The organism is Methylobacterium komagatae (genome assembly GCF_042661665.1).
GTDB classification, from domain to species: Bacteria; Pseudomonadota; Alphaproteobacteria; order Rhizobiales; family Beijerinckiaceae; genus Methylobacterium; species Methylobacterium komagatae.
Genome location: NZ_JBHSWN010000001.1, coordinates 676537 through 1584602, shown reverse-complemented (window position 1 = coordinate 1584602; position 908066 = coordinate 676537). Strand labels below are relative to the sequence as shown.

765 protein-coding genes, 7 tRNA genes, 91 pseudogenes and 1 riboswitch (2 of these 864 only partly in view) are annotated in these 908066 nt (G+C 67.8%); of the genes and pseudogenes, 430 read left to right on the top strand and 433 right to left on the bottom strand.

Going from position 1 to position 908066, the window contains the following annotated elements; all coding sequences use genetic code 11:
- The 22 genes and pseudogenes from ACFQE0_RS07685 to ACFQE0_RS07580 all read right to left on the bottom strand — a co-directional run.
- A protein-coding gene (locus ACFQE0_RS07685) for a heme lyase CcmF/NrfE family subunit (RefSeq protein WP_378975359.1) crosses the window boundary here: on the bottom strand, nt 1-629 show its 5' portion. Its footprint begins 1375 nt before the window's first position; only the first 629 of its 2004 coding nucleotides appear in the window; its start codon is at nt 627-629; its stop codon lies beyond the left edge, outside the window.
- Nucleotides 630-725: 96 nt separating this feature from the next.
- Nucleotides 726-1148: pseudogene (gene ccmE / locus ACFQE0_RS07680) on the bottom strand (cytochrome c maturation protein CcmE); the annotation flags it as partial.
- 105 nt (nt 1149-1253) lie between these two features.
- Nucleotides 1254-2723 carry a c-type cytochrome biogenesis protein CcmI gene (ccmI, locus tag ACFQE0_RS07675; protein WP_378968544.1) on the bottom strand — a complete coding sequence of 490 codons (1470 nt, stop codon included), beginning with the start codon at nt 2721-2723 and terminating at the stop codon, nt 1254-1256.
- 145 nt (nt 2724-2868) lie between these two features.
- Nucleotides 2869-4287: a sensor histidine kinase gene (locus ACFQE0_RS07670; RefSeq protein WP_378968542.1), complete on the bottom strand. Its 1419-nt coding sequence runs from the start codon at nt 4285-4287 to the stop codon at nt 2869-2871.
- An 85-nt stretch (nt 4288-4372) separates the two neighbouring features.
- Nucleotides 4373-5050, bottom strand: a complete 678-nt coding sequence (locus tag ACFQE0_RS07665) for a response regulator transcription factor (RefSeq protein ID WP_378968539.1) — start codon at nt 5048-5050, stop codon at nt 4373-4375.
- A gap of 42 nt (nt 5051-5092) precedes the next feature.
- A complete protein-coding gene (locus ACFQE0_RS07660) occupies nt 5093-5464 on the bottom strand; it encodes a PepSY domain-containing protein (protein WP_378968537.1) in 372 nt (123 codons plus the stop codon).
- Nucleotides 5465-5552: 88 nt separating this feature from the next.
- Complete coding sequence (locus tag ACFQE0_RS07655) at nt 5553-5762, bottom strand: hypothetical protein (protein ID WP_378968535.1); 210 nt, start codon at nt 5760-5762, stop codon at nt 5553-5555.
- Nucleotides 5762-6091, bottom strand: a complete 330-nt coding sequence (locus ACFQE0_RS07650; RefSeq protein WP_378968532.1) for a hypothetical protein — start codon at nt 6089-6091, stop codon at nt 5762-5764. Before ACFQE0_RS07650 ends, ACFQE0_RS07655 begins: the two co-directional genes overlap by 1 nt.
- A 30-nt stretch (nt 6092-6121) precedes the next feature.
- Nucleotides 6122-6622 carry a hypothetical protein gene (locus ACFQE0_RS07645; RefSeq protein WP_378968530.1) on the bottom strand — a complete coding sequence of 167 codons (501 nt, stop codon included), beginning with the start codon at nt 6620-6622 and terminating at the stop codon, nt 6122-6124.
- Entirely contained in the window at nt 6619-7137 is a 519-nt protein-coding gene (locus tag ACFQE0_RS07640; protein ID WP_378968528.1) for a phage tail tip lysozyme, read from the bottom strand. Before ACFQE0_RS07640 ends, ACFQE0_RS07645 begins: the two co-directional genes overlap by 4 nt.
- A gap of 48 nt (nt 7138-7185) precedes the next feature.
- Nucleotides 7186-8652 (bottom strand): DUF2793 domain-containing protein, encoded by a 1467-nt coding sequence (locus ACFQE0_RS07635; RefSeq protein WP_378968526.1) that lies wholly within the window; start codon nt 8650-8652, stop codon nt 7186-7188.
- Between the two features lie 17 nt (nt 8653-8669).
- Nucleotides 8670-12574, bottom strand: a pseudogene (locus ACFQE0_RS07630) (baseplate multidomain protein megatron).
- Between the two features lie 17 nt (nt 12575-12591).
- The gene (locus tag ACFQE0_RS07625; protein ID WP_378975357.1) at nt 12592-13029 is read right to left on the bottom strand and encodes an NlpC/P60 family protein; all 438 of its coding nucleotides are present in this window, start codon (nt 13027-13029) and stop codon (nt 12592-12594) included.
- Between the two features lie 17 nt (nt 13030-13046).
- Nucleotides 13047-13922 carry a DUF2163 domain-containing protein gene (locus ACFQE0_RS07620; RefSeq protein WP_378968523.1) on the bottom strand — a complete coding sequence of 292 codons (876 nt, stop codon included), beginning with the start codon at nt 13920-13922 and terminating at the stop codon, nt 13047-13049.
- Nucleotides 13919-14554, bottom strand: coding sequence for a phage distal tail protein, Rcc01695 family (locus ACFQE0_RS07615; protein ID WP_378968521.1), 636 nt, complete (start codon nt 14552-14554; stop codon nt 13919-13921). The genes ACFQE0_RS07620 and ACFQE0_RS07615 overlap by 4 nt, the downstream gene beginning before the upstream one ends.
- Before the next feature lie 13 nt (nt 14555-14567).
- Complete coding sequence (locus tag ACFQE0_RS07610) at nt 14568-15149, bottom strand: phage tail tape measure protein (protein ID WP_378968519.1); 582 nt, start codon at nt 15147-15149, stop codon at nt 14568-14570.
- A complete protein-coding gene (locus ACFQE0_RS07605; RefSeq protein ID WP_378975355.1) occupies nt 15146-15511 on the bottom strand; it encodes a phage tail assembly chaperone in 366 nt (121 codons plus the stop codon). Before ACFQE0_RS07605 ends, ACFQE0_RS07610 begins: the two co-directional genes overlap by 4 nt.
- Nucleotides 15393-15716 (bottom strand): annotated as a pseudogene (locus ACFQE0_RS07600) (gene transfer agent family protein); the annotation flags it as partial. The gene ACFQE0_RS07605 and the pseudogene ACFQE0_RS07600, both read right to left, overlap by 119 nt.
- A 13-nt stretch (nt 15717-15729) precedes the next feature.
- Nucleotides 15730-16140 carry a phage major tail protein, TP901-1 family gene (locus tag ACFQE0_RS07595; protein WP_378968517.1) on the bottom strand — a complete coding sequence of 137 codons (411 nt, stop codon included), beginning with the start codon at nt 16138-16140 and terminating at the stop codon, nt 15730-15732.
- A gap of 13 nt (nt 16141-16153) precedes the next feature.
- A complete protein-coding gene (gp17, locus tag ACFQE0_RS07590) occupies nt 16154-16570 on the bottom strand; it encodes a tail completion protein gp17 (protein ID WP_378968514.1) in 417 nt (138 codons plus the stop codon).
- Nucleotides 16567-16920: a head-tail adaptor protein gene (locus tag ACFQE0_RS07585; protein ID WP_378968512.1), complete on the bottom strand. Its 354-nt coding sequence runs from the start codon at nt 16918-16920 to the stop codon at nt 16567-16569. The genes gp17 and ACFQE0_RS07585 overlap by 4 nt, the downstream gene beginning before the upstream one ends.
- Nucleotides 16921-16944: 24 nt before the next feature.
- A complete protein-coding gene (locus tag ACFQE0_RS07580) occupies nt 16945-17508 on the bottom strand; it encodes a head-tail connector protein (RefSeq protein ID WP_378968509.1) in 564 nt (187 codons plus the stop codon).
- Nucleotides 17509-17534: 26 nt separating this feature from the next.
- Here ACFQE0_RS07580 and ACFQE0_RS07575 point away from each other — a divergent pair, with 26 nt between their 5' ends.
- Complete coding sequence (locus ACFQE0_RS07575; protein WP_378968507.1) at nt 17535-18257, top strand: S1 family peptidase; 723 nt, start codon at nt 17535-17537, stop codon at nt 18255-18257.
- Nucleotides 18258-18386: 129 nt separating this feature from the next.
- Nucleotides 18387-19277, top strand: a complete 891-nt coding sequence (locus tag ACFQE0_RS07570; protein ID WP_378968505.1) for a S1 family peptidase — start codon at nt 18387-18389, stop codon at nt 19275-19277.
- 26 nt (nt 19278-19303) lie between these two features.
- Here ACFQE0_RS07570 and ACFQE0_RS07565 read toward each other — a convergent pair.
- From ACFQE0_RS07565 to ACFQE0_RS07555, 3 genes and pseudogenes are all read right to left on the bottom strand, one after another.
- Nucleotides 19304-20589: pseudogene (locus ACFQE0_RS07565) on the bottom strand (phage major capsid protein).
- Between the two features lie 32 nt (nt 20590-20621).
- The gene (locus ACFQE0_RS07560; RefSeq protein ID WP_378968503.1) at nt 20622-21092 is read right to left on the bottom strand and encodes an HK97 family phage prohead protease; all 471 of its coding nucleotides are present in this window, start codon (nt 21090-21092) and stop codon (nt 20622-20624) included.
- Nucleotides 21093-21132: 40 nt separating this feature from the next.
- Entirely contained in the window at nt 21133-22290 is a 1158-nt protein-coding gene (locus tag ACFQE0_RS07555; RefSeq protein WP_378968501.1) for a phage portal protein, read from the bottom strand.
- 266 nt (nt 22291-22556) lie between these two features.
- On the opposite strand from ACFQE0_RS07555, the gene ACFQE0_RS07550 reads away from it, so the two are divergent.
- Nucleotides 22557-22820, top strand: a complete 264-nt coding sequence (locus ACFQE0_RS07550; protein WP_378968498.1) for an immunoglobulin domain-containing family protein — start codon at nt 22557-22559, stop codon at nt 22818-22820.
- A 42-nt stretch (nt 22821-22862) separates the two neighbouring features.
- On the opposite strand, the pseudogene ACFQE0_RS07545 reads toward ACFQE0_RS07550, so the two are convergent.
- Nucleotides 22863-24211, bottom strand: a pseudogene (locus ACFQE0_RS07545) (DNA-packaging protein).
- Complete coding sequence (locus ACFQE0_RS07540; protein ID WP_378968496.1) at nt 24129-24536, bottom strand: hypothetical protein; 408 nt, start codon at nt 24534-24536, stop codon at nt 24129-24131. Before ACFQE0_RS07540 ends, ACFQE0_RS07545 begins: the two are co-directional and overlap by 83 nt.
- 302 nt (nt 24537-24838) lie before the next feature.
- On the opposite strand from ACFQE0_RS07540, the gene ACFQE0_RS07535 reads away from it, so the two are divergent.
- Both ACFQE0_RS07535 and ACFQE0_RS07530 read left to right on the top strand, forming a co-directional pair.
- The gene (locus tag ACFQE0_RS07535) at nt 24839-25903 is read left to right on the top strand and encodes a sensor histidine kinase (protein WP_378968493.1); all 1065 of its coding nucleotides are present in this window, start codon (nt 24839-24841) and stop codon (nt 25901-25903) included.
- A gap of 82 nt (nt 25904-25985) precedes the next feature.
- Entirely contained in the window at nt 25986-26408 is a 423-nt protein-coding gene (locus ACFQE0_RS07530; RefSeq protein WP_378968491.1) for a SufE family protein, read from the top strand.
- Nucleotides 26409-26468: 60 nt separating this feature from the next.
- Here the strand turns inward: ACFQE0_RS07530 and ACFQE0_RS07525 are convergent, their stop codons facing one another.
- From ACFQE0_RS07525 to ACFQE0_RS07515, 3 genes are all read right to left on the bottom strand, one after another.
- On the bottom strand, nt 26469-27311 hold the full coding sequence (locus ACFQE0_RS07525) for a DUF6456 domain-containing protein (RefSeq protein ID WP_378975353.1): 843 nt from the start codon (nt 27309-27311) through the stop codon (nt 26469-26471).
- Between the two features lie 159 nt (nt 27312-27470).
- Nucleotides 27471-27680 (bottom strand): hypothetical protein, encoded by a 210-nt coding sequence (locus ACFQE0_RS07520; RefSeq protein ID WP_378968489.1) that lies wholly within the window; start codon nt 27678-27680, stop codon nt 27471-27473.
- A 105-nt stretch (nt 27681-27785) separates the two neighbouring features.
- Nucleotides 27786-28217 carry a Ros/MucR family transcriptional regulator gene (locus tag ACFQE0_RS07515; protein WP_378968487.1) on the bottom strand — a complete coding sequence of 144 codons (432 nt, stop codon included), beginning with the start codon at nt 28215-28217 and terminating at the stop codon, nt 27786-27788.
- A 383-nt stretch (nt 28218-28600) separates the two neighbouring features.
- Here ACFQE0_RS07515 and ACFQE0_RS07510 point away from each other — a divergent pair.
- Nucleotides 28601-30713: pseudogene (locus tag ACFQE0_RS07510) on the top strand (S9 family peptidase).
- 115 nt (nt 30714-30828) lie between these two features.
- Here ACFQE0_RS07510 and ACFQE0_RS07505 read toward each other — a convergent pair.
- Both ACFQE0_RS07505 and ACFQE0_RS07500 read right to left on the bottom strand, forming a co-directional pair.
- The gene (locus tag ACFQE0_RS07505) at nt 30829-34248 is read right to left on the bottom strand and encodes an AsmA-like C-terminal region-containing protein (RefSeq protein ID WP_378968485.1); all 3420 of its coding nucleotides are present in this window, start codon (nt 34246-34248) and stop codon (nt 30829-30831) included.
- Between the two features lie 266 nt (nt 34249-34514).
- Nucleotides 34515-34772, bottom strand: coding sequence for a hypothetical protein (locus ACFQE0_RS07500; protein ID WP_378968483.1), 258 nt, complete (start codon nt 34770-34772; stop codon nt 34515-34517).
- Between the two features lie 135 nt (nt 34773-34907).
- Here ACFQE0_RS07500 and ACFQE0_RS07495 point away from each other — a divergent pair, with 135 nt between their 5' ends.
- From ACFQE0_RS07495 to ACFQE0_RS07465, 7 genes and pseudogenes are all read left to right on the top strand, one after another.
- Nucleotides 34908-37280: an ATP-dependent helicase gene (locus ACFQE0_RS07495; RefSeq protein WP_378968480.1), complete on the top strand. Its 2373-nt coding sequence runs from the start codon at nt 34908-34910 to the stop codon at nt 37278-37280.
- Nucleotides 37281-37587: 307 nt separating this feature from the next.
- Nucleotides 37588-38303: pseudogene (locus ACFQE0_RS07490) on the top strand (PhoH family protein).
- 133 nt (nt 38304-38436) lie between these two features.
- Nucleotides 38437-38691 (top strand): hypothetical protein, encoded by a 255-nt coding sequence (locus tag ACFQE0_RS07485; RefSeq protein WP_378968478.1) that lies wholly within the window; start codon nt 38437-38439, stop codon nt 38689-38691.
- Nucleotides 38692-38858: 167 nt separating this feature from the next.
- The gene (locus tag ACFQE0_RS07480) at nt 38859-39152 is read left to right on the top strand and encodes an accessory factor UbiK family protein (RefSeq protein ID WP_378968476.1); all 294 of its coding nucleotides are present in this window, start codon (nt 38859-38861) and stop codon (nt 39150-39152) included.
- 282 nt (nt 39153-39434) lie between these two features.
- Nucleotides 39435-39944: a type III secretion system chaperone family protein gene (locus tag ACFQE0_RS07475; RefSeq protein ID WP_378968474.1), complete on the top strand. Its 510-nt coding sequence runs from the start codon at nt 39435-39437 to the stop codon at nt 39942-39944.
- A gap of 17 nt (nt 39945-39961) precedes the next feature.
- On the top strand, nt 39962-40765 hold the full coding sequence (gene proC / locus ACFQE0_RS07470; protein WP_378975351.1) for a pyrroline-5-carboxylate reductase: 804 nt from the start codon (nt 39962-39964) through the stop codon (nt 40763-40765).
- A gap of 172 nt (nt 40766-40937) precedes the next feature.
- Nucleotides 40938-41661 (top strand): annotated as a pseudogene (locus tag ACFQE0_RS07465) (TetR/AcrR family transcriptional regulator).
- A 6-nt stretch (nt 41662-41667) separates the two neighbouring features.
- On the opposite strand, the gene ACFQE0_RS07460 reads toward ACFQE0_RS07465, so the two are convergent.
- The gene (locus ACFQE0_RS07460) at nt 41668-42096 is read right to left on the bottom strand and encodes a response regulator (protein WP_378968472.1); all 429 of its coding nucleotides are present in this window, start codon (nt 42094-42096) and stop codon (nt 41668-41670) included.
- Nucleotides 42097-42335: 239 nt separating this feature from the next.
- Here ACFQE0_RS07460 and argJ point away from each other — a divergent pair, with 239 nt between their 5' ends.
- The 7 genes and pseudogenes from argJ (at nt 42336) to ACFQE0_RS07425 (ending at nt 51173) form a co-directional block, all read left to right on the top strand.
- A complete protein-coding gene (gene argJ / locus ACFQE0_RS07455; RefSeq protein WP_378968470.1) occupies nt 42336-43583 on the top strand; it encodes a bifunctional glutamate N-acetyltransferase/amino-acid acetyltransferase ArgJ in 1248 nt (415 codons plus the stop codon).
- Nucleotides 43580-44287, top strand: a complete 708-nt coding sequence (locus ACFQE0_RS07450) for an SIMPL domain-containing protein (protein ID WP_378968467.1) — start codon at nt 43580-43582, stop codon at nt 44285-44287. The genes argJ and ACFQE0_RS07450 overlap by 4 nt, the downstream gene beginning before the upstream one ends.
- Nucleotides 44284-44694 (top strand): (deoxy)nucleoside triphosphate pyrophosphohydrolase, encoded by a 411-nt coding sequence (locus ACFQE0_RS07445; RefSeq protein WP_378968465.1) that lies wholly within the window; start codon nt 44284-44286, stop codon nt 44692-44694. The genes ACFQE0_RS07450 and ACFQE0_RS07445 overlap by 4 nt, the downstream gene beginning before the upstream one ends.
- A 297-nt stretch (nt 44695-44991) precedes the next feature.
- On the top strand, nt 44992-46170 hold the full coding sequence (locus tag ACFQE0_RS07440; protein ID WP_378968463.1) for a malate--CoA ligase subunit beta: 1179 nt from the start codon (nt 44992-44994) through the stop codon (nt 46168-46170).
- Between the two features lie 21 nt (nt 46171-46191).
- Nucleotides 46192-47082, top strand: a complete 891-nt coding sequence (gene sucD, locus ACFQE0_RS07435; protein WP_378968461.1) for a succinate--CoA ligase subunit alpha — start codon at nt 46192-46194, stop codon at nt 47080-47082.
- A 210-nt stretch (nt 47083-47292) separates the two neighbouring features.
- Nucleotides 47293-50041: pseudogene (locus tag ACFQE0_RS07430) on the top strand (phosphoenolpyruvate carboxylase).
- 163 nt (nt 50042-50204) lie between these two features.
- Complete coding sequence (locus ACFQE0_RS07425; RefSeq protein WP_378968459.1) at nt 50205-51173, top strand: HpcH/HpaI aldolase/citrate lyase family protein; 969 nt, start codon at nt 50205-50207, stop codon at nt 51171-51173.
- Between the two features lie 247 nt (nt 51174-51420).
- Here the strand turns inward: ACFQE0_RS07425 and ACFQE0_RS07420 are convergent, their stop codons facing one another.
- The 3 genes from ACFQE0_RS07420 to ACFQE0_RS07410 form a co-directional block, all read right to left on the bottom strand.
- A complete protein-coding gene (locus ACFQE0_RS07420; protein WP_378968457.1) occupies nt 51421-52275 on the bottom strand; it encodes a glycosyltransferase family 2 protein in 855 nt (284 codons plus the stop codon).
- Complete coding sequence (locus tag ACFQE0_RS07415; RefSeq protein WP_378968455.1) at nt 52272-53009, bottom strand: PIG-L deacetylase family protein; 738 nt, start codon at nt 53007-53009, stop codon at nt 52272-52274. Before ACFQE0_RS07415 ends, ACFQE0_RS07420 begins: the two co-directional genes overlap by 4 nt.
- 87 nt (nt 53010-53096) lie before the next feature.
- Nucleotides 53097-53420 carry a helix-turn-helix domain-containing protein gene (locus ACFQE0_RS07410; protein ID WP_378968453.1) on the bottom strand — a complete coding sequence of 108 codons (324 nt, stop codon included), beginning with the start codon at nt 53418-53420 and terminating at the stop codon, nt 53097-53099.
- Between the two features lie 177 nt (nt 53421-53597).
- On the opposite strand from ACFQE0_RS07410, the gene ACFQE0_RS07405 reads away from it, so the two are divergent.
- Both ACFQE0_RS07405 and ACFQE0_RS07400 read left to right on the top strand, forming a co-directional pair.
- Nucleotides 53598-54113, top strand: a complete 516-nt coding sequence (locus ACFQE0_RS07405) for an META domain-containing protein (protein WP_378968451.1) — start codon at nt 53598-53600, stop codon at nt 54111-54113.
- 291 nt (nt 54114-54404) lie between these two features.
- Nucleotides 54405-55214, top strand: coding sequence for an ABC transporter permease (locus ACFQE0_RS07400; protein WP_378968448.1), 810 nt, complete (start codon nt 54405-54407; stop codon nt 55212-55214).
- 361 nt (nt 55215-55575) lie between these two features.
- Here ACFQE0_RS07400 and ACFQE0_RS07395 read toward each other — a convergent pair whose 3' ends face one another.
- Nucleotides 55576-55854 (bottom strand): hypothetical protein, encoded by a 279-nt coding sequence (locus ACFQE0_RS07395; protein ID WP_378968446.1) that lies wholly within the window; start codon nt 55852-55854, stop codon nt 55576-55578.
- A 109-nt stretch (nt 55855-55963) separates the two neighbouring features.
- On the opposite strand from ACFQE0_RS07395, the gene ACFQE0_RS07390 reads away from it, so the two are divergent.
- Together ACFQE0_RS07390 and ACFQE0_RS07385 are read left to right on the top strand one after the other, a co-directional pair.
- Entirely contained in the window at nt 55964-56743 is a 780-nt protein-coding gene (locus tag ACFQE0_RS07390; RefSeq protein WP_378968444.1) for an ABC transporter ATP-binding protein, read from the top strand.
- Nucleotides 56744-56764: 21 nt separating this feature from the next.
- A complete protein-coding gene (locus ACFQE0_RS07385) occupies nt 56765-57295 on the top strand; it encodes a gamma carbonic anhydrase family protein (protein ID WP_378968441.1) in 531 nt (176 codons plus the stop codon).
- Between the two features lie 108 nt (nt 57296-57403).
- Here ACFQE0_RS07385 and fchA read toward each other — a convergent pair whose 3' ends face one another.
- The 4 genes from fchA to ACFQE0_RS07365 all read right to left on the bottom strand — a co-directional run bounded on the left by fchA (nt 57404) and on the right by ACFQE0_RS07365 (nt 61318).
- On the bottom strand, nt 57404-58045 hold the full coding sequence (gene fchA / locus ACFQE0_RS07380; RefSeq protein WP_378968439.1) for a methenyltetrahydrofolate cyclohydrolase: 642 nt from the start codon (nt 58043-58045) through the stop codon (nt 57404-57406).
- Nucleotides 58045-58905, bottom strand: a complete 861-nt coding sequence (locus ACFQE0_RS07375) for an NADP-dependent methylenetetrahydromethanopterin/methylenetetrahydrofolate dehydrogenase (protein ID WP_378968437.1) — start codon at nt 58903-58905, stop codon at nt 58045-58047. The genes fchA and ACFQE0_RS07375 overlap by 1 nt, the downstream gene beginning before the upstream one ends.
- Before the next feature lie 150 nt (nt 58906-59055).
- Nucleotides 59056-60000 (bottom strand): D-2-hydroxyacid dehydrogenase, encoded by a 945-nt coding sequence (locus ACFQE0_RS07370; RefSeq protein WP_378968435.1) that lies wholly within the window; start codon nt 59998-60000, stop codon nt 59056-59058.
- Nucleotides 60001-60106: 106 nt separating this feature from the next.
- Nucleotides 60107-61318, bottom strand: a complete 1212-nt coding sequence (locus tag ACFQE0_RS07365) for an aminotransferase class V-fold PLP-dependent enzyme (protein WP_378968432.1) — start codon at nt 61316-61318, stop codon at nt 60107-60109.
- A 502-nt stretch (nt 61319-61820) separates the two neighbouring features.
- On the opposite strand from ACFQE0_RS07365, the gene ACFQE0_RS07360 reads away from it, so the two are divergent.
- The 3 genes from ACFQE0_RS07360 to ACFQE0_RS07350 are packed head-to-tail and all read left to right on the top strand — an operon-like array spanning nt 61821 to nt 64307.
- The gene (locus tag ACFQE0_RS07360) at nt 61821-62648 is read left to right on the top strand and encodes a UDP-2,3-diacylglucosamine diphosphatase (RefSeq protein ID WP_378968430.1); all 828 of its coding nucleotides are present in this window, start codon (nt 61821-61823) and stop codon (nt 62646-62648) included.
- Entirely contained in the window at nt 62645-63685 is a 1041-nt protein-coding gene (locus tag ACFQE0_RS07355) for a glycosyltransferase family 4 protein (protein ID WP_378968428.1), read from the top strand. Before ACFQE0_RS07360 ends, ACFQE0_RS07355 begins: the two co-directional genes overlap by 4 nt.
- A gap of 31 nt (nt 63686-63716) precedes the next feature.
- Entirely contained in the window at nt 63717-64307 is a 591-nt protein-coding gene (locus ACFQE0_RS07350; protein ID WP_378968426.1) for a ribonuclease HII, read from the top strand.
- A gap of 6 nt (nt 64308-64313) precedes the next feature.
- On the opposite strand, the gene ACFQE0_RS07345 is transcribed toward ACFQE0_RS07350, so the two are convergent.
- Nucleotides 64314-65411: a PA0069 family radical SAM protein gene (locus ACFQE0_RS07345; RefSeq protein ID WP_378968424.1), complete on the bottom strand. Its 1098-nt coding sequence runs from the start codon at nt 65409-65411 to the stop codon at nt 64314-64316.
- A 136-nt stretch (nt 65412-65547) separates the two neighbouring features.
- Here ACFQE0_RS07345 and ACFQE0_RS07340 point away from each other — a divergent pair, with 136 nt between their 5' ends.
- Both ACFQE0_RS07340 and ACFQE0_RS07335 read left to right on the top strand, forming a co-directional pair.
- Nucleotides 65548-66051 carry a hypothetical protein gene (locus ACFQE0_RS07340; protein ID WP_378968422.1) on the top strand — a complete coding sequence of 168 codons (504 nt, stop codon included), beginning with the start codon at nt 65548-65550 and terminating at the stop codon, nt 66049-66051.
- A gap of 146 nt (nt 66052-66197) precedes the next feature.
- Nucleotides 66198-67649, top strand: coding sequence for an amino acid permease (locus ACFQE0_RS07335; protein ID WP_378968420.1), 1452 nt, complete (start codon nt 66198-66200; stop codon nt 67647-67649).
- A gap of 9 nt (nt 67650-67658) precedes the next feature.
- Here the strand turns inward: ACFQE0_RS07335 and moaB are convergent, their stop codons facing one another.
- The 3 genes from moaB to ACFQE0_RS07320 form a co-directional block, all read right to left on the bottom strand.
- On the bottom strand, nt 67659-68201 hold the full coding sequence (gene moaB, locus ACFQE0_RS07330) for a molybdenum cofactor biosynthesis protein B (protein ID WP_378968418.1): 543 nt from the start codon (nt 68199-68201) through the stop codon (nt 67659-67661).
- Between the two features lie 55 nt (nt 68202-68256).
- Nucleotides 68257-68805, bottom strand: a complete 549-nt coding sequence (locus ACFQE0_RS07325) for a GNAT family N-acetyltransferase (RefSeq protein ID WP_378968416.1) — start codon at nt 68803-68805, stop codon at nt 68257-68259.
- Nucleotides 68806-68937: 132 nt separating this feature from the next.
- Nucleotides 68938-70098, bottom strand: coding sequence for a type III PLP-dependent enzyme (locus ACFQE0_RS07320; RefSeq protein ID WP_378968413.1), 1161 nt, complete (start codon nt 70096-70098; stop codon nt 68938-68940).
- Between the two features lie 691 nt (nt 70099-70789).
- On the opposite strand from ACFQE0_RS07320, the gene ACFQE0_RS07315 reads away from it, so the two are divergent.
- Nucleotides 70790-71254 (top strand): GNAT family N-acetyltransferase, encoded by a 465-nt coding sequence (locus ACFQE0_RS07315; protein WP_378975349.1) that lies wholly within the window; start codon nt 70790-70792, stop codon nt 71252-71254.
- A gap of 87 nt (nt 71255-71341) precedes the next feature.
- Nucleotides 71342-72781 carry a lipopolysaccharide biosynthesis protein gene (locus ACFQE0_RS07310; protein ID WP_378968411.1) on the top strand — a complete coding sequence of 480 codons (1440 nt, stop codon included), beginning with the start codon at nt 71342-71344 and terminating at the stop codon, nt 72779-72781.
- A gap of 30 nt (nt 72782-72811) precedes the next feature.
- On the opposite strand, the pseudogene prfB reads toward ACFQE0_RS07310, so the two are convergent.
- The 8 genes and pseudogenes from prfB to ACFQE0_RS07270 form a co-directional block, all read right to left on the bottom strand.
- Nucleotides 72812-73941, bottom strand: a pseudogene (gene prfB, locus ACFQE0_RS07305) (peptide chain release factor 2).
- A gap of 78 nt (nt 73942-74019) precedes the next feature.
- Nucleotides 74020-75012, bottom strand: coding sequence for a MaoC family dehydratase (locus ACFQE0_RS07300; RefSeq protein WP_378968409.1), 993 nt, complete (start codon nt 75010-75012; stop codon nt 74020-74022).
- A gap of 19 nt (nt 75013-75031) precedes the next feature.
- The gene (ychF, locus tag ACFQE0_RS07295) at nt 75032-76129 is read right to left on the bottom strand and encodes a redox-regulated ATPase YchF (RefSeq protein WP_378968407.1); all 1098 of its coding nucleotides are present in this window, start codon (nt 76127-76129) and stop codon (nt 75032-75034) included.
- A gap of 86 nt (nt 76130-76215) precedes the next feature.
- Nucleotides 76216-76587, bottom strand: a complete 372-nt coding sequence (locus tag ACFQE0_RS07290) for a PIN domain-containing protein (protein WP_378968405.1) — start codon at nt 76585-76587, stop codon at nt 76216-76218.
- Nucleotides 76577-76813, bottom strand: a complete 237-nt coding sequence (locus ACFQE0_RS07285) for a hypothetical protein (protein ID WP_378968403.1) — start codon at nt 76811-76813, stop codon at nt 76577-76579. The genes ACFQE0_RS07290 and ACFQE0_RS07285 overlap by 11 nt, the downstream gene beginning before the upstream one ends.
- 46 nt (nt 76814-76859) lie before the next feature.
- Nucleotides 76860-77467, bottom strand: a pseudogene (gene pth, locus ACFQE0_RS07280) (aminoacyl-tRNA hydrolase).
- A gap of 118 nt (nt 77468-77585) precedes the next feature.
- The gene (locus ACFQE0_RS07275; RefSeq protein WP_378968401.1) at nt 77586-79109 is read right to left on the bottom strand and encodes a UxaA family hydrolase; all 1524 of its coding nucleotides are present in this window, start codon (nt 79107-79109) and stop codon (nt 77586-77588) included.
- 109 nt (nt 79110-79218) lie between these two features.
- A complete protein-coding gene (locus tag ACFQE0_RS07270; RefSeq protein WP_378968398.1) occupies nt 79219-79344 on the bottom strand; it encodes a hypothetical protein in 126 nt (41 codons plus the stop codon).
- A 245-nt stretch (nt 79345-79589) separates the two neighbouring features.
- Between ACFQE0_RS07270 and ACFQE0_RS07265 the strand changes: the two genes are divergently transcribed.
- A complete protein-coding gene (locus ACFQE0_RS07265; protein WP_378968396.1) occupies nt 79590-79859 on the top strand; it encodes a hypothetical protein in 270 nt (89 codons plus the stop codon).
- Nucleotides 79860-79886: 27 nt separating this feature from the next.
- Here the strand turns inward: ACFQE0_RS07265 and ACFQE0_RS07260 are convergent, their stop codons facing one another.
- Both ACFQE0_RS07260 and ACFQE0_RS07255 read right to left on the bottom strand, forming a co-directional pair.
- Complete coding sequence (locus ACFQE0_RS07260) at nt 79887-81503, bottom strand: putative bifunctional diguanylate cyclase/phosphodiesterase (RefSeq protein ID WP_378968394.1); 1617 nt, start codon at nt 81501-81503, stop codon at nt 79887-79889.
- A 119-nt stretch (nt 81504-81622) separates the two neighbouring features.
- Nucleotides 81623-81799, bottom strand: a complete 177-nt coding sequence (locus ACFQE0_RS07255) for a hypothetical protein (protein WP_378968392.1) — start codon at nt 81797-81799, stop codon at nt 81623-81625.
- A gap of 183 nt (nt 81800-81982) precedes the next feature.
- On the opposite strand from ACFQE0_RS07255, the gene ACFQE0_RS07250 reads away from it, so the two are divergent.
- Entirely contained in the window at nt 81983-83368 is a 1386-nt protein-coding gene (locus tag ACFQE0_RS07250; protein ID WP_378968389.1) for an aminotransferase-like domain-containing protein, read from the top strand.
- Between the two features lie 6 nt (nt 83369-83374).
- Here the strand turns inward: ACFQE0_RS07250 and ACFQE0_RS07245 are convergent, their stop codons facing one another.
- The 6 genes and pseudogenes from ACFQE0_RS07245 to ACFQE0_RS07220 form a co-directional block, all read right to left on the bottom strand.
- Nucleotides 83375-84259, bottom strand: coding sequence for a TIGR01459 family HAD-type hydrolase (locus ACFQE0_RS07245; protein ID WP_378968387.1), 885 nt, complete (start codon nt 84257-84259; stop codon nt 83375-83377).
- A 22-nt stretch (nt 84260-84281) separates the two neighbouring features.
- A complete protein-coding gene (locus ACFQE0_RS07240; protein WP_378968385.1) occupies nt 84282-85262 on the bottom strand; it encodes an extracellular catalytic domain type 1 short-chain-length polyhydroxyalkanoate depolymerase in 981 nt (326 codons plus the stop codon).
- Nucleotides 85211-85477 carry a hypothetical protein gene (locus tag ACFQE0_RS07235; protein WP_378968383.1) on the bottom strand — a complete coding sequence of 89 codons (267 nt, stop codon included), beginning with the start codon at nt 85475-85477 and terminating at the stop codon, nt 85211-85213. Before ACFQE0_RS07235 ends, ACFQE0_RS07240 begins: the two co-directional genes overlap by 52 nt.
- A gap of 26 nt (nt 85478-85503) precedes the next feature.
- A complete protein-coding gene (locus ACFQE0_RS07230; protein ID WP_378968380.1) occupies nt 85504-85923 on the bottom strand; it encodes a CopG family transcriptional regulator in 420 nt (139 codons plus the stop codon).
- Nucleotides 85924-86017: 94 nt separating this feature from the next.
- Nucleotides 86018-86736: pseudogene (gene dnaQ / locus ACFQE0_RS07225) on the bottom strand (DNA polymerase III subunit epsilon).
- Nucleotides 86737-86856: 120 nt separating this feature from the next.
- On the bottom strand, nt 86857-87354 hold the full coding sequence (locus ACFQE0_RS07220) for an outer membrane protein assembly factor BamE (protein WP_378968378.1): 498 nt from the start codon (nt 87352-87354) through the stop codon (nt 86857-86859).
- A gap of 175 nt (nt 87355-87529) precedes the next feature.
- Here ACFQE0_RS07220 and ACFQE0_RS07215 point away from each other — a divergent pair, with 175 nt between their 5' ends.
- The 12 genes and pseudogenes from ACFQE0_RS07215 (at nt 87530) to ACFQE0_RS07160 (ending at nt 98303) form a co-directional block, all read left to right on the top strand.
- On the top strand, nt 87530-88093 hold the full coding sequence (locus ACFQE0_RS07215; RefSeq protein WP_378968376.1) for a ubiquinol-cytochrome C chaperone family protein: 564 nt from the start codon (nt 87530-87532) through the stop codon (nt 88091-88093).
- The gene (locus ACFQE0_RS07210) at nt 88090-88611 is read left to right on the top strand and encodes a YceD family protein (protein WP_378968374.1); all 522 of its coding nucleotides are present in this window, start codon (nt 88090-88092) and stop codon (nt 88609-88611) included. Before ACFQE0_RS07215 ends, ACFQE0_RS07210 begins: the two co-directional genes overlap by 4 nt.
- Before the next feature lie 119 nt (nt 88612-88730).
- Nucleotides 88731-89765, top strand: a complete 1035-nt coding sequence (gene plsX / locus ACFQE0_RS07205) for a phosphate acyltransferase PlsX (protein ID WP_378968372.1) — start codon at nt 88731-88733, stop codon at nt 89763-89765.
- Nucleotides 89766-89926: 161 nt separating this feature from the next.
- Nucleotides 89927-90892: a beta-ketoacyl-ACP synthase III gene (locus ACFQE0_RS07200; RefSeq protein ID WP_378968370.1), complete on the top strand. Its 966-nt coding sequence runs from the start codon at nt 89927-89929 to the stop codon at nt 90890-90892.
- Between the two features lie 49 nt (nt 90893-90941).
- The gene (locus ACFQE0_RS07195; RefSeq protein WP_378968368.1) at nt 90942-91349 is read left to right on the top strand and encodes an integration host factor subunit alpha; all 408 of its coding nucleotides are present in this window, start codon (nt 90942-90944) and stop codon (nt 91347-91349) included.
- A gap of 80 nt (nt 91350-91429) precedes the next feature.
- Entirely contained in the window at nt 91430-91921 is a 492-nt protein-coding gene (locus ACFQE0_RS07190) for a MerR family transcriptional regulator (RefSeq protein WP_378968366.1), read from the top strand.
- 81 nt (nt 91922-92002) lie between these two features.
- Nucleotides 92003-92422: a hypothetical protein gene (locus tag ACFQE0_RS07185; protein WP_378968364.1), complete on the top strand. Its 420-nt coding sequence runs from the start codon at nt 92003-92005 to the stop codon at nt 92420-92422.
- Nucleotides 92423-92534: 112 nt separating this feature from the next.
- Nucleotides 92535-92990: a VCBS domain-containing protein gene (locus ACFQE0_RS07180; protein WP_378968361.1), complete on the top strand. Its 456-nt coding sequence runs from the start codon at nt 92535-92537 to the stop codon at nt 92988-92990.
- 24 nt (nt 92991-93014) lie between these two features.
- Entirely contained in the window at nt 93015-93206 is a 192-nt protein-coding gene (locus tag ACFQE0_RS07175) for a hypothetical protein (RefSeq protein WP_378968359.1), read from the top strand.
- Between the two features lie 13 nt (nt 93207-93219).
- Nucleotides 93220-95173 (top strand): annotated as a pseudogene (locus ACFQE0_RS07170) (PrkA family serine protein kinase).
- A gap of 97 nt (nt 95174-95270) precedes the next feature.
- Complete coding sequence (locus ACFQE0_RS07165; RefSeq protein ID WP_378968357.1) at nt 95271-96566, top strand: YeaH/YhbH family protein; 1296 nt, start codon at nt 95271-95273, stop codon at nt 96564-96566.
- A 177-nt stretch (nt 96567-96743) separates the two neighbouring features.
- On the top strand, nt 96744-98303 hold the full coding sequence (locus tag ACFQE0_RS07160; RefSeq protein ID WP_378968355.1) for a SpoVR family protein: 1560 nt from the start codon (nt 96744-96746) through the stop codon (nt 98301-98303).
- Nucleotides 98304-98322: 19 nt separating this feature from the next.
- Here the strand turns inward: ACFQE0_RS07160 and ACFQE0_RS07155 are convergent, their stop codons facing one another.
- Complete coding sequence (locus ACFQE0_RS07155; RefSeq protein WP_378968353.1) at nt 98323-100074, bottom strand: GGDEF domain-containing protein; 1752 nt, start codon at nt 100072-100074, stop codon at nt 98323-98325.
- Nucleotides 100075-100320: 246 nt separating this feature from the next.
- On the opposite strand from ACFQE0_RS07155, the gene ACFQE0_RS07150 reads away from it, so the two are divergent.
- Nucleotides 100321-100749, top strand: a complete 429-nt coding sequence (locus ACFQE0_RS07150) for a PaaI family thioesterase (protein WP_378975347.1) — start codon at nt 100321-100323, stop codon at nt 100747-100749.
- Nucleotides 100750-100752: 3 nt separating this feature from the next.
- On the opposite strand, the gene ACFQE0_RS07145 is transcribed toward ACFQE0_RS07150, so the two are convergent.
- The 4 genes and pseudogenes from ACFQE0_RS07145 to glyA all read right to left on the bottom strand — a co-directional run bounded on the left by ACFQE0_RS07145 (nt 100753) and on the right by glyA (nt 104490).
- A complete protein-coding gene (locus tag ACFQE0_RS07145; RefSeq protein ID WP_378968350.1) occupies nt 100753-101373 on the bottom strand; it encodes a riboflavin synthase in 621 nt (206 codons plus the stop codon).
- A 3-nt stretch (nt 101374-101376) separates the two neighbouring features.
- On the bottom strand, nt 101377-102477 hold the full coding sequence (gene ribD / locus ACFQE0_RS07140; RefSeq protein WP_378968348.1) for a bifunctional diaminohydroxyphosphoribosylaminopyrimidine deaminase/5-amino-6-(5-phosphoribosylamino)uracil reductase RibD: 1101 nt from the start codon (nt 102475-102477) through the stop codon (nt 101377-101379).
- Nucleotides 102474-103006 (bottom strand): annotated as a pseudogene (gene nrdR / locus ACFQE0_RS07135) (transcriptional regulator NrdR). The gene ribD and the pseudogene nrdR overlap by 4 nt, the downstream one beginning before the upstream one ends.
- A gap of 180 nt (nt 103007-103186) precedes the next feature.
- Nucleotides 103187-104490 (bottom strand): annotated as a pseudogene (gene glyA / locus ACFQE0_RS07130) (serine hydroxymethyltransferase).
- A 266-nt stretch (nt 104491-104756) separates the two neighbouring features.
- Here glyA and ACFQE0_RS07125 point away from each other — a divergent pair.
- Together ACFQE0_RS07125 and ACFQE0_RS07120 are read left to right on the top strand one after the other, a co-directional pair.
- Nucleotides 104757-105353 (top strand): hypothetical protein, encoded by a 597-nt coding sequence (locus ACFQE0_RS07125; protein ID WP_378968346.1) that lies wholly within the window; start codon nt 104757-104759, stop codon nt 105351-105353.
- Between the two features lie 122 nt (nt 105354-105475).
- A complete protein-coding gene (locus ACFQE0_RS07120; protein WP_378968344.1) occupies nt 105476-105916 on the top strand; it encodes a hypothetical protein in 441 nt (146 codons plus the stop codon).
- A gap of 112 nt (nt 105917-106028) precedes the next feature.
- Here ACFQE0_RS07120 and ACFQE0_RS07115 read toward each other — a convergent pair whose 3' ends face one another.
- The 6 genes and pseudogenes from ACFQE0_RS07115 to ACFQE0_RS07090 form a co-directional block, all read right to left on the bottom strand.
- Nucleotides 106029-106844, bottom strand: a complete 816-nt coding sequence (locus ACFQE0_RS07115) for a DUF937 domain-containing protein (protein WP_378968342.1) — start codon at nt 106842-106844, stop codon at nt 106029-106031.
- 42 nt (nt 106845-106886) lie between these two features.
- A complete protein-coding gene (locus tag ACFQE0_RS07110; protein WP_378968340.1) occupies nt 106887-108341 on the bottom strand; it encodes an MATE family efflux transporter in 1455 nt (484 codons plus the stop codon).
- A pseudogene (locus ACFQE0_RS07105) lies at nt 108334-110336 on the bottom strand (monovalent cation:proton antiporter-2 (CPA2) family protein). Before ACFQE0_RS07105 ends, ACFQE0_RS07110 begins: the two are co-directional and overlap by 8 nt.
- 148 nt (nt 110337-110484) lie before the next feature.
- Nucleotides 110485-111078 (bottom strand): GNAT family N-acetyltransferase, encoded by a 594-nt coding sequence (locus tag ACFQE0_RS07100; protein WP_378968338.1) that lies wholly within the window; start codon nt 111076-111078, stop codon nt 110485-110487.
- Nucleotides 111078-113422 (bottom strand): annotated as a pseudogene (locus ACFQE0_RS07095) (Orn/Lys/Arg family decarboxylase). Before ACFQE0_RS07095 ends, ACFQE0_RS07100 begins: the two are co-directional and overlap by 1 nt.
- Before the next feature lie 121 nt (nt 113423-113543).
- Nucleotides 113544-115112 carry a glucosamine inositolphosphorylceramide transferase family protein gene (locus ACFQE0_RS07090; RefSeq protein WP_378975345.1) on the bottom strand — a complete coding sequence of 523 codons (1569 nt, stop codon included), beginning with the start codon at nt 115110-115112 and terminating at the stop codon, nt 113544-113546.
- Nucleotides 115113-115463: 351 nt separating this feature from the next.
- Between ACFQE0_RS07090 and ispH the strand changes: the two genes are divergently transcribed.
- The 3 genes from ispH (at nt 115464) to rnhA (ending at nt 118106) form a co-directional block, all read left to right on the top strand.
- Nucleotides 115464-116498 (top strand): 4-hydroxy-3-methylbut-2-enyl diphosphate reductase, encoded by a 1035-nt coding sequence (gene ispH / locus ACFQE0_RS07085; RefSeq protein ID WP_378968336.1) that lies wholly within the window; start codon nt 115464-115466, stop codon nt 116496-116498.
- Nucleotides 116499-116694: 196 nt separating this feature from the next.
- On the top strand, nt 116695-117660 hold the full coding sequence (locus ACFQE0_RS07080; protein ID WP_378968334.1) for a homoserine kinase: 966 nt from the start codon (nt 116695-116697) through the stop codon (nt 117658-117660).
- Nucleotides 117657-118106, top strand: coding sequence for a ribonuclease HI (rnhA, locus tag ACFQE0_RS07075; RefSeq protein ID WP_378968332.1), 450 nt, complete (start codon nt 117657-117659; stop codon nt 118104-118106). The genes ACFQE0_RS07080 and rnhA overlap by 4 nt, the downstream gene beginning before the upstream one ends.
- A gap of 9 nt (nt 118107-118115) precedes the next feature.
- On the opposite strand, the gene zwf (ACFQE0_RS07070) is transcribed toward rnhA, so the two are convergent.
- From zwf (ACFQE0_RS07070) to ACFQE0_RS07045, 6 genes and pseudogenes are all read right to left on the bottom strand, one after another.
- Nucleotides 118116-119639, bottom strand: coding sequence for a glucose-6-phosphate dehydrogenase (gene zwf / locus ACFQE0_RS07070; protein ID WP_378968330.1), 1524 nt, complete (start codon nt 119637-119639; stop codon nt 118116-118118).
- A 70-nt stretch (nt 119640-119709) separates the two neighbouring features.
- Nucleotides 119710-121211 (bottom strand): annotated as a pseudogene (locus ACFQE0_RS07065) (efflux transporter outer membrane subunit).
- A pseudogene (locus ACFQE0_RS07060) lies at nt 121211-124626 on the bottom strand (efflux RND transporter permease subunit). Before ACFQE0_RS07060 ends, ACFQE0_RS07065 begins: the two co-directional pseudogenes overlap by 1 nt.
- A 10-nt stretch (nt 124627-124636) precedes the next feature.
- Nucleotides 124637-127760: pseudogene (locus ACFQE0_RS07055) on the bottom strand (MdtB/MuxB family multidrug efflux RND transporter permease subunit).
- A 12-nt stretch (nt 127761-127772) separates the two neighbouring features.
- On the bottom strand, nt 127773-129173 hold the full coding sequence (locus ACFQE0_RS07050; RefSeq protein ID WP_378968328.1) for an MdtA/MuxA family multidrug efflux RND transporter periplasmic adaptor subunit: 1401 nt from the start codon (nt 129171-129173) through the stop codon (nt 127773-127775).
- Nucleotides 129174-129311: 138 nt separating this feature from the next.
- Complete coding sequence (locus ACFQE0_RS07045) at nt 129312-129524, bottom strand: hypothetical protein (protein ID WP_378968326.1); 213 nt, start codon at nt 129522-129524, stop codon at nt 129312-129314.
- A gap of 229 nt (nt 129525-129753) precedes the next feature.
- Between ACFQE0_RS07045 and ACFQE0_RS07040 the strand changes: the two genes are divergently transcribed.
- The 4 genes and pseudogenes from ACFQE0_RS07040 to ACFQE0_RS07025 all read left to right on the top strand — a co-directional run bounded on the left by ACFQE0_RS07040 (nt 129754) and on the right by ACFQE0_RS07025 (nt 133590).
- Nucleotides 129754-130908 carry an aminotransferase gene (locus ACFQE0_RS07040; RefSeq protein WP_378968324.1) on the top strand — a complete coding sequence of 385 codons (1155 nt, stop codon included), beginning with the start codon at nt 129754-129756 and terminating at the stop codon, nt 130906-130908.
- A gap of 50 nt (nt 130909-130958) precedes the next feature.
- The gene (locus tag ACFQE0_RS07035; RefSeq protein ID WP_378975343.1) at nt 130959-131447 is read left to right on the top strand and encodes a DUF4112 domain-containing protein; all 489 of its coding nucleotides are present in this window, start codon (nt 130959-130961) and stop codon (nt 131445-131447) included.
- Nucleotides 131448-131501: 54 nt separating this feature from the next.
- Nucleotides 131502-132641: an ABC transporter permease gene (locus ACFQE0_RS07030; protein WP_378968322.1), complete on the top strand. Its 1140-nt coding sequence runs from the start codon at nt 131502-131504 to the stop codon at nt 132639-132641.
- 399 nt (nt 132642-133040) lie between these two features.
- Nucleotides 133041-133590: pseudogene (locus ACFQE0_RS07025) on the top strand (Ros/MucR family transcriptional regulator).
- Nucleotides 133591-133659: 69 nt separating this feature from the next.
- Here ACFQE0_RS07025 and ACFQE0_RS07020 read toward each other — a convergent pair.
- Nucleotides 133660-135093: an FAD-linked oxidase C-terminal domain-containing protein gene (locus ACFQE0_RS07020; RefSeq protein ID WP_378968320.1), complete on the bottom strand. Its 1434-nt coding sequence runs from the start codon at nt 135091-135093 to the stop codon at nt 133660-133662.
- A 179-nt stretch (nt 135094-135272) separates the two neighbouring features.
- Between ACFQE0_RS07020 and ACFQE0_RS07015 the strand changes: the two genes are divergently transcribed.
- Entirely contained in the window at nt 135273-136301 is a 1029-nt protein-coding gene (locus ACFQE0_RS07015; RefSeq protein ID WP_378968318.1) for a KpsF/GutQ family sugar-phosphate isomerase, read from the top strand.
- Between the two features lie 24 nt (nt 136302-136325).
- On the opposite strand, the gene ACFQE0_RS07010 is transcribed toward ACFQE0_RS07015, so the two are convergent.
- The 3 genes from ACFQE0_RS07010 to ACFQE0_RS07000 form a co-directional block, all read right to left on the bottom strand.
- Nucleotides 136326-137084 (bottom strand): SHOCT domain-containing protein, encoded by a 759-nt coding sequence (locus ACFQE0_RS07010; protein ID WP_378975341.1) that lies wholly within the window; start codon nt 137082-137084, stop codon nt 136326-136328.
- 67 nt (nt 137085-137151) lie between these two features.
- Entirely contained in the window at nt 137152-137745 is a 594-nt protein-coding gene (locus ACFQE0_RS07005) for a nitroreductase family protein (protein WP_378968316.1), read from the bottom strand.
- A 61-nt stretch (nt 137746-137806) separates the two neighbouring features.
- Entirely contained in the window at nt 137807-138292 is a 486-nt protein-coding gene (locus tag ACFQE0_RS07000; RefSeq protein ID WP_378968314.1) for a GcrA family cell cycle regulator, read from the bottom strand.
- A gap of 98 nt (nt 138293-138390) precedes the next feature.
- On the opposite strand from ACFQE0_RS07000, the gene sseA reads away from it, so the two are divergent.
- Nucleotides 138391-139233, top strand: coding sequence for a 3-mercaptopyruvate sulfurtransferase (gene sseA, locus ACFQE0_RS06995; protein WP_378968312.1), 843 nt, complete (start codon nt 138391-138393; stop codon nt 139231-139233).
- Nucleotides 139234-139240: 7 nt separating this feature from the next.
- Here the strand turns inward: sseA and ACFQE0_RS06990 are convergent, their stop codons facing one another.
- Genes ACFQE0_RS06990 through ACFQE0_RS06975 form a run of 4 tightly spaced genes read right to left on the bottom strand, consistent with a single transcriptional unit; the run spans nt 139241 to nt 142462 of the window.
- Entirely contained in the window at nt 139241-140065 is an 825-nt protein-coding gene (locus ACFQE0_RS06990) for an FTR1 family iron permease (protein WP_378968310.1), read from the bottom strand.
- A 33-nt stretch (nt 140066-140098) separates the two neighbouring features.
- Nucleotides 140099-141505 carry a 4Fe-4S binding protein gene (locus tag ACFQE0_RS06985; RefSeq protein ID WP_378975339.1) on the bottom strand — a complete coding sequence of 469 codons (1407 nt, stop codon included), beginning with the start codon at nt 141503-141505 and terminating at the stop codon, nt 140099-140101.
- A gap of 38 nt (nt 141506-141543) precedes the next feature.
- The gene (locus ACFQE0_RS06980; RefSeq protein ID WP_378968308.1) at nt 141544-141885 is read right to left on the bottom strand and encodes a cupredoxin domain-containing protein; all 342 of its coding nucleotides are present in this window, start codon (nt 141883-141885) and stop codon (nt 141544-141546) included.
- Nucleotides 141886-141889: 4 nt separating this feature from the next.
- On the bottom strand, nt 141890-142462 hold the full coding sequence (locus ACFQE0_RS06975) for an iron transporter (RefSeq protein ID WP_378968306.1): 573 nt from the start codon (nt 142460-142462) through the stop codon (nt 141890-141892).
- 512 nt (nt 142463-142974) lie between these two features.
- Here ACFQE0_RS06975 and ACFQE0_RS06970 point away from each other — a divergent pair.
- Nucleotides 142975-145013, top strand: a pseudogene (locus tag ACFQE0_RS06970) (carbohydrate porin).
- Nucleotides 145014-145032: 19 nt separating this feature from the next.
- Here ACFQE0_RS06970 and lipB read toward each other — a convergent pair.
- Nucleotides 145033-145746 carry a lipoyl(octanoyl) transferase LipB gene (gene lipB / locus ACFQE0_RS06965; RefSeq protein ID WP_378968304.1) on the bottom strand — a complete coding sequence of 238 codons (714 nt, stop codon included), beginning with the start codon at nt 145744-145746 and terminating at the stop codon, nt 145033-145035.
- 41 nt (nt 145747-145787) lie between these two features.
- Here lipB and ACFQE0_RS06960 point away from each other — a divergent pair, with 41 nt between their 5' ends.
- The 4 genes from ACFQE0_RS06960 (at nt 145788) to ACFQE0_RS06945 (ending at nt 148515) form a co-directional block, all read left to right on the top strand.
- A complete protein-coding gene (locus ACFQE0_RS06960; protein ID WP_378968302.1) occupies nt 145788-146120 on the top strand; it encodes a FliM/FliN family flagellar motor switch protein in 333 nt (110 codons plus the stop codon).
- 114 nt (nt 146121-146234) lie between these two features.
- A tRNA-Leu gene (locus ACFQE0_RS06955) sits at nt 146235-146319 on the top strand.
- Nucleotides 146320-146940: 621 nt separating this feature from the next.
- Nucleotides 146941-147303, top strand: a complete 363-nt coding sequence (locus ACFQE0_RS06950) for a hypothetical protein (RefSeq protein WP_378968300.1) — start codon at nt 146941-146943, stop codon at nt 147301-147303.
- Between the two features lie 15 nt (nt 147304-147318).
- On the top strand, nt 147319-148515 hold the full coding sequence (locus ACFQE0_RS06945) for a pyridoxal phosphate-dependent aminotransferase (RefSeq protein ID WP_378968299.1): 1197 nt from the start codon (nt 147319-147321) through the stop codon (nt 148513-148515).
- Here the strand turns inward: ACFQE0_RS06945 and ACFQE0_RS06940 are convergent.
- The gene (locus ACFQE0_RS06940) at nt 148512-148994 is read right to left on the bottom strand and encodes a hypothetical protein (protein WP_378968297.1); all 483 of its coding nucleotides are present in this window, start codon (nt 148992-148994) and stop codon (nt 148512-148514) included. The genes ACFQE0_RS06945 and ACFQE0_RS06940 overlap by 4 nt on opposite strands.
- Before the next feature lie 98 nt (nt 148995-149092).
- Nucleotides 149093-151720: a DNA translocase FtsK gene (locus ACFQE0_RS06935; RefSeq protein ID WP_378968295.1), complete on the bottom strand. Its 2628-nt coding sequence runs from the start codon at nt 151718-151720 to the stop codon at nt 149093-149095.
- Between the two features lie 155 nt (nt 151721-151875).
- Here ACFQE0_RS06935 and mtnA point away from each other — a divergent pair, with 155 nt between their 5' ends.
- Both mtnA and ACFQE0_RS06925 read left to right on the top strand, forming a co-directional pair.
- The gene (gene mtnA / locus ACFQE0_RS06930) at nt 151876-152973 is read left to right on the top strand and encodes an S-methyl-5-thioribose-1-phosphate isomerase (RefSeq protein WP_378968293.1); all 1098 of its coding nucleotides are present in this window, start codon (nt 151876-151878) and stop codon (nt 152971-152973) included.
- 99 nt (nt 152974-153072) lie between these two features.
- The gene (locus ACFQE0_RS06925) at nt 153073-153408 is read left to right on the top strand and encodes a DUF3140 domain-containing protein (protein ID WP_378968291.1); all 336 of its coding nucleotides are present in this window, start codon (nt 153073-153075) and stop codon (nt 153406-153408) included.
- Nucleotides 153409-153425: 17 nt separating this feature from the next.
- Here ACFQE0_RS06925 and ACFQE0_RS06920 read toward each other — a convergent pair whose 3' ends face one another.
- The 4 genes and pseudogenes from ACFQE0_RS06920 to ACFQE0_RS06905 all read right to left on the bottom strand — a co-directional run bounded on the left by ACFQE0_RS06920 (nt 153426) and on the right by ACFQE0_RS06905 (nt 155899).
- Nucleotides 153426-153782, bottom strand: coding sequence for a hypothetical protein (locus tag ACFQE0_RS06920; protein WP_378968289.1), 357 nt, complete (start codon nt 153780-153782; stop codon nt 153426-153428).
- Between the two features lie 73 nt (nt 153783-153855).
- Complete coding sequence (locus ACFQE0_RS06915) at nt 153856-154068, bottom strand: hypothetical protein (protein ID WP_378968287.1); 213 nt, start codon at nt 154066-154068, stop codon at nt 153856-153858.
- Nucleotides 154069-154203: 135 nt separating this feature from the next.
- Nucleotides 154204-155422, bottom strand: a pseudogene (locus ACFQE0_RS06910) (LL-diaminopimelate aminotransferase).
- A 99-nt stretch (nt 155423-155521) separates the two neighbouring features.
- The gene (locus ACFQE0_RS06905) at nt 155522-155899 is read right to left on the bottom strand and encodes a hypothetical protein (protein ID WP_378968285.1); all 378 of its coding nucleotides are present in this window, start codon (nt 155897-155899) and stop codon (nt 155522-155524) included.
- A 263-nt stretch (nt 155900-156162) separates the two neighbouring features.
- Between ACFQE0_RS06905 and ACFQE0_RS06900 the strand changes: the two genes are divergently transcribed.
- The 3 genes from ACFQE0_RS06900 to bioB are packed head-to-tail and all read left to right on the top strand — an operon-like array spanning nt 156163 to nt 159857.
- The gene (locus ACFQE0_RS06900) at nt 156163-157899 is read left to right on the top strand and encodes a PHA/PHB synthase family protein (RefSeq protein ID WP_378975337.1); all 1737 of its coding nucleotides are present in this window, start codon (nt 156163-156165) and stop codon (nt 157897-157899) included.
- Between the two features lie 33 nt (nt 157900-157932).
- Complete coding sequence (locus ACFQE0_RS06895) at nt 157933-158808, top strand: fumarylacetoacetate hydrolase family protein (protein ID WP_378968283.1); 876 nt, start codon at nt 157933-157935, stop codon at nt 158806-158808.
- Between the two features lie 47 nt (nt 158809-158855).
- Nucleotides 158856-159857 (top strand): biotin synthase BioB, encoded by a 1002-nt coding sequence (bioB, locus tag ACFQE0_RS06890; RefSeq protein WP_378968281.1) that lies wholly within the window; start codon nt 158856-158858, stop codon nt 159855-159857.
- A 55-nt stretch (nt 159858-159912) separates the two neighbouring features.
- Here the strand turns inward: bioB and ACFQE0_RS06885 are convergent, their stop codons facing one another.
- The 4 genes and pseudogenes from ACFQE0_RS06885 to mnmA all read right to left on the bottom strand — a co-directional run bounded on the left by ACFQE0_RS06885 (nt 159913) and on the right by mnmA (nt 164164).
- Nucleotides 159913-161331 carry a sensor histidine kinase gene (locus ACFQE0_RS06885; protein WP_378975335.1) on the bottom strand — a complete coding sequence of 473 codons (1419 nt, stop codon included), beginning with the start codon at nt 161329-161331 and terminating at the stop codon, nt 159913-159915.
- A 194-nt stretch (nt 161332-161525) separates the two neighbouring features.
- Nucleotides 161526-162302, bottom strand: a complete 777-nt coding sequence (locus tag ACFQE0_RS06880) for a TVP38/TMEM64 family protein (protein WP_378968279.1) — start codon at nt 162300-162302, stop codon at nt 161526-161528.
- Nucleotides 162299-162952, bottom strand: coding sequence for a class I SAM-dependent methyltransferase (locus tag ACFQE0_RS06875; RefSeq protein ID WP_378968277.1), 654 nt, complete (start codon nt 162950-162952; stop codon nt 162299-162301). The genes ACFQE0_RS06880 and ACFQE0_RS06875 overlap by 4 nt, the downstream gene beginning before the upstream one ends.
- Nucleotides 162953-163014: 62 nt before the next feature.
- Nucleotides 163015-164164: pseudogene (mnmA, locus tag ACFQE0_RS06870) on the bottom strand (tRNA 2-thiouridine(34) synthase MnmA).
- Between the two features lie 242 nt (nt 164165-164406).
- On the opposite strand from mnmA, the gene ACFQE0_RS06865 reads away from it, so the two are divergent.
- The 8 genes from ACFQE0_RS06865 (at nt 164407) to flbD (ending at nt 172126) form a co-directional block, all read left to right on the top strand.
- Nucleotides 164407-165663, top strand: a complete 1257-nt coding sequence (locus tag ACFQE0_RS06865; protein WP_378968275.1) for a flagellar hook-length control protein FliK — start codon at nt 164407-164409, stop codon at nt 165661-165663.
- A 48-nt stretch (nt 165664-165711) separates the two neighbouring features.
- Nucleotides 165712-166395, top strand: a complete 684-nt coding sequence (locus ACFQE0_RS06860; RefSeq protein WP_378968273.1) for a flagellar hook assembly protein FlgD — start codon at nt 165712-165714, stop codon at nt 166393-166395.
- Between the two features lie 91 nt (nt 166396-166486).
- Nucleotides 166487-166762: a CtrA inhibitor SciP gene (sciP, locus tag ACFQE0_RS06855; protein ID WP_238204121.1), complete on the top strand. Its 276-nt coding sequence runs from the start codon at nt 166487-166489 to the stop codon at nt 166760-166762.
- A gap of 204 nt (nt 166763-166966) precedes the next feature.
- Entirely contained in the window at nt 166967-168613 is a 1647-nt protein-coding gene (gene fliF / locus ACFQE0_RS06850) for a flagellar basal-body MS-ring/collar protein FliF (RefSeq protein WP_378968271.1), read from the top strand.
- Nucleotides 168614-168633: 20 nt separating this feature from the next.
- Nucleotides 168634-169680, top strand: coding sequence for a flagellar motor switch protein FliG (locus tag ACFQE0_RS06845; RefSeq protein WP_378968269.1), 1047 nt, complete (start codon nt 168634-168636; stop codon nt 169678-169680).
- Nucleotides 169677-170282 carry a FliH/SctL family protein gene (locus tag ACFQE0_RS06840; protein WP_378968267.1) on the top strand — a complete coding sequence of 202 codons (606 nt, stop codon included), beginning with the start codon at nt 169677-169679 and terminating at the stop codon, nt 170280-170282. Before ACFQE0_RS06845 ends, ACFQE0_RS06840 begins: the two co-directional genes overlap by 4 nt.
- A 12-nt stretch (nt 170283-170294) precedes the next feature.
- Nucleotides 170295-170627, top strand: coding sequence for a flagellar motor switch protein FliN (gene fliN / locus ACFQE0_RS06835; protein ID WP_378968265.1), 333 nt, complete (start codon nt 170295-170297; stop codon nt 170625-170627).
- 137 nt (nt 170628-170764) lie between these two features.
- The gene (gene flbD / locus ACFQE0_RS06830; RefSeq protein WP_378968263.1) at nt 170765-172126 is read left to right on the top strand and encodes a sigma-54-dependent transcriptional regulator FlbD; all 1362 of its coding nucleotides are present in this window, start codon (nt 170765-170767) and stop codon (nt 172124-172126) included.
- Between the two features lie 17 nt (nt 172127-172143).
- Here flbD and thiL read toward each other — a convergent pair.
- The 6 genes and pseudogenes from thiL to ACFQE0_RS06800 form a co-directional block, all read right to left on the bottom strand.
- Nucleotides 172144-173141 (bottom strand): annotated as a pseudogene (gene thiL, locus ACFQE0_RS06825) (thiamine-phosphate kinase).
- On the bottom strand, nt 173138-173572 hold the full coding sequence (gene nusB / locus ACFQE0_RS06820; protein WP_378975333.1) for a transcription antitermination factor NusB: 435 nt from the start codon (nt 173570-173572) through the stop codon (nt 173138-173140). Before nusB ends, thiL begins: the two are co-directional and overlap by 4 nt.
- Before the next feature lie 122 nt (nt 173573-173694).
- Complete coding sequence (ribH, locus tag ACFQE0_RS06815) at nt 173695-174177, bottom strand: 6,7-dimethyl-8-ribityllumazine synthase (protein ID WP_378968261.1); 483 nt, start codon at nt 174175-174177, stop codon at nt 173695-173697.
- 89 nt (nt 174178-174266) lie between these two features.
- Nucleotides 174267-174848, bottom strand: a complete 582-nt coding sequence (locus ACFQE0_RS06810; protein WP_378968259.1) for a carboxymuconolactone decarboxylase family protein — start codon at nt 174846-174848, stop codon at nt 174267-174269.
- A gap of 125 nt (nt 174849-174973) precedes the next feature.
- Nucleotides 174974-176495 (bottom strand): annotated as a pseudogene (gene hisS / locus ACFQE0_RS06805) (histidine--tRNA ligase).
- Between the two features lie 91 nt (nt 176496-176586).
- Nucleotides 176587-177090, bottom strand: a complete 504-nt coding sequence (locus ACFQE0_RS06800; RefSeq protein WP_378968257.1) for a DUF3429 domain-containing protein — start codon at nt 177088-177090, stop codon at nt 176587-176589.
- Between the two features lie 382 nt (nt 177091-177472).
- Here ACFQE0_RS06800 and rho point away from each other — a divergent pair.
- Nucleotides 177473-178817 (top strand): annotated as a pseudogene (gene rho, locus ACFQE0_RS06795) (transcription termination factor Rho).
- Between the two features lie 101 nt (nt 178818-178918).
- Here the strand turns inward: rho and ACFQE0_RS06790 are convergent.
- Nucleotides 178919-179155 (bottom strand): hypothetical protein, encoded by a 237-nt coding sequence (locus ACFQE0_RS06790; RefSeq protein ID WP_378968255.1) that lies wholly within the window; start codon nt 179153-179155, stop codon nt 178919-178921.
- Nucleotides 179156-179273: 118 nt separating this feature from the next.
- Here ACFQE0_RS06790 and ACFQE0_RS06785 point away from each other — a divergent pair, with 118 nt between their 5' ends.
- The 6 genes from ACFQE0_RS06785 (at nt 179274) to ACFQE0_RS06760 (ending at nt 185255) form a co-directional block, all read left to right on the top strand.
- Nucleotides 179274-179576: a hypothetical protein gene (locus ACFQE0_RS06785; protein WP_378968253.1), complete on the top strand. Its 303-nt coding sequence runs from the start codon at nt 179274-179276 to the stop codon at nt 179574-179576.
- Between the two features lie 167 nt (nt 179577-179743).
- Nucleotides 179744-180355 carry a Maf family protein gene (locus tag ACFQE0_RS06780; RefSeq protein ID WP_378968251.1) on the top strand — a complete coding sequence of 204 codons (612 nt, stop codon included), beginning with the start codon at nt 179744-179746 and terminating at the stop codon, nt 180353-180355.
- A 15-nt stretch (nt 180356-180370) separates the two neighbouring features.
- Nucleotides 180371-181336: a cation diffusion facilitator family transporter gene (locus tag ACFQE0_RS06775; RefSeq protein ID WP_378968249.1), complete on the top strand. Its 966-nt coding sequence runs from the start codon at nt 180371-180373 to the stop codon at nt 181334-181336.
- Entirely contained in the window at nt 181333-182163 is an 831-nt protein-coding gene (locus ACFQE0_RS06770) for a shikimate dehydrogenase (RefSeq protein WP_378968247.1), read from the top strand. The genes ACFQE0_RS06775 and ACFQE0_RS06770 overlap by 4 nt, the downstream gene beginning before the upstream one ends.
- Complete coding sequence (gene coaE, locus ACFQE0_RS06765; RefSeq protein WP_378968245.1) at nt 182160-182768, top strand: dephospho-CoA kinase; 609 nt, start codon at nt 182160-182162, stop codon at nt 182766-182768. Before ACFQE0_RS06770 ends, coaE begins: the two co-directional genes overlap by 4 nt.
- A gap of 342 nt (nt 182769-183110) precedes the next feature.
- A complete protein-coding gene (locus ACFQE0_RS06760) occupies nt 183111-185255 on the top strand; it encodes a sodium-translocating pyrophosphatase (protein WP_378968243.1) in 2145 nt (714 codons plus the stop codon).
- A gap of 102 nt (nt 185256-185357) precedes the next feature.
- Here ACFQE0_RS06760 and ACFQE0_RS06755 read toward each other — a convergent pair whose 3' ends face one another.
- The gene (locus tag ACFQE0_RS06755; protein WP_378968241.1) at nt 185358-185969 is read right to left on the bottom strand and encodes a TetR/AcrR family transcriptional regulator; all 612 of its coding nucleotides are present in this window, start codon (nt 185967-185969) and stop codon (nt 185358-185360) included.
- Nucleotides 185970-186206: 237 nt separating this feature from the next.
- On the opposite strand from ACFQE0_RS06755, the gene ACFQE0_RS06750 reads away from it, so the two are divergent.
- From ACFQE0_RS06750 to ACFQE0_RS06740, 3 genes are all read left to right on the top strand, one after another.
- Nucleotides 186207-187298, top strand: coding sequence for an alkene reductase (locus ACFQE0_RS06750; protein WP_378968239.1), 1092 nt, complete (start codon nt 186207-186209; stop codon nt 187296-187298).
- A 155-nt stretch (nt 187299-187453) separates the two neighbouring features.
- Nucleotides 187454-189364 carry a PAS domain-containing protein gene (locus ACFQE0_RS06745; protein WP_378968237.1) on the top strand — a complete coding sequence of 637 codons (1911 nt, stop codon included), beginning with the start codon at nt 187454-187456 and terminating at the stop codon, nt 189362-189364.
- A complete protein-coding gene (locus ACFQE0_RS06740; protein WP_378968235.1) occupies nt 189364-190020 on the top strand; it encodes an HAD hydrolase-like protein in 657 nt (218 codons plus the stop codon). The genes ACFQE0_RS06745 and ACFQE0_RS06740 overlap by 1 nt, the downstream gene beginning before the upstream one ends.
- A 13-nt stretch (nt 190021-190033) precedes the next feature.
- Here ACFQE0_RS06740 and ACFQE0_RS06735 read toward each other — a convergent pair whose 3' ends face one another.
- Entirely contained in the window at nt 190034-190312 is a 279-nt protein-coding gene (locus ACFQE0_RS06735) for a hypothetical protein (RefSeq protein ID WP_378968233.1), read from the bottom strand.
- Nucleotides 190313-190413: 101 nt separating this feature from the next.
- Complete coding sequence (locus ACFQE0_RS06730) at nt 190414-191499, bottom strand: KpsE/RkpR family capsule polysaccharide export protein (RefSeq protein ID WP_378968231.1); 1086 nt, start codon at nt 191497-191499, stop codon at nt 190414-190416.
- A gap of 405 nt (nt 191500-191904) precedes the next feature.
- Here ACFQE0_RS06730 and ACFQE0_RS06725 point away from each other — a divergent pair, with 405 nt between their 5' ends.
- The 6 genes from ACFQE0_RS06725 (at nt 191905) to ACFQE0_RS06700 (ending at nt 196942) form a co-directional block, all read left to right on the top strand.
- On the top strand, nt 191905-192315 hold the full coding sequence (locus ACFQE0_RS06725) for a hypothetical protein (RefSeq protein WP_378968229.1): 411 nt from the start codon (nt 191905-191907) through the stop codon (nt 192313-192315).
- A 25-nt stretch (nt 192316-192340) separates the two neighbouring features.
- Nucleotides 192341-193402, top strand: a complete 1062-nt coding sequence (locus ACFQE0_RS06720) for a lysylphosphatidylglycerol synthase domain-containing protein (protein ID WP_378968227.1) — start codon at nt 192341-192343, stop codon at nt 193400-193402.
- Nucleotides 193399-194118 (top strand): flagellar type III secretion system pore protein FliP, encoded by a 720-nt coding sequence (gene fliP / locus ACFQE0_RS06715; protein ID WP_378968225.1) that lies wholly within the window; start codon nt 193399-193401, stop codon nt 194116-194118. Before ACFQE0_RS06720 ends, fliP begins: the two co-directional genes overlap by 4 nt.
- Before the next feature lie 102 nt (nt 194119-194220).
- The gene (locus ACFQE0_RS06710) at nt 194221-194772 is read left to right on the top strand and encodes a TadE/TadG family type IV pilus assembly protein (RefSeq protein WP_378968223.1); all 552 of its coding nucleotides are present in this window, start codon (nt 194221-194223) and stop codon (nt 194770-194772) included.
- Nucleotides 194772-195512, top strand: coding sequence for a TadE/TadG family type IV pilus assembly protein (locus ACFQE0_RS06705; RefSeq protein ID WP_378968221.1), 741 nt, complete (start codon nt 194772-194774; stop codon nt 195510-195512). Before ACFQE0_RS06710 ends, ACFQE0_RS06705 begins: the two co-directional genes overlap by 1 nt.
- Nucleotides 195497-196942 carry a pilus assembly protein TadG-related protein gene (locus ACFQE0_RS06700; protein WP_378968219.1) on the top strand — a complete coding sequence of 482 codons (1446 nt, stop codon included), beginning with the start codon at nt 195497-195499 and terminating at the stop codon, nt 196940-196942. The genes ACFQE0_RS06705 and ACFQE0_RS06700 overlap by 16 nt, the downstream gene beginning before the upstream one ends.
- Nucleotides 196943-196952: 10 nt before the next feature.
- Here ACFQE0_RS06700 and ACFQE0_RS06695 read toward each other — a convergent pair whose 3' ends face one another.
- From ACFQE0_RS06695 to ACFQE0_RS06685, 3 genes are all read right to left on the bottom strand, one after another.
- Nucleotides 196953-200243 (bottom strand): hypothetical protein, encoded by a 3291-nt coding sequence (locus tag ACFQE0_RS06695; RefSeq protein WP_465264061.1) that lies wholly within the window; start codon nt 200241-200243, stop codon nt 196953-196955.
- Nucleotides 200244-200399: 156 nt separating this feature from the next.
- Nucleotides 200400-201077, bottom strand: coding sequence for an invasion associated locus B family protein (locus tag ACFQE0_RS06690; RefSeq protein WP_378968217.1), 678 nt, complete (start codon nt 201075-201077; stop codon nt 200400-200402).
- 94 nt (nt 201078-201171) lie between these two features.
- The gene (locus tag ACFQE0_RS06685; RefSeq protein WP_378968215.1) at nt 201172-201348 is read right to left on the bottom strand and encodes a hypothetical protein; all 177 of its coding nucleotides are present in this window, start codon (nt 201346-201348) and stop codon (nt 201172-201174) included.
- Nucleotides 201349-201680: 332 nt separating this feature from the next.
- Here ACFQE0_RS06685 and ACFQE0_RS06680 point away from each other — a divergent pair, with 332 nt between their 5' ends.
- Both ACFQE0_RS06680 and ACFQE0_RS06675 read left to right on the top strand, forming a co-directional pair.
- A complete protein-coding gene (locus tag ACFQE0_RS06680) occupies nt 201681-203126 on the top strand; it encodes a homospermidine synthase (protein WP_378968213.1) in 1446 nt (481 codons plus the stop codon).
- 98 nt (nt 203127-203224) lie between these two features.
- On the top strand, nt 203225-203548 hold the full coding sequence (locus ACFQE0_RS06675) for a TM2 domain-containing protein (protein ID WP_378968211.1): 324 nt from the start codon (nt 203225-203227) through the stop codon (nt 203546-203548).
- 74 nt (nt 203549-203622) lie between these two features.
- Here ACFQE0_RS06675 and ACFQE0_RS06670 read toward each other — a convergent pair whose 3' ends face one another.
- Both ACFQE0_RS06670 and ACFQE0_RS06665 read right to left on the bottom strand, forming a co-directional pair.
- Nucleotides 203623-204465: a metallophosphoesterase gene (locus ACFQE0_RS06670; protein WP_378968209.1), complete on the bottom strand. Its 843-nt coding sequence runs from the start codon at nt 204463-204465 to the stop codon at nt 203623-203625.
- Between the two features lie 8 nt (nt 204466-204473).
- Nucleotides 204474-205076: a cation efflux transmembrane domain-containing protein gene (locus ACFQE0_RS06665; protein WP_378968207.1), complete on the bottom strand. Its 603-nt coding sequence runs from the start codon at nt 205074-205076 to the stop codon at nt 204474-204476.
- 201 nt (nt 205077-205277) lie between these two features.
- Here ACFQE0_RS06665 and croR point away from each other — a divergent pair, with 201 nt between their 5' ends.
- The 9 genes and pseudogenes from croR (at nt 205278) to ACFQE0_RS06620 (ending at nt 214755) form a co-directional block, all read left to right on the top strand.
- Nucleotides 205278-205766: a 3-hydroxybutyryl-CoA dehydratase gene (gene croR, locus ACFQE0_RS06660; RefSeq protein ID WP_378968205.1), complete on the top strand. Its 489-nt coding sequence runs from the start codon at nt 205278-205280 to the stop codon at nt 205764-205766.
- 46 nt (nt 205767-205812) lie between these two features.
- Complete coding sequence (locus tag ACFQE0_RS06655; RefSeq protein WP_378975331.1) at nt 205813-206586, top strand: TrmH family RNA methyltransferase; 774 nt, start codon at nt 205813-205815, stop codon at nt 206584-206586.
- Nucleotides 206587-206915: 329 nt separating this feature from the next.
- A complete protein-coding gene (crtI, locus tag ACFQE0_RS06650) occupies nt 206916-208505 on the top strand; it encodes a phytoene desaturase family protein (RefSeq protein WP_378968203.1) in 1590 nt (529 codons plus the stop codon).
- The gene (locus ACFQE0_RS06645; RefSeq protein WP_378968201.1) at nt 208502-208927 is read left to right on the top strand and encodes a DUF2141 domain-containing protein; all 426 of its coding nucleotides are present in this window, start codon (nt 208502-208504) and stop codon (nt 208925-208927) included. Before crtI ends, ACFQE0_RS06645 begins: the two co-directional genes overlap by 4 nt.
- A 5-nt stretch (nt 208928-208932) precedes the next feature.
- A complete protein-coding gene (locus ACFQE0_RS06640) occupies nt 208933-209916 on the top strand; it encodes an ABC transporter ATP-binding protein (RefSeq protein ID WP_378975329.1) in 984 nt (327 codons plus the stop codon).
- Nucleotides 209913-211121 carry an ABC transporter permease gene (locus ACFQE0_RS06635; RefSeq protein WP_378968199.1) on the top strand — a complete coding sequence of 403 codons (1209 nt, stop codon included), beginning with the start codon at nt 209913-209915 and terminating at the stop codon, nt 211119-211121. Before ACFQE0_RS06640 ends, ACFQE0_RS06635 begins: the two co-directional genes overlap by 4 nt.
- A gap of 154 nt (nt 211122-211275) precedes the next feature.
- Nucleotides 211276-212816 (top strand): annotated as a pseudogene (locus ACFQE0_RS06630) (phytoene desaturase family protein).
- 62 nt (nt 212817-212878) lie between these two features.
- Complete coding sequence (locus ACFQE0_RS06625) at nt 212879-213622, top strand: lysophospholipid acyltransferase family protein (protein ID WP_378975327.1); 744 nt, start codon at nt 212879-212881, stop codon at nt 213620-213622.
- A gap of 8 nt (nt 213623-213630) precedes the next feature.
- Nucleotides 213631-214755, top strand: coding sequence for a glycosyltransferase family 2 protein (locus ACFQE0_RS06620; protein WP_378968197.1), 1125 nt, complete (start codon nt 213631-213633; stop codon nt 214753-214755).
- Here the strand turns inward: ACFQE0_RS06620 and cutA are convergent.
- On the bottom strand, nt 214734-215066 hold the full coding sequence (gene cutA, locus ACFQE0_RS06615; RefSeq protein WP_378968195.1) for a divalent-cation tolerance protein CutA: 333 nt from the start codon (nt 215064-215066) through the stop codon (nt 214734-214736). The genes ACFQE0_RS06620 and cutA overlap by 22 nt on opposite strands.
- Before the next feature lie 146 nt (nt 215067-215212).
- Between cutA and ACFQE0_RS06610 the strand changes: the two genes are divergently transcribed.
- Entirely contained in the window at nt 215213-215977 is a 765-nt protein-coding gene (locus ACFQE0_RS06610; RefSeq protein WP_378968193.1) for an NAD kinase, read from the top strand.
- Between the two features lie 64 nt (nt 215978-216041).
- Here the strand turns inward: ACFQE0_RS06610 and ACFQE0_RS06605 are convergent, their stop codons facing one another.
- The 3 genes and pseudogenes from ACFQE0_RS06605 to dnaK all read right to left on the bottom strand — a co-directional run bounded on the left by ACFQE0_RS06605 (nt 216042) and on the right by dnaK (nt 220213).
- Nucleotides 216042-216680 carry a class I SAM-dependent methyltransferase gene (locus ACFQE0_RS06605; RefSeq protein WP_378968191.1) on the bottom strand — a complete coding sequence of 213 codons (639 nt, stop codon included), beginning with the start codon at nt 216678-216680 and terminating at the stop codon, nt 216042-216044.
- A gap of 131 nt (nt 216681-216811) precedes the next feature.
- A pseudogene (gene dnaJ, locus ACFQE0_RS06600) lies at nt 216812-217959 on the bottom strand (molecular chaperone DnaJ).
- Between the two features lie 334 nt (nt 217960-218293).
- Complete coding sequence (gene dnaK, locus ACFQE0_RS06595; protein WP_378968189.1) at nt 218294-220213, bottom strand: molecular chaperone DnaK; 1920 nt, start codon at nt 220211-220213, stop codon at nt 218294-218296.
- Between the two features lie 642 nt (nt 220214-220855).
- Between dnaK and ACFQE0_RS06590 the strand changes: the two genes are divergently transcribed.
- Nucleotides 220856-221614, top strand: coding sequence for a hypothetical protein (locus ACFQE0_RS06590; RefSeq protein ID WP_378968187.1), 759 nt, complete (start codon nt 220856-220858; stop codon nt 221612-221614).
- Between the two features lie 10 nt (nt 221615-221624).
- Here the strand turns inward: ACFQE0_RS06590 and ACFQE0_RS06585 are convergent, their stop codons facing one another.
- Nucleotides 221625-222245 carry a YqgE/AlgH family protein gene (locus ACFQE0_RS06585; protein WP_378968185.1) on the bottom strand — a complete coding sequence of 207 codons (621 nt, stop codon included), beginning with the start codon at nt 222243-222245 and terminating at the stop codon, nt 221625-221627.
- Between the two features lie 149 nt (nt 222246-222394).
- Between ACFQE0_RS06585 and ACFQE0_RS06580 the strand changes: the two genes are divergently transcribed.
- Entirely contained in the window at nt 222395-222874 is a 480-nt protein-coding gene (locus ACFQE0_RS06580; RefSeq protein ID WP_378968183.1) for a peroxiredoxin, read from the top strand.
- 94 nt (nt 222875-222968) lie between these two features.
- Nucleotides 222969-223610 carry a DedA family protein gene (locus tag ACFQE0_RS06575; RefSeq protein ID WP_378968181.1) on the top strand — a complete coding sequence of 214 codons (642 nt, stop codon included), beginning with the start codon at nt 222969-222971 and terminating at the stop codon, nt 223608-223610.
- A 37-nt stretch (nt 223611-223647) separates the two neighbouring features.
- Here ACFQE0_RS06575 and ACFQE0_RS06570 read toward each other — a convergent pair whose 3' ends face one another.
- Entirely contained in the window at nt 223648-224454 is an 807-nt protein-coding gene (locus ACFQE0_RS06570; RefSeq protein ID WP_378968179.1) for a restriction endonuclease, read from the bottom strand.
- Between the two features lie 106 nt (nt 224455-224560).
- On the opposite strand from ACFQE0_RS06570, the gene ACFQE0_RS06565 reads away from it, so the two are divergent.
- Nucleotides 224561-227269 carry a bifunctional acetate--CoA ligase family protein/GNAT family N-acetyltransferase gene (locus tag ACFQE0_RS06565; protein ID WP_378968177.1) on the top strand — a complete coding sequence of 903 codons (2709 nt, stop codon included), beginning with the start codon at nt 224561-224563 and terminating at the stop codon, nt 227267-227269.
- Between the two features lie 83 nt (nt 227270-227352).
- On the opposite strand, the gene ACFQE0_RS06560 is transcribed toward ACFQE0_RS06565, so the two are convergent.
- From ACFQE0_RS06560 to ACFQE0_RS06550, 3 genes and pseudogenes are all read right to left on the bottom strand, one after another.
- Nucleotides 227353-227886, bottom strand: coding sequence for a Dps family protein (locus ACFQE0_RS06560; RefSeq protein WP_378968175.1), 534 nt, complete (start codon nt 227884-227886; stop codon nt 227353-227355).
- A gap of 132 nt (nt 227887-228018) precedes the next feature.
- Nucleotides 228019-229622: pseudogene (locus ACFQE0_RS06555) on the bottom strand (L,D-transpeptidase family protein).
- A gap of 88 nt (nt 229623-229710) precedes the next feature.
- Nucleotides 229711-230883, bottom strand: coding sequence for an endo-1,4-beta-xylanase (locus tag ACFQE0_RS06550; protein ID WP_378968173.1), 1173 nt, complete (start codon nt 230881-230883; stop codon nt 229711-229713).
- 93 nt (nt 230884-230976) lie between these two features.
- Between ACFQE0_RS06550 and ACFQE0_RS06545 the strand changes: the two genes are divergently transcribed.
- A complete protein-coding gene (locus ACFQE0_RS06545; RefSeq protein WP_378968171.1) occupies nt 230977-231819 on the top strand; it encodes an SDR family NAD(P)-dependent oxidoreductase in 843 nt (280 codons plus the stop codon).
- A 104-nt stretch (nt 231820-231923) separates the two neighbouring features.
- The gene (gene zwf / locus ACFQE0_RS06540) at nt 231924-233402 is read left to right on the top strand and encodes a glucose-6-phosphate dehydrogenase (RefSeq protein ID WP_378968169.1); all 1479 of its coding nucleotides are present in this window, start codon (nt 231924-231926) and stop codon (nt 233400-233402) included.
- A gap of 317 nt (nt 233403-233719) precedes the next feature.
- On the opposite strand, the gene ACFQE0_RS06535 is transcribed toward zwf (ACFQE0_RS06540), so the two are convergent.
- Nucleotides 233720-233796 (bottom strand) — tRNA-Arg (locus ACFQE0_RS06535).
- 133 nt (nt 233797-233929) lie between these two features.
- Here ACFQE0_RS06535 and ACFQE0_RS06530 point away from each other — a divergent pair.
- Both ACFQE0_RS06530 and ACFQE0_RS06525 read left to right on the top strand, forming a co-directional pair.
- A complete protein-coding gene (locus ACFQE0_RS06530; RefSeq protein ID WP_378968167.1) occupies nt 233930-236050 on the top strand; it encodes an FUSC family protein in 2121 nt (706 codons plus the stop codon).
- A 47-nt stretch (nt 236051-236097) separates the two neighbouring features.
- Nucleotides 236098-236172 (top strand) — tRNA-Thr (locus tag ACFQE0_RS06525).
- Here the strand turns inward: ACFQE0_RS06525 and ACFQE0_RS06520 are convergent.
- Both ACFQE0_RS06520 and ACFQE0_RS06515 read right to left on the bottom strand, forming a co-directional pair.
- Nucleotides 236173-236496, bottom strand: coding sequence for a helix-turn-helix domain-containing protein (locus tag ACFQE0_RS06520; RefSeq protein WP_378968165.1), 324 nt, complete (start codon nt 236494-236496; stop codon nt 236173-236175). It lies immediately after the preceding tRNA gene.
- Nucleotides 236497-236836: 340 nt separating this feature from the next.
- The gene (locus tag ACFQE0_RS06515) at nt 236837-237166 is read right to left on the bottom strand and encodes a helix-turn-helix domain-containing protein (protein WP_378968163.1); all 330 of its coding nucleotides are present in this window, start codon (nt 237164-237166) and stop codon (nt 236837-236839) included.
- Nucleotides 237167-237291: 125 nt separating this feature from the next.
- On the opposite strand from ACFQE0_RS06515, the gene ACFQE0_RS06510 reads away from it, so the two are divergent.
- The gene (locus tag ACFQE0_RS06510; RefSeq protein ID WP_378968161.1) at nt 237292-237600 is read left to right on the top strand and encodes a hypothetical protein; all 309 of its coding nucleotides are present in this window, start codon (nt 237292-237294) and stop codon (nt 237598-237600) included.
- Nucleotides 237601-237606: 6 nt separating this feature from the next.
- Here ACFQE0_RS06510 and ACFQE0_RS06505 read toward each other — a convergent pair whose 3' ends face one another.
- From ACFQE0_RS06505 to ACFQE0_RS06490, 4 genes are all read right to left on the bottom strand, one after another.
- Entirely contained in the window at nt 237607-239049 is a 1443-nt protein-coding gene (locus ACFQE0_RS06505) for a mannose-1-phosphate guanylyltransferase/mannose-6-phosphate isomerase (protein WP_378968159.1), read from the bottom strand.
- Nucleotides 239050-239343: 294 nt separating this feature from the next.
- Entirely contained in the window at nt 239344-239577 is a 234-nt protein-coding gene (locus ACFQE0_RS06500; protein WP_378968157.1) for a hypothetical protein, read from the bottom strand.
- Nucleotides 239578-239848: 271 nt separating this feature from the next.
- Complete coding sequence (eutC, locus tag ACFQE0_RS06495) at nt 239849-240601, bottom strand: ethanolamine ammonia-lyase subunit EutC (RefSeq protein WP_378968155.1); 753 nt, start codon at nt 240599-240601, stop codon at nt 239849-239851.
- Nucleotides 240598-242001: an ethanolamine ammonia-lyase subunit EutB gene (locus ACFQE0_RS06490; protein ID WP_378968153.1), complete on the bottom strand. Its 1404-nt coding sequence runs from the start codon at nt 241999-242001 to the stop codon at nt 240598-240600. The genes eutC and ACFQE0_RS06490 overlap by 4 nt, the downstream gene beginning before the upstream one ends.
- A 354-nt stretch (nt 242002-242355) precedes the next feature.
- On the opposite strand from ACFQE0_RS06490, the gene ACFQE0_RS06485 reads away from it, so the two are divergent.
- Nucleotides 242356-242598 carry a NepR family anti-sigma factor gene (locus ACFQE0_RS06485; protein WP_378968151.1) on the top strand — a complete coding sequence of 81 codons (243 nt, stop codon included), beginning with the start codon at nt 242356-242358 and terminating at the stop codon, nt 242596-242598.
- Entirely contained in the window at nt 242595-243182 is a 588-nt protein-coding gene (locus ACFQE0_RS06480) for a sigma-70 family RNA polymerase sigma factor (protein WP_378968149.1), read from the top strand. Before ACFQE0_RS06485 ends, ACFQE0_RS06480 begins: the two co-directional genes overlap by 4 nt.
- A 6-nt stretch (nt 243183-243188) precedes the next feature.
- Here ACFQE0_RS06480 and ACFQE0_RS06475 read toward each other — a convergent pair whose 3' ends face one another.
- From ACFQE0_RS06475 to leuS, 3 genes and pseudogenes are all read right to left on the bottom strand, one after another.
- Nucleotides 243189-243719 carry an isochorismatase family protein gene (locus tag ACFQE0_RS06475; protein WP_378968147.1) on the bottom strand — a complete coding sequence of 177 codons (531 nt, stop codon included), beginning with the start codon at nt 243717-243719 and terminating at the stop codon, nt 243189-243191.
- A 9-nt stretch (nt 243720-243728) separates the two neighbouring features.
- Nucleotides 243729-244757 (bottom strand): asparaginase, encoded by a 1029-nt coding sequence (locus ACFQE0_RS06470; RefSeq protein ID WP_378968145.1) that lies wholly within the window; start codon nt 244755-244757, stop codon nt 243729-243731.
- A gap of 181 nt (nt 244758-244938) precedes the next feature.
- Nucleotides 244939-247517, bottom strand: a pseudogene (leuS, locus tag ACFQE0_RS06465) (leucine--tRNA ligase).
- Between the two features lie 170 nt (nt 247518-247687).
- Here leuS and ACFQE0_RS06460 point away from each other — a divergent pair.
- A complete protein-coding gene (locus tag ACFQE0_RS06460; protein WP_378975325.1) occupies nt 247688-248386 on the top strand; it encodes a YggS family pyridoxal phosphate-dependent enzyme in 699 nt (232 codons plus the stop codon).
- Nucleotides 248387-248501: 115 nt separating this feature from the next.
- Here the strand turns inward: ACFQE0_RS06460 and ACFQE0_RS06455 are convergent, their stop codons facing one another.
- From ACFQE0_RS06455 to ACFQE0_RS06430, 6 genes and pseudogenes are all read right to left on the bottom strand, one after another.
- Nucleotides 248502-249218 (bottom strand): response regulator, encoded by a 717-nt coding sequence (locus tag ACFQE0_RS06455; protein WP_378968143.1) that lies wholly within the window; start codon nt 249216-249218, stop codon nt 248502-248504.
- Complete coding sequence (locus ACFQE0_RS06450) at nt 249218-249706, bottom strand: MarR family winged helix-turn-helix transcriptional regulator (protein ID WP_378975323.1); 489 nt, start codon at nt 249704-249706, stop codon at nt 249218-249220. The genes ACFQE0_RS06455 and ACFQE0_RS06450 overlap by 1 nt, the downstream gene beginning before the upstream one ends.
- A gap of 199 nt (nt 249707-249905) precedes the next feature.
- A pseudogene (locus ACFQE0_RS06445) lies at nt 249906-251578 on the bottom strand (formate--tetrahydrofolate ligase).
- Nucleotides 251579-251832: 254 nt separating this feature from the next.
- Complete coding sequence (locus ACFQE0_RS06440) at nt 251833-253707, bottom strand: tetratricopeptide repeat protein (RefSeq protein WP_378968141.1); 1875 nt, start codon at nt 253705-253707, stop codon at nt 251833-251835.
- 154 nt (nt 253708-253861) lie between these two features.
- Nucleotides 253862-254122, bottom strand: coding sequence for a flagellar protein (locus ACFQE0_RS06435; protein WP_378968139.1), 261 nt, complete (start codon nt 254120-254122; stop codon nt 253862-253864).
- Nucleotides 254123-254215: 93 nt separating this feature from the next.
- Nucleotides 254216-255889: pseudogene (locus tag ACFQE0_RS06430) on the bottom strand (electron transfer flavoprotein-ubiquinone oxidoreductase).
- Between the two features lie 205 nt (nt 255890-256094).
- On the opposite strand from ACFQE0_RS06430, the pseudogene ACFQE0_RS06425 reads away from it, so the two are divergent.
- Nucleotides 256095-256948 (top strand): annotated as a pseudogene (locus tag ACFQE0_RS06425) (uracil-DNA glycosylase).
- Between the two features lie 79 nt (nt 256949-257027).
- Nucleotides 257028-257942, top strand: a pseudogene (gene ypfJ / locus ACFQE0_RS06420) (KPN_02809 family neutral zinc metallopeptidase).
- Nucleotides 257943-258001: 59 nt separating this feature from the next.
- Here ypfJ and ACFQE0_RS06415 read toward each other — a convergent pair.
- A complete protein-coding gene (locus tag ACFQE0_RS06415) occupies nt 258002-258262 on the bottom strand; it encodes a hypothetical protein (protein ID WP_378968137.1) in 261 nt (86 codons plus the stop codon).
- A 146-nt stretch (nt 258263-258408) separates the two neighbouring features.
- Between ACFQE0_RS06415 and ACFQE0_RS06410 the strand changes: the two genes are divergently transcribed.
- Together ACFQE0_RS06410 and ACFQE0_RS06405 are read left to right on the top strand one after the other, a co-directional pair.
- The gene (locus ACFQE0_RS06410) at nt 258409-260031 is read left to right on the top strand and encodes an ABC-F family ATP-binding cassette domain-containing protein (RefSeq protein ID WP_378968135.1); all 1623 of its coding nucleotides are present in this window, start codon (nt 258409-258411) and stop codon (nt 260029-260031) included.
- Between the two features lie 13 nt (nt 260032-260044).
- Nucleotides 260045-261028 (top strand): DUF2891 domain-containing protein, encoded by a 984-nt coding sequence (locus ACFQE0_RS06405; RefSeq protein WP_378968133.1) that lies wholly within the window; start codon nt 260045-260047, stop codon nt 261026-261028.
- A 5-nt stretch (nt 261029-261033) separates the two neighbouring features.
- Here ACFQE0_RS06405 and mnmE read toward each other — a convergent pair whose 3' ends face one another.
- Nucleotides 261034-262335, bottom strand: coding sequence for a tRNA uridine-5-carboxymethylaminomethyl(34) synthesis GTPase MnmE (gene mnmE, locus ACFQE0_RS06400; RefSeq protein WP_378968131.1), 1302 nt, complete (start codon nt 262333-262335; stop codon nt 261034-261036).
- A gap of 114 nt (nt 262336-262449) precedes the next feature.
- Between mnmE and bla the strand changes: the two genes are divergently transcribed.
- The 4 genes from bla to panC all read left to right on the top strand — a co-directional run bounded on the left by bla (nt 262450) and on the right by panC (nt 265193).
- Nucleotides 262450-263334 carry a class A beta-lactamase gene (bla, locus tag ACFQE0_RS06395; RefSeq protein ID WP_378968129.1) on the top strand — a complete coding sequence of 295 codons (885 nt, stop codon included), beginning with the start codon at nt 262450-262452 and terminating at the stop codon, nt 263332-263334.
- Between the two features lie 48 nt (nt 263335-263382).
- On the top strand, nt 263383-263862 hold the full coding sequence (locus ACFQE0_RS06390) for an aminoacyl-tRNA deacylase (RefSeq protein WP_378968127.1): 480 nt from the start codon (nt 263383-263385) through the stop codon (nt 263860-263862).
- Between the two features lie 95 nt (nt 263863-263957).
- Nucleotides 263958-264278: a hypothetical protein gene (locus ACFQE0_RS06385; RefSeq protein WP_378975321.1), complete on the top strand. Its 321-nt coding sequence runs from the start codon at nt 263958-263960 to the stop codon at nt 264276-264278.
- Nucleotides 264279-264344: 66 nt separating this feature from the next.
- On the top strand, nt 264345-265193 hold the full coding sequence (gene panC / locus ACFQE0_RS06380) for a pantoate--beta-alanine ligase (protein WP_378968125.1): 849 nt from the start codon (nt 264345-264347) through the stop codon (nt 265191-265193).
- 3 nt (nt 265194-265196) lie between these two features.
- On the opposite strand, the gene ACFQE0_RS06375 is transcribed toward panC, so the two are convergent.
- A complete protein-coding gene (locus tag ACFQE0_RS06375; RefSeq protein WP_378968123.1) occupies nt 265197-266186 on the bottom strand; it encodes an EAL domain-containing protein in 990 nt (329 codons plus the stop codon).
- Between the two features lie 1151 nt (nt 266187-267337).
- Here ACFQE0_RS06375 and mnmG point away from each other — a divergent pair.
- The 4 genes from mnmG to ACFQE0_RS06355 are packed head-to-tail and all read left to right on the top strand — an operon-like array spanning nt 267338 to nt 271629.
- Nucleotides 267338-269224: a tRNA uridine-5-carboxymethylaminomethyl(34) synthesis enzyme MnmG gene (gene mnmG, locus ACFQE0_RS06370; RefSeq protein WP_378968121.1), complete on the top strand. Its 1887-nt coding sequence runs from the start codon at nt 267338-267340 to the stop codon at nt 269222-269224.
- A complete protein-coding gene (gene rsmG, locus ACFQE0_RS06365; protein WP_378968119.1) occupies nt 269221-269856 on the top strand; it encodes a 16S rRNA (guanine(527)-N(7))-methyltransferase RsmG in 636 nt (211 codons plus the stop codon). Before mnmG ends, rsmG begins: the two co-directional genes overlap by 4 nt.
- A complete protein-coding gene (locus ACFQE0_RS06360) occupies nt 269853-270710 on the top strand; it encodes a ParA family protein (protein WP_378968117.1) in 858 nt (285 codons plus the stop codon). The genes rsmG and ACFQE0_RS06360 overlap by 4 nt, the downstream gene beginning before the upstream one ends.
- A 22-nt stretch (nt 270711-270732) precedes the next feature.
- On the top strand, nt 270733-271629 hold the full coding sequence (locus ACFQE0_RS06355; RefSeq protein WP_378968115.1) for a ParB/RepB/Spo0J family partition protein: 897 nt from the start codon (nt 270733-270735) through the stop codon (nt 271627-271629).
- 59 nt (nt 271630-271688) lie between these two features.
- On the opposite strand, the gene holA is transcribed toward ACFQE0_RS06355, so the two are convergent.
- From holA to ACFQE0_RS06315, 8 genes and pseudogenes are all read right to left on the bottom strand, one after another.
- Entirely contained in the window at nt 271689-272714 is a 1026-nt protein-coding gene (holA, locus tag ACFQE0_RS06350) for a DNA polymerase III subunit delta (RefSeq protein WP_378968113.1), read from the bottom strand.
- A gap of 7 nt (nt 272715-272721) precedes the next feature.
- Nucleotides 272722-273267, bottom strand: a complete 546-nt coding sequence (gene lptE, locus ACFQE0_RS06345) for an LPS assembly lipoprotein LptE (protein ID WP_378968111.1) — start codon at nt 273265-273267, stop codon at nt 272722-272724.
- 126 nt (nt 273268-273393) lie between these two features.
- Nucleotides 273394-275593, bottom strand: a pseudogene (locus ACFQE0_RS06340) (TonB-dependent siderophore receptor).
- 128 nt (nt 275594-275721) lie between these two features.
- Complete coding sequence (locus ACFQE0_RS06335; RefSeq protein WP_378968109.1) at nt 275722-276600, bottom strand: acid phosphatase; 879 nt, start codon at nt 276598-276600, stop codon at nt 275722-275724.
- A gap of 115 nt (nt 276601-276715) precedes the next feature.
- Nucleotides 276716-277573, bottom strand: coding sequence for an alpha/beta fold hydrolase (locus ACFQE0_RS06330; RefSeq protein ID WP_378968107.1), 858 nt, complete (start codon nt 277571-277573; stop codon nt 276716-276718).
- Nucleotides 277574-277584: 11 nt separating this feature from the next.
- Entirely contained in the window at nt 277585-278427 is an 843-nt protein-coding gene (gene dapD / locus ACFQE0_RS06325; protein ID WP_378968105.1) for a 2,3,4,5-tetrahydropyridine-2,6-dicarboxylate N-succinyltransferase, read from the bottom strand.
- Between the two features lie 74 nt (nt 278428-278501).
- Nucleotides 278502-278948 carry a cyclic nucleotide-binding domain-containing protein gene (locus ACFQE0_RS06320; protein ID WP_378968103.1) on the bottom strand — a complete coding sequence of 149 codons (447 nt, stop codon included), beginning with the start codon at nt 278946-278948 and terminating at the stop codon, nt 278502-278504.
- A 64-nt stretch (nt 278949-279012) separates the two neighbouring features.
- Nucleotides 279013-279699: a response regulator transcription factor gene (locus tag ACFQE0_RS06315; protein ID WP_378968101.1), complete on the bottom strand. Its 687-nt coding sequence runs from the start codon at nt 279697-279699 to the stop codon at nt 279013-279015.
- Between the two features lie 219 nt (nt 279700-279918).
- On the opposite strand from ACFQE0_RS06315, the gene ACFQE0_RS06310 reads away from it, so the two are divergent.
- Nucleotides 279919-280440, top strand: a complete 522-nt coding sequence (locus tag ACFQE0_RS06310) for a L,D-transpeptidase family protein (RefSeq protein WP_378968099.1) — start codon at nt 279919-279921, stop codon at nt 280438-280440.
- A gap of 15 nt (nt 280441-280455) precedes the next feature.
- Here the strand turns inward: ACFQE0_RS06310 and ACFQE0_RS06305 are convergent, their stop codons facing one another.
- A complete protein-coding gene (locus ACFQE0_RS06305) occupies nt 280456-280680 on the bottom strand; it encodes a hypothetical protein (RefSeq protein WP_378968097.1) in 225 nt (74 codons plus the stop codon).
- A gap of 350 nt (nt 280681-281030) precedes the next feature.
- Between ACFQE0_RS06305 and ACFQE0_RS06300 the strand changes: the two genes are divergently transcribed.
- From ACFQE0_RS06300 to ACFQE0_RS06285, 4 genes and pseudogenes are all read left to right on the top strand, one after another.
- A complete protein-coding gene (locus tag ACFQE0_RS06300) occupies nt 281031-282203 on the top strand; it encodes a zinc-dependent alcohol dehydrogenase (RefSeq protein WP_378968095.1) in 1173 nt (390 codons plus the stop codon).
- 146 nt (nt 282204-282349) lie between these two features.
- A pseudogene (locus ACFQE0_RS06295) lies at nt 282350-284237 on the top strand (MHYT domain-containing protein).
- A gap of 14 nt (nt 284238-284251) precedes the next feature.
- Complete coding sequence (locus ACFQE0_RS06290; protein WP_378968093.1) at nt 284252-284686, top strand: response regulator; 435 nt, start codon at nt 284252-284254, stop codon at nt 284684-284686.
- Nucleotides 284683-285738 carry a sensor histidine kinase gene (locus ACFQE0_RS06285; RefSeq protein WP_378968091.1) on the top strand — a complete coding sequence of 352 codons (1056 nt, stop codon included), beginning with the start codon at nt 284683-284685 and terminating at the stop codon, nt 285736-285738. Before ACFQE0_RS06290 ends, ACFQE0_RS06285 begins: the two co-directional genes overlap by 4 nt.
- 68 nt (nt 285739-285806) lie before the next feature.
- On the opposite strand, the gene ACFQE0_RS06280 is transcribed toward ACFQE0_RS06285, so the two are convergent.
- From ACFQE0_RS06280 to hpt, 4 genes are all read right to left on the bottom strand, one after another.
- Nucleotides 285807-286175, bottom strand: a complete 369-nt coding sequence (locus tag ACFQE0_RS06280; RefSeq protein WP_378968089.1) for a hypothetical protein — start codon at nt 286173-286175, stop codon at nt 285807-285809.
- A gap of 12 nt (nt 286176-286187) precedes the next feature.
- Nucleotides 286188-286526, bottom strand: a complete 339-nt coding sequence (locus ACFQE0_RS06275) for a hypothetical protein (RefSeq protein ID WP_378968087.1) — start codon at nt 286524-286526, stop codon at nt 286188-286190.
- Between the two features lie 75 nt (nt 286527-286601).
- Nucleotides 286602-286967 carry a response regulator gene (locus tag ACFQE0_RS06270; protein ID WP_243928550.1) on the bottom strand — a complete coding sequence of 122 codons (366 nt, stop codon included), beginning with the start codon at nt 286965-286967 and terminating at the stop codon, nt 286602-286604.
- 139 nt (nt 286968-287106) lie between these two features.
- Entirely contained in the window at nt 287107-287676 is a 570-nt protein-coding gene (gene hpt, locus ACFQE0_RS06265; RefSeq protein WP_378968085.1) for a hypoxanthine phosphoribosyltransferase, read from the bottom strand.
- Nucleotides 287677-288064: 388 nt separating this feature from the next.
- On the opposite strand from hpt, the gene ACFQE0_RS06260 reads away from it, so the two are divergent.
- Together ACFQE0_RS06260 and ACFQE0_RS06255 are read left to right on the top strand one after the other, a co-directional pair.
- A complete protein-coding gene (locus tag ACFQE0_RS06260) occupies nt 288065-289660 on the top strand; it encodes a GMC oxidoreductase (protein WP_378968083.1) in 1596 nt (531 codons plus the stop codon).
- Between the two features lie 98 nt (nt 289661-289758).
- Nucleotides 289759-290874 carry an NAD-dependent epimerase/dehydratase family protein gene (locus ACFQE0_RS06255; protein ID WP_378968081.1) on the top strand — a complete coding sequence of 372 codons (1116 nt, stop codon included), beginning with the start codon at nt 289759-289761 and terminating at the stop codon, nt 290872-290874.
- Between the two features lie 83 nt (nt 290875-290957).
- On the opposite strand, the gene ACFQE0_RS06250 is transcribed toward ACFQE0_RS06255, so the two are convergent.
- From ACFQE0_RS06250 to ACFQE0_RS06230, 5 genes and pseudogenes are all read right to left on the bottom strand, one after another.
- Nucleotides 290958-291034 (bottom strand) — tRNA-His (locus ACFQE0_RS06250).
- A 68-nt stretch (nt 291035-291102) separates the two neighbouring features.
- A pseudogene (locus ACFQE0_RS06245) lies at nt 291103-291980 on the bottom strand (SDR family oxidoreductase).
- 221 nt (nt 291981-292201) lie between these two features.
- A complete protein-coding gene (xth, locus tag ACFQE0_RS06240; RefSeq protein WP_378968079.1) occupies nt 292202-293011 on the bottom strand; it encodes an exodeoxyribonuclease III in 810 nt (269 codons plus the stop codon).
- 12 nt (nt 293012-293023) lie between these two features.
- Nucleotides 293024-293943 (bottom strand): annotated as a pseudogene (locus ACFQE0_RS06235) (outer-membrane lipoprotein carrier protein LolA).
- A 180-nt stretch (nt 293944-294123) separates the two neighbouring features.
- Nucleotides 294124-297336, bottom strand: a complete 3213-nt coding sequence (locus ACFQE0_RS06230; protein ID WP_378975319.1) for a DNA translocase FtsK — start codon at nt 297334-297336, stop codon at nt 294124-294126.
- 244 nt (nt 297337-297580) lie between these two features.
- On the opposite strand from ACFQE0_RS06230, the gene ACFQE0_RS06225 reads away from it, so the two are divergent.
- The 3 genes from ACFQE0_RS06225 (at nt 297581) to ACFQE0_RS06215 (ending at nt 300473) form a co-directional block, all read left to right on the top strand.
- Nucleotides 297581-299665: an NAD(+) synthase gene (locus ACFQE0_RS06225; protein ID WP_378968077.1), complete on the top strand. Its 2085-nt coding sequence runs from the start codon at nt 297581-297583 to the stop codon at nt 299663-299665.
- A 104-nt stretch (nt 299666-299769) separates the two neighbouring features.
- Entirely contained in the window at nt 299770-300000 is a 231-nt protein-coding gene (locus ACFQE0_RS06220) for a hypothetical protein (RefSeq protein WP_378968075.1), read from the top strand.
- Nucleotides 300001-300080: 80 nt separating this feature from the next.
- Nucleotides 300081-300473, top strand: a complete 393-nt coding sequence (locus tag ACFQE0_RS06215; RefSeq protein ID WP_378975317.1) for a PilZ domain-containing protein — start codon at nt 300081-300083, stop codon at nt 300471-300473.
- Nucleotides 300474-300503: 30 nt separating this feature from the next.
- Here ACFQE0_RS06215 and ACFQE0_RS06210 read toward each other — a convergent pair whose 3' ends face one another.
- Entirely contained in the window at nt 300504-300935 is a 432-nt protein-coding gene (locus tag ACFQE0_RS06210; protein ID WP_378968073.1) for an HIT family protein, read from the bottom strand.
- A 123-nt stretch (nt 300936-301058) separates the two neighbouring features.
- Between ACFQE0_RS06210 and ACFQE0_RS06205 the strand changes: the two genes are divergently transcribed.
- Complete coding sequence (locus ACFQE0_RS06205) at nt 301059-302018, top strand: cation diffusion facilitator family transporter (RefSeq protein ID WP_378968071.1); 960 nt, start codon at nt 301059-301061, stop codon at nt 302016-302018.
- A gap of 65 nt (nt 302019-302083) precedes the next feature.
- Here the strand turns inward: ACFQE0_RS06205 and ACFQE0_RS06200 are convergent, their stop codons facing one another.
- The 6 genes and pseudogenes from ACFQE0_RS06200 to ACFQE0_RS06175 all read right to left on the bottom strand — a co-directional run bounded on the left by ACFQE0_RS06200 (nt 302084) and on the right by ACFQE0_RS06175 (nt 309111).
- Entirely contained in the window at nt 302084-302938 is an 855-nt protein-coding gene (locus ACFQE0_RS06200) for an SDR family oxidoreductase (RefSeq protein ID WP_378968069.1), read from the bottom strand.
- Between the two features lie 5 nt (nt 302939-302943).
- Entirely contained in the window at nt 302944-303123 is a 180-nt protein-coding gene (locus tag ACFQE0_RS06195) for a DUF1328 domain-containing protein (protein ID WP_378968067.1), read from the bottom strand.
- 110 nt (nt 303124-303233) lie between these two features.
- A pseudogene (locus ACFQE0_RS06190) lies at nt 303234-304513 on the bottom strand (chloride channel protein).
- Nucleotides 304514-304667: 154 nt separating this feature from the next.
- Nucleotides 304668-306055 (bottom strand): annotated as a pseudogene (locus tag ACFQE0_RS06185) (deoxyribodipyrimidine photo-lyase).
- A gap of 451 nt (nt 306056-306506) precedes the next feature.
- Entirely contained in the window at nt 306507-307922 is a 1416-nt protein-coding gene (locus tag ACFQE0_RS06180) for a phosphatase PAP2 family protein (RefSeq protein WP_378968065.1), read from the bottom strand.
- 58 nt (nt 307923-307980) lie between these two features.
- Nucleotides 307981-309111 carry a TRAP transporter substrate-binding protein gene (locus ACFQE0_RS06175; protein ID WP_378968063.1) on the bottom strand — a complete coding sequence of 377 codons (1131 nt, stop codon included), beginning with the start codon at nt 309109-309111 and terminating at the stop codon, nt 307981-307983.
- Between the two features lie 198 nt (nt 309112-309309).
- Here ACFQE0_RS06175 and ACFQE0_RS06170 point away from each other — a divergent pair, with 198 nt between their 5' ends.
- Complete coding sequence (locus ACFQE0_RS06170; RefSeq protein ID WP_378968061.1) at nt 309310-309894, top strand: tyrosine phosphatase family protein; 585 nt, start codon at nt 309310-309312, stop codon at nt 309892-309894.
- Nucleotides 309895-309943: 49 nt separating this feature from the next.
- Here ACFQE0_RS06170 and ACFQE0_RS06165 read toward each other — a convergent pair whose 3' ends face one another.
- The 4 genes from ACFQE0_RS06165 to ACFQE0_RS06150 all read right to left on the bottom strand — a co-directional run bounded on the left by ACFQE0_RS06165 (nt 309944) and on the right by ACFQE0_RS06150 (nt 313068).
- Nucleotides 309944-311068 carry a branched-chain amino acid ABC transporter substrate-binding protein gene (locus ACFQE0_RS06165; protein ID WP_378968059.1) on the bottom strand — a complete coding sequence of 375 codons (1125 nt, stop codon included), beginning with the start codon at nt 311066-311068 and terminating at the stop codon, nt 309944-309946.
- Between the two features lie 113 nt (nt 311069-311181).
- Nucleotides 311182-312351, bottom strand: coding sequence for a polysaccharide biosynthesis/export family protein (locus ACFQE0_RS06160; RefSeq protein ID WP_378968057.1), 1170 nt, complete (start codon nt 312349-312351; stop codon nt 311182-311184).
- Nucleotides 312352-312509: 158 nt separating this feature from the next.
- The gene (locus tag ACFQE0_RS06155; protein WP_378968055.1) at nt 312510-312737 is read right to left on the bottom strand and encodes a Flp family type IVb pilin; all 228 of its coding nucleotides are present in this window, start codon (nt 312735-312737) and stop codon (nt 312510-312512) included.
- 88 nt (nt 312738-312825) lie between these two features.
- A complete protein-coding gene (locus tag ACFQE0_RS06150; protein ID WP_378968053.1) occupies nt 312826-313068 on the bottom strand; it encodes a DUF3072 domain-containing protein in 243 nt (80 codons plus the stop codon).
- A gap of 244 nt (nt 313069-313312) precedes the next feature.
- Here ACFQE0_RS06150 and ACFQE0_RS06145 point away from each other — a divergent pair, with 244 nt between their 5' ends.
- From ACFQE0_RS06145 to ACFQE0_RS06125, 5 genes and pseudogenes are all read left to right on the top strand, one after another.
- Nucleotides 313313-314266, top strand: a complete 954-nt coding sequence (locus tag ACFQE0_RS06145; RefSeq protein WP_378968051.1) for a lytic transglycosylase domain-containing protein — start codon at nt 313313-313315, stop codon at nt 314264-314266.
- Nucleotides 314267-314463: 197 nt separating this feature from the next.
- Entirely contained in the window at nt 314464-315420 is a 957-nt protein-coding gene (locus tag ACFQE0_RS06140; protein ID WP_378975315.1) for a helix-turn-helix transcriptional regulator, read from the top strand.
- Nucleotides 315421-315598: 178 nt separating this feature from the next.
- Nucleotides 315599-316448: pseudogene (cysE, locus tag ACFQE0_RS06135) on the top strand (serine O-acetyltransferase).
- 89 nt (nt 316449-316537) lie between these two features.
- Complete coding sequence (locus tag ACFQE0_RS06130; protein ID WP_243957216.1) at nt 316538-316750, top strand: DUF3126 family protein; 213 nt, start codon at nt 316538-316540, stop codon at nt 316748-316750.
- 102 nt (nt 316751-316852) lie between these two features.
- Complete coding sequence (locus tag ACFQE0_RS06125) at nt 316853-317182, top strand: DUF6949 family protein (RefSeq protein WP_378968049.1); 330 nt, start codon at nt 316853-316855, stop codon at nt 317180-317182.
- Nucleotides 317183-317188: 6 nt separating this feature from the next.
- Here ACFQE0_RS06125 and ACFQE0_RS06120 read toward each other — a convergent pair.
- Nucleotides 317189-317903, bottom strand: a pseudogene (locus ACFQE0_RS06120) (transglutaminase-like cysteine peptidase).
- 328 nt (nt 317904-318231) lie between these two features.
- Between ACFQE0_RS06120 and ACFQE0_RS06115 the strand changes: the two are divergent.
- The gene (locus ACFQE0_RS06115) at nt 318232-318489 is read left to right on the top strand and encodes a hypothetical protein (protein ID WP_378968047.1); all 258 of its coding nucleotides are present in this window, start codon (nt 318232-318234) and stop codon (nt 318487-318489) included.
- Nucleotides 318490-318494: 5 nt separating this feature from the next.
- On the opposite strand, the gene ACFQE0_RS06110 is transcribed toward ACFQE0_RS06115, so the two are convergent.
- From ACFQE0_RS06110 to ACFQE0_RS06080, 7 genes are all read right to left on the bottom strand, one after another.
- The gene (locus ACFQE0_RS06110; protein ID WP_378968045.1) at nt 318495-319127 is read right to left on the bottom strand and encodes a transglutaminase-like cysteine peptidase; all 633 of its coding nucleotides are present in this window, start codon (nt 319125-319127) and stop codon (nt 318495-318497) included.
- Between the two features lie 217 nt (nt 319128-319344).
- Nucleotides 319345-321075 carry an AMP-binding protein gene (locus ACFQE0_RS06105; RefSeq protein WP_378968043.1) on the bottom strand — a complete coding sequence of 577 codons (1731 nt, stop codon included), beginning with the start codon at nt 321073-321075 and terminating at the stop codon, nt 319345-319347.
- A 173-nt stretch (nt 321076-321248) separates the two neighbouring features.
- Nucleotides 321249-322022: an enoyl-CoA hydratase gene (locus tag ACFQE0_RS06100; protein WP_378968041.1), complete on the bottom strand. Its 774-nt coding sequence runs from the start codon at nt 322020-322022 to the stop codon at nt 321249-321251.
- Complete coding sequence (gene mmsB, locus ACFQE0_RS06095) at nt 322022-322915, bottom strand: 3-hydroxyisobutyrate dehydrogenase (RefSeq protein WP_378968039.1); 894 nt, start codon at nt 322913-322915, stop codon at nt 322022-322024. Before mmsB ends, ACFQE0_RS06100 begins: the two co-directional genes overlap by 1 nt.
- Nucleotides 322916-323090: 175 nt before the next feature.
- Nucleotides 323091-324131 (bottom strand): enoyl-CoA hydratase/isomerase family protein, encoded by a 1041-nt coding sequence (locus ACFQE0_RS06090; RefSeq protein WP_378968037.1) that lies wholly within the window; start codon nt 324129-324131, stop codon nt 323091-323093.
- Nucleotides 324131-325273, bottom strand: a complete 1143-nt coding sequence (locus ACFQE0_RS06085; RefSeq protein WP_378968035.1) for an acyl-CoA dehydrogenase family protein — start codon at nt 325271-325273, stop codon at nt 324131-324133. Before ACFQE0_RS06085 ends, ACFQE0_RS06090 begins: the two co-directional genes overlap by 1 nt.
- Nucleotides 325274-325352: 79 nt before the next feature.
- Nucleotides 325353-326849, bottom strand: coding sequence for a CoA-acylating methylmalonate-semialdehyde dehydrogenase (locus ACFQE0_RS06080; protein ID WP_378968033.1), 1497 nt, complete (start codon nt 326847-326849; stop codon nt 325353-325355).
- A gap of 135 nt (nt 326850-326984) precedes the next feature.
- On the opposite strand from ACFQE0_RS06080, the gene ACFQE0_RS06075 reads away from it, so the two are divergent.
- The 3 genes and pseudogenes from ACFQE0_RS06075 to ACFQE0_RS06065 all read left to right on the top strand — a co-directional run bounded on the left by ACFQE0_RS06075 (nt 326985) and on the right by ACFQE0_RS06065 (nt 331743).
- Nucleotides 326985-327893, top strand: a complete 909-nt coding sequence (locus ACFQE0_RS06075; RefSeq protein ID WP_378968031.1) for a LysR family transcriptional regulator — start codon at nt 326985-326987, stop codon at nt 327891-327893.
- Nucleotides 327894-328187: 294 nt separating this feature from the next.
- Nucleotides 328188-329507 (top strand): flavodoxin-dependent (E)-4-hydroxy-3-methylbut-2-enyl-diphosphate synthase, encoded by a 1320-nt coding sequence (ispG, locus tag ACFQE0_RS06070; RefSeq protein WP_378968029.1) that lies wholly within the window; start codon nt 328188-328190, stop codon nt 329505-329507.
- A 269-nt stretch (nt 329508-329776) separates the two neighbouring features.
- A pseudogene (locus ACFQE0_RS06065) lies at nt 329777-331743 on the top strand (potassium transporter Kup).
- Between the two features lie 18 nt (nt 331744-331761).
- Here the strand turns inward: ACFQE0_RS06065 and ACFQE0_RS06060 are convergent.
- Both ACFQE0_RS06060 and ACFQE0_RS06055 read right to left on the bottom strand, forming a co-directional pair.
- Nucleotides 331762-332184, bottom strand: a complete 423-nt coding sequence (locus ACFQE0_RS06060; RefSeq protein WP_378968027.1) for a type II toxin-antitoxin system VapC family toxin — start codon at nt 332182-332184, stop codon at nt 331762-331764.
- A complete protein-coding gene (locus tag ACFQE0_RS06055; protein WP_378968025.1) occupies nt 332185-332430 on the bottom strand; it encodes a type II toxin-antitoxin system Phd/YefM family antitoxin in 246 nt (81 codons plus the stop codon).
- Nucleotides 332431-332667: 237 nt separating this feature from the next.
- On the opposite strand from ACFQE0_RS06055, the gene ACFQE0_RS06050 reads away from it, so the two are divergent.
- The 5 genes and pseudogenes from ACFQE0_RS06050 (at nt 332668) to ACFQE0_RS06030 (ending at nt 336591) form a co-directional block, all read left to right on the top strand.
- Nucleotides 332668-333144, top strand: coding sequence for a (2Fe-2S)-binding protein (locus ACFQE0_RS06050; RefSeq protein ID WP_378968023.1), 477 nt, complete (start codon nt 332668-332670; stop codon nt 333142-333144).
- A pseudogene (locus ACFQE0_RS06045) lies at nt 333141-335485 on the top strand (xanthine dehydrogenase family protein molybdopterin-binding subunit). Before ACFQE0_RS06050 ends, ACFQE0_RS06045 begins: the two are co-directional and overlap by 4 nt.
- Before the next feature lie 113 nt (nt 335486-335598).
- On the top strand, nt 335599-335871 hold the full coding sequence (locus ACFQE0_RS06040) for a BrnT family toxin (protein ID WP_378968021.1): 273 nt from the start codon (nt 335599-335601) through the stop codon (nt 335869-335871).
- On the top strand, nt 335840-336118 hold the full coding sequence (locus ACFQE0_RS06035) for a helix-turn-helix domain-containing protein (RefSeq protein ID WP_378968019.1): 279 nt from the start codon (nt 335840-335842) through the stop codon (nt 336116-336118). Before ACFQE0_RS06040 ends, ACFQE0_RS06035 begins: the two co-directional genes overlap by 32 nt.
- A gap of 83 nt (nt 336119-336201) precedes the next feature.
- Nucleotides 336202-336591, top strand: coding sequence for a hypothetical protein (locus tag ACFQE0_RS06030; RefSeq protein WP_378968017.1), 390 nt, complete (start codon nt 336202-336204; stop codon nt 336589-336591).
- Between the two features lie 18 nt (nt 336592-336609).
- Here the strand turns inward: ACFQE0_RS06030 and ACFQE0_RS06025 are convergent, their stop codons facing one another.
- The 8 genes from ACFQE0_RS06025 to ACFQE0_RS05990 form a co-directional block, all read right to left on the bottom strand.
- Nucleotides 336610-337170, bottom strand: a complete 561-nt coding sequence (locus ACFQE0_RS06025; protein ID WP_378975313.1) for an HD domain-containing protein — start codon at nt 337168-337170, stop codon at nt 336610-336612.
- A gap of 62 nt (nt 337171-337232) precedes the next feature.
- Nucleotides 337233-337853: a DNA-3-methyladenine glycosylase I gene (locus tag ACFQE0_RS06020; RefSeq protein WP_378968015.1), complete on the bottom strand. Its 621-nt coding sequence runs from the start codon at nt 337851-337853 to the stop codon at nt 337233-337235.
- 2 nt (nt 337854-337855) lie between these two features.
- Nucleotides 337856-338710 carry a CAF17-like 4Fe-4S cluster assembly/insertion protein YgfZ gene (gene ygfZ, locus ACFQE0_RS06015; RefSeq protein WP_378968013.1) on the bottom strand — a complete coding sequence of 285 codons (855 nt, stop codon included), beginning with the start codon at nt 338708-338710 and terminating at the stop codon, nt 337856-337858.
- A gap of 81 nt (nt 338711-338791) precedes the next feature.
- On the bottom strand, nt 338792-339046 hold the full coding sequence (locus ACFQE0_RS06010) for a hypothetical protein (protein ID WP_378968011.1): 255 nt from the start codon (nt 339044-339046) through the stop codon (nt 338792-338794).
- Nucleotides 339047-339213: 167 nt separating this feature from the next.
- Nucleotides 339214-339660 carry a TIGR02301 family protein gene (locus ACFQE0_RS06005; RefSeq protein ID WP_378975311.1) on the bottom strand — a complete coding sequence of 149 codons (447 nt, stop codon included), beginning with the start codon at nt 339658-339660 and terminating at the stop codon, nt 339214-339216.
- Nucleotides 339660-340115, bottom strand: coding sequence for an NUDIX hydrolase (locus tag ACFQE0_RS06000; RefSeq protein ID WP_378968009.1), 456 nt, complete (start codon nt 340113-340115; stop codon nt 339660-339662). The genes ACFQE0_RS06005 and ACFQE0_RS06000 overlap by 1 nt, the downstream gene beginning before the upstream one ends.
- Nucleotides 340112-341212, bottom strand: coding sequence for a hypothetical protein (locus ACFQE0_RS05995; RefSeq protein ID WP_378968007.1), 1101 nt, complete (start codon nt 341210-341212; stop codon nt 340112-340114). Before ACFQE0_RS05995 ends, ACFQE0_RS06000 begins: the two co-directional genes overlap by 4 nt.
- Nucleotides 341205-341927, bottom strand: coding sequence for an SDR family NAD(P)-dependent oxidoreductase (locus ACFQE0_RS05990; protein ID WP_378975309.1), 723 nt, complete (start codon nt 341925-341927; stop codon nt 341205-341207). The genes ACFQE0_RS05995 and ACFQE0_RS05990 overlap by 8 nt, the downstream gene beginning before the upstream one ends.
- Nucleotides 341928-342198: 271 nt before the next feature.
- On the opposite strand from ACFQE0_RS05990, the gene ACFQE0_RS05985 reads away from it, so the two are divergent.
- Nucleotides 342199-343338: an ATP phosphoribosyltransferase regulatory subunit gene (locus ACFQE0_RS05985; RefSeq protein WP_378968005.1), complete on the top strand. Its 1140-nt coding sequence runs from the start codon at nt 342199-342201 to the stop codon at nt 343336-343338.
- The gene (gene hisG, locus ACFQE0_RS05980) at nt 343335-344309 is read left to right on the top strand and encodes an ATP phosphoribosyltransferase (RefSeq protein ID WP_378968003.1); all 975 of its coding nucleotides are present in this window, start codon (nt 343335-343337) and stop codon (nt 344307-344309) included. The genes ACFQE0_RS05985 and hisG overlap by 4 nt, the downstream gene beginning before the upstream one ends.
- Nucleotides 344310-344426: 117 nt before the next feature.
- On the opposite strand, the gene ACFQE0_RS05975 is transcribed toward hisG, so the two are convergent.
- Genes ACFQE0_RS05975 through hemE form a run of 3 tightly spaced genes read right to left on the bottom strand, consistent with a single transcriptional unit; the run spans nt 344427 to nt 346305 of the window.
- Nucleotides 344427-344771 (bottom strand): lysozyme inhibitor LprI family protein, encoded by a 345-nt coding sequence (locus ACFQE0_RS05975; RefSeq protein WP_378968001.1) that lies wholly within the window; start codon nt 344769-344771, stop codon nt 344427-344429.
- Between the two features lie 36 nt (nt 344772-344807).
- Nucleotides 344808-345239, bottom strand: coding sequence for a protoporphyrinogen oxidase HemJ (gene hemJ / locus ACFQE0_RS05970; protein WP_378967999.1), 432 nt, complete (start codon nt 345237-345239; stop codon nt 344808-344810).
- Between the two features lie 4 nt (nt 345240-345243).
- The gene (hemE, locus tag ACFQE0_RS05965; RefSeq protein ID WP_378967997.1) at nt 345244-346305 is read right to left on the bottom strand and encodes a uroporphyrinogen decarboxylase; all 1062 of its coding nucleotides are present in this window, start codon (nt 346303-346305) and stop codon (nt 345244-345246) included.
- 430 nt (nt 346306-346735) lie between these two features.
- Between hemE and ACFQE0_RS05960 the strand changes: the two are divergent.
- Nucleotides 346736-347565: pseudogene (locus ACFQE0_RS05960) on the top strand (pyruvate, water dikinase regulatory protein).
- A gap of 74 nt (nt 347566-347639) precedes the next feature.
- On the opposite strand, the gene crcB reads toward ACFQE0_RS05960, so the two are convergent.
- The 9 genes and pseudogenes from crcB to ACFQE0_RS05915 all read right to left on the bottom strand — a co-directional run bounded on the left by crcB (nt 347640) and on the right by ACFQE0_RS05915 (nt 355428).
- Nucleotides 347640-348023 carry a fluoride efflux transporter CrcB gene (crcB, locus tag ACFQE0_RS05955; RefSeq protein WP_378967995.1) on the bottom strand — a complete coding sequence of 128 codons (384 nt, stop codon included), beginning with the start codon at nt 348021-348023 and terminating at the stop codon, nt 347640-347642.
- Nucleotides 348024-348096: 73 nt separating this feature from the next.
- Nucleotides 348097-348170: riboswitch (Fluoride riboswitch) on the bottom strand.
- A gap of 69 nt (nt 348171-348239) precedes the next feature.
- Nucleotides 348240-348752 carry a hypothetical protein gene (locus ACFQE0_RS05950; RefSeq protein WP_378967993.1) on the bottom strand — a complete coding sequence of 171 codons (513 nt, stop codon included), beginning with the start codon at nt 348750-348752 and terminating at the stop codon, nt 348240-348242.
- A 162-nt stretch (nt 348753-348914) separates the two neighbouring features.
- Nucleotides 348915-350210, bottom strand: a complete 1296-nt coding sequence (locus ACFQE0_RS05945; protein ID WP_378967990.1) for a hypothetical protein — start codon at nt 350208-350210, stop codon at nt 348915-348917.
- Nucleotides 350204-351109, bottom strand: a complete 906-nt coding sequence (locus ACFQE0_RS05940; RefSeq protein ID WP_378967988.1) for a tetratricopeptide repeat protein — start codon at nt 351107-351109, stop codon at nt 350204-350206. Before ACFQE0_RS05940 ends, ACFQE0_RS05945 begins: the two co-directional genes overlap by 7 nt.
- Nucleotides 351109-352035 (bottom strand): VWA domain-containing protein, encoded by a 927-nt coding sequence (locus tag ACFQE0_RS05935; RefSeq protein ID WP_378967986.1) that lies wholly within the window; start codon nt 352033-352035, stop codon nt 351109-351111. Before ACFQE0_RS05935 ends, ACFQE0_RS05940 begins: the two co-directional genes overlap by 1 nt.
- Entirely contained in the window at nt 352032-353039 is a 1008-nt protein-coding gene (locus ACFQE0_RS05930; protein WP_378975307.1) for a VWA domain-containing protein, read from the bottom strand. Before ACFQE0_RS05930 ends, ACFQE0_RS05935 begins: the two co-directional genes overlap by 4 nt.
- A gap of 117 nt (nt 353040-353156) precedes the next feature.
- Nucleotides 353157-353513 (bottom strand): annotated as a pseudogene (locus ACFQE0_RS05925) (DUF4381 family protein); the annotation flags it as partial.
- 18 nt (nt 353514-353531) lie between these two features.
- Nucleotides 353532-354383 (bottom strand): DUF58 domain-containing protein, encoded by an 852-nt coding sequence (locus tag ACFQE0_RS05920; protein ID WP_378975305.1) that lies wholly within the window; start codon nt 354381-354383, stop codon nt 353532-353534.
- 40 nt (nt 354384-354423) lie between these two features.
- Nucleotides 354424-355428, bottom strand: a complete 1005-nt coding sequence (locus ACFQE0_RS05915; RefSeq protein WP_378967984.1) for an AAA family ATPase — start codon at nt 355426-355428, stop codon at nt 354424-354426.
- Nucleotides 355429-355626: 198 nt separating this feature from the next.
- Here ACFQE0_RS05915 and ACFQE0_RS05910 point away from each other — a divergent pair, with 198 nt between their 5' ends.
- Complete coding sequence (locus tag ACFQE0_RS05910) at nt 355627-356352, top strand: MgtC/SapB family protein (protein WP_378967982.1); 726 nt, start codon at nt 355627-355629, stop codon at nt 356350-356352.
- Between the two features lie 6 nt (nt 356353-356358).
- Here the strand turns inward: ACFQE0_RS05910 and ACFQE0_RS05905 are convergent, their stop codons facing one another.
- Nucleotides 356359-356691 (bottom strand): hypothetical protein, encoded by a 333-nt coding sequence (locus tag ACFQE0_RS05905; protein ID WP_378967979.1) that lies wholly within the window; start codon nt 356689-356691, stop codon nt 356359-356361.
- Nucleotides 356692-356949: 258 nt separating this feature from the next.
- Here ACFQE0_RS05905 and ACFQE0_RS05900 point away from each other — a divergent pair, with 258 nt between their 5' ends.
- Together ACFQE0_RS05900 and ACFQE0_RS05895 are read left to right on the top strand one after the other, a co-directional pair.
- Entirely contained in the window at nt 356950-357813 is an 864-nt protein-coding gene (locus ACFQE0_RS05900; protein ID WP_378967977.1) for a C40 family peptidase, read from the top strand.
- Between the two features lie 110 nt (nt 357814-357923).
- Nucleotides 357924-358187, top strand: a complete 264-nt coding sequence (locus ACFQE0_RS05895; protein WP_378975303.1) for a hypothetical protein — start codon at nt 357924-357926, stop codon at nt 358185-358187.
- Between the two features lie 106 nt (nt 358188-358293).
- Here ACFQE0_RS05895 and ACFQE0_RS05890 read toward each other — a convergent pair.
- A pseudogene (locus tag ACFQE0_RS05890) lies at nt 358294-358758 on the bottom strand (RT0821/Lpp0805 family surface protein); the annotation flags it as partial.
- A gap of 92 nt (nt 358759-358850) precedes the next feature.
- On the opposite strand from ACFQE0_RS05890, the gene pdxH reads away from it, so the two are divergent.
- On the top strand, nt 358851-359483 hold the full coding sequence (gene pdxH / locus ACFQE0_RS05885; RefSeq protein ID WP_378967975.1) for a pyridoxamine 5'-phosphate oxidase: 633 nt from the start codon (nt 358851-358853) through the stop codon (nt 359481-359483).
- 64 nt (nt 359484-359547) lie between these two features.
- On the opposite strand, the gene ACFQE0_RS05880 is transcribed toward pdxH, so the two are convergent.
- From ACFQE0_RS05880 to ACFQE0_RS05870, 4 genes and pseudogenes are all read right to left on the bottom strand, one after another.
- The gene (locus tag ACFQE0_RS05880; RefSeq protein ID WP_378967973.1) at nt 359548-360246 is read right to left on the bottom strand and encodes a 50S ribosomal protein L25/general stress protein Ctc; all 699 of its coding nucleotides are present in this window, start codon (nt 360244-360246) and stop codon (nt 359548-359550) included.
- A gap of 235 nt (nt 360247-360481) precedes the next feature.
- Nucleotides 360482-361597, bottom strand: a pseudogene (locus ACFQE0_RS05875) (methyl-accepting chemotaxis protein); the annotation flags it as partial.
- A 2-nt stretch (nt 361598-361599) separates the two neighbouring features.
- Nucleotides 361600-362178 (bottom strand): MCP four helix bundle domain-containing protein, encoded by a 579-nt coding sequence (locus ACFQE0_RS27615; protein WP_417568579.1) that lies wholly within the window; start codon nt 362176-362178, stop codon nt 361600-361602.
- A gap of 305 nt (nt 362179-362483) precedes the next feature.
- Nucleotides 362484-363041, bottom strand: coding sequence for a metallophosphoesterase (locus ACFQE0_RS05870; RefSeq protein WP_378967971.1), 558 nt, complete (start codon nt 363039-363041; stop codon nt 362484-362486).
- Nucleotides 363042-363312: 271 nt separating this feature from the next.
- On the opposite strand from ACFQE0_RS05870, the gene ACFQE0_RS05865 reads away from it, so the two are divergent.
- The 4 genes from ACFQE0_RS05865 (at nt 363313) to dxs (ending at nt 366557) form a co-directional block, all read left to right on the top strand.
- Entirely contained in the window at nt 363313-363534 is a 222-nt protein-coding gene (locus ACFQE0_RS05865) for a hypothetical protein (protein WP_378967969.1), read from the top strand.
- Nucleotides 363535-363610: 76 nt separating this feature from the next.
- Nucleotides 363611-364123 carry a tyrosine phosphatase family protein gene (locus tag ACFQE0_RS05860; protein ID WP_378975301.1) on the top strand — a complete coding sequence of 171 codons (513 nt, stop codon included), beginning with the start codon at nt 363611-363613 and terminating at the stop codon, nt 364121-364123.
- Nucleotides 364124-364258: 135 nt separating this feature from the next.
- Entirely contained in the window at nt 364259-364519 is a 261-nt protein-coding gene (locus ACFQE0_RS05855; protein WP_378967967.1) for an exodeoxyribonuclease VII small subunit, read from the top strand.
- A 70-nt stretch (nt 364520-364589) separates the two neighbouring features.
- Nucleotides 364590-366557, top strand: coding sequence for a 1-deoxy-D-xylulose-5-phosphate synthase (gene dxs / locus ACFQE0_RS05850; RefSeq protein WP_378975299.1), 1968 nt, complete (start codon nt 364590-364592; stop codon nt 366555-366557).
- Between the two features lie 194 nt (nt 366558-366751).
- Here the strand turns inward: dxs and ACFQE0_RS05845 are convergent, their stop codons facing one another.
- Together ACFQE0_RS05845 and ACFQE0_RS05840 are read right to left on the bottom strand one after the other, a co-directional pair.
- Nucleotides 366752-367825: a tartrate dehydrogenase gene (locus ACFQE0_RS05845; protein ID WP_378967965.1), complete on the bottom strand. Its 1074-nt coding sequence runs from the start codon at nt 367823-367825 to the stop codon at nt 366752-366754.
- Nucleotides 367826-367900: 75 nt separating this feature from the next.
- Nucleotides 367901-369736: a chloride channel protein gene (locus ACFQE0_RS05840; protein WP_378967963.1), complete on the bottom strand. Its 1836-nt coding sequence runs from the start codon at nt 369734-369736 to the stop codon at nt 367901-367903.
- Nucleotides 369737-370038: 302 nt separating this feature from the next.
- On the opposite strand from ACFQE0_RS05840, the gene ACFQE0_RS05835 reads away from it, so the two are divergent.
- Nucleotides 370039-370272: a hypothetical protein gene (locus tag ACFQE0_RS05835; RefSeq protein WP_378967961.1), complete on the top strand. Its 234-nt coding sequence runs from the start codon at nt 370039-370041 to the stop codon at nt 370270-370272.
- A gap of 20 nt (nt 370273-370292) precedes the next feature.
- On the opposite strand, the gene radA is transcribed toward ACFQE0_RS05835, so the two are convergent.
- Nucleotides 370293-371723: a DNA repair protein RadA gene (gene radA / locus ACFQE0_RS05830; RefSeq protein WP_378967959.1), complete on the bottom strand. Its 1431-nt coding sequence runs from the start codon at nt 371721-371723 to the stop codon at nt 370293-370295.
- A 173-nt stretch (nt 371724-371896) separates the two neighbouring features.
- Nucleotides 371897-372988 (bottom strand): alanine racemase, encoded by a 1092-nt coding sequence (alr, locus tag ACFQE0_RS05825; RefSeq protein ID WP_378967957.1) that lies wholly within the window; start codon nt 372986-372988, stop codon nt 371897-371899.
- A 133-nt stretch (nt 372989-373121) separates the two neighbouring features.
- On the opposite strand from alr, the gene ACFQE0_RS05820 reads away from it, so the two are divergent.
- From ACFQE0_RS05820 to ACFQE0_RS05795, 6 genes are all read left to right on the top strand, one after another.
- A complete protein-coding gene (locus ACFQE0_RS05820; RefSeq protein WP_378967955.1) occupies nt 373122-373877 on the top strand; it encodes a hypothetical protein in 756 nt (251 codons plus the stop codon).
- 147 nt (nt 373878-374024) lie between these two features.
- Entirely contained in the window at nt 374025-374618 is a 594-nt protein-coding gene (locus tag ACFQE0_RS05815) for a CvpA family protein (protein WP_378967952.1), read from the top strand.
- A 157-nt stretch (nt 374619-374775) separates the two neighbouring features.
- On the top strand, nt 374776-376263 hold the full coding sequence (gene purF, locus ACFQE0_RS05810) for an amidophosphoribosyltransferase (protein WP_378967950.1): 1488 nt from the start codon (nt 374776-374778) through the stop codon (nt 376261-376263).
- Between the two features lie 52 nt (nt 376264-376315).
- The gene (locus tag ACFQE0_RS05805; RefSeq protein ID WP_378967948.1) at nt 376316-377059 is read left to right on the top strand and encodes an SDR family NAD(P)-dependent oxidoreductase; all 744 of its coding nucleotides are present in this window, start codon (nt 376316-376318) and stop codon (nt 377057-377059) included.
- A 42-nt stretch (nt 377060-377101) separates the two neighbouring features.
- Complete coding sequence (locus tag ACFQE0_RS05800; protein WP_378967946.1) at nt 377102-377512, top strand: dihydrofolate reductase family protein; 411 nt, start codon at nt 377102-377104, stop codon at nt 377510-377512.
- The gene (locus tag ACFQE0_RS05795) at nt 377509-378630 is read left to right on the top strand and encodes a carboxylate-amine ligase (protein WP_378967944.1); all 1122 of its coding nucleotides are present in this window, start codon (nt 377509-377511) and stop codon (nt 378628-378630) included. The genes ACFQE0_RS05800 and ACFQE0_RS05795 overlap by 4 nt, the downstream gene beginning before the upstream one ends.
- A 6-nt stretch (nt 378631-378636) precedes the next feature.
- On the opposite strand, the gene ACFQE0_RS05790 is transcribed toward ACFQE0_RS05795, so the two are convergent.
- From ACFQE0_RS05790 to ACFQE0_RS05780, 3 genes are all read right to left on the bottom strand, one after another.
- On the bottom strand, nt 378637-379002 hold the full coding sequence (locus ACFQE0_RS05790; RefSeq protein WP_378967941.1) for a winged helix-turn-helix domain-containing protein: 366 nt from the start codon (nt 379000-379002) through the stop codon (nt 378637-378639).
- 169 nt (nt 379003-379171) lie between these two features.
- The gene (locus ACFQE0_RS05785) at nt 379172-379558 is read right to left on the bottom strand and encodes a PilZ domain-containing protein (protein ID WP_378967939.1); all 387 of its coding nucleotides are present in this window, start codon (nt 379556-379558) and stop codon (nt 379172-379174) included.
- On the bottom strand, nt 379555-380619 hold the full coding sequence (locus tag ACFQE0_RS05780) for an HD-GYP domain-containing protein (protein ID WP_378967937.1): 1065 nt from the start codon (nt 380617-380619) through the stop codon (nt 379555-379557). Before ACFQE0_RS05780 ends, ACFQE0_RS05785 begins: the two co-directional genes overlap by 4 nt.
- Before the next feature lie 502 nt (nt 380620-381121).
- On the opposite strand from ACFQE0_RS05780, the gene ACFQE0_RS05775 reads away from it, so the two are divergent.
- Nucleotides 381122-383902 carry a hybrid sensor histidine kinase/response regulator gene (locus ACFQE0_RS05775; RefSeq protein ID WP_378967935.1) on the top strand — a complete coding sequence of 927 codons (2781 nt, stop codon included), beginning with the start codon at nt 381122-381124 and terminating at the stop codon, nt 383900-383902.
- 177 nt (nt 383903-384079) lie between these two features.
- Here ACFQE0_RS05775 and ACFQE0_RS05770 read toward each other — a convergent pair whose 3' ends face one another.
- From ACFQE0_RS05770 to ACFQE0_RS05760, 3 genes are all read right to left on the bottom strand, one after another.
- Nucleotides 384080-384391: a PsiF family protein gene (locus tag ACFQE0_RS05770; protein ID WP_378967933.1), complete on the bottom strand. Its 312-nt coding sequence runs from the start codon at nt 384389-384391 to the stop codon at nt 384080-384082.
- Between the two features lie 127 nt (nt 384392-384518).
- Nucleotides 384519-385868, bottom strand: a complete 1350-nt coding sequence (gene der / locus ACFQE0_RS05765; protein WP_378967930.1) for a ribosome biogenesis GTPase Der — start codon at nt 385866-385868, stop codon at nt 384519-384521.
- A gap of 33 nt (nt 385869-385901) precedes the next feature.
- Nucleotides 385902-386612 carry a tetratricopeptide repeat protein gene (locus tag ACFQE0_RS05760; RefSeq protein ID WP_378967928.1) on the bottom strand — a complete coding sequence of 237 codons (711 nt, stop codon included), beginning with the start codon at nt 386610-386612 and terminating at the stop codon, nt 385902-385904.
- 384 nt (nt 386613-386996) lie between these two features.
- On the opposite strand from ACFQE0_RS05760, the gene ACFQE0_RS05755 reads away from it, so the two are divergent.
- Complete coding sequence (locus tag ACFQE0_RS05755) at nt 386997-389159, top strand: TonB-dependent receptor (protein WP_378967926.1); 2163 nt, start codon at nt 386997-386999, stop codon at nt 389157-389159.
- Between the two features lie 19 nt (nt 389160-389178).
- Here ACFQE0_RS05755 and ACFQE0_RS05750 read toward each other — a convergent pair whose 3' ends face one another.
- Entirely contained in the window at nt 389179-389784 is a 606-nt protein-coding gene (locus ACFQE0_RS05750) for an NnrU family protein (RefSeq protein WP_378975297.1), read from the bottom strand.
- A 123-nt stretch (nt 389785-389907) separates the two neighbouring features.
- On the opposite strand from ACFQE0_RS05750, the gene ACFQE0_RS05745 reads away from it, so the two are divergent.
- The gene (locus tag ACFQE0_RS05745; protein WP_378967924.1) at nt 389908-390156 is read left to right on the top strand and encodes a hypothetical protein; all 249 of its coding nucleotides are present in this window, start codon (nt 389908-389910) and stop codon (nt 390154-390156) included.
- Between the two features lie 7 nt (nt 390157-390163).
- Here ACFQE0_RS05745 and ACFQE0_RS05740 read toward each other — a convergent pair whose 3' ends face one another.
- Nucleotides 390164-391351 carry an alpha/beta hydrolase family protein gene (locus tag ACFQE0_RS05740; RefSeq protein ID WP_378967922.1) on the bottom strand — a complete coding sequence of 396 codons (1188 nt, stop codon included), beginning with the start codon at nt 391349-391351 and terminating at the stop codon, nt 390164-390166.
- A gap of 253 nt (nt 391352-391604) precedes the next feature.
- On the opposite strand from ACFQE0_RS05740, the pseudogene ssb reads away from it, so the two are divergent.
- A pseudogene (ssb, locus tag ACFQE0_RS05735) lies at nt 391605-392163 on the top strand (single-stranded DNA-binding protein).
- Here the strand turns inward: ssb and moaA are convergent.
- Nucleotides 392160-393206, bottom strand: coding sequence for a GTP 3',8-cyclase MoaA (moaA, locus tag ACFQE0_RS05730; protein WP_378967920.1), 1047 nt, complete (start codon nt 393204-393206; stop codon nt 392160-392162). The pseudogene ssb and the gene moaA sit on opposite strands and share 4 nt — an antisense overlap.
- A gap of 95 nt (nt 393207-393301) precedes the next feature.
- On the opposite strand from moaA, the pseudogene ACFQE0_RS05725 reads away from it, so the two are divergent.
- A pseudogene (locus ACFQE0_RS05725) lies at nt 393302-393714 on the top strand (gamma-butyrobetaine hydroxylase family protein).
- A gap of 75 nt (nt 393715-393789) precedes the next feature.
- Here the strand turns inward: ACFQE0_RS05725 and addB are convergent.
- A complete protein-coding gene (addB, locus tag ACFQE0_RS05720; protein WP_378967918.1) occupies nt 393790-396939 on the bottom strand; it encodes a double-strand break repair protein AddB in 3150 nt (1049 codons plus the stop codon).
- Nucleotides 396940-397053: 114 nt separating this feature from the next.
- Between addB and hemF the strand changes: the two genes are divergently transcribed.
- Both hemF and ACFQE0_RS05710 read left to right on the top strand, forming a co-directional pair.
- Nucleotides 397054-397986, top strand: coding sequence for an oxygen-dependent coproporphyrinogen oxidase (gene hemF, locus ACFQE0_RS05715; RefSeq protein ID WP_378967916.1), 933 nt, complete (start codon nt 397054-397056; stop codon nt 397984-397986).
- Entirely contained in the window at nt 397983-399101 is a 1119-nt protein-coding gene (locus ACFQE0_RS05710) for an ATP-dependent DNA helicase (RefSeq protein ID WP_378967914.1), read from the top strand. The genes hemF and ACFQE0_RS05710 overlap by 4 nt, the downstream gene beginning before the upstream one ends.
- Nucleotides 399102-399145: 44 nt before the next feature.
- Here the strand turns inward: ACFQE0_RS05710 and ACFQE0_RS05705 are convergent, their stop codons facing one another.
- Nucleotides 399146-400138 (bottom strand): CobW family GTP-binding protein, encoded by a 993-nt coding sequence (locus tag ACFQE0_RS05705; RefSeq protein WP_378967912.1) that lies wholly within the window; start codon nt 400136-400138, stop codon nt 399146-399148.
- A gap of 322 nt (nt 400139-400460) precedes the next feature.
- Here ACFQE0_RS05705 and ACFQE0_RS05700 point away from each other — a divergent pair, with 322 nt between their 5' ends.
- The 3 genes from ACFQE0_RS05700 to ACFQE0_RS05690 all read left to right on the top strand — a co-directional run bounded on the left by ACFQE0_RS05700 (nt 400461) and on the right by ACFQE0_RS05690 (nt 406649).
- The gene (locus ACFQE0_RS05700; protein WP_378967910.1) at nt 400461-401792 is read left to right on the top strand and encodes an efflux RND transporter periplasmic adaptor subunit; all 1332 of its coding nucleotides are present in this window, start codon (nt 400461-400463) and stop codon (nt 401790-401792) included.
- A 10-nt stretch (nt 401793-401802) separates the two neighbouring features.
- Nucleotides 401803-404952, top strand: coding sequence for an efflux RND transporter permease subunit (locus ACFQE0_RS05695; RefSeq protein WP_378967907.1), 3150 nt, complete (start codon nt 401803-401805; stop codon nt 404950-404952).
- 221 nt (nt 404953-405173) lie between these two features.
- On the top strand, nt 405174-406649 hold the full coding sequence (locus ACFQE0_RS05690; protein ID WP_378967905.1) for an efflux transporter outer membrane subunit: 1476 nt from the start codon (nt 405174-405176) through the stop codon (nt 406647-406649).
- 6 nt (nt 406650-406655) lie between these two features.
- Here the strand turns inward: ACFQE0_RS05690 and ACFQE0_RS05685 are convergent, their stop codons facing one another.
- The 6 genes from ACFQE0_RS05685 to ACFQE0_RS05660 form a co-directional block, all read right to left on the bottom strand.
- Complete coding sequence (locus ACFQE0_RS05685) at nt 406656-406748, bottom strand: flagellar basal body rod C-terminal domain-containing protein (RefSeq protein ID WP_378967903.1); 93 nt, start codon at nt 406746-406748, stop codon at nt 406656-406658.
- On the bottom strand, nt 406745-407170 hold the full coding sequence (locus tag ACFQE0_RS05680) for a hypothetical protein (protein ID WP_378967901.1): 426 nt from the start codon (nt 407168-407170) through the stop codon (nt 406745-406747). The genes ACFQE0_RS05685 and ACFQE0_RS05680 overlap by 4 nt, the downstream gene beginning before the upstream one ends.
- Nucleotides 407171-407233: 63 nt before the next feature.
- Nucleotides 407234-407446: a flagellar basal body protein gene (locus ACFQE0_RS05675; RefSeq protein ID WP_378967899.1), complete on the bottom strand. Its 213-nt coding sequence runs from the start codon at nt 407444-407446 to the stop codon at nt 407234-407236.
- A gap of 100 nt (nt 407447-407546) precedes the next feature.
- Entirely contained in the window at nt 407547-408014 is a 468-nt protein-coding gene (locus ACFQE0_RS05670) for a secondary thiamine-phosphate synthase enzyme YjbQ (RefSeq protein ID WP_378967896.1), read from the bottom strand.
- Nucleotides 408011-409714 (bottom strand): cisplatin damage response ATP-dependent DNA ligase, encoded by a 1704-nt coding sequence (locus ACFQE0_RS05665; RefSeq protein ID WP_378967894.1) that lies wholly within the window; start codon nt 409712-409714, stop codon nt 408011-408013. Before ACFQE0_RS05665 ends, ACFQE0_RS05670 begins: the two co-directional genes overlap by 4 nt.
- Nucleotides 409711-410751, bottom strand: a complete 1041-nt coding sequence (locus ACFQE0_RS05660; protein WP_378967892.1) for a ligase-associated DNA damage response exonuclease — start codon at nt 410749-410751, stop codon at nt 409711-409713. The genes ACFQE0_RS05665 and ACFQE0_RS05660 overlap by 4 nt, the downstream gene beginning before the upstream one ends.
- Before the next feature lie 131 nt (nt 410752-410882).
- On the opposite strand from ACFQE0_RS05660, the gene ACFQE0_RS05655 reads away from it, so the two are divergent.
- The 4 genes from ACFQE0_RS05655 to ACFQE0_RS05640 all read left to right on the top strand — a co-directional run bounded on the left by ACFQE0_RS05655 (nt 410883) and on the right by ACFQE0_RS05640 (nt 413992).
- Complete coding sequence (locus tag ACFQE0_RS05655) at nt 410883-411818, top strand: class I SAM-dependent DNA methyltransferase (protein WP_378967891.1); 936 nt, start codon at nt 410883-410885, stop codon at nt 411816-411818.
- Between the two features lie 68 nt (nt 411819-411886).
- Complete coding sequence (locus ACFQE0_RS05650; RefSeq protein WP_378967889.1) at nt 411887-412663, top strand: YoaK family protein; 777 nt, start codon at nt 411887-411889, stop codon at nt 412661-412663.
- 199 nt (nt 412664-412862) lie between these two features.
- Nucleotides 412863-413495 (top strand): nucleotide-binding protein, encoded by a 633-nt coding sequence (locus tag ACFQE0_RS05645; protein ID WP_378967887.1) that lies wholly within the window; start codon nt 412863-412865, stop codon nt 413493-413495.
- Nucleotides 413496-413710: 215 nt separating this feature from the next.
- Nucleotides 413711-413992, top strand: a complete 282-nt coding sequence (locus tag ACFQE0_RS05640; protein ID WP_378967885.1) for a hypothetical protein — start codon at nt 413711-413713, stop codon at nt 413990-413992.
- Nucleotides 413993-414159: 167 nt separating this feature from the next.
- Here the strand turns inward: ACFQE0_RS05640 and ACFQE0_RS05635 are convergent, their stop codons facing one another.
- On the bottom strand, nt 414160-415032 hold the full coding sequence (locus ACFQE0_RS05635; RefSeq protein ID WP_378967883.1) for a transporter: 873 nt from the start codon (nt 415030-415032) through the stop codon (nt 414160-414162).
- 111 nt (nt 415033-415143) lie between these two features.
- Entirely contained in the window at nt 415144-416532 is a 1389-nt protein-coding gene (locus tag ACFQE0_RS05630; protein ID WP_378967881.1) for a M20/M25/M40 family metallo-hydrolase, read from the bottom strand.
- Between the two features lie 225 nt (nt 416533-416757).
- Here ACFQE0_RS05630 and ACFQE0_RS05625 point away from each other — a divergent pair.
- The 9 genes and pseudogenes from ACFQE0_RS05625 to ACFQE0_RS05585 all read left to right on the top strand — a co-directional run bounded on the left by ACFQE0_RS05625 (nt 416758) and on the right by ACFQE0_RS05585 (nt 425087).
- Nucleotides 416758-417284, top strand: a pseudogene (locus ACFQE0_RS05625) ((2Fe-2S)-binding protein).
- Nucleotides 417281-418288 (top strand): FAD binding domain-containing protein, encoded by a 1008-nt coding sequence (locus ACFQE0_RS05620; RefSeq protein WP_378967879.1) that lies wholly within the window; start codon nt 417281-417283, stop codon nt 418286-418288. The pseudogene ACFQE0_RS05625 and the gene ACFQE0_RS05620 overlap by 4 nt, the downstream one beginning before the upstream one ends.
- Nucleotides 418289-418298: 10 nt before the next feature.
- A complete protein-coding gene (locus ACFQE0_RS05615; RefSeq protein ID WP_378967877.1) occupies nt 418299-420551 on the top strand; it encodes a xanthine dehydrogenase family protein molybdopterin-binding subunit in 2253 nt (750 codons plus the stop codon).
- 131 nt (nt 420552-420682) lie between these two features.
- Nucleotides 420683-421111: an EamA family transporter gene (locus ACFQE0_RS05610; protein WP_378975295.1), complete on the top strand. Its 429-nt coding sequence runs from the start codon at nt 420683-420685 to the stop codon at nt 421109-421111.
- A gap of 38 nt (nt 421112-421149) precedes the next feature.
- Nucleotides 421150-421317 carry a hypothetical protein gene (locus ACFQE0_RS05605; protein WP_378967875.1) on the top strand — a complete coding sequence of 56 codons (168 nt, stop codon included), beginning with the start codon at nt 421150-421152 and terminating at the stop codon, nt 421315-421317.
- A gap of 172 nt (nt 421318-421489) precedes the next feature.
- The gene (gene tsaE / locus ACFQE0_RS05600) at nt 421490-423091 is read left to right on the top strand and encodes a tRNA (adenosine(37)-N6)-threonylcarbamoyltransferase complex ATPase subunit type 1 TsaE (protein WP_378967873.1); all 1602 of its coding nucleotides are present in this window, start codon (nt 421490-421492) and stop codon (nt 423089-423091) included.
- Between the two features lie 28 nt (nt 423092-423119).
- Nucleotides 423120-423863, top strand: a complete 744-nt coding sequence (locus ACFQE0_RS05595) for a nucleotidyltransferase family protein (RefSeq protein ID WP_378967870.1) — start codon at nt 423120-423122, stop codon at nt 423861-423863.
- A gap of 77 nt (nt 423864-423940) precedes the next feature.
- A complete protein-coding gene (locus tag ACFQE0_RS05590; RefSeq protein WP_465264060.1) occupies nt 423941-424726 on the top strand; it encodes an SDR family NAD(P)-dependent oxidoreductase in 786 nt (261 codons plus the stop codon).
- Nucleotides 424727-424871: 145 nt separating this feature from the next.
- Nucleotides 424872-425087, top strand: coding sequence for a hypothetical protein (locus ACFQE0_RS05585; protein WP_378967868.1), 216 nt, complete (start codon nt 424872-424874; stop codon nt 425085-425087).
- Nucleotides 425088-425097: 10 nt separating this feature from the next.
- On the opposite strand, the gene ACFQE0_RS05580 is transcribed toward ACFQE0_RS05585, so the two are convergent.
- A complete protein-coding gene (locus ACFQE0_RS05580) occupies nt 425098-426375 on the bottom strand; it encodes a polyhydroxyalkanoate depolymerase (protein ID WP_378967866.1) in 1278 nt (425 codons plus the stop codon).
- Between the two features lie 194 nt (nt 426376-426569).
- Between ACFQE0_RS05580 and ACFQE0_RS05575 the strand changes: the two genes are divergently transcribed.
- From ACFQE0_RS05575 to purQ, 5 genes and pseudogenes are all read left to right on the top strand, one after another.
- The gene (locus tag ACFQE0_RS05575) at nt 426570-427964 is read left to right on the top strand and encodes an ActS/PrrB/RegB family redox-sensitive histidine kinase (RefSeq protein WP_378967864.1); all 1395 of its coding nucleotides are present in this window, start codon (nt 426570-426572) and stop codon (nt 427962-427964) included.
- Nucleotides 427965-428001: 37 nt separating this feature from the next.
- The gene (locus ACFQE0_RS05570; protein WP_378967862.1) at nt 428002-428601 is read left to right on the top strand and encodes an ActR/PrrA/RegA family redox response regulator transcription factor; all 600 of its coding nucleotides are present in this window, start codon (nt 428002-428004) and stop codon (nt 428599-428601) included.
- 94 nt (nt 428602-428695) lie between these two features.
- Nucleotides 428696-428945: pseudogene (locus ACFQE0_RS05565) on the top strand (hypothetical protein).
- Between the two features lie 123 nt (nt 428946-429068).
- The gene (gene purS / locus ACFQE0_RS05560) at nt 429069-429308 is read left to right on the top strand and encodes a phosphoribosylformylglycinamidine synthase subunit PurS (RefSeq protein WP_378967860.1); all 240 of its coding nucleotides are present in this window, start codon (nt 429069-429071) and stop codon (nt 429306-429308) included.
- Nucleotides 429308-429988, top strand: coding sequence for a phosphoribosylformylglycinamidine synthase subunit PurQ (gene purQ, locus ACFQE0_RS05555; RefSeq protein ID WP_378967858.1), 681 nt, complete (start codon nt 429308-429310; stop codon nt 429986-429988). Before purS ends, purQ begins: the two co-directional genes overlap by 1 nt.
- 309 nt (nt 429989-430297) lie before the next feature.
- On the opposite strand, the pseudogene ACFQE0_RS05550 reads toward purQ, so the two are convergent.
- The 3 genes and pseudogenes from ACFQE0_RS05550 to ACFQE0_RS05540 all read right to left on the bottom strand — a co-directional run bounded on the left by ACFQE0_RS05550 (nt 430298) and on the right by ACFQE0_RS05540 (nt 435311).
- Nucleotides 430298-433460: pseudogene (locus ACFQE0_RS05550) on the bottom strand (multidrug efflux RND transporter permease subunit).
- An 11-nt stretch (nt 433461-433471) separates the two neighbouring features.
- The gene (locus tag ACFQE0_RS05545) at nt 433472-434713 is read right to left on the bottom strand and encodes an efflux RND transporter periplasmic adaptor subunit (RefSeq protein ID WP_378975291.1); all 1242 of its coding nucleotides are present in this window, start codon (nt 434711-434713) and stop codon (nt 433472-433474) included.
- 151 nt (nt 434714-434864) lie between these two features.
- Nucleotides 434865-435311, bottom strand: coding sequence for a hypothetical protein (locus tag ACFQE0_RS05540; RefSeq protein ID WP_378967855.1), 447 nt, complete (start codon nt 435309-435311; stop codon nt 434865-434867).
- Nucleotides 435312-435499: 188 nt separating this feature from the next.
- Between ACFQE0_RS05540 and ACFQE0_RS05535 the strand changes: the two genes are divergently transcribed.
- Nucleotides 435500-436060 (top strand): L,D-transpeptidase, encoded by a 561-nt coding sequence (locus tag ACFQE0_RS05535; RefSeq protein WP_378967853.1) that lies wholly within the window; start codon nt 435500-435502, stop codon nt 436058-436060.
- Nucleotides 436061-436106: 46 nt separating this feature from the next.
- Here ACFQE0_RS05535 and ACFQE0_RS05530 read toward each other — a convergent pair whose 3' ends face one another.
- Both ACFQE0_RS05530 and ACFQE0_RS05525 read right to left on the bottom strand, forming a co-directional pair.
- Nucleotides 436107-437150 carry a MaoC family dehydratase gene (locus ACFQE0_RS05530; protein ID WP_378967851.1) on the bottom strand — a complete coding sequence of 348 codons (1044 nt, stop codon included), beginning with the start codon at nt 437148-437150 and terminating at the stop codon, nt 436107-436109.
- A gap of 13 nt (nt 437151-437163) precedes the next feature.
- Nucleotides 437164-437466, bottom strand: coding sequence for a YggT family protein (locus ACFQE0_RS05525; RefSeq protein ID WP_378967848.1), 303 nt, complete (start codon nt 437464-437466; stop codon nt 437164-437166).
- 123 nt (nt 437467-437589) lie between these two features.
- Between ACFQE0_RS05525 and ACFQE0_RS05520 the strand changes: the two genes are divergently transcribed.
- A tRNA-Ala gene (locus tag ACFQE0_RS05520) sits at nt 437590-437665 on the top strand.
- Between the two features lie 235 nt (nt 437666-437900).
- On the opposite strand, the gene ACFQE0_RS05515 is transcribed toward ACFQE0_RS05520, so the two are convergent.
- The 9 genes and pseudogenes from ACFQE0_RS05515 to ACFQE0_RS05475 form a co-directional block, all read right to left on the bottom strand.
- On the bottom strand, nt 437901-438104 hold the full coding sequence (locus tag ACFQE0_RS05515; RefSeq protein WP_378967847.1) for an SDR family NAD(P)-dependent oxidoreductase: 204 nt from the start codon (nt 438102-438104) through the stop codon (nt 437901-437903).
- On the bottom strand, nt 438101-439168 hold the full coding sequence (locus ACFQE0_RS05510) for a phosphoesterase (protein ID WP_378967845.1): 1068 nt from the start codon (nt 439166-439168) through the stop codon (nt 438101-438103). Before ACFQE0_RS05510 ends, ACFQE0_RS05515 begins: the two co-directional genes overlap by 4 nt.
- Before the next feature lie 208 nt (nt 439169-439376).
- Nucleotides 439377-439568, bottom strand: coding sequence for a hypothetical protein (locus ACFQE0_RS05505; protein ID WP_378967843.1), 192 nt, complete (start codon nt 439566-439568; stop codon nt 439377-439379).
- An 11-nt stretch (nt 439569-439579) separates the two neighbouring features.
- A complete protein-coding gene (locus ACFQE0_RS05500; protein ID WP_378967840.1) occupies nt 439580-439861 on the bottom strand; it encodes a hypothetical protein in 282 nt (93 codons plus the stop codon).
- Between the two features lie 276 nt (nt 439862-440137).
- Nucleotides 440138-440373 (bottom strand): annotated as a pseudogene (locus ACFQE0_RS05495) (DUF2171 domain-containing protein).
- Nucleotides 440374-440383: 10 nt separating this feature from the next.
- Nucleotides 440384-440941 (bottom strand): YciE/YciF ferroxidase family protein, encoded by a 558-nt coding sequence (locus tag ACFQE0_RS05490; protein WP_378967838.1) that lies wholly within the window; start codon nt 440939-440941, stop codon nt 440384-440386.
- 176 nt (nt 440942-441117) lie between these two features.
- Entirely contained in the window at nt 441118-441309 is a 192-nt protein-coding gene (locus ACFQE0_RS05485) for a helix-hairpin-helix domain-containing protein (RefSeq protein ID WP_378967836.1), read from the bottom strand.
- 438 nt (nt 441310-441747) lie between these two features.
- Nucleotides 441748-442641: an NAD(P)H-hydrate dehydratase gene (locus ACFQE0_RS05480; RefSeq protein WP_378967834.1), complete on the bottom strand. Its 894-nt coding sequence runs from the start codon at nt 442639-442641 to the stop codon at nt 441748-441750.
- Nucleotides 442638-443402 (bottom strand): histidine phosphatase family protein, encoded by a 765-nt coding sequence (locus tag ACFQE0_RS05475; RefSeq protein ID WP_378967832.1) that lies wholly within the window; start codon nt 443400-443402, stop codon nt 442638-442640. The genes ACFQE0_RS05480 and ACFQE0_RS05475 overlap by 4 nt, the downstream gene beginning before the upstream one ends.
- 332 nt (nt 443403-443734) lie before the next feature.
- Here ACFQE0_RS05475 and ACFQE0_RS05470 point away from each other — a divergent pair, with 332 nt between their 5' ends.
- From ACFQE0_RS05470 to ACFQE0_RS05430, 9 genes and pseudogenes are all read left to right on the top strand, one after another.
- Nucleotides 443735-443911: a hypothetical protein gene (locus ACFQE0_RS05470; RefSeq protein ID WP_378967830.1), complete on the top strand. Its 177-nt coding sequence runs from the start codon at nt 443735-443737 to the stop codon at nt 443909-443911.
- Between the two features lie 60 nt (nt 443912-443971).
- A pseudogene (locus ACFQE0_RS05465) lies at nt 443972-444702 on the top strand (DUF4336 domain-containing protein).
- 237 nt (nt 444703-444939) lie between these two features.
- Entirely contained in the window at nt 444940-445041 is a 102-nt protein-coding gene (locus ACFQE0_RS05460) for a c-type cytochrome (RefSeq protein WP_378967828.1), read from the top strand.
- Between the two features lie 258 nt (nt 445042-445299).
- Nucleotides 445300-446205 carry a ubiquinol oxidase subunit II gene (gene cyoA, locus ACFQE0_RS05455; RefSeq protein WP_378967825.1) on the top strand — a complete coding sequence of 302 codons (906 nt, stop codon included), beginning with the start codon at nt 445300-445302 and terminating at the stop codon, nt 446203-446205.
- A 3-nt stretch (nt 446206-446208) separates the two neighbouring features.
- Entirely contained in the window at nt 446209-448218 is a 2010-nt protein-coding gene (locus ACFQE0_RS05450; RefSeq protein ID WP_378967823.1) for a cbb3-type cytochrome c oxidase subunit I, read from the top strand.
- Entirely contained in the window at nt 448215-448889 is a 675-nt protein-coding gene (gene cyoC / locus ACFQE0_RS05445) for a cytochrome o ubiquinol oxidase subunit III (RefSeq protein ID WP_378967821.1), read from the top strand. Before ACFQE0_RS05450 ends, cyoC begins: the two co-directional genes overlap by 4 nt.
- Nucleotides 448886-449278 (top strand): cytochrome o ubiquinol oxidase subunit IV, encoded by a 393-nt coding sequence (cyoD, locus tag ACFQE0_RS05440; RefSeq protein WP_378967818.1) that lies wholly within the window; start codon nt 448886-448888, stop codon nt 449276-449278. Before cyoC ends, cyoD begins: the two co-directional genes overlap by 4 nt.
- Before the next feature lie 245 nt (nt 449279-449523).
- Nucleotides 449524-450381 (top strand): manganese catalase family protein, encoded by an 858-nt coding sequence (locus ACFQE0_RS05435; protein WP_378967816.1) that lies wholly within the window; start codon nt 449524-449526, stop codon nt 450379-450381.
- 78 nt (nt 450382-450459) lie between these two features.
- The gene (locus tag ACFQE0_RS05430) at nt 450460-450774 is read left to right on the top strand and encodes a metal-sensitive transcriptional regulator (RefSeq protein WP_378967814.1); all 315 of its coding nucleotides are present in this window, start codon (nt 450460-450462) and stop codon (nt 450772-450774) included.
- Between the two features lie 464 nt (nt 450775-451238).
- On the opposite strand, the pseudogene ACFQE0_RS05425 reads toward ACFQE0_RS05430, so the two are convergent.
- A pseudogene (locus ACFQE0_RS05425) lies at nt 451239-451556 on the bottom strand (ArsR/SmtB family transcription factor); the annotation flags it as partial.
- A gap of 106 nt (nt 451557-451662) precedes the next feature.
- Here ACFQE0_RS05425 and ACFQE0_RS05420 point away from each other — a divergent pair.
- Entirely contained in the window at nt 451663-452409 is a 747-nt protein-coding gene (locus tag ACFQE0_RS05420; RefSeq protein ID WP_378967811.1) for a glucose 1-dehydrogenase, read from the top strand.
- A 249-nt stretch (nt 452410-452658) separates the two neighbouring features.
- On the opposite strand, the gene ACFQE0_RS05415 is transcribed toward ACFQE0_RS05420, so the two are convergent.
- Together ACFQE0_RS05415 and ACFQE0_RS05410 are read right to left on the bottom strand one after the other, a co-directional pair.
- Nucleotides 452659-453318 carry a DUF1223 domain-containing protein gene (locus ACFQE0_RS05415; protein ID WP_378967809.1) on the bottom strand — a complete coding sequence of 220 codons (660 nt, stop codon included), beginning with the start codon at nt 453316-453318 and terminating at the stop codon, nt 452659-452661.
- 249 nt (nt 453319-453567) lie between these two features.
- Nucleotides 453568-455148, bottom strand: a complete 1581-nt coding sequence (locus tag ACFQE0_RS05410; RefSeq protein WP_378967807.1) for a TadE/TadG family type IV pilus assembly protein — start codon at nt 455146-455148, stop codon at nt 453568-453570.
- Nucleotides 455149-455646: 498 nt separating this feature from the next.
- On the opposite strand from ACFQE0_RS05410, the gene ACFQE0_RS05405 reads away from it, so the two are divergent.
- Nucleotides 455647-456717 (top strand): methyl-accepting chemotaxis protein, encoded by a 1071-nt coding sequence (locus tag ACFQE0_RS05405; protein ID WP_378967805.1) that lies wholly within the window; start codon nt 455647-455649, stop codon nt 456715-456717.
- Nucleotides 456718-457012: 295 nt separating this feature from the next.
- Here ACFQE0_RS05405 and poxB read toward each other — a convergent pair.
- Nucleotides 457013-458739 (bottom strand): annotated as a pseudogene (poxB, locus tag ACFQE0_RS05400) (ubiquinone-dependent pyruvate dehydrogenase).
- A 412-nt stretch (nt 458740-459151) separates the two neighbouring features.
- Nucleotides 459152-460561 carry a diguanylate cyclase domain-containing protein gene (locus ACFQE0_RS05395; RefSeq protein ID WP_378967803.1) on the bottom strand — a complete coding sequence of 470 codons (1410 nt, stop codon included), beginning with the start codon at nt 460559-460561 and terminating at the stop codon, nt 459152-459154.
- Between the two features lie 671 nt (nt 460562-461232).
- Here ACFQE0_RS05395 and ACFQE0_RS05390 point away from each other — a divergent pair.
- Genes ACFQE0_RS05390 through ACFQE0_RS05375 form a run of 4 tightly spaced genes read left to right on the top strand, consistent with a single transcriptional unit; the run spans nt 461233 to nt 465287 of the window.
- Nucleotides 461233-462237 carry a 2-keto-3-deoxygluconate permease gene (locus ACFQE0_RS05390; RefSeq protein ID WP_378967800.1) on the top strand — a complete coding sequence of 335 codons (1005 nt, stop codon included), beginning with the start codon at nt 461233-461235 and terminating at the stop codon, nt 462235-462237.
- A 1-nt stretch (nt 462238) separates the two neighbouring features.
- The gene (locus ACFQE0_RS05385) at nt 462239-463483 is read left to right on the top strand and encodes a four-carbon acid sugar kinase family protein (protein WP_378967798.1); all 1245 of its coding nucleotides are present in this window, start codon (nt 462239-462241) and stop codon (nt 463481-463483) included.
- A complete protein-coding gene (gene pdxA / locus ACFQE0_RS05380; protein ID WP_378967796.1) occupies nt 463480-464481 on the top strand; it encodes a 4-hydroxythreonine-4-phosphate dehydrogenase PdxA in 1002 nt (333 codons plus the stop codon). Before ACFQE0_RS05385 ends, pdxA begins: the two co-directional genes overlap by 4 nt.
- A gap of 47 nt (nt 464482-464528) precedes the next feature.
- Entirely contained in the window at nt 464529-465287 is a 759-nt protein-coding gene (locus tag ACFQE0_RS05375; protein WP_378967794.1) for a DeoR/GlpR family DNA-binding transcription regulator, read from the top strand.
- A 175-nt stretch (nt 465288-465462) separates the two neighbouring features.
- Here the strand turns inward: ACFQE0_RS05375 and ACFQE0_RS05370 are convergent, their stop codons facing one another.
- A complete protein-coding gene (locus tag ACFQE0_RS05370; RefSeq protein ID WP_378967791.1) occupies nt 465463-466698 on the bottom strand; it encodes an MFS transporter in 1236 nt (411 codons plus the stop codon).
- Nucleotides 466699-467205: 507 nt separating this feature from the next.
- Here ACFQE0_RS05370 and ACFQE0_RS05365 point away from each other — a divergent pair.
- Nucleotides 467206-467340 (top strand): hypothetical protein, encoded by a 135-nt coding sequence (locus ACFQE0_RS05365; protein ID WP_378967789.1) that lies wholly within the window; start codon nt 467206-467208, stop codon nt 467338-467340.
- Between the two features lie 48 nt (nt 467341-467388).
- On the opposite strand, the gene ACFQE0_RS05360 is transcribed toward ACFQE0_RS05365, so the two are convergent.
- Nucleotides 467389-468768: an HD-GYP domain-containing protein gene (locus tag ACFQE0_RS05360; RefSeq protein WP_378967786.1), complete on the bottom strand. Its 1380-nt coding sequence runs from the start codon at nt 468766-468768 to the stop codon at nt 467389-467391.
- A 349-nt stretch (nt 468769-469117) separates the two neighbouring features.
- On the opposite strand from ACFQE0_RS05360, the gene ACFQE0_RS05355 reads away from it, so the two are divergent.
- Nucleotides 469118-471553 carry a PAS domain-containing protein gene (locus tag ACFQE0_RS05355; RefSeq protein ID WP_378967784.1) on the top strand — a complete coding sequence of 812 codons (2436 nt, stop codon included), beginning with the start codon at nt 469118-469120 and terminating at the stop codon, nt 471551-471553.
- Between the two features lie 67 nt (nt 471554-471620).
- On the opposite strand, the gene ACFQE0_RS05350 is transcribed toward ACFQE0_RS05355, so the two are convergent.
- The 7 genes from ACFQE0_RS05350 to ACFQE0_RS05320 form a co-directional block, all read right to left on the bottom strand.
- A complete protein-coding gene (locus ACFQE0_RS05350; protein ID WP_378967782.1) occupies nt 471621-473363 on the bottom strand; it encodes a putative bifunctional diguanylate cyclase/phosphodiesterase in 1743 nt (580 codons plus the stop codon).
- A gap of 488 nt (nt 473364-473851) precedes the next feature.
- Nucleotides 473852-474106 (bottom strand): hypothetical protein, encoded by a 255-nt coding sequence (locus ACFQE0_RS05345; RefSeq protein WP_378967780.1) that lies wholly within the window; start codon nt 474104-474106, stop codon nt 473852-473854.
- A 653-nt stretch (nt 474107-474759) separates the two neighbouring features.
- The gene (locus tag ACFQE0_RS05340; protein WP_378967778.1) at nt 474760-475029 is read right to left on the bottom strand and encodes a DUF6894 family protein; all 270 of its coding nucleotides are present in this window, start codon (nt 475027-475029) and stop codon (nt 474760-474762) included.
- 478 nt (nt 475030-475507) lie between these two features.
- Complete coding sequence (locus ACFQE0_RS05335; RefSeq protein WP_417568584.1) at nt 475508-478171, bottom strand: MHYT domain-containing protein; 2664 nt, start codon at nt 478169-478171, stop codon at nt 475508-475510.
- Between the two features lie 371 nt (nt 478172-478542).
- Nucleotides 478543-478908, bottom strand: a complete 366-nt coding sequence (locus tag ACFQE0_RS05330; RefSeq protein WP_378967774.1) for a response regulator — start codon at nt 478906-478908, stop codon at nt 478543-478545.
- Between the two features lie 45 nt (nt 478909-478953).
- Nucleotides 478954-479100, bottom strand: a complete 147-nt coding sequence (locus ACFQE0_RS05325) for a hypothetical protein (RefSeq protein ID WP_378975733.1) — start codon at nt 479098-479100, stop codon at nt 478954-478956.
- Entirely contained in the window at nt 479046-479222 is a 177-nt protein-coding gene (locus ACFQE0_RS05320) for an STAS domain-containing protein (protein WP_378967771.1), read from the bottom strand. The genes ACFQE0_RS05325 and ACFQE0_RS05320 overlap by 55 nt, the downstream gene beginning before the upstream one ends.
- Before the next feature lie 340 nt (nt 479223-479562).
- Here ACFQE0_RS05320 and ACFQE0_RS05315 point away from each other — a divergent pair, with 340 nt between their 5' ends.
- The 18 genes and pseudogenes from ACFQE0_RS05315 to ACFQE0_RS05230 all read left to right on the top strand — a co-directional run bounded on the left by ACFQE0_RS05315 (nt 479563) and on the right by ACFQE0_RS05230 (nt 500080).
- Nucleotides 479563-479991, top strand: coding sequence for a hypothetical protein (locus ACFQE0_RS05315; RefSeq protein ID WP_378967769.1), 429 nt, complete (start codon nt 479563-479565; stop codon nt 479989-479991).
- Entirely contained in the window at nt 479991-480656 is a 666-nt protein-coding gene (locus tag ACFQE0_RS05310) for a methyl-accepting chemotaxis protein (RefSeq protein WP_378975289.1), read from the top strand. The genes ACFQE0_RS05315 and ACFQE0_RS05310 overlap by 1 nt, the downstream gene beginning before the upstream one ends.
- 639 nt (nt 480657-481295) lie before the next feature.
- The gene (locus ACFQE0_RS05305; protein ID WP_378967767.1) at nt 481296-483344 is read left to right on the top strand and encodes a chemotaxis protein CheA; all 2049 of its coding nucleotides are present in this window, start codon (nt 481296-481298) and stop codon (nt 483342-483344) included.
- On the top strand, nt 483341-483805 hold the full coding sequence (locus ACFQE0_RS05300) for a chemotaxis protein CheW (protein WP_378967765.1): 465 nt from the start codon (nt 483341-483343) through the stop codon (nt 483803-483805). Before ACFQE0_RS05305 ends, ACFQE0_RS05300 begins: the two co-directional genes overlap by 4 nt.
- A 19-nt stretch (nt 483806-483824) precedes the next feature.
- A complete protein-coding gene (locus tag ACFQE0_RS05295; RefSeq protein ID WP_378967763.1) occupies nt 483825-486047 on the top strand; it encodes a HAMP domain-containing methyl-accepting chemotaxis protein in 2223 nt (740 codons plus the stop codon).
- Nucleotides 486048-486218: 171 nt separating this feature from the next.
- Nucleotides 486219-488321 carry a HAMP domain-containing methyl-accepting chemotaxis protein gene (locus ACFQE0_RS05290; RefSeq protein WP_378967760.1) on the top strand — a complete coding sequence of 701 codons (2103 nt, stop codon included), beginning with the start codon at nt 486219-486221 and terminating at the stop codon, nt 488319-488321.
- Nucleotides 488322-488464: 143 nt separating this feature from the next.
- Nucleotides 488465-488938: a chemotaxis protein CheW gene (locus ACFQE0_RS05285; RefSeq protein ID WP_378967758.1), complete on the top strand. Its 474-nt coding sequence runs from the start codon at nt 488465-488467 to the stop codon at nt 488936-488938.
- A gap of 14 nt (nt 488939-488952) precedes the next feature.
- Nucleotides 488953-489807 carry a CheR family methyltransferase gene (locus ACFQE0_RS05280; protein WP_378967756.1) on the top strand — a complete coding sequence of 285 codons (855 nt, stop codon included), beginning with the start codon at nt 488953-488955 and terminating at the stop codon, nt 489805-489807.
- Between the two features lie 93 nt (nt 489808-489900).
- Nucleotides 489901-490997, top strand: a pseudogene (locus tag ACFQE0_RS05275) (protein-glutamate methylesterase/protein-glutamine glutaminase).
- A 294-nt stretch (nt 490998-491291) separates the two neighbouring features.
- On the top strand, nt 491292-492407 hold the full coding sequence (locus ACFQE0_RS05270; RefSeq protein WP_378975287.1) for a sensor histidine kinase: 1116 nt from the start codon (nt 491292-491294) through the stop codon (nt 492405-492407).
- A complete protein-coding gene (locus ACFQE0_RS05265; protein ID WP_378967753.1) occupies nt 492407-492865 on the top strand; it encodes a response regulator in 459 nt (152 codons plus the stop codon). Before ACFQE0_RS05270 ends, ACFQE0_RS05265 begins: the two co-directional genes overlap by 1 nt.
- Before the next feature lie 308 nt (nt 492866-493173).
- Complete coding sequence (locus tag ACFQE0_RS05260) at nt 493174-493656, top strand: hypothetical protein (protein ID WP_378967751.1); 483 nt, start codon at nt 493174-493176, stop codon at nt 493654-493656.
- A 113-nt stretch (nt 493657-493769) separates the two neighbouring features.
- Nucleotides 493770-494093, top strand: a complete 324-nt coding sequence (locus ACFQE0_RS05255) for a hypothetical protein (RefSeq protein WP_378967749.1) — start codon at nt 493770-493772, stop codon at nt 494091-494093.
- A gap of 190 nt (nt 494094-494283) precedes the next feature.
- Complete coding sequence (locus ACFQE0_RS05250) at nt 494284-494559, top strand: hypothetical protein (RefSeq protein ID WP_378975285.1); 276 nt, start codon at nt 494284-494286, stop codon at nt 494557-494559.
- 146 nt (nt 494560-494705) lie between these two features.
- Nucleotides 494706-495998, top strand: a complete 1293-nt coding sequence (locus ACFQE0_RS05245; RefSeq protein ID WP_378967747.1) for a hemolysin family protein — start codon at nt 494706-494708, stop codon at nt 495996-495998.
- 86 nt (nt 495999-496084) lie between these two features.
- A complete protein-coding gene (locus ACFQE0_RS05240) occupies nt 496085-497122 on the top strand; it encodes a fumarylacetoacetate hydrolase family protein (protein WP_378967744.1) in 1038 nt (345 codons plus the stop codon).
- 174 nt (nt 497123-497296) lie between these two features.
- Nucleotides 497297-499672: a bifunctional diguanylate cyclase/phosphodiesterase gene (locus ACFQE0_RS05235; protein WP_378967742.1), complete on the top strand. Its 2376-nt coding sequence runs from the start codon at nt 497297-497299 to the stop codon at nt 499670-499672.
- Nucleotides 499673-499753: 81 nt separating this feature from the next.
- On the top strand, nt 499754-500080 hold the full coding sequence (locus tag ACFQE0_RS05230; protein WP_378967740.1) for an NIPSNAP family protein: 327 nt from the start codon (nt 499754-499756) through the stop codon (nt 500078-500080).
- 7 nt (nt 500081-500087) lie between these two features.
- Here ACFQE0_RS05230 and ACFQE0_RS05225 read toward each other — a convergent pair.
- A pseudogene (locus ACFQE0_RS05225) lies at nt 500088-502448 on the bottom strand (FdhF/YdeP family oxidoreductase).
- A gap of 101 nt (nt 502449-502549) precedes the next feature.
- On the opposite strand from ACFQE0_RS05225, the gene ACFQE0_RS05220 reads away from it, so the two are divergent.
- Complete coding sequence (locus ACFQE0_RS05220) at nt 502550-502762, top strand: hypothetical protein (protein WP_378967738.1); 213 nt, start codon at nt 502550-502552, stop codon at nt 502760-502762.
- Here ACFQE0_RS05220 and ACFQE0_RS05215 read toward each other — a convergent pair.
- Entirely contained in the window at nt 502737-503606 is an 870-nt protein-coding gene (locus ACFQE0_RS05215) for an alpha/beta fold hydrolase (RefSeq protein ID WP_378967736.1), read from the bottom strand. The genes ACFQE0_RS05220 and ACFQE0_RS05215 overlap by 26 nt on opposite strands.
- Before the next feature lie 2 nt (nt 503607-503608).
- Nucleotides 503609-504613: an SDR family oxidoreductase gene (locus ACFQE0_RS05210; RefSeq protein WP_378967735.1), complete on the bottom strand. Its 1005-nt coding sequence runs from the start codon at nt 504611-504613 to the stop codon at nt 503609-503611.
- A gap of 242 nt (nt 504614-504855) precedes the next feature.
- Here ACFQE0_RS05210 and ACFQE0_RS05205 point away from each other — a divergent pair, with 242 nt between their 5' ends.
- Both ACFQE0_RS05205 and ACFQE0_RS05200 read left to right on the top strand, forming a co-directional pair.
- On the top strand, nt 504856-505947 hold the full coding sequence (locus ACFQE0_RS05205; RefSeq protein WP_378967733.1) for an efflux RND transporter periplasmic adaptor subunit: 1092 nt from the start codon (nt 504856-504858) through the stop codon (nt 505945-505947).
- On the top strand, nt 505940-509074 hold the full coding sequence (locus ACFQE0_RS05200; protein WP_378967731.1) for an efflux RND transporter permease subunit: 3135 nt from the start codon (nt 505940-505942) through the stop codon (nt 509072-509074). The genes ACFQE0_RS05205 and ACFQE0_RS05200 overlap by 8 nt, the downstream gene beginning before the upstream one ends.
- Nucleotides 509075-509078: 4 nt before the next feature.
- Here ACFQE0_RS05200 and ACFQE0_RS05195 read toward each other — a convergent pair whose 3' ends face one another.
- The 7 genes and pseudogenes from ACFQE0_RS05195 to cpaB form a co-directional block, all read right to left on the bottom strand.
- Nucleotides 509079-510047 carry a type II secretion system F family protein gene (locus tag ACFQE0_RS05195; protein WP_378967728.1) on the bottom strand — a complete coding sequence of 323 codons (969 nt, stop codon included), beginning with the start codon at nt 510045-510047 and terminating at the stop codon, nt 509079-509081.
- A gap of 10 nt (nt 510048-510057) precedes the next feature.
- The gene (locus tag ACFQE0_RS05190) at nt 510058-511047 is read right to left on the bottom strand and encodes a type II secretion system F family protein (RefSeq protein ID WP_378967726.1); all 990 of its coding nucleotides are present in this window, start codon (nt 511045-511047) and stop codon (nt 510058-510060) included.
- Between the two features lie 4 nt (nt 511048-511051).
- Nucleotides 511052-512490: pseudogene (locus tag ACFQE0_RS05185) on the bottom strand (CpaF family protein).
- 18 nt (nt 512491-512508) lie between these two features.
- Nucleotides 512509-513762, bottom strand: a complete 1254-nt coding sequence (locus ACFQE0_RS05180) for an AAA family ATPase (protein ID WP_378967723.1) — start codon at nt 513760-513762, stop codon at nt 512509-512511.
- A 62-nt stretch (nt 513763-513824) separates the two neighbouring features.
- The gene (locus ACFQE0_RS05175) at nt 513825-514565 is read right to left on the bottom strand and encodes a CpaD family pilus assembly protein (protein ID WP_378967721.1); all 741 of its coding nucleotides are present in this window, start codon (nt 514563-514565) and stop codon (nt 513825-513827) included.
- A 4-nt stretch (nt 514566-514569) separates the two neighbouring features.
- Nucleotides 514570-516108 (bottom strand): type II and III secretion system protein family protein, encoded by a 1539-nt coding sequence (locus tag ACFQE0_RS05170; RefSeq protein WP_378975283.1) that lies wholly within the window; start codon nt 516106-516108, stop codon nt 514570-514572.
- 20 nt (nt 516109-516128) lie between these two features.
- Entirely contained in the window at nt 516129-516944 is an 816-nt protein-coding gene (gene cpaB / locus ACFQE0_RS05165; protein ID WP_378967719.1) for a Flp pilus assembly protein CpaB, read from the bottom strand.
- A gap of 247 nt (nt 516945-517191) precedes the next feature.
- On the opposite strand from cpaB, the gene ACFQE0_RS05160 reads away from it, so the two are divergent.
- Nucleotides 517192-518439, top strand: coding sequence for an ABC transporter substrate-binding protein (locus tag ACFQE0_RS05160; RefSeq protein ID WP_378967717.1), 1248 nt, complete (start codon nt 517192-517194; stop codon nt 518437-518439).
- A 99-nt stretch (nt 518440-518538) separates the two neighbouring features.
- Here ACFQE0_RS05160 and ACFQE0_RS05155 read toward each other — a convergent pair.
- A pseudogene (locus ACFQE0_RS05155) lies at nt 518539-519700 on the bottom strand (iron-containing alcohol dehydrogenase).
- Nucleotides 519701-519939: 239 nt separating this feature from the next.
- Here ACFQE0_RS05155 and ACFQE0_RS05150 point away from each other — a divergent pair.
- The 7 genes from ACFQE0_RS05150 to deoA all read left to right on the top strand — a co-directional run bounded on the left by ACFQE0_RS05150 (nt 519940) and on the right by deoA (nt 525846).
- A complete protein-coding gene (locus ACFQE0_RS05150) occupies nt 519940-521064 on the top strand; it encodes a patatin-like phospholipase family protein (RefSeq protein ID WP_378967714.1) in 1125 nt (374 codons plus the stop codon).
- Between the two features lie 53 nt (nt 521065-521117).
- Nucleotides 521118-521714 carry a sigma-70 family RNA polymerase sigma factor gene (locus ACFQE0_RS05145; RefSeq protein ID WP_378967712.1) on the top strand — a complete coding sequence of 199 codons (597 nt, stop codon included), beginning with the start codon at nt 521118-521120 and terminating at the stop codon, nt 521712-521714.
- Between the two features lie 78 nt (nt 521715-521792).
- Nucleotides 521793-522539 carry an anti-sigma factor family protein gene (locus ACFQE0_RS05140; protein WP_378967710.1) on the top strand — a complete coding sequence of 249 codons (747 nt, stop codon included), beginning with the start codon at nt 521793-521795 and terminating at the stop codon, nt 522537-522539.
- 42 nt (nt 522540-522581) lie between these two features.
- Complete coding sequence (gene cdd, locus ACFQE0_RS05135) at nt 522582-523001, top strand: cytidine deaminase (RefSeq protein WP_378967708.1); 420 nt, start codon at nt 522582-522584, stop codon at nt 522999-523001.
- On the top strand, nt 522998-523816 hold the full coding sequence (locus tag ACFQE0_RS05130; RefSeq protein ID WP_378967706.1) for a purine-nucleoside phosphorylase: 819 nt from the start codon (nt 522998-523000) through the stop codon (nt 523814-523816). The genes cdd and ACFQE0_RS05130 overlap by 4 nt, the downstream gene beginning before the upstream one ends.
- A complete protein-coding gene (gene deoC, locus ACFQE0_RS05125; RefSeq protein ID WP_378967704.1) occupies nt 523813-524544 on the top strand; it encodes a deoxyribose-phosphate aldolase in 732 nt (243 codons plus the stop codon). Before ACFQE0_RS05130 ends, deoC begins: the two co-directional genes overlap by 4 nt.
- Nucleotides 524545-524547: 3 nt before the next feature.
- Nucleotides 524548-525846, top strand: coding sequence for a thymidine phosphorylase (gene deoA / locus ACFQE0_RS05120; RefSeq protein ID WP_378967702.1), 1299 nt, complete (start codon nt 524548-524550; stop codon nt 525844-525846).
- 58 nt (nt 525847-525904) lie between these two features.
- Here deoA and ACFQE0_RS05115 read toward each other — a convergent pair whose 3' ends face one another.
- From ACFQE0_RS05115 to ACFQE0_RS05105, 3 genes and pseudogenes are all read right to left on the bottom strand, one after another.
- Nucleotides 525905-526570, bottom strand: coding sequence for a L,D-transpeptidase (locus ACFQE0_RS05115; protein ID WP_378967700.1), 666 nt, complete (start codon nt 526568-526570; stop codon nt 525905-525907).
- 299 nt (nt 526571-526869) lie between these two features.
- Nucleotides 526870-528752 (bottom strand): annotated as a pseudogene (gene mdoH / locus ACFQE0_RS05110) (glucans biosynthesis glucosyltransferase MdoH).
- 268 nt (nt 528753-529020) lie between these two features.
- Complete coding sequence (locus tag ACFQE0_RS05105) at nt 529021-531168, bottom strand: xanthine dehydrogenase family protein molybdopterin-binding subunit (RefSeq protein WP_378967698.1); 2148 nt, start codon at nt 531166-531168, stop codon at nt 529021-529023.
- A 230-nt stretch (nt 531169-531398) separates the two neighbouring features.
- Between ACFQE0_RS05105 and ACFQE0_RS05100 the strand changes: the two genes are divergently transcribed.
- From ACFQE0_RS05100 to ACFQE0_RS05090, 3 genes are all read left to right on the top strand, one after another.
- Nucleotides 531399-531487, top strand: a tRNA-Ser gene (locus ACFQE0_RS05100).
- Between the two features lie 163 nt (nt 531488-531650).
- A complete protein-coding gene (locus ACFQE0_RS05095; RefSeq protein WP_378967695.1) occupies nt 531651-532937 on the top strand; it encodes a tyrosine-type recombinase/integrase in 1287 nt (428 codons plus the stop codon).
- Between the two features lie 471 nt (nt 532938-533408).
- Nucleotides 533409-533636, top strand: a complete 228-nt coding sequence (locus ACFQE0_RS05090; protein ID WP_378967693.1) for a helix-turn-helix transcriptional regulator — start codon at nt 533409-533411, stop codon at nt 533634-533636.
- 164 nt (nt 533637-533800) lie between these two features.
- Here ACFQE0_RS05090 and ACFQE0_RS05085 read toward each other — a convergent pair whose 3' ends face one another.
- The 6 genes from ACFQE0_RS05085 to ACFQE0_RS05060 form a co-directional block, all read right to left on the bottom strand.
- On the bottom strand, nt 533801-536983 hold the full coding sequence (locus ACFQE0_RS05085) for a UvrD-helicase domain-containing protein (RefSeq protein WP_378967691.1): 3183 nt from the start codon (nt 536981-536983) through the stop codon (nt 533801-533803).
- A gap of 31 nt (nt 536984-537014) precedes the next feature.
- Nucleotides 537015-539669 (bottom strand): PD-(D/E)XK nuclease family protein, encoded by a 2655-nt coding sequence (locus ACFQE0_RS05080; RefSeq protein ID WP_378967688.1) that lies wholly within the window; start codon nt 539667-539669, stop codon nt 537015-537017.
- Nucleotides 539670-540468: 799 nt separating this feature from the next.
- Nucleotides 540469-540660, bottom strand: a complete 192-nt coding sequence (locus ACFQE0_RS05075; protein ID WP_378967686.1) for a hypothetical protein — start codon at nt 540658-540660, stop codon at nt 540469-540471.
- Nucleotides 540661-540682: 22 nt separating this feature from the next.
- A complete protein-coding gene (locus ACFQE0_RS05070; protein WP_378967684.1) occupies nt 540683-541972 on the bottom strand; it encodes an exodeoxyribonuclease VII large subunit in 1290 nt (429 codons plus the stop codon).
- Between the two features lie 196 nt (nt 541973-542168).
- Nucleotides 542169-543089, bottom strand: coding sequence for a hypothetical protein (locus tag ACFQE0_RS05065; protein ID WP_378967682.1), 921 nt, complete (start codon nt 543087-543089; stop codon nt 542169-542171).
- Nucleotides 543090-546369: 3280 nt separating this feature from the next.
- Nucleotides 546370-546924 carry a hypothetical protein gene (locus tag ACFQE0_RS05060; RefSeq protein ID WP_378967679.1) on the bottom strand — a complete coding sequence of 185 codons (555 nt, stop codon included), beginning with the start codon at nt 546922-546924 and terminating at the stop codon, nt 546370-546372.
- Between ACFQE0_RS05060 and ACFQE0_RS05055 the strand changes: the two are divergent.
- From ACFQE0_RS05055 to ACFQE0_RS05030, 6 genes and pseudogenes are all read left to right on the top strand, one after another.
- A pseudogene (locus tag ACFQE0_RS05055) lies at nt 546925-547491 on the top strand (AAA family ATPase); the annotation flags it as partial.
- A gap of 259 nt (nt 547492-547750) precedes the next feature.
- Entirely contained in the window at nt 547751-548488 is a 738-nt protein-coding gene (locus tag ACFQE0_RS05050) for a 4Fe-4S single cluster domain-containing protein (RefSeq protein WP_378967678.1), read from the top strand.
- 368 nt (nt 548489-548856) lie between these two features.
- A complete protein-coding gene (locus ACFQE0_RS05045; RefSeq protein ID WP_378967676.1) occupies nt 548857-554769 on the top strand; it encodes an AAA domain-containing protein in 5913 nt (1970 codons plus the stop codon).
- Entirely contained in the window at nt 554766-556142 is a 1377-nt protein-coding gene (locus ACFQE0_RS05040; RefSeq protein WP_378967674.1) for a hypothetical protein, read from the top strand. Before ACFQE0_RS05045 ends, ACFQE0_RS05040 begins: the two co-directional genes overlap by 4 nt.
- A 397-nt stretch (nt 556143-556539) precedes the next feature.
- Nucleotides 556540-557973, top strand: a complete 1434-nt coding sequence (locus ACFQE0_RS05035) for a tetratricopeptide repeat protein (protein ID WP_378967672.1) — start codon at nt 556540-556542, stop codon at nt 557971-557973.
- A gap of 15 nt (nt 557974-557988) precedes the next feature.
- Nucleotides 557989-559368, top strand: a complete 1380-nt coding sequence (locus ACFQE0_RS05030; protein ID WP_378967670.1) for a catalase family protein — start codon at nt 557989-557991, stop codon at nt 559366-559368.
- A gap of 560 nt (nt 559369-559928) precedes the next feature.
- Here the strand turns inward: ACFQE0_RS05030 and ACFQE0_RS05025 are convergent.
- A complete protein-coding gene (locus ACFQE0_RS05025; RefSeq protein ID WP_378967667.1) occupies nt 559929-561050 on the bottom strand; it encodes a DUF2235 domain-containing protein in 1122 nt (373 codons plus the stop codon).
- A 527-nt stretch (nt 561051-561577) separates the two neighbouring features.
- Here ACFQE0_RS05025 and ACFQE0_RS05020 point away from each other — a divergent pair.
- A complete protein-coding gene (locus tag ACFQE0_RS05020; RefSeq protein ID WP_378967665.1) occupies nt 561578-563098 on the top strand; it encodes a hypothetical protein in 1521 nt (506 codons plus the stop codon).
- 201 nt (nt 563099-563299) lie between these two features.
- Here ACFQE0_RS05020 and ACFQE0_RS05015 read toward each other — a convergent pair.
- The 3 genes and pseudogenes from ACFQE0_RS05015 to ACFQE0_RS05005 all read right to left on the bottom strand — a co-directional run bounded on the left by ACFQE0_RS05015 (nt 563300) and on the right by ACFQE0_RS05005 (nt 565783).
- A pseudogene (locus ACFQE0_RS05015) lies at nt 563300-564254 on the bottom strand (IS630 family transposase).
- Nucleotides 564255-564339: 85 nt separating this feature from the next.
- Nucleotides 564340-564713, bottom strand: a pseudogene (locus ACFQE0_RS05010) (transposase); the annotation flags it as partial.
- 11 nt (nt 564714-564724) lie between these two features.
- Complete coding sequence (locus tag ACFQE0_RS05005; protein ID WP_378975281.1) at nt 564725-565783, bottom strand: IS630 family transposase; 1059 nt, start codon at nt 565781-565783, stop codon at nt 564725-564727.
- A gap of 839 nt (nt 565784-566622) precedes the next feature.
- Here ACFQE0_RS05005 and ACFQE0_RS05000 point away from each other — a divergent pair.
- From ACFQE0_RS05000 to ACFQE0_RS04975, 6 genes are all read left to right on the top strand, one after another.
- Nucleotides 566623-567633, top strand: a complete 1011-nt coding sequence (locus ACFQE0_RS05000) for a hypothetical protein (protein ID WP_378967663.1) — start codon at nt 566623-566625, stop codon at nt 567631-567633.
- A gap of 15 nt (nt 567634-567648) precedes the next feature.
- On the top strand, nt 567649-569580 hold the full coding sequence (locus ACFQE0_RS04995) for a CHAP domain-containing protein (RefSeq protein ID WP_378967661.1): 1932 nt from the start codon (nt 567649-567651) through the stop codon (nt 569578-569580).
- Nucleotides 569581-569884: 304 nt separating this feature from the next.
- Complete coding sequence (locus ACFQE0_RS04990; RefSeq protein WP_378967658.1) at nt 569885-570502, top strand: hypothetical protein; 618 nt, start codon at nt 569885-569887, stop codon at nt 570500-570502.
- A gap of 801 nt (nt 570503-571303) precedes the next feature.
- Entirely contained in the window at nt 571304-571780 is a 477-nt protein-coding gene (locus tag ACFQE0_RS04985) for a hypothetical protein (RefSeq protein WP_378967656.1), read from the top strand.
- A gap of 196 nt (nt 571781-571976) precedes the next feature.
- A complete protein-coding gene (locus ACFQE0_RS04980) occupies nt 571977-572267 on the top strand; it encodes a hypothetical protein (RefSeq protein ID WP_378967654.1) in 291 nt (96 codons plus the stop codon).
- A 251-nt stretch (nt 572268-572518) separates the two neighbouring features.
- The gene (locus ACFQE0_RS04975; protein ID WP_378967652.1) at nt 572519-574120 is read left to right on the top strand and encodes a PAS domain-containing protein; all 1602 of its coding nucleotides are present in this window, start codon (nt 572519-572521) and stop codon (nt 574118-574120) included.
- Nucleotides 574121-574372: 252 nt separating this feature from the next.
- Here ACFQE0_RS04975 and ACFQE0_RS04970 read toward each other — a convergent pair whose 3' ends face one another.
- A complete protein-coding gene (locus ACFQE0_RS04970) occupies nt 574373-575107 on the bottom strand; it encodes a PilZ domain-containing protein (protein WP_378967649.1) in 735 nt (244 codons plus the stop codon).
- A 511-nt stretch (nt 575108-575618) separates the two neighbouring features.
- Here ACFQE0_RS04970 and ACFQE0_RS04965 point away from each other — a divergent pair.
- Nucleotides 575619-577760: a helicase-related protein gene (locus ACFQE0_RS04965; RefSeq protein WP_378967647.1), complete on the top strand. Its 2142-nt coding sequence runs from the start codon at nt 575619-575621 to the stop codon at nt 577758-577760.
- A gap of 9 nt (nt 577761-577769) precedes the next feature.
- On the opposite strand, the gene ACFQE0_RS04960 is transcribed toward ACFQE0_RS04965, so the two are convergent.
- Nucleotides 577770-579239 (bottom strand): carbohydrate porin, encoded by a 1470-nt coding sequence (locus ACFQE0_RS04960; protein ID WP_378967644.1) that lies wholly within the window; start codon nt 579237-579239, stop codon nt 577770-577772.
- A 213-nt stretch (nt 579240-579452) separates the two neighbouring features.
- On the opposite strand from ACFQE0_RS04960, the gene ACFQE0_RS04955 reads away from it, so the two are divergent.
- Nucleotides 579453-580925 carry an 8'-apo-carotenoid 13,14-cleaving dioxygenase gene (locus ACFQE0_RS04955; protein WP_378967642.1) on the top strand — a complete coding sequence of 491 codons (1473 nt, stop codon included), beginning with the start codon at nt 579453-579455 and terminating at the stop codon, nt 580923-580925.
- A 100-nt stretch (nt 580926-581025) separates the two neighbouring features.
- The gene (locus ACFQE0_RS04950; protein ID WP_378975279.1) at nt 581026-581718 is read left to right on the top strand and encodes a lysophospholipid acyltransferase family protein; all 693 of its coding nucleotides are present in this window, start codon (nt 581026-581028) and stop codon (nt 581716-581718) included.
- Here ACFQE0_RS04950 and ACFQE0_RS04945 read toward each other — a convergent pair.
- Entirely contained in the window at nt 581715-582101 is a 387-nt protein-coding gene (locus ACFQE0_RS04945; protein WP_378967640.1) for a hypothetical protein, read from the bottom strand. The genes ACFQE0_RS04950 and ACFQE0_RS04945 overlap by 4 nt on opposite strands.
- A complete protein-coding gene (locus ACFQE0_RS04940) occupies nt 582049-582552 on the bottom strand; it encodes a TIGR02300 family protein (protein ID WP_378967638.1) in 504 nt (167 codons plus the stop codon). Before ACFQE0_RS04940 ends, ACFQE0_RS04945 begins: the two co-directional genes overlap by 53 nt.
- 389 nt (nt 582553-582941) lie before the next feature.
- Between ACFQE0_RS04940 and ACFQE0_RS04935 the strand changes: the two genes are divergently transcribed.
- Together ACFQE0_RS04935 and ACFQE0_RS04930 are read left to right on the top strand one after the other, a co-directional pair.
- Nucleotides 582942-584399 carry a sensor histidine kinase gene (locus ACFQE0_RS04935; protein WP_378967636.1) on the top strand — a complete coding sequence of 486 codons (1458 nt, stop codon included), beginning with the start codon at nt 582942-582944 and terminating at the stop codon, nt 584397-584399.
- Between the two features lie 18 nt (nt 584400-584417).
- Entirely contained in the window at nt 584418-584807 is a 390-nt protein-coding gene (locus tag ACFQE0_RS04930) for a response regulator (RefSeq protein WP_378967634.1), read from the top strand.
- A 185-nt stretch (nt 584808-584992) separates the two neighbouring features.
- Here ACFQE0_RS04930 and ACFQE0_RS04925 read toward each other — a convergent pair whose 3' ends face one another.
- From ACFQE0_RS04925 to ACFQE0_RS04910, 4 genes are all read right to left on the bottom strand, one after another.
- On the bottom strand, nt 584993-585871 hold the full coding sequence (locus ACFQE0_RS04925; protein WP_378967631.1) for a 2OG-Fe(II) oxygenase: 879 nt from the start codon (nt 585869-585871) through the stop codon (nt 584993-584995).
- Between the two features lie 712 nt (nt 585872-586583).
- Complete coding sequence (locus ACFQE0_RS04920) at nt 586584-587345, bottom strand: SDR family NAD(P)-dependent oxidoreductase (protein ID WP_378967629.1); 762 nt, start codon at nt 587343-587345, stop codon at nt 586584-586586.
- Between the two features lie 46 nt (nt 587346-587391).
- Nucleotides 587392-588363, bottom strand: coding sequence for an NAD(P)H-binding protein (locus ACFQE0_RS04915; protein ID WP_378967627.1), 972 nt, complete (start codon nt 588361-588363; stop codon nt 587392-587394).
- The gene (locus ACFQE0_RS04910; RefSeq protein ID WP_378967625.1) at nt 588360-589352 is read right to left on the bottom strand and encodes a DUF808 domain-containing protein; all 993 of its coding nucleotides are present in this window, start codon (nt 589350-589352) and stop codon (nt 588360-588362) included. Before ACFQE0_RS04910 ends, ACFQE0_RS04915 begins: the two co-directional genes overlap by 4 nt.
- Before the next feature lie 338 nt (nt 589353-589690).
- Between ACFQE0_RS04910 and ACFQE0_RS04905 the strand changes: the two genes are divergently transcribed.
- Nucleotides 589691-591658, top strand: coding sequence for a methyl-accepting chemotaxis protein (locus tag ACFQE0_RS04905; RefSeq protein ID WP_465264057.1), 1968 nt, complete (start codon nt 589691-589693; stop codon nt 591656-591658).
- Between the two features lie 87 nt (nt 591659-591745).
- Here the strand turns inward: ACFQE0_RS04905 and ACFQE0_RS04900 are convergent, their stop codons facing one another.
- From ACFQE0_RS04900 to ACFQE0_RS04890, 3 genes are all read right to left on the bottom strand, one after another.
- Nucleotides 591746-594394, bottom strand: a complete 2649-nt coding sequence (locus tag ACFQE0_RS04900) for a hypothetical protein (protein ID WP_378967623.1) — start codon at nt 594392-594394, stop codon at nt 591746-591748.
- Between the two features lie 84 nt (nt 594395-594478).
- On the bottom strand, nt 594479-595762 hold the full coding sequence (locus ACFQE0_RS04895) for an HlyD family type I secretion periplasmic adaptor subunit (protein ID WP_378975275.1): 1284 nt from the start codon (nt 595760-595762) through the stop codon (nt 594479-594481).
- Between the two features lie 63 nt (nt 595763-595825).
- Nucleotides 595826-597589: a type I secretion system permease/ATPase gene (locus ACFQE0_RS04890; protein ID WP_378967620.1), complete on the bottom strand. Its 1764-nt coding sequence runs from the start codon at nt 597587-597589 to the stop codon at nt 595826-595828.
- Nucleotides 597590-597811: 222 nt separating this feature from the next.
- On the opposite strand from ACFQE0_RS04890, the gene ACFQE0_RS04885 reads away from it, so the two are divergent.
- Nucleotides 597812-598108: a helix-turn-helix domain-containing protein gene (locus ACFQE0_RS04885; RefSeq protein ID WP_378975273.1), complete on the top strand. Its 297-nt coding sequence runs from the start codon at nt 597812-597814 to the stop codon at nt 598106-598108.
- Nucleotides 598109-598120: 12 nt separating this feature from the next.
- Here ACFQE0_RS04885 and ACFQE0_RS04880 read toward each other — a convergent pair whose 3' ends face one another.
- Nucleotides 598121-598330: a hypothetical protein gene (locus tag ACFQE0_RS04880; protein ID WP_378967618.1), complete on the bottom strand. Its 210-nt coding sequence runs from the start codon at nt 598328-598330 to the stop codon at nt 598121-598123.
- A 239-nt stretch (nt 598331-598569) separates the two neighbouring features.
- Nucleotides 598570-599274 (bottom strand): sigma-70 family RNA polymerase sigma factor, encoded by a 705-nt coding sequence (locus ACFQE0_RS04875; RefSeq protein ID WP_378967616.1) that lies wholly within the window; start codon nt 599272-599274, stop codon nt 598570-598572.
- 154 nt (nt 599275-599428) lie between these two features.
- On the opposite strand from ACFQE0_RS04875, the gene ACFQE0_RS04870 reads away from it, so the two are divergent.
- Both ACFQE0_RS04870 and ACFQE0_RS04865 read left to right on the top strand, forming a co-directional pair.
- Nucleotides 599429-599638 carry a hypothetical protein gene (locus ACFQE0_RS04870; protein ID WP_378967614.1) on the top strand — a complete coding sequence of 70 codons (210 nt, stop codon included), beginning with the start codon at nt 599429-599431 and terminating at the stop codon, nt 599636-599638.
- 169 nt (nt 599639-599807) lie between these two features.
- Nucleotides 599808-600296, top strand: coding sequence for a hypothetical protein (locus tag ACFQE0_RS04865; RefSeq protein ID WP_378967612.1), 489 nt, complete (start codon nt 599808-599810; stop codon nt 600294-600296).
- Between the two features lie 66 nt (nt 600297-600362).
- On the opposite strand, the pseudogene ACFQE0_RS04860 reads toward ACFQE0_RS04865, so the two are convergent.
- The 5 genes and pseudogenes from ACFQE0_RS04860 to ACFQE0_RS04840 all read right to left on the bottom strand — a co-directional run bounded on the left by ACFQE0_RS04860 (nt 600363) and on the right by ACFQE0_RS04840 (nt 607283).
- Nucleotides 600363-601591 (bottom strand): annotated as a pseudogene (locus ACFQE0_RS04860) (acyl-CoA dehydrogenase).
- 25 nt (nt 601592-601616) lie between these two features.
- Nucleotides 601617-602771 (bottom strand): acyl-CoA dehydrogenase family protein, encoded by a 1155-nt coding sequence (locus ACFQE0_RS04855; protein WP_378967609.1) that lies wholly within the window; start codon nt 602769-602771, stop codon nt 601617-601619.
- Nucleotides 602772-602784: 13 nt separating this feature from the next.
- Nucleotides 602785-603966, bottom strand: a complete 1182-nt coding sequence (locus ACFQE0_RS04850) for an acyl-CoA dehydrogenase family protein (RefSeq protein ID WP_378967607.1) — start codon at nt 603964-603966, stop codon at nt 602785-602787.
- Nucleotides 603967-603971: 5 nt separating this feature from the next.
- Nucleotides 603972-605158, bottom strand: a pseudogene (locus ACFQE0_RS04845) (acetyl-CoA C-acyltransferase).
- 43 nt (nt 605159-605201) lie between these two features.
- Nucleotides 605202-607283: a 3-hydroxyacyl-CoA dehydrogenase NAD-binding domain-containing protein gene (locus tag ACFQE0_RS04840; protein WP_378967605.1), complete on the bottom strand. Its 2082-nt coding sequence runs from the start codon at nt 607281-607283 to the stop codon at nt 605202-605204.
- Between the two features lie 284 nt (nt 607284-607567).
- On the opposite strand from ACFQE0_RS04840, the gene ACFQE0_RS04835 reads away from it, so the two are divergent.
- The 14 genes from ACFQE0_RS04835 (at nt 607568) to uraD (ending at nt 617828) form a co-directional block, all read left to right on the top strand.
- Nucleotides 607568-607963, top strand: coding sequence for an ABC transporter substrate-binding protein (locus ACFQE0_RS04835; RefSeq protein WP_378967602.1), 396 nt, complete (start codon nt 607568-607570; stop codon nt 607961-607963).
- Entirely contained in the window at nt 607960-608730 is a 771-nt protein-coding gene (locus ACFQE0_RS04830; protein WP_378975271.1) for an ABC transporter substrate-binding protein, read from the top strand. The genes ACFQE0_RS04835 and ACFQE0_RS04830 overlap by 4 nt, the downstream gene beginning before the upstream one ends.
- Before the next feature lie 7 nt (nt 608731-608737).
- Nucleotides 608738-609016 (top strand): ABC transporter permease subunit, encoded by a 279-nt coding sequence (locus ACFQE0_RS04825; RefSeq protein ID WP_378967600.1) that lies wholly within the window; start codon nt 608738-608740, stop codon nt 609014-609016.
- Entirely contained in the window at nt 608965-609609 is a 645-nt protein-coding gene (locus ACFQE0_RS04820; protein ID WP_378975269.1) for a branched-chain amino acid ABC transporter permease, read from the top strand. Before ACFQE0_RS04825 ends, ACFQE0_RS04820 begins: the two co-directional genes overlap by 52 nt.
- Before the next feature lie 10 nt (nt 609610-609619).
- Nucleotides 609620-610618, top strand: a complete 999-nt coding sequence (locus ACFQE0_RS04815) for a branched-chain amino acid ABC transporter permease (RefSeq protein WP_089231103.1) — start codon at nt 609620-609622, stop codon at nt 610616-610618.
- Entirely contained in the window at nt 610611-611321 is a 711-nt protein-coding gene (locus ACFQE0_RS04810) for an ABC transporter ATP-binding protein (protein ID WP_378967598.1), read from the top strand. The genes ACFQE0_RS04815 and ACFQE0_RS04810 overlap by 8 nt, the downstream gene beginning before the upstream one ends.
- The gene (locus tag ACFQE0_RS04805) at nt 611314-612024 is read left to right on the top strand and encodes an ABC transporter ATP-binding protein (RefSeq protein ID WP_043074381.1); all 711 of its coding nucleotides are present in this window, start codon (nt 611314-611316) and stop codon (nt 612022-612024) included. The genes ACFQE0_RS04810 and ACFQE0_RS04805 overlap by 8 nt, the downstream gene beginning before the upstream one ends.
- Nucleotides 612021-612779 carry an enoyl-CoA hydratase-related protein gene (locus tag ACFQE0_RS04800; RefSeq protein ID WP_378967595.1) on the top strand — a complete coding sequence of 253 codons (759 nt, stop codon included), beginning with the start codon at nt 612021-612023 and terminating at the stop codon, nt 612777-612779. Before ACFQE0_RS04805 ends, ACFQE0_RS04800 begins: the two co-directional genes overlap by 4 nt.
- 5 nt (nt 612780-612784) lie before the next feature.
- Complete coding sequence (locus ACFQE0_RS04795) at nt 612785-613591, top strand: IclR family transcriptional regulator (RefSeq protein WP_378967593.1); 807 nt, start codon at nt 612785-612787, stop codon at nt 613589-613591.
- A 16-nt stretch (nt 613592-613607) separates the two neighbouring features.
- A complete protein-coding gene (locus tag ACFQE0_RS04790; protein WP_378967591.1) occupies nt 613608-614795 on the top strand; it encodes a CaiB/BaiF CoA transferase family protein in 1188 nt (395 codons plus the stop codon).
- 164 nt (nt 614796-614959) lie between these two features.
- Nucleotides 614960-616327, top strand: a complete 1368-nt coding sequence (locus ACFQE0_RS04785; RefSeq protein ID WP_378967589.1) for an MFS transporter — start codon at nt 614960-614962, stop codon at nt 616325-616327.
- Nucleotides 616328-616389: 62 nt separating this feature from the next.
- A complete protein-coding gene (uraH, locus tag ACFQE0_RS04780) occupies nt 616390-616917 on the top strand; it encodes a hydroxyisourate hydrolase (RefSeq protein WP_378967587.1) in 528 nt (175 codons plus the stop codon).
- Between the two features lie 38 nt (nt 616918-616955).
- On the top strand, nt 616956-617309 hold the full coding sequence (uraH, locus tag ACFQE0_RS04775) for a hydroxyisourate hydrolase (protein WP_378967584.1): 354 nt from the start codon (nt 616956-616958) through the stop codon (nt 617307-617309).
- Between the two features lie 6 nt (nt 617310-617315).
- Entirely contained in the window at nt 617316-617828 is a 513-nt protein-coding gene (uraD, locus tag ACFQE0_RS04770) for a 2-oxo-4-hydroxy-4-carboxy-5-ureidoimidazoline decarboxylase (RefSeq protein WP_378967582.1), read from the top strand.
- A gap of 22 nt (nt 617829-617850) precedes the next feature.
- Here the strand turns inward: uraD and ACFQE0_RS04765 are convergent, their stop codons facing one another.
- Nucleotides 617851-618147 (bottom strand): hypothetical protein, encoded by a 297-nt coding sequence (locus tag ACFQE0_RS04765; RefSeq protein WP_378967580.1) that lies wholly within the window; start codon nt 618145-618147, stop codon nt 617851-617853.
- Between the two features lie 331 nt (nt 618148-618478).
- On the opposite strand from ACFQE0_RS04765, the gene ACFQE0_RS04760 reads away from it, so the two are divergent.
- Nucleotides 618479-618808, top strand: coding sequence for a hypothetical protein (locus ACFQE0_RS04760; RefSeq protein WP_378967578.1), 330 nt, complete (start codon nt 618479-618481; stop codon nt 618806-618808).
- Nucleotides 618809-618894: 86 nt separating this feature from the next.
- On the opposite strand, the gene ACFQE0_RS04755 is transcribed toward ACFQE0_RS04760, so the two are convergent.
- The 7 genes from ACFQE0_RS04755 to ACFQE0_RS04725 all read right to left on the bottom strand — a co-directional run bounded on the left by ACFQE0_RS04755 (nt 618895) and on the right by ACFQE0_RS04725 (nt 625475).
- The gene (locus ACFQE0_RS04755; RefSeq protein ID WP_378967576.1) at nt 618895-619791 is read right to left on the bottom strand and encodes a dihydrodipicolinate synthase family protein; all 897 of its coding nucleotides are present in this window, start codon (nt 619789-619791) and stop codon (nt 618895-618897) included.
- Nucleotides 619792-619927: 136 nt separating this feature from the next.
- Nucleotides 619928-620929, bottom strand: a complete 1002-nt coding sequence (locus tag ACFQE0_RS04750; RefSeq protein WP_378967573.1) for a branched-chain amino acid ABC transporter permease — start codon at nt 620927-620929, stop codon at nt 619928-619930.
- Between the two features lie 13 nt (nt 620930-620942).
- The gene (locus ACFQE0_RS04745; RefSeq protein WP_378967571.1) at nt 620943-621845 is read right to left on the bottom strand and encodes a branched-chain amino acid ABC transporter permease; all 903 of its coding nucleotides are present in this window, start codon (nt 621843-621845) and stop codon (nt 620943-620945) included.
- 85 nt (nt 621846-621930) lie between these two features.
- Nucleotides 621931-623151 carry an ABC transporter substrate-binding protein gene (locus tag ACFQE0_RS04740; protein ID WP_378967569.1) on the bottom strand — a complete coding sequence of 407 codons (1221 nt, stop codon included), beginning with the start codon at nt 623149-623151 and terminating at the stop codon, nt 621931-621933.
- An 85-nt stretch (nt 623152-623236) separates the two neighbouring features.
- Nucleotides 623237-623947, bottom strand: a complete 711-nt coding sequence (locus tag ACFQE0_RS04735; protein ID WP_378967567.1) for an ABC transporter ATP-binding protein — start codon at nt 623945-623947, stop codon at nt 623237-623239.
- Nucleotides 623940-624692, bottom strand: a complete 753-nt coding sequence (locus tag ACFQE0_RS04730; RefSeq protein ID WP_378967565.1) for an ABC transporter ATP-binding protein — start codon at nt 624690-624692, stop codon at nt 623940-623942. Before ACFQE0_RS04730 ends, ACFQE0_RS04735 begins: the two co-directional genes overlap by 8 nt.
- A 90-nt stretch (nt 624693-624782) precedes the next feature.
- On the bottom strand, nt 624783-625475 hold the full coding sequence (locus ACFQE0_RS04725; RefSeq protein WP_378967563.1) for a GntR family transcriptional regulator: 693 nt from the start codon (nt 625473-625475) through the stop codon (nt 624783-624785).
- A gap of 135 nt (nt 625476-625610) precedes the next feature.
- Here ACFQE0_RS04725 and ACFQE0_RS04720 point away from each other — a divergent pair, with 135 nt between their 5' ends.
- The 9 genes and pseudogenes from ACFQE0_RS04720 to ACFQE0_RS04680 all read left to right on the top strand — a co-directional run bounded on the left by ACFQE0_RS04720 (nt 625611) and on the right by ACFQE0_RS04680 (nt 637637).
- Nucleotides 625611-627209, top strand: coding sequence for a sigma-54-dependent Fis family transcriptional regulator (locus ACFQE0_RS04720; protein WP_378967560.1), 1599 nt, complete (start codon nt 625611-625613; stop codon nt 627207-627209).
- Nucleotides 627210-627475: 266 nt separating this feature from the next.
- Complete coding sequence (locus tag ACFQE0_RS04715) at nt 627476-628027, top strand: OsmC family protein (RefSeq protein ID WP_378967558.1); 552 nt, start codon at nt 627476-627478, stop codon at nt 628025-628027.
- Between the two features lie 60 nt (nt 628028-628087).
- Nucleotides 628088-629272 (top strand): acyl-CoA dehydrogenase, encoded by a 1185-nt coding sequence (locus ACFQE0_RS04710; RefSeq protein WP_378967554.1) that lies wholly within the window; start codon nt 628088-628090, stop codon nt 629270-629272.
- Nucleotides 629269-630603: an FAD-dependent oxidoreductase gene (locus tag ACFQE0_RS04705; RefSeq protein ID WP_378967552.1), complete on the top strand. Its 1335-nt coding sequence runs from the start codon at nt 629269-629271 to the stop codon at nt 630601-630603. The genes ACFQE0_RS04710 and ACFQE0_RS04705 overlap by 4 nt, the downstream gene beginning before the upstream one ends.
- A 226-nt stretch (nt 630604-630829) precedes the next feature.
- On the top strand, nt 630830-632191 hold the full coding sequence (locus ACFQE0_RS04700) for a CmpA/NrtA family ABC transporter substrate-binding protein (RefSeq protein WP_378967550.1): 1362 nt from the start codon (nt 630830-630832) through the stop codon (nt 632189-632191).
- 3 nt (nt 632192-632194) lie between these two features.
- Nucleotides 632195-633034 carry a nitrate ABC transporter permease gene (gene ntrB / locus ACFQE0_RS04695; protein WP_378967547.1) on the top strand — a complete coding sequence of 280 codons (840 nt, stop codon included), beginning with the start codon at nt 632195-632197 and terminating at the stop codon, nt 633032-633034.
- Between the two features lie 11 nt (nt 633035-633045).
- Nucleotides 633046-634037, top strand: a pseudogene (locus ACFQE0_RS04690) (ABC transporter ATP-binding protein).
- Nucleotides 634038-634306: 269 nt separating this feature from the next.
- Nucleotides 634307-637273: a PAS domain-containing protein gene (locus ACFQE0_RS04685; protein WP_378967545.1), complete on the top strand. Its 2967-nt coding sequence runs from the start codon at nt 634307-634309 to the stop codon at nt 637271-637273.
- 124 nt (nt 637274-637397) lie between these two features.
- On the top strand, nt 637398-637637 hold the full coding sequence (locus ACFQE0_RS04680; protein WP_378967542.1) for a hypothetical protein: 240 nt from the start codon (nt 637398-637400) through the stop codon (nt 637635-637637).
- 52 nt (nt 637638-637689) lie between these two features.
- On the opposite strand, the gene glpT is transcribed toward ACFQE0_RS04680, so the two are convergent.
- The 6 genes from glpT to ACFQE0_RS04650 all read right to left on the bottom strand — a co-directional run bounded on the left by glpT (nt 637690) and on the right by ACFQE0_RS04650 (nt 647945).
- Nucleotides 637690-639024 (bottom strand): glycerol-3-phosphate transporter, encoded by a 1335-nt coding sequence (glpT, locus tag ACFQE0_RS04675; protein ID WP_378967540.1) that lies wholly within the window; start codon nt 639022-639024, stop codon nt 637690-637692.
- Nucleotides 639025-639127: 103 nt separating this feature from the next.
- Nucleotides 639128-640600 (bottom strand): glycerol-3-phosphate dehydrogenase, encoded by a 1473-nt coding sequence (gene glpD / locus ACFQE0_RS04670; protein ID WP_378967538.1) that lies wholly within the window; start codon nt 640598-640600, stop codon nt 639128-639130.
- Between the two features lie 96 nt (nt 640601-640696).
- On the bottom strand, nt 640697-641458 hold the full coding sequence (locus ACFQE0_RS04665) for a DeoR/GlpR family DNA-binding transcription regulator (protein ID WP_378967536.1): 762 nt from the start codon (nt 641456-641458) through the stop codon (nt 640697-640699).
- Between the two features lie 300 nt (nt 641459-641758).
- The gene (locus ACFQE0_RS04660) at nt 641759-645628 is read right to left on the bottom strand and encodes a glycosyltransferase (protein WP_378967533.1); all 3870 of its coding nucleotides are present in this window, start codon (nt 645626-645628) and stop codon (nt 641759-641761) included.
- Between the two features lie 276 nt (nt 645629-645904).
- The gene (locus tag ACFQE0_RS04655) at nt 645905-647263 is read right to left on the bottom strand and encodes a HAMP domain-containing sensor histidine kinase (protein ID WP_378967531.1); all 1359 of its coding nucleotides are present in this window, start codon (nt 647261-647263) and stop codon (nt 645905-645907) included.
- A 4-nt stretch (nt 647264-647267) separates the two neighbouring features.
- On the bottom strand, nt 647268-647945 hold the full coding sequence (locus ACFQE0_RS04650) for a response regulator transcription factor (RefSeq protein ID WP_378967528.1): 678 nt from the start codon (nt 647943-647945) through the stop codon (nt 647268-647270).
- Nucleotides 647946-648142: 197 nt separating this feature from the next.
- Here ACFQE0_RS04650 and ACFQE0_RS04645 point away from each other — a divergent pair, with 197 nt between their 5' ends.
- Genes ACFQE0_RS04645 through ACFQE0_RS04635 form a run of 3 tightly spaced genes read left to right on the top strand, consistent with a single transcriptional unit; the run spans nt 648143 to nt 652919 of the window.
- Complete coding sequence (locus ACFQE0_RS04645) at nt 648143-648340, top strand: polyhydroxyalkanoate synthesis regulator DNA-binding domain-containing protein (RefSeq protein WP_378967526.1); 198 nt, start codon at nt 648143-648145, stop codon at nt 648338-648340.
- Nucleotides 648341-648395: 55 nt separating this feature from the next.
- On the top strand, nt 648396-649742 hold the full coding sequence (locus ACFQE0_RS04640) for an efflux RND transporter periplasmic adaptor subunit (protein ID WP_378967524.1): 1347 nt from the start codon (nt 648396-648398) through the stop codon (nt 649740-649742).
- A gap of 9 nt (nt 649743-649751) precedes the next feature.
- Nucleotides 649752-652919 carry an efflux RND transporter permease subunit gene (locus ACFQE0_RS04635; protein WP_378967522.1) on the top strand — a complete coding sequence of 1056 codons (3168 nt, stop codon included), beginning with the start codon at nt 649752-649754 and terminating at the stop codon, nt 652917-652919.
- Between the two features lie 417 nt (nt 652920-653336).
- Here ACFQE0_RS04635 and ACFQE0_RS04630 read toward each other — a convergent pair whose 3' ends face one another.
- The 5 genes from ACFQE0_RS04630 to ACFQE0_RS04610 form a co-directional block, all read right to left on the bottom strand.
- Nucleotides 653337-653585 (bottom strand): helix-turn-helix domain-containing protein, encoded by a 249-nt coding sequence (locus ACFQE0_RS04630; protein ID WP_378967520.1) that lies wholly within the window; start codon nt 653583-653585, stop codon nt 653337-653339.
- A gap of 252 nt (nt 653586-653837) precedes the next feature.
- The gene (locus ACFQE0_RS04625; protein ID WP_378967517.1) at nt 653838-654530 is read right to left on the bottom strand and encodes a sugar transferase; all 693 of its coding nucleotides are present in this window, start codon (nt 654528-654530) and stop codon (nt 653838-653840) included.
- Between the two features lie 429 nt (nt 654531-654959).
- Nucleotides 654960-655088 (bottom strand): hypothetical protein, encoded by a 129-nt coding sequence (locus ACFQE0_RS04620; RefSeq protein WP_378967515.1) that lies wholly within the window; start codon nt 655086-655088, stop codon nt 654960-654962.
- Nucleotides 655089-655154: 66 nt separating this feature from the next.
- The gene (locus ACFQE0_RS04615) at nt 655155-655688 is read right to left on the bottom strand and encodes a YciE/YciF ferroxidase family protein (RefSeq protein ID WP_378967513.1); all 534 of its coding nucleotides are present in this window, start codon (nt 655686-655688) and stop codon (nt 655155-655157) included.
- 181 nt (nt 655689-655869) lie between these two features.
- A complete protein-coding gene (locus tag ACFQE0_RS04610) occupies nt 655870-656169 on the bottom strand; it encodes a hypothetical protein (RefSeq protein WP_378967511.1) in 300 nt (99 codons plus the stop codon).
- A gap of 521 nt (nt 656170-656690) precedes the next feature.
- On the opposite strand from ACFQE0_RS04610, the gene ACFQE0_RS04605 reads away from it, so the two are divergent.
- Nucleotides 656691-658856, top strand: coding sequence for a putative bifunctional diguanylate cyclase/phosphodiesterase (locus ACFQE0_RS04605; RefSeq protein WP_378967509.1), 2166 nt, complete (start codon nt 656691-656693; stop codon nt 658854-658856).
- A 46-nt stretch (nt 658857-658902) separates the two neighbouring features.
- On the opposite strand, the gene ACFQE0_RS04600 is transcribed toward ACFQE0_RS04605, so the two are convergent.
- Entirely contained in the window at nt 658903-659283 is a 381-nt protein-coding gene (locus ACFQE0_RS04600) for a VOC family protein (RefSeq protein ID WP_378967506.1), read from the bottom strand.
- 254 nt (nt 659284-659537) lie between these two features.
- On the opposite strand from ACFQE0_RS04600, the gene ACFQE0_RS04595 reads away from it, so the two are divergent.
- Nucleotides 659538-660863: an LLM class flavin-dependent oxidoreductase gene (locus tag ACFQE0_RS04595; protein ID WP_378967503.1), complete on the top strand. Its 1326-nt coding sequence runs from the start codon at nt 659538-659540 to the stop codon at nt 660861-660863.
- Nucleotides 660864-660905: 42 nt separating this feature from the next.
- Here ACFQE0_RS04595 and ACFQE0_RS04590 read toward each other — a convergent pair whose 3' ends face one another.
- Nucleotides 660906-663236, bottom strand: coding sequence for a Tex family protein (locus ACFQE0_RS04590; protein ID WP_378967501.1), 2331 nt, complete (start codon nt 663234-663236; stop codon nt 660906-660908).
- 141 nt (nt 663237-663377) lie between these two features.
- Here ACFQE0_RS04590 and ACFQE0_RS04585 point away from each other — a divergent pair.
- Both ACFQE0_RS04585 and ACFQE0_RS04580 read left to right on the top strand, forming a co-directional pair.
- A pseudogene (locus ACFQE0_RS04585) lies at nt 663378-663870 on the top strand (peptide deformylase).
- A 129-nt stretch (nt 663871-663999) separates the two neighbouring features.
- Complete coding sequence (locus ACFQE0_RS04580; RefSeq protein ID WP_378967498.1) at nt 664000-665295, top strand: serine hydrolase domain-containing protein; 1296 nt, start codon at nt 664000-664002, stop codon at nt 665293-665295.
- Between the two features lie 7 nt (nt 665296-665302).
- On the opposite strand, the gene lpdA is transcribed toward ACFQE0_RS04580, so the two are convergent.
- The 3 genes and pseudogenes from lpdA to mdeB form a co-directional block, all read right to left on the bottom strand.
- Nucleotides 665303-667021, bottom strand: coding sequence for a dihydrolipoyl dehydrogenase (lpdA, locus tag ACFQE0_RS04575; protein ID WP_378975267.1), 1719 nt, complete (start codon nt 667019-667021; stop codon nt 665303-665305).
- A 26-nt stretch (nt 667022-667047) separates the two neighbouring features.
- Nucleotides 667048-668337: a dihydrolipoyllysine-residue acetyltransferase gene (gene aceF / locus ACFQE0_RS04570; RefSeq protein ID WP_378967496.1), complete on the bottom strand. Its 1290-nt coding sequence runs from the start codon at nt 668335-668337 to the stop codon at nt 667048-667050.
- A 96-nt stretch (nt 668338-668433) separates the two neighbouring features.
- Nucleotides 668434-671108, bottom strand: a pseudogene (gene mdeB / locus ACFQE0_RS04565) (alpha-ketoglutarate dehydrogenase).
- A gap of 185 nt (nt 671109-671293) precedes the next feature.
- On the opposite strand from mdeB, the gene ACFQE0_RS04560 reads away from it, so the two are divergent.
- Nucleotides 671294-671782, top strand: a complete 489-nt coding sequence (locus ACFQE0_RS04560; protein ID WP_378967494.1) for an Lrp/AsnC family transcriptional regulator — start codon at nt 671294-671296, stop codon at nt 671780-671782.
- Nucleotides 671783-671968: 186 nt separating this feature from the next.
- Nucleotides 671969-672979, top strand: a complete 1011-nt coding sequence (locus ACFQE0_RS04555; RefSeq protein ID WP_378975265.1) for a 1-aminocyclopropane-1-carboxylate deaminase — start codon at nt 671969-671971, stop codon at nt 672977-672979.
- A gap of 5 nt (nt 672980-672984) precedes the next feature.
- Here the strand turns inward: ACFQE0_RS04555 and ACFQE0_RS04550 are convergent, their stop codons facing one another.
- The gene (locus tag ACFQE0_RS04550) at nt 672985-673464 is read right to left on the bottom strand and encodes an Lrp/AsnC family transcriptional regulator (RefSeq protein WP_378975263.1); all 480 of its coding nucleotides are present in this window, start codon (nt 673462-673464) and stop codon (nt 672985-672987) included.
- A gap of 221 nt (nt 673465-673685) precedes the next feature.
- Here ACFQE0_RS04550 and ACFQE0_RS04545 point away from each other — a divergent pair, with 221 nt between their 5' ends.
- Nucleotides 673686-674405, top strand: coding sequence for an HWE histidine kinase domain-containing protein (locus ACFQE0_RS04545; RefSeq protein ID WP_378967492.1), 720 nt, complete (start codon nt 673686-673688; stop codon nt 674403-674405).
- 4 nt (nt 674406-674409) lie between these two features.
- On the opposite strand, the gene ACFQE0_RS04540 is transcribed toward ACFQE0_RS04545, so the two are convergent.
- Both ACFQE0_RS04540 and ACFQE0_RS04535 read right to left on the bottom strand, forming a co-directional pair.
- A complete protein-coding gene (locus tag ACFQE0_RS04540) occupies nt 674410-674778 on the bottom strand; it encodes a response regulator (RefSeq protein WP_378967489.1) in 369 nt (122 codons plus the stop codon).
- Nucleotides 674778-676247 carry a sensor histidine kinase gene (locus ACFQE0_RS04535; protein WP_378967487.1) on the bottom strand — a complete coding sequence of 490 codons (1470 nt, stop codon included), beginning with the start codon at nt 676245-676247 and terminating at the stop codon, nt 674778-674780. The genes ACFQE0_RS04540 and ACFQE0_RS04535 overlap by 1 nt, the downstream gene beginning before the upstream one ends.
- 236 nt (nt 676248-676483) lie before the next feature.
- Between ACFQE0_RS04535 and ACFQE0_RS04530 the strand changes: the two genes are divergently transcribed.
- The 5 genes from ACFQE0_RS04530 to ACFQE0_RS04510 all read left to right on the top strand — a co-directional run bounded on the left by ACFQE0_RS04530 (nt 676484) and on the right by ACFQE0_RS04510 (nt 679429).
- Nucleotides 676484-676837, top strand: a complete 354-nt coding sequence (locus tag ACFQE0_RS04530; RefSeq protein ID WP_378967485.1) for a hypothetical protein — start codon at nt 676484-676486, stop codon at nt 676835-676837.
- Nucleotides 676838-676908: 71 nt separating this feature from the next.
- A complete protein-coding gene (locus tag ACFQE0_RS04525; protein ID WP_378967483.1) occupies nt 676909-677088 on the top strand; it encodes a hypothetical protein in 180 nt (59 codons plus the stop codon).
- Nucleotides 677078-678049, top strand: a complete 972-nt coding sequence (locus ACFQE0_RS04520) for a phosphatase PAP2 family protein (protein WP_378967480.1) — start codon at nt 677078-677080, stop codon at nt 678047-678049. Before ACFQE0_RS04525 ends, ACFQE0_RS04520 begins: the two co-directional genes overlap by 11 nt.
- Nucleotides 678050-678131: 82 nt before the next feature.
- Nucleotides 678132-678803: an ammonium transporter gene (locus ACFQE0_RS04515; protein ID WP_378967478.1), complete on the top strand. Its 672-nt coding sequence runs from the start codon at nt 678132-678134 to the stop codon at nt 678801-678803.
- Nucleotides 678800-679429: an ammonium transporter gene (locus ACFQE0_RS04510; RefSeq protein ID WP_378967476.1), complete on the top strand. Its 630-nt coding sequence runs from the start codon at nt 678800-678802 to the stop codon at nt 679427-679429. The genes ACFQE0_RS04515 and ACFQE0_RS04510 overlap by 4 nt, the downstream gene beginning before the upstream one ends.
- A 46-nt stretch (nt 679430-679475) precedes the next feature.
- Here ACFQE0_RS04510 and ACFQE0_RS04505 read toward each other — a convergent pair.
- Nucleotides 679476-680114 (bottom strand): annotated as a pseudogene (locus ACFQE0_RS04505) (SDR family oxidoreductase); the annotation flags it as partial.
- 110 nt (nt 680115-680224) lie between these two features.
- Nucleotides 680225-681083 (bottom strand): annotated as a pseudogene (locus tag ACFQE0_RS04500) (2,4-didehydro-3-deoxy-L-rhamnonate hydrolase).
- Between the two features lie 91 nt (nt 681084-681174).
- Here ACFQE0_RS04500 and ACFQE0_RS04495 point away from each other — a divergent pair.
- Together ACFQE0_RS04495 and ACFQE0_RS04490 are read left to right on the top strand one after the other, a co-directional pair.
- Nucleotides 681175-681288: pseudogene (locus ACFQE0_RS04495) on the top strand (hypothetical protein); the annotation flags it as partial.
- A gap of 122 nt (nt 681289-681410) precedes the next feature.
- Nucleotides 681411-681929 carry an IclR family transcriptional regulator gene (locus ACFQE0_RS04490; protein ID WP_378967474.1) on the top strand — a complete coding sequence of 173 codons (519 nt, stop codon included), beginning with the start codon at nt 681411-681413 and terminating at the stop codon, nt 681927-681929.
- A 65-nt stretch (nt 681930-681994) separates the two neighbouring features.
- On the opposite strand, the pseudogene ACFQE0_RS04485 reads toward ACFQE0_RS04490, so the two are convergent.
- Nucleotides 681995-683334, bottom strand: a pseudogene (locus tag ACFQE0_RS04485) (sigma-54-dependent transcriptional regulator).
- On the bottom strand, nt 683331-685160 hold the full coding sequence (locus tag ACFQE0_RS04480) for a sensor histidine kinase (protein WP_378967471.1): 1830 nt from the start codon (nt 685158-685160) through the stop codon (nt 683331-683333). The pseudogene ACFQE0_RS04485 and the gene ACFQE0_RS04480 overlap by 4 nt, the downstream one beginning before the upstream one ends.
- A 277-nt stretch (nt 685161-685437) precedes the next feature.
- Between ACFQE0_RS04480 and ACFQE0_RS04475 the strand changes: the two genes are divergently transcribed.
- Together ACFQE0_RS04475 and zigA are read left to right on the top strand one after the other, a co-directional pair.
- Nucleotides 685438-686778: a dicarboxylate/amino acid:cation symporter gene (locus ACFQE0_RS04475; protein WP_378967469.1), complete on the top strand. Its 1341-nt coding sequence runs from the start codon at nt 685438-685440 to the stop codon at nt 686776-686778.
- A 165-nt stretch (nt 686779-686943) separates the two neighbouring features.
- A complete protein-coding gene (gene zigA / locus ACFQE0_RS04470) occupies nt 686944-688164 on the top strand; it encodes a zinc metallochaperone GTPase ZigA (RefSeq protein ID WP_378967467.1) in 1221 nt (406 codons plus the stop codon).
- A gap of 30 nt (nt 688165-688194) precedes the next feature.
- Here zigA and ACFQE0_RS04465 read toward each other — a convergent pair whose 3' ends face one another.
- Nucleotides 688195-688437 (bottom strand): hypothetical protein, encoded by a 243-nt coding sequence (locus tag ACFQE0_RS04465; protein WP_378967464.1) that lies wholly within the window; start codon nt 688435-688437, stop codon nt 688195-688197.
- A 427-nt stretch (nt 688438-688864) separates the two neighbouring features.
- Between ACFQE0_RS04465 and ACFQE0_RS04460 the strand changes: the two genes are divergently transcribed.
- Complete coding sequence (locus ACFQE0_RS04460; RefSeq protein ID WP_378967462.1) at nt 688865-689299, top strand: GlcG/HbpS family heme-binding protein; 435 nt, start codon at nt 688865-688867, stop codon at nt 689297-689299.
- Nucleotides 689300-689360: 61 nt separating this feature from the next.
- Here ACFQE0_RS04460 and ACFQE0_RS04455 read toward each other — a convergent pair whose 3' ends face one another.
- A complete protein-coding gene (locus tag ACFQE0_RS04455) occupies nt 689361-690626 on the bottom strand; it encodes an MFS transporter (RefSeq protein ID WP_378967460.1) in 1266 nt (421 codons plus the stop codon).
- Nucleotides 690627-690914: 288 nt separating this feature from the next.
- Here ACFQE0_RS04455 and oxlT point away from each other — a divergent pair, with 288 nt between their 5' ends.
- The 5 genes and pseudogenes from oxlT (at nt 690915) to ACFQE0_RS04430 (ending at nt 699151) form a co-directional block, all read left to right on the top strand.
- Nucleotides 690915-692225 carry an oxalate/formate MFS antiporter gene (oxlT, locus tag ACFQE0_RS04450; protein WP_378967457.1) on the top strand — a complete coding sequence of 437 codons (1311 nt, stop codon included), beginning with the start codon at nt 690915-690917 and terminating at the stop codon, nt 692223-692225.
- Nucleotides 692226-692360: 135 nt separating this feature from the next.
- Nucleotides 692361-693367 (top strand): annotated as a pseudogene (locus ACFQE0_RS04445) (2-dehydropantoate 2-reductase).
- A gap of 38 nt (nt 693368-693405) precedes the next feature.
- A complete protein-coding gene (locus ACFQE0_RS04440; RefSeq protein WP_378967455.1) occupies nt 693406-694938 on the top strand; it encodes an acyl--CoA ligase in 1533 nt (510 codons plus the stop codon).
- A 136-nt stretch (nt 694939-695074) separates the two neighbouring features.
- Nucleotides 695075-698347, top strand: coding sequence for a PAS domain-containing hybrid sensor histidine kinase/response regulator (locus tag ACFQE0_RS04435; protein ID WP_378967453.1), 3273 nt, complete (start codon nt 695075-695077; stop codon nt 698345-698347).
- 63 nt (nt 698348-698410) lie between these two features.
- Entirely contained in the window at nt 698411-699151 is a 741-nt protein-coding gene (locus tag ACFQE0_RS04430) for a FadR/GntR family transcriptional regulator (RefSeq protein ID WP_378967451.1), read from the top strand.
- Nucleotides 699152-699294: 143 nt separating this feature from the next.
- Here ACFQE0_RS04430 and ACFQE0_RS04425 read toward each other — a convergent pair whose 3' ends face one another.
- The 4 genes from ACFQE0_RS04425 to ACFQE0_RS04410 form a co-directional block, all read right to left on the bottom strand.
- Nucleotides 699295-701088 carry an IlvD/Edd family dehydratase gene (locus ACFQE0_RS04425; protein WP_378967449.1) on the bottom strand — a complete coding sequence of 598 codons (1794 nt, stop codon included), beginning with the start codon at nt 701086-701088 and terminating at the stop codon, nt 699295-699297.
- Complete coding sequence (locus ACFQE0_RS04420) at nt 701085-702233, bottom strand: aldose epimerase family protein (RefSeq protein WP_378967446.1); 1149 nt, start codon at nt 702231-702233, stop codon at nt 701085-701087. Before ACFQE0_RS04420 ends, ACFQE0_RS04425 begins: the two co-directional genes overlap by 4 nt.
- Before the next feature lie 300 nt (nt 702234-702533).
- The gene (locus ACFQE0_RS04415; protein ID WP_378967444.1) at nt 702534-703424 is read right to left on the bottom strand and encodes an outer membrane protein; all 891 of its coding nucleotides are present in this window, start codon (nt 703422-703424) and stop codon (nt 702534-702536) included.
- Between the two features lie 226 nt (nt 703425-703650).
- Complete coding sequence (locus tag ACFQE0_RS04410) at nt 703651-703920, bottom strand: DUF6894 family protein (protein WP_378967442.1); 270 nt, start codon at nt 703918-703920, stop codon at nt 703651-703653.
- A gap of 121 nt (nt 703921-704041) precedes the next feature.
- On the opposite strand from ACFQE0_RS04410, the gene ACFQE0_RS04405 reads away from it, so the two are divergent.
- Both ACFQE0_RS04405 and ACFQE0_RS04400 read left to right on the top strand, forming a co-directional pair.
- Nucleotides 704042-704263 (top strand): hypothetical protein, encoded by a 222-nt coding sequence (locus ACFQE0_RS04405; protein WP_378967440.1) that lies wholly within the window; start codon nt 704042-704044, stop codon nt 704261-704263.
- A 208-nt stretch (nt 704264-704471) separates the two neighbouring features.
- Nucleotides 704472-705359, top strand: a complete 888-nt coding sequence (locus ACFQE0_RS04400) for a sulfurtransferase (RefSeq protein ID WP_378967438.1) — start codon at nt 704472-704474, stop codon at nt 705357-705359.
- A gap of 9 nt (nt 705360-705368) precedes the next feature.
- Here ACFQE0_RS04400 and ACFQE0_RS04395 read toward each other — a convergent pair whose 3' ends face one another.
- A complete protein-coding gene (locus tag ACFQE0_RS04395) occupies nt 705369-707135 on the bottom strand; it encodes a methanol/ethanol family PQQ-dependent dehydrogenase (RefSeq protein ID WP_378967436.1) in 1767 nt (588 codons plus the stop codon).
- 132 nt (nt 707136-707267) lie between these two features.
- Here ACFQE0_RS04395 and ACFQE0_RS04390 point away from each other — a divergent pair, with 132 nt between their 5' ends.
- A complete protein-coding gene (locus ACFQE0_RS04390; protein ID WP_378967433.1) occupies nt 707268-708398 on the top strand; it encodes an epoxide hydrolase family protein in 1131 nt (376 codons plus the stop codon).
- Here the strand turns inward: ACFQE0_RS04390 and ACFQE0_RS04385 are convergent.
- The 6 genes from ACFQE0_RS04385 to ACFQE0_RS04360 form a co-directional block, all read right to left on the bottom strand.
- Entirely contained in the window at nt 708395-708475 is an 81-nt protein-coding gene (locus tag ACFQE0_RS04385) for an SCP2 sterol-binding domain-containing protein (RefSeq protein WP_378975261.1), read from the bottom strand. The genes ACFQE0_RS04390 and ACFQE0_RS04385 overlap by 4 nt on opposite strands.
- A 29-nt stretch (nt 708476-708504) precedes the next feature.
- Complete coding sequence (locus tag ACFQE0_RS04380; RefSeq protein WP_378975731.1) at nt 708505-708702, bottom strand: hypothetical protein; 198 nt, start codon at nt 708700-708702, stop codon at nt 708505-708507.
- Nucleotides 708703-708785: 83 nt separating this feature from the next.
- A complete protein-coding gene (locus tag ACFQE0_RS04375) occupies nt 708786-710576 on the bottom strand; it encodes an acyl-CoA dehydrogenase C-terminal domain-containing protein (protein WP_378967431.1) in 1791 nt (596 codons plus the stop codon).
- 5 nt (nt 710577-710581) lie between these two features.
- A complete protein-coding gene (locus ACFQE0_RS04370; RefSeq protein WP_378967429.1) occupies nt 710582-712903 on the bottom strand; it encodes a 3-hydroxyacyl-CoA dehydrogenase/enoyl-CoA hydratase family protein in 2322 nt (773 codons plus the stop codon).
- The gene (locus tag ACFQE0_RS04365; protein WP_378967427.1) at nt 712903-714039 is read right to left on the bottom strand and encodes a thiolase family protein; all 1137 of its coding nucleotides are present in this window, start codon (nt 714037-714039) and stop codon (nt 712903-712905) included. The genes ACFQE0_RS04370 and ACFQE0_RS04365 overlap by 1 nt, the downstream gene beginning before the upstream one ends.
- A gap of 193 nt (nt 714040-714232) precedes the next feature.
- Entirely contained in the window at nt 714233-714640 is a 408-nt protein-coding gene (locus tag ACFQE0_RS04360; RefSeq protein WP_378967425.1) for a MerR family transcriptional regulator, read from the bottom strand.
- 567 nt (nt 714641-715207) lie between these two features.
- Here ACFQE0_RS04360 and ACFQE0_RS04355 point away from each other — a divergent pair.
- Nucleotides 715208-716528 (top strand): annotated as a pseudogene (locus ACFQE0_RS04355) (OmpP1/FadL family transporter).
- Between the two features lie 47 nt (nt 716529-716575).
- Here ACFQE0_RS04355 and ACFQE0_RS04350 read toward each other — a convergent pair.
- The 5 genes from ACFQE0_RS04350 to ACFQE0_RS04330 form a co-directional block, all read right to left on the bottom strand.
- Complete coding sequence (locus ACFQE0_RS04350; RefSeq protein ID WP_378975259.1) at nt 716576-717511, bottom strand: LamG domain-containing protein; 936 nt, start codon at nt 717509-717511, stop codon at nt 716576-716578.
- A complete protein-coding gene (locus ACFQE0_RS04345) occupies nt 717415-718080 on the bottom strand; it encodes a LamG domain-containing protein (RefSeq protein ID WP_378975729.1) in 666 nt (221 codons plus the stop codon). The genes ACFQE0_RS04350 and ACFQE0_RS04345 overlap by 97 nt, the downstream gene beginning before the upstream one ends.
- 239 nt (nt 718081-718319) lie before the next feature.
- Entirely contained in the window at nt 718320-719408 is a 1089-nt protein-coding gene (locus tag ACFQE0_RS04340) for an acyltransferase family protein (RefSeq protein WP_378967422.1), read from the bottom strand.
- Nucleotides 719399-720265 carry an acyltransferase family protein gene (locus ACFQE0_RS04335; protein WP_378967420.1) on the bottom strand — a complete coding sequence of 289 codons (867 nt, stop codon included), beginning with the start codon at nt 720263-720265 and terminating at the stop codon, nt 719399-719401. The genes ACFQE0_RS04340 and ACFQE0_RS04335 overlap by 10 nt, the downstream gene beginning before the upstream one ends.
- A gap of 590 nt (nt 720266-720855) precedes the next feature.
- On the bottom strand, nt 720856-721944 hold the full coding sequence (locus tag ACFQE0_RS04330; RefSeq protein ID WP_378967417.1) for a hypothetical protein: 1089 nt from the start codon (nt 721942-721944) through the stop codon (nt 720856-720858).
- A 418-nt stretch (nt 721945-722362) separates the two neighbouring features.
- On the opposite strand from ACFQE0_RS04330, the gene ACFQE0_RS04325 reads away from it, so the two are divergent.
- The 9 genes from ACFQE0_RS04325 to ACFQE0_RS04285 all read left to right on the top strand — a co-directional run bounded on the left by ACFQE0_RS04325 (nt 722363) and on the right by ACFQE0_RS04285 (nt 730367).
- Nucleotides 722363-723631 carry a polysaccharide biosynthesis/export family protein gene (locus ACFQE0_RS04325; RefSeq protein WP_378967415.1) on the top strand — a complete coding sequence of 423 codons (1269 nt, stop codon included), beginning with the start codon at nt 722363-722365 and terminating at the stop codon, nt 723629-723631.
- A 191-nt stretch (nt 723632-723822) separates the two neighbouring features.
- Nucleotides 723823-724404: a Wzz/FepE/Etk N-terminal domain-containing protein gene (locus ACFQE0_RS04320; protein WP_378967412.1), complete on the top strand. Its 582-nt coding sequence runs from the start codon at nt 723823-723825 to the stop codon at nt 724402-724404.
- Nucleotides 724405-724433: 29 nt separating this feature from the next.
- Nucleotides 724434-724712 (top strand): hypothetical protein, encoded by a 279-nt coding sequence (locus ACFQE0_RS04315; protein WP_378967410.1) that lies wholly within the window; start codon nt 724434-724436, stop codon nt 724710-724712.
- Between the two features lie 120 nt (nt 724713-724832).
- On the top strand, nt 724833-725627 hold the full coding sequence (locus ACFQE0_RS04310; protein WP_378967408.1) for a glycosyltransferase: 795 nt from the start codon (nt 724833-724835) through the stop codon (nt 725625-725627).
- A complete protein-coding gene (locus tag ACFQE0_RS04305; protein ID WP_465264086.1) occupies nt 725570-725962 on the top strand; it encodes a glycosyltransferase in 393 nt (130 codons plus the stop codon). Before ACFQE0_RS04310 ends, ACFQE0_RS04305 begins: the two co-directional genes overlap by 58 nt.
- An 18-nt stretch (nt 725963-725980) precedes the next feature.
- Entirely contained in the window at nt 725981-726865 is an 885-nt protein-coding gene (locus tag ACFQE0_RS04300; protein WP_378967404.1) for a glycosyltransferase family 2 protein, read from the top strand.
- A 115-nt stretch (nt 726866-726980) separates the two neighbouring features.
- Complete coding sequence (locus tag ACFQE0_RS04295) at nt 726981-727859, top strand: hypothetical protein (protein WP_378967401.1); 879 nt, start codon at nt 726981-726983, stop codon at nt 727857-727859.
- Nucleotides 727860-727938: 79 nt separating this feature from the next.
- Nucleotides 727939-728877 carry a hypothetical protein gene (locus ACFQE0_RS04290; protein WP_378967399.1) on the top strand — a complete coding sequence of 313 codons (939 nt, stop codon included), beginning with the start codon at nt 727939-727941 and terminating at the stop codon, nt 728875-728877.
- Between the two features lie 86 nt (nt 728878-728963).
- Nucleotides 728964-730367 carry a hypothetical protein gene (locus ACFQE0_RS04285; RefSeq protein WP_378967397.1) on the top strand — a complete coding sequence of 468 codons (1404 nt, stop codon included), beginning with the start codon at nt 728964-728966 and terminating at the stop codon, nt 730365-730367.
- Between the two features lie 49 nt (nt 730368-730416).
- On the opposite strand, the gene ACFQE0_RS04280 is transcribed toward ACFQE0_RS04285, so the two are convergent.
- The 5 genes from ACFQE0_RS04280 to ACFQE0_RS04260 all read right to left on the bottom strand — a co-directional run bounded on the left by ACFQE0_RS04280 (nt 730417) and on the right by ACFQE0_RS04260 (nt 735385).
- Nucleotides 730417-731157, bottom strand: a complete 741-nt coding sequence (locus ACFQE0_RS04280) for a glycosyltransferase (RefSeq protein WP_378967394.1) — start codon at nt 731155-731157, stop codon at nt 730417-730419.
- A gap of 328 nt (nt 731158-731485) precedes the next feature.
- On the bottom strand, nt 731486-732556 hold the full coding sequence (locus tag ACFQE0_RS04275; protein ID WP_378967392.1) for a glycosyltransferase family 4 protein: 1071 nt from the start codon (nt 732554-732556) through the stop codon (nt 731486-731488).
- Nucleotides 732557-732843: 287 nt separating this feature from the next.
- A complete protein-coding gene (locus ACFQE0_RS04270) occupies nt 732844-734274 on the bottom strand; it encodes an oligosaccharide flippase family protein (protein ID WP_378967390.1) in 1431 nt (476 codons plus the stop codon).
- 239 nt (nt 734275-734513) lie between these two features.
- Entirely contained in the window at nt 734514-734978 is a 465-nt protein-coding gene (locus ACFQE0_RS04265; RefSeq protein ID WP_378967387.1) for a glycoside hydrolase family 16 protein, read from the bottom strand.
- Entirely contained in the window at nt 734975-735385 is a 411-nt protein-coding gene (locus tag ACFQE0_RS04260) for a LamG domain-containing protein (protein ID WP_378967385.1), read from the bottom strand. The genes ACFQE0_RS04265 and ACFQE0_RS04260 overlap by 4 nt, the downstream gene beginning before the upstream one ends.
- A gap of 450 nt (nt 735386-735835) precedes the next feature.
- On the opposite strand from ACFQE0_RS04260, the gene ACFQE0_RS04255 reads away from it, so the two are divergent.
- Nucleotides 735836-736390, top strand: a complete 555-nt coding sequence (locus ACFQE0_RS04255; RefSeq protein ID WP_378967382.1) for a hypothetical protein — start codon at nt 735836-735838, stop codon at nt 736388-736390.
- Between the two features lie 56 nt (nt 736391-736446).
- Here the strand turns inward: ACFQE0_RS04255 and ACFQE0_RS04250 are convergent, their stop codons facing one another.
- The 8 genes from ACFQE0_RS04250 to ACFQE0_RS04215 all read right to left on the bottom strand — a co-directional run bounded on the left by ACFQE0_RS04250 (nt 736447) and on the right by ACFQE0_RS04215 (nt 743674).
- Nucleotides 736447-737574 carry a glycosyltransferase gene (locus ACFQE0_RS04250; RefSeq protein ID WP_378967380.1) on the bottom strand — a complete coding sequence of 376 codons (1128 nt, stop codon included), beginning with the start codon at nt 737572-737574 and terminating at the stop codon, nt 736447-736449.
- 220 nt (nt 737575-737794) lie between these two features.
- On the bottom strand, nt 737795-739078 hold the full coding sequence (locus tag ACFQE0_RS04245; RefSeq protein WP_378967378.1) for an NAD(P)-binding protein: 1284 nt from the start codon (nt 739076-739078) through the stop codon (nt 737795-737797).
- Between the two features lie 91 nt (nt 739079-739169).
- Entirely contained in the window at nt 739170-739439 is a 270-nt protein-coding gene (locus ACFQE0_RS04240; protein WP_378967376.1) for a hypothetical protein, read from the bottom strand.
- 51 nt (nt 739440-739490) lie between these two features.
- Nucleotides 739491-740300, bottom strand: a complete 810-nt coding sequence (locus ACFQE0_RS04235; protein WP_378967374.1) for a universal stress protein — start codon at nt 740298-740300, stop codon at nt 739491-739493.
- Nucleotides 740260-742266, bottom strand: a complete 2007-nt coding sequence (locus ACFQE0_RS04230) for a heavy metal translocating P-type ATPase (RefSeq protein WP_378967371.1) — start codon at nt 742264-742266, stop codon at nt 740260-740262. Before ACFQE0_RS04230 ends, ACFQE0_RS04235 begins: the two co-directional genes overlap by 41 nt.
- Complete coding sequence (locus ACFQE0_RS04225; protein ID WP_378967369.1) at nt 742263-742499, bottom strand: hypothetical protein; 237 nt, start codon at nt 742497-742499, stop codon at nt 742263-742265. The genes ACFQE0_RS04230 and ACFQE0_RS04225 overlap by 4 nt, the downstream gene beginning before the upstream one ends.
- Nucleotides 742500-742592: 93 nt before the next feature.
- On the bottom strand, nt 742593-742802 hold the full coding sequence (locus tag ACFQE0_RS04220; protein WP_378967367.1) for a hypothetical protein: 210 nt from the start codon (nt 742800-742802) through the stop codon (nt 742593-742595).
- Nucleotides 742803-742816: 14 nt separating this feature from the next.
- Nucleotides 742817-743674 carry a universal stress protein gene (locus ACFQE0_RS04215; RefSeq protein WP_378967365.1) on the bottom strand — a complete coding sequence of 286 codons (858 nt, stop codon included), beginning with the start codon at nt 743672-743674 and terminating at the stop codon, nt 742817-742819.
- A gap of 247 nt (nt 743675-743921) precedes the next feature.
- Between ACFQE0_RS04215 and ACFQE0_RS04210 the strand changes: the two genes are divergently transcribed.
- From ACFQE0_RS04210 to ACFQE0_RS04200, 3 genes are read left to right on the top strand one after another with little or no spacing between them, the layout of a single operon-like run.
- Nucleotides 743922-744122 (top strand): hypothetical protein, encoded by a 201-nt coding sequence (locus ACFQE0_RS04210; RefSeq protein ID WP_378967362.1) that lies wholly within the window; start codon nt 743922-743924, stop codon nt 744120-744122.
- A 17-nt stretch (nt 744123-744139) separates the two neighbouring features.
- Complete coding sequence (locus ACFQE0_RS04205; protein WP_378967360.1) at nt 744140-744505, top strand: SPW repeat domain-containing protein; 366 nt, start codon at nt 744140-744142, stop codon at nt 744503-744505.
- Between the two features lie 53 nt (nt 744506-744558).
- Nucleotides 744559-744885, top strand: a complete 327-nt coding sequence (locus ACFQE0_RS04200) for a c-type cytochrome (RefSeq protein ID WP_378967358.1) — start codon at nt 744559-744561, stop codon at nt 744883-744885.
- A gap of 31 nt (nt 744886-744916) precedes the next feature.
- Here ACFQE0_RS04200 and ACFQE0_RS04195 read toward each other — a convergent pair whose 3' ends face one another.
- The 8 genes from ACFQE0_RS04195 to ACFQE0_RS04160 form a co-directional block, all read right to left on the bottom strand.
- A complete protein-coding gene (locus ACFQE0_RS04195) occupies nt 744917-745729 on the bottom strand; it encodes a universal stress protein (RefSeq protein WP_378967356.1) in 813 nt (270 codons plus the stop codon).
- Nucleotides 745730-746136: 407 nt separating this feature from the next.
- A tRNA-Ser gene (locus tag ACFQE0_RS04190) sits at nt 746137-746228 on the bottom strand.
- Between the two features lie 12 nt (nt 746229-746240).
- Nucleotides 746241-747041, bottom strand: coding sequence for a glycosyltransferase family 2 protein (locus ACFQE0_RS04185; protein ID WP_378967354.1), 801 nt, complete (start codon nt 747039-747041; stop codon nt 746241-746243).
- Nucleotides 747042-747070: 29 nt separating this feature from the next.
- Nucleotides 747071-748339 (bottom strand): diaminopimelate decarboxylase, encoded by a 1269-nt coding sequence (gene lysA / locus ACFQE0_RS04180; protein ID WP_378967352.1) that lies wholly within the window; start codon nt 748337-748339, stop codon nt 747071-747073.
- Nucleotides 748340-748376: 37 nt separating this feature from the next.
- A complete protein-coding gene (lptM, locus tag ACFQE0_RS04175) occupies nt 748377-748730 on the bottom strand; it encodes an LPS translocon maturation chaperone LptM (protein ID WP_378967350.1) in 354 nt (117 codons plus the stop codon).
- Nucleotides 748731-748851: 121 nt separating this feature from the next.
- Nucleotides 748852-749142, bottom strand: coding sequence for a 3',5'-cyclic-nucleotide phosphodiesterase (locus tag ACFQE0_RS04170; RefSeq protein WP_378967348.1), 291 nt, complete (start codon nt 749140-749142; stop codon nt 748852-748854).
- 138 nt (nt 749143-749280) lie between these two features.
- Nucleotides 749281-749967, bottom strand: coding sequence for a hypothetical protein (locus tag ACFQE0_RS04165; RefSeq protein ID WP_378967345.1), 687 nt, complete (start codon nt 749965-749967; stop codon nt 749281-749283).
- 115 nt (nt 749968-750082) lie between these two features.
- Nucleotides 750083-750700: a DUF1134 domain-containing protein gene (locus ACFQE0_RS04160; protein WP_378967343.1), complete on the bottom strand. Its 618-nt coding sequence runs from the start codon at nt 750698-750700 to the stop codon at nt 750083-750085.
- Nucleotides 750701-750833: 133 nt separating this feature from the next.
- Here ACFQE0_RS04160 and ACFQE0_RS04155 point away from each other — a divergent pair, with 133 nt between their 5' ends.
- Nucleotides 750834-751355, top strand: a complete 522-nt coding sequence (locus ACFQE0_RS04155) for a YHS domain-containing (seleno)protein (protein WP_378967341.1) — start codon at nt 750834-750836, stop codon at nt 751353-751355.
- Here the strand turns inward: ACFQE0_RS04155 and ACFQE0_RS04150 are convergent.
- Nucleotides 751336-752196, bottom strand: coding sequence for a 3'(2'),5'-bisphosphate nucleotidase CysQ family protein (locus tag ACFQE0_RS04150; protein ID WP_378967339.1), 861 nt, complete (start codon nt 752194-752196; stop codon nt 751336-751338). The genes ACFQE0_RS04155 and ACFQE0_RS04150 overlap by 20 nt on opposite strands.
- Nucleotides 752197-752521: 325 nt before the next feature.
- Here ACFQE0_RS04150 and chpT point away from each other — a divergent pair, with 325 nt between their 5' ends.
- From chpT to ACFQE0_RS04120, 6 genes are all read left to right on the top strand, one after another.
- Complete coding sequence (gene chpT / locus ACFQE0_RS04145; RefSeq protein WP_378967337.1) at nt 752522-753217, top strand: histidine phosphotransferase ChpT; 696 nt, start codon at nt 752522-752524, stop codon at nt 753215-753217.
- Between the two features lie 105 nt (nt 753218-753322).
- Nucleotides 753323-756055 (top strand): hybrid sensor histidine kinase/response regulator, encoded by a 2733-nt coding sequence (locus tag ACFQE0_RS04140; RefSeq protein ID WP_378967334.1) that lies wholly within the window; start codon nt 753323-753325, stop codon nt 756053-756055.
- 35 nt (nt 756056-756090) lie between these two features.
- Nucleotides 756091-756603: a chemotaxis protein CheW gene (locus ACFQE0_RS04135; protein WP_378967332.1), complete on the top strand. Its 513-nt coding sequence runs from the start codon at nt 756091-756093 to the stop codon at nt 756601-756603.
- 10 nt (nt 756604-756613) lie between these two features.
- Complete coding sequence (locus ACFQE0_RS04130; RefSeq protein WP_378967330.1) at nt 756614-757015, top strand: response regulator; 402 nt, start codon at nt 756614-756616, stop codon at nt 757013-757015.
- Between the two features lie 83 nt (nt 757016-757098).
- Nucleotides 757099-758256 (top strand): chemotaxis-specific protein-glutamate methyltransferase CheB, encoded by a 1158-nt coding sequence (gene cheB, locus ACFQE0_RS04125; protein WP_378967328.1) that lies wholly within the window; start codon nt 757099-757101, stop codon nt 758254-758256.
- Entirely contained in the window at nt 758253-759101 is an 849-nt protein-coding gene (locus ACFQE0_RS04120) for a CheR family methyltransferase (protein WP_378967325.1), read from the top strand. The genes cheB and ACFQE0_RS04120 overlap by 4 nt, the downstream gene beginning before the upstream one ends.
- A 9-nt stretch (nt 759102-759110) precedes the next feature.
- Here ACFQE0_RS04120 and ACFQE0_RS04115 read toward each other — a convergent pair.
- Nucleotides 759111-759847 (bottom strand): annotated as a pseudogene (locus tag ACFQE0_RS04115) (TerC family protein).
- A complete protein-coding gene (locus tag ACFQE0_RS04110; RefSeq protein WP_378967323.1) occupies nt 759844-760743 on the bottom strand; it encodes a lipid kinase in 900 nt (299 codons plus the stop codon). Before ACFQE0_RS04110 ends, ACFQE0_RS04115 begins: the two are co-directional and overlap by 4 nt.
- Before the next feature lie 283 nt (nt 760744-761026).
- On the opposite strand from ACFQE0_RS04110, the gene ACFQE0_RS04105 reads away from it, so the two are divergent.
- From ACFQE0_RS04105 to ACFQE0_RS04085, 5 genes and pseudogenes are all read left to right on the top strand, one after another.
- Entirely contained in the window at nt 761027-761863 is an 837-nt protein-coding gene (locus ACFQE0_RS04105) for a hypothetical protein (protein WP_378967321.1), read from the top strand.
- Between the two features lie 63 nt (nt 761864-761926).
- A complete protein-coding gene (locus tag ACFQE0_RS04100; protein WP_378967318.1) occupies nt 761927-763129 on the top strand; it encodes a thermonuclease family protein in 1203 nt (400 codons plus the stop codon).
- A 58-nt stretch (nt 763130-763187) separates the two neighbouring features.
- On the top strand, nt 763188-763553 hold the full coding sequence (locus ACFQE0_RS04095; RefSeq protein WP_378967316.1) for a hypothetical protein: 366 nt from the start codon (nt 763188-763190) through the stop codon (nt 763551-763553).
- A 43-nt stretch (nt 763554-763596) separates the two neighbouring features.
- Nucleotides 763597-764778, top strand: a pseudogene (locus tag ACFQE0_RS04090) (PepSY-associated TM helix domain-containing protein); the annotation flags it as partial.
- A gap of 135 nt (nt 764779-764913) precedes the next feature.
- Nucleotides 764914-767238 (top strand): TonB-dependent receptor family protein, encoded by a 2325-nt coding sequence (locus ACFQE0_RS04085; protein ID WP_378975257.1) that lies wholly within the window; start codon nt 764914-764916, stop codon nt 767236-767238.
- A 3-nt stretch (nt 767239-767241) separates the two neighbouring features.
- On the opposite strand, the gene ACFQE0_RS04080 is transcribed toward ACFQE0_RS04085, so the two are convergent.
- From ACFQE0_RS04080 to ACFQE0_RS04045, 8 genes and pseudogenes are all read right to left on the bottom strand, one after another.
- On the bottom strand, nt 767242-767901 hold the full coding sequence (locus ACFQE0_RS04080) for an SCO family protein (protein WP_378967314.1): 660 nt from the start codon (nt 767899-767901) through the stop codon (nt 767242-767244).
- Nucleotides 767902-768109: 208 nt separating this feature from the next.
- A pseudogene (gene ssuD, locus ACFQE0_RS04075) lies at nt 768110-769284 on the bottom strand (FMNH2-dependent alkanesulfonate monooxygenase).
- Nucleotides 769285-769300: 16 nt separating this feature from the next.
- Nucleotides 769301-770155, bottom strand: a complete 855-nt coding sequence (locus ACFQE0_RS04070; RefSeq protein ID WP_378967312.1) for an ATP-binding cassette domain-containing protein — start codon at nt 770153-770155, stop codon at nt 769301-769303.
- Nucleotides 770155-770940, bottom strand: a complete 786-nt coding sequence (gene ssuC / locus ACFQE0_RS04065; protein WP_378967310.1) for an aliphatic sulfonate ABC transporter permease SsuC — start codon at nt 770938-770940, stop codon at nt 770155-770157. The genes ACFQE0_RS04070 and ssuC overlap by 1 nt, the downstream gene beginning before the upstream one ends.
- On the bottom strand, nt 770937-771935 hold the full coding sequence (locus tag ACFQE0_RS04060) for a sulfonate ABC transporter substrate-binding protein (protein ID WP_378967308.1): 999 nt from the start codon (nt 771933-771935) through the stop codon (nt 770937-770939). Before ACFQE0_RS04060 ends, ssuC begins: the two co-directional genes overlap by 4 nt.
- Nucleotides 771936-771940: 5 nt before the next feature.
- Nucleotides 771941-772897 carry an aliphatic sulfonate ABC transporter substrate-binding protein gene (locus ACFQE0_RS04055; RefSeq protein ID WP_378975255.1) on the bottom strand — a complete coding sequence of 319 codons (957 nt, stop codon included), beginning with the start codon at nt 772895-772897 and terminating at the stop codon, nt 771941-771943.
- An 8-nt stretch (nt 772898-772905) separates the two neighbouring features.
- Entirely contained in the window at nt 772906-773481 is a 576-nt protein-coding gene (gene msuE, locus ACFQE0_RS04050) for an FMN reductase (protein WP_378967306.1), read from the bottom strand.
- A 431-nt stretch (nt 773482-773912) separates the two neighbouring features.
- On the bottom strand, nt 773913-774932 hold the full coding sequence (locus ACFQE0_RS04045; RefSeq protein WP_378967304.1) for an NADP-dependent oxidoreductase: 1020 nt from the start codon (nt 774930-774932) through the stop codon (nt 773913-773915).
- Between the two features lie 126 nt (nt 774933-775058).
- Here ACFQE0_RS04045 and ACFQE0_RS04040 point away from each other — a divergent pair, with 126 nt between their 5' ends.
- Nucleotides 775059-775472, top strand: a complete 414-nt coding sequence (locus ACFQE0_RS04040; protein WP_378967301.1) for a DUF4174 domain-containing protein — start codon at nt 775059-775061, stop codon at nt 775470-775472.
- 117 nt (nt 775473-775589) lie between these two features.
- Nucleotides 775590-775766, top strand: coding sequence for a hypothetical protein (locus ACFQE0_RS04035; protein WP_378967299.1), 177 nt, complete (start codon nt 775590-775592; stop codon nt 775764-775766).
- Between the two features lie 7 nt (nt 775767-775773).
- On the opposite strand, the gene ACFQE0_RS04030 is transcribed toward ACFQE0_RS04035, so the two are convergent.
- Nucleotides 775774-776160, bottom strand: a complete 387-nt coding sequence (locus ACFQE0_RS04030; protein WP_378975253.1) for a hypothetical protein — start codon at nt 776158-776160, stop codon at nt 775774-775776.
- Nucleotides 776161-776219: 59 nt separating this feature from the next.
- Nucleotides 776220-777134, bottom strand: a complete 915-nt coding sequence (locus ACFQE0_RS04025; protein ID WP_378967297.1) for a protein-methionine-sulfoxide reductase heme-binding subunit MsrQ — start codon at nt 777132-777134, stop codon at nt 776220-776222.
- 165 nt (nt 777135-777299) lie between these two features.
- Here ACFQE0_RS04025 and ACFQE0_RS04020 point away from each other — a divergent pair, with 165 nt between their 5' ends.
- Entirely contained in the window at nt 777300-778313 is a 1014-nt protein-coding gene (locus tag ACFQE0_RS04020) for an aldo/keto reductase (protein ID WP_378967295.1), read from the top strand.
- Between the two features lie 10 nt (nt 778314-778323).
- Here the strand turns inward: ACFQE0_RS04020 and ACFQE0_RS04015 are convergent, their stop codons facing one another.
- The 7 genes from ACFQE0_RS04015 to ACFQE0_RS03985 all read right to left on the bottom strand — a co-directional run bounded on the left by ACFQE0_RS04015 (nt 778324) and on the right by ACFQE0_RS03985 (nt 784149).
- Nucleotides 778324-778875: a hypothetical protein gene (locus tag ACFQE0_RS04015; RefSeq protein ID WP_378967292.1), complete on the bottom strand. Its 552-nt coding sequence runs from the start codon at nt 778873-778875 to the stop codon at nt 778324-778326.
- A 27-nt stretch (nt 778876-778902) separates the two neighbouring features.
- On the bottom strand, nt 778903-779376 hold the full coding sequence (locus ACFQE0_RS04010) for a hypothetical protein (protein WP_378967290.1): 474 nt from the start codon (nt 779374-779376) through the stop codon (nt 778903-778905).
- 119 nt (nt 779377-779495) lie between these two features.
- Nucleotides 779496-780191, bottom strand: a complete 696-nt coding sequence (locus ACFQE0_RS04005; RefSeq protein ID WP_378967288.1) for an SPFH domain-containing protein — start codon at nt 780189-780191, stop codon at nt 779496-779498.
- Between the two features lie 478 nt (nt 780192-780669).
- The gene (locus tag ACFQE0_RS04000) at nt 780670-781365 is read right to left on the bottom strand and encodes a spermidine synthase (protein ID WP_378967285.1); all 696 of its coding nucleotides are present in this window, start codon (nt 781363-781365) and stop codon (nt 780670-780672) included.
- 33 nt (nt 781366-781398) lie between these two features.
- Entirely contained in the window at nt 781399-782148 is a 750-nt protein-coding gene (locus tag ACFQE0_RS03995) for a class I SAM-dependent methyltransferase (RefSeq protein WP_378967283.1), read from the bottom strand.
- 76 nt (nt 782149-782224) lie between these two features.
- A complete protein-coding gene (locus ACFQE0_RS03990) occupies nt 782225-783181 on the bottom strand; it encodes a glycoside hydrolase family protein (RefSeq protein WP_378975251.1) in 957 nt (318 codons plus the stop codon).
- A 5-nt stretch (nt 783182-783186) separates the two neighbouring features.
- Nucleotides 783187-784149: a glycoside hydrolase family protein gene (locus ACFQE0_RS03985; RefSeq protein ID WP_378967281.1), complete on the bottom strand. Its 963-nt coding sequence runs from the start codon at nt 784147-784149 to the stop codon at nt 783187-783189.
- A gap of 186 nt (nt 784150-784335) precedes the next feature.
- Between ACFQE0_RS03985 and rimP the strand changes: the two genes are divergently transcribed.
- The 9 genes and pseudogenes from rimP (at nt 784336) to ACFQE0_RS03940 (ending at nt 797056) form a co-directional block, all read left to right on the top strand.
- Nucleotides 784336-785124, top strand: coding sequence for a ribosome maturation factor RimP (gene rimP, locus ACFQE0_RS03980; RefSeq protein ID WP_378967278.1), 789 nt, complete (start codon nt 784336-784338; stop codon nt 785122-785124).
- Between the two features lie 32 nt (nt 785125-785156).
- On the top strand, nt 785157-786794 hold the full coding sequence (gene nusA / locus ACFQE0_RS03975; RefSeq protein ID WP_378967276.1) for a transcription termination factor NusA: 1638 nt from the start codon (nt 785157-785159) through the stop codon (nt 786792-786794).
- A gap of 21 nt (nt 786795-786815) precedes the next feature.
- Nucleotides 786816-787538: an RNA-binding protein gene (locus ACFQE0_RS03970; protein ID WP_378967274.1), complete on the top strand. Its 723-nt coding sequence runs from the start codon at nt 786816-786818 to the stop codon at nt 787536-787538.
- A 92-nt stretch (nt 787539-787630) separates the two neighbouring features.
- Complete coding sequence (infB, locus tag ACFQE0_RS03965) at nt 787631-790612, top strand: translation initiation factor IF-2 (RefSeq protein WP_378967272.1); 2982 nt, start codon at nt 787631-787633, stop codon at nt 790610-790612.
- Between the two features lie 110 nt (nt 790613-790722).
- Nucleotides 790723-791133 carry a 30S ribosome-binding factor RbfA gene (gene rbfA / locus ACFQE0_RS03960; protein ID WP_378967270.1) on the top strand — a complete coding sequence of 137 codons (411 nt, stop codon included), beginning with the start codon at nt 790723-790725 and terminating at the stop codon, nt 791131-791133.
- A 137-nt stretch (nt 791134-791270) separates the two neighbouring features.
- A pseudogene (gene truB, locus ACFQE0_RS03955) lies at nt 791271-792295 on the top strand (tRNA pseudouridine(55) synthase TruB).
- Between the two features lie 71 nt (nt 792296-792366).
- Nucleotides 792367-793767 (top strand): dihydrolipoyl dehydrogenase, encoded by a 1401-nt coding sequence (locus ACFQE0_RS03950; RefSeq protein ID WP_378967267.1) that lies wholly within the window; start codon nt 792367-792369, stop codon nt 793765-793767.
- 98 nt (nt 793768-793865) lie between these two features.
- Nucleotides 793866-796496, top strand: a complete 2631-nt coding sequence (locus ACFQE0_RS03945) for a histidine kinase dimerization/phosphoacceptor domain -containing protein (RefSeq protein ID WP_378967265.1) — start codon at nt 793866-793868, stop codon at nt 796494-796496.
- A 2-nt stretch (nt 796497-796498) separates the two neighbouring features.
- Nucleotides 796499-797056, top strand: a complete 558-nt coding sequence (locus ACFQE0_RS03940; RefSeq protein ID WP_378967263.1) for a biliverdin-producing heme oxygenase — start codon at nt 796499-796501, stop codon at nt 797054-797056.
- Between the two features lies 1 nt (nt 797057).
- Here the strand turns inward: ACFQE0_RS03940 and gmk are convergent, their stop codons facing one another.
- From gmk to ACFQE0_RS03910, 6 genes are all read right to left on the bottom strand, one after another.
- Nucleotides 797058-797714 carry a guanylate kinase gene (gene gmk, locus ACFQE0_RS03935; RefSeq protein WP_378967261.1) on the bottom strand — a complete coding sequence of 219 codons (657 nt, stop codon included), beginning with the start codon at nt 797712-797714 and terminating at the stop codon, nt 797058-797060.
- A 40-nt stretch (nt 797715-797754) separates the two neighbouring features.
- Nucleotides 797755-798633 (bottom strand): YicC/YloC family endoribonuclease, encoded by an 879-nt coding sequence (locus tag ACFQE0_RS03930; RefSeq protein WP_378967259.1) that lies wholly within the window; start codon nt 798631-798633, stop codon nt 797755-797757.
- A 68-nt stretch (nt 798634-798701) separates the two neighbouring features.
- Nucleotides 798702-800096: an endolytic transglycosylase MltG gene (mltG, locus tag ACFQE0_RS03925; protein WP_378967256.1), complete on the bottom strand. Its 1395-nt coding sequence runs from the start codon at nt 800094-800096 to the stop codon at nt 798702-798704.
- A gap of 86 nt (nt 800097-800182) precedes the next feature.
- Entirely contained in the window at nt 800183-801127 is a 945-nt protein-coding gene (mutM, locus tag ACFQE0_RS03920) for a bifunctional DNA-formamidopyrimidine glycosylase/DNA-(apurinic or apyrimidinic site) lyase (RefSeq protein ID WP_378967254.1), read from the bottom strand.
- A gap of 76 nt (nt 801128-801203) precedes the next feature.
- A complete protein-coding gene (gene arfB / locus ACFQE0_RS03915) occupies nt 801204-801623 on the bottom strand; it encodes an alternative ribosome rescue aminoacyl-tRNA hydrolase ArfB (protein WP_378967252.1) in 420 nt (139 codons plus the stop codon).
- Between the two features lie 16 nt (nt 801624-801639).
- Entirely contained in the window at nt 801640-801918 is a 279-nt protein-coding gene (locus ACFQE0_RS03910) for a BolA family protein (protein ID WP_378967250.1), read from the bottom strand.
- A gap of 103 nt (nt 801919-802021) precedes the next feature.
- Here ACFQE0_RS03910 and ACFQE0_RS03905 point away from each other — a divergent pair, with 103 nt between their 5' ends.
- The 3 genes and pseudogenes from ACFQE0_RS03905 to cobT all read left to right on the top strand — a co-directional run bounded on the left by ACFQE0_RS03905 (nt 802022) and on the right by cobT (nt 805738).
- Nucleotides 802022-802645: a J domain-containing protein gene (locus ACFQE0_RS03905; protein ID WP_378967248.1), complete on the top strand. Its 624-nt coding sequence runs from the start codon at nt 802022-802024 to the stop codon at nt 802643-802645.
- A 190-nt stretch (nt 802646-802835) separates the two neighbouring features.
- Nucleotides 802836-803816: pseudogene (gene cobS / locus ACFQE0_RS03900) on the top strand (cobaltochelatase subunit CobS); the annotation flags it as partial.
- 12 nt (nt 803817-803828) lie between these two features.
- Nucleotides 803829-805738, top strand: a pseudogene (gene cobT / locus ACFQE0_RS03895) (cobaltochelatase subunit CobT).
- A 22-nt stretch (nt 805739-805760) separates the two neighbouring features.
- On the opposite strand, the gene ACFQE0_RS03890 reads toward cobT, so the two are convergent.
- The 3 genes from ACFQE0_RS03890 to rpmB all read right to left on the bottom strand — a co-directional run bounded on the left by ACFQE0_RS03890 (nt 805761) and on the right by rpmB (nt 807229).
- Complete coding sequence (locus tag ACFQE0_RS03890) at nt 805761-806279, bottom strand: TetR family transcriptional regulator (protein WP_378967246.1); 519 nt, start codon at nt 806277-806279, stop codon at nt 805761-805763.
- A gap of 32 nt (nt 806280-806311) precedes the next feature.
- The gene (locus ACFQE0_RS03885) at nt 806312-806785 is read right to left on the bottom strand and encodes a nuclear transport factor 2 family protein (protein ID WP_378967243.1); all 474 of its coding nucleotides are present in this window, start codon (nt 806783-806785) and stop codon (nt 806312-806314) included.
- Between the two features lie 144 nt (nt 806786-806929).
- Nucleotides 806930-807229, bottom strand: coding sequence for a 50S ribosomal protein L28 (gene rpmB, locus ACFQE0_RS03880; RefSeq protein ID WP_378967241.1), 300 nt, complete (start codon nt 807227-807229; stop codon nt 806930-806932).
- Nucleotides 807230-807488: 259 nt separating this feature from the next.
- On the opposite strand from rpmB, the gene ACFQE0_RS03875 reads away from it, so the two are divergent.
- From ACFQE0_RS03875 to ACFQE0_RS03840, 8 genes are all read left to right on the top strand, one after another.
- On the top strand, nt 807489-808376 hold the full coding sequence (locus ACFQE0_RS03875) for a DUF3108 domain-containing protein (RefSeq protein ID WP_378967239.1): 888 nt from the start codon (nt 807489-807491) through the stop codon (nt 808374-808376).
- Between the two features lie 66 nt (nt 808377-808442).
- Nucleotides 808443-808733 carry a DUF1330 domain-containing protein gene (locus ACFQE0_RS03870; RefSeq protein ID WP_378967237.1) on the top strand — a complete coding sequence of 97 codons (291 nt, stop codon included), beginning with the start codon at nt 808443-808445 and terminating at the stop codon, nt 808731-808733.
- 220 nt (nt 808734-808953) lie between these two features.
- Nucleotides 808954-809220: a hypothetical protein gene (locus ACFQE0_RS03865; RefSeq protein ID WP_378967235.1), complete on the top strand. Its 267-nt coding sequence runs from the start codon at nt 808954-808956 to the stop codon at nt 809218-809220.
- Nucleotides 809221-809317: 97 nt separating this feature from the next.
- Nucleotides 809318-812656 (top strand): helicase-related protein, encoded by a 3339-nt coding sequence (locus ACFQE0_RS03860; RefSeq protein ID WP_378967233.1) that lies wholly within the window; start codon nt 809318-809320, stop codon nt 812654-812656.
- A complete protein-coding gene (locus ACFQE0_RS03855; RefSeq protein ID WP_378967230.1) occupies nt 812572-812847 on the top strand; it encodes an RNA-binding S4 domain-containing protein in 276 nt (91 codons plus the stop codon). Before ACFQE0_RS03860 ends, ACFQE0_RS03855 begins: the two co-directional genes overlap by 85 nt.
- A 176-nt stretch (nt 812848-813023) precedes the next feature.
- Nucleotides 813024-813362, top strand: a complete 339-nt coding sequence (gene fdxA / locus ACFQE0_RS03850) for a ferredoxin FdxA (RefSeq protein WP_378967228.1) — start codon at nt 813024-813026, stop codon at nt 813360-813362.
- A gap of 490 nt (nt 813363-813852) precedes the next feature.
- Complete coding sequence (locus ACFQE0_RS03845; protein WP_378967226.1) at nt 813853-814455, top strand: CarD family transcriptional regulator; 603 nt, start codon at nt 813853-813855, stop codon at nt 814453-814455.
- A gap of 325 nt (nt 814456-814780) precedes the next feature.
- Complete coding sequence (locus ACFQE0_RS03840) at nt 814781-815656, top strand: RNA polymerase factor sigma-32 (protein WP_378967224.1); 876 nt, start codon at nt 814781-814783, stop codon at nt 815654-815656.
- A gap of 57 nt (nt 815657-815713) precedes the next feature.
- Here ACFQE0_RS03840 and ACFQE0_RS03835 read toward each other — a convergent pair whose 3' ends face one another.
- Together ACFQE0_RS03835 and secB are read right to left on the bottom strand one after the other, a co-directional pair.
- The gene (locus ACFQE0_RS03835; RefSeq protein WP_378967222.1) at nt 815714-816946 is read right to left on the bottom strand and encodes an MFS transporter; all 1233 of its coding nucleotides are present in this window, start codon (nt 816944-816946) and stop codon (nt 815714-815716) included.
- Nucleotides 816947-817050: 104 nt separating this feature from the next.
- Complete coding sequence (gene secB / locus ACFQE0_RS03830) at nt 817051-817548, bottom strand: protein-export chaperone SecB (protein WP_378967220.1); 498 nt, start codon at nt 817546-817548, stop codon at nt 817051-817053.
- Between the two features lie 307 nt (nt 817549-817855).
- Here secB and ACFQE0_RS03825 point away from each other — a divergent pair, with 307 nt between their 5' ends.
- From ACFQE0_RS03825 to ACFQE0_RS03815, 3 genes are read left to right on the top strand one after another with little or no spacing between them, the layout of a single operon-like run.
- Nucleotides 817856-818569, top strand: a complete 714-nt coding sequence (locus tag ACFQE0_RS03825) for a Tim44/TimA family putative adaptor protein (protein WP_378967218.1) — start codon at nt 817856-817858, stop codon at nt 818567-818569.
- A 12-nt stretch (nt 818570-818581) separates the two neighbouring features.
- A complete protein-coding gene (mltA, locus tag ACFQE0_RS03820) occupies nt 818582-819697 on the top strand; it encodes a murein transglycosylase A (RefSeq protein ID WP_378967216.1) in 1116 nt (371 codons plus the stop codon).
- Nucleotides 819694-820341, top strand: coding sequence for a Smr/MutS family protein (locus ACFQE0_RS03815; RefSeq protein WP_378967214.1), 648 nt, complete (start codon nt 819694-819696; stop codon nt 820339-820341). The genes mltA and ACFQE0_RS03815 overlap by 4 nt, the downstream gene beginning before the upstream one ends.
- Nucleotides 820342-820346: 5 nt before the next feature.
- Here the strand turns inward: ACFQE0_RS03815 and ACFQE0_RS03810 are convergent, their stop codons facing one another.
- From ACFQE0_RS03810 to ACFQE0_RS03800, 3 genes are read right to left on the bottom strand one after another with little or no spacing between them, the layout of a single operon-like run.
- Nucleotides 820347-821474, bottom strand: coding sequence for a beta-ketoacyl-ACP synthase (locus tag ACFQE0_RS03810; protein WP_378967212.1), 1128 nt, complete (start codon nt 821472-821474; stop codon nt 820347-820349).
- A complete protein-coding gene (locus tag ACFQE0_RS03805; protein WP_378967210.1) occupies nt 821471-821953 on the bottom strand; it encodes a 3-hydroxyacyl-ACP dehydratase FabZ family protein in 483 nt (160 codons plus the stop codon). The genes ACFQE0_RS03810 and ACFQE0_RS03805 overlap by 4 nt, the downstream gene beginning before the upstream one ends.
- A 30-nt stretch (nt 821954-821983) precedes the next feature.
- The gene (locus ACFQE0_RS03800) at nt 821984-822292 is read right to left on the bottom strand and encodes an acyl carrier protein (protein ID WP_378967208.1); all 309 of its coding nucleotides are present in this window, start codon (nt 822290-822292) and stop codon (nt 821984-821986) included.
- A 205-nt stretch (nt 822293-822497) separates the two neighbouring features.
- Here ACFQE0_RS03800 and ACFQE0_RS03795 point away from each other — a divergent pair, with 205 nt between their 5' ends.
- The 9 genes and pseudogenes from ACFQE0_RS03795 to ACFQE0_RS03755 all read left to right on the top strand — a co-directional run bounded on the left by ACFQE0_RS03795 (nt 822498) and on the right by ACFQE0_RS03755 (nt 836543).
- Nucleotides 822498-823793, top strand: a complete 1296-nt coding sequence (locus ACFQE0_RS03795) for an AI-2E family transporter (RefSeq protein WP_378967205.1) — start codon at nt 822498-822500, stop codon at nt 823791-823793.
- A gap of 134 nt (nt 823794-823927) precedes the next feature.
- Nucleotides 823928-824932: an AAA family ATPase gene (locus tag ACFQE0_RS03790; RefSeq protein ID WP_378967203.1), complete on the top strand. Its 1005-nt coding sequence runs from the start codon at nt 823928-823930 to the stop codon at nt 824930-824932.
- 2 nt (nt 824933-824934) lie between these two features.
- The gene (locus ACFQE0_RS03785) at nt 824935-825843 is read left to right on the top strand and encodes a DUF58 domain-containing protein (RefSeq protein ID WP_378967201.1); all 909 of its coding nucleotides are present in this window, start codon (nt 824935-824937) and stop codon (nt 825841-825843) included.
- Between the two features lie 7 nt (nt 825844-825850).
- Nucleotides 825851-828668: pseudogene (locus tag ACFQE0_RS03780) on the top strand (DUF4159 domain-containing protein).
- A 16-nt stretch (nt 828669-828684) separates the two neighbouring features.
- Nucleotides 828685-830772, top strand: coding sequence for a hypothetical protein (locus ACFQE0_RS03775; RefSeq protein WP_378967198.1), 2088 nt, complete (start codon nt 828685-828687; stop codon nt 830770-830772).
- A 213-nt stretch (nt 830773-830985) separates the two neighbouring features.
- Nucleotides 830986-831582 carry a PAS domain-containing protein gene (locus ACFQE0_RS03770; protein WP_378967196.1) on the top strand — a complete coding sequence of 199 codons (597 nt, stop codon included), beginning with the start codon at nt 830986-830988 and terminating at the stop codon, nt 831580-831582.
- A gap of 184 nt (nt 831583-831766) precedes the next feature.
- Nucleotides 831767-833590, top strand: a complete 1824-nt coding sequence (locus ACFQE0_RS03765; RefSeq protein WP_378975249.1) for an extracellular solute-binding protein — start codon at nt 831767-831769, stop codon at nt 833588-833590.
- Nucleotides 833587-835435, top strand: a pseudogene (locus tag ACFQE0_RS03760) (extracellular solute-binding protein). Before ACFQE0_RS03765 ends, ACFQE0_RS03760 begins: the two are co-directional and overlap by 4 nt.
- 4 nt (nt 835436-835439) lie before the next feature.
- Nucleotides 835440-836543, top strand: coding sequence for a microcin C ABC transporter permease YejB (locus ACFQE0_RS03755; protein ID WP_378967194.1), 1104 nt, complete (start codon nt 835440-835442; stop codon nt 836541-836543).
- 1 nt (nt 836544) lies between these two features.
- Here ACFQE0_RS03755 and ACFQE0_RS03750 read toward each other — a convergent pair whose 3' ends face one another.
- Complete coding sequence (locus ACFQE0_RS03750) at nt 836545-837051, bottom strand: Rrf2 family transcriptional regulator (RefSeq protein WP_378967191.1); 507 nt, start codon at nt 837049-837051, stop codon at nt 836545-836547.
- A gap of 134 nt (nt 837052-837185) precedes the next feature.
- Between ACFQE0_RS03750 and hmpA the strand changes: the two genes are divergently transcribed.
- A complete protein-coding gene (gene hmpA, locus ACFQE0_RS03745) occupies nt 837186-838409 on the top strand; it encodes an NO-inducible flavohemoprotein (RefSeq protein WP_378967189.1) in 1224 nt (407 codons plus the stop codon).
- 91 nt (nt 838410-838500) lie between these two features.
- On the top strand, nt 838501-839004 hold the full coding sequence (locus ACFQE0_RS03740) for a GNAT family N-acetyltransferase (RefSeq protein ID WP_378967186.1): 504 nt from the start codon (nt 838501-838503) through the stop codon (nt 839002-839004).
- Nucleotides 839005-839008: 4 nt separating this feature from the next.
- On the opposite strand, the gene ACFQE0_RS03735 is transcribed toward ACFQE0_RS03740, so the two are convergent.
- Nucleotides 839009-840169: a multidrug effflux MFS transporter gene (locus ACFQE0_RS03735; protein WP_378967184.1), complete on the bottom strand. Its 1161-nt coding sequence runs from the start codon at nt 840167-840169 to the stop codon at nt 839009-839011.
- A 178-nt stretch (nt 840170-840347) separates the two neighbouring features.
- On the bottom strand, nt 840348-841289 hold the full coding sequence (locus tag ACFQE0_RS03730; protein WP_378967182.1) for a c-type cytochrome: 942 nt from the start codon (nt 841287-841289) through the stop codon (nt 840348-840350).
- Between the two features lie 268 nt (nt 841290-841557).
- Between ACFQE0_RS03730 and ACFQE0_RS03725 the strand changes: the two genes are divergently transcribed.
- Both ACFQE0_RS03725 and ACFQE0_RS03720 read left to right on the top strand, forming a co-directional pair.
- Nucleotides 841558-842301, top strand: coding sequence for a 3-deoxy-manno-octulosonate cytidylyltransferase (locus ACFQE0_RS03725; RefSeq protein ID WP_378967179.1), 744 nt, complete (start codon nt 841558-841560; stop codon nt 842299-842301).
- Nucleotides 842302-842315: 14 nt separating this feature from the next.
- Entirely contained in the window at nt 842316-843170 is an 855-nt protein-coding gene (locus tag ACFQE0_RS03720) for a prephenate dehydratase (protein WP_378967177.1), read from the top strand.
- Between the two features lie 20 nt (nt 843171-843190).
- Here ACFQE0_RS03720 and ACFQE0_RS03715 read toward each other — a convergent pair.
- Nucleotides 843191-843915, bottom strand: a pseudogene (locus tag ACFQE0_RS03715) (tyrosine-protein phosphatase).
- Nucleotides 843916-844078: 163 nt separating this feature from the next.
- Between ACFQE0_RS03715 and ACFQE0_RS03710 the strand changes: the two are divergent.
- On the top strand, nt 844079-844585 hold the full coding sequence (locus tag ACFQE0_RS03710) for a GNAT family N-acetyltransferase (protein WP_378967175.1): 507 nt from the start codon (nt 844079-844081) through the stop codon (nt 844583-844585).
- A 103-nt stretch (nt 844586-844688) separates the two neighbouring features.
- Nucleotides 844689-845222: an inorganic diphosphatase gene (ppa, locus tag ACFQE0_RS03705; RefSeq protein WP_378967172.1), complete on the top strand. Its 534-nt coding sequence runs from the start codon at nt 844689-844691 to the stop codon at nt 845220-845222.
- A gap of 9 nt (nt 845223-845231) precedes the next feature.
- Here the strand turns inward: ppa and ACFQE0_RS03700 are convergent, their stop codons facing one another.
- Entirely contained in the window at nt 845232-846497 is a 1266-nt protein-coding gene (locus tag ACFQE0_RS03700; RefSeq protein WP_378967170.1) for an FAD-dependent monooxygenase, read from the bottom strand.
- A gap of 129 nt (nt 846498-846626) precedes the next feature.
- Between ACFQE0_RS03700 and tesB the strand changes: the two genes are divergently transcribed.
- The 3 genes from tesB (at nt 846627) to ACFQE0_RS03685 (ending at nt 849725) form a co-directional block, all read left to right on the top strand.
- The gene (gene tesB / locus ACFQE0_RS03695) at nt 846627-847490 is read left to right on the top strand and encodes an acyl-CoA thioesterase II (protein WP_378975247.1); all 864 of its coding nucleotides are present in this window, start codon (nt 846627-846629) and stop codon (nt 847488-847490) included.
- A gap of 290 nt (nt 847491-847780) precedes the next feature.
- On the top strand, nt 847781-848119 hold the full coding sequence (locus ACFQE0_RS03690; RefSeq protein WP_238248428.1) for a P-II family nitrogen regulator: 339 nt from the start codon (nt 847781-847783) through the stop codon (nt 848117-848119).
- 100 nt (nt 848120-848219) lie between these two features.
- Nucleotides 848220-849725 (top strand): ammonium transporter, encoded by a 1506-nt coding sequence (locus tag ACFQE0_RS03685; protein ID WP_378967167.1) that lies wholly within the window; start codon nt 848220-848222, stop codon nt 849723-849725.
- Between the two features lie 72 nt (nt 849726-849797).
- Here the strand turns inward: ACFQE0_RS03685 and serA are convergent, their stop codons facing one another.
- On the bottom strand, nt 849798-851405 hold the full coding sequence (serA, locus tag ACFQE0_RS03680) for a phosphoglycerate dehydrogenase (RefSeq protein ID WP_378967165.1): 1608 nt from the start codon (nt 851403-851405) through the stop codon (nt 849798-849800).
- A 227-nt stretch (nt 851406-851632) separates the two neighbouring features.
- A pseudogene (locus ACFQE0_RS03675) lies at nt 851633-852801 on the bottom strand (phosphoserine transaminase).
- Between the two features lie 187 nt (nt 852802-852988).
- Here ACFQE0_RS03675 and ACFQE0_RS03670 point away from each other — a divergent pair.
- Nucleotides 852989-853168 carry a hypothetical protein gene (locus ACFQE0_RS03670; protein WP_378967162.1) on the top strand — a complete coding sequence of 60 codons (180 nt, stop codon included), beginning with the start codon at nt 852989-852991 and terminating at the stop codon, nt 853166-853168.
- Between the two features lie 6 nt (nt 853169-853174).
- Here ACFQE0_RS03670 and trmD read toward each other — a convergent pair whose 3' ends face one another.
- Complete coding sequence (gene trmD, locus ACFQE0_RS03665) at nt 853175-853882, bottom strand: tRNA (guanosine(37)-N1)-methyltransferase TrmD (RefSeq protein ID WP_378967160.1); 708 nt, start codon at nt 853880-853882, stop codon at nt 853175-853177.
- A gap of 75 nt (nt 853883-853957) precedes the next feature.
- On the opposite strand from trmD, the gene ACFQE0_RS03660 reads away from it, so the two are divergent.
- Entirely contained in the window at nt 853958-854677 is a 720-nt protein-coding gene (locus ACFQE0_RS03660) for a class I SAM-dependent methyltransferase (RefSeq protein WP_378967158.1), read from the top strand.
- Between the two features lie 392 nt (nt 854678-855069).
- On the opposite strand, the gene rimM is transcribed toward ACFQE0_RS03660, so the two are convergent.
- From rimM to ACFQE0_RS03635, 5 genes and pseudogenes are all read right to left on the bottom strand, one after another.
- Entirely contained in the window at nt 855070-855747 is a 678-nt protein-coding gene (gene rimM / locus ACFQE0_RS03655; RefSeq protein ID WP_378967155.1) for a ribosome maturation factor RimM, read from the bottom strand.
- A gap of 11 nt (nt 855748-855758) precedes the next feature.
- Nucleotides 855759-856121 carry a 30S ribosomal protein S16 gene (gene rpsP, locus ACFQE0_RS03650; protein WP_378967153.1) on the bottom strand — a complete coding sequence of 121 codons (363 nt, stop codon included), beginning with the start codon at nt 856119-856121 and terminating at the stop codon, nt 855759-855761.
- A 9-nt stretch (nt 856122-856130) separates the two neighbouring features.
- Nucleotides 856131-856459, bottom strand: a pseudogene (locus ACFQE0_RS03645) (chorismate mutase).
- A pseudogene (ffh, locus tag ACFQE0_RS03640) lies at nt 856456-858023 on the bottom strand (signal recognition particle protein). The pseudogenes ACFQE0_RS03645 and ffh overlap by 4 nt, the downstream one beginning before the upstream one ends.
- 10 nt (nt 858024-858033) lie before the next feature.
- Nucleotides 858034-858252, bottom strand: coding sequence for a glutathione S-transferase (locus ACFQE0_RS03635; RefSeq protein ID WP_378967151.1), 219 nt, complete (start codon nt 858250-858252; stop codon nt 858034-858036).
- 303 nt (nt 858253-858555) lie between these two features.
- Here ACFQE0_RS03635 and ACFQE0_RS03630 point away from each other — a divergent pair, with 303 nt between their 5' ends.
- From ACFQE0_RS03630 to ACFQE0_RS03600, 7 genes and pseudogenes are all read left to right on the top strand, one after another.
- Nucleotides 858556-859131, top strand: a complete 576-nt coding sequence (locus ACFQE0_RS03630) for an ATPase (protein WP_378967149.1) — start codon at nt 858556-858558, stop codon at nt 859129-859131.
- A gap of 399 nt (nt 859132-859530) precedes the next feature.
- Nucleotides 859531-860556 (top strand): Rieske 2Fe-2S domain-containing protein, encoded by a 1026-nt coding sequence (locus ACFQE0_RS03625; protein WP_378975245.1) that lies wholly within the window; start codon nt 859531-859533, stop codon nt 860554-860556.
- Nucleotides 860557-860646: 90 nt separating this feature from the next.
- Nucleotides 860647-860886 (top strand): DUF6894 family protein, encoded by a 240-nt coding sequence (locus ACFQE0_RS03620; RefSeq protein ID WP_378967147.1) that lies wholly within the window; start codon nt 860647-860649, stop codon nt 860884-860886.
- Nucleotides 860887-860955: 69 nt separating this feature from the next.
- A complete protein-coding gene (locus tag ACFQE0_RS03615) occupies nt 860956-862017 on the top strand; it encodes an MBL fold metallo-hydrolase (RefSeq protein ID WP_378967144.1) in 1062 nt (353 codons plus the stop codon).
- 74 nt (nt 862018-862091) lie between these two features.
- A pseudogene (locus ACFQE0_RS03610) lies at nt 862092-863701 on the top strand (ABC transporter substrate-binding protein).
- A gap of 76 nt (nt 863702-863777) precedes the next feature.
- A complete protein-coding gene (locus ACFQE0_RS03605) occupies nt 863778-864029 on the top strand; it encodes a hypothetical protein (RefSeq protein WP_378967142.1) in 252 nt (83 codons plus the stop codon).
- A 152-nt stretch (nt 864030-864181) separates the two neighbouring features.
- Complete coding sequence (locus ACFQE0_RS03600; RefSeq protein WP_378967140.1) at nt 864182-864595, top strand: EF-hand domain-containing protein; 414 nt, start codon at nt 864182-864184, stop codon at nt 864593-864595.
- Nucleotides 864596-864606: 11 nt separating this feature from the next.
- On the opposite strand, the gene pcaD is transcribed toward ACFQE0_RS03600, so the two are convergent.
- Nucleotides 864607-865467, bottom strand: a complete 861-nt coding sequence (gene pcaD, locus ACFQE0_RS03595; RefSeq protein ID WP_378967137.1) for a 3-oxoadipate enol-lactonase — start codon at nt 865465-865467, stop codon at nt 864607-864609.
- A 21-nt stretch (nt 865468-865488) separates the two neighbouring features.
- Nucleotides 865489-865674 carry a DUF2061 domain-containing protein gene (locus ACFQE0_RS03590; protein ID WP_378967135.1) on the bottom strand — a complete coding sequence of 62 codons (186 nt, stop codon included), beginning with the start codon at nt 865672-865674 and terminating at the stop codon, nt 865489-865491.
- Nucleotides 865675-865785: 111 nt separating this feature from the next.
- On the opposite strand from ACFQE0_RS03590, the gene ACFQE0_RS03585 reads away from it, so the two are divergent.
- The gene (locus tag ACFQE0_RS03585) at nt 865786-866217 is read left to right on the top strand and encodes a DUF1810 domain-containing protein (RefSeq protein ID WP_378967133.1); all 432 of its coding nucleotides are present in this window, start codon (nt 865786-865788) and stop codon (nt 866215-866217) included.
- A 19-nt stretch (nt 866218-866236) separates the two neighbouring features.
- Here the strand turns inward: ACFQE0_RS03585 and ACFQE0_RS03580 are convergent, their stop codons facing one another.
- From ACFQE0_RS03580 to ACFQE0_RS03565, 4 genes and pseudogenes are all read right to left on the bottom strand, one after another.
- Entirely contained in the window at nt 866237-868696 is a 2460-nt protein-coding gene (locus ACFQE0_RS03580; protein ID WP_378967131.1) for a PBP1A family penicillin-binding protein, read from the bottom strand.
- Nucleotides 868693-869327, bottom strand: a pseudogene (locus ACFQE0_RS03575) (HdeD family acid-resistance protein). The gene ACFQE0_RS03580 and the pseudogene ACFQE0_RS03575 overlap by 4 nt, the downstream one beginning before the upstream one ends.
- Before the next feature lie 144 nt (nt 869328-869471).
- On the bottom strand, nt 869472-869804 hold the full coding sequence (locus tag ACFQE0_RS03570) for a hypothetical protein (RefSeq protein ID WP_378967128.1): 333 nt from the start codon (nt 869802-869804) through the stop codon (nt 869472-869474).
- Between the two features lie 49 nt (nt 869805-869853).
- Nucleotides 869854-870582 carry a transglycosylase SLT domain-containing protein gene (locus tag ACFQE0_RS03565; RefSeq protein WP_378967126.1) on the bottom strand — a complete coding sequence of 243 codons (729 nt, stop codon included), beginning with the start codon at nt 870580-870582 and terminating at the stop codon, nt 869854-869856.
- Between the two features lie 363 nt (nt 870583-870945).
- Between ACFQE0_RS03565 and ACFQE0_RS03560 the strand changes: the two genes are divergently transcribed.
- The 11 genes from ACFQE0_RS03560 to ACFQE0_RS03510 all read left to right on the top strand — a co-directional run bounded on the left by ACFQE0_RS03560 (nt 870946) and on the right by ACFQE0_RS03510 (nt 883005).
- Complete coding sequence (locus tag ACFQE0_RS03560) at nt 870946-872136, top strand: inositol-3-phosphate synthase (RefSeq protein ID WP_378967124.1); 1191 nt, start codon at nt 870946-870948, stop codon at nt 872134-872136.
- The gene (locus ACFQE0_RS03555; RefSeq protein WP_378967122.1) at nt 872136-873062 is read left to right on the top strand and encodes a hypothetical protein; all 927 of its coding nucleotides are present in this window, start codon (nt 872136-872138) and stop codon (nt 873060-873062) included. Before ACFQE0_RS03560 ends, ACFQE0_RS03555 begins: the two co-directional genes overlap by 1 nt.
- Nucleotides 873063-873120: 58 nt before the next feature.
- Nucleotides 873121-874302: a class I SAM-dependent methyltransferase gene (locus ACFQE0_RS03550; RefSeq protein ID WP_378975243.1), complete on the top strand. Its 1182-nt coding sequence runs from the start codon at nt 873121-873123 to the stop codon at nt 874300-874302.
- The gene (locus ACFQE0_RS03545) at nt 874302-875297 is read left to right on the top strand and encodes a Gfo/Idh/MocA family protein (protein ID WP_378975241.1); all 996 of its coding nucleotides are present in this window, start codon (nt 874302-874304) and stop codon (nt 875295-875297) included. Before ACFQE0_RS03550 ends, ACFQE0_RS03545 begins: the two co-directional genes overlap by 1 nt.
- Before the next feature lie 77 nt (nt 875298-875374).
- A complete protein-coding gene (locus tag ACFQE0_RS03540) occupies nt 875375-876961 on the top strand; it encodes a YcaO-like family protein (protein WP_378967119.1) in 1587 nt (528 codons plus the stop codon).
- Nucleotides 876958-877827 (top strand): sugar phosphate isomerase/epimerase family protein, encoded by an 870-nt coding sequence (locus tag ACFQE0_RS03535; RefSeq protein WP_378967117.1) that lies wholly within the window; start codon nt 876958-876960, stop codon nt 877825-877827. The genes ACFQE0_RS03540 and ACFQE0_RS03535 overlap by 4 nt, the downstream gene beginning before the upstream one ends.
- 10 nt (nt 877828-877837) lie before the next feature.
- Nucleotides 877838-879076: a glycosyltransferase family 4 protein gene (locus ACFQE0_RS03530; protein WP_378967115.1), complete on the top strand. Its 1239-nt coding sequence runs from the start codon at nt 877838-877840 to the stop codon at nt 879074-879076.
- A 3-nt stretch (nt 879077-879079) separates the two neighbouring features.
- On the top strand, nt 879080-879838 hold the full coding sequence (locus ACFQE0_RS03525) for a PIG-L deacetylase family protein (protein ID WP_378967112.1): 759 nt from the start codon (nt 879080-879082) through the stop codon (nt 879836-879838).
- The gene (locus tag ACFQE0_RS03520; RefSeq protein WP_378967110.1) at nt 879828-880451 is read left to right on the top strand and encodes a uracil-DNA glycosylase; all 624 of its coding nucleotides are present in this window, start codon (nt 879828-879830) and stop codon (nt 880449-880451) included. The genes ACFQE0_RS03525 and ACFQE0_RS03520 overlap by 11 nt, the downstream gene beginning before the upstream one ends.
- Before the next feature lie 190 nt (nt 880452-880641).
- Nucleotides 880642-881742: a lysylphosphatidylglycerol synthase domain-containing protein gene (locus ACFQE0_RS03515; protein WP_378967108.1), complete on the top strand. Its 1101-nt coding sequence runs from the start codon at nt 880642-880644 to the stop codon at nt 881740-881742.
- A 15-nt stretch (nt 881743-881757) separates the two neighbouring features.
- Entirely contained in the window at nt 881758-883005 is a 1248-nt protein-coding gene (locus tag ACFQE0_RS03510) for an ATP-binding protein (RefSeq protein WP_378967105.1), read from the top strand.
- 22 nt (nt 883006-883027) lie between these two features.
- Here ACFQE0_RS03510 and ACFQE0_RS03505 read toward each other — a convergent pair whose 3' ends face one another.
- Complete coding sequence (locus ACFQE0_RS03505; protein ID WP_378967103.1) at nt 883028-883627, bottom strand: glutathione S-transferase family protein; 600 nt, start codon at nt 883625-883627, stop codon at nt 883028-883030.
- 256 nt (nt 883628-883883) lie between these two features.
- On the opposite strand from ACFQE0_RS03505, the gene ACFQE0_RS03500 reads away from it, so the two are divergent.
- The 4 genes from ACFQE0_RS03500 to ACFQE0_RS03485 all read left to right on the top strand — a co-directional run bounded on the left by ACFQE0_RS03500 (nt 883884) and on the right by ACFQE0_RS03485 (nt 888566).
- The gene (locus tag ACFQE0_RS03500) at nt 883884-884249 is read left to right on the top strand and encodes a c-type cytochrome (protein ID WP_378975239.1); all 366 of its coding nucleotides are present in this window, start codon (nt 883884-883886) and stop codon (nt 884247-884249) included.
- A 156-nt stretch (nt 884250-884405) separates the two neighbouring features.
- Nucleotides 884406-886877, top strand: coding sequence for a heavy metal translocating P-type ATPase (locus tag ACFQE0_RS03495; RefSeq protein WP_378967100.1), 2472 nt, complete (start codon nt 884406-884408; stop codon nt 886875-886877).
- The gene (gene cueR / locus ACFQE0_RS03490) at nt 886874-887329 is read left to right on the top strand and encodes a Cu(I)-responsive transcriptional regulator (protein ID WP_378967098.1); all 456 of its coding nucleotides are present in this window, start codon (nt 886874-886876) and stop codon (nt 887327-887329) included. The genes ACFQE0_RS03495 and cueR overlap by 4 nt, the downstream gene beginning before the upstream one ends.
- A 64-nt stretch (nt 887330-887393) precedes the next feature.
- Entirely contained in the window at nt 887394-888566 is a 1173-nt protein-coding gene (locus ACFQE0_RS03485) for a M20 aminoacylase family protein (RefSeq protein WP_378967096.1), read from the top strand.
- Here the strand turns inward: ACFQE0_RS03485 and ACFQE0_RS03480 are convergent.
- Together ACFQE0_RS03480 and ACFQE0_RS03475 are read right to left on the bottom strand one after the other, a co-directional pair.
- Nucleotides 888563-888976 carry a DUF2442 domain-containing protein gene (locus tag ACFQE0_RS03480; RefSeq protein ID WP_378967093.1) on the bottom strand — a complete coding sequence of 138 codons (414 nt, stop codon included), beginning with the start codon at nt 888974-888976 and terminating at the stop codon, nt 888563-888565. The two genes, ACFQE0_RS03485 and ACFQE0_RS03480, sit on opposite strands and share 4 nt — an antisense overlap.
- A 304-nt stretch (nt 888977-889280) precedes the next feature.
- Entirely contained in the window at nt 889281-890675 is a 1395-nt protein-coding gene (locus ACFQE0_RS03475; RefSeq protein ID WP_378967091.1) for a leucyl aminopeptidase family protein, read from the bottom strand.
- Nucleotides 890676-890823: 148 nt separating this feature from the next.
- On the opposite strand from ACFQE0_RS03475, the gene ACFQE0_RS03470 reads away from it, so the two are divergent.
- The 4 genes from ACFQE0_RS03470 to ACFQE0_RS03455 all read left to right on the top strand — a co-directional run bounded on the left by ACFQE0_RS03470 (nt 890824) and on the right by ACFQE0_RS03455 (nt 896324).
- Nucleotides 890824-891609 (top strand): tetratricopeptide repeat protein, encoded by a 786-nt coding sequence (locus ACFQE0_RS03470; RefSeq protein ID WP_378967089.1) that lies wholly within the window; start codon nt 890824-890826, stop codon nt 891607-891609.
- Between the two features lie 389 nt (nt 891610-891998).
- Nucleotides 891999-894698, top strand: a complete 2700-nt coding sequence (acnA, locus tag ACFQE0_RS03465) for an aconitate hydratase AcnA (protein WP_378967086.1) — start codon at nt 891999-892001, stop codon at nt 894696-894698.
- 185 nt (nt 894699-894883) lie between these two features.
- Nucleotides 894884-895588 carry a metal ABC transporter permease gene (locus tag ACFQE0_RS03460; RefSeq protein ID WP_378967084.1) on the top strand — a complete coding sequence of 235 codons (705 nt, stop codon included), beginning with the start codon at nt 894884-894886 and terminating at the stop codon, nt 895586-895588.
- 49 nt (nt 895589-895637) lie between these two features.
- Complete coding sequence (locus ACFQE0_RS03455; RefSeq protein ID WP_378967082.1) at nt 895638-896324, top strand: metal ABC transporter permease; 687 nt, start codon at nt 895638-895640, stop codon at nt 896322-896324.
- A gap of 48 nt (nt 896325-896372) precedes the next feature.
- Here ACFQE0_RS03455 and ACFQE0_RS03450 read toward each other — a convergent pair whose 3' ends face one another.
- On the bottom strand, nt 896373-897032 hold the full coding sequence (locus ACFQE0_RS03450; protein WP_378967080.1) for a 3-oxoacid CoA-transferase subunit B: 660 nt from the start codon (nt 897030-897032) through the stop codon (nt 896373-896375).
- 20 nt (nt 897033-897052) lie between these two features.
- Nucleotides 897053-897793: a CoA transferase subunit A gene (locus ACFQE0_RS03445; RefSeq protein WP_378967077.1), complete on the bottom strand. Its 741-nt coding sequence runs from the start codon at nt 897791-897793 to the stop codon at nt 897053-897055.
- Nucleotides 897794-898059: 266 nt separating this feature from the next.
- On the opposite strand from ACFQE0_RS03445, the gene ACFQE0_RS03440 reads away from it, so the two are divergent.
- From ACFQE0_RS03440 to ACFQE0_RS03430, 3 genes are all read left to right on the top strand, one after another.
- Entirely contained in the window at nt 898060-898917 is an 858-nt protein-coding gene (locus ACFQE0_RS03440; protein WP_378967075.1) for an AsmA family protein, read from the top strand.
- Nucleotides 898875-899885, top strand: coding sequence for an AsmA family protein (locus ACFQE0_RS03435; protein WP_378967073.1), 1011 nt, complete (start codon nt 898875-898877; stop codon nt 899883-899885). The genes ACFQE0_RS03440 and ACFQE0_RS03435 overlap by 43 nt, the downstream gene beginning before the upstream one ends.
- A 100-nt stretch (nt 899886-899985) precedes the next feature.
- The gene (locus ACFQE0_RS03430) at nt 899986-900765 is read left to right on the top strand and encodes a DUF1499 domain-containing protein (protein ID WP_378967070.1); all 780 of its coding nucleotides are present in this window, start codon (nt 899986-899988) and stop codon (nt 900763-900765) included.
- Here ACFQE0_RS03430 and ACFQE0_RS03425 read toward each other — a convergent pair.
- Both ACFQE0_RS03425 and ACFQE0_RS03420 read right to left on the bottom strand, forming a co-directional pair.
- A complete protein-coding gene (locus ACFQE0_RS03425; RefSeq protein ID WP_378967068.1) occupies nt 900723-901670 on the bottom strand; it encodes an MBL fold metallo-hydrolase in 948 nt (315 codons plus the stop codon). The two genes, ACFQE0_RS03430 and ACFQE0_RS03425, sit on opposite strands and share 43 nt — an antisense overlap.
- 101 nt (nt 901671-901771) lie before the next feature.
- A complete protein-coding gene (locus tag ACFQE0_RS03420; protein ID WP_378967066.1) occupies nt 901772-902767 on the bottom strand; it encodes a DUF2865 domain-containing protein in 996 nt (331 codons plus the stop codon).
- 559 nt (nt 902768-903326) lie between these two features.
- On the opposite strand from ACFQE0_RS03420, the gene ACFQE0_RS03415 reads away from it, so the two are divergent.
- A complete protein-coding gene (locus ACFQE0_RS03415; RefSeq protein ID WP_007568853.1) occupies nt 903327-903503 on the top strand; it encodes a DUF1328 domain-containing protein in 177 nt (58 codons plus the stop codon).
- An 86-nt stretch (nt 903504-903589) separates the two neighbouring features.
- On the opposite strand, the gene ACFQE0_RS03410 is transcribed toward ACFQE0_RS03415, so the two are convergent.
- A complete protein-coding gene (locus tag ACFQE0_RS03410; RefSeq protein ID WP_378967064.1) occupies nt 903590-903814 on the bottom strand; it encodes a NepR family anti-sigma factor in 225 nt (74 codons plus the stop codon).
- Nucleotides 903815-904129: 315 nt separating this feature from the next.
- On the opposite strand from ACFQE0_RS03410, the gene ACFQE0_RS03405 reads away from it, so the two are divergent.
- Nucleotides 904130-904933 (top strand): response regulator, encoded by an 804-nt coding sequence (locus ACFQE0_RS03405; RefSeq protein WP_378967062.1) that lies wholly within the window; start codon nt 904130-904132, stop codon nt 904931-904933.
- Nucleotides 904934-905819: 886 nt separating this feature from the next.
- On the opposite strand, the gene ACFQE0_RS03400 is transcribed toward ACFQE0_RS03405, so the two are convergent.
- Nucleotides 905820-906008 (bottom strand): con-10 family general stress protein, encoded by a 189-nt coding sequence (locus ACFQE0_RS03400; RefSeq protein ID WP_283207231.1) that lies wholly within the window; start codon nt 906006-906008, stop codon nt 905820-905822.
- A 199-nt stretch (nt 906009-906207) separates the two neighbouring features.
- On the opposite strand from ACFQE0_RS03400, the gene ACFQE0_RS03395 reads away from it, so the two are divergent.
- A complete protein-coding gene (locus ACFQE0_RS03395; RefSeq protein ID WP_378967060.1) occupies nt 906208-906405 on the top strand; it encodes a hypothetical protein in 198 nt (65 codons plus the stop codon).
- Nucleotides 906406-906411: 6 nt separating this feature from the next.
- On the opposite strand, the gene ACFQE0_RS03390 is transcribed toward ACFQE0_RS03395, so the two are convergent.
- Nucleotides 906412-907104: a thioredoxin domain-containing protein gene (locus ACFQE0_RS03390; RefSeq protein WP_378967058.1), complete on the bottom strand. Its 693-nt coding sequence runs from the start codon at nt 907102-907104 to the stop codon at nt 906412-906414.
- Between the two features lie 177 nt (nt 907105-907281).
- Here ACFQE0_RS03390 and ACFQE0_RS03385 point away from each other — a divergent pair, with 177 nt between their 5' ends.
- Nucleotides 907282-907725, top strand: a complete 444-nt coding sequence (locus tag ACFQE0_RS03385) for a cyclic nucleotide-binding domain-containing protein (protein WP_378967057.1) — start codon at nt 907282-907284, stop codon at nt 907723-907725.
- Between the two features lie 32 nt (nt 907726-907757).
- Here ACFQE0_RS03385 and ACFQE0_RS03380 read toward each other — a convergent pair whose 3' ends face one another.
- Nucleotides 907758-908066, bottom strand: the 3' portion of a protein-coding gene (locus ACFQE0_RS03380; RefSeq protein WP_378967055.1) for a VOC family protein. Its footprint extends 135 nt past the window's final position; the window shows 309 of its 444 coding nt (coding positions 136-444); its start codon lies beyond the right edge, outside the window — the gene reads right to left on this strand; its stop codon occupies nt 907758-907760.

The window sequence follows — 908066 nt, the reverse complement described above, 5'->3', positions numbered from 1 at the left end:
CAGGGCCGCACGGCCCGCGCCCAGACGGCATCGATCCGCCCGTCGATCAGGGCCGCGACCGCGAAGGCGAAGGAGATCGAGAAGCCGACATAGCCGAGGTAGAGCAGCGGCGGATGGATCGCGAGGCCGGGATCCTGCAGCAGCGGGTTGAGGTCGCGGCCCTCCAGAGGCGCGGGCACGACGCGGGTGAAGGGGTTCGACGTCGTGATGATGAACAGCACGAAGACGAAGGTGATCAGCCCCTGCACCCCGAGGGTATTGGCCCGCAGGCGCGGCGGCACGGAATTGCGCGCGGCGGCGACACAGGCCCCGAACAGCGTGAGGATGAGCACCCACAGGAGCATCGAGCCCTCGTGGTTCCCCCACACGCCGGAGAACTTGTAAATCAGCGGCTTCTGGGTGTGCGAATTCTCGACCACATTCTGGACCGAGAAGTCCGACGTCACATGCGCCCAGGTCAGGGCTGCGAAGGCGAAGAGCACGCAGGCGAACGAGCCGAGCGCCGCCTGGAAGGTTGCCTGCCGCAGGGTTGGGTCGTTCGACCGCGCCGCCCAGATCGGCATGGCCGTCTGGACGAGCGACAATGCGAGCGCCAGGGCGAGTGCGAAATGTCCGGTCTCGACGATCACGTCCGCCTCACCGTTCGCTGCGCGGTCCGAGGGTGCCGCCGTTCGCGGCCGCCGAAGGGGCTGCGGCGGGGGCAGCGCCCTGGGCGCCCCCTCCTGCCAGCGGCCCTGCTTCTTGAGGGCGTCGGCGACCTCGCGGGGCATGTAGGATTCGTCGTGCTTTGCCAGCACGGTATCGGCGCGGAACCGGTGGCCCGGCTCCAGCACGCCTTCGGCTACCACGCCCTGCCCCTCTCGGAACAGATCGGGCAGGAGGCCCTTGTACTGCACGGCGATGGTGGCGCCGTGGTCGGTGACGGCGAAATCGATCGTCTGGTCCGGCCCGCGCTTTAGCGAGCCGTCCTGAACGAGGCCGCCCAGCCTCAGGCGCGTGCCCACGGGTATCGCCTGCGCCTCGATCTCCGAGGGCGACTTGAAGAAGACGATGGAGCCGCTCATCGCAAACAGGATCAGCCCTACGGCCAGCGTGAGCACGCTGCCGCAGGACAGGATCAGGACGAGGCGGCGCTTCTTGCGCGTCACGACGGATCGTTCCCCCACATCCGGTCGGTGCCGGACTTCCAACTGTGACCAGAGGGTGTCGGACGCGACGGCCGCCCGGTCAAGGGCGGGAGGGCGTCAGCCCCCTCAGGGGCGACCTTTGGCATCAGGGCCAGAAAGGCCTAGATCGCGGGCGAGGCCGTCCAGCCGTGCCACTGCCTCGCCGTTGGCGGCCAGCGCCATGCGAGCCCGGTCGAGCGCTCTTTCGGCTTGTTCGCGCTCGCCCAGCACGCTGTAGGACCGCACGAGCCGCATCCACTCGTCGGGGCTGCCACCCTTCGCCCCCAGGCGCCGGTCCAGGGCTTCGACCATGCCCCGCACGGCGGCATCCCGCTCGGCCGGGGGCATGGCGCGCATGGCCGCCATGGCGGCCTCCGTGTCGGCGCGAGCCTCCGGCGATGCGGCTTGAGGGGCCGCAACCTGCGGCTGGCCGAGACCGATCTCCTTCGCCGCTGCTTCGACTTCAGAAAGACCCTGACGGTTGCCGTCGAGCGCGGTGCGCGCCCGCACCAGGGCGGCCTGGGCTTGGTCACGCTCGCCGAGCACGCTGCGCGAGCGGATCAGCCGGATCCACTCGTCCGGCGTGCCGCCGCCGCCTTTCAGGCGGGCGTCGAGCCCATCGACCATGCCGCGGATGGCGGCCTGTTGCTCCGCGGGGATGGTCCGGGGTGCCTGCCCCTGCGCGGGTGGGGGAGCGGGCTCGCCCTTGAGCCGGGCGAGGGTCGACCGGACGGCTCCGAGCCAGGGGGCATCGGGCGCGCTCAAGGATTCGAGGGTGGTGAGCTGGCGGATCGCTTCGCCGGTATCGCCTGCCTGCTCGGCGGCACGGGCGACATAGAACCGTGCCTTGGCTGCCTTGGCGTCCTTGGCGAGCGCCCGCTCGAACAGGTCCTTCGCCTGCGGGGAGACGGTGCCGTCCCCGGCGGCAGTCAGGGCCTCGCCCCAGTCAGCCAGGGTCTCGGGTGAATCGCCCTTCAGCCGGGCGATCTGCCCGTAGGCGCGGGCGGCGTCATCGAAGCGGCCCGTGCGCATGTAGACGGGCGCCAGCACCTGCCAGCCACGGGCGTCGTTCGGGTCACGGGCGAGGCGGGCCTCGATTTGACCGACCGCCTTGGTCAGTTCGTCGTTGCCGCCCCGTGCGGCGACCCGGTCGGCCTCCGTCTGCGCAGGCAGTTCCGGCGAACCGTAGAGGCCGTAGGCGATCAGGGCGACGAGGGGGATGGTCGACAGGGCGAAGGCGGAGGCCGCGCGGCGGCGGCGCAAGCGCGGCTCGGCGAGCGTCGGCGTATCCTCGGCCGGCCCGACCTCTCGGCTCGCCCGGAGCAGGCGGCGGGCGGCCTCGGCGCGGGCGGCCTCGGCCTCCTCGGGCGCCATCAAGCCGCGCTCCACGTCGCGGGCGATCTCGGAGAGCTGATCCTCGTAGAATGCGGTCTCGGTGGCGACGAGAGCCTCGGGCTCCTCGCTGCGCGGATCCGCGACGCGGCGCGACATCGGCCACAACAGACAAAACACGGCCGCGGCAGTCATGCCCGCCAGGATGAACCAGATCGCCGTCATCAGATCCCGCGTACGAACCGGATGGATCCGGTCTTCATATGGTGGCGGCTCCGACCTGACGTCATGCCTCGGACGAGCGGTACGGTGTCACTCATGTGAGCGCCGCTGACAACCCTTGCCGTAAGGCCCTGACGGAGGCGCCCGCTCAATGCCCGGCCACCCCGGCCGGAGCATCCCCCGGCACTTCGAGCACCGCCCGCAACCCGCCGAGCGTCGCCTGATCGAGGCTGAAGCGCCCGCGATACAGGGTCGCCAGATCCGCCACGATCGAGAGGCCGAGCCCCGAGCCCGGCTTCGACTCGTCGAGCCGCCGCCCGCGGCCGAGCACGGCCTGCCGCGCGTCGGGGGGCAGGCCCGGCCCGTCATCCTCGATGGTCACGACGAGATGGTGGTAGCCCTCCCGGGCGATCACCTCCGAGCGGATCGAGACGCGGCCGTGCGCCCATTTCGACGCGTTGTCGACGAGGTTGCCGACCATCTCCTCGAAATCCTGCCGCTCGCCTCGGAAGCGCAGGCCCGGCGGCACGTGGACGTCGTAGGCGATGTCCTTGTCGCGGTAGATCTTGCCGAACGTGCGCACGAGGCCTGCCAGCGCCGGTTCGATCTCCGTCGATGTGCCAAGGGTCCCCGCCAGCGCCGCCGCCCGCGCCCGGTCGAGGTGGTAGTTCACCTGGTCGCGCATCACCGCCGCCTGCTCGCGGATCTTCTGCGCGAGATCCTCCGGTGCGTCGGACGAGCCGACCTCGTTCACGATGATCGAAAGCGGGGTCTTCAGGGCATGGGCGAGGTTGCCGACCTGGGTGCGGGCGCGCTCCAGAATTTCCCGGTTCGTCTCGATCAGCAGATTCACTTCGCCGGTCAGCGGCGCGATGTCACGGGGATAAGTCCCGGTGATGCGGTCGGCCTCGCCCTGGCGGATGGCGCCCAGCGCCGCGCGCATCTTCTTGAGGGGTGCGAGGCCGAATCGGATCTGCAGCAGCGTCGTGATCGCGAGTGACGCTCCGAGCAGCGCGAAGGTCATGTAGAGGGCGTTGCGGAAGCGATCGACGTCGTTGACGATCTCATCCGCAGGCCCGGCGACGCGTACCGTGTAGCGGCCCTCCTCGCCGAGATCGACGTCGCGCTCCATGATGCGCAGGAGCCGCCCGTCCTGCCCTTTGCCGTAGCCCTGACGGATCTGTCCGACGCCGACCTTCCCGTCCGCGTCGGTGGCGGGCGGCAGCGGCACGCCGACGAGAGAGCGCGAGGTTCGGACGTCGCGCGGCTTCGCATCAGGCTTGCCCACCTGCCAGTACCAGCCGGACAGGGGCAGGTCGAAGCGCGGATCGCCCAGTGAGAAGGTGCGGCTCTCGGGGTCGTTCGGCGTGACGAGGTCGGTAGCGAGGTTGTTGGTGAAGACGAGGAGGCGGCTGTCGAAGGCGCGCTCGGTGTTCTCGCGATAGAGCGTCGTGAGAATCCAGGCGGCGATCAGCAGGATCGCCGAGCTCGAGAGGAAGGCCGAGACGGCGAGGCGGACAGCGATGGAGCGCCGCCGCAGGGCCAGGAGGTCGAAGAGGCGGTGCATCGGCGCGCCGGATCCGGGATCGCTCACACCGGAGCGGCGGCGTCGTAAACCACCTCACCCCACACCGGCAACCGGGCTACGCCCATCACACCCTGGCCGCCGGGTGGTTCGGATCCACGAGGTAGCCGAGGCCGCGGACCGTCTGGATGAGATCGACCGCGAGCTTCTTGCGCAGGCGTCCGACGAAGACCTCGATTGTGTTCGAGTCGCGATCGAAATCCTGGTCGTAGAGGTGCTCGGTCAGTTCGGCGCGGGAAACGACCCGGCCAGTATGATGCATCAGGTACGACAGCAGACGGTATTCGTGGCTCGTCAGCTTCACCTGAGCGCCGTCCACGAAGACCTTGCCCGAACGGGTGTCGAGGGTAACGGGGCCGCAGGTGATCTGGCTGGAGGCATGGCCCGCCGCACGGCGCAGCAGGGCGCGCACGCGGGCCATCAGCTCTTCCATGTGGAACGGCTTGGTGACGTAATCGTCCGCGCCAGCATCGAATCCGTCAACCTTGTCGGACCAGCGGTCGCGAGCGGTGAGGATGATGACGGGCGTCTTGACCCCCGCGCGGCGCCACTTCTGCAGAACGGTGACGCCGTCCGCCTTGGGCAAGCCCATGTCTAGGATGATGGCGTCGTAGGGCTCGCTCTCGCCGAGATAGCCACCCTCCTCGCCGTCATAGGCTTTGTCGGCGACGTAGCCCGCCTCTTCCAGCGCGGCGACGACCTGCCGGTTGATGTCCTTGTCATCCTCGACGACGAGCAGCCGCACGTCTCACTCCATTCCGGTCGGCACGCTTCGAGCGGCGCGCCGTCAGTATTGACCCGCGACCTTACCGGTTCGCGCATCCACGATGACGTGCACGAAGTGCCCGTCCCGGCGCAAGGCCGTCAGCATGTAGACGAGGCCGTCCTCGATCCGGCACAGGCTCGCCCGTTGGATCTCGGCGCGGGGGATGACCGTGCGCGCGGCGCGGATCGCGGCGATAGGCTCGATCACCCGGCGTTCGCCGACTTCCTCGCGCATGTCGGCAGGCGAGAGGCAGGTCTCGATCCGGGGGGCGGGGGCGAGGGCGGCCTGAGCGGTCTGCATCGCCGGGGCGTCCTCCGCCATGGAGCCGATCCCGCCCACGGCGAAGGCCGCGACGGTCAGGCAGATGGCAGAGAGGGCGATGGCGTAGCGCATTGGGCCGAGCTTTGTTCCCCAGGCACTGAATAGGCCCTGAATAGGGGCGCCGTCCCGGCCCATACGGCGAGGATCCGCGGGTCGTGGCTCAGTTCTCAGGAGTGAGGCGGCAAAACTTCTCATGGGATGATCGTGCGCTGCACACCATGACGAGCGAAGCCGCCTCCGGTTCCCTCTTTGCCTGGGGATGGGATCTCAGCCCGAGTTCTGCGCCGAGATGGAGGCTGCCCGCCAGGACGAGGGGCGCCGCGACGGTGAGCCATAGCCGCGTGAGGATGCGATCGGCTCTGAAAGGCATCAGCTTTCTCCCGTGAGGATCCTCCAGAGGGACCGGAGCACCGGCAGCCGCTCAGCGATCCAGGCCGCCTGATCCGAGAACCAGTGCGCTACTGCCGCCGCGCCGAGGAAGGCCACGACGACGGCGTGCTTGAGGCGCCGCAGGAGGTTGCTCAGCACCTGCCGCTCGATGCGCTCGTCCACCAGCTCATCGAGCAGGGCGAGGCGCCGCTCGTCCTGGCGCGCGAACCAGCGGTGCCAATGCGGCGGAAGGCGGATGGGGCGGAGGTGACCGCCCTGCGCCGCATCGCCCTCCTCTGGTTCGGGGGATTCGGAAGACTCGACACTCATCGCGATCCTCCGTGCCCCCCAACCCCTGTCTCACCCTCGGCGGGGCGGTTCGGCCCCGAGCAGCCGCAGGGCGGGTTCGAGGACCGTCTCCTTGCTGGCCCGCTCATCGAGGGGCAGCGCACCGAAGATCCGAGCCGCCACGCCCGCAGGACCGCCCGCTCCACGCACGACGCGGGCAGGAGCGGTGGCGAGGACGTGCTTCGTGCCCTCCGCGACCACCGCCGGGGCGACATCGACGCCCACCCTCTGACCGCGCACGGCACCGGAGACGGCGTTCTGGCCGTAAGCGACACCCGCGCGGATCGCCGCCTCGACCCGCTCGCGGGTCAGGATGGACGCGGCCCAGGGGGCGGCGCGGGCGATGCCGGCTGTGGCCGCCGCAGCCGCGATAGGCACGAGCGCCGAGGTCAAGGTGGAGAAGACGGCACTTAGATACTCGCCCCAGGGAATCGCGGCAGCCTGCTCCGTTCCGGCGGCGAGGGCGGGAACGATCGTGCAGAGCAGAGCGAGTATCAACGAAACATGGGTCATCGGCGTCTCCTTGGCGGTGTGGAAAGGGATTGGGCGGGGCGCCCACGGATCGCCGTGAGCGCCCGACGCGCCCAGACGAGGCGGCGCGGCAGGGCTGGAATGCCGGGGCGCTCGAACAGGCGGCAGACCGTCTCGGTCGCCTGCGCCAGGGTTACGCTGCGCCTCAGGGCCGCCAGGGCGTCGGCTTCCGGCCCGCGCAACTCCGCGACGAGGTAGCCTTCGTTAGCGGCGTCAGAAGCGGGGTCGAGGCCGTGCACCCTGCTCCATTGCTCCATCGCCACCCGGCGCGGGCCGGTCCACTGAGCGAGGCCCCAGCCGCCACGGGAGCCGCGCTTCAGCGGCGCGATCTCCTGGAGGTGACGGAAGCCTCCGGTCTCATGGCCCAGATTGCCGAGGAGCCCCGCCGCCTGGACATCGGTGAGGGCGAGGTCGCGCATCAGCGCGGGCCCCAGCCGCGCGCACCGGGCGGCGAATGGGTCGACAGCGGACACGCCGGGAGAAGGAGGTCGCACCATGGCACGCTCCGGAATTCGGGACAGGTTCGGGAGGGGTCTACGGCCGGGCTAAAGGGCCTCGGAGATCAGGCAGATCTGGAGGGCGGCGGAATCCGCGGAGGCCGTCGGTTCCGTGTAAGAGAACAGACGCAGGCGATCACCCGCGCTCTGGAAGGTCATCCGGCTATAGGCAAAGGTCGAGCGAAAGGCGCTGCCCGTGCCGGTGCAATGCCAGAGGAACCAGGGACCATCTGCCTCGTCTATATAGACGCCGAGACCGTATTGGGTGCCGGAAGCTGTGTGGTCGAGAAGCCGGAGATTGGCGTCGACCTGATAGATCCCGGTACGAGGGCAGACATACCAGTTGTTGGCGCTGTCCCAGTTCTGCCCGTCATCGGACAGGATGTTCGGCATCACGACCCGGTGGAACCCATTATCCAGCACCTGTTTCGGGCCGGGATAGGCGACCGAGGTGAAGGTGCTGCGGTTCGCCATCGGCTTCCGGCCCGCCACCGTCCAGCGGCTGACGCCATCGCTCTGCAGGGAAAGGAACGCGTAGGGTGTGTCGAGCACCAGGCCCGGCATGCCGTTGATCGTATCGCCCGATGTGAGGTGAAGGGTGAGAGGCCGCGCGGGCGAACAGGCGCCGGTCTCGTCCAGGATCGTGAGGTTCGTACCCGGAGGAAACGCCGAGGCGGATGGCAGGGTGAGCGTCTGGGACGCCGTGAGCTTCGTGACCGCAACGATTCGGTCGGTCGCCTGGACGGTGTAGTCGGCATCCGAGACCGCCACCCGTGAGGGCGCCAGGGCCCGCTGGACATACGCGGTCGTCGCGATCTGGGTCGAACTGTCCGTAGAGGCGGGGGTCGGGGCGACCGGACTTTTCGAGAAGGAAACGATGCCCGTCGCCGCCGCAGCTTTCAGGGCTGTGACGAAGGCCGAGCCGTCGGAGGACGTCTTCAGCACGAAATCGTCGCCGCCGAGGGTTCCGAACAGGGCGCGGCTCGACCAGCCGGTCTGGAAGACGAAGCCGGCGTCCCGGCTCGCCGCCTTCTTGTTGACAGTGAAACGCGCGTCGCCCGAGCCGGGCGTGACATCGTCCCACGAGAACAGGGCAGCATCGGATTTCAAAGCCAGCCGGTTCGTGGCGTCGGCCTGGGTGTTGATGCCGAGCCGGTCCAACGCACCGGAGGAGGTCAGCGGCGCCCAGGTCTGCCCGTCGAAGACATAGGCGCGCTTCTCGTCGGCGATGTAAGCGATCCAGCCCGTAGCAGGCACGGCGCCGACCCAGACGCCGTCCGTGAACCGGACCACCTGCCCCGACAGCCCAACCCAGGCGCCTGTGGGAGAGGGGGCAGTGACGAGATAGCGGTCGCCCTCGGCCGGGCTCGTGGGGGGCGCGCCGAGATCCTTGTCGAGGCAGGCGAGTTGCACGAGGCCGTCGAGCAGAGCCAAGGCCTCGTTATGGGTCACGTGCTTCTGAGCCTGCCCCGCCGCCAGCAGCGGCAAGCCGAGATGGGTCGTGACGTCGGACATGGCTTGAACCTCCGGGATCAGGCGCTGCGAACGGTTATGAGGGCGCGGGTGGCCGGGCCGGGGCCCGCCGTCGCGCCGACCTGGGCGACCGCCACGTCGAGGGCGTGCTGCGGGCCGCCGAAATCGGCCGTCTCGGAGTCGGCCGCATAGACAAGCGCGGGGGCGTCGGCCGTCAGCGATCGCACCGCCCGGCCGCTCGCAAACAACGTGACGAGGTAGCTCTCCGACGGCTCGTCGGGCGGGATGTCCACGGGCTCCCAGGCATCGGCCGAGCGGCGCGCCTGACGGATCCAGCTCAGACGGACATCGCCCTTCACCCGCCGCGCCCGCAGGTGCACCGGCCGCAGCGGCTTGAGCGCACCGAGTCCGGCTGTGGCGTCGAGGGAGGCCATGGCTGGATCGGCGGGGTCTAGTCCCGCTGCCCCGATCCGATAGCGAAAGGCTCGTCCCGCCTCCTCGAGGCGATCGACCAGGGGCGTCACCGCTCCGTCGTCGAGCCGGACGATCAGGCTTCCGGCGGGCGCGCCCCTCGCCGCCCCCGCCTCGCTTCCCGCGAGCCCGCGCAGCAGCCCGGAGAGGCGGAACGTATCGCCCCCCGTCACCTCGGCGTCCATGGCCGAAAGGATCTCGACCGTGCCGTCCGGCGCCAGGATGGCGAAGAGGTTGCCGCCTGCCAGCATGGCCTGAAGCGAGACCGAAGCGAGCGCCCCGGCCCGCCGCAGCATGACGGCGAGGCTCGCACCCCGGTCGCGACGCCAGACCGGGCCGGGCGGCAACTCCGACAGGGTAAACCCGAGGCAGGCGGGAAAATCGACGCTGCCATGGACAGCGAAGGCCCCCCGGCCTCCGCGCGCCAGACGGTCAGGGAGCCCGCCCAGGGCTCGGCGCCGACGGCGAGGTATTGGAGGCCGGTGGGCGTGCCCCAATCCGCCGGAAGGTTCAGGGCGACGGGGAACGGCGCGCCTGGAGCGGGCACCGACGGGGGCTTCGGCGCTGCGGGGCTGTGTGGGACCAAGCGTGCCGGGCCCGCGCGGGGCGGCACGCGGCTCGCCTCGATCCGCCGTCCGGCGGGGCTGTCATCGATCCGCTCGACCCGTACCACCATCGCCGGGCCCGGCCCGTCCGATGGCAAGGCGAGGCAATCGCCGGGTTCCACCTCCCGGCGCCGCGGGCTGAGGGTGAGGACCGCGCTGTCGCGGGCGGCGATGACCCTGTCGAGCCAATCCTCGGCGAGCCCATCCCCGACCTCGCGGCGGGTGACGATGGCAGTCTCGATCCTCGTCTGCCCCCGCCGTCCGCCGACCGGGCGCGACGCGGCGACGTTGGCCCGGCGATACTCGAGGCTGTCGGACTCCGTGACCGCGATGGACACGCTCAAGGGCAGCGCGGTCTCCTCGGCCCTAACCCGGCGCAGGGTCGCCGCCGCCTCGGAGACCCGGACGAGATCCGCCTCCGCGAGGATGACGGGCGGATCGCGTCGCGGCCCGCGCAGCCGCAGCGTGCCGCCATTCGCCGAGACATCCAGGCCATAGACCTGTGCGAGGGGCTCCAGGGCGCCGCGCGCCGTGAGCGGCCGGTCGATGACGTAGCCGTCGAGATAGGCCGCCGCCTGGACCGAGACGGGGGCGTCGAAGCCGAGTTCGGTGAGGATGCGCACGATCAGCAGGTCGAGGTCGCAGCCCTCGATCCGGCCGGTGATCCAGTGCCCGAGCCGCCATTGCGGCGCGTCCGCCCAGGTGGACGTCATGTCCGAGAAGACCGGGAAGGGTCGCGCGTCCCAGCACCAGACGAATAGGCAGGCCGGATCGACCATCCGCCCGCCATAGACCGTGGAGACCGGATTATCGGAGGCCGAGAAGCCCGGCGCGGCGGGATCGAACCGGCACAGCACCGCTTCGACGCCACGCAACTGGATCAGGTCCTCGCGCAGGCCGCTCGATTCCGGCGGGAAGGCATTCTCCGAGGATTTCGGATCGGGGAAGACGTTGGGGCCGTTCATGCCCTTGTCGACGGCCGGAACGCCGAGTTCCGTCAGCCAGATGGGCTTGCCCCCCGGCACCCAGGCGGTGGCGCGGGTTTCGACGCCGCCCTCGCGCTCGACATGGCGGTTGGACCACCAGCCGACGAGATCCTTCGGCCGGAAGATCCACGCCTTGCCATAGGCGCCGTCCGTGATCGGCACCCGGTTCTGGGCGGCGCGGGCAGCGCCGTCCGGATAGTACCAGTCGAACGCTTCGCCCGACGCCCCGGCGGCCTTCAGAAACGCGCGGTCATGGATGTCGCCCGCGCTCGCAAGGTCGGCATGGGCGGGGGTATCGCGCCAATCGGTGAAGGGCGGATACCAGTCGATGCCCACCGCCGCGATGTTCGGATCGGCGAACAGGTCGTCGAGGGGAAAGCGGATCGTCGCCCCGCCATCGAGGACATGGGCGCCGTATTCGGTCCAGTCGGCCGCATAGATCAGGGGTACGCTCGCCCCGGCCCTGGCGCGCGCCTCGGCGGCGAGAATCCGCAGCGCCGCCACCGCCGGATAGCCGGAAGCGCCACGCACCCGCGTCAGCCCGACGAGTTCGCTGCCGATGAGCAGCCCCGCCACCCGCCATCCGGACGCGACCCAACCGGCCACGAGGTCCGCGTAATGCAGGATGAGGGCGCGGTATCCTCCAGCAAAGAAGGCCGCGACCTGCGCCTCGGCGGCGGCGGTGCCGTCGGGGCTGCCGGTCATGCCGGGGGCGGGATCGCAGGTGATGCGTCCGCGCCAGGGATAGGCGGGCTGGGACGCGCCCGGATTGCGGGGATCCGGCAGGGCGTTGCCCGGCGGCACGTCCATCATCACGAAGGGATAGAGCACCACGTCGAGCCCCCGCGCCGACAGTTCGGCGACGAGGCGCCCGAGCCCGGCATCGGACGGCGTGCCGCCATAGGCGGGGGTGACGCCGTCGGCTAGGCGGGACACGCTGCCGACTGCCGCGCGGGTAAGCCCGGCGACGCTCCATTCGTCGCCCGTCGTCGTCTTGGTGCCGGTCTCGACCTTCGGCGCGACGCGGCAATGGCCCGCGCGCAGGTCGTCCCCGAACCACGCCACCACCACGGCGACCCGGCGCAGGTTCGGGCACAGGGCTTGAAGCGCATCGAGGGAGGCGAGCACGTCGCTCGTGCGCGCCTGCTGGTGGCGGTTCGCGCTCTGGGTGCGACCGCAGCCGAGATCGACGGTCACGGCGGCGGGATCGAGGACGAATTCCCCCGCGCCAGGAATGAGATCGACGGCGCGGATCAGGCGGCACAGGCCGTTCACCGGCCGCACCACCTCGAAGGAGAATTGCGGGATGCGGTTGCCGTAATCGGCGAGCGGCAGCCCCTCGAAGACGACGTAGGCGAGGCCGCGATAGGCCGGGGCGTTCTGCGCTCCCTCCTTGGCGACGATCAGCGGGTCGGCCGCCTGATCCGCCGTGCCGGTATGCAGGCGCCACGTCACACGGGTCAGATCGATCTCGGCCCCGTCCGCCCAGATCCGGCGGACGAAGGCGATCTCGCCCTCACAAAGGCCCACGGCGAGGTTGGCGAAATAGGCATAGGCGGTGCGCACCGTGCGCTGGCCGCTCGCGCCCTTCGACGGCGCCGCCGCCCGCTCCACGGTCGTGTTGGCGACCTCCAAGGGTCGCGTCGCCCAGATCAGGCTTCCGCCGATCCGCGCCCGCCCATAGACGCGCGGGATCGGATCGCCCTCGGTCGAAGTCATGCCCGAGACGTCGGTGAGGCGCGGCCCCTCTACGAACTTCGTCTTGCGGCCGGAGCCGAACAGGGCGCCGTCGATCACCGACCCGAGCGCCGACCCGGCGGCGCGGCCGAGCCCGCCGCCGATAGGGCCCCCGATCGCGGACCCGAGGGCGTTGCCGACGGTGGAGAGGACCAGGGTCGCCATGGCGGGCTCCGTTCGGGTCAGGGGCGCGGCGGAAAGCGGAAGGCCCCGGCGAGATGGCGCCGCCACCAGGGGGTAAGGGCGACCTCCGTCACCTCCGCCCGGTCATGGGCGTGGATCATCGCGTCCGGGCCGGAGGCGATGGCGCAGTGGCGGGCGGGCAGGTGGGGGCGGAAGGCGAAGAGCAGGACGTCGCCGGGCCGGGGCGCAGAACTGCCCAAGGGCTCGTCCACCGGCAGGAGATGGCGGGTGGCGGCCTCAATGAATGGGTCACTGCCCGGCGGCGCGGATTCCGCCCAGGTGGCGCTGTAGGGCGGCGGGCATTCAGGTTCGTGCCCGTACAGATCGCGCCAGACCCCACGCAGCAGGCCGAGGCAATCGCAGCCGATGCCCCGGAGCGACGCCTGATGGCGATAGGGCGTGCCGAGCCAGAGGCGCGCCCGCATCACCGCCTCCATCCCGATCTCGTTGGCGCTCACCGGAAGTAGCTCCCGCCATCGAGGACAGGGTCCGAGCCGGGCGCGCCGCGCAGAAGCACGTCGTTGCCGGGCATGTGCGGGAAACCCTGGAAGTTGACGGCATTGGCGAAGCGGTCGCGGCAGGTGGCGAGGCGCTTGTCGCAACCCGCCGTGAGGGTGAACGTGTCGCCGACAGCCACGGCGCGCGGGGGCGGCTCCCACAATTCCACCAGGGCGCCCGCCTGAAGCCGCAGATCGGCGGAGAGGCCCGCATTGGCGCCTCCGGTCCAGGCCAGGCGCCCGCCGGTGAACAGCCCCTCCGCGTGGTTGCCGTCGAGGGCGACGCTCAAGGTCGCGGGCTCGGGCAGGGCGAGGACACGGCCATTGGCCCGCCAAGGCGACAGGTCGACCCGGCACCTCGCATCGCCCAGATTTGCGCCGCAGGTCGCCCGGCAGCTGCGCCCGCCCTCCGCATCCAGCCGCGCGGCGACCCCGCGCAACTCGCCGACGAAGGCATCGCCCTCGCGGCGGATCTCACCGATCGTACCGATATCGAGCAGAAGGCGCGTCTGCGGGTTCGTCCAGTCGACGAGCCACGTCTCGACGCTCGCCCCGTCATAGAGGCCGCCCGCGATGTCGGCCTCCGTCAGGCCGAGAGAGGACAGTGCCCCCGCCACATCGCCGCCGGAGACGGCGAAGCCCGCCTCCGCGCTCGCCTCGGCGGCCTCGAGCCCCGTGCGGGCGGCGTGAACGAGCCCGGCCAGGGTCAGGTCGCGATCATGGTCGGTGAAGCCGAGGGCGGTGCCGTCGCGGCGGCGGAGCGACCAGCACCGGCACAGCGTGGTGACACCCCCCGCGACATGCGTGGCGAAGGCGGCGGGCAGATCTCTCACGGCACGATCTCCACGAGCGGCACCTTCGGAATCTCCCCCGCCGTGAAGGCGGCGAGATCGACGGTGAGGTCGTCGGTGTCGAAGCGGACGGGCACATCGAAGGCGAAGCCCGCCGTCACGGCGGCGTTCGCGGCGGGGGCCTTGGCGAGGGTCACGAGGCCTGTCGTGGCATCACAGGCGAAGGCGGAGGCCGGAAGCTCTACGCCCGCCACGGCCACGCGCACGCTGCCCACCACCGGCTTGGCGATGGCCCGGCGATAGGGCGCGAAGCCGCCGCCATAGGTCTTGGCGAGGGAGAACGCGACGCTTGCCCCGTCGCCTTTTCCGATGGTCTGGTCGAAGGGGCCCGGCGTCTGACCCGGCGGGCCGGAGCGGAAATCGACCCTGTCGCGGTAGCGGAAACCGTAGAGGCGCCCGCGCCGCTCCTCGAAGAAGGCGATCACGGCGTGGAGCGCGTCGAGGCTGCGGATGCCGAAGCCGGCATCGTAGCGGCGGCGGGAATCGGCCCAGCGTCCGTTGCGGTGCTCCCGCCCCGAGGCCAGGGTGACGATCTCCGTCAACCTCTGCGGACCGCCGCCGCCGCGCAGCGCCACGTCGAGGGGGAACAGAACCTCGTGGAAGTCGTCGGCCATGGCGCCCTCCCAGTCAGAGGCCGCGCTGGCCGCGGGCCACCGCCCGCGCGAGCGTGGCGGCGACCTGCGCCTCGGATCGGCGGAAGGCACCCGGGTCGGGCGTCGTGATGGTTACGTTGACCGAGACCGGCCGAGGTGAGGCACCCGCCGCGACGCCGAGCTTCCCATCCGGCCCCCGGGCCAGCGGCATGATCGCCTCGGGCCCCGCCTCGCCCATGAGCCCGGCGCCGCCCGCCATAGGGAAATAGGTCGGCGCCGCCACGACCCCGCCTGCCGCGAAGGGCGTGACCCGCCCGCCCTGGAACACGCCGCCCCGGGCGAAGGTGGGTGTGGCGTCCCCCGTGTCGGGTTCCGTCAGGGACTTGAACAGGCTCTCGAAGCCGGAGCGCAGCGGGCCGCTGGCCGCCTTGGCGGCCAGGGTCGCGAGCCGCGCCCCGATTGTGCCGAGCACGCCATCGAGGCTGCGGCCGGATGTAGCGCTGCGGGCGAGCGCGCCGGTCAGGCTGCGGCCGAAATCCTCGGCGAGGCGGTTCAGCGTTCCCAGTTGCGCGATGCGTGTTGCGGTTTGACGGTCGGCATCGGTCTGGTCGCTCATGGCGTGCTCCCTGCGGGTGACGGATCGGGATAGGCCGCGAGCAGACCCTCGAGGGCGGAGCGGCTCAGGGGCGCACTGCCGCCGGGGCGAGGCAGGGCGGCAGCGAATTCACGGGGCGTGGCGGCCCAGAAATCGGCGGGTCGCCAGAAGAGGCGCCCGAGGGCGAAGGCCAAAGCCTCGTCCCAGGGAAAGGGCCGCGAGGGGGCGGGGCTCAAGCCCCGCTCTCCTCCCCCGCGGCAGCGGAGGGTTTTCCGGCTGACCCATGCCGAAGGCGGCTTCCAAAACCTCGCCGAGGGCGACGATGACGGCGCCGAGATCACCCGCGAGGGGCAGGCGGCGGACCTCCTCGTCCGGAAGGTCATGGCCGCCGCCGCGCAGGGCCGCGCCGAGAAGGGCGATGAGATCGCCGGTCCGGGGTCGGCCGGAGGCGAGGTGCCCAGCGAGCCCGGCCAGATCTTCGGCCCGGAGGGCATCCTCCAGTTCCGCTAGCGCCCCGAGGGTGAGACAAAGGGTGTAACGGCGTCCGCCCAGGGCGAGCGGCACCTCTCCGCGCCTGCGATTGGCCATGGATCGCCCCCGCTCAGGCCGCCGTGAAGGCGATCGCGCCTGCGGATTCGAGGCTCATGTCGAACGTGACCTCGCCCGTATGGTCGCCGCGATAGTCGAGGCTCGCGATCTGGAACGGCCCCTCCATCGTGCCGAAGGCGGGCACTACGATCTGGAAGGCGGCGATCTGCCCGTCGAAGAACATCTGCCGCAGGCGGATGTCCGACGCTTGGTCACGGAACACACCGGAGCCCGAGACCGAGGCGCGGCGCACCCCCGCGCCGGCGAGCAGTTCCCGCCAGCGCCCGGCGGAATCGGCATTCGTCACATCCACCGCCTCGGCGTTGAGCGTGAATTGCCGGGTCCGCAGACCCGCCACCGCGACGAAGCCGCCCGCCCCATCGCTTGCCCGGATCAAGAGGTCTTTGCCTGCCTGCGCGCCCATCTCGTCCTCCTCGTCAGATCGTCTCGGTGACGGCCTCGGCCGTCAGGGTGGCGCGGGCCTCGCCCGTGCGTTCGTCGCGACTGGCCTTCAGGACGCTCACCCGCAGGGTCACGAGGCGGCAGCCCTGGAGCGGCATGTCCGGGGTCGAGAGCAGCGCGGCCATGCGCGCGGCGGCATCGAGTGCGGTGCGCACGGAGCCCGGCTTGGCGATCACGGCCACCTCGTGCCGGTGGCGATGGCGTCCGGCCCCATCGACGGAATCGTCCCGGATCTCAGATTCGCCGAACAGTGCGTAGACCGGCGCGGCCCCGCGCGGCGGCTCGTCGTAGAGCCTTACCGACCCGCCGAGCAGGGCCTTCAAGGCGGCGTCGGCGGCGAAGCGGGTGAGCATGCCCGCGCGGAAGGCGAGAAGGGGGCTCGGATCGCTCATGCGGAGACCTCCGGCGGCAATTCCTCGACCTCACAGACGAGGTCGCGCCCGCGCTCGTCGGGATCGGCGACGCTGCGAATGGAGAAGCGGCGCGTCCCGGCGCTGAGGCGCATGGACGGCGACAGCCCGGTGCGCGCACGCAGGGTGATGCGGTGGGTGACGAGGCTGTCGGCCCGCCCCCCGCGCAGGCGCGGGACGGCGCCGAGGGTCGCGATCGCGCCCCAGAGGACGGGTCCCGGCACGAAGCGGCGCAGCACGCCGCCGAACCCGTCCGGTTCCTCCACAGGCCGTTCAAGCACGAACCGGCGCCGCCGCGCCCCGAGAGGCGGGCGTCGGTCAAAGGATGCCATGGGGGGCTCCTGTCGGGTGGGAAGTCAGAGGCGCAGGCGGCGCGAAGGCGCGGCAAGGCGACGGGCGTCGTCAGGGGGCGCGTCGGCCTCGTCGCCCCGGTGTTCGTAGCGGGCGGCGGCCAGCCGCAGCACGGCCAGCCGCAGATCCTCGGGGATCGGGGGGCCGTCCCCGCCGAACCCGGCGGCGACCTCGATCACGATCGTCGCCATGCCGGGATCGGGCAGGATGCCGGTGAAGGACAGGCCGGGCGCTTCCAGAGGATCCGGTCCGATCGCGACGAGGCCTGCCGGAAGATCGGTGATCGTCCCGTCGGGGGCCGCGAGCCCGGTGCGGACGAGGCCAACGAGGGGGCTGAGCGGCACGGGCAGCCAGCCCTCGGCGGGCCAGCGTGCGAGGGCGATGCGGAAGCGCCCGGGGAGGAGCACCCGGCGCGCCTCGGTCTCCAGGCTGACCCGCGCGGCCGAAATGAGCCTGGCGAGCAGCGCGTCCTCGACCCCGCCATCGTCGGCATCGAGACGCAGGTACAACCGCAATTCCATTACGGTCACCGGCTCGACGGGGGTCGTCGCGGCGCGTATCGGGGTCATCGCGCGGGTCTCCTTCAGGACGTTCGATGCCGTTGCCCAGAGCCGTGCTCGCCCTCTGCCTGATGCTGCCCGCCCTACCGGCGGCGGCCATCGTGGGCGGGACCGAAGCTCCGCCGCAGAGCGCGGTGATGGTGTTGAACTCGGCGGGCGGCGTATGCAGCGCCGTGGTGCTGGCACCCGATGCGGTGATCACGGCAGGCCATTGCGCCGCCGGGCCCCAGGCCCTGCGGGTGCATTATCGGGGCCCAGACGGGTCGCCCGTCCTCGTCGAGGCGGCGGCGCGCGCGATCCATCCAGGCTACGATGCGGGCGCGGTCGCCAAGCGTCGGCGCTCGGTCGATCTCGCGCTGCTGCGCCCGTCCGAGCCCCTCCCCGCCCGCTTCGCCCCGGCCGATCTCGGCGCGGGCGAGGCGCGGGCGGGCGAGACCCTCACTCTGTCGGGCTACGGAGCGGCGAAGCCCGGCGATCCCCGCTCGACCGGCACCTTCCGCAACGTGGCGATACCGGTGGTCGAGCCCTACGGCCCGAGCAAGCTCCTGGTCTGGATGCAGGGCGCCCGAGGGGCCGGGGCCTGCCAGGGGGATTCCGGCGGGCCGGTCACGGGCGCGGACGGCGCGGTCCTCGCGATCACGGCCTGGATCGGCGGGACCTGCGGCGGCCTGACCCAGGCGGTGCGTGTCGCCCCGCAACGGGACTGGATCGACAGAACATTAAGTCGCTGGAGCCTCTCGGCCCATTGGCGACCTTGAGATGTCCAGAAGCAATCCGTCACATCCTTGAGTATTGCGGAACTTGAGCTTGGCCGACCGGTTTGTCCGGTCTACCGTCGTCTGGGCTCGGTTCGCGTTGCGTCACCTTGGCCATATCCGGAGTCCCCGATGCCTGCCCGTTTGCCCCGCACGACCGGACCGCGCAGGACGAGCCTCCGTCTCGCCGCGGGTCTGACGGCCTTTGCCGGCCTCTTCGGAACGATGCCCGCCGCGCAGGCGGTGATCCAGGGCGAGGTCGCCCGTGATCCGAACGGCACCCGCACCTTCGTGGTGCGTGTCGAAAGCACGGATGGCGAAATCTGCTCCGGCACGCTCATCGGCCCGGACCTCGTCCTCACCGCCGCCCATTGCGTCATGCGCCCGGCGGGCTACCGCGTGGTCAGCGTCGATCGCGCCTTCCGGCAGCACCGCGTCAACGTCATCGCCGCGACGATGCATCCCGATTTCGTCCCCGGCACGACGCCAGAGGACCAGCCGGGGGTCGACCTCGCGCTCCTCAAGCTTTCCCAGCCTCTCGGGGCCGACTATCTCCCCCTCGATCCGCGCAGCGCCGGGTCCATCGGCACGGGCGATACGGTGGAGATCGCCGGCTACGGTGTGGTGGCTGAGAATCGTCGCGGCAGCGCGCGGGTGCTGCGTCAGGCCGCCCTCGTCTCCATCGGCTCCCTTCAGGTCGCCAACCGCGTCACCGTGGTGACGGATCGCCGCCGCCTCGCCGAGACGGCGGGGGCTGGCGCCTGCCTCGGGGATTCCGGCGGGCCGATCCTGACCGGCGGACCGGGCGGCTACCGGATCGCCGGGGTGGTGAGCTGGTCGAGCGGTGCCATCCAGCAGGGCGCCCGGCGCACCGCCTGCGGCGGCTTCACCGCCGTGACGCCTGTGGCCGAGCATACGGGCTGGATCGCCTCGCGGTCGGCCGAGCTGGCACAGGTCCAGCCCGGCACCGAGATGCCCCGCCGCCACCGCAGCGACTGGATGGCCCGTCCCGGCCGGCGCTGACGCGCACCGGCCGGTCACTGCCGCGATCAGGCGAACTTCAGAAGCTTGATCGCCTCGAAGTCCTGCACCCCGCCGCCCACGCGCTTCGTGGTGTAGAACAGCACGTAGGGCTTGGCGGAGTAAGGGTCGCGCAGCACGCGCAGGCCCGTGCGGTCGACCACGAGATAGCCCCGCCGGAAATCGCCGAAGGCGACGGAAAGGCTGCCCGCCGCGATGTCGGGCATGGCCTCGGCCTCGGTGACGGGAAAGCCCATCAGCGTCGCGGCGCGGTCGGCGGCGAGCGGTGGCTGCCAGAGGTAGTTGCCGTCCGCATCCTTGAACTTGCGGATGGCGCTCTGGGTCTTCCGGTTCATCACGAACCGGGCGTTCTGCCGGTAGGCCGCGCGCAGGGCGTAGACGAGATCGAACAGCACGTCGGCCGGGTTCGATGCGGCGAAGGCCGCCGAATTGCCCGTGCCGACGAAGCCGAGCTTGCCGGGCGCCCACGAGGCGTTCGCCACCGTATCGGAGGCGAGGAAGCCCTTCGGACGGCCATTTCCGCTGCCGCTGACGAAGGCGATGCCCTCCTGCTCCGCGAAGGCGGTCTCGACCTCGCTCGCCAACCATTCCTCGACATTGACCACCGCGTCGTCGAGGAGCGTCTGGGTCGCGGCGGGCATGGCGTAGAGTTCCGCCGCCGGGAAGGCGATCTGCGCGAGGTTCGGCGCGTCCGTGCCGGGGCGCTGGGCGGTTTCAGCCACCCAACCGGTCACGGGCGCGCCGATCGACACCGCCCGCTTGTACTGTCCGCCGGAGATCTGCTGCACGCTGGCGATGGCCCGGATCGGCGACAGGGCGGCGAGGCGCTGCAGCACGGTGCGCTCCAGATTATCGGGGGCGAGGTAGCCACCATCCGGCCCCGACCCCGCCGACATCGCCTTGGCTTCCAGCCGCTTCAGCCCGCCGCTCTCGCCAGCGCGGACATAGAGATCAAACGCCGCCTTGTGCTCCTGCGAGGCGCCGTCGTCGCGGGTGCGCGGATCGGCAAGCGGGGGCGGGCGCGTTCCAGGCCGATCCGGTCGAGCCGGGTGCGGGCGGCGTCGAGGGCGGCGTCGATGCGGGCGAGCTTCTCCTCGGTCACGACATCGGCGCCCAGGCACCCTTCGATCTGGCGCAGACGGTCGTCGTTCGTCTCCTTGAAGGCCTCGAAGGCGACGGCGAAGTCATCGACGGCCGAGCGGATCGGGCCGGGCCCGGCGGCCTTGTTCTCGAGCGGCGGCAGGATGGCCTTGGTTTCCAGGGTCTGGGTCTCGATGGCGGCGTGGCGCGTCATGGGCAAACCTCGTCTGGGGGGTGAAGGAAGGATCAGGCGGCGCGGTGCCGCGCGGGGGCGATCCGGCGGGCGAGGCCGCGGATCGCCTCGGGACTGGGGCTCGGGCTCGCCCGCGCCCCCGGCTGCAGGGGGAAGGTCACGACGGAGATCTCCCAGAGTTCGATCCCCTGCAGACGGCGGGAGCCATCGGCGCCGGGGCGGGCGCTGATCGTGCGGAAGCCGATAGAAAGGCCGTCGAGGGCGCCCTCGCTCATCAGCGCCGCAATCTCGCGGGCGCGCTGGACCCCGAGGTTGAGCTGGCCCTCGGCGTAGAGGCCGCGCGCATCCTCACGGAGCGACAGCCAACGGCCGATTGGCTCCGCCGGATCGTGCTGGAACAGCATGCGCACGCCTGCCGCGCCGCGCCGGGCGAGGCTGCCGGAGAAGGCGCCGGGCATGACCACGTCCCTGCCGAGATCGGGCACGCCGAACACGCTGGCGTAGCCGCTGATGAGGCCATCCATGAAAATCGTCCTCGCTGTGGGATCGTCGGTGTCCGGCCGCTCAGGCCGTCGGCGCCTCGGGCAGGTAGCCCACCGCCTCGCGCTTCTCGGCGCGGGTGAGGAAGTCGGCGGCCTGCACCCGCCGCCAGAGGGATTCCCGCTCCGAGGCCAGGGCCTCGATCCGGTCGAGGTCGGGCTCCAGGTCCACCGCGCCGAAGACGGGCTCCAGCCAATGGGCGATGGCTTGGGCCGTCCGCCGGACGAGGGGGATCAGCGTCTGCCTGTAGAGCGCCCGGTTGGCCTCGGCGTAGTTGGCGTGGGTGCTGTCACCCGGCAGGCCGAGGAGCAGGGGCGGCACCCCGAAGGCCAGGGCGATCTCGCGGGCCGCCGCGTTCTTGGACTCCACGAAATCCATGTCGCGGGGCGAGAGCGCGAGGGGCTTCCAGTCCAGCCCGCCTTCGAGGAGGAGCGGACGGCCCGCATTGCCCGCTCCCTGGTAATTCGCTTCCAACTCGCCCTTGAGCCGGTCGAACTGCGCCTCGGAGAGGGAGGCCCCCGCGAAGACCAGGGCACCGGAGGGACGGGCGGCATTGTCGAGGAGCGCCTTGTTCCAGGCCGCCGCCGCGTTGTGAATGTCGAGTGCCGAGGCCGCCGCCTCGATCGGCGGCAGGCCGCCATGGTCGTCGCCCGGATGGAACAGGCTGAGCGCGAGGATCGGCGAGACCACCCCCTCGCCGATGTCGAACCGGCGGCTGCGCCCGCCGACCGTGTAGACATAGGCGCTGGGCCACCCGTTGGGGCCGGTCACCACGCGGATCCGGTCGGGCCGCAGCGCCTGCAGCCCCACGACCCGGTCCTCGATGCTCACCGCTTCGAGATAGGCCGAGCCGGAGAGCATCAGGTCGGCGTAGAGGGTTTCCAGCAGATCCGTGCCGCTTTCGCGCAGGTTCGGCCGGGCGAGCAGAGCCATCAGGTCCCGTCCTTCGCCCGAGACGGGCGTGAGAGGGAGGCTTGCAGCCGATTCCGCCACCAGCCGCACCGCCCGGTAGACCACCGGGTTGCGTTGATAGCCGGCCTGCGCGAGCGAGGCGGGATCGCGTGGCGTCCAGTTCGGGCGGCAATCGGCGTAGAGCGCGAAGCCCGGTGGCGACGCCTTGGTGGCGAGCGCCGGGCGCACGCGTCCGGCGGCTCTCGCGAGCCGGGCGAAAAGCTTGGGCATGAGCGTGCCTCGTGCGGGGGAAGATGAATGAGCCCGGCGGCGTCGGCCGCGAGATATTGTCGCAATGCGGACGAGCGTGTTGCTTTCGCAACAGCAGCCCGGCGCCTGATGCTGTATTCGGAATACGGTTCGTTCCAGAGACCACGGACCCACTGAACGGCGCGCCTCCGATGGGGCGCGCCGTTTTTTCTCGGGTCGATGGCACGGCGAACTTCTTTGCGCCGGGGGACGTTGGACAGCGACACCCAACGCAAAGGGATCGCTTCATGCTCGTTCGTCACATCGCCGTGTCCGCCGCCTTCCTCGCCGGCCTGACCGGGGCCGCCCTGGCGCAGACGTCTCCCGCCCAGACCCCCGCCTCCTCGGCGCCCGTCGTCGCGCCGCAATCCGGTTCGACCGGCTCGCCGAACGCCGCGACCATCTCGCCGAACGGCAACCCGGCCGACACGGTGACCACCAATTCCTCGGCGGGCGGCAATGCAGGCCAGCCCTCCCGCGCCGTGCCGCAGGGCGGCGGCAACTCGAAGTAAGCCACATCCCCTCGCCCGGCGGACCTCTCCACCGGGCGAGCCCTACAACCGCCTGATCCTCGGCTCGGCCCGTTGCCCGAGCATCAATTCGGTGAGAGCCCAGACGAGAGCGTCCAGGCGATCTGGCGAAGCGCCGCTCGACAGGCCGTCCGGCCCGAAATCGCACATCTCATCTTCGAGGACCGGCAACGCGCCGACATGGTGGACGAGGCCGCGGGCGTAGAGCAGCGAGACCGGCTCCGCCCGCAGATATTTTCCCCGGCTGGCCCGCACCGGCAGCACGGGCACGGTGGGATCGCATTGGGCGAGAACCGCCTCGGCCATCTCGCCCCCTGGTTCACCTCGACCACGAGCGCGTCGGCCTGAAGCCGGTGGTAGAGCGCGAGGGCCGCCGCCGACCATGCCGTCGGCGTGGCGCGGGCGAGGCTCTCATCCGCCAGCACGAAGGCGCGCTCGCCCTGCCGCCCGGCGGCGACGATCCCGCAGGAATCCGAGCGCGCGCCCGAACTCGCGGGCGGATCCACCGCCACGACGATCCGCGACAAGTCCGGCGCCGCAGCGATCCGGGACGCCTCGATTCCCTCTCGCGACCAAAGGGCATCCGGGCGGTCGGCGATGAGCTCGCCGTCGAGTTCCTGCCGCCCGAGCCTCGTCCCGGCGTAGCGCCCGACCACGGCCGAGAGGAAATCCGGTGCCAAGTTGTCGGCATTGTCGTGGGTGCGGGCCCGGGTGACGACGGTGCGCTGATCCGACAGGAGCCGCCGGATCAGCGGGATCGGCCTCGGCGTGGTGGTGACGAGGCTGCGGGGCCGGGCGCCGAGGCGCAGGCCGAATTGCAGCATGTCGAAGGCGGCCTCCGCCTCCCGCCACTTGGCGATCTCGTCGCACCATGCCGCGCCGAATTGTGGCCCGCGCAGGGAATCCGCCTCCTCGGCCGAGAAGGCCTGGGCCATCGCCCCGTTATCCCACACCACCCGGCGGCGGCTTGGCAGCCAAAGGGGCCGCGCCCGGCCCCGACGAGGCAAGTTGAGCAGGCCGGATTCGCCCTCGATCATCACGTCGCGCACGTCGTGCAGCGTCTCGCCGACCAGGGCGATGCGCCCCACCGGCTCGGCGGTGAAGGCCCGGTCGCCCCGCGCCAGGGCATCGACCCATTCGGCCCCCGCCCGCGTCTTGCCGCAGCCGCGCCCGCCGATCACCGCCCAGGTCGTCCAGTCGCCCTCCGGGGGCAGTTGATCGGGCCGCGCCCGGTGGATCCAATCCGCGTCGAGCCCGCACAGCACCGTCGGCGGCAGGCCCCCGAGAAAGTCAGCCAGTCTCCCCGCTCGCGACAAAGCGATCAAAGCGTCGCGCGATCTCCTCCCGGAGTGCGCCGAGATCGCCGGGGGCATCGTCGGATCGGACAGGCTCGTCACGCGGCTCGCCCTCCCCTTCGTCACCGGATCCGAGATCGTCCAGAAGCTTCTTCAGCCCGCCGAGATCGCGCAGCACCTTGCTCGAATCTATGACCGGCTTCGGCTCCGACAGGGCCGCGTCGAGGACGGCGATCTGCCGGGCGACATGCGCCCTCAGCCTTGCCCGCAACCGGTGCGATCCCAGCGCATCACCAGCCGATCCGAAGGTGTCACGCAGGAGAGGACCGGCCTCGCGGGAAAAACCCGTCGCCTCGGCGAGATCGCCGGGATCGACCTCTGCCACAGCCAGCAGACGGGACATGGCGTCCCGCCGAACCACCGGCCATTTTTCGAGAGTTCGCCGTTGAGGGCGGGGAAGGCGCGCCCCGGCCTGACGGCCAACATTGGATGCCATCGGCCGCCCCCACACTTCTTGAGCGTGCCTCTTGTCTACCGAACCAGCGTCCGGCTGTCAACGATAAAAATCATAATCAAAGTTTATCGTCCTGCAGCACTGGCTAGGCACACATGTCCTGTGTGCGCAGCCGGAACGGCACCCTACCCGGCACGTTGACCGGCGCGTCCTGTTCGGCCACCCATCCCGATAGCGCATATGAGTAGAGCATGGGCGAAACCCCATCATCGGCCGGACGGAGCGGATCCCAGGTGTCGGACGATGCGGGCGCGGCTGCGCTGAGCGATAGCTTTCGCCGTTTTGCGGACGTGGTGCCGCTGATGTTGTGGCGCTCCGACCCATCCGGTCAGGTCGTCCATCACAACGAATGCTGGCTCGACTTCACCGGGCGCAGCCCGGAGGACGAGCTCGGCAAGGGCTGGCGCGACGGGCTCCATCCGGAGGATTTCGACCGGCACGCCGAGATCGTTGCCAAGGCGCTGGAAGCGCGCGAGCCCTTCACCGTGGAATTCCGCCTGCGGCGGCACGATGGCGTCTACCGCTGGCTGCTCGACACGGCCCGCCCCCTCGTGGAGGACGGCCGGTTCCTCGGCTATCTCGGCTCCTGCTTCGACATCACCGACCGGAAGCATGCCGAGGAGCATATCGAGCACTCCCTCGCGGAGAAGGAGGCTCTGCTCGCCGAAGTCTATCATCGGGTGCGCAACAACCTTCAGGTGATGGTGAGCCTGATCGGCCTCTACGGCCGTGCCGCCCCCGAGGCCTGCCGGGGCAGCTTCGAAGCCCTGGGCCAGCGCGTGCGCGCCATCGCGCTGGTGCAGCAGCATCTGCACGAGGCGCCCCACATCGCCTCCATCGACCTGCGCGACTATCTGCGCCGCCTCGCCTCCGGCCTTGGCCAGTTGCGCCGCGCCGGGCGGATCGGGGTGCAGGTGAATGGCGACGGCAACGGGCTGGTGGAGCCTCGCACCGCCAACGCCCTCGGCATGATCGTCGCCGAGATCGTGGCCGAATGTCTGGACGCCACCGCCGAGACGGTCGCCTGCTCCATCGCCATCGGGATCGAGGCGCCGCCGGACGGGCCGACCACGGTCTCGGTCGTCTCCAACGTCAGCGATGTGGCCGAGCCCAACCGGCCGAACGTGCCGAAGCTCGGCCCGCGCCTGATCTCGGCCTACGCGTCCCAGGCCGAGATCGTCGCGAGCGGCGAAGCGACGCCCGCGAACCCCCTGCGCCTGCTCCTCCCCCTGCCCCGGGCGGACGAGAACGCCTGAGGCGGGGGTTGCGGCGCGATGCCGATTCGTCACCACGGTTTGCCTGTCCTATAGGGGCGAGCCTCTTTCGGACTTTCCGACCATGCTGCCGCCCATCGCGACCATCATCGAAAACTTCGAGATCGTTGAGGACGAGGACATGCGCCTCGAGTACCTCATCGAACTCGGCAAGGCCCTTCCCCCGCTGCCCGAAGCCCTCCGCAACGAGACCAATCGCGTTCACGGCTGCGAAAGCCAGGTTTGGATCAACACGTCAGTCGAGGAGGACGGCGGCACGCCGCACCTCGTGCTGCAAGGCTTCAGCGACTCGTTCATCGTCCGCGGCTTCGTCGCGCTGATGATCGCGTACTACACGGGCAAGACCCCGCAGGAGGCTGCCAAGCTGGATGGCCTGGATCTGTTCCGGCAGCTTCACTTCGGTGCGCACGTGACGTCCAAGCGGTCTAACGGGGTTCGGGCGATGGTCGAGCGCATCCATCGCGACGCCGTGCGGCTCGCGGCCTGACCGGGAGACCTCGCGGCGCCCTGCAAAAGGTCTCGGACCTTCTGAAACCAGGACTTCGGCTCAGGCCCGGTCGCGCCACTGGCGCGTGCGGGCATGGTCGGGGCCGCGGGCTTCGCGCTCCAGGCCGTAATGCTCGGCGAGGCGGGCCAGCGCGATGCGGGCCACGACCTTGGCAGATCGCGCCGGCCAGCGCCGCTCCGCCTCGATGCGTTCGAGCCCCTTGAGGAAGCCGCACAGGTCGAGGAGCAGGTCCGACAGGTCGTGCCCCACTGCTGCCAACGCCGCGCGCACCCGTTGGCGGGCTGCCACCGCACCGTCGGACGCCCCCGCCACATCGCGCGCGCCGCCGCCATCGACGCGCGGCGCCGTCCAATCCGTGCCCATCTTCGGCAGCATCAGCGCCTGCGTGATGTCCCGGCGCAAGCGCTCACCCGCCTCGTACTCGACCGGATCGATCATCGGGCGTCCGTCGCGGTCCCGCCGCCGGGCCATCCAGGCGAGCGGACTCTCACTGGCATCGCGCAGGGGCGGTTCGTTGGCCACTTGGCCCCGCACCACGTCGAGATGCTGCGCCCGGAACGGCTCGATCTCGCCACCTTGCTCACGCCGCAGCCGCGCGAGACCCGCCGTCGCGAGGACGAGTCGCCCGCCCTCCTCCCCTACGACGAGATCGGCCTCCCGCAACTCATGCCCCGCCTTACGCGTGAACCGCCCGCCGCCGACCGACACCCCCGCCTCTTCCCGGCGGATGATCAAGGCAGCCCCGTCGAACGGGTCAGGCCGCGCATCGGCTCCGGGCGTGGCGAGCGCCGCCAGGAGGCGTGTGGCCTCTCGCGACAGGATCGCACCCGCCTGCTCCCGAGGCCTCTGAGGCTTCCGCAGGATGCCGTCGCGGGTCTCCATCTTCTTACCGAGTGACCGGCGGATCGGCCGGAACCCTGGAACGTCTCCGCGCTTGTTCATGTTTTGTTCCTCAATCGGGCTGCGCCGGTCGACCGCCCAGGAACGTACCAGACAAAAGTCTTAAGTCAAGAAAATAGACGTATTCCGTCCACAGGCTCTCTATTGCTGGGGCCGCGTCGGCGGATGGCGCAGCACCTCTGCGACCTCCTCCTCGGACTTGCCACGAACCTCGTAGCCCATGGCCTCGAACCGATCGACCAGCGCTTCGCTGGTCTCGGCCGAGCGGGCCGCCCAGTCGGCGAGACGGGCATTCACCGCCTCGAGGTCTTCGGCGGGATGCGCCTCGCCGGTCAGGGGATCGCGCGCCATTTTCGCTCCTCGCACCACCACTCGCCGCAGGCTCGGCCCGTCTGAAACGCAGGGCGGGCCGAAGCGTTGCGGTTCCGCTCCGGATGGTGATCCGGGGCTCGGTGGTCAGGCAGCCCGGCCGACGCTGTCGCGCGGCTGGCCGAGACCGATCGCCTTGGCGAGGTCGGAACGCGCCTGGGCATAGTTGGGCGCCACCATCGGGTAGTCCGAAGGCAGGCCCCACTTCGCCCGGTACTGTTCCGGGCTCATGTTGTACTTGGCGCGCAGGTGCCGCTTCAGAGATTTGAAGCTCCGCCCGTCCTCCAGGCAGATGATGAACTCGTTCGTCACGGATTTCTTGATCGGCACTGCGGGCTCCGGTGCCGGGGCCAGGGCCTGCGCCACGACCTTGCCCGTGGCCACGCCGACCAGCGCCTGATTGATGCGCTCGATCAGCGGCACGAGTTCGTCCGCCGCCACGGACCTGCTGCTGACGTAGGATGTAGCGATCTTGATCGTCATCCGCGTCCGATCGAGCGCGATTTGCTGTCTTTGCATGTCCTTAAATCCCCACCCCTCTCTCGATAATGAAAAATGCAAGCTTAACGCCGATAGAAATTGTCTTAGTTAACGCTTTGACTGAGTTATCGACGGCAAAACCTGCTGCATCGTCCAGAACCAGACTTCGATGTAGCCGCATCATGCGGCGCTCACGTCGATTATGTCATCAAAAAACACGCTGCAAGACACGGATAGGCGAAAATTGACGAATCAATTGCTTCAGAGAATGCGAATTTGACTTGGTAAATCTCTCTTTTGGTGGAAATATTGCTTAGAGTACTATCCGTGGTTGCTTTGCGACCTATTCGCCCCCCCGCTTGCCTCCGTCGGCCGGTCGCGGCACACCCGGCGCGATGCAATCCAAGACGGAGCTGGCGCAAATGCTGAAGGGTAAGGGCGGGAACGCTCCGGTCGCCGAGATCCGCCCGGCGCCGGTCACCGTCCACGGGCAGGAGGTCCAGGACGACTATGCGTGGCTGAAGGCTGCGAACTGGCAGGCGGTTCTGAAGGATCCGGCCGAGCTGCCGGAGGATATCGCCGCCTATCTGCGGGCCGAGAACGCCTATACCGACGCGGCGCTCGCCGACACCGCCGACCTGCGCAAGCGCCTCGTCGCCGAGATGCGCGGGCGCATCCGCGAGGACGATAGCGGCGTGCCCGAGCCGGACGGTCCCTTTGCCTATTACACCCGCCACCGGGATGGCGGGCAGCACCCGCTGGTCTGCCGCCGTCCCACCCGGCCCGAGGCGCCTCTGGGCCGGGACGGCGAGGAGACCATCCTCATCGACGGCGACCGGGAGGGCGAGGGCCTGCCCTTCTTCGAGATCGCCTCGGCCGCCCATTCGGACGACCACCGCTTGCTCGCCTGGGGCGCGGACACCAAGGGCTCGGAACTACACGCGATCCGCGTGCGCGACCTCGCCACGGGCGAGGACGGCGCCGACCTGATCGAGGCGACCTCCGGCGAAGCCGTCTGGACGGCGGACGGCACGGGCTTCTGGTATGTCGCCCTCGACGCCAACCACCGCCCCGCGCGGGTGATGCTGCACCGGCTCGGACAGGCGCAGGCCGAGGACGACACGGTCTATGTCGAGCCCGATGCGGGCTACTTCGTCCACATTTCGGAGACGCAGTCTGGCCGGTTCCTCGCCATCACCGCGAGCGACCACGAGACCTCGGAGGTGCGCCTCATCGATCGTGCCGCGCCCACGGCCCCGGCTCTGCTCGTTCAGGCTCGCGAGCCGTTGCTGATCTATTCGGTCGATGACCACGGCGAGACGCTGTTCATCCGCACGAACGCGGACGGCGCCGAGGATTTCAAGGTCGTCACCGCCCCGCTCTCCGATCCGGGGCGCGGCCAGTGGCGGGATCTGGTGCCCCACCGGGCGGGAGTGATGATCCGCCACCTGCACGTGCTGTCAGGGCACATGGTGCGGCTCGAGATCGAGAACGCGAAGCCCCGCATCGTCGTGCGCGATCTGCTCGACGGACAGGAGCATCTGGTCGCTTTCGAGGAGGAGGCGTATTCCCTCGGCCTCCAGCCCGGAGCTCGAGTTCGACACGGCGCGGATCCGCTTCGTGTATTCCTCGATGACGACCCCGGCCGAGACCTTCGACTACGATTGCCGCAGCCGCGAACGCTACCTGCGCAAGCGGCAGGAGGTGCCGAGCGGGCACGATCCGGCGAATTACGTGACGCGCCGCCTCTTCGCCACCGCACCCGACGGGCAGGAGGTGCCGATTTCCCTGCTGCACCGGAAGGGTCAGCCCCTCGACGGTTCGGCGCCGCTGCTGCTCTACGGCTACGGCTCTTACGGCACGCTGATGCCGGCGGCTTTCCGCACGAACCTTCTGTCCCTTGTGGATCGTGGCTTCGTCTACGCCATCGCCCATGTGCGCGGCGGGACGGAGAAGGGCTGGCGCTGGTATCTCGACGGGAAGCGCGAGAAGAAACCGAACACCTTCACCGATTTCGTGGCCTGCGCCCGCGCCCTGATCGCAGCGGGTTACACGTCGGAGAAGCGCATCGTCGCGCATGGTGGCTCGGCGGGCGGCATGCTCATGGGGGCGGTGGCCAACATCGCGCCGGAGCTTTTCGGGGGCATCGTCGCGGACGTCCCCTTCGTGGACGTGCTGAACACGATGCTCGACGCGAACCTGCCGCTCACCCCGCCGGAATGGCCCGAATGGGGCAACCCGGCCGAGAGCGAAGCCGCCTTCCAGACGATCCTGTCGTACTCGCCCTACGACAACGTGCAGGCGAAGGCCTATCCGGCAATCCTGGCCCTGGGCGGCCTCACCGATCCGCGCGTGACCTATTGGGAGCCTGCGAAATGGGTGGCGCGCCTGCGAGCGACCATGACCGGAGGCGGTCCCATCCTCCTCAAGATCAATATGGAAGCGGGCCATGGCGGCGCTGCCGGCCGCTTCGACCGCCTGGAAGAGGTCGCGCTGATCTACGCCTTCGCCCTGGAGGCAGCGGGGGTGGAGTAGCCGAGGAGGCGCCGCCCTCGTCTTTGCGAGCGTAGCGAAGTAATCCAGCGGCGCTCCGTTCGAATCGGTCCCGCTGCCCTGGATCGCTTCGCTGCGCTCGCGATGACGGTGCGCGTTACGGCTGTGGCGCTACCGGCTCCGGCGCGGGTGGGGCTTGGTTTTCCAGGCGCTCGCGGGCTTGGCGTTCGGCTTCCTCGGCGGCGAGCTTGTCGGCGTAGGCCTTGAGGGCGGTGGCTCGGGCCTTGTCGAACTCGATCCGGTCGCGGCGGCGCTGGCGCTCCACCTGATCCGCCTCGTTCAGTTCGAGTGTTTCCAGCATGCGCTGGAGCACGAAGGCCGCGAGGCCCGACGAGAGCGACCCGACATCGACGGCGCGGGCCGGATCGGCGAGGCTGCCGCTGAGGGCGTATTGCACGGACGGCGTACCCGCCGGCCAGCCCTGCGGGACCGTGCCGCCGGCGAGCGTACCGCGCGCATCGAGGCGGCCGTCGCGGAGATCGGCGGTGACGCTGCCGGTCCAGCGGGCAGGGCCGAGATCCACATCGAGGGGCCCGGCCCGCAGGACGCCGCCGACGATGGTGGCGGGGGCCGAGACCGGCGCTGTCGCCTGCGCACCCGCCTTCCCGAGTTCCTGCGTGACCATGGCGAGGAGCCGTCCTTCACGGAGAGGATCCTCGGCTTCGCTGGCGACGGTGAGCGCGCGGCCCAGGGCTGCGGGATCGAGCCCCGACACGCTGAGGTCCTTGAGGGTAAGGCGACCGCTGCCGGCCAGATTGGCTGCCAGCGCCGACAGCGATTCGGCACTCGCCGCGAAGCGCAGATCGGCAGCGAGGCGACCGCCGAGCGCCCGACCACCTGACAGGCTCGACAGGGAAAGATCCTCCACGCTGCCCTCGCCCGTCACCGCGAGGGCGTTGGCCCTTCGCGCCAGGGTTGCGGTGCCCGACAGGCGCCCGTCGGCGAGGCGCGCCGTCAGCCCGCCAAGGCTGACGGTGTCGGGTTCGAGCCCGAAGGTGAGCGCCGCGTCGGTCGCGATCAGCCCCCGCCCGAGGTCGAGTTGTCCGACACGCAGGTCCAAGGTGCCGTGCGGCCGGTTCGGCAAGGGCGCGGCACGTCCGCCCTCCTGCGGCATCAGGAGCGCGGTGGCGAGGCGCGGCAGGGACAGGCGTGCGAGGCTCGCCCGGCCGCGAGTGGCGCCATCCTCCGCACGGGCCAGGGTCGCCTCCACGGCGCCGCCCGCGATCCGTCCGGTCACGGCTACCTGCGGATCGCCCGCGTCGGTTGAGAGAACCAAAGTGAGGTCGGCGGGCCACGCGCCGGGTTCGAGCCGTGCCGCTCCAGCGAGCGTCAGGAAAGGGGCGAGGTCGGCGGCGCGCAGGGTCACCTGCCCGCTCTCGGGCTTGAGGCTTCGCGCCGGAAGCAGGATCGGCGTGCCGGTGGTCAGGCTCAGGCCCGCCACGGTGCCTGCCAGAGTCAGGGACAACCCCTCGCGACGGGGCTCGGCGGTGATGCGAAGGTCCGCAGGCTGCTGGAGGCCGGGAATGTCGCTTCGGCCGAACCACGAGCCCGCCTTCGCGGTGGTGAGCGTGCCGCTTCCGGCGGCGAGGCGACCGTCCCGGCTGCGCACGGAGAGGTCCAGGGTGCCGCCCCCCGCATTGCCCTTGGCCTGGACCCGCAGGCCGCCATCGTCCTGGGCGGACCGGTCGATGACCACGGCGAGGTCGAGGGGGGCCGTCCGGAGGAAATCAGGCACCGCCCGGATGTCGTCCGACCAGACCCGCTCAAGCAGGCCGATCAGGGGCGCGGCGGCGGGGGCCCGGAGCCGCCCTGCGATGCGCCCGGTCCCGTCCGCCGCGATCGTGCCGGAGAGCGTCGCGCTCGCCCCGGCGAGGTCGCTGACGTCGAGACTGTCGACGACGAGGCTGCGGCCATCGGATTCGATTCGCGCCGCGATCGTGCCTGCGCCGGATCCGACCGCACCGAAGCGGACATCCTTGGCTTGCAAGGTCAGGGCGAGATCCACGTCGCGCAGGGCCGCCAGGGTCGTGCCGAGGGGCGGCAGGGCGGCGACATCGAGGTTGCTCGCGAGCAGCTGTGCCTCGAACCGGCCCCTCGCCCCGCCATTCGGGCCGAGATAGCGGGCATTGCCACTGATCCGCGCAGGCCCAAACCCGGCGCGCAGGTTACGCAGGGAAAAGTCCTTGGCCGAGGCCGCGACATCGGCAGCGAGATCGACGGGTCGCCCGTCGAGGAGGCCGACCAGGGGACCTTCGGCGCCAAGGCGGCGCAGCAGGCGCCCGAGCCCGTCCGATTGCTGGGCGCCGATGGCGACCGGTCCGGTGAAGCGCAGGGGCGCGCCCTCGATCTCTCCGCTCAGCGACACGCTCGCCTCGCCGGGGGCTGTGGCCGACAGGCGCCGCAGCAGCAACCCGCCGCCCCGCTCCGCCGTGCCCGCCACCATGAGATCTCGCCATTCGGCGACCCCAAAGGCGGCGCTCTCCACCGCGACGTCGAAATCGAACATCACCGGCAGACCCCAACCGCCCTGCGGGATGCCGCGCGCCAGCAGCGCCTGTCCCTCGGTCGAGGTCAGGAAGGCATCGAGGTCGAGCCGCCGCGCCTTCAGCGATACGGCCGCGCGCCACTGGTGCAGATCGAGCCGCCCAGTGCCTTCGAGGCGCAGGGACTTACCGCCGGGGTCGATGTCCAGGCTCGCCTGATCGAAGCGCACCTGCGTCCCACGCGACTTGAAGGCACCCGCCAGGGTGAAGGGGAGATAAGCCCCCGCCGCCTGTGATGGCGGTCCGACGACGAGCTTCGCATTGCCCTCTGCCGTCACGTTGCTCGCCGTGGGCTCACCCGGGTCGGGGGTCAGGCCGAACCGGGCATCCACCTCGAACACGGGTGTCGCGTCGCCGCCGCCGGAGATCTTCACGGGCAGGCGGCCCTCGGGATCGGGCGTCCCGCTCACGGCGCGGAATGGCACGCCGCCGCTCGTCGCCTCGACCCGCCACGGGCCGATCAGGGCGGGCGATTGCACCCGGACGTCTTCGGCCGTGAACTGGTCGGTTCGCCCGGTCGTGACCACCGCCGTGGTCACGAGGAATTGCTGGATCTGGAGGTTCTCGATGGCAAGGTCCCGGTCGCGGAGCCCGTCGAGTAGCCCCTTGGGCAGGCGGATCGCCTCGCCCTCGCCGAGCGGCAGGCGGATCTCGGCCCGGCCGATCCGGGTCTCGGTGAAGCGCGCCTCGCCCTTGAGCAGCGGCGCCAGGGCGATCTCGGCCTTCACGAAGCGGGCATCGAGGGAAGGACCGCCCTTCGCGCCGAGGACAAGCCGGTCGACTCGAAGGCGTGGGGATGGCAGGAGCCGCACCTCGATGCGGCCCTGGCTCTGCGCAGGCAGTCCGAGGGATTGCGACAGCGTCTGGTCGATGAAGGCCCGATGGGCCGTCCAGTCGATGAAGGGCGGAACGGCCAGCGCCGCGATCAGGACGAGGACGATCGCGCCTGCCAGCGCGGTCAGCAGATCACGCACCGTTCCGGTTCCAGACCTCACATCGCGACGCGCCGTAGGGCGCGCGACCGCGTGCCCCCATGGGCCACCCGACCGCGCCTATAGCATGACGAGCGTGAGGCCGCGCGAGCCTCGCCAAGGCATTTTGCGCCGAGGTGAATCCCGCGTCGCCTGATAGCGTCTTAGTGCAGTGACGCACTCACTTCGTTCATGCGTCCCTGCCCTAGGTTTTTGTTCTTGCATCAATTTTTCCAGACACGGCTGACGCCTCCATCTGGATCGATGCACTAGCGGCCGACGCGCGGGATCGGCGCGGGCGGCGGCGGCGGGGCCGCGTTCTGGCTGCGCTGGATGTTCATCATCGTGGTGTTGTTCTGGCTCGTGGAATCCTGTTGCACCGCGCGGTTGTTGCTCATGGTCGACATGGACTGGTTGGCCGCGTTCGGGTTGCTCGGCTGCACCTGCGCGAAGGCCGGGGCGGCCGAGAGTGCGAGGGGAATGGCGGCGGCGAGGGCGATCCCCGCGAGGCGGTTCGTGTTGGACATGTCTCGGCCTTCCGGCTGTCGGGTGGGCGTATGGGAGAACAAGCCTCGGCCCGTAACGGGGTTCCGGGCGCGCGCAGGGGACGCACGGGCGGCTGCGGCCTCGACGCCGTTCGCGATTTGGTCCAGTGAAGGACGATGCAGAACCGCCCGAACGCCCTGCCCGCCGCGGACGGCCCCTCCGCTTCGATCACCGCCCGCGCCCTCGGCGCGCTGAGGCGGGATTCGGATGGGTACCTCGACGGGCTGAACCCGGAACAGCGCCTCGCCGTCGAGACGACGGAGGGGCCGATCCTCGTCCTCGCGGGTGCGGGCACGGGCAAGACGCGGGTTCTGACCACGCGCATCGCGCACCTCATCTCGACCGGCCGCGCACGGCCCTTCGACATCCTGGCCGTGACCTTCACCAACAAGGCCGCGCGGGAGATGAAGCACCGGATCGGCACGCTGATCGGTCCGGCGGGCGAGGGCATGCCGTGGCTCGGCACGTTCCACGCGATCGGCACCAAGATCCTGCGTCGCCACGCGGAACTGGTCGGGCTGAAGTCGGACTTCACCATCCTCGGTACCGACGACCAGCTGCGCCTGATGAAGCAGGTGCTGGCCGACCAGAACATTGATGAGAAGCGCTGGCCCGCCCGCTCCCTGTCCCATCTGATCGATGGCTGGAAGAATCGCGGCCTCACGCCGGATCAGGTGCCGCCGGGCGAGGCGACCTCCTTCGCCTTCGGCAAGGGCGGCGCGCTCTACACGGCCTATCAGGCCCGGCTCGCCACCCTCAACGCGGTCGATTTCGGCGACCTCCTGTTGCTCTGCCTGAAGCTCTGGCGGGACAACACGGACATCCTGGAAAGCTACCAGGACCGGTTCCGCTACATCCTGGTGGACGAGTATCAGGACACCAACGTCGCCCAGTATCTGTGGCTGCGGCTGCTGGCACAGAAGCGAAAGAACGTCGCCTGTGTCGGTGACGACGACCAGTCGATCTATGGCTGGCGCGGGGCCGAGGTCGACAACATCCTGCGGTTCGAGCACGATTTCCCCGGCGCCACCGTGGTGCGCCTGGAGCGCAACTACCGCTCGACGGGCCACATCCTCGCCGCCGCCTCGGGGCTGATCGCCAAGAACGAGAGCCGACTCGGCAAGACCTTGCGCACCGAGGACGAGCCGGGTGAGCCCGTGACCGTGACGGGCGCCTGGGATTCGGAAGAGGAGGCCCGGCTGCTGGCCGAGGCGATCGAGTCGCTTCAATCCAAGAAGCATCCGCTCTCGGAGATCGCCGTCCTCGTGCGCATCTCGGCGCAGATGCGCGAGATCGAAGACCGCTTCGTCCAGCTCGGCCTGCCCTACCGGGTGATCGGCGGCCCCCGCTTCTACGAGCGGGCCGAAATCCGCGATGCGCTGGCCTATCTGCGCGTCACGATGAATGTCAGCGACGACCTCGCCTTCGAGCGGATCGTCAACACGCCGAAGCGGGGCCTCGGCGACGCGACGCTCCAGCAACTGCACACCTTCGGCCGGGCCGAGCGGGTGCCGCTGCTCGTCGCCGCCCGCCGCCTTTGCGAGACCGACGAGCTGAAGCCCAAGGTCCGCCAGACGCTGCGGGCGCTGACCGAGAGCTTCTCCCGCTGGGCGCGCCTCGTGGAAAGCCAGCCGCATAGCGAGGTTGCGCAGACGATCCTCGAAGAGTCTGGCTACACCGAGATGTGGCAGAAGGACCGCTCGGCCGACGCCGCCGGACGGTTGGAGAACCTGAAGGAATTCGTCCGCTCCATGGAGGAATTTCCCGACATGGCGGCCTTCCTCGAACACGTCTCTCTGGTGATGGAAGCCTCCGAGGCCGAGGGCGCCGAGCGCGTCTCGCTGATGACGCTCCACGCCGCCAAGGGGCTCGAATTCGACACCGTGTTCCTCCCCGGCTGGGAGGACGGCCTGTTCCCGAACCAGCGCGCCCTCGACGAAAGCGGCCGGGCCGGGCTCGAGGAAGAGCGCCGTCTCGCCCATGTCGGGCTGACGCGGGCGCGCAAGCGCGCCAAGCTCTCCTTCGCCGTGAACCGCCGTATCCACGGGCTCTGGTCCTCGACCATCCCGTCGCGCTTCATCGACGAACTGCCTGCCGCCTCCGTCGACGTGGTGGAAGCTCCGGCCCATTACTCGGCGGGCGCCTCGCGCTTCGACCGCAACCCGCAGCCGTTTGGATCGAGCTACGGCACGCCCGGCTGGCAGCGGGCCCAGGAGCGGACGCAGGAGCGGACGAACGCCAATTCCGGCGGGCGCGGCTTCGGCGCCTCCCCCGGCCGACGGGGCGTCTCCTCCGGCCCCCGGCAGATCGAGGGCGAGCTGATCGCCAAATCGACGGGCACGCCTTCGGCCTTCAGCGAGGGCCAGAGGGTGTTCCACACCAAGTTCGGCCCCGGCAACGTCGCGGCGGTGGACGGCAACAAGCTCACCGTCGACTTCGACAAGGCGGGCCGCAAGATGGTGCTGGAAAGCTTCGTCCAGCCTGCCTGAACGTGGCCGCAGGGACACGGCGGGGCGGCAAGCTTCGCCTTTTCCTCGCCGAGGCCGGAAACCGTCACCCGCGAGTCACACCCGGCGAACAAATCTGCCGCGCAGCCGATTTTGGTGCGTCGGTTGCTTCGTCGGCTCCGTTCCGGGTGTGAAATGATTTACACTCCACAGGCAACCTTCGAAGGCCCGGAACTTCGATGAGCGACAAGAATTGGCTCGTCGAAATGCTTGTGAACAGCAGGAGTACGTAGACTACGTCATTTCAGTAACACGTCCAGATAGGCCCGTCCCGTTGGAGTGTTGACCCATGAAGAGACGCCGCGCACGCCTTGAACTGGTTGAAGATCGTACGTCCCGCCTCCATCGCACACGCTTCGACGAAGAACGGCATTTAAGCCCGATCCAACCCCTGACGGACCGTCAGGCCGAATATCTCGAAGCCCTCGGCCGCTCTCCGCAAGTCATCGTCCTCGGCCCCGCCGGCACCGGAAAAACCTTCATCGCCGGAACCCGCGCCGCCGATCAGCTCCGTCAGCGCCGCATCAACAAGGTCGTCATCACGCGGCCCAACGTTCCCTCGGGACGGTCGCTCGGCTTCTTCCCCGGAACCCTCGAAGAGAAGATCGCCCCCTGGGTCGCCCCCTTACGGAGGCGATGAAGGAACGAATGGGCGCAGGCGCCTTCGAGATCGCCCTCAAGGCCGGCGACATCGAGATCGTGCCCTTCGAAGTGATGCGCGGGCGCACCTTCAAGAACTGCCTCGTGATCCTCGATGAGGCGCAGAACACCACCACCAACGAGATCAAGATGTTCCTGACCCGCATCGGCGACGATTGCCAGGTCATCATCAACGGCGACGTCTCGCAGACCGACCTTCGTGAAACCTCCGGCCTGCGCACGGTCATCCACCTGATCAAGAGCCGGATGATGCCGATCCCGATCGTGGAGTTCACCCGCAGCGACATCGTCCGTTCCGGCATCTGCGCCGAATGGGTCGCAGCTTTCGAGGAAACGAATCTCTGACTTGACCGTTACTCACGGCGGACCGGCTAGGTCCGCCGTGCCCACTCGGCACGAGACTTCTCCCTCGAACCTCCCCTTGCGGGAGGACGAACCGGGCCTGATCCCGGCAAACGGAAGAATTGGAGTCTCCCTCGTGAGGAAACTGACCCTGACCGCCGCCGCCTTCGCGTCGCTGTTCGGCGCGGCGCTGGCGACCCCCGCCCTGGCCGTCCCCGCCTCCCCCGCCGGCATCGCCGCCCCGGAGACGATGACCGAAGCCGTGCGGATGACCCCGATGGAGCGCCGCATGATGCACCGTCGCATGGAGCGTCGCATGATGCACCGGCACATGGAGCGCCGCATGATGCGCCGCCACATGGAGCGCCGTATGATGCGCCGGGGCATGTAAAGCCCTTCTCGCCCTCCGGCCTCGCCGGGGGGCGTTTTCGTTTCAGGGGCATCGCGCGCCACCGACATTGCCCCGGCCGCGCGAGATTCCTATGTCGGAGCGCTTGCCGGTCCCGGATCCGCCTGCGCCGCCGGCGCGGCCTCCGGCGACCGATCCGGGAGACCGAGATGCCCCCCTCAAACCGTCTGTTCGACGACCTCGCCCGCCTGATGACGGATGCCGCCGGCGCCGCTCAGGGCGTCCGCCGCGAAGCCGAGACCGTCGTGCGCGCCCAGGCCGAACGGCTGATCCGCGACCTCGACGTCGCCTCCCGCGAGGAGCTGGACGTGCTGCGCGATCTCGTGACCTCCCTGCGCACCCAGAACGAGGCCCTGACCGCCCGCGTCGCGGCTCTGGAGGCCAAAAGCACCACCACGGCAGCCCCTGCGGCGGGCGCTGCGGGCCTGAGCGAGGGCGTCTGATTCCACGGGAATCGGTTTTGCACAGGAAGCGGCGGCGGCGATTCCGTTTCCTGTTCACCGATCCCGCAATCGGCTTTGTGTCGTGAGTCGCGCCCGGTCTATATTGGGCCATGGGCTGATTCGGGGGAGGCGGAAGGATGAGTTGGGGGATTTCCCAGTCGTTCTCTTCGTCCTTCTCTCTTTAAGGCCAAACTAACCTCGATTTCGGGGCGTCATGGCGCCTCCGCTCAAGTCTTCATGGTGCCGGCACGGAGTCAACCCGCGCCGTCAAGCTGGATCGTCATGCCGCTGCTTAACATCGACTATTTCGATCCGCATCGAACCGAGCACCCGCTCGACGTGGTCGAACGGTTGGCCTCGCTGCGCGATTGGATCTTCGACCGGGCCGAGACGGACGAGATGTCCGTCACCAGCCCCGGCCGGTGGACGGATTATCATGTCGCCTTCACCTGGATCGAGGATGTCGAGGCCCTCCACGTGGCCTGCGCCTTCGACCTGAAGGTGCCGGAGCGTCGACGCGCTGAAATTCAGCGCTTGATTGCTCTGGTGAACGAACAACTCTGGATCGGTCACTTCGACCTGTGGTCCAGCGACAATGTGGTGATGTTCCGCCACTCGCTGCTTCTGGCGGGCGGCGTGGCGCCGACCCAGCCGCAATGCGCGACCATGATGAAATGCGCGGTCGATGCCTGCGAGCGCTACTTCCAGGCGTTCCAGTTCGTCCTCTGGGCGGGCAAGAATGCCCGTGAGTCGCTGGACGCCGCCCTGTTCGAGACCGAAGGCGAGGCGTGAGCACCACCTGGAAGGGCATGCCCGCCTCGCTGATGCTGGTCGGCGCGGGCAAGATGGGCGGGGCGATGCTGGCGGGCTGGCTCGATGCCGGGCTCGATCCAGCCGCGACCACGGTGATCGACCCGTTCCCCTCCGAGGCGATGACGCGGCTCTGCGCCGAGCGCGGCGTGGCCCTCAACCCCACTGATCCGGCCCCGGCGGCGGTGCTCGTCCTGGCGATCAAGCCACAGGGGCTCGATGCGGCGGCGCCCGATCTCGACCGGCTGATCGGACCCGGGACGCTCCTCGTCTCCGTTCTGGCCGGCAAGACGGTGGCGAACCTGCGCGGGCGCCTGCCTTCGGCGCGGGCCGTGGTGCGGGCCATGCCGAACCTTCCGGCGAGCATCGGGCACGGGGCCACGGGCGCCTTCGCGAACGAAGCCGTCGATTCCGGTCAGCGGGCCAGCGCGGAATCGCTGCTCTCGGCCGCCGGGGCGACTGCGTGGCTCGATGACGAGGCGTTGATCGACGCCGTCACCGCCGTGTCGGGCTCCGGCCCGGCCTATGTCTTCCTGATGGTCGAGACCCTGACCGAGGCGGGCATCGCAGCGGGTTTGCCCGCCGAGGTCGCAGGTCGGCTGGCGCGGGCGACGGTCGCCGGATCGGGCGCCCTTCTCGATGCGGACCCGACCGAAGCGGGCGCCCTGCGGCAGGCCGTGACCTCCCCTGGCGGCACGACGGCGGCCGCGCTCGCCGTGCTCATGGCCGAGGATGGGATGGCCCCGCTGATGCGCCGGGCCGTGGCGGCGGCAAAGCACCGGGCGGGTGAACTCGCGGGCTGATCGTCTGCGGCATCCCGCGCGCGCCCCCTGACAGCGGCGGGATCGGCTCCTAAATGAGGAGCACGACCAATCGAGCGACGACGGGACGATGACCGAACCCAAAGGCCCGACCAAGCGGACCCGCAAGGCTGCGGAGCCGGTTGCATCCCCCGAGACGAAGGCCGCCGCCGGAATCGAGACCCAGGCTTCCGCCGGGAGCGAGGCAAAGCCCGAGGCCGCCGCCCCCAAGGTTTCGCCGCGCGAGGCTGCGGTCGAGGCGCTGATGCGGCTGGCGGCCGAACAGCCCTGGAACGATATCGAGGTCAGCGACGTCGCTCGCGAAGCGGGGCTGACGCTGGCGGAACTGCGCGAGCTGTTCCCGTCGAAGGGCGCGGTCCTCGGTGGCCTCGCCCGGATCATCGACCGCAAGGTACTGGAGGGCGACGGGACCGATCTCGCCGACGAGCCGACACGGGAGCGCCTGTTCGACGTGCTGATGCGCCGCCTCGACGCGATGACGCCGTACAAGACCGCCCTTCGGCGGATCTCCTATTCCCTGCGTGGCGACCCCTTCTCGCTGCTCGCCCTCAACGGGGTGATGCTGAATTCGCATCGCTACATGCTGGCTGCAGCCGGCATCGACACGGAGGGCCCGCTGGGTCGAGCTGAAGTTGCAGGGCGTCGTGATCGCTTTCGCCCGCGTCACCCAGGTCTGGCTGGATGACGAGGATCCGGCGCTGGCCCGGACCATGGCGAAGCTCGACAAGGAAATCCGCAACGGCGAGCGCTTCATGGAGCGGGCGGAGGATGCCCGGCGCCTCACCGCTCCGCTTCGCGCCATCGGCCGATCGCTGCTGGAGCGCCGCTCCCGCTCAGACCGCGAGGATCGCCTGCGCGACGAGCCCCCGACGCCGTAATTAGGCTTAGGACAGCCGCCCGGACAGGACGTCGCGAACCGTGCCGACCATCTCGCCGCCGGTGAGACGGTCCCGCTCGATGGTCAGGGCGTCGGGAATCAAGTCGGCGGCCTCGTCATCGAGGTCGTCACTGGCGAACACGATTCGGAGGTTGGGCCGCAACTCACGGGCCTCCACCGCAAGGCGGGCGCCGCAGAGATTGCCCTTCAAAGCGGCATCGATGATCATGATGTCGACGGGCAGCCCCAGGGCCAGAACCGTCATCGCATCGACACCGCGATCGCAGACAGTGGCCTGGAAACCGACCCGGTGAACCTGCGCCGCCGCTTCATCGCGCCAGCGCTTGTTGTGCCCGACGACGAGCACCTGAATGCGGTAACAACCCCCGGCGACGGAAGGAAACCGTTCGGCGGGTCCGACGGCGGCTGATCCCATCGTGCAAGACCACCACTTCGCGTTGCAATGCGATATGGTATGCCGCACACCGAGAAACGCGCAAGGGCTCGGCGCGCGAATTTGCCCCAAAGGGACCCCACGGTGCCCAAGGGGCAGGCATGCACGGGAAGCGGCGCGGAATTGGGCAACCGCTCCGGGATCGGTTGACGCCGACAGGCCACGGCGGGCAACACCTCGCCGCGGCCGGTCTCATACCGGATCACGGAGTCCTCGATTCGATGTCGTCCAAGCCGTCGCCCGTCTCGCCCCTCGCGCCCACGACCTATCCCGATCTGCCGCCCGTCTCGGGCGTCCGCCTCGCCACGGCCCAGGCGGGAATCCGCTACAGCGGGCGCACGGACGTGCTGTATGTCGGGCTCGACGCGGGCACCCGGGCGGCGGGTGTGTTCACGCGGTCCAAGTGCCCCTCCGCGCCGGTCGATTGGTGCCGTGAAGCCCTTGGCAACGGCTCGGCCCGTGCCCTGGTGGTCAATTCGGGCAACGCCAACGCCTTCACCGGCCGCCTCGGCCGCGAGGCGGTCTCCAAGACGGCGACGATTGCCGCGCAGGCCGCCGGATGCTCTGAGAACGAGGTCTACATCGCCTCGACGGGCGTGATCGGCGAGCCGCTGCCGGCCGAGCGATTCGAGGGCGTGCTCGCGGATTGCGCGGGCCGCGCGCAGGACGGCGCGGCGGCCTGGGCCGAGGCGGCCAAGGCGATCATGACAACCGACACGTTCCCCAAGCTCGCGACCCGCGAGGCGGAGATCGGCGGCAAGCGGGTGCGCATCAACGGCATCGCCAAGGGCGCTGGGATGATCGCGCCGGACATGGCGACCATGCTGGCCTTCGTCTTCACCGACGCCGCCCTCTCTCAGTCGGCGGCCCAAGCCCTGCTGAAGGGCGGCGCCGACGACAGCTTCAACTGCGTGACGGTCGATGGCGACACCTCGACCTCCGACACGCTGATGCTGTTCGCCACCGGCAAGGCCGGGAATGCCGAGGTCGCGGAGGCGACCGATCCGGCGCTGGCGGGCTTCAAGGCCGCCCTCGACGACCTCTTGATCGAACTCGCGCAACTCGTCGCCCGCGACGGCGAGGGTGCGCGCAAGTTCGTGACGGTGAAGGTGAGCGGCGCCGAAAGCGACGCCTCGGCCCACCGGATCGCCCTGTCCATCGCCAACTCGCCGCTGGTGAAGACCGCCGTCGCGGGCGAAGACGCGAATTGGGGCCGCGTGGTCATGGCGGTCGGCAAGGCGGGAGAGCCCGCCGACCGGGATCGCCTTGCGATCTGGTTCGGGGATGTGCGCGTCGCCGTCGAAGGCGCCCGCGATCCCGCCTACAGCGAGGATGCGGCGAGCGCCGTGATGCGCGAACCGGAGGTGGAGATCCGCGTCGATCTCGGCCTCGGTTCGGGCAAGGCCCGCGTTTGGACCTGCGACCTGACCAAGGCCTATATCGAGATCAATGGGGATTACCGCTCGTGAGGGCGGCTCCCCTCGCCCTGGTCCTGGCCGCCCTCGGCGGCGGGGCCGTGGCCGACGAGGCGCCCTGCGCCCGGCACGTCAGCGTGGTCGGCCACGCCTCGTCCGCCCAGGCCCCGGATTTCGCGGAGATCGCGGTCGGCATCGAAGCCAAGGGCGCGAATGCCGCGACCGCCCTCGACGCCGCGTCGAAAGCCGTGGCGGGGATGTCCGCCCTCGCTCGCGAGGCCGGAATTCCACCCGCCGATATCGGTACGGCGGCGGTCAGCCTCCAGCCCGTCACCCGCCCGGTGACGCGGCCGGGCGGCGGCGTCAGCGAGGAGCCGGATGGCTACATGGCGACCAACGTGGTTCGCCTGCGCGTCGGCGACATGGGCCGACTCGGTGACCTCCTGCGACGTACGCTCGATTCGGGCGCGAACCGCATCGACGGCATCACCTTCGGCCTACGCGATCCCGAGGCCGCCCGCGCTGCCCTTCAGGTCGCTGCTGCCAAGGATGCACGCATCCGCGCTGCGGCCGTTGCCGAGGCGGTGGGCGCCAAGCTCGGGTCGCTCTGCACGCTTTCGGCCCTCGACGGCGCTCCCCCGCCCTACCCGATGCGCGCCATGGCGAGCCGCGCGGTGAAGGCGGCGCCCGTTCCGGTGGAGGCTGGGACCATCGAGAGCACGGCCTCCGTCACTGCGACCTTCGCGATCGCGCCATGAACGGCCCTCGCCTTCTCCTCGTCGTCGCCGTCGCCCTCGTGGATGCCGACGGGCGCGTGCTGGTGAGCGAGCGCCCGGCGGGCAAGCAGCTGGCGGGGCTCTGGGAGTTTCCCGGCGGCAAGGTCGAGCCCGGCGAACGGCCGGAGGAGACCCTGATCCGCGAGTTGTCCGAAGAACTCGGCATCACGGTCGAGGAGCCCTGTCTGGCGCCTCTCACTTTCGCGAGCCACGCCTATCCCGACTTCCATTTGCTGATGCCGCTCTACGTCTGCCGCCGCTGGGAGGGCACGCCGCGCTCCCTCGAAGGGCAGGCGCTCAAATGGGTGCAGCCCCGCGCGCTCCGCGACTTAGCGATGCCCCCGGCGGACGCGCCGCTGATCCCGTTCCTGATCGATCTGCTGGGGTAGCGCTCGCCTTGCGATGACGGCGAGGCGGGACGCGCTCACGCTTGAGGTTCAAAAACGCAACTTAGCGCCCGGCTAAAGATTTTTTGACATTGGTTCAAGTCGAAGCCGGGCGCCTCATCGCGTCCGGCTTCGTCGTTTCAAGCATATCGCAACGCACCATTGCATACAATCGTTGCTGCGCGCGCGAGAAAGACAGGCTGAAGCAGCAAATCAAAAAATTTGACGGGCGAAATCGTGCGCCGCCAGTAAGATGAACGCCGAAAACGGGTCACCAAGAGACACGGGAGGAGGCGCCGCATGGACGTCCATGAGTACCAAGCCAAGGAGCTGCTCGCGAGCTTCGGCGTCGCGGTTCCGAAAGGTGCCATCGCGTTCAGCCCGGACCAGGCGGTCTACGCCGCCACCGAACTCGGCGGCTCGTTCTGCGCGGTGAAGGCGCAGATCCATGCCGGTGCCCGCGGCAAGGCGGGCGGCATCAAGCTGTGCCGCACCTACAACGACGTCCGCGATGCCGCGAAGGAACTGCTCGGCAAGCGCCTCGTCACGCACCAGACCGGGCCGGAGGGCAAGCCGGTCCAGCGCGTCTACGTCGAGACCGCCGACCCGTTCGAGCGCGAGCCGTATCTCGGCTACGTCCTCGACCGGAAGGCCGAGCGCGTCCGCGTCATCGCCAGCCAGCGCGGCGGCATGGAGATCGAGCAGATCGCCGCCGAGGAGCCGGAGGCGCTGATCCAGGTGGTGGTCGAACCCGCCGTCGGCCTTCAGCAGTTCCAGGCCCGCGAGATCGCGTTCAAGCTCGGCCTCAACATCAAGCAGGTCGCGGCGGCCGTGAAGACGATCATGAACGCCTACCGGGCGTTCCGCGATTGCGACGGTACGATGCTGGAGATCAACCCGCTCGTCATCACCAAGGACGACCGGGTGCTGGCACTCGATGCCAAGATGTCCTTCGACGACAACGCCCTCTTCCGTCGCCCGACCATCATGGACATGCACGACCCCTCGCAGGGCGACCCGCGCGAGGCCCAGGCCGCCGAGCACAACCTCAGCTACATTGGCCTCGAGGGTGAGATCGGCTGCATCGTCAACGGCGCGGGCTTGGCCATGGCGACCATGGACATGATCAAGCACGCGGGCGGCGACCCGGCGAACTTCCTTGATGTCGGCGGCGGCGCCTCGCCCGAGCGCGTGGCTACCGCGTTCCGGCTGGTCCTGTCGGATCGCAACGTGAAGGCGATCCTCGTCAACATCTTCGCGGGCATCAACCGCTGCGATTGGGTCGCCGAGGGCGTCGTGAAGGCCGCCCGCGAGGTGAAGATCGATGTGCCGCTGGTCGTGCGGCTGGCCGGCACGAACGTGGAGGCGGGCAAGAAGATCCTGGCCGAAAGCGGGCTCGACCTCATCACCGCCGACACGCTGACCGATGCCGCGCGCAAGGCGGTCGACGCCTGCAACGCCGCCAAGAACAACCGCTGAGCCTTAAGGGGAGATCACGCCATGAGCATCCTCATCGACGAATCCACGCCGATCATCGTCCAGGGCATCACGGGCGACAAAGGCACCTTCCACGCCAAGGAGATGCTGGATTACGGCTCCAACGTCGTGGGCGGCGTCACCCCCGGAAAGGGCGGACGCACCCATCTCGGCCTGCCGGTGTTCAACACTGTGAAGGAGGCCGTGGAGGCAACCGGCGCCACCACCTCGATCACCTTCGTCGCCCCGCCCTTCGCGGCGGACGCGATCATGGAGGCGGCCGATGCGGGGCTTCGCCTCGTCTGCTCGATCACGGACGGCATCCCCGCGCAGGACATGATGCGCGTGAAGCGCTACCTCTACCGCTACCCGAAGGAGCGGCGGACGATGGTGGTGGGCCCGAACTGCGCGGGCATCATCTCCCCCGGCAAGTCGATGCTCGGCATCATGCCCGGCCACATCTACCTGAAGGGCAATGTCGGCGTGATCTCGCGCTCCGGCACGCTCGGCTACGAGGCGGCCTCGCAGTTGAAGGAACTCGGCCTCGGCATCTCGACCTCGGTCGGCATCGGCGGCGATCCGATCAACGGCTCATCCTTCCTCGACCACCTCGCCCTGTTCGAGATGGACCCGGAGACCGACGCGGTGCTGATGATCGGCGAGATCGGCGGTCCGCAGGAGGCCGAGGCCTCGGCCTGGATCCGGGACAACATGTCGAAGCCAGTGATCGGCTTCGTCGCGGGCCTCACCGCCCCGAAGGGCCGCCGCATGGGCCATGCCGGCGCGATCATCTCCGCCACCGGCGACAGCGCCGCCGAGAAGGCTGAGATCATGAAGAGCTACGGCCTCACCGTGGCACCGGATCCGGGCTCCTTCGGCCAGACCGTCGCCGACGTGCTCGCCCGGGCGGCGTAGCCGCAGAGGCCCGGTGGCGGCCCAGGCCGCCACCCAAAGCCTCCCGTCTTTGCGAGCGTAGCGAAGCAATCCAGGGCAACGGGACGTCTCCAGCCTTGGCGCCTCCCTGGATTGCTTCGCTGCGCTCGCAAGGACCGAGGTGCGGACTGAGAGCGCGCGCGGGAGCCGCCGCGATCGACGAGACGAACGACAGGAAAGAAGGGCTCCCCCATGCCCACGACGCTTCACGCCAGCCCCTCGGCCTCCGTCACCGGCTTCGCGCCGCCGGTCATCACCGGCACCTCGTCCGAGGTGGCGCTGGACATCCTGTTCCAGGCGCTGCTCGACGTCGCCCGTCGGCACGATCCCGAACTGGAGGCCGTCCTGCACGGCACGGCTGACATCTCGCGCTTCTCGCCCGAGATGCTGGCCCGCGCCCTTCAGGTCCAGGGGATCTGGTTCCAGCTGATCTCCATCGCCGAGCAGAATGCCGCGATGCGCCGCCGCCGTCACACGGAGCGGACGGAGGGCCGCGCGGCGCTCGGCGGATCCTTCGCGAAGGTGTTCACGGAGGCCCGTGCGCGCGGCATACCGCCGGAAAAGATCCAGGCCCTGCTGAACGACCTTCGGGTGCGCCCGACGATCACCGCCCACCCCACCGAGGGCAAGCGCGTGACCGTGCTGGAGAAGTTCCGGCGCATCTATCTCGTGCTGCGCGAACTGGAGATGCCGCGCTGGACCGATCGCGAGCGCAACGGCCTGATGAACGAGTTGCGCGACCAGATCGAGCTGGTCTGGATGACCGGCGAGTTGCACCTCGAGAAGGCGACCGTCGAGCGCGAGGTCGCCTGGGGCCTGCACTTCTTCGATGAATCGCTGTTCGAGATGCTGCCGGAGACCATGGATTCCCTGGAGGAATCCCTGAGCGAGGCCTATCCCGACGCCACCTTCAAGGTGCCGCCCTTCTTCCAGTTCGGCTCGTGGATCGGCGGCGACCGGGACGGCAATCCCTTCGTCACGGCCGCGGTGACGCGCACCACTCTGCAACGCAACGCCCTGGCCTCCTTGACCCGCTACCGCGACGGCGTGCGCGAACTCGGCCGCACGCTTTCGCTCACCGAGCGGACGCTCGCCGTGCCCACCGCCTTCCGGGAGGCCCTGTCGCGCCAGGCTCACCGAGAGCGGGCAGGCGCGCGCCATCGAACGGCGCAACCCCGGCGAGGCCTATCGCCAGTACCTCTCCTGCGTCCTGCGCAAAATCGAGGCGACCATCGCCCGCAACGAGGGGCGGCATCCCTCCGGCCCGGATTATCCGAGCGCGGATGGCCTGATCGAAGACCTGCGGGTGCTGGAGCGCGGCCTTGCCGAGGCACAATGCGGCGCTCTGGCCCGCGATCTCGTGCGGCCGGTGCGGCGGATGGTGGAGATCTTCCGTTTCTCGACGGTGCGCCTCGACCTGCGCGAGAACACCACCCGCACCACCGACACGCTGCGCGCCCTGTGGCGCCAGGAGAACGGCGACGGCGAGCCGCCCGCGCTTGATACAGCAGCTTGGCGTACCTGGCTCGATGCCAGCCTCGCCCGGACGCGCGATCCCGAGCGCTCCTTCGAGAACCTGCCCGACGCGGCGCGCGAGACACTCGCCACCTTCGCCCTGGTGGCGGAGATGCGCGAGAACCTCGACCGCGAGGCCTTCGGTTCCTTCGTTCTGTCGATGACCCGCTCGGTGCCGGACATCCTCGGCGCCTACCTGCTGGCCAAGGAAGCGGGCGTATTCCTCGATGCCTCGGGCACCGAGATCTGCCCGCTGCCCATCGTCCCGCTGTTCGAGACCATCGACGACCTGCGCGCCGCACCCGCCATCATGCGCGAACTGCTCGCCGTGCCGGTGGTGCGCCGCTCCACCCGCTGGCAGGGCGGGGTGCAGGAAGTGATGATCGGCTACTCGGATTCCAACAAGGACGGCGGCTACGTCGCCGCCAACTGGGAGCTGTACAAGGCGCAGAGCAAGCTCACCCGGCTCGGCCAGGAACTCGGCGTGCCGATCGCCTTCTTCCACGGGCGCGGCGGTTCGGTGAGCCGGGGCGGCGTGCCGACCCATCGGGGCATCGCGGCCCAGCCGCCGGGCTCGATCCGGGGCCGCTTCCGCATCACCGAGCAGGGCGAGGTCGTCTCGTTCAAATACGCCAACCGCGGCACCGCCGCCTACCAGATGGAATTGCTCGCCGCCTCGGTGTTCGAGCATGCCCTGGCGGGCGAGGGCAACGGTAACGCCGTGGGCCACGACGACGCCCTCGAAGCCCTCGCGGGCGCCTCGCGGGCGGCCTACGTCAACCTGCTGAACACGGATGGGCTAGTCGATTACTTCCAGGCGGCGAGCCCGCTGGACGAGATCGCCCTGCTCAACATCGGCTCGCGCCCGGCCCGCCGCTTCGGCGCCCGCTCCCTCTCCGACCTGCGGGCGATCCCCTGGGTGTTCGCGTGGTCGCAGAACCGGCACGTCGTCACCGGCTGGTACGGCGTCGGTTCCGGGCTCGCGAGCTTCATCGACGTGCGCGGCCGGGAGGGCGAGGCCACCCTCAAGCGGATGTTCAACGACTCGCGTGTCCTGCGCCTCGTCCTCGACGAGGTCGAGAAGACCCTCCTGATGGTCGATCTCGACATCGCCCGCGCCTATGCCGGCCTCGTGCCGGATACGGGGGTGCGCGAGCGGATCTTCTCCGCCATCGAGGCCGAGTACGCGCTGACCCGCGAGATGGTGCTGCGCGTCAGCGGCGGCTCGGAGTTGGCCGAGCGCTTCCCCCTATTCCGTGACCGCCTGAAGGGGCGGCTGCCGACGATCAACCAAGTCTCCCGCGAGCAGGTCGAACTGCTCGCCCGCTACCGTAGCGAGACGGATGAGGACCGGAAGGAGGCGGTGAAATCCGCCCTGCTCCTGTCGATCAACTGCATCGCCGTGGGGTTCGGGGCGACGGGATGAGGGCAGTGGAACATTCCCGAACGTAACGCATCCCTGGATTGCTTCGCTCTGCTCGCAATGACGGCTTGAACCCTGTCCGAAACAGCCAGGAACACCAGTTGAACCCCCGGCGCGCCACACCCGACCCGCGCGGGACGAGACCACCCCAAGGAGGAACACAGACATGAGCTTCACCCTGATCCAACAGGCCAAGGCGCGCCTGCACCGCTCGGAACTGGCCGTCCCCGGCTCGAACCCGACCTTCATGGAGAAGTCCGCGTCCTCGGCCGCAGACGTGATCTTCCTCGATCTGGAAGACGCCGTCGCCCCCGACGACAAGGAACAGGCCCGCAAGAACATCATCCAGGCGCTGAACGACCTGGATTGGGGCAACAAGACCATGATGATCCGCATCAATGGTCTCGACACGCACTACATGTACCGGGATGTGGTGGACATCGTGGAGGCTTGCCCGCGCCTCGACATGATCCTGATCCCCAAGGTCGGCGTGCCGGCGGACGTCTACGCCATCGACGTGCTCACCACGCAGATCGAGCAGGCCAAGAAGCGTGAGAAGAAGATCGGCTTCGAAGTGCTGATCGAGACCGCGCTCGGCATGGCGAATGTCGAGGCCATCGCGCAATCCTCGAAGCGCCTGGAGGCCATGTCCTTCGGCGTGGCCGACTATGCCGCCTCGACCCGCGCCCGCTCCACCGTGATCGGCGGCGTGAACCCCGACTTCTCGGTGCTGACCGACAAGGACGAGTCCGGCAATCGCCAGACCCATTGGCAGGACCCGTGGCTGTTCGCCCAGAACCGCATGCTGGTGGCCTGCCGCGCCTACGGCCTGCGCCCGATCGACGGCCCGTTCGGCGACTTCTCCGATCCGGACGGCTACCGCTCGGCGGCCCGCCGCTGCTCGGCGCTCGGCTTCGAGGGCAAGTGGGCGATCCACCCGAGCCAGATCGAGCTCGCCAACGAGGTGTTCACCCCCTCCGAGGCCGAGGTGACCAAGGCCCGCCGTATCCTCGAAGCCATGCAGGAGGCCGCCAAGGCCGGCCGTGGCGCCGTCTCCCTCGACGGTCGTCTCATCGACATCGCCTCGATCCGCATGGCCGAGGCGCTGATCGAGAAGGCCGATGCGATGAAGTAAGGATTATAGGAGGCGCGACCTGGGTTGCGCCTCTTTATTCCGCCTTGATAGGGATATTGTCGCGGGCTTCACCAGCCCGTCCGTGATGGGCCTCACGCGGCCGGTTGCGGCCGGGAGTCGAACGAATGGTCATCGGTCTGACGTGGCTAAACCCTAACGAGTGATCGCCAGGAGCCGGTGTAGCCATCACCGGCTCCACTCCCGAATATAAGCGAATTCGCGCGCTTCGCCAATCGACTTCACGGTATTACGAGAACGGCCGGTCGTCCGGCAGCCGCGCCGCCGCGATCTCCTCAGGCGTCGGATCGCGCAGGGGCCTGATCCCCTCGCGCCATTCCGGTGCGATCAGCCCGAGCCGGGCGAACCCGTCGAGCCAGCCGTCCATCGGCCAGATGCCGTGGCGATCGTGGAAAAGCTGCGCGTTGGCAGCGATGTCGCGAAAATGTTGGAGAGGCGGGTCGAAGGCCGGATGGTGCTGGTGGAAGGCGAGCGGGCCACCCAGGAACAGCACCGGCACATCTGCCGCTTCCGCGCGGAAGGCGAGGTCCGTATCCTCGGCGCCATAACCGGAAAAGCTCTCGTCGAACCCGCCGAGCCTGTCATAGGTCGAGGCTCGCACCGCGAAGGCGAGCGACCAGAACAGGCCGGGCTGCGGCGAGGGAGCGACCCCCGAGACAGGGAAGTGCCGCACCGGGTGGAGATGCCCCGCCGCGATGAGGTCCGCCTCGGTCCAGCCATCATGCACGGCCCCTGCGGGCAGGTAGCGCACCGCGCAGCAGATCAGCCCGTCATGGTCCCGCGCCGCCGCGGAGAGACCCGCGACAAGATCCGCCGAGGGGATGCAATCGACATCGAGGTAGACCAGCACGTCGGCATCGCCCGCCGCGCGGCGCCCCGCATTTCGGGCCGCCGCAAGGGGCAGGCCTTCCCCCGCGAGAAAGACCCGCTCCACGGGAAAGGGCAGAGTTGGGAGAGGCGAATCGTCCCCGCCCATCTCCACGACGATGCAACGATCCGGCGCCTGTCCCCGCCCGAGCCCTTCGAGCAGGCGGGCGAGATGCGCGCCTCTCCCCTTGTTGAGGGTAACGACCGCGATGCTCATTCCGTGATCGCCACGAAGCGCTCGCTCGGCCCGCACAGGCGGTCGATCATCGCGGGCTCCAGGCGGAAGCCGGTCGGATCGTCGTGGATCAGGTCCGTGGTCTGCGATTCGTGGGCATAGACCGCCTTGGCCTTGATAGCGCTGAAGGCGGACACGTCGAGGCGCAGCCCCTGCGGCGCCCCGCCGACCTCCGTCTCCGGCGGCAGGGTCCAACCCCAGACGGGATATTCGTAGGTCCGCACCCCCGGCATCCTAGGCCGGGCCAATCCGACGATGGCGGCGGCGGCCTTGTGATCGCAATGGGGATCGTGCCGCCATGTCACGAACACCGCGCTCGCCACGCAGGCCCGCGCCGCCTCAGCCACGGCCAGAGCGGCCGCCTCGGCCCGGTGGCCGTCGCTCGGCACATGGGCGTCGGGCAAGCGCAGAAAGGTGACGCGCGCAGGGTCCATGCCGAGGACGGCGACGGCGCGGCGGGTCTCGTCCTCGCGCAGCGTCCGCAGTTTCTCCGGCGGGTAGAGGGCGGAATGGGTGTGCGAGCCGCAGCCGTCGCTCACCACCACGAGACGCACATCGCGACCTTCGGCACGGGCGGCGGCGATGAGACCGCCGCAACCGAGGCTCTCGTCATCGGGATGGGGCGCTACCACTACGAGGCCGCCCGGCCCGACCAGCGTGTCCAGGGAAGCCAGCGGCAGGGTATCGGCGGCGGCGAGAAAGGCGTCGGCACGCATCGTGCGGGGTCTCCGGTCCCGGCGGCCCCGGCCGGAACGAACAGCGGGGACCATCGGGCAAACCGGCTGAACGGTGCCTGAGCAGCCCTACCGATCGTTCTCCGTCGTCAGGTTGCCGAGCCGCGTGCCTTCATCGACGCCCCGTGCCTCGCCGAGGCGGACGCCCGGCATGGGTGATTCGGTGAAGACAATGCCCGCCGCCGTGAAGGCGCTGCGCAGCACCTCGATCTGGCCGGAGGGCGAATCGCCGTAGCCGGACTCGAAGGTCTTCACCAAAGATGGGTCGCATCCGGCCTTGTTCGCCAGATCGGCCTCGGACCAAGCGAGCAATCCCCGCGCCGCCCGCGACTGGGCCGGAGTCATCACCAGGGGCACCTCTCCGCTCTGGACGCCTTCGTCGGATCCCGTCACGTCAAACCTCCTGTCAACGTGGTCCACAACGATGCCGGACCGGCAACGTTTCCCTTTCAAGTGGCCCGTGATCATAATTGTGCTGAAATTGAACGTCATGGAGCCCGACGCCGGAATCGCCGGGGGGCGGGACCGGACGGTCCAACCAGCGCGAACGCGCGACAAAGGGGCAGAACGATGAGAGCGGTGCTGATCGCCACGCTGGCCTGTACCGTGATGGCCGCGGGCATCTTCGCCACGGGCGAGGCTCAAGCCCAGATGGGCGGCCAGAGCACGGGCTTCGGTAAGGGCTTTCGCCGTCCCGGTGGCGAAGACGGCAAGAAGCCCCAGTACGTTCCCGGCGCCAAGGCGCAGGAGAAGAACTTCCCGCTCGATTCGACCTGGACCGCCGTGAGCCTGAACGGCAAGCCGTTCGGCGGCAACGACCGTCCGAGCTTCATCGTCGACAAGCAGTACCGCGCCCGCGGCTACGGTGGCTGCAACACCTTCGCGGCCACCGCCTTCCCGCTGCGCGAGCAGCACCTCGCCGTGGGCCCGCTGGCGCTGACCAAGCGTCCCTGCGACAAGTCCATCGCCGCTACCGAGCAGGCGTTCTTCGTCGCCCTGCGCACCGCGGGCGCCTGGGACATCGTCGGGTCGCAGCTCGTGCTGAAGAGCCCGAACGGCGAGCTCAAGTTCGACCGCGCCCTGTAAGAATCTGTTCATAACGCTCACCGAAAGCCGCCGGTCTTCAGGCGGCTTTCAGGGGTGCGGGTATTCTATCTCCCGGTGACAGGGGGGTGGCGTATGCCGGTCGGTTCGGGTTCTGGACAGGCTCATCTTTCCGGGTACGGCCTCGCTCCGGTGCGGTCGGCCGGGCCCAGCGGATTCCATCCCCTCGCCCTGTGGATCGCCGCCGCCGCGCCGGTGGCTGCAACCCTTCTCCTTCTCGTCCGGCTGGCCGCCTGATCCTCACCGGCCGCCCTCGGGCGGACTGCCCAGCGAGTGACCACCATCTCCGACGCCGAATCGAAGCCCGCGGCGCGCGAGCGCGGCTCACGCCTGCTGCTCGGGCTGTTGCCGCCGCTCGTGCTCGCCCTGGGCTGGGAAGGCGGCGTCGATGCGGGGCTGTTCTCCGGCCGCCTGCTGCCGCCACCGAGCCGGATCGCGGCGACCCTCTGGCAACTGGCCGCCTCGGGCGATCTGGCGATGCATGTCCAGGCGACGCTGGTGCGCGTCGGCCTCGGCTTCGCTTTCGGGGCGTTGGCAGGCATCCTGGCGGGCGCCCTCGTCGCCACCCTGCCGCGCCTGCGCTGGTTGATTGATCCGTCCTTGCAGGCCCTGCGGGCCGTGCCCTCCCTCGCCTGGGTCCCGTTGTTCATCCTCTGGTTCGGCATCCTTGAGACGCCGAAGGTGTTGCTGATCGCAGTCGGCGTGTTCTTCCCCGTCTATGTCGGGGTGGCGGGCGCCATCGCCTCGGTGGACCGTAAGCTCGTGGAAGTGGGCCGGGTGTTCCGCCTGTCGAAGGCAGCGCAGGTTCGCCGCATCCTCCTGCCCGCTGTGCTGCCCGCGACCCTCACCGCGCTGCGCACGGGGCTCGGCCTCGGCTTCCTATTCGTCGTGGCGGCGGAACTGATGGGGGCTTCCGAAGGGCTCGGCTACCTGCTGGTCGATGGTCAGCAATTCGGTAAGCCGGATCAGATCATGGCCGCGATCATTACCTTCGCGGTGGTGGGCAAGCTCGCCGATGCGCTGCTCGTCACCCTCACCGGGCCGCTGGTTCGCTGGCAGGATACGGCACGCGATTCGCTCTGATCAGCGCGCGACGCCAGCTTTGGCGGGCTGCTTGGCGCAAGGCTTGGCGGACAGTCGCTCCACCGACTGCCGGGGTTCGGAGGATGTGACCGGGGGAAGAGCTGCGCCAGCGCCGTGGCGACCCCATAGAGGATCGGGTCGGCGCTGGGGCCTTCGCGCGGCGGGCAGATATCGCTCTTGAGCATCAACATGATCCGGTTCTCGCGACGGGTGGCGAACACCGGCCATCACAGCGCTAGAAGACTACGCTGCGACAATGCGGCATACGGAGCTTCGTTGCCCGGCAATTCATGTTTCTTTTGAATATGATGCTTTTTAATCCATCATCAGGCCGAGCCTTGGCCATGTGAGGCAGAACACATCATCCACGGCTGCGAAGGATGATGTCGGCGGGTGGAATCGTGACAGGACACGCGGCGGGCCGGACGGTCATCACCACCGCGCCCCGGCATTGAGCCCGGCATCCTTCGGCGGCGGCGATCTGATCTCGCCCGCAGGCCTGCGCGAAGCAGAAGTGGCCGAGATCCTCGCAGGTGGCGATGAACCGCCCCATGGGCACGGGCCGGTACAAGTCAGCCGCAGGGACAGGCGAGGCGGCGAACAGAGCCGCGAGTCCGAAGACGAGGTTCCAACGGGTCATCGCGCCCTCCTGAGAGGGCTCACTTAGCATTGGCAGGGCGCGCGGACCTGTGCCATTCCCGCGACAGGGAGAGACAAGGCCGTCGGGCCCACCAAGATCGGAGCGCGGCGTGCTCGCCATCGACGACCTGTCCAAGACCTATGCCGACGGTACGCGGGCCCTCGAGCGGATCGCGCTCACCGTGCCGGCGGGGGAGATCCTCGCCCTTGTGGGTGGCTCCGGCTGCGGCAAGACAACCCTACTGCGCTTGATCGCAGGGCTCGATCGGCCCAGCGAAGGCGCCATCACCCTCGACGGGGAAACCATCGCCGGGCCCCATCCCGGCGTCGGGTTGGTGTTCCAGGAACCCCGCCTCCTGCCCTGGCTCGATGTCGCGGCCAATGTCGGCTTCGGCCTGTCCGAGCTGAAGCGCGGTGAGCGGCGCGCAAGGGTGATGCACGCCCTGGAGCGGGTCGGCCTCGCCGAGCATGCCGGGCGGTGGCCCCGCGACCTGTCGGGTGGCCAGCAGCAGCGCGTCTCGATCGCCCGCGCCTTCGTGGCCGAGCCCCGCGTCCTGCTCCTCGACGAACCGTTCTCGGCGCTCGACGCCTTCACCCGCAAGGATCTGCACGGCCATCTGCTCGCCCTCTGGGCCGAGCACCGGCCGACAGTGGTGCTGGTGACCCACGATGTCGGCGAGGCGGTCGCGCTCGCCGACCGGGCGGTGGTGATGCGCCCACGCCCCGGCCGTCTGGACGAGACCCTCCGCATCGCCCTGCCCCGACCGCGCGACCCGGCCTCGCCACAGAGCGAGGCGGCGGTGCGCTCGATCCTCGCGGCCCTCGACCGCTCGCTGAAGCCTGCCCCCGCCCGGGCCGACGCGGCGCCGACGAACGCCAATTGGTGGTAGCCCCCTTCCCGGAGAGATTCGATGCCCCTCTACGCCCTGGACGAGCACATCCCGCAGTTGGCCGAGCCGGACCGCACCTGGATCGCGCCGGACGCGCAGGTGATCGGCCAGGTGCATCTCGGCGTCGATGTGGGGATCTGGTTCGGAGCGGCCCTGCGCGGCGACAACGAGCCGATCCGCATCGGTGATCGCAGCAACGTGCAGGAGGGCGTGATCATGCACGTCGATCCCGGCTTCCCGCTGACCATCGGCGAGGACGTCACGGTGGGCCACGGCGCCATCGTCCATGGCTGCACGATCGGCGACGGCACGCTCATCGGCATGGGCGCGACGATCCTGAACGGGGCAAAGATCGGAAAGGGCAGCCTCGTCGGCGCCAACGCGCTGGTGACGGAGGGCAAGGAATTCCCGGACAACAGCCTGATCGTCGGAGCACCGGCCAAGGCGGTCCGCATCCTCGACGAGGCGGCGATCACAGGCCTGCGGGACGCCGCCCGCCGCTACGTCGAGAACGGCCAGCGGTACAAGAAGGGCCTGCGGCGGGTGGATTGAGAGAGTGGACCCCTCTCCCCGCCCGAAGTCGAACCTGCCCGACTTCGGTTTCCCCGACGGAAATCGGGCGAGCCCGAGGTCCGTCGGGGAGAGGGGTTTGGGTCGCCCTCAGTTCACCTTGGCCTTGACCACCTCGTAGACCTTTTCGGTCAGCGGTCCGGCTTCGGCGAGGATGCCTTCGAGTTCGTCCAAGCGCTCCTGCGCGAAGTCCCGGTCCTCGAGGCCCTTGGCGTTGACGTAGACGTTGAGCGCCGCGCTCTTGAGGCCGGCATAGGCCGAGAGCACGGCCACGCCCGCGTCGGACACGACGTTGAGGTTGCCCTTGTCCGCCGTGATCGCCGCGAGGTCGATCACCGCCCGACAGGCCCGGCAGCAGGAGAGCGGCACGTCGCAGGCTTCCTTGAGCGCCGCCTGGATGGCCTTGCTGCGGGCCTCCTTCTCCTCGTCCGTCCCCTTGGGCAGGCCGTAGGCGCCCATCACGGCGTCGAAGGCCGCGACGTCCTGGGCGATCATGCCGGTGAGGCCCGCGCGCAGGCCCTCGGAACGCGCCAGCACGTCCTTCAGCTCTTCCTCGACCTCGGCATACTTCTTCTTGCCGATGGTCAGGTTGCACACCATCGAGACCAGGGCCGCGCCCATGGCCCCGGAGATGGCCGCCGCTCCGCCGCCGCCCGGGGTGGGGGCGGCGCTGGCGAGTTCCGTCAGGAACGTCTGGATCGAGTCGTTCTCGGGCCGGGCCTTGTCACCCATCACGCCATCTCCTTGGCGAGCGCGTAGATCTCTTCGGCGTCGAACACCTTGTCGGTGCTCTCGAAGAGCTTGCCGATGCAGGCCCGGTGCAGCTTCAGCTTGAGGCCGCCGATGCCGAGCGCGCCGAAGGCCGACTTGCCGTGGCGCTCCTTGCCCTTGTCCATGGCATCGAGGCCGCCGATGCCCGTCGGGGGCTGGGCGTTGTAATCGGCCAGGAACTCCACGGCCGGATCATTGGCCCAGGCCGATTCCGGCAGCAGCTCGACGCCGATGGCGCCCGCCGAGAAAATCAGGTTCTTGCCCTTGGCCAGCGCGATGCGCGACGCCTCGTCCGGCGTGGCGGCGGCGGAGACGTTCACCCCGAAGCGCTTGTTGATGCTGTCGGCGGCGGCCTGGGTCTTGTCGAGGGCGCGGCCCGCGATCACGACCTCGGCGCCCTCGCCCGCGAGCAGGGCGGCCGAGCGCATGCCCACCGGACCGGTGCCCGCGAGCACGACGGCCGTCTTGCCCTTGAGCGAACCGGCGGCCTTCGCCACCAGGGCGACGCCTGCGGCGGCGGTGGTGTTCGAACCGTTGGAATCGAGCATGCAGGAGACGCGGAACGGGCCGAAGAAGCGCTTCTTCACGGCCTCGAACACCGCCTCGCCCTCGGCCATGTTGCCGCCGCCGACGAAGATCGCGGTCGACTTCTTCTCCGAGCCGCCACGGGTGTAGATCGTCCCATCGACATAGGCGCCGACATTGTCCGGCGTGACGTTGCCGTATCCGGTGATGTGATCGGCCCCGCCATCGTAGCCCACCACCACGTCGAAGACGCTGGGGGCGGAATCGGTGTCGAACTGGAACAGCAGCTTTTTCATGAGTGTGCGGGTCCTGATCTTTGATCCGTCGGTGTTCTATGGACGCTCACCGTCTTTGCGAGTGGAGCGAAGCAATCCAGGGCGGTGCTCCCTTCGGGAACGGCCCGCTTCCCTGGATCGCTTCACTGCGTTCGCGATGACGGATGTGGATTACCCCTCGACCACGTTCTGCGGCTTGCCCGCCACGAACGCCTCGACGTTGTCGACGAGTTGATCGGCCAGGATCTGCATGGCCTCCTTGCTCGCCCAGGCGACGTGCGGTGTGACGATGAGGTTCGGCAGGTCCGCGTCGCAGAGGATGTTGCCGTCCTTGGGCGGCTCCTGCGCGACCACGTCGAAGCCTGCGCCGGCGATGGTGCCGTCCTTGAGGGCTTCGAGAAGGGCCGCCTCGTCCACCAGGCCACCGCGGGCGGTGTTGATGAGGATGGCGTTCTTCTTCATCCGCTTCAGTTCGGCGGCGCCGATCAGGCCCTTCGTCTCCGGTGTGAGCGGGACGTGCAGGGTGATGACGTCGGACTGGGTGAGCACCGTCTCGAAGTCGGACAGGCCCTCCTGCGGGAAGGTGTCGTAGGCCAGGATCTTCATGCCCAGGGCCTCGCCGCGCTTGGCGATGGATTTGCCGAGAGCCCCGTAGCCGACGATGCCGAGGGTGGACCCGGCGATGTCGTAGATCGGGTAATCGAAGTAGCAGAACTGGCGCGACTTCGCCCAATCGCCCCGCTTCACCGAATTCGCATACGGAACGATGGCCCGGCGCAGGGCGAACATCAGGCCGACCACGTGCTCGGGCACGGTGTTGAAGGCGTAGTTGCGGATGTTGACGACGGTGATGCCTTGCGCCTTCGCCTGAGCCTTGTCGACCACGTCCGTTCCGGTGGCGGCCACGGCGATCAGCTTGAGATCGGGAAGTTGCTTCAGCACGTCGGCGCGCATCGGCACCTTGTTGATGAGGGCGATCTCGGCACCCTGAAGCCGCGAGACGATGTCCTCCGGCGTCCAGGTCGATTCGTGCTCGACATATTCGTGCTCGAAGCTGAACGGCTTCAGCGTCGCGTCGAGCGATTCCCGGTCGAGGAACACGATCTTCTTCGCCATGGGTCGTCGGCTCCCTCTCCGGCGGCCGGGCGGCGGCCGGGTCTGTTTTAGACGTCTTTTCTTATGGGGGTCCGGCGGAGGGATCGAGCCCTCCGCCGGCCTTCAATCACGCCTTGTGCAGCGGATTTTCGCGCAGGTAGCTCGACGCGGCGGCGACGCCGGAGCCGGGCGTGACCTTCATGCCGCAATCGATCATCGCCATCTCGGCGCCCGCGATGGCGCCCAGCAGTGACAGCTCGTTGAGATCGCCGAGGTGGCCGATGCGGAACACCTTGCCCGCGACTTTGGACAGACCGGCGCCGAGGGAGAGGTTGTACCGCTCATAGGCGTGGCTGATGATCTTGGCCGCATCGACACCCTCCGGCACGACGATCGCCGTGACGGTGTCGGAGTTCCACTTGGGCTCCTTGGCGCAGGGCTTGAGGCCCCAGGCAGCCACGGCCTGACGGGTCGCCTCGGCGAGCACGTGATGGCGGTGGTAGATGTTCTCCATCCCCTCCTCCTTCATCACGGTCAGCGCTTCCTTCAGACCGTAGAGAAGCGGCAGGGCCGGTGTGTAGGGGAAGTAGCCACCCTTGTTCGCGTTGGGCTGGTCGGCCCAGGCGAAATACACGTGGCCGAGACGGTCGTTGCTGCCGCCCTGGCCGCCCTCGGCGACCTTCAGCGCCTTCTGGCTGACGCAGAGCAGGCCGAGGCCGGCCGGTAGCATGAAGCCCTTCTGCGAGCCCGCCACCGCGCAATCGACCTTCCACTCGTCCATCTTGAACGGCAGCGAGCCGATGGAGGAGATGCCGTCGACGAAGAGCAGGGCCGGGTGACCGGCGGCGTCCATCGCCTTGCGCACGGCGCCGATGTCGCTGGTGACGCCGGTCGCGGTCTCGTTGTGGACGACCATCACGGCCTTGATGGCGTGATCCTTGTCGGCGCGCAGCGCCTCGCCGATCTTCTCCGGATCGGCACCGGTGCCCCACTCCTCGTCCTGGACGATCACGTCGAGGCCGAGGCGCTGGGCCATGTCGACCCAGAGGTGGCTGAACTGGCCGAAGCGGGCCGCGACCACCTTGTCACCCCGGCAGAGGGTGTTGGTCAGCGCCGATTCCCAGATACCCGTGCCCGAGGACGGGTAGAGCAGGATCGTGCCGTCGGTCGTGCCGTAGACCATCTTGGCGTCTTGGAAGAGCGGCTTGGCGAGCTCGGGGAAGCTCGGCGAGCGGTGATCCTCGGACTGCACCGACATCGCCCGGATCACCCGGTCGGGAATGGTGGTCGGACCGGGGATGAAAAGGTGGTTGCGACCGGGGCGCCGGGTTGCGGCCATGATGTCTCCTCCGAATGGTTTCGCGCGCGGGATCGGGCCCGGCGCGGGATCTGTCGCGCGTGTCGGGGTTGTAAGCGTCGGGGAATTGCCGGGAAGACCCCGTCCGCCTGCGCGGCCGTTGCCTGCCCTGGACCCTGGGCGCTGCGGAGCGGCAGGCGGCGTGTGCCGCTCGCGTCGCGGCGCTGCCCGCGCCGGTCGCCTCCGATGTGCCGTCCTATCCTCGCGGCGCCGGAATTCGCGCCGCCTTCCCTTCCGCGCTGGCCCCACCGGCGGCCCGGCCGGGGCCGTCGGATCTCATGTATTATGGGTTGGCATCGCTCGAAAGGAAAACCGGAAAATCTTCGGACAAGGGGCAAAAAAATTTGGCGTGCAGTGCAACCTGTCGGCCAGGAAGGTTGAGTCAACGATTTCACGAATGTTGCCGGGTCATGTGACCGGCAGCGTCATCAAAACGAGACGTAATCGCGCTCTGGATCCCCGCGCAACTCGCAGGGAGACCGCCGTGGCAGAGGACGACGACAGGCCGATCCGCGTCCGCACCCTGTTCCTGTCCGATCTGCACCTCGGGACGCGCGGGTGTCAGGCGGGGATGCTGCTGGGCTTCCTGAGGGACTACGATGCGGACACCATCTACCTCGTCGGCGACATCGTCGACGGCTGGCAGCTGAAATCCGGCTGGTACTGGCCGCAAGCCCATAACGACGTGGTGCAGAAGCTCCTGCGCAAGGTCCGCAAGGGGACGCATGTCGTCTACCTGCCGGGCAACCACGACGAGTTCCTGCGCAACTACGTCGGCACGACCTTCGGCGGCATCGAGATCGCCGACACGGCGATCCACGAATCGGCGGACGGACGCCGCTACCTCGTGATCCATGGCGACCAGTTCGACATGGTGATGCGCCACCAGCGCTGGCTCGCCCATCTGGGCGACGGCGCCTACACGCTCGCCCTGTGGCTGAACACGATCCTCAACCGCTTCCGGCGGCGGCTCGGCCTGTCGTACTGGTCGCTGTCGGCCTGGGCCAAGCTGAAGGTGAAGAACGCCGTCAGCTTCATCGGCAAGTTCGAGGAGATCCTGGCCGAGGAGGCCAAGCGCCGGGGGGCGCAGGGGGTCATCTGCGGCCACATCCACCACGCGGCCGACCGGTCCATCGGCGACCTGCGCTACCTCAATACCGGCGATTGGGTCGAATCCTGCACCGGCATCATCGAGCATTACGACGGCCGGATCGAGGTGATCCACTACCCGTCGCTGCTGCGGGCCAAGGAGGCGGAGAATCAGGCGCAGGCCCAGCCCCAGCTTCCGCCAGGGCGGAGAGCCGTCGCGTGAGACTCTTGATCGCGAGCGATGCGTGGCACCCGCAGGTCAACGGCGTGGTGCGCTCCCTCGAACAGATGATGCGGCGGGCGCCCGCCCACGGCTTCGCCGCCTCCATTCTGAGCCCGGCCGAATTCCCGTCCATGCCCCTGCCGGGCTATCCCGAGATCCGCCTCGCCTGCCCGGTCCCGGGGCGCCTCGCCAGCCGGTGGGACGAGGCGGCGCCGACCCATGTGCACATCGCCACGGAGGGGCCGGTGGGCTTCGCCGTACGTCGGCGCTGTCTCGCGCAGAGGCTACCCTTCACCACCAGCTATCACACGCGCTTCCCCGAATATCTCGCCGCCCGCGCGCCCGTGCCGGAGGCGTGGTCCTACGCCTATCTGCGCCGCTTCCACGGGGCCGCGAACGGCACGATGGTGAGCACGAAGAGCCTCCAGAGCGAGTTGGAAGCGCGCGGCTTCGGCCGCATCATGCAATGGACGCGGGGCGTCGACACCGATCTCTTCGCGCCCGCCGTGCCGGGCGCCGCGCTGCCCGCCGCGCTCGCCGGGCTGCCCCGTCCGTTCTTCCTGTTCGTCGGGCGGCTCGCCATCGAGAAGAACGTCGCCGCCTTCCTGGCCCTCGACCTGCCGGGCACCAAGGTGGTGATCGGCGACGGGCCGGACCGCGCGCGGCTGGAGAGCCTCGCCCCGCAGGCGCGGTTCCTCGGCACCCGCACGGGCGCCGACCTCGCTGCGCTCTACGCCGCCTGCGACGTGTTCGTGTTCCCGAGCCTCACCGACACGTTCGGCATCGTGCTGCTGGAAGCCCTGGCCTGCGGCCTGCCCGTGGCGGCCTTTCCCGTGCCCGGCCCCCTCGACGTGATCGGCACGAGCGGCGTCGGCGTGCTCGACCACGACCTGCGCGCGGCGGCCCTGCGGGCGCTGACGATTCCCCGGGCCTCCTGCCGCGAGGATGCCCTGCGCCGGGGCTGGGATGAGAGCGCCCGGCAGTTCTTCGGCAACATCCTCCTCGCCCGCCGCCTCGCCGTACCGCAGGCGGCGTGACGCGGCGCGCTGGAGATGCCAGGAGGGCGCCATGCCGCCCTTCGATCCTGCCCGCGCCCCCAGCTACCCCGCCGTCATCGGCTGCGACGAAGTCGGTCGCGGCGCGCTGAGCGGACCGGTGGTGGTGGCCGCCGTCTGGTTCGACCCCGCCGCGATACCGGCGGACCTGCTCGGCGCACTCGACGACAGCAAGAAGCTGCCCGAACCCACGCGCAACCGCCTCGCCCCACTGATCCGGCGGCACGGGCGCGTCGCCCTCGCAGCGGGCTCGCCCGCCCTGATCGACCGGATCAACATCCGCGCCGCCACCCTCGACGCCATGGCGCGGGCCGTGGCCAAGCTCGGCCTCGACGCGCCGGTCTACGTGGATGGGCGCGACGCCCTCCCCGGGCTGACGGGACGGGCGGTGATCGGCGGCGAGCGGCTGGTGCCGCAGATCGCCGCCGCCTCCATCGTCGCGAAGGTTCTGCGCGACGCCTTCATGCGGCGGCTGGCCCGCGCCCATCCCGGCTACGGTTGGGAGCGCAATGTCGGCTACGGCACCGCCCTCCACCGCCAAGGTCTGGCCACCCTCGGCCGCAGCGCCCACCACCGGGTGAGCTTCACGAAGACGTTCGGGTAGAGCGTCTCAGAACAGGCTGAGCTGCGCCCCCGGCGACCGGAAATCGTCCGTGTTCAGGGCCATGCGCCCGAATGAGAACCCGAGCCTCCTGCCCGCGAGGCGGACCCGCTGGCCGATCATCTCGGCGTAGGGCCCCTCGCCCCGGAAGCGGTGGCCGAAGCGCGAATCGTTCTCCTTGCCGCCACGCGACTGGCGCAACAGCGCGAGGGCGCGCTCTCGGCGCTCGGGGTAATGCTCCGCGAACCAATCGGCCACGAGATCCTTCACCTCGCCGGGCAGGCGCAGCAGAGCGTGACCGATCCGGCTCGCCCCCTGCGCATGGGCAGCCTCCAACACCGATTCGATCTCGTGATCGGTGAGGCCGGGGATGATCGGCGAGATGTTGACCATGACTGGCACCCCCGCATCCGCCAGGGCGCGCATGGCCGCGAGCCGCTTCTCCGGACGCGGCGCGCGGGGATCGAGCCGCCGGGACAGGGCCGGATCGAGGGTCGGCAGGGAGATCGCGACGAGGGCGAGGTTTCGCGCGGCCATCCTCGAGAGAAGATCGAGGTCGCGCAGCACGAGGTCCGATTTCGTGGTCACGCCCACCGGGTGCCGGGCCTCGTCCAGCACCTCCAGCACGGCCCGGGTGAGGCGGTGCTCCCGCTCGATCGGCTGGTAGGGATCGGTGGCGGTGCCGAGCGCGATGGTCTCCGGCCGGTAGCCCGGTGCCGACAACTCCTTCCGCAGCAGCCGCGCCGCCTCCGGCTTGGTGAAAAGGCGCGATTCGAAGTCGAGCCCTGGAGACAGGCCGAGATAGGCGTGGGTCGGCCGCGCGTAGCAATAGATGCAGCCGTGCTCGCAGCCGCGATACGGGTTGACCGAGCGATCGAAGGGGATATCCGGCGAGGTATTCCGGGCGATGATCGAGGCCGTCCGCTCCGGCCGGACCTCCGTCCGCAGGGGCGCGGGCGCCTCGCTCTCCCAGCCATCATCGAAAGCCTCCCGCCGGGCGGTTTCGAACCGGCCACTCGGATTCGCCGTGGCACCCCGCCCCTTCCGGCCCTCGGGCAGGGGCATGCTCTCGGTCAGGCGAAGGGTGATCGGCGAATCTTGACGCATGAAGCCTCGCTGGCCTTAGGAACATAACACGAACGATTTGAGCGAGTCTGCGGAAAATGCGGGCAAACCGAGAGACTTGCGGCCCGTGGCGCGGGAATAGCGTTTCTCCTCGCGCAAAATCGGGTATGCGCCCCGCATGCTCTCCGCCGTGACCCATTTGGACGATCCGGCCGACCCGGACGCGATCGACCGGCTGGCCGACACGCTCAGCGCCCTCGTGTCGGGCGTGGCGGGCGGCCTCGTCGGCGACGCGATCATCGTCGTGCCCCGTGAGGTCCCCGCCGTGGCGACCGTCGCGGAGGCGACCGGCGCGGTGCTGGTGGTGCATACGGGCAATGATCCCTTCGGCGCCGGCGCGGCGATCGCCCGGCGCGACTGGATCTTCTGCCTCGACGCGGGCGACGTGCCCGCCGAGGGCTGGATCCGCACACTCGATCGGTTCGTCGGCATGGCCAAACCCGAGATCGGGATCGGCCGCCTCGACCGCCCCGAGCCCCTGCGCCGTCTCCGTAACCGCCTCGACAGACTGTTCGGCACGCGGACGATCCGGGCTGGGGACGTGGTGCGGCGGGAGGACCTGTCCGGCCGGACGAAGCGGCTGCGGGTCCGCGCCCTGCATGCGCGGATCGACCGGTCCTGAACTGATCATTGGCCGGGCGAAATCTCTTCTCAGAAACCCGTCAAATGTAATTCTCGCGCGCCTCCCTGGCGGAACAGCCCGAAACTTGCTCAGTTGCCGGCAACGATCAGCGCCAAGCCGGCGGCGCCGCTTTTGGGATGACGCCGATGGAAGCTTCCAACCTGATGGCGCGAAAGTCGGTGGACGACATCGTCGCCGGTGGGGAGGCCGAGTCGCAGACCCTGTCGCGCTCGCTGGGGGCGCTCTCCATCACGGCCATGGGTATCGGCGCCATCATCGGCGCGGGCATCTTCGTGCTCACCGGCACGGCCGCCGCGCAATATGCGGGGCCGGGCATCATGCTCTCCTTCGTGCTGGGCGGCATCGCCTGCGCCTTCGTGGGCCTGTGCTACTCGGAAATGGCCGCGCTGATCCCGGTGGCGGGGTCGAGCTACACCTATACCTATGCGACGCTCGGCGAGTTCTTCGCATGGCTGATCGGGTGGGACCTGATCCTCGAATACGCGATGGGCGCGGCGACCGTAGCGGTCGGCTGGTCGGGCTACGTGACGAGCATCCTGAAGGATGTCGGCATCGTCATCCCGGCCCGGTTCGCCCACGCGCCGGGCACCGAGATCGAGGGCGGCGGCACCGCCCTGTTCAACCTGCCCGCCGTGCTGATCGTGGCCGTGCTGACGCTCATGCTGATGCGCGGCACGAAGGAATCGGCCCGGTTCAACAACGTGATGGTGGCGGTGAAGCTCGCCGTGGTGCTCGCCTTCATCGGGCTCGGCTGGAGCTACACCAAATCCGCGAACTGGAGCCCGCTGATCCCCGAGAACGACGGCACCTTCGGCCATTACGGCTACAGCGGCATCCTGCGCGGGGCGGGCGTCGTGTTCTTCGCCTTCATCGGGTTCGATGCGGTCTCGACGGCGGCGCAGGAGGCCAAGCGGCCGCAGAAGGACATGCCCATCGGCATCCTCGGTTCGCTTGCCGTCTGCACGATCCTCTACGTTTTGGTGGCGGCGGTCCTCACCGGCCTCGTCCCGTACAAGGACCTGAACGTGCCCGACCCGATCGCCAAGGGCGTCGACGCCATCGGGATCGGCTGGTTCGGGGCGCTGATCAAGCTCGGCGCCCTCACCGGCCTCACCACGGTGATCCTCGTGCTGCTCTATGGCCAGAGCCGGATCTTCTACACCATGGCCTCGGATGGGCTGCTTCCGAAACTTTTCTCCCACGTTCACCCGACCTACCAGACGCCTTATCGCAGCCAGGCGCTGATCGGCGCCTGCGTCGCGCTGGTGGCTGCATTGGTGCCGATCCACATTCTCGGCGAGATGGTGAGCATCGGCACGCTCGCTGCCTTCTGCCTCGTCTGCGGCGCGGTGATACACCTGCGCCGCACGGAGAAGGGGATGAAGCGCCCCTTCAAGGTTCCGGCCGTGCCGCTGGTGCCGATCCTCGGCATCGGGTTCTGCCTGCTCCTGATGGCGGGCCTGCCCCTCGATACGTGGCTGCGTCTGGTGATCTGGATGGCGCTCGGCCTCGTCGTCTACTTCGTCTACGGGCGGAAGCACTCGGTGCTGCGTAAGAAGAACGGGACGACGGCCTGAGGGCGGGCCTCACCCCCGCCGCAGATGCTCGTCGAGGCGGGGCATGATCTCCACGAAGTTGCACGGCCGGTGTCGGTAATCGAGCTGCTGGCCGAGGATGCCATCCCAGGCGTCCCGGCAGGCGCCGGGGGAGCCCGGCAGCACGAAGATGTAGGTCGCGCCCGCTACGCCCGCCGTCGCCCGCGATTGCAGGGTCGAGGTGCCGATCTTGTCGTAGGAGATGCGGTGGAACACCGCCGAGAAGCCGTCCATCCGCTTCTCGAACAGGGGCTCCAGCGCCTCGGGCGTCACGTCCCGCCCGGTGAAGCCGGTGCCGCCCGTGGTCAGCACCACGTCGACGGCCGGATCAGCGATCCACTGCTCCACCTGCCCCCGGATCCGCGCGACCTCGTCGGGCACGATGGCACGGCCCGCGAGGCGGTGGCCCGCCTCGGTCAGCCGCCCGGCGAGGGTATCGCCCGAGCGGTCATCATCGAGCGAGCGCGTATCGGAGACGGTGAGCACCGCGATCCCCAGGGGGATGAAGCGGCGGGCATCGGAAACGTCGGCCATGGATCAGGGATCTCCCAGTCGTGCCGGGAGATATGGGGCAAGGACGAGTGATCAGTTAGGCCGCGTGTCGTCGCGCGGCCGCTCCGGCGGCGGGCACCGCCATCGGCTCGGGCAGACCGGTCGCCCGCAGGATGCCCTGCGCACCCGCCAGCGCGCCCTCGCGCAGTTCGAGGCCCAGGAACCGGGCGCGCTCGAACGGGCCCGGCATGGCAAGCCCGGCGGCGAGGTCGCCCCGGAAGCCGAAGCGCGTGTAGTACGGCGCATCACCCATGAGCAGGATCGCGCCGTGGCCCAGCGCCTCGGCCCGGCCGATGGCGGCCTGCATCATCACCGAGCCCAGCCCCTGGCCCTGCACCGCCGGATCCACGGCGAGCGGCCCGAGCAGCAGCGCCGGGCAGCCCTCGCCCGCCTCGACGTGCCACAGGCGCAGTGTGCCGACGAGCCGACCCCGGCGAGTCGCGGCGAAGGCGAGGCCGCGCGCGGGCAGGCGCCCCTCGCGCAGGCGCTCGGAGGTCTTGGCCCGGCGGTTGCCGGGAAAGCACACGTCCAGCAGACGCTCGCGCGCCGGGACGTCGTGCGGGAATTCCGCGCGGATCTCGATCATGACCGTCCCCTCCCAGGGTGTTCAGCGGGAGCAGCGACAATCCTCGCGGGCTGGCTTACGGGCCGCCCGTCCGGCACTCGGCAGAAATGAAGTCCGGGGCCTGAACGGTCCCGGAATTCGTGTCGGATCAGATCACGATTTGCTGAAGCGGGGGAAGCCGTTGAAGGCCACTGCCGCGTAGGTCGTGGTGTAAGCGCCCGTGCCTTCGATCAGCACCTTGTCACCGATCGAGAGCGAGACCGGCAGCGGGTAGTGTTGGCGCTCGTAGAGCACGTCGACCGAATCGCAGGTCGGGCCGGCGATCACGCAGGGCTCGGTCCGCTCGCCGTCGTGGCGGGTGCGGATCGGGTAGCGGATCGCCTCGTCCATCGTCTCGGCGAGACCACCGAACTTGCCGATGTCGAGGTAGACCCATCGGACCTCGTCCGCGTCCGTGGACTTCTTCGAGACGAGCACGACTTCGGCCTCGATCATCCCGGCATTGCCGACCATGCCGCGACCCGGCTCGATGATGGTCTCCGGGATGCGGTTGCCGAAATGCTTGGTCAGCGCGCGGAAGATCGCGTCGCCATAGCTCTCCACGCCCGGAACGGCCTTCAGGTACTTCGTCGGGAAGCCGCCGCCGAGGTTGACCATCGACAGGAAGATGCCGCGCTCCGCGCACTCGCGGAAGATCGTCGCGGCCGAGGCCAGCGCCCCGTCCCACGCCTCGGTGTTGCCCTGCTGCGAGCCGACATGGAACGACACGCCGTAGGCCTGGAGGCCCTGGCGGTGGGCGTGCTCCAGCACGTCGGTCGCCATCTCCGGCACGCAGCCGAACTTGCGCGAGAGCGGCCAATCGGCCCCGGCCCCATCGCAGAGGATGCGGCAGAACACCTGCACGGCGCCCGTCTCGAGACCGGCAGCGGCAGCGGCGCGCGCGATCTTCTCGACCTCGGCCTCGCAATCCACCGCGAAGAGGCGGATGCCGAGCGCCATGGCACGGGCGATGCAACGCTCCTTCTTGATCGTGTTGCCGAAGGAGATCCGCTCTGCCGTGGCGCCGGCGGCCAGCACCATCTCGATCTCGGCGACGGAGGCCGTATCGAAGCAGGAGCCCATCTCGGCGAGCAGGCGCAGCACCTCGGGGGCCGGGTTGGCCTTCACCGCGTAGAACACGCGGGTGTCCGGAAGGGAGCGGGCGAAGGCGGTATAATTCTCGCGCACGACATCGAGGTCGAGCACCATCACGGGCCCCTCGTCGCGGCCAAGGTCGCGGCGCACGCGCAGGAAATCGCGGATCCGGTCGGTCATGGTCGGGCTCCCACCACGTCTCGAGAGCGCCCTCTGACGGGGCGCGTTGTCGAAATCAGACGGCTTCGCAGGCCGTCGGCGTCAGGGGGCGATGCACCGCGCGGGACCGGCACGCTTTGGAGACGCGCAAATCCGAGCGGGCGCAGAGCACCCGGAAGCTGCCGTGGATTGGAAGGGAGAATCCCCACCGCACGCCGGGCAAAGAGAAACAAGCCTCTTCGGTGCCGACCTTTGGAGGGTCGGCGAGACCAAAAAGCCCGTTCGTCGTTGCTTTAAGCTGCGTCCCCCGTGGAGAGCGGGGTTCGCCGGTTTCGCCTCCGGCTGCCGGTTGTTGTCGGGGTCCGGTGTTGCCACCTGGATTGCCGGAAGCGGGGGATCCACCCCCACGACCATCGATCCTAAGACCCCTGGCGGCTGTCCGGCAGTTGACCGGATACCCACCAACCGACACGCGGCCACAGGCACGTGCGAAATTGGGCAGGCGGGACATAATCGCCCTCGACCCGGAGGGCAAGACCGAATTGTGCCCTATCCCCAAAATGCAATCGGGCGCAGCAGAGGTGTTGCAGCCGCGCCGCATCCGGGGCATCTCCCTGCGGCAGGCGGGATCCGGCGGACGGGCGATGGCAGGGCCGAGAGAACCGAAGTCGAGACAGACGCGGGCCGCCGCGTGACCGCGCCTCTCCGTGAGATGCCGCCGGTCCGGCCGGTGCCCGTGTTGCGCCCGGCCACCCTCGGCGACCTCGACGCCCTGGTCGCTCTGGAACATGCCGCCTTCGCCACCGACCGCGCCGAGCGCCGGGCGATCCGCCACGCGATCCGCTCCGCCACCATGGATGTGCTGGTCGCGCTGATCGACGGCGACGTGCTGGTGGGCGCCGCCGTGCTGGAGCGCCGGAAAGCGAGCCGCATCGCCCGCCTCGCCTCCATCGCCGTCGCTCCCAACCGGGGCGGGCTCGGTCTCGGTGGAAGCCTGCTCGACGCGGCAGAGGAGACCGCCCGCACCCATGGCTGCGACCGGCTGCGCCTCGAAGTCCGAGCCGATAACGGGGCAGGTATCCGCCTCTACGAACGGCGCGGCTACACCCGCTTCGCCGTGCGGCCGGATTATTATGAGGATGGGATGGAAGCGTGGCGCTACGAGCGCACGCTGTAGGCGCCGCCCCGAAGACGCCCGATTAGGGGATTCTTACGGGGCAGCCGCGACATTCGTTGCGCCGACGCACCGCACGAGTCTCACCCCTTGGCCGTCATCGCCGCCTTCGTCATCAATGCGGGGCTGAACTTCGTCCTCGGCCTGCTGATCGCGAAGCTCCTCGGCCCGGCCGATTTCGGCCGCTTCGCCCTGGCGACGACAGGCGCCATCGTCATCAACACCGTGCTGTTCGAGTGGCTGCGCCTGTCGGCCACGCGCTTCTATTCCGGCCGGGTGCGGGTGGACGAGCCGTGGATCCGCCACGGCCTCGACCGGGCCTATCTCCGCCTCGGCCTGCTGCTCGCCGCGGCCGCCGCCATCTGCGGCGCCTTCGGCTTCGGCCAGGGGGCGGAGGCGCGCGAGGCCGTACTGTGCGGCACCGGGGTCGCCGCACTCGGCATCGGCGTGTTCGACTACCATGCCGCGCTGGCCCGCGCCCGGTTCGACGGCAAGCTCTATCTCGGCCTCGTCGCCTTGAAGAACGTCCTGGCCTTCGTGCTGATGGCGGGGGCCGCGTGGTTCCTGCCGCAGCCCGCCTGGGTGCTCGCGGCGGCCGGGCTCAGCCAGTTCCTCGCCGTCGTCCTGCTGCGGGGCTGGCTGCGCGACCCGGCCGCGACCTTCGAGCGGGCGCGGCTCTCCAGCACCTGGGGCGTGTTCGCCCGCTATGGCCTGCCGTTGATCGCAGCCAACGCCGCCTACCAGCTCCTATCCTTCGTGAACCGGGGCGCGGTGGCGAGCCATGCGGGCTTCGAGGAGGCGGGGTATTTCGCGCTGGCCGCCGACGTGACCTCGCGGGTGCTGACGACCTTGGGCATGGCCCTCGATCTGCTGCTGTTCCAGATCGCGGTCCAGGCGGAAGAACATCACGGCCGGGCGGCGGCAGAGGCGCAGGTGGCGCGCAACGCCGCGATGGTCTTCGCCCTTCTCGCACCCTGCGCGGTCGGCTTCTGGGCGGTGCTGCCCGCGTTGCAGGCCCTCGTCGTTCCGGAGGCGTATCGCGGCCCGTTCGAGACCTACAGCCTCGCGCTCCTGCCCGGCCTGTTCGGCTTCGCGATGATGCTCTACGCGGTGAGCCCCGGCGTGCAGATCCGCCGCCGGACGATGCCGGTGATCGTCGCCGCCCTGGTGGCGCTCGGCCTGAACGGGATCGGCCTTCTGGTCCTGCCCCGAAGCTTCGGCGGGCTCGGCGTGGCGCTGGCGCAGACCCTCGGGCTGACCGGCGCCTGTCTCTGGCTCGGCTGGCGGGTGCTCACCGGGCCTGAGAGACTGACTTTCCCCTGGGGCCAGATCGGTGCGGCGGCTTCGGCCTGCGCGGTGATGGGCCTCGCCCTCGCCCCTTTCCGCGCCCTCCCCCCTACGGCGCTGGCGGTGCTGGTGCCGGTGGGAATGGGCCTCTACGGCGCGCTGGTCTGGGTGTTCGACATTGCGGGACTGCGGACCCAGATCACGGCTCGGCTGCGACCGGCGCGGACGGTGGCCGCAGACTGAAAAGGGCGCCCGAGGCGCCCTTTCGATCGGTCAGTCGATATCCTCGACGGCCTCGCCGCCGCCATAGACGCGCTGGGCGAGGGAGGCTTCCATGAACGGGTCGATATGCCCGTCCAGCACCTCGTCCGGGTCGGTGGACTGGGTGCCCGTGCGCAAATCCTTCACCAGCTGGTACGGCTGGAGCACGTAGGACCGGATTTGATGGCCCCAGCCGATATCGGTCTTGGAAGCCGCCTCGGCGTTGGCCTTCTCCTCGCGCTTCTTCGAGCTCGGCCTCGTAGAGGCGGGCGCGCAGCATGTTCCAGGCGGTCGCCCGGTTCTTGTGCTGCGAGCGCTCCTGCTGACACGCCACCACGATCCCGGTCGGGTTGTGGGTGATGCGCACCGCCGAGTCGGTGGTGTTGACGTGCTGGCCACCCGCGCCGGAGGAGCGGTAGGTATCGATCCGACAGTCCGATTCCTTGATCTCGATCTCGATCCGGTCATCGATCACCGGATAGACCCAGACGCTCGCGAAGCTGGTGTGCCGCCGCGCGTTGGAATCGTAGGGCGAGATCCGCACCAGACGGTGCACGCCGGACTCGGTCTTGAGCCAGCCATAGGCGTTGTGGCCCTTGATCAGGAGCGTGGCGCCCTTGATGCCGGCCTCTTCGCCGTCGGTCCACTCGACGATGTCGACCTTGAACTTCCGCCGCTCGGCCCAGCGGGCATACATGCGCTGGAGCATGTTGGCCCAGTCCTGGCTCTCGGTGCCGCCCGCGCCCGCATGGACTTCGACATAGGTGTCGAAACCGTCGGCTTCGCCGGAGAGCAGCGTCTCGACCTGGCGGCTCGCGGCCTCCTTCTCGACGGCGCGGATCTGCTGCTCGCCCTCGGTGATCGAGGCGGCATCGCCTTCCATCTCACCGAGTTCGATCAGCGTCGCCGCGTCCTCGAGGTCGCGTTCGAGCTTGCGGATGGTCTGGACCGATTCATCGAGCTGCTGCCGCTCGCGCATGACCTTCTGCGCGGCCTCGGCGTCGTTCCACAACTCGGGGTCCTCTGAGCGGGCGTTCAGCTCCGCGAGGCGTTTATCGACTGTATCCCAGTCAAAGATGCCTCCTCAGCAGTCCTATAGACTGCTTGGCGGCATCCGAGGCTTGCTCGATCTCGGCGCGCATCTGGTGTTTCGGTGTGAGGTGTCAGGGCCGGGGTGATACCGGCGGGGCCCGGCAGTGTAAATGGGCGAAGGCGGCTGGCTACGATGGCGCCCATTGCATGAACACGGTGCTGTCGAAGGCGAAGACCGGCTCGTCGCGCTGGTTCACCCCCGTGTTGCGGGCGAAGGCGAGGCCCCAGCCCGGACGCGAGCCGGAGGCACGCTTGTCGGTGAGCTTCGTGGCGAAGCGGATCGTGTCGCCCGCATAGACCGGCCGGATCCAGCGCATGTTCGAGAAGCCGGGGGACGGGCCGGTCTCCGGCACCGGCCCGCGCTCGGCCGTGAAGGCGGCATCGCGGGCGCGCGTGGTCAGCAGGCGGTTCATGTAGGCGCCCGCCGTGTGCCAGCCCGAGGCGCAGAGCCCGCCGAAATGCGTCCGCCGCGCCGCCGCGTCATCCAGATGGAAGGCCTGCGGATCGTAGGCCTTCGCGAAGGCGATGATCGCCTCCGCATCGAAGGCATAGGCCCCGAGGTCGCGGGTGGCGCCGATCTCAAGGTCGCGCAGGAAGGGGAGGATTTCACCCTCGTCCGGCTCTGCGACGGAGGCGGGCTCGCCGATCGTGACCGGACGCGGCGGCAGGGGCTGCGTGCCGGCCCTCGCCAGCATGAAGGTGAAGCGCTGCGTCATCACCGTCTGGTCCCGCCCGTTCTGCAGGGCGAGCTGAGCGTTGACGAAGCCGAGCCCCGGCTTGGTGGATGAATCCCGCAGGCCCGTGATCGTCAGGCTCACCGTCAGCGTATCGCCCGGCAGGACCGGTGCGAGCCAGCGCAACTCGTCGATGCCGGGCGCGCCGAGCGAGGAACCACCCCGGAACGGCCCCTGCTGCAGGAGCCGCATTCCGAGCGCCGCCGTGTGCCAGCCCGAGGCAATCAGCCGGCCGGCGAAGGTTGTCTCCGCCGCCGCCTCGTCGAGGTGGAAGGGCTGGAAGTCGAACTGCCTCGCGAAGGCGACGATGTCGTCGCGACTGACCGTGATCGGCTCGCCGGTCAGCACATCGCCAACGGAGTAATCCTCGAAGGCCAGTTCGGACATCACAAGTCCCGGGGGATCTTTAGTTGGCGAAACGGAAATGCAGCACGTCGCCGTCCTGCACCACGTAATCCTTCCCCTCAAGCCTGAGCTTGCCCGCGTCGCGCGCTCCGGCTTCACCGTTGAGCGCGGTGTAATCCTTGAACGCGATCGTCTCGGCGCGGATGAAGCCCTTCTCGAAATCCGAGTGGATCACGCCCGCCGCGCCGGGGGCGCGGGTGCCCTTCGTGATCGTCCAGGCGCGGGCCTCCTTCGGGCCGACCGTGAAGTAGGTCACAAGGCCGAGCAGATCGTAGCCCGCGCGGATCACCCGGTTGAGGCCGGGCTCGGCGAGGCCGACCGCTTCGAGGAACTCGGCCTGATCGCCCTGCGGCATCACCGCGATCTCGCTCTCGATCTTGGCCGAGACCACCACGGCCACGGCCCCTTCGGCCTTTGCCCGGGCGAAGACGGCCGCGGAATGCGCATTGCCCTTGTCGGCATCGCCCTCGTCCACGTTGCAGACATAGAGGACGGGCTTGGCGGTCATCAGGCCGAGGGTCTGGAACAGCCGCTCCTCCTCGGGCTTGCGCTCCACGAGGCGCGCGGGCTTGCCATCACGCAGGAGCGGCAGAGCGCGGTTCACGAGGTCGAGGGCCTCCTTGGCTTCCTTGTCGGAACCCTTGGCCTTCTTCTCCAAGGCGGTGGCGCGGCGCTCCAGGCTGTCGAGGTCGGCGAGCATCAGCTCGGTCTCGATGGTCTCGATGTCGGCGGCCGGATCGACCTTGCCCTCGACGTGGGTCACGTCCCCGTCCTCGAAGCAGCGCACCACATGGGCGATGGCATCGACCTCGCGGATATTGGCGAGGAACTGGTTGCCGAGCCCTTCGCCCTTCGAGGCGCCGCGCACGAGGCCGGCAATGTCCACGAAGGTCAGGCGGGTCGGGATGATCTCCTTCGAACCAGCGATGCGGGCGAGGTCATCGAGGCGCGGATCGGGCACCGCCACTTCGCCGACATTCGGTTCGATGGTGCAGAAGGGATAGTTCGCCGCCTGCGCCGCCGCCGTCTGCGTCAGCGCGTTGAAGAGGGTCGACTTGCCGACGTTCGGCAGGCCGACGATGCCGCATTTGAAGCCCATGACGTGTCCTAGTGCTCTACGCCGACGGCTTCAGGGCCGACAGTGAAGGGGTTGAGGATCGTGACGCCGCGAAGCGTCCGACCGTGCTAAAAGTCTTCGGTCAGCAGATACCGGCACCCGGCGCGGATAGCCGCTCCGAGGATGGCACAGTCCCACCATTGGAAAGAGGTTTCCTGCCGGAGTGACCATGCCATCTGAATCAACTCAAGATCGAGGGCGCCCCGGGAGTAGGTTTCGAACTCGAGGGTCGCCTGTCGTGCTTCTTCCGCCGTAATCGGCAATTTTCCCCTCAGTGTGACGTGGAGATATTCCCCGAGCACCTGCGGGCTGACGACCAGAATCTCCCGATTTGCCAGCGATGTCAGCCAATGGGCCGCCGCGTCTAGCTTGGCGGGTTCACGGTCGTCACGGGCATACAGGAAGACGTTCGTATCGACGAAGACCAGATCAGTCGTCATCGTACATCTGTTCGCGGGTCGGTGCCTTCCCGTTCTCGTCCAGGACATGCAACGGCGGCCTCGCGAGGAACCGCTTCATCGCCTCGCGCTGCGACATCACCGGCCGTCCGACACGCCGCTCGATCGTCTCGGCGAGAAATTCGGGCAGGCTCTTGCCTTCGCGTGCCGCATCCGCCTGCGCGCGCTGAAGCACCCCCTCATCCAAGCTCACAGTGACGTTCGTCATCGGTCCGGCTCCGCAAACGTCGATATCGTGTCCCCGTGTTTTCGTGTCAATTTTTGGCGCCCAGCGTCTTCACCTCGTCCCAGCCGCGTCCGGCCATGGCGAGGTGGACCTTGTTCTGGAAGCTTGCATCCTCGCCCGCCGCGAGCACGGCGGCGTGGTCGGCCACCGCCCGGCAGAGGTCGTCCACCCAGGGCATCTCGGCCTTACCGAAATCGTTGAGCACGTAGGAATGGACGAGCGCCTTGTCGCCGGGATGGCCGATGCCGAGGCGCACCCGGCGGTACTCGTTCCCGCATTGCGCCGTGATCGAGCGCAGGCCGTTATGGCCCGCATTGCCGCCGCCCTGCTTCACCCGGAGCTTGGCCGGGGGAGATCGAGTTCGTCGTGGAGCACGATCACGTCGGAGAGTGCGATCTTGTAGAAGCGCTGCGCCTCCGCAACCGAGCGCCCGGACTCGTTCATGAAGGTCTGCGGCTTGAGCAGGATCGCCCGCTCGGGGCCCAGCGCCACCTCCGCCGCCTCGCCCTGGAAGCGCCGCCGGAACGGGGCCGCCCGGTGGACGCGGGCGATCTCGTCGATGGCGAGGAAGCCGATATTGTGCCGGTTGGCGGCGTAGCGGGAGCCCGGATTCCCGAGACCGACGATCAGGCGCATCCTGTTGCGGGGCGACGGATCGGCCGCCCCGTCCTCCTATGGGGCGCTCGCCCGAAGGGCCAGCGCGCGGCGGGAAAGGCCCGCGCATAGCAGATCGCCGCGCGGGCCGACAGGCAGGTTAAACCGTCGCTCCGATCTGCCACGGCGCAAACTCGTCCGCCCCGAAATCCAGCGCCTCGCTCTTGGTCCGCTCACCACCCGCGACGCGCAGGATCAGTTCGAAGATCCGCTGGCCCGCCTGCTCAACCGTCTCGTCGCCATCGACGATCGTGCCGCAATTGACGTCCATGTCCTCTTCGAGCCGCCGGTACATGGGGGTGTTGGTGGCGATTTTGATCGATGGCGCGGGCTTGCAGCCGAACATGCTGCCCCGTCCCGTGGTGAAGCAGACGAGGTTCGCCCCGCCCGCCACCTGCCCGGTGGCGGCCACGGGGTCGTAGCCGGGCGTGTCCATGAAGGTGAAGCCCTTCTTGGTCACCGGCTCGGCATAGCGGACCACGTCCACGAGGTTGGTGCTGCCCGCCTTGGCCATGGCGCCGAGCGATTTTTCGAGAATGGTCGTGAGCCCGCCGGCCTTGTTGCCCGGTGTCGGATTCGAGTTGATCTCGGCCCCTTCCTTGGCGGTGTACTCCTCCCACCACCGCATCAGGTCCACGAGCCTCTGGCCGACCTCCGGGCTCTCGGCCCGGCGGGTGAACAATTGCTCGGCGCCGTAGGTCTCGGTGGTCTCCGAGAGGATGACGCTGCCGCCATGGCGGACGACGAGGTCGCTGGCGATGCCCAAGGCCGGGTTCGCGGACACGCCGGAATAGCCGTCCGAGCCGCCGCATTGCAGGGCGACCGTCAACTCGCTCGCGGGCACCGGTTCGCGCCGGACGGAATTCGCCTCGTGCAGAACCTCCTTTACGAAGTCGATGCCTGCCTCGACCGTCTTGCGGGTGCCGCCCATGCTCTGGATGTTCATGTTGCGGATGCGATCGCCGAGACCTTGCTCCTCCAGGAAGGCGCCGATCTGGTTCACCTCGCAGCCGAGGCCGATCATCACGATGTGCGAGAAGTTGGCGTGGCGCGCGTAACCCGCCAGCGTCCGCCGCAGGAGGCGCAGCGGCTCGCCCATCGCCATGCCGCAACCGGTCTTGTGGGTGAGCGCCACGACGCCATCGACGTTCGGCGTGCCCGCCAAAGGGTCGAGATCGAGGATTGGGTGACGCTTGAACGCGTCGGCGATCAACCCCGCGACATGGGCCGAGCAATTCACCGAGGTGAGAATGCCGACGTAGTTGCGCGTCGCGACCCGCCCGTCAGCGCGGCGGATGCCTGCGAAGGTGGCAGGCGAGGCGATGAAGGGCGTGGGCTTCACATCGCGCCCGAACGCGTAATCACGGGCGAAATCGCCCATGGCGAGATTGTGGGTATGGATGTGCTGGCCGGGCGCGATGGGCTGCGTCGCGAAGCCGATCACCTGGCCGTATTTCAGCACCGCCTCGCCGGGCCCATGGCCCCGGATGGCGACCTTATGTCCGGCGGGGATCCGCTCGGAGGCGGCCACGCCCGCAGCCACGGCGGTGCCGGGCTCGATGGCGGCGCGGGCGATCACCACCCCATCCGCCGCGTTCAGGGTGATGGTCGGATGGGTCACCACGGATTTCCTCCCCGCCCCCTTATTGGGAGCGTTGCCATTGTCTTTGCCCGGAGCGGAGCAAAGATCGGCGGAGGTTTCAAGGCCGCCGGGTGACGGCCGAAGGATGCTCTCAGGCGGCGGACGGCCGACGCAGGAGATCGCGCACCATGCGGAAGGGCAACAGCGGAAGCTTGATCAGCCCCCCCAGAGCCACGACGGCGAGAACGGTCAGGATCGCGAGAACGGTCTTGAACACGGCGGCCTCCGTGGCACTGCGGCCACAACGCGCCGCTCATTCGCAGGAAGCGCCTCAAAGCAGGCAACAGTGTGAACGCAGCGAGCCTGTCCCTGCGTCAGATCGCACATGCACACGTTGCATCGCAGACATGGTCACAATGAGGGACCGCCCTAGGCCCGTGCCACTCTCATGCCATCGTCGGACGCCATCCGCTGCACTGCCGCGAGGGTTCGCTCAAGCGGCAGTGAGTAGAAGGATGTGTCATGTCCAAGACCCTGGCGGCTCTGCTGGCCCTCGCCGTTGGCGCAGCCCCCGCCGTGTCCCTCGCCGAATCCTCGCCCGCGCGTGACGCGCTGAAGCGGGCCTGCACCGGCGACTACATGGAACTCTGTAGCGATTTCGCGCCGGGCGGCCCCGAGGTCGAGGCTTGCTTCCGCACCAACATGAAGAAGCTCTCGCCCGACTGCTCCACGGCGATCACCGCCTACAAGAAGGAGCAGAAGGCCACCCGCAAAGTGAGTGAGGCTCGCTGACGAGCCCCGCCCCGACGGGCGCGCGGCCTACGAAGCCCGCGCGAGGGTGATGATCGCCTCCCGCGGCACCGCCTCGGGGGCGATGGTGGCGGCGGGCAGCTTGCCCGACGCCACGGCGGCGAGAACATCGTCCATCTCGGATTTTGGCATGGCGCGGCCGAACAGGTAGCCCTGGCCGAAATCGCAGCCCTGGTCGGAGAGCCATTCGACGCTGGCATCGGTCTCGATGCCTTCGGCGGTGGTGGCGAGGCCGAGGCTGGAGCCGAGCTTGATGATGGCATCGACCAGCTTGGCGCGCTCGTCGCTCATGGTGATGGCATCGACGTAGCTGCGGTCGATCTTCAGCTTGTCGAACTTCAGTTCGCGCAGATGGTACAGGCTGGAATAGCCGGTGCCGAAATCGTCCAGCGCGATGCGCACGCCGAGCCGCTGCAGCGAGGTGAGCGTGGCCCGCGTCGCCTCCAGATCCTGGATCAGGGCGCTCTCGGTGATCTCCACCTCCAGCCGTCCCGGCGGGAAGCCGGTCTCGGTGAGGATGGCGAGGATGCGCTCGGCCAGCCACACGTCCTGGAACTGGTGCGGCGCGATATTCACCGCCAGGATGAGGTGGGCGGGCCAATCCCGTGCGTCGATGCAGGCACGGCGGATTAGGTTGTAGCTGAGTTCCGCGATCATGCCGGTCTCTTCCGCCACGGGAATGAACTCCGTGGGGCTCACGAGGCCGCGCTCGGGGTGGCGCCAGCGGGCGAGCACTTCGAGGCCGACGATCTGCTTGTCCGGCAGCGCGACCACCGGCTGGTAGAACGGCTCGATCGCCCCCTGCTCGATCGCCGTGCGCAGTTCCGCCTCCAGGCGGGCGCGGGCGCGAAGCTCCTCATCCATGGCGCTGCGGAAGAAGCGGTAAGTGCCGCGCCCTTCCTTCTTGCCCTGGTACATGGCGAGGTCGGCCGCGTGCAGGATGGCGTCGGCGTCGATGTAGTCGGGCGACACGGCGGCCACGCCGACCGTGGCGCCGACCTTCAGTTCGTTCTGGCTCCAGTTGATGGGCGCGGCGATCGAGGAGATCACCCCCTGCGCGAGGCGCGTCAGCCCTTCGCTGCCGTGGGAGAGCGGAACCAGGAGGGCGAATTCGTCGCCGCCGAGCCGGGCCGCGACGCCGCCCGGGGGCAGCAGGGCGGTCAGGCGTTCCGCGACGGCGCAAAGCACCGCATTACCGGCGGCATGGCCGTAGAGGTCGTTGACCGGTTTGAACCGGTCGAGGTCGATGAGCAGCACCGCCGATAACTCGGTCGAGAGTTGCCCCCGCACCCGCTCGATCTCCTCAAGGAAGCGGCGGCGGTTGGCGAGGCCGGTGAGCCCGTCATGCCGGGCGATGGCCTCGGCATTGGCGGCGGCGGCGTCGCGCTCCAGCATGAGGCGGCGCATCAGGATCGACTTGCGGATGCTGGCTCCGCAGATCGCGACGCCCATGCAGGCGCCGAGGATCATGAAATCGCCGAGCCGGTAACTCTGAACCGCCTCGTGCAGCACGTCGAAGGAGCCGAGCGTGATGCCCACGAACCAGATGCCCGCCCCGATGAGGAGCAGGCAGAGGGTTTCGTAGAGTTCGCCCTTCCGCCACTGAACGATCGTCGCCTTGGTCATTGCGCCTACCTCTTGCGGCCACAACGAACCACAAATCACCTAAGACGGGGTGAAGCCGAAACTCGAAAGGCGGCATCTAACGGTACGATTTGGCTCTTACATTTGATCTCTGCTGTTTTTTACCATGAAAACAGTTCTCCCCTGCTCTGCCGCAAAGCCCGTTTCGCCCTCAGAAACCCGACCGCATCGGCGACGCCGGGAGCGGCGGCTTCCCGCACATCGCTGGGCGTGAGGCCGAGGCTCGCGAGTTCGTGAATGGGAGCCGTCGAAAGCCGATAAAGGATGCGGCGGTTCATCGCGGGGCGTCCGAACTCCTCACGGAGGCCATTGGCCACCCGCTGTATCATCCTGCGCAACCTGTCCCCCGCCATCGCCCTCTCCCCTTCGAATGAGGGGCCAGGATGACGGCCCGACCCTGGGCAAGACAGGGACGATTTCGTACGGTTCGCTCGAATTGTCCGTTGCCAGGACCAGTACGGATGTTGCTTACCGACCAGCTCGGCCGCACGGAGGCGGTCGCCGATGGCATCCGCCAGCGCATCGCTGCACGGGTGCTCGCCCCCGGCGCGCGGATCCCCTCGGTACGCGCCCAGGCCGAGGCGATGGGCGTGTCGAAATCGACGGTGGTGGAGGCCTATGAACGCTTGGCGGCCGAGGGCGCCATCGTCTCGCGGCCGGGCTCCGGCTTCTACGTGGCGGGCAAGACCCGGCCCCTATGCCTGAAGGCGATGGGTCCGGAGCTCGACCGCGCGGTGGACCCGCTCTGGCTCGCCCGGCAATCGGCGCTCGCCGGATCCACCATGATGATGCCCGGCGGCGGCAACTTGCCCGAGGCGTGGCTGCCGGACGATGCCGTGCGGCGGGGCCTGCGCGCCGTCGCCAGGGCCGAGACCGCCATCGTCACCCGTTACGACCAGCCGCAGGGCTTTCCCCCGCTGCGGGCACTCATCGCCCGGCGAGGCGCGGAGAAGGGCGTCGTCGCGAGCCCCGACCAGATCGTACTGGTCGATTCCGCGACGCAGGCCTTGGACCTGATCGCCCGGTTCCTGCTTCAGCCCGGCGACACGGTGCTGGTGGACGATCCCTGCTACTTCAACTTCGTCGCTCTTCTTCGCGCCCAGCGCGCCACGGTGATCGGGGTGCCGATGACGACGGAGGGCCCTGACCTGACGGCCCTGGCGGCCCTTTTGGCGAAGCACCGGCCGCGCTTCTACCTGACCAATTCGGCGCTGCAGAACCCGACCGGCACGAGCCTCCTGCCCGCTACGGCGCACCGCATCCTGCGCCTGTGCGAGGCGCACGAGACCCTCGTGGTGGAAGACGAGATCTTCGGTGATCTCGAACCCGACGCGGCCCCGCGCCTTGCCGGGTTCGATGGGTTCGAGCGGGTGATCCAGATCGGCGGCTTCTCGAAGACGCTCACCGCCGCCGCCCGCTGCGGCTGGATCGCCCTCCGACCGGACTGGGTCGAGCCGCTGGTCGATCTGAAGCTCGCCCTCAGCCTCGGAAACGGCCATGTCTGCGCCGCCCTGGCGCACGGGCTGCTGACCGATGGCAGCTACCGGCGCACCCTGGCCGAGACGCGCCGAAGACTGGCGGGCGCCATGGCGCAGGTGGCCCGCGACCTCTCGGAGTGCGGCCTGCGGATCTGGGCCGAGCCGCGCGGCGGCTACTTCCTTTGGATGCGGCTGACGGATGGGCGCGACGCGGCGGACGTGGCCCGCCGGGCCCTAACGCGCAACATGCTGCTCGCCCCGGGGGTCGTGTTCAGCCCCTCAGGCGGCTGGCAGGATTTCCTGCGCTTCAATGTCGGACATTGCGCCGACCCGCAGGTGATGAAATCCCTGCGGGCCGTGCTGGGTTAGCCAGCCCTACCAGACCAGCCGCTCGATCACGGCGTCCGGATGCACGCTCTGCCGGCCGAGCCACTCGGCGATGTCGCCGAGGGTGTGGTGATCGGCGGTGACGCCGAGTTCCTCGGCATGGATCCCGCGGGCGACGAGAAGACTCGCGATGCCGAAGCCGCTCGCCCCGGCTATGTCGGTGCGGATCGCGTCGCCGATGGCGATGACCCGCCCCTTCTCGTCGGGGGCGCCGCCGTCGAGGGACGCAGCGACGGCGAGCGCCGCCTCGTAGACCGGCCGGTGCGGCTTGCCCGCATAGATTACCTCGCCGCCGATCTCGGCATAGGCGGCCGCGAGCAATCCGGCGCAGGGGATGAGGCGGTTGCCGCTCTCCACCACGAGGTCCGGGTTGGCGCAGATCATCGGCAGGCCGCGCCCGGCAAGGCGGGTCAGCTCGGGGCGGTAATCCTCGGCCGTCTCGTTGCGATCATCGAACAGGCCGGTACAGACGATCAGGTCGGCCTCGTCCTCCGGCACGAGGGTGAGGTCGAGATCCTTGAACACGCCCAGATCGCGCTCCGGCCCGATATGGCGGATGCGCGCGCCGGGGCGGGCGGCGATCAGGTCGCGGGTCAGGTCACCCGAGGTGAGGATCGCATCATAGGCCTCGCGCGGCACGCCGAACCGGTCGAGGATGCGGCCGACCCCGTCGCCCGGGCGGGGCGCGTTCGAGACCAGCACCACCCGCCGCCGCCGCGGGCCCGGCAGGTTGCGGAAGCGGATGAGCGCCTCACCCGCCGCGACATGTGCCTTCTGCCCGTCGTGGAGCACGCCCCAGACGTCGCAGAGGATCAGGTCGCGCCCCTCGGCGATCCCGGACAGGCCGGAGAGGGTGGGGATCGGCGTGGTCATGGTGCGGTTCGGTCCCTGGTGTTCAATGGGGCTTGGCCAGCCGGTGCTCGGCGAAGAAGTCCAGCATCGCCCGCGAAGCATCCGGCCCTGCCGGGTCGGTATAGGTGCCCTCGGGCCTGCCGCCGGACCAGGCATGGCCGACGCCGCGAATGCGCCAATCCTCCAGCACGACCCGTCCGGTGCGGTCGCTATAGCGCGTCCTGATGAACGGGTGGCCGCCGAAACGGTCCCCCGCCCCCTCGAAACGCTCGGCGCTGGCCTCCAGGCCCGAAGCCTCGGCCTGGGCGAGGATCTGGTCCGCGTTGCGCACGCTCACCGTGTTGTCGTCGGTGCCGTGAAACACGATGGTCGGGATGCGCTTCGGGGTGACGGTCGCACCGAAATTCGGGCCGGTACCGAAGCCGGGCGCGCCGACCTGCATCGCCATGATCGCCGAGCCGAGATCGCGGGCGCAGCCCGCCGCGAGGCCGGAATGCACGCCCACGGCGGCGTAGAGATCGGGATAGGCATGGGCGATGTTGAGCGCTGCCGCGCCCCCCGCCGACATGCCCGCGATGTAGACCCGCGCCGGATCGATCGGATAGGCCGCCATCACCGCCCGCGTGATGCCTGCGATGATCGCGGGCTCGCCGCTCTCGCGAGACTGGTCGGCGGGGTCGTACCAGTTCCAGCACTTCTGCGGATGGGCCGACCGGTTCTGGGCGGGATAGGCCACGAAGATGCCGAGGCGCTCGGCCAGAACGTTCATGCCGGTGCCGGCGGCGAAATCGTCCGGGTTCTGGGTGCAGCCGTGAAGCATCACGACGAGCGGGGCCGACTTCTGCGGCGTGCCCGGCACGAACAGCTTGTAATCGCGCGATCCGGCGGCCACCGCATGGCTGCGCACCACGAAGGAGCCGGAGGATGGGCCTCGCTCCGGAGCGGGAGAGGGCTGGCGTTGGCCGAGCCCCTTCAGCACCGGGGCGGCGAGACCGCGCACCACGGTCTCCACCACCTCCCGCACGCGCAGGCTGGAGGACGCCTCGGCCCCGTGGCGTTGAGGATTCGGCGTCGAGGGCGACGAGCCCCCCGCCCCGTGAGGGTGCGCTGGATCAGGGCGGTGGCCTCTTCCAACCGGCCGAGGCCGGTCAGCCGCGTGGCCTCCGCGAGATCGGCCAGGGGATCGCCGGAGCCTCGCTTCCCGGACTTCGGGTCGAACTTGCCGAAAATGTCGGACATGGGTGTCGCCTCGTCTCGGGTTGCAGTCAGCGCAGACGGTCCGCAAGGGCGGCACGGACCGCCGGGGTGGCCTGAAGGCTGCCCAGCACGGTCAGCGTGCCAATGGTTTCGCGGGCGAGTTCGGGAGTGACGTCGGCTCCGATGGTGGCGAGGCCGAGCACGCTGATGTCGAGCATCCGCCCCTCGGCACGGGCCGCCTCCAACTCGGTGCGGCCGATCCGGCACAGGCCGAGTTCGACGCTGCGCCGCTCCACCGACTGCTTGGTGATGTCGGCGTGGCGGCCGATCTGGTTGCGGATCGCCGTGCGGATGAAGTCGCTACGGTTGGCGTAGACGCCCTCCGCCACAAGCAGGTCGACGTAGCCGAGGTCGACATGGCCCAGGTTGATCGTGATCTTCTCGCTCTCCGGCACCCGTGCGCCAGCGAGCCCCTGGACCTGTCGCATCACCCAACCTCACCATCCACGCGGATGGTATATAGAGGGTGAATTTTGCATTGCAATAGGATCCTGCTGCATTGCAGCAGAACCGCGCGGAGGCTTAGGCGGTTTCGGGTCCGCTGATATAGTCCGACCAGATTGCCTGGGCGCCGAGACTCGCGCGGAAGGCGTCGTGGCGCTCGCGCTCGGCATCGGTCAGGCGACTGCGGAAGGTGCGGGGTACGCTCCCCGCCGCGCCGGGCAGGTTCGTGGCGGCGGGGGCAGCAGCCTCCGCGACGAGCAGGCCGAGGCTCGTCTGCTTGCCGCCCAGCAGTTCGACATAGACCTCGGCCAGGATTTGCGCGTCGAGGAGCGCCCCGTGCTTGGTGCGCCGGGAATTGTCGATGCCGTAGCGCGAGCAGAGCGCATCGAGGTTGTTGGCCGCGCCCGGATGCTTGCGCCGGGCCATGGGCAGGGTATCGACCACATCCTCGAGCCGGATCGGCGGGGGGCCTCCGCCCCGAGCCTCGCGTACTCCATGTTGAGGAAGCCCACGTCGAACGGGGCGTTGTGGATCACCAGGCGGGCATCACCCAGGAAGTCCAGCAGGTCGGGCACGACCTTGGCGAAGACCGGCTTGTCGGACAGGAACGCGTCCGAGAGCCCGTGCACCGCGTAGGCGCCCTCGGAGACCGCCCGCTGCGGGTTGATGTAGCAGTGGAATTCCCGGCCGGTCGGGATGTGGTTGAACAGCTCGACCGCGCCGATCTCGATCAGCCGGTCGCCGTTCTGAGCCTCAGTACCGGTGGTCTCGGTGTCGAGGACGATCTCACGCAGCATGTCGGGTCCTGCCGGTCCGGAAGGCAGCACCCTACGCCGTTCGGCCACCCGGAGTCACCCCACGGCCGTGGGACGGCGGTCTGTGAGGCGCCCCGCCCGAAGGCGGGGCTCCGCCGATCGTTACTGGCCGCGGTTGGCGCCCGGCACCACGCTGGCGCCACGGCCGGAGCCGAAGGGCTCGTAGCGGGTGAGGCCGCGGAAGAGCTGGCTGAGGAAGGCGCGATCCTGACCGCTGGTAGGCGTCGTGCGCTCGATGAAGTCGAACACACGGCCATCCTGCAGGCCGTAGAGCGCCACGCGCTCCACCTTGAAGCCGGGGGTGAAGTAGACGGCGATGACCTTCTGGTCCTGCACGCTCTCGCCCAGGAACATCACCGTGCGGCTGGTGTTCTGAGAGATGTAGTACCAGGACTTGTTGCCGACCGTGGACACGGTGGAGGGCGTGCCGAGGGTCTGGAGGACCCGATCCGGCGACATGCCCGGCTTCACCGTGGCGAGGGCGGCCTGATCGACTTGATAGCCGTGGCGCAGCTCCTCGCCGATACAGCCGGACAGACCCGCGCCGACGAGGCCGAGCAGGGCAAGGCGCGCGAAAGACGAGACGAAACGGCGCCGCATCGGCCCCCCAAGAATTCCGTTGACGGCCAGCGCGCGACAGCGCGCCCGCACATGCTGTGCGGTGGCGCTTGCGCCCTGGGCGTGGGTTGGCCTACCGCGTGGGTATGGCTTTGACAAGGCAAGCGTGGCCACACCGGGCCGACCATACTATTTACCCGCACACGGGGTCTCCCCGGTGATCGCCCGGTTCTTCCGGCGCGGTGCCGAGCGGCGGCGGCCGGTCGAGGCGCTGCACGCCGCCATCGTGGGCGCGGCCCGGCAGCCCGCGCTCTACACCGCCCTGCATGTACCGGACACGGTCGAGGGCCGGTTTGAGGCCCTGTGCCTGCACGCCTACCTCGTCCTGCGGCGGCTCGACCGGCTGCCACCCCCTGCCGCCGACTTCGCGCAGGAGCTTGTGGATACGGTCTTCGCCAATCTCGATGCCAATGTCCGCGAACTCGGCGTGAGCGATGTCGGCGTGAGCAAGCGCATGAAGAAGCTCGCCTCCTCCTTCTACGGGCGGGCGCGAAGCTACGATGCCGCCCTGGCGGCCCCCGACGATGCCGCGTTGCAGGCTGCCCTCGCCCGTAACATCGTCGGCCCGGATTCCGACCCGGCCGGGCTCGCCTCCTATGTCCGCGCGGCGGAGACCTCGCTGTCCGCCGTCGACTTCGAAACCCTGCTCAAGGCAGGACCGCCCCTCCCCGACCCGTCCGCCTTCGCGGCCGCACGACCTGACACGGACCAGCCGGCATGAGTGCCAAGACCACCCCTCCCCTCTCGCGTCCCATCGAGATCGGCCGCCTGCCGCGCGGCCGGGCCGAGGTCACGGTCGAGGCGAGCCCCGAGGAATGCGCCGCCCTCGCGCGTGATTTCGGCATCCCGGCGGTGCGCGACCTCGTGGGCCGATTCGTCCTGAGCGGGACCTCGACGCGCTTGACCGTGACCGGCACGGTGGAGGCCGTGGCGACGCAGGTCTGCACCGTGACCCTCGAGCCGTTCGAATCGGCCGTGCGCGAGCCGGTCGACGTGGTGTTCAGCGACGCGCCGCCGCCCGACGAGGAGCCCGAGGACGGCCCGCCTGAGGGCGCCCCCGAGCCGCCCGATCCGATCGTGAACGGGCGCGTCGACCTCGGCGCGCTCACCGGCGAGTTCCTGGCGCTGGGGCTTGACCCCTATCCGCGCAAGCCCGGCGTGACGTTCGAACCCGTCGCCAGCGGCCCGGAGAGCGGCCCGTTCGAGGCCCTTCGCCGCCTTCGCGACGAAGACGCCTGAACCGCGGAACCCGGCCCCGCGCCGATTTCGTTTGCCCAAGCGGCGGGCATCGCTATGGTCCGCCGCGCCCGGCGGCTCCCGCCGGAATCCATCCCGCCGAGGCCGCGAACCGAGTTCATATGTCCAACCGCGTCCGCATTTCGCTCGACGCCATGGGCGGCGATCACGGCCCCGCCACGGTGGTGCCCGGAGCCGCCCTCGCCCGCGAGCGCCATCCCGACATGACATTCCTGATGTTCGGGGACGAGGCGATCCTTGCACCGTTGGTGGCCGCCGAGCCCCGGCTGAAGGATTGCGTCGAGATCCGCCACACCACCGTCTCGGTGGCGATGGACGACAAACCGAGCCAGGCGGTGCGCCAGGGCCGCGGCAAGTCCTCCATGTGGCAGGCGGTCCAGGCCGTCCGCGACGGTCAGGCCGAAGCCTGCGTCTCCGCCGGCAATACCGGCGCGCTGATGGCGATGTCGAAGATCTGCCTGAAGACCATGTCGGGCATCGAGCGCCCGGCCATCGCCTGCCTGTGGCCGACGGTGCGCGGCGAGAGCGTCGTGCTGGATGTCGGCGCCACGATCGGCACCGACGCCGAGCATCTGGTCGAGATGGCGGTGATGGGCTCGGCCATGGCCCGCATCGTGTTCGACCTCGACCGGCCGACGGTCGGCCTGCTCAATGTCGGCACCGAGGAGATGAAGGGCAACGAGGCGGTGAAGGAAGCCGCCCGGCTCCTGCGCGAGATGGACGCGGCGGGCCTGACCTATCACGGCTTCGTCGAGGGCACGGATCTCGGCAAGGGCACGGTCGACGTCGTCGTCACCGAGGGCTTCACTGGCAACATCGCCTTGAAGACCGCCGAGGGCACCGCCAAGCAGATCGGCGCGTATCTCCGCTCGGCCATGACGCGGACCCTCTCTGCCAAGATCGGCGCCTTCTTCGCCCGCCACGCCTTCAAGGCCCTGAAGGACAAGATGAATCCGAGCCGCGCGAACGGGGGCGTATTCCTCGGGCTCGAAGGCATTGTGGTAAAGAGCCACGGCTCCGAGAACGCGCAGGGCTTCGCTGCCGCGATCGACCTCGCGCACGACATGGCCCGCCACGACATGATCCGCACCATCCGCGAGATGCTCGACCAGACGCCGGCCCTGGCCCCGGCCTGAGCCTGCCGAGGTAGGGACGCCATGATTCCGTCCAGGCATCCCTGTTTTAGCTCATTGTCTTTGCATCACCTGTTTCAGACACGGCTGACGCCCCCGTCTGGATCGATGCACTAGAGGAGACGGGCGGGCCGTACGACGGGTCCGCCGGAAAGGTACACACGATGTCAGCCCTGCGTTCCGTCGTCGTCGGCACCGGTTCGTCCCTGCCCGAGCGGGCGGTGACCAATGCGATGCTCGCCGAGCGGGTCGAGACCTCGGACGAGTGGATCGTCCAGCGCACCGGCATCCGCCAGCGCTTCCTCGCTGGGGAGCACGAGACGACCTCCGTGCTCGGCACCCGCGCGGCGCAGGCCGCCCTCGACGCGGCGGGCCTCGGGCCGGAGGCGATCGACCTCGTGATCTGCGCGACCTCGACGCCCGACCACACCTTCCCCGCCACGGCGACGCAGATCCAGGCGGCGCTCGGGATCACCCAAGGGGCGGCCTTCGATCTGCAGGCGGTCTGCGCAGGGTTCGTCTTTGCGGTCTCGACCGCCGACAAGTTCCTCACGACCGGAGCCGCCAAGCGCGCCCTGGTGATCGGGGCCGAGACCTTCTCGCGCATCCTCGACTGGGAGGACCGCACCACCTGCGTGCTGTTCGGCGACGGCGCTGGGGCGATCGTGTTGGAAGCCCGCGAGGACGGTGAGCGCGGCGTGCTCTCGGCCTCCCTCCGCTCGGACGGGCGCCACCGGGAGAAGCTCTACGTCGATGGCGGCCCCGGCTCGACTGGCACGACCGGCCATCTGCGCATGGAGGGCAAGGAGGTGTTCCGCTTCGCCGTCGGGCAGGTGACGGACGTGATCGTGGATGCCTTCGAGAAGGCGGGCCTCTCCGCCGACGATCTCGACTGGTTCGTGCCGCACCAAGCCAACCGCCGGATCATCGAGGCCTCCGCCGACAAGCTCGGCATCGCCCGCGAGAAGATCGTGCTCACGGTGGACCAGCACGGCAACACTTCCGCCGCCTCGATTCCGCTGGCCCTCGACGTCGCCGCGCGCGACGGGCGCATCAGGCCGGGGGACCTCGTGATGATCGAGGCGATCGGCGGCGGCTTCAGTTGGGGCGCAGCCCTGATTCGCTGGTGACGGTCAAGCCCGAAACCCACGGTTGACCGGGCCGCCACGGCGGATTAGCGTGGCGGATCATAGAGATACGTCCCAACAAGCCCAGGCGGCGAACCCGCCCGAAGAGCGCGGTCGGGACGAGGGCGAGCCGGCAAGGAAACAAGGAATGGCGGGCAAGACGGTGACGCGTGCCGACCTGAGCGAGGCCGTCTACCATCAGGTCGGGCTGTCGCGGACCGAGTCGGCCGCTCTGGTCGAAACCGTTCTGTCGGAGATCTGCACCTGCCTCGCCAACGGCGAGACGGTGAAGCTCTCCTCGTTCGGCTCGTTCGTGGTGCGCAGCAAGGGCCGCCGCGTCGGCCGCAACCCCAAGACCGGCGTCGAAGTGGCCATCGAGCCGCGCCAGGTCATGGTGTTCAAGCCCTCGAACGTGCTCAAGGCCCGCATCAACGGCGAGGCCGTGGAGGACGAGGACTAGTCTCACGGTCGATCGAGGCTTGAGCGTTGCCCGCTGGGGCTGCAAGATCACCGGCACAGGCCCGCTCCAGTCGAATCACGATGCCACCAGCCCTTGCCGCACCCGACGACACCACCGAGGCGCGGGAGAAGAGCGCGGGCGCCTTCCGCACGATCAGCGAGGTGGCCGAGGCCCTGGACGTGCCGCAACACGTCCTGCGCTTCTGGGAGACGCGCTTCGGTCAGATCCGCCCGATGAAGCGGGCCGGAGGGCGGCGCTATTACCGGCCCGAGGATGTCGACCTCGTGGCAGGCATCAAGCATCTGCTCCATGTCCGCCGCTACACGATCAAGGGCGCGCAGCGGATCATCAAGGACAACGGGATCCGCTTCGTCCAAGCCGTCGGCCGGGGCGAGGTCGTGGCCGCGCCACCCCCGCTGCAGGATCTGGATGGGGGCGTCGAGGGCCAGTTGCCCGACGACACCACCGTGATCGCCCTGCCGGGCGAGGATCAGGCGGCGCTGGAGGATGCGCTCCACGAATTGCGGACCTGCCGCGCCCTCTTGGACGAGCTCCGCCAGCCGCCGGACTAGCCGAAGCGGCCCCCCGGCCAAAGCGTAGCAAGGGATTGGCGCATCGGCCGAACTTTGCCGAAGCACCGGCGTTGTCGCCCGATGGCCGCTCCGCCGAACAAACTGTCGCCCAGCCAGGAGCTGATGGCCCGCATTCTGCGGATCGTACGGGCATGCCCCGACGCGGCCTCTGAGGTGCTCGAGCTGATCACCCTGGTCAGTCAGGTCGAGGCCGCCACCGCCGTCGATCCGCGCTATCGCGACGCGCGGCGGGTCATCGCCCGGCTGCGCGCGCCGCTCTGGGACATGGGCCCCGCCGACCGCGAGCGCCTGCTCGCCGCCGCGGAGACGATCCGGAAGGTCTGCCGCCTGAAGGAAGAGGACATCCCGGCCTCGCCCATCGCCGATGCCGGGGAGCGCGCGCGGGTGGAGCAGCGGCTCGCCGCAGCGATGAGCGGCGAGTTCTCGCCCGCCCAGATCGCCCGCGTCACCGGCATCGTCGCGGCGGCGCTGCAGGACTGATTGCGGGCTGCGCCCCTCGACGCGCGGCTCTGCCATTCCCACATCCATCATGCGGACGGAGTGCCGGACAGGGCGGAGCGCCCGCCGCCGGGCCGCGATGGAGACATGCCCCGTGACGATCGCCACCGCCCTCCCCGGCCGCTGCCTCTCGGCCCTGTTCGGCGTCCTGCTCATCGCCGGTCCCGCGGCGGCGCAGACGACGGTGACGCGCTCCAAGACCGTGGCATCCGGCCAGACCGTGCGGTTGGAGATCGCGCCGAACCTGAAGAAGGATTGCAGCCCCGGCCCGATGCCGGAATTCAAGGTGTCCGGCGCGCCCAAGAACGGATCGGTCATCACGAAGGTTGGCAAGCTGAAGACGCCCGCCAGCTATCGCTGCCCGAACAAGGAGGCCGCCGTTCAGGCGCTCTTCTACCAAGCCAATGCAGGCTACACCGGATCGGACGAGGTGACCTTCGAGGTCAAGTCTTCCGACGGATCGGTGCAGACCCAGAACATCAAGATCACTGTCGGCGCTGCCAATTCCAAGCCGGCGGGCGATGCCAAGAAAGAAGGCACCGATCTCTGATCCTTAGGCAATCAGAATCGTCGAATGCACCGTTTTTCGGCGCTCATCATCGAGTTCTACGGAGAATTTCAGTCTCGTTTCCCGGCGAGGCTGGAATTCCAGTCTATGGGTGTTGCACGTAATCAACGTGATTGCGGCGTGTTCGACGCACTGCGACAAATGGCGGACCTGTCGGTTGCATCCGAGCCGGGACAGGATGAAGCTGTCCCGGTCTGAGAGGGTGACGCGAATGCCTATGCAAGCGACGAACGACCTCTTCCAGAGCTTCGCACGAGGGTACGAAGCCCGCCGAGACACGGAGATGAGCCTCTCCGAATATCTCGAAGCCTGCCGCGACGAGCCGCTGATGTATGCCTCGGCGGCGGAGCGTATCCTGGCCGCGATCGGCGAGCCGGAATTCGTGGACACGGCCAAGGATTCCCGGCTCGGCCGCATCTTCATGAACCGGACGATCCGGACCTACCCGGCCTTCCGCGAATTCTACGGCATGGAGGAGACGATCGAGCGGATCGTCTCGTTCTTCCGGCACGCGGCGCAGGGTCTCGAGGAGCGCAAGCAGATCCTCTACCTGCTCGGCCCGGTCGGCGGCGGCAAGTCCTCCCTCGCCGAGCGGCTGAAGGCCCTCATGGAGGTCCACCCGATCTACGTGCTGAAGGCGGGCAACGAGGTTTCCCCCGTCTTCGAGAGCCCGCTCGGCCTGTTCGACCCCGAGACGATGGGCGAGGAGATCCAGCGCCGCTACGGCATCCCACGCCGCCGCCTCACCGGCCTGATGAGCCCCTGGGCGCTCAAGCGCCTCGACGAATTCGAAGGCGACATCTCCCAGTTCAAGGTGATTAAGGTGCGCCCGTCGCGCCTGCGCCAGATCGGCATCGCCAAGACCGAGCCTGGCGACGAGAACAACCAGGACATCTCGTCCCTCGTCGGCAAGGTGGACATCCGCCGCCTGGAGACCCTCTCCCAGGCGGACCCGGACGCCTACTCCTATTCCGGCGGCCTGAACCGGGCGAACCAGGGCGTTCTCGAATTCGTCGAGATGTTCAAGGCGCCGATCAAGATGCTCCATCCGCTGCTCACGGCGACGCAGGAGGGCAACTATGTCGGCACCGAGAATATCGGCGCCATTCCCTTCACGGGCGTGATCCTGGCGCACTCGAACGAGGCCGAATGGCAATCGTTCAAGACCAACAAGAACAACGAAGCCTTCATCGACCGTATCTACGTCATCAAGGTGCCCTACTGCCTCCGGGTGACGGAGGAGCAGAAGATCTACGACAAGCTGATCACCGGGTCGGAACTGTCCGACGCGGCCTGCGCGCCGGGCACGCTGGAGATGCTGGCCCGGTTCTCGGTGCTGTCGCGCCTGCGCGAGCACGCGAACTCGAACCTGTTCTCCAAGATGCGGGTCTATGACGGCGAGTCGCTCCGCGAGGTCGACCCCCGCGCCCGCTCCATGCAGGAGTACAAGGACTCGGCGGGCGTCGATGAGGGCATGGACGGGATCTCGACCCGTTTCGCCTTCAAGGTGCTGGCTGCGACCTTCAACCACGATACGACCGAGGTGTCCGCCGACCCCGTGCACCTCATGTACGTGCTGGAGCAGTCGCTCCGCCGCGAGCAGCTGCCGCCGGAAACCGAGAAGAAGTACCTGGAGTTCATCAAGACGGAGCTTGCGCCCCGTTACGCCGAGTTCATCGGCCACGAGATCCAGAAGGCCTATCTCGAATCGTACCACGATTACGGCCAGAACCTGTTCGACCGTTACATCGACTACGCCGACGCCTGGATCGAGGATCAGGACTTCAAGGATTCCGAGACCGGCCAGGCTCATGAACCGGGAGCTTCTGAACCAGGAGCTGACCAAGATCGAGAAGCCGGCCGGCATCGCCAACCCGAAGGATTTCCGCAACGAGGTGGTGAAGTTCGCTCTGCGCTCGCGGGCGCAGCATGGCGGGCGCAACCCGAACTGGACGAGCTACGAGAAGCTGCGCGAAGTGATCGAGCGGCGGATGTTCTCCCAGGTCGAGGAACTCCTGCCGGTCATCTCCTTCGGATCCAAGAAGGACGGCGACACCGAGAAGAAGCACGGCGAATTCGTCGAGCGCATGGTGTCGCGCGGTTACACCGAGCGGCAGGTCCGCCGTCTGGTGGAATGGTACATGCGGGTGAAGCAGGCCGGCTGAGGAGTGGGTTCACGACCCCTCGCCCGCCACAGTTTCGGACGAACGGCGGGCGAGGTTACGAGCCGGCCGGATACGCGGGCGAGGGCTTGAGCACCTGATGCACATCGTCGACCGACGCCTCAATCCGGGAGGCAAGAGCCTCCCGAACCGCCAGCGCTTCCTGCGACGCGTCAAGGATGTAGCGCAGCGGGCAGTGCGGGAATCCGCCCGGGAAAACGACATCAAGAACCTCGGCAAGGACGGCCGCGTCACCGTGCCGGCGGACGGGGTGCGCGAACCGCGCTTCAGCCGCCAGCCCGGCAGCGGTCGCCACGACCACATCCTGCCCGGCAACAAGACCTACGTCGAAGGCGACATGATCGAGCGCCCGCCGGGCGGCGGCGGGGGTGGCGGCGGCTCCGGCGAGGGCGGGGATGGCGGCGAGAACAGCGAGGACGCGTTCCAGTTCGTCCTGACCCGCGACGAATTCCTCGAACTCTTCCTCGAAGATCTCGAACTGCCGGACCTCGCCAAGCGGCGGCTCTCCGTGGTCGAGACGGAGGGCATGCGCCGGGCGGGCTACACCATCACCGGCTCCCCGGCGAACCTCGCGCTGACGCGCACCCTGCGCAATTCCATGTCCCGGCGCATCGCCCTCAAGCGGCCGAAGCCCGAGGAGGTCGAGGCCCTGGAGAGGCGCATCGCCGCCCTCGGTGAAGGCGACGTGACGCGGGCCGATCTCGAAGCCTCCCTCACCCTGCTGCGGGAGCGGGCGAAGCGCATCCCCTATGTCGATCCGATCGACCTGCGCTTCCGGCGCTTCGAGCCCTATCCGCGCCCCATCGCGCAGGCGGTGATGTTCTGCCTGATGGACGTGTCGGGCTCGATGACCGAGCACATGAAGGACCTCGCCAAGAGGTTCTACATCCTGCTCCACATCTTCCTCACGCGGCGCTACCGCCACGTGGAGATCGTCTTCATCCGCCACACTGACCGGGCGACGGAGGTGGACGAGGAGACCTTCTTCGGATCCCGCGAGACCGGCGGCACGCTGGTCTCCTCCGCGCTGATCGAGATGAAGCGCGTGATCGCCGAGCGCTACGACCCGAACGACTGGAACATCTACGCCGCGCAGGCTTCCGACGGCGACAACGTGTCGAGCGACGGTCCCACCGCCACCGATCTGCTGCGGGCGAACATCCTGCCCGCCTGCCAGCACTTCGCCTATCTCGAAGTGGGCGACGAGAACGGGCCGCGGGCCGGTTTCGTGGAGCACCGCACGACCCTGTGGCGGACCTACGAAGCCATCGCCAAGGCGGGCGGTCCCATCGCCATGCGCAAGGTGAACCACCGCCGGGAGATCTACCCCGTGTTCCGCGAGCTGTTCGGTCGCAAGGACAAGGCAGAGGCGTGAGCGGATGCACCTCGCTCCGTCGTCATTGCGAGCGCAGCGAAGCAATCCAGGGACACGCCACGTTCACAAGCGTCCCGCAGCTCTGGATTGCTTCGCCATGCTCGCAATGACGGTAAGCTGTTTGAAACGGCTCGCTTCCCCTCGCGGGGACAAGGCCGCGGTTCTTCGGGAGACGCCATGACACGCCTCGCACCCCAGAAGATCGTCCGCGCCGACAAACCCCTGTTCACCGGCAACGATTGGGATTTCGACACCATCCGCCGCATCCACGATGCCTGCGAGGAACAGGCGCGGCTGCTCGGCCTGTCGTGGTATCCCAACCAGATCGAGATCATCACCGCCGAGCAGATGCTGGACGCCTATGCCTCCATCGGCATGCCGCTGTTCTACAAGCACTGGTCCTTCGGCAAGCACTTCGCCCAGCACGAATCCGGCTACCGGCGGGGCCTGATGGGGCTCGCCTACGAGATCGTCATCAACTCCGACCCGTGCATCTCCTACGTGATGGAGGAGAACACGGCGACGATGCAGACGCTCGTCATCGCGCATGCCGCCTTTGGGCATAACCACTTCTTCAAGAACAATTATCTGTTCCGGCAGTGGACCGACGCCGAGGGCATTCTCGACTATCTCGACTTCGCTAAGAGCTTCATCGCGCGCTGTGAGGAGCGCTACGGTCATCAGGCGGTGGAGCAGGTGCTCGACGCCGCCCATGCGCTCATGAGCCAGGGCGTTCACCGCTATCCCCGCAAGAAGCGTCCGGACCTCGCCTCCGAGCAGCGCCGGGAGCGCGAGCGCGTCGAGCACGGCGAGCAGATCTACAACGACCTGTGGCGCACCCTGCCGAACAAACCGGGTGCCGCCCCCTCCGACATGGCGGCCGAGCGCCGCCGGGCGCTGCTGGAGCTTCCCCAGGAGAACATCCTCTACTTCCTGGAAAAGGTCGCTCCGCGACTGCGGCCCTGGCAGCGGGAGATCCTGCGGATCGTGCGTCTCGTCGCGCAGTATTTCTACCCGCAGCGCCAGACCAAGGTGATGAACGAGGGCTGCGCCACCTACGTCCACTACCGGATCATGAATGCGCTGTCCGAGACCGGCCAGATCACCGAGGCCGCCTATCTCGAATTCCTGCAATCGCACACGAACGTCATCCGCCAGCCGACCTACAACGACCGCTCCTATGGCGGTCACAACCCCTACGCGATCGGCTTCGCGATGATGCAGGACATCGCCCGCATCGCCGAGAACCCCAGCGACGAGGACCGGGAGTGGTTCCCCGACATCGCCGGGCGGGGCGACGGCATGGAGATCCTGCGTGATTGCTGGGAGAATTACCGCGACGAGAGCTTCATCGCGCAGTTCCTCTCACCCAAGCTGATGCGCGACCTGCGCCTGTTCCATGTGGTGGACGATCCCGAGGAGCAGGCCCTGCGGGTGGAGGCGATCCACGACGAGCGTGGCTACCGCCGCCTCCGCCGCGCCTTCGCCCGCCAATACGACGTGGCGTGGCTCGATCCCGACATCGAGGTCGTCGATGTCGATCTGGAGGGTGACCGCAAGCTCGTCCTGCACCACAAGACGCTCAACAAGATCACCCTGCAGAAGGACGATGCCCGGCGGGTGCTACAGCACCTCGCCGACCTCTGGGGCTACGACGTGGTGCTCAAGGAGGTCGAACCCGCCACCGGCGCCGTCCTCAGCGAGATGAGCGCCAGCGCCCGGCCGATCTTCTTCTGAGGATGGCCGGAAGGCGCCCTTACGCCCGTTGACGCATCGTCCGGCGGGCGCCCTCCGGCATGGAGATGTCGGAGCACACGCGGTTCCGGCCGAGGCGCTTGGCCCGATAGAGGGCCGCGTCGGCGCGGGCGACGAGGGCCTCCCAATCGCGGTCGGACTCCGTCCCATGGGCGGCCACGCCGAAGCTGCCGGTGACATTCGGAATGGCCGCGCGATCCCCCTGTCCGGCCGCGAGGCGCAGGCGCATCCGTTCGGCCAGATCGGCGGCGGCGGCCGAGTCGAGCCCGGGGGCGAGGATGAGGAATTCCTCGCCGCCGTAGCGCACCACGAGATCGCCCGGGCGGGCCAGGGAGGTCAGCACCGCTGCCACCCGCTTCAACACCGCATCGCCGCCGGCATGGCCGTACACGTCGTTGACGGTTTTGAAATGATCGATGTCGAGGAGGATGGCGCCGAGAGGCTGGCCGGCCTGCCGCGTGGCCTCGATCACGCCGGGCGCCTGCTCCGCGGCCGCGCGGCGGTTCAGGAGACCGGTCAGGGAATCGGTCTCGGCCAGCTGCTTCAGATGCTGGTTGGTGCGCCGCCGCTCCCGTTCGAGAACCTGCTTGCGCCGCAACTCGTCGCGCAGAACGGCGAGACCGGCGAACATCTCATCGACCTCCGGACCCGCCTTGGCCCGGGACGGCGGATTGCCCAATCCCCCGACGGAAAGGGACAGGATCTCCTCGCGCACGGAGATGAGCGGGAGGAACAGGCGCCTCCGGAAGGTGAGGCCGAGCCAGAGCAGCGCCAGCACGACCGCCAGCGTGACCCCGGCGGAGGCGACCGTCGCCGCGATGGCCGCCTCGCGGGCCTTCTCGATCTTGCGCAGGGTGAACGCGCCGAGGCGCTCCTTCAACTCCGTCGATGCGGTGAGGCCCGGCACGTAGCGCCGGGTGAACTCGGCCGCACTGCCCCGCAGGCTCGGCTCCGCGAACACCTCCATCGCCATGGGCAGGCTGTGGCCGAAATACTCCGTCTCGACCCGCGCCAGCGCCTCCCGGATACCGGGATCGTCGCCGTGGTTGTGGGCAAAAGCGGAAAGCTTCCGCCACAGATAGGTGATCTTATCCTGTGTCCGCGTGACGGAGGCGCTGGCCACCTGCATCGGGAGACCGCCCGTCAACGTCATGACAGCATAGGAGCCGAGGCGCCCTGCCTGCTCGCGAAGGGCGCTCGCCTCCGCCTGCAACAGAACCTCGGCGCCGACTTCCGGCGCATGGCGCAGAAGGCGTCGTCCGCACTCGATGCGCAGGGCCGCCGCCTCGTCCGCTGCGGCGAACATCGCCTGAATCGCCTCGGCGATCATCGCCCCCGGCCGCTCCTCCGGCGGCCTGGCACTGACCGCGTCGACTTTGGCCCGTCCCTCTGCCAGACGACGAATGACCGCGTCGAAGACACTCGTCTCGTGCGTGCTCACCCGGGCGGCGGCGAGGCGCCGGTCGGTCTCGGCACGCGTCGCGGCGAGCTTGGCGAGGGCGTCGCTCGAAGTCGGCCCGTGGGGATCCATCGCCACGTTGGACGGTCCGCGCTCCGCGGAGATCATATCCGTCGCGGCGAGCACCAGAGCGAATTGCGACGCATCGTCCACTGCGTGCGACGCGCGGCGCAACTCTGCGACGTTGTTCGAGACCAGCACACCGCCGAGCGCGGAGCAGCCGATGGCCGCCGCCGCCCCCACGATCCATTGAAGGTGCTGAATTCGTATCGCCGCCAGCATACCAGTCCGCATCGGCCCTGGCACCACCGCCACGAGCGGAAGCTCAATCCAGGGCTCGCCAAGCGGGTATAGCGATGATCGTACAACGAGTGGTGAAGGTGCGGCAGTGAATGCTGGTTGAAAATTCAAGATTCAGAGCAAAACCTGTCATTTCACCCAAAATGTAGCAGATGTAGGCGATTGGCCTCGGGAAGCGGACCGCCACCGGCCCGGCTCACAGCCGATTGCGCGGAGCCCATGGCCGTGCTGCATGGGGGCATGAGCGCCACGATCATGAGCCTCGCGCAGACGCAGGCCTTCCTCGACAGCGAATTCCCGCAGATGCAGGCGGGCGGGCGCGCTTACCATCTGGAAGCGGTAGGGCCGCTCTCGGCGCGGATGCGGCTCGAAGCGCACGAGCGATTTCTGCGCCCCGGCGCCACGGTGTCGGGCCCGGCCATGATGGCGCTGGCCGATTACGCCCTCTACGCGGCCATCCTCGCCAATATCGGCCCGGTCGCGCTGGCGGTGACGACGAACCTAACGTTCAACTTCCTGCGCAAGCCCGCTTCGGGCGACCTGATGGCCGAATGCCGCCTCCTGAAGCTCGGCCGACGCCTCGCAGTGGGCGAGGTCGCGATCACGTCCGTGGGCCACGAGGACATCGTCTGCCACGCGACGGGGACCTACTCGATCCCGCCGCGCTGAGCGTCAGGCCCGCGCCTCGGTCAGCCGTGCCGCGTAGCGGGCAATGAGATCGACCTCGAGGTTCACGGCATTACCGGCCTCGCGCTCGCCCCAGGTCGTCACCTGCAGCGTGTGCGGGATAAGGAGCACCGAGAACAGGTCGCCCTCCACCGTGTTCACGGTGAGCGACGTGCCGTCGAGGCAGACGGAACCTTTCTCGGCGATGAAGCGGGCGAGGCCCGCCGGGGCACGCAGGGTGAAGCGCTCGCTCGGGCCCCAGGCCCCGCCCGTCACGGTCTCGCGGGTGACGATGTCAGCGAGGCCATCCACATGCCCGGTCACGAGGTGGCCACCGAGTTCGTCGCCGATCTTCAGCGACCGTTCGAGGTTGATGCGCCGCCCCGGCGCCCAGGCGCCGACATTGGTGCGGGCCAGGGTCTCGGCGGCCGCATCCACGTGGAAGACGCAGCCGCCTTCCTCCGGCACGATCGACACGGCCGTAAGGCACGGGCCCGAACAGGCGATCGATGCGCCGAGCGCGATGCCAGCAGGATCATAGGAGCAGCGGATCGCGATGCGGCGTAGGTCGCCCTCCCCCTCGACGGAGAGCACCGTGCCGACATCGCTGACGAGACCCGTGAACATGCCTCAGACGCTCCGCTCGTAGGTGACGGCCCGGTCCGCCCCGAGGATGAGATCGTCCACGACGTCGAACCGGGCGATGCGGCGCGTCAGGACGGGGCCGAGGGCGGGCAGCCCGCCCGCCGGACCGGCCTCGACCGGGCCGGTCATCAGGGTGACCGCATCGATGAGATCGGCCTCGGCCAGCGCTTCCGCAAGGCGGGGGCCGCCTTCGCTGCACAGGCGCGTCAGGCCGCGCTCGCCGAGATAGGCCATGGCGGCGGGAAGATCGATCCGCCCCATCCCGTCCGCCGGGACGGCCACGACCTCGACTCCGCAGGCTTCGAGGGCGCGCCGGGCATGGGCGGGGGCGGAGCGGGTGGTGAGCACCAGCACCGGCACATCGTGCGCGGTGCGGGCGAGGACGCTCGCGGGAGAGAGATGCAATTCCGAATCGAGCACGATCCGCAGGGGCGACCGCTCCGCGAGACCCGGCAACCGCACGGTGAGGGACGGATCATCCGCCCGCGCCGTGCCGATGCCGACGAGGATGGCATCCGCATGGGCGCGCCACAGATGCACCGCCCCATCCGCGACGGGCCCGGTGATGCGCAGGCGCTCGGCGCCCGCCCCGGCGGCGAAGCCGTCCCGCGTGCGCGCGAGCTTCAGGTGCAGCATCGGCCGCCCCTGGGTCACGCGCGTGATGTGGCCGCGATGGTCGCGCGCGGCCTCCTCCCGGCACAGGCCGGTCTCCACCGCGATGCCACCCCGGCGCAACAGGTCATGACCTCGCCCCGCGACACGGGGATCAGGATCTTCGAGGGCGCTCACCACGCGCCCGATCCCAGCGGCGATGATCGCCTCCGTGCAGGGCGGCGTGCGGCCGTGATGGGAGCAGGGCTCGAGGGTGACGTAGAGCGTCGCGCCCCGCGCCGACCCACCCGCCAGGGCGAGGGCCTGCGTCTCGGCATGGGGCCGCCCACCCGGCGCCGTGGCGGCGGCCGAGAGGATCGTGTCCGAACCGGGGGCGGCGACCACCGCCCCGACCGAGGGGTTCGGCCAGGTCCGGCCGAGGTTCCGGCGGCCGAGCGCCAGGGCGAGGCGCATGAAGCTGGCGTCGCGGCTCACGTCTTTGGCCCACGGCGGCGGGGGGCGGGCTTCGCCTCCGATCCAGGCTCGGGCTCCGGCTCGATGGCGGCGACGAGGGTCCCGCCGAGGGTGCCGAGCAGGCTCTTCGAAGTCCTTGGCCTCGCGAAAATTCTTGTAGACGGAGGCGAAGCGCACATAGGCGACGTCGTCGAGGCCCTTGAGTCCGGCCATCACCAGTTCACCGATCGCCTCGGAGGCGACCTCGGCCTCGCCCGCACTCTCCAGCTGGCGGGTGATGCCGCTCACCAGCCGCTCGATCCGCTCGGGCTCGACGGCGCGCTTGCGCAGGGCCACGTCGATGGAACGCTGGAGCTTGTCCCGGTCGAAGGGCACGCGCTTGCCCGACCGCTTGACCACCGTCGAGCTCGCGCAGTTGCACCCGCTCGAAGGTGGTGAAGCGCCCCGCGCAATCCGGGCAGACCCGGCGGCGGCGGATGGCGGCGCCATCTTCGGAGGGGCGCGAATCCTTCACCTGCGTGTCGGATCCGCCGCAATAGGGGCACCGCATCGGGCGCGATCTCTCGGGATAAATGAAAACGGCCGCGGTTCGAGTGAACCGCGGCCGTCTCGTAACAAAGGGGCTCCCAAAGGGCTATGCCCTTTGGCGGATGCAGGGCGGAGCCCTGCGAACACCAGGGGTTTCACCCCTGGACCCCACCCAAGGACTTAGTCCTTGGGGATCCCGGATTTAGCCGTAGATCGGGAAGCGGTCGGTGAGGGCGTGAACCCTCTGCTTCACGCTCTCCTCGACGGCGCTGTCGCCGCCCTCGCCCTTGGCGGCAAGACCATCCAGCACTTCCACGATCAGCTGACCGATCTGCTTGAATTCGGCGACGCCGAAGCCGCGCGAAGTGCCCGCCGGGGTGCCGAGGCGGATGCCCGACGTGATTGTCGGCTTCTGCGTGTCGAAGGGCACGCCATTCTTGTTGCAGGTGATGTGAGCCCGCGACAGCGCGGCTTCCGCCGCCTTGCCGGTGAGGCCCTTCCGCTGCAGATCGACTAGCATCAGGTGGTTGTCCGTGCCACCCGACGTGATGTCGTAGCCGCCGGAAATCAGTGTGTCGGCCAGCGCCTTGGCGTTCTCGACGACCTGACGGGCGTAGATCTTGAACTCGGGCTTCAGCGCCTCGCCGAAGGCCACGGCCTTACCGGCGATCACGTGCATCAGCGGGCCGCCCTGGAGGCCGGGGAAGATGGCCGAGTTGAACTTCTTGGCGAGCGCCTCGTCGTTCGTGAGGATCATGCCACCGCGCGGTCCGCGCAGGGTCTTATGGGTCGTGGTGGTGGCGACGTGGGCATGCGGGAACGGCGACGGATGGACGCCGGCCGCGACGAGGCCCGCGAAGTGGGCCATGTCGACCATGAAGTAGGCGCCGACGGAATCGGCGATCTCGCGGAACTTGGCGAAGTCCCAATGACGCGGGTAGCCCGAGCCACCAGCGATGATCACCTTCGGCTTATGCTCCTGCGCGAGCTGGGCGACCTGCTCCATGTCGATGCGCTGGTCTTCCCGGCGCACGGTGTAGGAGACCGGCTTGAACCACTTGCCGGAGACGTTCGGCGGGGCGCCGTGCGTCAGGTGGCCGCCGGCCGCGAGGTCGAGGCCGAGGAAGGTGTCGCCCGGCTGCATGAGGGCGAGGAACACGCCCTGGTTGGCCTGGCTCCCCGAGTTCGGCTGCACGTTGGCGAAGCCGCAATCGAACAGGCGCTTGGCGCGCTCGATGGCGAGATCTTCCGCGATGTCCACAAACTGGCAGCCACCGTAGTAGCGACGGCCCGGATAGCCTTCCGCGTACTTGTTGGTGAGCACCGACCCTTGAGCTTCCAGCACCGCGCGGGAGACGATGTTCTCCGAGGCGATCAGCTCGATCTCGTGCTGCTGCCGGCCGGCTCCTGCTCGACGGCGCGGGCGATCTCGGGATCCGTCTCCGTGAGCGGAGCGGCGAAGAAGCTGTTGGACAGGTGGTTGTCGGTGGCGGAACCGGCGCTCATGAGGCTTCCCTGTTTTTCATTGGTGGGAGCCCGGCCTTTGTCGCACAGCACGGGCGGGCGTTTCTAACGCCGAGTCCTACACGCCGGGCCGCGCAAGGCCAAGCGCAGGCATTTTTCCGACTGGGTGAGAAAAATTCAAGAGCCCAGCCGACCGGTGTGGCCGGAGCTAATGAGGCGCCCGCGGCTAGGATTAAAAATTTTGTATAGGATCATTGACCGCTTAAAAGAACATATGGTAAACAAGCCTTCTAATTAGGGGGCTTCCGATGCAAGGCTGGGAAGTACTCAGGGAAAAATACAATCTCTCTGCGCAAATCGTCAAAATTATTCTTTTTAAGATTGCATTTGATGAATGGAAAGCAGTATTTCGCGACGAACAGCCACGCGGACCCGACGGAAGATGGATCATAGGCGGCGGTAAATACGTCATTTCAGAGCGACATACAACAGGTAATAAACAAATTGATAGCATAACAGAGAAAATTACGGACGCACTCGATGTGGTGTTATCTCAACTTGGGCCAGGAAGTGGCTCATTATACGGAACATACGTACACAGCTCTGCTGCCAAACTCTTGCGTGGAATAAACATTCCTGGAATCGGCAAGGATGGTATCGAACAAAGCTTTAGTCTTGGCGATCTCGTCCGCTACGGGCTCAGCGACAGCATCCGAACCGACGCCTTATTGCGGAACGATCAGACTGGCGAAATTTTGGCCGTCTGGGACATTAAAACAGGTAGTCAAAGGCTGAGTCCGAAGCGAGTGGCCAAAATCAGAAACTATCTGAACATAAGCGACGACGTGCCTGTAATCGATATCCACATAAATCTTGGAATAATCGTAAAGAATCACGATATATAATAACAATCGCTCTCTTATCGTTGTTACTGGCGCTTAAATCCAATTTTTTGTCCCAATATTATCGAATAGTTTGGAACAGTTTAAAATACAACCACAACATCACTCAGTTATAGGAAATCAAAATGACGATGGACTTTTACATGCTTTGTAATCGGCCGCTCATATCGGCTGAAGAATGGCAGTCCGCAATCGATGACCTTGGCTTCAACCTAAAAATTCCGCTTACCCGCGATGTAGCAACGGCGTACGGTGCAATGACGGCGATGTGGCGTGGGGAGCCAGTCGTCTTCGAGTTCTCGGCGTTTCCCTATGACGAGATCCAAGAATGTTATTTCGACATCGACTTCGGGCAGACATGGCCGAATGCCTACGTCATGTATACCGGATCAAGCTTTAGTGGTTTAGCCGGAGCGATCATGGCGGGGGTAGCCATCGTAAATCGCACAGGTGGACGGTTCTTCGAACCCCAGGAAAGCCTCATCCTAAAACCCGATGAAGCTGTGCGGTACGCCCACCGGACCGTGGATGAAGTCCTCGCCATCATGGGCCGCACTCAACACTGAACGGAGCCACTCCACACTTCGCTGCCGGACTCAGAGCGCTTCATCAAACTCCCGGGCAAGGAGAGCTTTCTCACATGCCTCGGTAGCGCAGCGGGAGATTTGTGACAGGCACTCAGGCCCCCTCCCCCGGACGCCCTCGCCGGACGCGCGGGGTCGGACGCGGCTCTTGCGGAGCGGAACCCGAGCCGGTGCTACGGCTCGGAGCGGCGCCCGGACCGCCGGTGGGCGTGGCCGATTTCGCCCCCGCGCTGGGCCAGAACGCCTCGAAGAGCTGCTGCATCGCCTTGAGGTTCTGTTCCTGAACCTCCGCGCCGGTCCGGATCATCTGGCTGATGACGTCGGCGCCGCTCGTCTCGCTCTGGGGTGGGCGAGGTGCCTCCACCTGCGGGCGGCTCTGGGGCGGCGGGGGCGTGTAGCGCGGCGCCGGAGCAGGCGCGGACGGAGGCGGCGTCATGAAAGCGCGGGCCATGTCGGTCCACAGGGCCACGAAGGGCAGCGGCGAGGTGGGTGACGTCGCCGCCGCCGGGCGGGCGGCCTCGGCTTGAGGCTGATTGAGCATCACGTGGACGATACTCGCCACCACGGCGCCCGCCATCATCGGCAGCATCTGTCGCAGCACCTGCGACCCCACGCCGCTCGCGGCGGAGGCCTGCTGCAGCACCGCCTGCATCAATTGCGCGCTGCCGAACATCTGGCCGAGGGCATCGAGGCCGAGCGGCGCGGCCGTTCGCGCCGCCTCGGGTGCCGTGAACATCCGGGCGAAGCCGGTGGGATCGAGCCCCGCGCCGCGCTGCAAGCCGAGGGTCAGGGCGGGCATCAGCGCCTCGAAGGCGCGCTGCGTCTGATCCACGGTCAGCCCGAATTGCCGCGCCATCGCCTGCATCTCGGGCCCGCCAGGGACTTGGACCATGTCGAGCGGATTGAACATGACGCCTCGATTTCCGCCCGCCTTGCGACCCATCGGGTCGTTTCAACTCTTGCCTACATCGTGACCCGCCGCGTGCGGAAACGCCAGTTCCCCGGTGACAATCGCTGTCGATCCCTGCCCGGCACAGGGCTTCGCGGGGCGTTCGGCGAGGTTCGCCACCGCCCGGCGGGCCAGGAACAACCCCAGCAGGCCGAAGACCAGCGAGCCGATGCCCATGCCCGCCACTATCCCGCGTGGGCCGAACAGGGCGCTGCCAAGATAGGCCGGAGGCACGGTGCCGATCGTGGCCCGGCCCCAATTGAGCAGGGACGAACGAAGCGGAAAGCCGAGATTGTTGAAGGCCGCATTGCCCAGGAACAGGAGCCCATTGAAGAACCAGATCGCCCCGCCGACGAGGCAGAAGAAGGCGAACAGGTCCGCTGCCTCGTCCTTCAGGCCGAACAGCCCGGCGAGCGGCCAGCGCAACAGGATCAGCAGCAGCCATACGGCGGCGGCGTAGACGAGCGTCGCCGTCACGCAGGAGCGCAGGGTCTCGCCCATCCGGTCGAACCGTGCCGCGCCCCAGTTCTGCGCCAGGATCGGGCCGATGGCCCCGGACAGGGCGAAGAGCCCGCCGAAGGCCACGGGGGTCAGCCGGTCGATCACCGCCGCCGCCGCGATGGCATCGGGTCCGTAGCCGGCGAAAAGATGGGTGAGGAAGGCGCTCGCCACCGAGGGGGCGAGGTTGGTCAGGACGGCGGGCCCGGCGATCGACGCCATGGCGGGCGCGTCCGCCACGACCTCCGCTGCCCTGGGCCGACGCATCAGGCCGTGTTGGGACAGGTTGCGCCAGCCGATCGCGACGAAGGTCGCGCGGGCGATGCAGACGGCGATCGCCGCCCCCTCGACGCCGAGCCCGGCCCCGAAGATCAGCAGCGGGTCGAGGATGGCGGTGACGATGGCGCCGCCGAGCGTCACCCACATGGCGCGCACCGCATCGCCCTGCGCCCGCAGGAGGCCGGTGAACATCATGCCGAGGCCGAGCAGCACGTTCGACGGCAGGGTAATCATGAGGAACAGGTGGGCTACGCGCAAAGCCTCGCCCTGCGCACCGACGAGGCCGAGCAGCCTGTCCGCGAAGGGCATGATCAGCGCGGCGAGCAAGCCGGAGACGAGCACACCGAGCGCCATGGAGGAGGCCGCGAGCCGCCGCGCGAGGGGCCTGTCCCCGGCACCGATGGCCCGGCCGACCAGGGCGCCCGCTGCGATCATCATGCCGATATTCACGGCTGTGGCGAAGAACTGCACCACCGAGGCGAGACCCACCGCCGCCGTGAGAGCGGGATCGCCCAGCCGCGAGACGTAGAGCAGGGTCATCAGGTCCACGACGAAGATCGCCATGAGCCCCACCGAGCCGGTGGCACTCATCACGAGGACGTGGCGCATGATCGAGCCGACGACGAAGCGTCCCTGCTCGGCGAAGCCCGTGCCAGGCGGCAGGGGCGGTCCGTCAGACATTGCGAGCGCCGCCTTCCGTCTCGAGTTCGGCCTCGCCGCGCACCTCGTCGGTCTCGTCCGCCTCATCGGCCTCGGCCGCGTCAGTCACCGGCTCGGGGGCGGTCTTGGCGAGAACGCGCTCGGCCGCATCTCGCCGGTCCTGCCCCAGCAGATCGCGGGTTTCGGCGTTGAGGGCTCGGGCGGGGCGTGCGGGCTGGGTCAGCGGCTCGGGCCGCACCTCCCCCGCCTCGCTGCCGCCGAGCCATGCCGCGCCTTCCGGCAGGGCATCGGCCTGCTGCAGCACAAGCCGAGCGATGTCGCGCTTGCGCACGTCATCGACCCGCGCGGCGGCGGCCTCAGCCGAAAGGCCGAGCCCTTCGAGGGCCGCCCGCCCGAAGACGAGGGCCGATTCCGACGTCTCACGGATCTGGAAATCGACGTCGCGGTTCATCGGCTCGACGGCGTGGAGCCGGTCGTAGGCCCGCACGAAGGTGCGCACCGAAGCGAATTCCTCGTGGACGATGTCCACGATCTTGAGGGCCGCCTCGCGGTCATCGACGCACAGGCAGACGAGTTCCGCCTTGCCGATCCCGGCCGCGCGCAGCACGTCGAGGCGCGTCCCGTCGCCGTAATAGATGCGGAAGCCGAAGCGCGTCGCGGCCCGCAATTGCGCCACGTCCTTGTCGATGACCGTGACGGGGATGCCCTCGGCCAGCAGCACCTGCGTGAGGATCTGCCCGAACCGACCGAAGCCGATCACCAGCACGCGGGCATCGGCGGCGCCCTCGGCGAGTTCGGCGGGGAATCCGCCGCCGCCTCAGCCGCTTCCCGCGAGAGGCGGGCATCGAGCAGCCGGTCGAGCCCCTTGGCCATGATCGGGCCGACCAGCATCGTGAGCGCGGCGAGCGCCACGGCGAAGCGCGTCGCAGTCGGACCGGTGAGGCCGAGATCGGCCGCCTGTGGCAGGAGCACGAAGGCGAATTCACCGGCGGGTGCCAGCACCGCCGCGCCGCGCAGGGCGCTCACCATGTCCGAGCCGAACAGCCGAAACAGCCCCGCCACCAGGGCCACCTTCACGAGGATCGCCGCGAAGGTCGCGCCGAACAGGGCGGGCCAGACCGCCTTCACGAGGCTGCCGTCGATCGACATGCCGACGCTCATGAAGAACAGGCCGAGCAACATGCCGCGGAACGGTTCGATATCGGCCTCCAGCTGGTGCCGGAAGTTCGATTCCGCGAGCAGGATTCCCGCGAGGAAGGCGCCCATGGCCATAGAGAGGCCGACCTTCTCCATCAGCATCGCGGTGCCGAGCACCACGAGCAGGGCGGCGGCGGTCATCACCTCGCGGGCACCGCTCGCCGCGAGCAGGCGGAAGAACGGGTTCAGGCCGTAGCGGCCGACCAGCACCACGGTGAGGATCGCCGCGAGAACGCGGCCCGTCGACAGGGCCGCCTCACCGAGCCACGGCCCGCCGCTGCCATGCCCCGCCGAGGCAGCGAGCGGCATCAGGGCCAGGATGCCGACGACGCTGAGATCCTGGAACAGCAGCACCGCGAAGGCGCGCGAGCCATAAGCGCTGCCGAGGTCGCCGCGCTCCTCGAGCAGTTGCAGTGCCACTGCCGTGGCCGAGAGAGCGAGCGCGATGCCCACCACCGCTGCCGCCCCGAGGGGCTGCCCGGCGAGAATACCGGCGCCGCCGAGCACCACGGCACAGAGGACGAGTTGGGCGGCGCCCAATCCGAAAATATCCCGGCGCATGGAGACGAGCTGCGACAGGTGCAGTTCGAGCCCGACGATGAAGAGCAGCAGCACCACGCCGATCTCGGCGACGCTCGCTGCCGTTTCCGGCTCGGCGATCAGCGACAGGCCGGACGGCCCGATCAGCACGCCCGCCACCAGATAGCCGAGGACGGCACTCTGCCCCAGCCAGCGGAACATAGGCACGCCGACGACGGCCGCCGCCAGGAAGGTCAGGACCGGGGGCAGAAAGCTCGCGTGTTCGCCGGGGCTCGCCATGCCGTTCCGAAGGTGTCTTCAGAGAAGATCCTTCCCGCTTAACGCGGGCGGCTCAAGGAAGCGAGCGTGGCCGCGTGTCGTTCGACACGCGGGGGCTTCGTCAATTCCGACGCTTGCCCCTCTCCCCGACTTGCGGGGAAAGGGGGTCCTAGACCTCGCCGGAGGGCTCCGCCACCGGCCGCACCATGCGGGGCTGCGGCTGGTCCTCCGAGCCGGTGCCCAGCGCGCATTGCACCATCACGCTGTCCGTCCAGCGGCCGTATTTGTAGCCGACCGACGGAAGATAGCCGACGCGGCGGAAGCCGCAGGTCTCGTGCAGGCGCAAGCTCGCCTCGTTGGCGGCATCGATATAGCCGATCATCTGCCGGTAGCCGCCCGCCGCGCAGGCCTCGATCAGCGCGGGAAGCAGCCGCCGCCCGATGCCCGCCTGCAGATGGCCATGGTGCACGTAGATCGAGTGCTTCAGGGTGTAGCGATAGGCGGGCCGCTTCCGGAACGGCACGGCGTAGGCATAGCCCGCCACCTCGCCGTTCCGCTCGGCCACGAGATGCGGCAGGCGCTTTTTACGCATGGTCTTGCGGCGGCGCTTCAGGTCGTCGGGCAGCAGGCGCTCTTCCTCGAAGTCGCCCGTATCCCCCACGCCCTTGCCGATATGGTGCTCGTAGATCGCGATCATCGCCGCCACGTCCGCGTCGGAGGAGGGGCGGATCACGATCTCAGGGCAGGGTTCGCCCGGTCCCATCAGGCTCCCTCACGCAGGACGTAGGTGTGGAAGCGGATGCGCCCGTCCGGATCGACCTCGCGGTAGACGCCCTGGATCTCGGCCTCGAAGCCGGGGAACAGGTTGGCCGAGGCCTCGAACATCTTGAAATAGTCGAGCATGGGCTTGGCCCGCTCGTCCAGACGCTCGCCCGGCAGCACCGTGCCGATGCCCGGCGGGTAGACCAGCATGAGCGTGGTGGCGATCCGGCCTTCCGCTTCCGCGATCGGCACGTAATCGACCTTGTTGCGGGTGAGCATCTGCGAGGCCTGCTTCGGCGGCATCACCATTTCCGGCAGGTGCTCCGGCATGAACTGCTTGCGCTGGAGCGCCGAGGTGCCGTGCTCCCGGTGGAAGGTGTGGAAGTCGGCGCAGAGGTCGCGCAGGCGGACGCCGCGATAGCGGTTCGGGCGCCGACCGACGAATTGCGGCATGGCCTCCTCCAGAAGCACGTTGTCGTCGTGCAGCCGCTTGAAGGCGACGAGCCCGGAGATCAGCGTGCCGGCCTTGGACGATTCCACGCCCGGGGTCAGCAGGAAGAGCAGCGAGTTCAGATCGTTCTTCTCGGCGACGATCCGGTTCTCACGCAGGTATTGCGCCACGATCGGCGCAGGCACGCCATGCGCGGCATAGGCGCCGGTCTTCCGGTCGAAACCGGGGGTCAGCACCGTCAGCTTGTTCGGATCGGTGATCGCGTAGCCCGGCGCCACGTGGGTGAAGCCGTGCCAGGACGCGCCGGGGGTCGAGCTCCCAGTAGCGGGCATCCGAGGCGAGCACGTCGGTCGGCAGGCTCTCCCAGGTCTGCTCGCCCTCCGGTCCGTTCACCCGGTCGGGCACGAAGGGATCGAAGAACCAGCGGCGGGCGGGATCGGCCTCGTTCTCCTCGAATTCGCGGCGGATGGCGCGGACCTTCTTGCGCCACTCGATGCCGAGCCGGATCGTGTCGTCCCACAGGATCATGCCCGAGCGGCCCTTCATCATCTGCGCGCCGACGTCGAGCGAGGCGAAGAGCGGGTAGAAGGGCGAGGTCGAGGCGTGGACGAGGAAGCTCTCGTTGAGCCGCTTGTGCTCCACCCGCCGGGTCTGGCCGCGCAGGTGGCTGTCCTTGGTATGGATCTGCGAGGCTTGGCTGAAGCTCGCGAGCTGCTTGTGCGTCGATTGCGTGGCAACGATGCCCGGCGAGGTCTCGTCGAGGCCGGTGAGGCCCATGGCGTAGCGCCCCTGAAACAGGGGGTGGAACTTCATGAAGCCCGCCCAGGCCTCGTCGAACAGGATGTAGTCGCAGAGATGGCCGATCTTCTGCACGATCATCCGCGCATCGTAGATCGTGCCGTCATAGGTGCATTGCTCGATCACCGCGACGCGGAACGGCCGCTCCCGGCGCCACGCCTCCCGGTCCTTCACCAGCGGGTTGGTACGGATCTTTTCGCGGATGCGCTGCTCGTCCAGGGCCTCGTGGCAGATCGGACCGATGAGCCCAAAGGCGTTGCGGTCGGTTTCCAGGAAGATCGGGATGCCGCCGCCGAGGAACAGGGCGCCGTGATGGGCGGCCTTGTGGTTGTTACGGTCGAACAGGACGAGATCGTCCTCGGCCACGAGGGACGACAGCACGATCTTGTTGGAGGCCGAGGTGCCGTTGAGGACGAAGTAGGTCTTCTCCGCGCCGAAGATGGCGGCGGCCTCTTTCTGCGCCTTGAGCGCCGGGCCCTCGTGGGTCAGCAGGTCGCCGAGGTCGAGGACCGAATTATCGAGGTCATCGCGGAAGATCGCCTCGCCGAGGTGCTCCACGAAGATGCGGCCGATCGGCGAGCGGTTGTAGAAGATGCCGCCGTTATGGCCGGGGCATGTCCAGAGCTGGTTGCCCTTCTCGGCGTAGTCGACCAGCGCGCCGAAGAACGGGGTCTTCAGGGTCTCGGCATATTGCGTCACGCGGCTGACGAGGCCGCGGGCGATGAATTCCGGCGTCTCCTCGGCGAGGAAGATGTAGCCGTCGATGAAGTCGAGCAGGCTCGACCGGGATGTCCTCCAGCCGCTTGCGGCGGACCATGATGACGATAGGCATTTCCAGTCCGCGCCGCCGCATCATGTCGATGAGGGCGGCGGCTTTGCCGTCGAGGCCGCGCTTGCCCCAATCGACCACGAGGCAGCCCACCGCCGCATCGGTCTGCACGGCGATGGCCGCGTCCTCGACGCGGCGGGCGCGCACTACCTCGAAGCCGCGCTGCTCGACCGCCGACACGATCTGATTGACGCGCGCGCCCTCGAGATCGTCCGGGTCGAAGGCGGGGGTGCACATCAGGACGGTAAAGCGGCGGTGGAAGTCCATGCGCGGGAGCCCTCTGGCAAAGCGGTTTGTCCCGTGCCTTGGCGGGTTGTCTGTGACGGTTCGATGACCAAGGCGCACGGAGGCGATCAGTTCGCCGTCATTGCGCGCGTGATGGGCGGGGCTATAGCGGCAGCCTCATCCGGGGGCGGTGGGAGCCGTCGATGAATTCGAGCCCGCCCGCCGCACTGTACATGTGCATGCGCGATCCCCGCCAATCGCTGCCCGCGCTCAGGTAAGTCTCGATGCGCTGGGCGAATCCGTCCTCATCGAGTTGCAGGATCCGTGCGAGGCCGAGCGCCGCGCCGTAGCTGCCCCGGCAATCCTGCACCGGACGGATCAGCTTCCCATCACGCAGGACGATGGGGCCTGCGGGCCTCGCGGAGGCGACGTCGATCAGGACGGGATTGCGCGGATGGGCCGTCCAGGGCCCCCGGAAGTCGTCCGCCGACCAGAGATACAGCGAATCCGAATAGGACCCACCGCCCGGGCGAACCGTGGCGAACAGCCACCAGCGCCCCTGATGGCGGAGCAGGGTGGCGTCGCTCGCGACCACGCCCGCCACCAGCACCGCCTCGTGAACCCAGCCGCCGGGGAATTGCGTCGCCCGGTACAGGTCGATCGTGGCCGAGCGGCTCGATTCGGGGATCATCCAGACCTCCCCGGCCGCCTCGAACACGAAGGGATAGGAGAGGTGCGTGTCGCGTTCGAGCACCGGCTCAGGGCGGCCCACCGGGCCGTGCGGCCCGAAGCGCACCGCCGAGATCACGCCCTTGGCGCGGGCATATTCGAACTCCTCCACGAACAGCGTCACGACTCCGTCGCGGGCGATGGCGACCGGGTCGGCATAGAAGCGCCGCCCGTCATCGGGCAGATCGGTCCAGCCGCCCGGCGGATGACGGCGCAGGTCGATGAGGTCCGGCCCCTCCACTCGGCGCCAGCCGACCCGCCACCGCTCGCCGTGGAAGCACAGGCTGTAGAGACGGCGGGCGATCTGCCGCCCGAGATTCCGGGCAGCCCGGCTCCGGGCGGTCCAGGCGTCGATGTCGAAGGGGGCAGGCCGGGTGAGCCGGGGGACATGACCCTCCGGCAGATCGCGCGAAGCGCCCCCGGACAGGGCGGCCTCGATAAGCGTGATGGTGCGGGCGAGGTAATCCTCGAAGGCGACGAGCATCACCCTCTGCGATTCCGCCCCGAAACGCCCGACGGCGACCGTCTCTCCCGCGCGCTCGCGCAGGGCGAAGACCGGTGCGCGACCGGCGAAGAGGGCTGCGAGTATTCCCGCCTCGCCGGGGACGCCATCGACATCGAGCCGCCATGTCCGGGCGGCATCGTTCATGGGCCGCCCACCGCACAGGTCGATGACCAGATCGGGCGCGCCCGCATCCGCAACCTCGTAGGGAGCCAGCGCGAGGGGGGCGGCGGGGGTGGCGAGACCGGGCCGCGGCAGGCCGTGGATCGTCGCCTCAAGCCGGAACAGCCATTCGGCGTTGTCCGGCAGGGCGGGAGCGACGCCCTCCACCGTCTCGATGCTGAGCCGGCAATCGTCTCGCTGGGCGAGGCGTTCCAGAAGCCGCAGGTGCCAGCCGCGCAGGGCTGCGCGGTCGAACCGCACGCGCACGTGGCGCACGGGCCGCGACACGACGGACGGATCCCACGCCGCAGCGGGGGCGGAACTCTCCAAGGAAATCATCGACAGATCTTGCGGGGCGACGAGACGTCCGTCCGCGGCTTCCACGCCTTCCGGCGGAAAGCTGGGCGTTCTCGTCCCGTCATCTCAACCGGCCCCGGCCGCCCAATTCTTGTTTTCGCCAAGACCTTCCGCAGCCGCAACGGTCCTGTCGCCGACCATCATTGTGGATTTGAGGGGCGAGGTCCAGCCATTCCCCGCCGAGGATCACCCCCGGCCGACGGGAAAGCGGGGACACCGCAGTATCGCGCCGCGCGGGAAACGGCGCCGGATCAGTGAATGCGATCGGGATTTCCCGCGGCAAACCAGTAACAGCGGCGCTCCGTGGCCTCGTTCCTGCCCGGTTCGCGGGTCATGACCGTTGACAGGATAGCCCTGCCCTCGCCACATCCACCTCATGAACGCCGAAACGACAACCTCCGAGTCCGGCGCGGCCAAGCCCCGCTCCACATCCTGCTCTGCGCCCCGCGCGGCTTCTGCGCCGGCGTGGTGCGCGCCATCGACGTGGTCGAGCGTGCGCTCGCCATCCATGGCCCGCCCGTCTATGTCCGCCACGAGATCGTCCACAACAAGTATGTGGTCGAGAGCCTGAAGCGGAAGGGCGCCGTGTTCGTCCGCGAACTGGACGAAGTGCCGGATGGCAACGCCCCGGTGATCTTCTCCGCCCACGGCGTCGCCAAGACGGTGCCGGCCAACGCCGATTCGCGCGGGCTCACCACCATCGACGCGACCTGCCCCCTGGTGACCAAGGTCCACCGCGAGGCGGAGATCCACCACAAGCGCGGGCGCCACGTGCTGCTCGTCGGCCATTCCGGCCATCCCGAGGTTGTGGGCACCATGGGCCAGTTGCCGAAGGGTTCGATCACCCTCGTCGAGGATGTCGATCAGATCGAGGCTCTGACCCCGGCCGATCCGAACAACCTCGCCTGGGTCACGCAGACCACCCTTTCGGTGGACGACACCCGCCACGTGGTCGAGGCCCTGAAGCGGAAGTTCCCGAACATCACGGGACCGCACAAGGACGACATCTGCTACGCCACCACCAACCGCCAGGAGGCGGTGAAGCATGTGGCGCCGCTCGTCGACGCCTTGATCGTCGTCGGCTCCTCGAATTCCTCGAACTCGCAGCGCCTGCGCGAGGTCGCCGAGCGCGTCGGCTGCCCGATCACCCGGCTCCTCAACCGGGCCGAGGAGATCGACTGGCCGGCCTTCGAGGGCATCACCCGGCTCGGCCTCACTGCTGGCGCCTCGGCCCCCGAGGTCCTGGTGGAGGAGATTATCGAGGCCTTCGCCGCCCGCTACGAGGTCACCGTCGATACGGTCTCGACTGTGGTCGAGGACATGGTGTTCCCGCTGCCGCGCGAACTGCGCAGCGAAGCGGCGGAATAGGCGTTATCCGGGCCGCCTTCGCGGCGGCCCCTTCCCCATCGCGCCATCATCCTGAGGTGCCCGCTCGCGGGCCTCGAAGGAGGGCTCCAGATCGCTCGATGATGCCTGGAGCCATCCTTCGAGGCCGCTTGCGCGGCACCTCAGGATGAGGTTTGAGGAGGGGCATCCCCCTCTTCAGAGATTTCGAGCGCACGACGTGGCCGTCTACACCGAGGTATCCGACGCGGCGCTCGCAGAGTTCCTGGCGGCCTACGATATCGGCACCCTGCTCTCCTGCAAGGGGATCGCCGAAGGGGTCGAGAACTCGAACTACTTCCTGCACACGACCGGCGGATCGTTCATCCTCACCCTCTACGAGAAGCGGGTGCGGGAAGAGGATCTACCGTTCTTCGTCGGCCTGATGGAGCATCTGGCCCGCAACGGCCTCGCGTGCCCGCAGCCGATTCGCGACCGCAGCGGCACGGCCCTGGGTCGCCTGTGCGGACGGCCCGCCGCCCTCGTGAGCTTCCTCGAAGGCGTCTCGCTCTCGGCGCCGGGGCCGGAGCATTGCCGGGAAGTCGGCATTGCCCTCGCCCGCCTGCATGCGGCGGGACGGGATTTCCCGATGGTGCGGGCGAATGCCCTCTCGGTCGATTCCTGGCGTCCGCTCTTCGCGCAGGCCGGTGGGCAAGCCGATTCGGTCTCCCCCGGGCTGACCGAGCGCACCCTCGACGATCTCGCCGTGCTGGAAGGCAACTGGCCGAAGGGCCTGCCGGGCGGCGTGATCCATGCCGACCTGTTCACCGACAACGTGTTCTTCATCGGCGACGACCTGTCGGGCCTGATCGACTTCTATTTCGCCTGCACCGACGCCTTCGCCTACGATCTCGCGATCTGCCTCAACGCGTGGTGCTTCGATGCCGATGGCACCTTCCACCGGGACATGGCCACCGCCATGATCGCCGGCTACGAATCTCAGCGCCCCCTCGAGGCGGCCGAGATCGAGGCCTTGCCGATCCTGTGCCGGGGCGCGGCCCTGCGCTTCATGCTGACCCGTCTGGTCGACTGGCTGAACGTGCCCCCCGGCGCGCTGGTGAAGCCGAAGGACCCGCGCGAATACGATCGCCGCCTCACCTTCCACCGCCGAGCCCAGAGCGCCGCCGATTACGGGCGCGCGGCATGAGCGAGGAAGGCACGGTCAAGATCTACACGGACGGCGCCTGCTCCGGGAATCCGGGGCCGGGCGGCTGGGGCGCGATCCTGATCTACGGGGAGGCCGAGCGCGAACTCTCGGGCGGCGAGGCGCACACCACCAACAACCGCATGGAATTGCTCGCTGCGATCGAGGCGCTGGAAGCCCTGAAGCGGCCCTGCCGGGTCGATCTCTTCACGGACTCGCAGTACTTGCGGCAGGGCGTGACCGGCTGGATCCACAATTGGAAGGCGCGTGGCTGGCGCACCGCCGACAAGAAGCCCGTGAAGAACGAGGACCTCTGGCGCCGGGTAGATGCCGCCCGCGAGCGCCATGACGTCTCTTGGCACTGGGTGAAGGGCCACGCCAGCGACCCGCTCAACAATCGCGTCGATGCCCTGGCGGTCGCCGCGATGGCGCCCTTCAAGCGGCGGTAGCGACCACCGTCAATCCGTCGTCCCGTCGATCCCGAGCCAGTGCCGCCCGTCGCGGGCCAGTAACGCGTCGGCCTCCTTCGGCCCGGCACTGCCGGCAGCATAGGGGGCGGGGTTTGCCTGCGGCCACCCCTTCAGAAGCGGCTCCACTGCCGCCCAGCCGGCCTCGATGTTGTCGGCGCGCTGGAACAGCGTCGCGTCGCCGATCATGCAATCGTAGAGCAGCGTCTCGTAGCCGACATTCGGCGTGTCGGAGAAAAAGTCGCTGTACTTGAAGGCCGTGCGGACCCGGCCGATCTTCATCTGCGGCCCCGGCACTTTCACGTTGTACTCGGTGCTGATCCCATGCTCCGGGTCAATGGTGATCCGCATCACCGTCGGGCGAAGATCGTCGGTCGGGGTATCCTCGAACATCTTGAACGGGGCGGGCTTGAACAGCACCGCGATCTCCGTGCGCCGCCCGGTCATCCGCTTGCCGGTGCGGATGTAGAAGGGCACCCCCGCCCAGCGCCAGTTCTCGATATGAAGCTTGAGGGCGATATAGGTCTCCGTCACCGAATCCTTCGCGACGTGAGGCTCGTCCCGGTAGGCGGGCACGTCCCGGCCTTCGCTGGTCCCGGCCGTGTACTGGCCGCGCACGGCATCCTCCGGCGGAATCGGCCGCACGGCCTCGGCGAGCTTGGCCTTCTCGGTTCGCACCGCCTCGGCGTCGAACGAGTTCGGTGGCTCCATGCCGACCATGCAGAGCAACTGGAACATGTGGTTGGGCACCATGTCCCGCAGGGCGCCGGTCGGCTCGTAGAAGCCGCCGCGCTCCTCGACGCCCACCGTCTCGGCCGCCGTGATCTGGATGCTGTCGATGTACTCCCGCCGCCAGACCGGCTCAAGCAACCCGTTGGCGAAGCGGAAGGCCATGATCGACTGGACCGTGTCCTTACCCAGGAAGTGGTCGATCCGGTAGAATTGGCTCTCGTCCGCCTGTTTGAGGATGCGTGCGTTCAACTCCCGCGCCGAGGCGAGGTCGGAGCCGAACGGCTTCTCGATCACCACCCGGCGGAACGTATCGCCGTCCTGTTTCAGTAGCCCCGCCTGCCCGAGCCCCTCGACGATGGTGCCGAAGAACCGCGCGGCCACGGCGCAATAGAAGACGGCGCTGCCCTGCACCTTGTCCTTCACGGCCTGGAAGGTTTCGGGCTCCTCGAAATCGCCCTTCAGGTAATGCAGCCGGTCGCGGATGAAGCCCCAGCTTTTCGGGTCGATGCTCGCCGCGTGGAACTCGGAGGTCGGGTCCTTGCTGAATTCCTCCATCGTCTTGGTGAGGGCGTCGCGCAGCGACTGGTCGTCACCATCGCCGTGATCGACACCGATGATCGAGAAGCCTTCCGGCAGCAGCCCGGCCCCGGCGAGGTTGTAGAGCGAGGGCATCAGCAGTCGCTTGGTGAGGTCGCCGCCCGCACCGAAGATGACCAGTGTGCAGGGCGGTGCGGGCTCGGTGCCGCAGGCGGCCTGGTCCTTCAGGGGCGTGGTCTCGGGCATCGGCGATCCCTTCCGGTTGCGGCGCAACAGCGAAATCGGCGGGACAACCCCGCGTCAGCGTGGGCGTTCCTCACTCGTCCGGGCGTACGGCCTGTCCGTTGACGTCGATGGGGAGGCTCGGGCCCTTCAAGTCGGAATCACTCGGCAGGGAGCGCGCATCCCATCCGCCGCCGAGGCCGCGGATGAGGGTGACGGCCGCCGTGTAGCGGTTCAACAAAATCTGGAGGGCGTTGATCTCGTTGTTCACGAGCAGCCCCTGGGCCTGCACCACGGTGGTGAAGTTCTGCGTGCCCGCGCGGTACTCGTTGAGGGTGATCTCGACCGCGCGGCGGGAGGAGGCCACGGCCTCGTCCTGGGCGCGCTGCTGCTGGCGCAGGATGCGCTGGGCCGCCATCTGCGTCTCGACCTCGGCGAAGGCGGCGAGCACCACCTGCCGGTAATTGGCGACCGACGCGTCGTACCCGGCCTGAGCCGCGCGGACCGCCGCGACGCGGGCGCCGCCGTCGAACAGCACCTCGCTGCCCGCTGCCGTCACCGCCCAGACCTGGTTGATCGGCGACAGGAGACCGTTTCGCGTCAGGCCGGACAAGCCGCCGGAGGCCGAGATGGTCACGGTGGGGAAGAAGGCAGCCACGGCCACGCCGATCCGCTCGCTTTGCGCCTGCACCAGCCGCTCGGCCTGGGCGACGTCCGGCCGCCGCTCCAGAAGATCGGCGGGGATTCCGGCGGGCACCTCCGGCGGCGTCCGCGACAGGCTCGCGACGGAGATCGCGAGCTCCGAGGGCGGGCGTCCGACCAGGGTGGCAATGGCGTTCTCGAACTGGATGCGGGTGAGGCGCACGGCGATGGCCTGCGCCTGGATAGTCTGGACCTGCGTCTGCGCGGTGATCACGTCCGAGCGTGCGGCGACGCCCGCCGCGTACTGGTTCTCCGTGATCTTCAGGGTCTTCCTGAAGTTCTCGACATTCTCATCCAGCACCTTCTGCAGGGCGTCGGCGTAACGCACCGAGAAGTAGTTGGCGGCGACCTCGGCCTGGATCGCGAGGCGCGTCAGGGCGATGGTGGCCGCGTCGGATTGCGCGAGCGCGGTCTCGCTCTCGATGTTGCGGCGGGTGCCGCCGAACAGGTCGAGCCCCAGCTCGCCTGCCCCTGGATCGAGACGCTGGTCCGCTCCGCTCCGCTCGCGCGCGAACGCGTGAGGGAGGGGGCGCCGATCACCGTCGGATAGAGCGCCGCCTGTGCCGAAGCCACGAGGGCACGGGCCTGCCGGTAATTCGCCACCGCCTGACGCAGCGACTGGTTGTCGACATCGACGAGGCGGATCAGCCGGTCGAGGTTGGCGTCGCGGAACACGCGCCACCAATCTCCGCGCTCGACGCCATCGGCGGGCCGCGCCTCGCGCCAGCCCTTCTTGCGGGCGGCGACGTAGCCGGGGCTGTCCTCGCGCACGCCGCCCTGCTTGTAGGCCAGCGGCGTCTCCACCGAGGGGCGGGAATAGTCGGGGCCGACGACGCAGCCGGACAGCGCTGCGGCGAGGGTGATCGCCGCGATGACCCGAGACGACACCTGCATTACTCGCCCGCCGACAGCGCCGCCGCCCCGCCGGACCGGCGCCGACGGTCCTGCCACCGCTGCCGGAGGCGATCGAGGCTCAGGAAGACGACGGGGGTGGTGTAGAGGGTCAGGATCTGGCTCACGATCAGGCCGCCGACGATGGCGATGCCGAGGGGCTGGCGCAGTTCCGCGCCCTCCCCCGTCGAGATGATCAAGGGGACGGCGCCGAGCATCGCGGCCAGCGTCGTCATCATGATCGGGCGGAAGCGCAGGAGACAGGCCTCGCGAATCGCATCCACCGGATTTGCGCCGCGGGTGCGCTGCGAGTCGAGGGCCACGTCGACCATCATGATCGCGTTCTTCTTCACGATGCCGATGAGCAGGAACACGGCGATCAGGGCGATGATCGTGAATTCTGTGCCCGTCACCAGCAGGGCGAGCACCGCGCCGACTCCGGCCGAGGGAAGTGTCGAGAGGATGGTGAGCGGATGCACGAAGCTCTCGTAGAGAATCCCGAGCACCGCGTAGACGGCGAGGATCGCCGCGAGGATCAGGAGGGGCTGGCGCGACGCGTTGGCCACGTAGTTCTTGGCAGCGCCCGCATACTCGCCGTGGATGCTCGCGGGCAAGCGCAGGTCCGCCATCGCCCGGTCGATCGCGGCGGTGGCGTCCGACAGGCTCTTGCCCGGCGCGAGGTTGAACGAGATCGTGGTGGCCACGAACAGGCCTTGGTGGCTGATCTGGACGGGGGCGCTGCCGGTCTCGAATCTGGCGAAGGCCGAGAGCGGCACCATCGTCTCCTTGGAGGCTGAAACCGGGGCGCTGGACGAGGCGCCGCCCTTGCTGGCGGCCAGCGCATTGGCCGACGCGTTGCGGGCCGAATCGGAAGCGATGGCCACCGCATTGCTTCCGGCATCGGCCGAGGTGCCGGAGGAGGCCGCCGTCGCGGCGGCGATGGCGCCCGCCGTACCGCCGCCGACGGCGCCGGTTCCCGAGGATGCCCCTGCGCCGGGGGTGCTCGTGCCGGTGGCGGCGTTGGTGTTCACCGCGCCCCCCGCCGCGACCGTGCCCGCCACCGCGTTGGTGGTGGCCGAGCCGCGCGCCTTGCCGCCGGAGGTCGAGACGAAGATCCGCTTGATCGTCTCCGGCGTCTCCAGGTAGCGCGGCGCGATCTCCATCACGACGTGGTACTGGTTGAGCGCGTTGTAGATGGTCGAGACCTGCCGCTGGCCGAAGGCGTCGTAGAGCGTCTGATCGATCTTGTCCGGCGTAATGCCGTAGCGGAAGGCGGTGGCGCGGTCGATGACGACACGGCTTTCCAGCCCGCCTTCCTGCTGGTCGGAGGTGACGTCGGAGAAGGTTGGGTCCTTCTGCAGGGCCGCGAGCAGCTTCGGCGCGGCGGAATACAGTTCCTCCGGCGTGTCGCCCTGCAGGGTGTACTGGTACTGCGCGAAGCTCTGGCGCCCGCCCATCTGCAGATCCTGCCTCGGGAACACGTAGAGCCGGGCGCCCGCGACCTGGGCGAGCTTCGGGCGCAGGCGCGCCGTCACCGTGCTCATGGGCGCGCGTTCGCTGAGGGGCTTCAAGCCCACGAACACGTTGGCCGAATTGGTGCCGCGCCCGCCCGTGAAGCCGACGACGCTCTCCACCGCCGGGTCCGCACCGACGATCCGCGTCGCTTCGGTGAGCTTCTTCTCCATGGATTGGAAGGAGATGCGCTGGTCGGCCTGGATGCCGCCCATCATCTGCCCCGTATCCTGCTCGGGGAAGAAGCCCTTGGGCACGATGACGTAGAGGTAGACATTGAGCCCGACCGTCGCGAGCAGGGTCAGCAGCACGAGGCGCGGGAAGCGCAGGGCCACCGCCAGGGTGCGGGCATAGCCGGCCTGCATCGCGTCGAACCCGGATTCCAGCATCCGCGCCACAACGTTCGGCTTGGCTCCCATGCCGTGCCCCTCCCGCCGGAGCAGGCGCGAGCACATCATCGGCGTCGTGGTGAGCGACAGGACCAGGGAGATCAGGATCGCCAGCGACAGGGTGACGGCGAATTCCTGGAAGATGCGCCCGACGAGGCCGCCCATCAGCAGGATCGGCAGGAACACCGCCACGAGGGACAGGCTCATGGAGATGACGGTGAAGCCGACTTCCTGCGCGCCGATCAGCGCCGCCTGGAACCGGGGCTTGCCCTCCTCGATATGGCGCTGGATGTTCTCCAGCACCACGATGGCGTCGTCCACGACGAAGCCCGTACCGATGATGAGCGCCGTCAGCGACAGGATGTTGAGCGAGTAGTTCAGCAGGTACATCGCCGAGAAGGTGCCGATGATCGAGATCGGCACCGCGACGGCGGGAATGAGCGTCGCCCGCCCCGAGCGCAGGAAGGCGTAGACCACGAGGATCACCAGCCCGACCGCCACGATCAGGGTCTCTTCGGTGGCGTGTAGCGAGGCGCGAATGGTGGCGCTGCGATCGCCGGTGAGCTTGATGTCGATGCCGCCGGGAAGGGCCGCCGTGATTTGCGGTAGGGCCGCCTTCACCCCGTTGATCGCGTCGATCACGTTGGCGCCGGGCTGCTTGTAGACGAACAGCAGAACTCCGGGCTTGCCGTTGACGATGCCGAGGTTGCGCTTGTCCTCGACGCCATCCACCACTTGGCCGACATCGGTGAGCTTCACCGCCGCGCCGTTGCGATAGGCCACGACGATATCGCGGTAATCCTCGGCCTTGCGGCCCTGGTCGTTGGCATAGAGCTGGTAGCGGCGGGGGCCGACATCGATCTCGCCCTTGGGCGAGTTGGCGTTGGCCGAGGCGAGCGCCGCGCGGATGCCTTCGAGGCCGATGCCGTAATTGAACAGCGCGGTCGGATCGAGTTCCACCCGCACGGCGGGCAGGGACGAGCCGCCGACATCGACGTTGCCGACGCCCGGCAGCTGCGACAGCTTCTGCTGAACCACCGTGGCGGCGGAATCGTAGACTTGCCCTCGAGTCAGCGTATCCGAGGTCATGCCGAGGATGATGATCGGCGTCTCGGCGGGGTTGAACTTGCGGTAGGTCGGGTTCTGGCGGAGAGCGGTCGGCAGGTCGGCCCGCGCGGCGTTGATCGCGGCCTGCACGTCGCGGGCGGCGCCGTCGATGTCGCGGTTCAGGCCGAACAACAGCACGATGCGCACGGTGCCGAGCGAACTCGTGGACGTCATCTCGTTGACGTCGGCGATGACGCCGAGTCGCCGTTCGAGGGCGCGGCCACGGTCTGCGCCATGGTCTCGGGGCTTGCGCCCGGCATCTGCGCCTGGACGAGGATGACCGGAAAATCGACTTGCGGCAGCGGCGCCACCGGCAGCCGCAGGAATGCGAAGATCCCGGCCAGCAGCACGCCGATGGTGAGCAGCGTCGTGGCGATCGGCCGCCGGATGAACGGGGCGGAGATGTTCACGGGTGCCGCCTCACCGCGCCACCTCCCCACCCTCGAGCCCCGGCCCGCGACCGGCGATGCGGCGTTCCAGGCGGTCGAAAGCGAGGTAGATCACCGGGGTGGTGAACAGCGTCAGCACCTGGCTGACGATGAGGCCGCCGGCGATGCAGATGCCGAGCGGCTGGCGCAGTTCCGAGCCGACGCCCGTGCCGAGGATCAACGGCACCGCCGCGAACAGCGCGGCCAGCGTCGTCATCAGGATCGGCCGGAAGCGGAGCAGGCAGGCTTGATAGATCGCCTCGCGCGGCGCCATCCCGTCCTCGCGCTCGGCCTGGAGCGCGAAGTCGATCATCATGATCGCGTTCTTCTTCACGATGCCGATCAGGAGCACGATGCCGATGATCGCGATGATGTCGAGGGACAGCCCGAAAAGCATCAGTCCGAGGAGCGCCCCGATCCCGGCCGAGGGCAGGGTCGAGAGGATGGTGATTGGGTGGATGAAGCTCTCGTAGAGCACGCCCAGCACGATGTAGACGGTCACGATGGCCGCCAGAACGAGGAACAGCTCGTTTCCGAGGGCCGCCTGGAAGGCGAAGACCGAGCCCTGCGGCACGATCCGGAAGGACGGCGGCAGGTCGATCGACGCTTTGGCGGTCTCGATCGCCTCCACCGCCTGCCCCAGGGCCGCGCCGGGGGCGAGGTTGAACGAGACGGTGGTGGCCGGGAACTGGCCCAGATGCGAGATGAGGAGCGGCGCCCGCTTCTCGGTGATCCGCGCCACGGAGGAGAGCGGCACCTGCCCGTTCGCCGCCGTGGAGGACGGCAGGTAGATGCCGTTCAGGCTTTCCAGCGTGGTGTGCAGCGATGGATCGGCTTCGAGGATCACCCGGTACTGGTTCGACTGGGTGAAGATCGTCGAGATGATGCGCTGGCCGAACGCGTCGTAGAGTGCGTTGTCGATCGTCGCGGGGGTGATGCCGTAGCGGCCCGCCGTCGGCCGGTCGATCGTGACGTAGGCCGACAGACCCTTGCCCTGATGGTCGCTCGTCACGTCGGCGACGACGGGCGAGGCGGCGAGCGCGGCGGTGAAGCGTGGCACCCAGGTCTCGAAATCCTCGAGGTTCGGGCTCTCCAGGATCACCTGATACTGCGTCGCCGAGACGGCGGTATCGATGGTCAGGTCCTGGACCGGCTGCATGTAGAGCCGGATGCCGGGCTCGACGGCGGTGGCCGCGTTGATCCGCCGGATGATCTCGCTCGCGGTGGCGCTGCGCTCGTCCCGGGGCTTCAGGTTGATGAGCATCCGCCCGGAATTCAGCGTGACGTTCTGGCCATCGACGCCGATGAAGGACGACAGGCTCGCGACGTCCGGGTCCTTCACGATGATCGCGGCGAGCCGCTGCTGCCGCTCGGCCATGGCCGCGTAGGAGACCGACTGGTCGGCCTGGGTGATGCCCTGGATCACCCCCGTATCCTGCACGGGGAAGAAGCCCTTCGGGATCACCACGAACAGGTAGGCGGTGAGCGCCACCGTCCCGAGGGTGACGATCAGCGTCAGCCCCTGGTGGTTCAGCACCACGTTCAGCGCCCGCCCGTAGGCGTCGATCGTCCCCTCGATGGCGTTGCGGCCCATCCGCGAGAGCGGGCCTTCCCGCCGCCCACCCCGCGCCGATTCCGGGACATGCTTCAGCAGCCGGGCGCAGAGCATCGGGACCAGCGTCAGCGAGACCACCGCCGAGATGACGATGGTCGCCGCAAGCGTGATCGCGAATTCGTGGAACAGGCGGCCGACCACGTCGCCCATGAACAGCAACGGGATCAGCACCGCGATCAGCGACACGGTGAGCGAGATGATGGTGAAGCCGATCTCGCGCGAGCCCTTCAAGGCGGCTTCGAGGGAGAATCCCCGTCCTCGACGTGGCGCGCGATGTTCTCGATCACCACGATGGCGTCGTCCACGACGAAGCCGGTCGCGATGGTGAGCGCCATTAGCGACAGGTTGTCGAGGGAGAACCCGTAGAGGTCCATCACCGACAGGGCGCCGATCAGCGAGAGCGGCACCGACAGGCTCGGGATCAGCGTCGCGGACAGGCTGCGCAGGAACAGGAAGATCACCAGCACCACGAGGGCGATGGCGAGGCCGAGTTCGAACTGCACGTCCTCCACGGAGGCGCGGATCGTCGTGGTGCGGTCGGTGAGCGGGGCCACCGTCACCGCCTGCGGCAGGCTCGCCTGCAATTGAGGGAGCAGCTGCTTGATCTTGTCGACCGTGGCGATGACGTTCGCCCCCGGCTGGCGCTGGATGTTGAGGATGACGGCGGGGGTCTCGTCCGCCCAGGCGCCGAGCTTGGTGTTCTCCGGCGCATCCACCACCTCGGCCACGTCCGACAGCCGGACCGGCGCGCCGTTGCGATAGGCGATGATCGCCGAATCGTAGGCCTTCGGGTCGCGGATCTGGTCGTTGGCGTTGATCGCGTAGGATTGCTTCGGCCCGTCGATCGTCCCCTTCGGCGTGTTGACGTTGAGGTTGGTGATCGTCGTGCGCAGGTCGTCGATGTTGAGGCCGTAGGCCGCGAGCGCCTTGCGTTGAACCGGACCCGCACCGCCGGGCGCTGGCCGCCTGAGATACTGACGAGGCCGACGCCCGCCACCTGACTGATCTTCTGCGCGAGGCGCGTCTCGGACAGGTCGCGCACCTGGGTGAGCGGCAGCGTCTTCGAGGTGAGCGCGAGCGTCAGGATCGGCGCGTCGGCCGGGTTCACCTTGGCGTAGACCGGGGGCGCGGGCAGATCGGCGGGCAGCAGGTTGCCCGCCGCGTTGATCGCCGCCTGGACCTGCTGCTCCGCGATGTCGAGGGGCAAATCGAGGGCGAATTGCAGCGTGATGACCGAGGCGCCCGCCGAGGATTGCGAGGTCATCTGGCTCAAATTGGCCAACTGGCCGAACTGCCGCTCCAGAGGCGCCGTCACCGAGGAGGTCATCACCTCCGGGCTGGCGCCGGGATAGAAGGTCTGGATCTGGATCGTCGGGTAATCGACGGCAGGCAGGGCCGAGACCGGCAGGTTCAGGTACGACACGCCGCCGACGATCAGGATCGCCAGCATCAGCAGCGTGGTCGCGACCGGGCGCAGGATGAAGAGGCGGGAGGGGTTCATGGGCGCGTGCCCTTACTGCCCCTGCTGCCGGTGACGCTTGCGGCCACCTTCGGGGCGCTGGCCCTGCTGCGGGGCTCCCTCGGAGGGGGTCTCCTTGGCCGCGTCGGCGGCGGGGGCCTGCGGGCCGGCGGCCTGGGTCGCCTTGTCCTGTCCGGTGGCGGCCTGCGCGCCTTCCGTCACGCGGACCTTCGCCCCGTCCTTCAGACGGTCGGTGCCGTCGGTGACGACCCGGTCGCCCGGCTTGAGGCCGGAGAGCACCACCGTGCGCGTCCCATCCGTCTCGCCGGTCTTGATTGGCCGGACCACGACCTTGTCGTCGCCGTCCATCAGATAGACGTAGGCGCCGGGGCTGCCCTGGAGGATGCCGCCATTCGGCACCAGGGTCGCGTCGTGCAACGTCTCGACGGTGAGGCGAGCGTTCACGAACTGGTTCGGGAATAGCTCTTCGTCGCCGTTGTCGAACAGGGCGCGCAGCTTCACCGTACCGGTGGTCGTGTCGATCTGGTTGTCGACCGTGTCGAGCTTGCCGGTGGCGATCTCGTGGGAATCGCCCCGGTCGTAGGCCTTCACGGTCAGGCTAGCTCCGGCGCGCACGCGCCGCATCACGCGGGCGACGTCGTCCTCCGGCAAAGTAAACACCACAGAGATCGGGTGAAGCTGCGTTACGACCACGATCGCGGTCGAGGCGGCGGAGATGTAGTTGCCCTGGTCCACCTGCCGCAGACCGACGCGCCCATCCACGGGTGAGGTGATGCGCGTGTAGGCGATGTTGAGCTTCTGCTGATCGACGAGAGCCTGATCGGCGGCGACCGTGCCCTCGTTCTGCTTCACCAGGGCGCCTTGGGTGTCGACGTTCTGCTTCGAGATCGAATCCTGGCGGTTCAGGGTCTGATAGCGCTGCAGGTCGAGCTTCGAGTTCTGGAGCAGCGCCTGATCGCGGGCGAGCTGACCTTGATACTGCGCGAGAAGGGCCTCGTAGGGGCGCGAATCGATCTGCACCAGGGGATCGCCCGCCTTGACCATCTGGCCCTCGCGGAACTTGATCTCCGTGAGGTAGCCGCTGATCTGCGACTTCACCGTCACGGTGGCGAGCGGCGTCACGGTTCCGAGGCCCTGGAGCACGACGGGCATGTCGTCGGTGGTGATGGGGGCGATACCGACCGCCTGGGGCATATCCGAGCCGCCACGCCGTCCGCCATGCCGCCCGCCCGTGGGACCGGCGGCCTGCTCGGCGCCCTTCTGGCTGCGGGCGTCGTACCAGCGGTGCGCCACGGCGCCGAGCCCCGCCAGGATCGCCAGCAGCACGAGCCAGCGGATCGGGCGGAAACGACGGCGCGTGCGGACCGGAGCCTCGCTTGGCCCCGGCTCGTAGGCACGAGCAGTCTCGGTACGGATCGGCGAACTCTCGTTCATTCCCGACTCAAGCACATTGTGGAGGCGTCACCCATCGGCAGATCGCCGCGTCGCCCGGACAGCGATGACAATTCGACTGTAACGGCGCCGCACGAAACCGGTGACGCCCCTCTCAACTAGGCGTCTATTGAGCCTGCTCTAGGGCGACGACGTTTCGGAGGTATTGCTGGCCAGGGCGCCATAGGAACGCAGGACGTCGCGATAAGCCTCATCCACCGGCAGGGGCGCCAGCGACAGCCTGAGAACGAGCCCGAGGCCCACGAAGGCCAGGGCGAGGAGTGCGCACCGCATCATGAAGGGAAAGCCCGCCGCGAGACGCGACCGATAGCCTCCGGATGTGGAAAGGGCCACCGGCTAACAAGCCGATGGCCCTCACACGCGACCCACAGAGTGCACCGCGGGGAGGCGGAGCGAGGGGGCAGAGCCCCGCCTGTGACGGGCATCGCTCGGGCCGCATCACCAACCTATTCCCGGGGTGATGAATGTCAACATTCGTCAGTCGTTCCTGAACGACGACGGACCGGCACAGTGCGGAAACACACATTCGTAGAGCCACGCTGTCCCGTGCTAGAGGCCCGCCATGAATCGGGTCTTCGCAGAACTCCCCACGACGGTCTTCGAGAGGATGTCGCAGCTCGCCCGCGAGCATGGCGCCGTTAATCTCGGCCAGGGCTTCCCGGATGATCCCGGCCCAGAGGATGTGCGCGAGGCCGCCGCCCGCGCGGTGATGGACGGCCCGAATCAATACCCGCCGATGATGGGCCTGCCCGCCCTGCGCGAGGCGATCGCGGTCCATTACGCCCGCCACCAGGGCCTGACCCTCGACCCGGACACGGAGGTGATGGTGACCTCCGGCGCCACGGAAGCCCTGGCCGGGGCGCTTCTGGCTCTGATCGAGCCCGGCGACGAGGTGGTGCTGTTCGCGCCCATGTACGACGCCTACCTGCCCCTGGTGCGCCGGGCGGGCGGGGTGCCGAGGATCGTGAACCTGTTGCCGCCCGCCTTCCGGCTCGACGAAGCCGCCCTTGCGGAGGCCTTCTCGGACCGGACGAAGCTCGTCCTGCTCAACAATCCCCTCAACCCGAGCGCGACCTTGTTCGGGCACGAGGATCTCGCCCTGCTCGCCCGTTTCTGCTGCGCCCACGACGTGATCGCCCTATGCGACGAAGTGTGGGAGCACGTCGTGTTCGACGGCGCCCGCCATCTGCCGCTGATGGCCTTGCCCGGCATGCGCGAGCGGACGGTGAAGATCGGCTCGGCGGGTAAGATCTTTTCGCTGACCGGCTGGAAGGTCGGCTTCGTCACCGCCGATGCACAGTTGATGCGGGTCCTCGCCAAGGCGCACCAGTTCCTGACCTTCACCACGCCGCCCAACCTGCAGGCCGCCGTCGCCCTGGGCCTGGGTAAGGACGATGCGTGGTTCGAAGCGATGCGCGCGGGCTATGCCCGCTCGCGGGACCACCTCGCCGAGGGGTTGAGGCAGCGCGGTTTCACGGTGCTCCCCGCCGCCGCGACGTGGTTCCTCAACATCGACATCGCGCCGCTCGGCCACCACGACGATGTGGCCTTCTGCGAGGCGCTGGTGACCCGGCACGGGGTGGCTGCGATCCCGGTGAGCGCCTTCTACCCGGAGGAGGCGGTGCGCCACATCGTTCGCCTCTGCTTCGCCAAGGCCGATCCGACCCTCGACGCGGCCCTCGACCGCATGTCCGGCCTCGCACGCGTCGCCGCGTAGCCGCACGTCTTGCAAGGAACCGGGGGTGCGGCCACATCCTTTCCATGTCGATGTCGAGCGCACGCATTCCCCCCGGGAACTTCCCTCACAAGGACTTCCCCCATCAGGCCGGGTCTTTCGGCCGCGACGCCTCGTTCAAGGCGCTCGAACTCGGTCGCGAGGCCAGCCTCGCCCGGCTGGAAACCCTGGCGCATCTGATGGACAGTGCCTTCGTCATCCCCGGCATCAACCGGCGGGTGGGATTCGATGCCTTGATCGGCCTCGTGCCCCTCGTCGGCGACGTAGCGGGCATGGTGATCTCGTCCTTCATCGTCTACGAGGCGCGCCGTCTCGGTGCCCCGCGCTGGCTGATCGGCCGGATGGCGCTGAACGTCGCCTTCGACGGCGTGGTCGGCGCGGTGCCTCTGGCGGGTGACATCTTCGACGCCGCCTTCAAGGCGAACCGTCGCAACGTCCGCCTGCTTCGCCGCTGGATGGAGCGCAGCGGCGGCTTGCGTCCGACGGAGATCGACGGCACCGCCACGCGGATTTCCGGCTGAGGCAGCGGGCGCCCGAGCCTTGACAACGGCGCCCGTGGCGGCAAGTCCGCTGGGATGAACGACGCCGTCCCGATGCCCGGCGCTCAGGCGCCCCTCGTCCGCGGGGGCCTCTCGCCCCTCAACCGGCGGCGACTCGCCAACTTCCAGGCAAACCGCCTGGGCTATTGGTCGTTCGTCGTCTTCACGGCACTGTTCGTCCTCAGCCTGTTCGCGGAACTGATCGCCAACGACCGGCCTATCTTCGCCTCCTACAAGGGCGAATGGCTGGTCCCGGTCCTCGTCGATTACCCGGAAGAGAAATTCGGCGGGTTCCTCGCCGTTACGGATTACCGCTCACCCGAGATCCGCAAGGAGATCGCCGAGAATGGCTGGGCGATCTGGCCGCCGATTCCCTATTCCTACGGCACGATCAACGAGAACCTTCCGACCCCCTCGCCGTCCCCGCCGACCTGGATGCTCACCGACGAGCAATGCAAGCCGGTGGCGGAACGGCTCGGCGGGAAGACCTGTGCCGACATCCCCTGGCACTGGCTCGGCACCGACAACACCACCCGCGACGTGCTGGCACGGGTGATCTACGGCTTCCGCATCTCCGTCCTGTTCGGGTTGATCCTCGCTGCCGTCTCGTCGGCGATCGGCGTGCTGGCCGGGGCGGTGCAGGGCTATTTCGGTGGCTGGGTCGACCTGGCCTTTCAACGGTTCATTGAGGTCTGGGGCGGCATCCCGACCCTCTACCTCATCATCATCATCTCGGCCTTCATCGCGCCAGGCTTCTTCGTGCTGCTCGGCATCATGCTGCTCTTTTCGTGGGTGGCGCTGGTGAGCGTGGTGCGCGCCGAATTCCTGCGCGCGCGCAACTTCGAGTATGTTCGTGCGGCGCGGGCGCTCGGCCTGTCGAATGCGCGAATCATGCGCGTCCACCTGCTGCCCAACGCGATGGTGGCGACGCTGACCTTCATGCCGTTCATCCTCAACGGCTCGATCACGACGCTCACCTCCCTCGACTTCCTGGGCTTCGGCCTGCCCCCCGGCTCCCCCTCCCTCGGAGAGTTGCTGGCGCAGGGGAAGGATAATCTGACCGCGCCCTGGCTCGGCCTGACGGGATTCGTCGTCATCGCGGCGATGCTCAGCCTCCTCGTCTTTGCGGGAGAGGCCGTGCGCGATGCGTTCGACCCACGCAAAACATTCGCCTGAGGCCATTCCCCGCCCGCGGAGGCGCAAATTGTCGCAGGCACGCAGCGGCCTGCATGCTCCTTTGCGTGCCTCCAACCCCACCGCGCGGACCCGATGCAACGTTTAGCGCCTAGAACGGCAAAACCGTGCTGGTCGCACTCTGTTTCAGCCGCGCTTAACGGTCTCTTTTCTCTGAAGAAAAATCTTCTCGGATGCGTGATAGGAAAAAGCCTGAACCATTGATGGTTTAATGACGAAAGATCGTGAGTGGAGCATTCCCCGATCATGCGCTGCAAAGGAACGGCGCGTAAACTATCAACGGTTCACAGGTCTCCTGGCCAAATGACCTTGCTTTTTTCGAGGATCCACATAACTCGACGCGGGGGGCCAATTTCCCAAAAATTAAAGAGGGTATCACGGATGTCAGAAACCGCGCCGACATCGCAACTGGACTACATCGAACGTACCGTCGACGTTGTCGCGGCTTATGTCTCCAACAACTCCGTGCCCACGGCAGAAGCTGCCCGCGCTGATCGCCAGCGTGCATGAGGCGCTCAACCGGGTCGCCTCCGGTCCCGTCGCGCAGGCGACCGAGACCGTCGAGAAGCCGACCCCCGCCCAGATTCGCAAGTCGATCCGTCCCGATGGCTTGGTCAGCTTCATCGACGGCAAGTCGTACAAGACGCTGAAGCGGCATCTGACCAAGCATGGCCTCGACCCGCATACCTATCGCGACCGTTACGGCCTGCCCGCCGACTACCCAACGACTTCGGCGAACTACTCCGCCCAGCGTTCCGCCCTGGCGAAAAGCCTCGGCCTCGGCCAGCCCGGCCGCACGGGACAGGGCAGCGAGATCGAGGACGAGGCCGACATCGAGGTTGAGACCGAGGTCGAGGCCGCTCCCGCCCCGCGCGGTCGCCGCAAGTCCACGGGTGCGAAGTCCAGCCGCAAGACGGCCGACGCCGAGTAAGACTTAAGTATACATCGTTCGGCGGCGGGGCGGCGCAACTCTCTCAGGTTGCGCCGCCCCGTTCCGTTTTCAGGCCGCGATCCGTCCGTCCAGGGGGAAGACCTTGGCGGGGTTCAGCATCCAATCGGGGTCGAATACCGCCTTCACCCGCATCTGCTGCTCGAGATCCTCCTGGGCGTACTGGAAGCGCATCAAGTCGCGCTTCTCGATACCGACCCCGTGCTCGCCGGTGAGACAGCCGCCGACCTCAACGCAGAGCTTCAGGATCTCGTCGCCCGCCGCTTCCGCCTTTTGCAACTCGCCGGGGGTGTTGATGTCGAACAGGATCAGCGGGTGCAGGTTGCCGTCGCCCGCGTGGAACACGTTGGCGACCCGCAGGCCGTGGCCCGCGCAGATCGCCTCGATCCGCTCCAGCACCGGCCCGAGTTGCCCGGTGGGGATCGTACCGTCCATGCAGATGTAATCCGAGATGCGGCCCGTGGCGCCGAAGGCGGATTTGCGGCCCTTCCAGATCGCAGCCGACTCGGCTTCCGAACGGGAGACGCGGATGCTGGTCGGGCGGAAATCGGCAGCGATGGCTTCGATGCGCGCCAGCATGGCATCGCACTCGGCCTGCGAGCCCTCGACCTCGATGATCAGCATGGCCTCGGCATCGCGCGGATAGCCGGCCTGAGCGAAATCCTCGGTGATGAGGATGGCGTTGCGGTCCATGTATTCGATGGCCACGGGAATGATGCCCGCCGCGATAATCGCCGCAACGCAATCGCCCGCATCCTCGACCTTCGAGAAGCCGACGAGGACGGGCCGCGCCCCTTCCGCCGCGCGCAGGATGCGCACGGTGGCCTCGGTGACGATACCGAGCTGCCCCTCCGAGCCGCAGACGAGGCCGAGCAGGTCGTAGCCCGCGGAATCGAGATGGTCGCCGCCGAGTTCGACGACGGTGCCGTCGTTCATCACCAGGGTGACGCCCATCAGGTTGTTGGTGGTCACGCCGTATTTCAGGCAATGGGCGCCGCCGGAATTCATGGCGATGTTGCCCGCGATGGTGCAGGCGAGCTGGCTCGACGGATCGGGGGCGTAGAAGAAGCCCTCATGCGTGACCGCGCCGGAGATGGCGAGGTTGGTGATGCCGCTCTGCACCCGCGCCACGCGATCCGCATAATCAATATCGAGGATCTTCGTCATCTTGGCGGTGCCGAGGATGATCGCGTCCCCCTGTGCGATGGCCCCGCCCGCGAGCGAGGTGCCCGCCCCGCGCGGCACGACCCGCACGCCGTTGGCGTGGCAATAGGCCATCACCTTCGAGACCTCCTCGGTGGTGGAGGGCAGCACGACGGCGAGCGGCATCTGGCGATAGGCGGTGAGCCCGTCCGTCTCGAAGGCGCGGCGCTCATCCTCGGAGGTGATCAGCGCCTCAGGGGCGACGAGGGGAGCGAGGCCCGCGACGATCTCGTCGCGGCGGGCCAGGATGGCCTGATCGGGCTCGGGAAAGCGGATGGTCATGTCGGTCCCTCGTTCATGCGAGGTGGTCTGGCGTCGATCCACCATCATGCACCCGCGCCGGGGGGCTCCGCAACGCGATAGCCGGGTCACAATCCGGCCACGGGCGGATCCTAAGCGTCGCAGCCTCCGGGGCGTGAACGCGTAAGGGCGTGAAGGGCCTCGATGCGAAACGGAACGCCATGACGCCCTCGGCTGCGCCCGCCCTCTTCGACGAAGCCTTCGATCCGACTGTCGCCCTCGACGCCGAGGGCGCGCGAACCCTCGGGCTGCGCAGCCTCAACCTCGGCATCAGCGCCCTTCAGGAAGTGACCGCCGCCTTCGACGGGGCCCTCGGCGAGGCGTTCGAGCGCGCGGTGGAGACGATCCTCGGCATCGAAGGCCGGGTCATCGTCAGCGGTATCGGCAAGAGCGGCCATGTCGGGCGCAAGCTCGCGGCGACGCTCGCCTCCACCGGCACCCACGCCTTCTTCGTCCACCCGACCGAGGCGAGCCACGGCGACCTCGGCATGATCGCCCGCGACGACGTGATCCTGGCCCTGTCGTGGTCCGGCGAGACGGCGGAACTCTCCGACCTCGTCGGCTTCTCCCGCCGATACTCGATCCCGCTCATCGCGGTGACGCGCAACGCCGCGAGCACGCTCGGCAAGGCCGCCGACGTGGTGCTGGAACTGCCGCGTGTGCGCGAATCCTGCCCGCACGACCTTGCCCCGACCTCGTCTAGCCTGATTCAGCTGGCGCTGGGTGACGCCCTGGCGGTGACGCTGCTGGAGCGGCGCGGATTCACCTCGGCGCGCTTCCACACGCTCCATCCGGGCGGAACGCTGGCCGCGCGGCTGAAGACGGTGCAGCACCTGATGCATGGCGGCTCCGAGATGCCGCTCGTGCACGAAGACGCGCTGATGTCCGAGGTGCTGATCGAGATGGCCGCCCGCCGCTACGGCTGCGTCGGAGTCACCGGACCGGACGGACGCCTCGTCGGCATCGTCACGGATGGCGACCTTCGCCGCCACATGGGCCCGTCGATCCTCGCTACGCCCGTGCACAAGGTGATGACCCGCGACCCCATCACCCTGGAGCCGCACAAGCTGGCCCACGCGGCCCTCGAACTGATGAACCGCCGCCTGATCACGGCCGTCTTCGCCGTGGCCGACGGCAGGCCGGTCGGCATCCTGCACGTCCACGACCTGCTCCGCGCCGGGATCGCCTGACCGAAACGGAAGGCGCGGTATCGCTCAGAGCCGCGCCAGCAACTCGGCCTTCTTGGCCTGGAATTCCTGCGCCGTGAGCACGCCGCGGGCGTGCAGATCGGCGAGGCGTTCGATCGTCGACAGGACATCGCCCGAGCCCTGCGACGGCGCAGGGGATGCAGGGGGCGCGAGGGGTGATTGCGGCTGAACCTGTGGCTGTGGTTCGGCCCGGGGCGCAGACTGGGCCGGATCGACCCGCCTCAGGGCATTCAAGGCCACCGCGCCCGCCGAGCCGGTGAAGCTCAAGGCACCGTTGGATTGCGACACGCCCGTGATGTCGTGGCCATCCGTATCGTAGACGACCGTTCCCGACGGCTCCTCGACCGCCAGACGGCGGCTTTGGGGGAAATAGGCGTAGCGCATCCCGTTCTGCGATCCCGTTGCGGAGGGGCGCCCGAGATCGTCCGGCCACCACACGCCGGATGGGGTCGCGCCGGAGGCGAAACCCTCGGCCGGGAGGGTCGAGGCGAGTTCGGCGCAGAGCGAGGCAACCTTGGCCCGCAACCCATCATCGAACATGCGGCCGACCATGGTCATGCCGCCCGCGCTCCACTGGCCCATGCCCCCGAGATCCGGATGGTCGAACTGCGCCATCCGTCCGTGCCCACGCTCCAGCGCCTGTACGAGATGGCGCACCGCATCCAGGCTCACCCCATGGCGATCCGCGACGGTCTGCAGGCCGGAGGCGTGGTCGAACCCGCCTCCGTCGAGAAAGTCCGAACCGGGCCCGTCCATCCGCATCATGGCATCGTCCAGAAAAATCTTGAGCAGTGAGAAGACCGACACGGGCACGAACCCGGACCGTGACGCCTCAGCCCGGAAACGGGCCGGCGACCACGAAGTCGGTGATCGGACGGCGACCGTTCGGTGCCTCGCGCGGACGCTGCTCCTCGGTGAGGTCGGCGGGCGCCTTCTTGCGGCCGACTGCGAAGGCCGCCTCGATGCGGTGATGCTCGGGCAGGCGCAGCACCTCCGGCGCGCGGGCATGGTCGAACCCGGTCATGCCGTGGGCGTGCCAGCCCTGGCGAATCGCCTGCAACTGGAAGGCGAGCGACGCCGCCCCGGTATCGAAGGAATGGCTGTAGGACGGCTTCAACTCGTCGCCGACCTTCATGCGCGCGTTGGAGACGAGAAACAGAATTGCCCCCGTATCGGCCACCCATTTCTGGTTGCCGGGCACGAGGAGATCGAAGAACGTCTGCCAGTGAGCGTCGTCGCGAAGCGCGTAGAGGAAACGCCAGGGCTGCGAATTATAGCCCGAAGGCGACCAGCGCGCCGCCTCGATCATCCGCATCAGCTCGGATTCCGGCACCGCCTCTCCGGTGAAGGCCCGGGGCGAGTGCCGCTCGATGAAGAGGGGGTCGATCGCGTGGTCGGGCTGGCGGGGCTCGGTCAAGGTGGGCATCTCCGGTGTGGTGGCCGATCATGCCCGAGGCGAACCCCGCGATGCAATCGCTGCAGTGCGATCAGCGGATCCGGCCGGGGCGGGCGGGCTCGAACACGATGCGGCGATGGAAGGCGCACCAGCTCTTGCCATCCTGCACAGGCGCGCCGCAGCAGATCGCCTGATCGCTCGGCTCGCCGATGATGTACTTGCACACAAAGGCGCCCGACTGGGCGAAGGGCACGCGCAGTTCCGCGGACGGCTCCTGAATGTTCTCGGCTTCCCCGATCTGCGACATGCGGACGAGTTGGTTCATCGGTCGTGTCCTGAACGGCGACCGCTTGGCCGCCCCTGTGTCTTGCGGTGCTGGAACGCCCTGCCGCTGTGCGGGGCAGCCCGGCCGTAAACGGCAGCGTGATGCTCCTGCCCCCGCGTGGAGCCGGTTCGCGACCGGCGCAGAGCTGTCATGGTAGTGTCGTAGCTGGGGTCCAGCGCCTTGAAAACAAGGGCGTCCTGCGTTGCACGCAATTGACCACAGTGGCGGATGCGTAGCTCGCGGGCGCCGCATGACGGATCGCCCGGTTCGCGCGCCCTGACGCGGCCCCCGGGGTGCATCAAGCGCCGCCCTGTGGTTTGCTCGGGCGAACTTCGGAGACGAGAGCCACCATGACGCACCAGCCCCTCGTGACGCCGGCTTGGCTGTACGAGCGTCTTTCCGCGCCGGACATCGTCGTGCTCGACGCCTCATGGTACCTGCCCGCCGCCGGCCGCGACCCGGAGGCGGAATACCGGGAGGCCCATATCCCCGGCGCGATCCGCTTCGACCTCGACGCGATGAGCGACACCGAATCGAGCCTGCCGCACATGATGCCCCGGCCCGAGGTCTTCGCCTCCCGGATGCGGGCGCTCGGCATCGGCGATGGACAGCAGGTGGTGATCTACGACGGGATGGGCCTGTTCTCGGCGCCGCGCGTCTGGTGGATGCTGAAGACCTTCGGCATGCGCGATGCTCTGGTCCTCGACGGCGGCCTCCCTGCCTGGATCGCAGCCGGATATCCGACCGAGGAGGGTGAGGCCCAGCCGCGCGAGCGCCGCCACTTTACCGCGCGCCTCGACAACGGCGCGGTGGCCGATGCGGGCGACATCGCCCGTGCCCTCGAAACCGGCTCGGCCCAGGTGGTCGATGCCCGCTCCGCGCCCCGGTTCCGAGGCGAAGAGGCGGAGCCGCGCCCCGGCGTCCGCCCCGGCCACATGCCGGGGGCGAAGAACCTCCACTACGCCTCGCTCCAACGCGAGGGCCGCATGAAGAGCCCGGAGGAACTGGCCGAAGTCTTCACCGCGGCGGGTGTCGATCCGCGCCGCCCGGTGCTCACCACCTGCGGCTCGGGCGTGACCGCGGCGATCATCAGCCTCGCCCTGGAGACGATGGGCCACCCGGCCCGCGGCCTCTACGACGGCTCGTGGTCCGAATGGGGCGCCGATCCGCAGCGCCCCGTCGAGAAGGGCTGAGCCCGCCTCAAGCCGTCCGCACCGCCCGGCGCTTGTCGGCAGCGACCCACTGCATCAGCGCCACCATCACCGCGATGGTGGCGACGTAGACGGCGAGCTGCAGGGCGGTCGGACGGTCGGTGTAGCCGACGAGGGCATGCAGCACGCGGCCGGTCCAGGAATTCTCGGCGATCAGGGCCGAGCTGTTCCACACGGTGCGTCCGAGAACCTCGATCACGCCCGCATTCGCGAGGAACTGCGCCGCCTGCGAGGCGAGGCCCGCCGCGAGGAAGGTGATGAGCACACTCGTGACCGTGAAGACGTAGCGGGCGGGGATCGAGGCCAAGCCGAGATAGCTCACCGCCGACAGGACAATTCCCGCGCCGACACCGGCCAGCGCGCCGAACTGGATGTCGGCCCCCGAGGTGCCCGAGGCCACGAGCCCGTAGAGGAACAGCACCAGTTCCGCGCCCTCGCGCAGGATCGCCGCGCCGACCACGATCGAGAGCGCCGCAGCCTCCCGCTGGCCACTGCGCACCGCCTCACCGGCGGCCTTCAGCTCGCCCGCCATCTCGCGGCCGTGCTTGCTCATCCAGGTGTTGTGCCAGATCAGCAGCATGACCGCGACGATCAGCACCGCCGCGTTGAGGATATCCTGCCCGCTGCCCTCGAAGGCGTCGGAAATCCTCTCGGCAAACAGCGCGACCAGAGCCGCGCCGCCGAGCCCGCCCGCCACGCCGAGCAACACCCAGCGCATCCGGCCGGGAATGCCCCGCGTCGCGGCGAGCACGATGGAGATGATGAGGCCCGCCTCGATGACCTCGCGGAAGGCGATGACGAAGGCACCGATCATGATGCGATGTCCATGCTTGGCGCGGAACCCGCGCTACCAGATCCAGAAGAGCAGCACCCAGTTGGCCACCGAGACCGTGGCGGCCCCGGCGATGCAGGAAGCCGCCACCGCGCGGCGCAGACCGCCCGCCGAGAGCCCCGCGACCCGCCACGCGAGCCACGTGCTCCACAGGGCCGCCCCGGCGAGCAACGTGGCGCGGATCTCGGCCACGTAGGGCACGACGATCCCGTCCCCGCGCAAGAACGTGACGGTGAGTGCCGAGAGGCCGAGGAAGACGCCGCAGCCCGCGATCGGGATCAGCGTCTGGGTGAGATGGTGGAAGCGCCTCAGGGAGAACGGCCCGAGGGCGCGCGAGGCCAGGGCGACGAGGGCGGCGAGGCCCAGGCCGAGCACTACGGTCGCCGCGCCGATATAGACGAGCAGGACCGCCCCATCGAGGAGCGTCATCACGTCGTTGCGATCAGGATAATTGGTCAGCACGAACCAGGGGGCGGAGGCTTCGAGCGGCCATGTCATGCCGTGCTCGATCAGCCACGTCGCCGCCACCTGCTTCATGTCGAGGAACCAGGGGCTCGACGACCATTGGAAGGCGCCGACCGCCAGACCCAGCATGCCGAACAGGATCAAGCTGGTCTGCTCCCAAGACGGCTCGTCGCCCGCCACGTGGACGATCTCGCGGTTGGGCGAGCGCAGGGCGAGGCGCACCGCGCCCCGGTGACTGGAGCAGCGCCCGCACATGTGGCAGGCGCCCGCCCCGCGCATGGTCTTCACCGGCACGAGGGGAGCGCAATTGAAGCTCTCCGCGCCCCGCGCGGGCTTCGGCGACGCCGCCCAGGCGGCGCGATCGACCTGGAAGCTCAGGGGGGCGAGCTTCGACAGCACCGCGAACACCCCGTTCACCGGGCAAAGATAGCGGCACCAGACCCGCTTGTTGCGGCCATAGAGCAGGCCGACCACGATCGCCGCGAGGGTCGAGCCGCCGAGCACCGCGAGCGCGGGCTTCGGATAGCCGTAGACGCTCGTCATCTGGCCGTAGACCGTGGTGCCCGCGAAGGCGATGAACGGCCAACCGCTCCACGTGATCCAGCGGGGCACCGCATAACCGCGGCTCCACCGGCTCGCGACTTCCGAGAGCGCGCCTTCAGGGCAGAACACCCCGCACCAGACCCGGCCAACGAGCACCATGCTCACCAGCACGAACGGCCACCAGATGCCCCAGAACGCGAATTGCGCGGCGAGCGTCAGGTTGGTCCAGATGTGCTGGGCGTTGTCGGGCAGGGGCAGGAAGGCGGGTACCGCCACCAGCAGGATGTAGACCGCCACCACGATCCACTGCACCGCGCGGATGGAACCCGCATGGGCGCGCAGCCAGTCCCCAAGCCGCGCGAGCCCGGCATCGAGCGCGCGAGTCCGGACCGGCGCCGGAACGCCCGGGGCCAGCGAGACGTCGCCGGCTATCGATCCGCCCGCTCTTACACTCACTTGGCCACCAGCTTGGCCTTCGCCTCCGGATGGAAATCGTCGAATACGTCGTAGCTGCCCGCATCGAGCGTGCGGAACACGATCGAGGAGGTCGAACCGGCAGCGAGTGCCTTCTCGCGCTTCAGTTCGAGGCTCTCGAACTCCACAGGCGATTGCCCAGTATTCGAGATCTCCAGCTTGAAGCGCGTATTGGCGGGTACCTCAATGATCGCGGGCAGGATGACCCCGTCGCGCATCTCGACCTTGATGACCGGCATATCCTCGGCGCGAGCGGTCGCGCCTGCGCACAGCAGGAGAAGGGCGGAGACGGCGAGGCGCGCGATCACGGGAGCGTTCATCCTGTCAGTAGGAGCCCTTCTTGCCGGTGCCGGCGAAGGTGAAGTCCTGGGTCATCTCGAAGGCGTCGAACCACGGGCCGATCCCCGTCTCCTTGTCGACGTGACGCCCGAAATGACTGTTCTTGCCGGGCGGGGCCACGAAGACGGTGAGGCGGTAGCGACCCGGCCCGAACAGCTTGACGTTGTCGCCGTAATGGGGGCCGTCATTGGCCACCATCGGCATCAGCATGCCCTCGACCTTCTGATCGGTCGGCTTGTCGCCATCGAGCTTCACCAGCTTGAAGCGTACGTCGAGGGCGGGCACGAAATCGCCCTCTGCGAAGCCGTTGCGATTATCCTTGGCGGCGCGGATATCGGTTTCGAGGTGGATGTCGGATTGCGCGGCGGCGCGCATCATGTCCGGCGGGTCCATCTCGATGGGCTGAAGATAGACGGCGGCGACCTCAAGCCCGTTCTTGGTCAGGTGAGGGCCGATCGGCACTTCCTTCGCGCTCGCCGTGGCGACGGCGATCAGCAGGGACGAGGCCACCAGAGGGAGGCGGAGTCGGGCGAGGCGGAAGGGGGCGATGGCGCGCATGGTTGCGCCACATAAGCCCGTCCGGCCAAAGTTCAAAGTCCCTCCGCCGTACAATCAAATCATAATAGTTCCAAAGAACACCATCTCCGGAAGTCGTCATCCGCGGCATCAGAGAAGTGTGCAAGTTTTCGCATCTATCCTCAACGTGAAGAGCACTCGCCGCATGGCTGTGGCATGCCGTCGCCGGATTCAGGCACGAGATCCTGTCCCCAGGGATCAACACGGGCGTGTCACCCGGGTGTCGTCATGAAGCGATGATGGTCCATGATGAGCGAGGCCGACGGAGCAGGGAAAGGCAGCCCATGCGCCTTGCCCTTTCCCAAAGGCATCGCTAAGCATCATCTTTATAGCAAGTGCTATATCAGGGCGTTGGCGAGGACGACGGGATGAGCAGGAAGGGGGCGGACGCACTCCGGACGCACGCGACGGCGGGCTCCGCCGCTCGCGGCACGGGCCTGCGCCGTCTCATCGCTGGCGTTGCCGTCGCGGGCTCCGCGTGGCCCGGCGCCGCCATGGCAGCCGATCCTGCCCGGGCGCCCACCGCGGCGGCTCCCCCTTACACCGACTGGTCGGGCCCGTATCTCGGCCTGGAGGGCAGCGCCAGCGGCTCCTACGGCGCCTATAATTTCGGGCCGTCGACGGTCGGCGGTCGCGGAGTGCCGGCCTTCAAGTCGGGCGATTCCACCGGCCGCAGCGACCGGGCGCGCGAGGCCACCACGGCGCTGGGCGGCGCCTATGCGGGCTGGAACTGGCAGAACGGCCCGTGGCTCTACGGCATCGAAGCCGCCATCGATGCGGCCAACCTCAAGCGCCCGGTGCCATCGACCATCGCCGGGTTCGGCTACGAGGCGATCGACCCTGCCTTCGACATCATCCGCGCCAAGACGGATGTGTACGGCACCCTGCGCGGGCGGCTCGGCTACAGCTTCGACCGCTACCTCGTCTACGCCACTTTCGGCCTCGCGGGGGCCAATGCGCGGCTGATCGCGAATTATCCGGATCTCGGCACCGGCGGGCTCAACACCGCCCGGCGGGACTTGAGCTTCCTCGGCTTCACCCTCGGCGCGGGGGTGCAATACGCGATCTCCGAGACCCTCGCCCTGGGGCTCGATTACCGCTACGTCGATCTCGGCGAGAGCCCGCGCTTCGCGCTCGGCAGCGTGCCGGGCCTCGGGCCGGTCTCGAGCCGCGCGAGCTTCACCTCGAACCAGATGTTCCTGCGGCTCATGTGGTTTCCGGGCGGCCTGAAACTGGCCCCGGACCTCGACGAGACCGCGCCTCACGATCCCGACACGGCCACCTCCGACAGGTTCTCCCTGCATGGGCAGACCACCCTGATCGCCCAAGGGGTGCCGGGTTTCCGCTCGCCCTATCTCGGCGATCAGAGCCTTGTGCCGCATCAGGCACGCCAGACCACGACGGCGACGATCTTCCTCGGGCTGAAGCTCGCGGAGGGTACGGGCTCTACTACAACCCGGAGTTCAGCCAGGGCTTCGGCCTGTCGCGGACGCTCGGCGTCGCGGGCTTCGTCAACGGCGAGGCGCAGAAGGCGGGCGCGCCGTTCCCGAAGCTGCGCTCCAACCGCTACTACATCAAGCAGACGATCGGTCTCGGCGGCGAGACCGTGGACGTGCCGGACGGGCCGAACCAGGTCGCCACCCGCTACGATGCGGAGCGCATCACCCTGATCGCGGGCAAGTTCGCGCTGGGCGACTTCTTCGACGGCAACGTCTACGCCCACGACCCGCGGGTGGATTTCTTCAACTGGTCGCTGTGGGGCGCCTCGGCCTGGGATTTCCCGGCCAACCTTCCCGGCTTCACGCAGGGCGTCTACGCCGAATACAACCGGCCGGAATTTGCCGTCCGTGCCGCCTACACGCAGGTGCCCAAGCAGCCGTCGAGCGATGTCCTCGATCCTCGCGTGTTCGAGCGCGCCGGGCTCAACATCGAATTCGAGGAGCGCCACGTGCTTCCGATCCTCGACCAGCCGGGCAAGGTCCGCATCGGCCTGTTCTCGAATGTCGGCAACTCGGCCAATTACCGCGACATCGTCACGCTCACGCAGTTGGGTGCATTCGGCGACATCAACGATGCGGCGACGCTGACACGCCGTCCGCGCCGCAAGAGCGGTGGCTACGTCAACCTCGAACAGGCTTTGACGCCGGAGCTCGGCCTGTTCGCCCGCGCCAGCATCGGCGACGGGCGAACCGAGAACATCTCCTTCACCGATATCGATCAAAGCTTTTCGGGCGGCCTCTCCCTGAAGGGCAAGGCCTGGGACCGGCCGGACGACACGGTGGGCCTCGGCGCGGCGATGAACGGCCTCACGCCCTCGCACCGCGCGGCCTTCGCCAACGGCTATTTCGGCCTGCTGATCGGCGACGGCCAACTCCGCTACGGCACCGAGCGCGTGCTCGAGAGCTATTACGCCCTGAACCTCACGAAGTTCGTGACGCTGACCTTCGATTATCAGTTCGTGACTAACCCCGGTTACAACCGTGATCGAGGGCCGGCGCATTTCTTCGCATCGCGGCTCCACGCGGATTTTTGAGGACGAGGATCGGCCGGCCTCAGCCCTCGACGACCGTTTCCCCGAACACCGCCTCGAACGCCGCGCGCAGCTGCATGTCGACCTCTGGCATGCTTACGAGCAGGCCGAGATCGACGAGGCTCGTCACGCCGTGCTCACGCACGCCGCAGGGCACGATGCCGGTGAAGTGAGTGAGATCCGGCTCGACGTTCAGGCTGATGCCGTGGAAGCTCACCCAGCGGCGCACGCGGATGCCGATGGCGGCGATCTTGTCCTCGACGGTCGCGCCCTTCTCCGGCCGCCGAACCCAGACGCCGACCCGGTCCTCGCGCCGCTCGGCGCGGACGTTGAACGCCTCCAGCGTCGCGATCAGCCAGGTCTCCAGGCTCGCCACATAGGCCCGGAGGTCGGTGCGGCGGCGGGAAAGGTCGAGCATCACGTAGGCTACCCGCTGGCCGGGCCCGTGATAGGTGTATTGCCCGCCGCGCCCGCTCGGGAAGACCGGGAACCGTTCCGGCGCCACGAGGTCCTCGACGCGGGCGGAGGTGCCCGCCGTGTAGAGCGGCGGATGCTCCAGCAGCCAGACGCATTCCGGCTCGCTCCCCGCCGCGATCGCCGCCGCCCGCGCCTCCATCCGCGCGACCGCCTCGGCGTAGTCGACGAGCCCCTCGCTCACGCGCCATGCCACGGGGGGCGAGCCGGGAACGGGCAGAAAGGCGGCCGGGGAGACCGCGAGGCGGGCGGCGTTTACCAAGACTTCACCATCATCGAGGGACAGTCTCCTGATCATTCCGGATGAACGGTGGCAAGGTCGGTTTGGGCGTGGGCGTGTTCGAGACCCTCAAGGTCGATCTCACCGTCGTGCTCGGCCGGGCACGGATGCCGTTGCACATGCTGCTGCGCATGGGCCGCGGTGCCGTCATCGCCCTCGATGCCTCGGATGCCGACATGGTCGAAATTCTCGCCAACGACCACCCCGTGGCCAGGGGCCAGATCGTCGTGACCGGCGACCGCATCTCCGTGGAGGTGACGGAACTCATCCGCAAGGAAGCCGCCATCATCGATCCGACCGTCACCATCGGCGACGGCGCGGCACCTTTCCTCGACGAGGGACCGCTCGCAGCTTGAACATTCGCTTGTCGGGGCGGAAGCGATCTGTTATCGCCTCCCGCGCCGGACGACGCGACGCCCTCCGGGGCGCGGGACGACGGAGTGATCGGACGGACCTCGGTCTTATCCGATGCGGCCATGGCGGAATTGGTAGACGCGCTAGCTTGAGGTGCTAGTCCCGCGAGGGGTGGAGGTTCGAGTCCTCTTGGCCGCACCAACTGTTCTCGACACAGTTGGTGCCTGACAGCGGCGAATACCGGCGGATGACCGTCGAGAGCCGCGAAACGAAGATCATCAACATATCGCGATCGAAGCAAAGCCCAGCGTGGTGCTGGGGCCTCATGGGCTTGCCCATCTTATCGCCAGCTCAAGCCGATGGGCGGGGCTTATTGCGCTTCCGTCCGCCTTTTCTGGCAGTTTCATGCGGCTCCTGCGATCAAAGCAGCCGACCGCACGTACTTTTCCCACCAGATTCGCAACGAAGCCCGACCGGATCACAAATAGCTCGTTCGAGGCACCCGAAAGCGAACGATAGATTTATTCTGTGCTTTCGAGAGTTGGGCGGCTTGATTTTACGCAAGCACTTCTTCAAAGTTTGTTCCGGTACCACGAAGCTCGAGCGGTGCCCCACGCTTCGAAAACGTGGATCTTACCCTCTTTCCTCGAGATCATCCTGTCCATGCGCCACCCTCGTGTGCGGCGTCCTTTCATCGTCGAATCCCGTGGCAGCAATCGTGATGGCAATTCCATCGCGATCCCAAAGCGAGTGCCACCAACACCTCGCCCCCAGTTCAAAAGCGATGAGGCGGCACGTCCCCTCTTCGATCCCTGGGCCGCGGTGACCACGCCCGTCGAGCCGGTGACGGCGCGGCGCATCCTTCCCAACATCATGGCTCCGCCCGAGCCTGTCATGGTCGAGCCGGAGCCCGAGGTTCAGGTCGCCGAGCCGCCGCTGCCCCGCGTCCGCCGGGTGAAGCCCCGCGCCGCGCCTGCGCCCCGTCAGGCCCCGGTCAAGGCGGAGGTGACGATCCAGGCGCCCCCGCCTGCGCCGCCCGCCCCCGTCGCGAGGACCGCCGCCCCGGTGGCCGCCGAGCCGAAGCACGCCACGCCGCGTTTCCCGGTGCGGACCGACCGGACCGGGCGCGCCGCCCTGCCCGCCGGGCAGCGGTGGAAGGCCCGCCTGCCCCGTTCCTGCTGGTAGCGGATCGTCCCCTCGATGGATCGCTTGGCCACGGGGCCGGAGACGCAGGACGCCTCCGGTCTGCTTTCCCCACGCATGCGTGGCATCCGCACGAGCCAGATCGGCCTCGTCGCGGATCGCGGGCGGGACGATCCCGATGTGGTGAAGCTCTGGATCGGCGAAGGCGACCTGCCGACGCCGCCCTTCATCGTGGAAGCGGCCCACCGGGCGATGCTGGCGGGGCATACGCGCTACGCGACATCGCTGGGGCTGCCGCGCCTTCGGGAGGCTCTGGGCGCCTACCATGCCCGCCACTGGGGCGTGGACATCCCGCCCGACCGCTTCGCGGTGACGGCAGGCGGGATGAACGCGGTGATGCAGGCCGCCCAGGCCCTGCTGGAGCCCGGCGACGAGATCGTCATCCCCTCCCCCGCTTGGCCGAACATGGGCGAGGCGGTGCGGATCACAGGCGGCGTGCCCGTCCCGGTCCCCTACCGGGTGGATACGCAGGGCCGCTTCTCCCTGCCTCTCGCCGATATCGAGGCGGCGTTGACCGAGCGCACACGGGTGATCGTGGTCAACTCGCCCTCGAACCCCACCGGCTGGATCATGCCGCAGGACGAGATGGTGGCGCTGCGCGACCTCGTCCGGGCGCGCGGTCTGTGGATCCTCTCGGACGAGGTTTACGCGCACTTCACCTATGATCGGCCCATCGCGCCGTCCTTCCTGCAGATCTGCACGGAGCACGACCGGCTGATCGTCACCAACACCTTCTCGAAAAATTGGGCGATGACCGGGTGGCGGGCCGGGTGGCTGATCTACCCGAAGGGTCTCGCCAGGACCTTCGAGAAGCTCGGGCAATACAACACCACCTCGATCCCGACCTTCGTACAGCACGCCGCCGTCGCGGCCCTGGATGAGGGAGACGGCTTCATCCGCACCATGGTGGAGCGATGCGCAGAGGCGCGCGCCATTCTGATCGAGGGACTGTCGCAATTGCCGGGGGCCTCGATCGCCCCGCCGGAGGGGGCGTTCTACCTCATGGCGCGTCTGGTCGAGGAAGAGGCGAGCCTCGCTCTCGCGCTTCGCCTGCTGGACCAAGCGAAAGTCGGTGTCGCGCCGGGCACCGCCTTCGGCCCCGAGGGCGAGGGCTTCGTGCGGCTATGCTACGCGATCAGCCCCGGTCTCGCGCGGGAGGCCGTCCGCCGGATCACCGGTTTGCTGGGACGCTAGCTCACGGGCAGGCGCAGGATGCGCGGGCGCCAGATGCCGAGGGCCACGTTGGCGACGGCCACCGCAAGAAGCACCCAGAGGCTGTTACGCTCCGGCCCGATGGAGGCGCCGAGGGCGGAGGGGTCGAGCTTTCCGGCGAGCGCCGCCGCGCTCATGGCGGCCTCGCGCTGCATCGGACCTTGGATGTAGACGAACCCGCCCTCGAACATCAGCACGCCCGTAGCGAGCTTGAGCCACGCCCAGCCCGCGATGCGGTAGACCGGGTGCAAGGCCATGGCGAGGAGGCCCGCGATCAGAACGAGGGCGAGCGAGGGCAGGAACATCCACGTCGCCACTGCGCCCATGGCGCCCCGGATCAGGGCGTAGCCCGCCAGTTCCGAGGTTGGCGGCGTAACGGAGAACAGGACCAGGAAGGTCGCCATCGCCCCCATGAGGCCGATGGAGCCCATCGTATGCAGGAACTTCAGCAGCCTGCGCATGGCATCCGGCTCCGGTCAGCCCCGGCAACATAGATTGCTGGCCTTGGCCGGCAAACGCGGCATCGCGCCCGATCGGATGAGCGCGAAGCGACGGCGCCTTAGACCGCTGCACCCTCCACAAGGATCTCACGCTTGCCGGCGTGGTTCGCCGGGCCGACGAGACCTTCCGTCTCCATGCGCTCCATGATCGAGGCGGCGCGGTTATAGCCGATCTGGAGACGACGCTGGATGTAGCTGGTCGAGGCTTTCTGGTCGCGCAGCACCACCTGCACCGCCTGATCGTAGAGGTCGCCGCCGGTCTCGCCGAAGGATCCCGCGTCGAACACCGCACCGTCGATGTCGAGATCGGCGGACGCCGCGCCTTTGCCCTTCCCCTTGCCGCCCTGGTCGCCGGGCTCCTCGTCATCCGCCGTGACGGCTTCGAGGTAGCTCGGGCGGCCCTGGCGCTTCAGGTGGGCGACCACGCTTTCGACCTCGTTGTCCGAGCAGAACGGGCCGTGCACGCGGGTCGTGCGACCGCCACCGGCCATGAACAGCATGTCGCCCTGGCCGAGCAGTTGCTCCGCGCCCATCTCCCCGAGGATCGTGCGCGAGTCGATCTTGCTCGTCACCTGGAAGGAGATCCGGGTCGGGAAGTTCGCCTTGATCGTCCCGGTGATCACGTCCACCGACGGACGCTGCGTCGCCATGATCAGGTGGATGCCCGCCGCGCGCGCCATCTGCGCGAGCCGCTGGATCGCCCCTTCGATGTCCTTGCCCGCCACCATCATCAGGTCGGCCATCTCGTCGACCACGATCACGATGTAGGGGAGCGGCGCGAGATCCATCTCCTCGTCCTCGTAGACCGCCTCGCCGGTCTGCCGGTCGAAACCCGTCTGGACGGTGCGCGTCAGAACCTCGCCGCGGGCGGCGGCCTCGGCCACGCGGGCGTTGTAGCCGTCGATGTTGCGAACGGCGATCTTGGCCATCTTCTTGTAGCGCTCCTCCATCTCGCGCACGGCCCATTTGAGGGCGATGACCGCCTTCTTGGGGTCCGTCACGACGGGGGAGAGCAGGTGCGGGATGCCGTCATAGACGGACAGTTCCAGCATCTTCGGATCGACCATGATCAGGCGGCACTCTTCCGGCTTCAGCCGATAGAGCAAGCTGAGGATCATCGTGTTGATGGCCACCGACTTGCCCGAGCCGGTGGTGCCGGCGACGAGCAGGTGCGGCATGCGCGCGAGGTCGGCGATGATCGGCTCGCCGCCGATATTCTTGCCGAGGCACAGGGCCAGCTTGTGCTTGGTGTCCACGAAGTCCTCGGAGGCGAGGAGCTCGCGCAGGAACACCATCTCCCGGCGGGCATTCGGCAGCTCGATGCCGATGGCGTTGCGGCCCGGGACCACGGCGACGCGGGCCGAGACGGCGGACATGGAGCGGGCGATGTCGTCGGCGAGGGCGATGACGCGGCTCGACTTGGTGCCGGGGGCGGGCTCCAGCTCATAGAGCGTGACGACCGGGCCCGGCCGCACGGCGAGGATGTCGCCACGCACGCCGAAATCCCCCAGCGTCGCTTCAAGGAGCGTGGCGTTCTGCTCCAGGGAATCGGCCGAGACGAGGCTCGCCTGAGAGGGCCCGCGGGTCTCGGCCAGGAGATCGAGAGCCGGCAATTCATATTCATGCGGCTCGCGCGGGGGCGCGACGGGCCGCCGGGCGGGGGCCGGCCCCGAGGGCGGCGGCGCCACCCGCGAGGCGACGGCGCGGGCGGCGGGCACGGCCGCGACAGGCTCGGGCTCGCTCATATCGTCCTCGTCGTGGAGGATCGGCGCCGGGCGGTCCGGCTCGGCGCGCGGGCCCGCGTCGAAGACCGGCTCGCGGCGCTTGGGGGCGCCACGCTCGGCCTCGGGGAGATGATCGGCCCAGGGCAGGTCGGAATCGGAGAAGGCGCGCTTGGCGGCGAGCGCCGGAGAGGCGCCATCGAGATCCTCGCCCTTCCCGCTGCGCCAGCCCTCGACCCGCTCGGCGACCGAGGCGCGGGCGCGCATCAGCCCCTGCGCCACGGCACCGATGCCGACGAGGCCGAGGCCGGGCTCGTCCCTGTCGCCCTCGCGGACATCACGGTGGCGATCGGCGGCACGACGGGCGGGGTAAAGCTCTTCCGGGCTCTCCTCCTCGGCGGGGACGAAGCGGCAGGCGCCCGTCAGGCAGAGGATCGCGATCGCCGCGAAACCGAAGCCGGACAGCGGCGCGAGGCCGGAGAACATGCTGCCGAGGATGCGGCGGACGATATGGAGCAGCCCGTCCCCGGCGACGCCGCCGAGTCCGGTGGGCAGGGGCCAGCGGGCGGTGGGCGGCAGGGCACTCGCTACCGCGCTCGCGGCGCAGAAGCCGATGATCCAGAGGGCGATGCGCGCACCGCCGCCGGGCAGGTCGCGCTCGCGCATCAGCCGCACGCCCCACAGGGCCGGCGGGAGCACGAAGGCCAGCGAGCCGAGGCCGAGCAACTGCATGGCGAGATCGGAGATCACCGCGCCCGGCTGGCCGAGCACGTTGTGGGCCGCATGCTCGGTGGCATGGTTCAGGCTCGGGTCCTCGACGGACCACGTGGCCAGCGCCACCGTCATTGCGACGGCGGCCGTAAACAGCACGAGCCCACCGAGCTCCGTCAGGCGCTTACCCAGGAAGGGGCGGACACCATCGACGAACGTCTCGTAGGGCGACGCGGGGCGGCGAAGCGAGCGCATGCGGGACCGGACGCAGAACGAAGGACTCGTCGGTGACGCTGGCAGAGAGGGCTTAACGACCGGCTAAGGTTGAGGAAGGCTTGAGTGGACGCGCACGAAGCAGTCCCGTCTTCGGGCGCGTGCAAAGCGGGTCCCGTTGTGGCACATCCCGCCCCATGAACATCGACGGCCGTCCCTATCGCACCATCTTCGCCGACACGGACGGCGTCAGCGTCCAGGTCATCGACCAGACGCGTCTGCCCTTCGCCTTCGAATTGAAGTGCCTCGCCACGCTGGACGACGCGGCGGTCGCGATCCGCACCATGATCGTGCGCGGGGCCCCGCTGATCGGCGTCACCGCCGCCTATGGCCTGGCCTTGGCCATGCGCGAGGATGCCTCACTGGAGGGGATCGACCGTGCCTGCGCGACGCTCGCCGCTACCCGGCCCACCGCGATCAACCTGCGCTGGGCGCTCGACCGCGTCGCCGCCACCCTCCGCCAAGTCCAGCCGGGCGAGCGGCTCGCCAGTGCCTTCGCCGAGGCGGGCCGCATCGCCGAGGAAGATGTCGCGAGTTGCCGGGCGATCGGCGCCCATGGCGGACGGCTGATCGCGGACCTGCATAAGGCCAAGGGGCGGCCGATCCGGGTGCTGACCCATTGCAATGCGGGCTGGCTCGCCACCGTCGATTGGGGCACGGCCCTGGCCCCGATCTACGATGCCTACGAGAACGGCGTGCCGGTGCATGTGCTGGTGGATGAGACGAGGCCCCGCAACCAGGGCGCGGCGCTTACCGCCTTCGAGCTTCACGGCCACGGGGTGCCGCACACGGTGATCGCCGACAATGCCGGCGGCCACCTGATGCAGCACGGCGAGGTCGATCTCTGCATCGTCGGCTCCGACCGCACGACCGCCGAGGGCGACGTGTGCAACAAGATCGGCACGTACCTGAAGGCCCTCGCCGCCAGGGATACGGGCGTGCCGTTCTACGCCGCCCTGCCCTTCTCCACGATCGACTGGACCCTCCGCGACGGTGTCGCCGAGATCCCGATCGAGGAGCGCGACGCCCGCGAGGTGACGCATCTCACTGGGCGCACCGAGGATGGCGGCTTCGCCACCGTGCAGGTGGTCTCCCCTGGAAGCCCCGTCGCCAACCCGGCCTTCGACGTCACGCCGTCCCGGCTCGTCACCGGCATCATCACCGAGCGCGGCGTCTGCGAGGCGAGCGCGGAGGGGCTGCTCGGCCTGTACCCCGAGCGGCGCCAAGCCGCCTGACATGCGAGCTGCCTGACCCTGCGGCGGCGCATCGCGGGGACCGTACCGGGCATCGGGCGTTGCCCGCTGGATCCTTTTTCCAGCGGACAGGCGAGGCCGATGTCGGACGATCACGCAGCGATCTGGGACGAGTTCAAGGAGGCGGTGAACATGACGCCGGCCGCCCTGCGTAAGCACCTCGACAGCGAGGAGAGCAAGGAGGTCGGCCAGAAGAAGAGTGGCGGTGAATCCACCGGCCACGCGATGGGCCGCCGCATCCTCGAGATCAAGGACAAGAAGAAGGCCGATCTCGACGACGACGATTACGCTGCCATGAAGAAGGTGGTCGGCTACGTGCACCGCCACCTCAAGCAGGGCGGGGATTCCCGGAAGGATCCCGATTCGCCCTGGCGGCTGTCACTCATGAACTGGGGCCACGATCCGCTGAAGGATTGAGGCTGCCCTCCCCCCGCTCAGTAACGCGGCGGCACGATCCAGGCGGGGGCGATCACGTATTCCTTCGGGCGCTTGCGCTGGCCGAGGCGCCCCTCGGAATATTGGTCGTGGTAATAGTCGAACCCGGTCAGCCCGAAGCCGCCGCCATTCATCACCTGCGCCACCGGAACGGCGGGCTGGACGAGATCGGGACGATTCGCGGGCGCCACGGGGCCGAGGAGAGTGCCTTCGAGCACGCTCGGCGCGTCGGGGGCCACGAAGACGAATCCCTGCGGACGCACCGGCACCGGAACGTCCTGTGCCCAGGCGCTCCCGGCGCAGGCGGCCGGGGCAAGAAGGGCGGCGAACAACGCCTTGCGGATCGAGAGGCTCACGCGATGCTCCGGTCACTCAACTGGGGCGGGAGCGTAGCAGATCGGCCGCCCCGGACAAACGCGACCCGGTGGATCAGCCGCGGGACTGGAGGACGACCGGCGGCGAGGTCGGCACCGGACGGCAGCCCGTGGTGAAGGCGTTCAGCGGCAGCGGGCGCGACTGGCAGGCATAGGCATCCGTCGGCCCGGGGGCCGGAACGGGATCCCGCGCGATGATAGGATTGGGCGCGCAAGCCGAGGCAGCAGCAGCGAGCAGCAGGGCAGCGATGGTGGACAGACGGCGCATGCGGCTCTCGGGACCGGGACGGAATACCCCCGCACGAACCCTGCGCAGGCAGGCGGCGCCTGACAAGCGCCGCCGCTGGGGAGAACAACCCTTTGGCGAGCCCTGTCGCCGGATGGCCACAGGGCTCGTGCGGGCTCAGACCGCCTTCGCGATCGGCACGACGTTGTGCAGGGACTTGTCCGCCGCATCGAAGAACCGGCGCAGGTTGCGCGCGGCCTGACGGATGCGCTGCTCGTTCTCGACCATGGCGATGCGGACGTAATCGTCCCCATGCTCGCCGAAGCCGATGCCGGGGGCGACCGCCACGTCGGACTTCTCCAGAAGGAGCTTGGAGAATTCCAGGCTGCCCATGGAGCGGTACCGCTCGGGGATCGGCACCCAGGCGAACATCGACGCGGCCGGGGCCGGTATCTTCCAGCCCGCCTTGCCGAAGGAATCGACCAGGGCCTCACGGCGCTTCTTATAGATGGAGCGCATCTCGTGGATGCAATCGTCCGGCCCGTTGAGGGCAGCAGTGGCCGCCACCTGGATCGGCGTGAAGGCACCGTAATCGAGATAGGATTTCACCCGCGTGAGCGCCGCCAGAAGGCGCTCGTTGCCCACCGCGAAGCCCATGCGCCAGCCGGCCATGGAGTAGGTTTTCGACAGGGAGGTGAACTCCACCGTGCAATCCATGGCGCCCGGCACCTGCAGCACGGAGGGCGGCGGCTCGCCGTCGAAATAGACCTCGGCATAGGCGAGGTCGGAGAGCAGGATCAGCTCGTGCTTCTTCGCGAAGGCCACGAGGTCCTTGTAGAAATCGAGCCCGGCGACATAGGCCGTGGGGTTCGACGGATAGCAGACGACGAGCGCCACCGGCTTCGGGATCGAGTGCTGCATGGCGCGCTCGAGGGCCGGAAACATGGCGGGCGTCGGCTCGGCGGGAACCGAGCGGATGACGCCGCCCGCCATCAGGAAGCCGAAGGCGTGGATCAGGGTAGCTCGGGTTCGGCACCAGCACCACATCGCCCGGCGCGGTGATCGCCTGGGCCATGTTGGCGAAGCCTTCCTTCGAGCCGAGCGTCGCCACGACCTGCGTGTCGGGGTTCAGCTTCACGCCGAAGCGGCGGGCGTAGTACCCGGCCTGGGCACGGCGCAGGCCCGCGATGCCCTTGGAGGCGGAGTAGCGGTCCGTGCGCGGACGGCCCGCGGTCTCGCACAGCTTGGCGATGACGTGCCGGGGCGCATCGAGATCCGGATTGCCCATGCCGAGGTCGATGATGTCGGCGCCGTTAGCTCGGGCGGCAGCCTTGATCCGGTTCACCTGCTCGAACACGTAGGGCGGGAGGCGCTTGATGCGGTGAAAGTCGGTCATCGGCGTTTCCATGGGCGCACCCGTTTCGTGAGGTCCCTGTAGGGCGCGAACCGCTGCGTATAGCAGAGCCGGACTCGCTCGCCGACCCTTAAAAATCAGTCACTGCGGCGCGGACGAGGCGGGCTTGCCCGCCGGATCCGGCGGCGGCGCGATGCCTTTGGCGACGCCCTTGGCCGCGCTCTCGGCGGCCTTGCCGCGGGCGACGTTGCGACCGCGGGCATTCTCCAATTCGGATTCGAGCGCCTTCTGCCCCTCGGCATTCTTGGCGCGGATGGTGCGCTTGGGCGCATCCACACCCACGGCCATGAAGTCGGGCGTCTCCTTCGGGCGCGAGCCCGTCACGAAATCGGGGGCATCGACCTTGCGAGGCCCATAACCTGCATCGGCGGCGAGCGTGCGCACGGTGTCGCCGGAACAGGCGCCGAGCGGGGCAAGGAGACAGGCGAGGACGAGGCAGTGTCGCAGGGCGGTCGTCATGAAGGATCCTCCCGCGCGCGATATCGTTTGCGCGATGAGAACATGGGTCGGATGTCGCGGGGAACCCCGCACCGGGGTGGCGAAACCTCCGGCTCACTCCTTAATGTAGCGGAAACGAGGTCCGTCACCACAGGCGGGCGATAGCGGTCCAGGGAGGCAGCCCGGTGACAAGCCCGCAGCAAAGGCAGGCGACGGAGAAGGCCGCGCGCGATTCCACGGCGACCGTCGAGGCCAACGCGCCCGCCCTGCCTGATTTCGAGGCGATGTCCCGCAATGCGGGTCAGCTTGTCGAGGCGCTCGGCCGCAGCGCAGCCCGCTACCTGAAGCCCGAAACGCAGGTCGGCCCCTCCGCCGAGGTGGGCGAGATGGTGCGCACCCTCGGCAAGGTCGCGGAATCCTGGCTGACGGACCCGAACCGCACCGTGGAGGCGCAGACGCGCCTGTCGCAGGAATTCCTGACCCTGTGGGGCTCGACCTATCAGAAGCTGCAAGGGCAGCAGACGCCCCCCGTGGCCGCGCCGGAGCCGCGCGACAATCGCTTCGCCCATCCCGACTGGTCGGAGAACCCGTATTTCGACTTCATCAAGCAGGGCTACCTGATCGCCACCCGCTGGGCGGAGGATCTGGTGGAGGATGCCGAGGGCATCGACGAGCACACAAGGCACAAGGCGCAGTTCTACCTGCGGCAGGTGACGAGCATGCTCTCGCCGTCGAACTTCCTGGCGACGAACCCCGAACTGATCCGCCACACCCTCGCTGAGAACGGCGCCAACCTCGTGCGCGGCCTCAAGATGTACGAGGAGGACATGGCGGCCGGGAACGGGTCGCTTCGCGTGCGCCAGACCGATCCGTCAGGGTTCGAGGTCGGCCGCAACATGGCGGTGACGCCGGGCGAGGTCGTGTTCCGCAATGACCTGATCGAGCTGATCCAGTACGCGCCCACCACTGAGACGGTGTTCAAGCGCCCTCTGCTGATCGTGCCGCCGTGGATCAACAAGTTCTACATCCTCGATCTGAACCCCCAGAAGAGCTTCATCAAGTGGATGGTGGACCAGGGGCTGACGGTGTTCTGCATCTCCTGGGTAAACCCGGACGAGCGGCACGCCGAGAAGGATTTCGAATCCTACATGAACGAGGGAATCGAGGCGGCGATCGACGCGATCGGCGCCGCGACCGGCGAGAACGAGGTGGCGGCGGCGGGCTATTGCGTCGGCGGCACGCTGCTGGCGGTGACGCTCGCCATGCAGGCCGCCACCGGCCGCAAGCGCATCACCAGCACGACGCTTCTGACCACGCAGGTCGACTTCACCCATGCCGGCGACCTGAAGGTCTTCGCCGACGAGGAGCAGATCCGGCAGGTCGAAAAGAACATGGAGGAGCGCGGCTATCTCGAAGGCGCGCGCATGGCCAACGCCTTCAACATGTTGCGGCCCAACGACCTGATCTGGCCCTACGTCGTCAACAACTACATCAAGGGCAAGGCACCCTCGGCCTTCGACCTGCTCTACTGGAATTCAGACGCCACCCGGATGCCGGCGGCGAACCATTCCTTCTACCTGCGCAACTGCTACCTGGAGAACAACCTCGCCAAGGGGCGGATGGTCATCGGCAACGTGCGCCTCGACCTGAAGCGGGTGAAGATCCCGGTCTTCAACCTCGCCACCCGCGAGGACCACATCGCCCCGGCCCTGTCCGTGTTCAAGGGCTCGAAGCGGTTCGGCGGCCCGGTCGATTACGTGCTCGCGGGATCCGGCCACATCGCCGGGGTGGTCAACCCGCCCGCCAAGCCGAAATACGGTTTCTGGACCGGTGGCCCGGTGAAGGGCAAGTTCGAGGAATGGCTGGAGCAGGCCGTCGAGACGCCGGGCTCGTGGTGGCCCTACTGGCTCCGCTGGATGGAGGCGCAGGCGCCCGAGCGGGTGCCCGCCCGTAGCCCCGGCGGCGGCGCCCTGCCCTCCCTCGGCCCGGCACCGGGCACCTACGTTCGCGTCCGGTCCTGACGGGCCCGGACGCCCGAGCAGAGAGGTCGGAGCATGAAACTGATCCGCCACGGCGCCCCCGGAGACGAGAGGCCCGGTCTCGTCGATGCGAAGGGAGGCCTTCGCGACCTGTCCGGCCTCGTGCGCGACATTTGCGGGCCGGCGCTCTCGCCCGAATCCCTCGCTCGGCTGAAGCTGGTGGACCCGGAGCGGCTGCCGCTCCTGCCGCAGGGCACGCGGCTCGGACCCTGCGTCGGCGGCACCCGCAACGTCGTTGCGATCGGCCTGAACTATGCCGACCATGCCGCCGAGACCGGCTCGCCGATCCCGTCCGAGCCGATCGTGTTCAACAAGGCCCCGTCGAGCCTGTGCGGGCCGAACGACACGGTGATCCTGCCCAAGGGCTCGTCCTGCACCGATTGGGAAGTGGAGCTGGCGGTGGTGATCGGCCGCCCGGCGAGCTACGTCCACGCCAACGAGGCGCTGAACTACGTGGCGGGCGCCTGCATCTGCAACGACGTGTCCGAGCGCGACTGGCAGATGAACCGGGGGCCGACCTGGACCAAGGGCAAGAGCGCCCCGACCTTCGGACCCCTCGGCCCCTGGCTCGTCACCCTGGACGAGATCCCGGACCTCAAGAACCTTGCGATGAGCCTCGACGTGAACGGGCAGCGCCGACAGACCGGCTCGACGGCGACGATGATCTTCGATGTGGCGCAGATCGTCGCCTATTGCTCGCACTTCATGTTGCTGGAGCCGGGCGACGTCATCACCACCGGCACGCCCCCCGGCGTCGGGCTCGGCATGGATCCGCCGACCTACCTGAAGGAGGGCGACGAGATGGTGCTGCGCATCGAAGGGCTCGGCGAGCAGCGCCAGAAGGTGGTGGCCTTCGACGCCTGGACCGCGCGGGCCGCTGCGGGGTCCTGAAGATCGGGGACTTGATTTTTCCCGGCCAAGGCTTGCAAGAAAAAGCCATGAGCGAGCCTGCCCTGAGCCTCCGGGACGACATCCGCCACGATTGGACCGTGGAGGAGATCCGCGCGATCCACGACGCGCCGTTGATGGACCTCGTGTTCCGCGCGGCGACGATCCATCGCCGCTACAACGACCCCGCGGACATCCAGCGGGCCTCGCTGCTCTCGATCAAGACCGGCGGTTGCCCGGAGGATTGCGGCTACTGCTCGCAATCGGCCCACCACAAGGAAACCGGCCTCACCCGCCAGCGCCTGATGCCGGTCGAGACCGTGCTCGCCGAAGCTGCCGCCGCCAAGGCCGCCGGGGCGCACCGCTTCTGCATGGGCGCCGCGTGGCGCCAGCCCAAGGACGGCCCGGAATTCGACGCCGTGCTCGCCATGGTGCGGGGCGTGCGCGGGCTCGGCATGGAAGCCTGCGTCACCCTCGGCATGCTGACCACGAGCCAGGCCGAGCGCCTCGCCGAGGCAGGCCTGACCTCCTACAACCACAACCTCGATACAGGGCCCGACTACTACGACAAGATCGTCTCGACCCGGACCTACGAGGATCGGCTGGCGACCCTGGAGCGGGTGCGCGAGGCGGGCATCGGCGTCTGCTGCGGCGGCATCATTGGGCTGGGCGAGGAGTCGAGCGACCGGGTGGCGATGCTGCAGGTTCTGGCGAACCACGCACCGCACCCCGAGAGCGTGCCGATCAACGCCCTGGCGCCGGTAGCGGGCACGCCGCTCGGCGATGCCGCCGCGCCGGTCGATCCGTTCGAGATGGTGCGCATGTGCGCCACGGCGCGCATCGTAATGCCCCGCTCCCGCGTTCGCCTCAGCGCCGGTCGCCGGGCCTTGAGCCGCGAGGCGCAGACCCTGTGCTTCCTGGCCGGGGCGAATTCGATCTTCTACGGGGATCGGTTGCTCACCACGGCGAACCCGGACGAGGATGCCGACGTGGCCCTCCTCGCGGATCTCGGCATCCGGGTGGCGGTCGAGACTCGCGTCGCGGCGGAATAGCCGGCCACCCCCTCGATCAGTCAGATCAGCGCGAACGAGCCGATCGCCGCGCTGACTACGCCGCAGGCAATACGATGCGGAAGCGGGTGCCGCTCTGCGTCTCGTCCAGACACAGGGTCCCGCCGTTCATCTCGACGAGTTCGGCCGCGATGGGCAGGCCGAGGCCGGTGCCGCCCGCCTTCACCGAGCCCTGGAACGGGGCGAACAGGTTGTCCCGCGCCCGGCGTGGCAGGCCCGGCCCGTTATCCGACACGAGGATCGTCACCTTGCCCTCGGGTGCGGTCGATGCGGTCACCCTCACCGTCGCGTTGTCTATGCCCGCCCCGTCGAGGGCCTGGACGGCATTGCGCACGAGGTTGGCGAGTGCCCGCGACAATTGCTCGGAATCGGCGATGACCGACAGCCCGCTCGCGTCGGTGGCGACACGGACGGGCCGCGAGGCCAGAGCCGCCACATGGGTGAGGTCGGCGAAGAGCGGCGCGAGGGGCGTGGGGGCGAGGCGGGGCTCCGGCTCGATGGCCCGCCCATAGGCCAGCGTGCCCTCGCAGAACCGGATCGCCCGCGCCAGCGTGCCGACGAGGAGCGGCGCGATGCGCTGCACCGAGGGGTCGGCGGTGCCCTCCAGCCTGTCGCCCAGCAATTGCGCCCCGGTCAGCAGGTTACGCAGCTCGTGGCTGATCTTGCTGACCGCGAGGCCGAGCTCGGCCAGCCGCCGCTTCTGACGCAACTGGTCCGCCAGCCCCCGCTGCATCGTCGCCAGGGCGACCTCGGCCTGTCCGATCTCGTCCGTGCGGTCGGAGGGCGCGATGATCCGCCCGGCATCCTCCGGCGCGTCCGCGAAGGCGGTGATGTTGGTGGCGAGCCGCCGCACGGGGCGCACAATCAGGATCTGGAGCGTGATGAACACGAGCCCCGCCGCCACCGCCGCGATGATGAGCGAGGAGACCGCGAGACGCAGGGCATAGTCGATCATCGCCGTCCGCAGGGGCGCCTCGTCGAGCAGGATCTCCACCCGCGCGAAATTCGCCTTGCCGAGGCCGATCACGCGGATCGGCTCCGTGACCGGCGAGACCAGGGTCCGCCACGCTCCGCGGAGCGCCGTCCAGGTCGAGACCTCCCCGAGATCGACCGTGTCGGCGATCCGCTCCGGCAGGGGCTCGATGGAGAGCAGGCGCTGCGCCCCACCGCCACGCACGGCGATGGCGCGGGCGTTGACGCCGGCCAGAAGGCGGCTCTCCAGATCCTCCGACACGGGCTCGGCCGTGCGGCCGTCGAGCACCAGGGCCGCGACCTGCGCGGCGGCCAGCCGGTCTTCCATCCACTCGATGCGGTAATTCGCGACGGCGGGGACGAAGGTCAGGATCTCGGCCACCACCACGAAGGCGACGGTGACGAGGAACAGCCGCCCCGAGAGGCCGAGCCGACGCGGGCGCAAGCCATCGCCCTGACGCGCGGACGACGCATCATGGGGCAGTCCGACAAGGCTGTCGGTCTCCGCTTTCACCCTACCCTCGCCCCCCGACCCCACTACGCCGGGCGTTGATCCCGTCAGAGGACGGCCGAGCGATGGAGCAGCCCATTCGATAGACCCGCCCGAGGCCAGCGTCGAGGGACGGGAATTGCGGGTGGCTTCGAATTCCCTGCACAACGCAGCCGCAGCGTGTGGCCTCAGGCGCGGCGGCGCATCCGGCGGCTGAGAACCAGGGTCACGAGGCCGAACGCTCCGAGAAGGCCGAGGCCGACAACCATCTTGGGCGTGACGAGCGCGGCGGGAGAGAGGGCCGCGTCACAGCCGCCTTCGCCCCGCGCGAGGCAGGCCACGCGGGCCGTCTCGTGGGCGGCCACGACATCCTCGATTCCGGAGCCGGTGGTGGCATAGACCAGGGCGCCCGGCAGGAGGCCGAGGAAGGTGGCAGCGACGAAGGTGCGCAGCTTCACCCCGCAGGCGGCAGGGGCGAGGTTCGTCACCCAGAAGGGGAAGAGCGGCAGCACCCGGAAGGTGGCGATGTAGCCGAACGCATCCCGCCGGAACGCGGCGGCGAACCGGTCCAGACGCGGGCCGCCGAAGCGCTGCAACAGGTCCCGGCCGGGGCCGCGCCCGATGGAGAAGACCAGGGAGCCTCCGGTCGTGGCGGCGCAGACGGCGAGCAGCGCCCCCGGCACGATGCCGAACAGGAAGCCGCAGACCATGGTGAGGAACAAGGTGGCGGGTACGGAGACGATGACCGCGCCCAGATAGACGAGGTAGGCCACCACCATGGCGCGGACGTAGCCCGCCTCCACGAAGCCTTTCAGCCACGCGCGGGAGGCGAGCAGCTTGTCGAGGCTGAGGAGATGTGACGCTCCGGAGACGAGCACCGCCACGGAGATGCCGACGAGGAGGATCAGGGGCAGCCAGCGACGGACCTGCCGCCAGCGGCTCTCCGGTGGCGGCGCCGTGCTCACCCGGCCTTGCGCATCCGCAGGATCTTGAAGAAGCCGCCGGGGAAGGTCGGCTTCAGGCCCTGGACCTCGACGCCGTTGCGCCGCGCCCAGGCCTCGATCCGCGAGGCCTTGAAGTCCGACGACCAACCGATCTTGGTGCAGAGAGGCGCCACGATCTCCTCGACCTTAGCGAGCGCCCCGGCATCCTGGCCGAAATGGTTGGCGAGCACGATGCCGCCGCCCGGCCGCACCACCCGCAGGAACTCGGAGAGCGCCGCCTCGGGATCCGGCACGAGGGTGATGAGGAACTGTGCCACCACCGCGTCGAAGCTCGCATCAGCATAGCCGAGGTGGCACACGTCCATCACCTGAAGGCCGCGCACATGCGACAGGCCCTTGCGATGGACCTTGCCGCGGGCGCGCTTCAGCATGTCTTCCGACAGGTCGACGCCGCAAACGAAGCTGCCCTTCGGATAGTAGCCCAGCGCCAGCCCGGTGCCGACGCCCGCTTCGAGGATGCGCGGCCCGTGGACCGAGGCCGCCTCCACCGCCGCCCGCGCGGCGGGCTCGGTGAGCTTGTCGTAGACCACGTCGTAGACGGGGGCCCAGCGGGCATAGGCCTTGCGCATCAGGGCCGTGCTCGGCCCGGCCACCTGCGGCTCACTCAACATGGCTGTGGGATGGTCCTGGATTGGGAGAAGCTAGGCCGCTTCCGGCGGCTTGGGGCTCACGGTCATGCCGCTTCCAGCGGCTTGGCCGAGAACGCATCGACGCGGCGAATGGTGCCGCCGCCGAGCACCCGCGCGCGGGGATCGTCGTCGTCGTAGATGACGCAGGCCTGTCCGGGGGACACGCCATCCTCCGATTCCGCGAGCACGATTTCGGCTCCCTCGGCGTCGAGGGTGAGGAGCGCGGGCCGGGGCGGACGGGTGGAGCGCACCCGCACCGCCACCGGCAGGTCGCGGACGGAGGCGCGGTCCCCGTCGCCGAGCCAGTTCAACTCGGTGAGGCGGATGCGGCTGGTGGCGAGCGCCGAACGGGGGCCGACCACCACGCGGGCGGTGTCCGGCTCCAGCCGCACGACGTAGAGCGGCTCACGCCCCGAGAGGCCGAGGCCCCGGCGCTGGCCCACGGTGTAATGCAGGATGCCCTCGTGGCGCCCGAGGGCGCGGCCGGACAGATCCACGATCTCGCCGGGGCGGGCGGCGTCCGGGCGCAGGCGGGCGATCACGTCGCTGTAGCGCCCTTGCGGCACGAAGCAAATGTCCTGGCTGTCCGGCTTCTCCGAGATGGCGAGGCCGAGGTCGCGGGCGAGCGCCCGGGTCTCGTCCTTGCCCAGGCTCGCCCAGCGGAAAACGCAGGAAGGCGAGTTGCTCGGGAGTCGTCGCGTAAAGAAAGTAGCTCTGGTCGCGCGCCGGGTCCTTGGCCCGGTGCAGCGCCCGTCCCCCCGGCAGCGCCCTGCTCGCGACGTAATGGCCGGTGGCCAGCGCGTCCGCACCGAGTTCCTTCGCAAGCCCCAGCAGGTCGCGGAACTTCACGGTGCGGTTGCACTCGACGCAGGGGATCGGGGTCTCGCCCGCGAGGTAGCTCTCGGCGAACTTGTCGATCACCGCGTCGCGGAAGCGGTCCTCGTAATCGAGGACATAATGGGGGATGCCGAGATGGTCGGCCGCCGCGCGGGCGTCGTTGATGTCCTGCCCCGCGCAGCAGGCGCCGCGCCGATGGGTCGCCGCGCCGTGATCGTAGAGCTGGAGGGTCACGCCGACCACGTCGAACCCCTGCCGCTTGAGCAGCCCGGCGACCACGCTGGAATCCACGCCGCCGGACATGGCGACGACGATGCGCGTCTCGTGGGGAGGGTTCGGAAGATCCAGGGCGTTCATTCGGGGGCAATGTCAGGCGGCCAAGCGCCCGAGGCAGCCGGTCCGCCGGGTGCGTCTATAGCCGCTGCGGGCTCCGCTGAAAACCGCCACCCGGCAGATCCTGCCGCCCGGACGGCAGGTTCCGCCGTCGCAGGCGGGGAGAGACCATAGGGCCTCCCAGCAAAACTCTCGCGAAAACAGTGGTTTAGGAATTCGTTAGGACTGGCTCGGCGCTTGCTCCATGGCAGCCGAGGAGCAGGTGCATGGCTTTCGGCGCGACGGACAAGGTGGAGACGACGGCGTGGCGCTCGCAGGACCGTCGCCCGAGCGAGGCATGGCGCGCGGCCGACTCGAGGTCCTCGCGCTTCGATACCTTGCTTTCCAAACCGGATCCGGTCGCGCCTCGACGGGTCGAGGACCGGCCGAGAGCCGAGCGGCGCGATTCGACGCAGGAGCGCCCGGCGACCGAGACCCGGGACAAGCCGAAGCCTCACGCTGCGACCGATGACGGCCCCCGCGCCGCGCGCGATGCCGGCGACACGAAATCCATACGGGACAGGGCCCAGGCCAAGGACGACACAAAGACGAACGACACGAAGGCCGCCGAAACCGCTCCGGACACCGAGAAGACCGCCGCCGGGACGCAGGCCAAGAGCGAGGCCGCGAAGACGGATGGCGGCAAGGGTGAAGCGGTCGCGGGCGAGGCCGTAGCCACTCCCGTGCCGACCCCCTTCCTGCCGATCCAGACCAGCCCGGTTCAAACCGCACCGACGACGGCGGACGCCTCCGGGACCGACCCCGCCATCCAGCAGGCCGAATCCGTCGCGGGCACCGCCGCGAAGGCCGCCGAGGTACCGCAGGCCGCCGGATCCGGCGGAACCGACGCCACTAAGGGCGGCCCCGAGGGCAAGGCGGGCGCCGAGGCGAAGGAGTTCCTCACCGTCATGGCTGAGAGCGGCCAGGGCGCGGTCAAGGCGGATGCCCCGGTGCAATCCACACCACAGGGTAACGCCACACCGGGCGTCACGCAGGCCACCTCCACGGTGTCCACGGCGCCGACCCATGCCGCCCAGGCGGCGCCACCCGCGCCACCGCCGGTGCCGCTCGGGCAGGTGCCGATGACCATCGGCCTGCGCTCGCTCGCCGGGTCCAGCGAATTCCAGATCAGGCTCGATCCTATCGAACTCGGCCGGATCGACGTGAAGCTTGAGATCGACAAGGCCAAGGGCACGGTGGCGACCCATCTCGTGGTTGATCGCCCCGACACGCTGGCCCTCCTCCAGCGTGATGCGGGCCAGTTGCAGCAGGCCCTGGCTCAGGCCGGGCTCGATTCCAGCGCCAGCGGCATCAACCTGTCCCTGCGCGGCGACGGCGGCGGTGCGGCGGGCGGACAGAACGGACAGGCGGGGGGCGACGGCCGCCCGCAGACTCCCTGGGGCACGGAAGGCGCCGACATCCCGGCCGACGCCGGACCCTATCAGAGGCTGCGCGGCTATGGCGGCCTCGACATTCGCATTTAACGGCGCGGATCGCGTCCGCACCCCTCACCCGATCCAGGAGACCACCCCATGACCTCGGGCATCGCGAGTCTCGTCAACAGCGGCAACGCGACGACATCGTCGAGTTCGTCATCGAGCGCGGCGGGCATCGCCAACAACTTCTCGCAATTCCTGACGCTGCTCACGACGCAGCTCAAGAACCAGAACCCCCTCGACCCGATGGACACCAACCAGTTCACGCAGCAGCTGGTCCAGTTCGCGGGCGTCGAACAGCAATTGAAGTCCAACGACCGGCTCGACAGTATCCTCGCCGCCTCGAAATCGGCGAGCACGGCCTCGGCCACGAGTTACATCGGCAAGACGGTGACGACGGACGGTGTGTCGGCCCAGCTCCAGTCGGGCTCGGCGACCTGGACCCTCGATCCCGCCCGCGCCGCGCCCAAGGCCGCGATCACGATCAGCGATTCGAAGGGCAACGTGGTCGCCACGCAGAACGTCGCCCTCACCGCCGGAAGTCAGGCTTTCACGTGGAACGGCAAGACTTCGGCCGGTCTTACGGCGCCCGCCGGCACCTATTCCATCAAGGTCGCGGCGATCGACGCGACGGGTTCCAACGTCGCCGTGGATACGAGCGTGTCTGGCACCGTGACGGAAGTCGATCTCAGCGGAGATAGCCCCATGCTGCTGATTGGGACGCAGAAAGTTCCCCTTTCGAGCGTCCAGCAGATCGGGTTGTCCACAAGCGGCGCGTAACGAATCACATCCGAGCGATCCGCTTCACCATCTCTTAGGTGAGCGCAAGTAGCTTCATCCCTCGACGGGTTAGTCGAGTGTAGAGCGTATCATGACAGAACCCCACCGCCCGAGAGTGAAGTACGTGATCGGGCCCGACGGCAGTCCTCTGACGATTGCGGATCTGCCGCCGCCCACCACCCGGCGTTGGGTGATCCGCCGCAAGGCGGAGGTCGTGGCCGCCGTCCGCGGCGGGCTGCTGAGCCTGGAAGAGGCGTGCAAGCGCTATACGCTGACCACCGAGGAATTCCTGAGCTGGCAGTTCTCGATCGACCAGCACGGCCTCGCCGGCCTGCGCACCACGCGCATCCAGCATTACCGGCACTGATTGGGGCGGGACGTGCCCGCCGGTCCCGGCAGCCGCCCGCTTCAACCATCCGTTCTGCCCAGAGCCGCGCCCGGACATCCTCCGGCGCGGCTTTCGCGTGTTCAGGCCTCGAGCGTCGGCATTAACGGGTCGCTAACCACAAACCGGGCAATTTCTGCCGAGTGGTCCCGATCCGGGGCCGCCCGCGTCCCGAGCGTCCCACCCGTGAAGCCGATCATCGATCTCGTTACGAAGCTCGGCCCGGCCCGGCTCGCCGCGATGGCGGCGGTGACGCTGACGCTCATCGGCTTCTTCGCCTTCCTGATCCTGCGCGTGTCGCGGCCCGATATGGGCGTGCTGTTCTCCGACCTGTCGATGCAGGATTCGGCCGCGGTGATCCGCGATCTCGATTCGCGCGGCATCCGCTACGAGACCCGGGGAGAGATGGGGCAGACCATTATGGCGCCCCGCGCCGATCTGCCGCGCCTGCGCATGGACCTCGCGGGCAAGGGCCTGCCCGCCCAGGGCGGTGTTGGCTACGAGATCTTCGACAAGGGGGACGCGTTCTCCTCCACCAATTTCGTGCAGAACGTGAATCACCTGCGGGCGCTCGAAGGCGAGCTCGCCCGCTCGATCCGGGCCATCGGCCGGGTCCAGGCGGCCCGCGTCCACCTCGTCCTGCCGGAGCGGCGCCTGTTCGAGCGCGACCGCGAGGCGCCCTCGGCGGCCATCGTGCTCAAGCTGATGGGTGAGCTCGATGCGGGGCAGGTGCGGGCGATCCGCCATCTCGCCGCCTCGGCGGTGGAGGGGCTGCGGCCCGATCGCGTGTCCATCGTGGACGAGCGCGGACGCCTGCTGGCCGACGGCGCGAAGGGCGCCGAGCAGGAGGGCGTCGCCGCCATGGAAGACCGTCAGGTCGGCCTTGAGCGGCGCCTGCGCTCGCAGATCGAGGACGTGGTCGCGGGGATCGTCGGCCCCGGCCGGGCGAAGGTCCAGGTCAACGCCGAACTCGACCTCAACCGGATCGAGAGCCGGTCCGAGACCTTCGACCCGGAGAGCCGGGTGGTGCGCTCCAGCCAGACCCGGACCGAATCCTCGCTGACCGGCGGCGCCGAGGGCGCCACCACGGTCGGCAACGAGCTTCCGGGCGCCAATGGCGGCGAGAAGCCGCCGAGCCAGAAGGACGCCACCAACAAGAACGAGGAGACGACGAACTACGAGATCTCCCGCGTCACCAAGACCGAGGTGGCCGAGGGCGGCCGGATCAAGCGCCTCTCGGTGGCGGTGGTGGTGGATGGCGTCTACTCCCCCGGCGCGGACGGCAAGCCCGCCTACGCCCCGCGTCCGCCCGCCGAGATCGAGCGTATCGCCGCCCTGGTGCGCAGCGCCGTGGGCTTCGACAAGGCGCGCGGCGACCAGATCGAGGTGGTGAACCTGCGCTTCGCCGAAGGGCCCGCGGGCCAGCCGCAATTCGACGAGCCGGGGCTGATCCAATCGCTGCTCGCGCCCTCCAAGGAGGACGTGATGCGCATGGGCGAGCTCGGCGTGCTCGCCCTCCTGACCCTCATCGTCCTGCTGACCGTGGTCCGTCCGCTGGTGCGGCAGGTGCTGGCTCCGTCCGCCGACGCGACCGACGCGAAGGCGGCCACGATGATCGAGGGCCTTCCGCCCGGCGCGACGATCACGCTTCCGGGCGCCGGCGGAGGCACGGTGACGGTGGTGGATCGCGACAGCCCGACCGCGCGGCTGATGGAGTTCGCCAAGATCAACGGCCAGGTGCAGGCCGAAACGGTGCAACGCGTGGTGGACATGGTGCGCGCGAGCCCGACCGAGACGGTCGAGGTGCTCCGCTCCTGGATCCACGAAGACTGAGCGGGAGCTGAAGACAGGCCATGGCGGCAGGAATAGGCACTCCGGAGAACGGCGGCGGCGGCGGCGAACTCGTCCGGCTCGACGGGCCGCAGCGCGCCGCAGCGCTGCTGCTCATGCTCGGAGACGAGGAGGGCGCACCCATCTGGCAGGCCCTCGAAGAGGAGGAGGTCAAGAGGGTCTCCGCCGCGATGGTGCAGCTGGGCGCCCTCGAGGCGCAGACGGTCGAAAAGCTCATCATCGAGTTCGTCACGAAGCTCGGCAACAGCGGCGGCATCTCGTCGAACTTCGAGCGGACCGAGGCGCTGCTCCTCAAGATCTTCCCGAGCGATCAGGTCTCCCTGATCATGGCGGAGATCAAGGGTGCCTCGGGCAAGCGGGTCTGGGCCTCGATCGCCCAGGTCGATCCCGAGATCCTGGCTTCCTTCCTGCGCAACGAATACCCGCAGACCGTCGCGGTGGTGCTGTCGCGGGTGCGGGCGGATTACGCCGCCAAGGTGCTGACGATCCTGCCCGAGGAATTCGCCATTGATGTGCTGAACCGCATGCTGCGCATAGAGACGGTGCAGAAGGAGGCCCTGCGCCACATCGAGGAGACGCTGCGCGTCGAGTTCGTCTCGACCATCGCCCAGACCCAGCGGCGCGACGCCCACGAGATGATGGCCGACGTGTTCAACGCCTTCGACCGGCAGACGGAAGGCCGCTTCCTCGCCGCCCTCGATCAGGCGAACCGCGGCTCGGCCAAGCGCATCCGCGACCTGATGTTCACCTTCGAGGATCTGCTGAAGCTCGATCCGGCCAGCGTCCAGACCCTGCTGCGCAAGGTCGAGGCGGAAACCCTGGTCCGGGCCCTGAAGGGGGCCAACGAGCGCACGCGCGCCTTCTTCCTGGCTCAGATGTCGACCCGCGCCGCCAAGAACCTGACGGATGAGATGCAGGCTCTCGGCCCCGTGCGTCTCAAGGAGGTCGATGAGGCCCAGGCCAAGATGACCGAGACGGCCAAGGATCTCGCCGAGAAGGGCGAGATCATGATCGCCAAGAACAGCGCCGAGGAGGAGCTGGTCTATTGAGCCCCGCCCGCCGGACGACCCCCTTCCTGTTCGACACGGATTTCCGCCGCCCGCAGCCGAGCGCCGAGGCAGCGCGCGCTGCCGAGGACGCGGCCCAGGCCGAGCAGGCCGGATTCGCGCGCGGCGTGCAGGAAGGCCGCCTTCAAGCCGAGGCGCAGATGCAGGCGCGCCTCGCCGACGCGATGACGCGCCTCGCCCTCTCCGCCTCGGGACTGCTGGCCGCCTCGGACGCGCGGGACGCCGAACGCGAGGCGCAGGCCGTCGAACTCGCCATCATGATCGCCCGCAAGGTGGCGGGCGACGCCCTCGACGCGCAGCCGCTCGCCGGGATCGGCGAGGCCGCCCGCAGCGCGCTGCAACACCTGCGCGGGGTGCCCCATCTCGTGGTGCGCGTCCATGACAGCCTCGTGGAGGATGCCGAGGCGCTGGTGAAGCGCCTCGCCCGCGAGCGCGGCTACGAGGGCCGCCTCGTGGTGCTGGGCGATCCCGATACCCTGCCGGGCGATGCTCGGATTGAATGGGCCGATGGCGGCGTCGTGCGCGAGCGCGCCCGCATCGAAGCCGCCGTCGCCGAGGCCCTCGGCCTCGCGTCCCTCAGCTAGCGGGCCAGTGCCATGAGCGACGATTTCAACCTGCCCCAGCTCGGCGAGACCGACGCCAACTTCGCACCCGAATCGATCCGCGACGCACCGACCACGCCCAAGAGCGCCGCCGATCTCGAACAGCTGTTCGACGTGCCGGTGATGGTCTCGGCCGTTCTCGGCGCCGCGCGGATGCCGATCGGCGACCTGCTGCGGCTCGGCCCCGGCACGGTGCTGGAACTCGACCGCAAGGTCGGCGAAGCCATCGACGTCTACGTGAACAATCGCTTGGTCGCGCGCGGCGAGGTGGTCCTCGTCGAGGATCGGCTCGGCGTGACGATGACCGAGATCGTCAAGGGTGAATGAACCGGGGTGTCCAGAGGGCTGAGCCCTCTGGCGGGTGCAGGACAGCGCCCTGCGATCCCAGGGGCCTCGCCCCTGGACCCCCAAAGGGACTCGTCCCTTGGGACCCCCATTTTTGACCATGTGAGAGGACCGGGACCATGCGGCTGCTGATGATCGGGCGGCTCAACGGCGAGCTGATCACCGCGTCCAAGATCGCGATGTCGCGCGGCGCGTCCGTGACCCAGGCGGACGGCGTGCCCCAGGGCCTCACCGTCCTGCGGGCCAAGGGCGCCGACCTCGTGATGGTCGATGTCGGCCAGCCGATCGCGGGGCTGATCGGCGCACTGGAGGCCGAGCGGATCCGCACGCCGGTCGTCGCCTGCGGCGTCTCGGCCAATGCCGACGCGGCAGTCGCGGCGATCCGGGCGGGCGCGCGGGAATACATTCCCCTGCCGCCCGATCCGGAGATGATTGCGGCGGTGCTGGAGGCGGTGGCCGCCGACCGCAGCCCCTTCGTCTGGCGCGACCAGGCCATGGAGCGCGTGGTGCGCCTCGCCGAGCAGGTGGCCCGCGCGGAGGCCTCCGTGCTCATCACTGGCGAGAGCGGCACCGGCAAGGAGGTGCTCGCCCGCTACCTGCACGCCAAGTCGAACCGTTCGGCCAAGCCCTTCGTGTCGGTGAACTGCGCCGCGATCCCCGAGGCGCTGCTCGAATCGGAGCTGTTCGGCCACGAGAAGGGCGCCTTCACCGGCGCCGTCGCCCGGCGCATCGGCCGGTTCGAGGAGGCCAATGGCGGCACGCTGCTCCTCGACGAAATTTCCGAAATGGATGTGCGGTTGCAGGCCAAGCTGCTGCGCGCCCTCCAGGAGCGGGTGATCGACCGCGTCGGCGGCACGGCGCCGGTCAAGGTCGATATCCGCGTGCTCGCCACCTCGAACCGCAACCTCGCGGAGGAGGTCCGCAAAGGCACCTTCCGTGAGGATCTGCTCTACCGCTTGAACGTGGTGTCATTGCGCCTGCCGCCGCTCCGCGAGCGGCCCGGCGACATCCTCGAACTCGCGGCGCATTTCGCCCGCCGCTACGCCGAGTCCAACGGGCTGCCCGCCCGGCCGCTCTCGGCGCAGGCGCAATCGCTGATGCTGAAGAACCCATGGCGCGGCAACGTCCGCGAGTTGGAGAACACCCTCCACCGGGCCGTGCTGCTCGCCACCGGTGCCGAGATCGGCCCCGAGGCGCTGCTCACGCCCGATGGCGACATCCTCTCGCCGGAGGGCCCGGCGGCCCGCGCGGCCCAGGCCGCCGAGGCGGTGACGCGGGGTCTCGTCGGGCGCACCGTGGCCCAGGTCGAATGCGACCTGATCCTCGACACCCTCGACCATTGCCTCGGCAACCGCACCCATGCGGCCAAGATCCTCGGGATCTCGATCCGTACCCTACGCAACAAGCTCAACGAGTACGTCGCCGCCGGCCTCGATGTCGCCGAACCCGGCAGCGCCCGGGTGAGCGCGGCGATGGGTTGAGCGGCCGAGCCCGCCCCTCAGAAGTGGCTGAACGACCCCGCCGCGAAGACGTGGCGCGTGCCGTCGGCCAGGGCGAAGGCCGGAGGGCCTTCGCCTGCGGTGACGGTACCGATCGGGGTCACCGGAATGCCCGTCCCCGCAGCCGCCGCCACGAAGGCGTCGAGGGCGTCCTGCGGCACCGCGCAGAGGATCTCGTAATCGTCGCCCCCCGTCAGGATCGGCACGATCAGGCCGGGATCGGCGTCGAGCGCAGCGGCGGCCGCGGGCGAGAGCGGCACGGAGGGGACATCGATCAGGGCGCTGCGGCCCCCGCCAAGCATCTTGGCGAGATCCCCCGCGAGGCCATCGGACACATCCATCGCGGCCCGCGCGAAGCGGCGCAGGAGGGGTGCCAGCGACAGGCGCGGGCGCGGATGCAGGTAGCGGTCGGCGAGATGCGCGCGCATCGGCCCGTCGAGGATCGCGGCCCAGGCCGGGTCCCGCCGCAGGAGCAGGCCGAGGGCGCCATCGCCCACCGTGCCGCTGACGCAGAGCCGGTCACCGATGCGCGCTTCGGTCCGTCGCACGATCGTTCCCGAAGGCACGTCTCCGAAGGCGGTGACGCCGATCAGCGCCGGCCCCCGGAACGCACGGTATCACCCCCCAGCAGCGCGCAGCCCGACGCGGAGGCCGCCTCGCCGAGGCCCTGTGTGAAGGCGGCGAGCCACGCCTCGGTCCAGTCGTCGGGCAGGGCCAGGGTCAGCAGGAAGCCGCGCGGCACCGCACCTTTCGCGGCGATGTCTGACAGGTTCACCCCCAAGGCCTTGCGGGCGATGGAAGCGGGAGGATCGTCGGGAAAGTAATGGACGCCCGCCACCACCGCATCCGCCGTGAGGACGAGGTCATGGCCCGGCGAGGGTGTGAAGGTGGCGGCGTCGTCGCGCATCCCGTCCGCGCCGGGACCGGCGAGGGGGGCGAAGTAGCGGGCGATCAGCCCGTCCTCGGTCGGGCGCGGCGCCCCGCCCGTCACCCTCAGCCCCGCTTCGGGCCGGGCTTGCCGGTCTCCGCGCGCTCGGCCACCTCGGCCGGGCGGACTTGGCGGGCGAGGCGGTCGAGCACCGCGTTCACGAGGCCAGGTTCGTCGGCACTGTAGAAGCTGTGCGTGACGTCGACATATTGCGAGATCGCCGCCCGTGCGGGCACGTCCGGGCGGAACATCAGCTCATAGGCGCCCGCGCGCAGGATCGCCCGGAGCACGGTCTCGATCCGCCGCAGCGGCCAGCCTTCGCTCAGCGCGTTGTCGAGTTGCGGGTCGATGGCGCGCTGCTCGTCCACCACGCCGCGCAGCAGGTCGCGGAAGAAGGCCGGCTCGGCGGGAGGATGGGCGATCCCATCGATCTCTCGGCCGATCCAGTGGGCCTCGAACTCGGCCAGCGCGTCGAGGACGCCCTTGCCGGAAATGTCCATGTCGTAGAGCGCCTGCACCACGGCGAGCCGGGCGCCGCTGCGCGGGTTAATCGCGGGGGATTTTTCCTCCGGCGCGATCTGACCGGCCTGGGTGGTCTGGCCGTCGGCCATGCGGTTCTCCGTCATCGCGTCGCCGCCCGCTTGATCGCCAGCACCGCGAGGGCCGCCTCGGCCGCGCCGCCGCCCTTGTCCATCTCGGAGACGCGGGCGCGGGCCCAGGCCTGCTCCTCGTTCTCTACGGTGAGGATGCCGTTGCCGAGCGGGATGTGACGCTCCACCGACAGGTCCATCAGGGCGCGGGCGCTCTCCCCCGCAACGATGTCGTAATGCCCGGTCTCGCCACGGATCACGCAGCCCAGCGTCACCACGGCGTCGTAAGCGCCGGTCTCGAACAGGATCGCCACGGCGGCGGGGATCTCGAGCGCGCCCGGCACGGTGACCACCTCGGCAACCGCATCGGCCGCCTCGATGGCGCCGCGGGCGCCCTTCAGCAACTCGTCGGCGAGGCCGTCGTAGTAGCGGGCCTCGACGACGAGGATACGGGCTCCCGCGACGCTCGGGTCGGCAGGGCGGCGCGCCGCATCGGCGCGAGATTGGGCGACCATGGCTCTCGTCCGGCCGGAGGGAAAAGGATGGCGGGGGTTAGACCGAAGCGGGCGCCGCCACAAGCGGGGCCATGTGCCAAAGTCATGGTTTACGGCGTGAGAGGGGCCAGCGGCCGCGCCGCTCCCTCCGGCAGGGCCGTGCGGGCGACGTTCATCGTCATGGCCAGGAGCGCGTAGTAGCCGTTGATGCCGGTGAGATCGATCGCACCCTGCTCACTGAAACGGGCAACCACGGCCGCGTAGGTCGGGTCGCTCACCGCCTTGAAGCGCTGAAGCTCCATCGAGAAATCGTAGGCGAGCGTCTCGTCTTCGCTCATCGTGGCCGGGCGGCGGCCCTCGGCCAGGGCTTGCGCGGTCTCGGGTGCGACGCCTGCCTTCAGGGCGATGGGATGGTGGATGTGCCACTCCACCTGCTGGCTCCATTCACGCGCGACGATCAGGATCGTGAACTCGCTGATCCGCAGGGGCAGCACGCTGTTGTAGCGGAGGTAGAGCCCCATCCGGCTCGCGCACTGCATCATGTCCGGGCTGCGCAGCAGCGGCGTGAACGGCCCGAAGACCGGCACGCCGCGCTCGGCCAGGAAAGTCTCGGCGGCGACCTTCTGAGCGTCGGTGAGGGCTTCGGCCGGAAGTTCCGGCATGCGGTCGGTCATCGATGAAGCCTCGGCCATAGTCCGTCCTCTCGTCGTCCGTGCGAAAGCAGCGAAGCAATCCAGGTGCCCCCCCTCTGGATGTCGCCCGCTGCCGTAGGTCGCCTCGCTGCGCTCGTGATGACGGCGCGTGTGAAGGACGCGTCTCAGAAATGCCGTGCCAGCACCGCGCGCACCTGGGCCACCATGTCCATCTCCGCGCAGGAGAACTGCGCCGGGCGGGCAGCCTTCCATTCGGCGTTGCTGGCGATGCCCTCGGCGGCACGGGCGCCCTCGATCAGGTCCTTGATCTGGACTTCGCCCGCCAGACGCTCGTTCGAGCCCTGGATGATCGCCACAGGAGCCTTGCGGCGGTCGGCGTACTTCATCTGCGCCTTCATGCCGGCGGTGCCGAGATAGAGCTCGGCCTTGATGCCATCCACCCGCAGGGCCGCGACGAGGCGCTGGTAATCGGCCATGTTCTCCCGGTCGAGGACGAGGACCACCACGGGGCCAGGCGCCTCGGCGCCCTTGAGCAGCGGGCTCTTCACGAGCTGGAGGGCCGAGAACAGCCGCGACACGCCGATGGAGAAGCCGGTCGCCGGAACGGGCTCCGCGCGGAACCGTCCAACGAGCCCGTCATAGCGCCCGCCGCCCGCCACCGAGCCGAAGCGCACCACCTGCCCATCCTCGTTGGTGACGGGGAAGGTCGAGCTCGGCCTCGTAGACCGGGCCGGTATAGTATTCGAGGCCGCGCACGACGCTCGGATCGGCGCGGATCACGTCGTGGCCATAGCCCGCCGCACCGCAGAGGCGCATCATCGCGTGCAACTCGGCGATGCCCTCGCGTCCGGTCTCGGAATCGCCGACCGCCGCGTGCCAGCCCTCGAAGAACTTCTCCCAGAAGGCCACCCGGTCGGCACCTTCACCCGGATCGGCCTGGAGCGACACGTAGGCCAGGATGCGCTCGGCCGCCTCCGGCGTGAGGCCCGCGCCCTTGGTGTAGTCGCCGCTCTCGTCCTTGCGGCCTGCACCAAGCAGGTCGCGCACGCCGTCGACGCCGAGGCGGTCCAGCTTGTCGATGGCGCGCAGGACGGTGAGACGCTGGGCAGCCTTGTCCGGCCCGGCGAGGCCCGCGGCCTCCATCACGCCGTCGAGCACCTTACGGTTGTTGACCTTCACCACGAACTGCCCGGCGAGGCCGAGACGGTTCAAGGTATCGGCCATCAGCATGCAGATCTCGGCATCGCCCGCCACCGTCGGCGCGCCGACGATATCGGCGTCGAACTGCATGAACTGGCGGAAGCGGCCGGGCCCCGGCTTCTCATTGCGGAAGACGTAGCCGTTGCGGAAGCTGCGATAGGGCTTGGGCAGCGAATCGAAATTCTCGGCCACGAAGCGCGCCAGCGGCGCGGTCAGGTCGTAGCGGAGCGACAGCCACGCCTCGTCATCGTCCTGGAACGAGAAGACGCCTGCATTCGGCCGGTCGAGATCGGGCAGGAACTTGCCGAGCGCCTCCGTGTACTCGACGAAGGGCGTTTCCAGCGCCTCGAAGCCGTAGAGTTCGAAGCTGGTGCGGATCGTCTCCAGCATCCGCGCCTGCGCGGCGATCTCGCCCGCGCGCCGGTCGACGAAGCCCCGCGGCAGGCGGGGCTTGAGGGTGTCGGCCCTGCTCTCGGCCTTGGACATGGCTGTGATCGTTCGCTTCCTGCGGCGCCGCGGAGGCGCCTCTCGCGCCGGGCTCTAGCGCAGGCGGTCGGGAAGCGGCAAGCGCCGCGGCTCAGTAGGGGGCGTTGAGCTGGATCCACATCACCACGGCGAGGCTGATCACCGCGATCGGCATCTGGATCGGCCGCAGGCGGGCATGGGCCAGGGGCACGGCACCGCTGCGTGCCTCCAGCGGGTCGAGCACCGCAACCAGCGTATAACCGAGGATCAGCATGGACAGGCCGAACACGATCTTGCCGGTCACCACCGTGATCAGGCTGCCGAGGCCGAGCCCGTAAAGCACGAGCATCGTCACCATCTGCGACAGGCGCGGACCGCCCTCGGTGCGGAAGCTGACGCCCCGGTGGACGCCCGCCAGGAAGCACAGGATCGAGGCCGAGTAGAGAAGGGTGACGAGGATCACGAGATAGTCGAGGGGTTGCCCCTGGAGATACCACGCCGCAGCCGCGCCCACGGCGATCGGCACCATCGGGCCGAAGCCGAACACGAGATCGAGCCAGGGAATCCGGCGTGGCTCGTGGGCGACGATCGTACGGCCGGTGGTGTCTTCGAGCATCGGAACGCGTCTTTCCAGTTCCCGCCCCACTGCGGTGGCGGGCCGCGCGGTGACTTCGCTGCGGCGCGGTGAACGGGAGGGGGAACGGGCCGGCGCCGGGCCGGTTCCGAATCCCCACGCCGCCCATCTCTCCTCGCGATCGCGCGCGATGTCCAATAGGCCCTTGAGCCCCTGCGCGAAACGGGCTATGCAGGCTCTGCCCTCCTCACAAGGTCTGCGCCGCAGCGCGCCCGTGAGCCCGCAGGGTCCTGCCAAGACGGTTCGCCAAAGTCGATGTACGGGCTACACGCCGCGGTGCGGCCCGCCCTCCGGCGCCCCTCCCCGGGCGTTTGGCGCGAAACCGACCTCCCTGTCCCGTCCCTTCGTCGGTCCAAGACATTCCATGACGCCAGACTCCGACGCCCTGACCGATCTCGAGACCGTTGAACCGGCCGAGACCACTGTCGCAGCCCTCGCCGGCATGCGCGAAGTGAAGCTCTCCGAGCTCGAAGGCCAAGACGCCGACCGAACTCACCGCCTTCGCCGAAGAGGTCGAGGTCGAGAACGCCTCGACCATGCGCAAGCAGGAGTTGATGTTCGCCATCCTGAAGCAGCTCGCTTCCAAGGATGTCGAGATCATCGGCGCCGGCACGGTCGAGGTGCTGCAGGACGGCTTCGGCTTCCTGCGCTCCAGCGATTCGAACTACCTGCCGGGGCCGGACGACATCTACATCTCGCCGACCCAGATCCGCCGCTTCGGCCTGCGGACCGGCGACACCGTTGAGGGGCCGATTCGCGGACCCAAGGACGGCGAGCGCTACTTCGCGTTGCTCAAGGTCAACACGATCAATTTCGAGAACCCTGAGAAGATCAAGCACAAGGTCCATTTCGACAACCTGACGCCGCTCTTCCCCACGAAGCGGTTCAAGCTCGAACTGGACAACCCGATCAAGAAGGACTTCTCGCCCCGCATCATCGACATCGTGGCCCCGATCGGTAAGGGCCAGCGCGCCCTGATCGTGGCGCCGCCGCGCACGGGTAAGACCGTGCTGATGCAGAACATCGCGCAGTCGATCACCCTCAACCACCCCGAGTGCTACCTCATCGTGCTGCTCATCGACGAGCGCCCGGAGGAAGTGACCGACATGCAGCGCTCGGTGAAGGGCGAGGTCATCGCCTCCACCTTCGACGAGCCGGCGACCCGCCACGTGCAGGTCGCGGAGATGGTGATCGAGAAGGCCAAGCGCCTCGTGGAGCATGGCCGCGACGTGGTCATCCTGCTGGATTCGATCACCCGGCTCGGCCGCGCCTACAACACGGTGGTGCCGTCCTCCGGCAAGGTGCTGACCGGCGGTGTCGATGCCAACGCTCTGCAGCGGCCAAAGCGGTTCTTCGGCGCGGCCCGCAACATCGAGGAAGGCGGGTCGTTGTCGATCATCGCCACCGCGCTGATCGACACCGGTTCGCGCATGGACGAGGTGATCTTTGAAGAGTTCAAGGGCACCGGCAACTCCGAAATCATCCTCGACCGTAAAGTTTCCGACAAGAGAATCTTCCCCGCGATCGATATCACCCGGTCGGGCACACGGAAGGAAGAACTTCTCGTTCCGCCGGATTCTCTCAAGAAGACTTACGTGCTTCGTCGCATCCTCAACCCGATGGGCGTGACCGACGCGATCGAATTCTTGCTGGATAAGCTGCGGCAGACTAAAACGAACACTGATTTCTTCGATTCCATGAACACGTAGAATTGTGGAAAGACGCGTTAATCATGCCTTGCCTCGCACCCAGGACTCCCTAGATACTCGCCCTGGGTTACGTTCCGAGGAAGTGATTGATGACGGCTTGGTCAGGCCGCGAGGCGACGTCGTCGACGGTGCCCGAGGCTTCGGGCATCACGCAGGCCATGGGCAGCCAAGCTGTCGGGCTGTGGCAGGTTGATGCGAGCAAGTCGGTCGTGTCGCTCGACGCCCATGCCGCCGCAATGTTGCAGATGGTGGGGTACATCCCCGAGCATCCCATCGACTTCGATGAGGCGCTGAATCATGTGCAGGATGAAGACCGTACTCTGATCCGCGAGATCCATCTTGATCTGACGCGGAGCGGTGGTCCGTTCCTGTGCGAGTTCCGCGTCTTCGATGAAAAGGGCGATGTCGAGCTGGATTCAGTGCCGCGGCCAATATGCACTGGGCACAGGTGGCGCGATGACCGGGCGGGGCGTCCTCATCGACGTCACGAACATCCATGCGTGGTCCGGCCCGATTCCGAGCCAGGCGGCCCCCCTTACGAGGCGTCATCCGCCCGTGGCTGCGGCCACCGAGCCGAACGATCCGCTGGCGGAAGCGGCCGACTTGGCCGTAGAGCTTCGCAAATCGTTGGGCCGCACCGGCCACGGCGCGCTCCGCCTCGCAGCCGATTTGCTCCTGTGGGAGATCAACACGGCTATCGCCGAGCGTCACGTGATCAGCGACAAGCCGGTTCCGGGTCTTTCGCGGCGCGCGCGTTGACCTTCGGCTAACCGTTTCCTGCCATGGTGTCCGCAGGGGCCAGGTAGCGTATCGGCCCCAGCGACAGCCCCGCCGCGGTTCGAATCCGTCGGTGGGGCGGGTCGCACAGGCTTTCGCCTCCTTCGCACTACCCTTGCACCGGCCGGACGATCCGTGACACTGGGGCGATGACCTCCCCTTGGCTCGGCCCGGCGCCGCTCCTCCTCGCCTCGACCAGCGCCACGCGGCGGCTTCTCCTCGAAAGCGCGGCCTTACCCGTCGAGACCGAATCGCCCGGTGTCGACGAGCGCGAGATCGAAGCGGCGGCAGGGTCCCTTTCACCAGTAGAATTGGCAGGCGCCCTCGCCCGCGCCAAGGCCGAGGCCGTCGCCGCCCGCCATCCCGGCCGGGTGGTGATCGGCGCCGATCAGGTGCTCGCCCTCGACGGCACGGTCTTCCACAAGCCCACCGATCTCGGGGCCGCGCGCGATCACCTCGCCCGGCTCGCCGGTCGGACCCACGCTTTGCATTCCGCCGTTGCCCTGGTCAGAGACGGATCGACGGATCTCTTCGTGGAGACGGCGCAGCTGACGATGCGCCCCCTCGCAAAGGAGGGGATCGCGGCCTACCTCGCCTGTGCCGGCGAGGCACGCGTGCGCGCGAGCGTCGGTGGGTACCAGTTGGAAGGGCCGGGCATTCACCTGTTCGAGACTGTCGAGGGCGATCACAGCACGGTGCTCGGCCTGCCGCTCCTGCCACTGCTGGCCCGGCTGCGGGCCGCCGGTCTCCTCAGGTTCTAGCGTAAGGGTTTGCCCGTGGCCGGACACGACCATTCCCATGGAAGCCACGGCCACAGCCACGGCAGCCATTCCCATGCGGGGCATGGCGGCGGCCATTCCCACGCGCCGAAGCATTTCGGCACGGCCTTCGCGATCGGCATCGCGCTGAATACGGTCTTCGTGGTGGTGGAGGCGGGCTACGGCTACGCCGCCAACGCCATGTCGCTCGTGGCCGATGCCGGGCACAATCTGTCGGACGTGCTCGGTCTGCTGGCCGCCTGGATCGCCTCGGTGCTGGTGCGCCGCCAGCGGACGGCGCGCTTCACCTATGGAATGCGGGGCTCCTCGATCCTGGCAGCCCTGTTCAACGCGGTGTTCCTGCTGATCGCCATGGGCGCGGTGATCTGGGAGGCCATCCTGCGTCTCAGCAATCCGGAGCCGGTGGCGGGGGTGACGGTGATGGTGGTCGCCGCCATCGGCATCCTCGTGAACGGACTGACCGCGTGGCTGTTCGTCAGCGGTGCCAAGGACGACATCAACATTCGCGGCGCCTTCCTGCACATGGCGGCGGACGCGGCGGTGTCGGCGGGCGTCGTGGTGGCGGGCCTCGTCATCTGGGCGACGGGTCTCGCCTGGATCGACCCGGCGGTGAGCCTCGCAGTGGCGGGGCTCGTCGTCTGGGCGACGTGGGGCCTGTTGCGCGACAGCGTGGCCATGTCCCTCGACGCGGTGCCGCCCCAGATCTCGCCCGATGCGGTCGAGGGCTTCCTGCGCGAGAGGCCGGGCGTCGCCGACCTGCACGACCTTCATATCTGGCCGATGAGCACGACGAGCGTGGCACTGACCGCCCATCTGGTGATGGCGCAGGGCCACCCGGGCAACGGCTTCCTCGTGGAGACCTGCGAGGGTCTGCGCGAGCGGTTCGGCATCGGCCACGCCACCCTGCAGATCGAGGAGGCGGGCGGCCCCGATTGCCGCCTTGCCGGAGCTTGCGCCGCATGATCAAAGCCTTCGTCGCCGGGCATCCCATTGCCCATTCGCGCTCCCCGCTGATTCACGGGCATTGGCTCGCCGAGCACGGCATCGCCGGCTCCTACGAGCGCATCGACGTGGCGCCCTCCGATTTCCCGGCCTTCCTGCGCGGGCTCCGTGAATCGGGCTTCCGGGGTGGGAACGTCACCATCCCGCACAAGGAGGCGGCCTTCGCGCTGGCCGACACGCTGACGCCCCGTGCCGAAAAGATCGGCGCGGTGAACACCCTGATCGTGGCAGAGGACGGGCGCGTCCACGGCGACAACACCGATGCGCCGGGCTTCTGCGCCCATCTCGACCACAGCCTTGGGGCGGAATGGCCGGGGCGGGGCGAGGCGGTGATCCTCGGCGCGGGCGGCGCCGCGCGGGCCATCGTGGTCGGGCTGGCGGAGCGTGGCGTGGCCCGCATCCGCGTGGCGAACCGCACGCCTGAGCGGGCTGCGGCCGTCGCCGCCCTGGCGCCAGGCGTGGCAGAGCCGCTGGCCTGGGACGACCTGTCCTCCGCCCTGGAAGGAGCAGGGCTTGTGGTGAACACCACCTCGCTCGGCATGAAGGGCCAGCCGCCCCTCGCCCTCGACCTCGCCCCCCTCCCGGCAGGGGCGGCGGTCGCGGACATCGTCTACGCGCCCCTGGAAACGGATCTCCTCGCTGCCGCCCGGCGACGGGGTCTCGCTGCGGTCGATGGGCTCGGCATGCTGCTGCATCAGGCGGTCCCAGGCTTTGCCGCATGGTTCGGAGTGCGCCCGGAGGTGACGGCGGCCCTGCGCGACCGGATCGTCGCGGATCTCGCGACATGAGCGCCGGGCGCGGCAGGCCCTTCGTGCTCGGGCTCACCGGCTCGATCGGCATGGGCAAATCCGCCACCGCCGCGATGTTCGCCAAGCTTGGCGTCCCGGTGCACGATGCGGATGCAGCGGTGCACGCCCTCTACGGGCCCGGCGGCGCGGCGGCCGAGGCCATCGGCCGGGAATTCCCCGGCGTGCTCGACGCGGCGGGTGGGGTCGATCGGGCGGCCCTGCGGGCGGCGGTGCTGGGCGACCCCGCCCGGCTCGCCCGGCTCGAAGCCCTCGTCCATCCCCTGGTGCGGGCCGAGGCCGATGCCTTCCTCGCCCGCCATGCCGAGGCGCCGCTCGCCCTCCTCGACATCCCGCTCCTCTACGAGACCGGGGGCGAGGCGCGCTGCGACGCGGTGGCCGTGGTGAGCGCCCCGGCCGAAATCCAGCGCGAGCGTGTCCTCGCCCGGCCCGGCATGACCGAAGCGACCTTCGCGGCGATCCTCGCCAAGCAGATGCCCGATGCCGAGAAGCGGGCGCGGGCGGATTACGTCATCGACACCGGAGGCGGCTTCGCGACCGCCGAGGCCGAGGTGTCCCGCATCGTCGCGACGCTGACGGGCGCCTGAGAGCCTGACGGAGACACCGGTTTTCCAACCCTCGCCCTCATCCTGAGGTCAGTGATCGGGCCGAGCTCTGTCGTACGGCGTCCGACTACATCGCCGAGATCAAACCGCAAGTTGTCGGCCGTCGCAACTGCGAAGAACATACCGGCCAAATCTGAGTTTTATTTCGCAACGCAGCATTCATCCGCCGCGACGAAGGCCACGTTTGCGCTCTGCGGCGAAGTTTGGCAATCAATGCATGGTTCTGGGAAGGAAAGCCCGAATCCGAGCGTCACGTCCCGCGGCCAAAAGGCCGAGCTCGCCAACGACAAGCCCCAGCCAGGCATCATAACAAAGGACGGTCGAATGCTTCCCTTGATTTTGATCATCGTAGGCGGGCTCTGTGCCATCGCCTACGGCATCGTCACGATCACCGACGTGATGAAACGTGACGCGGGGACCCAGCGCATGCAGGAGATCGCGGGGGCGATCGCCGAGGGCGCGCAGGCCTATCTGAAGCGGCAATACCTCACCATCGGCGTCGTCGGGATCGTGCTGTTCGTGGCGCTCGCCGCGTTCCTCGGGCTCAAGGTCGCGTTCGGCTTCCTGATCGGAGCGGTGCTGTCGGGAGCGGCGGGCTTCATCGGCATGAACGTCTCGGTGCGCGCCAACGTGCGCACGGCGCAGGCTTCGTCCTTCTCGCTCGGCGCGGGCCTCGACGTGGCGTTCAAGTCCGGCGCGGTGACGGGGATGCTGGTGGCGGGCCTCGCGCTGCTGGGCGTCGCCCTCTACTACCTCGTCCTCACCCGTGGCGCCGGGCTCGATCCGTCGAGCCGCGAGGTGATCGACGCGCTGGTGGCACTCGGCTTCGGCGCTTCGCTGATCTCGATCTTCGCCCGCCTCGGCGGCGGTATCTTCACCAAGGGCGCGGATGTCGGCGGCGATCTCGTCGGCAAGGTCGAGGCGGGAATCCCGGAGGATGATCCGCGCAACCCCGCCACCATCGCGGACAACGTCGGCGACAACGTGGGCGACTGCGCGGGCATGGCCGCCGACCTGTTCGAGACCTACGCCGTGACGGTCGTCGCCACCATGGTTCTGGCGGCGATCTTCTTCTCCGGCCCCACCGGCAGCGGCCGGGCGGTGCTGGAGCCGATGATGCTCTACCCGCTGGCCATCGGAGCGGCCTGCATCGTCACTTCGATTGCAGGCACCTTCGCGGTGCGGCTCTCGGCCAACCAGTCGATCATGGGCGCCCTGTACAAGGGGCTCATCGCGGCGGGCGTGCTGTCCATCGTCGCCATCGCCGCCGTGACCTACACGCTGCTCGGCGGGTTCTCGACCTCGTTCACCACCTCGACCGGTCTCACCTTCACGGCGGGTGGGCTGTTCGGCTGCGCGGTGATCGGGCTGGCCATCACGGCGCTGATCGTGGTCATCACCGAATACTACACCGGCACGAACTTCCGGCCGGTGAAGTCCATCGCGGACTCCTCGGTGACCGGCCACGGCACCAACGTGATCCAGGGTCTGGCGATCTCGCTAGAATCCACCGCGCTGCCGGCCATCGTGATCGTGGCGGGCATCATCGGCACCTACGCCCTGGCGGGCCTATTCGGCATCGCCATCGCGGTCACCGCCATGCTGGCGCTGGCAGGCTTCATCGTGGCGCTCGATGCCTTCGGGCCGGTGACGGACAATGCGGGCGGCATCGCTGAAATGGCGGGCTTGCCCCCGGATGTGCGCAAGTCCACCGATGCGCTGGACGCGGTTGGCAACACCACCAAGGCGGTGACGAAGGGCTATGCCATCGGCTCGGCGGGCCTGGGCGCCCTGGTGCTGTTCGCGGCCTACACGTCGGACCTGCACTACTTCACGGCCAATGCGAGCCCGACGCAGTACCGCTTCTACCAGGGGGTGAACGTCGATTTCTCGCTCTCGAACCCCTATGTGGTGGTGGGCCTGCTTCTCGGCGGCCTGATCCCCTACCTGTTCGGCGGCATCGCCATGACCGCCGTGGGCCGCGCCGCCGCGGCCGTGGTGGAGGAGGTGCGCCGCCAGTTCCGCGAGAAGCCCGGTATCATGCAGGGGATCGACCGGCCCGATTACGGCCGGGCGGTCGACATGCTGACCCGGGCCGCGATCAAGGAGATGATCATCCCCTCGCTCCTTCCGGTGCTGTCGCCGATCGTGCTGTTCTTCGTGATCCAGCCGATCGCGGGCAAATCCCAAGCCTTCGCGACGGTCGGCGCGATGCTGCTCGGCGTGATCATCACGGGGCTCTACGTCGCGATCTCGATGACCTCCGGCGGCGGCGCCTGGGACAACGCCAAGAAGTACATCGAGGACGGCCATCACGGCGGAAAGGGCTCGGAGGCCCATAAGGCCGCCGTGACCGGCGACACGGTCGGCGACCCCTACAAGGACACCGCCGGCCCGGCCGTGAACCCGGCCATCAAGATCACCAACATCATCGCCCTGCTGCTCCTGGCGGTGCTGGCGCACGCGTGACCATGACAGCCCGGCGCGGGTTCCGCGCCGGGCGTCGTTCAATCACCGCCGTCATCGCGAGCAAAGCGAAGCGAAGACGGGGTTCGCACAGGGCAGGTGCTTTCACCCCGACAGCATCGCCAGCGAAGCCTTTGCCAAGCGCTCCAACGACTCCCGCGAGGCACCGTCACGCGCCTGGGCCGACATGCCCTGCAGAACGGCCGCAAAGGCTGCGGCCAAGGCCTCGATATCCGCGTCGGGTGGCAGATCCCCGGAGGCGCGGGCTTGGGCGAGCCTCGTCAGGAACGAGGTTCTGCTCGCCTCCCGGAGCATGCGGAGGGCGTCGCGGACCTCCTCGGAATCCAACGAGACGCTCCCGGAATTCTGCACGACGAGGCAACCGCACGGCACGTCGCGTGAGGACAGGATCGCCGCCGCCTCGAAGAAGAAGCGCTCCATTCCCCGCCGCAGGTCAGCCTCTTCGTCGAGCGCCTTCCACGGGGCGGCCCAGTACGTGTCCTCATAATGGCGCAGAGCTTCGAGGAAGAGCGCATCCTTGTTGCCGAAGGCGGCGTAGAGGCTCGGCGGGTTGATCCCCATCGCCGCACAGAGTTCCGCCACGGTCGCCGGGCCGTAGCCACGCGTCCAGAAGACCTCCAGCGCCTTCTGCAAGGCCTGATCCCGGTCGAACCCCCGTGGGCGCCCCTTCCCCCTGATCGGCGTGATCGTGCTCATCTCCTCCCCACGTGTCGTGCCGCACATCCTGCGGCCAGGATCGCTCCGCCGCCTTGACGCAATGTAGCGACCATTACAGATATAAGATCCGTAGCGGCCGCTACAATAATCGATTCCCGGCGAGACGGCGAGCCATTCCCTCCAGAGGGTGCGCCCATGTGCCCTTTGCCCTGGCGCATACCGGGCCACGCGCCATCTCGCCTCCCGAGCGACTTCCAACCAGCGAGACGATCCAGCATGCCTTCTCTGTTCGACCCGATCCGCATCGGCGCCATCGAGGCGAAGAACCGGATCTTCATGGCCCCCCTGACCCGTGGCCGCGCCACCCGCGAGCACGTGCCGACGCCGATCATGGCGCAGTACTACACGCAGCGCGCGGGCGCGGGCCTGATCCTCACGGAGGCCACCGGCATCTCGCAGGAAGGCCTGGGCTGGCCGTTCGCGCCGGGCATCTGGTCCGATGCGCAGGTCGATGCATGGCGCCCGGTGGTGAAGGCGGTCCACGACCATGGCGGCAAGATCGTCTGCCAGATCTGGCACATGGGCCGGATGGTCCATTCGGACTTCCTGGGCGGCAAGCCGCCGGTCTCGTCCTCGGCGACCACGGCCCCCGATCAGGCCCATACTTACGAGGGCAAGAAGCCCTACAGCCAAGCCCGTGCCCTTGAGGTCGCGGAGATCCCGCGTCTGCTCTCCGATTACGAGACGGCCACCGCCAATGCCCTGGCGGCCGGGTTCGACGGCGTGCAGATCCATGCCGCGAACGGCTACCTGATCGATGAATTCCTGCGCGACGGCACCAACCTGCGCACCGACGAGTATGGCGGCTCCATCGAGAACCGCGTCCGTCTGCTGCGCGAGGTGACGCAGGCCGTGGTGAAAGTCGCAGGCGCCGAGCGCACCGGCGTGCGCCTGTCGCCCAACGGCGCGATCCAGGGCACGAACGATTCGAACCCGGAGCCCCTCTTCGTCGCCGCCGCCAAGGCGCTGGACGAGATCGGCATCGCCTTCCTCGAAATGCGCGAGCCCGGCTACGAGGGCACCTTCGGCAAGGCGGACCATCCGCCGATCGCCCCGGCGATGCGCAAAGTGTTCCGCGCGCCGCTGATCCTGAACGCGGATTACGACGGCAAGAGCGGTCAGGAAGCCCTGGACCGGAACGAGGCGGATGCCATCGCCTACGGCCGGACCTTCATCGCCAACCCTGACCTGCCGGAGCGATTCGCCAAGGGCGCGCCGCTCACCGAGGACGACGCCAAGACGTGGTACTCGCAGGGCCCGGAAGGCTACGTGGATTACCCGACCCTGGCCGAGCAGAAGGCCGCCTGAGCCTGATCTGAGCAGTCTTCCGCATGCCGGCCCCCGAACCGGGCCGGCATGCCCAGGTGTTTGCACTCTCTCATTGATTCGTAGACCAACCCGACCACTTTTCCGCGACGTGCCCTAGGCATGGCCGTATGCGGTGACTAAGTGACGGGCGAACCATGACCCAGCCGACGCCCGGCGCCTGCGCCCTTCCCGACATCGCCGGAACCCCGCGGGACGCCGCGGACCGGGCTGCGGAGCTGAGCGAACTCGGCATCCTCGATACCCCGAGCGAACGCGCCTACGACGACCTTGCCGCCGTGGCCGCCCATGTCTGCGCGGCTCCCGTCGCCCTGGTGAGCCTGCTCGATTCCGACCGGCAGTGGTTCAAGGCCGAGATCGGCCTGGGCCTGCGCGAGTTGGGCCTCGACCGGACGATCTGCGTCCACACCCTCGCTTCTGGCGGCGAGCTCACCATCCCTGACCTCACCGTCGACCCCCGCACGGCGAACAGCCCCCTCGTTACGGAGGACGGCTACCGGTTCTATGCCGGGGCGGGCATCCCGGGGCGCAACGGCGTGTTCCTCGGCGCGCTCTGCGTGCTCGATCACGTGCCGCGGCCCGAAGGGCTGACGGCCGGACAGAAAGCGACGCTGGCCGCCCTCGCCCGGCAGATCTCCACCCTGTTCGAGAATCGCCGGACGCTGGCCCTCGTCGCCAAGCGTGAGGCCGAACTCGCCGCCAATGAGCGTCGCTTCCGAGTGATGACCTCGGCGATGCCGCAGATGGTCTGGACTACCCTGCCTGACGGGTTCCACGACTATTACAACGACCGCTGGTACGAGTTCACGGGCGTCCCCTCCGGCTCCACGGATGGCGAGGGCTGGAACGACATGTTCCACCCGGAGGACCAGCAGGAAGCCTGGACGCGCTGGCGCCGCTCCCTGGAAACGGGCGAGCCCTACGAGATCGAATACCGCCTGCGCCACCATAGCGGCGCCTATCGCTGGACGCTGGGCCGGGCCATGCCGATCCGCGACGCGGACGGCAAGATCGAACGCTGGTTCGGCACCTGCACCGACATCGATGACCTGAAGCGGGCCGAGGGCGAGGCGCGCAAGCTCGCGGCCATTGTCTCGGCCTCGAAGGACTTCATCGGCCTCGCTGGGTTGGATGGCCGGGTCGACCACCTCAACGAGGCGGCCATGGCCCTTGTCGGGCTGCCCGATCTGAAGGCGGCCCGCGCCCTTTCGATCCCGGACTTCTTCACCCCCGAAAGCCGCCTCGCGCTTCAGGATACGGTGATGCCGGCGGTACGTCGCGACGGCTGGTGGGAGGGCGAGTTGTCCCTGCGCCATGTCGCGACGGGCGAGTGCATCGCCGTGCGCTCGACCCTGTTCACCGTGCGTGACGCCACCGGGGCGGTAGCGGGCTATGCCACCGTCACCCGCGACCTGCGCGAGGCGAAACGGTCGGAAGAGGCCCGAGACCTGCTGATCCGCGAGCTGTCGCACCGGATCAAGAACATCTTCGCCGTGGTGGGCGGGCTCGCGGCCCTGACCGCGCGCAGCGATCCGGCCTCGAAGCCCTTCGCGGCGGCGTTCCGGGAGCGCCTGGGGGCGCTGGCCCGCGCGCATGAATATGTCCGCCCGCACTCGCCCGATAGCGCCCCCGCCGTGGCGGGCCAGACGGTGCTCGGCCTGATGCGGCTGCTGATGGCGGCCTACACCGAGGGTGGCCGCGAGCGGGTGGCGATCACCGGCGACGATGTCGAGATCGGCGAGCGCACCGCCACGGCGCTCGCCCTCATCATGCACGAGCAGGCCACCAACGCCGTGAAATATGGCGGCCTGTCCCGCGCGGGCGGGCAGGTCGCCCTTACCGGCATCCGGAGCGACGGACGCTACGTGCTGACCTGGGCGGAGAGCGGCGGTCCGGTCGTCGAGGCGAAACCCTCGCGGAAGGGATTCGGCACGGTGCTGGCGGAGCGCAGCGTCGCCGGGCAGCTCGACGGGATGCTGGAACACGAATGGGCGCCGGGTGGCCTCGTGATGCGCCTGGACGTGCCGGTGGCGAATTTACGCTTCTGATGCGCGGCGGCGGAGAGCCGGATCGCCCCTATTCCCTGGTGGTGCTGGACGTGGACGGGACGCTCGTGGACAGCTTCGGCTGGTTCTGCGGAGTCCTGAACGGCGTCGCCGACCGCTACCGCTTCCGCCGGGTGACTTCGGACGAGGTCGACACCCTGCGCAGCCTCGGCGCCCGCGAGATCCTGCGCCACCTCGGCATTCCGCGTTGGAAGGTGCCCTTCATCGCCCGGCACATGCACGCCCTCGCCGCCCGGGACGCCGAGACGCTGCGCCCCTTCCCCGGCATTTCGGCGATGCTCGCCGACCTTGCGGCCATGGATATGCCGTTGGCGATCCTGACCTCGAACCGCGAGGACGTGGTGCGGCAGGTGCTGGGGCCGGAGGCGGCCTCGCGGATCGGCGCGTGGTCCTGCGGCGCCTCGATCTTCGGCAAGGCCCCCAAGCTGCGCCGCCTCGTGGCGAGGGCTCGCCTGCCCGCCACACGGGTGCTCTGCATCGGCGACGAGGTCCGCGACGCGGAGGCGGCCCGCGCGGTGGGCTGCGCCTTCGGGGCGGTGGCTTGGGGCTATACCGACGCGCACGCCCTGGGAGCCCTGGCGCCCGAGCACCTGTTCGCGCGCCCGGAGGACATCACCGCGCTCCTTCGGGACGGTTAGGCGCCTCGCGCCCTCACCGCCGCGATTGCGCCTTGTGCTCCTTCGCCTGCGCGGCGAAGGCCTCGTCGAGCTTGCGGAGGGATTCGAAGCGGGCGACGTCGCTCTCGATGTCGCGGATCGTCTCTTCTACGAGATGACGGCGATAGGCGGCGCGGGGATCGGACGGGTCGAGGCCATCGCGCTCCTGCAACCGCAGCACGGCCGTCCGCACCATGGTGTAGACGTTCTCGCGCTCCTCCCGCGACATGGAGGGATTGATCGCCTTCGCGACGAGAACGGAAAAGTCCGACATCGGCGGAGCCGAAGGCTTGGGCTGTGACGAAGCGGCCATGGCTGCGTCCTCTAAATCAGCCCGCGCGAAAACGGTATCCGCCTCGTGCGGGCGGCGCCCGCTCAGCTACGCTGGTCCTTGATGCCTGCCTTGACCAGGGTGAAGGAACTCCACAGCACGGTGAAGCAGAACAGCATCACGAACACCGTGCGCGCCCGCTCGGGGTAGAGCGATTCGGTTGGCAGGACCGGACGCTCGAAGGTCGCCAGGAAGATCTGCTGCTTGGCGGCCGAGATCCGCGCCCGGTCGTAGAGCACGTGCGCGGATTCCTCGAGCTTCTCGGCAATGGTGCGCTCCACCGTCAGCCCCTCATAGGCGAGAAGTGCCTCGGTGAGGTTCTGCTGGCCATCCGCCGGGCCGCTGCTTGTCAGTTCGTCCTGCAGGCCCTTCATCTGCTGGTCGAGGGCGGCGACCTGTGCCGCCAGGGTCTGGATCGAGCGCGACCGCTCGTCGAGATTCGAGCTGCGCAGGACCTGAAGGTCGCCCTCGAGCTTGATCTTTTCCTTGCGCAGCAGGGTCAGCGTGGTGAGCGTGCCCTCGGCGGACTTGATCGGGTCGATCAGGCCCCACTTGTTGCGGAAGGTCTGGAGGGCGAGATGCGCCTTGCGCAGGCGCTCCTCGGCAGCGGTGGCATCGGATTTGGCCTGGGAGACCATGTCCGCCTGGGCGCGTTTCGAGATCTCGTTGATCAGCACCTCGGCGCGGGTCACCACCTCACGGGAGATGGTCAGGGCGTCCTCCGGCGTAAACGCGCGCACGTTGAGACGGATCACGCCCGAGATGGCATCGATCTCGGCGCTCGTCTGCTTGCGCCAATACTTGGTCAGCCGCTCGATCGGATCGGACGGATCGAACCGCGCCCAGAAATCCGCCTCAGGCCGGGAATACATCCGCGAGATATGGATGCTCTTCTCCAGCTCCTCGACCATGGCCTGGCTCTGGATATAGTCGCGGACGATGTAGCCGTCCTGGCTGTTGTGCTTCTGGATGAGCGAGGTGAACTGGCCGAGGCTCGCATGCTCCATCGGCTCGACATTGCCGCGAACGGCAAACTGAGCCGTGGCAGTGTATTGGTCGGAGGCGAAGACATACATGTAGATCGCCACCACCGCCGTCGGCAGCAGGACGAACAGCCCGACGTTGCGCAACAGCAGGCCGCCGTAGCTGAGCCTGCTTCTCCTCCCGCTGGGACGGGCGCAAGCCGGGCAGGCGGCGCCAATCGACCTGCGTGGCCGAGCGCAGGAGCGCCAGCGCCCCCCGCTTCGGGGGGACGGGACGGATCGTCTCCGCCTCGCGGCGAAGGTCGGTCATCGTCGGCGGGACGAACGCGACGAGCTCGCCCTCGCGCCGGTCCTCCTTGACGTCGTCCAAGCTCATCCGCTCGCTGTTCCCGCTCTGCGCCGGTCCCTCACGGGGGAGCCGGCCACCGACGGCCGTGCGCCCCGTCGGGATCCGGTTCTTTTCGGCCGATTTTAAGGCATCGCCCCCGCGCGTCGCAGCACCACATGGAGGCTCCGGCCCTTCGTCCTTAGACCGGCCGGGCCAAAGGTATCATGACGACAGCCTCACCGAAGTCAGCCAGAACCCGGACCGCCAAATCGAAGTTCGGCGGCGTCGCGGTGGTCTGCACCAAATGCGCCAAGCGCCAGGGTTTGCCCGCGAAGGCGATCCGCAAGCTCCTGAAGGACGCGCACGCGACGCTCCGGCCCGAGGGAGACGGCGCGAAGGGCAAGCGGCGCAAGCTCTGCATCGTGGAGAGCAGCTGCCTCGGCCCCTGCCCCAAACGGGCGGTGGCGATCGGGACAGCGGCGAGCCTTGCCTCCGGCCGGGTGCTGCTCCTCGATCCCGAGGGGGGCACGGAGGCCGCCCGCGCGGCCCTGCTCCCCGAATTCGGCCCCATTGCCGGTCTAGCGGCGGATCGCGATACTCCGGGGGCCGTGGACGAGACGGCCCCGCCCCGCTGACATCAGACCCGAGGACGCCCCGCCCTTGGATGTTGCTTCGAACCGGTCCTTCCGGGCGCGCATCGGTCGTGCGGTGCTGCGGCGGTTGCCGCTCGCCGGTACACTGGTGGGGCTCGGCCTCGCTGCGTGGCTCGTGGCGACGAACGACCTCGCCGCCGTCGCCTCCGCCTTCGGCAAGATCGGGTTCCTCGGGCTCGCCGGAGTCGTCCTGATGCGGGTGGCGGCGATCATCGTCTGCGGCCTCGCCTGGGCGCGGCTGCTCGATGGGCTGGTCCCCTCGTCAGCCGGAGCCTGCCTCGTCCTCCGTTTCGTGCGCGAGGGCATCAACGTGCTGTTGCCGGTGGCCTCGGTGGGAGGCGACGTATTGGGCGCGCGCCTCCTCACCTTCTGGGCCGTGCCGGGCGCGCTGGCGGCGGCCTCCGTCCTCGCGGACATGCTGTTCCAAGTCGGCACTCTCGCCCTGTTCGCGGGCGTCGGCGCAGCCTTACTCGGCCAGATCGAGGGCGCGGCGGCGGCCGAACTCGCGCAATGGACCGCGCGGACGCTCGGCGTCGCGGGCCTGCTCCTCATCGGGTTCTTCGCCCTTCAGCGCACGGGGCTGGTGCGGGTGCTGGAGGAGAAGATCGCGGCGCTCGGCCGCCGCTTCGTGCGCGAGGCCGAGGTGCAGCCCGAGCCCCGTCCGCAGGTCCAGGGTGCCCTCGACGCGATCTGGGGGCGGGGGCGGCGCGGGCATCTCGCCCAATCCTTCGGCCTGCACGCCCTGGCCTGGATGTTCGGCGTGGCCGAGGTGGCGATCGTGCTGGCCTGCATTGGCGACCATCCGGTCGCGCTGACGGAGGTGGTGGTGATCGAGGCCCTCGGGCAAGCGATCAAGGCGGTCGCCTTCCTCGTGCCGAGCGGGCTCGGCGTGCAGGAGGGTGGTTTCGTCCTGGTCTGCGGATTGTTCGGCATCGATGGTGGGACGGCGCTTGCCCTCTCGCTCGCCAAGCGCGTACCGGACGTGGTGCTGGGCCTCCCCGCCCTGCTGATCTGGCAGAACCTTGAGGCGCGGCGGTCCGGCATCGGCCCGGCCGCGACGCCGCGATGATCCGTTACCTGTTCCTGCTCACGGGCCTGCTCTTGGCCTCGCCCGCGCTCGCCCAGAGCGTCACCGTCGATCTCGGCGCGGGTGGCACGACCGAGCGCGCCCTGCAACTCGTCGCGCTCATCACCGTCTTGGCGGTGGCGCCCTCCGTGCTGGTGATGGCCACGGCCTTCACGCGCATCGTGGTGGTACTGTCCATCCTGCGCTCGGCGCTCGGGACACAGACCGCCCCGCCCACGGCGGTGATCATCAGCCTCGCCCTGTTCCTCACCGCCTTCGTCATGGCCCCCACCGGACGCGAGGCCTACAACGTCGGCATCGAGCCCCTGATCGCCGGGCGGATCACCCAGGCGCAGGCCTTCGAGCGCGCCTCGGCCCCGTTCAAGGCGTTCATGCTCAAGAACGTCCGCGAGAAGGACCTGAAGCTGTTCCTCGACCTCGCCAAGGCACCCGTGCCCAAGGGGCCGGAGGATGTCGGGCTGGAAGTGGTGACCCCCGCCTTCATGATCTCCGAACTGAGACGGGCCTTCGAGATCGGCTTCCTCCTGTTCATCCCCTTCCTGATCATCGACCTCGTGGTCGCCTCGGTGCTCATGGCGGTCGGCATGATGATGGTGCCGCCCGCCACCGTGGCCCTGCCGTTCAAGCTGATCTTCTTCGTCCTCGTGGACGGCTGGGGTCTGGTCGCCGGATCTCTGGTGCAGAGTTACGGAAGCTAAAGGTTACCGGCCTGTTCGGCAGCAGGTTTGCAACTCTCCCGAGAATGTGTTCGGGCGTCTGCAATCAAATTATCCAGGATTTAAGCTCTCTCAGCCTAGAAAATGGCCATGACGAGAGTCCGGAGATTCCTGGGCGACCGGCGAGGCGCTGCGGCTGTTGAATTCGCGCTCGTTGGGACGCTGTTCATCATGACGACGCTGTTCGTCATGGTCGTTGGCGCGATCGTGTACATCACGCAGGCGGTGGAATATGCGACGAACGCGGCCGCCCGCGACATCCTGATCGGCGCGGCCCAGGCGAACTCCGCCAACCTCGGCACCTTCCAGCAGAGCCTGTGCAGCCGCCTGCCGGCCGGCATTCAGTGCAACAACCTCATCATCAACCTGTACAAGGTGACCAAGGCCTCCGGTCCGGGGGGCTACTACGCTTACGTGAAGCCCGACACGAGCGGGCTGACCGTGCCGAACCTGACGCCGGGATCCGGCCAGTTCGACCTCGGGATGCAGGGCGATTTCCAATATCTGCAGGTGATCTACCCGGTCACCTTCCTGCCCTCGGGCTTCGCCGCGATGCTGAGCGGGGGCGCCACCTTCAACGGTCAGGCCGCCTATCTCGCCACCGCGACGGCGGCCTTCCGGAACGAACAATACTGATGGGACCGGAGCGTGCCCTTCCGGCCGCCGCGGGCGGGTCGCTGCATCGCTTTATGCGGGCCGAGCGCGGGGTCGCGGCGATCGAGTTCGCCGTCATCCTGCCGATCCTGCTGGTCTTGCTGCTCACGGGCATCCAGCTGGTGCTGTACATCAATGCCAGCCGCAAGGTCGGGCAGGTAGCGCGCTCGATCAGCCAGATGATCTCGCAGGTCAAACCGCCGGACAATTCCAGCACGGCCACCGTCAGCGCGCTCGATCTGCACTTCGGCTACGACGCCACGATGGTGATCTTCCCCTACCTGCTGAACGACGCCAAGCGTCAGAACGTGGCGTGGTGGCGCAACATCGCCATCAACTTCGCGAGCATCGCCTTCACGAAGACCACCGGCACCTGCAGCGATCCCGCCGACCAGAGCAATTGCTACGTCGCCAACGTCGTCTGGACGAGCACCGGCACGTCCCAGCCCTATGGCCAGATGTACCGGCCCTGCGTCGTGCCCCAATTGCCCACCGACAACACGGCGGCGCCGAACCCGGCGCTTCTGCCTCGCTCGGTCTACGGCCCCGCCTCGCTGATCGTGATCGACGTCGTGTTCAAGTTCACCCCGACCTTCGGGGTGGGCTTTCTTCCGACCCTGACGATCTCGCGGAGCGCCTACGTCCAGCCCCGCTACGCGACGCTGATCAACTACGACACCACCAGCAACGACGGGATCGCCACCAAATGTCCCGGATACTGACCGGCCTGAACCGGCTCGCCGCGCAGGCCGCCGCGCTTCCGCGCGCCACCGGCGGCAACCTCAGCATCCTCTTTGGCTTCAGCCTGATCCCGATCGTCGGCCTCGTCGGGCTCGGCGTGGATTACGGCATGGCCATGTCAACGAAAACGAAGCTCAACGCCGCCGCCGATGCGGCCGCCCTCGCCGCCGTGGTGACGACGAAGGCTTACATCGCGGCCAACCCGACCGATCCGAACCTCAACGCCAACGCCATCGCCGCCGGGCAGCGGCAGGCGATCAACTCGTTCAACGTGAATGCGGGCAAGGTGCCCTACACCACGGTGAACCTGTCTCCGACGCCGGTCGTGACGCGCACCGGACAACGGCTCGATTCCACGGTCGTCTATTCGGCGGTCGTGCAGAACAGCTTCGGCAAGCTGTTCCGCTCGCCCTCGACGACCGTCGGCAGCACCGTCACCGCCTCCGTGGACCTGCCGAGCTATCTCGATTTCTACCTGATGGTCGACGTCTCGGGTTCGATGGGCCTGCCCGCGACGCAGGCGGACATGAACAAGCTCGCCAGCGTGAACAACGACATGTGGTCGGACTATCAGCAGGGGTGCCAGTTCGCCTGCCATTTCCCCGGCTACAACGGCTGGTCTCTGGCCATACAGAACAATGTCCAATTGCGTACGGATGCGGTGAATACCGCCGTGTGCAACCTGCTCAAGCGGGCTGCGGCTCCCGTCGTGCCGAACCAGTACAGGGTCGGCATCTACCCGTTCATCAACCAACTCGGGACGCTGGCCGGGCTCACCAGCACCATCGCGAACTTGAACACCACGGCGCAGTGCGGCCAAACCCGACCGCTCGCCTTCACGAACCTCCTCGATACGGGCACGACGCAGCTCTACACCAACAACGACCCGACCACGGGGACCGGTGCGGGCGGCACACATTTCGAGGTGTCGATGCCGCAGATGCAATCGACCGTCGCCTCTTATGGCGATGGATCCACCGCGACCAAGCCGAAGCCGTTCGTGTTCCTCATCACCGACGGGATGCAGAACGGGCAGCACTTCTCGACCACCGTGAACAGCAAATACGCCTATCCCGGCAACCCGTCGAAATTCACCGGCTATAATGCGGCATGGTGGGACGGCTCGCAGCCGTCGCAGATCGACCCGAACAACTGCGCCGCACTGAAGAACGCGGGCGCGACGATCTCGGTCCTGTACATTCCGTACAACCAGATCAACTTCGTGAATAACAGCGGCGGCATCGCCTGGGAGAACAATCGGGTGAACAGCTTCAGCCCCACCCTGGCGACGCCGCTGAAATCCTGCGCCTCGCCGGGCTATTTCTACACCGCCAACAGCCCCGCCGACATCGACAGCGCCCTGAGCGCGATGTTCGACCAAGCGCTGAAGGTCGCCCGTATCACGCACTGAGGCGAAAGCCTCAGCCCGGCGGCGGGGTGGCGGGGGTGTCGGCGCGGCTCTGGCTGTTGCCCGTCTTGGTCTCCGTGCCGCGATCCGGCACGGCGGCCTCGGGATAGCGCTTCCGGTATTCTGCCAGGAAGGCCGACAGGGTCTCCGCCTTGGTCGCCCGGGCCGCGATGGCGCGGAAGCCCTGGCTGCGGGTGGCTCCGTCGCTCGTGAGCAGCGCGAAGGTGCGCGCATCGGGCCCCAGGGCCATCGGCCCGGAGAACTTGGCCTTCAACCGCTCCAGACCGAGCCGTTCCCCCGCGAGATCATAGGCGATGGCGGCGCGGATCGCGTCGGCGCGGGCGGTCTCGTCGAGAGCCGTGCCGGAGCGCCAGATCTCGCCGAGCAGGGCCTCGTGCGCCTCGCCGGCCTCACGCCAGCGCCGCGCGCTCCACAGGATGTCGGCGCGCAACCGCGCCACGTCGGGACCGGCCTCGTCCTCGATCGCTTCGAGGGCGAGATCCGTGCGGGTCAGATCCGAGAGCGCCCGCGCCCGTACCAGCGAGCGTGCCCGCCGCAATTCGGCGGTCAGCTCGGGCATGTCGGTCGATTCAAGGGCCGACAACGCCCGGAGGGGCTTGCCGTCCATGAGCAGGACGGTGGCGAGCCGCGCCGCCACGGCCGATCGCGCCGCGCCAGTGAGGCGGTTATCGACCTGATATTGCAGCAGCTCGGCCGCCGAATCGAGGAGATCGAGGCCGACCAGTCTGTCCGCGAGGCGGCGCACCACGGCATCGCCCCGCCGACCGATGGGGGCGAGTTCCTTGAAGTCGAAATACAGGGCGACCGCCGAGACGCCGGAGAGGCTGTCGCCCTTGCCGGCGAGGTAGAGATCCTCGAACGCGCCCTGCGCCTCGGAGGTCAGGGCGCGGGAGAGCGGCGAGTTCGGCGCCAGCATGTTGGCCCGGCGCACCGCCGTGAAGGCCGCGCGCCAGCGCCCGTCCGAGAGGTAAAGCCGCGCGAGGCCGGCATTGATCGCCTCTTCCTGGCGCCCGCCGTGCCACATCATGGCGAGGCGTTCCAACCGCTCGATGGCGGTGGGCACGTCGATCTTGCCCGTGGCCCGGGCGAGCAGCGTCCCGCGCATCGTCGCGGCGGCGGCGACCGGCCACTCGGCCTTGTCCGCGAGCTTGGCATAGGCCTCGATGGCGGCGGCGTCCTGGCCGGTCGCCTCGGCCACCCGCGCCCGGACCAGAGCGAGGCGGTCGCGGGTCAGCGGTTGCAAGTCGCGCGCATCGCCCGCGCGAGCGGCGGCGGATTCGGTATCCCCCGTCTCGATCGCCGCCTCGGCGGCGGTGGCACGCATCTCGTCGGCGATTTCGGGCGGGTATCGCTCGGCGACCGGGAGAACCTTCTGGAAGCCGGTCTCGGCGGCCGTCCAGTCGTTGAGACCGGCCGAGGCATGGGCGCGCCACAGGGCGGCCTCGGGATCGGCGGCGAGGACCGGGACGGAGAGCGCCTTCAGCGCATCCGCGTGACGGCCGACATGCTCCAGCATGATGCCGCGCAGGATCGCCGTCTCGCGAGTGTCGGCCACCAGCGGATCGTCAGCGGCGGCGGCCTCCAGGGCGCTCAGGGCCTCGACGTCGAAGCCATTGGCGAAGGCGGCGCGGGCGAAGGCGATACGCGCCGGGCCCCGCTCGATGGCGGGCCCCATGGCGGCGGCGGTGAAGAGGTCACGCAGCGTCTGCCGCACGTTGCCGAGGCGGATCTTGTCCCAGGCCGCCCGTTCGAAGACGAGGGCGCCGGGCGCGTCCAGGGCGGCTTCCGGCTTCTTCGGGGTTCCGGAGGCGGCAAGCCCACCCTCGCGGGCGATGAGCACCCCGTCGAGGTCGGACCGCACCGCGAGATCGTCCGCCGTTGCCAGCACCGCGAGACCGTGGCGGCTCGGCAGGATCTCGAAATCGACGAAGCGGCGGCTCTTGGGGTTGCCCGCCGCCTCCAACGCGGAGGACGCCACCACCGCGATGCGCTCGCCGTCAAGGTCGAGCCAGCCGGTCGCACCCGGCCGCGGCATGGGCACGGCCACCGAGACCTGCCCCGCCGGGCTCGGTCGGCGCACGGGTTCCAGGGTGGCGCTCGGGCTCAGGCTCTCACCCGCCGAGAGTTCCCAGGCTGGGCCGTTCGGCGTCGCGACGGCGGCGAGGTCGAGGAGCTTGCCCGCCGGCAGGGCGAAGCGCAGGAGCGTGAGGGCCCCGGACCGCTTCGGCTCGCCGAGTGCCCGCAGACCCGTGGTGCCCGGCGACGGCACCGCGACGGGATCGGCCGTCTCGAGGGCGAGGAAGGCGATGCCGCCCCGCTCGAACAAAGCCGCCGGAGGCAAGTGGGCGAAGGGGAAGACGAGGCCGGACCCGGCCGGGCGCGTCGGAACCGTATCGGATTTCGGCGCGGTTTCCTTCGTGGCGGGAATGACCTTCACCGCGCTCGCCGCCTCCTTGAGAGGCGTTTCCTTCGGAGGAGCTTCCTGAGGCGCGGGCGCATCGGGCACCGCCACCTCGGTGGATTTCGGCGGCGCGGGCGGGGCCTTGCGGGTCACGTCGAGGGTGTAGATCCCATCCTCGCGCTCGCCGGTCACGACGAACCCCTCGGCGGGGGTGAGGATCAGGCTCGCGGAGTTTTCGTCGGCATCGGTCGCCAGGGCGGACACGCCGGGCCGCGGCCTTCCGCGCACGTTACCGGCATCGATCGCGTAGCGGCCGGTGACACGCAGGCGCGTGGCCGCCCCCTCGTTCGTCAGGGTGATGGGCACGCCCTCCGGCACCCGCATGGAGAACCGCGTGAGCGTCGGCAGGTGAGCGAGTTCGAGGGCGAGCGGCTTGGGCGGCGGCGTAGGGATGCGCGCCTGCAGAGCCTCCTCCGCAATCCGCGCCCGGCGGGCGAGATCGGCGACGACATCCTGCGGCAGGGGCGGCGGCAGGCCCCGCCAGCTCTCGGGCAAAAGATCGACGAAGACGCGCTCGCCCGCGAGCTGGACATTGGCCCGCACGGGCCGCTGAAGGGCGAGGCGCAAGCCGGTGCCATCGGGATCGCGGCGCACGGCGGTGACGTAGGTCGCCATCTCCTCGGACAGGCGCTCCGGCCCCGCCGTGGCCTTCTCGCCGTAGCCGAGGATCAGGACGCCGCCCGAGACCGACGCCTTGACGGTGATGGGCTTGTCGAAGGTGAGGACGAGGCGGCCGTAGCCGTCGGTCTCTGACCCCTTGGCCGAGACGAGGCGCGCGGCCAGCGCCGGATCGAACCCCGCTGCGACGAGCAGGGCGGCCACGAACGGAACCGAGCGGGCGCGCAGGCCGCGGCCTTTCCGGTTTCGCCCGCGCAAAGCTCCCATCGCCTGCTGAGACCCGCTCCCGGCGCGCGGGCGACACCCGCCACGCCTTCACGCCACATGGGGGAACCCTGCACCAGCACGGCTAATAGCGGCTTAACCGCCGAGCGCGACCGCGCGATCGAACGCCTGAGGGAAGCCCACGAGAGGCACGACGACGGACGCGGCTTCGTTGTTGCCGCTCTTCTGGCCGGTGACGGTGAGGGCCTTGGCGTTGCGCATCCCATCCGTCGCCAGGGTCGGGAAGCTGATCGGCACGAGGCAGCCCTCGCTCGTGCAGGTGGAATAGGGCGCACCCTTGCCGAGCGCCTGCTCATCGAGCTTGAAGGTCACGCCGGGTTCGATCGCCATGCCGAAGGGCATCAGGATCACCCCCTCGGACCGCCCGTCCTTCGGCGTGCTCAGCTCGAAGCCGAACTTGCGGCGGCCGGTCTTCGAATCACCCTGGGACTGGACGACGATGCAGCTGACCTTGTCCTCCGGACGGACGCAGGACACTGTCCAGTCGCCGTAGCTCTCGCTGACGGTGGATGCGCCTGTGGGCCAAGCCGCAACAGGCGCGGTGGCCGCTGCTGGAGTCGCCGTCGGCGCAGGCTTAGCGACGGGCTTCGGGGCCGGCTTCGGCTTGGGTTTCGCCTTCTGTGGCGCAGCCGGCTCCGCCGCCGCCGGGGCCTCACCGCCCTGGTCGGCCTCCTGCGCCGTGGCGCCCGTGAAGGTGAGCAGCGCCGCGAGGAACAGCGCCGCGCGACGGGCGGGCAAACGGATCGGCGGCATGACTTCGGTTCCCCGGTACGCGGATCGGACGCGAAGCCGCCTAGCCTCTGAGGCGGGGCGACGCAATCGGCTCCGGCTCAGGAAAGCGCTGGTCTCAGAGGGGGATCGGGCCGCCCGAGCGGGAGAGGAGTTCACAGTGGCGTGCGACCGCGCCGGCGGATTCGCGGCGGATGGCGCGGACCAGCGCGAAGACCAGGGTGAGGAGGCCAGGATCGCGATCGGCGGCTTCCTGGGCAGGATTTGGAACGCGGGAGGCGATGAGAGCGAGCATGTCGATTCCAGTGTCGAAAGGCTCGGACGTTTCCGCGACGGCTTGTGCGTCTGCTGCAACGCAATATGAGCCATTCGATTTTAGCTGCGTACCGATACGAATGCTGCGGACACATGCATTTTGTGCATACCTGATCGCGGGGAGCCTTTACCGTTTCGCAATACCCCCGCGCATGTGCCCCCTGTTGACCCTGCCGGGGCGAGACGCCATGGAGCGGACCATTGCGATATAGGCCTTGAGGCCTGATCGTCGCTGAACTGTCACCTGCGCGGCCTACCGCCGCCTGTGCGAAGTCGCGGCCCAGGTGCCGCCCACCAGACGAGGATTGCAGCATGACCGACGCGCCCACGCGCTGGCCGATCCACGGCCGCATCAGCGGCCCCATCGTGATGATCGGCTTCGGGTCGATCGGGCGCGGGACGCTCCCGCTGATCGAGCGCCATTTCGAGTACGACAAGGCCCGCTTCACGGTGATCGACCCGGTCGACACCCACAAGGCGCTCGCCGAAAAGCATGGGCTGCGCTTCGAGACCGTCGCGCTCACCCCTGAGAACTACCGCGACGTCCTTACCCCGCTACTGACCGAGGGCGGTGGCCAGGGATTCTGCGTGAACCTGTCGGTCGACACCTCCTCGCGCGCGATCATGGAATTGTGCCGGGAACTCGGCGCCCTCTACGTCGACACCGTCGCCGAGCCGTGGCCGGGCTTCTACTTCGACAAGAACCGCAGCCAGGGTGACCGCACCAACTACGCCCTGCGCCAGGACATCCTCGACGCCCGCAACCAGAAGCCGGGCGGCCCCACCGCCGTGTCCTGCTGCGGTGCCAACCCGGGCATGGTCTCGTGGTTCGTGAAGCAGGCTCTCCTCAACATCGCCAAGGACACGGGTGTCACGGATCCCGAGCCGAAGTCCCGCGAGGAATGGGCCGGGCTGATGCACAAGCTCGGCGTGAAGGGCGTGCACATCGCCGAGCGCGACACCCAGCGGGCCAAGAACCCGAAGCCGCGCGGCGTCTTCGTGAACACGTGGTCGGTCGAGGGCTTCGTCTCCGAGGGCAACCAGCCCGCCGAGCTCGGCTGGGGCACCAACGAGACCTGGAAGCCGGAGAATGCCCGCGAGCAGGAGAAGGGTTCGCGCTGCGCGATCTACCTGCTCCAGCCGGGCGCCGACACCCGTGTCCGTACCTGGGTGCCGACGGCGGGCGCGCAGTTCGGCTTCCTCGTGACCCACAACGAGGCGATCTCCATCGCCGACTACTACACCGTGCGCGAGGGCGATAAGGCGGTGTTCCGCCCGACCTGCCACTATGCCTACCACCCGGCCGACGACGCCGTGCTCTCGCTTCACGAGATGTGGGGCAATGCCGGCAAGGTGCAGGAGAAGCACCACATCCTCGACGAGAACGAGATCGTCGACGGCATCGATGAGCTCGGCGTGCTGGTCTACGGCCACGCCAAGAACGCCTATTGGTACGGCTCGCAGCTCTCCATCGAAGAGACCCGCCGCATTGCCCCCTACCAGAACGCCACCGGCCTTCAGGTGACCTCGGCCGTGCTCGCGGGCATGGTCTGGGCGATCGAGAACCCGGAAGCGGGCATCGTGGAGGCCGACGAGATCGACTTCCGCCGCTGCCTCGAGGTGCAGACGCCGTATCTCGGCCCGGTCGTCGGCGTGTACACCGACTGGACCCCGCTCACGGACCGTCCGGGCCTGTTCCCGGAGGACATCGACACCAGCGATCCGTGGCAGTTCCGGAACGTGCTGGTGCATCGCTGAGCGAAGCCTCGTCCGCCGTCCCGTCATCCGGGGCGGCGGCGTCTTGTCATCGGCGGCGACGCGTTCCAAGCTGCGCCGTTCCTGCGGGGAAAGCGGCGATGGGCGCCACGGTCGAACAGAAGATCCTGATCGAACAACGGGTCACGAACGAGGGGCCGAGCGTCGTCGCGGCCTATCTGCTGTGGTTCTTCCTCGGTTTCGTCTCCGCCCATCGGTTCTACCTCGGGCGAATCGGCAGCGCGATCTGTCAGCTTGTGCTGAACCTGCTGCTCATCGGCCTCGTCTGGCTGGTCATCGACCTGTTCCTGATTCCCCGCATGGTGCGGGCGAAGCAGGCGGAGCTGCGCCGGAGGTTCGGCCTGCTGGTCGCGCCCACCACCTCCGCGATTCTGACGGGCACGGCCCCCGCGATCCGGTTCTGAGAGCTAGACCCTCCTTGCGCGCGAAAACGCAGGGTAGGTGACCACCCCGGCGCGGCCGTGAGCGGCGAAACCCCTTACACCGTGACGATGGCATCCGCCCGGTAGGTCGAACCCTCGACCGGGTTGGCGACCCAGCGGCAGCGGCCGATTCTCAGATCGTGCCCGGCATGGAAATGGCCCGAGATCCACAGATCCGGCCGTGTTTCGTCGGCTAAATCATCCAGAACGGTCGTCGCGTAGAAGGCCGGCACCCACCAGGGTACGCCGGGAGCGTCGCGGAACCGGTCGGCGGCCAGTGGGCTGGCCGGGTGGTGGGTGATGACCACCGTTCTACCCTCATGCGGCGCGGCCAGGGCGGCGAGCAGGGTCTCGCGCTCGGCGAGATGCGCCGCCATCGCGTCGTCGGGCTGCCAGGGGGTACCGTCCGTCTTGCGGATCGAGCCGCGATATTCCCGCGAGCCGGTGACCGGATCGGTCATCCGTGCGGCGGCGAAGGCGATCGGGTCGGCCGGGGGGTTCGGCGTGTCCTGCGTGAGCCAGCGCCCGGCAAGGCGCCAGTCGCTCCACAGGGTCGTGCCGACGAACCGCACGCCGTCGATCACCACCGCTTGGCCACCCCGGAGCAGATGGATCTGCGCGCCGAGTTCGTTCAGGCGCTCCACCTCGGCGACGAGTGCGGCGAGCAATTCCGGCGCGGTGCGCGGATCGCCGGTCGGGGCGTAATGCTCGTGGTTGCCCGGCACCAGTACCACCGGCCGCCCCTGCGCGAGATGCAGCAGCGCCGCGAGCCCCCGCTCGGGATGGCCCTCGTAAAGATCGCCCGCGCAGGCGAGCACGTCGAACGCATCCACCGGCAGGGCGATCAGGTCGAGGCGGCGGCGTTCGAGGTGCAGGTCGGAGAGGGGAAAGATGCGCATGCGTCTCCTCACCCGGCGGCGCGCCGCTCGGCGGCGGCGGCGCGGAGGATGTCGATGGCCGAGTCGGCGTTGATGATGGCGATCAGCCCCGCCGCGACGAGGTCCGGCCAGGGCGAGGGCACGAACACCGTGGTCAGCCCCGCCGCAACCACGGCGAGATTGGCCACCGTGTCGTTGCGGGCCGAGAGATAGGCGGCGCGGGTCAGGCTGCCCGAGCCCGTCCGGTGCTTGGCCAGCATCGTGGCGCAGGCGAGGTTGACCGCGAAGGCGCCAAGCCCGGTAAGGGCCAGCGGCACCGGGGCCGGGGGCGTGAAGTCCGAAAACTTGTCCCAGGCGGCATAGGCCCCGGCGAGGGCGGGCAGGATGAGGAGAAAGGCCAGCCCCGTGCCGAGCCGCGCCCGGTTGCGCGCGCTCCAGCCGAGCCCGGCGAGTATCAGCAGGTTGATCGCCGCGTCTTCCAGAAAGTCGAGGCTGTCCATCACCAGCGAGACGGAGGCGATGGCGAGCGCCACGGCGATCTCGATGAAGAAGCAGGCGCCGTTCAGCGCCGCCACGCGCGCCACGACCGGGCGCAGGGCGGCGGGCGGGGTGGTGAGGGGGGCGGCGCTCATCCGGGATCCGGTGGAGGGGGCGAGAGCCCGCCTCTTGTCCCGGCGCGGCGGCTCTGTCGAGGCGCCCGCCGTCAGAAAAGTCTGCGGCTGCCTCAAGAAAGTTGCGCCTTGGTACAGGTGGATTCGGCGCCGCGCCTGTGCGACCCCCTACCGATCGGGCCGACACGAACGAGCGGCCGCAACCGGAGGTCCTGTCGAGCCATGCTGCCGGAACTGCGCGTCCTGTATTTCGAGGATCTGGAAGTCGGTCTGTCCGAGACCCTCACCAAGACCATCGCCTCCTCCGACGTGGTCGGCTTCGCCGAGATCACCGGCGACCGGAACCCGATCCACCTGTCCGAGCATTTCGCCGCGCGCACGCCCTTCGGCACGCGCATCGCCCACGGCCTCTATACGGCCGGGTTGATCTCGGCAGTGCTCGGCACCCGCCTGCCGGGACCGGGGGCGGTCTACATTTCGCAGACCCTGAACTTCCGCGCGCCCGTGCGCATCGGCGACACGGTGGATGTGACGGTGACGGTGGCCGAGTTGATCCCCGAGCGCCGCCGCGCGCGGCTCGCCTGCAATTGCACCGTCAGCGGCGAATCTGTGCTCGATGGCGAGGCCTGGGTGAAGGTGCCGACCAAGGCCGAGGCCGACCCGCTGGCCGTGCGCATGGAGAAGAGCCGCATCGCCCCCAGTGACATCTGAGACGATCGGCGATCCCGCCGATCCCCGCCTCGATCCCTACACCCGGATGCGCGAGCGCGATCTCGTCGGCCGCGCCGGGCGGTTCGTGGTCGAAGGCGAGGTGACGCTGCGGCTCTTGCTCGGCCCACGCTCGCGCTTCCGGGCCGAATCGCTGCTCCTCGCCCCCGAGCGGCTGCCCGGCCTCGCGGGGGCGCTGCGGGATTGCCCGGCCCCCGTCTATGTGGCCGAGAAGCCGGTGATGAGCGCGGTGACGGGTTTCCCGATCCACCGCGGGGTTCTGGCGATCGGCTTGCGCGGAGAAGAGCCCTCCCCCGCCGCGATCGTCCCCGCCGCCCCGGCTCCGGCGCTGGTGCTGGCGCTGGCAGGTCTCACGAACCACGACAATGTCGGCGCCTGTTTCCGCAACGCGGCCGCCTTCGGGGCGGACGCGGTGCTTCTCGACGCAACGACCTGCGATCCGCTCTACCGCAAGGCGATCCGCGTCTCGGCGGGAGCGGCCCTCGTCACGCCCTTCGCGCGGCTGGAAGCAGAAACCGACTGGCTGACGCTGGCGGAATCCCTGTCCCTTGAAGCCGTGGCGCTCAGCCCCGGTGCCGGGGAGGATCTGGGCGAGCAGCCGCTGCCGTCGCGTGCGCTGCTCATCATGGGCACCGAGGGCCCTGGCCTGGAGGCAGGGCTGCTGGCGCGGGCGCGCGCCCTGCGGATTCCCATGGCGGGCGATTTCGATTCGCTGAACGTCGCTACGGCGGCGGGTATCGTTCTCCACGCGCTGGCACAGGCTCAGGGGCGGCTTTCTCCGGGCGCGAACGGGGCGCGCTGATCGAAATCTGTGCGAAAACACACACTGTGTTGGTAAACGAAGTGGAGCCTTCCACGCGGACGGGACTTCTTTAGATATCGCGCATCACCGGCTTGCTTCGTGCAGCGCGCAATAGCGGTGAGGGAAAAGACCTGACGGTTCAGGGCTTGCGGGAGACGAACGAGATTCAGTCGCCGAATCTGGCGGCCCGTCCCGCAAGACCAAGCGTTGCCTTTCTATCCCCAGAAAAATCATCCTTCCGTTGCGCGCGACAATGGGCTGCAATTGCCGAGGAGTGCTCTACGTCTAGCTTGGCCCTACGAACCGGGGTCGTATGGGAGAACGTGGCGTTGCTTCAGGCGCGTGAAGGGTTGAGGGCGCTGTCCGGGCGTCGGGTCGCCGTCGTCGGCGCCGGTCCCGGAGGCTTGGCGACGGCCCTGCTCCTGGCGCGCGCAGGCATCCACGTCACCCTGTTCGAGAAGGACGGGCAGGTCGGCGGACGGACCAAGACCGTCGAAGCGCCGGGCGGCTACAAGTTCGATATCGGCCCGACCTTCTTCCTGTATCCCCAGATCCTGGCGGACATCTTCAACAGCTGCGGCGAGCGGCTGGAAGATCATGTGAAGCTGGAACGGCTCGATCCGCAATATCACCTCGTCTTCGAGGGCGAGGACGGCATTTCCGGTGAGATCCGCGCCACCGGCGACCTCGACCGGCTGGAAGTCGAGATCGCCCGCATCGCCCCGGACGACGCGAAGAACGTGAAGAAGTTCTTCACGGAGAACCGCAAGAAGCTCGAATACTTCAAGCCGGTGCTGGAACAGCCGTTCCACCGGTTCCTCAGCATGGCGAGCCCGGCCATGCTCGCCGCCCTGCCCCATCTCCATCCCGGCCGCAGCGTCGACCGGGACCTCCGCCGCTATTTCGCCGACCCGCGGGTGCGCCTCGCCTTCTCGTTCCAGACCAAATACCTCGGGATGAGCCCTTTCCGCTGCCCGAGCCTGTTCACGATCCTCTCGTTCCTCGAATACGAGCACGGCGTGTACCATCCGGTCGGCGGTTGCGGCGCGGTCTCCGAGGCGATGGCGGGTCTGGCCCGGCGGATGGGCGTGGACGTGCGCCTGAACGCCGATGTCGAGCGCGTGACCTTCGAGGGCGACCGCGCCAACGGCGTCGTGGTCGGCGGTGAGACCTTCCGCTCCGATGCCGTCGTCATCAACGGCGACTTCGCCAAGGTGGTGAAGGCCCTGGTGCCGGAGAAGCGCCGCCCCCGCTGGCGCGACGCCAAGATCGCCGATGCCCGGCTCTCCTGCTCGACCTTCATGCTGTATCTCGGCATCGAAGGCCCGATGCCGCCTGGCCTGTCGCACCACACGATCCTGCTGGCGAAGAATTACGAGCAGAACATCCGCGAGATCACCGAGGGGACGCTGCCGATGCAGCCCTCCCTCTATGTCCAGCATGCGGGCTACACCGACGGCGGCATGGCGCCCCCCGGCCACACCGCCCTCTACGTGCTGGTGCCGGTGCCGAACCTGAAGGCCGGGATCGACTGGTCCTCGATCCGGCAATCCTACCGGGCGCTGGCCCTGGAGCGGCTGAAGCTTCTCGGCATCCACGATATCGAGGAGCGCATCCGCTACGAGCGGGTGATCGACCCGACCCAATGGGAGGGCGATTTCGCCGTCCACGAGGGGGCGACCTTCAACCTCGCCCACGACCTGATGCAGATGCTGTGGTTCCGGCCGCACAACCGGTTCGGGCCGGGGCTCTACCTCGTCGGCGGCGGCACGCATCCGGGCTCCGGCCTGCCGGTGATCTACGAGGGCGCGCGCATCTCGGCGAAGCTGCTCATCGAGGAACTGGCCGGCGCCCGTGCCGCCGAGAATGCCGGTATACCCGAAACGGCCCCCCTCGCGGCGCCCGGCGAGGCGTCTTGACGGGTCCCCGCCTCGCACGCCTCTGCGGCGCCCTGCTCCTCCTCGCCCTTCCGGGGGCGGCCCGGGCGGCGGCGATCCAGGTCGAGGTCGATGGCGCGGAACCGGGCGGCGGCCCCATCCTCGTCACCATCTGCCAGGGCGGCCTGTCCGGCGCGGCCTGCAGCCTGGGCGACAAGAGCCGCGATGGGCGCTTCCTGTTCCGCGATGTGCCGCCGGGGACCTATGCCGTGGCGGCCTTCCAGGACACGAACGGCAACGGCCAGCTCGACCGCACCGGCCTCGGCCTGCCGCTCGAACCCTATGGTCTCTCCAACGATGCGGGCCGACGGGGCCGCCCCGATTTCCGGGACGCCGCCTTTTCCCTGCGCGAGCCCGGCGCGCTGATCCGCGTGCGGCTCGTCCGCGCCCTGCCGAGGCGTTGAGCACGATGGGGCCGGTGGCGGTCCTCGGCCAAGTCTCCCTGGCGTTGCGTGGCCGGACGGTGCTCGACGGGATCGACCTCGCCCTGGGCGCCGGGGAGACCCTGGCGCTGCTCGGCCCGAACGGCGCGGGCAAGACCTCGTTGATGCGCCTGGTTGCCGGGCGGCTTGCGCCCGATGCGGGCAGCGTGCGCGTGGGTGGAGCCAACCCGCACCAGTCCGGCGAGGCCCGCCGGGCGGTGGGCTGGGTGCCGCAGGAGATCGCTCTCTATCCCCGCCTCACCGTGGCCGAGAATCTATCGGTCTTCGCGCAGCTCTGCGGTTTGCCCCGCCGGGAGCGACGGGAGGCCGTGGCCCGGGTGTTGGCGCTGGCCGACATCGACACCGTCGCGGGCCGCGTGGTGGCGGCCCTGTCCGGCGGCTACCAGCGCCGGGTGAACATCGCCGCCGGGTTGATCGGGCGGCCCTCCCTGGTGCTCCTCGATGAGCCGACCAACGGCGTCGATCTCGCCGCGCGCTCCGCGATCCACGCCGTGCTCCAGCGCCTGCGCGAGCAGGGCACCGCCATCCTGATCGCCACTCACGATTTTCCCGAGGCGGAGCGGCTGGCCGACCGGGTCGCCTTCCTGGCGCAGGGCCGGATCGTGCGCGAGGGGCGCCTCGCCGATCTCCTCGCCCGGCTGCGCACCGGCCCGCCGGAGCGCGAGCTGATCCTGGAAGCCGCCCCCGACGCCGCCGCCGAGGCGGTGTTGCGCCGGGCCAACTTCACCCCCGCCGGGGCCTCCGGGCTGCGCTGGCGCACGAGCGAACGGGCGGGCCTCGACGGGGCCGCGCTCCTCGGGACGCTGCGCGCCCAGGGCGTGCCGGTGGGCGAGGTGCGGGTGCGTTCGCCGCGCCTCGAAACCCTCTATGTCGAGGCCCTGCGCCCCCGCGACGTCGTTGAGGCCGGAGCCGCCGCCGCACGCCCCCTCACCGCGGGGCTGACCCGATGATCGGCGCGGCCTTCCGGGTGATGCTGCTGACCCTGCTGCGCGACCGCGCGGCGCTGGTGATGGCCTTCGTCCTGCCCACCGTGATCTTCTCGATCTTCGCCGCGATCTTCTCCGGCGCCATCGGGGATCGGATCCGCATCCATCTCGGGCTCGCCGATTTCGCGGGCACCGCCGCCACCCACCGGCTGGTGGATGCGCTCGCCGCCGACCCGACGCTGCGCGTCACCCGCCTGCCGGTCGCCACCCTTGAGGACGTGCGGCGCGAAGTGCGCTCGGGTGAGGTCGATGTTGCCCTGATCCTGCGCGGCGACCTGATCGCGGGTGCGTCTGGAGAGAAGCCCGCTCCGGCGGACCAGCCTATCGTGCTGGTCGAGAACCCGGCCAAGGCGCTCGCCACCCCCATCGCCCTCGGCCAGCTCCAGCGGGTGCTGAACGAGGCCATGCCCGACGTGGTGCTCTCGCGGGTGATCGCGGACGTGGAGCGCACCGGCAAGATCGGCGCGGATGAACGGCGCTTCCTCGACGAGGCCTTCGCCGAGCAGCGCGCCAAGAAGGAGCCCTTCTCCTTCGCCGACCTCGTGGAGCGGGTAAGCACCGCCTCCGGCACCGCCAACGCCCGGGTGAGCTACTATGCCGGGGCGATCACCGCCGTGTTCCTGCTCTTCGCGGCGATGCAGGGCGCCCTGTCCCTGGTCGAGGAGCGCGAATCCGGCCTCAGCGACCGGCTGACCGCCGGGCCCGGCGGATTACCGGTGGTGGTGCTCGGCAAGTTCCTGTTCCTGACCCTTCAGGGCATCGTCCAGGCCGGGCTGATCTTCCTCGCCGCCGGGCTGCTCTACGGCGTCGAGATCGGCCCGCACTGGCCTGCTTTCCTGGCCGCCTGCCTCCTCGTCTCGGCCATGGCCGCCGGGCTGGCGCTCGCCGCCTGCTCGATCGCCGCCTCCCGCCAGCAGGCGCATCTCGCCGCGACCTTCGGCGTGCTGCTGCTCTCGGCCATCGGCGGCTCGATGGTGCCGCGCTTCCTCATGCCGCCCTGGCTGCAGCAGGCGGGCTGGCTCACCCCCAATGCCTGGGCGATCGAAGCCTATCAGGCCGCCCTCGGCGAGGGCTTCGCCGCCGCCCTGCCCGCCCTGGCCGTGCTCGGCGCCCTGGCGCTCACGGGCATCGGCGTGGCGCTGGCAAGCGTTTCGCGGCGGACGATCTGATGCCGCCCGTGGTTCCCCATCCCCGTGCCCGTGCTGAAAGGCCGTGGATGTCTCCCGCCGCGACGGGAGGGCGCGTTGACCGCCGCCCGCTCGCATCTAGCTTCACCTTGAGGGTTCGGCCATTCGCCAAGCCCGTTCGGAGCGTGCCCAGTTCATGAGCCAGGATTCGAGGGTCGCGGTCATCGGCTCAGGCCTCGGTGGCCTCGCCGCCGCCTGCGTCGCCGCCGCCAGGGGCCACCGCGTCACCGTCTACGATAAGAACGGCTGGCTGGGCGGCAAGGCCGCCGTGCTTCACGAAGGCGGCTTCCGCTTCGACATGGGGCCGACCATCCTCACCGTGCCACGCGTGCTGGAGCGGATCTTCGCCGAGGCCGGGCGCTCCGTGCACGATTACATGGACCTGCGCCGTCTCGATCCGCAATGGCGGTGCTTCTTCGACGACAATACCCGCATCGACCTGATGCAGGACGTGGCCACCATGGCCGCCGAGATGGACCGCTTCGCCCCCGGCACCGGGGAGGGCTACAAAAAATTCATCTCCATCTCCGAGCACCTGCACGGCGTTTCCGAAAAATTCTTCTTCTGGAAGCCGGTCGAGGATCTCTTCGACACGATCAACATCCGCGAGAACATGAACCCCGGCACCTTGCGGGATGTTCTCTCCCTGCGGATGCATGCCTCGGTGGCCTCCACCATCCGGGGCAAGGTCAAGGACGCGCGGCTGGCGCAGATGCTCGACCACTTCGTCCAGTATGTCGGCTCGTCGCCCTACGGCGCGCCCGCCGTGCTGTGCGCCATCGCCCACATGCAGACCTCCGAGGGCGTCTGGTACCCGATGGGCGGCACCCGCGCCGTGGCCGAGGGTCTGGCCAAGCTCGCCGGGGAACTCGGCGCGACGCTGAAGCCCGGCGTCGAGGTGACGGGGATCGACACCGCAAACGGCGCCGTGCGCGGCGTACGCACCACGGCGGGTGATGCGTCCTACGACGCGGTGATCTCCAACATGGATTCGGTGCGGACCTATAAGGAACTCATCGGCGGCGAACCCGGAAAATCCTTCGAGAAGAAGAACCCCGAGCCGGCCTGCTCCGGCGTGGTGCTCTATCTCGGGCTGAAGGAGCGCTACGAGCACCTCGCCCACCACGATTTCGTCTTCTCCCGCGACCCCGAGGAGGAGTTCGAGTACATCTACCGCAAGGGCGAACCTGCGCCGGACCCGACCGCGTATCTCGCGGCCCCCTCCTCTACCGATCCGTCGGTGGCGCCCGAGGGGGCGAGGCGCTCTACGTCCTCGTCCACACGCCGTACCTGCGCCCCCATCACGACTGGCGCCCGGACGGGCCGCTATTCCAGAACTACCGCCGCACCATTCTCGACAAGCTCAAGCGCACCGCCGGTCTGACCGACCTCGAAGACCGGATCGTCGTGGAGCGTCACCTGACGCCCCAGGATATCCACGAGCGCTACAAGGTGCTGAACGGCGCAATCTACGGCCTCGCCTCGCACGGCAAGGTGATGGGTGCATTCAAGCCGGGCAACCGCTCGCGGCAGGTGCGCGGCCTCTACCTCGCGGGCGGCGCCGCCCATCCCGGCCCCGGCATGCCGATGGTGATGATGTCCGGCTGGATCGCCGCCGACGCCCTCGACACCGACGCGCGCGGCCAGGGCGCGGCACAGGAGCGGAAGTCGGCGTGAGGCGCGAGGGCGTGAGGGACGGGCGATCCCTGCCCCGCACGTCCCCCGCCTTCTGGCGCTTCATGGTGGCGTGGTTCGACCGCTACCTGCGCCGCCACCTCGACGGGCTGAGCCAGCCCCTCTGGAGCGTCCCGCCCCCGGCGGGGCATCCCGCCCCGCTGGTGATCTACTGCAACCACCCGTCATGGTGGGACGCGGCCGTGGTGATCCTGCTCGCCGGGAAGCTCTACCCCGGCCGCGACCACCGGGCGCCCTTCGATGCGGCGATGCTCGCCAGGTACAAGATCTTCGAGCGGATGGGCGCATTCGGCGTCGATCTCGAGACCGCGCGGGGCGGGGCGCAATTCCTCGCCGCCGCCCGGACCATCCTGTCCGATCCGAAGGCCGTGCTCTGGATCACCGCGCAGGGGCGCTTCCAGGATGTGCGCGTGCGTCCGCTCGGCCTGCGCCCCGGCGTCGCCCGCCTGCCGGAACTGGCGCCCGGCGCCCTTTTCGTGCCGCTCGCCCTGGAATACGCCTTCTGGGAGGAGCGGGGGGCCGAAGCCTTCGCTGCCTTCGGCCCGCCCATGACCGGTGCCGACCTTGCCGCCCTGCCGAGGGCCGAACGCCTCGCGCGTCTCGAAGGAGCGCTGACCGACACCCTCGACCGGCTCGGCGCTGACGTGATGACTCGCGAGCCCGAACGCTTTCGGCCCATCCTGGCGGGTAAGAAGGGGGTCGGCGGCCTTTACGACCTATGGCGGCGCATTGCTGCGCGCCTGCGCGGGCGCTCGTTCGATCCCGCTCATCGCAGCCCCACTCGCTGAGCGAGGCCATGCTCACCCTGCTCGCCCTGCTGTGCCTGTTCGCATCCCTGCTGCCGGCAGGGCTCGCGGTCGTGAACCTCATGGTCCTGCGCACGCCCGAGGCCGAGCCGGATGACGGCCTCGTCTCGATCCTGATCCCCGCCCGCAACGAGGCGGGCAACATCGCCGGCACGGTCCACGCGGCCTTGGCCAGCACGGGCGTGCCGGTGGAGGTGATCGTCGGCGACGACCACTCGACGGACGCCACCGCCGCCATCGTAACGGGCATAGGCGATCCCCGCCTTCGCCTCTCCCCCGTCCCCGACCTGCCCGAGGGCTGGACCGGCAAGAACCACGCCTGCGCCCATCTCGCGAGCCAGGCCAGGGGGCGCTGGCTTCTCTTCATTGATGCCGACGTGACTTTGCAGCCCGGGGCCGCAGCCGCTCTTTCGGCGCGCGCCCGCCAAACCGGAGCGGCCCTGGTGAGCGCCGTGCCGCGCCAGCGTATGGACACGCTCGGCGAGCGGCTGACCGTGCCGATGATCAACTTCCTGCTTCTCGGTTACCTGCCCATGCTGCTGATGCGGCGGCTGCCGAACCCGTCGCTCGCCACCGCCTGCGGCCAATTGGTGTTGTTCGATGCCGCCGCCTATGGCGTCACCGGAGGCCATGGCGCGGTGCGTGGTTTCCTGCATGACGGGGTGCGCCTCGCGCCGATCTTCCGCAGGGCGGGCTACCGCACCGACCTGGTGGCGGGCGCCAGGATCGCCACGTGCCGGATGTATGACGGCTTCCCCGCCGCATGGGCGGGCTTCTCCAAGAACGCCCATGAGGGTCTGGCCACGCCCCGCGCCCTGCCCCTCTGGACGGCACTGCTCGGCCTCGGCCACCTGCTGCCGCCGCTGCTCCTCTTGGCCGGACTTCTCGGCCTCATGCCGTCCGCCGCCACGGTGCTCGCCGCCCTGGCCTTCGGCGTGTCGCTCGCCACCCGCGCCGCGATCACCCTGGCGACGGGCGAGCCGATCGCGACCATCCCCCTTCACCCGGCCTCCATCGCGGTCGCCCTGGCGATCCAGTGGAACGTGCTGCTGCGCCGGGAGCGCGCCGGGGCGGCGACGTGGAAGGGCCGCAGCTATCCGGTGGGCGGCGCCTGAGTCTCCTCAAGGATCCACGCCAGGGTCCCGGGGTCGACCTCGTCCACCGGCAAGGCAAGGAGGATCGGCGTCTCGTAGGGGTGGCGGGCCTTCACGGCGGCGAAGAGCGCGTCCTTGAGGCCCTCGCGGCTCTTCAGGATCGCGCTCACCTCGTTCGAGCGCTCCACGGCGCCCTTCCAGGCATAGACCGACTTCATCCCGGCCAGCACGTTGACGCAGGCGACCAGCCTGTCGCGGACCAGGCCCTCGCCGATGTTGAGGGCGGACGCTTCATCGGGAAAGGTCGTATAGACGAGGAGCGGGCGCTCCATGCTATGCCTCCATCATGCGGAGGCCCCAGGTGGGGCTCCGCCTTGGCCGACGTCAACCTTGGCCGACGTCAACCGGGCGGGTCCGCTCGACAGCTTGGGAGCCCCCGACGTGACCCTGATGCGCCGGCCCATCCCCTTTTAGCACCATGCGCAACAAGTCCATCGCCTTCGTGGCGAGCCCCACGCGCGATGCGCGCGAAGCCGCCGCCATCCTGATGCGGCGCTACGACCACGTGCCGCCCGAGGAGGCGGACGTCGTCGTGGCGCTCGGCGGTGACGGCCTGATGCTGCAGGTGCTCCACCGCTTCATGGATGCGCCCAAGCCGATCTACGGCATGAACCGCGGCACGGTCGGCTTCCTGATGAACGAGTTCGGGGAGGACGACCTTCGCGAGCGGCTGGACAAGGCGCATCGCAGCGTCATCCACCCGCTCCTCATGGAGGCGACCGACACGGAGGGTCGCGCCCACAAGGCGCGGGCGATCAACGAGGTGTACCTGCTGCGCCAGACGCATCAGACCGCCAAGCTGAAGATCGCCGTCGACGGGCATGTACGGCTGGAGCAGTTGATCGCCGACGGGGTGCTCTGCGCCACCGCCGCCGGATCGACCGCCTACAACCTCTCGGTAGGGGGCCCGATCCTGCCGCTGGACGCCAAACTCCTGGCGCTCACGCCGATTTCGGCCTTCCGCCCCCGCCGCTGGCGTGGTGCCCTGCTGCCGGATTACGCCCGCATCCAGATCGAGGTGCTGGATGCGGGTCACCGCCCGGTGGCGGCGGTGGCTGACCACACGGAGTTCCGCCGCGTCCGCACGGTGGAGACGTCGCTCGATCGCTCCACCGACCTCGTGCTGCTGCACGATCCGGGGCACAGCCTCGACGAGCGGATTTTGCGGGAGCAGTTCGGTTAGCGGGCCGCCTCGTCATTCCGGGTGGCTGCAGGCTGGCCCGGAATGACGGCAAGACGAGCGAAAGTCAGGGCCGCCGGTACACCCACACCCGGGCGGGCGGAAGGTTCAGCCACACCCGGTTCGACGGCGCGGCGGTGTAGCTGCCCGCCTCGCATTTGGCGGGAATGGGCGGCACCACGGCATAGGTGAACTGGATGAAGGGCGCGCTCGGCCGCATCAGGTCGTGGGCGGCGTTGAGCAGATCGAGGCGCTGCTCCAGCGGCTTCGTGAACAGCGGCAGGCTGGAGATGGTCGCCGCGCCCGGCGCCGAGAGCGCATCGCCCAGCGTGTCGCGGATGTTGTAGGCGTCCCCGCGAATCACCGTGACGCCAGGGAAGCGCCGGGCGAGCAGGCGGCAGAAATCCGGGTTGAACTCCACGAGGATCATCCGCTCGGGGGCGATGCCCCGGCGAATCAACGCTTCGGTCACCGGCCCCGTGCCCGGTCCCAGCTCGATCACCGGACCTTCTTGCTGCGGATCGACGTAGGAGGCCATCGTCCGGGCGAGCATCCGCCCCGAGGGGGTCACCGCCCCGGTGACGAGGGGGCGCTCCAACCATGAGCGGAGGAACCTCGCTTCGTCCTCCAGGGGATCGCGGCGCGGCCCACGGAGGCGGCCCGTGATGCCGGAGACCTTTGCACTGGAGTGGCGCAGCGGCGGCAAGTCCTGGATTCCCGATGCCGTGGAGAGACGGAAGGTGTGTGGCAGGCTAACGTATCTATCGTCCAGCCAAGGCGCCGCCTAGGTCCTACGCGCCACGGCGTGACGCCGTGTGCGCATGGCCTGAAGGCGGCTCATGCCTTGGCGGCGCCCCCGAAGAACTCGCGAACCTTGGAAAAGAACCCTGCCGATTCAGGATGATTTTCGGACGAGGCCGATTCGTCGAACTCGAGCAGCAGCTCGCGCTGGCGCTTGGTGAGGTTCTGCGGCGTCTCGACGAAGACCTGGATGTAGAGATCACCGATCTCGCGCGACCGCAGGACCGGCATGCCCTTGCCCTTGATGCGGAACTGCTTCGCCGTCTGGGTCCCGGCCGGGATGCGCACCTGGGTCTGCGAACCGTCGATGACCGGCACGGTGATCTCGCCGGACAGGGCGGCAGTCACCATGGAAATCGGCACGCGGCAGAACAGGTCCGCGCCGTCGCGCTGGAAGAACTCATGCGGCTTGATCGAGAGGAAGACGTAGAGGTCCCCCGAGGGGCCGCCGCGCAGGCCGCTCTCGCCCTCGCCCGCGAGGCGGATGCGCAGGCCGTCATCGACGCCCGCCGGCACGTTGATGGACAGCGTCCGCTCTCGGTTGACCCGGCCCGCGCCCTGGCAGTTCGTGCAGGGATCGTCCACGATCTCGCCGCGGCCGTGGCAATTCGGGCAGGTCCGCTCGATGGCGAAGAAGCCTTGCGCCGCGCGCACCCGGCCGTATCCGCCGCAGGTGGTGCAGGGGCGCGGCTTGGAGCCGGGCTTGGCACCCGTGCCCGAGCAGGTGTCGCAGGTGATCGAGGTCGGGATCTTGATGGTCTCGGCCTTGCCGGCGAAGGCCTCTTCGAGCGTGATTTCGAGGTTGTAGCGCAGGTCGGCGCCGCGCTCGCGGCCCGGCGTGCCGCCCCGGCGCCCGCCACCACCCGGCGCCCCCGGCCATCGCCGAAGAAATTGTCGAAGATGTCCGACATGAAGTCGCCGAACTCGTTGCCGAAGCCCGGTCCGCCGCCACCGCCCTGGCTGAAGGCGGCATGGCCGAACCGGTCGTAGGCGGCTCGCTTCTGACCGTCGGAGAGGCACTGATAGGCCTCGTTGATCTCCTTGAACTTGATCTCGGCTTCTTTGTCGCCGGGATTGCGGTCGGGATGGTAGGTCATCGCGAGCTTGCGGAACGCGGATTTCATCTCGCCTTCCGTGGCGGTCTTTGCGACCCCCAGCACCTCGTAATAGTCCCGCTTCGACATCCCGTTCCGTCCCCGGACAATCCCTAGCGCGGCCACAAGGCCCGACCAGAACGGTCAAGGCCCCCGTCTTTTGAGCGGAGCGAAGCAATCCAGGGACGCGCCACGGCTTCAGAACGTCCCGCTGGCCTGGATTGCTTCGCTCCGCTCGCAAGGACAGCGAGAGTTTCAGGAGCCTCTCCGACCAGCCCGGCCAGACACTCCAAAGAGGTCATGGGGGCGGAAGGGGCGGCACCTCGGCCTTAGACTTGTTGCTGTACCTGCATTCGAGGCCACCGCAACAGAAGACGGGACCGGATCGCTCCGGCCCCGTGCAATTTTCAGACGAGCGTGGCGATTAAGCCCGCTTCTTCTGATCCTTGTCGTCGACCTCCTGGAAGTCGGCGTCGATGACGTCGTCCTTCTTCTCAGCGGAGGCTTCACCCGCCGCCGCGCCGTCCGGCCCGGCCGACTGGCTCGCGGCGTACATCGCCTCGCCGAGCTTCATGGACGCCTGCATCAGGTCCGTGGTGCGAGCCTTGATGGTCTCGACGTCGTCGCCTTCCAGCGCGGTCTTCAGCGCGGCGATCGCCGTCTCGATACCGCCCTTGTCGGCTGCCGAGACCTTGTCGCCGTACTCCTTCACCGACTTCTCGGTGGAGTGGACAAGGCTCTCGCCCTGGTTCTTCACCTCGACCAGTTCGCGGCGGCGCTTGTCGGCCTCGGCATTCGCCTCGGCGTCCTTCACCATCCGGTCGATATCGGCATCCGAGAGACCGCCCGAGGCCTGGATGCGGATCTGGTGCTCCTTGTTCGTCGCCTTGTCCTTGGCCGTCACGTTGACGATGCCGTTGGCGTCGATGTCGAAGGTCACCTCGATCTGCGGCATGCCGCGCGGGGCCGGCGGAATGCCGACGAGGTCGAACTGGCCGAGCAGCTTGTTGTCCGCCGCCATCTCGCGCTCGCCCTGGAAGACCCGGATCGTCACGGCGTTCTGGTTGTCTTCGGCCGTGGAGAAGGTCTGGGACTTCTTGGTCGGGATCGTGGTGTTGCGATCGATCAGGCGGGTGAACACGCCGCCCAGCGTCTCGATGCCGAGCGAGAGCGGGGTGACGTCGAGGAGCAGCACGTCCTTCACGTCGCCCTGGAGCACGCCGGCCTGCACCGCCGCGCCGATGGCCACGACCTCATCCGGGTTGACGCCCTTGTGGGGCTCCTTCCCGAAGAAGGACTTCACCACCTCCTGGATCTTCGGCATGCGGATCATGCCGCCGACGAGCACCACCTCATCGATCTCGGCGGGGGAGACGCCGGCATCCTTGAGCGCCTTGCGGCAGGGCTCGATCGTCCGCTGGACGAGATCGTCCACCAGCGACTCGAACTTGGCGCGCGAGAGCTTGAGCGCGAGGTGCTTCGGGCCGGTCTGGTCGGCGGTGATGTAGGGCAGGTTGATCTCGGTCTGCGTCGAGGACGACAGCTCGATCTTGGCCTTCTCGGCGGCCTCCTTGAGGCGCTGAAGGGCGAGCTTGTCCTTCGTCAGGTCGATGCCCTGCTCCTTCTTGAACTCTGCGGTCAGGTACTCGACCACGCGGTTGTCGAAGTCCTCGCCGCCCAGGAACGTGTCGCCGTTCGTGGACTTCACCTCGAACACGCCGTCACCGATCTCAAGGATCGAGACGTCGAAGGTGCCGCCGCCGAGGTCGTAGACCGCGATGGTGCCCGCCTTCTTCTTGTCGAGGCCGTAGGCCAGTGCGGCCGCCGTCGGCTCGTTGATGATGCGCAGAACCTCAAGGCCCGCGATCTTGCCGGCGTCCTTGGTGGCCTGACGCTGGGCGTCGTTGAAGTAGGCCGGAACGGTGATGACCGCCTGCGTGACCGGCTGGCCGAGATGGGCCTCCGCCGTCTCCTTCATCTTCTGAAGGGTGAAGGCCGAGATCTGCGACGGCGAGTACTTCTTACCGTCGGCCTCGACCCAGGCGTCGCCGTTGTCGCCGCGGACGATCTTGTAGGGGACGAGACCCTTGTCCTTCTGGGTCATCGGGTCGTCGTAGGTGCGCCCGATCAGGCGCTTGATGGCGAAGAACGTCCGCTCGGGGTTCGTGACCGCCTGGCGCTTGGCCGGCTGGCCGACGAGCCGCTCGCCGTCATCCGTGAAGGCCACGATCGACGGGGTGGTGCGGGCGCCTTCAGAATTCTCAATGACCTTGGGCTGCGTGCCTTCCATAACGGCCACGCAGGAATTGGTGGTGCCGAGGTCGATACCGATTACCTTACCCATGGTGGGATCCCTCTTCTGTCGCGTTCAAGCAGACCGCCGAGCCCCGAAGCAGCTCGGCCCATGGCATTTCAGAACTCGCGGTGGAGACTGACGCATCTGACGTGAGTACGGGACTCGGGCCGGATCGAGGGCCGCGAACGGCTGCAATCCGGCGGATAATCCCGCGTCGTCGGCGATATAAGAACCGCCGCTCTGCCTCGCAAGAAGCCTTGGCACGAAGGGCACCCGGAGCGCCAGCGCCTTCGGAGCCTTGAGGTTTTCAACTCTCCCGGTGGTCAAGGCCCACCTGCGCCGCTGCAATTTGTTGCTTCGCTGCCACGTCAGCGCCACCGATGCCGTGTTAACCCAGTCGCGAGGGATCGTGACCGGCCCCGCAGGAAGATCCAGACAAGAGCCGTCCTTGCCCGCGCGCCCCCTTCGTCCGACCCGCCTCCTTCTGCTCTCCGCCGTGGCCGCCGGTCTCGCCCTCGGGGCTCCCGCTCGTCCGGCTCACGCGCAGAATTTTCTGGAACGTCTGTTCGGCATCAAGCCGGAGCGCCCCCCGTTCCGCCCCTGCGGGTCCCCGAGGGCGCCCCGCCGCCCGGTCCTGCCGCTCCGGAGGAGCCGGGCCAGGCCGCGCCCGAGGCGTCCCGCCCCGCTCCCGTGCCGCGCGGCCCGGTGGTGCTGAAGGCGCCGAGCGAGGACAGCGTCATCGGGCAGGACCTCCAGCGTAACGGTGGCGCAGGCGCGCTGAAGCTCGAACGGGCGGGCACCGGCGTCACCGCGACCATGACCCTGCCCGGCACCAAGATCTCCCAGCCCACCGAGAGTTGCAGTGTGAAGCTCGGCGGCGGCAAGCCGATCCCGCTCACCTCCTCCGGTCGCCCGGAGGGCGTGCCGCGCTACGAGGCCTCCGCCGCGGAATGCCCCCTGCGCTTCGACGTAGCGGAGGGCAGCGTGCTGGTAACCGCCCTCGATTCGAGCGCGACCTGCACCTTCACGGCGGCCGATTGCGCGACCACGCCGGTGGGCCTCTGGGGGCCGCCCGCCGCGACCCTGGTGCCTCGCGCGAGCGAGTTCGACACGGCGCGCGGCGTCGCGGACAAGTCCGTGCGGGACAATTACAAGCTGATGACCCAGCGCGCCCGCCGCGAGGACGTGCGCCCGATCGTGGCCGAGCAGGCGGCCTTCTCGGCGGATCGGGAGCAGTTCTGCCGCAGCTACGCCCGCGAGGGCACCCACGGCTTCTGCCACCTGCGCTTCACGGAAAACCGCTCCCTTGCGCTGGCGACACGCCTGGGTGCGAATACGGCGGCGCCGACGGCAGCCACTACGACGACGGCTGCCCCGCGCAGGCCCCGCCCGAAGCCTTCCGTCGACGGCATGAATCCGGACGTGTTCAGCCCGCCGGAGCCCGAATAGGCCCGGCGCCTCAGGCCCGCCCGACGCTCGCCGAGAGCATGGCCGGATCAATGCCGTTCTCGCGCAAGGTGCGATCGTATTTCGCATCAAGATCGGCGGCGAAGATCAGGCTCGGATCCGCTTGGCAGTTGAGCCAGCCATTGGCCATGATCTCGCTTTCGAGCTGGCCCGCCTGCCAGCCCGCATAGCCCAGCGCCAGGACCGCGTTGGCCGGGCCCTCGCCGCTGGCGATGGCGCGCAGGATCTCCACCGTGGCGGTGAGGCAGATGCCGTCATCGATGATCAGCGTCGATTGCGCGATGTGAAAATCGTCCGAGTGGAGGACGAAGCCGCGACGCCCCTCCACCGGGCCGCCCATCAGCACCGGCATGTGGCCGACCCGCTCGCGCAGGCGGATCGCATCCGCCTCGGGCGCCACATCGAGCTGCACCAGCAGGTCCGGCATGCTGATGTCGATGGCGGGCTTGTTGACGATGATCCCCATCGCCCCATCGGAGGAATGCGCGCAAATATAGATCACGGAACGCGCGAAGCGTTCGTCCGCCATGCCCGGCATCGCGACCAGAAACTGGCCGTCGAGGAAATTGGTGCCGGAGAGCGCCGTCTGCCGGGGAGGAAGGGATGTCGGCATGAGCTTATGCTGGCCTTCCGCCCTCATCTTGTCCAGCGGACAAAGTGTTCGCTGTGCGCGCCACGTACGCCGCCTCGACACTGGCACACCCGCACGCTAGGTCAGCCGCAAGTACGCGGGGGAATCCCGCCCCACCGGAGACACCAGAGATGATCCAGGTCGGCGAACACCTGCCTCAGGCGACCTTCCGGGTGATCGGCCCCGAAGGCCCGATGGCGCGCACCACGGATGACGTGTTCAAGGGCCGCCGCATCGTGCTGATCGGCGTTCCCGGCGCCTTCACCCCGAGCTGCCACCGCAACCACCTGCCGGGCTTCGTGCAGCACAAGGCGGAGATCCTCTCCAAGGGCGTCGACGCCATCGCCGTGACGAGCGTCAACGACGTGTTCGTGCTCGACGCGTGGTCGAAGGCGAGCGCGGCCGAAGGCATCGAGTTCCTGGCCGACGGCAATGCCGATTTCGCCAAGGCCATCGGGCTGGACATGGACGGCACGGGCTTCGGCCTCGGCACGCGCTCGAAGCGCTACTCCATGCTGGTCGAAGACGGCGTGGTGCGGGTGCTCAACGTCGAGGAATCGCCCTCCAAGGCCGAGGCCTCGGGCGCCGAGGCGATCCTGAAGCTGCTCTGAGCCTATAAGGGTCCGGCCCTCGTGAGGCCACGATCTCCGGGATAAGGCGGCGCGGCTCGACGTGTCGATGCGCGCCGCCGGCCCCGGGGATCGAATGACCTTCTTGCACGACCTGCCGATCGCGGATCTGATCGCGAATTACGGCTACCTGTTCATCTTCCTCATCATCACGCTGGAGAGCGCGGGCGTCCCCTGCCCCGGTGAGACGGCGCTGATCTCGGCCGCCGTCTATGCGGGCAGCACCGGCAAGCTCGACATCGCGGGCGTGATCGCCGCAGCCGCCGGAGCGGCGATCCTGGGCGACAACCTCGGCTACTGGGCCGGGCGCCGCTGGGGGATGCCGCTGCTGCTGCGCTACGGCCACCTGATCGCCCTCGACCATGGGCGGCTGAAGCTTGGCCAGTACCTGTTCCGGCGCCACGGCGGGAAGATCGTGTTCTTCGGCCGCTTCACCGCGATGCTGCGCGCCTACGCGGCCCTGCTCGCGGGGGTGAACCGCCTGGATGCCCGCCGCTTCTTCGTGTTCAACGCACTGGGCGGCATCGTCTGGGCGGCGAGCATGGGCCTCGGGTCGTATTATTTCGGCCGCTCTATCGAAACCATCGCCGGGCCGGTTGGCCTCACCCTGCTCGGCCTCGTGATCCTGGGCGGCATCGCCCTCTGGCTCTTCGTGCGCCGCCACGAGGCCCGCTTGGTCTCGAAGGCCGAACTCGCGATCCCGGGGCCGCTGGTCTGACGGCTCGCGACGTGACCGAGGGTCGAGCAGCAGCGCGTCAATCCGGGTCGATTTCGAGATCCGCCAACTCCCCATGGTGGAGCAGGAGCACGCCCGTCGCGGCGGCGAGCCTGCGGGCGGCGGGGGTGAAGCCGGCATTCGAGACGACGGCCGCGCGGTCGCCCTCCCAATAGCGGAGCGCCGCAGCGGCCTCCTGTACGGCGGCGTTGCCGACCGGGCGGCCCAGCCGCTTGCATTGCACGATGAGCCTCAACCCCTCCCGTTCGGCCACGACATCCGCGCCCTGGTCGCCGCTCGGCGGGGTGCGGTGGGTGCGCCAGCCCGCCCGCGTGAGGAGCCCGGCGCAGAACCGCTCGTAATCGATGCCGTCCTCGGGCGCCTCGTCCTCGTCGGGCAGATCGATCGCGGCGGCCTCGTCCTCGATCAGGGCGAGCATGCGCGGACGCTCCCGCGCGAACAGATCCGCATCGCGGGTGCCGAGTTGCGGCAGCACGGTGCGGTCGAGGAAATAATGGCATTCACGCTGCCAGCCATCTTCGATCAGGTTGCCGTAGGCATCCTCGAACCGCTCCTGGCGGCGCCGAAGCGCGAGAGTTTCGGCATGGTGCCGGGCGATGCGTCGGACACGGCGCCGCAGGCGACGGGGACGGTCGAGATGGCGGGCGAGCACGGCGATGAGCGCCACCCCCGTCCCGGCAAAGGCCGGGGGTCCGTACCAGAAGGCGATGGACGCCCCGGTCACCCCCGTCCAGAACAGGCGGGTGACGAGGCTCGGCGGACGGGCAGGCGCCTCGCCCGCCGAGGCCGCAGCGGGCGAACCAGGGCGCGCGGACGACATCGGCATCGGCAACTCGATCGTTCGTGATGTCCATGACCCTCGCAAGCCCCCCTTGCCCGATCCTGAAGCAGCGGGGAAAAGCTGTGGATCGCCCGACGCGCCCGGGGACGGCATGAGCACCTATCGCTTCGACAGGCTTCTCGCCCCGCGCGCCGTCGCCTTCGTCGGCGCCGGCTCCCGCGAGGGCAGCGTGGGCCGCAGCGTGCTGTCGAACCTCATGCGGGCGGGCTATCCGGGCCGTATCCTGCCGGTTCATCCGACGGAAGGCGAGATCGAGGGCCTTCCCGCCGCTCCGAGCCTTTCGGCGCTGCCGGCCGTGCCCGATCTCGTCGTGATCGCCGTGCCGCCCGCGCACGTCCCGGATGTGGTCGAGGAGGCGGGGCGAATCGGCGCTGCAGCCGCCATCATCCTGAGCGCCGGGCTCGGCACGGGACCGGAGGATCCGGGGCCGCGCGCCCGCAGGGCCGCCCGTCATCACGGCCTGCGCCTTATCGGGCCGAACAGCGCGGGCCTCTGCGTGCCCGGGCGGAAGCTCGATGCCAGCCTGTTCGCGCACGCTCCTTCGGCGGGGGACCTCGCCCTGATCTCGCAATCGGGCACGGTGGCGGCGGCGATCGCGGAATGGGCGAGCCGCCGGGAGGTCGGCTTCTCGGCGGTGATGGCGCTCGGCAGCGCCATGGATGTCGATGCCTCCGATTGCCTGGACCATTTCGCGGCCGACATCCGCACCCGCGCGATCCTGCTCTGCCTCGATCGCGTGGAGGATGCGCGGCGCTTCATGTCCGCCGCCCGCGCGGCGGCGAGGGCGAAGCCCGTGGTGGTGCTGCGCGCCGGACGGCGGCGGCCGGATGCTCCGGCGGCGTCCGATTCCGCCGTCACCCATACGGGGGCGCTGGCCCGGCCCGATGCGGTCTACGCCGCCGCCTTCCGGCGGGCGGGCCTGCTCGCGGTGCAGGATCTCGACGAGATGTTCGCCGCCATCGAGACCCTGGGGCGGCAGCGGCCCTTTCCCGGCAAGCGACTCTCGATTCTCACCAACGGGCTCGGCATCGGGCTCCTGGCCGCCGACAGGCTGGCCGACCGGGACGGGATCCTGGCCCGAAACCCGCAAGGCAACCCGGTCAACCTCGGCATGGATGCGGGCGGCCCTGCCTTCGCGCAGGCGCTGGAGCCGCTGCTGACCGATGAGGAGAGCGACGCCGTTCTGGCGATCCACGTTCCGACGATCCGCTCGGATGCGCGGGCGGTCGCCACGGCCATCGCCGAGACGGTGACGCAGGCGCGCAAGGGCCAGAGCCGCAAGAAGCCGGTCTTCGCCGTGTCGCTGGGCGAGGCCGAGACGGTACGAGAGACCTTCGCGGGCGCGGGCATCCCGCAATTCTCCACCGATACGGAGGCGATCGAAGGCTTCCTGCACCTCGTGCGCTACCGGGAGGCGCAGGACGACCTGATGCGCACCCCCGACTCGCTGCCGCGGGACTTCTCACCCGACACGGAACGGGCGCGGCGGATCGTGGGCGACGCGCTCCGCCAGGGCGCATCATGGCTCGACCCCATCGCGGTGGGCGAGTTGCTGGAGGCCTACTGCATCCCGGCTGTGCCCCTGATCCTCGCCCCCGACATCGACGCGGCGGCGGCGGCGGCATGGCCGCTGATCGCCGGGGGGCAGGCGGTGGCGCTGAAGGTCGTCTCCCCCGACATCGTGCACAAATCCGATATCGGCGGCGTTCATCTCGACCTCACCAGCGAGGCGGATGTGCGCGAGGCCGCGCGCTCCATCCTCGCCCGTGCGCGCCGGGAGCGGCCCGATGCTCGCGTCACCGGCTTCGCGGTGCAGCCGATGGTGCGCCGGGGCCGCCGACGGGAACTCATCGCAGGGCTCGCGGAGGATCCGGTCTTCGGTCCCGTGGTGGTGTTCGGCCGGGGCGGCACCGCCGTCGAGGTGATCGACGACCGGGCGCTCGGCCTGCCGCCGCTGGACCTGATCCTCGCCCGTGACCTCATCGCCCGCACGCGGGTGGCTCGGCGGCTCGACGCCTATCGCGACGTGCCCGCCGCCGATCTCGCCGCCATCGCCCTGACGCTGGTGAAGATCGCCCAACTCTCCGCCGACCTGCCGCAGGTGCGCGAACTCGACATCAACCCCCTTCTCGCCGACGAGACCGGCGTTCTCGCCCTCGACGCACGCGTGCGGATCGGCCGCGTGCCGCAAAGCCGCTACGGCGAGCGCGACCGTCGCGGCGGCGGGCATCCGGGCTTCGCGATCCGCCCCTATCCCGTGGAATGGGTGCGGGTGCTCAACCTGAAGGACCGGACGGTGCGGGTGCGACCGGTGCGACCGGAGGACGAAGAGCTCTTCCGGGTGTTCTTCGAGAACCTCGATCCCGAGAGCCTGCGCCTGCGCTTCTTCGGCCCGGTCCGGGCCTTCAGCCACGCCTTCCTCGCCCGGCTGACGCAACTCGACTACGCCCGCGCCATCGCCTTCGTGGCCGTGGAGATCGGGCCCGATGGTCGCGAGCGGATGCTCGGCGCGGTACGCCTTCACGCCGATGCCAACAACGACAGCGGCGAATACGCCATCGGCGTCGGCCAGGACGCGCGCGGCACCGGCCTCGCCTTCGCACTGATGCGGCTGATGATCGACTGGGCGCGATCCGAAGGGATCGGCCGGGTGGAAGGAACGGTCCTGTCCGAGAATCGCCCGATGCTCGCCGTCTGCCGCCGCCTGGGCTTCACGCAGAAGCGTGATCCGGACGATCCGGGGGTGATGAAGGTTCGGCTCGATCTGTCGGAGGCGAGGGAGGCGCAGAGCCGCTCTTGATCGTCACCTTCCCTCTATGATCAGCATAGCAAAAGCCCCCACGCATCGCTGCGCGGGGCCCCTTACATTAGCCGACTAAAAGATCAGTGGCCGCTATCCGTCGCGTTGCGGGTCGCCTCGTAGAGGAACCACGTCCGCTCCTCGGATTGGTCGATCCATTCTTCCAGCAGCGAGGTGGTCGAGACGTCGTTCGCCTCGTCGGTCACCTCGTGCAGCTCGCGCATATGGGCGGTGAGCGCCTTGTTGTCGTCGCGCAGCTCCTTGAGCATGTCGAGCGGGCTCACATACTCGGCATCGTTGTCGGCCACGCGGGTCAGGGTCTTGGCCTGGCCCAGCGAGCGCAGCACCGTGCCGCCGATCTTGCGGGCGCGCTCGCCCACAGCGTCGATGATCGAGAAGATCTGCTGCGACTGCTCGTCCATCATCAGGTGGTAGTCGCGGAAATTCGGCCCGCTGACATGCCAGTGGAAATTCTTCGTCTTGATGTAGAGGGCGAAGAGGTCCGACAGCAGGACGGTGAGGCCCTCGGCAATCTTCTTGGTATCGTTCGGGTCGAGATCGGTCGGCGTGTTGAGGCGATCGCTCTCGATACGGCTGACCGGGTTGGCCTTGGCCATCGTTCAAGCTCCTATTGCAGGCGTTGAAGGGCTGGCCCGCCCCGGAAAAACCGGGCTGGCCACGTTCTCCCCTGCAATCGCAGCGCGGCGGGATGGTTCCGAACGCGAGGTTCCCGCATGGCAGGCCCGCGATCAGCGAACCAGCGGCGTCGGCTCGCTGTTGCGGCGCTCCGCCGCGGCCTTCTGAGGTATGGGACGGGGAGCAGGCGAACGAGGGCCCAGGGACCCGGTCGTCGCAGGCTCCGCAGACTTCGGAGTCACGGCAGCGGCGGGCGCGGGCTTGGGGGCTGCCTGCGCCGCCGGTGCAGGCTTCGACGCCGAAGCCGATGCGGGCTTGGCACTGTCGGGCTTGGCATTCTCTGGCTTGGGGCCGTCGAGGCCGTAGATGTCGTCGCGGAACTGGGCGCGCCCGTCCGGTCCGGCATAGCCGGTGAGATAGACGAAGGCGACGGGAATAGGCTTTGGGAGCTTGATATCCCGCCGCTCGCCATCCGCGATGCCGCTCTCGATCTCCATGGCACCCCAGGTCGAGCCCGGCCCGTTCGGCCCCTCGACCCCCTGCAACAGCCAGCCGACCAGCTCCTTCACTTGGCCGACGCGGACACAGCCATGGCTGTGAAACCGTACCGACCGCGCAAAGAGCGACTTGGCCGGGGTGTCGTGCATGTAGACGGCAAACCGGTTGGGCATGTCGATGCGGACTTGGCCCAGCGAGTTATCGAGCCCCGAATCCTGCCGCAGCGTATAATCGGCGGCCTTCTCGCTCGCCCAATCGATCTTGGTCGGGTCCACCTCGGTCCCGCCCGGACCTAGGATGCGGATCCGGTTCTTGGCGAGGTAGCCGGGGTTCTTCCGCATCTGCGGAATGATCTCGTTCTTCACAACCGAGACCGGCACGGTCCAGGTTGGGTTGAAGTTGATGTCGGTGATGCGGGTCTCGATCGTGGGGGTCGCCTTGTCGGGCGAGCCGACCACGGCGACGTAGCGGCGTACTACCTGCCCATTCTCGATCGCTTCGACCGTGGCGGACGGGATGTTCACGGCGACATAGCGCTCACCGAAAGCGAACTTGATGCCCATGAGACGCGCCGCAGACGCGGCCAGCGCTTTTGCCGCATCTCAGCCGGAATGTTCAACGCGTTGATGGTGAGCCGGCCAAGTATCCCGCTATCCGGCAGGCCGTGACGGGCCTGGAAGGCGGAGATCGCAGTCACGAGAGGCGGATCGAGCCGGTCGCTCGGGGGGGCATCGGCGGGGAGATCCCCCTCGAGCGTCAGATGATGGCGCAAAGCCGGGATCGCCGGATGGCGCTCGCCGGGCTTCAGGCTGATCAGGGTGTCGGGCACCTTCTCCCAACCGCCCGCTTCCACGAAGGCGGCATAGCGCTCGGCAGCGCGCAGGGTGTTCAGGAAAGTTTGTGACGAAAAGGTCGGAACCGGATCGGTCGAGACCTTCGCGTAGACCAGCGGGGCGGGCTCGCGGCTCTTGCGTGGTGTATCCTGCGGCTTGGCAGGGGCAGCCTCTACAACCGGTTGAACCGGGCTCGGCGCGGGCTCGAGTGGCTTTGCAGCAATCTCTTTTGCCGGCTCTGTTTTTACAGCGTCGGTGGCTGGCTGCTGCATCACCGGGGCAGCGGCGATGTCCTGGGCATGGACGGCGGCCGTTCCGGTCAACAGGGCGGACAGGCAGAGGCCGGCCGCAACGGCGGCACGGGGGCGGCTCGGGGTCGGGACCATACGCGACTCTCCCGACGGCGCCGGAGGCGGCGCGGTCTGGCGAGAGAATGCGGGTGCGATGGTTACCAATCCCCTCCGGCGTGCACGCTCATGCTGTACCGCGCAGGCGCGCCCGCACGGTGGAGTGGTCCGGCGCGTGACGGAAGGCCGCGATCAGCGCCTCGCGGAACGGCTTCGGGCGCATCGCCTCGTCGAGGGGCAACGGACGCTGGCGGCGACCATCCGGGCGGCGATGGTCGGGATGATCGTTGAGCCATGTATCGCCGTCGAACAGGCCCCAGGTCACGACATCGAGGAGCGCGGGCTCATCGAGCGCGACATCGAGGAAGCGTCGGGCGAAATCCGCCACGCCCTTGTCCCGTGCTGCCGGATCCGCGGGGAAGGCCTTGTCATCGATATCGAGCTCGGTGATCGCGATGCCGACGCCGAGCTGGCCGAGTTCCCGCAGGAAGCGGCGGAACTTCGCCGCGTCGAACGGATGGTCGCTCACGAGATGGGCTTGGATGCCGAAGCGGCGGACCGGCACGCCCCGCTTTCGCATCGCCTCGAGCCGTGTGAGCACGCGGGCGCGGCGGGCCTCCACCCAGCCGAAATCGTGCTCCAGGGAATCCTCGTTCCAGGTCAGCACCGCGCTGGGGTCGGCGTCGTGCGCGAGGCGGAAGGCGAGGTCGAGATAGCCCGGCCCGAGGGCGGCGAGCCAGGGCGTTTCGCGCAGGCCGTCCTCCCGACGCACCGGCCCGTAACCCGCCAGCACTTCGTTGAGCACGTCCCAGGATTCGATCATCCCCCGGTAGCGCCCCATGGCGGTGTCGATCCAGCGCCGCAGGAAGTCCTCCGCCTGGGCGGGGCTCGCCTTGGCGAGCTGCTCTGCGACCCAGCTCGGGAGAGCTTCGTGCCAGACGAGGGCATGCCCGCGCAGGCGTTGCCCATGTGCGCGGGCGAAGCGCACCACGGAATCGGCCGGGGCGAAATCGGTGCGGCCGGGCTCCGGCATCACCACCGCCATCTTCAACTCGTTGTTGCCGAGCAGCAGGCCGCAATCCCGCGCGAGGATCTTTCTGAACTCGGCGCTGCGGTTCAGCAGGTTCGATGGCACCGCCGCCCCGAAGGCGAGGCCCTTGCGCATCGCCACCCCCTGCGGCCCATCCGCCGCCCAGGAGGGCTTACCCAGCGGCCCGAAATCCGCCGCCCCAGCGGGCCGGGAGAGAAGGCTCGCCGCACTTCCCGCGAGCAGGCTCCGGCGTTTCAGGGAGATCGACATGCCCATCCTTGCCGCCAGCGGCCTTGCGAAGCGGTGGCCTTCCCGTGGGCCTGCTCCATCTCACGCCTGCCAGCCCAAGATGGAGCCCTTTCGATGTCTCGACACCCCGCGATCAGCCCCGGCCACAGCGCGGTTGTGACGGGCGCCGCGAGCGGCATCGGCCTCGCCGCCGCGAAGGCCTTCGCCACGGCGGGCATGAATGTCTGGCTCGCCGACCTGCCGGGCGAGGCCCTGGTCGCCGCCCGCGCGGAGGTCGGAGCGCTCGCCGCCGTGGATGTCCGCGCCGTGCCGACGGACGTCTCCGATCGTGGCGCCATGGAGGCCTTGGCCGCCGCCGTGCTGCGCGGCGGGCCGCCCGCCATCGTGATGCTGAATGCCGGCGTCGAGGCCGGAGGCAAGCTCTTCTCCGACGCCGAGACCTGGGAGCGGATCATCGGCACCAACCTCTGGGGCGTGGTGAACGGCATCCGTGCCTTCGCCCCCGCCATGGCCGAATCCGGGCGGCCCGGCGCCATCATCGTCTCCGGCTCGAAGCAAGGCATCACCACGCCGCCAGGCAATGCGCCGTACAACGTCTCGAAGGCCGGCGTGAAGGCCGTGACCGAGGCCCTGGCCCATGAACTGCGCAGCCGCGAAACCTGTAAGACCAGCGCGCACCTGCTGATTCCCGGCTTCGTCTATACCGGCCTCGCCAAGGCCCGCGGCGTCGCCGAGAAGCCCGCCGGCGCCTGGACGCCGGAGGAGACGATCGAGTTCATGCTGGAGCGCCTGCAGGCGGGCGACTTCTACATCCTCTGCCCCGACAACGAGACTACCCGCGCGCAGGACGAGAAGCGCATGGCCTGGGCCATGGGCGACATCATCAAGAACCGCCCGGCCCTGTCCCGCTGGCACCCGGATTATGCCGAGGCGTTCAAGCGGCACATGGAGGGGTAGCCCCCTCTCTTGGCGCAGGTCCTGCACCGGAGTAAGCCCGGCCCCTCAGGGGCTCGTTCGGGAGCCGCCGCGCGGGGCATGCCGCCACAGACCGGGAGCCGCCTTTGGCCACGACGATCATTCCCGTCGCCTCGTTCGATTGCGTCGTCTTCGGCGCGACCGGCGACCTGACCGCGCGCAAGCTCCTGCCGGCCCTGTATTATCGCTTCCGGGACGGGCAGATTCCCGGCACCAGCCGAATCATCGGCGCGTCGCGCTCGGAACTCTCCGTGGATGCGTTCCGCGAGCATGCCCGCGACGCCCTCAAGCGCTTCGTGCCGGGCCACGATCTGCCGGACACCGCGCTGAACGATTTCCTCGCCCATCTCGATTACGTCGCCGTGGACGGTAAGGGCGACGAGGGGTGGGACGACCTCACGGCCAAGCTCAACGAGCGGCCGGATCAGGTGCGGCCCTACTACCTCGCCACCTCACCCGACCTTTACGGCTCGATCTGCCGCAACCTCAACAAGCACGGGCTGATCGGCGAGAAATCCCGCGTCGTGCTGGAAAAGCCGATCGGCAAGGATCTCAAATCCGCCAAGGCGATCAACGACGCGGTCGGGGAGGTTTTTCCCGAATCGCAGATCTTCCGGATCGACCACTATCTCGGCAAGGAGACGGTGCAGAACCTGCTCTCGCTCCGCTTCGCCAACACCATCTTCGAGCGCCTCTGGACCGCGGACGTGATCGACCACGTCCAGATCACCGTAGCCGAGACCGTCGGCGTCGAGGGCCGGGCGGGCTATTACGACACGTCCGGCGCCATGCGGGACATGCTGCAGAACCACATCCTGCAGTTGCTCTGCCTCACGGCGATGGAGAGCCCGCTCAATCTCGAAGCGAATTCGGTGCGTGACGAGAAGCTGAAGGTGCTGCGCGCCCTGAAGCCGATCACCGCCCACGACATCCAGACGGCGACGGTGCGCGGCCAGTACGTGGCGGGCGCGGTGGGCGGGCAGCCAGTGACCGGCTACCTCGACGAACTCGGCCACGAGAGCCGCACCGAGACCTTCGTGGCGATGAAGGTCGAGATCCAGTCCGGCCGCTGGGCGGGGGTGCCGTTCTACTTGCGTACCGGCAAGCGCCTGCCGCAGAAGCTGTCCGAGATCGTGGTGCAGTTCCGTGCCTCGCCCTTCTCGATCTTCCCCACCGAGGCGTTCGGCCGGGAGCCGAATCGGCTGGTGATCCGCCTACAACCGCAGGAAGGCATGAAGCTCGAGGTGATGACCAAGGATCCCGGTCCCGGCGGCCTGCGCCTGCGCCCGACGGACCTCGACATCTCCTTCGAGGAGACGTTCAAGCAGCGCTACCCCGATGCCTACGAGCGGCTGCTGATGGATGTGGTGCGCGGCAACGCCACCCTGTTCATGCGCCGCGACGAGGTGGAGGCCGCCTGGGCCTGGGCCGACGGCATCCTGAGCGCCTGGGCCGAGCGGCCCGAATCGCCCCGTCCCTATCCGGCGGGCTCCTGGGGCCCGACCGCCGCCATCGCCCTGATCGAGCGCGACGGACGCACTTGGCACGAGGAACTGCGGCTTTAGCGCAGGGGAAGAACCGGGGCGGCGGCTTGCCTTACGGCCAAGCTGCCCTTTTCCGGCCAAGCCCGGTCCCGACACTGCGCGCCCCGGGACACCGGGATGCGGACGGGGCCAAGACCATGCAGGATCACAACAGCATCGATGCCGAGCGGCGCCTGCACCGCTCGGTCGATTCCGTGCTCAGGCTCATTCACGCAGCGCAGGCCGAGCGGCAGGCACCGCCCGTGCGAGCCGCGCGCCAGCAGCGGGGCAGATCTACCGCGCCACCCGCCTCGCGCGGGCGAAGGAACGGCTCTCGGCGTCCTGAAGCGGGTTCCGGCTGGCGACCCCGGTAGGGCTCGAACCTACGACCTGCCGCTTAGAAGGCGGCTGCTCTATCCAGCTGAGCTACGGAGTCGGATGCCAGCCGGACCGAAAAGCCACGGGGGAGCGCGCCGGTCAAGGCATCCGCAGTACCAGCTCTCGAAGGGCTTGCGGACGGGACGGGTTTTCGACACCTGACGGGCGCCGCCGCAAGGATCCCTCTCCCCGTGTCCGCCCCCTCTCCGCAGGCCCCGTCTCCCCGCCGCGTCCGGCGCCGGGTGAGCACCGGGCGCGGCAACCTCGCGCAGCCCGGCGCCGACCTGACCCGCCTGCCGATCGGTCTCGATCTGCGTGGCATCCAGATCTCCGAGGGCGTCCGGGCGGGCTTCGCCTTCGGCGTCGTCTTCCTGCTCCATGCCCTGTTTCCCTGGCCGCCGCTGCTGTCGATGGCCTTCGCGGCCAACCTCGCCTGCTTCTGCGACACGGGCGGGCCGATGCATGCACGCCTGCGGGTGCTCACCACCTTCTCGTTGATTGGTGGCCTGCTCTGGGGCGGGCTCGGCCTGCTGCGGCCAATGGGCTTGCCGGTGGTGGTGCCCGTGGCCTGCGCGGTGATCTTCGCCTGCACCTATATCCGCGTGTGGAGCATCCAGGCCCAGGCGGCGGGCAATGTGCTCGTTGTGGTGGTCTGCATCGCCCTTGATCGGGCGCTGAGCCCGGCCGAGGCCGGGACGGTGGCCCTGATGTTCGCCGCCGGGGGCCTGTGGGCGACCCTGCTCGCCCTCGTCATCTGGCGGCTCCACCCCTATCGCCCCGCGCACCGGGCGGTGGCCGAGGTGTGGCGCAGCCTCGCCCGGCTGGTGGGCGACCTCGAACGCCTCGCCGCCCTGCCCGAGCCGCAGGCCGAGGCGTTCGATGGCCATGCCCGCGCCCATCGCCGGGGCGTCCGTCTCGGCATCGAGACCGCACGGGCGATGATCCTCGACCTTGCCCGCAGCCGCGAGCGCGTGTCCGAGCGTACCGCGCAGGCGTTGCTACGGCTGGAGAGCGCGGAGCAGATCTTCTCCCACCTGATCGCCATCGCCGAACTCCTCGACAGCCGCCCCTCCCCGGCGCAGCGCGCCGCCGCGCAGCATGTCCTGCGGCGGCTGCGCCCGCTTCTCGCGGTGATCGCCCGCGCGATCCGCGAGGATGCCAGCCTCGACCTCGCGCGGCTGGAGCCATCCCTCGTGCGCGTCGCGAGGGACGTCGCCGATGAGCCGACCCTGGCACGCCTCGCCGAGCGGATCGTCGGCCGGGTGCGCATCGCCGCCAAGCTGTCGACGCCGGAGGGCTATCGACCCGGCGGCCTCGACGAGGGCGGGCGGCTCGGCTGGCGGGCGCGCTCCCTCGATCCGCTGGTGCAGAACTTCACTCCGTCTTCGCCCAACCTGCGCCACGCCCTGCGGGCGACGCTGGTGGCGGCGCCCGCACTCGCGGCCACCCTCAGCTTCGGCGGCACCTTCGCGCATTGGCTGGTCATCACGCTGGTCTTGACCATGCAGCCCTTCTACGCGGCGACATGGCAGCGGGCGCTGGAGCGGATCGGCGGGACGGTGCTCGGCGGGCTGGTGGGCGCCGTTCTCGCCTACTATGCCGCCACGCCCCTGTGGCAAGCCGGGATGATCCTTGCCCTCAGCATCGTCGGCTTCGCTGCGCGGCAGATCTCCTACGGCGTGTTCGTGACCTGCCTGACGCCCCTCGTGGTGTTGTTGGTGGAGGTTCTGGAGCCGGGCCATAGTTCCTGGGAGATCGTGGCCGAGCGAGCCGGGTTCACCATCCTCGGCGGGCTCATCGCGGTGGCGAGTTGCCTCGTGCTCTGGCCGATCTGGGAGCCGGATCAGGTCCGTCAGGAACTGCGACGCGCGCTCTCCACCCACGCCGATTTCGCCCGCGCCGTCCTGGCGGCGGGTGAGGGCCGTGAGGCGGCCATCGACACGACCGCCCGCGAGGCGGGCCTTGCCCTCAACGATCTGGAGGCGGCCCTGTCCCGCGCCCTGCAGCAGCCCCGCGCCGGGCACCACCCGGAGGTGGAGGCCGCGATGGTGGCCGACGCGACGCTCCGGCGAATCAGCGCCCGGCTCTCGGTCCTGCGGCACGCGCCGGACGCCACCGCTCCCATCGCGCCCGCCTGGAAGGACTGGATCGGCGACACCCTCGCGGCCCTTGGCGCAGATGCTTCCACCCTGCCCCAGCGGCCAGAGGCGGCGCAGGGGCCTTCGTTGGCCCGGCTGGCCGCCCAGGTCGATCTGCTCACCGGCACCCTGCGCCCCGGCGACAGCCGCGCCGCTCTGCTCGCCCCGGCTTGAGCCGTCGCCCGGCGGCTGCTAGCAAGCGGGAGCCCACGGGGACCGGGGCCGGATTAGCACAGCGGTAGTGCAGCGGTTTTGTAAACCGAAGGTCGGGGGTTCGATCCCCTCATCCGGCACCATCAGGTTTTCGCCCGGAGTCTCGCTACGGCTTCGGCTTGGACGACCAAGCTTTCCAGATCGCTGTCGCCCATCGCCTGCGCCGCCAGGATGAGGCGGTCCATCAGGATCGATGCGGGCGGTGAGCCCGTCACCCCCAGCAACTGGTCCGGCGTCAGACCGAGGATCGCAGCAATACGAACCAGCGTCGCGAGGTCGGGCTCGCGTGTCCCGGCGACATAGTTCGCATAGCGCCGCTCGCTGAGCCCAGCCCGGCGCGCAACCTCGGCATTGGACAGGCCGAGAGCCTCGGCCCTGCGGCGCAGATGGGAGCCAAGGGGATGCATGGGAACGAAATGTTCCGTCAGCCCTATCCCCGTCTATGTACGATATGTTATGTCTAACCAGTACGTTTCGTTCTCAATCTTGGAACGAGGATGTTGGCAAACGTGGGTGCGTCGGGAACTCCCTCGCCCCGCTTGCGGGGAGAGGGCCGCGACGACCCTGTCGTCGGCGCGGCGAGGCGGCAGCCGAAGGTGAGGGGGAATGGCCGTAGGAGGCTCTTTCGGATGCCCCCTCACCATCGCTGCGGCTTCGCCTCCGCTTCCCGCCGACACGACGAGGTGTTGGGGGGCCTCTCCCCACAGGTGGGGAGAGCGAGAACCGGCGCCTTCTTCGGGTAGCCCCTCAATCCGTCAGTGCCGCAAGCATCCGGTTGGCGCGGGCGAGTTGTGCTTCGTTGAGGCGCGAGAGGCGCGTGTGGACCTTGCCGAGGAGGCGCGAACGCTCGCTGTCGTGGGTGAGCACCGTGCCGACGCCGAAGAAGGCGACCGCGGGCACGTCGAGGATGTTGGCAAGGCGTTCGATCGTCACCATCGACGGCGCGGCGATGCCGCGCTCCATCTTGCTGATCATCTCGGTCGAGAGCTTCACGCGCTCGGCCAACTCGGCTTGCGTGAGGTGTCGGCCCTTCCGGTGATGCCGCAGGTTCGCTCCAAAGATGACCGCAAGCGACACGCCGTACCTCCCGGGACGGGGATTCCGCGGCAAAGGGGGACGGCAGAAGGGACTATCATTGCGACTCGGAAAAAAGCCGTAATATAAGTACCAAATCCTGGCAAGAGGATTGGGCAGCGCCCTCCATGCCCCACTGGCTATGGTTTTCCCTGTTCGGGTTGGTGCTCGTAGCGGTTGCGGCGTTCGTCCTGGTGATCGGCGGGATCCTCGCCGAGCCATGGCTCATCGCCCGAAGGATCCCCCCTCAAGAGATCGAGGCCCTGGCCGAGAGGCTGATGCGCGAGCATCCGGACGATCCGGAGGAGCAGGCTCTTCTTGAGGAGCACGCCGCGTGGCATCGCAGCCGGGCGCGCGACCGGGTGCTGTGGAGCCTCGTGAGGCGCGAGATCCGGCGGCGGCAATCGGATGCGGGGCGTGTCCCGCATCCGAGTTAAGGCGCCTCAGCGGCCGTAGACGTCCTCGATGCGGATGATGTCGTCCTCGCCGGTGTAGGAGCCGACCTGGACCTCGATAAGCTCCAGCGGGATCTTGCCAGGGTTGGCGAGGCGGTGGACGCAGCCGATCGGCAGGTAGATCGCCTCGTTCTCGTGGACGAGCGTCACTTGGTCGTCGACGGTCACCTCGGCGGTGCCATGCACCACCACCCAGTGCTCGGCCCGGTGGAAGTGCTTCTGCAGCGAGAGACGGGCGCCAGGCTTCACGGTGATGCGCTTCACCTGGAAGCGCGTGCCGATATCGATGCGCTGATAATTGCCCCAGGGGCGGTACATCAGGCGATGGGCGTCGGCTTCGGGCTCCTTCCGGGCGCGAAGCTGCTCCACGAGGTTCTTGACCTCGCCGCCGCGCTCGCGGCTCGTGACGAGTACCGCATCGGGGGTCGAGACCACCACCACGTCGTCCAGGCCGACCACGGTGGTGAGCAATTCGCCCTCGCTGTGGACGAGGCTGTTGCGGGTGCCGTGCAGGGCCACCCGGCCGCGTGTGGCATTCCCGTCCGCGTCCTGCGGCGAGACCTCCCACAGGGCGCCCCAGGTGCCGATATCCGACCATGGGAACGACACCGGTAGCACCGCCGCACGGGTCGTGTGCTCCATCACGGCATAGTCCACCGAGATCTGCGGCGATTGCAGGAAGGCCTCGGTGTCGAGGCGCAGGAAGTCGAGGTCGCGTGTGGCCGCCGCGAGGGAGGCTTCGGCCGCCGCCAGGACCTCGGGGGAGTGGGTGCGCAACTCGTCGAGCATCACGTCCGCCCGGAACAGGAAGTAGCCGCTGTTCCACAGGGCGCCCTCGGCGATCAGCTGCTCGGCGCGGTCGGCCTTGGGCTTCTCGAGGAAGCGCTCGACCTTGCGCGACCCGGCCTCTCCGGCAGCACCCGGCAGGGGCGAACCGGGCTGGATGTAGCCGTAGGCGGTCGAGGGCGAAGTCGGCACGATGCCGAGCGTCATGATGAAGCCGGCCTTGGCGCCGAGGCTCGCGGCGCGCACGGCGCTGAGGAAGGCGGCATCGTCGCCGACCACATGGTCGGCGGCGAGGATCAGCACCAGCGCGTTGGGGTTCCGGGCGGCGGCGTGGAGCGCGGCCACCGTGACGGCGGCGGCGGAATCGCGCCGGGCGGGTTCGAGCAGGATGTCGGCGGCGAGGCCCGCCTGGGCGAGCTGCTCGGCGACGATGAAGCGGGCATCGTTGGCGGTGATGATGGCCGGACGCGCGAAGACGCTCCCGTCGGTCACGCGGGCGGCGGTCGCCTGGAAGGACGAGCGGTGCGCCTCGGCCAGCGGGATGAATTGCTTCGGGAAGCTCTCGCGCGAGGCGGGCCACAGGCGCGTGCCAGAGCCGCCGCAGAGGATGACCGGATGGATGAGATCTGTGGTGTCACCCGACATCGGTTCTCTCCTGCTGTCGCATCGGTTCCGGACTGGATCGGCGGACAACATGCCCTGGCGATCCGATGACTTGCGAGCTCTAAGCCCGGAAGCAAAAATGCCCGGTTGAAGAATGAAAGTCGCCCCTGCCTCTTGCCCGATATCCCATGGATTATCTGCGAGAGACAGACAATCCAGGCATTCGGGACGAGGTCATATCTTGTCATGCCGCATTGCACGCGGCGGGTCGAGCCCTCGAAGCGGCATCGTCACCGGGATGATGCGCTGCGAGGGAATTAGGGTGAATGGGGCGGGTTACTGCACGGACGGATGCGTGCTCGCCACGATGGGGAGACCGGCGGGCAACTCGCCGCAGGACGTGCAGCGCAGGCGCTGTGCCACGGCGACGATATCTTCATCGGCGCTAGCCTGGAGTTGGCTCCAACTGGCCCAGGTCGAGGCACGGCAGGTCGGACAGCGGGGAATACGCAGGCCGCGATGCCCGGTCTTCTCCCAATCCCCCACCGTCTGCGGACGGAACACGGTCATGCCGTCTCCATGGCCGACGCAACCCTCATCGCGCCGGTCCGGACGAGGGCCGGATCGCGTTCCTGAGTCATCGTTGTCCTCTACTGCGATGCCTGCGGGCGTCTATGCCGAATTGGCAGCCCCACGTCGATCACTGAATAGTGAAAACCTGAGAAAAATCTGACGAGTGTATACAACCGTAACGCGATTGATCGGTTCCAGATTCACGACTATTTTGAATTACTCGCGTTGAAACATGCGTATTTTCTTGTTTTCGGAATGCAGCGGAATGTCACGCCGCCTCAGGACCGGGCAGCGCCCCCTCGTCCCGGCGCAGGCCGACGCCGCTGACATTCTGCACGAACATGGCGCGTAGCAACGCCTCCATCTGCCCGGCGGCGGCCTCGATGGAGAGACCGTCCTGCCGGATGTTGGAGATGCAGTTGCGCCGGGAATCGGGCAGGCCCGGCTCCGGCGCGAAGGTGATGTAGCAACCGAGGCTGTCGGAAGCGGACAAGCCGGGCCGCTCGCCGATCAGCACCGCCACCGCCCGTGCCTTCAGCCGGGCTCCCACCGGATCGCCCAGGGCGACCCTCGCCTGCGTCGCGACGACCACCGGAGCGAGGCGCCACCCGGCGCGGTTCGCCCGCTCCGCCAGGGCGGCCGCCATCGGCACTGCGTTGAGGGCGACGGCCGTGGCCGAGAGGCCATCGGCGATCACGATGGCGAGGTCGCATCCCGCGCCGTCGAGCGCGGCCTCGCTCTCCGGGTTCACCGTGCGACCCCGGTCCGGCCGCCTCAGGTATTCCGCCCGGTCCGTCGCGTTGGACCGGACTTCCACGGAATCGAGCCCGTGCGCGGTCAACGCTTCGCGGATCGCATCCGTATCGAGGGGCGTCCAGACCGCCTCGCGGGCACGGGCATGGTCGAGGCCGAAGGCCAGCGCCGCCGCTGTCGGCAGGCCCGCGCCATGGGCGCCGAGCGCGATCCGCGCCTGGGTGAGGGAACGCAGATCGCGCAGGCTCGGGCGGGTGGGGACACTCATGCCGCCTTCCCCGGAAGGAGGAGGGAGGCGTCCGCGAAGGCGCCGGGCAATTCGCCCGCCGCGCCGTTGAGGCGCCCCTGTTCGTCGGTGAGGCCGACCTCGCGCAGCCACGCCTCGAATTCCGGGGCCGGGGGGCGCCGGAGCGTTTCGCGGGCGAAGACCGCATCGTGATGAGACAGCGATTGGTAGTTCAGCATCACATCGTCCGCCCCCGGCACGGTGATGACGAAGTTCACCCCCGCCGCGCAGAGCAGGACCAACAGGGCGTCCATGTCCTCGCCATCGGCGGAGGCGTGGTTGGTGTAGCAGACGTCGACCCCCATCGGCAGGCCGAGGAGCTTGCCGCAGAAATGGTCCTCCAGCCCGGCGCGGATGATCTGCTTGCCGTCGTAGAGGTATTCCGGACCGATGAAGCCGACGACTGTGTTGACGAGAAGCGGCGAAAATTCTCGCGCCACCGCGTAGGCGCGGGCCTCCATCGTCTGCTGGTCGACACCCCAATGGGCGTCGGCCGAGAGGGCGGAGCCCTGGCCCGTCTCGAAGTACATGAACTGGCCGTCCGCCGGGCAGCGGCCGAGGGCCCGGCCCGCCTGCTCCGCCTCGCGCAACACCGCGAGATCGACGCCGAAGCCGGCATTGGCCTTCTGTGAGCCCGCCACGGATTGGAACACGAGATCGACCGGCGCCCCCCGGGCCATGGCCTCGATCGCCACCGTCACGTGGCCGAGGCAGCAATGCTGTGTCGGCACAGTCAGGCGAAGGCGCAGGGTCTCCAGCAACTCGACGATGCGGATGTAATCCGGCAGCGAGTCGGTCGCCGGGTTGACCCCGATCACCGCGTCGCCCGAACCCATCAGCAACCCGTCGAGGGCGGAAACGAGGATGCCCTCCGACGAATCGGTTGGATGATTCGGCTGGTTGCGGGTGGAGAGACGCCCCGGCAGGCCGAGGGTCGAGCGGAAGTGTGTCACCACCGGCCGCTTGGCAGCGATGGCGACGAGATCCTGGAGGCGGCAGAGCTTCGAGACCGCGGCCACCATCTCCGGCGTTAGGCCGGGCGTTAGGGCCGCAAGCACCCGCGCGTCCGCCTCCGGCGAGAGCAGCCATTCCCGAAAGGCGCCAACCGTCAGCGACGAGATTGGCGCGAAGGCCTCGCGATCGTGCCGCCGGGCGATGAGATCCGACACCTCGTCGTCCTCGGAGGGGATCAGTTCCTGTTCGAGGAAGGTCTTGAGGGGGAGGTCGGCGAGCGCGATCTGCGCGGCGAGCCGTTCCACCGGCCCCTCTGCGGCGATGCCCGCGAGTTGATCGCCCGACCGTTCCGGCGTCGCCTTGGCGAGCAGGCTTTTGAGATCCGGAAATCTGAAGCGCGTGCCTTCGATGGTGGTTGCATACGCCATGAAGGGGTCTCCCCGGAGCCGCGAGGAATCCTCGCTGTTTGCGCATAGGAACGCTAGGGCCCTCGTCTTGTTTCGGCCACGCTTACCACTCAGGGAACGTTCATCCTCGGTCCCACATAGTCATTGCCAAGCTTTCGCTTGTTTCTAGATCATTTCTTGTTACATTGCTGAAACATTTGCCGATACTAATTCGTATTGGCTATTAATGGTGCCTGAATACAGAGTTCAGAGCCGATTAAATCCCCAGATCATATCAGCGCCGCCATCAGGGCGATGCGCCGAGACGCAGCCGCACGGACCGTAAGACGGACCGGACGGAGGTGAGCCGGTCGGCCCGTCCGTCAGGACGAGACAATGACTGAGGAGCACGACATTGCGGCGGCTGCGACGGCCGCGATCAGGGCCGGGCCGGAACCCGCGGAAGGGCGGCGTGGCTCGGTCGATGCCGCCGCGCGTGCCCGGATCGGACGCGAATTGCAGCGCCATTATGCGCAGGTCCTCGCCCTGCCGATCCCCGACCACCTGCGCGCCCTCGTGGAGGGCCTTGCCGAGGACGGCAGGGCGACCGGACGCGCCGAACGGGAGACCTCGCGATGATGCATTCCCTCGCACCGTCCGCCCCGCCGGTGGGGACGCCGCCGGGTGCCGACGCGGAGATGCGCGAGCTTCTGCTCGGCGCGATCCCCGCCTTACGGGCCTTCGCCTTCTCGCTGACCTACGACCTCGACCGTTCCGACGACCTCGTTCAGGACACGCTGGTGCGCGCCTGGACCCGGGCGGAGAGCTTTCGCCGGGGCACGAACCTCACGGCGTGGCTGTTCACCATCCTGCGCAACCTGTTCTACTCGGAGCAGCGCAAGCGCAAGCGCGAGGTGGAGGATGCGGATGGCCTTCATGCCGGACGCCTCACCGCCCTGCCGGAGCAGGAGGTGCGCATGGAGATGGCGCAGTTCCAGGAGGCGCTGAACCTGTTGCCGCACGCCCAGCGCGAGGCCCTGATTCTCGTGGGTGCGCAGAGCTTCACCTACGAGGAAGCGGCCGAGATCTGCGGCGTGGCGGTGGGCACCATCAAGAGCCGGGTGAGCCGCGCCCGCGTGCGGCTGATCGAGAGCCTCGGCATGCAGGGCACGGACGATATCGGCGCGGACGGCGCGACGCGGGCGGCGCTCGAGGACCGCTGAGCGCCTCTACTTGATGAGCCGCACTACGTCGCGAAAGCGGGGATGGGCGGCACTGCCGAGCCATTCGAACACGACCATCTCGGTGGTGACGACGTCGATCCCATGGGCCGCGAGGCGAGCCAGTGCCGCCTCGCGGTTTTCCGTGCGCCGGGAGGCCACCGCATCCCGCACCACGCGCACCCGGCGGCCCGCCGCCTTCAACCCCATCGCCGTCTGCAGAACGCAGATATGCGCCTCGCAGCCGGCCAGGACGAGTTCGGCCTCGTCCGGGACACGGGCGAGGAAGCCTTCCTCCCGCGTCACGTCGAAAGCCATCTTGTCCACCACTTCGCCGCCCGCCAGCGCCGGCACCGTCGAGCCCAGGGCACCGGGGTTCTGCTCGGTGATCAGAACTGGCACATCGAGGATCGACGCTGCCTCCTTGAGCCGTCGGGCATTGGCGATCAGGGCCTCCGGCTCCGCGAGGGCCGGGACGAGCCGCGCCTGAATGTCGATCAGGACGAGGAGCGAGCGGGTGGCGTCGATGGGCAGCAGCATGGGCGCGCTTCAATAGGCGGCGAAATAGTCGGCGATCTGCCCGCGATCCTGCGTCACCGTCAGGGCGAGGGACAGGAGGATGCGCGCCTTCTGCGGCGTCAGGTTATCCGCGCTGAGGATACCGCGCTCGCGCAGGCGGGTGCTGAGGGGCACGACGCCGCTGCCCGCGCGGGTCGACATCACCACGATCAAGCCCGCCTCGACCGCCTCAGCCAGAGCATCGGCCTCCAGGGGCGGGACCATGCCGGGGGCGAGACCCGCCGCGACGAGCCCCTTCGCGCCTGCCGCCCGGAAAGCACGCACCGCCGTCCCGTCCGCATCGGCATAGGCGTAGGATACGTCCACCCGGGGTAGAGCCGTGATGGTGCGGATATCGAAGGGCGTGCCGGGGGCATGCGCCCGCTCGGAACGCCGGTAGTAGCGCACGCTCTCGCCATCGACATGGCCGAGCACGCCGAAATCAGGCGTGCGGAAGGTCTGGAGACGGGTGACCGAGGTCTTGGTGACCTCGCGCGCCCCCTGGATCTCGTCATTGAGCACCACAAGCACGCCGCGTCCGCGCGACGCCGGGCTTGCGGCCGTCCGAACCGCCGCCACGAGGTTGAGCTTGGCATCGGTGGACAAGGCGGTCATCGGCCGCTGCGAGCCGACGATCACCACCGGCAGATCAACCGTCAGCGTCAGGCTCAAGGCATAGGCAGTCTCTTCCAGCGTCGCCGTGCCATGGCCGATGACGATGCCCGCGAGATCGGGATGTTCGCCTGCCACCTGCTCGCAAAGCCGCACGAGGTCGCGCCATTCCGCAAAGCCGATCCCGGGGCTCGTGACCGTCCGGAACGGCACCGGCACGACATTCGCTACCTCGGCGAGTTCGGGCACGGCGGCGACGATCTCGGCGGCATCGAGCCGCCGGTCGTTCGCGACGTAGTCGAGGATGTCGAGGAATCTCGGCCGAGGGACGAAATCGTCCCGCCCGTGCCGATGAAGGCGATTGTCGGCTTGCCGGTCATTCGTTCCATTTCCTCTTCGCGCGGGCATGCGATGCCCGCCTCAGAGGGGGAGTGCAAGGGTTCGGCCGCGCGGGGCTTAGCTGCGGAAATTGAACAGCATGGCCGAGGGTAGCGCTGATGTGCCTTGCTCGCGCGCTGTGTAGCCAATCCCGCTCTGCGACGCGCCCGTGGAGGCGGCGTCGCAGAGCGTCGATTGATGGTCGCCAAGCCTACACGACGAGGTTCACGATCCTGCCGGGCACGACAATCACCTTCTTCGGCGCCTTGCCCTCCAGCACCTTCTGCACGGCCTCAAGGGCCAGGGTGGCAGCTTCGACGGCCTTGGCGTCGGCCGTGCGCGGGACGGTGACGTCCGCCCGCTTCTTGCCGTTGATCTGGACCGGCAAGGTGATCTCGTCCTCGACCAGCAGCCCAGCCTCGGCCTCCGGCCATGTCGCCGCCGCGACGAGGCCGTCCCGGCCGAGCGCCGTCCAGCATTCCTCGGCAAGATGCGGCATCATCGGTGCGATGAGCTGCACGAGGATGCCCGCAGCCTCTCGCGCCGCGCTCTGCGAGACCGGGCCCCGCAGCCCCTCATCCAGGGCATTGGCCAGGGTGTAGATATGGGCCACGCAGCGGTTGAAGCGCAGCCGCTCCACGTCCTCGCCCACCGAGGCCAGCGCCCGGTGCGCCGCCTTGCGCAGGGCCAAGTCGGCCGCGCCGTCGCCTGAAGCCGCGCAAGCCGCATTCACAAGGCGCCACACGCGCTGCACGAACCGGGCTGCGCCCTGCACGCCCTCCTCCGTCCAGATCACATCGCGCTCGGGTGGTGAATCCGAGAGCATGAACCAGCGGGCGGTGTCGGCGCCGTAGCTCGCGATGATGTCGTCCGGGTCGACCACGTTCTTCTTCGACTTCGACATCTTTTCGATCGGCCCGATGGTTACCGGGCCGTTAGTTTTCACGTGAAACGCCTGCCGCTCCCCGCCTTCCGCAGTGAGGCGCACATCGGCCGGGGGCACCCAGGCGCCCGCCGCGTCCTTGTAGGTCTCGTGGACGACCATGCCCTGCGTGAACAGGCCCGCGAAGGGCTCGGACACGCCGGACCAGCCGGTCTCGCGCATCGCACGGGTGAAGAAGCGGGCGTAAAGCAGGTGCAGGATCGCGTGCTCGATGCCGCCGATATACTGATCAACCGGCAGCCAGCGGTTCACCGTCTCCGGGTCGGTCGGCTGGTCGGTCAGCCACGGCGCGGTGAAGCGCGCGAAGTACCACGACGAGTCGACGAACGTGTCCATCGTGTCGGTCTCGCGCCGGGCGGCGGCCCCGCATCTCGGACACGGGACCTGACGCCACGCCGCGTCCCGCTCCAGCGGGTTGCCGGGCTGGTCGAACGAGACCTCCTCCGGCAGCTTCACCGGCAGGTCCTCGACCGGCACCGGCACCGGGCCGCAGCTGTCGCAATGGATGATCGGGATCGGGCAGCCCCAGTAGCGCTGGCGCGAGACGCCCCAGTCGCGCAGGCGGAACTGCACTTTACGGGTCGCGATGCCCTCCCCTTCCAGGCGGCTCGCCACCGCATCGAAGGCGGCCTGCGTGCCCAGGCCGTCGAGGAAGCGCGAATTGATCATCCGCCCATCGCCGTCATAGGCGGTGTCGGTGATGACGAAGCTCGCCGGGTCCTGGCCCTCGGGGCAGACGACGGGTGTGTTGCCGAGCCCGTACTTGTTGGCGAAGTCGAGATCGCGCTGGTCATGTGCCGGGCAGCCGAACACGGCGCCTGTGCCGTATTCCATCAGCACGAAATTCGCGACGTAGACCGGCAAGTCCCAGGACGGATCGAGCGGATGGCGAACCCGCAGGCCCGTGTCGAAACCGAGTTTCTCCGCCGTGTCGATGGCCGCCTGCGCCGTGCCGATGCGCTGGCATTCGGCGATGAAGCCCTGCAGCGCCTCGTTGCCTTCGGCCAAGCTCGCCGCGATCGGATGATCGGCCGCGATCGCCAGGAACTTGGCACCGAACAGCGTGTCCGGCCGGGTCGTGTAGACCGTAATGCTATCCCCGTAGCCGGCAACGCTCTGCGTCAGGCCGAACCGGACCTCCAGGCCTTCGGAGCGGCCGATCCAGTTCTTCTGCATCAGCCGGACCTTCTCCGGCCAGCGGTCCAACCCATCGAGGGCGGTGAGCAGATCCTCAGCGAAATGGGTGATCTTGAAGAACCATTGGGTCAGCTCGCGCTGCTCCACCAGCGCGCCCGAGCGCCAGCCGCGGCCATCGATCACCTGCTCATTGGCGAGCACGGTATGGTCCACCGGGTCCCAGTTCACCTTCGCCGTGCGGCGCGTCACAAGCCCCTTCTCGAGGAAGTCGAGGAACATGCGCTGCTGGTGCTTGTAGTAGCTCGGATCGCAGGTCGCGATCTCACGGCTCCAATCGAGCGACAGGCCCATGGATTGGGCTGCCCGCGCATGGTGGCGATGTTGTCGTAGGTCCAGGCGCGCGGGTTGACCTTGCGCTCCATGGCGGCGTTCTCGGCGGGCAGGCCGAACGCGTCCCAGCCCATCGGGTGCAGCACGCTGAAGCCCTTGGCTCGCTTGTAGCGGGCCACCACGTCGCCCATCGCGTAGTTGCGCACGTGGCCCATATGGATGCGCCCCGAGGGATAGGGGAACATCTCCAGCACGTAGTATTTCGGACGGCCGTCGGCGTTGTCCGTCTCGAAGATCTTGGCCTGCGACCACGCCGCTTGCCAGCGCGGCTCTGCATCCTTGGCGTTGTAACGTTCGATCGGGGTGGGTGCGTCGGTCATCGGGCGGGGTCTGTCGCGGGAACGGGCGTCTTGCGGCGCAGTAGCATATCCAAGAGGCGGCGGGTCAACGGGCCTTGCATGGCCGCTCCGTCCATGCTTGCCCCGGCTCGCTCGACCCAAGGAGACACGATCATGGCCGCCCCCCTGCCCGGACCGCCCCCCGCGCCGACATCGGACACATCCCGCCGGTGGGTGAGGCCGACGTCGCCGCCGGGCTCGCGGAGGTGCGCGAGGGCGTGGCCCGCGCCGCCCGCGACAGCGACCGGGACCCGGCCGAGGTCCATCTCATCGCCATCTCGAAGACCATTCCGGCCGAGGGTATCCTTCCTGCGCTCGAGGCCGGGCAGCGGCTGTTCGGCGAGAATTACGTGCAGGAATCGGCCGCGAAATGGCCCGCGCTGAAGGAGCGATTCCCGGATGTGGAATTGCACCTCGTCGGCCCGTTGCAATCGAACAAGGCCCGCGAGGCGGTCGCCTTGTTCGATGTGATTCATTCCCTCGACCGGCTCTCGCTCGCCGCCGCCCTGGCCAAGGAGATCGCCCGCACCGGGCGGACGCCGCAGCTGCTGATCCAGGTGAACACCGGAGACGAACCGCAGAAGGGCGGTGTCCCGGTCGATCAGCTCGACACCCTGCTCAGCGAGTGCCGGGACACGCATGGCCTCGCGATTCAGGGGCTGATGTGCATCCCGCCCGTGGAGGACCCGCCTTCGGCCCATTTCGCGCTGCTGGCGAAGCTCGCCCGCGAGCGCAATCTGCCGATCCTGTCTATGGGCATGAGCAGCGATTACCCGGCGGCGATTCAGGTCGGCGCGACCCATGTCCGGGTTGGCACCGCCATCTTCGGCCAGCGGCTCAAGAAGGCCTGAAATCCAGGATTCCAAAGGACGAGTCCTTTGGTCGGGTCCAGGGGCGACGCCCCTGGAGGTTCGTAGGGCTCCGCCCTGCACTCGCCAAAGGGCCCGGCCCTTTGGGATCCCCGTTTCAGTCGATCACCAGCCGGTAGCCGACGCCGCGCACCGTCTGCAGGAAGGACGGGTTGGCGGGATCGACCTCGATCTTCCGGCGCAGGCGGTTCATCTGCACGTCGATGGCGCGCTCGGCCGCGGCGCCGCCCACCCCGGCCAAGTGCTCGCGCTCGACGGCCGCCCCAGCGGCCTGGGCGAGGATCGACAGGATCTCGCGCTCGCGCTCGGTGATGCGCAGGGTCTCGCCGTCGCGGCGCAACTCGCCCCGGTCCGGGCGGAACACGAAAGGTCCGAAAGCCACGGGCGCCGCATCCGCGTCGCGCGGGCGTACCGGGCCTCGGTTGATGATGTTGTTGAGCCGCAGCGTCAGTTCGCGCGGGTCGAAGGGCTTGGGCAGGTAATCATCGGCGCCGATCTCCAGCCCCATCACCCGGTCGTTGGGGTTCGAGCGGGCCGTGAGCATCAGGATCGGGACCTTCGAGGTCTCGCGCACGCTGCGGGCGTAATCGAACCCGTTCTCGCCGGGCATCATCACGTCGAGCACCATGGCGTCGAAGACGAGGGCCTGGGCGCGAGCCCGCGCCTCCTCGGCGCTCGCCGCCGCCGTCACGCGGAAGCCCTGCTCCGCGAGGTACCGAGCCAGCAATTCCCGCAGGCGCCGGTCGTCATCGACCACGAGGATGTGCGGCGCCTCGTCGGGCAGGTCGGCCTCGGTCCGGACGGGGTGAGCCATCAGGCGCCTCCCCCGTCGCGCACGGGCCGCACGCTCCGGCGGGCCATGAGGCGGCGCACCGCCGGCCTGTCCTCCGGCTCGATCATCGCCATCAGGAAATCCTCCGGTGAGGCGGTCGCGTCCGGCGAGGCGAGCGCCCGCGCGAGGCGCCGGGCCTGGACGCGGGTGAGGTCGGCGGCGAGCGCCGCGCCCGATTCGGTGCAGGTCAGGAGACGCTGGCGCCGGTCGCTCGTGCCCGGCCGCTGCTCGACATAGCCCTGGCCGATCAGATCCTTCAGGACCCGGTTGAGGCTCTGCTTGGTGATCCGCAGGATGTCGAGGAGTTCGGCGATGGTCAGACCGGGATAACGGTCGACGAAGTGCAGCACCCGGTGGTGCGCCCGGCCGAAGCCGTAGGCCGACAGGATCCGGTCGGGATCGCCGACGAAGTCACGATAGGCGAAGAACAGGAGCTCGATCAGGTCGTCCCCGGCGGGCTCGTGCCGCACCGTGCCGACGACGGATTTCGCGACGAAAGGCTCCTCGCGCGGTGCAATCGGTGTCACGGCGCGGCCGCTCCCCGAACGGGCGATAGGTCAGTACCCGTGACGTTTCTCAGCGCGGGCGAGGCCCGTCAAGCCTGACAGGAGGGAAGGGGCATCGGCCCCGTCCCTCCTGTCATCGACCGTCGCGCCGAGAGGCGGACGCCTAGAACAGCCCGTCGATCTGCCCGTTGGCGTCGAGGCGGATCGTGTCGGCGGCGGGGACCTTGGGCAGGCCCGGCATCGTCATGATCTCACCGCAGATCGCCACCACGAAGCCCGCGCCCGCCGAGAGGCGCACGTCGCGCACCGCCACCACGTGACCCTCCGGCGCACCGATCAGTGCCGGGTCGGTCGAGAACGAGTACTGCGTCTTGGCCATGCAGATCGGCAGGTTGCCGTAGCCGTCCTTCTCGAAGGCGGCGAGCTTCTGCGCGGCCTTCGATTCGATCTGGATATCGGCCGCCCCGTAGAGCTTCGTCGCGATGGCGCGGATCTTGTCCGAGAGCTTCGACTCGGTCTCGTAGGTGTAGCGGATCGCCTGCGCGCCGCCCTCGGACAACTTCACCACCGCACGGGCCAGTTCCTCGGCGCCCGCACCGCCATCCGCCCAATGCTTGCAGGTGATGGCCTCGACGCCGAGCTTCTCGCTGCACAGGGCCTTGAGCTTGGCGTGCTCGGCGTCGGTGTCGGCGTAGAAGTGATTGACTGCCACCACGACCGGCAGGCCGAAATTGCGCACGTTGGTGACGTGGCGCGCGAGGTTGGCGAAGCCCTTCTCCAACGCGTCGACGTTCTCGCTGCCGAGATCCTTCTTGTTGACGCCGCCATGCATCTTGAGGGCGCGGACGGTCGCCACGATCACCACCGCCGAGGGGCTGATGCCCGCTTGGCGGCACTTGATGTCGAGGAACTTCTCGGCTCCGAGATCGGCGCCGAAGCCCGCCTCCGTCACCGTGTAATCGGCGAGCCGCAGGCCGGCGCGGGTGGCGATGACCGAGTTGCAGCCATGGGCGATGTTGGCGAAGGGGCCGCCATGGATGAGGGCCGGGTTGCCTTCGAGCGTCTGCACGAGGTTCGGCTGCAGGGCGTCCTTCAGAAGCACCGTCATGGCGCCCGTGGCCTTCACGTCCTTCAGGGTCACGAGCTTGCGGTCGCGGGTCTCGGCGATGACGATGCGGCCGAGCCGCTCCTCGAGATCGGCGAGATCCTTGGCGAGACAGAACACCGCCATCACCTCGGAGGCGACGGTGATGTCGAACCCGTCCTCACGCGGGAAGCCGTTGGCGACACCGCCGAGGGATTGGGTGATGGCGCGCAGCGCCCGGTCGTTCATGTCGACCACGCGGCGCCAGTGGATGCGGCGCACGTCGATGTTGGCTCGTTCGCCCAGTAGACGTGGTTGTCGATCAACGCCGCCGCGAGGCTGTGTGCGGAGGTGATGGCGTGGAAGTCGCCGGTGAAGTGCAGGTTGATTTGCTCCATCGGCACGACCTGAGCCTTGCCGCCGCCGGCCGCGCCACCCTTCATGCCGAAGCACGGCCCGAGCGAGGGCTCGCGCAGGCAGATCATGGTCTTCTCGCCGATGCGGTTCAGGGCATCGCCCAGGCCGACGGTCGTCGTGGTCTTGCCCTCGCCCGCGGGCGTCGGCGAGATCGCCGTCACGAGGACGAGCTTGCCCTCCTTCCGGCCTTCGAGCCCGGCGATGAAGCCGTGGTCGAGCTTGGCGATGTGCTTGCCGTAATTATGCAGGGCCTCGTCCGGGATGCCGAGCTTCTCGGCCACCTGAGCGATCGGCTTGAGGGTCGCCGCGCGGGCGATTTCGATATCGGACGGCATGGGCTTCCCTCCCTGTCACACGCACACTGCCCCCGGCGGCGCTGCCGCGCGCGGTCGCCGCTCGAAGGGCGGCACGGTGCGATCGTGGCCATAATGTGAGGCAAAGCGCAGGGAAATGCGCGTCGATTTTTCTCAAGTGGCGGACAAAAAGCTCTTGCCCTGTGGGAGAAGGCCGCCGGTCCTCGAAAAGTGTGACCGCGACAGGATCCGGTCCCCCCTCCCGCTCGCGGGAGAGGGGAATCGATGCCCGCCCCTCAACCTCCGGACTTCTTGGCCTTGTCGGCCGCGCCCGGTGCCTCGTGGGGCTGGGGCGCACCCTTGGGGAGTTCCGGGTTATCGGGGTTATGCGGCGCGGCCACGGGGGCCGGCGGGTTCTCGGCCGTGGTGGTCGGCTTGCTCGTTTCGGGCAGGCCGTCCTTCAGCTTCTCGTTGATCTTGGCGAGATCATCCGGATCGGGGTTGAGGTCCTTGGCGTGCTGCCATTGGAACTTGCCCTCCAGGCGGCGGCCCGCGCGCCAATAGGCGTCGCCCAGATGGTCGTTGATGGTCGGATCGCCCGGCTTCAGCTCGACGGCCTTCTCCAGTTCCCGCACGGCATCGTCCCAGCGGCCGAGGCGGAAATAGGCCCAGCCCAGGCTGTCGACGATCATGCCGTCACGCGGGGCGGAATCGGCCGCCTGCTGTAGCAGCTTGAACGCCTCGTCGATGTTCATGTTCTGGTCGACCCAGGAATAGCCGAGGTAGTTCAGCACCTGCGCCTTGGCGGCGGGCTGGCTGTCCGGCACCAGGGACAGGGCCTTCTTCAGGTCGGCCTCAGCCTTGGGCCATTGCTTGGCGCGCTCGTAGGCGACACCGCGGAAGTAGTAGGTGGTCCAGTAGTTCGTGACCGGGCGGTCGCCGATCAGCTCGATGGCACGGGTGTAGCTCTGCGCGGCATCCGCATATTGCTTGCGTGCCCGCTGGACGTTGCCGAGCGCCGTGATGACGTCGATGTCGTCGGGATGCGCCTTCATGGCGGCGTTGAGCTGAGCCAGGGACTCGTCGCTCTTGCCCATCTGCTCGAGGTTGAGGCCGATCTGGATGTCGGAGTTGAGCTTCAGGGGCGAGTTCGCCGGGATCTGCGCATAGGCTTCGTTCGCGCGCTCGGGCTGCTTCATCCGGTCGAGGGTGTCGGCGAGCGTCAGCCGGGCGAGGCCGTGGTCCGGCCACAGGTAGAGCGCGAGGCGCAGGTAGATCACGGCGGGCAACTCGTCGCCCTGCGTCGAGCCCGCCGAGCCGAGCCCGTAGAGCACCTCGGCGGCGCCTTCCTGCGCGTTGGTGACGAGCTTGCCGAGCGGCTTGCCCGCCTTCAGCTTGTCGAGGGCGTCGCGCACCAGCGGGTGGCGCGGGGAGAGCTTGTCGAAGTCGGAATAGGCCTGGATCGCCACGTCGGTGCGGCCCATGCTGGCCTCCTGGCGGGCATAGGCATCGACGATGCGCAGGGTGTTGCGGTCACCCTCGTAGGCGGCCTTCAGGCGCGCCTCGGCCTCCTTGTCGTCACCGGTCACGGCGGCGATCAGGCCGGCATGATAGTCGCGGAAGGTGTTGTAGTACCGCTCGCCCCGCAGCTTGTTGACGGTGTCGAGGGCCTTCTTGCCATCGCCCGCCCCCGCGAAGGACCACGCGGTCAGGAGCGTGGCGGTGAGGTCGGTGGCCGCGCCACGGCCGCTGCGCGAGAAGTTCTGGCGGGCAGCGGACCATTGGCTCGCCTTGATCTGGCGGACGCCCAGGGACAGGTTCGCGAGCCCGTTGGTGGGGTCGCGCGACACGAGCTTCTCGGCTTGGCGGAACGCATCCGGCAAGGCGCCGTCGGCCAGCAGCGAGATGAAGGCGCGCTCGACGAGCTCCGCGTTGCGCGGGTCTGCCCGCACCGCCTCGCGGTAGAAGGTGGCCGCCGCCGTCGTGTCGCGCGCCGCTCCGGCGATGTAGGCCGAGAGGAAGTTGCCTTCGAGCGATTCCGCCGGCTCGTAATCGCCCGCCGGGGACGAGACGGTCTCCTTCGGCTGGGCCGCGTACGCGCCGGGGACGAGACCGGTGGCGAGCAGGAGGGCGAGCGCCGAAGCGGTGCGGCGGGCGCGAAAATGGGTCATGAACCGTTCCGGCTCCTGAGGCGCCGGGCCCGGAAGGGCCGGACGCCTGAAAACATGCTGGGCGCAAGGGGCCCGGGCGAAATGCGCCCGGAGACTGGACTCATCCCGCCATCCCCGCAAGGCGAAAGGATGGCGCGGGCGTCGCGGGCCCGGCTCAGACCAGGATGTCGAGGGTGCGCTTCATCATGCCGTCGGCGGTGCGCGCCACGGCAGCGTTCAACGAAAAGCTCGCCTCCGCCGAGATGAGATCGAGCGCCGTCGTGGAGAGGTCGAGGGTCGCGGCGGGCGGCAGCGCGCTGCTGCTTCCGTCCGGCATCATCCCCGTGCCGAGGGTGGCGACGCGCCCGGCCACGGCGTCGAGCCGCTGGGCCGCCGCGTTCATGCCGCCGGTCGCGATCGTCAGGGCATCGGACATCGTCACCTCACTAAGTCAGCATGCCGCTGATGCGTGAGGATCGGGTGCAGGAGATCGCTCGAATGTGAGCGATCTCCACCCCAACAACCCCGATCACATGTTCGGGTAGTTCGGGCCGCCCGGACCTTCCGGCGTCACCCAGTCGATGTTCTGGTTCGGGTCCTTAATATCGCAGGTCTTGCAGTGGACGCAGTTCTGCGCGTTGATCTGGAACCGCACGCCGTCAGAGGCTGCCGCGTCCTCCACCCACTCGTAGACGCCCGCCGGACAGTACCGGTTGGAGGGTCCCCCGAACACGTCGTGCTCGGACCGCTTCTGAAGCTCCATGTCGCGGACCTTCAGGTGCGGGGGCTGGTCTTCCTCGTGGTTGGTGTTCGAGAGGTAGACCGAGGAGAGCCGGTCGAAGGTCAGCTTACCGTCCGGCTTCGGATAGGTGATCGGCGTCACCTCGGAAAGCGGCTTGAGGCAGGCATGGTCCGGCTTGCCGTGGCCGAGCGTGCCGAAGGGCGATGCGCCGAGAATGCTCGTCGCCCACATGTCGATGCCGCCGAGGCCGATGCCGACCAGCGTGCCGTACTTGGACCAGAGCGGCTTCACGTTGCGCACCGGCTTCAGGTCCTGCCCGATCGGGCTGTCGCGCCAGCCCTGATCGTAGGCCGTCGAGCTCGTCGCCCTGGCGACCCGCCTTGAGCGCATCGGCGATGGCATCGGCCGCCTGCATCCCGGAGAGCACCGCGTTGTGCGAGCCCTTGATGCGCGGCACGTTCACGAAGCCCGCCGAGCAGCCGACGAGGCAGCCGCCGGGGAAGACGAGCTTCGGCACCGATTGCCAGCCGCCTTCCATGATCGCGCGCGCACCATAGCCGATGCGCTTGGCGCCCTCGAAGGTCTCCGCGATCATCGGGTGGGTCTTAAAGCGCTGGAACTCCTCGAACGGCGACAGGGTCGGGTTCTCGTAGTTCAGGTGCGTGACGAAGCCGACCGAGAGCAGATGATCGTCGAAATGGTAGAGCCAGCTACCGCCGCCCGCCTTGTTCGGCAGGGGCCAGCCCATCGTGTGCTGGACGAGGCCGGGCTCGAACTTGTTCGGGGCGAGCCGCCAGGCTCCTTCACCCCGAGCCCGTACTTGAAGTGATCGCTGTTCGCGTTCAGCCCGTAGCGAGCGATGAGCCCCTTCGTAAGGTTGCCGCGCGCGCCCTCGCCGAACACGGTGTACTTGCCACGCAGTTCCATGCCGCGGGTATAGTCGTCGCGCGGCTCGCCCGACTTGCCGATGCCGAGATCGCCCGTCGCGATGCCGACCACCGCGCCCGCTTCGTCGAACAGCACCTCGGAGGCCGGGAAGCCCGGATAGATCTCGACGCCGAGCGCCTCGGCCTGCGCGCCGAGGTACTTGCACACGTTCGACAACGAGCCGACGAAATTGCCGTGGTTCGACATGAGCTTGGGGAAGAACATGTTCGGCAGGGTGATGCCGCTGTTCTTGGTGAGCATCATGAACTCGTCCCGCTCGACGGCGGTCTTGAGCGGACGCTCGGGATCCGTGCGCCACTCGGGCAGCAGGGCATCGAGGCCGATCGGATCGACCACGGCGCCGGAGAGGATATGGGCGCCGACCTCGGAGCCCTTCTCCACCACCACGACGCTGATCTCCTCACCGATTTCGGCGGCGCGCTGCTTCAGGCGAATCGCGGCCGACAGACCGGCAGGCCCCGCGCCGACAATCACCACATCGAAATCCATGCTTTCCCGTTCGGGCAGCGCCATCCTCACCACTCCTGATCTTCTTGTCTCAGCTTTGACTGCCGTCTGAACCGATTCCAAGCTGGAAACGCAAGCTGGTAGATTGACGGGTGTTCCACCGGCACGCTCCTCCGGACGCGCGAAGACGGCGGAGGGTGGCCCGCATCCCCTTGACGCATCGGGGCGAACGGGAATTGTCCACAGGGTGAGCGAACCCCATCTTCCCTCCATGCCCGATCCCGCCGATGCGCAGGCCGACCTGATCGCCATCCTCGACTTCCACACGGAGGCCGGGGTCGATGTCGCGCTCGACGAGAAGCCGCATGACCGCTTCACGGAGGCGGATGCGCCGGAGCCAGCCCCCCGCCCCCGGAGGACGGTGCCGCGGCAAGCAGCTCCCCAGGCCATCCCTCTCGCGCCACCCCCTCCCCTCCCCCGCAGCGGGCGACTTACGGCCGCGCCGCCTCGGCCGAGCCCGAGGCGGCGGCGGGCGATGCCCGCGCCCAGGCCCGCGACGCCAAGAGCTTGGAGGAACTGGAAGCGATCCTGGCGGGGTTCGAATCCTGCCCCCTGCGCTTCACCGCCAAGAACCTTGTGTTCGGAGACGGCAATCCGCAGGCGCGGGTGATGTTTCTCGGCGAGGCGCCGGGCGCCGACGAAGACCGGATCGGCAAGCCCTTCATGGGCCGCTCCGGCCAATTGCTCGACAAGATGATGGCCGCGATCGGCCTCGACCGCACCTCGGCCTACATCGCCAACGTCGTACCCTGGCGCCCACCGGGCAACCGCAACCCGACCCCGCAGGAGGTGGCGATGTGCCGTCCCTTCGTGGAGCGGCAGATCGAACTGGTCGATCCCGACCTGATCGTCTGTCTCGGCGCCCCGGCGACGCAGACGCTGAGCGGCACCAAGGACGGTATCCTAAAGACGCGCGGGCGGTTCTTCACCTACGCCCTCCCCTCTCGCGAGACGCGGCTGCTGGCGACGCTGCATCCGGCCTTCCTGCTGCGCCAGCCGCTCCAGAAGCGCCTCGCTTGGCGGGATTTCCGCGCCCTGCGTGCAGCCCTCGACGGGAAAGCTTGACGGTGGGCTCGGAACCGGGTCTCCCCTCCCGCCATTAGACCAAGCCGGATGCGGCCGGTGCGGCACGGATGGCGGGATCATGCGCTGGGAAGATCTTCGGGCTCTGACAACGTCGAGGACCGTCGCGGTGAGGGTGGCGGCGGCGGTGGCGGGATGGGTTTCCCCGGCGGCGGCGCGGGCGGGCTCGGCATTGGCGCCATCGTGGTGGTGCTGATCATCAGCTACTTCACCGGCATCAACCCGGCGATCCTGATGGGCGGCGCCGAGCAGATCGGGCGTGGCGGCGGCCAGCGCCAGGAGCAGGTCGACCCCCAGACCCAGGCCAAGCGGCGCCAGGCCCCCACCGACGAGAGCGGGCGCTTCGCCTCGAAGATCCTCGGCAATACCGAAGACGTGTGGAGTCAGATCCTGCCACAGCAGACCGGCAAGGCCTACACGCCCACGACCCTGGTGCTCTATTCGGGCGGCACCCGCTCGGGTTGCGGCTCGGCCCAGGCTGCGATGGGGCCGTTCTACTGCCCGCTGGACAAGAAGGTTTACCTCGACACCGGCTTCTTCAAGGAAATGGCGCAGAAGTTCGGCGTGAAGGGCGATTTCGCCTACGCCTACGTCATCGCCCACGAGGTCGGTCACCACGTACAGGACGTGCTCGGCATCCTCGGCAAGGTGCAGGCCCGCCAGCAGCAGGCGTCCAGCAAGACCGAGGCGAACGCCCTTTCGGTGCGGATCGAGCTCGATGGCCGATTGCCTCGCGGGCGTCTGGGCCAAGAACTCCAATGACAAGTACGCGGAACTGGAGCAGGGCGACATCGACGAGGCACTGAACGCCGCCGCCCAGATCGGCGACGATGCCCTGCAGCAGCGCTCACGTGGCTATGTCGTGCCGGATTCCTTCACGCACGGCTCGTCGGCTCAACGCCAACGCTGGTTCATGGCCGGCTACAAGAGCGGCCAAACCAAGTCCTGCGATACGTTCCGCACCGCGAACAACTGAACGACGGTCCTTCCCCTCTCCCCGCGACTGGGGAGAGGGGATGCACCGACGAACGAGACCTAGCGGCGGCTCAACCGCAGCGCGTTGGCCTGCACCTTCCGGCGGTAGGAGTGAATCACCTTCTGGTTCGAGGCGCCGGAGGCCATCATCATCATTGCCTCGCCCGCCGCGAGCACCTTCTCGGTCACCATGCGCTGCGCCTCCACCTGCGCCGCGGGACCGCCCATCGAGAGCATCGTCAGACGCTGCAGGATCACGCCCTGCGCTTCCATCGCGAGCATGGACATGTCCATGCCCGTCTTCCACCAGCCGAACAGCATCGTTGTCCTCTTGTTGCGCTTGGCAACTCGCGGCGCGCCCACCGTTTCCCGGGTGCGACGCCGCGCAGCCATGCTTGCCGAGCTTTGCGCTGGAGCCGTCCATGACGTAACTGCCGCCGCAGACCCGCCGGACAGCCGCCCCCATCATGATACGCCTCGACCGCATAACAAAGCAGAACGGCAAACAACTGGTCTTCATCGAGGCCAGCGCGGCGCTTCAGCGCGGCGAGAAGATCGGCCTCGTCGGCCCGAACGGGGCGGGCAAGACCACCCTGTTCCGCATGATCACCGGCGAGGAGCAGCCCGATGAGGGGCAGGTCCAGTCCGAGCGTGGGGTGACGATCGGCTATTTCAGCCAGGATGTTGGCGAGATGGCGGGCCGCAGCGTCGTCGCGGAGGTGATGGACGGGGCGGGGCCGGTGAGCGAGGTCGCGGCCGAACTCGCCGAACTCGGCGCGGCCCTGGCCGACCCGGACCGGGCCGACGAGATGGAGGCGCTGATCGAGCGCTACGGCGAGGTGCAGGGCCGGTTCGAGGAACTGGACGGCTACGCCCTCGACGGGCGGGCGCGCGAGACGCTGGACGGGCTCGGCTTCAGCCAGGAGATGATGGAAGGCGATGTCGGCGCCCTCTCCGGCGGGTGGAAGATGCGCGTGGCGCTCGCCCGCATCCTGCTGATGCGCCCCGACGTGATGCTCCTCGACGAGCCTTCGAACCACCTCGACATCGAGAGCCTGATCTGGCTCGAGAACTTCCTGCGCGGCTACGACGGCGCCCTGCTCATGACCTCCCACGACCGGGAGTTCATGAATCGCATCGTCGGCAAAGTCATCGAGATCGATGGCGGCACGCTGACCACCTATTCGGGCGATTATGCCTTCTACGCGCAGCAGCGGATCCAGAACGAGGCGCAACGGCAGGCGCAGTACGAGCGCCAGCAGGCGATGCTCGCCAAGGAGATCAAGTTCATCGAGCGGTTCAAGGCCCGCGCTTCCCATGCGGCCCAGGTGCAGAGCCGGGTGAAGAAGCTCGACAAGATCGAGCGCGTCGAGCCGCCCCGGCGCCGCCAATCGGTGGCCTTCGAGTTCCAGGCACCGCCGCGCTCAGGCGACGACGTGGTGATGCTCAAGGGCGTCGAGAAGCGCTACGGCAGCCGCTCTATCTATGACGGGCTCGATTTCGCGATCCGCCGCAAGGAGCGGTGGTGCGTCATGGGCGTCAACGGCGCCGGCAAGTCGACGCTCCTGAAGCTCGTCACCGGCACCACGACGCCGGATTCCGGCTCCGTCACTGTCGGCGGCAGCGTGAAGCTCGGCTATTTCGCGCAGCACGCCATGGATTTGCTCGACGGCGAGCGAACCGTGTTCCAGACGCTTGAGGATGCGTTCCCGCAGGCGGGACAGGGGTCGCTGCGCACGCTCGCGGGCTGCTTCGGGTTCTCCGGGGACGATATCGAGAAGCGCTGTCGTGTGCTCTCGGGCGGCGAAAAGGCCCGGCTGGTGCTGGCCCTGATGCTCTACGATCCGCCAAACTTCCTCGTGCTCGATGAGCCGACTAACCACCTCGATATCGGCACGAAGGAGATGCTGGTGGAAGCGCTTTCCGCCTTCGAGGGGACGATGCTGTTCGTCTCGCACGACCGGCATTTCCTGGCCGCCCTATCGAACCGCGTGCTTGAGATCACCCCCGAGGGCGCGCACCAATATGGCGGCGGCTACACGGAATACGTCGCCAGCACGGGCCGGGAGGCGCCGGGCCTGCGCAGCTGAGGGCGAACCTTACATGGTGACGCTGGAGATCGCGGAGCGATTCGCGGGCATCGCGCTCTCGCACGTCACCCGCGAATACCCGCACAAGCCGGGCATCGTCTTCGCCGGGCCGGAGGACGTGCGGGCGCCCGCCGCCCTGCACCCAGTCTTCCACGGCAGCTTCGACTGGCATTCCTGCGTCCACGGCTATTGGCTGCTTGCCCGGCTGCTCCGGCTTTATCCGGACTCGAGCCGGGCAGCGGACATTCGCGCCCTGTTCGACAGGTCCCTGGTGCCCGAAAGGATCGCCGGGGAATGCGCAACCCTCGATTCTCCGGCGGCCCGGGGCTTCGAGCGGCCCTATGGCTGGGCGTGGCTCCTGAAGCTCGCCTCGGAACTCGATCGCGCCGAAACGCTGCGCTGGGGCCATGCCCTCGCCCCGCTCGCCGAGCGGATCGCAAGGCGCTTTGCACAATTCCTGCCCATCGCTCCCTACCCGGTCCGTGTGGGCACGCATTTCAACACGGCCTTCGCCCTGCGCCTCGCCGCCGATTACGCCGATGATGCGCTGCTGGCACAGATCTATGAGACGGCGCTCGCGTGGTACGGGGCCGATGCGGATTGCCCCGCCTGGGGCGAGCCGAGCGGAGACGATTTCCTCTCGCCCACGCTGATCGAAGCCGAATGCCTCCGGCGGCTCCTCCCCCCGGACGCCTTCGCGGAATGGTTCGGCCGCTTCCTGCCACGCCTCACAAGGGGAGAGCCCGCCACCCTGTTCAAGCCCGCCCGCGTGACCGACCGCAGCGATGGTAAAATCGCCCATCTCGACGGGCTCAATCTCAGCCGCGCGTGGTGCCTGCGCAACCTCGCCGAGGCGCTGCCGGAAGGCGATTCCCGCCGCGCACCGATGCAGGAAGCCGCGCGTATCCATCTCGACGCCGCGATGCCCCATCTCGAAGGCGACTATATGGGGGCGCATTGGCTCGCGAGCTTCGCCCTGCTGGCCCTCGACGCCTGACGGCCTCACTTCCCGATACAGAAGCCGGCAAACAACCGATCCAGCACATCCTCGACGCCGACATGCCCCCCGACTTCGCCGAGCGCGCGTACGGCAAGGCGCAGATCTTCCGCAGCGAGTTCCGGCAGCCCGCCCGCGCCCCCGGCGCAGAGACGGTCGAGATGGTCGAGGCAGCGATCCAGCGCTTCGCGATGCCGGGCACGGGTGATGAGCGCATCGCCCTCGCCCATTCCGGCTTCAGCCCGTTCACGCAAGGCGTCGAGCAGGGCAGTTAGCCCCTCCCCTGTCCGGGCCGAGACCGCGAGACCCTCCACGGGTTCAGCCGACAGGTCCACCTTCGTGTGAACGAGGAGTGTGGGAGCCGCGCCGAGATCGGGGGCAACGCCGCCCGGCTGCACCAATGCGAGCACGAGATCGGCCTCGGCGATCCGTGCACGGCTACGGCGGATGCCCTCCGCCTCCACGGCCTCCTCCGTGTCACGCAAGCCCGCCGTATCGACCAGCACCACGGGGAGGCCTTCCAGATCGAGCCGCACCTCAATGGCATCGCGGGTGGTGCCGGGGATCTCCGAAACGATGGCCGCCTCACGACGGGCCAGGGCGTTCAACAGGGTAGACTTGCCCGCATTGGGCTCGCCGGCCAGCACGACCCAGAACCCGTCGCGCAGACGCTCGCCCCGCCGTCCGTCAGCCAGCGCCGCCGCAATCGCATCCCGCAGGGTCGTGGCGCGACCGATCAGGGCGGCATCGAGCCCGTCCTCATCGACATCGCCCTCGTCTGAGAAGTCGAGGGCCGCTTCGGCGCCCGCGAGCAGATCGATCGCCTCGTCCCGCCATGCCGCGACCTGGCGGCTCAATGCTCCTTCCAGTTGGCGCAGAGCCTGCCGCCGCTGTCCTTCGGTCTCGGCGTCGATCAGATCCGCGACGCCCTCGGCCTCCGCCAGATCCATCCGCCCATTGAGTACCGCGCGACGGGTGAACTCGCCCGGCCCCGCCGGACGGCAGCCGGGCTGGCGGGACAGAGCCGCCAGCACACGCGCTCGCACGGCGAGGCCGCCATGCAGGTGCAGCTCGGCCATGTCCTCGCCGCTATAGGTCTCGGGGCCGGGAAAGAAGGCGATCAGGGCGCGGTCGAGCACCGTGCCATCCGCCGGATCGCGCAGGGTACGCAGCGACAGGCGCCGGGGCGAGGGCGGCGATCCGGCAAGGGCGGCCAACACGGCACCCGCTTCCGGCCCGCTGATGCGGAGCACCGCCACCGCCGCCCGGCCGAAACCGCTCGCCGGGGCGAAAAGCGTCTCTGCCATTGGGGTCGAACCTCCGCCGCAACCGTCGCGGCCTCCTATCACGGCCAATGCCACGGAACAGCCGCAAGGCCGCGCGAGGTCTGGCGCAACAGACCTCGGGGAGAGGATCGCTTCATGTCGCTCGTCACGCGCCGCACGCTTTGCGGAAGTCTCCTTGCGGCGGCCCTGCCGGTCTCCCTGCCCCTACCCTCCTACGCCGCCGATGAGGCTGATGCGCGCTTTCGCGCCATCGAGGACGGGACGGGTGGGCGCCTCGGGATCAGCGTCGCGGGCGAGGGGACCGCGGCACTGGCGTACCGGGGGGACGAGCGTTTCCCGATGTGCAGCACCTTCAAGGCATTGGTGACGGCAGCCGTCCTCGCCCGCGTCGACGCGGGCACCGAGCGGCTCGAACGATCGCTCAACGTGCAGGAAGCGGACCTCTTGAGCTACGCCCCCATCTCCCGCAAGGCGCTGGCCGAGCGGGGCGGTCGGATGAGTGTCGCCGACCTCTGCGCCGCCTCCATGGAGTGGAGTGACAACACCGCCGCGAACCTGCAATTATCTCTCGTGGGCGGTCCGGCGGGACTGACGCAATGGGTGCGCAGCACCGGCGATACCGTCACGCGCCTCGACAGGACCGAGCCGACCCTCAACACCGCGATCCCGGACGATCCGCGCGACACCACCACCCCGATGGCAATGCGCACCACGCTGGCGCAAATCCTCCTCGGCGCCGCTCTCACCCCGGATTCGCGCCAGCGTCTGGAGAGCTGGATGGTGGGTGCTCAGACAGGCTTCAAGCGCCTTCGCGCGGGCCTGCCCTCTGCCTGGATCGTCGGTGACAAGACCGGTAGCGGCGACAACGGCACGTTCAACACCGTAGCGATCCTGCGCCCACCGGGCCGCCCTCCCCTGGTGGCTGCGGTCTATCTCACTGGGGCGGGCGCCCCCCAGGCTGCCTGCGACGCCGCCCATGCGGAGGTCGGCCGCCTGATCGCCCGGCATGTCGGCCTGTGAACCGATTCGCATTGCCGTCGAAAACGGCCATGCTTTAGAACTCGCGGCATGGCCCCGAAGACGACCCGCGCGACGCTTGCCCTCGACAAGGCGGGCCTCCGCTACAGCCTCCACACCTACGATTACGACGCAGATGCGCCGCGCATCGGCCTTCAGGCAGCCGACGCCTTAGGCGTGCCGCCGTCCCGCGTGCTGAAGACGCTCATGGCTGCCGTCGATGGGCGCACCGTGTGCCTGCTTGTCGCCTCGGACAAGGAAGTGTCGATGAAGCGCGTCGCCGCTGCCTTCGGAGGCAAGGCCGCCGCGATGCTGAAGCCCGCCGATGCGGAGCGGCTCACCGGCTACCATGTCGGCGGCATCAGCCCCCTTGGCCAGAAGCGCCCCTTCCCCACTGCCATCGACGCCGGATCGCTCGCGGAGCCTGGGGACGAGATCCACGTCAACGGAGGTGGCCGAGGACTTCAAATCCGATTGGCCGAGGGCGACCTCGTGGCGGCGCTTTCCGCGAAGGTCGTTGCGCTGGTCTGACGTTGGGGCATGGCTAACCGATCGTTTACCATCCGCCGCCAAGGTCGAAGCCTCTACGGGGACGAGGGAGCGAGGCTGTGCGGCTGGGCGGAGGAATGGCGCTGGCGCTCGTGATGCTCGCCGGCCCTGCCGTCGCCGCCGACCTGACCGAGACCTACGGCGATCCGGGCCCTGGCCCGGCACCCCGCTACTTTCCCAGGGGCGACGGAACGGACGGCAGCACCGTCGCCGTCGTGAAGCGCCGGGTGAAGGTCGTGTGTACCCCGCGCCGGGTGCCGACGCCGACCAACGCGCCGGACGATCCGAGCTATGTCGGCTCGCCCTACGGCCTCGGCAAGCCGAGCTACTACGGCTTCACTCCGCCGCTGGGCGTCGATGATCCGTATGGGCGCTCGCTGCTGCCCTATTGTCCATAGGGCGATCCCGCCTCCCCTGAGCGGAAAAATCGGCTAGACCGGCGCCGAACCAACAAAGGTCCGGCCGTGACAGCCTCCACCCCGCTCCATGTTTCCGATCTCCTGACCCTGCGCGAGACCGTCACCGCGTGGCGGGCCGCAGGCGAAACCGTCGCCCTCGTCCCCACGATGGGCGCCTTGCATGAGGGTCACCTCACCCTCGTCGCCGAGGCGAAGCGGGCCGCGAGCCGCGTGGTGGTGAGCATCTTCGTGAACCCGACCCAGTTCGGCCCCACGGAGGACTTTTCGCAATACCCGCGCGATGTCGCGACCGACCTCGCCGCCCTCTCGGGTGCGGGGGCCGACGCCGCCTGGACGCCGGATGTCGCGACCATGTACCCGGCGGGCTTCGCCACGCGGATCGACGTGGCGGGACTGACGGAGGGGCTCTGCGGCCCCCTGCGGCCGGGCCATTTCTCCGGCGTCGCGACCGTGGTGACCAAGCTCCTGAACCAGGTTCGACCGAATCTCGCTCTGTTCGGCGAGAAGGACTTCCAGCAATTGCAGGTGATCCGCCGCGTCGTGGCCGATCTCGACATGGAACCGGAAATCCGCGGCGTACCGACCATCCGCGAGGCGGACGGCCTCGCCCTCTCCTCTCGCAACCGCTACCTCTCCGCTGAGGAACGCAGCCGCGCACCACAGCTTCACGCGGTCATCGCCGGCATCGCCGGGCAGGTTCGCACGGGCGGCCCAGTTGCCGAGCCCGTAGCGAAGGGTGTCAGTAACCTGGAAGCAGCAGGCTTCAGCGTGCAGTACCTGTCGGTCTGCGATGCGACGAGCCTTGTCCCGGTCGAGCGCGTGGCCGGCCCGGCCCGCGTGCTCGTGGCGGCCTATCTCGGGCGGACCCGACTAATCGACAACGTGCCGGTCTGACGCCTATCCCGCCCGGCGCAGGAGCGAGCGGAACGAGCGGCGCTCCGTCCCCGGATCATTTTGAGGCGGCGGAGGCGTCGGCTCGGGCGGGAGGGAGGCGAGGATATCGCCGCGCACTGGCCGGGCGGGGGCAAAGACTCCACCCTGCGCATAGGGCACGTTGAGATCGATAAGATCCGGCACATCGGCTTCGGCATTGACGTCCGTGACGACGAGACGGACGCGGGCACGGGCCAAGGCCGGGGCCAGATCCTCTACGGCGATGTCGGTGAGCGCACCCCGTGCCACGGTCGGGCGCAGCAGCAGCTCGGCAGGCACCTTCACTTGGGCGATGCCGTGGTCGGCGAGATCACGTGCATCGAATCGCAGATCAGTGGGACGGTCGAGGCTGAAGCCGACCCGGCCCCGCAGGGCCGAGAGCAGGCTGGTCTGGCCGCTATCGAGCCCGCGCCAGCTTGCCTGCGACAAGGCGACATCGAGCCCCGCCAGCCCCTGCTCATCGCTCGCCATCCGGCCGATCTCCTTCAGGAAACCGAGCTCGAACAGGGAGAGCGGCGACAGACCATAGGTGACACGGGCATCGCTACCGCGCCGGGCGAGGTGGCGGACGATGGTGCCCGTACGCGCGAGCATCCGCCGATCGAGTTCGGTGGTGCGGCCGTGCCGCTCCAGCGCGGGCAGGATCTGCTCGGCTTCGAGCGATTGATCATCGACCCGCAGCCGCGCCTGGGCTTCGTAGGCCACAACCTTGCGCTGGGGCAGGGTGACGACCGGCTGAAGGTAGACCTCGATCTGGTCCCTGTCGAAAGCCGCAAGAATGGCCCTATCGTCCGGTCCCGGTGCAGGATCCAGGGGGCGGGGCGGGATCGGCCGGAGCACGGGCGAAGCCGGGGGCACAATGGCGGCGGGCGCAGGCGGCTCGACCGGACGGGCAATGGCCGGGGGCGTCCACGCGGTCTCGACCGGTGGCACCGGGATCGGGGGAGTAGCCACAACCGCCGGTGAGGGCGGCGGCGGCGCGATGGGTGCCGGCAAGGCAGGGGGGCGACCGGCCTCGCTTTCAGCGCGGCGATCTCATCGTCCTGGCTGCGGATGACCGCGCTCAAATCACGGACGATGCCGCTGAGGAGGCCGATCTCCACAGTGAGCTCACGCACTTCGCTGCGCAGGTCGCTCTGTCCGGCCTCGGCAGAAAGGGGGCGTTGCGCTGGCGCGGCTTCGACCTTCAACAGCCGCTGCGACAGGACATCCACCTCTTTCGACAGCGTCTCGCAGCGTGCGTTCAACGTCGAGATCCGTCCCAGGGCCGTTCCCGCTGCGAGGCTTCCTGCTACGGCCAGGGTCAGGGCGGCGGCGCTTGGAGAGAACACGGCCACAGGGCCGATCGTGACGAGGCCGACCATTCCGGCAGTCCACAGCCCTATATTCCGGCCGAAGACCCGGGCCATCGTCACCATCATCCGTCGCGATCAAGAGCATCCGGAACGCGATGAGCGCGCGGATGCTGAGCGAGATCAGTTGTTGCCGAGGTGTCCACCGGCGGCAAGCCCGTCGTTGGGCCAGGCGCACGATTTTTACCAGCTGTGGCTTGGCCAGGGCCGACGATGTTTCACGTGAAACACCAGGGCTGACTCAGGCGCGAGTCAGGTACATTCCGATCATCAGGAATGTGAAACCCGCTAGCCCGAAGGCTCCTTCCTGACGATGCGTCTTATCAAGGAAGTGAGCGGCGGCTCCCGCCGCGCAACAAGCTGTGCCCAGACCGATGACAACCGACGACATCACCGCCTCCCTCCCGAGGGATTGTTGTCCGGCGTAAGGCTCCAAAATTCACATCGCCTGAGCCGGAAATGCTGCGGATCTCACGCTCACCGCAGGCGAAGCATTGATTCTTCACCCCACCTATACCGTGACGTTCTTGTAACCGACGCCAGGTGCTACCTGCAAGATCTCGCCACATTCTCCTTTGGGGCAATACAACCAGGCGCTTTCGGCAGCATTATTCAATACGCCTGCACAATCTTCGCATCCATTGCCGAGCCACTGTGCAGAGGCGCCCATTCTGAAAGCAGCACCTGCCGGATCGGCCCCCGAATCACTCTGTCCGCGTTGACCCACACCCGCCCGCGCGCGTAAGCACGGATATGCCCATTTCCCGCCCCACCCGCTTCGACGTGATCGTCGTCGGCGGTGGCCATGCCGGCGTCGAAGCCGCTGCGGCCGCTGCCCGCTGTGGCGCTGTGACGGCCCTCGTCACGCACGATCCAGCGACCATTGGCGCCATGTCCTGCAACCCGGCCATTGGTGGCTTGGGCAAGGGTCATCTGGTCCGCGAGGTCGACGCCCTGGACGGTCTGATGGGCCGCGTAGCCGATGCAGCGGGTATCCAGTTCCGCCTTCTAAACCGGCGAAAGGGGCCGGCCGTGCGTGGCCCACGCACGCAGGCCGACCGCAAGCTCTATGCAGCGGCCATGCAGGCGGCCGTGGCCGAGACCAGCAACCTTCACGTCGTGGCAGGTGCCTGCGAAGATCTCGTGCGGGATCAAAGCGGGACGATCGCGGGCATCGTGCTTGGCGATGGCACGACCCTGTCGGCGGGGGCCGTGGTGATCACCACGGGCACCTTCCTAAGGGGTCTCATCCATATCGGGGAGGTCCAGATCCCTGCGGGCCGGGTAGGTGAGGCGCCCTCGATTGGACTGGCGCGCAGCCTCGACGGGCTCGGCTTGCGTCTGGGTCGATTGAAGACGGGAACGCCCCCTCGCCTCGCCCGCGACAGCATCGCCTGGGACCAATTGGAGATGCAGAAGGCGGACGAGGACCCTGTCCCGTTCTCGACCCTCACGGATCGGATCACCACGCCGCAGATCGCCTGCGGCATCACGCGGACGACCCAGGCTGTCCACGACCTGATCCGCGCGAATCTGCACCGCTCGCCCATGTATTCCGGCGGCATCGCCAGCCGGGGGCCGCGCTATTGCCCATCCATCGAGGACAAGGTGGTCCGGTTCGGGGACCGCGAGGGGCACCAGATCTTCCTCGAACCCGAGGGGCTCGACGATCCGGTGGTCTACCCCAACGGTATCTCGACCGCGCTGCCGGAAGAGGTGCAGCACGCCATCGTCCGCGCCATTCCCGGCTTGGAGCGGGTCGAGATCGTGCGGCCGGGCTACGCCATCGAGTACGATTACGTCGATCCGCGCGAGCTCGATGCGGGACTTCAGGTCAAGCGACAGCCGGGCCTGTTCCTGGCCGGACAGATCAACGGCACGACCGGATACGAGGAGGCAGCGGGGCAGGGGCTCGTAGCCGGGCTCAACGCCGCGCGTGTGGCGGCGGGCCAGGAGATCGCAACCTTCGACCGGGCGGAATCCTATCTCGGCGTGATGATCGATGACCTCATCACCCATGGGGTCAGCGAACCGTACCGGATGTTCACTTCACGCTCCGAGTACCGGCTCAGCCTGCGTGTCGACAATGCCGATGAACGGCTGACCCAGCGCGGTATCGCGCTGGGTCTCGTTGGCTCCTACCGGGCCGGGCATTTCGGCCAGTCCCGCGCCGCTCTCGATGCGGCACGCGCTCGGCTCGATGGCCTGAGCCTTACTCCAAGCCAAGCCGCCACGCATGGTATCGCCCTCAACCGGGACGGCATCAGGCGCAGCGGCTTCCAGCTTCTGTCCTATCCGGAGATCGACTGGTCACGCCTCGCCGCAGTCTGGCCGGAACTGACCGAGGTGCCACCACGCATTGCGGATCGCCTTCGGACTGACGCGACCTATGCCGTTTATCTTGATCGTCAGAGCGCCGATATCGCCGCCTTCCGCCGGGACGAGGCCGTCCGCCTGCCGGATGGGTTCGACTATGCCGGGATCAGTGGGCTTTCGAACGAGATGCGCGTGAAGCTTGAAAGCGTCCGGCCCGGCACGCTTGGTCAGGCCGCGCGGATCGAGGGCGTAACCCCGGCAGCGCTGACCTTGCTGGCTGCTCATGCGAAGCGCGGCGAGCGGTCCGCCCGGCGGTCCGCATGAGCGGGGAGGGGCGAGCGCAGGTCCTCTCAGCCTACGATGTTTCACGTGAAACAACGCAGGCGCTCGACATCTATGTCGCGCAACTGACGCGTTGGCAGACGGTAAAGAACCTCGTCGGCCCCTCGACACTCTCCGAGGTGTGGAGCCGCCATATCGCGGATGCACTCCAACTTCTCGCTCTGGCTCCCGACGCGAAACGATGGATCGACCTCGGCTCCGGGGCGGGCATTCCCGGTCTGATCCTCGCTATCGCGGGGAAGGAGAGGGGGATCCACGTCACGCTGGTGGAGAGCAACGCGCGCAAATGCGCTTTCCTTACCGAAGCCGCGCGTCTCACGGGTGCCCCGGCAACCGTAAGAAATGCCCGGATCGAAGCGGTGATCGGTGCCGAGGCGGGGGCAGACATCGTCTGCGCGCGGGCGCTGGCCGCACTCGATCAGCTCCTCGACTGGTCGGCTCCGCTGTTGAAATCAGGCACCACCGGGCTGTTTCCGAAGGGCCGGGATGTGCAGGCGGAATTGACCCAGGCCGCCGCGCGGTGGACATTCACCTACGATCTCGTGCCGAGTCGGACAGAGTCCGACGCCCGGATCGTGCGGGTCACAGCCCTAACCGAACCGAGCCCCCGATGAGCGACGCGACGACCGTCGACGCCTCCGAGCGCCCCGAGACCGGCCTTCCGGCGAAGCCCCTGCGGGTGCTGGCCCTGGCTAATCAGAAGGGCGGCGTCGGCAAGACGACCACGGCCATCAACCTCGGCACGGCGCTGGCCGCCATCGGCGAGGACGTGCTGGTGATCGACCTCGATCCACAGGGCAACGCCTCGACCGGGCTCGGCATCGAGAAGGCTCGCCGCCGGGTCTCGACCTACGAGTTGATGGCGGGGGAGGCGAGCCTCGCGCAGACCGTCATCCCCACGGCCGTGCCGCGTCTGTCCATCGCGCCCTCGACCATGGACCTGCTCGGTCTCGAAATGGAGATGGCGACCTCACAGGACCGGGCGCACCGCCTGCGCAATGCCCTGCGAAGTATGGCGCAATCGGAGAGCCTGAAGCGCATCAGCTACGTGCTGATCGATTGCCCGCCCTCGCTGAACCTTCTGACCATCAATGCCCTTGCGGCGGCGGATGCGGTGCTGGTGCCGCTTCAATGCGAGTTCTTCGCGTTGGAGGGCTTGAGCCAGTTGCTGCGCACCGTCGAGCAGGTGCGCACGGCGCTGAACCCACGCCTGACCATCCAGGGCATCGTGCTGACGATGTTCGACCCGCGCAACAACCTGTCGGCCCAGGTCGTAGCGGATGTGCGCGGCTTCATGGGCGACAAAGTCTACGAGACCATGATTCCGCGGAACGTGCGTGTGTCGGAGGCGCCCTCGCACGGCAAGCCTGCCTTGTTGTACGATCTGAAATGCGCTGGCAGCCAAGCCTATCTGCGCCTCGCCTCCGAGGTGATTCAGCGGGAAGGCCGCGTACCGGCGGCGGCGTGAGTTTTTGAGGACAGGTGAGACGATGGCTGAAGAGGTCGCAAGGCCCCGGCTGGGGCGCGGACTCGCGGCCCTGATCGGCGATTTTGGGGATCCGGCAGCGCCGCCACCCAAGCTCGAAGGCCAGCGCAAGGTCGCGGTCGAGTTCCTGCGTCCGAACCCACGCAATCCCCGCCGCCATTTCGGCGAGGAGGAGTTGTCCGAACTCGCGGGCTCCATCAAGGCGCGCGGCCTAATTCAGCCCATCGTCGTGCGGCCCCTGGCGGATGTGCCCGGCGCCTTCGAGATCGTCGCGGGCGAGCGTCGTTGGCGGGCCGCGCAGCGCGCCGGGCTCGATGAGGTGCCGGTGGTGGTCGTCGAGATCGACGACCGCGCCTCGCTCGAATTCGCGATCCTCGAGAACGTCCAGCGGGCGGATCTCAACCCGATTGAGGAGGCATCGGGCTACGAGCGGCTGATGCGCGATTTCTCGTACACGCAGCGCGAACTGGCCGAGATTCTGGGCAAGAGCCGTAGTCACCTCGCGAACACGCTCCGCCTCCTCAACCTGCCGCAGCCGGTTCAAGACCGCTTGAGCGCGGGCGAGATCACGGCCGGGCATGCCCGCGCGCTTCTCGCGCTGCGTGATCCCGAAGGCGCCGCCCGGCGCATCGTGGCGGAAGGTCTGTCGGTGCGTGAGGTCGAGGCCCTGGCGGCGGCCGAGGCCGAGCCCTCGGAGACCCCGCGCCCCGGCCGTCCCCGGCTCGCTGCGGAACGCCCCGCCCCGGTGCGCGCCCTCGAACTCCGCCTCCACCAAGCCCTTGGCGTGACGGTCAGCTACCGCCCGAAGGATGAAGACACGGGCGAGATCCGGCTGCGCTACGGCAGCCGCGCGGAGCTCCAGAGCCTTCTCGATCGCCTCAAAGTTCAAGCGGACGGCTAAGACCGGGTGTCCAGAGGGCAAGCCCTCTGGTGGGGTCCAGGGGCGAAGCCCTTGGGTTCCTAACGTCGACGCCCCGCCTCGGCGATCCGCAGCAACGCCGCCGAGGCGAGCGCTTCGCTGAGAGCCGCATCGGCCCGGCGACAGGCCAGGACGGCCTGCGAGAGGATGTCGATGGCCTGCCGCAGGCGGGCCGGTCCCCACAACCCGAGTTGGCGCTCGATACTGCCCTTGCGCTTGAAGTGCAGGCCGCGCCATGCGGCCGCCATGGCGCCCGGTGTCTTGTCGGGGTTGTCAAGACGCAGGGCCAGCATCGTCGTGGCATGACGCAGGGCCGAACCGAGCACTTGCGCCGGGTCGAGTCCCTCCTGCCGGAAGCGGCGCGAGTCGCGCTCCACCACCTCGATGCGGCCATCGAAGGCGGCATCGACCAGGGTGTTGAGAACGCTGGCGGCGACATCGCTCACCACCGCCTCGATATCGTCCAGAGTCACGGTCCCCTTGCCCGCCGCGTAGAGAGCGAGCTTCTCCAGTTCCATCAGGCTTGCCCGGCGGTCGCCGCCGAGGCTGCGGACCAGCACCTCCCGGGCGTCCCGATCGAGGCGCAGGTCATGCGCCCTCAGGGTCCGGTCCACGAGATCGCCGAGTGCCCGCTCGTCGTCCGGGTAGCACGGGATGGCGAGCGCTCGCTGCGACTTCTCGCAGAGGCCGCGCAGGGGATTGCCCTTGGCGAGGTCGCCCGCCTCGACCACGATGCGCGTATCGGTGATGGAGATGCCCAGCAACGCCTCGACGGCTGGGGCGATGTTGCGCGTGCTCGGCCGGACCCAGATCGCCCGCTTACCGCCGAACAGGCCGACCGTGCCCGCCTCGTCGCAGAGGCGGCCAGGATCGGAGGCGATCACGTCGCCGTCGATCCGGACGAGGGCGAAGGGATCGGACGTGTCGGGCACGAAGCCCTCGGCCAAAGCCTTGGCGCGCTCGGTGACGAGGCCGGTATCAGGCCCGTAGACGAGGATCACCGGGATGCGCGGATCGGGTCCGCGCCGGATCAGGTCCTCGATATCCCCCGGACGGACAGCCGTCACCGACGGCTCACGGCTTGGCCGCCAGCACCGAGGCAATCCGGGTCTTGATTTGGTCCGCCAAGGTGTCGGCGAGGCGGATTTCCGCGTCGCGGGCGGCCCGCTGGCTGGCGAAGCGCTGGATCGACCGGTCGTAGGTCGCCGTCGAGGTGGCGACACCCTCTGCGATCACCTTGGTGCCACTGAGGTCTTCCAGGCTGTAGCGGATGTTGCCGACGATCGTGCCCGCTTCCGCGCGGCCGGTCGTGGAGGAGACGATGGGCGTCTGCACCGTCTCCGAGCCCGAGAGCTTCAGGCGGTACTGTTTCTGGACGCGCTGGCCCGAACCGTCGAGGTCGAAGACCAGTTCGCTGCGCAGGTAATGGCCGAGCCGTTCCTGGCCCTGTGCCATCACGATCTCGTCCACCTGCACGGAGGCGAGGAGCGCCTGGACCGATGCGCCCGAGGCGGTCGGTCCATAGAGGGGACGGAAACAGGCCGACAGGCTCATGCTCAAGGCCGCCACGAGGCCGAGCCGTCCAACCCGCGCCGCCACCGATGCCACGTCACGCCTCATCACGCCGTTCCGCCCCGCTTCTCTCCGGTCTTAGCGCGGACCGGGGGGCCCGCGCCACGACTCTGACGAGCGGGCCTTACGATTCCTCTACGGCGAGAGGATGGTCCTGGTGTTTCCGGGGAAAACTCACCAGCGGTAGATCAGGCTCCCGATCACCGTCGCGGGTGCGCCGCGGTAGCAGAACCCGGCTTGGCAGGTCGCGTAATCCCGGTTGAACACGTTGTAGGCGTTCACCTGGGCACGGAAGCCTTTGTACTTGGGATCGAGCGCCGCGAAGTCGTACGCGACCAGGGCGTCGAACAGGGTCACGGTCGGGTTGCGGACGGTGTTCTCGTCATCCGCGAAGCTCGTGCCCGCATAACGGACACCGCCGCCGATCTGCAGCCCGGAGAGCCAGGAGCCCGGCGGAAACTGGTACGTGCCGAAGGCTGAGACCGTGTTGCCCGGAATACCAGACAGGGCGTTCCCATCGATCGGCGCCTGCGTCACGAAGGACGTCTGCCGCAGGAAGCGCACGTTCAGGTGCGTGAAGGCCAGGGTCAGGTTCGTGCCGGGCGCGAAGTTCGCCGTCATCTCGGCCTCGAAGCCCTTGGACTCGATGGATCCAGTCGCGACTTGGTTGGCGAAGTTGTTGGGATCCTGCCGCAGGATGCTCGATTGAACGATGTCGAAGCCGGAGAACGAGCCGGTGATGTTGGTGTTCGGGATCGCCAGCTTCACACCGGCCTCGATCTGGTCACCCGTCGCGGACTTGAAGGGCCTGCCATTCGCATCGGTGCCGAGCGGGGCGAGAAGGTCGTCGCATAGCTTGCATAGGGCACGAAATCAGGGGTCAGCAGGTAGTTCAGGCCAAGCCGGTAGGAGAAGGCGCTGTCGTTCTGCGTGGAGCCGGTGACGGGACCGAGATTGGCGAAACTCGTCGTGCTCTGCGAAACCCAATCGTGCCGCCCGGTCAGGGTCAGCACGAAGCGATCCCACTTCGCCTGCTCCTGAAGGTAGACGCCGATCTGGTCCTGGGATTGCGTCGCCCCGGAGGTCAGGGCCGGGCGGGGGATGAAGGTGCGGTAACGGAAGTTCCGAAAGTTCGTCACGCCCGTCAGGTCGAGGTCGGGCACGTCCGGGAAGCCGAAACGCCGCGTCCAGTCGTAGTGGATGTAGTCGACGCCCCCGACCACAGTGTGGGCGACCGGGCCGGTGACGAAGTGCCCTTCCAGCTGATTGTCGAGGGCGACCGATTGCAGGTTCTCGCGGAAGAGTCCGCCGGAGCGCTGCGCGGTGAGGCCGGTGATGCTGTTGATCTGCGTGTAGGGAAATCGCCTTCGACGCCGTAATAGCGGAAGTTCTGGCGGAAGATCAGATCGTTCGTGAACTTATGTTCGAAGGCGTAGCCGATCCGGTATTGTTGCTGCGTGAAGGCGTTGAAGCCCGGATCGCCTTGATAGAGCCGCGTCACCTGGAAGCCGGGCGCGTTGTAGAAGGCCGCAGTCCCGGGCAGGCGCGAGTTCTGGAATTCGGTCAGGATCGTCAGGGTCGTGTCGGCGGAGGGCTTCCACGTGAAGGCCGGTGCGATGTTCACCCGATCGTCGGTGGCGCCGGGGAGGAAGGTGTCCGATTGGCGGACGATGCCGGTCAGCCGGTAGGCCATCGTGCCGTCCGATCCCTCGACCGGGCCGCCGAAATCGAAATTACCCTGGAAGCGGTCGTAATTGCCCGCCTGGAACCACACTTCGCCGAACGGCACGAAGACCGGACGCTTCGTCGTGATGTCGACGATGCCGCCGGGCGAGCCGAGGCCGTAGAGGCCCGAGGACGGACCGCGCAGGATCGTCAGGGCTTCCGTGCCGTAGGGTTCGATGCGCGGCACGGCGAGGCCGACGGCCGATTGCCGGAGGCCATCGCGGAAGATGCCGTTATAGGTCGCGTCGAAGCCTCGGATGTAGAAACCGTCGAAGCGCGGATCGAAGCCGAACACGTTGGTAGACGTGCCGGGCACATAGGCCAGGGCTTGGTTCACATCCTGAACATTGCGGTCGTTCAATTGCTCGCGGGTGATCACCGAGACCGATTGCGGCGTCTCGATCAGCGGTGTGTTCGTCTTCGTCGCCGTGGGCGAGACACGGGCCGTGTAGCCGGTCACGCCGGACGGGCCACCGCCCCCGCCGCTCGTGGCTGCGCTGTTCCCGGACACCGCGACGTTCCCGATCAACGCCCGCACCGCCTCGACCGAGATCTCGTTGAGTTGCACCTGGGCCTCCTGCGCCAAGGCCGGCGCCGTGAGGGCGGTCGCAGTCAGGAGGAGGGCGGGGAGGGGAACGCGAACGAGCATGACGGAATCCGGCCGGGCGCAACCTTCGGCGCCCGGCCCCGACTTTCCCGATCACGCGATCGCGATCAACTCGAAAACGTGTTGTAAATCACACAGTTAAAACGCTTCAAAACTGAAGCTGTTCTAACTCAAAATTCGAGCGGCGGCTCTCGTAGGGCTTCCGCCTCGCGGGTGCAGAAGGCGACATCCGGAGGCGATGATCCTTCCGTCAGGGCGCCCCGCAACTCCGTGCGCGCCTTGTCGAGATCGCTGCGGAAGCCCGTATCACCCATCAGGGCCGCGAAGGTCGAGGATCCGTTGGTCCGCCCCGCCGCGACATCGCTCAGCCAATGGACGCCGCAGATCACGCGGCTCTCGCCATAGGCCCGGCCGCGGGCGAGGATGGCCGTGGACTTTTCCGGCACCAGGGCAGCCATGATCAGGGCATAGGCCCAGCCCTGTGTGGCGTGGCCGGAGGGATAGCTGAAGCTGTCGGCCAGCGCCTGGGTCCGCTGCACGCAGATCGGCGATTCGTTGCCGACGAAGGGCCGCAGGCGGCGGTAATGCACCTTGGGAATGCGCGTCATCCGCGCGAGGTCGAGCCGGGCACGTTCGAGCAGGTTGATCGTCGCGGGCACCTTGCCCGCATCGATGCGCACGCCGAGCACGCAGGCGAAATTCTCCAGCACCGCCGCCGCGCCCTCGGCCACGTCGTTGGCGGCGAGGTTCCAGCGGGCGGTGCCCTTCAGGGCACGGGTGCTGGTGAAGGCGGCATGGTCGGCATTGTCGAGGGGCGAATGATGCGCCGGGGGCGGGGGCAGGATCTTCAACGGGTCCGGCAGCGCCGTATCGGACAGATAGGGCTTCACGGCGGGCTTGCCGGGCTTCAGCGGCTCGGCCCCCACCGATGGGGCGGAGGGTGGTGTTCCGCCCTGTGGCATCGCCCCCTGGTCCGGGGCGGCTCGGAGTGACGACACCGACAGGATGGCGGCGAGCGACAGGGCCGTCGTGAGCAGAAGGCGGCGCATCTCGTATCCTTGCAGAGCGGTCACCGTCTGGTGAGCCTCGCACGAGAGGCAGACGGATCACGGGTGCCGGGAAATCCCTGCCTGCCACACTGGCGTGTGTCCAGGCCGCCGCGGGTCACGCCCCTCTGATTGCCGCAGCGATGGCGCCCGGATGTTCCTCGTGCGGGCTGAGCGCCCCGGGAACCGGCCGTGCGGTAACGAGCCAGCTCGCCGCCAGGGCGTCCATCTCGGCACCGGAGCGGCGAGGGGCCCCGTCCGGCCGCAGCATCAGCACGGGCGGCAAATCGGGACCGAACAGGGCGAGGAAGGCCTCGCGGCTCTCGACCGGATCGAGGCCGCCGGTCACGAAGGCGGCGGTGCCGAAACGGCCATTGCGCTGGCGGGTGATGGCATGCTTCGCCCGCACGAGATCCGGCGTCACGGCCTGTGGATCGCCGTAGACGTGGGCACGCATCATCCGGCCGATGATCGGCGGGCTGATGTTGATCCGGTAGAGCGCCTCCCCGATGAGCGGCGCCTCCACGGCGGCGCGGATGCGGGGAAACCACGCGGCCTTCTGCGGCATCGCGGTCGGCAGGGGGCCGCGCCAAGTCGGCGCCACGAGCACGAGGCGGCCGAACGCGTTGGGATGCCGCCGTGCCGCCGCCACGAGGTAACCGGCCGCATGGCCCGCCGCGACGCCCAGAGCATAGGGGCCGGGCGCGGCCTCGAGCAGGGCATCGAGGAAGGCATGGAAGGTGGCGGGCTCCAGCGGCACGCGCTGGCGCGGTTGGGCGCCGAAGCCCGGCCAATCCGGCACGAGGCAGCGATGGTCGCGGGCGAGTTCACCCGCCAGCCCCGCGACCTCCCGCCGGGACGAGATGGTCGAGAGGGCCGGCAGGAGCAGCGCTCCCGGCCCGTGACCGTAAAGGTCGTAGGGGACGCAGACGCGCCGGCCGCCGAGCGTGAGATCGAAGGTGCCGCCCGTCTCCATGCCCTTTGCTCTCAGGTGCGGAGCAGGTCGTTGATCGCCGTCTTGGCGCGGGTGCCGGCATCGACACGCTTGACGATGACCGCGCAGTAGAGGCTCGGGCCGGGGGAGCCGTCCGGCAGGGCCTTGCCGGGCAGGGAGCCCGAGACCACCACGGAATAAGGCGGCACGTAGCCGTAGGTGACCTCGCCCGTGGCGCGATCCACGATCTTGGTCGAGGCGCCGAGGTAGACGCCCATGGAGAGCACCGAGCCCTGGCCGACGATCACGCCCTCGACCACCTCGGACCGGGCGCCAATGAAGCAATCATCCTCGATGATGACCGGGTTGGCCTGCAGCGGCTCGAGCACGCCGCCGATGCCGACGCCGCCCGACAGGTGGACGTTCTTGCCGATCTGCGCGCAGGAGCCGACCGTCACCCAGGTATCGACCATGGTGCCCTCGCCGACATAGGCGCCGAGGTTCACGAAGCTCGGCATCAGGATGGCGTTCGGGGCCACGAAGGAGCCACGGCGCACGAAGCAGCCCGGCACCGCGCGGAAACCCGCCTCCTGAAAGCGGCCCGCATCCCAGCCGTCGAACTTGGACGGAACCTTGTCCCACCAGGTCGCACCGCCGGGGCCGCCGGAGATCGGCGTCATGTCGTTCAGGCGGAAGGAAAGCAGCACCGCCTTCTTCAGCCACTGGTTGACCTGCCACTGGTCGCCGGACTTCTCCGCGACGCGGGCCTTGCCCGAATCGAGCAGGTTCAGGGCCTCGTCCACGGCTTCCCGCACGGTGCCCGTGGTGGCGGACGAGATGCCGGCGCGCTCCTCCCAGGCGGTCTCGATGGTCCGGGCAAGATCGGCGTAGGACATGGGTGCAGCGGTCTTCCGAGAAAGGGAAGAGCGTGCTTACAGGCGCCCGCCGGGGCTGTCGACGGGGGCGCCGCTCACGCCTCGCCCAGAAGGGCCCGCACGCGCTCGAGATCGCCCGTGAAGGTCACGAGGTCCATCGCCAGGGAATCGTGGATCGCCTGGGCCGCGCTGGGGAATTCCTCCAGCACCCGCCGCATCAGGGTCGGCGTGATGCGCAGAACCTCGCAGGTGCCTTCGGCATGGGCGTCGCAGGGGCGCTCGCCGCGCACGAACAGGGCGAGGTGGCCGATCAGGGCGGAGCGACCCGCCTTCACCGGCTCGCCGAAGGCCGGATCCAGGCGAAGGAGGCCCGACATCACCACGAAGCCGCCATCGGCCGAGTCGCCGCGGGCGAACAGCCGGTCGCCATCGCGCAGCTCCCGGCGCTCGGCGGCGAAGCTGAGCAGGCGCAGGGCGTCACGGTCCAGAAACCCGAAAACGGGCGCGGACGCGAGGATCGCGATGTCGTCGTCGAGCCCCACTCTGTCCCGCCGCTCCGTCTCCGGCACCCCCGGCAGGACGATCTAAAGGAAAAAGCCTAATAAATCAGGGAAGCAACTTGTAACCACCGCCCTCGGTCACGAGGATCGCGGCGGTGGCCGGGTTCGGCTCGATCTTCTGGCGCAGGCGGTAGATGTGCGTCTCGAGGGTGTGGGTGGTGACGTGGGCGTTGTAACCCCACACCTCCGCCAGCAACGTGTCGCGATTCACCACGGAGCGGCCCGCCCGATACAGGAAGCGCAGGATCGCCGTCTCCTTCTCGGTGAGCTTCAGCTTGGAGCCCCGCTCGCCGATCAGGAGCTTGGCGCTCGGCCGGAACGTGTAGGGGCCGATCTGGAACACCGCGTCCTCGGACGCCTCGTGGCTGCGCAGGTGGACCCGTATGCGCGCCAGCAGGATGCCGAACTTGAACGGCTTGGTGACGTAGTCGTTCGCCCCCGCCTCCAGCCCCTCGACCTGATCGGCCTCGGAATCCTGCGCAGTCAGCATGATGACCGGGCTGCGGAAGCCCGCCTGCCGCATCTGGCGCACGGCCTCGCGGCCATCCATGTCGGGCAGGCCGACATCCATCACGGCGAGGTCGATGCGATCCTCCGCGACCCGGCGCATGGCATCGGCCGCGCAGGCTTCGCCCACGACCTGAAATTCTTCGGAAAGCGCGAGCTGCTCGATCAACGTATCCCGCAGGATATCGTCGTCGTCACAGATCAGCAGGCGGTAGGCATTCGACATCGTTACGAAGCCTTAGCGTAAAACCGTTCACCCACGAAATCCCCCCGTGATGAGAGACGGTGCGCGCGCCGGTTCGTCTCCGACGTTCTACACCGGGACATCGCCGGTTCGGATGGTTCGAGTTTGCAAAGGATGAGCTTTGTGACCGGAAAGAGGCTTGCACGCAATTCACCGCCCAAATTCCCGTTACCGGCCAAGGTTCGTCGGGTCCGGACGGCGGTGCCGGAGTTGCGGGTCCGCGCCCTCGTCGGCGACCGGCGCAAGGGGCAACTCCTTGTGGGGACGAGCATCATTCCCTGTGCGCTGGGCGCCTGCGGCATCGTCATGGCCAAGCGAGAGGGCGACGGCGGCTCGCCCAGGGGACGGTTCCGACTACGCGGCGGCTTCTACCGGCCCGATCACTGGACCGCCCGTCCGCGCACCGCCCTGCCACTCCGCGCGCTGCGCCGGGACGACGGTTGGTGCGACGACCGCAAGGACCGCCGCTACAACCGGCCGATCCGCTTGCCCGCGCCCGGCATCAGTGCCGAGAGGATGTGGCGCGACGACGGCCTTTACGACCTCGTGCTGGATATCGACTACAACCGTGCCCCGATCCGCCGGGGGCGAGGCTCGGCGATCTTCATGCATATCGCCCGCGAGGGCTACCGCCCGACGGAAGGGTGCGTGGCCCTGACCCGCGCCGACCTGCTGAAGCTCCTGCGCCGCGTCGGTTCCCGGACCTTTCTGCGCATCGGCTAAGACTGTCCGGACCGGTCAGACCCGCCGCATCTCGCCGGGCTTGAGCTCCATTGCCTTGGCGGTACGGGTCGAGAGGCTGCCGACGATGGCCGGGCTTTCACCCTTCTTCGCCTTCTCCGCGACGGCGGCGAGAGCCTCGGCGGGGGTGGCCGTCCGCACGGCATAGACCGGCACGTCGCTACGGGCGGTGCCGAGGGCGACGAGGAAGGTCGTGAAGCGTTCGCGCGGGCGGCTGGGCATCCGCGATCCTTGGCCATGTCGGCTAAATATTACCAGGGCCGTCACGCCCGAGCCTGCCGCGCGTCACCGGGCGGACTCAACCGTTACAACCTCTGATGAGGCCGCAGGATCACACCCGGCGTCAAGCGGCTGCGGTACGGCGGCGGGGGAACACCGGACACTCGTCTCTTAGCCGACACAATAAAAAATGTGTTGTGGATCGTGCCGCCCATTTCCCAGGGGCGTCCACGGAACTTGGCCGTGGCCACGCTGCCTTGCCTCAGCGGTAGTCACGAAGCTCGGCGCCAGACCTATGGCATCAGGCGCTGAGCTTCATGACGTCATGCCCGGCACGCGAGGGATCCACGATCATGAAGGCACTCTGCTGGCACGGAAAGGGCGACATCCGTTGCGACACGGTTCCCGATCCGCAGATCGAGGATCCGCGTGACGTCATCATCAAGGTTTCGTCCTGCGCCATCTGCGGCTCGGACCTTCACCTCATGGACGGGCTGATGCCGACCATGGAATCCGGCGACGTGCTCGGCCACGAGTTCATGGGCGAGGTCGTCGAGACCGGCAGCGGGCACTCCAAGTTCCGCAAGGGCGACCGCATCGTCGTGCCGTTCAACATCAATTGCGGCGAGTGCCGCCAGTGCAAGCTCGGCAACTGGTCGGTCTGCGAGCGGTCGAACCGTAACGCGCACATGGCGGCGGCGCAGTTCGGCTACACCACCGCAGGGCTCTTCGGGTACTCGCACCTCACCGGCGGCTATGCCGGGGGCCAAGCCGAATACGTCCGCGTGCCCTTCGCCGACGTGGCGCCGATGAAAGTGCCGGACGGCATGGACGACGAGGCCGCCCTGTTCCTCACCGACATCCTGCCCACCGGCTGGCAGGGCGCGGAGCACTGCGAGATCCAGGGCGGCGAGACCATCGCCATCTGGGGCGCGGGGCCGGTCGGTTTCTTCACCATCCAGGCCGCCAAGATCATGGGCGCGGAGCGCATCATCGTGATCGAGACCGTGCCGGAGCGGATCGCGCTCGCCAAGCGCGCGGGCGCCACCGACGTCATCGACTTCGCGAGCGAGGACGTGTTCGAGCGCATCAAGGAAATCACGAAGGGCCAGGGCCCGGATGCGGTGATCGATTGCGTCGGCATGGAGGCCAGCGGCGGCCATGGCCTCTCGGGCCTGCTCACCACCGTGCAGGAGAAGCTCACCAGCACCGAGCGGCCGATGGCGCTGGCGGACGCGATCAAGGCGGTGCGGCCCTGCGGGATCGTCTCCGTACCCGGCGTCTATGGCGGCCCGATCCCGATCAACATGGGCTCGATCGTGCAGAAGGGCCTGACCATGAAGAGCGGCCAGACCCACGTGAAGCGCTACCTCGAGCCGCTGCTCAAGCTGATCGAGGCGGGCAAAATCGACACCTCGTCCCTGATCACTCACCGCTCGAAGAACCTCGAGGACGGGCCCGATCTCTACAAGACGTTCCGGGACAAGCAGGATGGCTGCGTGAAGGTGGTCTTCCACCCGACCTGAAAAGCCAAAGGAGTCCGGACGGCCTTTCCCACGACTGACGCGGCATCGCGCCGTGAATTCGCTCGAAAGTCCCTTATACAACGGCATAATGCCGCGATAAGGGGACTGCACGCGCAAATCTCAGTCGTCCGCCGTCCGAGACTCCGATGCCCACCCCCGGTTTCAGTCCCGCCCTCGTGGCCCTGTCGGTGGCGATCGCGATGTTCGCCTCCTACACGGCCCTCGATCTGGCCGCGCGGGCGCGCGGCATCGCGGACGGCACCGTCCGCTCGGGGTCACGCGCCATCTGGATCACCGGCGCGGCCGTCACGATGGGCGGCGGCATCTGGTCGATGCACTTCATCGGCATGCTCGCCTTCGAGATGGGCATGCCGACGGCCTATGGCTCGGGCTGACCCTGCAATCCTTCCTGATCGCCGTGGGCGTGACCGGCGCGGCCTTCGCCTGGGTCGGCCGCAAGGGGCGGGGCGCCATGCCGAATGGGTGGCGGGGCCCCTGATGGGCCTGGGCATCGCACTGATGCACTACACGGGCATGGCCGCGATGCGGATGCCCGGCCACATCACCTACGATCCCCTCCTCGTCGCGGCCTCCATCGCCATCGCGGTCGTGGCCTCCACCACCGCGCTCTGGCTGGCTTTCCGCCGCAACACCGTAGCCGAGAAGCTGGCCGCCGCGCTCGTGATGGGGCTGGCCGTCGCGGGGATGCACTATACCGGCATGGCAGCGGCGACCTTCTCCGGGGACGCGCATGTCCATGCGGGGGCGGACACCTTCTCCGCCGCGCCCCAGACCCTCGCCTTCGCGGTCACGGGGGCGACCTTCCTGATCCTGTTCATCGGCATGCTGGCCATCGCCATCGACCAGCACCGGATCCAGGGCGAGCTGGTGGCCAGCGAAGCCCGGTTCAAGGCGGCCATCGAGGCCGTGAGCGGCGTGCTCTGGACCAACGATGCCGAGGGGCGGATGGTCGGACCGCAGCCGGGCTGGTCCGCCATCACCGGGCAGACGCCGGACGAGTACCAGGGCTTCGGCTGGGCCGATGCCGTTCACCCGGACGATTCCGCCCCCAGCATCGCCGCCTGGAACGAGACCGTCGCCGCGCTCAAGACCTTCGTGTTCGAGCACCGGGTGCGGGTGAAGGAGGGCGGCTACCGCCACTATGCGATCCGCGCCGTGCCCGTGCTGAACCGCGACGGCTCGATCCACGAATGGGTCGGCGTGCACACCGACATCACCGCCCAGCGCGAGGCCGAGGCGGAGTTGCGCGAGTCGAACGAGGAGATCCAGCGCTACGCCTACATCGTCAGCCACGATCTGCGGGCGCCGCTGGTCAACATCATGGGTTTCACGAGCGAGCTCGCCGAGACCCGCGTCGAGCTCCAGCACGCCTTGACCGGCCACCCCCAGGCGGAGCGGATCGATGCCGAACTCGGCGAGGCCCTGGGCTTCATCGGCGCGGCCGTCACGCGGATGGAGCGGCTGATCGCGGCGATCCTCAAGCTCAGCCGAGAGGGGCGGCGGCGGTTCGAGCCGGAACCCCTCGACATGTCCGCCGTCATCCGTCGCCTCGCGGATGCGAACCAGCATCAGGCGGAATCGCAGAACGCCGTCGTCACCGTCACCCCCGGGATGCCGGAGATCGTCGCGGACCGGCTCGCCGTGGAGCAGATCTTCGGCAACCTCCTCGACAACGCCCTGAAATATCTCGACCCGGCCCGGCCCGGCCGCATCACCGTCACGGCGCAGGCGCTCGGCACCGAGCGGGTGCGCTTCTCAGTGGCGGATAACGGACGGGGCATCCCCCGGAACGATCATGTCCGGGTGTTCGAGCTGTTCCGCCGGTCCGGCACGCAGGACCGGCCGGGCGAGGGCATCGGGCTCGCCCACGTCAAGGCGCTGGTGCGGGCGCTCGGCGGGCGGATCGATCTCGAATCCGAGCCGGGACGGGGCTCGACCTTCACCGTGACGCTGCCGCGCGGGGCGTCTATGGAGCACGCGGCGGCGGCTCCCCTGTCGATCGCCGCCGAGTGAAGCGAGAGCCCGCCATGCATCCCGTCTGCATCGTGATGATCGAGGACGACGAGGGCCATGCGCGCCTCATCGAACGGAACATCCGCCGGGCGGGCGTGAACAACGAGATCGTGCCGTTCCGCGACGGCACCTCGGCGCTGACCTACCTGTTCGGGCCGGACGGCTCGGGCGAGGTGAGCCGGCGCCGCCATCTGCTGATCCTCCTCGATCTCAACCTGCCGGACATGACCGGCATCGACATCCTGGAGAAGGTGAAGGCCAACGCGCATACAAAGCGCTCGCCCGTCATCGTGCTGACCACCACCGACGATGCCCGTGAGATCCAGCGCTGCTACGATCTCGGTGCCAACGTCTACGTGACGAAGCCCGTGAACTACGAAGGCTTCGCCAACGCCATCCGGCAGCTCGGCCTGTTCTTCTCCGTCATGCAGATCCCAGAGACCCCATGACCACAGGCCCAGGCGGCTCGGGGCAGACCGGCATCCGCATCCTCTACATCGACGACGATGCGGGCCTCGCACGCCTCGTGCAGCGAAGCCTCGGGGTGAGGGGGTACGCGGTGGAGCATGCCGCCGACGGAGCGGCGGGTCTCGCACGCCTGCGCGAGGGGGGCATCGACCTCGTTGCCCTCGACCATCACATGCCGGGCCAGACCGGACTCGATCTGCTGCCCGAAATCCGCGCCCTGCCGGATGCGCCCCCCGTGGTCTACGTCACCGGGTCGGAAGATAGCCGTGTCGCCGTCGCCGCCCTGAAGGCGGGCGCCGCCGACTACGTGTGGAAGGACCTTCAGGGCCAGTTCCGCGAATTGCTCGGGGAGGCGATCGCCACGGCTTTGGGCGCCGAGGCGATGCGCCGGGACAAGGAGCGGGCCGAGGCCGAGGTGCGCGCCGCTCGCGACCGGGCGGAGCTGCTGCTGCGCGAGGTAAACCACCGCGTCGCCAATTCCCTCGCCCTCGTGGCGGCCCTGGCGCGGATGCAGACCACTGCGGTCGCCGATCCGGCCGCGAAGGCGGCGCTGGAGGAGATGCAGGCCCGCATCTCGGCGATCGCGGGCATCCATCGCCGCCTCTACACCTCCGAGGACGTGGAGGCGGTGGAACTCGACGCCTATCTCGGCAGCCTGGTCGAGGAATTGCAGGCGGCGATGAAGGCGGCGGGGCGCGACCACGCCATCCGTCTGCACGCCGAACCGGTGAGGCTCGCCACCGACAAGGCGGTTTCGGTGGGCGTCGTCGTCACCGAACTCGTCACCAACGCCTACAAGTATGCCTATCCGGCGGAGGAGCCGGGCGAGATCCGCGTCGCCCTGCGCCGCTCGGCCGACCGGCTCGAACTTGCCGTGGAGGATGACGGCGTCGGGTGGACCGGAGAGGGCAAACCGCGCGGCACGGGGCTCGGCTCACGCATCGTCAAGGCAATGGCCACGAACCTGCGCAGCGCCCTGGTCTATTCCCCGGCGGAACGGGGCACGCGGGCGCTGCTCTCCTTCGAAGGGTGAGGGGAGGGGCCCCCTCCCACCAAGCGATCTCTCGCCACCGAGCGGCATCCGCGCAGGCAGTAAAGGCTCTAATGCCCCGAGCCGCGCAGGATCATCTTGAGGTTCTGGTCGGCGCTGGTCAGGCGCTCGCCGATGCCGCGACTGACGCACTTCTCGACCGAATCGCCCGCCAGGAAGCCAACGGTCTTGCCCTGCGTCCGGCATGTGTCGAGGGGCGGCCAGGTCAGCACGACGAGGATGGTTCCGGCCACGACGAGCGCATCGATCAGGAGCCAGCCGAACCAACCGAGGCGGAAGCGGCTCCCGTTCTCGTCCTCGTCGGTCTCGCGGCGCCGCCCGCTTAGGGAAGCGCCCTTGCTCACCCGGTTCATACGGGCGCGAAACTGGGCTTCTTCGAGCGCGTCCGCTTCGGCCGTGCTGTGAGGGGGGACCTGCATCGTCCGATCCGATCAGTCTATGAACCGGCGCAGGATGGCGAGGTTGTCCCCGGCCATGGTGGCGTTGCCCATCATCCCGTTACGGGCGCAGGCACTGGCCCCGATCATCGATGTCCAATCGGCGAAGGACGGCCGCGCCCGGCAATCGAAAATGGAACTGCCAAACAGGAAAAGGCCCAGCGGCGTGAGGAACAGGGCGAGCTTCACCAGGGTGAAGATCCGCCTCAGGGGGCCCTTGCGGCGGCGCGGTCGGCGGCGGGGGCGGTCATCCTCCCACTCCCCATCCTCGTCGCGCTCGCCCATCCCCAGACCCCGTCCGGCCGAGATCGCCCGGCCCCGGATCGGTAGCACGGCCCGCCTCGATACACGCGTAGGATGTCATGCCGTCGTGAAGGCGAGGCTAAGGGAGATGGTTAAGGCGCGACGTCAGGCGGCCAGGGCGCGGCGGACGGTCGAGCGCAGGTCCGCCAGGGAGAAGGGCTTCGTCAGCACGTCGGTGACGATGGCGTCGAGGCCTCGGGCGCGCTCGCGCTGGTCGGCGAAGCCGGTCATCAGCAGGATGGTGAGGTCCGGGAAATCGCGCTTGGCGGCGAGCGCCAGGGCGATACCGTCCATCAACGGCATGCGGATGTCGGTGAGCATCAGATCGAAGGCGCCACCCGCCTCGTTGAGCCGGTCGAGCCCGTCGCTGCCATCGGTGGCCGTCACGACGGCATGGCCATCGATCTCCAGCCCCCGCTTCAGGAAGCCACGCACCGTCTCTTCGTCATCCACCAGAAGGATGCGCGCCATGATAACCTGGAATCATCTCGCTTCGACAAGGGAATAGGTAACCCTGCGGCTAGAACGCAGACGGATGCCTCGTCCTGTCAAGACGCTCTGCCCGGAAAAGCTGCTTCGCAATGCAGCAAACCGTAAAAATGTCGCGGTCTCAGGTCCCGCCGAACAGATCCGGGTCGGCACTTCCGTAGTCCACCACACCGACGAAGGGCAATTGCCGGTAGGCGTGGGCGGCGTCCATGCCGTAGCCGACTACGAACACGTCGGGGCAGGTGAAGCCGACGAACTCGGCATCGATCGACACAGCGCGCTTGCCGGGCTTCTCCAGAAGCACCGCCGTCAGCACCCGCTTGGCGCCGCGGGCCATCAGCAGATCCTTGGCGAAGACCACGGTCCGGCCGGATTCGAGGATATCGTCCACGAGCAGCACGTCGCGTCCGCGAACCTCGCTCTGCACGTCGCGCAGGATCTCGACCTGACCGGTGGAGACGGTGCCGGTGCGGTAGCTCGACAGGTGGACGAACTCGACCTGCGGCGCGAGCCCGATCCGGTGCATCGCCCGCAGAAGGTCGGCGGCGAACATGAAGCTGCCCTTCAGCACCGCCACCACGAGCAGGTCCTGCGGGTTGGCGGCGGCGATGTCCTGCGCCAGCTCGGCATTGCGCCGGGCGATGGTGTTCTCATCGAAGAGGGTACGGACGGGTTTGACGGGGCTGTTCATGGTCGGGCTGTCCCGTCCTCTCGCCGGGCGGCGCGCACGAGGGCCGCGTCGTGTCACCAATGGCCAATACTGGTCATGAATCCGCAGGTCGATGCAGCCTGACCCCTGCTCCGGGCACGGATGCCGACCTGCCTAAGGCGAAGCCTTGAAGGGTTTCGGCGGCAAGGTCAACGCTTTCCCGCTCCATGGCGAGCGGGGGAGGGGAGGCCGATCCGGCGCGGAAACCGCCGTTGACGTCCACAGGCTCGCCCGCTGAACTGTTATGGTTGTTTCCCATGTGTGCGACTTGTTGCGGATTGTCCGCACATCGGCAGGCTCTTAGGCTCATTTCTCAAGTTTTGCGGTCCACTGTGTCCGTCATCTCAATGCGGAACGAGTTTCGTCGGCGATGCCCATCCAGGATCTCAGATCGATCGACTCAACGACGAGCCTGAAAGCGGATCTCTGCATCGTCGGAAGTGGCCCCGCCGGCTACGCTATCGCCAGGAACCTCAAGGACAGCGGCCTCGACATTTTGCTGATCGAGAGTGGCGGCCTCGATATGAACGACGAGACCGAAGCCTTGAACGCTGTCGAGGATGTCGGGACCACCATCACCAACGCCCGATGCCGCGTCCTGGGTGGCACCACGGAGGCGCCCCACTGGGGCAACCGCTGCATTTCCTTCGACGATATCGATTACGAAGAGCGCCCCTGGGTGCCCCACTCGGGCTGGCCCATCGGCCACGAGGCGGTGGCTCCCTATCTGGAGCAGGCCTCGGACTATCTCGGAGCAGGCCGCCAAATCGCGCCCCGGGCCAAGCTGGCGGAGGGGAAGGACATCGCCTCGCTGCCGCGCCTGAACGAGGACAAGGTCCGCTACATCTGGTGGAATTTCGGGCGCACAGAGGGTCGGAAGCCGGTTCGCTACAATGAGGTCCTGAAGGCGGACAGCACGGGCCTGAACATCCTGATCCACGCGACCGTGTCGCAGATCATCCTCACCCCATCGGAACGCGCGATCGAATCGATTGAGGTCAGCGATGCGGAAGGCCGCCGCCGCACCATCCGGACCCGCGCGGTCGTGCTCTGCGCCGGGGGATTGGAGAACCCCCGGATCCTGCTCTACTCCAACAAGCAGAAGCGCAACGGGATCGGCAACGATCACGATCAGGTCGGCCGCTACCTGATGGATCATCCGCGCGACAAGTCCATGGCGGTGACCTTCGACCCCCGCCAGGCCACGACGTTCTGGTCGCTTTTCGGGCCGTTCCGGTACGAGAGCGGCGCGGGCCGCCGTCCGTTCGTGAGGGGCTTCGTCCTCAGCCCGGATTATCAGCGGCGGCACGAACTTCTCAATTGCGCGGCCTGGCCCGAAGAGGAGATGGCGCACGAGGATCCCTTGCGCGCCGCAGTTCGCTTGGTCCGCAACCGATCCTCGGACCGGAAGGCGGATGTCGGCGCGATCCTCGGCAACGCGGATTACCTCGCCCGCGCGCTGCACTCCTCGCTCGTCTCCCGCGATCCGATCCGCCGGAAGCCGGAGAAGATCGGCCTGTATGTCGGCTCGGAGCAAGTCCCCGATCCCGACAGCCGGGTGACCCTGACGGATCGGCTCGACCGCCTGAGCCTGCCGGTTCCCCGGACCGATTGGCGGATCAATGCCCGCGAGGTCGAGTCGCAGATCGCCCTGTCCCGGCACATCGCCGAGGAGTGCCGTCGGGTCCACGGCCTGGACGCGCGTCTCGCCGACTGGGTTCAGGATTGGAAGGGGAACGTGGATTTCCTGACCGACGGCTGCCACCCAACCGCCACCACGAAGATGTCGGCGGATCCGCGTTCGGGCGTCGTCGATCCAGACTGCCAAGTCCACGGGGTCGAAGGCCTCTACGTCGCGGGAAGCTCCACCTTCCCGACCGCGGGCCATGCCAACCCGACTTTGATGATCGTCGCCCTCGCCCTACGTCTGGCTCATCACCTGCGCGGAAAACTCGCCGCCGCATGACGTGTCGATCGGTGCATCGGACGGATGGGAATCCAGGTCCTGCGGCATGATCCGATGCGGCAAGACGGGGCGAGCTTCCCTTTGTCTGAGGCGTCTTGATGGTTTCGCAGAACGATTACCGGGGCAAGACGTACGCGGTCACCGGATCGACGGGGTTCATCGGCAACCGTCTGGTCGACCGGCTGGTGGAAAACGGCGCGCAGGTCGTCTGCCTCGTGCGCGACGTCGAGAGGGCGAAGCGAAACGCCTCGCCGTCGGGCCAGATTACCTTCGCCGCCCTCGACATCCATGATCCGGCAGGGCTTCGCGCGGCGCTGGGCCAAGCGGAGGCCCTGGTCCACTGTGCCTATGACTGGAACGACGAAGCCTGGAACGCCACGGCCCTCGACAGCCTGATCGCGGCGGTGGCGGACAGGCGCACGAAGCTCGTCCATGTCAGCAGCTTCGTCGTCTACGATCTGCCCGCGAGCGGCCGCGTGAGCGAGGAGACGCCGCCGACGCGGGAGCCTGCCGGCTATTGCCAGGTCAAGCACCAGCTCGAACGCAAGGTGATCGACGCGGCGGAGCGTGGGTCGATCTCGGCGGTCATCATCCAGCCGACCATCGTCTACGGCCCCCGGGCCCGCACGTGGACCGACGAGCCTGCCATGATGCTGTCCTATGGCTCGCTGGTCCTTCCCTCGGACGCCGAAGGGCTCTGCAACGCCGTCTATGTCGATGATGTCGTCGACGCCCTGATGCTCGCGGTCGCCGGTGAGCCCGCCAGGGGCGAGCGGTTCCTGATCAGCGGCGAGACGCCGGTCACGTGGAGACGCTTCTACGAGGGAATGGCGGCGGCGGTCGGAGCGGCCGGGCCCGTCTACGAGCCCTCGGCCACGATCGCCGCGCGCAACGGGCGCAAGAGCAAGCTCATCCGGGAATTGACCGATCCGGGACTGCTCCTGCGGCGCGTTCTCCGGAACAAGATCGGGCGGACGATCCTGTCGCTCGCGCCCGGCTCCGTGCGGAAGATCGTAACTTCCTGGCTGGATTCGCCCTTGGAGCGGCGGCGGGGCCATCGCCACGACCCGTCGCTCTCGCATCTGGCCTCCCTGCGGGCGACCTACGTGATCGCCTGCGATCACGCCCGAACGCGGCTCGGCTACCGGCCACGCTACACGTTCGAACAGGGGATGGTGCCGACCGCGGCCTACCTGAAGCGGACATTCGTGTAGGCCGGGCCTCGGCCGTCGGCCGCCGCTGAAAACGAAAAAGGGTCGGCAGCGCGCCAACCCTTTCGTCCATCCCGGAAATTCGATGGTACCACCGCCCCGGCTCGAACGGGGGACCCCCAGATCCACAATCTGGTGCTCTAACCAACTGAGCTACGGCGGCACTGGCGGGGGTGTATCGCGGGTCCGAACGTATTTCAAGGCGAGTATCGCCGTTTCACGCCACCCTTCTCACAGCATCGGCACACCGCCGGTGACGGGGACCAGGGCACCGGACATGTAGCTGCCCTCGCGGGAGGCCAGCAGCACGTAGGCCGGGGCGAGCCGGCAGGCTGCCCGGCGCGGCCCAGCGGTGTGTCGGTGCCGAGCTTTTCCAGCTGCTCCGGGCTCTTCACGATGGGCTGGATCGGCGTCCAGACCGGGCCGGGGGCGACGCAATTCACCCGGATGCCCTTCGGCGCGAGGAGGTTCGACAGGCCGATGGTCAGGCTCGCGATGGCGCCCTTGGTGGCGGCGTAGATCAGCATCGTCGGGTCGGCGATCTTGGCCTGTTCGCTGGTGGAGTTCACGATCGCCCCGCCCGGTTTCATGTGCGGCACAGCCGCCTGGGCGAGGTAGTACATGGCGAAGACGTTGGCCCGGAACGAACCCTCGATGTCGTCGGCCTTGAGGTCCTCGATCCCGTCATTCACCACCTGCGCGGCGGCGTTGTTGACGAGCACGTCGAGGCGCCCGAACGCCTCCACGGTACGCGCCACGAGCGCCTTGCAATGGGCTTCGTCACGGATATCGCCCGGCAGGAGCAGGCAGCGCCGTCCCGCCTTCTCGACCCAGGATTTCGTCTCCTCGGCGTCGGATTGCTCTGCTTCGAGGTAGGAAATCGCAACGTCGGCACCCTCGCGGGCATAGGCGATAGCGACCGCCCGGCCGATGCCGGAATCGCCGCCGGTGATCAAAGCAGCATGGCCCGTCAGCAATCCTTTGCCGACGTAACTTTCCTCGCCGTGATCGGGGCGGGGTGTCATCTTGGACACCAGCCCCGGCCGGGGCTGTTGCTGCTCGCCCGGGTAGGGCGGCCGGGGACCGGCCTCGCGTGGATCGTCGGTCATGGCGTCGCCGGTCCCCTCTGCGCTCAGAACGAGCGGGTACGGGCGGAGTGCGACCGGCTGTAGCGGCGGCGGATGACCTCGACGATCTTCGGCAGCAGGAACGCCATCAGGATCTTGCGCATGGTAAACCTCGCCTCACGGATGTGTGAGCGGGTAGCGCGCGAGACTCGCCGAGGTTCCGTTCTCCCGGTGCCCTGCGGCACGGAGTGCGCAGACCCGTCCTACAGGTCCAGCGCCAGGGTCACCGGCACATGGTCGGAGGGGCGCTCCCAGCCGCGGGCGTCACGAAGCACGTCGACGCTACGCACCGTGCCCGCGAGATCGGGGGAGACCCAGGCATGGTCGAGGCGCCGACCCTTGTTGGCGGCGTTCCAGTCGGGCGAGCGATAGCTCCACCACGTGTAGATCTTCTCGGGCTCCGGCGTGAGGTGGCGCGCCGCGTCGATCCAGCCCGCCTCGCCCCGCAGGGTCTCCAACGCCTCGGTCTCGCCGGGGGTGTGGCTCACCACGTCGAGCAATTGTTTGTGCGACCACACATCGTGTTCGAGGGGCGCGACGTTGAGGTCGCCCACGAGGATCGCCGGGCCGGAGGGCCGCTTCCCGCCCCAGGCGCGAAGCTCCTGCAGGAAGTCCATCTTGTGCGCGAATTTTGGATTGAGCTCGCGGTCGGGCACGTCGCCCCCGGCCGGGATGTAGAAATTGTGCAGCACGAGGCCCGCCGCCTGACCCGCCTCCGGCCCCAGCACCGCCGAGATATGGCGGGCATCGGGCTTGCCGCAGAAACCCATCACGTCGCGGGTGTGGAGCGGCAGGCGCGAGAGGATGGCGACGCCGTTATAGCCCTTCTGCCCCGCGAACACGACGTGCTCATAGCCCGAGCCCCGCAGCGCTTTCAGGGGGAAGGCGTCGTCTGGGCACTTAGTCTCCTGAAGGCAGAGCACATCCGGCTTGTGCTCGGCGAGGAAGCGCAGGACCAAGTCGATGCGCAGGCGCACCGAGTTGATGTTCCAGGTGGTGACGGTGAGGCGCACGGGTTTTTCGGGTTACTGGCGCTGCGAGGATTGGAGCGCCTGCTGCGCCGCCTTGTCCTCGGCCCGGCCGTAATTGATGAAGAACAGGTTCGCCTCGACCGGCTTGCCCTTCTGGAGGTTCGAGAGCTGGACGGTGGTGACGTAGCCCTGCGGGTCGGTGATCCGCCATTGCGACAGGGTCTTCACGTCCGCGTCGAACAGAAGCTGGATCCGTGAGGTGCCGCCGAAGGTCGCCCGGTCCTCCAGGCTGATGCGCACGCCCGCCGGGTCGTTCGACACGTCGGTCACAGAGAGGTCGCGGGCGAGATCGATCTTCTCGCGCAGCAGGAATTTCAGGGGCGTCTGGGCGATGAAGTAGAGGTCCTGGGTAGCGAGCTTCTTGTCGCGCACCGCCACCGACGTGCCGTCCGCCACCACTTCGAGGGGGAGGGGGCGTCATAGTCGAAGCGTAGGCGGCCGGGCTTGGCGAGCGTCAGCTTGCCGCCAATGCGCCGCCCGTCCGGGCCGATCTGCATGAACGAGCCGGTGAGCGTCGAGATGCCGTTGAAATAGGCGTTGGCCTGGGCGAGCACGGTCGCCGGATCGGCGGGCTCGGCGACGGTGGAATTGGGCGTCGCCACCGTCGCAACCTTGGGCTCGGCCGCGCGGGTAGGCTTCTCAGCCTGTTTCTCGGTCGCCTTAGGGGCGCCGGGCTTCACGCTGCCGGTCTTGTCCGTCGGCTTCGCCTCGCGGGCGGCGGCCTTGGGCGCGGGCTTCTTGGGGGCCGCCTCCGGAGCGGCCTCGGGCGCCGTCTCCGGCTCGGGCGCCGCCTGTTCCTTGCGGCCGAACAGGCCATCCAGGAACGACGACACCTGCGCCTCCGCCCGGAGAGGCGCGAGGCACAGGCTCAGGGCGAGCAGAGTGCCGGCGTTGCGGGTGCGGCGGCCGATCATCCGGGGACTCCTTGCACCAGACGGGTGCGCGGCTCGGGCGGGACAAAAAGGGCGGAGCCCGCTGAGAGCTCCTCACAAAACTCCCGTTCGCCGGGAGTTCTCCCTCTGGCCTCGACAGCTCAGCGGGAGTTTTGTGAGGGGCTCTTAGAGCCCCGCCCTGTGGCGAAGATGCGACCGGCTTCAGTCGTCGTCGTAAGTGATGCCGGCCCCGTGGGTACCGCCGTTCACGAGGATCTCGCGCTTGCCGGCGTGGTTGGCCGGGCCGACGATGCCCTCGATCTCCATGCGCTCCATGATCGAGGCGGCGCGGTTGTAGCCGATCTGGAGACGGCGCTGGATGTAGCTGGTCGAGGCCTTCTGGTCGCGCAGCACCACCTCGATCGCCTGCTTGTACAGATCGTCCGAATCGCCGCCGGTCGCCGCCGCGAAGGCGCTGATATCGAAGACGGGGGCGTCCTCCTCGGGCTCCTCGGTGCGCTCGGCCTTCTCGGCTGCCTTGCCCCGGCGGCCCGTCTCCTTGGGCGCGTCCTCCGGCGTGTCGTCGGCGGTCACCGCGTCGAGGTAGCTCGGGCGGCCCTGGCGCTTCAGGTGGGCGACCACGCTTTCGACCTCGTTGTCCGAGCAGAACGGGCCGTGCACGCGGGTCGTGCGACCGCCACCGGCCATGAACAGCATGTCGCCCTGGCCGAGCAGTTGCTCCGCGCCCATCTCCCCGAGGATCGTGCGCGAGTCGATCTTGCTCGTCACCTGGAAGGAGATCCGGGTCGGGAAGTTCGCCTTGATCGTCCCGGTGATCACGTCCACCGACGGACGCTGCGTCGCCATGATCAGGTGGATGCCCGCCGCGCGCGCCATCTGTGCGAGCCGCTGGATCGCCCCTTCGATGTCCTTGCCCGCCACCATCATCAGGTCGGCCATCTCGTCGACCACGATCACGATGTAGGGGAGGGCGGAGAGGTCCATCTCCTCCTGTTCGTAGATGACCTCGCCGGTCTCGCGGTTCACGCCGGTCTGCACTGTGCGGGTGATGGTCTCGCCCCTTTCACGAGCCTCCTTCATCCGCGCGTTGTAGCCGTCGATGTTGCGAACGGCGATCTTGGACATCTTCTTGTAGCGCTCCTCCATCTCGCGCACGGCCCATTTGAGGGCGATGACCGCCTTCTTGGGGTCGATGACGACGGGGGAGAGCAGGTGCGGGATGCCGTCATAGACGGACAGTTCCAGCATCTTCGGATCGACCATGATCAGGCGGCACTCCTCCGGCTTCAGCCGGTAGAGCAGCGACAGGATCATCGTGTTGATGGCCACCGACTTACCCGAGCCGGTGGTGCCGGCGACGAGCAGGTGCGGCATGCGCGCGAGGTCGGCGATGATCGGCTCGCCGCCGATATTCTTGCCGAGGCACAGGGCCAGCTTGTGCTTCGAGTCTACGAAATCCTCCGAGGCGAGGAGTTCGCGCAGGTACACGGTCTCGCGCACCTCGTTCGGCAGCTCGATGCCGATGACGTTGCGGCCCGGGACCACGGCGACGCGGGCCGAGACGGCGGACATGGAGCGGGCGATGTCGTCCGACAGGGCGATGACGCGGCTCGACTTGGTGCCGGGGGCGGGCTCCAGCTCATAGAGCGTGACGACCGGGCCCGGCCGCACGGCGAGGATGTCGCCACGCACGCCGAAATCCTGCACCGTCTGCTGCAAGTTCAGGGCGTTCTGCTCCAGCACGTCCGCATCGACTTCCTCCGCCGCGCCCGGCGCGGGCAGGGCCAGAAGGTCGAGGGCCGGCAGCTCGTAATCGGCGTTGTCGAAAGACGCGATCTCGAGGTGGCGCGGCGCCGCGATCATGCGCGGACGGGCCGCCACGAGGGGCAGGTTGGTCGGGGCGGGCTCCGGGACGACGGCGGCCGGGGGCAGGATCTCCTGGGCAGGGGCCGTGTGGATTGGGGCCGCGTGGATTTCGGCCTCGGCGACCGGCATCACTGCGGCAGCCTCGGGCTCGGCCATCGGCTCAGGCGCCGGGGCGGCGCGACCGCGCAGCAGCACCGGACGGGCGGCGAGCGGGATCACCACGCGCTCCTCCTGAACCCGGGCCTCGACAGGGGCGGGCACGAAGGCAGGAGCAGGGGCGGGGACAGCAGCAACCGGAGCGGGGGTCACCGCAACGGGAGCGACAGGAGCGACCGGGGTCGAGGCGGTGCGGATCGCCGCGCGGGCAGCCATGGCGCAGGGCATCGACGGCTTGCGGGGGGCAGGCGCCGCCTGAACCGGGCTGTGCGGCCCGAAGACGAGGGAGAGTCCGGGCAACGGAGCGGACACCGGCGCAGGGGCGGCAAGCTGCGGCTCCGGCTCGCGGGCATTGTCCTGCGCGTCGGCGGGGCGCGGCGGCTGGTCGAAGCGCACGAGGCGGTCGAGCCCGTAGACGGGGGCCGCCGACGGGGCGCGCAGCAGCGAGACGTCCACCGGCAGGGACAGGACGGGCTCGGGCTCCTGAACCGGCGGCGCAAGCGCCTCGATCTCGGGCTCACGAGCGTCGAGGGAGGCCCACGTATCGACAGAGGACCACGCATCGACGGAGGACCAATCGTCCCCGCCGAACCACGGCTGGGACTGGGACCAGTCGGACAGGTCGGACCAGTCGCGCGTCTCGGGAACGGCGACCGGCGCAGGCACCGCAGCCGGAGCGGGCTCGGCCTCCACGGGCGCGGGCGGGCGGCGGTCCGGGGTGCGGAAATAGCGGACGCCGGGATTGGCGACGAAGGGCTGCTGCCAGCGCGGCAGGCCACCCGCGACGCGGACCTCCTCCTCGCTCACGGCCTGATTCTGAACGGCCTCCTCGCGGAGCGCCTCCTCACGCTCGGCGTCCTCACGGGCGCGGCGCTCGGCCTCGACGGCCTGCAACGCGGCCTGCGCTTCGGCGCGGGCGCGCTCCAGGGCGACGCGCTCGGCCTCGAGGGCGCGCTGGCGGCGCTCCTGCAACACGGCATCCGGCGTACGGACATAGCGGACGGACGAGGCCTGCGGCGCGGCCGGAACGGGGGCGATAACGGGCTCTTCCGGAGCGATCGCGTCCGGGCGGCGGGGCTGGCGCACCAGCACGCCGGGGGTCGAGGCCTGCCGGTCGATGCGGCTCTCGGCGCGCGGCGGGGTGCCCTGGACCGCCCGGTCGTCGAAGACCTCGGAGGGCCAGACTTGCGGGGTGGAGAACGCCTCGTCGGCCCAATCCTGGCCCGCGCCGAAGGGGCGCGGGGCGCGCTCATAGCCTTCGCGGCCGACCATGACCGTCGGGGGCGTCAGCCAGCTCGGCTCGGCGCGGCGGCCGGCCGTGCCGTAGCCGACCCGCGAGGGACCGGCAGCGCTGCCCGCGAGGCGGCGGGTGAGGGTTGCGCGCAACGCCATGAGGCGGTGAGCCAGGGCGCCGAGCGACAGCCCGGAACGGTCACCGCCCCGCACCGGGCGGGCAGGGTCACGGTGGGAATGCGGGGGTCGTCCCGATGCGCGCATGGTTATCCGATAGACGCTGGATACATGGAGTCGCCGGCCGTCGGCGGCTTGGTAGAGTTAGAAGCGTCAGCGTTAACGGGGGCTTTCGCGGCGGGCGTTCGCTGGAGCCTCGCGCCGCACCATATTAAGGATGCGGGGTATGCGAGCGTGGGCCGGTGACGTGTCGAACCCAGACGATGTGAAAGGCGGCTTCCGGTCGCTCTACCGCCACGGCTTCGCCCGTGTCGCCGCCTGCACCGGCCGGAGCCATCCGGGGGACCCGGCGCGCAATGCAGCGGCGATCCTCGCCCTGGCCGAGACCTGCCACGAAGCCGGGGCGGCGGTGGCTTTGTTCCCCGAACTCGCCCTCTCGGCCTACGCCATCGAGGATCTGCTGTTGCAGCAGACCCTGCTCGACGCGGTGGAAGCCGCCGCCGGGGATCTCGCCGCGCGCTCGGGCGCAGTGCGGCCGCTGCTGATCGTCGGGGCGCCCCTGCGCTGGCGCCACCGGGTCTATAATTGCGCCCTCGCCATCCAGGGCGGGCGGCTGCTGGGCGCGGTGCCCAAGACTTTCCTGCCGAACTACCGCGAGTTCTACGAGAAGCGCCATTTCGCCTCCGGTGCCGGAATCGCGGGCGAGACGATCAGGGTCGCGGGTCACACGATTCCCTTCGGGACCGACCTTCTGTTCGAGGGGGAGGACGTGCCCAGCCTCGTCGTCGGCATCGAGATCTGCGAGGACCTGTGGGTGCCGCAGACGCCGGGCATGGAGGCCGCGCTGGCGGGGGCCACCGTGCTGGCCAACCCCTCCGGCAGCCCGATCACCATCGGCCGGGCGGAATCGCGGGCGCTCCTCACCCGCTCGGCCTCCATGCGCGGGGCCTGCGCTTATCTCTACGCCGCCGCGGGCCACGGCGAGTCGACCACCGACCTCGCCTGGGACGGACAGACCAGCATCGATGAATGCGGGTCACGGCTCGCGGAGGGCGAGCGCTTCGCTTGGGGCCCCGTGGCGACGCTCGCCGATATCGACCTCGATCGCATCGCCCAGGAGCGCCTTCAGGCGGGCAGCTTCGATGACGATGCGCGGGGCCGCGCCGCCGGGCCCTGGCGCCGGGTGCCGTTCCGGGTCGATCCCCCGGCCGGGGATCTCGGCCTGATGCGCGCGGTGGAGCGCTTCCCCTTCGTGCCGAGCGACGCCGCCCGCCTCGCGCAGGATTGCTACGAGGCCTACAACATCCAGGTCGCGGGCCTCGCTCAGCGCCTGGAGGCGACCGGCACCAGGAAGGTCGTCATCGGCATCTCGGGCGGCCTCGATTCGACCCATGCCCTCATCGTCGCCGCCAAGGCGTTCGATCGGCTGGGCTATCCGCGCTCGGACATCCTCGCCTACACGATGCCGGGCTTCGCCACCTCGACGGGCACCAAGTCCAACGCCCACGCGCTGATGAAGGGGCTCGGCACGACGGCGGCCGAGATCGACATCCGCCCCGCCGCCGAGCGGATGCTCGCCGATATGGGCCACCCCTACGCGGCGGGCGAGAAGGTCTACGACATCACCTTCGAGAACGTGCAGGCGGGCCTGCGCACCGATTACCTGTTCCGCCTCGCCAACAAGGCGGGGGGCCTCGTGATCGGCACAGGCGATCTGTCGGAGCTGGCGCTCGGCTGGTGCACCTACGGCGTCGGCGACCAGATGAGCCACTACGCGGTCAACGCGGGCGTGCCCAAGACCCTGATCCAGCACCTGATCCGCTGGGTCATCTCGACGGATGCCTTCAGCGTCGAGGAGGGGCGGGTGCTGCGTGCCGTCCTCGACACGGAGATCTCGCCCGAACTCGTCCCCGCCGAAGCGGACGAAGCGCCCCAGAGCACGGAGGCCGCCATCGGCCCCTACGCCCTGCAGGATTTCACCCTGTTCTACACCCTGCGCTACGGGTTCCGGCCCTCGAAGATCGCCTTCCTCGCCCTGCATGCCTGGGGCGATGCGGAGCGCGGGCAATGGCCGCCGGATTTCCCCGCCGAGAAGCGCATCGCCTATGGCCTGCCGGAGATCCGGCTCTGGCTCGGCGTGTTCCTGAAGCGGTTCTTCGCCTTCAGCCAGTTCAAGCGGTCGGCCATCCCGAACGGGCCGAAGGTGGCCGCGGGCGGAGCCCTGTCGCCCAGGGGCGACTGGCGCGCGCCCTCCGACGGTTCGGCCCGGATCTGGCTGGAAGAATGGGAGCGTAACATCCCTGAAACCTGAGCGTCACAAACCCGGCTCATTGTGCCATTATGACAACGGTCAAGCTGATTCTTCGCATTGCAGCGGAGAGCGGCGTCCGGAGGCGGGCAAGCGGAGGGTTTCCGATGCGGAATTACAACCTCTTCCGTCTGAGCGAGGTCGAGGGCATGTGCTGCGCCGTGCCCGAATCGAGCACGGTTCCGGCCTTCATCGGCTCCGGGCGATGGACCTTCACCGGTAAGCTCGAGGACGGCTGCCGCACGCCGCTCGATTTCGATGGACGCGCCGCCGATACCGCCGTGCGCTTCAACGGTTTCTACCTGTTCCAGACGGTCGATCGTCGCTTCATCGCGTAAGCGAGTCACGCATCGCGGCGAATATTCCTTAACTCGCCTTGGGCATCATTGAGTCCGGTACGCTTATCGGAATTCGCCGCATGTCCATGGAACAGCGTAGGCAACCTCGCCTCCGGGTTTTGTTGAAGGGACGCATTCACTTCAACAACGGCTCGTCGAGCATCGACTGCCTGGTGCGGGACATGTCGACCACGGGCGCGCGGCTGTTGCTCAGCGAGACCGCGACGCTGCCGGAGAAGTTCGACCTTTATATTCCGCAGAAGGAACGCACCTACCGGGCGCAGCTGCGCTGGCGCCGGGAGGACGGCATCGGCGTCACCTTCGACCATGGGGCGGAGCAGCAGCCCGCCGAGACCGCCCCGGACCTGACCATGACCGCGCTGCTGCGCCGGGTCGGCGAGTTGGAGGCGGAGAACGCCGCGCTGCGCACCACCCTGACGCAGATGATGAAAGTGCAGGCGTCCGCCGTCTGACGGACCGCACCGCATCTCCCGCGCGAACGCTCAGCTCGCCAGAGCCGCGCGGATGCGCTCGGCATGGGCGGCCAGCACGGCCGGATCGGCCATGCCGCCCTCGTGGCGCTTGAGCGGCACGCCGTCCTTCCGGGGGATGACGTGAACGTGCAGGTGGAACACCGTCTGTCCGCCCGCCGCCTCGTTGAACTGGAAGATCGTGAGCCCGTCGGCCGCGAAGGCCGCCTTCACGCCGCGGGCGACGGTCTGGACGCCGCGCATCAGCGTGGCCAGCGTCTCCGGCTCGGCATCGAGCAGCCCGCGTGACGGAGCCTTCGGGATGACGAGGGTGTGGCCCTCACCCTGGGGCATCACATCCATGAAGGCGAGGACGTGCTCGTCCTCGTAGACCTTGTGCGCGGGCATCTCCCCCCGCAGGATCTTACCGAAGACGTTGTTCGGATCGTAGGCCGTGTCCGCCATGCTGCCTCCCCACAGGAGCGGGCACGATGCACGGCGCGGGCGCTCGCGTCCACCGGGTGGGAACCGGGAGCAGGCTACGCTTCTTCTTCTGCCGCGCCGGGCGGGCGCGGGAGGACGCGCGCGGTGGCACACGAGAGTACGGGGGCGATCTACGCTGCGGCCGGGGCGAACCTCGCCATCGCGGCGGCGAAGTTCGTGGGCGGCTTCTTCACCGGTTCGACGGCGATGATCGCCGAGGGCGTCCACTCTGTGGTGGACACGCTCAACCAGATCCTCCTTCTCGTCGGCATCAAGCGGTCCGAGAAACCGGCCGATGCGCGCCATCCCTTCGGCTACGGGCGCGAGATTTACTTCTATGCCTTCGTCGTCGCGCTGATGATCTTCCTCGGCGGCGGCCTCTTCGCCATCTACGAGGGGTACGAGCGCGTCTGGCACCCGGAGCCGGACAAGGACGCGCACCTGTTCGGCTACACGATCCCCGGCCTGTGGGTAAATCTCGGCATCCTCGGCTTTGCCATCCTCGCGGAGGGGTATTCCTTCTCGGTCGCGATGCGTGAGTTCTGGGCCGAGAAGGGCCAGCGCACGGCGCTCCACGCCATCCGGCGCAGCAAGGATCCGAGCCTGTTCACGGTTCTGGCAGAGGACACGGCGGCCCTGATCGGGCTCGTCATCGCCTTTGCGGGCGTACTGCTGTCCCATTCGCTCGAAATGCCGGCCCTCGACGGCGCGGCCTCCATCGGCATCGGCCTCGTCCTCGTCGGCATGGCGATCTTCCTGATGGTGGAGACCCACGGCCTCCTTATCGGCGAGGCCGCCGACCCCGAATTGGTCAAGGCGATCGAGGAGATCGTGCGCGACGAGCCGGGGGTGATGCATGTGAACGAGGTGCTGACGCAGCATCTCGGTCCGCGCGACATCCTCGTGAACCTCAGCCTCGACATGGCCGACGACCTCAGCGCGGGCGCCGTGGAAGAGACGGTCTCGCGCCTCGACAAGGCGCTCAAGGCCCGCGCACAGGACGTGAAGCGGGTGTTCATCGAGATCCAGTCCAAGGGGGACGGGGCGCGGAAGGTGGCGGCCTGAGGCGTCTTCCTGTTGCTTCCGCTCGGCCGACCTTGGCGTCACTGCGTAGCGGAAGCCGGATCGCCTCAGGCGTCCCGGCCGACCTGATCGAGGCTCACGCGCCAGAGGCGCTCCTGCACCGCCTCGTCGCGGCTCTCCGAGGATGAGGTCTTCGGCTTGCCATGGGAGAAGTAGCGGCCCGTCACGCCGTCGAGTTCGGGCGCCGTCGCGACATGGAGCGAGGTGCGGGCCCCCTTCTCAGGGCTGATGAGGAAGGGGCGGATCAGGCTCCAGGCCGTGCCGAACAGGCCGCCCGTGTTCGTGGCGAAGCCCGTCTGCACCACGCCGGGATGCAGGCAGTTCACGGTGATGCCCCGCCCGGACACCCGCCGTGCGAGGGCATAGGTGAAGAGCACGTTGCCGAGCTTGGCCTGGGAATAGGCCCGCATCGGGCCGAAGGACTTCACCCCACTTAGGTCCGCGAAATCGATGTGGCCCCGGTAATGGGCCGCCGAGGCGACGTTGACGATCCGGGGCTTGCCGCCGGATCCGGCCGTCACCGCCATCGTGTCGAGGAGTTCGAGGGTCAGGAGGACATAGCCGAGGTGGTCCAGCGCCCAGGTGCGCTCGATCCCGTCGACGGTGGTCTCGCGCCGGTCGAAGATGGCGCCCGCATTGTTCACGAGGACATGCAGATGCGGATAGGCGGCACGGACCTCCGCCGCCAGGCGCCGGATCTCGGCCTGGGACGACAGATCAGCGCGGTAAGTATCGATCTGCGCCTCGGGCGCCGCCGCGCGGATCTGCTCCGCGCTGCGGGCGAGCTTGTCCGCGTCGCGCCCGACGAGCCCGACCCGGGCGCCGAGACGCGCGAGGCCCAGTGCGGTCTCGTAGCCGATCCCGCCCGTTGCCCCGGTAACGAGGCAGACCCGCCCGCGCATGGGCGTCAGAACACCACCTGCCCGACGGCGAGGGCGATCACGACGATGACGATCGCCACGATCAGGAACAGGCCGAACAGGATGCGCGCCAGCGAACCCGCGCCCGCTGCAATACCGGTGAAGCCTAGGCCGCCTGCGATCAGTGAGATCACGAAGCAGATCAGAGCCCATTTCAGAAGCGTCATCAGCCGTCCTCCGCTGGCCCAGCGCGGTGGCCAGGCGACGTACGATCGCCGTCACAACCGGCGGCAAGCGCGACCGTTCCGTCCCGAAGCCTCCGGTGGAGCTTTTCTTCTCAGGCGGTGCGCGCGACGGGCGCGGCCGCCACGTCGGCGCGTTCCAGCATGATCTCCGCGAGCGTGTGGTAGAGGCCCGAGCGGCAGACCGCCTTCGAGGCCGCGTCCGATATCAGGGCCGCCACCATCAGCGGGATCATCAGGGCGTGGTTCTGGGTCATCTCGGTGACGATGACGAAGCTGGTGATCGGCGCCTGCAGCACGCCCGTCAGATAGGCCACCATGCCGACGAGGACGATGGCGCCCACCGGCACGTCCGGCACCAGCGCGTGCATCATGCCCCCGAGCCCCGCGCCGACAGCGAGGGAGGGGGCGAACAGCCCGCCGGGAATGCCGCTCACCGAACTCAGTACCGTGGCGAGGAACTTCAGCGGCGCGTAGGCGAAGCTTGCGGGGGCGTCGCCGTGGAGGATGGCGCGGGCCTCCTCGTAGCCCGTGCCATGGGCCGCCCCGTGGGTGGCGAGGCCGCACAGGGCCACCGCGAGCCCGCAGGCTGCCGCGAACAGGATCGGCCGGGCGGCAATCAGCCGTCCCACCTGCCCCGGCACGCCGCGGGCGAACAGGATCACGAGGCGACTGAACACGCCGCCCGCCAGACCACCGATCACGGCGATGACCGGCACGATCCACCCCGCCGACAGGGGCATCGCGGCGGGCGTCGTCCCGAAATAGGTGTAATTGCCCATGAGCCAGACGGAGGTCAGGCCCGCCGCCACGATCCCGGCCACGATCAACCCCGAGGAGCGCGCCTCGTAGGCCCGCCCGAGCCCTCGATGCCGAACACGATGCCGGCGAGCGGCGTGTTGAAGGCGGCCGCCACGCCCGCAGCTCCACCCGCGAGCAGCAGGCCGGGCAGCCGGTCCGGCGTCAGGCGGCCGAAGGCGGCCATGATCACCGCGCCGACCTGCACGGTCGGCCCCTCCCGGCCCGCCGAGGCGCCGCAGAGCAGGCCGAGGAACAGCACCACCACCTTGCCGAACCCGACCCGGAGGGAGATGAGGCCCTGCCGGAAGCGATCATCGCGGGCGTGCCGCGCGGCGATGACCTGCGGGATGCCCGAGCCTTGCGAGTTCGGAAACACCGTCCGGGCGAGCAACGCCGCGAGCGCGAAGCCCGCGGGCGTCAGGACGAGGGCGATGAACGGGGAGGGGGCGGTGAGCGCCTTGAAGCCCTCCTGCGCGAGGTCGGCCCCCTTGGCCATGACCACCGCCGCGAGGCCGACGCAGATACCGCCCACGAGGAACAGCATCCGCGAACGCCAGAGGGGATAGGCGTCCATGGAGGCCGAGCGCAGCCGGGCGATGGAACGACCGGTGCGGGAGCGTGCCCTGCGCGGCTCGTCCGTCTGCAACCCGTCCTGCCCCGACATCGCCGTCCTTCGGTCCCGTTCCGGAATCAGGCTTAGCCGGGTGCGGGCGCGAGGGCGAGAGGTTCTACCCTTCCGCCGCGCAGAGCTTCTCGACAGCCTTCACATAAGCCTTGGCGTCGAACTTCTTCAGCGAGTTCTCGCTTTGGTAGCGCACGGTGCCGAACACCTTGCGCTTCTGCCAGGGGCGGTCGTGCAGGCCGTAGACCCAGGCGACGTTGGTGAAGGAATTCGCGTCCCGGCCATCGAGGAAGTAGCGGTTGTTGAGCCGCAGGGTGCGGGCGAAGCCTTCCTTCGGGGAGGGGGACCATTCGAGGATCTTCTTGCCCCAGTACATCCGCAGCGATTGTGCATGTAGCCGGTCTCGCGCATCTCGCGCATGGCCGCGTTCCAGTACAGGTCGTGGGTCTTGCCCGCCGCTAGGTCCGCCTCCGAATAGGCGTGCGGGCGTTCGTCCTCGGCATGGTCGGCCAGGGTCTTGCGCGCCCAATCGGGCACGGCCTTGTCGTAGTCGTCGTAGCCCTTCGTGTAGAACACGTGGTTCATCGCGAGTTCGCGCCGGACGATCAGCTCCTCCAGATAGGCGCCCCGGTCGTCGGCATCGCCCGCCTCGTTCTCGCGGATCGCCAGCGCGATCTCGACGGGCGAGATCTGCCCGAAATGCAGGTAGGGGCTCATATGCGAGGCCGCCGAGGCCTCGGGCTTGTTGCGCCCGGCGCCGTAGCCTTCGAACCCGTTCTTGAGGAAGGAGCGCAGGCGCTTGCGCGCCTCGCCCTCGCCGCCCACGAAGCGTTTGACCGGCCCGACCTCCCGGTCGAGGCTCATGCCCGCCAATACTTTTTCGGGGTCCGAGACGTCGATCTCGCTCTTGAGCTTCAGACCTTCGGCCTTGTGCTGCACGGTGCGGGCCTTCACCTCCTCGATGAATGGGTCCCACAGCCGGTTGAGCTTCGGGCGGAGCGTGCGCGCGGCGAATTCGTGCTTGTTCGAGGCGGTCTCGACCGGCACCACGACGTCGCCCTCGACCTGCACGATGCGGCGGCGAACGTGACGGGTGATCTCGGCGTACCACGCCCTCTGAATCGCGAGGTAACCCCGGTCGAGCACCACCAGCGCCGCCTCGTCCGACAGGTCGATGGCGACCTTGGCCGGAGAGGCCTTTCGCATCACGAAGGCGATGCCGCGCTTCTCCAATCCCGCCTTGGCCTCCGCGAGACCTTGGAGCAGGAAGGCGTAGTGGCGCGCATTGGCTTCGGGGAAGCCGCTCTTGCCGTCGAGCAGGCCGAAACAAGCCACGATGGGCAGTTTCAGGTGATTCGCCTCCTCGATGGCGAGTTCCAGCGCGGGGTTGAAGCGGGCGCGGTTGGCCTGCTGCATCAGGTACAGGACGTATCGCCCGCTTTCATGCGGCTCCACGTCGTTGAGCACCCGGACCCGCTCGCCCTGTATCGCCACGCCGCCTCCGCTGCCTTCCGCACCCGGCCGAGCTAGGGCGGGGGCGGACGAAAGGGAGCTACAGGCGCAAACAGTTCCCCAGTCATGACGGCGCAAATCGCCGCGGCAGAGACGCTGCCAGCCTATCCTCGCCGGACTCGGGTAGACTTGGCACTATGCAGCGCCTGTTCGACTGATCTTATCGAAAGGGTACCCAGCATTCGCAATCCGCGATTGCAGTGCGACATTTTCGGCACGGCGATCCCGGAATCCCCGTCACATGCCCCCGTGAGCCAGAAACTTGTCTCGCGAGGACTTGTCTTCCGCCGCCCCTGCACTCAGTTTTGCATTGCGGGAGCGCGATGGCGTCGCTCTCCCGCTGCCCTCCTTGGGCGTTTCCTCCCTAGACTTCGGGCCGCTCCCTTGGGGGTGGCCTTTTTCTGCGCGCGAGCGTGTCTTCGGCGACAATGCTCTAGCGGCTGGGCGCGGCGCCGTTCCGGCGGCTCTCGGCCAGGGCCGCCACCTTGCCCGCCGCCTCGTAGAGATTGATCCGCGAATAGGCGCCGAATTCCGAGCCGTCGTCGAGGAAGCCGCCGCCGGGCCCCTGGGTCTCGGTGAGGATGCGGTTGGCTTCGGCGACGGTCACTTCGGGGAAGGCGGCGGTCAGCAGATGCCCGGCCTCGGGGGCCACGGCCGCGATGTCGAGGGGCTTGGCGGCCTGTGCCGGATGCACCACCGGCAGGCCGTAGGTCAGGGTCGAGGCGTAGAAGGCGGCGTTGGTCGCCTCATCCTTGAAGCGGCTCTGGTCCTGCGCGGCGCAGGTGGCGACGTCCGCGCCGCAGGTCTCGGTCACGAAGGCGTCGATCTCGGCGCGGGCGGCCTTCACCACGGCCGGATAGTCGGTGAGCGTCACCGTCTTGGCCGTGTCGGCGCTCGCCGGATCGATGACCGCCGGGTTGGTGCGGATCTGCCCGACATAGGTCGGATCGTTGGCGAGCAGATGCGCGAGGGCGTGCAGCGAGGTCGCCCGGCCGCCGATCACGTCCATGGCGTAATGCGCGCCCACGACGATACGGCTGTTCCCGTACTCGGCGGCGCGGACCACCATCTGCCGGTAGCGACTGGGCACGAGGATCGCGAGGATCATCGACTCGGTGTAGCCGTAGGTGGTGTGGCCGCTCGGATAGGACGGGCTGTCGGTGAGGTCCTGGCCCGGGCCGCGCAGCCAGTCGAGGCTATGCGACGGTTTCCCGAAGTAATCCTCGCCCCGGTAGGCGGTGAGGACCGGCAGGGTCTGAAACGGGCGGGGATTGCCGTAGGCGTCCGAGCCCGGTGTGCCCGCGAGACGGCCATAGGCCCGGCCGAACGCATCCGTCACCGCACCGTTTCCGAGGATCGCGGCGGCCTCCTCCGAGACGGGCTTCTTCCCATGCGACGTGGCGTTGGCGAAGAAGTACTTGCCCGCGCCCGAATCGGACTTCGTCACGTTGTTCGTGTAGCCGATCAGCTTGGCCACGGCCGGAGAGACGCTGGTGAAGGTCTTGTAGTCGGCATAGCGCGCCTTGGACTGGTAGGCGTCGCCGATGCGCGTGCCGAGGCCGTCGGCGAGCTGAGTCGCGTTGCCGTCGGTGATGAAGCAATCCTTCAGGGCGAGCTGGCGCCGCTCGGTGAGCGGCAGCAGCGCCGGCTGGCTGGAGGCGCCGCTCTGGATGTCGCCCGTCACCTTCAGGTTCGCGTCGAGCGCGGCCTTGCCCTCGGGGCTTGCCAGCAGCCGCGCCACCGGCACGAGTCCGCGCAGCGCGCTGAGGTTGGCGGTGCTCTGCGCCGACGCCGGGACCGGTACGGCGAGGCACAGGGCCGTGAGCGAGAGGGCGGTGATGTGTCTCATAAGGCCTATCCCGTTTGGTCCGGGGCCTACCCGGCCCGCGTGACCGGTCGATGACGGGTCAGCCGCGGGCGCGGGCGCGGATCATGAAGTTGTCGTAGGTATATTCCGCCACCTGGAACCAGAGATACTCCTCGTTGCGGAACATCCGCAGCGCTTCGTAAACCCGGCGGAAATCCGGGTTCTTGGACGCCATCTCGGCATAGACCTCGTTGGCGTTCTTGAGCGCGGCCTCCATCACCTCCTGCGGGAAGGGACGCAGCTGCGCGCCACCCGCCACCAGACGGCGCAGGGCGCGCGGGTTACGGGCATCGTACTTGGCCTGAACCTCGGTGCTGACCTGGGCGCAGGCCGCCCGCAGGATCGCCTGATAGGTCTTGGGCAGGCTCTTCCACTTCTCGGCGTTGATCCAGACATGGAGCATCGCGCCGCCCTCCCAGAAGCCGGGATAGTGATAGATCGGGGCGACCTTCTGCAGGCCCAGGCGCTCGTCGTCGTAGGGGCCGATCCATTCGGCCGCGTCGAGCTTCTTCGATTCCAGGGCGGCGTAGAGATCCGGCCCGGCCACCGCCTGCGGCTGCACGCCGAACTTCGTCAGCACCTGCCCGCCCAGCCCGCCGATGCGCAGCTTCAGGCCCTGAAGGTCGGCGAGGGTCTTGATCTCCTTGCGGAACCAGCCGCCCATCTGCGCGCCGGTATTGCCACCGGGCAGGCAGACGAGGCCCGCCTTGGCGAAGACTTCGGTGAAGAGTTCGGCCGCGCCGCCCGCATGCCACCAGGCTGCTTGCCCGCGGGCGTTCAGCCCGAAGGGGATGGCAGTGGCGAGGCTGAAGGTCGGGTCCTTCGCCGCAGCCAGGGAGGCCGGGCCATGCCCCATCTCCACCGTGCCGGCGGCGACCGCATCGAGCAGCCCCTCGGCGGGCACCGGCTCGCCCGGCCCCTGCACCTGGATCTGGAAGCGTCCGTCAGTCGCCTCCGCGACGATCCGGCCGAGGGATTCGGGCGCGCCGAACAGGATGTCGAGATTCTTGGCGTAGGCCGAGGACAGGCGCCAGCGCAGCTCGGGCGCCGCCTGGGCCAGGGCGGGCGCCGCGAGCGGGGCGGTCAGGGCCGCGCCGAGGCCGGCCGAGAGGAGGTTCCGCCGGGCCGGGGAGGCGGGGCGGAGCGGGGCGTGTGTATCGTCCGAAGGCATCTCGTCCGGGCTGGTCGTCCGTGCCGCAGGGAATCGGCCGGGGTCGGTAGCATGGCCGACACCCGTGCCGAAACGGATCACCGGCCCGGACGGTTCAGCGCCAGGACGATCTTTGCGGTCGGATCCGCCGGTTTCATTCGCGATGGCGTTTCGGATGAAGCGAGCCGATACCGCCCGCGCGACCCATCAAGGACATCCATGCTTTCACCCGAACCCGCCCTGACCCTCCACACCGTCTGCGGCCTGGAGGAATTGACCGGCCATGGCGAGGCCGGGGTGAGCCATGTGCTCTCGCTCCTCGATCCGGGGACGCCGGAGCCGACCGCCTTCGAGGGCTACGGCGTGCATCGGCGCACGACGCTGTTCTTCCACGATTGTCTCGGCCCCGGCACGGACAAGCACGGCACGGTCCTGATCCCGCCGGAGCGGAGTGACGTGGACGCGATCCTCGCCTTCGGACGCGATCTCGGGGACGCCTCCCATGTGCTGGTGCATTGCCATTACGGGCTGTCGCGCTCGACGGCCGCCCTGCTGATGCTGTTCGCTCAAGAGGAGACGGGGACGGACGCAACGGCCCTGGTCGAGCGGCTGCATGCCCTGCGCGAGCCCGCTTGGCCGAACGCGCGGATGATCGCCTTCGCCGACGCGGCTTTGGGGCGGGGCGGAGACCTCAGCGAGGCGGTGCGGCGGTTGCACGCCCTGCAATTGCGGGTGCGACCGCATCTGGCCGACCTGTTGCGGGGGCTGGGGCGGGGTGAGGAAGTCGAGGCGGCGCTCGCGTGAAGGCAGGGCGCTCCCCTGCACCCGCCAAAGGGCCTGCCCTTTGGGACCCCTATTTTCCGGCGGGGGTGAAGTTGCCGTCCTTCCAGACGTAGAGAACGTAGCCCTGGGCCGTGACGTCGCCTTTGGAATCGAAGCCGACCGTGCCGAGGACGAGGTCGAACCGCTCGTTGTGCAGCGCCTGGGTGATCGGGCGCGGCTCGGTGGAATGGGCAAAATTGCCTGCCGCCACCAGGGCTTGCATCGCGGCATAGCCGTAGATGGTCGAGCCCGTCGGGTCGATGCCCTGCGCCTTGAACGTCTTCACTACGCCCGCCGCCGCAGGCTGGCGGCTCGGGTCGAGATAGAAGGTCATCAGCACGCCGTTGCTCGCCGGGCCGGCGGTCTTGGCGAAGTCCGGCGTGGCGATGGAGGACGTGCCGAACCATTGCGGGCGATAGCCCCGGTCGGAGGCGATCTTGACGAGACGCCCCATCTCCGTGGCGTCGCCGCCGTAATAGACCACTTCGATCCCGGCGGCCTTGAGCCGGTCGGCCAGGGCCTCGTCGTCCTTCTCGGCGGGCTGGAAGGACAGGAACAGGGTCTCGTTCACGCCGATGCGGTTGAGGTTATCCTTCGTCGCGGCGGCGAGCATCCGCGAGGGGGCGGACTGGTCCTGCAGCAGGGCGATCTTGCGATCGCGAAAACGCTCGGCCAGCACGGCCGCCGAGAGCCGGGCCTGATCGTCGTCGCGCCCGCACACACGGAAGATGGTCGGCAGGCCCCGGTCGGTCAGCTTGGCTGCCACGGAGGCCGCCGTGATCATGACGATGCCGTTGGCGGCGTAGAGATCGGACGCGGCGATGGACGCGTTCGAGCAGACATGCCCCACCACGAGGCGCACGTTCGAGCGGATGAAGTGGTTGGCCACGGCCGTGGCCGAATTCGAATCGCAGACGTCGTCCTGCACGTCGAGCACGACAGGCTGGCCGTCGAGCCCACCCATGGCGTTGGCCTCGCGGGCCGCCGCCTCGACGCCGCGCAAAACCTGCTCGCCCACGGCGACGTAGGGGCCGGATCGCGGCACGGCCACGCCGACCGTCACATCGGCCAGGGCGGGCTGGGCGAGGCACAGGCCCGAGACGATCAACGCGGTGGCGAGGAGCCCGCGGGCGGGGACGACACGTCCGGCTTTCATCGGGCTCTGCTCAGCACCCTCTTCGCAGGCTGCGGGCGGGGCCTTGAGACCCACGAGCCGCAGCCCATACGCGAGGTCATGCCAGAACGCGATTTTTTTTCCGTATCTCTCGGCTACTTTGCGTAGCTGTACACGGCCGCTGCCGAGGCGACAGGGCCCGTGATGGTGGAGAACACGCCCAGCACCTTCTGAACCTCGGTGAACGGCGCGTTCGAGACGTAGACCAGATCGCGGTTGCGCATGCGGAACGCCTGCGCCGTGAACAGGCTGTTCGGATCGCGCATGTCGATCCGGTACACCACCGGCACCAGCGGCGTGCCCGTCAGCTTCGAGCCCGGCGCGAGGCGGCGCACGATGGCCGCCGGCTCGAACCGGAAGATGAAGGTGCCCGCCGGATCGGCCTGGAAGTCCGACAGGCCGCGCGCCTTGGCCAGCGCCTGCGCCAGGGTGATGCCGTCCGCCTGGAACGGCAGCTCCGTCGCATTGCCGAGCGCACCCACCGCCAGGAAGGTCTGCGGGTCGCGCACCAGCGTCAGCACGTCGCTCGGCCGAAGGAAGATGTTCTCCTTCGGGTTCGACACCACCGTCGTCAGCGGCACCGTGGCCGTCACCGGCCCGCGCGACAGCCGCACGAAGGTCTCGGACACCGGCGAGCGCACGCCTCCGGCGCTCGCGAGCACATCGAGCAGGCGGTCGCCATGGCCGGACAGCGGCAGGCGGGCGCCCGATACGGCTTCGCCGGTCACCGTGACCGTTTGCGAGATCGGCTTGGTGACCGAGACGAGCACCTGCGGCTGAATGGCCTTGCCCGCGAGTTCGTTCTCGATCAGCGCTTGCACGTCCTGCGGCCTGCGCCCGGCGACCTGGATCCGCCCGGCATAGGGAACGGAGATCGCGCCGTCGCGGCCCACCGGCTGCTCGGGGATGAGGGCGGATTTCGAGCCCGCCGAGAAGCGGTCGGCCACGAGCGGGCCGGAGAACAGGCCGCCGGACCCGGCCTCCCAGATCGAGACGGCGACCATGTCGCCGACCCCGATCAGCGGCTCGGCGGAGGGGCGGTGATCGCCGAAGGAGGCGAGCAGGCTGTCGAGGGGACGCCCGCGCAGGGCTTCGATGACGGCGGGGGTAACGTCGATGATCTCGTAGCGGGCGAGCAGGCCGCCGCCGGTTCCCGGCACCTCGGCCCCCGCCTGGATCGCATTGGCCGTCGGCCCCGCCGCAGGCAGGAGCGTGCAGCCCGACATCGCCACCGTGGCGAGCAGGATGATCGGAAAGGTGCGCATCCGGCCGGTATCCATGGGTCCGCAGCATTCGGGTCCGCGGATGTCGTGCCTAACCCATGGGCTGGCGTGAGTCCGTAGCGGGCCCGCCACACTGGCTGCCGCACGCCGGGGAAAGCGCGATAATCCTCGCTACCCCCACTATTCCGGTGAAGTCAGGCTCAGTTGACCTGCGCGATCGTCGTGCCGATCCGGTCGTAGACGCCGTCGAGCTTGGCGCCGTAGAGCTTGAGCGTCCCGGCGATCACCGCGAAGATCAAGCCGCCGATCATGGCGTATTCGATGGCGGTGGCGCCGCGCGTATCACCGAGGAAGCGCGCGAGGCTAAGCAGCCCGGGATGGCGGCCGGTGAGGAAACCTCTGGTTGGGTTTGCTGTCGGCTCGCACATCGTCCCGAAACCGGTGGGCCGCCCCGTCTCGCGGACGGTGGTGGTTCCATGGCATAACCCACCGGGATTGCTGCGGACTTAACGTGATTCAGGCGTGACCCGCCTTATGACGCAACGCATCGATCCGTTTCGACGCTTCGGCCTTGTCGAGGTCATCGTTGAACGCGTCGGGTTCCTTGGCCTCCTCGGACAAGGTCTTGAGGTAGGAGGCCTGTGCGCCGGTCATCGGCTCGCCGCCGGTCGTCCACTGGTCCGGATCCTTGATCTGGTTCGAACTGTCCTTTGGATCGATCTTGGGGTTCTGCGCCTCGGTCGTGGTCTGCTTGGCCATAGGGCCCTCCGTTCCTGAATTGTTCTATTAACGGAGAGATAAGGGCGTGGTTCCCCGCCCTCCACAGGAGGTTGAAGCGCTCTGTGGCGGTGCGAACACAGGCTGTGGCGAGAGCGCGATGTGGCGGGGAAGCAGCCGTAGCGTCCCCCATTCCGCCGTCACTCCGCCAGCTCGAGGCCGTTTTCCGGCCTCATTTTCCGGCGACCCAGCTTGACCATAGAATAAGCAGCACCCGGGTCTCGGAATGCACCGCCTCTTCCTTGCTGCCGCCATCGCGGTCGCGCCAGCGTCCGCCTTTGCACAGACACCGCGCGACAACATCGACGCGCTGATCGAGCAGCAGGCAAAGGCCAATGGAGTGCCGGCGAGCTTCGTGCACGCCGTGGTCAAGCGCGAAAGCAACTACAACCCGAAGGCGAAGGGCGGCAGCGCCCTCGGCCTCATGCAGATCAAGCACGCCACGGCCCGGTCCCTAGGCTATACGGGCGACGCGGCGGGTCTCTACGACCCCGAGACCAATCTGCGCTACGGGGTCGCCTATCTCGCGGGGGCGTACCGCACCGCGCAGGGCAACCTCCACCAAGCCTACCAATACTACAACCGCGGCTATTATTACGCCGCCAAGCGCCAGGGCATCCCGACGGTCGTCGCCTCGACCGTCGCGCCCGTGGCGGCCTCCGCCAGCGCCCTGGCGAGCCTGTTCACCGGCCGCACGCCCCTGGCTCCCGCGCCCGTCGCCATGGCCTATGCCGCGGCCGAGCCGGTGCAGGTCGAGGCGGTCGAGGTGCCGCTGCCGCCGCGTCGGCCCGCCGCCCTCGCCGGTGGCGCGCAGGTGCAGTTCGCGAGCCTGACCACCGATGCCCCGTCCCCCGGCGCCGCCGCGGCCGTGCAGGCCGCGGTCGCGGCGGTCGAGGTACCCCTGCCGCCCCGGCGGCCGACCGGCTTCGGCGCCGCGGTGCAGGTTGCCTCCGCCACCTCGGTTGAGACGACGCCCGCCGCCCTGAGCGAGCTTCGCCTATCGCCGACCACCGCCCCGGTCGCCACGGCCGAGATCGTCGGTGCCCCGCAGGTCGAGGCGGTTGCCGTGCCGCTGCCGCCCCGGCGCCCGTCGCCGAAGCTCCTGGCCTTCTCGGCTCCGGCCCGTCCGGCCCCCGTGACGGCGACGGTGCAGGAGGCCGTGGCCCTTCCGCCGCAATAGAATTGTGCAATGCGCAAAAGGTATTGCCCTTCGGCATTCCCGAGGCTTGACCACCGGGTCGTTCCGCAACACATAGACACGACACCGTAGTCGAGGCCCCTAGAGGTGCCTGTGCGCCCGTGAGAGGCGGATGCGGTAACATCGAATTCATCCGGGGTCGGGTAAACTGGCACGAACGCGCCGCGTCGCGCCTTCCGATCCCTGTCGGAACGCTTGGCTGCCGTACGCGTCCGGGCGGACCGGCGTCCCCCAATGGCAGGAAAGCGAACGGCGCCATGGCCGGCGTGATCGACCAGGAGAACCACTTCCTTGCGGATCTCGGCCGCCGGGTGCGCCATGCGCGTACCGTGCGTGGCCTGTCCCGCAAGGTGCTGTCGCAGCTCTCGGGCCTGTCCGAGCGCTACATCGCGCAATTGGAAGGCGGGCAGGGCAACGTCTCGATCATCCTGCTGCGGCGGGTGGCCAACGCCATGGGCGTGCGCCTCGACGACCTCATCACCGGGGACGACAGCGTCCCCGATTGGCCCGTGATCCGGGACCTTCTCACCAAGGCGGATCCGAACCAGATCGCGGCGGCCAAGGACATCCTGTCCGGCGGCAACCGCAACGAAGCCTCGAACGGGGCGCGAGTGGCGCTCATCGGCCTGCGCGGCGCGGGCAAGTCCACGCTCGGCAAGCTCGCGGCCGAGCGCCTCGGCTGGACCTTCGTGGAGCTCAACGCGGAGATCGAGCGTGAGAACGCCCTCTCGGTGCAGGAAATCTTCGCGATCTACGGCCAGGAGGGCTATCGCCGCCTGGAGCAGGCGGCCCTGCGGCGGCTCACCGAGCAGCCTGGCCCGCTGATCCTGGCGACGAGCGGCGGCATCGTCGCCGAGCCGCTGACCTACGATCTGCTGCTTCAAGCCTTCTACACGGTCTGGCTGCGTGCCCGGCCGGAAGAGCACATGAACCGCGTGCGCGAGCAGGGTCACCTGCCCACCACCGGGGACCACGCTTCGGCGATGCAGGAACTGCGGGCCGTGCTGGCGAGCCGCGAGCCGCTCTATGCCCGTGCCGCCGCGCAGGTCGACACCTCGGACATCCCCGTGTCGGTGATGCTCGACCGGCTGACGGCAACGATCGAGACCCGGTTCGGCCTCGCCCGGGCCGAGTGACAGCAGCCCGGCGCACATCAGCCCTGCGCACCTGCCGCCCTTGATCGCATCGGTGCGGCACACCACGCTGTCTCACAAGTGTTCAAAGGGATGATCCCTTTGGTGGGGTCCAGGGATGAAACCCCTGGGTTGAGTAAGACCCCTGAATTCAGTGACAGGTCACCACGGGCGTGGGAGCATGAGCGCAAGTCCAGCCTTCAACACCAAGACGGACCTCGCCGTCTGCGACCCCGTCTGGTCGCGGGTGCGGGACGAGGCCGAGGAGGTGCTGCGCACCGAACCGCAACTTGCCTCGCTGATGGTCGCCACGGTGCTGAACCATCCGACGCTGGAGGCGGCGGTGGCGCATCGGGTCGCGGCGCGGCTCGGACATCCCTCGTTGCCGGCGGAACTGATCGCCCATTCCTTCCATGAGGCGATCCAGGCCGATCCCTCCATCGGCGCTGCCTTCCGAGCTCGATATCGGGGCGGTGATCGACCGCGACCCCGCGACGTTGCGCGCCCTCGAGCCGGTCCTGTATTTCAAGGGCTTCCACGCCCTCGAGGCTCACCGCCTCGCCCACCACGTGTGGAATCGCGGGCGGCGCGATCTGGCCCTCTACCTCCAGAGCCGCGTCTCGGAGGTGTTCCAGTGCGATATCCACCCCGCCGCGCGGATCGGCCGGGGCGTGTTTCTCGACCATGCCACTGGCCTCGTCGTGGGCTCGACGGCGGTGATCGAGGATGACGTGTCGATCCTGCACGCGGTGACGCTGGGCGGCACCGGCAAACAGCGCGGCGACCGTCACCCGAAGATCCGCCGCGGCGTGATGATCGGCGCCGGGGCCAAGATCCTCGGCAATATCGAGGTCGGCGCCTGCGCCCGCGTCGCTGCCGGCTCGGTGGTGCTCCGGCCCGTTCCGCCCAACACCACGGTGGTGGGCGTGCCGGCCCGCGTCGTCGGGACGGCAGGCTGTGACGATCCGGCCCGCGCCATGGACCAGCTCGTCGCCCTGGATGCGTTCATCCATGTGGGAGAGGGGATCTAGCCGCCTTCCCTGCGGCACCGCTTGCGATGGGGATGTCCCCGTGGCAATCGCTGCCCCTCGCTCCACGCCGCCAGCGGAGAACAGACAGCGTGACCAAATCCGAGATCGCGAAGCTGCAAGCCTACATGCGCCGCACCTTCGCGAACACCAACATCCGCATCCAGGCCATGAAGACCGGCGACACGGCCGAGGTGTTCATCGGCGAGGAGTCGATCGGCGTGGTCGCGGACGACAAGGAGGACGGCGACGATTCCTTCGTGTTCCGCATGGCCATCCTCGATATCGACCTCGAGGACGTCTGAGGCGCGAACCGCCTGTGCACCGGTTAACGCTAAGTAAACTCTCTGCTTAACGTTCGGTAAACGATGGACCAGAGTACGCGGGCCATTCCGGGACCGCGTGCCATGACGATCAGCCCCGCCGCATTCGATTCCCTGCGCACCCTGTGCATCGGCTTCGCCCTGTCGGGGCTGCTCGCCAGCGCGTTCGAACTGTTCGCCGCGCGGCGAGCGAGCTTCAACCTGCTGCAGCGGGGCGGCATCCTGGCGGTGGCGGCCCTGCCGCTCCTCGCCTTCTCGGCGCCCTTCATCATCCTGCGCAACACCGTGCGTGGCCGTCGCATCGAGGGGCGCCCCGTCCCCTTCATCATGCTGGCGACGATGATCGCCTGCGGCTGGAGCCTCCTGTCGGGTCGCCTTGCCCTGAACCTCGCGGCGATGATCGCCGGGGTGTGACGTCCCTTACGGCTCGGCGGTCGCGACTTTCGCACCCTCTCCCCGGCCATCCTCCTCAAGGGACACCCAAGCCACGCCTTCCTGTCCTGCGCGCTTCACGAAGCTGTAGGGCACGCGCTTCCAGGGGCGGATCTCGTCGGTCTTGTTGTCGAGGATGAAGTCGCCCCGGTCGGTGCGCACGGTCAGCACCGCGTGGCCCTCGTTGATGTCGTCGATCACCACCGTCATCAGCAGCGCCCGCCGGGGCAGGCCGCGCTCGGCGAGCATACGCCGCTTGAGCAGCTCGATAATCCTCGCAATCACCGAAGCCGTCATCGGGGAAGTCCCAGCGATCGACCACGCCCCAATGGGCCTTGTCGGTCATCGGCTTGATCCGGCCATTCACCCGGGCGTTCACGCTGCGCAGGGTTCGCCATGTGGCGAGCGTCAGGGGGATCACCTTGGGCTGCGCCGGATCGATGGTGCATTCCTCGGGCATGCGTCGGCAGAAATCGGCCCAGCCCGCGATGCTGCGAGTCGGCGGCCCGCCCGGTTCGAAGACGCTGTCGGGAAGGTCGGTGCCGCGATGGGCGTGGGTAGTTGCGCTGCCGAGGGTGAGAATGAGCCCGACAATGGCGAGGCTGAGGCCCTGCCGCGCCCGGCTGAGACAGGCACCGGCGCGCCATCGCCCGGCGGTCCAATCGCCGAAGGGAAAGCCCGGAATTCCCGCTCCCTTGACCATGCTCCATCCCAGCGCCGCATGACGATGGGAGGCTTGCACGCTCTGATTGAACAGACAACCGAAAAATGAACGGGAATTAACTCGCCGGCAGCAGCAGGAGTTCCGTAGAGGGCAGCATTTTTTGACGCAGGACTCGGCCCTTACCTATGCGTCAAGGGAATATCGGCCCTGCGAACGGTCCGGTAACCCTTTCGTCCCCTTGCTTTTCTGCCCCTTTGCCGGCTTGAAATGCGCCGCCCGACGCGGCCGAGCGCGGTGCCCTATCGAACTTCGTCGCAAGAATGCGGCCACGGCACGGCACCGTGACCCAGAGTTGAGGACGTCAACCATGCAGCCCGCTATCCAGCAGGTGATTCGAGCCCTCGCCGAGGATGGCCGGGTCGGGGCCCTCGGTCTCGCGGAGCACGCGGTGAACGCCTACCTCGAGGGTTCCCCCTCGGCCGGAGACCGCGCCCTGTCCCTCGACATCCTCTCGCGTGATCTCGCTTCGCTGCGGGGGATCGCGCCGCATCTTGCCGCCTTCATCGGCCGGGTCGAGACCTACGTGTCCGGGCTCGCCCGCACGGACCTGCCGCGCGCGGCCTGATCGTTTCAGCGATTTGCGGTGGTCACCGGCGAGGTGGCCCCGCCCAGCGAGACCCAGGCCACCGCGTCCTGGCTCTCGCGCTTGATGAACACATAGCCGGTGCGATGCCACGGCAGGACCAGATCGGTCTTGTTGTCGAGGATCAGGTCGCCCCGGTCGGTCAGCAGCGTCAGCACCGCGTGACCCTCGCCCTTCTCGTCGATGACCACCGTCATCCGCATGGCCCGGCGCGGCAACCCGGACAGAGCGAGCAGATGCCGCTTCAGAAGCTGGTAATCCTCGCAATCGCCGGAACCGTCCTCCGCGAGATCCCAGCGGTCGGCGACGTTCAAATGCTCCATGTCGGTCAGCGGCTCGACCGCCTTGTTGATGCGCTTGTTGATCGCGACGATCGTGGTCCAGATCGCGGGCGTCAGGGCGATGCGCGCAGGCTCGCTGCGGTCCACGGCACATTCCGCCGCGTAGGTCTCGCAGAACGTCACCCAAGCCGCGATCGGCCTCGCTTCGGCCCTCGGGATGATGCCGGGCTCGCTCGGCAGGCTCGCCAGCGATTGGGCCTGCACGCCGGTCGCGGCGCCCATCAGGGCTGCCACCGCGATCACCGCGCCCCGCATCGCCTTGAGAAATCCCGCGCCCATCGCGTGTAATCCCGTGTCTCTATAGACCTAGGATTGCGCTCACCCCCTCCTTCGCGCTGAAGCGAATGCGGACAATTTTATGCATCGGCCGTTCGAGGGGCGGGAGCACGATGCAGAGTCGATGCGCCCCTCGCCGGATCCGCTAAATTCGCCTGATCGCGGCGAGGTGTCGTTAACCGTGGGGATTCCGTTTCACCGGCGACGCGCGGGTGGGGCGTCACCCCGCCGTCTGGTCGGGCTTGCGCTCGGCTTCGCCCTTCAGTTCCGGGAAATCGGCCTGCGTGAAGGCAATGCCGCGATACGGATCGTCGGTCACGCCGTCATGCTCCAGGCGGCGCAGCTGCACCCGGCGGATCTTGCCGGAGATGGTCTTGGGCAGCTCGTCCACGAATTCCAGGGCGCGCAGGCGCTTGAAGCCCGCGAGCTTGACGTTGGTGAAGCGGAAGATGTCGAGGGCCGCCTCCGGCCCGGCCTTGGCCGAGGCGGTGAGCAGCACATAGGCCTTGGGGATCAGGTAGCGAAGCGGGTCGGGCACCGGCACCACCGCCGCCTCGGCGACGAGGGGGTGCTCGATCAGCACGCTTTCCAGTTCGAACGGGCTGATCCGGTAGCCGGAGGATTTGAACACGTCGTCGGCCCGGCCGACGAAGGTGTAGCAGCCCTGCGCATCCACGAAGGCGACGTCGCCGGTGCGGTAGAGGTCGCCTTCGGCGCCGGTCAGGCGCCCGCGCCCGTCATCGTAGCCCTGCATCAGCCCGGCGGGGCGGTGGGCGCCGAGTTCGAGACAGACCTCGCCCTCGCTGGCGGGCTGGTCGTCGGCATCGAGCACCCGCACCCGGTAGCCGGGCAGGGGCCGCCCGAGGGCGCCGGGCACCACGGGCTGGCCGGGCGTGTTCGCCATCAGCGCGGTGGTCTCGGTCTGGCCGTAGCCGTCGCGGATGGTGAGGCCCCAGGCCGACTTCACCCGCTCGATCACCTCGGGGTTCAGGGGCTCACCCGCCGCGCAGACCTCGCGCAGCTTGAGGGTCCGCCCCTTCAGTTCCTCCTGGATCACCATGCGCCAGACGGTCGGCGGAGCACACAGCGTCGTGGCACCGGTCTTCTCGAGTTGGTCCAGCAGGATGCGGGCGTTGAACGGCGCCTGATTGATCACGAGGATCGTCGCCCCTGCATTCCAGGGCGCGAACAGCGACGACCACGCGTGCTTGGCCCAGCCGGGGGACGAGACGTTGCAATGCTGGTCGCCGGGCTGAAGCCCGAGCCAGTACATCGTGGACAGGGCGCCGACCGGATACGAGCGGTGGCTGTGGCGCACCAGCTTCGGCTTCGCGGTGGTGCCGGAGGTGAAATAGAGGATCAGCGGATCCTCGGCCCCGGTCGGCTGGCTGGGGGAGAAGCTTTCGGAGGCCGCGAATGCCTCGTCGAAGGCGCGCCAGCCATCCGTCGCCGGGCCCGTAACGATGCGGATGACGTCCGTCGTATCCAGCTTGGCGAAGCGTGAAATCTGCTCCGGCCCGGCCACGATGGCCTTGGCCCGGCCGCGTTCCAGCCGGTCGGCCAGTTCCTCGGCGGTGAGCAGGGTGGTTGCGGGGATCACCACCACGCCGAGCTTCATGGCGGCGAGGAAGGTCTCCCACAGGGGCGGCACGTTGCCGAGCAGCAGGAGCAGGTGGTCGCCCCGCTTCAGCCCGAGGCCCGCGAGGTGGTTCGCCACCTGGTTCGAGCGGCGGCTCAATTCGCCGAAGGTGAGCGATTGCTCGGCCCCGGTGGCGGCCTCCACGATGCGCAGGGCCGGGCGGTCGGGATAGTCGGCGGCCAGGCCGGCATCGAACCAGTCGAGCGCCCAGTTGAACGGCACCGGATCGGGCCATGCGAAGGCCTCGACAGCGGCGGCGTAATCCGTGCGATGGGCCAGCAGCAGATCGCGGGCTTCCCGGAAGCTCGGCATGGTCGTCCTCCCCTCTCTTTGTTCGTCTCGCGTTCCCCCTCCCTCATCCTGAGGTACCGCGAAGCGGCCTCGAAGGAGAGCCCAGCAGTCTCAGCAGGTCCTGGAGCCCTCCTTCGAGGCCGCCGCTCGCGCGACGGCACCTCAGGATGAGGCTTGAGAGGGGAAACCCGGTGTCACTTATGAGAAAACGTCGCTGGGCGCTTCTCCACGAAGGCGGCCATGCCCTCCTTCTGGTCGTCCGTGGCGAACATGGCGTGGAACACCCGCCGCTCGTGCCGCAGGCCCTCGGCGAGGGTGGTCTCGTAGGCGCGGTTCACCGCTTCCTTGGTCATCATGGCGGCGGGCTTCGACATGCCGGCGATGATGGTCGCGGTCTTCACCGCCTCCTCGACGAGGTCGGCGGCGGGGACGATGCGCGAGGCGAGGCCGCAGCGCTCAGCCTCAGTCGCATCCATCATGCGCCCGGTCAGGCACATCTCCATGGCCTTGGCCTTGCCGACATAGCGGGCGAGGCGCTGGCTGCCGCCCATGCCGGGCATGACGCCGAGCTTGATCTCCGGCTGACCGAACTGCGCCGTGTCGGCGGCGAGGATGAAGTCGCACATCATCGCCAGTTCACAGCCGCCGCCCAGCGCGTAGCCCGCCACCGCCGCGATGATCGGCGTGCGCACGGCGTTGAACCGCTCCCAATCGGCGAAGCGATCCTTACCGTAGACCTCGGCATAGGTGAGGTGCTGCATCTCCTTGATGTCGGCACCCGCCGCGAAGGCCCGCTCTGAGCCGGTGATGACGATGCAGCCGATCTCCGGGTCCGCATCGGCCTTGGTCACCGCCTCAATCACCTCGGCGGTGAGCTGCGCGTTGATCGCGTTGAGGGCCTTCGGCCGGTTGAGCGTGAGGAGGAGAACCCGCCCCCGCGTCTCGGTGAGAATGGTCTCGTAGCTCATCACGCCTGTCCTTCCGTGCCGCGGAGCATACGGATGATGGCGGAAAAGTCCTCACCCCCGTGGCCGAGGCCGTCGAACAAACCGTAGATCTGTGCCGCTTCGGCGCCGAGCGGCGTCGAGGCGCCGGCCGCCAGCGCGGCGGCCTGGGCGAGGCGCAGATCCTTCAGCATCAGCGCGGCGGCGAAGCCCGGCTTGTAGCCGTTGTTGGCGGGCGAGGCGGGCACGGGACCCGGCACCGGGCAATAGCTCGTCAGAGACCAGCACTGGCCGGAGGAGACCGAGGCGACGTCGTAGAGCGCCTCGTGCGACAGGCCGAGCTTCTCGCCCAGTGCGAAAGCCTCGCAGACGCCGATCATCGAGATGCCGAGGATCATGTTGTTGCAGATCTTGGCCGCCTGACCGGCCCCGGCCTGCCCGCAATGGAACACGTTCTTGCCCATGGCCTTGAGCAGCGGCTCGGCCCCGGCGAAGGCGGCCTCCTCGCCGCCCGCCATGAAGGTGAGCGTCCCGGCCTTGGCGCCACCCGTCCCGCCGGAGACCGGCGCATCGACGGAGAGGCAGCTCCGCGCCTTCGCCAGGGCGTGCGCCTTGCGGGCGCTCTCGACGTCGACGGTGGAGGAATCGATGAGCAGCGTGCCCTCGGGAACGGCCTCGGCGATCTGGGTCCAGACCTCGATGACGTGGCGCCCGGCGGGGAGCATGGTGATCACCACCTCGGCGCCTTGGGCAGCTTCGAGGGCCGAGCCGACCACCGTCACGCCCGCCTCGCGGGCGAGGTCGAGGGAGGCGGGCACGAGGTCGAAGCCCCGGACGCGATGCCCGGTCTTCACGAGGTTGGCGGCCATGGGGCCGCCCATGTTGCCGAGCCCGATGAAGCCGATCGTGCGTGCCATTGTCGTCCTCCCTGTCCCTGATGGTCTCCCACCCACACCCTCATCCTGAGGCGCCCTCGTTGGCGGGCCTCGAAGGAGGGCTCCAGATCGCTCCGAGAATCCCGGAACCCTCCTTCGAGGCTGCTTCGCAGCACCTCAGGATGAGGCCGAGAGTGAGAGGCAATTGGTGTTCACCTCACACCGGCCCGGTGCGATCCTTCGAAAACACCGGCTCCGCCCGCGTCTCCAGCCATCGGGCGATCCGGGCGGGGTCGACTTGGTCGAGGCTCGAAGGGTTCCAGCGCGGTGACTTGTCCTTGTCGATCACCGCCGCGCGGATGCCCTCGCGGAAATCGCCCTCTTCGAGCACTGCGAGCGAGGCGTGGAACTCGCGCTCCAAGCAGGCCTCCAGGGTCGGCGCCGCGCGGCCGAGGCGCAGCAGGCAGAGCGTCAGTACGAGGCTCGATGGCGCCTTGGTGAGGAGAACCTCTTTGGTCTCGGCGGCGAAGCCGGAACCGTCCGCGTCGAGGGCCGAGACGATCTCGTCCATCATGTCGAAGGCGAAGCAGCGGTCGATCACGGCGCGGTGGGCGGCCAGGGGCGCCGGGCCGGGGTCTTTTGCGAAGCGGGCGAGGGCGGCGTCCGTGTCCTCGCCTCCGGCCAGGGCTTGGATCAGGTCCGGCAGCGAGGCCGAGGGCACGAACACATCGGCCATGCCGCAGAGGATGGCATCGGCAGCGCCGATCTGCGCGCCGGTCAGGCCGAGATAAGTGCCGAGTTCGCCCGGCGCGCGGGGTAGGAGCCACGTCCCGCCGACATCGGGCAGGTAGCCGATACCGGTTTCCGGCATGGCGACGCGGGAGCGCTCGGTGACGACGCGGTGCGCGGCATGGCCCGACAGCCCGACGCCACCGCCCATGGTGATGCCGTCCATCACCGCCACGAACGGCTTCCCGTAATGGCTGATGCACGCATCGAGCCGGTACTCGTCCCGCCAGAAATCGGCGGCCACCGCCGTCCCGTCCTCATAGAGAGAGCGCAGGTCGCCGCCCGCGCAGAGGGCGCGCTCGCCCTCGCCGGTCAGGAGCACGGCGGCGATGGCGGGATCGGAGGCGAAACGATCGAGCGCCTTGTCGATCAGCCCGACCATCGTGTGGTTCAGGGCGTTCAGCGCCTTCGGACGGTTGAGGCGGATGCGGCCGAGCGCGCCTTCGGTCTCGACGATCACCTCGTCCATCAGCGGCCTCCGATCAGGGCGCGGGCGATGATCACGCGCATGATCTCGTTGGTGCCTTCGAGGATCTGGTGAACGCGCAGATCGCGGACGATCTTCTCGATGCCGTACTCGGCCAGATAGCCGTAGCCGCCATGCAGCTGCAGGGCTTGGTTCGCCACCTCGAAGGCGGCATCCGTCACATGGCGCTTGGCCATGGCGCAGAGCTGCGTCGCCTCCGGCGCCTTGGCGTCGAGGGCCCTGGCGGCATGGTGCAGGAAGGTCCGCGAGACGGTGAGCGCCGTCTGCATGTCGGCGAGGCGAAACTGCAGTGCCTGGAAATCGGTGAGCTTGCCGCCGAAGGCCCGGCGGTCGCCCATATAGGCCAGCGCCTTGTCGAGCGCCGCCTGGGCACCACCGAGGGAGCAGGCGGCGATGTTGATCCGCCCGCCATCGAGGCCGCTCATGGCGATCCGGAATCCCTCGCCCTCGGCGCCGAGGCGGTTGGCCACCGGTACGCGGCATCCGTCGAAACGCACGGCGCGGGTAGGCTGCGCGTTCCAGCCCATCTTGCGCTCGTTGGCGCCGAAGGAGAGGCCGGGCGTGTCCTTCTCCACCACGACGGCCGAGATGCCCTTCGGCCCCGGCTCACCGGTGCGGACCATGCAGACATAGAGGTCGCTGGCGCCCGCGCCGGAGATGAACTGCTTCTCGCCGGTCAGGACGTAATGGTCGCCGTCGCGCTCGGCGCGGGTGCGCAACGACGCCGCGTCGGAGCCGGAGCCCGGCTCGGTCAAGCAGTAGCTCGCAATGGTATCCATCGCGGTGAGGCCGGGAAGGAACCGCGCCCGCTGCTCGTCCGAGCCGTAGGCGTCGATCATCCAGGCGCACATGTTGTGGATCGACAGGAAGGCCGAGACGGTCGGGCACCCTTGTGCCAGCGCCTCGAAGATCAACGCCGCCTCGATCCGCCCGAGGCCGGTTCCGCCGGATTCCTCGCGGACGTAGATCCCCGCCATGCCCAGCGCGGCGGCTTCACGGAGCGTGCCGATGGGGAAATGTTTGGTCTCGTCCCACTCGATCGCGTGGGGGGCGATGTGGTCGGCCGCGAAGGCGGCGGCCATGTCGCGGATCGCGGTCTGGTCCTCGTCGAGGCCGAATTGCATGGGTGGTCCTCCCCGGTCTCGGAACGAAGCGCGGGTGTACCCCCTCTCCCCACAGGCGGGGAGAGGGGATGCCCAGAACTTACCGCATGGTCGGGATCGAGAACTCCGCGCCGCTCTTGATGCCGCTCGGCCAGCGCTGCGTGATGGTCTTGGTCTTGGTGTAGAAGCGGATCGAGTCCGGCCCGTGCTGGTTCAGGTCGCCGAAGCCCGAACGCTTCCAGCCGCCGAAGGTGTGGTAGGCGATCGGAACCGGGATCGGCACGTTCACGCCGACCATGCCGGTGTTCACGCGGGTGGTGAAGTCGCGGGCGGCATCGCCGTCCTGGGTGAAGATCGCGACACCGTTGCCGTACTGGTGCGTCGAGGGAAGGGCCAAGGCCTCCTCGTAATCCTTCGCCCGCACCACCGAGAGCACCGGCCCGAAGATCTCTTCCTTGTAGATCGTCATGTCCGGGGTCACGTGATCGAACAGCGAGCCGCCGAGGTAGAAGCCGTTCTCGTAGCCCTGGAGCTTGAAGCCGCGCCCATCGACGGCAAGCTTCGCGCCTTCCTTCACGCCGGTCTCGATGTAGCCGCGCACCTTCTCCACCGCCTCGCGGGTGACGAGCGGGCCGTAATCGGCGGCTTCGTCATGGGACGGGCCGATCTTCAGAGCCTCGACGCGGGGGATCAGCCGCTCCATCAGGCGGTCGCCGGTCTTCTCGCCCACCGGCACCGCGACCGAAATCGCCATGCAGCGCTCGCCCGCCGAGCCGTAGCCCGCGCCGATCAGCGCATCGACCGCTTGGTCCATGTTCGCATCGGGCATGATGATCATGTGGTTCTTGGCGCCGCCGAAGCACTGGGCGCGCTTCCCGGTCTGCGCGGCGCGGACGTAGATGTACTCGGCGATCGAGGACGAGCCGACGAAGCCGACGGCCGAGATGTCCTCGTCATCGAGGATCGCGTCGACCGCCTCCTTGTCGCCGTTCACGACATTGAGGATGCCCGGCGGCAGGCCCGCCTCCAGGAAGATCTCGGCGATGCGCATCGGCACGCCAGGATCACGCTCGGACGGCTTCAGGATGAAGGCGTTGCCGCAGGCGATGGCCGGGGCGCATTTCCACAGCGGGATCATGGCCGGGAAGTTGAAGGGCGTGATGCCCGCGACCACGCCGAGCGGCTGGCGCAGGGAGTAGACGTCGATGCCGGTGCCGGCCGATTCGGTGTACTCGCCCTTGAGCAGGTGCGGGATGCCGCAGGCGAACTCGACCACCTCGACGCCGCGCTGGATGTCGCCCTTGGCGTCGGGCACGGTCTTGCCGTGCTCGGAGGCGAGGAGTTCGGCCAGTTCCTGGTTGTAGCCGCGGATCAGCTCCAGGAAGCGCATCATGACGCGGGCGCGCTTCTGCGGGTTGGTCGCCGCCCAGGCCGGCTGGGCTGCCTTGGCGTTCTCGACTGCCGCGCGCATCTCGGCGCGGCTCGCCAGCGCGACCTTGGCCTGGACCTCGCCGGTCGAGGGGTGGAACACATCGGCCGTCCGGCCGCTCTCGCCGCCTACGATACGGCCGCCGATGAAATGTCCGACGTTGCGCATGGCGCACCTCCCTATGAAGTCTGCCGAATCCGGCTTTTGACCAAGGTTAGCAGAGCGCGCTGAACGATAAAGCTGGACCGGCTCGCAGCGGTCGTGCATCGATGCACGGCGTTTGTCACAGGCTTGGTTCGGGCGATGGTCGCGAGAAGGGTTACCGGAAGCTGGGACGATCTGCGCTTCTTTCTCGCGGTCGCGCGAACGGGGACCCTCAGCGCCGCCGCCGGGCAGACGGGTACGGAGCACACCACGGTCGGGCGCCGCATCCGCGCGCTGGAAGACACCCTCAGCGCGCAGCTCTTCCACCGCAGCAACCTCGGCTACGCGCTGACGGAAGCGGGCGAGAACCTGCTCGCCGCCGCGGAGAGCATGGAGAGCGCCTTCGTGTCGGCCAGCGCGGCGACGGAGGCCGCCCACACGGTGTCCGGCACGGTGCGGATCGGCGCGCCGGACGGGTTCGGCAGCGTCTTCCTCGCAGCCCGGATGCACCGGCTGACACGGCGGCATCCGGGGTTGGAGGTGGAGATCATGGCCACCGCCCGGATCTTCAGCCTGTCGAAGCGAGAGGCCGACATCGTGGTCAGCCTGTCCCCGCCGCAGCAGGCGCGGGTGGTGGCGCGCCGCCTCACCGATTACCGGCTCTTCGTCTATGGCGCCGAGAGCTACCTCGCGAAGCACCCGCCGATCCAGGCCGTCGCCGACCTCGAAGGGCATCCCTTCGTCGGCTACATCGAAGACATGCTGTTCACGCGCGAATTGAACTATCTCGGCGTGCTCGGTCCGGCGGTCTCGGCGCGGCTGCGCTCCACCAACCTGCTGGCGCAGGTCCACGCGACGCTCGCCGGGGCGGGCCTGTGCATCCTCCCCGCCTTCATTGCCGCTGCCCATCCGGGCCTGAGGGCAGTGCTGCCGGAAGCGGTGTCGCTGACGCGCGCCTTTCACATGCACATCCACGAGGATCACCGGCAGGCTGCCCCGATCCGCGCGGTGGCGGCCTTCATCGCGAGCGAGGTCGAGGGTGCGCGGGAGCTGTTCGCAGGGGTGTGAGCGCGTCGCGCCCGCGCCACAGGAAGGGCAAATCGCCCCATCAACCTCGACATCGACGCGGGGATGGGACATGAGGCACGCAGAGCCGGCATGGGCCGGGCCGCCTTGACTCCGCGCCGCGCCGTTCGCAGCTAAGATGCTGTATAGGTCAGTCTTCGCGCTGCGCGGTTCTGTCTTCGCGCTGCGCGGCTCGGGATCGCCCGAATCGATCCCCTCGGCCGCCCTCGTGCCCATGCTCTGGAAGAGGGCGTGGCGTGCGCGGGGCACGGCGGAAGTCTAAGGAAACGGAACATCATGGAAGCCGGCAGCGACAGCGAGAACCTCTTCACCGGTGGCTCCCTGGCCGGCCTCGGCCCGGAGATCGCCGGCCCCACCCCGCGCCACCGCACGGTCGGCGTCACGGTCGGCGAGGGTGAAGGTGCGGTGACGGTGGGCGGCGGCGCACCGATCGTCGTCCAGTCCATGACCAACACCGACACGGCCGATATCGACGCCACCGTCGCGCAGGTCGCCCAGCTCGCCCGCGCGGGCTCGGAGCTGGTGCGCATCACGGTCGACCGCGATGAAGCGGCCGCCGCCGTGCCGAAGATCCGCGAGCGCCTGGACCGCATCGGCGTCCACGTGCCGCTCGTGGGTGACTTCCACTATATCGGCCACAAGCTCCTGTCCGAGCATCCGGCCTGCGCCGAGGCGCTGGCCAAGTACCGGATCAACCCGGGCAATGTCGGCTTCAAGGAGAAGAAGGATACCCAGTTCTCGACCATCATCGAGCAGGCGATCAAGTACGGGAAGACCGTACGCATCGGCGCCAACTGGGGCTCCCTCGATGAGGCGTTGCTCACCCACCTGATGGACGAGAACGCCAAGTCCCCGCGTCCGATCGATGCCCGCGCCGTCATGCGCGAGGCGATGGTCCGTTCGGCCCTGGGCTCGGCCAAGCGCGCGGAAGAGCTCGGCCTCGGCAAGGACAGGATCATCCTCTCGGCCAAGGTCTCGGCGGTGCAGGATCTCATCGCCGTCTACCGCGAGGTCGCCCGCCGCTCGGATTACGCGATCCATCTCGGCCTCACCGAGGCGGGCATGGGCACCAAGGGCATCGTCGCCGCCTCGGCCGCCATCGGCGTGCTGCTGCAGGAGGGCATCGGCGACACGATCCGCTACTCGCTCACCCCCGAGCCGGGCGGTGACCGCACTGTGGAGGTGAAGGTCGCGCAGGAACTCCTGCAGACGATGGGCTTCCGCACCTTCGTGCCGCTGGTCGCGGCCTGCCCCGGCTGCGGGCGCACCACCTCGACCACGTTCCAGGAACTGGCCCGCGACATCCAGAACTGGATCACCACCTCCATGCCGGAGTGGAAGAAGACCTATCCGGGCGTCGAGAGTCTGAACGTGGCCGTGATGGGCTGCATCGTGAACGGGCCGGGCGAATCGAAGCATGCCGATATCGGCATCTCGCTCCCCGGTACCGGTGAGAGCCCCACCGCCCCCGTCTTCATCGACGGCAAGAAGGCGATGACGCTGCGCGGCGCGACGCTGGCCAAGGACTTCGAGACCATCGTCATCGACTATATCGAGCGCCGCTTCGGCCAGGGCAGCCGCACCGCCGCCGAGTAGGACCTCACGGTTCACTCTTTTTCTCGAAGGGTGCGCGACGCCCTTCGGTAACGCCCGGGGGCAGAGCCCCGGGCGCGGCATTCTTCGGGTGAGCGGAGCGACTCCGCAACCCCACATGGTTCCCGCCCGCACGGGAGCGTGATAGTCAGGCGACAAGACCCCAAGTGCCGGCCAGCCCGGCGGATCCTTCGCGCCCCGATGGCCCACGAACCGGACCGCGAAGAGCCGCACCGCCCGCCGCTGGCCGAGCGGACAATTTCGACATCCCCATGAACCAGACTGCCGTACCGGGCTCCACCGCCCAGCCTGACGCAGCGCCCGGAGAGACGGACGGGCCCACGCCCTCCGGCGCCCTGGACGCCCCTGAGCGGGCGGAGACCCGGCAGGGCCATGCCAAGTTCGGCACCCTGCTCGTCGGCTCGATCGGCGTCGTCTATGGCGACATCGGAACGAGCCCCCTCTACGCCTTCCGCGAGGCGCTGAGCCCGGCCAAGAGCGACAACATCCTCCTGCCAGAGGAAGTGCTCGGTACGGTCTCGCTCATCCTGTGGGCGCTGTTCCTGATCGTGACCGTGAAATACGTCGCGATCCTGCTGCGCATGGACAATAACGGCGAGGGCGGCATCCTCTCGCTCATGGCGCTGGCTCGCAAGGCGCTCGGCGGCTCGCGCGTGGTGTTCATGCTCGGGCTGATGGGCGCCGCGCTGTTCTACGGCGACGCGGTGATCACCCCGGCCATCTCCGTACTCTCGGCGGTGGAGGGGCTGAAGCTCGTCACCCCCGCCTTCGAGGAATACGTGCTGCCGATCACGGTGGCGATCATCGTCGCCCTGTTCCTCGTGCAGAACCGGGGCACGGCCAAGGTCGCGGCCTTCTTCGGCCCGCTCACCATCATCTGGTTCCTGGCCATGGCGGCGGCGGCCCTGCCGCACATCGCCCTTCACCCGGAGGTGTTCCGTGCCGCCAACCCCTGGCACGCGGTGAACTACCTCCTCGGGCACGGCACGGGCGCCCTGGTGGCACTCGGCGCCGTGTTCCTGGCCGTGACGGGGGCCGAGGCTTTGTTCGCCGATCTCGGCCATTTCGGGCGCAAGCCGATCCAGGTGGCGTGGCTCTGTCTCGTCTTCCCGGCGCTCGCCCTGAACTATCTGGGCCAGGCCGCCCTGGTGATCGAGAAGCCCGAGACCTCGGACCCGTTCTTCCAGATGGTGCCCGCCTGGGGCCTGCTGCCGATGGTCGTCCTGGCCACGATCGCCACCGTGGTGGCGAGCCAGGCGGTGATCACCGGCGCGTTCTCGCTGTCGCGGCAGGCGATCCAGCTCGGCCTGCTGCCCCGCCTGGAGATCCGCCACACCTCCGAATCCCATGCGGGCCAGATCTACCTGCCGCAGATCAACTCGCTCCTGCTGATCGGCGTCGTGCTGCTGGCGATCCTGTTCAAGACCTCGTCGTCGCTGGCCTCGGCCTATGGCATCGCGGTCACGGGCACGATGCTGCTCACCGCCTCCATGACCTATCTGGTGATGTGGCGGATGTGGAAATGGTCGCCCATCGCGGCGGCGGCGGCGATGCTGCCGTTCATCGTGGTGGAGTTCCTGTTCCTGCTCTCGAACCTCATCAAGGTGGTCGAGGGCGGCTACGTGCCCTGCTGCTGGCGGGCGCCCTGGTGATCCTGATGTGGACCTGGGTGCGGGGCGTGACGATCCTGTTCAACAAGACCCGCAAGACCGACGTGCCGCTCACCGAGCTCGTCGCCATGCTGGAGAAAAGCCCGCCCCACCACGTGCGCGGCACCGCCGTGTTCCTGACGAGCGATCCCGAGATCGCCCCGGCGGCGCTCCTGCACAACCTGAAGCACAATAAGGTGCTGCACGAGAAGAACGTCGTGCTCACGGTCGAGACGGTCGACACCCCGCGCTCGAACGAGGCGGACAAGGTACGCATCGATCCCGTCGGCCCGCATTTCTACCGGGTGGTGATGAAGTTCGGCTACATGGAGACGCCGAACATCCCGAAGACGCTGACGCTGCTGCGCCGCCAGGGCTTCAAGTTCGACATCATGGCGACGTCGTTCTTCCTGTCGCGCCGCTCGATCCGCCCGGCTGCCCATTCCGGGATGCCCCTCTGGCAGGACCGGATCTTCATCACGCTCGCCAAGAACGCCAACGACGCGACGGACTTCTTCCAGATCCCCACGGGGCGGGTGGTCGAGGTGGGGACGCAGGTGACGGTGTAGGGCTTTGCTGCTCTGCCGTCAGAGGAGGGTCGTGGGGACTTCCAGCAACCTACCTGCCTCCGCGAGCTTGCGATCAAGCGTGGCCAGAACCAGCCCCTCCCCCGCGGCGATCGCGAGATGCAAGGCGTCGCCCGCACGCAGCCCAGTCTCGGAGCGGTCGGCCAGGCGCGCCGCTTCGCGGAAGGCATAATCCGAGATCGGCACCGTCACGAAGGATTCGGTGACGAGTCGAGAAAAGGCCATCAAGGCCCGACCGTGATGACCAGTCCCAAGTTGGCCCATCCGCACCTTGATCGAGAGCGCGGCCGAGAATTCCGTGACGACCCACGGACTAACGATTAGATCGTCGGGATCCTGCGCTGCGATCCAGGCTTGCATCCGTGCCGTCTCGGTCTCCGCCGTCAGGGCAGCGACCAGCACAGAAGTGTCCAGATAGGGCATTCAGTAACGGGCGCCGTCGCGCATGGCCCGCACGAACTCGGCGGCGCCTTCAGCCTGCGCCGGCATCCCCATCGTTGTGGCTCGCAAGGCGTCTAGGTCGACGGGCTTGCGCGGCTCGCTGCGAACCGCCGTCAGCCGGGCGACCGCACGTCCATGGCGTGTGATCGTCACCGTGTCGCCCGCCGCGACGCGGTCGAGCAACGTCTCCAGGTGGGCTTCCACTTCGGCGAGGTTGACCGTGCTCATGTTCGTGGTTCGCGGGGGCCTGACAAGAGGATGGGGGCATGGGCGTGCGGCGTCAACGCTCCGCCACCGACGTGCGCCACCGCACATGCACGGTGATCGCGCATTGCGACCGAACCGGTGCCTCCTTACACCCGTTCCAATTGAGTGCATTCGCTGCATTCCATCTTTCCGGACGGCGTGCCTCCGGCCGCTGCCCTTCGGACCGCCTCGCGAGCGGTCCCGACGCGAGGGACACCAATGATCAAGCTCACCGTGAACGGAGCTGCCCGCAGCTTCGACGGCGACCCCGACATGCCGTTGCTCTGGTACCTGCGCGACGAGGTCGGGCTCACCGGATCGAAGTTCGGCTGCGGCGCGGCGCTCTGCGGCGCCTGCACCATCCATCTCGGCGGCACCGCCGTGCGCTCCTGCGTGACCCCGGTCTCGGAGGCCGAGGGCAAGGAGGTCGTCACGATCGAGGGGCTGTCGCCGGATGGCAACCACCCGGTCCAGGTCGCGTGGCGTGACCAGAACGTCGCGCAGTGCGGCTACTGCCAGGGCGGCCAGATCATGCAGGCGGCCTCGCTCCTCAAGGAGACGCCCAAGCCCACCGATGCGCAGATCGACGACGCCATGAGCGGCAACCTCTGCCGCTGCGGCACCTATCCGCGCATCCGCGCCGCCATCCACCAGGCCGCAGGTCAGACTGCCGCCCCGAAGGGAGAGCGCCTGTGATTCACGATCTCAAGCTGATGGCTGAACAGGCCGCTCAAGAATCGGCGACCCGTCCGGCGCTCGCCAATGTCAGCCGCCGCGGCATCCTCGGCGGTGCGGGCGCGCTGGTGCTCGCCCTGTCCCTGCGCTCCCCGGCCAAGGCCGACGAGACGCAGACCCAGGAGCAGAAGGAGCACAAGTACGGCGCCGACGGCATGCCGCATGGCTGGCGCGACGACCCGAAGGTGTTCATCGCCATCGCGCCGGACGGCACCGTGACGGTGACGAATCATCGCTCCGAGATGGGCCAGGGCGTGCGCACCTCCATCGCGCTGACCGTCGCCGACGAGCTCGAGGCCGACTGGCCGAAGGTGAAGGTCGTCCAGGCCTATGGCGACGAGGAGCGCTTCGGGAACCAGGATACGGACGGCTCCCGTTCGCTTCGCCACTTCTTCCAGCACTTCCGTCACGCCGGCGCGGCGATGCGACTGATGCTGATCGAGGCGGCGGCCAAGCAGTGGGGCGTGCCGGCTTCCGAGGTCACGGCCAAGAGCCACACGCTGACCCACGCCAAGTCCGGTAAGACGCTGGGCTACGGCGTGGTGGCCGAGGCGGCGGGCAAGCTTGCCGTGCCGACGCAGGTCAAGCTGAAGGATCCGAAGGAGTTTCGCTACATCGGCACCGGCAAGATCGGGCTGATCGACAACTTCGACATCACCACGGGCAAGGCGATCTACGGCGCCGATACCAAGCTCGACGGGATGCTCTACGCGGCCATCGCCCGCCCGCCGGTCTACGGTGGCAAGGTGAAGTCCTTCGACGATGCCGAGGCCAAGAAGGTCTCCGGGATCGTGAAGATCTTCAAGATCGACGGCGGCGAGATTCCGTCCGAGTTCATGCCGCTCGGCGGCGTGGCGGTGGTCGCCAAGAACACCTGGGCGGCTCTGAAGGCCCGGGACGCCCTCAAGATCACTTGGGACGACGGCCCGAACGCCTCCTACGACACCGACGTGTTCCGCAAGGAGCTGGAGGAGACGGCACGCAAACCCGGCAAGGTCGTGCGGACGCAGGGCGATGTCGATGCCGCGATGGCCAAGGCCAAGAAGAAGGTGGTGGCCGAGTATTTCGTGCCGCATCTCGTCCAGGCGCCGATGGAGCCTCCGGCCGCCGTCGCGCGGGTGAAGGACGGCGTCTGCGAGGCCTGGGCCTGCACGCAGGGTCCGCAGGCGGCTAACGACCGGCTGATGAAGGCCCTCAACCTGCCGGACGACAAGGTCACGGTGAACGTGACGCTGCTCGGCGGCGGCTTCGGGCGCAAGTCCAAGCCCGATTACGTGGTCGAGGCGGCCCTGTGCAGCCGCGAGGTCGGTGGTGCGCCGGTCAAGCTGTCCTGGACCCGCGACGACGACATCCACCACGGTTACTACCACACCATCTCGGCCGAGCGGATCGAGGCGGGGCTGGACGAGAAGGGCATGCCGGTGGCGTGGCTCCACCGGTCGTGCGCGCCGACGATCGGCTCGATTTTCGCGCCGGATCCGAAGCACGAACTGCCGTTCGAGCCGGCATGGGCCTCGTGAACACGCCGTTCTCGATCCCGAACATGCGGATGGAGAACCCGGAAGCCGCCGCCCATGTGCGGATCGGCTGGTTCCGCTCGGTCTCGAACATCCCGCACGCCTTCGCGATCCAGTCCTTCGTCTCGGAGCTGGCGCATGAGGCGGGCCGGGATCCGAAGGATTACCTGCTCGATCTCATCGGTCCGCCGAAGAAGATCGATCCGGCTTCCATCGGCGACGTGTGGAACTACGGCGAGGACCCGTCCCGGTACCCGATCGATACGGGCCGCCTGCGCGGGGTGATCGAGGCCGCCGCCAAGGGCGCCGGCTGGGGCCGTAAGTTGGAGAAGGGAAGGGGCCTGGGCATTGCCGGGCACTACAGCTTCGTCACCTACACGGCGGTCGCCGCCGAGGTGGAGGTCGATGCCAAGGGTCAGGTGAAGGTGCAGGCCATCGACATCGCCGTCGATTGCGGGCCGCAGGTGAACCCGGAGCGCATCCGCTCGCAGATGGAGGGCGCGGTGGTCATGGGGATGGGGCTTGCCCTCACCTCCGAGATCACCTTCAAGCAGGGCCGCGCCCAGCAGAACAACTTCGACGGCTACGAGATCATTCGGATCGACGCCGCCCCGAAGGTCGTTCGCGTCCACCTCGTGCCGACGGGCAACTACGACGGTCCGCTCGGCGGTGTGGGCGAGCCAGGCGTCCCGCCTGTGGCGCCCGCCATCGCCAACGCGATCTTCGCCGCCACCGGCCGCCGCATCCGGCAACTGCCGATCCGCGATCAGGCCACCAGCGCCTGAACCCGGCCGCGATCAGCATCGAACGATGAGTGGGGAGGCATGCCCGAAGGGTGTGCCTCCCCACATTCGTTTCAGAGCTTGGAGCGTATACGGAAATTCCGTATACCTGCTTCATGGAAGGCAGATTCGATCCGGGCAAGGACGCGATCAATCGCGAGAAGCATGCCCTGTCCCTGGCTTTCGGTGACCGTATCTTTGAAGATGAGGATCACCTCATCATTCCTTCCATCCGCGAACGAGACGGGGAAGAAAGGTTCAAGATCGTCGGCTTGGTCGGCGATAAATTGTATACGGGCGTCTTTGTCTGGAGATCCGATCGACCACGTTTCATGTCCGTGAGGAGGAGCAACAGGAATGAAGACCGTGCCTACCGCGCTTCCGGCTGACATTCGTGACGATGAGGATTTCGACGCTGGTGTAGAAGCGATCGATCGTGGCCAGCGTGCCCGCCTGATCCGCCGCACGCGGACACAACTCGGCCTGTCCCAAACAGAGTTCGCCAAGCGATTCTGCGTCCCGGTCGGCACCTTGCGGGATTGGGAGCAGGCGCGGGCAACTGCGCCCGATTTCGCCGTGGCGTATGTTAGGGTGATCGGACAGCATCCCGATATCGTCGCGAAGATCGTGGCCTGAACGGCGCGACGCTTGAACCAGGCCGGGCTGCCGCTGGTTAAGGACGTGAGGCAGGCTTCCTGCCGGTCGCGGACCGAGGATCGATGAACCGTTTTGCCCCCGTGCTGGCCAGCCTTTGCCTTGCCGCTAGTTTCGCTACACCGACGTTCGCCTCTCCGTGCTCGGAGCAGATCGACGCCCTGTCGGGCAAGGTGAAGGCCGAGACCAAGGACGCGATTGCCGCCAACACGAGCGGACAGGCCGCCGCCGCCAAGCGGGGCGGGGAGGGTGTCACCGGCACCGAGGGCCAGCGCAAGGACGATGCCCCCGAGGCCCCGCCGGAGAAGTCGGCCGAAGCGGGCAAGGGCGCCGATGCCGCGCAGCAGGCCCGGGTCGCCTTGGAAGAGGCCAAGGTCGCCGACAAGAAGGGCGACGCCAAGGGCTGTGAAGCGGCCATCGAGCGGGCGAAGTCGCAGCTCGGCAAGGCGCCGTAGCCGACACCCGCCTGACGATCAGCGCCGCGCCAGCACCGCGAACCGGGCGAGGAACCGTTCCTGCGCCCTCGCCGTCGGCCATGGGTCGGCGAGGGCGAGCACCGTCTCCGAAAGGGGGATTGCCGGGCCGAAATAGCGGGCGGCCTCCTCCTCCGAGAAGCCCGCGAGCCGGACGGCCTCAATATGGGCCGCGATCCGGTCGGCCCGCTTCACGAGCCGGGTGAGGGCGGGGGACGGTGCCGGCACGCCGAAGCGCTGGCGCACGGCGGCGAGCAGGCGCTTCTCGACGCCCCTATAGGCATCACCGATCGCCGCTTTGAGGGGCGAGATGATGTCGCCCACCACGTATTCGGGCGCATCGTGCAGCAGGAGTTCGAGCCCCTCGGCATCGGTGGAGGCAGGGGCAAGGTGACGTCCGACGCCCTCCACCAACAGGCTATGCTGCGCCACTGAGAAGACATGCGGCCCGGCCGTCTGCCCGTTCCAGCGGGCGACGCGGGCGAGACCATGGGCGATGTCGGCAATCTCAATATCGAGCGGCGATGGGTCGAGCAGGTCGAGACGGCGCCCGGAGAGCATCCGCTGCCAGGCCCGCGGCACGGTCTTCGAAGCCCGAGGTGGCTCCTTCGTCCGGGGTACGCTCATGCTGAAGCAAGGGCGGCGCAGGCCGCATGGCGATGGCATCCGGTGAGATGGTCGTTCACCATCCCCACCGCCTGCATGAAGGCATGGATGATGGTCGGGCCGCAAAACGAGAAACCCTCGGCCTTCAAGGCCTTGCCCATCCGCTTCGAGACATCGGTCTCCGTGAGGACATCGGCGCGGCTATGCGGGTTCCCCTGGATCGGCCCACCATCGCAGAAATCCCAGAGGAAGCGCGAAAAGCCGGGGCCGCTCTCCTCAATGCGCAGCCACGCTCTCGCACCCGCGATGGTGCCGACGATCTTGGCGCGGTTGCGGATGATGCGGGTATCCCCCATCAGCCGCGCGACGTCGTCGTCCGTGTAGCGGGCGATGATCTCAGGCTGGAAGCCGTCGAAGGCCTCGCGGAATCCCTCGCGCCGCTTCAGGATCGTGATCCACGACAGCCCCGCCTGGAACCCGTCGAGGATCAGCTTCTCGTACAAGGCGCGGGAGTCGAATTCCGGCACGCCCCATTCGGTGTCGTGATAGGCGACGTAGAGCGGGTCCTGCCCAGCCCACCAGCAACGGGGGCACCCGTCAGGGTGGAGGATCAGCCCCGCGGGCAATGGCTCGGCCATGGTCAGACCGCGGCCTCGCCGCCGGATTCGGGCATGGCGAAAGTGGCATAGGCGGGCCGCCCGACGGCGAGGGGCTTGCCCTCGGCCGCCAGAACCTCACCCGCCGCCAGCGCATCGCCGAGCCGGTCAAGGCGCACCATGGCGAGCCCGCGGGAACCGGCGGCGCCGCTCGTCCGGCCCACCACCTTCTGCCCGGCCTGGATCTCGGAGCCCGGCGCAGGCGCACCCTGCGGATACTCGGCGGCGAGAAGACGGGTGCGGGCGGTGCCCCGGTGCTGCATCCGCGAGACGACCTCCTGGCCGACATAGCAGCCTTTGCGGAAGTCGACCCCGCCGAGTTGGTCCATCAGCGCCTCGTGCGGGAAAGCGTCGCCATAGGCGAAGTCGCGCCCGCCCTCCGGCACCGCCAGGGCGAGGCGATGGGCATGATAATCGGCCTCGGAGGCATCGGCCGAGAAGGCGCCCTCGGCCGCATAGAGACGCGCCCCGAGGTCCGGGTGACGGCCATCGGCGATGCGGGCGGTCTCTGCGGCGGTGGTCGCCCCATCCCAGGCGGCGGCGACGGCAATCGTCGGATCGGCGGCGATCTCGACCTGGGCACGCAGTTTGTAGAGGGTCAGACGCTTGGCGAGATCGGCGGCCTTGTCGGCGGCGACATCGAGCCGGAAACCGTCGGCGACGCGCGAAATCAGGAAATCGAACAGGATCTTGCCCTGCGGCGTCAGCAGCGCCCCGAGCCGCGCTTCACCCTCATCAATCGTCTCGACATTGCAGGTCAGCACGCCCTGCAGGAGGCTCGTGGCATCCGGCCCGGTCACGGTGACGAGGGCGCGGTCCGGCAACAGGGCGATGGGCATTCGCGAAAATCCTCACACGGCAGGCGTCAGCCGGGAGGTAAGGGGGAAAGCGGCCCGCCTCAACCGGCGGGCCGCCATCAATCAATGCTGCAGGGTGGTGGTGAAGGCGCCGCCACGGATCCGGTCCGGAAAACCCTCGGCGTAGCGGGCGGTCGCCTCCTCACCGTAAGTGGTGACGAGTTCCTGGAAGGCGGCGAAGAGAGCCGCCTGGGCCATGCAATCCCCATCGAGGCCGTCCAGGCAGCCCTCGGCGAACGCCTCAGAGACATAGCTCAGGGCGGCACGCTTCTCCTCGACATCGGCCTCGAGGGGGGCGCTTTGCGAGATGGTCTGCATGGTCCGACATTTCCATTGCGCCGGTCTGAAACAGGCCGGCGGACAACATGGATGATAGGCGGCTCATTGCGGGACGCCTAGCCGGTAATTGCGAATCGGTTAACGCGACCGTTCGAATACGGTCCTTCTTCCGGTTCACCCACCCCTGTGGCGGAGATGCATCAACTTCATCCGCCGAACCGCCCGGCCAGGGCATGGGACAGTTTTTCGCCCTCCGCCAGGAAGCGCGCCGTCGCCTCGTGCGCCGCGGGCGTGCAGACGCGGTAGGTGAGGGCGTAGGCCTTGTATCCACGGTTGTAGGCGCCCGCGAGCCTGTCCCGCCGGGCGGGGGTGATACCCTCGGCTTCGATCAGCGCCTTCATCCGCGCGGGCCATTCCGCCGCGTCCGGCATGGCGCAGAGGTTGCGCAGGAAGGCGAGCGAGCCGATCACCTCGGCCATGCGCATCAGATCGCGGTCGTAGGGCGCAGGCACATCGGCGGGGGCAGGAGCCTCCTTGGGCTGTTCCTTCGGCGCCTCCTTGGGCGCGGGCTTCGTCCGCTGCTGGGCCAGAGCGGGCTGCGCAGCGAGATTCGTCGCCAGCAGCGCCGTGGCGAGGGAGAGACGGGACAGGATCACTCCGCCCCCCGCGCAGCGACCCGCTCGAACGCCTCCCGCAGGGTCCCGATCAGGCCCGGCGTCGTCTGAAGATCCGCGATCTCATCGAGGCTCGCCCAGCGCACACCGAGCGCCTCGGGCCCCGCCACGGGCTCGCCGCCCCGCCACAGGGCGGCATGGGGGTGCACGACGTAATGGTGCCGCGCCCGGCCTTCCTCGTCGCGCACGATGATCTCGGTCGGTGAGAGCACGCCGACCACCTCGGCGGTCAGGCCGACTTCCTCCTCCAGTTCGCGCAGGGCCGCTGCGGCCAGGGTCTCGCCCGCTTCCACGAGGCCGCCCGGCAGGGTCCAGACCCCGCGCATCGGCTCGTTGGCGCGGGCGGCGAGCAGGACATGGGACTCGCGGATCACCGCGATGGAGGCGCCCACGAAGGGACGCGCGGGAAAGGTGCGGGAGTCGGCCTCGCTCACGGCTTTCCTCCGTCGAGGGTGATGGCCGCCACGCGCCCGTCGCTCAGGCCGACGATCAGCCGCTCACCCAGGGCGGCGACGCCTGTGCCGGCGGGCGCAGGCAGGGTCACGCGGGCGCGTTCGCGCAAACCGTCCCGGGTCGAGACGATGGCGAGCGCCGGAATCCCCGCCACGGGGAGTGCGAGGTCGGCTCCGCCCTCACGCGGCAGCGTCTCGGCGAGGTCGGCTTCGCCTTCACCGATCGTGTAGCCTGCCGCCTGGGGGCCGGGCTCGATCCGGTCGGGGGCGAGCGTCCAGAGGGTCAGCCGCCCGGTGGAATCCACCGTGGCGGCGCCCATGCCTGTGCCTTTGCCGGTGAAATCGCCCACGGCCGCGATGGCCGGTCGCGGGCCGGATGGGGCGCGGGCACTCAAGGTCCAAGAGGCGGGATCGGACGAGGTCCGTGTCGCCAGAACGAGGCCACCCGCGTCGGAACCCGTAAGGGTCGCGGCGAGCACGGCCGGTCGCCCGGCGACGGAGACGATCCGCGGCGGGTTCGCGGCGAACACCGCTCCCTCTCCGGCGGTGAGGGTGGCGGTGGCGATCGGAACCGGCTTCGGATCGGTGCTCACGGCCATGGGCTGGCGTTCGCGAAAGGTCAGGGTCGTCGCGGCAGGGGCGCCGTCCGCGCTCCGGGTGCGGCCCGAAAGGAAGACGCTGAGCGGCCCATCGAGGGCACGGCGAAGGCCGGGCAGCGCACCGCGCGGCGTCTCGGATGCGACGAGATCCTCCACCGCCTCACGGCCCACGGGCTTCACCGCGACGGAGCCGTTCTCGAGGATCAACACTGCGCCGCCCTCCTCGCCCCAAACGAGGACGACCGGGACGGGACCCTTGCCCGCGCGCAGGATCGGAAGCAGCCCGGACGTCGCCACGGCGGTCGCGACCTCGGTCCTGGGCCCGCGCATCTCGCGGACCTTGAACGGCAGTTCGAGGAGACGCACCGTCGGCTCGGCAGCCGCGGGAGTGGCCACAAGCAGGAGGGCGAGGCCGAGAAGGCCCGCACGAGCGGTGCGGGAACGGACACGGTCGACGGCGCGCATCGGCGCGTCAGACATGCTGTCCGCCGTTGATGTGCAGTTCGGCCCCGTTCACGTAGGACGAGGCTTCGGTGCACAGGAAGTAGATTGCTTTGGCGACCTCATCCGGGGTGCCGAGACGCCGCTGGGGAATCTGCTCCACCAGCTTCTCCGTCCCCGGCGAGAGGATGGAGGTATCGATCTCGCCCGGCGAGATGGCGTTCACCCGCACGCCGATCGGGCCGAAATCAGCCGCCATCTCGCGAGTCAGTCCGGCGAGCGCCGCCTTGGACGTGCCGTAGGCCGACCCGGCGAAGGGATGGACCCGCGAGCCCGCGATCGAGGTGACGTTCACGACGGAGCCCTTGGCCTGGGCCAGTTCCGCCCGCAGGCCCCGCGCCAGCAAGATCGGCGCGAAGAAGTTCACCTGAAACACCCGCTGCCAATCGGGAAACTCGGTCGCCAGGGTGCCGAGGCGCTCGCCCTGCGGTCCCTTGGGCGAGATACCCGCATTGTTGACGAGGGCGTGGAGCACGCCTCCCTCGGCGGCGAGCCGCCCGCGCACTTCCTCCACCGCGCGCACGGTGTCGGCGGCATCCGAAAGATCGACCTGGAGGTGATCCTCCGGACCCATCTCCCACGGGCAATTCTCGGGGAAGGGATGGCGGGAGCAGGTGATCACGCGCCAGCCTGCGGCGGAGAACCGCTTCACGGTGGCGTGGCCGATGCCACGGCTCGCACCCGTGAGCAGCATGATGCGCCGACGGTCGTTAGGGGAGAGGGCCACTGTCGGAGCCTCACTGTCGCGCGGGGGTCCCGATGGGCGGATGTCCCGTCGGTGCACTGCAACGTCTAGGCGGACGGGCGCGGGAAATCCAGGCCACAGGATTCATCCCCCGCGTGCAGGGGGATGCGCGCGGGCGTCCCCTCCGCATTCCCGCGCGCCGTCGCGCGCGTCTCCCCTGCGCGAGGCGTGTCGCCAAGCCGGGCGGCGGTTGCTACAGAGCGCCCGCAAGAGGATGACCATGACGAGACCGGAGCCCGACACGGAAACGGCTGAGCCAATGCAGGCGCGGCTCATCGCCCATCTGGCCTCCGCCGGCTATGCGCCGGTGACGCCGCCCGTGCTGCAGCCGATCGAGCCTTTCCTGGAACTGTCCGGCGAGGATATCCGGCGGCGGATCTTCGTCACGCAGGATGCGGGCGGAGCCGAACTGTGCCTGCGGCCGGAATTCACCATTCCCGTCTGCCGCCTGCACCAGCAGCGGGCCGATGGGCTTAAGGCCGATTACAGCTATTGCGGGCCGGTCTTCCGGCTGACCGCTGGGGAGCCCGACGAGTTCTTCCAGGCCGGGATCGAATCGATCGGCCGCACCGATACGCCCGCCGCCGATGCGGAGGTGCTGGGTCTCGCCCTCGAAGGCCTGACCCTGCTCGGGCGGACCAACCCCTCCGTGCGTCTGGGCGACATGGGGATGACGGTCGCCCTGCTCGACGGGCTCGCCGTCCCGCCTGCCGCCAAGCGACGAACCCTCAGGGCGCTCGCGGCCGGGCGCTCCCTGGATGCCGTAACCAACGGGGCCGAGGGCACGCCGGGCGAGGACCGCCATGCCGGCCTGCTCGCCGCCATCCAGGGGCAGGATCCGAAGGGTGTGCGTGCCTTCGTGGAGGACGTGCTCGCCATTGCCGGGATCTCGGCGGTGGGCGGCCGGAGCGCGGGCGAGATCGCCGAGCGCTTCCTCGGCAAGGCGGCTGCCCAGGCCAACGGGGGCGCCGGGCTCAACGCCGAGAACCGGGCGATCCTCGACCGCTACCGCCTGGTCTCGGGCGATCCCGATGCCGCGGCCAAGGATCTGCGGGCGCTGGTCGCCGATGCGGGCCTGCGCCACGACGCGGTGGAGGCGGCCCTCGACCTGTTCGAGGAGCGCAGCGGCTTCATCGCCGCCAGGGGCCTGCCCCTCGACAGCTTCCGCTTCCAGGGCGGGTTCGCCCGCAACCTCGATTACTATACCGGCTTCATCTTCGAGGTCTCCGAGGGAGACGGGCCGGTTCTGGTCGGCGGCGGGCGCTATGACGGCCTGCTCGCCCATCTCGGCAGCGCCGCGCCGCTCCCGGCCGTGGGCTGCACTTTCTGGATCGAGCGCGCGATGGGAGCCGGCCGATGAGCGACGCCCTCGTGCTGGCGGTGCCCTCCAAGGGGCGCCTGCAGGAAAACGCCAACGCCTTCTTCGCCCGCGCCGGCCTCAAGCTGGCACAGGGTACGGGCGCGCGGGACTATCGCGGCAAGCTCATCGGCGTGCCGGGCGTCGAGGTCCGCTACCTCTCGGCCTCGGAAATCGCGAGCCAGCTCGCCTCCGGCGCCGCCCATCTCGGCGTGACCGGCGAGGACCTGATCCGCGAGACCCTGCCCGACGTGCGCGGACAGGTCGAGTTGCTGACGCCGCTCGGCTTCGGCAACGCCACGGTGGTGGTCGCCGTGCCCCAGGCCTGGATCGACGTGCGGGCGATGGCCGATCTCGACGAGGTCGCGGCCACCATGCGCACCCGCCACGGCCGCCGCCTGCGGGTCGCAACGAAATATGTGAACCTCACCCGTCGCTTCTTCGCGGAGACCGGCGTTGCGGATTACCGCATCGTGGAAAGCCTCGGCGCCACCGAAGGCGCTCCGGCGGCGGGCTCGGCCGAGATCATCGTGGACATCACCACCACGGGCGCGACGCTCGCGGCCAACGCCCTCAAGATCCTCGACGACGGGATCATCCTGCGCTCGGAGGCGAACCTCGTCGCCTCGCTGAAGGCGAAGTGGGGTGAGGCGCAGCGCGGAGCACTCCGCGCGGTGCTCGGGCGGATCAGCGCCGAGGAACGCGCCCGCACCACCCGCGAGGTCCGCGCCGGAATGCCGGATTCGGGCACGATCGACCTCGCGACGCTCGCGGGCCTGCACGAAGCCGAATTGCCCTACGGCGCCCCGACGGGACCGGATGGAGAAATCGTCCTGCGCTGCCCCGAGGCGGCGGTGTTCGACCTCGCCGAAGCCCTGGTACGGGCCAGCGCGCGGGCGGTGAGCGTCCGCAAGATCGACTACGCCTTCTCGGCGGAGAACCCCCTGGCAGAGCGGCTTCTGTCGCGTCTGTAGGACGGGGTTCCAAAGGGAGAGCCCTTTGGCGGGTGCGGGGCCGCGCCCTGCGGAAGAACGCCCAGGGGCCTCGCCCCTGGACCCCACCAAAGGACCCGGTCCTCTGGGATCCCGGATCTATTGCGGACCCTGCTTGGCGAATTCCGAGAGGACGGCGCGCAGCACCTTGAGGCGGGCGTCGTATGTGGTGCGCAGGCACTCCACGTCGGCGCCGCAGCTGCGGCGCTCGGTCAGCCAGGTCTCCTGGTCTTCGCGGAGCTTGGACTGGCCGCCCATCGGCAGCACGGCCTTCAGGATTTCGAACCGGGTCGCCATCTCGACGTCCCGGTCGTTGATCGGGAGGTGGGCACAGATCGCCTTTTCGTCGGGAGCTTCGGCCTTGTCGCAGGGGAAGCTCGCCGCCTCGGCGGAGCCGCCAAGGACGACGAAGAGGAGGGCAAGGCCGGAGGTCGTGCGCAGCATGGGCTCATAACGGCCGAGCCTGCCGGAAGCTCCCTCTCAGAACCCCGGCTTCACCGTCACGAGGATGACGACGACGATCATGATGAGCGTCGGCACCTCGTTGAGCACGCGGTAGAACTTGTGCCCGCGCGTGTTCCGGTCGGCCGCGAAGTCCTTCACCATCTTGGCGAGCCAGCCATGGATGCCGGACATCGCCACCACTAGGGCGAACTTCGCCTGCATCCAGTGGGCGGCGTAGTAGCCGCTCATCCAGACGAGGATCAGTCCGAAGAGCCAGGTCGCGATCATGGCAGGTGTCATGATCGCCTTGAGCAGGCGCCGCTCCATGACCTTGAAGGTCTCGGATTGCGCGCCCGAGCCCGGCGGAAGGCTCGCGTGGTAGACGAAGAGCCGGGGCAGGTAGAGCATCGCCGCCATCCAGGCGATGAGGCTCACGATGTGCCCGGCCTTGATCCAGTCGTAGAGCACGCCTCTAGCCCCGCAGCCGGGCGAGCATGCGCTCGACATGGGCGATCGGCGTCTGCGGCGTGATGCCGTGGCCGAGGTTGAACACGTGGGGCCTGCCTTCGGCCGCCGCGCGGATCGCGTCCACGGCCGCGTCCAGGGCCGCGCCGCCCTCGATCAGGGTCTCGGGGTGCAGGTTGCCCTGCGTGACGGTGGCGGCCGGAATCCGGCCACGCAAAGCGGCAAGGTCCACGGCCCAATCCACCCCCACCGCGTCGGCACCGGTTTCGGGCACGACGCGGGTATGGCCGTCGAGGCCGGACCCACGGGCGAAGACGATGATCTTCGCGCCCGGCACCTTCGCGCGGATCCCCTCGATCATGCGGGCGATCGGCCGCAGCGACCAGCGCGCCAGCGGATCGCCGCCCTCGGGATCCTCCGGCAGCACGCCCGCATGGGATTCGAAGATCTGCACCGCATCGGCACCCGCTTCGAACTGGCGGATGAGATAGGCGGTCTGCACGGTGACGAGCCGGTCGATCAGCGCCTCGACGAGGGCCGGATCGGCGGCGGCGAGGGCGCGCGAGGGCGCGAGGTCGGGCGTCCCGCGCCCGCCGATCATGTAGCTCGCCACCGTCCACGGCGCGCCGCAGAAGCCGAGCAGGGTGGTCTCGTTCGGAAGCTCGGCCCGCAGGCGCGTCACCGTCTCGAAGACCGGGGCGAGATGCGACAGGATGGCAGGGTCGCCCGCCTCACGCAGACGCTCGAAGGCGGCGCGGTCGCCCATGGCGTCGAGGCGCGGACCTTCACCTTCCACGAAGCGCACGTCCTGGCCGAGCGCATGGGGCACGACGAGGATGTCCGAGAACAGGATGGCCGCATCGAAGCCGAAGCGGCGGATCGGCTGAAGAGTCACCTCCACCGCGAAGTCGGGCGTGTAGCAGAGATCGAGGAAGGAGCCGGCCGTGGCACGGGTGGCGCGGTATTCCGGCAGATAGCGTCCGGCCTGACGCATCATCCAGGCGGGAGGTGGCCAGACCGCTTCGCCCGAGAGCACCCGCAGCATCGCCCTGTCAGATTGAACCGTCATGCGCTCCCGCACCCGCTTTCCGCCAACCGGCCCGGTCGCGACGGATCCCCAGGGGATCTCTCATAGAGAAAAGAGAGAATCTTAGACTCTGTTTTTTCTCTTGGAGGCTGGATCACGGGAGCGCAACCGTATCCACACCCGATCCCCGGATCCGCGCCGTTAACGGACGTTTAAAGGATTTGCGCGAAGATGATGGAAGAGGGTTCCTGCTCAAGGCTTTGCGCCGAGCGGGAGGGCGAGTCGGGTCTCCTGTGTCCGGCTTTTCCCGAACGGGGCGCTGAATCCGTCCCGATTTGACGGCCTGTGTATGCAAGAGTCGATAGCTGGACGTGTTTCCGCTCTGGACCCGCCGGACAGGCCTGCCTATCCACACTCATCGACTCCCCCGGCAGTCGCCGTGGATAACCGGAACCGGCCGGAGACGCCGCGCATGGGCCGCAGCTACTTCCACCTCCATCTCGTGTCCGATTCCACCGGCGAGACGCTGATCAATGTCGGCCGGGCGGCGGCGGCGCAGTACGAAGGCGTCTCGGCGATCGAGCACGTCTACCCGCTGGTGCGCTCCGCCTCGCAGCTGGAGCGGGTGATCTCGGAAATCCGCGCGGCGCCGGGTCTCGTGCTCTACACGCTGGTGGGCGGCGATCTTGGCCAGCGGCTGGAGATGGCGGCGCGGGAATCCGGCTCTCCCTGCCTCTCGGTGCTGCAGCCGGTGCACGACCTGCTGCAATCCTATCTCGGCACGCAGAAGGCGGCCCGGCCGGGCGCCCAGCACATGCTGAACGCCGAGTACTTCAAGCGCATCGACGCGATGAACTTCACCCTCGCCCATGACGACGGCAACCTGCCGGAGGATCTGGAGGAGGCGGACGTCATCCTGCTCGGCGTCAGCCGCACGTCGAAGACGCCGACCTCGATCTACCTCGCCAACCGGGGCCTGAAGACCACGAACCTGCCGCTCGTGCCCGGCGTGCCGGTGCCGCCGGGCATCGAGGCCGCGCGCAAGCCCCTGGTCGTCGGACTGTTCGCCTCGCCGGAGCGGATCATCCAGATCCGGCAGAACCGCCTGTCGAGCCTCAACGCCGACGAGAGCCGATGTATGTCGATCGGGACGCGGTGTCGGACGAGATCACCTCGTCGCGCCGCCTGTTCCTGCGCAACCGCTGGCCGACGATCGACGTCACGCGCCGCTCGATCGAGGAGACGGCCGCTACCATCCTCGACCTGCACCGCGACCACCGCATGAAGTTCATCGCGGAATAGGCCGGGATATCCCAAGGGCTTTGCCCCTGGACCCCACTAAAGGACTCAGTCCTTTGGGATCCCGATCCCGACGCTCAGCTCAGGACCGTGCGGACGAGCGTCATGCCGGCGATCAGGCCCAGGAGGCCGGTGGCGACCGAGGCGGCAACGTAGCCGACGGCAGCCATGGTCTCACCGCGCTCGTAGAGGCTGATCGCGTCCAGCGAGAAGGTCGAGAAGGTGGTGAAGCCGCCGAGCACGCCGGTCGTCAGGAACAGCCGGGCCGGATGACCCGCCGCGCCACGCAGGGCGAAGCCCTCGGCCAGCACGCCCATCAGGAACGAGCCCAGCACGTTGATGATGAGGGTCGACAGCGGAAAGCCGAGTCCCGGCAGCAGCCGCGACACGGCGACATTGATCCCATGGCGGAAGCCGCCGCCGATCCCGGCGCCGAGGAAAACGATGAGGGTGTTGATCATGCCTGTCCCGTCCTGGTTGGACGGGCGGCCCGGCCGCGATGCGGGCATGCCCCCACCGCGGGCGGAAACCGCCCTTACGGTAGGAGCCATCAGCCTTGGCCGTTCGCGAGGCAAGGCGGTTGTCGGGGCTCCATCCCCATCGACAGCAAGGATAGGACAGAAATGCCAGAAGGGGAAGGCGCGTGGCCTTCCCCTTCCGCAGGATCGGCGTGTCGATCAGGCCGCGATGGCGAACTGGCTGCGCTGCTCGATCTGCGCCACGTAGAAATCCTCGATCACGTCGCGCACGACGTTGGCGAGGTCGTTGCCGCGATGCTCGTCGAGATGGATGTCGCTGCCGATCACCCGGCCGATATGCGCGCTGGCGCTGGAGCCCGGCACGAGGCGCTCGTTATAGCGGGCATGAAGACCGGAAACGGAAATATAGTTCGTACCACCGAGCTCGGGGCCGTACTTGATCTTGATCTTCTGCTCGGTCTCCAACCCGCGCAGCTTGGCGCAGAGCGTGACGAAGTTGTCGGTGTCGATCACCGGATCGATCCCGGAAATGGCGCCGTGAACGTTGTCTTCCTCGTTCAACACCTCGGACATGAGGCGAAGGACCTCGATCACCGGCTGAAGAGCACGGGTGCCGTCCTCGAGCAGCTTCTGGCGGAAGCCGTTGCTGCGGGCATCGGCAGCGGCGAGGCGCGTGCGGAAGCGGTCCTTGACCTCGTTGAGGTGTGCCATGGTCTTTCTCTCCGGGAAACATCGAAAACCCGGACTGTTTCGTCCGTTGATTCGAGGTGTACGGAGCGAATGCAGTTGACGCAAGATAGTGCAAAACATTGATGCTTGCACAGGACTTGTGCTTCTGCTTAAAACCTTAGCCTGCCTGAAAATCAGGCAACATCATGCAGGTCCGTCCAGCGGCTTCAGCACGAGGGCGGACGACGAGGCGGCACGGCCTTCGCTGCGGGTGAGGGCGCGGGCCAGGACGGTGAGGTCCGGCGTCTCGCCTGAGACAGGTCCGTAGACCGTCCGGTCCAGGGCGTTCAGGGCATCGCGGGTCTCGGGCCGTTCTCGCCAGCGCCGGGCGAGTTCGGGCATGGCCCGCTCGCCCGCCGCCACGGCGGCGCGGAAGGTCGCGGCATCGCGGGCACGGGCAGCGCGGTGGAGATCGCGGGCGATGGAGCGGGGGAGCCGCAGGGTACCGCGCTCGCGGCGGAAGCCGAGGAGGACGAGCCCGAGGCCGAAGGCCAGCACACCGGACGCGACGGCGAGCAGAGGACCGGACGCCGCTCCCGTGACGTTGGTTTCGCGATCGGGCAGGCCGCCACCGATCTGACGCGCCGGGATCTCCGCCTCGCGCAGGGTGCGCGAGACCGTGTCGAACCAGGGGATCACGATGGCGTCGAGGGGGATCACCTCCGGCACGCCGGGCTTCACATCCCAAACGTAGGTGGCACGGGCGACGGGTCCGCTCGGCGTGATGATGGTCTCGCGGGTAACGGGCCCCGCGAAGGTGATGATGCCGCGGGTGCGCATGACGGGGCGGGGCGGCAGGCCCTCCGCCAGCATGCCCTGCGCTTCGAGGACGACCGTCCGGCGCACGGTCTCGTGGATCTTCACGGTCTCCGGGTCGCGGCTCCACGAATCGGTGACGCTCACATCCTTCGCCGGAAGCCACCAGGGATCCTTGGCGTCGGGTCCGCCGGTCTCGCCCGTCCAGGCCGCGACCTTGAACGGGATCGGCGCCGAGCGGACATCGACCACCTTGCGCTCGCCGACATCGTTGATCGTGAGGCGGTGGATGAAGGGTTCGAGGGTGAAGTCGCCGGAATGGTGCGGGAACACCGCCACCGTCCGGTCGAAGGCAATGGCGGTCTGCCCATCCGCTAAGCGCGTCTTGCTCCAATGGTCGCGGCCGAGCTGCGTCCAGGTGAAGTTCGCGAGGGAGGGCTGAATGACCTCTTCGAGCAGGATCGGCTGCTTGTAGACCCCATGGATCTTCAACAGCACCATCTCGCGGGTATAGGGCTCCGCGCCGCCGTTCAGTTCGGGCGTGACCGTGAGGGTCAGGTCGCCGGGCTCGATCTCCGCGCGGGCGGCAGCGGGCAGGAACGCGGCTGCCAGGAACGAGAGGGCCAGAAGGCGCGCCCTCCCTCTCCGCCACCCGCCTCCGGCCAAGTCCCAGAAAATCACCATGGATTGCTCCCGGCGGGCATGGCGGTGCCGGCCTCGACGCGGCGGGTCTGTTCAGCCTTGAGGCGCAGCTTGAGGTAGCGGCCGGGATCGTCGGGCAGGGTCTGGAGCCAGAGCCGGTCGGGGCGGATCTCGTGGGCCTCGAAGCTCTTCGTCACCCGGCGGGCCTCGCGCTCGGGCGCCTCGGCCCTCATGGCGGGGCCGGTCCCGGAGCGGCCCTTGCCGGCTGCATCGCCCACCGAACCCCGGGCCTTGCCCCCCTTGGAATCGACGGCCGCCTGTTCGGAGTTGCCGCGCCGGGCCACGGCGCTGTTGCCCGGCAGCGAGGCGCTGCTGTTCGCCTCGCGGTTGCCCGCCAGACCCTCGCCGCTCGAGGAGGCGTTGATGTCGTTGTTCGGATCGTTGTTGGCGGTCTTGTTGTAGCGGGCGCCGTACTGGGCGGTGCCGTTGGCGATGCCGCCGCCGGGGCCGCGATCGATCGCCTCTTCCATCATGCGCGCGATGAGGGAGCGGTTGGCCTGGGCATCCGCATCCCGGGGGTTGTAGCGCAAGGCCTCGTCGTAGGCTTCGATGGCGCCCGGCAGATCGCCCGCACGGGCGAGCGCGTTACCGAGGTTGTAGCTCGCCCGGCGTCCGCCGTTGCGGAACAGGGCGGCGGCGTCCTGCGGGCGGCCCGCCTCATAGAGCGCGGCCCCACGCCAGGCCGGATCGTCGAAGACGGGCACGGCAAGGCTCGGGAGGTGCAGGCTCATCAGGAGCCGCCCCAGGCCGGTGCGGGGCTGCGAGAGGGCCGCGAGGGCCAGGATCCCGAGGGCGACGAGGACGAGCCCGGCGATCCGCGCCGTCCGGCGCCATGCAGGCGGCAGGCTGAGGGTTCGAGGTGGGGCGAGGGTGGCCGCCATCAGGCGCTCCGGCGGAACAGGAGAAGAGCGGGCAGGGCGGCGAGCGCCAGGAGCCAACGCCCGAGATCGGCGAAGGCGATCACGCCGTAGCCGCCCGCCGCGAGATGCTGAGCGGTCGGCGCCGCAACCGCGTCGAGGACGGGAGTCGCGACGGCGACGTCCGCGCTGGTGCCGCCCCCGGCCTCCGCGAGGCGCCGCAGCGGGTCCGGCCCGGCCTGGGGGACGCCGGGCGGCAGGGTCTTGGTAGCAGGCACGTAGAGGGTGTCGAGCCGCCAACCCCGGGCGCGGATCGCCCCGGCCTCGCGCATGGCCGCCTCGCCGATGCCGTCACCGTCGCTGATCAGCACGACGTTACCGGCGATGACCTGCGCCTCGGCCAGCGCGCGGTTCGCCAGGGCGAGGCCGCGCTCGGGATGGCTGCCCCGGTCGGGCACCGTGTCGGCGTCGAGGGCGAAGAGGGTCGTGCCGAGGCTGTCCCGGTCCGTGGTGGGCGAGACGGCGAGATAGGCGTCGCCCGCGTAGATCACGAGGGCGACCGGGCGCGTTCCGGCAGCCTCCGCGACGGCAGCGGCGGCCTCGCGCACGCCCTGCAGGTTGCCGCCCTCGGCCACTGAGCGTGAGAGGTCGACCACGAGGATCGTCTCATCGAGGTTGCGGAAGGTGCCGGTGTCCCGGCGCTCGATGGCCGGGCCCGCGAGACCCAGCACGAGCCCCGCCGCGCAGAGCCCCGCCGCGAGGTTGGCGCCGCGCTTGCCCCCGAGCACCGACCCGGTACGCGAGAGATAGGCCATCAGCGCGGGATCGATCTCCCGGCCCCAATCCCCCAAAGGCGCCGCCCGGCGCACCGCATAGAGCGCCAGGGCCACCACGACGGGGAGCGCAGCGAGCCACCAGGGCCGCAGGAGCGTGAGGCCGGCCAGCGTCATGTGGACTTCCTCGCGGCCAAGAGACCGATGGCGAAGGCGAGCGCCAGGGTGCCGGGCCAGACCCACAGGTCCTTGCGCAGGGGAAGCGGCGGCGGCGGCGTGCGCCCGCCCTCCAGCGAGTCGATGGCCTGCGCGACGGCGAAGAGGTCGTCCGTGGTCTTCACCCGGAAGAAGCGTCCGCCGCTGGTTTCGGCCATGGTCTTCAGGGTTTCGCTGTCGACCACGTCCTGCTCGCCGTTGGCGTCGGCGAGGTCGCGGGGGCCCAGCGCGATCGTGTAGACGCGCACGCCGATCTCGCGGGCGAGGTCGGCTACGTCCTTCGGGGCGGTCTGGCCCGCATTGTTGGCGCCGTCCGAGAGCAGCACCACGGCCTTGGTCACGGCGGGGCGTCCCTCCGGAATGTGCGCGTCGCGTGGGTCGAGACGGCGGAGCGCAAGGCCGAGCCCGTCACCGATGCCGGTCGAGCGGCCCGAAATGCCGATCGTCGCCTCTTCCAGGGCGCGGGCGACGGAGGCCGTGTCGAAGGTGAGCCCGGCCGCGACATAGGCTTGGTCGGCGAAGAGCACGAGGCCGATCCGGTCCCCCGCCCGGCGGCGGATGAAGTCGGCGCCCACGCGCTTGACCGCCGCGAGGCGGCTGACGGTCTCGCCATCGAGCGAAAAGTCCCGCCGCTCCATGGAGCCCGACAGGTCCATGGCCATCATGATCTCCCGGCCCGAGGCGGGCAGAGCGGCGGAGGGCAGAACCACTCGCGGGCCGGCTAGGGCGGCGATCAGGCAGAGCCACAGCCCCCAGACCAGGGCAGCCCGGCGGCGGCCCCGTCCCGCCGCGTCGGTGCCGGTCCCCGTGCTGGTGGCGACAGTGCCGGGCACGCGCAGGGCGCCGCCCTCCACCTGCTCGCGGGGCAAAAGGCGGGCGGCCAGGAGCGGAAGGGGCAGGGCGATCAGCCACCACGGGGCGGCGAGGTCGAAGCCCGAGACGAAGGCGGCGAGCCAGCCGGGCAGGGCGCCGGTCATGCCTTCAGCCTTCCGATCAGCCGGGTCGAGCTCGGCATCGAGCAGGGCGGGGTCGGGCACGTCGCGGCGATAGAGCCCGTCCACCAGCACGCGCCCGGCGCCAGCGGAGAAGAAATCGGTGCGCATCAGCCCGTCGAGCCGCGCGGCCCAGTCCCGGCCCTGCGCGCTTGCGGCCTCGTCACCACTCACCGTGCGCACGAGGCGGCGCAGCAGCCGCGCCTGGGCGAGGATCCGCTCCGGCGGGTCGAGGCTCCGGCTGCCGGCGAGTTCGGCCAGCGCCGCCCGGCGGACGCTGGCCCGCGCCCGGCCGATAAGGAAGCGCAGCAGCCCGACGAGGAGAGCGGCGGAGAAGCCGAGGATCAGCGCCAGCAGCACCTCCCCCGGCACGAGCCCGGTGGCGCCGCCCGGCAGATGCAGGGCGCGAAGCTGGTCGAGGGTGGCGGGGGCCTCCGCTGGATTCATCGCGGAGCTCCCGCGCGATCACAGCACCGCATCGAGCCGCTCCATCAGCGGGGCGTAGCTTTCTGGTCCCGCCTCGACATCGAGGCGCAGGCCCGCGATGCCCCGCGCGGCATAATCGGCGAGCCGTGCGTCGAGCACCCGCTCGCCCGTACCGTCGGCGCGCAGGGAGCCGCGCCGCCCGTCGGACAGGGCGAAGGGGAAGAAGCCCGGCCGCCGCGCCCGCTCGAAGGCGTCGCTCACCAGGAGCAGCCGCACCGAGACCCGTTCGGCCACGAGCCCCAGCAGGCGGTCGAAATCTGGGCCCGGCGCATCGAGGGCGCTGGCGATCACGAGATGGCCGCCGGAGGGAAGCAGGCTCGCGGCGATGCCGAGCAGGGGTTCGAGGGGCGCGTCCTCCCCGCTTGCCGCCTCCAGCGCCTCCGCGTGGGCGACGGCGAGGGCGCCGGTGACGGACGCCATGGCGCGCTCTCCGCCCGCCGGGCGCAGCACCGTGGGCTCCCCCGCCGAGGCGATGGCAAGGCCGACCCGCCCGCCATCGGCGACGATGCGCCAGCCGAGCAGGGCCAGGGCCTCGGCCGCCGCGATCGAGCGCAGGGTCCGCTTGGTGCCGAACAGCATGGAGGGCCGGAAATCAGCGAGCAGGATCACCGCCCGGTCACGCTCGTCGTGGTGGGTGCGCACGTGCAGCAGCCCGGTGCGGGCGGTGGCGTTGCGGTCGATGTGGCGGCGGTCGTCGCCCTCCGCCCAGAGGCGCACATCCTCAGGCTCGGACCCGCGCCCTCGGCGCTTGGTGACGATGCCGCCCGGCAGGCCGGCGAGCGTGCGGGTGACGGGGGCCGCACCCCGCCGGGCGAGGTGGCGCAAGCCCATCAGCGCCTCGCCGGAGAGGTGGATCACGGCGGCGATGTCCTCAAAGGGCCTTCACCCGCCGCACGAGGTCCTCGATCAGCCCGCGCGCGGTCTTGCCCTCGGCGGAGGCCCGCCAGGTGAGGCCGATGCGGTGGGAGAGGGCGTCACGGGCGAGTTCGGTCACGTCCTCGGGGATCACGTGGTCGCGCCCGCGCAGCCATGCCTGCGCCTTGCCCGCCATCATCAGCGCGAGGGTGCCGCGGGGCGAGGCGGGATGCTCGATCGCCGCCCGCAGGTCGGGAGCGGCCTCGTCGGTGCGGGTCGCCGCCACGAGACGCACCAGATAGTCCTTCAGCGCCGGGGAGACGTAGGTGGCGAGCGCCGCCTCGCGGGCCGCACGTACATCCTCCATCGACAGGCGGATCGGCATCGGCGCGATGCGGTGGGTGATCTCGCCCTCCACGAGGTCGAGGATCGCCCGCTCTGAGGCGGCATCGGGCATGTCGACCACGACATGCAGGAGGAAGCGGTCGAGCTGCGCCTCGGGCAGGGGGAAGGTGCCCGCGTGCTCGATGGGGTTCTGCGTCGCGACGACCATGAACGGGTCGGGCAGGCGGTGGGTCTCGCCGGAGACGGTCACTTGCCCCTCGGCCATGGATTCGAGCAGGGCCGACTGAACCTTCGGCGGGGCGCGATTCACCTCGTCCACCAGCACGAGGCCGTGGAAGAGGGGGCCGGGCAGGAATTCGAAATGGCCGCTGTCCTGCCGCCACACGGTGGTGCCGGTGAGGTCGGCGGGCATCAGGTCCGGGGTGCATTGGATGCGGGCGAAGGAGCCGTCGAGCCCCTCCGCGAGGCGCTTCACCGCGCGGGTCTTGGCAAGGCCCGGCGCGCCCTCGATCAGCAGGTGCCCACCCGTGAGAAGGCCGATGAGAAGTCGCTCCACGAGGCCCGAGGCGCCGATGAGGCCAGTCTCGAGCCCGTCCCGGAGGGCGAGGACGCGCCCATGCAGGTCGGTGGGGTCGGTGCCCGGTGAGGGACGGTCGGCCAGGACTGCGCCGCTCATTGCTGGTTCGTTCCCGACACGTCGGCCGAATCCGGCATCCTGCACGTCTCCTCGCGGCCGGGTCCCGCTTTGGCCGGGATCCTCGATTGCCGCAGCCGGTGTGCCCGCCGGGCGGAAGGCCGTCAATCCTGCGTGTTTCGCGCCGCCGGGGTCATCGTGTCACGTTTTCTTCACAGGGCCGGAGGATGAGCGGCCGCCATGATCCTTGCCTCCTTTTCCTATGTCGATCTGCCCGAGCCGGCGAAATCCGCCCTGGGCCTGCTGATTGCCTTCTGCCTCGGCACTCTGATCGGCGCCGAGCGACAGTATCGCCAGCGCACGGCGGGCCTGCGCACGGCAGTGCTGGTGGCGGTGGGCGCCTCGGCCTTCGTCGATCTCGGCATGCGGCTGACGGGGCCCGAGGGCGGCACCCGCACGGTGGCCTACGTGATTTCCGGCATCGGCTTCCTGGGGGCCGGCGTGATCATGAAGGAGGGCATGAACGTCCGCGGCCTCAACACGGCCGCGACGCTCTGGTGCTCGGCGGCGGTGGGCGCCTTCGCGGGATCCGACATGCCGCTGGAGGCCCTGTTCGTCACCGCGACGGTGCTGGCCTGCAACACGGCCCTGCGACCGCTGGTGAAGCTGATCGACCGCCTGCCGATCCGCGAATCGGATACGGAGGCCACCTACGAGGTGCAGGTCACGACGGTGCCCGGCGAGACCGGCCCGGCACAGGACCTGCTGATCGAGCGGCTGGAGGCCGCGAATTACCCCGTCAGCGCCATCGAGATCGAGGAGCGGGGCGAGGATGCGGTGGACGTCATCGCCACTCTGACGGCGAGCGCCGTCGAGCCGGACGAACTCGACGCCGTGACCGCCGAGCTGCAGAAGGCTCCCGGCATCCGCCACGCCACCTGGACGAGCCAGACGACGGGGGATTGACCCGCCTCAGCGGTGCGGCGTGAGGGGGCGGCTGCGGCGCTCGACCACCACAGTCGGCCGGGCGCGACGTTCCACGATGACCGTGCGCGGGGCGCGGCTCGGGCTCGCATGGCTGAGGATCCGTTCCGGCATCCGCTCCGGCTTGGCCCGCTGGGCGGACAGCACGTGCGGGCGGACTTCCTCTGCCGGCAAGCCGATCAGCCCGGCGGCAATTTCCACCTGCTGCTCGACATCGTCGGCAAGGTCCTGGGCAGCGGCCACCGCTTCCACGATCGTCGGCGGCTCGCGGCGCACCCGGATCGGGGGAAGGTCGGCGTAGCTCTTCTGTGTCTTCTTCACGGGGCGACTCGCGGTCTTCATAGCCCTCAGCATAGCGCGCCCAGGGCTGGTTGTGCAGTGCATCAAAAGAAGATGATCGACGAACGGGCGACGTATCGGGACGCCCTTCGGTGCTGGACGGATGAGCCGGACCCCGGCATCCTCATGCGACACCGGGCCGCACAGGGACGGCGTCGTATCCCGAGGGCCCTCGCTTCCGTCAATGCGTGCGGGGACAGCCGCGTTTCGCGTTAACCTGCCCGCGCCTATCCTCTTCTCATGAGCCTTTTCGACAGTGCCGCGATGTCGCAAGATCCGCGCCTCACTCCCGCCCGGCCGCATCTCGCGGATTCACGCCTGCGCGGCATCGTCGAGGCCACACGCTTCGTCGAGGGGCAGGAGCGGCGGCTTCGCGTCCCCTCGGCCCCGCTTCGGCGGACGCCCTCGCTCCAATCCGGCACCGAGACCGAGGCTCTGCTCGGTGACGCCGTCACCTTCTACGCAGAGGAAGGGGATCACGCCTTCGTGCAACTCCAGCGGGACGGCTATGTCGGCTATCTCCCAGTCGAGAGCCTCGGCCCGGCGGATCCCGCACCGACCCATGTGGTCACGGCCGTGCGGACCTTCGTCTACCCCGCACCGGACCTGAAGCGCCCGCCGCTCGGGCACCTGAGCCTGGGGGCTCGTCTGGCCGCGACGGGGCGGGAGGGCGACTACCTCGCGACACCGCTGGGCTTCGTCTTCGCTCCGCATTGCCGCGAGGCGGAGTTCACCGTCCCCGACCATGCCGCCACCGCCGAGCGTCTCGTCGGTACGCCCTATCTATGGGGGGGCCGCACGAGCCTCGGGCTCGATTGCTCCGGGCTGGTGCAACTCTCCCTGCACGTGGCCGGGCGGGAATGCCCGCGCGACGCCGATATGCAGGAGCGCGCCCTCGGCACCGCCTTGCCCGACGACCCCGCTGCGCTGGAGCGGGGGGATCTGGTCTTCTGGCGCGGCCATGTCGGGCTGATGCTCGACCGCGATCTCCTCATCCACGCCAACGGCCACCATATGGCGGTGGCGGTGGAACCCCTGGTAGAAGCGCGGGCGCGGATCCTGGCCAACAGCTACGGCCCCGTGACCTCCTTCCGCAGGCCCTGAACAGGAACCGCCGCACCGGCGGCCCCGTTGAATTGTCAAGTTCGAAACCCCGGAGACCCGGAATGACTGGCACTCGGATCGGCCTCGCCCTCGGCGGCGTCCTGCTCGCAATGCTGCCCGGCGCGGCCCTGGCCTTCGGTGGCGGTGGCGGCGGCGGCGGGGGTTCCGGCAGCGGCCTCTCGCCGTACTCGGCCCTGAACGGCAATGATCGCTCGGCGGGCGTCAACAACGGCAATTACCGCGACCCGGCCCTCGACCCGTATCTGCGCACCTATGCGCCGGAAGCGGCGGCAGGCTACGCGGCGCCTCCCGGCCCGCAGCCCGAGCCCGCCCGGCGGCTGCGCCTGCGGCCCTATTACGGCCAGCCCTACTAAGGGTTTCAGGCCCGGCCTACTCGGCCGGGTCCTCGATCGCGCCCTTGGCCTCCTTGCCCTTGCCGCCCGTCGGCTTGGGTGCGGAGGCTTTCGGCATGGAAGACGTTGGCGCGGCCGCCCTGTGCATCGCCTGCAGGGACCACTCCCCGCCCGAGGGCTTACAGCCCGTGCCGCGCACGAAGCGGCTCTTCTCCGAGCCGACCACAGAAGCCAGGAAGTTCCGGCAGATCCTGTCGTCGGACACGAAGGGCAATCCGGTTGGGTTCACCGAACCGTAGAGGCCCGTATCCGGGTTGTCCCATTTGACCGGACGGCCGTTCCCCTGCGGATCCAGCGCGACCGTCAGCGCGGCATGCGCGCGCCGCCAATCCTCGCCGTTGAGATCAGACCCGAACGTCTTGGGTTGCTCGATGCTTCCCGTAGTCGTCGGCTCCTTCACGGCAGCCTCCGGCTCGGGCGTTCCCCGGAACAGGAGGAGGGGCTGGCTGCACCCGGCCAAGCCAAGACACAGGCACAAAGCCGCTCCTACCGGAACGAGGATCCGGAACTCTTTACAGTGACGCGAGACCATCAGACCATCACACCTGACCCACGGCGGTCGTCCGTTCGACGGATGCGCCGTTGCCCCCTCAGGCCCCGGACTTGGTGGTCAGGAGTGTTCGCTTGAACGAGTTAACGATCGGTGGCCCGGATGCCTCGATTCCGGAAGATTTCACGCGTGCCGAGAATCCGGTGACGCTGTTCAAAGCGTGGATGAAGGAGGCCGAGGCGGCCGAGCCGGAGGATCCCAACGCCATGTCGCTGGCGACCGCCGATGCCGATGGCCTGCCCGACGTGCGGGTGGTGCTGCTCAAGGCCTTCGATGAGCGCGGCTTCGTCTTCTACACCAACACCCAGTCCACCAAGGGCGAGGAGCTGGCGGCCAACCCACAGGCGGCGCTTGTGCTGTACTGGAAGAGCCTGCGGCGGCAGATCCGCGCGCGCGGCCCGGTGGAGCGCGTGACGGACGCGGAGGCCGACGCCTATTTCGCCAGCCGCCACCGGGAGAGCCGGATCGGCGCCATCGCCAGCCAGCAATCGCGGCCGGTCCCGGATCGCCAGACGTTGATGGACGAGGTCGCCGCCGTGACCGAGCGGGTCGGGGAGGGGCCGGTGCCGCGCCCGCCGCACTGGACCGGCTTCCGCATCCTGCCGACGACGATCGAGTTCTGGCAGAACGGCGATTTCCGCCTGCACGACCGGGTGCGCTTCGTCCGCGACGGTGAAGGCTGGCGGGGGACGCGGCTCTATCCCTAAGGGCATGAAAAAGCCCCGGCCGCGAGGCCGGGGCTTTCTCGTAGGGTGATGACGATCCGGAGGATCAGTCCTCGGACTTCTCGTCCTCGCCCTTGTTCTCTTCCTCGGCGGCAGCCTCGGCCTCGGCCTTCTCCTCGGCCGCCTCAGCGGACTGTGCCTCGGCGATCGCGGCCTCCTCGGCCTCGACCTCGGCGCCCAGCACCGTCGGCGGGACGATGTTGGCGACCGGATCGGTCGGCTCGCCGGTGTAGGTGCCGGCCGGGATCTTCACGTCGGAAACGTGGATCACGTCGCCGATCTGGCGGCCCGTCAGGTCGACCTCGATTGCCTCGGGGATCCGATCCGGAGCCACGTCGAGCTCGAGGGTGTGCGAGGTGATGTTGAGGGTGCCGCCGCCCTGCTTGATGCCGGGGGCCTCGTCCTCATTGATGAAGTGCACCGGCACGGCGACCGTCACGGTCTGGCCCGAGACGACCCGCAGGAAGTCGACATGCAGCGGGACGCCGGTAACCGGGTCGAGCTGGAAGTCGCGCGGGATGGCGCGCAGCTTACGGCCGCCGACCGCGATCTCGAACACGGTGGTCTTGAAGCCACCGGCATAGATCAGGGTGCGGGCACGGATGAGGTCGATGGCGATGGAGACCGGCGGCTGGCCCGCGCCGTAGACGACGGCGGGAATCTGGCCCTGGCGACGAACGGCCCGGGCGGCCCCCTTGCCGACCCGGTCGCGTGCCACGGCCTCAAGCGACTTGATGGCGCTCATAGGCGTGATCCTTCAGATAGTTGGAGCCGGAACGTAAAAAAGCCGCCCATAACGGACGGCTTAAGCCTTCCCGGCGCGCCCCTGCCTCCAAGGGTGTCTCGGGGGCGCCGGGTGGCGATACACAAAGAGGGGCCGGAAGGCAAGTTTTCGGGGCGCGGCGACCTCACGAAGGAAGGCGCCGCGCCGGATTGTCGATGCCTCGGCCGGTGGCCATGTTCGGCCACCTTTTGCCGGATCAGGCGGCGCGGACGGTCGCGAGGAAGCGCGTGACTTCGGCCCCCAGATGCTCCGACTGACGCGACAGTTCGGACGCAGCCGAGAGAACTTGGCCCGCAGCTGCCCCGGTCTCCTCCGAGGCCTGCGCCACGCCAGCGATATTGCTGGTCACCTCGCCGGTGCCGCTGGCGGCCTGAGTGACGTTCCTCACGATTTCTGCGGTGGCCGCACCCTGCTGCTCGACCGCCGCCGCGATGCTCGACGCAACGCCGTTGATCTCGCGGATGCGGTTGGTGATGCCTCCGATGGCCGAAACCGCCTGCTCCGTCACACCCTGAATCTCACCGATCTGGGTTGCGATCTCTTCGGTCGCCTTGGCCGTCTGCGAGGCCAGTTCCTTCACCTCGGTGGCCACCACCGCGAAGCCTCGACCTGCCTCGCCGGCCCGGGCGGCCTCGATCGTCGCGTTGAGTGCCAGCAGGTTCGTCTGCCCGGCGATGTTCGAGATCATGCCGACCATGTCGCCGATCTTGGACGACGTCTGCCGCAGGGCCTGAACCAGGATGGCGGTTTGATCCGCCTCGCCGACGGCCACTTGCGCAAGGCCCGCCGAGCCCTGCACCTGCCGCCCGATCTCCTGAACCGATGCGCCGAGTTCTTCGGCGGCCGCCGCCACGGTGTTGACGTTCGAGGCGGCCTCCTCTGCGGCCGCCGCCACGGAGGTGGATTGCGCGGCCGTCTCGTTGGCGGTCGAGGTCATCTGCTGTGCCGTCGCCTGCAATTCGGTCGCCGACGAGGAGACCGTACCGATGATACCGCCCACCGCGCGCTCGAAGCTGTCGGCCAGTTCCGTCATCGTGCGCTTGCGCTCGACGGCGGCCGCCTGGTCGGCGATCCGCTTGATCTCGGCCTGCTCGGCCGCCTTCTGCGCGACCATCGCCTTGATGCCCTCGACCGCCTTGCCCACCGCGCCGATCTCGTCGCCGCGCTTGGCCTCGACGATCTCGGCATCGATCTCGCCCTTCGCCATCCGTTGAAGGACGACCACGAGGCTGCCCAAAGGCCGGGTAATGCCGAAGACCGCGATCAACGCCGCCAGGATCATGGCCGTCAGCAATCCGATGACGGTGGAGCCGATCAGCAGCGTGCCGGTGTCGGCCGCAGCCTGATCGGCCCTGTCGCTGGCCTCCTTGAGCCCCTCGTCAGCAAATCGATGCGCGGCTGCACGATATCGCGGACCTTGGCACGAAGGGGCGCCGCCTCGATCAGGAGGACCTTTCCGGCCGCCTCGTTCTTGTTGGTCAGCCCCAGAACGTTGGCGCGATCGCTGATCGCGAAGAACTCCACCAGAACATTGCGAAGATTCTGGTTGGCGGCCTTGCGCTGTTCCGAATCCGATAAGGCAATCAGCGTGTCGGCGCTGCCGATGGCAGCCTTCTGCGCGGCCTCGTAACGGGCCTTGTATCCCGCCATCTCTTCATCACGCGTCTCCATGGCCATGTTGCGGCTCTGGACGGCTGCCTCATTCACGTTGAGCCGAACCGCCAGGATGTTCTCCAGCCGCTTCATCTGCACATCGACCAGCTGGCGGGTCTGAGTGGCCATCTCTCGCAGGTTCGAGCGTGCGTAGAAGACCAGTCCTCCCGAGATAGCTGCGACGATCACCAGCGGAAGCGCTATTTTGGTGATGATATTGGCGTTGTTGAGGATCTTCATTTTGACACTTCCGCGCCCTAGCTGAAAAGTAAGCTAATGAAGATTGCTTGATGTAAGTTAAATATCAGGTGCGGTTCATGCACTGCGTGCTCACAAACTTTGAGTGATTAGCGTTCTTTCGAAGCAAAATGTGCACCCTTGATACATTGTGACTAAGTAGGAACAGCCGGAATTTTTGCGAACAATTTGACGACAAAAGATCGGCGATGATTCACCTAAGTGAAGGCAGAGCCATTGCGACGAGAGGCGTGCCGACTGCTTTCGCGCGTGACGTCGTCTGTTTGAAGCCGCGAGGCAATACCCCCTCACCGCAACCCGTGCCGCGCCAGTTCCTCGGGTGCCAACTCGGCCGCGTTCAGCCGTTCGAGGATATCATCGAGCCCCACCGGTCGCGCCTCGCAGGCGTCGATGCCGACATCGCAGGAGCGGCTGGTGTCGGGGAGCCAGCCGTGGCTGTGGCCGAAGAGGTGGATCGTTTCCCGCCAGAGGCCGGGCCAAGCGCGGTGGGCGTAGTGGGAGAGAAACAGGCGCCGGTCGCGGCCCGTCCCGTCGGCCAGGGTGAGACGGGCATTCTCCATCGGGGGCTCGGCCCAGGGCAGATCGAGGATGCGGTTCGAATCGTGGTTGCCGCGCACGAGATGCTTGTGCCCGTTCAGCCGCGAGAAGATCTCCGCGCAGCGCTGCCGGCTCGAATCGACGGCGAAGTCGCCCAGGTGCCAGACCGTGTCGTCGGGCCCCACCACCGCGTTCCAGTGGGCGATCAGCGCCTCGTCATGGACCGCCACCGAGCCGAAATGCGCCCGGCCATGCCGCAGGACATGGGGATCGCCGAAATGCGTGTCGGCGGTGAAGAAGGTGGCCATCGGCTCCGGTCAAGTCGCCCCATTCCGCATCGAGGTGGAACCGGCGGGCCGTCATGCAAGGCGAAAAAGCCAGCGGCTTAAAGTCTCGCGCAGTCTCGTCGACGCTGACGAAACCGGGCGGCCAAAAATCCTAATGAAAACGAATCACTTCCACGCGACCTGTCAAGAACTGTCCAGCTTGTGACATGCGCGCTACAATGGCCAAGCTTGGTTCGAGGCGTCGCGGTCCGAACCGAGCGTTCGTTGAAGCCACAAGGGGAAGCGAAGACCCATGCAGAACTTCACCGTAACCGACCGAGAACGCGACACCGTCCTCGCCGCTTTGCGATACTACCAATTCTACCGGATGCAGGGTCACCCCTTCGATCCGCGTCAGGATCACCTGATCGACACCATCGCCGGGCAGACCGGCGAGGCCCTGGACCTCACCGAGATCGATGATCTCTGCGCGGGTCTCGCCGGCAACCCGCACGCTCTCGCTCTCAGCGCCTGACCGGGCATTCGTCGGGGCTCCGCCCCGACATTGCTCCCGCCCTCGATCGGACATGATCGCACGGCAGGGGCGGGCGATGCCGACCCTTCACGTCTGCCCCCTCTCGCGTGTCCCCGACACCGTCCTCGCGACGGGGGCGAACCATCTTCTCACCATCGTTACGGTCGGAATGCCGGTGGAGCGTCCCGCCTCCATTCCGGCCGCGAACCACACCGTGATCGGTGTGAGCGATATCGCCGCACCGCAGGCGGGCCATATCCTGCCGGGCGACGAGCACGTGGCCGCGCTCCTCGAGGTCGTCCGGGCTTGGCCGCGGGAGAAGCCCCTGGTCATCCATTGCTACGCAGGCATCAGCCGTTCGCCCGCCGCCGCCTACATCGCCGCCTGCGCCCTGGCGCCTGAACGCGACGAGGACGAGATCGCGCAGGCCTTGCGCGCCGCCTCGCCCTCGGCCACCCCGAACCGGCTTTTCGTGGAGATCGCGGATCGTCTGCTCGGGCGCGAGGGCCGGATGGTCGCCGCCATCGCGCGGATCGGGCGCGGGGCGGATGCCTACGAGGGGACCCCCTTCGTGCTTGCCTTGACCTGACCGTACCACCCAAGGGTGTGGCGCAAACGCGCCCGTGGCGGGCAAAAGCGGCGCATGACGACCCCGGCTTCGGGCATGGCGGGTTGTCCCCGCTTCGCAAGCCGCCTTAGAACCGGACAAAGAACGAGTGAAGGGATGACTGCAGAGAAACCCGATACCGACCCGTCGATCGACGCCCTGCCGTTCGAGAAGGCCCTCGAGCACCTCGAGGACATCGTGCGCAAGCTCGAGCGCGGCGACGTGCCGCTCGACGAATCGGTGGCGATCTACGAACGGGGCGAGGCACTGAAGCGGCGCTGTGAGGCCCTGCTGAAGCAGGCCGAGGCGCGCATTCAGCGAATCACCCTGACTGCCGATGGGCGGCCGGATGGTGTCGCGCCCCTCGACGTATCGTAAGGCTTCTCGGGTCGGTCCCGTGGGAAATGAGGTTGTGACCGTGGCGATCACCCCTGAGCAATCAGCGTTGCTGGATCGTGTGAACGAGCCGTCGGATCTGCGGCGTGTTCCGGAAGGCGAGCTGCAGAATGTGGCCGATGCCGTGCGCGCGGAGATGATCGACGCCGTGTCGGTGACCGGCGGCCATCTCGGCTCGGGGCTGGGCGTGGTCGAGCTGACGGTGGCGCTGCACCACGTGTTCGACACCCCCGACGACCGCATCGTGTGGGATGTCGGCCACCAGTGCTACCCGCACAAGATCCTCACCGGACGCCGCGACCGCATCCGGACGCTGCGCCAGGGCGGCGGCCTGTCGGGCTTCACCAAGCGCTCGGAGAGCGTCTACGACCCGTTCGGCGCGGCGCACTCGTCCACCTCGATCTCGGCCGCGCTCGGCATGGCGGTCGGCCGCGACCTCGACGTCGCCGCCGCCAAGGCCAAGGGCCAGAGCGCGAAGCGCCGGAACATGATCGCGGTGATCGGCGACGGCTCGATGTCGGCGGGCATGGCCTACGAGGCCATGAACAACGCCGGCGCCCTGCATTCGCGCCTCATCGTCATCCTCAACGACAACGACATGTCGATCGCGCCGCCCGTCGGCGCCATGTCGGCCTATCTCGCGCGCCTCGCCTCGGGCGACACCTACCGCACGCTGCGCGACGCGGCCAAGCAGCTCGGCAAGCTCCTGCCCAAGGCGATCTACCAGCGCGCGGCGGCGGCGGAGGAATATGCCCGCTCCCTCGTGGTCGGCGGCGGCACGATGTTCGAGGAGATGGGTTTCCACTATGTCGGCCCGGTCGACGGCCACAACCTCGACCACCTGCTGCCGGTGCTGAAGAACGTCCGCGACGCCGAGCACGGCCCGATCCTGCTCCACGTCGTGACGCGCAAGGGCAAGGGCTACGCCCCGGCCGAGGCCTCGGCCGACCGCTACCATGGCGTGGTGAAGTTCGACGTGGTCTCGGGCGTACAGGCCAAGGCCAAGCCGAACGCGCCGGCCTATACGCGGGTGTTCGGCGAGAGCCTGATCAAGGCGGCCGATGCCGACCCGAAGGTGGTGGCGATCACCGCCGCCATGCCGGGGGGCACGGGCATCGACCTGTTCGGCAAGGCGCACCCGGACAAGACCTTCGACGTCGGCATCGCCGAGCAGCATGCGGTGACCTTCGCGGGCGGCTTGGCGACGGAGGGCTACAAGCCGTTCGTGGCGATCTACTCGACCTTCCTGCAGCGGGCCTACGATCAGGTCGTGCACGACGTGGCGTTGCAGAACCTGCCGGTGCGGTTCTGCATGGACCGGGCGGGCCTGGTGGGGGCGGACGGGGCGACCCATGCGGGCGCGTTCGACCTCGCCTATCTGTGCTGCCTGCCGAACATGACGGTGATGGCCGCCGCCGACGAGGCGGAGCTGGTGCACATGGTGGCGACCTGCCACGCGCATGACAGCGGCCCGATCGCGCTGCGCTACCCGCGCGGCGAGGGCGTCGGGGTGGAACTGCCGGAGAAGGGCGTGGCGCTGCCGATCGGCAAGGGCCGGATGGTGCGCGAGGATGCGAATGCGCGGGTGGCGATCCTGTCGCTGGGCACGCGTCTGGCCGAGGCGCTGAAGGCGGCGGACCTGCTGGCGGACCAGGGCGTGGCCGTGACGGTCGCGGATGCGCGCTTCGCCAAGCCGCTGGACGAGGCGTTGATCCTGGATCTGGCGTCGCGTCACGAGGTTCTGGTGACGGTGGAAGAGGGCTCGCGCGGCGGGTTCGGGGCGATGGTGCTGCACCTGCTGGCCGAGCGCGGCGCGCTGGATGCGGGCCGGGTGCGGGTGAGGACGATGACCCTGCCGGACCTGTACCAGGACCACGACAGCCCGGAGAAGATGTACGCCGAGGCCGGTCTCGACGCCAACAGCATCGCAAAGGTCGTCAACGAGACGCTGCCGTCCGACAAGGCCGGAAAGGGCGACATCGCCGACAACGTGGTCAGCGTCCGCCGCCGTCCGCGGTAACAAACACCGTCGTTGCGAGGGACAGCGCAGCCGGGTTCGGGACCCCTCTCCCCATCTTGCGGGGAGCGGGCTGAGCCCCCCTCACCGCCGCTGCGGCTTCGCCTCCCCTTCCCGTCTGCACGACGAGGTGCAAACGGGCCTCTCCCCGCAGGCGGGGAGAGGGGTCACCGCGTAGTACCGGCGACGGATCGGCCTCAGCCCAAAGCCTCTTCCACCGCCTTGCCGCAGGCCTGCGTGTCGGCGTTGCCGCCGAGATCCCGGGTGCGCAAAGTCCGCTCGGCGAGGACACGCTCGATGCCGGTGACGATCTCGGCCGCGGCCTCGCGCTCACCGAGATGCTCCAGCATCATCGCCCCGGACCAGATCTGGCCGATCGGATTGGCGATGCCCTGGCCCGCGATGTCGGGGGCCGAGCCGTGGACCGGCTCGAAGACCGACGGATGCACCCGCTCCGGGTTGATGTTGCCGGACGGCGCGATGCCGATCGTGCCGGTGCAGGCGGGCCCGAGGTCGGACAGGATGTCCCCGAACAGGTTCGAGGCGACGACCACGTCGAACCGGTCCGGGTTCAGCACGAAATGCGCGGTGAGGATGTCGATGTGGTACTGGTCCCAGGTGACGCCGGGATAGGACTTGGCCATCTCCCGCACCCGCTCGTCCCAGTACGGCATGGTGATCGAGATGCCGTTGGACTTGGTGGCCGAGGTCAGGTGCTTGCGCGGCCGGGTCTGGGCGAGGTCAAAGGCGAATTTCAGGATCCGGTCGACGCCGTGGCGCGTCATGATCGTCTCCTGCATCGCGAATTCCCGGTCCGTGCCCGCGAACATCCGCCCGCCCGCGTTCGAGTATTCCCCCTCGGTGTTCTCGCGGACCACCCAGAAATCGATGTCGCCGGGCTTCCGGTCGGCCAGCGGACACTTCACGCCGGGCATCAGCCGTACCGGGCGCAGATTGGCGTATTGATCGAATTCCCGCCGGAACAGGATCAGCGAGCCCCACAGGGAGATGTGGTCGGGCACCCGGTCGGGCATGCCGACCGCGCCGAAATAGATCGCGTCGTGGCCGGAGATCTGCGCCTTCCAGTCCTCCGGCATCATCCGGCCGTGTTTTTCGTAGTAGTCGCAGCTCGCGAAATCGAACCAATCGAGCGTCAGCGAGAAGCCATGGCGCTTGGCGGCCTTCTCGAGCACGCGCACGCCCTCGGGCACGACCTCCTTGCCGATGCCGTCGCCCGGAATCACCGCGATGCGGTAGCTGCGCTCTGCCATGGTTTCCTCCGCCTGTTCTCGTCTGCGGCCCAAGGTGAGGACAAGGGCCGCGGGGTCAATCCGCCCGCCTGACGTTCAAACCGATTCCCCGACCATTGCCCGGCGCTGACGGTCGAGTTCCTCGCTGTAGCGCTTGAGGGTGTGGCTCTCGGTGAGGAGGCCCAGCACGTTCCGCGAGGCATCGAGGACCGCGAGCGCCTCGCTCTCCGTCCGGTCGAAGGCGGCGGCGGCCTCCTTGGCATTCATCTCCGGCGTCAGGAAGGCGTCGGTGGAGCGCAGGAGGTCGGCCAGGGCGGGCTGGTCGCCGGACGCCGCCTCCCGGGCCAGCGCGTGGGCCTCCGGCACCGAGACGATGCCGGCATAGCGGTCCTTCCCGTCCACCACCACGACCCGCGAGGGTGAGCCGAGGGGATGGGCGCGCAGGAAGGTGGGGAGCGGCGTGTCGAGGGGAACGGCCCTCACGTCCCGCCGCATCAGACGCCCGACCGTGAGAGAGCGGATCCAGCCGATATCGTGGGCGCTGCGGATGCTCTCGCCGCGCAGGTGGAAGCGCCAGGTGGCGAAGGAATACCCGAAGGTCTTCCGCACCGTCAGCGAGGAGGCGATCACCGCCGCGAGCACGAGGCCGGTGATCGGCAGGCTCCCCGTCGCCTCCAGTGCCAGGAAGGTCATGGTGAGCGGGCCGCCGATCACCGCGACGGCCAGCGCGCTCATGCCGATCACCGCATAGGCCAGGGGCGTCAGGCCGAAGGCGGCCATGCCGGGCACGAGGAGCGGCGCGGCGACCGCGAAGAACTTGCCCGCGATGGCGCCAAGGAACAGCGAGGCGAAGAACAGGCCGCCGCGAAAGCCGGATCCGATGGAGATGGCCGAGGCGACGGCCTTGGCCGCGAACAGGCCCGCGAGAGCGAGGCCGGTATAACCCTCCGCCCCCTCGGCGAAGTGCATGTGCAGGGCGCCGTGCCCGCCCGAGAGAACCTGTGGCGTGCCTGCCAGCGCCAGCGCCCCGACGCACAGGCCGCCGACCATGGGCCCGGCGACGCGGGGCAGGCCCGAGGCCTGCACAACCTGCTCCACCAGGGTGACGCCGCGCATCACCGCGATGCCGAGCATGGCGCAGAACAGGCCGAGGATCAGGCTCGGAACGATCTCAAGGCTGGTGATGTGCGAGGTCGTCACCGCCTGCATGTTGTCGAAGGCGACGAGGGGCTGCGTGCCGAGGATCGCCTGCGAAATCAGGCTGCCGCACAGGGCGGCCACGACGACCGGTGTCAGCATGGCGATGGAATAGAAGCCGATGATCAACTCGAAGGCGTAGAACGCCCCCGTGAGCGGCGCGCCGAAGGCCGCCGCGATGGCGGCCGCCGCGCCGCAGCCGACCAGCGTGCGCAGATCCCCGCGCCTCACCTCGAAGGCGATGCCGAGCCGCGAGGCGACGCCGGAGCAGATCTGCGTGTAGCCCGCCTCCAGCCCGACCGAGGCGCCGCTCCCGTTCGAGATGATGTTCTGCAGGCCGAGATAGAGGCTGTCGCGCAACGACATCCGCCCCCCATGCAGGGCGTTGGCCTCGATCGGATCGATGGCCGGGCGCTTGCGCGGGCCGCGCACGTAGTTGGCCAGCAGGATCAGGAGCCCCAGGGTGATGCCGCCGAGGCAGGGGCCGACGAGGAGCAGGAGCGGATCGACCGCCCCCATGGCGCTCAGGCGGCTTCCGGGTGGAAGCCGGTAGAGGACCTCGCGCAGGGTCTGCGTGAGCAGCGTCATCCCCGAAACGGTAAGGCCCGAGACCGCGCCGACGAAGGTCGCGAGCAGGATGAGGCCACCCTCGCTGCGCCGGACGAAGGCACGCAGCCGTCCTGGTGCCTGGACCAAGGGGCCATGCACCCGCTTCCCGCGGGTCTTCGCGGCCATGGAGCCGACCTCCGGTTCGGCCGTCGTTCCGGGGGAGGGCTGTCGCGCGCTCACCCCCAGGTTCTTACGCAGGCCGGGGGCCGGGCGTCCACCGCGTGGGAAAAGGCGGGAAGCTGGGCGGAGGGGTGAGGCACTTGACCCGGTATCTCTCCTGCGAGGCCGAGGAGCCCCCCATGCCACAGATGTTCGACTGGATCTTCTTCGCAATCATGCTTCCGGTACCAGCTTATCTCGTTTGGGACTGGATCCGGCACAACCAGGGCCGCATTTAACGCGTGGAGGGGACTTCACAGGGGATCGCAATGGGTCTGGCCGCTTTCGTGTTTTTCGTCGTTCCGTGGATGGTGCTGGCGGTCTGGCTGTTCCGCCTGCCAAGCGCCCTGCGGATGGGGGCGCCCTCGACGCCCTGGCGTCCGCTCACCCAGTTCCCGGATCCGCCGCGCGACCAGCGCAGCGAGATCAACGCGGCCAATTCCGGCCATAATGACGGAACCCACCTCACGGGCGGCGACAAGCACACCCCCTACATCGCCTGAGGGCGCGTGGGACGGGGACGTCAGTACTCGTCCTCGTACTCGCGGGTGGGGGCTCTTCCTCGCCCACCCTTGCGGGTAGAGCCCGCGCCGATCCCGGCCACAAGGTCGGCGATGTGGCGGAGCGTCTCGACGGACAGCACCTTCTCGCCCTCGCCCCGCCCTTGCGGGATGAGGGCCTTGGCGAAGCCGAGCTTCTGCGCCTCCTTCAGCCTTGCACCCGCCTGGGCGACCGGGCGGATCGCCCCCGACAGGCCGATCTCGCCGAAATAGACCGTCTCGGCCGGGAGTACCGCGCCGGAAAGGGACGAGACCAGCGCTGCGGCCACCGCGAGGTCGGCGGCAGGCTCCACCACCCGCAGACCACCCGCGACGTTGAGGTAGACGTCGTGCGAGCCCAGCCGGATGCCGGCATGGGCTTCGAGCACCGCGAGCACCATGGACAGGCGGTTCGGGTCCCAGCCCACCACGGCCCGTCGGGGCATGCCGAGCGAGGAGGGGGCGACGAGCGCCTGGATCTCCACCAGCAGCGGTCGCGTGCCCTCCATGCCCGCGAAGACGGCCGTGCCCGCCGCCTGCTGGTCGCGGCCCGCGAGGAACAGCGCGGAGGGGTTCGGCACCTCCGAGAGCCCGGCATCCGTCATCTCGAACACGCCGATCTCGTCGGTGGGTCCGAAGCGGTTCTTCACTGCGCGCAGGATGCGGAAATGATGCCCCTGGTCGCCCTCGAACGAGGCGACCGCATCGACCATGTGCTCGACGACGCGGGGCCCCGCAATCTGCCCGTCCTTGGTGACGTGGCCGACGAGGATCACCGCCGTGCCGGTGGTCTTGGCGAAGCGGATCAGCGCCTGAGCCGAGGAGCGCACCTGCGTGACCGTGCCGGGGGCCGATTCGACGGTCTCGGTCCACATGGTCTGAATTGAATCGATCACTGCCAGCGCCGGGGGCTTCCCCTGGCTCAGGGTCTCGACGATGTCCTCGACATTGGTCTGCGCCGCGAGCTGCACGTTGGCCTGGGCGAGGCCGAGGCGCTCGGCCCGCAGGCGCACCTGCCCCACCGCTTCCTCGCCGGAGATGTAGGCGACGCCCGCCCCTTGCTGGGCCATGGCGGCGGCGGCCTGCATCAGCAGGGTCGACTTGCCGATGCCGGGATCACCGCCGAGCAGGATGACCGAGCCGCGCACGAAGCCGCCGCCGGTCACCCGGTCGAGCTCGCCGATGCCGCTCGCCGTACGCGGCGCCTCCTTGGCCTCGCCGGTCAGGCCTTCCAGGGGGAAGACCCGGCCGCGGGCCCGGCTCGGCCTCGTGGCTGCGGGGCCCGACTGGCCGGGGCCGCCCGCGGTCTCCTCCTGGATCGTGTTCCATCCATCGCAGGCCTCGCAGCGCCCGCGCCAGCGGTTGTAGACCGCCCCGCAGGACTGGCAGACGAAGGTCTGGTGGATCTTGGCCATTCTCTTCGGACTCTTCCGCCTGCCCCTTTCCCATCCGTTGCCCTCATCCTGAGGGTCCGCCAAGCGGCCTCGAAGGAGGGCTCCAGGGATCGCGCGGCTGCCTTGGAGGTCTCCTTCGACGCCACCGCTTCGCGGCGGCACCTCAGGACGAGGAGGCGGATGGAAAGCGCCGTCTACCCACCATAATCTCGAACATAACGAGAACCAAGTCCGGTCAGGATCTCGTAGCCGATGGTCCCGGCCGCACGGCCGACCGCATCGACGTCCAGGCCGTCCCCGATCAGCACGGCGCTCGCTCCCCGCCGGGCGGCGGGAGCGTCGGTGACGTCGAGGATAATGAGATCCATGGAGACGAGGCCGAGGATCGGGCAGGGAACCCCGCCGACCAGCGCATGGCCTCGTCCGCTCAGGGCACGCGGCAGCCCGTCGGCATAGCCCAGCGACAGGGTCGCGAGGCGGCGCGGGCCGGGGGCGGTCCAGCGACCGTTATAGCCGACGCTCATCCCCTTCTCGACCTGGCGCACCTGCACGATGGTCGCTTCCAGCCGCACGACCGGCCGCATGGGGTTCTCCGTCCCCGGCGTCGGGTTGCCACCGAACAGGGCATAGCCCGGCCGCACCAGATCGTGCCCGGCGCCGTCGAGGAAGATTCCCGAGGAATTGGCGAGCGAGCCCTTCAGCGTGGGCAGCGCCTCGCGCACCCTTGCGAAATCCGCGATCTGGCGGGCGTTCACGGGATCGGCGGCCTGCTCGGCGCTGACGAAGTGGCTCATCACGAGATCGATCCCCGCGCCGTCGAGGCGCGAATCGCCCGTCAGCGCGAGGGCTTCCGGCACGGACAGGCCGAGCCGGTTCATGCCGGTATCGACATGGAGGGCGGCGGCATGGCGCCCCTGAGAGAAGGCCGCCCAATCCGATAATTCGTCCAGGCTTCCGAGGACCGGGCGCAGGTCGGCTTCCGCGAAGGCGGGCGCCGAGCCCGGCGGCAGACCGTTCAGCACGTAGATCCGGGCCTGGGGCAACGCGGCGCGGGCGCTCAGGCCCTCCGAGAGATGAGCGACGAAGAAGGTGCGGCACCCGGCCGCCCGCAGGGCAGGGCCCGCGCGGCCGATGCCCGTGCCGTAGGCGTCGGCCTTGATCACGGCGCCGCATTCGGCGCCTCGCGCCGCATCGGCGAGGCGGCGCCAGTTGGCGGCGAGCGCGCAGAGATCGACCGTCAGCCGACCGCCATGCACCTCGCTCCCGCTCCGCTGCGACCCCGCCACGCCACCTCCTCCGAACACCGACACCCCGGACGTAGGGCCACACCCCACCGCTCGGCAACGATGGAACTCCGGCTTCCGCCTCCGACTTCCGCGTAGGTCCCTTCTAACAAAGACGCGCCACAGGATGCCCGTCATGCGCATCGCTCTCGCCGTTGCGGCGCTGCTGCCCTGGCCGGGCGCGGCCCTGGCGCAGACCACGCCGCTGGGCCCCTCCGGATCGGCCATCGGATCGGTCAGCGTCGCCCCCGCCGCGCCGGGCTTCACGAATCAGCAGGCGTCCGCCGTTCCGCAGCGGGCCATTTCCAATCCCGGAGGCTTGAGCCTCGGCGGCAGCGCCTCCGGTGCGTTTCCGAGCATCTCGTCGCAGACCGGCAGCATCCTCAATGCCGGGGGCCTGAGCTTCGGCTCGGGCGTCTCCCTCGGGCGTCTCCCGACGCCCGCAGGCACGGGCCTGTCGATCGGGGCGACGGGAAATGTCGGCTCGTTCTCCGGCGGGCTCGGGACCTCCTCCCTGGGGAGCAGCGGCGGACTCGGTATCTCGACCGGAACGGCCTCGGCGGGGATCGGGGCCACCGGCTCGACCGGGCTGGGCATCGGCACCACGAACGGTCTGACGACCTTTGGCCTTGGCACCACCTCGACGACGACGCGGGGCCTCGTCCCCACCACGGGTCTCGGGGCGGGCGGCGCAGGTGGAGGCGGTGGATCGGGGGCGGGCATCGCCACCGGCGCTACGGTCGATCCCACGCGCCAGACCCTTCCGGCCGCCTCTGGCGGTGGAGGCGGGGGTGGCGGCGCGGGCATTTCCGGTGCTCCGGCCAGCGCGGCCAACGACCCCTGCGCTACCACGATGGCAGGCGCCTGCATAGGCAGCGGGGGCGTGTTCTAGCCATCCGCTGATGCATCGGTGATACAGGGCGCGCGCCGTCGGCGGGGTGAGGGTGACGGCCGAGGTTCGGCAAGATATACTGAGGTCGTGGTCGGGAGAGCCGCACGGGCCTCGTCGGCGCTTCCCGTGCGTTCCTGAAGTGAGGCCATGCCGTTCACAGTCCTTGATCTCGTGGTCCTCGGCATCGTAGCCGTGTCCGCGCTCTTGGCGGCCGTCCGTGGCGTGACGCGTGAGGTCCTGGCGATCGTCGCCTGGGTCGTCGCAGCGGCAGCCGCGTGGTCGTTCTTCCCGATGCTCCTCCCCACGGTGAAGCAGCACGTCAGCAGCGACACGGTCGCGCTCGTGGGCTCCATCGCGGCGATCTTCCTCGTCACGCTGATCATCGTCTCGATCATCACCGTGAAGATCTCGGACGTGGTGCTCGATTCGCGCATCGGCGCGGTCGATCGCTCGCTCGGCTTCCTGTTCGGCGCGGGCCGGGGCTTCCTGATCTGCGTGATCGGCTGGGTGTTCCTGTCCTGGCTGGTCCAGGGCAAGGTGCCGGACTGGGCGGCGCAGGCCCGCTCGCGGCCGATGCTGGAGAAGTCCGGCGACGCGCTGGTGGCGCAGCTTCCCGAGAACCCGGAAGGCTTCCTGAAGCAGTTCAAGAAGGCCAAGCCGGTGAGCCCGCCGAACGAGGCGGCCGACGCCCCCGCCGACGATACCGCGACCCAGCGCCGGACCGAGGCGCCGAAGCGGTAATCCAGGGTGGGCCGCCCGACTCCTCCGCAAGGATGGCGATAGGAAATGCTGCCCTGCGGCCAACGCCGTTGGCCTGGGGTGCCGGAGCGGTTACATGACGGCGGCGTGACGCGCGCGCCCCATGCCCGTCGCCCCCAGGAAGTGACCGAGCCCGATCATGTCGCGAGCCCCCGTCGACGCGTCCGAGCATTTCGATACCGCGAGTTTCGACCTTGACGGAGATACCCTGCGCGAGGAATGCGGGATCTTCGGCATCTTCGGCCACCCGGACGCCTCGGCCATCGTGGCGCTGGGGCTCCACGCCCTGCAGCACCGTGGCCAGGAAGCGGCGGGCATCGTCTCCTTCGACGGCAAGGTCTTCCATTCCGAGCGGCGACCCGGCCTCGTCGGCGATTCATTCTCGGACGGGGCGACCATCGAGCGCCTGAAGGGCCGCTCGGCTATCGGCCACGTCCGGTACTCCACCACGGGCGGAACCATCCTGCGCAACGTCCAGCCGCTCTTCGCGGAGCTGGCGGGCGGCGGCCTCGCGGTGGCCCATAACGGCAACCTGACCAACGCCCTCTCAATCCGCCGCGACCTCGTGCGCGACGGGGCGATCACCCAGTCCACCTCGGACACGGAGGTGATCCTTCACCTCGCCGCCCGCTCGCGGAAGCCCCGCATCATCGAGCGCTTCATCGACGCGCTGCAGGCGATCCAGGGGGCCTACGCTCTGGTGGCGCTCACCAACAAGAAGCTCATCGGTGCCCGCGACCCGCTCGGCATCCGCCCGCTCGTCCTGGGAGAGCTCGACGGGTGCTACATGCTCGCCTCGGAGACCTGCGCCCTCGACATCATCGGAGCCCGCTACGTCCGCGACATTGAGAATGGCGAGATCGTCGTCATCTCGGAGGAAGGCGTCGAGTCGATCCGCTTCGCCAATGCGCAGCCGATGCGCCCCTGCATCTTCGAATACATCTACTTCGCCCGCCCGGATTCAGTGGTGAACGGCAAGAGCGTCTATGCCGTGCGCAAGGCGATCGGCCACGAACTGGCCCGCGAGTCGCGGGCCGAGGCCGACGTGGTGGTGCCGGTGCCCGATTCGGGCGTGCCGGCGGCGCTCGGCTACGCCCAGGAAACCGGCATCCCCTTCGAGATGGGGATCATCCGCAACCACTATGTCGGGCGCACCTTCATCCAGCCGACCCAGTCGGTGCGCGAACTCGGCGTGCGCATGAAGCACTCGGCCAACCGCGCGGCCATCGCGGGCAAGCGCATCGTGCTGGTGGATGACAGCCTCGTGCGCGGCACGACCTCGGTAAAGATCGTGCGCATGATGCGCGAAGCAGGCGCGGCGGAGGTGCATTTCCGCATCGCCTCGCCGCCGATCACCCATCCCGACTATTACGGCATCGACACGCCGGAGCGGGAGAAGCTGCTGGCCGCCACCCACGACCTCGAAGGGATGCGCCAGTATATCGGCGCCGATTCCCTGGCCTTCCTCTCGATCCCCGGCCTCTACCGGGCGATGGGCGAGACGGAGCGGCGCAGTGCCTGCCCGCAATACACCGATCACTGCTTCACCGGCGAATACCCCACCGGGCTGACGGACCTGTCCATCGCCAGCCCCCGCCAGATGGCGATGCTCGCCGAAGCCGACTGATCGCCCGAGGCCCCTCAAGGCCCCTCAAGGCCGAATCCGGAAGGCTGACCCCATGGCCGATCTGCCCCTCGACGGCCGCGTCGCCGTCGTCACCGGTGCCTCGCGCGGCATCGGCCGCGCCGCCGCCCTGGCCCTCGCGGAGGCGGGCGCGCATGTCGTGGCGGTGGCCCGTACCCAGGGGGCCCTGGAGGAACTGGACGACGAGATCCGCCGGATCGGCGGCAGCGCCACCCTGGTCCCCCTCGACCTCAAGGATTTCGAGGCCATCGACCGCCTCGGCGGGGCGATCCACGAACGCTGGGGCAAGCTCGACATTCTCGTCGGCAATGCCGGCATCCTCGGCGTGTTGATGCCGCTCGGGCATATCGACCCGAAGATCTGGGCGAGCGCGCTGGACATCAACGTCACCGCCAACTGGCGGCTGATCCGCTCGCTCGATCCGCTGCTGCGGATGTCCGATGCAGGCCGGGCGATCTTTGTCACCTCCGGCGCGGCCCATTCCTGCCGGGCCTACTGGGGTCCCTACGCGGTCACCAAGGCGGCGCTGGAGGCGCTGGTGCGCACCTACGCCGCCGAGACCGAATCGACCGCGATCCGCGCCATGCTGGTGAGCCCCGGCGCCCTGCGCACCCGCATGCGCCGCTCGGCCATGCCGGGCGAGGATCCGCAGACGCTCCGCACGCCGGAGGATCTGGCGCCCCATTTCGTGCGTCTGGCCTCGCCGGACTGGACCGATACAGGCCTGATCTACGATTTCACCCAGGACCGGGTGCTGACGCCGCGCCGCCCGGATTGACGGTTCACCATACCACCACGGCCTGAGGGGAGAAGACGCGCCATGATCGACGTGCGGGCGATGTGCGCCATCGGGCAGCGGGGCCAGCTCGGCCTGCATGGGCGTTTGCCCTGGGAGGGCAATACCGATCCGCTCTTCGTCGAGGACGTGACGCGGTTCTTCGCCGAGACGCAGGGCCATGTCCTCATCGCCGGCCCGAAGACGATCGAGGCCGTGCCGGAATTCGCCTTCAAGGACCGCACCATCGACATCATCCGCTCGCACGAGGATCCGCAGGCAGTCCTGGCCCGTTATCCGGGGCGGCGGATCTTCGTCGGGGGTGGGATCGCCGTGTGGAACGTCTACGCGCCATTCATCCAGCAATGGGACATCACCCGCCTTCCCTATGACGGCGACGCCGACCGCTGGTTCGATCCGGCTTGGCTCGTCGGCGGCGCGTTGCGGACGGCATGAGCACGCATCCCTACAGCTTCGGCATCGAGGAGGAGTACTTTCTCGCGGATGCCGAGACCCGCGACACGCCGCGCGGTGATCTCGCCGCCTTCCATGCGCAGGCGAAGGAGAGCCTGCCCGAGACCGGGCGCGAGCTGGTCGCGGCGCAGATCGAGGTCTGCACCCCGCCGCTCACGGTGATGAACGAGGCGCGGGACAATCTCGGTGGCCAGCGCGCCCGGCTCGCGGACGTCGCCCGGAACCACGGTCTCATGCTCCTGTCCTGCGGCACGCAGCCCCTGGCCCGGCGCCGGAGCCAGACCGCCTCGGACGGCGAGCGTTATCAGGAGATCCTGTCCGATCTCGGCATGGCCGCCCGCCGGGCGCTGATCTCCGGCATGCATGTCCATGTCGAGGTGCCCGATCCCGATGCGCGGATCGACCTGATGAACCGGCTGCTGCCGTTCCAGCCGATGCTGCTCGCCCTCTCGGCCTCCTCGCCGTTCTGGCAGGGCGAGGCGACGGGGATGCAGGCCTACAGACTCTGCATCTTCGGGGAGATGCCCCGCACCGGCTTCCCCGAAATCTTCGCGGATGCCGCCGCCCATGACCGGCTCGTCACCATCATGACTCGCGCAGGCGCCATCGCGGATGCGAGTTATCTGTGGTGGTCCTTAAGGCCCTCGATCAAGTTCCCAACGCTGGAACTGCGCATCGCCGATGCCTGCACCCGGATCGACGATTCCCTCTGCCTCGCGGCCCTGTTCCGCTGCCTCGTGCGGCTCTGCGTGCGGCGGCCCGACCTCAATGCCGGGCTCGACGGCGTCTCTCGGGCACTGGCCTCCGAGAACCTGTGGCGCGCCCAGCGCGACGGTGTGCGGGCCGAACTGATCGACGAGGCGCGCGGGAACGCCGTGCCCTTCGCGCAGGCCCTCGATTCGGTGCTCGACCTCATCACCGAGGATGCGCAGGCCCTGGGCTGCGAGCGAGACGTCGCCCGCGCCCGTGCCATCGTGGCGGAGGGCACCAGCGCGGACCGGCAGATCGCCGCGGCCGACGCGGCCCGCGCCGAGGGCCGGGACGAGCGGACCGCCCTCGCGGCGGCGGTGGATTGGATCGCCGGGGCTGTGGTCTCGTAAAGCTTTCTAGGCGAGTCCGTCGAGGAAGGGCGCTGCGGCTTCCTCCGCCGCGCGCTCGAGGGCCCGGTAGCGGGCGACGAGGTCGGCGCCGAAGGCCGAGAGGCGAGCGCCGCCGCCTGCGCGACCGCCGGTCTGAGCCTCCACCACCGGTCTCCCGAAGCCGGTATTCATCGCCTCCACCAGAAGCCATGCCCGGCGATAGGACATGCCGAGCGCGCGTCCGGCTCCCGAAATCGAGCCCTGCTCCGCGATGGCTTCGAGGAGAGCGATCTTGCCCGGTCCAATCCGGTGGCCGGGGCCGAGATCGATGCGGATCGAGAGCCGCGCCCGAACCGCGCCGCCGTCTTCGCTCTGCGACGTCGGCAGGGTCATGGGGTCCTCTCCACGCGGGCATCTCCGTGTCGGATGGGAGATGTCGTATCCATTCCCGTCTTTGCGAGCATGGAAAAGCCATCCGGTGAGGCGGGCCATATCCAAAAGTGGCTCGCGTCCCTGGATGGCTTCACATCGCTCGCAAGGATGGCGGGTTCGGTGAGCGTTGTCAGACCTGCATGATCCGGCTCCCGCGCCGATGCATCGCGTCGCCGCCCTGCGTCTCCTCGACGTGGACCGGCTCCTCGACCGGCTTCACCGGCTTGGGCTCCAGCTTGCCGACCTTCTCGATCCTGACGCCGACATAGGAGCCACGCCGCCACGCCACCTTCACCGCGCAGACGAAATCGCGGCCGATGACCCGGAACATGAAGCGTTCGGGCAGCTCCATTCCTTCGGGCACGGCGAGCCGGGCGCCGGAGGGCGAGATGTCCTTGACCGACGTCGCGATCTCACGACCGTCGAACATGCGGATCTTGGCGATCCAGTTCGTCTCCTTGCGCTCCTCGCTGCGCATGTCCCGAAAGAGAAGTTCGGCCTCGCTGGCTTCCGTCATGCCGTCGCCTCTAGGGAAGCCGTGTCGAAGGCGTCTGCCACGGGCCGGAAGGCACGTACCAGTGCCGGATCGAGCCGGCCCGCCATATCGTCGATGATCGCCAGAGCCGCCGTGCCGCTCATGGGAGCCTTGTAGGGCCGCCGTTCGATGAGGGCGGCGTAGATGTCGCTGATGGTCACGAGGCGCACGAGGTCTGGGATTTCAGCGCCGCGCAGCCCGTCCGGATAGCCGGACCCGTCCAGCATTTCATGGTGAGACCGGACCACGGTCAGGGTCGCGGCGTCGAAACCTGAATTGAGGAGCATCGCGTGACCGAGCGCCGCATGGGTGCGCATGACCTTCAGCTCCTCCGGATCGAGCCGGCCGGGCTTGTTCAGGATGGCGGCGGGAATCTTCGTCTTGCCGACATCGTGCAGCAGCGCCGCCTTGGCGAGGTGATGCCGGTCGGTCGCGTTGAATCCGAGGCTGCAGGCGAAGGCGGCCGAGAGCCCCGCGACCAGCAGGATGTGCTGGTGCGTCACGTCATCGAACCTCTGCACCGCCCGGACCCAGTCCGCGATGCCCGTTTCGAGAATCGCCTGGGCCACCAGCTCTGAGCCGGTATCGGCGAGGTCGGGCGTCATCGCCGCGTCGGAGAAGAACACCTCGTCGAGGAATCGCTTGGCCTCGCCCGCATGGCGCCGTGCCGCCACGGTGGCGGCAGGCAGCGGCGGCGGAGCGGGCTGGCTCTTTATCCGCATCTGCAAGAGGCGCAATGCGGCGGCGGCGGCGACAGGCTCGGCGCCGATCAGCCGCGCATGCATCTCGGCGCGCGCGGCATGGCCATGGACGAGAAGGATATGCGGCAGGCCCGCCCCGTGGATGCCGTCGATGCAACGGCGCAGGCGCGAAAATGCATCCGAGGTGAGGTCCTTCACGTCGCTGACGACGAGTGAAGGACGCACGGCCGGAACGTCCGCGTCGTAGAGGTCGTGGATCAGGCAGGAATGCGGATCGTCGAGACCCCGGGCCAGCCGTTCGGCATGACGCAGATCATCGCTGATCAGCAGGACCTCAGACATGACAGCCGCTGCCCCGCCGTCCGTAGAATAACATCTTCCCGATCCCCTGCCGGAACGGGACAGATACTGGCACGGGAAATCCTAACTAAGCTCTACTTCTGACCCCCAATACTGAAAACGAGAGAGGAGGCCGCTAATAGCAATGCAACTTAAAATAGATTGACGTGATCAAAAAACGCCCAAACAGGCGAGGAGCGGCCCCACCAACCATGAACGGGGGGATGCCAAAGTCGGCGGGGCCGGTCGGACGGATCCGACGCCCGAACGATGGGCGAGGACGCGGGAAGCAACAATCACATGGATCAAAGGCATCCCGGAAATGCCCGGCAGAAAAGCGATGAAATGACCAAGGATACAACTCAGAGGCGAAATCGGTCGTGAGGGGATAGTCGGCAACGACCTTTGCCGCTCCGCGTTCTGCGCAACAACACGACTCGACCGCGCCGGTTTCGGTAAGGCTTGTCGTGTAGGACGGGCACAAGGTTTTCTTCAGCATAACCTCATGGACAGGCCAAACACCGAGACGCTCCTGCATCGCGCCGACGCCCTGGAAGCGGAGGCGGCCCGGCTTCGCGCCGTGGCGGGCGAGGCGGGGGATGCCCTGCGCGTTGCCGAGGCCCGTCTATTGAGGGCGCAGGAGGCAGGCGGCATCGGCCTGTTCTCCGTGGGCATCGAGGACGGGATCCTGCACCCGACTCCGCATTTCTGCCGCCTCTACGGCATGCCCGAGCGCGAGAGCTACCCGGCCAAAGCCTTCGAGACCCTGGTCCTGCCGGAGGATTCCCACCTCGTTTCCACGGCCGAGAGTCGCCGGAGCGGCGAGCCGCCCCGCGACGTCGAGTATCGTATCCGCCGCCCCGACACGGACGAGATCCGCTGGATCGCCCGCAAGGGCGAGATCGAGCGCGACGCGCGAGGCGTCCCAGTGCGGTTCCAGGGGGTGGCGCGAGACGTCACGGAGGAGCGGTCCGTGCGCGGCGCCCTCGCCGAGAGCGAGCAACGCTACCGGGCGCTGTTCGAGGCGGTCGATGACGGCTTCTGCATCATCGAATTCATCGACGGGCCGGACGGAACCCTGAGCGATTACGTCCACATCGTCGCCAATTCCGGCTACCAGCGCCACACGGGCATCCCCGACATCGTCGGCAAGCGCCTGCGCGAGATCGCCCCGAACGAGGCCGAGGGCTGGCTCGATCTCTATGGCGGGGTGCTGCGCAACGGCAGGCCGATCCGGTTCGAGCGGGCCTTCGTCGCCGCCGGACGGCATATCGAGGTCTCGGCGGCGCGAGTCGAACCCGCGAGCCGTCGGCAGGTCTCGGTGCTGTTCCGCGACATTACCGAGCGCAAGCGCGCCGAGGCGCGGCAGCGCGAGAGCGAGGAGCAGTTCCGTATCCTCGCGGAAGCGATCCCGAACCATGTCTGGTCGGCGCGCCCGGACGGCACCGTCACGTGGTTCAACGCACAAATGTACGCCTTCGCCGGGCTCGCGCCGGGCGGCTTTGCGGGCGGTGATCTGTGGCGGGCGATCGCGCATCCCGACGATGCCGAGGCCACCAGCGCGGACTGGGCCCAGGCGCTGGCCGCAGGCAGCGTCTACCAGCGCGAGGTGCGCCTGCGCCGGGCGAACGGCGACGACCGCTGGTTCCTCGTCCGGGCCGAGCCGGTCCGCAACGCGGAGGGAGCGATCACCCGCTGGGTCGGCACCAATGTCGATATCGATGAGGGTAAGCGCCGGGCGGTCGCCCTGGAAAAGCTCGTGGCCGAGCGGACCGCCGACCGCAATGCCCTGTGGCAGCTCTCCCGCGACCTCATGCTCCGCTGCACTTTCGAGGGTCTCGTCACCGCCGTGAACCCGGCCTGGACGGAGATGCTGGGCTGGCGCGAGGACGAACTGATCGGCCGTCCGCTCTTCGACCTCGTCCACCCTGACGACCTGGACAGCACCCTGGAGGCCGCCTCCGAACTCTCTCGCGGCCAGTCCCATGCGCGGTTCGACAACCGCTACCGGACCCGCGACGGGGGCTACCGCTGGATCGCGTGGTCGACGCGGCCGAGCGAGGGGCTGATCAACGCCGTCGGGCGCGACATCACCGCCGAGCGTGAACGGGCCGAGGCCCTGGCGCGCACGGAGGAGGCCCTGCGGCAGGCGCAGAAGATGGAGGCGGTGGGCCAGCTCACGGGCGGGCTCGCCCATGATTTCAACAACATGCTGGCAGGCATCGTCGGCTCCCTGGAAATGATGCAGACCCGCCTGCTCCAGGGGCGTACCGGCGACCTCGGGCGCTATATCGGCGCGGCGCAGGGGGCGGCCAAGCGCGCAGCGGCCCTGACGCACCGGCTCCTTGCCTTTTCCCGCCGCCAGACCCTCGACCCGAAGCCCACCGACGTGAACCGGCTGGTGGTGGGGATGGAGGATCTGGTCCGCCGCACGGTCGGCCCCTCGGTGTCGGTCGAGGTGGTCGCTGCCGGGGGGCTTTGGCCGACCCTGGTCGATCCGAGCCAGCTGGAGAACGCCCTCCTCAACCTCTGCATCAATGCCCGCGATGCGATGCCGGAAGGCGGGCGCATCGTGATCGAGACTTGCAACCGCTGGCTCGATCACCGCGCCGCCGCCGAGCGCGACGTGGCGCCCGGCCAGTACGTGTCGCTCTGCGTTTCGGACAACGGCACCGGCATGCTGCCCGAGGTGAAGGCCAAGGCGTTCGACCCGTTCTTCACCACCAAGCCGCTCGGCGAGGGGACCGGGCTCGGGCTGTCGATGATCTACGGCTTCGTGCGCCAGTCGGGCGGGCAGGCGCGGATCTATTCCGAGGTCGGGCAGGGCACCATGGTCTGCCTCTACCTGCCGCGTCATCTCGGCGAGGCCGAGGAGCCAGAGGAAGCCTCCGCGCCCGCCGAAGTGGCCCCGGCCCGCGCGGGCGAGACGGTGCTGGTGGTCGATGACGAGCCGACCGTGCGGATGCTGGTCGCGGAGGTTCTGGGCGATCTCGGCTACGCCGCGCTGGAGGCAGCGGATGGGCCCGCGGGCCTGAAATTGCTGCAATCGGAGGCGCGGATCGACCTCCTCGTCACCGATGTCGGACTGCCGGGCGGCATGAACGGACGGCAGATGGTGGATGCCGCCCGCGCGAGTCGCCCGGACCTAAAGGTGCTGTTCATCACCGGCTATGCCGAGAACGCAGCCCTCAACCACGGGCATCTCGCCCCCGGTACGCAGGTGCTGACCAAGCCCTTCTCCCTCGATACGCTCGCGGTGCGCATCCGCAGCCTGATCGAGGGGTGAAGGCCTTCCTGGTCAATGGTTTCGGAAGGCCCCGCCGTCATTGCGAGCGGAGCGAAGCAATCCACTCGGCACCGCCTCATCCGGACAGGTCGCGATCTGAATTGCTTCGGCTCCGCCTCGCAATGACGGCAGACGAGTCGAACTGGGTCGTCCACCCGGAACCGATCTGAAATCCGGTCAGTGGGTCTCCGCCACGGCGCCGTGCAGGCACTGATGCATGAACGCCTTGCGGTCCGGGCCCTTGGGCAGCGCCTTGGCCACAGCTTGGCTCCGGCAGGCATCGCGCTGGGGCTTCATGCAATCGCGCATCGCCGCCTTGCGCTCCGGACCCGTCAGGCTGCGGCTGTCGATCTGCGCCTTGCACTGCGCCCGCGCCGATGTCGCCTGGCCCGCCTGGGGCACAGGAGCCGGTGTCTCCTGCGCGAGAGCCGCGCCGGACAGACCGGCGAGCAGGGCGAGGGCGAGGAACGAACGGAGGAAGGGTCTCATGCGCGGCTCCTGAAGCGGCCCATTCGCGGGCCGGGACCGGCATGAGACGCCCCCGACGCATCCGCACGATGGCGGCTTCGTATCGTCGGGTAACGAAACGTGACGCGGTGGGCTGCTCCCGCCGCGCTCAGCTCTTGTCGAACGGGTTCTGCGAGGTGCGCAGGCTCAGGCGGATCGGCGTGCCGGGTAGGTCGAAAGCCTCCCGCAGGCCGTTGACGAGGTAGCGGGTGTAGGATTTCGGCAGCGCGTCGAGCTGGTTGCCGAACAGGGCGAAATGCGGCGGACGGCTCTTCACCTGCGTGGCGTAGCGGATCTTGATCCGGCGGCCCGACACGGCCGGGGGTGGGTTGCGCGACAGGGCGTCGCCCAGCCAGTCGTTGATCCGCGAGGTCGAGACGCGGCGGTCCCAGACCTCGGACGCGCCGACCACCGCCTGCATGAGCTTGTCGATACCCTCGCCCGCGAGGCCGGAGAGCGGCACCACCGAGACGCCGCGCACCTGCGGCAGCAGGCGGGTGCAATCCTCGCGCAGTTGCTTCAGCAGGCCCGGCTGGTCGGCCACGAGGTCCCACTTGTTGAGGCCGATCACCAGCGCACGGCCTTCGCTCTCCACGAGGTCGACGATGGTGAGATCCTGCTTCTCGAACGGGATCGTGGCGTCGAGGAGCACCACCACCACCTCGGCGAAGCGCACGGCCCGCAGGCCGTCCGAGACGGCGAGCTTCTCGAGCTTGTCGTCGATCCGCGCGCGGCGGCGCATGCCGGCCGTGTCGTGGAGCTTGATCCGGCGCCCCCGCCATTCCCAATCGAGGGAGATCGAATCGCGGGTGATGCCCGCTTCGGGGCCGACGAGCAGCCGCTCCTCGCCGAGCATGTTGTTGATCAGCGTCGACTTGCCCGCATTGGGCCGCCCGACGATGGCGACGCGGAGCGACCGGCCGCCGGGGCCATCCTCGTCCTCCTCCTCGTCCGTATCGGGCTTCGGCAGGGATTCGATCAGGGCGTTGTGCAATTCGCCCAAGCCCTCGCCGTGCTCGGCCGAGAAAGGGATCGGATCCCCGAGACCCAGGGAGAACGCCTCGTAGGCGCCCGACATCCCGGCCCCGCCCTCGGCCTTGTTGGCGATGAGGATGACCGGGCAGCCCGCCCGGCGGGTCAGTTCGGCGAAGGATTGGTCGGCGGGCAGCACGCCGGCGCGGGCGTCGATGACGAACAGCACCACGTCGGCAGCGAGGATCGCAGCCTCGGTCTGCATCCGCATCCGGCCGGTGAGGGTATCGTCGTCCGCCTCTTCCAGGCCGGCTGTGTCGATGACCCGGAAATGCAGGCCGCCGAAGGCGACGTCGCCCTCGCGCCTGTCGCGGGTCACGCCGGGACGGTCGTCCACCAGGGCGAGCTTCCGGCCCACGAGGCGGTTGAACAGGGTCGACTTGCCGACATTCGGCCGGCCGACGATCGCGACGGTCGGCATGTCCATCGGGTCAGTTCCTACGGTGCGCGACGGTGTCCGTCAGCGGGTGATCGGGGGCGGGGGAGCGGCGGGCTCGGGCTTGGCTTCCGTCACGGTGACGGGGCCACCCGCCACGATGGCGGCGTAGACCTCGATGCGCTCGCGCAGGGAGCGCGGCGTGTCGGGATCGGCGACGATCTGGTCGAACCACCGGCTCGCCTCCTCGTAATCGCCCTTCTTGAGCGAGGCGAGGCCCAGCATCTCCCGTGCCGTGTGACGATAGGGGCTGCCGGCGGCGAGGCTCTGGAGGTTGGCGAGCGCCGGATCCGGGTTCGGGCCATCCATGCGGATCAGGGCCGCACGCAGGCGGGCGAGGTCGCGCAGGCCGCCGCCGAGGCTCGAATCGTTGGCGAGAGCGTCGTACTCGCCCGCCGCCTTGGCCGTATCGGTCTTGGCGGTCTCGGCCGCCGCGCGGAAGCGGGCCAGAAGGCGGTAGCCCGTCGTGCCGTCCTGCTCCAGCGCCGTGAACGCCTTGTCGGCCTCCTCGGCCTTGCCGTCGCGGGCGAGGCGGTTGGCGGCATCGAAGCGCACGGAGGCCGCTTCGGCCGCCGCGAGTTGCTGCGTCTGCCAGTAGCGCCACCCGGCGACGCCCACCACGAGCAGCACCGCCAGCGCGATGATCACGCCGCTGTAGCGGCGCCAGATCTTGAGGATCTGCTCGCGGCGATAATCCTCGTCGACCTCGCGGATGAATTCGTTGTTCTCGGCCATCGTATCCCGGCCGGCGGCGAGCGCCGGACCACCTCGCGATCCTCGAAGGTGGTGCGCCTAACACAGGGCCGCCGACTTGGCGACCTGTGGCGAGCCGCGCCTCCTTCCGGGCACGCCGCCGCCCCCGGCGTTGCAGCCCAGCAACAGAGCCGACGAAACATTTCCCGTTTTTATCTATTCCAGATAAAAACCCTCAGGAAATCCAAATTCGCACAGGCCCATCGAGATTTTTATAGAATTCTTCTGATGAGCACGTTTCAGAAAAGAGTTTCGCACTCAAGGATTAAACATTGATCACGTCGAGATGCTCCGCCTAATCCCGGCGGCGGACCACAAACACGGTTCGCCATCGAACGGCTTCCCCGAGGAGCCGCGGAGTATCGGATGACTTGGGCTTTCGAGAGGCGTCTTGCCTATTGTCTGCTGGCCGGCACCTGCCTGGTGACTCCCGTCCGGGCGCAACAGGCCGAATGGCTGGCGCAGGATCCCGGCGCCGTCACCCTGGACCAAATCTCCGTCGAGAGCGCCACCGGGCGCCCCGAGCCGCAGGGCGGCGTGACGGTGGGCTACCTCACCAAGCAGACGCGCAGCGCCACAAAGACCGCGACGCCGGTCCTCGACATTCCCCAATCGATCACCGTGGTGCCGAAGGAGCAGATCCTCGATCAGAACTACCAGAACCTCACGGAGCAATTGCGCTTCGTGCCGGGCCTCGTGCCCGCGCAAGGGGAGGGCAACCGCGATCAGGTCGTGATCCGCGGGCAGAACACCAGCGCAGATTTCTACATCAACGGCATCCGCGACGACGTTCAGTATTTCCGCGATCTCTACAACATCCAGCGGATCGAGGTGCTGAAGGGCCCCGATTCGCTGATTTTCGGCCGGGGTGGCGGCGGCGGCATCATCAACCGCGTGCTCAAGGAAGCCGACGGATTCCGCGTTCGGGAGATCGTGGCGGGCGGCGGGCAGTTCGGTGACAAGCGGCTCGCCGTCGATATCGGCGACCGGCTCAGCGACACCGCGTTCGTCCGCCTGAACGGCATGGTCGAGGATTCCGGTACCTACCGGCAGTTCGGGGATCTGCGGCGCTATGGGATCAACCCCACCGCGACCTTCCTCATCGACCCGCAGACCACGCTGAAGCTGTCCTACGAGTTCTTCCACGACGACCGCTTCCCCGATCGCGGCATCCCCTCGCAATTCGGGCGGCCCTACCGCTACCGGCAGAACACCCGCACCTTCTTCGGCAACCCGACCGTCAACCACACCAAGGTCGATGCCAACATCGCCACGGTGCAGCTCGACCATCTCTTCGAGTCCGGCGTCGAGATGCACAGCCAGCTGCGCATCGCCGATTACGATCGCTACTACGTGAACACTCTGCCCGGCGGCGCGGTGAACGCGGCCGGCACCGCCGTGACCATCACCGGCTACCGCAACGACACGACGCGGACCAATTACTTCAGTCAGAACGACTTCACCTACCGGTTCAGCACCGGCGACGTGAAGCACACGCTGCTCGGCGGGTTCGAACTCGGCTATCAGGAGGGCACGGCCTTCCGGCAATCACTGTTCTTCGGCAGCAACCTCGCGCCGAACATCACCGTAAACCCGCTGAGGCCCCTGACCTTCGCGCCGGTCTTCCTGCGCAACAACGGCACGACCGATGCCAATTCGCGCTACGACCTCGGCCTCGCGGCGCTCTACGCGCAGGATCAGGTCGACATCACCGACTGGCTGCAACTCGTCGGCGGGTTGCGCTGGGACCATTTCGACTTCTCATCGACGGACCGGCGCACCCTCGTCACCAACAACCGGGTCGATGATCCGATCTCGCCCCGGGCCGGGCTGGTGCTGAAGCCCCTGCCGAACCTCGCCCTCTACACGAGCTACAGCGTCTCCTACCTGCCGTCCTCGGGCGACCAGATCGGCGTGTTCACGCCGGGCCTCGTCATCGCCAAGCCCGAGCAGTTCGAGAACACGGAGGTCGGCGTCAAATACGACGTGAACCCGCGCTTCCAGGTGACGGCGGCGGCCTACAGCCTCGACCGCTACAACCAGCGACTGGCCGACCCGAACAATCCCGGCTTCTTCATCCTCTCGGGCAAGACCCATACGGAGGGCGTCGAGATCGGCGCGAACGGCTACGTCACCGATTGGTGGCAGGTGGCGGGCGGCTATTCCTTCACCGATGCCCGCATCGCCAGCGCCACCTCGGCGACGATCGTGGCGGGCAACCGGGTCGGGCTCGTGCCGTTCAACGCCTTCACCCTGTGGAACAAGTTCGACGTGACGCCGGATTTCTCGGTCGGCGTCGGGGTGCTGAGCTACGCCCACACCTTCGCGACCTCGGACAACACCGTTCGGCTCCCCGGCTACACGCGGTTCGACCTCGGCCTGTTCTACCAGATCACCGAATCCGTTCGCGCGCAGGTCAACATCGAGAACCTGTTCGACCGCCGCTACATCGCGACCGCCGACAACAACAACAACATCACCCCAGGTGCCCCGCGCACGATCCGCGCGCAGGTCGTGGCCCGGTTCTGAGGAAACCCGCGCCGGGGGGCTACATGCTCCCCGGCCAGACCGGGACGCCGATCACCGGGTAGTGCAGGTAGCGCGCGAACACGAACCACGCGAGCGTGCCCACCAGCACCACGAGGATGTCGTTGCGGTAGCCTGCGGGCACGGCGACGGCGGCGCCGCCCCCGGCGGGGATGCCCGCCGCCCGCTCCCGGCGCTTCAGGCTGATCCGGGCCGAGACCGCCCAGGCCAGGAAGCCGCCGAACAGCAGGATCGAGCCGAGATCGCCGTTGGCAAGGAGGTGGGCCGTGGCCCAGATCTTCACGGCGAGCAGCATCGGGTGCTTCGCCTTGGCGCGGATATGGCTCGGCACGTAGGCCGCCGCGAGGCTGATGAAGGCGAACAGTACGAGGAGCAGCGCGAGATGGCGCGTCCAGACCGGCGGATCCCAGACCGGGATCATCCCCGACAGCCGGTAATCGTGGAAGCCCACCCCGATCAGCACCAGCCCGAGCAGGGACAGGGCGGTGTAGCCGAGCTTGTAGCGGTTCTCGCCGATCTCGCCGACGACCGCCGCGCGCTTGGCCCGCAGCATGGTGAAGGCATGTGTGCCGAGGAACAGCGCGAGGCCGAGGATGAGGAGGAGCATGGCGGCCCGTTCGAAGGAGAGCGTCACCGTTCTCAAGCGAAGTTCGGGACGCTTGTCCAGGCGCCCCCCGGACGCAGCCCGCCCCCCGGCACGCTATATGAACAGGGCAGAGGAGCCCGCGCCATGACCCGTTCGATACGAGACGTCCCCTTCCCGGAGGAGCGGACCCTTATCCGGGGCACCCGCGCGACGGGAGCCCACACCCTCGGCGCGGGGGCGGCGGGGGCCTATGCGCTGGGAGCCCTCGCCCTCGGCGTCGTGGTGTTCGGCGCCTTCGCCGTGGGCCGCCTGTCGATCGGCCGGGCGCGGATCGGCTCCCTCGAAATCGACGAGTTGACCGTGCGACGCCTGCGCATCCTCCGGGAGGAGTGAGCGGGGCTCACCGCCCGTCGAACCACGCCTTCCACCGAGGCGCTGCCTTGGCGAAGGTGCCCCGGTGGCTGGTGGGCCCGGCGGAGACGGCCTCCACCCGGTCGTTGCCCAGGGCCCTCTGGTAGGTCATCGGCAATTGCCCGAGTTCGGTGCGGATCGCCTCGTCGGTCTCGCCGTAGAAGGTGCGCACGGGCGTCTTCACCACCCAGCGGTAGCTCTGCGTCTGCGCCACGAGGCGGCCATAGGCCGAGTCCGCGAAGTAGCGCGGGTCGAAATAGGCGGGCTTCACGACCTTACGCAGGTCGGTCGGCACTGCGTTCGCATCGAAGGGCAGGCGCTCGTAGGCCCGCTTGGCGAGATCGTAGGTCTCGTCGGTGAGGACCGAGCGGGCGAGACCCGGCACGCCGTAGTAATTCTCGAACGAGAAGGCCGACAGGATGAACAGGGTCGGCACCCAGGTCGCGTCGTTCTTGCGCGGGTAATCGAGGAAGCCGCTCAGCGCCACGAAGACGTCGGCCGGTGTGCTCGCGGTGGCGGTGGCCTTCACCGTCACGCCCGAGGCTTCGAGCTTTTCCAGCATCGCCAGGGTGACGAAGCCGCCCTGCGACCAGCCCGCGAGGTACAGGTCGGTGGTGGCGACCTTGAGGTCGGCGAGCACCGCGCGAGCCGCCGTCAGCATGTCGGTGGTCGCCTGCTGGTGGCTCGCCTTCACCATGTAGCCTTCGGGTTCCTCCGAGAGGCCGAGGCCGAAATAATCGGCACCGATCAGCACGTAGCCCTGCCCGGCGAACTGGGCGAGCATCAGCTGCGTCTCCGGCGATTCCTCCGGGAAGGAGGGCACCTGCCGTTTTCCGTAGACCGTGCCGTGCTGGTACGACACGATCGGCAGGCTGCCCCGCGCGTCTTCGGGTACGGCGACGAGGCCCGTCGCCATGGTCGGCCTGTTTCCGTGCTCGGGGATCACCGACGGGTAGGTCACACGATAGAGCCGCACGGCATTCTGGGCCGGCGTGTAGGTCACGGGGATGCCTGCGAAAGCGGGGGTATCGACCGTGAGAATGTGGTTGAGCTTGTCGGCGTCCCATCGGCCGATCATCTCGTATTGCACGCCGGATGGGATGCGCACGGGATCGGCGGCGAAGGCCGTGCCCCATGACAGCGCCAGCAGAACCAGAACACGGACGACTGGGACCATGATCCTCACCAGGATGCGCGCGGTGCGAGTGACTATGACGCACCCCTACGGCACCGGGTGCTGACGGACGGTTAAGATCTAGGACAGTTTTCGCACCCTGGGGTTGGCGAATAATTCGAACAAAAGTAGAACATTTTGGACGCCACAGGTGTCTGTGGGCACCCCTCCGGCCGCCATTGAACAAGGCGAGCCGGGGGCGCATGTGTAGGCGGTCACAGCAGCCCCGTGAGATGCGGAACGCGAGGAGAGATCGATGGCGGGCAGCGTTAACAAGGTGATTCTGGTGGGCAATCTCGGGCGCGATCCCGAGATCCGTCGCCTCGGCTCGGGCGACCCGGTCTGCAACCTGCGGATCGCTACGTCCGAATCGTGGAAGGACAAGGCCTCCGGCGAGCGCAAGGAGAAGACCGAGTGGCACTCGGTCGTGATCTACAACGACAACCTTTCGCGCGTGGCCGAGCAATACCTGCGCAAGGGCTCGAAGGTCTATGTCGAGGGCCAACTCCAGACCCGGAAATGGACCGACCAGTCCGGCGTCGAGAAGTACACGACCGAGGTGGTGCTCCAGCGCTTCCGCGGTGAGCTCGACGATCCTCGACGGGCGCGGCGGCGGTGGCGGCGAGTTCGGCGGCGACGAGGAAGGCGGCGGCCAAATCAGCCGTGGCGGCGATTTCGGCGGCGGCGGCCGGGGTGGCGAATTCGGTGGTGGTCGCGCCCAGGGTGGCGAGCGTCGCCCGGCTCCGTCCTCCTCGCCGAGCAGCAGCGGCGGTGGCCGCGGCGGCTACGATCTGGACGACGACATCCCGTTCTAGCGCATCGATCCAGATGGGGGGCGTTCAGCCCCCGTCACGCTCATATGACGCGGCACGGCCGCCGGGCGCTGGCGCTCGATGACGAAGTCGTGGCCCTTGGGCTTGCGGGTGATCGCCTCTTCCACCGCACGGGCGAGGACGGCATCGTCCTGCGTGGCGCGGAGCACGGCGCGCAGATCCGCCGAATCCTCCTGGCCGAGGCAGAGGTAGAGCTGGCCGGTGCAGGTCAGACGCACCCGGTTGCAGCTTTCGCAGAAATTATGGGTCAACGGCGTGATGAAGCCGAGCCGCCCGCCGGTCTCCTCCACGCGCACATAGCGCGCCGGGCCACCCGTACGGTCGGGCAGAGGCGTGAGGGTGTAGCGGCCTTCCAGGCGCTGGCGCACCACGGAGAGCGGCAGGAACTGGTCGGTGCGGTCCGCCTCGATCTCGCCGAGCGGCATCACCTCGATCAGCGTCATGTCCATGCCGAGGCCGTGCGCCCAGGCGATCATGTCCGGGATCTCGTCGCCGTTGACGTCACGCAGCGCCACGGCGTTGATCTTCACCTGCATCCCGGCCTTGCGCGCGGCCTCGATTCCATCGAGCACCACTGGCAGATCACCCCGGCGGGTCACCTCGCGGAACTTGCCCGCATCGAGGGTATCGAGGGACACGTTGACGCGCTTCACCCCGAGCGCCGCCAGTTCCGGCGCGAAACGAGCGAGCTGCGTGCCGTTGGTGGTAAGCGTCAGTTCCTTCAGCGCGCCCGAATCGAGATGCCGGGAAAGGCGCCGGAACAGGTGCATGATGTCGCGCCGCACCAGCGGCTCGCCCCCGGTGATGCGCAGCTTTCGCACACCGCGCGCGATGAACACGCTGCACAGCCTGTCCAATTCCTCCAGGCTCAGGAGATCGCGCTTGGGCAGGAACTGCATGGTCTCCGACATGCAATAGGCACAGCGGAGGTCGCAGCGATCCGTCACCGAGATGCGCAAATACGTGATCGCCCGCTGGAACGGGTCGATCAGCGGCGCCGGCGGGAAGGAGATGTCATCGGCCATTGCTTCTGGATATGATGGGGGAAGAGCCCCTGGGCAAGCGCGCCCTGTGAGCGCAACCCCCGATTGGCCACGAGGTGTGACCCTTGAACCCTGCCCTGGACCAGGATTTCTGGCCGACCGAGCTTCGGCTGTCGCCGGACAAACGCCTTCTCAACGTCGCCTTCGAGGACGGCACGCGCTTCGCCCTGCCCGCTGAATACCTGCGGGTTTCCAGCCCCTCGGCGGAAGTGCAGGGCCATTCCCCCGCCGAGCGGAAGGTGCTCGGCGGCAAGCGCAACGTCGCGATCCTCGGCGTCGAGCCGATCGGCAATTACGCGGTGAAGCTCACCTTCGACGACATGCACGATACCGGCATCTATGGCTGGGGCTATCTGCACGAGCCGGCCGCAACTACGTGCGACGCTGGGAGACCTATCTCGGCGAACTCGCGGAGCGGGGGCTCGACCGCGACACGGCCGCTCCGGCCAAGTCGGGCGGATGCGGCTCGGGGTCCTGCGGCTGCGGGTAGGGGGTCTTCCCTCCCTTCCCGTCATTGCTTCGCTGCGCCTGCCATGACGGCGTGGGTTCGCGCAGACCCGTCGCCCTATTCCTCCTCGTCCCCCTCGCCGCCGAGCGACCATTCCTTCACCCGTGCGAGATGGTCGTAGGGCCCGGTGCCCTTGGCGTATTGTGGGTAGGGGCGGGCGGTATAGGCAGCCTCGCCCGTGAGAAAGCGGGCGATCAGCCCGCGCAGGCGCTGGGCGTGTTCGGCGACGATGGCCTCGACGCTGCGCTCCTCGCCGCGCGGCGGCTTCACCGGCATCGGCACGAAGGCCTTCCGGCCGCCCGAGGCATGGACATAGAGCAGGTCCGGCGTCGTCGCCGTGCGCGGCAGGTCCTTGAAGGCGCCGTGCATCAGCATCGCCGCTTCCAGCGTGAGCTGCGGCGAGAAGCCTGTGAAGATCTCCTTCGCGCTCGGCACCCGGCCGGTCTTGAAATCCACGATGCAGGCGGTGCCGTCCGGCCGGAGTTCGATCCGGTCGGCGCGGGCGCGCAAGGTGAAGGTCTCGCGGCCGAGGGGGATGGTCCAGCGGCCGAACTTCTCGGCGTGGATCTGGGCCAAATCCGGCCGCCGGGCCGCCTCCCAGGGCAGGTAGGATTGCGCCATCCGGGCGTAGCGCGGCCACCATTCGGCATAGAGGCTCGGATAGGCGTCGTTGATCGGCCCGAACGCATCGGCGGCGATCTGCGCAAGGCGCTGGTCGGCCTGCTGTGGCAGCGCCTGCGGATGGGCGATGGTGAACTCCGAAAAGATCCGGTGGACCAGGGTGCCGCGTTCGCCAGCCCCCGGCTGCGCCGCGAGCGGTTCCAGCGGATCGAGGCCGAGCACGTGCCGGGCGAAGATGGAATAGGGGTCGCGCACCAGCGTCTCGATCTCGGTGACGCTGAGCGTGCGCGGGAACAGGGCTGGATCGGGCTTGGGCGCGGGCCGTTTCAGGCGTGGCTGCGGCGGGGCGGCGTCGAGGGCGGCGGCAAGCCCCGCGAGGCGGCGTCCGGCGGCCAGCGATGTGCTCCACGCCTCCTCGCCCGCGAAGGCGCGCATCCGCTGGATCAGCCGTGAGGGCACGGTCGGCGCGCCGTCGCGCTTGAGGGCACGGGTGATCACCGCGTCGCGGCACCCCAGGGCCTCGGTGAAATCGTGCGCCATCTGGCCGATCCGCCGCTCGGGCGGATCGAGGCCGATCCGCTCGCGCATCGGGCGGTTGAGGAAGGCGTCGGTGACCGTGCGAACCGGCCAGACGCCCTCGTCGAGCCCGCCGATCACGATGCGGTCGGCTTGCAGCAGGCGCGATTCGATCAGCCCGAGGATGCGCAGGCGCGGATGCGGCGAGGGACCCGCGCAGGCGACCTTCCGCTCCCGGGTGAGCGCCGTGAAGAAGCTCGGATAGTCGGCGAAGGTGCCCTCCATCCCGCCGGGCTCGGCCATGTCCAGATCATCGAACAGGGCGTCGAGGCAGGAGAGCGAGGCCTCCGCTTCCGGCCCTTCGTCACCCTCCGGCCCGGCGAGCAGGCCTTCGCAGGCGAGCCGGTGCCCAGCCGCTACGGCGACGAGGTCGCATTCCACCGCGCCGTCCGGCCCGGGGAAGGCGGAAAAGGCGGTCTCGAGCCGGTCGAGGACCAGGGCGGCCAGCTCCCAGTCGATCTCCGTCAGGCGGCGCTCGGCCCGGGGCGGACGCCGGTCCGGATCCTCCCCCGCCCGGCGGCTCGCGAGCGCCCGGCGCAGGCCCGCGAGCGTCGGAGCCGGGGCGGGGCCGCGCAGCAGGCCGATCTCCAGGGCGGCGCCGCCGCGCACGAGGTCCGAGCGGCTGAGACCGAGGCGCACCATCGGGTGCGAGAGCAGGGCAACGAGCCGCGCGGGCAGCGAATCCGCCTGCTCCCGCGACAGGTCGGCGGCGAATTCCGCCGCGAGCCGGGCGAGGCGCCCGGCCGGGGAGGCGGCGAGCGCGAGCCCGGCGGAATCCTCCGCCACGATGCCCCAGCGCAGCAACTCGACGGCGACCCGGCCTGCGAGCGCCCGGTCCGGGGTGACGAGAAAGGCCGTCGCGCCGGGCGTCTCCAGGGTCTCGCGCAGGGCGAGGGCGGCGATCAGCGCCTCTTCGCGCTCGTCAGCGGCCTCCACCAGGGCGAGGCCGTCGAGGCCGAGACGGGCCGTGGCCTCGCGCTCGGCCGGATCGACCATCGACCATGCATCCGTGGTGTCGGCGGGCCGCAACGCCTGCGAGAGCAACTTTCCGCGTGCCGCCCCCTCGTCGCTGGGCGTGCCGAGGGCGACGATGTCCGCACGCTTCATGGCGAGGCCCCCCGGCCCGAGCAGCCGGTGAAGGATCGCCTGGGGGTGGCCATGGGCGATGGTGCGGTTGAACCCCTCGCCGGTCTCGATCCCGTCCCAGCCGGATTCGTCGAGGTCGAGGTCGAGCCCCGGCAGCACCACTGCCCCGCGCGGCAGCTTCGCCACGGCGGCGATGAGCTTGGCGGTGGCGGGGACCGAGCCGAGGGAGCCCGCCACGATCACCGGATCGCTCGGCGCCTTGGCGAGGCGTTCGCCCTCCGCGAGGATCAGGCTGCGGGCGCGGGCGACCGGGTCGGCGAGGTCGCGCGCATCGAGGAGCTTCGGCCAGTTCTCGGCGGCGATCTTCACGAAATCCAGGGTCAGGCCGAAATAGCGGGAATATTCAGCTTCCACCGCCCCGGCGATCTCGGACCACGGCAGGCCCTCCACCGTCAGCGCGTCCATCAACCCTTCGAGGTCGGCCGCCAGCCCCACGGCATCGGCGGGGGAGGAGGGTACGAGGAACGGCACCTCGTCCTGCAGCGGCAGGAGGGAGCGGTCCACGTTCTGCGCCCAGGCCCGGACGAGGCGGGCCAGGATCAGCCGCCGTTCCAGGGGAGGAATCGGCGGGCGGGCCGGGGCGGCGCCGAGCAGCGGATCGGTGGCGAGGTCGAGTTCGGCCTCGTCCGCTTCGCCCAGCGGCACGGTGCGCGGGAGCAGGGCCGCATCCCCCAGGCGCGCGGCCAGGATCGCCGACAGGGCGCGGGCCGCCCGCCGGGTTGGCAGGTAGACGGACACGGCCGCCAGCGCGAGCGGATCCTGGGCCACCGGCCCGACGAGGCGCCCGTCGAGCAGGGCATCGGCCAGGGCCGGGAGGAACGGGACGCCACGCGTGACGGTGAAGACGGCCTGACGGGCGGTCATGGAGATCGGGGTTCGGGGGGCGCGAAGGACGCGCGGTCGCCACCCTTATACACGCCGCGCCGGGAGCCCGCTCCCGATTGACGCCCGCTCTACGGGGTGGGAAAGCCATTACGTATGAGCATGCCCGCCGATCCTCGCGCCGCCCTCGGTCTGCCGGTCCGGGAGGCCGATGTCGCCGCCATGAAGGCCGAGGCTGCGACGTGGTTCGCCTCCCTGCGCGACCGGATCGTGGCTGCCTTCGAGGCGCTGGAGGACGAGGCGGACCTACCGCTTCATCCGGATGCGCCGCGCGAGCCCGGCCGCTTCGTCCTGACGCCCTGGGAGCGCACCGACCATAGCGGCGCGCCGGGCGGCGGCGGCACGATGGCGATGCTGAAGGGCCGCGTCTTCGAGAAGGCGGGCGTCCACATCTCGACGGTGCATGGCGAGTTCGCCCCGGAATTCCGGGGGCAGATCCCCGGCGCCTCGGAGGATCCGCGCTTCTTCGCGACCGGCATCTCGCTGATCGCCCATCCCTGGAACCCCCACGCGCCGACCGTGCACATGAACACCCGGTTCGTGGCGACGACCAAGGCGTGGTTCGGCGGCGGCGCTGACCTGACCCCCGTGCTCGACCGTCGCCGCACCCAGGACGACCCGGACACCCTGCACTTCCACGATTGCCTGCGCCGGGCCTGCGAGGCCCACGGGGCGGATTACGCCGCCTACAAGGCGTGGTGCGATGAGTATTTCCACCTGAAGCACCGGAACGAGCCGCGCGGCATCGGCGGCATCTTCTACGATTACCGCTGGAGCGAGGAGCCGCAGGCCGACCTCGCCTTCACCAGGACGGTCGGGCTGTCCTTCCTCGAGGCCTATCCGCCGATCATGCGCCGGAACATCCGCACGCCCTGGACGGAGGAGGACCGGCACGAGCAGCAGGTGCGCCGCGGGCGCTACGTGGAGTTCAACCTGCTCTACGACCGGGGCACGATCTTCGGTCTGAAGACCGGCGGCAACGTCGCCTCCATCCTGTCCTCCATGCCGCCGACCGTGCGGTGGCCGTGAGCGGCAATCTGCCCGGCGCCTACGCCCCGCAGCAGGATGAGGCGCTGAAGGCCATCGACCGGTGGCGGCGCGACGGCGGATCCCAGGTGTTCCGCCTGTTCGGCTATGCCGGCACCGGCAAGACGACTCTCGCCCGGCGCATCGCGGAGGATGTCGACGGGACGGTGGTGTTCGGTGCCTTCACCGGCAAGGCCGCCTCTGTGATGCGCCAGAAGGGCTGCCACGACGCGGCGACGATCCATTCGCTGATCTACCGCACCAAGGAGGCGGAGGAGGGCGGGCCGACCTTCACGCTCAACCGCTCCGGGCCGGTGGCCAAGGCCGACCTCATTGTCATCGATGAATGCTCGATGGTCGATTCCGACCTCGGCAACGACCTCCTGTCCTTCGACAAGCCGGTGCTGGTGCTGGGCGACCCGGCGCAATTGCCCCCCGTGCGGGGCGGCGGCTTCTTCACCGAAGCCGAGCCCGACGTGATGCTCACCGAGGTCCACCGGCAGGCCAAGGACGATCCGATCGTGCGCATGGCCATGACCGTGCGCGAGGGCGGACGGCTGGAACGGGGCGAGTTCGGGGAGAGCCGCGTCGTCTCCCGGCGGGACCTCGATCCGGCGCAGGTGATGGAGTGTGATCAGGTTCTGGTCGGGCTGAACAAGACGCGGCGCCTCTACAACAACCGCCTGCGGGAGATCGCGGGACACACCGATCCGATGCCGGCGGTTGGGGAGAAGCTGGTCTGCCTGCGCAACGACCGGGTGAAGGGCCTACTCAACGGCTCGACCTGGACGGTGCATGCGCTGCGCGCTCCACCCCGCCCGGACATGATCCGCCTCGACATCGTGCCGGAGGACGATCCGGCGCTGCGCCGCCGCCCCACCGACATCAAGGTGCTGCGAGCGATGATCAGCGGCTCTGACGAGGAGATCCCGCTCTACCAGCGCCGCGAGACCGACGAGTTCACCTACGGCTACGCCCTCACCGTGCACAAGGCGCAGGGCTCGCAATGGGACAAGGTCACCCTGTTCGACGAGTCCTACGCCTTCCGCGAGCACCGTGCCCGGTGGCTCTATACTGGCCTGACCCGGGCGGCGCAGGCGATCACGGTGGTGGTGTAGATCGGCGAGCTCCCTCTCCCCGCCGGCGGGGAGAGGGGAATCACTCACGCCCGTGTTGCCTCGAACCCCTCGCGGATCGCCTCCGCGTCGAGGTTGCGACCGATGAAGACCACGCGGCTGACCCGCGTCTCGTCCTGGCCCCAATCGCCCTGCACGTCCCCGTCGAGGATCATGTGCACGCCCTGGAAGACGAAGCGCTTCGGCTCGTTCGGGAAGGCGACGATGCCCTTGCAGCGCAGGATGTCCGGGCCCTGGACCTGCGTGAGGTTCGAGATCCACGGCATGAATTTCTCGGGATCGACCTCGCCCTCGATCTTGGCCGAGATCGAGCGGATGTCCGAATCGTGATGGTGGTGGTGGCCCTCCTCCAGGAAGTCGGGCTCGATGTCGAGGATGCGGTCGAGATCGAAGGCGTTGCGCTCCAGCACGGCGTCGAGGGGCACCGCGCAGTTCGTGGTCCGGTGGAGCTTCGCCAGCGGGTTGATCGTGCGGATCTCGCCCTCCACCCGGTCGAGGTCGGCGGGCGAGACGAGATCGGACTTGTTGAGCAGGATCACATCCGCGAAGGCGATCTGGTTCTTCGCCTCCGGGGCGTCCTTCAGGCGCTCGGTCAGCCACTTGGCGTCGGCCACCGTCACCACCGCGTCGAGGCGCGCGGCCTCGCCGACATCCTGATCGACGAAGAAGGTCTGCGCGACGGGGGCCGGGTCGGCGAGGCCGGTGGTTTCCACGATGATCGCGTCGAACTTGCCCCGGCGCTTCACCAGCCCGTCCATGATGCGGATCAGGTCGCCGCGTACTGTGCAGCAGACGCAGCCGTTGTTCATCTCGAACACTTCCTCGTCCGCGCCCACAACGAGGTCGTTGTCGATGCCGATCTCGCCGAACTCGTTGACGATGACGGCGTAGCGCCGCCCGTGATTCTCGGTGAGGATGCGGTTGAGCAGCGTGGTCTTGCCCGCCCCGAGATAGCCGGTGAGCACCGTGACCGGGATCTTGCCGTCCGTCTGGGGAAGGGTCGCCGGGGAATTCGCCATGTCGGCCTGCCAGTTTGCGGAATTCGTAGGGTCGGGCCTGTAACATTGTCACGAGACCCCGCCAACGGAAGGCCCCCTGTACCCAGCACGGCGCGGGCAGCGTCACAGGTGCGTCATGCGGCTCGATCACAGACGAGGACGGCCCCTCACGAAACCGTCGTTTGCCGCGCGGCAGCCGAGGTTCTAACCCCCGTGCCGAGACGGTGGCGCGAGCGCTTTCGCGTCATTGCCTTGGAAAAGCGCCAACCTTCGGTTCAACGCTTGCATCCGAGGCAGGCGCGAATCGCGGCTGACGTCACTTCGCCCGGCTGAAACGACGCCTATGGACGCCCGGAACCCCCTTCATCAGGATCAGGCAGGCACCGCGCACGGGCAGCCCGCTCGGCGGCGGCGCGGCCTCGTCCTGCTCGTCCTTCTCCTCGTCCTCGGTGGGCTCGGCGCCTTCGCCGCCCTGCGCCCGCACGAGGCGCATGAATGGGGGGAGCGGATCGTGGCGGCGGGCAAGGCCCTGTTCGCTTCGAACGACAAGGATGACGGGATCGAGGTGACCAAGGCCGCCCCGGTCGAGCGGGTGTTCCGCCCGAGCAAGGAGCAGCGCGCCTCCTTCGAGATCCTGCCCGTGGCGACGCAGGTCTTCCGGCCGGAAGGGTCGGCCGAGGGGCGCATCGCCCTCAACGAGGACGACAACGTGCCCGTCGTCTCGCCCTATTCGGGCCGCGTCACCAAGGTTCTGGTGCGGGCGGGCGACACCGTGAAGGCCGGGGACGTGCTGTTCGTCGTCGAGGCTTCGGACATGGTCCAGGCGCAGAACGACTATCAGGCCGCGCTCAACAATCTCCAGAAGCAGCAGGCACTGCTGAGGCTCGACCAGACCATCGCCGCCCGCCAGCAGGAGCTGTTCCAGGCCAAGGCGGTGGCGCTGAAGGATTACCAATCCGCTCAGAACGACGTGATCGCCGCGCAGAGCGACCTGAAGACCGCTCAATCCACCCTCGACGCGGTGAAGAACCGCCTGCGCCTCCTCGGCAAGACCGATGCGGAGATCGCCGCCTACGAGAAGAACGGCACGCTGTCCCCCGAGACGCAGATCCGGGCGCCGATCGCGGGCACCATCGTCCAGCGCAAGGTCGGCATCGGCCAGTACATCAGCGCCTCGGGCGATCCGCAATTCGTGATCGGCGACCTCTCCACCGTCTGGCTCGTCGCCAACGTGCGCGAGAGCGAGATCCCGAAGATTCAGATCGGCCAGGAGGTCGAGGCGAAGGTCGCGGGTTTCGGCAACCGCGTGTTCAAGGCGCGGGTGAACTACATGGCCGCGAGCCTCGACCCGGCGACGCGGCGGCTCTCCGTGCGCAGCGAGGTCGACAACCCCGACCGGGTGCTCCGGCCGGAGATGTTCGCCACCTACACGATCGTCACGGGCAAGGGCGAGCCCTCGCCCAGCGTGCCCCTCAGCGCGGTCGTCTACGAGGGCGGGCGCACCCATGTCTGGGTGGCGCGGCCGGACGGGGCGGTGGAGGCCCGCGACCTGCAACTCGGGCTGATCAACGGCGACAATGCCCAGGTCGTCTCGGGTCTCGCAGCCGGGGAGCAGATCGTGACCCGCGGTGCCCTGTTCATCGACAGGGCGGCTTCGGGCGACAAGGCCTCATGAGGCAGGCGCGATGAACGCTCTGATCGTCTTCGCGCTCCGGCAGCGCGTCCTCGTCTGCCTGCTGTTCGTGCTGATGCTCGGCATCGGCTACGCCGCCTATACGAAGCTCAACATCGAGGCCTACCCGGACCCGGTGCCGCCGCTCGTCGACGTCATCACCCAGAATCCCGGCCAGTCGGCGGACGAGATCGAGCGCTACATCACGATTCCCTTGGAAGTCGCGCTGGCGGGCATCCCCAACGCGCAGGTGGTGCGCACCATCTCGTTGTTCGGCCTGTCCGACGTGAAGGTGCAGTTCAACTACAATTACACTTACGAGGAAGCGCTTCAGCGGGTGCTCAACCGCCTGTCGCAGGCCCCGTCCCTGCCCAACGGCGCCCAGCCCTCGATCTCCCCGACGAGCCCCGTCGGCGAGATCATGCGCTACAAGCTCGTCGGGCCGAAGGGCTACTCGCCCACGGACATGAAGACCCTGCAGGATTGGGTGCTGCAGCGCCGCTTCAAGGCGATCCCCGGCGTGGTCGACGTGACGGCTTTCGGCGGCAAGGCCAAGGAATACGAGGTCGCCGTCGACCTGAACCGGCTCCAGGCCCAGGGCCTGACCCTGGTGCAGCTGACGAACGCCCTGAACAACGCGTCCATCAACGTCGGCGGCCAGACGCTCAATGTCGGCCAGCAATCGGCCGTGGTGCGTGGCGTCGGCCTGATCCGCGACATGGACGACATCAGGGATACGCTGATCAGCCTCGTCAACGGCGTGCCGGTGCTGGTGCGGGACGTGGCCGACGTGCGCGTCTCGAACGCGCCGCGCCTCGGCATCGTCGGCCACGACAACCAGCCGGACGTGGTCGAGGGCATCGTGCTCATGACCCGCGGGGGCGAGAGCCTGCCGACCCTGGAGCGGGTCGAGGCCGAGATCGACCGGATCAACAATTCCACCGTCCTGCCGCCGGACGTGAAGATCGAGCGCATCTACGACCGCTCGGGGCTGATTCACACCACCACGCACACCGTGATGCACAACCTCGTCTTCGGCGTGGTGCTGGTCTTCGTGGTGCAGTGGCTGTTCCTCGGCTCGCTCACGAGCGCGATCATCGTGGCGGCGACGATCCCCTTTGCGCTGGGCTTCGCCATCCTCATCCTCGTGGTGCGCGGCGATTCCGCGAACCTCCTCTCCCTCGGCGCCATCGATTTCGGCCTCATCGTCGACGCGACGGTGATCATGGTCGAGAACGTGTTCCGCCACCTCGCGGAGCCGGAACATTCCGAGGGGCAGGCGGCACCGGGGGGCCTGAAGGGGCGGCTCGGCACCATCGCCATCGCGGGCGCGGAGGTGAACCGGGCGATCTTCTTCTCGGCCACCATCATCATCGTGGGCTTCCTGCCGCTCTTCACGATGACCGGGGTCGAGGGCCACATCTTCGGGCCGATGGCCAAGACCTACGCCTACGCCCTGGTCGGCGGCCTCATCGCCACCTTCACGGTCTCGCCCGCCCTCTCGGCGCTCATGCTGCCGAAGAAGGTCGAGGAGCGCGACACGCTGATCGTGCGGGTGCTGCGCGTCGCCCACGAGGCCGCCCTGCGCTTCGGCCTGCGCAACCGGGTGATCACCGTGGCCGTGACGATCGCAGTGCTGCTCGGCTCGGGCCTCGCCGCCCGCCATCTCGGCCTAGAATTCCTGCCGAAGCTGGAGGAGGGCAACCTCTACGTGCGTGGCACCATGCCGTCCTCGATCTCCCTGGAGGCGGGCAATGCCTACGTGCAGCGCCTGCGGAAGATCTTCCAGGACGTGCCGGAGGTGATCACGGTCATCTCGCACCAGGGGCGGCCGAACGACGGCACCGACGCCACCGGTTTCTTCAACGTGGAGATCCTGGCGCCGCTCAAGCCCATCGATCAATGGCGCAAGGGACTCGACAAGGACACCCTGATCCGCGACCTCAGCGTCAAGCTCGCAGAGGAATTCCCCGGCATCGAGTTCAACTTCTCCCAGTATATCGAGGATAACGTCCAAGAGGCGGCCTCGGGCGTGAAGGGTGAGAACTCGGTGAAGATCTACGGCACCGATCTCGCGCAGCTGACCAAGACCGCGAACCAAGTGAAGGCCGTGCTCTCCACCGTGCCCGGCATCACCGACCTGTCGGTGTTCGAGAGCCTCGGCCAGCCGACGGTGCGCATCGACGTGGACCGGCACAAGGCCGCCCGCTACGGCCTGACGATCAGCGACGTGAACACGACGATCCAGGCGGCCATCGGCGGTCAGATCGTCGGCGACCTCTACGAATACGGCTCGGACCGGCACTTCCCCATGCGGGTGCGGCTGGCCAAGGAGTACCGCTCGTCGCTCGCCACCATCCGCAACATCTCGGTGGGCGCCCAGAACCCCAATGGCGGCGTGGTGCCCGTGCCCCTCTCCGAGATCGCCGATGTGGACCTCGTCTCCGGCGCCTCCTTCATCTACCGGGAGGATCAGGAGCGCTACATCCCGGTGAAGTTCTCGGTGCGCGGGCGCGACCTCGGCTCGACCGTGCTCGAAGCCCAGCGCCGGGTGGAGCAGGAGGTCGACATGCCCTCCGGCTACCATGCGGAATGGGTCGGCCAGTTCACCAACCTCACCGAGGCGGCAGCGCGGCTGAGCCTCGTCGTGCCGATCACGCTGCTGCTGATCGCGCTCCTGCTGTTCGTGAACTTCTCCTCCGTCACCGACATGCTGTTGACGCTCTCGGTGATCCCGATGGCGATGATCGGGGGCATCTTCGCCCTGTTCGCGACGGGCACGCCCTTCTCGATCTCGGCGGCGATCGGCTTCATCGCCCTGTTCGGAATCTCGACCATGGAGGGCGTGATCCTGCTCGCCTATTACAACCAGCTTCTTGAGGAGGGCTGGGAACGGTCCGAGGCGATCTGGAACGCGGCCGTGGTGCGCATGCGCCCGGTAATGATGACCTGCGTCGCGGCCTGCGTCGGTCTGCTGCCTGCCGCCATCTCCACCGGCATCGGCTCGCAGGTGCAGAAGCCCCTGGCGCTGGTGGTGGTGGGCGGCATCATCCTCGCCCCGAACCTGATCCTCGTGATCGTGCCGATCCTGATCTCCCTGTTCTCCCGGCGGAAGACCAACCCCGACGCGCGGGCGCTCCGCGAGCACCGGATGGCGGCGTGATGGTCATCGCCGTGGCGCACCGGACACAGGCGCGGCGTCCCCGGGCGCCGGCGGGACGCGCCGCATTGACTTGCGTCGCCCCGGCGGCGCTTCTCGCGAGGATCTGAGCGGGTGTTCGACCGCGGCGGGGGCATGATGACCAGGAGGGGCCGGAACGGAGCCGCGCGGATCGCGGCGGCCCGGACGACGCGCGGCGTCGTCGCCGGATCCTTTGCGGCGGCGTGGCTGTCGGCCTGCGCCGTGGGGCCGAACTTCGTGCCGCCAGAGGCCCCCCGGCTACGCGCTACACCAAGGAAACCCTGGCGAACCCCTCGGCCGCCGACTCGGTGCGCACCCGCCAGGGCGGCTCGGCCGACCAGAGCTTCGTGTCCGGCGCCGACATTCCCGGCCAGTGGTGGACCCTGTTCCATTCGAAGGCGCTGAATCGCCTTGTGGAGCAGGCGCTCGCCAACAACCCGAATCTCGAGGCGGCCCAGGCGGGCCTGCGGATCGCGCAGCAGAACGTACTGGCGCAGAAGGGCACCCTCTACCCGACGCTCACCGCCACGCCGCAGGCGCAGGAGGCGCAGGCGCCCGGGCTGAACCTGCAATCGCCGCTGAACAACCAGAGCCAGTATCTCTACTCGCTCTTCACGCCGCAGGCGGTGGTTTCCTACAGCCCCGACGTGTTCGGCGGAAACCGGCGGCAGATCGAATCCCTGGAGGCGACGACCGAGAACCAGCGCTTCCAGCTGGAAGCCGCCTATCTCAGCCTCACCGCCAACGTCGTGGCCGCCGCCATTCAGGAAGCCTCCCTGCGGGCGCAGATCGACGCCACCCGGAAGGTGATCCAGGCCCAGACCGAGGTGCTCGGCCTCTACAACAAGCAATTATCCCTCGGGCAGATCGCCGGGGCCGACGTGGTGCAGCAGCAGGCGGCCCTCGCCCTGTCGCAGCAATTGCTGCCGCCGCTGGAGAAGCAGCTCGCGATCCAGCGCGACCTGCTCACCGCCCTGGCCGGGCGCCTTCCGTCCGACGAGGTGTCCGAGACCTTCACCCTCTCGGCCCTGCGCCTACCGACCCGGCTGCCGGTGAGCCTGCCCTCGCGCCTCGTGCAGCAGCGGCCGGATGTGAAGGCGGCCGAGGCCCTGGTGCAGCAGGCGAGCGCGAATGTCGGCGTGGCCGTGGCCAACCGCCTGCCGCAGTTCAACATCTCCGTCACCGGCGGATCGAGCGCCGTGCGCCTCGCGCAGGTCGTGAATCCGGGGGCGTCCTTCTTCACGATCATCGGCCAGACGACGGCGCCGATCTTCGACGCGGGCACGCTGTTCCGGCGGCAGCGGGCGGCGGAGGAGACGCTGACCCAGGCCCAGGCCCAGTACAAGGCGGTGGTGATCACGGCCTTCCAGAACGTGGCCGACGCGCTCCGCGCCCTCCAGGCCGACGCCAGGGCCGTGGCCGCTGCCGAGGCCGCCGAGCAGGCGACGGGCAAGAGCCTGGAACTGATCCGCAAGCAGTACACGGCGGGCGCGGTGAACTCGACGCAGGTGCTGATCGCGCAGCAGGGCTATCTCTCGGCGCTGATCACCTCGGCTGGTGCGCGCGCCACGCAATATGCCGACACGGCGGCTCTGTTCGTCGCTCTCGGCGGCGGCTGGTGGAACCGCAACGACGTCGCCCCGGCTCCGCCCGAGACGGACCCGCTGAAGTTCCTGTGAGCCGCCTCACACATACATCGTAAGGGCGTCCTGCAGCATCTCGTTGGCGGCGTTCAGCACCTTGGTGTTGGCGCTGTAGGCCTGCTGCGTCTCGATCATCTTGGCGAACTGGTCCGAGATGTTGGCGTTCGATTGCTCGATCGAGCCGGTGGCGATGCTCGATCCCGAGAAGCCGTAGCTCGGCGCCCCCGAAGCATCGGTGGCGAGGTAGGTGCCGCCGTCGAGGGGGCGAGGTTCTCCGGTCCGTCGAACTGAGCGAGGGTCATCGTCCCCAGGCTCCGGGTGCTGCCGTCGGCATTGGATGCGGTGAGGGCGCCGGTCGGCGAGACGGTGAGGCTCGCGGGTGAGGCGCTGCCGGTGGAGACCTGTACGGGCGTGCTCGCGGAGGGGCCTGCGAACAGGTAGTAGCCCGCCCCGTTCACGAGGTAGCCGTTGGCATCGGGCGCGAAATCGCCCCGGCGGGTATAGCCCGTCTGGCCGTTGAAGCTCGGAGCATTGGCCGAGCCGGTATTCGGCTTCACGATGAAGTAGCCGTCGCCGGAGATGGCGAGGTTCGTCGAAACCCCGGTCGAGGCGATGGTGCCCTATAGTTGCAGGCTGGAGCGGGTACTGAGGGAGACGCCGCCCGCCTGTTGCGGACTGGACCCGGTCTCGGCCAGCAGGTCGGCGAAGTGGGTGTCGGTGCTCTTGAAGCCTGCCGTCGTCGTATTGGCGATGTTGCCGGAAATCGTGTTCAGGGCAAAAGCCTGGGCCGAGAGGCCGCTGGTGGAGTTCGAGACCGCGTCGAGGAGGCTCATAGGCGTCGTCCTGGCCGGGATCATCCGGCCAGATCTTATGGTTTCGAAACTGTTAAGCGCAGGTGTGTTCCTGAATGTTTCGCGAACGGCCGCAGCATCATCAATCGCCGATGACGTTCAGAAGGATCTCCCGCCGGTGGGGGCGGTCGCGATGCTCGATCAGGTAGATCCCCTGCCATGTTCCAAGGCCGAGACGCCCGCCCACGATCGGGATGAGGAGGCCCGAATCGGACAGCATCGTGCGGATATGGGCGGGCATGTCGTCCGGCCCCTCGCAACCATGGACATAGGCACCGTGCCGGGGGGCGAGGCCATCGAGGGCGGTGAGCAGGTCGGTCTGCACGTCCGGGTCGGCGTTTTCCTGGATCGTGAGGGAGGCCGAGGTGTGGCGGCAGAACACGCTGGCGAGGCCATTCGTGAGGCCGCTCTCGCGCACGAAGCCCGCCACCGCATCGGTGAAATCCGTGAAGCCCTGGCCGGCGGTGCCAATGGTGAGCCGCCCGCTCGCCTGCCGCGTCACAGGGCCCGAGGCCAAGGTTTCGACGCGTCCGATCTGGCCCTGTCTCATGCGTCCTGCTCCAGGCTGGCGCCGGGGGCGATCTCCTTCTCGCCCCGGGCGAGGATGCGCTCCAGCACGTCGATCCGGTCGGCCTCCGCCGGGGGCTTATCCCAGCGGATACGGCTGACGCGGGGGAAGCGCATCGCCACCCCCGATTTGTGGCGGGTGGAGCGTTGCACGCCCTCGAAGGCGATTTCCAGCACCAGTCCGGCCTCGCGCCCATAGGCGACCTCCCGCACGGGGCCGAAGCGCTTGGTGGTGTTGTTGCGGACGTAGCGGTCGAGCTTGGCGAGTTCGGCATCGGTGAAGCCGTGATACGCCTTGCCCACCGGCACCAGCTCGTCGCCGCCCTCCGGCGCCTCGCGCCACACGCCGAACGTGTAGTCCGAATAGAAGGACGAACGCTTCCCGTGCCCGCGCTGGGCATACATCATCACGGCATCGACGATGTGCGGCTCGCGCTTCCACTTCCACCACGGACCCTTGGGGCGCCCCGGCAGGTAGGTGCTGTTGCGGCGCTTGAGCATCACGCCCTCGATCGCGTCCGCATCCTCCCCCGCGCCGACGGAGGCCGGATCGGCCCGGGCGGCGGCAAGTGCATCCCAATCCGCGAAGGGCACGAGGGGCGAGATGTCGATGCGGGCATGGTCGAGGCGGCGGATCACCGCTTCCAGCCGTGTCCGGCGGTCCGAAAACGGCTCCGGGCGCAGATCTTCTCCCTCGCTCGCCAGCAGGTCGTAGGCGCGGACATGGGCCGGAAACTCATCGAGGAGTTTCGCGGTCACGGTCTTCCGGTTGAGCCGTTGCTGCAGCACGTTGAAACTCTGCACGCGGCCCTCGCGCAGGATCAGCAACTCGCCATCGAGCGCCCCCTCGAAGGTGATCGCCTCGGCAAGGTCGGGGAAGGCGCCGGTGATGTCTTCGCCCGTGCGGGAATAGACCTTCCCGACCTGGACCCCCGCCCGGTCGCGCCCCCCGACGAGCTGGACGCGGATGCCGTCCCATTTCCATTCGGCGGAAAAGGCCTCCGGCTCGAGCTTGTCGAGGTCGTCGCGCTCCTCGATCGGGTGCGAGAGCATTGGCGGCCGGAACGGAGCCGGGTTCAGGGTCTCGGGGCGCTCGGCCCGGCCCTCGACCCAGGCGAACAGGGTCTCGAAGGGCGGCTCCAGCCCGTGCCAGACTTCCTCGACGGCGTCGGCCTCGTGCCCGCCCAGGGCCCCGACGGCCGTCTTGGCGAGCCGTGCCGAGACACCGACCCGCAGATTGCCGGTCACGAGCTTCAGAAGCGCCCAGCGCCCGGTCTCGTCGAGGGCGTCGAGCCAGGTGGCGAGATGCTGCGGCAGGTCCTTCTTCGCCGTCGAAGCCAGGGTCTCGACCACCTCGGCGAGGCTCGGCGGCGGCGGGTTGTTGTGGCCGATCCCCGCCTCCACCGGGGGCGGCCCCGGCCAGATCAGCGCCGTGGTCTCGGCGAGATCGCCGACGTAATTGTGCGACAGCCGGTACAGCACCGGGTCGATGCGCTCCTCCACCAGCCCCCGGATCAGCGCGGGCTTGGCTTCGCGAAAACTCAGGGTGCCGGTCATGGCGCCGAGCGCATAGCCCCGCTCCGGATCGGGCGTCCTGGCGAAGTAATCCTGAAGCAGACGCAGCTTGGCGTTGCGGCGAGGCTCGTAGCCGAGGCGGTCGAGCAGATGGGCGAAGTCGTTCACGCCGCCTCCTCCGCCGGGGCGGGCTCGGCCTCGCCGTCATCGCCATAGCCAAGGAGATGCAGGGGCTTGGCCCGGATGCCTTCCGTCCCGCACCAATGGACCAGGGCGTCTTCCTGTCCGTGGGTCACCCAGACCTCGCCCGCGCCGGTCTCACGGATGGTGCGGCACAGGTCCGGCCAGTCGGCGTGGTCGGAGATCACGAGGGGCAGTTCGACACCCTTCTGCCGGGCGCGGGCGCGCACCCGCATCCAGCCGGACGCGAAGCAGGTCACCGGATCGGGGAACTTGCGCGACCACAGGTCCTGGATGGAGGAGGGCGGGCAGATCACGATGGCGCCCGCGAGGTCCTTGCGCTCGGCAGCCACCACCTTGCGCGTCTCGCCCAGCGGGATGCCCTCGCGCTTGTACAGTTCGGTCAGCTTCTCCATCGCCCCGTGGAGATGGATCGGCCCGTCCCAGCCCTCCTCGCGCAGCAGCGCCATCACCCGCTGCGCCTTGCCCAGCGCATAGGCGCCGACGATGTGGGTGCGCTCAGGGAACAGCCTCTGCGAATCGAGGAGCTTGCGGACCTCGCCGCGCGTGTCGGGATGGGTGAAGACCGGCAGGCCGAAGGTCGCCTCGGTGATGAACACGTCGCAGGGCACGACCTCGAAGGGCAGGCAGGTCGGGTCGGGAGCGCGCTTGTAGTCGCCGGAGACCACGACCCGTACGCCCTCGCGCTCGATGACGATCTGCGCCGAGCCGAGCACGTGCCCGGCGGGGACGAAGCGCACGGTGACGTCGCCGATCCGGATCGCCTCGCCCAGAGCGGCTTCCTGCGAGGTGGTGCAGAAATCCTCGCCGTAGCGCACGGCCATGATGCGCAGGGTCTCGGGGGTGGCCATGACCTGTATGTGTCCGGCGCGGGCATGGTCGGCATGACCATGGGTGATCAGCGCCCGCTTCACCGGCCAGGTCGGATCGACGTGGAAATCCCCGAGGGGGCAGTAGAGCCCCTCGCGGGTGAGGGTGAGCAGGTCGCTCGCGCGTGTGGACATCGACCCTCGTTCCCATGGGGTTCTCAAAGGGCGAGCCCTTTGGTGGGGTGTCGGGGCCAGGCCCCGACGTTATGCAGGGTTCTACCCTGCACCCGCGAAAGGGCCCGCCCTTTCGAAACCTTGATCGACGCATGTACGTCCCCCAGAGTTCCGGCGATCTCCTCGCCGACCGCCGCTATCGCTACGCCGAAGCCTGTCTCGCGGAGGGCGATGCGTCGGCCTGCGCCGACCTCGCCGCCCAGGCCGTGGAGATCGCCCCGCGCTACGCGCCCGCATGGCTGCTGCTCGGCCGGGCGCGGGAGGCGCTGTTCTCGGCTTCCCGCGATCCGGCGGAGCGGGAGGCCGCGAGGGCGGCCTACGAGACCGCGCGGGGCCTCGATCCGGAGGATACGATCGGCGCCGGGCTGCACCTCGCCCGGCTCGGGGCCGAAGCGGGTGTCGCCCTGACGCCTGCCTATGTCCGCGCCCTGTTCGACGGCTATGCCCCGCGCTTCGAGCGGCACCTCGTGGAGGGACTACGTTATGTCGGCCCGGCCCTGGTGGCGGAGGTGCTGCCCGAAGAGCCCGCCCGGTTCCCGGTGGTGCTCGACCTGGGCTGCGGCACCGGCCTCGCGGGTGCAGCCATCGCCCACCGCGTGGGGCACCTGACGGGAGTGGACCTTTCCCCCGCCATGCTCGCTCAGGCGCGGACCAAGGGCTGCTACGACCGGTTGGTGACAGGCGACCTCGTGGGCTTCCTGCGCGACGAACCCGAAGCCTCGGCCGACCTCTGCGTCGCGGCGGACGTGTTCATCTACTGTGCCGATCTCGCGCCCGTCCTATCCGGCATCGCCCGCGTGCTGCGACCGGGCGGATGGGCGGCCTTTACGATCCAATCACCGGACGGGGAGGGCCCGTCCGTGCGCCTCGGCACGGACGGACGCTACGCTCATGGGGATGCCTACCTGCTCCATACGGCGCTGGCGGCAGGATTGTCGGTCCGGGTGTTGCAGGAGGCCGCCGTTCGCTTCGAAGGCGGTCGCCCCGTACCGGGCCGCATCGCCGCATTGCAATCGGGGGTTGGATGAAACCTCCGGCGGCGCCGTCCATTAATGGTCGGCCGCACCTTTGCGGCCAAGGTCGCGGGGGGTGATGGATGGTCAACGAGCGGATCGATAAGGACAAATCCGGCGCACCGGCCGACAAGTCGTTTCCCGCCGATCCGCGGACGAGGCTGTTCTTCGCCATCGCCCTCGCAATGCTCGCGGGCACCGCCGATTCCATCGGCTTCCTCGAATTCTCGCAGCTCTTCATGTCGTTCATGTCGGGCAATACCACCCGCTTCGGCGTGGCGGTGTCCAACGGCGACTGGGAGAACGTCACCCGCGTCGCCAGCACCATCGCGGTGTTCTGCTTCGGCGCCTTCCTCGGCACGCTCATCGCGGCGGCGGTGGGACGCTGGCGGCTCTCGGTGCTGCTGACGTTGCAAGCGGCGCTGATGTCCGTCGGCCTTCTGATGCCCTGGGGCACCTTCGCCTATCCGCTCCACGCCTATCCGATCGTGCTGGCGCTCGGCCTGCAGAACGCGACCCTTCAGGACGAGGCCGGGCGCTCCCTGGCGCTCACCTACGTGACCGGCGCGGTGGTTCGCTTCGGCACGGGCTGCGCCAACCTGCTCATGGGCACGGTGGCGCCCTCGTTCTGGATCCAGGCGCCGCTCTGGGCGGGCCTCAGCACCGGCGCCGTGCTCGGCGGCCTGCTCGATTACCGCTTCGGCGAGCTGGCCTTCCTGTTCCCCGCCGGTCTCGCGGCGATCCTCGCCCTCATCGCCATCGCGCTGACCATCGCCAGACCCGGCAGCACCCTGATTGCGGGCTCCTCGCCCGCCCCGGATGCCAGCGCCAAGGCGAAGATCATCGACGCGATTCACTGATCGCCGGTTCGTTCGCGCAGATTGTGGGCGAGGCGCGGCGTGCGGTTTCCCGCAGGCCGCGCGTGGCTTAAAGGCAGAGCCGCCCGGACTATAGGCGGCTCCTCCGTCCGCCCCGGGTGACGGAACCGCACGATGGACTCCCGGCGTACACGCCCCGAACCGAAGAACGGCCGAGCGTGAGCTCCGCCCCCGACCCCGCGTGGTCGCGATCGCCGTCCAGAAGGGCGGCACCGGCAAGACGACGCTCGCCGCCTCCCTGGCCGTCGCGGCGACTCAGGCGGGCGAGCGGGTCACCGTGTTCGATTCCGATCCGCAAGGATCCCTCGCCGCCTGGGGTAAGCTGCGGACGCAGCCCGAACCGGCGGTCGACCTGCTGCGCCCCTGGGAATTCGCGCAATTTCAGCCGATTCTCGACCAGCAGGCCGAGCAGGCGCGCACGCTCGCCATCATCGATACGCCCGGCGCCTCCATCGGCGGCATCGCCGCGATCCTGCGGCTCGCGGATCTTGTCCTCATCCCGATCCGCCCTTCGCGCCTCGACCTCATGGCCGCCCTGCCGACCATCGAATTGCTGGCGGGCCAGGGCATGGGCGAGCGCCTCGCCCTCGTCCTCAACCAATGCCCGCCGCCGCCCTCGCCGCGCACCGGGCTCTATGCACGGCAGCTCGCGGGACTCGGGATGATGGCCGAGCCCGCCATCCTGCAGCGGGTCGATCATCAGGACGCCATCGCCCTGGGCCTGGGCGTCACCGAGCACGCCCCCGGCGGCTACGCGGCATCCGAGATCCGCAGCCTCTGGTCCTGGATCGATCAGCGGATCGCGCCGCGCTGACGCGTCACTCCTCTCCCCTGCCCGTCATCCCGCGCCGTGCGCGATGACGAGCGCCTGTGTGCGTGGACGCACCGGGCAGGAATAATATTCGGATTAAAATACAGCGAGATATACTGTGCGTGCGCGCACTTCTACGTTTGAAGATCTGATCTACATTCCTCTCATCGGCGCAGGACAAAGGGTCCAGCGCAAGTCTTTCTCAAGGGATTGTAGAGATGAAGCGCTTCCTGATCCTTGGCCTCGCCACCGCTGCCCTCGCCATGCCGGGCCTCGCCCATGCCGAAGGCGGTGACGGCAGCCGCCAGTCGGCGGGTGGCGGCCACATGAGCAGCTACATCAGCGACCCGTACCACAACCCGAAGTCGCTCCACTCTCAGCGGATGGGTTCGGGCCAGATCGCCGGCGCGCCGATGTTCAATGACGGTGCCCGGGGCACGGTCCGCCGCGGCGACCTCGTCGCCCCCCACTGGGCTTCGGGCTTCGCGCCCCGTCGCTGAGACGGTGTGACCACGAAAACCCCCGCGATCCTCGGATCGCGGGGGTTTTTCCATGCCAAGTCGTCATTGCGAGCAAAGCAATCCAGGGAAAGCGGCTCCCTGGATTGCTTTGCTTCGCTCGCAATGACGGAGGTGCGAGAGCGATCCAGGGATTACAGAAAAGACCTTCAGCCCCCCTGTTCGCGGGTCACGAGGGTGCGGTTCGGGGCGACGTCCTTCTTGTCCTGGTAGAGCGGCACGATGGCACGCAGCCAGCCGCGGGTTTCGTAGCCCCCATAATTGCGCTCGATCAGGTCGCGGGTGACATAGGCCTGGAGGTTCACCGGGCCAAAATTGTACCCGACCAGTCCTCCGACCGCGATCTGCCCCTGCCGCTGGTAGCCCGTCACGCGGGTCGGCAGATCGGTCGAGCCGAAGGCCACCGGGCCGATCTCGAGCTTGCCGAACTTCTTCGTCGCCGTGATGTCGAGGTTCAAATAGTCCGGGTAGAGCACGCCGAAGGGCGAGCGCTCGTTGAGGAACGTGCCGTAGAGCAAGTTCGCTGTCAGGTTGAAGCCGTTGCCGGTGTAGCTCGCCGCGAAGCGGTGCGAGAGCGAGGCCTCCTGAGTGAGGAAGCGGGTGTCGATCGGCAGGTAGCCGCCGAACAGGTAGCTCACGCCGAAATCGTTGCCGAGGTCCCAGGCCAGCTGTCCGGCGAGCAATTGCTGGCCGATGCCGCTCTGGTACGGCCCCCCGCGCGGGCTCGAGGCCACCACGGGCTGGGTGAAGAAGAACTGGAGCCGCGCGCCGAGCACGGTCCAGGGGGTCGAAATGGCGAGCGTCGGCAGGTTGACGTTCGATTCCGAGGAGGCGGGCGAGGTATCGCGCACGCCGAAGCTCGACAGGTTCACGAAGTAGATGCCGACCGGCAATTGTGCGCCGGTCGGAAGGCCGATGGTCTGGCCCGGCTGTGCCGCCGAGCCCGCCTGCGCGGCACCTCCCGTCAGGGCCGCGCTCAGTCCCAGGCCGAGGGCCGCGCCCCGCTTCACGACATTCCGCATTCCGCACCGCCTGTGCTTACCGTCCCAGTCGATGAGACGGCTCAGCTTCGGCACCCCATCCCTGCAGGTTCGGGATGGAGGCGGGCCGCGTGTCCTACGGCACAGGCGCGGTCAGGCCCGCGCGCCCAACGCGGACAGAATCCGCGCCCAGGAGCGGGTACCTTTGTGGAAGCTCGTGAGGTCGTACTTCTCGTTCGGCGAATGAATGCGGTCATCGTCGAGGCCGAAGCCGATGAGCAGCGTGTCCTTGCCGAGGATGCGCTTGAAGTCGCCCACGATCGGGATCGAGCCGCCCGCGCCCACCGTCACGGCGGGCACGCCCCATTCCTCCTGCAACGCCGCCTTGGCAGTGGCGAGTTCGGGCATGTCGAAGGGCAGGCTGATCGCCCGCGAGCCCTTGTAGGTGATGACCTCGACCGAGCAATCGGCGGGTACGCGCTCGCGGATGAAGGCCTCGAAGCTCTTGGCGAGCGCCGCCGGGTCCTGGTCGTCCACGAGACGGAACGAGACCTTGGCCGAAGCGGTGGAAGCAATCACCGTCTTGGTGCCCTCGGCGGTGTAACCGCCCCAGATCCCGTTGACGTCGCAGGCGGGCCGGGACTGCACCAGCTCCAGGGGCAGGCGCCCCTTCTCACCGGCAGGCTCCTTCAGGCCGATGGGGCCGAGCAGCGTCTCGGGCGTCATGCCGAGGCCGCGCCATTGCTCGATCACCTCCGCCGGGCGCTCGTGCACACCCTCGTAGAAGCCGGGGATCGTCACCTTGCCGTCCGCGTCGTGCAGGTCGGCGACGATGCGCGACAGGACATGGATCGGATTGCGCGCCGCGCCACCGAAGAAGCCCGAATGCAGGTCGCGGTCGGCGCAGGTGACTTTCACCTCGAAGTAGCACAGGCCGCGCAGCGACGAGGTGATCTGCGGGGTCCTGGGGTCCCACATCCCGGTGTCACAGACGAGGACCACGTCGCAGCCCAACCGGTCCTGGTTCTGCGTCACCCATTCGGGGAGGCCCTGTGAGCCGCTCTCCTCGGCGCCCTCGATCAGGATCGTGACGCCGCAGGGCAGTTCGCCGTTCATGGCGAGATGCGCCCGGCAGGCCTCCACGAAGGTCATTACCTGACCCTTGTCGTCCGAGGCGCCGCGCGCGACGATTTTCTTGCCACCCTGCTCGTCCTCCGAGATCCGCGGCTCGAAGGGCGGATGCGTCCAGAGGTCCAGGGGGTCGACCGGCTGCACGTCGTAATGGCCGTAGAACAGAACATGCGGCGCCCCCGGCTTCGGCTTGTGGGCGAGCACCACCGGGTGGAGCGAGGTCTCCTCCACCGAGGTCTCGAAGCCCAAAGCCGTCAGATCCTTGGCGAGCCACGCGGCGGCCTCGCGGCACTGGCCGGCATAGGCCGGGTCCGTCGAGATCGAGGGAATGCGCAGGAAGGCGAAGAGCCGTTCGAGCGCGTTGTCGAGATCCACGTCGATGTCGTTCAGGATCGCGTCGAGGGCGGGCATCGGGAAACTCCGGGCTGCCGGGAAGTGCCCCACGGTTAGCCGAGGGCGGCGGCGGGCGGCAATGGGGCGAGGCGCACAGGCGCCCTGAGACCATCCATCCCCGGAACAGCCTCAGTTTGGAATGGTTATCGACGTGCCCGGCCATGGGCGGCCCCTCGCGTGGCCGGCCCGTCGGAACCCGATCCTCCTCGCCGGCCCTGCCGGCCCATTTTCGCGGACGACGCCATGCTGCTCGAACAGAGTCCGCCGGTTTCGGCGGATACGCCCATCGGCATCACGCTCACCATCAACGGCCAGCGCCGGGAGCGAAGGTGGCTCCCTGGACCACCCTCCTCGATCTGCTGCGCGAGCGCCTGGATCTCACCGGTACCAAGAAGGGCTGCGATCACGGCCAGTGCGGCGCCTGCACCGTGCTGGTGGACGGCATCCGCGTGAATGCCTGCCTCACCCTGGCGGTGATGAAGGACGGCGCCGAGATCACGACCGTCGAGGGCTTGGCGAGCCTCGGCGAGCGCAAGGGCAGCAACGCCCTGCACCCGATCCAGGAAGCCTTCATCGAGCACGATGCTTTCCAGTGCGGCTACTGCACACCGGGGCAGCTCTGCTCGGCGGTCGGCATGATGAACGAGGGCCACGCCCAGAGCCGCGACGAGATCCGCGAGGCCATGAGCGGCAACATCTGCCGCTGCGGCGCCTACACCAACATCGTCGACGCCATCGAAGACGTCATGCAGCACGGGGGTGCCCGATGAACCGCTTCGATTACGTCCGTGCGGGTACGGTGGCGGAGGCGGTCGGCGCCTTCGGGGCCGGGGCCCGCTTCATCGCCGGGGGCACCAACCTCATCGATCTGATGAAGTACGAGGTCGAGAAGCCGGGCCGCCTCATCGACATCACCAACCTGCCCCTCAAGGGCATCGAGGAGAAGGACGGCGGCCTGAGCCTCGGGGCGCTCGCCACCAATGCCACGGTCGCCTACGATTCCCGCGTCGCCGAGCGCTATCCGCTCCTGCGCAACGCGATCCTGGCCGGTGCCTCGGCGCAGCTGCGCAATGCGGCGACGACCGGCGGCAACCTGCTCCAGCGCACCCGCTGCTACTATTTTTACGATGCAGGCACGCCCTGCAACAAACGCGAGCCCGGCTCTGGCTGTCCAGCGATCGGTGGGGTGAACCGCATCCACGCCATCTTCGGCACCAGTGACAAATGCATCGCGACGCACCCGTCCGACATGTGCATCGCGCTGGCCGCCCTCGAGGCGACGGTGCAGGTCGATGGGCCGAACGGAGCGCGCGCGATCCCGTTCGCCGAGTTCCACCGCCTGCCCGGCAACGAGCCGGAGAAGGACACGACCCTCAAGGACGGCGAGATCGTCGTCGCGGTCGATCTGCCGGAGAACGGCTTCGCCAAGAACTACACCTACCTGAAGCTGCGCGACCGGCTGTCCTACGCTTTCGCCCTGGTCTCGGTGGCCGCCGCCCTCGAACTCGACGGCGACACGATCAAGACCGCGCGGCTGGCGCTGGGCGGTGTCGCCCACAAGCCCTGGCGCAACATGCAGGCCGAGGCCGAGCTCGCGGGAAAGAAGGCGACGCGGGAGACCTTCACCAAGGTCGCCGACATGATCGTCGCCGAGGCGAAGCCCCAATCCGAGAACGGCTTCAAGATCGAACTCGCCCGGCGCGCCATCGTGCGCGGCCTCGAACAGGCCGCCGCGGGCACGCCCCAGTCGCTCAGCGACAAGCGCATCCAGTGAGGTCACGGATATGACCATTCAGATCAGCCCCGCCGCCGGCTCGGACCGGCATGTCGGCAGCCCCCGCAGCCGCGTCGACGGCCCCGCCAAGGTGACCGGCCTCGCGAAGTATGCGGCCGAGTTCTCCGCGCCCGGCCTCACCCACGGTTACGTCGTCACCAGCACCATCGCCCGCGGCGCGATCACTGGCATCGACAGCGCCGAGGCCGAGGCCGTGCCCGGCGTCATCAAGGTTCTGACCCACGAGAACCGGCCGGACATGTCGGAGGACCCGAAGGCTTATCAGGACATGGTCGGCCCACCCGGTGTGCCCTACCGTCCGCTCCTCGACGCGACCATCCTGTTCTCCGGCCAGCCGGTGGCGGTCGTGTTGGCGGAGGATTTCGAGACGGCCCGCTACGCCGCCTCGCTCGTGAAGGTCAGCTACAAGGCCGAGGCGCCGAAGACCGACATCGATGCCCTCGTCGGCGAGGCCTACGACCCGCCGACCAAGCGCGACGGCATCAAGCCGCCGCCGGAGCCATGGGGCGATGCCGACGGCGCCTTCGACAAGGCACCGATCAAGGTCCGCCAGCAGTACCGGATGGCGAACGAGCACCATAACCCGATGGAGCCGCACGCCACGACAGTCGTGGTCGAGGGCGACGACAGCTATACCGTCTACGACAAGGTCCAGGGCGTGGTGAACACGCAGGGCTACCTGACCGGCGCCTTCGGCTTGAAGCCCGAGCAGGTGCGGGTGCTCAACCCCTATCTCGGCGGCGGCTTCGGCTCAGGGCTTCGCCCGCAATTCCAGGCCTTCCTGGCGATGCTGGCGGCCCGCGACCTGAACCGCTCCGTGCGGATCGTGCTCACCCGCGAGCAGATGTGGAGCTTCACCTACCGGGCCGAAGCGGTGCAGACCGTTTCGCTGGGTGCGGGCCAGGATGGCGCTCTCCAGGCCCTCCGGCACGATGCCGTGCACGGCACCTCGACCTACGAGGATTACCAGGAGAACATCGTCAACTGGGCAGGCACGCTCTATGCCTGCGACAACGTCAAGCTCACCTACAAGCTTGCCAAGCTCGATACGGCCACGCCCGGTGACATGCGCGCCCCCGGCGCCGTCTCCGGCCTTTTCGCCCTGGAAAGCGCGATCGACGAACTGGCCCAGGCGACGGGCAAGGACCCGATCGAACTACGGCTGATCAACTACACCGACCGGGAGCCGATCGAGGACAAGCCCTTCGGCTCGAAGGCGCTGAAATCCTGCTTCGAGCAGGGGGCGGCACGCTTCGGCTGGGGCAAACGCAACCCGGAGCCCCGCTCCATGCGCGACGGACGCGAACTCGTCGGCTGGGGCGTCGCCTCGGGCATCTGGGAGGCGCTGATGATGCCCTCCAAGGTGCGCGCGGTCCTGACGGCCGACGGCAAGCTCGAACTCGGCAACGCCACGGGCGACATCGGCACGGGCACCTACACGATCCTCACCCAGATCGGCGCCGACACGCTCGGCCTGCCGATGGAGGACGTGACCACGAAGCTCGGCGACACCTCGCTTGCCGAGGCCCCCGTCGCGGGCGGCTCGTGGACGGCGGCCTCCTCCGGCACGGCGGCGATGAAGGCCTGCCGCGAGATCGCGGCGCAGGTCTTCGTGCTCGCCCGCCGGATGGACAACTCACCTCTCGCCAATGCCGATTTCGAGCGGGTGGTGTTCACGAATGGGCGCATCGCGCTCGCCGACGACCCGTCCCGCTCGGTCGCCATCATCGATGCGATGAAGGCGGGCGGTCACGACCGGATCGAGGTGACGGGCGAGGCCGAGCCGGATTCGGACTTCGCCAAGGAGTTCGAGTGCTTCACCCACCAAGCGGTGTTCGTGGAGGTGAAGGTCGATGAGGAACTCGGCCAGGTGCGCGTGACGCGGGTGGTCTCGGCCATCGCGGCGGGCAAGATCCTCAATCCCAAGACGGCCCGGAGCCAGATCATCGGCGCCACCGTGATGGGGATCGGCTCGGCGCTGCACGAGGAGTCGATGCTCGACCACACCCTCGGCCGGTGGATGAACCGGAACCTCGGCGAGTACCACGTGCCTGCGAATGCCGACATTCACGACCTCGACGTGATCTTCGTGGACGAGGAGGACAAGGCCAATCCGCTGGGCGTGAAGGGCGTCGGCGAGATCGGCATCGTCGGCACGGCGGCGGCCATCGCCAACGCGGTGCATCACGCCACCGGCAAGCGCGTCCGCGACCTGCCGATCACCATCGAGAAGCTGCTGTAAGAGCAGGCTTCTCCCCTCGTCATTGCGAGCGAAGGCGAAGCAATCCAGGGTCGGCGCTCCGTCAAGAGGCGTTCCGCGCCCCGGATTGCTTCACTTGCATTCGCAACGAGTGAGGAGGGGGAAAGACCGTGCTGCTGCAATCCTGGCGCTTCTGGGCGATCCTCTCGGCGGTCTTCGCGGCGATGACCGCGATCCTGGCGAAGGTCGGGGTCTCGGGCGTCGCGTCCGACGTGGCGACCCTCGTACGCACGATCGTCATCGGGCTCTTTGCCGCCGCGCTCGTCGCGGCGACGGGGCAGGGGGCGGCGCTCGGGCAGATCTCGGGCCGGAGCCTGCTGTTCCTGATCCTATCGGGCCTCGCCACAGGCGCTTCCTGGCTGTGCTACTTCCGTGCCCTGTCGCTCGGTGATGCGGCCCGCGTCGCACCCCTCGACAAGCTCAGCGTCGTGCTGGTGGCGGTCCTCGGGGCCAGCCTGCTGGGCGAAAGCTTGAGCATGACGGCCTGGGCGGGTGTCGCGCTGATCGCCGCCGGAGCCGCCCTCGTCGCGTCGGGCTGGTAAGCCTGATCGTAATCTTTTCCGCTCATCGTCGCTGCTCAATGCGGGAGGTGACGATGGAATGGGTCTATCGCGGCTTCGAGACGTCGCTTCTCGGCGTAACGCTCTGCCTCGGTCTCGCGGCGCTGGCGAGCTTCGGTACCGCGCGGGGCCCGGAAGCAGCCTTGTCGGTCACGCTGCCGATGCTCAGCGTCACCGCCGCCCGCTGACACCGCGCGTCATCCCTTCGTCAGGTTGCGCCTTCGCGCGCCGGTTGTAGCATTGGGGCTCCGCCATCCTCTGCTATAGGCCGGTCCGGGCGCGTGCTTTCCCTGCACCGCCGTGCGGCCTTCCGGGCGCGGCGGTGGGATTGGGCTTGCATCGGGTTCTGCTTTACGGACGATGCGCGGCAGGCTCGCGGAGGTGGTTTTGGGCGGCGACGATCAGGACGGACGCGAGGGAACGAGCGGAGCCGCATCCGCCTGGGAATTCGTGCTGCCCGATGAGGCGGCGACGGAGGATCTCGGCCTGTTCCTGTGCGAGGTCCTGCTTCCGGGGGACCGCGTGCTGCTCACGGGCAGCCTCGGGGACGGCAAGACGACGCTCGCCCGCGCGATCATCCGCGAACTGGCGGGCGACCCGGCCCTGGAAGTCCCGAGCCCGACCTTCACGCTGATCCAGCCCTACACCTCCCGCGACGGGCACCCCATCGTCCATGCCGACCTCTACCGGCTGCGCGACCCGGACGAACTGGTCGAACTCGGCTTCGAGGAGATGGCCGAGGGGGCGATCACCCTGGTCGAGTGGCCGGAGAAGATGCCGCCGCATGACGGGCCGGTCCTGTCCATCTCCCTGTCGCTGCGGCCGGAATTCGGCGAGGGCTCGCGCTTCGCCCGGATCGAGGGCCTGGGCGGCATGCGCGCCCGCATCGACCGGGCGCGGGCGGTGCGCAAGCTCCTGGCCCGCGCGGGCTGGGACGAGGCCGAGCGCATCCTGATGCAGGGGGACGCCTCGTCCCGCGCCTATGAGCGCCTGCGCAAGCCCGACGGCGCCACGGCGGTGCTGATGATCTCCCCGGCGCGGCCCGACGGACCTGCGGTGCGCGACGGCAAGCCCTACTCGGCGATCGTCCATCTGGCCGAAAGCGTCCACGCCTTCGTGGCCCTGGACCGGGGCCTGCGGGCGCTCGGCTTCTCGGCCCCCAAGGTCTACGGCGAGGATCTGACCGAGGGGCTTCTCATCCTCGAGGATCTCGGCAACGAGCCGGTGGTCGAGAACGGTGCCCCCCGGCCGGAACGCTACGCGGAGGCCGTGCGCCTGCTCGCCAAGCTCCACGCCACCGATCTGCCCGCCACGCTCCCGGTGGCCGAGGGGATCGACCACGTCCTGCCGCCCTACGACAAGGAGGCGCTGCTGTTCGAGGCGGAGCTGCTGCCCGAATGGTACGCCCCGGCTATCCGCGGCGTAACGCTGCCGCAGGAGGCGAGGGACGAGTTCATCACCCTGTGGCGCGAGGCCCTGGACGGCGCGATTCCCGAGCGCCCGACCTGGACGCTGCGCGACTACCATTCGCCCAACCTGATCTGGCTCCCGGGCCGCGAGGGGTTGGAGCGGGTCGGCGTCATCGACTTCCAGGACGCGGTGATGGGCCATCCGGCCTACGACGTCGCCTCACTGCTGCAGGACGCCCGCGTCGATGCCAGCGCCGATTTCGAATTGCGGCTGCTCGGCCTCTATGTCCGCGAGCGCCGCGCCCGTGATCCGAATTTCGACATGAGCGCCTTCGCCACCGCCTACGCCCTGCTGGCGGCGCAGCGAGCGACGAAGATCCTCGGCATCTTCGCGCGACTCGACCGGCGCGACGGCAAGCCCGCCTATCTCGCGCACCTCCCGCGGATCGAGGGCTATCTCGCCCGCAACCTCGCCCACCCGGCGTTGGCGGCTGTACGGGACTGGCACCTGCGGCACCTGCCCGGCACCGTCGCCGACAGCCCCGAAGCCTGACCCCGCGCGACGGCCAGGACGTTTATCCATGAGCGACGCCTCCGAAACCCCCATCACCCGCGCCTTCGTCCTCGCTGCAGGGCTCGGCACCCGCATGCGGCCGGTGACGGACACCATGCCCAAGCCCCTGGTGAAGGTGGCGGGCAAGTCGCTCCTCGACCACGCCCTCGACCGGGCCGCCGAGGCCGGGCTGACGGACGCGGTGGTCAACGTCCACTGGCTCGCGGAGCAGATCGAGGCGCATGTCGCCGCGCGGAGCGGTCCGCCCCGCATCACCGTCTCGGACGAGCGCGAGGCCCTGCTCGAGACCGGCGGCGGCATCCGCAAGGCGCTGCCGCTGATGGGTGACGCGCCCTTCGTGGTGTTGAACTCCGATTCCTTCTGGCTCGAAGGCCCGGCTCCGAACCTCTCGCGGCTCGTCGCCGCCTGGGACGGGGCACGGATGGACGCGCTCCTGCTCGTCGCCCCCACCACGACGAGCCTCGGCTACGAGGGCGCGGGCGACTTCGTGATGGACACGGACGGGCGCCTGGAACGCCGGGGCGAGCGCAAGGTCGCGCCCTTCATCTATGCGGGCGTGGTGATCCTGAAGCCCGCTCTCTTCGCTGACACGCCAGAGGGGGCCTTCTCCCTCAACCTGCTGTTCGACAGGGCCATCGCCGCGCAGCGCCTCTACGGCATGCGCCTCGACGGGCAATGGCTCCATGTCGGCACTCCGGAGGCGATCCGCGCAGCCGAGGAACGGGTGCAGGCGAGCGTCCGCATCCCCTGATTGCCATGAGGGCCTTCGAGGCCCGCCCCATTGCCATGAAGGGCCTTCGAGGCCCGCCCCGCGACGGAGATCGCATCGTGCAGGAAACCCAAGGGTCTGACAAAGGCCGCGTTGCCCTCGTGACGGGCGCGGCGCGGGGCATCGGCCTCGCCACGACGGAGCTTCTTCTGAAGGAAGGCTGGAAGGTCGCCCTGCTCGACATCGAGGGGGGCAACCTGGAGGCCACGATGGGCCGTCTCGGTGAGCCCGAGGCGACGCTCGCTATCGTGGCGGACGTGTCCGACCCGGCCCAGGTGAAGGCCGCCGTGCAGCAGGTGGAAGAGCGGTTCGGCCGCCTCGACGCGCTCGTGAACAACGCGGGCATCGCCATCTTCAAGCCGCTGCTCGAAACCACCTTCGAGGAGTGGTCGAAGGTGCTGGCGGTGAACCTGTCCGGCCCGTTCCTCTGCACCCAGGCGGCTGCGCCCCTGATGGCGGCGGGCGGCGGCGGGGCGATCGTGAACATCACCTCGATTTCGGGCCTGCGCGCCTCGACGCTCCGCGTCGCCTACGGCACCAGCAAGGCCGGGCTCGCCCAGCTCACCAAGCAGCAGGCCATCGAACTCGCCCAGCACGGCATCCGCGTGAATGCCGTCGCCCCCGGCCCGGTGGATACTGCCATGGCCAAGGCGGTGCACAGCCCGGAGATCCGCGCCGCCTATCACGACGCCGTGCCGCTCGCCCGCTACGGTCTGGAGAGCGAGTTGGCGCAGGCCATCGTATTCCTGTGCTCGTCCCGCGCCTCCTACGTCACCGGGCAGGTGCTGGCCGTGGATGGGGGCTTCGAGGCGACCGGCATCGGCCTGCCTGCTCTCCGCAGTTAGACTGCGCGCGGTATAAATCCGCGAGATTCAACGCTCAGTCGCGGGGCGGACAACATTCCCGCAAGGTCTCGCCGTTATTGACGGAGAGGAAGACGGCACCGGCGACTCGCTGCGCGGAGCCGGACTGTTCAGGAATGTCCGCCCCGTGAATTACACTGTCACCGCCCGCTGCGCCGTCGGCCGCCGCGACCATCGCCATGCGACGCTTCTCTCGGCCCTCGACCAGGCGATGAGCCTGTCGGCCGCCGGGCTCGCCGACGTGGCGATCGTCGACGGAGATGGGCGCTCCGTGACCCCCTCCGTCCTTTATCGCAGCCTGTTCGGGCCGCGCCCGGCCGCCCCGGCGAAAGAGGCGGCCTGACCGGCGGGTCTCAGCCGACGCTGCGCAGGTAGACCGGCCGCTTCGTGGCCTCCACGGCCATGTCGCGGATGAAGCTGGCGATGCGCGGCGCGATGATCGACCGGTAGCGCGAGCCGTTGAACACGCCGTAATGGCCGACGCCCGGCTGGAGGTGATACGCCTTGCGCGCCTCGGGCAGGTTCGGCGTCATGTCGAGGGCGGCCTTGGTCTGGCCGACGCCGGAAATGTCGTCGTTCTCGCCCTCGACCGCGAGGATGGCGCAACGGCGGATCGCCGCCGTATCCACCTTCACGCCGCGGCAGGTCATCTCGCCCTTCGGCAGCGCATGCTTCACGAACACCGTCTGCACGGTCTGAAGGTAATACTCGGCGGTCAGGTCCATCACCGCGAGGTACTCGTCGTAGAACTCGCGGTGCTTCTCGGCTGAATCGCCGTCGCCCTTCACCAGATGCTCGAACATGTCGGTATGGGCGGTGACGTGGCGGTCGAGGTTCATCGCCATGAAGCCCGACAATTGCAGGAAGCCCGGATAAACCCGCCGGAAGGCGCCGGGATAGATCGGCGGCACGAGGCTGATCGTGTTCTGTTCGAACCATTCCTGCCCGCGTTCCTGAGCGAGGCAGTTCACGGCTGTGGGCGAGCGGCGGGTGTCGATCGGCCCGCCCATCAGCGTCATCGACACCGGGACGTGCGGCTCGCCCTCGGCCTCCATCAGCGCCACGGCGGCCATGACCGGCACGGCGGGCTGGCACACGGCCATGACGTGAAGGTCGGGGCCGAGTTCGGCGAAGATGTCGCGCAGGTAGTCGATGTAGGTGTCGAGGTCGAACGGACCGGCCAGCAGCGGCACCATGCGCGCATCGGTCCAATCCGTGATGAAGACCCGGTGATTCGGCAGCATCGCCTCGACGGTGCCGCGCAGCAGCGTCGCGTAATGGCCTGACATCGGCGCGACGATGAGCAGCTTCGGCTGCGGCTCGGCGGGCGGGGTATCGAAGGCGCGATCGAAGGCGACGAGACGGCAGAACGGCCGCTCCGAGACGACGCGCTCAGTGACGGGGACGCGGCGGCCTTCCACCACGGTCTCGGTGAAGCCGAAGGCGGGTTTGCCGTAGCGCCGGGTCACCCGTTCGAACATCTCGCAGCCCGCTGCGATGGAGCGGGCATAGGGCGAGTAGGCCATCGGGTTGGCCGGGCTCTGGACGCTGTGGCGGGTGAGGTCGGCGGCGAGGCGCGCCGGAGCCATCATCATCCGCGCGCCTTCGAACAATCCGTAGGCCAGCAACATGGTCGTCTCCTTCGCGGTGGGGCGCGGCCCATCCGGAACGCGGCAACTTCAGGCTCAGGATGAAGGTTCCGTCTGAACGGGGCCGTAACGGCGCGGCCGCTCGTCCCACGCGTCCAACAGTCGGCGGAGCCTATCATAGGCGCTTGTGGAGCATACCGATTCCCGTTCTCGTACCAGGGCCTTAAGTTCCAGGGATGCATACGATTCAGGAGCGACTGGCCGGACTCGACGGGAGGGCGCGGCAGCTACGCCTCGACACGTTCGTCAGATTGCGCTGGCTCGCGATCACCGGACAGAGCGCGGCGGTCGTGGGGGCGCAATTCGGCTTGGGCCTCAACCTGCCCTTCGGCTGGTGCTTCCTCGTCATCGCGGCCTCGTCCTGGCTGAACCTCGCCCTGCGCATCCGCTTTCCGGCGAGCTACCGGCTGAACGCCGACTCGGCCGCCTTGCTGCTGGCCTTCGATATCGTGCAGCTGGCCGCCCTGTTGTTCCTGACGGGCGGGTTGCAGAACCCTTTCTCGCTCCTGTTCCTCGCCCCCGTGCTGATCTCGGCGACCGCGCTGCCGCCGGAGCGCACCCTGGCGCTGGGCCTCCTCGCCATCGGCCTCGCGACGCTGCTCGCCCTCGTCCACCGCCCGCTGCCGTGGTTCGCGGATGGGCGGATCGAATTGCCGTTCCTCTACGTCTCGGGGGTCTGGACGGCGATCCTCCTCGGCACGGCCTTCACCGGCGTCTACGCGTGGCGGGTCGCGGAGGAGGCGCGCCAGCTCGCCCAGGCCCTTGCAGCCACCGAACTGGTCCTCGCCCGCGAGCAGCACCTGTCGCAGCTCGACGGGCTCGCGGCGGCGGCGGCGCATGAACTGGGCACGCCGCTCGGCACGATCATGGTCGTGTCGAAGGAGCTGATCCGCCAACTCGGGCCCAACGCTTCCCCGGCGGTGGCGGACGATCTAGCCCTGCTCCGCGAGCAGGTGGATCGCTGCCGCAGCATCCTCGGCAAGCTCACTTCGCTGGACGGAGACGGGGAGGGCGACTTCCTCACCACCGTGACGTTCAGCCATCTCATCGAGGAACTGGTGGCGCCGCAGAGGGCGCTCGGCGTCGTCATCGACGCCTCCTGCCAGGGTGATGGGCCGGAGCCCTCCTGCCGCCGCAACCCCGGCGTGATGTTCGGCCTCGGCAATATCCTCGACAACGCGGTCGACTTCGCCACGACGCGGGTCTCCATCCAGGGCCATTGGAACCAGGAGCGGGTCTGGATCGAGATCCGCGACGACGGGCCGGGCTTCTCGCCGGAGGTGCTGCTGCGGGCGGGTGAGCCCTACGTGACGACCCGCAGCGTCGGGCAATCGCCGCCGGCCGGCAGCGAGACGGTGGGTCTCGGCCTCGGCCTGTTCATCGCCAAGACGCTGATCGAGCGTTCGGGCGCGCAGATCGGCCTGTCGAACGCGGCGGGCGCTCACTCGCATGGAGCCATCGTCCGCGTTTCCTGGGCGCGACATATTTTCGAACGAGGTGCCGCACCCCGGCTTTCGCCGGACATAAGCGGTTCCACGCCCCTGCCGTCGCGCGACATCGTGCCTATATAGTGGTCTGAACGAAGACATCTTCGAAAGGATTTTCCCGATGCTCACGCAGTCCGGGACCAACTCGGCCGCCGAGGCCGCAATCCTCAGCGAGACCGATCCGCTGGCTGCCTTCACCGATCGTAGCCTGCTGATTGTCGATGACGACAAGCCCTTCTCCACCCGTCTCGCACGGGCCATGGAAAGCCGCGGCTATCATGTGCAGGTTGCCGAAAGCGTCGCCGAGGGTGTGTCGGCGGTGGAAGCACACGCCCCCGCCTTCGCCGTGATCGACATGCGGCTCGGCGACGGCAACGGCCTCGACGTGATCGCCCGCCTCAAGGAGCGCCGTCCCGAGGCGCGTGGGGTGATCCTCACGGGTTACGGCAACATCGCCACGGCGGTAACGGCCGTGAAGCTCGGCGCGTTCGACTACCTCGCCAAGCCCGCCGATGCGGACGAGATCCACGGCACGCTCATGGCGCAGCCGGGCGAGCGGGCGGACCCGCCGGAGAACCCGATGTCCGCCGATCGGGTGCGCTGGGAACACATCCAGCGGGTCTACGAGCTGTGCGGTCGCAACGTCAGCGAGACGGCGCGTCGGCTCAACATGCACCGCCGGACGCTGCAGCGGATCCTGGCCAAGCGCGCCCCGCGCTGAGAACCGGTCAGGGCGGCGCTGCTTGCGCCGCCCGCCCGCCCTGGGGTAGCAGGGCGCTCACGAGCCCGGTCATCGGGCAGGAAGGGCGTGAGCAGTGAACGCACGCAATGCGGTCACCATCCTGAGCATGATGGTTCTGGTCGGCACGGAGGTGTTCGCCGTGGCGATCGCCGCCGGTTGGGCGCTCGCGGGTCTGTTCGATCTGGGCGACCGGGTCGGCCATGTCCTGATGGGCGTGTTCAGCCTGTTCGCCGCCTGGATCATGCTCCAGGCTCTGGCGCCGCGCCACGAGCATCGAGCCCATCACCGCCCGTGGCGGCACCGCCGTATCCAAGCGAACCTGACCAAGCGGACTGTCTTGCGCGTCGGATCGTTCGACAAGGCCTCTGGCCTGATCTAAGGATCCGCGGCACAGAGTCGTTGTCGCCGACGCGGTGGGCGACCGGCAACCGGTGAGTTGAACAGCGATGAAAGCCCGTATCACCGTCACCCTGAAGACCGGCGTGCTGGATCCCCAGGGCAAGGCGATCGAGGCGGCTCTGAAGTCCCTCGGCATCCCCGGGATCGAGGGCGTCCGTCAGGGCAAGGTCTTCGACCTCGAGGTGTCCGCCGCCGATCAGGCTGCGGCCCAGGAGACGCTGAAGGCGGCCTGCGAGAAGCTTCTCGCCAACACGGTCGTCGAGAACTACGCGATCGAGATCGCCTGATGCACGCCGCCATCGTCGTCTTCCCGGGTTCGAACCGCGAGGCGGATGTCGCGCGGGCGTTGCGTCTGTCGGGGGCGAAGGTCTCGATGGTCTGGCACGCCGACACGGCGCTTCCGCAAGGGACGGACCTCGCCGTGCTGCCCGGCGGCTTCTCCTATGGCGATTACCTGCGCTGCGGCGCCATTGCGGGCCGCGCGGCGGCCATGGACGCGGTGCGCGCCCATGCGGCCCGGGGCGGCCTCGTGCTCGGCATCTGCAACGGCTTCCAGATCCTGTGCGAATCGGGTCTCCTGCCCGGCGCGCTGATGCGCAACGCCGACCGCCGGTTCATCTGCCACCGGCAGACCCTGCGGGTCGAGCGCACCGATACCCGCTTCGCCCGCGCCTACACGCAGGGGCAGGTGATCGACGTCTGCGTCGCCCATGGCGAGGGCAATTACTTCGCCGATCCCGACACCATCGCCCGCATCGAGGGCGAGGGCCGGGTGGCCTTCCGCTACTGCGACGAGGCGGGCAACATCACGGTTGCGGCTAACCGCAATGGCTCGTTGAACAGCATCGCCGGAATCTATTCGGAGCAGGCCAACGTCCTCGGGATGATGCCCCACCCGGAGAACTTCGTCGAAGGCCTGATCGGCGGCACGGACGGGCGCGGCCTGTTCGAGAGCTTGGCGGCCTGAGAATCTGATCGGACAGATGCATCGCCCCTCTCCCCGCCTGCGGGAAGAGGGGAACCGCGCCCTGCCTTGTGAGGCCCACGTGGAGTAAGGTGTGGTGCTGGATAGACTGATTTCGTTCAGTCTTATGCGATCTCCCGAAGTTTACTTAATAGCCTATTAAGGTTTTCGCTTCATGAATGAGGCATCCAGATTTCTGGATGTCGAGTGCGACCCGTTTTCGTCCACTCTGTTTGATGCCTCCCTGATGACTCGCTCAGCCGCCCCTCGGGGCGGCTTTTTTCGTCGCCCGAGGGGGAGGGGAGCGCCGCCTCACTCGGCGGCGCTCGCATGGAGGCGGGGTGTCTTGCTCTCCTGCGCGGCCTGCTCGCCCTCCCGCACCGCCTTCCGGCGGAAGAGGCGCATCACCACCACGAAGAAGACCGGTACGAAGAACACCGCGAGCACGGTAGCCGTGATCATGCCGCCCATCACGCCCGTGCCGATGGCCTGCTGGCTCTTCGAGGCAGCGCCGGTTGCGATGGCGAGCGGCACCACGCCGAAGATGAAGGCGAGCGACGTCATCACGATCGGCCGGAAGCGAAGGGTCGCCGCGTCGATGGCGGCCTTCACCACGGAGGTGCCGGGCTTCCACAGGTCACGGGCGAATTCCACGATCAGGATCGCGTTCTTGGCCGAGAGGCCGATGATCGTGATGAGACCGATCTTGAAATACACGTCGTTCGGCATGCCCCGCAGCATCACCGCCGCCACCGATCCGATCACCCCCAGCGGGATGACGAGCAGCACCGAGACGGGGATCGCCCAGCTTTCGTAGAGCGCGGCGAGCAGCAGGAAGACGATCAGCACCGAGAGAGCGAGCAGCAGCGTCGCTTGGCTGCCCGCCAGCTTCTCCTGCTCGGACTGGCCGGTCCAGGCATAGCCGAAGCCCTTGGGCAGTTGCAGCATCAGCTGCTCCATCTCGGCGATGGCATCGCCGGTGGTGAAGCCGGCGCGGGGCTCGCCGGTGAAGCGGACCGACTGGTAGCCGTTGAAGCCGACGATCTGGCTCGGCCCCATCCCCCATTTCAGCTCGGCGAAGGAGGACATGGGCACCATGGTGCCGGTACTGTTCTTCACCGCGTAGTTGAGGATGTCCGAGGCGTTCAGGCGCTGCAATTGCTCGGCCTGGACGTAGACGCGCTGCATCTTGCCCCGGTTCGGGAAGTCGTTGGTATAGACCGAACCGAGGTTCACCTGGATGACGTCGTTGATGTCCTCGAACTTCACGCCGAGCGCCGCCGCCTTCTCACGGTCGATGAGGAGCTCCGCCTGGGGCGTAGCGGGCAGGCCCTCGATCTTCACGTTCTTCAGGATCGGGCTGCGCTTCGCGATGGAGAGCAACTGCGCCTGCGCCGCGGTGAGCGCCGCGTAGCCCCGCTGCGCCCGGTCTTGGAGGCGGAAGGAGAAGCCCGACGCGTTGCCGAGGTTGTCGACCGGCGGCGGCTCCTGGGCGTCGATCACCGCGTCGCGGTAATTGCCCAGGGCGTCGTTGGTGCTCTTCACCAAGGCGGCGGCGGAATTGGCGGCGTCGCGCTCGCCCCAGGGCTTCAGGGTCACGAAGGCCTGGCTGGTGTTCGGCCCCTGGCCCGAGAACGAGAAGCCGTTGAGGATCGTCACCGTGGCGACGCCGGGCTGCGCAAGGAGATGCTCCTCGACCTTGCGCACGGCCGTCATGGTCCGGTTGAACGAGGCGCCGGGGGGCGTCTGCACGTCCACGGTGAAGAAGCCCTGGTCCTCCACCGGCAGGAAGCCCTCCGGCAACTGCACGAAGGCGTAGGCGGTGCCTGCCACTAGCGCGACATAGACCAGCATGACCCGGCCGGCCTTGGCGATGAACCACGCCGTGCCGCGTCCGTAGCGGGCGGTCTCCCGGTCCACGAACCGGTTGAACATCCCGAACACGCCGCCCTTGGCGTGGCCGTGGCCCTTCTCGATGGGCTTGAGGAAGGTGGCGCAGAGGGCGGGGGTCAGCGACAGCGCCAGCAGGGCCGAGAAGGCGATGGACGTGACCATCGCTATGGAGAACTGCCGGTAGATGATGCCGACCGAGCCGGGGAAGAACGCCATCGGCACGAACACGGCCATCAGCACCAGGGTGATGCCGATGATCGCCCCGGTGATCTGGTCCATGGCCTTGCGAGTGGCCTCCTTCGGCGGCAGGCCCTCCTCGTTCATGATGCGCTCGACATTCTCGACCACGACGATGGCGTCGTCGACGAGGATGCCGATGGCCAGCACCATGCCGAACATGGTGAGCACGTTCACAGAGAAGCCCGTGAGCCACATCACCGTCACCGTGCCCGCCAGGGCGATCGGCACGACAATGGTCGGGATGAGCGTGTAGCGGATGTTCTGCAGGAACAGGAACATCACGAGGAAGACGAGGATCACCGCCTCGACCAGGGTATGCATCACCTTCTCGATGGAGGCCTTCACGGCCGGGGTGATGTCGTAGGGGATGTCCCACTTCAGCCCCGGCGGGAAGAACTGCGACAGCTCCACCATCTTGGCGCGGATCGCCTTGGCGGTTTCCAGCGCGTTGCCGTCGGGCGCCAGCGTCACCGAGATACCCGCCGCCTGCCCGCCATTGAGGCGGGTCGAGAACTGGTAGGCGTCGCCGCCGAGTTCGATGCGGGCGACGTCGCGCAGGCGCACGTTCGAACCGTCCGGGTTCGCCCGCAGGACGATGGCCCCGAAATCCTCCACCGTGGAGAGCTGGCCCTTCACGACGATCGGCGCGGTGAGCGCATTGGCCGAGGGGCTCGGCTGCGCACCGACCGCGCCGGAAGCGATCTGGATGTTCTGGTTGCGGATGGCGTCGCTGACGTCGCCGGGGGTGAGGGACAAGCCGCGCAGCTTGTCGGGATCGACCCAGACACGGAGCGACCGCTCCGTCGAGTAGAGCGTCGCGCGGCCGACGCCGGGGATGCGGCGGATCTCGTTGATGACGTTGCGGATCAGGAAGTCGCCGAGGCCCACCTCGTCCATCGCCCCGTCCGTCGAGACGAGGGTGATGATGTTGAGGGTCGCCGCTGAGGCCTCTTCCACGAGGATGCCGTTCTGGCGGACTTCGAGCGGTAGGCGTGCTTCCACGCGCTTGAGGCGGTTCTGCACCTCCACCGAGGCCAGCGACGGGTCCGTGCCCGGCCGGAAGGTGGCGGTGATGTTCACGGAGCCGAACGAGTCGGTGGTCGACTCGAAGCTCATGATGTTGGCCGCGCCGTTCGAGCTCATCCTCGATGAGCCGGGTCGTGCCGGTATAGAGGCTTTCCACCGAGGCGCCGGGGAAGGCGGTCGAGAGGGCGATGGAGGGTGGCGCGATCACCGGATACTGCGCCACGGGCAGGTTCGGGATTGCCAGCGCGCCGCCCAGGATGATGAACAGCGCGACGACCCAGGCGAAAACCGGTCGGTCGATGAAGAAGCGGGCCATGGGCGCCTCCCTCAGCGACGCTGCGCGGCGGCTTGCGCGCGCTGCTGCGAATCCGCCTTCTCGGAGGCCTCGTCCGCGTCGGTCTGCGGCGCAGCTTCGGCATGGGGCGGGGTCTGATCGACGGGCTTCACCGTCATTCCGACGGTGACCTTCTGGAACCCATCCACGATCACCCGCTCGCCCGCCTTCAGGCCGTTGCGGATCAGCCAATCGCCGCCAACCACCGGGCCGACCTCCACCGGCTGGCGCATGACGGTCTGATCGTCGCGGATCACCCACACCTCGGCGCGGCCGTCGTCGGTGCGCTGGATCGCCTGCTGCGGCACGGCGATGGCGTCCGAATCGATACCCTGCTTGATGCGGGCGCGGACATACATGCCGGGGAACAATTCGTCGTGCGGGTTGGGGAACTGGACGCGCAGCGTCACCTGACCCGTGCTCGGATCGGCAGTCACCTCGGAGAAGAGCAGGCGGCCCGCCAGCGGATAGAGGCTGCCGTCATCCATGATGAGGTGGACGTTGGCGGCGTTGTCCTCCAGGCGCGCGAGCTCGCCGCTGGCGAGGTCCCGGCGCAGGCGGTTCAGTTCGCCCACCGACTGGGTGATGTCGACATAGATCGGATCGAGCTGCTGGATCGTGGCGAGCGCCCCCGTCGAGCCCGGCTCGATGAGTGTGCCCTCGGTGAGCAGCGCCCGGCCGATGCGCCCGGTGATCGGCGCGCGCACATCCGTCCATGACAGGTTGAGCTGCGCCCGATCGCGGGTCGCCTTGGCGCCCGCGACTTCCGCCTCGGCCTGCTTCCGCGCGGCGAAGGCGGCATCGTACTGGGCTTGGCTCGCCGTGGCCCGAGCCAGAAGTTGCTCCAGCCGGTCCGCCTGCTGGCGGGCCAGCACGAGCGCCGCCTCCTGACGGGCGAGGGCCGCCTCGGCGCTGGCAAGCTCGACCACATAGGGGGCCGGATCGATCTTGTAGAGGATGTCCCCTTCCTTGACTTGGCTGCCCTGCTCGAACAGTCGCTTGATCACGAGGCCGGAGACCCGGGAGCGCACTTCGGCGATGCGCATGGGGGCGACGCGCCCCGGGAGGTCGCGGACATAGGGAATTGCCTGGGCGTGGACGGTGACGAACCCGACCTCCGGCACGGGGGGCGTCGGCGCGGCGGCCTCGCGTTTGTTGCAGGCGGCCAGCGACAGGCCGAGGGCGGCGACCGGCAGGAGCGCGAGAGCGCGCGACGAAAGACGGGACAGGCGGATCACGGGTTGCGACGCTCCTGACTGGCGTCCGCAGCGCGGACGGAAGTCGTGTGGGCAGACCTAAGGCGGCTCGAAGCGGCACCACCGGTCTGGCCGGGCTTCGGGGCATCTTGGCTCCGAGGCGTGACCAAAATCCGGTGTGCGCGGAACGTCAGGCCGCGCGGGGAGGGCGCAAAGGAGACGCAAAGGGCGCGGAGGCAGGCGGCACCAGGCGCGCCTCGCGGAAGGAGGCCGGCACGGAGCCCGGAACCGGCACGGCTTGCGCGCTCGGCATGGGCAGAGCCGGATCGGGGGCGATCTCGCCGTCGGCGGCCGCGATGGCGGTGCCGTTCCAATCGGCCCGGACCAGCCTCGGCACCTCGACCGGGGCGGTATGCGGGGCCACGACCGTCAAAGCGGGGCGGAACGCCGCGCCGGGTGAGCGCATTTCACCAGAGTCCGGCCAGAGCGCGAAGACGAAGAGAGCGACGAATCCGAGCGCGACCAAGCCGAACGCAATGGCGCCCTGGCCCACGGCGAAGGCCGCGAGCCGCATGCCGGGCCGAGAGGCCGTAGGGTCCGCGAGGAGGCGGGCCGAAGGGGCAGGCGGGCTGATCACGTTTGTGAGATAAGCACGGCCGCCCGCGGATGCAATCGCGACCGGTGACGCATGTCTGTGGCGCAAAATCCACACCGCACTGCAAACGCCGTGCTCGGCTCAAGCCCGGCCTCATCCCTGCCGCGATGGCGATGCCCGGTCCGATTGAGGGCCCACGGGTCCACCTATCGATGGATGCAAGGATACGCATGTCGGGACGCATCGCGACGCTGGCGATCGCCGGATTGATGCTCGGGGCCGTTCCGGCCCGGGCCGATTTCTTCGACCGGGGGCCGATCGCCGATTTTCTCAACGGATTCCGCACACAGGCGATTCCGCGTGAGACGGTGGCTTGGACGGGCAAGGAGAAGCCCGGCACGGTGGTCGTTTCGACCAAGCAGCGCCGCCTTTACTACGTGCTCGGCGGTGGCGAGGCGATCCGCTACGGCGTCGGCGTCGGCCGCGAGGGCTTCTCGTGGTCGGGTGTGAAGACCGTCACCGGGAAGAAGGAATGGCCGGATTGGCGCCCGCCGCAGCAGATGCTGGCCCGCCGCCCCGACCTGCCCCGCTACATGACCGGCGGCCAGGACAACCCGCTCGGCGCCCGCGCCATGTATCTCGGCTCGTCGCTCTACCGCATCCACGGCTCGAACGAGCCCGAGACGATGGGCGCGGCCGTCTCGTCGGGCTGCATCCGCATGACCAACAAGGACGTGGTCGATCTCTACGACCGCGTGAAGGTCGGCACCAAGGTCGTCGTCAAGGACTGACGACAGGGGGATCCCAAAGGACTCGCTCCTTTGGGATCCCTGTTTTCTACTTCGGAACGAAGGCCCAGTAGTCGAGGTCGAGGATCACCGCCGGGTCGTAGCCGTCGTTGAACTTGTCGGGGAAGTCGGCGCAGGGCTGGTTCTTCGTGGCCACCGTGCGCAGGCGCAGCAGGCCGACATCGTCGCGGCCCACATCGGCGGTCTCGACCACCTCGCTCCAGGCATAGACCGTGTCGCCCGCAAACAGCGGCCCGACATGCCGCCCGGCATTGATGCCCGCGATGGCGAAGGCGTTGCCCAGCCCGTTGTAGCTGAGCGCGCGGGCCAGCGAGATGACATGCCCGCCGTAGATCAGGCGGCGCCCGAACCGGGTGTCCTTCGCGGCAAGCCCGTCGAAATGCACCTTGGCCGTGTTCTGGAACAGGCGCGTGGCGATCTGGTGCTCGGCCTCCTCGACGGTCATGCCGTCGACGTGGTCGATACGCTCGCCGGCCTGATAGTCGCCGAAGCGGTGCGGGCTGCCCGCGAGCGCGACGTCGTAGGCCGAGGCATTCAGCGGGGGCAGGGCACCTGCCAGATCCTTCGGATCGACCGCCTTGGCCAGCGTCGGGACATGCTCCTCGGCGATGACGGCCTCCGGGTCGCGCTTCCGCACGAGCACCCAGCGGCAATAGCTCAAAACGGTCTCGCCATGCTCGTCGGAGCCGACCGAGCGCACGTAGACGACGCCCGTCTGCCGGTTGGAGCTTTCCTTGAGGCCGATGACCTCGGAGACGGTGGACAGCGTCTCACCGGGATAGACCGGCCGCCGGAACCCACCTTCGGCATAGCCGAGATTGGCGAGGGCGTTCAGCGACACGTCGGGCACGGTCTTGCCGAACACGACGTGGAAGGTGAGCAGATCGTCGAGCGGGCTCTTCGGATAGCCCAACGCGCGGGCGAAGGCATCCGACGACTGCACGGCGAAGCGCGGCCCGTAGAGGCCCGTGTAGAGCGCCACGTCGCCGGTGGTCACCGTGCGCGGCGTGGCATGGCGGATCGTCTCGCCGAGACGAAAATCCTCGAAGAAGCGGCCGGGATTGGTCTTCACGGAGAGCCGCTCCTTACCGGGTGTAGACGTAGGTGGCCGGGACGGCGAACTCATGCAGCAGGCGGCTGATGAACAGCAGCAGCAGGATGAGGATGATCGGCGAGATGTCGACGCCGCCGAGGTTGGGCAGGAGGTTGCGGATCGGCCGCAAGGCGGGCTCGGTGATCCGGTAAAGGACCTCACCGATCTGCGCGACCACGGGGTTGCGCACGTTCACCACGTTGAAAGCCACCAGCCAACTCAGGACCGCGCTCGCGATGAGCACGTAGATGAAGAGCTGGACGACGGTATCGAAGAGCCAGATCAGGGCGTTCATGCGGGCCGCGCGATGTCCTCGAAGAGCAGGTTCCGCGCGCCGTCGACGCAGAAAGCGAGACGGACATGCGAGACGGGAATTGACAGGCCGAGGCCGCCGCGCCTAGAAGGTCGGCGCCTCGACGGGGCTGTAGCTCAGATGGGAGAGCGCCGCAATCGCACTGCGGAGGTCAGGGGTTCGAATCCCCTCAGCTCCACCAGGCTTTCCTGGTGAAAAGCAATCTTGCACGGAGCGCGAGCGGTTCTTCCGCCGCATCCGAGGCTAGCGTTAGCCGATAGAGCTCGTCGTCTGTTGAAATGCTCGTGGTAGGCGGTTCCTGCGCCCACGATCAGGTGCGCTTCTCAACACACAGATTTGGGTTTTCCGCCTCTGCAGCAGCTGCGTGGCCAGAGACCAGTTCGTGAGTGCCGCAGAGCCGGAGGTTCGTGATCGGCTCAGCGCCCGGCGACGGCGTCGTCATCGTCGATATCGATCTCAGCCGCGATGTGCAGGGGACCGCTTTCGATCAGGTCCGTGAGAGCTGCGGACGGCTTGCGTACGGTGGCGGTGACATCCCACCCTCGTTCGAGGAAGCGCTCGACCAGACCAAGGCCGAGGCCGCGCGAAGCCCCGACGATCAGGGCGCGACGCGTCCTCATGCGACCTGCGCCTCCGGACCGAACCCGAGGTTGGTCACGAAACGGTTCCAGGTGTCCACACGGACTTGGCCGCCGGTGGCGCGGCGGTGCCCCTGAGCGAACTGATCGTCCGGCCCGAGTTCCGGGGCGCGCTCGCTGAGGAACGTGATGAGATCTTGGACCGACGCGCTGCGGGCTGCGAAATGCACGTAGCCGGGCCGGAAGCCCAAATTGGCGCCGATCACCACCTGCCGCCGAAGCCGACCGGTCCAGGATTGTGCCAGGAGCGGGTGGATCTGGCAGGGGGATCGGCAGAAAACCAGACCGACCGGACCGGCGAAGAGTGGCGGGACGCTACGGGCTGCATCGAGGGCAGCCCTGACCTCGGTTCGGGCCGCGCGCAACGCCTCGGCATCCGGATCAGTACCCTCGATGACGGCGGCGGGCTCCGTCGCACGCAACAGCAGCCGCAGGGCCGGGCCCGCATCTCCCGATGCCGAGCGTCGGGGTGCGTTGAGGAGGCTCACGGCCTCGCGAAGTGCCTTGGCGGTATAGGTCTTCCGGAGGAGCGCCATGACATCGGGGAAGTCGCTGCCGGCGCCACGTTCGCCGAGATCGCCGATAAGGCCGATGCCGGCGAGCCATGCGAGATCGTTCGCCTCGCCCAGCGCCGCTGCACAGGCATGAGCGAGGAGGCTGGATGTCGGGATCGGTCGGTCCTCATGGCCAGTGATGATGGTCGTCTCGGCAACCTCCGGTAGAGAGCGAGGAATATGATGATCGACCAGCACCGTCGGAACGCCGGGCACGATGTCTCCTGCCTGAACTCCCAGGTCGGTCACTACGATGCCCCCCGGACGGCGGGACGCAAGCGCCTGACGGGTCGCGGGCGACCAAGCCGAGGCGCCCCGGCCGATGACCTGAACGTCAATGGGGCCGTGCCCGGCACGCTCCAGGGCACGGCCGAAGATCGCTCCCGCCGCTACGCCATCGGCATCGTCGTGGCAGAGGACGATCGGCGGGTTCGGGCCGAAGCCCATGAGGGCACGGGCGAAGGTGGCCCCATGGGCAGCTAAGTCCGTCATCGTGCCTCGATCCCCATGCGACTCATCTCTTCCCAACCTTCTGGGCCGTAGCCGAGCGGCCGGCATTCGTCCGTCGCGTCCGTGCGAAAGCTGGGGCCGATATGTTGCTGGTGCCCCATCGAAGACTTGAGGTCCCATGCCCAAGACCTTGTCGCTCGCTGGAGCCGGGCGGGCCTGACGGGTCCGCCCAGGCATTGATGGAAAGTTCCTACGCTCCCAGTGCAGCCCCAAAGGCAGCAAGAGCGGCTTCCCCGGCCGCGCTCGCCTCCTCGGCCGTGGGGTAGGATTCCGGCGACACGCGGACGGACGTGCCGAGGGCGTCCGTGAGGTGCCAGCGGAAGCCGGCATGGTCGCCGCCGCAGGCCTCGACCGTGACAGTGACCGGGGTCGGATCCTCCATCGCCCGGCTCCTCAGCCGTCCGCCTTCGCGCCGCTCAGCGTCAGATCCAGGTAGGTCTTGGTCACCGCCTCCTCTAGCGTCGAGGAGCTCTTGCCGATGGAGTCCAGTGCCTGGTCGAGCTGGGCCAATGGCCCCTTCCTGGTGTCCACGTGCCGGCGCAGCACGACGGCGTAGTCGGGGTAGCGCTCCAGGCCGGAGAGTTGGCGCTCCATCCGCTCTGAAGCCTGCATTTCCAACGCGCGCGTGTTGCGAAGAGCGCCCGCGTAGATCGTGCCGGTCTCCGTGCTGGCCATACCGCCGTTGCTCCATGTCATCGCGAGGTTCGCCCGCCAACGTCAGGTCGGTACCCCCGTTTCCTGGCGACGGCTGCGACGGAACAGCCGCACCAAGCCTGCCGAGGACATGTCCTGGCTCGCGTGGTGGCGACAGCACCTCATGTCGCCAATGCGGAGCCGGTGACACACCTCGCCAGGCCCGACCGTCACGGTGTCGACCCGCGCAGACCCGCACGAAAAAGGAGGGACTGCCGAACGGCAACCCCTCCTTTCGCCACGGTCACGCGCGGTGGTTCAGGCCGCCGTACCCCACTCGTCCTTCGCCTGAGCGGCAGTGCGATTCAGGCGCACCTCGCCCCCTCGATCGTCTCGATGGAATCGACGTGGATGAAGTGGTGGATACCTTGGGCTTCCGGATCTGTCCGGGTGAGCTTTATGCGTTGCCCGTCGAGATGATCGACGGTGCCGACATGGCCGCCGTCGGAGCCGACGACAGGCATGTGTTCTTGGATCTTGGCGATATCGACCATGATCGGAGCCTCAGGCTGCCTTGGCCTTGGCACCCCGCTTCGGGGCAGCCTCCGCCTCGGCCTCGTCCGTATCCTGTTCCGACCCTTCGACATTGATGCGCTCGGCAATTTCCGAGAGCAGCTGATCCGTCTTCTTCTCCTCCTGCAGCGTCTCGTCGAGGAGCTTGGCCGCATCCGTGTAGCCGAGCTGCGTGGCCCAGGTTTTCAGGGTACCGTAGCGGGCGATCTCGTAATGCTCGACGGCCTGCGCACAGCCCACCAGCACGGCATCGGCGGCAGGGCCGTCGCCAAAATCTTCGAGATCCTCCTCCATCTCGGAGGTCAGACCCTGCATGGCCTCGCAGGTTTTTGCACGGGCCGGCTTCCCGATGATCTCGAACACCTGCTGCAGCCGCTCGACCTGATTGGCGCTCTCTTCGGCATGGGTTTCGAACGCCTGCTTGAGCTCCTCGTGCTCGGCAGCCTTCGCCGACTTTTTCAGCGCACGAACCGATTGCTTTTCAGCGTAATAAACGTCCTTCAACGTCTCATAGAACGCATCATGCAAGGTTTTCTGCTTGGTAGCCATGCTTTAACGTTCCCAAATGTTTCATTATTCTAGGCCGCCAGCGGCATATCAGCGGCGGCCGTCTCTTGGAGAACTCGTTTTCATCGGGTGAGGTCCCGAGTTTATTATGGGGATACGAGGAAAAATTTCGGGAACTCCGAGAACCGTGGCGATCTTGTCGATGCCCTGGGTAATGCTCACCCGTCCGCAATCATGACGTGGTCCGCGATGCCGTCGGTCTTGCCGCTCAGGCCGGGCACCTCATCGAGTTGCCGCAGACTGGTGAACCGGCCCCGTTCCTCGCGGTAGCGCACGATCTCAAAGCCGTGGCCCTTCAAGGCGGACACGCTGTCCAATTCGTCCGCAGTCGCCGTGTTCAGATCGATCACTGTTCCATCCCTTCGCAGACATCCGGTGCTCTGCTCAAACCTCCCTCGGGGCGCCAAGTTGCCCTGCGGGTGCCGGGTTGAAGGCCCGCGTGGGCTTCAAAAGCGCGGACTTTGCGATCATCTGTGGTTTGAAGCCCCTCGGTGAGCCCTGCGCAGCATTCTCAGGTTCCTCGGCCACGAGGCCCGTCGCAGCGAAGCCGGACGGGCCCTCAGGCCGTGCATGACTTGGGAGAGGTTGTGAACGAGACGGTCGCCGGGGGAATCGTGTGGCTTCCCGGCCAGTGTGCCAGGGTCTAGCCTCGGCGCTGGCTCATGGACGTCGTCACCCGGCCCATATCGACCGAATGCCGCCCGTCGGTGCAAAGGTCCGGGATCCAAGACCGCTACCCTCGAGCTTCGGTCGTAACTCGACACCAATCGACAATCTTCGGGGCCCGTTCAGGACTGCGAACCCATCGTCTCGCGCATCAGGCCCGGTACCACGCCCGCGATCTCCCGAGCCAGGAAGCCGATCGGGCCGATCGTGCTGGACAGGCGCCGGCCGGCCTCGCCATGTAGGAACACGCCCCACAGCGCGGCGGCAATGGGATCGATTCCACGGGCGAGGAGTCCGACGACAAGCCCGGCGAGAACGTCACCTGAGCCCGAAGTGGCCAAGCCGACACCGCCTCCCTCGTAGAGCCAGTGCCCGCCCCGTGGGTCTACGATCCACGTCGTGGCGCCCTTCATCACCACCACCGTCCCGAGAAGGTCGGCCGCTGCGCGGGCCGCGTCGAGCGGGTCCGCCTCGATCGCATCCCGGCTCCGGTCCAGAAGCTGAGCCATCTCGCCGGCATGGGGCGTGATCACCGCGCGCTGGCCGCTCGCCTTGACGTTCTCGGCATGGTCCGCCAGCCCGCACACCGCGGCCGCATCGAGAACGAAGGACGGGGATCCCTCCGCGCCGAGCAGCCGGACTGTCAGCGACGTGGTCGGTTCATCGCCGATCATGCCAGGCCCGACGAGGACAGCACCGCACCCTCCGGCCATCCGCAGCAGATCATCGGCCGCCCGTGGCGCATCCACTCCTCCATCGGGGGCTTCCGGCAAGCCCACGACCATCGCTTCGGGGACCATCAGGCCCATTCCGGCCGCAGCGCTCTGAACGGTGGCGATCTTCAGCTTGCCCGCGCCCGCGCGGAGGGCCGCAACACCCGCTAGAAGAGCCGCGCCGGGGACCGACGCCGAGCCGCCGATGACGAACGCGCTGCCGCGCGCCTCCTTGCTGCCCTCCTCGGGCACCGGGAGCGGGTGCTGCCTCAGCAGGCCGGGCGTGAGGATTAGCTGGGTCATCGGGCCGCCACGTTCGCATCGGGCTCGGACGTCACCGGCGCGCCGCCTTCGGCGATGGGGGCGACGAAGTTGTAGCACTCCAGCGCGAGCTTGCCGGTGCCGTGGTCGGAGGAGCGGAAGGCGTACTCCGTCACCGAGCAGTTCGCGACGTCTCCCTCGGCGTCGATCGCCAGGATCTGCGCTTCGGTCATGTCCTCGATCAGGTAGCGCAAGCACAGAACCACGACCTGATGCGCGACGATGAGAACCCGTCGTTCGCCGTGGTGCAGGGAGACGGTATCCAGCGCGCTCCTGAGGCGCAGGATCACGTCGCACCAGCTCTCGCCGGAGGGCGGCCGATGATAGAACTTGCCGAGGCGTTGGCGCATCGCGGCCTGATCGGGATGCATCTGCTCGACACCTGTCCGGGTGAGCCTGTCCAGGATGCCGAGTTCCCTCTCACGCAACCGCTCGTCGACGAAGAACTCTGCCGTGTCGCCCGTCAGGCCGCCAGCGGCGCGGATGCGCTCCGAGGTCTGCCGCGCGCGAAGGTAGGGTGAGGTCAGCACGATCTCGGGCCGGTCCTCGGTTGGCCGATCCGCGAACCAATGTCCGACGGTATCGGCCTGTTGTTCGCCGCGCGCACTGAGGGGCACATCGACGTCGCGCTCGGCGATGTCGATCCTCGCGAGGCTCGCGCCGTGAGCCGCGTCCGCCGCGACGTTGCCAGCACTTTCACCGTGCCGCACGATCCACAACCGGCTCGGCCAGCGCTGATGCATGGAGTTTCACCCTCTGGTTGCGTTCGGCAACTCCGGTCCGGCCTGTGAGTTCGCGGGTGCGACGCGCCGTCGTTGGTGGGACGCAAGGCTCGGTGAACAGTGGTGTTCGAGGGCCTGACAGCGTCTGGCAGTTCCGGTCATCCCTTCACGGCGGGTAGGGGCATTCCTGCTGGTAGAAGCCCCCTGGATCTCATGAGACGGCCTGCCGGCCCGCCGCCAAGGTGGCTTCCGGGGTCATCTGCCATCTTGGGTCTTGGATAAGGGCGGATAATCCTTTGGGGACGAATGGCTCGGCCGACCGTTGGTCCTGCATCGCCATCGCGGAGCCATCGATGTCCGACTCGACTGAACTGTCCAAGGAGCCGCCGGTCTCGAACGGGCAGAGTGGCCGGCCCCGCGACGAGACGATCGCGCAGACGGGTCGTGGCCTGCCCAACGACACGGGCGAACCGGTGCAGGTCGACGAGGACGAAGCGAAGCGGATCGAGGAGAAGATTCGGCAGCTCTAGCTCGCCCCGCGTCAGGCCAGCGCTTCGGTTCTTTCACCGATGGTCACTGGGAATCTTACCGTGAGCCACGCCACCTATCCGCCCCTCGACGTGTTGAAGCCCGTCGCGGATGGTCTCTGGATCGTGGATAGCGGCCCCTTGCGTGCGCTGGGCATGCCGTTGCCCGTGCGTATGACCGTCGTCCGGCTCGACAACGGAGACATCTGGCTCCACTCGCCGACGCGCTACGATCCTGCGCTCCACCAGGCGATCGCGGGCCTCGGGCCGATCCGGCACCTCGTGGCGCCGAACGTCGCCCACTGGACCTTCCTCAAAGCCTGGCAGGACCATTGCCCGGATGCCCTGACCTGGGCCGCGCCGAACCTCGATCGGCGGCGGCAGGTCCGCCGGTCGGGATTGCGCATCGACCGGGTGCTCTCCGACGAGACGCCGGGGGACTGGGTGAAGGACTTCCATCGCTCGTCGTGCCCGGCGGTCTCGGCTTCCGGGAGGTCGCCTTCTTCCATATCCGCACCTCGACGCTGCTGTTGACCGACCTCGTGCTGAATCTGGAAGCCGGGAAGATGCCCGTGCTGCTCCGGCCGTTCCTGCGCCTCGCGGGTATGACGGCCCCTCACGGGATGCCACCGCCCTACCTGCGCTTCGCGGTGAAGCTCCGGAAGACCGATGCCGCGGCGGCCGTGACCCGCCTGCTGGATTGGGAGCCCGAACGCGTGGTGTTTACCCACGGCACGTGGTTCGCCCGCGACGGCACGGCTGCCCTGCGCCGATCCCTGCGGTGGCTGATCTAGAGCATTGACCGTCGGAGTGGATGCCGGTTTGGCGTGACGCCTTCGCCTGGGCAGCGGTGGCCGTTGCTGGCCGATCCGCCGCCGTGGAAGATCAGGTCGAACGTGCCCACATCCCGGCCCTCTCGCAGACCGCCGACATGATGATCTCGTGCGCTTCGTTGAGAAGCACGATGCTGTTCCCCCATCGTCCGGCGCGATGGAAAACATCGTCTCTTCTACGAGGGCCGCCCACGCGGGATGCCCGCCTGGCGGGGCAAGATCCCGGACGAGCAGATGTGGCAGCTCGCGGCCTACGTGAAGTCGCTGAACCAGCCGGGCGGCATCGCGCCTCCCCTGTAGGAACGGACTATCCGTTCCCCGTCATTGCGAGCGCTGTAACAATTCAGGGCAACTGGACGCTTCAGAACGTAACGCCATCCTAATTGCTTCGCTGTGTTCGCAATGACCCAGCCTCTCTTACTTATGTTTACGATAAAATTCAGATCGATACTGATCTGAGTTTCTTGTCGACGCTTTCAGGAAATGTAAAAAAATCAAACAATTGAGCCGCGAACGGCAGTTGTTTGAGCCGGACTATACCTCGCAGAGGCCTGTCGCATGCCGAGCCGTCGCGCCTCTGTCTCGAAAGCCGGAGCCATCGTCCTCGTGGGCCTCGGGCTGTCCGGTTGCCAACAGCATAACCTGCTCGACGCGAAAGGGCCGGTCGGCGCCGCCGAGGCCAACATCCTCATCATCGCCTCGGTGATCATGCTCGTGATCATCGTGCCGACGATGATCGCCACGCTTGTCTTCGCGTGGTGGTACCGCGCCTCGAACACCAAGGCGCGCTACCGGCCGGACTGGGCCTTTTCCGGCCGGATCGAACTCGTCGTCTGGTCGGTGCCGCTGCTCACCATCATCTTCCTCGGGGGCATCGCCTGGATCGGCGCGCACCGGCTCGATCCTGGGACGCCCATCGAATCCGAGCGGAAGACCCTCGAGGTGCAGGTCGTCTCCCTCGATTGGAAATGGCTGTTCATCTACCCCGAGCAGGGCGTCGCCAGCGTCAACGAACTCGTCATGCCGGCGGGCACGCCTGTGCGGTTCAGCCTGACCTCGTCGAGCGTCTGGAACTCGTTCTTCGTGCCGAAGCTCGGCAGCATGATCTACACGATGCGGGGCATGGTCACCCGCATGCATCTGATGGCCGATCAGGAGGGTGAGCTTTACGGCCTCTCCTCGCATTTCAGCGGCGACGGCTTCTCCGACATGAACTTCCCCGTGCGGACGGTGTCGGAGGACGGGTTCGGCGCCTGGGTCCGTCAGGCGCAAGGGGAGGGCACCCGCCTCGACCGGGCCTCCTACGCCGAATTGGCCAAGCAGAGCACCGCCGACGCCCCGCGCCGCTACGGCAGCGTCGAGCCCACCCTCTTCGACGGCATCGTCGCCCAGACCGTGCCCCCCGGCCCCGGCCCCTCCGCCCCCGGCACCGTGCCCGGCGTGCGGCACAAGGGAGGTACCTGACTCGTGCTCGGCAAGCTCAGCCTCGATGCGATTCCCCTCAGCCAGCCGGTGCCGCTGGTGGCGGGCGCCATCGTCGTCCTCATCGTGCTCGGCGTCGTCGCCTGGATCGTGATCGCCGGGCACCTGCCATATCTCTGGCGGGAATGGATCACGAGCGTCGATCACAAGCGCATCGGCGTGATGTACTGCCTGCTCGCCCTGGTGATGCTGATCCGGGGCTTCTCCGACGCGTTGCTGATGCGCTCCCAGCACGCGCTCGCCTACAAGGCGCCGGGCTACCTGCCGCCCGAACACTATGACCAGATCTTCTCCGCCCACGGCGTCATCATGATCTTCTTCGGGGCGATGCCCTTCATGATCGGGTTGATGAACTTCGCCGTACCGCTGCAACTCGGCGTGCGCGACGTCGCCTTCCCCACCCTCAACTCCGTGAGCTTCTGGCTCACCGCCTCGGGGGCGCTGCTCGTCAATGTCAGCCTCGTCGTCGGCGAGTTCGCGCGCACCGGCTGGTGGCCCGCCCCGCCGCTCAGTGAGACGACGTATTCGCCGGGCGTCGGGGTCGATTACTACATCTGGGCAATCCAGATCTCGGGGGTGGGCACGCTGCTCTCGGGCGTCAACCTCGTGACGACGATCCTGAAGATGCGTGCGCCCGGCATGAGCTACCTGCGCATGCCGATGTTCTGCTGGACGGCGCTGGCCTCGAACCTGCTCATCATCGCGGCCTTCCCGATCCTGACCGCGACGCTCGCGATGCTGGCCCTCGACCGGTACATGGGCTTCCACTTCTTCACGGATTCCCAGGGCGGGAATTCGATGATGTTCATGAACCTGTTCTGGGCCTGGGGGCACCCGGAGGTCTACATCCTGGCGCTGCCCGCCTACGGGGTGTTCTCCGAAGTCATCTCCACCTTCTCCGGCAAGCCACTCTTCGCCTACCGCTCGATGGTCATGGCGACGATGGCGATCTTCATCCTCTCCTTCATGGTGTGGCTACACCACTTCTTCACCATGGGGCCTGGCGGCGACGTCAACGGCGTCTTCGCCATCACCTCGATGATCATCGCCGTGCCGACCGGCGTGAAGATCTTCGACTGGCTCTTCACCATGTATGGCGGCCGCGTGCGGTTCACGACGCCGATGCTGTGGTCGCTCGGCTTCATGCTGACCTTCGTGGTCGGCGGCGCGACCGGCGTGTTACTCGCGATCCCGCCCGCGGACTTCGTGCTCCACAACAGCATGTTCCTCGTGGCGCATTTCCATAACGTGATGGTCAGCGCCGTGCTGTTCGGGGCCTTCGCCGGCTACGCCTACTGGTTTCCGAAGGCGTTCGGCTTCCAGCTCGACGAGTGGTGGGGCAAGGCGGCCTTCTGGTTCGGCATCTCCGGCTTCGTCATCGTCTTCGGCGCCTTCTACTGGCTCGGCCTGCTCGGCATGACCCGGCGGATGCAGCATTACGACGTGGCGGACTGGCGCCCGTGGATCCTCATCTCGGCCTTCGGCGTGCTCGTGATGATGGCGGGCGTCGTCTGCCAAGTGATCCAGCTCGTGGTCTCGATCCGCCGCCGGGAGCAGCTGCGCGACGTGACCGGCGACCCGTGGGATGGGCGCTCGCTCGAATGGGCCACCGCCTCGCCGCCGCCGGTCTTCAACTTCGCGGCCCTGCCGGAGGTCCACGGCGAGGAGGCCTACTGGACCATCAAGAGCCGGGCCCGCGAGCAGATGCGCCTGCGCGACGAGCCGGCCTACGCGCCTATCGAGATGCCGATCAACAACCCGACCGGGGTGGTCTGCGCCTTCTTCGCGACGCTCATCGGCTTCGCGATGATCTGGCACATCTGGTGGCTCGCGGCGCTGGGCTTCGCCGGCGCTTTCCTGACCTTCGTCGTCTTCGCATGGCGTGACACGGTCGAATACGAGATCCCGGCTTCCATCGTCGCCCGCGTGAACCGGGCGAACCGGGCGACGCGCCTCGAAGCCCTGCAGGGCGCCTCGCAGCGGAGGGCGGCATGAGCAGCACCGCCGCCGTCACGCCGCTGCGCGGCGACCCCTACCATCTCGGCCATGCCGGGGGCGGGCACGGGGAATCCCGCGCCACCGGCCGGGGCACCGGAGGCCCAGCCCCGAAGCGCATCATCGTCGCCTATGGGTTTTGGATCTTCATCCTCAGCGACATCGTGATGTTCGCGGCCTTCTTCGCGGCCTATGCGGTGCTGGCGGGCGGCACCGCCGACGGGCCGAAGGGCGCGGAGCTGTTCGACCTCGACAACGTCGCCATCGAGACCGCCCTTCTGCTGCTGTCGAGCTTCTCCTGCGGCATGGCGGCTCTGGCGCTGGGCGCCCGACGGATGCTGCCGTTCCAGACGGCGATGCTCGTGACATTCATTCTCGGCGCCGGGTTCGTAGCCCTCGAATTCCTCGAATTCCGCGACCTGATCGAGCGCGGGGCTGAGCCCTCGCGCAGCGCCTTCCTCTCGGCCTTCTTCACCCTGGTCGGCTGCCACGGACTGCATGTGAGTATCGGCCTGCTCTGGCTGCTGACCATGATGGCGCAGGTGCTCACCAAGGGCTTCCGGCCCGACATCGCCCGCCGCACCCTGTGCTTCGCCCTGTTCTGGCACGCCCTCGACATCGTGTGGGTCGGGGTGTTCAGCGTCGTCTACCTGATGGGAGCTGCCCCATGACCGACACGGATCTCGACCGGCACCAGACCGATGTCGCGCCCGGGGAGGAATATCCCGAAGAGGAGATCGGCAAAGGGATACGCGGCTACCTGATCGGCTTGGCGCTGGCGAGCCTGCTGACGGTCTGCTCCTTCGCGATGGTGCGCGCGAACTTCGTCTGGGCCCCCGCCATCCCCGTGGCCATCATCGTGTTCGCCATCGCGCAGATGGGCGTCCACCTCGTCTTCTTCCTGCACATCACGACCGGGCCAGACAACGTCAACAACGTGATGGCGCTGGCCTTCGGCGTGCTGTTTGTCGTGTTGCTGATCGGCGGATCCGTCTGGATCATGAATAACATGAACGCCAACATGATGGCCGGTCCCATGCCGGGCACGCACGCGCATTGAAGCGTTCTTGCCAAGTCTTTCCACTTCTTTGGCATGGAGCAATATTCAAAGAAACTGACATGCATAAAGTATTGTTTTCACCTACGTTACTTGGTTGTCAATAAAAATAAAGGAGGCGTGAACCTTCGATTGGCCGCGCAGTTCGAAGGGAAGAGGCGTTATACTCCGTGCCTGTATGCGACAGTTATTGAAGCGTCGCAGCAGCTCCCGCCTCTGACCTCCCTTGATCACGCGGAGCACACAGCATGTATTTCCACGACAAGCGCTTGCAGTATCCGGTGCGCGTTGAGAGCCCCGACCCCGTCTATGCCCGCATGCTGCAGCAGGCGATCGGCGGAATCGAGGGCGAGATCCGCGTCTGCATGCAGTATTTCTTCCAGGCCTGGGGCAACCGCGCGCCGACGACGAAGTATCGCGACATGCTCCTGAACACGGCGACGGAGGAGATCGGCCATATCGAGATGCTGGCGACTGCCGTCGCCATGAACCTCGAGAATGCGCCGACCAAGGTGCAGGAGGCCGGCGCCGCCGACGCCATCGTCGGTGCCGTGATGGGCGGCGAGAACCCCCGTCACATCGCGGAGGGGATGCTGCACAAGACGCTGCTCTCGACCGGCATGGCGGCTTTCCCCGGCAATTCCGACGGGCTGCCGTTCGACATGTCCCATATCTACGCGAGCGGCAATATCGCCGCCGACATGTACTGCAACGTCGCCGCCGAGAGCACTGGTCGCGTGCTGGCCGTCCGTCTGCACACGGCCACCAACGATCCCGGCATGCGGGACATGTGGAGCTTCCTGATCGCGCGGGACACGATGCACCAGCAGCAATGGCTGGCGGTGATCGAGGAACTCGGCGGCTATCCGGGGACCCTGCCGATCCCGAACTCCTTCCCGCAGGAGAAGGAGCACCAGAAGTTCAATTACGCCTTCTTCTCGACCTCGGCGGACGGCTCGCCGCCGCCGGCCGGGCGCTGGACGGACGGCCCGTCCCTCGACGGGAAGGGTCAGTACAGCGTCGTGCAGAACGCGCCGATGGGCGAGGAGCCCGTGCTCGGTCCCGCAAGGCCCGACAGCGGCGCGCAGACCCAGCAGATCGGCTGATCCTTCTCCGCGCGGGCCCCGGCCACTCCGGGAGCCTGCGCGGCCCCGTGATCGACTTTGACGGAGGTTAAGCGTCCTATGCAGGCCCGGATCGTCGACCGTCGGATCGAACTGGCCCGCAACGCGGATGAGAAGAAGCCGCTCTTGCAGCGCCTCAGTCGGGTCGAGGGACAGGTTCGCGGCCTCAAGGCGATGATCGAAGAGGACCGATACTGCCTAGACGAGATTCAGCAGATCAACGCGATGACCGCCGCGATGCGCGAAGTCGCGCTCCTCCTGATCGGGCAGCATGTGTCCGAGGGCGCGCAGATGGCGACCACATCCTCTGACGCGGACGCTGTCGTTGACGACGTGATGAGGGTCCTGCGGGCGGCTTTGCGCACGCGGGAGTGAGAGCGTCCATTGCGGCGCACCTCCGTCGCTACTCTTGGGTCTCCCCGCGTTTCCTGGCCTCCATACACTGCCGGTCGAAGAGTTCGAACGCGTCGGCTTCAAGCAAGGCGGTCGCCGCCATTATGCTGTCGGCCAGATGCGACGGGTCGCCTGTGCCGGGAACCGGTAGCATCACCGGAGATCGCTTCAGGAGCGAAGCCAGGGCAGAGGCCCCTTCGCCGACGCCATGCCCGGTGGCCATGTCGGCAAGGGCGGATCCCTCCGCGCCATGGTCTCGCGGGCGAGGGGCGACCAGAGTGAACCCTATGCCATTCTGCAGAGCCGGAGGTTCGTGATCTGCTCCGCGCTCCGCGGCTCACCGTGACGGTCCTCACCGAAGAATGGACGCGTCCTTGAAGGCGGACCGGGGTCGTACCTTCATCCAGAAATGCTTTTTTCGCAGCACGCCGTTCGGAGCCTACGTCTGACGCGTAGGCGTTGATGATCCCGGCCAATAAGCCGGGAAAGCGCGCTTCCACTTCGGTCCAGCGGGAATGGTTGCGCAGCTCGACGCCATGGCGTTCGCTGCGGATCAGACCGGCCTCGCGCAACACCTTGAAGTGGTTGGACAACGAAGATTTGGGGATGACCCGGTCCCCCACTGCCGACAAGGCCGAGCAAGCCTCGACGCAGCCAGCTCGCATGATCTTCGCGAAGATGGCTGCACGGTCCGGGTCGGCGAGCGCATGCAGGATCGCCTCTGGACGGACATCCTCGATCGCAGGGTGAAGCAGGGGTCTCATCGTCCATCCATATGGGGCCTTGAAAGACGCTCCGTTAGTTCCGAAGTTCCGAACTATGGGATCAAGGCTGGCGTCGCGCAGCCGACCCATCGCGGGGATAGCACACATGACAAAGCTCAGCAGCAAGGTCGCCGTTGTCACCGGCGCCTCGAAGGGCATCGGAGCGGGCATCGCCAAAGCATTGGCGAGAGAGGGCGCCGCCGTGGTGGTAAACTATGCGTCGAGTAAGGCCGGAGCCGACGCCGTCGTGGCGGACATCACTTCGGCCGGCGGCCAAGCCATCGCCGTTCAGGGCGACGTGTCCAAGGCATCCGAGGCGCAAGGGGTGATCGAAGCAGCGGTGAAGCAGTTCGGCCGGCTCGACGTGCTGGTCAACAACTCCGGCATCTACGAGTTCGCGGCGATCGAGGAGGTCACCGAGGATCACTACCGCCGCCAATTCGACGTCAACGTGCTCGGCATCCTGCTCGCGACCCAGGCGGCCGTGAAGCATCTCGGCGAGGGCGCAAGCATCGTGAATGTCTCATCCGCGATCACGCATGTTCATACGCCCACGGCGGCGGTCTATGCAGGAACGAAGGGGGCAGTGAACGCCATCTCGGGGGTCCTCGCCAACGAGTTGGCCCCGCGCAAGATCCGCGTGAATGTCGTCAGCCCCGGCTTCGTGGTGACCGAGGGTACGCACACCGCGGGCGTCGTCGGCTCCGAGATGGAAACCGGTCTCGTCGCACAGACTCCGCTCGGCCGTGCTGGTCAGCCGGACGACATCGCGACGGTCGTTGCCTTCCTGGCCTCCGATGATGCAGGTTGGCTCACCGGAGAGAACATAACCGCCAGCGGCGGTATACGCTGAAACATGACGACCGCATCTAAGGGCGCGACCGCGCCATGCTGAGCGTAGATGCGACAGTCAGAACGAGCGTCGGTGAGCCAAATTCGGCCACCGACACTGTCCGCTCTCTGATCCGCCCCGATTGAGTCGCAACCATATCTGGTCAGCCTTCACCGCTTGGCCGGCTGCGCCGGCCAAGCGATCCGCGGTGGAGCGGCCCACCGCGCACGAACTTTGCTCTTGGCCCACCTCGTTGGGGCCAAGAATGGGTCAGGTTCCCGCTTGCAGGCGTGCGGCGCCCACGATCCGGCCAGTTGGCTCCTGCAGGATCAAGGCGAAATCTTCGCCGACCGGTCGCTCGGCACTCAGCTTCACTGGCTTGCCTTCCCAGAAGCCGAGATCGCGCAGGGAGCGCACCACATTCGCTTGCACGATCGTACGTCCGCCGTTCTCGCCACGTGCGATAGAGGTGCGATGCCTCCGGTCGAAGCCGACCAGAAGAATCCGGGCCGTTCCCTGACCCTCGCCGATCGTAATGCCGATCTCGTTCCCCGTGCTGACAAGAGAGATAGTCGCCGCAGTTGATGCATTGGCCCTTGCATCTGCAATAGCGGCATCCGCCTCCCCACGACGGGAACCGACGAGGCTTCGTACGCCATCCACCACGAGTTGCGGCGTAAAGCTGACGCTTCCGAATTGGTCGGCGTAGGCCGCCTGTCGGTTCGTGGCACCTTCGAACGAGAAGGCATCCTTCCACCCCAGCCTGTTCCAGTAGGTCACGTGGAAACCGAGGGGCAGAAGATCGGGCTGCTCGGCCAGCTCCGCGAGCAACTCCTCGGCCGGGGGACATGATGAGCAGCTCTGTGACGTGAAGAGCCCAAGGACGAGAGGCCGTGCCTGCGCAGGGAAGGGTGCGAGACCGAGCGCCATGACGCAAAGCGCGCGAACGGAGGGGAGGGGCATCATGCGGTTCCCATCGACGGTGGATCGATGCCGCTCATTCGCAACGGTCTGCGACCCGGTTACACGGCGCTTGTTCGCTGCGGATCGCTCAGTCACTCAGGCTTTATCGAAAATTCAGCCGGTGCCGACCGATGTCGAATGCTTGGCGAATGGCCCTGTTGTTGCCGCGCAGACAGGGACATTGCACACAAAGATTGTGATGACATCAATTCTCGCTCACTTGCTGAGCCGGACTTGACCGGCAATGGGACCGACGCCGGCAGGCACCGGGACATTCGAGCGATCGTAATTGGCGTTCAGGACGAGGTTGGGTCCCTTGTAGAGATTCACCTGCTGGGCGACCACGACGGTATAATTCGACTGGTCGGCGACGGGTCTTTCCCCGTCCAGCACGAGCCGACCGCCGGGCAAGTGGATCGTGCCAAGCATCTGGCGGGTGTTGTTACTGATGATACGGTACATCCTCATTGGCGAGGTTTGCCCGCGAGGCGCCGGAGTTGGGGCGACGGGCGGGCTCGTCAAAGGACAGTTGCCCAATGGGCTCAAACTTGCATTCCAAGAGTTTAGGTACAAGGCCGGGTCTACTGGCGTTGCGACCTGGGCATCATCGGAGAGAAGGAGCCCCGCCATCGAGCCGCTTGTTGGCGCCGTCAGGCTGATCGTTGTATCAGTATTGAAGAGAACTCCCGAGGCATCCCCTGTGAAATGAAGTGATACATCGTGTCCTTCGAGAGAAGCGTGCTTGTCGACCAAGAGTGGTCCGTCCTTGAAGACGTAGCTTCCTGCTCGCAGTGTGACAACGGCGTTGCCTGTGATGAGAAGGCCGCCGCAATAGGTTCCCGGATCGAGCGTCGTTGATTGAGCAATCTTGTTTGTTAGTTCGTATTGATTCTTTTTTTCGGACGAACGATTTGAATTTGAATTCGAGAGAAGAAACGGGAGGCTACTATTGAATGTATTGTTGATCTGATTATTGATAAGAAATTGGATTTTATAGCCGAGGGAAGAGAGATAACTCAACGCATCGGAAGCTGGCGGAATGCTTTGGCATGTGCCCACGCTGGGGCCCATCCGATTGCTCAGCGGGTCTTTGATCGTCGGACACTCGGTTCTCGGGCTGGGGTGGAAGTTGGCTCTCGGACCGTCGAAGCCTCCTGCCGAACAGATCGTCTCGGCCTGCGCCATCGCGTTGGCCTCGCCGATGAGTGCTCTAGCGCTATTGGAGTTGGTGTAGAGCGAGCAATTCGTTGCCGTAACTCGGGCGTCGGATTGCAGGCTGATCGCTCCCATCGCTTGAGGATCTGTCGTCAACATACATAAGCGCATCTTGCCCATCAGATTGGCGCGGGCGTTGGCCGTGACGTTGACGAATTTCAATCCAACCAGCCCGCCAAAATACATTTTGACAGCTTCTCGCGCCGAGGCCGAGACCCCGTCATTCTCTGCGAACACCTCCGCACTGACGACGAGCGCGCTGGGATCGACGGGACGGGCCGTGACTTGAACCGTGCGATCCGTAAGGGCCTTGACGGTTTGAGGATTGGATCCGGCCAGTTTCAGGGCGTTGCCGCCCGTCAGCACACCTGTATCGACCGCATCCTGAAGCTGAGACTTGCGCGCGGCGAGCCGCGCGTAATCGACCGATCCCCCGACGAGCAGAACGATGACCGGCAACATAAGCCCCGACAGCAAAGCAATTCCGCCACGTCGATCCTTCCAGCTGCAACCAACGGCGGCGGCAAGCCGCTGCTGAAGTCTTCTGGTAGTAAGCGCAATCGTTTGTTTGAAGCCGGACATTATCCTTCGGCCTTAAATTGGTTCATTTCGCCTCTAGGTGGCAAAATACGATCAAAAATGTAACATAGATATAATTTGACCAGGGGCGGGGATTTGCAAGATTATATAAGCCGGATGCTTTGCGAGAGAAATAGACGTAATAATGGATCGTTTGACCGCTGCTTTTTCCAAACAGCGGTTCATGTATCTTGGGTGCATCGTGAAGTATTGCTGCTTGGGGTGACTATGCCTCAGGGACACCTCGAAAAGGATGGAGTTCGCTTATTGGCCCATTCGATTGAGAAGCCTACCGACAGGAAATCACCCTGAGCGGCCTTTTCTGAATCCGACCCCCGCCCAAGCGCTCCTGACATCAATGACACGCCATCCGTCATTTGCTCGGTGATTTTGGCGCTTGTTTGCTCATATCATAACGATTTCTTAGCGCGGGCAAGCCACGTTTTAGATGGAAATACATATATTGTGATTTAATTGCGGCTATATGCAATGAAAAACCAAGTGGTTCAGGCCTTCTCGGGTGCTGATTCAGACAGATCCCCAAGCGGCCTTGCTGCCGTTTCCGAACTGACAGATCAGGTTCGACGCGTCGCCAATGACAAGACTAGCCGTATTCAGCAGATCACGGCGCAAACCAAGATGCTTGCGCTCAACGCCAAGATTGAGGCTGCTCGTGCTGGGGAATACGGCCGCGGCTTCGCTGTCGTGGCTCAGGAGATGCGCACGATCGGTGCCGAGGTCGAAGAATTGGCACGTGAGCTTGAAATACAACTGACCGGGCGGATCGGTGAGCTGCAGAAAGCCGTTGGGGCCATGGCCGTGAAGGCGCAGGATGAGCGATTGGTCGATCTCGCCCTGAACGCCGTCGAACTGATCGATCGGAACCTCTACGAGCGGACCTGTGATGTCCGCTGGTGGGCCACCGACGCGGCGGTGATCGCCTGTGCTGACGATCCCGGCGACACCTCGGCCGCCTATGCCAGCCAACGGCTTGGGGTCATCCTGTCGGCCTACACCGTCTATCTCGATCTCTGGCTTTGCGATCTCGACGGCCGTATTCTCGCCAACGGTCGCCCCGACCGATATCCGCACGTGCGTGGCCAGAGCGTAGGGGGCGAACGGTGGTTCCAAGAGGCGGCCAGCCTGCCAAGCGGGGATGCCTATATCTCCGCCGATGTGCGGCGCGAGCCCCGGCTCGGCGACGCCCAGGTCGCCACCTACGTGGCCAGTGTGCGCAAGGACGGGGATTGTGACGGCCGGCCAATTGGCGTGCTCGCCATTCATTTCGACTGGGAACCGCAAGCGCGGGCGATCGTGGAAGGCGTGCGCGTTTCGCCGGAGGACAGGACCCGCACCAGGGTTCTACTCGTGGATGCAAATCGACGCGTGATCGCGGCCTCCGACGGACAGGGCATCCTCACCGAGGTTGTCGCGATAGATCCGGCCGGGCGTCAGAGTGGCGTCGCGCGTGATACGCACTCGGATATTGTTCAAGCATATCATCGTACCCCAGGATACGAGACTTATCTTGGCCAAGGTTGGTATGGCCTGATCGTTCAGCGCGGAATGTAGGGCAAATAGGAGGTCTCGCTTGCGGTCGGTACTGTTGGGCGACTTGTCCGCAACGTCATACGTGTGCCGACTGTCCGCTGCGGATGCGGTCGCTGTCTTGCGTCTGGATCTTCGCCCCTACCACCAGGGCATCGGTCTGGGGCACGATCGGCACCGCAGGCTCTGAAGGGGGGGCATGAGGCCACCGATCGTGTGCACGCTCATCGGGTGCACCCTTCTGTCAGCCCTGGCCCCTCGCAGGGTGATCCGCGGCCTCGGTATCCGCCCGCCGCGAGATTGAAGAGCGGGAGGCCGGTCACCGCCAGAGGTTGGTCCTGGCGAGGTCGAGGATTTCGGTTCCGCGCCCGTCGATCACCGCACGCGCGAGCCACATCCCGAAGCCTGCAGCCTGTTCAATGCCGATCTTGGGCGGCATCGCGAGTTCCTGGCGGGCGGAGACCACATCGAGCAGGGCTGGCCCGTCATGGGCGAGCATCTCGCGCATCGCGCCGGGCAGATCGGCCGGATCCTCGACGCGCCGGGCAAAGAGGCCCGCCCCCGCGACATCGCGGCGAAGTCGGGGTTTGTCAGCGCCACGCCGGTCTCGAGGAAGCCGGCTGCCTTCATCTCCATTTCGACGAAGCCGAGGGTGCCGTTGTTCAGCACCACGACCTTCACCGGCAGCTTGTGCTGGTTGAGGGTCAGCAGGTCGCCCATCAGCATGGCGAATCCGCCGTCGCCGGAAAATGATATGACCTGCCGCCCCGGATAGGCCGCCTGCGCGCCGATCGCCTGTGGCAGGGCGTTGGCCATGGAGCCATGGTTGAGAGACCCGATCAGCCGCCGCCTTCCGTTCATCGTGAGGTAGCGGGCCGCCCAGATCGTCGGCGTGCCGACGTCGAAGGTGAAGACCGCGTCCTCCGCAGCCACCTCGCTGAGCGTCCTGGCAACGTATTGTGGGTGGATCTTGCCGCCAGGCTTGCCGACCGCCAAGGCATCGAGGCCGTCGCGGGCCTTACGGTAATGGGCGAGGCTATCGTCGAGATGAGTTCGGTCGGTCTTTGATCGCAGCCTTGGCAGGAGTGCCGTGATCGTGGCCCCAACATCACCGATCAGGCCGAGATCGATCCGGCAATGGCGCCCGAGGCTCCTGGCCCGCAGATCGACCTGTGCGATCTTGGCCTTCTCCGGGTAGAACTGGCGGTAAGGGAAGCCCGTGCCGAGGAGCAAGAGGGTGTCGCACTCGAGCATCGCCCGGTAGCCCGAGGAGAACCCGATCAACCCGGTCATGCCGACATCGTAAGGATTGTCCCACTCGACATGCTCCTTACCGCCCAGTGCATGGACGACGGGCGCCTTCAGTGCCTCGGCGAGTTGCAGCAACTCCGCATGAGCCCCAGCGCATCCGCGCCCGCACAGCAGCGTCACCTTGTCGGACGTGTTGAGCATGCCGGCCAGGGCTTTCAGGTCGACATCACGGGGCCTCACGACGGCCTGGGGTGGCACCAGCGCGCCCGACAGAGCTGGTGCATCGTCGGGCATGGTCATGAGGCCGACATCGCCGGGGATGACGACGACCGCCACGCCTCGCTCGGCCACAGCCACGCGGATGGCGGTCTCGATCACGCCGGGCAATTGCGCCGGCGAGGAGACCAGTTCGCAATAGTGGCTGCACTCTTGGAACAGGTTCTGCGGGTGGGTCTCTTGGAAGTAGCCGCGTCCAATCTCGGCGGAGGGGATCTGGGCGGCGATGGCCAGCACGGGCACGCGGGAGCGGTGCGCGTCGAACAGGCCGTTGATGAGGTGCAGGTTGCCTGGTCCACAGGAGCCGGCGCAGACTGCCAGGTCACCGGTCAGGTGAGCTTCGGCACCCGCCGCGAAGGCGGCACTCTCCTCGTGACGAGTGTGAATCCAAGCGATCGAGCCATCCCGACGCAAGGCCTCCGTCAGCCCGTTGAGGCTATCGCCGACCACGCCGTAGATCCGCTTCACCCCGGCCTGGGCCAGGGCCTCGACGAACAGATCGGCGACCTTCGTCTTCATGGATGACCTATCCTTTGGCATGAGAGGGTCCGATCGGCGCCTCTCACAGATCGGGTCTCGCCCATCCGTGTTCGGATCGCCGCTCGCATCTTGGCCCACCTCCCCGGACTGAATCACGTATCTCGCAAACGGCGGACAAGTTCCGGTCGGCCGGCGCCGCAGGCACGCTGTGCTCCAAACAAGTCCAGAGACTGTTTGTCCGGGTATGGCTTCGGCTCGCAGCGTGGCTCGAAGATGCGGACCTCGACACCGTGATAAGCGAGCGCGCAGGCCGTCCTAAGGCCGATCGGCCCGCCACCGGCGATGACGCCGCCGCTGTCGAAGGGGTCGGCGTGATGATGAGGGCAGGGTGGGTTCTTCCCCCGCAGGCGCCCCATCCGGGATGACATCCCGCAAGATGCCTGAATAGGCTTCACGCCATCCGGTAACGCGTCTTCGACGTCGACGTCTCGGATAATCTGAAGGTGCAGCGCCCTGCCGTCTTCGCCTCGTAGAGTGCGCTGTCGGCGGCGGAATGCAGGGCCTCGCCATGGATGGCGCTCCCGTCAGTCAGCACGATGCCGATGCTGACGCCGATCTGCCCCTGATGCTCGCCGAGATCGAACGGCGACGAGAGAGAGGCGATCAATCGCTCCGCCATCGTGACGGCACCCGATCGATCGGTCCCGGTCTGGATGATGACGAATTCGTCGCCGCCGATCCTCGCGACTGTATCCTCAGTCCGAACCGCGGCGCGCAGGCGGTCGGCGACAGCGCGGAGGAGGCGATCACCGACCAAGTGACCGAAGGTATCGTTGATTGCCTTGAAGCGATCGAGGTCGAGGCAGTGGAGCGCGAAGCCAGTGCGGTTGCGCCTCGCGCGGGCAACCTCTCTCTCCAGGCTTTCCTGGAACTGCATACGGTTCGGCAAGCCCGTCAACGGATCGTGCCGAGCGAGGTGGGCCAACTGCGCTTCAGCCTCCTTGCGCTTGGAGATGTCACGCACAGAGGCGACGTAACCCGACGGCTCGCTGCAACCGTCGTTTCGATAGAGACCGAACGTCACCTCGACCCAGACCCAGTGGCCATCGCGGTGCCGATAGCGCTGCTGTGTCGTCGCGGTCTCGATCCGGCTGCAGGCGATCTGTCCGAGCAGAACGCCGAATGCGTCGGCGTCGTCGGGGTGTACGAAGTCGAGGGGACGGGTCCCGATCAGCGCCTGCGGCTCGTAGCCGAGGATCGCGCGGCATCCTGGGGACACGTAGCGCCGCGTTCCATCGAGGTCAGCGCGCACCACCATGTCGGTCGTGTTGTCGGCGAGCAGCCGGTAGCTCGCCTCGCGCTCTCGCAAGAGCCGTTCCGTCTTGTGAAGCCTCAACTGGCCGGTGACGATCCTGGCGAGGTTCTGCAGTTGCCCGCGCTGCCGGTCAGTGAACGCGCGCGGCACGCGATCCATCACGCACAGGCTGCCGACCTGTAGGCCTGGAGCCACTTCGAGCGGAGCGCCAGCGTAGAATCGGATGCCGTGCTCGGCCGTCACCAGAGAACTGTCGCAGAACCGTGGATCTCGTTGAGCATCCTCGACGACGAGGAGGTCACTCGACATGACGGTGTGGGTGCAGAACGACTCGCCTCGTGCGGTGCCCGTCAGATCGAGGCCGCACCGTGCTTTGAACCACTGGTCGGTTTCACCGACGAGGGACACCAGGGCTATCGGCGCTTGGAAGAGGTCGCGCGCCGTCTCGCAGAGCGCTGTGAACTGCTCCTCCGGCTCGCTATCGAGCAGATCAAGATCGTGAAGGGCGGCGAGGCGTGCGGCTTCGCGCGGATGCACAGGTACCATCGGGAATCCCGAACTCCAGGGACCGGCGCGCCGAGATTGACGTTGCGCCGCCGAGCGGCTCTGACGGTAATCGCAAGCGCTTACCGGAAGCCTAAGTACCTCGTTCAAAGTGATCAGTGCACCGTATCAATTGTACCGGATACTCGAAGCAAAGCCCTTCTTTCGCGGGCTATCCGGAGAACTCGTTTTTGTTTGAAGTGCGTGCTGGATCTGCTCGTTATTGCAGGCATTGCGCAATCGTCTGCCTCCTATCAAAGGCCTATCTTGATTTGTCATCTTAAGAATAGGTCAAATTTCTGGCATCGCCGCAGTGGTCAGGCCGAATTGCACGCTCGAAGAATTAGAACTGCTTTTTATCCACTGGGATTATGGCAAATATACTGATCGTAATTCAGAATATTTCTATGACATACACGCTTTTTTAAAAACATAGCTTAATTACCAGTATAAATTGGATCCGATGCTTGCGTCATTTAGGATAGATTGCGTTTTTGATCTGTGCGCCCCGCCCCGTGCCCCTCATCATGAGCCGTTCGTTAACGGCCACATTTGCGCAGAGTGCGCAGTGTTGTTGACGAGATGCGCAATTTGCGCGAAATGGGAAAGAGAAACGCGGACTGCGAGCGGACGATCAACAAGATCTGCTCAAAACGCGCAGGGAGGACATCGCGATGCAAGTGCCGATCAAACGGACGATAGACCGCGTTCCGGGGGGCATGATGGTGGTGCCCCTGCTGGCGGGCGCGCTCATCGCGACTTTCTTCCCGGGCACGCCGAAGTTCTTCGGGTCCTTCACCGGGGCCCTGTTCTCGGGCGCACTGACGATCCTGGCCGTCTTCTATGTGTGCATGGGGGCGAGCATCGATTTCAGGGCTACGCCGTACATCGTGAAGAAGGGTGGCACGCTGCTGATCGTGAAGATCGGGATCGCGCTGATCCTGGGCCTGATCTTCGGACACGTGCTCGGTGAGGCGCCGGTCGCGGCGGGCATGTTCGCCGGTCTGTCGACCTTGGCCGTGATCGCCAGCATGAACGACACGAACGGCGGCCTGTACATGGCGCTGATGGGTCAGTACGGGCGGCCGCGCGATGTCGGCGCCTATACCATCATGTCGTTGGAAAGCGGCCCGTTCCTGACCATGGTGACGCTGGGCGTCGCCGGCCTCTCGGCCTTTCCCTGGCAGACCCTGGTGGGCGCAATCCTGCCGCTCCTCGTCGGCATGATCATCGGGAACCTCGACCGGGAGATGCGGGCGTTCCTGAGCCGGGCGATCCCGGTCATGATTCCCTTCTTCGCCTTCGCCCTCGGCGCGGGCCTCGATCTCACCAAGGTCTGGCAGGCGGGTCTGCTGGGGCTTGCGATGGGTGTCGCCGTGGTGGTGCTGACGGGCATTCCCCTGTTCCTGGCCGATCGTCTCACCGGCGGAAACGGCGTCGCGGGTGTCGCCGCTGCATCGACGGCCGGGAACGCGGCGGCCGTCCCCGCCATCGTCGCCGCCGCGAACCCGGCCTATGCCGATGCCGCCGGCCCCGCGACGATCCTGGTGGCGGCCTGTGTCGTCGTCACGGCCATCCTGGTCCCGGTCGCCACGGCCTGGACGGCGAAGGTCGTCGGCGCGCGCGAAGACGAGCCGGAGGAGCCCTTGGCCGACGCGGTTCAGGCGGAGCGCGCCTGAGATGGACGCGCGCTGGCTCATCCTCGCCGACGATCTGACCGGGGCCGCCGATTGCGCGATCGCGTTTCGTCGGCGTGGACGTGCCGCCGCGGTGATCTGGGGCGAGACGGCGTGGGACGAGGAGATGTCGATCCTGTCCTACGACGCCGACAGCCGTGGGCTGTCCGAGGAGGATGCCGCGCAGCGCCACGCGGCGCTGCTGGTGCGGTTCCACGGCGCCGGGCGCCGCCTGTTCAAGAAGATCGATTCGACCCTGCGAGGTCAGCCCGCCGCCGAAATCGCGGCGACCTTGGCCCCGTATCGGGCCATTCACGGCCGAGCCTTCGGCATTCTGGCGCCGGCCTTCCCCGCCACCGGCCGGACCACCTTGGGGGGCCGGGTGCGCGTGGCCGGTCGTCCGCTCGAAGACACCGAGGTCTGGCGGCGCGACCATCGCTACGAGAGTGCGGAGCTAAGCGCGGTCCTCGCCACGGCGGGGCTCGTGTCGCGGACGCTGACCCTGGAGACCATTCGCGGCGACGGGCTGGCCGAGGCTCTGGCGGACGTCGCTGCCATCCCCGACGGGATCGCGATCTGCGATGCCGAATCCGACGAGGACCTGCACCGGATCGCGCAGGCGGGGCTGGCGATGACGGTCCCTCCCTTCTTCGTCGGCAGTGCCGGGCTGGCGCATGCCCTCGCCGCCTGCATGCCGGCGCGGGTGCTGGATCCGGTCCGCATGGGGCTGGACGGGCGCGGCGCGCTCTTCGTCGTCGGCTCCATGGCCGAGATGTCCCGCGCGGCGGCCCGGCGGCTGGTGGAAGACGATACCGTGATGCACCTGCCCGTCACGCCGGAGACCCTGCTGGCGGACGCGAACGCGCGGACGGCCCTCGCGGCCCGCGTCGGAGAGCGCCTCTCCGCGGGGGGAGACGTCCTGGTGGAGATCGTTCTCGACGGCGAGCCTGACATGAGCCTCGGGCCCCGACTCGCCCATGCTCTGGCCGACGCGCTGAGCAGCGAAGCCACGCGGATCGGCGCCCTCGCTGCCACGGGGGGCGAGACCGCCGCTGCCCTGCTGACGCGCCTTGGGATTGGGGGCATCCATCTCGCCGACGAGATCGAGCCCGGCGTGTCCCTGGGGCTCACTCTGGGGCAGCTCTCGATCCCCATCGCGACCAAGGCGGGCGCTTTCGGCGATGCCGACAGCCTCGTCCGCATCCGTAACCGTCTGCGCACGGCGCGAACCGAAGGAAGTGTGACATGACCCGTCCGACCATCGCGATCACCATGGGAGATCCGGCCGGCATCGGACCGGAAATCATCATGAAGGCGCTGTCGCATCCCGAGGTGCACGACCTCTGCCAGCCCCTCGTGATCGGCGATGCCGCGCGCCTTCGGCGGGCGGGAGACATCGTCGGGGCCGGGATCGCGGTCGACTCCCTTGCCGATGCAGGCGAGGCAAGGTTCGGCACGGGCGCCGTCCAGTGCGTGGACCTGAAATGCGTGCCCGACGATCTGCCCTTCGGGCGCGTGTCGCCGGTCGCGGGCGAGACCGCCTACCGGTGCATCGCCACGGCTGTGAAGGTCGTGCAGGCGGGCCACGCACAGGGCATCTGCACAGCTCCCCTGTCGAAGGAGGCGCTTCACGCCGCAGGCCACAAGTTCCCCGGTCATACCGAGATGCTCGCACACCTCACCGGCACGCCGGAGGTCTCGATGATGCTGGTCTCGCCCAAACTGCGCGTGATCCACGTCACGACCCATATCGGCCTGATCGATGCGATCGCGCGGATCGAGCCCGGTCTCGTCGAGCGGGTTATCGCGCGCGGGCACGCCGTCCTGGTGAAGGCCGGGATCGCCAACCCGAAGATCGGCGTCTGCGCCATCAATCCCCATGCCGGGGAAAACGGCCTGTTCGGTCATGGCGAGGAAGCGGAGAAGATCACCCCCGCGGTGGAGGCCTGCATCGCCAAGGGCTGGGACGTCCGGGGGCCGCTTCCGGCCGACACCCTATTCTTCCTGGCGGGCCGTGGCGATTACGACATGGTGGTGGCCATGTACCACGATCAGGGTCATGGCCCGATCAAGGTGCTTGGCCTGGAAGCCGGAGTGAACATCACCGTCGGCCTGCCGGTGATCCGCACCTCGGTCGATCACGGAACCGCCTTCGACATCGCCGGTACGGGCGTGGCGGACGAGCGGAGCCTGATCGAGGCGCTGCGACAGGCGGTGGATCTGGCGCCGAAATCGCTGGCGGCCTGACGCCTTCCCCGGCATGAGTCCGCGATCCGATGGAGGGGGGCCGGGGGATGCGGGGGACGGAACGCCGGGCGCGGCTGCTGGCGGCACTCGAACTCGGTGAGATCGACGTAGACGATCTCGCCCGGCGGTTCGGCGTCTCGGCCTCGACGGTCCGGCGGGATCTTCAGCATCTCTCGGACACCAAGGCCGTGCGCCGGACCTATGGCGGCGCGATCCTCGCCGGAGGGTCGCCCGAGACCACCCTGGACCAGAGGCTCGCGATCGACGGCGCCGAGAAGCAGGCCATCGCGCGGGCCGCCCTCTCCCTCATCGAGGATGGCGAAACGCTTATCCTGGATGCCGGTTCGACCGTGACGGCCTTCGGCCGCCTCCTGGTGAATCGCCGGTTGCGCATCATCACGAACAACCTCGCGCTGCTCCCCTGTCTGGCACGCGCACCGGAGATCGACCTCATCGTCCTCGGCGGCGGCTTGCGGGCGACGAGCATGAGCACCGTTGGGCCCCTGGCCGTCGAGGCGCTGCGAAGGCTGACGGCCGACCGCATGGTGACGAGCGCGGACGGCGTCGTCGCAGGCCGCGGCCTGTGCGAGGCCAGCCTGGATCAGGTTGCCCTCAAGTCAGCGATGATGGCGCAGGCCCAGGACACGATCGTCCTCGCCACCGCCAGCAAGCTCGGCCGTGCAGAACAGATGTCCTGGGCTCCGCTTCCTCCCCGGTGGACATTGGTGACGGACGCGGGCGTCTCTCGGGATCAACGGCAGGCCCTCATCGACGTCGGCGCGCATATCGTGACGGCCGAGGCGTAAGCCCCGCCCGGCCGGAAAGGCCGGACGCGCCCCCGCGAGCGTTCCAATCGGATGGGGAGGTACGGCCTCTGCAGCAGTCGATGAAGACTCAGGCGGGGTCATCCTTCAATAGTCTTGGCGAGAGGCAGGGCCCCAATGAGCCCGGCTCCCGAAATCAGCGGCTTCGGCGCCGGGGTCAGGCAGGCTGCACGGATGCGGCAAGGCGCTCGCGCCTGCGCGTGCGGCGTCCCGGCTCGGAGGTCGCGTCGAGCCAGACGACCAGAGCGAGGGCCACCAGCGCTGGCGCGCCGAGCGCCAGGAACGAACCGGTCCAGCCGAGTGCGGACTGCGCCAAGCCGCCATACCAAGCCGAGAGCGCGCCGCCGATGCCCTGCACGGCGTTGACGGTTCCGAGCGCCGTCTGAGTGCGGCCCGAGCCCCAGGTGAGATCCGCCACCACCACGGGCACGGCGACCCCGACGATGCCCGAGGCAACGCCGTCGAGGATTTCGGCCGAGATGAGCCAAATCGGGTCGTCGATGAAGGCCGACAGGGCCGCCCGCACGGGCAGCACAGCCAGGGCGACCAGCAAAAGCTTGCGGCGCCCGCGCTTGTCGGCAAGCGAGCCTGCGAACAGGGCCACCGGGATCATGACCAACTGCGCGACCATGACGTATCGGGCCGTCCAGGCCGTCGCGTCCGCTCCGGCCGCCACGAGCTTCTGCCCCAGCAGGGTCAGCATGCCGCCGTTGCCGAGGTTGAACAGTGCGAGCGCAACCGCCAGCACCATCAGCTTGCGGTTCGAGAGCACGCTGCGGGTGGTCGCCCGTTCCGGCTTGTCGTCCGGATCGTCCTCCTTCCAGCCGACCGCGCGGCGCCCGTTGTAGCAGTGACCGGGTGTCGTCACGCTGGCCACGATGGCCAGCACGGCCATGGCACCCAGCACCCAGAAGGCCACGGCGGGTCCGAACTGGAGGGTGCCGAAGCTGATGAGGCCCGCCGCGATGAGGATACCGAGGTGGTTATAGGCCTGGTTGCGGCCCTGCTGCTTCGGGAAGCGGTCCTTGCCGACGATGCCGAGCGTCAACTCGGTGACCGCCGGCAGGAGGAGTACGCCGCCGGCCGCCGCGAGCATCTGGGCGGCGAACACCGCCGGGAAGGATTTGGCGGGCATGATCAGCAGCGTCCCGGCCAGGATGGCGGCGCAGGCGGCTGCGATGAGGAGACGGGGTCGCGCGATTTTGTCGACGAGGGCCCCGGCGGGTCCACTCAGGCATAGCGCGCCGACGCCCACCAGCGTCGTGACGAACCCGACCCGCGCCGGCGACCATCCTCCCGTCTCGGCGAGCCAGGTTCCCAGGAAGGGGCCGAGCCCGCCCTGGATGTCGCCGGTGAACACGTTGATGAGCGCAAGGTGGGTTGTGGCGAGCATGCTCTCAGGCCGATGCGCCGCAGCCCCAGAGGAAGGACATGGCGGCTGCGCGATGAACGCGAAAAGAGGTCACCAGAGACGTTCGAGGGACGTGAACCGTTCCGCCTCGATCACGCCCTGCAGGGTCGCAGATGAAAATCGGCCGGCATCTGGCCTGAACGAGACCAATAGACGAGGCATTGCAAGGTGCATACTTCCACGGAATGCTTTATCAGACGAATTGCTTCTTCAAGCTTTCTTCAAAGTGGAGACGCAGCTCGGAAAGAATCGATTTAACCTTCCCCGTCGGCGCCGCCCTCGCAGAGGCTGCGTCGATCGCCCAAGCTCATGGGCCGGGCTTCAGTTCCACAACTTATAGATGAAATGATGGTTGTATAAAATGCAGCCGAATTTATTGCGATGATGGCCTGCGGTTTCGATCATTCTATTGAGGCCGAAGAGATGAGTGCCGGAGCAGTCACCTCCTTCTAGCCTCATTTATCGCCGCAAAGGCCCAGAAAGCGTCTCATGCTGATCCGACTGATCGACTCGGTGTATTCTCGCTTCGTGGCCTCGCTGGCCTGCGGGCACGCGGTCCGCGCGCTCACCCTGATGACGGCGCAGGATCGCCTGCCTCATCGCAGCGATGTCCGCATCCGGTAGGCTCGGCGACCTCGATTCAATGGTCTGCCGCGGCGATCTAGGGAACTCTCAGGCCGCCCGAGCGAGATCACCCTCGATGGTTGCCAAGGCCCGCTCCAAAGCGGCGAAGCAAGTCGGGTCGAATGCCGTTTCGAGGTCGGCCCGCATGATGCCGAGGGCCTTATCCAGAGGCATCGCCGCTCGATAAGGCCGGTCGGCGGTCAGCGCATCGAACACGTCGGCCACCGAGACGATGCGGGTCTCGCGCGCAATCGCGTCGCCTTCCAGCCCCCGTGGGTAACCCTTGCCGTCCAAACGTTCATGATGATCCCCGCCGATGCGGGCCATCTCGCGGAAGGCGGCAACACGGGCCAGGATGGTCTCGGACAGCGAAGCGTGATTGCGCATGTCGCGCCATTCCGCATCGTCCAGCTTGCCGTTCTTGTCGAGGATCGCGTTCGAAACCCCAAGTTTGCCCACGTCGTGCAAAAGAGCGGCCCGCTTCAACCACCGCCGACGCTCCGGCGTGTAGCCGAGCTCAGCCGCGATCATGTCGGCATAGACCGCGACCCGCTCGGAATGACCGGAGGTGAAGGGGCTCTTGGCATCGATGATTTGAGCAAAGGCTCGGGCGATATCGTCGAGGTAATCTTCATCAACGACGATGGGACTTGCGGGCGCCAGAGCCAACACAGCTGCTTCGACATCTGCTGAAGCGAGCATCTGCCAGAAGGCGGGATCGGCGGCGACGGCCTCGAAACAGGCGACGATGTGCGGGTCGAACCAAGTGCCGGATCGCGCTTTCACCTCCGCTATCGCGGCAACGGGGCCCGCAGCGGTGTGAAACACATCGACGACCTGGGCGAGAAGGGCGACCCGCGCATAGAGCGGGATCGCGGGGCCGGCGAGCCGATCCGGTCGACCCGTACCGTTCCAGTGCTCGTCCAACGCATGGATCGCTTGGCAGACGCTGGCGGGAAATCGAAGCTGTCGAGCGATCTCAGCCCCGCGCTGGCAGCGGGTTTGGATGAGGTCGTCGACGATCGTGCCGCCGTTCTGCAAGATGTTGAGCACGGCGCGAAACCGCTCGGCCAAACCGGCCTTGAGCCCGGTGTGCGAGAAGACGAAGCCGAGCACCTGGGGCAGGCTGTCGCTCACCGTCTTGAAGTCTCGCTTGAAGCTGAGATCGTCGGAGAGGTAAAGCTCACAGATCCGGGCCGCGTTACTGGAGCAACCCAGATCCTTCAGCATGACGGTGTGGTAGAGTTCCCAGAGCTGTGCTTCCGGAAGCCCTAACTGCCGGCCGATATGGGCACCGATCCAAGTGGCACGGACGCAATGGCCGGCTGGTTGTCCTTCGGTCAGATCAAGGGCGTGGCTCAGCGCACCAAGGATCTCCGACAGCTGCACCGTGCCGGCTCCAGCCTCGTCACTTGCCACGACATGCATCTTCTACGCTCGGTCAACAGTCCTGTAGCCCAGACAACTATCGCTAGAAGCTGATCAAAGCGTTGATATTTTTCCTGAGCCGGATGCTGATCGGTTCGGAGAGAGCCTGATCTCTGATCTCTCACCTCCCAAAAGCGGACGGTTGCAAAACCACCCATTGGAAACGCTCGGGTGAGGTAAGGCGCCAGATGGGCGAAAGCAGCCGGTGCTTGCGCGTTCGAGTTGGGGGTGGATCGGGGCGCTGCTCCTTCGCTTACGCTCCTGGCTGTCCGTCACCGATGGGGCTTTCAAGCAAAAGGTAGATTTGGCTACCCAGTTCCTCTATCGCTCATCTATGCGATGGGCTAAGATGCTTGCCGTGACAAAAATAACAAGTGATACTTGCCCGCCAGGTTTCGATAGCCACGAGCCGCGCCGCCTTGCTGCTCTCCGTGCCTATGGCATCCTCGATACGCCGCCAGAGCCCGAATTCGATGATATCGCGCAAATGGCCGCGCAGGCCTGCGATGCACCGATGGCCCATATCAACTTCATCGATGCAGACCGCCAGTGGATCAAAGCGGCGGTGGGGCACACGGCTCGCGAGATGCCTCTCGGCTTCGGGTTCTGTACTCAAACCTTAGCTGAGGATGGTATTCTCGTCTTACCGAACCTCAAGCAGGAGCCGGAACTCGCATCCAATCCCTTGGTCACCGGCGAGCCGCACCTGCGCTTCTACGCTGGTGTGCCGCTGATCACACCGGATGGTTGGGCGATCGGCACGTTGTGCGTGCTCGACCGCGAGCCCCGCACCTTGACGGAACAACAGGAATTTATCCTGAAGGCCCTCGCACGGACCGTGATGGCGCAGCTGGAGAGCCGCCGCTCCGCGGCTGCCTTGCGAGCGCGCGAGGCCGAACTGCGGCTGGTGGCGGATGCGATGCCGGTCCTGATCGGCTTCATCGACCGCAGCCTCACCTATCGCTTCGCCAACGCCGCCTACCGGACCTGGACCGGCCGGGGGCCCGAGGAGGTCGTCGGCCGCACCATTGCGGAGGTGCTCAGCACAGGCGAGTCGAAGGCTCGGCTTCCGCAGATCGAACGGGCGCTTGCGGCCGAGGAGGTGCGGTTCGAGTTGGATTGGGCCTGCCCGGACGGACAGGTCCGCGTCGCCGATATCCGTTACATGCCGCGCTTCGCGGCCGATGGCGCGGTCGATGGCTTCTATGTTTTCGTACACGACGTCAGCGACCGTAAGCGGGTCGAGACCCTGCTCCAGAGCCGGGCGAGTCGTCTCGAGGCGCAGGTTGCCTCTCAAGCGCGAGATCGCGACCGGATCTGGACCCTGTCGCCGGTGCTGAAGGTCGTCGCTGCGCTCGACGGACACATTGAGGGTGTGAACCCGTCCTGGACCCGTGCGCTGGGTTGGTCGGAGGCGGAGACGATGGGACGGAAAATTCCGGACTTCGTCTCTGCCGATGAACGAGAGGCATTCATCACAGCGCTGAGCCGCCTTGCCTTGGCGGTGCCCGTCGAGGACACCGAGGTTTCATTCGTCACGCGCGACGGCGGCCTCAGACGCGTCCTATGGACGTTCGTCCCTGAAGATGGCGTGCTCTATGGCTTCGGCCGCGACATTACCGAGCAGCGTCAGGCCGAGGATGCGCTTCGCCAGTCGCAGAAGCTAGAGGCCATCGGCCAACTCACCGGCGGGGTGGCTCATGACTTCAACAACCTGTTGACGATCATTCGCTCCTCTGTCGAGTTCTTGCGCCGCCCCGACTTAACCGAGGATCGCAGGCGCCGCTATTTGAACGCGGTTTCTGATACGGTGGACAGGGCAGCCAAGCTGACCAGCCAATTGCTGGCCTTCGCGCGTCGGCAGACTCTCAAGCCCGAGGTGTTCGAGGTCTCGGAACGTCTTCGGGCCATCGCGGACATGCTCGATTCGGTGACCGGTGCTCGCATCCGGGTCATCACCGACTTACCCGGTGAGCACTGCTACGTACGGGCGGATGCGAGCCAATTCGAGACTGCGCTCGTCAACATCGCAGTCAACGCCCGGGACGCGATGGATGGCGAAGGGAAGCTCACTCTGCACCTCGACGCCGGAACGTCCATGCCCCCCATCCGTGGGCATGCCAGCGCCTCCGGCTCCTTCGTGGCCGTATCGATCACGGACACCGGCACGGGGATCGCACAAGCCGATCTCGCCCGCATCTTCGAGCCGTTCTTTACGACAAAGGAGGTCGGCAAGGGCACGGGGCTCGGCCTGAGCCAAGTCATTGGCTTTGCCAAACAGTCGGGCGGGGACGTCGATGTGCGCAGCTCTCTTGGTCGCGGCACGACCTTCATCCTCTACCTGCCGCAGGTCGCTCCCCCGGGAGCCGTTGGACTCATTGCGGTCGAACGGATGGAAGTGACCGCCGGTGAGGCCAGCTTGCGCATTCTGGTGGTGGAGGACAATCTCGAGGTCGGGCGCTTCTGCACACAGATCCTGGAGGACCTTGGTCACAGCCCCGTCTGGACTCAGAATGCCGAAGCGGCGCTTGCCGCGGTCGAGGAGTCGGCGTCCGACTTTGATGCGGTCTTCTCAGACGTGGTGATGCCGGGCATGGGAGGCATCGAACTCGCCAGGAAGCTCAGAGCCAATTATCCGCACCTGCCGGTGGTTCTGACCTCCGGCTACAGCCATGTGCTGGCCCAAGACGATGCGCACGGCTTCGAAGTCGTGCGCAAGCCCTACTCGGCTGATGAGCTCGCCCGTGTCCTCCGCCGGGCGGTGAAGAACGGTCACCCTCGCTGAAGGCATGGTCATACCCCGCCGGCATCCCTAGCTTCGCTACCTGCTTGGTACCGATTTCGATGCCCGCTTAACCGGCCAACTGCTCCCATCTGCGGAAAGATGGAAAAAGATCTACGAACTGTACTGCGGGCAGCGCTCTACCATAAAGGTAGCCTTGACCTTGTCGGCAGCCCATCTCGAGCAGCTGGGCCTCCTGATCGCTAGTCTCGATACCCTCCGCGATGATGTCGAGGCCCGTGTCGTTCCCGATCTGGATGATGGCGCGTACAACGGCCGCGTCGTGCCGTTCGGACATCAAATCGCGCACGAAGCTTCGGTCGATCTTGAGGCGTGTCAGCGGGAACCGCTTCAGCGAGCTCAACGAGGCGTAGCCCGTACCGAAATCATCGAACGCGATGCCGATCCCCTGGCGATGAAGGTCGCGGAACTGGTCGATGACGGCGTCTTCGACGCTCAACACGATGGTCTCGGTGATCTCGAGTTCCAGCGCGGTAGGGGGCAACCGATGCCGCCGGAGGGCGGCGGTCACGTCCGACGCCAGAGTCCCCGATCTCACCTGGGCCGCGAACAGATTCACGCCTATCCTCATCGTCGGATAGCTCAGGTCTCGCCAGGCAGCGGCTTGTCGGCATGCCTCTTCGATGACCCAGCGCCCCACATCGAGGGCCAGGGGATGATCTTCGAGATGGGGTAGGAAAGCGCCCGGCAGGAGCAAGCCATGCCGGGGATGCCGCCATCGCAACAGCGCCTCCGCCCCCACAATGCACTTGGTGTCGAGAGCGACCTGCGGTTGGTAATGCAGCACGAATTCGCCCCCTCGGGCCGCCTCGTGCAACTCGGCCCTCATGGCCAGCCGAGTCAGCAGCGCGCTCCGCATTGCGGGTTCGAAGGAACGGAAACGGCGTTTGCCCTCCTGCTTCGCACGAAACATGGCCAGATCCGCATTGCCGATGAGCTCTTCCGCGGACAGGCCCTGTGCCGGACCGATGGCCCCGCCCATGCTGATCCCAAGATGGAAGGTGTGGCATCCGACCCGAAGCGGGATGCTGAAGGCGTCAAGCAGCGACGTCGCGCTCGTGACGAGCATCGTGGGGTCGCACGCACCCGGCAGCATGACCGCAAATTCGTCGCCACCGAACCTCGCGAGGATCGCATCCTGCCCGAGCCAAGTCGGCAATCGTACGGCCAGGGTCTGGAGAACCGCATCGCCGGTGCTGTGCCCCCAACTGTCGTTCACCTCCTTGAAGCCATCGAGGTCGAGCATGAGGATGCCGATAGCGCCTCCGGCGGCAAGCCTTGCACCAAGGGCTTCCTCGAAAGAGGCGCGGTTCGGCAACCCGGTCAGGACATCGTGATGGGCCAGTTTCACGAGCTGCTCGTCGCGTGCCCGCCATTCGGAAATGTCGCGTAGGATCGCTCCGAAGCCGAGGCCTGAATGGTCCCGCCACATCGAGAGCGTGAACTCGGCGGGAAACTCGCTGGCATCGCGGCGCCGCGCCATGACCTCGACCGTACGACCGACAAGCCGCGACGGCTCGTTGCGCACCATCCGCGCCAATCCCGCCTCGTGGCTGGCGCGGAAACGCTCCGGTACGATCAGATCGATGTTCGACCCCATCAACTCGCCGAGGCTGTAGCCGAAGAGGATCGCGGCTGCCTCGTTCGCGAAGGTGATCTTGCCCTTATCGTCAGTGGTGATGAAGGCGTAGGTCGCGGCCTGAGCGAGGCCGTAGGCCCCTGAAACAGCCGTGTCCTGGCGATCCGGAGTGACTCCGTGAGTCGGCTGGCAACTTGCCGTGATGGTCGTCATCGGGCTTCACGACAGGGCGGCATCCGCCCATCGCGGATGAAGTACCGGTGAAGTATGTTAGAAAATGGACTTTAACTCATCCTTTCGAGTGCATGATAATCAAGTTTGATGAACGGCAGAGATTCATTCTTTTCAGTGCGCATATTTGCTGCGCTGCAGTATCAGAGATTCCCGTAAACACCTATCAAGCGGGTGGTGGTGCATACAGCATGGGACAATCATTCGTGCTTTGTGGATTTGACCTGACCCACGACCCCGCTCGAATGACAGCTTAAGCCATTGTGGCGGAGGCAGAAATATTTGGGATGACAGTATTAGGATCGGCGTCGATCCACGTCCTGGTTTGGCCTGTGGTGTCGTTGTTGCTCGGGCGCCAACCCGAACTCTCTCAAAGCAGCGTGCCAAGAAATATTTGCTAAAGTACTCGCAGTCGCGGGTTGAGGCCCGTTAGAATCCTGCCCACGAATTGAGGGATGAGATCAGACGCGTCAGCAAGCCCAGCGCAGTTCCTCAGCTTCATCGCATATTTCAACACCTTTGGTGTCGAACCGCGCGATGAAACGGTCGCGATCCCAGAGTTCGACGCTGCGGCTATCCACCATCCACCTTGCAGTGGAGATGGCTTCGCGGTCATCAGCCGAACGTATGATCTCGGCGCCGTCGATGAGCGCATCCGAGTTTATCCAGATCACACGGTAGAGTGGCCTTGCGTGAGGCCGATTGGCAACGTGCGTGTCCCCCATGGCTGCAGGCTCCTTCGCTGACGGAAGCACTACGCGAACACAACTCACTCACCCAGTTATGCAACCACAGCACGAAACTGAGGTATGTTTCAACCGTTGAACATCACTTATGTTAAATCTGATTTGTATTCATTCACTCAGGCGCATCCCGGTGCTCCCCAGCAGAGAATGTCCGTGGGCCACGCATGACGGCGCGGCGCATACTGATTGATCCTCGCATGCCTACACGGACACGATGCGCTGGTGATTTTGCGGACAAGTCCAGGATTTCTATAGTCTGAAAGCGGTCAGGTGATTGCGATAGCCAGTATGAATCATGCCGGCCGGAGCCGCTTAGGCGAATAAAACACACGATCATCTAGTCTTACGCGCACCGCTATCGGCTAATCGGCTACGCATGCAGCCCGCTCGCACGTAGCCGTCGCTGATCATATGCCCCAAGCGTTGCCGCCGCCCCTAGCTCAGGCCACGCTCCGCAAGGCATCCTGATTGGCCCCATGCAGAGCCGGCACGGTATCACCATGGGCACGGGCAAGATAAGCGCTGGCGGCTCCCGCTCAGTTCGTCAGGGCGTGCTTGTGGGCCGTAGGGCTTACGCATCGTCCCCTATGGTGCGGGGCATGAACGAAACCATTCTCTTCCCACGGTAAAGTCTACGCTGATTGCGCGTCCCGCATGTTGAGTGCCATCGTGGCTGCTGTCTCGATCATGCAGAAATCCAGGCGCAGGAGTATCAAGCCTGTGTGGTCGGTGACATCCATGCGCCACTCGTTGCTGCGATCAATTCGTGCGGGGTCCGCCAAGAGTGTGCGTCCCGTACGCCGAATGGCCTCCAGTCGTGCTTCTGCAAAGGTGGCGAGTTCGCTCTCTTCTTTGTCGATCAGGCCAGTACCGTCGAATACATTGAAGTGAAAGCGGGGCATTTGAATGACGACTTGATCAGGCAGATGTTATTCTGCCTCTACATGCACAATCAAATCACGCATGAGGCCAATTCTGCATTCAAATAGGTTGGTTTTTGGCGCCGATCAGACGCGGGTCATACTAAAGTCGGATGTATTTTGGCAGAGCGGATGTAAATCGATCATGCAGTCTCAAGATCTTCGATAGTGAACTAAATCAATTCATGCCGCTTCAAGCTACATTCTAAGTTGAGTGTCGCGACGACAACAGCAATATGAGCAACAACCTCGGACTCTCTAATATGTGTAAAGACAGTACGGGCTACGGCGGGCATGCCCCGATGATCTGTCATCCAAGCTCAACCGATATGGTTCCAGCCGGGGGCTTTGCACTCCTGCTCGTCGGTCTGATGTCCCGACATCGCGCGCTCTCGATGGGGGCTGATGCACTTTGAAACGGAGGCACGTACCGGCTCTCTGACGATCCGCAACGGAGCAATCATGTCTGGCCCACGGCTGCATGACCCTGCGGCAACGTCTCGGCAGAAGGGATATGCAGACGGCCCACCGTGGCGGCGACATCGTGCAGGCTGGTGCTGCCTTTGCGCAGCACACTCTCGGCACCGGAGAGTTGCCGCCGCTCGTCGGCCGACATGTCCCGGGCGCTGAGCACCACCACGGGCACGTCCACGCAGCCCGGCATGGCGCGGAACTCGCGGAGGAAGGTAAAACCGTCCATCACCGGCATCGTCAGGTCGAGGAGCACGAGCCCGGGGCGGCCCTCCCGCACGCGCGCCAGGGCTTCTTCGCCGTCACCGGCTTCCCGGACGCCAAACCCGTGCTTGCCGAGTGTTGTCCGGAGCCGTTGGCGCATCTCGGCATCGTCATCCACGATAAGCACGTCGCCCGATGCGTCGATCCGGTCCAGCACACCCCGCAAACGGGCCCAGTCAACGGGTTTCGGGATCGAGGCCGACGCCCCGAGCGTGGCACCGAGCGCCGCATCAGCGACGAAGCTGACCATGATGACGGGAATCTCTTGTGTCGCAGGATCGGCCTTCAGCAGGCCGAGAACGGCCCAGCCATCCATCTCCGGCATCATCACATCGAGCAGGACCGCCATGGGACGGAGCCGACGCGCGAGGTCGAGTCCCGATTGTCCGTCCGGCGCGGCCTGAGCCTCGAAACCCTGACGGGTCAGAAAGCGCACCATCAAGTCGCGCTGGCTCACCTCGTCATCGATCACGAGGACCAGTCGCGCCGTCCCGTCAGCCGGAGCGGCGGTGTCCGGTTCGATCTCGGAAACCGCCTCCTTCGAGTCCGGCAGCGTCGCCGGCACCGCCAGGGTGAAGACCGTCCCTGCGCCGACCGCGCTCTTCACGCCGACGTCGCCGCCCATGAGTTGCGCGAATGCCTTCGTCAGAGCGAGACCAAGTCCGGTGCCGCCGTACTTGCGGGTTGTTGTCTCGTCGGCCTGAACGAAGCGCTGGAACAGTCCAGCCATCTGTTCGCCCGTCATGCCGATGCCGGTATCGGCCACGGCGAAGACGAGGCTGTCTCCGGCCGAGGATTGTTCACGCGTCACCTTCAGCGTGATGGTGCCATCCTGCGTGAACTTGGCGGCGTTACTCAGGAGGTTGAACAGGCACTGACGCAGCTTGACCGCGTCCGTGCGGGCCTGACCCAGGTTCGGCCCCAATTCCAGGACGAGGCGGTTGCCCTTCTTGGCCATCAGCGAATCGACGGTCGCCGCTGCGTCCCGCATGAACGCCTCCACGGCGAAGTCTTCGGGGTAGACATCCATCTTGTCGGCCTCGACTTTCGACAGGTCGAGGACGTCATTGATCAGGCCGAGCAGATGCTGGGCATTCGAGCGGATCTTGCCGAGGTCGGCCGTGAACGTGTCTTGTCCGAGATCCTCGGCCTCCTCCTGCAGCATCTCGGCATAGCCGATGACCGCCGAGAGGGGCGTGCGCAGTTCGTGGCTCATATTGGCGAGGAAGCGGCTCTTCGCGCGGTTGGCGTCTTCGGCTGCGTCACGGGCGTCGCGCAAGGCCAACTCGTATTGGTGGCGAGCGGTGACATCGACATGGACGCCGACCCATTCACGGATCGGGCCGTCGCGATCCCGGACCGGGACGGCCCGCACGGAGTAATGCCGCCATCCGCCGTCTGGCGCGCGCAGGCGATGCTCCACCGCGAAATGGCCCCCCGCCTGGACCGCCTCCGTCCAGGCTCGCACCGTCCCCGGTGCGTCGTCGGGGTGGAGGACGGTCGACCAGCCGCCGCCGCGATACTCGGCGAAGGTCTGGCCGGTGATCTGTTCCCATCCTGGCTGTTCGTCGATGAAGTCGCCCGCCGGGTCCGCCGTCCACATGACGCCGTCGACCGCCTTCACCGCCGCGCGGAACCGTTCCTCGCTGCCGTGCAGGCGCCTCTGCGTCCGTCTCTGGTCGAGCGAGCCGGCCATCATGGCGAGGAACAGGATGGCGAAGGTGATGCCGGCAACCGCGAGGGCGAGGTTCTGCTGGTCGGCGCCCAGGGCGGTCGCGTGAGCCTCATGGGCCCCGTTTGCCTCGGCGGTGAATGTCGCCGCGGCCATGCCCGTGTAGTGCATCCCCGCCACGGCGAGGCCCATGACACAGGCCGCGGCCAGCTTCTCCCAGGGCCGATTGCGGCGGAACGTCAGCCAGAGGGCGGCGGTGGCCGCTGTGACGGCGATGGCGACCGACACGATGACGATACGGTGATCGTAAGCCAAATTTCCGGGCACCCGCATCGCGGCCATGCCGGTGTAGTGCATGCCCGCGACGCCGAAGCCCATGAGGGGGCCCGCCACCAGCAACGAGCGCCGATCGGTCCCCCGCAGGGCGACCCAGGCGAAAGCGCCTCCGGTCGACGCGATGGCGATCGCCAGGGAGAGGGCCGTGAGCCCGAGGTCGTAGGCCGCCGGCAATCCCATTTCGAAAGCGAGCATGCCGACGAAGTGCATCGCCCAGATGCCGCCCCCCATGGCGAGCGCCGCGCCCGTGCCCCAGGCCCAGGACGGTCCGGAATCCGGCCTGCGCAAACGGGCGCCGAGGTCGAGGGCGGCATAAGAGGCGAACACCGCAATGACGACGGACAGCGCGACGAGGCCCGGATTGTAGCCGGTATGAACCATAGGAAGCCGTGAAATACGCATGATCCAGCGTCGGGCGGCGCTGGCGACTTGTGCATCTAGGTCCGAAATCTCGTGCGTTCAGACCGGGCGCGGCATCATTCCCATCACGATCCTGGACATTGCGTCACAGTGAAGGTCGGGCGGCTCGCTTCCAGTGAGAGGGCCGGGGTTCGGATCACGAGCCGGAGATGCGGCACACGGTGATCCATCGGAATCGGCGATGGCAATCAGGTCGGCAGCCTGAGCCCTTTCCTGATCCGGGCGCGCGACGCTGGCCCGAGGATCCTGTCTTTCGGCGATTGAAGCGCGATGCCCCGGTGGACGTGACCGGCGATGGTCATGTCCACCGGGGCATCGCGAAATGGGGCCCTTCAGGCGCGCGTGAGCTTTGATACGACGGCAACCAGCTGTTCCGGATTGAACGGCTTCGTGATCCAGCCGGTCGCACCTGCGGCCTTGGCCTCTTTCTTGATGGAATCATCCGATTCCGTGCTCAGGAAAAGGATCGGGACACCCGTCAGACTGGGCAGATTTCTCAGGTTCTTGATCATGTCGAGACCGTTCATCACCGGCATGTTCAGGTCGGTGATGACGAGGTTGAGTGTATTGGCCTTGGCCTTGGCGACTCCTTCCGCCCCGTCGCCCGCTTCGATCACGGTGTAACCGGCCGGGCCGAGGGTGACCTTGATCATCTGCCGGATGCTTGGGGAGTCATCAACAGCGAGCACGGTTGCCATAATCATCAACTCCGAAATGTAGGGAAATCCGGTTCAGGTCGTCGCTCAGGCAGCTGCTAGGCAGTCATGCGTCTCCAGGCCGGCCCGAACGAAAGCATTGCGCACCACGTCGGACGGATGAACGAGCGTGACGCGTCTCATCTGGCCCTTGGCTGTGCTGCTTGCTGCCGCCAGCAACTGCACGAGGGCCATGTCGCTCGCTCCACCTCGGCGCAGTCCACGTGCAGATCCCGCTGCGCCTTAAGGGCAGCCTCGATCTCGCGATGAATCGTGCGGATCGAACGGATGGTGCAGTCTCCGGACAATTTGATCATCAGAGCGTCTGACATGAGGGGCTGGACATTTCGAATTGGCACCCGGGCTGGGTGTTCTCGGACTAGGAAAGCCGCATCCGGTAAAACTTCCTTGAATCGAGCTGCACTATAGAGATTCATGCGCTAACGCTTCGGCAAGCCAAAAGACGTAGGATGCATGAATCTTGAAGACGCTTGCTACAAATGCGAGCATTTCAACATTTCCTACGGGGCTCGGACTATGATTCCGGAGGTTTCAAAGGCGTTGCGGACACGATCCCCGGCACGGTGGATGCGGTCGCACGCCGACGTTCAGGCTCCGTTGGTCGTCTCCGACATAATCGCTCCGTCACCGGCTCGCGTGGAACTCGACGATGCAACGGACGCCGCGCCTGTTGCCCTTTCTCCGGGCGCGCCCAGCGCCGCCGATCTCCTGCAATCCTGGCTCGGGCTCTCGACGCTGCAGCGGCGGACGCTGGACGCCCTGATCGGAGAACTCGGCATCGCCTCTGACCATATGGAGAATAGCGTCGACGGCCTGACCGACCGTTTCGAGAATATCGCCGCGACGACGCGCGACCAGGCCGAGATCGTCCAAGGTCTCGTGGCCTCGATCCAAGCCATCGAGATCGACGGACGCACGGTTCTTCTGTCCGACGTGGCGTCCGGGCTCGGTGAAACGCTCGGCGCCCTGATGGACAAGGTGAGCCGGCTTTCTCAACAGGGGGCGCGACGGCGCGGGCCCTGGGCACGGTTCTCGACGAGATCGGTTCGATCGAGGGCAGCGTGATGCGGATCGAGGCGATCAATCGCCAGACGAATCTCCTTGCGCTGAACGCGAAGATCGAGGCGGCGCGGGCGGGCGATGCGGGCCGGGCCTTCGCGGTGGTGGCCGATGAGGTTCGCCTTCTGGCGCAGTCGATCAATACGCTGTCGACGACCATCAAGGAGCAGATCGGCTCCATTTCCGCGGGCCTGCGAACCAGCCATGGCCTGCTGCAGGATATCGCGACCGTCGACGTCTCGGACGAGAGCCGCACCGCCGAGCAGCGCGTCCAGACCGTCATGGGCACCCTCGTCTCTCAGAACGCACGCTTCGCCGGCGTGCTGCAGCAGACCGCCGAGACGACGAAATCGATCACGTCCGATGTCTCGGGCGCGATCGTCGCCATGCAGTTCCAGGATCTGACGAAGCAGCGCCTTCAGAACGGCGGGACCGTGCTTCGCGCGCTCGCGCTCGAACTGGCGCAGAGGGCCGACCGGACCCTCGAGCGTTTCCCCGCGATGGCGGACGCGAAGCCTGACGAGAGCTGGGCTGAGGCGATGATCGCGGCCTGCACGCTGGGCGAGATCAGGGAGCGTCTCCGGCGCCAGGTGCTGGCCGAGGGGGCGAACATGCCCGCCATTCCCACGAACACGGTCGAGAGCGAGTTCGGCGACATCGACCTGTTCTGATCGGCAAGCTCGCTCGAAACGACGCGTTGGCGGGCCCCGTGCGCCAGCGCGTTGTCTGCCATTTCTGGATCACGACCGCGACGGCGTCTTTGCGCGCGCAGCGAAGCCATCCAGGCAAGCGGGCCTTCTGAGATTTTGGCGGTTCCCTGGAGTGCCTCGCTTCGCTCGCAAAGACGACGGAGCGACGTGAGCCTAGCTCAACCAAAATTGGTCTAAGCGGCGATCAGCTTCCGGGCGCAGGCTATTACCACCTCAAGCCTCCGTCACGAGACGGCTTCTCCCCCCATCGTTCGCTTCATCAGTCTCGCGCGTGCCGTTCATCAGGCCGGAGCCTTCGGCTCCGAGCGGCGCTACTTGGGCTGTCGATCCTGTGATCCTGTCACGCAGGGATACCGGCAACCCATTATCCTGTAATACTTGTAAGTAATCAAAACAGCTCTTTATTGGGTTTACTTTAAATTAGTTTAGATCGGATACTATTCATAAAGAGCGGAAATCGTTGTAGCTCTGCATTGTTCAAATTTTACCCTGTTTTCTTAGCTATCAAAAAGCTTTTGGAACAGGGTGCGGACAGCGGGGCGGAAGACGGTGCCGTGTATCCGGGCGTGATGATCTTGCGCGTCCCAATTCGGTGCAGGCATGGCGACTATCAATCCTGTCGATGTATTCCGCACGGAAGCAGACGAACTTCTGGCCTGTCTTGAGACCACATTACTCGACCTCGGCGAGAAACCCCAGGACAAGACCCTGATCGATACGGCTTTTCGCGCCCTCCATACGATCAAGGGCTCGGGGGCGATGTTCGGTTTCGTGCGGGTGGCGGCCTTCACCCACGACTTCGAGACGGCCTTCGATCTCGTGCGTCAGGGCAAGGTGCCCGCGAGCCTCGACCTCGTGAACGTCGCCCTGTCCGCCAAGGATTACATTCGCCTCCTGATCGAAGACCCGGATGGCGCCGAGGCCATCTTCGGCCAAGCGATTCTCGATGAACTCGCACGTCTTGTGGGAAGCACGGCGGGTCATGGGAGTTCCGCCGCGCCATCGGCCGCGCCGATGCCGCCCTCGGAGCCGCTGGAAGCCCAGGCCCCTGCCCAAGGTGAGGCCGGCTGGCGGATCGACATCACCTTTGTTCCGGACATCCTCCGCCGCGGCACCAACCCGCTCGCCCTTCTCGATGACCTGAGGGATCTCGGTCCCTGCACCGTCGAAGCGCGGCTCGACGCCCTGCCCGATTTCGCTGCCCTCGATCCCGAGGCGCTGGCGATCGGCTGGATCGTGACCCTGCGGGGCCCGGTGACCAGAGAGGCGATCGAAGACGTCTTCCTGTTCGTTCAGGATGAGGTCACCCTGACATTCACGCCTCTCGGCGACGTGCTGGAAGCACCCGTGCCGGTGTCGGCGGCAGTAACGCCGCAGCAAGGCCAGCCGGTCGCGCCGCAGATCGAGGCCCCCGCGCCTCCCGCCGCCGCCGCGACGGAGCCGCGTGGAAGCGCGCGCCGCAGCGAAGAGCGTACCGCCAGCACCGTGCGCGTCGAAGCCGGGCGCCTCGATGAACTGATGGACCGGGTCGGTGAACTGGTGATCGCGCAGGCGCGCCTCAGCCAGCTCGCCGGGCTGCATGCCGATGGCGGAATCCAGATGATCTCAGAGGAGATCGAGCGGCTCTCCGCCCGCCTGCGCGACACCACGATGAGCATCCGCATGGTGCCCATCGGCACCCTGTTCGGCCGCTTCCGGCGCCTCGTCCACGACCTGTCGCGCGATCTCGGCAAGCCGGTGGATTTCGTCACGGAGGGTGAGGAGACCGAGCTCGACAAGACCATGATCGAGCGACTGGCCGATCCTCTGGTCCATCTGATCCGCAACGCCATCGATCACGGGATCGAGGATCCGGCCCGTCGCGCGGAGTCGGTGAAGGGCGCCACGGGCCGCATTGCCCTCACCGCCGAACATGTCGGGGCGCAGGTCATGGTCACGGTTCGTGACGACGGCGCCGGCCTCGACGCCGCTCGGATCCGCGCCAAGGCCGAGGAGAAGGGCCTCGTCGCACCGGGTACGGTGCTGAGCGACCATCAGATCTATCAGTTCCTGTTCGCGCCGGGCTTCTCCACCGCCGCGACGATCTCGGCCCTGTCCGGCCGCGGCGTCGGCATGGATGTCGTCAAGAAGACGATCGAGGCGATGCGGGGGTCGATCGACATCTCGACCCGGCCGGGAGCCGGCACGACGGTCGCCCTGCGGCTGCCGCTGACGCTGGCGATCATCGAAGGCCTTCTGATCCGCGTCGGTGAGGGCCGCTACGTCGTCCCGCTCTCGGCGGTCGAGGAATGCGTCGAGTTGCCGGAGGGCGATCGCGAAAGCCGTGGGCGGGACTTCCTGAACATCCGCGGGGCACTCGTGCCGTTCCTGCGGCTGCGGACCCTGTTCGACGCCGAGGGCGAGCCCGAGGAGCACCAGAAGGTGATCATCGTCTCGGTCGGCGACACCCGGATCGGGCTCGTGGCGGACCAGATCATCGGCAACCACCAGACGGTGATCAAGTCCCTGTCGAAGCTGCACGCGGATGTGGCGACCTTCTCCGGCGCGACGATCCTCGGCGACGGCACGGCCGCCCTCATCATCGACGTCGGGCGGCTCGTCACGGGCGGGCATGCGGAATTGCCGCGCGAGTTCCAGGAGGTGGCATGATGGCCGAGACGGCGGAAGACCTGCAGCACACGGGCGGCCTGCAGGTGGTGAAGGTGCGCATCGGGTCCGAGACCTTCGCGCTCGATGCCAACATCGTCCGGGAGATCATCGACCCGATCCCGGCGACCCGCGTGGCGGGGGCGCGGACGCATCTCGACCGGATCGTGAACGTGCGCGGCAACGTCGTGCCGCTGGCCGACATCCGCGAACGGTTCGGCATGGCACCGGTGGCGGCGACGCAGGATACCCGCTTCGTGGTGATCGAGGTCGGGATCGGGGGCGATCCTGTCGTGGTGGCCCTCGTCGCCGACAAGGTCTTCGAGGTGGCGGAAGTCGAGACCGGCACCGCGCAGCAGGTGCCGAAGGTCGGAACCTCCTGGCGGCCCGAATACGTCAAGTCGATCGTCAAGTGCGGGGATGAGTTCGTCATCCTTCCCAATGTCGAAACTATACTGAACTGATCAAGGCTGGGGAAATTCCATGCGCTTCTCAATCAAGACGAAGCTCGCTGGCGGCTTCGCGGCAGTCCTCGTTCTGGCTGGAGTGGCGGGCGGCGTCGGGTATCAAAGACTGATGTCGGCCGACGAGACAACGAAATTCATCGTCAGCCGGTCCGAGGTTCAGAACATCGTGCTCGATGCGAAGGCGCAGGCCATTCGGGGCGTCGGCAACGTCCGGGCCGCCGTGATCAGCACGGACGACGCCCAGATGGAGGAGTTCACCAAGCGGTCCGCCGACAATCGCGGCGCTGCGCTGGCAGCCTTGGCCAAGGCCAAGACGTATATCAGCACCGAGGAAGGCAAGCGGCTGCTGGAGGATCTCGCCGACAAGTACGAGAAGCAGCGGGCCATTGGCCTGAAGGTCATCGAGTTGACCAAGCAGAACTCGGTCGTGAAGACCTGGGCCGAGATCAACAATGTGGGGCGGCCGGCGGCCGCCGCATTGCGCACGGAACTCGATCTGCTGGCCAAGGGCCGTCCGGGCGAGCCGACCGCCGACGAACTCGCCAAGACCGTCATGGCCTTCCAGGTCCGCGTCGAGCGCGCGTGGGGACGCCTCGAATCGGCTACCGGCGCGACGAGCCTTGAGATCCTGGAGCAACGGGTCGGCTCGGCGAAGCAAGACCGGGACGATCTCGTCCGCGCCATGGACGACCTGCTGCGGGTGAGCCAAGCCCATGGGGTTTCGGGCGAAGCCGTCCGCCAGAAGTTCACGGCTTGGATGGCCTCGTTCCAGAAGGCCATGGCGATCGTCGAGACGGGGGCCGCCGTGAAGGCCGCCGATCTGGCCTCCGGCGAGTATGCGACCCTGAGCACGACCGCGATCAAGGCTTTCGACGCCCTCGTGGATTTCCAGAACCACCGCATGACCGAGGCCGTCGCCAAGGCGAAGGCCGATGCCGCCGAGGGCGAGACGATCCTGCTGGCCACGGTCTCCGCCGCGCTCCTGATCGGCCTCGGCATCGCCACCTGGCTCGCCCTCTCGATCTCCCGTGGCCTCGGCCGTGCCGTCAGCCTCGCCGACGCGGTGGCGGTGGGTGACCTGACCCAGGAGGCAAAAGTCACCTCGAACGACGAGTTGGGCGACCTGATCGGCGCCATGGGGCGCATGACCCAGAACTTGAACGCGACGGCGGCGCTGGCCGACAGCATCGCCCAGGGCGACCTGACGGTGGAGGCGAAGCCCCTTTCCGACAAGGACACGATGGGCCTCGCCCTGCAGACGATGCTGACCCGGCTGCGCGCCGTGGTGGCGGATGCCTCCGCGGCGGCGGCGAACGTGTCTGCGGGTAGCCAGGAGCTGTCGGCCTCGGCCGAGCAACTGTCGCAGGGCTCGACCGAGCAGGCAGCGTCCACCGAGGAAGCCTCGGCCTCGATGGAGGAGATGGCGTCCAACGTGAAGCAGAACGCGGAGAATGCGGGCCAGACCGAGACGATCGCCCGCCAATCCGCCAAGGATGCCGAGGCGAGCGGCGTGGCCGTGGGCCGGGCGGTCGAGGCGATGCAGACCATCGCCCAGAAGATCACCATCGTGCAGGAGATCGCCCGTCAGACCGACCTCCTGGCGCTCAACGCGGCCGTCGAGGCGGCACGGGCGGGCGAGCACGGCCGTGGCTTCGCGGTGGTGGCCTCGGAGGTGCGCAAGCTCGCCGAGCGGTCCCAGGCTGCGGCGGCCGAGATCGGCACGCTGTCGGTCGACACGGTGAAGGCCGCGCGTGAGGCGGGCGACATGCTGGGCCGCCTCGTGCCCGACATCAAGAAGACGGCGGCTCTGGTCGAGGAGATCTCGGCGGCCTGCCGCGAGCAGGATGTCGGCTCAGGCCAGATCAACCAGGCGATCCAGCAGCTCGACAAGGTGACCCAGCAGAACGCGTCGGCCTCGGAGCAGGTCTCGGCGACCTCGGAGGAGCTGGCGGCGCAGGCAGAGACCCTTCAGTCGACGATCGCCTACTTCCGGATCGACGGGGCGCAGGCGGTTCATGCCCGGGAGATCGACGGGGCGGTGACGCAGCTGCGCAGCACGGCGGCGCGGATGGCGGCCCCCTCCTCGGTGGTGAAGTCCCCGAGCGTGCGCGCGCCGGGCAAGCGGGCGGCGGCCCGGCCTGTTTCGCGGCCGATGGGTAGCTCCCTCGGCGGCGGCGGCTTCGCCCTCGACATGGGTGAGGGCGACGAGCGTGACGCGGACTTCTCCCGCGTCGCCTGAACGGGACGATGGCGATCCGCGTGCCTCCCGGCGCGCAGATCGCGGAGATCGGGCGGGCGCGTTGCCTTCTAAAAAGCTAACGCATCTGGCCGCAATCACATCAATAAAAAGTCCGGTCAAACGGATTTCAGCAATCAAAATCTAAGTTTGTACTTGGGGGTTTAAGGTACAATGCGCTTCACGATCAAATCAAAATTGGGAATCGCCTTCGGGTTGATCCTCGTGCTTCTCGGGGGCGCCGGCTATCTCGCCGTATCGAGCCTGAGCCAGTCCAATGACCGGATGCAGGCCTTCGCCGCCCGTCCGTTCACGCAGGTCCAGCGCGTGTTGCGCATCGAGGCGATGTCCTACGACGCCGCCCGGATGTTCGCCCGTTCGCTGCTGGAGCCCACGAATGCTGCCCGCGAAAAGCTGATGGCGGATTTCAAGGCGCACGACGCGAAGTTCCAGGCCATCCTCAAGGACTACACCGACGGCATCCCGGCGGACGAACGCAGCCGTGTCCAGGCCCTGCGTGACGACTGGGCCAAGCTCAGCGAGGCCACCACGAAGGGCCTGGAATTCGCTGTCCTGAACGGCAACAACACGGCCAACGGCATCGCGACCGGCGAACTGCCCACCGCCTTCGCGGCTGTGATGGCCCGCCTCGAGGACATCAAGGCCCGCTCCGACCTGTCGGTCGAGGATCGCGCCCTGCTCGCCGCCATCGAGATCAAGCTCGTCCGCCAGCGCGGTGAGATCTTCCGCGAGATCGTGATCACCGACGACGCCCTGCTCGCCAAGATCGGCGAGGAGTTCGGCGAGACGCAGAAGGCGCTCGGCCGCGATCTCGTCAAGCTCGTCGAGGCGGGCCGGGCCTCCGGCTTCGCCGAGGCCGCTACCGCTGTCGCCGCTGCGGTGAAGGTGTGGGAGCCCTCCGCGCAGAAGGTGTTCACCCTCGGCCTCGCCAATACAGATGCCAAGGCCCTGCGTTACTACATCGGGCCCTTCACCGATGCCCGCAAGGCGGTCATCGAGGACGTGACCCAGCTCCGCAACTACGAAGAGAAGGTTGCACAGAGCTTCGTGCATGAGACGCAGACCGCGTTCGAATCCACCCGCACGATCCTGCTCGGCGTCGTGGCAAGCGCGGTGATCATCGGCCTCGCCATGGCGATCTGGATCGCGATGTCGATCTCTCGCGGCCTGTCGAAGGCGGTGTCCTCCGCTCGCAACGTCGCCGCCGGCGATCTGACCCAGGATGTCGTCCCCACCGGGAACGACGAGGTGACCGACCTCCTCAAGGCGATCCAGGCGATGAACCTGAAGCTGCGGGATGTCGTCGGCCAGGTCATCTCGGCGGCGGGCAACGTGTCTGCGGGTAGCCAGGAGCTGTCGGCCTCGGCCGAGCAGTTGTCGCAGGGCTCGACCGAGCAGGCGGCATCCACCGAGGAAGCCTCGGCCTCGATGGAGGAGATGGCGTCCAACGTGAAGCAGAACGCGGAGAATGCGGGCCAGACCGAGACGATCGCCCGTCAATCCGCCAAGGATGCCGAGGCGAGCGGCGTGGCCGTGGGCCGGGCGGTCGAGGCGATGCAGACCATCGCCCAGAAGATCACCATCGTGCAGGAGATCGCCCGTCAGACCGACCTCCTGGCGCTCAACGCGGCCGTCGAGGCGGCACGGGCGGGCGAGCACGGCCGTGGCTTCGCGGTGGTGGCCTCGGAGGTGCGCAAGCTCGCCGAGCGGTCCCAGGCTGCGGCGGCCGAGATCGGCACGCTGTCGGTCGACACGGTGAAGGCCGCGCGTGAGGCGGGCGACATGCTGGGCCGCCTCGTGCCCGACATCAAGAAGACGGCGGCCCTGGTCGAGGAGATCTCGGCGGCCTGCCGCGAGCAGGATGTCGGCTCGGGCCAGATCAACCAGGCGATCCAGCAGCTCGACAAGGTGACCCAGCAGAACGCGTCGGCCTCGGAGCAGGTCTCGGCGACCTCGGAGGAGCTGGCGGCGCAGGCAGAGACCCTTCAGTCGACGATCGCCTACTTCCGGATCGACGGGGCGCAGGCGGTTCATGCCCGGGAGATCGACGGGGCGGTGACGCAGCTGCGCAGCACGGCGGCGCGGATGGCGGCGCCCTCCTCGGTGGTGAAGTCCCCGAGCGTGCGCGCGCCGGGCAAGCGGGCGGCGGCCCGGCCTGTTTCGCGGCCGATGGGCAGCTCCCTCGGCGGCGGCGGCTTCGCTCTCGACATGGGTGAGGGCGACGAGCGCGACGCGGACTTCTCCCGCGTCGCCTGAGCCGAGAGCCCTTTCCGGCCGGATACGGCTCTAACAGACACCGCGGGCGGCCACGCCGCCCGCGGGCCCGAGCAGCATAGACACCCTTCTCATCGACGCCGCCCCGGATCGTGGGCAGGCGGATGGCATACCGGAGCGCCAGGATGTCCAGCGTTTGGCAGTATCTGACACTCGGTCTCGGGCGCGAGACCTTCGGAATCGACATCGAGAACGTTCAGGAGATCCTCGATTATCGCGTGCCCGCGGCCCTGCCGCAGGCGCCGGCCTTCCTTGTCGGGATGATCGACGTGCGGGGCCAGAGCTATCCGGTGATCGACCTGCGGACCAAGCTCGGCTTGCCCCGGGAGGAGCCGACCACCGCGACCCGCATCATTCTCCTCAACGTCCCCATGCCCGACCGGACGCTGCGTGTCGGCTTCGTGGCCGACCGGGTCTTCGAGGTGACGGAACTCGACCGCGCCGAGATGGAGACCGCCCCCGAGGTCGGTGGGCGCTGGCGCTCGACCTACATCGCCGGCATCGGCCGCCGCGGCGACGCCTTCGTGGTGGTGTTCGACCTCGTCCGGCTGATGGCCGGTGACGAGCCTGCGCTCACGGGCTCGGCCCTGGCTGCCTGAAGGGTCGTCTCGCCGTGTCCATCCCCCTGCCGCAGCAGCAGTTGAGCGAGCGTCATTTCCGGTCGATCGCCGACGTCATCGAAGCCCGCGTCGGCATCCAGTTGCCCGCCAGCAAGCGCACGATGGTGGAGGGCCGCCTCCGCAAGCGTGTGCGCGCCCTCAGCCTCGAAACCCTGGACGATTACGGCCGCCATCTCTTCGATGAGGGGCGGCTCGCCGAGGAATTCGTGCATCTCGTCGATTGCGTGACGACCAACAAGACCGACTTTTTCCGGGAACCGGCGCATTTCGATCTGCTGCGCGACACGCTGGTACCGCACCTCTGCAAGCTGCCGGCGCATCGCAAGGATCGTCCGCTGCTCAAGATGTGGAGCGCGGCCTCGTCCAGCGGGGCGGAAGCTTACACCCTCGCCATGGTCCTGCAGGACATGATCGCGGAGGGGCATCGCTTCGATTTTGCGATCCTCGGTACCGATATCTCGACGGAGGTGCTCCGGATCGCGGCGGACGGAATCTATTCCGAGGACATGCTCGCGGCGATCCCGGCGGCCTATCGCCACCGCTATGTCATGATGGCGCGCGACCGGATCCGGCAGATCGGGCGGATCGTCCCGGAATTGCGGCGCCATGTGCATTTCCGCCATCTCAACCTGATGGACCAGCGCTACCCATTCGATCGCGACGTGGACGTCATCTTCTGCCGCAACGTGTTGATCTACTTCGACAAGCCGACGCAGCGCGCCGTACTAGGTCGGCTGGTCGGCCATCTCCGCCCTGGCGGGTATCTTGTCGTCGGCCATTCGGAATCGATGTCCGTGGCCGGCGTTCCAGATCTCACTCAAGTGACTTCGACTGTCTTTCGCCGCTGAGCGGCGGCGTGTTCTCATTCTTTCTTAGTCTCGATGGCCCTTTCTCTGATGGGCCTGAACATGTTCCGACGGCATTATTCGCTGGATTGCCCCATGACCGCGACCGATCCGATCCGCGTCCTCATCGTCGATGATTCCGCTTCCGTCCGGCAGACGCTCGGCCAGATCCTCGCGACGGCACCCGACATCACCGTGCTGGGTACCGCCGCCGATCCCTTCGTGGCGGCCCGGCGCATCCAGGAAGAGGTGCCCGATGTGATCATCCTGGATCTGGAGATGCCGCGCATGGACGGCCTCACCTTCCTGCGCAAGATCATGGCGCAGAAGCCGATCCCGGTGATCATCTGCTCGACGCTGACCGAGGCGGGCTCGCGCATGTTGTTCGAGGTGCTGGAGGCGGGCGCCGTCGATGTGCTGCCGAAGCCGCGGATCGATACGCGGCAGTTCCTCGTCGAATCCTCCGTGCGGGTCTGCGATGCCGTGCGGGCCGCCGCCCGCTCGCGCGTACGCCCCCGCCGCTCCGTCGAACGCAAGATTGAGGCGAAACTGACGGCCGACGCGATCCTTCCGCCGCCGGTGGCGCGCCGCCACATGACGGGAACCGAGCCGATCGTCTGCATCGGTGCCTCGACGGGGGCACCGAGGCGTTGCGCGACGTGCTGGAGATTCTGCCCGCCGAGTGCCCGGGAATCGTGATCGTGCAGCATATGCCCGAGCACTTCACCGCCGCCTTCGCTCGCCGCCTCGACACGCTGTGCGCCGTTTCCGTCAAGGAAGCGGAGGATGGCGATGCCGTCCTGCCCGGGCGCGCCCTCATCGCCCCCGGCGGCCACCACCTGCTGGTGCAGCGGCGGGGCGACGGCTACGTCGTCGCGGTCAAGGATGGCCCGCTGGTGTCGCGCCACCGCCCCTCCGTCGATGTGATGTTCCGTTCGGCTGCCCAAGCCGCAGGGGCAAACGCCCTCGGCATCATCATGACGGGCATGGGCGACGACGGTGCCAATGGCCTGCTCGAGATGCGCAGGGCGGGGGCTCAGACGGTGGCCCAGGACGAGGAGAGTTGTGTCGTCTTCGGGATGCCGAAGGAAGCCATCGAGCGCGGTGCCGCCGCCAGGGTCGTGCCCCTCGACCGGATCCATCAGGAGATCCTGCGCTTCGGCGCGGCTCAGACCCTCGGCAGGACGGCCTAGGCCGAGCGCCCTTCGTCAGAGGTCGAGGGGTAGGGCGTCCTGGTCCCACGCGACCATCGTGGGCCGGCTCGAACAGCATTAAGATATCGCCCGGAGTGGTCTTAGCCTGTACTCGATCTCCTGGCGTGAACTCTCGGCCTCAGCGCCCGAGGTCTGAGCCGGGGATAGACCAGGGCGCGTGTCCGCGCGGTCAGAGCCTCCAGCGTGGAGGCTACCAATCCCGAGGCTTCGCGCCATTTTTCCGGTATCGGGGTTCCGTCGGGGCCTCCCACGCCTGGTGAAAGGGTTTTGCCTTTGTCACAGTCGCGGCAACCGCTGCAATCCGACCACGCCGCCGCGACACCGCCGACGACCCTGCGCCGGGGCGTTGAACAGCTGTTCGAGACCGAACGGCGTCTCAACGCCGTGCTGAACAACGCGTCCGTCTCCATCTTCCTCATGGATGACCGCCAGCACTGCATCTACATGAACCGCGCCGCCGAGCAGCTGACCGGTTGGACGCTCGATGAGGTGCTCGCACGGGATTGTCCGCTGCACGACATCGTCCACCACACCTATCCCGACGGGCGACCTTTCCCGCTGGAGGAATGTGCCATCGATCGCGCGTTTCCCGAGAACAATCAGGAGCGCGGCGAAGAAGTGTTCGTCCATCGCGACGGAAGCTTCTTCCCGGTCGGCTTCACCGCCAGCCCGATCCGTGACGATGCCACCAACGTCATCGGCACCATCATCGAGGTGCGCGATATCAGTGAGGAGAAGGCCGCTGCCGAGCGTCAGCGCCTGCTGATCGATGAGTTGAACCACCGGGTGAAAAACACGCTCGCGACGGTGCAGTCCATCGCTGCCCAGACATTTCGCGGGACGACGGACAAAGCCATGCGCACCGTGTTCGACGCCCGCATGGTCGCCCTGTCGAATGCCCACAACGTCCTGGTCGAGGACAATTGGGAGAGCGCCAGCCTGCACAGCGTGATCGAGCGGGCGCTCGCCCCCCACTTCCTGGCGGAAGTCGATGGTCACCGCTTTCGGCTACAGGGACCGGACGCGCGGTTGCATCCCAAAGTCGCGGTGACGCTGGCCATGGCGCTGCACGAACTGATGACCAATGCCGCCAAGTACGGGTCGCTTTCGGTTCCTGAAGGCCGTGTCGTCGTCAATTGGACACTCAGCGACCTCAAGGACGGGCGACAGCAGTTGGATCTGACTTGGCAGGAGCAGGACGGCCCGCCGGTCAGCCCACCGACTCACAGGGGGTTCGGCTCCCGACTGATCGAACGGCAACTGCCGATGGAGTTCGACGGCCGGGCGGAGATCGATTACGCCGCTTCAGGTGTAGTGTGCACGTTGCAAGTTCCCATGACTCCCCTCGGCTGGGTTGGGCAGGCAATCCTGAAGGGTCCTGCCGCCTGATGAGCGTACTCGAAGGACGCCGGGTTTTGCTCGTCGAGGACGAGAGCCTCGTTGCCATGATGGTCGAGGACATGCTGCTCGACCTCGGCTGCGAGGTCGTCATGGCGATGCGCCTCGACAAGGCGTTGGCACTCGCCCGAACCGAGACCTTCGACGTCGCCGTGCTCGACGTGAACCTCGGCGAGGGACGCAGCTATCCGATCGCCGACATCCTGTTCGAGCGGTGCACGCCGTTCCTGTTCGCGACCGGATACGGCTTGAAGGGGTTAGAGACGGCCTATCGCGGCGTGCCGGTGCTTCAGAAGCCGTATCAGCCCGAGCCGCTGGAGCATCTGCTGCGTGGCCTTCTGACTGGCGAGATCGCCACTCACCAGGGTGCGACCTGTCTTCCGGGAGCCTGCAGGTGTCAGGGTGCCGAGACCAGCTCCCGCGAGTTCCGCGCCGACACCATTCGCTGACATGTCGCCGCTTCACGAGCGCTGGGTCCGCGCATGATCCAAGTGCGCCGAAAAGGCACACAGGCTCAAAGGCATACGAAAAGTCGAGCAGTATCCATAAGTATCAGTACCCCTGGTATTTTGAATTAAATCTTGATAACGTTCCGGGCCAAAAATTTTACTTTGCTTTCCATTGAATCGGTATAAAATACACGCCGTTCGCCCGGACTCTTTGTAAAGCCGCCGTTGTGCGGAAGGGCTGGGCGAGCATTCATGCGATGTCCTGCGTTCGTTGCGTTTGCGTCCAACTCTGATTTTGGAGTGCGCGCATGTTGCAGAATTCTATCTCCCATCGCCATGAGGACGGGTCTGTCCATTACACTCATTGTCATGGTGAGTACGATGCAGCCTTCGATCCCCGTGTACAGGCCTGTACCCCGGATGACGGGCGCAAGCAGCATGGAAAGCTGCGCGTGTTCGGGATTTCCCTCGGGCTTGCCACGACGGCATTCTGGGCCGTGATGCTGTTGTCGCCTCCTCTCACACAGGCGCACAACGAGCCGACGCGCCTCGCACCCTGCTTGGCAGCCGCCGCCGATGTCGCGCCTTGGTTTGAACGCGAGACAAGGCGCCGAGCCCATTTCACAATCGCGACGTTCGAGCATGGTGGCTTCAAGTCGATGTTGCTCGACTATGAGGCAGCCCATTGGCAATGCGCCGCCGGTCATGTCGAGGCGGCTGTCCAAAGCTATCGCGCGTTGGCCGAACGCGTGATGTCCTTGACAGATCATGACGAGCCGGACGCGCATTGAGCTTTGATCGGTCGGGCCGCTTCGGCAGAGGACAATCAACCGAAAGCAATGACCTGGCGCAGGTGCTGCGATCCAGAGATTAGAAAAAGGGTTTAGCCGACAGGGAGGGGGCCGTGTCAGATTTGGAGAAAGCTGACAGGTATCGCCAGGAGGCGGGCCATATCGTTGCTCGTGGGGAAGAAATCGTTCTGACTTTGAAGAAAGAGGGAGCCTGCGAAGGCCATGTCCTGATGGCGTCGCAAATTCTTTCAGCCTTGAGGCGCCTTGACCGGCTGATTGAAGAGCATGGGAAGCGCGTGGCCGCGTCGCAATTGCCGGACGTCGATGGCCAGAGCATCGCGACGTATCGGAGTTGGTGGTCTGTCATAAAATGGCCGTCGAGGAACAGGGCGAGGCTGTTCGAGGCCAACATCTCGTTGTCCGACCACGGGGCTTGATGCGGTCTTCCCGCGCGCGCCATCACGACGCGGGCAGTCCGTCGCGCGACGGGGCCTCAGCACGCGGGCTTGCTCATTCAGACATTGTCAGCGGCCTCACTCAGGCGCTAGGCCGTACAGGCACATCCTCACGCCGAAGGGCCGTCTTCCGGCTCCCGGTCTCCCTGGCCTCATCCCCCATCTCGATATGCTGCGCGCGGCCTTCGACTGGTTCTTCCGCGATCGCACCAGCGGACGCGTCGTCATCGGCCAATGGCCGAACCCGCCGCTCTGGCTCTTCGGCCTGCTGCAGGCCGTGGCCTGGATCGCCGGGGAGGCGAACGCGATCGGGCGCTGGGCGGCCGTAGCCTCCTGGATCGCCCTCGCCGTCTGGGCGGGCGATGAGGTGCTCCGCGGGGTCAATCCATGGCGGCGCTGTCTGGGCAGCGCGGTGCTGATCGGGATGGTCGTCCGGCTGATCGTCTGACCGCGTGTGGGGAATGAGGCCCGCTTCTCCCCGAAGCTATCGCGGACATCCGTAGGCCGAGCCCTATCTCTGATGTAAGGACCTGCAGGACGCAGGCTCGACGGGAGGCGGAGATTTCGGACGACGGTTGGGCAACGGTCCTCGGGTTGTTGAGCGTCCTTGTTCTCGTTCTCGCCAACGGCTTCTTCGTGGCCGCCGAGTTCGCTCTGGTGGCGATCCGCAGAAGTCGGGTCGCCGAACTCGTTTCCGAGCGGCGTGTCAACGCGAAGGCCCTTCTCTGGGCGACCGACCACCTCGACGCTCACCTCGCGGCGACCCAACTGGGTATCACCATCTCGTCCCTGGCCCTGGGCTGGATCGGCGAGCCCGCCCTTGCCCGGCTGATCGAGCCCGTCATGGCTTGGCTGCCCGATACGGTCTCGACCGCGGCGGCGCATTCGGTCGCGGTAGTGTTCTCCTTCATGATCATCACCGCCCTGCACATCGTGCTGGGCGAACTGGCCCCGAAGAGCCTCGCGCTCCAGCGCAGCGAGCGGACGGCTCTGGCCGTCATCCGGCCGCTCAGCCTGTTCCTGCTGGTGTTTCGCCCGGCCATCTCGTTCCTTAACGGCCTCGGCAACGGCGTCCTGCGCCTCTGCGGCCTCCAACCCGGCCACGGCGAGGGCGGTCACCATTCGACAGCGGAACTGAACCTCCTGGTCGAGGCGAGCCGCGAGGCGGGCCTCATCCGGGAGGCGCAGCAGGAGGCTGTCGAGCGCATCTTCAAGCTGAGCGACCGCCGGGTTCGCGAGATCATGACGCCGCGCCACGAGGTCGAATGGATCGATCTCGATGAACCGCAGGACGTCATGCTGAAGGCTGTTCGCGCGTGCAGCCACGCCCATGTCGTCGTGAGCCGGGGTGGCATCGACGAGGTCGTCGGCGTGCTGCGCAAGCAGGACCTCCTCCACCAGATCCTTGATGGGCAGGAACCCGATATCGAGGCGGCCATGCAGCCGCCGAACGTGATCCACGAGGCGCTGACGGTCCTTGCCGCGCTGGAAAACTTTCAGCGGCATCCGGTGCAGTTGGCCGTGATCGTGGACGAGTATGGCAGCCTGGAAGGCCTCGTCACCCAGACGGACCTGCTCGAGGCGATCGCGGGCGACATCCCCGAGCCTGGGGAAGACCCGGCCGTGGTCGAGCGCGAAGACGGTTCGCTGCTGATCGACGGCATGATGCCGGCGGAGGAAGCCTTCGAGCGCTTGGCCTTCGTCGACCCGCCGCCCATGGACGACTACGCGACGCTGGCTGGGTTCGTCATCTTCCGGCTGGGGCGCATCCCCGCGACGGGAGACGCCATCGCGGCCGAAAGCTGGCGTCTCGAAGTGGTCGATATGGATGGCCGTCGCGTCGACAAGATCCTCGCGACGCGTTTGCCGGAAAGCGCACCGGCTTAGCCCTGGCGCATTGCATTTTGAATTCGCAAGGCCGAAGCTTCCCCGGCAACGCCCCATTGAAGGGCGGGCCGGAGGAGACGGTATCCATGAGCACACGGCGCGATTTCCTGCACCTCACCGCCGCCGCAACGGCGCTCGGTGCCTTGCCCGCAGCGGCGCAGGCGCCCGCCGCCGAGCCCGGAACGCCCATCCCGCCCCAGGGTGATGCCAAGGGGAGCCAGACGCTGCGCCTCGTCACCTTCGCCCCGGACAAGGCCGGCACCCCGCGCCTCGGCGCGGTGCGGGCGGACGGGCGCGTAATCGACCTGTCGAAGGCCGGTCTGCCGGGCGTCGATGCGACGGGAATGGTCTCGCTCATCGCGGCGGGGCCGAAGGCCCTCGAGGCCGCGAGGCGCGCCGCCGCCTCGGGCGATGGACCCCAGGTCGAGACGGTGCATCTTCTGGCGCCGATCCCGGCGCCGACGCGCAACATCTATGCGGTGGGCTGGAATTACCTCGAACACTTCGCCGAAGGTCAGGCGACCAGTCTCGCCAAGACCGAATACCCGGCCCACCCGGTATTCTTCACCAAGGGGGTGAACACGATCAACGGCCCCTACGACCCGATTCCCTATGACACCGCGGTCTCGACGCAGATCGATTGGGAGGCGGAACTCGCGGTGGTCGTCGGCAAAGGCGGCCGCAACATCCAGGAAGCCGACGCCCTCGACCATGTGTTCGGCTACAGCGTCATGAACGACACCACGGCCCGCGACATGCAGCGTACCCTGCACGGCGGCCAGTGGTTCAAGGGCAAGAGCCTCGACGGGCACGGGCCGTTCGGCCCCTGGATTGTTCCGGCCTCGGATATCGACCCGTCGGATCTGCGCCTGTTGCTGCGGGTCAACGGTGTGGTGAAGCAGGACGCCTCCACCAAGCAGATGTACTTCAAGGTCGCGCGGATCATTTCGGAACTGTCGCGCGGTCTTACCCTGATGCCGGGCGACATCATCGCAACCGGCACGCCTCCCGGCGTCGGCTTCGCCCGCAAGCCGCCGGAATTCCTGAAGCCCGGCGACGTGATGGAGACCGAGATCGTCGGCCTCGGCACCCTCCGCAACGTCATCCAAGCCGTTCCGGCCTGAGACGCTGCGAGAGCCGTCGCCCCAGGCTGCTACGATCGTCAAACCTCTCATCGCGACAAAATGCGACAGGTCGAACCTGCCTGAAAAAATGTCGAACCGAGGCAGCCGGAAGACGATCTTAAGGTGAGCATACTACCGTAAACGAGAAGTCATCTTACAATTTCTGGTTGAAACATGTTGGCGGTGGTGGGATGTTTCCTTGGCGAGCACGACCTTTGGTTGGTCGCGCTCGCCGCCATCATCTGCACGCTGGCTTCTGCTGCGTGCATGGCCCTGCTCCATCACGCCCGTCGTAGCCCCGAGGCGTGGCAATGGACCTGGATCGCCGTCGCTGCGGTGGCGGGTGGATCCGGGATCTGGGCGACGCACTTCATCGCCATGCTGGCCTTCGAACCGGGCCTGCCGACGGGCTATGCGATCCGCCTGACGATCCTGTCTCTCGCCTATGCGATCGCCCTCACCGGGGCCGGACTCGCGGTCGCCCTGTGGCGGGCGCTGCCGGTGGCGCCCGTGATCGGCGGCCTGATCCTCGGCGGTGGCATCGCGGCGATGCATTACACCGGGATGGCAGCCTTCGAGGTGCCGGGCCATCTCAGATGGGACCCCACCCTCGTGGCGGCGTCCCTCGTCCTCGGCGGGGTGCTCGCCGCCGCCGGCCTCCAGATCGGGCTCGCGTGCGAGGGGCTGGCCGGGCGGGTCGTCGGGGCGCTGCTGATCCTGGCTGCGATCTGCAGCCACCATTTCACGGCCATGGGCGCGGTCACCATCGTGCCGGACCCGTCCGTCGCCATCACCGACAGCGCCCTTCCGACGCGCTGGATCGGCGTCGGCGTCGCGCTCGCCAGCGTCGCGATCCTGCTCATGGCCGGCGCGGCGCTGATGCTCGATCTGCGTGAGCGCCGCCAAGCCTCCCTGGCGCGGGAGCGCCTGAACAGCCTTGCCAACGCCGCCGTCGAGGGATTGCTGGTGTGCCGGGGCGAGACCATCGTCAATGGCAATGACAGCTTCGGCTCCCTCGTCGGCCTGTCCGCGTCGGATCTCGGCGGCGTGCCGCTAGCGCGCTTCCTGCCCGGCGCCGAGGCCCGGCTGGCCCTGGCCGGGCAACCGGAACAGCCCATCGAGGCCGAGCTGCGGGGGGCGGAGGGTGAGACAATCCCTGTGGAGTTGATCGTCCGCCCGGTTACCTATGGCCAGACGCCCCATTACGCCGTCGCGGTGCGCGACCTTCGCGCCCGGCGCAAGGCGGAGGGGCAGATCCACTTCCTCGCCCACCACGACGCGCTCACGGGTCTCGCCAACCGTGCGAGCTTCACCCTGCGGCTGGAACGGGAGATGAAGCTCGCCGCGGCGACCGGGGGCAGGCTCGCGGTCCTGTGCCTCGACCTCGACCGCTTCAAGGAGGTCAACGACCTGTTCGGCCATGCGGCGGGTGATGCGCTCCTCGTCACCGTGGCCCGTTCGATCACTGCGCTCCTCGGTGAGAACCAGTTGATGGCTCGCCTCGGCGGCGATGAGTTCGCGATCCTCATGCCCTGCGATCATGCCGTGGCGGCGGGCCGTCTTGCGGAGACGGTGCTCGACGCCCTGCGGGCCGAGAACCTCGACATGGCCGGGCCCACCATCGGCACCAGCATCGGCATCGCGATCTATCCGGACAATGCCGACGAGCGCACACTCCTCTTGAGCTACGCCGACACCGCCCTCTACCGGGCGAAGTCGGAGGGACGCGGCCGGTATCGCTTCTTCGAGGCCACGATGGGCGCGCAGGTGCGCGACCGGCGGCTCCTCGAACATGACCTGCGCCATGCCGTGGCGCGGGGCGAACTGCATCTGGTCTATCAACCACAGAGCGACGTCGCCTCCGGTGAGGTCTTCGGCTTCGAGGTGCTGCTGCGCTGGCGGCATCCCACGCGCGGGCTGGTTTCGCCCGCGATCTTCATTCCCATCGCGGAGGAGAGCGGCCTCATCCTGCCCATCGGCGAATGGGTGCTGCGCGAAGCCTGCCGCGAGGCGGCGAACTGGACCAACCCGCTGACCGTCGCGGTCAACGTCTCGGGCGTGCAGATCCACGCGCCGAACCTCGTGCCGCTGATCCAGGAAGTCCTGCGCGAGACCGGCTTGGCGCCCGAGCGTCTGGAGATCGAGGTGACGGAAACGGCCCTGATCCGCGAGCCCGCCCGTGCCCAGGTCACGCTGCGCCAATTGAAGGCCCTCGGCGTGCGCATCGCCATGGACGATTTCGGCACGGGCTACTCGTCGCTGTCGAACCTGCGCGCCTATCCGTTCGACAAGATCAAGATCGATGGGTCGTTCATCCGCACCGTGGACACGAACGAGCAGACGGCGGCCATCGTCCGCTCGGTGCTCGGTCTCGGGCGGGGCCTCGGGATGCCGGTCCTGGCGGAGGGCGTCGAGACGGCGGAGGAACTGAATTTCCTCCTGGGCGAGAACTGCGCGGCGGCACAGGGCTTCCTGATGGGCCGCCCCGGCGACATTTCCGGCTTCGCCCACCTCACCCACCCGGCGAAGGGGAGTGTTCTCGCGGCTTGACGGACGGGCCGGGGAAATTGACGCGGGCGCGGGCCGAGCCTACGCCCGGGGCTTCCAGCCCACCTCGCGAAGGACCGAGCGATGATCGTCGAAATGCGCGTCTACTACTGCGCCCCGACCCGGCTTCCCGCCCTGCTCGACCGGTTCCGCACCATCACGATGGGCTTCTTCGAGAAATACGGGATCGAGCAGATCGGCTTCTTCACGACGCTGGTCGGGCCGGACAACCATGCCCTGACCTACTTCCTGAAGTGGGACAGCCTCGCCGACCGCGAGGCCAAGTGGAACGCCTTCCAGGCCGATCCCGAATGGACCGCCAAGCGCGCCGAGACCGAGAAGGACAAGCCCATCGTGGCGCGGATCGAGAACAGCTTCCTCGCCCCGACGGACTTCTCTACGCTGCGCTGACCGGCCCTCAGGGGCTCGTCAGTTCGAGTTGCGGCGCGATCACCCGGTCACCGTCCGAATGGACGGTGACGGGAATGGTCTTGGCAGCGGGGGTCTTGCTGCCGGTGGCGTAGTGCCAGAGCGGCATCAGCACGTTGCATTCCGGGTAATACCCGCCGATGCAGCCGACCGGGATGTCGTAGGCGATGACCAGCATCCCGGACAGGCTCCGGTCCACCCCGTCATCCGCGACTGTCCTGAGCGTCACCGCCTGACCGACCTTCAGCCCCAGACGGTCGATGTCCGAGCGGTTCATCAGCACGACCTTGCGCGTGCCCTTCACCCCCGGAAGCGGTCGTCGTAGCCGTAGACCGTGGTGTTGAACTGGTCGTTCGAACGCAGCGTCATCAGGCGCAGGGCGTCGTGGCCCAGCGTCGGCATGTCGAGGTCTTCCTCAAGGGCCTCGGGGGTGATGAAATTGGCCCGTCCGGTCTTGGTGTGCCACTCGCGCTTGCAGGCGGGGAGCGCCCGCTGGAACCCGCCGGGCTCCCACATCCGGCGCTCGTAATCCCAGAACGACTCGGGCAGCGTGGCCTCGACCTCCTTGCGGATCTCGGCGTAATCCTCGGCATAGGCGTCCCAGCGCACCTTCGGGTTGTGGTCCAGGGTGCGCTGAGCCAACTCGCAGATCAGCCTGATCTCGCTGATGAGATGCGGCGAGGCGGGCCGCCGCAGGCCGCGATTGCCGTGGATGCAGGCCGAGGTATCCTCCATCGAGAGCACCTGCTGACCCTTGCTCGTCTCGTCGATCTCAAGGCGGCTGATCACCGGCAGGATGTAGCTGATCTCCCCCGGCAGCAGCGCCGAGCGGTTGAGCTTGGTGATGACGTTGACGGTCAGGCGAATACGCCGCCATGCGGGTTCCATCCGCCCGTGGTCGGGGATGGCGCGGACGAAGTTGCCGCCGAGCATGACGAAGGCGCGGACATCGCCCTTCAGCACCGCCTCGCAGGCATCCACCGTGCTGAAGCCCTCCTTGCGCGGCGGCTCGAAGCCGAATTGCTCGCCGAGCCGGTCGAGATCGAACAGTTCCGGCTTCTCGGTGATGCCCATGGTCCGCTGGCCCTGGACGTTGGAATGGCCGCGGATCGGGCAGATGCCCGCTCCCTGGCGGCCGATATTGCCGCGCATGAGCAGCAGGTTGACGAGCATCTGCACCGTCTCGACCCCCGCCCGGTGCTGGGTGAGCCCCATCCCGTAGACGCCGATCACCTTGTGCGAGCGGCAATAGACATGGGCCGTCGCCTCCATGTCTGCCCGGTGCAGGCCGGAGCGGCGCTCCAACTCGTCCCAGTCGAGCCCCCGGAGCCATTCCGCGTAGGTTTCGAAGCCGTGGGTGTGGTCGCGGATGAAGGCCTCGTCGAGGACAGCGGGGCCGCCCGCGGCCACCGACTCGTCATGGGCGGCGAGCACCGATTTGCAGATCCCGGCGAGCGCCGCAAGGTCGCCGCCCGCCTTGACCTGATGGTATTGCGAGCTCGATCCGCGTCTCCTTGCGAGACAGCATCTCGGTGGGGGATTGCGGGTTGAGGAAGCGTTCGAGTCCGCGCTCGCGCAGCGGATTGTAGGTGATGATCGGGACACCCCGCTCGCTCGCCTCCTGCAGCGGGTGGAGCATGCGCGGCGCGTTGCTGCCGGGGTTCTGGCCGAAGAACATGATGCAGTCGGACAGGCCGAAATCGTCCAGCGTCACCGACCCGACCGGCTGGCCGATGCTGATCGGCAGGGCCACGGAGGTGGTCTCGTGGCACATGTTGGACGAGTCGGGGAGGTTGTTGTTGCCGTAGAGCCGGGCGAACAACTGATAGAGGTAGCTCGCCTCGTTGGAGAGCCGGCCCGACGAGTAGAACACCGTGCCCTGCTCACGATCCTCCACCGCGCGCAATTCGCGGGCGATCTCCTCCACCGCATGGCCCCAGGAGACCGGGACGTACTTGTCGCTCGCCGCGTCGTAGCGCAGCGGGTGGGTGAGGCGGCCGGTCTGTTCGAGGTGGTAATCGTCCCAGCCGAGCAGTTCCGTCACCGAATGCTCCGCGAAGAAGGCGGGGGTGCAGCGATGCGCCGTCAGTTCCCAGGCCACCGCCTTCACGCCGTTCTCGCAGAACTCGAAGGGCAGGGGGCTCGCGGGCTTCACCCAGGCGCAGCTATTGCACTGATAGCCATCGACCTTGTTGTGCCGGGTGAGGGCGGCGGGCACGCTCGCCAGCACCCCCTCGCGCCGCAGGATGTTGGCGACCGACCGGGCCGAGCCCCAGCCTCCGGCGGGAAGGCGATAGGGCTTGAATTGGGGCTTCTCCAAGGGGAGTCTCCGCTCGTCGTGAGGATACATCGGCCCGGTCGCCGCGTTTCAGGAGAACCCCGCGGACAAGTATTCGTTCGCAAGCCTGAAATCTGATGGAGGTTAGTTTGGCCGTAGGGCGGGATTATCTCTTGAAAAAACCCTCGGCCCCCTCCAAGCCGAAGCAGTTCTTCGACGTGCAGGTCGTTCCCATGGCGGTCAACGCGGCGGGAAGCCTTGAGGTCGCGCTGGATCAGGCCGCCCGGCGCCTGGGCTTGCGACCCTCGACCCTGGTGGCAGGCTCGGCCGCGCTTCTCTCGCTCGCCGTGCTCTGCGCCGTCAGGTCGTCGCGACGGCCTGCGTGAGCGCCTCCGCCTCCGCCACGACACGGTCCTGGTGGAAATGGTGCAGCATGTGGCCGGTGCCGGGGAGCCACGTGAAGTGCGCGCCACGCATCAGCGTGGCGGCCAGGGCGCCGTGCAGGGCGTTGTTGACCACGAGATCGGCCGTGCCGCCGAGGAAGCGCACCGGCACCCGGCAGGTCGGGTAGGCCGCCGCCGCCCGGCCGAGGGCGGTCCAGGTGGTCATCGCATCCTCGCCCTCCGCGATCATCCGTGCCGGGCCGCAGGCGCGGGCCCAGGGAAAGCGGGCGGCGAAATCCGGCGGGACTGTCTGGGGCAGGAAGATCGCCCGCCACAGGAGCGGCAGCATCGCCCGGTCGAGGCTTCCCGCCAGCACCTGCGAGAGCCCGTCGCCCAGCCCCGGCAGGGCACGCGGCCCGAACAGGATCTGTTCGAGGCGCGGCTCGGGAAAGCAGAGCGGCGCCATCGCGACCACGCCCGCCACCGCGTCCGGGTCGGACAGGGCGAGGCAGAGCGCCACCGTCGCCCCGAAGGAATGGCCGACCAGAACCGGCCGGTGTAGGCCGAGCTGGTCCAGGGCCTCGCGGATCGCCGCCGCCTGCCGCCAGGGCGAGGCATCGACGAGGCGCCGCCGGGTGCTGAAGCCGTGGCCGGGCCGGTCGAGGGCGATCACCCGGTGCCGGGCCGCGAGGCGCGGGGCCAGCGGCAGCCACACATCTTCCAGGGCCATGAGGGTGCCGTGGATGAGCACGATCGCCTCGCCCTCGCCGGTTTCGGCATAGGCGATGCTGCCGCCCTCACTGAGCGGCACGAAGCGCCGCGCGACTTCACCGGGTGCCACGCCCACGGTCAGGAGCGCCGTCCCGGACGAAGAAGCGTCGCGGCGGCGAGGCCGAGGCCGACGACGGCCGAGGCGGTGGCGAGGGGATGCAGGCTCGCCCGGGTGTAGGCGCTCCGGCGCAGCACCGGGAAGGGCTGGTCGCCATGGACATGGCCGGTATCGTCCTGTTGCGGCGTGTGCAGCGCGCCTGCAGGCCGACGCGGCGCCATCGTCCGCTTCTGGAAGGCAGCGATCTGCCCGGCGAGGTGGTCGTAGGCCCCCGGTGCGAATTCCTTGCCCGCGATGAACAGCTTGCCTGCCCCGCCGACCACGATGTCCCGCTGCGGACGGACGGCCGCGTGCAGGATCGCCCGCGCCACCTCCTCGGCCCGATAGACCGGCGGCGGCAGGGACGGCTCGCGGTCCATGTAGTTGCGCGCCCGGCGGGGCAGGGGGGTGTCGATGGAGGTGGGCTTGATCAGCGTCACCGAGATCGGTGCGTCGGCGAGGCGCAGTTCCATGCGCAGGGCGTCGGTAAAGCCCTTCACCGCGTGCTTCGAGGCCGAGTACATGCCCTGGTAGGGGAAGGCGAGATCGGAGGCGACGGAGCCCATGTTGATCAGCGCGCCGCCCCGCCGCCGCATCAGTTCGACGGCCACGAGCGACCCGTTCACGGTGCCCCAGAAATTCGTCCGCAGCAGGCGCTCGTGGTCCTCCTCGGAAACGTCGCCCAGGGCGCCGTAGATCGTCAGCCCGGCATTGTTCACCCAGGTGTCGACGCCCCCGAACTCGGCCACCGCCCGCGCGGCGATCTCTTCCACCTCCGCCCGCTCGCCGACATCCGCGCCCACGGCGACGGCCTGCCCGCCCTCGCGGGTGATGTCGGCGACGATGGCGTCGAGGGCCGCGCCGCTGCGGGCCGCGAGCACGACCCGCGCGCCCTTGGCGGCGGCCATCCGCGCGGTAGCGAGCCCGATGCCGGACGACGCGCCCGTGATCACGATCGTCTGGTCCGCAAGGGATTTGTGCCGCATGGTCGCTCGTCTCCGGGACGCCCCGGATCGCGGGGCCGCTCGGGTTGGCTACCCGTGGAGCAGCGCTCAAGTTTCCGCAGGCCCCGGGAGGAAGCGCGTCGCCGCGACGATCCCGTCCCTATCGACGCCGTTTCGCAGGGATCTCCTGTGGATGTGCTTCGCGCGGGTATGCGGTGCCGGTCGCAGCGTGTATCCCGGCTCGAAACCGGGATGATTCGGCAATCGTGAGGGAGGGGGCCGCCGTGGGTCAGGCACGCAGGGTCCTGCTCGCCGGAACGCTCCTCGTCCTCGTCGCGGGCGGGGCGCTCGCCGTGACGCGGCCTGAATTCCCCGCGTCCCTGGCCGGATGGCGGGAAACCCTGGAGGCGCTGCTGCCCGACCGCGCTCCGGCACCGGTCGCGCGGTTGCCTGCTCCGCGCACCGCCATCGAGGACGGACGGACGATCGTGCATCTCACGCCCGCCGAGAGGGCGCGGGTCGGGATCGTCACGCAGGTGCTGCACGCCCGGCCGCATCCGCGTGAGTCCACCGGCTACGGCACCATCCTCGACCTCGCCCGCGTCACGGAACTGGCGAACAGCTATGCCGGCGCGGTCGCCGCCCTTCAAACCGCCCGCGCCCGCGCCGAGGTGTCGGTGAGCGCCGCACGGCGGCTCAAGAGCCTCGGCGCGGCGGCGATCGCCACCGCGCAGATCGAGACCGCCGAGGGCACGGCGCTGACCGACCAGGCGGCGGTGACGGCGGCGGATTCCCAGGTGCGGACGCTCGCCGCCACGGCCCGGCAGGAATGGGGCTCGGTGATCGGCAAGGCGATCATCGAGCGCGGCTCCCTGGTGACCCGCCTGATCGAGCGCGAGGACTTCCTCATGCAGGTCACCCTGCCGCCGGGGGAAAACCTGACGCAGGCGCCTCAAACCGCCTTCGCCGAAGTGCCACCGCAGAGCGTGCGGGTGAGCCTGCGCCTCGTCTCCCCCGCAACACGGACCGACCCGCGCATCCAGGGGCAGAGTTTTTACTACCTCGTATCCGGCGAGAGCGGCCTGTTGCCGGGCATGAGCGTCATGGCCTTCCTGCCCACGGGCAGGACCACGACCGGCGTGCTCGTGCCGGAGGATGCCCTGGTCCATGCCGAGGGCGGCACATGGGTCTATCGGGGCCTCGGAAACGACAGCTATGTCCGCCACCCGGTGCGGACCGACGCGCCGATGTCGGCTGACGGGTTCGTCGTCGCCGACCTGCCCGAGGAGGGCGAGATCGTCCTGTCGGGGGCGCAGGCGCTCCTGTCCGAGGAGATGCGCAGCCGGGTTCGCGTAGTCGGCGACGACGATGACTGAGCGTCCCTCCGGCTTGCAGGCAGCCCTGGTCGGTGTCTCGGTCCGGCTGCCACGCGTGGTGCTGGCACTTGCCTGCGCGCTCCTCGTCTTCGGGCTCTATGCCCTGGCTGGCGCGCGCTACGACGTGTTCCCCGAATTCACCCCGCCCACGGCCACGATCCAGACCGAGGCGCCGGGCCTCGACCCGGAACAGGTCGAGGTGCTGGTGACGCAGATCGTGGAGGGTGCGGTGGCGGGCCTGCCGGGCCTGCAAACCCTGCGCTCCTCCTCCATCCAGGGCCTCTCGGTGGTCACGGCCACCTTCCGCCCCGGCAGCAGCGTCGATCAGCTGCGCCAGAGGGTGAACGAGCGCATCGCCGCCCTGCCGGGGCGCCTGCCGCAGGGCGTGTCGGCGCCCGCCATGACGCCGCTCACCTCCTCGACCCTCACGGTGCTCCTCGTCGGCCTCACCTCCGAGCGGCGGGATGCCATGGACCTGCGCACCCTGGCCGACTGGACCGTACGCCCGCGCCTCCAGGCGGTGCCGGGCATCGCCCAGGTCTCGATCTATGGCGGCGCTGTGCGCTCGCTGCAGGTGCAGGTGCGCCCCGACGACCTGATCCGCCACCAGATCGGCCTCAACGACGTGCTCGCTGCCGCGCGCAAGGCGACGGGCGTGCGCGGGGCGGGCTTCGTGGAGACCGCGAACCAGCGGATCGTGCTGCGCACCGAGGGGCAGGCGCTGACCCCGGAGGCCCTGGGCCGGACGGTGCTCGCCAACGAGGGCGGGGCCAGCGTGATCCTGGCCGATGTCGCCACCGTCACCGCCGCGCCGGAGCCCGCGATCAGCGCCGCTCTGGTGGACGGCAAGCCCGGCGTGCTCCTGATGGTCGGCGCGCAGGTCGGCGTCGATACCCTCGCCGTCACCGCCCGGCTCGAAGCCGCCCTCGACGAGTTGCGCCCGGCCCTGGAGCGCGAGGGCGTGTCCTTGCGCCCCGATCTGTTCCGCCCGGCCGACTTCGTCGGGGTCGCCACCGGCAACGTGCTGTTCGCCTTGGGCCTCGGCGGTGGGCTGGTGGTGATCGTGCTGCTCGTCTTCCTCGCGGATTGGCGCACGGCGCTCATCAGCGCGGCGGCGATTCCCCTGTCGCTGGTCTCGGCCGCCCTGGTGCTGCAGGCCTGGGGCGAGAGCCTCAACACCATGACGCTCGGCGGCCTCGCGCTGGCGATCGGAGAGGTGGTGGACGATGCGGTGATCGGGGTCGAGAACGTCACCCGCCGCCTGCGCGAGGCCGGGCGGACGACGCGGGCCGGGCGGGCGCGGCTGGTGCTCGACGCCATCCTCGAGGTCCGCTCCTCCGTCGCCTACGCGACGCTCGCCGTGTTGTTGATGTTCCTGCCGGTGCTGGCGCTCACCGGCGTCGCCGGGCGCCTGTTCGGGCCGCTGGCCCTGGCCTATGTCGCCGCCGTCGTGGCCTCGCTCCTCGTCGCCCTCACGGTGACGCCCGCCCTGTCCCTCCTTCTCCTCGGCGGCAAGGCCGGGCGGACCGGCCCCGTCGCGGACCCGCCCGCCGTGCGCTGGACCCGAGGGCTCTACCTGCGGCTGCTCGACCGCGCGGGCCGGGCGCCTCGTCTCGTGATGGCCGCCGGGCTTGCGGCGACGCTCGCGGGGGCCGCGCTGGTGCCGGGGCTCGGCCTGTCCTTCCTGCCCGACCTGAGGGAGGGGCACCTGATCCTGCACATGGTCGCCGCGCCGGGTACCTCGCTGACGGAATCACAACGGCTCGGCACGCTCATCACCGCCGAACTGAAGGGCATTCCCGGCGTGCGCGCCGTCGCCTCCCAGATCGGCCGGGCCGAGGCGGGCGAGGATACGGCCGGGCCGCATTACAGCGAGATCCATATCGACCTCGAACACGGCCTCGACGGCGCAGCGCAGCGGGGCGTCGAAGGGCGGATCCGCGACCTGATCGCCGGGTTTCCGGGGCCCGCCTTCTCGTTGAAATCCTTCCTCACCGAGCGGATCGAGGAGGTGATCTCGGGCTTCACCGCTCCGGTCGTCGTCAACGTCGTCGGCAACGATCTCGACCGGATCGAGGCCGCCGCCCGCGCCGTCGCGCGGGAACTCGCGGAGGTGCGGGGCGCCCGCGACGTGCAGCAGGCCGCCCCCGCCGGGCTGCCGCAACTGACGGTCGCCCTGCGGGAGGTCGATCTGCGCCATTGGGGTCTCGATGCCGTAGACGTGCTGGAGACCGTCCGCACTGCCTATCAGGGCGATGTCGTCGGCCAGACCTACCGGGGCAATGCCGTGTTCAACGTCATCGTCCTGCTCGACGGGCGCTCCCGCGACCGGCTGAGCCTCGTCGGGGATCTGCCCCTGCGGACTCCCGGCGGGCGCTATCTGCGGCTGTCGCAGGTGGCGGACGTGTACGAGAGCACCGGGCGCTATCAGGTGCAGCACCAGGGCGCGCAGCGGGTGCAGGCGGTCACCGCCAACGTCGTCGGGCGGGACGTGGCGGGGTTCGTCGCCGCAGCCAAGCGCAAGATCGCCAAGGAGGTGCGGCTGCCCGCAGGCGTCTACGTCACCTTCGCGGGGGCTGCCGAGGCCCAGGCGCGGGCGCGGCGCGATCTCCTGTTCCACACGGCGCTCGCCGGGTTCGGCATCGTGGTGCTGCTGGCCGTCGTCACCGGCTCGGGGGCGAACCTCACCCTGGTGCTCGCCAACCTCCCCTTCGCCTTCGTCGGCGGAGTCGCGGCCGTGGCGATGACCGGGGGCACCCTGTCCCTCGGCTCCATCGTGGGTTTCGTCACGCTGGCGGGCATCTCGCTGCGCAACAGCGTGATGATGATCGCCCATTACGAGCAGATGGTCACCCGTGACGGCCGTCCCTGGAACGCGGCCACCGTTGCGGAGGGCGCCGCCGACCGGATGGTGCCGATCCTGATGACCTCCCTCGTCACGGGCCTGGGGCTCCTGCCCCTCGCACTCGGCGCCGGGGAGCCCGGCCGCGAGATCGAGGGCCCGATGGCCGCCGTGATCCTCGGCGGCCTCGTCACCTCGACGGTGCTCAACCTGACGATCCTGCCGATCCTCGCCCGGCGCTTCGCGCGCTTCCGGCGGGACGAGGACATCGCGGAGGCGGCCTGAACCCTTACTGTGTGCGCATGATCTGGATCACCGCCGGGGTGATGATCACCACGAAGAGCACCGGCAGGAAGAACAGGATCATCGGCACCGTCAGCTTGGGCGGCAGGGCGGCGGCCTTCTTCTCGGCCTCGATCATGCGCGCGTCGCGGCTTTCCTGCGCGAGCACGCGCAGGGCCTGACCCACGGGCGTGCCGTATCGCTCCGCCTGGCTGAGGGCGATGGCCACCGACTTCACCGGCTCCAGGCCGGTACGCATCACGAGGTTCTCGTAGGCCTGGCGCCGGTCCGGCAGGAACGACATCTCGGCCACCATCACCGCCAGCTCCTCGGCGAGCACGACGGACGAGACCGCGATCTCGGTGCTCACCTTCCGGAAGGCGTTCTCGATCGCCATGCCAGATTCGACGCAGATCAGCGTCAGGTCGAGGGCGTCGGGCCATGCCTTGCGGATCTCGGTCTGGCGCTTCTTGGCGGCGTTCACGAGGAACAGTTCCGGGGCCTTAATGCCCATGAACGCCGCGCCGATCGTCATGGCGACGCGGGTCAGGAATGAGACGTCGACCGCCTCCAGGATGAACAGGTAGAAGATCGCGAGGATGCTGGCGCCCACCGGTGTCACGAGGCGGAAGAACAGGAAGGCGGTTTCCGCGCCCTGGCCGCGATAGCCCGCCATCAGGAGCTTGCGTTTGGCGGTGTCCGTGCCGAGCCAGCGGCGCAGATTGTACCGCTCCACGATCTCCTTCATGTACGCCTTGGGCTCGGTGCGCAGGCTGCCCTTGGTGGTCAGCTTCTCGCGCTCGCGGCGGCGGATGATCTCGCGCTCGTCGCTCACGAGCTTCATCCGTTTGCCGAGCTTGTCTGGCTCCAGGAAGGGCTGCGCCACGGCGAAGGCTGTGGCCGCGGCGGCGATGGCCGCCAGCGCGCTGCCCACGAAGCGCGGATCGAACAGCTTTGCCGCGATCTCCTCGACCATGCCGTCCCCGTCAGATTTCGAAGGCGATCATCTTCTTGATGACCAGGATGCCCATGGTCATCCAGATCGCCGAGCCCACCAGGGCGATCTTGCCGGCGTCGGTCGTCCAGAGCAGCGAGATGTAGTCCGGGCTCGTCAGCGTGGTGATGCCCGCCACGCCGAAGGGCAGGGCCGCGATGATCGAGGCGGAGGCCTTGGCCTCCATGCTCATCGCCTGGATCTTGCCGCGCATCTTGGCCCGGTCGCGCAGCACCCGCGATAGGTTGTTCAGCGCCTCGGAGAGGTTGCCGCCCGATTGCTGCTGGATGTTGATGACGATCGAGAAGAAGTTCACCTCGGCCGTCGGCACCCGCTCGTGCAGGCGGGACACCGCGTCGCCGAGCGAGAGGCCGAGGGCCTGCGTCTCCACCACGGTGCGGAATTCCCCGCGCAGGGGCTCCTCCGCCTCGCGGGAGACCATGCGGAAGCAATCGCCGACCGGGATGCCGGTCTTGATGCCGCGCACCACCACGTCGACGGCGTTGGGCAGTTCCTTGTTGAACTTCGCGATCCGGCGCAGGCGCAGGTGACGTAGCAGGAAGGGCGGCAGGCCGAACGCACCGAAGAACACGCCGCCCAACGCCGCGAACGGGCTGTCCGTCAGCAGGAACAGCATGAAGCCGACGATCACGCCGAAGACGCCGGAATAGGTCCAGTAGGTCTTCGGCGTCCAGTCGAGCCCCGCGCGGGCGAGCTTCAGTTCCAGCGTGACCTTGGTCGCGCCCTTGGCCTTGGCCTCGATCTCGCCCAGCGTCTTGGCGACCTGATCGCGCCGGTTGACGTTGACGGACCGGCCCGCCGCCGTCACGGGGGCGACGGCGATGACCTTCAGGCGCTTGCCCGCCCGCCGCTGCCCCGGCATCAGGGCGATGATCGCGGCATAGGTCAGGAGGGCGATGGCGAGCCCCGCGAGCCCTGCGGCGACGGGCAGTCCGGGAAAGAGCGAATCGAGATCGGGCATGGCCTCATGCCCCTTCGACGACTTCGGAGGCGTCGAGCGCCGCGCCGAGGCGGCCTTCGAGGCCGTAATAGCGGGCGCGCTCCCAGAAGCGCGGGCGGCCCACGCCCGTGGAGCGATGGCGGCCGATGATCTTGCCGTTCGCGTCCTCCCCGAGGATATCGTAGAGGAAGATATCCTGGGTGGTGATGACCTCGCCCTCCATCCCCAGCACTTCGGTGATGTGAGTGATGCGGCGCGAGCCGTCGCGCAGGCGGGTCGCCTGGACGATCACGTCGATCGAGCCGCAGATCATCTCGCGCAGCGTCCGTGAGGGCAGGGTGAACCCGCCCATGGAGATCATCGATTCGATACGCGACAGGCACTCGCGCGGGCTGTTGGCGTGCAGCGTGCCCATCGAGCCGTCGTGGCCGGTATTCATGGCCTGGAGGAGATCGAACGCCTCCGGGCCGCGCACCTCGCCGACGATGATCCGCTCGGGCCGCATACGCAGGCAGTTCTTGACGAGGTCGCGCATCGTCACCTGCCCCTGACCCTCCATGTTGGGGGGCGGGTTTCCAGGCGCACCACGTGCGGCTGCTGCAATTGCAGTTCCGCCGCGTCCTCGCAGGTGATGACGCGCTCGTCGTGCTCGATATAGGCGGTCAGGCAGTTCAGCAGCGTCGTCTTGCCGGAGCCGGTGCCGCCGGAGATGACGACGTTGCAGCGCGACTGGCCGATGACCTTCAGAACCTCGGCGCCCTCCGGCGAGATCGCGCCGAAGCGGACGAGCTGGTCGAGGGTGAGCTTGTCCTTCTTGAACTTACGGATCGTGAGGGCCGGGCCGTCGATGGCCAGCGGCGGGGCGATGACGTTGACGCGGGAGCCGTCGGGCAGGCGCGCGTCACAGATCGGCGAGGCGTCGTCGACCCGTCGGCCGACCTGGCTGACGATGCGTTGGCAGATGTTCATCAGCTGCTGGTTGTCGCGGAACCGCACGCTGGTGAGCTGGATCTTGCCCGCGACTTCGATGAAGGTCCGGCCCGCACCGTTGACCATGATGTCGGCGATGTCGTCCCGCGCCAGCAGCGGCTCGAGCGGGCCGTAGCCAAGCACGTCGTTGCAGATATCGTCGAGCAGTTCCTCCTGCTCGGAGATCGACAGGACGATGTTCTTGAGCCCGATGATCTCCGTGACGATGTCGCGGATTTCCTCGCGCGCGGTCTCCGCATCGAGATGGGCGAGCTGCGTGAGGTCGATCGCCTCGATGAGGGCGCCGAAGATCAGGCTCTTGGTGCGGTAATATTCGTCCGAGCGCGGGGCCTCGACCACGATCGGGGCCGGAGCGCGCGCCGGCGGGGGCGCCTCTCGCGCGGGTGATGGCGCGGGGGCGGGCTGCTGCAGCGTCCGCGCCTGCGGGATGGGCGGAGGCGTGGGCGCGGAACCGGATTGCCGTCTACCGAACATGATCGTTGCGGACCCGCATCACGAGGCCTTGCGGCGGGCGGCGAGCTTGGCGAGCAACGGCTCGAGCAGGCTCGCGCCCCCGCTCTTGCGCCGCGTCTCCACCCGACCGATGGCGGCGGCGGCGAGATCGTTGAACAGCTCGGCCACCTTCGAGCCGGGCTGCACCTCGGCGATCATCTGGCCGTTGTTGGCGGCGGTGCCGAACAGGGCCGGATCGAAGGGAATGGTCGCCGCCAGCGGGACGTCGAGGGCCTTGGCGAACTCGGTGGCGCCGATCTCCGGCCGCTTGGCCATGCCGCTGCCGTTCAGCAGCACGCGCGGCGGCGCGTCGTTGGGACGGCCGTGCTTGAGGGCGCCGAGCAGGTTCTTGGCGTTGCGCAGGGAGGCGAGGTCCGGCCCGGCGACGACGAGGATCTCGTCGGAGGCGGCCAGCACGCGCTTCGTCCAGGCGTTCCACTGGTGCGGCACGTCGAGGACGAGGCAGGGTACCGTCGCCCGCAGGTGCTCGATCAGCGTGTCGAAGGCGGGCTCGGTGAGGTCGATGGTCCGGTCCAGGCTCGCGGGGGCCGAGAGCAGGCTGAGGTTGTCGCTGCACTTCGAGAGCAGCCGCTCCACCAGGGCGGCGTCGAGGCGCTCGGGGGCGAAGACGGCTTCCGCGATGCCCTGTGGCGGATCCTGATTGAAGTTCAGGGAGGCGGTGCCGAAGGCGATGTCGAGATCGGCGATGACGGTCGGCACGCCCTGGCTGCGCGCGATGGACCACGCCAGATTATGCGCCACGGTCGAGGCGCCGATGCCCCCGCGCACGCCGAACACGGAGATGGTGCGCCCGATGGGCTTCACCCCGGCGGCGGTGAACATCTCCGAGATGGAGGCGATCAGCGTCAGGGGATCGACCGGCGCCATCAGATAATCGGACACGCCCCGCTGCAGCAGCTGCCGGTAGAGCGTCACGTCGTTGAGATGGCCGATGACGACGACGCGGGTGCCCTCGTCGCAGACCTCGGCCAGGGCATCGAGACATTCCAGCGGCTTCGAGCGGGCGCCCTGCACCTCGAGGATGATGACGTTCGGGGTCGGCGCGTGCCGGAAGGCCTCGATCGCCGCCGCGCCGCCGCCCATGCGAACCTTCACGCGGGCGCGCTGCAGCCGACGGTCCTCGGCGGCGGCCTCGATCATGGCCGCCGTCTCCGACAATTCGCAGAAGGCCTGGATCGTGATCCGGGGAACCGGGGCGATTACCCGCTCGGCCGTCTCGCTCTGCTCCGCCATCACGGGACTCTCGGGGTTGAAACGCAAGGTGGCGCCGGAACCGTGCGGCCCCGGCGGAGAACTCAGTTGCCGACCTGGGACTTCACGGATGCCTGACCATCCTGACGCCACTGGGTTGACGGATCCTTGCCTTCGCGCAGCTGGCCGACGTCGCGGATGCGCCGCACGCTGTCGATCCGGCCCTCCGGGCGGCCGCGCACGAGGTCGATCGGGTCCGCGACCTGGGCCGCCACCATCGTCTGCGTGGAGCAGCCGAGGTTCCAGACCGGGCGGTTGCTGTTGTCGAAGGAGAAGTTGCTGGCGCCGAGATCCTGGGGCCAGGTACCGCAGGCATCAGCCACCTTGGCCTGCATGCGCGTGAAGGTCAGGCGGATCGGCGCCGCGAGGCCGGGGGCGGCGGCGGCGTAGATCGAGGTGGAGACGGTGCCGCGCGGCACGCCGTCCTCCGCCGCCCGGCGCAGCAGCAGGGAGGCGGTGCGCTCGGTCGCCGCCGCGCGGGCCGGAGGCAGGCCGCGCGGCACCTCCATCAGCACCCCGCCCCGGCCGTAGCGCCGGTATTCGAGCATGAAGGCGTCCACGTCGTCGGCCTGGCGCGGGTCGAGATGGCCGGGGCCGGTGGGAAACACATCGAGACTGCGGGCGCCGTCCGTCAGCACGATCGGGTGACGCGCGCGGTAATCGGATGCGCCGATCGCCCCCGTGGTGATCGGGGGTTCGGCCTTGCAGGCTCCGGCGAGCGCCGCGAGGGCGCAGGCGCAGAGCAGGGAGAGCCGCGTCCGGGTGGGGCTGTGCGAGGCGGTCATTGCACTACTCGACGATGAAGCCGACGCGGCCACGGTAGGTGGGAGCGATCGGCGCGGCGCCGACCTTGCCGTAGAGGCGGTTGAACTGGCCGAGCAGCACGGCCTGGGTATCGGGCGTGTCGACGAAGTTGTCGTCGGGGCGGCTCACCTGGCGCGGCTCCACCGGCTTGGCGATGAAGGGCGTGACCATGATCATCAGTTCCGTCTCCTGGCGCTGATAGTCGCGGGAGCGGAACAGGGCACCGAGGATCGGCAGGTTGATTAGGCCCGGCAGGCCGCTGAGCGCCTGCTTGTTGACCTGCTGGATCAGGCCCGCCGTCATCATCACGCCGCCGGAGGGCAGCTCGACCGTCGTCTCCGAACGGCGCACGCGGGTGCCGGGGATGGCGGTGGTGACGCCGTCATTGGTGTAGTTGAAGCTGGTCTGGGGATCGATCTCGGTCACGTCGGTGCCGACGCGGATGGAGATGCGGTTGTCCGCCAGCACCACGGGGGTGAAGTTCAGGGCGACGCCGTAGGGCTTGAAGGCGATGCCGGGCGGCGGGCAGATGCCGCCGACGCAACTCGACGCGTTGGAGGGCACGGGGAATTCGCCGCCCGCCAGGAACTTGGCGGACTCGCCCGAGATCGCCGTCAGGGTCGGCTCGGCCAGCACGCGGGAGACGCCTGCCTGCTCGAACGCCTTGAGGGTCGCCTGCAGCGAGAAGCCGCCGCCCTGGATCGAGGCCTGGATCTGGTTGCCGGTCGGCGTCGTCCCGCCGGTGATCGGGAAGGGCAGCGCGTTGACGAAGCCGGGGGCGGTGGCCGAGCCGAGCGGGTTCAGCGCCGACCAGTTGCCGGTCATGTTGATCCCGAACTGCTTCAGGACGTTGCGCGACACCTCCATCACGGTGACGCGTAGCATCACCTGATCCTTGTTGCGGATCGTGAGGTTGTTGATCACCGCGCCGCGCGCGCCCGCCGCGACGCCGCCGGTGGAGCCTCCGCCCGAGGCCCCGCCGCCGCCGAGCCCGACGAAGGCGTTCGAGATGTCGATGGCCTGCTGCGCCTCCGCCGAGGAGCCGACCGAGCCCGAGAGCAGGACCGAGGCGCCGGAGGAGCGCACATCGAACTTGCCGTTCGGGATGCTCTGCATCAGCAGATCGCGCAGGGTGGAGAGGTTCAGGTCGCGGGCGACCGTCACGTCGAGGGCGGCGATCTGGCGGCCCTCCGCATCCATGATGAAGATCGTGGTGGCGCCATCGGCCATGCCGATCACGAACACCTTGCGGGTCGAGCGCACCACCGCGTTGGCCACGGCGGGGTTGGCGACGAACACCTCCTTGGCGTCCCGCGGCAGGTCGACGATGATCGAGCGGCCGGCGGTCAGTTCGACCCGTCGGCTGGTGTTGGCCTCCGCCACGCCGACGGTGACGACCGGGGCGGGGCCGACGGATCCGCGATCCTGCGAGCCGCGCAATTGCGCGCTGGCCGGGCCGGGCACGGCGGCGAGGGCGGCGAGGGCCAGGGCGCCGAGGCGGCGTTGAGCGAGGCGAGAGGGCATGAGGCTGGCTTTCATGGCGCTCACGGCGTGTGCTGGCGGGCGATGCCGAAGCGCACCACGGTCAGGCCCGGATCGACGGCGGGCTGTTCCTCGGGGGCGGCCGAAGCGGTGTCCTGGCTATGCCCGGCATCGGCGAGGCTGCGCAGGGCCAGGGAGAGCGAGCCGATCTTCTGGGCGAGGGTCACCGTCTCCGCCTGGGCGGGAGTGAGGGCGAGGGTCGCCGTCTCGCCCGTGACGACGTTGGTGCCGTTCTTTTCCTGGATGAGCTGGCCCACGGCCAGTACCCGGATGTCCCGCAGGATCGTCTGCGAGAGCTGGACATCCGTCCCCGAATTCTTGGAGGCGGTGTCGTCGCGGTAGGTGCGGATCACGTCCACCCGGTCGTTGGGCAGGATGAAGCCGCCCGCCGAGTTGGTGCCACGGCTGTCGGTGACGATGGCCACCGCCCGCATCCCGGCGGGCAGGATCGCGGCCATGAAGCCGCTCTCGGGGCGGACCAGCTTCTGGGCGCGGATCGGCTCACCCGCCAGAAAGGCCGAGCGCACCGTGGCGCCGATGGTCGTTTCGAGGGCGTTGGGATGGTCCTTCCGCGTGACGAAACCGGGCGAGAGGGCCGAATCCGGCCAGGGTTGCCAGCGCAGGTCGGCGGCCTGGAGCACCTGCCCCATCGGCTCGTCGGCGGCGGCCACGAGCACGTCGCTGACCGGCGGCGGGGGCGCCTGCACCACCTTCTCCGGCGGCGGGGGCGGAGGCGGGGGGCTGCCTCCCATCAGGTAGGCGGCCCCGCTGCCCGCGAGGAGGGCGATGCCGAGGACGGCGAGGCGGGCGGGTTTCATCGGGCTTCCGGTCGAACCTGGAATCAAGGGGACGCCGGGTCGGCGAACATGACCGAGAGTTGCGCCGGATTGGTGTAAACATGGTTAAGTCTTATTGACCGAGGCATCCGAATACCGCGCGAGAGGTGTCGCAAACCGTCACACATGCGCGGTTGCCGCCGTGGCGCCCTCCCGAGGCTTGGCCTATCCTTTCGCTCTACCCGGCCCGTCAGCAGGCCGGGGCGATCAGAACGATGGGATGAGACGCATGGTGAAGGGTATCGGCGGCGCGACTTTCGCAGCCGCCCTCGCGGGTTCGGTGCTCGGTTCGGGTTCCGCCGTGGCACAGGCTCCGGCCGCGGCGCAGGGAGCCTATTCGGGCAATGTCGTGAAGATCGGCATCCTCAACGATCAGTCCGGCCTCTACGCCGAATTCGGTGGGGCAGGCTCCGTCGAGGCTGCGAAGATGGCCGTCGAGGACATGGGCGGAAAAGTCGGCGGCGTGCCGATCGAGATCGTTTCCGCCGACCACCAGAACAAGCCCGACATCGCCTCGGCCATCGCGCGGCAATGGTACGACCGCGACGGCGTCGATGCGATCATGGAGTTGACGACCTCCTCGGTGGCGCTGGCGGTGCAAGGCCTCTCCAAGGAGAAGAAGAAGATCACCATCACCACCGGGGCCGCCTCCAGCGACCTCACCGGCAAGGCCTGCACGCCCTACGGCTACCATTGGGCCTACGACACCCATGCGCTCGCCGTCGGCACGGGCGGGGCCCTGACGCGGGCGGGGGGCAAGACGTGGTTCTTCCTCACCGCCGACTACGCGTTCGGCACCGCGCTCGAGAACGACACCACCGCCGTGGTGAAGGCCAATGGCGGCAAGGTGGTGGGCTCCGTGCGCCATCCCCTGTCGGGCCAGGACTTCTCGTCCTTCCTGCTCCAGGCTCAAGGGTCGAAGGCCCAGGTGATCGGGCTCGCCAATGCCGGCCTCGACACGTCGAACTCGATCAAGCAGGCGGCCGAATACGGCATCACCGATGGCGGCCAGAAGCTCGCCGCCCTGCTCTTCACCCTGTCCGAGGTCCACGGCCTCGGGATCAAGGCGGCCCAGGGCCTGACCCTCACCGAGGGCTGGTACTGGGACCTCAACGACGAGACCCGCGCCTTTGGCCAGCGCTTCATGAAGCGCACCAACCGGATGCCGAACATGGTCCAGACTGGCACCTACTCGGCCGTGTTGTCCTACCTCAAGGCGGTGAAGGCGGCGGGCACGGACGAGACCGACGCGGTCAACGCCAAGTTGAAGTCGCTGCCGGTGGACGACGTGTTCACCCATAACGGCCACGTCCAGCAGACGGGCCTGATGGTGCACGACATGTACCTGTTCGAGATCAAGAAGCCCGCCGATTCGAAGGGCGAGTGGGATCTCTACAAGCTCGTCTCCACCATCCCCGGCAAGGAAGCCTACGCCTCGGAAGCCGAAAGCGGGTGCCCGATGGTAGCGGGGAAGTAGAAGGTCTTCAGAGGGCCAGTCTTACACTGGCCCTCTCACCTCCTCGTTTCGGATTTGCGCGTCGCGGTGCCGGAACGGCGAGCTGATCGGACCGGACGCCTACCCGGCCCAAACCTCCCGGTACAGAACCGCGATCTCCTCAGCGTCCGGCACGCGCGGGTTGTTGCCCGGCGAGCCGGAGGCGAGGGCCTGTTCGGCCATGGTCGGGATCAGCTTCTCCCACTTCGCCGCGTCGAGGCCGTATTCCTGCGGGCTCGGCACGTCGAGGTCGTCGTTCAGGGCGCGCAGGCTCGTTCACCAGGGCTTCCACCGCAGCCTCGTCGCTTGCGCCGCATTTCACGCCCATCGCCCGGGCGCAGGCGGCGTAGCGGGCGACCGCCCCCGGCGCCGAGAAGGCCGTGACGGCGGGCAGAAGCATCGCGTTCGACAGGCCATGGGCCACGTGGAAATGCGCGCCGATCGGGCGGCTCATCCCATGGACCAGGGCGACGGAGGCGTTCGAAAAGGCGATGCCGGCCTGCATCGCGCCGAGCATCATCGCCTCGCGGGCGGCGCGATCGCCGGGATCGGTCCAGACCCGGCGGAGGTTCGGGGCGATCAGCCCCATGGCCTGAAGGGCGAGCCCGTCCGAGAAGATATTCGACCGGCGTGAGACATAAGCCTCGATGGCGTGGGTGAGGGCGTCGATGCCCGTATCCGCCGTCAGCCGCTTTGGCTTTGTGAGGGTCAGTTCGTAATCGACCAGGGCCGCCACCGGCAGGTAGGCGAGGCCGATACAGAGCATCTTCTCGTCGCTCGACTCGTCGGTGACGATGGTGAAGCGCGTCGCCTCGGAACCCGTGCCTGCCGTGGTCGGGATGGCGACGATGGGCAGGCCGGCCTCGTCCTGCAGGTGGGGCGCCTTGTAGCGGCGCATCGGGCCGCCGTGGCGGGCGAGCACCGCCACGGCCTTCGCCGTATCCATCGGCGAGCCGCCACCAAAGCCGACGACGCAGTCATGGTCGCCCGCCTGCAGGGCGGCGAGCGCTGCGTCGACGGAAGTGACCGTCGGATCCGGCACCGTCTCGGAGAAGATCCGTGCCTTCATCCCGGCCGCAGCCAGCCGTTCCGTCAGGGTCGTCGCCGCGCCGTTGCCGGCGAGGAAAGGATCGGTGACGACGAAGGGGCGCGACAGGCCGAGCTGGCCGAGCACCTCCGGAAGCAGCCGGGAGGCGCCGGCGCCGACGCGCATGAGCCGGGGCAGGGCGATCGAGGCGACCATGGGATTCTCCATGCGGCCCGCTCGAGCGGGTCCATCCGTCTGTTTTCTTAGGCGTCCCGCGGGCCGGGCGGAACCGGGAAGGCTGACAGGATGAGGGCTTCACCTGTGTCCTTGCGCACGCCTCCGGCTGAACCGCTTCCACCGCCGCGCGTTCGAAGGCGGATTGCTGCATTGCAAAAACGAGCGTTGCGACGGTCCCGCATACTGCCGATCTTCCCATTTCGAGACAGGAGGCCGACATGAGCGAGCATCCCCACGGATCAGAGCCCCATAACCCCGCCACGGCCGTGCCAGAGCATGCCTCGGACGCGGTGGGACCCGCCACCGCCCGGTTCGCGGGTCAGGTGCTGGCCGGGCCCAAAACGGAGAAGACGGTGGCGCTGGCCCTTCAAGGCGGCGGCGCGCACGGCTCCTTCACCTGGGGTGTGCTCGACGCGCTGATTGAGGACGGGCGGCTCGGCTTCGAGGCGCTGACGGGGGCGAGCGCCGGGGCGATGAACGCCGTCGTCATGGTCGATGGTTGGCTGAAGGGTGGGCCGGACGGCGCCCGCGAGGGGCTCGAGCAATTCTGGCGCGAGGTGAGCCTCGATGGCGATCTCGGGCCGACGCAGCGCCAGTTCGTCTCGGGCTTGCTGAATTTCTGGAAGGGCAACCCCATCGCCGAGTTCTGGGCCAAGGCGCTGACGCCGAGCCCCTACGTCTCGAATCCGCTCAACATCAATCCACTGCGCAAGGCGCTGGCGGCGCAGGTTGATTTCGAACGCCTGCGTGACTCGCAGACGGCTGGCCTGTTCGTGTCGGCCACCAATGTCTGGACCGGCAAGCTCGCCGTGTTCGAGCGCGACGCGCTCACGGTCGATCACCTGATGGCCTCGGCCTGCCTCCCCACCGTGTTCCAGGCAGTGGAGATCGACGGCGTGCCCTATTGGGACGGTGGCTATCTCGGCAATCCGCCGCTCTATCCGCTCTACCGGGGGGCGCAGACGCGGGACATCCTGCTCGTGCAGATCAATCCCGTCGAGCGGCGGGAGACGCCGCGCACGGAATCCGAGATCCGCGACCGCCTGAACGAGATCACCTTCAACGCCAACCTGATGCGCGAATTGCGCGCCATCGACTTCATCGACGGCCTGATCGAGGAAGGTACGCTCGCCCGCAACGGCTACGAGCGCGTGCTGATCCACCGGATCGATGGCACCGACGCGCTGGAGGATTACAACGCCGCCTCCAAGCTCGATGCCCGCTGGAAGGTCTTCTGCCGCCTGCGCGACAAGGGCCGCGCAGCCGCCCAGGCTTGGCTCGGCGAGCATCTGGATCAGGTCGGGCATCGCTGCACCATCGACCTGCAGCAGGCCTATCAATAGTCTGGCGGCGACCCGGCCGGGATTAATCCGGCCGCCCCGGGCGTTCACTGTCCATGCGCGATGAGAATGCCATCCCGGACATCGTCGACCTGCTGGTGCCGCTCCGGCGCTATGCCCGTGCCCTGACACGGGATGCCCTGCGGGCCGACGACCTCGTTCACGACACCCTGGTGCGTGCGCTCGAGGCGAAGGGGACGTTGCGTCCCAACACCAACCTGCGCACCTGGATGATGACGGTGCTGCACAACGTCTTCATCGACGAGCAGCGCCGCCGCCAAGTTGAGGTGCGCCATGCCGACGCCCTCGTGCGGATGCATGATGAAACGAGCCCGCCCGCCCAGGAGGGCCAAGTGCGGCTTGCGCAGATCCGCGAAGCCTTCGCCACCTTGCCCGAGGAGCAGCGCGCTGCGCTTCACCTCGTGACCATCGAGGGCATGGCCTATGCCGATGCGGCGGCGGTCCTCGGCATTCCGATCGGCACGCTGATGTCGCGGCTCGGCCGCGGTCGCGCCGCCCTGCGCGCCTTCGAGGAAGGTGCGCGACCCGGGCGCGAAACGGACGATGCGCCGAGCGCCACCCGGATTCCCCGGCCGCCCCTGAGGCTCGTGTCCGGCAACGGCACGCCCCGGCGCGCCGCAGGCGATTCGTGATCTGGGGGCGCTCCGCCGCCCCATTCCCGGAAGCCCGTCATCCGAGACGAGCCGCCGGACACCGTAAGGAAGCCACCGATGATCGATCCGATCACAGACAGCGATCTCATCGCCTTCGTCGACGAGCGGCTCGACCCGATGCGCCGCCTTGAGGTGGAGGCGCATCTGGCGGCCCATCCCGAGGCTGCCGCCCGCGTCATGGCCGATTTCCATGATCGTGATGCCCTGCGCGCCAGTTTCCGTGAGCGGATGGGGCCGGGGCCCGACCGCAACGTCGCCCTGGCGCGGCGCCTCGACCGCTCGCTCCGCTGGGGCCGCGTCGCCTCGCGGATGAAGCGGGCGGCGGCCATCGTCGTGCTGGTCGGCGCCGGCTGGCTCGCCCATGACGAAATCGGCCGCTTCGGCGTGCCCGATACCCTGGCCTCCACGGTCGATGCCAGCCTCGTGGAGGATGCGCGGCAGGCCCGTGCCGTCGCCCTGCTGCGCGCCACGACGGCGGCCGATGCCGCCGCCTACGACCGCGACCGTCTCCGCGCGGCGACCGGCGTCGAGCTGCCGCCCCTGCCCGAGGGTTGGCGGGTGCGCGACCTCCAGGTTTTCCCCTCTCGCCATGGCACCGGCATCGAGGTTTCCTTCGAGGCCGAATCCCTCGGCGAGGTCTCCCTCTTTGCCACACGGGCCGATGGCCGCTCCGGCCCGTCCATGCTCGGCGACACCGCCGGGGGCCGGGTCTTCGCCTGGACGGCGGGGGGCAATGCCTACGCGGTCAGCGGCCCCGAGCGGGACGCCGTCCTTCAGCGCGCGGCGAGCCTGCTCGGGGGCTGAGCACCCTCGACAGGGCGGCCCGCTTGGTGCGAAACACGAGCCATGCGGGCGGCATCGGAAGACGGCGAGGGGCTTCGGGCCCTGTTCGAGGCGGCCCTGTCCGCCCGTGAGCGGGCCTATGCGCCCTATTCCCGGTTCAGCGTCGGCGCGGCCCTGCGCGACGAGACCGGCACCATCCATTCCGGCTGCAATGTCGAGAACGCGGCCTATCCGGTGGGCACCTGCGCTGAGGCCGGGGCCATCGCTGCGATGATCGCAGGCGGCGGGCGCCGGATCATGGAGATCCTCGTCTGCGCCGATGGGACCGTACCCGTCACGCCATGCGGCGCCTGCCGCCAGCGCATTCGTGAATTCGCCGGACCGGACGTCGCCGTCCATGCCGCCGGGCCGGACGGTCCGCTGGCCCGCTACACCCTCGACATCCTGCTTCCGGCCTCCTTCGGCCCGGAAACCCTGCCGTGAGCGAGGCCGCCCTCGCCACCCTGCGGCAGGCGGGTTTCGACGGACCCTATGCCTGCGCCATCGTCTGCGGCACCGGCCTCGGGGCGCTGGCCGCCGGGCTCAATGAACCGCTGAGCCTCGACTACGCTGCGATCCCCGGCTTCCCGGGGGCGGGGGTCAGCGGCCATCGCGGACGGCTCCACCGGGGCCTGATCGCCGGGCGGCCGGTCCTGATCTTCGAGGGACGCGCCCATGCCTACGAGGCGGGCGACCCCGCCGTGATGCGCGTTCCGCTCACCTGCGCCCGCGATCTGGGTGCACGCGCCCTGCTGCTCACCAACGCCGCCGGGTCGCTGCGGCCGGAGGTGGAGCCGGGCCGCCTCGCCCTGCTCACCGACCATATCAATCTCTCGGGCATGAACCCGCTGATCGGCGAGGCGAGCGACGCCCGCTTCGTCCCGATGACCGACGCCTACGATCCGGCCCTGCGCATCGGCCTCGTCGCGGCGGCGCGAGCGGAAGGGATCCCGCTCGCCGAGGGCATCTATGCGTGGTTCTCCGGCCCGAGCTTCGAGACTCCCGCCGAGGTCCGGATGGCGGGCATCCTCGGTGCCGACCTCGTGGGGATGTCGACGGTGCCCGAGACCATTCTCGCCCGCTTTCTCGGCCTGCCGGTCGCTGCGATCTCGGCGGTGACGAACCTTGCCGCCGGCATCGCGGGCGGGGCCCCCCATCACGCCGAGACCAAGACGGTGGCCGCCGCTGCGTCGGGCGACCTCGCCCGGCTGGTGCGCGCCTTTGCCACCGCCCTTCCCGAGCCGGGAGACACCCCATGACGACCGACGAATCCCGCGCCGTCGCCGAACGGGCGCTCGCCCTTCTCGACCTCACCGATCTCAGCGACACCTGCACGCAGACGAAGGTCGATGCCCTGTGCCGGGATGCCCGCGCCGGGCACGTGGCGGCGATCTGCGTCTGGCCCTCCTTCGTCGCGCAGGGCGTGCGGGCGCTCTCCGGCAGCGGCATCCGTATCGCCACGGTGATCAATTTTCCCGAGGGCGGCGAGGATGCGGCCCGCGCCGCCGAGGATGCCGCCGAGGCTTTTCGCGATGGGGCGGGGGAGATCGACCTCGTTCTGCCCTATCGCGCCTTTCTGCGCGGCGAGGAGGCCGTGGCCCGCGAGTGCGTCGAGGCTGTGCGTGAGACCTGTCCCGATGCTTTGCTCAAGGTGATCCTGGAAACCGGCGAGTTGCGCTCGCCCGTCGCGATCCGCGCCGCCGCCGATCTCGCGCTGGCGGCCGGCGCCGACTTCCTGAAGACCTCCACCGGCAAGAGCCCCGTCTCGGCGACGCCGGAGGCCGCGCGCATCCTGCTCGATGCGGTCCGAGCCTCGGGCCGCCCGGCGGGGGTGAAGATCTCCGGCGGCCTGCGCAGCGTCGCGGATGCCGCCACCTACTTGGCCCTCGCCGACCGGGCGATGGGCCCGGCCTGGGCCCGGCCCGCCACCTTCCGGCTCGGGGCGAGCAGCCTGTTCGGCGTTCTGATGCAGGCTCGGGAGGACTGAAGGGTGCGCCTGCCGCAGGAGACGATCCGCACCAAGCGCGATGGAGGCCTTCTCTCGGACGGGGAGATTGCAGGGTTCATCGCCGGCCTCACCGAAGGGTCGGTGACGGAGGGGCAGGCGGCGGCCTTCGCCATGGCGGTGTTCTTCCGCGGACTGGCCGTTTCCGAGCGGGTCGCCCTGACGCAGGCGATGATGCGCTCGGGCGACGTGCTCACCTGGGATCTCCCCGGCCCCGTCCTCGACAAGCACTCAACCGGGGGCGTGGGCGACACGGTGAGCCTGCCTTTGGCGCCGATGGTGGCGGCCTGTGGCGGCTACGTGCCGATGATCTCGGGCCGGGGCCTCGGCCATACCGGCGGCACCCTCGACAAGCTTGCCAGCATCCCGGGCTACGACGTGGCACCCGAACCGGCCCTGTTCCGGCGGGTCGTGGGTCAGGTCGGCTGCGCCATCATTGGCCAGACCGAGCGCATGGCTCCGGCCGACAAGCGCCTCTATGCCATCCGCGATGTGACCGGCACGGTGGAATCCCTCGACCTGATCACCTCTTCCATCCTCTCGAAAAAGCTTGCGGCCGGGCTCGGCGGGCTCGTCATGGATGTGAAGCAGGGCTCGGGCGCCTTCATGAAAGGGCTCCCGGAAGCCCGCGCCCTGGGCGAGAGCATCGTCTCCGTGGCCGTGGGGGCGGGGCTGCCCACCACCGCGCTCATCACCGACATGGATGCGCCGCTGGCCTCCGCCGCGGGTAACGCCGTCGAGGTCGCCTACGCCCTCGATTATCTCACCGGGGCGCGACGGGAGCCGCATTTCCACGCCGTCACCCTGGCTCTCGGCGCGGAGATGCTGGTGCTCGGCGGCCTCTCGGCGAGCCGGGAGGACGCTTCGGCCAAGCTCGAAGATGCCCTGGCCTCGGGCCGGGCGGTGGAGTTATTCGCCCGGATGGTCGCCGCCCTGGGCGGCCCGCCGGATCTGATCGAGCGGCACGAGACGCATCTGCCCGCCGCGCCCGTCCGCCGCGAGGTAAGGGCCGAGGGCACGGTTGCTTCGGTGGCGACGCGGGAGATCGGGCTCGCGGTGATCGGCCTCGGCGGCGGACGCACCCGCCCGCAGGACGGCATCGACCCGGCGGTCGGCTTCACGGATCTGGCGCGGCCGGGCGAGGCCAGCGGCCTCATCGGCATCGTCCACGCCGCCGACGCGGCGAGCGCCGAACGGGCCGAGGCTGCCCTGCGCGCGGCCTACCGGATGGGCGAGGAGCCGCCCCGGCGGCCTGCCGTGATCGAGCGGATCGGCAAGGCCTGAGAACGAAAAAGGGGCCGACGTCGCCGCCGGCCCCGAAGATTGACCCGCCGTGAGCGGATCAGCGCTGGACGATGACCTTCGTGCCCACCTTGGCGTGGGTGTAGAGGTCCATCACGTCCTCGTTGGTCATGCGGATGCAGCCCGAGGACACGGCAGTGCCGATCGTCTCCGGCTCGTTGGAGCCGTGAATGCGGTACATGGTGCCGCCGAGATACATGGCGCGGGCGCCGAGCGGGTTCTCGACACCGCCCTTCATGTAGCGCGGCAGGTCGGGACGGCGGCGCAGCATCTCGGCCGGGGGACGCCAATCCGGCCATTCGCGCTTCATGGTGATGGTCTGCATGCCGCTCCACGTGAAGCCCGGACGGCCGACGCCGACGCCGTAGCGCAGGGCCTGGCCGCCGCCGAGCACGTAATAGAGCCGACGCTCGGCTGTGGAGACGACGATCGTGCCGGCGCCGTAGGGGCCGCTATAGGGCACGGTCTCGCGGGCGATGGCGGACATCTGCGGCACGGCCGCGCTCTGCTGGAGCGGGTCGGCGGTGGTGAGCGCTGTGTTGACCACCGGCGCGGCGGCGGGCTCGACTGCCTGGGGGCGGACGCGCACGGACAGCACGTTGTCGATAGGCTGGCGGGTCAGCGGGTCGATCTCGTAGGCGAAGGCAGGCGCGGCGAGAACGGCCGCGCCGGCCAGACCGGCGAGGGCGGGAAGAAAACGACGCATCGAAGCCTCACGAGGGCAGGCGCGGAAATGGCGGAGAACGCAAGAACGCTGGTGGGGCACGATGCCGTGCCGATCCTCACCAACGCCTAAACGCTCCGGCCTTAAAGCCAAGCCTGAATGCCCGGCAAACCTTCGTTCCGCCGCAGCCGTTGTCTCGTGGCCACACTGTGGCAGCTTGGCCATGAAATCGATGCAAGTGTGGCGATGAACGCATTGTGAGCGCTTCCCCTCCACGCCGAGATTGAGGACGGGTCAAGATGTGGACCCACCTCCGGTTAGAACCGATGAGGTTCTGTCCCTCACACCTCGTCGGCGGCGGGGATCCACACGGCGGGCTCGCGTTGCGCCGGGCGGGCCGGGGAGGCGGGAACGCCGCGGATCTGGGCGAGTTCCGCGAGTTCCGGCGCCGTGGCGGTGTCGTCCGCCGTCAGGAACAGGCCCCGCGCCCGCGCCGCGCGGCCGAGATCGGAGCGGCTCATCCAGACGCTCTGCGCCGGGCTTGTCAGCAGGGCCAGCGCCACCGGAGCGAGCCAGAGACCGAGCCAGAGGTTGCCCGCGAAGGCGAGACTCAGGAGCATCATCGCGCCCACCACCACCGCGTCGGCCTGGAGCCGGAACGCCTCGGCCCAGGAGATCTGCCGGTCGTCGCGCTCCTGCGTCTCCCAGCGCACCACCTTGCCGAGGAAGGTCGCGCAGACGGCGCCCGCCGTGAACAGGGTCATGACCGGCCATAGGATCACCCACACGGCCTGTTCCAGCGCCGCGCTGACGAGGAGCCGCCCCGTGCCGCCGAAGGAGGCCCGGCGCTCGCGCGAGGCGAGGACATGGGCGAGGCTCAGGAGCTTCGGCGCCGCCAGCACCGCGACGGCAAGCGCCGCCAGCGCATGGGCCGCCGCGCCCGTCCCGCCGAGCCCGTAGGCCAGGAGACCGAGATCGCCGCTGCGGGCCGCCTGCCACGCGCCGAGGCCAAGGAAGGCGATCCAGAGCGGAAGCACGAAGTAGGAGAGGATACCGACGCCGATATGCCAGCGGCTCGCCCCGGTCAGCCCCGCCCAGGGCAGCACGCGCAGGTGCTGAAGATTGCCCTGGCACCAGCGGCGCTCGCGGCCGAGCAGGTCGATCAGGTTGGTGGGCATCTCCTCCCAGGTGCCCCGGAATTCGGGCAGGAGACGCACCTCCCAGCCGGCCCGTACCATGAGAGCGCCTTCCACGATGTCGTGGCACAGGATCTCGCCGCCGAGCGGCGCCCGGCCGGGGAGGACCGGCAATCCGGCATGGGCGGCGAAGGCCTCGATCCGCAGGATTGCGTTGTGGCCCCAGTAGCTGCCCTCCGGCCCCTGCCACGTCTCAAGGCAGCGCAGGGCCAGCGGGGCGTAGAGCCGCACCGCGAATTGCTGCACCCGGGCGAACAGGGTGTCGCGACCGGCGGCATAGGACACGGTCTGGATCAGGCCGACCTTCGGGCTGGCCTGCATCAGCCGCGCGAGGCGGGTCATGGCCGCGCCGGTCATCAGGCTGTCGGCATCGAGCACGATCATGAACGCGTATTCGTGGCCGTGGCTCGCGCAGAACTCCGCGACGTTGCCCGCCTTGCGCCCGACATTCTCCCGGCGGCGGCGGTAGCGGATGCGCGGCAGATCGGGATCGGCTGAGGCCCAGGCCTGGATACGCGCGTATTCATGCTCCTCGACCGCGGCGATGGCGCCGTCGCGGGTGTCCGACAGGACGAAGATGTCGATGTCGTCCGTGCCCTCGCGCGCAAGGGAGCGGGCCATCACCCGCAGCCGGGCGAAGACCGCCACGGCATCCTCGGCGTGGATGGCGACGATGGCCGCCGTGCGCCCCTCGCCCTGGGGCAGGGGGCGGCGGATTCCGCCGCGCGCTCCAGGGCGGAGGCCGCCCGGTCGCCGAACAAGCCCGCGACGAAACCGTAGAGGTACTGCCAGGCGGTGAAGGCCTGCCAGCCCATCACCAGGGAGAAGGTGGCGAGCAGCGCCCAGGCGAGGGCATCGCCCGCCGGGTAGGCCGAGGCCGCGAGCCACGCGATGGCTCCGGCGGTGGCGAGGCTCGGAATGGCCAGGGCGAGGCGCCGGGCCGTCAGGGCGCGTCGGCTCCCGTGCCACGTCTCTGGGAGCGTCGACGGAGCGGGCGGATCGCGGTGAGGAGGGGCGCTGTGAACCATGGGCGCGGGAACTCGACCGAGGCGGACGAACGGCGCACCAACCGGGCGGACGCCGTGGGACGGAACAGTCGGCGCGAGGACAAAGACCCCGCACCCCCGGCACCGCCGGAGGCCGACCGATCGATCCCCCCATGCCGCCACCGCGGTGCGTGCGATGCCTCGCACCGGGCGGCCGGTCAAACTTTGAGTAGTGGTATCGGCATGAATATCGACAGAACGGCGGCGCAAGCTGCCGTTCGGGCGGGACTTTCCGACGCGGAGGGCCGTTTCAGGCCAGCATGTCCTCGATGCGGATCGGCAGACGGCGCTGACGGCGGCCGGTGGCATGGAACACGGCGTTGGCGATCGCCGCGTTCACGCCGATGATCCCGAGCTCCCCGAGGCCCTTCACCCCGAGCGGATTCACCCGCTCGTCGGGGTCCGGCACGATCAGCGCCTCCACCGCCTCGACATCGGCACTGGTGGGGACGAGGTATTCCGCGAGATCGGGATTGCGATAGGCCGCGCCGTCCAGCACCGTCTCCTCCAGGAGCGCCGAGCCGAGGCCCCAGATCATCCCGCCCTTCAACTGGCTGAGGGCGGTGAGCGGGTTCAGCACACGCCCCGCCGCGAAGGCGCCGGTGAGACGGGGCACCCGGATCTCACCGGTCTCGGCATGCACATGCACCTCCGCGAATTGCGCGCCGAACGCCCAGGACAGCGCATCGTCGGGCAGCGTGAGCCCGATATGGCCCGCGCGTAGGGCCTGCAGGGCATCCGGCTTGCTGCCCTTCGGCACGAATTCGGCCACGACCTCCACCGGCTCTCCGGCCCTCGCGACGGCGCGCGTGTCACGAACCTGCGCGCAGGCGATGGACAGGGCGCTCATCAGGCTCGTCGTCGTGCTCGATCCGCCCGAGATGCCCGCGGGCGGCAGATCGGTGTCACCGAGATGAACGCTCACCCGCTCGACCGGCACGCCGAGCCATTCGGCCGTTCCCATGGCGAGGAGCGTGGTGATGCCGTTGCCGATCTCGTGGTGAGCGGCGGCGACCTCGACCGATCCGTCTGCGGCAAGGCGCACCCGGATGGTCGCGGCGGCGATCTTCACCGGACGCACCGAGGCCGCGCAGCCAAGGCCGATCCGCCAGGGGCCGTCCCGCAGGGCACCCGGTTGCGGCAGGCGCCGCTCCCAGCCGAAGGCCCGCGCCCCGGCCTCGAAACAGGCGATGAGCGGGCGCGAGGTGAAGGGCTTGCCGCTCACCGGGTCCGTCGCCGTGTCGTTCCGGCGCCGGAGTTCGATCGGATCGAGCCCGAGTTGCCACGCCATCTCGTCCATGGCGCTCTCCAGGGCGAAGAGATACGGCACCTCGGGCGGCGCCCGCATCGGGCCCGGCGTGTTGCGATCGACGCGCGTGGCCCGCTCCTCCGTTCGGATCGCCGGGCAGGCATAAAGACTGCCGGTGACGTCCGCGCCCTCCATGGCGAAGGGATCGAAGCGTGAGGTCACGACCTCAGCCTCGTGGACGAGGGCGGTGAGGCGGCCCTCCGCATCGGCGCCGAGGCGGATGTCGTGGCGCGTCTCGGGCCGGTAATTGGCGATGGTGAAGCATTGCCGCCGAGTCGGGACCAGGGAGACCGGGCGGCCGAGCCGCTTCGCCGCCAGCGCGACGAGCGCGGTGTGCTGCGACAGGGCGAATTTCGAGCCGAAATGCCCACCGATCAGCCCCGAGACCACGCGCACCCGCGCCGGATCGAGCCCCAGTTGCGCTGCGAGCCCGTGCTGCACGGCGCCGACGAAGCGGGTCGGCTCATGGACGGTGAGCGTGTCGCCGTCCCAGGCGCAGCGGGTGGTGAACAGCTCGATCGGATTATGGTGCTGCGTCGGCGTCTCGTAGCGCGCCTCGATTCGGTGGAGCGAGGCGGCGAAGGCGGCGGCGGCATCGCCCGTGCGAATATCCTCGTGATGAGGTTTGAGGTCGGCCAACCGAACGGTCTCGGCGCCGGGTGCGTCGAATCCGGCGGATGCAGGCTCCTCCTCATAGGTGACACGCACGGACGCTGCCGCCGCAGCGGCGGTCTCCACAGTCTCGGCGACGACGAGGGCAACGATCTGCCCGGCATAGGCAACCGCATCGGAATAGAGCGGCCGGTGCGAGGAATTGGCGTACCCGCCCGCCATCAGATGCGCCACGGGCGCGACGGAGCCGGCGAAATCGCGATGGGTGAAGAGGCCGAGCAGCCCCGGCATGGCCTCGGCCGCGCTTTGATCGAAGCCGATGATCCTCCCCTTCGCGACCGCACTGGTGACGAGGGCCGCGTGGGCGAGCCTCCCGGCCTCCTCCGCCCGGGACCCGTCCGACGAGTAGAGGGCCGCCCCGGTGACCTTGGCCGTCCCCTCGATCCGGACGTGGTCCCGGCCCAGCACTACACCCATGACGGTCTCCCGCTTTCCCATCCAGGCCAACAGGCGGCCGGCAGGCAGGGCTCCCGCGATCACCGCCCCTGCGGCGCCAAGACCCTGTGCGGATCGCGTCGGCACGAGAGCCCGGCAACAAGCCCTTGCCCTCGGCGCTCCGGCCGATTATGAGCCCCTATCCGCAGAGATCGAAGGTCGTGCCCCGTGCGCGTCCGGAGTGCTTTACGGTGCACGGCTCAGGCCGGGCAGGAGAGGTGGCAGAGCGGTTGAATGCACCGCACTCGAAATGCGGCATGGGTGCAAGCCCATCGGGGGTTCGAATCCCCCCTCTCCGCCAGTTACCCACCACGTAGAGCCACACGTGGTTTCCCGGGTTGTCGAACCCACTGACACTCCACCATATTCTCCCGCAGCGCGGTTACGAGCGGTCACGACGAGATCGCTAAGGACACGCGTCGTGCGTGGGCAATCGCTTGGGCACAGCCTGCTGGAGCCCCGCCATGGCCGCGATCAACAAGCTGACCGCCAAGCAGGTCGTCTCCTTACCGCCCGGTCTGCATGGCGATGGTGGCAATCTCTACCTCTCAGTGCGTCCCGGCGGATCGCGCCAATGGGTCATGCGCTATCGCTTCGGTGGCCGACAGCGTGAACTCGGTTTGGGCGGTGCCGGCCCACACGGTCTGTCTCTCGCCGCAGCTCGCACCTCAGCGGAAGGCGTCCGAGCTCAACTTCGCCAAGGTGTCGATCCGCTCGATCAGCGAGAGGCGGCGGCCAAGGTGGTACGAGTCCCGACTTTCGCTGAAGCGATGGAGGACCACATCACGCGCAATGAAGAGCTATGGAAGAACCCGAAGAGCGCGTCGCAATGGCGTGCCAGCCTGAAGACCCACGCGACTTCTTTGATGGATCGGCGTGTGGATGCCATCGATGCGAATGCGGTCATCGCAGTTCTCGATCCGATCTGGCATCGACTACCCGAGACAGCGAAGCGCGTCCGCGGGCGGATCGAGGCGATCCTGTCCATGGCCAAGACCCGGGGCTTTCGAACGGGGGAAAACCCTGCGGCGTGGCGAGACAATTTGGACAACGTCTTTCCCGCGAAGCCCAAGCTCGTCCGTGGACACTTCAAGGCGATGGATCATGCCGAGATTCCCTCGTTCATGACACGCCTGCGCTGCTATGATTCGATGAGTGCTCTGGCGCTCGAGTGGATTATCCTCACCGCGTTGCGCCCCTCCGTCGGCGTCACCGCCACATGGGGCGAGGTGAACCGAAGCGCGCGAACCTGGACGATCCCTGCAGAGCGAATGAAGGGGCGCAAGGGCGCTCAACACATCAGTGAAGACCACATCGTTCCGCTCGGTGACCGAACCATTGAGATTCTTGATCGGGTCGAAGGTCTAAGGATTACGCGCTCTGACGACGAGTTGCTGTTCCCCGGCCAGACACTCAGGCCGCTGTCGCTCACGGCGCTGGAGCACTGCCGTGAACGCATGGGAGTCCACGTTACGACCCACGGTTTCCGTGCCACGTTCCGAACGTGGGTCGAGTCTTCGACCTTCCACGAGCCGGCGTTGGCCGAGAAGGCCCTCGGCCATCTGGTCGGCGACGAAACCGTGAGAGCCTACAATCGCGGTCAACTCCTCGAGAAGCGGCGACGCCTCATGACCGATTGGTCGGATTATTTGGCAGGTCGCATTGATACGACGCGCAATCCGTTCGTGATCCAGGGTGAGGCGGTGCCACAAAGTGTGCTGGATGAATTGAAGAGCCGGCGGCCGATCTGACCCTCTAAGCAGATCTCCGGAGAGCACGGCACCGTAATTTTGCCCAGAACAAGCTTGACGGGCCAGTGGCTTTCGGTAGGCTTCAATTATTGGAAGTGGCTATGGTGTCACGTGACCGTGCGGCAAGCGGGGAACGTGATGCGGCGGAATCGCCGGACTGTAGGCATGGCGGCCCTCACACCTGCTGTTTCGGACCACGATCAAGGCTACGGAAGACACCCGCCGCGATAGGCGACGGACGCCGGCATAGTGTCTTGCTCAATGTGGCCGTTTCTCAGGGCGCCTCGGCCAAAGGCGCTTGGCAGTTGTGCGAGACAAAATCGGTATTGCGGATAAAATCCTAAGCCGCGACCCGAGGCTATTCTACGGAGCGATCCGGCAGGATCGCAGCAGCCACCCGTAGTCTGCTGGCACCCTGTCGTCCGAGGCTCGCTTTTGCGGGCAGTGGACGCATGCCCGCGGACACGGACTATGGCCAAGCGTGACAGCGCATCTCGTCCTTCCTCTAGCATTATGACAATCGACGAGCTTGCTGCCCATTTTGGGGTATCGCGGTCGACGGTCAAAAATTGGTACCACCGCGATGGCGTGATCCGTCCATGCATTGCCATCGGCAATGTCGTTCGGTTCGACCTCGTGGAGTGCGAGCAACGCTTATCGGCTCGCAGTAGGAAGGCGCACGGTCTTTCCAATCAATAATGGATCGGCGGCTACCATGACACCGTCGCAGATGTTGCTAAACATCTCGCAAACCGAAGAAATTCAATTCCCGGTGGGGTCACGAACGACGCCGATTGTGGCTTACCTTGCTGAGCATGCCAGTAGAAATAAATCAGATATTTTCAGCAACGGACCATTCGTAGTCAAGCTGATGTGATTGAAGATTGAGAATGTTTGGCTGGCGGTACGATTTTGGCACTTAAAGCCATGGGAGCTTCTCCGACTTCGACCATGGTGCCGACTACCGGCATATGGACGAAAAGGCCTGAACAAGTTGAACCCGTCGCGACGCTGACCGCCTGCGCATAGGCGGCGAGTTGGGGCGCTGCACCAATGGCCTTGCCCTCCCAGAATTCTGCGCGTCCCGGAAAGCTCTTGTGATCGACGATAGCGAAGGTGCTACCTAGATCGACGAGTAGATCGATGCGGCCGACGGTGTACTGCGAGGCAATGGGCGCAAACACCGGAACTTCTCGACGCAGACGCGCGCTGGGAAAACGTTGCCTCAGGAAGGACCAGAGGCGGTCGGCGGCCTCGACGAGATCCTGGGGGCGGAGATGATCGATCACGCTCCATCGTTTCAGGACGAAAGCCGCTTGAGAACGGCGCTGACATAGTTCGTCGTCGATCCGGTCCGCGGCCAAGAATGCGTGTACGGCTTGCCCGACGAGGTCCATTTCCGGCTCGCCCGACAACGGCATGCGTGCCCCAAGTGTTGTCCGCCTGAGGGCGGTGAAGGCGGACAGATCAACGGCTCCACTTGGCCTTAAACGCAGCGGTCTATGCGCCGCATGAGGGCGTTCGCTGGACAGGAAGACGTTGACTGCCGTCGTCTCGCTTGTCGGTTCAGCCGGGATCGTGAGTAGCTCGAAACGCGCCGGGTGCTCGACGCCGCCAGCAAGGACCGGGCGTCCATCGTTCATTGGCAGGACAACCTGTGGATCCTCGCCGACGTCCAGGGTGCTTAGCCAACTCCCAGACCGAGCGTTCCGTGCGAAGATGAGATGGTCGCGCGCCCGCGTCGCGCCCACGTAGAGCAGGCGGACCGCCTCGTCGCGCGCTTCGCGGGCAGACTGCTTTCCGACATTGCTCGATGGCGCAGTGGAGTCGAGGTGCACACCGGTCGATTGCGCGCCGTATGGCCACGGCCAGAAACGAATCCAGCGCCCAGCTAAGGGGGCGCGCCAGTCGAGATCGCCATCAACTTCAACGACCGGGCTGAATAAGCGCGGCCTGGGGCCGTTCTCAAGCTGTGCGAGGACGACGACCGGCCACTCAAGACCCTTGGCCTTGTGGTAAGTCATGACATGGACGGCGTCGTCGCCGCTTCGAGGACACCGCTCCTCCCGGCTCTGGAGCCAAGCGACTAAGCCGCCGAGCGTAGCGGGCAGGCGCAATCGTGTACATTCGCCCTCGTAAGAGCAAGCGACTCCGCGGAACGCCTCAAGCGCGTGCAGCCGAGCGGCGGCCTCTCCCCAGCGACAGGAGAGGTCCACCACGCCGGTCGAGAGGATCACGGCATCGACGACCTCACATGGTGTCATCGCGAGTTGCTGGGCGCGGAGGTCCTGCAGCGCGGCCGCAAAGGGCAGCAAGTCGCGCAACGCGGCCTCCGGATCTTCGGTCCCCAGCGCGTCGAGCCAACGTCGGGGTTCGTCCTCACCCATCACCAAGCGTACGAGCTCGGCGAGCGCGAGCCTGTCTCCAGGATCAGCCGTCCACCGGAGCGCCGCCATCGCGAGCTCGACCTCGGGCGTCGAGAAGAGGTCGCCGCGTTCGACGGCGACCCTGACGCCGAGCCGGGTGAGGGCAGAGGCAAGTTCTTCAACGTCGTCGTTGCCGCGACAGAGCACGGCGATGTCCGAGGGGCGCAGGTCACGGACCGCGTTGTTAGGGGCCGATCGAACCGGCCAGCACGACGGCTCGGCCAAGGCGGCGGCGATGCCTCCGGCGAGGCTCGCGCTGCGATCTGACTTGTTCGTCCCGTTCGCGTGCCAGACGGTGAGCGGCGGGCGCGAGAGACCTGCGTCGTCGCACGCCCAGTCTGTGAACCGCGATGCCGCGTTGGGCAGTCCCATCCGTTCGAATGCGGGCAGGAAGGCGTCGTTGATGAAGGTGCAGAGACCCGGCCGGCTCCGCCACGACTTCGACAGCACCTCTGACTGCCCTCCGGTTCCTGCAGCGATGCCTTGAGCGGCAGCGAGCGTCAGGTTCGCATCCGTGTTGCGGAAGCCGTAGATCGCCTGTTTGGGATCGCCGACCCAGACGCTGTGCGCTGCGATCCGAGCAAGTTCGGTAAAAATCGCGACCTGCAGGGGGCTCGCATCCTGCACCTCGTCGATCAGCACAACCTTGATGCTCTCCCGGAGCCGCTCCTGGGTGTCGGAGCGCAGCAGGATCTCCAGCGCGAGCGCCTCTTGATCGGTGAAGTCGAGAAGACCGCGCTCGGCCTTGTAGGCCTGGTAGGCCGCAGTGGACTGCGCGGCACAGGCGAAGACTAGATGGATGAAGCGGTCGAGATCCTCACGCAGCCGAGGGTGCTGTGAATGGCTGCTTGCAGCCGACGCGACGTCTGCGAAGAGAGGCGCATCGGCCCTGGAAGCTTTCAGTTTGCTCAGTTTGGCCCAGACGGACCATGGTAGGAGCTCCCCTCGGTCGAGCATGGTCGCCGCGAGCATTACTGCGCTTGCAGCTTTGGCGCCCTCGCCTTTCAGGGAACGGCCGTCGAGAGCCACCAGCGCATCCCGAACCGCACTGTGGAGGGCGTCGTCGAGGGCGTCCGCCGAAAGCGTGGACTCAGTGTTGAGGAGTGACATGAGGCCGTCGCGCGAGCGGTCCGCCGAGCGGGCGAGGCCCTCTGCGTCGATCCCATTTGCGCGGGCCACCGCGATGATGCGCCGGACGAGGTTCCGCCAGTCCGTCTCCTGATCGGATAAGCCGAACCGCTCGCCGAGCGCGTTCAGCGCCGGTGCGTAGCGGGTCAGCGTCTCGTCGGCCGCGGTGGCGAAGAGCAGGGCGGCACTGTCGTCAGTGACGACTTCGCCGCCCGGCGGCCGTCCTAGCTCGAACGCGAAGTCCTCGACCAAGCGTCCGCAGACGGCGTTGATCGTGCCCATCCGGGCGCCGAGAAGCGCGAGGGCATCCTCGTTCCGTCCGTGCTCGATCAGGTGGGCGCGTGTGCGCTCGACAAGTTCCTCGGCGGCCTTTTTCGTGAACGTTGTTGCAAGGATGTGTTCCGGTGAGATGCCGGCATCAAGGAAGCGCGCTAGCTGCCCGACAAGGGTGGTCGTCTTGCCGGTGCCGGCCGACGCCAGAGCGGTGTCCACGCGGTTGAGAGGGGAGACTTGCATCGGAACGCTAGCCTACGGACGCGGAGCGGCAGAGACGGGTCATGTCGCAGTACGCACAAGTCTTAGCGCCTGCGGTGAAGGCGAGATCCTCGGGCAGGTGCTCGTGCGCACCCGGGATGCCTGCGGCGATGCCGCGGCCTTTCTTGGCCAGGGCGGTGAGCCGGGCGCTGTCCTCCACCATCGCATCCCAGGTGTCCGCCAGGCTGCGGGAGACGGTGATCGCCTCATGGGCTAGCGGCGAGCCAGCTTCGGCCAGGAGACGCTGCTGGCGGAGAAGGTAATACCCGGCCGGCGCTCCGGCACCGTCGGGCTCAACGAGGCGGCTGTATGTGGCGAGCTGGATCGCTCGGCCCTCGGCCAGCTTGTCGCGGTGCGCGGTCGCCCCGTTCTCAGTCCATTTCAGGTCCACGATGGCCCGGCGGCCGTCGGGACCCCGCACCACCAAATCGATGCGGCTTGCCACCTGCACGATGTCGAAATCCTGCTCGTGCTCAACTTCCATGCCCTCGATCGCGAACCGTCCGCGAGCCAAGATGTCGGACAGGCTGGCGAGCGCGTCGGGGATGCGCTGGCGCGCGAAGGCCAGTTCGCTGGCATGTCCCGGAAGCAGCAAGGGCGCTGCGATGCGTGGAAGGAGGTCGTCGAGCGCCAACACGGCCCGCGGCCGCACGATCGTCGGATCAGGCACCTCGCCGGGCCGGAACGCCGCTTGCGCCACGGCATGCGCGAGATTGCCGAGGAGCTGCTCCGGTTTCGGTATCCCGCGCGCTCCGCCGGCTCTGAGGCCTACAAGATGCTTCAGAATCCAGCGCAGTTGACAGGTGAGGAGGTCATCGAAGCTCGTCGCGCTCTCCCGCCGCTCGGCGTCCTGTGCGCGCTGCGAGAGCGTCGGTGGCAGATCCCAGGCCGCTTGGGCGCTCGGGAGGGCGACGGCGACGCTGGACGAGCGAACCACCTCCCGAGCGGCGAGAGGCAGTCGTTCCTCGACGAAGAGGCGCTCCGCTGCGAATCCAATCGACGGCGCCCCCGGTGCGCGGTCCAGGACGGGGTGGAGCTGCTGAAAAAACGGGTGCGGTCCAGCCTCGCTCCCGCGATCCAAAGCGGGACGGACCAATACGAGCGACCGCGCGTTCAACGCGGCGCTCTGCCAATGGGACGCCTCTCGCCGACGCTGTGCGTCAGGGCGCTCGGGACAGCAGCCGGCCGCATCGAGTGCGGCACCCTCGCGCGCGCTCCACGGGAAGCGGGGAGAAGACGAAGCAGAGCCGGTGAAATCCCACCATACCACCCGGTGCGCGGCACCCCAAAGAGCGCCTGGATCATTGACCGCGCGCAATCTGCCCTCCTGTGCATGGCGGGCCGGATCGGGCAGGCCTTCCGCGATGGTCTGATCAATCATCCGGTCGATCTGAAGGGCGGTCACTGGCGAGTGTCCAAGCGCCTCCAATGCCTCGACGAGTGCGCGCGCCGCGCCGACCACGCAGAGCAGCAGTGGATCGCGGCCGCCAGCGTCGAGGTCAATCGCCCAGTCGTGGACCCGGCGACATAGTGCGATCGCATCCGGTGCTGGCATCCCCGTTTTGCGGTCGTATCGGCCGCCATTCGTCCAGGCCCGCCATCGATCAAGCGTCGAGGCGACCTCCGCTGTCGCCTTGCAGGATGCCTGCCCATCGCCGGTATCGGCGGCTTCCTCACGGAGCCGAGTCTCGATCTGCTCCCACGCGAGTTGCCAAGCGGGACCACCGAGGCCAGGCTCCTTGGTCAGTGCCCGCGCGAGGATGCGCGCCGCCCATCTCCGGATAGGAGGGCGGGGCAGGAGCAGGAGCTCGCGCAGCTTGCCTGGATCCATGGGCGTCCAGGCAACCGCGAAGCTCAGCGACAGCACCTGGAGCGCCCCCCGGAAGGACGAGGCCGGCGAGAGCCCTAACAGCGGCGTTCCCCTTCGAGTGAGCGCTTGGTCGAGCAGGCTGCTATCGCCGCTAGGTACGATCACGACGGCATCGCCCGTTGCACCGGCCTCGATCTCGCTGGCTAGCCACTCGGCGACGCATTCGGCGGCCGCGATCGCGGATACCGCGGAGACATCGCAGACGGTCCCGTCGCCGATGAAAGGAGTGCGTTGCCCGGTGAGCAAGTAGTGATGCAGGCGACCGATGTCAGTGGAGACATCCACCGGGGCGGACGTTGCCACAGGGCGCACTGCCGTCCCTGCTGCCTCAACGGCTCGAACCAATCGGTTCCAACCGGGTCCGAGGAGATTAATGTCCTCCACACACTCGAGGAGGTCGATGTCGATGGCCGCACCGCCTTCGATCGCCAGGATAACCTCACGGAGCAGATCTTCCCGACCACCTGGCAAGATAGGACCGACAAGCTCCGCGGCAGCGAGGTCAGCCAGCCGCGCAGGAGGCGCGACAAGCCGTTCCGGCGACCAGCCTGCCTCCACAAGGGCGTCGCGCCAAGACAGCAATTGCCGAGCAGTCGCCCATCCATCGGATGCCATCGAGGCGCTCCAGAAGCGCGACGTATCTACGGCTGCGGCTTCCAGCTTCCTCTGCCACGTTGCGATGCGCACGACCGGCGGCACCCTCGGACCACCGAGACCGAGACGCGTTGCGAGGATATCCAGAAGCCCGGCCGGGCCGACGACGGCCCCGTCCACGCAACCTATCTTGCTGCCGGGATGCTCGGGATATGCACGACCATCGGCGGTCGTCGCAAAGACAATATGCATTCGCGCTCCAATCCCGACAGGGGCGCCCCAAAGAGGGCACGCTAGGCGAGAGCACGGATCAAATGCAATCCACAGTTGCCGACATATTGGCGGTCCGAACCCATGCACCACGAACACAGGCTTCGACCGAACGCGGGGAGCCAGAGGTCAGCGAAGCTTGATGCCTAAGTACGAGAAGCTCTCTTGCATAGTATATGAAGCCGTCGCCATGTCGCCGTGATTGGCCAGATCCCGCAACGCGCGGCAAATGCGCGCTGAAGAAGATTCCTGACATCAATCAAACGAGGGCGGCGCACAGTTAAAAGTTGTAATGTCCAATTTTTAAAGCCGTTCGAGGATCGCCTGTTCGGCCTCCTGACACGCAAGACTGTGCACGTGGGTACGACGGGATTGCTGTTACCGTACCTATCGGGCAGCACACAGACTGTGGTCTAGGAAATATTCGCAAACTATGATTGTGGCTCCCACCCCTTGCACTCGACACAAAGCCAGTCGGACCGCACTCTGCCAGATTCCGAAATTTGGCGGAGAGCGAATACTGGATCGCGCCAATAGAAAGACAGCCAAATCGCAACATCAACCGCTACGATTCTGAGCAATGGTCTTCGCGGGATTTGTGCACGTGCCCAGATTTTCAGTTCCATTGCTTTCAACCCATGCCCATTAATCGTGATGGGGCAGGACCACCGCCGATGAGATGACATCGGCGGTGACGCAATGGATCGGGCTACGCAGCTCGGCGGCGAAGGAGCGAGATACGATTGTTCAGAACGGCGCGAAGCTCTTGGATCTCTCCGTAAGCGGCTTCGGCCTTTTCGAAAGCCGCCAATCCATCCCGCCGGATTTCTTGGGTCAGCGCCTCGATGCGTTTGACCGCCATCAGGAAGCTGGGTCTCTCGGGCGTCTGGTTCTCGGTCATTTCGTATTTCCTCGTTGAGTTGTCAGTGGAAGGCGACGGTGATCGGTACGACTCGGACGAAGACCGTTCCGTCGTGGAAATGAAGGTACAGATTGCTGTCCGATCTCAGCTGGTCGTACCGGGTGATGACGCGGTTGGTCTCGGCGACGGTCACCAGCGCCAGCCCCGGCTCCTGCGGTGGCGCACCATCGCCATCGACGAGCTGTGGGGGTTGGGCAGGATCGGGAGCCCTGGGTACGGCCGCTGTGGTGGTTGCTTCGGCGAGGTGGCCCAGCAGACTCTGCTCGACGGCCCTGTCCAGTTGCCGCAGGTGTCGGTCGGCGCGATCGACGAGATGCTGAACGGCGGCCTCGAACGCGTTGGTAGCTCGCCCCAGAGCGATCCGGGCGGCCGCTTCCAGATCGTCTGTGACCGCAGCATCGAATGCGGCGAGCGCACGTTCGGCCCGGGCGCCGGTGCCCTCAACAAGACGGCGGACCAGCACCGCGGCGGCGGTCGGCGTGGGCTCCGAGCGGGCCGCGATCGCATCCAGAGCGGTGGGCGGCGTACCGGCATGGCCGAGCCCCACAATCAGATTCGGAACCGCGGCGGCCACTGCAGCGTTCGCGGTCACGAAAGTATTCAAGGCCCGGAAGCCCTCGACCGGCCCTCCTCCCCTGCAAACCAGCGTGGCCGACAGGCCGTTATCGCGATGCAGTTCGCTGACCCGCTCAAAGGTGGCAGCCAAGGACCGTTCCGCACTGGGTCCTTCGAAGTTCGTCCAGATCCGGTGTACACGGATGAGACCGTTCTCCTCGAGCGGACGAAAGACGTGCTCGACGTCACGGCGGGCATCGCCGCACTCGGCTGCAATCAGTGCGATGTGGTGGGGATCCTCAGGTTCGACCCACGTCGCAGGACCGAACCGGCATCCTTCCAGCCGGAGACGTTGTAGCGTTCGCTCCCGATCCAGTTCGCCGTCGATCGGTACCTCACCGATCGAGAGCAGGGCGAGGACCCGGGCCTGCACCCCGGCCCCGCGACCAAAGCGCTGGCGCATGCCGGTCTGCAGCCGCAGCTCGATCCTCCGGTTGACCAGGGTCGCCGGATCGAAGCTTTCACCGGTCGGGCTTCGATGGGCCTCGCTTTCAGCAGCATCGAGCCGAACCTTCAGCCGCGGCGGATCGGCACTGCCGACGGGGTCTGCCTCCCCGAGCAAAAGCAGGTAATCGCTGGGACCGACGGGTTCGACGGTGAGGACGCAGGCCCGGACCGTGTGCTCGCCGCGCAGGCGCTGACGCAGCCAAGCGATGAGGTCTCGTAGGTCGCGCACCTCATCGGTGGGCTTGCACTCATTCTCGTCGTTCGCTCGCCCGAGGGGGCGCCCCCCATCGCCTGAGGGCGGGCGACGCAGGGGCGCCCGGTCGGACGGGTTGAAGAAGCGGTGGTGTCTCATCTGTCATTCTTGTTTCGGGAAGGAGAGATGATCCGGCGGCCCTCATGCGGGCGGCCGGATCGCGGCGGTGGCGTCAGTCGAACAGCGGCCCATGGAACGCGGGCGTCATCCGTCGAGCGGAAGCCGGCTCGATCATCTCGGCGATCGCCGCGAGCCGCGGCGTGTTCGCCACGCGCACCTCCTCCCGGAGGATGCCGGTCAGGAAGGCGAGGATCTCGTCCGGGCCATCGAAACAGCGGTGGGCCATGGTGTCGAGCAGGGTCGGAGCGCCCGCCTTGCGCATGACGACCGGGACCGGGAGAACGGCGATCCGGCGCAGCAGCCCCTCGTCCGACAGGGCGCGGAACGCGAAGCCGGTACCGGGCGCGATGATCACGAGGTCGAGCGTGCCCCATTCGTACTGATCGTAGGCACAGCCGATCGCCTCCTCGAGTGCGGCGACCGATCCGGCTTCCTCGAAGGCGACGGGGTGCCGGATCAACTCGATGATCCCGTGCTCCCACCACCGCTCGAGTTTCTCCCTGATTGCGCTGGGTGCAGCGTCTTCCGGCTCGATCAGAAAGACGCGCCGGAGGCGATTCGGGGCCGGGAGATTGTGCTGACGGTCCCAGATGCAATCGGCCTCGAGCCCATCCCGGATCGCGGCATCCTGCTCGGCCCAGTCCGACAGGAAGGTGTCTCGCACGAGGCCTGCGGCCTGTGCCGAGAGGTCACCCCGTGGTTCGGCCGTCACGGTCAGCTTCAGCTGGTGTTCGCCGAAGATGGTGCTCGGATCGAGCAAGATGCCCGTCGCGGTCTGAACCTCTCGGATGAAGTCACCCGTCATGAAGGCTGTGAGCCGTCCGGGGCGGCCTGGATCGACGGCCCGAAGTTCGAGGAGAACGCCGTCCTGGTGCCTGCGAGGGCGCTCAACCCTGGCGCGCACCCAGAAGCTCGGCGGCTCGTGGGGGCGGCCGGGCTCGTTCGCGCCGGCGAGCGCGTTGAGGTCTGTCATTTTTTATGTCCATCATAAGGGGAAGGGGCGAAGGCACCTCACCGACTTCTTCCCGCGGGCGCTGTTCGAGCGCCGCGTTTCACCCCGTCCTTCCTGGGGTTTTTGGGCGAAGGGCCTTCGCCTGATCTGCTGTGATTGGACTGCTTTCCCCTCCGCTCCCGCAGCCGCAGAGGCTCGGGAGCGCGTCGTCTTCCGCTTGATCGTGTTGTCTGTAGCTTGCGGGGTTCTACCGGCTTCAAGGCTCTAGGATCGGGTCGCGATCGACACCGAGAATCCTACGATTGAGCTAGCGTGACGGAGCGAAGGCGCCGAGAGAAGCTCCCCCGAGCCCCGGGACGCCCAAAATGGGTTCCACTGTTTCTGATGCAGGGCAATTTGGGGGAGAGAGATCCGAAACGGCATAGCCTGTTTGATCGAAAAGGGATGTTGGGACGGGCTATCGAAATCGGCCCGGAGGGACCGCCAGTTTGTGAGCACCCGCGGGGGTGCTCACAAACTGGGGAATTGAGCCATCGAGCTTGCGAGCCAGGATCGTCGGAGCCTGGGTCTCCTTCTGGGCCTTCTGGAGATCGTCATTTTGGGGGTGTCTCGGCCCATCCAGACCCTGATTTGGGGGCCGAGAATGCCCGTCGGGTGGCCTCGATCGAGCTTTTGAAGGGCTGGATCGGCTATGAGGCACCGATTCCAACTTGGTTGCGCGAGATCGCCGGCCGTCGTTGGGGTGATCCTGGCATTTTACGGTTTGCATGAGACCGCAAAATGCAGGTCCGAAACCAGGAATATTCCTGGCTGAGGCAGCCCAATTTCGGGGCTGAGAGCCCGCCTGCTGAGGTACCTTGGGCACTTCCCGAACGCCGTTTTCGGCAGCCCTAAGTGGCGGCCATTTGGGCTGCTTTAGCCAGAAACGGTGGGTGCCATTGCAGGTGTGTGAGCCTTGGTTTTGGGGTTTGTGCAGCCCGAAAAAATAGAAACCCGCTCATCGAACGAGAAAAATCAAAAAACGTTTTAAGTCAATGACATAGAAGGGTGGCTAATTTATCAAAAAATCCTGCCCAAAGTGGCCCTGCGTCGGGGCTGCCATTATCCGATCGCGAAAATTGCGCGGACCGTTTCCGAGGTGGGCTGCTAATTTGCGCTACCAAAATTAGCGAACTCCATCTGCGGAGTGGGCTGCTAATATGCGGATGAAAATTTCGCCGCCGATGCCGTGTGTGGCCAGTCAGGTGACATGAATTTTGGCAGCCCACACGTTGGGCGTACCTATGGGAATGGGTGGCCAATTCAAAAACTTCAAATTGGCCACCCACCTTGGAACCCGGATCTGACTGAGGCCGGCGGTAGCCTTCGGAGGGCTGCCAATTTCGCTGGGATAATCTTGATCTCCGCAGACGCGGGGCCGGACTACCAGGGCTGCTAATTATCTATGAAATATCCCCTTCGGAGCACTTCCAAAAAATTCGGACACATGAGGGGTTCGGCCTAATAGACGCCGACTTCGAGACAGGGGGGATCGTCCGAGGCAGACGTATTTGGGGGGCAGCACGAGCGTCCCGCCCTGGCGATGCTGCGGCGTGATCGCGTGGGAGGATCGCGATCGTCGAACGATCCTAGAGCATGGCACTGCTACCGTTCAGGTGGCTGAACAGACTTTGCTCGCGCTCGCTCAAGCCGCGAAGTAGGCGAAGATGCTGCTTGATGCGATGAGTCGATCACGACCGAGCCCGGGCGGAAAAATTCTGCCCAAGCAGCGTCCAAGCTGGCTTGAAAGCTCAGACTTTAGAGAGCTTTGCCAGGTGGAGACGTGCAGCATTTGTGTGGCCAGCGGCCGATGGTGGCCTTTTTCCGCGGGTTTGGCAGATCACAGGATAGGTGGTCGACATAGTCGGTGCGTTAGCCGTGAACGTAACGGTATATGTCACGAATTGTTAGTAGCGAGCCAATCCGAGTAGCCATGATCTTGTCACGCATTAAATCACGAAATGACCAAAATCGGGGTTAGCGTTTGGTCACGAAATGAGTCACAGTTCGGCGGCGGTTTCTTCCTTTCTGGTAGAGAAGCAGGTTGGCGTGTTGGACACAGGAGAACGCTTCCGCCTCGATGATGCGACGAAGGACAGGCTAGAAAGCCTTCGTTGCGAGATGGAATCGGCATATGCGCGCCATCTCAACGAGCGCCTCAAGCCTGTATGTGAGCGATACAAGCGAGCGGTTGCTAATCGGTCCGGCATGAGAGACTTACCTGCTCGGAACCCTACAGCATCACCTTCGCGTTGCCCGAGCGAGTACTCTCTCAGATTTAATGCGAAAATTGCGAATTACTTGGAGCGGCACCGGTGGCCGTTCGTAATCGCTTATCATAGGCAGGCTTATCAGGAGTATGGCCTCACGGGCTTATTGTGGTTTATGCGCAGCATGCCACGAGGCATGAGGCCCCAAAAGCTATCTGCCGTAATCCTACTGATGATCACACGTCAGGATGATCTGACGCCCGGTGCGACTATGCACTGGATCCGTCGATTGTACGGTGAAGGTCTGTTGGTTGAGCCCACGACGAAGCGGCCGGGGCGCAAAGCAATTGGACCAACAGCGATGACACCCGCAGAGCGGCAACGTCGGCGTCGAGCACGATTGCGGGAGACGTCGAACATCCCGCCGATGGGTCTGGACCAACGGTCGGTATAAGCCCTGGATCATGTATGGCTGTCAGGATGTGCGGCGCAGATCGCTCATGTTCCTGGAGGTACCGCTAAACGGCACGGCGCGTTATACCCGAAGCTTAAAAATTGCCTGATCTGTTGCGGCGCTGGCCTTGACGGGTATCGTTGCATGTAGATACTTGTGAATATATCATCGGTACATTGGCGCAGCAGAGCCGAAGAGCGTGACAAATCCGGTCTTGGTTGCGCAAGTAGCAGAAAAGCCACGCTGGTTGCGTGACTTGCGGCGCTTTCTACCGCTTAAGCCACAGTTCGTCGTATCCGGCAACGTACGGGATCATCAGCTGTGGGAAGTGACATCGGGGGCGCCTGTCCCTGTCTCGCTCGCGGCGGCGCTACGGAGCGAACTGCGGGAAGCGGGCTTCGTCGTTGTGCTCTACTTCGACCCCGTAAACGGCTTTCGCCCTCTGCTGGCGCCGGGAGAGGAACTCCAAACTGCTTTGAGCGCAATGGCGGCGCTGGGCCTGCAACCGGATGCGCAGGGACAAGCACCCGCCGGGATCGAACTGCTCGCGACGACAGTCGCGCGGATCGCGGCCAGATCCGGTGAACCGATCGCTCTCCTAATCGACTTCGCGTCGAGACTGATCATTCGCAACGACGCCCTGAACGCCGCAGAGCATCAAGCCTTCATGCAGGCGCTCGTCGCCTCCCACGTCGCGCGCTCCCGGCCCATTGGAACGCCGCCGCGCCCGTTCTTCAACTCCGTTATTTGGGTCGTCGATAAGGAAGGCGACCTGCCGGATTGGTTTTTGATCGACAATCCCCGGATCAGGCACATCCCGGTCGGCAAACCAGACAATCTCGCGCGCGGTGTTCTCGCCCGGGTCCTGCTGAGAAGCCTCGCTGGCCCTGCCGATGCGCGCGACGACGAGAAGGAGTCCGCCGTAGATGCGTTCGTCGATGGCACGGACGGAATGCTGTTGGTCGACATGTCCGCCATCGCGCAACTCGCCCGAAGCGAAGGCATTGGCCTGGCGGCAATCGGCGACGCCGTTCGGCGTTACAAGGTGGGGGTGAGCGAAGATCCCTGGCGAGGGATTGATCGCACGAAAGTTCGAAACGGCACGGCAACGCTCCAGGCGCGCGTCAAAGGCCAGGACCATGCCGTCACGCACATGCTCGATATCGTCAAGCGCGCGGTCACTGGTGTGGGAGCACCCCGGCGCGGTAGCCGCCCTCGCGGCGTGACCTTCCTCGCTGGCCCGACCGGTGTAGGCAAGACTGAACTCGCGAAGGCGCTCACGAGCCTGCTTTTCGGCGACGAGACAGCGTATATCCGCTTCGACATGTCGGAGTTCTCAGCGGAGCACTCCGACCAGCGCCTGATCGGGGCGCCACCGGGTTATGTTGGCTACGACGTCGGCGGCGAACTCACGAACGCGATCCGCGAAAGACCGTTCTCGGTTGTGCTTTTCGATGAAATCGAGAAGGCGCATCCGCGCATCCTCGACAAGTTCTTGCAGGTGCTGGACGACGGGGTGCTCACCAGCGGCCGCGGCGATCGGGTCTATTTCTCCGAGGCGTTCATCATCTTCACGTCGAACCTCGGCATCTATCGCCTGGAAGCCGATGGATCTCGTGTGGCAAACGTCACGGCCGAGGACGCCTTCTTCGACGTCCAGTCGAAGGTGCGTGCGGAGATCGATCGCCATTTCAAGCTCGTTCTGAATCGCCCCGAGATCCTGAACAGGATCGGCGACAATGTTTTGGTCTTCGACTTCATCAGACCGGAGATCGCCGAATTGATTTTCGAAGGTCAAGTCGATGATGTGCTTCGCGGAATCGCTGCGGATCAGGGCATCGCTGTCACCATCACCAACGATGCCCGCGCTGCCCTGAGGCAAGCGTGTCTGTCCGATCTGTCCAATGGCGGCCGTGGCATCCGCAACAAGGTCGAAAGCGGGTTGATCAGCCCGCTTGCCCGGGCCCTGTTCGACCGCGATGCCGCGCCTGGCGACGCCTTCAGCGTCACCGCGCTTCATGTGCACTCCGAGGGCGGGACGGTCATTGAGCCACCCGATCCGGGGTGCCGAGCTGATGACTGTCCTGGCGCTCTCCCGCATCCATTTTCCCATCACGACGCTCGGCCCCGGTCAGCGCGTCGGCGTCTGGTTTCAGGGATGCTCGATCCGGTGCCCCGGCTGCGTGTCGATGGATACCTGGGCGGTCGGCAAGGGTATGACGACGGTTGCCGAGGTGCTGGATGCGCTCGCACCAGCCGTGTCGTTGGCCGATGGTCTCACGGTATCGGGCGGCGAACCGTTCGAGCAGCCCGAAGCGCTCGCCACGCTCCTGCGCGGCTGGAACCGGCTCGGCGGCGGGAATGTCCTCGTTTATTCCGGGCGCGCCTTCGAGGACTTAAAGCCCGAGCTATCCAAACTCGGCGGCCTGATCGATGCCATCATTGCGGACCCGTTCGTGCGCGATGCCCCACAAACGCTCGCCCTTCGTGGCAGCGACAACCAACGTCTCGTGCCACTCACCGCGCGGGGCGTGGAACTCTTCTCGGCCTATGAGGCCCCCTTGCCTGTCGGAGCGCGCGCCCTCGACGTGCTTTTCGACGACGACACCGGCGACGCGTTCATGGTCGGCATTCCGCGACCGGGCGATATGGTGAAGCTTGCTGCGGCGCTGAAAGCCGCCGGTCATTCGGCGGCGACGACAGAGGACGTGCGGTGACCGATACGACCAACGATCTCCCGGTGATCGTCCGCGTCTGCCCCTCTTGTGGCAGTGAGCGCTCTCCGTCGGAAATCACCTGCGGGAATTGCGACTACTACATCGGCGATGAAGAATTGCGCGCCGCCGGCAGTTCGCAGCCACATCAGTCCGTCGATCCTCCGCCCTCGGAACCGCGACCTGTCGAGCCGACGCCTTGCTGCGTCAACGGTCACCCGGTGGAGCCCGGGGACCAAATGTGCATGGTCTGCGGCGGCGAGATCGCGGAGGGCCATCCCGTCGACCCAGGACCTGCCCCGCACCCTGATCGACCCGCAGAGGAAGGAGACGCCCCCGCCTTCGAGGGCTTTCGAGATATCCGTCGAGCGGTGGCGGGGACCGCAACAGGTCCCTGGGATGTCTACGACGCCGTGCGGGAAGCCGATGGCCGTCCGGCCCGGATCGTCCACTACCACGCGGGGAGCGAGCCCGACCCCGCCGTACACGAGGCCCTGCGGCGCCTTCCCACCGACCACGTCCCGGAGCTTCTCGCGACAGGGCGCATCGCCGGGCGCACCTTCGAGGCGGTCGAACCCATGCCTAACGGCTCGCTCGACGCCGCGGGATGGTTGGAGCCGGAAAGGCTGCGCACCGCCATCGATGAGCTTGGTCGGGCTCTGCACTCTTTCAGCGAAGCAGGATTACGGCATCGCGATCTGCGGCCGGCGACCGTGCTTATCCGCGATTCCGAAAGCTTCGATCTCGTCGTTACGGGATGGGGCTCGGCACGGCTGTCGGACTTCGATCTGGAACAGGTCGCGCCGCTCGAATTGTCCCGCTACTCCGCCCCCGAGGCCATTGTCGGCGCGGTGAGCGCCGCGTCGGATTGGTGGTCGCTGGGGATGATCGTCCTGGAACAGGCGACGCGCGGGGCGTGCTTCGCCGGGACCGAAGACCTCGCATTCCGACTGCATGTCGTCACGCGCGGAATTTCACTGCCCGATACAATCGACGGTGAGATTAGGACGCTCCTTCGTGGATTGCTCGTCCGCGACCCGAACCGACGCTGGGGAGGCCGGGAGGTCAGTGCGTGGCTCAATGGGGCCGCGCCCTCACCGCCCTTGCCGGGCCCGCCTGAAACCGATGAGCGGGCGGGGCCTGCCATGCGTCTTGCTGGTCGGAGTTTCACCGACCCGGCGACGTTCGCGCTCGCGGCGGCCGAAGCCGGCCATTGGGACGAAGCGGCGACGCTGACGGCCAACGGGACCACGGCGACGTGGCTGGCGGAGCGCAAGGAGGATGCGCGCATCCTCTCGCTGGTCAGGAGTGCTTCGACGGCCGACGGCCTCGACACGGATCTTCGGCACGCGATCGCCATGATGGCCATGAACCCCGCGCTGCCGTTGTCGGTCCGGGGCGAGATCGTCACCCCCGCCTGGCTGATGGCGCATCCCGAGCAGGGCTATGCCCTGGTGACCGGCGATGCGCCGAGACACCTGGAACGGCTCGGGCGCGAGGCATGGCTACCACGCCTCAAGGCCCGTGCGACCGCCGTCCGGGAGCGCGCCCAACGTCTCGAGGTCGAACTCGACGAAGATCGGGCTCGCGTCGCGCTGCTTGCGACGTCGCGGGCCAATCTGGATGCTGAGCGCGAGGCGAGGCGCCTCCTGTTCCCCGACACGGACCATGCCGGCCTTGCCATGCTCGTCGAGCGGTCCCGGCTTAGCGATGAGGACGTGATCATCCTCATCAGCGCGGCTCTCCATCAATTCGTGCCGATGGAGGCGCTGATCAACGCAACGCGAACGGCCGCTGCTTCGGCTGGCGTACCGACGGATGAGGCCGCACTGCGCACAACGCTTGCTGCCTCTCGGCGCGAGATCTTCACGGCGGTCGATGCGCGCATCGCCAATTTCGCCCGCTGCGGCAATCCCGCGATCGACGAGTGGGCCGATGCTTATCGAGTCGAACGCAGGATGCCGCTGGCGCGGGCGGCGACCCTGCTGGCAGTGTCCGAAGACCAGTGGAAGGAGCCCCCGCGGCAGCAATACGTCGCCAAACTGATGGACGTCTTCGAGAAGCGGCTCTCCGCCACGGTGGGCCGGGGTCCACTCGTCCGCTTCGTGCTGGGTAAGACCACGCCGAGGCTCGACCTGATGGAACTCGGATCGGGCTCGCGCCCGGCCGAGGCGCTGCTGAACCAGATCCTGGCTCGGGGCGAAGCCGCGACGCCGATCGATCCCGACGCTCTGACAGCGGATCAGAACATCGCGTACCGCCTTCGTCACCTGGTCAATTACGCCCAGACCTTCGTTCGCGATACGGGCATCGACGGACGGTATCTTGGCTTCCCAATACTGCACGCCCGCGACATGCGTCCCGGACGGTCCAACACCAAGCCGCGCATCGCGCCCATTCTGCTGTGGCCGGTGTCGATCGATCTGCCGAGCGGTGCGGGTCAGACGGCAAGTCTGGCCTTTGACCGTGGGCGAGAGGAGGTGCGGCTCAATCCAGCGCTCGAAGGGCTCCTCGGCAAAGAGGCCTTCGCGCAATGGCGTTCGGCAGCCGAAGACCTCTTGAAGCGGCCCGCTCTGCGGCTTGGCGAGGCGATGGATGGGTTTGGCCATCTCGCTGAACCACAGGGACACACCCTCGCCCGCTTGCCGGGCAAGGATGCGGTTCCTGCGGTGCCCATGGCGTTGTGTCCGTCGGCGGTGCTGTTCAACGCCGAGTTTGCCGGTCAATCGCTCGTTGAGGATCTCCGCCAGTTGCGCGCCCAGCCCGTGGCCGGGACGGCGCTCGATCCCGCTCTCAGGGTTTCCGGCACGCCCGCAGCTCCTCAACCGGAGCTCGTGCCGGAACGTGACCGCTTCGGCACGGCGGAAGGCGACCCGTCGCAGGACGCGGCGGTTCTCGCATCGCGGCTGGCGCCCGGCCTCCTCGTCGAGGGACCGCCCGGAACCGGCAAGAGCCAGACGATCGTCAACATCCTGGCCGACGTCATCGGGCGTGGTGAGACCGCTCTGGTCGTCTGCCAGAAGCAAGCGGCGCTTAAGGTGGTGCAAAAGCGGATGGATGCGGAGGGGCTCGGAGAGCGCCTTTTCATGGTCAACGATATCAACCGCGACCGCGAGGGCATCTTCCGTGCGCTACGCGATCAGGTTGCGGCCCTCGGTGCCGGCGATGCCGAAGCGCTTGCTGCCCTGCGGAAACAGAGGGATGCCAAGGCGGCACGCATCGAGGTCAATGAAAAGGATCTCAACCGCGGACACGAGACCCTCCACATCGTGGATGACGCGGCGGGCCTGACCTACCGCCAGATGCTAGGCGAGCTTCTCGCGATCGAAGAAGACGGTCTCGCGATCGATGCTCCTCAACTGCGCCGTATACTAGCGAACGTCGGAGCCGACGCCGTGGCGCGTCTCGAAGAGGAATGTGGGCCCCACGCGTCTCTGTGGCTCGCGTCGGCCTTCGAGGGCAGCGCGCTGGCAGCGTTGAAGGCGTTCCCGGTTGATCACGCGACGGTCACGGAATTCCAGGCGGCCCTGGCCAGTTTCGGTGTGGCGGAGGAAGCCCGCGAAGCCCTGCTCGCCGATTTGCCTCCCTCCTTCGAGATCGAGGATCCCGCACCCCATCGAGCCTGGCTCGAGACCGGGGCTCGGCATTTGGCGGCCATGACCGACGAACGCCGTGAGCGGCTTCGTGCGTGGTTTCCGCTGTTCAAGAGCAAGACGGGAAACGAGACGCCCGGCAACCGCATCGCCCGCGATCTTGCGGCCCTCGCCTCCGACTTGCAGAATGCAGCGCCGGCCCAAGCAGAAGGCAAGCTCTTCGAGCCGGTGGCCGCGCTCTCCGATCAGGACTTGCAGGTCCGATCTGCCGAAGCACGAGAGGCGACGGCTCCGGTCGGGTTCTTCGGCAGGCTGAATCCGCGTCGGCGACGCCTCAGGAAGTCCTGCCGCGATTACTTGATCGGTCTTGGACAGGCGGGCGACGAGTCCGGCCTCTCGGCTCTCGCGGCGGCGACGGCGCGGGAAGGCATAGTCAGGCCGCTGCGCAAGCGCCTCGACAGCCTGCGCGCGACCCTCGGACTGGCGCCAGCCTCGACACCGGCACCGTTGCAATCCCTGCGGGAGGAGACAATAGCCATCGCGTCGTCTCTCAGAGAAGCTGCGAAGGACTCCGAGGCAGCCTTGTCCTGCCCGCGACGCGCAGACGCCGAGCACGTGATCGAGTCCGCCTCCGGTTCGGCCCTTCATGCTCTGGCAATCGGCTACCAGTCCGCCTTCCGACGCCATGCCGCCCGCGAGGCGAGCCTCAAAGCCCTGGAGCCGTTGGCAGCGTCGTTCAGTGACGAACTGACAACACGCTGTATCAATGCCATCCGTCGGGGCGGCCCCATGCCGCAAACGGTGCAAGCGGTCATGGCGGCCCTGCCGACGCTGTCGGCCTTCCAGCGATTCCGGGCGCGGGCGGCGTCGCTCGACGCGGAAAGCCTCGCCGCGTTTTCCGCTCTTCGGCCGCACGCAGATGCGTTGAATCGCGCCCTGGCCGGAGCACTCGACGAAGTGGTCCGAGCAACCCTTCGGCGCGAGGCTCTGCTCGGTTGGAAAACCCGCATCGAGACGGAGCATCCGGAACTCTCGGTCGACATGGCCGAGACGGCGCGCAAGGTTGCCAACTTGGCGCGGCTCGACACGGAGATGCGGGATCTGAACCGAAAGGTGCTGGCTCACGGCATCGATCCGGCTTCGATCGGCCGCCAAGCCGATTGGAATGTCGTCACGGCTCTACGGGGTCCGCGCCCGATGAGCCTTCGGGGCGCCTTCGAGAAGGGGGAAGCCCTCGGACTCATGCGCCTGCGGCCGGTTTGGCTCATGGGGCCCGATGTGGCGAGCCGCCTCCTTCCCCTGAAGCCCGGTATTTTCGACCTCGTGATTTTCGATGAGGCGTCGCAAATCCCCGTCGAGCAGGCCGTACCTGCCCTCTTCCGCGGGCGAAGGGTCGTCGTCGCTGGCGACGAGAAGCAGATGCCGCCGAGCGCCTTTTTCTCTGGAAGAGCGGAGGAGGAGGACGACGACGAGATCGACGAGCAGCCCGATGAAGCGGCCACCGAGGCCGAACGCTCGGCGCTCGAAGATGCCTGGAACAAGAAAGACGTCACCGCGTGCCCGGACCTCCTGCAGCTTGCGCGAGGATGCCTGCCGGCCACCACATTGCAGATCCACTACAGATCGACCTACCGCGAGCTCATCGGCTTCTCGAACGGTGCCTTCTACGGCAACCGCCTCAGCGTTCCCGCCCGGCACCCCGACGAGGAGATCCGTCGCGGCAAGCCGATCGAGGTACTCCGGGTCGACGGCGTCTATGACGCGCAGACGAACCCGGAGGAGGCGGACCGCCTAGTCGAGCTTTTGGCTAACGTTTGGTCAGCTCCCTTTGCGGAGAGGCCGAGCATCGGCATCGTGACCTTCAATAAGAAGCAGGCCGACCTCGTCACCGACAAGATCGAGGAGCGCGCCGGGGCGGACCCGACTTTCCTCGCTGCGCTGAAGGCCGAACGCGAACGGAATCAGGGCGGCGAAGACATGGGCTTCTTCGTCAAGAACGTCGAGAACGTCCAAGGCGACGAGCGCGATTGGATCGTCTTCAGCACCACGTTCGGCCGTGACCGTCGGGGAGCCTTCCGCCGGTTCTTCGGCGTCCTCGGCCAGACGGGTGGCGAGCGACGGCTCAACGTCGCGGTCACGCGCGCCCGGGAGAAGATCGTCGTCGTGACCTCGATGCCGTTCAGCGAAATCTCGGACTGGCACGCAGCCGGGCGCGTGCCGCACAAGCCCCGCGACTTTCTTCAAGCTTATCTCGATTATGCGGCGAAGATGGCGTCTGGAGACGTCGCCGCCGCGCGGGCGCTCCAAACGCGCCTTGCGCCGGGCCAGGGTAAGATCAAGATCGGCGCTGTCCAGCACGACGGCTTGGCTCAGGCGGTCGGACGCTACATCCGTGAACTCGGCTACGAGCCGGTGCCGTCCGCGGACGAAACCGACGTCTTCGGGTTGGACTATGCGATCGTCGATCCACGGACGGGCCTTTTCGGCCTCGGGATCGAATGCGACTCTCCGCGCCACCGTCTCCTCCAAAAGGCGAGAGCCCGCGAAGTCTGGCGGCCCAAGGTGCTGGGCCGCGCCGTGCCGCGCACGCACCGCGTCTCATCGAGCGCTTGGTACAGCCGGCCGGAAGCTGAGCGGGCAAGGCTTCGGGAGGCTCTTGCGACAGCCATTGTGAGGGAGGCGGCGGAATGAGCGGTCCCAAGGTCGTCAGGGTCGTGACCCGAGAGGAATTGGAAGCGACCTGCCAGCGCTGGCTTTTACTCGTAGGTGAGTCCGCCGCCGACCTACTCCGCAACGCAACTCGCTTCGGACTGGCAAGCTCCGCCCTTGAGACGCAGCTAGCGACGCGACGGGCTGCCCTCAAAGCATTGTTTCACTCGGAACAATGGGTCGATCTTCAGAAGGACGCAGCCCAAGCGATCGAACATTTCCGCTTCGAGGGCGAACGTCTGAGAAGCGAAGCGGTCGCCGCCGAAGCGGCCCAACGCTCGCGGCAGCGGCGAACGCTCGATGCGGCCCGTTCGATCGCGGCCTCGTTGGCCAAGGCCGGGCAACCGGTGCCGGTCGCCCTCACCGCTGCAATCGAGGGCGCGATGACGGCCACCGGCACTGACTTGGATGCCATGCAGCGTACCGTGGAGAGCAGCATCGCCACGCTGGTACAAGGCCAGCCGAAGACGCAATCCTCCGGCCAGAGCGACCTCGCAGCCCGGCTCAATGCTGGCGGTCCTATCCCGACTTTTGCTCAATGGCTCGAGGAGAATGCGCGACCTGACCCTCAGGCGGAACGGCTCGACGGGTTGCTCTCGGAGTTGAGCACGTGTGCGACACTTGTCGACATCACCGATCTGACTGCGCGGGCACTCTCGATTTCCGCCGAGCCTTCGGCGGACCGACGTGCCCTCCTGACAGACTCGCTCGTTCTTGAGGCTGCACGGCGCCTGCGAGACGAACGCGCCATCGAAGCTGCCACCGCTAAAGCGATGCAAGTCCGCGCTGAGTTGGCTGCACTGTCTTCCGAAAGGGGGCGTGCATGCAGCATTCAACTCGATGCCGCGATCACCGACAGAAATGTCTCAGAGATGCGGGCGCGCATCACTGATGGGGAGACAATGCTCGATGAAGGGCTTCGCCAGGCCTCTGCTGTAGCGCGGCGGCGGGCTGTGCTCGGGGGGCTGGCATCGCTCGGCTACGAGGTTCGGGAAGGAATGGAAGCGGCTTGGGCGAAGGAGGGGCGCATTGTCGTACGGCGCCCCGGCACTGACGATTACGGTGTCGAACTCGCGGCTCCTGCCGATGCATCGCGCATGCAGGCCCGGTTAGTCGGCTCAGACCAGCCGTCCAGTCCGCGAAATGCCATGCGCGACAAAGATCAGGAAACAATCTGGTGCGGGCAATTTGACCAGCTTCGTTCGGTCCTGGCGGATCGTGGCGGTCATGTCGAGATTGAACGCGCCCTTCCCGCAGGCGAGCAGGCCGTCAAGACGATCAGTCTTCCAAGCGCATCGCCATCGGCCGAGGCCAAAATTGCGAGACCGCAAACTCGCGCGCTTCCCCGAAGCTGATGTGAATGATATTAATTTTAAAATGCCCAGTTTTTTCGTAAACCATGTCTTATTATAATGCGGAGCTATTGTTTTGTTCGATACGGCAAATTAGATCCGCATAGTGCGTATAACACTATTATGAAAATTGGGCGATACTGCCTAAATCGCCGCTCGAATTCCACATTACTACTCTACCAAAATCCAGATCGTGGCCAACTCGTGTTTGAGTAGGGCCTGCGGTAGCCACCGCAGAATCTTTGACCGCCATTCAGGTTACCAAAGCTCGATCCGGGCAAAAGATCGATTTCGTCACGTCCATCACTGGACGGTACGCTCCCGATCTGGAAGTAGTGACGGAACTAAATACAATCTCAACGAGTGCGGCATGTGGCGTCGGAAAGTCGGAGCGCGGGCGATGACGGCCACGTCTTTTGACGCTGCGGGCGGCCGTCCGCAAAGCCGCTCTGGACGGTTGGTTGGCGAGGAGATCGCTTTCGTGGTTCTCCCCAAAAGTTCGGCAAGGCGACTCCATGGCGCGTTAATGCCTGCGAGCTTTGCCGCAATGTTCCTGCTTCTCGGGCCGGCTTTGGCCTACGATGACAGTGACTGCGCCCGGCAAGAGACTGTTCCAGTCAGTGTCGACGAAGACTTCGGCAATTGGTCCGAGATGGACGCCGCACGAAAACGGGCCCTCGATCGGACGAACCAACTCGCTATCAGCCAAGTCGTTGGCGTCGAGGTAAAGTCGTCCCGCGAGAACCGTGCGGAAATCGTGAACAGCGATGCCGAACAGCGCTTCAAACAACTTGAACAGACGAACCTCGCTGGCTTCGTTCGAGTGAAGATTCTGGAGGAAAACCGGAAGACCACGGAAGCGGGCGGCTCTCTCTCAATTAAGTCCGAGGTTACCGTCTGCGTGCCGAAGTCGCAGACGGTCCGGAAAGAAGAGCAAGAGCGCGCCGCCCGGCAACAGCGGCCCGCTAAGCCCGTCGATCCCACGACCGTTGCTTGGTTCGATCCCGTCACTGGCCAGCCGCGAGTTTGGTACTGGCGAGAAGGCTCGAACTATGAATTTTTCGATAACTCCGGCTTCCATCCGCGGACCGGCGACAAGCTCCTGATCGTCGACCGGAAGGTCGTGACCGACTGGCGTCAAAGCGTCGAGCGGGGGAAACGCGAAGCCGTCGAGCGGGTGCAAAGAGAGGCCGTCCAGCGGGAGGCCGAGGCGCAACGGCAAGCGAAGATAGCCCGGGCCGGTGAGCTGTGTGATCAGTCTGCCGCGGGGCCTTATGACCCTGATCGGCCCAAGACCACGTCCGGCGTGGCTTGGGAGGTCCTGCGGAGCGCGGGTGGGTCAGCGGTCGAGGCCTGCGAGATGGCTGCCCGGCAGTACCCGGAGGAGCGCCGCTACCGCTACCAGCTGGCCCGGGCCTATCAAGCGTCGGAGCCCAGGAAAGCCTTGCCGCTGCTGCAGGTCCTGATGCGACAGAACTATCGCGCAGCCTACGACAATTACGGCTGGGCGCTTCTCGACACCCGGGTGGGCCGTAACGATCTGGCCGGCGCCCTTGCGAGCTTCCGGCAGGGCGCCAATTTGGGCGATCCGGATGCCATGGTCAGCTTGGCGACGATGATCTCGAAGGGTCGTGTCGAGGGGGTGGGGCAGGAGGAAGCCTATCGCCTCTTCAAACGGGCCGCGGGGCTAGGTCATCGCGAGGCCTCGGAGGCGGTGGACCGCCTGATGGAGGGCCAAAGGCAGGCCGAGCAGCAGCGGCTTCAGAATGAGCAGGCGGCTCGCGCCTTCATGGGACTCGTAGGTGGTGCCCTCGGGGGCATCGGTCGACGCTGAGCAAGGAAGAGTGAGATGAACGCTAAGCGTCTTGGTTCCTTCGGCGCGACTGCCGCACTGTGCCTCGGTGTCAGTGCGGCGGCCCTGGCCCAAACGAGCGCGCCCGGCGGTGACGCCGAGGCGACTGCGGCCCTCAACGGTGGAGCGCACCCGGCGGCGGGAGCGCAGCCTCCGTCGGTCGAACAATGCTGGGCCGACTGGAAGGCGAAGGAGAAGCTGGAGGACGGCAAGAACGAGAAGAAGAACGGATACTTTGTGTACGTTGCCCATGAGCAGGCCCCGGTGGACGAACCGGTGGGATCGCGCAATTGGCTCGTCGGCCGGAATGCCGCCTTCAGCTATGCCGAGATCAATGCCCGGAAGTCCCTGGCGGAGGCCATGCGCGCGACGATGCGATCGAGCCGGTCAGCGGCGGTCAGGACCTTTGGTGGGGATGATGCGCCGCCGTCCCTGCGGCCGGTCGTCGAACAGCTCTCTATCGTCGACAAGTCGCTGGTCCTCACGGACAAGGCTCTCGACGCAGAGATCAAGAAGTTCGATCCCAAATGGTCAGGTGGGACCGAGGCGCAGAAGCGTGCGGCGATCGCCACCGAGCAATTGCGGATCAACCAAAGCATCGAACGCAGTGCCGAGATGTTCGCCTCCGGCGCCTTCACGGTCGTCCAGTGCGAGGGGCCGAGCCAAGAGGATAGCGGGAAGTACCACGTGCTCACCGGTCTAATCTGGACGCCGAAGCTCGCCGGTGTCGCGGAGACGATCTGGAATCCGACCCTGAAAATTCAGCCGGAATCGCCACAGGCACCCGTCCGACAGCAGTTCGAGGCGATCAAGGCCGCAAACCCGGATTGGCTGGCCTACACGATGGGGGCACGCGTCTTCACGGACGAGAACGGCGAGCGGGTCGTCGTCGGATTCGGCGTGGCGCCTCAAACCAGCCTGATGCCCGCCGACCGCAGCCGTGCGCACTTGGCGGCCATGGCGGCGATCCAGCGGTTCGTCAGCGAAAGGGTGCTGGCCAAGACGAAATCTGTGGAGGCATACGAGAAGCGCGGGATGAGCGACGGCTCGACCCAGAGCTTTAACCTCGACACCTTCAACGACGAGGTCAAAGCTCAAGCCGCCGACCTGCAGTTGAAAGGGGCCACCGAAATCCTTTCGTGGCGCGGTGAACATCCCTGGTCCAAGGCAAAGATGCAGGTCGTGGCCGTGGCATGGAGTCAGCGCTGGGCGGCCGATGCCAATGCGGTCGGGCGGGCCATGGGGGCGGCCGAGCAACGCATGATGCAGCAGGGAGGCTTACCGAAGGCGCCTGCGACAACTGAGGGAACAAGCGGAGGTGCACCTATGGCAGCACCAGTGAGGGCGGGAGCAGGCGTCTCTTCATCTGATTTTTAGTCGCTGAGCAGACTGACTCACGCGCGCACTCGGATGTAGCCGTAGGCATGCTTTTTACGCGCGTAAATGCGGCACTGTTTGACCCTTTGCGGACCTCGCGCATCGAACACTTGAAAGACTGCTTCGCATCCGGAAGCAGAATCTATCCACGGTCAAGGGAACTTGACGGGCCGTCGGCTGGCGGAGCGTGATCACGCCTTTGAACCGGTCAATTGCTCGACTTGGATGAAGTGCCCCGAAGCCAATCTCGCAGGTAACCCCTGAAGGCGACCGTCCTCGGGGCGTAGTGGACGAGGTGCAGAAGCTGACGACAGCGGGCACTCCAGGCATCCCCGAACGTGGACGATAAACGTCACCGCCGTTCACAGAGCCCTTGCCGTAACCTCTACCTTGCCCTCCCTTATGGTCGCGTCGTCCGATCTGGTTAAGCCGAGCCCCGCTGCGACCACTGCGCATGCTGCGATCGCGTTCTGGGTAGGGAGAGGGCCCGCGATGGAAGTGCGGCGCGGCGGCGACCCGGCCCGATCCGGCCCCGACCGCTCAGGCCGGTGCGCGACCGCTCACGTCGTCGGCCAGAGGGCCGGGTCGTAGCGGCTAAGCGCCTGCGGCCTGTAAGCGGTCATGCCGCGGAGCGTGGGTACGCCGGCGGCCCCGATCCGTGCTTTCACGCTCGGGTCGGCGAGCGTGGCGCAGACGAGCCAGGGATTGACGTGCCACTTTTCGCGGGTGCCCTCGCGGAAGAAGCTCCAAGGGAAACGCTCGTCGTGCTGGAGCGCGAAGGCATGGTCGGGGCCGACTTTCGGCAGCTTCGCCGGACTGATGAGAAGGCCGGTGCAGTCCGGTAGGCTTGTCGCTTCGGAGACCATCCAGTCAAGCGCAAGTTCGGACAGCCGCGGATCGTCGCCGTAGCCGCCCCCGACATCGGCGTGCACGCCCGAGAACCAGCACTGCTTGACGCGGCCCGCCGCGACGTCGGCCTCCGTGACCTCCCATATCTCCGGTGCGAAGGTCGCACGGTTCTCGTCGATCGAGAGCGCTTGGCGGGCGTGGGGGACACGGCCGTCCAGCGTAGCGTCGTGGAAAGCGTGACGCCACCACACGAGCCCGCTTGACCCCGGCACCCCGAGCGCCCGCACCGTGTCCCAAACGCCGATGAAGTGCGGCACAATATCGGCCGCATTGGTCCTAGCCCGGAATGTGGCACCGCGCTCCCGCCGCTCCGCCTTCTTCGCCTCACTGTCCCCATAGGTCTTGTAGACGTTCTCCACGGCCTCCTCGACTAGCGCCTTTCGGCGCTTGCGGGCGGTCCTTTCCTTCCCGGTGACGCCGCGTGGCACGCCGCATAGCTTCAGCACCCCGCCGAGGCTGCGGACCGTGTAGGCTCCGCGTGAAAAGCCGAAAAGGTATATCTTGTCGCCTTCCTCGTAGGTCTCGAGCAGGAAGTTGTAGCAGTCCTTGATGTTGCGCGAGATGCCGAGGCCGGTCGCTTGGCTGACGAGGTTGTAGGCCCAGCGCGTCCAATTCGCGTCCGGGGCCCCCAAGCCGGCATCGTAGGAGCAGACTTGTTGCGGCTCGAAGCCTTCGCAGGCCTTGAAGAGCTTCCAAACGTTCGTGTTGTCTTTCTTGCGGGCGGAGCCGCCCTGGCCCGTCCCGTCCGAGAAGATGCAGATATTCTTCGGCATGGCTCCGGCGCGCTCCACAACCGCTGATCACTAAATCGACGCCAACAACCCCGCAAGGCGAAGCATTCGCTTGCCCGTCGACGAAAGTTCCGCTTGGCTCGGTTCCCGGCGGCGAAGAGGCGCCATCATAGCCTGGAAACTGCTCTCTCGCGAAAAGGGCGAGCTAGAGGGCGCGCTATGGAGACAAAGCTTGACGGATTCCCGCTTGGCCTGCCTAAACTTCGTGCCATCACCGCCTAGGCAGCGGGTCACAATCCGCCCTCTAGCGTTTGGGGCCCCTTAAGCCAGAAATACCAATTTCTATATAATTTTACTGACATAAGTTACCACACATCACTGAGTATCTCTCAGCTTTAGAAATATAACATTAAAATTTAAAATTATACCCGGGACATATTCTAATTTTGTAAGATTTTTCTCTCTGTAGACCAGATCGAATGCAGTCCAGGTCCAACAAATAAATCTTGCACGACTCTCCCTCACGGGTCAAAAAGAGATGACGTAGCCATTTATTCAGGAGAAGCGACATGCCAGCTCCGGATCCGTCCATTACTAGCGTGCAGATAGGTCGTGAGCCTAACAAGTCCGTTGTTAATTGGCTACTGTTTGGGCAGGAGCTAAATGAGGTCTACTTGCTTCTGGATTTCATATCAGGCCGACCGGATAAGCATCTCAGCGATCTCAAAGATAAGATTCCAAAAACTGACACAAATAGCGGTGCAGCTCAGATGATGTCACAAGATGATGTCATAGAGTATATATCAAAACTCCGATACCCTCCGGAGGGAAGCGCTGCCCAAACTAGTAAGGATGCCGCTCTTGTCCTTTTGGTCAAAGATGCACTAAATTCAATTGCTTATCCTGCCAGAGGAATGACAATCGCCTATACAACATTATTTACGAATACAGGACGCTATTCTTCAGCTAGCCGGCAGGAACTCGCAAGCCTCGCCTACCCAACCTTGGTCGGCCATGCGAGGTGGTTCCGACGCATCAACCATGTGATGGTTTCGCTAGCGCTCGCCATTACGGTGATCGCGGCAACCTTGTTGTGGCAGGTCACATATGGGGTCCAACTGACAGCTCGCTTCGAAGAGACCAAACGGAACGATACTGCAAGCGCAGCCAGAGTTTTTGACCAAATAAATTCATTGAAGGTAAGCGGAGGCACCCTTCCATCGTATAATATCAATGAAATATGTAACATTCGTCGAACCGGACATGCGGGCGGCGAAAAATATAGGGACCAACAACAGAAGGGCGATGTTGGTGAGAACGGGACGAATGGCACTAATCCGCCCGCAATAAGCTCTTCTTCGATTGCGTTGAGAGAAACATCAGCGATTCAACAGGCGTGCGCTGATTACGCATTTAGACATGCGCAGCTTTGTGTGACCGTAGCTGATTTTGGAGCGTATGCCGGGTCGACCATGTTCAAGGCAATAGGGAGATTGCTGCCCGTTCATGAGCCTGAACATGCGGAAGAGTGTGATGTTTACTTCAAGCGAGAAGGTTCGGTTCAAACTGAAGCGTCCCTAGGAGACGCCGGGATTGCTGGAGCCACCTCGTTTATGGGTTCTGCCCCTGGCCCGAAACCAGAACAAACTATGGCGTTGGTCGTGCAATCAAGCACTCCGCAGAATCAGCGTGTTGAACGAAGAGGCAGGCAAGAGGACGCAATCTCTATTGCAGGCGTCTTGTCTGTGACCTCAAACTATCTTCTTCCAATACTGTTCGGTCTTTCCGGATCGATAGTCGCTGTTATCAGGAGCATTCAAAACAAAATCAACGAAAACGTTCTAGTACCTCGCGATCGGGCTCTGACGATGATCCGCCTTCCGTTAGGGATGGTCGCGGGTGTCTGTGTCGGGTTATTCCTTAGTCCCGATGATGTGTCTAAGAACGCTGCAGGGCTCGGCGGCTTCACCCTTTCAGCATCCGGCATAGCCTTTTTAGCAGGCTACGGGGCCGAGGCGTTTTTTCGGACGTTGGATGCGATCGTTGAGCGTATTTTTGCGTTGGACGACACTGCAAAACGCAAAATTTGAGTTACAGCGGCAACCCCGAACGTGCCTCGACACCCACGGGGCAAGCTCTTATGTTAATGCGACCTACTGGATAATCTTGTTTCAATAACGTGGTCACGCGCGTGTGACGTCGTGTGCACCGTTAGCGGTCGCTTACGCGCCCCTCCGCTGCATGAACGAAGCGGGTAACTGCTCCAGGACCGCCTCTAGAGCGGCATCCGATCATGTTGGATCATAAGCGTCGTAGCCTGCTGCGGCGAGGTAGCGACGGCATTCGGCTGGCGTGAAGCGTCGGAAGGCCCGTTGGATGGTATCCCAGAGGTCGCTGATCGTGCGAGCGGCCTCGGCACGGAGAATGGCCTTGAGCTTGGCGAAGGCGAGTTCGATGGGGTTGAAGTCGGGGGAGTACGCCGGCAGGTACAGCAGCCTCGCCCCCGCCGCCTCGATGCGCTCGCGGATACCGCTGACCTTGTGAGCGGGCAGATTGTCGAGCACGACCGTGTCACCGGGCCTGAGGGCTGGGACGAGGGTTTGTTCGACGTAGTCGCGGAAGCGTGCGCCCGTCATCGGCCCGTCGAAGAGGGCGGTGGCCATCAGGCCGCTGGTGCGGAGGCCGGCGGTGACGGTGATGGTCTTCTAATGCCCGAACGGGACCGCGACCCGACAGCGTTGTCCGCGTGGAGCCCGTCCATAACGACGGGCCATCTTGGTGTTGGTGGCGGTCTCGTCGAGGAATACGAGGCTGTCCGGGTCGAGATCGAGCTGGCGCTCGAACCAAGACAGGCGCGCGGCCTTCACGTCCTCTCGTTCCTGCTCGGCGGCGTGGCCAGTGTTTTTTGCGCGTGATGCCGTGGCGTTTGAAGAAGCGGGACAGGCTGCTGACCCCCACCCGCAAACCCTGTTCGGCCAGACGGTCGCGCAACTCACGCAGGAACAGCCCAGGCTGGGCTTCGTAGGTCTGCCGGATCAGGTCGGCTTGCGCCTCGATAGTATGCGAGCGTTGATCGCCACCCATCGGCTTGGCTTGTGTCCGACCCTCCAGCACGAAGGCCCCGTGCCAGCGCACGGCGCTGGCCGGGCTGACCTCGAAGCGCCGTGCCGCTTCCCGGCGCGAGGCTCCCGCCTCGATCGCGGCCACGACGCGCTCGCGCAGATCCACAGACAGCGCAGAAGCCATCGGCTCTCCTCCTCGGAAAGCCAACCATCGAATCACAACCCTGTCCCAGTGAAAACCCCAGACGATTCAACCCGGTCGGTGCCTGCTCTAGCATGCGGCTGTGGCGCATGTTGGCACCGGTCAGCCTTTGGATGCCCTTCGCGTCGGCGAGGACTGGCGCTTCGTCCTTGGCTTGCCCTGATCGGTCGGGTTACGTCTTGTCGCCCCTCCCCTCTTTTTTGCGGCGATCGAGGCGCTGCCGAGGGAAGTTCGACCGAAGTCGATCCTGTTCTGGCGGCCGAGCTGGTCGAGAAGCGCGTGTTGCAGGCGGTCTTACATTCCGGCCCTTTGCCAATCCTGTAGACGCCGCCAGTATATTATTCGCGAGCCAAAGCCCATCTGCCCGGGGAGCAACTCCCAAGGTGTGCCCGAGCGTAGCACGAAGAGGATTCTTGTCAGCGCGGTGCGCTCGGATAGTCTAGTGCACTGACTCAGACGGTTAGTTTAGGGGATCGGCCGACGGCGGCGAGGATGTCGGCGGCGGGTTTGGTCCAGACAAAGGGTTTGGCGCGCCGGTTGTGCTCGGCGATGCAGCGTTTGATGGCCGCCTGCAGATCGACGACGCCTGTGAAGGAGCCGCGTCGCAGCCGACGACGGGTCAGCGCTGTGAAGAAGCCCTCGATCGCGTTGAGCCACGAGGCCCAGGTCGGGGTGAAGTGGAACGTCCAGCGCGGATGCCGGTCCAGCCAGGCGCGCACCTTCGGATGCTTGTGGGTGGCGACGTTGTCGAGGATCGCGTGGATTGCCTTCCCGGACGGGACGGCGGCCTCGATGGTGTTCAGGAACCGGATGAACTCGCTGTTCCGGTGGCGCTGTATACAGCGGCCGAGCACGGTGCCGGCCAGAACGTCGAGGGCGGCAAACAGCGTCGTGGTGCCGTGACGGGTATAGTCGTGGGTCTGGGCGGCGGGATGGCCGGGAGCGAGCGGACGGTCGGGGCGGGTCCGCTCCAGTGCCTGGATCTGGCTCTTCTCATCAATGGACAACACTACCGCGTGGGCGGGCGGGGCCATGTAGAGGCCGACGACATCCTCGACTTTGGCGGCGAAGGCGGGGTCGCGCGAGCGCTTGAACGTGCGCAGCCAATGCGGCTGGAGGCGGTGGGCGTCCCAGATCCGCTGTACGGCCCGCAACGAGATCCCAACCTCGCGGGCCACGGCCCGGCCGGTCCAGTGGGTGACCTCGCCTGGCGGCTCCGAGCAGGTCAGCGCCAGGACCTCGGCCACCGTCTCGGTTGAACAGGGCGGCGTGCCGGGCGGACGCGTCTTGTCGCGCAGTTGACCTTCGACACCCGCCTCGGCGTAGCGCCGCTGCCAGCGCCACACGGCCGGGCGACGTTCCTGGACGCTCAAGGGCTCGGCCGAGAGCAGGATGATGCGGGCGCGCTGGGTATGTTTGAGCGGGCGGGAGCGGTCGCTGGCGGTCGCAACCCGCCGGGCCGCGTCTGTTGCATCGAGGAGCACACACACACCTGCTGAGCCATGGCCCAGCCTCGCGCGTCTCAACGACTGCGTGAATCCTCCGTCGGCGTCACTGCACTAGGCCGACCGCCGTTCGGCTTGGCTCGTTAAGGCAGAAGCAGCAGTGCGATTTTGGCCCATTAGCCATTGGGATGGGGCGGTCCCGACATCTCACCTCGGCACAATAAACCCAGTTTTGTTAGCGGTACCCGTTTGGATTCGATGGCCGCATATCCATTAGAAAGCTGTATCTACCGGCTAGCTCAAGCCTTCGTAAGCTTATGTGTATCATAAATACAACGTGCGGGATATATTGGGACGGAATATCAAAAAATTTTGGATCACACACTTTGAAAGATTGTCAGTGTCCCGTCCACATGATTCCATCGCATGAGTTTGATCATCGATTCCTGCGGGGGAGATGATATGAAAACTTCCTCGTGGTTCCTTGGATGCGCGACTAGACCTTTTTGCACTCCAACTCGTTGGATCCAATGTCTGGGTCAAGCGTGTCCGATACGACACCTTCTAGCGTCGATTCTAACGCTTATTTCTGCGTCCTGTAATACCTTCGACAATAGGCGTGGCCTCAAGCCTATCATCGATGCGAATTCAGTGCAGGCGGCGTCAGCGAACACTCACCTTGTCGTTGCGGCGCTTTCGACGGATGCGGGTTTCCTGCCTGGAGAACCCGTTGACTATTACCTCGTTGCGCTAGCCGGTTTCAACTATGTCGACGATCAATGCCGCCAGTATTTTGATGAGCTTTTTTCATAAACAGAGGGCGTGAGCAGGCCAAATCCGGTCTAGCTGCTGTAGGTCAGACTACCGCTGCCGTTCTCGGTGTAACAGGCGCTTCCGCGACCAGCTTGGCTGTTGTCGCTCAGGCATTCGGGTTTGGCATCAGCGCCACGGATGTGATCGCCGGCACATATCTGTACAGCCTTCCGCCTGCAACTACGCAAGGGTTTGTGCAAAAGCTGCAGTCGGCTTTCAGGGACGGCGCCGCTCAAAGACGGACGGCCATCAATTCTGCCCCAGCAGCATACTATGTCATCCAACGATACCTCGAACTTTGCTTGCCGCCACGGATTGAGGCTGAGATCACGAAGCAGATCAGTGCCGCCGGTGCCGTTGACGTAAGACGCGGCAACGGGGCTCTGTTTTCACTCGAAACAGTCAGCGTACCGTCGCGATATCTCTATCCTGGAGGTCCCCTCGGTGCCGGACCTCAATCGATCTACCTCAATCGAGATTCGACGACCAATTCATCCCCGGAACGCCGGCGTTATCCAGCATTACACGATCTTCAGAGGGGCGGTTATGGTACGGGGTCGATGTCCTCTCTCCGCCGCCTTGCGCGACGTATCGAAAAGCCGAATTCTACAGATGAATCCGCGTTGTCAGGCTTTTCTATTTTATATGCAGGAAATGATTTCAATCGTACCAAGCAAATTCCTATGGAGAAAGCGCTTCTTTCGCTCTGTATCACCGCGAAGGAGATTAAAAATCCAGCGCCGGCAATCCAGGATCACATCGACATTTACCACGAATATATAGGATCGACCGATACAACCGGAAAGCTCAACGATACAGATATCAGAAATCTTCTCGAAGAGAAACCTTGTGAAGCGCCTCATAAGAATTTTTATGAGAAATCACTCTTCCCCGACGGCATGCTCACTGGTCAGACCATAAAATTTCTTGAAAAGGCACTTCCCGGCAATCGGCTCGAGGGGCCACCAGATCTCGCGATGATTCGTTCGCAGATCAGCTTTGTGAGAGCTGTCCCAGCCGTCTCCGCCCGTCTTAAGAGACGTCGCGGTAACTTATTTGATCAGATTACGCCAGATTTAATATCCGCTCTAGAAAGTTTATGAGAATGGATGGCTAACATGCGATTCGAAATCAAAGACTTTACGGGACTTTTGTCTGCCCCTCTCGTAGGTTCAAAGCGCATAAAGCTTTTGAATCCGCACGACGAGGTGCAGTGCTGGAGCCAAAGCGACGACATCGCCGCTGACTCGCCGGAGAAGGTTGCAGGCTTTGTGTATGTTAAAGAAAATGGCGGCGGAGTAGGTTGGGTTGATCAAACTTATTTGGAAGGATATCGGCGTGAAGAAATTTCGATTTCGAACTTCGTTGCGGCCTGTCTATGGGCAGAAGACGATTTAAATAGTATGCCGGATACCTCACCTTGGTTCGTATCCGCAGATTTTCTTCTTTGTAGAGCTTTATTGGAAACCAAGATCTCCAACGTAGCACCTCGAGCTTCGGGTCCCGGCGGATTCGGTCCGCTTGTAGTAACACGAGACGAGTGGGCGCAGTTTCTGACCGAGTCGATGGAACAGGATCAGTTCGGACTCGAAGGTTGGGACGATCCGATCCAGCAGATCTGGGCGGCTGCGTTCAGAATGCGGCGCGACGCTCGAACAATCAGCTCGATCATGCGCCAAAATAATGTAGGCGATAGCGGCGACCCATTCGTTCCTACTTTCCTAGATGTGTTCCACGCATACTTGACTGGCAGCCCCGATGCAGCTGTTGCGCTGCTCAACTCTAAAGACGTTCGAGCCGTAGATGTCTTGGATAGGATACTGAACCGGTCTCAGGTTGATTCAATACTTGAACGTTATCCCAATCAATTTGGTTCAAGAAGCGAACCTATTTCAGTTGTGACGCTGCGAGCGGCAACCGAGGCACTCTTGGACTCGCTTTTTGCGCAAACGCCAGCTTTGGTGCGTACCGTCATGCCGGACGCTGCAGCTTTGGTTCAGGCGAACCGATCGCCTCGGGCTTCGACCGGTGGCCCACTCGGCGAACTGATCGCCCGCGGCGAGGGCAATTACAATTCTTATAACCGTGGACGCGCTGGTGTCAGGGGACTTCCGCTTACACCCTTTTTGTCGAAGCAGCCCCTTGGCGATATTATGAAATCGCAATGCCTGCCGCCGGGAAATCCGAATCGGCTTTTCGCGGTTGGAAAGTATCAGCTCATTCCGACGACCCTTGCTTCTGCCGTCCGTGCGCTATCGATCGGGAAACAGGAGATTTTCACCCCTGTCCTTCAGGAGCATCTGTTCCGACACTACCTCATAGCGCGGAAGCGTCCCAAGGTTAAGAACTATATCATCCGGGACGGAAGTAGCCTCCAGGAGGCGCAACTCGCGCTGGCTCAGGAATTTGCTTCGGTGGCCTCACCGCATACCGGCCGCTCGTACTATGCTGGGACAGGCGGAAATGTGGCGTCTATTTCTGTGGCTGCAGTAGCAAGGGCCTTGCAGGATGAGCGAGAACTTTACGCGAGCTTTCTCGCTGCAGGACTTCAGCCAACAGATGCTTGGGATGCGCTGTCATTTTCGCCTCGCAATGTCACGATCACGACACTCCCGCTGCCTCAGCCGCCGCCCATCCCGGCGATATCGCGAGGTAAAGCGAAGCTCAACATCAATCTTGCCGTTCAGCATTTGCGGGACCATGCGCAACCCAAGTCGATTGGTCAGTGCGCCAGATACGTCCGTAACGCTTTAGAGGCGGGAGGTCTCAAGGCGATCAATCCGCCCGAGCGCCCGGTGAATGCAAAAGACTATGGTCCAGTACTCATAGCACGGGGATTTTATAAAAGCACTCTTAAAAATATGTTGGAGCAATACGATCCGATAGAAGGCGATGTGGTTGTTATAGAGCCTTATACGGGCGGAAATCCGGCTGGTCATATCGCGATGTTTTCTGGGGAGGACTGGATCTCGGACTTTGTGCAACGCGATATTTGGGCAGGCCCTGGCTACCGTGCTAAGAAGCCAAGTCTTGCGATCTACCGTCCCTAAATTAAAGATCGACAGAGGTGCAACCCCCGTGCTCGGCGAAAGAGGCGAAAACCTTCCTAATAATTTCGGCATCTAGTCGTCAACTTCCTTATGAACGCGCTAAAGTAAATCTGGATATAAATACAATGTGAACGCTTCGGGGTGGTTTTTGGTCGTTCATCCTATGCGGGCCCTATTGCAGTAGCTGCGCAAGTGGATCCAAATTGCGTCCAGTATTAGAAGAAAATTGCTGGCAAATTTTTCTCTGAATATGATTTGCCGTTGACTTAGATCGAGCATGGTAAACCTCTGAGGTCTTATGCAAATGAGCGAAAAGGCTGGAATTTATCTCGGATCGCTCACGCTTGCGTTTTTCATGATTTTGGTTTTGTTTTCTCTGATAGGCTACCAAATCCCTTGTGGAAGTGAGCAGCTGCCTGTTGTTGTCTTGGCGCTAGGCGCTGGAATGTCCGCAAGCTTTATGAGCGGCTCGCTCACGAGCAAGTTCGAATTGCCATTCCAGCTAAGTCAGCATCCCCTCGTGGTATCGGCAAGCGGAGGCATCGCTGCTTTCTTCATCGTGTTTTTTGCTGGCTCCCAGGTTTTAGTGCGCGAGTATGGATGCGGAATTGTCTTTGGCTCCACCCAGGTCCGGATTAGTGAAATTGACGATCTTATGTGGGTAAAAATCAACGGAACTGAAGTAACTCGGGGGGAATTCGGGCAGTCTCCTGGGTGGGTAAACGTAACATCGCATATCAACCGCGGGTCAAACAACGTTCAGATATGGATCGCAAACGGAAAATATGGCGGGTGCGGCGGAAAATTGGAGTGGAAAATAAATGACAGATTAATTCATACTTTAGAGCGAAGGTGGTTCAACGATGCTGCTCAAGCAAATGCCGTTTGCTTCACCCAAAATCAAACGGTCGAATTTCATTAGATTGCTTATCGAACTGAGATTTGCGCGGTTCTGGTCCGGTTCTTTTTCACTTACAGCGCAAGCGAGTCGCGCGATCGAAAGATCTGAAATCAATGGTGTCCGGGTTTGCTGAAAGCGAAGAAAGTCCATTAAAATAGTAGTGGGCGTGAAGCCAAGCGTTTGGTTTTTGGCAGATAACCTATGTCAATACTAGGAGCTTTGACGACGACACTTTCGCGCATGTACGAGGCTCGGGGCGTGGATTGACTACCCTGGCATTCTGCTTGCCGTGCGTCCCCGTGGAGCACCGAAATTCGGCCTTGGCACTGCGCGCAGCATCGTTTCAACTGTCGTTGTGCACCAAGACGAAGCGCGTGCAAAGGCAACGACTTGATCGGGACGGCTGGCAAAGGGCATTCTGGGCGAGAATTGTGGTGCCCTAGCTACTGCGGAGCGTTCGTCGTCGCACCAGCAATCGCAACGTCTAAAGCGAAGATACTTTGCTTGGGTATGTGCTTGGGCATGCCCAAGCAAAAACGCAAAACCATAACAAAATCAATGATGGCTGACGGACCCCCTCTCCGCCAGCTGCCGGTTCGCACGCCTCGGATAAGCAACTAAAAAGTTAGCCTTTTTCGCCGCGGCGGAGCCGCCAGGGCCCGCGCGCGTTCGCCTGACTGGGTGACGGCCCTTTGCCACGCGCCGATGCCATGGCTGTTCAATTGATTGTGTTTCGGGCGGATGGCGGATCGTCTTGAAAACGATCGCTTCGCTTCTGATCTCCCGACTGCGCCTGCGGTTGGGCGCTCTACGGAGAAGATCATGCCGCACCACGACACCACTGCCCTCTCGGGCATCATCAAACACGTCTTCGCACACCGCTTCACTCTGGAGGCGGAGGGGCAGACCCATCTGGCCGATCTCGGTCCGAAGGGCGCGCAAGCCTTCCCGCTTTCACCGGGCTTGGCCGTGAGATTGGAAGGCGAACGCCGACCCTCCGAGATCAAGGTCACAAGGATCGAGACCGCCGGGCGCGAGCCCGTGCAGGTCGAGCACAAGAAGCCGAACCACGCCCCAGGCCATCAGCACGCGGATGCCCCGGCCGACGCAAACGTCGTTCTCGCGGCGGCGCGGAAGGCAGGCTGGGAGTCCCGCGGTGAGCCGCGTCGCAAGCCCAAGCACTTCGAGGTGTTGGCGCGCCAGGGACAAGGCGGATGGAGCGAGCTCCATATCGACTTCGCTGGCGCCATCTACAAGCAGAAGCCTGCCGACGCCGAGAAATGGTCGCTCTCGGCCTGATCGGGACGTCCTGATCAAGACGTGGGGCCGTCGAAAGGCGGTCCCACACGCGCCCGCCTCCACGCAGACGACGGTCTCACCATCGTTGGGCTGGCCCCTGCGAAAAGGTCGGCCTGCACTGTCCGTCTTGTACTATTGTACCATGACCGCAGTCTCAGTGTCCCGCTATCCTATCGGGGCAATAGGAGGTCTTGCGGTGCAGGCCGATGAGACGGCGGTCGCGGACGAGGTGATAGGTCGTGGTCGGGTGCCCGACACGGTCGCAAGCGTATCGACCGCAGCAAACATGCTCAGACAGGTCGCCGTTGCCCTCGGCATCCCGCCCGAGGATTTGGCCAGAACTGCGATACCCCCCTGTGACCGCGCGCGGTTCGTCGCCGAGACGGCCGAGGCCCTCGAACTCTTCGCCAAGATCACCGATCCCGACATGCGGCGGGAGAGTCTCGCATTTTTGAGATCGGTCGTGCATCTCCATGAGCGACGCTAGCGGCAACCGTGCAGGCCGCGCCCCTTCTCGACCCCATTGTGTCGACCGGTGGAGCGGCCGCAGCCTCGGGTGCGTCGTGCCCTTCTTGGCTGGACACTCCCGGGATATATCGGCGCGACAGGAAGTTGCCTTAGGTTAGGAAATTCGAGGTGCCGGACTTCAAGGAAGAGGCCCGTATTATTCGCGAACTGACGCGAGCGGGCTCCGGACCGGACCCCTTCTCTTCGGCTGTTCGCGCCACGCGTATGCCGATGCTGATCACCGATCCGCGCCGGGACGACAATCCGATCGTCTTCGCGAACGCGGCCTTCGCTCGGCTCACGGGCTATGGCCGGGAAGAGATCCTTGGCCGAAACTGCCGCTTCCTGCAGGGTCCTGAGACCGACCGCCGCGACGTCGCGCGCCTGAGAGAGGCAATTGAAAGCCGGACCCCGATCGAACTCGATCTTCTGAACTACAAGAAGGACGGCTCGACCTTCTGGAACCGTCTCCTCGTCTCGCCCGTGTTCGGGGACGACGGCCAACTCACGTATTTCTTTGCCTCGCAGTTCGACGTCACGCTGGAGCGCGAGCGTCTCGTTCGCCTCCAGCGTGACCGGGACGTCCTGGAAGCCGAGGTGGCGCGGCGCAACGCCGATTTGCTGGCCAGTGAAGAGAGGCTGCGTTTCGCCCTCGAGGCCGGGCAGCTCGGGAGCTGGAGCATCAACCTCGACACCGGACACCTGACGGTCTCCGACAGCTGCAAGGCAATCTGCGGACGCCAGCCCGGTGATCCACTGAGCCTTGAGGAATTGCAGGCTTCAATTCATCCGGAGGACCGCGCGATCCAGCAGGCCGCCATCGAGCGGGCGATCGCGAACCGGTCGCTTCTCGACGCAGAATACCGTCTGACCACCCCTGCCGGTGAGGAGCGGTGGGTCCAGATCCGGGGGAAGGCGCATTACCGTGCGGACGGGACGCCGCTCCTGATCACAGGGACCTCGCAGGACATCACCGAGCGCAGGGCCGTGCAGAGCCATCGCGCGCTCCTGACCCGCGAACTGCACCATCGCGTGCAGAACACGCTGGCTTCGCTCAGCGCCATCGTGTCGCAAACCATGCGGCGCGCCTCCTCGGTCGAGGACGCGGCCGCGACGTTGACGGCGCGCATCCAGGCCATGGCGGCCGCCAACACGCTCCTCATCACCGAGGATTTCGGCAGCGTTTCGATGCAGGATCTGGTCAGGCGCTCGCTCGCGCCCTTCGGCGTCGAGGACGCCGCCCGCTTCGATCTTGCGGGACCGGACCTGCGCCTGCCTCCGCAGGTCGTCGTCGCCTACGCTCTGGCGCTGCACGAACTGGCTACCAACGCGAGCAAATACGGGGCGCTGTCCAACGCCACCGGCGTCGTCGGCATTGAGTGGAGCCTCAAGGGCGAGGCCGGGCATCCGCTCCTGCATATGGTCTGGCGGGAGCGCGGAGGCCCCCGGTCATTCCACCGCGGCAGACGAGCTTTGGAACACAGCTGCTCAAGCGCGTTCTGGCCACGGAAATCGGTGGGCGGGTCGATGTCGATTTCCGCCCCGAAGGCCTCGTGTTTACGGCGATCGCGCCCTTTGCGAGCCCCGATCCGGAGGTTCGCTCGCCGACCATGTGACCGCGTGCGTCCTATAGCGGGCTCGAGAGCCAGGCCTCGATCTGTTCGGCGAGCCAAACGGCAGGGCCGCTTCCCGCGAACCACAGCAGAAGGACGGACGAGGCGAGGAACGTCACGTTGTCGACCCGTTCACTGCCGAGGACGCCGACGACCGCGAACAGGAGGAAGACGGCGAGGATGCCCGTCGCAACCTGCAGGGACCCGGCGATCCGTCTGACACGCGTCCTGCGGCCGTACTCCAAGCGCCGCGCTGCGAAGTCGTTGTCAGCACTCACCGTACGCCTCACCGCTCCCGGGCCGCCTTCATCTGGCACGTCGCTCCGGCTCGGCATCTGGCGATCCGAGCCGAACCACGCCGCCGCAGACTACACCCTGCCGATGAGGCGGTCGTAAACGCCATTACGGTCGCGCCGTCACTCGGCGGCCCGCCAGTGCTCATCATCTCCCTGCGACACGGAATCGATGTCGGTCAGGGGCGCACGCAATCGGCGAAAGTATCGGACGTGAACGGTTCGATGAATTGGACGGCGATACCCTTCGGAATCAGCCGCACGACGGTCGCGTAGCGCGCGCCGACCCGCACGCGGGTGCCGACGAACGGCAGCGCGTCGGTGTTCAGATCGATCGCGGCCCCGGAGAGGGAGATGTCCTTGATCATGCCGGGCAGTACGATGGACTCGCCGAGCCGAACTTCGACCGCGCGATGTTTGGGCACGATGCGGGGGGCGCCGCGCAACTCGGCGCTTTGAACGCACCTTTTCGCATGCCAGTCGAGCCGGGCGGCGACGCGGCCGCGATGATCCTCCGGGATCCGCAGGCTGAGGACGAAGCCCTGTTTGGTGACACTCGAGACCCTACCAGGCAAGATGCCGATATAGTCGAGCGAGCACACGACGACCTGCCCAATCTCCACGCGGATCTTGGCAATGATCACAGCCGATTGCAGGCTGATCTGCTCAGCACGGCATGGAAACTCGGTCCCGCCGGCGAGCATCGCACGGCCACGGATGACGTGATCGGCGTTGGCGTTCTCGCTGCCGGAATCTCGAACTTGATTCATGTCGTCGAGTTCAAGTGCCCCCATCGCCGCCTGCCCCTTTCCAAGGTTGTGACGCCGACCCCGCCTGTAAGCGGGAACATCGGAATATGCCGGTACTTCAGGCTCAATCTTGCTACCTGAAGTATCATCAAATTTCTTAAGCAAAAATGTTTCGATTCCTGTACCGGTATAGATGCAAAGCGTACTAATTTATACAAACGGGCTCATCGAAGACTCGGTTGGGCCAAGGTTCCCGAGGCGCGTCGTATAGTCGTTGAGCCGCACGCGACGGCCGTTCCCCGCAATTCGGCACCGCAAGTTGAAATCAGGCTGATAATCCAGCCTGCCGGTGTCTCGACCCCATCGACCAGCGCTCGCTTACAGGCCTGGCAATGCTCTATCCCCACGCGAGCGAACGGGGCCGGGTCGATCTTGAACTCGCGCCGAACTCGAACCGCCCTTTCGGCACGGGCCGGCTTCGCTTCGAATAGTCTGAGGGCCGGATCGCTGGGGGGCGCCGGTCGCGACCGCGCGCATGTCGAAATTTCCTTAAGCCTATAATGACGCAGCCAATATCGCGCCCGAACCAAGGTTCGATGTCGAGCCTGCCCCTCGCTCCCTCATTCGACGCAGGCCGGGCGCTTGATCTGGCGCTGCGCGACCGAAATGGTGGGGCATGGCTCGCAAGCGCAATCACCTGACGACCGACCTGTTGGCGGATGCCCTGCATCGGCTCGGTATCGGGGCCGCTGCGGTGGACCGCGAGGCCCTGCGCCTCCGCCTGGGCCTGCCCGATTACAACGGCTTCGTCGAGGACGAAGCGGTCGCCGCCGCTCTCCGCGACGGTGGTGCGCGGCGCGCCTTCGCCGAGACGGGCGTGGCCGCCCTTCGTGCGACGGTACCGGCGCTGCGATCCGAACCGGGGCGCGGCGACGACCTCGTGTGGCGGCTGCGGGTGAAGATCCCGCTCCTCGACGATGGCCGCCTCGATCTGCGCATCGACGTTCCACCGAACGAGACGGCTGCGCATATCCTGGAGGAGATGGCGTTGGGCAACGACCCGGCGCGTCAGCTGGATGGCCTGCGCGCGGCTCTCGCCGCGACCGCCGCGCAACTCGAAGGCACGTTGCGCCGGGCGGTTGCCCGGCTGCGCGACCAGATCCGTGACGACCTTCACGAAACCGGTGCGGACGCACCGACCTATATCGCCCATCTCGACCGGTCGCTCCGCTCGCGGGTCTTCACGCCCGCGCCGAACCTCGCGCACGTCATCGGCGACACGCTCAAGACCGTCCGCACCCGGGCGAAGGTGGTGGCCCGCGAGGAATCCGGTCGGCGGCGCCTGCGCGACCGGGTCGGCTTCGGCAGCTATATCGACAAGTTCGTACCGGCCCGTCGGCTGAACCGGCGGATCGTATTCCATATGGGCCCGACCAATTCCGGCAAGACTTACGCGGCGCTCCAAGCGCTGGCGAAGGCGCCGACCGGGACCTATCTCGCGCCGCTGCGGCTGCTCGCGCTGGAGAATTATGAAAACCTGCTGGAGCGCGGGCTCCGCGCCGGCATGGTCACCGGCGAGGAGGTTCTGGGCGAACCCGATCCCAGCCATACCGCGCGCACCATCGAAACGGCGGATCTGCGCCGCCCGGTCGACGTCGCGGTGATCGACGAGATCCAGATGCTGTCCGATCCCGATCGTGGCTGGGCTTGGACCAACGCCCTGTTCGGGATCCCGGCTAAGACCGTCATCGTCTGTGGCTCGGACGACGCCCTGTCGCATGTCCGTCGCGCGGCGGAGGCGGCCAACGAGTCCCTCGACGTCGTGACCTTCGAGCGCAAGACGCCGCTGGTGGCCCAGGAAGAGCCCGTCCCCCTCGAGGATGTGCAGCCCGGTGATGCCGTTGTCGCCTTTTCGCGCCGGGCCGTGCACGAGATCCGCGAGACCCTCGTGGCGGCCGGGCGGAGCGTCGCGACGATCTACGGCGCCCTGTCGCCGGAGGTGCGGCGCGCCGAGGCGCGGCGGTTCCGCGACGGCGAGGCCGAGGTGCTGGTCACCACCGATGCGATCGGGATGGGCCTTAACCTCGGGCCGCTCAAGCGCGTGATCTTCTCGGCGGTCACGAAATGGGACGGCACGGCGACACGTCCGCTCACCAACCCGGAAATCCGGCAGATCGCCGGGCGAGCCGGACGCTTCGGCCATCAGGACGAGGGTCACGTCTCGGCGACGGATGATGTGAGCCTTGGCCCGATCCGCGATGCGCTTGCCGGGGCTCCGACGGCGCCCGCCGCCGACACCCGGTTCTATGTCAGGCCGGACCTGATCGCGATCGAGGCGGCGGCCATGGAGCTCAACACCGCATCGCTCGCCGACGTGCTGGTCCATTTCTCACGCGCGACCTTCTATGACGGCTCGCCATTCCAGCCCTCCGAGATGGAGGAGGCGCTGGAGGCCGCACGCGCGGTCGACAGGGCGGGGCTGCCGATCCGGGAGGCGTTCGTCTTCGCTGTCGCCCCGATCGACCGCCGCGACGTGGCCTCGAAGGCCGTGCTCGACCGCTGGGTCCAGGCCCGCGCGGCAGGCGCCTTCGTCCCCGCCTTGCGGGCCCGCGTCGACGGCGAACTCGATGACCTCGAACGCACGGTCAAACTCGCTGCCGCCTATCTCTGGCTCGCCCGGCGCTTCCCCGACACGTTCGATGAGGTGGAGGCGACGAAGGCCCTGCGCGGTCGCGCCAACGCGGCCATCGAAACGCAACTCAGGGAAACGGCGTCGCGGAAGATCGCGCGCGGCTCGACGCTTGAGGGCGTCCCTTGAGCGGCCCGTTCAGTAGCGGGTGATGAAGCGTAGGCCGAGCACGGTGGAATTGCGCACCCGTTTGCCGTCCGGATCGCGCGGGTTGGCGATCCCGCCTCCTGGATGGACGACGTATTGCAGGGTCGGTTGCAGGGCGATGCCGGGGGCGAGCACGGCCTGATAGGTCGCCTCCACCAGCGTCTCGGCGCTGCGGCGAGGGGTCGGCGTGTCACCCTGCACGGCGGCGATCGTATCGAGGCGCCGGGCCGCGCGGGAAATGTGGGTGAAGCCGAGGGCAAGGCCCAGCGTGTCGTCGGAACGGCCGGGGAACAGGCCACGATAGGCGATGCCGGTATCGAAATAGACGTCCACGAGGTTGCGGTCGCCAGGGGAGGCGGACGCGCGCAGGAAGACGCTGGCGCCGTCGTTGGGGTCGTCCGGCTCTTGGTAGATCGTCTGGTCGATCAGCCCGTAGATGCCGGAATCGCCCGACACCCGACGGGCGAGGCCGCTCACCGGATCGGGCGTGATCGCATCGACGCGGCCGAACCGGTGCCAGCCTCCGAGCGTCACGGTGCCCGGTCGGCCTTCTGCGCCGGGGTGGGTGTTGTAGGCGTAGGACACCTCCCCGATGAAGAGCGGCGGGTCGGAGACGGGGAAGCGGATCCCGTTCGGGTTGCGCCGCTGCGGGTCGATCCCGGAGCGTGGATCGCCGCCGCCCGGCGTGCCGTCGATCAGGCTCGCCTGAAACGACAGTTCCGGCACCGGCACGTATTTCAGGCGAACGGTCGGCGCCGAGAGCGGATAGGCCGGTCCGCCATCCACCATGTTCGCCGCGAAGATCTCCGGCCAACCGAACGTGCCGTTGGCGAACAGGATGCTGGTCTGGCTCACCATATATTCGGTGTCGGCGGAGAGCTGGCCGACCCGGAGGAACAGCCGGTCGTCGAACAGGCTCTGCTCCAACCAGAGCTCCGACAGGCGCGAGGCGGGCAGGGCCTCGATCTCGCTGATCGTCATGAGGTTGCCGACCCGGCTGCGCGAAGTCCCGCTGCCCTGGATCTGGTAGACCGTCGCGTGGGCGGTGGCGCCCTTCCAGCCGATGAAGGTGTCGAGATCGACATCGACGTCGAGATCGAGGAGCGTCAGGCCGGTCGAGCCCCGCCGCAATCCGCCGCGCAGGTTGCGGTAGGTCTCTGCCACCGAGATCAGCCCGAAGGTGATGCCGTGCCTTTCCAGGAAGGCGCGATACCCGCCGGGGTCGCCCGCCGGTCCCAGGAGCGGCTGGAACGAGGTCGTCACCTCCGCGGCGCGGCCCGCCGAGAAGACCGGCTGGGCCACCGAGGTCTGCGGGTCGCCGCCCGCGCCGCCGCGCGAGCCGATGGCGATGGCTTCGGCCGCGACACGCTCGGCCTCGCTCTGGGCCCCGGCGAGACTGGGCTGAAGCCAAATGCCGAACGCGGCCAGACTACAGAGGATGGTGCGGCAGGCGGAACGCACCTCGACCTCCGGCCTGGGTGGGAAGAACAAACGACGCCACAGCTTGATCACCGTTCGACGACACCGCAACGCCCATGAACGATCCGCCTTGGGATGGCGAGAGTGCGGACCCCACCGCGACGGCGCGCATAGGAGGCCGGAGCCGAACGGGGTTCGGGTATGGTAGGGACCGGAGCGGACGTGCCCGCCGCGTGATCCGGGGAAACGCCGCCCATGTCGAACCGCGTCCAGTCGGCCCTCCGCGCTGCCGCCGAGGTCGGCGTCGGCCTGTGGGCGGCCTGCAACCGCCTGCGCCTGCCCGGAACGGCAAACCCCTTCGTGGTCGGAGTCCACGAACCGATGCGCGAGGAACTGACGGTGGTGGATCTGCCCGTCACCGGCGCCATCCCGCCCGGCCTGAACGGCCTCTATCTGAAGATGGGCGCCAATCCCGTCCGCCCGGCGACGCGGGGTCACGACTGGTTCCTCGGGGACGGCATGGTGCACGGTCTGGCGATCGAGGACGGCCGGGCGCTGTGGTATCGCAACTGCTGGATCGGCTCGCGCTCGGCCGCTGCCGCGCTCGGGCGACCGGCCGCGCCAGGGCCGCGACGGGGCGGCAACGACACCGTCAACACCAACGTGGTCGAGATCGGCGGCCGGATTTTCGCCGTGGTGGAAGCGGGCAGCATCCCGGTCGAACTCTCGCGGACGCTCGAGGAGCAGCGCTACAACCCGCTCGACGGGACGCTGACCGGCTCCTTCACCGGGCATCCGCACCATGACCCCCTCACCGGAGAGACCCACGCCATCGCCTACGATGGCCGCGTCTGGGACAGCGTCCGCCATGTCGTCGTCGCGCCGACCGGCCAAGTCGTGCGGGACCGCGCGATCGCCGTCGAGCACGGCCCCTGCATCCACGATTGCGCCATCACGACCCGCTTCGTGATCGTGCTGGATCTGCCCGTCACCTTCTCGTTCCGGGCCCTGCTCGCCGGTTACCGCTTCCCGTTCCGCTGGAACCCCGCTCACCGGGCCCGCGTCGGTCTCCTGCCCCGCCGAGGGGAGGGCGCCGACATCCTCTGGTGCGATGTCGAGCCCTGTTTCGTATTCCACGTCGCCAACGCCTACGACGAGGCGGACGGGACCGTGACCCTCGATGTCATCGCCTACGCGTCGGTCTTCACGGCCGCCGGGGGCGGTCTCGACGCGCCGGGGCGGCTCGAGCGCTGGACGATCGATCCGGCGACGCGACGCGTCGAGCGGCAGCTGCTCGACGCCTCGGCGCAGGAATTCCCCCGCATCGACGAGCGGCGTTTCGGGCAACCCCACCGCTACGCCTACACCGTCAGCGTTCCCGCCGACGGCAACACGCAGCTTGCGGGGGCGACACAACTCTACAAGCACGATCTCCAGACCGGCGAGCGCCACGTGCAGGAGTTCGGTCCCGATCGGATTCCCGGGGAATTCGTCTTCGTGCCCGCCCATGCCGGTGCGGAAGAAGACGAGGGCTGGCTGCTCGGGCTCGTCATCGACACCGCGAACGAGACGACGGACTTCACCGTGCTCGATGCACGCGCCTTCGGATCGCCACCCCTGGCCCAGATCCGCCTTGGGCACCGGATCCCGCCGGGCTTCCACGGCAACTGGTTCCCGGCGCGCGCTCCGGCAGGGCCCGTGATCGATCCGCAAAACGCCGTGCGTTGAAGCCCAAGAGGCGCTATTCACACCGCCTGCCCTGGCTCGGGCCCTATCGTGAGGCCCTTTCTTGGCACGCGTCCGATTTTATCTGTTCGCCTTCTACTGGATGTGCTGGACAGCCTTGTTCCTCGCGCCGCTGGCCGTCTTCGCCGTAGCCGGGGCGCCGACACGCCCCATCCGCGCGGCGACCCGCCTCTGGGCACGGGGCATCCTGTTCGGGCTGCGCCGCTTCATCGGGTTGGACTATGTCGAGGAGGGACGCGAGCATATCCCCTCCACGCCGTGCCTTCTCGTCGCCAACCACCAGTCGGCTTGGGAGACGCTGGCCTTCCTCGTGCTCGTCCCGGACGTGGCCATCATCGCCAAGCGCGAATTGCTGGCGATCCCGGTGGTCGGGTGGTTCCTGCGCCGCTCGCCGATGATCGTCATCGATCGCGCCAACGGTACGCAGGCCCTGCGCACGATGATCGAGGGATGCCAGGAGGCCGTCGCGGCGGGCCGGTCGGTGCTGATCTTCCCGGAGGGGACGCGCGGCGAAATGGCCGAGTCGGTGCGCTTCAAGCGCGGGGTCGAACTGCTCTACGGCAAGCTCGGCCTGACGGTGGTTCCGGTTGCCGTGAATTCCGGCCTGTTCTGGCCGGGCGGGGCCACGGCCCGGCCGGGCACCGTCGTCGTCAGCTACCTCTCCGCCATCGCTCCAGGCCTGCCGACCGCCGAGTTCCTGCGTGGGACCGAGACAGCCATCGACAGGGAACTCGATCGCTGGCGCGGAGCCAGGGCGCTCTGCGAGGAGGTTTAACCCCGGGCGGTGCCTTCGCCCCCGGGATGCAGCCGCGTCGCATACCGGCCGTCCACCTGCCAGACCGGCAGTGAACCCTCACGGACGAACATCGCGAACGCGGCCGCGATGGACCGTTCCTGCTCGGGCCGTGTGCGGCCCACCACGCGCCCCACGATGCAGGCCCCCTCGACGCTCCCCGCCTCGGGGGCACGCAGGTCGAGCGAGAACAGCACGCCCGACCGGTCCGGCCGCAGCCGGTCCGGCAGGGCGGGGATCTTGAGCCACAGACAATCCCATTGCGCGCAGGCGGAGGGGCGCGCCGGGTAGATCCCGCACGCCGTCCCGGTGCTATGCCGGCACGTGACTCCGGCCGGTTTCTCGAGCGCTGCGATTTCCAGCACCCGGCAGCACACCGTGCACGTGCCGCAGGAACGCGTCTCGGTCTCCAGGCTCAGGATTCCTCGTCCTCATCGACATCGACGAGCCCGGTGGGGCTCTCTTCGTCCTCGTCGTCGACCACGAAACGCTCGTCGTCGGTCGCGGTGTCTTCGTCGCCCTCGTCATCGATGACAAGGGCGTCATCGCCCTCCGCATCGGTATCCGCGTCCTTGCCGTCGTCCTCGACCTCATCCAGGGAGACGAGCCCGGGCCCTCCTGCTCGTCTTCCTCATCCGCCGGCTCCTCGCGGCGCGCGGCCACCGGAGCGGCATACCGGCCGCGTGACGTCACGGCGGCGGCGATCGGGACGATCTCGCCGCTATAGGGCGAGATCACCGGGCTCCTGCCGAGGTCGTAGAACTTCCGGCCCGTGGTCGGGCAGGTCAGCTTGTTACCGAGTTCGGGACGAGGCACTTCGATCTCCTGAGGGCATCATCCGTCGAAGATGATGCGGCAAAAACAATGCGCTCGCCGCGACCGGTCCCGGGCGCGCGCGCCATGCCCTTTCGGAGCGGGGCAGGCGGGGGGCTGGGTCGGGAGCGGGGTAGGGTCGGCCATGGTGCCTGTCGGGTCACAGGCGGGGGCACGAGAACCCTCAGCCGCCGGGGCCTGAGGAGAGCTCATCCGGCGATGCGACCATCTTGCGCCGAAGGGCCGGGTAAAGATAGCCCCATCCCCGTGTCGTCGGGCGGGCCGGTCACGAAGAGGTCAGCGTCACACTCTCTTCCAGCGGGAGGGGCGACCGATTAGAGATGCACGCAGGCGAGGGGGCTCGCCGCACGGGGGCATGGGCGAGACGAGGTATGACGCTGCACGCCAAGCTTGGCGCGAGTGGCGGGCGGACCGGTTCACTGCGGATGGTGGATCTGTTCCGCCTGCACGATTGGAGCGCGACCGCCTTGGGCGACCGCGACGGCTGGTCGGCGGTCCTGCGCACCACAGTCGACATGATGCTCGGGTCGCTGCACCCGATGTGCGTCCTGTGGGGGCCTCAGCGCATCGTCCTCTACAATGACGGCTACGCGGAGATCCTCGGGGCGCGGCACCCCCGCGCGTTGGGTCTGCCGACCGAGGATGTCTGGCCGGAATTGTGGGCCGATGTCGCCCCGCTGATCGACCGGACCTTCCGTGGCGAGAGCCTCGCCTTCCACGACCAGCCCTTCACGCGCAACGGCTTCGAGGAGCAGGTCTGGTACGACTTCGCCTACTCGCCCCTGCGGGACGAGCACGGCGAGGTGATGGGGCTGCTCAACGTCACCTCGGATTGCACGGCCCGGCATTGCGCCCTGGAGCAGCTGCGCGAGAGCGAGGCCTTCATGCGCGACGTGCTCGTCGCGTCCAACGATTGCATCAAGGTGCTCGACCTCGACGCCAAGCTCGTCTTCATGAGCGAGGGGGGCAAGCGCGTCATGGAGGTCTCGGACTTCGGCGCCATTGCCGGATGCCCCTGGCCGGATTTCTGGGAGGGCGCGGGCAACCTCGCCGCGAAGGAAGCCATCGCCTCGGCGCAGGCGGGGGTGGCCTCGGCCTTCCAGGGCTATGCCGACACGATGAAGGGCAGTCGACGCTACTGGGATGTCCAGGTCTCGCCCATCATCGGGGCCGACGGGACGCCGGAGCGGATCCTGTCGATCTCCCGCGACGTCACCGAGCTCAAGGCCGCGGAGGAGGCCCGCGCGGTGCTGGCCCAGGAGCTGGCCCACCGCATGAAGAACGCCTTCGCCATGGTGCAGGCCATCGTCACACAGACGCTGCGCCAAGCGAAGTCGATGGAAGAGGGACGCGCGGCGGTGAGCCAGCGCTTGTCCGCCCTCGGCCGGGCGCAGGATATCCTCACCCGTTCGAACTTCACCGAGGCCGACATCCACGACGTCGTCGCGACCGCCATCGAGCCGCATCGCGTCGTGGAGGATCGCATCGCGTGGTCGGGCCCGCACTTCGTCCTCACATCGCAGCAGGCGCTGGGGCTCTCGCTCGCGATCCACGAACTGGCGACCAACGCGGCGAAGTACGGCGCCCTGTCGAACGAGGCCGGCCGCGTCGTCATGGTGTGGAAGATCGCGGACGGGGCGTTCGCCTTCGATTGGGTCGAGACCGGAGGGCCAGCCGTGGACCCGCCCGGGACCCGCGGGTTCGGCTCGAAATTGATCGAGAGGATCGTCGCGTCCTACTTCGAAGGCGAGGGCCGCCTGATCTTCGACCCGGCGGGCATCCGGTTCAGGCTCACGGGCCTGCCCGGCGGCGTGGCGAGTGAGGCGTAGGGGGGCGAGTCGCGTAGGATGGGCCAAGCATTGCACCCGAACCGCATCGCTGTTCTCGTCGTGGAAGACGATGCCCTGCTGCGCGCCGAGGCGGTCGACCTCTGCATCGAAGCGGGCTTCACGGCCTACGAGGCCAGGAACGCGGACCAAGCGATCCACTGTCTCGAGCGCCACTCCGAGATCCACGTCCTGTTCACCGACATCGAGATGGAAGGCTCGATGGACGGGCTGACGCTGTCCCACGCCGTCAGGGATCGCTGGCCGCCGGTGGCCATCCTCATCACGTCCGGGCGGCGAAAGGTGACGAAGGAGGATCTGCCCGAGAACGGGTTGTTCTTCCCCAAGCCCTACTCGCCGGACGACATCGTGAACGCCCTCAATGACATCGCCGCGCGGATCACGCACTGATCCCCACGGCCCTTGCCGTCCCGTCGTCCAGCGGCGACGGATAGGGTGCTAATCTCAACCCGAAGGGCGTGTGGGCTGGTGGCCCGAGGTCATCGGGCCACCAGCCCTACGGTTTTCGCTTCGCGACGGCGCGTCGAGTCCGGATGGACACGCGTTGCGCCGCGCGCCGATCGCTTCGTCTCGATTTACTTGCGCGCCAACCCCTTCGACTGGCGACGCCACCGGCCGGTATGGGGATTGAAGGCATGGGCAGCCTTCGAACAGAAGGTCGATGCCGCCAGGAGCCTCTTGTACAGCTGCAATTGGACGTTGCCGACCAAACCCATTTCGCCGTGCTCCTGCCAATAGGTCGTGGTGTCGCCACTGAAATCGGCGGAGTCTTCGGAGGTATAGTAGAAGAGGGCTATTGAATTCCTTCTCTTGCCCGGAATGATGGGCTGTGTGAAGCCGTGAACGCTATTATGATCGGTGCGGAAGACGACCATCCGGCCGAAGGCCGGGACGACCTCTCTGGTCGGCATCTTGTCGCCCTTCTTATAGAAGCCGAGGTTGCCGCCCCACTCCTTCTGCCATGAGGGATTGAGGTACAGGATGATGTTGATCTGCCGGAACAGCTTCAGGTTTTCCAGAACGTGAAAGTCGGTGTGTGGGGTCAAAATCCCACCGGCTCCGCTCGAATGAAGCCCTGCACCATCCAGATAAGGATCGGGTATCAGAGGGCGAATATCGGTCAGTTGCTCGACAAACCTTAAGAATCTCGGCTCGTTCAACTCTCGAATGATACGCTGCATCAGCGAGGGCATTTTGCTGATGTCGGCGCAGTTCCGCTTCTGATTTTGATAGGCTTCCGTGGTGGTGGCCCAGCCATTCCAATCCCAATCCGGAAAATCCTGTTCGATCTGGTCGGGGGTCACGTTCAGGCAATCGTCCAGGACGATCGAGGGCCACGGCTGAGCGTTCTGGAACTCGCTGTTCAAACGAGCAATCGCGGCTGCGTCGGTTGGGATCTTGATGAGGTTGGACGCAGAATCAAAAGCTATTTCTCGCGATGCTAGGTTCAGCATAACATGCCTCTCAGCAAAAATTACGTATAGTACCAGACGGCAATCAAGGCGCGCCCATTCGCCCAGGATCACTGTCGTTAATACTGGTATGAATTGTAATCACGGAGTCGACGTTATCGCAAGTCTGATTCAAATGCGTTGAGTTTTCAGTTAATCTCTGACGCACTGCAAAAACCGGATACCGGTTGAAAATACCTGATGTTTTTCTGTCTTGCTCTTGCGAACGTATCGGATATTACTGAAGTATTAGGCACTAAAGAGCGCGGCAATAAATAATCTTGTTGCTGTCGTTATTGTGAAAGAATGGTGAGCAGAGGTGCAAGATTTTCGAATCATATCTGCAACAGGTGCTAATAGAAACGGGCACTATGGTGCGCTCTAAACCTTCTCACGGGAGTGACTTTTGACTTTCTGAAATTACCTGTCTTAGGAGATATATTTTTACACTGATAAATGAGGCAAATATCTATTGTATAGTGAGTCCGATTGCGTCTTGTCGCAATATAATTTATATATCTTGAGTATACCAGCTACGTCATTCTGAGTAGCGGTACGACGTGGCGTTCGCTTCGGATCATGGATGCGGGCGTAGAGGACGTCGTGGGCCTTGTCGCGCCCGGGCGGCCAGGGCGTCCCGTCCCGCCGGTCGACGGCCGTTCAGTCGAGCGGCTCGAACGCCCGCCGACCGTCGAAGAGCGTCCGGGTTCGCTGGCTACCGCGCTTGCATGCGCAGCGCGCCGTCGAGGCGGATGGTCTCGCCATTGAGCATCGGGTTCGCAACGATCGCCATGACGAGGTGAGCGTATTCGTCGGGACGGCCAAAGCGGGAGGGGAAAGGCACGGCCGCACCGAGGCTCGCCTGAACCTCCTCCGGCAGGCCCTGGACCATCGGCGTCTCGAACAGGCCCGGTGCGATCGCGCAGACGCGGATGCCCAGCGGCGCCAGTTCCCGGGCGACCGGCAGGGTCAGGCCGACGACCCCGGCCTTGGACGCGGCGTAGCCCGCCTGCCCGATCTGCCCCTCGTAGGCCGCGATGGAGGCGGTGGAGATGAGGACGCCCCGCTCCCCGCCCTCCAGGGGGTCGAGACTGGCCGCGCCCGCCGCCACCAGACGCATCATGTTGAACGTGCCGACGAGGTTGATTTGGATGACCTTGGAGAAGGCATCGAGGGAGGCCGGTCCATGGCGCCCGACGACTTTCGCGGCGGGGCAGATGCCGGCGCAGTTGACGAGAATGCGGGCGACGCCGTGCTCCGACGCGGCGCGGGCGATCGCCGCCTCCGCGCTCGCCCCATCGGCGACATCGCAGGAAAGGGCTAGGCCGCCGATTTCCCGCGCGGTGGCTTCGGCGGCGTCCGCGTTCAGGTCGAGCAGCGAGACCCTGGCCCCCGCCGCCGCCAGCGCCCGCGCCGTGGCTGCACCCAAGCCCGAGGCGGCGCCGGTGACGACCGCAGCGATCCCTTGAACCTTCACGACACCCTCCCGAATCCGGCGATCCGCGGCTTCTCTCGATAGACCGTCAGAACACGGCGTGGTCGCCGCGCTCGGCGAACGCTTCGCCACGGATCACGCGCGCATAATAGTCGAACAGCGTCTCCGACCCCGTCGATGGGGTGGCCTGCGCATCGTATCGCCCGGTCGCGGGGTCCAGCACGAGCATGGATTCGGTCGCGTAGTAGCGGCCGATCCGCGCGAGTTCGGCCTTGGCCGCCAGTGACGGAACCCATCGCCCGACCACCGCCAGGGTGGCGATGATCCCATCCAGCAGCGCGACGGGAACATGCTTGAAGCGCGGCTCGCGACCCAGCAGGGCGAAGAGCCGCTCGCCCTGCTGCTTCGGGGTGATCGCCTCGCCCGGTCCTCCGATAGGCAGGACGCGATTGCGCCGCCCCTGGTCATCGAGGCAATCCGCGAGGTAGCGACCCAGGTCGTCGTCGCTGATCGGCTTGCAGGCCGTCAGGGTTCCGTCTCCGAAGACGAGGAACGGCTTGCCCCGCTTCACGCGCTCGATCTGACCAGACAGCGATTTGAAGAAGGCGGTCGGCCGCACGATCGAATAGTCCAACCCCGAGGCGATCAGGTCGCGCTCGAAGGCAAGCTTGGCGTGCTGAAAAGCGAGGATCGGCTTCTGGACGCAGATCGCCGACAGCAGCACGACATGCCCCACGCCCGCCGCCCGGCTCGCGTGCAGGGCATGAACATGCGCGCGGTAATCGATCGCCCAAGCGTCCTCGGGCAATCCGGTGCGCGAGGCGAGGCACGAGACCAGCGCGTCGAACGGCTCGCCGCGGAGGCCCTCGCGCGCCAGCGAGTCCGGGTCGCCCAGATCCACCAACCGCTCGGTGGCGCCTATCGGAACGCGGGGTCGGGCGGCATCGGAACGGTGCCTCACGAGGCAGACGACCTCACGGCCACGCGAGACCAGTTCACGCACGGTCGCCCGTCCGATCGTGCCGGTCGCCCCCAGAACGAGAACGCGGCGCGGCGTCATGCCGGACGCGGGCGCAGGCCCTGGAGCCGTTTCCAGGTCGGCGCGAGAACGAAGCTCGTCAGCGGGATCAGCAGGCCGCCGACGACCAGCCCGATCACACCCGACACCGCCGCCGTGACCAGCCATTCGACGAAGGCCTTGGCGAACGGCACGAAGGAAGACGCCGCGACGGCCGCCTCGTGGGCGGCATGAGCGGGCTGCGGGAGGCCATAGCCTTCGAGCCCGTGCATCAGGATGCCGCCGCCGACCCAGATCATCGCGGCGGTGCCGATGATGGACAGGATGTTGAGCAGCACCGGCATGCTCCTGACGATTCCCCGTCCGAGCCCACGGATCAGGTTTCCGAACGCGCCCGTCGCGGTGCTGCGGGCGAGGGCGAGGCCCGCATCGTCGGCCTTCACGATCAGCGCGACCACACCGTAGACGCCCACGGTGATCCCCACGGCGACGATGGCAAGCACGGTCGCGCGCATCCAGAAGCTGCCCTCCGGCAGGGCGGCCAGGGTGATCGCCATGATCTCGGCCGAGAGGATGAAGTCGGTCTTGATGGCGCTCGCCACCCGCCGGTTTTCCCGTGCCTGGTCGCCTCCGGCGACGCCCTGCTCCTCGGCCTCGTCGTGAGGGGCGTGGTGGGGCACGAGCGCCTCGTACACCTTCTCGGCCGCCTCGTAGCAGAGGTAGGCGCCGCCCAGCATCAGAAGCGGCGTGATCGCCCAGGGTGCGAAGGCGCTGAGCGCCAGGGCGCCCGGCAGCAGAAACAGCAGCTTGTTGCGCAGCGACCCCAGGGCGATCTTGCCCACGATCGGCAATTCGCGCTCGGCCGCGAACCCGACGACGTAACGCGGCGTCACGGCGGCATCGTCGATGACGACGCCGGCCGCCTTCGTCCCCGCTCGCGCGGCCTGACCTGCCACATCATCCAGGGAGGCCGCCGCCGTCTTGACCATGAACGCGACATCGTCGAGCAGCGCAATCAATCCGACGCTCACGCAGTCTCTCCTTGCCGGGGTTGGATCCCCCCATACAGACGTACTTCACCTAAGTTTGATCCGCGAGAAGAACGAGACGGGCTGTCCGGGGCACGCCAATGACCGGAAGCCGGAGTGCCGTGGGCCGAAATCGAGCGTCCTTTTAAAACATGGCGTTATGAGATGAATCGGGTCCGCGCCGGTGTGCAACGGAACCTGTCTCGGCAGCAGATTCGTGTCTTTTAGCCTGGGTATACAACCATACGTCGAATATCGCGCTCTTCTTGATGTGATCGTATTTTAAGAATCGCTCTGTAATTAGAAACGAAGGGACCAAGGCCCGAACGAGGAAACACCACGTGCCGCTTTTCGATGCCGATCTTCGTGCGCTCATGGCCGCACTCGATCGATCGCGCGCGAGGGTCGAGTTTTCCCCGGACGGCACCGTCCAAGTCGCCAATGCCAATTTCCTCGATCTCATGGGCTACACGTTGGCCGAGATCGTGGGGCGGCGTCACACGATGTTCGTGGCCGAGGCCGAACGTGACAGCGACGCGTACCGGCTCTTCTGGGAGTCGCTCCGGCGCGGCGAGGCGCAGACGCGCGAGTTCAAGCGCATCGCCAAGGATGGGCGGGCGGTCTGGATCCAGGCGACGTACGATCCCGTCCTCGACCGGGCGGGACGCGTCACGCGCGTGGTCAAATTCGCCTCCGACGTCACCGCTCAGGTCCTTCGCACCCTCGATCACGATGGGCAGCTCGACGCCCTCCACCGTTCCCAGGCGGTCATCGAGTTCGCCCTCGACGGCACGATCCTGACCGCCAACGCGAATTTCCTCGACGCGGTCGGCTACAGGGTCGAGGAGATCCGGGGGCGCCACCACAGCCTGTTCGTGGACACCGCCGAGCAGGCCGGGGCGGTGTATCGCGGCTTCTGGGAGCGCCTCGGCCGGGGCGAGTTCGCCTCGGGTGAGTTCCGGCGCATCGCAAAGGGCGGTCGCGAGATCTGGATCCAGGCGACCTACAACCCGATCCGCGACCGTGATGGCGTGCCGGTGAAGGTGGTGAAGTTCGCGAGCGACATCACCCGGCAGAAGCTCCATGCCGCCGATGCGACGGGCCAGCTCGCCGCCGTGAACCGGTCCCAGGCGGTGATCGAGTTCGCCCCCGATGCCACGGTGCTGAACGCGAACGAGAACTTCCTGGCGACGGTCGGCTACGGGATCGAGGAGGTGCGGGGTCAGCCGCACGCGATGTTCGTGGACGCCCACTACGCGCAATCCCCGGACTATGCGGCGTTCTGGGAGCGGCTGCGCAGGGGCGAGTTCTCGACCGGCATGTTCCAGCGCTTCGCCAAGGGCGGGCGCCCCGTCTGGATCCAGGCGAGCTACAACCCGATCTTCGACCCGAACGGGCGCCTGACGAAGATCGTCAAGTATGCCACCGACGTCACGGCCAACATGGCGGCGCGTTCCGTGGCGATCAACGCGGCGGAGCAGACGCTCGAACACTTCCAGGCCATCACGGCCTCGGTCGAAGCGATGAACGCCGCTGCGGCCGGGATCTCCCACTCCATGGTTCAATCCAAGGAGGCGGTGGACGACATCCACAGTCGCGCCGACGTGGCGGACGCCGCGACCGAACGGTTGAAATCCGCAGCCAGCGCCATGGGCGGCGTCGCCTCGATGATCGCGGGCATCGCGCAGCAGATCAACTTGCTGGCGTTGAACGCGACGATCGAAGCCGCGCGGGCGGGCGAAGCCGGACGGGGCTTCGCCGTCGTCGCGACGGAGGTGAAGGAACTGGCCGGGCAAGCCGCCGCCGCGACGGCACGGATCGGCGGGGAGGTCGTCGGCATGCAGGCGGTGTCCGCCGAGGTCGCGAACACCCTGGCCTCGATCACCTCGGCCATCGGCACGATCAGCACGCATGTCGAGGGCGTCAGCGCCGCGACGGGCGAGCAGCAGCGCGCCACGGGCGATATCCTCGCGAGGATGCGGCAGGCGGCCAGCGGCGTGTCCAGCATCGGCACGAGCCTGGACGACTGGACGGACGGCATGGAGGAGCGACGCTCCGAGCGCCGCGCACGCGTGTTCCTTCCGGCCGAGATCCTGTGGGACGGCCAGAGGGTAAGTTGCTCGGTCCGCGACCTGACCGAGGGCGGCGCGCGTCTGCACGTCGCTCGCCCGGACCAGATCCCGGACCGGTTCGTGCTGGCCCTCGAGGACGGGCGCCGCTTCGAGTGCGAGACCCGCCATCGCGCCGGTGCGGCCATCAACGCTCAGTTCCGGTCCAGGGCGGCCGGGCGAGCCAGACAGGCGGCCTGAGCGGCCCTGGGGCGCCTTGAGCTACAGGATTTCCGTCATCCCCGAATGGCTTCGCTTCGCCCGCAAAGACGACGAAGCGACGTGATCTCAGCCGTGGTGATACAGATCGTGGACGATGTGCCCATGATCCGGCAGGCCCACGAGGCCGACATGCGGATGCTCCGGCGGGATCTCGGGGCCAGCGCCTGAGCCGACCTGGGGTCCATGGGCCGCGGGCGATGCGTCCGGCGGGGTGTCGCCGTGGAAGACGAGATTTCCGTGCGCATCGATGGCCGCGCGGGGGAAGGCGGGCTGGGGCGTGCTCGCCTCGGCCGGATCGGACGGGGTGGGCTTGCCCGTGCCCGCCGGGCTGGCCTGATCGTGGGCGGGAACGGCCGTGGTGTGAACAGCCGCGCCGTCATCGGGGGAAGGCTGAGCCTCCGCGCCGGACGCGTGTGCGGAAGGCCCCTTCGCTCCGTGATCGGCGTGTTGCGGGGCGGACCCGGTGGCGCCAGCGGTCTCAGGACCGGTCTCGGCCGGAGGGGCCGAACCGCCATGCGTCGCAGGCGGGCCGACGGCGGCCGTGTGGTCCGCCGCGTCGTGGCTCGCGCCTTGGGAGGGTTTGTCCGGTTCGGGCTGGGTTTGACCCGGGTGGGACGCATCGTCCTTGCCCGGCCCGGTCTGGTCCGCCGAGTTGGCTGAGGTCTTGGGACCGGAATGGTCTTGCTCGTCCCCCTTCTGGCCCGGCGGCCCGTGCTCGGACGAGGGACCATGCCCTTGGCTCTGCTCCGGCCCGCCTGCGACTTTTTCCGGGTCCTGGCCGGACGATGTCGCAGCCACCCTCGCCTGGGACGACGGAACGTCCTGTGGGGCCGAACCGCCCTGTGTCGCGGCGTCGTGGTCCGTCGCGTCGTGGCGACCGCCCGACGATGGCGAACCGTGTTCGGACGTGTTCTGATCCGCGCGGGAAGCGTCTTGCTTGCCGGGCCCGGTCTGGTCCGCTGAACTGGATGATGGACCCGAGCCCGAGTGATCCTGCGCCCGTGCGGGCTCATCCCCCTTATGGCTCGACGGCGCTTGATCGGCCGCGTTGGGGTTCTGCCCGTGAGATGTCGGCCCGCCCCCGGTATCCGCGGCATTCGCCTTGAGAGAGGCCTGGGAGGCTACGGGAGCGGGGGCTGCAGCGTTCTCCGGCGCCGCGTTCCGCGAAGCCGCCTCGTCCGAATTTCCATGCGAAGGACCGGACGATGGCGACGTCGCATGAGCGGCCCCTATCTCGGAGGAAGTCCCCGGGCCGTGCTCGCCGGGTCCGTTTCCGGGGCCCTTTTCCTGGCCACCTGCGGCCTTTTCCGAGCCCTGGCCCGGCGCCGTTGTTGGGACCTTCGCCGGGGACGATGCAGCGTCCGGACCCGGGAGATCGCCCTGTCCGGAACGACCCGGCCCACGGCTGGGGCCATCGTCCGCTCGCTCGGCCTTCGGACCCTCCGCCGAGGCGGCCTCGGCCTGTGCGCCACGACCCTGATCGCTGCCCCGGTCATTCCCCTCACGCAGCACCGATACGGCCGCGACGCGGCCTGTCTCGGTCTGCCCCAGCGCAAGGACCCGCGCCTGAGAGGCCGTCCCCGATCCCGTGTCGGATGGGGCGGCTTCCGCGAGCCGCGAGGATGTGGTCGGCTCTGACGCCGACGGCTGGGGGGCGTTGCCGCGCGGGTCGCTGCCATCCGCCACGGATCCGGCCGACGGAGCGACGGTGGCCTCGGCATGTCCGGTCGCCGCGTTCTGTTGACCGCTCGTTCCCACCGCTCCGGTCTCGGCGGCGACCCGCGTGAGCCCGGCCTCGGTACCGATGCCCGGCGTGGTGTGTGTTGCCTCGCGGACCGCAGGGGGTGGCCTGTCGCTGGGCAGATCGATCCGGATCGACGGGGCCGGATCGGTCCTGCCCGCCGTGAAGGCGGTGTCCTGACTGAAGCCGCTGCCCTGTGCGGTCAGAATTCCGGGCTGGATCGTGGCGGTGGCGCCGGTCCCGGCCGCAGCCCCACTGCCTAGTCCCGACGCCAGATCGCCCTGGGTCATGGCATGTCCGGCGGCGCTTGCCAGATCCGACAGGATTTGGCCGAGATCCGCGCTCCCCTGGCCATGGTCGCTCGCCAGGGCTTCCGCCGCGAAGATCATCGTGGAGAGGATGATCGCCTCGAACTGTATGCGGCCGTTGCCCTGCTCGCCCGGTCCTGCCGTGCCTTTCGCCCTGGTGGGCTGCGCTTGGTCGGGCGCGGTCCCGCCGCCATCGGACGGGTTGTCCGGTGGGACGTGGGCGAGTCCCAGCTCGATCTCCCCCGCATGAGCGTCCTCGGAGGACAGGATCAGGGCGGCTGCGGCCACCAGCGCAGCCAGCAGGGCCGCCGGATGCACGACCAGCTTCGTCCCCGCGACCGCCGCCGGGATGGGTAGGAGATGGGGATGGAGCCGCGCGATCTGGTCGATCAGCGCTCGGAAATCCGCACCGCGCACGGGGTGGTCCAGCACGTCCGAGGCGATCAGATAGCTGCCGTCGATCCGGGCGAAATGCATGATCGCATCGCCGTCCGGACGGCAGAAGACGAACCAGGGCTCACCCTCGTCGCTGAGGCCGTGGTCGCTGGCGATGCCGATCCCGGCGCGAATGAGGGCGGCCTCCACGCGGTAGAATTCGGCCAGCTCCTGTTGCGACCAATCGGCCAAACGTGATGCCGGGCGAACGAAGGGAATGACCGCGCTCATCGTCCGCTCGCTCTCGTCATGCGTGGTGCGCCCTCGCGAGCGGGGCTCTGCGCCGATCCGGTGGCTATCTCGCCGTTGGGCGCTCTAGCGTTCATGGAAGGCGCGTCCCATCGCGTCGAAGAAGGGGGCGAAGAGGTATTCGAGCGCCGTCCGCTCCCCGGCCGAAATCACCACCTCGGCGGGGAGGCCCGCGAGCAGGCGATGCCTGACCTCGACCGGAAGCGCGTTTTCGTCGATCTCGACCGTGCCGGCGAAATAGGGCTGCTTCGTCCCGTCATCGACGAGCCGGTCCCGCGAGACCGTCGCGAGCGTTCCGAACAGGGTCGGCGTACGGCGGGCCTGGAAGCTCGGGAACTTGATCTCCGCCCGCATCCCCGCCCGGACGGTTTCGAGATCGTTGGGCGAGAACTGCACGGTGATGACGAGGCGATCCGTGGTCGGAACGATCTCCATCAGGGGCTCGCCCGACCGGATGACCTGCCCGATCGCATAGACCTTGAGCCCCTGGATCACCCCTTCATGCGTGGCGCGGATCTCGTGGCGGCGGAACACGTCCTGCGCGACGACGAGCTTCTCGCGCAATTCGCCGATCTTCTGCCGCGTCTCCAGAAGCTGCGCCGTAACCGCCTCCTGAAGCTTCTGCTTCAACTGGGTGATCTGGAGCCCCGCTTCGTTGATGGCGTTCTCGGCCTTCGCCCGCTCTGCCACCGAACGCCCGATCACGCCCTCGAGCCGGGTCCGCTCCCGCTCCATGACGAGGAGGCGCGACAGGGGGATCAGGTTCTTCTGGTGAAGGCTGCGGAGGCCTTCGAGTTCCTGACGGATGAACCCTACCTGCGCCTCGACCGAGGCCTTCTCGACGGCGAGGCCGGAGATTTCGGTTCTGAGCTGGGTGACCTTGGCATCGATGAGGCCGAGTTGCCCTTTGAGCGTCTTGCGCCGCTCCGCCATCTCGCCGGTCTGGTCCGCGATCATGCGGGCGAGGGCAGGCTCGCCGCGGCGCGCGGTCAACTCGGCGGGCAAGCGCAGGGCGTCGGCTTGGTCCTGCTCGGCCTGAAGGCGCGCTTCCAGCACCAGGGCCGCGTCGAGCTGGTTACGGAACAGGTCCGCGCTCGCCTGGGACTGGAGGGGGTCGATCCGCAGCAGCACGTCCCCGGACCGGACGAGCTGGCCATCCTTCACGAGGATCGCCTGGACCATGCCGCCCTCGAAATGCTGGACGACCTTGCGGCTGCTTTCGGTGACGACGACGCCGGGGCTGACGACGGCGCGGTCCAGGCGGATGAAGGCCGCCCAGAGGCCCACGATGCCGAAGAACGCGGCGATGAGGGCGTAGCCCGCGATGGCGTAGCGCCGCCAATCGGCCATCGCGCCACCCGCGCCCGGCAGCGGAGCGATCACGAGGGTTGAGGCGGCTTGCGTCCTCATGGCTCAGCCCGCACTCCGTTGGGGCTCGGCCACGCGCCGGTCCTCGGGAAGCACGGTGGGGCTGGCCTTGACCAGCGCCGGGACCGGACGGGGGCCGGCGAGCTGTCCCAGGACCTGCTCCGGCGGTCCCGCGGCGCGCAGGGTTCCGGCCTCCAGCATCAGGATGAGATCGGCTCCCGTCAGCAGGCCGACCTTGTGCGTGACGACGAGGACCGTCGTTCCGCGCTCCCGGAGGTCGGCCATCGCCTCCATCAGGGCGGTCTCGCCGGTCTGATCAAGGCTGGCATTCGGCTCGTCGAGGACGATCAGGCTCGGTTCGCCATACATGGCGCGGGCCAGCGCGATGCGCTGCCGCTGGCCACCGGACAGCCCGTGCCCGCCGGTGCCGAGGCGGGTGTTGTAGCCGTCCGGCAGGGCCTGGATCAGATCGTGGCATCCCGCCCGCTGCGCGACCGATACGATCGCGGCATCGTCCTGCGGGCCGAACCGCGCGATGTTCTGCGCGACCGTGCCGTCGAACAACTCGACATCCTGCGGCAGGTAGCCGACATGCTGGCCGAGCGCCTGTGGATCCCAGTGGCGCAGGTCCGAGCCGTCGATGCGCACCGTGCCGGAGGCGGCGGGCCAGATGCCGGTGATCGCCCGGACCAGGGTCGATTTTCCCGCGGCGCTCGGACCGATGAGGCCGACGAGGCTGCCGGGCGGCAGCCGGAGGCTGACATCGTGCAGAATGGCCTTCGTCGAGCCCGGCGCCGTCACGACGAGGTTGTCCGTTTCGATGAGACCGCGCGGACGTGGCAGCGCCACGCGCTCCGGCTCCGAACCGGCGCGTGACATCAGGTCGGTGAGCCGCGCATAGCTGCTGCGGGCGGCCGTAAAGGACTTCCAATGGCCGACCACGGCCTCGATCGGAGCCAGGGTCCGACCCATGATGATCGAGGCCGCGATCATCGAGCCGGCGGAGATCTCGCGATGGATCGCGAGATAGGCGCCGAGCCCCAGCACCATCGTCTGAAGGAACATCCGGGCGAACTTCGTCGCCGCCGCGAGGAGTCCGGCGCGGTCGCTCGCCTGGGCCTGCAGGAGGATCGCTTCCTCGTGGCGCCGGTGCCAACGTGCTTGCAGAGCGCCCAGCATCCCCATTGCCCGCAACACCTCGCCGCTGCGGAAGGTCGCGCGCGCCCGGTCCCCGGCCTCGCGGGCGGCGTGGCCCGCCGCGTCCAGGGGGCGCCGCGTGGTGAGATCGGTGAGGAGCGTGAGTCCGAGGAGCGTCGCGCCTCCGATCAGCGCCATCCAGCCGAACCAGGGATGCAGGATGAAGCAGGCGACGAGGAACAGCGAGGCCCAGGGCAGATCGCAGAGCGCCAGCAGCGCGCCGCCCGTCAGGAATTCGCGCAGGACATTGACGTCCCGCAGGATCGTTTCCTGCCCCGCCTGCGGACGCAGCAGGCTCACCCGGTGGACGAGGGCGAAGACCGGCCCGGCGACCGCACGATCGAAGATCACCCCGCCCCGGACCAGCAGACGCGACCGCAGCATTTCCAGAAGGGCATAGACGGCGAGCGCCAGGGCCGCGATCGCAGTGATACCGAGGAGCGTCGCCTCATTCCGGCTCAGCAGGACGCGGTCGTACACCTGAAGCATGTACAGGGGCGCGGCGAATAAGAGCAGGTTCGTGAAGAAGGCGAAGACGAACACCGTCGACAAGACGGGCCGGATCGCGCCCAGACTATCCCTCAAGACAGACCCGGTCGCACCATTGCTCATGGCGTCTCCCTGCGCGCGAGCTGGAGCCCGAAAGACCGATCGAGCCGCGTCCGGCTACACGCCCGATCCGCTCCGCGCGCTCATGCATCTTAGAGCAGAGATTTTCCATTCCAAGGTTGTATCGACGTCAGCCGTCTGGACCTTCCCTTCCGCCGACACATATAGACATCACTGTACACTCCGGTGGCAGTCTTGATCGCGCGGTGGCGGGAGATCCAACGCTTGTACGTCCACCAGCAACGTCTCGGCTCGGAGGAGGTGCAGGAGCTGCGCCGCGAGGGCGGCCGGTTCCTGAAGGAGCTGCGCGAGAAGCGGGGCCTGTCGCAACGGCAACTCGCCGCGCAGGTCGGCGCCGAGTACTACACTTTCATCTCGCAGTTGGAGACCGGACGTGGCCGCGTTCCCCCGGACCGCTACCGCGTGTGGGCCGAGGCGCTGGGCGTCGATGTTCGCGATTTCGTCACGAGCCTGATGCGCTTCTACGATCCGCAGACCTACGAGATCCTGTTCGGCGAATAAGCGCCTGCCGGTTCATTCCGCCGCGAGACCGAGCGTCGGTTCCTCGACGAGGCAGGCCCCGCAGGCCGTCATGAGGTCGCGCAGGAGCGCCAGCGCCTCTTCCACCGCCGCCGGGCTCGTGAGCCCGTCACGCGTATGCGTGCCGCCGCCAGCCAGTGTCACCGTGATGGTGAAACGTCCGTCGGGGCATTCGGTGATCCGATAGGATGCGCGGCGAGCCATCAGCAGGGAGGGGAATAGCGGTCGAACCGAAGACGGCCCCTGTCATGCGAGGTCTAAAGCCGAAGTTCAAGCTATTGCTTTCGCTGTATAAGCGTCTTCACGTTGGCCCCGGTGTGGATATCGGGGCCGGATTTTCTCGGCGCCTGCCAATTTTGTAGGGCGCCTTATCATAGGTTGAGACGGGGAATGTCTGGGCGCGCTCCCGATCGATCGCCGCGATCCATTCTCCGATATCGGGCTCAGGGCGAGGCGGGCATCGCAGGGGGCGCCAGATGCTGGCATAGATAGGCGCGGGCTCGGCTGACCCGGCTCTTCACCGTGCCCGTCTGGCAGCCCAGGACTTCGGCGGCGGCCTCGTAGGTCATCCCCTGCGCACCGACGAGCAGCAGGGCTTCGCGCTGTGCCGCCGGAAGCTGCGCCATGCGCGAGAGGACCACCTGCAGGTCCGAGCCGTGTTCCTGGGGCGCGGGCGTGGCGAGCTGGCCCGCGATCGTGCCGTCGACATCCTCGACTTCGCGCCTCGCCCGCCGACATTCGCTGTAGAACTGGTTGCGCAGGATCGTGAACAACCACGCCTTCAGCTTGGTGCCGGGCACGAAGCGGTCCTGGTTGGCCCAAGCCTTCAGGAGCGCTTCCTGCACGAGGTCGTCGGCCCGCGACGCATTCCCCACGAGGGATTGGGCATAGGTCTGGAGAGCCGGAACGGCCGCCATCAAGCCATCGCGAAAAGCCGCGCTGCATGCATCGGCCTTGGCGGTCAGGGCCACGTCGAGATTGGCGATGAGGCCGAGGAAGTGTTCCGGCGGATCCTGCGGGACGAGCGCCTGATAGGCCGCCTGCAACTGAAGCCCGAGCTGCTGCCGCACGGAAAGGGGCAGCATCGCGCGCTTGGCCGCGATCCTCCGTTTCAGATGAACCTCGTCGAGAACACTGTCTAGCAGCATCTGGCCCAACCGACGCCCCTCTCACTCACGGGCCCGGGGCACGTCGCCCCGACCGGCCCATCCGGTGTACAGTGAAACTCTAACTCGCGTGATCCGCGGATCGATCCCTCGGCCGGTGGCGTTGCAAGGGCCCCGCAGGCCAACAGAGGGGCGGATGGCGCGCCGGGTCATTTACAGCATCGTCGATTGCACCGACGGCCGGTTCGCGGTGGCCGTGGTGGCGGCTTCCGGTACCCGATATTGGCGGGGCGGGATGCTCACGCTCGCGGAGGCCGAGGATTGCGTGGAGGATCTGCGCGCCGCGCTGGCCAGTTGCGGCGTCGCGCTGGTGCGCCTTGACGAGCCGGATATGGGTCAGGGCTAAGCCAAGTTCTCGATAAGACTTGCCGCGTCTTGTAAATTGACGCCGGAAATGCGCGGTTTCAAATCTTGATGGATTGTTTCGCCCTGTGCATCATTTCCGATGCTGAAATGCAGGCGATTCTGCATGAGGTGCAACATCGGAAGAATATGATACGCCAGTGGAGGAAGCGATGATGAGCAGATATCTAACGTCTGTCGTTATGGTTCTCTATTGCTCTGCTGCTTATGCTCAGGAATTCCCGAAAGAGGGGAGTGCAGCTTATACGACCAGTTACGTCAACATCTCGGCGACGCCGATGAAGATGGGCGAGCGCACCGTCTCGATCTATGAAAGTGCCGGCATCACGCGCAACGACGCGGGCGATGCGCCCTTCAACGACATGGGCACACGGTGCCTCGGGATGCGTGAGATCACCGGCAGCGATGTGGTCAATCGCGGGAGCTGCATCGATACCGACAAGGACGGCGATCAGGTCTTCTCGACCTTCGAGGCCAATTCCAAGAGCGGGAAACACGTGTTCGTCGGCGGCACGGGCAAGTACCAGGGCATCACCGGTTCTGCCGATTATACTTTCCAGGCCATGAAGGTGCCCGAAGGCGCGCGGCCGATGGTGCTCGTGCCGCACAAGGCCACGTGGAAGATCCAGGGCAAATCATAGGCGACGTCGCGGGCCCTGTCGTCTCCGCCTGCCCGGCGCGGTGCCAGGCAGGCGGGGGATGTCGCTTCAGAAGAACGCCTGCAACCCGGTCTGCGCCCGGCCCAGGATCAGGGCGTGGACGTCGTGCGTGCCCTCGTAGGTGTTGACCGTCTCGAGGTTCTGGGCGTGGCGCATCACGTGGTACTCGCCCATGATGCCGTTGCCGCCGTGCATGTCCCGGGCGACGCGGGCAATGTCGAGGGCCTTGCCGCAATTGTTGCGCTTGATCAGGCTGATCATCTCCGGCGCCATCTTGTGCTCGTCCATCAGGCGCCCGACCCGCAGCGAGGCCTGGAGGCCCAGCGCGATCTCGGTCTGCATGTCGGCGAGCTTCTTCTGGACGAGCGGGTCTGCGCCAGCGGTCGGCCGAACTGCTTGCGATCCATCGTGTAGTCCCGCGCCCGGCGCCAGCAATCCTCGGCCGCGCCCATGACGCCCCAGGAAATGCCGTAGCGTGCCCGGTTGAGGCAGCCGAACGGACCCTTGAGCCCGGAGACGTTCGGCAGCAGCGCGTCCTCGCCGACCTCAACATCCTCCATCACGATCTCGCCCGTGGTCGAGGCGCGCAAGCTGAGCTTGCCCTTGATGGTCGGCGCGGAGAGGCCCTTCATGCCCTTCTCCAGAACGAAGCCGCGGATCGCATTGTCATGCGCCTCCGACTTCGCCCAGACGACGAACACGTCGGCGAAGGGCGCGTTCGAGATCCACATCTTGGCGCCGGTCAGGCGGTAGCCTCCTGGCGTCTTGACCGCCTTGGTCTTCATTCCCGCCGGGTCCGAGCCCGCATCCGGCTCGGTCAGACCGAAACAGCCGATCCATTCGCCCGAGGCGAGCTTCGGCAAGTACTTCCGGCGCTGATCCTCCGATCCGTAGGCGTAAATCGGGTACATCACCAGGGAGGATTGCACGCTCATCATCGAGCGGTAGCCGGAATCGACGGATTCCACCGCCCGCGCCACCAGTCCGTAGGCGACGTAGGATGCGCCCGCGCAGCCATATTCCTCCGGCAGGGTGACACCGAGCAGGCCCCGCTCGCCCATCTCCCGGAACAGGCCGGGATCGGTCTTCTCGTTCGCATAGGCGTCCACGATACCGGGCAGCAGGCGCTCACGGGCGAAGTCCTGCGCGGCGTCGCGGATGGCGCGCTCGTCCTCGGTCAGCTGCTCTTCGAGGAGGAACGGGTCGTCCCAGACGAAGCGGGCGGAGGGCGGGGCGTCGGGGGCGGCGGAGCCCGGCGGGCGGATCGGAGCGTTCATGGGCGGATCTCCCGGTTCGTTCGGTTCAGGCGGCGCCGAGGAGGCCGCCAGCGGCACTCACCCGGCGCAGATGGTACGGCGTGTCGCCGAGCAGGTATTCGATCGTGGCGAGACGGCGGAACAGGTGGGCGCCGAGATACTCGAGCGTCATGCCGATGCCTCCGTGAAGCTGCACCGCCTCCTGCCCGACATAGCGGGCCGAGCGGTTGATCTGCACCTTCGCGGCGGAGACCGCCGGAGCGCGCTCGGCCGCGTCATCGGACCCCGCCATCATGGTGGCGTAAAGGGCCATCGAGCGAGCCTGTTCCAGCGACATCAGCATATCGACGGCGCGATGCTGCAGGACCTGGAAGCCGCCGATCGCGCTGCCGAATTGCTTACGGGTCTTCAGGTAATCGACGGTCAGCGCGTGCAGCGCCTCCATCACGCCGACGGCCTCGGCGCACAGGGCCGCAATCCCCTCGTCCAGAACCCGCTCGATCACGGGCAGCCCCGCATCGGCCTCGCCGAGCAGCGCGTCGGGGGTAAGCGTCACACCGTCCAGCACGAGATCGGCCGCCCGGCCGCCATCCTGTGTCGGGTAGGGCTTGATCGTCAGGCCGGGGGCGTCGGCGGAAACGAGGAACAGGCTGATGCCCGCCTCGTCCCGCTGGCCGCCCGCCGTGCGCGCGCTGACCACGAGGGTCTGCGCCGCGTCAGCATTGAGAACCACGGCCTTGGCCCCGTCGAGCCGGAAGCCGTCGCCCTCGCGGCGAGCCGTGGTCGCCACGTCCGCGCGGTCGTAGCGGGCCTGACGCTCGCCATGGGCGAAGGCGAGGCGATGGCTCCCCTCCACGAGGCCGGGGACCAGGTTTTCCCGCTGCGCGGCGATGCCGGCGAGCCGCAGGGCGCCGCCGCCGAGCACCACGCTCGCAAGGTAGGGCTCCGGGGCGAGATGTCGGCCGAGCGCCTCGACGGCGATCATGGTCTCGACCGGCCCGCCGCCGAAGCCGCCATCCTCTTCCGAGAAGGGCAGGCCGAGCAGGCCGAGTTCGGCGAGTTGCGCCCACGCGCCCTCATCGAAGCCCGGCGGCTTGCGGCGGGCGGCCTCGACCTGCTCGAGGCTGCCGTAGCGGTCTGCGGCCCAGCGGGTCACGCTGTCCTTCAGCAGGCTCTGCTCGTCGGTGAAGTCGAAATCCATCGCGAAAACTCCTTCAGAGCCCCAGGATCGCCTTGGCGATCACGTTGCGCTGGATCTCGTTCGAGCCGCCGTAGATCGAGACCTTGCGGGTGTTGAGGTAGGTCGGCGCGGCGAAGGCCTCCCAGCCGAGGGCATCGACGTCGTTCGCCACGGGCGCGGGCAAGCTCAAGGGACCCGCGAGTTCGACCAGCAGCTCGGTCGCCATCTGCTGCAGTTCCGAGCCCTTGATCTTCAGGATCGAGGAGGCCGGGTCGGGCTTCGAGGCGTCGCGGCGTCCCTGGGCCGAGACCACCCGCATCTGGGTGATTTCCAGCGCCTTCAACTCCACTTCCAGGCTCGCCACCCGGCTGCGGAAATCGGGCTCGTCCCACATCGTCCCGGCGCCGGCGGGCGTCTCCTTCGCCAGCCGCTTCACCCGAGCGACACGCTCCTTGGTGAGGCCGATGCGGGCGATGCCGGTGCGCTCGTTGGCGAGCAGGAACTTGGCGTAGTCCCAGCCCTTGTTCTCCTCGCCGACGAGGTTCTCGACCGGCACGCGCACGGAGTCGAAGAACACCTCATTGACCTCGTGCCGCCCGTCGATCGTGATGATCGGGCGCACGGAGATGCCGGGGGTCTTCATGTCGATGAGCAGGAAGGAGATGCCGGCCTGCTTCTTCGCCGCCGGATCGGTGCGCACGAGGCAGAAGATCCAGTCGGCATACTGGCCGAGCGTGGTCCAGGTCTTCTGGCCATCGACGACGTAATGGTCGCCGTCGCGCACCGCCTTGGTCTTGAGCGAGGCGAGGTCGGAGCCCGCGCCGGGCTCGGAGAAGCCCTGGCACCACCAATCGTCGAGGTTGGCGATGCGCGGCAGGAAGCGCTTCTTCTGCTCCTCGTTGCCGAAGGCGGCGATGACGGGGCCCACCATGAAGCAGTTGAACTGGAGCGGCAGCGGCACCGCCGCCTGCATCAGTTCCTCCATGAAGATGTAGCGGCGGATCGGATCCCAATCCTGCCCGCCCCACTCCTTCGGCCAATGGGGCACGGCCCAGCCCTTGGCGTTCAGGATCCGCTGCGAGGTAACGTAATCCTCCCGCGCGAGGGAGCGCCCCTCAGAGATCTTGCGGCGGATCTCGGCGGGAATCTCGGTGCGGAAGAAGGTGCGGACCTCCTGGCGGAAATCAGCCTCTTCCTGTGTGAAGCGCAGATCCATGGGTCTTACTCCCCCTCGATCTCGAACAGGCCGGCGCAGCCCTGGCCGCCGGCCACGCACATGGTGACGACCGCGTAGCGCACACGGCGGCGGCGGCCCTCCAGAAGGGCATGGCCCACCAGCCGGGCGCCCGACATGCCGAACGGATGGCCGACGCTGATCGCGCCGCCGTTGACGTTGACCTTGTCCGGGTCGATCCCGAGCTTGTCGCGGCAGTAGATCGACTGCGAGGCGAAGGCCTCGTTCAACTCCCAAAGGCCGATATCGTCCACGGAGAGCCCGTTGCGCTCGAGGAGACGCGGCACCGCGAAGACCGGGCCGATGCCCATCTCCTCCGGCCCGCACCCGGCGGCTGCGAAGCCGCGCACGATCCCCAGCGGCTTGAGGTTCCGGCGCGCGGCCTCCTCGGCGGACATCAGCACGGAGGCCGACGCGCCGTCGGAGGCTGGCTGGCATTGCCCGCCGTGACGAAGGCGGCCTCGCCGCGCACGGGCTTGAGCTTGGCGAGGCCGTCCAAGGTGGTCTCGGGCCGGTTGCCCTCGTCCTTGGCGAGGCGGGTCTCGACCTGCCTCGTCTCGCCGGTCGCCTTGTCGGTCACGGCCATGGTGGCGGTGATCGGCACGATCTCGTCATCGAACAGCCCGGCGGCTTGAGCGGCGGCGGTGCGCTGCTGGCTCATCAGGGCGAATTCGTCCTGTGCCTCGCGCGAGATGCCGTACCGCTCCGCCACGATGTCGGCGGTCTCGATCATCGGCATGTAGATCTCGGGCAGGTTCCGCTCGAGCCACGCGTTGCGGGTGAGTTCGCGCCGCACCTGCGGCTGGACGAGGCTGATCGATTCGACGCCGCCCGCCACCGCCACCGGCACGCCATCGAGGCGGATGCGCTTGGCGGCATCCGCGATGGCCTGGAGGCCCGAGGCGCAGAAGCGCGAGACCGTGGCCCCCGCCGACTGGACCGGGATGCCCGCGACGAGGCTCGCATGCCGGGCGACGTTGCCGCCGGTCGCCGCTTCCGGGTAGCCGCAGCCCATCACGACCTCTTCGACGGCCTCGGGCTCGACACCCGCCTTGCCGAGGGCGTGGCGGATGGCGTGGGCGGCGAGGTCGGCCCCGCCGGTCAGGTTCAGCGCCCCGCGATGCGCCTTGCCGATGGGCGTGCGAGCGGTGGCGACGATCACGGCGTCAGTCATCGGGATCTCGTGAGCGAAGTTGCGGTGCGGGCGGAAGCGGGATTCACCGGCCACCCCAATCGGAAAAGCGCTTGCCCTCCTGGGCAAGCCGGGCGAGCAGCGGCGCGGGGCGCAAGGTTTCGTCGCCGCTCTCTTCAGCGAAGCGGTCGAGATCGGCCGCCACCGCAGCGAGGCCGAGGCTGTCGGCCCAATGCATCGGCCCACCGCGCCACGCAGGCCAGTTGTAGCCGTTGAGCCAGATCGTATCGATGTCGCCGGGGCGGGCCGCGATGCCCTCCTCGAGGATGCGCGCGCCCTCGTTGACCATCGGCAGCATCAGCCGGGCGACGATCTCATCCGGCGAGAAGCTGCGGCGAGTGATGCCGTGCTCGGCAGAGGTTCGCTCGATCAGCGCCTCGACCTCGGGGTCGCGCGAGCCCGTCCGGGCACCCTCGGGGTAGAGGTAGAAGCCCTTACCCGTCTTCTGGCCGAGGCGACCCGCCTCGCAGAGCGCATCGGCGACCGGGGCCTTGCCGCCGGTGGCCTTCCGGGTGCGCCAGCCGATATCCAGCCCGGCGAGGTCGCTCATGGCGAAAGGCCCCATGCGGAAGCCGAACTCCGTTACCGCCGCATCGACCTCGTGCGGCAGGGCGCCTGCGAGCAGCAGGCGCTCGCCCGCCGCGCTGCGCCGGGCCAGCATGCGGTTGCCGACGAAGCCGAAGCAGACGCCGACCGTCACCGGCAGCTTGCCGAGCCGCCGGGCGAGGTCGTTGCCCGTGGCCAGGGCATCCGGCGCCGTGCGCGCCGCCCGCACCACCTCCACGAGGCGCATGACGTTGGCCGGGCTGAAGAAATGCAGGCCGAGCACGTCGCCCGGCCGGTCCGTGGCGTCGGCGATCCGGTCGATGTCGAGATAGGACGTGTTGGTGGCGAGAATCGCGCCGGGCTTGGCGATCCGCGACAGGGCGGAGAAGATCGTCTCCTTGATGCCCATCTCCTCGAAGGCCGCCTCGACCACGATGTCGGCCTGTGCCGCGTTGTCCAGGCCGACCGCGCCCGTGATACGGCCCAGCCGCTCTTCCATCGCCGCCTCGCTGAGCGAGCCGCGCTTGACGGACGAGGCGTAGGTGGCGCGCATCCGCGCCAAGCCGCGGTCCAGGGCCTCCTGTTCGGTCTCGATCACGGTGACGGGAATGCCCGCATTGGCGAAGCAGAGGGCGATGCCGCCGCCCATCGTGCCCGCGCCGATCACGGCCGCCGACGCGATCTCCCGCCGTGGGGTCTCCTTGGACAGGCCCGGCACCCGCGCGGTCTCGCGCTCCGCGAAGAAGGCGTAGCGCAGGGCCTTCGAGCGCGGATCGTCCACGAGCGCGAGGAAGCGGGTGCGCTCCGTCTTCACGGCCTCCTCGAAGGGCAGGTCGAACCCGGCGCGGACCACGTCGGCCAGCGCCGCCACGTTCGGCTGGCCGGGCGCCTTCTTCACTGCCTCGGTCGCCTTGGTCTCGAAGCCTGCGCGTGTCGCCGGGTCCAGCCGCTCGCCCCGGTCGCGGACCCGCACCGGCGCGCCGCCTTCGGCTAGCTTGAGCGCATGCGTGCGCGCCGCCTCCACGAGGTCGCCTGTCTCGAGGGCATCCGCGAGGCCCATCGCGACGGCCTTCTTGGCATCGACAGGCTCACCGCTCAGCATCATGGCGAAAGCGGACTCGGGGCCGACGAGGCGCGGCAGGCGCTGCGTGCCACCCGCGCCGGGGATCAGCCCGAGCTTCACTTCCGGCAGGCCGAGCTTGGCCTTGGGTCCGACCACCCGCGCGTGACAGGCGAGGGCGAGTTCGAGACCGCCGCCGAGGGCCGCCCCATAGATTGCGGCGACGACCGGCTTGCCCGCACCGTCGAGGCGGTCGAGCACGTCCGGCAGCAGCGGCGCGCGTGGGGGCGTGCCGAATTCGGAGATGTCGGCTCCACCGACGAACACCTTACCCTCCGCCGCCAGCACCACGGCGCGCACGGAGTCATTCGCCAGCGCCGCCTCCAGCGCGCTATCGATGGCCGCGCGCAGGCCATGGCCCAGCGCGTTCACCGGCGGGTTCGACAGCGTGAGCACGGCGACGCCGCCCAGGATCTCCTGACGAACCACGGTCCCTCCCATCGTTCTGCACTGCAGAATATCGGTTTGCATTTGTGGCCGCATGTCGGGTCGGGGCGCGACGTTTGTCAAGTCTAGCGGCGAAAATCGTGGCGTTTGAAACAGACTTGTTCCGTCATGCAGAACATTGAACCGCTTTCGATTGACAAATTCGGAGCGGGCGTGCGAAGGCGCATCCGCCGAGGCCGCCATGCGGTCTCGCTGTGGACGAGGGTCGTCAGAACCCACGCACGGGATGAAACACGCGCGCTACCGTCATGACGGGCCGCGCCCAGGGAGGAACCCGCATGCTTCGCAGAGCCGCCGCGGCCGCGTCGATCGCCATCGCCACCATGTTGGGGGCGGGGGCCCGTGCCGACGAGATCCTCGTCGGGGCTCACATGCCGCTGACCGGCTCGCTGGCCCGCTCGGGTCAGGCCTTCGACGAAGGCATGCGGGTGGCGATCCAGATGTTCAACGCCCGCTCCGAGAAGCACAAGATCCGCCTCCAGGTGATCGATGACGAGAGCACGCCTGCCAAGGCGGTGTCGGCGGTGGAGAAGCTCGTCTCGGACGGCGCGGTGGCCGTGGTCGGCGGCTACGGCTCGAACATCATCGGCCCGGCCTCGGACGCCTCGAACCGGCTCAACACCACCTACATCACGGCGGGCGCGGTCAGCGACGAGCGACGGCGCGGGGCCTGAAGACCTTCTTCCGCATCAACAACAACGCGGGCTACCAGCGGGGCATCGGCACCCTGCTCGAGACCCTGAAGCCGACCTCCGTGTCGATCCTGGCCTCGACCAAGGAGGCCCCGGCGCTGCTCGCCAAGGGCTTGCAGAAGGACCTGACCGCCAAGGGCGTGAAGGTCACGGTCCACGAGTTCGACCCGGCGATCACCGACTTCAAGCCGATCATCAACAAGGTGAAGCTGCAGGACCGCTCGGACATCCTGATGATGTCGGCCTACGAAAACGACTATGTCGGCATCATCCGCGCCGCCAAGGTGCTGAAGCCGCCGGTCAAGCTGGTCGTCGGCGCGTGGTCGCTCGCTACCCCGAAGATGTATGCCGAGTTTCCCGACCTGATGAACAACGTGGTCGGCACGTCCTTCCTGCCCTTCCCGGTCGAGATGAAGGACGAAGAGGGCAAGCGCTTCGCGGAGGTCTACAAGAAGACCTACAACAAGGAGATCGAGTACCTCTCGACCCTGAGCTTCGTGGAGACCACGATCCTCGCGGAAGCCATTGCCCGCGCGGCCGATGCCGGCACACTGAAGTCCGGCGGCCTGCCCGATGCCATGCGCAAGACCGACCGCGAGACGTTGCTCGGCCCCGTCCAGTTCGACGCTACCGGCGACAACCCGCGCTTCTCCGTGGCGATGGGCCAGCACCGTGCGGGCAAGGTCGTGCTGGTCTCCCCGGCGGCCGCCGCGACGGGCGAGATCGTCTTCCCCGGCCTGCCCTGGTGAGGCGGGAATGACCGATCTCATCCTCCAGGCCCTGTTCTCCGGGCTCCTCGTCGGCAGCGTCTACGCCCTCGTGGCGCTCGGCCTCGCCCTCTCCTTCGGGGCGATGCGGATCATCAACCTCGCCCATGGCGAGCTCGTCCTGCTCGCCGCCTATTGCGCCTACGTGGTCGAGGCCCGTGCGGGGCTCGATCCCTACTACGCCATTCCCCTGGCGCTCCTCGTGGTCACGGCGGTCTGCGCCGTTCTGTTCCTGATGATCGACCGCATCCGCGAGCACCGGGGCTGAACTCGCTGATCCTGACCTTCGGGATCGGCATCATCCTGACGAACGCGATCCTCCTGGCCTTCGCCAGCGACGTGCGCACCACCTCCTCGCCGGTGTTGCAGGACGCGACCTCGGTCGGACCGGTCTATGCCATGAACGGTGAGATCGTCGCCTTCGGCGTCAGCCTCGCGCTGATGGTCGCCCTGTGGTGGTGGCTCAAGAAGAGCTGGTACGGGCGGGCCGTGCGCGCCGTCTCGTCGAACCGGGCGGCGGCCAAGCTCATGGGCATCAGCCCGGTGCGGACCGAGCTGGTCTCGTTCCTCGTCGCGGGCGCGCTCGCGAGCTTCGCGGGCGTGGCGCTCTACACGATGAGCGTGGTGCAACCGGCGGTTGGTCATGCGCTGACCGTGAAGGCGTTCATCGTCACGGTGCTCGCGGGCGTCGGCTCGATCCCCGGCGTGTTCCTGGCCGCGATCCTCCTCGGCGTCACCGAGGCACTCACCGTCACGCTGGCGAGCTCCGCGCTTCAGGAGCTCGCCGGGATGGTGCTGTTCCTCCTCGTCCTCTTCCTGCTGCCGAACGGGCTGTTCGGCGCACGCGCCCGGCGCGGCTGAGGAGAACCCCATGGCCTCCCTCGATTCCGCCCCCGCCGTACCGTTGAAGGCGGCTCCCGCGAAAGCACGCGTGCCCGTCGGCGCCCTGATCGGCCTCGGACTCCTCGTCCTGGCGGCTTTGCCGGTGCTGCTCGGCGCCAGCAACTACATGCTCGGCCTGCTGATCTCGGCGCTGATTCTGTCGGGCGTCGCCCTCGCCTGGGCGCTGCTCGGCAATCTCGGCGGCATGGTCTCCTTCGGCCACGCCGCCTTCTTCGGGGTCGGCGCGTACGCCTCGGCCCTGCTCGCGGGCAAGCTCGGCCTGCCGGTGCTGCTCACCGTGCCCCTCGGCGGGGTCGTGGCCGTCGTGTCATCGCTCGCCATGCTGCCGGCGTTGCGCCTGTCGGGCGCCTATTTCGCGCTTGCCATCCTCGCCTACGCGCAGATCTTCCGCATCCTCGCGACGGAAGCGTCCTGGCTGACCGGCGGCGGCGCGGGCTACCAGCGTTATCCCGGCCTGCCCACCGTATTCGGGTTCGATCTCGCGAGCCGCACCGGCAGCTACCTTCTGCTCGTGGCCTGCGTGGCGCTCTGCGCGCTGGCCTACCACGCGGTGCGGCGCAGCCATGTCGGGCTGGCGCTCCGCGCCATCGCCGACAGCGAGGACGCGACGCGGGTGGTAGGCGTCAACAGCACCTTCCTGAAGTGCCTGATGCTGATGCTCTCGGCCTTCATCACCGGCGTGTTCGGCGCGCTGAACGCCCACATCATCGGCTTCCTCGAGCCGGATTACGCCTTCTCCGGCATCTGGAGCCTGATGCCGATCATCGCTGCGATCTTCGGCGGCTACCGCACCATCGCCGGGCCGATCGGCGGCGCGGTGATCATCTACCTGTTCGACCAGATCGTCGCGAAGGGGCTGATCGCGGTCGGCCACCAGATCATCCTCGGCTTCGTCCTCGTCGGCATGGTGCTGGCCGCGCCGAACGGGCTGCTCGGTCTCGTCAGGAAGAGGGCCCGCCATGCTTGAGCTCGACGCCGTCACCGTCCGCTTCGGCGGGCTGGTGGCGCTCCGCGACGTCACCTTCTCGGTGACGCCGGGGGAGATCCTGGGGCTGGTCGGCCCCAACGGGGCGGGCAAGACCACCCTGTTCAACGGCATCTCCGGGCTGACCCGGGTGCGCGGGCGCATCCGCTTCGAAGGCCGCGACGTCACGAAGCTGCCGCTTTACCGCCGGGCCCGGCTCGGGATCGGCCGTACCTTCCAGATCCCGCAGCCGATGCAGCACCTCACCGTGCGGGAGAACCTCGCCGTCGCGCAGGTCTTCGGCGCGGGCAAACACAATCCAGAGCGGATCGAGGAGATCCTCTCCGTCATGGAGTTGCAAGCGCAGGGCGACCGCCCGGCCGAGAGCGCGCTGGCCCTGCAGGAACTGAAGCGCCTGGAGATTGCCAAGGCGCTCGCCACCGAGCCGCGCCTCCTCCTGCTCGATGAGGTCCTGGCGGGGCTTGAGAGCCAGGCCAAGCGCCAGTTCGCCGCCAAGCTGAAGGAACTGCATCAGCGCTTCGGGCTGACCATCGTCATCGTCGAGCACGACATCGAGACGATCTCGGGCCTCTGCTCGCGGGCGGTGGTGCTGAACTTCGGTGAGATCATCGCCGACGGTACTCCGGCGCAGGTGTTCCGCGATCCCCGCGTCGTCGAGAGCTACACGGGGACCGCCCATGCTTGAGACCCGGAACCTCAAGGCCGGCTATGGCCATATCACCGTCCTGTGGGACCTCTCCCTGACCTTCCGGGAAGGGGCGCTCACCGCCATCGTCGGCCCGAACGGGGCAGGTAAGACCACGCTGCTGCGTGCCCTGACCGGGCTGATCCCCTACGAGGGCGAAATCCGGCTCGGCGGCGAGCGGCTCGCGGGCAAGACCTGGGATCTCGCGTCCCAGGGCCTCGTGATGGTGCCGGAAGGGCGCCTCGTCTTCCGCGACATGAGCGTGGAGGAGAACCTCTGCCTCGGGGCCTACCCGAAGCGGTGCCGGGGCAACCTGTCCGCCGGGCTCGACCGGGTCTACGCGCTGTTTCCCCGTTTGCGCGAGCGGCGCAACCAGGCGGCGGGCTCGCTCTCGGGCGGCGAGGCGCAGATGGTCGCGATGGGTCGGGGGCTGATGTCCCAGCCCAAGATCCTGCTGATCGACGAGCCGAGCCTCGGCCTCGCCCCGGTCATTGTCAACGAGGTGTTCGACATCATCGCCCGCCTGAAGGAAGCCGGGACGACGATCCTGCTGGTCGAGCAGAACACCCGCGTCGCCCTCTCCGTGGCCGACGATGTGCATCTCCTGCGCGGCGGGCAGGTGCGCCTCAGCGCCCCTGCGGGCGAGGTCGATCTCGACCGCCTGCACGATCTCTACTTCGCGCGGGAGGCGCAGAGCGCATGACCGGGACCCTGCGGATCTCCGACCCCGCCGAGGGCGTCCGTCTCCTCACCATCGACCGGCCGACGCGCCGCAACGCCCTCGACCGGGCGACCTACGGAGCCTTGCGCGAGGCGATCCTCCGGGCCGGGGACGAGGGGACCGTGCGTGCCATCGTCCTCACGGGCGCTGGCGGTTGCTTCACCGCCGGCAACGACCTCGCGGATTTCCGCGAGACCGACGAGACCGGGCAGGACAGCCCCGGCCTCGCCCTCCTGAAGGTGCTCGCCGCCTGCCCGAAGCCGCTGGTGGCGGCGGTGGAGGGGCACGCGGTCGGCATTGGCACGACGCTGCTCCTGCATTGCGACCTCGCCTATGCCGGGGAGGGCGCACGCTTCCGCCTGCCCTTCGTCAATCTCGGGCTCAGCCCGGAGGGAGCCTCGAGCTATCTCTTGCCCCTGGTCGCGGGCACGAAGCGCGCCGCCGAACTCCTGATGCTGGGTGAGGTGTTCGGACCCGGGATCGCGGCGGAGGCGGGCCTCGTCAACGCGGTGGTGGCGACGGGCCAAGCCCTCGACACGGCCCTGGCGCGGGCCACGGCGCTGGCGGCACTGCCTCCGGTCTCGATCGCCGCCACCAAGCGGGCGTTGCGGGCGGGCCATGCGGAGATCGTCGCGCGGACGCTCGCGAGCGAGGCCGAGACCTTCCACGCGCTCCGCCGTGGCCCCGAGGCCCAGGCCGCCTTCGCGGCCTTCTTCGCACGGAATGCGGGACGATGAGCGACATGGCCGAGCTGACGACCGAGGCCGAGCCCGAGGAAGGCGGCCCGAAGGAGGACCGGCACTTCGTCACGGCGCTCGCCCGGGGTTTGGCCGTGCTCGCCTGTTTCGGCCGCGGACGGCGGATGCTCGCCAACCACGACATCGCCGAGGCCTGCGGTCTGCCGCGCTCCACCGTGTCGCGGCTGACCTATACGCTGACCAAGCTCGGCTACCTGCAATTCGTCGAGGAATCCGGGAAATACGCGCTGGGCGCCCAGACCATCGCGCTGGGCTCCATGGCGCTCGGCGGGCTCGATGTCCGCCACATCGCGCGGCCGGCGCTACGAGCCGTGGCCCAGGCCGCGAACGCCTCGGTCGGCCTCGGCGTGCGTGACCGGCTGAGCATGCGCTACGTCGATTGCCAGCGCGGCCCGGCCGCGATTTCGCTCAACCTCGATATCGGCTCGCGGATTTCGCTGGCCCGCTCGGCCATGGGCCGGGCCTACATCGCCGTCTGCTCCGACCGGGAGCGCACCGCGCTCTACGAGGAACTGAAGGCCTACGATCCGCTCGCATGGCCCGCCCTGCGCACCGGGCTGGACCGGGCGGTGGAGGAGCACCGGGAGATCGGCTGCTGCACCTCCTTCGGCGAGTGGCAGACCACGGTGTCGGCCATCGCGGTCGGCTTCCATCCGGGCGGTGGACTTCCGCCGATGTCGATCAATTGCGGCGCCCCCACCGTCATCACCGACGCTCGCTTCCTGATGGATGTGGCCCGACCCAAGCTCATCGAGGCCGTGCGCGGCCTCGAGGGCGTGATGGGCACCTGAGATAACGAGGATCCCGATGCTGTTCGATCCCGACGACCTGCCGCTCGCCGGCATCCGCGTGCTGGACCTCTCGCGCGTGCTCGCAGGCCCCTGGTGCGCACAGGTCCTGGGCGATCTCGGCGCCGACGTGATCAAGGTCGAGCATCCCGAGCGCGGCGACGACACCCGCGACTGGGGTCTCAGGACCGGGCCGAGCAACACCTCGTATTTCGACAGCGTCAACCGCAACAAGCGGTCCATCGGGATCGACCTCACCGATCCGGAGGGGTTGGCGCGGGTACGGGAGCTTGCCCGTCAGAGCGACGTGGTGGTGCAGAACTTCAAGACGGGCGGCGCCGACAAGCTCGGCCTCGGCTACGCGACGCTCTCGGCCGAGAATCCCCGCCTGATCTATTGCTCGGTCTCCGGCTATGCCTCGGACGGGCCCGAGGCGACCCGGCCGGGCTACGATCTCGTGATTCAGGGCGAGGCGGGTCTGATGGCCCTGAACGGCGAGGCGGGGCGGCCGCCGCTCAAGTTCGGCCTCGCCGCCGTCGATCTGTTCACCGGGCAGTTCGCGGCGCAGGCCGTGCTTGCCGCCCTGTTCCAGCGCGAGCGCACCGGGCGCGGGCGCCTCGTGGAACTCGCCCTGTACGATTGCGGCGTGGCGCTGACCTCCTATTACGGGCTGGAGGCGATGGCGCAGGGATGCGATCCCGTCCGCTACGGCAACGCCCATCCCTCCATCGTCCCCTACGGCGTGTTCCAGGCCGGGGACGGGCCGATCGTCCTCACGGTGGGCAATAACGGCCAGTACCGGCGCCTCTGCGAGCAGGTGCTGGAGCGCCCGGACCTCTGCACCGACCCACGCTTCACCACCAATCTCGACCGGTCCCGCAACCGTGCCGCCTTCGTGCCGGTGCTGGAAGCGGAACTGGCCAAGTGGACCCGGGCAGACCTGCTCGTCCGTCTCGCCGCCGCCGGGATTCCCTGTGGCGAGGTGCTGGGCCTCCACGAGGCCCTGACCTCGGAGCGGTCCCGGTCGGCGGGATTGGTCGTACCCCCGGACGAGGCCGGGCAGGAGGGGCCGGGCATCCACGTCCTCGCCCCGCCCTATCGCTTCGATGGCGCCCGCCTGCCCGTCCGCGCGAAGCCGCCGGTCCTCGATGGCGGTCGCGCCGACATCCTGGCCTCGCTCTCGGCCGATCCGGCCCAGAGCCCCTGATGACATTCCCGCCGTCCCTCCGCTGGGGACAGCGTGACGGTCGATAGCCAGAGCGCTCGGGATAGGCATACGATCTGCATCGGGACACGGGTGATTCAATGCATCCGTCCCGTTCGTGCCGATGTCGGCCACGGATAAGCCGGTCGCGAGCCTCAAGGCCAGTCATGACGAGCGAGGGTCAAAGCGCTGCACAGTCATCGGGCACGATAGGCTCGACGGCCCTCGATGAGACGTACCGGCGCATCACGTGGCGGTTGTTGCCGTTCCTGATGTTCCTCTGGGTCCTGTCGTGGATCGACAGGGTGAATATCGGTTTCGCCAAACTTCAGATGCTCTCCGAGCTGCGCTTCAGCGAGACCGTCTATGGAATCGGCGCGGGCATCTTCTTCATCGGCTATTTCCTGTGCGAAGTGCCGAGCAACCTGCTCCTGGAATATATCGGCGCCCGCAAGACCATCGCGCGGATCACGTTCCTCTGGGGCATCTGCTGCGTGGCGATGATGTTCGTCACCACGCCGCTGGTCTTCTACGTGCTGCGCTTCCTGCTCGGCGTATTCGAGGCCGGCTTCTATCCCGGCGTCATCCTGTTCCTGACCTATTGGTACCCGAGCGAGCGGCGCGCCAAGGTGTTCGGCCTGTTCATGTCGGCCTCGGCGCTGGCAGGCGTCATTGGCGGTCCGCTGGCCGGGGCGATCATGTCCGGGATGCACGGGGTGAACGGCTGGTCCGGCTGGCAGTGGGTGTTCCTGCTGGAGGGCATCCCCTCGATCCTCGCGGGCCTCGTCACGCTCGTCTACCTCACCGATCGCCCGTCCAAGGCGGGCTGGCTGACGGCGGAGCAGAAGGCGCTGGTGGCGGCCGACCTCGCCCGCGACGCGGCTGCCCTCGGCCATCGCGAGCATCGCATCCTCGCCTCGCTGAAGGATGCCCGCGTCTGGCAATGCATCGCGATCTTCTTCTGCATCATCACGGCGAATTCGGCCCTGACCTTCTACGGCCCGAGCGTGGTGCGCGATGCGGGCTTCACCGATCCGCTCACGGTCGGCTGGATCATGTCGGCGGCCTACCTGTGCGGCGGCGCGGGCATGATCCTCAACGGGCGCCACTCGGATCGCACGGGCGAGGCCCGGCTGCATTGCGGCGTGTCGGCCTTCGTCGGAGCGCTCGCCATCGCGCTCACCGGCTTCCTCATTGCGAGCGCACCGCTCTTCGCCATGCTTACCCTCGCGGTGGCGATCGTGGGGACCATGAGCGCGATCCCGGTCTTCTGGCAGATCCCCGGTCGCTTCCTCGCGGGTTCGGCGGCGGCGGCGGGCATCGCGCTCATCAACTCGGTGGCCAACCTCGCGGGGTTCGGCGCCCCGACGGTGATGGGCTACCTGCGTGAGCACACCGGATCGCCCGCCACCGGCCTGTGGCTCGTGGCGGGGGTCGAGGCTCTGGCGCTCGTGCTGATCCTCGCCTTCGTCCCGCGGGCCAACGCCGCCATGGAGCATCGCGCGCGGGCTCGCGCGGCGCATGAGCCGGCCTGATCCGGGCATCCGATTTGCACCGGCATTCTCACCGATCCCCCCGCCTTGAGGAGACACGCGCTTTGGACCCCTCCGATCGATTTGCCCTGACGCGGCGCTGCCTCGTCGGGACCGGCCTCGGCGCCGTTGCGGCCGGTTCCGCCGGAAGCGCGTGGGCGCAGGGCACGCCCAATCCGGCGGAGGCGCCGATGAAGCCCGGAACCCTGACCACGGCGCCGGTCTCCCAGGCTGGCCTTTCGCCGCGTCTGACGCTCCACGCCATCGACAACTTCCACGGCACGCCCGGCGCGGGCATGGTCTGTGACCTCGCGATGCATGACGGGCAGGGCTACAAGCCGATCAAGACCGTCACCACGGCCCCCACCGGGCGAACCGCCGAGCCGCTCCTCGTGGACGAGGCCTTCAAGCCTGGCCGCTACGAGCTGGTGATGCATTTCGAGGACTACTTCGCAAAACTCGGCGTCGCCCTGCCGAAGCCGAACTTCCTCAGCCTCGTGCCGATCCGCTTCCAGATCCGCGATGCCGGCCAGCGCTACCATCTGCCGGTGCTGTTCACGCCCTGGGGCTATTCCTACTATCGCGGCAGCTGACGCGCCGGTCTTCGCACCACGCAATCAGGAGATCCGACATGGCCGGCATCACGACGCACGTCCTCGACACCGACCGCGGGCGCCCCGCCGCGGGAGTCCGCATCGATTTCTCGGTGTGGGAGAATGATCAGTGGCGCCTCGTGAAGAGTGTCGTCACCAATGCCGATGGGCGCACCGACGGGCCGATCCTGCCCGCCGACAAGGCGGCCACGGGCCAGTACCAGCTGGAATTTCACGTCGAGCCGTATTTCAAGGCACGCCCCGGCACCAACGAGACCGACATCTTCATCGACAACCCGGTGGTCCGCTTCTCGGTCTTCGACGCCAAGCAGCATTACCATGTGCCGATGCTCTGCGCCCCGTCGAGCTTCACCACCTATCGCGGAAGCTGACGCGGAATGCCCGATCTCCACCAGATCAACGGTCTCGACCGGGACGCCTTCGTGACCCTTCTCGGAGGCGTGTTCGAGCACGCCGCCTGGGTGGCGGAGGCGGCCTATGCCAAGAAGCCCTTCGCAACCGTGCACGACCTGCACGCCGCCATGATGGCCGCCGTCCGCGAAGCGCCGGTCGAGACACGCCTCGCCTTCCTCAACGGGCACCCGGAATTGGCAGGCCCCGAGGCCAGGGCCAAGGCGATGACGGCAGATTCATCGCAGGAGCAGGGCAGCGCGGGTCTCGACCGCCTGTCTGAGGCGGACGCGGAGTCCTTCGACCGGTTGAACGCCACCTATCGCGACCGCTTCGGGTTTCCCTTCATCGTCGCCGTGCGCGGTCGCGATCTGCGGGAGATCCTCGTGCTGTTCGAGCAACGAGTCCAGAACGAGCACGACGCGGAAGAAGCGACGGCCCTCGACGAGATCACCGCCATCACGCGGATGCGCCTGGACCGGCTCGTCCAGGATTCCTAGTGCCGTATCCGGCCAGGCGGCTTCAGGCCGCCTCGGTCCTGCGTGCGGGGGCAGGAGAGGAGGCTTGGGAGGGGGCTTGGGAAGGGGCTTGGGCCGAGACGCTCTTCAGGGCCGCCACCATCGCGTCAGTCTGGGCATCCAGTGCCAGGAGCGCGTCGTCGTGCGCGGTGCGGCGATAGGCAAGCGCGGCGCCTGCCAGCACGGTGGCGAGGCTGGCCACCAGCGGCGTGACGATCAAGGCGGCGAGCTTGCTGATCGGGGCGAGTGCGATAGCCGTGACGATGCCGCTACCGAGTGCCGTTGCCACCAAGACGATCATCGGAGCCCCGCCCGATACATGGGATCAGGCCGTCCCGATCATCCACGAAGCAACGCTATGAAACATTCGTTAACGATTGGTTAACGCCAAGCTCTATGCGTAGCAACAGCTTTAGGGATTGAGCGTTTTACAGCCAAGATTCAGGGGGAATCGATGAACCGACTGTTTGGCATTGCGGTAAAACCATCCCCCGGGCGATCGTCAGCGTTAATGATCGCTTAAGTTGCAAAGGGTCTCGCAACGACGCGGCATAGGCGAGTCTCTACCTGTCGGATCGCCCCAGAAAATCGAGGGGCCAGAGCAGCAGGAGGGACTGGGCAAGGAAAGCGCCTTGAAACGTCGCGTTGATCTCGAAGCCGCGCTTGAGAACCTTGAGGAAAGATCGGCACTCGACAGCACCTTCGATCCCGACCGCGACCGCGAGCACGGTCGAAACGATGACGAGGCTGAACCAGCCGAGCCAGCGCGCAGCAACCAGTCCAATCACAGCAACGACAATGAAAATCACACCCGCGTCCCCGGCCTTCGCCCGCTTCCGGAGGGCGGAGCCTACGCACTTTACATAGCGTGCGATAGTTCCCAGGAAACCATGTATCCGCATGTTGCGGCGCACAGCATGCTTGCCAACGACAATAAGTCCCTCCCTGTAAATGACTATTGATAGCTTGTCCGACGCATGCATCAAATTTGGTCACTCATCCGGAGGCGGCTCGCCCGCATGACCGCAGGCGAGCCGAATTCCGGTATTCAGGCCGCAAGCGGAAGGGCCGCGCGGGCTTCGATCGCCTTGCGCACGATGGCCTCGACCTCCGCCCGGCGGGCACCGGAGAGCGGCTTGCGCGGGGCGCGCACATGCTCGGTCGAACCGATGGCGAGGGCCTCGGCGAGTTTGATGTTCTGGACGAGGTAGGTCGAGACATCGAGGTCGAGGAGCGGGCGGAACCAGCGGTAGATCTTCAGCGCCTCCTCGTAGCGACCTGCCTTTACCAGCCGGTAGATCGCCACCGTCTCTTCAGGGAAGGCGACGACCAGGCCCGCGACCCAGCCGCAGGCGCCGACCGTCAGCGCCTCGAAGGCGAGGTTGTCGACGCCGGTCAGCACCGCGTAGCGGTCGCCCAGACGGTTGATGATCTCGGTGGTGCGGCGGATATCGTCGGAGGATTCCTTGATCGCCACGAAGCGGCTGTCGGGGGCGAGCTCCTCCATGATCTCGGGTGTCACGTCGACGCGGTAGGCGATGCGGTTCGAGTAGATCATCACCGGCAGATCGCCGGCGGCGGCGACGGCGCGCAGCGTCTCGACCGTCTCGGCCGGGTTGGTGTGGTAGATCGGGCTCGGCACGACCATCAGGCCGGTAGCGCCGGCCTGCGCCGCCTTGGCGGCCAGTGCGCAGGCTTCGCGGGTGCCGGCCTCGGAGACGGTCATGAGGGTCGGCTTGCCCTTCGTGACCGACTGCGCGCGCTTCAGCACCTCGATGCGCTCGTCCTGCGAGAGCATCGGCCCCTCGCCCAGCGAGCCGCACACGATGATGCCGTCACAGCCCGCATCCATCTGCAGGCCGAAGCAGCGCTCCATCTCGGCATGGTCGAGGCTGCCGTCTTCCTTGAACTTGGTCGTGACGGCGGGGATGACTCCGGTCCACATGGCTAATCGTCCTTCCGGTGCTTGAACCTTGCGTCCGTTGGGGACGCGCGACTCCGCTTCGCGCACGCGGCCGGTCGGCGGCGTGGCGGCGAACTTCCCCGGGCCCGGTGATCGGGCGCGGGAATTCGTGATGGCGTCAGGCCGCCTCGGCGGCCGGGGCTCCCTCCGGCTCCGGGCGGGCGGCCGGGCGGCGGCGCTCCCGCTCGGACCGGCGGCGGCGCAGGTGGAGGAACTCGCCCACCACGCCCCGCCGGAAGAAGGAGACGCAGACGATGAAGATCAGCCCGATCACAACGGTGACGAGATCACCGATCGTGGCGAGGTAGTTCTGAAGGCCGACGACCAGGGCCGCCCCGACGAGGGGGCCGAAGATCGTGCCGACGCCGCCGAGCAGCGTCATCAGCACCACCTCGGTCGAGGTGTGGAGCGAGACGTCGTTGAGGGAGACCAACTGGAACACCAGGGCCTTCATGGAGCCCGCATAGCCCGCCACCGCTGCCGAGAGCACGAAGGCCAGGAGCTTGAAGCGCCCGGAATCGTAGCCGAGCGAGATCGCCCTCGGCTCGTTGTCGCGCACCGCCTGAAGCAACTGGCCGAAGGGCGAATGCACCACCCGGTCGATGAACAGGAAGCCCGCCGCGAACAGCGCCAGCGTCACGTAGTACATCGTCGTGTCGGAGGTCAGGTCGAGCCCGAACAGGCTGCCGCGCGGGATGCCCTGGAGCCCGTCCTCACCGCCGGTCCAGCGGAACTGCACCGCGAGGAAGTAGACGATCTGCGACAGGGCGAGGGTGATCATCGCGAAGTAGATGCCCTTCCGCCGGATCGCGAGGCCGCCGATGGCGAGGCCGACCAGCGCCGCCGCCGCGACCCCGGCCACGAAGGCCACGGGCATCCCGAGCGGGTGGGCGCCGAAGCGGATCATCAGCGCGCCGGTCACATAGCCCGCACTGCCGAGGAAGGCGGCATGGGCGAAAGAGACGAGGCCGGTGAAGCCGAGCAGCAGATTGAAGGCGCAGGCGAACAGCCCGTAGCACATCACCTTCATTACGAAGACCGGATAGATGAGCCCCGGCACGAAGGGGACCACGAGCGCCGCTGCCAGCAGCACCAGAAAGATCTTGAAGGTCGTCGACATCGCGCTGTCCCCCTCAGACTTCGCGGCCGAACAGGCCGGCGGGGCGCACCAGCAGGGCGAGCGCCATGATGACGAAGACCACCACCGTCGAGGCCTCCGGGTAGATCACCTTGGTCAGGCCCTCGATCAGGCCGAGGGCGAGCCCGGTCATCATCGAGCCGAGGATCGAGCCGAGGCCGCCGATCACCACCACGGCGAAGACGATGTTGAGGAGGTTGCCGCCCATCAGCGGTGTCACCTGCATGATCGGCGCGGCGAGCACCCCGGCGATCCCGGCGAGCGCCACGCCGAACCCGTAGGTGAGGGTGATCATCACCGGCACGTTGATGCCGAAGGATTGGAGCAGACGGGGATTCTCGGTCCCCGCGCGGAGATAGGCGCCGAGCTTGGTGCGCTCGAACAGGTACCACGTGCCGAAGCAGATCAGCAGCGAGGCGACGACCACGAAGACGCGGTATTTCGGGAGCAGCATGAAGCCGACATCGACGGGCCCCTGCAGGATCTCCGGCGGCTCGTAGCCCTGGCCGGACACGCCGAAGGCGTAGCGGAAGCCGCCTTCCATCACGAGGGCGACGCCAAAGGTGAGGAGCAGGCCGTAGAGGTGGTCGAGGTGGTAGAGCCGCCGCAGCAGCGTCCGCTCGATCGCCATCCCGAAGATCGCGACGAGGATCGGCGCCAGCACCAGCGCGAACCAGAAATTCACCTGGAAATCCGGGTAGCCGAGCCAGGGGCCGATCTGCGTCATCCCGATCCAGGCCAGGAACGCCGCCATCATGAACTGCGCCCCGTGGGTGAAGTTGATAATGTTCAGCAGGCCGAAGATGATGGCGAGGCCCATGCTCAGCATGGCGTAGAAGCAGCCGCCGATGAGGCCGATGGTGAGCTGGGCCATGAAGGCCTGAAGGGTGATGTCCATGGTGGGGCCACCGGCCTAGAGAGTGGGTCGGGCTGCGCGGCTGATGCGCCGTCCCTCCCCCGCCGAGGGGGAGGGACGAGAGGGCTCAGCCCTTCGCGTTGAGCGGGCAGGCGTCGGACGGCTTGGGGAACACGTCCTCGCCCTTCAGCACGGCGCGGACGTTGTAGAAGTCCCAGTCACGCTTGGACTCGGCGGGCTTCTTCACCTGCAGGAGCAGCATGTCGTGCACCAGGGCGCCGTCGGCGCGCAGGTGGCCGTTGCGGATCACCGCATCGTCGATCGTCATGGTGCGCAGCTTGGCCATCACGGCGCCCGCCTCGTCGGTACCCGCCGCTTCGATCGCCTTGAGGTAGTTCAGCGCCGCCGAGTAGACCGCCGCCTGCGAGGCGCTCGGCATCCGCTTCATCTTGGCGAAGTACTTCTCCGCGAAGGCGCGGGAGCGGTCATCGTAATCCCAGTAGAAGGCTTCCGTCAGGTACATGTCCTGGGCCTTGGCGAGGCCGAGGCTCTTCACGTCGGTGATGTAGGTGAGGAGCGGGGCGATGACCTGCTTGTCGCTGCGGCCGATTCCGTATTCGGCGGCCTGCTTGACGGCGTTGATCGTGTCGCTGCCTGCGTTGGCAAGCGCGATCACTTGGGCGCCGCTCGCCTGGGCCTTGAGCATGAAGGACGAGAAGTCGCCGCCGGGGAAGGGGTGGCGGGAGACGCCGAGTACCTTGCCGCCCTCGGCCTCGACGACCGCCGAGGCGTCCTTCTCCAGCGAATGGCCGAAGGTGTAGTCGGCGGTGACGAAGTACCAGCTCTTACGCCCGGTCTTCAGCAGCGCCTTCGCGGTGCCCGCGGCGAGCGCGTAGGTATTGACCATCCACTGCGCGTTGAGGGGCGAGCATTTCTCGTTGATCGCCGCCATGGCGACGCCCGCCGAGAGCATCGTCACCCGGTTCTTCTGCTTGGCGATCTCCATCACGGCGAGCGCCGTCGAGGAGGTCGGGAAGTCGGCGATCATGTCGACCTTGCCCTGGTCGAACCATTCCCGGGCGAGGTTGGCCGCGATATCCGGCTTGTTCTGGTGGTCGGCGGCGACGAGTTCGACCGGCGCACCGAGCACCTTGCCGCCCATCTCGTCGATGGCGATCTGCGCCGCCACCGCCGAGCCGCGCCCGGTGAAGTCCGAATAGATGCCCGACAGGTCGTTGAGGATGCCGATCTTGACGACGCCGTCGCTGACCTTGTCGGCGGCGAGCGCCGGGAGGGTCAGGGACGCGAGCGACGCGCCGAGCAGTGAACCGATGAACCGCGACCGCATGGTCCTTCTCCCCTTCGCCCCGCTGCGCGGGCCCCGCGTGGATCATGTGCCGGCCCCCCGCAGGGGAGCGCGGCGGTTGGTTGCGTCAGACGCCCAGCAGGCGCCCGACCTCCGCCTCGCGGGCATCGACCTCGGCCGCCGCGATCTCGGCGGCGACATGGCCGTGCTCGATCACGTAGTGGCGGTCGGCGAGATGCCGGGCGAAGTGGAAGTTCTGTTCGACGAGCACGATGGTGAAGCCCCGGCTCTTGAGGAGCGCCACCGCCCGGCCCAGGGCCTCGACGATCACCGGGGCGAGCCCCTCCGTGATCTCGTCGAGGAGCAGGATGCGGGCCCCCGTCGTCAGGATGCGGCCGAGCGCCAGCATCTGCTGCTCGCCGCCGGAGAGGCGCCCGCCGTAGCTGTCGGCCCGCTCGGCGAGGTTCGGGAACATCGACAGCACTTCGTCCACGCTCATCCCGCCCGGCCCCAGCCGGGGCAGCAGGGTCAGGTTCTCCTGCGTGGTGAGGGTGCGGTAGATGCCGCGCTCCTCCGGGCAGTAGCCGAGGCCGAGCCGGGCGACCTTGTGCGTGCTGAGCCGGATCGTCTCCTGGCCCTGGACCTTCACCGACCCGGCGCGCCGGTCGGTGAGGCCGAGGATCGCCTTCAGTGTCGTGCTGCGCCCGGCGCCGTTCCGCCCCAGCAGGGTGACGCACTCGCCCTCGCGGACGGTGAGATCGATCCCGTGGAGCACGTGGCTCTCGCCGTACCAGGCTTCCAGGCCGCGGATGTCCAGAACGGTGGCCGCCTCAGGCATGACCGCCTCCGAGATAGGCGGCCTTCACCGCAGGATCGGCCGAGACCTGCGCGTAGGTGCCCTGAGCCAGGATCTCGCCCCGCTGAAGCACCGTGATCGCGTCGCAGAGATCGGCCACCACCGACATGTTGTGCTCGACCATCAGGATCGTCCGCCCCTTGGCAATCCGGCGGATCAGCCGCTTGATCCGGTCCACGTCGTCGATCGCCATGCCCTGAGTCGGCTCGTCGAGGAGCAGCATCGGCGGGTTGAGCGCGAGCGTCGTCGCGATCTCCAGGGTGCGCTTGCGGCCGTAGGACAGGTCCGCTGCATTCGCCTCGGCATAGTCGGCGAGGCCGACATCGGAGAGCAGCGCCATCGCCTCCGCGTCGAGGGCCGAGAGCGAGCGCACCGAGCGCCAGAACTGGTACTGCGTGCCGAGCCGCCGCTGGAGCGCCACGCGGACATTGTCGCGCACGCTCATGTTCGGGAAGGTCGCCGAGATCTGGAACGAGCGGACGATGCCGCGCCGGGCGATCGCCGCCGAGGATTCGGCCGTGATGTCGGCGCCCTCGTAGACGATCCGGCCGGAGGTCGGCGTGTGGACCTTCGTCAGCAGGTTGAAGAACGTCGTCTTACCCGCGCCGTTCGGGCCGATGAGCGCATGGATCGTGTGGCGGCGGACTTGCAGGTCGACGCCGCGGACGGCGGTGAAACCACCGAACGCCTTGGTCAGCCCCTGTGTCTCCAGTGCGTTCTCCGACACACCAAGCCCCCTGCCGAATCTCGTTTTTGTAGATTGTATAAAATCTGCGAAGCGTCAAGCAGGTTCAGGGGCGGTACGAGCCCCGTTTCCTCAATCGGCGTGGGCGCGACGGTAGATTTCGATGAGAGAGGTCGCCGCGTGCGCGATATGAGCGTGCAGCAACTCCGCGGCCTCGCCGACCTTGTCCGCCTCGCACAGAGCGACGATCTGGGTGTGCTCCCGGTCCGCGCGGGCGACATCGCCTGAAGCCGAGAGTTGAAGCCGGGTCGGCCGGTCGCAATCCTGAAGCAGGCCGGAGATGATGCTGAGCGAGCGCGGACGCGCCGCGTGGCGCAGCAGGTCCAGGTGGAACCGCCGGTTCAGTTCGCCCCAGCGCTCGATCTGCCCCGCTTCCAGGGCGGCGCCATATTCCTCGGTAAGTGCCCGCAATCCTTTGTAATCCGCTCGGGTGAAGCGCGGTGCGGAAAGGGCCAGCAGGGGCGGCTCGAGTTGCAGGCGAAGCTGGAAGATGTCCTCGACCTCCTCCACCGAGAGGCCCGCGACCACGGCCCCGCGATGGGGTACGATCTTCACGAGGCCCCCCGCCTCCAGTTGCAGCAGGGCCTCGCGGATCGGGATCCGGCTGATGCCGAATTCCTCCGCCAGGGCGTCCTGCCGAAGCTGGATGCCCGGCGCCAATTCGCCGTTCAGGATCCGCTGCCGCAGGGATTCCGCCACGGCGGCTGAGACGGTCCTGTGCCGCAGGCGGCCGGGCGGAGACGTCGTGGAATCCTCTAGCGCCATCACACCCTCTGGAAGCTTCGTAGATTTTATACAATGGCCTGCCGGTCTGGCAACCGGCCGAACGGCCGCAGCCGGCATTTGCACGAAGCTTGCAGGCCGCCTGGACGCCGATCAGCGAACCGGGACGCGCCGGGAATGGATGGACACGCCCTCAGGCAGGCCTTGCCCGCGCATTGGCGCACGCAGGAGATGTTCCTTATCCAAGAGGTGATGAACCTCATCGGCAAGGGCCTCGGCCTCGATCAGATCGCCCGCGAAATGCTGCATCTCCTGTCCGAGATCGTCGGGCTCAACCGAGGGCGTATCGTCCTCAAGGATCCCGGCGGCGAGGGATATCGCATCGCCTATTCCTACGGTCTCACCCGCGAGGAGGCGGCCCGCGGCCGCTACGCGCCGGGGGAGGGCATCACCGGCCGGGTCATCCAGGACGGGCACCTCATCATCGTGCAGGACATCGACAAGGACCCGACCTTCCTCGGGCGGGCCGTGGCGCGGGCGCAGCTTCCGCGCGGGGCCGTGTCGTTCCTGGCCCTGCCGATCCGGGTCGAGCACAGGACGGTCGGGGCGATCGCCTGCCACCGGATCCGGCACCGGGAGCGGGCGCTCTCGGACGATCTCACGATCCTGCGGATCATCGCGACGATGGTCAGCCAGTTGCTGACCCTCAACGAGCGGGTGGAGCGCAAGACCCGGGCGCTCGAGGAGCACAACGACATGCTGGCGCGGGAACTGCGCATCAAGCGCGCCCGCTACGGCATCATCGGCACCTCGCCCGCCCTGTTGCGCGCCCTCGTGCAGGTCGAGAAGGTCGCGGATGCGACGGCGAGCGTCTTGCTGCTCGGGGAATCCGGCACCGGCAAGGAACTCTTCGCCCGCGCGCTGCACTTGGCGGGGCCGCGCCGGGACAAGCCGTTCATCAAGGTGAATTGCGCAGCGATTCCCGACAGCCTGTTCGAATCCGAACTGTTCGGGCACGAACGCGGCGCCTTCACCGGGGCGGTCGAGGCGCGGGCAGGCTGGTTCGAGCAGGCGAGCGGCGGCACGATCTTCCTCGACGAAATCGGCGAGATGCCCGCCATCCTCCAGACCAAGCTCCTGCGGACCCTGCAGGAGGGCACCGTCGTGCGCCTCGGCGGCAAGCGCGAGATCCGTGTCGACATGCGCCTCGTCGCGGCGACGAACCGGGACCTCGCCGCCGAGGTGGCCCATGGCCGCTTCCGGGAGGATCTGTTCTACCGGCTCAACGTCGTGCCGATCACCCTGCCGCCACTGGCGGACAGGCGCAGCGACATCCCCGATCTGGTCCTGCATTTCCTCACGCAGGCGAACCAGAGCAACCAGCGCAATGTCCACCTGACGCAGGACGCCGTGGCGCATCTCGCCCGGCAGCCCTGGCCGGGCAACATCCGCCAACTCGCCAACTTCATCGAACGGCTCGTCCTTCTGGCGAGCGAGGGCGTGCTCGATGTCGAGGACGTGCAGCCGATGCTCGAAGGCGCCCAGGTCATGACGCCCACCTTCGCCGCAACGGCCTATTCCGCGCCGGACCGGGCGGCGGCGTTGCGCGCGCTCGCGACCGTGCGGCCCTACATGCCTGCCGACTCCCATGGGCATGCGGAGCTCCGCATGGCCCTGACCCAGGCCGGGGGCAACAAGACCCGCGCCGCGCAGAGGCTCGGACTGACGGAACGGCAATTCTCGTATCGCTGGCGGAAGCTTCAGACTGCCCCTTGAGGGACTCTGCGTTTCTTCTCCTGCCCCGTCCCTCATCTTGGCCTCCGGATCAGAATCGACGGACGATCCGACAAAGCCCGACATTGTCGACAAAATGTCGACAATCACCCCCGAAGCGGCGACCGCATAGCAAAGCTTTTCCCTCTTAAAGCATTGCGATGGAACGTTTTTTCAAAAAGTTCGTCGTGCTTGTGGTGTGGCATCCGGCTTGCCAATCCCCTCCCGAGCCGAGCCCGGCGAGGCTCGTGCAAGGAGAGAACACCGCCATGAGCGCCAGCGCCGCCCCCACCACCGTCACCACCTATCTGCGCCCGATCGACCGGGACGGGCTGATGCAGTTCGCGGAGAAGGGCCGGAATAATCCGGGTTCGCGGGGCACCAACAAGGTCCACACCGTCGTCGAGGGACAGTACCGCACCCTCAGCTATGTCGGCGATCACAAGCCGGTCGTGGTGGACGAGCCCCTGCACCTGTTCGGTGAGAACACGGCCCCGGCGCCGGGCGAGATCGTGCTCTCGGCGCTGGGTGGCTGCCTTGCGGTCGGCATCACCGCCGTCGCGACGTGGAAGCAGGTGCGGCTCTCCCGCCTCGAACTGCATCTCGAGGGCGATATCGGCAATCCGGCCGCCTGGGGCGCCGGTGGCGCCGAGAAGATGCCCGCCGATATGGGCTTTCAGGAGATCCGGGTGGCCGTGACCATCGAGGGCGATGCCAGCCGCGAGGAACTCGACGCCATCGTGCAGCACGCGAACCTCTACTCGCCGGTAGCCAACTCCATGCGCAACCCGATCCCCTTCAAGATCGGCCTCGCCTCCTGAGACCCGTGGCGGGACGAAAGAGCGTCCCGCCGCTTCCCCGCTTCTTGAGGAGACTGCACGATGTCGAGCGCCCTCGCTGTCCGCGCGGTGGATCATGACGTGCCGGACGCCGCTCCGGCCCATCCCGAATGGTCCGATGCGGCCGTCCTCGCCGGAACGAAGGCCATCGCCGACGGTCCGCTGAGTGCGGCGGCGGTCGAGATCGACCGCGGGGCCTACCCGCTCGATATCCTCGGTCAGCTCGGCGCGGCCGGAGCGCTCGGCGTCCATCTCGACCGGCACGGGGCGCGCTTCGGCCTGTCGCTCGCCGCCATGCAGGCCGCGAGCCGGGCCTGCGGCGCCACGGGCTTCCTGATGTGGTGCCACGATGTCTGCGGCCTCTACCTCGAGCAATCGGGCAACCCGGCTCTGACGGGGGGCGTGCTCGACGCCCATGTGGCGGGCCGGACGTTCGGCGGAACGGCGCTCTCCAACCCTATGAAGGCCTTCGCCGGGATCGAGCCGATCCTGCTGCGCGCCCGGCGCGTCCCCGGCGGCTACCGGGTCAGCGGCATGCTGCCCTGGGTCAGCCATATCGGGCCCGGCCAATATTGCGGCGCCATCGCGGGGGTCACCGGCCCCGGCGACACGATCAGCCACGAGATCATGTTCCTCCTGGCGTGCGACCGCGTGGAATTGCGGCCCTGTCCGCATTTCTCCGGCATGGAGGGCACCAGCACCTGGGGGGTGCGGGTGGACGACCTCTTCGTCGGTCAGGACGACCTCATCGCCGATCCGGCGCGGCCCTTCATCGGGCGAATCCGCGCCGCGTTCATCCTGCTTCAGTGCGGCATGGGCCTCGGCGTGAGCGAGGGCAGCCTCGAGTCCATGCGGGCGGTCGAGGAGCCCCTGGGCCACGTCAACCAGTTCCTCGATGACCGGCCGGACTCGATCGCGGCCGAACTCGCCGAACTGCGCGAGCGCGTGATGCGGCTTGCGCGGACGCCCTACGAGACCGCGACCGATTACCTGATCGATGTCCTCGATGCCCGGGCTCAGGTCGCCGAACTGTCGCTGCGCGCCTCGCAATCGGCGCTGCTGCACCAAGGGGCTCGGGGCTACCTGATGTCGGCGGCACCCCAGCGCCGGATCCGCGAGGCGCATTTCGTCGCCATCGTCACCCCCGCGATCAAGCATCTGCGCTGGGAGATGGCGCGGCTGTCGCGCGAGACGCTGCCCGCCGCGACCGGGGGAGGACGGGCATGAGCGCGCCGGAACCGACCGACGGCCTCGGCCCCTGGCAACAATTCCTCTGCCGGGCCTGCGGCCTGATCTACGACGAGGGCGAGGGCGACCCCGATAGCGGACTACCCCCCGGCACCCGCTTCGCGGATATCCCCGAGGATTGGGCCTGCCCGATCTGCGGCGTCACGAAATCCGATTTCGAGCCCTACCGGCGGCGGGCTGCGGTCGCCCCGGCCGCGATCTCCCCGGCGCCGCAGCGTCGGCCGGGCGTGGTGATCGTCGGCGGCGGGCTCGGCGGATGGAGCGTCGCGGAGGCAATCCGCGCCGAGGATGCGCAGGTTCCGATCACGCTGGTCACGGCTTGCGACGGGGGCCTGTACCACAAGCCCGAATTGTCCATCGCGCTGGGTCGCGGCCTGACACCCGAGGCGCTCCGGCGCGAGACGGGGCGGGACGCGGCGGCGCGCCTCGGCCTGCGCCTGATGGCCGAAACCGTGGCCGTTGGGCTTTCGCCGGACCGGCATTCCCTGCGCACGACGCGGGGCACCCTGTCCTACACCCACCTCGTCCTCGCCCACGGGGCACGGCCGGCGCTGCCCGCCTGCCTCGATCCGGCTCTGTGTTGGCGGGTGAACGACCTCGCCGCGTGGAGCGCTCTCCATGGCGAACTCGCGCGCGGTCTCCGTTCGGTCGCGGTGATCGGGGCCGGGCTCGTGGGATGCGAACTGGCCGAGGATCTGGCCCGCGCGGGTTATGCGGTCACGCTCCTCGGGGCGGAGGCCTTGCCGCTGCCCGAACTCCTGCCGGAACCGGCCGGGCGGCGCCTGCTGGCGGGCCTCAAGGGGATCGGCATCCGTTATCGGGGTGCCAGCCTCGTCAGCGGCCTCGCCCGGCAGCCAGACGGCGAGATCGCCCTCTCCATGGCGGACGGCACGAGGCTGACGGCAGAGACGGTGATCGCCGCGACCGGCCTCGCGACGCCCTCGCGTCTCGTGCGTGGAGCGGGTCTCGCCTTCGAGAACGGCATCGTGGTCGATCCCACGACCCTGCGCACCAGCGCGCCGGACATCTTCGCCCTGGGCGATTGCATCAGCCTCGAAGGGCGGCCCTGTCGCTTCATCGAGCCCATCGCCCGCCAAGCCGAGACCATCGCCCACGCAATCCTCGGAAAGCCGCATCCTGGCTACGCTCATGCCGCGCCCGTGATCCGCCTGAAGAGCCGCGTGGCCCCCATCGCCGTCCACGGTAGGCCGGTCGCGGGAGCGCCGTGGCACGTCGTGGAAGAGACCGCGCAAAGGCTCGCGATGGAGCAGCGGCGGGACGGCGATGTCGTCGCCTGGCTCGCGGCCTGAGGGCAGTCGCGATGACCTCCCGCCCACGCTCCGGTGCGGCCCTGCTCGATCGCTGGGCTCGGCCTGCCGACAATGTCGACAAAAGATCGACATTGTCGAAGGGCCCCGCGCCGATCCGTCCGCATTCTTCCGCGGCAAGCCGCTGATGTGACGAACAAATCCAGCGAGGGTCGCGATTGGCGCGACTGTTGCTGAGCGTTTCTGACCTGCTCTGCCGGAGATCGCGATGGCCCCGTTCGACAACCCCTTCGCCGCCAAGCGCCGCCTCGCCCGAGGCGGCTGTTCCTGCGGAGCGCACGCGACGCAGGCCGCGCACGAGGCGGCGGTGCCGGGTGGGGATGCCGCGATTGAGCGCGCCGTCGAGGCGACGATGATGCGGGCCCTGTTCCCGCATCAGGCCGAGCGCCGCGCCTTCCTGCGGAGCGTCGGGCTCGCGACCGCGACGGCGGCAATCAGCCAGATCCTCCCGACGAGGTTCGTGGCCGAGGCCTTCGCGGAGGCGGGCAAGCCGGAGAAGACCGATCTGAAGGTCGGCTTCATCCCGATCACCTGCGCCACGCCGATCATCATGGCCAAGCCCATGGGCTTTTACGAGAAGCAGGGGCTGAACGTCGAAGTGGTGAAGACCGCCGGCTGGGCGGTGGTGCGCGACAAGACCCTGAACAAGGAATACGACGCCGCCCACATGCTGGCGCCGATGCCGCTCGCCATCACCATGGGGCTCGGCTCGAACCCGGTGCCCTTCGCGGTGCCCGCGATCGAAAACGTCAACGGGCAGGCGATCTGCCTCGCCACCAAGCACAAGGACAACCGCGACCCGAAGAACTGGAAGGGCTTCAAGCTCGCGATCCCGTTCGATTACTCGAACCACAATTACCTGCTGCGCTATTACCTCGCCGAGCACGGCATCGACCCGGACACAGACGTGCAGCTCCGCTCGGTGCCGCCGCCCGAAATGGTCGCCAACCTCCGTGCCGACAACATCGACGGGTTCCTCGCCCCCGACAACATCGTCCAGCGCGCGGTCTATGACGGCGTCGGCTTCATCCACGTGCTGTCGAAGGAGATCTGGGACGGGCATCCCTGCTGCTCCTTCTCGGTGGCGCAGGACACGATCCGCACGATGCCGAACGCCACCGCCGCGCTCCTGCGGGCGATCCTGCAGGCGACCGCCTATGCCTCGGCGCCGGAGAACCGGAAGGAGATCGCCGCCGCCATCGCGCCCGCCAACTACCTGAACCAGCCGCTCACCGTCGTGGAGCAGGTGCTCACCGGCACTTATGCGGATGGGCTCGGCGGGGTGAAGAAGGACCCGAAGCGGGTCGCCTTCGATCCCTTCCCCTACGAGAGCTTCGCGATCTGGACGCTGACCCAGATGAAAAGGTGGGGTCAGATCAAGGGCGACGTCGATTACGCCGCCGTGGCCAAGCAGGTCTACCGCGCCACCGACGCCGCCAAGCTGATGCGCCAGGAGGGGCTGACCCCGCCGGAGGCCACCACCAAGACCTTCGTGGTGATGGGCAAGACCTTCGATCCGGCCAAGCCCGCCGAATACCTCGATTCCTTCAAGATCAAGCGCGCGAGCTGAGCCATGATCCGCTCCTTGCGGCTGCGCGCCGGCATCCTCTCGCTGGCGCTGCTCGCGCTGGTCCTTCTCCTCTGGCAGGTGTCGGTCAGCGGCACCGCCAGCACCCAGGCCATGGACCCCGAATATGCCGCGCTGATGGGGCAGACCGCCACCACGGGCAAGTCGGCCATGCCCGGCCCCCTCGATGTCGGGGCGACCATCTGGAAGCACCTGAGGGACCCGTTCTACGACCGGGGTCCCAACGACAAGGGCCTCGGCATCCAGCTCGCCTATTCCATCGGCCGCGTGGCGCTGGGCTACGGCCTCGCGGTGCTGGTGGCGATCCCGGTCGGCTTCCTCATCGGCATGTCGCCGCTGATGAGCCGGGCGCTCGATCCGTTCATCCAGATCCTGAAGCCGGTCTCGCCCTTGGCCTGGATGCCGCTCGCCCTCTACACGATCAAGGATTCGAGCCTGTCGGCGATCTTCGTGATCTTCATCTGCTCGGTCTGGCCGATGTTGATCAACACGGTCTTCGGCGTCGCGGGGACGCGGAAGGAATGGCTCAACGTCGCCCGCACCCTTGAGGTGAGCCCGCTCCGGCGCGCCTTCACGGTGATCCTGCCCGCCGCCGCGCCGACGATCCTCACCGGCATGCGCATCTCCATCGGCATCGCGTGGCTCGTGATCGTCGCCGCCGAGATGCTCGTGGGGGGCACAGGCATCGGCTACTTCGTCTGGAACGAGTGGAACAACCTCTCGATCACCAATGTGATCACCTCGATCCTAGTGATCGGTCTCGTCGGCATGGTCCTCGACCAGCTCCTGGCGCGGGCGCAGGCTCTCGTCACCTTCCCCGAATGAGGCGCCGCGCCATGAGCACGCTCCTTCCCTTCGTGCGGCGTGCCGGCCGCACCGCCCCCGATACCGGGACCCGCCGCATGTCGTCCTCCGAGAAGTTCATCTCCATCGAGGGGATCGCCCGGCGCTACCCGGCGCAAGGGGGCAAGAAGGGGGCAAAAGCACGACGATCTTCGAGGATCTGTGGCTGCCGATGCGGCGCGGCGAGTTCGTGTGCATGATCGGCCATTCCGGCTGCGGCAAGACCACGGTGCTGAACATCCTCTCCGGGCTCGACGCGCCCTCCGAGGGTACCGTCATCGTGGATGGTCAGGCCATCACCGGCACGAGCCTGGACCGCGCCGTCATCTTTCAGGGGCATGCCCTGCTGCCCTGGCGCAGCGTGCTCGGCAACGTCGCCTATGCGGTCTCCTCCCGCTGGCGGAAGGCGAAACGGGCGGAGATCGAGGCGCGGGCGCGCAAGGCCATCGCGACGGTCGGCCTCGCCGGGTCAGAGCACAAGCGCCCGTCCGAATTGTCGGGCGGCATGAAGCAGCGCGTCGGCATCGCCCGCGCGCTTGCCATCGAGCCGAAGATCCTGCTGATGGACGAGCCCTTCTCGGCTCTCGACGCGCTGACGCGCGGCACGCTTCAGGACGAGGTGCGCCGGATCTGCGTCGAGACCGGGCAGACCGTGTTCATGATCACCCACGACGTCGATGAGGCGATCTATCTCGCCGACCGCATCGTGCTGATGACGAACGGGCCGGAGGCGAAGGTCGCCGAAATCGTCGAGAATCCGTTGCCCAAGGACCGCGACCGGACGCAACTCCACCATGCGCCGGGCTACTACGCCCTGCGCAACCACCTGATCGACTTCCTCGTGACCCGCTCCCGGACCCTGCGGGACGCGATGCCGCCGGACTACGATCCCCGCCGTCCGCCGGTGGTGCGCCCCTCGCTGAGCGAGGCGGACGCCGCCGCCATTGCCTCCGATCCCACCGAGCCCCCGGCCCGGCGGGCCTGACGACGCGCGGCGGGCAACGCAAAAAAGGCGGCTTTTCAGGCCAAGCTCGTGCGCGAGGCTCGGTTCTCACCGCGCTTTGACAAGCTTGGCCCTTCGTGAGCACGCTCTCGCAGGCTGGGTGCAATGACAGGTGAACTGGCCTTGAGGCTGCGCTGAGCGGTCCTTTCTTCATTCGGATCGTGGCAACCAAGACGCGGCTCACGCGAGAGCGTGACGGCCTGTGCCATCGATCCTGTGGGCAAGGCCCCTAGAATCAGCGTGGCCACGCGATGCACAGGAGAGCGAACGCGACGATGTGCATCCCGGTCTGCCTGACTGACGGGGGCGAGATGGGCTCGCTCATGCGCGAGCACGATTGGGCGGCCTCGTCCTTCGGCGATCCGGCGGCCTGGGCGCCATCCCTGACGACGCTCGTCGGCCTCATGCTCGGCTCGCCCCAGCCGACCTTTCTCGTCTGGGGGCCCGATCAAAGGCTCCTCTACAACGACGCTTATGCAGGACTCCTCGGCGCAGCGCATCCGGCCGCCCTCGGCCGCCCCTGCCGCGAGATCAGGCCCGATCTCGGTCCGTCGCTGGACGAGGCCCTGTCCGGCCGCGCCGTCTTGACGGATGACGACACGGGCGCGGGCCGGTTCTCGCTGTCCCTTCAGCCGATCCGCGACCCGGCCGGGCAGGCCGAGGGTCTTTACGGCACCTGCATCCTGCGGCCGGCTGCGGACCTGTCGTTTCGCGAGAACGAGGAGCGGCAATCCTTCCTGCTCGAGCTCAGCGACACGCTCCGGGCGCTGACCTCGTCCACCGAGATCGTCGAGGTCGCGTCGCGCCGTCTCGGCGAGCGGGTCGGCGCGAGCCGCGTCTTCTATGCTGAGATCGCCGGCAGCCTGATGACGGTCGAGCGCGAATATATCGACGGCGTCGGCACGATCATCGGTAAGCATTCGCTGGCGGCCTTCGGCCCGGACCTTCTGGCTGCCTATCGTGACGGCACGGTCGTCGCAGTCGAGGACGTTCCGTCCGATCCGCGGTTCAACCCTGAGGCGCGCGCGGGCCTGTGCTCGCGGGAGGTCGGCGCCTTCGTGGATGTCGTGCTATTCCGCGGCGCGGAATGGGTCGGCCTGCTGGCGGTGCAGAGCGCGGTTCCCCGCGCCTGGACATCGGCCGAAGGCAACCTGATCCGGGAGGTGGGCGAACGCGTCAAGGGAGCGATCGAGCGGGCCCGCGCCGAGGTCGCCCTGCGCGACAGCGAAGCCCGCCTGTCGGCGATCTTCGCCTGTGCGCCCGTGGGCCTGTCAGAGGTCGATCCCGAGGGACGCTTCCTTCGCGTCAACACGGAGATGTGCCGCATCCTCGGCCGCACGCCGGAGGAGATGCTGCGGGTCAACGTCGCCGATGTCACCGACCCGGCCTTCATGGCCCAGAGCCGGGCGATCATCATGCAGGCGATCGAGACCGGACACGGCACCGCCCTCGACAAGATCTACCTCCGTCCGGACGGCACCTCGATCTGGGCGAATAGCAGCGTCAGGCGCCTCGACGACGCGCAGGGCCGGTTCAAGAGCCTTCTGGCCGTCACGGCGGATCTCAGCCAGCGCCGCGAAGCCGAGCAGCGGCTGGCTGAAAGCGAGCGCCGCCTTCAACTCCTTAACGAGACCCTGGAACTCCAGGTCTCGGAGCGTACGGCCAAGCTCAACCTGCTCGCGACGATCGTCGAGCGCACCGACATCATGGTGATGGCGGCCGACCTCGGCTACAACATCCTCGCCATCAACAAGGCGAATGCGGACGAGTTCGCGCGCATCTACGGCGTGCGGCCGAAGGTCGGCGACAACATGCTCGACCTTCTGGCTGATCAGCCAGAGCATCAGGCCCAGGTCAGGGATGGCTGGGGCCGGGGGCTCGCGGGCGAAGAGATCACCTTCGTCCAGGAATTCGGCGACGCGGACCGCGCCCGTCCCGCCTACGAGATCAGCTTCCGTACCCTGCGCGATGCGCAGGGACAGCGGATGGGCTGCTATCAGTTCGTCATGGACGTCAGCGAGCGGTTGCGCGGGCAGGCCGAATTGGCCCACGCGCAGGATGCGCTCCGCCAATCCCAGAAGCTCGAAGCGGTCGGCCAGCTCACAGGCGGCGTGGCGCACGACTTCAACAACCTTCTGACCATCATCCGCTCCTCGGTGGATTTCCTGCGTCGGCCCGATCTGCCGGAGGCCCGCAAGCGCCGCTATCTCGACGCGGTCTCCGACACGGTGGACCGGGCGGCCAAGCTGACCGGGCAGCTCCTCGCCTTCGCTCGGCGTCAGGCGCTCAAGCCCGAAGTGTTCAGCGCCGGACAGCGGGTGACCGAGATTGCCGACATGCTCGATACGCTGACCGGCGGGCGGGTGCAGGTGCTGATCGAGGTGCCGAACACGAACTGCCACGTCCGCGCGGATGTGAGCCAGTTCGAGACCGCCCTGGTCAACATGGCGGTCAATGCCCGCGATGCCATGGACGGGGAGGGCACCCTGATCCTGCGCGTGACCTGCGGCGCCACGTTGCCCGCCGTTCGCGGCCATGCCGGGTCCACGGCGCCCTTCGTCGCGGTGTCCCTGACCGATACCGGCATGGGCATTCCGCATGACCGGATGGGGCGGATCTTCGAGCCGTTCTTCACCACCAAGGAGGTCGGCAAGGGGACGGGCCTCGGCCTGAGCCAAGTGTTCGGTTTCGCCAAGCAATCGGGCGGCGACGTGGATGTGCGCAGCGTCGTGGGCGAAGGTACCACCTTCACGCTCTACCTGCCGGAAGTGGCGGCCCTCGACGGGCCCTGCACCGAGCGGGTGCAGGATGTGGGGCTGGCGCCGTTGGGGGCGGGGCAGAGCATCCTGATCGTGGAGGACAATGTCGGCGTCGGACAGTTCGCCACGCAGATCCTCGAAGACCTCGGTTACCGGACCACCTTGGCGAACAACGCCGAGGAGGCCCTGGAACGGCTCGGCCGGGACGGGAGCGGGTTCGACCTCGTCTTCTCGGATGTGGTCATGCCGGGCATGGGCGGGGTCGCCCTGGCCCGCGAGCTACAGCAACGCTGCCCGCACCTGCCGGTGGTCCTGACCTCGGGCTACAGCCACGTGCTCGCCCGCGAGAGCGACCACGGGTTCGAGTTGCTGCACAAGCCGTATTCCGCCGAGCAACTCGGGCGCATCCTGCATCAGGTTCTCGGAGTCTGGACCAAGGTGGCGGCCCCGGCAGCGTGACACACGGGATGGCAAAGATCCCGGTCTTCCCGTGTCCACCACTCGTTAACCACCCCAGCCGAGGCCGCGAACTCGCTTACAAGTTGTAAGTTGATGCAGATCTCGTCGTCTGTCGGTGATAGACATGCCTCATTCGATCTTCATCAGGGAAAGCAATGGTGATGTCCGGCGTCCGCCGGAATTGATTGCTCACGATATAGACAGCGTTGCTCTCGCGAACCGGTTGGTCCGGTCGATCGCCAAGTCGGGCCGCGTCAACGGCTTCGATCCGGTGACGGGAGAACGCTGGTTCAAGCAGAAAGAATCGATCTTTCACGTCTATCGATTGCACGTCGGCGCGCGCGACCACGGCTGTTTCGAATAGCCGTGCACGCGTGGGGCGGCGTCCACGACCCCTGTCGTGGACGCCGTCTCGATCACGCCCGGCGCGGGGCGCTCTTGTGGCCCAGTGTGAGCGCGAGGAAGACGATCGCGAGGACGCAGGCGCCGATCAGCAGGATGAAGCTGCCGTTCCAGCCATAATGGTCGGTCGTGTAGCCGACGAGCGCGCTCGCCGCGACCGAGCCGCCGAGATAGCCGAACAGGCCGGTGAAGCCCGCTGCCGTCCCGGCCGCCTTCTTGGGCACCAGTTCCAGGGCCTGCAGGCCGATCAACATCACAGGTCCGTAGATCAAGAAGCCGATGCTGATCAGCGCCGCGAGGTCGATGCCGGGATTGCCTTCCGGGTTGAGCCAGTAGACCAGCGTCGCGATCAGCACGCCGACCATGAACACCACGCCCGTGGCGCCGCGGTTGCCGCGGAACAGCTTGTCCGAGAGCCAGCCGCAGAGAAGCGTGCCGGGAATGCCCGCCCATTCGTAGAGGAAATAAGCCCAGGAGGTCTTGTCGACCGAGAAGTGCTTGGCTTCCTTGAGGTAGGTCGGCGCCCAATCCAGCACGCCGTAGCGCAGCAGGTAGACGAACACGTTGGCGAAGGCGATGTACCAAAGCAGGCGGTTTTTCAGCACGTGCTCGACGAAGATCTCGCGCGTCGAGAATTCACGCTCGTGGTTGGCGTCGTAGCCTTCCGGGAAATCCTGCTTCCACGTCTCGACCGAAGGTAGCCCGCAGGATTGTGGTGTGTCCCTCATGGCCAGGAAGGCGAAGACCGCGACGCCGAGCGCCACCGCCGCCGGGACGTAGAAGGCCGAGTGCCAGTCATGGAACCACGCGAGGCCGAGCAGGAAGAGCGGGCCGATGAGGCCGCCACCGACATTGTGTGCCACGTTCCAGACCGAGACGACGCCGCCGCGCTCCTTTTGCGACCACCAATGCACCATGGTACGCCCGCTCGGCGGCCAACCCATGCCCTGGAACCAGCCGTTCAGGAACAGCAGCACGAACATGATGCCGACGCTCGACGTCGCCCAGGGCGCGAAGCCGAACAGGAACATCACCAGCGCCGAGAGTACGAGGCCGAGCGGCAGGAAGTAGCGTGGGTTGGAGCGATCCGAGACCATGCCCATCAGGAACTTGGACAGGCCGTAGGCGATGGCGACGGCGGAGAGCGCGGTTCCGAGTTCGCCCCGGCTGTAGCCCTGCTCGACGAGGTAGGGCATCGCCAGGGAGAAGTTCTTGCGCAGCAGGTAATAGCCCGCATAGCCCAGGAAGATGCCCGCAAAGATCTGCCAGCGCAGCCGCTGATAAGTCGCGTCGACGCGGTCGGACGGTATGGGCGGTTTGTGGGCCGCGGGTGCGAGGAAGCCGATCATGGCGCGCCTTCGTAGGGGAGGCCATGGGGAGCCCAGGCCCGTATCGTCCCGAGGGGACGGGGTGGCGACGATCCGCGTCGCCTCGGGGTAGAGGCTTTCGGCCTCAGACGGTGGCGGCCATCGTCGCGCCGAGTGCCGCGGCTTCGTCCGGCGAGAAGGCGAGGCCGAGCTTGGACCGGCGCCAGAGGACATCCTCGGCGGTGCGTGCCCATTCGTGTTCGATCATCCAGCGCAACTCGCCCTCGTGGAGGCCGTGGCCGAGATCGTGCCCGAGATTCTCGGCGATGCGCGGTGCGTCGGTGCCGTAGGCGGCCACCATGCGCGCGACCGTGGCGGCGGACAGGTGCGGCGCCATCCGCGTGAGACGGGCCTCGATCTCGGCCACGCCGTCCACCGGGAAGTCGCCACCCGGCAGCGCCGCGCTTCCGGTCCACGGACGTCCCCGAGACCCGAGATGCTGGCCGATCTCCTTGAGCGCGTCCTCCGCGAGCTTGCGGTAGGTGGTGATCTTGCCGCCGAAGATGTTCAGCACCGGGGCTTGGCCCGAGGCGCCGTCGGTCTTCAGCACGTAATCGCGCGTGGCCTCCTGCGCGGCGGAGGCATTGTCATCGAAGAGCGGGCGCACGCCGGAAAAGGTCCAGACGATGTCTTCGCGGCGTAGCGGCTTCGCGAAGTATTCGCTGGCGGCGTTCAGGAGATACTGCGTCTCCTCCTCGGTGATCGCCACCTCGGCGGGGTCGCCGGAATAGTCGCGATCCGTGGTGCCGACGAGGGTGGTGTCGTTCGCGTAGGGAATGGCGAAGATGATCCGCCCGTCCGCGTTCTGGAAGATGTAGGCGCGGTCGTGCTCGTAGAGCCTGCGCACCACGATGTGCGAGCCCTGGACGAGGCGCACATGCTTGGCTTCGCTGCGTCCGAGCGGCCCCTGGATCACCCGGTCGACCCACGGGCCAGCCGCGTTCACGAGGAAGCGCGCGGCGATCTCCTCCTCCTGCCCGGTGCGGAGATCGCGCCGGACGATGCGCCAAAGGCCTTCCTCGCGCCGGGCGGAGACGACGCGGGTGCCGACCGCGATATCGGCGCCGCGCGTCTGCGCATCGCGGGCGTTGAGGACGACGAGGCGCGTATCGTCGACGCGCGCGTCCGAATACTCGAAGCCGCGCCGGAACGTGTCCTTCAAGGGCGCGCCGAGCGGGCCGCCGAGGTCCACCGGCCGCGTAGCGGGCAGGCGCTTCCGGCCGCCGAGATGATCGTAGAGGAAGAGGCCTACGCGCAGCAGCCAGGCCGGGCGAAGGCCCGAATGCAGCGGCAGAATGAAGCGGAGCGGGCGCACGATATGGGGCGCGATGCCCCAGAGCACCTCTCGCTCGGCCAGAGCCTCCCGCACGAGGCGGAACTCGTAATGCTCGAGATAGCGAAGGCCGCCGTGGATGAGCTTGGTGGACCAGGACGAGGTGCCGCTGCCGAGGTCGTTCTGCTCGGTCAGCGAGACCGAGTATCCGCGCCCGGCCGCATCGCGCGCGATGCCGCAGCCGTTGATGCCACCGCCGATGATGGCGACGTCGAACGTTCGCATGATCCTCCCCCTCCCGTGCCACGGCGCTGAACGCGCGGCTGCGAAAGTAGAGGCATTAAATACGAAACTAAACGAAAGTCAACCGAAAGCGGTGCGTCAGGTCGCCGTTTCGACCAGGCGGACACCGGAGGCGCGACACAGGTCGCGCAGGGCCTCACTGGGGCAGCGGTCGGTGACGAAGGTGCCGATCTGTGGAAGCTGGGCAAGGCGCACCGGAGCGCTGCGCTCGAACTTGCTGGAATCGGCGACGAGCACGACATGCCGCGCATTGGCGATGATCGCCTGTGCCACCCGCACCTCGCGATAGTCGAAATCGAGCAGCGCCCCGTCCTCATCGATGGCCGAGGCACCGATCACCGCGAAATCGACCTTGAATTGGCGGATGAAGTCGACGGCCGCCTCGCCGACGATCCCGCCGTCCGAGCGCCGGATCAGCCCGCCTGCGACGATGCACTCGATCTCCGGGCTTGCCCGCAGCGCATGGGCGACATTGAGGTTGTTGGTGATGACCATCAGGCCGGAATGGCCGAGCAACGCGCGAGCGACGGCCTCGGTCGTCGTGCCGATGTTGATAAACAACGAGGACCGGTCCGGGATCAGATCGGCGGCGGCTCTGGCGATGGCGGCCTTCTCGGGCGCCGCCATGGCGTTGCGCGCCTCGTAATTCAGGTTCTCGGCCCCAGCCCCCAGAACCGCCCCACCATGGATCCGCGAGAGGAGCCGCGCATCGCAGAGGTCGTTGAGATCCTTGCGGATGGTCTGCACGCTGACCGCGAAGCGGCTGGACAGGGCATCGACCAGCACCCGCCCATCGCTGCGCGCGATGTCCATGATCGCGGTCTGGCGCTCCGACAGCATGGTTTCGAACCTCGGGCTCGTTCAATCGAAAGCGGTTTAGGCGCGTTTTAGGGAAAACGAAACCGCGTCTAGGCTGATTTGATAGTCAACCCATCCGGATCATGGCAGCGGCGATAGGGAGGAAGCCGGGGAACTCGGTGGCACGTCGTCGGGGATCGTGCGCCGCCGGGTTGAATTGCACGGGATGACCGCCTTGATCCCATATCGCTGATCAGGCGGCGCAGGGCATTGCTGTCGTAGGCTGCGGATCGAGAAAGCCGACGATGCCGCAGATAATTCAGCATGTCGCCCAAGCGGCCATCAAGAACGCGTCCCCACGGCTTGCTCTATCAAGCGCCCGTACTGGTCGAGCATGAAGTCGTATCCCGGCAGGCTCTCGAACACGACCGAAGACCGCTCGGCAAAGCGGGAGCGCAGCTCGTCGTCCTCGATCAGGTGGGCCATGTGAGCAGCGAGCTTGGCCACATCCCCCGGCTCGTACAAGACAGCATTGACGTTCTCGCGAACCTGCTCCCGGATGCCCCAGACCGGCGTCGAGATGAGTGGCAGCCCGGCGGCCATCGCCTCCAGCGTAACGCGCGGATAGCTCTCCACGCGGCTAGAGCAAACGAAGACGTCGCTGCCCTTCAGGAAGGTTGGCACATCGTCGCTCTCTGGGACGATATGCACTCGCCTTGCCCGATCTTCCGGAAGTGTTTTGATCGTCTCGCAAATTGACTCGCTATAGGCGCTCGGGCGGTCGCCCACGATGCAAATCTCGGCGCGGGCCGCCAGGGTATCCGGCAGAAGGGCATAGGCCTGCACGAGATCGAGTTGCCCCTTCCGTTCGCAAACCGTCCCAACGAGGGTGAACACCACCGAGCCGGATGCGACCTCCATCCGCGCGCGCGCCTCGTCCCGGTCGATCCGGTCCATGCCTGCGATGAGCCTGGAGGTGTTCAGCCCGTTGCGCACGAGCGTGAAGGCTCCCTTTGTGTCGAGCGCAGACCATGCTTCGAGGGTCGAGCGGGCGACGAAGACGACTCGGTAGGCACTCTCGAAGCCGTTGAAGGCCATCGCTTCGATGTGGCGCGGATAATGCGCGTAGTACGTGCGCCAGGGTTCGCTCTCGTGAATGATCCAAATACAAGGCAGTCCTGCGAGCCGGGCGGCTTCCACCGCCCAGAAACACTCGGCAGTGTTGGCCACCACCACCTCGATCCCGTCATAGAGAAAGGTCTCGCCGAGCTGCCGCAGGCGCGCCGTCATCTCCTCCTCCGGCGGCCATCCGAGCATCGGGTGCTCGATGACCGTGGTGGGAATATCCGCAGCCGCATAGGGCTGCCGGAGGGGGCCATCGCTCGGCGAGATTACGATGGGATCGGCACGACCCTGCGCCGCCAAGCCGCTCGCGAGCTCAAACAGGACATTCGGCGCGCCCTCTAAGTTGAAGTTGTGGCTGACGAACAGCGCGCGAACCGGCTTGCCCGAAGAGCGCGCAACATGGGTCCGCGCGACGCCGAATTGTTCGTCGCTTAACGTGAGATTGGGATTGTAGTATGCATCCACGCGCCCGCAATATTTAAGGCGTATCGCCCGTTCCTCGGCCGGATTATCCCCGAAGCCGCGGCTCTTGCTCTCGTGATGGAAAAGTTCAGCAGAGCCGCATTGAATGCAGCTATAGCCGGCATCGACCAGTCGATAGCAGTAATCCACATCGTTATACGCGACGCGGAAGTTCTCTTCGTCCAGGCCGCCGATCTCTAAGAACAACGCCCTCGGCGTCAGCATGCAGGCGGCGGTGACGCCGGCGACGTCCCTCGTCGCCCGGGACAGGCACAAGTGACCGAGATCGTATTCGGGAAGCAACTTGAAGCTATGACTGGGCATGCCCTCGTGCAGACCATGGGTGATGCCGGCATGCTGGATTCGCCTGTCACCGTAGAGAAGGCGGGCGCCCACGGCACCGACCTTGTCGATCTGCGCATAGCCGACCATTTGCGACAGCCAACGGGGCGATATGACTTCGGTGTCGTTGTTCAGGAGGAGGACATATTCTCCCTTCGCCGCCGCGACACCGGCGTTGACAATATGGGAGAAGCTGAAACCTTCGGCGGGGCTCGCTACGCTCAACACTGTGGCGCCACACTCCGCCATATAGCGCAGGGCGGCAGGATCGGTGCTCTCATTGTCGACGATCAAGATATCGAAGTTGCGATAGGTCGTGCACTTCAGACTTTCCACACAGGCGCGGAGCAGTTCGACCTTGTCTTTATTAGGGATGATGACGGTGACGTGCGGGCCATCATCTGGGAAAGAAGGTTCGAAGATACCGAGACGTGCCATTCGGGCGAAGTCCGGGTGGATAACCTCTGCCTTGAGCCCGCGGCGGTCGAACGCTTCCTGGACGGCTCGCCGCCCCCTGTCGAAAGCAGCGGGCTTGGCATCGCCGCTCACCGCGGTCGAACCTGGGGCCGCCCTCCAGTGGTATAGTACGCGCGGGATGTGGCGGATCGCGCGAGCGTGCTCGCTGAGGCGGAGGGCGAGGTCGAAATCCTGCGACCCCTCAAACCCGATCCTGAACCCGCCGACGCGCTCGAACAAGGATCGTTTGAACGTGAACAGATGGCTCATATACATAAACGACAGAAGGAGCGTGGGACTCCAGTCGGGTTTGAACTGCGGCGCGAACCTCCGGGTGGCGAGATCGATCTTGTCGTCATCCGAGTAGACAACTTCTGCCTCGGGATGGTCAGCGTAACAGATCGCGATCTCCGCAAGGGCATGCGGGTGAAGCAGATCATCGTGGTCGAGCAGGGCGATGATCTCACCGGTGGCCAGCGCCGCAGCGCGGTTCGAGGCACCGCTGATGTTCTCGTTCGTCTCCGAGCGTGTCCAGACGATCCGCGGATCCAGAGCCGCGTAGGTGCTAATGAGATCGACGACCCTTTGATCCGGGCTGGCATCGTCGCAGATGCAGAGCTGCCAGTTCGTATAGAGTTGCGACCGGACGCTCTCGATCGCGGCGGCCAAGAACCTCAGATCCGACTGGTATGTCGGCATGACGACAGACACGAGGGGAGCTGTGTCGGCAAGCCTGACAAGCTCTCGCGCGAGGAACGCACGGTCGGACGCCGTGTCCTGATTGACCTCGAGCCAAGACTCGTATGGCTCCATCGGCTTTGCCAGAGGATAAGCGTTTCTTGCCGCAGCGGCCTCTGTCAGCTCCCCGGGAGAAACGACCAGGATATCGGCATAGAGGGGATGAGGTTTCTGTCCTCGAGTTCGGCCGATGCGGTAATAATACGCGAAAACGCCCCACGTGAACTCGAAGCTTTCGGGGTAGGTCTCCCGGTACCAGCGCGTGCTGAATCGCAAGTGGGGATCGCGACCTTCGGCTTCTCCATGCTTGATGTAATGCAGCAGCGGATCGATCTGCAGGTTGCCGACATCGCGATACGTGGCCCTGTACCACGCCGTGTCGAACAGCGGGTTTGGACGCCTGCCTTCTAAATATCCATAGTTTTCAAAGTGCGCGAGGGGTTCCATCCCGGATGCGACTACATCCGGGTTGCTGAACAGATACCAATCCGTGTCGAATAAGGGGTTGGGATCTCGTCCCTCCTTCCAACCGATCCGCCTATAGTGTTCGTAAGCCTCTTCCTCCGAGATTGTGAGGTCCGGCGACGAGGCGATATACCACGCGGCGTCGAACAGTGAGCTGGGGCGGATCGGTGGTTGCGAAGCGATTTGCCACTGATAGGTGCCATACAGCTTGATGCATTCCGCCGCCGCATCGATAGGCTGGCCCTGTAGATCCGGGTGATGCGTCAAAAACAGTGCGCGATCAAAGTGCGGACTCGGACTGCGCCCCTCAGCAAATCCATGCGTAAGATAGTGTTTTAGCGGATTAATATTTGAATTTTTGACATCAGCATACTCAGACAAATAGAAGTTTTGGTCGAAATACGCGGACGGATTGTATCCCCTCTTCCATCCCATCTCAAGGTAATGACGGATAAGATCACCCTTGATAGGTGTTGTATGTTGCGCAATGTAGTGATTTTCGTCAAAAAATATACTATTTTCAATATGATCTCGGTGACAATTCGGACTGACCAGACTAATTACGGTAAGGTAAAATCCTTTTATGAGTCGCACTAAACGCACCAGTTCGCGCCCTTCGGCCAAAAAATTTCAGCGTAAGACGGCGCAATATGTCGAATTGCTTGGCAATGCAAATCTTTTAGCGCGTCTTACATGGTGCGCCTGCCGTGCGTGATCGGAGTAGAGCGCGATGGATCGGGTTCGAGGCGATCCGCGGGATGGCCGCGAGGCAATCTTCACCAACCACTCGTCCGTCACCCAATGGTGACCCATCGGCTCCTCCTGAAGGAGCCGTGAGCACATCCCGCAGCGTTGCCCTACAAGTATTGGACCTGGGGCTCTTAGTTCTCGAAAGGGATGTCAGACTCGATGTTCCGCCGCGATGGCGAAGGCCATCTCGAAACGGCAACCTCCCGCCTCGGAGTCGTGGATGCCGAGTCTCGCATCGTGAAGCTTGGCGATTGCCGCTACCAAGCTCAGCCCGAGGCCGTTGCCCGGATTCTGGCGAGCCGCCTCCGCGCGGTAGAAGCGCTGGAAGACCTTCTCGTGCTCGCTCGGCAAGAGGCCCGGCCCCGAATCCTCCACCGCCACGACGACTGCGTCCGGGCCGCGCGAAACCCGCACGCGGACCTCGCCGCCTTGAGGCGTGAACTTGAGCGCATTGTCGAGGAGGTTCGACAGGGCCTCGAAGCAGAGGTCGCGATCCCCCTGGATCACCGGAAGCCCGGATGCCGCCGCCAAGGTCAGGCTGATCCCCTTCTCTTCGGCTACGGGCTCGAAGAAATCCACGGCGTTCGCGGCGAGTTCGCCGAGATCGGTCGGGCCGAAGGCGGTCCTGCGTCCCTCCTGCATCTCGCCGATCCGTAGCACGGCGGTGACCATGGCCAGCGTCTGGTCGATCCAGGTCAGGCCCTGGTCGATCGCTTCGTGGAACTCCTCCACCGTTTTGGCCTGGGCCCGGCTGCGCTCCAGCCGGGCGCGCAGCCGCGTCAGCGGGGTGCGCAGGTCGTGGGCGACGGCGTCACCGACGCTGCGGACCTCGCCCATGAGCCGTTCGATCTCGTCGAGCATGCGGTTCACGTTCGCGGCCAAGCGGTCGAACTCGTCGTTCCGCTGGCCGACAGGCAGGCGCTTGCCCAGGTTGCCGCGCATTACTTCGTCCAGGGCCGCCTCGGTGGCCGCCAGCCGCTCGCGGGCGCGCCGGGCGAGGAGGATGCCGCCGAGGCCCGACAGCGCCAGCATCGGCACGAGGCCGAGCCCGAAGGCCCGTAGGGTCGTCACCCGCACCCGGTCGATGTCGTCGGTGTCGTGGGCGATCACCACCGTCCCGCCGCCGGGCAGGGGCAGGGCCGCCGCCCAGATCTCGTCATCGAGCCTGCGCGTGCCGACCTCCACCGTGGCGCCGACGCGGTAGGCGTCGCCGTCGCGGGGCAGGCCATCCGGCATGGCGTCGAGATTGCCGGCGCGCCGCGTTCCGCCGGGGCCGAACAAGCCGCCGTAATGCCGGGCATGGGGATCCATGGCCGTCCACGTATCGACCCTGAGCGCCGTAGCGGCCGGATCGGCGGCCGCGGCGCGGACTTCGAGCCGCAGGGTCTCGGCCAGTTCCTCGCGCAGGTAGGCGGCGGTCTGCCAGTAGATGAAGGCGAACATCGTCAGCGCGAGCAGCACCGACCATGCGGCGATGCCGAGCGCCCAGCGCAGGGTGGTCGAGCGCATGAGATCAGTCATCGGGGGTGAGGGTGAAGCCGACGCCGCGTACGTTCTGGATCAGGGACGGCTCTCCTGCGGCTTCGAGCTTGCGGCGCAGGCGCCCGAGATGGACATCGATGAGGTTCGATTTCGGGGTGAAGCGGTAGTTCCACACCTCCTCGAACAGCATCGCCCGCGTCACGATCCGGCCGGGCGAGCGCATCAGGTAGGCGAGGAGCTTGAGTTCGCGCGGCAGGAGATCGAGATCGCGCGATCCGCGCCGCCCGGTCCCGGCGATCAGGTCGATTTCCAGGCTTCCGACGCGCAGCAGGGTCTCGCGGCTGTCGACCGGGCGCCGGAGCAGCGCCTCGATCCGTGCGGCGAGTTCCCCCAGAGCGAAGGGCTTGGCGAGGTAATCGTCGCCGCCCGCCCGCAGGCCGCGGATGCGTTCGTCCACATCGCCGAGCGCGCTGAGAACGAGGGCGGGCGTCCGGTCCCCGTCCCGCCGCAAGTCCTGCAGGACCCCGAGCCCGTCCTGGCCGGGTAGCATCCGGTCGAGGATGATCGCGTCCCAGGCGCCGTCGCGGGCCGCCCGCGCGCCGTCGGGGCCGGTCGCCGTCCAGACGACGTCGTGGCCCCGCCCACGCAGGTCGTCGAGCACGACTCCGGCGGTCTCGCCGTCATCTTCGATCAGCAGAAGCCTCGCCACGCGTCAGTCCATCCTCCGGTTGGTCCCCTTGTCGCGCATATCGCCCCGGCGATCTGCGGCGGGGAGGCTTTGTGAACCCGAATTTAGTGGCGCCGCATCGCATTCGCCCGACTTATTTAGAATGCTTCTAGCGCGTTCCCTTCCTCGTTTTCGCAGCCGGGACGAACGCGCCTGCACCAACGAGAGGGTCTCACGCGATGCCGCGCAAGCGGCGGCCCCGCCGCCTGATCAATCGCTACGGCCAGACCCGGCTCTACGATGTCGAGACGGGAACCTATGTGTCCGTCGACCGATTGAGGGAGCTTCGCAGCGAGGGCTACGAGGTCGTGGTCCGCGAGGTCGAGACGGGGCGCTTCGTGAGCGACGAAGTTTTGCGCCCCGGCCTCGACGCATGAGCTTTCTCTCGCCTCTCGCAGCCCCCGGCACGGCCGGTCATGGGGGCGCTTGCCTATGACGCTGAACGCCGAGTCGTCCGCCCGGTACGCGGAGCCTTCCGACCCGACAGAGGGCGATGCTTCCGAGCGCGAATCCGCCGCCTCCCCCGCTCCCGTCGTGCGGCGCCGTCGCGTGCCCGTGCTTCTGCTTCTCGTGGTGCTCGGAGCCATCGCCCTCGCGGGATGGACCTATCGCGCCACGATCCTCACGACCCTCGGCCTCGCTTCGCCTCCGGCCGCAGAGCCCGCTGCAAAGAGTGCGGATAAGGGCGATGAGGCTCCTGCCAATCCCGATCTCGTGACCCTGGACGGGACGGGCCAGAAGCGGATCGGCCTCGCCTTCGGCCAAGCCGAGACCCGGCGGATCGTGTTGCCCGTGCGCGCGCCGGGCACCGTCGCTTTCGACGAGCGGCGGGTGACGCATCTGAAGCCGCGCACGCAAGGGCGGGTGCTGAGCCTCGCGGTCCAGCCCGGCGACCGGGTGACGGCAGGCCAGACGCTCGCGACCCTCGATGCGGCTGGAATCCTCGACGCCCGTAACGGGCTCTTCGCGGCGCAGGCGGCGCTCGGCGAGGCTCAGGCCTCCGAGGCGGTGGCCGCGTTGCAGGTCCGGCGCGGCCTGGAACAGCTGAAGTTCGGCGGGGTGGCGCAGGCCGAGGTCGAGCGGCGGCAGGTCGATCTCGCCAAGGCGCAGGCGGCGGTGAAATCGGCGCAGGCCAATGTCGAGACGTTCCGGGCGCAGTATCAGCGCCTCGCCCCTGCCGAGGGCGCCGCGCCCGGCACCAGCGCCGTGGTCACACCGATCGGCGGTGTGGTGACGAGTGTCGGCATCACTCTGGGCGAGGTGGTCGATACCGGGCGGGATGCCTTCACGGTGGCCGATCCCACCCGCGTCGTCGTTCTGGCGAGCCTCTACGGGGCCGACATCGCACGGGTGAAGGCGGGCGATGCGGCCTCGGTGGAGAACCCCCTGCCGGGCCAGCCATCCTTCGAAGGCCATGTCCGCTCGGTGAATGCCGCCCTCGACCCCGCGACCAACACCGCCCCGGCGCGGATCGAACTCGACAACCCGCAGGATCTGCTGCGCGCCAATCAGTTCGTTTCCGTGACGGTCTCGGCGGATCTCGGCCGTGACGGGCTCACCATCCCGGCGGCCTCGGTGCAGCAGACCGAGGGCGGACCGATCGCCTTTGTGCGCACCGCCCCCGACACGTTCGAGCGGCGTGCCCTGACGCTGGGCATCCAGCGTTCCGACTGGGTGGAGGTGCGCAAGGGCGTGGCCGAGGGCGAGACGGTGGCCACGGCGGGCAGTTTCGGTCTGAAGGCGATCCTGCTGCGCAGCCTTCTCGGCTCGACGGATTGAGGCGCGGCGATGCGGTCGTGGTTCGCCCTTCTGGTCCGTCGCCGTGTCCTGGTGCTGATGATCGCCCTCGCGGCGGCGGCGGGCGGGGTCGCCAACCTGCGCGGCCTCTCCATCGACGCGGTGCCTGATATCTCGCCGAAGCAGGTGATGATCCTCACCCTCTCGCCGGGGCTCGGGCCCCTGGAGGTCGAGCGGCTCGTCACCTTCCCCGTCGAGAACGCCATGGCGGGCGCGCCGGGGCTCTCCAACGTCCGCTCGACATCCCGGGCCGGGGTCTCGGCGGTCTACGTCACCTTCGATGATTCCGTCTCGATCGTCTCGGCGCGTGCGGAGGTGTTCCAGCGCCTGCCCCAGGCCAAGAGCCTGATGCCCGCCGGCGTCGGCGATCCGCAGATGGGGCCGATGGCAACGGGGCTCGGCGAGATCTATCAGTTCGAATTGCGGGGGCCCGCCTACACGCCGATGCAACTGAAGCGCCTGCTGCAATGGACCATCGCGCCGAAGCTGAAGCTCACCCCCGGCATCGCCGACGTGAACATCTATGGCGGCCAAATGCCGACGGACGAGGTCCGCGTCTCGGCGGAGACCCTGCGCCGCTACGGTGTGACGCTCGCCCAGGTCTACACGGCGCTGGCCGACAACAACGCCGCGCGGGGCGGTGCCTATATCGAGCATAACGACCAGCAGCAGGTGATCCGCGGCCTCGGCCTTGCCAAGAGCCCGGAAGACATCGCCAACATCGTCGTCGCCACCGGTCCCGGCGGCGTGCCCGTGACGCTCGGCACCCTCGGCACCGTGCAGGAGGCTCCGAAGGTCCGGCTCGGCGCCGTCACACACGATGCGGAGGGCGAGACCGTCGTGGGCATCGCGATGATGCGCTACGGCGAGAATGCCAGCGCCGTCGTGGAGAACGTGAAGAAGACGATTGCCGACCTGCGCAAGCAATTGCCGCCGGGGGTCGAGATCGTCCCGTACTACGACCGCAGCGCGCTGGTGGATCGCACGATCCACACGGTGGAGCACAACCTCCTCGAAGGGGCGGTTCTGGTGATCGTGGTGCTACTCGTGCTTCTCGGCAACCTGCGCGCCGGGCTGATCGTGGCCGCGGCAATCCCGCTCTCGATGCTGATGGCCTTCGCCGGGATGCGGCTCCTCGGCCTGTCGGGCAACCTGATGAGCCTCGGAGCGATCGATTTCGGGCTGATCGTCGACGGCGCGGTGGTGATGATCGAGAACGTGTTGCGCGCCCGTGGCGAGCATCCCGACCGCCCGGCCCACGATTTGATCCGAGAGGCCGCCGCCGAGGTGGCCCGTCCGGTGATCTTCGCGGTGGCGATCATCATCATCGTCTACGTGCCGATCCTCGCGCTTGAGGGCGTGGCGGGCAAGATGTTCGCCCCCATGGCGCTCACGGTGATCCTGGCGCTCGCCTCGTCGCTGATCGTCACCCTGACCCTCATGCCCGCGCTGGCGGCGATCTTCCTCGCCGGGCGGGGCATCGGTGAACGCGAGACGCGCCTCGTCCACGCGGTGCGGGGCGCCTATACGCCTGTGCTGCAATGGGCCGAGCGGCACGCCCTCGCGACCGTCCTGACGGTGCTCGCCCTGTTCGCCGGATCCTGCGTGGTGGCGACCCGGCTCGGGGGCGAGTTCCTGCCGAAGCTGTCCGAGGGCTCGATCGTCATCACCTCGGAGAAGCTGCCGGGCATCGCGCTCGATGCCTCGCTCGCCACGATGACCCGCATCGAGCGGGTGCTGAAATCCTTTCCCGAGGTGAAGCGGATCGTCTCCCTCACCGGCAGCGCGGAGATTCCGACCGACCCGATGGGCGTCGAATCGACCGACAGCTTCATCACCCTCACCGACCCCTCCACCTGGAAGACCGCCGACAGCCAGGAGGGGCTGGTCGCCGCCTTCGACAAGCGCCTGCGGGAGGAAGTGCCGGGCGTCGCCTACAGCTTCTCGCAGCCGATCCAGATGCGCATGGACGACCTGCTGGAAGGCGTGCGCGGCGACGTCGCGATCAGCCTCTACGGCGACGACCTGAAGGTCCTGAAGGACACGGCGGATTCCATCGTGCGGGTGGTCGCGGGCATTCAGGGTGCGGCGGATGTGAAGGCCGAGGCGCAGGCCGGGATGCCCGCCCTCTCGATCCAGGTGGATCGCTCGAAGGCCGCGCGCTACGGCATCAACGTCTCGGACGTGCTCGACGTGGTGGAAAGCATCGGCGGGCGCACCGCCGGGATGGTCTACGGCGACGACAATTCCATCACCGACATCGTGGTCCGGCTCGATCCGGCGGATCGCAGCGACATCGAGCGCATCCGCGCCCTGCCGGTTGGGCGGCCGGGCAAGGAGGGTGGCCCGCACATGACGGTGCCGCTGTCGATGGTCGCCTCGGTGGAGGTCGCCTCCGGCCCGGCGCAGATCAGCCGCGAGAGGCTACAGCGGCGCATCTCGATCCAGGCCAACGTCCGGGGCCGGGACGTGCAGAGCTTCGTGGACGCCGCCCAGAAAGCCGTCTCCGACCAAGTGAAGCTGCCGCCCCGCTACGCGCTCCAATGGAGCGGCCAATACCAGAATTTGCAGGAGGCGACGGCCCGGCTTTCCGTGGTCGTGCCGGCGGCGCTCGCGGCGATCCTCGTCCTCCTCGTCGTGATGTTCGGCGACATCCGCCTCGCCGGGCTGATCTTCCTCAACGTGCCGATGGCCGCCACCGGGGGCATCCTGGCGCTCGCCCTGCGGGACATGCCCTTCTCGATCTCGGCGGCGATCGGCTTCATCGCGACCTTCGGCATCGCGATCCTGAACGGCGTGGTGCTGACGAGCTACATCCGCGATCTCGAAGGCTCCGGCCTCGACCCACGGGAGGCGGCGACCCGCGCTGCCGAAATGCGGCTGCGCCCGGTGATGATGACGGCCCTCGTTGCCGCCCTGGGCTTCTTGCCGATGGCGCTTTCGACCAGCGCGGGAGCCGAGGTGCAGCGTCCGCTCGCCACCGTCGTGATCGGCGGGCTGATCTCCGCGACGCTGCTCACCCTCGTGGTCCTGCCCGCCGTCTATCCCTGGGTGGCGACACTGGGAGCCCGGAAGCCATCCCGGCGGATCACGGCCCATGACGGGGGGCGACCGACGGGTGGTGAAGTGCGCCCCGCCCGGGAACTGACCCGCGACTGAGCGGCGGACTTCCTTCGCCACCGAGCGAGGCGCCGATGAACCGGCGGAGGGTTCAGGCGTGCTTCCTGGGCCCACGCTCGCGAACGGCGACCTTGCCCAGAGCGTAGATCAGCAAATCCATCGTCCGGATCAGTGGCTCGTCGCCGATCTTAAAGATCGAATCCCTCAGATCGAGAGCGGCTAGGAGGGCATCCTCGATCGTGCGCTCGTGTTCCTGGCGCGATGCAGTTTGTGCGTTTTTCGACATAGTGGCCCGCGAGCACAATTTGTCCGCGCAACTTCAGGTTACGAAGTAAAAGAAATGTTAAAAACTAGTTCATGTTTAGCCCAGTCGTGCGGTTTGCTTCGTAATTCAAAATACGATCGCCACTTTATAAATTCTGTTCCAAACGAACGCCCGGCCTTGGCCACGTTCTCTCAAATGCGCGCGCCGGGCGGCTTCGCGCGCGGCATCCCCGTAGATGTCAGGCCAAGAAAAAGGGATAATTGGATGAGTTCATCCAAGGTCGCCTTCCCATCATAGTCACCGCGCTCGATCGCTTCCAAACTCGACTGCGGAATGCCGACGAGTTGTCCCGTGTGATCGATCGATAGGGCGAGGCGCCGCCGGGCGTGACCGGCATGCCGGGAAAGATTGGCCAGCAGGGTGTTACGTGCTTGGTCCATGCGGCGGCGACCCGGTGTCCGATCCGCCTTTCTGACCCGTAGAAGACAAGTCCTGGTCGGACAAAGATCTAGGGTTGCATGCCCCCGTGCGGGAGCCAGCGGATCACCCCTGTTTTAGGCCGCTAAATTAAAAGTCTACAGGTGAAGCCCGCTATTTGCGGAGGATTATGTGATAATGAATTCTGCTGCGCTGGATGAGTTGTGGGCAATCGATAGGTAGCGACGGCTCGTGGGGCTTTCGGGAAGGCTGCTTCAGCGGCTTCCCCGCTGGGCGAAGACGGCCGGAACGGTCTTGAACAGGATGGTGAGATCGCGCCGAAGGCTCCAACGGGCGGCGTAGTCGAGGTCGAGGGCGACGCGCTCCGCATAGGTCGTGTCGGAGCGGCCAGAGACTTGCCACAGGCCGGTGACGCCGGGCGGCACCGAGAAGCAGGTGTCGAAGGCGGCGCCATAGCGGGCGACCTCCGCCTGGACGATCGGGCGAGGACCGACGAGGCTCATCTCGCCGCGCAGGACATTGATGAGTTGCGGCAGTTCATCGAGGGAGGTCTTGCGCAGGACCCGGCCCAGCGAAGTCACCCGCGGATCGTGGGTGAGCTTGTGCGTGGCGTCCCATTCGGCCCGCGCGACGGCGTTGTCCGCGAGGTGGGCGGCGAGGACCGCTTCGGCATCTACCACCATGGAGCGGAACTTCAGGCAGCCGAAGGTGCGCCCGTCACGTCCAAGGCGCCGATGGCTGAAGATCGGCGACTTGCGGTCGCCCAACCAGACCGTCGCGGAGACGAGGGCGAAGAGCGGCAGCAGGAGGAGCAGCGCCGTCGCGGCGACCGCGATGTCGAGACCGCGCTTGGCAGCCCGTCCGGCCCATTGCCCCCGAACCGGAAGCTCATCTGCATCGCCAGTCGAGGAGACGGCATAAGTCGCGATCGGCAATGCGCGCGGCATGGTTCGCTTTCCAACTGACCTGTGGGCAGGGTTAAAAGCTGTTAATTGGTAAACAACTTCTTAATCACCTGTTTTTAAGATTTTGGCGCGTGGAAATCAATCAAATTATCTCAAGTTTTCTACGCAGATCGCTCAGTGATTAATACTGCGAATTTTATGCTTAATCAGCGAGCGTAAGGGCGAAGCTTTGGGCGGGGCGTTCTCGTGGCATACTTCGGCCGCGTCGGCCGTCTTCACGCTCGTTTGAAATGGAATATGCCACACGCCTGCCCGCACAGGCGACGCAATCCTGATCTCCCCGCGCTACGGGCCAGGGCGACGGCCGACGAAGCATCGCCTGCAATCGAGAGATCGCAGGCGATGGTCTATCTTGCTGGTTTTAAGTGGGTTTGAGGCGCCGAGCTGGTGTTTGCTCCGGCTGAAGATGCTTCAGCGATGGTTCAGCGCGTCGCCGTGGACGACGTGGCGCCACGCCTCGACGCCGCCCGCCTGGAGCCAGAGCCATGCCGTTGCAGCGACCCAAGGTCCGCCGATCAGGATGAAGGCAAGTAGGCCCATCTGTCCCTCCCTGGTGTGAGTCGCGAGTCTAGCCCCTCGCGGCGCGAAAGTCTTGCCGGGCTGCCCTCAGGCGGGTTTGCGCCCACCCTTGGCCGGTTCCGCCTCGCTCCCGGACCCCTCGACATTGATGCGCTCGGCGATCTGCGAGAGCAGTTCGTCGGTCTTCTTCTCCTCCTGCAACGTCTCGTCCAGCAGCTTGGCGGCGTCGCCGTAGCCGAGTTGGGTCGCCCAGGTCTTCAGGGTGCCGTAGCGGGCGATCTCGTAATGCTCCACCGCCTGCGCGCAGCCGACCAGCACGGCGTCGGCGGCGGGGCTATCGCCGAAATCTTCCAGATCCTCTTCCATCTCGGAGGTGAGGCCCTGCATCGCCTCGCAAGTCTTGCCGCGCGCGGGCTTGCCGAGGATCTCGAACACCTGTTGTAGGCGTTCCACCTGGTTGGCGCTTTCCTCGGCATGGGTCTCGAAGGCTTGCCGAAGCTCTTCATGCTCGGCGGCCTTGGCCGATTTCTTCAGGGCCCGAAGGGATTGTCTCTCCGCATAGTACACATCCTTCAATGTTTCATAGAAGGCGTCTTGCAAAGTCTTCGGCTTCGCGGCCATGGGCTGCCCTCCGTGGATGTTCACATGCGAAGCGGGAGCGCTTCGATGTCACAACCACCGGTCACGGGGCCGGGTATCCTGTGGCGAGCCCCGGGGCGCGCGATTCTTTTTGCGGCCGGACCCGCGAAGGACCCGCGCCGATCGCTCGGGCGGGTCCATCCGGCTGGTTCCGCTAGTCGGATCAGCGGTGGGTGCGACGGGGGGCGGGGCCCGAGGCCCAGTTCGGCGCAATCACGTCGCGGCGGGCGATGGTCGAAGCGCGTGCCGCCGGAGCGTCGTTGTACATCGGCGCGCCGGAGATCTGGCCCGTGCCCGCTGCCTGCGAGTGCAGGGATTTCGGGTTGTGGTTGGGGTCGCTGATGAAGCTGCTCATGTAGCCGCCCCCAGCGGCCTGACGGCTGCCGTCGCCGCCTTCGGCGCGGGCGAGGGACGGAACGGCGAGGGCCACGGCAACGAGGCTCAGGGTCGCGAAGCGGATCATCTCAAAAACCTTCGGCTACTGTGCGCCGGACCCCTTGTCCTGCGCCGTTGAGATGAATGTAGGCGATTGTTTTCTGTCTATAAGTGCGCGTACGCACAAGTAATACTTGCTTGTTTTAATCCTTGTACTTTGGAAGAGGCGTGCGTCGCCGCACACGAGCGCGGGAAGGGGCGACGATTTCAGGATTACGGACACCGGACCTTCTCAAGGTCGTGAACGTGACCGGAACAGCGGCGAGGTCATTCCGGGCGTGAGCGAGCGTGTCGATGCGGCCACCTTGCAGATGCGCGACACCGCCAAGTCAGTCGCTTGGGTTCCTGCAACAAGGTCAATGAGGCGCTTGCATGTGTGACAGGTGGATCCAACACTGTTCGCTGCTTATAAGGGCGTGCTCATTCGCCGAACGTTTCAAGACACAACCGCTAAACGCCGGTCTGACGATGGTGCTCGTAACGCTTTAATTTGCTGTTCAATTTTGCAAATTAAGGTTGATCCCGCAAGATGTCCATGAGTCCCGCGTGATGAGTCAAATTTCGAAGGAAGCCCGGCGCCTCGACGCGCTGCTCAGAAGCGGCCTTCTGGATATCGAATCCGACGAAACCTTCGCCAGTCTGGTCGATGTTGCCGCGGATCGGCTGCGTGCGCCGATGTCGACCATTTCGCTCATCGACAGCGAGCGACAAATCTATTTCGCGAAGGTCGGGATCTGCGCATCCTCGACATCTCGAAGCGAATCCTTCTGCACGCACACGGTGGAACTGAACGAAGCCCTCGTCATCCCGGACACATTCCGCGAACCGCGCTGGCGCCAAAGCCCCCTGGTGACGGGCGATCCGCATGTCCGCTTCTACGCGGGCATCCCGATCTCGTTCGAGGGGCTGCCGATCGGAACGCTCTGCGTGCTCGATACGGAGCCGCGCGAGGGGCTGTTGCCGGAGGAGCGCCTTCACCTTGAGCGCTACGCCGCCCTGGCCTCCGAACTGCTCGAACTCCGCGCGCTACGGGTCCAGAGCCAGACCGAGGTCGTCCGCTTCCGGCAGATGGCGGAGACCAGCCCTGATCCGATGCTGGTCGGCGACAGGGAGGGTCGAGTGCTCTACTGGAACGCCGCCGCCGAGCGGCTGTTCGGCTACCGTTTTGCCGAGGCCGGGCAGTTGCGCATCGACGAACTCATCGTGGAAGAGGCGCTCGCGTCCAAGGCGGGGCTTCGCGACTGGATCAGCCGCGCCCTTGGGCATGTCCGTGACATCGCCGTCATCGATCGACGCCGCGTCGTGCACCGCATGGAGGCCTCCGTCTCGCGCTGGCTCGAGGACGGTAAGCCCGTCTACGGGGCGGTCCTGCGGGACGTTTCGGAGCGCCGGGAGCGCGAGACGGCCTTACTCGACCTTGCCCACCGCGATCCTCTGACCGGGCTGCCCAACCGCTCCCTGCTCCGCAACCGGCTGGAGGAATGGCTTGCCGATGGTCCCGTCTCGGTGCTGCTGGTCGATCTCGATGGGTTCAAGGACGTCAACGATACGATCGGCAACGCAGCGGGCGACGAGGTGTTGCGGGGAGCAGCCGAGCGCCTGCTCGAGTGCGTCCGAGGCCAGGATATCGTTGCCAGGATCGGCGGCGACGAGTTCGTCGTCGCGTTGCCCCAATGCGGCGATCCGCTGGCCGCCTCCGGCATCGCCAAGCGCATCGTGGACGCGATGGAGCAGCCTTTCCTGATCAATGATCGCGTGGTCAGCATCGGCGCGAGTGTCGGTATCGCGCTCGCTCCCTCGCACGCGGAGGGGATCGACGAATTGCTCTTCTGCGCGGACCTCGCCGTCTACAAGGCCAAGAAGGACGGCCGCCACCGTCACAGGTTGTACACCCCAACCCTGCGCGCCGCCGTGAGCGAGCGGCAGCGCTTCGTCCACGAGTTTCATCGCGCCATCGAGCGCGAGGAGTTCGTGCTGCATTACCAGCCGCAGGTGCGCCTTAAGGATGGGGCGCTGCTCGCGGCCGAGGCGCTGATCCGCTGGCAGCATCCGGAGCACGGGCTGCTCCAGCCCGCAGCCTTCCTGCCCGCCCTCTTGTCAAGCCGCCATGCGGTGGCGGTGAACGATTGGGTGCTGCGCACGGCGTGCCGGCAGGCTGCCGCATGGTTGCCGTTCGCCGGGGCCCATTTCCGGATCGGCGTGAATGCCTGCGCGCGCCGCCTGCATGGCGGTGAGATTGCCGGCTTCACCGCCGACGTGCTGGCCGAGACCGGTCTCCCGCCCGACAATCTCGAACTGGAAATCACCGAAACCGCAGTCCTCGCCAAGGAGGGCATCTCGGTTGCGGAACTGCGGAATCTCAGGGAGCGCGGCGTCGGCATTGCCCTCGATGATTTCGGGACGGGCTATGCCTCGCTCAGCCTCCTCGAGCATTGTCCGCTGACGCGGCTGAAGATCGACCGCTCCTTCGTCCAGAAGATGAACGAACGGCCGGACGTGCCGGTGATCCGCGCGATCCTGCAACTCGCCAAGGGCTTCGGCCTGCAGGTCGTCGCCGAGGGGATCGAGACCGAGGACCAGATGAGCCGCCTCGCCCGGAAGGGCTGCGCCGAGGGGCAGGGCTACCTTTTCAGCAGGCCCGTCCCAGCCGACGTCCTCGCCACGCGCTTCCTCTCGAAGGATGCGGCCTCGGGCCGGTTCGTGCAGGCTGCCTGAGCGTCATCGGGGGAGGGCGCCGGATCCCGCGCCCTCCGGTCATGCCTCAGCCGAGGGGGTACAGAGCACAGAGCTTGTTGCCGTCTGGATCGCGCAGATACGCGAGATACAGGCGGCCCGCGGCGCCGTTGCGCTCGCCCGGCGGATCCTCGATGGCGGAGCCGCCATGCGCCGTGCCCGCCTCGTGCCACGCATTAGCCTGCTCCGGCGAGTCCACGGCGAAGCCGATCGTCCCCCCATTGCCGGGATTCGCAGACTGGCCGTCGATCGGCTTGGTGACGAGGAACATCGCGCCCTTGTGCTGATAGACGAGGCGGCCCGCCGCGTCCTCCCGGCCGGGCCGTCCGCCCATCGCGGCGAACAGGGCGTCGTAGAAAGTCTTCGACCGGGCGATGTCGTTGGTGCCGACCATCATATGGCTGAACACGGGCAAGCTCCTCCTGTGGTTGTTTCCTCGGCGCGTGAGCTAGACGCGCGGCCCGCGATATCAACCTCCCCCGCCCTCCGTCCCGCTGCGATCGCTTGAAAGAAGCTTCTCCAGAGGGTGTTTCTCGCAGTGGCGATGTACTGTCCCGGCTGCTCCCCAGTAAGAGCAGCTTCTCGTTGACGGAGGAACTTGCGTCCATCACGTTGCGGGCCGCATCCCGAGCGGGATAAACGCCGCGCCGCCAGTACCGGATCATGAGACAGGACAGCCTGCGCCTCGGCGCCTTCTTCTACGCCACGGGCCACCACATCGCGGGGTGGCGACACCCGTCGAGCGAGGCCGATGGCGGGCTCGTGCTCTCGCGCTACGTCGGCTGGGCGCAGAAGGCCGAGGCGGCGAAGTTCGACCTCCTGTTCCTCGAGGATGGCTCCGGCATTCGCGACGGCAACCTGCGGTCCAGCGAGCGCACGGCGCGCTCCACCCATTTCGAGCCGGTGACGCTGCTCTCGGCGCTGGCCGCCGTGACGAGCCGGATCGGCCTCGTCGCCACCACCTCGACGACGTTCAACGAACCCTACAACGTCGCCCGGCGCTTCGCGTCGCTGGATCATCTCAGCGGCGGCCGGGCGGGCTGGAACCTCGTGACCTCCGCCACCGACGCCGAGGCCGCGAATTTCGGCGACGATACCATCGCCCGCCATGCCGACCGCTACGAGCGGGCGGAGGAGTTCGTGGATGTCGTCCTCGGCCTGTGGAACACCTGGGACGACGGGGCGGTGATCATCGACCGGGAGAGCGGTCAGTTCTCGAAGCCGGACGGCTTCCGCCCCCTCGACCACCGGGGCAAGCATTTCACGGTGCGGGGGCCGCTCAACATCTCGCGCACGCCCCAGGGGCAGCCGGTCGTGGTGCAGGCGGGGGCTTCGGGGCCGGGCAAGGATCTGGCGGCCCGGACCGCCGAGATCGTCTTCACCGCCAACCAGACCCTCGCGGAGGCGACCGAGTTCTATGGCGACCTGAAGGAGCGCATGGCCCGCTTCGGGCGCGAGCGCGACGACCTCAAGGTGATGCCTGGCCTCTTCCCCGTGGTCGGGCGCAGCGAGGACGAGGCCCGCGCCAAGTTCGAGGACCTGCAGGCGCTGATCGACCCGGCGGTCGGCCTCGCCCTGCTGGAGCGGATGATCGGCGGCTTCGACCTTTCGGGCTACGACCTCGACGGCCCCGTGCCGGAGCTGCCGGAGGCGAACGGCATCAAGTCCCGGCAACAACTGATGTTCGACCTCGCCCGGCGCGAGGGGCTGACCCTGCGCCAGCTCTACCTGCGGATCGCGGGTGCGCGGGGCCATTCCCAGATCGTCGGAACGCCCGCCCAGATCGTCGATGAAATGGAGGAGCGCTTCCACGCCCACGGGGCGGATGGCTTCAACATCATGCCCGCGACCCTGCCCGGCGGGCTCGATGATTTCATCGAACTGGTTCTGCCGGAGCTGCGCCGCAGGGGCCTGTTCCGCACCGAATACGAGGCCCACACCCTGCGCGGGCATCTGGGCTCGCGGCCTGCGCGTCCGCCCGGAGGCTGACCGGCTCAGGGCTCCCCCGACCCGTCGCGTTCCCTCCGGGACTTACCGGTTGGGCCGGGTCGCGGCGCGGCGGAGAGCATCGGCGAGGGCGCCGCCCGGCTCGTCGCGGGGGGCGGGCCGCCTGTCCTGCGGCTTCTCCTGTTGCCTGGGCTCCGGCCGTGCGCCGGGCCTCGGTCCTGCGGGGGAGGCCGGGCGGTCAATCGGGTCGTCGAGGCGCATCGAGAGGCCGATCCGCTTGCGCGGCACGTCCACCGACAGGACGAGGACGCGCACGACGTCCCCGGCCTTCACCACCTCGGAGGGCGCGGAGATCCGGCGCTTCGCCATGGCCGAGATATGGACGAGGCCGTCCTGATGGACGCCGATATCGACGAAGGCACCGAAGGCGGCGACGTTCGTCACCACGCCCTCGAGTTGCATGCCGGGCTTCAGGTCGCCGATGGTCTCGACGCCCTCCTGGAAGGTCGCCGTCTTGAAGGCGGGGCGCGGGTCGCGGCCGGGCTTCTCCAACTCGGCGATGATGTCGCGCACGGTTGGCACGCCGAAGCGCTCGTCCGCGAAGCTTGCGGGCGAGAGGGTCTTGAGCTTGGCCCCGTCGCCGATCAGCGCGCGGATGTCGCTCTTCGTCGCCTCGAGGATCCGCCGCACCACCGGATAGGCTTCCGGGTGGACGCCGGAACTGTCGAGGGGGTTCTCGCCGTCGCGGATGCGCAGGAAGCCTGCCGACAATTCGAAAGTCTTCGGCCCGAGGCCCGCGACCTTCTTCAACGCCGCGCGGCTGCGGAACGGGCCGTTCCCGTCGCGATGGGCGACGATGTTGGCGGCGAGCGACGCGCCGAGGCCGGAGACCTGGGCGAGCAGGGCGGGCGAGGCGGTGTTCACATCCACGCCCACCGCGTTCACCGCGTCCTCGACCACGGCCGAGAGGGAGCGCGACAGCTTCGCCTCGCCGACATCGTGCTGGTATTGGCCGACGCCGATGGATTTCGGATCGATCTTCACGAGTTCGGCGAGCGGGTCCTGCAACCGCCGGGCGATCGACACCGCGCCGCGATGCGACACGTCGAGATCCGGCAATTCGCGGCTCGCGATTTCGGACGCGGAATAGACCGAGGCGCCCGCCTCCGAGACCATTACCTTGGTCATGGCGAGGTCCGGGTTGGCGGCCAGCACCTCGGCGGCGAGCTTGTCGGTCTCGCGTGAGGCGGTGCCGTTGCCGACGGCCAGCAACTCGACCCGGTGGCGGCGGCAGAGGCGGCCCAGAGCCTCGACGGTCTCGCGCCAACGGCGCTGCGGCTCGTGCGGATAGGTGGTTTCAACGGCGAGCACCTTGCCCGTCGCGTCGACCACCGCGACCTTCACGCCGTTGCGGTAGCCCGGATCCAGCCCCAGCGTGGTCCGGCCCCCGGCGGGGGCGGCGAGCAGCAGGTCCTTCAGGTTGCCCGCGAACACCTTCACCGCTTCGGCCTCGGCCTTCTCGAACAGCCGGGTGCGCAGATCGGTCTTGATGCCGGTGCGGATCTTGGTGCGCCACGCGACGCGCACGGTCTCGATCAGCCACCCATCGCCGGGGCGACCCTGGGCGGCGATGCCGTGACGGTGGCAGATCGCCCGCTCGAACGGGCCGGGCGTGCCGGCGGGCATGTCCTCGCCCTCGGCGGTGATGTCGAGATCGAGGATCTCCTCCTTCTCGCCCCGGAACAGGGCGAGGATCCGGTGCGAGGGCATGCGCTCCAGCCGCTCGCTCCAATCGAAGTAGTCCGAGAACTTGGCGCCCGCCGCCTCCTTGCCCTTGCGCACCCGCGAGACGGCCTGTCCGGCGCGCCAGACATCCTCGCGCAGACGCCCGACGAGGTCGGCATCCTCCGCGAACCGTTCGATCAGGATGTGCCGGGCGCCCTCAAGGGCGGCGTCCGCCCCCGCCACGCCCTTGTCCGGGGCGACATAGCCGGTGGCGGCCTTCAGCGGATCGGCAGTTAGGTTGGCGAGGAGAGCCTCGGCGAGCGGCCCGAGCCCGGCCTCGCGGGCGATCTGCGCCTTGGTCCGGCGCTTGGTCTTGTACGGAAGATAGATGTCCTCCAGCCGCGCCTTGGTGTCGGCGGCGGCGATGGCGGCTTCCAGCGCCGGGGTGAGCTTGCCCTGCGCACGGATGCTGTCCAGCACGGTGCCGCGCCGATCCTGCAACTCGCGCAGGTAGCCGAGGCGCTCTTCCAGCGTGCGCAATTGCGAATCGTCGAGGGAGCCGGTCGCCTCCTTCCGGTAGCGGGCGATGAAGGGCACCGTCGCGCCCCCGTCGAGCAGGCCGACGGCGGCCTCGACCTGGGCCTCGCGCACGCCGAGTTCGCGGGCGATCAGCTGGTTCACGGTGGTCATGATGTCTCCCGTCGTCCGAGCGAGCGCGCGTGGAACCGGGGTATGGCCCCGGCGAGCGGGCGGATGTACCGCCTCGGAACCGTCCGGGCCAAGACCCCCTAAGACATCCAAGTCCAAGACCCTGCGAGGAAGAGACTGACCATGCCCGCCCGCCCCCTCGTGCCATTCCCCGATCCCCGGCTCTCGCGTGCCGCCCAGCCGGTCGAGACCTTCGGCCCCGAACTCGCGGCCCTTGCGGACGATCTGCGCGACACCCTCTTGGAGGTCTCCGCCATCGGCCTCACGGCGCCGCATCTCGGCGTGGCCGCGCGGCTGATGGCGATCCGCATGGCGCCGGACGAGGATCTGCACGTCTATGTGAATCCCTCGATCCTCTGGGCCTCGGACGAGACCGAGACCCATGACGAGGGCAGCGTCAGCATGCCGGGCGTGCGCGAGCGGATTACCCGGCCCGCCCGCATCCGCTTCGCCTATTCCAGCCTCGACGGAGCGCGGCACGAGCAGGAGGCGGATGGCTTCCACGCGGCCGTGGTCCAGCACGAGATCGACCAGGCTCGACGGGATCTTCTGGATCGACCGCCTGTCCCGGCTGAAGCGGGAGCGCCTGCTCAAGCGGTTCGGCAAACTGAAGTGAGCCACTGCGCGTAACAGCCGAGGGCGAATCTGACCGGCCGCGACGGCCTTCGCTGGACGGAGGGGGCGATCATCGGAGGGTGCGCTGGGCCCGCGCCAGACGGGCTTCGAGAACAGGACCGTCGAGGAAATGCCCCATACCGTGAAGCGCAGCCTGCGCACCGGCCTGCTCGCGTTCGGCCTTCTCGCGGCGGGCCTCGGCCCCTCTGCCGCCTTCGATCCCGCCCCCGCTCCGGTCGAGGCCGGGCAGGCGGGCTTCGACGCCGCCCGGCTGAAGGCGATCGGCGATTTCGTCCGGCGCGACATCGCCGCGGGCAAGATCCCCGGCATGGTGCTGCTGGTCATGCGCGACGGCAAGCCGGTGATGTTCGACGCGTTCGGCGAGCGTGCACCCGGCTCGCCCATGCAGCGCGACAGCCTGCACCGCATCGCCTCCACGACGAAGATGTTCGTCACCACGGCGGCCCTGCGCCTCTACGAGCAGGGCCGCTTCAAGCTGACCGATCCGGTCGCGACCTATCTCCCCGAATTGAAGGACCTGAAGGTCTTCGCGGGCGCGGAGAGCGGCACCGGCACCGATGTGCCGCCCCCGGAGGCGGCCAAGCGGCCTCCGACCGTGGGGGATCTGATGCGGCACACGGCCGGGCTCACCTATTGGTGGATCGGGCCGTTGAATGCCGTACGGCGCAATCAGCGCGAGCAGGATCTCGAGGGGCTCTACAGCCTGACGGGTGAGGAGATGCTCGCCAAGCTCGGGCAGCAGCCGCTCCTGTACCAGCCGGGTTCGACCTTCGAATACTCCATCGCCACCGACGTGCTCGGCCATCTCCTGGAGCGGATCGAGGGCAAGCCGCTGGACCGGGTCGTGTCGGAGCAGGTGTTGCAGCCCCTCGGGCTCACCGACACGGTGTGGCAGGTCGATGAGGCGCGGGCCGACCGCCTCGCGGAGCCGTCGCAGGCCACGCTGGCGAAGGACCCGCTCGCCTGGGTCTATGGCTGGCTCGACCTGCGCAAGCCGCCGAAGCGCTTCTCCGGCGGCGCCGGGCTCGCCTCGACGGCCGGGGATGTCGGTCGGCTGCTGCAGACGTTGGCCAATGGCGGCGAGATCGACGGGGTGCGGCTGCTCTCTCCGAAGACCGTGCGCTTCATGCTGCATTCCGACCAGCTCGCGGGTCTTCGCGGTCCGCGCAACAACGTCGAGGACGGCTACGGCTGGAGCCTCGTGAACCCGGTCCGCCTCGCCACCGGCGCCCACACGACGCCCGGTGCGCCGGGCGACGTCTATTGGGGCGGCATCACCGGGCCGCGCTACATGGTCGATCCGACGGAGCGGCTCGTCGTGGTGGCGATGTTCCAGGCCCCGAGCCTGCGGGGCCATTACTATTCGCTGCTCCGGCAGATGATCTACGGCGCCATGATCAAGTAGGGCGCCCCTACCGCCTGCGCGGCGGCAGGTCGGTGCAGATCCCGAGCGAGACTTCGGCGGCCATGCCGATGGTCTCGCCAAGGGTCGGATGCGGGTGGATGGTGCGGCCGATATCGGCAGCGTCCGCCCCCATCTCGATGGCGAGGCCGATCTCACCCAGCATGTCGCCCGCACTCGGGCCGACGATGGCGCCACCGACGACCCGCTGGGTCTCGCGGTCGAAGATCAGCTTCGTCAGCCCGTAATCGGCGCCGTTGGCGATGGCCCGGCCCGACGCTCCCCAGGGGAAGCGGGCCACATCGACCGGGCGGCCCTGCGCGGCGGCCTGCGCCTCGGTGAGGCCGACCCAGGCGATCTCCGGGTCGGTATAGGCGACGGACGGGATCACCGACGCGTCGAACCCGGCCCTGTGCCCGGCGGCGACCTCGGCCGCCACATGGCCCTCGTGCACCGCCTTGTGGGCGAGCATCGGCGCTCCGGCGAGATCGCCGATGGCGAAGATGTGCGGCACGTTCGTGCGCATCTGGGCATCGACCGGCACGAAGCCGCGCTCGACGTTCACCCCGGCTTCCACGAGCCCGAGCCCGTCGCCGTTGGGCCGCCGCCCCGCCGATTGCAGCACGAGATCGTAGGTGCGCGGATCCGGCTCGTCCTTCAGGGTCACCGTGATCCCGTCCGGCCCGGCCTCGGCCGCGACCACCTCGGCGCCGGTCAGGATGCGGTCGAAGCGGTGGGCGTTGCGCTTGGTCCAGACCTCCACGAGGTCGCGGTCCACCCCGTCGAGGATGTGCGGCAGGCGCTCGACCACATCGACCCGCGCGCCCAGCGCGCTGTAGACGGTCGCCATCTCCAGCCCGATGATGCCGCCGCCGATGACGAGCAGGCGCTTCGGCACGAAGGGCAGTTCGAGCGCGCCGGTCGAATCGACGACGCGCGGATCCTTCGGCAGCATCGGCAGGGCGACCGGGGAGGAGCCCGCCGCGACGATGGCGCTGGCGAAGCCGATCTCCCGCGCCGCGCCCTCGCCGGTCTCGACCGCGATGCGGTTTGCGCCCACGAAGCGCGCCGTGCCGCGCACCACTTCGACCTTGCGCAGGCGCGCCATCTGCCCAAGCCCGTCGGTCAGGCGGCGCACGGTCGCGCCCTTGAAGGCGCGCAGCTTGTCGAGGTCGATCGACGGGGCACCGAAGGACACGCCGTGATCGGCGAGACGCTGCGCCTCCTCCGTGACGGCGGCCACGTGCAGCAGGGCCTTCGAGGGGATGCAGCCCACGTTGAGGCACACGCCGCCGAGAGTCGGCTCGCGCTCTACGAGGATCACCCGCTGGCCGAGATCGGCCGCGCGGAAGGCGGCGGAATAGCCGCCCGGCCCGCCGCCGATCACCATCACGTCGCAATCGGTCTTTCCGGCCGGGGCCGGAGCGGGAGCAGGCGTGGGGGCCGGTGCCTCCTTGGGCGCTTCCGGCGCGGCCGGGCGCGCGTCGCCCTCGGCCTCGATGCGGGCGATCACCGTCCCGGCGGAGACCTTTTCGTTGAGGCCGATCAGCATCTCCACCACCCGCCCGGCCCTGGGCGAGGGGATGTCCATCGTCGCCTTGTCGGATTCGACCACGCACAGGGTCTGGTCGAGGGCGACCGTCTCGCCCGCACTCACCGAAATCTCGATGACGGGCACGTCGCGGTAATCCCCGATATCGGGGACGCGGATGTCGATGATCTCGCTCATGGGGGCGACATTCATGGGATCGACGCTCACAGGAGGGCGCGGCGCAGGTCCGAGAGGACCGAGGCGACATGGCCGAGGAAGCGCGCGGCCGCGACGCCGTCCACCACCCGGTGATCCCAGGACAGGCTGAGGGGCAGGATCAGGCGCGGGCGGAAGGTCTCGCCGTCCCAGACCGGCTCCATCCGCGAGCGCGCCGCGCCGAGGATCGCGACCTCGGGGGCGTTGATGATCGGCGTGAAGCCGTCCCCGCCGATGCCGCCGAGCGACGACACGGAGAAGCAGCCGCCCTGCATGTCGGCTCCGCTCAGGGTGCCCGCGCGGGCCTTGTCGGCGAGCGCCGCCATCTCGGTAGCGATCTCGATCAGGCCCTTGCGGTCGGCATCGCGCACCACCGGGACCATCAAGCCCTTGGGCGTGTCCACGGCGAAGCCGATATGGACGAACTCCTTCATGACGAGGTGGTCCCCGTCGAGGGAGCTGTTGAAGCGCGGATAGGCGCGCAGGGCCGAGGCGGCGGCCTTGATGAGGAAGGCCACCATCGTCACCCGCGCGGGCGGCGTGCGCTTTTCGGCATTCAACCCGACGCGGAAGGATTCGATCTCGGTCACGTCCGCATGGTCGAAATTCGTGACATGCGGGATGGTCAGCCAGTTGCGTGTGAGGTTCGCCCCCGAGAGCGACTGGATGCGCGACAGCGGCTCGCGCCGCACCGGCCCGAACTTGGCGAAATCCACCTCGGGCCAGGCTGGCAGGTTGGCGCCGATCCCGCCGGACACCGGAGCCACCGGAGCGGAGGCGGGCGCGGCCAGCGCCGACTTCACGAAGGCATGGACGTCCTCGCGCAGGATGCGGCCCTTCGGTCCGCTGGGCGGTACGCGGTCCAGGGTGACGCCGAGTTCGCGGGCGAGCTGGCGCACGGAGGGGCTGGCATGGGCCGAGCCGGCGGCGGCGGCGACAGGCTGAGGCGCGGTCGCAGGTGCGGCAGACGGCGTGGGAGCCGGAGGCGAAGCCGGAGCCGGTACGGACGGCGGGGGAGGCGGGGCGGAGGGCGGCTCGGCGGCGGCCTTCTCCGTGCCCTCGGCTTCGAGCGTCAGAATCGGCGTGCCCTGCGAGACCTTGGAGCCCACGGCCACCAGAAGCTCGCGCACGACGCCCGCGACGGGGGAGGGAACCTCCATCGTCGCCTTATCGGATTCGAGGCTCAGGATCAGGTCGTCCACCGCGAGGCGGTCGCCCGGCTTCACCATGAGCTCGATCACCGGCACGTCCTTGTAGTCACCGATGTCGGGAAGGGTGATCTGCAGCGCGGCGCTCATGCAGGGGGTCGTCCTCGGGAGAAGGGTACGCGTTGGGCGGGCGTGATCCGGCTCCCCTCGCGAAATACGCGAGGGGAGTGGTGGCCTTGCGGGGCGTCAGAGGGTCCAGGGCGCCGGGGCGGCCTGGTCGATACCGTAGTGGCGGATCGCCTCGGCGACCTTGGCGCGGGGCACGCTGCCCGCCTCGCTCAGGGCGTGGAGGGCCGCGATCACCACGTGCTGGCGGTCCACCTCGAAGAAGCGGCGCAACTCGTTGCGGGTGTCGCTGCGTCCGAACCCGTCGGTGCCGAGCGCCACGAACCGGGCGGCGACATAGGAGGCGATCAGCTGCGGATAGGCACGGACATAGTCGGTCGCGGCGATAATCGGCGCAGAGCCGGGCAGGAGCTTGGCGACATGGCTCCGGGGGGCCTCGGTTTCGGGGTTGAGCCGGGCCTGTCGCTCGGCGGTCTGGGCGTCGCGGGCGAGTTCGCTGAAGCTCGTGGCGCTGAACACCTCGGCCTCGACGCCCCAATCGCGCTTCAGCATCTCAGCGGCGGCGATGACCTCCGGCAGGATCGCGCCCGAGCCGAGGAGGCGCACCGCGCCCGTCCCGGTCTCCGGTCCGGAGAGGCGGTACAGGCCCTTGAGGATGTCCGCCTCGGCGCCCGCCGGCATGGAGGGCTGGGCGTAGTTCTCGTTCATGGCGGTGAGGTAGTAGAACTCGTCCACCCCCTCTTCCATCATGCCGCGCACGCCGTGATCGACGATCACCGCCATTTCGTAGGCGAAGGCGGGGTCATAGGCGCGGCAGTTCGGAATCGCCGCCGCCTGCATGTGGCTCGACCCGTCCTGGTGCTGAAGGCCCTCGCCGCCCAGCGTCGTGCGCCCGGCCGTTGCGCCGATGAGGAAGCCCCGCGCCCGCTGGTCCGCCGCCGCCCAGATCAGGTCGCCGACCCGCTGGAAGCCGAACATCGAATAGTAGATGTAGAACGGCAGCATCGACAGGCCGTGCACGCTGTAGCTCGTGGCCGCCGCCGTCCAGGACGAGATGGCGCCCGCTTCCGTGATGCCCTCTTCCAGCAACTGCCCGTCGCGAGCCTCGCGGTAATAGAGCATCGAGCCGGCATCCTCCGGCTCGTAGAGCTGGCCCTGCGGCGCGTAGATGCCGACCTGCCGGAACAGGTTCGCCATGCCGAAGGTGCGCGCCTCGTCGGCGACGATCGGCACGATGCGGGGCCCGAGATCCTTGTGCTTCAGGAGGTTGCCGAACAGGCGGACCACGGCGGTGGTGGTCGACATCTCCTTGCCGCCCGCCTCCAGGGCGAAGGCGGCATAGGTCGAGAGCGGAGGCACCGGCACGGTCGGCGCGGTGCGGCGGCGGGCGGGCAGCATGCCGCCGAGGCTGTCGCGGCGCTCGCGCAGGTAGCGCATCTCGGCGCCGTCCTCGGCGGGCTTGTAAAAGTCCAGCGCCTCGACCTGCGCGTCGGTGAGGGGCAGGGCGAAGCGGTCGCGGAAGGCGCGCAGGGCGTCCACGTCGAGCTTCTTCGCCTGATGGGCGGTCATGCGCGATTCGCCCGCGCCACCCATGCCGTAGCCCTTCTTGGTCTTGGCCAGGATCACCGTCGGGCGGCCCTTGGTCGCCTTCGCGGCGGCGAAGGCCGCGTAGAGCTTGCGGAAATCATGCCCGCCGCGCTTCAGCCGGTCGACATCGGCGTCGGACATGTGGGCGACGAGCCGCGCACCTCCGGATCCTCACCGAAGAAGTGAGCGAGGTTGTAGGCGCCGTCCTTGGCGCCCAGCGTCTGATACTTGCCGTCCACCGTCTCGGCGAAGCGGCGCAACAGGGCGTGGTTGGTGTCCCGGGCGAAGATCCCGTCCCATTCCGAGCCCCACAGCACCTTGATGACGTTCCAGCCCGCGCCGCGGAACAGGTTCTCCAGTTCCTGGATGATCTGTCCGTTGCCGCGCACCGGGCCGTCGAGCCGCTGCAGGTTGCAGTTGATGACGAAGGTCAGGTTGTCGAGGTTCTCGCGCGCGGCGAGCGACAGGCCCGCGATCGATTCCGGCTCGTCCATCTCGCCGTCGCCGAACACGCCCCAGACATGGCGGCCGGCGGTGTCGGCGAGGCCGCGGTCGGACAGGTAGCGCATGAAGCGCGCCTGATAGACCGAATGGATCGGCCCGATGCCCATGGAGCCGGTAGGCACCTGCCAGAAATCCGGCATCAGCCAGGGATGCGGATAGGAGCACAGGCCGTCGCCGGAAATCTCCTGGCGGTAATGCTTCAGCTGGTTCTCGGAGAGCCGCCCGTCGAGGAAGGCGCGGGCATAGACGCCCGGTGCCGAGTGCGGCTGGAAGTAGACGAGGTCTCCGTCCGCGCCACCCTTGAAGAAGTGGTTGAAGCCGACCTCGAACAGTTCGGCGGCGGAGGCGTAGCTCGCCACGTGCCCGCCGAGTTCGCCGTAGGCCATGTTGGCGCGCACCACCATGGCCAGCGCGTTCCAGCGGATGATCGAGGTCAGCCGCTCCTCGATGTCGAGGTCGCCGGGATAGCGCGGCTGCTTCTCCAGGGGGATCGTGTTCCGGTAGGGCGAGTAGGGCAGCGCCTCCTCGGACAGGCCGATCTCCTTCGAACGGCGCTCCAGCCGGTCGAGGATGAAGCGCGCCCGCGCCGGGCCTTCCATCCGGAACAGCGAATCCAGCGCCGCCACCCAATCGGCTGTCTCCACCGGATCGGTATCGACCTCCGCCGACCGCGCGATCGTGGTCTTGGACGGAACGGCATTCATGGGGCGGCCTCCCTGGTTTCATGGGACAATAAAGGCACGCGTGAGGGAAGTGTTGCCGGATTCGGGCATCGGCTCCGCTGCGATAGGCAAGATCGACCGTGTTTCCAGGGCTTCAAGGTATGCTATGCCGCAAAGAGGCCGGTGAGCGCGCGTTCGGCCGTCATTGGTGCGGAGAAACGGAAAAAATGGCCACTCGGTCGCCCATCCTCGATCCGGCGAGCCTGCGCATCCTCGAGCGCCTTCAGCAGAACAGCGAGATCAGCACGTCGGACTTGGCCGAATCCGTCGGCCTCTCGACCTCGCCGTGCTGGCGGCGGGTGAACGACCTGAAGGCGGCGGGCGTCATTCGCGGCTGCGTCGCGGTGGTCGATCCGCTGAGTGTCGGCCTGCCCGTGAACGTGTTCGTGCATGTCTCGCTGGAGAAGCAGACCCAGGCCGCGTTGCAAGCCTTCGACGAGGCCGTCCGGTCCCGCCCGGAGGTGATGGAATGCTACCTGATGAGCGGCGAGGCCGATTACCTGCTGCGCGTCGTGCTGGAGGACTTGAGCCAGTACCAGCAACTGGTGCTCGACCATCTCACCCGCATCCCGGGGGTGGCGAGCATCCGCTCCAGCTTCGCCCTCGGCCAAGTGAAGTACACGACCGCCCTGCCGCTCGGGCACCTGCAGCGATGAGCGTTTGGAAGAAGCTTCCACCTATGTGGTCATTTTCAAATGATATTGCAGTCAGAATTGGATTGAGCCGTCATAGGGCGCAAAAATACGAGAAAGTTTGCAAGCACATTTCGCGGCTGATCAGCTAATCTTCCCTCATCGCATTCAGGTCGGCCGCTGGGGCCGGAGAGGAAGTTCGCCATGTCCATGCTGTCCGGGTTCGAGCGCTATCCCCTCACCTTCGGCCCGACGCCGATCGAGCCCCTGAAGCGCCTCTCGGCCCATCTCGGCGGCGGTGTCGAGATCTATGCCAAGCGCGAGGATTGCAATTCCGGTCTCGCCTATGGCGGCAACAAGCTGCGCAAGCTCGAATACATCGTGCCGGACGCCCTGGCCTCCGGCGCCGATACGCTTGTCTCGATCGGTGGCGTGCAGTCGAACCACACCCGTATGGTCGCCGCAGTGGCCGCCAAGCTCGGCCTGAAGTGCCGCCTGATCCAGGAAGCCTGGGTGCCGCACGAGGATGCCGTCTACGACCGCGTCGGCAACATCCTCCTGTCGCGCTTGATGGGCGCAGAGGCGCAGCTCGTCGATGACGGGTTCGACATCGGCATCCGCGATAGCTGGAAGCGCGCCCTGGCCGAAGTCGAGGCCGAGGGCGGCAAGCCCTACGCGATCCCCGCCGGTGCCTCGGTGCACAAGTTCGGCGGCCTGGGCTATGTCGGCTTCGCCGAGGAAGTGCGCGCCCAGGAGAAGGAGATGGGCGTGCATTTCGACTACATCGTCGTCTGCACCGTCACCGGTTCGACCCATGCCGGCATGGTCGTGGGCTTCGGCGCCGATGGGCGCGCCCGCAACGTCATCGGCATCGACGCCTCCTGCACCCCGGCTCAGACCAAGGCCCAAGTGCTCTCGATTGCCCGGAACACCGCCGAGCTGATCGGCGCGGCCTCCGTCGCGGACGAGGACGTGGTCATCAACGAAGACTACGCCTACCCGGTCTACGGCGTGCCCTCGAAGGAGACCGTCGAGGCGATCCGCCTTTCGGCCCGGCTGGAAGGCATGATCACCGACCCGGTCTACGAGGGTAAGTCGATGCAGGGCATGATCGATCTCGTGAAGAAGGGCTTCTTCCCCAAGGGCTCGAAGGTGCTCTACGCCCATCTCGGCGGCGCCCCGGCGCTCAACGGCTACAGCTACACCTTCCGCAACGGCTGATCCGCTCAGAAGGCGAGGGGGGCGTTATCGACGACCTCCTTCATCACGAAGAAGGTTCGCGTCTGACGGACGCCGGGCAGGCGGATCAGCGTGTCGCTGTGAAGCCGGTTGAAATCGGCCATGTCGCGGACGCGGACCTTCAGGAAGTAGTCGAAATCCCCCGCCACGAGGTGGCAATCCAGCACGGTCGGCAGGCCGGACACCGCCTGCTCGAACGCCTCGAAGCTCTCGGGCGTCGACCGATCCAGCACCACGCCCACGATCACGAGGGAGCCCCGTCCGATCTTCTCCGGGGCGATCTCGGCCCGCACGCCACGAATGTAGCCCGCCTCGAACAGGCGCTGCGTCCGGCGGTGGCAGGTGGCGGCGCTGGTATTCACCCGTACGGCGAGATCCGCGTTAGCGAGACGGCCATCCGCCTGCAGCAGCCGCAGGATCTTCACATCCATGCGGTCGAGCTCGTCGGGAATGGAAGTCTCTTTCATCATCTGCCTGCCGAAAGGAAGCGATCTGCAAGGAAGGCCATAGCCCCGCAAGGGTGGCCCCGTCCTTCCCAGCTTGGCAAGCGTCGTGCCCGGATGGCGAGGCGCAATTCGCCCATAGGTTGTATTTGCTCCGGATCGCTTAGCGGAAGAGGTTGGTTGTCCAAGGTGCGTGGCCCCTGAAGCCGGGTGCCGAGGACAAGAGGCTTACCCGCGAGGCCCGGATGAACTCCGACAAGGCGAACGACGCGCTGATCCGGCGCAACGCCGAACTCGAAGCGGACAATGCCCGCCTTCGCCTGCTTCTCGATCGCCGTGACACACCGGCCGAGTTGCGCCACCGTCTGCGCACGACCCTCGGCCTCGTGCGAGACGTCATCCAGCGTTCCGCCGAGGCGCGCGAGGAGGCCTCCGATTACGCGGCCCATCTCCGCGACCGGCTCGACGCCATCGTGCGCATGCATGTCGCCATCGACCATACAGGGGATGTGAGCCTGCACGCGGCCATCGCCGAGGAATTGCTGACCTATACCCTCCAGGAGGGGGACCGCCTGCTCCTGAGCGGACCAGCGATCCGGCTACGCCCCCGAGCTGCGCAGATCTTCGGATTGGCCATTCACGAATTGGCGGTCAACGCGGTCGAGTTCGGGGCAGCGACGAATCCGACGGGCCGGATCGAGGTCTCCTGGCGCGTCGAGGCGGAGGGGGCGGAGCCGACCCTGTTCCTGACATGGAAGGAATCCTCGCGGGCCATCCTCGCCACGCCGGTCCGGCACGGCTTCGGTACGGAGGTGCTGACCCAGATGGTCGGGCACGATCTCGGCGGGCGGACGACCCTTGTGTTCGAGCCGGATGGATTGTGCTGGACGTTGTGCTGCCCGTTCTCGTCCCGGGTCGGAAACCTCGTGCCGGACGAGGGCGAGGGAGGGGCCAACGGGGAGTGAGGTCTCACCCCGCCTGCGGGAAGAGCGCGCGGGCGGCCAGCGCCGGGTCCACCGGCTTACGCAGCAACGGAATGGCCGCATGCCGTGCGGGGATCACATCGGGGTCGTAGCCCGTTGCGAAGGCGAAGGGGATGCCCCGTGCGGCCAGGGTGTCGGCGACGGGGAAGACCATCTCACCCAGCAGGTTCACGTCGAGGATGGCCGCATCGATCGCGGCGTCCCCGTCGAGGAGCGTTAGCGCTGCGGCGACGCTGGAGGCGGGGCCGACCACCGTGGCGCCGCTCTCCTCCAGTGCCTTCAGCAGGCGCCGCATCACGAAATACTCGTCCTCGACCAAGAGGATGGCGCGGGCAGCGAGACGCATCGCGTCCATCAGGACGTCTCCTCCTTGCCGACCTGATCCAGGGGGAGGGCGATCGTGCAGCGCACCTCCGCCTCGTCCAGCCAGTAATCCGTGCGTGCACCCAGGGCAAAGGGCAGGGCTTGCTCGATCAGTTCCCGGCCGTAGCCGCTGCGGCTCGCGCGCCCGCCCGCCCCCCGCTCCGGATCGAGGCCCGTCTCCATCCAGACCAGCGAAAGCCAAGTCCGGCCCCCGGATTGCACGATCTCCCAGGTCACGCTCAGGTGCCCCCGGTCGTTGGCGAGTGCTCCGTATTTCCGGGCATTGGTCGCGAGTTCGTGGATGGCAAGCGCGATGGTCTGGACCACGCCGCTGCGCAGCCGGATCCGCGGCCCCTCGATCCGCACCCCCTTGCCCGACAGGGGCGCGCCGAGGGCGTCGAGTTCGCGCCCTACGATGTCGCCGATGGAGACGCTCTCCGCATCCGAGTTCGCGAGCAGATCTTGTACGCGCGCCAGGGCGACCAACCGGTCATTGAATTGATCGATGAAGCGCTCGTTCGGGCCGGTGTGATCGAAAGTCTGGCGCGCGATGCCGTCCACCACCGCGATCAGGTTGCGGGTCCGATGCTGCAATTCGTGGACGAGGATCTGCTGGCGATCCTGCATGGAGCGCAGGTCGTCCACATCGCTGGAGGTGCCGAGCCATTCGACGATGCGACCGCTCGCGTCGCGGACCGGCGTGGCGCGTGTCTGGAACCAGCGATAGCGGCCTTCCCTCGCGGACAGGAGGCGGCTGTCCATCTTCAATTGCCCGAGACCCTTGGCACCTTGCCAAAAGTCCAGGGCCGCATCGCGGTCGTCGGGATGGAGCGCGACGAGCCAGCCGAAGCCGAGGCTCTCCCCATGGGATTGCCCCGTGAATTCCTGCCATTGTCGGCTCGACCAGGTCCAGGCGCCGTCCGCCGCCGCGCGCCAGACGAGTTGCGGAATGCCCTCCAGCAGGACGCGGTGCCGCTCCTCGCTCTCGCGCAACGCGAGTTCGGCGCGCTTACGGGCGGTGATATCCTCGTACAGCACGGTGAGGCGGTCGTGCCCGCGCGGGTAGATGAAGACTTCGAACCAGCGGCCGAGGGCAGCGAACTCGTACTCGATCTGCTCGGGCCGCCCGAGCCGGAGGGACCGGTCGAGCGCCTCGTACCAGCGGGCATCAAGGGAGGGGAACAACTCGTGGGCGGTGCTGCCCTTCGCCTGTGCGACCGCCACCCCGAACAGCCGCTCGAAGGCGGGGTTCAGTTCGAGGAAGATCTGATCGAAGGCCCGGCCCTTCGCATCGCGGACGAGGCCAAGATCGCAATAGCCCTGGCCCATGTTCTGGAATAGCGAGCGGTAGCGTTCGTCATCCTCCCGCGCGGCCGCATCGCGGGCCTCCCGCGCGCGCAGCGCCGCCTCTGCCGCAACGAGGCGACGACGGAGCCCGTCTATGCTGTCGGCATCGTCCATAGGCCCTTCAACGCCGCTCGAAGGATCGCAGCACCATGTCCTCGCCACTCCCCCATGGATATGACGTCGGCGCGATGTGGGCAGGGCGAGTATCCCGGTCAGCGGCAAGGCTCTCCCGGACAGCGTTGCATTTTGCGCGTGCGCCGTAGCGCGACCGAACGTCTCCACCGAGGGGCCGGGGCGTTGCCAAGGGGCGGATCGGCTGTCACTGCCGAGGTGTGAGGGACAGCGCGGGAATGGTCATGACGCTTGCCGACCCTGTCGCCCGCGCTGCCGAGGCGGCGCGCCGCCAAGCCCAGCGCTTTCCGGGGGCCATCGCCAAGGACGCGCTGCCCTGGGCGGTGATCGAGGCCTACGATGCCGACGTTCGCCTGTATCTCGAACGCGACCCGCGTATCGAGGACGAGCGCGACCGCGTGCTGATCGCCGCGGTGGAGCTCGCAGAAACGCCTCCCGACGACGAGGAGGACATTACCGCCGCCCGCGCCCACCTCGTGGATGCGATCGACTATTTGGAGCAGGCGGTGCTGCGCTTCGGACGCCCGAACCGTCAGGCGATCAAGATCGGGCTCGGTCCGATCGAGCGGTAACTGCAACTGCAACGTGCGATTAACCGGTGCGTGCCTAACTCGCAGCTTCGTGGCTGGCGTGAGACGAGTCCGTGCAAGTCGAGAAGCCCGCGCCCCGGCCTTCGGCCCGCACGCTCTCCCTGACCGAGATGGTCCTGCTGGCGCTGGTCGTGTCGGTGTGCATCTACCCGGCCTTCGCGCCGTTCAACGGCTCCAAGCCCACCGGCTTCACGCGAGACGCCGCGAACCAACCCGATCGCCATGCGCGCTGAGCGGCTGTCGCCCGGCACCTGCACGTGGTGCCTGATCGGCGCGATCATCCTCGTGACCCTCGTCTGGATGCGCGTGGCAGGGCTGAACTTCGCCTGGGACAGCGCCGCCCTCACTGTCGGCGCCTGCGCCGGGCTTGCGGTGCTCGCGGCCTTCTACCGGACGTGGCGACCCGAGCCGCGCATCGCCGACACCCTGACCGCGCTCGCGCAGGTCATCGCCTTCGGGGCCTGCGCGGCGCCCCTGTCCTACGCGGTCGCCGCAACGGGCGGGGCACTCTGGGATTCGACCTTCTATGGCTGGGATCAGGCCCTCGGCCTGGATTGGCGGACCTATCTCGGCTGGGTCGATGCGCATCCGAAGCTCGGCTTCGCGATGACCCTCGCCTATCGCAGCCTGATGGCGCAGATGATGCTCGTCGTCATCCTGCTCGGGTTCGTGGGCCGACTGGCCGTCCTCCGGCAATTCGTTCTCGCCTTCTGCCTGTCCGGGACGGTCACGATCCTGATCTCGGGACTGACCCCGGCCATGGCGAATTTCGTGTACCTGCATCTCAAGCCGGAGGATTTCTCGCACCTCCAGCCCGCCGCCGCCTATGCCCATGTGGCGCATCTCGCGGGCCTGCGCGACGGTTCGTTCCACACGATCTCCCTCGACACGCTGGAAGGTATCATCACCTTCCCGAGCTTCCACGCGACGCTCGGTGCCCTGTTCCTCTGGGCCTTCTGGAGCCTTCGCTGGGCACGTCTGCCCGCCCTGGTCCTCAACGGGCTGCTCGTTGCCTCTACGCCAATCGATGGCGGCCATTATTTCGTGGACGTCATCGCCGGGCTCGCCATCGCGGTCGTCGCGATCCTGGCCGCACGCTGGTTTGCCCGCGGCCCGGTGACGGCGCCCCTGCAGGACGTGCCGAGCTCGGTCCCCGCCGCCGAAGTGGGCAACGCGCGACTTTTTGCGCAGTGATGCTTCCGAGGGCATTTGTGCGCTTGCCTCATCACTAGGCAATCTGCTTGAGAGCGGGGCAGTTCACTCGAAGGTTTTTCGAATGCTGCCCATTCTCGCGCGGGTCGTGCCCGGCGTCACGCTGCTTACCTTGTCCGCCACGCCCAGCCTCGCCGCTCCGGCTGCGCCCGATACCGGCAGCACGGCCTGGATCCTGACCTCCTCGGCACTCGTGCTGTTCATGACGCTGCCGGGCCTCGCCCTGTTCTATGGCGGGCTGGTCCATGCGCGGAACGTGCTCTCGGTGCTGATGCAGTGCTTCGCGATCTGCTGCATCGTCTCGGTGCTCTGGGCCGTCTGCGGCTACAGCCTCGTCTTCGATGGCGACGGGGCCTGGCTTGGGGGGCTGGGAAAGGCGTTCCTGGCCCATCTCGATCCGGTTCGCCCGGCGACCGTTCTGCCGGAGACCGTCTTCGCGCTCTACCAGATGACCTTCGCGGTCATCACGCCCGCGCTCATCATCGGCGCCTTCCCCGAGCGGGTGGCCTTCCCCTTCGTCGCCCTGTTCTCGGCCCTGTGGATGCTCGTCGTATACGTGCCGGTGGCGCATTGGATCTGGGGCGGCGGCTGGCTCGCCGCCCTGGGCACGATGGATTTCGCGGGCGGCATCGTGGTCCACACCACGGCGGGCGTCTCGGCCTTGCTTCTGGCCCTCATGGTCGGCCGTCGCCGGGGCTTCCCTCGACGCTTCAGCCGCCGCACAGCCCCGGCATGACGATGATGGGCGCCGGCATGCTCTGGGTCGGCTGGTTCGGCTTCAACGGCGGCAGCGCGCTGGCGGCGGATGCGAGCGCGGGCAACGCCATCCTCGTCACGCATCTCTCGGCTTCCGCGGGCGCCCTGGCCTGGACGGCGGCCGAATGGGTGAAGATCCGCAAGCCGACCTCCATCGGCATCGTCACGGGCTGCGTGGCGGGCCTCGCCACCATCACCCCGGCGGCGGGCTACGTCTCACCGGCGGCGGCTCTGCTCATCGGCCTCGCGGGCGGGCTCGTGTGCTTCTTCGTGACCCTGTTCGTGAAGCACCGCCTCGTCATCGACGATTCGCTGGACGTGTTCGCCGTTCACGGAGTCGGCGGCATCCTCGGCTCGCTGCTGCTGGCGGTCTTCGTCCCGGCCGGTCTCGGCGGTGTCGGCCTCGCGGAAGGCCGCACCGTGCTCGACCAGTTGGGCGTGCAGGTGCTGGCCGTCGTGGTGGTGGCCCTGTGGTCGGGCGTCGCCACCTACGGTCTCGGCCGGGCGCTCGGCCTCGTGACGCCGCTGCGGGTCGATCAGGAGGCCGAGCATGACGGGCTCGACCTCGCGAGCCACGGCGAACGCGCCTACGAGTTCACCGCCTAGAGCATTTTCCGCTGAAGGGGACGCCGGTTCGGCGCAAGAAAATGCTCTAGTACGTGGCACGCCCACCGGAGACGTCGAACACGGCTCCGGTGGAGAACGAGGCCTCCTCGCTGGCGAGCCAGCAGATCAGCGAGGATACCTCCTCGATGCCCCCGAACCGGCCCATCGGGATCTTCGACAGCATGAAGGCGATGTGCTCGTCGCTCATCTGGTCGAAGATCGCCGTGCGCACGGCCGCCGGGGTCACGCAGTTCACGCGGATCCCGGTCCCGGCGAGTTCCTTGCCGAGTGACTTGGTGAAGCCGATCACCCCCGCCTTGGAGGCCGAGTAGGCGGAGGCGTTGGGGTTGCCCTCCTTGCCCGCGATGGAGGCGACGTTGACGATGCGGCCATAGCCGCCCTGCTCCATGGCGGGGACGGCCGCTTGGTTGCAGTAGAACAGGCCGGTCAGGTTCACGTCGATGACCCGGCGCCACGCCTCCGCGGAATAGTCCTTCACGGGTCCGTTCGGCCCGGTGATCCCGGCGCTGCACACCATCACGTCGAGTCCGCCGAGCGCGGCGAGGCTTCCCGCCATCGCCCGGCCCACGGCCTCGGCATCGGTGATGTCGAGGGCCTGGACGTCGGCGGCGCCGATCGCGGCCTGAGCCGAGGCCAGGGCCCCGGCATTCATGTCCCACAGGCTCACCCGGGCGCCCTCGTCCGTCAGGCGGGTGGCGACGGCGAGGCCGATGCCCGCCGCCCCCCGGTGACGATGGCCCGGCGCCCGGCGAAGCGGTTCGCGAAGGTCATGGCTCAGCCCTCCCGCCGCTGCCAGGCGAGCACGTCCTGACGCTGCTGCCCGAGCTTCTCGATGCCGAGCGTCATCACGTCGCCGGGCTTCAGGTAGACCGGCTGGGGCTTCACACCCATGCCGACGCCGGGGGGTACCGGTGGTGATCACGTCGCCCGGCATCAGTGTCATGAAGCGGCTCACGTAGCTGACGATGTGCGCGCAGGTGAAGATCATCGTCCGGGTGTTCCCGGTCTGCATCCGCTTGCCGTTCACGTCGAGCCAGAGGTCGAGGGCCTGCGGATCGCCGACCTCGTCGGCGGTGACGAGCCACGGGCCGACCGGCCCGAACGTGTCGCAACCCTTGCCCTTGTCCCAGGTGCCGCCGCGCTCGATCTGGTATTCGCGCTCGCTCACATCGTTGACGAGGCAGTAGCCCGCGACATGCGCCAGCGCGTCCGCCTCCTCGATGTAGCTCGCGCGGCGGCCGATCACGATGCCGAGCTCGACCTCCCAATCGCCCTTCACGGAATCCTTGGGCAGCATCACGGGATCGTTCGGGCCGTTCAGCGACGAGATCGCCTTGGTGAACACCACCGGCTCGGAGGGGATCGGCAGGTTCGATTCGGCGGCGTGGTCGGCGTAGTTCAGTCCGATGGCGATGAACTTGCCGATCCCCGCCACGGGCACGCCGAGACGGGGCTCACCCTGGACGATGGGCAGGCTCTCCGGCGCCAGGGCTGCGAGCCGCGCCAGCGCTTCGGCCCCGAGGCAATGGCCGTCGATGTCGGAGACATGGCCGGACAGGTCGCGGATGCGCCCCTCGCTGTCGAGCAGGCCGGGCTTTTCGTGGCCCGCCGGGCCGTAGCGCAGAAGCTTCATCGTTCGTCCCTCCCTTGAACAACAGATAATCCCATATTATGGGATTGATTGTTTGTATGTGGGACGATAATGGCGGGGTGAACACGGCGCAATGGCGAAATCCGTTTCCGGCAGCCAGACTCTGCTACGCGGGCTCGACGTGCTCGAAGCGGTGGCGGCAGGCGCGCGGGACTTGCCCGCCCTGTCTGCGGCGCTGGGCACCACACGCTCGACCACGCATCGGCTCGCCGCCGCCCTCGTAGAGCGACGCTATCTCACCTTCGTCCCCCGGGAGGGGTACGGCCTCGGCCCGAAGCTGATGGGCTCGGCTTCCGCGCGCAATCGACGATGGCGGTGCCACAGGTGGCGCGGCCTCACCTCGAACGCTTGGCGGAGACCTGCGAGGACACAATCCATCTCGGCATCCTCGACGGCGAATCGGCGCTCTACCTCGACAAGATTCCCGGGCGGCGGCGGGTCGAGATCAGTTCGCGGGTCGGCGAGCGCCAACCGGTCTGGTCGACGGGGCTCGGCAAGGCGCTGATCCTCGATCTCAGCGAGGCGCGCTGGCGTGACTTCTACCGGGTTGGCGAGGCGCGCGGGGCGCATCCGCCGCGCGACCTCGACACGTGGCTCTCGCGGATGCGCGACTATGCAAGCCGGGGCGTCGCCTTCGACCACGAGGAGAACGAGCCTGAGGTGCGCTGCGTCGCGGCGCCCATCCGCGATGCTTCGGGCGCCATCGTGGCCGGGCTCAGCGTGTCCAGTACGGCGCAGTACATGGATGCCGCGCGGATGGAACAGCTTACCGATGAGGTGCGCGCCACTGCCCTCACGATCAGCCGGGCGCTCGGCTGGTCGGGGTGAGGGGTCAGTGCCCGGCGGGCTCGTGGATCGGGCAGCCGTTGCAGCGTATCTTCGTCCACCGCTTGCTAGCGGTAATCGGTCGGCACCAAGCCGTAGCGGGCAATCTTGTCGTAGAGTGTCTTACGCGGGGCGCCCAGGGCCTCGGCGGCGAGGCGCACGTCCCCGCCCGCGACGATCAGCTCGTCGCGGATCAGGTCACGCTCGAACCGCTCGACCCGCTCGGCCAGCGTCGGGGTCGGTGCGGGTTCGGCCGCCTTGTCCTCCGGCGCGAAGCCGAGGGCGCAGCGTTCCGCGAAATGGCCGAGTTCACGCACGTTGCCCGGCCAGCTATGGCGCTGGAGATGGTCGCGCACCGCCCGCGTGACCGGCGGCGCCTCGCGGCCGAAGCGGGTGGCGGCCTTGGCGAGGAAGTGCTGGAACAGCAGCGTCACGTCCTCCCGCCGGTCGCGCAGCGGGGGATCGCCACCGTGATGACGTTCAGGCGATGGTAGAGGTCATCGCGAAACGTGCCCTGCGCGGCCTCCAGGCCGAGATCGACCTTGGTGGCGGCCACGACGCGCATGTCGATGGGCCGGACCTCATTGGTGCCGAGCGGTTCCACCGTCCGCTCCTGCAGGACGCGCAGCAGCTTCACCTGAAGCGGCAGCGGCATGCTCTCGATCTCGTCGAGGAACAGGGTGCCACCCTGCGCGTGCTCGATCCGCCCGATCCGGCGCTTGAGGGCCCCGGTGAAGGCGCCCGCCTCGTGGCCGAACAGCTCGCTCTCCACCACGCTGTCGGGCAGGGCCCCGCAATTCATCGCAACGAAGTTGCGCTCGGCCCGGCGGCTCCAGCGGTGCAGGGCGCTGGCCACCACTTCCTTGCCGGAGCCGGTCTCGCCCAGCACCAGCACGTCGACATCCGCCGCCGCCACGTCACGCACGAGGCGGCGCAGCCGGACCATCTCGGGCGAGACGCCGAGGAAGGCGGGGTCCTCATCAAGGGCCGCGTCGAGGCTGGCGCGCAGACGCCGGTTCTCCACCACGAGCTTGCGCCGCTCCAAGGCCCGGCGCACGGAGGCGACCAGGGCGTCGGCCGGGTACGGCTTGGCCAGGAAATCCACCGCCCCGCCCCGGAGCGCGGCCACCGCCATGGAGATGTCCCCGTGGCCGGTGATGAGGATCACCGGCAGATCCGGGTCGATCCGGTGCAGCCGCTCCAGCAGGGTGCGTCCGTCCGCTCCGGGCAGGCGCACATCGCTCACCACCACGCCCGGCGCTTCCTCGAGGATCGCGGACAGTGCCGATTCCGCATCCCCGAAGGTCTCGACAACGAGCCCGTCGAGTTCCAGGCTCTGCCGATTGGCCCGGCGCACATCCTCCTCGTCGTCGATGAAGACGACGCGCTCCGCTGCATCCCCGCTCATGCGCTCGCCTCCGTCTCCCTTGGGCGGCCCTCGGTCCTGTCCGCAGGCACCAGTTCTACCCGGAACACCGTGCCGCCGCTGGGGGCGTCTCGCACGCTCAGCGTGCCGCCGCACTCCTCGATGATGCCGCGGCTGATGGCGAGGCCGAGGCCGAGCCCATCCGCCTTCGTGGTGAAGAACGGCTCGAAGATCTGCCCCCGCGCGGCCTCGGGGATGCCCGGCCCGTCGTCGCGCACCTCAATGGCGACGCGCTCGGCCTCCGGGGTCACCGATACATCGACATGGCGGCTCGGGCGCCCGGCCACCGCATCGAGGGCGTTCTGCACGAGGTTCACGAGCACCTGTTCCAGCCGGGAGGCATCGCCGATCACCGCGAGGCCGGGGGCCTGCGAGACGGTCAGCGGCGTGCCGTCCGCCTCGGCCCGCGCGGTCGCCACTTCGAGCGCCCCGCGCAACAGGGCGGCGACCTCCACCGGCTCGCGGCGGCCGGAGGCGCGGCGGGCGAAGCCCTTCAACTGCCGGGTAAGGCCGCCGATCCGGTCGGTGAGACGACCGATCGCGGCGACGTTCTCCACGGCGTCCTGCACACGTCCGCGCTCCATCAGCTTGCCGGTGTTGTCGGCATAGGAGCGGATCGCGGCGAGCGGCTGGTTGATCTCGTGCGCCATGCTCGCGGCGAACTGGCCGAGGGCGGCGAGCCGACCGGCCTGGGCGAGTTCCCGGCCGAGCCGCTCGCGCTCGGCCATCTCGTCGCGCAGCCTGTCATTGGCGGCGCTGAGGGCACGGGTGCGCTCGGCCACCCGCTCCTCCAATTCGGCGCGCCGCGTCGCGGCCTCGGCGAGGCGGTTGCGCATCCGGGCGCGGCGGGCGAGCCAGACCGTGAGGCCGAATCCGGCAAGTCCCGTGGCCAGCACCGCGATCACTTGCGCCTGAGCCCGCTCCCGCGCCACCGCCTTGGTGATCGGCGTCAGGCTGTGAATGCGCCAATCCGTGTCCCCGACGGGGGCATCGCGCACCACGGCGAGCCGCGCGGGTTCGGCGCCACGGCCGACGCGTACCAGCCCATCCTGCGCGGGGTGGAGGGGAAGCGCGGTGAGCGGGACGTCGCCGAATTCCTGCCCCTCGCGGATCTGCGCCTGGGCCTCGTCGTCGAGGGGGCGCAAGGTCCGCAGCCGCCAGGACGGATCGCTCGCCACCAGCACGATCCCGCGCGGATCGGTGACGAACAGGGCCTCACCCGCCGCCCGCCACGCGGCCTCCACCCCGTCGAACTCGATCTTCACCACCACGACGCCGAGCCGGTCCCCGACCCGCCGGGCGAGGTAGAAGCCCGGCCGTCCGCTCACCGTGCCGAGGGCGAATTGCGAGCCCGAGCCCTTGGCGAAGGCATCCCGGAAATACGGCCGGAATCCGTAATTGCGCCCGAGGAAGCCGCGCTCCTCGGTGGCGTTGCTCGCCGCCACGGTCAGGCCGTCGGGGCGCATCACGTAGATCACGGCCGCGCCGGTCGCCCCCGCGATCTCCTTGAGCCGTGCGCTCAGCCGCTCTGCGAGATCGGGCGGCGCGCCCTCGCGCAGCACGGCACCGATCTCGGGATCGGAGGCGAGGGCGAGCGGCAGGGAGGTCTGGCGCTGCATCTCGGCGTGCAGGGCGGCGGATTGGATCGAGAGCGTCGCGCGGGCCTGCCGGTCGAGGTCGGCGAGCGCGGATCGTTCGGCCGCCCGCCCGGCGATCCAGGCGGCGACGGCCATCGCCACGAGGCCGAGGATCAGGGCGAGGACTCGCCCCTGTCCCCCCTTCGGGCCAGGTCCGGAAAGGGCGCTCACCGAAAGGTTCCCGGTGCGGAACCCCGGAAAGCTTCGGACCCGCCCGTGCGGAATTCCAGAAGGGCGGTTTCGAACGCCGCCGAAGAAACCCAAAAAAGATAAGTCATCACAATGGTTTAAAAATTCCTTCAACCTGTCCGGGAGCTGGCACATGGGTTGCCATTCCTCAGACGTATCGCAGTCCTGCCTTTACCGCATGACTGCCGCCCCCGAGGCCAAAAGCAAGAGTGACGGCGAAACCGTCGCGCTTCGTCTCTCGCACAGGAGGAATGCCAAGATGGCAGCCGTACCGTCTCCCCTTACCGCGCCTCACCCGCCGGCCAAGCCGAAGCCGATCTACCGCACGCTGTATTTCCAAGTGCTGGTGGCCGTGGCCATCGGCATCCTGCTCGGCCATTTCTATCCGCAGCTCGGCGCGGACATGAAGCCGCTGGGCGACGCGTTCATCAAGCTCGTCAAGATGATCATCGCCCCGGTGATCTTCCTCACCGTGGTCTCCGGCATCGCGGGCATGACGAACCTCGAGAAGGTCGGCCGGGTGGGCGGCAAGGCGCTGCTCTACTTCCTCACCTTCTCGACGCTGGCCCTCATCGTCGGCCTCATCGTCGCGAACGTGCTCCAGCCGGGCAACGGCCTGCACATCGATCCCAAGTCCCTCGATCCCAAGGCGATCGCGACCTACGCCGGCAAGGCGAAGGAGCAGAGCATCGTCGAGTTCCTGATGAACATCATCCCCTCGACGGCGGTCGGCGCCTTCGCGGGCGGCGAGATCCTTCAGGTCCTGTTCTTCTCGATCCTGTTCGGTTTCGGGCTGGCCTTCCTGGGCGAGCGCGGCAAGCCGGTGCTCGACATCGTCAAGGTGCTGTCGGAAGCCATTTTCGGCGTCGTCAACATCATCATGAAAGTCGCCCCCATCGGCGCCTTCGGCGCGATGGCCTTCACCATCGGCAAGTACGGCATCGCCTCGCTCGCCAACCTCGCCTACCTCGTGGGCGCCTTCTACCTGACTTCGGCGATCTTCGTGTTCCTCGTGCTCGGCGCGGTCGCCCGGTACAACGGCTTCTCGATCGTCCGCCTCATCCGCTACATCAAGGAAGAGCTGCTCCTCGTTCTCGGCACCTCGTCGTCCGAGTCGGCGCTGCCCTCCCTGCTGGAGAAGATGGAGCGCGCGGGTTGCTCGAAGCCCGTCGTCGGCCTCGTCGTTCCCACCGGCTACTCGTTCAACCTCGACGGCACCAACATCTACATGACGATGGCGGCTTTGTTCATCGCCCAGGCGACGGACACCCCGCTCTCGCTCGGCGAGCAGGCCCTGCTGCTCCTCGTGGCGATGCTCTCCTCGAAGGGCGCTGCGGGCGTCACGGGCTCGGGCTTCATCACGCTGGCGGCGACGCTCGCGGTGGTGCCCTCGGTGCCGGTGGTCGGCATGGCGCTCATCCTCGGCATCGACCGGTTCATGTCCGAGTGCCGCGCCCTCACCAACTTCATCGGCAACGCGGTCGCCTGCATCGTCGTCGCCCGCTGGGAGGGTGAGGTCGACGAGGCCAAGCTCGCCGCCGCCTTGGGTGGCAAGCCGGTCGCCCCGGCCACGGCGCCGGTGCTGCACGCCGCCGAATAAGCGACGCCCCCTATACCTAAACCCGAGAGTTGGATCCGCCCCGGCCCCCGCCGGGGCGGATTCGTTTGTGGGGTGCCCCACCGTCATGGCTCAGAGCAGCGCTTGAGATTGTAATGTTATTACATTATGATCCTGGCCGACCCCATTGCTCATCGCCGGTTGCCCATGATCGCCCGTGATACCCGCCTGCCCGTCACCGTGCTGTCCGGCTTCCTCGGGGCCGGGAAGACCACGCTTCTCAATCATGTCCTGAACAATCGCGACGGCCGCCGCGTCGCGGTGATCGTCAACGACATGAGCGAGGTGAACATCGACGCCGACCTCGTGCGCGACGGTGGCGCAGGCCTCTCGCGGACGGATGAGCGCCTCGTGGAAATGACGAATGGCTGCATCTGCTGCACGCTGCGGGACGACCTCCTGGCCGAGGTCCGCCGCCTCTCGGAGGAGGGCCGGTTCGATTACCTCCTGATCGAGGGTACCGGCATCGCCGAGCCGCTGCCCGTCGCCTCGACCTTCTCGTTCCGCGACGAGGAGGGGCGCTGCCTCGCGGATGTTGCCCGTCTCGATACGATGGTCACGGTGATCGATGCCGTGAACCTCCTGAAGGATTACGGCTCGAACGACTTTCTCCGCCAGCGCGGCGAGACCGCGGGTGAAGAGGATACGCGCACCCTGGTCGACCTGCTGGTCGAGCAGATCGAGTTCGCGGACGTGGTGGTGATCAATAAGGCGCGGGACGTCTCTGCCGAGCAACTGGCTCTGGTGCGCGCGGTGGTGCGGGGCCTCAACGGCGATGCGCGGATCGTCGAAACGGATCACGGCCGGGCCGCCCTCGCCGACATCCTCGACACGGGGTTGTTCGATGAGGAGAAGGCGCAGCGCCATCCTCTGTGGTTCAAGGAACTCTACGGCGCGGCCGAGCATGTGCCGGAGACGGAGGAATACGGCATTACCTCCTTCGTCTACCGTGCCCGGCGGCCCTTCGATCCGGGGCTCTTCAAGGCGTTCATCGACGCGACGTGGCCGGGCCTGATCCGGGCCAAGGGGCATTTCTGGCTGGCGACGCGCCCGAACTGGGTTGGTGAGTTCTCGCTGGCCGGGGCGGTGGCACGGGTTTCGGCCATGGGCTTCTGGTGGTCGGCGGTGCCACGCCAGCGCTGGCCGGAGGAGACCGAGTTCCGCGAGCGGCTTCACACCGTCTGGAGCGAGATCTGGGGCGACCGCCGTCAGGAACTCGTCTTCATCGGAACGGGCATGGACGAGGCGGCGATCCGCTCCGCCCTGGATTCCTGTCTCGTGGAGACGGGCGCCGATCGCGCGCCGTTCGATCCGGCCCCCTACAAGGGCCTGCCGGATCCCTTCCCCGTCTGGCAGAGGGCCGCCTGAGGTGTCTCAGGCGGAGCGGCGCAGGCGTGGTCAGACGGCGAACTGCGCCGTCGTTTCCAGCATCCGCTGCACCACCGCTTCGCGGCGAGCCTGAGCGAGAACCAACCGCGCCGCCTTCCGCGCGTTCGCGGCCCGCTGCGTGGCGCCAGGGCAGCCGTCGTGCAGGGCGCGTACGGCGAGCCTACGGAACCAATTCGCGTTGGCGCGGGCGATCGCACGACGTTCGGCAAAGCCGTTCGTCACGGCCGGCACTGCCTCTGCGAGGCTCGACATGATGGTGACTCCCCATGCGCATCCCGTGCGGGCTTCGCCTGCTGCCGTCCGAATCACGGAATTACGCTATACAGAACACCTACCGCATGAACTGATGAAATGAAAGCAGCAAAATTGAACTCAGTAATCAGCATCTTTGAATTCGAAAGTGTGGTGGTGCGACCCATCCCTTCCGATCAACTTGCTTTATGAAAATGGTAAACAACCAATCCTGGAATGTGGGCCGAAACCATCGTATTGCGCCGCACATCGGAAGGTTTCTCAACTCGCACCTGCGGCCAAGCACCTATGTAACTCCTCGCTCGTTCCCCGTTATGCGCTGCAGCAACGTAAGTTAAGTTCGCTGCGTTCCCTCCTTTCGAGCCTGCATTGAAGCGATCCGGGGGCTCCTATAGCCTCGCTTGTCTCAGTTGAGGAGGAGAACGCCATGCACGTGACCATCGACCAGGCCCTCACGGCCATCCGAGCCGCCGAGGCGAAGGCGAAGGAGCTCGGCACGCAGATGTGCATCGCGGTGGTGGATTCCGGCGGTAATCTGAAGGCGTTCCACCGGATGGACGATGCCTGGGTCGGCTCCATCGACATCTCGCAGAAGAAGGCCAAGACCTCGGTGTTCTTCGGCATGATGACCGGGCAGATCGGCCGGCTCTCGCAGCCCGGCGGCCCGCTCTACGGCATCGAGCATTCGAATGACGGGCTGATCACCTTCCCCGGCGGCATCCCGATCGTGGACGAAGAGGGTGTCATGTCGGGGGCGATCGGCGTGTCCGGCTCCACCGTCGAGAACGACCATACGGTCGCCGAGGCGGGCGCCCGCGCCATCGGCCGCACGGAACTGCCCGCCCATCCCTGGCGCACCTGATCCAGCCACCGGATCGGCCCATCCCCGGCGACGGAGATGGGCCGACCCCACGGGCGGGCCGTCAGCGCGCGGGCCTGATGCGGGGCAGGAAGGCCGCGAGCAGGCCGATGGCGGGCAGGAAGGCGCAGAGGCGGTACACGAAGCCGATGCTCGTCTGGTCCGCGACCTCGCCGAGCACCGCCGCCCCGAGCCCGCCCATCCCGAACGAGAAGCCGAAGAACAGGCCGCTCACCAGCCCGACCCGGCCGGGGAGCAGTTCCTGCGCGTAGACGAGGATCGCGGGCATGGCCGAGGCCAGGATCATGCCGATCGGAATGGTGAGCGCGACCGTCACCGGCAGGCTGGCATAGGGCAGGGCGAGGGTGAAGGGCAGCACGCCCAGGATCGAGCCCCAGATCACCGCCTTGCGGCCGATCCGGTCGCCCACCGGTCCGCCGACCAGGGTGCCGGTCGCCACGGAGCCGAGGAACACGAACAGGCATAGCTGCGAGGTCTGCACCGACACGTGGAAGCGGTCGATCAGATAGAATGTGTAGTACGAGCTGAAGCTCGCCATGTAGAAGAACTTCGAGAAGATCAGCACGATCAGGATGCCGATCGTGGCGGCGATCCGCCGATGGCTGAGCCCCTGCCGGTCGACCGCCGCCTTCGCGATCCGCTTCGCCGCCGCCAGACGTGCCCGATACCACGTGCCGACCCAGGCCAGGACGCCGATCCCCGCGAGGGCGGCGAGCGAAAACCAGATCACGCTGTGCTGGCCGTTCGGCACCACGATGAAGGCCGCGAGCAGCGGGCCGAGGGCTTGGCCGGTATTGCCGCCCACCTGGAACACCGACTGCGCCAGCCCGTAGCGCCCGCCGGAGGCCGCCCGCGCCATGCGCGAGGATTCCGGGTGGAAGACCGACGAGCCCATGCCCACGAGGCCCGCTGCGACGAGCAGTGCGCCGTAGGACCATGCATTCGCGAGCAGCACGATGCCGAGGAGCGAGCAGGTCATGCCCACCGTCAAGGAGAACGGGCTCGGGCGCTTGTCGGTGTAGAATCCGACCACCGGCTGCAGCAGCGACGAGGTCAATTGGAAGGTGAGGGTGATCAGGCCGATCTGCCCGAAATCCAGGCCGAAGCTGCTTTTCAGCAGCGGGTACATCGCCGGCACGAGGGACTGGATCAGGTCGTTCAGCAGGTGCGACAGACTGAGTGCCGCGAGGATGCCGTAAGTCGTCGCCTCGGCGCGAGCCTGCGGCGGCGGGACCACCGGCGAGGCCCCGTCGATCGCCGCCACCGGCGCGGCGGCCGCCAGCGCATCCTCGACCCTGTGCGCGCTCATCTCGCGTGCGTCCTTCTTCGCGTCCTCGCCCCGCCCCGGGCGCCTTATGCGCTGAAGCCGGGGTGGCTGGTACGCGATCCCGTGCAAGGCGGCGTTGCTTCGGGCAGGGGCGGGACTGCCGCATCGCACACAGGGAATGGTGCGGCGCAGTTCAAATTTTTCCGAACGCTGCGAAAATATTTTGCCGCTCTACAATCGCTCATCTGGTCGATTGGCATATTGTATCGATTATTTACTCGATTAGAACCTTGGCCCTCAGCATTCAGATCGCAGAGGAGCCTGCCTTACATGGCTATGCCAGCCGCAGATCCCACGCCGGGACCCGCCGTCCTTACAGGAGCCGGAGTGCGTGCTCCCGCCCTTGGCCGTTGGGGGCAGCTGGTCCTCGGCGTATTGTGCATGTCGATGATCGCGAACATGCAGTACGGCTGGACGCTCTTCGTCAATCCGATCAACGACAAGTTCCAGTGGGGCAAGCCCGCGATTCAGGTCGCCTTCACGATCTTCGTCCTCACCGAGACGTGGCTGGTGCCAATCGAGGGCTGGTTCGTGGACCGTTACGGCCCGAAGGTGGTCACGCTGTTCGGCGGCGCCCTGTGCGCCCTCGGCTGGACCATGAACGCCTATGCCGACTCCCTGCCCATGCTCTACGCGGCGGCGGCGGTGGGCGGCATCGGTGCGGGCGCGGTCTACGGCACCTGCGTCGGCAACGCCCTCAAGTGGTTCCCGGACCGGCGCGGCCTCGCGGCCGGGCTCACGGCGGCGGGCTTCGGTGCGGGCTCGGCCCTGACCGTCGTGCCGATCGCGGCCATGATCCGCGACAGCGGCTACGAGCACACCTTCCTCGTCTTCGGCATCGGCCAGGGCATCATCGTGATGCTCGCCTCGCTGCTGCTGATGGCCCCCGATGCGGGCTACAAGGACCGGATGCTCGCCGGGCGCCAGACCGCGAACGTCGTGACCCGCCGTCAATACGCTCCGTCGGAGATGGTGCGCACGCCGGTCTTCTGGCTGATGTACCTGATGTTCGTGCTGATGGCCGCTGGTGGCCTGATGGCGACCGCCTCGCTCGCGCCGATCGCCAAGGACTTCCATGTTGATGGCGTGCCGGTCTCGATCCTCGGCCTGACGCTGCCTGCGCTCACCTTCGCGCTCACCATCGACCGGGTGCTGAACGGCGTCACGCGGCCCTTCTTCGGCTGGGTCTCGGACCGCATCGGGCGCGAGAACACCATGGTGCTGGCCTTCGCCATCGAGGGCTTCGGCATCCTGGCGTTGGGCCTGTTCGCGCATAGCCCCTTCGCCTTCGTGCTGCTCACCGGCCTCGTGTTCTTCGCCTGGGGCGAGATCTACTCGCTGTTCCCCTCGACCTGCGCGGACACCTACGGCGACAAGCAGGCCACGGCCAATGCAGGCCTGCTCTACACCGCCAAGGGCACGGCCTCCCTGCTCCTGCCCGCCTTCCTGGCGATCCAGACGCAGACCGGGAGCTGGCAGATGGTGTTCTACGTCGCCTCGGGCATGGCGTTCCTCGCCGCCTTCCTGGCACTGTTCGTGCTGAAGCCGATGCGCGCGAAGTTCGTGGCCGCCAGCCACTGACGGGCGCCGGGACCCTGTCACAATGCGCATTCCGGCGACGAACCGGCATCCCCTTCGTCGGAATGCGCTCTAGCTGAACCGAAGCCGCCTCCGGGCGGCCCGTGATCCGAACCCCGTGCAGAAGACGATAATCTCATGAGCATCGCGATCGTCGGCGCTGGCGCCATCGGCGGCTATCTCGGCGTGAAGCTGGCCGAGGCCGGCGAAGACGTCACCTTCATCGCCCGGTCCAACGCGGAGGCCATCGCCCGCGACGGCCTCAAGCTGATCGAGGAGGACGGGACGGAGGTCCACGCCCGCAACGTCAAGGCGACGCGCTCCATGCAGGAGGCCGGGCCGCACGACCTCGTGCTGCTCACGGTGAAGGCGCATCAGGTCGGCCCCATCGCCGCCGACTTGCACCACCTGATCGGCCCCGAGACCAACGTCGTGACGATGCAGAACGGGATCCCGTGGTGGTACTTCACGGGGGGCATGGCGGCCAATACGAGGGCACGCAGATCGAGACCGCCGATCCGGGCGGTCTCATCGCGCAGCATCTCGACCCGCGCCGGGTCGTCGGTTCGGTGGTCTATCCGGCAGCCGTCCTCACCGATCCGGGCACGGTGAAGGTCATCGAAGGCAACCGCTTCGGTCTCGGCGAACTCGACGGCTCGAAGTCCGAGCGTGTGCTCGATATCTCGCAGCGTCTGACCAAGGCAGGCTTCAAGGCGCCCGTCACCTCCGACATCCGGGCCGAGATCTGGCTGAAGCTCTGGGGCAACCTCAGCTTCAACCCGATCTCCGCGCTCACCCACGCCACGCTGGAAGACATCTGCCGCTTCCCCGACACGCGGGCACTCGCCACCGAGATGATGAAGGAGGCCGAGCAGATCGCGAATACGCTCGGCATCACCTTCCGTGTCGGGATCGACCGGCGCATCGCGGGCGCCGAGAAGGTCGGCGCACACAAGACCTCGATGCTGCAGGACGTTGAGGCCGGACGCCCGATCGAACTCGAGGCTCTGGTCGGCTCGGTGATCGAGCTCGGACGCCTCGTCGGGGTGGCGACGCCCCATATCGACAGCGTCTACGCGTTGATGCGGCTCCTGGCGCAAAGCCTGGAGCGGGCGAATGGTCGCTTGGCCATCGCCTCCGCCTGACGCATTTCCCACACGACACGACATCCGAGGAGGCCGACGTGGCCGCATCCGCAACCACCCTTCGTGATCTCATCGCTGCGGGCGCGGACGAGGCGCCCGCCCTGTCGAGCCCCGGCGGCGTGCCGCTGACCTTCGCGGGCCTGCGCGCGCTCGCCGACCGCACCGTGGCCGATCTCAACGCCCGCGGCATCGGACGTGGCGAGCGGGTCGCCATCGTGCTGCCGAATGGGCCCGAAATGGCCGCTGCCTTCATCGCGGTCGCGGCGGGCACCACCTCGGCGCCGCTGAACCCGGCCTACAAGGCCGATGAGTTCGAGTTCTACCTCACCGATCTGCGGGCGAAGCTGCTGGTCGTGGCCGAGGGCAGCGAATCTCCCGCCGTCGCCGTCGCCGAGAAGCTCGGGATGGCGGTGGCCCGCCTGAAGCCGACGCCGGATCAGGGCGCGGGCAGCTTTACCCTGTCCTTCGCCGAAGAAGCGGGCGCACCCGCCTCCGAGGGTGGACTCGCGCAGGAAGGCGACGTCGCCCTGGTGCTGCACACTTCCGGCACCACCTCGCGCCCGAAGATCGTGCCGCTCAGCCAGGGCAATGTCTGCGCCTCGGCCCGCCACATCCGCACGAGCCTGGCCTTCACGCACGAGGATCGCGGCCTGAACATCATGCCGCTGTTCCACATCCATGGGCTGATCGCGGGCATCCTGGCACCGCTCTCGGCCGGTGGGCAGGTCTCCTGCACGCCGGGCTTCAACGCCCTCAAGTTCTTCGCGTGGATGGAGGAGGTGAAGCCCACTTGGTACACGGGCGTGCCGACCATGCATCAGGCGATCCTCGGCCGCGCGGGGCGCAACCGCGAGATCATCGCCGGCAGCCCGCTGCGCTTCATCCGCTCCTCCTCGGCCTCCCTGCCACCGCAGGTGCTGCGCGAACTGGAAGAGACCTTCGGAGCCCCCGTCGTCGAGGCCTACGGCATGACCGAGGCCGCCCACCAGATGGCGTGCAACCCGCTACCCCCGAAGACGAACCGCCCCGGCTCGGTCGGCCTCGCGGCAGGGCCCGAGATTGCGGTGGTCGGCTCCGACGGCGAGCCTCTGCCGACCGGCGAGACCGGCGAGATCGTCATCCGCGGTCCCAACGTGATGAAGGGCTACGAGAACAACGAGAAGGCCAATGCCGAGGCCTTCACCCGCCAGGGTTGGTTCCGCACCGGAGACCAGGGCACCCTGTCTGAGGATGGCTACCTCACCATCACCGGCCGTCTGAAGGAGATCATCAACCGCGGCGGCGAGAAGATCAGTCCGCGCGAGGTGGATGAGATCCTCCTCGATCACCCGGCCGTGCTGCAATGCGTGACCTTCGCCCTGCCGCACGACAAGCTCGGCGAGGAGGTGGCCGCCGCCATCGTCCTGCGAGAGGGCCTCGCGGCCGAGGAGAAGGAGATCCGCGGCTTCGCCTCGGAGCGGCTCGCGGCGTTCAAGGTCCCGGCCCGCATCCTCATCCTCGATGAGATTCCGCGCGGCGCCACCGGCAAGCTTCAGCGCATCGGCCTCGCCCAGAAACTCGGGCTCGCCTGATCACAAGTCGTTGACGGCCCGGCCGATCTTTCGTCTGGGATGACTGGGCCGTAACAAACAATTATCAGCTGCTCACGATTGATCGGCTGACCGGCACGAGTTCCTGTCGGCCCCAGGCATCGTGAGACCTTCCGACGTGGACCGCGCGATTCTCGATTCCGCCTGCGCGGTCGCCAGGGCTATCGGGGAGGGGAAGGCCAGCTTCGCCTTGCTCGACGGCCCCGGAGGGCTGCACGTCGCCGGCCGGAGCGAGCTTGAGGAGGCACGCGCCGGGCTCCTGACTCTGTCGGATGCCTTCGTCGCGCAGATCGACCGCGCCTCGGACACCCTGCTGATGCGCGGTCTGCCGGGAGAGCCCGGCTTCTGCGCCTGCGTATCCCTTCGGGCGGCGGATGGCGGCTGGCGCGGCCTCCTTTGCGTTCTCGGCGGCGAGGGCCAACCGGAGCCCGGTGCAGAGGTCTGGGTCCGCCTCGCCGATGCCGCTCGCCTCGCGACGGTCGCCCTGCGTGCCGACGAGGCCGAAGACAAGCTCGCGGCCAGCGAAACCCGCAACGCCCATGCCCAGGCGGCCCGCCGCATCGCGGAGCAGACCGCGTCGTTCGGGTATTGGCGCCTCGACGTCGCGGCGCGGGCCCTGTCGTGGTCGGCGGGCATCGCAACGATCTTCGGCCGCAACGCGATCCTCGATCTGGTTCCGCTCGAAACCCATTGCGGTTTCTACCATCCGGAGGATCGCGACGAGGTCCGCCGCCGGATCGAGCGCGCCGTCAACGGGCGCGGGGTCCTGGCCCGCGGCGGTTACGAACACCGCTCGCGCATCGTCCGCCCCAACGGGGAGATCCGCCACGTCAGCGTGCGGGGCATCGACGAACGCGATCCGGCGGGACGGCTCGTCGCGATCCACGGCATCTGCCTCGACGTCACCGAGCAGACCCGCCTGGCCGAGGCAGCCGCTGCGGCGGATGCGGCCCTGCGCGCCCTCCTGGACCAGGGAGGCGCTGTCTCCGGTCCGGTGGATACGCGCCAGAGCGAGAGCCGCTACCGGCTCATCGCCGAGCACGCGAGCGACATCATCGTCTTCAGCGACCTCGACACGACCCGCCGCTACGTCTCGCACGCGGTGACGCCGATCCTCGGTTACGATCCGGCGGAACTGGTCGGCACCGCCCCGCGCGACTTCATCCATGCCGACGACATGCCCGCCTTCTCGCGTGCCCTCGATGCGCTGCTGAGCAGGCGCGAGGACAGCGCGCTCACCGTGCTGCGCTACAGACACCGGGACGGGCATTGGGTCTGGCTCGAATTGGCCTTCTCGCTGGTCCATGACGGCGGCGGGGTCCCGAACGGCTTCGTCTCGATCCTGCGGGACGTCTCCGCGCGGGTGGCGGCGGAGGAGGTGGCCCGGTCCGGCCAGGCGCAGAACTGGGCCGAGGCCGAGGAGCGCCTGAGGGCGATGCAGGCGCGGTCCGATTTCACGTCGGCCGCGAGCGCCGCAATCCTCGCCCAATTGGCCGAAGGGGTGATCGTCACCGATGCGGCCGGGCGGATCACTCTGGTCAACGTCGCGGCGGCCGCGATCCACGGGGTCTCGCGGCTCGATGTCGAGCCCGACGCCTATAGCGACACCTACCATCTGTTCACCGAGGAGGGGGAGCCTTACCCGCCTCATGATCTGCCGCTCGCCCGTGCGGTCAGGGGCGAGACGGTGCGCGAGGCCCGCTGGCGCATCCGGCGGCCGGATGGGGCCGAGGTGATCGCGGTCGGCAACGCGCAGCCCCTGCGCGGCCAGGATGGCGGCCAGATCGGCGCGGTCTTGACCGTTCGCGACGACACCGCCCGCATCGCCGCCGAGGAAGGCTTGCGCACACTCAACGGCACCCTCGCCCAAAGGGTCGCGGAGCGCACTCGCGAGGCCGAGGCGGCGCGTGAACTCGCCGAGGCCGGAAGCCGCGCCAAATCGGAATTCCTGGCCTCCATGAGTCACGAGATCCGCACGCCGCTCAACGGCATCATCGGCTATGCCGATCTGCTGCTGGAGGATGGCGGCGTCACCGGGCGCGTCCGCCAGTACGGGGAACGGATCCGCTCGGCGGGCGCGGCCCTGCTCACTGTCGTCAACGACGTGCTCGATGTGTCGAAGATCGAGGCGGGGCAGGTCCAGATCGCGGCGCGCCCCTTCGCCCTTTCCCTCCTCGTCGACAACACCCTGTCGATCGTGCGCGGCTTCGCACAGACCAAGGGCCTCGCCCTGGGCGTAGCCTTCGATCCCGCCATTCCGGCATGGGTCCAGGGCGATGAGGACCGGCTGCGGCAGGTGCTGCTCAACCTTCTCAACAACGCCATCAAGTTTACGCCCGCCGGCCGGGTCGACCTCGCCATCTCGCTTTCGGGCGCATGCGACGACACCGTCGATCTCGAATTCCGCGTGAGCGACACCGGCATCGGCATCCCCGCAGACAAGCAGGACCGGCTGTTCCGCCGCTTCAGCCAGGTCGACGGCTCCTATCGCCGCGCCCATGACGGCGCCGGTCTCGGCTTGTCCATCTGCAAGAGCCTCGTGGAACTGATGGGAGGCGCGATCCGCGTCGAGAGCGCCGAGGGCAGGGGGGCTTCGTTCTCGTTCACCATCAGCCTGCCGCGGGCCGAGGCGCCGGTTCAGGCCCAGCACGCCGTGGGTGAAAGCCGGACGCGCATCTCGCGCCGCCTGTTGCTGGCCGAGGATGTGCCCCTGAACCAGGATCTCGCCCGCGCGATCCTCGAATCCGAGGGGCATGCGGTCGACGTAGTACCGGATGGCGCGGCGGCGGTCCGGGCGGTGGAGACGAACCTCTACGATGTCGTGCTGATGGACGTGCAGATGCCGGTGATGGACGGCGTCAGCGCGACCCGTGCGATCCGCGCCCTCGACGGCCCCAAGGCCCGCATCCCGATCATCGCGTTGACTGCCAACGTGCTGCCTCAACAGGTCGCGGAGTTCCGCGCGGCCGGGATGGGCGGCCATGTGGGAAAGCCCTTTGCCCGCGCCGAGCTCCTCGACGCGATCGACCGCTGCCTGTCGGCCGAGTCGGCCGACGCTTCTTTTCGGCCCGTTCCGGAATCCGCGGCTCTCGACGCCATCGCGAGCACCATCGGGCAGGAGCGCGTCCAGAGCCTGCTCCAGGCCCTCGCCGCCGAACTCGACGCCCGGTTCGGCCGGGAATCCGGGCCATGGCTCCGCGAGAGCCTCGCTCAGGATGCGCACTCGATGATCGCCGCCTCCGCCATGCTCGGCTTCGCGGATCTCGCCAGCCTATGCCGGGAGGTCGAGGCGGCCTGCCGCGACGGACTCGACTACGAGACGGCTCTGACCGACCTCAGGCGCTACAGCGCGGCGGTCGTCACCGAGATCGGCCTCATGCGCGCGGCGTGAGGCAGGGACTCGCCTTGCGCCGCACCGATGATTAGTGCGGAACGGGGCTGAGGGGAGGAGCGGGTGGGACGCGGCACCGACGGCGAGGGCGGACAGCATCCCCCGGCCACGGCCAAGCAGCGGATCCACGGCTCTGTGGCGCGCACCCTCGGCATCGCGATCCTCGCCGGGCGCCACGCGCCGGGGGAGGTGCTGCCGGGCGAGATCGAGTTCTCCGAGCAACTCGGCATCTCGCGCACTGCCTATCGCGAGGCCATGCGCATCCTGAGCGCCAAGGGGCTCGTGGAGAGCAAGCCCAAGACCGGCACGCGGGTGAGCGCCCGCAGCCGGTGGAACCTTCTCGATCCCGATATCCTGGCCTGGACCTTCGAATCCGAGCCGAGCGAAGCCTTCATCCGCGACCTGTTCGAACTGCGCCAGATCGTGGAGCCCGCCGCCGCCGCGCTCGCCGCCGAGCGCCGCTCGGAGGCGGACCTCGCGCGGATGGAGCGGGCGCTCGATGCCATGGCCCATCACGGCCTCACCACGCCCGAGGGCCGCGCGGCCGACAGGGCCTTCCACCACGCCGTCCTTGAGGCGACGCGCAACGCGCCGCTCCTGTCCCTGTCGAGCTCCATCGCGGCGGCGATCAGCTGGACGACACTCTACAAGCAGCGCCTGCGGGCCCTGCCGCGCAACCCCGTGCCGGACCACCGCGCCCTCTACGAGGCGATCCGCGCCGGGGACCCGGCCCTGGCACGGGAGGCGATGTCCGAGCTGATCCGCCTCGCCCTTGCCGACACCGAGATGTCGATGAAGGCGTGAGGGGGCGCGGGTCGGACCTGCAGACCTTTCCCGTCATTGCGAGCGGAGCGAAGCAATCCAGGGCTGCGGGCCGCTTCCGAACGAGGCGTGTCCCTGGATTGCTTCGCTGACGCTCGCAAAGACGACGGAGAGGGAAGCGTCCCTCAGTGGTTGTCGCGCGGCAGGCCCTTGGTCTGGGCGATGCGTTGGAACGCCTCCGCGCCCTCAAGGATGGCGCCGGTGTGCAGCTGGCCGACCACGGCCCGCTGCATCGCCTGCCAAGGAGTCTGCGAGGCGGGATAGGCGTAGCCGCCCGCCGCCTCCAGCGCCCGGCGGCGCTCTGCGATCTCCTCCTCCGGGATCAGCATGTCGGCGGTGCCCCGGCCGAGGTCGATCCGAACCCGGTCGCCCGTGCGCAGCAGCGCGAGGCCGCCGCCTGCCGCTGCCTCGGGGGAGGCATTGAGGATCGAGGGCGAGGCCGAGGTGCCCGATTGCCGCCCGTCGCCGAGACAGGGCAGGGCGAAGACGCCCGCTTTGATGAGATGCGCGGGCGGGCGCATGTTCACCACCTCTGCGGCGCCGGGATAGCCCACCGGCCCCGCGCCCCGCATCACGAGGAGTGTATCCGGCGTGATGTCCAGCGACGGGTCGTCGATGCGGTGGTGATAATCCTCCGGCCCGTCGAACACCACGACGCGGCCCTCGAAGGCCTCGGGGTCGTCCGGGTTCGAGAGGTAGCGGGCGCGGAAGTCCTCCCCGATCACGCTGGTCTTCATGATGGCCGCGTCGAACAGGTTGCCCTTCAGCACGAGGAAGCCCGCCGCCGCCTTGAGCGGCGTGTCGAAGGGGCGGATCACGTCCTCGTCCTCGATCGTCGCACCGCGGCAATTCTCGCCGATGCTGTGCCCGTTGACGGTCAGGGCGCCCTCGCGGATCAGCCCCTTGTCCATCAACTGCGCCACCACCGCCGGAAGACTGCCGGCGCGGTAGTAATCCTCCGCGAGGTAAGCGCCGGCCGGCTGCAGGTTCACGAGGAGCGGCACGTCGAGCCCGTAGGTCTGCCAGTCGGTCACATCGAGTTCGGCCCCGACATGCCGCGCGATGGCCGCGAGGTGGATCGGCGCGTTGGTCGAGCCGCCGATCGCCGAGTTCACCACGATGGCGTTGAGGAAGGCGTCGCGGGTGAGGATGTCGGAGGGTTTCAGATCCTCCGCGACCATCTCCACGATGCGCTTGCCGGTGCGGTAGGCGGCCTCCTGCCGATCGCGGTAGGGGGCGGGGATGGCGGCGGTGCCGGGCAGCATCATGCCCAGCGCCTCGGCCAAAGTGTTCATGGTCGTGGCCGTGCCCATCGTGTTGCAGAACCCGGTGGAGGGCGCCGACGAGGTCACGAGCTTGATGAAGCCGTCATGATCGATCTCGCCCGCCGCGAGCATTTCGCGGGCGCGCCAGACGATGGTGCCCGAACCCGTGCGCTGGCCCTTGTACCAGCCGTTCAGCATCGGCCCGACCGAGAGGGCGATGGCCGGGATGTTCACCGTCGCCGCCGCCATGAGGCAGGCCGGAGTGGTCTTGTCACAACCGGTGGTGAGAACCACGCCGTCGAGCGGGTAGCCGTGCAGCAATTCCACGAGGCCGAGATAGGCGAGGTTGCGATCGAGACCGGCAGTCGGGCGTTTGCCGGTCTCCTGGATCGGATGCACCGGGAATTCCAGCACGATGCCCCCCGCCTCGCGGATGCCCTCACGGATGCGCTCGGCCAGGACGAGGTGGTGGCGGTTGCACGGCGACAGGTCGGAGCCCGTCTGCGCGATGCCGATGATCGGCTTGCCGGAGCGCAGCTCTTCCAGGCTCAGGCCGAAATTCAGGTACCGCTCCAGGTAGAGCGCCGTCATGTCGATATTGTCGGGATTGTCGAACCACGCGCTGGAGCGGAGCGTGCGGGGGGCGTCGGTCATCGGGCGGTCCGATCCGGGCTTGAGGGGGACGGGAAGCGGTAGGTGATCACGTTGCGGACCATGCCGCCGGGATCGAGCCGGGCCGAGCCAAAGGCGGGCTGGTTCGGCGTATCGGGGAACAGCTCCGGCTCCAGGGCGAAGGCGTCCGACTGGCGGTAGGCCAGGCCGGATTTCCCCACCGTCGTCGCGTCGAGCATGTTGCCCGTATAGAATTGGACCCCCGGCGCCGTGCTCGCCACTTCGAGCACGCGGCCCGAGGCGGGGTCCGTGACGCGGGCGGCAAGACGCGGCTCGTCCGAGGGCGCGTCGCCAAGCACGTAATTGTGGTCGTAGCCGTGTCCGCGCAGCAATTGCACCGCGCGCCCATCGCGGATGCGGGCCCCGATCCGCTCTTCGTCACGGAAATCGAACGGCGTGCCCGCGACCGGCGCGATCTCCCCCGTGGGGATCTGGGTCTCGTCAACCGGCGTGTAGCGATCCGCCGGGATCATGATCCGGTGGTCGAGGATCGAACGGCCGGAGCCTTCGCCCGCAAGGTTGAAATAGCTGTGGTTCGTCAGATTCACGAGGGTCGGCCGGTCGGTCGTAGCCCGGTACTCGATCCGCAGGGTATCCGCTGCCGAGAGCGTGTAGGTGACGGTGGCGGTCAGGGTGCCGGGAAAGCCCTCCTCGCCGTCCGGGCTCACGTAGCGGAGGGTGACGGAGGGCGTCGCGCCGCCCTCGACGGCCTCGATGCTCCAGAGTCGCCGGTCGAACCCCTCCTTGCCGCCATGCAGCATGTTCGGCCCGTCGTTACGGGCCAGGGTGTAATCGCGCCCGTCGAGGGTGAAGCGACCGCCCCGAATGCGGTTGGCGTAGCGGCCGACGCTCGCGCCGAAATAGTTCGACTTGCCGAGATAGGAGGCGAGATCGGCATAGCCGAGCACGACGTCGGCGTGACGCCCATCGCGATCCGGCACATCGAGGCTGCGCAACGCCGCGCCCCAGGCAATGATCCGCGCGGTGAGCGTGCCGTTGGTGAGGGTGACCTCCTCGACCACCCTCCCATCGGGCAGGGTGCCGAAGGGAGCGCGTGTCGCCTCGCCCGCCGCCGCCGCGGCCGGGAGGGCGCAAGCCCCCAGGATCGCCGCTGTCCAATCCCGCATGCCGAGCCCTCATCCGGCGCCGTCATCGGCGACGGCCTGCCCGGACCGGCTCGTTCTATACTCAGACAAATAGGCTGACAATCATCCGGCACCCGGAGCCGTTTCCGGCCTGATTGCATCAGGCCAGCGGCTCTAACTCTCTGTTTTGACGGGCATTCTTACGACGAACCAGTATCTCCTTCGTCGGAATGCGCTCCAGACGAAAGCCGTAGCCCGAACACGAAAAAGGGCACGGGGATGAACCCCGTGCCCCAGTTGCGACCGCCCCGAAGGATCGGGGCGGCGCTTGGATCTGTAATCTTAGTAGGTGCCGAACTTGTAGTTCACGCCGGCGCGGATGACGGCGAATTCCGTGCTGTTGCGCACACCGGCCGGGCCCTGCACCAGGGTCACGCCCGCCTGACCGACCTGAACCAGCTGGCCCAGGTTGTTGGTGGCGAACGCACCGGCGGTGCGGCGGTTCTGGTCGAGGTTCACGTACAGGCCTTCCACCTTCACCGTCACGGCGGAGGAGCGGAAGAAGTTCAGGAACGAGTCGGTCGGGAGAGCGTACTCGATACCGCCGCCGACAGCGTAGCCGGTCTGGAAGTCGTTCTGGCCGACGCCGGTGCCGAACTGACGACCACCGCCCGAGCCGTAGGCGAAACCGCCGGTGGCGTAGAACAGGGTGCGGTCGAAGGCGTAGCCGAGGCGACCACGGACGGTGCCGAAGTAGTCGAGGCCCGACAGGCCGTTCGGGTTGAAGATGAGGGTGCCGGGGACGATGGCGCCGCCCGGAACGGTGGCGGCAGCGAAGCGGTTCCGCTGGCGACCGAAGTCGGCGTACTGGGCGTCAGCTTCGATACCGACGACGACACCCGAGCCCGGGGTGAACTGGTAGTTGTAGCCGATCTGACCACCGCCGACGAAGCCTTCGTTGCCGGAGGTGTTCGAGAAGGCGAGGACGCCCGGCTGCAGCACGTTGCCGGTCGCGAAGATGCGGTTGGCCGGCGAGACGCCGATGATGGTCGGGGCCGAGTTGTTGGAGGCGTCGAAGCCGTAACCGGCGTTGAAACCGGCGTAGAAGCCCGTCCAGGTGAAGACCGGAACCGGGGTGAACACCGGCGGCGGAGCGCGGCGCGGCAGGTCGGCGGCGGAAGCAGCGGCGGTGAGCGCCGTGAACATCGCCAGCGAGGTAACGAGCTTCTTCATAACTGTGGATTCCCCAGAGGTCTGTCCCGATCGGGATGACTTCTAGCGGAAGTCGCCTCTGAAGACTGTGTCGGCGGGGATACACCGGCGGCCGAACTGCGGCGAGATGGTGGCCAAAGGGAAGAGGGCCAAGCCGGTGCCGGGGGCGAAACCCGTTTTTCCACAACAGGATGTCTGCGCTCGCAATCATGGCGCGAAATGGAAGTCGCCCCGCCCGCTGCCCCTTTTAAGGCGCTTCGTCCAGGCTTCCGGGTGGAGAAAGAGGCCGGATTCTCACCTGCGTGAAGGGCCGGACGAGCACCCGGCGGCCCCCGCCGTCATGGACATCGACGATCCAGCGGGTCCAGTCGGAATCGCCCGATTCCATTAAGGCGAGGGCCACCCGGTCGGCATGGGCGCGCACCTGCGCCAAGGTTGGCAGGCGCCGTCCGCGCAGGTCGAAGGCTGCCTCCCCACCGGGGCCGACGCAGTGGAACCTGTAAAGCCGCGTCGGCACGCGTGTTTTTCCCCACGATCCACAGAGGTCCACCGCGATTCCGGCGATCGCCCGCCGACGGCTTGAACCGAATCGGCCGACAGGCTTTGTTCGCTATATGTTCTAGTGGAGGTTGAGCGGGATGCGAGGGCTGTCGAGCGAATCGCCTGCGCCGGTCTGGACGCCTACCGAGGCGGAGACCATCGCGCTCGCCTATTACCGGGCTCATGCCCGCGACGGCTGGGCCGCCCTGGTCCATGCCATCGAGGATGCGCTGACCGATCTGCACGCCGCCGATGCCGCGATTCGCGAGCGCGGGCGGCAGATCTCCTGCGGTTACGTCCGGGGTAAGCCGAAGGACTGAGCGGGTCGCAAAAGAGCGTCGCAGCTTGCCGCATCTTTGGTCGGACGTCGCCCCTTATTTAGGCGCGGCTCATCTTGCTGGGCACAGTAACCGCGCGCACTCTGACAGCAGATCGCCCGATGCTGAACATGCGCCGATGGATCTTAGCCTGGGTGAAAGCCTGGCGCTGACCGATCTTTGCCTTCGGCGATCGACCGGGAGGTATGGGATGAACGAGAGCGTGCTGATCTCTCCGTCCGAACTCGAGGCGATGATGGCCACGGGCGGCGTCGTGCCCATCGATACGCGGGCACCGGCCGCCTACGCGGCGGGGCACATTGCGGGCGCGGTCAACATCCATGACATCTTTACCTACCTCGCCACCACGACGCCGGAGGGCGTGGTGGCGATGAAGGACAAGTTCGCCGAAACCTTCGGCGCGGCGGGTCTCGGCGGCGAAGAGACCGCCGTGATCTACGAAGCCTCAATGGATACGGGCTTCGGCCAGTCCTGCCGGGGTTGGACGCTGCTGACCTATCTCGGCTACCCCAAGGTCAAGATCCTTCATGGCGGCTTCTCGGCCTGGACGGCGGAGGGCAAGCCGGTAACGGATGAGGCGACCGCGCCGAGCCCCAGGACCTTCCCGGTCGATCCCGCGGCGGCATCGCTGTTCGTGGACCTCGAGGACATGAAGGGGGCCGTGGCGGATCCGGCCGTCGTGAAGCTCGATACCCGCGACGTGGACGAGTGGGTCGGCACGTCCTCCTCGCCCTACGGTAAGGATTTCTGTCCCCGGAAGGGCCGCATCCCCGGCGCTCGCTGGATCGAGTGGTACCGGATGATGAAGCCGACGCCCGCCGGCAAGATGCTGAAAGCGAAAGAGGAAATCCTCGCCGAATGCGCCACGGTCGGCATCGATGCGGACACGCCCGTGGTGCTCTACTGCTTCAAGGGCGCGCGAGCCTCGAACACGCTGGTGGCCCTGAAGGAAGCGGGCATCAAGGACGTGAAGCTTTATTTCGGCTCGTGGAACGAGTGGTCCCGCGACCCCGGCCTGCCGATCGAGGAGGGCTTTCCGGGGGCGAAGGCGCCACCGCTGCCGATGGCGGCCGAATAGGCGTTCGCCTCATTCGCCCTGTTCGAACACGGTGAGTTGCCCGCCTGTGGCGGTGTAATCCGCCAGCGAAGCGTAGCCGCCGACCGCGCCCGATCCATCGGCGGGGTCGGTGAGGCCGGCGGCGAGGCCGATCCCGGCCCACCCGCCCACGCCGGAGAGCACCGCCACGTATTGCCGTCCGCCGAACGTATAGGTGGTGACATTGCCGACGATCCCCGAGGGCGTCTTGAAGCGGTAGAGTTCGCGCCCGTCGCGCGCATCCACGGCCTTCAGGTAGCCTTCGAGCGTGCCGTAGAAGACCACGCCCCCCGCTGTCGCCAGAGCCCCGGACCAGACCGAGAAGGGCTCTGGTTTCGACCAGAGGATCCGGCCCTTCGCCGCGTCCCAGGCCAGGAAGGCGCCGGTATGGCTCTCGCCCTCCGGCGGATGGAGGGTCAGGGTCGCCCCGACATAGGGCTGGCCGGGCACGTAGTTCACGCGGAACGGCTCGTAATCCATGCACATGTGGTTGGTCGGCACGTAGAACAGGCCGGTCTGCGGCGAGTAGGCCGCGGGTTGCTGGTTCTTGGTGCCTAGCGCCCCGGGGCAGATGCCGGTCGTCGTCTCCTCCTCGCCCTTCTCCTCGGGGGCGAAGCGTGGGTCGAGCACCGGCCGCCCGTAGCCGGGCTTCCCGGCATCCTGCTCGATCCGGGACGCCCAGTTGACGGTCGGGTCGAACTTCTCCGCGACGAGCAGCGCCCCCGTGGCCCGGTCGAGGGTGTAGCCGAAGCCGTTGCGGTCGAAATGCGTCAGCACCTTGCGGCGCTCCCCGCCGATCGTCTGCTCGGTGAGGATCATCTCGTTGACGCCGTCGAAGTCCCACTGGTCGTGGGGCGTCATCTGGTAGACCCAGCGCGCCACCCCCGTGTCGGCGTCGCGGGCGATGATCGCCTCGGCCCATCTGTTGTCGCCGGGGCGCTGGGCCGGGTTCCAGGTCGAGGGGTTGCTCGTCCCGTAATAGACGAGGTTCAGGGCCAAATCGTAGGAGAACCAGCCCCAGGCGCAGCCGCCGCCGGTCATCCATTGGTCGCCCTCCCATGTCTTCAGGGAGGAATCCTTGCCGACCGGCCTGCCGAGCGAGGTGGTCGTCTCGGGATCGAACAGGATGTCGGAATCCGGCCCCACGGCATAGGCCCGCCAGCGCCTCTGGCCGGTTGCCTGATCGTAGGCGGTGACGGGGCAGCGGGCGCCGTACTCGCCACCGGAAAGGCCGACGATCAGCTCGTCCTTCACCGGCAGGACGGTGGCGGTGTTGGTCTCGCCCCGGCCGGGATCGCCGTTCTTGACGGACCACAGCACCTTGCCCGTCGCCGGATCGAGGGCGACCAGCGTCGTATCCGCCTGCTGCAGGAACAGCCGACCGTTCGCATAGGCGAGGCCGCGATGGACCGTGTCGCAGCACATCACCGCGATGACGCTCGGATCCTGGCGCGGGGCGTAGCGCCAGAGGATCTTGCCCTCATGGGCGAGGTCCAGGGCGTAGACGGTGTTCGGGAACGGCGTGTGCACGAACATCACTGAGCCGACCACGATCGGCGCGCCCTCGTGGCCGCGCAGCACCCCCGTCGAGAAGGTCCAGGCCACCTTGAGGCGAGACACGTTGCCCACGTCGATCTGGGCGAGCGGCGAGTAGCGGGTATTGGCCGCGTCGATCGTCTGGAGCACCGGCTCGTCGGCCTGCGCCACGGTCGCGAAGCCCAGAAACGCCAGGACGGCGAGGAGGCGCGGGAGGGACATGGGCACGGCTTCGGTTCGCGAGGCGGGGCGGGTTCCATGGCGCCGCCCTTCGGCGAAACCGTGACGGCGCAACCCTGTGCGGCCCCGCCGCCCGCCCCAGGTTTCTCCCTGCGAAGCCGACGAGGACACGAGATGCGCCCTTTCACCCTCGCCTGGGATGCGGACCGGCTCGCATGGCTGCGCGACCGCTTCGCCGCGTACCGGATGCCCCGCCTGCCCAAGGGCGCCGGCTGGCGCTATGGCTGCGACCCGGATTATCTCGCGGGCCTCGTTGCGTACTGGCGCGAGGGGTTCGACGTCGAGGCTGCCGCAGCCGAACTGAACCGCTTCCCGCACGTCATGGCGCGGATCGAGGATCTCGACATTCATGTCGTCCACGTCGTGGGCGAGGCGCAGGGTAGGCGTCCGCTGCTGCTCACCCATGGCTGGCCGGGCTCGGTCTACGAGTTCTGGGACGTCATCGCGCCGCTGGCCTTCCCCTCGCGCCACGGGGGGCGGGCGGAGGACGCGTTCGACGTCGTGGTGCCCGCGCTGCCGGGCTTCGGCTTCTCGGGCAAGCCGAAGGCCCCCATCGGCCCGCGCACGACCGCGCGGCTGTTCGACAAGCTGATGCGCGAGGAACTGGGCTATCCGCGCTATCACGCGCAGGGCGGTGATTGGGGCGCGGGCGTCACCGCGTGGCTCGCCCTCGACCATGCCGCGAGCGTGAACGCGATCCACCTCAACTATCTGCTGGTCCAGCCCGATGCCGAAGCGTCGACCGAGACGGAAAAGGCGTGGCGCAAGGCCGCCATGGACGCTCAGGGCCGGCTCGGTGCCTATGCGGATCTGCAGGGCACGAAGCCGCTCTCGCTGAATTACGCCATGGCCGACGAGCCGGTGGCGCAGCTCGCATGGCTGGTGGAGCGCTTCCACGATTGGGCCGACCTGCGCGAGCGGTCCTTCGAGGAGGTGTTCTCTAAGGACCGGCTCCTCACCAATGCCCTGTTCTACTTGGCGACCGACGCCTTCGGGACAGCCACTTGGTATTATGCCGGGGCACGGGAGGAGGGCGCGAGGCGGATGCCCTCCGGCACCCGCGTGACGGTGCCGACCGCCTTCGCCGCCTATCCCGACCCTCGCACCGTCGCGCCGCCACGCGAGTGGGTTGAGCGCGGCTATACCGTGACCCGCTGGCGGGACATGCCGCGCGGCGGGCATTTCGCTGCGTTGGAAGTCCCCGACCTGTTCGTCACGGACCTCCGGGACTGGGCGCGGGGTTAGGCGTCGAGCAGCCCGGCGAGCTTCATCGCCACGCCCTGCGAGCCCTGGACCTTCAGGCGCCCGGTGGAGAAGGCCATCATCGGGCTCAGCTTGCCGTTGATCAGCTTCAGCAGGTTGTCGGAGCGAGTTTCATCACCGTATCGGCCTCGGCCCCCTCGGCAGTGGAGACGGCGACGCTGCTGCCTGTCGCATCCACGAGGATGCTGCCGCCATCGGTCAGGTCGAACCGCACCTTGTAGCCGAGGGTGCTCAGCGCGTCCGAGCGCTCCTCGATCGCCTCGACCAGGGTTCCGACATCCGCCATTCGTTTTACTCCGCCTTCGTGCTTGGAACGACCTTGCCGCGGCATTCCCCTCTCCCCGCATGCGCGGAGAGGGGAATGCCCCCTCAGAACATCGCCTCGTCGAGCGCCATCATCGCACCCTTGCCCGCCTTCACGCCGGCCAGCAGACCCGCCACCTGAGGCAGGATGCGTTCCATGTAGAACCGCGCCGTGGTGAGCTTCGCCTCGTAGAAGTCGCGCTCGTCGGTTCCGGCTCGGAGGGCGGTGTGGGCGACCTTGGCCGAGCGCAGCCACATGTAGCCGAGCGCCACCAGCCCGAAGAGACGCAGGTACTCGGTGGCCGCGGCGCCCGCCTCCTCCGGATCCTTCAGCCCCTTCTGAGCGATGTGGGCCGTGGCGAGTTGCAGGGCGCCGAAGGCCTTCGACAGCGGCTGAGCGAGAGGCGCCAGATCGTCGTCCTCGATCGCCTCGTCCAAAGCGTTGAGCATCGGGTGGAAGAAGCTGCGGAGGAACCGCCCGGCATGGGCCGGAAGCTTGCGCCCGACGAGGTCGAGGGCCTGGATGCCGTTGGTGCCCTCGTAGATCATCGAGATCCGGGCATCGCGTACATATTGCTCCATGCCGTGGTCGCGGATGAAGCCGTGGCCGCCATAGACCTGCATGCCGATGCTCGCCGATTCGAAGCCGAGATCGGTGAACAGCGCCTTCACGATCGGCGTCATCAGCGCGGAGAAATCCTCCGCCCGGCGGCGCTCGGCCGGGTCGGGATGGCGCTCCATCACGTCCAGGCTGCGGGCGACCCAGGCGCCGAGCGCCCGGCAGCCCTCGTTATAGGCGCGGATCGTCATCAGCATCCGGCGCACGTCCGGGTGGACGATGATCGGGTCGGCGGCGAGATCGGGCCGCTTGGCGCCCACGAGGGACCGCCCCTGAAGCCGCTCCTTCGCATAGGCGACGGCCCCCTGATAGGCGGCCTCCCCCGCGCCCAGCCCCTGGATGCCCACCGACAGGCGCTCGCTGTTCATCATCGTGAACATCGCGCGCATGCCCTTGTGCGGCTCGCCGACGAGCCAGCCCTTGGCGTCATCGAAGGACATCTGGCACGTGGCGGAGGCCTTGATGCCCATCTTGTGCTCGAGGGCGGAGCAGGTGACGCCGTTGCGCTCGCCCGGCGTGCCGTCCGCGCGGGGCAGGAACTTCGGCACGAGGAACAGGCTGATGCCCTTCACGCCCTTCGGCGCGTCGGGGAGCTTGGCCAGCACGAGGTGGATGATGTTCTCGGTGAGGTCGTGGTCGCCCGCCGAGATGAAGATCTTCGAGCCGGTGATCGCGTAGGAGCCGTCGCCCTGCGGCACGGCCTTGGTCCGCAAGAGGCCGAGATCGGTGCCGCAATGGGGTTCCGTCAGGCACATCGTCCCCGACCACGTGCCGTCCACGAGCTTCGGCAGGTAGGCTGCCTTCAGCTCTTCCGAGGCATGGCCTTGAATGGCTTGATAGGCGCCGTGGCTCAGGCCCGGATAGAGACCGAAGGACAGGTTGGTCGAGCAGATCATCTCCTCGACCAGCTTGTTGATGCCCGCAGGCAGGCCCTGGCCGCCATAGGCGGGGTCGGAGCCCATGGCGGTCCAGCCGCCTTCCCGGAACGCCCTGTAGGCTTCGGGGAAGCCCTTCGGCGTGCGGACCACCCCGTTTTCAAGACGGCAGCCTTCCTCATCGCCGGAAGCGTTCAGCGGCAGCAGCCGCTCGGTGCAGAACTTCGCCGCTTCCTCGAGGATGGCGTCGGCAATGTCGGGGGTGAAGTCTTCCAGGCCCGGCAGGCCCTTCGTGTCGAAGTCGGCGTGCAGCTCTTGCAGCACGAAGCGCATGTCGCGCAGGGGAGCCTTGTAGGTCTGCATGGCCTTCAGTTCCTCACCGGCCGACCGGTTTCGATGACGCTCTCGAAGCGGTCGAGGGTCGCCTCGGTCCGCACGAGGCGCATGAAGCTGTCGCGTTCGAGTTCGAGGATCGCGTCCTCATCGAGGGCATCCAGGGTGTCGGTCTCGCCCCCGGAGAGGACCGAGGCCAGTTCCCCCGCCACGACGAGGTCGTGCTTGGTGGCGATGCCGCGCCGGGCGAAGCCCTCGGCCGCCATGCGCATGGCGAGCGCGCCCGCAGGGCCGGGCAGCGTCACAGTGACGGGCTTGGGCGCCTCGTAGCCCTCGACCAGGGACAGGGCCTTCGTCTTGGCGTCGGCGAGTAGCCTGTCGCGGTTCATGGTGATCCCGTCGCTCTCGCGCAGGAACAGGAGGTCGCGGGCCTCCTCCGCCGACTTGGCGACCGTGGCGGTCGAGACCGTCTCGAACACCTTGGCGGCGGCGGGCATCGGCCCCTTCGGCAGCTTGGGCGACGATTGCCAGCGGGCCAGCATCTCCTTGCAGCCGCCCCAGGCGGGCACGAGGCCGACACCGGCTTCCACGAGACCGATATAGGTCTCGGCATGGGCCTGCACCGCATCCGAGTGGAGCAGGATCTCGCAGCCGCCGCCGAGCGCCATCCCGGCGGGGGCGCTGACCACGGGGAAGGGCGCGTATTTCAACTGCCCGTAGGTCTGCTGACCCACCGAGACCAGCTTCTCGATCTCGCCCCAGGCGGCGATATTGGCGGCGAACAGGGCCAGCCCCAGATTCGCGCCGACCGAGAAATTGGAGCCCTCGTTATAGACCACGAGCGCCTTGTACTTGTCCTTGACGAGCTTGATGGTCTTGCCGAGCAGGATCATGATCTGCTCGTCCAGCGCGTTCGACTGTGAGGTGAACTCGAAGCAGACCACGCCGTCGCCGATATCCCACAGGGATGCCGAGCCGTTCTTGAGGAGCGGCTTGGCAGACAGCTTGATGTCCTCCAGCCGCAGCACACCCTCGGGGCGGACGATGTCCTTGTAGCCGCCCTCGGCCTGGAGCACCTGCCGCCGGCCGTTCTCGACGCGGTAGAAGGTCTGGCCGTTCAGCCCGGCGAGGATCGGCGGGACGGCATGGCCGTCCTTCGCCAGCCGCTCGGCCACGTAGGCCCCGCCGATTTTGTCGATCAGCTCGAACGGACCCCATTTCCAATTGTAGCCGAGGCGCATGGCCTCATCGATGGCGGCGACCTCGTCGCTCGCCTCGCCCACCAGCCCGGCGGCATAGGCCAGCGTCGGGCCGATCACCGTCCAGGCGTAGTCGCCGACGCGGCCCTTCAGGTCGAGCACCGCGCGCGGTCCCTTGGCCTCCTTCAGTGCCGGCAGGTCGGCCTTGGCGGAGGGCCTGTACTCACCGGTCTTGAGGTCGATGGCCTCCTTGGTCTTCTGACCGTCCTTCCGGTTCAGGCGGTAGAAGCCGCCCTTGCCCTTGCGACCGGTATAGCCGTCCGCGATCAGCTGCGTGATCACCGGCATCTCGCGATAGGTCGCGTGGAACGCGTCCTCCGGCGGCAGGGCGGCGCGCAGGCTCTTGGTGGTGTGCGGGATCAGGTCGAGGCCAACCAGATCCACGAGGCCGAACACGCCGGTTTTCGGGATGCCGAAGGGGCGGCCCATCACGGCATCCGCTTCCTCCACCGGCACGCCAAGGTCGTCGGCCGCCGCGATGGCGTTCTGAATCCAGAAGATGCCGAGACGGTTGGCGATGAAGCCCGGCCGGTCCTTGCAGCGGACGATGCTCTTGCCGAGCTTCCGGTCGGCGAAGTCCACCACAGTCTGGGCGAGCTCTGGATCGGTCTGCGACCCCGTCACGATCTCCAGCAGCCGCATGTAGCGCGGCGGGTTGAAGAAGTGGGTGATGAGGAAGTCGCGCCGGAACGCCTCGGGCATGCCCTCGATCAGCGCGTCGAGGGGGATGGTCGAGGTGTTGGACGAGATCGCGGTGCCCGGACGGCGCACCGCGTCGATGCGCTTGTAGAGGGCCTGCTTCGCGTCGAGGCGCTCGATCACCACCTCGATGATCCAGTCGACCTCGGAGAGGCGGTCGAGATGATCCTCGACGTTCAGGGTTTCCACGAGCTTGGCGGCGCGCGGCGACATGAACGACGCGGGCTCCGTCTTGAGCATCTTCGCGACGGCGCCCTTGGCGAGCGCGTTCCGGTCGGCGGCGCCCTCGGGGACGATGTCCATGAGGAGAACCGGCACACCGGCATTGGCGACATGGGCGGCGATGCCGGAGCCCATGACTCCGGCGCCGATGACGGCGACTTTGCGGATCCCGGTCATCAGATGCGCTCCAGAACGGTGGCGATGCCTTGCCCGCCGCCGATGCACTGGGTGGCCAGTGCGAAGCGACCGCCCTCGCGGGACAGGAGCGAGGCCGCCTTACCGACGATGCGCGCGCCCGTGGCCCCAAGCGGGTGGCCGAGTGCGATGGCGCCGCCGTCGATGTTGACGATCTTTTCGTCGAGGCCGAGGTCGCGCATGCAAGCGAGCGCCTGGGAGGCGAAGGCTTCGTTCAGTTCGACCACGCTCAGCGCGTCGGCGGCGATGCCCGCCCGCGCCAGCGCCTTGCGCGAAGCGACCACGGGACCCATGCCCATGATCTCCGGCTCGCAGCCCGCGACCGCGACCGAGGCGACGCGCGCCAGAGGCTTCAGCCCGTGGCGGTTCGCGAAGCCCTCGCTGCACACGAGCACCGCCGAGGCGCCATCGGTCAGCGGCGAGGAGGTGCCGGCGGTCACCGAGCCGTCCTGTTGGAAGGCGGGCTTGAGGCTGGCGAGACCTTCGGCGCTGGCATCCGCCCGGATGCAGCCATCGGTTTCGACGGTGCCGCCCTTGGTGGTGATCGGGACGATCTCGGCGGCGAGCCGCCCGTCTCCTTGCGCTTTGGCTGCCTTGTGGTGGCTTGCCACTGCGAAGGCTTCCTGATCCGCGCGGGAGATTTCCCACCGGCGGGCCACGTTCTCGGCGGTGTCGCCCATGCCCATGTAGGCACCGGGGCGCTTCTCATAGAGCGCCGGGTTCGGCATAGGGTTGAAGCCCATCATCGGCACGCGGCTCATGCTCTCCACGCCCGCGCAGACGAAGGCCTCGCCCGCGCCCAGCGCGATCTGCCCCGCCGCCATGTGAACCGACTGCATCGACGAGCCGCAGAACCGGTTCACCGTGACGCCGCCGACGCTGAGGTCAAGATCGGCCATCAGGCCGATCAGGCGGGCGACGTTGAAGCCTTGCTCGCCCTCGGGGAAGGCGCAGCCGACGATCAGGTCCTCGATCTCCTTGGAGGGGATGTTCGCCTCGGTGACGAGGCGGCGCACCACCTGCGCGGCGAGCTCGTCCGGGCGGACCCGGGCGAGGGCGCCCTTCTTGGCCGGGGTGAAGGGCGAGCGTGCATAGCCCGCGATAACCACGTTGGTCATGCTGTCCTCTCGGAGTTGTCGCGATGAAGATCAAAGGCAGGGAGCGGAGAGCGCGACAGAACGGCCCCCTCCGCGGTCATTGCGAACGCAGTGAAGCAATCCAGGGCGGCTGGCTGCCTGGGGACGTGATGCGCCCCTGAATTGCTTCGCTTCGCTCGCAATGACGACGTCAGTCGAGACGAGCGCCAGCCCTTTACCGGGCGCCGCGCGCTTTGCGGGCCGGGGGCAGGGCGGCTAGCGCGCCCTGCGCCTGCTGCTCGATGGCCCGCAGTTCGGCGAGCGTCTCGGTCAGCGCCTTCTCCTGCTCGATCAGGCTGTCGATGCGGTTCTGCACCCGCTTGAGCAGGGCGCGCAGCTGTTCCTGCTGCGTCGGATCGGCATCGTAAAGGTCGAGATATTCCTTGATCTCGCGCAGGGTGAAGCCCAGCCGCTTGCCGCGCAGGATGAGGATGAGCCGCGCCCGGTCCCGGTGCGTATAGACCCGGGTGTTCCCGACCCTTTGCGGGTTCAGGAGACCCTTGTCCTCGTAGAAACGGACCGTTCTCGCCGTCACACCCAGGTCGTTGGCGAGCTGTGTCACTGTATAGAGCAGATCGGACACAGGGGGCCTTCTCATCGACAAGGCCACCGTAGGCATGGAGCGCGCGAGGCGTCAATTCCGGCCCGGCATGCCCGAGAGTGCCAACGTCGTCCATCGTCCCCCTCCTTCTGCGCGGCCCGACCCTCTCCGGGGTCCTTCTCCGACAGCCCGCCGACTTCCCCGCCTGGGCTAACGTATACGTCAACCCATAATCCATTACGTCATTGTTGCGCAAGACCGTTCCGAGCTCATCACGGCGCACGATAATGCCAAGGCCCGAAGGAGTTGCGACACGCTCTCGATGACGTGAAAATGTCACAGCGCCGCAGTTCCGGCCCGAAACGCAGACGTCCGGCGGCAAGCGTCGCCGTTCCGTCTTGCATTTTTATTCCGCTTTCGGCAGCGTCCTCGCCTATAGGGAAGGCCGGACGCCACGATTCTTTCCGGCTGACCTCGCGGGAACCGGTTCTGCTTCGCGGACTGATCCCAATGTTGCCGATGATCTCTCTTCGGCGACCGAATATTAACCAAGTCAACAACAAGCCCTCAAAGGGCGATTTCCAGATCAACTCCTTGGGGAGGAACGGGATGAGGACGATGCTTGGCGCCCAGGTCGGCGCTGCAGCCCTATTGGCGACGCTTCTGAGCGGCACGGCCGCCTTCGCGGGCGCGTTCGGGCTTCGGGAGCAGAGCACGCAGGCCCAGGGGCTGGGCTTCGCGGGCGCGGCGGCGGGCTCCGGCGGCGTGTCGTCGATGTTCTGGAACCCGGCCGTCATCACGATGCGGCCCGGCTTCGTCACCGAGCAGAACCTCACCTATCTCGGTCCCTCGGCGACCATCACACCGGCCCCCGGCACGAACCCGGCCTTCGCGGGCCTCGGCGGCTCGGGCGATATCGGCCAGGGCGCGGTGCTCCCTGCAGGCGCGAGCTCCTACCAGATTAACGACCGCCTCTGGCTCGGCATTTCGACCGGCGCCCCGTTCGGCCTGACCACCAAGCCGAATCAGGCCTGGGCCGGCGAGGTCTACGGCCGCTCGTCGCGGATCTTCTCACTGGCCTTTAACCCGGTTGTCGGCTTCAAGGTGAACGAGTGGCTCTCGATCGCCGCCGGTCCGAACATCGAGTATTTCCGCCTGACCCTGCGCCAGGCCCTGCCGCTCCCCGGCCTGCCCCCGGCGGCCTATCCCAGCTCCTTCCTAAAGGGCGAATCCTGGGGTGTCGGCTTCACCGCTGGCGCCACCATCACCCCGTGGGAAGGCACGGTGCTCGGCATCGGCTACCGCTCCTCGGTGCATCACGATATCGACGGTTCCATCGGCGTGCCGATCCTCGCCCTGGCACCGCTGGCCGGGCAGGTGCGCGCAAACCTCAACACGCCGGAGAAGCTCAGCGTCGGCCTGACCCAGGCGGTGAGCCCGGTGGCCCGTGTCTCCCTCGGCTTCGAATGGGACAACTGGTCGAGGCTCGGCACGGTCGGCATCGTGTCGAACCGGCTCGGCGTGGCGGTGAACAACCTGCCGCTGAACTACAAGGACGGCTACTACTACTCGATCGGCGGCGAGTACGACGTGAACGCCGCCCTGACGGTGCGTGCGGGCTTCGGCTACGAGACCTCGCCGATCGACTTCAGCAACCGGTCGGTGCGCCTGCCCGACGGCGACCGCTACAGCCTGAACGTCGGCGCGAGCTACCGCTGGAGCAACCAGCTCGACGCTGAACCTCGCCTATTCGCACCTGTTCCTCGACAAGTCGCGGATCCTGGCGGGCCTCGGGCGCGACTACAACGTCGGCAACATCGCCTTCGCGGGGGTCGTGGATTCGAGCGTCGACATCGTTTCGGTCGGCTTCCGCTACGCGTTCGGCGCCCCGCCCGTGGCCGCCCCTGCGCCGCTGGTGCGCAAGTACTGACACGGACGGCTCGGACAAGCGCCTGTGCTTGTCCGAGCCTGTGACCGTCAGGCGAGGTGGCGCCCTTCGGCGATTCCAAACATCAGATAATGTTGAAGCGGGTCCATGTGCGCCGCCGCCACATCGGGGTTGGCGGCGAGGTAGGCGCTGGTGTCGAATGCCGCTGACGGATCGCGCCCCTCACGCCAGCCGAACTGATCATAGTGAGCCAGCGGGTTCATGCCCGAGGCGGCCACGTCGGGATTGTGTGCCAAGTAGTAGGCCGAGTCGAAGAAGGCGTCGGCATTTCGGCCCTCTTTCCAGCCGTTTGATTGGTAGTGATTGAACGCGAAGGCGAACGTATCGCCCCCCGCCGTCAGCGCAGCCTTCGCGACGTCAGGATTGGCCAGGAGGTAGTACTCGCTGTCGAAGGAGCCGTGTGTGAAGTCGCCCGCCTTACCGACGGCGGCATAGGCCTTCCGGCCCTCGCCCTGCCCGAATTGAAGATAGTGAGCGAAGGGGTCGATCCCGGCAGCCTTCACGTCCGGATTGTGCGCCAGATATTGCTCGTTGTCGAAGAAGGCGGCGGGATCGCGGCCTTCCTTCCATCCATATTGTTGGTAATGCGCCAGCGGATCCATCCCAGCCTTGGCCACGTCCGGATTGGCGGCGAGGTAGCCGTCTCGCGAGAACGAATCGCTCTCCGAGGTGGATCTCAGAGGCGCGGAGACATCCTTCGCGGTCGAGGCGCCATAGAGGCCCGGATCCTTCCCGTCCGGCGCGGATACGGCTTGCTGCGCAATGGCGGTCGCGTTCGGGTCCTTCGAGTAAGCGCGGATGTAATCGATCTTCATCGACATCGGGACGCCCGCCGCATCGGCGTCGTTCTCCGTTGCCAAGTTGGCGATCATGTACATGGGCCCGTGCATGTCCGTTGGGGTCGGCTTGGACCCCATGAACTGACCGTCGAAGTAGAAGCTGATCTTATCCTTCTGCCAATCCATGCCATAGGTGTGGTAACCCGTGATCTGGCTCGGGTTGTCGCTGAAGACCTGAAGATTGGCGTTCCCGTCCTTGTTCGGCTCGGGATCCGTGGTGTGGATCCACCGATACGAACCCTGATTGTACACGCCATAATGCTCGATGATGTCGGCTCCTGCCATCCCGGCAGTTTGTTGGGGTTGGGGGCCGGATTGTTGGGCAGCATCCAGAACGCGTCCCAACCGCCCTTGGTGTCGGTGAGATCGGCGCGCATCTCGAAATACCCGTAGGTCTGCGAGAAGTTGCCCTGCGTGGTGATCAGGCCCGATTCCCAGCTGCCCGGATAGCCGTACTTCGTCTTGTCGGGGACGGCCGTGATGGTGAGTGCGCCACCCTGCACGTTGAACGGATCGTAGCCGGACGCGGCGTCCACGAAGGACGATCGCCCGAAGCCGATGTCCGAATTCTCATCGAACCGCCATTGCGACCGGATGTCGGCCCAGGTCGTGCCCTGGCCCGTTTGCGAGATGCTGCGGGTGTTGAATTCGTCGTCGAACGTCAGTCGATAGCCGGTGAGGTCGATCAGCGACATCCTGCAGATCCTCGCATGTCCAGGATCCGGCCTGTACGCGAACAGGATTAAGTGTTGCTTTCATCCGGTTCGCGTCAATTGTCGCACGATGGTGGTTCGCTGTGAGACGAACGGCGCCGCGCGCTCTCTCCTATTTGTCCACTTTTGAAAAAAGAGCCGATCGGGATCACGAAGAATTAAGTTCGATCTTGGACTTCCCGCGCGTGTGACCCGATGGACAGGGCGGGACAGCGCGCCGATCACATCCGCCCATCCCGCCCCTTGTCGCGCATCTGCTTCAGGGTGAACTCGATCCTGTCTGCAAACAGCGAGGCCGCTCGGATGGAAATGTGGTTCTCGTCCTTGAAGGCTACGATGCCCTCGATACGAGGCCAGCAGATATCCTCCTTGCAAAGGTCGTTGGTGAAATCGAGGACCTTGGTTGTCGAGACTTGATCGGCCCAGGCTCGCTCCGCGCTTCTGATGTCCGCAGGAGCCGCAGTCTCCACCCGCCGTGAGCATCGCCGCTCGTCGTCCTGGTTCGCGAGACGCGACAGGCAAATGGGGATGTCCACACCCATCTTGGGCGTATCGGCAAGCATCAGAATGTTGGGCTGGGTCGTTCCAATCCTCTTCATCGTCTCGAGGGTCGCTTTCGCGAAGAGTTGCGTATCGAGACGATTTTCCCTGTCGTTGAAATAGCCGAAAGAATGTTGGCTCATCACCAACATCGTCGACTTCTGATCCGCGATCTCTTCCACGACACGCTGGCGCCATTCCGTGCATTCCGGCATCGGGCGCTTCACGAAGTGGTTGAAAGGCGTCAACATCGCCACCGGACAGGCGGATTTGAGATACGTCTGCAGTTCCCAGCCGTTCTTTTCCGACAACTTTTTCAGCACATCGAGCCATTGAGCGGCGTGAGAATCGCCGAACAGAACCAGCTTCGTCGCAGAACCAACCGAACCGAACTTACATCGAACGATTTCGGTCCCGGTATAGGGCGCGAGGCAATCGTGCAGCGGATCATCCTTGGCTGCGAAGATATCCTGCTGGCGGATGTCGCTCGGCGGTTTTGCGAAGGTACTCTTCGCGAAGAACTGAAGGCCGACGCAGGCCAGTAGCGCGACGCCCATGGACACGCCCAGCACCGGCACCGATCGTTGACCCTGGCCCATTCGCCGGAAGGGATTCTCGATCGTCCGGTAGGTCAGATCGGCTAGGACAAAGCTCGATGCGATCGCAGCTATCCGGCCGGTCCATGTCTCCATGGGGAGATAGGCATTGACGAACAGGATGATGGGCCAATGCCAGAGATAAAGGCCATATGACCGCTGGCCTATGAACACCAGCGGGGGCTGCTGAGGACGGAAGAGACAGGGTTCCGATCACCACCGCTGCCGCCGTACAAGAGGAGAGCCATTCCCGCGACGGGCGCGATCGTCAGGAAGCCCGGGTAATTCACGCTGCCGCTGAAGGCGACTGCTGAGCCGACCACGAGTGACAAGCCGAGAGCGGTGATCAAGGCCGGAGTGACGATATGGTCGCGAAACTTGGCTTCCCCCATGAGCGCAACCAGGGCACCCGCGGCGAATTCCCAATAGCGCGTAAAGAATGAAAAGAAGCCCATCGGCTGATTGCGCTGGGTCGTCCATTCACAAAGACCCAGGCCAATGACGATCAGGGCCACGATGATGAGCACCTTGAACGACTTTTGGCGCGCCCAACACAGACAATAAACCAACACGGGCCAAGTCAGATAGAATTGCTCTTCGACGCTCAGACTCCACGTATGCAGGAACGGTTGCATTCCAGAATCGGAAAAATACGCGGTCGACTGCCGTATAAACAGTATGTTGGAAATATAGAGACAGGCCGCTATGGCACTTCGAGCAACCTGTTCACGCTCGATGGGAGAGACCAAGAAAATCGCCAGAAATAAAGAGATCGTAATGACAACGAGCTGAAGCGGCATCAGCCGATAGGCGCGTCGTATATAGAAGCGCAAAAAATTGATACGGCCGGACTGATTGCGCTCTGCGACCAGCAATCGCGTGACGAGATATCCGGAGATGACGAAGAAGACGTCAACTCCTATGAAGCCTCCCTGAAATACCTCGCTGCCGACATGGAATGCAATGACCAATGCGACGGCCAGCGCCCTCGCACCTTCTACATCAGGCCTGTATTCGCTCCGTCCTGACATCTGGCGTCATCCGTGAATTCCGCCGAATTCATGCTGCTGTGCACGCGAAAAGAACAATTTCTATTGCGCATGCGAAGGCATGTACTGGGGCTTGTCTCGATTTTGAGCTTTATGGAAGGCAGCGTGAGAGATTCAAGCTCATGGTTCTCGGAAATGTCGAGAATTTTCTGCACCTTTTCGTCGTTGCGGCATGGCATCTGCGCGGCGAGATAAGCCAACCCTTTGTCCGGATTGACGATTCGGTTCAATATTTCGCGGATATCATGGATGATGTCGAAGATTGCTGATTTGACTTAGATCAAGCGAGCCGTCGTATGGCGCAGTTGCTTCAGATAGCGCTGTGCCATCGGAGCGCCCGGCGAACACAGGCAGATATCTTCAGCAAGCCTTCGCGGCCTCGAAATCGAAACAGCGTGCTTTGACATCTTGCTCGAGTTCAGTCGTTGGGGCGCGGCGTCCAAACGCCATTCTGGACAAGTGTCTCGGCCTCCAGGGTTGGCCTTAAGGGCGCTGCGGCCAAGTTTCTGGAGCGACGGGCTCAGCCCACTTGGACGACCGCTTGCGCCATCCTTACGCGGTCAGCAGGTTCTTCAGGTCGGCGCGACCGAGCTCGTCGATTCGCGGCTCGCGGTAGCAAGGTTCGATACGAAATTCTGATAATCGTCCGCATGCTGCTTTGCGGGAAAATGGCTCATGAATTCGACGATTTCGTCGTCCGTCTCGAAGAAATATCCGAACTTCCCAACCCGACTCTCCAGGTATTTAGAGAAGTCGCTGGCAATGCCTATTCCGGGAGTCTGCGTGACGATCATATCCATGATGGCGCCGCTTGCCTGGAACGTGTAGGGATCGGTCGGCAATTGCAGAAGAAAGTCTGCGGCTCTTATGGTATCTAACCGCTCATTGTAGGGCTTCGAAAAAGAGCGTCCTAGAGCACTATTGCTGAACTCATTCTTGATTTCCACGAAGTCGAAACAACCCTTGGCCTGCGCTATCTCCGCGAGCCGCGCGAGGGTCTGAAGCCGCGTCTCGGGCAAACGGTGCCATCCGTGCAGGAACAGGACGGATGTGCCGCCCTTGATCGAAGGAGCGTTGCCGCTTGGCTTCGCATTCTGGCCGTGCACCCCAACGGGGTGAATGACGGAATGGAGCCTCTTGGCGCGCACAAACCCCGGAAGCGCCCGTAGAGTATTGGCTCTGATGTTTTCGCCAAGGACGATGAAGCGGTTGTTCGGAAACAGGTTGATCAGGAAAAACGCCTTGAGCTTCGCGATCACCTTGTTGTGCAAGCCGCTTTTGCCGAGGGAGGCCAGATGGCTGTGGAAGACCCAGCACTTCAAGCCCTTGTAGTGCTTGCGACCGGCTATATTGCAGTGAAGCCAGACATTATATTCGAGATTGAAGAAAAATAATAAATCAGTCGGTGCCTCCGAGGTGGCCTTGTCGATCAAGCCAGTGACTTCAGAGCGATCATGATAGCCGCGATAGGAGATGGTAGCGTCCGATCCGGTCAGGTCGGCATATTTCTGCAAAGCTTGCGCGTGAGACGCTTCAGCAATGACGATGATTTCTCGTGCGATGTGTGCGAAATGTCGAATAAAACCCGTATTGACGAGAATGTGAGATTCGCCGACCACTGACGGATCAACGATAATCACGCGATTCAATTCACGACTCACGATTCTAAATCTCCGAAGCGCGCACCGGTTTTGCTTTTCAATTCGGAGGCGGTGGTGACGATCATGCAATGCAGCATAGGCATATAGCGCCGTCGTGGTCGCTGCCAAGACGAAAGTCGATCGCCTCACTGCAAGGTTCCGCCAGGCGGGCGGGCCTCTGGTCCTCCGTGCCAGCGAGGGGGGGCGTGATGGCCAGCCGGGATGAGGACGGCCCTGTCCCATTTCGGGCGGCCCGAAGGTTGCTTGGATCGATCAGTTTCACAGTCCGGAAGCGTGGCTTCTCAAGCTAGACCCGCGACCGCGTCATTCTTGGACAGTGTTAGGCACATGCGAAAAATGGTGGCACAGTTGGGCATCGGTAGGTTATAATCCGCGGCAAGATGCCCAAACATTCTGTTTAATTTGAAGGACTTTTCTTATGAATTGGAGAACCCCGGCGTTAATTGGTGGGTTTTTATTCTCATTCATTTCGGCTAATGTTGCATTTGCGCAAAATACAAAAGATTATGTCTTGGGCCCGGAAGACAAGCTCAAGATCGCAGTCTACGAATGGCGTCCTGCACGGAACGAAGCCTATGAATGGTCGGCCCTGAAGGGTGAATTCACTGTCGGGCCGGACGGCATGCTCTCACTGCCGTTGATCGGCCAGGTGCAGGTCGCCAAGCTCAAAGTGGCCGATATCTCCTCGATCATCTCGGATAAGCTCCAGAGCAAATTCGGTCTCACGCAACGGCCCGACGCGGCCGTGGAGATTTCTCATTTTCGGCCGTTCTATATCGTCGGCTACGTCAATCGGCCCGGCAGCTACGAGTTCAAGCCTGATCTGAATGCGCTTCAGGCCATTGCCGTCGCGGGCGGGCTGTTCCGGCCCGAGAGCAATCTCAACGGCTATCGGCGGGACAACATCACGCAAACCGGCGACCTACAGGTCAACCGGCTGGAGCTCATGCAGCTCGTCGCGCGCAAGGCGCGGCTCCAGGCCGAGATCGACGGAAGTCAGAAGATTGCGTTCCCGCCCGAATTCAAAACACTCAAGCCTGCCGAGCGCTTGGAAAGCGTCGCGGCCGAAGAAGAGAAGCTCTTCAATTCTCGTATGGTGTCGTTGCAGACGCAGATCGAATCCCTGACTCAGGTGAAGGGCCTGTTGCTCAAGGAGATCGATGCGGTCAAGACGAAGCAAGTGACCCAGGATCGCCAAGTCGAGCTTGCCCAGCGCGAACTCGAGGGCGTGAACACCCTGGCCAGCAAGGGATTGGCCGTCTCGGCACGTCAGATCTCCGTCGAGCAGATGGTCGCCCAGCTGACGAGCTTGAAGCAGGATCTGAAGCTGACCGAGATTCGCCTGAGGCAGGATGTCAGCAAGGCGGATCGGGACATGCAAGATCTTCGCGACACGCGGCGAATGGAGGACCTGAAGGTTCTGCAGGAGGTCGACGCCAATATTCAGAAGATCAGGCGTCGCATGGCCGTCAACGAGGAGCTCATCGACAACGGTCAGGCCGACATGTCGAGAAGGATGCGCAACGGACAAACGGACACGAGCCTTCCGGCCGTGGTCGCCATCGATCGCGTCGTTTCGGGCAAGATCCAGCAGACACTGGCGGATGCCAGCACGAAGATCATGCCGGGGGATACGATCCGCGTTCTCAAGCTTCCCAGCGACAGCGAGGATCAGGCGGCTAATTGAGCCTCATGGTCTGGGGCGGCCTTGAAGCATGTCTTGCTCTTGGCCCCCGGACCCGGTCGAATTTTGCGGGATAGATTCGGTAGGTGGGTGTCATCCGGCGCAATATATTGTCATCATAACGTCGATGATCGTTCTGATGAAACCGGCGGATCCCGTTAAGCGTACGGTATGACTCGGCGAAAGAAGGAAACATGACAATCAACACTCCGCCTCCTGTCGGTAGCCGTATCGAACCCGAATCCAGCGACGCTGGCATCTCGTATGCCGCCATACGCCGGTTCATCAGGAGGAACTCGAAGCTGATCTTGATCGGCGGCCTCATCGGAGCGACCGCAGGCTACATTTATTGCAAGACGGCTAGCCCTATCTACACCGCCCGCGCGCGAATCCTTCTTTCCGAAAAGCCGAGATCTGTCAGCTACATCGATGGAACGAGTTCGTATCAGTACACGCTCGATACGCCGCAGATCGAAAGTCAGAGCCAGGTTCTGCATTCCGAGCAGCTGAGCCGTGAGGTCATCGGCAAGCTGGGTCTTCTCAACGATCCGGAGCTTCAAGGCACGCCGGGGCTGCTGAGCCGCCTGAAGGAATATCTCAGCCTGACGGACGGCGATCAGGGCGCCAGCAAGTCCGACGCGATGAATTCGGTCATCGCCGCCTTCGATGGCCGCCTCGGCACGCAGCGCCTGGGGCAATCCTACGTCATCGAGCTCGACGTTCTCCTCGCAGAGCCCGACCAAGTCCGCGAAGATCGTCAATTCGCTCACGGCTGATTACATCAAGAATCGAGCTGGAGATTAAGGTGAAGGCGGCCGAAAGCGGCAGCGAGCTGATCGAACGGCGCCTCGCCGACCTGAAGAAGCAGCTCGACATCGCCTCCGCCGCGGTCGCGACGGGGACGATCGACGTGGAGACCTTCCCCTCGGCCGATGCCCGCGTGCTGACGGCCGCGTCGCCGCCATTCGGTCCGAGCTGGCCGAAGACCGGCATCACGACCATCATCATGGGGATCCTCGGTTTCGTTCTGGCGGCCCTGGTCGCGATGCTGCGGGCCAACGGGCCGCTGAACTTCAACGATTAGGCGCGGCCACCCGAGAGGGCCGAGCGTTCCGCAGGGCCCTGCGCCCTCGCGGAACGCTGGCCTGTCGGGCTCGTTCAGGTAGGCGTCGGCAAGCTCTGCCGCGCCGAGCCTTCGGACGGCGTGCCGAATCCGTCCTTCACCCCGAACAAGGCCATGACGATGGTGTCGACCGAGCCATTCGGGATCAACGGGCGCTTCTATACCCAGCCAGTCACCGGGGTGCAGCGCTATGCCCGCAACGTCACGCAGGCGCTGGACGAGATCGTGGCCAGAGACGGGCTCCAGGCGCGCTTGCTCGTTCCGCAGGGCTGTCCCGATCCGGGTCTCGCCGCCATCCCGACCGTTCCGGTCGGGCGGTGGGGTGGGCATGCATGGGAACAGTTCGAGCTGGCACGGAAGCAGCCGGGCTGGCTCATCAACCTGTGCAACACCGCCCCGGCCCTGAAGTGGAACCAGATCGTTTGCATCCACGATGCGAACGTCTTCCTGTCTCCCGAGAGCTACAGCCGTGCCTTCCGCACCGTCTACCGGACGCTGCAACCCCTCCTCGCACGGCGTTCCGCCAGGATCACGGCGGTCAGCCGCTTCTCGGCGGAACAGATCGCGCGGTACCTGCCCCTGCGGGCGTCCGAGATCGCGGTGCTGCCGAACGGGCATGAACATGTCCACACCTGGGACGCGTCCAAGGCCGAGATCGCCCCGGCGGCTCTCGACAAGATCGTCGGCCAGACCAACCGGCCCTTCCTCCTCGCGCTCGGCTCCAGCGCGAGGCACAAGAACATCGGCATGTTGCTGAATCTGGCGCCGGATCTCGCCAGCCTGGGCGTCGATCTCGTCATCGCCGGGGGAGGGCGGATATCTTCGCCCCGGTCGAGGGGCGAAGGGACCCCAATGTCCATCACCTCGGCTTCGTGAGCGATCACGATCTCGCTTATCTGCTCGACAGGGCCCTATGCCTCGTCTTTCCATCGCTGACGGAGGGGTTCGGGCTTCCGGCGCTCGAGGCGATGGCCTGGGGATGCCCGGTCATCTCGACCGATCGGGCGAGCCTTCCGGAAATCTGCGGTCAGGCGGCCCTGATGGCGGCGCCCGACCAGCCGGCAGCCTGGCTCGCGCATATCAGGGCGCTGCTCGGCAGCCCCGATTTGCGCCAGACCCTCATCGGGCGGGGGCGCCAGCAGGCCAAGCTCTACTCTTGGCGGGAGAGCGCACGGGGCTACATCGACTTGCTGGGGCAGCCAGCGACGTGAAGGGGCACGCGCACCGGAATGACGAAGGACTTGAACATCGCCGTCGTGATCGCGACGCTCGGCCGCCCGGAGGTGGCGTCGGGCACGATCCGGCGGATTATCGACCGCCAGTCGTTGAAGCCCGTCACGATCATCATCTCCTGCGTGCAGGCTTCGGATGCGGGGGAGGCGGCAGGCTGGCCCGAGGTGAAGGTGCTGCAGGGGCCTGCGGGTCTCGCCGCGCAGCGTAACACTGCCCTCAAGGCGCTCACCGATGACATCGACATCGTCACCTTCTTCGATGACGACTTCGTCCCCGATCCTGATTGGCTGGCGAACGCGGCACGCATCTTCCGCAGCCAGCCCGACGTGGTGGGTCTGACCGGCGACGTGATTGCCGACGGCATCAAGGGGCCGGGCCTGAGCTTTTCGGAAGTCGACCGCATGCTTTCGGAAAACCGGCCATCGGGAGCCGGCCGCGTGGTCGAGCCCTTCAGCCCGTATGGCTGCAACATGGCCTTCCGGCGATCGGCCATCGGATCTCTCCGCTTCGATGAGCGGCTGATTCTGTACGGCTGGCTGGAAGATCGGGATTTCGGCGCTGCCCTCGCTGCCAAGGGCGGCCGGATGATCAAGAACTTTGACCTGCGCGGCGTCCATATGGGCGTGAAGGGCGGGCGCATGGCGGGCGGGCGCCTCGGTTACTCCCAGATCATCAACCCCATCTACATGCTGCGGAAGGGCACCATGACGCCGGCGCAGGTGTTCGACCATGTGTTCCGCAACATCAGCAGCAACGTCGTGCGCTCGGCCTACCCGGAGAAATTCATCGACCGCCGGGGCCGCCTTCGGGGGAATCTGCGCGCGATCGCCGACCTCCTCAGGGGGAAGATCGAGCCGGAACGAGCCAAGCTTTCTAAGTAGTCCTTGGCCGCCACCGGCTCGAACGACTCTGAAAGTCAAAGGTATGCACGTCTGATTATAGTGAACACAGTTCGGCGCAATTGCCCCTGACTGGACCCTTCGGTAGATTGTTGGAATGACGCAGAAACCGAAATTCGGAACGTTCTGGGCGGGCCCAAGGCTTTCGGCTCTCGAAGTGGCTTGCCTGAGTTCCTTCGCGCGGAAGGGCTACGAGGTCGAACTGTATAGTTATGATAAGATCGAGAACGTTCCAGCAGACGTGGCGGTCCGCGATGCGGGTGACGTGCTGAGCAGCGAGTTCTTGAATCATTTCAAGATCAACGGAAAAGTTAGCTACAGCCATTTTTCCGATCTTTTCCGCTACAACATGTTCCTGAAAACTCAGAACATCTGGATCGATACCGACCTGTTCCTGACCCGTGCGTTCGATTTTCCCCTCGATGGCAGGGTGCTCGCGAAGGAAAGCCCTTCCGTGCTGTGCGGCGCGATCATGCGCCTTCCCAGTAACGATCCTCATCTTCCGGTGCTGATTTCGGAAACGGAGGCGATTGCGACCGGCAATTTCCGCTGGGGCGCGACGGGGCCGAAGCTGCTGACCAAGCGGCTCGATAAGGCAGCGATCGACAACGCCTACGGCCCCGAAATCTTCTTCCCGATCTCCTACACCGATTTCTGGAAGACGTTGCTGCCGGAATATGCCGAAGAGTGCAGGCAACAGACACAGAAGTGTTACACGCTGCACCTGTGGAACAATATCGTTGACCGGCTCGGATATTGGAAGGATTACCTGCCGCCGGAAGGGTCTTACCTGCACGCACAGATCGAGCAGGCCGGGCTCGCGGGTGAATTCAAGGGAACCTATCCGCGCAAGATCATGTCGGCCATGGTGGAGAACTGGTTGCTGCGGAAGAGCGGTCGCGATCTCGGTATCAAGACCATCGTCAAACAAATCGTCCCGAGCGTCGGCCGGACGATCAAGCATTACTCGTCGTGAGCGAGCCGACACGCGCCGATCCGAAGCGGCCAAGGGCCGATCGAGGCGCGGGCAGGTCCAGTGATCCAGGAGGCGAGTGATGGCCACCCCGAAAATCGCCGCCGTCTTCACCTGCTACGAGTGGGACGAGTTCAACCAACGGCAGTACCAGCGGTTCGTCGCCAAGTGCGAAGGCCTCACGCCGAACATCGTTTACGATTGCTCGCGCAAGCCGTTTCCCGATCCCGCGCTCAAGAATGTCTACCAGTTTGACGCGAACAAAGCTCTCGGCATGGGCTTTGTGTTTGCATATTATAAGAATTTGTTCTGGTGGAACCTTGATTACCTAATGTGGATGTTTGTCGATCAAAATCCAGATTACGATTATTACATGTTTGCCGATTACGATGCTGTCTTCAATATCGGGATCGAGTCACTCGTTCGGGAGGTGGCGCGACAGGGCGTCGACTTCGTGGGCGAGACGATCCCCGAGACGAACGAGAACTGGGTCTATCGGAAGCCCCATTTGCCTTTGTACGGCAATGCGTTGAACCCCTACATGATCCCGGTCGTCATCTTTTCGAACCGGGCTGCGCATTTCCTGAAGGGGAAGAGGCTCGAACAGAGCGAAGCCTATCGCCGGGGCGATATGCCGTTCTGGCCCTTCTGCGAGGCTTTCATTGGTTCGGAGTTGGCGATCGCGGCGAACTTCCGGTGCGACACGCTCGGGAATTACGTAAATCATCCAGGGCTGCACTGGAACCCCATCCACCGCGAATCCGAGCTTCCCGAACTGAGTTCGTGGCAGGTTCTTCACCCCGTGCTCGACGATGTCCGGTATATCAAGACCCGGCTGAAATACTCCGACCGGACGAAGGACGTGATCAAGGACGGTCTGGATTGCATCGCACGGGTGAAGTCGCTGCCCCTGTCCACCAAGGGGAAGCTCTTGCTCGATGAGGTGCGGCACCGGGTGAGGGGTGGTTTGCAGAGGCGATTTGGATCGCCGAAAACCGACACGACCGAGCTATCGTGGTAATCCTGCGACCGCGCCGAGTTTGACGGACCGTCGCCCGCCGGGCGTGCCGGGGATCGCGACAGCCCTAGGGTGAGTGAGACAGGATCATGGAGATCAGTTTCGTAGGGGCGCTCATCGTGCTCGGCCTCCTGTTGGTCGGCCGCCTCGGCAAGATGGGTCTCCTCGGCATCCTGCCCATCAGTACCCTGTTCTCATCGACGGCCGTCGTCTCGATGGGCTTTCTGGGCGGAGCGCCGCTGCTCGTGCAGACGGTCATCGCCGGCATCGTGATCGTCTACTATGGGCTCGACGCCCTGCGCCGTATCGAACGGGGCGGCTCCAGGGTGCAGATTGCGCTGATCGCTGCGTTCCTCGCCTACGGGATCCTCTCGGCGTTTCTGTTCCCCCGCATGTTCGAGGGCGCGACCTCGGTCTTTTCCCTGTCGCGGTCGTTCGACGTGTTCTTCGCCCCGATCCCGCTTCAGCCGAGCTCGGGCAACTTCTCGCAGCTTTGCTATTTCGTCCTCGATCTGTGTCTGCTGACCGTCCTGTCGGCCCGCATTGACGAGGTTTCGATCGGCCAACTCGATCGCGGCTTCGAATATGCGTCGCGCTTCCTGGCGCTGATCGTCCTGATCGAGCTGCCCATGCGATATTCGGGCTTCGGCGACCCGTTCTTCTTCCTACGCACGGCCAATTATGAGCTGCTGACGGATATCGAGATCGGGTCGTTCAAGCGACTGACCGGCTTCGCCACGGAATCCTCATCCTTCGGATCCCAGTGCGCGATCTTCCTGGCTTACGCGTACATCAAGTATAACAGCGCCCCCAAATCCCTCATGAGGTTGATGACGCTGGTTGTACTGACGATCGGATTAGTCGCGGCTACCTCGTCCGCCGGCTATGTGACCTTCGGCTTCATGTTCGGCTTGGCCGTACTCCGCAGCGCCTACGGCAGCTTCCGGCAGCGCATCCAGCCCTCGGAAGTGTATTTCTTCGTGCTCGTGTCGCTTGGGGTGATCTGCGTGGGCCTGATGTACCTCGCGGAATATGACTTCTCGGCCCTGAACAGCCTGCTCGATACGCTCATCTTCAACAAGGCCAACACGTCCTCGGGCATCGAGCGTGGCTCGTGGAACACGCAAGCGATCCGCAACTTCGTGGAGACCTACGGCTTCGGGATCGGCGTCGGCAGCAGCCGGGCGTCCTCCTTCTTCCTAGCCCTCTTGTCCAATACGGGGGTCATCGGGACGGCGCTGTTCTGCATGCTCGTCCTCGAGCTGTTCGCTCACTACCACCTGTCGTCGAACCGCCTGAACGCGGTGCGGTTCTCGATCCTCGTCTGCGTCTTCTCCATCTCGCTGATGGGGACGGTGGTCGATGCGGGCGTCCTGTTCTACACGCTGCTGGGTCTGGGCTTGGCCGAGGTGACGCGGCTCAGGAAGGAGTATGCGCGGATGCGGCTCCGCTACCAGGCAGCGCCCCCCGGTGAACCTCTCCCCAGGGGCTGAGCCGGGGCCCCTTCGTCATCGCGTTCTTATGATGATGAAGCGGGCGCCTTCAGGATCGATTGCCGATGATCGAGGCCTTGAGCCACCGGATCAGGCCGTAGAGGTGCCGGTTGTCTTTCAGGACCTCCTTGACCACCCGGACGAATTTGGGCGCGAGGTGGTTGTGCCAGCTCATGTCCCAATAATGAATGGCCACGGTGCGCGGCGTCAGGCAGCTGCGCTTGAACCGCTCCCGCCAATGGTACGGATAGAAGTACTCGGTCGGTAGCACGCAAACGTCGCCGCAATGCTGGATCCGATTTTCGACCTTGAGGCCGTTTTCCAGCAGGATCTCGCTGACCAGTTCAGGGCCGGTCGGTGCGTAGTAAAGATCGCCGGAGAATGAATTCGGGAAACGCGCCAGGGCTTCGGTAATGAAGGGGTGATGGGGCTTCGCGCCGATCACGGCGTTGCAGACCGGGCTGTCCTGCGCGTCCGTGCTCTGGATGCCGACGAAGCAATCATACGTGAGAAGATGGTCGAAGGGCGCGATGGCCTCGATATCGACATCGAGATAAATGCCACCGTGATCCCGGACGATCTGAAGCCGCAGGTAGTCCGACAGCTTTGCCCAAGCCTGCTGGTCGTAAGCCATGCGGACGTACGGGTCATCGAAGTTGAGATCTTCGTTGCCCCAAATTTTCACGTCGTAAGACGGATTAAATTTCTTCCAAGAGTCGATATTGGGTTTGAAGCGGCCCGGCATTGGTGACGTGCCAACCCAAATGCCATGCAGGATTTTAGGGATCATTTGGGTTCCACCATCATCGATTTACGCCTACGCACCAGCCGGAGAGGCCCATCTCGATGGTAAATTGATAGGCAGCCTATTGGTGCCATTAGCCCTGTCCTAACCGCGGGCTTCAAGCCGGTCCATCCTCTTCGCCTACTGAGTTGTGCAGTCGGTCCACAAATATCGTTGAAAATTGCGCTGAGTTAGAGACTGTTTGCCGGTGCAAAGGCCTGGTTCCAGTGGGTGTCATGTCAAGTACGGCAATAGCGAAGATCAAATCTCGGTAACGCGATTGCATGCCAAGCGCCCTTGTCGTGCCGGGCGTGCTCCCGTGCGAGCGGATCGCTCAGCTATGCGCGGGGGACTCGCCCAGCAAGCTGCTGTAGAGCCGAAGATGTCGATCGGAGACTTTTTCGAGCTTGAACTCATCGATGGTCCGGGCCGACCCCTCTTTCAGTTTCTCCCGCGTATCCGCGCTCGACAACACCGCATCGAGCTGCGCGGCGAGGTTCTCGGGGTCTTTGGGCTCTGCAATCAATCCGGCTTCTCCAAAGTCCAATGCTTCCGGAATGCCATCGACGTTCGTCCCGATCATGACGCAACCGGCGGCACGGGCCTCCAGGACTGCGAGAGGAAACGGGTCGGCATGGGATGCGAGGACAAAGATGTCTAGCGCGTAGAGATAGGGCCGCGGATCGGATTGGAACCCGGCAAAGTGGATCCGGTCTCCAAAACCGGTCTCCCGAGCCAGTTCTTCGTACTCTGACTGCATCGGACCGCCGCCAACCACGTAGAGATGGCTGGTGGGGTGCTTGGCGGCGACCAATGAGAACGCCTTGATGAGATCCTGTACGCCCTTCCTGGGGTGCAGGCCGCAGACGGTTCCGATCGCCGGCTTCTGGAGAGTCTTGAGCTCGAAGGTCGGGCTCAAGCGATGGGTGCCGATGACGCCGTTCTTGATGACCAGCATCTTCTCGGGCTTGATCCCCCGCGCCACCATTTGCTTCCGGACGGCTTCGCTCACCGCAACCACCCGGTTCCCGACCGACATCAGTCGTGCTTGCTTGTCGAAGGAGTTATGGATCGTGCAAACGATCTTGTAGCCGAAGACCGGTTGAAACAGCTTCGCGATCAGCGCCGCTCCCACCATGTGGGCATGGACGATGTCGGGTTTGCTGGCCCGTATCAGCGAAACATAGTCGCGCAACGCCTTCAGGGCCGTCTTGAACGATTTGCGGCGCAGATCGAATTCGTAGCAATCGACCCCGTTCTGCTTCAGCAGTGGCTTGTAGGGGCCTCCTGATCCGGCAAAGGCGACGGCATGGCCCGCCTGGCGCTGGAACGAAGCCAGATCGACCGCGACATTGACATGGCCATTACCGTCTTCGCCGTGATTGAGGATGTGCAGTATGCGCATAGATCCGTAAGCCTGTGATCGTCACGATCGAAGCGTCGGCGGCCACGATAGCGGGTCGATGTTGAATCAACCGGTCACGAGCCATCACGTTGATCGGTTTTCGGGAGCCGGCCGAGTTTCAGAGTTAAGGCATTCCCGGCCTATGGCGGCGTCCGTCCGTGCGACGGTCATTCGGCCAAGTTTCCCGCCGCGACACCTTGGGTGCCTTGGGCTCGGGGCGTCAAGGCGCGTGGGACTGCAAGGTTCGGCGTCCTCTGCAATGCCCACGGCTGGTTTGGCACAAGGCGCTATTTCGGAATCAGGATCCGGATGATCGACACCGTGTGAAGCCGGAAGAGCGACATCATCACTGCCACGAACACCAGAGCACCGAGCAGTGACAGGACCGCGACATGAACGATGGGGTCCGTCGCCGGGATCAGTCCGGCATGGGATAGCCCGACGAGCACGGCATACATCACCACGCTCGCGATGACGGAGGGCAGCATCGCCTTGATCGAACGCCGCGCGCTCATGTCGGTTCGGCGAGAGAGGATGAACAACTGGAACAGGAGCAGGGCGACCTGTCCGAAAAAGGCCAAGCCCGCATAATAGCTGAGGCCCAGGTAGCTCGCCGCGATCGCGACGGCGCAGTAGACGGTGAGACCCGCAAAACCGACCAAGGCATTCAGGTTCGGCAGGCCGATCGCCGAGAACGAGCGGGAATAGACGCTCGTCAACAGGTTGATGGGAACGATCAAGCCGAGAACGGCCGCGATATCGCCGGCCGTTCGCCAATCCTTACCGAAGATGATCTCGACGGCATCCGAGCCGACGACGGCGAAGCCCAAAGCGGCCGGGATGGTCAGCAGGGAGCCGAGGACGGTCGTGCTGTAGATCGCCCGGTCCAGCTTCTCCTTGTCATCGCGCACGGCGCCGAACAGGGGCAACATGACCGCGAACATGGGCTGGATCGTCGCGGCGTTGATCACGTCGACCAGCCGCCACGCCACCCGCACCGCCGCGACGGCCTGCAGGCCGAGGAACACACCCAGGATGAATTCCTGCAAGCGAACACCGATCACCCCGGTGCTGCTCGAAAGGAAGGTGTGCCAAGTGTAATTGATGAACTCCCTGAACCCATTCCAGGTCATGTCGAAGTTCGGGACCCACCGCGCGAAATACCAGCTGAAGGCGACGTAAACGACCTCGGCGAGTAGTTTCTGCGCGACGAGGCTCCACGTGCCGTAGCCGTTCACCGCCATCACATAGCCCAGCAGCCCGCCGCAGACGCCGGCAGCGAGGGTGCAAATCGTCATTACCCGGTGGTCGAACGAGCGCAGCAGCAGGCTCATATGCGTCGTGCACAACGCGGAGAGCGGCAGAAGCGTCGTCATCGCCAGGAAGATCATCCCCTGGTTATTCAGCTGAAGGTAGGGGCCCGCGAAAAAGACGACGACGTTGAGAAGCACCATCGCCACGACGGCGAAAACGACGCTCGACCAGAACGCGACGTTGGGCGTCTCGTTATCCGACGACCGGATGACGGCGTCCGCAATCGCCGAGATCGGGAGCCGGAACAGCTCGATGATCGACGAGACGAGCACGAAGCTTCCGACCTCTGCCGGTGTCACCTTCCTAGTGATCAGCACGAACATGATCAGAAGGAAAACTTGATCGACGCCGAGTCTCGCAGCGCTCCAGAGGGCGGAACTGATCGCTTTTCGCCTAAGGCTCACTGCAGGCTCCGAAAGGGTCTGATGTCACGACGGCACGAGCCAAAGCTGCGTCCGTCGGGTCGGCAGCCAATGATCCGTATGGTTGTATAAGCGCGGCGAGGGCAGGGCGCCCGAGCAGGCGAGGGCGCTTCCCACCTGCCTTTCGGACCCTTCGCTCGCCGCGCGGGACTCACCCTGTATGCGGGAAATGGCTCAACGATGTCCCCGGCTCCGCGTCCGGCATGTCCGCCCCTGGGGGATCAATCGGGACATGTCATGTTCGCCTTGGCCTCGTCGGGAGCGAACGCGTAGATGTAATCGACCAGGAGTTCGGACGGGCTCGGTGTCTTGTCGATCGGCCATCCGCCGCCGAGGGCGAGATTGACCAGAATCATGAGAGGCTTCGTGTGCTCCGGCGGGGTCTTTGTCCGGCCGATTTCCTTCCGATCCAGATAGAAGACGATCCATTCCGGACTGACATCGACCCCGTAGGTGTGGAAGGCATCGTTGAGCGAGCCCGGCGGGACGTTCGTGACGACTTCGCCACCCGTGTTCTTAGCCGAATCGACCTTGTCCCAAATGTGCCAGACCGAGTGAATGACCCCGGGGAATTGACCGTAATATTCCAACACGTCGATCTCGACGGACGGCGTCTTGTCATCCTTCTTGTTGTTGGAGTTCAGCCAGAAGGCCGGCCATACGCCGGGGCCCGGAGGGAGCTTCATGCGGGCTTCGAAGTACCCATACTTGAGGGCGAAGCCCGCCGTCGTCGGGTCGGCCGAGGACAGCAATCCGGAAGTCCACTTGCCACCCTCATGCTTGCGGCTCTGATGACGAGCACGCCGTCGCGGATCAGGAACGGATCATTCTTCTCGGGGTCGGCGTACATATCGACCGGGTCGATGAATTTTGCATCGCCGAAATCGCCGTACCAAGGTGTGTGAGCCGACCAGCGCGTGCGATCGTTGTTGGAGGGCGAGACGCTCAGAGAATTGAAATCGTCCGCGAAAACCTTGTTGTAACGGCACAGTTGGAGCTTGGCGCCCTCAGCTTGCGACCCACCGCAGCTTGCCAGAAGTGGGAAAGCGATCGAGGCAAGAATAGCACAATATTTCTTGTACAAATTTGGCATATGCTTGTCCGTTCGATCTCGTCAGCGATTTTCATCGACTGATTTAGCGGCGGCTCGACACGATATAATCCGAGTGCGTTCTGTGTCCAGCTTGCCTCAACTCGGTGACAGGTATGTCAGGTCTGCGTGGAAACAGGGTGAGTCCGGCGAGGATGAGTGCCGAGATGCTTAACCGGCGCGATCATCCCGCCCCTGACGGCCAGCGTTTCGCCTGCGACATCGTTGGCGGCGATGGCGGCTGGCCCGGCTTTGGCGGGAATGAGAGTTTCCGTGGCTAGCAAGGCTAAAAATTGCGCATATCAGCGAGCGAGATATTGATTCGTTGTTGAAATCGCGACTTATATAGGCTAGCTTCTATGGACATTGCCCCAGTTGACTGATTATGTGCTGCCACAATCTGGCCTTAAATAATTCTTAGGACCAGATTTACTATAATTACATGGTTCTAGCATGGCGGCTCTCCGAAAATTATTGATGTACTTTTCCGCTCTATCGGCGGTTGCGATTTTTGCTGCATGGGTGTTTCTCAGCAGAAAGTTCGATATCCTGCCGCTCGGCGTCATGACGATGCTGGCTGTCAACGCGTTTTATCTGTATTTCTCGAGGCCGACTGTCAAAACCAGCGATATCTTCGACCACGCGTCTTCCAAGCTGGCGCTCGCCTCGCTCGAGCTTAAGTACTTGTCGGAAGAGGCGCAAATTCGAGAGGCCGAGGCAGAGAAGCTTCGCCTCGAAGAGGCCAAGAAAGAGCAATACAAGCTGCAAGTTGCCAAAGATATATTAGATCATCTGCAGGCGAAGATTTCATCGCGAGCGAGTCAGAAGATCGTTCTGCCACAAATTCCCCATCGCCCTCGCATCGGCAACGAAGTCCTCGCCCAACTCGCGGTCTCACAGGCAGATGCGAGGAGTGGGGAATCTGAGCCGGTCAGTCGGCCCATGGCGATCAAGGTGTCGCCTAGCCTCGCGAATGGTACGGCGCCCGCAGCGGTCTCGTCGACCTGACGTCGCTTCGGGCGTTCACATCACCGTGAGCGAGGGGCCGCTCGCGTCCCGTGTGTTCAGACGACCCGCGCCCCTTCGGGCGGCGCCTTACCATGAACCTCCGCCCAGGCTTCGGCGATCGCCTCGCGCATCTGTTGCTCGAAGCGGGCCGGATTGAACTGGCGAGCGTGGCCGACGATCTCTGCCGGATCGAGGGGCAGCTTCTCCAGGCGCGCGATGGCCTCGATGAGGGCGTCCTCGCTCTGTTCGTCGAAGAACACGCCGGTGCGCCCATCGACCACGGTCTCCGTGGCTCCACCCCGGCCGAAGGCCACAACAGGGCGACCGCTCGCCATCGCCTCCACGGGCACGATCCCGAAATCTTCCTCGCCCGGGAAGATCAGGCCGCGGGCACGGGCATAGTGATGGCGCAGTTGCGCGAAGGGCTGGGATCCCAGCATCTCCACGGTGGGACCCGCGAGCGCACGCAGTTCGGACAGCATCTCGCCGCCGCCGATCACGACGAGGCGCCGACCCGTCCGGTTGAAGGCCCGCACGGCAATGTCCGGCCGCTTGTAACGGACCAGTTCGCCGACCATCAAATAATAGTCGCCCACTTCCTCCGGGGGGACCGGCGCGAAGGCATCGACGTCGACGGGCGGATGCACGACACCGGCATCCCGTCGATAGTATCGGCGGATGCGCGAGGCGACGGTGCTGGAATTGGCCACGAAACGGTCGACCCGTGCGGCGGAACTCTCGTCCCATAGCCGGAGATAGTGGGTCAGGATGGGCATCGACAGCTTGGCGAGACGCCCGGCCCCCTCCCGGTAGTCGTGGTACATGTTCCAGATGTACCGCATCGGCGAGTGGCAATAGCAGACATGAACCGATCCCTCCGGGGGGACGATTCCCTTAGCCGGGCCGGATTCGCTGCTGATGATCAGGTCGTAGCCCCGCAGGTCGAGCTGCTCCAAAGCGAGGGGCATCAGCGGCAGGTACGACTTGTACATCTTCGGCGCCCGCGGAAGCTTGGCGATGAAGGAGGTTTTGATCGTGTGCTTGCGGAGGTCCTCCGTCAGGATCTCCGGCACGACCACATGGGTGAAAATGTCCGCCTGGGGATACATCCGGGCGAGAACCTCGATGACCTTCTCACCGCCCCGCATCCCCACCAGCCAGTAGTGGATGATCGCGACGCGCATGGAGTCCTCCGGGTCCGGGGCAGCAGTGCCTCTGCGCGCGTCCGGCCCTTCGAGGGGGAGAACGGCGCGGAAGAGGTGACGAAAGCCGATTCACGGCTGCCGGCTGAACGCCTGCCGCAACGTCTCGTTGCAAAATTTCAGCGGCCTGCCAAGCCTGCAGAATATCGCCGGGGTTGCCGCGAGTGTCCCCTATTTCTGGCCTAAACGGCGGGGCTCGCCTTCATCGCGCTCTCGACATCGAGCGTCGAGGTTCGGGCGGTCGGCTGATACTCGAAGCCGCCTTGTCGGCCGAAGGATTCGATCCGGGCTCCTTGAGCTTGGCGATGGCGTCCAGGGCCCGGCTTTTGGCCTTGTTCGTGTAGACCGGATACGCATTGTCCAGGCGGCTGCTGCCCTCAAGGACGAGGTCGCCCGCGAATAGGCCATTGCGCCTGACATGCTCGCAGAAATCGGCTCTGGCGGTCTCCGCGTCGTGCACGACGTCGGAGGCGATGACCTCGACCGCGAAATATTCCCGGCCATCCGATCGGCCATAAAAGTCGGAGTAGACGGTCAGGCGTTTCCAGTGACCGTCATGGGAGAAGTTATACAGGATCGAGTGCCCGAAGCCCCTCTCGCCCGCAAAGCTGAAGAAGAGGCTGATCAGCGTCACCGTCTCCAGACCATAGGTGTCCGGGAGCCCGCAGGATTCGACGGCCAGGGGAATCGGAATCGTGGAGATGACCCGGCCGGTCTTGAGCGTCAGGTTTCCGGCATGGACGACGTTTCCGGACGCGCTGCTTTCAATTCGCCCGACCTTCGTGCCGAGCATGAACGCGACACCAGCGCGTTCGAGCTTTTCCACGGCGGGCGCGTAAAGATCCGCGAAGCCGGATTTCGGCCGCGCAAGCTGATAATTGTCGACGCCGGAGGAGGGCTTGCCGCGGAAATAGCGCAGCAGGGCCTTGGGTGATGAATGCTCCTTCAGCCAGAGCATCCGCTTCTCAGCGAAATCGGCATCGATCCGTGCGGCGGCGGCGCCGAAGAAGCGCTGCATGTAGTTTTCCAGGCCGGACCGGTAGAGAAAATAATCTCCGATCCAATACCGGGCGAAATCACGCGCATTGCCGATGTGCCGATTGAAGAGGCGCGACTTCAGGACGGACAGACCCGCTCGGATAAAGCCGATCGGGCCCAGGGTCAGCACGTCTTCTTTGATCGAGAGGGGGTAGTTGGCGATGGTGCCGTGCGGGGTCAACTTGCCCCAGCTCGGCGAGATATTGACATATTGCGGAAGTATCTCCGGAAAATGACGTAAAAGGGGCGAATCGTCTTGGAAAATCAGGCTACCGATATCGAACGAGTAGTCCTTGATATTGAAATTGATATGATTTCCGCCAACATGTTCGTATTCATCGATCACAAGAATGCGGCGGCATCCTTGTTCCATCAGAACCGATGTTGCGACCAATCCGCTAATTCCGGCGCCAAGAACAATAGCGTCATATTCGTGGGCAGTCTGCACAATATTACTCATAAGCGCTGGTTCCGTCGCTCCTTAGCGCGTGACCGCCGTCACGTGTTACGCAGACATGTCTGATTTGTAGGCGATTTTGTCAGATCGCGGGAAGGTTGGCAAAGCCAATTTCTGCATACATAAATATCACATTCACCAAATAATGGTCGGTAGGATCATTTATTCGGCAATATTCGGTTGAATTGTTATATTTCTTTCCGCTGTTTTTGACATAATCCCTTTCGTGTTTGAAGGCTCCGACGCCCGATTCGGCGGGCGATGCCGATGTCCGGGTGCATCCTGGCGAGCCGGGATGGGGACTACGCATACGGTCGAGCTTGACCGGGTGGGCGTCATGCACTTCTTGCATGACGCGATCGCGACGAAGGGTGCTCGATCGTGAGCGGTGCGCTCCGCTCGATCAGTGGCTCATCAGGCAACAGACGGGAGCACGGTCTAGAAGTTCGCGCGTGACACCCCCGAACAGCCATTCCTTCAGGCGGGAGCGGCCATAGGCGCCCATCACGATGAGATCGGCGCCCTCACGCGCCGCGAGGTCGATGATCGCGCCGCCCTCGCTGTCGACCGGATCGACGGTCCGGCTGGCAACCTGGGCACCGTGCCGGGCGAGGTGACCGGCCACGACATCGGCATCGCCTGCCGTCTCCGCGCCGATGCTCGCGACGAGGACCTGTTCGGCCGACCGGAGGAAGGGCAGGGCAGCCAGCACGGCCCGCCGGGCCTCCACACCATCCTTCCAGGCGACGAGGATGCAGTTTCCTTTCAGTTGGTCGAGCCGCGACGGTGCCATGAGGACGGGCCGACCCACTTGCATCAACAGCGGACCCGGTGCCACGCCGAGCGCCCCTGGATCCTCGTTTCCCGGCTTGCGCTGCCCGATGACGACGAGATCGGCGGCCCGGGCCTGCCCGACGAGGTGGGTGGTCGGATCGGTGAGGGCTTCCTTCCAGTCGGTCGCGATCTCCTTGCCCGCACTGCGCTCGAACAGGGCATGCGCCCGATCGAGGAGCTGATGGATGAGCGTGATGTTGCGGTCCTCCTGCGCGACGGCGTCGTAGACGTCGCGCACGAGCAGCGGGACCGGCACTGCCCTGGCGGCCGCGCCCGTGAGGTGGGACCCGAACCGCCGTGCCAGATCGGCCGCCAGCCGTATCCGGTCGGGCGCGGCCTCACCGAGATCGGTGGAAACGAGGATGTTCGCGAAGTCCATGATCATCTCCCCCGGCCAACGAGTCGGACTGGGGCAGGTTGAACCGGGGTGAGCCGCCCAACCTTGATTCAGCGCAACCTGCGGGGGCATCGGCGGTGGTCCCGCCGAGCACGCGCATGGCATTGAGGATGACGGCGACGTCGATGGCCTCCTGGAGCAGCGCGCCCTGGAGCGGTGAGAGGTAGCCCAGAGCCGCCGCGGTCATTCCGGCCAAGGAGAGGCCGATGCCGGCCAGCACGCTCTGGAGTGCGATGGCGCGGGCGCGCTTTGCGATACGGATCGCCTTCGGCAGGGGCGAGAGACTGTCGATCAGCACCACCACATCCGCCGCCTCGGCCGCTGCCGCCGCGCCGCGCGCGCCAAGCGCTACGCCGAGATCGGCGGCGGCGAGGGCGGGCGCGTCGTTGACGCCATCGCCCACCATCATCACGCGCCCATGCCGCCGCTCCGTGGCGACGATCTCCGTCTTGCCCGCAGGATCGAGCCCGGCCGCGACCCGGTCCACCGCCAGTCCCGCGACCAGCCCCTCCGCGAGGTCGCGCCGGTCGCCTGTCGCGAGCACGACGCGCTCGATGCCTTCGGCCCGCAAGGCGGCCAGCACGTCGGCGCCATCGACGCGCGGCGGATCGGCGAAGCTCAGGATCGCCGCGGGGCCCCCGTCGATGGCGACGTAAACGGTCGCGGCGGCAGCTTCGCTACCCGTGGCCGCCGGAAATGCGATGCCGTGGCTTTCCATCAGCCGCCGCGCGCCGACCAGCACCCGCCGGTCATCCACCAGACCGGACAGGCCCTCGCCCGGGGTTTCCACCACGTGGCCCGGCTGAGGCAGGGTCAGGCCGCGCCTGTGTGCCTCCTCGACCAACGTCCGCGCGATCGGATGTCCGGACGCTTGATCGAGGGCGGCGGCCAGCCGCAACGCCTCTTCGGCGCCGAAACGGCCGATCGCCTGCGTTCCGGCCAGGCGCGCCGTGCCATCGGTGAGCGTACCGGTCTTGTCGATCACGAGCACGCGCATCCTCGCCAGGGCTTCCAGCGCCCCGCCGCCCTTGACGAGGACGCCGACGGAGGCCGTCCGCGACAAGCCCGAAACGAGGGCCACGGGTACGGCCAGGATCAGCGGGCACGGTGTGGCGACCACCAGGACGGCGAGGGCCCGCAAAGGGTCCCCCGTCGCGGTCCAGGCGCCAGCGGCCAGCAGGAGGGTGACGACGAGGAAGGCGAGCCCGAAGCGATCCGCCATGCGCGCCATCGGCGCCTTCCGGGCGCGGGCGGCTTCCACCAACCTGACGATGCCCGCATAGGTGCTCTCGGCCGCAGGGCGCTCCGCAAACAGCGTGAAGGGCGTCCCGACATTCACCGCACCGCTCAGCACCGGTGTGTTTGCCGTGAATGCAACGGGCAACGCCTCCCCCGTGAGGCTCGACTGATCGAGCAGGGCGCGACCGGCTGCGACACGTCCGTCCACGGGCACCACGTCGCCGACCCGCACGAGGATGCGGTCGCCCGCCGCCAGCGCCGCGATCGGGATGTCCCGCAGGGTGCCGGCCTCGTCCCGCAGGGCGGTGCGTGGCTGGCGCGCAAGGAGTGCGGTCATTGCATGCCCCGCCCGGCCCGTGGCGTAGGCTTCCAGCGATTGGCCGCCCGAGTACATCAGGGCGATCACGATCCCGGCCAGCGGTTGCGACAGGGCCAGGGCGCCGCCCATCGACAGCAACGCCACGAGGTCGAGACCGACATCGCCCCGAGCGAGGCTGGTCACGACCTGACCCGCGAGGACGGTGAGGATCGCGAGCGTCGGGATCGTGTAGGCCCACCGGGCGCCCTCAGCCCATCCGGCCGCCTCGAAAGACAGGCCGCCTAAGAGGCCGAGCAGCGGCACCAGTGCCAGGCATTGCCGCAGCGCTTGCGCCCAATCGCTCGAGTCCCGTTGGGCCGTCCCCGACGGCTCCTGGGAGGCCGTCGTCATAACGGTCTTTTCCGGCTCTCGGGGAGAGGCCGGGAGCGGCCAGCCGTTCTGAAATCCGGCGCCGCCGGTCGATCCGCGTCGGGCTCGACCAGGGTCGCCATCATCTCCGCGTCGACATCCCTGATCTCCCGCGCGGCTCGCAGCAGGCCGCACCAATCGGTGAGGCAAGCGGCGAGGCCGAACGGATCGGCGGCATTCGGGGTGGGGAAGGGTGTGGGCAAGGGTGCGAGCATAGGAGCCTCCGTCATGACGGCAGAAGACCCCGGCCCACGGCGGGGGCGTTGATCCAGCGCAAACCCGCCGCAGTGGGCGCAAGCCGGCTCTCCTCATTCGAGGAAGCTCCAGCCCGCCTCCAGGGCGCGCCGCTCCTCCTCGGACAGCGGCTCGGTCCCATGCGAGCGTGCCTTCTTGGCAGCGTCGGAGCCGGTGCCCGGAACCATGGCCTCCGGCATGGGGCGCGACAGCGGGCAGGGACGTTCGCGCCCCCGCTCCGCCTTTTCGAGGATGCCGTTTCCGGTGGCCCTGTCGCGTCGCATCCCAGTCCCTGGGTTCAATGGGACAGGAAGAGCGGAACCGGGCTTCGGCGCAGCAGCGATCGGGTGACGCCGCCGACGAGGAATTCCCGGGTGCGGGAATGGCGGTAGGCTCCCATCACGATCATGTCGGCCCGGAACAGTCCTGCCTGGGCGCGCAGGGTGTCTGCGACGCCGTCGGCCGGCGACAGATCATTGATGGTGACGTTCACCCCGTGCCGCGCGAGGTGGGGGGCGAATTCGGCGCCGGGTACGCCTTCGTGGATCAGGGCCTCGTCGCCGACCGAGACGATCTCCACGGCCTCCGCCGCGCGCAGGAAGGGAAGGGCCTCGTTCGCTGCCCTGGCCGCCTGAGCACTGCCGTCCCACGCGACGATGATCCGGCGGCCGGAAAAGGCCGCGTAGCCGGGGGGCACGGCGATCACCGAGCGTCCGCTGGAGAACAGGACGGTTTCGATCGCCTCACGGTCGAGATCGAAGGTCCGGGGGCCTGCATCCAGCACGACGAGATCGTAGAGGCGCGCCGTTGTCGCCAGCCGGGCTACGATCTCCGGATAAGGCAGGCTGGGCGCCTCGGTGGTGCAGACGATACCGGCCAGGGCCGCGTCTCCCGCCGCACGCGCTGCGACGGCACGCGCCACCTCGTCCAGCCGTCGATCGACGATCGCCTCTCCCTCGCTGAACGCGCCGATCCAAGCCTCGTCGCCCGAGAGACGCCAGGACGCCGATTGAACCGTCAGGTGGGCGCCGCTCGCCCGTGCCAGCGTCAGCCCATATCCGATGGCCGACGAAGCGGGATCGTTCTCGCCCTCGATCAGGGTGCCGACGAGAAGGTCGCGAAGGGCGGAGAGGGGTGTTTGAGAGATCTGTGACATCGCGCAGCTCCGTGTGGATGCGCAATGCTGGCTTTATTTTACAGACGCCTCATTGATCTGGCTCAATTATTTGCAGAGCATCGAGATGTCTTCGAATTTCGCCGGAATCTACTGCAAAGTTCGGCTTCGGCGGTCGGTCCGATGTGTTTGCGGGTGCACGGACGTTCGCCCGCGACGTTGAGATGGATCAAAGCGGGGCCCGGGTCGCCGGGCATGATGCCTCCCGTCGACAGCACGGGAGGCACTGATGGCTTTGACCTATCGAGCGACGTTCATCATGTCGGCGCGCCATGGACGCGCGCCAATTCTCCAGACACCGGTCAACGATTCCGGGCGGGCCACCGTTGCGGACGTGGCGCGTTACCAGACCATCGGAAGCCTTCAGGCGCTGGCGCTCGCGGCCACCGCAGCCCTCGTGACGACCGCCCTGATCCGGCTGGTCCTCTGACCGGTGCCAATGCCGCGATGAGGGCCGCGAACGATCTGGAAGATCTGTTCCTGTCGGTATGGAGCTTGATGCTCGGGGCCGCCCTGATCGCTGCCCCCTGGTATCTCGGCTACACGGCGGAGCGGGCGCCCTGCTGGAACGCCTGGGCCAGCGGCGGGGCGGTGGCCTTCCTGTCTCTGTTGGCCCTGATACGGGTTCACGACTGGCTCGAATACCTCACCGCCGCCCTCGGACTCTGGCTCTGCGCGGCGCCCTGGGCGCTGGACTTCGAGACGACCGTGGCGCCCGCTTGGTCGCATGTCGGCTTCGGGCTCTCCCTCATGATCGCGGCTGGCTGCGAGCTTTGGCGGCTGCGTGAGGCGAGAGCATCCCGCACCGTCTGATCCTTCGCCACCGCCTCGATCCGACGACCCACGCTCTTCGGCGAGATCCTGCCATGCCCCTGCCACTCCGCATCCTCGTCGGCGCCGCCGTCTTCGTGCCCCTGGCTTGGCCCGCAGCCGTCTTCGACCTGCACATCCGCCAGGGCGAGGCGATCGCCCGTCGTCATTGTGCCCGGTGTCATGCCGTGACGCGCTCAGGCTCGAGTCCGCTGCGGGAGGCGCCACCCTTCCGCGATCTCCATCGCCGCTATCCGGTTGAGGATCTCGCCGAGGCGCTGACCGAGGGAATCCGCACTGGGCACCCCTCCATGCCGGAGTTCCGCTTCGACCCGGATCAGGCGCAGGACCTGATCCGCTACCTGCAATCCCTGGAGCCTTGAGGGCGTCGGCCCTGAGATGCAGGCCGCGCCGTCAGTGGCTCAAGAGACAGCAGATCGGCGCGGCGGTCAGTAACGTGCGCGTCACGCCGCCGAAGGCCCATTCGCGCAGGCGGCCATGTCCGTGGGCACCCGCCACGATGAGACCGGCCGCACGTTCCATCGCGGCCTCGATCAGCGCCTCACCGACCGTCGCCCCGAAAGGATCCGTCGCGACGGTGTCGGCGGCGATGTCATGGCTCCGGAGGAAGTCGATCACGGCCGTTGTGTCGTCGCGGGCCTGCCCGTCATCGACCGCGACCACGCCGACGATCGAGGCGCGCTTCAGGAACGGGAGCGCATCCCACACGGCACGGCGGGCCTCCCGGGTGTTCTTCCACCCGATGACGATCCGGCTCGCATCGAGGTGATCGATCCCCGGCGGTACGATCAGGGCGGGGCGGCCGAGTTGGATCAACGCGTCCGCCGGATCGACCGAAAAGGATGTCGGCTCGATCCCCATCCTCGCGCCCAGCACGACGAGGTCCGCGACGGCGGCCTGTGTGACAAGGAAGGACAGCGGCGCGCCGATACCCGACCGCCACGAGACGCGGCTGCGGCCTGCGACCGAGTCCTCGAAAGCGGCATGGACCATTCGGAGACGGTCGAGGATCGCCTCGTCCGATGTCGCCAGCGCTTGCATGCTTCCCGGTGTCGGTCCGGCGGGAGCGGCGATTAAGGCGGGCTGATCCGCCGCGACGCCGATCAGCCGGGCGTGGAACGCGTCAGCGAGATGGCCCGCCACCCGTGCGCGATCCCGCGCGTCAGGGGTCAAGTCCATGGCGACCATGATGCTGGCATAGGTCATGGCGAGAATTCCTGCCGAACGATGCCGTTCTCCCGGCGGCTCGATTGTAGAAGGACGCCGGTCTTCGCGGCATTGATCTGGATCGCCCGTAAACCGCGAAACGCGATATCGTCACGGGACCGTCCTGAACCCATAGGAGCAACCCTCCAGGCAGGCTCGCAACCGTTCCAGACGATCCGCGCACCGATCCCCCGTCTCCATCTCGCAACAGCTTCGCTGTTCGTGTCGAGCGATCGAACGAGGGGGCAGGCACTCGAAGGCGAATGGACCAGCATCCACGGCGGCATGCGGGTGGTAGGCGCGCCGCACGGCTGGCCTCATCCCCTGAAGGCTAGGGCGATACCGTGTCACCAAACCCGTTCAAGGCGATCGCCGAAAACGGTTTTAGGTCAGCATTTTAGGGGGAGTGGCGGAGACGGAGGGATTCGAACCCTCGATACCCGATTAAGGGTATGCTCATTTAGCAAACGAGTGCCTTCAGCCTCTCGGCCACGTCTCCGGCAAAACGGCTCTAGGACGTCCGGCCGGGGCGGTCAAGACGATCCCGCTGCGTTGCGAGGCGGCGGCGTTCGTAATGCTTGGCAATCCGCAGGTGGCGGGACATCGCGTAGTTCATCGCGGTCAGGAAACCGTAGGTGCCGCGGGCGAAGTGACGGCGGCCGAGATAGGCCTTCAGGAAGTTGCCGGGCAGCTCCACGAAGACCCGCCACGTCGGGATCACCACGCCCCGCGCCTCAAGATCGTCCGCCTGCTGGTCCGAATAGCGGTTCAGCTTGTCGAGTTGGTCGCCGAGCGATCGCACCGAGAAATGATGGATCTTGGCCCGCAGGCGGCCCGCCGTCGCGCCCGCGTCGAGATCCACCCGGTCGTGGACCGGGGAGGATGAGTAGCGCCCGCGATCCTTGCGGTAGAGGCGCACGGGGTGCAGCGTGTAGGCGAAGGGATGTGGCTTGGTCTCGCCGGGAAAGATCTCCGCGATGCCGATGCGCCACGCCGGATGTGGCGGCTCGCCATGAGCGAACAGGGCCTGGATCTCGGCGACGAGCTTCGGCGGCACTACCTCGTCCGCGTCGAGGTTCAGGAGCCACGTATGGCGGCACTGCTCCTCCGCGAAACGCTTCTGCTGCCCGTAGCCCGGCCACTCGTTGTGGATCACCCGCGCGCCGAGCGACTCGGCGAGCGCCTGCGTCCCGTCCGTCGAGCCGGAATCGACCACGATCAGATCGTCGGTCAGGTCGCGCACGGCACGGATCGTGGCGCCGATACGGTCCGCCTCGTTGCGCGCGATGATGAAGACGGAGAGAGGGAGCACGGCGGTCTCGAAGCTCGGGTCCGGCCGCTTCAGCCGAGCCAGCCGGGCATGCGGTCGAGGGCGATGAGCGCCTCGACCTCCTGCCTCGGCCGCACCACGGCTGCCTCGGACCCGCGCACCAGCACCTCCGGCACCAGGGGGCGCGTGTTGTAGGTGCCCGCCTGAACGGCGCCGTAGGCTCCCGCGCTCATCACGGCGATCAGGTCGCCGGGCTTCGGTTCGGGCATCTCGCGCCCCTTGGCGAAATAGTCGCCGCTCTCGCAGACGGGACCCACGACGTCGGCGACGAGGCGGGGCGCATCGGCCGTCGGCTCGTCCACCGGACGCAGGGCGTGGAACGCGTCGTAGAGGGTCGGGCGGATCAGGTCGTTCATCGCCCCGTCCACGATCACAAAGGTCCGGCCCTCGCCGTGCTTCACGTAGAGCACCTTCGTGACAAGGATCCCGGCATTGCCCGCGATCATCCGGCCGATCTCGAAGACCGGCCGCAGGCCGAGCGGGGCGAAATGCGGGCGCAGCGTCGCCGCCAGCGCCGCCGGATCGGGGGGAGGGGCGTTGTCGTCGCGATAGGGGATGCCGAGACCGCCGCCGAAATCGATGTGCTGCAGGGCATGCCCGTCGGCCATCAGTTCGCGCGCAAGGCCACAGAGCCGCGCGGCGGCGTTCGAGAACGGCGTAAGATCGGTGATCTGGCTGCCGATATGCATGTCGATCCCGTGCACGGCGAGGCCGGGCAGGGCAGCGGCCCGCGCATAGACCTCTCGGGCGCGGGTGATCGGGATGCCGAACTTGTTCTCGTAGGTGCCGGTCGAGATCTTGGCGTGGGTCAGCGCATCGACGTCGGGGTTCACCCGCACCGAGACCGGCGCCGTCGCGCCGAGGCTCACGGCGACCTCGGAGAGCTGCGCCAACTCGGGCTCGCTCTCCACGTTGAAGCACAGGATGCCCGCGCGGAGCGCCGCGGCCATCTCCTCGCGGGTCTTGCCCACGCCGGAGAACACGATCTTCCGCGGATCGATCCCCGCCGCCAGCGCGCGGGCGAGCTCGCCGCCGGAGACGATGTCCATGCCGGCGCCGAGGCGGCCGAGGGTAGCCAGCACCGCCTGGTTCGAGTTCGCCTTCATGGCGAAGCAGACCAGCGCATTGTCCTGCGCGAAGGCATCGGCGAAGACGCGGTAATGCCGCTCCAGCGTGGCGGTGCTGTAGCAATAGAACGGCGTGCGAACCTCGTCCGCGAGCCGCGCGAGATCGACCTCCTCCGCGTGGAGGCGGCCGTTCCTGTAGTGGAAGTGGTGCATCGCGCCTGTCGCCGTCGCTGCGTCGTTCGAGGCCGGTCTACAGCAGCGGGTCGAGAATGAAAGGTTCCTTGGGGATCCGGTAGCCGCGCTTGGCACCCTTCGTCGTCTGGACGGGGGCCTCGGTGCCGGAGGGCGGAGTCGCCGAGGAGGGAAGTTCGTCGCCCGCACGCACGGCATCGGGATCCGGCTCCGCCTGCCCGCCGCCGAGCCCGATGCTGCCGGGCAGGATGCGGGCGGTCTTCACGGCGGTGCCGTTGCCGACGGGGGCCGTCGATGCGGCGGGGGCGGCCGTGGGCGGGGGCTCCAGCGAGCCCCGGCGGCCACATCCGGCGAGCGCCAGCGCCGCCATCGCGGCGACGGTCAGAATCTGAAGGGCGGAACGGGGCAGCATCTCGCGCGGGTCCGGCGGTCCCCGGCGGGCACGATGCCCGGCCGGAGCCTTACCTTAGCCGTTGCGGCGGCGCCGGGCGAGCGCTGATCGGCAACAGCCGTGTCGCCCGGCGCCGCTGATCTCAGCCGCGCTTGTCGCGTCCGCCCTGCGAGCCCTCGCGCTTGCCGCTGCCCTGCTGTGCCTCGTAGGCGTCGATCGCCCGGCGGCAATTCTCGGAGAGCTGCTTCCAGTTCTTCTGCATGCAGGCATCCGTGGCCGGATCATCGGGGGCAAGGTTGCCGCAATAGGAGAGGTAGTCGCCCGTGCAGTACTTCTTGAGCGTCTCGTTGCCGCGCTTGGACTGCTGGGCGGCGGCCGGGAGGGTCAGGGCGAGCGCCGCGACCGCGGCGGTAACGATATGCTTCAGGCGCATGAGTACGCTTTCCGTGTGCTCGTCTTCGAAAGTGTGGCGCTGCGATGATGCCTTCGCGTGGTCGAAACATGGCGACCCAAGCGAATTCGGCATCGCAACGCCGTGGCGTCCGCCCACGGCGTGAGCGGCGGCATTGTGTCAGACCCGTTCCGGTACTGGCTCCTGAACCGCGAAGGCGCCCGCCTTGGGAAGGCGGGCCTGCCCGGTCAGGGCATCGGCGACCTCAGTGATACGGCGGCGCAGGTCCGCGTTCTCACGCTCTACCGTCTCGTCGTGGCCGGAGCCTGCCGCCAGGGCCTGCTCCGCCGCGTTCAGGCTCGCCCGCAGGGCATCCCGTTCGGCGGCGATGTCGGCCGCGTCGGTCCCGCGCCGCAGGGCGAGGAGGCTGTCGAGGAGGTCGGCATGGGCCGCCTCCAGCGCATTGAGGGTGGCGAGGCTCGCCGTACCGTCCTCCCGCGAGCGGGAAAGGGCCGTCTCGAGGTTGCCGTTGAGGGCGCGCAATTCGGCGAGTTGCGCCTCCAACGACTCCAGATCGCGGCCGAGGCTTGCGATCTTCATCGTCCCCGCGCCGATCGCCGCCATGTCCGCGTGCCGCTTCGCCCGCGCCGCCTCGACAGCCCGTTCGAGCCGCCGCTCACGCACCGCGAATTGTGCGCGCAGGAAATCCCGCTCGGCCGCGATCTCGCTGGGGGACAGGGGCAGGCGCGCCTCGGCCTTGCGGCGGGCGAGGCGCGCGGCACGCGCATTCACCGCCGGAAGGACGAGGAGGCCCAGCAGGCTCGCGACCAGGAATCCCAGCGCGAAGATCATTGCCGTTTCGATCAAGAGGAACCGCTCGCGTCCCCAGCCGGCCGGTCCGGCCCTGCTCACATTGGGCTTCTAGCGCAAGTCTCAAGCGACTCCGAGCCCGTCCTGCGGGCACCCGAGCGGCCGTCTGCCCTCAGAACGGGTTCCACGTCGCCTGCGGCGTGAACTTGAGGTACCCGACATTGACGCCGAGCCGCGCGCCGACGCCGCTGCGGATCGGCACCACCACGATGCGACCGTCGGTCACCGCCGTGAAGCCGAAGCCGCCGATGAAATAGGCCGAGCCGTCGATGCCGCCGAAGCGGCGGAACAGGGCGCGAGTCGAAGGCAGATTGTAGATCAGCATCATCGTGCGCGCGCCATCGCCGCCCACGTCGAAGCCAAGGGAGGGGCCCTGCCAGTAGATCCGCTGCTGGCCGGAATTGCGCGTGTAGAACGCGCCCTCACCGTAGCGCAGGCCCGCGACGAAGGCGCCGGAGCCCTCCTGGCCGAGGATGTAGCCGTTCGGCTGGCCCCAGCGGCGGCCCGCCTCCTCGACGGCGAGGGCGAGCCCCCGCGACACCGTGCCGAAGAAGCGGTGGCCGGATTCGACCAGTTCCTCGGCGCGGAAAGTCTCCGGGTCGGCATTGGGCGGCAACCGGCCCGCCTGTGCGGGCAGGGGCTGGACGATGGCAGGGGCGCCGACCGCGAGGCCGAGTCCGGCCCGCAGGACCTGCCGCCTCGGAAGGCCGGTAGGGAACGATGACGTCATGGAGTTTCCTCCGCCTATGGGCGTAGCCGCGCCCCGTTCCCAGCCCGGCCGACCCTTGCGCCGACCAACCCTTGCCTCCTCAGGCGGGATGTGCGGCAACGGGCGATCCACGAGGCCTGGAGCGGGTCCAGCATTGAGCCAGAATCGCAAGACGGGGTTAACGGGAGGTGACCGCGACGGATCGCGGCGGCGTCTTCTGGCGAACGGGCTCGCCGGCCTCCTCCTTCTGGCGGCACCGGCCACGCGCGGCGAGACGACGCGGATCGAGGCGCTGGGCCTGAACGGCTACGACCCGGTCAGCTACTTCATGCCGGACGGGCCGCGCGGTGGCTCGGCCCGGTTCGAGCTTCCCTGGAACGGGCAGGTGTGGCGCTTCGCCCTGGAGGTGAACCGGGCGGCGTTCCAGCGCGACCCTATGGTCTATCTGCCGCGCCTCGGCGGCTTCGACGCAGCCGGAATCCTCGATCGTCGCCTCGTGGAGGCCGACCCGACCCTGTTCGCGATTCTCGACGGGCGCCTCTACCTGTTCCGGGATGCGGAGCGACGACAGCGCTTCCTCGAGGATCCGGCCCTCGCCCGGCGGGCCGAGGCGATCTGGCCGGGCCTGACCCGCCTGCTCGATGATCCCGACGATGTCAGGTCCGGGGCGCGCTGATCGGCATGGTGCAGGCGGGCGATCCCGTCAGGACGAGGCCGTCCGCGAGCGCCGGGTCGCCGAGGGCTGCGAAGGGGCCGTTGCGATAGCCGTCCGCCACGCGTCCGTAGCGGATCGGCCCGCCAGTGGCGGCGACGACGCAGCCTCCGGCCGCCGTGAGGATCGCGTCGCCCGCCGCCGTATCCCATTCCATGGTCGGACCACAGCGGACGTAGATGTCGGCCTCACCCGAAGCGATCAGCCCGAACTTGAGCGCCGAACCGGAGGTGCGGACCTCCATCACCGGCAGGGTGGCGAGGCAGGCGGTGGTCTCCGCGTCGTCGTGGCGGCGGCTGCCCAGAGCCAGAAGGCCCGCTTCCGGCGCCTCGCGGGTCCGCACCGGCCGCGCCGCGCCCGGCCGGCCGTCGGTGACCGGCGCCTCGAAGGCGTCGCGCCCGGAGAACCACACCCGGTCCAGGCCCGGCGCGGCGAGCGCCGCCACGATGGGCCGCCCCTCCGACACGAGGGCGATGTTGACCGAATAATGCGGCGTGCCGGCCAGGAAGTCGCGGGTGCCGTCGAGGGGATCGACGAGGAAGAACAGATCTCCCGCTGCCCGGTCGCGACTGCTTTCCTCCGCAACGATGGGGATGCCGGGAAAGCGCGTGGTCAGCGCCTTGAGGATCAGCGCCTCGGATTCGAGATCGGCCGCGCTGGCGGGGGATCCGTCGGCCTTCAGGACATGGGGGCAGTCACCGCCGTGCCAGTGGCGGAGCACCGTTCCGGCCGCGCAGGCGATCTCCGCGAGCGTGTCCGCGATCCGCCTGGCCTCGGCTCCGGTCATTGCCGCCGCATCGTTCATGACGAAGCGTTCCTCCCAAATCCTGGATGCCCCAGCCGGGGGCGGATGTCGATTCCGCTCCTGTCGCGGCAACCAAGTGCCGTAACCGGCCTGATTACATCAGGCCGGCGGCTCTCGCTCTTTGTTGTGACGCTCTTTCTTGCGACGAACCGGTATCCACTTCGTCGGAATGCGCTCCAGGGCCGAATCGCCCGGCCGGGTTAACGCTTTGCAAAGGGACATGCGGCGTCTATCCGTGCGCACTGCCTTGCCCGCCGGTTCCGCCGGCCGGGCCCGGGCTTTGGCATTCCCGCGCATTCAGACGCGTACCGCCCCGGAGTTCCCGATGCCCACCCTCACCCTCGATGGCCTGGACCTCGCCGCCCTGCTCTGCTCGCGGGTTTGCCACGACGTGATCAGCCCGGTCGGCGCCATCGTGAACGGGTTGGAGGTGCTGGAGGACGACCAGGATGAATCGATGCGCGAATTCGCGCTCGAACTCATCGGCAAGAGCGCCCGTCAGGCCTCGGCCCGGCTCAAGTTCGCCCGCATCGCCTTCGGCGCGGCGGGGTCGGCGGGCGCCTCGATCGACCTCGCCGACGCCGAGAGCGTGGCCAAGGGCATGTTCGCCGACGAGAAGACCAAGCTCGAGTGGCGCGCCCCGCAAGCCCTCTTCCCGAAGAACAAGGTGAAGCTCATCCTCAATCTCGTGATGGTGACGACCTCGGCCATCCCGCGCGGTGGTCTGATCGACGTGACCATCACCGGCGACGGCGAGGCGCCGACCTTCGTGTTGAAGGCCAAGGGCTCGCATGCGCGCATCCCGCCGCATGTCGTGGAGCTGATCGCGGGCGAGCCCGAGAGCGGCACCGTCGACGCCCACGGCATCCTGCCCTTCTACGCCGGCCTCGTGGCCCGCGCGGCGAAAATGGACGTGCGATTCGCCATCGAGGGCGACGAAGTGACAGTGACCGCGGAGCCGTCGATGACTGAACAACCCTCGGTCGAGGATGCCGGGAATTCTGGCACCGAACTCGCTTGATTGTGCCGGATTAGTTCCGAAAGCGGCGAGGGGCGCAACTGTTCGATAACGCCCCTCAGTCATCATTGCCGATGCGAGACCTTTCGCACGTAACGAGTATCGGCGATGGACGACCTGCTTCGTGAGTTTCTGACCGAGAGCGCCGAGCATCTCGACACGGTCGATACGGAGCTCGTTCGGTTCGAGCAGGACCCGAACAACGAGACGATCCTGCGGAACATCTTCCGCCTCGTTCACACCATCAAGGGCACCTGCGGCTTCCTGGGCCTGCCGCGTCTCGAAGCCCTGGCGCATGCCGCCGAAACCCTGATGGGCCGCTTCCGTGACGGGATGCCCGCCACCTCGGCGAGCGTCACCCTCATCCTCGCGACGCTGGATCGCCTGAAGGCGATCCTGGCCGATCTCGAAGCGTCCGGCACCGAGCCGACCGGGTCCGATTCCGACCTGATCGAGGCCCTGGAGCGCATGTCCGAGGGCGGCGGGGCGCCGGAGCCCGCGCCCGTCGTGCCGGAGATCGTGCTGCCCGATCCGGTGGTGCGCGAACTCAAGCCCGGCGAAGTCTCGCTCGACGACCTCGAAGCCGCCTTCCTCGCCGCCCCCGGGCCGGACGAGTTCGAACCCGCGCCGCCCTTGCCGGTCGTGGCCGCACCTGCCCCCGCGCCCGCGCCGGCCGCGAAGGAGCCGCCGAAGGCCGTGGTCCCCGAGGCGCCCAAGGCCGAGGCCGCGAAGGCTGAAGCGCCCAAGCCCGAGGCGCCCGCCGCCGTCGCTGCTGCGCCGGAGGGCGAGCAGAACCACAACAAGGTGCAGACGATCCGGGTTAACGTCGACACCCTCGAGCACCTGATGACCATGGTCTCGGAGCTGGTGCTGACCCGCAACCAGCTCCTCGAGATCGCCCGGCGCCACGAGGATTCCGCCTACAAGGTCCCGCTGCAGCGCCTGTCGCACGTCACGGCCGAGCTGCAGGAAGGCGTCATGAAGACGCGCATGCAGCCCATCGGCAATGCATGGCAGAAGCTGCCCCGCGTGGTGCGCGACCTGTCGGCCGAACTCGGTAAGCAGATCGAGCTGGTGATGCAGGGCGCCGAGACCGAACTGGACCGGCAGGTCCTGGAGGTCATCAAGGATCCGCTGACCCACATGGTCCGCAACTCGGCGGATCACGGCCTCGAATCCACCGCCCAGCGCGTCGCCTCCGGCAAGCCCGCCCGTGGCACGATCCGCCTCTCGGCCTTCCACGAGGGCGGCACGATCACCATCGAGATCGCCGACGACGGCAAGGGCCTCGACCTCGCCGCCATCCGCCGCAAGGCTGTGGAGCGCGGCCTCGCGAGCCAAGCCGACATCGATCGCATGACCGACGCGCAGGTCGCGAAGTTCATCTTCCACGCCGGCTTCTCCACGGCAGCGGCGGTCACCTCCGTCTCGGGCCGCGGCGTCGGCATGGACGTGGTGAAGACCAATATCGAGACGATCGGCGGCGTCATCGACATCGCGACCCAGGCGGGCAAGGGCACCGTCTTCACGATCAAGATCCCGCTAACGCTGGCTATCGTCGCCGCGCTCATCGTCCGGGCGGGCGAGAACCGCTTCGCCCTGCCGCAGGTGGCGGTGCTGGAACTGGTGCGGGTCGGCGCGGGCGCGCAGGCCGTGGAGCACATCAACGGTTCGCCGGTCCTGCGCCTGCGCGAGCGGCTCCTGCCGATCGTCTCCCTCTCGGGCCTGCTCGGCGCCGAGAAGGCGGCCGAGGCCACCGGCTTCGTGGTGGTGGCCCAGGTCGGCCGTCAGCGCTTCGGTATCCTCGTGGACGAGGTGTTCCACACCGAGGAGATCGTGGTGAAGCCGATGTCGGCCAAGCTGCGGCACATCCCGCTCTTTGCGGGCAACACCATCCTCGGCGACGGCGCCGTGGTCCTGATCGTGGACCCGAACGGTGTCGCCAACCAGGTCGCCCAGGGCACGCAGGCCAGCGCCGGTCAGGCCGAGGCCGAGGCCGAGGCGGCGGAAGCCACCGAGGCGACCACCACGCTGCTCGTGTTCAAGGGCGGCGGGGGCGGCTTCAAGGCCGTGCCGCTGTCGCTCGTCACGCGCCTCGAGGAGATCGAGGGCGAGAAGGTCGAGTGGCTGGGCGGGCGTCCGCTCATCCAGTACCGCGGCCGCCTGATGCCGCTGGTTCCGGCCGATGATGGCATCGCGATCAAGTCCGAGGGCCGGCAGGCGCTGGTGGTGTTCTCGGATGGCGAGCGGGCCATGGGCCTCGTCGTGGACGAGATCGTCGACATCGTGGAGGAGCGCCTCGACATCGAGATCGCCGCCGATCGGTCCGACCTGATCGGCTCCGCCGTGCTGCGCGGCCGGGCGACGGACATCATCAACATCGCCCACTTCCTGCCCATGGCCTACGACGACTGGGCGCGGGGCCCGCGCAAGGTGCAGAAGCAGGCCGAGACCCTGCTCCTCGTCGATGACTCGGCGTTCTTCCGCGACATGCTCTCGCCGGTGCTCAAGGCGGCGGGCTTCCAGGTCGTCACGGCGGGCAGCGCCGAGCAGGCGCTCGCCACCCTTCAGGCCGACCAGCGCATCTCCGTCGTCGTCACCGACCTCGACATGCCCGGCCGCAGCGGGTTCGACCTCGTCGGCGCGATGCGCAAGGGCGGCGAACGCCTCGCCGCCATGCCGGTGATCGGCCTGACGGGCACGGTCGGGGCCGAGGCGCTGGAGCGCGCCCGTGCCCTCGCGATCACCGACCTCGTCGCCAAGTTCGACCGGAGCGGCCTGGTGGCCGCCCTCGGCGAGATCGATGCCTCCGCCCAGGACGACGTGGCCCAGGCGGCCTGAGTGGATCGGATCAAGCGTTTGCCGGAGTGCGTGAAATGAAGGCTGCCAACGCCAACGGCACCGAGACGGGTCCGACCGAGGATTTCGTCACGGTCCATGTCGACGGGGTCCTGTTCGGCCTCGCCATCGAGCGGGTCCATGATGTGTTCGTGCCCTCGGGCGTGACGCCGGTTCCCCTGGCCCCGCCGGAGATCGTCGGTCTCCTGAACCTGCGCGGCCGGGTGGTGACGGCGCTCTGCCTGCGCCGCCGCCTCGGCATGGCCGCCGCAGCCCCCCGGGCGGACGGCGAGGCCACCGGAAACGATCGCGGCATGGCGATCGGCCTGGAGCAGGGTGGAGAGACCTTCGCCCTGATCGTGGACGGGGTCGGCGAGGTGCTGAAGCTCAACGGCGACACCCGCGAGGCCGTGCCAATCAACCTCGATTCCCGGTGGCGCGATCTGACGACCTGCGTTCACCGGCTGGACGGCCGTCTCCTCGTCATCCTCGACGTGGATGCCCTGCTGAATTTCGGTTCCAAGGGCGCCCGTGGCGCCGAGGCGGCGTGAGGGAGCCCCGATGAGCCTGCGCGAGACGACCTGCCTCGTCGTGGATGATTCCGCCGTGATCCGGAAGGTCGCGCGGCGGATCATCGAGGATATCGGTTACGCGGTGATCGAGGCCGAGGACGGCGACAGCGCCCTCGACCTCTGCGCCGCCTCCATGCCGGACGTGATCCTGCTGGACTGGAACATGCCGAACCGCGACGGCTTCGCCTTCCTGCAGGAACTGCGGCAGAGCGAAGAGGGGCGGCGGCCGAAGGTTGTGTTCTGCACCACCGAGAACGATGTCGGCGCCATCGCCCGCGCCCTGCGCGGCGGCGCCGACGAGTACATCATGAAGCCGTTCGATCGCGATATCTTGACCGCGAAACTAGAGCAGGTCGGACTTTCCACAAAGTCGGCTTCGAATCTTATCTAAATAATTACAAGTCTTCGCAGATATTGGCGGTCTCACGGATTCGGGGCAGGCTCCGTCAGATCCGGCGAGGGGGAGAGGACAATATGGCTCCGAGTCCTGCTGCGGCGGTGCCGCGCATGCCCGTCTCGCCGACCAGCAGCCCCGTTCGTGTGCTGATCGCCGACGATTCCGCGGTGGTGCGGGGGCTCGTGGCCCGCTGGATCACCGAAGCGGGCTTCCGGCTCGTCGGCACCGCCTCGAACGGCAAGATCGCCCTCGAGATGATGTCCCGGCACGACCCGGACGTCGTCCTCCTCGACATCGACATGCCCGAACTCGACGGTACGGAGGCTTTGCCGCGCCTGCTGGCGGCGAGCCCGACCGTGCAGGTCGTGATGATGTCGACGCTGACGACCCGCAACGCCGACATCTCCCTGAAATGCCTCGCCCTCGGCGCGGTGGACTACATCGCCAAGCCCGAGAGCAACAGGGGCGTCACCACCTCGGATGCCTTCCGCGCCGACCTGATCGAGCGGGTCCGCGTCTTCGGCGCCGCCCGCGCCCGCGGTCGCCGCACCGTCGCCGCACCGTCGCAGAATCCTGTTCCGGCTGCTCCCGCGCCGACCCCGAAGCCCGCCGCTCCCGTCGTCCTGCGGCCCCGCGCCCGCGCGGCGACCCCGCGCGTCCTGCTCGTCGGCTCCTCGACCGGCGGCCCGCGCGCCGTGGGCGAGGCGCTCGCCGGAATCGGCGCTGCGGCCCTGAAGAGGGTGCCGACGCTCATCGTGCAGCACATGCCGCCGGTCTTCACGGCCGTGTTCGCCGAGCACCTGTCCGCCCGGGTCGGCCTGCTGGCCGCCGAGGGCAAGATGGACGAGCGGCTGGAGCCGGGCCGGATCTACGTCGCCCCCGGCGGGCGCCATATGGGGCTCGCCTCGGTGCCGGGTGGGACGGTCATCAAGCTGAACGACGGGCCGCCCGTGAATTTCTGCCGCCCGGCGGTGGATGTGCTGTTCAAGGACGCGGCCGCGATCTTCGGCGCCGCCACCGCTTCGGTGATCCTCACCGGGATGGGCTCGGATGGCACCAACGGCGCCCGCGCCCTTGTGGAGGCGGGCGGCCCCGTCCTCGCGCAGGACGAGGCCACGAGCACCGTGTGGGGCATGCCGGGCAGCGTCGCCCGCGCCGGCCTGGCGGAGGCCATCCTGCCCCTGCCGGACATCGGACCGGCCCTGCGCGCTCTGATTACGGGTCAACCCGCATGACGGAGCTCGATTTCGAATTCCTGCGGGCTTACCTCAAGCAACGCTCCGGCCTCGCCCTCACCGCCGAGAAACGCTACCTCGTCGAGAGCCGTCTGGCCCCGGTCTGCCGCCGCTTCGCCTTCGCGACGCTGCACGACCTGATCGGCAGCCTCAAGCTGCCGCATAGCGGCGACGTCGAGCGTGCGGTGGTCGAGGCCATGACCACCAACGAGACGTTCTTCTTCCGGGACCGCACCCCGTTCGACATGTTCCGGGACGTGGTGCTTCCGCAGGCGATCCAGCGCAATGCCGCCCGGAAGAAGCTGCGGATCTGGTGCGCGGCGGCCTCGACGGGGCAGGAGCCCTATTCGATCGCCATGTTGCTCCAGGAGGCGGCCCCGCGCTTGGCTGGCTGGCAGATCGATCTGCTCGCCACCGACATCTCCGGCGAGGTGATCGAGAAGGCCAAGCTCGGTCTCTACAGCCAGTTCGAGGTCCAGCGCGGCCTGCCGGTGCAGTGGCTGCTGAAGTACTTCACACAGATCGGGGAGCAATGGCAGATCGCCGCCTCCCTCCGGTCGATGGTGGAATTCCGCCAGTTCAACCTGCTGCACGGGTTCGAGGGGTTCGGCACGTTCGACGTCATCTTCTGCAGGAACGTGCTGATCTACTTCGATGCCCCGACCAAGTCGGACATTCTCGCCCGCTTCGGCCACAGCCTCGCCCCCGGCGGCGCGCTGCTGCTCGGTGCCGCCGAGACGGTGATCGGCCTCACCGACCGCCTCGTCCCCGACACCAAGAATCGTGGCCTCTACGGCCATGCCGAGGTGGCGCGGCCGACGGCCCTGCGAGCCGCCGTCGGGTAGGGCAGGGCCTCAGCCCGCCCGAGCGCTCCGGCGCTTGCGGCGGGCGAGCATGTTGAGCCCCTCCACGCCCGCCGAGAACGCCATGGCCGTGTAGATGTAGCCCTTCGGCACATGGGCGCCGAAGCCTTCCGCGATCAGCGTCATGCCGATCATGATGAGGAAGCCGAGCGCCAGCATCACCACGGTCGGGTTCCGGGCGATGAAGGCCGAGAGCGGGTCGGCCGCCACCAGCATCACCGTTACCGCCGCCACGACGGCGATCATCATGATCGGCACGTGTTCGGTCATGCCCACGGCGGTGATGATCGAGTCGATTGAGAACACGAGGTCGAGCAGCAGGATCTGCCCGATCGCCGCCGCGAAGCCGATCGAGCCGCCCTTGCCCCCTCCTCGACGGGATCGGGATCGACCGTGTGATGGATCTCCTTGGTGGCCTTCCACAACAGGAACAGGCCACCCGCGATCAGGATGATGTCACGCCATGAGACGGCGTGGCCGAAGATCGAGAAGACCGGCTCCGTCAGGTGAACGATGAAGGCCACGAGCCCGAGCAGGGCGAGGCGAAGGCCGAGCGCGAGCCCGATGCCGATCCTGCGTGCGCTGGCCTGATGTTCCGGCGGCAGCTTGTTCGTCAGGATCGAGATGAAGATCAGGTTGTCGATGCCGAGGACGACCTCCATCACCACGAGCGTGGCGAGCGCGGCCCAGGCAGCGGGGTCCGCTGCCAACTGCATGAGGTCGTTCACGAATGTCGGCTCCGCTGGGAGGCGGGTGGGGCGTAGATCCGCAGGATCTTCGGCATGACCTTGAAATGGGCCGGGGTGTGGGTCGTCAACTCGCCGTCGGTGTTGATCGGCCGGGGCTTGCGCGTCGTCAGCCGGATCTCCTGGGTCTTGAAGGCGCGCACGTCCGCGGCCTTGCCGTGCGTTCCCCGGCGCAGGGCCGGGAGCAGGGCGAGGAGCCGCCACCAATGGGCGATCTCCAGGCTGTAGAAGTCGAGGTTGCCGTCATCGACGGCGGCCTCCTGCTCCACCGTCATGCCGCCTCCGTAATGGCGGCCGTTGCCGACGGAGACCTGGATGGTCGTGACCTTCTCGACCTTCCCGTCATGTTCGATGGTGACGCCGAAGGGGCGCACCCGGCGCAGCACCCGCACGGCCGCGACCGCGTAACCGAAGACGCCGAAGCGCTTCTTCGCCTCGGAGGTCAGTTCGCCCGCGAGTTCGGCCGAGAAGCCGATGCTCGCCACGTTAAAATAGTAATGGCCGTTGACCCAGCCGAGATCGACAGGCTGCGGCTGCGCCTTCGGGATGAAGCGGGCGGCGGCCAGGGGATCGAGTGGCAGGCCGAGGGACCGGGCGAGGTCGTTGGCGGTGCCGAGCGGCAGGATGGCGAGCGGGAGACCCGTCTCCACCAGTGCCTCGGCGGCGGCGTTCATGGTGCCGTCGCCCCCGCCCAGGATGACGAGATCGACCTGATCCGCCAGCGCGCGGATGGCGCCGCAGGCATCGCCGTCGGGCGGGGGATCGACGGGTTCGATGCCGCCTTCGCGCAGGATCTGGCGCACCTCGTCGAGGGAGAAGTTGCCGTTGCGCGCCTTGGAGTTGCAGCAGAGCAGCGCCCGCTTGGCCGGTTGGCTCATCGGACACCTCCTCCGATCCGCGCGATCGTGGCCACGCGGCGGTGCGGGCGCGTCTGAGGAGCCGTCATCCGGGTTCGCATCCTGTCTCCCCGGCCGGGTGGGCCGGTGTTGTATTTCCGCACTTGGGCGTCAGACGTGTGAACTCAACCCCATCATCCCCGGAATTCGCAGCTGGTGCGGCGGGCGGCGGCCTGCGAGACCTGTTGTCAGCCCGGAACCCACGCGGCACCCGGGCGCGTTCTTCTTCATCCTCCCGTCCCCTCGCCGCGGTCCCGCTGGTCCCATGCGCGCCTCGCCTATCTCTCTGATTTCGCTCGCCACGGCCCTCGGGCTCGTGCTGCCCCTCGCGACGCTCCCGGCCTCGGCCGATCCGCGCGCCTGGGTCGATCCGCCCAAGGTCGATCTGTCCAAGACCGATCCATCCAAGGCCGCCGGCACACCGTCGACGGCACCGAAGCCCGCCCCGACGGCCGAGGCCCCCGCCAAGCCTGCGCCTGCGGCAGCTCCGACCAAGGCCGCCGCCGCTGCCCCCGCCCGTCCGTCGCGGGTGACGAAGCGTGCCGAGGTCGAGCGTCCCGCGCCGCGTCGCCGACAGGTGCACCGCTCGCGCCTCGCCGACACCCCCGCCATGGGTCCGACGCGCGCTCAGGTGCAAGCTCAGGCTCAACCCGCGCCCGCAGGCCGGATCGAGGCTGCCCAGACACTCGCCATGGATTACCTCGCGGCGGTCTCGGCGCCGGGCGAGGCGATGGTCGGCGCCGCGCCGCGCTTCTACGGCACCCGCGTCCGGTTCTACGGCCGTCCCACCACCCTGGCCGCCCTGCTCGACGAGAAGCGCGGCTTCGTGCGGCGCTGGCCGGAGCGGCGCTACGCGGCGCGGGCCTTCAGCACCCAGTGCAGCGCGGACGGCGCGTCCTGCACCGTGCGGGCGATCGTCGATTTCCGGGCGTCCAATCCGCAGCGGGGCGCGGTGTCGCGGGGGTCGTCCGAGCTGGTGCTCGAAGTGAGCTTCGCCGGGCAGCGTCCGGTCATCGTGGCCGAGAGTGGGCGCGTGCTGCACCGGGCCGGACCTGGACAGGAGCGGGCCGAGACCCTGGTCGCGCCTGCTGGCAGGGGCTAAGAGCCCGTCATCGTTGACCCGCCGCGCCATCACGAGCGGCGGGAGAGGGCACGGCAGGAGCGGATGACGTCTTCGACCATCGAGGCGGATCAGGAGAAGGCCGAGGCGCATCCGCGTCTCGATGCGCCGGATCGCGCCGCCCTGCGCGAGACCCTGCGGAACGAGATCCTCAAGGCCCGGCCGCACCCGGTGGCCGAGCGCACGCTGCTGCTCATCCTCCAGGCGGCGGTCGAGCCGCAGGCCGCTCCGCCGGGTTACCGCGTCCTCGACCGGCACGGTGCCCCTCGCCTGCACGAGGCGGAGGAGGGGGCATCCCCACGCCCCTTCACGCTCGCCGACCTCATCACCGAGCAGCGCGCCAAGAATCCCGGCCTGTTCCTGGCGCCCGAGCCCGAGCCCACGCCGGTCCCCGAATCCAAGGCCGCGGCGGAATCGTCCCTCGCGGCGGGCGCCTCGGAGATGCGCGCCGCCACCGCGCGGTTCATCGGTTCGCAATCGGAGAAGGCGCGCTCGCTGGCGGAGCAATCCTCGGTGCAGGGGAGGGCGCTCGCCCGCTCGGCCGCCGGAGCCTTCGCCACGCTGAAGGGCCGCCTGCGCCGCGACGAGGCCCCCGGCACGAATGTCCGCGAGGGCTTGAGCGAACGGCTCGGCGGTCTCGGAGACCGCCTTGGTGTGAAGGGCGACGCGGACGGGCATCGCGGCCGGTTCTGGCTCGGCGCTGCTGCCGTCGCGACCGGCGCCATGCTGCTTCTGGCGGTGATCGTGAACGCGCCCCGCGCGCCGCAGACCACCCCGGTTCCGGCGTCCCGGCCGGCGGCGCCCCCGGCTCCGAATCCGGAGCCCACACCGCAGCAAACCGCGCGCACCCCTCCGGTGCCCGATAACGTCACGCCGCCGCCCGAGGGCGACGGACGCGGCGACCCGGAGCCCGATGCCCCGCCACCGCCCGCCAACGCCATCACCGGCACCGTGCAGGTGATCGACACCGCGACGCTCAAGGTCGGCGGCAAGCTGGTCCGCCTGTTCGGCGTGGAGTGGGTGCGCGGCGGGCAGGCCGACGAACTCGCGCGCTACATCGGCGGACGCACCGTCAGCTGCCAGCCCGCCCCCGGCAGCGACAACATGAACTGCGTCGTGGACGGGCGCGACCTCTCGGAGGTGGTGCTCTACAACGGCGGCGGCCGGGCCTCCCCCGAGGCGAGCCCCGAACTTGTGGCCGCCGAGGATCATGCCCGGAGCGAGCGGCTCGGTGTGTGGAAACGCTGAGTCGACAGTCGCTTCCGCTGCGTTGACGCGGACGCGATTCGCCGCCTAGACAGTTTCCATGCGCAGCGCCTGGCCCCGGACGGCTCGATGCCGCGCGGTCATCACGGTGGCCGCGCTCTACGGCCTTTTGCTGCAGCTCTTCCTCGTCTCGCTCCAGCCCATTCCGCCGAGCTTCGGCCCCGATGGGGTGATCTGCGCCGCGCATGACGGCGCCCCGGCGAACGAGGACACGGCCTGCCCGCAGCATCTCTGCTGCCTCGCCGCGCATCTCGCACAGCCGCACGTGCTCCCGGCGCCCGTTTCCGTCGCGCTCGCTGTTCCCTACCGCGAGGCGGTGGCGCCGGTCTGGCGCCCGGCCGAGCGTCCGCCGGTGCGCGGGCCCCCGAATTTCGCCGTCAGTTCCCGAGGTCCGCCCGCCGCCTGATCGATCCGCCCTTCGATCGCTCAGAGCTACCGGACCCAAACCCATGTCGATTTCGCTTTCCGGCAGCGCGCGCCTTTCCGGCGCCGCTCAGGCCGTGCGCGCCTCGCGCGATTCCGTCTATCGCGCCGTGTGGCGCTGGCACTTCTATGCCGGGCTGCTCTGCTTGCCCTTCCTCGTAACGCTCTCCGCGACGGGGGCGCTGTATCTCTTCAAGGACGAGATCAACGCCACCGCCTTCGCGGGCCGCAACGTGGTCACCCCGACGGACAAGCCCCTCGGTCCCGACCGGCTGATCTTCGAGGCGATGCAGGCGGTGCCCGGCGGCACGCCGATCTCCTACACCGACCCCGCCCGACCCGACGCCTCGGCCCTGGTGACCCTGGCAGAGGGCGCGCGAAAGATCCTCGTCTACCTCGACCCGGCCGACGGCACGGTGCTCGATACGGTCGATCGCGACGATGAGTTCTTCATGGTGGTGAGGCGCCTGCACAGCCTCGCCTATTTCGGGCCCCTGGCGAACGGACTCATCGAGGTGGTCGCGGGCTTCGCGATCATCCTCGTCGTCACGGGTGTCTATCTCTGGTGGCCGCGCGGGCAGGACGGCGGTGTGGTGAGCGTACGCGGCACGCCCCGCCGCCGGGTGTGGTGGCGTGATCTTCACGCCGTCACCGGCTTCGTCGCGGGCGGCGGGCTGCTGTTCCTGGCGCTGACGGGCCTGCCCTGGTCGATCTGGTGGGGCGATCAACTCCGCTCGTGGTCGAACACCGCCGGTCTCGGCCAGCCCGCTGCCCTCTACGCGAACAAGCCGGTCTCGGCCCTACCGCTGAATGCGGTCCTCGATTCGGCCGGCTGGACGATGCAGGACGCGCCGGTCCCGTCCTCGACGGCCTCCGGCAAACCGATCGGGATCGACGATGCGGCGGCGATTCTGACGCGCCTTGGCATGCCGCGCGGCTACGAATTGTCCCTGCCGGTGGGTCCGCAGGGCGTCTACGCGGCGGCGGTCTATCCGAAGGATGTCGCCCGCCAGCGGGTCGTGTCACTCGATCAGTATTCCGGCAAGCCGCTGCTCGATGTGCCCTTTCAGGACCTCGGCCCCGTGGGGCGGCTGATCCAGTACGGAATCGGCATCCATCTCGGCCAGTATTGGGGCCGGGCCAACCAACTGGCGATGCTTGCCTTCTGCCTCGCCACCATCCTGCTCTCCGTCACGGCGGGCACGATGTGGTGGAAGCGCCGCCCGCAGGGTTCGCTCGGCACGCCGCCCTGGCCGCGCGACCGGCGCGTCGTGGCGACGGTGACCGGGCTCGTCCTCGTTCTCGGCGCCCTGTTCCCTCTCACGGGGTTCGCGATCCTGGCGATGCTCGGCCTCGATCTCGTCCTGGGTGGCGCCCGTCGGCGGGCGTCGCTCGCCCTGTTCGGGCTCGCCCTTGTCGGCGCCTCGTCCGGTGGCGCGCGGGCGCAGGAAGCGGTCACGCTTGAGGAACTCTCCGTCACCGGCGAGGGCGGTGCCCCGGCGCCGGTTCCTGGCTTCGGCGTCTCGGGGCCGCCCAACGGCGCCTCGCTCGTCATCGACCGGCCGGTCGGGCAGGTGGTCTCTCAGATCGACCGGACGAACGTCATCGCCAACCGGCCCGCGACGAGCATCGGTTCGGTGCTCGTCAACAGTCCCGGCGTGACGGTGCGGCAGGGCAACGGCGCGCGGGACGTGATCGTCTCGATCCGCGGCAACAATGCCCGCTCGACCGGCGTCATCAAGAACATGGTGGTGCTGGAGGACGGGTTCAGCCTGACCCAGCCCGATGGCGCCTCGCGGTTCGATCTCACCGATCCGCGCGCCTATAGCCGGATCGACGTGTTCCGGGGGCCGCAATCGGCCCTGTTCGGCAATTACGCGACGGGTGGCGCCATCGCCTTCCGGACCCGCACCGGCCGGGAGATCGACGGCTACGAGGTCGGCGTCGATGCGGGGTCGTTCGGCTACCTGTCGAACTACTTCACGGTCGGCGGGGTGAGCGGCCCGTTCGAGATCAGCCTGTTCGCCAGCGACGTGCGCGGCAACGGCTATCAGGACCATTCCTCCTACGACACGCAGACCATCAACCTGCTGGCGAGCTATACGCCGACTCCGGACAACCGCTTCACGCTCAAGGTCATCAACAACGACCTGCACGCCAATCTCGCGGCGCGCTCCTCGCTCGCGCAGTACCGGATCAATCCGTACCGGCTCGGCTGCGCGGCGGCGGCTACGGCCGCGCCGGGCTGCACGACCTACAATTACTTCGTGAACGGTGCCTTCGGGCGCACCGTGCCGGTGACGGCGACCGAGGCCTCGCTCCAGCGCAACGACCGCCGCACCGTGGTGGCTCTGCGCTACGAGCACGATATCGACGCCGACACCACGTGGCGGACGCAACTCGTCTTCGACGAGCGCAACTTCAACCAGCCCTTCTACACCACCGCCTCGACGGGGTCTTACCCCTCGTGGAACCTCCTGACGGACCTGACCAAGCGCGGGGACCTGTTCGGTCTTCCGGCGGTGGGCTACGTGGCGCTGGCCTATAACCGCCTCGACCTCGGCATCGCGACCTACAACCGCGCACCGTATAACGGTCCGAGCCTCGGGGGGCTGATCGGCGATCAGAATGCCGTTCAGGACAATCTCGGCGGGCGCGCCCGCGTCGAGGTGGCGCTCACCGACCGCGTGACGGCGGTCGCTGGGATCAGCGCGGAATCGACCCGCATCACCGGCCGCAACCTTGCCTACAGCTATGCGGCGAGCGGCATCACCCGGAGCGTCGCCGATACCGACCGCCGCTATCTCAACACGGCCCCCGAACTCGCCCTTGTCTATCGCCCGAGCGACGAGTGGCAGTTCCGCAGCCGGGTCGCGACAGGCTACACGACGCCCGCCGCCTCGAATTTGTTCATCACCCCGGCGGGCTTGCCCGGCAACAACACGCAGCTGAAGACGCAGGAGAATCTCGGTTTCGACCTCGGGGCCGACTGGACTCCGGCGCCGGGCGTGACCTTCAGCATCACCGGCTTCTACGAGTTCTTCCGCAACGAACTCGTCTCGCAATCGCCGGGCGCGGGGCTTCAGGCCTACACGTTCAACGCACCGGCCTCGGAGCATCGCGGCATCGAGGTGGGGGCCGATTGGGCATTCGCCCCCGGCTGGCGGGCGACCGCGGCCTACGGCTTCAACGACCAATATTATACGAAGTACGTGGAGCAGATCAGCGCGGGCACTCTCACGCGGAGCTTCGACCGGGCGGGCAACCGCATCCCCGGCGTTCCTGCGAACCAGCTCCTCGCCCGGGTCGGCTACGACGTCCCGACGGGCCCGCTGGCGGGTCTCGGCGCCTTCGTCGAGACCGTCTTCCAGGACGATTTTGCCATCGACAACGCAAACTTGCTGAAGGCGCCGGGCTACACGATCGTCAACGCCAACATCCATTACGAGACGGTGCTGAATGGCGGCTATGCGAAGCGGCTGAACGTGTATTTTGAGGTGCGGAACCTGTTCGACACGGTCTACATCGCCTCGGCGCAGAATTTGGCGAACTCGATCAGCGCGACCACGGGCTTCCAGAACGGCGCTGCCGTGCTGGCGACCACGACCGGCTCCATCTACGCGGGCGCGCCGCGCACCTTCACGGGCGGGATGAAGCTGTCTTTCTGAGACCTACGACGGGCGGCAGGTGCTGTCTGCCGCGCCGTCCCAAAGGCTGACGCCGCCGCTCGGGTGGCATTGGCCGGGGAAGGCGAGGGTGTAGAGCTTGGCGAGGGCGGATTTCTCCTCCTCGTTATAGCCGATCTCTCCGACGACCTTGCCGTTCCGGTCGAACAGTTCGACCGCTGCGCTGTGCTCCAGCGTGTAGTCCCCGTCCTTGCCGGGGATGCGCTTCACGTGGATGTGGAACAGGTCGGCCATGCGCGCGATCTGCTCCGGGCTGCCGGTCAGGGCGCGGATACGCGGATCGAACGAGGTCAGGTACTCGCGCACCACGTCCGGGGTGTCGCGGGCCGGGTCGAGGGTGACGAACACCACGTTCAGCCGGTCACCGTCCTTGCCCATCGTGCCGAGCACGCTCGACAGGGTCGAGAGCGTGGTGGGGCACACGTCCGGGCAGCGCGTGAACCCGAAGAACAGCAGGGTCGGCTTGCCCTTCAGGTCCGCGTCGCTCACCGGCTTGCCGTCGAGGTCGGTCAGGGTGAAGGACCCTCCGACCCGGCGCGGATGGCTGAAGGACGACCCCTGCTGCATCACGATCGCACCCGTGCCCGCCGCGACGAAGGCGAGCATCACACCGGAGGCGAGGAGGGCGAACGGGGTCGGGATCACGGGCGGCATCCAAAGGCGGCACGGGAACCGCCTTCAGATAGATGCAGCCATGGGAGATTGCCACCGATGCCCCATCACCGCGTCTTTGCGAACGCAGTGAAGCAATCTAGTGCAGCGGGCCGTGTCAGTACGGGGCGCCACCCTGGATTGCTTCGCGTTGCTCGCAATGACGGACAGCCCGCTTGAGTAAAATGGACGTCTCCGCGCCTCAGCTCGCGGAGACTTGCCGCTGCGGCACGAGGTCGTTGGCGATGATCTCGCCGAAGGGACCGTTGTTGCGCGCGTTGCTCGCGGCGCGGCCGGTCGTCGCCCGGAGCGGCAGCTTGGGGAAGACCAGTTCCGCGAAACGGTAGGCTTCCTCAAGATGCGGGTAGCCGGAGAGGATGAACCGGTCGATGCCGATGTCGATGTATTCCTTCATCCGGTCCGCGACCTGATCGGCCGAGCCGACCAGAGCCGTGCCCGCGCCGCCGCGCACCAGCCCGACACCCGCCCAGAGGTTCGGGGAGACGACGAGCTTGTCGCGGTTGCCCCCATGCAGGGCCATCATCCGGCTCTGCCCGACGGAATCCTGGCGCTTCAGGGTCTCCTGCGCCTTGGCGATGGTCGCGTCGTCGAGGCGCGAGATCAGCCGTTCGGCGGCGTCCCAGGCCTCTGCCTCGGTCTCACGGACGATGACGTGCAGGCGGATGCCGTAGGAAAAGGTCTTGCCCTTGGCGGCGGCGGCCTCGCGGGCGATGGCGATCTTCTCCGCCACCTGGGCCGGAGGCTCACCCCAGGTGAGGTAGACCTCGCAATGCTCGGCGGCCACAGCGATGCCGGGGGCCGAGGAGCCGCCGAAATAGAGCGGCGGATAGGGCTTCTGGACCGGCGGGAAGATCAACCGTCCGTTCTCGATGCGCAGGTGTTTGCCCTCGAAGCTGACGGTCTCGCCCGCCATCAGGCCGCGCCAGATGTGCAGGAACTCGTCGGTGACGGCGTAGCGCTCGTCATGGGACAGGAATACGCCGTCGCCCGCGAGTTCGACGGGATCGCCCCCGGTCACGACGTTGATCAGCAGGCGGCCGTTGGAGATCCGGTCGAGGGTCGAGGCCATGCGCGCAGCGGCGGAGGGCTCCTGAAGGCCCGGCCGCACGGCCACGAGGAAGCGCAGGTCCCGCGTCAGGGGGGCGAGCGCCGAGGCGATCACCCAGGAATCCTCGCAGGAGCGCCCGGTCGGCAGCAGCACGCCGAAATAGCCGGCTCGTCGGCGGCCTGCGCAATCTGCCGGAGGTAGGGCAACGAGACTTCCCGTGCGCCTTCGGCGGCACCCAGATAGCGGCCGTCGCCATGGGTCGGCAGGAACCAGAGGACGTCGGCGCGCCCGTCTTGCGATTGGAACATGGTGTCGGGTCCTTGCTCAGGCGGCCTGCGTGGCGCCGAGGAGATGATCGAGGATGCGCCCTTCGAGGCGCGCGAGTTCCGGGTCGCCCCGGCGACGCGGACGGGGCACGTCGACCCGCAGATCGAGGGCGACGCCGCCATTCTCCATGACGAGGATGCGGTCAGCCAAAGCCACCGCCTCGCTCACGTCGTGGGTGACGAGCAGCGCGGTAAAGCCCTGTGCGCGCCAGATCCGCTCGATCAGATCCTGCATCCCGATCCGGGTGAGGGCGTCGAGGGCGCCCAGAGGCTCGTCCAGGGCGAGCAGGCCCGGTCCGCTCACCAAGGCGCGGGCCAGGGCGACGCGCTGGCGCTGGCCGCCGGAGAGGTTGGCGGGCCATTGCCCCGCCTTGTCCGCGAGGCCGACTTCGGCCAGGGCCGCCCGCGCGCGATCCCGCCGCTCGGCGCCGGTGCCGAGCCCGGTCAGGCCCACGGCGACGTTGTCGAGTACGCTCGCCCAAGGCAGCAGGCGCGGCTCCTGGAACATGATGCGCCGGGGCGGTACGGCGCGCGGCGAGGCGGCAGAGGGCGCCTCGACCACTACGCGACCGGCGCTCGGCTGCTCCAGCCCGAGGATGGTCCGCAGCAGGGTGCTCTTGCCGCAGCCGGAGCGGCCGACGATGGCCGTGAAGCTGCCCGCCGGGACATAGAGGTCCAGACCGGCAATGACGGTATTGCCGTCGAAGCTCTTGTGCAGCCCGTTCACGGTGACGGAGAGGCCGCGCCCGGTCGCGGGGCGGGCGGGGGACACGGCGCGGGGCGCGGTCTCGCGGGTGTCCGGGACGGCGGGGGAGGCCGGGAGTACGTCCCGGCGTAGGGCGTCGAGAAGCATCAGGCGCTCCGGTAGGCGGGGTTCCAGGACAGGCAGTGGCGTTCCAGTGCCCGGGTGAGGGTATCGGCGAGCTTGCCGAGGCCTGCGTAGATCAGGATCGCCAGGACCACGACGTCGACGAGCATGAACTCGCGGGCCTGCATCGCCATGTAGCCGAGGCCGGAGGAGGCCGAGATCGTCTCGGCGACGATCAGCGTCAGCCACATGATGCCGAGCGCATAGCGCAGCCCCACGAAGATCGAGGGCAGGGCGCCCGGCAGCACCACCCGCCGGAACAGTTCCGCGCGGGACATGCCGTAAACCCGGCCCATCTCCACCAGGGCCGGATCGACCGAGCGGATGCCGTGCAGGGTGTTGGCGTAGATCGGGAAGAACACGCCGAGCGCCACGAGGAACAGCTTCGCTTCCTCGCCGATGCCGAACCACAGGATCACCAGCGGGATCAGCGACAGGTGGGGCACGTTGCGCACCATCTGCACGGAGGTGTCGGTGAGGGTCTCCGACACGCGGGAAAGGCCGTTGGCGAGGCCGAGCGCGAAGCCGATGCTGCCGCCGATGGCGAAGCCCGCCAGCGCCCGCAGGGTGCTGACGCCGAGATTGGTCCAGAGTTCGCCCGTCCGCGCGGCGTCCCAGCCCGCCCTCACCACGTCGAGGGGAGCGGGCATGAAGCGGTTGGAGACGAGGCCAGTGGAGACGGCGGCCTGCCAGCCCAGCAGGATCGTCACCGGCAGAAGCCAGGGCGTCGCGGCCCGGTTCAGGCGTGAAAGGGTCGAGGTGCGGCTCATCGGCTGGCGGCCTTCTTCGGCGCGGTCCACACCGCATCCGCGACGCGGAGGGGCTTCGGCAGGAGGCCGAGGGTGTGGAACGTGTCCGCGATTCTTTGCTGGTCGGCGACGGCCGCCTCATCGAGGGGCGCGACGCCGTAGGAAAGGCGCCCGAGGGCGACCGAGAGCACCGGCGCCGGGATGCCGACCGAGGGGGCGAGTTCCGCCGCCACCGTGTCGGCATGGCCTGCGGCCCAGCTATCGATCGCGCCGATCGCCTTCAGCACCTCGTCCACGATCTCCGGGCTGGTGTCCGTGAAGCCCCGCCGGGAGAGATAGAATTGCCGGTTGGGGGCCAGCCCCTGCGCGTCGGTGAGCACCCGCGCGCCCGTCGCACGCTCTGCGGCGGCGAAGTATGGGTCCCAGATCGCCCAGGCATCGACCGAACCCCGCACGAAGGCGGCGTTGGCGTCGGCTGGGCCGAGATAGGCGAGCTTCACCGCATCGTAGGGGATGCCCGCCTTCTCGAGGGCGCGCACCAACAGGTAGTGGACGTTCGAGCCCTTGTTGAAGGCGATGGTCTTGCCGCGCAGGTCCGCGAGACTTTGGATCGGGCTGCCCTTGGGTACGAGGATCGCCTCGCCCTTCGGCGCGGGCGGCTCGGCGGCGACGTAGCGCAGCTCCGTGCTCGCGGCCTGGGCGAAGATCGGCGGTGCCTCGCCCGCCGAGCCGAAATCGATGGCCCCGGCGTTCAGTGCCTCCATCAGGGGCGGGCCGGAGGGGAATTCCGACCACTCCACCGCGACGCCGAGGGGCTTCAGGGTCCGCTCCAGCGAGCCGCGCCCCTTCAGGAGCACGAGCGAGCCGTATTTCTGGTAGCCGATCCGCACGGTCGTGGCGGCGGCGCGGGCCGGGCGCAGGGCGCAGGCGGCGGCGAGGCCGAGGCCGGCGGAGAGCAGGAGGCGGCGGCTCGGGCCGTGATCGGCGGACTGGGTCAGGGTTCGGGCGCGGGTCATCGGTCTCAGCCGTTGCGGGCGGGCGCGGTCCACACCGCGTCGGCGACGCGGATGGGGCGGGGGATGAGCTTGAGGGCGTGGAAACGGTCCGCGACGGCTTGCTGCGCGGCGGTAACGCGCGGGTTCATCGGGCCGATCACGTAATCGGTGCGGTTCACCGCCCGCTGGGTGGCGGCCAACGGCACGCCGGTCCCCTGCGAGAGCAGGGCGGCGACCTCGCCCCGGTTCTTGGTGCACCATTCCGCGACGCGTTCCAGGGCGCCGACGGCCGCCGAGAGCACGGCGGGCCGCTGCTCTGCGAGGCTACGGCCCGCGAGGAAGAAGTTGTTCTGCGGGGCGATGTCCTGGGCGGTGGCGAGCACGCGGACCCCGTCGCCCGCCTCGGCGATGGCATAGTAGGGGTCCCAGATCGTCCAGGCGTCGATGCTGCCGCGCGAGAAGGCCGCCGCCGCGTCGGCGGGAGCCAGCGTCACCGGCTCGATATCGGCGTAGGTCAGCCCGGCCTTTTCCAGCGCCGCGACGGTGAGGTTATGGGCGCTCGACGCCTTGGCGAAGGCGACCCGCTTGCCCTTCAAGTCCGCGAGACTCTTGAGGGTCGAACCCTTGGGTAACAGGATGCCCGAGCCGGACCCGCCCGCCTCCTGCGCGGCAGCGTAGACGAGGGTCGATTTCGCCGCCTGGGCGAAGATCGGCGGCGCATCGCCGGTCTGGCCGAAATCGATCCCGTCGAGGGACAGCGCCTCGAGCAGCGGCGGGCCGAAGGAGAACTCGACCCAGGTCACCCGATGGCCCAGCGGCTCCAGCGCGGCCTCGATCGCCCGCTGCTGCTTGGCGACGACGAGGATGCCGTTCTTCTGGTAGCCGATCCGCAAGACGCCCGGCTCGGCCGCACGGGCGGCCTTGAGTGTCGGGAGGGTCGCGAGCCCGGCTAGGCCGGACAGGATATGTCGCCGGTGCAGCATGGCTGCGATCACCGGGCGGCCGCGAGGGAGACGGGGGCGGACGCCGCCGCCCGATCCGCCAGCAGGTCGGCGATCTGCCGCCCGGCGAGACCGGCGCGCTCGCGCACGCCTTGATCGGTCAGGACGCCGTCGGCGAAATCCGCATCCGAGGCGTAGACGGTGACTGGCACCTGCAACGCGCCGAAGAAGCCGAAGAGCGGCCGGAAGGAATGCTCCACCACCAGGGCATGGCGGGCGCCGCCCCCGGTCGCGGCGATGGCGACGGGCTTGCCCGCCAGCGCGCTGGGGTCGATCAGGTCGAACAGGTGCTTGAACAGACCGGTATAGCTGCCCTTGTAGACCGGCGAGGCGACGACCAGCCCGTCCGCTTCCTCGATGGCCTCCACGATCCGCCGGGCAGGGAGGGAGAGCTGGTCCCGCGTCCACGCGGCGCCGAGGCCGGAGCCGGCATCTACGAAATCGAACACGCGGGCCTCCACCGGCCCACGGGCGGCAGCCTCGCGGACGATGGTGTCGACCAGGGTGCGGGTCTTGGACGGACGCTGGACGTTCGCGCTCAAGCCGACGAGTCTCGGACGGGTCATCACGGGATCTTTCCGGTGGGGCAGGCGTGACGAAGACATGCGCTTCGTCGCGCCCTGTTGTCGCCGTAAAGGGTGGCGCCCGGTCACGATCCCGTCAATGAAACGGCCTTTTAAAGATCGCTGGTTTGCCAGAGGATATTTTCGGTTTTCCGCGAAGACGCAGAAAACAACTCGCCATGCGGGGTTTGAAGCAGGCGAATTATTCGCCACGAGTCGGATTGGACAAAGGATATTTGGGAGAATGCTATCGCTGGGCTGAGCGCTGAGCGAAGAAAATCGCCCGGTCGGGCGGTTTTGGAGAGGAATGTCGCCTCATCCGGTGGGAGACGTCGACCGTTCGCTTCCCCCATCCTCCCCTCGTCCCGGGGCGGGCACCCTGGAATGAGGGGCGGGAGGAAGACATCCCTTTGCCTCTTCCTCCCGCAACGCCTTCAGCCCGCGACGCGCACCACCAGCTTGCCGAAGTTGCGGCCCTTGAGCAGGCCGATGAACGCCTCCGGGGCCTTCTCCAGCCCCTCGACCACATCCTCGCGGTAGCGGACGCGGCCCTCCTTCACCCAGGTTCCGACTTCCCGGCGGAACTCCTCGGCCTGGGATGCGAAGTCCCAGACGATGAAGCCCTGGATGCGCAGGCGCTTCGTCAGCACCATGCGCATCAGCGCGGGCTGGCGGTCGGGGCCGGGGGGCACCTCCGTGGCGTTGTAGGACGAGACGAGGCCGCAGACCGGCAGACGCGCGAAGTCGTTCAGGAGCGGCAGCACCGCATCGAACACCGCGCCGCCGACATTCTCGAAATACACGTCGATGCCCTTGGGGCAGGCGCGGGCCAGCGCGTCCGCGAAATCCGGTGCGCGGTGGTCTATAGCGGCGTCGAAGCCCAGTTCCTCGGTGAGATAGCGGCACTTGTCGGGCCCGCCCGCGACGCCGACCGCCCGCGCGCCCTTGAGCCGGGCGATCTGCCCGACCAGGGAGCCGACCGGCCCGGTGGCGGCGGCGACCACAACGGTCTCGCCCGCCTTCGGTTCGCCGATGTTGAGGAGGCCGGTATAGGCGGTCATCCCCGGCATGCCGAGCACGCCCAGGGCCGTCGAAGGCGGGGCGGCGTCGGGATCGACCCGGCGGGACCCCTTGCCGTCGGTGACGAAGTATTCTTGCCAGCCGGCGAATGCGGTCCACAACTCACCGACCTTGAAGGCCGGGTTGTTCGAAGCGACGACCTCGCCCACCGTCTCGGCAGTGATCGGCTGGCCGATCTCGACCGGGGCGGCATAGGACTTCGCGGCGCTCATCCGCCCCCGCATGTAGGGGTCGAGGGACAACCACTGCGTGCGCAGCAGGATCTCTCCCGGTCCCGGCGTCGGCACCGGCACCTCCTCCAGGCGAAAATCCTCCGGCTTCGGCTCGCCGTGGGGGCGTGAGGCCAGGACGATGCGGCGGTTCATGGCGGCCATGGGCAGCTCCTGTGTTCGAGATCCGACGATGCTCCCGATCTGGGGCGGCTCGCCTCGACGGCAAACCGCAACGGGCGGCGGGTCAGCGCGTTAGCAGCCGTCCCGCATTCTCGGACAAGGTTGACAATGCGTGCGTTCGTGGCCGGTCTCTGCCTTGCGGCCATCGCCTTCGGCGCTTCGGCGGCGCGCGACCCGTTGGCGAGTCAGAAGTGGCGCTCGCGCATCCTCGTCGTCTCCGCGCCGACCTTGAACGATGCCGGATTGAGAGCGCAGCGCGCGGCCCTCGGTCCCGTGCGCAACGGCCTCGCCGAGCGCGATCTCGTCGTGTTGGAGGCCATCGGCAAAGGCCCGGAAGCGACCGCCCTGCGCAAGCGGCTGAAGCTGCCCGGCGATGCGTTCCGCGCAGTGCTGGTCGGAAAGGATGGCGATGCCAAAATGGTCTCCGCCGAGCCGATCCCGCCGCAAACCCTGTTCGAGACCATCGACGCCATGCCGATGCGCCAGGGCGAGATGCAGAAGGGCACCCGCCGCGTCCCCTGATCCTGTGAACGGCGCGCGCCGCGCGACACGAAGGGTTAAGCCTACCCGCCTATCACCGGACTGTGCCCGGCCGCTCGTCCGGCCATCCATCCGAAGGCTTTCGAAGACGCTCGATCCATGACCCGTGAACAAGTCGCCACGGCGCTCCGCCGCCTCGTCGCCTCGCAGGTCGAGGATATCGAGCGGGCGGTTCGCGATGGCCACAAGACCATCGCCCTCAACGAGTTGGCCGATCTCAACCGGCAGCTCAAGGCTTTCGCGACGGCCCTGAAGAAGGCGCCTGCGCGGATCTGAGCGCGGACTATTTCTGCATCGTCTCGGCCTCGCACTGGGCGTAGGCCGAACTCGCCTTCACATAGGCGTTGAGCTTTTGAAGATAGGCCTCGGCCAGGGGCCGGAACGCCTGAGCCTGCAGGTTGTAGGCTTTCACCGCATCGTTGAAGCTGTAGGCCTCCCAGCCGGGGCAACCTTCCTTGGCGTCGAGACAGGCGGGCTTCTGCGGCAGGGCGGGCTTGACGGGCCGCTCGCCGACCGGGGGCGGAACCGGCACGGTGCAGGACGCTGCGACCGGGTTGGGAGGGGCCGTCGGCGTTGCGGACTGCTTGGCCTGAGGCGCCGCGAGGGCCGGAGCAGCCCCCAGTGCACCTGCTAGGGAGACACCCGCAAGGAAGAACAGCAAGCCGCGCATCATCCTGCCCATTCCGTGTCGGCCCGCCGGGAGAGGGCGAGCCGGCGGGTTCTGAGGCATCACGCCCTCGGCGACAAGCGCGGGCTCACCTTCCCTGCGCGGGGCGTCGCGCGGAAGGATTGCACCAGGGCGGTCACCGGCAGGGCCAGCCCCACCGCCAGCACCCACCAAGCCGGGCGGACCGGGCCGGAAAAATCTAGGTTGGCCGAGAGGACGAGACCGGCCGGAACCCCGCTCGCGAGCCCGTACCATGCCGCTTCCAGCCCCGCCGTCAGGAGCGCGGCGGCGATCGCCAGCAGGAGCAACGCCCAGGGGCGCTCCGGCAGGCGGAACTTGCGCATGATCCGCCAGCCCATCAGCAGCAAGAACACGCCCGTCCAGAAGACCGGCGCGGACACGTCGATCTTGGCCTGTAGGAAGTAGTGGACGAGCCCCAGCACGGTGATCGTGTAGGCCAGCCGGTGCAGGCGGTGCCAGTTCGGACCCATGTTGCGGATCGCGGCATCCGTCGAGGTGGCGCCGAGCGCGATCAGGCCCACGAGTCCGACGAAGCCGATCGTAAGGTAGATCCGCAGGGCGATTTCCGAGACGACCTTGGTCAGATCGAAATTCTGATCGACGACGTAGAGGACGAGATGGCCGATCGCATAGGCCATGGCGGTGACGCCGAGCATCCGCCGCACGAGAATCAGCTTCGGCCAGTCCGCGACGCGCCGCAGGGGCGTGATGGCGAGGCTCGCCAGCAGGAAGCGCATCGCCCATTCGCCCGTCCCGTGGATCAGCGCGGTGATGGGCTTCGCCCCGAGCGCGTCGAGCCGGTAGGCCACGGCCAGTTCGCAAGCCGGAGCGAGGCAGGCCAGGAAGATGGCGAGCTTCAGCCAGGACAAGCGGCCCGCCCGGTCGAGCCAGGGCCAGAACCGGCTCTGAGGGCGGGGGGCGGCCTGCGAGGGAGCCGAGTATGCGGTGCGCGTCATCGGATCTGCATGATTGCGGGACGGGGAAGGAAACCGCGCGGGCGCGCATCGGTCCCTTCCAGGGTCAGTTCGCCGCGCCTGTGTTTCCGGTTACCCGGCCGGGCGGTTGACGAGCGCGAGCGCCGGGCGACATAGCGCGCATCCCGCCAGGAGACGGACCCCGCCATGCATTATCGTCATCTCGGCCGATCCGGCCTGAAGGTCTCGCCGATCTGCCTCGGCACCATGATGTTCGGTGACCCGACCGACGAGGCCGATGCCGGACGGATCGTCGCCCATGCGCGTGACCAGGGCGTGAATTTCATCGACACGGCCAACGTCTACACGGAAGGCCGCTCGGAGGAGGTCACCGGGCGCCTCATCGCGGCCGAACGGCACGATTGGGTGCTGGCCACCAAGGTCGCCACGCCGGTCGGCGACGGGCCGAACCAGGGCGGGCTCGCCCGCATCCACATCATGAAGGCGGCCGAGGACAGTCTGCGGCGGCTCGGCACCGATTTCATCGACATCTACTACCTCCACAAGGAGGATCACGGAACGCCCCTCGGGGAGACCGTGCGGGCGATGGCCGATCTCGTCCGGGCGGGCAAGATCCGCCATTTCGGTGTCTCGAACCACCGCGCGTGGCGCGTCGCCGAGATCTGCCGCCTCTGCGACGAGGCGGGCATCGACCGTCCGGTGGTGAGCCAGCCGTATTACAACGCCTTCAATCGCATGCCGGAGACCGAGCACCTGCCGGCCTGCGCGCATTACGGGCTCGGGGTCTTCCCCTATTCGCCCCTCGCGCGGGGCGTGCTGACGGGCAAATACGATCCCGACGCGCCGCCGCCGGAGGAAAGCCGCGCGGGCCGTGCCGACAAGCGCATGATGCAGACCGAGTGGCGCCCGGAATCCTTGAGGATCGCCCGCCTGTTCCGGGACCACGCGCAGGCGCGGGGCATCACGGCCGGGCAGTTCGCGACGGCCTGGGTGCTCAACAACCGTCTCGTGACGGGGGTGATCGCCGGACCGCGCACCCTGGCGCAATGGGAGGAATATGTCGGCGCTCTCGACTACGCCTTCACGCCGGAGGACGAGGCGCTGGTGGACGAGTACGTCACGGTGGGACACCCGTCGACGCCCGGCTACAACGATCCGGCCTACCCGATCGAAGGCCGCCTGCCGCGTTCGGGGGGCTGAGGCGGCCGTCTCAGGACGCCTTGGCGATGGGCTGGCGCGGCGTCGGGAGGAGGTGGCGGCTCGCCTCCTCGATGCTCGACAGCCATTCCTCGACGACGATCACCCGCCGGTCGGCGGCTTGGGCGCGCTCCTCGGCCCGCTGCACGCGGGCATCGGCGCGGGCCTGAATCGACTTGATCCGGGCCTCCGCCAGGGCCTGAATCTCGCGCGACTTCGCCTCGACCTGCGCCTCGGCGCGGGCGACGAGGGCCTTGTATCTCTCGACATCCGCAAGGGCGCGGGAGAGGTCGCTGGCGAGGGTATCGTAGGCGGCGTTGCGCTCACGCAGGCGCTCGTCCTGCACCTGTGCGGCGGCACCGGCCGCCGAGATCGTCTCCACCAATCCCGTCCAGTCGGCGACTTCGTGCCGGTCGGAAAGCGTCTCGTCCGCCAGGGGCGGACGCGACGTGGGGACGAGTGAGGGGGAGGCATGCGGAGACCGGCGCCGACGCGGCGCCCTGACGAGGGTGGCGGCGATGCGGGCGTCGAGATGATTCCAGAACGCGTCGTCTAACCCTGGCATGTCCGGTCCCCCACTCCTGATGGACCGTCACGCCACGGCGGCGCGGCCGATGCTCGAGCGGATGGCGGCGGCCTCGTCCGAACCGGATGCGAATTCGGACTCGATCGCCTCGGCGATGCGGCGCAGCCAGCCTTCGGACGCCTCGGCCCGCTCCTCGGCGACCCGCGCGCGCTCCTCGGCGGCCTTGATCAGGGCGTTGGCCTGGGCCTGGATGTCCCGCGTGCGCTGCTCGGCCGCCAGAACCTGATTCCGGGCGGCCTGCATGTCGGCCCGAACCTGGTCGAGGAGTTCCTGCGTGCGGTATTCCTGCTCCTGGGCGCGATCTTCCACATCGCGGATGTAGCTCGCCGCGTCGCGGACCCGCTCCAGGAGCCCGGCCATCTTCTCGGCGCTCGGCAGGGTCTCGGTGGCACCCCGCTCCGCCGCCGGCCGACCGGCCGTGTTGAGCAGCATGAGCTTCTTCACCTGCTCGGCATTGGCGAACTTCTTGCCCTTTTCCATCAGCGAGCTCGACGGTGGGGTTCTGGTCGTAGCTGAGGTCGTCCATCGGTCCCTGACCCGTTTAGAACCCTGTTACGGCTGTCCCGAAGCGAGCCACGGGACTGGTGAGAGCGGGGGCATCAGACGCCGGTATGGACGCCGGTCAGCAGGTTCTTCGCGGCATTGTCGATGCGCTGGAGCCACTTCTCGGCGGTCACGGCGCGCAGGTTCGCGGCGCGGGTCTTCTCCTCTGCGATCTTCACGCGGCCGTCGGCCTCGTTGCGGATCGAGCGGATCTGCGCCTCGGCGGCGAGACGGATGTCCTGCACCTGGGCGTCGGCCTCGGCCTGGATCCGCTGGACGCGGGCATCGGCCTGAAGCTGCGTCTCGGCAGCCTGCTTCTCGAACAGGCGGAGACGCTGGTGGACGTCGCGGAGTTCCTTCTGCAGGTCCTGCAGCGTCTCCTTGTACGACTTGGCCTGTTCCTTCACCCGCGAGCGCTGCTCATCGGCGTAGCCGGCCATGCCGTTGATGATGTCGAGGGTCGTCGTCCAATCGGACAGATCCTCGCCCGCCGCCGGATCCAAATCGGACGCCGCAGCATACTGGGCAGCGAGCTGGGCCGCCGCCACCTGAGCGGCGCTCGGGGCCGACATCGGCGCCGTCATCTGGGCCGAGACCTGAGGACGGACCGTCTCGGCCACGGCCTCCGCCATGTCCTTGTCGGCCAACTCGTCGCGGGTCGGCGACGGATTGTCGAGGCTGGACTTGAGAACAAGAATTTCAGCGCTCTTCTGATCAGGAATAGCGTCGAGCCCTTCCGCAAACTGATTCAAGATTTGCGACCAGGGAGTGCGCGCAGTCACCGCCATGTTTCTGCCCTCCACACGAAGATTTAACTTGATGCTATGTGGACCACGGCCATGGTTAATACGCAGTTAACATGCCCTTGCTGGGTAAGGTTTTTCTAATGTGTCCTGATGCGGATTAACATGTGAGCGGCAGTTTTTGCCGGGTCGAGCATGAAGCTCTGTTGTTCCTCCGCAGCTGCTCTTCGAAAGACTTGAGCGTTCGGCCAAGCAGTCACGGCCTTCAGAGCAGGTTCTTGCGACCAGAATTGTAGAAAGAGACAAGAAGCACAACCGGGACGTGCAAAATCCTGATCCTATGGAGGGTTTCGGACCGGCACGATGACGCGCAATATGGAAAAAGATGCTTGCACGGCGCCGCGAAAATGGCTCGCAAGCTGCGAACAATACTCTCGAGCGCGCCGTTCGCGGAACCCCCGAAATACCCTTCCGGAAGCGTTAAAGATTACCGCGCCGGGGCACTCGCGCGGCCGGGCCGGGAGGCGAGCCAGACGACGTGTCGCGCCCCGCGCCGCCCTCCGGAACGAGGGCGCACCTCATCGACCACGAATCCCCCGTTCTGCAGGCGTGCCTTGAACTTGCGATCGGGTCCGCCCGACCACACGCCGAGCACGCCATTCGGGCTGAGCGCCCAGAGCGCCCGCTTGACGCCCCAGCTATCGTAGAGCCGGTCGTTCTCGCGCCGGGTCAGGCCCTCGGGACCGTTATCCACGTCGAGCAGGATCGCGTCCCAGGCGCCCTGGCCGGACTGGATCAGGCGGTTCACGTCGGCCTCGTGCAGGGCGACGCGGGGATCCTCCAAACAGCCCTTGAACACCCCCGTCAGCGGCCCCTTGGCCCATTCGATGACCTTGGGCACCAATTCCGCCACGGCGACATGCGCGTCGGGCCCCAGGCTCGCGAGTGCGGCGCGTAGGGTGAAGCCCATGCCGAGTCCGCCGATCAGGATGCGCGGCGCGCGCATCCCCGCCAGCCTTTCGCAGGCCAGGGTGGCCAGCGCCTCTTCCGAGCCGCCGCGGAAGCTGTTCATCAATTCGTTCGACCCGGCGAAGATCGAGTATTCGTGGCCGCGCTGCATGAGCCGCAGGGGCGCCTCGCAGCCGGGGACGGGGCCGGTGTCGATCTCGATCCAGGGAAGCACGGTTCACTCTCACGCCGCCGGGGCGGCTCCGGGTCAGGCTGCGCGGCCTCGCTCGCAGACGAGGTAGATGCTCGCGCACAGGTCCGGGTAGACCTGCCCGAGCGCATAGCACCCATCGAGGTAGTCCTGCGAGACGATATCCGTCTTCAGGATCGCGTCCCATTGGAAGTTCGCGAGCGCCTTGAAGAAGATCCCGGAGCGATGGACGACGCGCAGGCCCGCCGCCACGGCGTCGCGTTCCAGGGTGTCGAGGGCGTAGGTCCGGCGGTGACCGTGCAGGCGCTCGGCCTCGGTGACGGCACTGTGGTGGGAGATCAGGCCCATGCGCACGGCGATCTGCCGCGAGGGGGCGTTGGCGTTTGGGCAGGCGACGAGGAGCCGCCCGCCCTCGGATAGCCATTCGTCGTTCACCCGCCGCAGGACGCCGACCGGATCGTCGAGATGTTCGAGCACATGGGTCAGCACCACCGTGTCGAAGCGGCCTTGCAGGGCGGCGTCCTCGAAGGTGGCATGGGTGATGGTGGCCGCGCCGCCGAGCCGTTCGCGCGCCGCCTCCACCGCCTCGCCGGAGGCCTCGACGCAGGTGATGTCGGAGAAATGCGGCACCAGCCGCTTCGTGAAATCGCCTCGGAAGCTGCCCAGTTCGAGCAGCCGTCCCGGCCGGAAGAACGGCGTGAAGGCGCGGACCATGTAGCCGTGCATGACGTCGAAATCGAAGTCGTAGGCGTAGCGGTGCCCCTGAACGTCCTGCGCCTCGCGGTCGAAATCGCGTGCCCCGGTCATGGTCCGATCCTCGTCGCCTCGCGGAACCCGTCTGAAGCTTACTCCCGGGAAGTTACCTCATCTTGCTGATGCAGCCTCAACCGATCAGCCGCGCCGCGCCGAAGCCGAAGCGCCCGAAGGCGTCGCCGTTGTAGAGGAGTGTGGTCGCCCCGTCGCAGGTGAAGGCGTTCGGGTAGCATTGCATGGCCCCGTCCCACGCGCCCGGCTGCCGGGGCAGGGCGAGCCCCTCGTCGTCGCGGGTCCAATGGGCGAGATCGTCGGACCACGCATGGCCGAGGCGATAGCCGCGCGAGGGGTCCGTCCGGAAGCCGACCTGCTCGCGGTAGCAGAACACCATGTGGTAGCGCCCGTCCCGCTCGAAGAGGGTCGGCAGGGCTTGGCACTCGTTGGGGCCGAGCCGGTCGGGCACGATGCGGCGGCCCTCGTCCTTCGTCCAGGTAATCCCGTCCGCCGAGGTCGCATGGCCGATCTTGTAGACGCGCTCGGCCTCCGCGCCGGGCTCGGGCCGGGTCCAGGCGGTGCCGAAAATGTACCACATGTGGAACAGGCCCCCGATCACCCGCACGACCCCGTCGCAGACGAGGAACGGCTCGTTCACCGTGGCCGAGAGGACCGGGCCGGTCCCGTGGCGGGTGAAGGTGAGGCCGCCATCGGTGCTGATGGCGAGGCCGATCCCCGTCTCGACCGAGACCGAAACCCGGCGGCTCCAGCCGGTCGTGAAGGCGAGGATGCGGCCCTCATGCGCCAGCACGTTCATCGGGAAGATGCCGTGCTCGTCGAAGGTGCCGAGATCGCCGGGGCCGATCACCGGTGCCTCGCTCACCCCCATGACCCGCGACAGGTCCGGGCTGAGATCGGCGAAACCGACGAGGCTGCGGAATTTCCCGTCCGGATCGCGGCTGCGCGTCGAGAGATAGACCCGAACCCGGTCCTCCAGCACGAGGGCCTGCGGGCCTTGCGCGAATTCCCCGATGCCGAAGGGCAGGGGGTGCTCCCGCAGATCGAAGACGAGGCCGAGCCGGTCCCAGCGCATCGGCCTCACCCCATCGGCCCGTCGAGGACGGCGAGGCCGAAGCCGCCGCGCCCGACATCGTTGCCGAGATAGGCGAGGTAGGTCCGGCCATCGACTTCGAAGACATGCGGGTAGCTGATCATCTGCGCGTCCCATCCCTCGTCCGAGACGTCGATGCCGGCACGGGAATCGTCGCGGGTCCAGGTCACGAGGTCGTCGCTCCAGGCGTAGCCGATCCGGTAGCCGCGCTCGTGGCTCCGGTAATCGGTGCTGTAGCGGTAGCAGAAATGCATGTGGTAGCGGCCGTCCGCGTAAAAGACGTCGGGGCTCGCCTGCGCCTCGTCCGGCTCGATCCGGGGCGGGATCAGGTCGTAACCCGCCTTGGTCCAGGCCAGTCCGTCGGGCGAGGTCGCCATGCGGATGCGATAGACCGGCTCGGCCCGGCCCGCATGCATCTTCCAGCTGCGCCCGGCGATGTAGAACAGGTACCACGCGTCGCCGAAGCGGCGGATCTTCGGGCCGCTCATCACGAAGGGTTCGTCGGGCGTGTAGGGAAGGATCGGCCCCGGCCCCAGGCGCTGAAAGGTCTCGCCGCCGTCGCGGCTCACGGCACAGCCGATGGCGGTGTTGAAGGGCACCGATTCGCAGCGCGTCCATCCCGCGTAATAGGCCCGGACGTCATCCCCCTGGCGGATCACCGAGACAGGGTACACGCCGAACTCGTCGAAGGTGCCGGTCTCACCGAGCGGCAGGATCGGCGCCCGCGCGACGGCGCGGACCTTGAACAGGTCGGCCCGGTCGAGATCGACATAGGCGCTGTGGCTGACATACTGCCCGGCGGCATCGGCCGGGGGGCGGCACGAGAAATAGACCCGCACCACGTCGCCGCAGATCAGGGCGCTGGGGGCCTGCGCGAATTCCTTGAGCCAGGGGCGGTCGTGGACCGTCGATGGGTCGAAGACCCGGCCGAGCTTGCGCCAGTGCGGCACGTCGTTTCCCCCGCTGCGATGGGGCAGAGTACCCGCCCGCCCCTTGCGGCGGAAGGCGATTGCCCGTAAGTACAGATCAACATTTCTGATGGCAGTCGCGAGGCTGCGGTTCGGAGTGGGCCCCCCGGCCCGCTCTTTTTTGGCCGCAACCTCGCCACCCGATGCGGGCTCTTGCGCGAAACCTTCATGGCCGAATCTCCCTCCGAACTCATGGAACCGCGTCTCGCGGTCGAGACCGGCGTCGGCGCACAGGTGGCGCGGGTCGTCGAAGGTCCCCTGCAGGGCCTGGGCTACAGGCTCGTGCGCGTGAAGGTCTCGGCCCAGAACGGCTGCACCGTGCAGATCATGCTGGAGCGGCCGGACGGCACCTGCACCATCGATGATTGCGAGGCCGCGAGCCGTGTGCTGTCGCCGATCCTCGATCTCGATGATCCGGTGGGCGGCGCCTACAACCTCGAAATGTCCTCGCCGGGAATCGACCGGCCGCTGGTGCGCGTCTCGGATTTCGCCCGCTGGGCGGGCTACGAGGCCAAGGTCGAGCTGGCCGTGCCGATGGACGGGCGCAAGCGCTTCCGCGGCATCCTCGGCGTGCCGGACGCCCAGGGGAAGACGGTGCCGATCGACCTGCCCGACGTGAAGGAAGGCCTGCCGAGCCGCATTACCCTGCCCCTGCGCGATCTCGCCGAAGCCCATCTCGTCCTCACCGACGAGCTGGTACGCGAATCGCTGCGCCGGGGCGGCCCGCCGGATGACGAGGACGGGGATTTCGAGGACGAGGCCGAGGAGGCCGAGGCCCCGCGCCCTGCGCCGCGCAAGGCAGCCTCCCCCAAGGGGGCGTCCGCCAAAGCTGCCTCATCGAAGGCGAAGTCTCCGGGCAGGAAGCCCAAAGCCGCCGAGAAGCCCGCGCGCAGCGGGCCGAAGCAGCCGGTCCTGACAAAGGCCAACCGGCTCAAGGGCCACGACGAGCCCCTCTAGAATTGCTCACTTGAGAAGAAGGACCTGAACCGATGGCCGTCGTCAGCGCCAACAGGCTCGAACTCCTCCAGATCGCCGACGCGGTCGCCCGCGAGAAGGTGATCGACCGCCAGATCGTCATCGAGGCGATGGAGGAGGCGATCGCCAAAGCCGCCCGCTCCCGCTACGGCGCCGAGACGGATGTCCATGCTGAGATCGACCCGAAGAGCGGTGCCCTGCGCCTCTCCCGCCACCTGCTGGTGGTGGAGCAGGTCGAGAACGATTCCCGCGAGATCACCCTCGATCAAGCCCGCCGCTTCAACCCCGGCGCGCTGGTCGGCGACGTCATCTCCGACACCCTGCCGCCCTTCGATTTCGGGCGCGTCGCAGCCCAGTCGGCCAAGCAGGTCATCGTCCAGAAGGTGCGCGACGCCGAGCGCGCCCGGATGTTCGACGAGTACAAGGACCGCATCGGCGAGATCCTGAACGGCGTCGTGAAGCGCGTCGAGTACGGCAACGTCATCGTCGATCTCGGCCGTGGCGAGGGCATCGTCCGCCGCGATGAGATGATCCCGCGCGAGACCTTCCGCCCCGGCGACCGCATCCGCTCCTACCTGTTCGACGTGCGCTCGGAAGTGCGCGGGCCGCAGATCTTCCTGTCGCGCTCGCACCCGCAATTCATGGCCAAGCTGTTCGGCCAGGAAGTGCCCGAGATCTACGACGGCATCGTCGAGGTGAAGGCAGTCGCCCGCGATCCGGGCTCGCGCGCCAAGATCGCCGTGATCTCCCGCGACGGCTCGATCGACCCAGTCGGCGCCTGCGTCGGTATGCGCGGCTCCCGCGTCCAGGCGGTGGTGGCCGAGCTTCAGGGCGAGAAGATCGACATCATCCCGTGGTCCGAGGACCAGGCGACCTTCATCGTCAACGCCCTTCAGCCCGCCGAGGTGGTGAAGGTGGTGCTCGATGAGGAGGCCGACCGCATCGAGGTGGTGGTGCCCGACGACCAGCTGTCGCTGGCCATCGGCCGCCGCGGCCAGAACGTGCGTCTCGCCTCGCAGCTCACCGGCTGGGACATCGACATCCTGACCGAGGCCGAGGAATCGGAGCGCCGTCAGAAGGAATTCGCCGAGCGCACGCAGATCTTCATGGACGCCCTCGACGTGGACGAGACCGTCGGCCAGCTCCTCGCGGCGGAAGGCTTCCGCTCCGTGGAGGAGATCGCCTACGTCGAGACCGCCGAGCTGTCGAACATCCAGGGTCTCGACGAGGAGACCGGCGCCGAGATCCAGGCCCGCGCCCAGGATCACCTCGCCCGGATCGAGCAGGAGCACGACGACCGCCGCCGCGAACTCGGCGTCTCGGACGATCTGCGCGAGCTGGAGGGTGTCACCACGCCCATGATGGTCGCACTGGGCGAGAACGACGTGAAGTCCATCGAGGATCTGGCGGGCTGCGCCACCGACGACCTCGTGGGCTATACTGAGGGACGTGGGCCCGAGGCCGTGCGCCATGCGGGCTTCCTCGACGGGTTCGACATGTCCCGCGCCGAGGCCGAGGCCCTGATCATGGCCGCCCGCGTCCATGCAGGCTGGATCGAAGCTCCGGCCGAATCGGAGGAGCCGGCCGAGGGTGAAGGCGAGGCCGAAAGCACCGAGGATGCCGAGGGCGAGCCCGCCGAGCAGCAGGCGTAAGGGAGGCCGGAGCGCCGCAGCATGAGCGAGGCCGTGGACACCACGACGGAAACCGGGATCGAGGACACCCTCGATTCGGGGCCCGACCATGCGGGTCCCGGCCGCCGTGCGCGCACGCGGACCTGCATTGTCACGCGGGAAGCCCAAGCCCCCGAGGCGATGATCCGCTTCGTGCGCGGTCCCGACGGGGCCGTGGTGCCGGACCTGCGGGGCAAGCTGCCGGGCCGTGGCGCCTGGATCAGCGCCAAGCGGGATGCGGTGGCCATGGCCGTGAAGAAAAACCTGTTCTCACGGGCGTTTAAGGGGCCGACCCCGGTCGGGGCCGACCTGCCCGAGCGAATCGGAGAGGCCCTGCGCGCCGAACTCCGGCAGGCCATCTCGCTCGCCAACAAGGCGGGCAACGTGGTGGCTGGGTTCGGCAAGGTCGAGTCGGCCATCGGGGCCGATCCGGGGGTCGCCGCGGTGATTCACGCCCGCGAGGCGAGCGCAGACGGACGCAGGAAGATCGCCGCGGCCTTGATGCGGCGGCACGGACAAGCCATATCGGCAGTCCCGATCATCGATGACTTGTCCGAAGACGAATTGGACATGGCCTTGGGTCGGGATCATGTGATACACGCTGCGCTCGTCGCAGGAGCCGGAGCTACCGGCTGCCTGTCGCGTTGGCGTCGGCTCCGCTCCTTCGAGGGCGCCGCTGCGGCGACCGAGGAGCCCGATCCAGCCCCACACGGCGGGACCGTATGAGCCCCACGATGACGACACGAGATTGATTGCGCGTTCGGCGGCACCGGAGCGCAGTCCACGACACGAATGGAAACCCCCAGGGTTCTGACTGGATGAGCGATACGAACAACCCGGGCGACAAGTCGGCGGAGCGGGGCCCCCGCAAGCCGCTGTCCTTGAAGCGCCCGATCGAACAGGGTGTGGTGCGTCAGAGCTTCTCCCATGGCCGCACGAAGCAGGTCATGGTCGAGACTGTGAAGCGTCGCGTCGGTGCTCCGGCGGCTCCGGCTCCGGCCGCGACGCCCGCTCAGCGCACCGCTCCCAACGCGCGGCCCGCTGGTGCGGCGCCTGCCGGATCTCAGCGTCCGCCGCAGCGTCCCGCAGCCGGAGGCGTCGTCCTTCGCACCCTGAGCGAGCAGGAAAGCGCGGCCCGCGCCGCCGCCCTTGCTGACGCTCAGCGTCGCGAGGCTGACGCGCGTCGCAAGACCGAGGAAGAGGAGGCTGCCCGCAAGGCCGCCGCCGAGGCCGAGGCCCGCCGTCAGCGCGAGGAAGCCGAGGCTCGCCGCAAGGCCGAGGAGGAGGCCGCCCGTGCCGCCGCCGAGGCCAAGGCCGCCGAGGAGGCTGCTCGCAAGGCCGCTGCCGAAGCACAGGCCGCGGCTGCCGCCCAGGCCGCTGCCGCTCCTGCTCCGGCGCCTGCCGAGCCCGCTCCGGCCCCGGCCGCACCGGTGGCTCCGGCTCCCACCCCCGCACCCGCTGCGCCGGCTCCCGTGCAGGCTCAGGCGCCGGTCACCGCGCCGCGCCAGCCCGCCGCTCCGGCTCGTCAGCCGACGGCGCCCGCTCGCCCGGCGACGCGCGCGCCTGCTCCGGCGGCCCGTGCCGGTGAGGCTCCGCGTCCCGCTGCTCCTCCGGCTCCGCGCCCGGCCTCGAACGAGCCGCGCAAGATCCTGACGGCCGACAACCGCAAGCCGCGTGACCTGAACTTCATGGCCAAGCCGGCGCCCGCGCCGGAGCCCGAGAAGGCGGCCACACCCGCTACGGCCGCCCGCCCGGCCGGCGGTGCTGCGGCACGGCCCGCTCCGGGTCGTGGCGCGCAGACAAACGAAGACGAGTCGGAGACGAAGCGGGTCATCCGCCGTCCCGGCATGCCGCTCAAGATCATCACCCCACCGAAGACCCCCAAGGGTCCGGGTGGTGACCGCAACCGCGGCCGTCTGACGATCGCCAACGCCACGTCCGGCGAGGATGAGCGGACGCGTTCCGTCGCCTCTTTCCGCCGCCGCCAGCAGCGGATGAGCGGTCGCGGCCAGGTCGAGCAGAAGGAAAAGCTGTCTCGCGAGGTGACTATCCCCGAGACGATCACCATCCAAGAGCTCGCCAACCGCATGTCGGAGCGGGCGGTGGACGTGATCCGCATGCTGATGAAGCAGGGCCAGATCCACAAGATCACCGACGTGATCGACTCTGACTCCGCCCAGCTCATCGCCGAGGAAATGGGCCACACGGTTCGCCGCGTCGCCGAGTCGGACGTCGAAGAGGGTCTGTCCTCGGACGAGCCGGATCTGGAGGAGGATCTCGATCCCCGTCCGCCGGTCGTCACGATCATGGGCCACGTCGACCACGGCAAGACCTCGCTGCTCGACGCGATCCGCAAGGCCAACGTCGCCGACGACGAGGCCGGTGGCATCACGCAGCATATCGGTGCCTATCAGGTGGCGGCGCCGTCGGGTGATCTGATCACCTTCATCGACACCCCCGGCCACGCGGCCTTCACCTCCATGCGCGCCCGCGGCGCCAAGGTGACGGACATCGTCGTGATCGTGGTGGCGGCCGATGACGGCGTCATGCCCCAGACCATCGAGGCGATTCAGCACGCCAAGGCGGCGAACGTTCCGATGATCATCGCGATCAACAAGATCGACAAGCCGGACGCGAACCCGCAGCGGGTCCGCACCGAGCTGCTGCAGCACGACATCCAAGTGGAGTCGATGGGCGGCGAGACCCTGGAATTCGAGGTTTCGGCCAAGACCGGCGACGGTCTGCCCGACCTCCTCGAGGGTCTGCAGCTCCAGGCCGAGATCATGAACCTCCGCGCCAACGAGAAGCGCGATGGCGAGGGCACCGTGATCGAGGCGCAGCTGGATCGCGGTCGCGGTCCCGTGGCCACCGTGCTCGTGCAGCGCGGCACGCTCTTCACCGGCGACATCGTCGTGGCCGGTGCCGAGTGGGGTAAGGTCCGCGCCCTGATCGACGATCTTGGTGAGAACGTTCAGTACGCCGGTCCGTCGGTTCCCGTGGAGGTGCTGGGCTTCAACGGCACGCCCGATGCCGGCGACCGCGTGATCGTGGTGCCGACCGAGGCCCGCGCCCGCGAGGTCACGGAGTACCGCGCCCGCATCAAGCGCGAGCGTATCGCGGCCCGCACCGGCGGCGCCAACCGCTCGCTCGTCGACATGATGCGCGAGGCCAAGGAGGGCTCGACCCGCAAGGAACTGCCCGTCCTCATCAAGGGCGACGTGCAGGGCTCGGTCGAGGCCATCGTCGGCGCGCTGGAGAAGCTCGGCAACGACGAGGTCGCGGCCCGCATCCTGCTCTCGGGTGTCGGCGGCATCACCGAATCGGACATCACCCTGGCCCAGGCGTCCAAGGCGGTGGTGATCGGCTTCAACGTCCGCGCCCATAAGGAGGCCCGCGAGGCCGCCGAGCGCGCGGGTGTCGATATCCGCTACTACAACATCATCTACGACCTCGTGGACGACATCAAAGCCACGCTGTCGGGAATGCTCCCGCCGACGCTCCGCGAGGAGCGCCTGGGCGAGGCCACGGTCCTTCAGGTCTTCGAGGTGTCGAAGGTCGGCAAGGTCGCCGGTTGCCGCGTCACGGACGGCGTGGTGGAGCGCGGCGCCCATGTCCGCCTCGTGCGCGACAGCGTCGTCATCCACGAGGGCAAGCTCAAGACCCTCAAGCGTCTCAAGGACGACGCGAAGGAGGTCACGAGCGGCCAGGAATGCGGCATGGCCTTCGAGAATTTCGAGAACATGCGCGCTGGCGACGAGATCGAGTGCTACCGGGTCGAGGAGATCCGCCGCACGCTCTGATCGTCCGGACGATCAGTCCGGACAGGGCGGTCGCGGCCTCAGCCGCGGCCGTCTTTTCTTTCTCGAAGGCACCGGCCGCTCCGCTCCGGCGGAGGGCCGAGCTTACGGACATGGCGCAGAAACCCACATCGACAGGCCCATCCCAGCGCCAGCAGCGCGTGGCGGAGTTGATCCGCCATGCGCTGGCCGAGGTGCTGCAGCGGGGCGATATCCAAGATCCCGTGCTCGGCTCGCATGTCGTGACGGTGCCTGAAGTCCGGATGTCTCCGGACCTCAAGCTCGCCACGGCCTATGTCATGCCGCTCGGCGGCCAGGACGAGGCACCGGTCATCGCCGCTCTGGAGCGCAACCGGAAGGTCCTGCGCCAGGAGGTGGCCCGCCGGGTGAACCTGAAATACGCTCCCGAACTGCGATTCCGCCGGGACGAGACCTTCGATGAGGCGGCGCGAATCGATCGGCTGCTGCGCGATGAGCGTGTCCGTCGCGACCTCGACGAAACGGATCACGACACGGATCATTGAATCCGGGATCCCAAAGGGCGAGCCCTTTGGTGGGGTACGGGGCGAGGCCCCTATGGTTCGCAGGGCGCCGCCCTGCACCCGCAAAAGGACGTGGTCCTTTTGAAACCTGTTTATTCGCGCTTTAGGGCACAGAGGACATGACGGTTTCCACCGACGATCACGGTCCGGCGCAGCCGGTCGCCGGCCTGCCGGGCGAAGCCCGCAGCCACGACGGTTGCCGCCCGCAACAGCGCGGCCCCCGTCCCGACCGTCCCAAGCGCAAGGACGTGTCCGGCTGGGTGATCCTCGACAAGCATGTCGGCATGACCTCGACCCACGCCGTCGCCGTGGTGAAGCGGGCCTTCAACGCCAAGAAGGCCGGGCATGCCGGGACCCTCGATCCGCTGGCTTCGGGCATCCTGCCGATCGCCCTGGGCGAGGCGACCAAGACGGTCCCCTTCGTGATGGATGGCCGCAAGGCCTATCGCTTCACCGTCGCCTGGGGTGTGGAGACCGATACGGACGATGCCGAGGGGCGCCCCGTCGCCACCAGCGAGGCCCGGCCCGAGCGTGCGGCGGTCGAGGCGGCGCTGCCCGCCTTCGTCGGTGCGATCGAGCAGGTTCCGCCGCGCTATTCCGCGATCAAGATCCAGGGTGAGCGCGCCTACGACCTCGCCCGTGACGGCGAGACCGTGGAACTCGTCGCCCGCCCGGTCCAGATCGACCGGCTCGAAGTGGTCTCCCACGAGAATGGCCAGACGGTGATCGAGGCCGAGTGCGGCAAGGGGACTTACGTCCGCGCGCTGGCCCGCGATCTCGGCCGTATGCTGGGTTGCTATGGCCACGTCGCCGCGCTCCGCCGCACGCGCGTCGGCCCGTTCACGGAGGCCGAGTCCTGCGCGGTGGCGACTCTGACGGATCAGGGGCCGGAGGCGGCGCTGGCGCATCTGCGCCCGGTCGAGACCGCCCTCGACGCCATTCCCGGCGTTGCCGTGTCCCGCGACATGGGTCTACGCCTGATGCGCGGCCAGCCGGTGATCCTGCGCGGGCGCGACGCGCCGGTCGGCGGCAAGGCCTTCGCGACCTGCGGTGGCATCCTGGTCGCCGTGGGCGACGTTGAGCGGGGTGGCTCGTGCCGCATCGGGTCTTCCATCTCGGCGGGACCGCGCCCGGCCGCGCCTGAGGCGGGTCGGCGCAGCCCGGAACGAAGGCGCTTTCGTCCTGTTGGCCCGGCATTACGGGCTGGGGGGCCGAATGCGCGAACGGGAATGCGACGTGGCGGTGATCGGCGCGGGATCGGCCGGTCTCGCCGCTTATCGGGCGGCGCGCGATGCAGGAGCCCGCCCCGTTCTGATCGAGCGGGGACCGGGTGGCACCACCTGCGCCCGCGTGGGCTGCATGCCCTCCAAGCTCCTCATCGCCGCTGCAGAGGCCGCCCATGCGGCCCGAACGGCCGATCTTTTCGGCATTCGCGTCGCAGGCGTTTCCATCGACGGTAAGGCCGTCCTCGACCGCGTTCGGCGGGAACGTGACCGCTTTGTCGGCTCGGTGCTGGACGGCGTCGAGAAGATCCCCGCCGAGGATCGGGTAAAGGGCGAGGCCCGTTTCCTCGACAGCCACAGCCTGGAGATCGACGAGCAGGTTCGCCTGCGCTTCGGCGCGGCGGTGATCGCGACGGGCTCCAGCCCCATCGTCCCAAAGCCGCTCAAGGGGCTTGGGGACCGGCTGCTCACCACCGACACCCTGTTCGAGATTCCCGATCTGCCCGAATCGCTCGCGGTCCTCGGCCTCGGCGCGGTGGGCATCGAGATCGCCCAGGCCATGGCGCGTCTCGGCGTGCGGGTCACGGCGCTCGATTCGGGCAAGACCATCGCGGGCCTTACCGAGCCTGGCTTGGTCGAGGAAGCCGCGAAACTCTTGGCGGAAGAATTTACGCTCCATCGCGGCGCGCGGGTCGAAGGATCCGAGCGCTGCGGCGACAGCGTGCGGCTCCACTGGCGCGATCGTGATGGGCAGCGTCGCTCGACGGACGTCGCGTCCGTCCTCTCTGCGGCCGGACGGGCGCCCAACCTCGCCGGGCTCGACCTCGACGCCACGGGGTTGGAGCTGGACGAGGAGGGACTGCCGGATTTCGACCCCCGCAGCCTCGTCTGCCGGGGTGCGCCAATCCTCATCGCGGGAGATGCCAATGCGTGGCGTCCGGTGCTGCACGAGGCCAGCCGCCAGGGACGCATCGCTGGCGAGAACGCTGCCGCGCTGGCCCATGGGCGTACTCCCGAGGCGCCGGAGCCCTGGCCATCTCTGGCCATGGTGTTCACCCACCCCCAGGCCGCGACGATCGGCGAAGCCTACGGCGAGGACGAGGAACGGATCGTCGTACGGACAAGTTTCTCGGACCAGGGCCGCGCCCGCGCCGAGGGGGTCAATCGTGGTGGCATGTGCCTCTGGTCCGCACCGGACGGGCGCCTGCTGGGCGGGGAGATGCTGGGGCCTGCGGTGGAACACCTCGCCCAGGTCGTTTCGAACGCATTGCGGGATGGGCTGACGGTGCAGGCGATGCGAGACCGCCCGTTTTACCATCCCACTCTGGAGGAAGGGCTTTCGACCGCATTGTCTGAAATGGTACAAAGTGTCGACGATGCGAATAGCATATGAGCGACTTTGTGACGTTGTAGGCCAGCAGATTATCCGCAAGCATTGCGCTTCGTGGATCGTTTCTGCATACGGTCTGCGATGAAACGGTCTCGTGCCTGATGCCGCCGAGCGAGCCCCCTGTGGAGAGCGGCACGAACGGTGCCGACCTCGACGCCCTCGCCCCTGACGAGCTGGACCGCCTTGAGGGCGGGGTGATCGCCCTTGACGAGGCGGGCACCATCGTTGCGTTCAGTGAAGGTGCGAGTGATCTGCTGAAATTGCCACGCGATGCCGTGCTCGGCCGCGACTATTTCCAGGACGTGATGCCCGCCGCCAACGTGCCCGCTTTTCGCGGCCGGTTCCTCGCAGGCGCGCGGCGCGGCAACCTCGACGAGCAATTCGAATATGTGTTCGGCCGCCTGCCGCAGCCCTTGCGGGCGCAGGTGCAGATGCGGCGCGGCGCCTTCGCGGGCAACCCGGTCACGTGGCTGCGGATCGAGGCGCTGGAAGCCCTCGGCTATGGCGCGAGTCGCGATGCGGTGGTCTCGGCCATCGGCCGCCGGGTCCGGGCAGAACCGGTCGATCCCAGCTTGTGCGAGCGCGAGCCGATCCACATCCCGGGCTCGATCCAGCCCAACGCCGTGCTGTTCGCGGCGGATGCGGCGACGCTCCTCGTCACCGCCTTCTCCACCAACGTCACCGAGGTGGTGGACCTGTCCGATCCGCCGCTCCTCGGGCGTCCGTTGGGCGATGTCCTGCCCGCTTCCTACATGGCGGCGGTGAAAGAGCGGCTTGCCGACGGCACTTTGGATGACGGGCGCTCGCTCCGGCGTCGGGTGCGGTTTCCGGAGCGGTCCGAAGCCAGCTACCTCGCGGTGGCGCATCTCCACGCCGAACGGCTCATCGTCGAGATCGAGCGCGAGCCCGATATCGCCGACGATTTCCGGCTCGCGAGCCAGACCGACACGGAACTGGCCGTTGCGCGGCTCCGCGATGCTGAAACCCTCGCGGGGGCTGCCCGCGTCGCCGCCTCGGAAATCCGCGCGCTCACCGGCTTCGAGGCGGTGCTGGTCTATCGCTTCGATTCGGATTGGAACGGCGAGGCCGTGGCCGAGGATAAGGCGCCGAACTGGTCGCGTAGCCTGTTGGGCCTGCGCTTCCCCGCCTCCGACATCCCCGCCCAGGCCCGCGCCCTGTATACCAAGGCCAAGAGCCGCTTCGTGATTGATCGCGACAGTGTGCCCGTCGCCCTGGTTGGCGCGCCGGGCGGTGCCAACGCGCCCATCGACCTCACCTTCGCGCAGCACCGCTCGCTCTCGCCGATCCATCTGGAGTACCAGCGCAACCTCGGCGTGAACGGCTCCATGTCGATCTCGATCATGGTGGATGGACGTCTGTGGGGGCTGATGATCGGCCACCATCGCAGGCCGCATTATGTGCCGCCGGAGACCCGCGCGGCGGCGACCGTCCTGACCGATGCCTTCGCCATGCGCGTGCAGGAGATTGAGTCCCGCCGCCTCTGGGTCGAGCGGCAGGCTCACCTCGATGTCGAGGGCCGGCTGGTGCGCAGCCTGACCCGCTCGGACGATTTCGTCTCGGCGCTCACGGGCGGCGTCACCACACTGCTGCACCTGTTCGATTCGACAGGGGCGGGCATCGTCACGGGCGAGAGGGCGACGCTGATCGGCCGGGCGCCACCTGCCGAGTTCGTCCTGGAGATCGCAGCATGGCTGCGTGAAACCGTGCCCCAGGATCAGACCTGCTTCGAGAGCAGCAACTTTACTGCGGCCTATCCCGCTGCCGTACCGTATCGCGAGGTCGCGAGCGGGCTGCTTGCCGCCTTCGTGGATGATGGGCGCGAGACCCTGCTGGTGTGGTTCCGGCCGGAAATGCCGAGCACGGTCACCTGGGGCGGCGACCCGCGCAAACCCGTGCTTGCGGGAAGCGGCTCCGTCGCCGTGCTGCCCCGGCGCTCCTTCGAGCGGTGGGTCGAGGAGCGAACGGGACATGCCAACCCCTGGGCCACATGGCAGTCCAACCTCGCCGTCTCCCTGGCGGAGGCGGTGGAGGGTGTGGTGCTCCGCCAGCGCCGCAAGATCGATGAGTTGACCGGCCTGCTCGCGGAGAAGGAGCGCCTTCTCGCGCAGAAGGATCTGCTCTCGCGCGAGATCGACCACCGGGTGAAGAACTCGCTGCAGATCGTCTCCGCCTTCCTGCAGATGCAGCGACGCCAGATCGCCGACGCGGCAGCGCGCCAGGCCTTTGCGGAGACCTCCGCGCGGGTGATGAGCGTCGCCCGCGTGCATGACAGCCTCTATCAGGCCGACCGGGTGGACGAGGTGGATCTCGGCGTCACCATCGAAAGCCTGTGCAAGGACCTCGCGGGGCTCGCCGGGGATGGACATTCCGTCGATCTCACCGTCGAGCGCGGGATGATGGTGCCCTACCGCAAGGCGGTGGCGCTCTCGCTCATCGCCACGGAACTCGTCACCAACGCCTTCAAATATGCTTCGACGCCGACGGGTGGCGGCCGAGTGGAGGTCACGGTCTCGTCGCTGAACGACGAGGGCGGCGTGCAACTCAAGGTCTGCGACGACGGTGGCGGCCTGCCGGACGGTTGGGCCGAGCCGAAGAGCAACGGGCAAGGCTCCGGCCTCGGCATGAAGCTGATCCGGGCGATGCTGGACCAGATCAACGCCAGACTCGACGTCGTGAACAATCCCGGCGCCTGCTTCACCATCACTGCCTGAGCATGGACCAGCCGATCCTCCACCAGCGGCTGCGAGCGGCCACGGCGTCGACGCACGAGGCGCTGGAACGGGAACTCGACTGGAAGGCGCGGGTGGCGACCATCGCAGGCTATCGCGACATGCTCGCGCGTCTGCACGGGTTTCATGTTGCCTGGGAGCCCGCCATCGGTGCGGCGCTCTCTGACGGCGACTTCTTCGACGCTCGTCGCCGCCTCGCCGCCCTGCGCGAGGATCTGTCCTATCTCGGATTGTCCGAGGCTGGGATCGGCGGCCTGCCTCAGGCGACGGTGATCGCGCTCTCCGGCCCGGCCCCGGCCATGGGGGCGCTCTACGTGCTCGAAGGCTCGACCCTCGGCGGGCGGGTCATTGGCAAGCACATCGCCTCCGCCCATGGTCTGCAGGGCGGGGGGCTTGCCTATTATTCCGGCCACGGCCCGCGCACAGGCGTCATGTGGTCGGCCTTCCGCGCCCGGCTCGATACGTTCGATGCCGAAGGGGATCGGGTCGTGGCGGCGGCGAACGAGACGTTCGACGCCATGCGGGTGTGGCTGACGGCCTGAGTCAGGCCCGCCCGTCCCCCTCGGCCAGCAATTGCTCCACGAAGGCGCCGAGGCCCGTGCGGCGCGTGCGCTTCAGGCGCTCGGCGGCCAGGATGCCCTGCAGCGAGGTGAAGGCGTTCTGCAGATCGTCGTTGACGATGACGTAATCGTACTCGCTCCACCGCTGGATCTCGGTGCGGGCGTTGGCGAGGCGACGCTCGATGGTCTCGGCCGAATCCTCGGCCCGGCGTTCCAGGCGGTGGCGCAACTCGGCCATGCTCGGCGGCAGGATGAAGACGCTCACCACGTCTCCGGAGAGCTTGCTGCGCACCTGCCGCGTGCCCTGGTAGTCGATGTCGAAGATCATGTCCCGGCCGGAGCCCAGCACCTTCTCGACCGGCCGCCGCGGAGTGCCGTAGCAATTGCCGTGGACCTCGGCGGATTCGAGCAGATCGTCGCGGGCGCGCAGATCCTCGAAGGCCTCGCGGTCGATGAAGTGATAGTGCCGCCCGTCGATCTCCGAGGGGCGACGCGCGCGGGTCGTCACGGAGATGGACAATTCGAGCGCCCAACTCGGATCCGCCGCGATGGCGCGGGTCAGCGTCGTCTTCCCCGCGCCCGAGGGCGAGGAGAGGATGAGGATCAGGCCCCGGCGTGCAATTCTCGTCTCGTCGATCACGGCCGTGCCGGGCTCCAATGGGGGTGCATGTGCCGCGCGCTCATTCGATGTTCTGAACCTGCTCGCGGAATTGTTCGACCATGGCCTTCAGGTCGAGGCCGATGCGCGACAGGCCGATCTCGCCGGCCTTCGCACAGAGGGTGTTGGCTTCCCGGCCGAATTCCTGGGCCAGGAAATCGAGGCGACGGCCGATCGGGCCGCCCGCCGCCAGCAGGTCACGGGCGGCGCTGCCATGGGCGCGCAGCCGGTCGAGTTCCTCGCGCACGTCGGCCTTGGCGGCGAGCAGCACCGCCTCCTGGTGAAGACGCTCGGGGTCGAGGCTGGTCTGGGACAGGCTCTCCACCGTCGCATTCAGTCGGGCGCGCACCGCCTCGGGCTGGCGGGAGGGCTCGTCCTCGGCGGCCTGAGTCAGGGCGCCGATACGCGCGACCTGAGCGGAGACGATCTCCTCCAACTGCCGACCCTCGGCCCGGCGGGCCTCTACGAGGTCGGCAACGAGGCGGACCACGCCCTCGGTCAGGTCGCGGTTCAGCGAATCGGCCTCCGGCGAGGTCTCCTCCTCGGCCTCGACCACGCCGCGCACGGAGAGCAACCCGTCCATGGTCGCGGGGGCGACGCCCTCCGGCCGGGGCACGCGGGCCACCGCCTGGGCGAGGCTCGCCAGCAGGGCCTCGTTGATGCGCACCTTCGGCGCGCGCTCGTTGCGCGTCAGGTTCAGAGACAATTGGATCTGCCCACGCGACAGCGTCTTCTGCAGGGCAGTGCGGGCGGTCTCACCCACCGCCTCGAAGCCGGCGGGCACCCGGACCCGGACATCGAGCCCGCGCCCGTTCACGCTGCGGACCTCCCAGGCCCATTGCACCGCGCCCGACGTACCGGCGGCGCGGGCGAATCCCGTCATGCTCGCGATCTGGGCCATGGGCAGTGCTTCGTCCGGAGGGACGGCGGCTGTAGCACGGATTCCAACGCGAGAAAGGGGGAGGGGGCCTACCGCTTCGGCTTCTGCTTCGTGCCCGGCGGCTCCGCGAGCACCGGGATGCTCTTGGGCGAGCCGAGATCGTAGGTCTTGTTCTTCAGCGGATCGAGGCGCGTGCCCTCCGAGGCGTCGAAGGCGCGGGAGCGGGCCTCCGGCGATGTCGGATCGAGCAGCGCGGCGTTCGTGCTGCTGGAAGCCGCCCCTGAGGTGTCGCTGGCGGGCGGATCGGCCTTGTCCACCGCGTCCGGCGGGGCCTGTCGGCTCTTCTCGACGGCGCGCCAGCGGGCGACGTTGCGCTGGTGCGCCTCGAGGGTCTCGGCGAAGGCGTGGCCGCCGGTCCCGTCCGCCACGAAGTAGAGGTCGCGGGTGCGCGACGGGTTGGCGGTGGCTTCCAGCGCGGCCTTGCCGGGATTGGCGATCGGCCCCGGCGGCAGCCCCTCGATCACGTAGGTGTTGTAGGGCGTCGCGCGGTCGATCTCGGAGCGCAGGATGCCGCGCCCGAGGGTGCCCCGGCCGCCGACGAGGCCATAGACGATGGTCGGGTCGGATTGCAGGCGCATCCGCCGGTTGAGGCGGTTGGCGAAGACGGCGGCGACGCGTGGGCGCTCGTCGGCGCGGCCCGTCTCCTTCTCGACGATCGAGGCGAGGGTGACGAGTTCGGCTGGAGTCTTCACCGGCACGTCGGCGCTGCGGCGCTGCCAGATCTGGTTCAGCACCTCGCGCTGCTTCGCCTTCATCAGGTTGACGATCTGCTGGCGAGTGGCGCCACGCTCGAATTTATAGGTATCCGGCAGGAGGGAGCCCTCCGGGGGCACCTCCCCGATGTCGCCCGAGAGCACGTCGTTGTCGTTGAGGCGGGCAACGATCTGCTCCGAGGTCAGGCCCTCGGGGAAGGTGATCGCGTGCTGCACCTGACGGCCGGTTGCCAACGTATCCAGCGTGTCGGCGATGCTCGCATGGGCCTTGAACAGATACTCACCCGCACGGAGCGGCGGACGGCCACCGAACCGGGCGGCGAATTCGAACAGCCCGGTATGCTGGATCACTCCCTCCTTCGCCAGCGTCTCGGCGATCTCGCTCGTGCCGCTGCGGCTCGGGATGACGACCACCTTGTCCGCCGCCAGGGGACCCGGCTCCTGCACGTTGCGCTGGTAGATGGTGAGCGTCACCATCGCCGCGAGGGCGGCGGCCACCGCGAAGGTGAGGAGGCCGCTGAACAGGCCGATGAAGCTGCCGCGCTCGCGCTCGGGGCGCTCGGGCGGCGGCGGGGCGGCGATGGGCTTGATCGCTTCGCTGGGGGAACGCGGCGAGAGACGCTGCGGCAACGGCATCTCGTCGTCGTGGCCCTCGGGATCGACCGGCTCCTGTCCCTCACCGGGGGGCGTCTTCGAACGGCGAAAGAACATCGGGATCCTCGGCGTCCGGCCGAACCGTTGCGTGAACGGGTCAGGGTCGGCCGCCCACATCGGGGTGTCGTGTCGTCCGCGCGACCCTAACCGCTTTTGTGGCGAAATTGCCGTTCGCCGACCGGTCGTCGTGTCGCTTCACCGGGGGATGGCTGGCAGGTGGCACAGAAAAACGTCGAACGGTTCGCCTGAACGATCCGCGCCACCGTGCCCGTGCAGCCCGCGCGCGTGCAGGCGAGGCCGAAGCGGTCGTAGACCCGGAAGGCGTGCTGGAAGCCGCCCGCGCTACCATCCGTCCGGGCATAGTCTCGCAACGTCGAGCCGCCCGCCTGCACCGCCTCGTTCAGGACGGTGACGATGGTTCGCGCCAGGGCGTTGGCCTGTGCCGTCGGCCGCCCATCGGGTTTCGCGAGGGATCCGGCGGGGGCTTCCGGATGGAGCTTCGCCCGGTGCAGCGCCTCGCAGACATAGATGTTGCCGAGCCCTGCGATCAGCCGCTGGTCGAGCAGCGCCGCCTTGAGCGGCGTGTTCTTGCCCCGGAACAGGCCCGCGATCATCGCGCCGGTGAGGCCGCCGAGGGGCTCGATGCCCATCTTCGCGAAGTGGCGGCAGGTCTCCAACTCCGCCGTGGGCACGAGGTCCATGAAGCCGAAGCGGCGGGCGTCGTTGTACGTGACGGTCGCCCCGGACGACATCGCCATCACGACGTGGTCGTGCTTGGGTACGCCCTGCGCACCCTCGAGATAGAAATCCCCCGGCGAGAGGTTGCTGCCATCGGGCAGGGCCACGTCGAAGCGCCCGCTCATGCCGAGATGCATGATCAGCGTCTCGCCGGAATCGAGGTTCGCGGTCAGGTATTTCGCTCTGCGGGCCAGAGCGGTGACGCTTCGGCCTTCGAGCCGTGCGGCGAAGCGGGCGGGAAACGGGAAGCGGAGATCCGGCCGCCGGAGCGTCACGCGGCTGAAGCGGGCGCCGACCATGGCGGGTTCAAGGCCCCGGCGCACGGTCTCGACCTCGGGAAGTTCGGGCATGTCGTCCTGTCGTCTTGCGAGATCCCGCCGATATCGGCGTCCCAAAGGCGGCCCGCAATGCGCCGCGCGGGCGCGGTCAATCCATCGGCGCGCCGCGCAGGCGCTTGGTTGCGCCGCGCTTCGTCTTCGCCTCCAGGCGGCGCTTCTTCGAGGCGAGGGTCGGCCGCGTCGGGCGGCGCGGCGTCGGGGGCACGGCGGCCTCCGCCACCAGCGCGGCAAGGCGCTCGCGGGCATCGGCCCGGTTGCGCTCCTGGGTGCGGAATTGCTGCGCCACGAGGACGAGAACGCCGTCATCGGTGAGCCGCCGACCGGCGAGCCGCATCAGCCGCACGGCGACGGCATCCGGCAGGGCGCGCGAGCGGCGGACGTCGAAGCGCAATTGCACCGCCGTCGAGAGCTTGTTGACGTTCTGACCACCGGGACCGGACGAGCGCACGAAGGTCTCAATCAGTTCCGCGTCGGGGATCGCGATCTCCGGCGTGCAGACGAGGGTCACGGCCGGAGCCTTTCGATCACGCCGCCTCGGCGGGGGTTCGCGCGCGCAGCGCCAGGGCGTGCAGGCCTCTGGCGAAGGCGGGGTCCATCAGCCCGTTCACGATGCGGTGGCGCTCCACGCGGCTCTTCCCCTCGAAGGCCGCCGACACGATATCGAGGCGGTAATGGGTTTCGCCCCCCGGCCGTGCCCCGGAATGGCCGGCATGGAGATGTGATTCGTCGATGACATCGAGGTGAGCGGGCGCCAATTCGGTGCGCAGCCGCATCTCGATCCAGTCCCGAAGCGTTTCGGTCATTTCGCGTCTCGTGTCGCTTAGCCAGTCAAGCCCGGTTGCGCGCATGCGTCATCAGGCCCGGTGCCCTTGTGTTGGCGATACGCCCCCTCATAATCGGCCCGTCATGGATCTCAACTCGCGCCTGTTCGACAGCATCCGCATCAAGCCGTCCTGCGACGAGCCGAAGGCCGCTGCGGATGCGACCTGCGAGAGTCCCGGCTGCACGAATCCGGGGCTCTACCGCGCGCCGAAGGGCCGCAAGGCCGAAGGCCAGTACTGGCGCTTCTGCATGGACCACGTGCGCGCCTACAACGCCTCGTACAATTACTTCGACGGCATGAACGACGCCGCCGTCCAGGCCTACCAGAAGGATGCCATCATCGGGCACCGGCCGACCTGGGCGATGGGGGTGAACCGCACCGGCCCGACCAAGCCGGAGGAGGAGGTGAGCCGCGATTGGGCCTATGTCGATCCGCTGGGCATTCTTCGGGCCAATGGCGTGGGCGACAAGGGCCGCCGCGCCCGGCAGGAGGAACCCGAGCGTCCCCGCCGCTCCGCCGCCGTGAGCAAGGCGCTCGACGTGATGGGCCTCGATGAGAGCGCGGATTCCGCGGCCATCAAGGCGCAGTACAAGACGCTGGTGAAGCGCTTCCACCCGGACGCCAATGGCGGCGACCGCTCCTTCGAGGAACGCCTGCGCGACATCATCCGCGCCCACGACGTATTGCGGGGGGCCGGGCTCTGCTGAGCACCCGGCACGATCGATGCACGCCGTCCCGCTCGAAGCGGGCGGGGGTCGGCTCTATATGAAGGCTCTCGTTCCGCGGTAGCGAGTCCCCGCGCTGCCGTCTAAGGTTCCGTGACGTGCGGAACTTGCTTCCCAGCGTCTCCCGCGCGATGGCCGCCTTTCCGTGGCCCCGCGCTCCAAGAGGTCCCGAATGCGCTCCGACGACACGCCCGCCCGGCTCCCCGACCGCACCGTCAACGTCCGCGATGTCTTCGGCATCGACCTCGACCTCAAGGTGCCGGCCTTCTCGGAAGCCGAGGAGCATGTGCCCGATCTCGACCCGGATTACATCTTCGATCGTGAGACGACGCTCGCCATCCTCGCGGGTTTCGCGCGCAATCGCCGCGTGATGGTCACCGGCTATCACGGCACCGGTAAGTCCACGCATATCGAGCAGGTTGCTGCCCGGTTGAACTGGCCCTGTGTGCGCATCAACCTCGACAGCCACGTCTCGCGCATCGATCTCGTCGGCAAGGACGCGATCGTGCTTCAGGACGGCAAGCAGGTCACCGCCTTCCAGGACGGTATTCTCCCCTGGGCGCTGCAGAACAACGTCGCCCTCGTCTTCGACGAGTACGATGCCGGCCGCCCGGACGTGATGTTCGTGATCCAGCGCGTGCTGGAAGTCTCGGGCCGCCTGACGCTGCTCGACCAGAAGCGGGTCATCCGCCCGCACCCGGCCTTCCGCCTGTTCGCCACCGCTAACACGGTCGGCCTCGGCGATACGTCGGGCCTGTATCACGGCACGCAGCAGATCAATCAGGGCCAGATGGACCGCTGGTCCATCGTCACGACCCTGAACTACCTGCCGCACGACCGTGAGGTCGACATCGTCCTGTCCAAGGCCACCCACTACAAGGGCGATAGCGGGCGCGACATCGTCAGCCGCATGGTCCGCGTGGCCGACCTGACCCGCAACGCTTTCATGAACGGCGACCTCTCGACCGTCATGAGCCCGCGTACGGTCATCACCTGGGCCGAGAACGCCGACATCTTCCGGGACATCGGCTTCGCCTTCCGCGTCACCTTCCTCAACAAGTGCGACGAGTTGGAACGGACCCTGGTGGCCGAGTTCTACCAGCGCGCCTTCGGCAAGGAACTGCCCGAGAGCGCGATGAACGTCGCCCTGAGCTCGAGGGCCCGCATGTCCCTGTCCAACCGCAAGCCCGGCGAGCGACGCGAGCCCGTGGCGGAACCCCTGAAGCGTTCCGTGGCGGGATGCCTTCGCGCCATCGCGCGCAAGGCCGAGATCGAGGTGACCTACGCCACCGACCGGCCGGCTTTGACGGGCGATAAGGCGCGCCTGCCTGAGCCGCCGCGGAAGATGTCGGCCGGGGACGTGGCCGTGCTGCGGGGCAATGCCGATGCCATGGCCCTGCGCCTCGGCTGCCACGACGTGGCGCTGCATCGCCGCTTCGCACCGGAGAACGCTCCGGCGCGGGCGGTCTACGATGCGGTGGAGCAGGCCCGCGTGGAGGCCATCGGCTCCCGGCGGATGTCGGGCGTGGCGAGCAACATCGCCGCGATGCTGGAGGATCGCTACCACCGGGGCGGAAAGTACGAGACCATCACCGACCGGGCCGATGCGCCGCTTGAGGACGCGGTCGCGCTCATGGTGCGCGAGCGGCTGACGGGTCAGGCTCCGCCCGAGGCCGCCAGCAAGATCGTCGAATTGTGGCGCCCGCATATCGAGGAAAAGGCGGGACCGAACCTCGACGGGCTCGTCGGCTCCATCGAGGACCAGCGCGCCTTCGCCCGCTCGATCCGCGACCTGCTCTCCTCCCTCGACATGTCGGACGAGACGCCCTTCGACCCGGAGGACGACGAGAACGACGACGAAAACGACGCTCAGGACGACGAGCAGAATCCGAGCGAGGGCGATTCGGAAGAGAAATCGCAAGGGGATCGCGCCGAGATCGAGACCTCGGAGGAAGCTTCGGACGACATCGAGGAAGGCGCCCAGGAACAGGCCGACGCTCCCTCCGGCGAATTGCCCGACGAGGCCGAGGATGCCGAATCAGACGAGGCGGCCGAGGGCTCGCGCCCGCCGCCCCGCCAGGCGAACGAGGCACGCGGCCCCGACTACAAGGTGTTCAGCCCGAAATTCGATGAGGTGATCTACGCCGAGGATCTGTGCGACGCGGACGAGCTCGCTCGCCTGCGCAGCTACCTCGACAAGCAGCTCTCGCATCTGCAGGGCGTCGTCGGTCGGCTGGCGAACCGGCTGCAGCGGCGTCTTCTCGCCCAGCAGAACCGCGCCTGGGATTTCGACCTCGAAGAGGGCCAACTCGATCCGGCGCGCCTTGTGCGCGTGGTGACGGACCCGTTCCAGCCCCTCTCCTTCAAGCAGGAGAAGGACACGAACTTCCGCGATACGGTCGTGACGTTGCTCCTCGACAATTCCGGCTCGATGCGCGGGCGCCCGATCACCGTGGCGGCGACCTGCGCGGACATCCTGGCACGGACCCTCGAGCGGTGCGGCGTGAAGGTCGAGATTCTCGGCTTCACGACTCGCGCGTGGAAGGGGGGCAGAGTCGTGAATCGTGGTTGGCCGCTGGCAAGCCGCCTTCGCCCGGCCGCCTGAACGATCTGCGCCACATCGTCTACAAGGCGGCGGATGCCCCGTGGCGGCGGGCGCGCAAGAACCTCGGGCTGATGATGCGCGAGGGGCTTCTGAAGGAGAACATCGACGGCGAGGCGCTGGATTGGGCGCATCAGCGCCTGCTGGGCCGCCCCGAGCAGCGCAAGATCCTGATGGTGATCTCGGATGGCGCGCCGGTCGACGATTCGACCCTGTCCGTTAATGCGGGCAACTACCTCGAACGGCACCTGCGCTGGATGATCGAGGACATCGAGACCCGGTCTCCGGTGGAGCTTCTGGCCATCGGCATCGGCCACGACGTGACGCGCTACTACCGCCGCGCCGTGACGATCATCGACGCCGAGGAGCTTGGCGGTGCGATGACGGAAAAGCTCGCCGAGCTGTTCGAGGAAGACGGCTCGCCGATGCCGATTCGCCAGCCCATGCGGAAAGCAGCGGGCGGGCGGCGGTAGACACGGCTCCGAGGGGAGCTTCTCACGGTGCGAGAAGCTCCCGTTCCAGTCGCTCCATCGCACGGCCGAACACGGCTGCATCGTCCAGCGCCCTGGCGAGGACCAGGGCGCCCTGGATCGCAAGAACCGCGTGCTCGGCTCGCTCGGATGCCCCAGAGCGCTTGGCCCGCCTGAGAGCCTCGGCCAGGGCGTCCCGCCACGCTGCGAAATACGCGGCGATACGCGCGGCGAAGCGGTCGCGGGTATCGCCCAGGGCGAAGGCGCCAATCAAGCAGACCCGGCGGCCGGAGCGGAAATAGGTTTCCGTTTCCCGCAGCATCCACCGGATCGCGGCTTCGGGATCCGCATCCTCCCGCAGGGGAGAGAAGATCGTGCGGGTGAACCACCCATCGATCTCGGCCAGGACAGCCTCGGCCATCTCCTCCTTTCCGCCGGGAAAGAAGTGGTAGAGGCTGCCCTTGCCAAGCCCTGTCCGCGCCGTGATGGCCGACAGGCTCGCGCCCTCGAAGCCGTGCTCGCGAAACACTTCCGCGACGGCCATGATGGCCGCGGCTCTGTCGCCGAGGGGGCGGCTCACAGGCCGAGGTCGCTCAAGCCCGGATGGTCGGCCGGGCGGGGGGCCGAGCGATCCCAATGGAACAGGCGCTCGCTCTCCTGGATCGGCAGGTCGTTGATGCTGGCATGGCGGGCCTGCATGAGGCCGTTCGCATCGAACTCCCAGTTCTCGTTGCCGTAGGCCCGGAACCAAGCGCCCGACTCGTCCTGGAATTCATAGGCGAATCGCACCGCGATGCGGTTCTCATGGAACGCCCATAGCTCCTTGATCAGCCTGTACTCGTGCTCCCGGCTCCACTTGCGCGTCAGGAACTCGATGATGGCCGGCCGACCCGAAAAGATTTCGGCGCGGTTCCGCCAGCGACTGTCGGGCGTGTAGGCCAGGGCGACCTTTTCGGGATTGCGGCCGTTCCAACCATCCTCGGCGGCGCGGACCTTCCGCGCCGCAGACTCGGCGGTGAAGGGCGGCAGCGGCGGGCGCGACTCAGACATGACAAGCTCCTCCTGGCTCTGTACCGATCGGTACAATGCCGAGAGCAGGCCGTCAATCGCATCCTTTGCCAGGGGTCCAGACAAGCGAAAGCGACCGGCGCCTTATGAGCGCCGGTCGCTTTCAAATCAGTCCCGAAAAGGGCTTCAGGCCGCGGCCGGAACCTCGGCGAGCTTCTTGTGCAGCTCGCGCTTGAGGAGACGGGCGGTCGGGGACAGCTCGCCCTCGGAAGCCTTCACGAGGAAGGCGTCCAGACCGCCGCGGTGCTCGACCGTGCGGAGGGCGTGAGCGGTGATGCGCAGACGGACACGCTTGCCGAGAGCATCGGACTGAAGCGTGACGTTGCACAGGTTCGGAAGGAACCGGCACTTGGTCTTGCGGTTCGAGTGGCTCACGAGGTGGCCGACCTGAACGGCCTTGCCGGTGAGTTCGCAGCGGCGCGCCATGACTTAAACAATCCCGTTTCGTTCCGCCGCGGGCCAGATCGCAGCCTGCGCAAACCTTCGCGCCGCGGGCCGCGCCCGTGCGTCAAACCAGGTCCGGCGGAGTCCTGTTGAAGGCGCGGGCTATAGGCGACCGATGGCCGCTCCGTCAAGGCTGGACTGGTTCGGGTCTCGCCGAACCCTCTGTTAACCATGGTGCGGGGATAACCGGGTTCCATTCCGCACGGCTTGTCCGGTGCGGGCCAGGATTTCGAGCCGGACCATGCGTATCACGATCCCGGTCAGGCCCGCGCTGGTCGCGAGCCTCGTCGCCACAATGGCGTTTCTCACTCCCTCCGCCGAGGCACGCCCCCGCAAGGTGAAGGCCTCCGCGGCCGCTGCCTCGCTCACGGTGGATTACGCCATCGCCCTCGCGGGCATGCGAATCGGTACCGGCCGCCTCGCCGGCGCGTTCGAGCGGGACAGTTACCGGGTCGACGTCTCCGCGACGCTCACCGGCCTCGTCGGCGCCATCACGGGCGGCCAGGGCTCGGCGCGCTCCACGGGCACCCTCGGCGCCGGGCCGCTACCGAACACATTCTCCATCGCGACGCGCACCGCCACTTCCGGCATCGCCGTGCGCATGGCGCTCGCCCACGGCAATGTGGCCCAGACCGAGATCACGCCGCCGCTCGTCGACATGCAGGACCGGGTGCCCGTGACGGCCACCGACAAGCGCGGCATCGTCGATCCGGCGAGCGCCCTCGTCATGCCGGTCCGGGCGGGCAGCGCCCCGACCGATCCAGCCAATTGCGAGCGCAGCCTGCCCCTGTTCGACGGCGCGACGCGCTTCAACGTGACCTTGAGCTACGCCGAGACCCGCGAGGTGCAGAAGCCCGGCTATTCCGGTCCGGTCCTCGTCTGCAATGCCCGCTACAAGGCCGTGGCCGGGCACCGGCCGGACCGGCCGGGCGTGCGCTTCATGGAAGACAATCGCGAGATGTCGGTCTGGCTCGCGCCCGTGGAGGGGACGCGTCTGCTCGTGCCGCTGCGCATCTCGGTGATGACCGAGATCGGGACCAACATCATCGAGGCGACCCGCTGGGCCCGCACCGGCGAGACTGAGCCGGTCGCCCCGGCTCTCGCCCATGCGGCCCTCCCGGAACAGTGACGCTTCCCTTCGGCGCGGGGGCGCCCTAATCCCCGCGCGGCGGCAGGGGCCGCCGGAGGAGAGGTCATGGCGAAGGGTTACATCATCGTCCGCATGACGGTTACGGATCCCGAGGCGTACAAGGAATACGCCGCGATGGCCTCCGAGGCGATGAAGATCTACGGCTGCAAGCCCCTGGTCCGGGGCGGGCGCAGCGAGGCCCTGGAGGGCGAGGCCCGGCCGCGCAACGTCGTGCTGGAATTCGACTCCTACGAGGCGGCGCGGACCTATTACTACTCCCCCGAATACCAAGCCGCCGTCGCCAAGCGCCTGCCCGCCGGGACCGGCGAGGTCGTGCTGGTGGAAGGGGTCGAGTAGCTTCCCTTCGCTTCCGTGCCGTCATCGCGAACGGAGCGAAGCGGCCCAGTGCGGCGGGCGGTCTCGGAGAAGGGCGCACCCTCGGATTGCTTCGCTCCGCTCGCACAGACGACCCGTCGATGAGGGCGAAGTGAATCGATCCGGGTAGCGGGACGTTTACGCGCAGGGCGCATGCCTGATCGGCGTCGCCGCGAACCGAGGCGAGACTGGAATCGTGCCCATGCGTCTCGCCTGCCTTCTCATCCTCATGAGCGCCGCGCCTGCCCTGGCCCAGCCCCTGACCGCAGGTTCGCCCTGCGGCGGCGACGCCTTCTCGTCGGCGCAGGTGATCGAGCACAGGCCGCCCCGGCGAGGGCCGTTGACGGCGGTGCCGGACACCCTCTGCGCCGATGTCGAGCCGCAGCAACCCCAGACGGGCGTGCAGATCGATCTCTACCCCGTCATCGTGCCGCAGGTTGGCAGGGGAGGGCGCACCGTCCCATATTGAGGGTTAGACGGTCGTCCGACCGCAGGAACAGACGATCATCGACGCCCTTCTCCGCCCCGCTCTGCGCTCCCTGAAACGCGACGCCCGCGCCCGTGGCGTGACCGCCGTTCTGGGGCCGACCAATACCGGCAAGACGCATCTCGCCATCGAGCGGATGCTCGCGCACCCGACCGGCATGATCGGGCTGCCCCTGCGGCTGCTTGCCCGCGAGGTCTATCTGCGCGTCGTCGCCAAGGTCGGCCCGGAGAAGGTCGCCCTCGTCACCGGCGAGGAGAAGATCAAGCCGGATCGGCCGCGTTACTGGATCTGCACCATCGAGGCGATGCCGCGCGATCTCGACGTGGCGTTCGTGGCCATCGACGAGATCCAGCTCGCCGCCGACATGGATCGCGGCCACGTCTTCACCGACCGGCTGCTCTACGTGCGGGGCCGGGAAGAGACGCTTCTGATTGGCTCCTCGACCATCCTGCCGCTGGTGCAGGACCTGATCCCGAACGTCCACACCACCACCCGGCCGCGCTTGTCGAGCCTGACCTTCGCGGGTGAGAAGAAGCTCTCGCGCCTGCCTCGGCGAACCGCTATCGTCGCCTTCTCGGCGGAGGAGGTCTACGCCATCGCCGAATTGATCCGCCGCCAGCGCGGCGGGGCGGCGGTGGTGCTGGGGGCGCTCTCGCCCCGGACCCGCAACAGCCAGGTCGAACTCTACCAGAGCGGTGACGTCGATTACCTCGTCGCGACCGACGCGGTGGGGATGGGCCTGAACCTCGACGTCGATCATGTCGCCTTCGCCGCCAACTGGAAATACGACGGTACCCGCTTCCGCCGCCTGACGCCGGCCGAGATGGGCCAGATCGCGGGCCGGGCCGGGCGCCACCTGTCCGACGGCACGTTCGGCTCCACGGGGCGCTGCCCGCCCTTCGAGGCGGAATTGGTCGAGCGGCTGGAGCACCACGATTTCGATCCGCTGCGCATCCTGCAATGGCGCAACCCGGATCTCTCGTTCTCCAGCCTGGAGGCCCTTCAAACGAGCCTCGATGAGCACCCCCGGGAGGCGGGCCTGACCCGGGCGCCGATGGGCGAGGACCAGCAGGCGCTGGAAATCCTCATGCGGGAGGAGGACATCCGCGACATGGCGCGCGGCCAGTCCTCCGTGCGCCGCCTGTGGGACGTCTGCGGCGTGCCCGATTACCGGAAGGTGCATCCGCAGGTTCACGCGGACCTCGTCGCGCAGCTCTACCGCTTCCTGATGAAGGGCATGGCCGGGCGCATTCCGGATCAGTGGTTCGCCGAGCACGTGGCCTCGATCGACCGGACCGATGGCGACATCGACACCCTGTCCCGGCGGATCGCGCAGGGTCGCACCTGGACCTTCGTCGCGAACCGGCCAGATTGGCTTCGTGATCCCGAACATTGGCAGGGCGAAACGCGTCGGGTAGAGGACAGGCTGTCGGACGCCCTCCACGAACGCCTTGCGAGCCGCTTCGTTGACCGGCGCACCAGCGTCCTGATGCGACGCCTACGAGAGAACACGATGCTCGAAGCCCAGATTACCCCCGACGGGGATGTGACCGTCGAGGGTCAGCATGTCGGCCAGCTCAACGGCTTCCTGTTCGTGCCCGATGCGAGCGCCGAAGGCCACGAGGCCAAGACGCTCCGCAGCGCAGCCGAGAAGGCGCTCGCCAGCGAATTCGAATCACGGGCCGAGCGGTTCGCCTCCACGGCGGACGCGACGCTCGTGCTCTCCCATGACGGCACGATCCGCTGGACCGGCGCGCCCGTCGGGCGTCTCCTGCCGGGCGACAAGTTGTTCGCCCCGCAGATCCGTGTCCTGGCCGATGATAGCCTCGACACGGCGGGCCGCGAGAAGGTCCAGGCCCGCCTCGATGCGTGGCTGAAGGCGCATGTGACGCGCCTGCTCGGGCCGCTCATGGAAATCGAGACGGCGGCCGACCTCACCGGTCTGGCCAAGGGCATCGGCTACCAGGTGGTCGAATCGCTCGGCGTGCTGGAGCGCTCGAAGGTGGCGCATGAGATGCGCAGCCTCGACCAGGATGGCCGCGCCGCCCTGCGCCGTCACGGCGTGCGCTTCGGCGCCTATCACATCTTCCTGCCTGCCCTGCTGAAGCCCGCGCCGCGCACCCTCGCGGCCCAGCTATGGGCGCTGCGCAACGGCGGCCTCGACCAGCGCGGCCTCGACGAGATCGCCCATCTCGCGGGGTCCGGCCGCACCTCGATCAAGGTCGACAAGGAGATCGCCAAGGGCCTCTACCGAGCGGCCGGTTTCCGCGTCTGCGGCGAGCGGGCGGTGCGCGTGGATATCCTCGAACGCCTCGCCGACCTGATCCGCCCGGCCATCGCCTACCGCCCCGGCACCACGCCGGGCGCCCCGCCCGAGGGCACTGCCGACGGCGACGCCTTCGTCGCCACTGTGGGCATGACCTCGCTGGTCGGCTGCTCGGGCGAGGATTTCGCCTCGATCCTGAAGTCGCTCGGCTACGCTAACGAATCGCGCCCCGGCCCGGCCATCACCGTGCCGCTCCTCGCCGCCGCCCCGACCGTGCCGGCCAAGCCGACCGTCGCCGAGACGACGGACGAGACCGCCACCGAAGCCGCGCCGGAGGGTGAGGCTGACACGGCGGAGGCCGGCACCGAACCGGTAGACGAGCCCGTGCAGGCCGAGGACGAGACGGTCGCGCCGGAGGCGGAGGCCCTCGTCGCCGAGGCGGAGAGCCCCGTCGCGCCCGAAGCCGCTGCCGAGGAGCCCGCGGCCGAGCCGGAGACGGAAGAGGCCGCCGCGGCGACCGAGCAGCCGGTGGCGCAGGAGGCTTCGGCCGAGGAGGCCGCTGGCCCGGACGTCGGCGAAGAAGCTGACCAGGATGTCGGTCAAGTCGTGAGCGAAAACGCTGCGGCCGAAGGCGAGCCTGCTGCCCCCGAGGTCGCAGCCGTCGAAGTTTGGCGGCTTCAGCGCCATCAGCGCCCGGCCAATGCCCGTCCGAACAATCGCCCGCGTGGCGGGCGGCGCGAGGGTGGCCCGCAGGGCGCCCCCGATCAGCCCCGCCGGGCGGAAGGTCAGGGCCGTGAGGATCGTCGCGACGGTCCCCGCCGCGACCGGCCTGAGGGGGGCGTCCGGATCGCCGCCGCGATGAGGGACGTCCCGACCGGCGTCCGGAGCATCGCGGCGAAGGCCGCCACGATCCCCGGCAGGAGCGTCACGGCGGGCCGCGTCCCGACCAGCGTCCGCCCCGGCGCGAGCGTGCGCCCGATCCCGATTCGCCCTTCGCAAAGCTCGCAGCCCTCAAGGCGCAGCTCGAATCCGGCGACGGCGGCAAGCGCTGACGGGCGGGAGGCGCGATGCGTGATGATCGCCAGCGCCTCGACAAATGGCTGTGGTTCGCGCGCTTCGCCCGCACGCGAACCCTGGCCGCGCGGCTGGTGAGCGATGGCTATGTTCGGGTGAACGGCACACGCTCGGACAACCCGGCCAAGGCGATCGGCCTCGGTGACGTCGTGACGGTCGCGGCTCAGCATGCCACCCTGGCCGTCCGCGTCCTCGACCTCGGCCTTCGGCGCGGACCTTCCGAGGAGGCCAAAGGGCTCTACGAGCTGTTATCCGGAGAGGCAGGGTGATGAGGCTCTGCCACAGGTGGTCTTCCACCTGAGGGAGCGGCTCCGTCGCGCTTGTCAGTGCGGAAGGCAGGGTCTAGAGCCGTTCACAACAACGCCTGCGCATCAGCGCAGCCACCGGACGCGCGGGCCGCACGGCCCCGTCCGGACGATGCGGGACCTGAGGACCAAGATAACCGATGACCTACGTCGTCACCGAAAACTGCATTAAGTGCAAGTACATGGACTGCGTGGAAGTCTGTCCGGTGGACTGCTTCTACGAGGGCGAGAACATGCTCGTCATCCATCCGGATGAGTGCATCGATTGCGGCGTCTGCGAGCCCGAATGCCCGGCCGAGGCGATCAAGCCCGACACCGAGTCGAGCCTGGAGACTTGGCTGAAGCTCAACGCGGATTACGCGAAGAGCTGGCCCAACATCACCCAGAAGAAGGACGCCCCCGCCGACGCCAAGGAGTGGGATGGGGTCTCCGGAAAGCTGGAGGCTCACTTCTCACCGAACGCCGGCAAGGGCGACTAAAACCGGGCGACTAGACCGGGCGTCTGGGCCAGCCGCCGGTCATCGCCGGCGGAGTGCCTGCGGAAGGACATCGCGTTTCATCCTTCCCCGGTCCTGCGTTCCGCGAAGACCTGCCCTGCGCTGCCTCCCTAGGCGCGCTGGCGTGCCAGTGTAAAACCTCTCACGGCGGTGCTTCGGGCCCGCGCGTGCCCTCGAGTGAGCTTTGATTCCGGCGCGGATTGTGATACACAATCTGCCTGCCGTCGCTCGCGTCAGACGTGCCTACTCCGCGCCGAAACGCACTTCCCTCCATGGGGCTGCTTGTGTTCGGCCGCCGGGTCCCCCCGGCGGAGTGCAATGTCGCGTGCCCGGCTTCACGGGTATCCCGAGCCTTGCGCCGATCGGCGTGAAGGAGGGTGCCCGCGATCCGACCGGGTGTCGTCCGCCCGGGATCAGCTTTTCGCGCGGGGCGCTACCCCGCGTCGCGCGTCAGTGTGGAGGCCCTTCTCGCATGACCACAGCCAAGAAGACGACCGCAGGCCGGCAAGGCTTCAAGACCGGCGAGGCCGTCGTTTACCCGGCCCACGGTGTCGGTCGCATCACCGCGATCGAGGAACAGGAGATCGCCGGATACAAGCTTGAGCTGTTCGTCGTAGCGTTCGAGAAGGACAAGATGGTCCTCCGCGTCCCGACCGCGAAGGCCAATTCCGTCGGCATGCGCAAGCTCGCCGAGCCGGAGGTGGTGAAGAAGGCCCTCGACGTGCTGACCGGTCGCGCCCGCGTGAAGCGCACCATGTGGTCGCGTCGCGCCCAGGAGTACGAGGCCAAGATCAACTCGGGCGATCTGCTCGCCGTGACCGAGGTGGTCCGCGACCTGTTCCGCTCCGAGGCCCAGCCTGAGCAGTCCTATAGCGAGCGCCAGCTCTACGAGGCGGCCCTGGATCGGATCGTCCGCGAGATCTCGTCGGTCAACCGCATCACCGAGACCGAAGCCCTGAAGCTCATCGAGCAGAGCCTCGCCAAATCGCCGCGCCGTGCCAAGGCCGAGGCGGAAGCCGAGAGCGAGGGTGAAGGCGACGGTGAGGGCGACGACATTCAGGAAGAGGCCGCCTGAGCCGCTCGACCCACGTAAAGCTTCACTGAAACAAGAGCCCGGCCCCGGTGGCCGGGCTTTTTCATTTTCAGGTAAAAATTGCGTGCCGCGTCATTTTTCCCCCTGGACTTGCTGTCCGACTCTGGAAAGCGGCGCGTCGCGACCCATTTGTCGAATAGTCGACTCGCATTTCCGTCCGGCCCTGCATTTTTAACGCAGCGCAGGGCGGAACTTTCGCGTTCGTGCCTCCGTTACCGGTCGCTTGGCGTCGCTCGTTTTGCGGCGCCGCACGCGCCGGATCATGGGACCGGTGCCGCAAAGCACTCGGTTATGAGAGGCAGGCGGGATGGCGGAGATCGCGGGCATTCGTCGACAATTCATCCGAACCGCGATGGAGGCGCCCTTCCTCGCCCGCGAAGAAGAGCGTGACCTTGCCGTCCGCTGGAAGGACCGGCGCGACGAGCGCGCCCTGCACCGTCTGATCTCTGCTCACATGCGCCTCGTCATCGCTTTGGCGGGGCGTTTCCGTCACTACGGCCTGCCGATGGCGGACCTCGTCCAGGAAGGCCATGTCGGCCTCATGGAAGCGGCGGCCCGCTTCGAGCCAGAGAGGGACGTCCGTTTCTCCACCTACGCCACCTGGTGGATCCGGGCGTCGATCCAAGATTACATCCTGCGCAACTGGTCGATCGTGCGCGGCGGAACGTCCTCGGCTCAGAAGGCTCTGTTCTTCAACCTGCGTCGGCTCCGTGCACGCTTGATGCAATCCACCGAAGAGCATGTCGGCGACGAGATCCATCGGAGGATCGCCAGCGCCATCGGTGTTTCGCGCGATGACGTCGCGCTGATGGATGCCCGCCTGTCCGGCCCGGACATGTCGCTCAACGCCCCCGTCGGCGAGGATGGCGACGCGGCCTCCGAGCGGATGGACTTCCTCGTGGACGGTGCGGCCCTGCCGGATGAGACTGTCGGCGCGGCTGTCGATGGCGAGCGCCGCCTCGGCTGGCTCCATCAGGCTCTTGGTGTCCTTTCGGAGCGTGAGCTGCGGATCCTGCGGGAGCGCCGTCTCGCCGAGGATCAGGCAACCCTGGAAGCCCTGGGCCAGCGGCTCGGTATCTCGAAGGAGCGTGTGCGCCAGATCGAGAACCGCGCCCTGGAGAAGCTCCGCCGTGCCCTTGCCGACCGGTTCCCCGCCGAAACGGGCAGCCCCTACGTCGGTTGATCCTTCTACGAGGTAACAGCGAAAAAGCCCGGCCCCTGTGGCCGGGCTTTTTCGTAGTCAAGCGTGCTGGTTCTGCCGGGACTCGCGACGCTCACGGCGGCGGCGACGGCGGCCGGGCTCCGGTGTGGCATCGAGCCAAATCACGAGGCCCAAGGCGATGAGTGCGGGGACCCCCAGGGCGAAGAAGGCTCCGGTCCAGCCGAACCAGGCATAGGCGACGCCGCCATACCAGCCCGACAGGGCTCCGCCGACGCCCTGCACCGCGTTGACGCTGCCCAGAGCCGTCTGGGTGCGGCCCGAACCCCAGGTCAGATCCGCGACGACCACCGGCACCGCGACGCCGACGATGCCCGAGGCGATGCCGTCCAGCACCTCCGCGCCGATGAGCCACCATGGATCGTCGATCAGGCCGGACATCAACGCCCGCACCGGCAGGACGGCGAAGGCGACCATCAGGAGCAGGCGGCGCCCGCGCCGGTCGGCGAGGGAGCCCGCGAACAGGGCGACCGGCACCATGACCAACTGTGCCACCATCACGTAGCGGGCGGTCCAGATCGTCGCGTCCCCGGAGGTGGCGACGAGCTTCTGCCCCAGCAGGGTCAGCATCCCACCATTGCCGAGGTTGAACAGAGTGAGCCCCACGGTGAGCACCAGCAGGCGGCGGTTGCCGAGCACCTGCCGGATGCCGCTGCGCTCCGGCTCTTGCTCGTCATCCTCCTTCCAGCCCACGGCGCGGCGCTTGTTCCAGGCATTGGCGGGGGTCGTCACCGTCGCGACGATGGCCGCCAGCGCCATGCCGCCGAGGACGTAGAAAGCAATGGCCGGTCCGAAGGACGTGCCGAAGCCGATGGCGCCCGCTGCCAGCAGGATGCCGATATGGTTGAAGGCTTGGTTGCGGCCCTGCTGCTTCGGGAAACCGTCCTTGCCGACGATGCCCAGGGTCAGCGCGGCGACGGCGGGCAGGAGCAGCGTGCCGCCCGCCGCCGCGAGAAGCTGCGCGGTGAAGACGGCGAAGAAGCTGCGCGCGGGCAGGAGGAGCAGCGTGCCCGCGAGGATCGCGGCACAGGCCGATGCGATCAGCAGGCGGGGGCGATGCACACGATCGACCAGGGCGCCAAACGGCCCACTGAGGAAGAGGGTGCAGAACCCCACGAGGGTGACGACGAGGCCGACCCGCGCCGGGCTCCACTGCGCCGATTGCGCGAGCCACGTGCCGAGGAAGGGGCCGAGCCCGCCCTGGATGTCGCCGATGAAGAGGTTGATCAGGGAAAGGTGGGCGGTGGGGGCCATGCTGTCCGGGTACCGTGAGGGCGCCCGCATGGGCCGCCCGAACGGTGCGGTCAAGCTTTCCGCCGCCGGTAAAGAGGCCCGCCCCGGAGGACGGGCCTGGACCCTCAGGAGGCCAGCGGACCCGTGGCGCCCTGCTGCTCCATCATCTTCTGACGGTATAGGCTGACGAAGTCGATCGGGTCGATGTACAGGGGCGGGAAGCCGCCGTTGCGCACCGCCTCGGCCACGATCTGGCGGCCGAACGGGAAGAGCAGGCGCGGGCACTCGATCATCACGGCCGGATGCATCTGATCCTCCGGGATGTTGAGCATGCGGAAGATGCCCGCATACTTCACGTCGAAGGCGAACAGCACCTCGTTGTCCATCTTCGCGTCGCCTTCGAGGGTCAGCTCGACCTCGAAATCCGTCTCGCTGAGCTGCGAGGCGTTGACGTTCACCTGGATGTTGATCTGCGGCGAGGCGCCTTCCTTCGGCTGAAGGGAACGTGGCGCATGCGGGTTCTCGAAGGACAGGTCCTTCACATACTGGGCGAGGGCGTTGATGGTGGGGGCGCCCTGCGGCATGCCGCCGCCGTTGCCGTTCGCTGCCGGGGAGTCGGCCATCGGATACTTCCTTCTCGATCAGGCGTCCGGCGCGGACGGCAGAGGAGTGTCGTTCCACGGGCCCCGCAGGCCCGAATGTCGGCGCGGCTAACACGCCCGCAGGGAACGGACAAGCGACGCAGCATTGCGGTCGTGTTCGGCCATTCCACGTGTGATGGCGCGCGTTGGCCGCAGCTGAGACACGAAGCCTTGAACAACCGGCTCGATCCGAGCGCGTTGGTCAGTTAAGGGTTGGGGAACGGCGCGCTACAGCATGGCCCAGTCGCGCAGGGCAACAGACGCGCGGACGGCCGCGATCGGATCGGTGATGCAGGACGGTTTCGACTTAACGACGATCATCTTCCTGGCGCTTGCCGTCTTCGTCATCTGGCGGTTGCGGTCTGTACTGGGTCAGAAGACCGGCGCAGAACGCTCGCCGTTCAAGCCCGTGGAGCGCAGCCGCACGGAGCCCCAGGGCCGTGGCGGCGAGCGCGACAATGTCGTGCGCCTGCCCGGTGCCGACCGGGTGGTGCAGCCGACCCCGGCTCCGGCCCCCCGCGATTGGCGCGGCATCGCCGAGCCGGGCTCCGAGGTCGCGCGCGGCCTCGAAGCCGTGGTGCAGGTCGAGCCCTCCTTCGAGCCCCGCTCCTTCATCGAGGGCGCCAAGGTCGCCTACGAGGCGATCATGATCGCCTTCGCCAAGGGTGACCGAAAGACCCTGCGGACCCTGCTCTCCAAAGAGGTCGGCGAGGCGTTCGAGCGCGCCATCGCCGAGCGCGAGCGCAACCGGCAGACCCTGGAGACCACCTTCGTCTCCATCGACCGGGCCGAGATCGTCGCCGTGGACGTGCGCAACCGCGTGGCCCACGTCACCGTGCGCTTCCTCTCGAACCTCATCACCGCCACCCGCAACGCGGACGGCAAGGTGGTGGATGGCAGCGCCGAGACCGTGGTCGAAGTGCCCGACGTGTGGACCTTTGCCCGCACCCTCGGCTCGCGGGATCCGAACTGGCAACTCGTCGCGACCGAGGCCGGCGCCTGACCCTTTCGTGACGTGCGACCTTCGCGTGCCCGCTCCGGCTTCGCTCCGGCCGCCCTCGCCGCAGCCCTGCTGCTGACCGGCCTTTCGGCCGTCCGCGCCGCTCCGGCGCCTCTCATTGTCGGCGGCGCGCGGCTCGAGCCGGTGGCCTTCGCCGCTCTGCCGGGCTTTCCCGGGGCCGATCCGGCGGGTGCGCTCGTCGCCTTCCGCCGGGTCTGTGCCGCGCCAATCTCGGCGCACCGCCAACCGTCCGTTGCCGGGAATGTCGCCGACCTTATCGCGGCCTGCGCGAAGTCCCTGACCGTGCCACCCGAGGGGGCCGCCGGGTTCTTCCGTACCTCCTTCTCGGCCTATCGCATCCTGCGCCCCGACGGGCGGCCGGGCTTCCTGACCGGCTATTTCGAACCGGAACTGCCGGGCTCGCTTGAGCCGGGGCCGGACTTCACCGCGCCGCTCCTCGCCCGGCCGGATGATCTCGGGAGTCGCTCTCCCTATCCCGACCGGGCCGCCATCGAGGACGGAGCGCTCGGGGCCAAGGCGAAGCCGATCCTCTGGCTGCGCGATCGTGTCGATCTCCTGGTGCTCCAGGTCCAGGGTTCGGGCCGGATCCGCCTGCCCGATGGGCGCGTGGTGCGGGCGCTCTATGACGGGCGCAATGGGCGCCCCTACACGGCGGTGGCGAAGCTGATCGTGCAGGAGGGGCACCTGCCCCTCGAAGGGCTGACCCTCGCCCGCTGGACGGGGTGGCTCCGCGATCACCCGAACGAGGCGCGTCGGCTGATCCGCCAGAACGCGTCCTACATCTTCTTCCGGCAGGCGGAGGTCGAGGAGCCCCATCTCGGGCCGCCGGGCGCAGCCAAGGCCCCGCTCAGCCCCGGCATCGGCCTCGCGGTCGACAGTAATCTGTGGCGCTACGGCTTGCCGTTCTGGCTGGAGGGGCGTCTGCCCGGTGCGGAGGAGGGCGAGCGTGGCCGCCTCACCATCGCCGCGGATACGGGTTCGGCCATCGTCGGCCCGGCGCGGGGAGACCTGTTCGTCGGCAGCGGTGCGGATGCCGGTGTCGCTGCCGGCAACCTGCGTGATGCGGTGGGCTTCGTGGTCCTCCTGCCGAAGCGCGGAGGTGGGTTGTGAAGCCGCCGCGCCGCCCACGCGGTCTGTCGCCTGGAGAAAGCCACCTGTGGCGGGAGGTCGCCAAGCGCTTCACGCCGCTGCGTGGCCGCACCGCGATCCCGGAGGTGGAACAGGGACCGCCCGTCGCCGCCCCCCGCATGCCCGAGCGTGTACCCGGCCCCATGGCCGCGCCGTCGCGTCCGAACTCCCCCGCTGACCGAAAGGCGGGGGCCAGCCTGCGCACGCCGCCGAAATTCGTGCCGCCACCGCCACGCGTCGCTACGGCCGCGCCCTATCAGGCTCCTCCGCAGCATCCGGTCCCGACGGCGGGGCTGGAACGGCAGGCGCGCCTTGCCCTGAAGCGAGGGCGCGTCGCCATCGAGGCGCGGCTCGATCTCCACGGCATGATTCAATCCGAGGCGCATGCGGCGCTCACCGGCTTCCTCCTGCGAGCGCGGGCCGCGGGACACGGCTACGTCCTCGTCGTCACCGGCAAGGGTGGGGAAGCCTATGCGGATCCGTACCGCGAGCGCGGAGTGCTGCGCCGGAGCGTGCCGCATTGGCTGCGCGGTCCGGAGTTGCGCGGCATCGTGCTGGGCTTCGAGGAAGCCGCCCGCCACCATGGCGGCGAGGGCGCGCTCTATATCCGGCTGCGGCGGCGTTAGGGCGTTCAGGCCCGGGAAAGCCGCATCACGCCTTCGCCGCGACGATGGCCCACCGTCGTGACGGCAACCTCGCCAGCCTTACCATCCGCGATCAAGGCCGCCGCGAGGGCCGCGCCGAACGGAGCGGCGACTTCGAGGCCGTGACCGATCAGATCGCCGAGCGGGTGAACCCTCGCTGCGGGGGCGAGGCGGCCGAGCACCTCGGCTTCCTCGGCGGTGATGGGTGCGACGCCGGTTGCGCCCGAGATCACCGCGTCGGGGCTGGAGGGCGCGGCCTCCTTCCACCGGGCCGCCAGGGACTGCCCCACCCCGCCGGGCTCACGGGCGCCGCGTCCGCTCGCGACCTCGCTCAGCCGGGCGAGGGCCTTGGCACCGCGCGCCTGCGCGTGCTCGGCGGATTCGAGCATCAGGAAGGCGGCGCAACTCGCGAGGATGAAGCCGCCCGGCGCGGCGCGGTCGAAGACCGGGGCGTAATCACCCTGCTTGGCGAAGCCGCCCATGGCGTGGACGAGCAGCGCATCCGGCCGTTCGGCGCTGTAGGAGCCGCCGACCAGCATCGCCTCGTTCTGGCCGGAGGCGATCCGCGCCTGGGCGATGCGCAGGGCATCGACGCCCGCCGCCTCCTCGCCCATGAAGGTGCGTGAGGCGCCCGTGACGCCGTGGACGATGGCGATGTTGCCCGCGAGCAGGTTCGAGAGCTGCGCCAGGAAGAGGGTCGGCCGCAGGTCGTTCTGAAGGCGCTCGTTGAGGAAGGCGCCAGGCTCCGGCGCATCGCGCAGGCCGGTGAGGATGGCGCCATCGGCCGCGTAATCGCGCTCGCCGCCGCCCGCGGCCACGACGAGGTGCAACGCCTGCTTGAAGGCCGCGTCCTCCTTCACCCCGGCCGCCTCGAGAGCGAGCCCGGCGGCGTAGACGCCGAGGCGCTGCCACGCCTCCATCTGGCGCTGGTCGCTCTTCTTCGGGATCTGCCGGTCCCAGGCGATGGCGGGGGCCGGGTGGACGGGGTAGGGCGCGAAGCTCTGCGCGTCCGTGCGCGGCACCGCGCCTGAGGCCAGGGCGGCGAGATGCGCCTCCGGCCCTTCGCCCGCGCAGGATACGAGGCCGATGCCGGTGACGACGACGGAACGGCTCACTTCGTCTCTCCCCGGCCGAGACCGGCAAGGTCGAGGAGGCCGCTGCTCTTCGCCCGCTCGCGCATCGGCGCATCGAGGCCGTCCGGGAAGGGCATGGTGCGGAAGCGCAGTTCCGCGTCGCAGAGCGCCTTGCCCTCGTGGGTGATCGCCGCCTTCGTCACCGCGTAGCCGGAGCCGTCATGCTCGAGCTTGGCGGTCACCGTCAGGGCGGCGCTCGGGCCGACGAAGCTGCGGAAGCGAGCCTTGTCGACGCCGGTCAGGAACGGCATCCGCTCGAAGCCGAGATGGGCGAGGATGAGGTAGCCCGAGGCCTGGGCCATGGTCTCGGTCAGGAGCACGCCCGGCACCAGCGGGTGGCCGGGGAAGTGTCCTTCGAAGACCGGGCTCGCGTCCGGCACCTTGGCCGACGCTTCGATCGTGCCGGCTTGCAGATCGAGCCGCGTCACGGCGTCGATCATCTCGAAATATTCAAGGCGCATGGCGGGCGGGCGCGTCGGATCGAGAACCGATCAGACCTTGGCGGCCTTCTCGGCGACCAGGGCGTCGATCCGGGCGCAGAGGTTCTTCAGCACGAAGTACTGCTCGGCCGGGACCTTGCCCTCGTTGACCTCCTGCGTCCACCGCTCCAGCGGCAGCTTGATGCCGAACGCCTTGTCGACCGCGAAGGCGATGTCGAGGAAGGCGAGGCTGTCGATGCCGAGGTCGTCGATCGCGTGGCTTTCGGGAGTGATCTTGTCCCGCTCGATGTCGGCCGTCTCGGCGATGATGTCGGCCACGCGCTGGAAGGTCGCGCTGCCGTGGGCGGAATCGTCGGACATGTCTTCTCGTGGGCTCTGAGCGAATTCCGGTTCGGCGGCGGGAGCCCCTTCGCGCCGGAGACCGGCACCTTTTCCCTCGCTGCCATGAGGCGCGGACGGCGGGACCGGGCGACCGGGCCCGTCGCGTGGCGCCGACGGATTGTCGCGACCTCTACACGAGGGGTTCCGGTGCGGCAACCGGGACGAGAGGGGAGCCGCTTTGCCCGTGATGCGCGATCACGAGCCGGTCACCCGCCTGCCGGTCGCGGTGGCCGAATGGCAACGCAATCCTATCTGCGGCGAGACACGGCTACGTCCGGCTGCGGCCGAATCGGGCCACGATCCGAATCGGAGAAGGCGGATGAAGCCGCAGCCCCCCTCGACCCTCTATCCCGGTTTCGAGCGGCCCGTGCCGCCCGCCCGTGCTCTGGCCGAGGCGCGGCCCGATCCGTCGGTTCTCCCGCCGGTCGAGCGGGCCAAGTCGCAAGGGGCGGCCCGTGTGTTCCTCGTGCTCGCGCTGGGAGCGCTCGGAATCTACATCCTGCGGGAATTTCTGCCCGCTCTCGCCTGGGCGGTGGTGCTCGCCATCGCCCTCGGGCCACTCTACGAGCGGATCGAGCGGCGTTTCCCGCCGGGCGGACACAACATCGTCCTCCCGACGCTGGCCGTACTTGCCGTGGCGCTCGTCTTCCTGGCGCCCCTCGTCGTCCTCGGCGTCCAGGCGGCCCGTGAAGCGCACGACGTCGCCGAATTCGTCCGGAAGGCGGAGGAGAGCGGAATTCCCGCGCCCGAATTCCTCTCGCACCTGCCCTACGGCTCGGCGCAGGCCATCGCGTGGTGGAACGACAATCTCGGCCATGCCCAGGCGGGGTCGGAGATCCTGCACCGCTTCGACAACGGCAAGGTGCTCGGCGCTTCGCGCAATGTCGGCAAGGAGGTGGTTCACCGGATCGTGCTGTTCGGCTTCAGCCTCGTCGCCCTGTTCTTCCTGTTCCGCGATCGCGACACGATCCGGCGTCAGGCGCTCGCGGCCTGCGACCGGATGTTCGGGCCGCGTGGCGAGCGCGTCGGGCGGCAGATGGTCGCTTCGGTGCACGGCACCGTCGATGGCCTCGTCCTCGTGGGGCTCGGCGAAGGCGTGATCCTCGGCATCGTCTATTACTTCGCGGGCGTGCCGCACCCGGTGCTGCTCGGCGCCTTCACGGCGGTGGCCGCGATGATTCCCTTCGGCGCGGCGGTCGCCATCGGCATTGCGGCGCTGCTCCTCGTGGCGGCGGGGGCGGTGAAGGCCGCGATCATCGTCGCGGTGGCGGGCCTCGTCGTCACCTTCGTGGCGGACCACTTCATCCGCCCGGCGCTGATCGGCGGCACCACCAAGCTGCCCTTCCTCTGGGTGCTCCTCGGCATCCTCGGCGGCGTCGAGTCCTTCGGCCTGCTCGGCCTGTTCCTCGGCCCGGCGGTGATGGCCGCCCTGGTGCTCCTGTGGCGGGAATTCACCGAGGGGCGGGACGTGAAGGCGTAGCCCCGTCTCGGCAGGGCCGAGGAGGCTGCGCAACCGTGCGGCGATCCCGACCTTGCCAGCCCTCCGAAGGCGGCTCACACTCTTCCCCTTCCGCGGATGACTGTCCGCGGCGCTCCCAGGAGACGGATAACGGCATGAGTCAGGCCACCAGCCCTGCCACCAGCCTCGATGACGGCATCGTTGCGACAGCCGAGAGTTGTCTGGAGGCGGTAGGACAGGCCCGCGAGGCGATCCATGGGGTCATCTTCGGCCAGGAGAAGGTTGTCGACCTCGCTCTCGTGACGATCCTGTCCGGTGGGCATGGCCTGCTCGTCGGCCTTCCCGGCCTTGCCAAGACCAAGCTCGTGGAGACGCTGGGCACCGTGCTCGGCCTCGATGCCCGCCGGGTGCAGTTCACCCCGGACCTGATGCCTTCGGACATCCTTGGCACCGAGATCCTGGAAGAGGATGCCGAGCGCCGCCGCGCCTTCCGCTTCGTGAAGGGCCCGGTCTTCACGCAACTGCTCATGGCGGACGAGATCAACCGCGCGAGCCCGCGCACCCAATCCGCCCTGCTTCAGGCGATGCAGGAGGGGCACGTCTCCGTGGCGGGCGAGCGGCACGATCTGCCCCGGCCGTTCCATGTGCTCGCCACGCAGAACCCGATCGAGCAGGAGGGCACCTATCCCCTGCCGGAAGCCCAGCTCGATCGCTTCCTCCTCGAAATCGATGTCGGCTACCCGGACCGGGCGGCCGAGCGGCGCATCCTCATCGAGACCACGGGCGCCGAGGAGCACCGCCCCGTCGCGGTGATGTCGACCGACCAGTTGATGACCGCCCAGCGCCTCGTGCGGCGCCTGCCGGTGGGCGAGGCGGTGGTGGAGGCGATCCTCGATCTCGTGCGCGCCGCCCGTCCCCATGGCGGCGACCCGCTCGTGAAGGACAAGCTGCTCTGGGGGCCCGGCCCCCGCGCCAGTCAGGCGTTGACGCTCGCCGCCCGCGCCCGCGCGCTGATCGAGGGCCGCGTCGCGCCCTCCGTCGCCGACGTGAAGGCGCTGGCCGAGCCGGTGCTGAAGCACCGCATGGCGCTGAATTACGCCGCCCGCGCCGACGGTGAGACCATCGAGGGCTTGATCGCCAAGCTCGCGGAGAAGCTCTGACCTTGGTCGCCACCCAGGCCCTCGATGCGGGCACCCGCCGTCCGGGCCGTCGCGAAACCGAGGGCGCGGCGGCGCTCGCTGCCACGATGCCCCGTCTCGTGCTGGAAGCGCGGCGCGTGTCGAGCCTCCTCGCCCACGGCCTGCACGGCCGTCGGCGGGCCGGGCCGGGCGAGAGCTTCTGGCAGTTCCGTCCGTTCGTGACCGGCGAGGCCGCCGTCCGCGTCGACTGGCGCCGTTCGGCCCGCGACGACCGGCTCTATGTCCGCGAGCGCGAATGGGAGGCTGCGCACAACATCTGGTTCTGGATCGACCGTTCGGCCTCCATGGGCTTCTCGTCCGATCTCGCTGGCGCCTCGAAGGTGGAGCGCGCCCTGGTGCTCGGCCTCGCCCTGGCGGACGCCTTCGTGGATGGCGGCGAACGCGTCGGGCTCCTCGGCCTTACCCGGGCGCGGGCTTCGCGCGGCATCGTCGAGCACATGGCCCAGGCCCTCGTGGGCGACCATGCCGGGCTCGAGCGAGATCTGCCCCCCGAGGCGCAGCCCGCCCGGTTCGATGAGGTGGTGCTGATCAGCGACTTCCTCACGCCGCCCGAGCGGATCGCGGCCTCGCTTGCCAGCCTCTCGGCGGCGGGCAGCCGGGGGCATCTCATGATGATCGCGGACCCGGTGGAAGAGACCTTCCCGTTCACGGGGCAGGCGGTGCTGCACGATCCCGAAGGGGGACCTTCCCTCGATATCGGCGATGCCGGGGCCTGGGGTGAACGCTACCGGACGCGGATCGCCGCCCACCGGGACAGGCTGCGGGAGATCGCCCGCGCGCAGGGCTGGACGCTGACGCTCCACCGCACCGACCGGCCCGCCAGCGAGGCGGCCCTGCGCCTCGCCACCCTCGTCATCGCCCGCGGCGGCTGAGGCGCTCATGCTCGGCTTCACCTTCGCCGCGCCCCTCGCGCTCGCCGCCCTGATCGGCTTGCCCGCGCTGTGGATCCTCCTGCGGGTCACACCGCCGCGCCCGAAGCGGATCGACTTCCCGCCGCTGAAGCTCGTGGCGGACCTCATCCCGCAGCGCCAGACGCCGGCACGGACGCCGCCCTGGCTGCTGATCCTGCGCATGCTCATCGCCGCCGCGCTGATCCTGGCGGTGGCGGGGCCGGTCTGGAGTCCCGGCGGGATCGGGGCGGGCGGGGGTAAGAAGGCGCTCCTCGTCCTGATCGATAACGGTTTCGCCTCTGCGCACGATTGGCGCGATCGGCTGCGCGTCGCCACCGATACCGTCGAGGGCGCGGCCCGCGACGGGCGCGCCGTCGCGGTGGTCGGCCTTGCCGAACCCACATCGGTCGTCGAGGCGAAGCCCCCGGCCACCGCCCTGGAGCGGCTGCGGGCCATCGCGCCCCGCCCGTACTGGGCGATCCGGGACGCTCATCTTCAGGGCATCGGCGCCTTCCTCGACAAGAACCCCGGTGCGGGTATCGTCTGGATCGCCGATGGCGTTGCGGGCATCGGCGACGAACGTTTCGTGAAGGGTCTCAACGACCTCGCGGGTGGCGCCGGGGCGGCGCTCAGCGTGCTCAAGGCCGACCGGCCGCCCGCCCTGGCGCTCACCGTCTCGGAGAATGGCGGGCGCCTGTCCGCGCAGATCCTGCGCGCCGCGCCGAACGGCCGGGATGCGGGCGTGGTCCGCGCCCTCGACCAGAAGGGCCTGCCCCTGGCCGAGCGCGATTTCGCCTTCACGGGCGACGCGACGCGGACGGAGGTCGCCTTCGACATGCCGACCGAACTGCGCAACGGCATCAGCCGGATCGAGGTGGCGAACGAGCGCTCCGCCGGGGCGGTCTCGCTGGTGGACGAGCGCGGCAAGCGGCGGCGGGTCGGCCTCGTCTTCGGCGGCACCCTCGACCAGTCGCAGCCGCTCCTCGCGCCGCTCTATTACCTGTCCCGCGCGCTCGAACCTTTCGCTGACGTGCAGCAGGCGCGCGGCGCGGCGGGTCTGTCGGAATCGGTCAACCAACTTCTCGACAATCAGGTGTCGGTTCTGGTCCTGGCCGATGTCGGCGCGCTGGACGACAAGACCGCTGGGCGGATCGACAAGTTCGTGGAGGAGGGCGGGCTGCTCCTGCGCTTCGCCGGGCCGCGCCTCGCGGCGGGCCACGACACGCTGGTGCCGGTGCGCCTGCGCCGGGGCGGACGCAACCTCGGCGGCGCCCTGTCCTGGGACGCGCCCAAGACCGTCGCGCCCTTCCCGCCGGAAAGCCCCTTCGCGGGCCTGACGCCGCCCGCCGATATCGGCGTGCGCCGTCAGATCCTCGCCGAGCCCGATGGCGACTTGCCGGGCAAGACCTGGGCCTCGTTGCAGGACGGCACACCCATCGTCACCGCGCAGACGCGGGGGCAGGGGCGGATCGTGCTGTTCCATGTCACCGCCGACACCACGTGGTCGAACCTTCCGCTCTCCGGCCTGTTCATCGACATGCTCCGGCGGGTCGTGGCGTTGGCGGGCGCCGGTCAGGCCAATGCGGAGCAGGGCGCTGGGGCGAACCGGGCGAAGGTCGCGGTCCTCGCGCCCCGCGTCACCCTGGACGGGTTCGGCGCGCTTGGCTCGCCCCCCGCCGCGGCCACCGCCGTCCCGGCGGATTACGCCGACCGGGCGAGCCTGGAACATCCGCCGGGCTTCTACGGCCCGCCTGACGGAGGGATCAGCGTGAACGCCCTCAAGCCCGACGACCGCTTGGCCCCGGTCGATTTCGCGCCCCTCTCCGGGGCGTCCCTCGGCTCCCCTGGCCGGCGCCGCCACGGTGGATTTGCGCCCCGGCCTGTTCACTGCCGCCCTGCTCTTCCTCGTGCTCGATACCCTGGCCGGGTTGTGGCTCGGCGGGTTCCTGAGCCGCCTGCGCGCCCTTCGTGCCCGACCCGCAGCCCTCATCCTCGCAGGCGTGCTCGCGGGCGCGGTGCCGCTGCACGAGGCGCGGGCGGCCGAGGCGGCGGCCAACCGGCCGAACGGTATCGAATCGGCGCTCATCACCCGGCTCGCCTACATCGTCACGGGGGATGCCGCCGTGGACGAAGCAAGCCGCGCCGGTCTCGCGGGCCTGACGCAGATGCTCGCCGCGCGCACCGCCCTGGAACCCGGCGAACCGGCGGGCCTCGACCCCGCCAAGGACGAACTCGCCTTCTATCCGCTGATCTACTGGCCGATCGCCCCGAACCGCCCTCAGCCGTCCGAGGCCGCGATCCGCAAGATCGACGCCTTCATGCGGAACGGCGGCACGGTCCTCTTCGACACGCGGGATGCCCTGACCAGCCGTCCCGGCAGTCCGCCGACGCCGGAGGCGATCTATCTGCGCAAGATGCTGGGCACCCTCGAAGTGCCGGAACTAGAGCCGGTGCCCGCCGACCACGTACTGACCAAGGCGTTCTATCTCGTCGACAGCTTCCCCGGCCGTTACGCCACGGGCCAGACCTGGGTCGAGGCGCTTCCGCCCGCTCCCGAGGGGGGCGAGCGCCGTCCCGCCCGTGCGGGCGACGGGGTGAGCCCGATCATCATTACGAGCAACGACCTTGCCACGGCCTGGGCGGTCGGCCGCCGGGGCGAGCCGCTCTATCCGATCACCGGGGGCGACCAGCGCCAACGGGAAATGGCCTTCCGGGGCGGCGTCAACATCGTGATGTACACGCTCACCGGCAACTACAAGGCCGATCAGGTCCACGTGCCCGCGCTGCTGGAGCGGCTGGGGCAGTGAGGGAAAAGGCCCTGCCATGCTGAGCCTCAGCTTCACGCCTCTTCTGCCCTGGCCCGTCCTGGCGGTGCTTGCCGCCGTCGCGCTGGCGATGGCTGTGCTGGCCGTCCTGGCGCGGGGCCGCATGGCCCTGCTGCGTGCCCTCGTGCTGGCCCTCGTCCTCGCGGCGTTGACCAACCCGGCCCTCGTCCGCGAGGACCGGGAGCCGGTGAAGGACATCGCGGCGGTGGTGATCGACCGCTCCGCCTCGCAGGCCTTGGGCGACCGGCCGCAGGTAACGGATCAGGTGCGGGCCGAATTGCAACGCCGCTTCGGGGCGCTCACCACGATCGAGCCGCGCTTCATCGACGTTCCCGATGCGGGAGAGGGCGATGACGGCACGAAGCTCTTCGCGGCCCTGGGGCAGGCACTCGCCGACGTCCCGCCCGAGCGTTTGGCCGGTGTGGTGATGGTGACGGACGGTGTCGTCCACGACATCCCGAACTCGCTGGCGCAACTCGGGATCAAGGCGCCGCTCCATGTCCTCGTCACCGGCCATGCCGACGAGCGCGACCGGCAGATTAAGCTCGTCGAGGCGCCCCGCTTCGGCATCGTCGGCAAGGATGTGAAGATCCGCGCGGAGGTGATGGAGCGCGGCGGGACCGGACACGCGGTCGTCGTCACCCGCCGCGACGGCGAGGAGATCGACCGGCGCGACGTCCCCACCGGCCGCCCCTTCGACCTGTCCACGCGGATCGAGCATGGCGGCCAGAACGTCGTCGAGATCGAGGTCGAGCCGCTTCCGAACGAACTGACGACGGTGAACAACCGCGCCGTGCTGCCGATCGAGGGGATCCGCGAGAAGCTGCGCGTGCTCCTCGTCTCGGGCGAACCGCACCAGGGCGAGCGCACATGGCGCAACCTGCTGAAGTCGGACGCCAACGTCGACCTCGTCCACTTCACCATCCTGCGCCCGCCGGAGAAGCAGGACGGCACGCCGATCTCCGAACTGTCGCTCATCGCCTTCCCGACGCGCGAATTGTTCGTTCAGAAGATCAAGGATTTCGACCTCATCATCTTCGACCGCTACGCCAACCAGAGCGTGCTGCCGCAGGCCTATTTCGACAACATCGTCCGTTATGTCCGCGAGGGTGGGGCGCTCCTGATCGCGGCCGGGCCGGAATATGCCGGCGCGGCGAGCCTCGCCCGCACCCGGCTGGCCGGGATCCTGCCGGGCGATCCCGACGGCCGCGTGGTCGAGCGGCCCTACAAGGCCACTCCGACCCAGACCGGACGCCGCCACCCGGTGACCCGTTCTCTGCCGGGCTCGGACGCCACTCCGCCCGCCTGGGGCGACTGGCTGCGGATCGTCCAGGCGCGCCTGCGGCCGGGCATCGAGCCGATCCTGTCGGGGGCCGACAGCCTGCCGTTGCTCGCCCTCTCGCGGGAGGACAAGGGCCGGGTGGCTCTGCTCCTGTCCGACCATGCGTGGTTGTGGGCGCGGGGCTACCAGGATGGCGGCCCCTATCTCGATCTGCTCCGCCGCCTCGCCCATTGGCTGATGAAGGAGCCCGCCCTCGAAGAAGAGGCCCTGCGCGCTCAGACCACGGGGCGCGGGCGCGAGGTCCGGGTCGAGCGCCAGACCATGGCCGATACCGCCGAGCCGGTGACCGTCACCGGCCCCACCGGCAAGGTCACGACCCTGACGCTGAAGCCGAGCGAGCCCGGCCTGTTCACCGCCACCTTCGAGGCCGCGAGCCTCGGCCTGCACACCCTGCGCTCGGGCAACCTCGTGGCCTTCGTCAGCGTCGGCCCCGCTAACCCGCGCGAACTCGCCGACGTGTTCAGTGATACCGAGCGCCTGCGGCCGGTCTCCGAGGCGTCGGGCGGCTCGGTGCGGCGCCTGTCCGACGCGTCGGGTGCCCTGCAGGTGCCGCGCCTGCAGGTCCTGCGCGGCGGTCGCCTCTCCGGTGGGGATTGGATCGGCTTCCGGCCGAGCGACAGCGCCACGATCCGCGGCGTCGAGGTCTATCCCCTGGCTTTGGGCCTCGCCGCCCTCGCGGCCCTGGCCGCTGCCGTCCTGGCCATGTGGCTGCTGGAGGGCCGCCGTGGCCACGGACGGGCTTGACAGGGCGCGATCATGACGGCGCCCTGCCGCACTTGCCGAAATTCCCCGAACCCCAGGTTGCTCGGCGGGGAAAAGATCCGTATTGGTTCGAAAGTATAGGGCCGGTCCGGTTTCCGATTGGGTAACTATCAATGTTCAAGGTGGTGTTTACCACTTGGCGCTGGAACGATCCCCTGCCGTAAAGTATGATTTTGAACTGAGGGGATACCGCTCGTGGCCACCGTGGTGGATGGCGATAGCCTCGAGTCTTTCGACGACCTACGCTCCGCACTCGACGCCTCGGGTGTCGTCGGCACGTGGGATTGGGACATGGTGCTCCGCTGCGCCCGGTACGACCGGGGGGCGGCGAACCTCCTCGCCCTCGATCCCGAACGGGCCGGGCAATCGCTGCACGCCGAAGAGGCGATGATCGGCATTCATCCCGATGATCGGGAATGGCTGTTCGAAGCCGTCAAGCGGTCCCGCGCCGGCCGGGGCCTGTTCGTCGCCGAATACCGTGTCGTCTCACAAGACCGGGGCATACGCTGGCTCCTGAGCCGGGGCCGTGTCTACTACGATCAGCGTGGACGCCCCGTGCGTTCGAAGGGCGTCCTCATCGACATCACCGAAAGCCGCGAGGAGAGCGGCGGCTTCTTCGCGGAAGCCGATACGGAGGCGCGCACGCCCCTCGACCGGGCTGCGGCTTCCCTGCTCGATGCCCGCAAGGCCCTCGACGAGGCTGCGGGCGAGGCCAGCAATCACCTCCGCCTCATTCTCGATCTGGCGCTGTTCGAGGTCGGCGCGCATCTCGCGCGGCGCGCTCGCCACTGAGGCGAAGCCCCGCGCCTCGTGACGCACGGGGCGCCTGCGCACTCGACGCACAGGGGGCTCCGTCCTAAGACCCCGGGAGGATCGCGGGCCATCGGCCCGGCGGTTCGCGAGGACCGGAGGCAGCTTAAGCGTGATGCAGCCCGTGACCCGCCGCCTGTTCAACGGCACCCTCCTGGCGGCCTGCATGGTCGGCCCGGCCCATGCGCAGCCCGCCCCGCCCGATGCGAACGGCGAATGGACCCACGCCATCACGCTGATGGGCAAGCCGAAATACGGCCCCGACTTCACGCATTTCGACTATGCCGACCCCAAGGCCCCCAAGGGCGGCCTGGTGCGCCTCGGCTCGCAGGGCGGCTTCGACAATTTCAACATCGTCGTCTCCGGCCTGAAGGGGGATCTCGAAGGCGGCATCCAGCAGATCTACGATACGCTGACGACCGAATCCTCCGACGAGCCGTTCAGCTCCTACGGCCTGCTCGCCGAGGCGATCCGTATCGCCCCCGATCTTGGCTCGGTCACCTACCGTCTGCGCGAGGGCGCCAAATGGCATGACGGCAAGCCGATCACGCCCGACGACGTCACGTGGTCCTTCGACGTGCTGAAAGCGAATTCGCCGTTCTACGCCGCCTATTACCACACGGTCTCGAAGGCCGAGGCGACGGGCCCGCGCGAGGTGACCTTCACCTTCTCGGAGAAGGGCAACCGCGAGTTGCCGCAGGTGATCGGCCAGTTACGGGTGCTGCCCAAGCATTGGTGGGAGGGCAAGAACGCGGACGGCCGCCAGCGCAGCGTCACCGAGACGAGCTTGGAGATCCCGCTGGGTTCCGGCCCCTACAAGCTGGAGAAGTTCGAGCCCGGCCGCACCGCCACCTATACCCGCGTCGCGGATTACTGGGGCAAGGATCTGCCGGTGAATGCGGGCCGCAACAATTTCGGCACCATCCGCTACGAGTATTTTCGCGACGGCACCGTGCTGGTCGAGGCGCTGAAGGGCGACCTCTATGATTTCCGCGTCGAGAACATCGCCCGGAACTGGGCGACGGCCTACGACGACTTCCCGGCCGTGAAGGACGGGCGCTTGATCAAGGAAGCCTTCCCCGACAAGGGCACGGGCATCATGCAGGCGTTCGTGTTCAACACCCGCAAGGACAAGTTCAAGGACCCGCGGGTGCGCCGGGCGTTCAACCTCGCCATGAACTACGAGGAGATGAACAAGGCGCTGTTCTACGGCCTGTACAAGCGCATCGACTCGTATTTCTTCGGCTCCGAACTCGCCTCCTCCGGCCTGCCCGAGGGGAAGGAGCGGGAGGTCCTTGAGAGCGTGAAGGACAAGGTTCCGGCCTCGATCTTCACCACGCCCTACAAGAACCCGGTCAACGACAGCCCTGAGGCGGTGCGCGCCAACCTCCGCGAGGCGGTACGCCTGCTGCGCGAGGCGGGCTACGAGTTGAAGGGCGGCCAGATGGTCGACAAGTCGGGCACGCCGCTGACCGTCGAGTTCCTGGAATTCCAGAACACGTTCGAGCGGGTGATCCTGCCGTTCTCGGCCCAGCTGAAGCTGATCGGCATCGGCGCGACCCTGCGCGTCATCGATCAGGCGCAGTACCAGAATCGCATCCGCAATTTCGACTTCGACATCACCACCACGGGGTGGGGCGAGTCGCTCTCGCCCGGCAACGAGCAGCGCGAATACTGGGGGTCGAGGGCGGCCGACACGCCGGGCACGCGCAACCTCATCGGCATCAAGGATCCCGGCATCGACGCGCTGATCGAGAAGGTGATCTTCGCCCCCGACCGCGAGGGCGTCATCGCCGCCACCCGCGCCCTCGACCGGGTGCTGCTCGCGCATGATTTCGTGGTGCCGCAATGGGCGTCCGACCGGCAGCGGACGCTGCGCTGGAACCGGTTCAACCACCCGGCGATATTGCCGCTCTACGCCAATTCCGGCTTCCCGACGACGTGGTGGTACGACGAGGCACTGGCGGCGAAGACGGGGGCGCCCCGGTGAGGGCGACGCGGCGCGGCCTCGTCCTCGGCGGTCTCGCCGCCGCAGCCCTGCCGCGCCCGGTCCGCGCCGCCGCGCCGGACGAGAGGCATGGGCTGTCGAGCTTCGGGGACCTCAAATACCCGAAGGACTTCGCCCATTTCGGCTACGTGAACCCCATGGCCTCCAAGGGTGGGCGGTTCTCCGGCCAGTTGGCGGCCACGACGGGCAACCAGTCGCTCGGCACCTTCGACACCCTCAACATCTACGTCCTGCGCGGATCAGGCGCAGCGGGGGTCAACCTGACCTTCGACAGCCTGATGACCCGCGCCCTGGATGAGCCGGACGCGATCTACGGTCTCCTCGCCCGCTCCGTGACCGTCAGCGAGGACGGCCTGACCTACGGGTTCGAGCTCCGGCCGCAGGCGCGCTTCCACGATGGCTCGAAGCTTACCGCACGGGACGTGGCGTTCAGCCTGAAGATCCTGCGCGACAAGGGCCACCCCGAAATCGCGGAGACGATCCGCGACATGACCGATGCCCGCGCCGAGGGCGAGGGGCACGTCGTCGTCACCTTCGCGCCGGGCCGCGCCCGCGACCTGCCCCTGATCGTCGCGCAATTGCCGGTCTTCTCGGCCGACTATTACGCCAAGCGCGATTTCGAGGCCTCGACCCTCGACGCGCCCCTCGGCTCGGGCCCCTACCGTGTCGCCTCCGTCGATCCCGGCCGGTCCATCGGCCTGGAACGCGTGCCCGATTACTGGGGCGCCGAGTTGCCGGTGAATGTCGGGCGGCACAATTTCGAGAGCCTGCGCTACGAGTATTTCCGCGATCGCACCGTGGCCTTCGAGGCGTTCAAGAGCGGCGCCTTCACCTTCCGCGAAGAGTTCACCGCCCGCGTCTGGGCGACGGGGTACGACTTCCCCGCCGCCGTCGAGGGGCGCGTGGTCCGTGAGACCGTACCGGATGCCCGGCCCTCGGGCACGCAGGGCTGGTGGATCAACGAGCGTCGGCCCCCCTTCAAGGACCCGCGCATCCGCGAGGCGATCGGCCTGTGCTTCGATTTCGAATGGGCCAACAAGAACCTGATGTTCGGCGCCTACAAGCGCACGGCCTCGTATTTCGAGAATTCCGAGCTCGAAGGCCAGCGGCCCTCCGGGGCCGGAGGAGCCGGCCCTGCTGGCGCCGTTCCGTGATAGGCTCCCGGCCGAGGTGTTCGGCGAGCCCTGGCAGCCGCCGGTCTCGGATGGATCGGGGCAGGACAGGGCGCTGCTCAAGCGCGCCGATGCGCTGCTGCGCGAGGCGGGGTGCACCCGCAACGGCAGCGAGATGCGCCTACCGGGCGGCCAGCCGTTGACCCTCGAGATCCTCGATGACGACCCGGTCTTCCAGCCGGTGACGCAGCCCTTCATCCGCAACCTCGGCCTCGTCGGCATCAAGGCGTCGAGCCGCATGGTGGATCCGTCGCAATATCAGTCGCGGCTGAAGGATTTCGATTTCGACCTCACCCCCCGCCGCTATTCGGGCGGCGTCTCGCCGGGGGCGGAACTGCGCGACCTCTACGGCTCCCGCGCCGCCGCGACGACGGGTTCGAACAACCTGTCCGGGATCGCGGACCCAGCGGTCGACGCGTTGCTCACCGCCATCGCCGGGGCGCAGTCCCGCGAGGCTCTCACCGTGGCCTGCCGGGCGCTCGACCGGGTGCTGCGCGCCGGGCGGCACTGGGTGCCGATGTGGTACTCGGCGCAGCACCGCCTCGCCCTGTGGGACGTGTTCGGACGTCCGTCCAACCCGCCGAAATACGATCTCGGCGCCCCCGCGACGTGGTGGTTCGACCCCGACAAGGCCCGGCGGATCGGGCGGGAGTGACCCGATGCTGAGCTACATCCTTCGCCGGATCGGCCTGATGATCCCGACCCTGCTCGGGATCATGCTGATCACCTTCGCCATCGTGCAATTCGCCCCCGGCGGCCCCGTGGAGCAGGTTCTGTCCAAGCTTCAGGGACAGAGCGAGGGGTCGCTGTCCCGCGTCACCGGCGGCAGCGGCGATCTCGGCGGTGGGTCGCGCGGCGGGAATGGCGGCGCCAGCAATTCCAATTATCGCGGCGCGCAGGGGCTTAGCCCCGAATTCATCGCCAAGCTCGAAAAGCAATTCGGCTTCGACAAGCCGGCGCCAGAGCGGTTCGCGCTGATGATGTGGAACTACATCCGGTTCGATTTCGGACGCAGCTATTTTCGCGACGTCAGCGTCATCCAATTGATCCGCGAGCGGCTGCCGGTCTCGATCTCCCTCGGTCTGTGGATGACGCTCCTGTCCTACGCGATCTCGATCCCGCTCGGCATCCGCAAGGCCGTGAAGGACGGCGAGCGGTTCGATCGCTGGACCTCGGCGGTGGTGATCGTCGGCTACGCCGTGCCGGGCTTCATGTTCGGGCTGATGCTGATCATCCTGTTCGCGGGTGGATCCTTCTACCAATGGTTCCCGCTGCGCGGACTGACCAGCGAGGGGTGGGAGACCTTCACCCCCTGGCACAAAATCACCGATTACGCGTGGCACATGGCCCTGCCGCTCACCGCCCTGGTGATCGGCGCTTTCGCGACCTCGACCCTGCTGACCAAGAACTCGTTCCTCGACGAGATCCGCAAGCAATATGTGCTCACCGCCCGGATGAAGGGTCTGTCCGAGCGCGGGGTGCTCTACGGGCACGTCTTCCGCAACGCGATGCTCATCGTCATCGCGGGCTTTCCCGGCGCCTTCATCTCGGCCTTCTTCACCGGCTCGCTGCTGATCGAGACGATCTTCTCGCTCGATGGGCTCGGGGAACTGTCCTTCCGCGCCATCGTCGGCCGGGATTATCCGGTGGTCTTCGCGACCCTGTACATCTTCTCGCTGATCGGACTTGCGGTGAACCTGCTCTCCGACCTGATCTACGTCTGGATCGATCCGCGGATCGACTTCTCCGCCCGGGCGACCTGACTCAGGTTTCCGCCAGCGCAGAGCCTGGCTTGGCAGGGTCGGCCTTGGCAGGGTCGGCCTTGGCAGGGTCGGGCTTGGCAACGCCCAGGATGCGGGCGATGTCGCCTGCCTCGGGATCGTTCAGCAGATCCGCCAGGGTGTAGCCGTCGAGCACGGCGAGGAAGGCGGACAGCGCCTCGCCGAGCGCCTGCTTCAGCCGACACGGCGCGGTGATGACGCAGGCGCCGGAGGCGAAGCACTCCACGAGGGCGAGGTCGTCCTCGGTTTGCCGCACCACCCGCCCGATCACGATCTGCTCCGGTGGAAGGGCGAGGCGCAGTCCGCCGCCGCGGCCGCGAATCGTGCGGATCAGCCCCAATCGCCCGAGCTGGTGAACCACCTTGGTCAGGTGATTCTCCGAAATCCCGTAAGCGCGGGCGATCTCGCCGATCGAGCTCTGCGCGGGCTCTTGCAAGCCGACATAGATCAGCGAGCGCAGGCTGTAATCTGTGTAGCGGGTCAGGCGCATTTTGAATTCCTCACCTTCCGCTTACCACGAAGCGCGAAGCCGCGCCTCTCGGTAGCGGGAAACATGTATTTTATTTGCATGTTTGAGCAGCTGCGCGCATAAGGTTCATGTCAGATGCATCTTAAGAGCCTGCCATGCCGACCCCTCTCAGCCCCGCGACGATCGCCCTGATCAAGGCGACCGTTCCCGCCCTGGAAGCCCACGGTCTCGCCATCACCCGGCGCATGTACGAGCGCTTGTTCGAGAACCCGGAGATGCGGGATCTCTTCAACCAGTCGCATCACGGCGAGACCGGCTCGCAGCCGAAGGCCTTGGCGCAGGCGGTGCTGGCCTATGCCCGCAACATCGACAACCTTTCCGTCCTGGCGGGCGCGGTGGAGCGGATCGCGCAGAAGCACGTCGCGCTGAACATCCTGCCGGAGCATTATCCGCATGTGGCGGGCGCGCTACTTGGGGCCATCGGCGACGTGCTGGGCGATGCGGCCACCGCTGAGATCTGCGCTGCCTGGGGCGAAGCCTACTGGTTCCTCGCCGAGGTGCTGATCGGCCGCGAGGCAGCGATCTATCGCGACCTTGCCAGCGGCACGGGCGGCTGGAACGGCTGGCGCGACTTCGTGGTGGAGAGCGTGACACCGGAAAGCGAGACGATCCGCTCCTTCGTGCTCGTTCCCGCCGATGGCGGCCCGGTGCTGCGGCACAGGCCCGGCCAGTATCTCGGCTTCCTGTTCGACATACCGGGCCACGGCGGCCTGAAGCGCAACTACTCCATCTCCAGCGCCCCGAATGGTTGTGCCTATCGCATCACCGTCAAGCGCGAAGGCATCGCGTCCACGTGGCTGCACGAGCAGGTGAAGCCGGGCGACCGGCTCAGGCTCGCGCCCCCGGCGGGCGACTTCTTCCTCGATTCGGACGTGTCCGATCCCGTCGTGCTGGTGAGCGGCGGTGTCGGGCTCACGCCGATGATGAGCATACTGGAGACCCTGGCCGCCGAGGGACGCGACCGGCCGGTCTGGTACGTGCACGGAGCCCTGAACGGGCGGGTCCACGCCCTGGGCGAGCGAGCCCGGACGCTCGCCGCGCACCATGGCGGCGTCGAACTCGCCACCTTCTACGCTGCCCCCGGAAAATCGGACCGGCAGGGAAGCGATTACGACCATCACGGCCTGATCACCGCCGAATGGCTGGTCGCCAACACGCCTCAGGCGCGGGCGACCTACTATCTCTGCGGCCCGAAGGCGTTCCTGCGCGATCTCCTCAACGGACTTCTGCGCCTCGGCGTCCCGGCCTCGCGGGTGAAGTACGAGTTCTTCGGCCCCGCCGACGAATTGATCGAGGACGAGGCGCGTCAGGCTGCCTGACGTCAGCGGCGGCGCGCGCCGAGCCGGTTCCGGTTTGCCGCCGCGCCTCCGCACTGTTACGCGGCTCACGTTTCCGCGGAGCCGCCACGCCGTGACCTCACTCTCCCTCGTCGTCCGCCCCGAGCGGACGGAGGACGCCCCCGCCATCGCCCGCCTGGAGTCCCGCGCCTTCGGGCCCGGCCGCTTCGCGCGCACCGCCTATCGCCTCCGCGAGGGCAACCCGTACCGGCTCGATCTCGGCGTCACTGCCTCCGTGGGCAGCTTCCTCGTCGGCTCGGTGCGGATGAGCCCGGTGCGGGCGGGGGAGGCGGGCTTCCTGATGCTGGGGCCGCTCGCGGTCGATCCGAGCTTCGAGGGGCGCGGGATCGGCTCGGCCCTGACTCATGCCGCCATCGATGCCGCGCGAGAGGCGGGCGAGGGCCTCGTGATCCTCGTGGGCGACGCGCCCTATTACACGCGGTTCGGTTTCACGCCCGTGCCGCCGGGCCAACTCGCCATGCCCGGCCCGGTCGATCCCGCCCGGCTGCTCTGGGTCGAGTTGCGCGAAGGCTTCGCCGCCACGCTGTCCGGCGTGATCCTGCCCGCAGGCCGCTGAGGGTTCAGCCCCGCCGCAGGGACAACGCGGCGATCAGCCCGGCCGCCAGCAGCGTGAGGGCGACCGGCGCCGCCGAGGTGGCCGGCCATGCCGTCGCGGCGGCGGTGAACAGGGCACCGAAGCTCATCTGCGTGAAGCCATAGAGGCTCGAGGCCGAGCCCGCCGCGTGCGGATCGACGTTCATCAGCCCCGCCACGGCGTTGGGGCTGAGGATGCCGACGCCGACCGCGTAGAGGAAAAGGGGCAGGATCAGCGTCTCGACCTGAAGCAGGCCGGCCCTGTCGATCGCGAGGAGCGCCAGCGCCGAGGCGATGCAGACGATGTTGCCGCTACGGGCCGCGCGCAGGATCGAGACCCGGCTCGCGATGCGGCTCGCCAGCACCGCGCCCGCTACCATGCCGAACACCACCAGCAGGCAATCGAACCCCACTTCCTGCGGTGAGCGTCCGAGCCGGTTGACGAGCAGGAACGGCGCCACCGCCAGGAAGGCATAGAGACTCGTGCCGCCGCATCCCCCGGCGATGAGATAGGCCCGGAAGGCGGGCAGGCGCACAAGACGCAGATAGGCCGCGAGCACCGCCACCGCCCCCGGCAGGGCGACCTTCTGCCGGTTGGTCTCCGGCAGGATCACGATGACCAAGGTCCCCAGGATGGCGACGACCAGGGCCAGCAGGATGAACACCGCCCGCCAGCCGAAGGCGTGGCTCACCACGCCGCCGATGGCCGGGGCGAGGGCGGGCGTAAGCGTCATGGCCGTGACGAGGATCGCGAGCTTGCGCGCCGCGTCCTCCCGGGTGGACACGTCGCGCACCATCGCCCGGCCGATCACAAGGCAGGAACAGGCGCCGAGCGATTGCATCGCCCGCGCCAGCAGCAATACCCCGAGATTGGGCGCGGGAATCGCGAGCAGCAGCCCCGCGAGATACAGCGCGAGCCCACCGATCAGGACCGGTCTGCGGCCGTAGCGGTCGGACAGGGGCCCATAGAGCAACTGCCCGCCCGCGAGGCCGATCAGGTAGACCGTGATCGTAGACTGGATGCCCGCCGCGTCGGTGTGAAGGTCCAGGGCGGCGGCGGCCAGGGCAGGCACGAAGATGTGTAGCGCCACCGTGCCCGTCATCGTCACCGCGACGAGAAGGGCGAGCGGCGCCTGTCGCGGCGTCATGGGTCGGGTCACGTCGTCCGGCAAAGGGGCATCCTCTGCGCTTCTGCTGCACCAACCGCTAGAGCATTTTCCGCGGCAATGGACGCCGGTCAGAGCGAGAAACGCGCCGCGCCGCCGTCCTGCGCCTCAAACGCAAAAGGCCGGGCGATCAGCCCGGCCTTCCGTTCCCGCGCGGCGCCTACTGCTTGGGCGTGCCGACGTCGAGTTCCTTCGCCTTCTCCACCGCTTCCGGGTTCGCCTTGGCCGGCGGCTCCTTCGTGGCGGGGGCGGAGGGGGCGTTCTGCTCGGCCGGGATCAGGCTCGACGGCTGACCCGTCTGGTCGCTGTCATGCGCGTTCGCGGGCGGGGCCGGAGCATTGCGGTCGCTACCGTTGCCCTCGGGGCGCGGGCTACCCGGGGGCTTCTCGATCGCAGGCTTGGCGGTGCTCGTGTCGGCGGGCTTGGCCGGCGAATCCTTGCCCTCGGAGCCCTTGTTCAGGGCGGGCTTGTCAGCGCTCGGCTTCTCGACCGCCGGGGCAGCGGCAGGCTTGTCGCCTTCCTTGGCGGCGGCGGGCTGAGCCGCGGGCTTGTCCGCAGCCTTCTCGGCGGCGGGCAGCGGCTTCGGGCTGTCGGACAGGCTGCGCAGATAGGCGATGACGTTCGCGCGGTCCGTCGGCGAGGCGATGCCCGCGTAGCTCATCTTCGTCCCCTTGGCATAGGCCTTGGGGTTCGTCAGGAACTCGTCGAGATCGGCATAGGTCCAACTGCCGCCCTTCTCCTTGAGGGCAGCCGAGTAATCGAAGCCCTCATGAGCGGCCTTCTTGCGCTCGACCACGTCCCACAGGTCCGGGCCGACCTTGTTCGGGCCGCCCTTCTCGAAGCTGTGGCAGGCTTGGCACGCCTTCGTGCCGCCCTGGCCCTTCTCGGCGCTGGCGCTGGCGAGCCGCACGGCGATGGGCTCGACCTTCGCATCGGACGCGGCCGCAGCAGGCGCCTCGGCCGCCGCCTCGGGCAGGTCGTAGCCCGCCTTCCCGGCGGGTTTCGGGTGGTAGATGAGCTCGGCCACGAATCCCGAGCCGGCCGCGAACAGCAAGGCGCCGAGCACGGCACCGGCGATCTTGTTCACCTCGAACGAGTTCATGGGCCTCTCTACGTTCCCGGCCGCACCTGCGCGGGCTGACCCGGTCGCAAGGCTGCACTCTGGAAGGCTTCGAGGGTGCCTTAGCCGCTTCGCACCGATCTTGACAATGGCGATGCGCGGGGTCGCGGGGTCGCGGGGGGCGGTGCCTGCAGGATTCTGCCGGTATTGTCACCGTCCTGCCTATGCAGAGGCCCGGCACTCGTCCCTGGGGACGACAATCGGGACATGGCCTGATATGCACCCGAGCCCTCCACGGACCCTTCGAGCCATGTCCGATCCCCTGGTCCTCATCCCGGCGCGACTCGCCGCCACCCGCCTGCCGAACAAGCCCCTGGCCGACATCGCGGGCGAGCCGATGATCATTCATGTCTGGCGCCGCGCGGTGGAGGCCGGAATCGGCCCCGTCGTGGTGGCGACGGACACGCCGGAGATCGTGCAGGTGGTCGAGGCGGCGGGCGGTCTCGCCGTGCTGACGCGGCCGGACCATCCGTCGGGGTCCGACCGCCTCGCCGAGGCGCTGGAGAGCATCGACCCGGAGGGGCGGCACGACGTGGTCGTGAACGTTCAGGGCGACCTGCCGACCATCGATCCGGCGATCATCGGCGCCGCCGTGGTGCCGCTCTCGGACAAGACGGTCGATATCGTGACGCTCTGCGCGCCGATCACCCATCCCGACGAAGCGGACAACCCCAACGTCGTGAAGCTGGTGGGTCACGAGGTGGCGCCCGGCCGCCTGCGCGCGCTCTATTTCACCCGCGCCCGCGCGCCCTACGGCCCTGGGCCGCTCTGGCATCACATCGGCCTCTACGCCTACCGCCGGAAGGCGTTGGTCCGATTCGTCGCCTTGCCGCCGGGCGAGTTGGAGACCCGCGAGAAGCTGGAACAGCTGCGCGCCCTGGAAGCGGGCATGCGCATCGACGCGGTGATCGTGGACGACCTGCCCCTCGGGGTCGACACCCCCGAAGATCTCGAAAGGGCGCGTGCCGTGATGCAGCGCCGCCGCCTCAACTGAACCCGATAGAGACGATGTCCCCCCGCACGATTTCCTACCAGGGCGAGCCCGGCGCCAACTCGCATATCATCTGCTCCCAGGCCTATCCGGACTGGTCCTCCCTCCCGTGCCCGACTTTCGAGGATGCCTTCGCGGCGGTGACGGAGGGGCGCGCCCAGAGGGCGATGATTCCGATCGAGAATTCCCTGGCCGGGCGCGTGGCGGACATCCACCACCTGATCCCGACCTCGACCCTTCACATCGTGGCCGAGCACTTCCTGCCGATCCACTTCCAGCTCATGGTTCTGCCCGGCACGCCGGTGGAGGCGCTGAAGAGCGTCCACAGCCATGTCCATGCTCTGGGCCAATGCCGCCGGATCATCCGCCGCCTCGGTTTGCGCTCGGTGGTGAGCGGCGACACGGCAGGGGCCGCGCGAGAGATCGCCGAGGCGGGTGATCCGAGCCGCGCCGCCCTCGCTCCGGCGCTGGCGGCGGAGGTCTACGGCCTCGAGATCCTGATGCGCGACGTCGAAGACGCCGCCCACAACACCACGCGCTTCGTGGTGTTCTCGCCCGAGCCGGAGCCCCTTCCGGGTGAGGGGACCTTCGTGACGAGTTTCGTCTTCCGCGTCCGCAACATTCCGGCGGCCCTCTACAAGGCGCTCGGCGGCTTCGCGACGAACGGCGTCAACATGACGAAGCTCGAAAGCTACATGATCGAGGGCGAATTCACCGCCACGCAATTCTACGCCGAGGTCGACGGCCATCCCGAGGAGCCGGGCTTGCGCCGGGCGCTCGACGAACTCGGCTATTTCTCGCGCGAATTGCGGATCATCGGCACCTACCCGGCCCACCCATTCCGCGAGATGGCCCGGCCTGCGGCGGAGTAGGGCCGAGAGCGGGGCCTCCCCTATTCCCGCCGGATCACCCTGTCCACGACCATGTCTGACCAGAAGCCAGTCCGGAAATCGCGCTTGAGGGCGTCCGGGTCGTAAGCGGTCTCGACCCAGGTCAGGAAGTCGAGGCCCTGGGGCTCTCCCTCGGCGAGGTAGCGGTCGAAGAAGGCGTCGAGGATGCCGGTCTTGGCGAAGCGGAAATGGCCGTAGCGGGCCGAGAGCTGGCGCGCAGCCTCGGCGACGGGGCGTCCCTCGTGTAGGATCAGGTAGAGGGCCGCCGCGAGGCCGCCCGGTCGGCGCCCGACTTGCAGTGCATCACCGCCGGGTACTCGATGCCCTCGAAGAAGGCCTTGGCGGCGAGGATCGTCGCCTTGTCTGGTGCATCGCGCGAACGCAGCACGAACTCCACCAGCGTGAGCCCGTGGCGCTCGCAGGCCTCCCGCTGGAGCGGCCAGGAGCCGTGCTCTCGCCCCCCGCGCAGGGAGATGACCGTGCGCACACCCTCGGCACGGAACCGCGCGAGCTGGTGCGGGCCGGGCTGGGCCGAGCGCCAGATCTTGCCCCTGCCGACCCGGTGGCGGTTAAGATAGGCGAGGCGGAAGACGCCGTGGTCGACGAGCAGCATGTTGGCCCAGGCCATGAGCCGACTGCCTGCGCCGCCGATCGGCTGCTCGAAGCGGGCGATGCGGGCCAAACGGCGGGCGGAGCGCGTCTCGGGCTTGAGGAAACGTTTGAGCACGATGTGTCCGGAAGGCGATCGGCCGCCTGTACCAGCAGGGCGGAGGCCCGGCAAATGCGATGCGCCGAAACGGCGCCGATCTTGCCTTCACTCTGCCCGGATCCGCATCGAACCTGCGCCGGATCCGGGGGTTGTTTGCCGACAGAGACGGGAGGCCGAGCCGATGACCACGCGCACGACGAGCATCCGCCGGGCCAGGGAAGCCGACCTCGGCGGCTTGTCACGGGTGTTCGATGCGGCTTGGCGCGAGGCCTATCGTGGGATCATCCCCGGCGTCGCACTGGAGCGGCTGATCTCCGGCCGGGGGCGGACGTGGTGGAAGGCGGCCCTGAACCGGGGGCGGCCCCTCGCCGTAGTGGAGACCGGCGATTCCGTGGTCGGCTATGCCGCTTACGGGCGCGCCCGCAGCCGCACCCTCGGCACCGACGGGGAGATCGACGAACTCTACCTGATGCCGGAATATCAGGGGCTGGGCCTCGGGCGCCGCCTGTTCCGTGCGGTGCATAACGATCTCGCCGATCACGGTCTCGGGCGGCTCGGCGTCTGGACGCTGGAGGACAATAGCCGGGCAGGCGCCTTCTATGAAAGCATGGGCGGAAAACGTGGGCCGCTCGTGCCGGATCGAGTCGGCGGAATCACCCTGGCGAAGGTCGGCTACGTGTTCGTTTGAGCGAACGCTTTCCCCGTTTCGTTGCTAAAGGGCAATTTCCAGCCGACGCCCGCATGTCTATGAGACGCTCAGCGCGGCCATATCCGCCTCAGGGAGCGACCCCATGAATATCGACGCGATCTCGATCGGCAAAAACCCGCCGGATGACGTCAACGTCATCATCGAGGTGCCGCTCGGTGGCGAGCCAATCAAGTACGAGATGGACAAGGAATCCGGCGCGCTGGTCGTCGACCGCTTCCTCTACACCCCGATGTTCTATCCGGGGAATTACGGCTTCATCCCTCACACCCTCTCCGGCGACGGCGACCCGTGCGACGTGCTGGTTGCCAACACCCGCGCCATCATCCCCGGCGCCGTGATGAGCGTACGCCCCGTGGGCGTGATGGTGATGCAGGACGAGGGCGGCGAGGATGAGAAGATCATCGCTGTGCCGTCGCGCCGCCTGACCAAGCGCTACGACCGCGTCGAGAACTACACCGACCTGCCCGAGATCACGATCCACCAGATCCAGCACTTCTTCGAGCACTACAAGGATCTGGAGCCCGGCAAGTGGGTGAAGTTCGTCCGCTGGGGCGACAAGGAAGAGGCGCACCGCCTCATCGCCGAGGGTATCGAGCGGGCCAAGAACAAGGCCTGAGGTCCGTCCTCACCGCATCAGGCGCGGCACGCTCTGGCGTTGCTGCGCCGCCTCGCGGATGAAGAAGCCCTTCAAGCCCGGCAGCTTGTCCACGAGGCCTAGGCCGAAATCGCGAGCGAGCCGCAGGGGCAAGGCATCGTTCGAGAAGAGCCGGTTCAGCCCATCTGTGGCGGCGGCCATGGCCAGCGTGTCGAACCGGCGGGCGCGCTCATAGGCCTTGAGCACGTCCGGGCTTCCGGGATCGAGGCCTAGGCGCATCGCATCGCTCACCCCCTCTGCCAGGGCCGCCGCGTCGGCGAGGCCGAGGTTCAGGCCCTGGCCGGCGATGGGGTGAATGACGTGGGCGGCATCGCCCAGCAGCGCGAGGCGTTCCGCCTGGAAGGCCCGCGCGAGGCCGAGCGACAGCGGGTAGCTGTGCGGCCCGTGTTCAAGGGCGATCTCCCCGAGATCCAGGGTGAAGCGCCGGGCGATCTCGCCCAGAACCTCGTCGGCATCGCCGGAAAGCAGCGCCTCCGCATCCGTCTTCCGCTCCGTCCAGACGATGGAGGAGCGGTGGCCGAGGGTGCCGCCATCCCGCAGGGGCAGGATCGCGAAAGGGCCGGATGGCAGGAAATGCTCGAAGGCCCGGCCGTCATGCGGTTTCGCATGGCCGATGGTCGCGACGATGCCGACCTGCGGATAGGACCAGCCGACCCAGCCGATCCGCGCGGCCTCGCGCAGGCGCGAACGGGCGCCATCGCAGGCGACGAGGAGATCCGCCGTGATCGTCTCCCCCGTCGACAGTTCGGTCCGCATCGCCCCGCCCTCGCAGGTTGCGCGGATCACTGCCGCCTCGACGAGCGACACGCCCGCGCCGAGGCAGGCCTCCCGCAACGCCGCGCCGAAAGGCTCGGCCTCGACCATGTGGGCGAAGGGCTCGTCCACTTCGAGCGGAGTGTCACCGAAGCTCAGGAACGATGGCCGTACCGGATCCGCGAGGCGGCTGTCGCTGATCACCATGCGGGTGATCGGCTCCACCGCATCCGTGATGGCCTCCCATACCCCGAGCCTCGTGAGCATGCGGCGCCCGCCTGCCGCGACGGCGTAGGCCCGGCCGCGATGGCGTTCCGGCGCGGCCCCGCCGGGATCGAGCACGGCAACCTGGAGCGCCGCGCCGTTGGCGTGCTTCAGGGCGAGCGCGAGGGTCAACCCGGCGAGGCCGCCTCCGGCGATCAGCACCGTGCGGCTGCCCGGGCGGGCGCCGTTCCGGGCCGATGCGAGCGCGCTGGCCGTCATCGCAAGTCTCCGTTTCCCCAAGGCGGCCGATGGACCGCGCGGATGCACAAGCCTATGTCGCATCCGAACCTGGAACGGAAACCCCAGGCCTGCGGATCCCCCCGAATGTCCGATGCCGACACCGACGCGATGACCGAGGCGGTCGCCGAACTCATCGCCATCCTCGATCTGGAACGGCTGGAAAACGACCTGTTCCGGGGCCACAATCCCAAGACCGGCTGGCGCCGCGTGTTCGGTGGGCAGGTTGTCGCGCAGGCCCTGGTCGCCGCCCAGCGCACGGTATCCGCCGATCGCCCGGTTCATTCCCTGCACGCCTATTTCCTGCTGCCGGGCGATCCGCGCATCCCCATCGTCTACGAGGTGGAGCGCCTGCGCGACGGTCAGAGCTTCACCACACGCCGGGTGAAGGCGATCCAGAACGGCCGGGCGATCTTCGCCACCACGGTCTCATTCCAGATCGTCGAAGACGGCTTCACCCACCGGCCGGAACGGCCCGACGTCCCGGGTCCGGAAGGATTGCCAGGCGGGCGGGAGATCGCCGCGATGGCCGGGCTCGCCCTGCCCGAGGCTATCGCGGCCTATTTCGCGCGGCCACGGCCCATCGACCTGCGCCCGGTCGATCTGCGGCGCTATCGCGGTGGTGAGCCGCGTGGACCTGTCTTCAACGTTTGGCTGCGCGCTGCGGCGACGCTGCCCGACGATCCTGCCCTTCACCGGGCGGTTCTGGCCTATGCGTCCGACATGACGCTGCTGGATGTGGCGCTGATCCCGCACGGACGCTCCGTGTTCGACCCGCAGGTCCAGGCGGCGAGCCTCGACCACGCCCTGTGGTTCCACGGGCCGGTCCGCGCGGACGAGTGGCATCTCTATGCGCAGGATAGTCCGGCCGCCGCCGGGGCCAGGGGCTTCGCCCGCGGCCAGATCTTCGATCGCGAGGGGCGGCTCGTTGCTTCGGTCGCTCAGGAAGGTTTGATCCGGCCGCGTCTGGATTAAAGGATGAGTTAGGACGTGGGCGGCGCCTTTCGCGTCGCCCTACGCTGTTTGTGCGCAATATGCCGGTTCCGTGGGCATTCGTTTTTGCCCGTTGTCCAACGTGTAGGCAATCGACCGTCTAATTTTCGGGCAGCTTCGGTTCGTGGGCCATCGTTACGGCCGAGCTTGGCTGGCACAGTCCTTGAATAGGGGTGGGCAACCGCAGGCCATCCTGGCCGTGTGGGCCACCCGGATCCCTCGCTGCGCTGGTTCGGCGTCGGATCCCAAGTATTCAACAGGGGGTGCCACCCATGAAGATCGTGATGGCCATCATCAAGCCGTTCAAGCTGGAAGAGGTGCGCGACGCCCTCACCGGCATCGGCGTGCACGGCCTGACGGTGACCGAAGTGAAGGGTTACGGCCGTCAGAAGGGCCATACCGAGATCTATCGCGGCGCCGAATACGCCGTCAGCTTCTTGCCGAAGCTCAAGATCGAGGTGGCGGTCGCCAGCGACCTGACCTCCAGCGTCGTCGATGCCATCGCGGGTGCCGCCCGCACCGGCCAGATCGGTGACGGCAAGATCTTCGTGATGCCCCTCGAGAAGGCGGTGCGCATCCGGACCGGCGAGACCGACGCCGACGCCCTCTGAGCGAAGGGGCAGCGCCGGTCCGCCCGGCTGCGCCCGTTCGATCCACCCCATTCCCTCTCCGACCTTCCACACCGCTTTAGCGACCGGGAGCCTCGTGCCCATGAAACTCCGTACTGCCCTCTCGCTCGGCTTGGGAGGAGCGGCGCTTGCCCTCCTCTTGGTCGAGCCCTCGCTCGCGCAGACGCCAGCCCCCGAGGCCGCCGCTGCGGCCACGCCCGCGGCGCCCATTCCGAACAAGGGCGACACCGCCTGGATGCTGATCTCTTCGGCCCTCGTGCTGATGATGAGCGTGCCCGGCCTCGCCCTGTTCTACGGCGGTCTCGTCCGCACCAAGAACATGCTCTCGGTTCTCACCCAGGTCTTCGCGATCGTCGCGATCGCCGGCCTGCTCTGGGTGTTCTTCGGCTATAGCCTTGCCTTCACCAATGGCGGCGGCATCAACGACTTCGTCGGCGGCTTCTCGAAGGTCTTCCTGAAGGGTGTCGATCCGAACTCGACCGTCGCCACCTTCTCGAACGGCGTCGTGATCCCCGAATACGTCTACATCTGCTTCCAGATGACGTTCGCCATGATCACCCCCGCGCTCATCGTGGGCTCCTTCGCGGAGCGCATGAAGTTCTCGGCGCTGGTCGTGTTCGTGATCCTCTGGGTCACTCTGATCTACTTCCCGATGGCCCACATGGTTTGGTACTGGGGCGGTCCGGATGTGGTCGCGGGCGCTGCCAAGGCTCTGGCCGCGGCCACGGACGACGCCTCGAAGGCCAGCGCGCAGGCTGCCCTCGACGCCGTCAACAAGGATGCCGGCTTCCTCTTCCAGAAGGGCGCCCTCGACTTCGCCGGCGGCACCGTGGTGCACATCAACGCCGGTATCGCGGGCTTCGTCGGTTGCCTGATGCTCGGCAAGCGCATCGGCTACGGCCGTGACCTGCTCGCTCCGCACTCGCTGACCATGACCATGATCGGCGCCTCGCTCCTGTGGGTCGGCTGGTTCGGCTTCAATGCCGGCTCGAACCTCGAGTCCAACGGCACCGCCGCGCTCGCCATGCTCAACACCTTCGTCGCCACCTGCGGCGCGGCGGTGGCCTGGCTGTTCGCCGAGTGGGCGCTCAAGGGCAAGCCGTCGCTGCTCGGCATGGTCTCGGGTGCCATTGCCGGCCTCGTGGCCGTCACCCCGGCCTCCGGCTTCGCCGGTCCGATGGGCTCGATCGTCCTCGGCCTCGTCGCGGGCGTGGTCTGCTTCATCATGTGCTCGACCGTGAAGAATGCCCTCGGTTACGACGACTCGCTGGACGTCTTCGGCGTCCACTGCGTCGGCGGCATCCTCGGCGCCCTCGCGACCGGCATCCTCGTCGATCCCAAGCTCGGCGGCGTCGGCATCCCCGACTACACCACCAAGCCGGGTGAGCTGGTCGTCGGTGCCTACGACATGATGAGCCAGGTCATCGTGCAGGCCGAGGCCGTCGGCCTGACCCTGCTCTGGTCGGGCATCGGCTCGGCCATCCTCTACAAGCTCGTCGACCTGACGATCGGCCTGCGCGTCACGCAGGAAGAGGAGCGCGAGGGCCTCGACATCGCCGATCACGGCGAGCGCGCCTACAACTACTGAGCGGCACGCTTTGACGAAGAAGGCCCCGGCTCTCGCGAGCCGGGGCCTTTCTCGTTTGCGATTCCAATCCGTTCAGAAGCGCACCGCCCGCACGCGCTTCACCTGCGGGATGGCGGTGATCTGGGCCAGGACTTCGTCCGGTACCCGGCCATCCACCGCCACGAAGGCGATGGCGTCGCCGCCCTCGCGCTCACGGCCGAGGTTGAACGTCGCGACGTTCACCCCCGCCTCGCCGAGCAGGCTCCCGAACCGGCCGATGAAGCCCGGCTTGTCGTGGTTGCGTACGAACAGCATGTGCGGCGCGAAGGCGGCATCCATGGCGATGCCACGGATTTCGATCACCCGCGGCTTGCCGTCCTGGAACACGGTGCCCGCCGCGTCGCGCGGCATGTCCTGCGCATCGACCGTGATCCGCACCACCGATTCGAAGTTGCTGTGCGCGCCGCCCCGGCGAACTTCATCGACGACGATGCCGTGCTCGTGCGCCAGCGCGGGAGCCGAGATCATGTTCACGTCGGAGCGGAAGGCCCGCAGCACCCCGGTCACCGCCGCCGCTGTGAGGGCACGGGTGTTCATCTCGGCTACCGCGCCCTCGTAGATGACGCGGATGCCGGTGACTGGCGCCTCGGTGAGTTGGCCGAGGAACGATCCGAGCTTTTCGGCAAGCTCTACGAAGGGGCGCAAACGTGGCGCCTCGTCGGCGCTGATCGCCGGAAAGTTCACCGCATTGGCGATGGCCCCGTCCACGAGATAGGCCGAGATCTGCTCGGCCACCTGCAATGCCACATTCTCCTGGGCCTCGGCCGTCGAGGCGCCGAGATGAGGCGTGCAGATCACGTTGGGATGCCCGAAGAGGGGATTGTCCTGCGCGGGCTCGACGGCGAACACATCGAGCGCCGCCCCTGCCACGTGGCCGGAATCGAGCGCCGCGCGAAGCGCGACCTCGTCCAAGAGCCCGCCGCGTGCGCAATTCACGATGCGAACTCCAGGCTTCGTCCGGGCGAGCGCCTCGGCCGAGAGGATATTGCGCGTCTTGTCCGTGAGCGGCACGTGCAGGGTGATGACGTCGGCCCTGGCCAGCAACTCGTCGAGCTCGACCTTCTCGACGCCGAGCGCCACGGCGCGCTCCGCCGAGAGGAACGGATCGTAGGCGATCACCTTCATCTTCAGGCCGATGCCGCGTTCCGCGACGATGTCGCCGATATTTCCGCAGCCGACCACGCCGAGGGTCTTGGCGGTCAGCTCGATGCCGAGGAAGCGGTTCTTTTCCCACTTCCCGCCCTGCGTCGAGGCATCGGCCTGCGGGATCTGGCGAGCCAGGGCGAACATCATCGCGATGGCATGCTCGGCGGTGGTGATGGCGTTGCCGTGGGGCGTGTTCATCACGATCACGCCCTTCGCCGTCGCGGCGGGGACATCGACATTGTCGACGCCGATCCCCGCCCGGCCGATCACTTTCAGCCGGGTCGCGGCCTCCAGGACCTTGGGCGTCACCTTGGTGGCAGAGCGGATGGCGAGGCCGTCATACGCGCCGATCTCACGGATCAGCGCATCACGGTCCTTGCCGAGTTCGGGACGAAAATCGATTTCGATGCCGCGGTCCCTGAAGATGCGGATCGCCGCCTCGGAGAGGGCGTCGGATACGAGGACTCGTTTGGGGGGCAGGGTCTGCGCGGGCATGGGGCCTCCGGCGCTGGAAGGGGATTGGGCGTGCGTTCGCAGGGCGCCGCCGCTTCTCGCGGCGTGCCTGACACCCTCGCCGTCATTGCGAGCGCCAGCGAAGCAATCCAGGGCTGCGGGACCTTCGGAGATCCTCGCGGACCCCTGGATTGCTTCGCTTCGGTCGTAATGACCGGGCGAGGTTTTTAGCGTTCACAGCACCCTCGATAAGGGAGGGGCGCGAGGCTTCAGGCCGCTGCGGTCAGCGCGGCCTTCTCCTGGGCGAAGGCCCAGTCGAGCCACGGGAGAAGCGCCTCGACATCGGCGGTCTTCACAGTGGCGCCGCACCAGATCCGCAGCCCGGCGGGGGCATCGCGGTAGGCCGCGATGTCGAGGGCGACGCCCTCCTTCTCAAGCCGCGAGGCAATGCCCTTGGCGAGCGACGCCACAGCGTCGTCACCCTTGGCCAGCACGTCCGGATCGGCGATCACGAGGCAGACGCCCGTGTTGGAGCGCGTCGCCGGATCGACGGCAAGCGGCGCCACCCACGGGGTGCGCTCGACCCATGAATAGATCGCCGCTGCGTTGGCATCGGCGCGCCCATGCAGGGCCTCGAGCCCGCCGATCCGCTTCGCCCAGTTGAGCGTGTCGATGTAATCCTCGACCGCGAGCATGGAGGGCGTGTTGATCGTGTCGCCCTTGAAGATGCCTTCGATCAGCTTGCCGCCCTTGGTCAGTCGGAACACCTTCGGCAGCGGCCAGGACGGAATATGGCTCTCGAGCCGCGCGACGGCGCGGGGCGAGAGGATGAGCATCCCATGCGCGGCCTCGCCACCCATCACCTTCTGCCAGGAGAAGGTGACGACATCGAGCTTATCCCACGGCAGGGGTTGCGCGAACGCGGCCGAGGTGGCGTCGCAGATCGTCAGCCCCTCGCGGTCGGCGGGGATCCATTCGCCGTCCGGCACCTTCACGCCGGCGGCGGTGCCGTTCCAGGTGAAGACGACGTCGCTGGTCTTGGTGTCGATCGCCGAAAGGTCCGGCAGCACGCCGTAGGGCGTCTGGTGGATCACCGGATCGATCTTGAGCTGCTTGAGCGCGTCGGTGACCCACTCCTTGCCGAAGGCTTCCCACGCGGCGACGGCCACGGGGCGGCAGCCCAGCATGGTCCACATCGCCATCTCGACGGCGCCGGTATCGGAGGCCGGGACGATCCCGATCCGATAATCGGCGGGCACCTGCAACACCTCGCGGGTCAGGTCGATCGCCTGAACGAGCTTGGCCTTGCCGAGGGGGAACGGTGCGAGCGGCCGAGGGCGGCATCGGCCAGGGCCTGCGGAGTCCAGCCGGGGCGCTTGGCGCAGGGTCCGGACGAGAAATAAGGCACGCGCGGGCGCGTGTTGGGTCGAGCACTCATATGATCCATCCTTGCAGATGGGCGCTCCTCGTTGGGGAGGAGTGTCCCGCCCACGCGTCTGCGCCCAAACTTGGCCGCGTGCAAGCCCGATCCGCACCGGGACGGTGGCGTGCCGGTCACAAGAACGAGCGATTAAGATCGTCGGCTTAGTCTCGCCAGCGTACCGCGTTGTGTTTCAGGTGCGCCGATGTCCTTCGAAGATGCCGCGATCGTCGCGGCCTGTACTATCGTGTTCGGTCTCGTGATCGCCTTGCTTCCGCGCAGCCGGAAGCCCGACCTGATGGAGCGGCCGAGCCCCCAATCGCTGGAATTCGATCCGCTGTCGGTCGATGCCGACGGGCCGGTGCTCGATCTCAAGGTCGCCTGATCGCCGTCAGGACGGTGCACGCTTCAGGAGATCGGGGCGGCGCTCGGCTGTGATGCGCCGGGCTTCATCCCGCCGCCATTTCGCGATAGCGCCGTGGTTGCCGCCGCTCAGGATGTCGGGAATGGCGCGGCCCTCCCACTCCCTCGGGCGTGTGTAGTGCGGGTATTCGAGGAGCCCGCCCTCGAAGCTTTCCTCGACGCCGGATTCGGCCTTGCCCATCACGCCGGGTAGAAGCCGCACGCAGGCATCGAGCAAAGTGATCGCAGCGATCTCCCCGCCCGAGAGCACGTAATCGCCGATCGACACCTCTTCGAGATCGCGGCCCGCGATCACCCGCTCGTCCACGCCCTCGAACCGGCCGCAGACCACGAGCACCCCCGGCCCGGAGGCCAGTTCACGCACCCGCTCCTGCTGCAGGGGGCGACCGCGGGGCGACATCAACAGGCGGGGCCTCGGATCCTCGGGCGGGGCAGCGGCGTCGATGGCGGCAGCCAACACATCGCAGCGCAGGACCATGCCCGCCCCGCCGCCGGAAGGGGTGTCATCCACGCTCCGGTGCCGCCCGAGCCCGTGCTCGCGGATATTGCGTGCCTCAAGGCTCCATTCGCCCCGTCCGAGGGCGTCGCCGGAGAGCGACACGCCGAGGGGGCCGGGAAACATGTCCGGGTAGAGGGTGAGGATGGTGGCCCGCCAGGGCATGTCCGCGCGTGTCATGGCGCTAGATCGCGCGTCCGGTGCGGCACGGTCAACGCACCCGGCACCGACGAAAGCCTTCGGCGGTTATGGAGCATGCTGCGCCTCTCGCTCCTCCTCTCCTTTGCTTTCCTGGCACCGGCCCAGGCCGCCGGACCCCTGTCATCTCCTGGCGCGCCCGCCGAGGCGTTTCCGAAGCCGGATCGGCCCGTCGCCGAAATCGTCGCGCCTCAATGGACGGCCGAGGCCGAGCGGGACAGGATCGGAGAGTTCGAGGCAGTCGCCAAGGCCATGAAGATCGGCCCCGGCGAGACAGTGGCCGATATCGGGGCGGGCAGCGGCTACTATGTCGTGAGATTGAGCCCGCGGGTCGGGCCTTCGGGCAAGGTGCTCGCGGAGGACGTGACGCCCGCCTACCTCGCCAGCTTGGAGCGGCGGGTGAAGGGGCTCGGCAACGTCACGGTGGTGAGGGGCGAGCCTCACGACCCACGCCTTCCGCCCGCTTCCGTCGATGCGGTGGTGCTGGTCCACATGTACCACGAGATCACGCAGCCCTTCGGCCTGCTCTATAACCTCGCTCCCGCGATGCGCCCCGGGGGGCGCGTCGGCATCCTCGATGCGAACGACATCCCCTCACGCCACGGAACGCCACCCGCTCTCCTGAGATGCGAGTTGGCGGCGGTCGGCTACCGGGAGACCGGCTTCCACACCATGCCCGACGGGACGTATCTCGCCGTGTTCGAGGCACCCGCGCCGGAGGCCCGGCCGAAGCCGGACACGATCCGTCCGTGTAAGGACGCGGCGAGCGCGCGGTGAGGACAATCGCGCGAAGTCGCCCCGATCAGGGCGCATGAAGAATCAACGTAGCGTTGCTTGAGCGTCCAGAAGTGGCTCGCCATAACGGCCAAGCTCAAGGCGCCTCTCCGGCCCGAAGGCCCTCGCTACGGGGCTTGCGGCGGAATTGATCGGCCGTCGCCCCCGCGAGGGTGAGGAGATCGATCGGAGAGGAGGTGATTCGTGTGCTCGGAATACCGATCCTCACCGTCACCGTGAGTAAAAATGCCAGCGCGTGGTCTGTGACCATCACGCTGGCACTGAAGCTCACGTAGCGATTGAGCAAAGGAACCGGGGCGAGGTAGCGCTTTCCCCGGTTCCGGCCTGAGGATAAATCCCCAGCCTCCGAATTTCAATCGTCCCGCTCGGGTGCCTCAGCCCGGATCGTCGGCGGGTTTCGGCCCCGGCGCCTCGAAGAAATCGTCCGGCAGCGCGACGGTGATGCGTCGGCCCGTGAGATCGAGATCGGGCACGAAGGCCTTGGTGAAGGGCAGGAGGGCCGTGGCGCCGCCCGCCGCCGGGCGAAGTTCCAGCAGATCGCCGCCGCCGTAATTCGGCACCGCGACCACCGTCGCGACGAGGACCCCGGCGGCATCGACCGCCTCGGCGCCGATCAAATCGGTGGTGAAGAACTCGTCCGTCTCCTCCGGCGTGCCGAGGCGCGCGCGGGGGACGTAGACCGCAAGGCGATTCAACGCCTCGGCGGCGTTGCGGCCCGAGACGCCCTGGACGCGGGCAATCAGCATGTCGGTCGAGGAGCCGGGGGCGGGGCGGACCTCGGCGAGGGTCAGCGCCCGCCCGTCGGCGGTCATCAGCGGGCCGTAGCCCGCGATGGCTTTGGGGTCGGCCGTATACGACTTGAGCCGAACCTCGCCGTTGAGGCCGTGGGCCCGACCGAACTCGCCCATGAGGACGAGATCTGGATCCACGGCAGTAGGCGGCGGCTTCGGCGCGGGGGGCTTGGCCGAGGTGGCGACCTCCGGCGCGAGGGCCGGAGGTCGGGCGCGGCGAGCGCCGTCGCGGGAATGGGGACCAGCGGGGCGGCGCGTCACCAGCGCGTGCCTTAGGCGGCGGCGTCTTCGGCCGGGGCAGCGGCCTTCTCGGCGCGCTTGGCGGCACGCTCCTTGGACTTCTCGCCCGGCTCGGCCTTCTGCGGGTTGTTGCGGGTCGGACGCTTGGCGAGACCGGCCTGGTCGAGGAAGCGCAGGACGCGATCGGTCGGCTGCGCGCCCTTGGCGAGCCAGCTCTGGATCTTCTCATTGTCGAGCACGACGCGGGCCGGATCGTCCTTGGCCTTCATCGGATCGTAGGCGCCGACCTTATCGATGAAGCGGCCATCGCGCGGCGAGCGGGCGTCGGCGACGACGATGCGGTAGTAGGGGCGCTTCTTGGCGCCACCGCGGGTGAGACGGATCTTGAGGGACATGATGACTTCCTAGTCTTGAGTGTCGACCGCGGCGCCGTGCTCGGCCGCGATCGTCTGGTGGTGCCGGATGACTTCCTTGACGACGAACGCCAGAAATTTCTCGGCGAAATCGGGGTCGAGCTTGGCTTCGACCGCGAGTTTGCGGAGCCGGGCGACCTGACGGGCCTCCCGGTCCGGATCGGAAGGGGGATCCCCTTGCGGGCCTTCAGCTCGCCGACCCGCTGGGTGCAGCGGAACCGCTCGGCAAGCAGATGGATCAGGGCGGCATCGAAATTGTCGATGCTGTCGCGCAGACGTGCGAGCTCGGGATCGACGGCTTGTGCGGACAGGATCGTCATTTCTTCTTCCCGAACGGCAGGCCGCCGCCGAGGCCGGGGAGCTTCGGCCCCCGAGGCCCGGAAGGCCCGGCAATTTCGGCATCCCGCCACCAAGGCCCGGCGGCATCGGCGGTAGCTTGCCGCCGAACTGCTTCTGGATCTCTTCGATCTGCTCCGGGGTTGGCTCCGGCATGCCCGGGGGCAGCTTCATGCCGCCGGGGAGGCCGGGCATCCCTCCGCCACCCAGCCCGAACATCGAGCCGAGCGCCTGTCCGATGCCGCGCTTGCCCGAACCCATCGCCTTCATCATGTCGGCCATGGTCCGGTGCATCTTCAGGAGCTTGTTGATCTCCGAGACGTCGACCCCCGACCCCGCCGCGATGCGCTTCTTGCGGGAATTCTTCAGGAGGTCGGGGTTCTTCCGTTCCTGAGGGGTCATCGAGGATATGATCGCCCGCTGGCGCTTGAACATCTTCTCGTCGAGGTTCGCGCCCTCGACCTGCTTCTTGATCTGGCCCATGCCGGGCAGCATGCCCATCAGGCCGCCGATGCCGCCCATCTTCTCCATCTGAGCGAGCTGCATGGACAAGTCTTCGAGGTCGAACTTGCCCTTGCGCATCTTCTCGGCGGTGCGCATCGCCTGTTCGGCATCGATCGTCTCCGCCGCCTTCTCGACGAGGGAGACGATGTCGCCCATGCCGAGGATGCGGTTGGCCACGCGCGCCGGGTGGAACTCCTCCAGCGCATCAACCTTCTCGCCCGTGCCGACGAGCTTGATCGGCTTGCCGGTGACGGCGCGCATCGAGAGCGCCGCGCCGCCGCGCGAATCGCCGTCCATGCGGGTGAGCACGATGCCGGTCACGCCGAGGCGCTGATCGAAGGCGCGGGCGGTGTTCACCGCGTCCTGACCGGTGAGCGCGTCGGCGACGAGCAGAACCTCGTGCGGGTTCGTGGCCGCCTTCACGTCGGCGGCCTCGACCATCAGCGCCTCATCGACCGTGGTCCGGCCGGCGGTATCGAGCATCACGACGTCGAAGCCGCCGAGGCGTGCGGCCTCCATCGCCCGGCGGGCGATCTGCACGGCGGATTGCCCGGCAACGATGGGCAGGCTCTCGACGCCGACCTGCTTCGCCAGAACCGCCAATTGCTCCATGGCGGCGGGGCGGCGGGTATCGAGGGAGGCGAGCAGCACCTTGCGGCGCTCGCGCTCGGACAGGCGGCGGGCGATCTTGGCGGTAGTAGTGGTCTTGCCCGATCCCTGGAGGCCGACCATCAGGATCGGCACGGGGGCGGGGGCGTTCAGGCTGATGATCTCGGCATCGGTGCCGAGCATGGCGACCAGCTCGTCGTTGACGAGCTTCACCACCATCTGGCCGGGCGTGACCGACTTCAGCACCGTGGCGCCGACGGCCTTCTCGCGGACCCGGTCGGTGAAGCCGCGCACTACTTCCAGGGCGACGTCGGCTTCCAGAAGGGCGCGGCGCACCTCGCGCATCGCGGAGGTGACGTCGGCCTCGGTCAGCGCGCCCCGGCGGGTCAGGCCGGACAGGATGCCGGAAAGGCGGTCGGAAAGTCCTTCGAACATGCCGGGCCCGTTACTGCTCGAGGCCGGCGCGCGAGACCCGGCGATCCTGGAGCGACGCCTCGAAGCTCTGGATCGCGCGGGCGAACTTATCCCGGCATTCCGGATTGCAGAAGCCGACCACGGCGCCGTTGTAGAGGGTGAGCGAGTCGGCCGAAATCGGCTTGCCCGACCACGGGCAGGCGTCGTTCACCGCATCCTCGATCTTCAGCACGTGTCTCTCGGCCACCATCAGGTGTATGCCTCCGCCACCGGGCCCGTCCCTCGGTCATCGGTCCAGCACCCATTGCGCCCGAGGGCGCACACGCGCTGTCGGGCGTTGACCTCCGGCCTCTCGGGCCGGTCGGCGGGTCGTGGTGCGATCATCTCAGGATCGGGAGCGCGGGACCTAGCGGCCGAGCGCGGAAAAGTCAATTTTTTGCGTGGCCTTCGCTCTGTTGCGCAGGGGAGGTGCGGCGTGGACGCCGCAGGTCTTTACCGGCCGTTAAGTATGTTGCGATTGGGTGTAAGGGATTGATTCCCAGGACACTCGCCGATGTCTGAACCTGCCCGCGCATTCCGTACTTCGGAAGACGACAGCCATCGCGGTGCGGGGCCGCTGCAGGACTGGCTCGCCGCCATCAAGCGCTACGAAACCGAGGAAGACCGTGGCCTGAAGGTACCGGCCGCCGACAACACCCCCTGGGGACCTCGCCTCGTCCAGCCCGCTCCGGCTGCCGCCGAAGAGGCCGAGGCCGCCGACATCTCCGAACTGATGGCCGAGAACCTGATGCTGAAGGCGCGGCTGCAGGTTGAGCAAGACCGGCAGGATTCGTTGCAGACGGCGCTCGCCGTGCAGATCCGCGAGTTGCGCGAGCACATCGCGCAGGAAATGAGCACCCTCGAGGAACTGCGGGCTGGACGGGAAGCGGTGCAGGCCGAGTACGACGCCTTCCAGGCGGAGCGAGACAGCCTCCGCCGCGCGTGCGACCGGGCCGTTGCGGAGCGTGATTCCGTCCGCGCCGAGCGGGACGTGTTGATCGCTGAGCGAGACGGGCTGCGCGGCGACCGTGACCTGTGGCGAGCCCGTGCCGAGGCCCTGGCTCAACCCTTGTTCCAAACGAAGGCCTGAAACGGCGAAGGGCCACCCCGTTTCCAGGATGGCCCTTCCATTGCCGAACCGACACGTCCGGCGGATCTGTTCCGAATTCGAGTCTCAGGCGCGCTTAGAGCGACGCGCCGGAGGCGAAGGTCCAGGTCCGGGAAGCCGAGACGGTCGGCTGATGACAATGAGACACTGGATCACCTCCTTTCGTTAGTTGCGGGTGAAACGAAGGTAGGCGGCCCGATGCGGCTTGTGAAGGGGACGGGCCTGCGTCCGTTAGCCCACCACGCCGGTCGAATTTTTGCCGCCGTTGCGGTTGGGGGTAAGACGGCCGGAAGGCTTCCATCCTCCATCGTGATCCCGCCCGTGAACGTTCAGGTTCCTCCACCGCGCCCGTCCGATGAGGCGGCCCTCGATCCCGAGGCGATGCGCCAGCCGCTGCCGAGCGCGTGGTACTGCGTCGGCCCGGCCGATAGCCTGTCGGGCGGTCGCCTGCGGGCCGTCGCGCTGAACGGCGAGCAGATGGTGATCGGCCGCGGCAAGGACGGGGCGTTCTTCGCCCTCCGTGATCGCTGCCCCCACCGGGGCATGGCCCTGTCGAAGGGGCCGTTCGATGGGCAGACGCTGATGTGCCCGTTCCACGGCTGGCGCTTCGGCACGGATGGTGGCTGCCGTGACGTGCCGACGCTCTCGGAGCATGACGCCGCGGATTTCTCCCGCATCCGGGTGCAGCCCTTCCCCATCCGCGAGAGCGCCGGCTTTCTCTGGGTCAATCCGCATCTCGGTGCGCCTGTCGGTGAGCCGCCCGCCGTGCCGGAACTGGGCTTCAAGCCTGCCGGAAGCCTCGTGGTCGAACTGGAGGTCGAGGCTTCCTTCGATCTGACGGTGCTCAGCCTCGTCGATCCCGGCCACGTCGCCTTCGTCCACGATACGTGGTGGTTTCGCCCCTCGAAGCAGCTGCGCGAAAAGGTGAAGATCTTCGAGCCGGTCATGCACGGCTTCACCATGGCGAGCCACGCCACCACGACGAGTTCGCCGGTCTACCGGCTGCTCGGCGGCGTGCCCGAGGTCGAGATCGAGTTCCGCCTGCCGGGCGTGCGGCTGGAGCGCATCCGCGCTGGCGAGAAACACGTGGCGAACTACACCTTCGCCACGCCGCTTTCATCCAACCGGACAATGCTGACCAATGCGCTCTATTGGAGCATGCCGGCCCTCAACCTACTGAAGCCGGTTGCCCGGCCGCTGATGCGCCAGTTCCTCGGCCAGGACCAGCGGGTGCTTCAGGACGCGCAGAAGGGGCTAGACCGGAAGCCGACCATGGTGCTGTTCGGCCAGGGCGACCTACCCTCGCAATGGTATTTCCGCCTGAAGCGCGAGGCGCTGGAAGCGGGCCTCGCCGGCCGGACTTTCGTCAATCCACTAGAGCGGCGCGAGCTGCGCTGGCGGTCGTAGCACGGTGCAGATCTCACGCGCGGCAAGCTTCCGTTAACCATGATTTACGTAGTCTCGCGCCAGGACCGAGGCCCCGAGACACGTTCGCCAATGCCCCGCTATTTCATCGACCTGCACGACGGCATTCAGCCCATCAAGGACGAGGTCGGATTCGACTTGCCCGACCTGCCCGCCGCCCGCGCCAAGGTGGTTCGCATCATGTCGGCCATCGCCCGCGACATGCTCCCGGACGTGGAGCGGCAGGATTACGTGGCGGGCGTTCGCGATGCCGTGGGCAAGGTGGTCTACCGGGTGCGCCTGTCCCTTGCGACGGAGGTCATCGAGGGTTGATCCGGCCCATGGCCGATCCGGCAAGGTGCCGCGCTTGACCGGCGCGGCGGTGCCGCCATCTCTCGCAGCATGAAACGGCGCAGCCTGCTGACGGTCGCGAGCGCGGCCACGGTCATGACCCTCGGCGGCGTCGGCTACGCCGCCCATCGCCGCAACGCGAACCCCTATTATTCGGGGCCGGTCTCGGACCATTTCGACGGAAAACGGTTCTTCATCCCCGGCGTCGATACCGATCGCGGCCTGAAGGACATCGCCCGCTGGCAGGCCCAGCGGCAGCGCACGCCCTGGCCGAAGAGCGTTCCGAGCCCGTTCCCCGCCGACACCCCGCCGCAGCGGGTGTCGGGCCTGCGCGTCGTGCTCATCGGGCATGCGAGCTATCTGGTGCAGGTCGCGGGCCGCAACATCCTCATCGATCCGGTCTTCGCCAAGCGGGCCAGCCCCGTGCGCTTCGCGGGACCGAAGCGGGTGAACCCGCCGGGCATCGCGCTGGCCGACCTGCCACCGATCGATGCTGTGCTCATCACCCACAACCATTACGACCATCTCGATGGGCCGAACCTCGCCCGGATCTGGCAGGAGCATCAGCCCCTCGTCGTGGCGCCTCTTGGCAACGACGCGATCCTGCGCGGTTATGACGACACGATGCATGTCGAGACCCGCGACTGGGGAGAATCGGTTGATCTCGGTGATGGGCTTTCCGTTCATCTCACCCCCGCCAACCATTGGTCGGCGCGAGGGCTGAACGACCGCCGCATGGCCCTGTGGTGCGCCTTCGCGATCCTGTCGCCTCAGGGCTTCCACTACCATGTCGGCGATACCGGCCTGGGCGACGGCACGATCTTCCGCAACGTGCGCGCGCAGTTCGGGCCGCCGCGTCTCGCGACGCTGCCCATCGGCGCGTACGAACCGCGCTGGTTCATGCGGCCCCAGCACGTCGATCCGTACGAGGCGGTGGAGATCGCCGGGCTCCTCGGCGCCGCGCAGGCGCTTGGCCACCATTGGGGCACGTTCCAACTCACCGACGAGGGCGTCGAGCGACCGGCGGAGGATCTCGCCGCTGCCCTCGACGCGGCGGGTTGGCCGCATGAGCGGTTCATCCCCCTCCGGCCGGGGCAGGTCTGGCAGGGCTGAGCGGCCAATCACCGGCACGATGTATGCAAGATACCTGACGCGGTGATGCCAGCCGCGTCAGCTTCAGGACCCCAATGTCTTTTGTCGTGCCGACACGCCGTTCCCTCATGGCCGGAGGCGCGGCACTCGCCGCCCTGGGCTCGAGCGCCCGCGCCGCGAGCGAGCCGGGCAGCCTCACCTACGGCATCTCCATGACGGATCTGCCCCTCACCACCGGCCAACCGGACCGGGGCGCGGGCGGCTACCAGTTCACCGGCCTTACCCTCTACGATCCCCTGGTCGCCTGGGAACTCGATGTGGCCGACCGGCCGGGCAAGATGGTGCCGGGCCTCGCCACTGCGTGGGAGAACGATCCGGCCGAGCGCAAGAACTGGATCTTCCGCCTGCGGGACGGCGTGAAGTTCCATGACGGCTCGGCCTTCGACGCCGACGCGGTGATCTGGAACTTCGAAAAGGTGCTGAACAAGGAAGCACCGCAATTCGACCAGCGGCAGGCGGCCCAGGTCCGCCCGCGCCTGCCGGGAGTGGCGAGCTACAAGAAGCTCGACCCGATGACGGTGCAGGTGACGACGAAGACCGCCGACAGCCTGTTCCCTTACCAGATGCTCTGGTTCCTGATCTCCTCGCCCGCGCAATTCGAGAAGGTCGGCCGCGATTGGGCGAAGTTCGCTTTCGAACCCTCGGGAACCGGGCCGTTCAAGCTCGCCAAGCTCACGCCGCGCGTCAGCCTGGAGATGGTGCCGAACGCCGAGTACTGGAACAAGAAGCGTATCCCCAAGCTGTCGAAGCTCACGCTCGCCTGCGTGCCGGAAGATCTGGCGCGGGTGAACGCCCTGCTCTCGGGCAATGTCGACCTCATCGAATCGCCCGCGCCCGATGCCGTGCCGCGCCTGAAGGGGGCGGGGATGCGGGTGGTCGGCAACGACACGCCGCATGTCTGGAACTACCACCTCTCCATGCTGGAGGGCTCGCCCTGGCGTGACCTGCGCCTGCGCAAGGCCGCCAACCTCGCCATCGACCGGGACGGCGTCGTGCAATTGATGGGCGGGCTCGCGAGCCCTGCGGCGGGGCAGGTGCAGAAGTCGAGCCCGTGGTTCGGCAAGCCCGACTTCGTGGTGAAGACCGATGTCGATCAGGCCCGCAAGCTCGTCGAGGAGGCGGGCTACTCGGTAAAGAACCCGCTCAAGACCACGATCCTCATCCCGAGCGGCGGCACGGGGCAGATGCTGTCGCTGCCGATCAACGAGTTCGTGCAGCAGAGCGGGCGGAGGTCGGCATCCAGGCCGAGTTCAAGGTGGTGGAACTGGAGGTCGCCTATACCGGCTGGCGCCAGGGGGCGGCGGATCCGAGCCTGAAGGGCGTCTCTGCCGGCAACATCGCCTACGTCACGTCGGACCCGTTCTACGCGATCCTGCGCTTCTACGATTCGAAGCAGATCTCACCCAACGGCGTGAACTGGAGCCATTACCGGAATCCCGAGGTCGATGGCCTCTGCGACAAGGTGAAGGCCAGCCTCGATCCCGCTGAGCAGGACAAGCTGCTCGCCCGGATCCACGAGATCGTGGTGAACGATGCCGTGCAGGTCTGGGTGGTCCACGACACGAACGCCCATGCGCTGTCGAACAGGGTGAAGCAGTATGTCCAGGCCCAACACTGGTTCCAGGACCTGACGACACTGGACTGAGGGGGGCTCCCGGAACTCCTTGTCGCGAGCACAGTTGTTTCGCGACTCAAAAGGGGAGGATCCAATGAGAATCGTCTTGGCCGGCGCCCTCGTCGCCGCTTCTGTTCTGACGGCTGTCCCGGCCTTCGCCCAAACCATCGAGCTCGGCCCGCGTGGGCCGAGCATCGATCTGCGTTCGCGCGGTGAGCGCGAGCGCGATTTCAGGCGTGAGCAGTATCGCCGCGATCGCGAGGCCGAGCGTCGCTATTACCGCCGTGAGCGTTACAGGGACGAAGGCTACGGTGACCGTTACGAGCGTCGTGAATATCGGCGCGGCTACGGATACTGAGATCGCTACATCTTCAAGCGACAGGGGCCGGTACTCGCCGGCCCCTGTCGCGTTTTGGAACCTGCGATGGCGTCGAATGCTTCTTTTCGCACTTGCGTCAAAGCCGCGCGCAGCTTAGGTGTGCGTGGCATCTGGTTCGGGAGAAAGTGGCAATGACCCTTCGTAACATCAGCGGTTTCGCGGCCGTGGCCCTCGTGGCGGTTGGTTTTGCGGCGCCTGCCGCCATGGCGAAGCCGGCTGGCGGCGCCGCCGCCGTCAAGATGATCGACACGGACAACGACGGCACCGTCGACATGAAGGAAGTCGAGGCCGTGGCCTCCGCCACCTTCGATCGCCTCGAGAAGGATTCCGACGGCACCCTCGACGCGAAGGAGTTGAAGGGCCGCCTGAGCAAGGCTGGCGTGCAGTCCGCCGATCCGGATTCCGACGGCACCCTCGACAAGAAGGAATACCTCGCGGCCGTTGGCGAGCGCTTCAAGATGGCCGACCCGGACGGTGACGGCACCCTCGACGCCAAGGAGCTGAACTCCAAGGCTGGCAAGGCGCTCCTCGCCCTCATCAAGTAAGGCGCGGGCCGTCAGGCCCCCTTCACCTGAAGACGGGAAGCCCCCGGCGATCTGCTCGCCGGGGGCTTTTTCGTGATTGGGTGTCGGCTGTTCCTGTCGAGGAAAACGCGCAGGTAGGGGCCGACGGCGTCTGGCCGCTCGACGGCCAGGAGGTGCGCGGCCTTCGGCAGCACGACGAGCTCGGCCTGGGGGACGTGGTCGCAGATCTCCTGCGCCATGGTCGGCGGGGTCGAGGGATCCTCGCGGCCTGCAATGACGAGCGTCGGCGCTTGGAGCGCCCCGAGGCCGGGGCGGAGGTCCATCCGTCCGATGGCACCACAACAGGCGGCGTAGCCAACGGGATCACACGCGACGAATCTCTCTCGCACCGCTTGCACTGCGGCCGGTTCGTGCTCGACGAAGCCGGAGGTGAACCAGCGCCCGAGCGTCGCTTCGACGAGGGCACCGAGGCCCTTCTCGCGCACGGTCCGAGAACGCTCGTTCCACATCTCCTCGCTGGGCAGGCAGGCCGCCGTCGCCATGAGCGTAGCGCTGATCACCCGCTCCGGCATCCGGCAGGCGAGGTCCTGCACGGTCATGCCGCCGAGCGAGAGGCCGACGCAATGGGCGCGGGCGATGCCCAGTGCATCGAGCAGGCCGACGAGATCACCGGAGAGGTCCGCGATTTCGGTTCGTGCGTCACGCGCCCCCGATGCGCCATGGCCGCGCGTGTCGTAGCGCAGGATGCGGTAGTGCCCGGCGAGGGCGGGCAGCAGCGCGTCCCACATGGCCAGGGTCGCGCCGAGCGAATTCGAGAAGGCGACGACGGGCGCGCCCTCCGGACCTTCCAGAGTGTGATGCAGATCAATGCCGTTGACCGAAATGGACGCCAAGAAACCGCCTCCGTTCCCACTTCAGGCCTGACCCTGGGGAACCATGACCCAGGCCCGTTCATGCAGGTCATAGAGCACCGTCTTAGTGACCGTCTCCCCTGAAGCGATCGTGCCCGCGACAACGATGTTGCCGGTAAAGAACCAGGAGAGGCCCAGGTTGTCGAGGCGGCCGACGAGGCGCCACGTCAACGCCTTTGGATAGAGCACCAGCCGGCATCGGAAGACGGCATGCGGTGGTTCTCCCTATGAGGCACGCCCCCGCCGACCGGGAGGCGGGCTCGCGTTGATTCCATTCCGGTCACAAGGGCAGGTGCTGCCGTGGTCCATTCAGAAGACGATCCCTTCGATCTTCGCCGCTTCGTCTCTGCTCAGGAAGACGTCTACGAACGGGCGCTCTCCGAATTGCGCGCAGGCGCCAAGCGCAGCCACTGGATGTGGTTCATCTTTCCACAGATTGCGGGTCTCGGATCGAGCCCCATGGCCCAACTCTACGCGATCGGCTCCCTCGACGAAGCGCGGGCCTATCTCGCCCATCCCATTCTCGGGCCCCGCCTGCGGGACTGCACCGAGGCGACGCTGAGGGCGGGCGGTACGGCCCATGCCCTGTTCGGCAGCCCCGACGACATAAAGTTCCGCTCGAGCATGACGCTGTTCGGCCGCGCGGACCCGGAGGAGCCGCTGTTCCTCAAGGCTCTCACCCGGTTCTACGGTGGCGCCGAGGATCCGAAGACGCTGGAGCGCCTGCGGTAGCAGGCGGCCGGATACGGCTTCAGCGGCCCCACATCCCCACGCGCTCCGCCCTTGCCTGATCCTCCGCGTCCAGCAGGTCGGCCGGGGCGTCCTCGCGGGCGCGGGCGCCACCTGCCGCGACGATCATCCCAGCAAGGTCCGCCCCGTCGAGGGTGCAGCGGGCCCCGGTCTCGCCGGGCCCGGTGCAGATCACCTCGCGCCGCCTCAGGTAGCCCGCAAGCTGCCGGGCGAGATGGCCGCCCTGACCCTCAAGGCCGAGCAGCCGCACGGTGCGTCCCCGGAAGGAGAGGGTGCCGGTGTCGATCACGCTGGGCACGCCTCGCACCTCATCCTGACCGACTGTCTGCGGCGCAGGGGGAGGAGGGGCGGGGGATGCCGGCTCGGCCCGCGCGGCGGAGACGGCCTTGCGGGCCTTGCCCTTGGCGAGCAGGGCCGAGGCCCGCTGCACGAAATCGTGGAAGATCCCCGCCGGCATCTCGCCGCCGAACATCTTGTTCATGGAGCTGTCGTCGTCGTTGCCGACCCAGACGCCCACGACGAGGTCCGGGGTCATTCCGACGAACCACGCATCGCGGAAATCCTGGCTGGTGCCGGTCTTGCCGCCGATGATCTGGCCCGGCACCCGGGCCGCCCGGCCGGTGCCGGATTCGACCACGGCCTGAAGCGAATCGAGCATCATGGTACGCGGCTCGACGGGCAGGCTCGCCGTGCCCGCCGGGTCGCTGCGGACATAGACCGGCTTGGGATCGCCGCCCCTTATGGCGTTGACGCCGTAGGTGTCCAATGGCGTCAGTCCTGAGAGAACCGAGCCGAAGGCGCGGGTGATCTCGATGAGACTCACCGCCCCCGAGCCCAGGACGAGGCTCGGCACGTTCGGGAGTTCGGATTGGATGCCGAGGCGCTTGGCGGTGGCGATGATCGCCGGGATCCCCACTTCCTGGCCAAGCTGTGCCGCGACGGTGTTGATCGACAGGGCGAAGGCGGTCCGAAGCGGCACCGGCCCGCGATATCGGCTGTCGTCGTTCTCGGGCTCCCAATCGCCGATCCGCACTGGGCGATCGACCAGCACGGTCTCGGGGCTGAAGCCCTTCTCGTACGCCGTGAGGTAGGTGAGCATCTTGAACAGCGAGCCCGGCTGGCGCTTCGCCTGCACAGCCCTGTTGAACTGGCTGTCCTCGTAGTCGCGCCCACCGACCATGGCGAGGATCGCCCCCTCCTTCGACAGCACGACCATGGCCGCCTGCCCGACCTTCCGGCGGGCGCCGTCCTTGTCGAGGCGGCGGGCTACAGCCGCCTCCGCGAGGCTTTGGAGGTCGAGGTTCAGGGTCGATCGGACGGTGATGTCGCCGTCGGTCCCCGCGAGGCGCTTCAGGTCCGGGGCAATCATGTCGAGGAAGTAATTCGTGCCGGGCGGGGCCTCGGGCGGGGTCTTCAACGTCACGCTCTGGCGCCTTGCGGCATCGGCCTCCTTCGGCGTGATCGCGCCGGTCTCGACCATAGCCTGCAACACCACGTCGGCACGCTCCTTGGCGCCGCCGAGGTTGCGGGTCGGGGCCAACTGGGAGGGGGCGCGGACAAGGCCCGCCAGCATCGCCGCCTCGGGCAGGGTGAGCGCCTTGGCCGGCTTGCCGAAATAGCGCCGCGCGGCGGCATCCGCGCCATAGGCGCCCGCACCGAAATAGGCGGCATCCAGATAGCCGAGCAGGATCTCGTCCTTGCTCATCGTCGCCTCGGCGCGGAGCGCCAGAAGGGCCTCCTGCGTCTTGCGCCAGAGGGTCTTCTCTTGGTTCAGCGTGACGAGCCGGACATATTGCTGCGTGATGGTGGAGCCGCCCTCGCGCACGCCGCCCCCGCGCAGGTTGCGCCAGAAAGCCCGGGCGAGCCCACGCAGGTCGATGCCGAAATGGCTGTAGAAGCGCCGGTCCTCGATGGCGATGAGAGCTTGCGCGAGATGCGGTGGCAGATCGGCCGCGGTGAGCTTCTGCCCCCGGAACGTGCCGCGCGTGGCAAAGACGCGGCCATCATCGGCCTCGACCGTGATGGCGCGTTGTCCGTTCACCGTCACGCCGCTGCCCAAAGGCGGAAGCGTCAGCAGCGCCGCGAATATGTAGATCGCGAGCAGGACGATCGGCAGCAGGATCGCGCCGCCCGCAATGGCGAGGATCGGCCGCTTCCCGGAGGCCGCGCGTAAGGCGGTGAACCGGCTATATGGACTAGGCCGAGCCAAGCTTGGCTCCGCCTGGGTTTGCTCTCGTGGTGCCCGAGCGGGCCGGGCGGTCTGGCGCTGCTTGCGTGCATCGAGGGCACGCGTGAAGCCGGAGCGCGCGGCTTGATACGAGGCTCCGCCCGCTCGTCCCACGAAGACGCCGAGGCTGCGCCCCAGCGCCGCCGCCGCGCCCAAGACCTCGCGCCCGGCGGAGCGGGTGTCCGGTGGCGCATCCTCCGGGCGGGGAGCGTCCGGGCGCGAGCCGTCGCTCACGGCCTAGGCGGCAGCGCGGCGGTGTGGCGGGTGCGGAGGCTGAAGGCGAGGATCAGGAGCATCACTCCGAACGCGATGGCGTAGGCACCAACCCACCAAGTGAGCACGAGAGCGACATACCCGGCTCGATCACCAGGGCAAGCCCGAACAGGAGCGAGACGATGCCGCCAAGGAGCAGCCACCAACGTCCGTAATGCAAATGCAGGCGGAAGGCGGCGGCGATCATGAGCGCGCCGGTCACGAAGGCCCACACGGCTAGCAGCAGCACGAAGCCCCAGACGGCCGCCGCGGGCACGAGGAACGCGGCGACTCCGACGATGATGTCCACGAGGCCCTCGAACAGCAGGAAGCCCCACCGTTCGTGGCGCTGCGCCGCGCGGATCGCCCCCACGATGGTAACGACACCGTCCACCATCATGTAGGCGGCAAAGAAAAGGACCAGCGAGAGTACGACGGCGCCCGGCGCGGCCAGGGCCGCGATGCCGAAGAGGAGGCTGACGAGGCCGCGCACGGCCACGAGCCACCAATTGCGCGCCAGCGACGCGCTCATGGCGTCGAGGCGCGCCACCCCGACGAGGGGCACGCCCGATGGAGTCGTGACGCGAGGATCGAAGGAGGGGCCGGTCGTCATGGCTGTCTGCGCTCCGATGGAGGCTGAAACCGGCGCGGCCAAGCTGCGCCGTTTGGCCTCAGAACGCCGGGCGGACGGGGCCGTTCCGGTCCCGCCTTTCTCAACCACCCACTCGCCCGTTCTGGTCCCCCCTTTCTCAGCCGATTACTCGGCCGTGGGCGGCAGCGCCTCGGTCACCTCGATACGGCGCGGCGAGGAGGGCTCGGCCTCGGGCGGGGTGACGGTGTCCGCAACGGCCGCGACGGCGGTCACGCCCCGGTAGCGGGCGAGGCGCTCATCGATCATGTCCTCAATGCGGTTCTGGAACTCCGCGATGGTCAGGTGGCGACGCTTGCCGCCCAGCTTCTGCGTGAACAGGCTGCGGTTCGCCTTGGCGGCGGAACGGAATGCCTTGGCGGCGGTCTCGTCGGGCTTCTCGTTCGAGAGCGATAGGAACCGGCCTGCGCTCGCCGTGCCGAGGAAATGCGCGAGGTACATCTCCGCCGTAGAGAGCGGGCGCCCGACGCGGGCCTCGATCCGGTCCCGGTCACGCTTGATCGAGCTCGGCGGCCATCAGCGCGGCGACGCGCGGGTCGTTGCGAAGGGAGAGGACGTGTTCCTTCATGCCACCCGCGACAGTGATGGCGGGGCCGCTGCCTTTCACCGAGGCGGCTTCCTCATCGAGGCCGTAGCGGCCGCCGAAATCGCGGATCAGCTCCAGCCAGGTCGCCCGCACGAACTGGAACAGGCCCTGGGCCGAAGAGGTCGCAGCCTTTGCGTCGGTGTCGAAGCTGGACTCCTTGTCCGCGAGCGCCATCATGTAGACAGGATCGACGCCGGCTTCCTCGGACGCCTTCACGATGGTGTCGACCACCTTGAGCGGAACGCTGCGCTCGCCGAAGCGCACGGCATCCTCACCGGCCTTCTGCGTCATGCGGGGAAGGGCGGCGAGGTTGTCCTCGATCAGGGCCGTGGTCGGCGGGTCTTGCTCCGGAAGGGGCAGTCCGTTCCAGGCCGAACGGGTCTCGGTCGGTGCGGCAGCGGTAAGGGCGGTCTCGGCCTTCGGGCTGTTCTCGATCCGGTCATGGGCCTGGGCGGCCGTGGCGAAGAAGGCCGGTGCCTTTGCACTCTGCGGCAGGCCGAAACCGGCGAGCAGGCCGAGTGCCAGGACACCTGTCGCACGCCTGCGGGCAAACCGCCGGGTGCGTGTGGTCGTCGCGAGCATGAGTCCGCCCACGTCGTCGGCGCAGAGCGCCGGCTCCGGGAAAACCCCCATCCTTTGGTCCTCTTGTTCCCTGTCTCCGAAGGCCCCGGCATCTGACGGCGAGGTGCGTTCGGGCGGCTGCTCTATCAGCGCCTGCCGTGACCAGAATGGGACGGCGAGGTGATCTGACCGTGGCAGGGTCTACGAAGGGTTAACCATCGGAGCCCTGCGGGAAGGCCGCTCGCACAGGTTGAGCACAGGGGCGCGGCTAGGCCTGCTACGAACAGATCATGCAAGTTGCGGTTGCAAGATGTCGCAGCCGGTCTTGGAACGAAGCAGCGACGGCCCAGTTGGGTAGGGCCCGTTAGCCGGGCACGCGGGTTCGACCCTCCAACCCGGACGCGTCCCGCGTCCTTACAAGGACACTAGTTTCCCATGAGCATGCAGACCGGTCGCCGTGTCGGCGTCGCCATCGTTGGCATGGGGGGCGCCGTCGCGACCACCGCCATTGCCGGCATCGAGATGATCAAGTCCGGTTCGAACCGGCTCGATGGGCTGCCGCTGGCGGGTGTGCCGGTCAACGGCATGGCGGATTACAAGGATCTCGTCTTCGCGGGCTGGGACCTGAACGGCGACGACCTCGCCTCGGCGGCCGCCGGGCACGGCGTGCTGACGAAGCAGGACATCGAGAACGGCGCCCAGGTGCTGAAGGGCATCACGCCCTGGCCGGCGGTGGGCAGCGCCAAGTTCTGCAAGAACATCGACGGGCAGAACCGCATCGTCGCCAAGGACCACCGCGAGGCGGTCTCGGTCATCGCGAACGACCTCAGCCGGTTCAAGAAGGAGAGCAACCTCGACGACGTCGTCGTGGTGAACCTCGCCTCGACCGAGCGTTGGCCCGACCTGTCCGATCCGACCCTCAATTCCAGCGCCGCCTTCGAGAAGGGCCTGGACGAGAGCGACGAGGCGATCTCCCCCGCGATGCTCTACGCCTACGCGGCGATCAAGAGCGGCATCCCTTACGCGAACTTCACTCCGTCGGTGGCCGCCGACGTGCCGGCGCTCCTCGAACTCGCCAAGGACCTCAACGTCCCGGTGGCAGGCAAGGACGGCAAGACTGGCCAGACCATGATGAAGACGGTGCTCGCCCCCGCGTTCAAGGCCCGCGCCCTGCATGTGGACGGCTGGTTCTCGACCAACATCCTCGGCAATCGCGACGGCCTCGCCCTCAACGATCCGAACTCGCTGCAGTCGAAGCTCAACACCAAGGGCACGGTGCTCGATTCGATCCTCGGCTACCCGGTCGAGGATCACCTCGTTCACATTCACTATTACCGCCCGCGCGGTGACGACAAGGAAGCCTGGGACAACATCGACATCACCGGCTTCATGGGCCAGCGGATGCAGGTGAAGGTGAACTTCCTCTGCAAGGACTCGATCCTCGCCGCCCCGCTCGTGATCGAGATCGCCCGCGTCCTCGACCTCGCCAAGAAGCGCGGCGACGGCGGCGTGCAGGAGCAGCTCTCGACCTTCTTCAAGGCGCCGATGGTCAAGAACGGCCACGGTCCAGAGCACGCCTTCGGCAAGCAGGAGAAGATGCTTCTCGACTGGCTCGGCGTTCACTGATGCAGGACGAGACCGGGGCGGGCGCCAGTGCGCCTGCCGAGTTGCGTGATCTCCTCGTGGAGCTCAACGACCTGAAGCGCGTCCGGTCCGCCGGGCGCGAGGGGACCATCGCCGAGCGCCTGTTCGCGCAGGGGTGGTCCATGCTCACGGGCGGCGCCGATCCCGAGGACGTCGCCCTCGACATCACTGCCACCGCGCTCGCCGCGACCCGTCTCACCGATCTCGACGCCGCCTTCCTCGCCGCCGCCGGTCTCTCCGAGGCCGAGGCGGCGACCGTCCTGCGCGCCGGGTTCGATGAGGTGACGGGGGCGCTCGATCCGGCGCTCCGCGACAGGCTCCGCGCCCGGCTCACCCCCGGCGAGGCGCCGGAGGCGGGTTTCGTGCCGGGCTTCGTCGGCGCCCTCGCCGCCCAGCCGCGGGCGGGCATCACCTGCCCCGGCAAGCCCCGCATCCTGCTGGAGCCACCGGAGAACCATGCCGAACACTGCCTGATGGTGGCGGTGTATGGCGTGTGCCTCAGCCCGTTCTACGGGGCGGATCCGTCGAGGGTGTTCCTCGCCGCCATGGCGCATCACTTCCACAACGCCGCGATGCCCGATGCGGGCTTCACCGGCGAGATGCTGCTTGGCGACCATCTTCTGCCGATCATGGAGGTGGCGACGGGCTGGGCGCTCGGGGAACTCGACGAGGCGGGTGGCCTGCGCGCCGCCGTCGAGCGTGCCCGCGCGATCCTGCCCGACGATTCCACGCCCGAGGGCCGCGCCTTCCATGCGGCCGATTGCATCGATCGTGTCCTCCAGATCGCTCAGCATCTCCGCGCGGCGACCCTGACCATGGGCACGGTGCTCGATGAGATGGAGTTGGTTCATGCGGGGCCGGTGAAGGGCTTCCATGACAGGGTTCTGCGGGACATGCGGATCCCTTGAGCGCGACGCTTGATCGATGGGCGCTCGCGCCCATCTGCCGATCCTGTCCGTGAGCGCCATGATACCCTTTCCCCTCGTCTCGCCTTCGACCGGCCACCCCCTGAAGCCCGACGCCCCGCATGCCCTGCGGGACGCCGAGACCGGGGAGCGCTGGCCGGTCATCGACGGCATCCCCTACCTGCGCGTCGGCCGCGAGGCGCTGGTGGAGCGGGTGCTCGCCCATCTCGATGCCGGCGAATTGGACGAGGCGTTGTGCGCGATCCTCGCCGACCAGGACGATTGGTGGAACGGGCCGCCCGCCGACCCGGCCGATCTCCTCACCCTGATCCGCGAGCGTCGCACCGCCACCCTGCGCGATGCCGTGCGGCTCCTCGGCTGGGGGCGGGTGGGAGACTATTTCCTGCATCGCTGGAGCGACCCGACCTATCTTGCGGGCCTCGCCATGCTTGAGGCGCACTGGAACGAGCCGACCTGCGTCTTCGAATTCGCCTGCGGCATCGGGCATTACCTGCGCGAACTCGCCCGGCGGGGCTGCAAGGTGGCAGGGGCCGACGTGGTCTTCGCCAAGCTCTGGGTCGCCCGGCATTGGGTGGTCGGCGAGAAGGCGCAACTCGTCTGCTTCGATGCGAATTCGCCGCATTGGCCAGTGCCCGGCGCGCCGGTCGATCTCGTCGTGTGCAACGACGCGTTCTACTTCCTCGACGACAAGCCCCGCATCCTCGATCACCTTCGCCAGATGGCAGGCGACGAGGGCTGGCTCGCCCTGAGCCACATCCACAACAGCGATTGCCCCGGCTTCTCGGCCGGCAAGGCGGTGACCGTGGAGGACATCGCCGAGCTCTTCCCCGACGCCCTCGTCTATGACGACGACGAACTGACTCACGCCCTGGCCGAGGCCCGCGCCCCGATCCCGCACGAGGTGGGCGAGTTACGCGGTTGCGAGGCCTTCTCGGTGGTGGCCGGGCCGGGGATGCGCCCGGCGCCGCGCTCCGTGGTGGACGGGCTGACCCTGCCCAAGGCCGGGACGCACCTGTCGCTCAACCCGCTCTACGTGCCGGATGGCAACGATTACGCGATCAGCTTCCCCTCGGAGCGGTACGAGGCCGAATACGGCCCGCGCGTCACCTACCCGATGCGCTCGCCGGGACCGGAGCGGCTGACCTATGGCGGGGGCATCGACGCCCCCGAGACGCCGCGCGTCCGTGTGCGTGAGTTCGTCGACCTGCCGGAGCGTTGGTGATGGGGCCGGTCGGCTGGGGCATCATCGGCTACGGCTGGGTCGCCCGTGATTACATGGCGCCGGGCATCCGCGGAGCCGGGCATCGGCTGGTCGCGGTCTGCGACCCGAACCCGGCCTGCCGCGAGGCCGCCGCTGCCGAGGGCGCCCGAACCCATTCGGACCTTTCCGCCTTCCTCGCCGATCCCGAGGTCGAGGCGGTCTATGTCGCCACCCCGAACCATCTCCACCGGGAGGCGGTGGAGGCGTTGGCGCGGGCGGGCAAGGCGGTGCTGTGCGAGAAGCCCATGGCCGCCGCGCTCTCCGATGCGGAAGCCATGGTCCAGGCCGTCGAGGCGGGGGACATCTTCTACGGGACGGCCTTCGATCAGCGCCACCATCCGGCCCATCGGGCAATCCGCGAGCACATCGCTTCGGGCGCTCTGGGCACCGTCACGACGGTGCGGATCGTCTATGCCTGCTGGCTCGGGCGGGATTGGTCGGCGGCGGGCCAGCCGAACTGGCGGATCGACTCCGTCCAGGCGGGCGGTGGCGCGCTGATCGATCTAGCGCCCCACGGCATCGACCTGATCGACTTCCTTCTCGGCGAGCCACTCACCGACATCACCGCCCTCACGCAGAGCCGTGTCCAGGATTACGCCGTCGATGACGGCGCCCTGCTCATCGGGCGGACCGGCACGGGTGCGCTCGCGAGTTTGCATGTGGCCTACAATTGCCCCGACGCGTTGCCCCGGCGCCGCCTGGAGATCGTCGGCACGAAGGGCCTGCTCGTGGCCGAGAACACGATGGGCCAGACGCCCGGCGGCAGCCTGACCTTCCATGACGGCACTACGGGCCGAACCGAGCCGGTGTCCTTCGACGGCGACGCCTCACCCTTCACGGAGCAGGTCCGCGCCTTCGGTTCGGCGCTTCGCAACCCGAGCGAGCGCGCCGCCTACAGCGCCGCCCGCGACCTGCACACGATGCGCCTCGTGGCGCGGGCCTATGGGCAAGGATGATGGTTCCTCCGCATCGTCATTGCTTCGCTACGCTCGCAATGACGGCGACGGGATAGAAGTAAGGATCGGACGTCACCGTGAGCGAGACCCAGGACGAACGCGCCCGGCACGCCAAGCTGAAGGCGCCGCGCTCTTATCCATTCGGCGCGCCCCGCCGGATCGAGGGCCTGCCCGAGCGCCTGCCCGATCCGGTGCGCGCCTACCTCGACATCCTTCCCGAGGGGAAGATCGTCGGTTTTCCACTGGCGCCCCTCGACCGGACGGGTGTTCCCGTCTGGTTCGTGGCGCTCTTCCTCGACGATCCGTTCTTCGTCGGTGCGATGCCCTCCGGCATCGGCTATGGCGCGACCGATGACGAGGCGCTGATCGGCGCCGTCGCCGAGATCGCCGAGAACCTGATGCCTTCGCTCGCGGTGCTGCCCCGCGCGAAGGAGCGGGCGAGCTACGAGGATCTCGTTCGGGTCTACGGCGAAAAGTCCGTGGCCGATCCGCTGACCCTCTGCCTGCCCGCCGGATCGTCGGTCGGACGCGCCACCGTCCTCGAATGGACGCCCACGATCCGCCACGCCACCGGCGAGATCGTGCTGATGCCGCTCGACATCGCCGCGACGGATTATTTCGAGCTGTCCGAGGGTTATCAGCCCTTCACCAACCTGATCACCAACGGCCTCGGCGCCGGTCCGGACGTGCCCTTCGCGCTGGGCCACGGCGTGCTCGAACTGCTTCAGCGCGATGGCAACGGCCTGCTGTTCCGCGCCCTCGACCAGGGTGTGATGCTCGACCTCGACGGCATCGGGCCGGAGAACGCGGCGATGCTCGCCCGCCTCGAGGAACTCGGCATCCGGGCCCTGCCGAAATTCGCCACGGACCAGTTCGGCCTGACCAACCTCTACGTCGTCGGCTACGACGAGGATCCGGATCGCGCGCCCGCGCCCATCGCCCTCTCGGCCTGCGGCGAGGCCTGCGACCCCGATCGCGACCGGGCGCTGCGCAAGGCGCTGCTCGAATTCCAGGCCGCCCGCGTCCGCAAGACCTTCGGCCACGGCCCCCTCGACCTCGCCGCGACCGTGACGCCGCCGGGCTATGTCGATGCGTTCATTCAGAAGGCGCTCCCCAGCTTGGACCTCGAAGAGGGCAGGGCGCTTCAGGCCATGCTCGAATGGATCGAGATGCCGAATGCCGGGTTGCGGGCGGTGCTCGCGGACACGGTCTATTCCGAACGCTCGAGGAAGGCCTTCACCGAACTGCCGACGACCAAGCCCGAGGACGGCCATGCGCGGGGCAAGATCGCCTGTGACCGGCTTCTGGAGGCCGGGTTCGATGTGCTCTACGTCGATTGCTCGCCCCCCGGCGGCGGGGTCGGCGTGGTGAAGGCCATCGTGCCGGGCCTCGAAGTCGAGACCATGAGCTACTACCGCATCGGCGAGCGCAACACGCGCAAGCTGATCGAGCGCGACCACCCACTGATCAAGTTCGGCGCCGAAAGCGAGACGCTTCGGCCCGTCCGCCTGACGCCGGAGGCGCTTGAGCGGTTCGGCGGCCAGCCGCTGTTCGATGTGGCCCTGGCCGAGCGCATCGTCGGGCGCCACTATCCGCTTTATCGCGAGCCGGAATCGCACCACGCGCCGTTCCGCTTGCAGCAGCGGAAGGGGAGGGCCGCGTGACGCTTCGTTTCGCCTACAACACCAACGGCGCCGCCAACCACCGGCTGGACGACGCCCTGCAACTGATCAAGGCGGCGGGCTACGATGGCGTCGCCCTGACGCTCGACATCCATCACCTCGATCCCTTCGCCGAGAACTGGGCGGCTGAAGCCGGCCGGGTGGCGAGCCTCATGGAGAAGCTCGACCTCGCCTGCGTCATCGAGACGGGTGCGCGCTTTCTCCTCGACCCGACCGCCAAGCACGAGCCGACCCTCGTCACCGCCGATGCGGCGGGCCGCGCCCGGCGGGTCGGATTCCTGAAGCGGGCCTGCGAGATCGGCGGGATGCTTTCCGCCGAGGCGGTCTCCTTCTGGGCCGGCGTGCCGAAGCCCGGCGTCGACCACGACGAGGCGCGTGGCTGGCTCGCGGACGGGCTCGCGGAGGTCGCCGCCTTCGCGGCCGAGGCGGGCGTCGTCCCCTGCCTCGAACCCGAGCCCGGCATGCTGATCGAGACCCTGGACGATTTCGCCGCCCTCGACATTCCCGGCTTGAAGCTCGCCCTCGACACCGGCCATTGCCTCGTCACCTGCGAGCGCGAGCCCGCGGCGGCGGTGCGGGAATTCGCCGACCGGATCGGCACCGTGGCCATCGAGGATATGAAGCGCGGCAGCCATATCCACCTGCCTTTCGGCGAGGGCGACATGGATGTGCCGGGCGTCCTCTCGGCGCTGGAAGAGATCGGCTTCGGCAAGCTGATCTGCGTGGAATTGTCCCGCGAGAGCCACCGGGCCGACGTGATGATTCCCCAGTCCCTCGAATACCTGCGCACCTGCCGCCGTCCGGGGCCGGATCTCGCCTCCGGACAGGAGACGAGGCGGCAATTGTGAGTGCGACCCAATGAGAATCCTCTTCCTCAGCCGTCGCTACTTTCCGGCCATTTCCGGGATGAGCGTCTACGCGCAGAACCTGCTGCGAGAGCTCGTCTCGGCCGGGCACGACGTCACCATGGTCTCGCAATACCGGGGCGACGCGTTCGGCACCCGCGTCTATGGCGGGGGGCCGCCCCCGACCGTGCCGGGCGTGACGGTGATCGGGCTCGAACAACTCGGCGAGCAGACCAGCGGCGATTTCGAGCGCGACATCGACACGATGGTCGACACCATCTGCGCCGAGCACGGCAAGAAGCCCTTCGACATCCTGCACGCGCAGTACGGCTACCCGACCGGCTATGCCGTGCTGCTCGCCTCGAAGCGGCTCGGCGTGCCCAACGTGGTCTCGATCCAGGGCGGCGACGGCCACTGGGTCGGCTCGTGCTGCGAGACGCATCGCCTCGGCATGCGCGCCGTCCTCGACCACGCCAACGCCCTGTTGATCGGCGGCACATCCTTCGTAAAGGAAGTCTGCGACCGGCTGGGCTCCGACCCGGCCCGGTTCACCATCGTGCCCGGGGCAGTGGATACGGCCCGGTTCGCACAAGGCACGCAGGACGGCTTGCCCGAGGCGCATTCCGGCCCGATCCGGATGCTCTATCACGGCCGGGTCGATCGCCGGAAAGGCGTGCTCGACTTCATCGAGGCCCTGACGATCCTGCGCGATCAGGGCACGCCCTTCGCCGCGACGATCTCCGGCATCGGTCCCGATGTCGATCCGGCCAAGGCGTTGGCCGAGCAGCACGGCTTCGGGCCGGAGGCGATCCGCTTCACCGGCTATGCCGAGTACGAGACCGTGCCCGCGCTCTATCGGGATGCGGATGTCTTCGCCTCTCCGACCTATGCGGAGGGTTTCTCCAACACGATCCTGGAGGCCATGGCGGCGGGCCTGGCGGTAGTTTCCTGCCACGCGGTCGGCGTGTCGGATTGCCTGCGCGACGGCGAGAACGGTCTCCTCACGAATCCCGGGGACATCCCTGCGCTCGCCGCCAACCTGACCCGGATCGTCGAAGATGGCGCCCTACGCCACCGTATCGCCGCCGCCGGGCTGGAGGAATGCCGCCGGGTCTATTCCTGGCAGGCGGTGGGGGCGCAGATCATGAACGTCTACGGGCAGGTTCTGCACGAGAACCCCGCCCAGGACGTACCGGACGAGTTGCCGTTCGACCCGTCCTGCCGCTTCCGCGCCGAGCCGCACCTGCTCTGAACGATGCCGACAGCGCTCGCCCTCTCGCCCCATCTCGATGATGCCGCCTTCTCGGCGGGCGGGCTCCTCGCGACGCTCGCCTCCGGGGGGTGGCGGGTGGTGATGGCGACGGTCTTCACCCAGAGTGTCACCGATCCGAAGGGTTTCGCCCTGGCTTGCCAGCTCGACAAGGGCCTCGCGCCGGAGGTCGATTACATGGACCTGCGCCGGGCCGAGGACGGGGCGGCGGCACGGGAACTCGGGATCGCCGCCCCCGTGCACCTGCCCTTCCGGGAGGCGCCGCACCGGGGCTACGGCTCCGCGCCCGAACTCTTCTCGGAGGTCCATCCGGACGACGGGATCGACCGGGACCTCGCCCCCGCCTTCGCCGACCTGATCGGGGCGGAAGCGCCGGACCTGATCCTCGTGCCCCAGGCGGTCGGCGGCCATGTCGATCACGTGCAGGTCGTGCGCGCCCTGCGAAGCCTCACGCCCGCTCAGCCCATGCTGTGGTGGCGCGACTTTCCCTATACCGTGCGCGAGGCGAATCCGAAGGAGCCGCTGGCTCCCCTCTTCTCGGATCTGACGCCGCGCGCCTTCGCCCTCGACGAGAGGTCGCAGTCGCGCAAGCTTTCCGCCTGCGCCGCCTATGCGAGCCAGATCGGCTTCCAGTTCGGCGGACGGAACGGTCTCGCCGAGCGTCTGATGCGGGAAGCGGGGATCGAACGTTACCGCTTGTCAGGACGATTGCCGGAGCCGTTCCCGGCTCGCGATGCCCCCTGAGCCCGAGGCCCCGAAAAGTCTCGCGGATCCAGCGGCTCTCGCCGCGCGACGGGCGCTCGTCGATTTGCCTCACGTGGCGCCGATCCGGGCTCTCGCCCGCGCCATCGCCGCCGAGCAAGGGGCTCCGGTGCCGGACCCCGATCCCCTCGACGGGGGCGTGGAGGCGCGGCTTCTGCTGCTCCTCGAAACGCCCGGCCCGATGGTGCTTCGCACCGGCTTCGTCACCCGCGACAGCGCGAACGGCACGGCCGCCAACCTGTTCCGCTTCCTGCGCGAGGCCGGGATCGCGCGGCGCGATACGCTTATCTGGAACGCGGTGCCCTGGGTGATCCACGCCCCCGGCGCCCTCAACCGCGCCCCGCGCCGGTCCGAGGCACGAGCGGCCGAGCCCTATCTCGCTCCGCTCCTGGCGCTGTTGCCCGATCTTGTGGTCGTCGTGCTGGCCGGTCGCTTCGCGGGCGGGTGCGCTCCGGTGCTGGCAACTCTGCGGCCCGGCCTGCCGGTGATCGCGATCCCGCATCCGAGCCCGACCTATGTGTGCACCTCGCCCGAGGTGCCCGCCAGGATCCGACGCGGCTTTGCGGAGGCCGCGGACATCCTCTGTGGGGGATGAAGGCACGGTCTGCCGTCTTATTTCGCATCGTGATCGCGCACAGCGCATACGGCCTCGCTGGCCATGAGCGGGTGTTCGGCTTACATGGCGGGCGACGGGCCGCGGTCCGGGTGATCCGGCAAGGGGCTTCTCACCCTGCGGCCTCGAACCCGCCCTGCCCACGCGAGCGAGGGGACGGACGCCGATCCGCATGAATTTCCAGGGGCAACATCGGGACGATGTCGCCTCGGCCAAGCCGGTCGAGGAGGGCACGTCGCAGGGCGATACGGGCAAATCAACCCGTCGCAGCCGCTATGCGTGGATCGGCACAATCGCGAGTATCGTCATCTCGTGCGTTTCCATCTTCGTGCTGTACAAGCTCGTCCAGAGCGTCTCCTGGGCGGAGGTGCGTGGCGCGCTCGATAAGGCGTCGGCGACTCAACTGGGGCTCGCTTTCTTCTTCGTCGGCATCAGCTATCTGTTCCTCACCGGATACGATGCGCTGGCCCTCCGGCAATTGCGCATCAAGGTACCCTACCGCATCACCGCGCTCGCCTCGTTCACGAGCTATGCGGTGAGTTTCACCCTCGGCTTTCCCCTGCTGACGGCAGGAACGATCCGCTACTGGATCTACGCCCGGCAGGGTCTCTCCGCGTCCAAGATCGCCGCGCTCACGGTCATCGCCGGATTCACGTTCTGGCTCGGCATGGGCGTCGTGCTCGGCCTGTCCCTCATCATCGAGGCGGGGCAACTCGCTGGTCTCGCCTTCACGTCCATCGAACTGAACCAGGGCGTCGGCTTCGCCGCGCTCCTCACCGTGCTCGGCTACCTCGCCTGGGTCTCGGCTAAGCGTCGGCATGTCACGGTCAAGCAATGGCGGCTCGAATTGCCGGGCGCCTCGGTCTCCATCGGCCAGATGATCGTCGGCATCGGCGACGTCTGCGCGGCGGCGGCGGTGCTCTACGTGCTCCTGCCGCAGGAGACCGGGATCGGCTTCACCACCTTCCTCGCCATCTACGTGCTGGCGGCGATGCTCGGCATCGCCTCCAACGCGCCGGGCGGGATCGGTGTGTTCGAGGCGACGATCCTGCTCGCCCTGTCGAGCCTGCCGCGCAACGAGGTGCTGACCTCGCTGCTCCTGTTCCGGGGCTGCTATTACGTCGTGCCGTTCGTGACCGCGCTCGCGATGCTCGGCCTCTACGAGATCGTGAAGCGGGCGGGTGGCGCCAGCGACCGGGAGCGGTCGTCCGGGCCGCCCGAAGGCACAGCCGGACCCTCCGGGAAGTCCTGGCCGGATCAGCGCGAAGGCTGACCGGGAGACCTGCCCGTGATCGACGATCCTCGAAGGCCTGCGGCCTGGAGCGGCGCCGCGATCACCGGGGCAGCGTTCATCGCCTTCCTCCTTTGGGAGGGGAGCCTCGGGGTCGTAGGGGCCTTCGCGGGCCTCGTCGCCATCGCCCTCGGCGGGCTCGTCGCAGGGCGTCGGCGGACTCTACCGCCGACCCGGCCTGTCGCGGGCACCCCGCGCCACGCCGTGGCTGAAGCGCTGCTCGCCCACATTCCCGATCCGGTCATCCTCGTGGACCGGCGCACCCGCGTTCTGGAAGCCAACCCCGCCGCGCGGGCGCTGTTGCCGACCCTGCACCTGTCCCATCCCCTGGCCTTCGCCTTGCGCGACCCCGAGATCACCGATGCGGTCGAGGCGGTACTAAATGGCGGCCCGACGCAGCGCGTCGCTTACGAGATTCGCGTGCCCCTGGAGCGGTCGTTCGAGATCCAGGTGGGAGGGCTTCAAGTGCCGGACGGCTCCGGTGCGGGGGCGGTGTTGTTCCTGCGCGACCTCACCTCCGCCCACCGGCTCGAAGCGATGCGGGTCGATTTCGTCGCCAATGCCAGCCACGAGTTGCGCACGCCGCTCTCCTCGCTCCTCGGCTTCATCGAGACCCTTCAAGGGCCTGCACGGGACGATGTCGCCGCGCGCGAGAAGTTCTTGGAGATCATGCGCGTCCAGGCGCAGCGGATGCGGCGGCTGATCGACGACCTGCTCTCCCTGTCGCGGATCGAGCTACGCGAGCACGTCGCGCCGACCACGTTGGTCGATCTCGGGGCATTGGCGAGGCAGATGGTCGAAGCGCAGGCGCCGCTGGCCGCCGCCCGTGACGCGAGCGTGGTGTTGATCGAGGACGGTGGCCCCTTCCGCGTGCAGGGTGATGCCGACGAACTCACGCGCGTGATCGAGAACCTGATCGCGAACGCCGTGAAATACGGTGGCGGCGAAATCCGCGTCGGCCTGACCCGCGAGGAGGAATCGCGGCACGGTCCCCAAATCGTACTGACGGTCTGCGACGAGGGTCCCGGCATCGCGCCGGAACACATCCCCCGGCTGACCGAGCGGTTCTACCGGGTCGATGTCGCGTCGAGCCGTGCCCGCGGCGGCACCGGGCTCGGCCTCGCCATCGTGAAGCATAGCCTGCGCCGCCACCGGGGCCGCCTCACCATCGAGAGCGAGGTCGGCCAGGGGACGACGGCGCGTGTGAGCCTGCCCGAATACCGGGCCGGCTTGGACCGGGATTGAACTTGAGAGCGCGTCCCGCCGCTCAGGCGTAGGGCCCGATCCCCAGGCCGGTCTCCACGCGGGTGATCCAGTCGCGAAGCCGCTCGTAGGGAGCGAGATCGAAGCCGCTCTCATGCGCCATGCGCGTGTAGGCGACGAGGGCGATATCCGCGAGGCTCAAGGCGTCGCCCGAGAGGTAGGGCGCCCGGCCGAGGCTCGCCTCCATCAGCCGCAGGGCGTCCTCGCCCCGTTCCTTCAGCTTGGGATCGAGGTCGGCCGGGTCACGGCCGAGATAATGAAGCTGGTAGCGCCGCACGGCGATGTACGGCTCGTGGCTGTACTGCTCCCAGAACATCCATTGCAGCATCCGCGCCCGCGCCAGAGCCGCCTGCGGAATCAACGCCGTGCCCTCCGCGAGATAGGCGATGATCGCATTGGACTCGGACAGCACCTCGCCGCCGGGCAGCACCACGAAGGGCACGCGCCCGGCGGGATTGAGGGCGAGCATGGCGGGCGTGCGCGTGCCCCCCGCCGGCACGTCGACCTCCTCCCAAACGAAGGGAAGGCCGAGATGCTGGGCGACCCACTTCACCTTGAGGCAGTTGCCGGAGCCGGAATTGCCGTAGATCGTCAGCGGTGGCATCGCTCGGTCCTGCTCCCTCGATGATCGGGCCGGGTTCCCCCTTGCACGACAGAGCCTGGAGCCGCATTTTTTGAGCCATTCCGAAGAATGATGGCCGCGGGCCGGAATAAGTGGGGTGGGCGTCCGTTTATTCCCTGGCATGCGAACAACGCATCGTCTTTGTCACCCCGCGTGCCCGGCCAGCCAGAGGCTCGCTGAACGCGCGGTCGGCAAGCGAGCGGCGTCGCAACGCCCAGTGATAACATGAGGGCAAATGATGCGGTCAGCTACGTTCGGCGCCATCGTCGTCGCTTTGATGGGAACGCCGGCTTTCGCTCAAGACGCTGGCGATGTGGCGGCGGGTGAGAAGGCTTTTGCGCCGTGCAAGGCGTGCCACAACTTCCAGAAGAATGGTGTCGGTCCGGATCTGAAGGGCGTCGTCGGCCGCAAGGCGGGCACCTACGAGGGCTACGCCTACTCCGCCGCCCTCAAGAATTCCGGCCTCACCTGGGACGAAGCCAATCTGCGTGAATGGCTGAAGAACCCGAAGGCCAAGGTGCCCGGCAACAAGATGATCTTCCAGGGCATCAACGACGACAAGAAGCTCACCGATCTGATCGCTTATCTCAAGTCTCAGTCGTAATCGTGCCGATGGCCGGGGCGGACTCCGTCGAGTTCCGCCCCGGCAACCGGCAACCGGCAACCGGCAACCGGCACGCGCCGCGACGTGCCCTGCGGTCCCCGGCGCAGCCCATCCGCCCTTGACCTTCCCACGATGGGAACCCCCATCTGAGGGGGCATGGATACGATCACCCCTTCCCCCGAGCCTGAATCCGTCCGCCTGAGTCTGCCCGTCGAGGGCATGTCCTGCGCGGGCTGCGTGTCGCGGGTCGAGCGGGTTCTGGCCGGGTTGCCCGGCGCCAGCGATGTGTCGGTGAATCTCGCCACCAAGCGGGCGAGCCTCGCGCTCACGCGAGATCATGCGCCCGCCGAGGTCGCCGCCGCGCTTCAGAAGGCAGGCTACCCCGTCGCCACGGCCGAGACCACGCTGCCGATCGAGGGGATGCATTGCGCCTCCTGCGTCGGCAAGGTCGAGAAGGCGCTCGCCGCCGTTCCCGGCGTCACGGAGGCGAGCGTCAACCTCGCGACCGGGCAGGCGCTGGTGCGGCACGGCGAGGGCGTCGTCGCCCCTGCCGACCTCGCGACGGCGGTGAAGGCAGCGGGTTACACGGCGCTTCTGCCCTCCGACGCGGCCACGGTGGATCCGGCTGAGCGGCGCGAGGCCGAGGCGCGGGACCTGCGGCGGGATTTCGGGATCGCCGCTCTTCTCACGGCCCCCATTGTCGTGCTCGACATGGGCGGGCATCTCGCCGGTCACGGCCTTCCGGCATTTGCTCACGGGCAGGGCGCCGCTCTCGTACAGGCGGTGCTCGCGACCCTTGTCCTCGCATGGCCGGGGCGACGCTTCTTCACGGCGGGTCTTCCCGGCCTGTTCCGGGGTCACCCGGACATGAACGCCCTCGTCGCCCTCGGCGCGGGCGCAGCCTACCTCTACTCGCTGGTCTCGACGCTGGCGCCGCAGATCATGCCGGAGGGGGCGGCCCACCTCTATTTCGAGGCGAGCGCCGTCATCGTCACCCTGATCCTGCTCGGGCGAACGCTGGAGGCCCGCGCCCGTGGCCGCACCGGCCAAGCCATTGCCCGGCTGATGGACCTGACACCGAGGATGGCGCGGGTGATCCGCGACGGCGCCGAGCGCGAGGTTCCCTTGTCCGCGCTGGCGGTGGGGGATGTGGTTCGCGTCCGCCCCGGCGAACGCATCGCCGCCGACGGCACGGTGGTGGAAGGCGAGAGCCGCGTGGACGAGAGCATGGTGACGGGCGAGCCCGCTCCCGTGCGGAAGTCGCCCGGCGCGGCGGTGGTGGGCGGCACCCTCAACGGCGGCGGCAGTCTCGACCTGCGGGTCGGCGCTGTTGGGGCTGCGACGGTGCTCGCGCAGATCGCCGCTATGGTCGAGCGGGCGCAGGGCGGCAAGCTGCCGATCCAGGCCCTGGTCGATCGCGTCACTGGCCGGTTCGTGCCCGCTGTGATCGGCCTTGCCGTCGCGACGTTCCTCGGCTGGCTTCTCCTCGCCGCGGCGCCCGCCCTCGGCCCGGCCCTCGTCCACGCCGTGGCCGTGCTCATCATCGCCTGCCCGTGTGCCATGGGCCTCGCCACACCCACAGCCATCATGGTCGGCACCGGCCGGGCGGCGGAGAAAGGCGTTCTGTTCCGCGATGGCGCCGCGTTGCAGGGATTGGAACGGGTGAGGGTCGTCGCCCTCGACAAGACGGGTACCCTCACGGAAGGACGCCCGGTGCTCGCCGGGAGCGAGACCGTCGCGGGCTTGTCCCCGGACGAGGCGCTGCGCCTCGCGGCGGGGCTCGAAGGACGATCCGAGCATCCCCTCGCGGGGGCAATCATCGCGGCGGCGCGGGGGCGCGGCCTGGACCTGCCAGAGGCGCAGGCTTTCGAGGCCGTGGAGGGGTTCGGGGTCTCGGGCCGGGTCGAGAGCCGCGCCGTCGCGGTCGGGGCCCTGCGCTACCTCGACCGGCTGGGTATCGCTCGCGACCCTGCGCTTGCCGCGAAGGCGGAAGCTTGGTCCGGCGCGGGCCTCAGCCCCGTGCATCTCGTCCTCGACGGGCGCCATGCGGCGGCGCTCGCCGTGACCGATCCGGTCAAGGACGGCGCGCGGGACGCGGTGGCGGCGTTGCGCGCGCGGGGACTCACGGTGGCGATGGTGACGGGCGACGATCCCGGTGCCGCCGCCAAGGTCGCGGCCGGGCTCGGCATCGCGGAGGTGGCGGCGGGCATCCTGCCTGGCGGCAAGGCCGAGGCGGTCAAGCGTTTCCGCGAGGCCCATGGGCCGGTGGCCTTTGTCGGCGACGGGGTGAACGACGCTCCGGCCCTGGCCGAGGCGGATGTCGGCCTCGCCATCGGCACGGGCACGGACATCGCCGTGGAAAGCGCGGACGTGGTCCTGATGTCCGGGGCACCGGAGGCGTTGAGCGCGGCCTTCGCCCTGTCGCGGGCGGTGATGGCCAATATCCGCCAGAACCTGTTCTGGGCCTTCGCCTACAATGCCGCGCTCATTCCCCTGGCGGCGGGGCTGCTCGTTCCCTTCGGCGGACCCTCCCTGTCGCCGATCCTGGCGGCGGGAGCCATGGCCTTGTCCAGCCTGTTCGTGCTCGGCAACGCTCTCCGCCTGCGCCGCGCCGGGGAGGCGGCGTGAGCGAGGGCCTCGTCACGGTCGGCGAGGCGGCGCGGCTCACGGGCGTCTCGGCCAAGATGATCCGCTGGTACGAGGCGCGGGGTCTCCTGCCCCCCGCCCGCCGCACGGCCGCCGGGTATCGGCACTACGGCGAGGCGGACATCCGCACGCTGCACTTCGTGCGCCGCGCCCGCGATCTGGGCTTCGACGTGGAGGCCATCGCGGAACTGCTGGCCCTGTGGAGCGACCGGGCGCGGCCGAGCGCGGCGGTGAAGGCGATCGCCCAGGCGCGGATCGCGGAGCTTCGCCACCGGATCGCTGCCCTGGAGGGCATGGCGCGCAGCCTGGAGCGCCTATCGGCCGATTGTTGCGGCGACGAGCGCCCGGATTGCCCGATCCTCGACGACCTCGCCGCCGGAACTCCCGCTCCTGCGCTGAGGACGAAGGCTCCACGCCGACGGGTTTCGGATTGACGCGGCATATGGCCTTAGGCTTGCTCGGGCTTTGAGGACGCGTCTCCAACGGATCCAGGCCGGCATGCCCGTCCCCCCACCCATCAAAGCCTTGTCCGGCCCCATGAAGGCATGGCGGCACACGCTCCATGCCCATCCGGAGTTGCTCTACGACGTGGAGCGCACGGCGGATTTCGTGGCCGAGCGCCTGCGGGAATTCGGCTGCGATGAGGTCGCCACCGGCATCGGCCGCACGGGTGTGGTGGGGGTCGTCCGGGGCCGTGGACGGCGCTCGAACCGCGCCATCGGCCTTCGCGCCGATATGGACGCCCTGCCGATCCAGGAGGTGCGAGATCTGCCCTATCGCTCCACCGTTCCCGGCAAGATGCACGCCTGCGGGCATGACGGGCACATGGCCATGTTGCTCGGCGCCGCGAAATACCTCGCGGACACGCGCGATTTCGACGGCAGCGCCGTGCTGATCTTCCAGCCCGCAGAGGAGGGCGGGGGCGGCGGCGAGGCGATGGTCGATGACGGGCTGATGGAGCGGTTCGGCATCGAATCGGTCTACGGGATGCACAACGTCCCTGGCATGGCCGTCGGCACCTTCGCCGTACGGCCGGGGCCGATCATGGCCTCCACAGACCGGTTCATCGTCACCATCGAGGGGCGCGGCGGCCACGCCGCCCTGCCGCAGAACGCCATCGACAGCGTGCTGGTGGCGAGCCACGTCATCATCGCCCTGCAGACAATCGTCTCCCGCAACCTCGATCCCCTGCAATCGGCCGTGGTCTCGGTCTGTGCCCTCGATGCGGGCGAGGCGTTCAACGTCCTGCCGCAGAGCGTGACCATGCGCGGCACGATGCGCACCCTGTCCCAGGCGGTGCGCACGCAGGTGAAGGCAAGGCTCGAAGCCCTGGTCGGCGAGATCGCGGCGGGCTTCGGGGCGACGGGCCGCGTCGAGTACGGCGCGAGCTACCCCGTCACCGAGAACCACCCCGCCGAGACGGATTTCATGGCAGGCGTCGCCGAATCCCTCGTCGGGCCGGAGCAGGTCGACCGGGCGGTCGCGCCGATGATGACCGCCGAGGATTTCTCCTACATGCTCGGCCGCCGCCCCGGCGCCTACATGTTCATCGGCAACGGCGACAGCGCCTCGCTGCACCACCCGCTCTACGATTTCAACGACGAGGCCGCCCCCTACGGGGCCGCGCTCTGGGCGCGGTTGATCGAGGCCGGGCTGCCGGTGGAGAGCTAGTTCGCAGCCGCCTTTGGCGGTCGGCCGCCCTTGCGACCGTTTTCCCGCGCGCTCGCGGCCTTCACGGCAGAGCGTACACGGCCTCCGGCAGCGCCGAGTTGAGCCGCCATCCAGCCCTTCGAGCCTAAAATGCCCTGAAGAACGGCTGGTACGTAGAGATCGGCGTCGAGCGCAGGCCAATGCAGACCGAGACCTGACGGGCTGATCTCGATGACGGCGAGGTCGCCGGGATCCGCATCCGCCAGTCCTTCGGCGAGGCGCGGCGGGAAGGCGACCTGCACGCCCGTACTGAGTTCGATCACGATTCGATCGGCATCTGAATCGTATCGTGCGGAGAGGGCAAAGCCGTTCCGCTGCAGAGCGTCCATCTGCTCCTCGGCCTTTTGGATGTCCCGTTCAGTGACGGCCATGAATGGCCCTCCAATGTGCGCACAGGGCATCAAGCGCCCGCCCCAACTCATCAATGATCAGGTTGAGATCACGACGGTTGAAGCCAAAACTTTCGCGGAGGCTCGGCGGTCCATCCGGACAATGCAGAATGAACACAGCCTCACCCTCTGCCCCTTCACGCGCACGTGGGCGGGACGGTGGTCGTTCGGGTAAATGACCACTCGCAACCCATCGAAGCGATAGACGACCGGCATGGCCGATCCCTATCAAAACCCAACCGCTTGGGAAATGGCTCTTAAAGTTGTAACCGGCTTTGGCGCTGCCTCACCCCCCGTAGCGCCCCTTCAATAAGGCGTAGGCCAGCCGTGCCGTCTGCACCTCGCCGCCTTCGGGGCGACCGGGCTTTGTGGATGGGTTCCAGCCGTAGAGGTCGAAATGGCCGTGGCGCTTCGTCTTGGGGGCGAAGCGGCGCAGGAACAGGGCTGCCGTGATCGCCCCGGCGAAGGGGCCGTTCGAGACGTTGTTGAGGTCGGCCACCTTCGAGTCGAGCATCGACGCGTAGGGCTGGTGCAGGGGCATGCGCCAGATCGGGTCGTGTGCTTGCGCCCCCGCCTCCGCGACCTCCCGCGCCAGGGTTTCATCCTCCGTGAAGAAGGCTGGCAGATCGGGGCCGAGCGCGACGCGGGCCGCGCCGGTGAGGGTCGAGAAATCGAGGATCAGGTCGGGCTGATCGGCCTCCGCGAGTGTGAGGGCGTCGGCCAGGATCAGGCGTCCCTCGGCATCGGTGTTGCCGATCTCGACCGTAAGCCCGGCGCGGCTGCGCAGCACGTCGCCGGGGCGGAAAGCGTTGCCCGCCACCGCATTCTCCACGGTCGGGATGAGGAGACGCAGGCTCAGCCGGAGCCCTGCGCCCATCACCATGTCGGAGGCTGCCAGGGCGACGGCGGCGCCGCCCATGTCCTTCTTCATCAGCAGCATGGCGGAGGAGGGCTTGATGTCGAGCCCGCCCGTATCGAAGGCCACGCCCTTGCCCACCAGCGTGACGCGCGGCGCATCCTCGGGCCCCCAGGTGAGGTCGATCAAGCGGGGAGGGCGCGTCGATGCCTCGCCCACGGCGTGGACCAGTGGAAACTCGCGCGCCAATTCTTCACCCTGCACCACGCGGATCGCCGCGCCGTGTTTCTCCGCGAGCGACCGCGCGGCGGCCTCGATCTCGGCGGGGCCGAGGTCGTTGGCCGGGGTGTTCACGAGATCGCGGCCCATGGCCACCGCCGCAGCGATGCGGGTTACCTCCGCACCATCGACGCCCTCCGGCGTGACGAGGCTGGCCTTAGCGGCGTCCCCCTTCCGGTAGCGGCCGAAGCGATAGCTGCCGAGAAGCCACGCCAGGGACGCAGCGGAGGCGTCCGGCGCGCCTTCGAGCCGATAGGCGCCGACCGGAAGCAGTGTCGGGAGGCGACCGGCAATGAGCGGGTCGGCGCCCGACGCCTCCGGGTCCCCGAGGCCGAACAGCACCCGCGCCACGCTTCCGTCCGGCCCTGGCAGGTAGGCGACGGTGCCCGCCTTGCCGGAGAAGCCGGTCGCGCGGGCGAAAGCCCGTTCAGCCGCGCTCAGGCCTTCCTCCCAGTCGCTCGCGCGCAGGCACGTCACGGCGATGGCGGGCGTGCCGGCAGGCAGGAGTGCCGCGATCGCTCTGGCCTCGGGAACGGAGTGGCTCATGAATGGTCTCGACCTCGCCGGGCGAGCCCTTCGGCGCGCCCTTAACCCAGGGTTAGGCTTAACGATCTACCACCGAGGCAACGGCACGGAGAAGGGCGATCCGCCTCGCCCGGCCCGCCATCGCCATGAGCCTCGCGCGGAGCGTGACATGACCCCGGCCCCCTTTCTCCTCCGCGGTGTCGCCATCCTCGGCCTCGCCGTGACGCTCGGCGCCTGCAACACCTCGTCCGGGCCCGAGACGACGGGCTCGATCGGGCCCGCCCGCACCGCTGACTCGGCGGCCGCCTCGGCGCGGCGCGATCTCGACGGTCTCGCCGAAGCCTATAAGGCCAATCCGGGCGACGCCCGCACCGCTTTCCGCTATGCGCGGGCGCTTCGCGCGACGGACCAGATCACCCAGGCCAGCGCCGTGCTGCAGCAGGCCGCACTCCGCAACCCGCGCGACACGGTGATCCTGGGCGCCTACGGCAAGTCACTGGTGGAGGCCGGGCGCTATCGCGAGGCCCTCGAGGTCCTCTCGAACGCCCACACCCCGGCCAATCCCGATTGGCGCATCCTGTCCGCCGAAGGCTCGGCCTCGGCGCAGATGGGCGATCAGGCCCGCGCCCAGGGTTTCTACGAGGCGGCGCTGAAGATCCGCCCGAACGAGCCGTCGCTCCTGTCGAATCTCGGCCTGTCCTACGCGCTCTCGCGCGATCTCGACCGCGCCGAGGAAACCCTGCGTCAGGCGGCGGCCCAGCCCGGCGCCGATGCCAAGGTCCGCGCCAACCTCGCCCTCGTGCTGGGCCTGAAGGGCCGGTACGACGAGGCGGAGACGGTGTTGCGCCAGGACATGGGCCAGCAGGAAGCGGCAGCCAATGTCGCGGCCCTGCGTCGGCTGGCGGCTTCGCCGAACAAATTCAAGGACGGTCTGGCGCGGGCGCAGCGGGGGTAGGGACGCGTCCTCCCTTGCCTGACCCGAAACCGTCATTGCGAGCGCAGCGAAGCAATCCAGGGACGCGCGAAGCCAAGAGGTGGCCCGCTGCTCTGGGTCGCTTCGCTGCGCTCGCGATGACGTCGCGCTTCGTGGCGAGCGCGTCAGGCGAACGACAGCCTCCCGGACCTGTCATCACGTGCCGGTAGCGGGCACATTCGAAACGTTCTATACGGGCCGCGGCTGCGCCGCGCGGCATTCAGGGCGTCCAAATCGCCCCCGCGCCTCGTTCGAACCGGGCACTCCCGGGGCGGCGCGCGCCCGTCGGGCGCTTCACAGGCCGAACACCTTCGTGGCGCGGGTTATGCCTGCGCGTGTTCGATCAATTCGCAGCGAGGATACGACCAGCCGTGGCATCTCTCGATAGCTTCAAGGCCCGCCAGACGCTGAGCGCCGGTGGCAAGACCTATACCTACTATTCCATCCCCGAGGCCGAGAAGAACGGCCTGCGGTCGGCTGCCTCGCTGCCCTTCTCGATGAAGGTGCTGCTCGAGAACCTGCTGCGCTTCGAGGATGACCGCTCGGTCAAGAAGGCCGACGTCGAGGCTGCCGTCGGCTGGCTCGACCAGAAGGGCAAGGCCGAGGTCGAAATCGCCTTCCGCCCCTCGCGCGTGCTGATGCAGGACTTCACTGGCGTTCCGGCCGTGGTGGATCTTGCGGCCATGCGCGATGCGATGGTGGCGCTCGGCGGCGACCCGCAGAAGATCAACCCGCTCGTTCCCGTCGACCTCGTGATCGACCACTCGGTCATCGTCGATGAGTTCGGCACCCCGAAGGCGCTGAACGAGAACGTCGCCCTCGAATATGCCCGCAACGGCGAGCGCTACACCTTCCTGAAGTGGGGCCAGTCGGCCTTCGACAACTTCTCCGTCGTGCCCCCGGGCACCGGCATCTGCCATCAGGTGAATCTCGAATATCTGTCGCAGACCGTGTGGACGAAGAAGGAAGGCGGCGAGGAGATCGCGTATCCCGATTCGCTCGTCGGCACCGACTCGCACACCACGATGGTGAACGGCCTCGCCGTGCTCGGCTGGGGCGTCGGCGGCATCGAGGCCGAGGCGGCCATGCTCGGCCAGCCGCTTTCCATGCTGATCCCCGAGGTCGTGGGCTTCAAGCTGTCGGGCAAGCTGCCCGAGGGCACCACCGCCACCGATCTCGTGCTCACCGTCACGCAGATGCTGCGTAAGAAGGGCGTGGTCGGCAAGTTCGTGGAATTCTACGGCCCCGGCCTCGACGACATGGCGGTGGCCGACCGCGCCACGATCTCCAACATGGCCCCGGAATACGGCGCCACCTGCGGCTTCTTCCCCGTCGACCAGAAGACCATCGACTTCCTGAAGGTCACCGGCCGCGCCGACGACCGGATCGCCCTGGTGGAGGCCTACGCCAAGGCCCAGGGCATGTGGCGCGACGCGAAGACCCCCGACCCGGTCTTCACCGACACGCTCGAACTCGACATGGGCACGGTGCAGCCGTCGCTCGCCGGCCCGAAGCGCCCGCAGGACCGGGTTCTGCTGGCCGATGCCAAGTCCGGCTTCGCCTCCTCCATGCAGACCGAGTTCAAGAAGGGCGGGGATATCTCCGGTCGCTTCCCGGTCGAGGGCACGAACTTCGACATCGGCCACGGTGACGTGGTGATCGCGGCGATCACTTCCTGCACCAACACCTCGAACCCGAGCGTGATGATCGGCGCCGGGCTCCTCGCCCGCAACGCGGTGGCCAAGGGCCTGCGCTCCAAGCCTTGGGTGAAGACCTCGCTCGCCCCCGGATCGCAGGTCGTGGCCGAGTACCTCGCCAAGGCCGGTCTTCAGGACAGCCTGGACGCGCTGGGCTTCAACCTCGTCGGCTTCGGCTGCACGACCTGCATCGGCAATTCGGGCCCGCTGCCTGCGGCGATCTCGAAGTCGATCAACGACAACGACGTCGTGGCCGCCGCCGTGCTCTCGGGCAACCGCAACTTCGAAGGCCGCGTGAACCCCGACGTGCGGGCGAATTACCTCGCCTCGCCGCCGCTCGTCGTCGCCTATGCTCTCGCTGGTTCGATGCAGGTCGATCTCGCCAAGGAGCCGCTCGGCACCGGTTCGGATGGGCAGCCGGTCTACCTCAAGGACATCTGGCCCTCGGCCGCCGAGATCCAGAGCTTCATCGAGCAGACCATCACCTCCGAGCTGTTCAAGAGCCGCTACGCCGACGTGTTCGGCGGTGACGAGAACTGGAAGGGCGTCGAGGTGACGGAGGCCGAGACCTTCGCCTGGAACGGCGGCTCGACCTACGTGCAGAACCCGCCCTACTTCGTCGGCATGCAGAAGACCCCGGCGCCGGTCACGGACATCGAGGGTGCCCGCATCCTCGGCCTGTTCCAGGACTCGATCACGACGGACCACATCTCGCCCGCCGGCAACATCCGCGCGGCCTCGCCTGCCGGTGAGTATCTGCAGTCGCATCAGGTGCGGGTGCAGGACTTCAACCAGTACGGCACGCGCCGCGGCAACCACGAAGTCATGATGCGGGGCACCTTCGCCAACATCCGTATCAAGAACCAGATGGTCCGCGACGCTTCGGGCAACGTGGTCGAGGGCGGCTACACGCTGTTCCAGCCCACGGGCGAGAAGATGTTCATCTACGACGCGGCGCAGAAATATGCCGCGCAGGGCACGCCGCTGGTCGTCTTCGCGGGCAAGGAGTACGGCACCGGCTCCTCGCGCGACTGGGCGGCCAAGGGCACCAAGCTGCTCGGCATCCGCGCCGTGATCGCCGAGAGCTTCGAGCGCATCCACCGCTCGAACCTCGTCGGGATGGGCGTCGTCCCGCTGGTCTTCCAGGGCGAGACGAGCTGGGATTCCCTCGGCCTCAAGGGTGACGAGACCGTCACCATCAAGGGTCTCGCGGGTGAACTGAAGCCGCGCCAGACGCTGACCGCCGAGATCAAGTCCGCCGACGGTTCGGTGAAGCAGGTTCCGCTGACCTGCCGCATCGATACGCTCGACGAGCTCGAATACTTCCGCAACGGCGGCATCCTGCCTTACGTGCTGCGTTCGCTCGCAGCGTAAGGTCTGGGACGATCAAAAATCGAAAGGGGGCGGTGCCTTGGGCGCCGCCCCTTTTTTGCCCGTTCCGCCATTGCGAGCGGACCGAAGACGGCCGAGCTTGACGAGGCTGCACAGATCAATCGCGCACAAGCTTGTCGTCGTGCCGTAGCGCGCCATGTTCCGGGCCCGTAGCCAGGACATGCTTCATGACGACACCCGCGAGAAAGACTCTTGCCGGCTTCGCCGCCGCCGCGCTGATCGGGCTGACGGGCCTCGCCCAAGCCGCCGCGCCCGAGCGCCTGCGCGGGACGATCGAGACGGTCGAGCCCAACGCGATCACGGTGAAGACCTCCGACGGCAAGAGCGAGCGCGTGGCGCTGGCCGACGATGCCAAGGTGTCCTGGGTGATTCCGGCGAGCCTCGACCAGATCAAGGAAGGCACCTTCATCGGCACGGCCACCAAGGGTGAGAACCCGATGACCGCCCTTGAGGTCGTGCTGTTCCCCGAGGCGATGCGCGGCACGGGCGAGGGGCAATATCCCTGGGACGAGATCGCTGACACGACCGCCGGGGGCGCCAAGGTGAAGAGCGCCATGACCAACGGCACCGTCAAGGCCGAGACCACGGGCAGCGCCGCCCATCCGAAGGTCAAGAGCGCCATGACCAACGGCACGGTGAAGGCCGATGCGGCGGGCAAGGACGGCACCAAGACGCTCACGGTCCATTACGGCAGCGGTCAATCGAGCACGATCCTCGTGCCCGCGTCCGCGCCGGTTGTAACCTTCGAGCCGGCCGCACGAACGGCCCTCAGTCAGGGTGCCAAGGTGTTCGTCGTCGCCACCCGCAAGGACGGAACCGTCACCGCCACCCGCGTCGCCGTCGGCAAGGACGGCCTCACCCCGCCGATGTGACCGGTCCGGTCCCCGAAACCTATCGTCCCTTCACCGGAGAGAACATCATATGAAGACCGTTCAGAGCCGTTTCGCCCGCCTCGCCGCCGTGGGTCTCATCAGCCTTGCAGGCGTCTCCGCAGCCTCCGCGCTGGAACGCGTGCGCGGCACGATCGAGAAGGCCGATGGTGGCACGCTCACCCTCAAGACCGACGGCGGCAACGAGACGCTGAATATCGGCTCGGCCAAGGTCGTGTCCGTCGTGCCGTCGAGCCTCGACCAGATCAAGGAAGGTACCTTCATCGGCACGGCCACCAAGGGTGAGAACCCGATGACGGCGCTCGAGGTCGTGCTGTTCCCCGAATCCATGCGCGGCACGGGCGAGGGTCACTACGCCTGGGATGCGATCACCGACCACACGGCCGGAGCAGGATCCAAGGTGAAGAGCGCGATGACCAACGGCACCGTGAAGGCCGAGTCGGCCGGTGGCCCGAAGGTGAAGAGCGCCATGACCAATGGCACGGTGAAGGCCGACAAGTCTGCGGGTGGCGAGCGGACCCTCACGGTTAGCTACGGCAACGATGGCTCGAAGCAGATTGTCGTCCCGTCCTCGGCCCCGATCGTGGCCTTCGAGCCGGCGGATGCCAGCGCCCTCAAGCCGGGCGCCAAGGTCTTCGCCGTGGTCGACAAGGCCAGCGGCAAGATCGACGGCAAGCTGGTCGCGGTCGGCAAGGACGGTCTGACCCCGCCGATGTAATTGCCCGTCATCCCCTCTCCCCGTATGCGGGGAGAGGGGATACCTTCCCTATTTCAGCGCCACTTTGTACTCGGCCTCGGTCTTGGCCCGGACCTCGTCCTCGCTGACGCCGTCGGCGAGTTCGATCAGCGTCATGCCGCCATCGCCCTTCTTGTCGATGGTGAAGACGCCAAGATCGGTGATCACCAGATCGACCACATGCGTGCCGGTGAGCGGCAGGTCGCATGCCTTCAGGAGCTTGGCGCTTTCGCTGCCGTCCTTGTTCTTGGCGACGTGCTCCATCACCACGACGACGCGCTTGACGCCCGCCACGAGGTCCATGGCGCCGCCCATCCCCTTCACCATCTTGCCGGGGATCATCCAGTTGGCGAGGTCGCCGTTCTGGGCCACCTGCATGGCGCCGAGGATCGACAGGTTGATGTGCCCGCCCCGGATCATTCCGAAGGAATCGGCGGAGGAGAAGTAGCTCGTCGTCGGCAGGGCGGTGATCGTCTGCTTGCCGGCGTTGATCAGGTCCGGGTCCTCCTCACCCTCGTAGGGGAAGGGGCCCATGCCGAGCATGCCGTTCTCGGATTGCAGTTGCACCGACATGCCGTCGGGGATGTAGTTCGATACCAGCGTCGGGATGCCGATGCCGAGATTCACGTAGAAGCCGTCTTCCAGCTCCTTGGCGGCGCGCGCCGCCATCTGCTCGCGGGTCCAGGCCATGGTGGTCTCCTCTCCTGCGATCAGTGGGTGCCGCCGCCGGCCGCTGCGGCCGGGGTCGCGTCGTTGCGCTTGCGGGTGGTGCGCTGCTCGATGCGCTTCTCGCCCGTGTTCACCGCAATGATCCGCTTCACGAAGATGCCGGGGGTGTGGATCGTGTCGGGGTCGATCTCACCCGGCTGCACGAGATGCTCGACCTGCGCGACGGTCACCTTGGCGGCGGTCGCCATCATCGGGTTGAAGTTGCGCGCCGTCATCCGGTAGCGCAGATTCCCCTCGGTATCGCCGGTATGGGCGTGGACGATGGCGAGGTCGGCGAACAGGCCGCGCTCCATCACGTAATCCTCGCCGTCGAACTGGCGGGTCTCCTTGCCTTCGGCCACCTTGGTGCCGAAGCCGGTCTTGGTGAAGAAGGCCGGGATGCCCGCGCCACCCGCGCGGATGCGCTCGGCCAGCGTGCCCTGCGGGTTGAACTCGATCTCGAGTTCGCCGCCGAGATACTGGCGGGCGAATTCCTTGTTCTCGCCGACATAGGACGAGATCATCTTGGCGACCTGCCGGGTTTCCAGCAGCTTGCCGAGGCCGACGCCGTCAATGCCCGCATTGTTGGAGACGATGGTCAGGCCCTTCACGCCCGATGCCTGCACCGCGTCGATCGGCTCATCGGGAATGCCGCACAGACCGAAACCGCCGCACATGATCATCATGTCGTCGCGCAGGAGACCGGCGAGCGCCTCCGTCGGACCCTTGTGAACCTTCCGCATCGAACCGTCCTTCCTCCCGTCGGCTTCTGCCGAGCCGGTAAGCATGATCCGGGCCTGCTGTCCCCGATTATGGGCGCCGGGTCCAGTGCCCGGAGCGGCAGCCCGGCCGATCCGTCACGCGCGGCAACCCACAGCTTCCCGCACCGAAAATGTCGCACGGGCATACAAAAGCCGTGGAAAGGATTAAGTGATTGGCTACTCGACGAGCCCCAGCGGGCCGCGCCGGCCGGCTGGCCGCGGCGCGTCTGCGGTGCCTCCGGAGCCCGATGTCGCCGCGCCGCCCGATCCTCCTCCTCGCCATCGGCGCCCTTGCCCTCGCCGGGCTTGGCCTGCGCGACTGGCCGGTGGAGAGCCGCAAGGCCATCGCCTTCGCTCAACGGCCCCTGTCCACCTACGGCCTGACGCTTACGGCCGATGGCCAGGCCTCCCTGCGGCTGCTGCCCTTCCCGTCCTTCTCCCTGGCACAGGTGCGCATCGCCGATGCGAGCGGCCCGACCCTCATCGAGAGCCGACACCTCACCGCCGAGATCGACCCGCTGGCGTTCCTCACCGGCCGCTCCCCCGTGGGCGGGCTGCGCTTCGACGGCGGCACGCTTTCGGCGGAGCGCGCCGCCTGGGCTCGGCCCTTGGCGCGGATCCGCGAGGGCGTGGCCGGGGGCGGACAGCATCCACCCCGCCTGACCCTGTCCGGGGCGACCCTCGGGGAGGGGGCGGACATCAAGGATATCGGCCTCGACGTCGCGTGGCCGTTCTGGAGCGGCGCGGTCGAGGCGAAGGCGCATCTGACGTGGCGCGGCGTGCCGGCCAGGATCGCGCTGACGCGGCTGCGGCCGTCCGACCTGTTCGAGGGGCAGCGCAGCCCCTTCGCCGCCGAGGCGACGTGGCCCGGCGGTGGACTCGCCTTCGACGGCACGGCGCTCCTGCCCGCCGAGGCCGCCGGATCGCCCTCGCTATCGGGCCGCGCCCGGTTCCAGACGAATTCCCTGCCCGAGACCCTGGCCTGGATCGGCCGCGACGCGCCGCTCTCCCCCTCACCGGGGCCTTCAGTCTGGAAGGCGCCTTCGAGGCGCAGGGCCGGACGGTGTCCTGGCCGGTTCTGCGGGTCGGCGCGGGCAACGCCGTGATGGAGGGGGCAGGGGGCTTCGCCCTCAGCGGCGGCGACAATCCCCGCCTTTCCGCGCAGGCCACGCTCGCCGCCGACCGGATCGATCTGGCGCCCCTGGTCGGCGCGCTGGTGAAACTGTTCGAAGATGGCGGCTCGTCCGTCGCCCTGGCGCCGCTCAGCCGGGGTGATCTCGACCTGCGCATGTCGGCGACGGAGGGGCAGGTGGGTCCCCTGGTTCTGCAGGATCTCGCGGCGAGCGTGCTCGTGCGCGACTCCGCCGTGGAGGTCGCGGTCAACCGCGCCCGGCTCAAGGACGGTGTGGTGAAGGGCCGTCTCACCCTGATGCGCGGCATCGATCCGTCCGAGACGGAGATGAAGGCGCAGGGCGGCATCGATCAGGTCGATCTCGGCGGGCTAATGAGCGATCTCGGCGGAAGCCGTTGGGTCACCGGCCCGCTCCAGGGCCAGTTCGCCCTCGAAAGCCATGGCCGCGACGTGGCGGCGCTGGTCTCCGGTATCGGCGGCCGGGCGAGCGTGGCCATCGAGGGCGGCGCCCTTTCGGGGCTGGACCTGACGGATGTGATTCATCGCAATGGCGGCCTCGCGCCGGGGGCGTTGGCGCGGCGTAACGGCCGCACCGGCTTCGAGCGGGCGGCCATCGCCCTGCGTTTCGCGGACGGGATCGGCGAGATCACCGAGGCGGACCTGCGCGGAGCAGGCGTCGCGGCGACCCTGCGCGGTCAGGTCTCTCTGCCGGATCAGCGCCTCGACATGATGGCGCTGCTCGCCCCCCGGCAGGCGATGGAGGGCGCGCGCACGGTGCGCATCGCCATCGCGGGGCCGTGGGATGCGGTGACCACACAGGCCCAGCGTGGAGAGATGCCGGAGCCGGGTGGGGCCTCCTCGACGCTCGCCCGGATGCGCAGCATCCTCCAGCCCCCCGAAGCCGTAGGGCTTCCCGCCGCCATACGCGCCTACGCGCCCTAGCGGGCTGGCCGGGCGCCGCGCGCCCGCGTAAGACGACTGCCGAGCGATCGGCTCCGTGGCGGCCGTCATGAGCGGGCCGCGACGTGCCCCAGGGAAATCCATGCGTCGCCTGCTCGTCGAGGACCCCGTGACCCATGCTGGCCCGCTGGCCCGGCACCTCGCGGTTTTCTCCCTCTTCGCCACGGGCATCGCCCTGCTCATCGTGCGGGATCCCCGTGCCGACGTGTCGGCCGCGCTGGTGGCGCTGGCGGCGGGGCTCTGCGTCGCGGTGTTGGCGATCCTGGCTGCGATCTTCGCTTTCGTGCGGGTCTGGCAGGAGGGCGCCCGCGGCCTCGGGGCGGCGCTGGGCGGCCTGCTGCTCGCAGTTCTGGTACTGGCCTATCCGGCCTATGCGGGCTTGCGCGGGGCACGGCTGCCCGCGCTCTCGGACATCTCGACCGATCCGGACCTGCCACCATCCTTCTCGCGCTCGCGCGTCGCCTTCGCCGCGCGGGACGGGCGATTGCCCCCCGATCCCGGCCGCGCGGCGCGGGACACGCAGCGCAAGGCCTATCCGCAGATCGCGCCGCTGACCCTCGACATCGATGCCGACCAAGCCTTCGAGCTCGCCCGGCAGGCAGCGCTGAAGCGCCATTGGCAGATCGTGGAAGCGATCCGGCCCGGCGGGCGGATGGGCCAGGGGCGCATCGACGCCATCGCGCGTGGCCTCGTCCTCAACCTGCCGGACGACGTGACCGTGCGGGTGCGCCCCCGTGCGGACGGGGCGCGGATCGACGTCCGCTCGGCCTCGCGCCTCGGCAACCGCGACTTCGGCGGCAATGCCGACCGCATCCGTGCCTATCTGGACGACGTGTCGAACTTGGCGCTCGCCGCGAAATAGCGGCTGTGCAGGAGGGGCGGGCCGTCGGATTGGGCAAGCCCGCGCGAGACCAGATCCTCCAGATGCGCGAAGACCGAGAGTGCCGCCGCTCCGCGCAGGCGGGGATCGAGGCCCTGATAGACCGCCGCCACGATCTCGGCGATACGCTCATCGCCCGCCGCGAGCCGGTTGCGGATGCCTGCCTCCCGCTGGCGGCGATGCCCGGCCAAGCCGCGCACGAACCGGTTGGGGTCGCGCACCGGCCCGCCATGGCCGGGCCAGTAGGTCGCCTCGCCGCGGGCGCGCAGCTTGTCGAGGGAGTCCATGTAGGCCCGCATCTGCCCGTCGGGCGGTGCGACGACCGTCGTCGACCACGCCATCACATGATCGCCCGAGAACAGCGCGTCCGCCTCCGGGAAGGCGAAGGCGAGGTGGTTCATCGTGTGGCCGGGTGTCTCGACCGCCGTGAGCGTCCAGCCCGGACCCGTGACCGTATCGCCCTCCGCCATCTCCCGGTCGGGACGATGCTCCCGGTCGGCGCTGGCGTCGAGGGCCGGGGTCTCGCCCTCGCCGAGCGGGCGCGCCGCGCGGTGCGGGCCACAGCCGAGGATCGGCGCACCCGTCGCCTCCTTCAGGCGGCGGGCGCCCGGCGAATGGTCGCGATGGGTATGGGTGACGAGGATCGCCTCCACCGTCTCGCCTGAGAGGTCCGCGAGCAGACCATCGAGATGGGCCGGATCGTCGGGGCCGGGGTCGATCACCGCCACCCGGTCGCGCCCGACTACGTAGGTGCAGGTGCCGGTCGCGGTGAAGGGGCCACGATTGCCGGCGACCCGCCGCCGGATCAGCGGTGCGACCGCTTCCAAGTGCCCCGGCTCCGGCATGGCCGGGTTGAGGACGGGATTGGTATCGTCGGTCTCTGCCATGGGCCGCATCTAAAGCATTTTCCGCCGAAGTGGATGCCGGTTCGGCGTAAGAAAATGCGGCGAAAGCAATGACCTAGCGCGGTGGTGCCGGAGCGTCGCGATCAGCGGAGGTAGGGCGAGGGCGAGACGACGCGCAGGCTCGCGCGCACCGGAATGAAGCCGTCGCCCGCACCCGCCACTTGAACCACGCTCGGCGTACGCTCGGCCGCTCTGAGCTGCTGGCGGAAGCTGCGGGCGGCGGCTTCCCGGCGGATCGTGCCGACCCGCGCCTCGATCGCCCGAACCTCGGCCTTGCCGATGGCGGCGCGGCGGTAATCCTGCATGTCGACACGCCCGGCGCGGATGCGGGTGACGACCTGCGCGCTCGTGCCCGTGGCGACGATATCGCCGGGGCGAAGGGTCGTATCACTCTCGAGCGAAGCACGGGTCGCTCGCCCGAGGGGCTGGCACGAGCAATCCGCCACCCGCCTCTGGCGGTAGACATTGGCGGAGGCCGAAGCCCGGTAGGGTTTGCCGTTGGGGCCGATGGCGCGTTCGAGTTCGGTCTCCCCCGCCGCCAGCGTGAAGACGTCCGTCGCCGCGTTCGGGCATGCGGCGGCGCAGGCGCTGCGGTGGACCGGCAGGTCCGTGCGATCGTGCAGCGTCCCGAGGGGGAAGAGATAGCCGTCGCAGCGGCGGACGCAGACGGTCGTATCCCCGCTGGCCGATAGGGCGATTTCGGGCTTCTGTCGGCTGCGGCGCTCGACCGTGGCGAAGCGGAAGGCTTCCGGCCGCGGCGTGTGGACGACCCGTCTGGGCGTGCGGTCGAGCCTATGGGGCGGCAGGGCATTGTAGCGGGTCGGCTGAGGCGGCGGGCGCAGTTCAACCTGACGCGGAGCGCCGCCGCCGAACAGCATCTCGAAGAAGCCTGCGACCCCATCCCGCTCTGAGGCCTGCACGAGAGACGACCCGACAGCGACCGAGCCGAGGCCAAGGACGAGACCGGCCACGGCCGGGCCGACGAGCCTGCGACGGCTCTGGCCGGCGGAGAGGCCGCTCTTCACGGCCACGGCGACACGCCGGAATAGACCATCCCGGCGTCCCAAAACCTGACGCACGCCCGCCCCCGTCCGATTCGCCTCAGCCGTCGGATTAGGCGTGTGATAAGAGGCAGGGCAATACCGGTAAACAACTGATTAACGGACTAAACACCGGTTTTACCGGCCTCTCCGCTAGTTTCGCGCGCGCCTCACGGCTTTAAAGCAGTCTATCCCGCTCTCAACGCTGATGGCGCCGCCGGTCGCGCACGCGCACCGGGATGGGCTGAAGCACCGGTGCCGGGCCAAGGCCGCGCACGATGTTGGCCACAAGGTCGGAGATCGTCTTACCCAATCCCGACTTGAGTGCCGACACACGTGCGGGGATGGCGCCTACGATCGAGCGCGCAGGCTTACGTGCAGTCCTGAACCCGAAAGCCGGCATCGCTCACCTCAGATATGGCACCTCTGACCCTTCCACGAACGCCGGGCGGTGCCGACCGTTCCTCCTTACCGCAGGTTGCATCCGGCTGCGACAGAATGGCTACGATCCTGGGAACCGAAGCTCAAACTTGGCGTTTTGTAGGCAATCATCAGCACGGACATTCGGACGTGCCGGAGCTTTAGAAGGATTACAGCGATGCTCGGTTGGGCCGTCACTTTCCTCGTCGTCGCTCTCGTGGCGGCTCTGCTCGGTTTCGGCGGTATTGCCGGCACCGCTATGGAAGCCGCGAAGCTCGTGTTCTTCGTCGCGATCGTCCTCTTCGCGATTTCGGCCGTCGTTGGCCTGATGCGCGGTCGTTCGCCGACACTCTGACCTTCGAGTCCTGAAGGTCGACACGACAAGGGCCGCCCCATCGGGGCGGCCCTCTTCGTTACAGGCGATAACAAGTAAGAAAGCAGTCAGGACGCGTCGCGCTCGGTCGCGTCGAGCTTCGCGATCAAGTCCGCGAAACGGTCCGGCACCGGCTGGCTCGCCACGGAATCGTACATCGCACGGAGTTGAACGGCGATCCGGTCGCGAATTTGCGGCGTCAGTGTCGCAGCTTCGCGCGGGTCTCGTCGGCTCGTCTCATCGTGCGGTGCGTCGCTCTCGGATCGTTCGGACAACATTTCACCCTCGGCCATCTCAGCATCGGCCATCTCGGCGTTTGCCTGGGCGCACGATTTTTCGTTCCGGAGATCCTCTCCAGATCCGTCCACCGTCATCCAAGCGCCCCTTGTTGCGCGCATTCACACGGCCACATTGTGCTGCGGCTCGAGTTGCGTCATGGCTCGGCGGCAACGCTCGCTCTGCAATTCGGTTCCGTTTTTGGCGGAACGGAGCGTGCGCACCCGCGTTGGGCGGGAGGCCAAGGATCATATAAGCCACGGCCCAGGCACCTTTCCGACCGGTCACGGCGGGGCGTTGCCTGAGGTCCTTGTGAGGCACAGGTAGAACGAATGTCGACATCGCAACTCGTGGTGCAGCATCTGCCGTACCTGCGCCGTTACGCGCGGGCGCTGACCGGCAGCCAAGTGGCGGGTGATGCCTACGTGGCGGCGACCCTTGAGACCCTGGTCAACGAGCCCGACACGCTCGGGCGCAGCACCAACATCAAGGCCGACCTGTTCCGCGTGTTCACCCGCATCTGGAACTCGCTCTCGGTGAACGGCCGCAGCGAGCAGGTTCAGCACGATCTCCCGGCGGAAGTCCGCCTGGGCCAGATCACGCCGCTGCCCCGGCAGGCCTTCCTGCTCTCCTGCCTCGAAGGTTTCTCGGAAGAGGATGCCGCGACGATCCTCGGGGTCGACGTCGCCGAGGTCCGCGATCTCGTGGACGAGGCAGGCCGCGAACTCGCCGCCGATATGGCGACCGGTATCCTCATCATCGAGGACGAGCCGCTCATCGCCATGGATCTCGAGGCGCTGGTCGAGGGCCTGGGCCACAACGTGATCGGCGTTGCCCGCACCCGCACCGAGGCGGTCAAGATCGCCAGCAGCGACACCCGCCCGGGTCTGATCCTCGCCGACATCCAGCTCGCGGATGGTTCATCCGGCCTCGATGCCGTGAACGATCTGCTGAAGACCTTCGAAGTGCCGGTGATCTTCATCACCGCCTATCCGGAGCGCTTCCTCACCGGCGAGCGGCCTGAGCCTGCCTTCCTGATCGCCAAGCCGTTCCAGCCCGCGAACGTCTCGGCCGTCATCAGCCAAGCGCTGTTCTTCCAGCAGACGGCCCGCCGCCGCGAGGCCAAGTCGGCCTGATACGTCGGCTTGACCAGCGCCCTCACGCCTCGTCCCTAATGAGAAATAGCCCCGGCCTCCGCTGGGGCTTTTTCATGTCCCGGACATAAAGAAACGGGCCGGAGCACGCTCCAGCCCGTCGATAAGGTTCCGGCCGATGCACAAGGGGAATGCGGGGAGGACCAAGTGGCCGGGTGTGACAAGAACCGCCGGGCAGCACCCGGGTTCCGTTATTTTTTGGGCATGCGTGTTTTTTACATCACAGGGCGGGGCTGTGGATAACGGGGGTGCGTCGCCGCACGCCGTCCCCTGAGCGGGGCGAATACTGACTTCTTAAGGAAGCGTGACAGTCGAGGAACCAGATAACGCAATCCGCGTTATCAGAACATCCTGTCAAGCTCCTCGTGAGGGTCACGGTGATGCGGCGGTCTGGTGTCATTCTCGGAATCGGTGCCCCTGCTGCTCTTCTCACCGTGCTGGCCCAGCCGGTGATCCGGGACAGCGCCGATCAATGGGCGCCCACGGTGCCGGTTACGGCACCTGCCAGCCCGGCAGTCCTGCCGGGCATGCGCCCTGCTTCTCTGGCGCTCAGCCCCACTCTAGTGGCGGGCATTGATCGCGGAAGCCGGGCCTCCGGGCCCGTGGCGAGTGAGGTGCAGCTTCCGGGAGGTCCGACCCCAAAGCCTGTCCGTCGCTTCCTGCGCGAGGGCTGCGAGGCACCGCTCAGCTCCCTTGTCGGGCCCGAAGCCCGGCGCATGGTGCCTGGCCGCTGCATTTCCTGAGGTCTCCTGCTCCCTCAAAAGGCCCCGCTTCGGCGGGGCTTTTTTGTTGGCTTGTGTACAGCACGCAAGAAAACGGCGCCGGTCCAGGGGACGCGGCGCCGTGTACGCAACTCACTCGTCAAGAATTACTCGCCGCGACCCGTCCCGGTGGACTGACCGCCCTTGCGGCCGGCGGACGAGGCCAACTCGCGATCCTGCGAGAAGGAGCGCTTCTCGGCGGGCACGCTGCGGCCACCCTTGCTGGCGATTTCGCGCTGACGCTCGATATCCATCGAGGCAAAGCCTCGCTTCGAGGTCGAGTTTCCGGATGCCATCAGTTCCTCCTCAGGCTTCACTGCACTCGGCAACAACCTTCAGCAATAACCAAGGTTCCTGCTAGGCCTGCGAGCTAGGCCGGAAACCGTAGCTGAGCTTGGCGGCAACCGCCGCACTCGCGAAAACGTTGGCGACTACATCGCGGCACGCAAACATTCAGGTGCATACGCCGCCCGTTGCAACGTAGGATCTCAGCGCATGACCAATCGCAACATGGTGAACCAGGATGCGCGGAAGGTAGAGCCGAACCAAGCTCCCCTCCCGCCCATGCCCGCCCCCGAGGACGCGGCCCATCCGACGACCCGCGAAGATCCGATCGATTCGCCGCAGCCGAATGCCAGCGCGAAGCGCGACGCGCCGGACGAGCACAAGCAGGGCCTCGCCACGCGGCGGTGAGAGGGGTCAGCCCGCCTCCTGCCGACGGCGCAGGCGAATGAGGACGAGGATGAGGGCGGCGATGCCGATGACCGTCGCCGCCGCGAGCCCCGTCAGGATCCGTCCGATGAGCGGGGTGTAGGCGCCCTTGGTGGCGTCGTAACCGTAGCAGAGCAGGGTCAGGCGGTCGGATAGCGAGCCGACTTGACCCTCGCCCGCTTCGATCAGGGCGAGGCGTAGGACCTTGCGATCCATGGCCAGCGGCGAGAGAACGCGGGCGAGGCGTCCGTCCCCCGTCAGCACCAGGGCAACGGCCGGGTGGGCGAAGCTGTCCGTGTCCCGGTCGTAGGCATAGCGGTAGCCGAGGGCCGTAGTGAGCCGTGCAATGCTGGGCGCGTCCGTCACGAGTGCCTCCGGGCGGCCGGGCCGGTCCCCCCAGATCGCGGTAAGGCGGTCTCGGGCGATGGCCGCATCGTCCTTCGGATCGAGCCCGATGAGAATGAGCCGCCTATCTCTCGTCTGGAGCCCGGTGGCGGCCAGCGCATCGCCCGACAGGCTGATCATCGGATCGCAGACATTGGCGCAGGTGTAATCCACCGGCAGCAGCAAGGCCGGATGCCCGCCGAGCAGGGCGCCGAGGCTCGTCGAGGTTCCGTCCTCGGCACGCGTGACGGGCAGATCCAGGGGCGCCCGCGCGCCGGGCTCTGGCGCCACAGCCACGCGATCCAGTTCCGCCCGCGACAACCGGGCCTCTGCGACGCCGGAAGGCGTGAGCAAGAGAGCTGCCGCGAGGGCAAGGGCGCGCACGGGGCTGGACAAAAACCCGACAAGCCGCATGGATGACGGGGGCTGGCGATATCTCGCCGTCCGGTTGTCCTCCCGGTCGCGGAGCCCTGCATGACCCTCGACACCGAGGTTTCGTCCCTGCGGCAAGTCCCGCTGTTCCGCGAGGTAGAGCCCGCGCGCCTTAAGCTGCTCGCCTTCACCAGCGAGCGTGTGCATTTCGAGCCCGGCCAGAAGTTCTTCGCACGGGGCGACGTCTCGGACGCCGCCTACGTCATCCTTGAGGGCAGCGCCGAGGTGAGCATCGACGGCGTGGCTGGTCCCGTGCGCCTCGCCCTGCTCGGCGCCGACGCGCTCGTCGGCGAAATGGGCATCCTGGCCGATCAGCCGCGCTCGGCCACCGTCACGGCGGAGACAGCCGTCACCGCGCTGCGCATCGACCGGGGCGTCTTCCTCGAATTGCTGGCGCAGTTTCCCCAGATCAGCATCGCGCTGATGCGGGTGCTGGCGACGCGTCTCGAACAGACGAACCAGGCCCTGGCGGAAAGCCGGGGCTGAGGCAGGGCTGGCGGGAGGCCGTCTCCCCCGCCTCATTCCGCCGGGTAGGTGATGAATTCGAGAAGCGATCCGTCGGGGTCGCGGAAATAGACGCTCTGCCCGGCGCCCGCTGCGCCGTGGCGCTCGACAGGGCCGAGTTCCACCGGCACGCCCAGGGCTTCGAGGTGGGCCATGGCCTCCTCGATCGTGCCCGACCAGCGGAAGCACAGGTCGCTGTTCCCGGGGAGCACCGGCTGCGCCGCAACAGGCACGGCTTCCACGCCCGGCCCGTGGCAATTCAATTGAACGCCGCCGAAGCGGTAGGCGAAGCCGGGACCGCGCTCGATGATCTCGGCGCCCAC

Coding starts and splice junctions, on each gene's coding strand:
- ACFQE0_RS04160 (WP_378967343.1), bottom strand. CDS start 750,700: ATGACGTCATCGTTCCCTACCGGCCTTCCGAGGCGGCAGGTCCTGCGG.
- ACFQE0_RS04965 (WP_378967647.1), top strand. CDS start 575,619: ATGGCTCGCAAGCGCAATCACCTGACGACCGACCTGTTGGCGGATGCC.
- ACFQE0_RS05510 (WP_378967845.1), bottom strand. CDS start 439,168: ATGACGGACTTAGCTGCCCATGGGGCCACCTTCGCCCGTGCCCTCATG.
- ACFQE0_RS03480 (WP_378967093.1), bottom strand. CDS start 888,976: ATGGCCGTCACTGAACGGGACATCCAAAAGGCCGAGGAGCAGATGGAC.
- ACFQE0_RS04705 (WP_378967552.1), top strand. CDS start 629,269: ATGAGCGCGCCGGAACCGACCGACGGCCTCGGCCCCTGGCAACAATTC.
- ACFQE0_RS04285 (WP_378967397.1), top strand. CDS start 728,964: ATGGAGATCAGTTTCGTAGGGGCGCTCATCGTGCTCGGCCTCCTGTTG.
- ACFQE0_RS27615 (WP_417568579.1), bottom strand. CDS start 362,178: ATGAAGATCCTCAACAACGCCAATATCATCACCAAAATAGCGCTTCCG.
- ACFQE0_RS04225 (WP_378967369.1), bottom strand. CDS start 742,499: ATGCTCGCACCCTTGCCCACACCCTTCCCCACCCCGAATGCCGCCGAT.
- ACFQE0_RS06665 (WP_378968207.1), bottom strand. CDS start 205,076: ATGAGCGCCGCCCCCCTCACCACCCCGCCCGCCGCCCTGCGCCCGGTC.
- ACFQE0_RS06710 (WP_378968223.1), top strand. CDS start 194,221: ATGGCCATGACGAGAGTCCGGAGATTCCTGGGCGACCGGCGAGGCGCT.
- ACFQE0_RS04370 (WP_378967429.1), bottom strand. CDS start 712,903: ATGACCGGGATCCGCAAAGTCGCCGTCATCGGCGCCGGAGTCATGGGC.
- ACFQE0_RS07420 (WP_378968457.1), bottom strand. CDS start 52,275: ATGAGCATCGCGGTCGTTACCCTCAACAAGGGGAGAGGCGCGCATCTC.
- cheB (WP_378967328.1), top strand. CDS start 757,099: ATGGCTCCGAGTCCTGCTGCGGCGGTGCCGCGCATGCCCGTCTCGCCG.
- dapD (WP_378968105.1), bottom strand. CDS start 278,427: ATGTCCTACGCCGATCTTGCCCGGACCATCGAGACCGCCTGGGAGGAG.
- ACFQE0_RS06145 (WP_378968051.1), top strand. CDS start 313,313: ATGCACCGCCTCTTCCTTGCTGCCGCCATCGCGGTCGCGCCAGCGTCC.
- dnaK (WP_378968189.1), bottom strand. CDS start 220,213: ATGGGTAAGGTAATCGGTATCGACCTCGGCACCACCAATTCCTGCGTG.
- ACFQE0_RS06915 (WP_378968287.1), bottom strand. CDS start 154,068: ATGCGCCGTCTGTCCACCATCGCTGCCCTGCTGCTCGCTGCTGCTGCC.
- ACFQE0_RS04560 (WP_378967494.1), top strand. CDS start 671,294: ATGGCCACTCGGTCGCCCATCCTCGATCCGGCGAGCCTGCGCATCCTC.
- ACFQE0_RS03405 (WP_378967062.1), top strand. CDS start 904,130: ATGTCGACATCGCAACTCGTGGTGCAGCATCTGCCGTACCTGCGCCGT.
- ACFQE0_RS03790 (WP_378967203.1), top strand. CDS start 823,928: ATGAGTCAGGCCACCAGCCCTGCCACCAGCCTCGATGACGGCATCGTT.
- ACFQE0_RS04655 (WP_378967531.1), bottom strand. CDS start 647,263: ATGCGCTCGACCACCCTGCGCTGGGCGCTCGGCATCGCCGCATGGTCG.
- lptM (WP_378967350.1), bottom strand. CDS start 748,730: ATGCTGCCCCGTTCCGCCCTTCAGATTCTGACCGTCGCCGCGATGGCG.
- rpsP (WP_378967153.1), bottom strand. CDS start 856,121: ATGTCCCTCAAGATCCGTCTCACCCGCGGTGGCGCCAAGAAGCGCCCC.
- ACFQE0_RS04895 (WP_378975275.1), bottom strand. CDS start 595,762: ATGGCCGATTGGCGGCGCTACGCCATCGCGGGCTACGCCCTCATCGCC.
- ACFQE0_RS03455 (WP_378967082.1), top strand. CDS start 895,638: ATGAAGACCGTTCAGAGCCGTTTCGCCCGCCTCGCCGCCGTGGGTCTC.
- ACFQE0_RS07050 (WP_378968328.1), bottom strand. CDS start 129,173: ATGAACGAGAGTTCGCCGATCCGTACCGAGACTGCTCGTGCCTACGAG.
- ACFQE0_RS07550 (WP_378968498.1), top strand. CDS start 22,557: ATGCTCGTTCGTCACATCGCCGTGTCCGCCGCCTTCCTCGCCGGCCTG.
- ACFQE0_RS06725 (WP_378968229.1), top strand. CDS start 191,905: ATGACGACAGCCTCACCGAAGTCAGCCAGAACCCGGACCGCCAAATCG.
- ACFQE0_RS04665 (WP_378967536.1), bottom strand. CDS start 641,458: ATGCTGTCGGAGCGCCAGACCGCGATCATGGACATCGCGCGCAGCGAT.
- ACFQE0_RS06220 (WP_378968075.1), top strand. CDS start 299,770: ATGCGGAATTACAACCTCTTCCGTCTGAGCGAGGTCGAGGGCATGTGC.
- ACFQE0_RS03515 (WP_378967108.1), top strand. CDS start 880,642: ATGAATTTCCAGGGGCAACATCGGGACGATGTCGCCTCGGCCAAGCCG.
- ACFQE0_RS05325 (WP_378975733.1), bottom strand. CDS start 479,100: ATGGCCCTCGTGCAGTTGCTGGCGGCAGCAAGCAGCACAGCCAAGGGC.
- ACFQE0_RS07245 (WP_378968387.1), bottom strand. CDS start 84,259: ATGACCACGCCGATCCCCACCCTCTCCGGCCTGTCCGGGATCGCCGAG.
- ACFQE0_RS06670 (WP_378968209.1), bottom strand. CDS start 204,465: ATGCGCATCTTTCCCCTCTCCGACCTGCACCTCGAACGCCGCCGCCTC.
- ACFQE0_RS04645 (WP_378967526.1), top strand. CDS start 648,143: ATGCCGCGCAAGCGGCGGCCCCGCCGCCTGATCAATCGCTACGGCCAG.
- ACFQE0_RS04740 (WP_378967569.1), bottom strand. CDS start 623,151: ATGCGGTCGCGGTTCATCGGTTCACTGCTCGGCGCGTCGCTCGCGTCC.
- ACFQE0_RS05305 (WP_378967767.1), top strand. CDS start 481,296: ATGGCGACTATCAATCCTGTCGATGTATTCCGCACGGAAGCAGACGAA.
- ACFQE0_RS05770 (WP_378967933.1), bottom strand. CDS start 384,391: ATGAGACCCTTCCTCCGTTCGTTCCTCGCCCTCGCCCTGCTCGCCGGT.
- ACFQE0_RS03700 (WP_378967170.1), bottom strand. CDS start 846,497: ATGACGGCCAGCGCGCTCGCATCGGCCCGGAACGGCGCCCGCCCGGGC.
- msuE (WP_378967306.1), bottom strand. CDS start 773,481: ATGACCCGTCCGAGACTCGTCGGCTTGAGCGCGAACGTCCAGCGTCCG.
- ACFQE0_RS05435 (WP_378967816.1), top strand. CDS start 449,524: ATGTATTTCCACGACAAGCGCTTGCAGTATCCGGTGCGCGTTGAGAGC.
- ACFQE0_RS05140 (WP_378967710.1), top strand. CDS start 521,793: ATGATCGATCCGATCACAGACAGCGATCTCATCGCCTTCGTCGACGAG.
- ACFQE0_RS05820 (WP_378967955.1), top strand. CDS start 373,122: ATGCGCATCGCTCTCGCCGTTGCGGCGCTGCTGCCCTGGCCGGGCGCG.
- ACFQE0_RS05835 (WP_378967961.1), top strand. CDS start 370,039: ATGGGTCTGGCCGCTTTCGTGTTTTTCGTCGTTCCGTGGATGGTGCTG.
- fdxA (WP_378967228.1), top strand. CDS start 813,024: ATGACCTACGTCGTCACCGAAAACTGCATTAAGTGCAAGTACATGGAC.
- ACFQE0_RS06585 (WP_378968185.1), bottom strand. CDS start 222,245: ATGCCGACATCCCTTCCTCCCCGGCAGACGGCGCTCTCCGGCACCAAT.
- ACFQE0_RS06435 (WP_378968139.1), bottom strand. CDS start 254,122: ATGTCCGATGCCCTGACGATCGCGACCGGCGGCATGAACGCGGCGGCC.
- ACFQE0_RS04040 (WP_378967301.1), top strand. CDS start 775,059: ATGCGTGCGTTCGTGGCCGGTCTCTGCCTTGCGGCCATCGCCTTCGGC.
- ACFQE0_RS06680 (WP_378968213.1), top strand. CDS start 201,681: ATGACCGACGCGCCCACGCGCTGGCCGATCCACGGCCGCATCAGCGGC.
- ACFQE0_RS03450 (WP_378967080.1), bottom strand. CDS start 897,032: ATGGCCTGGACCCGCGAGCAGATGGCGGCGCGCGCCGCCAAGGAGCTG.
- ACFQE0_RS05160 (WP_378967717.1), top strand. CDS start 517,192: ATGGTGAAGGGTATCGGCGGCGCGACTTTCGCAGCCGCCCTCGCGGGT.
- infB (WP_378967272.1), top strand. CDS start 787,631: ATGAGCGATACGAACAACCCGGGCGACAAGTCGGCGGAGCGGGGCCCC.
- ACFQE0_RS06745 (WP_378968237.1), top strand. CDS start 187,454: ATGACCCAGCCGACGCCCGGCGCCTGCGCCCTTCCCGACATCGCCGGA.
- ACFQE0_RS05800 (WP_378967946.1), top strand. CDS start 377,102: ATGATCGACGTGCGGGCGATGTGCGCCATCGGGCAGCGGGGCCAGCTC.
- sciP (WP_238204121.1), top strand. CDS start 166,487: ATGACAGAACCCCACCGCCCGAGAGTGAAGTACGTGATCGGGCCCGAC.
- ACFQE0_RS06980 (WP_378968308.1), bottom strand. CDS start 141,885: ATGAACGCTCCCGTGATCGCGCGCCTCGCCGTCTCCGCCCTTCTCCTG.
- ACFQE0_RS06740 (WP_378968235.1), top strand. CDS start 189,364: ATGCGCGGCGGCGGAGAGCCGGATCGCCCCTATTCCCTGGTGGTGCTG.
- ACFQE0_RS05635 (WP_378967883.1), bottom strand. CDS start 415,032: ATGCGGAATGTCGTGAAGCGGGGCGCGGCCCTCGGCCTGGGACTGAGC.
- ACFQE0_RS06110 (WP_378968045.1), bottom strand. CDS start 319,127: ATGGGCGCGGGATTTCTCAAGGCGATGCGGGGCGCGGTGATCGCGGTG.
- ACFQE0_RS04070 (WP_378967312.1), bottom strand. CDS start 770,155: ATGCTTCTCGACGCCCTACGCCGGGACGTACTCCCGGCCTCCCCCGCC.
- ACFQE0_RS05330 (WP_378967774.1), bottom strand. CDS start 478,908: ATGGCAACCGTGCTCGCTGTTGATGACTCCCCAAGCATCCGGCAGATG.
- ACFQE0_RS05995 (WP_378968007.1), bottom strand. CDS start 341,212: ATGTCTGACGCGCCGATGCGCGCCGTCGACCGTGTCCGTTCCCGCACC.
- ACFQE0_RS06480 (WP_378968149.1), top strand. CDS start 242,595: ATGATGCATTCCCTCGCACCGTCCGCCCCGCCGGTGGGGACGCCGCCG.
- ACFQE0_RS04595 (WP_378967503.1), top strand. CDS start 659,538: ATGAGACAGGACAGCCTGCGCCTCGGCGCCTTCTTCTACGCCACGGGC.
- ACFQE0_RS03505 (WP_378967103.1), bottom strand. CDS start 883,627: ATGCCACCGCTGACGATCTACGGCAATTCCGGCTCCGGCAACTGCCTC.
- zigA (WP_378967467.1), top strand. CDS start 686,944: ATGATCGCCCGTGATACCCGCCTGCCCGTCACCGTGCTGTCCGGCTTC.
- ACFQE0_RS04275 (WP_378967392.1), bottom strand. CDS start 732,556: ATGCGCATACTGCACATCCTCAATCACGGCGAAGACGGTAATGGCCAT.
- ACFQE0_RS06800 (WP_378968257.1), bottom strand. CDS start 177,090: ATGCTCGAAGACACCACCGGCCGTACGATCGTCGCCCACGAGCCACGC.
- ACFQE0_RS04205 (WP_378967360.1), top strand. CDS start 744,140: ATGAGGGCCGCGAACGATCTGGAAGATCTGTTCCTGTCGGTATGGAGC.
- eutC (WP_378968155.1), bottom strand. CDS start 240,601: ATGAGTGTCCCCACCCGCCCGAGCCTGCGCGATCTGCGTTCCCTCACC.
- ACFQE0_RS06640 (WP_378975329.1), top strand. CDS start 208,933: ATGGGGCCGGTGGCGGTCCTCGGCCAAGTCTCCCTGGCGTTGCGTGGC.
- ACFQE0_RS06020 (WP_378968015.1), bottom strand. CDS start 337,853: ATGGCCGAGCCATTGCCCGCGGGGCTGATCCTCCACCCTGACGGGTGC.
- ACFQE0_RS06315 (WP_378968101.1), bottom strand. CDS start 279,699: ATGTCGAATGCCTACCGCCTGCTGATCTGTGACGACGACGATATCCTG.
- cyoA (WP_378967825.1), top strand. CDS start 445,300: ATGCCGAGCCGTCGCGCCTCTGTCTCGAAAGCCGGAGCCATCGTCCTC.
- ACFQE0_RS05145 (WP_378967712.1), top strand. CDS start 521,118: ATGCGCGATGAGAATGCCATCCCGGACATCGTCGACCTGCTGGTGCCG.
- ACFQE0_RS06750 (WP_378968239.1), top strand. CDS start 186,207: ATGCCTTCTCTGTTCGACCCGATCCGCATCGGCGCCATCGAGGCGAAG.
- ACFQE0_RS04385 (WP_378975261.1), bottom strand. CDS start 708,475: ATGGCCTTCTCCACCGGGCGCCTGAAGGTCCAGGGCTCGCAGGGCGTG.
- ACFQE0_RS04715 (WP_378967558.1), top strand. CDS start 627,476: ATGAGCGCCAGCGCCGCCCCCACCACCGTCACCACCTATCTGCGCCCG.
- ychF (WP_378968407.1), bottom strand. CDS start 76,129: ATGGGCTTCAAATGCGGCATCGTCGGCCTGCCGAACGTCGGCAAGTCG.
- ACFQE0_RS04055 (WP_378975255.1), bottom strand. CDS start 772,897: ATGCTGCACCGGCGACATATCCTGTCCGGCCTAGCCGGGCTCGCGACC.
- ACFQE0_RS05385 (WP_378967798.1), top strand. CDS start 462,239: ATGGACGCGCGCTGGCTCATCCTCGCCGACGATCTGACCGGGGCCGCC.
- ACFQE0_RS06475 (WP_378968147.1), bottom strand. CDS start 243,719: ATGCTGCTGCCCATCGACGCCACCCGCTCGCTCCTCGTCCTGATCGAC.
- ACFQE0_RS05900 (WP_378967977.1), top strand. CDS start 356,950: ATGAGCCTTTTCGACAGTGCCGCGATGTCGCAAGATCCGCGCCTCACT.
- ACFQE0_RS06685 (WP_378968215.1), bottom strand. CDS start 201,348: ATGCTCGCTCTCATCGCCTCCCGCGTTCCAAATCCTGCCCAGGAAGCC.
- rsmG (WP_378968119.1), top strand. CDS start 269,221: ATGAGCGGGGAGGGGCGAGCGCAGGTCCTCTCAGCCTACGATGTTTCA.
- ACFQE0_RS04380 (WP_378975731.1), bottom strand. CDS start 708,702: ATGGCGGATGTCGGAACCCTGGTCGAGGCGATCGAGGAGCGCTCGGAC.
- ACFQE0_RS04685 (WP_378967545.1), top strand. CDS start 634,307: ATGCACAGGAGAGCGAACGCGACGATGTGCATCCCGGTCTGCCTGACT.
- ACFQE0_RS04735 (WP_378967567.1), bottom strand. CDS start 623,947: ATGCCTGAGGCGGCCACCGTTCTGGACATCCGCGGCCTGGAAGCCTGG.
- ACFQE0_RS04240 (WP_378967376.1), bottom strand. CDS start 739,439: ATGCAAGAAGTGCATGACGCCCACCCGGTCAAGCTCGACCGTATGCGT.
- ACFQE0_RS06285 (WP_378968091.1), top strand. CDS start 284,683: ATGACCACAGGCCCAGGCGGCTCGGGGCAGACCGGCATCCGCATCCTC.
- ACFQE0_RS03885 (WP_378967243.1), bottom strand. CDS start 806,785: ATGTCTGAGTCGCGCCCGCCGCTGCCGCCCTTCACCGCCGAGTCTGCG.
- pdxA (WP_378967796.1), top strand. CDS start 463,480: ATGACCCGTCCGACCATCGCGATCACCATGGGAGATCCGGCCGGCATC.
- ACFQE0_RS06385 (WP_378975321.1), top strand. CDS start 263,958: ATGGCGCTGGCGCTCGTGATGCTCGCCGGCCCTGCCGTCGCCGCCGAC.
- ACFQE0_RS04605 (WP_378967509.1), top strand. CDS start 656,691: ATGAGTCAAATTTCGAAGGAAGCCCGGCGCCTCGACGCGCTGCTCAGA.
- ACFQE0_RS06335 (WP_378968109.1), bottom strand. CDS start 276,600: ATGCGCCGCCTTCTGCTCACGACGGCCCTGTCGCTCGCCGCCATCCTG.
- proC (WP_378975351.1), top strand. CDS start 39,962: ATGCCCGCCTCGCTGATGCTGGTCGGCGCGGGCAAGATGGGCGGGGCG.
- secB (WP_378967220.1), bottom strand. CDS start 817,548: ATGGCCGACTCCCCGGCAGCGAACGGCAACGGCGGCGGCATGCCGCAG.
- ACFQE0_RS04615 (WP_378967513.1), bottom strand. CDS start 655,688: ATGGCCGCGAAGCCGAAGACTTTGCAAGACGCCTTCTATGAAACATTG.
- ACFQE0_RS06440 (WP_378968141.1), bottom strand. CDS start 253,707: ATGACCCATTTTCGCGCCCGCCGCACCGCTTCGGCGCTCGCCCTCCTG.
- ACFQE0_RS06125 (WP_378968049.1), top strand. CDS start 316,853: ATGACGATCAGCCCCGCCGCATTCGATTCCCTGCGCACCCTGTGCATC.
- ACFQE0_RS03890 (WP_378967246.1), bottom strand. CDS start 806,279: ATGGCCGTCGCGGAAGTGTTTCGCGAGCACGGCTTCGAGGGCGCGAGC.
- ACFQE0_RS05700 (WP_378967910.1), top strand. CDS start 400,461: ATGGACGCCCGGAACCCCCTTCATCAGGATCAGGCAGGCACCGCGCAC.
- ACFQE0_RS03945 (WP_378967265.1), top strand. CDS start 793,866: ATGCCGCCGAGCGAGCCCCCTGTGGAGAGCGGCACGAACGGTGCCGAC.
- ACFQE0_RS07285 (WP_378968403.1), bottom strand. CDS start 76,813: ATGACGAACGTCACTGTGAGCTTGGATGAGGGGGTGCTTCAGCGCGCG.
- sucD (WP_378968461.1), top strand. CDS start 46,192: ATGAGCATCCTCATCGACGAATCCACGCCGATCATCGTCCAGGGCATC.
- ACFQE0_RS06905 (WP_378968285.1), bottom strand. CDS start 155,899: ATGACGACCGCCCTGCGACACTGCCTCGTCCTCGCCTGTCTCCTTGCC.
- ACFQE0_RS07440 (WP_378968463.1), top strand. CDS start 44,992: ATGGACGTCCATGAGTACCAAGCCAAGGAGCTGCTCGCGAGCTTCGGC.
- ACFQE0_RS05365 (WP_378967789.1), top strand. CDS start 467,206: ATGCTGATCCGACTGATCGACTCGGTGTATTCTCGCTTCGTGGCCTCG.
- ACFQE0_RS04610 (WP_378967511.1), bottom strand. CDS start 656,169: ATGATCCGCTTCGCGACCCTGAGCCTCGTTGCCGTGGCCCTCGCCGTT.
- ACFQE0_RS06500 (WP_378968157.1), bottom strand. CDS start 239,577: ATGACCGTGTTCCGTCCGCAGACGGTGGGGGATTGGGAGAAGACCGGG.
- ACFQE0_RS04625 (WP_378967517.1), bottom strand. CDS start 654,530: ATGCCGCGCGCATTGCCGATCGCGACTTATGCCGTCTCCTCGACTGGC.
- ACFQE0_RS05265 (WP_378967753.1), top strand. CDS start 492,407: ATGAGCGTACTCGAAGGACGCCGGGTTTTGCTCGTCGAGGACGAGAGC.
- ACFQE0_RS04300 (WP_378967404.1), top strand. CDS start 725,981: ATGACGAAGGACTTGAACATCGCCGTCGTGATCGCGACGCTCGGCCGC.
- ACFQE0_RS05420 (WP_378967811.1), top strand. CDS start 451,663: ATGACAAAGCTCAGCAGCAAGGTCGCCGTTGTCACCGGCGCCTCGAAG.
- ACFQE0_RS06025 (WP_378975313.1), bottom strand. CDS start 337,170: ATGCTCTCCGGGCGCCGTCTCGACCTGCTCGACCCATCGCCGCTCGAT.
- ACFQE0_RS05990 (WP_378975309.1), bottom strand. CDS start 341,927: ATGCTGCTCACGGGTGCGAGCCGTGGCATCGGCCACGCCACCGTGAAG.
- ACFQE0_RS05865 (WP_378967969.1), top strand. CDS start 363,313: ATGCAGAACTTCACCGTAACCGACCGAGAACGCGACACCGTCCTCGCC.
- nusB (WP_378975333.1), bottom strand. CDS start 173,572: ATGGACATTTCCGGCAAGGGCGTCCTCGACGCGCTGGCCGAGTTCGAG.
- ACFQE0_RS07415 (WP_378968455.1), bottom strand. CDS start 53,009: ATGCGTGCCGACGCCTTTCTCGCCGCCGCCGATACCCTGCCGCTGGCT.
- ACFQE0_RS04630 (WP_378967520.1), bottom strand. CDS start 653,585: ATGGACCAAGCACGTAACACCCTGCTGGCCAATCTTTCCCGGCATGCC.
- argJ (WP_378968470.1), top strand. CDS start 42,336: ATGTCGTCCAAGCCGTCGCCCGTCTCGCCCCTCGCGCCCACGACCTAT.
- ACFQE0_RS06580 (WP_378968183.1), top strand. CDS start 222,395: ATGATCCAGGTCGGCGAACACCTGCCTCAGGCGACCTTCCGGGTGATC.
- ACFQE0_RS07210 (WP_378968374.1), top strand. CDS start 88,090: ATGAGTGCCAAGACCACCCCTCCCCTCTCGCGTCCCATCGAGATCGGC.
- ACFQE0_RS06085 (WP_378968035.1), bottom strand. CDS start 325,273: ATGCAATTCGGCCTCGACGAGGACCAGACCGCGATCCGCGACATGGCC.
- ACFQE0_RS07100 (WP_378968338.1), bottom strand. CDS start 111,078: ATGGGACCGGGCGAACCCTGCCCTGAGATCGTGATCCGCCCCTCCTCC.
- ACFQE0_RS04130 (WP_378967330.1), top strand. CDS start 756,614: ATGAGCCTGCGCGAGACGACCTGCCTCGTCGTGGATGATTCCGCCGTG.
- ACFQE0_RS03730 (WP_378967182.1), bottom strand. CDS start 841,289: ATGAACTCGTTCGAGGTGAACAAGATCGCCGGTGCCGTGCTCGGCGCC.
- ACFQE0_RS04010 (WP_378967290.1), bottom strand. CDS start 779,376: ATGGAAAAGGGCAAGAAGTTCGCCAATGCCGAGCAGGTGAAGAAGCTC.
- ACFQE0_RS04490 (WP_378967474.1), top strand. CDS start 681,411: ATGGCGGTGCCACAGGTGGCGCGGCCTCACCTCGAACGCTTGGCGGAG.
- ACFQE0_RS05695 (WP_378967907.1), top strand. CDS start 401,803: ATGAACGCTCTGATCGTCTTCGCGCTCCGGCAGCGCGTCCTCGTCTGC.
- ACFQE0_RS06960 (WP_378968302.1), top strand. CDS start 145,788: ATGAACGGTGGCAAGGTCGGTTTGGGCGTGGGCGTGTTCGAGACCCTC.
- ygfZ (WP_378968013.1), bottom strand. CDS start 338,710: ATGCCCATCGCCCTGTTGCCGGACCGCGCCCTCGTCACCGTGACCGGG.
- ACFQE0_RS07575 (WP_378968507.1), top strand. CDS start 17,535: ATGCCGTTGCCCAGAGCCGTGCTCGCCCTCTGCCTGATGCTGCCCGCC.
- ACFQE0_RS03475 (WP_378967091.1), bottom strand. CDS start 890,675: ATGAGCCACTCCGTTCCCGAGGCCAGAGCGATCGCGGCACTCCTGCCT.
- ACFQE0_RS07235 (WP_378968383.1), bottom strand. CDS start 85,477: ATGTCCGACATTTTCGGCAAGTTCGACCCGAAGTCCGGGAAGCGAGGC.
- ACFQE0_RS07150 (WP_378975347.1), top strand. CDS start 100,321: ATGAGCGCCACGATCATGAGCCTCGCGCAGACGCAGGCCTTCCTCGAC.
- ACFQE0_RS06900 (WP_378975337.1), top strand. CDS start 156,163: ATGTCCCGCAATGCGGGTCAGCTTGTCGAGGCGCTCGGCCGCAGCGCA.
- ACFQE0_RS04580 (WP_378967498.1), top strand. CDS start 664,000: ATGCCCCATACCGTGAAGCGCAGCCTGCGCACCGGCCTGCTCGCGTTC.
- ACFQE0_RS06355 (WP_378968115.1), top strand. CDS start 270,733: ATGGCTGAAGAGGTCGCAAGGCCCCGGCTGGGGCGCGGACTCGCGGCC.
- ACFQE0_RS03990 (WP_378975251.1), bottom strand. CDS start 783,181: ATGCGCTGGGACCGGCTCGGCCTCGTCTTCGATCTGCGGGAGCACCCC.
- ACFQE0_RS03970 (WP_378967274.1), top strand. CDS start 786,816: ATGAGCGAGGCCGTGGACACCACGACGGAAACCGGGATCGAGGACACC.
- ACFQE0_RS06875 (WP_378968277.1), bottom strand. CDS start 162,952: ATGTTGAGTGAGCCGCAGGTGGCCGGGCCGAGCACGGCCCTGATGCGC.
- ACFQE0_RS04795 (WP_378967593.1), top strand. CDS start 612,785: ATGGCCGAGCTGACGACCGAGGCCGAGCCCGAGGAAGGCGGCCCGAAG.
- uraH (WP_378967584.1), top strand. CDS start 616,956: ATGGCCGGCATCACGACGCACGTCCTCGACACCGACCGCGGGCGCCCC.
- ACFQE0_RS03410 (WP_378967064.1), bottom strand. CDS start 903,814: ATGGCCGAGGGTGAAATGTTGTCCGAACGATCCGAGAGCGACGCACCG.
- ACFQE0_RS03440 (WP_378967075.1), top strand. CDS start 898,060: ATGTCGCCGCGCCGCCCGATCCTCCTCCTCGCCATCGGCGCCCTTGCC.
- mutM (WP_378967254.1), bottom strand. CDS start 801,127: ATGCCCGAACTTCCCGAGGTCGAGACCGTGCGCCGGGGCCTTGAACCC.
- ACFQE0_RS03755 (WP_378967194.1), top strand. CDS start 835,440: ATGCTGAGCTACATCCTTCGCCGGATCGGCCTGATGATCCCGACCCTG.
- ACFQE0_RS06415 (WP_378968137.1), bottom strand. CDS start 258,262: ATGCTGTTCGGCTGGTGGAAGACGGGCATGGACATGTCCATGCTCGCG.
- ACFQE0_RS05745 (WP_378967924.1), top strand. CDS start 389,908: ATGACCCGTTCGATACGAGACGTCCCCTTCCCGGAGGAGCGGACCCTT.
- ACFQE0_RS05415 (WP_378967809.1), bottom strand. CDS start 453,318: ATGGCGCTCGGTCTCGCACCCTTCCCTGCGCAGGCACGGCCTCTCGTC.
- fchA (WP_378968439.1), bottom strand. CDS start 58,045: ATGGGTGACAAGGCCCGGCCCGAGAACGACTCGATCCAGACGTTCCTG.
- ACFQE0_RS04815 (WP_089231103.1), top strand. CDS start 609,620: ATGGCCTCCCTCGATTCCGCCCCCGCCGTACCGTTGAAGGCGGCTCCC.
- fliP (WP_378968225.1), top strand. CDS start 193,399: ATGATCCGTTACCTGTTCCTGCTCACGGGCCTGCTCTTGGCCTCGCCC.
- ACFQE0_RS06490 (WP_378968153.1), bottom strand. CDS start 242,001: ATGGCGTATGCAACCACCATCGAAGGCACGCGCTTCAGATTTCCGGAT.
- ACFQE0_RS05230 (WP_378967740.1), top strand. CDS start 499,754: ATGATCGTCGAAATGCGCGTCTACTACTGCGCCCCGACCCGGCTTCCC.
- ispH (WP_378968336.1), top strand. CDS start 115,464: ATGACCGTTGACAGGATAGCCCTGCCCTCGCCACATCCACCTCATGAA.
- ACFQE0_RS07230 (WP_378968380.1), bottom strand. CDS start 85,923: ATGCGACAGGTCCAGGGGCTCGCTGGCGCACGGGTGCCGGAGAGCGAG.
- ACFQE0_RS04455 (WP_378967460.1), bottom strand. CDS start 690,626: ATGAGCGCGCACAGGGTCGAGGATGCGCTGGCGGCCGCCGCGCCGGTG.
- ACFQE0_RS07005 (WP_378968316.1), bottom strand. CDS start 137,745: ATGCCCACCTTGACCGAGCCCCGCCAGCCCGACCACGCGATCGACCCC.
- ACFQE0_RS03825 (WP_378967218.1), top strand. CDS start 817,856: ATGCAGGACGGTTTCGACTTAACGACGATCATCTTCCTGGCGCTTGCC.
- ACFQE0_RS03660 (WP_378967158.1), top strand. CDS start 853,958: ATGCTGCGCCTCTCGCTCCTCCTCTCCTTTGCTTTCCTGGCACCGGCC.
- ACFQE0_RS04520 (WP_378967480.1), top strand. CDS start 677,078: ATGCGCGCTGAGCGGCTGTCGCCCGGCACCTGCACGTGGTGCCTGATC.
- ACFQE0_RS03775 (WP_378967198.1), top strand. CDS start 828,685: ATGCTGAGCCTCAGCTTCACGCCTCTTCTGCCCTGGCCCGTCCTGGCG.
- ACFQE0_RS04230 (WP_378967371.1), bottom strand. CDS start 742,266: ATGACGACGGCCTCCCAGGAGCCGTCGGGGACGGCCCAACGGGACTCG.
- ACFQE0_RS05175 (WP_378967721.1), bottom strand. CDS start 514,565: ATGACCGCCTCGCACAGCCCCACCCGGACGCGGCTCTCCCTGCTCTGC.
- ACFQE0_RS06810 (WP_378968259.1), bottom strand. CDS start 174,848: ATGGCCGAGGCTTCATCGATGACCGACCGCATGCCGGAACTTCCGGCC.
- ACFQE0_RS03875 (WP_378967239.1), top strand. CDS start 807,489: ATGCGTATCACGATCCCGGTCAGGCCCGCGCTGGTCGCGAGCCTCGTC.
- ACFQE0_RS04250 (WP_378967380.1), bottom strand. CDS start 737,574: ATGCGCGTCGCGATCATCCACTACTGGCTGGTGGGGATGCGGGGCGGT.
- ACFQE0_RS05335 (WP_417568584.1), bottom strand. CDS start 478,171: ATGGTTCATACCGGCTACAATCCGGGCCTCGTCGCGCTGTCCGTCGTC.
- ACFQE0_RS04350 (WP_378975259.1), bottom strand. CDS start 717,511: ATGGATTGGCAGAAGGATAAGATCAGCTTCTACTTCGACGGTCAGTTC.
- ACFQE0_RS04805 (WP_043074381.1), top strand. CDS start 611,314: ATGCTTGAGACCCGGAACCTCAAGGCCGGCTATGGCCATATCACCGTC.
- ACFQE0_RS05570 (WP_378967862.1), top strand. CDS start 428,002: ATGCTCACGCAGTCCGGGACCAACTCGGCCGCCGAGGCCGCAATCCTC.
- ACFQE0_RS03845 (WP_378967226.1), top strand. CDS start 813,853: ATGACCACAGCCAAGAAGACGACCGCAGGCCGGCAAGGCTTCAAGACC.
- ACFQE0_RS05920 (WP_378975305.1), bottom strand. CDS start 354,383: ATGGGCTTGCGCCACCTCGCCCGGCGGGGTGCGGCCCCCGTCACCCGC.
- ACFQE0_RS03565 (WP_378967126.1), bottom strand. CDS start 870,582: ATGGGGGTTTTCCCGGAGCCGGCGCTCTGCGCCGACGACGTGGGCGGA.
- ACFQE0_RS06255 (WP_378968081.1), top strand. CDS start 289,759: ATGGTTTCGCAGAACGATTACCGGGGCAAGACGTACGCGGTCACCGGA.
- ACFQE0_RS07535 (WP_378968493.1), top strand. CDS start 24,839: ATGGGCGAAACCCCATCATCGGCCGGACGGAGCGGATCCCAGGTGTCG.
- ACFQE0_RS07320 (WP_378968413.1), bottom strand. CDS start 70,098: ATGACCGACCGGATCCGCGATTTCCTGCGCGTGCGCCGCGACCTTGGC.
- ACFQE0_RS04790 (WP_378967591.1), top strand. CDS start 613,608: ATGCTGTTCGATCCCGACGACCTGCCGCTCGCCGGCATCCGCGTGCTG.
- ACFQE0_RS04195 (WP_378967356.1), bottom strand. CDS start 745,729: ATGACCTATGCCAGCATCATGGTCGCCATGGACTTGACCCCTGACGCG.
- ACFQE0_RS04320 (WP_378967412.1), top strand. CDS start 723,823: ATGACAATCAACACTCCGCCTCCTGTCGGTAGCCGTATCGAACCCGAA.
- ACFQE0_RS03415 (WP_007568853.1), top strand. CDS start 903,327: ATGCTCGGTTGGGCCGTCACTTTCCTCGTCGTCGCTCTCGTGGCGGCT.
- ACFQE0_RS04955 (WP_378967642.1), top strand. CDS start 579,453: ATGTCGAACCGCGTCCAGTCGGCCCTCCGCGCTGCCGCCGAGGTCGGC.
- ACFQE0_RS05605 (WP_378967875.1), top strand. CDS start 421,150: ATGCGGGAGGTGACGATGGAATGGGTCTATCGCGGCTTCGAGACGTCG.
- ACFQE0_RS03570 (WP_378967128.1), bottom strand. CDS start 869,804: ATGTACCTCGCGCATTTCCTCGGCACGGCGAGCGCAGGCCGGTTCCTA.
- ACFQE0_RS06565 (WP_378968177.1), top strand. CDS start 224,561: ATGAGCACCTATCGCTTCGACAGGCTTCTCGCCCCGCGCGCCGTCGCC.
- ACFQE0_RS06270 (WP_243928550.1), bottom strand. CDS start 286,967: ATGGCGCGCATCCTTCTGGTGGATGACGAAGAGACGGTGCGTGGCTTC.
- ACFQE0_RS05915 (WP_378967984.1), bottom strand. CDS start 355,428: ATGAGCGGCGCAGTCCTGGCCGACCGTCCCTCACCGGGCACCGACCCC.
- ACFQE0_RS04875 (WP_378967616.1), bottom strand. CDS start 599,274: ATGCTGCTAGACAGTGTTCTCGACGAGGTTCATCTGAAACGGAGGATC.
- ACFQE0_RS03555 (WP_378967122.1), top strand. CDS start 872,136: ATGCAGGACGAGACCGGGGCGGGCGCCAGTGCGCCTGCCGAGTTGCGT.
- ACFQE0_RS07595 (WP_378968517.1), bottom strand. CDS start 16,140: ATGGGCGCGCAGGCAGGCAAAGACCTCTTGATCCGGGCAAGCGATGGG.
- ACFQE0_RS05390 (WP_378967800.1), top strand. CDS start 461,233: ATGCAAGTGCCGATCAAACGGACGATAGACCGCGTTCCGGGGGGCATG.
- ACFQE0_RS07020 (WP_378968320.1), bottom strand. CDS start 135,093: ATGACCATCCGCTTTCCCGAGCCCGATCAGGCCATCCTGGCCCGCCGC.
- ntrB (WP_378967547.1), top strand. CDS start 632,195: ATGATCCGCTCCTTGCGGCTGCGCGCCGGCATCCTCTCGCTGGCGCTG.
- ACFQE0_RS04415 (WP_378967444.1), bottom strand. CDS start 703,424: ATGAAGAAGCTCGTTACCTCGCTGGCGATGTTCACGGCGCTCACCGCC.
- ACFQE0_RS04510 (WP_378967476.1), top strand. CDS start 678,800: ATGACGATGATGGGCGCCGGCATGCTCTGGGTCGGCTGGTTCGGCTTC.
- moaA (WP_378967920.1), bottom strand. CDS start 393,206: ATGGCCGATGACATCTCCTTCCCGCCGGCGCCGCTGATCGACCCGTTC.
- ACFQE0_RS07190 (WP_378968366.1), top strand. CDS start 91,430: ATGCCACCAGCCCTTGCCGCACCCGACGACACCACCGAGGCGCGGGAG.
- ACFQE0_RS05025 (WP_378967667.1), bottom strand. CDS start 561,050: ATGCCGAAGAATATCTGCATCTTCTCGGACGGGACGGGCCAGGGCGGC.
- aceF (WP_378967496.1), bottom strand. CDS start 668,337: ATGAGCGCCGCGCTGCAGATCACCCTTCCCGACATCGGTGACTACAAG.
- ACFQE0_RS06100 (WP_378968041.1), bottom strand. CDS start 322,022: ATGAGCTACGAGACCATTCTCACCGAGACGCGGGGGCGGGTTCTCCTC.
- ACFQE0_RS05685 (WP_378967903.1), bottom strand. CDS start 406,748: ATGATCGAGACGCAGCAGGCCTACAGCGCCAACACCAAGGTGCTGAAC.
- ispG (WP_378968029.1), top strand. CDS start 328,188: ATGGAAGCCGGCAGCGACAGCGAGAACCTCTTCACCGGTGGCTCCCTG.
- ACFQE0_RS03630 (WP_378967149.1), top strand. CDS start 858,556: ATGTCTGAACCTGCCCGCGCATTCCGTACTTCGGAAGACGACAGCCAT.
- ACFQE0_RS06390 (WP_378968127.1), top strand. CDS start 263,383: ATGGCCCCGAAGACGACCCGCGCGACGCTTGCCCTCGACAAGGCGGGC.
- ACFQE0_RS06845 (WP_378968269.1), top strand. CDS start 168,634: ATGGCGGCAGGAATAGGCACTCCGGAGAACGGCGGCGGCGGCGGCGAA.
- ACFQE0_RS06215 (WP_378975317.1), top strand. CDS start 300,081: ATGTCCATGGAACAGCGTAGGCAACCTCGCCTCCGGGTTTTGTTGAAG.
- cdd (WP_378967708.1), top strand. CDS start 522,582: ATGCGGGCGGCATCGGAAGACGGCGAGGGGCTTCGGGCCCTGTTCGAG.
- hmpA (WP_378967189.1), top strand. CDS start 837,186: ATGCCGACCCCTCTCAGCCCCGCGACGATCGCCCTGATCAAGGCGACC.
- ACFQE0_RS05240 (WP_378967744.1), top strand. CDS start 496,085: ATGAGCACACGGCGCGATTTCCTGCACCTCACCGCCGCCGCAACGGCG.
- ACFQE0_RS05515 (WP_378967847.1), bottom strand. CDS start 438,104: ATGAGGACGCGTCGCGCCCTGATCGTCGGGGCTTCGCGCGGCCTCGGC.
- cyoD (WP_378967818.1), top strand. CDS start 448,886: ATGACCGACACGGATCTCGACCGGCACCAGACCGATGTCGCGCCCGGG.
- ACFQE0_RS07615 (WP_378968521.1), bottom strand. CDS start 14,554: ATGGCCGACGACTTCCACGAGGTTCTGTTCCCCCTCGACGTGGCGCTG.
- ACFQE0_RS06975 (WP_378968306.1), bottom strand. CDS start 142,462: ATGCGCGCCATCGCCCCCTTCCGCCTCGCCCGACTCCGCCTCCCTCTG.
- ACFQE0_RS03685 (WP_378967167.1), top strand. CDS start 848,220: ATGAAACTCCGTACTGCCCTCTCGCTCGGCTTGGGAGGAGCGGCGCTT.
- ACFQE0_RS04620 (WP_378967515.1), bottom strand. CDS start 655,088: ATGGGCCTACTTGCCTTCATCCTGATCGGCGGACCTTGGGTCGCTGCA.
- ACFQE0_RS04460 (WP_378967462.1), top strand. CDS start 688,865: ATGCACGTGACCATCGACCAGGCCCTCACGGCCATCCGAGCCGCCGAG.
- ACFQE0_RS03750 (WP_378967191.1), bottom strand. CDS start 837,051: ATGCGCCTGACCCGCTACACAGATTACAGCCTGCGCTCGCTGATCTAT.
- ACFQE0_RS05065 (WP_378967682.1), bottom strand. CDS start 543,089: ATGACAGACCTCAACGCGCTCGCCGGCGCGAACGAGCCCGGCCGCCCC.
- ACFQE0_RS06865 (WP_378968275.1), top strand. CDS start 164,407: ATGGCTTTCGGCGCGACGGACAAGGTGGAGACGACGGCGTGGCGCTCG.
- ACFQE0_RS06150 (WP_378968053.1), bottom strand. CDS start 313,068: ATGGCCAAGCAGACCACGACCGAGGCGCAGAACCCCAAGATCGATCCA.
- ACFQE0_RS05430 (WP_378967814.1), top strand. CDS start 450,460: ATGCAGGCCCGGATCGTCGACCGTCGGATCGAACTGGCCCGCAACGCG.
- ACFQE0_RS04395 (WP_378967436.1), bottom strand. CDS start 707,135: ATGTCCCTCCCGCGCCTCCTCGCCGTCCTGGCGTTTCTGGGCTTCGCG.
- ACFQE0_RS06055 (WP_378968025.1), bottom strand. CDS start 332,430: ATGAGCACGGTCAACCTCGCCGAAGTGGAAGCCCACCTGGAGACGTTG.
- ACFQE0_RS03525 (WP_378967112.1), top strand. CDS start 879,080: ATGCCGACAGCGCTCGCCCTCTCGCCCCATCTCGATGATGCCGCCTTC.
- ACFQE0_RS04045 (WP_378967304.1), bottom strand. CDS start 774,932: ATGGCCGCCATGAACCGCCGCATCGTCCTGGCCTCACGCCCCCACGGC.
- bla (WP_378968129.1), top strand. CDS start 262,450: ATGTCGCTCGTCACGCGCCGCACGCTTTGCGGAAGTCTCCTTGCGGCG.
- ACFQE0_RS03530 (WP_378967115.1), top strand. CDS start 877,838: ATGAGAATCCTCTTCCTCAGCCGTCGCTACTTTCCGGCCATTTCCGGG.
- ACFQE0_RS03725 (WP_378967179.1), top strand. CDS start 841,558: ATGTCCGATCCCCTGGTCCTCATCCCGGCGCGACTCGCCGCCACCCGC.
- ACFQE0_RS05705 (WP_378967912.1), bottom strand. CDS start 400,138: ATGGCGAATTCCCCGGCGACCCTTCCCCAGACGGACGGCAAGATCCCG.
- ACFQE0_RS06260 (WP_378968083.1), top strand. CDS start 288,065: ATGCCCATCCAGGATCTCAGATCGATCGACTCAACGACGAGCCTGAAA.
- ACFQE0_RS04210 (WP_378967362.1), top strand. CDS start 743,922: ATGGCTTTGACCTATCGAGCGACGTTCATCATGTCGGCGCGCCATGGA.
- ACFQE0_RS04710 (WP_378967554.1), top strand. CDS start 628,088: ATGTCGAGCGCCCTCGCTGTCCGCGCGGTGGATCATGACGTGCCGGAC.
- ACFQE0_RS04265 (WP_378967387.1), bottom strand. CDS start 734,978: ATGAAGCTCCCTCCGGGCCCCGGCGTATGGCCGGCCTTCTGGCTGAAC.
- ACFQE0_RS06705 (WP_378968221.1), top strand. CDS start 194,772: ATGGGACCGGAGCGTGCCCTTCCGGCCGCCGCGGGCGGGTCGCTGCAT.
- ACFQE0_RS03995 (WP_378967283.1), bottom strand. CDS start 782,148: ATGACCGGGGCACGCGATTTCGACCGCGAGGCGCAGGACGTTCAGGGG.
- ACFQE0_RS04120 (WP_378967325.1), top strand. CDS start 758,253: ATGACGGAGCTCGATTTCGAATTCCTGCGGGCTTACCTCAAGCAACGC.
- ACFQE0_RS07405 (WP_378968451.1), top strand. CDS start 53,598: ATGAGAGCGGTGCTGATCGCCACGCTGGCCTGTACCGTGATGGCCGCG.
- ACFQE0_RS06550 (WP_378968173.1), bottom strand. CDS start 230,883: ATGTCGATCTCCCTGAAACGCCGGAGCCTGCTCGCGGGAAGTGCGGCG.
- rbfA (WP_378967270.1), top strand. CDS start 790,723: ATGGCGCAGAAACCCACATCGACAGGCCCATCCCAGCGCCAGCAGCGC.
- flbD (WP_378968263.1), top strand. CDS start 170,765: ATGCGGCTGCTGATGATCGGGCGGCTCAACGGCGAGCTGATCACCGCG.
- ACFQE0_RS03470 (WP_378967089.1), top strand. CDS start 890,824: ATGACCCCGGCCCCCTTTCTCCTCCGCGGTGTCGCCATCCTCGGCCTC.
- ACFQE0_RS04255 (WP_378967382.1), top strand. CDS start 735,836: ATGGCGGCTCTCCGAAAATTATTGATGTACTTTTCCGCTCTATCGGCG.
- ACFQE0_RS03460 (WP_378967084.1), top strand. CDS start 894,884: ATGACGACACCCGCGAGAAAGACTCTTGCCGGCTTCGCCGCCGCCGCG.
- oxlT (WP_378967457.1), top strand. CDS start 690,915: ATGGCTATGCCAGCCGCAGATCCCACGCCGGGACCCGCCGTCCTTACA.
- ACFQE0_RS06860 (WP_378968273.1), top strand. CDS start 165,712: ATGACCTCGGGCATCGCGAGTCTCGTCAACAGCGGCAACGCGACGACA.
- ACFQE0_RS05945 (WP_378967990.1), bottom strand. CDS start 350,210: ATGGTGATTTTCTGGGACTTGGCCGGAGGCGGGTGGCGGAGAGGGAGG.
- ACFQE0_RS05190 (WP_378967726.1), bottom strand. CDS start 511,047: ATGCCCGATCTCGATTCGCTCTTTCCCGGACTGCCCGTCGCCGCAGGG.
- ACFQE0_RS06160 (WP_378968057.1), bottom strand. CDS start 312,351: ATGCGCACCTTTCCGATCATCCTGCTCGCCACGGTGGCGATGTCGGGC.
- ACFQE0_RS06700 (WP_378968219.1), top strand. CDS start 195,497: ATGTCCCGGATACTGACCGGCCTGAACCGGCTCGCCGCGCAGGCCGCC.
- ACFQE0_RS07000 (WP_378968314.1), bottom strand. CDS start 138,292: ATGCGGCGCCCGCGAGCTACGCATCCGCCACTGTGGTCAATTGCGTGC.
- ACFQE0_RS06485 (WP_378968151.1), top strand. CDS start 242,356: ATGACTGAGGAGCACGACATTGCGGCGGCTGCGACGGCCGCGATCAGG.
- ACFQE0_RS05285 (WP_378967758.1), top strand. CDS start 488,465: ATGTCCAGCGTTTGGCAGTATCTGACACTCGGTCTCGGGCGCGAGACC.
- gp17 (WP_378968514.1), bottom strand. CDS start 16,570: ATGAGCGATCCGAGCCCCCTTCTCGCCTTCCGCGCGGGCATGCTCACC.
- ACFQE0_RS07500 (WP_378968483.1), bottom strand. CDS start 34,772: ATGTCCAACACGAACCGCCTCGCGGGGATCGCCCTCGCCGCCGCCATT.
- ACFQE0_RS04865 (WP_378967612.1), top strand. CDS start 599,808: ATGATGAGCAGATATCTAACGTCTGTCGTTATGGTTCTCTATTGCTCT.
- ACFQE0_RS07350 (WP_378968426.1), top strand. CDS start 63,717: ATGCCGCCCTTCGATCCTGCCCGCGCCCCCAGCTACCCCGCCGTCATC.
- ACFQE0_RS05350 (WP_378967782.1), bottom strand. CDS start 473,363: ATGACGACCATCACGGCAAGTTGCCAGCCGACTCACGGAGTCACTCCG.
- ACFQE0_RS04060 (WP_378967308.1), bottom strand. CDS start 771,935: ATGACCCGCGCCCGAACCCTGACCCAGTCCGCCGATCACGGCCCGAGC.
- ACFQE0_RS05505 (WP_378967843.1), bottom strand. CDS start 439,568: ATGGAGGATCCGACCCCGGTCACTGTCACGGTCGAGGCCTGCGGCGGC.
- ACFQE0_RS03485 (WP_378967096.1), top strand. CDS start 887,394: ATGCCCGTCCCCCCACCCATCAAAGCCTTGTCCGGCCCCATGAAGGCA.
- ACFQE0_RS05755 (WP_378967926.1), top strand. CDS start 386,997: ATGACTTGGGCTTTCGAGAGGCGTCTTGCCTATTGTCTGCTGGCCGGC.
- ACFQE0_RS04855 (WP_378967609.1), bottom strand. CDS start 602,771: ATGGATTTCGACTTCACCGACGAGCAGAGCCTGCTGAAGGACAGCGTG.
- ACFQE0_RS07120 (WP_378968344.1), top strand. CDS start 105,476: ATGACGATGGACTTTTACATGCTTTGTAATCGGCCGCTCATATCGGCT.
- ppa (WP_378967172.1), top strand. CDS start 844,689: ATGAATATCGACGCGATCTCGATCGGCAAAAACCCGCCGGATGACGTC.
- ACFQE0_RS04755 (WP_378967576.1), bottom strand. CDS start 619,791: ATGTGGACCGGAGTCATCCCCGCCGTCACGACCAAGTTCAAGGAAGAC.
- ACFQE0_RS04280 (WP_378967394.1), bottom strand. CDS start 731,157: ATGATCCCTAAAATCCTGCATGGCATTTGGGTTGGCACGTCACCAATG.
- ACFQE0_RS05475 (WP_378967832.1), bottom strand. CDS start 443,402: ATGCATCAGCGCTGGCCGAGCCGGTTGTGGATCGTGCGGCACGGTGAA.
- ACFQE0_RS04900 (WP_378967623.1), bottom strand. CDS start 594,394: ATGAGCGCGGTCATTCCCTTCGTTCGCCCGGCATCACGTTTGGCCGAT.
- ACFQE0_RS05525 (WP_378967848.1), bottom strand. CDS start 437,466: ATGAACGCCCTGATCTGGCTCTTCGATACCGTCGTCCAGCTCTTCATC.
- ACFQE0_RS06735 (WP_378968233.1), bottom strand. CDS start 190,312: ATGTCGGACTTTTCCGTTCTCGTCGCGAAGGCGATCAATCCCTCCATG.
- ACFQE0_RS05035 (WP_378967672.1), top strand. CDS start 556,540: ATGACGGCCACGTCTTTTGACGCTGCGGGCGGCCGTCCGCAAAGCCGC.
- ACFQE0_RS07635 (WP_378968526.1), bottom strand. CDS start 8,652: ATGTCCGACGTCACGACCCATCTCGGCTTGCCGCTGCTGGCGGCGGGG.
- ACFQE0_RS07365 (WP_378968432.1), bottom strand. CDS start 61,318: ATGGCCGCAACCCGGCGCCCCGGTCGCAACCACCTTTTCATCCCCGGT.
- ACFQE0_RS03870 (WP_378967237.1), top strand. CDS start 808,443: ATGGCGAAGGGTTACATCATCGTCCGCATGACGGTTACGGATCCCGAG.
- ACFQE0_RS03615 (WP_378967144.1), top strand. CDS start 860,956: ATGAAACGGCGCAGCCTGCTGACGGTCGCGAGCGCGGCCACGGTCATG.
- ACFQE0_RS04635 (WP_378967522.1), top strand. CDS start 649,752: ATGCGGTCGTGGTTCGCCCTTCTGGTCCGTCGCCGTGTCCTGGTGCTG.
- ACFQE0_RS04975 (WP_378967652.1), top strand. CDS start 572,519: ATGCTGATCACCGATCCGCGCCGGGACGACAATCCGATCGTCTTCGCG.
- ACFQE0_RS05670 (WP_378967896.1), bottom strand. CDS start 408,014: ATGAGACAGGGCCAGATCGGACGCGTCGAAACCTTGGCCTCGGGCCCT.
- ACFQE0_RS03835 (WP_378967222.1), bottom strand. CDS start 816,946: ATGGCCCCCACCGCCCACCTTTCCCTGATCAACCTCTTCATCGGCGAC.
- ACFQE0_RS05785 (WP_378967939.1), bottom strand. CDS start 379,558: ATGACGGAAGCCAGCGAGGCCGAACTTCTCTTTCGGGACATGCGCAGC.
- ACFQE0_RS04890 (WP_378967620.1), bottom strand. CDS start 597,589: ATGAGCAATGGTGCGACCGGGTCTGTCTTGAGGGATAGTCTGGGCGCG.
- ACFQE0_RS07155 (WP_378968353.1), bottom strand. CDS start 100,074: ATGCGGACTGGTATGCTGGCGGCGATACGAATTCAGCACCTTCAATGG.
- ACFQE0_RS05780 (WP_378967937.1), bottom strand. CDS start 380,619: ATGTCTGAGGTCCTGCTGATCAGCGATGATCTGCGTCATGCCGAACGG.
- ACFQE0_RS07475 (WP_378968474.1), top strand. CDS start 39,435: ATGCCGCTGCTTAACATCGACTATTTCGATCCGCATCGAACCGAGCAC.
- ACFQE0_RS06635 (WP_378968199.1), top strand. CDS start 209,913: ATGATCGGCGCGGCCTTCCGGGTGATGCTGCTGACCCTGCTGCGCGAC.
- ACFQE0_RS03805 (WP_378967210.1), bottom strand. CDS start 821,953: ATGCGCCTTGAATATTTCGAGATGATCGACGCCGTGACGCGGCTCGAT.
- ACFQE0_RS05640 (WP_378967885.1), top strand. CDS start 413,711: ATGAAGCGCTTCCTGATCCTTGGCCTCGCCACCGCTGCCCTCGCCATG.
- sseA (WP_378968312.1), top strand. CDS start 138,391: ATGACGCACCAGCCCCTCGTGACGCCGGCTTGGCTGTACGAGCGTCTT.
- ACFQE0_RS04750 (WP_378967573.1), bottom strand. CDS start 620,929: ATGTCGACGACCTTCAAGATCTTTCTGGTGCTGCTGGCAGCGGCGCTC.
- ACFQE0_RS03735 (WP_378967184.1), bottom strand. CDS start 840,169: ATGACGCCGCGACAGGCGCCGCTCGCCCTTCTCGTCGCGGTGACGATG.
- ACFQE0_RS03545 (WP_378975241.1), top strand. CDS start 874,302: ATGGGGCCGGTCGGCTGGGGCATCATCGGCTACGGCTGGGTCGCCCGT.
- ACFQE0_RS04390 (WP_378967433.1), top strand. CDS start 707,268: ATGCGCCCTTTCACCCTCGCCTGGGATGCGGACCGGCTCGCATGGCTG.
- ACFQE0_RS04215 (WP_378967365.1), bottom strand. CDS start 743,674: ATGTCACAGATCTCTCAAACACCCCTCTCCGCCCTTCGCGACCTTCTC.
- ACFQE0_RS03910 (WP_378967250.1), bottom strand. CDS start 801,918: ATGACCGAAACGCTTCGGGACTGGATCGAGATGCGGCTGCGCACCGAA.
- ACFQE0_RS05985 (WP_378968005.1), top strand. CDS start 342,199: ATGACGAGACCGGAGCCCGACACGGAAACGGCTGAGCCAATGCAGGCG.
- ACFQE0_RS07010 (WP_378975341.1), bottom strand. CDS start 137,084: ATGATGCGGATGGACGGGCCCGGTTCGGACTTTCTCGACGGAGGCGGG.
- ACFQE0_RS07335 (WP_378968420.1), top strand. CDS start 66,198: ATGGAAGCTTCCAACCTGATGGCGCGAAAGTCGGTGGACGACATCGTC.
- ACFQE0_RS05535 (WP_378967853.1), top strand. CDS start 435,500: ATGTCGGGACGCATCGCGACGCTGGCGATCGCCGGATTGATGCTCGGG.
- ACFQE0_RS04025 (WP_378967297.1), bottom strand. CDS start 777,134: ATGACGCGCACCGCATACTCGGCTCCCTCGCAGGCCGCCCCCCGCCCT.
- ACFQE0_RS07605 (WP_378975355.1), bottom strand. CDS start 15,511: ATGACCTTCCGGACGAGGAGGTCCGCCGCCTGCCCCTCGCGGGTGATC.
- ACFQE0_RS04850 (WP_378967607.1), bottom strand. CDS start 603,966: ATGGATCTGCGCTTCACACAGGAAGAGGCTGATTTCCGCCAGGAGGTC.
- ACFQE0_RS04200 (WP_378967358.1), top strand. CDS start 744,559: ATGCCCCTGCCACTCCGCATCCTCGTCGGCGCCGCCGTCTTCGTGCCC.
- ACFQE0_RS03400 (WP_283207231.1), bottom strand. CDS start 906,008: ATGGCATCCGGAAACTCGACCTCGAAGCGAGGCTTTGCCTCGATGGAT.
- ACFQE0_RS06785 (WP_378968253.1), top strand. CDS start 179,274: ATGACCGGGCGGGGCGTCCTCATCGACGTCACGAACATCCATGCGTGG.
- addB (WP_378967918.1), bottom strand. CDS start 396,939: ATGACCGCCCGTCAGGCCGTCTTCACCGTCACGCGTGGCGTCCCGTTC.
- ACFQE0_RS04140 (WP_378967334.1), top strand. CDS start 753,323: ATGGACGACCTGCTTCGTGAGTTTCTGACCGAGAGCGCCGAGCATCTC.
- plsX (WP_378968372.1), top strand. CDS start 88,731: ATGTCCAACCGCGTCCGCATTTCGCTCGACGCCATGGGCGGCGATCAC.
- lysA (WP_378967352.1), bottom strand. CDS start 748,339: ATGCACCACTTCCACTACAGGAACGGCCGCCTCCACGCGGAGGAGGTC.
- ACFQE0_RS05650 (WP_378967889.1), top strand. CDS start 411,887: ATGGTCAACGAGCGGATCGATAAGGACAAATCCGGCGCACCGGCCGAC.
- ACFQE0_RS04545 (WP_378967492.1), top strand. CDS start 673,686: ATGAACTCCGACAAGGCGAACGACGCGCTGATCCGGCGCAACGCCGAA.
- ACFQE0_RS07260 (WP_378968394.1), bottom strand. CDS start 81,503: ATGACCAAGGCGACGATCGTTCAGTGGCGGAAGGGCGAACTCTACGAA.
- ACFQE0_RS05675 (WP_378967899.1), bottom strand. CDS start 407,446: ATGAGCCTCCTCGACGCGGTCTCGAACTCCACCAGCGGCCTCTCGGCC.
- tsaE (WP_378967873.1), top strand. CDS start 421,490: ATGCGCGGCAGGCTCGCGGAGGTGGTTTTGGGCGGCGACGATCAGGAC.
- ACFQE0_RS03720 (WP_378967177.1), top strand. CDS start 842,316: ATGTCCCCCCGCACGATTTCCTACCAGGGCGAGCCCGGCGCCAACTCG.
- ACFQE0_RS05320 (WP_378967771.1), bottom strand. CDS start 479,222: ATGATCAAATTGTCCGGAGACTGCACCATCCGTTCGATCCGCACGATT.
- ACFQE0_RS03445 (WP_378967077.1), bottom strand. CDS start 897,793: ATGCGGAAGGTTCACAAGGGTCCGACGGAGGCGCTCGCCGGTCTCCTG.
- ACFQE0_RS07315 (WP_378975349.1), top strand. CDS start 70,790: ATGCCGCCGGTCCGGCCGGTGCCCGTGTTGCGCCCGGCCACCCTCGGC.
- ACFQE0_RS05360 (WP_378967786.1), bottom strand. CDS start 468,768: ATGCATGTCGTGGCAAGTGACGAGGCTGGAGCCGGCACGGTGCAGCTG.
- ACFQE0_RS05795 (WP_378967944.1), top strand. CDS start 377,509: ATGAGCACGCATCCCTACAGCTTCGGCATCGAGGAGGAGTACTTTCTC.
- ACFQE0_RS04030 (WP_378975253.1), bottom strand. CDS start 776,160: ATGCGCGGCTTGCTGTTCTTCCTTGCGGGTGTCTCCCTAGCAGGTGCA.
- ACFQE0_RS06290 (WP_378968093.1), top strand. CDS start 284,252: ATGCATCCCGTCTGCATCGTGATGATCGAGGACGACGAGGGCCATGCG.
- ACFQE0_RS05310 (WP_378975289.1), top strand. CDS start 479,991: ATGCGGATCGAGGCGATCAATCGCCAGACGAATCTCCTTGCGCTGAAC.
- mmsB (WP_378968039.1), bottom strand. CDS start 322,915: ATGGCACGCACGATCGGCTTCATCGGGCTCGGCAACATGGGCGGCCCC.
- ACFQE0_RS06300 (WP_378968095.1), top strand. CDS start 281,031: ATGAAGGCACTCTGCTGGCACGGAAAGGGCGACATCCGTTGCGACACG.
- ACFQE0_RS06770 (WP_378968247.1), top strand. CDS start 181,333: ATGATCAAAGCCTTCGTCGCCGGGCATCCCATTGCCCATTCGCGCTCC.
- ACFQE0_RS04325 (WP_378967415.1), top strand. CDS start 722,363: ATGAATTGGAGAACCCCGGCGTTAATTGGTGGGTTTTTATTCTCATTC.
- ACFQE0_RS05620 (WP_378967879.1), top strand. CDS start 417,281: ATGAACCGCTTCGATTACGTCCGTGCGGGTACGGTGGCGGAGGCGGTC.
- ACFQE0_RS07340 (WP_378968422.1), top strand. CDS start 65,548: ATGCTCTCCGCCGTGACCCATTTGGACGATCCGGCCGACCCGGACGCG.
- ACFQE0_RS04765 (WP_378967580.1), bottom strand. CDS start 618,147: ATGATCGTCTTGGTGGCAACGGCACTCGGTAGCGGCATCGTCACGGCT.
- ACFQE0_RS04720 (WP_378967560.1), top strand. CDS start 625,611: ATGGATGGACACGCCCTCAGGCAGGCCTTGCCCGCGCATTGGCGCACG.
- cpaB (WP_378967719.1), bottom strand. CDS start 516,944: ATGAAACCCGCCCGCCTCGCCGTCCTCGGCATCGCCCTCCTCGCGGGC.
- ccmI (WP_378968544.1), bottom strand. CDS start 2,723: ATGACGGCGATCTGGTTCATCCTGGCGGGCATGACTGCCGCGGCCGTG.
- ACFQE0_RS06230 (WP_378975319.1), bottom strand. CDS start 297,336: ATGGCGTTGCGCGCAACCCTCACCCGCCGCCTCGCGGGCAGCGCTGCC.
- ACFQE0_RS06520 (WP_378968165.1), bottom strand. CDS start 236,496: ATGCATCCCCTTGGCTCCCATCTGCGCCGCAGGGCCGAGGCTCTCGGC.
- ACFQE0_RS07610 (WP_378968519.1), bottom strand. CDS start 15,149: ATGAGCGACCAGACCGATGCCGACCGTCAAACCGCAACACGCATCGCG.
- ACFQE0_RS07110 (WP_378968340.1), bottom strand. CDS start 108,341: ATGTCTGACGGACCGCCCCTGCCGCCTGGCACGGGCTTCGCCGAGCAG.
- ACFQE0_RS07220 (WP_378968378.1), bottom strand. CDS start 87,354: ATGCGGCGCCGTTTCGTCTCGTCTTTCGCGCGCCTTGCCCTGCTCGGC.
- ACFQE0_RS05040 (WP_378967674.1), top strand. CDS start 554,766: ATGAGCGGTCCCAAGGTCGTCAGGGTCGTGACCCGAGAGGAATTGGAA.
- ACFQE0_RS05290 (WP_378967760.1), top strand. CDS start 486,219: ATGCGCTTCACGATCAAATCAAAATTGGGAATCGCCTTCGGGTTGATC.
- ACFQE0_RS06455 (WP_378968143.1), bottom strand. CDS start 249,218: ATGGCTCACCCCGTCCGGACCGAGGCCGACCTGCCCGACGAGGCGCCG.
- ACFQE0_RS07515 (WP_378968487.1), bottom strand. CDS start 28,217: ATGCAAAGACAGCAAATCGCGCTCGATCGGACGCGGATGACGATCAAG.
- ACFQE0_RS05235 (WP_378967742.1), top strand. CDS start 497,297: ATGTTGGCGGTGGTGGGATGTTTCCTTGGCGAGCACGACCTTTGGTTG.
- ACFQE0_RS07040 (WP_378968324.1), top strand. CDS start 129,754: ATGAATCGGGTCTTCGCAGAACTCCCCACGACGGTCTTCGAGAGGATG.
- ACFQE0_RS04590 (WP_378967501.1), bottom strand. CDS start 663,236: ATGACCACCGTGAACCAGCTGATCGCCCGCGAACTCGGCGTGCGCGAG.
- ACFQE0_RS07250 (WP_378968389.1), top strand. CDS start 81,983: ATGTTGCTTACCGACCAGCTCGGCCGCACGGAGGCGGTCGCCGATGGC.
- ACFQE0_RS04365 (WP_378967427.1), bottom strand. CDS start 714,039: ATGACCAACGTGGTTATCGCGGGCTATGCACGCTCGCCCTTCACCCCG.
- ACFQE0_RS06170 (WP_378968061.1), top strand. CDS start 309,310: ATGCTTTCACCCGAACCCGCCCTGACCCTCCACACCGTCTGCGGCCTG.
- purQ (WP_378967858.1), top strand. CDS start 429,308: ATGCACGCCGCCATCGTCGTCTTCCCGGGTTCGAACCGCGAGGCGGAT.
- ACFQE0_RS04935 (WP_378967636.1), top strand. CDS start 582,942: ATGACGCTGCACGCCAAGCTTGGCGCGAGTGGCGGGCGGACCGGTTCA.
- ACFQE0_RS07580 (WP_378968509.1), bottom strand. CDS start 17,508: ATGACCCCGATACGCGCCGCGACGACCCCCGTCGAGCCGGTGACCGTA.
- ACFQE0_RS05910 (WP_378967982.1), top strand. CDS start 355,627: ATGATCCTTGCCTCCTTTTCCTATGTCGATCTGCCCGAGCCGGCGAAA.
- ACFQE0_RS05395 (WP_378967803.1), bottom strand. CDS start 460,561: ATGGTACCTGTGCATCCGCGCGAAGCCGCACGCCTCGCCGCCCTTCAC.
- ACFQE0_RS07570 (WP_378968505.1), top strand. CDS start 18,387: ATGCCTGCCCGTTTGCCCCGCACGACCGGACCGCGCAGGACGAGCCTC.
- ACFQE0_RS04295 (WP_378967401.1), top strand. CDS start 726,981: ATGACGCAGAAACCGAAATTCGGAACGTTCTGGGCGGGCCCAAGGCTT.
- ACFQE0_RS07645 (WP_378968530.1), bottom strand. CDS start 6,622: ATGACCCATGTTTCGTTGATACTCGCTCTGCTCTGCACGATCGTTCCC.
- ACFQE0_RS05090 (WP_378967693.1), top strand. CDS start 533,409: ATGGCCAAGCGTGACAGCGCATCTCGTCCTTCCTCTAGCATTATGACA.
- ACFQE0_RS07300 (WP_378968409.1), bottom strand. CDS start 75,012: ATGTCCGAACTGGCCTTCGAGGATTACTCCGTTGGCGATGTGCTGACC.
- ACFQE0_RS04400 (WP_378967438.1), top strand. CDS start 704,472: ATGAACGAGAGCGTGCTGATCTCTCCGTCCGAACTCGAGGCGATGATG.
- ACFQE0_RS04995 (WP_378967661.1), top strand. CDS start 567,649: ATGCGATTCGAAATCAAAGACTTTACGGGACTTTTGTCTGCCCCTCTC.
- ACFQE0_RS06175 (WP_378968063.1), bottom strand. CDS start 309,111: ATGCCTTCGGACGATACACACGCCCCGCTCCGCCCCGCCTCCCCGGCC.
- ACFQE0_RS04465 (WP_378967464.1), bottom strand. CDS start 688,437: ATGTCGAGCCTCGCAGAGGCAGTGCCGGCCGTGACGAACGGCTTTGCC.
- ACFQE0_RS06200 (WP_378968069.1), bottom strand. CDS start 302,938: ATGCGCGGGCGGGTCTGCCTCGTTACCGGGGCAACGGGCGGGATCGGC.
- ACFQE0_RS04870 (WP_378967614.1), top strand. CDS start 599,429: ATGGCGCGCCGGGTCATTTACAGCATCGTCGATTGCACCGACGGCCGG.
- ACFQE0_RS05020 (WP_378967665.1), top strand. CDS start 561,578: ATGCCAGCTCCGGATCCGTCCATTACTAGCGTGCAGATAGGTCGTGAG.
- ACFQE0_RS07525 (WP_378975353.1), bottom strand. CDS start 27,311: ATGGAGACCCGCGACGGCATCCTGCGGAAGCCTCAGAGGCCTCGGGAG.
- der (WP_378967930.1), bottom strand. CDS start 385,868: ATGGACATGCCGACCGTCGCGATCGTCGGCCGGCCGAATGTCGGCAAG.
- ACFQE0_RS06790 (WP_378968255.1), bottom strand. CDS start 179,155: ATGGATCTCGCGGATCAGAGTACGGTCTTCATCCTGCACATGATTCAG.
- ACFQE0_RS06225 (WP_378968077.1), top strand. CDS start 297,581: ATGCGAGCGTGGGCCGGTGACGTGTCGAACCCAGACGATGTGAAAGGC.
- ACFQE0_RS07370 (WP_378968435.1), bottom strand. CDS start 60,000: ATGGCGAAGAAGATCGTGTTCCTCGACCGGGAATCGCTCGACGCGACG.
- ACFQE0_RS06030 (WP_378968017.1), top strand. CDS start 336,202: ATGAACCGTTTTGCCCCCGTGCTGGCCAGCCTTTGCCTTGCCGCTAGT.
- ACFQE0_RS06990 (WP_378968310.1), bottom strand. CDS start 140,065: ATGATCGGTGCCTTCGTCATCGCCTTCCGCGAGGTCATCGAGGCGGGC.
- ACFQE0_RS03500 (WP_378975239.1), top strand. CDS start 883,884: ATGCGGTCAGCTACGTTCGGCGCCATCGTCGTCGCTTTGATGGGAACG.
- ACFQE0_RS04810 (WP_378967598.1), top strand. CDS start 610,611: ATGCTTGAGCTCGACGCCGTCACCGTCCGCTTCGGCGGGCTGGTGGCG.
- mtnA (WP_378968293.1), top strand. CDS start 151,876: ATGAACATCGACGGCCGTCCCTATCGCACCATCTTCGCCGACACGGAC.
- ACFQE0_RS07375 (WP_378968437.1), bottom strand. CDS start 58,905: ATGAAAAAGCTGCTGTTCCAGTTCGACACCGATTCCGCCCCCAGCGTC.
- ACFQE0_RS04550 (WP_378975263.1), bottom strand. CDS start 673,464: ATGAAAGAGACTTCCATTCCCGACGAGCTCGACCGCATGGATGTGAAG.
- ACFQE0_RS05195 (WP_378967728.1), bottom strand. CDS start 510,047: ATGGTCGAGGAGATCGCGGCAAAGCTGTTCGATCCGCGCTTCGTGGGC.
- ACFQE0_RS03930 (WP_378967259.1), bottom strand. CDS start 798,633: ATGGCCCAGATCGCGAGCATGACGGGATTCGCCCGCGCCGCCGGTACG.
- bioB (WP_378968281.1), top strand. CDS start 158,856: ATGAGCGAGCCTGCCCTGAGCCTCCGGGACGACATCCGCCACGATTGG.
- ACFQE0_RS04015 (WP_378967292.1), bottom strand. CDS start 778,875: ATGCCAGGGTTAGACGACGCGTTCTGGAATCATCTCGACGCCCGCATC.
- ACFQE0_RS04100 (WP_378967318.1), top strand. CDS start 761,927: ATGACGTCTTCGACCATCGAGGCGGATCAGGAGAAGGCCGAGGCGCAT.
- ACFQE0_RS04105 (WP_378967321.1), top strand. CDS start 761,027: ATGCGCGCCTCGCCTATCTCTCTGATTTCGCTCGCCACGGCCCTCGGG.
- ACFQE0_RS03865 (WP_378967235.1), top strand. CDS start 808,954: ATGCGTCTCGCCTGCCTTCTCATCCTCATGAGCGCCGCGCCTGCCCTG.
- ACFQE0_RS06655 (WP_378975331.1), top strand. CDS start 205,813: ATGCGCGAGCGCGATCTCGTCGGCCGCGCCGGGCGGTTCGTGGTCGAA.
- ACFQE0_RS04420 (WP_378967446.1), bottom strand. CDS start 702,233: ATGCGGGATTGGACAGCGGCGATCCTGGGGGCTTGCGCCCTCCCGGCC.
- ACFQE0_RS06080 (WP_378968033.1), bottom strand. CDS start 326,849: ATGCGCAACGTCGGACATTTCATCGGCGGCCGTATCGTAGGCGGCGAG.
- ACFQE0_RS04555 (WP_378975265.1), top strand. CDS start 671,969: ATGCTGTCCGGGTTCGAGCGCTATCCCCTCACCTTCGGCCCGACGCCG.
- ACFQE0_RS06625 (WP_378975327.1), top strand. CDS start 212,879: ATGGTGGCGTGGTTCGACCGCTACCTGCGCCGCCACCTCGACGGGCTG.
- ACFQE0_RS07540 (WP_378968496.1), bottom strand. CDS start 24,536: ATGTCCCGTCTGCTGGCTGTGGCAGAGGTCGATCCCGGCGATCTCGCC.
- ACFQE0_RS06305 (WP_378968097.1), bottom strand. CDS start 280,680: ATGCCCAGCCGCCCGCGCGAACGCTTCACGACCTTCCTCGTCGCCCTC.
- ACFQE0_RS07160 (WP_378968355.1), top strand. CDS start 96,744: ATGACACGCCTCGCACCCCAGAAGATCGTCCGCGCCGACAAACCCCTG.
- ACFQE0_RS03600 (WP_378967140.1), top strand. CDS start 864,182: ATGACCCTTCGTAACATCAGCGGTTTCGCGGCCGTGGCCCTCGTGGCG.
- trmD (WP_378967160.1), bottom strand. CDS start 853,882: ATGACACGCGCGGACATGCCCTGGCGGGCCACCATCCTCACCCTCTAC.
- ACFQE0_RS03430 (WP_378967070.1), top strand. CDS start 899,986: ATGCGTCGCCTGCTCGTCGAGGACCCCGTGACCCATGCTGGCCCGCTG.
- ACFQE0_RS05855 (WP_378967967.1), top strand. CDS start 364,259: ATGACTGCAGAGAAACCCGATACCGACCCGTCGATCGACGCCCTGCCG.
- ACFQE0_RS04825 (WP_378967600.1), top strand. CDS start 608,738: ATGACCGATCTCATCCTCCAGGCCCTGTTCTCCGGGCTCCTCGTCGGC.
- ACFQE0_RS05030 (WP_378967670.1), top strand. CDS start 557,989: ATGAACGCTAAGCGTCTTGGTTCCTTCGGCGCGACTGCCGCACTGTGC.
- ACFQE0_RS04985 (WP_378967656.1), top strand. CDS start 571,304: ATGCCGCACCACGACACCACTGCCCTCTCGGGCATCATCAAACACGTC.
- ACFQE0_RS05975 (WP_378968001.1), bottom strand. CDS start 344,771: ATGCTGCGCACGACCTCCGGCCTTGCCCTCCTCTTCGTCGTCCTTGGC.
- ACFQE0_RS05180 (WP_378967723.1), bottom strand. CDS start 513,762: ATGGCGGAGCAGAGCGAGACGGCCGAGCGGGTAATCGCCCCGGTTCCC.
- ACFQE0_RS05500 (WP_378967840.1), bottom strand. CDS start 439,861: ATGGCCAGCACGGAGACCGGCACGATCTACGCGGGCGCTCTTCGCAAC.
- ACFQE0_RS06105 (WP_378968043.1), bottom strand. CDS start 321,075: ATGCCGAGCTTCCGGGAAGCCCGCGATCTGCTGCTGGCCCATCGCACG.
- ACFQE0_RS04035 (WP_378967299.1), top strand. CDS start 775,590: ATGACCCGTGAACAAGTCGCCACGGCGCTCCGCCGCCTCGTCGCCTCG.
- ACFQE0_RS06180 (WP_378968065.1), bottom strand. CDS start 307,922: ATGAGACACATCACCGCCCTCTCGCTCACGGCCCTGTGCCTCGCCGTA.
- ACFQE0_RS05790 (WP_378967941.1), bottom strand. CDS start 379,002: ATGACCCTGCCGACGTCGCAGAGCGAAGACGGCGGCGCGGTTCGGGCG.
- ACFQE0_RS06755 (WP_378968241.1), bottom strand. CDS start 185,969: ATGAGCACGATCACGCCGATCAGGGGGAAGGGGCGCCCACGGGGGTTC.
- ACFQE0_RS04835 (WP_378967602.1), top strand. CDS start 607,568: ATGCTTCGCAGAGCCGCCGCGGCCGCGTCGATCGCCATCGCCACCATG.
- ACFQE0_RS05095 (WP_378967695.1), top strand. CDS start 531,651: ATGGCCGCGATCAACAAGCTGACCGCCAAGCAGGTCGTCTCCTTACCG.
- ACFQE0_RS04530 (WP_378967485.1), top strand. CDS start 676,484: ATGGTCATGACGCTTGCCGACCCTGTCGCCCGCGCTGCCGAGGCGGCG.
- ACFQE0_RS06895 (WP_378968283.1), top strand. CDS start 157,933: ATGAAACTGATCCGCCACGGCGCCCCCGGAGACGAGAGGCCCGGTCTC.
- ACFQE0_RS03840 (WP_378967224.1), top strand. CDS start 814,781: ATGGCGGAGATCGCGGGCATTCGTCGACAATTCATCCGAACCGCGATG.
- hemF (WP_378967916.1), top strand. CDS start 397,054: ATGAGCATGCCCGCCGATCCTCGCGCCGCCCTCGGTCTGCCGGTCCGG.
- ACFQE0_RS05115 (WP_378967700.1), bottom strand. CDS start 526,570: ATGCGTCGTTTTCTTCCCGCCCTCGCCGGTCTGGCCGGCGCGGCCGTT.
- ACFQE0_RS03940 (WP_378967263.1), top strand. CDS start 796,499: ATGGACCAGCCGATCCTCCACCAGCGGCTGCGAGCGGCCACGGCGTCG.
- uraD (WP_378967582.1), top strand. CDS start 617,316: ATGCCCGATCTCCACCAGATCAACGGTCTCGACCGGGACGCCTTCGTG.
- ACFQE0_RS07460 (WP_378968472.1), bottom strand. CDS start 42,096: ATGGGATCAGCCGCCGTCGGACCCGCCGAACGGTTTCCTTCCGTCGCC.
- ACFQE0_RS05300 (WP_378967765.1), top strand. CDS start 483,341: ATGATGGCCGAGACGGCGGAAGACCTGCAGCACACGGGCGGCCTGCAG.
- ACFQE0_RS04020 (WP_378967295.1), top strand. CDS start 777,300: ATGCATTATCGTCATCTCGGCCGATCCGGCCTGAAGGTCTCGCCGATC.
- ACFQE0_RS05750 (WP_378975297.1), bottom strand. CDS start 389,784: ATGCTCCTCCTCATCCTCGGCCTCGCGCTGTTCCTCGGCACACATGCC.
- ACFQE0_RS07345 (WP_378968424.1), bottom strand. CDS start 65,411: ATGCGTCAAGATTCGCCGATCACCCTTCGCCTGACCGAGAGCATGCCC.
- ACFQE0_RS07585 (WP_378968512.1), bottom strand. CDS start 16,920: ATGGCATCCTTTGACCGACGCCCGCCTCTCGGGGCGCGGCGGCGCCGG.
- ACFQE0_RS05370 (WP_378967791.1), bottom strand. CDS start 466,698: ATGCTCGCCACAACCCACCTTGCGCTCATCAACGTGTTCACCGGCGAC.
- ACFQE0_RS05805 (WP_378967948.1), top strand. CDS start 376,316: ATGGCCGATCTGCCCCTCGACGGCCGCGTCGCCGTCGTCACCGGTGCC.
- ACFQE0_RS05895 (WP_378975303.1), top strand. CDS start 357,924: ATGCTGCCCGGCGCGGCCCTGGCCTTCGGTGGCGGTGGCGGCGGCGGC.
- ACFQE0_RS07655 (WP_378968535.1), bottom strand. CDS start 5,762: ATGCCTTTCAGAGCCGATCGCATCCTCACGCGGCTATGGCTCACCGTC.
- ACFQE0_RS05210 (WP_378967735.1), bottom strand. CDS start 504,613: ATGCGGCACAAATCCCTTGCGGACCAGACGATCGTGATCACGGGCGCG.
- ACFQE0_RS03950 (WP_378967267.1), top strand. CDS start 792,367: ATGCGCGAACGGGAATGCGACGTGGCGGTGATCGGCGCGGGATCGGCC.
- ACFQE0_RS04535 (WP_378967487.1), bottom strand. CDS start 676,247: ATGGACGATGCCGACAGCATAGACGGGCTCCGTCGTCGCCTCGTTGCG.
- mnmE (WP_378968131.1), bottom strand. CDS start 262,335: ATGGCAGAGACGCTTTTCGCCCCGGCGAGCGGTTTCGGCCGGGCGGCG.
- ACFQE0_RS06060 (WP_378968027.1), bottom strand. CDS start 332,184: ATGCCCTATCTGGACACTTCTGTGCTGGTCGCTGCCCTGACGGCGGAG.
- ACFQE0_RS05655 (WP_378967891.1), top strand. CDS start 410,883: ATGTACGTCCCCCAGAGTTCCGGCGATCTCCTCGCCGACCGCCGCTAT.
- ACFQE0_RS05490 (WP_378967838.1), bottom strand. CDS start 440,941: ATGGCTACCAAGCAGAAAACCTTGCATGATGCGTTCTATGAGACGTTG.
- ACFQE0_RS06330 (WP_378968107.1), bottom strand. CDS start 277,573: ATGGAGACGGGCGGCACCTTCGATCTCACGCTCGGCGGCCGGCGCGTC.
- ACFQE0_RS03765 (WP_378975249.1), top strand. CDS start 831,767: ATGGTCGGCCCGGCCCATGCGCAGCCCGCCCCGCCCGATGCGAACGGC.
- ACFQE0_RS05105 (WP_378967698.1), bottom strand. CDS start 531,168: ATGGGTGTAGTGCTGGGCCGGGACCACGTCCGGATCGAGGGGACGGCC.
- ACFQE0_RS04700 (WP_378967550.1), top strand. CDS start 630,830: ATGGCCCCGTTCGACAACCCCTTCGCCGCCAAGCGCCGCCTCGCCCGA.
- chpT (WP_378967337.1), top strand. CDS start 752,522: ATGCCCACCCTCACCCTCGATGGCCTGGACCTCGCCGCCCTGCTCTGC.
- ACFQE0_RS03385 (WP_378967057.1), top strand. CDS start 907,282: ATGACCCTCGACACCGAGGTTTCGTCCCTGCGGCAAGTCCCGCTGTTC.
- ACFQE0_RS07115 (WP_378968342.1), bottom strand. CDS start 106,844: ATGTTCAATCCGCTCGACATGGTCCAAGTCCCTGGCGGGCCCGAGATG.
- ACFQE0_RS07520 (WP_378968489.1), bottom strand. CDS start 27,680: ATGGCGCGCGATCCCCTGACCGGCGAGGCGCATCCCGCCGAAGACCTC.
- ACFQE0_RS06155 (WP_378968055.1), bottom strand. CDS start 312,737: ATGTGCGAGCCGACAGCAAACCCAACCAGAGGTTTCCTCACCGGCCGC.
- ACFQE0_RS07200 (WP_378968370.1), top strand. CDS start 89,927: ATGTCAGCCCTGCGTTCCGTCGTCGTCGGCACCGGTTCGTCCCTGCCC.
- ACFQE0_RS06935 (WP_378968295.1), bottom strand. CDS start 151,720: ATGCGCTCGCTTCGCCGCCCCGCGTCGCCCTACGAGACGTTCGTCGAT.
- ACFQE0_RS07495 (WP_378968480.1), top strand. CDS start 34,908: ATGCAGAACCGCCCGAACGCCCTGCCCGCCGCGGACGGCCCCTCCGCT.
- ACFQE0_RS05760 (WP_378967928.1), bottom strand. CDS start 386,612: ATGGCCGAGAACAACGAATTCATCCGCGAGGTCGACGAGGATTATCGC.
- ACFQE0_RS04335 (WP_378967420.1), bottom strand. CDS start 720,265: ATGTCAGGACGGAGCGAATACAGGCCTGATGTAGAAGGTGCGAGGGCG.
- ACFQE0_RS05375 (WP_378967794.1), top strand. CDS start 464,529: ATGCGGGGGACGGAACGCCGGGCGCGGCTGCTGGCGGCACTCGAACTC.
- ACFQE0_RS05460 (WP_378967828.1), top strand. CDS start 444,940: ATGCCCGCCTGGCGGGGCAAGATCCCGGACGAGCAGATGTGGCAGCTC.
- ACFQE0_RS07175 (WP_378968359.1), top strand. CDS start 93,015: ATGCACCGTTTTTCGGCGCTCATCATCGAGTTCTACGGAGAATTTCAG.
- ACFQE0_RS05840 (WP_378967963.1), bottom strand. CDS start 369,736: ATGGCCGCGAAGACCCGCGGGAAGCGGGTGCATGGCCCCTTGGTCCAG.
- crcB (WP_378967995.1), bottom strand. CDS start 348,023: ATGATCAACACCCTCATCGTTTTCCTCGGCGCCGGGATCGGCGGCGGC.
- ACFQE0_RS07650 (WP_378968532.1), bottom strand. CDS start 6,091: ATGAGTGTCGAGTCTTCCGAATCCCCCGAACCAGAGGAGGGCGATGCG.
- ACFQE0_RS07445 (WP_378968465.1), top strand. CDS start 44,284: ATGAACGGCCCTCGCCTTCTCCTCGTCGTCGCCGTCGCCCTCGTGGAT.
- ACFQE0_RS06545 (WP_378968171.1), top strand. CDS start 230,977: ATGTCTCGACACCCCGCGATCAGCCCCGGCCACAGCGCGGTTGTGACG.
- ACFQE0_RS05345 (WP_378967780.1), bottom strand. CDS start 474,106: ATGGGGGACACGCACGTTGCCAATCGGCCTCACGCAAGGCCACTCTAC.
- ACFQE0_RS06780 (WP_378968251.1), top strand. CDS start 179,744: ATGACCTCCCCTTGGCTCGGCCCGGCGCCGCTCCTCCTCGCCTCGACC.
- ACFQE0_RS05575 (WP_378967864.1), top strand. CDS start 426,570: ATGCATACGATTCAGGAGCGACTGGCCGGACTCGACGGGAGGGCGCGG.
- ACFQE0_RS07030 (WP_378968322.1), top strand. CDS start 131,502: ATGAACGACGCCGTCCCGATGCCCGGCGCTCAGGCGCCCCTCGTCCGC.
- ACFQE0_RS06210 (WP_378968073.1), bottom strand. CDS start 300,935: ATGGCGGACACGGCCTACGATCCGAACAACGTCTTCGGTAAGATCCTG.
- ACFQE0_RS03710 (WP_378967175.1), top strand. CDS start 844,079: ATGACCACGCGCACGACGAGCATCCGCCGGGCCAGGGAAGCCGACCTC.
- ACFQE0_RS06360 (WP_378968117.1), top strand. CDS start 269,853: ATGAGCGACGCGACGACCGTCGACGCCTCCGAGCGCCCCGAGACCGGC.
- ACFQE0_RS04290 (WP_378967399.1), top strand. CDS start 727,939: ATGGCCACCCCGAAAATCGCCGCCGTCTTCACCTGCTACGAGTGGGAC.
- ACFQE0_RS03425 (WP_378967068.1), bottom strand. CDS start 901,670: ATGGCAGAGACCGACGATACCAATCCCGTCCTCAACCCGGCCATGCCG.
- ACFQE0_RS05340 (WP_378967778.1), bottom strand. CDS start 475,029: ATGCCCCGCTTTCACTTCAATGTATTCGACGGTACTGGCCTGATCGAC.
- croR (WP_378968205.1), top strand. CDS start 205,278: ATGCTGCCGGAACTGCGCGTCCTGTATTTCGAGGATCTGGAAGTCGGT.
- mltG (WP_378967256.1), bottom strand. CDS start 800,096: ATGTTCTTTCGCCGTTCGAAGACGCCCCCCGGTGAGGGACAGGAGCCG.
- ACFQE0_RS07625 (WP_378975357.1), bottom strand. CDS start 13,029: ATGGAGGCGGTGATGCGGGCGCGCCTCTGGCTCGGCACGCCCTATCGC.
- ACFQE0_RS04345 (WP_378975729.1), bottom strand. CDS start 718,080: ATGTCGCTGATCGACCTCACCGGCTATCGACTGACGTTCGACGACGAA.
- rimP (WP_378967278.1), top strand. CDS start 784,336: ATGGCCGAATCTCCCTCCGAACTCATGGAACCGCGTCTCGCGGTCGAG.
- ACFQE0_RS06945 (WP_378968299.1), top strand. CDS start 147,319: ATGGATCGCTTGGCCACGGGGCCGGAGACGCAGGACGCCTCCGGTCTG.
- ACFQE0_RS03495 (WP_378967100.1), top strand. CDS start 884,406: ATGGATACGATCACCCCTTCCCCCGAGCCTGAATCCGTCCGCCTGAGT.
- ACFQE0_RS04260 (WP_378967385.1), bottom strand. CDS start 735,385: ATGCCAAATTTGTACAAGAAATATTGTGCTATTCTTGCCTCGATCGCT.
- ACFQE0_RS04235 (WP_378967374.1), bottom strand. CDS start 740,300: ATGGACTTCGCGAACATCCTCGTTTCCACCGATCTCGGTGAGGCCGCG.
- ACFQE0_RS04220 (WP_378967367.1), bottom strand. CDS start 742,802: ATGCGACGCGACAGGGCCACCGGAAACGGCATCCTCGAAAAGGCGGAG.
- ACFQE0_RS05295 (WP_378967763.1), top strand. CDS start 483,825: ATGCGCTTCTCAATCAAGACGAAGCTCGCTGGCGGCTTCGCGGCAGTC.
- ACFQE0_RS04640 (WP_378967524.1), top strand. CDS start 648,396: ATGACGCTGAACGCCGAGTCGTCCGCCCGGTACGCGGAGCCTTCCGAC.
- ACFQE0_RS03395 (WP_378967060.1), top strand. CDS start 906,208: ATGACCAATCGCAACATGGTGAACCAGGATGCGCGGAAGGTAGAGCCG.
- ACFQE0_RS05870 (WP_378967971.1), bottom strand. CDS start 363,041: ATGGCCACCTTCTTCACCGCCGACACGCATTTCGGCGATCCCCATGTC.
- ACFQE0_RS06280 (WP_378968089.1), bottom strand. CDS start 286,175: ATGCAGGTCCCCCCTCACAGCACGGCCGAAGCGGACGCGCTCGAAGAA.
- ACFQE0_RS06690 (WP_378968217.1), bottom strand. CDS start 201,077: ATGCCGCCGATCCGTTTGCCCGCCCGTCGCGCGGCGCTGTTCCTCGCG.
- ACFQE0_RS07640 (WP_378968528.1), bottom strand. CDS start 7,137: ATGGTGCGACCTCCTTCTCCCGGCGTGTCCGCTGTCGACCCATTCGCC.
- ACFQE0_RS04515 (WP_378967478.1), top strand. CDS start 678,132: ATGCTGCCCATTCTCGCGCGGGTCGTGCCCGGCGTCACGCTGCTTACC.
- ACFQE0_RS05595 (WP_378967870.1), top strand. CDS start 423,120: ATGAGCGACGCCTCCGAAACCCCCATCACCCGCGCCTTCGTCCTCGCT.
- ACFQE0_RS04110 (WP_378967323.1), bottom strand. CDS start 760,743: ATGAGCCAACCGGCCAAGCGGGCGCTGCTCTGCTGCAACTCCAAGGCG.
- ACFQE0_RS03905 (WP_378967248.1), top strand. CDS start 802,022: ATGGATCTCAACTCGCGCCTGTTCGACAGCATCCGCATCAAGCCGTCC.
- ACFQE0_RS06940 (WP_378968297.1), bottom strand. CDS start 148,994: ATGCGCAGGCTGCTGAAGTTCCTGCATACGATGGGCTCCATCGGCCTC.
- ACFQE0_RS06575 (WP_378968181.1), top strand. CDS start 222,969: ATGACCTTCTTGCACGACCTGCCGATCGCGGATCTGATCGCGAATTAC.
- ACFQE0_RS03620 (WP_378967147.1), top strand. CDS start 860,647: ATGCCCCGCTATTTCATCGACCTGCACGACGGCATTCAGCCCATCAAG.
- ACFQE0_RS06570 (WP_378968179.1), bottom strand. CDS start 224,454: ATGCCGATGTCGTCCGCGCGCCCTGGTTCGCCCGCTGCGGCCTCGGCG.
- ACFQE0_RS05355 (WP_378967784.1), top strand. CDS start 469,118: ATGCTTGCCGTGACAAAAATAACAAGTGATACTTGCCCGCCAGGTTTC.
- ACFQE0_RS06620 (WP_378968197.1), top strand. CDS start 213,631: ATGCTCACCCTGCTCGCCCTGCTGTGCCTGTTCGCATCCCTGCTGCCG.
- cyoC (WP_378967821.1), top strand. CDS start 448,215: ATGAGCAGCACCGCCGCCGTCACGCCGCTGCGCGGCGACCCCTACCAT.
- ACFQE0_RS07555 (WP_378968501.1), bottom strand. CDS start 22,290: ATGCCCAAGCTTTTCGCCCGGCTCGCGAGAGCCGCCGGACGCGTGCGC.
- ACFQE0_RS06410 (WP_378968135.1), top strand. CDS start 258,409: ATGATACGCCTCGACCGCATAACAAAGCAGAACGGCAAACAACTGGTC.
- ACFQE0_RS04745 (WP_378967571.1), bottom strand. CDS start 621,845: ATGGACATCACCCTTCAGGCCTTCATGGCCCAGCTCACCATCGGCCTC.
- ACFQE0_RS03635 (WP_378967151.1), bottom strand. CDS start 858,252: ATGGTGGCCGAGAGACACGTGCTGAAGATCGAGGATGCGGTGAACGAC.
- ACFQE0_RS06925 (WP_378968291.1), top strand. CDS start 153,073: ATGTCGGACGATCACGCAGCGATCTGGGACGAGTTCAAGGAGGCGGTG.
- rpmB (WP_378967241.1), bottom strand. CDS start 807,229: ATGGCGCGCCGCTGCGAACTCACCGGCAAGGCCGTTCAGGTCGGCCAC.
- ACFQE0_RS04150 (WP_378967339.1), bottom strand. CDS start 752,196: ATGAACGATGCGGCGGCAATGACCGGAGCCGAGGCCAGGCGGATCGCG.
- ACFQE0_RS07325 (WP_378968416.1), bottom strand. CDS start 68,805: ATGATCGAGATCCGCGCGGAATTCCCGCACGACGTCCCGGCGCGCGAG.
- zwf (WP_378968330.1), bottom strand. CDS start 119,639: ATGCCCGAGACCACGCCCCTGAAGGACCAGGCCGCCTGCGGCACCGAG.
- ACFQE0_RS05075 (WP_378967686.1), bottom strand. CDS start 540,660: ATGACCGAGAACCAGACGCCCGAGAGACCCAGCTTCCTGATGGCGGTC.
- ribH (WP_378968261.1), bottom strand. CDS start 174,177: ATGGTCGCCCAATCTCGCGCCGATGCGGCGCGCCGCCCTGCCGACCCG.
- ACFQE0_RS05615 (WP_378967877.1), top strand. CDS start 418,299: ATGACCATTCAGATCAGCCCCGCCGCCGGCTCGGACCGGCATGTCGGC.
- ACFQE0_RS03670 (WP_378967162.1), top strand. CDS start 852,989: ATGTCCTTCGAAGATGCCGCGATCGTCGCGGCCTGTACTATCGTGTTC.
- ACFQE0_RS06505 (WP_378968159.1), bottom strand. CDS start 239,049: ATGTCGGGTGACACCACAGATCTCATCCATCCGGTCATCCTCTGCGGC.
- ACFQE0_RS04925 (WP_378967631.1), bottom strand. CDS start 585,871: ATGCTGAACCTAGCATCGCGAGAAATAGCTTTTGATTCTGCGTCCAAC.
- ACFQE0_RS05480 (WP_378967834.1), bottom strand. CDS start 442,641: ATGACCCAGCTAATCCTCACGCCCGGCCTGCTGAGGCAGCACCCGCTC.
- ACFQE0_RS05150 (WP_378967714.1), top strand. CDS start 519,940: ATGAGCGAGCATCCCCACGGATCAGAGCCCCATAACCCCGCCACGGCC.
- ACFQE0_RS07185 (WP_378968364.1), top strand. CDS start 92,003: ATGGCCGCTCCGCCGAACAAACTGTCGCCCAGCCAGGAGCTGATGGCC.
- moaB (WP_378968418.1), bottom strand. CDS start 68,201: ATGGCCGACGTTTCCGATGCCCGCCGCTTCATCCCCCTGGGGATCGCG.
- glpD (WP_378967538.1), bottom strand. CDS start 640,600: ATGCGAACGTTCGACGTCGCCATCATCGGCGGTGGCATCAACGGCTGC.
- ACFQE0_RS03550 (WP_378975243.1), top strand. CDS start 873,121: ATGATACCCTTTCCCCTCGTCTCGCCTTCGACCGGCCACCCCCTGAAG.
- ACFQE0_RS05580 (WP_378967866.1), bottom strand. CDS start 426,375: ATGTTGCTGGCCTACGGATTGTTCGAAGGCGCGCGGATGATGATGGCT.
- ACFQE0_RS04375 (WP_378967431.1), bottom strand. CDS start 710,576: ATGCAGACCTACAAGGCTCCCCTGCGCGACATGCGCTTCGTGCTGCAA.
- coaE (WP_378968245.1), top strand. CDS start 182,160: ATGAGCGCCGGGCGCGGCAGGCCCTTCGTGCTCGGGCTCACCGGCTCG.
- ACFQE0_RS05775 (WP_378967935.1), top strand. CDS start 381,122: ATGGACAGGCCAAACACCGAGACGCTCCTGCATCGCGCCGACGCCCTG.
- ACFQE0_RS06115 (WP_378968047.1), top strand. CDS start 318,232: ATGCAGCCCGCTATCCAGCAGGTGATTCGAGCCCTCGCCGAGGATGGC.
- purS (WP_378967860.1), top strand. CDS start 429,069: ATGAAAGCCCGTATCACCGTCACCCTGAAGACCGGCGTGCTGGATCCC.
- ACFQE0_RS03625 (WP_378975245.1), top strand. CDS start 859,531: ATGCGCCAGCCGCTGCCGAGCGCGTGGTACTGCGTCGGCCCGGCCGAT.
- ACFQE0_RS04135 (WP_378967332.1), top strand. CDS start 756,091: ATGAAGGCTGCCAACGCCAACGGCACCGAGACGGGTCCGACCGAGGAT.
- ACFQE0_RS05410 (WP_378967807.1), bottom strand. CDS start 455,148: ATGTCCGGCTTCAAACAAACGATTGCGCTTACTACCAGAAGACTTCAG.
- ACFQE0_RS04950 (WP_378975279.1), top strand. CDS start 581,026: ATGTGCTGGACAGCCTTGTTCCTCGCGCCGCTGGCCGTCTTCGCCGTA.
- ACFQE0_RS07145 (WP_378968350.1), bottom strand. CDS start 101,373: ATGTTCACGGGTCTCGTCAGCGATGTCGGCACGGTGCTCTCCGTCGAG.
- ACFQE0_RS07395 (WP_378968446.1), bottom strand. CDS start 55,854: ATGACCCGTTGGAACCTCGTCTTCGGACTCGCGGCTCTGTTCGCCGCC.
- ACFQE0_RS06510 (WP_378968161.1), top strand. CDS start 237,292: ATGCCCCACTGGCTATGGTTTTCCCTGTTCGGGTTGGTGCTCGTAGCG.
- ACFQE0_RS07425 (WP_378968459.1), top strand. CDS start 50,205: ATGAGCTTCACCCTGATCCAACAGGCCAAGGCGCGCCTGCACCGCTCG.
- ACFQE0_RS04425 (WP_378967449.1), bottom strand. CDS start 701,088: ATGACCGACGCCCCCCGCACGCTCCGCTCCAGCGCGTGGTTCGACAAT.
- ACFQE0_RS03520 (WP_378967110.1), top strand. CDS start 879,828: ATGCCCCCTGAGCCCGAGGCCCCGAAAAGTCTCGCGGATCCAGCGGCT.
- ACFQE0_RS04170 (WP_378967348.1), bottom strand. CDS start 749,142: ATGCGCCTGAAGCATATCGTTACCGCCGCGGTCGCGGCGCTCGCCCTG.
- ACFQE0_RS04800 (WP_378967595.1), top strand. CDS start 612,021: ATGACCGGGACCCTGCGGATCTCCGACCCCGCCGAGGGCGTCCGTCTC.
- ACFQE0_RS05740 (WP_378967922.1), bottom strand. CDS start 391,351: ATGGTCCCAGTCGTCCGTGTTCTGGTTCTGCTGGCGCTGTCATGGGGC.
- ACFQE0_RS05660 (WP_378967892.1), bottom strand. CDS start 410,751: ATGTCCACACGCGCGAGCGACCTGCTCACCCTCACCCGCGAGGGGCTC.
- ACFQE0_RS06010 (WP_378968011.1), bottom strand. CDS start 339,046: ATGCAGACCATCTCGCAAAGCGCCCCCCTCGAGGCCGATGTCGAGGAG.
- ACFQE0_RS04880 (WP_378967618.1), bottom strand. CDS start 598,330: ATGGCTCGCCGCGCATCCTATCGGATCACCGAATGCCCCGACGGACGT.
- ACFQE0_RS07255 (WP_378968392.1), bottom strand. CDS start 81,799: ATGAACCGCCGCATCCTTTATCGGCTTTCGACGGCTCCCATTCACGAA.
- ACFQE0_RS06040 (WP_378968021.1), top strand. CDS start 335,599: ATGGAAGGCAGATTCGATCCGGGCAAGGACGCGATCAATCGCGAGAAG.
- ACFQE0_RS06035 (WP_378968019.1), top strand. CDS start 335,840: ATGAAGACCGTGCCTACCGCGCTTCCGGCTGACATTCGTGACGATGAG.
- ACFQE0_RS04540 (WP_378967489.1), bottom strand. CDS start 674,778: ATGGACGCGATGCGTCTCGCTGCCCGCGCCATCCTCTTGGTCGAGGAC.
- hemE (WP_378967997.1), bottom strand. CDS start 346,305: ATGACGGTTCAATCTGACAGGGCGATGCTGCGGGTGCTCTCGGGCGAA.
- mnmG (WP_378968121.1), top strand. CDS start 267,338: ATGCCCATTTCCCGCCCCACCCGCTTCGACGTGATCGTCGTCGGCGGT.
- ACFQE0_RS06760 (WP_378968243.1), top strand. CDS start 183,111: ATGCTTCCCTTGATTTTGATCATCGTAGGCGGGCTCTGTGCCATCGCC.
- nusA (WP_378967276.1), top strand. CDS start 785,157: ATGGCCGTCGTCAGCGCCAACAGGCTCGAACTCCTCCAGATCGCCGAC.
- ACFQE0_RS04680 (WP_378967542.1), top strand. CDS start 637,398: ATGCCTCATTCGATCTTCATCAGGGAAAGCAATGGTGATGTCCGGCGT.
- ACFQE0_RS06195 (WP_378968067.1), bottom strand. CDS start 303,123: ATGACGCTTCTGAAATGGGCTCTGATCTGCTTCGTGATCTCACTGATC.
- serA (WP_378967165.1), bottom strand. CDS start 851,405: ATGCCCGCGCAGACCCTGCCCCCCAAACGAGTCCTCGTATCCGACGCC.
- ACFQE0_RS07660 (WP_378968537.1), bottom strand. CDS start 5,464: ATGCGCTACGCCATCGCCCTCTCTGCCATCTGCCTGACCGTCGCGGCC.
- ACFQE0_RS05260 (WP_378967751.1), top strand. CDS start 493,174: ATGTTGCAGAATTCTATCTCCCATCGCCATGAGGACGGGTCTGTCCAT.
- ACFQE0_RS06560 (WP_378968175.1), bottom strand. CDS start 227,886: ATGGCCAAGGCCAACCCGGTCAGCCGTATCGAGAGCGATCGCCTCAAC.
- ACFQE0_RS05845 (WP_378967965.1), bottom strand. CDS start 367,825: ATGGCAGAGCGCAGCTACCGCATCGCGGTGATTCCGGGCGACGGCATC.
- ACFQE0_RS07015 (WP_378968318.1), top strand. CDS start 135,273: ATGACGCCCTCGGCTGCGCCCGCCCTCTTCGACGAAGCCTTCGATCCG.
- ACFQE0_RS06470 (WP_378968145.1), bottom strand. CDS start 244,757: ATGCCCGCGCGAAGAGGAAATGGAACGAATGACCGGCAAGCCGACAAT.
- ACFQE0_RS07035 (WP_378975343.1), top strand. CDS start 130,959: ATGTCGAGCGCACGCATTCCCCCCGGGAACTTCCCTCACAAGGACTTC.
- cutA (WP_378968195.1), bottom strand. CDS start 215,066: ATGGAGCGCCCGCTCCTCGTCTATACGACCTTTCCCGATGAAGCGTCC.
- ACFQE0_RS05935 (WP_378967986.1), bottom strand. CDS start 352,035: ATGACGCTGGCCGGCCTCACGCTCCTGCGGCCCTGGTGGCTCGCTGCG.
- ACFQE0_RS05940 (WP_378967988.1), bottom strand. CDS start 351,109: ATGGCGGCCACCCTCGCCCCACCTCGAACCCTCAGCCTGCCGCCTGCA.
- ACFQE0_RS03560 (WP_378967124.1), top strand. CDS start 870,946: ATGAGCATGCAGACCGGTCGCCGTGTCGGCGTCGCCATCGTTGGCATG.
- ACFQE0_RS03800 (WP_378967208.1), bottom strand. CDS start 822,292: ATGTCCGACGATTCCGCCCACGGCAGCGCGACCTTCCAGCGCGTGGCC.
- lpdA (WP_378975267.1), bottom strand. CDS start 667,021: ATGAGCGAGATCATCGACATCCGCGTCCCCGATATCGGGGATTACCGC.
- lptE (WP_378968111.1), bottom strand. CDS start 273,267: ATGAGGCGTGACGTGGCATCGGTGGCGGCGCGGGTTGGACGGCTCGGC.
- ACFQE0_RS04725 (WP_378967563.1), bottom strand. CDS start 625,475: ATGGCGCTAGAGGATTCCACGACGTCTCCGCCCGGCCGCCTGCGGCAC.
- glpT (WP_378967540.1), bottom strand. CDS start 639,024: ATGATCGGCTTCCTCGCACCCGCGGCCCACAAACCGCCCATACCGTCC.
- ACFQE0_RS07480 (WP_378968476.1), top strand. CDS start 38,859: ATGCCCCCCTCAAACCGTCTGTTCGACGACCTCGCCCGCCTGATGACG.
- fliN (WP_378968265.1), top strand. CDS start 170,295: ATGAGCGACGATTTCAACCTGCCCCAGCTCGGCGAGACCGACGCCAAC.
- ssuC (WP_378967310.1), bottom strand. CDS start 770,940: ATGAGCCGCACCTCGACCCTTTCACGCCTGAACCGGGCCGCGACGCCC.
- ACFQE0_RS07560 (WP_378968503.1), bottom strand. CDS start 21,092: ATGGATGGCCTCATCAGCGGCTACGCCAGCGTGTTCGGCGTGCCCGAT.
- ACFQE0_RS07530 (WP_378968491.1), top strand. CDS start 25,986: ATGCTGCCGCCCATCGCGACCATCATCGAAAACTTCGAGATCGTTGAG.
- deoC (WP_378967704.1), top strand. CDS start 523,813: ATGACGACCGACGAATCCCGCGCCGTCGCCGAACGGGCGCTCGCCCTT.
- ACFQE0_RS05950 (WP_378967993.1), bottom strand. CDS start 348,752: ATGGCACACCTCAACGAGGTCAAGGACCGCTTCCGCACGCGCCTCGCC.
- purF (WP_378967950.1), top strand. CDS start 374,776: ATGTCGCGAGCCCCCGTCGACGCGTCCGAGCATTTCGATACCGCGAGT.
- ACFQE0_RS03855 (WP_378967230.1), top strand. CDS start 812,572: ATGCGTGATGATCGCCAGCGCCTCGACAAATGGCTGTGGTTCGCGCGC.
- ACFQE0_RS05630 (WP_378967881.1), bottom strand. CDS start 416,532: ATGCCCGCCCTCGACGCGATCCTGAACGACATCGACGTGGATCTCGAC.
- ACFQE0_RS04405 (WP_378967440.1), top strand. CDS start 704,042: ATGCGAGGGCTGTCGAGCGAATCGCCTGCGCCGGTCTGGACGCCTACC.
- ACFQE0_RS07385 (WP_378968441.1), top strand. CDS start 56,765: ATGCCCCTCTACGCCCTGGACGAGCACATCCCGCAGTTGGCCGAGCCG.
- ACFQE0_RS04095 (WP_378967316.1), top strand. CDS start 763,188: ATGCGCAGCGCCTGGCCCCGGACGGCTCGATGCCGCGCGGTCATCACG.
- ACFQE0_RS06610 (WP_378968193.1), top strand. CDS start 215,213: ATGCGCAACAAGTCCATCGCCTTCGTGGCGAGCCCCACGCGCGATGCG.
- ACFQE0_RS05170 (WP_378975283.1), bottom strand. CDS start 516,108: ATGCCCTCTCGCCTCGCTCAACGCCGCCTCGGCGCCCTGGCCCTCGCC.
- ACFQE0_RS04085 (WP_378975257.1), top strand. CDS start 764,914: ATGCTCGGCCTCGATCTCGTCCTGGGTGGCGCCCGTCGGCGGGCGTCG.
- ACFQE0_RS06050 (WP_378968023.1), top strand. CDS start 332,668: ATGATCAAGCTCACCGTGAACGGAGCTGCCCGCAGCTTCGACGGCGAC.
- ACFQE0_RS07125 (WP_378968346.1), top strand. CDS start 104,757: ATGCAAGGCTGGGAAGTACTCAGGGAAAAATACAATCTCTCTGCGCAA.
- ACFQE0_RS06165 (WP_378968059.1), bottom strand. CDS start 311,068: ATGAAAGCCGGACGTGTCGTCCCCGCCCGCGGGCTCCTCGCCACCGCG.
- hpt (WP_378968085.1), bottom strand. CDS start 287,676: ATGAACAGCCCCGTCAAACCCGTCCGTACCCTCTTCGATGAGAACACC.
- ACFQE0_RS04930 (WP_378967634.1), top strand. CDS start 584,418: ATGGGCCAAGCATTGCACCCGAACCGCATCGCTGTTCTCGTCGTGGAA.
- ACFQE0_RS05860 (WP_378975301.1), top strand. CDS start 363,611: ATGCCGACCCTTCACGTCTGCCCCCTCTCGCGTGTCCCCGACACCGTC.
- ACFQE0_RS07290 (WP_378968405.1), bottom strand. CDS start 76,587: ATGACGACTGATCTGGTCTTCGTCGATACGAACGTCTTCCTGTATGCC.
- ACFQE0_RS07265 (WP_378968396.1), top strand. CDS start 79,590: ATGTCCAAGACCCTGGCGGCTCTGCTGGCCCTCGCCGTTGGCGCAGCC.
- ACFQE0_RS05200 (WP_378967731.1), top strand. CDS start 505,940: ATGACTGAGCGTCCCTCCGGCTTGCAGGCAGCCCTGGTCGGTGTCTCG.
- radA (WP_378967959.1), bottom strand. CDS start 371,723: ATGGCCAAGATCCACCAGACCTTCGTCTGCCAGTCCTGCGGGGCGGTC.
- rnhA (WP_378968332.1), top strand. CDS start 117,657: ATGAGCGAGGAAGGCACGGTCAAGATCTACACGGACGGCGCCTGCTCC.
- ACFQE0_RS06675 (WP_378968211.1), top strand. CDS start 203,225: ATGGGCGCCACGGTCGAACAGAAGATCCTGATCGAACAACGGGTCACG.
- ACFQE0_RS04785 (WP_378967589.1), top strand. CDS start 614,960: ATGACGAGCGAGGGTCAAAGCGCTGCACAGTCATCGGGCACGATAGGC.
- ACFQE0_RS05050 (WP_378967678.1), top strand. CDS start 547,751: ATGCCGCGCCTGGCGACGCCTTCAGCGTCACCGCGCTTCATGTGCACT.
- ACFQE0_RS04915 (WP_378967627.1), bottom strand. CDS start 588,363: ATGACGCCGCGCCGCGTTCTCGTTCTGGGGGCGACCGGCACGATCGGA.
- ACFQE0_RS06090 (WP_378968037.1), bottom strand. CDS start 324,131: ATGGACGAGGTGATCGTCGAGACCGAAGGCGCGCTCGGCCGCATCCGC.
- ACFQE0_RS05880 (WP_378967973.1), bottom strand. CDS start 360,246: ATGAGCGCCATCAAGTCGCTTGAGGCCGTGGCACGCGACCGGGTCGGC.
- ACFQE0_RS05470 (WP_378967830.1), top strand. CDS start 443,735: ATGTCCGACTCGACTGAACTGTCCAAGGAGCCGCCGGTCTCGAACGGG.
- ACFQE0_RS04990 (WP_378967658.1), top strand. CDS start 569,885: ATGAGCGAAAAGGCTGGAATTTATCTCGGATCGCTCACGCTTGCGTTT.
- ACFQE0_RS04475 (WP_378967469.1), top strand. CDS start 685,438: ATGGCAGCCGTACCGTCTCCCCTTACCGCGCCTCACCCGCCGGCCAAG.
- ACFQE0_RS06075 (WP_378968031.1), top strand. CDS start 326,985: ATGGTCGCGAGAAGGGTTACCGGAAGCTGGGACGATCTGCGCTTCTTT.
- ACFQE0_RS07670 (WP_378968542.1), bottom strand. CDS start 4,287: ATGCACCGCCTCTTCGACCTCCTGGCCCTGCGGCGGCGCTCCATCGCT.
- ACFQE0_RS05815 (WP_378967952.1), top strand. CDS start 374,025: ATGCCGTTCACAGTCCTTGATCTCGTGGTCCTCGGCATCGTAGCCGTG.
- ACFQE0_RS04840 (WP_378967605.1), bottom strand. CDS start 607,283: ATGGGAGGGACCGTGGTTCGTCAGGAGATCCTGGGCGGCGTCGCCGTG.
- ACFQE0_RS07165 (WP_378968357.1), top strand. CDS start 95,271: ATGCACATCGTCGACCGACGCCTCAATCCGGGAGGCAAGAGCCTCCCG.
- ACFQE0_RS03690 (WP_238248428.1), top strand. CDS start 847,781: ATGAAGATCGTGATGGCCATCATCAAGCCGTTCAAGCTGGAAGAGGTG.
- hisG (WP_378968003.1), top strand. CDS start 343,335: ATGAGCGACGCCCTCGTGCTGGCGGTGCCCTCCAAGGGGCGCCTGCAG.
- tesB (WP_378975247.1), top strand. CDS start 846,627: ATGACCGAGGCGGTCGCCGAACTCATCGCCATCCTCGATCTGGAACGG.
- ACFQE0_RS07090 (WP_378975345.1), bottom strand. CDS start 115,112: ATGATTTCCTTGGAGAGTTCCGCCCCCGCTGCGGCGTGGGATCCGTCC.
- ACFQE0_RS06405 (WP_378968133.1), top strand. CDS start 260,045: ATGGTGACGCTGGAGATCGCGGAGCGATTCGCGGGCATCGCGCTCTCG.